880 protein-coding genes, 5 tRNA genes, 7 pseudogenes and 1 riboswitch (3 of these 893 only partly in view) are annotated in these 910,927 nt (G+C 63.8%); of the genes and pseudogenes, 420 read left to right on the top strand and 472 right to left on the bottom strand.

What is annotated here, in order from left to right; genetic code table 11:
* The 7 genes from EB815_RS05455 to EB815_RS05425 all read left to right on the top strand — a co-directional run.
* Positions 1-142, top strand: partial view of a VOC family protein gene (locus tag EB815_RS05455; protein WP_056576401.1) — the end only. Its footprint begins 296 nt before the window's first position; 142 of the gene's 438 nt are visible here — the last part of the coding sequence; its start codon lies beyond the left edge, outside the window; the stop codon is at positions 140-142.
* Positions 143-214: 72 nt separating this feature from the next.
* Positions 215-1,099, top strand: a complete 885-nt coding sequence (gene dapF, locus EB815_RS05450; protein ID WP_056574586.1) for a diaminopimelate epimerase — start codon at positions 215-217, stop codon at positions 1,097-1,099.
* On the top strand, positions 1,099-2,439 hold the full coding sequence (mtaB, locus tag EB815_RS05445) for a tRNA (N(6)-L-threonylcarbamoyladenosine(37)-C(2))-methylthiotransferase MtaB (protein ID WP_056574583.1): 1,341 nt from the start codon (positions 1,099-1,101) through the stop codon (positions 2,437-2,439). The genes dapF and mtaB overlap by 1 nt, the downstream gene beginning before the upstream one ends.
* 12 nt (positions 2,440-2,451) lie before the next feature.
* Positions 2,452-4,509, top strand: a complete 2,058-nt coding sequence (gene ftsY, locus EB815_RS05440; protein WP_056574580.1) for a signal recognition particle-docking protein FtsY — start codon at positions 2,452-2,454, stop codon at positions 4,507-4,509.
* 45 nt (positions 4,510-4,554) lie between these two features.
* On the top strand, positions 4,555-5,229 hold the full coding sequence (locus tag EB815_RS05435) for a septation protein A (RefSeq protein WP_056574578.1): 675 nt from the start codon (positions 4,555-4,557) through the stop codon (positions 5,227-5,229).
* A 97-nt stretch (positions 5,230-5,326) separates the two neighbouring features.
* Positions 5,327-5,947 carry a pyridoxamine 5'-phosphate oxidase family protein gene (locus tag EB815_RS05430; protein ID WP_056574575.1) on the top strand — a complete coding sequence of 207 codons (621 nt, stop codon included), beginning with the start codon at positions 5,327-5,329 and terminating at the stop codon, positions 5,945-5,947.
* A 38-nt stretch (positions 5,948-5,985) separates the two neighbouring features.
* A complete protein-coding gene (locus EB815_RS05425; protein WP_056576398.1) occupies positions 5,986-6,516 on the top strand; it encodes an NADPH-dependent FMN reductase in 531 nt (176 codons plus the stop codon).
* 201 nt (positions 6,517-6,717) lie between these two features.
* On the opposite strand, the gene EB815_RS05420 is transcribed toward EB815_RS05425, so the two are convergent.
* Together EB815_RS05420 and EB815_RS05415 are read right to left on the bottom strand one after the other, a co-directional pair.
* The gene (locus EB815_RS05420; RefSeq protein WP_013892236.1) at positions 6,718-6,924 is read right to left on the bottom strand and encodes a tautomerase family protein; all 207 of its coding nucleotides are present in this window, start codon (positions 6,922-6,924) and stop codon (positions 6,718-6,720) included.
* 162 nt (positions 6,925-7,086) lie between these two features.
* Positions 7,087-8,007, bottom strand: coding sequence for an SMP-30/gluconolactonase/LRE family protein (locus EB815_RS05415; RefSeq protein WP_056574572.1), 921 nt, complete (start codon positions 8,005-8,007; stop codon positions 7,087-7,089).
* Positions 8,008-8,301: 294 nt separating this feature from the next.
* Here EB815_RS05415 and EB815_RS05410 point away from each other — a divergent pair, with 294 nt between their 5' ends.
* On the top strand, positions 8,302-8,469 hold the full coding sequence (locus EB815_RS05410) for a hypothetical protein (RefSeq protein WP_081295001.1): 168 nt from the start codon (positions 8,302-8,304) through the stop codon (positions 8,467-8,469).
* Positions 8,470-8,702: 233 nt separating this feature from the next.
* On the opposite strand, the gene EB815_RS05405 is transcribed toward EB815_RS05410, so the two are convergent.
* From EB815_RS05405 to ccmA, 4 genes are all read right to left on the bottom strand, one after another.
* Positions 8,703-9,281, bottom strand: coding sequence for a DsbE family thiol:disulfide interchange protein (locus tag EB815_RS05405; protein ID WP_056574569.1), 579 nt, complete (start codon positions 9,279-9,281; stop codon positions 8,703-8,705).
* Positions 9,278-9,445 carry a heme exporter protein CcmD gene (gene ccmD / locus EB815_RS05400; RefSeq protein ID WP_056574565.1) on the bottom strand — a complete coding sequence of 56 codons (168 nt, stop codon included), beginning with the start codon at positions 9,443-9,445 and terminating at the stop codon, positions 9,278-9,280. The genes EB815_RS05405 and ccmD overlap by 4 nt, the downstream gene beginning before the upstream one ends.
* 118 nt (positions 9,446-9,563) lie before the next feature.
* Positions 9,564-10,229 carry a heme exporter protein CcmB gene (gene ccmB, locus EB815_RS05395; protein WP_056574562.1) on the bottom strand — a complete coding sequence of 222 codons (666 nt, stop codon included), beginning with the start codon at positions 10,227-10,229 and terminating at the stop codon, positions 9,564-9,566.
* Position 10,230: 1 nt separating this feature from the next.
* Positions 10,231-10,857, bottom strand: coding sequence for a heme ABC exporter ATP-binding protein CcmA (gene ccmA, locus EB815_RS05390; protein WP_056574559.1), 627 nt, complete (start codon positions 10,855-10,857; stop codon positions 10,231-10,233).
* 285 nt (positions 10,858-11,142) lie between these two features.
* Between ccmA and acnA the strand changes: the two genes are divergently transcribed.
* Positions 11,143-13,833, top strand: a complete 2,691-nt coding sequence (acnA, locus tag EB815_RS05385; RefSeq protein WP_056574556.1) for an aconitate hydratase AcnA — start codon at positions 11,143-11,145, stop codon at positions 13,831-13,833.
* A 42-nt stretch (positions 13,834-13,875) separates the two neighbouring features.
* Here the strand turns inward: acnA and EB815_RS05380 are convergent, their stop codons facing one another.
* Positions 13,876-14,553, bottom strand: a complete 678-nt coding sequence (locus tag EB815_RS05380) for a ceramidase domain-containing protein (protein ID WP_056574554.1) — start codon at positions 14,551-14,553, stop codon at positions 13,876-13,878.
* A gap of 179 nt (positions 14,554-14,732) precedes the next feature.
* Between EB815_RS05380 and EB815_RS05375 the strand changes: the two genes are divergently transcribed.
* Positions 14,733-15,518, top strand: coding sequence for a DUF1223 domain-containing protein (locus EB815_RS05375; protein WP_056574551.1), 786 nt, complete (start codon positions 14,733-14,735; stop codon positions 15,516-15,518).
* A gap of 563 nt (positions 15,519-16,081) precedes the next feature.
* The gene (locus EB815_RS05370; protein WP_056574545.1) at positions 16,082-16,468 is read left to right on the top strand and encodes a DUF2794 domain-containing protein; all 387 of its coding nucleotides are present in this window, start codon (positions 16,082-16,084) and stop codon (positions 16,466-16,468) included.
* A gap of 132 nt (positions 16,469-16,600) precedes the next feature.
* Here EB815_RS05370 and EB815_RS05365 read toward each other — a convergent pair whose 3' ends face one another.
* From EB815_RS05365 to EB815_RS05350, 4 genes are all read right to left on the bottom strand, one after another.
* Positions 16,601-17,167 carry a GNAT family N-acetyltransferase gene (locus tag EB815_RS05365; protein ID WP_065005474.1) on the bottom strand — a complete coding sequence of 189 codons (567 nt, stop codon included), beginning with the start codon at positions 17,165-17,167 and terminating at the stop codon, positions 16,601-16,603.
* Between the two features lie 118 nt (positions 17,168-17,285).
* Positions 17,286-18,059, bottom strand: a complete 774-nt coding sequence (locus tag EB815_RS05360; protein WP_056574542.1) for a Bax inhibitor-1/YccA family protein — start codon at positions 18,057-18,059, stop codon at positions 17,286-17,288.
* Between the two features lie 261 nt (positions 18,060-18,320).
* Positions 18,321-20,870 carry an ABC transporter permease gene (locus EB815_RS05355; protein ID WP_065005473.1) on the bottom strand — a complete coding sequence of 850 codons (2,550 nt, stop codon included), beginning with the start codon at positions 20,868-20,870 and terminating at the stop codon, positions 18,321-18,323.
* On the bottom strand, positions 20,870-21,574 hold the full coding sequence (locus EB815_RS05350) for an ABC transporter ATP-binding protein (RefSeq protein WP_065005472.1): 705 nt from the start codon (positions 21,572-21,574) through the stop codon (positions 20,870-20,872). The genes EB815_RS05355 and EB815_RS05350 overlap by 1 nt, the downstream gene beginning before the upstream one ends.
* Before the next feature lie 87 nt (positions 21,575-21,661).
* On the opposite strand from EB815_RS05350, the gene EB815_RS05345 reads away from it, so the two are divergent.
* Complete coding sequence (locus EB815_RS05345) at positions 21,662-22,306, top strand: arylesterase (protein WP_065005471.1); 645 nt, start codon at positions 21,662-21,664, stop codon at positions 22,304-22,306.
* Positions 22,307-22,433: 127 nt separating this feature from the next.
* Positions 22,434-23,030, top strand: a complete 597-nt coding sequence (gene thpR / locus EB815_RS05340; protein ID WP_056574530.1) for an RNA 2',3'-cyclic phosphodiesterase — start codon at positions 22,434-22,436, stop codon at positions 23,028-23,030.
* Here the strand turns inward: thpR and EB815_RS05335 are convergent.
* On the bottom strand, positions 22,934-23,449 hold the full coding sequence (locus EB815_RS05335) for a low molecular weight protein-tyrosine-phosphatase (protein WP_065005470.1): 516 nt from the start codon (positions 23,447-23,449) through the stop codon (positions 22,934-22,936). The two genes, thpR and EB815_RS05335, sit on opposite strands and share 97 nt — an antisense overlap.
* A 104-nt stretch (positions 23,450-23,553) precedes the next feature.
* Here EB815_RS05335 and EB815_RS05330 point away from each other — a divergent pair, with 104 nt between their 5' ends.
* From EB815_RS05330 to EB815_RS05320, 3 genes are all read left to right on the top strand, one after another.
* The gene (locus EB815_RS05330) at positions 23,554-23,850 is read left to right on the top strand and encodes a 4a-hydroxytetrahydrobiopterin dehydratase (protein WP_081295064.1); all 297 of its coding nucleotides are present in this window, start codon (positions 23,554-23,556) and stop codon (positions 23,848-23,850) included.
* Positions 23,851-23,988: 138 nt separating this feature from the next.
* Entirely contained in the window at positions 23,989-24,351 is a 363-nt protein-coding gene (locus EB815_RS05325; protein WP_056574518.1) for a YkvA family protein, read from the top strand.
* A 275-nt stretch (positions 24,352-24,626) separates the two neighbouring features.
* The gene (locus EB815_RS05320; RefSeq protein ID WP_065005469.1) at positions 24,627-25,130 is read left to right on the top strand and encodes an invasion associated locus B family protein; all 504 of its coding nucleotides are present in this window, start codon (positions 24,627-24,629) and stop codon (positions 25,128-25,130) included.
* Between the two features lie 56 nt (positions 25,131-25,186).
* Here the strand turns inward: EB815_RS05320 and EB815_RS05315 are convergent, their stop codons facing one another.
* Together EB815_RS05315 and EB815_RS05310 are read right to left on the bottom strand one after the other, a co-directional pair.
* Positions 25,187-26,542: a chloride channel protein gene (locus tag EB815_RS05315; RefSeq protein WP_065005468.1), complete on the bottom strand. Its 1,356-nt coding sequence runs from the start codon at positions 26,540-26,542 to the stop codon at positions 25,187-25,189.
* A gap of 255 nt (positions 26,543-26,797) precedes the next feature.
* Positions 26,798-27,103 carry a hypothetical protein gene (locus EB815_RS05310; RefSeq protein ID WP_245303369.1) on the bottom strand — a complete coding sequence of 102 codons (306 nt, stop codon included), beginning with the start codon at positions 27,101-27,103 and terminating at the stop codon, positions 26,798-26,800.
* Positions 27,104-27,454: 351 nt separating this feature from the next.
* On the opposite strand from EB815_RS05310, the gene rlmN reads away from it, so the two are divergent.
* The 4 genes from rlmN to EB815_RS05290 are packed head-to-tail and all read left to right on the top strand — an operon-like array spanning position 27,455 to position 30,040.
* Complete coding sequence (rlmN, locus tag EB815_RS05305) at positions 27,455-28,687, top strand: 23S rRNA (adenine(2503)-C(2))-methyltransferase RlmN (RefSeq protein WP_056574506.1); 1,233 nt, start codon at positions 27,455-27,457, stop codon at positions 28,685-28,687.
* Positions 28,684-29,121: a hypothetical protein gene (locus EB815_RS05300; protein ID WP_155772497.1), complete on the top strand. Its 438-nt coding sequence runs from the start codon at positions 28,684-28,686 to the stop codon at positions 29,119-29,121. Before rlmN ends, EB815_RS05300 begins: the two co-directional genes overlap by 4 nt.
* A complete protein-coding gene (locus tag EB815_RS05295; protein WP_056574500.1) occupies positions 29,118-29,567 on the top strand; it encodes a hypothetical protein in 450 nt (149 codons plus the stop codon). The genes EB815_RS05300 and EB815_RS05295 overlap by 4 nt, the downstream gene beginning before the upstream one ends.
* Positions 29,564-30,040 carry a hypothetical protein gene (locus tag EB815_RS05290; RefSeq protein WP_056574497.1) on the top strand — a complete coding sequence of 159 codons (477 nt, stop codon included), beginning with the start codon at positions 29,564-29,566 and terminating at the stop codon, positions 30,038-30,040. The genes EB815_RS05295 and EB815_RS05290 overlap by 4 nt, the downstream gene beginning before the upstream one ends.
* Here the strand turns inward: EB815_RS05290 and EB815_RS05285 are convergent.
* From EB815_RS05285 to EB815_RS05245, 9 genes are all read right to left on the bottom strand, one after another.
* Positions 30,012-30,653 carry a LysE family translocator gene (locus EB815_RS05285; protein WP_056574492.1) on the bottom strand — a complete coding sequence of 214 codons (642 nt, stop codon included), beginning with the start codon at positions 30,651-30,653 and terminating at the stop codon, positions 30,012-30,014. The two genes, EB815_RS05290 and EB815_RS05285, sit on opposite strands and share 29 nt — an antisense overlap.
* 229 nt (positions 30,654-30,882) lie before the next feature.
* Positions 30,883-31,821, bottom strand: coding sequence for a carbohydrate kinase family protein (locus EB815_RS05280; protein WP_065005466.1), 939 nt, complete (start codon positions 31,819-31,821; stop codon positions 30,883-30,885).
* On the bottom strand, positions 31,818-32,336 hold the full coding sequence (locus tag EB815_RS05275) for an ureidoglycolate lyase (protein ID WP_056574485.1): 519 nt from the start codon (positions 32,334-32,336) through the stop codon (positions 31,818-31,820). The genes EB815_RS05280 and EB815_RS05275 overlap by 4 nt, the downstream gene beginning before the upstream one ends.
* Positions 32,333-33,073 carry a BtpA/SgcQ family protein gene (locus EB815_RS05270; RefSeq protein WP_056574482.1) on the bottom strand — a complete coding sequence of 247 codons (741 nt, stop codon included), beginning with the start codon at positions 33,071-33,073 and terminating at the stop codon, positions 32,333-32,335. The genes EB815_RS05275 and EB815_RS05270 overlap by 4 nt, the downstream gene beginning before the upstream one ends.
* Positions 33,070-33,897, bottom strand: coding sequence for a GntR family transcriptional regulator (locus EB815_RS05265; protein ID WP_056574478.1), 828 nt, complete (start codon positions 33,895-33,897; stop codon positions 33,070-33,072). Before EB815_RS05265 ends, EB815_RS05270 begins: the two co-directional genes overlap by 4 nt.
* A 7-nt stretch (positions 33,898-33,904) precedes the next feature.
* Positions 33,905-34,768: an ABC transporter substrate-binding protein gene (locus tag EB815_RS05260; RefSeq protein ID WP_056574475.1), complete on the bottom strand. Its 864-nt coding sequence runs from the start codon at positions 34,766-34,768 to the stop codon at positions 33,905-33,907.
* A gap of 38 nt (positions 34,769-34,806) precedes the next feature.
* Complete coding sequence (locus EB815_RS05255) at positions 34,807-35,571, bottom strand: amino acid ABC transporter ATP-binding protein (RefSeq protein ID WP_056574472.1); 765 nt, start codon at positions 35,569-35,571, stop codon at positions 34,807-34,809.
* Positions 35,568-36,416, bottom strand: a complete 849-nt coding sequence (locus EB815_RS05250; protein WP_244494119.1) for an amino acid ABC transporter permease — start codon at positions 36,414-36,416, stop codon at positions 35,568-35,570. Before EB815_RS05250 ends, EB815_RS05255 begins: the two co-directional genes overlap by 4 nt.
* A gap of 494 nt (positions 36,417-36,910) precedes the next feature.
* Positions 36,911-38,995, bottom strand: coding sequence for a putative bifunctional diguanylate cyclase/phosphodiesterase (locus EB815_RS05245; RefSeq protein ID WP_244494118.1), 2,085 nt, complete (start codon positions 38,993-38,995; stop codon positions 36,911-36,913).
* A gap of 268 nt (positions 38,996-39,263) precedes the next feature.
* On the opposite strand from EB815_RS05245, the gene EB815_RS05240 reads away from it, so the two are divergent.
* Both EB815_RS05240 and EB815_RS05235 read left to right on the top strand, forming a co-directional pair.
* Complete coding sequence (locus EB815_RS05240) at positions 39,264-40,487, top strand: argininosuccinate synthase (RefSeq protein ID WP_056574468.1); 1,224 nt, start codon at positions 39,264-39,266, stop codon at positions 40,485-40,487.
* 2 nt (positions 40,488-40,489) lie between these two features.
* Positions 40,490-41,008, top strand: coding sequence for a hypothetical protein (locus EB815_RS05235; protein WP_056574465.1), 519 nt, complete (start codon positions 40,490-40,492; stop codon positions 41,006-41,008).
* Positions 41,009-41,173: 165 nt separating this feature from the next.
* On the opposite strand, the gene EB815_RS05230 is transcribed toward EB815_RS05235, so the two are convergent.
* On the bottom strand, positions 41,174-41,971 hold the full coding sequence (locus EB815_RS05230) for a lytic murein transglycosylase (protein WP_056576392.1): 798 nt from the start codon (positions 41,969-41,971) through the stop codon (positions 41,174-41,176).
* A gap of 188 nt (positions 41,972-42,159) precedes the next feature.
* Between EB815_RS05230 and EB815_RS05225 the strand changes: the two genes are divergently transcribed.
* The 7 genes from EB815_RS05225 to rpsP all read left to right on the top strand — a co-directional run bounded on the left by EB815_RS05225 (position 42,160) and on the right by rpsP (position 48,053).
* A complete protein-coding gene (locus EB815_RS05225; protein ID WP_155772496.1) occupies positions 42,160-42,324 on the top strand; it encodes a hypothetical protein in 165 nt (54 codons plus the stop codon).
* A 91-nt stretch (positions 42,325-42,415) separates the two neighbouring features.
* Positions 42,416-43,513 (top strand): zinc-binding metallopeptidase family protein, encoded by a 1,098-nt coding sequence (locus tag EB815_RS05220; protein WP_056574460.1) that lies wholly within the window; start codon positions 42,416-42,418, stop codon positions 43,511-43,513.
* A gap of 63 nt (positions 43,514-43,576) precedes the next feature.
* Positions 43,577-44,182: a DUF1236 domain-containing protein gene (locus tag EB815_RS05215; protein ID WP_056574457.1), complete on the top strand. Its 606-nt coding sequence runs from the start codon at positions 43,577-43,579 to the stop codon at positions 44,180-44,182.
* Positions 44,183-44,342: 160 nt separating this feature from the next.
* Entirely contained in the window at positions 44,343-45,320 is a 978-nt protein-coding gene (locus EB815_RS05210) for a CPBP family intramembrane glutamic endopeptidase (RefSeq protein WP_056576388.1), read from the top strand.
* 283 nt (positions 45,321-45,603) lie between these two features.
* Positions 45,604-47,208: a signal recognition particle protein gene (ffh, locus tag EB815_RS05205; RefSeq protein ID WP_056574454.1), complete on the top strand. Its 1,605-nt coding sequence runs from the start codon at positions 45,604-45,606 to the stop codon at positions 47,206-47,208.
* A 7-nt stretch (positions 47,209-47,215) separates the two neighbouring features.
* On the top strand, positions 47,216-47,542 hold the full coding sequence (locus EB815_RS05200) for a chorismate mutase (RefSeq protein ID WP_019862096.1): 327 nt from the start codon (positions 47,216-47,218) through the stop codon (positions 47,540-47,542).
* Positions 47,543-47,651: 109 nt separating this feature from the next.
* A complete protein-coding gene (rpsP, locus tag EB815_RS05195; protein ID WP_010912392.1) occupies positions 47,652-48,053 on the top strand; it encodes a 30S ribosomal protein S16 in 402 nt (133 codons plus the stop codon).
* A 71-nt stretch (positions 48,054-48,124) separates the two neighbouring features.
* On the opposite strand, the gene EB815_RS05190 is transcribed toward rpsP, so the two are convergent.
* From EB815_RS05190 to EB815_RS05180, 3 genes are all read right to left on the bottom strand, one after another.
* Entirely contained in the window at positions 48,125-48,388 is a 264-nt protein-coding gene (locus tag EB815_RS05190) for a YMGG-like glycine zipper-containing protein (protein ID WP_081294998.1), read from the bottom strand.
* A 304-nt stretch (positions 48,389-48,692) separates the two neighbouring features.
* On the bottom strand, positions 48,693-49,103 hold the full coding sequence (locus tag EB815_RS05185) for a DoxX family protein (protein ID WP_056576386.1): 411 nt from the start codon (positions 49,101-49,103) through the stop codon (positions 48,693-48,695).
* 132 nt (positions 49,104-49,235) lie between these two features.
* Positions 49,236-50,141: a bestrophin family protein gene (locus EB815_RS05180; protein ID WP_056574448.1), complete on the bottom strand. Its 906-nt coding sequence runs from the start codon at positions 50,139-50,141 to the stop codon at positions 49,236-49,238.
* Between the two features lie 189 nt (positions 50,142-50,330).
* Here EB815_RS05180 and EB815_RS05175 point away from each other — a divergent pair, with 189 nt between their 5' ends.
* Positions 50,331-50,744 (top strand): ACT domain-containing protein, encoded by a 414-nt coding sequence (locus EB815_RS05175; protein ID WP_056574445.1) that lies wholly within the window; start codon positions 50,331-50,333, stop codon positions 50,742-50,744.
* 4 nt (positions 50,745-50,748) lie between these two features.
* Here EB815_RS05175 and EB815_RS05170 read toward each other — a convergent pair whose 3' ends face one another.
* Positions 50,749-51,201, bottom strand: coding sequence for a GNAT family N-acetyltransferase (locus EB815_RS05170; protein WP_056574443.1), 453 nt, complete (start codon positions 51,199-51,201; stop codon positions 50,749-50,751).
* Positions 51,202-51,373: 172 nt separating this feature from the next.
* Complete coding sequence (locus EB815_RS05165) at positions 51,374-52,408, bottom strand: aspartate-semialdehyde dehydrogenase (protein ID WP_056574440.1); 1,035 nt, start codon at positions 52,406-52,408, stop codon at positions 51,374-51,376.
* 457 nt (positions 52,409-52,865) lie between these two features.
* Here EB815_RS05165 and EB815_RS05160 point away from each other — a divergent pair, with 457 nt between their 5' ends.
* Together EB815_RS05160 and EB815_RS05155 are read left to right on the top strand one after the other, a co-directional pair.
* The gene (locus EB815_RS05160; protein ID WP_056574437.1) at positions 52,866-54,731 is read left to right on the top strand and encodes a DEAD/DEAH box helicase; all 1,866 of its coding nucleotides are present in this window, start codon (positions 52,866-52,868) and stop codon (positions 54,729-54,731) included.
* 203 nt (positions 54,732-54,934) lie between these two features.
* Positions 54,935-55,645, top strand: a complete 711-nt coding sequence (locus tag EB815_RS05155) for a DUF805 domain-containing protein (protein ID WP_056574434.1) — start codon at positions 54,935-54,937, stop codon at positions 55,643-55,645.
* A gap of 122 nt (positions 55,646-55,767) precedes the next feature.
* Here the strand turns inward: EB815_RS05155 and EB815_RS05150 are convergent, their stop codons facing one another.
* From EB815_RS05150 to EB815_RS05135, 4 genes are all read right to left on the bottom strand, one after another.
* Positions 55,768-56,256, bottom strand: coding sequence for a GNAT family N-acetyltransferase (locus tag EB815_RS05150; RefSeq protein WP_056574432.1), 489 nt, complete (start codon positions 56,254-56,256; stop codon positions 55,768-55,770).
* A gap of 4 nt (positions 56,257-56,260) precedes the next feature.
* Positions 56,261-57,364, bottom strand: a complete 1,104-nt coding sequence (gene leuB / locus EB815_RS05145; protein ID WP_056576383.1) for a 3-isopropylmalate dehydrogenase — start codon at positions 57,362-57,364, stop codon at positions 56,261-56,263.
* Between the two features lie 90 nt (positions 57,365-57,454).
* On the bottom strand, positions 57,455-57,805 hold the full coding sequence (locus tag EB815_RS05140) for a VOC family protein (RefSeq protein WP_056574429.1): 351 nt from the start codon (positions 57,803-57,805) through the stop codon (positions 57,455-57,457).
* A gap of 8 nt (positions 57,806-57,813) precedes the next feature.
* Positions 57,814-58,206, bottom strand: a complete 393-nt coding sequence (locus EB815_RS05135; protein WP_056574426.1) for a RidA family protein — start codon at positions 58,204-58,206, stop codon at positions 57,814-57,816.
* Between the two features lie 379 nt (positions 58,207-58,585).
* On the opposite strand from EB815_RS05135, the gene EB815_RS05130 reads away from it, so the two are divergent.
* Entirely contained in the window at positions 58,586-59,656 is a 1,071-nt protein-coding gene (locus tag EB815_RS05130) for a tetratricopeptide repeat protein (RefSeq protein WP_056574423.1), read from the top strand.
* Between the two features lie 92 nt (positions 59,657-59,748).
* Here the strand turns inward: EB815_RS05130 and EB815_RS05125 are convergent, their stop codons facing one another.
* The 3 genes from EB815_RS05125 to leuD all read right to left on the bottom strand — a co-directional run bounded on the left by EB815_RS05125 (position 59,749) and on the right by leuD (position 61,897).
* The gene (locus EB815_RS05125; RefSeq protein ID WP_155772495.1) at positions 59,749-60,240 is read right to left on the bottom strand and encodes an ester cyclase; all 492 of its coding nucleotides are present in this window, start codon (positions 60,238-60,240) and stop codon (positions 59,749-59,751) included.
* A 48-nt stretch (positions 60,241-60,288) separates the two neighbouring features.
* Entirely contained in the window at positions 60,289-61,227 is a 939-nt protein-coding gene (locus tag EB815_RS05120; protein ID WP_056574417.1) for a hypothetical protein, read from the bottom strand.
* Positions 61,228-61,291: 64 nt separating this feature from the next.
* Positions 61,292-61,897 carry a 3-isopropylmalate dehydratase small subunit gene (gene leuD / locus EB815_RS05115; RefSeq protein ID WP_056574414.1) on the bottom strand — a complete coding sequence of 202 codons (606 nt, stop codon included), beginning with the start codon at positions 61,895-61,897 and terminating at the stop codon, positions 61,292-61,294.
* 235 nt (positions 61,898-62,132) lie between these two features.
* Between leuD and EB815_RS05110 the strand changes: the two genes are divergently transcribed.
* The 4 genes from EB815_RS05110 (at position 62,133) to EB815_RS05095 (ending at position 64,239) form a co-directional block, all read left to right on the top strand.
* Positions 62,133-62,444, top strand: coding sequence for an ArsR/SmtB family transcription factor (locus EB815_RS05110; RefSeq protein WP_056576380.1), 312 nt, complete (start codon positions 62,133-62,135; stop codon positions 62,442-62,444).
* On the top strand, positions 62,444-62,890 hold the full coding sequence (locus EB815_RS05105; protein WP_056574411.1) for an SRPBCC family protein: 447 nt from the start codon (positions 62,444-62,446) through the stop codon (positions 62,888-62,890). The genes EB815_RS05110 and EB815_RS05105 overlap by 1 nt, the downstream gene beginning before the upstream one ends.
* 38 nt (positions 62,891-62,928) lie before the next feature.
* Complete coding sequence (locus EB815_RS05100) at positions 62,929-63,417, top strand: SRPBCC family protein (RefSeq protein WP_056574408.1); 489 nt, start codon at positions 62,929-62,931, stop codon at positions 63,415-63,417.
* 75 nt (positions 63,418-63,492) lie between these two features.
* Positions 63,493-64,239, top strand: coding sequence for a DUF72 domain-containing protein (locus EB815_RS05095; RefSeq protein ID WP_056574405.1), 747 nt, complete (start codon positions 63,493-63,495; stop codon positions 64,237-64,239).
* Positions 64,240-64,486: 247 nt separating this feature from the next.
* On the opposite strand, the gene EB815_RS05090 is transcribed toward EB815_RS05095, so the two are convergent.
* Genes EB815_RS05090 through EB815_RS05070 form a run of 5 tightly spaced genes read right to left on the bottom strand, consistent with a single transcriptional unit; the run spans position 64,487 to position 69,702 of the window.
* Positions 64,487-65,653, bottom strand: coding sequence for an NAD(P)/FAD-dependent oxidoreductase (locus EB815_RS05090; protein WP_056574403.1), 1,167 nt, complete (start codon positions 65,651-65,653; stop codon positions 64,487-64,489).
* A 28-nt stretch (positions 65,654-65,681) separates the two neighbouring features.
* On the bottom strand, positions 65,682-67,277 hold the full coding sequence (locus EB815_RS05085) for an ATP-binding protein (RefSeq protein WP_056574401.1): 1,596 nt from the start codon (positions 67,275-67,277) through the stop codon (positions 65,682-65,684).
* Complete coding sequence (locus EB815_RS05080; protein ID WP_056574398.1) at positions 67,268-67,960, bottom strand: response regulator transcription factor; 693 nt, start codon at positions 67,958-67,960, stop codon at positions 67,268-67,270. The genes EB815_RS05085 and EB815_RS05080 overlap by 10 nt, the downstream gene beginning before the upstream one ends.
* 3 nt (positions 67,961-67,963) lie before the next feature.
* The gene (locus EB815_RS05075; RefSeq protein ID WP_056574395.1) at positions 67,964-69,511 is read right to left on the bottom strand and encodes a DUF4153 domain-containing protein; all 1,548 of its coding nucleotides are present in this window, start codon (positions 69,509-69,511) and stop codon (positions 67,964-67,966) included.
* Positions 69,508-69,702 carry a hypothetical protein gene (locus EB815_RS05070; protein ID WP_056574392.1) on the bottom strand — a complete coding sequence of 65 codons (195 nt, stop codon included), beginning with the start codon at positions 69,700-69,702 and terminating at the stop codon, positions 69,508-69,510. Before EB815_RS05070 ends, EB815_RS05075 begins: the two co-directional genes overlap by 4 nt.
* Before the next feature lie 402 nt (positions 69,703-70,104).
* Between EB815_RS05070 and EB815_RS05065 the strand changes: the two genes are divergently transcribed.
* Both EB815_RS05065 and EB815_RS05060 read left to right on the top strand, forming a co-directional pair.
* Complete coding sequence (locus tag EB815_RS05065; protein WP_065005465.1) at positions 70,105-70,986, top strand: HpcH/HpaI aldolase/citrate lyase family protein; 882 nt, start codon at positions 70,105-70,107, stop codon at positions 70,984-70,986.
* Between the two features lie 36 nt (positions 70,987-71,022).
* Positions 71,023-71,229, top strand: coding sequence for a DUF1737 domain-containing protein (locus tag EB815_RS05060; protein WP_027047555.1), 207 nt, complete (start codon positions 71,023-71,025; stop codon positions 71,227-71,229).
* A gap of 19 nt (positions 71,230-71,248) precedes the next feature.
* Here the strand turns inward: EB815_RS05060 and EB815_RS05055 are convergent, their stop codons facing one another.
* Positions 71,249-71,671: a metallopeptidase family protein gene (locus EB815_RS05055; RefSeq protein WP_056574387.1), complete on the bottom strand. Its 423-nt coding sequence runs from the start codon at positions 71,669-71,671 to the stop codon at positions 71,249-71,251.
* A gap of 172 nt (positions 71,672-71,843) precedes the next feature.
* Between EB815_RS05055 and EB815_RS33525 the strand changes: the two genes are divergently transcribed.
* From EB815_RS33525 to EB815_RS05045, 3 genes are read left to right on the top strand one after another with little or no spacing between them, the layout of a single operon-like run.
* Positions 71,844-72,881, top strand: coding sequence for an ImuA family protein (locus EB815_RS33525; protein ID WP_056574384.1), 1,038 nt, complete (start codon positions 71,844-71,846; stop codon positions 72,879-72,881).
* Positions 72,823-74,298: a DUF6504 family protein gene (locus EB815_RS05050; protein ID WP_056574381.1), complete on the top strand. Its 1,476-nt coding sequence runs from the start codon at positions 72,823-72,825 to the stop codon at positions 74,296-74,298. The genes EB815_RS33525 and EB815_RS05050 overlap by 59 nt, the downstream gene beginning before the upstream one ends.
* On the top strand, positions 74,295-77,630 hold the full coding sequence (locus EB815_RS05045; protein WP_056574378.1) for an error-prone DNA polymerase: 3,336 nt from the start codon (positions 74,295-74,297) through the stop codon (positions 77,628-77,630). The genes EB815_RS05050 and EB815_RS05045 overlap by 4 nt, the downstream gene beginning before the upstream one ends.
* Positions 77,631-77,917: 287 nt before the next feature.
* Here the strand turns inward: EB815_RS05045 and EB815_RS05040 are convergent, their stop codons facing one another.
* The 4 genes from EB815_RS05040 to EB815_RS05025 all read right to left on the bottom strand — a co-directional run bounded on the left by EB815_RS05040 (position 77,918) and on the right by EB815_RS05025 (position 80,653).
* Positions 77,918-78,163: a Trm112 family protein gene (locus EB815_RS05040; RefSeq protein WP_056574374.1), complete on the bottom strand. Its 246-nt coding sequence runs from the start codon at positions 78,161-78,163 to the stop codon at positions 77,918-77,920.
* Positions 78,164-78,256: 93 nt separating this feature from the next.
* Positions 78,257-78,928 carry an LON peptidase substrate-binding domain-containing protein gene (locus EB815_RS05035; RefSeq protein ID WP_056576377.1) on the bottom strand — a complete coding sequence of 224 codons (672 nt, stop codon included), beginning with the start codon at positions 78,926-78,928 and terminating at the stop codon, positions 78,257-78,259.
* A gap of 123 nt (positions 78,929-79,051) precedes the next feature.
* On the bottom strand, positions 79,052-80,071 hold the full coding sequence (gene trxA / locus EB815_RS05030) for a thioredoxin (protein ID WP_056574371.1): 1,020 nt from the start codon (positions 80,069-80,071) through the stop codon (positions 79,052-79,054).
* An 84-nt stretch (positions 80,072-80,155) separates the two neighbouring features.
* On the bottom strand, positions 80,156-80,653 hold the full coding sequence (locus EB815_RS05025) for a prolyl-tRNA synthetase associated domain-containing protein (RefSeq protein WP_056574368.1): 498 nt from the start codon (positions 80,651-80,653) through the stop codon (positions 80,156-80,158).
* 210 nt (positions 80,654-80,863) lie between these two features.
* Here EB815_RS05025 and EB815_RS05020 point away from each other — a divergent pair.
* A tRNA-Gly gene (locus EB815_RS05020) sits at positions 80,864-80,938 on the top strand.
* A gap of 91 nt (positions 80,939-81,029) precedes the next feature.
* Here the strand turns inward: EB815_RS05020 and EB815_RS05015 are convergent.
* Both EB815_RS05015 and EB815_RS05010 read right to left on the bottom strand, forming a co-directional pair.
* Positions 81,030-81,323 carry a hypothetical protein gene (locus EB815_RS05015; RefSeq protein ID WP_056574365.1) on the bottom strand — a complete coding sequence of 98 codons (294 nt, stop codon included), beginning with the start codon at positions 81,321-81,323 and terminating at the stop codon, positions 81,030-81,032.
* 278 nt (positions 81,324-81,601) lie between these two features.
* Complete coding sequence (locus tag EB815_RS05010; protein WP_056576374.1) at positions 81,602-82,408, bottom strand: SapC family protein; 807 nt, start codon at positions 82,406-82,408, stop codon at positions 81,602-81,604.
* 312 nt (positions 82,409-82,720) lie between these two features.
* Here EB815_RS05010 and EB815_RS05005 point away from each other — a divergent pair, with 312 nt between their 5' ends.
* Positions 82,721-83,962, top strand: a complete 1,242-nt coding sequence (locus EB815_RS05005; protein ID WP_056574362.1) for a M24 family metallopeptidase — start codon at positions 82,721-82,723, stop codon at positions 83,960-83,962.
* 191 nt (positions 83,963-84,153) lie between these two features.
* On the opposite strand, the gene EB815_RS05000 is transcribed toward EB815_RS05005, so the two are convergent.
* From EB815_RS05000 to EB815_RS04980, 5 genes are all read right to left on the bottom strand, one after another.
* The gene (locus EB815_RS05000; protein WP_056574359.1) at positions 84,154-85,590 is read right to left on the bottom strand and encodes an amidase; all 1,437 of its coding nucleotides are present in this window, start codon (positions 85,588-85,590) and stop codon (positions 84,154-84,156) included.
* 184 nt (positions 85,591-85,774) lie between these two features.
* Positions 85,775-86,863 (bottom strand): Gfo/Idh/MocA family protein, encoded by a 1,089-nt coding sequence (locus tag EB815_RS04995; protein WP_056576370.1) that lies wholly within the window; start codon positions 86,861-86,863, stop codon positions 85,775-85,777.
* Positions 86,864-86,938: 75 nt separating this feature from the next.
* On the bottom strand, positions 86,939-88,102 hold the full coding sequence (locus EB815_RS04990; protein WP_056574356.1) for an ABC transporter substrate-binding protein: 1,164 nt from the start codon (positions 88,100-88,102) through the stop codon (positions 86,939-86,941).
* Positions 88,103-88,169: 67 nt separating this feature from the next.
* A complete protein-coding gene (locus tag EB815_RS04985) occupies positions 88,170-89,012 on the bottom strand; it encodes an ABC transporter permease (RefSeq protein ID WP_056574354.1) in 843 nt (280 codons plus the stop codon).
* Positions 89,009-89,842, bottom strand: coding sequence for an ABC transporter ATP-binding protein (locus EB815_RS04980; RefSeq protein ID WP_056574351.1), 834 nt, complete (start codon positions 89,840-89,842; stop codon positions 89,009-89,011). Before EB815_RS04980 ends, EB815_RS04985 begins: the two co-directional genes overlap by 4 nt.
* Before the next feature lie 310 nt (positions 89,843-90,152).
* Here EB815_RS04980 and EB815_RS04975 point away from each other — a divergent pair, with 310 nt between their 5' ends.
* The 3 genes from EB815_RS04975 to EB815_RS04965 all read left to right on the top strand — a co-directional run bounded on the left by EB815_RS04975 (position 90,153) and on the right by EB815_RS04965 (position 93,604).
* Positions 90,153-91,097 (top strand): MurR/RpiR family transcriptional regulator, encoded by a 945-nt coding sequence (locus EB815_RS04975; protein WP_056574348.1) that lies wholly within the window; start codon positions 90,153-90,155, stop codon positions 91,095-91,097.
* A gap of 24 nt (positions 91,098-91,121) precedes the next feature.
* Entirely contained in the window at positions 91,122-92,912 is a 1,791-nt protein-coding gene (locus EB815_RS04970; RefSeq protein WP_056574346.1) for a flavin-containing monooxygenase, read from the top strand.
* An 83-nt stretch (positions 92,913-92,995) separates the two neighbouring features.
* Entirely contained in the window at positions 92,996-93,604 is a 609-nt protein-coding gene (locus EB815_RS04965; protein WP_155772493.1) for a CatB-related O-acetyltransferase, read from the top strand.
* A 15-nt stretch (positions 93,605-93,619) separates the two neighbouring features.
* Here the strand turns inward: EB815_RS04965 and EB815_RS04960 are convergent, their stop codons facing one another.
* On the bottom strand, positions 93,620-94,855 hold the full coding sequence (locus EB815_RS04960; protein ID WP_056574340.1) for an amidohydrolase/deacetylase family metallohydrolase: 1,236 nt from the start codon (positions 94,853-94,855) through the stop codon (positions 93,620-93,622).
* Between the two features lie 31 nt (positions 94,856-94,886).
* The gene (locus EB815_RS04955; protein WP_056574337.1) at positions 94,887-95,252 is read right to left on the bottom strand and encodes a RidA family protein; all 366 of its coding nucleotides are present in this window, start codon (positions 95,250-95,252) and stop codon (positions 94,887-94,889) included.
* A gap of 220 nt (positions 95,253-95,472) precedes the next feature.
* Between EB815_RS04955 and EB815_RS04950 the strand changes: the two genes are divergently transcribed.
* Positions 95,473-95,958 carry a hypothetical protein gene (locus EB815_RS04950; RefSeq protein WP_056574333.1) on the top strand — a complete coding sequence of 162 codons (486 nt, stop codon included), beginning with the start codon at positions 95,473-95,475 and terminating at the stop codon, positions 95,956-95,958.
* A 23-nt stretch (positions 95,959-95,981) separates the two neighbouring features.
* On the opposite strand, the gene EB815_RS04945 is transcribed toward EB815_RS04950, so the two are convergent.
* Both EB815_RS04945 and EB815_RS04940 read right to left on the bottom strand, forming a co-directional pair.
* The gene (locus EB815_RS04945) at positions 95,982-97,037 is read right to left on the bottom strand and encodes a peptidase C39 family protein (protein ID WP_155772492.1); all 1,056 of its coding nucleotides are present in this window, start codon (positions 97,035-97,037) and stop codon (positions 95,982-95,984) included.
* A gap of 29 nt (positions 97,038-97,066) precedes the next feature.
* Positions 97,067-98,458, bottom strand: coding sequence for an aminotransferase (locus EB815_RS04940; protein ID WP_056574327.1), 1,392 nt, complete (start codon positions 98,456-98,458; stop codon positions 97,067-97,069).
* A 254-nt stretch (positions 98,459-98,712) separates the two neighbouring features.
* On the opposite strand from EB815_RS04940, the gene EB815_RS04935 reads away from it, so the two are divergent.
* The 9 genes from EB815_RS04935 (at position 98,713) to EB815_RS04895 (ending at position 109,030) form a co-directional block, all read left to right on the top strand.
* Positions 98,713-99,360, top strand: a complete 648-nt coding sequence (locus EB815_RS04935; RefSeq protein ID WP_056574323.1) for a TetR/AcrR family transcriptional regulator — start codon at positions 98,713-98,715, stop codon at positions 99,358-99,360.
* Complete coding sequence (locus EB815_RS04930) at positions 99,357-100,280, top strand: LysR substrate-binding domain-containing protein (RefSeq protein ID WP_056574320.1); 924 nt, start codon at positions 99,357-99,359, stop codon at positions 100,278-100,280. The genes EB815_RS04935 and EB815_RS04930 overlap by 4 nt, the downstream gene beginning before the upstream one ends.
* A gap of 179 nt (positions 100,281-100,459) precedes the next feature.
* Complete coding sequence (locus tag EB815_RS04925; protein ID WP_155772491.1) at positions 100,460-102,589, top strand: acetate--CoA ligase family protein; 2,130 nt, start codon at positions 100,460-100,462, stop codon at positions 102,587-102,589.
* Between the two features lie 23 nt (positions 102,590-102,612).
* Positions 102,613-103,788, top strand: a complete 1,176-nt coding sequence (locus EB815_RS04920) for an acyl-CoA dehydrogenase family protein (RefSeq protein ID WP_056574314.1) — start codon at positions 102,613-102,615, stop codon at positions 103,786-103,788.
* On the top strand, positions 103,785-104,666 hold the full coding sequence (locus EB815_RS04915; protein WP_244494117.1) for an ABC transporter permease: 882 nt from the start codon (positions 103,785-103,787) through the stop codon (positions 104,664-104,666). The genes EB815_RS04920 and EB815_RS04915 overlap by 4 nt, the downstream gene beginning before the upstream one ends.
* Positions 104,663-105,463 (top strand): ABC transporter permease, encoded by an 801-nt coding sequence (locus tag EB815_RS04910; protein WP_056574311.1) that lies wholly within the window; start codon positions 104,663-104,665, stop codon positions 105,461-105,463. The genes EB815_RS04915 and EB815_RS04910 overlap by 4 nt, the downstream gene beginning before the upstream one ends.
* On the top strand, positions 105,460-106,572 hold the full coding sequence (locus EB815_RS04905; RefSeq protein ID WP_056574309.1) for an ABC transporter ATP-binding protein: 1,113 nt from the start codon (positions 105,460-105,462) through the stop codon (positions 106,570-106,572). Before EB815_RS04910 ends, EB815_RS04905 begins: the two co-directional genes overlap by 4 nt.
* Positions 106,565-107,617 (top strand): ABC transporter substrate-binding protein, encoded by a 1,053-nt coding sequence (locus tag EB815_RS04900; protein ID WP_056574307.1) that lies wholly within the window; start codon positions 106,565-106,567, stop codon positions 107,615-107,617. The genes EB815_RS04905 and EB815_RS04900 overlap by 8 nt, the downstream gene beginning before the upstream one ends.
* Before the next feature lie 108 nt (positions 107,618-107,725).
* On the top strand, positions 107,726-109,030 hold the full coding sequence (locus tag EB815_RS04895) for an NAD(P)/FAD-dependent oxidoreductase (protein ID WP_056574305.1): 1,305 nt from the start codon (positions 107,726-107,728) through the stop codon (positions 109,028-109,030).
* Positions 109,031-109,057: 27 nt separating this feature from the next.
* Here EB815_RS04895 and EB815_RS04890 read toward each other — a convergent pair whose 3' ends face one another.
* Positions 109,058-109,693: a methyltransferase family protein gene (locus EB815_RS04890; RefSeq protein WP_056574303.1), complete on the bottom strand. Its 636-nt coding sequence runs from the start codon at positions 109,691-109,693 to the stop codon at positions 109,058-109,060.
* Positions 109,694-109,958: 265 nt separating this feature from the next.
* Here EB815_RS04890 and EB815_RS04885 point away from each other — a divergent pair, with 265 nt between their 5' ends.
* The 8 genes from EB815_RS04885 to EB815_RS04850 all read left to right on the top strand — a co-directional run bounded on the left by EB815_RS04885 (position 109,959) and on the right by EB815_RS04850 (position 118,032).
* On the top strand, positions 109,959-110,207 hold the full coding sequence (locus EB815_RS04885; RefSeq protein WP_056574300.1) for a hypothetical protein: 249 nt from the start codon (positions 109,959-109,961) through the stop codon (positions 110,205-110,207).
* Between the two features lie 144 nt (positions 110,208-110,351).
* Positions 110,352-111,146, top strand: coding sequence for a COG4705 family protein (locus EB815_RS04880; protein WP_056574297.1), 795 nt, complete (start codon positions 110,352-110,354; stop codon positions 111,144-111,146).
* Positions 111,147-111,251: 105 nt separating this feature from the next.
* Entirely contained in the window at positions 111,252-111,935 is a 684-nt protein-coding gene (locus EB815_RS04875; protein WP_056574294.1) for a winged helix-turn-helix domain-containing protein, read from the top strand.
* Complete coding sequence (locus EB815_RS04870; protein ID WP_056574291.1) at positions 111,932-113,311, top strand: sensor histidine kinase; 1,380 nt, start codon at positions 111,932-111,934, stop codon at positions 113,309-113,311. Before EB815_RS04875 ends, EB815_RS04870 begins: the two co-directional genes overlap by 4 nt.
* Before the next feature lie 127 nt (positions 113,312-113,438).
* Positions 113,439-114,041, top strand: a complete 603-nt coding sequence (locus tag EB815_RS04865; protein WP_056574287.1) for a hypothetical protein — start codon at positions 113,439-113,441, stop codon at positions 114,039-114,041.
* 1 nt (position 114,042) lies between these two features.
* Complete coding sequence (locus EB815_RS04860) at positions 114,043-114,705, top strand: ABC transporter ATP-binding protein (RefSeq protein WP_056574282.1); 663 nt, start codon at positions 114,043-114,045, stop codon at positions 114,703-114,705.
* On the top strand, positions 114,698-115,381 hold the full coding sequence (locus EB815_RS04855) for an ABC transporter ATP-binding protein (RefSeq protein ID WP_244494116.1): 684 nt from the start codon (positions 114,698-114,700) through the stop codon (positions 115,379-115,381). Before EB815_RS04860 ends, EB815_RS04855 begins: the two co-directional genes overlap by 8 nt.
* A complete protein-coding gene (locus EB815_RS04850; RefSeq protein WP_081294992.1) occupies positions 115,378-118,032 on the top strand; it encodes an ABC transporter permease in 2,655 nt (884 codons plus the stop codon). Before EB815_RS04855 ends, EB815_RS04850 begins: the two co-directional genes overlap by 4 nt.
* 215 nt (positions 118,033-118,247) lie before the next feature.
* On the opposite strand, the gene EB815_RS04845 is transcribed toward EB815_RS04850, so the two are convergent.
* The 5 genes from EB815_RS04845 to EB815_RS04825 all read right to left on the bottom strand — a co-directional run bounded on the left by EB815_RS04845 (position 118,248) and on the right by EB815_RS04825 (position 122,441).
* Positions 118,248-118,799, bottom strand: coding sequence for a phosphatase PAP2 family protein (locus EB815_RS04845; protein ID WP_056574276.1), 552 nt, complete (start codon positions 118,797-118,799; stop codon positions 118,248-118,250).
* 109 nt (positions 118,800-118,908) lie between these two features.
* The gene (locus EB815_RS04840; RefSeq protein ID WP_081294991.1) at positions 118,909-120,066 is read right to left on the bottom strand and encodes a glycosyltransferase family 2 protein; all 1,158 of its coding nucleotides are present in this window, start codon (positions 120,064-120,066) and stop codon (positions 118,909-118,911) included.
* Positions 120,063-121,589 carry an ArnT family glycosyltransferase gene (locus EB815_RS04835; protein ID WP_056574274.1) on the bottom strand — a complete coding sequence of 509 codons (1,527 nt, stop codon included), beginning with the start codon at positions 121,587-121,589 and terminating at the stop codon, positions 120,063-120,065. The genes EB815_RS04840 and EB815_RS04835 overlap by 4 nt, the downstream gene beginning before the upstream one ends.
* Before the next feature lie 100 nt (positions 121,590-121,689).
* Positions 121,690-121,842, bottom strand: coding sequence for a hypothetical protein (locus tag EB815_RS04830; RefSeq protein WP_155772489.1), 153 nt, complete (start codon positions 121,840-121,842; stop codon positions 121,690-121,692).
* A gap of 170 nt (positions 121,843-122,012) precedes the next feature.
* Positions 122,013-122,441 carry an Lrp/AsnC family transcriptional regulator gene (locus tag EB815_RS04825; protein ID WP_056576358.1) on the bottom strand — a complete coding sequence of 143 codons (429 nt, stop codon included), beginning with the start codon at positions 122,439-122,441 and terminating at the stop codon, positions 122,013-122,015.
* Positions 122,442-122,563: 122 nt separating this feature from the next.
* Here EB815_RS04825 and EB815_RS04820 point away from each other — a divergent pair, with 122 nt between their 5' ends.
* Complete coding sequence (locus tag EB815_RS04820; RefSeq protein WP_056574272.1) at positions 122,564-123,667, top strand: saccharopine dehydrogenase family protein; 1,104 nt, start codon at positions 122,564-122,566, stop codon at positions 123,665-123,667.
* A gap of 161 nt (positions 123,668-123,828) precedes the next feature.
* Here the strand turns inward: EB815_RS04820 and lpdA are convergent, their stop codons facing one another.
* From lpdA to EB815_RS04800, 4 genes are all read right to left on the bottom strand, one after another.
* Entirely contained in the window at positions 123,829-125,223 is a 1,395-nt protein-coding gene (gene lpdA, locus EB815_RS04815) for a dihydrolipoyl dehydrogenase (RefSeq protein WP_056574270.1), read from the bottom strand.
* Positions 125,224-125,463: 240 nt separating this feature from the next.
* Positions 125,464-126,795 (bottom strand): dihydrolipoamide acetyltransferase family protein, encoded by a 1,332-nt coding sequence (locus EB815_RS04810; RefSeq protein WP_056574266.1) that lies wholly within the window; start codon positions 126,793-126,795, stop codon positions 125,464-125,466.
* 17 nt (positions 126,796-126,812) lie between these two features.
* On the bottom strand, positions 126,813-127,826 hold the full coding sequence (locus EB815_RS04805) for an alpha-ketoacid dehydrogenase subunit beta (RefSeq protein WP_056574264.1): 1,014 nt from the start codon (positions 127,824-127,826) through the stop codon (positions 126,813-126,815).
* A 3-nt stretch (positions 127,827-127,829) separates the two neighbouring features.
* Positions 127,830-129,062, bottom strand: a complete 1,233-nt coding sequence (locus EB815_RS04800; protein WP_056574261.1) for a 3-methyl-2-oxobutanoate dehydrogenase (2-methylpropanoyl-transferring) subunit alpha — start codon at positions 129,060-129,062, stop codon at positions 127,830-127,832.
* 408 nt (positions 129,063-129,470) lie between these two features.
* Between EB815_RS04800 and holA the strand changes: the two genes are divergently transcribed.
* The gene (holA, locus tag EB815_RS04795; RefSeq protein ID WP_056574257.1) at positions 129,471-130,514 is read left to right on the top strand and encodes a DNA polymerase III subunit delta; all 1,044 of its coding nucleotides are present in this window, start codon (positions 129,471-129,473) and stop codon (positions 130,512-130,514) included.
* A gap of 27 nt (positions 130,515-130,541) precedes the next feature.
* Here holA and EB815_RS04790 read toward each other — a convergent pair whose 3' ends face one another.
* From EB815_RS04790 to mnmE, 7 genes are all read right to left on the bottom strand, one after another.
* Positions 130,542-131,330, bottom strand: a complete 789-nt coding sequence (locus tag EB815_RS04790; protein ID WP_056574254.1) for a DUF2182 domain-containing protein — start codon at positions 131,328-131,330, stop codon at positions 130,542-130,544.
* Between the two features lie 33 nt (positions 131,331-131,363).
* Positions 131,364-131,990 (bottom strand): DUF1326 domain-containing protein, encoded by a 627-nt coding sequence (locus EB815_RS04785; protein ID WP_056574251.1) that lies wholly within the window; start codon positions 131,988-131,990, stop codon positions 131,364-131,366.
* Between the two features lie 462 nt (positions 131,991-132,452).
* Positions 132,453-133,340, bottom strand: coding sequence for a ParB/RepB/Spo0J family partition protein (locus EB815_RS04780; protein ID WP_056574248.1), 888 nt, complete (start codon positions 133,338-133,340; stop codon positions 132,453-132,455).
* 65 nt (positions 133,341-133,405) lie between these two features.
* Positions 133,406-134,206 (bottom strand): ParA family protein, encoded by an 801-nt coding sequence (locus EB815_RS04775; RefSeq protein ID WP_081294989.1) that lies wholly within the window; start codon positions 134,204-134,206, stop codon positions 133,406-133,408.
* 54 nt (positions 134,207-134,260) lie between these two features.
* Positions 134,261-134,893: a 16S rRNA (guanine(527)-N(7))-methyltransferase RsmG gene (gene rsmG, locus EB815_RS04770; RefSeq protein ID WP_056574245.1), complete on the bottom strand. Its 633-nt coding sequence runs from the start codon at positions 134,891-134,893 to the stop codon at positions 134,261-134,263.
* On the bottom strand, positions 134,890-136,779 hold the full coding sequence (gene mnmG / locus EB815_RS04765; RefSeq protein ID WP_056574242.1) for a tRNA uridine-5-carboxymethylaminomethyl(34) synthesis enzyme MnmG: 1,890 nt from the start codon (positions 136,777-136,779) through the stop codon (positions 134,890-134,892). Before mnmG ends, rsmG begins: the two co-directional genes overlap by 4 nt.
* 475 nt (positions 136,780-137,254) lie before the next feature.
* The gene (gene mnmE, locus EB815_RS04760; RefSeq protein ID WP_056574240.1) at positions 137,255-138,586 is read right to left on the bottom strand and encodes a tRNA uridine-5-carboxymethylaminomethyl(34) synthesis GTPase MnmE; all 1,332 of its coding nucleotides are present in this window, start codon (positions 138,584-138,586) and stop codon (positions 137,255-137,257) included.
* A 65-nt stretch (positions 138,587-138,651) separates the two neighbouring features.
* On the opposite strand from mnmE, the gene EB815_RS04755 reads away from it, so the two are divergent.
* Positions 138,652-140,670, top strand: a complete 2,019-nt coding sequence (locus EB815_RS04755) for a thioredoxin domain-containing protein (protein ID WP_056574236.1) — start codon at positions 138,652-138,654, stop codon at positions 140,668-140,670.
* 77 nt (positions 140,671-140,747) lie between these two features.
* Here the strand turns inward: EB815_RS04755 and rho are convergent, their stop codons facing one another.
* The 3 genes from rho to hemE form a co-directional block, all read right to left on the bottom strand.
* Positions 140,748-142,013, bottom strand: a complete 1,266-nt coding sequence (rho, locus tag EB815_RS04750; protein WP_081294988.1) for a transcription termination factor Rho — start codon at positions 142,011-142,013, stop codon at positions 140,748-140,750.
* Positions 142,014-142,230: 217 nt separating this feature from the next.
* Positions 142,231-142,767: a protoporphyrinogen oxidase HemJ gene (gene hemJ, locus EB815_RS04745; RefSeq protein ID WP_056574233.1), complete on the bottom strand. Its 537-nt coding sequence runs from the start codon at positions 142,765-142,767 to the stop codon at positions 142,231-142,233.
* Positions 142,767-143,798 carry a uroporphyrinogen decarboxylase gene (gene hemE / locus EB815_RS04740; RefSeq protein WP_056574230.1) on the bottom strand — a complete coding sequence of 344 codons (1,032 nt, stop codon included), beginning with the start codon at positions 143,796-143,798 and terminating at the stop codon, positions 142,767-142,769. Before hemE ends, hemJ begins: the two co-directional genes overlap by 1 nt.
* A 403-nt stretch (positions 143,799-144,201) precedes the next feature.
* Between hemE and EB815_RS04735 the strand changes: the two genes are divergently transcribed.
* From EB815_RS04735 to dnaQ, 5 genes are all read left to right on the top strand, one after another.
* On the top strand, positions 144,202-145,023 hold the full coding sequence (locus tag EB815_RS04735; protein ID WP_056574226.1) for a pyruvate, water dikinase regulatory protein: 822 nt from the start codon (positions 144,202-144,204) through the stop codon (positions 145,021-145,023).
* A gap of 143 nt (positions 145,024-145,166) precedes the next feature.
* On the top strand, positions 145,167-145,766 hold the full coding sequence (locus tag EB815_RS04730) for a Maf-like protein (protein WP_056574224.1): 600 nt from the start codon (positions 145,167-145,169) through the stop codon (positions 145,764-145,766).
* Positions 145,759-146,601, top strand: coding sequence for a shikimate dehydrogenase (locus EB815_RS04725; RefSeq protein WP_056574221.1), 843 nt, complete (start codon positions 145,759-145,761; stop codon positions 146,599-146,601). The genes EB815_RS04730 and EB815_RS04725 overlap by 8 nt, the downstream gene beginning before the upstream one ends.
* Positions 146,598-147,185 carry a dephospho-CoA kinase gene (gene coaE, locus EB815_RS04720; protein ID WP_056574218.1) on the top strand — a complete coding sequence of 196 codons (588 nt, stop codon included), beginning with the start codon at positions 146,598-146,600 and terminating at the stop codon, positions 147,183-147,185. The genes EB815_RS04725 and coaE overlap by 4 nt, the downstream gene beginning before the upstream one ends.
* A gap of 218 nt (positions 147,186-147,403) precedes the next feature.
* Positions 147,404-148,132, top strand: coding sequence for a DNA polymerase III subunit epsilon (gene dnaQ, locus EB815_RS04715; RefSeq protein WP_056574212.1), 729 nt, complete (start codon positions 147,404-147,406; stop codon positions 148,130-148,132).
* Positions 148,133-148,134: 2 nt separating this feature from the next.
* Here the strand turns inward: dnaQ and EB815_RS04710 are convergent, their stop codons facing one another.
* From EB815_RS04710 to EB815_RS04670, 9 genes are all read right to left on the bottom strand, one after another.
* On the bottom strand, positions 148,135-149,082 hold the full coding sequence (locus tag EB815_RS04710) for an alpha/beta hydrolase (protein ID WP_056574208.1): 948 nt from the start codon (positions 149,080-149,082) through the stop codon (positions 148,135-148,137).
* Between the two features lie 19 nt (positions 149,083-149,101).
* On the bottom strand, positions 149,102-149,782 hold the full coding sequence (locus EB815_RS04705) for an isochorismatase family protein (RefSeq protein ID WP_056576352.1): 681 nt from the start codon (positions 149,780-149,782) through the stop codon (positions 149,102-149,104).
* A 319-nt stretch (positions 149,783-150,101) separates the two neighbouring features.
* On the bottom strand, positions 150,102-151,406 hold the full coding sequence (locus EB815_RS04700; RefSeq protein WP_056574204.1) for a M24 family metallopeptidase: 1,305 nt from the start codon (positions 151,404-151,406) through the stop codon (positions 150,102-150,104).
* A 327-nt stretch (positions 151,407-151,733) separates the two neighbouring features.
* Positions 151,734-152,702 (bottom strand): GlxA family transcriptional regulator, encoded by a 969-nt coding sequence (locus EB815_RS04695; protein WP_056574201.1) that lies wholly within the window; start codon positions 152,700-152,702, stop codon positions 151,734-151,736.
* 68 nt (positions 152,703-152,770) lie between these two features.
* Positions 152,771-153,952 (bottom strand): trans-sulfuration enzyme family protein, encoded by a 1,182-nt coding sequence (locus EB815_RS04690; protein WP_056574198.1) that lies wholly within the window; start codon positions 153,950-153,952, stop codon positions 152,771-152,773.
* Positions 153,949-155,388, bottom strand: coding sequence for a pyridoxal-phosphate dependent enzyme (locus EB815_RS04685; RefSeq protein ID WP_056574195.1), 1,440 nt, complete (start codon positions 155,386-155,388; stop codon positions 153,949-153,951). The genes EB815_RS04690 and EB815_RS04685 overlap by 4 nt, the downstream gene beginning before the upstream one ends.
* A 191-nt stretch (positions 155,389-155,579) precedes the next feature.
* A complete protein-coding gene (locus EB815_RS04680) occupies positions 155,580-156,923 on the bottom strand; it encodes an FAD/NAD(P)-binding protein (protein WP_056574191.1) in 1,344 nt (447 codons plus the stop codon).
* Between the two features lie 25 nt (positions 156,924-156,948).
* Positions 156,949-157,425, bottom strand: a complete 477-nt coding sequence (locus tag EB815_RS04675; protein ID WP_056574188.1) for an RrF2 family transcriptional regulator — start codon at positions 157,423-157,425, stop codon at positions 156,949-156,951.
* A 168-nt stretch (positions 157,426-157,593) separates the two neighbouring features.
* Positions 157,594-157,746, bottom strand: a complete 153-nt coding sequence (locus tag EB815_RS04670; RefSeq protein ID WP_155772488.1) for a hypothetical protein — start codon at positions 157,744-157,746, stop codon at positions 157,594-157,596.
* Between the two features lie 583 nt (positions 157,747-158,329).
* Between EB815_RS04670 and tauA the strand changes: the two genes are divergently transcribed.
* From tauA to EB815_RS04630, 8 genes are all read left to right on the top strand, one after another.
* A complete protein-coding gene (gene tauA / locus EB815_RS04665) occupies positions 158,330-159,343 on the top strand; it encodes a taurine ABC transporter substrate-binding protein (RefSeq protein ID WP_065005464.1) in 1,014 nt (337 codons plus the stop codon).
* A 152-nt stretch (positions 159,344-159,495) separates the two neighbouring features.
* Complete coding sequence (locus EB815_RS04660) at positions 159,496-160,269, top strand: taurine ABC transporter ATP-binding protein (RefSeq protein WP_056574178.1); 774 nt, start codon at positions 159,496-159,498, stop codon at positions 160,267-160,269.
* Entirely contained in the window at positions 160,266-161,126 is an 861-nt protein-coding gene (locus EB815_RS04655; protein WP_056574175.1) for an ABC transporter permease subunit, read from the top strand. The genes EB815_RS04660 and EB815_RS04655 overlap by 4 nt, the downstream gene beginning before the upstream one ends.
* Before the next feature lie 28 nt (positions 161,127-161,154).
* Positions 161,155-161,343 carry a hypothetical protein gene (locus EB815_RS04650; RefSeq protein ID WP_056574172.1) on the top strand — a complete coding sequence of 63 codons (189 nt, stop codon included), beginning with the start codon at positions 161,155-161,157 and terminating at the stop codon, positions 161,341-161,343.
* A 378-nt stretch (positions 161,344-161,721) separates the two neighbouring features.
* On the top strand, positions 161,722-162,675 hold the full coding sequence (locus tag EB815_RS04645; protein WP_155772487.1) for a sulfonate ABC transporter substrate-binding protein: 954 nt from the start codon (positions 161,722-161,724) through the stop codon (positions 162,673-162,675).
* Positions 162,676-162,765: 90 nt separating this feature from the next.
* A complete protein-coding gene (gene ssuD / locus EB815_RS04640; RefSeq protein ID WP_056574169.1) occupies positions 162,766-163,929 on the top strand; it encodes an FMNH2-dependent alkanesulfonate monooxygenase in 1,164 nt (387 codons plus the stop codon).
* On the top strand, positions 163,926-164,702 hold the full coding sequence (locus tag EB815_RS04635) for an ABC transporter permease subunit (RefSeq protein ID WP_056574165.1): 777 nt from the start codon (positions 163,926-163,928) through the stop codon (positions 164,700-164,702). The genes ssuD (EB815_RS04640) and EB815_RS04635 overlap by 4 nt, the downstream gene beginning before the upstream one ends.
* 10 nt (positions 164,703-164,712) lie before the next feature.
* On the top strand, positions 164,713-165,510 hold the full coding sequence (locus tag EB815_RS04630; RefSeq protein WP_056576346.1) for an ATP-binding cassette domain-containing protein: 798 nt from the start codon (positions 164,713-164,715) through the stop codon (positions 165,508-165,510).
* A gap of 295 nt (positions 165,511-165,805) precedes the next feature.
* Here EB815_RS04630 and EB815_RS04625 read toward each other — a convergent pair whose 3' ends face one another.
* Positions 165,806-165,982 (bottom strand): hypothetical protein, encoded by a 177-nt coding sequence (locus EB815_RS04625; RefSeq protein WP_171883275.1) that lies wholly within the window; start codon positions 165,980-165,982, stop codon positions 165,806-165,808.
* Positions 165,983-166,291: 309 nt separating this feature from the next.
* On the opposite strand from EB815_RS04625, the gene EB815_RS04620 reads away from it, so the two are divergent.
* From EB815_RS04620 to EB815_RS04605, 4 genes are all read left to right on the top strand, one after another.
* Positions 166,292-166,660 carry a septal ring lytic transglycosylase RlpA family protein gene (locus EB815_RS04620; RefSeq protein ID WP_056574162.1) on the top strand — a complete coding sequence of 123 codons (369 nt, stop codon included), beginning with the start codon at positions 166,292-166,294 and terminating at the stop codon, positions 166,658-166,660.
* Between the two features lie 277 nt (positions 166,661-166,937).
* Positions 166,938-168,215: a polyhydroxyalkanoate depolymerase gene (locus EB815_RS04615; protein WP_056574158.1), complete on the top strand. Its 1,278-nt coding sequence runs from the start codon at positions 166,938-166,940 to the stop codon at positions 168,213-168,215.
* A gap of 159 nt (positions 168,216-168,374) precedes the next feature.
* Positions 168,375-168,995 carry a transglutaminase-like cysteine peptidase gene (locus EB815_RS04610; protein ID WP_056574155.1) on the top strand — a complete coding sequence of 207 codons (621 nt, stop codon included), beginning with the start codon at positions 168,375-168,377 and terminating at the stop codon, positions 168,993-168,995.
* A gap of 355 nt (positions 168,996-169,350) precedes the next feature.
* Positions 169,351-169,593, top strand: coding sequence for a hypothetical protein (locus EB815_RS04605; protein ID WP_056574152.1), 243 nt, complete (start codon positions 169,351-169,353; stop codon positions 169,591-169,593).
* 91 nt (positions 169,594-169,684) lie between these two features.
* Here the strand turns inward: EB815_RS04605 and EB815_RS04600 are convergent, their stop codons facing one another.
* The 4 genes from EB815_RS04600 to EB815_RS04585 form a co-directional block, all read right to left on the bottom strand.
* Positions 169,685-170,053, bottom strand: coding sequence for a helix-turn-helix domain-containing protein (locus EB815_RS04600; RefSeq protein WP_056574150.1), 369 nt, complete (start codon positions 170,051-170,053; stop codon positions 169,685-169,687).
* A 25-nt stretch (positions 170,054-170,078) separates the two neighbouring features.
* A complete protein-coding gene (locus EB815_RS04595) occupies positions 170,079-170,609 on the bottom strand; it encodes a Smr/MutS family protein (protein ID WP_056574147.1) in 531 nt (176 codons plus the stop codon).
* Positions 170,606-171,706, bottom strand: a complete 1,101-nt coding sequence (mltA, locus tag EB815_RS04590; RefSeq protein ID WP_056574144.1) for a murein transglycosylase A — start codon at positions 171,704-171,706, stop codon at positions 170,606-170,608. Before mltA ends, EB815_RS04595 begins: the two co-directional genes overlap by 4 nt.
* A 126-nt stretch (positions 171,707-171,832) precedes the next feature.
* Positions 171,833-172,540, bottom strand: a complete 708-nt coding sequence (locus EB815_RS04585) for a Tim44/TimA family putative adaptor protein (protein WP_056574141.1) — start codon at positions 172,538-172,540, stop codon at positions 171,833-171,835.
* A gap of 198 nt (positions 172,541-172,738) precedes the next feature.
* On the opposite strand from EB815_RS04585, the gene EB815_RS04580 reads away from it, so the two are divergent.
* The 5 genes from EB815_RS04580 (at position 172,739) to EB815_RS04560 (ending at position 178,938) form a co-directional block, all read left to right on the top strand.
* Entirely contained in the window at positions 172,739-173,239 is a 501-nt protein-coding gene (locus EB815_RS04580; protein ID WP_081295061.1) for an FxsA family protein, read from the top strand.
* Between the two features lie 361 nt (positions 173,240-173,600).
* Positions 173,601-174,104: a protein-export chaperone SecB gene (gene secB / locus EB815_RS04575; protein ID WP_056574136.1), complete on the top strand. Its 504-nt coding sequence runs from the start codon at positions 173,601-173,603 to the stop codon at positions 174,102-174,104.
* 503 nt (positions 174,105-174,607) lie between these two features.
* The gene (locus tag EB815_RS04570; protein ID WP_056574133.1) at positions 174,608-176,248 is read left to right on the top strand and encodes an ABC transporter substrate-binding protein; all 1,641 of its coding nucleotides are present in this window, start codon (positions 174,608-174,610) and stop codon (positions 176,246-176,248) included.
* Between the two features lie 721 nt (positions 176,249-176,969).
* A complete protein-coding gene (locus EB815_RS04565; protein WP_155772486.1) occupies positions 176,970-177,461 on the top strand; it encodes a hypothetical protein in 492 nt (163 codons plus the stop codon).
* Positions 177,462-177,513: 52 nt separating this feature from the next.
* Positions 177,514-178,938, top strand: coding sequence for a hypothetical protein (locus EB815_RS04560; protein ID WP_155772485.1), 1,425 nt, complete (start codon positions 177,514-177,516; stop codon positions 178,936-178,938).
* A gap of 107 nt (positions 178,939-179,045) precedes the next feature.
* Here EB815_RS04560 and lepA read toward each other — a convergent pair whose 3' ends face one another.
* Entirely contained in the window at positions 179,046-180,851 is a 1,806-nt protein-coding gene (gene lepA / locus EB815_RS04555) for a translation elongation factor 4 (RefSeq protein WP_056574126.1), read from the bottom strand.
* Between the two features lie 206 nt (positions 180,852-181,057).
* On the opposite strand from lepA, the gene EB815_RS04550 reads away from it, so the two are divergent.
* From EB815_RS04550 to msrA, 4 genes are all read left to right on the top strand, one after another.
* Complete coding sequence (locus tag EB815_RS04550) at positions 181,058-182,182, top strand: TadE/TadG family type IV pilus assembly protein (protein ID WP_056574123.1); 1,125 nt, start codon at positions 181,058-181,060, stop codon at positions 182,180-182,182.
* A gap of 140 nt (positions 182,183-182,322) precedes the next feature.
* Entirely contained in the window at positions 182,323-183,027 is a 705-nt protein-coding gene (locus EB815_RS04545) for a DUF1223 domain-containing protein (protein WP_056574119.1), read from the top strand.
* Between the two features lie 35 nt (positions 183,028-183,062).
* Positions 183,063-183,431: a hypothetical protein gene (locus tag EB815_RS04540; protein ID WP_413814138.1), complete on the top strand. Its 369-nt coding sequence runs from the start codon at positions 183,063-183,065 to the stop codon at positions 183,429-183,431.
* Positions 183,432-183,560: 129 nt separating this feature from the next.
* Entirely contained in the window at positions 183,561-184,286 is a 726-nt protein-coding gene (gene msrA / locus EB815_RS04535; RefSeq protein WP_056574116.1) for a peptide-methionine (S)-S-oxide reductase MsrA, read from the top strand.
* A 177-nt stretch (positions 184,287-184,463) separates the two neighbouring features.
* Here the strand turns inward: msrA and EB815_RS04530 are convergent, their stop codons facing one another.
* The 3 genes from EB815_RS04530 to EB815_RS04520 form a co-directional block, all read right to left on the bottom strand.
* The gene (locus EB815_RS04530) at positions 184,464-184,955 is read right to left on the bottom strand and encodes a hypothetical protein (RefSeq protein ID WP_056574112.1); all 492 of its coding nucleotides are present in this window, start codon (positions 184,953-184,955) and stop codon (positions 184,464-184,466) included.
* A gap of 71 nt (positions 184,956-185,026) precedes the next feature.
* Positions 185,027-185,251 (bottom strand): hypothetical protein, encoded by a 225-nt coding sequence (locus EB815_RS04525; protein WP_244494115.1) that lies wholly within the window; start codon positions 185,249-185,251, stop codon positions 185,027-185,029.
* Positions 185,252-185,294: 43 nt separating this feature from the next.
* Positions 185,295-185,567, bottom strand: a complete 273-nt coding sequence (locus EB815_RS04520; protein ID WP_056574107.1) for a DUF4242 domain-containing protein — start codon at positions 185,565-185,567, stop codon at positions 185,295-185,297.
* A gap of 246 nt (positions 185,568-185,813) precedes the next feature.
* On the opposite strand from EB815_RS04520, the gene EB815_RS04515 reads away from it, so the two are divergent.
* Positions 185,814-188,402: an ATP-binding protein gene (locus tag EB815_RS04515; protein WP_056576340.1), complete on the top strand. Its 2,589-nt coding sequence runs from the start codon at positions 185,814-185,816 to the stop codon at positions 188,400-188,402.
* A 37-nt stretch (positions 188,403-188,439) separates the two neighbouring features.
* Here the strand turns inward: EB815_RS04515 and EB815_RS04510 are convergent, their stop codons facing one another.
* Complete coding sequence (locus tag EB815_RS04510) at positions 188,440-189,444, bottom strand: cytochrome d ubiquinol oxidase subunit II (RefSeq protein ID WP_056574104.1); 1,005 nt, start codon at positions 189,442-189,444, stop codon at positions 188,440-188,442.
* A 1-nt stretch (position 189,445) separates the two neighbouring features.
* Entirely contained in the window at positions 189,446-190,807 is a 1,362-nt protein-coding gene (locus tag EB815_RS04505) for a cytochrome ubiquinol oxidase subunit I (RefSeq protein WP_056574100.1), read from the bottom strand.
* 355 nt (positions 190,808-191,162) lie between these two features.
* On the opposite strand from EB815_RS04505, the gene EB815_RS04500 reads away from it, so the two are divergent.
* Positions 191,163-192,089, top strand: coding sequence for an ABC transporter ATP-binding protein (locus tag EB815_RS04500; protein ID WP_056574097.1), 927 nt, complete (start codon positions 191,163-191,165; stop codon positions 192,087-192,089).
* Complete coding sequence (locus tag EB815_RS04495; protein ID WP_056574094.1) at positions 192,086-192,847, top strand: ABC transporter permease; 762 nt, start codon at positions 192,086-192,088, stop codon at positions 192,845-192,847. Before EB815_RS04500 ends, EB815_RS04495 begins: the two co-directional genes overlap by 4 nt.
* A gap of 177 nt (positions 192,848-193,024) precedes the next feature.
* Here EB815_RS04495 and EB815_RS04490 read toward each other — a convergent pair whose 3' ends face one another.
* The 3 genes from EB815_RS04490 to EB815_RS04480 all read right to left on the bottom strand — a co-directional run bounded on the left by EB815_RS04490 (position 193,025) and on the right by EB815_RS04480 (position 196,059).
* Entirely contained in the window at positions 193,025-194,026 is a 1,002-nt protein-coding gene (locus EB815_RS04490) for an NADP-dependent oxidoreductase (protein ID WP_056574091.1), read from the bottom strand.
* Positions 194,027-194,086: 60 nt separating this feature from the next.
* Entirely contained in the window at positions 194,087-194,587 is a 501-nt protein-coding gene (locus tag EB815_RS04485; protein WP_056574088.1) for a winged helix-turn-helix transcriptional regulator, read from the bottom strand.
* A 434-nt stretch (positions 194,588-195,021) separates the two neighbouring features.
* Entirely contained in the window at positions 195,022-196,059 is a 1,038-nt protein-coding gene (locus EB815_RS04480; RefSeq protein WP_056576338.1) for a phosphatidylglycerol lysyltransferase domain-containing protein, read from the bottom strand.
* Positions 196,060-196,484: 425 nt separating this feature from the next.
* Between EB815_RS04480 and EB815_RS04475 the strand changes: the two genes are divergently transcribed.
* A complete protein-coding gene (locus EB815_RS04475) occupies positions 196,485-197,672 on the top strand; it encodes a flavin-containing monooxygenase (RefSeq protein ID WP_056574085.1) in 1,188 nt (395 codons plus the stop codon).
* Between the two features lie 116 nt (positions 197,673-197,788).
* On the opposite strand, the gene EB815_RS04470 is transcribed toward EB815_RS04475, so the two are convergent.
* On the bottom strand, positions 197,789-198,013 hold the full coding sequence (locus EB815_RS04470) for a hypothetical protein (RefSeq protein WP_056574082.1): 225 nt from the start codon (positions 198,011-198,013) through the stop codon (positions 197,789-197,791).
* Between the two features lie 89 nt (positions 198,014-198,102).
* The gene (locus tag EB815_RS04465; RefSeq protein WP_056574079.1) at positions 198,103-200,106 is read right to left on the bottom strand and encodes a PhoX family protein; all 2,004 of its coding nucleotides are present in this window, start codon (positions 200,104-200,106) and stop codon (positions 198,103-198,105) included.
* 272 nt (positions 200,107-200,378) lie between these two features.
* On the opposite strand from EB815_RS04465, the gene EB815_RS04460 reads away from it, so the two are divergent.
* On the top strand, positions 200,379-200,933 hold the full coding sequence (locus EB815_RS04460; RefSeq protein WP_056574075.1) for a hypothetical protein: 555 nt from the start codon (positions 200,379-200,381) through the stop codon (positions 200,931-200,933).
* Between the two features lie 99 nt (positions 200,934-201,032).
* Here the strand turns inward: EB815_RS04460 and EB815_RS04455 are convergent, their stop codons facing one another.
* Positions 201,033-201,695, bottom strand: coding sequence for a response regulator (locus tag EB815_RS04455; RefSeq protein WP_056574071.1), 663 nt, complete (start codon positions 201,693-201,695; stop codon positions 201,033-201,035).
* Positions 201,692-203,083, bottom strand: a complete 1,392-nt coding sequence (locus tag EB815_RS04450; RefSeq protein WP_056574068.1) for a sensor histidine kinase — start codon at positions 203,081-203,083, stop codon at positions 201,692-201,694. Before EB815_RS04450 ends, EB815_RS04455 begins: the two co-directional genes overlap by 4 nt.
* Before the next feature lie 173 nt (positions 203,084-203,256).
* Here EB815_RS04450 and EB815_RS04445 point away from each other — a divergent pair, with 173 nt between their 5' ends.
* The 3 genes from EB815_RS04445 to EB815_RS04435 all read left to right on the top strand — a co-directional run bounded on the left by EB815_RS04445 (position 203,257) and on the right by EB815_RS04435 (position 204,887).
* Positions 203,257-203,595, top strand: coding sequence for a hypothetical protein (locus tag EB815_RS04445; protein ID WP_056574065.1), 339 nt, complete (start codon positions 203,257-203,259; stop codon positions 203,593-203,595).
* A gap of 27 nt (positions 203,596-203,622) precedes the next feature.
* Complete coding sequence (locus EB815_RS04440) at positions 203,623-204,333, top strand: phosphatase PAP2 family protein (protein WP_056574062.1); 711 nt, start codon at positions 203,623-203,625, stop codon at positions 204,331-204,333.
* A 281-nt stretch (positions 204,334-204,614) separates the two neighbouring features.
* Positions 204,615-204,887 carry a helix-turn-helix domain-containing protein gene (locus tag EB815_RS04435; protein WP_056576335.1) on the top strand — a complete coding sequence of 91 codons (273 nt, stop codon included), beginning with the start codon at positions 204,615-204,617 and terminating at the stop codon, positions 204,885-204,887.
* Between the two features lie 107 nt (positions 204,888-204,994).
* Here the strand turns inward: EB815_RS04435 and EB815_RS04430 are convergent, their stop codons facing one another.
* The 3 genes from EB815_RS04430 to EB815_RS04420 form a co-directional block, all read right to left on the bottom strand.
* Entirely contained in the window at positions 204,995-205,621 is a 627-nt protein-coding gene (locus EB815_RS04430) for a DNA-3-methyladenine glycosylase (RefSeq protein ID WP_056574058.1), read from the bottom strand.
* Positions 205,600-205,980, bottom strand: coding sequence for a nuclear transport factor 2 family protein (locus EB815_RS04425; protein WP_056576333.1), 381 nt, complete (start codon positions 205,978-205,980; stop codon positions 205,600-205,602). Before EB815_RS04425 ends, EB815_RS04430 begins: the two co-directional genes overlap by 22 nt.
* A gap of 107 nt (positions 205,981-206,087) precedes the next feature.
* Positions 206,088-206,948, bottom strand: a complete 861-nt coding sequence (locus EB815_RS04420) for an SMP-30/gluconolactonase/LRE family protein (protein WP_056574055.1) — start codon at positions 206,946-206,948, stop codon at positions 206,088-206,090.
* Between the two features lie 114 nt (positions 206,949-207,062).
* On the opposite strand from EB815_RS04420, the gene EB815_RS04415 reads away from it, so the two are divergent.
* Positions 207,063-207,863, top strand: coding sequence for a helix-turn-helix domain-containing protein (locus tag EB815_RS04415; protein ID WP_056574052.1), 801 nt, complete (start codon positions 207,063-207,065; stop codon positions 207,861-207,863).
* Between the two features lie 7 nt (positions 207,864-207,870).
* Here the strand turns inward: EB815_RS04415 and EB815_RS04410 are convergent, their stop codons facing one another.
* The 3 genes from EB815_RS04410 to EB815_RS04400 are packed head-to-tail and all read right to left on the bottom strand — an operon-like array spanning position 207,871 to position 210,139.
* A complete protein-coding gene (locus EB815_RS04410; protein ID WP_056574049.1) occupies positions 207,871-208,671 on the bottom strand; it encodes a YiiX/YebB-like N1pC/P60 family cysteine hydrolase in 801 nt (266 codons plus the stop codon).
* A gap of 53 nt (positions 208,672-208,724) precedes the next feature.
* On the bottom strand, positions 208,725-209,669 hold the full coding sequence (locus EB815_RS04405) for a CHAD domain-containing protein (RefSeq protein WP_056574046.1): 945 nt from the start codon (positions 209,667-209,669) through the stop codon (positions 208,725-208,727).
* Positions 209,666-210,139: a CYTH domain-containing protein gene (locus tag EB815_RS04400; protein WP_056574043.1), complete on the bottom strand. Its 474-nt coding sequence runs from the start codon at positions 210,137-210,139 to the stop codon at positions 209,666-209,668. Before EB815_RS04400 ends, EB815_RS04405 begins: the two co-directional genes overlap by 4 nt.
* A gap of 90 nt (positions 210,140-210,229) precedes the next feature.
* Between EB815_RS04400 and EB815_RS04395 the strand changes: the two genes are divergently transcribed.
* The 4 genes from EB815_RS04395 to EB815_RS04380 are packed head-to-tail and all read left to right on the top strand — an operon-like array spanning position 210,230 to position 213,946.
* Positions 210,230-210,946: a CerR family C-terminal domain-containing protein gene (locus tag EB815_RS04395; protein ID WP_056574040.1), complete on the top strand. Its 717-nt coding sequence runs from the start codon at positions 210,230-210,232 to the stop codon at positions 210,944-210,946.
* A complete protein-coding gene (locus EB815_RS04390; protein ID WP_056574037.1) occupies positions 210,943-211,896 on the top strand; it encodes an HlyD family secretion protein in 954 nt (317 codons plus the stop codon). The genes EB815_RS04395 and EB815_RS04390 overlap by 4 nt, the downstream gene beginning before the upstream one ends.
* On the top strand, positions 211,893-212,813 hold the full coding sequence (locus tag EB815_RS04385; RefSeq protein ID WP_056574035.1) for an ABC transporter ATP-binding protein: 921 nt from the start codon (positions 211,893-211,895) through the stop codon (positions 212,811-212,813). Before EB815_RS04390 ends, EB815_RS04385 begins: the two co-directional genes overlap by 4 nt.
* Positions 212,810-213,946, top strand: a complete 1,137-nt coding sequence (locus EB815_RS04380) for an ABC transporter permease (RefSeq protein ID WP_056574031.1) — start codon at positions 212,810-212,812, stop codon at positions 213,944-213,946. The genes EB815_RS04385 and EB815_RS04380 overlap by 4 nt, the downstream gene beginning before the upstream one ends.
* Before the next feature lie 121 nt (positions 213,947-214,067).
* Here EB815_RS04380 and EB815_RS04375 read toward each other — a convergent pair whose 3' ends face one another.
* A complete protein-coding gene (locus tag EB815_RS04375) occupies positions 214,068-215,051 on the bottom strand; it encodes a threonine/serine dehydratase (protein ID WP_056574028.1) in 984 nt (327 codons plus the stop codon).
* Between the two features lie 363 nt (positions 215,052-215,414).
* Positions 215,415-215,735, bottom strand: coding sequence for a hypothetical protein (locus EB815_RS04370; RefSeq protein WP_056576330.1), 321 nt, complete (start codon positions 215,733-215,735; stop codon positions 215,415-215,417).
* Between the two features lie 176 nt (positions 215,736-215,911).
* On the opposite strand from EB815_RS04370, the gene mbfA reads away from it, so the two are divergent.
* Positions 215,912-216,895 (top strand): iron exporter MbfA, encoded by a 984-nt coding sequence (gene mbfA / locus EB815_RS04365; protein ID WP_056574025.1) that lies wholly within the window; start codon positions 215,912-215,914, stop codon positions 216,893-216,895.
* Between the two features lie 19 nt (positions 216,896-216,914).
* Here the strand turns inward: mbfA and EB815_RS04360 are convergent, their stop codons facing one another.
* Both EB815_RS04360 and EB815_RS04355 read right to left on the bottom strand, forming a co-directional pair.
* Positions 216,915-217,259, bottom strand: coding sequence for an antibiotic biosynthesis monooxygenase family protein (locus EB815_RS04360; RefSeq protein ID WP_056574020.1), 345 nt, complete (start codon positions 217,257-217,259; stop codon positions 216,915-216,917).
* Positions 217,256-217,588, bottom strand: a complete 333-nt coding sequence (locus tag EB815_RS04355; RefSeq protein WP_056576328.1) for an NIPSNAP family protein — start codon at positions 217,586-217,588, stop codon at positions 217,256-217,258. Before EB815_RS04355 ends, EB815_RS04360 begins: the two co-directional genes overlap by 4 nt.
* Positions 217,589-217,760: 172 nt before the next feature.
* On the opposite strand from EB815_RS04355, the gene EB815_RS04350 reads away from it, so the two are divergent.
* Positions 217,761-218,435: an ArsR/SmtB family transcription factor gene (locus tag EB815_RS04350; RefSeq protein ID WP_056574018.1), complete on the top strand. Its 675-nt coding sequence runs from the start codon at positions 217,761-217,763 to the stop codon at positions 218,433-218,435.
* Between the two features lie 92 nt (positions 218,436-218,527).
* Here the strand turns inward: EB815_RS04350 and ligD are convergent, their stop codons facing one another.
* From ligD to EB815_RS04335, 3 genes are read right to left on the bottom strand one after another with little or no spacing between them, the layout of a single operon-like run.
* Positions 218,528-221,029 carry a DNA ligase D gene (gene ligD, locus EB815_RS04345; protein WP_056574016.1) on the bottom strand — a complete coding sequence of 834 codons (2,502 nt, stop codon included), beginning with the start codon at positions 221,027-221,029 and terminating at the stop codon, positions 218,528-218,530.
* A gap of 8 nt (positions 221,030-221,037) precedes the next feature.
* A complete protein-coding gene (locus EB815_RS04340; RefSeq protein WP_056574014.1) occupies positions 221,038-221,907 on the bottom strand; it encodes a Ku protein in 870 nt (289 codons plus the stop codon).
* The gene (locus tag EB815_RS04335) at positions 221,874-222,134 is read right to left on the bottom strand and encodes a hypothetical protein (protein ID WP_155772484.1); all 261 of its coding nucleotides are present in this window, start codon (positions 222,132-222,134) and stop codon (positions 221,874-221,876) included. Before EB815_RS04335 ends, EB815_RS04340 begins: the two co-directional genes overlap by 34 nt.
* Before the next feature lie 150 nt (positions 222,135-222,284).
* Between EB815_RS04335 and EB815_RS04330 the strand changes: the two genes are divergently transcribed.
* Both EB815_RS04330 and EB815_RS33925 read left to right on the top strand, forming a co-directional pair.
* Positions 222,285-222,425 (top strand): hypothetical protein, encoded by a 141-nt coding sequence (locus EB815_RS04330; protein WP_013892047.1) that lies wholly within the window; start codon positions 222,285-222,287, stop codon positions 222,423-222,425.
* 2 nt (positions 222,426-222,427) lie between these two features.
* Complete coding sequence (locus EB815_RS33925; RefSeq protein WP_274534592.1) at positions 222,428-222,553, top strand: hypothetical protein; 126 nt, start codon at positions 222,428-222,430, stop codon at positions 222,551-222,553.
* A gap of 268 nt (positions 222,554-222,821) precedes the next feature.
* Here the strand turns inward: EB815_RS33925 and EB815_RS04325 are convergent, their stop codons facing one another.
* A complete protein-coding gene (locus EB815_RS04325; protein ID WP_244494113.1) occupies positions 222,822-223,211 on the bottom strand; it encodes a RidA family protein in 390 nt (129 codons plus the stop codon).
* Positions 223,212-223,446: 235 nt separating this feature from the next.
* On the opposite strand from EB815_RS04325, the gene EB815_RS04320 reads away from it, so the two are divergent.
* Entirely contained in the window at positions 223,447-223,815 is a 369-nt protein-coding gene (locus EB815_RS04320; RefSeq protein WP_056574011.1) for a YciI family protein, read from the top strand.
* Between the two features lie 5 nt (positions 223,816-223,820).
* Positions 223,821-225,065, top strand: coding sequence for an RNA polymerase sigma factor (locus tag EB815_RS04315; RefSeq protein WP_056574008.1), 1,245 nt, complete (start codon positions 223,821-223,823; stop codon positions 225,063-225,065).
* A gap of 3 nt (positions 225,066-225,068) precedes the next feature.
* Here the strand turns inward: EB815_RS04315 and EB815_RS04310 are convergent, their stop codons facing one another.
* The 6 genes from EB815_RS04310 to hrcA all read right to left on the bottom strand — a co-directional run bounded on the left by EB815_RS04310 (position 225,069) and on the right by hrcA (position 230,620).
* Complete coding sequence (locus EB815_RS04310; RefSeq protein WP_056576325.1) at positions 225,069-225,695, bottom strand: glutathione S-transferase family protein; 627 nt, start codon at positions 225,693-225,695, stop codon at positions 225,069-225,071.
* 125 nt (positions 225,696-225,820) lie between these two features.
* Positions 225,821-226,801 carry a cysteine synthase A gene (gene cysK / locus EB815_RS04305; RefSeq protein WP_056574005.1) on the bottom strand — a complete coding sequence of 327 codons (981 nt, stop codon included), beginning with the start codon at positions 226,799-226,801 and terminating at the stop codon, positions 225,821-225,823.
* 197 nt (positions 226,802-226,998) lie between these two features.
* The gene (locus EB815_RS04300) at positions 226,999-227,616 is read right to left on the bottom strand and encodes a LysE family translocator (protein WP_056574002.1); all 618 of its coding nucleotides are present in this window, start codon (positions 227,614-227,616) and stop codon (positions 226,999-227,001) included.
* A 218-nt stretch (positions 227,617-227,834) separates the two neighbouring features.
* A complete protein-coding gene (locus EB815_RS04295) occupies positions 227,835-229,202 on the bottom strand; it encodes a PQQ-dependent sugar dehydrogenase (RefSeq protein WP_081295060.1) in 1,368 nt (455 codons plus the stop codon).
* Positions 229,203-229,299: 97 nt separating this feature from the next.
* Positions 229,300-229,497 carry a hypothetical protein gene (locus EB815_RS04290; RefSeq protein WP_013892036.1) on the bottom strand — a complete coding sequence of 66 codons (198 nt, stop codon included), beginning with the start codon at positions 229,495-229,497 and terminating at the stop codon, positions 229,300-229,302.
* 40 nt (positions 229,498-229,537) lie between these two features.
* On the bottom strand, positions 229,538-230,620 hold the full coding sequence (gene hrcA / locus EB815_RS04285) for a heat-inducible transcriptional repressor HrcA (RefSeq protein ID WP_010912575.1): 1,083 nt from the start codon (positions 230,618-230,620) through the stop codon (positions 229,538-229,540).
* A gap of 157 nt (positions 230,621-230,777) precedes the next feature.
* Between hrcA and rph the strand changes: the two genes are divergently transcribed.
* The 5 genes from rph to EB815_RS04260 are packed head-to-tail and all read left to right on the top strand — an operon-like array spanning position 230,778 to position 234,054.
* Positions 230,778-231,494, top strand: coding sequence for a ribonuclease PH (gene rph, locus EB815_RS04280; RefSeq protein ID WP_056573995.1), 717 nt, complete (start codon positions 230,778-230,780; stop codon positions 231,492-231,494).
* A 15-nt stretch (positions 231,495-231,509) separates the two neighbouring features.
* Positions 231,510-231,920, top strand: a complete 411-nt coding sequence (locus tag EB815_RS04275; protein WP_056573992.1) for a VOC family protein — start codon at positions 231,510-231,512, stop codon at positions 231,918-231,920.
* Positions 231,920-232,567 carry an RdgB/HAM1 family non-canonical purine NTP pyrophosphatase gene (gene rdgB, locus EB815_RS04270; RefSeq protein ID WP_056573990.1) on the top strand — a complete coding sequence of 216 codons (648 nt, stop codon included), beginning with the start codon at positions 231,920-231,922 and terminating at the stop codon, positions 232,565-232,567. Before EB815_RS04275 ends, rdgB begins: the two co-directional genes overlap by 1 nt.
* Positions 232,564-233,727 (top strand): radical SAM family heme chaperone HemW, encoded by a 1,164-nt coding sequence (gene hemW / locus EB815_RS04265; protein WP_056573987.1) that lies wholly within the window; start codon positions 232,564-232,566, stop codon positions 233,725-233,727. The genes rdgB and hemW overlap by 4 nt, the downstream gene beginning before the upstream one ends.
* 3 nt (positions 233,728-233,730) lie before the next feature.
* Positions 233,731-234,054: a low molecular weight protein tyrosine phosphatase family protein gene (locus EB815_RS04260; RefSeq protein WP_056573984.1), complete on the top strand. Its 324-nt coding sequence runs from the start codon at positions 233,731-233,733 to the stop codon at positions 234,052-234,054.
* On the opposite strand, the gene EB815_RS04255 is transcribed toward EB815_RS04260, so the two are convergent.
* Genes EB815_RS04255 through EB815_RS04245 form a run of 3 tightly spaced genes read right to left on the bottom strand, consistent with a single transcriptional unit; the run spans position 233,996 to position 235,059 of the window.
* Positions 233,996-234,724: a hypothetical protein gene (locus EB815_RS04255; RefSeq protein ID WP_155772483.1), complete on the bottom strand. Its 729-nt coding sequence runs from the start codon at positions 234,722-234,724 to the stop codon at positions 233,996-233,998. The genes EB815_RS04260 and EB815_RS04255 overlap by 59 nt on opposite strands.
* Positions 234,678-234,866: a hypothetical protein gene (locus EB815_RS04250; RefSeq protein WP_056573981.1), complete on the bottom strand. Its 189-nt coding sequence runs from the start codon at positions 234,864-234,866 to the stop codon at positions 234,678-234,680. Before EB815_RS04250 ends, EB815_RS04255 begins: the two co-directional genes overlap by 47 nt.
* A 7-nt stretch (positions 234,867-234,873) precedes the next feature.
* The gene (locus tag EB815_RS04245; protein ID WP_056573978.1) at positions 234,874-235,059 is read right to left on the bottom strand and encodes a hypothetical protein; all 186 of its coding nucleotides are present in this window, start codon (positions 235,057-235,059) and stop codon (positions 234,874-234,876) included.
* 168 nt (positions 235,060-235,227) lie between these two features.
* Here EB815_RS04245 and rsmI point away from each other — a divergent pair, with 168 nt between their 5' ends.
* Together rsmI and EB815_RS04235 are read left to right on the top strand one after the other, a co-directional pair.
* A complete protein-coding gene (gene rsmI / locus EB815_RS04240) occupies positions 235,228-236,139 on the top strand; it encodes a 16S rRNA (cytidine(1402)-2'-O)-methyltransferase (RefSeq protein ID WP_056573975.1) in 912 nt (303 codons plus the stop codon).
* Positions 236,132-236,509: a YraN family protein gene (locus EB815_RS04235; RefSeq protein ID WP_056573973.1), complete on the top strand. Its 378-nt coding sequence runs from the start codon at positions 236,132-236,134 to the stop codon at positions 236,507-236,509. The genes rsmI and EB815_RS04235 overlap by 8 nt, the downstream gene beginning before the upstream one ends.
* A gap of 100 nt (positions 236,510-236,609) precedes the next feature.
* Here EB815_RS04235 and EB815_RS04230 read toward each other — a convergent pair whose 3' ends face one another.
* Positions 236,610-237,416, bottom strand: a complete 807-nt coding sequence (locus tag EB815_RS04230) for an undecaprenyl-diphosphate phosphatase (protein WP_056573971.1) — start codon at positions 237,414-237,416, stop codon at positions 236,610-236,612.
* Between the two features lie 170 nt (positions 237,417-237,586).
* On the opposite strand from EB815_RS04230, the gene EB815_RS04225 reads away from it, so the two are divergent.
* The 13 genes from EB815_RS04225 to EB815_RS04165 all read left to right on the top strand — a co-directional run bounded on the left by EB815_RS04225 (position 237,587) and on the right by EB815_RS04165 (position 251,143).
* Positions 237,587-238,279, top strand: a complete 693-nt coding sequence (locus EB815_RS04225) for a glutathione S-transferase family protein (RefSeq protein WP_010912586.1) — start codon at positions 237,587-237,589, stop codon at positions 238,277-238,279.
* The gene (gene queG, locus EB815_RS04220) at positions 238,260-239,414 is read left to right on the top strand and encodes a tRNA epoxyqueuosine(34) reductase QueG (protein WP_056573968.1); all 1,155 of its coding nucleotides are present in this window, start codon (positions 238,260-238,262) and stop codon (positions 239,412-239,414) included. Before EB815_RS04225 ends, queG begins: the two co-directional genes overlap by 20 nt.
* Positions 239,411-240,310: an SDR family oxidoreductase gene (locus EB815_RS04215; RefSeq protein WP_056573965.1), complete on the top strand. Its 900-nt coding sequence runs from the start codon at positions 239,411-239,413 to the stop codon at positions 240,308-240,310. Before queG ends, EB815_RS04215 begins: the two co-directional genes overlap by 4 nt.
* 144 nt (positions 240,311-240,454) lie before the next feature.
* Positions 240,455-241,543: a penicillin-insensitive murein endopeptidase gene (gene mepA / locus EB815_RS04210; RefSeq protein ID WP_056573962.1), complete on the top strand. Its 1,089-nt coding sequence runs from the start codon at positions 240,455-240,457 to the stop codon at positions 241,541-241,543.
* A 189-nt stretch (positions 241,544-241,732) separates the two neighbouring features.
* On the top strand, positions 241,733-242,758 hold the full coding sequence (locus tag EB815_RS04205) for a glucokinase (protein WP_056573960.1): 1,026 nt from the start codon (positions 241,733-241,735) through the stop codon (positions 242,756-242,758).
* Positions 242,759-242,920: 162 nt separating this feature from the next.
* Positions 242,921-244,777 (top strand): ABC transporter ATP-binding protein, encoded by a 1,857-nt coding sequence (locus EB815_RS04200; protein WP_056573957.1) that lies wholly within the window; start codon positions 242,921-242,923, stop codon positions 244,775-244,777.
* The gene (gene dapB, locus EB815_RS04195) at positions 244,774-245,595 is read left to right on the top strand and encodes a 4-hydroxy-tetrahydrodipicolinate reductase (RefSeq protein ID WP_056573954.1); all 822 of its coding nucleotides are present in this window, start codon (positions 244,774-244,776) and stop codon (positions 245,593-245,595) included. The genes EB815_RS04200 and dapB overlap by 4 nt, the downstream gene beginning before the upstream one ends.
* Before the next feature lie 41 nt (positions 245,596-245,636).
* Entirely contained in the window at positions 245,637-246,257 is a 621-nt protein-coding gene (locus EB815_RS04190; protein WP_056573951.1) for a 2,3-bisphosphoglycerate-dependent phosphoglycerate mutase, read from the top strand.
* Positions 246,258-246,396: 139 nt separating this feature from the next.
* Positions 246,397-246,481, top strand: a tRNA-Leu gene (locus tag EB815_RS04185).
* Between the two features lie 250 nt (positions 246,482-246,731).
* Entirely contained in the window at positions 246,732-248,018 is a 1,287-nt protein-coding gene (locus EB815_RS04180; protein WP_162258935.1) for a PD-(D/E)XK nuclease family protein, read from the top strand.
* Between the two features lie 281 nt (positions 248,019-248,299).
* Positions 248,300-249,997 (top strand): FAD-dependent oxidoreductase, encoded by a 1,698-nt coding sequence (locus tag EB815_RS04175; protein ID WP_056573945.1) that lies wholly within the window; start codon positions 248,300-248,302, stop codon positions 249,995-249,997.
* A gap of 62 nt (positions 249,998-250,059) precedes the next feature.
* The gene (locus tag EB815_RS04170; protein ID WP_023777710.1) at positions 250,060-250,368 is read left to right on the top strand and encodes a UBP-type zinc finger domain-containing protein; all 309 of its coding nucleotides are present in this window, start codon (positions 250,060-250,062) and stop codon (positions 250,366-250,368) included.
* 235 nt (positions 250,369-250,603) lie between these two features.
* Complete coding sequence (locus EB815_RS04165) at positions 250,604-251,143, top strand: cytochrome b (RefSeq protein ID WP_056573943.1); 540 nt, start codon at positions 250,604-250,606, stop codon at positions 251,141-251,143.
* Between the two features lie 25 nt (positions 251,144-251,168).
* Here the strand turns inward: EB815_RS04165 and EB815_RS04160 are convergent, their stop codons facing one another.
* From EB815_RS04160 to EB815_RS04140, 5 genes are all read right to left on the bottom strand, one after another.
* Complete coding sequence (locus EB815_RS04160) at positions 251,169-251,354, bottom strand: hypothetical protein (protein WP_155772482.1); 186 nt, start codon at positions 251,352-251,354, stop codon at positions 251,169-251,171.
* A gap of 169 nt (positions 251,355-251,523) precedes the next feature.
* The gene (locus EB815_RS04155) at positions 251,524-251,997 is read right to left on the bottom strand and encodes a DUF2127 domain-containing protein (protein ID WP_056576323.1); all 474 of its coding nucleotides are present in this window, start codon (positions 251,995-251,997) and stop codon (positions 251,524-251,526) included.
* A 112-nt stretch (positions 251,998-252,109) separates the two neighbouring features.
* A complete protein-coding gene (locus EB815_RS04150; protein ID WP_056573940.1) occupies positions 252,110-252,496 on the bottom strand; it encodes a YkvA family protein in 387 nt (128 codons plus the stop codon).
* 77 nt (positions 252,497-252,573) lie between these two features.
* The gene (locus EB815_RS04145) at positions 252,574-252,753 is read right to left on the bottom strand and encodes a hypothetical protein (RefSeq protein ID WP_056576321.1); all 180 of its coding nucleotides are present in this window, start codon (positions 252,751-252,753) and stop codon (positions 252,574-252,576) included.
* Between the two features lie 144 nt (positions 252,754-252,897).
* Positions 252,898-254,889 (bottom strand): transcriptional regulator, encoded by a 1,992-nt coding sequence (locus EB815_RS04140; protein ID WP_056573937.1) that lies wholly within the window; start codon positions 254,887-254,889, stop codon positions 252,898-252,900.
* A gap of 249 nt (positions 254,890-255,138) precedes the next feature.
* On the opposite strand from EB815_RS04140, the gene EB815_RS04135 reads away from it, so the two are divergent.
* From EB815_RS04135 to EB815_RS04125, 3 genes are all read left to right on the top strand, one after another.
* Positions 255,139-256,227 (top strand): PLP-dependent cysteine synthase family protein, encoded by a 1,089-nt coding sequence (locus EB815_RS04135; protein WP_056573935.1) that lies wholly within the window; start codon positions 255,139-255,141, stop codon positions 256,225-256,227.
* A 13-nt stretch (positions 256,228-256,240) separates the two neighbouring features.
* On the top strand, positions 256,241-257,728 hold the full coding sequence (locus EB815_RS04130; protein ID WP_056573932.1) for a pyridoxal phosphate-dependent decarboxylase family protein: 1,488 nt from the start codon (positions 256,241-256,243) through the stop codon (positions 257,726-257,728).
* A 68-nt stretch (positions 257,729-257,796) separates the two neighbouring features.
* Positions 257,797-258,153: a hypothetical protein gene (locus EB815_RS04125; RefSeq protein ID WP_056576318.1), complete on the top strand. Its 357-nt coding sequence runs from the start codon at positions 257,797-257,799 to the stop codon at positions 258,151-258,153.
* A 12-nt stretch (positions 258,154-258,165) separates the two neighbouring features.
* Here EB815_RS04125 and EB815_RS04120 read toward each other — a convergent pair whose 3' ends face one another.
* A complete protein-coding gene (locus EB815_RS04120; protein WP_171883274.1) occupies positions 258,166-259,683 on the bottom strand; it encodes a winged helix-turn-helix domain-containing tetratricopeptide repeat protein in 1,518 nt (505 codons plus the stop codon).
* 228 nt (positions 259,684-259,911) lie between these two features.
* Between EB815_RS04120 and EB815_RS04115 the strand changes: the two genes are divergently transcribed.
* From EB815_RS04115 to EB815_RS04095, 5 genes are all read left to right on the top strand, one after another.
* Positions 259,912-260,160: a DUF1127 domain-containing protein gene (locus EB815_RS04115; RefSeq protein WP_056576315.1), complete on the top strand. Its 249-nt coding sequence runs from the start codon at positions 259,912-259,914 to the stop codon at positions 260,158-260,160.
* 127 nt (positions 260,161-260,287) lie between these two features.
* Complete coding sequence (locus EB815_RS04110) at positions 260,288-260,659, top strand: hypothetical protein (RefSeq protein ID WP_056573926.1); 372 nt, start codon at positions 260,288-260,290, stop codon at positions 260,657-260,659.
* A gap of 121 nt (positions 260,660-260,780) precedes the next feature.
* Positions 260,781-261,407: a CDGSH iron-sulfur domain-containing protein gene (locus tag EB815_RS04105; protein WP_056573922.1), complete on the top strand. Its 627-nt coding sequence runs from the start codon at positions 260,781-260,783 to the stop codon at positions 261,405-261,407.
* Positions 261,408-261,690: 283 nt separating this feature from the next.
* A complete protein-coding gene (locus EB815_RS04100; protein WP_056573918.1) occupies positions 261,691-263,733 on the top strand; it encodes a hydantoinase/oxoprolinase family protein in 2,043 nt (680 codons plus the stop codon).
* A 268-nt stretch (positions 263,734-264,001) separates the two neighbouring features.
* The gene (locus EB815_RS04095; protein WP_056573914.1) at positions 264,002-266,173 is read left to right on the top strand and encodes a malate synthase G; all 2,172 of its coding nucleotides are present in this window, start codon (positions 264,002-264,004) and stop codon (positions 266,171-266,173) included.
* 163 nt (positions 266,174-266,336) lie between these two features.
* Here the strand turns inward: EB815_RS04095 and EB815_RS04090 are convergent.
* Positions 266,337-267,269 (bottom strand): annotated as a pseudogene (locus EB815_RS04090) (YifB family Mg chelatase-like AAA ATPase); the annotation flags it as partial.
* A 6-nt stretch (positions 267,270-267,275) separates the two neighbouring features.
* Here EB815_RS04090 and EB815_RS04085 point away from each other — a divergent pair.
* Positions 267,276-268,814 carry a recombinase family protein gene (locus EB815_RS04085; RefSeq protein ID WP_065005463.1) on the top strand — a complete coding sequence of 513 codons (1,539 nt, stop codon included), beginning with the start codon at positions 267,276-267,278 and terminating at the stop codon, positions 268,812-268,814.
* 53 nt (positions 268,815-268,867) lie between these two features.
* Here EB815_RS04085 and EB815_RS04080 read toward each other — a convergent pair whose 3' ends face one another.
* The 4 genes from EB815_RS04080 to EB815_RS04065 all read right to left on the bottom strand — a co-directional run bounded on the left by EB815_RS04080 (position 268,868) and on the right by EB815_RS04065 (position 271,804).
* Positions 268,868-269,869: a P63C domain-containing protein gene (locus tag EB815_RS04080; RefSeq protein WP_065005462.1), complete on the bottom strand. Its 1,002-nt coding sequence runs from the start codon at positions 269,867-269,869 to the stop codon at positions 268,868-268,870.
* Between the two features lie 143 nt (positions 269,870-270,012).
* Positions 270,013-270,105: a DUF982 domain-containing protein gene (locus EB815_RS33520; RefSeq protein WP_245303368.1), complete on the bottom strand. Its 93-nt coding sequence runs from the start codon at positions 270,103-270,105 to the stop codon at positions 270,013-270,015.
* Positions 270,106-270,372: 267 nt separating this feature from the next.
* Positions 270,373-270,954 carry a hypothetical protein gene (locus tag EB815_RS04070; protein WP_065005461.1) on the bottom strand — a complete coding sequence of 194 codons (582 nt, stop codon included), beginning with the start codon at positions 270,952-270,954 and terminating at the stop codon, positions 270,373-270,375.
* A gap of 106 nt (positions 270,955-271,060) precedes the next feature.
* Positions 271,061-271,804 (bottom strand): hypothetical protein, encoded by a 744-nt coding sequence (locus tag EB815_RS04065; protein ID WP_065005460.1) that lies wholly within the window; start codon positions 271,802-271,804, stop codon positions 271,061-271,063.
* A gap of 194 nt (positions 271,805-271,998) precedes the next feature.
* Here EB815_RS04065 and EB815_RS04060 point away from each other — a divergent pair, with 194 nt between their 5' ends.
* A complete protein-coding gene (locus tag EB815_RS04060) occupies positions 271,999-272,631 on the top strand; it encodes a recombinase family protein (RefSeq protein WP_065005459.1) in 633 nt (210 codons plus the stop codon).
* 17 nt (positions 272,632-272,648) lie between these two features.
* Positions 272,649-273,206 (top strand): HNH endonuclease, encoded by a 558-nt coding sequence (locus EB815_RS04055; protein ID WP_171883273.1) that lies wholly within the window; start codon positions 272,649-272,651, stop codon positions 273,204-273,206.
* A 51-nt stretch (positions 273,207-273,257) separates the two neighbouring features.
* On the opposite strand, the gene EB815_RS04050 is transcribed toward EB815_RS04055, so the two are convergent.
* Complete coding sequence (locus EB815_RS04050) at positions 273,258-274,040, bottom strand: thermonuclease family protein (RefSeq protein WP_245303367.1); 783 nt, start codon at positions 274,038-274,040, stop codon at positions 273,258-273,260.
* Positions 274,041-274,462: 422 nt separating this feature from the next.
* Between EB815_RS04050 and EB815_RS04045 the strand changes: the two genes are divergently transcribed.
* The 5 genes from EB815_RS04045 (at position 274,463) to EB815_RS04025 (ending at position 278,518) form a co-directional block, all read left to right on the top strand.
* A complete protein-coding gene (locus EB815_RS04045) occupies positions 274,463-274,948 on the top strand; it encodes a hypothetical protein (RefSeq protein WP_245303366.1) in 486 nt (161 codons plus the stop codon).
* Between the two features lies 1 nt (position 274,949).
* Positions 274,950-275,717: a ParB N-terminal domain-containing protein gene (locus EB815_RS04040; RefSeq protein WP_065005456.1), complete on the top strand. Its 768-nt coding sequence runs from the start codon at positions 274,950-274,952 to the stop codon at positions 275,715-275,717.
* Between the two features lie 242 nt (positions 275,718-275,959).
* Positions 275,960-277,177 (top strand): DNA cytosine methyltransferase, encoded by a 1,218-nt coding sequence (locus EB815_RS04035; RefSeq protein ID WP_245303365.1) that lies wholly within the window; start codon positions 275,960-275,962, stop codon positions 277,175-277,177.
* Complete coding sequence (locus tag EB815_RS04030) at positions 277,177-278,109, top strand: Eco29kI family restriction endonuclease (RefSeq protein WP_081294980.1); 933 nt, start codon at positions 277,177-277,179, stop codon at positions 278,107-278,109. Before EB815_RS04035 ends, EB815_RS04030 begins: the two co-directional genes overlap by 1 nt.
* Complete coding sequence (locus tag EB815_RS04025) at positions 278,093-278,518, top strand: very short patch repair endonuclease (protein ID WP_245303364.1); 426 nt, start codon at positions 278,093-278,095, stop codon at positions 278,516-278,518. Before EB815_RS04030 ends, EB815_RS04025 begins: the two co-directional genes overlap by 17 nt.
* 61 nt (positions 278,519-278,579) lie before the next feature.
* On the opposite strand, the gene EB815_RS04020 is transcribed toward EB815_RS04025, so the two are convergent.
* From EB815_RS04020 to EB815_RS04000, 5 genes and pseudogenes are all read right to left on the bottom strand, one after another.
* Complete coding sequence (locus tag EB815_RS04020) at positions 278,580-280,097, bottom strand: DNA sulfur modification protein DndB (protein WP_065005455.1); 1,518 nt, start codon at positions 280,095-280,097, stop codon at positions 278,580-278,582.
* A 209-nt stretch (positions 280,098-280,306) separates the two neighbouring features.
* A pseudogene (locus tag EB815_RS04015) lies at positions 280,307-280,954 on the bottom strand (magnesium chelatase domain-containing protein); the annotation flags it as partial.
* Positions 280,955-281,135: 181 nt separating this feature from the next.
* Positions 281,136-282,077, bottom strand: coding sequence for a glutathione synthase (gene gshB, locus EB815_RS04010; RefSeq protein ID WP_056573908.1), 942 nt, complete (start codon positions 282,075-282,077; stop codon positions 281,136-281,138).
* Positions 282,078-282,282: 205 nt separating this feature from the next.
* Complete coding sequence (locus tag EB815_RS04005) at positions 282,283-282,657, bottom strand: GtrA family protein (protein WP_056573905.1); 375 nt, start codon at positions 282,655-282,657, stop codon at positions 282,283-282,285.
* Between the two features lie 4 nt (positions 282,658-282,661).
* Complete coding sequence (locus tag EB815_RS04000) at positions 282,662-283,666, bottom strand: glycosyltransferase (RefSeq protein WP_056573902.1); 1,005 nt, start codon at positions 283,664-283,666, stop codon at positions 282,662-282,664.
* Between the two features lie 164 nt (positions 283,667-283,830).
* On the opposite strand from EB815_RS04000, the gene EB815_RS03995 reads away from it, so the two are divergent.
* The 8 genes from EB815_RS03995 to EB815_RS03960 all read left to right on the top strand — a co-directional run bounded on the left by EB815_RS03995 (position 283,831) and on the right by EB815_RS03960 (position 293,353).
* Positions 283,831-285,624: a hypothetical protein gene (locus EB815_RS03995; protein ID WP_056573899.1), complete on the top strand. Its 1,794-nt coding sequence runs from the start codon at positions 283,831-283,833 to the stop codon at positions 285,622-285,624.
* Between the two features lie 209 nt (positions 285,625-285,833).
* Positions 285,834-287,183 (top strand): putative bifunctional diguanylate cyclase/phosphodiesterase, encoded by a 1,350-nt coding sequence (locus EB815_RS03990; protein WP_056573896.1) that lies wholly within the window; start codon positions 285,834-285,836, stop codon positions 287,181-287,183.
* A 245-nt stretch (positions 287,184-287,428) separates the two neighbouring features.
* Positions 287,429-288,196, top strand: a complete 768-nt coding sequence (locus EB815_RS03985; protein ID WP_056573893.1) for an SDR family NAD(P)-dependent oxidoreductase — start codon at positions 287,429-287,431, stop codon at positions 288,194-288,196.
* Positions 288,193-289,146: a 2-dehydro-3-deoxygalactonokinase gene (locus tag EB815_RS03980; protein ID WP_056573890.1), complete on the top strand. Its 954-nt coding sequence runs from the start codon at positions 288,193-288,195 to the stop codon at positions 289,144-289,146. Before EB815_RS03985 ends, EB815_RS03980 begins: the two co-directional genes overlap by 4 nt.
* Positions 289,143-289,781, top strand: a complete 639-nt coding sequence (locus EB815_RS03975) for a 2-dehydro-3-deoxy-6-phosphogalactonate aldolase (protein WP_056573887.1) — start codon at positions 289,143-289,145, stop codon at positions 289,779-289,781. The genes EB815_RS03980 and EB815_RS03975 overlap by 4 nt, the downstream gene beginning before the upstream one ends.
* Positions 289,781-290,662 (top strand): SMP-30/gluconolactonase/LRE family protein, encoded by an 882-nt coding sequence (locus EB815_RS03970; RefSeq protein ID WP_056576313.1) that lies wholly within the window; start codon positions 289,781-289,783, stop codon positions 290,660-290,662. Before EB815_RS03975 ends, EB815_RS03970 begins: the two co-directional genes overlap by 1 nt.
* A 236-nt stretch (positions 290,663-290,898) precedes the next feature.
* The gene (locus EB815_RS03965; protein ID WP_056573884.1) at positions 290,899-291,969 is read left to right on the top strand and encodes a D-alanine:D-lactate ligase-like protein; all 1,071 of its coding nucleotides are present in this window, start codon (positions 290,899-290,901) and stop codon (positions 291,967-291,969) included.
* A 115-nt stretch (positions 291,970-292,084) separates the two neighbouring features.
* Positions 292,085-293,353 (top strand): low temperature requirement protein A, encoded by a 1,269-nt coding sequence (locus tag EB815_RS03960; RefSeq protein WP_056573881.1) that lies wholly within the window; start codon positions 292,085-292,087, stop codon positions 293,351-293,353.
* Positions 293,354-293,361: 8 nt separating this feature from the next.
* Here EB815_RS03960 and EB815_RS03955 read toward each other — a convergent pair whose 3' ends face one another.
* The 9 genes from EB815_RS03955 to dnaK form a co-directional block, all read right to left on the bottom strand.
* Positions 293,362-293,778: a GFA family protein gene (locus EB815_RS03955; RefSeq protein ID WP_056573878.1), complete on the bottom strand. Its 417-nt coding sequence runs from the start codon at positions 293,776-293,778 to the stop codon at positions 293,362-293,364.
* 43 nt (positions 293,779-293,821) lie between these two features.
* Positions 293,822-294,286 carry an SRPBCC family protein gene (locus tag EB815_RS03950; RefSeq protein WP_056573875.1) on the bottom strand — a complete coding sequence of 155 codons (465 nt, stop codon included), beginning with the start codon at positions 294,284-294,286 and terminating at the stop codon, positions 293,822-293,824.
* Positions 294,283-294,603 (bottom strand): ArsR/SmtB family transcription factor, encoded by a 321-nt coding sequence (locus EB815_RS03945; RefSeq protein ID WP_056573871.1) that lies wholly within the window; start codon positions 294,601-294,603, stop codon positions 294,283-294,285. The genes EB815_RS03950 and EB815_RS03945 overlap by 4 nt, the downstream gene beginning before the upstream one ends.
* Before the next feature lie 304 nt (positions 294,604-294,907).
* Complete coding sequence (locus EB815_RS03940; protein ID WP_056573865.1) at positions 294,908-295,195, bottom strand: DUF1330 domain-containing protein; 288 nt, start codon at positions 295,193-295,195, stop codon at positions 294,908-294,910.
* A 170-nt stretch (positions 295,196-295,365) separates the two neighbouring features.
* Positions 295,366-296,064 (bottom strand): orotidine-5'-phosphate decarboxylase, encoded by a 699-nt coding sequence (gene pyrF / locus EB815_RS03935; protein ID WP_056576310.1) that lies wholly within the window; start codon positions 296,062-296,064, stop codon positions 295,366-295,368.
* 26 nt (positions 296,065-296,090) lie between these two features.
* Entirely contained in the window at positions 296,091-296,687 is a 597-nt protein-coding gene (locus tag EB815_RS03930) for an NADPH-dependent FMN reductase (protein ID WP_056573862.1), read from the bottom strand.
* A 168-nt stretch (positions 296,688-296,855) separates the two neighbouring features.
* Positions 296,856-297,461, bottom strand: a complete 606-nt coding sequence (gene pmtA, locus EB815_RS03925; RefSeq protein ID WP_056573859.1) for a phospholipid N-methyltransferase PmtA — start codon at positions 297,459-297,461, stop codon at positions 296,856-296,858.
* A gap of 149 nt (positions 297,462-297,610) precedes the next feature.
* Positions 297,611-298,738: a molecular chaperone DnaJ gene (gene dnaJ, locus EB815_RS03920; protein ID WP_056573856.1), complete on the bottom strand. Its 1,128-nt coding sequence runs from the start codon at positions 298,736-298,738 to the stop codon at positions 297,611-297,613.
* Positions 298,739-298,961: 223 nt separating this feature from the next.
* Complete coding sequence (gene dnaK / locus EB815_RS03915; RefSeq protein WP_056573851.1) at positions 298,962-300,878, bottom strand: molecular chaperone DnaK; 1,917 nt, start codon at positions 300,876-300,878, stop codon at positions 298,962-298,964.
* 213 nt (positions 300,879-301,091) lie between these two features.
* On the opposite strand from dnaK, the gene EB815_RS03910 reads away from it, so the two are divergent.
* The 5 genes from EB815_RS03910 to EB815_RS03890 all read left to right on the top strand — a co-directional run bounded on the left by EB815_RS03910 (position 301,092) and on the right by EB815_RS03890 (position 310,895).
* Positions 301,092-303,347, top strand: a complete 2,256-nt coding sequence (locus EB815_RS03910) for a hypothetical protein (protein ID WP_056573848.1) — start codon at positions 301,092-301,094, stop codon at positions 303,345-303,347.
* A 10-nt stretch (positions 303,348-303,357) separates the two neighbouring features.
* On the top strand, positions 303,358-307,119 hold the full coding sequence (locus tag EB815_RS03905; RefSeq protein ID WP_056573845.1) for a hypothetical protein: 3,762 nt from the start codon (positions 303,358-303,360) through the stop codon (positions 307,117-307,119).
* 222 nt (positions 307,120-307,341) lie between these two features.
* A complete protein-coding gene (gene rpe, locus EB815_RS03900; protein WP_056573842.1) occupies positions 307,342-308,019 on the top strand; it encodes a ribulose-phosphate 3-epimerase in 678 nt (225 codons plus the stop codon).
* 450 nt (positions 308,020-308,469) lie between these two features.
* Entirely contained in the window at positions 308,470-309,213 is a 744-nt protein-coding gene (locus tag EB815_RS03895; protein WP_056573839.1) for a GntR family transcriptional regulator, read from the top strand.
* A 167-nt stretch (positions 309,214-309,380) separates the two neighbouring features.
* Positions 309,381-310,895 carry a malonate--CoA ligase gene (locus EB815_RS03890; protein WP_056573836.1) on the top strand — a complete coding sequence of 505 codons (1,515 nt, stop codon included), beginning with the start codon at positions 309,381-309,383 and terminating at the stop codon, positions 310,893-310,895.
* Positions 310,896-310,915: 20 nt separating this feature from the next.
* Here the strand turns inward: EB815_RS03890 and EB815_RS03885 are convergent, their stop codons facing one another.
* The 6 genes from EB815_RS03885 to EB815_RS03860 all read right to left on the bottom strand — a co-directional run bounded on the left by EB815_RS03885 (position 310,916) and on the right by EB815_RS03860 (position 318,036).
* The gene (locus tag EB815_RS03885; RefSeq protein ID WP_056573834.1) at positions 310,916-312,979 is read right to left on the bottom strand and encodes an ABC transporter ATP-binding protein/permease; all 2,064 of its coding nucleotides are present in this window, start codon (positions 312,977-312,979) and stop codon (positions 310,916-310,918) included.
* A 72-nt stretch (positions 312,980-313,051) separates the two neighbouring features.
* Complete coding sequence (locus EB815_RS03880) at positions 313,052-314,167, bottom strand: NAD(P)/FAD-dependent oxidoreductase (RefSeq protein ID WP_056573832.1); 1,116 nt, start codon at positions 314,165-314,167, stop codon at positions 313,052-313,054.
* Positions 314,168-314,175: 8 nt separating this feature from the next.
* On the bottom strand, positions 314,176-315,348 hold the full coding sequence (nagA, locus tag EB815_RS03875; RefSeq protein WP_056573829.1) for an N-acetylglucosamine-6-phosphate deacetylase: 1,173 nt from the start codon (positions 315,346-315,348) through the stop codon (positions 314,176-314,178).
* A complete protein-coding gene (locus EB815_RS03870; protein ID WP_056573826.1) occupies positions 315,345-316,379 on the bottom strand; it encodes an SIS domain-containing protein in 1,035 nt (344 codons plus the stop codon). The genes nagA and EB815_RS03870 overlap by 4 nt, the downstream gene beginning before the upstream one ends.
* Complete coding sequence (locus EB815_RS03865) at positions 316,376-317,158, bottom strand: GntR family transcriptional regulator (protein ID WP_056573823.1); 783 nt, start codon at positions 317,156-317,158, stop codon at positions 316,376-316,378. Before EB815_RS03865 ends, EB815_RS03870 begins: the two co-directional genes overlap by 4 nt.
* A complete protein-coding gene (locus EB815_RS03860) occupies positions 317,155-318,036 on the bottom strand; it encodes an N-acetylglucosamine kinase (RefSeq protein ID WP_065005454.1) in 882 nt (293 codons plus the stop codon). Before EB815_RS03860 ends, EB815_RS03865 begins: the two co-directional genes overlap by 4 nt.
* 198 nt (positions 318,037-318,234) lie before the next feature.
* On the opposite strand from EB815_RS03860, the gene EB815_RS03855 reads away from it, so the two are divergent.
* The 6 genes from EB815_RS03855 (at position 318,235) to EB815_RS03830 (ending at position 324,666) form a co-directional block, all read left to right on the top strand.
* Entirely contained in the window at positions 318,235-319,185 is a 951-nt protein-coding gene (locus EB815_RS03855; protein ID WP_056573817.1) for an N-acetylmuramic acid 6-phosphate etherase, read from the top strand.
* Positions 319,186-319,301: 116 nt separating this feature from the next.
* A complete protein-coding gene (locus EB815_RS03850; RefSeq protein WP_056573814.1) occupies positions 319,302-320,561 on the top strand; it encodes an ABC transporter substrate-binding protein in 1,260 nt (419 codons plus the stop codon).
* 251 nt (positions 320,562-320,812) lie between these two features.
* Positions 320,813-321,742: a carbohydrate ABC transporter permease gene (locus EB815_RS03845; RefSeq protein ID WP_065005453.1), complete on the top strand. Its 930-nt coding sequence runs from the start codon at positions 320,813-320,815 to the stop codon at positions 321,740-321,742.
* 11 nt (positions 321,743-321,753) lie between these two features.
* A complete protein-coding gene (locus EB815_RS03840) occupies positions 321,754-322,593 on the top strand; it encodes a carbohydrate ABC transporter permease (protein WP_010912697.1) in 840 nt (279 codons plus the stop codon).
* A complete protein-coding gene (locus EB815_RS03835; protein ID WP_056573807.1) occupies positions 322,590-323,651 on the top strand; it encodes a Gfo/Idh/MocA family protein in 1,062 nt (353 codons plus the stop codon). The genes EB815_RS03840 and EB815_RS03835 overlap by 4 nt, the downstream gene beginning before the upstream one ends.
* 16 nt (positions 323,652-323,667) lie before the next feature.
* Positions 323,668-324,666: an ABC transporter ATP-binding protein gene (locus tag EB815_RS03830; RefSeq protein ID WP_056573804.1), complete on the top strand. Its 999-nt coding sequence runs from the start codon at positions 323,668-323,670 to the stop codon at positions 324,664-324,666.
* Between the two features lie 106 nt (positions 324,667-324,772).
* On the opposite strand, the gene EB815_RS03825 is transcribed toward EB815_RS03830, so the two are convergent.
* The 5 genes from EB815_RS03825 to EB815_RS03805 form a co-directional block, all read right to left on the bottom strand.
* Positions 324,773-325,618: a fumarylacetoacetate hydrolase family protein gene (locus tag EB815_RS03825; protein ID WP_056573802.1), complete on the bottom strand. Its 846-nt coding sequence runs from the start codon at positions 325,616-325,618 to the stop codon at positions 324,773-324,775.
* A gap of 226 nt (positions 325,619-325,844) precedes the next feature.
* Entirely contained in the window at positions 325,845-326,576 is a 732-nt protein-coding gene (locus EB815_RS03820; RefSeq protein WP_065005452.1) for an SDR family oxidoreductase, read from the bottom strand.
* 190 nt (positions 326,577-326,766) lie between these two features.
* Positions 326,767-329,139: an aldehyde dehydrogenase family protein gene (locus EB815_RS03815; protein WP_065005451.1), complete on the bottom strand. Its 2,373-nt coding sequence runs from the start codon at positions 329,137-329,139 to the stop codon at positions 326,767-326,769.
* A 66-nt stretch (positions 329,140-329,205) separates the two neighbouring features.
* A complete protein-coding gene (deoC, locus tag EB815_RS03810; RefSeq protein WP_056573791.1) occupies positions 329,206-330,261 on the bottom strand; it encodes a deoxyribose-phosphate aldolase in 1,056 nt (351 codons plus the stop codon).
* 278 nt (positions 330,262-330,539) lie between these two features.
* Positions 330,540-331,367 (bottom strand): ferredoxin--NADP reductase, encoded by an 828-nt coding sequence (locus tag EB815_RS03805; protein WP_056573788.1) that lies wholly within the window; start codon positions 331,365-331,367, stop codon positions 330,540-330,542.
* A gap of 219 nt (positions 331,368-331,586) precedes the next feature.
* Between EB815_RS03805 and EB815_RS03800 the strand changes: the two genes are divergently transcribed.
* The 4 genes from EB815_RS03800 (at position 331,587) to EB815_RS03785 (ending at position 337,507) form a co-directional block, all read left to right on the top strand.
* Positions 331,587-333,671, top strand: a complete 2,085-nt coding sequence (locus EB815_RS03800) for a hydantoinase/oxoprolinase family protein (protein ID WP_056573785.1) — start codon at positions 331,587-331,589, stop codon at positions 333,669-333,671.
* A gap of 1 nt (position 333,672) precedes the next feature.
* Positions 333,673-335,421 (top strand): hydantoinase B/oxoprolinase family protein, encoded by a 1,749-nt coding sequence (locus EB815_RS03795; protein WP_056573782.1) that lies wholly within the window; start codon positions 333,673-333,675, stop codon positions 335,419-335,421.
* Between the two features lie 123 nt (positions 335,422-335,544).
* Positions 335,545-336,321, top strand: a complete 777-nt coding sequence (locus EB815_RS03790; RefSeq protein WP_056573779.1) for an ABC transporter substrate-binding protein — start codon at positions 335,545-335,547, stop codon at positions 336,319-336,321.
* Positions 336,322-336,391: 70 nt separating this feature from the next.
* Positions 336,392-337,507, top strand: coding sequence for an aminomethyltransferase family protein (locus EB815_RS03785; RefSeq protein ID WP_244494112.1), 1,116 nt, complete (start codon positions 336,392-336,394; stop codon positions 337,505-337,507).
* A gap of 263 nt (positions 337,508-337,770) precedes the next feature.
* Here the strand turns inward: EB815_RS03785 and EB815_RS33920 are convergent, their stop codons facing one another.
* The 3 genes from EB815_RS33920 to EB815_RS03775 are packed head-to-tail and all read right to left on the bottom strand — an operon-like array spanning position 337,771 to position 339,216.
* Positions 337,771-337,917, bottom strand: a complete 147-nt coding sequence (locus EB815_RS33920) for an SDR family oxidoreductase (protein ID WP_274534590.1) — start codon at positions 337,915-337,917, stop codon at positions 337,771-337,773.
* Positions 337,914-338,207 carry an SDR family oxidoreductase gene (locus EB815_RS03780; RefSeq protein ID WP_056573772.1) on the bottom strand — a complete coding sequence of 98 codons (294 nt, stop codon included), beginning with the start codon at positions 338,205-338,207 and terminating at the stop codon, positions 337,914-337,916. The genes EB815_RS33920 and EB815_RS03780 overlap by 4 nt, the downstream gene beginning before the upstream one ends.
* A 16-nt stretch (positions 338,208-338,223) precedes the next feature.
* Positions 338,224-339,216 carry an SDR family NAD(P)-dependent oxidoreductase gene (locus EB815_RS03775; RefSeq protein ID WP_056573770.1) on the bottom strand — a complete coding sequence of 331 codons (993 nt, stop codon included), beginning with the start codon at positions 339,214-339,216 and terminating at the stop codon, positions 338,224-338,226.
* Positions 339,217-339,338: 122 nt separating this feature from the next.
* Here EB815_RS03775 and EB815_RS03770 point away from each other — a divergent pair, with 122 nt between their 5' ends.
* Positions 339,339-339,950, top strand: coding sequence for a TetR/AcrR family transcriptional regulator (locus tag EB815_RS03770; RefSeq protein ID WP_056573767.1), 612 nt, complete (start codon positions 339,339-339,341; stop codon positions 339,948-339,950).
* Between the two features lie 67 nt (positions 339,951-340,017).
* Here EB815_RS03770 and EB815_RS03765 read toward each other — a convergent pair whose 3' ends face one another.
* The 3 genes from EB815_RS03765 to EB815_RS03755 all read right to left on the bottom strand — a co-directional run bounded on the left by EB815_RS03765 (position 340,018) and on the right by EB815_RS03755 (position 342,696).
* A complete protein-coding gene (locus tag EB815_RS03765) occupies positions 340,018-340,674 on the bottom strand; it encodes a methionine ABC transporter permease (RefSeq protein ID WP_056573766.1) in 657 nt (218 codons plus the stop codon).
* A complete protein-coding gene (locus EB815_RS03760; protein ID WP_056573760.1) occupies positions 340,655-341,752 on the bottom strand; it encodes a methionine ABC transporter ATP-binding protein in 1,098 nt (365 codons plus the stop codon). The genes EB815_RS03765 and EB815_RS03760 overlap by 20 nt, the downstream gene beginning before the upstream one ends.
* Before the next feature lie 89 nt (positions 341,753-341,841).
* A complete protein-coding gene (locus tag EB815_RS03755; RefSeq protein WP_056573756.1) occupies positions 341,842-342,696 on the bottom strand; it encodes a MetQ/NlpA family lipoprotein in 855 nt (284 codons plus the stop codon).
* Between the two features lie 491 nt (positions 342,697-343,187).
* On the opposite strand from EB815_RS03755, the gene EB815_RS03750 reads away from it, so the two are divergent.
* Genes EB815_RS03750 through EB815_RS03720 form a run of 7 tightly spaced genes read left to right on the top strand, consistent with a single transcriptional unit; the run spans position 343,188 to position 351,118 of the window.
* Positions 343,188-344,282 carry a transporter substrate-binding protein gene (locus EB815_RS03750; RefSeq protein WP_056573753.1) on the top strand — a complete coding sequence of 365 codons (1,095 nt, stop codon included), beginning with the start codon at positions 343,188-343,190 and terminating at the stop codon, positions 344,280-344,282.
* Positions 344,279-344,893: an ANTAR domain-containing response regulator gene (locus tag EB815_RS03745; RefSeq protein ID WP_056573750.1), complete on the top strand. Its 615-nt coding sequence runs from the start codon at positions 344,279-344,281 to the stop codon at positions 344,891-344,893. Before EB815_RS03750 ends, EB815_RS03745 begins: the two co-directional genes overlap by 4 nt.
* A complete protein-coding gene (locus tag EB815_RS03740; protein WP_056573747.1) occupies positions 344,871-345,779 on the top strand; it encodes an ABC transporter permease in 909 nt (302 codons plus the stop codon). Before EB815_RS03745 ends, EB815_RS03740 begins: the two co-directional genes overlap by 23 nt.
* Positions 345,776-346,696 carry an ABC transporter permease gene (locus EB815_RS03735; RefSeq protein ID WP_056573744.1) on the top strand — a complete coding sequence of 307 codons (921 nt, stop codon included), beginning with the start codon at positions 345,776-345,778 and terminating at the stop codon, positions 346,694-346,696. Before EB815_RS03740 ends, EB815_RS03735 begins: the two co-directional genes overlap by 4 nt.
* Positions 346,697-346,741: 45 nt before the next feature.
* Positions 346,742-348,385: an ABC transporter substrate-binding protein gene (locus tag EB815_RS03730; protein ID WP_056573741.1), complete on the top strand. Its 1,644-nt coding sequence runs from the start codon at positions 346,742-346,744 to the stop codon at positions 348,383-348,385.
* Entirely contained in the window at positions 348,375-349,319 is a 945-nt protein-coding gene (locus tag EB815_RS03725; RefSeq protein ID WP_056573738.1) for an acetamidase/formamidase family protein, read from the top strand. Before EB815_RS03730 ends, EB815_RS03725 begins: the two co-directional genes overlap by 11 nt.
* The gene (locus EB815_RS03720; protein WP_081294976.1) at positions 349,316-351,118 is read left to right on the top strand and encodes an ABC transporter ATP-binding protein; all 1,803 of its coding nucleotides are present in this window, start codon (positions 349,316-349,318) and stop codon (positions 351,116-351,118) included. The genes EB815_RS03725 and EB815_RS03720 overlap by 4 nt, the downstream gene beginning before the upstream one ends.
* Positions 351,119-351,206: 88 nt before the next feature.
* Here EB815_RS03720 and EB815_RS03715 read toward each other — a convergent pair whose 3' ends face one another.
* From EB815_RS03715 to EB815_RS03705, 3 genes are read right to left on the bottom strand one after another with little or no spacing between them, the layout of a single operon-like run.
* A complete protein-coding gene (locus EB815_RS03715; RefSeq protein WP_162258934.1) occupies positions 351,207-354,764 on the bottom strand; it encodes a glycoside hydrolase family 99-like domain-containing protein in 3,558 nt (1,185 codons plus the stop codon).
* Positions 354,757-356,085, bottom strand: a complete 1,329-nt coding sequence (locus EB815_RS03710; RefSeq protein ID WP_056573732.1) for a rhamnan synthesis F family protein — start codon at positions 356,083-356,085, stop codon at positions 354,757-354,759. The genes EB815_RS03715 and EB815_RS03710 overlap by 8 nt, the downstream gene beginning before the upstream one ends.
* Positions 356,075-356,950 (bottom strand): glycosyltransferase family 2 protein, encoded by an 876-nt coding sequence (locus EB815_RS03705; protein WP_244494111.1) that lies wholly within the window; start codon positions 356,948-356,950, stop codon positions 356,075-356,077. Before EB815_RS03705 ends, EB815_RS03710 begins: the two co-directional genes overlap by 11 nt.
* Before the next feature lie 354 nt (positions 356,951-357,304).
* On the opposite strand from EB815_RS03705, the gene EB815_RS03700 reads away from it, so the two are divergent.
* Genes EB815_RS03700 through EB815_RS03680 form a run of 5 tightly spaced genes read left to right on the top strand, consistent with a single transcriptional unit; the run spans position 357,305 to position 361,897 of the window.
* A complete protein-coding gene (locus EB815_RS03700) occupies positions 357,305-358,513 on the top strand; it encodes an ABC transporter substrate-binding protein (RefSeq protein WP_056573729.1) in 1,209 nt (402 codons plus the stop codon).
* Between the two features lie 12 nt (positions 358,514-358,525).
* Positions 358,526-359,305, top strand: coding sequence for an ABC transporter ATP-binding protein (locus EB815_RS03695; protein WP_056573726.1), 780 nt, complete (start codon positions 358,526-358,528; stop codon positions 359,303-359,305).
* Positions 359,298-360,008, top strand: a complete 711-nt coding sequence (locus EB815_RS03690) for an ABC transporter ATP-binding protein (protein WP_056573723.1) — start codon at positions 359,298-359,300, stop codon at positions 360,006-360,008. The genes EB815_RS03695 and EB815_RS03690 overlap by 8 nt, the downstream gene beginning before the upstream one ends.
* Positions 360,009-360,015: 7 nt before the next feature.
* A complete protein-coding gene (locus tag EB815_RS03685; RefSeq protein WP_056576300.1) occupies positions 360,016-360,903 on the top strand; it encodes a branched-chain amino acid ABC transporter permease in 888 nt (295 codons plus the stop codon).
* 22 nt (positions 360,904-360,925) lie between these two features.
* On the top strand, positions 360,926-361,897 hold the full coding sequence (locus EB815_RS03680) for a branched-chain amino acid ABC transporter permease (protein ID WP_056573720.1): 972 nt from the start codon (positions 360,926-360,928) through the stop codon (positions 361,895-361,897).
* A gap of 133 nt (positions 361,898-362,030) precedes the next feature.
* Here EB815_RS03680 and EB815_RS03675 read toward each other — a convergent pair whose 3' ends face one another.
* The 10 genes from EB815_RS03675 to EB815_RS03630 all read right to left on the bottom strand — a co-directional run bounded on the left by EB815_RS03675 (position 362,031) and on the right by EB815_RS03630 (position 372,853).
* Positions 362,031-362,585: a hypothetical protein gene (locus EB815_RS03675; RefSeq protein WP_155772480.1), complete on the bottom strand. Its 555-nt coding sequence runs from the start codon at positions 362,583-362,585 to the stop codon at positions 362,031-362,033.
* Positions 362,586-362,717: 132 nt separating this feature from the next.
* Complete coding sequence (locus tag EB815_RS03670; RefSeq protein WP_155772479.1) at positions 362,718-363,005, bottom strand: hypothetical protein; 288 nt, start codon at positions 363,003-363,005, stop codon at positions 362,718-362,720.
* A 235-nt stretch (positions 363,006-363,240) separates the two neighbouring features.
* Positions 363,241-364,035, bottom strand: coding sequence for a class I SAM-dependent methyltransferase (locus EB815_RS03665; protein WP_081294973.1), 795 nt, complete (start codon positions 364,033-364,035; stop codon positions 363,241-363,243).
* Between the two features lie 497 nt (positions 364,036-364,532).
* Positions 364,533-365,513, bottom strand: a complete 981-nt coding sequence (locus tag EB815_RS03660) for a 2-dehydropantoate 2-reductase (RefSeq protein WP_056573710.1) — start codon at positions 365,511-365,513, stop codon at positions 364,533-364,535.
* Between the two features lie 2 nt (positions 365,514-365,515).
* Positions 365,516-367,042, bottom strand: coding sequence for an acyl--CoA ligase (locus EB815_RS03655; RefSeq protein ID WP_056573707.1), 1,527 nt, complete (start codon positions 367,040-367,042; stop codon positions 365,516-365,518).
* A 241-nt stretch (positions 367,043-367,283) separates the two neighbouring features.
* Positions 367,284-368,870: a gamma-glutamyltransferase gene (gene ggt / locus EB815_RS03650; protein WP_056573705.1), complete on the bottom strand. Its 1,587-nt coding sequence runs from the start codon at positions 368,868-368,870 to the stop codon at positions 367,284-367,286.
* Positions 368,871-368,918: 48 nt separating this feature from the next.
* Complete coding sequence (locus tag EB815_RS03645; RefSeq protein ID WP_056576297.1) at positions 368,919-369,719, bottom strand: ABC transporter permease; 801 nt, start codon at positions 369,717-369,719, stop codon at positions 368,919-368,921.
* Complete coding sequence (locus EB815_RS03640) at positions 369,716-370,639, bottom strand: ABC transporter permease (protein ID WP_056573702.1); 924 nt, start codon at positions 370,637-370,639, stop codon at positions 369,716-369,718. Before EB815_RS03640 ends, EB815_RS03645 begins: the two co-directional genes overlap by 4 nt.
* Complete coding sequence (locus EB815_RS03635; RefSeq protein WP_056576294.1) at positions 370,636-371,721, bottom strand: ABC transporter ATP-binding protein; 1,086 nt, start codon at positions 371,719-371,721, stop codon at positions 370,636-370,638. Before EB815_RS03635 ends, EB815_RS03640 begins: the two co-directional genes overlap by 4 nt.
* A gap of 91 nt (positions 371,722-371,812) precedes the next feature.
* A complete protein-coding gene (locus EB815_RS03630; RefSeq protein WP_056573699.1) occupies positions 371,813-372,853 on the bottom strand; it encodes an ABC transporter substrate-binding protein in 1,041 nt (346 codons plus the stop codon).
* Positions 372,854-373,088: 235 nt separating this feature from the next.
* Here EB815_RS03630 and EB815_RS03625 point away from each other — a divergent pair, with 235 nt between their 5' ends.
* Complete coding sequence (locus tag EB815_RS03625; RefSeq protein WP_056576291.1) at positions 373,089-373,790, top strand: GntR family transcriptional regulator; 702 nt, start codon at positions 373,089-373,091, stop codon at positions 373,788-373,790.
* A gap of 106 nt (positions 373,791-373,896) precedes the next feature.
* On the opposite strand, the gene EB815_RS03620 is transcribed toward EB815_RS03625, so the two are convergent.
* The 13 genes and pseudogenes from EB815_RS03620 to EB815_RS03560 form a co-directional block, all read right to left on the bottom strand.
* Entirely contained in the window at positions 373,897-374,070 is a 174-nt protein-coding gene (locus EB815_RS03620; RefSeq protein WP_171883272.1) for a hypothetical protein, read from the bottom strand.
* Positions 374,071-374,077: 7 nt separating this feature from the next.
* Complete coding sequence (locus EB815_RS03615) at positions 374,078-374,284, bottom strand: hypothetical protein (RefSeq protein ID WP_056573697.1); 207 nt, start codon at positions 374,282-374,284, stop codon at positions 374,078-374,080.
* A 102-nt stretch (positions 374,285-374,386) separates the two neighbouring features.
* Entirely contained in the window at positions 374,387-375,145 is a 759-nt protein-coding gene (locus EB815_RS03610; protein ID WP_056573693.1) for an SDR family oxidoreductase, read from the bottom strand.
* A gap of 125 nt (positions 375,146-375,270) precedes the next feature.
* Positions 375,271-375,372 (bottom strand): annotated as a pseudogene (locus tag EB815_RS03605) (dihydrofolate reductase family protein); the annotation flags it as partial.
* Positions 375,373-375,446: 74 nt separating this feature from the next.
* A complete protein-coding gene (locus EB815_RS03600) occupies positions 375,447-376,610 on the bottom strand; it encodes an ABC transporter substrate-binding protein (RefSeq protein ID WP_244494110.1) in 1,164 nt (387 codons plus the stop codon).
* A 73-nt stretch (positions 376,611-376,683) separates the two neighbouring features.
* On the bottom strand, positions 376,684-377,499 hold the full coding sequence (locus tag EB815_RS03595; RefSeq protein ID WP_056573688.1) for an ABC transporter permease: 816 nt from the start codon (positions 377,497-377,499) through the stop codon (positions 376,684-376,686).
* Positions 377,500-377,510: 11 nt separating this feature from the next.
* On the bottom strand, positions 377,511-378,308 hold the full coding sequence (locus EB815_RS03590; RefSeq protein ID WP_056573684.1) for an ABC transporter ATP-binding protein: 798 nt from the start codon (positions 378,306-378,308) through the stop codon (positions 377,511-377,513).
* Positions 378,309-378,404: 96 nt separating this feature from the next.
* Positions 378,405-379,454 carry an alpha/beta fold hydrolase gene (locus EB815_RS03585; protein ID WP_065005449.1) on the bottom strand — a complete coding sequence of 350 codons (1,050 nt, stop codon included), beginning with the start codon at positions 379,452-379,454 and terminating at the stop codon, positions 378,405-378,407.
* 10 nt (positions 379,455-379,464) lie between these two features.
* Positions 379,465-379,977 (bottom strand): GlcG/HbpS family heme-binding protein, encoded by a 513-nt coding sequence (locus EB815_RS03580; RefSeq protein ID WP_081294970.1) that lies wholly within the window; start codon positions 379,975-379,977, stop codon positions 379,465-379,467.
* Between the two features lie 239 nt (positions 379,978-380,216).
* The gene (locus EB815_RS03575; protein WP_155772478.1) at positions 380,217-381,152 is read right to left on the bottom strand and encodes a helix-turn-helix transcriptional regulator; all 936 of its coding nucleotides are present in this window, start codon (positions 381,150-381,152) and stop codon (positions 380,217-380,219) included.
* A gap of 499 nt (positions 381,153-381,651) precedes the next feature.
* On the bottom strand, positions 381,652-382,182 hold the full coding sequence (locus tag EB815_RS03570) for a dihydrofolate reductase family protein (protein ID WP_056573668.1): 531 nt from the start codon (positions 382,180-382,182) through the stop codon (positions 381,652-381,654).
* A 370-nt stretch (positions 382,183-382,552) separates the two neighbouring features.
* Positions 382,553-382,819 carry a hypothetical protein gene (locus EB815_RS03565; RefSeq protein WP_155772477.1) on the bottom strand — a complete coding sequence of 89 codons (267 nt, stop codon included), beginning with the start codon at positions 382,817-382,819 and terminating at the stop codon, positions 382,553-382,555.
* Positions 382,820-382,869: 50 nt separating this feature from the next.
* On the bottom strand, positions 382,870-383,775 hold the full coding sequence (locus tag EB815_RS03560; protein ID WP_056573663.1) for a LysR substrate-binding domain-containing protein: 906 nt from the start codon (positions 383,773-383,775) through the stop codon (positions 382,870-382,872).
* A 108-nt stretch (positions 383,776-383,883) separates the two neighbouring features.
* Here EB815_RS03560 and EB815_RS03555 point away from each other — a divergent pair, with 108 nt between their 5' ends.
* Positions 383,884-385,281 carry an FAD-binding oxidoreductase gene (locus EB815_RS03555; RefSeq protein WP_056573659.1) on the top strand — a complete coding sequence of 466 codons (1,398 nt, stop codon included), beginning with the start codon at positions 383,884-383,886 and terminating at the stop codon, positions 385,279-385,281.
* Positions 385,282-385,708: 427 nt separating this feature from the next.
* Here EB815_RS03555 and EB815_RS03550 read toward each other — a convergent pair.
* Both EB815_RS03550 and EB815_RS03545 read right to left on the bottom strand, forming a co-directional pair.
* Positions 385,709-385,785, bottom strand: a tRNA-Arg gene (locus tag EB815_RS03550).
* A 378-nt stretch (positions 385,786-386,163) separates the two neighbouring features.
* Positions 386,164-387,651, bottom strand: a complete 1,488-nt coding sequence (locus tag EB815_RS03545; protein ID WP_056573650.1) for an ATP-binding protein — start codon at positions 387,649-387,651, stop codon at positions 386,164-386,166.
* A gap of 280 nt (positions 387,652-387,931) precedes the next feature.
* Here EB815_RS03545 and rpmH point away from each other — a divergent pair, with 280 nt between their 5' ends.
* From rpmH to EB815_RS03525, 4 genes are all read left to right on the top strand, one after another.
* A complete protein-coding gene (rpmH, locus tag EB815_RS03540) occupies positions 387,932-388,066 on the top strand; it encodes a 50S ribosomal protein L34 (RefSeq protein ID WP_008833937.1) in 135 nt (44 codons plus the stop codon).
* A gap of 14 nt (positions 388,067-388,080) precedes the next feature.
* Positions 388,081-388,434 carry a ribonuclease P protein component gene (gene rnpA, locus EB815_RS03535; protein WP_056573647.1) on the top strand — a complete coding sequence of 118 codons (354 nt, stop codon included), beginning with the start codon at positions 388,081-388,083 and terminating at the stop codon, positions 388,432-388,434.
* 14 nt (positions 388,435-388,448) lie between these two features.
* Entirely contained in the window at positions 388,449-390,260 is a 1,812-nt protein-coding gene (gene yidC, locus EB815_RS03530) for a membrane protein insertase YidC (protein WP_056573644.1), read from the top strand.
* A gap of 193 nt (positions 390,261-390,453) precedes the next feature.
* Positions 390,454-391,014 (top strand): fasciclin domain-containing protein, encoded by a 561-nt coding sequence (locus EB815_RS03525; protein WP_056573642.1) that lies wholly within the window; start codon positions 390,454-390,456, stop codon positions 391,012-391,014.
* A gap of 195 nt (positions 391,015-391,209) precedes the next feature.
* Here EB815_RS03525 and EB815_RS03520 read toward each other — a convergent pair whose 3' ends face one another.
* From EB815_RS03520 to EB815_RS03510, 3 genes are read right to left on the bottom strand one after another with little or no spacing between them, the layout of a single operon-like run.
* The gene (locus EB815_RS03520) at positions 391,210-392,757 is read right to left on the bottom strand and encodes a DHA2 family efflux MFS transporter permease subunit (protein ID WP_056573640.1); all 1,548 of its coding nucleotides are present in this window, start codon (positions 392,755-392,757) and stop codon (positions 391,210-391,212) included.
* On the bottom strand, positions 392,754-394,055 hold the full coding sequence (locus EB815_RS03515; RefSeq protein WP_081294969.1) for an HlyD family secretion protein: 1,302 nt from the start codon (positions 394,053-394,055) through the stop codon (positions 392,754-392,756). The genes EB815_RS03520 and EB815_RS03515 overlap by 4 nt, the downstream gene beginning before the upstream one ends.
* The gene (locus EB815_RS03510) at positions 394,048-394,512 is read right to left on the bottom strand and encodes a MarR family winged helix-turn-helix transcriptional regulator (RefSeq protein WP_056573637.1); all 465 of its coding nucleotides are present in this window, start codon (positions 394,510-394,512) and stop codon (positions 394,048-394,050) included. The genes EB815_RS03515 and EB815_RS03510 overlap by 8 nt, the downstream gene beginning before the upstream one ends.
* Before the next feature lie 176 nt (positions 394,513-394,688).
* On the opposite strand from EB815_RS03510, the gene EB815_RS03505 reads away from it, so the two are divergent.
* From EB815_RS03505 to yihA, 3 genes are all read left to right on the top strand, one after another.
* Entirely contained in the window at positions 394,689-395,003 is a 315-nt protein-coding gene (locus EB815_RS03505; RefSeq protein WP_065005537.1) for a hypothetical protein, read from the top strand.
* Between the two features lie 121 nt (positions 395,004-395,124).
* The gene (locus EB815_RS03500) at positions 395,125-395,763 is read left to right on the top strand and encodes a CatB-related O-acetyltransferase (RefSeq protein WP_056573634.1); all 639 of its coding nucleotides are present in this window, start codon (positions 395,125-395,127) and stop codon (positions 395,761-395,763) included.
* Entirely contained in the window at positions 395,760-396,419 is a 660-nt protein-coding gene (yihA, locus tag EB815_RS03495; RefSeq protein WP_056573631.1) for a ribosome biogenesis GTP-binding protein YihA/YsxC, read from the top strand. The genes EB815_RS03500 and yihA overlap by 4 nt, the downstream gene beginning before the upstream one ends.
* A 43-nt stretch (positions 396,420-396,462) precedes the next feature.
* On the opposite strand, the gene EB815_RS03490 is transcribed toward yihA, so the two are convergent.
* Positions 396,463-397,206, bottom strand: a complete 744-nt coding sequence (locus EB815_RS03490) for a TetR/AcrR family transcriptional regulator (protein WP_056573627.1) — start codon at positions 397,204-397,206, stop codon at positions 396,463-396,465.
* A gap of 126 nt (positions 397,207-397,332) precedes the next feature.
* Between EB815_RS03490 and EB815_RS03485 the strand changes: the two genes are divergently transcribed.
* Entirely contained in the window at positions 397,333-398,520 is a 1,188-nt protein-coding gene (locus EB815_RS03485) for an HlyD family secretion protein (protein WP_056573624.1), read from the top strand.
* Between the two features lie 71 nt (positions 398,521-398,591).
* A complete protein-coding gene (locus EB815_RS03480) occupies positions 398,592-400,187 on the top strand; it encodes a DHA2 family efflux MFS transporter permease subunit (protein ID WP_056573620.1) in 1,596 nt (531 codons plus the stop codon).
* Positions 400,188-400,305: 118 nt separating this feature from the next.
* Here EB815_RS03480 and msrB read toward each other — a convergent pair whose 3' ends face one another.
* From msrB to EB815_RS03460, 4 genes are all read right to left on the bottom strand, one after another.
* Positions 400,306-400,809, bottom strand: a complete 504-nt coding sequence (msrB, locus tag EB815_RS03475) for a peptide-methionine (R)-S-oxide reductase MsrB (protein WP_056573617.1) — start codon at positions 400,807-400,809, stop codon at positions 400,306-400,308.
* 211 nt (positions 400,810-401,020) lie between these two features.
* Positions 401,021-401,578 carry a fasciclin domain-containing protein gene (locus EB815_RS03470; RefSeq protein ID WP_056573615.1) on the bottom strand — a complete coding sequence of 186 codons (558 nt, stop codon included), beginning with the start codon at positions 401,576-401,578 and terminating at the stop codon, positions 401,021-401,023.
* Between the two features lie 223 nt (positions 401,579-401,801).
* On the bottom strand, positions 401,802-402,524 hold the full coding sequence (locus tag EB815_RS03465) for an anti-sigma factor (RefSeq protein WP_081294968.1): 723 nt from the start codon (positions 402,522-402,524) through the stop codon (positions 401,802-401,804).
* A complete protein-coding gene (locus tag EB815_RS03460; RefSeq protein WP_056573608.1) occupies positions 402,521-403,060 on the bottom strand; it encodes a sigma-70 family RNA polymerase sigma factor in 540 nt (179 codons plus the stop codon). Before EB815_RS03460 ends, EB815_RS03465 begins: the two co-directional genes overlap by 4 nt.
* Before the next feature lie 137 nt (positions 403,061-403,197).
* Here EB815_RS03460 and EB815_RS03455 point away from each other — a divergent pair, with 137 nt between their 5' ends.
* The gene (locus tag EB815_RS03455) at positions 403,198-404,697 is read left to right on the top strand and encodes an amidase (protein WP_056573605.1); all 1,500 of its coding nucleotides are present in this window, start codon (positions 403,198-403,200) and stop codon (positions 404,695-404,697) included.
* Between the two features lie 159 nt (positions 404,698-404,856).
* Positions 404,857-405,750, top strand: a complete 894-nt coding sequence (gene argB / locus EB815_RS03450; RefSeq protein ID WP_056573602.1) for an acetylglutamate kinase — start codon at positions 404,857-404,859, stop codon at positions 405,748-405,750.
* A 7-nt stretch (positions 405,751-405,757) separates the two neighbouring features.
* Here argB and bchE read toward each other — a convergent pair whose 3' ends face one another.
* Both bchE and EB815_RS03440 read right to left on the bottom strand, forming a co-directional pair.
* Positions 405,758-407,320 carry a magnesium-protoporphyrin IX monomethyl ester anaerobic oxidative cyclase gene (bchE, locus tag EB815_RS03445; protein ID WP_065005448.1) on the bottom strand — a complete coding sequence of 521 codons (1,563 nt, stop codon included), beginning with the start codon at positions 407,318-407,320 and terminating at the stop codon, positions 405,758-405,760.
* Positions 407,321-407,437: 117 nt separating this feature from the next.
* Positions 407,438-407,914 (bottom strand): Lrp/AsnC family transcriptional regulator, encoded by a 477-nt coding sequence (locus tag EB815_RS03440; protein WP_065005447.1) that lies wholly within the window; start codon positions 407,912-407,914, stop codon positions 407,438-407,440.
* A 138-nt stretch (positions 407,915-408,052) separates the two neighbouring features.
* Between EB815_RS03440 and phhA the strand changes: the two genes are divergently transcribed.
* On the top strand, positions 408,053-408,889 hold the full coding sequence (phhA, locus tag EB815_RS03435) for a phenylalanine 4-monooxygenase (RefSeq protein WP_056576282.1): 837 nt from the start codon (positions 408,053-408,055) through the stop codon (positions 408,887-408,889).
* 81 nt (positions 408,890-408,970) lie between these two features.
* Here the strand turns inward: phhA and EB815_RS03430 are convergent, their stop codons facing one another.
* Positions 408,971-409,375, bottom strand: a complete 405-nt coding sequence (locus EB815_RS03430) for a VOC family protein (RefSeq protein WP_056576279.1) — start codon at positions 409,373-409,375, stop codon at positions 408,971-408,973.
* A 103-nt stretch (positions 409,376-409,478) separates the two neighbouring features.
* Between EB815_RS03430 and EB815_RS03425 the strand changes: the two genes are divergently transcribed.
* Positions 409,479-410,111: a TetR/AcrR family transcriptional regulator gene (locus EB815_RS03425; protein ID WP_056573596.1), complete on the top strand. Its 633-nt coding sequence runs from the start codon at positions 409,479-409,481 to the stop codon at positions 410,109-410,111.
* A gap of 48 nt (positions 410,112-410,159) precedes the next feature.
* On the opposite strand, the gene EB815_RS03420 is transcribed toward EB815_RS03425, so the two are convergent.
* A complete protein-coding gene (locus EB815_RS03420) occupies positions 410,160-410,657 on the bottom strand; it encodes a MarR family winged helix-turn-helix transcriptional regulator (RefSeq protein ID WP_056573593.1) in 498 nt (165 codons plus the stop codon).
* A 94-nt stretch (positions 410,658-410,751) separates the two neighbouring features.
* On the opposite strand from EB815_RS03420, the gene EB815_RS03415 reads away from it, so the two are divergent.
* Complete coding sequence (locus tag EB815_RS03415; protein ID WP_171883271.1) at positions 410,752-410,919, top strand: hypothetical protein; 168 nt, start codon at positions 410,752-410,754, stop codon at positions 410,917-410,919.
* An 86-nt stretch (positions 410,920-411,005) separates the two neighbouring features.
* Here EB815_RS03415 and EB815_RS03410 read toward each other — a convergent pair whose 3' ends face one another.
* The 3 genes from EB815_RS03410 to EB815_RS03400 all read right to left on the bottom strand — a co-directional run bounded on the left by EB815_RS03410 (position 411,006) and on the right by EB815_RS03400 (position 413,568).
* A complete protein-coding gene (locus tag EB815_RS03410; protein ID WP_056573590.1) occupies positions 411,006-412,445 on the bottom strand; it encodes a GMC oxidoreductase in 1,440 nt (479 codons plus the stop codon).
* Entirely contained in the window at positions 412,442-412,624 is a 183-nt protein-coding gene (locus EB815_RS03405; protein WP_056573587.1) for a hypothetical protein, read from the bottom strand. The genes EB815_RS03410 and EB815_RS03405 overlap by 4 nt, the downstream gene beginning before the upstream one ends.
* A 182-nt stretch (positions 412,625-412,806) precedes the next feature.
* On the bottom strand, positions 412,807-413,568 hold the full coding sequence (locus tag EB815_RS03400) for a GGDEF domain-containing protein (RefSeq protein WP_056573584.1): 762 nt from the start codon (positions 413,566-413,568) through the stop codon (positions 412,807-412,809).
* Positions 413,569-413,729: 161 nt separating this feature from the next.
* Here EB815_RS03400 and EB815_RS03395 point away from each other — a divergent pair, with 161 nt between their 5' ends.
* Positions 413,730-414,434 carry a pyrimidine 5'-nucleotidase gene (locus tag EB815_RS03395; RefSeq protein ID WP_056573581.1) on the top strand — a complete coding sequence of 235 codons (705 nt, stop codon included), beginning with the start codon at positions 413,730-413,732 and terminating at the stop codon, positions 414,432-414,434.
* A 115-nt stretch (positions 414,435-414,549) separates the two neighbouring features.
* On the opposite strand, the gene EB815_RS03390 is transcribed toward EB815_RS03395, so the two are convergent.
* Entirely contained in the window at positions 414,550-415,395 is an 846-nt protein-coding gene (locus tag EB815_RS03390) for an LOG family protein (RefSeq protein ID WP_081294967.1), read from the bottom strand.
* 227 nt (positions 415,396-415,622) lie between these two features.
* On the opposite strand from EB815_RS03390, the gene dapD reads away from it, so the two are divergent.
* The 4 genes from dapD (at position 415,623) to EB815_RS03370 (ending at position 418,174) form a co-directional block, all read left to right on the top strand.
* On the top strand, positions 415,623-416,477 hold the full coding sequence (gene dapD, locus EB815_RS03385) for a 2,3,4,5-tetrahydropyridine-2,6-dicarboxylate N-succinyltransferase (protein WP_056573572.1): 855 nt from the start codon (positions 415,623-415,625) through the stop codon (positions 416,475-416,477).
* A 72-nt stretch (positions 416,478-416,549) separates the two neighbouring features.
* The gene (locus EB815_RS03380; protein ID WP_056573568.1) at positions 416,550-416,903 is read left to right on the top strand and encodes a DUF805 domain-containing protein; all 354 of its coding nucleotides are present in this window, start codon (positions 416,550-416,552) and stop codon (positions 416,901-416,903) included.
* Complete coding sequence (locus tag EB815_RS03375; RefSeq protein WP_010912753.1) at positions 416,896-417,273, top strand: DUF805 domain-containing protein; 378 nt, start codon at positions 416,896-416,898, stop codon at positions 417,271-417,273. The genes EB815_RS03380 and EB815_RS03375 overlap by 8 nt, the downstream gene beginning before the upstream one ends.
* A gap of 127 nt (positions 417,274-417,400) precedes the next feature.
* Entirely contained in the window at positions 417,401-418,174 is a 774-nt protein-coding gene (locus EB815_RS03370) for a hypothetical protein (RefSeq protein WP_056573565.1), read from the top strand.
* Here EB815_RS03370 and EB815_RS03365 read toward each other — a convergent pair.
* On the bottom strand, positions 418,077-419,129 hold the full coding sequence (locus EB815_RS03365; RefSeq protein ID WP_056576278.1) for a 2-dehydropantoate 2-reductase: 1,053 nt from the start codon (positions 419,127-419,129) through the stop codon (positions 418,077-418,079). The genes EB815_RS03370 and EB815_RS03365 overlap by 98 nt on opposite strands.
* Before the next feature lie 126 nt (positions 419,130-419,255).
* Between EB815_RS03365 and dapE the strand changes: the two genes are divergently transcribed.
* Together dapE and EB815_RS03355 are read left to right on the top strand one after the other, a co-directional pair.
* Positions 419,256-420,449: a succinyl-diaminopimelate desuccinylase gene (dapE, locus tag EB815_RS03360; RefSeq protein WP_056573562.1), complete on the top strand. Its 1,194-nt coding sequence runs from the start codon at positions 419,256-419,258 to the stop codon at positions 420,447-420,449.
* A 5-nt stretch (positions 420,450-420,454) separates the two neighbouring features.
* On the top strand, positions 420,455-421,087 hold the full coding sequence (locus EB815_RS03355; protein WP_056573559.1) for a hypothetical protein: 633 nt from the start codon (positions 420,455-420,457) through the stop codon (positions 421,085-421,087).
* An 83-nt stretch (positions 421,088-421,170) separates the two neighbouring features.
* On the opposite strand, the gene truA is transcribed toward EB815_RS03355, so the two are convergent.
* The 4 genes from truA to def are packed head-to-tail and all read right to left on the bottom strand — an operon-like array spanning position 421,171 to position 423,935.
* Complete coding sequence (truA, locus tag EB815_RS03350; RefSeq protein WP_065005446.1) at positions 421,171-421,920, bottom strand: tRNA pseudouridine(38-40) synthase TruA; 750 nt, start codon at positions 421,918-421,920, stop codon at positions 421,171-421,173.
* Positions 421,921-421,943: 23 nt separating this feature from the next.
* On the bottom strand, positions 421,944-422,450 hold the full coding sequence (locus tag EB815_RS03345; RefSeq protein ID WP_056573554.1) for a GNAT family N-acetyltransferase: 507 nt from the start codon (positions 422,448-422,450) through the stop codon (positions 421,944-421,946).
* The gene (fmt, locus tag EB815_RS03340) at positions 422,447-423,400 is read right to left on the bottom strand and encodes a methionyl-tRNA formyltransferase (protein ID WP_056573551.1); all 954 of its coding nucleotides are present in this window, start codon (positions 423,398-423,400) and stop codon (positions 422,447-422,449) included. The genes EB815_RS03345 and fmt overlap by 4 nt, the downstream gene beginning before the upstream one ends.
* A 4-nt stretch (positions 423,401-423,404) precedes the next feature.
* Positions 423,405-423,935 (bottom strand): peptide deformylase, encoded by a 531-nt coding sequence (def, locus tag EB815_RS03335; protein ID WP_056573548.1) that lies wholly within the window; start codon positions 423,933-423,935, stop codon positions 423,405-423,407.
* 103 nt (positions 423,936-424,038) lie between these two features.
* Here def and EB815_RS03330 point away from each other — a divergent pair, with 103 nt between their 5' ends.
* Complete coding sequence (locus EB815_RS03330) at positions 424,039-425,310, top strand: DNA recombination protein RmuC (protein WP_056573545.1); 1,272 nt, start codon at positions 424,039-424,041, stop codon at positions 425,308-425,310.
* Positions 425,311-425,398: 88 nt separating this feature from the next.
* On the opposite strand, the gene EB815_RS03325 is transcribed toward EB815_RS03330, so the two are convergent.
* From EB815_RS03325 to EB815_RS03310, 4 genes are all read right to left on the bottom strand, one after another.
* Positions 425,399-426,211: a class I SAM-dependent methyltransferase gene (locus EB815_RS03325; RefSeq protein WP_065005445.1), complete on the bottom strand. Its 813-nt coding sequence runs from the start codon at positions 426,209-426,211 to the stop codon at positions 425,399-425,401.
* Positions 426,212-426,292: 81 nt separating this feature from the next.
* A complete protein-coding gene (locus EB815_RS03320; RefSeq protein WP_056568401.1) occupies positions 426,293-426,697 on the bottom strand; it encodes a GFA family protein in 405 nt (134 codons plus the stop codon).
* A gap of 77 nt (positions 426,698-426,774) precedes the next feature.
* Positions 426,775-427,728, bottom strand: a complete 954-nt coding sequence (locus EB815_RS03315; RefSeq protein ID WP_056568404.1) for a cation diffusion facilitator family transporter — start codon at positions 427,726-427,728, stop codon at positions 426,775-426,777.
* 120 nt (positions 427,729-427,848) lie between these two features.
* Positions 427,849-428,658: a transglutaminase-like domain-containing protein gene (locus EB815_RS03310; protein WP_056568407.1), complete on the bottom strand. Its 810-nt coding sequence runs from the start codon at positions 428,656-428,658 to the stop codon at positions 427,849-427,851.
* Between the two features lie 213 nt (positions 428,659-428,871).
* Here EB815_RS03310 and EB815_RS33915 point away from each other — a divergent pair, with 213 nt between their 5' ends.
* On the top strand, positions 428,872-428,997 hold the full coding sequence (locus EB815_RS33915; RefSeq protein ID WP_081294966.1) for a hypothetical protein: 126 nt from the start codon (positions 428,872-428,874) through the stop codon (positions 428,995-428,997).
* A 207-nt stretch (positions 428,998-429,204) separates the two neighbouring features.
* The gene (sugE, locus tag EB815_RS03305) at positions 429,205-429,519 is read left to right on the top strand and encodes a quaternary ammonium compound efflux SMR transporter SugE (RefSeq protein ID WP_056570253.1); all 315 of its coding nucleotides are present in this window, start codon (positions 429,205-429,207) and stop codon (positions 429,517-429,519) included.
* Positions 429,520-429,663: 144 nt separating this feature from the next.
* Here the strand turns inward: sugE and EB815_RS03300 are convergent, their stop codons facing one another.
* Entirely contained in the window at positions 429,664-430,092 is a 429-nt protein-coding gene (locus tag EB815_RS03300; RefSeq protein WP_065005444.1) for a DUF6481 family protein, read from the bottom strand.
* Positions 430,093-430,313: 221 nt separating this feature from the next.
* Between EB815_RS03300 and EB815_RS03295 the strand changes: the two genes are divergently transcribed.
* The 4 genes from EB815_RS03295 to EB815_RS03280 all read left to right on the top strand — a co-directional run bounded on the left by EB815_RS03295 (position 430,314) and on the right by EB815_RS03280 (position 434,703).
* A complete protein-coding gene (locus tag EB815_RS03295; RefSeq protein ID WP_065005443.1) occupies positions 430,314-431,375 on the top strand; it encodes an LLM class flavin-dependent oxidoreductase in 1,062 nt (353 codons plus the stop codon).
* 113 nt (positions 431,376-431,488) lie between these two features.
* Positions 431,489-432,658, top strand: coding sequence for an AI-2E family transporter (locus tag EB815_RS03290; RefSeq protein WP_056568416.1), 1,170 nt, complete (start codon positions 431,489-431,491; stop codon positions 432,656-432,658).
* A 69-nt stretch (positions 432,659-432,727) separates the two neighbouring features.
* A complete protein-coding gene (locus EB815_RS03285) occupies positions 432,728-433,729 on the top strand; it encodes an LLM class flavin-dependent oxidoreductase (RefSeq protein WP_056568418.1) in 1,002 nt (333 codons plus the stop codon).
* 179 nt (positions 433,730-433,908) lie between these two features.
* Positions 433,909-434,703 carry an inositol monophosphatase family protein gene (locus EB815_RS03280; RefSeq protein ID WP_056568421.1) on the top strand — a complete coding sequence of 265 codons (795 nt, stop codon included), beginning with the start codon at positions 433,909-433,911 and terminating at the stop codon, positions 434,701-434,703.
* 15 nt (positions 434,704-434,718) lie between these two features.
* Here EB815_RS03280 and EB815_RS03275 read toward each other — a convergent pair whose 3' ends face one another.
* Positions 434,719-435,738, bottom strand: coding sequence for a LacI family DNA-binding transcriptional regulator (locus EB815_RS03275; protein WP_065005442.1), 1,020 nt, complete (start codon positions 435,736-435,738; stop codon positions 434,719-434,721).
* 220 nt (positions 435,739-435,958) lie between these two features.
* On the opposite strand from EB815_RS03275, the gene EB815_RS03270 reads away from it, so the two are divergent.
* Genes EB815_RS03270 through EB815_RS03260 form a run of 3 tightly spaced genes read left to right on the top strand, consistent with a single transcriptional unit; the run spans position 435,959 to position 439,826 of the window.
* Positions 435,959-437,545 (top strand): sugar ABC transporter ATP-binding protein, encoded by a 1,587-nt coding sequence (locus EB815_RS03270; RefSeq protein ID WP_056570255.1) that lies wholly within the window; start codon positions 435,959-435,961, stop codon positions 437,543-437,545.
* Positions 437,542-438,861 carry an ABC transporter permease gene (locus tag EB815_RS03265; protein WP_056568427.1) on the top strand — a complete coding sequence of 440 codons (1,320 nt, stop codon included), beginning with the start codon at positions 437,542-437,544 and terminating at the stop codon, positions 438,859-438,861. Before EB815_RS03270 ends, EB815_RS03265 begins: the two co-directional genes overlap by 4 nt.
* Positions 438,858-439,826: a substrate-binding domain-containing protein gene (locus tag EB815_RS03260; RefSeq protein WP_065005441.1), complete on the top strand. Its 969-nt coding sequence runs from the start codon at positions 438,858-438,860 to the stop codon at positions 439,824-439,826. The genes EB815_RS03265 and EB815_RS03260 overlap by 4 nt, the downstream gene beginning before the upstream one ends.
* A 273-nt stretch (positions 439,827-440,099) precedes the next feature.
* Here EB815_RS03260 and EB815_RS03255 read toward each other — a convergent pair whose 3' ends face one another.
* From EB815_RS03255 to EB815_RS03230, 6 genes are read right to left on the bottom strand one after another with little or no spacing between them, the layout of a single operon-like run.
* The gene (locus tag EB815_RS03255) at positions 440,100-440,561 is read right to left on the bottom strand and encodes a MarR family winged helix-turn-helix transcriptional regulator (protein ID WP_065005440.1); all 462 of its coding nucleotides are present in this window, start codon (positions 440,559-440,561) and stop codon (positions 440,100-440,102) included.
* Positions 440,558-441,142, bottom strand: coding sequence for an amino acid synthesis family protein (locus tag EB815_RS03250; RefSeq protein ID WP_065005439.1), 585 nt, complete (start codon positions 441,140-441,142; stop codon positions 440,558-440,560). Before EB815_RS03250 ends, EB815_RS03255 begins: the two co-directional genes overlap by 4 nt.
* Positions 441,135-442,019, bottom strand: a complete 885-nt coding sequence (locus EB815_RS03245) for a UPF0280 family protein (protein ID WP_065005438.1) — start codon at positions 442,017-442,019, stop codon at positions 441,135-441,137. The genes EB815_RS03250 and EB815_RS03245 overlap by 8 nt, the downstream gene beginning before the upstream one ends.
* On the bottom strand, positions 442,019-443,560 hold the full coding sequence (locus EB815_RS03240) for a 6-hydroxynicotinate reductase (RefSeq protein WP_065005437.1): 1,542 nt from the start codon (positions 443,558-443,560) through the stop codon (positions 442,019-442,021). The genes EB815_RS03245 and EB815_RS03240 overlap by 1 nt, the downstream gene beginning before the upstream one ends.
* The gene (locus EB815_RS03235) at positions 443,557-446,550 is read right to left on the bottom strand and encodes a molybdopterin-dependent oxidoreductase (RefSeq protein WP_065005436.1); all 2,994 of its coding nucleotides are present in this window, start codon (positions 446,548-446,550) and stop codon (positions 443,557-443,559) included. The genes EB815_RS03240 and EB815_RS03235 overlap by 4 nt, the downstream gene beginning before the upstream one ends.
* Positions 446,547-447,407, bottom strand: a complete 861-nt coding sequence (locus tag EB815_RS03230; RefSeq protein WP_065005435.1) for an FAD binding domain-containing protein — start codon at positions 447,405-447,407, stop codon at positions 446,547-446,549. Before EB815_RS03230 ends, EB815_RS03235 begins: the two co-directional genes overlap by 4 nt.
* Positions 447,408-447,681: 274 nt before the next feature.
* Here EB815_RS03230 and pncA point away from each other — a divergent pair, with 274 nt between their 5' ends.
* Together pncA and EB815_RS03220 are read left to right on the top strand one after the other, a co-directional pair.
* Positions 447,682-448,290 (top strand): bifunctional nicotinamidase/pyrazinamidase, encoded by a 609-nt coding sequence (pncA, locus tag EB815_RS03225; protein ID WP_065005434.1) that lies wholly within the window; start codon positions 447,682-447,684, stop codon positions 448,288-448,290.
* Between the two features lie 55 nt (positions 448,291-448,345).
* On the top strand, positions 448,346-449,755 hold the full coding sequence (locus tag EB815_RS03220; RefSeq protein WP_065005433.1) for a sodium:proton antiporter: 1,410 nt from the start codon (positions 448,346-448,348) through the stop codon (positions 449,753-449,755).
* Here the strand turns inward: EB815_RS03220 and EB815_RS03215 are convergent, their stop codons facing one another.
* The 8 genes from EB815_RS03215 to gcvA (EB815_RS03180) all read right to left on the bottom strand — a co-directional run bounded on the left by EB815_RS03215 (position 449,756) and on the right by gcvA (EB815_RS03180) (position 458,854).
* Positions 449,756-450,490, bottom strand: coding sequence for an ABC transporter ATP-binding protein (locus EB815_RS03215; RefSeq protein WP_065005432.1), 735 nt, complete (start codon positions 450,488-450,490; stop codon positions 449,756-449,758).
* Positions 450,487-451,212 carry an ABC transporter ATP-binding protein gene (locus EB815_RS03210; protein WP_065005431.1) on the bottom strand — a complete coding sequence of 242 codons (726 nt, stop codon included), beginning with the start codon at positions 451,210-451,212 and terminating at the stop codon, positions 450,487-450,489. The genes EB815_RS03215 and EB815_RS03210 overlap by 4 nt, the downstream gene beginning before the upstream one ends.
* A complete protein-coding gene (locus EB815_RS03205; protein WP_065005430.1) occupies positions 451,209-452,171 on the bottom strand; it encodes a branched-chain amino acid ABC transporter permease in 963 nt (320 codons plus the stop codon). Before EB815_RS03205 ends, EB815_RS03210 begins: the two co-directional genes overlap by 4 nt.
* Positions 452,168-453,049: a branched-chain amino acid ABC transporter permease gene (locus EB815_RS03200; protein ID WP_065005429.1), complete on the bottom strand. Its 882-nt coding sequence runs from the start codon at positions 453,047-453,049 to the stop codon at positions 452,168-452,170. Before EB815_RS03200 ends, EB815_RS03205 begins: the two co-directional genes overlap by 4 nt.
* 159 nt (positions 453,050-453,208) lie before the next feature.
* Positions 453,209-454,510 carry an ABC transporter substrate-binding protein gene (locus EB815_RS03195; RefSeq protein WP_065005428.1) on the bottom strand — a complete coding sequence of 434 codons (1,302 nt, stop codon included), beginning with the start codon at positions 454,508-454,510 and terminating at the stop codon, positions 453,209-453,211.
* 152 nt (positions 454,511-454,662) lie between these two features.
* Positions 454,663-456,099 (bottom strand): hypothetical protein, encoded by a 1,437-nt coding sequence (locus tag EB815_RS03190; protein ID WP_056570259.1) that lies wholly within the window; start codon positions 456,097-456,099, stop codon positions 454,663-454,665.
* Positions 456,100-456,438: 339 nt separating this feature from the next.
* Positions 456,439-457,743 (bottom strand): nicotinate phosphoribosyltransferase, encoded by a 1,305-nt coding sequence (gene pncB, locus EB815_RS03185; protein ID WP_056568475.1) that lies wholly within the window; start codon positions 457,741-457,743, stop codon positions 456,439-456,441.
* A gap of 136 nt (positions 457,744-457,879) precedes the next feature.
* Positions 457,880-458,854: a transcriptional regulator GcvA gene (gene gcvA / locus EB815_RS03180; protein ID WP_056570261.1), complete on the bottom strand. Its 975-nt coding sequence runs from the start codon at positions 458,852-458,854 to the stop codon at positions 457,880-457,882.
* 211 nt (positions 458,855-459,065) lie between these two features.
* Here gcvA (EB815_RS03180) and speB point away from each other — a divergent pair, with 211 nt between their 5' ends.
* The 4 genes from speB to EB815_RS03160 all read left to right on the top strand — a co-directional run bounded on the left by speB (position 459,066) and on the right by EB815_RS03160 (position 462,323).
* Entirely contained in the window at positions 459,066-460,127 is a 1,062-nt protein-coding gene (speB, locus tag EB815_RS03175; RefSeq protein WP_056568477.1) for an agmatinase, read from the top strand.
* A gap of 82 nt (positions 460,128-460,209) precedes the next feature.
* Positions 460,210-461,019 (top strand): transporter substrate-binding domain-containing protein, encoded by an 810-nt coding sequence (locus tag EB815_RS03170; RefSeq protein WP_056570265.1) that lies wholly within the window; start codon positions 460,210-460,212, stop codon positions 461,017-461,019.
* 6 nt (positions 461,020-461,025) lie between these two features.
* Entirely contained in the window at positions 461,026-461,682 is a 657-nt protein-coding gene (locus EB815_RS03165; RefSeq protein ID WP_056568479.1) for an amino acid ABC transporter permease, read from the top strand.
* Entirely contained in the window at positions 461,679-462,323 is a 645-nt protein-coding gene (locus EB815_RS03160; RefSeq protein ID WP_056568482.1) for an amino acid ABC transporter permease, read from the top strand. Before EB815_RS03165 ends, EB815_RS03160 begins: the two co-directional genes overlap by 4 nt.
* Positions 462,324-462,677: 354 nt before the next feature.
* On the opposite strand, the gene EB815_RS33405 is transcribed toward EB815_RS03160, so the two are convergent.
* A complete protein-coding gene (locus tag EB815_RS33405) occupies positions 462,678-463,529 on the bottom strand; it encodes an MEDS domain-containing protein (RefSeq protein WP_056568484.1) in 852 nt (283 codons plus the stop codon).
* A 308-nt stretch (positions 463,530-463,837) separates the two neighbouring features.
* On the opposite strand from EB815_RS33405, the gene EB815_RS03150 reads away from it, so the two are divergent.
* Entirely contained in the window at positions 463,838-465,433 is a 1,596-nt protein-coding gene (locus EB815_RS03150; RefSeq protein WP_171883270.1) for a putative bifunctional diguanylate cyclase/phosphodiesterase, read from the top strand.
* Between the two features lie 161 nt (positions 465,434-465,594).
* Positions 465,595-465,981, top strand: a complete 387-nt coding sequence (locus EB815_RS03145; protein ID WP_056568488.1) for a response regulator — start codon at positions 465,595-465,597, stop codon at positions 465,979-465,981.
* Between the two features lie 294 nt (positions 465,982-466,275).
* On the opposite strand, the gene EB815_RS03140 is transcribed toward EB815_RS03145, so the two are convergent.
* The gene (locus tag EB815_RS03140; RefSeq protein ID WP_056568490.1) at positions 466,276-467,679 is read right to left on the bottom strand and encodes an MATE family efflux transporter; all 1,404 of its coding nucleotides are present in this window, start codon (positions 467,677-467,679) and stop codon (positions 466,276-466,278) included.
* Positions 467,680-467,960: 281 nt separating this feature from the next.
* On the opposite strand from EB815_RS03140, the gene EB815_RS03135 reads away from it, so the two are divergent.
* The 7 genes from EB815_RS03135 to EB815_RS03105 all read left to right on the top strand — a co-directional run bounded on the left by EB815_RS03135 (position 467,961) and on the right by EB815_RS03105 (position 475,674).
* On the top strand, positions 467,961-469,154 hold the full coding sequence (locus tag EB815_RS03135) for a M48 family metalloprotease (protein WP_155772476.1): 1,194 nt from the start codon (positions 467,961-467,963) through the stop codon (positions 469,152-469,154).
* 129 nt (positions 469,155-469,283) lie between these two features.
* The gene (locus EB815_RS03130; RefSeq protein WP_056568493.1) at positions 469,284-470,201 is read left to right on the top strand and encodes an AraC family transcriptional regulator; all 918 of its coding nucleotides are present in this window, start codon (positions 469,284-469,286) and stop codon (positions 470,199-470,201) included.
* 283 nt (positions 470,202-470,484) lie between these two features.
* Complete coding sequence (locus tag EB815_RS03125; RefSeq protein WP_244494030.1) at positions 470,485-471,717, top strand: ABC transporter substrate-binding protein; 1,233 nt, start codon at positions 470,485-470,487, stop codon at positions 471,715-471,717.
* A 130-nt stretch (positions 471,718-471,847) separates the two neighbouring features.
* Positions 471,848-472,714 (top strand): carbohydrate ABC transporter permease, encoded by an 867-nt coding sequence (locus tag EB815_RS03120; RefSeq protein ID WP_056568498.1) that lies wholly within the window; start codon positions 471,848-471,850, stop codon positions 472,712-472,714.
* A complete protein-coding gene (locus EB815_RS03115) occupies positions 472,711-473,523 on the top strand; it encodes a carbohydrate ABC transporter permease (RefSeq protein WP_056568500.1) in 813 nt (270 codons plus the stop codon). The genes EB815_RS03120 and EB815_RS03115 overlap by 4 nt, the downstream gene beginning before the upstream one ends.
* A 16-nt stretch (positions 473,524-473,539) precedes the next feature.
* Positions 473,540-474,586 carry an NAD(P)-dependent alcohol dehydrogenase gene (locus tag EB815_RS03110; RefSeq protein WP_056568502.1) on the top strand — a complete coding sequence of 349 codons (1,047 nt, stop codon included), beginning with the start codon at positions 473,540-473,542 and terminating at the stop codon, positions 474,584-474,586.
* A 2-nt stretch (positions 474,587-474,588) separates the two neighbouring features.
* Complete coding sequence (locus tag EB815_RS03105) at positions 474,589-475,674, top strand: ABC transporter ATP-binding protein (protein ID WP_056568504.1); 1,086 nt, start codon at positions 474,589-474,591, stop codon at positions 475,672-475,674.
* 8 nt (positions 475,675-475,682) lie between these two features.
* Here EB815_RS03105 and EB815_RS03100 read toward each other — a convergent pair whose 3' ends face one another.
* From EB815_RS03100 to gcvA (EB815_RS03060), 9 genes are all read right to left on the bottom strand, one after another.
* Entirely contained in the window at positions 475,683-477,269 is a 1,587-nt protein-coding gene (locus EB815_RS03100; protein WP_056568507.1) for an FGGY-family carbohydrate kinase, read from the bottom strand.
* Positions 477,266-477,949, bottom strand: a complete 684-nt coding sequence (locus tag EB815_RS03095; RefSeq protein ID WP_056568510.1) for an HAD family hydrolase — start codon at positions 477,947-477,949, stop codon at positions 477,266-477,268. The genes EB815_RS03100 and EB815_RS03095 overlap by 4 nt, the downstream gene beginning before the upstream one ends.
* A 15-nt stretch (positions 477,950-477,964) precedes the next feature.
* A complete protein-coding gene (locus tag EB815_RS03090) occupies positions 477,965-479,443 on the bottom strand; it encodes a mannitol dehydrogenase family protein (RefSeq protein ID WP_056568514.1) in 1,479 nt (492 codons plus the stop codon).
* A 153-nt stretch (positions 479,444-479,596) separates the two neighbouring features.
* Complete coding sequence (locus EB815_RS03085) at positions 479,597-480,367, bottom strand: L-iditol 2-dehydrogenase (protein ID WP_056568517.1); 771 nt, start codon at positions 480,365-480,367, stop codon at positions 479,597-479,599.
* Positions 480,364-481,368, bottom strand: a complete 1,005-nt coding sequence (locus tag EB815_RS03080) for an ABC transporter ATP-binding protein (protein ID WP_056568520.1) — start codon at positions 481,366-481,368, stop codon at positions 480,364-480,366. The genes EB815_RS03085 and EB815_RS03080 overlap by 4 nt, the downstream gene beginning before the upstream one ends.
* A 70-nt stretch (positions 481,369-481,438) precedes the next feature.
* Complete coding sequence (locus tag EB815_RS03075; protein WP_056568523.1) at positions 481,439-482,263, bottom strand: carbohydrate ABC transporter permease; 825 nt, start codon at positions 482,261-482,263, stop codon at positions 481,439-481,441.
* 11 nt (positions 482,264-482,274) lie between these two features.
* Positions 482,275-483,147: a carbohydrate ABC transporter permease gene (locus EB815_RS03070; RefSeq protein WP_056568526.1), complete on the bottom strand. Its 873-nt coding sequence runs from the start codon at positions 483,145-483,147 to the stop codon at positions 482,275-482,277.
* A gap of 123 nt (positions 483,148-483,270) precedes the next feature.
* Positions 483,271-484,581, bottom strand: a complete 1,311-nt coding sequence (locus EB815_RS03065) for an ABC transporter substrate-binding protein (RefSeq protein ID WP_056568529.1) — start codon at positions 484,579-484,581, stop codon at positions 483,271-483,273.
* 222 nt (positions 484,582-484,803) lie between these two features.
* Complete coding sequence (gene gcvA, locus EB815_RS03060) at positions 484,804-485,709, bottom strand: transcriptional regulator GcvA (protein WP_056568532.1); 906 nt, start codon at positions 485,707-485,709, stop codon at positions 484,804-484,806.
* 110 nt (positions 485,710-485,819) lie between these two features.
* Here gcvA (EB815_RS03060) and EB815_RS03055 point away from each other — a divergent pair, with 110 nt between their 5' ends.
* On the top strand, positions 485,820-486,005 hold the full coding sequence (locus tag EB815_RS03055; RefSeq protein ID WP_056570267.1) for a hypothetical protein: 186 nt from the start codon (positions 485,820-485,822) through the stop codon (positions 486,003-486,005).
* 69 nt (positions 486,006-486,074) lie between these two features.
* Here EB815_RS03055 and EB815_RS03050 read toward each other — a convergent pair whose 3' ends face one another.
* Positions 486,075-487,034 carry a sugar-binding transcriptional regulator gene (locus EB815_RS03050; RefSeq protein WP_065005427.1) on the bottom strand — a complete coding sequence of 320 codons (960 nt, stop codon included), beginning with the start codon at positions 487,032-487,034 and terminating at the stop codon, positions 486,075-486,077.
* Between the two features lie 245 nt (positions 487,035-487,279).
* Here EB815_RS03050 and EB815_RS03045 point away from each other — a divergent pair, with 245 nt between their 5' ends.
* Positions 487,280-487,912, top strand: a complete 633-nt coding sequence (locus EB815_RS03045) for an HAD family hydrolase (RefSeq protein ID WP_056568538.1) — start codon at positions 487,280-487,282, stop codon at positions 487,910-487,912.
* Here EB815_RS03045 and EB815_RS03040 read toward each other — a convergent pair.
* The 8 genes from EB815_RS03040 to ureC form a co-directional block, all read right to left on the bottom strand.
* Positions 487,909-488,676: a class II aldolase and adducin N-terminal domain-containing protein gene (locus EB815_RS03040; RefSeq protein WP_056568541.1), complete on the bottom strand. Its 768-nt coding sequence runs from the start codon at positions 488,674-488,676 to the stop codon at positions 487,909-487,911. The genes EB815_RS03045 and EB815_RS03040 overlap by 4 nt on opposite strands.
* An 86-nt stretch (positions 488,677-488,762) precedes the next feature.
* Complete coding sequence (ureG, locus tag EB815_RS03035) at positions 488,763-489,404, bottom strand: urease accessory protein UreG (protein ID WP_056568543.1); 642 nt, start codon at positions 489,402-489,404, stop codon at positions 488,763-488,765.
* Positions 489,401-489,841, bottom strand: coding sequence for a DUF3995 domain-containing protein (locus tag EB815_RS03030; RefSeq protein ID WP_056568546.1), 441 nt, complete (start codon positions 489,839-489,841; stop codon positions 489,401-489,403). The genes ureG and EB815_RS03030 overlap by 4 nt, the downstream gene beginning before the upstream one ends.
* Positions 489,838-490,509, bottom strand: coding sequence for an urease accessory protein UreF (locus tag EB815_RS03025; RefSeq protein ID WP_056568549.1), 672 nt, complete (start codon positions 490,507-490,509; stop codon positions 489,838-489,840). Before EB815_RS03025 ends, EB815_RS03030 begins: the two co-directional genes overlap by 4 nt.
* A complete protein-coding gene (ureE, locus tag EB815_RS03020) occupies positions 490,502-491,098 on the bottom strand; it encodes an urease accessory protein UreE (protein ID WP_065005426.1) in 597 nt (198 codons plus the stop codon). Before ureE ends, EB815_RS03025 begins: the two co-directional genes overlap by 8 nt.
* A 69-nt stretch (positions 491,099-491,167) precedes the next feature.
* Complete coding sequence (locus EB815_RS03015) at positions 491,168-491,803, bottom strand: glutathione S-transferase family protein (protein ID WP_056568558.1); 636 nt, start codon at positions 491,801-491,803, stop codon at positions 491,168-491,170.
* Between the two features lie 44 nt (positions 491,804-491,847).
* A complete protein-coding gene (locus tag EB815_RS03010; RefSeq protein ID WP_056568563.1) occupies positions 491,848-492,441 on the bottom strand; it encodes a hypothetical protein in 594 nt (197 codons plus the stop codon).
* 95 nt (positions 492,442-492,536) lie between these two features.
* Entirely contained in the window at positions 492,537-494,249 is a 1,713-nt protein-coding gene (gene ureC, locus EB815_RS03005) for an urease subunit alpha (protein WP_056568566.1), read from the bottom strand.
* 167 nt (positions 494,250-494,416) lie between these two features.
* On the opposite strand from ureC, the gene EB815_RS03000 reads away from it, so the two are divergent.
* Positions 494,417-494,806: a hypothetical protein gene (locus EB815_RS03000; protein WP_081295057.1), complete on the top strand. Its 390-nt coding sequence runs from the start codon at positions 494,417-494,419 to the stop codon at positions 494,804-494,806.
* Positions 494,807-494,920: 114 nt separating this feature from the next.
* Entirely contained in the window at positions 494,921-495,415 is a 495-nt protein-coding gene (locus EB815_RS02995; protein ID WP_056568572.1) for a hypothetical protein, read from the top strand.
* Positions 495,416-495,513: 98 nt separating this feature from the next.
* On the opposite strand, the gene EB815_RS02990 is transcribed toward EB815_RS02995, so the two are convergent.
* The 5 genes from EB815_RS02990 to EB815_RS02970 are packed head-to-tail and all read right to left on the bottom strand — an operon-like array spanning position 495,514 to position 497,874.
* Positions 495,514-495,819: an urease subunit beta gene (locus tag EB815_RS02990; RefSeq protein WP_056568575.1), complete on the bottom strand. Its 306-nt coding sequence runs from the start codon at positions 495,817-495,819 to the stop codon at positions 495,514-495,516.
* Positions 495,820-495,824: 5 nt separating this feature from the next.
* Positions 495,825-496,412: a HupE/UreJ family protein gene (locus tag EB815_RS02985; RefSeq protein WP_065005425.1), complete on the bottom strand. Its 588-nt coding sequence runs from the start codon at positions 496,410-496,412 to the stop codon at positions 495,825-495,827.
* Between the two features lie 34 nt (positions 496,413-496,446).
* Entirely contained in the window at positions 496,447-496,701 is a 255-nt protein-coding gene (locus tag EB815_RS02980; protein WP_056568580.1) for a DUF1272 domain-containing protein, read from the bottom strand.
* 14 nt (positions 496,702-496,715) lie between these two features.
* The gene (locus EB815_RS02975; RefSeq protein ID WP_056568583.1) at positions 496,716-497,018 is read right to left on the bottom strand and encodes an urease subunit gamma; all 303 of its coding nucleotides are present in this window, start codon (positions 497,016-497,018) and stop codon (positions 496,716-496,718) included.
* Between the two features lie 13 nt (positions 497,019-497,031).
* Positions 497,032-497,874, bottom strand: coding sequence for an urease accessory protein UreD (locus tag EB815_RS02970; protein ID WP_056568587.1), 843 nt, complete (start codon positions 497,872-497,874; stop codon positions 497,032-497,034).
* Between the two features lie 202 nt (positions 497,875-498,076).
* Between EB815_RS02970 and EB815_RS02965 the strand changes: the two genes are divergently transcribed.
* The 3 genes from EB815_RS02965 (at position 498,077) to EB815_RS02955 (ending at position 500,449) form a co-directional block, all read left to right on the top strand.
* Entirely contained in the window at positions 498,077-498,331 is a 255-nt protein-coding gene (locus EB815_RS02965) for an acyl carrier protein (RefSeq protein WP_056568590.1), read from the top strand.
* Between the two features lie 4 nt (positions 498,332-498,335).
* Positions 498,336-499,544, top strand: coding sequence for a beta-ketoacyl-[acyl-carrier-protein] synthase family protein (locus tag EB815_RS02960; protein WP_056568593.1), 1,209 nt, complete (start codon positions 498,336-498,338; stop codon positions 499,542-499,544).
* Positions 499,545-499,744: 200 nt separating this feature from the next.
* Positions 499,745-500,449, top strand: a complete 705-nt coding sequence (locus EB815_RS02955) for a glutathione S-transferase family protein (protein ID WP_056568596.1) — start codon at positions 499,745-499,747, stop codon at positions 500,447-500,449.
* 67 nt (positions 500,450-500,516) lie between these two features.
* Here the strand turns inward: EB815_RS02955 and EB815_RS34105 are convergent, their stop codons facing one another.
* From EB815_RS34105 to EB815_RS02940, 3 genes are all read right to left on the bottom strand, one after another.
* The gene (locus tag EB815_RS34105; RefSeq protein ID WP_056568599.1) at positions 500,517-500,825 is read right to left on the bottom strand and encodes a hypothetical protein; all 309 of its coding nucleotides are present in this window, start codon (positions 500,823-500,825) and stop codon (positions 500,517-500,519) included.
* A 93-nt stretch (positions 500,826-500,918) separates the two neighbouring features.
* Positions 500,919-501,530, bottom strand: coding sequence for a nucleoside triphosphate hydrolase (locus EB815_RS02945; protein WP_056568602.1), 612 nt, complete (start codon positions 501,528-501,530; stop codon positions 500,919-500,921).
* A 96-nt stretch (positions 501,531-501,626) separates the two neighbouring features.
* Complete coding sequence (locus EB815_RS02940; RefSeq protein WP_056568605.1) at positions 501,627-502,727, bottom strand: hypothetical protein; 1,101 nt, start codon at positions 502,725-502,727, stop codon at positions 501,627-501,629.
* A 321-nt stretch (positions 502,728-503,048) separates the two neighbouring features.
* Here EB815_RS02940 and EB815_RS02935 point away from each other — a divergent pair, with 321 nt between their 5' ends.
* The 3 genes from EB815_RS02935 to EB815_RS02925 all read left to right on the top strand — a co-directional run bounded on the left by EB815_RS02935 (position 503,049) and on the right by EB815_RS02925 (position 505,640).
* Positions 503,049-503,942, top strand: coding sequence for a D-alanyl-D-alanine carboxypeptidase family protein (locus EB815_RS02935; protein ID WP_056568608.1), 894 nt, complete (start codon positions 503,049-503,051; stop codon positions 503,940-503,942).
* Between the two features lie 415 nt (positions 503,943-504,357).
* Entirely contained in the window at positions 504,358-505,287 is a 930-nt protein-coding gene (locus tag EB815_RS02930; RefSeq protein WP_056568611.1) for a DUF1003 domain-containing protein, read from the top strand.
* A 276-nt stretch (positions 505,288-505,563) separates the two neighbouring features.
* Positions 505,564-505,640: transfer RNA gene (locus EB815_RS02925), tRNA-Arg, on the top strand.
* Positions 505,641-506,051: 411 nt separating this feature from the next.
* Here EB815_RS02925 and EB815_RS02920 read toward each other — a convergent pair.
* Positions 506,052-507,110, bottom strand: coding sequence for an AraC family transcriptional regulator (locus tag EB815_RS02920; protein ID WP_162258904.1), 1,059 nt, complete (start codon positions 507,108-507,110; stop codon positions 506,052-506,054).
* Between the two features lie 311 nt (positions 507,111-507,421).
* On the opposite strand from EB815_RS02920, the gene EB815_RS02915 reads away from it, so the two are divergent.
* Positions 507,422-509,158: a tetratricopeptide repeat protein gene (locus EB815_RS02915; protein ID WP_065005424.1), complete on the top strand. Its 1,737-nt coding sequence runs from the start codon at positions 507,422-507,424 to the stop codon at positions 509,156-509,158.
* Positions 509,159-509,171: 13 nt separating this feature from the next.
* On the opposite strand, the gene EB815_RS02910 is transcribed toward EB815_RS02915, so the two are convergent.
* The 9 genes from EB815_RS02910 to EB815_RS02870 form a co-directional block, all read right to left on the bottom strand.
* Positions 509,172-509,549 (bottom strand): DUF1622 domain-containing protein, encoded by a 378-nt coding sequence (locus tag EB815_RS02910; protein ID WP_065005423.1) that lies wholly within the window; start codon positions 509,547-509,549, stop codon positions 509,172-509,174.
* Positions 509,546-510,469, bottom strand: a complete 924-nt coding sequence (locus EB815_RS02905) for a formylglycine-generating enzyme family protein (protein ID WP_155772511.1) — start codon at positions 510,467-510,469, stop codon at positions 509,546-509,548. Before EB815_RS02905 ends, EB815_RS02910 begins: the two co-directional genes overlap by 4 nt.
* A gap of 132 nt (positions 510,470-510,601) precedes the next feature.
* Positions 510,602-511,471, bottom strand: a complete 870-nt coding sequence (locus EB815_RS02900) for a bile acid:sodium symporter family protein (protein WP_056568622.1) — start codon at positions 511,469-511,471, stop codon at positions 510,602-510,604.
* An 87-nt stretch (positions 511,472-511,558) separates the two neighbouring features.
* On the bottom strand, positions 511,559-513,088 hold the full coding sequence (locus tag EB815_RS02895; protein WP_056568625.1) for an arylsulfatase: 1,530 nt from the start codon (positions 513,086-513,088) through the stop codon (positions 511,559-511,561).
* A gap of 67 nt (positions 513,089-513,155) precedes the next feature.
* Entirely contained in the window at positions 513,156-513,635 is a 480-nt protein-coding gene (locus EB815_RS02890) for a YidH family protein (protein WP_056568628.1), read from the bottom strand.
* 138 nt (positions 513,636-513,773) lie between these two features.
* Positions 513,774-514,985, bottom strand: coding sequence for an alpha/beta hydrolase (locus EB815_RS02885; RefSeq protein ID WP_056568631.1), 1,212 nt, complete (start codon positions 514,983-514,985; stop codon positions 513,774-513,776).
* A gap of 27 nt (positions 514,986-515,012) precedes the next feature.
* Complete coding sequence (locus EB815_RS02880) at positions 515,013-515,795, bottom strand: SphA family protein (protein WP_171883268.1); 783 nt, start codon at positions 515,793-515,795, stop codon at positions 515,013-515,015.
* 211 nt (positions 515,796-516,006) lie between these two features.
* Entirely contained in the window at positions 516,007-516,861 is an 855-nt protein-coding gene (locus EB815_RS02875; RefSeq protein ID WP_155772473.1) for a hypothetical protein, read from the bottom strand.
* A gap of 141 nt (positions 516,862-517,002) precedes the next feature.
* Positions 517,003-517,212 carry a hypothetical protein gene (locus EB815_RS02870; RefSeq protein ID WP_244494010.1) on the bottom strand — a complete coding sequence of 70 codons (210 nt, stop codon included), beginning with the start codon at positions 517,210-517,212 and terminating at the stop codon, positions 517,003-517,005.
* A gap of 504 nt (positions 517,213-517,716) precedes the next feature.
* On the opposite strand from EB815_RS02870, the gene EB815_RS02865 reads away from it, so the two are divergent.
* From EB815_RS02865 to EB815_RS02850, 4 genes are read left to right on the top strand one after another with little or no spacing between them, the layout of a single operon-like run.
* A complete protein-coding gene (locus tag EB815_RS02865; protein ID WP_056568643.1) occupies positions 517,717-518,508 on the top strand; it encodes a DUF2092 domain-containing protein in 792 nt (263 codons plus the stop codon).
* On the top strand, positions 518,505-518,837 hold the full coding sequence (locus tag EB815_RS02860; protein ID WP_155772471.1) for a hypothetical protein: 333 nt from the start codon (positions 518,505-518,507) through the stop codon (positions 518,835-518,837). The genes EB815_RS02865 and EB815_RS02860 overlap by 4 nt, the downstream gene beginning before the upstream one ends.
* Positions 518,838-518,849: 12 nt before the next feature.
* Complete coding sequence (locus EB815_RS02855; RefSeq protein ID WP_244494011.1) at positions 518,850-519,845, top strand: HAD family hydrolase; 996 nt, start codon at positions 518,850-518,852, stop codon at positions 519,843-519,845.
* Between the two features lie 58 nt (positions 519,846-519,903).
* Complete coding sequence (locus EB815_RS02850; protein WP_056568649.1) at positions 519,904-520,320, top strand: hypothetical protein; 417 nt, start codon at positions 519,904-519,906, stop codon at positions 520,318-520,320.
* A 163-nt stretch (positions 520,321-520,483) separates the two neighbouring features.
* On the opposite strand, the pseudogene EB815_RS02845 reads toward EB815_RS02850, so the two are convergent.
* From EB815_RS02845 to EB815_RS02835, 3 genes and pseudogenes are all read right to left on the bottom strand, one after another.
* Positions 520,484-521,264, bottom strand: a pseudogene (locus EB815_RS02845) (integrase arm-type DNA-binding domain-containing protein); the annotation flags it as partial.
* Between the two features lie 556 nt (positions 521,265-521,820).
* Positions 521,821-522,906 (bottom strand): phosphatase PAP2 family protein, encoded by a 1,086-nt coding sequence (locus tag EB815_RS02840; protein ID WP_162258906.1) that lies wholly within the window; start codon positions 522,904-522,906, stop codon positions 521,821-521,823.
* Positions 522,907-522,988: 82 nt separating this feature from the next.
* The gene (locus tag EB815_RS02835; protein WP_244494012.1) at positions 522,989-524,002 is read right to left on the bottom strand and encodes a phosphatase PAP2 family protein; all 1,014 of its coding nucleotides are present in this window, start codon (positions 524,000-524,002) and stop codon (positions 522,989-522,991) included.
* A gap of 920 nt (positions 524,003-524,922) precedes the next feature.
* Here EB815_RS02835 and EB815_RS02830 point away from each other — a divergent pair.
* The 7 genes and pseudogenes from EB815_RS02830 (at position 524,923) to EB815_RS02800 (ending at position 529,925) form a co-directional block, all read left to right on the top strand.
* Positions 524,923-525,609 (top strand): response regulator, encoded by a 687-nt coding sequence (locus tag EB815_RS02830; protein WP_056570274.1) that lies wholly within the window; start codon positions 524,923-524,925, stop codon positions 525,607-525,609.
* Between the two features lies 1 nt (position 525,610).
* Positions 525,611-526,900, top strand: a complete 1,290-nt coding sequence (locus tag EB815_RS02825; protein ID WP_056568655.1) for a HAMP domain-containing sensor histidine kinase — start codon at positions 525,611-525,613, stop codon at positions 526,898-526,900.
* Positions 526,901-527,003: 103 nt separating this feature from the next.
* Entirely contained in the window at positions 527,004-527,633 is a 630-nt protein-coding gene (locus tag EB815_RS02820) for a methyltransferase family protein (protein ID WP_056568659.1), read from the top strand.
* 165 nt (positions 527,634-527,798) lie between these two features.
* Positions 527,799-528,644 carry a DUF3313 domain-containing protein gene (locus EB815_RS02815; RefSeq protein WP_056568662.1) on the top strand — a complete coding sequence of 282 codons (846 nt, stop codon included), beginning with the start codon at positions 527,799-527,801 and terminating at the stop codon, positions 528,642-528,644.
* A 227-nt stretch (positions 528,645-528,871) separates the two neighbouring features.
* Complete coding sequence (locus EB815_RS33510) at positions 528,872-529,108, top strand: helix-turn-helix domain-containing protein (protein ID WP_065005422.1); 237 nt, start codon at positions 528,872-528,874, stop codon at positions 529,106-529,108.
* Positions 529,074-529,343, top strand: a pseudogene (locus EB815_RS02805) (hypothetical protein); the annotation flags it as partial. The gene EB815_RS33510 and the pseudogene EB815_RS02805, both read left to right, overlap by 35 nt.
* Positions 529,344-529,463: 120 nt before the next feature.
* A complete protein-coding gene (locus EB815_RS02800) occupies positions 529,464-529,925 on the top strand; it encodes a nuclear transport factor 2 family protein (RefSeq protein WP_056568668.1) in 462 nt (153 codons plus the stop codon).
* Positions 529,926-530,071: 146 nt separating this feature from the next.
* Here EB815_RS02800 and EB815_RS02795 read toward each other — a convergent pair whose 3' ends face one another.
* The 7 genes from EB815_RS02795 to EB815_RS02765 are packed head-to-tail and all read right to left on the bottom strand — an operon-like array spanning position 530,072 to position 537,557.
* Positions 530,072-530,611 carry an NADH-quinone oxidoreductase subunit B family protein gene (locus EB815_RS02795; RefSeq protein ID WP_056568671.1) on the bottom strand — a complete coding sequence of 180 codons (540 nt, stop codon included), beginning with the start codon at positions 530,609-530,611 and terminating at the stop codon, positions 530,072-530,074.
* A gap of 19 nt (positions 530,612-530,630) precedes the next feature.
* Positions 530,631-532,148, bottom strand: a complete 1,518-nt coding sequence (locus tag EB815_RS02790) for a nickel-dependent hydrogenase large subunit (protein WP_056568674.1) — start codon at positions 532,146-532,148, stop codon at positions 530,631-530,633.
* A 19-nt stretch (positions 532,149-532,167) separates the two neighbouring features.
* On the bottom strand, positions 532,168-533,619 hold the full coding sequence (locus EB815_RS02785; RefSeq protein ID WP_056568677.1) for a hydrogenase 4 subunit F: 1,452 nt from the start codon (positions 533,617-533,619) through the stop codon (positions 532,168-532,170).
* The gene (locus tag EB815_RS02780) at positions 533,616-534,278 is read right to left on the bottom strand and encodes a hypothetical protein (protein ID WP_056568680.1); all 663 of its coding nucleotides are present in this window, start codon (positions 534,276-534,278) and stop codon (positions 533,616-533,618) included. Before EB815_RS02780 ends, EB815_RS02785 begins: the two co-directional genes overlap by 4 nt.
* Complete coding sequence (locus EB815_RS02775) at positions 534,278-535,234, bottom strand: respiratory chain complex I subunit 1 family protein (protein ID WP_056568683.1); 957 nt, start codon at positions 535,232-535,234, stop codon at positions 534,278-534,280. The genes EB815_RS02780 and EB815_RS02775 overlap by 1 nt, the downstream gene beginning before the upstream one ends.
* Entirely contained in the window at positions 535,225-537,246 is a 2,022-nt protein-coding gene (gene hyfB, locus EB815_RS02770; RefSeq protein ID WP_413814123.1) for a hydrogenase 4 subunit B, read from the bottom strand. The genes EB815_RS02775 and hyfB overlap by 10 nt, the downstream gene beginning before the upstream one ends.
* Positions 537,243-537,557 carry a helix-turn-helix domain-containing protein gene (locus tag EB815_RS02765; RefSeq protein WP_056568687.1) on the bottom strand — a complete coding sequence of 105 codons (315 nt, stop codon included), beginning with the start codon at positions 537,555-537,557 and terminating at the stop codon, positions 537,243-537,245. Before EB815_RS02765 ends, hyfB begins: the two co-directional genes overlap by 4 nt.
* A gap of 289 nt (positions 537,558-537,846) precedes the next feature.
* Between EB815_RS02765 and EB815_RS02760 the strand changes: the two genes are divergently transcribed.
* Positions 537,847-538,590 (top strand): spermidine synthase, encoded by a 744-nt coding sequence (locus EB815_RS02760; protein ID WP_056568690.1) that lies wholly within the window; start codon positions 537,847-537,849, stop codon positions 538,588-538,590.
* A gap of 95 nt (positions 538,591-538,685) precedes the next feature.
* Here EB815_RS02760 and EB815_RS02755 read toward each other — a convergent pair.
* A pseudogene (locus EB815_RS02755) lies at positions 538,686-539,432 on the bottom strand (YoaK family protein); the annotation flags it as partial.
* 136 nt (positions 539,433-539,568) lie between these two features.
* On the bottom strand, positions 539,569-539,841 hold the full coding sequence (locus tag EB815_RS02750; protein WP_056568693.1) for a helix-turn-helix domain-containing protein: 273 nt from the start codon (positions 539,839-539,841) through the stop codon (positions 539,569-539,571).
* A gap of 97 nt (positions 539,842-539,938) precedes the next feature.
* Between EB815_RS02750 and EB815_RS02745 the strand changes: the two genes are divergently transcribed.
* The 3 genes and pseudogenes from EB815_RS02745 to EB815_RS33505 form a co-directional block, all read left to right on the top strand.
* Positions 539,939-540,148 carry a hypothetical protein gene (locus EB815_RS02745; RefSeq protein WP_081294961.1) on the top strand — a complete coding sequence of 70 codons (210 nt, stop codon included), beginning with the start codon at positions 539,939-539,941 and terminating at the stop codon, positions 540,146-540,148.
* Positions 540,145-540,357: an alkylphosphonate utilization protein gene (locus EB815_RS02740; RefSeq protein ID WP_056568696.1), complete on the top strand. Its 213-nt coding sequence runs from the start codon at positions 540,145-540,147 to the stop codon at positions 540,355-540,357. Before EB815_RS02745 ends, EB815_RS02740 begins: the two co-directional genes overlap by 4 nt.
* Positions 540,358-540,510: pseudogene (locus EB815_RS33505) on the top strand (AraC family transcriptional regulator N-terminal domain-containing protein); the annotation flags it as partial.
* A 105-nt stretch (positions 540,511-540,615) separates the two neighbouring features.
* Here EB815_RS33505 and EB815_RS02735 read toward each other — a convergent pair.
* Positions 540,616-541,218, bottom strand: a complete 603-nt coding sequence (locus EB815_RS02735) for a hypothetical protein (RefSeq protein ID WP_081294959.1) — start codon at positions 541,216-541,218, stop codon at positions 540,616-540,618.
* Positions 541,219-541,528: 310 nt separating this feature from the next.
* Between EB815_RS02735 and EB815_RS02730 the strand changes: the two genes are divergently transcribed.
* The 9 genes from EB815_RS02730 to EB815_RS02690 all read left to right on the top strand — a co-directional run bounded on the left by EB815_RS02730 (position 541,529) and on the right by EB815_RS02690 (position 550,676).
* Positions 541,529-542,581, top strand: coding sequence for an isopenicillin N synthase family dioxygenase (locus EB815_RS02730; RefSeq protein ID WP_056568702.1), 1,053 nt, complete (start codon positions 541,529-541,531; stop codon positions 542,579-542,581).
* Between the two features lie 20 nt (positions 542,582-542,601).
* Entirely contained in the window at positions 542,602-543,927 is a 1,326-nt protein-coding gene (locus tag EB815_RS02725) for an O-acetylhomoserine aminocarboxypropyltransferase/cysteine synthase family protein (RefSeq protein WP_056568705.1), read from the top strand.
* 58 nt (positions 543,928-543,985) lie between these two features.
* Positions 543,986-545,014, top strand: coding sequence for an ABC transporter substrate-binding protein (locus tag EB815_RS02720; RefSeq protein ID WP_056568708.1), 1,029 nt, complete (start codon positions 543,986-543,988; stop codon positions 545,012-545,014).
* A gap of 13 nt (positions 545,015-545,027) precedes the next feature.
* Positions 545,028-546,029 (top strand): ABC transporter permease, encoded by a 1,002-nt coding sequence (locus EB815_RS02715; RefSeq protein ID WP_056568711.1) that lies wholly within the window; start codon positions 545,028-545,030, stop codon positions 546,027-546,029.
* Entirely contained in the window at positions 546,023-546,814 is a 792-nt protein-coding gene (locus EB815_RS02710) for an ABC transporter ATP-binding protein (RefSeq protein WP_056568714.1), read from the top strand. The genes EB815_RS02715 and EB815_RS02710 overlap by 7 nt, the downstream gene beginning before the upstream one ends.
* On the top strand, positions 546,811-547,134 hold the full coding sequence (locus EB815_RS02705) for a hypothetical protein (protein WP_056568717.1): 324 nt from the start codon (positions 546,811-546,813) through the stop codon (positions 547,132-547,134). Before EB815_RS02710 ends, EB815_RS02705 begins: the two co-directional genes overlap by 4 nt.
* Positions 547,135-547,413: 279 nt before the next feature.
* Positions 547,414-548,391 carry an amino acid ABC transporter substrate-binding protein gene (locus tag EB815_RS02700; protein WP_413814125.1) on the top strand — a complete coding sequence of 326 codons (978 nt, stop codon included), beginning with the start codon at positions 547,414-547,416 and terminating at the stop codon, positions 548,389-548,391.
* A gap of 15 nt (positions 548,392-548,406) precedes the next feature.
* Positions 548,407-549,597: an amino acid ABC transporter permease gene (locus EB815_RS02695; protein WP_056568723.1), complete on the top strand. Its 1,191-nt coding sequence runs from the start codon at positions 548,407-548,409 to the stop codon at positions 549,595-549,597.
* Complete coding sequence (locus tag EB815_RS02690; RefSeq protein ID WP_056568726.1) at positions 549,594-550,676, top strand: amino acid ABC transporter permease; 1,083 nt, start codon at positions 549,594-549,596, stop codon at positions 550,674-550,676. The genes EB815_RS02695 and EB815_RS02690 overlap by 4 nt, the downstream gene beginning before the upstream one ends.
* 15 nt (positions 550,677-550,691) lie before the next feature.
* On the opposite strand, the gene EB815_RS02685 is transcribed toward EB815_RS02690, so the two are convergent.
* Positions 550,692-551,795: a LacI family DNA-binding transcriptional regulator gene (locus EB815_RS02685; protein WP_056568730.1), complete on the bottom strand. Its 1,104-nt coding sequence runs from the start codon at positions 551,793-551,795 to the stop codon at positions 550,692-550,694.
* Between the two features lie 607 nt (positions 551,796-552,402).
* Here EB815_RS02685 and EB815_RS02680 point away from each other — a divergent pair.
* The 6 genes from EB815_RS02680 to EB815_RS02655 all read left to right on the top strand — a co-directional run bounded on the left by EB815_RS02680 (position 552,403) and on the right by EB815_RS02655 (position 558,741).
* Entirely contained in the window at positions 552,403-553,365 is a 963-nt protein-coding gene (locus EB815_RS02680; RefSeq protein WP_056568732.1) for a sugar-binding protein, read from the top strand.
* A 116-nt stretch (positions 553,366-553,481) separates the two neighbouring features.
* Positions 553,482-555,020 (top strand): sugar ABC transporter ATP-binding protein, encoded by a 1,539-nt coding sequence (locus EB815_RS02675; RefSeq protein ID WP_056570283.1) that lies wholly within the window; start codon positions 553,482-553,484, stop codon positions 555,018-555,020.
* 92 nt (positions 555,021-555,112) lie between these two features.
* Positions 555,113-556,108: an ABC transporter permease gene (locus EB815_RS02670; RefSeq protein WP_056568735.1), complete on the top strand. Its 996-nt coding sequence runs from the start codon at positions 555,113-555,115 to the stop codon at positions 556,106-556,108.
* An 84-nt stretch (positions 556,109-556,192) separates the two neighbouring features.
* Positions 556,193-556,972 carry an SDR family NAD(P)-dependent oxidoreductase gene (locus tag EB815_RS02665; RefSeq protein WP_056568737.1) on the top strand — a complete coding sequence of 260 codons (780 nt, stop codon included), beginning with the start codon at positions 556,193-556,195 and terminating at the stop codon, positions 556,970-556,972.
* Entirely contained in the window at positions 556,969-557,580 is a 612-nt protein-coding gene (locus EB815_RS02660) for an SDR family oxidoreductase (RefSeq protein ID WP_244494013.1), read from the top strand. The genes EB815_RS02665 and EB815_RS02660 overlap by 4 nt, the downstream gene beginning before the upstream one ends.
* A 129-nt stretch (positions 557,581-557,709) precedes the next feature.
* Entirely contained in the window at positions 557,710-558,741 is a 1,032-nt protein-coding gene (locus EB815_RS02655; protein WP_056570285.1) for a LacI family DNA-binding transcriptional regulator, read from the top strand.
* Here the strand turns inward: EB815_RS02655 and EB815_RS02650 are convergent, their stop codons facing one another.
* From EB815_RS02650 to EB815_RS02635, 4 genes are read right to left on the bottom strand one after another with little or no spacing between them, the layout of a single operon-like run.
* Positions 558,742-559,929, bottom strand: a complete 1,188-nt coding sequence (locus EB815_RS02650; RefSeq protein ID WP_056568744.1) for a mandelate racemase/muconate lactonizing enzyme family protein — start codon at positions 559,927-559,929, stop codon at positions 558,742-558,744.
* 9 nt (positions 559,930-559,938) lie between these two features.
* Positions 559,939-560,928 carry a transketolase family protein gene (locus tag EB815_RS02645; RefSeq protein WP_056568747.1) on the bottom strand — a complete coding sequence of 330 codons (990 nt, stop codon included), beginning with the start codon at positions 560,926-560,928 and terminating at the stop codon, positions 559,939-559,941.
* A complete protein-coding gene (locus tag EB815_RS02640; protein ID WP_056568750.1) occupies positions 560,925-561,773 on the bottom strand; it encodes a transketolase in 849 nt (282 codons plus the stop codon). The genes EB815_RS02645 and EB815_RS02640 overlap by 4 nt, the downstream gene beginning before the upstream one ends.
* A 4-nt stretch (positions 561,774-561,777) precedes the next feature.
* The gene (locus tag EB815_RS02635) at positions 561,778-562,572 is read right to left on the bottom strand and encodes an SDR family NAD(P)-dependent oxidoreductase (protein WP_065005421.1); all 795 of its coding nucleotides are present in this window, start codon (positions 562,570-562,572) and stop codon (positions 561,778-561,780) included.
* Between the two features lie 116 nt (positions 562,573-562,688).
* Between EB815_RS02635 and EB815_RS02630 the strand changes: the two genes are divergently transcribed.
* The 11 genes from EB815_RS02630 to EB815_RS02580 all read left to right on the top strand — a co-directional run bounded on the left by EB815_RS02630 (position 562,689) and on the right by EB815_RS02580 (position 575,977).
* The gene (locus EB815_RS02630; protein ID WP_056570287.1) at positions 562,689-563,909 is read left to right on the top strand and encodes a mandelate racemase/muconate lactonizing enzyme family protein; all 1,221 of its coding nucleotides are present in this window, start codon (positions 562,689-562,691) and stop codon (positions 563,907-563,909) included.
* 138 nt (positions 563,910-564,047) lie between these two features.
* Complete coding sequence (locus tag EB815_RS02625; RefSeq protein ID WP_244494014.1) at positions 564,048-566,441, top strand: thiamine pyrophosphate-dependent enzyme; 2,394 nt, start codon at positions 564,048-564,050, stop codon at positions 566,439-566,441.
* Between the two features lie 34 nt (positions 566,442-566,475).
* Positions 566,476-567,486 carry a C-terminal binding protein gene (locus EB815_RS02620; protein WP_056568756.1) on the top strand — a complete coding sequence of 337 codons (1,011 nt, stop codon included), beginning with the start codon at positions 566,476-566,478 and terminating at the stop codon, positions 567,484-567,486.
* On the top strand, positions 567,483-568,211 hold the full coding sequence (locus tag EB815_RS02615; RefSeq protein WP_056568761.1) for an E3 binding domain-containing protein: 729 nt from the start codon (positions 567,483-567,485) through the stop codon (positions 568,209-568,211). The genes EB815_RS02620 and EB815_RS02615 overlap by 4 nt, the downstream gene beginning before the upstream one ends.
* An 82-nt stretch (positions 568,212-568,293) precedes the next feature.
* Entirely contained in the window at positions 568,294-569,064 is a 771-nt protein-coding gene (locus EB815_RS02610; RefSeq protein WP_056568764.1) for a GntR family transcriptional regulator, read from the top strand.
* 262 nt (positions 569,065-569,326) lie between these two features.
* Entirely contained in the window at positions 569,327-570,391 is a 1,065-nt protein-coding gene (locus EB815_RS02605) for a substrate-binding domain-containing protein (protein ID WP_056570290.1), read from the top strand.
* A gap of 66 nt (positions 570,392-570,457) precedes the next feature.
* Positions 570,458-571,525, top strand: coding sequence for a substrate-binding domain-containing protein (locus EB815_RS02600; RefSeq protein ID WP_056568768.1), 1,068 nt, complete (start codon positions 570,458-570,460; stop codon positions 571,523-571,525).
* Between the two features lie 68 nt (positions 571,526-571,593).
* Entirely contained in the window at positions 571,594-573,096 is a 1,503-nt protein-coding gene (locus tag EB815_RS02595) for a sugar ABC transporter ATP-binding protein (protein ID WP_065005534.1), read from the top strand.
* Between the two features lie 3 nt (positions 573,097-573,099).
* Positions 573,100-574,128 (top strand): ABC transporter permease, encoded by a 1,029-nt coding sequence (locus EB815_RS02590; RefSeq protein WP_056568775.1) that lies wholly within the window; start codon positions 573,100-573,102, stop codon positions 574,126-574,128.
* Positions 574,125-575,093 (top strand): ABC transporter permease, encoded by a 969-nt coding sequence (locus EB815_RS02585; protein ID WP_056568778.1) that lies wholly within the window; start codon positions 574,125-574,127, stop codon positions 575,091-575,093. The genes EB815_RS02590 and EB815_RS02585 overlap by 4 nt, the downstream gene beginning before the upstream one ends.
* 2 nt (positions 575,094-575,095) lie before the next feature.
* Positions 575,096-575,977, top strand: a complete 882-nt coding sequence (locus EB815_RS02580; protein WP_056568783.1) for an SMP-30/gluconolactonase/LRE family protein — start codon at positions 575,096-575,098, stop codon at positions 575,975-575,977.
* Between the two features lie 9 nt (positions 575,978-575,986).
* On the opposite strand, the gene EB815_RS02575 is transcribed toward EB815_RS02580, so the two are convergent.
* From EB815_RS02575 to EB815_RS02510, 14 genes are all read right to left on the bottom strand, one after another.
* Complete coding sequence (locus EB815_RS02575) at positions 575,987-576,679, bottom strand: amino acid ABC transporter permease (protein WP_056568786.1); 693 nt, start codon at positions 576,677-576,679, stop codon at positions 575,987-575,989.
* 3 nt (positions 576,680-576,682) lie between these two features.
* The gene (locus tag EB815_RS02570) at positions 576,683-577,348 is read right to left on the bottom strand and encodes an amino acid ABC transporter permease (protein ID WP_056568790.1); all 666 of its coding nucleotides are present in this window, start codon (positions 577,346-577,348) and stop codon (positions 576,683-576,685) included.
* A 65-nt stretch (positions 577,349-577,413) separates the two neighbouring features.
* Entirely contained in the window at positions 577,414-578,223 is an 810-nt protein-coding gene (locus EB815_RS02565) for a transporter substrate-binding domain-containing protein (RefSeq protein ID WP_056568793.1), read from the bottom strand.
* Positions 578,224-578,556: 333 nt separating this feature from the next.
* Positions 578,557-578,772 carry a hypothetical protein gene (locus EB815_RS02560; RefSeq protein ID WP_056568795.1) on the bottom strand — a complete coding sequence of 72 codons (216 nt, stop codon included), beginning with the start codon at positions 578,770-578,772 and terminating at the stop codon, positions 578,557-578,559.
* Positions 578,769-579,524, bottom strand: a complete 756-nt coding sequence (locus EB815_RS02555) for a COG4280 domain-containing protein (protein ID WP_056568798.1) — start codon at positions 579,522-579,524, stop codon at positions 578,769-578,771. The genes EB815_RS02560 and EB815_RS02555 overlap by 4 nt, the downstream gene beginning before the upstream one ends.
* 190 nt (positions 579,525-579,714) lie before the next feature.
* Complete coding sequence (gene phnN / locus EB815_RS02550) at positions 579,715-580,344, bottom strand: phosphonate metabolism protein/1,5-bisphosphokinase (PRPP-forming) PhnN (protein ID WP_056568801.1); 630 nt, start codon at positions 580,342-580,344, stop codon at positions 579,715-579,717.
* Positions 580,341-581,480 carry an alpha-D-ribose 1-methylphosphonate 5-triphosphate diphosphatase gene (locus EB815_RS02545; RefSeq protein WP_056568804.1) on the bottom strand — a complete coding sequence of 380 codons (1,140 nt, stop codon included), beginning with the start codon at positions 581,478-581,480 and terminating at the stop codon, positions 580,341-580,343. The genes phnN and EB815_RS02545 overlap by 4 nt, the downstream gene beginning before the upstream one ends.
* Positions 581,481-581,516: 36 nt before the next feature.
* Complete coding sequence (locus EB815_RS02540) at positions 581,517-582,224, bottom strand: DUF1045 domain-containing protein (protein ID WP_056568806.1); 708 nt, start codon at positions 582,222-582,224, stop codon at positions 581,517-581,519.
* A 153-nt stretch (positions 582,225-582,377) separates the two neighbouring features.
* Entirely contained in the window at positions 582,378-583,190 is an 813-nt protein-coding gene (gene iolB / locus EB815_RS02535) for a 5-deoxy-glucuronate isomerase (protein ID WP_056568809.1), read from the bottom strand.
* Positions 583,191-583,615: 425 nt separating this feature from the next.
* Complete coding sequence (locus EB815_RS02530; RefSeq protein WP_056568812.1) at positions 583,616-583,825, bottom strand: hypothetical protein; 210 nt, start codon at positions 583,823-583,825, stop codon at positions 583,616-583,618.
* Positions 583,826-583,868: 43 nt separating this feature from the next.
* Positions 583,869-584,786: a myo-inosose-2 dehydratase gene (gene iolE, locus EB815_RS02525; RefSeq protein WP_056568816.1), complete on the bottom strand. Its 918-nt coding sequence runs from the start codon at positions 584,784-584,786 to the stop codon at positions 583,869-583,871.
* A 101-nt stretch (positions 584,787-584,887) separates the two neighbouring features.
* Complete coding sequence (iolD, locus tag EB815_RS02520) at positions 584,888-586,738, bottom strand: 3D-(3,5/4)-trihydroxycyclohexane-1,2-dione acylhydrolase (decyclizing) (RefSeq protein WP_056568820.1); 1,851 nt, start codon at positions 586,736-586,738, stop codon at positions 584,888-584,890.
* Between the two features lie 34 nt (positions 586,739-586,772).
* Entirely contained in the window at positions 586,773-588,707 is a 1,935-nt protein-coding gene (locus EB815_RS02515; RefSeq protein WP_056568822.1) for a bifunctional 5-dehydro-2-deoxygluconokinase/5-dehydro-2-deoxyphosphogluconate aldolase, read from the bottom strand.
* Positions 588,708-588,932: 225 nt separating this feature from the next.
* Positions 588,933-589,778 (bottom strand): MurR/RpiR family transcriptional regulator, encoded by an 846-nt coding sequence (locus tag EB815_RS02510; protein WP_056568825.1) that lies wholly within the window; start codon positions 589,776-589,778, stop codon positions 588,933-588,935.
* A gap of 238 nt (positions 589,779-590,016) precedes the next feature.
* Between EB815_RS02510 and EB815_RS02505 the strand changes: the two genes are divergently transcribed.
* Positions 590,017-591,126, top strand: a complete 1,110-nt coding sequence (locus EB815_RS02505) for a Gfo/Idh/MocA family protein (RefSeq protein ID WP_056568828.1) — start codon at positions 590,017-590,019, stop codon at positions 591,124-591,126.
* A gap of 12 nt (positions 591,127-591,138) precedes the next feature.
* On the opposite strand, the gene EB815_RS02500 is transcribed toward EB815_RS02505, so the two are convergent.
* Positions 591,139-591,834 (bottom strand): helix-turn-helix transcriptional regulator, encoded by a 696-nt coding sequence (locus EB815_RS02500; RefSeq protein ID WP_056568830.1) that lies wholly within the window; start codon positions 591,832-591,834, stop codon positions 591,139-591,141.
* A gap of 129 nt (positions 591,835-591,963) precedes the next feature.
* On the opposite strand from EB815_RS02500, the gene EB815_RS02495 reads away from it, so the two are divergent.
* Positions 591,964-592,599, top strand: coding sequence for a LysE family translocator (locus EB815_RS02495; protein WP_065005420.1), 636 nt, complete (start codon positions 591,964-591,966; stop codon positions 592,597-592,599).
* A 47-nt stretch (positions 592,600-592,646) separates the two neighbouring features.
* Here EB815_RS02495 and EB815_RS02490 read toward each other — a convergent pair whose 3' ends face one another.
* The 9 genes from EB815_RS02490 to EB815_RS02450 all read right to left on the bottom strand — a co-directional run bounded on the left by EB815_RS02490 (position 592,647) and on the right by EB815_RS02450 (position 600,215).
* Positions 592,647-593,738 (bottom strand): 3-deoxy-7-phosphoheptulonate synthase, encoded by a 1,092-nt coding sequence (locus EB815_RS02490; RefSeq protein ID WP_056570292.1) that lies wholly within the window; start codon positions 593,736-593,738, stop codon positions 592,647-592,649.
* A 449-nt stretch (positions 593,739-594,187) separates the two neighbouring features.
* Positions 594,188-594,610 (bottom strand): type II toxin-antitoxin system VapC family toxin, encoded by a 423-nt coding sequence (locus EB815_RS02485; RefSeq protein WP_065005419.1) that lies wholly within the window; start codon positions 594,608-594,610, stop codon positions 594,188-594,190.
* Positions 594,607-594,870 (bottom strand): type II toxin-antitoxin system Phd/YefM family antitoxin, encoded by a 264-nt coding sequence (locus EB815_RS02480; protein ID WP_056570294.1) that lies wholly within the window; start codon positions 594,868-594,870, stop codon positions 594,607-594,609. Before EB815_RS02480 ends, EB815_RS02485 begins: the two co-directional genes overlap by 4 nt.
* Before the next feature lie 84 nt (positions 594,871-594,954).
* Positions 594,955-595,749 carry an SDR family oxidoreductase gene (locus EB815_RS02475; protein WP_056568841.1) on the bottom strand — a complete coding sequence of 265 codons (795 nt, stop codon included), beginning with the start codon at positions 595,747-595,749 and terminating at the stop codon, positions 594,955-594,957.
* Between the two features lie 26 nt (positions 595,750-595,775).
* Entirely contained in the window at positions 595,776-596,771 is a 996-nt protein-coding gene (iolG, locus tag EB815_RS02470; RefSeq protein ID WP_056568843.1) for an inositol 2-dehydrogenase, read from the bottom strand.
* 119 nt (positions 596,772-596,890) lie between these two features.
* Positions 596,891-597,658, bottom strand: a complete 768-nt coding sequence (locus tag EB815_RS02465; protein WP_027040720.1) for an ATP-binding cassette domain-containing protein — start codon at positions 597,656-597,658, stop codon at positions 596,891-596,893.
* A 2-nt stretch (positions 597,659-597,660) separates the two neighbouring features.
* Positions 597,661-598,737: an ABC transporter permease gene (locus tag EB815_RS02460; protein WP_056568846.1), complete on the bottom strand. Its 1,077-nt coding sequence runs from the start codon at positions 598,735-598,737 to the stop codon at positions 597,661-597,663.
* Positions 598,738-598,846: 109 nt separating this feature from the next.
* Positions 598,847-599,788, bottom strand: coding sequence for a sugar ABC transporter substrate-binding protein (locus EB815_RS02455; protein ID WP_056568850.1), 942 nt, complete (start codon positions 599,786-599,788; stop codon positions 598,847-598,849).
* Between the two features lie 190 nt (positions 599,789-599,978).
* Entirely contained in the window at positions 599,979-600,215 is a 237-nt protein-coding gene (locus tag EB815_RS02450; protein ID WP_155772469.1) for a hypothetical protein, read from the bottom strand.
* 174 nt (positions 600,216-600,389) lie between these two features.
* On the opposite strand from EB815_RS02450, the gene EB815_RS02445 reads away from it, so the two are divergent.
* The gene (locus EB815_RS02445; RefSeq protein ID WP_056568854.1) at positions 600,390-601,184 is read left to right on the top strand and encodes an FkbM family methyltransferase; all 795 of its coding nucleotides are present in this window, start codon (positions 600,390-600,392) and stop codon (positions 601,182-601,184) included.
* 117 nt (positions 601,185-601,301) lie between these two features.
* Here EB815_RS02445 and EB815_RS02440 read toward each other — a convergent pair whose 3' ends face one another.
* Together EB815_RS02440 and EB815_RS02435 are read right to left on the bottom strand one after the other, a co-directional pair.
* Positions 601,302-602,096, bottom strand: coding sequence for a hypothetical protein (locus tag EB815_RS02440; protein WP_056568857.1), 795 nt, complete (start codon positions 602,094-602,096; stop codon positions 601,302-601,304).
* A gap of 69 nt (positions 602,097-602,165) precedes the next feature.
* A complete protein-coding gene (locus EB815_RS02435) occupies positions 602,166-603,197 on the bottom strand; it encodes a LacI family DNA-binding transcriptional regulator (RefSeq protein ID WP_056568860.1) in 1,032 nt (343 codons plus the stop codon).
* Positions 603,198-603,363: 166 nt separating this feature from the next.
* On the opposite strand from EB815_RS02435, the gene EB815_RS02430 reads away from it, so the two are divergent.
* The 3 genes from EB815_RS02430 to EB815_RS02420 all read left to right on the top strand — a co-directional run bounded on the left by EB815_RS02430 (position 603,364) and on the right by EB815_RS02420 (position 606,121).
* Positions 603,364-604,455: a fatty acid desaturase family protein gene (locus tag EB815_RS02430; protein ID WP_056568864.1), complete on the top strand. Its 1,092-nt coding sequence runs from the start codon at positions 603,364-603,366 to the stop codon at positions 604,453-604,455.
* A 116-nt stretch (positions 604,456-604,571) separates the two neighbouring features.
* Positions 604,572-604,886 carry a MocE family 2Fe-2S type ferredoxin gene (locus EB815_RS02425; RefSeq protein ID WP_056568867.1) on the top strand — a complete coding sequence of 105 codons (315 nt, stop codon included), beginning with the start codon at positions 604,572-604,574 and terminating at the stop codon, positions 604,884-604,886.
* Positions 604,887-604,891: 5 nt separating this feature from the next.
* On the top strand, positions 604,892-606,121 hold the full coding sequence (locus EB815_RS02420; protein WP_081294955.1) for an NAD(P)/FAD-dependent oxidoreductase: 1,230 nt from the start codon (positions 604,892-604,894) through the stop codon (positions 606,119-606,121).
* A 419-nt stretch (positions 606,122-606,540) separates the two neighbouring features.
* Here the strand turns inward: EB815_RS02420 and EB815_RS02415 are convergent, their stop codons facing one another.
* The 5 genes from EB815_RS02415 to hslV all read right to left on the bottom strand — a co-directional run bounded on the left by EB815_RS02415 (position 606,541) and on the right by hslV (position 610,682).
* A complete protein-coding gene (locus EB815_RS02415; RefSeq protein ID WP_056568874.1) occupies positions 606,541-607,500 on the bottom strand; it encodes a DUF1402 family protein in 960 nt (319 codons plus the stop codon).
* A 171-nt stretch (positions 607,501-607,671) separates the two neighbouring features.
* On the bottom strand, positions 607,672-608,982 hold the full coding sequence (hslU, locus tag EB815_RS02410; RefSeq protein WP_056568877.1) for an ATP-dependent protease ATPase subunit HslU: 1,311 nt from the start codon (positions 608,980-608,982) through the stop codon (positions 607,672-607,674).
* A gap of 4 nt (positions 608,983-608,986) precedes the next feature.
* On the bottom strand, positions 608,987-609,586 hold the full coding sequence (locus tag EB815_RS02405) for a DUF2585 domain-containing protein (protein ID WP_056568881.1): 600 nt from the start codon (positions 609,584-609,586) through the stop codon (positions 608,987-608,989).
* 3 nt (positions 609,587-609,589) lie between these two features.
* Positions 609,590-610,141, bottom strand: a complete 552-nt coding sequence (locus EB815_RS02400; protein WP_056568884.1) for a GNAT family N-acetyltransferase — start codon at positions 610,139-610,141, stop codon at positions 609,590-609,592.
* Positions 610,131-610,682 (bottom strand): ATP-dependent protease subunit HslV, encoded by a 552-nt coding sequence (gene hslV, locus EB815_RS02395; RefSeq protein ID WP_056568887.1) that lies wholly within the window; start codon positions 610,680-610,682, stop codon positions 610,131-610,133. Before hslV ends, EB815_RS02400 begins: the two co-directional genes overlap by 11 nt.
* Positions 610,683-610,924: 242 nt before the next feature.
* Between hslV and hisB the strand changes: the two genes are divergently transcribed.
* The 9 genes from hisB (at position 610,925) to coaA (ending at position 616,752) form a co-directional block, all read left to right on the top strand.
* A complete protein-coding gene (gene hisB / locus EB815_RS02390; protein WP_056568890.1) occupies positions 610,925-611,524 on the top strand; it encodes an imidazoleglycerol-phosphate dehydratase HisB in 600 nt (199 codons plus the stop codon).
* Between the two features lie 5 nt (positions 611,525-611,529).
* Positions 611,530-612,006, top strand: coding sequence for a DUF2628 domain-containing protein (locus tag EB815_RS02385; RefSeq protein WP_056568893.1), 477 nt, complete (start codon positions 611,530-611,532; stop codon positions 612,004-612,006).
* Between the two features lies 1 nt (position 612,007).
* A complete protein-coding gene (gene hisH / locus EB815_RS02380; RefSeq protein WP_056568896.1) occupies positions 612,008-612,658 on the top strand; it encodes an imidazole glycerol phosphate synthase subunit HisH in 651 nt (216 codons plus the stop codon).
* 87 nt (positions 612,659-612,745) lie between these two features.
* Complete coding sequence (locus EB815_RS02375) at positions 612,746-613,036, top strand: DUF1330 domain-containing protein (RefSeq protein ID WP_056568899.1); 291 nt, start codon at positions 612,746-612,748, stop codon at positions 613,034-613,036.
* 3 nt (positions 613,037-613,039) lie between these two features.
* Complete coding sequence (hisA, locus tag EB815_RS02370; protein WP_056568902.1) at positions 613,040-613,789, top strand: 1-(5-phosphoribosyl)-5-[(5-phosphoribosylamino)methylideneamino]imidazole-4-carboxamide isomerase; 750 nt, start codon at positions 613,040-613,042, stop codon at positions 613,787-613,789.
* The gene (locus tag EB815_RS02365) at positions 613,786-614,622 is read left to right on the top strand and encodes an arginase family protein (RefSeq protein WP_056568906.1); all 837 of its coding nucleotides are present in this window, start codon (positions 613,786-613,788) and stop codon (positions 614,620-614,622) included. The genes hisA and EB815_RS02365 overlap by 4 nt, the downstream gene beginning before the upstream one ends.
* Positions 614,619-615,413: an imidazole glycerol phosphate synthase subunit HisF gene (hisF, locus tag EB815_RS02360; RefSeq protein WP_056568909.1), complete on the top strand. Its 795-nt coding sequence runs from the start codon at positions 614,619-614,621 to the stop codon at positions 615,411-615,413. Before EB815_RS02365 ends, hisF begins: the two co-directional genes overlap by 4 nt.
* Positions 615,414-615,444: 31 nt before the next feature.
* A complete protein-coding gene (locus EB815_RS02355; protein ID WP_056568912.1) occupies positions 615,445-615,768 on the top strand; it encodes a phosphoribosyl-ATP diphosphatase in 324 nt (107 codons plus the stop codon).
* A 24-nt stretch (positions 615,769-615,792) separates the two neighbouring features.
* A complete protein-coding gene (gene coaA, locus EB815_RS02350; RefSeq protein ID WP_056568914.1) occupies positions 615,793-616,752 on the top strand; it encodes a type I pantothenate kinase in 960 nt (319 codons plus the stop codon).
* Between the two features lie 59 nt (positions 616,753-616,811).
* On the opposite strand, the gene EB815_RS02345 is transcribed toward coaA, so the two are convergent.
* From EB815_RS02345 to EB815_RS02330, 4 genes are all read right to left on the bottom strand, one after another.
* Complete coding sequence (locus EB815_RS02345) at positions 616,812-618,353, bottom strand: DegQ family serine endoprotease (RefSeq protein ID WP_056568916.1); 1,542 nt, start codon at positions 618,351-618,353, stop codon at positions 616,812-616,814.
* A gap of 243 nt (positions 618,354-618,596) precedes the next feature.
* Positions 618,597-619,316: an MBL fold metallo-hydrolase gene (locus tag EB815_RS02340; protein ID WP_056570296.1), complete on the bottom strand. Its 720-nt coding sequence runs from the start codon at positions 619,314-619,316 to the stop codon at positions 618,597-618,599.
* 17 nt (positions 619,317-619,333) lie between these two features.
* The gene (locus tag EB815_RS02335; RefSeq protein ID WP_056568919.1) at positions 619,334-620,500 is read right to left on the bottom strand and encodes a diphosphate--fructose-6-phosphate 1-phosphotransferase; all 1,167 of its coding nucleotides are present in this window, start codon (positions 620,498-620,500) and stop codon (positions 619,334-619,336) included.
* A gap of 184 nt (positions 620,501-620,684) precedes the next feature.
* On the bottom strand, positions 620,685-621,452 hold the full coding sequence (locus EB815_RS02330; RefSeq protein ID WP_056568922.1) for a L,D-transpeptidase: 768 nt from the start codon (positions 621,450-621,452) through the stop codon (positions 620,685-620,687).
* Positions 621,453-621,690: 238 nt separating this feature from the next.
* On the opposite strand from EB815_RS02330, the gene EB815_RS33910 reads away from it, so the two are divergent.
* Positions 621,691-621,813: a hypothetical protein gene (locus EB815_RS33910; RefSeq protein WP_080680899.1), complete on the top strand. Its 123-nt coding sequence runs from the start codon at positions 621,691-621,693 to the stop codon at positions 621,811-621,813.
* A gap of 157 nt (positions 621,814-621,970) precedes the next feature.
* Positions 621,971-622,594: a LysE family translocator gene (locus EB815_RS02325; protein WP_056568925.1), complete on the top strand. Its 624-nt coding sequence runs from the start codon at positions 621,971-621,973 to the stop codon at positions 622,592-622,594.
* A gap of 31 nt (positions 622,595-622,625) precedes the next feature.
* On the opposite strand, the gene EB815_RS02320 is transcribed toward EB815_RS02325, so the two are convergent.
* Positions 622,626-625,415 (bottom strand): autotransporter outer membrane beta-barrel domain-containing protein, encoded by a 2,790-nt coding sequence (locus EB815_RS02320; protein ID WP_081294953.1) that lies wholly within the window; start codon positions 625,413-625,415, stop codon positions 622,626-622,628.
* A 225-nt stretch (positions 625,416-625,640) separates the two neighbouring features.
* Between EB815_RS02320 and EB815_RS02315 the strand changes: the two genes are divergently transcribed.
* Both EB815_RS02315 and xylB read left to right on the top strand, forming a co-directional pair.
* Positions 625,641-626,963, top strand: coding sequence for a tetratricopeptide repeat protein (locus tag EB815_RS02315; RefSeq protein WP_056568928.1), 1,323 nt, complete (start codon positions 625,641-625,643; stop codon positions 626,961-626,963).
* Positions 626,964-627,044: 81 nt separating this feature from the next.
* Positions 627,045-628,499: a xylulokinase gene (gene xylB / locus EB815_RS02310; RefSeq protein WP_065005533.1), complete on the top strand. Its 1,455-nt coding sequence runs from the start codon at positions 627,045-627,047 to the stop codon at positions 628,497-628,499.
* 32 nt (positions 628,500-628,531) lie between these two features.
* On the opposite strand, the gene EB815_RS02305 is transcribed toward xylB, so the two are convergent.
* Entirely contained in the window at positions 628,532-628,894 is a 363-nt protein-coding gene (locus tag EB815_RS02305) for a nuclear transport factor 2 family protein (protein WP_056568930.1), read from the bottom strand.
* A gap of 107 nt (positions 628,895-629,001) precedes the next feature.
* Here EB815_RS02305 and xylA point away from each other — a divergent pair, with 107 nt between their 5' ends.
* The 3 genes from xylA (at position 629,002) to EB815_RS02290 (ending at position 631,276) form a co-directional block, all read left to right on the top strand.
* On the top strand, positions 629,002-630,327 hold the full coding sequence (xylA, locus tag EB815_RS02300) for a xylose isomerase (RefSeq protein WP_056568935.1): 1,326 nt from the start codon (positions 629,002-629,004) through the stop codon (positions 630,325-630,327).
* Positions 630,328-630,417: 90 nt separating this feature from the next.
* Entirely contained in the window at positions 630,418-630,897 is a 480-nt protein-coding gene (locus EB815_RS02295; RefSeq protein ID WP_056570304.1) for a GNAT family N-acetyltransferase, read from the top strand.
* Positions 630,898-631,072: 175 nt separating this feature from the next.
* Positions 631,073-631,276, top strand: coding sequence for a hypothetical protein (locus EB815_RS02290; protein WP_056568937.1), 204 nt, complete (start codon positions 631,073-631,075; stop codon positions 631,274-631,276).
* Here the strand turns inward: EB815_RS02290 and EB815_RS02285 are convergent.
* Positions 631,273-632,253, bottom strand: coding sequence for a GlxA family transcriptional regulator (locus EB815_RS02285; RefSeq protein ID WP_056570306.1), 981 nt, complete (start codon positions 632,251-632,253; stop codon positions 631,273-631,275). The two genes, EB815_RS02290 and EB815_RS02285, sit on opposite strands and share 4 nt — an antisense overlap.
* 136 nt (positions 632,254-632,389) lie before the next feature.
* Between EB815_RS02285 and EB815_RS02280 the strand changes: the two genes are divergently transcribed.
* The 8 genes from EB815_RS02280 (at position 632,390) to EB815_RS02245 (ending at position 640,649) form a co-directional block, all read left to right on the top strand.
* Entirely contained in the window at positions 632,390-633,307 is a 918-nt protein-coding gene (locus tag EB815_RS02280) for a 3-keto-5-aminohexanoate cleavage protein (protein WP_056570308.1), read from the top strand.
* 17 nt (positions 633,308-633,324) lie between these two features.
* Positions 633,325-633,954 (top strand): HD domain-containing protein, encoded by a 630-nt coding sequence (locus EB815_RS02275; protein WP_056568940.1) that lies wholly within the window; start codon positions 633,325-633,327, stop codon positions 633,952-633,954.
* Positions 633,951-635,045, top strand: a complete 1,095-nt coding sequence (locus EB815_RS02270; protein ID WP_056568943.1) for a carnitine 3-dehydrogenase — start codon at positions 633,951-633,953, stop codon at positions 635,043-635,045. Before EB815_RS02275 ends, EB815_RS02270 begins: the two co-directional genes overlap by 4 nt.
* A gap of 4 nt (positions 635,046-635,049) precedes the next feature.
* On the top strand, positions 635,050-636,213 hold the full coding sequence (locus EB815_RS02265) for an acyl-CoA dehydrogenase family protein (RefSeq protein ID WP_056568946.1): 1,164 nt from the start codon (positions 635,050-635,052) through the stop codon (positions 636,211-636,213).
* A gap of 85 nt (positions 636,214-636,298) precedes the next feature.
* The gene (locus tag EB815_RS02260) at positions 636,299-638,377 is read left to right on the top strand and encodes an acetate--CoA ligase family protein (protein ID WP_056570310.1); all 2,079 of its coding nucleotides are present in this window, start codon (positions 636,299-636,301) and stop codon (positions 638,375-638,377) included.
* Positions 638,370-639,152 carry a carnitinyl-CoA dehydratase gene (locus tag EB815_RS02255; protein ID WP_056568948.1) on the top strand — a complete coding sequence of 261 codons (783 nt, stop codon included), beginning with the start codon at positions 638,370-638,372 and terminating at the stop codon, positions 639,150-639,152. The genes EB815_RS02260 and EB815_RS02255 overlap by 8 nt, the downstream gene beginning before the upstream one ends.
* Positions 639,153-639,259: 107 nt before the next feature.
* Complete coding sequence (locus EB815_RS02250; protein WP_056568950.1) at positions 639,260-640,189, top strand: alpha/beta hydrolase; 930 nt, start codon at positions 639,260-639,262, stop codon at positions 640,187-640,189.
* A 139-nt stretch (positions 640,190-640,328) separates the two neighbouring features.
* Positions 640,329-640,649: a hypothetical protein gene (locus tag EB815_RS02245; RefSeq protein WP_056568953.1), complete on the top strand. Its 321-nt coding sequence runs from the start codon at positions 640,329-640,331 to the stop codon at positions 640,647-640,649.
* Here the strand turns inward: EB815_RS02245 and dapA are convergent.
* The 9 genes from dapA to EB815_RS02205 form a co-directional block, all read right to left on the bottom strand.
* Complete coding sequence (dapA, locus tag EB815_RS02240) at positions 640,608-641,480, bottom strand: 4-hydroxy-tetrahydrodipicolinate synthase (RefSeq protein ID WP_245303372.1); 873 nt, start codon at positions 641,478-641,480, stop codon at positions 640,608-640,610. The two genes, EB815_RS02245 and dapA, sit on opposite strands and share 42 nt — an antisense overlap.
* Positions 641,401-641,970 (bottom strand): hypothetical protein, encoded by a 570-nt coding sequence (locus tag EB815_RS33500; protein WP_245303363.1) that lies wholly within the window; start codon positions 641,968-641,970, stop codon positions 641,401-641,403. The genes dapA and EB815_RS33500 overlap by 80 nt, the downstream gene beginning before the upstream one ends.
* A 38-nt stretch (positions 641,971-642,008) precedes the next feature.
* Entirely contained in the window at positions 642,009-642,230 is a 222-nt protein-coding gene (locus EB815_RS02235; RefSeq protein ID WP_244494015.1) for a hypothetical protein, read from the bottom strand.
* Between the two features lie 16 nt (positions 642,231-642,246).
* Entirely contained in the window at positions 642,247-642,438 is a 192-nt protein-coding gene (locus EB815_RS02230; protein WP_056568963.1) for a hypothetical protein, read from the bottom strand.
* Between the two features lie 202 nt (positions 642,439-642,640).
* Positions 642,641-644,299: an FAD-binding dehydrogenase gene (locus EB815_RS02225; RefSeq protein ID WP_056568965.1), complete on the bottom strand. Its 1,659-nt coding sequence runs from the start codon at positions 644,297-644,299 to the stop codon at positions 642,641-642,643.
* 77 nt (positions 644,300-644,376) lie between these two features.
* Positions 644,377-645,363: a Gfo/Idh/MocA family protein gene (locus EB815_RS02220; RefSeq protein ID WP_056568968.1), complete on the bottom strand. Its 987-nt coding sequence runs from the start codon at positions 645,361-645,363 to the stop codon at positions 644,377-644,379.
* Between the two features lie 270 nt (positions 645,364-645,633).
* Positions 645,634-646,209, bottom strand: coding sequence for a YceI family protein (locus EB815_RS02215; RefSeq protein WP_056568972.1), 576 nt, complete (start codon positions 646,207-646,209; stop codon positions 645,634-645,636).
* 68 nt (positions 646,210-646,277) lie between these two features.
* Positions 646,278-646,850, bottom strand: a complete 573-nt coding sequence (locus tag EB815_RS02210; protein ID WP_056568975.1) for a cytochrome b — start codon at positions 646,848-646,850, stop codon at positions 646,278-646,280.
* A 266-nt stretch (positions 646,851-647,116) separates the two neighbouring features.
* The gene (locus tag EB815_RS02205; protein WP_056568979.1) at positions 647,117-648,007 is read right to left on the bottom strand and encodes a LysR family transcriptional regulator; all 891 of its coding nucleotides are present in this window, start codon (positions 648,005-648,007) and stop codon (positions 647,117-647,119) included.
* Between the two features lie 97 nt (positions 648,008-648,104).
* Between EB815_RS02205 and EB815_RS02200 the strand changes: the two genes are divergently transcribed.
* On the top strand, positions 648,105-649,100 hold the full coding sequence (locus tag EB815_RS02200; protein ID WP_056568981.1) for an aldo/keto reductase: 996 nt from the start codon (positions 648,105-648,107) through the stop codon (positions 649,098-649,100).
* Positions 649,101-649,197: 97 nt separating this feature from the next.
* Here EB815_RS02200 and EB815_RS02195 read toward each other — a convergent pair whose 3' ends face one another.
* The 8 genes from EB815_RS02195 to infC form a co-directional block, all read right to left on the bottom strand.
* On the bottom strand, positions 649,198-649,800 hold the full coding sequence (locus tag EB815_RS02195) for a nucleotidyltransferase family protein (protein ID WP_056568984.1): 603 nt from the start codon (positions 649,798-649,800) through the stop codon (positions 649,198-649,200).
* 103 nt (positions 649,801-649,903) lie between these two features.
* The gene (pheT, locus tag EB815_RS02190; protein ID WP_056568986.1) at positions 649,904-652,312 is read right to left on the bottom strand and encodes a phenylalanine--tRNA ligase subunit beta; all 2,409 of its coding nucleotides are present in this window, start codon (positions 652,310-652,312) and stop codon (positions 649,904-649,906) included.
* A complete protein-coding gene (locus EB815_RS02185) occupies positions 652,309-652,731 on the bottom strand; it encodes a GFA family protein (protein ID WP_056568990.1) in 423 nt (140 codons plus the stop codon). Before EB815_RS02185 ends, pheT begins: the two co-directional genes overlap by 4 nt.
* Positions 652,728-653,780: a phenylalanine--tRNA ligase subunit alpha gene (pheS, locus tag EB815_RS02180; protein ID WP_056570312.1), complete on the bottom strand. Its 1,053-nt coding sequence runs from the start codon at positions 653,778-653,780 to the stop codon at positions 652,728-652,730. Before pheS ends, EB815_RS02185 begins: the two co-directional genes overlap by 4 nt.
* 173 nt (positions 653,781-653,953) lie before the next feature.
* The gene (rplT, locus tag EB815_RS02175; RefSeq protein ID WP_006201247.1) at positions 653,954-654,355 is read right to left on the bottom strand and encodes a 50S ribosomal protein L20; all 402 of its coding nucleotides are present in this window, start codon (positions 654,353-654,355) and stop codon (positions 653,954-653,956) included.
* 92 nt (positions 654,356-654,447) lie between these two features.
* Positions 654,448-654,651 (bottom strand): 50S ribosomal protein L35, encoded by a 204-nt coding sequence (rpmI, locus tag EB815_RS02170; protein ID WP_006201248.1) that lies wholly within the window; start codon positions 654,649-654,651, stop codon positions 654,448-654,450.
* Positions 654,652-654,833: 182 nt separating this feature from the next.
* Positions 654,834-655,460: a methyltransferase family protein gene (locus EB815_RS02165; RefSeq protein WP_056568993.1), complete on the bottom strand. Its 627-nt coding sequence runs from the start codon at positions 655,458-655,460 to the stop codon at positions 654,834-654,836.
* Positions 655,461-655,684: 224 nt separating this feature from the next.
* Positions 655,685-656,221, bottom strand: coding sequence for a translation initiation factor IF-3 (gene infC, locus EB815_RS02160; RefSeq protein WP_010912915.1), 537 nt, complete (start codon positions 656,219-656,221; stop codon positions 655,685-655,687).
* Positions 656,222-656,441: 220 nt separating this feature from the next.
* On the opposite strand from infC, the gene EB815_RS02155 reads away from it, so the two are divergent.
* The 4 genes from EB815_RS02155 to EB815_RS02140 all read left to right on the top strand — a co-directional run bounded on the left by EB815_RS02155 (position 656,442) and on the right by EB815_RS02140 (position 659,817).
* Positions 656,442-657,212, top strand: a complete 771-nt coding sequence (locus tag EB815_RS02155) for an alpha/beta hydrolase (protein WP_056568995.1) — start codon at positions 656,442-656,444, stop codon at positions 657,210-657,212.
* Between the two features lie 2 nt (positions 657,213-657,214).
* Positions 657,215-658,357 carry a benzoate/H(+) symporter BenE family transporter gene (locus tag EB815_RS02150; RefSeq protein WP_081294951.1) on the top strand — a complete coding sequence of 381 codons (1,143 nt, stop codon included), beginning with the start codon at positions 657,215-657,217 and terminating at the stop codon, positions 658,355-658,357.
* Between the two features lie 117 nt (positions 658,358-658,474).
* Positions 658,475-658,957, top strand: coding sequence for a DUF2852 domain-containing protein (locus EB815_RS02145; RefSeq protein ID WP_056569002.1), 483 nt, complete (start codon positions 658,475-658,477; stop codon positions 658,955-658,957).
* Positions 658,958-659,058: 101 nt separating this feature from the next.
* Positions 659,059-659,817 carry a M48 family metallopeptidase gene (locus EB815_RS02140; RefSeq protein WP_056569005.1) on the top strand — a complete coding sequence of 253 codons (759 nt, stop codon included), beginning with the start codon at positions 659,059-659,061 and terminating at the stop codon, positions 659,815-659,817.
* Here EB815_RS02140 and EB815_RS02135 read toward each other — a convergent pair whose 3' ends face one another.
* Positions 659,818-660,036, bottom strand: a complete 219-nt coding sequence (locus EB815_RS02135) for a hypothetical protein (RefSeq protein WP_056569008.1) — start codon at positions 660,034-660,036, stop codon at positions 659,818-659,820.
* Between the two features lie 119 nt (positions 660,037-660,155).
* Here EB815_RS02135 and EB815_RS02130 point away from each other — a divergent pair, with 119 nt between their 5' ends.
* From EB815_RS02130 to EB815_RS02110, 5 genes are all read left to right on the top strand, one after another.
* Positions 660,156-660,815 (top strand): phosphoribosylanthranilate isomerase, encoded by a 660-nt coding sequence (locus tag EB815_RS02130; RefSeq protein WP_056569011.1) that lies wholly within the window; start codon positions 660,156-660,158, stop codon positions 660,813-660,815.
* Positions 660,816-660,905: 90 nt separating this feature from the next.
* Entirely contained in the window at positions 660,906-662,126 is a 1,221-nt protein-coding gene (gene trpB, locus EB815_RS02125; RefSeq protein WP_056569014.1) for a tryptophan synthase subunit beta, read from the top strand.
* Between the two features lies 1 nt (position 662,127).
* Positions 662,128-662,967, top strand: a complete 840-nt coding sequence (gene trpA, locus EB815_RS02120; protein WP_056569017.1) for a tryptophan synthase subunit alpha — start codon at positions 662,128-662,130, stop codon at positions 662,965-662,967.
* A 96-nt stretch (positions 662,968-663,063) separates the two neighbouring features.
* Positions 663,064-663,990 carry an acetyl-CoA carboxylase, carboxyltransferase subunit beta gene (gene accD / locus EB815_RS02115; RefSeq protein WP_056569020.1) on the top strand — a complete coding sequence of 309 codons (927 nt, stop codon included), beginning with the start codon at positions 663,064-663,066 and terminating at the stop codon, positions 663,988-663,990.
* 183 nt (positions 663,991-664,173) lie between these two features.
* Positions 664,174-665,499, top strand: coding sequence for a bifunctional folylpolyglutamate synthase/dihydrofolate synthase (locus EB815_RS02110; protein ID WP_056570314.1), 1,326 nt, complete (start codon positions 664,174-664,176; stop codon positions 665,497-665,499).
* Between the two features lie 132 nt (positions 665,500-665,631).
* Here the strand turns inward: EB815_RS02110 and EB815_RS02105 are convergent, their stop codons facing one another.
* From EB815_RS02105 to EB815_RS02045, 13 genes are all read right to left on the bottom strand, one after another.
* Positions 665,632-665,913 carry a cupin domain-containing protein gene (locus EB815_RS02105; RefSeq protein WP_056569023.1) on the bottom strand — a complete coding sequence of 94 codons (282 nt, stop codon included), beginning with the start codon at positions 665,911-665,913 and terminating at the stop codon, positions 665,632-665,634.
* 137 nt (positions 665,914-666,050) lie between these two features.
* Positions 666,051-666,377, bottom strand: a complete 327-nt coding sequence (gene trxA, locus EB815_RS02100; RefSeq protein WP_056569026.1) for a thioredoxin — start codon at positions 666,375-666,377, stop codon at positions 666,051-666,053.
* A 77-nt stretch (positions 666,378-666,454) separates the two neighbouring features.
* A complete protein-coding gene (gene addA / locus EB815_RS02095; RefSeq protein ID WP_056569029.1) occupies positions 666,455-669,961 on the bottom strand; it encodes a double-strand break repair helicase AddA in 3,507 nt (1,168 codons plus the stop codon).
* A complete protein-coding gene (gene addB / locus EB815_RS02090) occupies positions 669,958-673,092 on the bottom strand; it encodes a double-strand break repair protein AddB (protein WP_056569032.1) in 3,135 nt (1,044 codons plus the stop codon). The genes addA and addB overlap by 4 nt, the downstream gene beginning before the upstream one ends.
* On the bottom strand, positions 673,089-673,763 hold the full coding sequence (locus EB815_RS02085; protein ID WP_056569033.1) for a nucleotidyltransferase family protein: 675 nt from the start codon (positions 673,761-673,763) through the stop codon (positions 673,089-673,091). Before EB815_RS02085 ends, addB begins: the two co-directional genes overlap by 4 nt.
* A 47-nt stretch (positions 673,764-673,810) precedes the next feature.
* Positions 673,811-675,322, bottom strand: coding sequence for a tRNA (adenosine(37)-N6)-threonylcarbamoyltransferase complex ATPase subunit type 1 TsaE (gene tsaE, locus EB815_RS02080; protein WP_056569036.1), 1,512 nt, complete (start codon positions 675,320-675,322; stop codon positions 673,811-673,813).
* 8 nt (positions 675,323-675,330) lie between these two features.
* Entirely contained in the window at positions 675,331-677,886 is a 2,556-nt protein-coding gene (locus EB815_RS02075) for a sensor histidine kinase (protein WP_056569040.1), read from the bottom strand.
* 199 nt (positions 677,887-678,085) lie between these two features.
* On the bottom strand, positions 678,086-679,486 hold the full coding sequence (gene ahcY / locus EB815_RS02070; protein WP_010912937.1) for an adenosylhomocysteinase: 1,401 nt from the start codon (positions 679,484-679,486) through the stop codon (positions 678,086-678,088).
* 181 nt (positions 679,487-679,667) lie between these two features.
* Positions 679,668-679,964: an HPr family phosphocarrier protein gene (locus EB815_RS02065; RefSeq protein ID WP_056569043.1), complete on the bottom strand. Its 297-nt coding sequence runs from the start codon at positions 679,962-679,964 to the stop codon at positions 679,668-679,670.
* Entirely contained in the window at positions 679,961-680,362 is a 402-nt protein-coding gene (locus EB815_RS02060) for a PTS sugar transporter subunit IIA (RefSeq protein WP_010912939.1), read from the bottom strand. Before EB815_RS02060 ends, EB815_RS02065 begins: the two co-directional genes overlap by 4 nt.
* A 164-nt stretch (positions 680,363-680,526) precedes the next feature.
* Positions 680,527-680,973, bottom strand: coding sequence for an HPr kinase/phosphorylase (locus EB815_RS02055; protein ID WP_056569046.1), 447 nt, complete (start codon positions 680,971-680,973; stop codon positions 680,527-680,529).
* Between the two features lie 50 nt (positions 680,974-681,023).
* Positions 681,024-682,808, bottom strand: a complete 1,785-nt coding sequence (locus EB815_RS02050; protein WP_056569049.1) for a sensor histidine kinase — start codon at positions 682,806-682,808, stop codon at positions 681,024-681,026.
* 83 nt (positions 682,809-682,891) lie between these two features.
* Positions 682,892-683,593 carry a response regulator transcription factor gene (locus EB815_RS02045; RefSeq protein WP_010912942.1) on the bottom strand — a complete coding sequence of 234 codons (702 nt, stop codon included), beginning with the start codon at positions 683,591-683,593 and terminating at the stop codon, positions 682,892-682,894.
* A 343-nt stretch (positions 683,594-683,936) separates the two neighbouring features.
* Between EB815_RS02045 and EB815_RS02040 the strand changes: the two genes are divergently transcribed.
* From EB815_RS02040 to EB815_RS02025, 4 genes are all read left to right on the top strand, one after another.
* On the top strand, positions 683,937-685,547 hold the full coding sequence (locus EB815_RS02040; protein ID WP_056569052.1) for a phosphoenolpyruvate carboxykinase: 1,611 nt from the start codon (positions 683,937-683,939) through the stop codon (positions 685,545-685,547).
* Positions 685,548-685,628: 81 nt separating this feature from the next.
* On the top strand, positions 685,629-686,066 hold the full coding sequence (arfB, locus tag EB815_RS02035; RefSeq protein WP_056569055.1) for an alternative ribosome rescue aminoacyl-tRNA hydrolase ArfB: 438 nt from the start codon (positions 685,629-685,631) through the stop codon (positions 686,064-686,066).
* Between the two features lie 89 nt (positions 686,067-686,155).
* The gene (gene lysM, locus EB815_RS02030; RefSeq protein ID WP_019862690.1) at positions 686,156-686,620 is read left to right on the top strand and encodes a peptidoglycan-binding protein LysM; all 465 of its coding nucleotides are present in this window, start codon (positions 686,156-686,158) and stop codon (positions 686,618-686,620) included.
* Positions 686,621-686,850: 230 nt separating this feature from the next.
* Complete coding sequence (locus EB815_RS02025) at positions 686,851-687,468, top strand: alpha-ketoglutarate-dependent dioxygenase AlkB family protein (RefSeq protein WP_056569060.1); 618 nt, start codon at positions 686,851-686,853, stop codon at positions 687,466-687,468.
* Positions 687,469-687,600: 132 nt separating this feature from the next.
* On the opposite strand, the gene EB815_RS02020 is transcribed toward EB815_RS02025, so the two are convergent.
* The 8 genes from EB815_RS02020 to EB815_RS01985 all read right to left on the bottom strand — a co-directional run bounded on the left by EB815_RS02020 (position 687,601) and on the right by EB815_RS01985 (position 696,335).
* The gene (locus tag EB815_RS02020) at positions 687,601-689,193 is read right to left on the bottom strand and encodes a hypothetical protein (RefSeq protein WP_155772468.1); all 1,593 of its coding nucleotides are present in this window, start codon (positions 689,191-689,193) and stop codon (positions 687,601-687,603) included.
* Positions 689,194-689,412: 219 nt separating this feature from the next.
* Positions 689,413-690,882: a nucleotidyltransferase family protein gene (locus EB815_RS02015; protein ID WP_056569066.1), complete on the bottom strand. Its 1,470-nt coding sequence runs from the start codon at positions 690,880-690,882 to the stop codon at positions 689,413-689,415.
* Positions 690,882-691,559 carry a glycosyltransferase family 2 protein gene (locus EB815_RS02010; protein WP_056569069.1) on the bottom strand — a complete coding sequence of 226 codons (678 nt, stop codon included), beginning with the start codon at positions 691,557-691,559 and terminating at the stop codon, positions 690,882-690,884. The genes EB815_RS02015 and EB815_RS02010 overlap by 1 nt, the downstream gene beginning before the upstream one ends.
* 1 nt (position 691,560) lies before the next feature.
* A complete protein-coding gene (locus EB815_RS02005) occupies positions 691,561-692,313 on the bottom strand; it encodes a glycosyltransferase family 2 protein (RefSeq protein ID WP_056569072.1) in 753 nt (250 codons plus the stop codon).
* Positions 692,310-693,359 carry a hypothetical protein gene (locus EB815_RS02000; protein WP_056569075.1) on the bottom strand — a complete coding sequence of 350 codons (1,050 nt, stop codon included), beginning with the start codon at positions 693,357-693,359 and terminating at the stop codon, positions 692,310-692,312. Before EB815_RS02000 ends, EB815_RS02005 begins: the two co-directional genes overlap by 4 nt.
* A 32-nt stretch (positions 693,360-693,391) precedes the next feature.
* Positions 693,392-693,937 (bottom strand): PqqD family protein, encoded by a 546-nt coding sequence (locus EB815_RS01995; RefSeq protein WP_244494016.1) that lies wholly within the window; start codon positions 693,935-693,937, stop codon positions 693,392-693,394.
* 29 nt (positions 693,938-693,966) lie between these two features.
* Positions 693,967-695,067 carry a hybrid-cluster NAD(P)-dependent oxidoreductase gene (locus EB815_RS01990; RefSeq protein ID WP_081295051.1) on the bottom strand — a complete coding sequence of 367 codons (1,101 nt, stop codon included), beginning with the start codon at positions 695,065-695,067 and terminating at the stop codon, positions 693,967-693,969.
* A 20-nt stretch (positions 695,068-695,087) separates the two neighbouring features.
* On the bottom strand, positions 695,088-696,335 hold the full coding sequence (locus EB815_RS01985; protein WP_056569084.1) for an aromatic ring-hydroxylating oxygenase subunit alpha: 1,248 nt from the start codon (positions 696,333-696,335) through the stop codon (positions 695,088-695,090).
* Positions 696,336-696,451: 116 nt separating this feature from the next.
* Positions 696,452-696,652, bottom strand: a riboswitch (cobalamin riboswitch).
* A gap of 26 nt (positions 696,653-696,678) precedes the next feature.
* Between EB815_RS01985 and EB815_RS01980 the strand changes: the two genes are divergently transcribed.
* The 4 genes from EB815_RS01980 (at position 696,679) to EB815_RS01965 (ending at position 697,927) form a co-directional block, all read left to right on the top strand.
* Entirely contained in the window at positions 696,679-696,831 is a 153-nt protein-coding gene (locus EB815_RS01980; RefSeq protein WP_155772467.1) for a hypothetical protein, read from the top strand.
* A 315-nt stretch (positions 696,832-697,146) separates the two neighbouring features.
* Complete coding sequence (locus tag EB815_RS01975; RefSeq protein ID WP_056569087.1) at positions 697,147-697,347, top strand: DUF680 domain-containing protein; 201 nt, start codon at positions 697,147-697,149, stop codon at positions 697,345-697,347.
* A 71-nt stretch (positions 697,348-697,418) separates the two neighbouring features.
* Complete coding sequence (locus EB815_RS01970) at positions 697,419-697,622, top strand: DUF680 domain-containing protein (protein WP_056569089.1); 204 nt, start codon at positions 697,419-697,421, stop codon at positions 697,620-697,622.
* 68 nt (positions 697,623-697,690) lie between these two features.
* Positions 697,691-697,927 (top strand): DUF680 domain-containing protein, encoded by a 237-nt coding sequence (locus EB815_RS01965; RefSeq protein WP_056569092.1) that lies wholly within the window; start codon positions 697,691-697,693, stop codon positions 697,925-697,927.
* A gap of 70 nt (positions 697,928-697,997) precedes the next feature.
* Here the strand turns inward: EB815_RS01965 and EB815_RS01960 are convergent, their stop codons facing one another.
* From EB815_RS01960 to EB815_RS01940, 5 genes are all read right to left on the bottom strand, one after another.
* Entirely contained in the window at positions 697,998-699,110 is a 1,113-nt protein-coding gene (locus tag EB815_RS01960) for an ABC transporter ATP-binding protein (RefSeq protein ID WP_056569096.1), read from the bottom strand.
* Positions 699,111-699,141: 31 nt separating this feature from the next.
* Positions 699,142-700,806 carry an alpha-glucosidase family protein gene (locus tag EB815_RS01955; protein ID WP_056569099.1) on the bottom strand — a complete coding sequence of 555 codons (1,665 nt, stop codon included), beginning with the start codon at positions 700,804-700,806 and terminating at the stop codon, positions 699,142-699,144.
* Positions 700,807-700,810: 4 nt separating this feature from the next.
* A complete protein-coding gene (locus EB815_RS01950; protein ID WP_056569102.1) occupies positions 700,811-701,965 on the bottom strand; it encodes a carbohydrate ABC transporter permease in 1,155 nt (384 codons plus the stop codon).
* Position 701,966: 1 nt separating this feature from the next.
* On the bottom strand, positions 701,967-702,980 hold the full coding sequence (locus tag EB815_RS01945) for a carbohydrate ABC transporter permease (RefSeq protein ID WP_056569104.1): 1,014 nt from the start codon (positions 702,978-702,980) through the stop codon (positions 701,967-701,969).
* 196 nt (positions 702,981-703,176) lie between these two features.
* Positions 703,177-704,532, bottom strand: coding sequence for an ABC transporter substrate-binding protein (locus EB815_RS01940; RefSeq protein WP_056569107.1), 1,356 nt, complete (start codon positions 704,530-704,532; stop codon positions 703,177-703,179).
* Between the two features lie 363 nt (positions 704,533-704,895).
* Here EB815_RS01940 and EB815_RS01935 point away from each other — a divergent pair, with 363 nt between their 5' ends.
* Complete coding sequence (locus tag EB815_RS01935; protein ID WP_065005532.1) at positions 704,896-705,918, top strand: substrate-binding domain-containing protein; 1,023 nt, start codon at positions 704,896-704,898, stop codon at positions 705,916-705,918.
* Positions 705,919-706,084: 166 nt separating this feature from the next.
* Positions 706,085-707,431 (top strand): NAD(P)/FAD-dependent oxidoreductase, encoded by a 1,347-nt coding sequence (locus EB815_RS01930; protein WP_081295050.1) that lies wholly within the window; start codon positions 706,085-706,087, stop codon positions 707,429-707,431.
* Between the two features lie 94 nt (positions 707,432-707,525).
* Here EB815_RS01930 and EB815_RS01925 read toward each other — a convergent pair whose 3' ends face one another.
* From EB815_RS01925 to puuE, 14 genes are all read right to left on the bottom strand, one after another.
* Positions 707,526-708,968 (bottom strand): S8 family serine peptidase, encoded by a 1,443-nt coding sequence (locus tag EB815_RS01925; RefSeq protein ID WP_056569113.1) that lies wholly within the window; start codon positions 708,966-708,968, stop codon positions 707,526-707,528.
* Positions 708,958-709,626 (bottom strand): anti-sigma factor, encoded by a 669-nt coding sequence (locus EB815_RS01920; protein WP_081294948.1) that lies wholly within the window; start codon positions 709,624-709,626, stop codon positions 708,958-708,960. Before EB815_RS01920 ends, EB815_RS01925 begins: the two co-directional genes overlap by 11 nt.
* A complete protein-coding gene (locus EB815_RS01915) occupies positions 709,623-710,189 on the bottom strand; it encodes a sigma-70 family RNA polymerase sigma factor (RefSeq protein WP_056570318.1) in 567 nt (188 codons plus the stop codon). The genes EB815_RS01920 and EB815_RS01915 overlap by 4 nt, the downstream gene beginning before the upstream one ends.
* Before the next feature lie 245 nt (positions 710,190-710,434).
* Positions 710,435-711,274, bottom strand: coding sequence for an alkaline phosphatase family protein (locus EB815_RS01910; protein WP_056570319.1), 840 nt, complete (start codon positions 711,272-711,274; stop codon positions 710,435-710,437).
* Positions 711,275-711,371: 97 nt separating this feature from the next.
* Positions 711,372-712,961 carry an ABC transporter substrate-binding protein gene (locus tag EB815_RS01905; protein WP_056569118.1) on the bottom strand — a complete coding sequence of 530 codons (1,590 nt, stop codon included), beginning with the start codon at positions 712,959-712,961 and terminating at the stop codon, positions 711,372-711,374.
* A gap of 175 nt (positions 712,962-713,136) precedes the next feature.
* Positions 713,137-714,807, bottom strand: coding sequence for an ABC transporter ATP-binding protein (locus EB815_RS01900; RefSeq protein ID WP_056569122.1), 1,671 nt, complete (start codon positions 714,805-714,807; stop codon positions 713,137-713,139).
* Complete coding sequence (locus tag EB815_RS01895) at positions 714,807-715,631, bottom strand: ABC transporter permease (protein ID WP_056569126.1); 825 nt, start codon at positions 715,629-715,631, stop codon at positions 714,807-714,809. Before EB815_RS01895 ends, EB815_RS01900 begins: the two co-directional genes overlap by 1 nt.
* 10 nt (positions 715,632-715,641) lie before the next feature.
* A complete protein-coding gene (locus EB815_RS01890) occupies positions 715,642-716,601 on the bottom strand; it encodes an ABC transporter permease (RefSeq protein ID WP_056569129.1) in 960 nt (319 codons plus the stop codon).
* A gap of 16 nt (positions 716,602-716,617) precedes the next feature.
* Positions 716,618-718,204 carry an ABC transporter substrate-binding protein gene (locus tag EB815_RS01885; protein ID WP_056569132.1) on the bottom strand — a complete coding sequence of 529 codons (1,587 nt, stop codon included), beginning with the start codon at positions 718,202-718,204 and terminating at the stop codon, positions 716,618-716,620.
* Positions 718,205-718,359: 155 nt separating this feature from the next.
* Complete coding sequence (locus tag EB815_RS01880; protein WP_056570322.1) at positions 718,360-720,345, bottom strand: CocE/NonD family hydrolase; 1,986 nt, start codon at positions 720,343-720,345, stop codon at positions 718,360-718,362.
* 95 nt (positions 720,346-720,440) lie between these two features.
* Positions 720,441-721,034: a nucleoside deaminase gene (locus tag EB815_RS01875; protein WP_056569136.1), complete on the bottom strand. Its 594-nt coding sequence runs from the start codon at positions 721,032-721,034 to the stop codon at positions 720,441-720,443.
* Between the two features lie 65 nt (positions 721,035-721,099).
* Positions 721,100-721,606, bottom strand: a complete 507-nt coding sequence (locus EB815_RS01870; protein ID WP_056569138.1) for an ureidoglycolate lyase — start codon at positions 721,604-721,606, stop codon at positions 721,100-721,102.
* A complete protein-coding gene (locus EB815_RS01865) occupies positions 721,603-722,466 on the bottom strand; it encodes a bifunctional allantoicase/(S)-ureidoglycine aminohydrolase (RefSeq protein WP_056569143.1) in 864 nt (287 codons plus the stop codon). The genes EB815_RS01870 and EB815_RS01865 overlap by 4 nt, the downstream gene beginning before the upstream one ends.
* Positions 722,467-722,476: 10 nt before the next feature.
* Complete coding sequence (gene puuE / locus EB815_RS01860; RefSeq protein ID WP_056569145.1) at positions 722,477-723,895, bottom strand: allantoinase PuuE; 1,419 nt, start codon at positions 723,893-723,895, stop codon at positions 722,477-722,479.
* Between the two features lie 183 nt (positions 723,896-724,078).
* Between puuE and uraH the strand changes: the two genes are divergently transcribed.
* The 5 genes from uraH (at position 724,079) to EB815_RS01835 (ending at position 730,176) form a co-directional block, all read left to right on the top strand.
* Positions 724,079-724,453 (top strand): hydroxyisourate hydrolase, encoded by a 375-nt coding sequence (gene uraH, locus EB815_RS01855; protein ID WP_056570324.1) that lies wholly within the window; start codon positions 724,079-724,081, stop codon positions 724,451-724,453.
* 3 nt (positions 724,454-724,456) lie between these two features.
* On the top strand, positions 724,457-725,938 hold the full coding sequence (gene xdhA / locus EB815_RS01850) for a xanthine dehydrogenase small subunit (RefSeq protein WP_056569148.1): 1,482 nt from the start codon (positions 724,457-724,459) through the stop codon (positions 725,936-725,938).
* Positions 725,938-728,283, top strand: a complete 2,346-nt coding sequence (xdhB, locus tag EB815_RS01845) for a xanthine dehydrogenase molybdopterin binding subunit (protein ID WP_056569150.1) — start codon at positions 725,938-725,940, stop codon at positions 728,281-728,283. Before xdhA ends, xdhB begins: the two co-directional genes overlap by 1 nt.
* Positions 728,284-728,344: 61 nt before the next feature.
* Positions 728,345-729,247, top strand: coding sequence for a xanthine dehydrogenase accessory protein XdhC (gene xdhC, locus EB815_RS01840; protein WP_056570327.1), 903 nt, complete (start codon positions 728,345-728,347; stop codon positions 729,245-729,247).
* 92 nt (positions 729,248-729,339) lie between these two features.
* Entirely contained in the window at positions 729,340-730,176 is an 837-nt protein-coding gene (locus EB815_RS01835; RefSeq protein WP_056569153.1) for a PhzF family phenazine biosynthesis protein, read from the top strand.
* A gap of 11 nt (positions 730,177-730,187) precedes the next feature.
* Here EB815_RS01835 and EB815_RS01830 read toward each other — a convergent pair whose 3' ends face one another.
* The 3 genes from EB815_RS01830 to EB815_RS01820 all read right to left on the bottom strand — a co-directional run bounded on the left by EB815_RS01830 (position 730,188) and on the right by EB815_RS01820 (position 733,485).
* Positions 730,188-731,435, bottom strand: a complete 1,248-nt coding sequence (locus EB815_RS01830) for an LLM class flavin-dependent oxidoreductase (RefSeq protein ID WP_056569154.1) — start codon at positions 731,433-731,435, stop codon at positions 730,188-730,190.
* On the bottom strand, positions 731,432-732,442 hold the full coding sequence (locus tag EB815_RS01825; RefSeq protein ID WP_081294947.1) for an LLM class flavin-dependent oxidoreductase: 1,011 nt from the start codon (positions 732,440-732,442) through the stop codon (positions 731,432-731,434). The genes EB815_RS01830 and EB815_RS01825 overlap by 4 nt, the downstream gene beginning before the upstream one ends.
* A 122-nt stretch (positions 732,443-732,564) precedes the next feature.
* The gene (locus EB815_RS01820; RefSeq protein ID WP_056569157.1) at positions 732,565-733,485 is read right to left on the bottom strand and encodes a LysR family transcriptional regulator; all 921 of its coding nucleotides are present in this window, start codon (positions 733,483-733,485) and stop codon (positions 732,565-732,567) included.
* Between the two features lie 236 nt (positions 733,486-733,721).
* Between EB815_RS01820 and EB815_RS01815 the strand changes: the two genes are divergently transcribed.
* The 4 genes from EB815_RS01815 to EB815_RS01800 all read left to right on the top strand — a co-directional run bounded on the left by EB815_RS01815 (position 733,722) and on the right by EB815_RS01800 (position 738,098).
* Positions 733,722-734,939: a urate hydroxylase PuuD gene (locus EB815_RS01815; protein ID WP_056569160.1), complete on the top strand. Its 1,218-nt coding sequence runs from the start codon at positions 733,722-733,724 to the stop codon at positions 734,937-734,939.
* 2 nt (positions 734,940-734,941) lie between these two features.
* Positions 734,942-736,255, top strand: a complete 1,314-nt coding sequence (gene guaD, locus EB815_RS01810; protein WP_056569163.1) for a guanine deaminase — start codon at positions 734,942-734,944, stop codon at positions 736,253-736,255.
* A gap of 77 nt (positions 736,256-736,332) precedes the next feature.
* The gene (locus EB815_RS01805; protein ID WP_056569166.1) at positions 736,333-736,836 is read left to right on the top strand and encodes a heme-degrading domain-containing protein; all 504 of its coding nucleotides are present in this window, start codon (positions 736,333-736,335) and stop codon (positions 736,834-736,836) included.
* Positions 736,833-738,098 (top strand): glycerate kinase type-2 family protein, encoded by a 1,266-nt coding sequence (locus EB815_RS01800; RefSeq protein ID WP_056569170.1) that lies wholly within the window; start codon positions 736,833-736,835, stop codon positions 738,096-738,098. Before EB815_RS01805 ends, EB815_RS01800 begins: the two co-directional genes overlap by 4 nt.
* A 362-nt stretch (positions 738,099-738,460) precedes the next feature.
* On the opposite strand, the gene EB815_RS01795 is transcribed toward EB815_RS01800, so the two are convergent.
* From EB815_RS01795 to EB815_RS01780, 4 genes are all read right to left on the bottom strand, one after another.
* Positions 738,461-739,930 (bottom strand): UdgX family uracil-DNA binding protein, encoded by a 1,470-nt coding sequence (locus tag EB815_RS01795; protein ID WP_056569173.1) that lies wholly within the window; start codon positions 739,928-739,930, stop codon positions 738,461-738,463.
* Between the two features lie 2 nt (positions 739,931-739,932).
* Complete coding sequence (locus tag EB815_RS01790) at positions 739,933-741,168, bottom strand: putative DNA modification/repair radical SAM protein (protein ID WP_056569176.1); 1,236 nt, start codon at positions 741,166-741,168, stop codon at positions 739,933-739,935.
* An 86-nt stretch (positions 741,169-741,254) separates the two neighbouring features.
* Entirely contained in the window at positions 741,255-742,655 is a 1,401-nt protein-coding gene (locus EB815_RS01785; protein WP_081294946.1) for a glutamine synthetase family protein, read from the bottom strand.
* 11 nt (positions 742,656-742,666) lie between these two features.
* Positions 742,667-744,049, bottom strand: coding sequence for an aspartate aminotransferase family protein (locus EB815_RS01780; protein WP_056569179.1), 1,383 nt, complete (start codon positions 744,047-744,049; stop codon positions 742,667-742,669).
* A 176-nt stretch (positions 744,050-744,225) separates the two neighbouring features.
* Here EB815_RS01780 and EB815_RS01775 point away from each other — a divergent pair, with 176 nt between their 5' ends.
* On the top strand, positions 744,226-744,678 hold the full coding sequence (locus EB815_RS01775; protein ID WP_056569182.1) for a hypothetical protein: 453 nt from the start codon (positions 744,226-744,228) through the stop codon (positions 744,676-744,678).
* Positions 744,679-744,691: 13 nt separating this feature from the next.
* On the opposite strand, the gene EB815_RS01770 is transcribed toward EB815_RS01775, so the two are convergent.
* Both EB815_RS01770 and EB815_RS01765 read right to left on the bottom strand, forming a co-directional pair.
* Positions 744,692-745,666, bottom strand: a complete 975-nt coding sequence (locus EB815_RS01770) for a WD40 repeat domain-containing protein (protein WP_056569186.1) — start codon at positions 745,664-745,666, stop codon at positions 744,692-744,694.
* A gap of 381 nt (positions 745,667-746,047) precedes the next feature.
* Positions 746,048-747,103, bottom strand: coding sequence for a CobW family GTP-binding protein (locus EB815_RS01765; RefSeq protein ID WP_056569189.1), 1,056 nt, complete (start codon positions 747,101-747,103; stop codon positions 746,048-746,050).
* A 432-nt stretch (positions 747,104-747,535) separates the two neighbouring features.
* On the opposite strand from EB815_RS01765, the gene EB815_RS01760 reads away from it, so the two are divergent.
* Positions 747,536-748,006 carry a MarR family winged helix-turn-helix transcriptional regulator gene (locus EB815_RS01760; RefSeq protein ID WP_056569192.1) on the top strand — a complete coding sequence of 157 codons (471 nt, stop codon included), beginning with the start codon at positions 747,536-747,538 and terminating at the stop codon, positions 748,004-748,006.
* Between the two features lie 9 nt (positions 748,007-748,015).
* Here EB815_RS01760 and EB815_RS01755 read toward each other — a convergent pair whose 3' ends face one another.
* Complete coding sequence (locus tag EB815_RS01755; protein WP_056569195.1) at positions 748,016-748,933, bottom strand: AraC family transcriptional regulator; 918 nt, start codon at positions 748,931-748,933, stop codon at positions 748,016-748,018.
* A gap of 6 nt (positions 748,934-748,939) precedes the next feature.
* Between EB815_RS01755 and EB815_RS01750 the strand changes: the two genes are divergently transcribed.
* The 6 genes from EB815_RS01750 (at position 748,940) to EB815_RS01725 (ending at position 753,769) form a co-directional block, all read left to right on the top strand.
* Positions 748,940-749,347 carry a DUF2000 family protein gene (locus tag EB815_RS01750; protein ID WP_056570333.1) on the top strand — a complete coding sequence of 136 codons (408 nt, stop codon included), beginning with the start codon at positions 748,940-748,942 and terminating at the stop codon, positions 749,345-749,347.
* A 141-nt stretch (positions 749,348-749,488) separates the two neighbouring features.
* The gene (locus tag EB815_RS01745) at positions 749,489-750,430 is read left to right on the top strand and encodes a DMT family transporter (protein ID WP_081295048.1); all 942 of its coding nucleotides are present in this window, start codon (positions 749,489-749,491) and stop codon (positions 750,428-750,430) included.
* Positions 750,431-750,553: 123 nt separating this feature from the next.
* Entirely contained in the window at positions 750,554-751,531 is a 978-nt protein-coding gene (locus EB815_RS01740) for a LacI family DNA-binding transcriptional regulator (protein ID WP_056569199.1), read from the top strand.
* Positions 751,528-752,511, top strand: a complete 984-nt coding sequence (locus tag EB815_RS01735; protein WP_056569202.1) for a 2-hydroxyacid dehydrogenase — start codon at positions 751,528-751,530, stop codon at positions 752,509-752,511. The genes EB815_RS01740 and EB815_RS01735 overlap by 4 nt, the downstream gene beginning before the upstream one ends.
* Before the next feature lie 83 nt (positions 752,512-752,594).
* Complete coding sequence (locus tag EB815_RS01730; RefSeq protein ID WP_056570337.1) at positions 752,595-752,981, top strand: hypothetical protein; 387 nt, start codon at positions 752,595-752,597, stop codon at positions 752,979-752,981.
* 116 nt (positions 752,982-753,097) lie between these two features.
* The gene (locus EB815_RS01725) at positions 753,098-753,769 is read left to right on the top strand and encodes an outer membrane protein (RefSeq protein WP_056569204.1); all 672 of its coding nucleotides are present in this window, start codon (positions 753,098-753,100) and stop codon (positions 753,767-753,769) included.
* Positions 753,770-753,805: 36 nt separating this feature from the next.
* Here the strand turns inward: EB815_RS01725 and EB815_RS01720 are convergent, their stop codons facing one another.
* Complete coding sequence (locus EB815_RS01720) at positions 753,806-754,579, bottom strand: gamma-glutamyl-gamma-aminobutyrate hydrolase family protein (RefSeq protein WP_056570339.1); 774 nt, start codon at positions 754,577-754,579, stop codon at positions 753,806-753,808.
* A gap of 264 nt (positions 754,580-754,843) precedes the next feature.
* On the opposite strand from EB815_RS01720, the gene EB815_RS01715 reads away from it, so the two are divergent.
* Positions 754,844-755,950 carry a TRAP transporter substrate-binding protein gene (locus tag EB815_RS01715; RefSeq protein WP_056569207.1) on the top strand — a complete coding sequence of 369 codons (1,107 nt, stop codon included), beginning with the start codon at positions 754,844-754,846 and terminating at the stop codon, positions 755,948-755,950.
* A gap of 266 nt (positions 755,951-756,216) precedes the next feature.
* On the opposite strand, the gene EB815_RS01710 is transcribed toward EB815_RS01715, so the two are convergent.
* The 4 genes from EB815_RS01710 to EB815_RS01695 form a co-directional block, all read right to left on the bottom strand.
* Positions 756,217-757,245 (bottom strand): zinc-dependent alcohol dehydrogenase family protein, encoded by a 1,029-nt coding sequence (locus EB815_RS01710; RefSeq protein WP_056569210.1) that lies wholly within the window; start codon positions 757,243-757,245, stop codon positions 756,217-756,219.
* 13 nt (positions 757,246-757,258) lie between these two features.
* A complete protein-coding gene (locus EB815_RS01705; RefSeq protein WP_056569213.1) occupies positions 757,259-759,046 on the bottom strand; it encodes a TRAP transporter large permease in 1,788 nt (595 codons plus the stop codon).
* The gene (locus EB815_RS01700; RefSeq protein ID WP_056569216.1) at positions 759,046-759,630 is read right to left on the bottom strand and encodes a TRAP transporter small permease subunit; all 585 of its coding nucleotides are present in this window, start codon (positions 759,628-759,630) and stop codon (positions 759,046-759,048) included. Before EB815_RS01700 ends, EB815_RS01705 begins: the two co-directional genes overlap by 1 nt.
* A gap of 207 nt (positions 759,631-759,837) precedes the next feature.
* A complete protein-coding gene (locus EB815_RS01695) occupies positions 759,838-760,743 on the bottom strand; it encodes a branched-chain amino acid ABC transporter permease (protein ID WP_056569219.1) in 906 nt (301 codons plus the stop codon).
* A gap of 148 nt (positions 760,744-760,891) precedes the next feature.
* Between EB815_RS01695 and EB815_RS01690 the strand changes: the two genes are divergently transcribed.
* From EB815_RS01690 to EB815_RS01645, 10 genes are all read left to right on the top strand, one after another.
* Positions 760,892-761,503: a CGNR zinc finger domain-containing protein gene (locus EB815_RS01690; protein WP_056569222.1), complete on the top strand. Its 612-nt coding sequence runs from the start codon at positions 760,892-760,894 to the stop codon at positions 761,501-761,503.
* A complete protein-coding gene (locus EB815_RS01685; protein ID WP_081294943.1) occupies positions 761,496-762,029 on the top strand; it encodes a hypothetical protein in 534 nt (177 codons plus the stop codon). The genes EB815_RS01690 and EB815_RS01685 overlap by 8 nt, the downstream gene beginning before the upstream one ends.
* Before the next feature lie 214 nt (positions 762,030-762,243).
* The gene (locus EB815_RS01680) at positions 762,244-765,723 is read left to right on the top strand and encodes an indolepyruvate ferredoxin oxidoreductase family protein (protein ID WP_056570341.1); all 3,480 of its coding nucleotides are present in this window, start codon (positions 762,244-762,246) and stop codon (positions 765,721-765,723) included.
* A gap of 91 nt (positions 765,724-765,814) precedes the next feature.
* Positions 765,815-768,130, top strand: a complete 2,316-nt coding sequence (locus EB815_RS01675) for a putative bifunctional diguanylate cyclase/phosphodiesterase (RefSeq protein ID WP_056569228.1) — start codon at positions 765,815-765,817, stop codon at positions 768,128-768,130.
* Positions 768,131-768,276: 146 nt separating this feature from the next.
* Entirely contained in the window at positions 768,277-769,047 is a 771-nt protein-coding gene (locus EB815_RS01670; protein ID WP_056569231.1) for an N-acyl amino acid synthase FeeM domain-containing protein, read from the top strand.
* Between the two features lie 162 nt (positions 769,048-769,209).
* Complete coding sequence (locus tag EB815_RS01665; RefSeq protein WP_019862764.1) at positions 769,210-769,359, top strand: DUF3096 domain-containing protein; 150 nt, start codon at positions 769,210-769,212, stop codon at positions 769,357-769,359.
* Positions 769,360-769,539: 180 nt separating this feature from the next.
* The gene (locus EB815_RS01660; protein WP_056569234.1) at positions 769,540-769,764 is read left to right on the top strand and encodes an aa3-type cytochrome c oxidase subunit IV; all 225 of its coding nucleotides are present in this window, start codon (positions 769,540-769,542) and stop codon (positions 769,762-769,764) included.
* 87 nt (positions 769,765-769,851) lie between these two features.
* Positions 769,852-771,132, top strand: coding sequence for a Re/Si-specific NAD(P)(+) transhydrogenase subunit alpha (locus EB815_RS01655; RefSeq protein ID WP_056569237.1), 1,281 nt, complete (start codon positions 769,852-769,854; stop codon positions 771,130-771,132).
* Positions 771,132-771,557: a proton-translocating transhydrogenase family protein gene (locus EB815_RS01650; RefSeq protein WP_056570342.1), complete on the top strand. Its 426-nt coding sequence runs from the start codon at positions 771,132-771,134 to the stop codon at positions 771,555-771,557. The genes EB815_RS01655 and EB815_RS01650 overlap by 1 nt, the downstream gene beginning before the upstream one ends.
* 1 nt (position 771,558) lies before the next feature.
* Positions 771,559-772,956, top strand: a complete 1,398-nt coding sequence (locus EB815_RS01645; RefSeq protein ID WP_056569240.1) for an NAD(P)(+) transhydrogenase (Re/Si-specific) subunit beta — start codon at positions 771,559-771,561, stop codon at positions 772,954-772,956.
* A 92-nt stretch (positions 772,957-773,048) separates the two neighbouring features.
* Here the strand turns inward: EB815_RS01645 and EB815_RS01640 are convergent, their stop codons facing one another.
* From EB815_RS01640 to EB815_RS01625, 4 genes are all read right to left on the bottom strand, one after another.
* The gene (locus tag EB815_RS01640) at positions 773,049-773,966 is read right to left on the bottom strand and encodes a hypothetical protein (protein WP_056569244.1); all 918 of its coding nucleotides are present in this window, start codon (positions 773,964-773,966) and stop codon (positions 773,049-773,051) included.
* 505 nt (positions 773,967-774,471) lie between these two features.
* Positions 774,472-776,943, bottom strand: coding sequence for a DNA topoisomerase (ATP-hydrolyzing) subunit B (gene gyrB, locus EB815_RS01635; RefSeq protein WP_056569248.1), 2,472 nt, complete (start codon positions 776,941-776,943; stop codon positions 774,472-774,474).
* Between the two features lie 161 nt (positions 776,944-777,104).
* Positions 777,105-779,723, bottom strand: coding sequence for a caspase family protein (locus tag EB815_RS01630; protein WP_056570345.1), 2,619 nt, complete (start codon positions 779,721-779,723; stop codon positions 777,105-777,107).
* Positions 779,724-779,810: 87 nt separating this feature from the next.
* The gene (locus EB815_RS01625) at positions 779,811-780,380 is read right to left on the bottom strand and encodes an NADPH-dependent FMN reductase (protein WP_056569251.1); all 570 of its coding nucleotides are present in this window, start codon (positions 780,378-780,380) and stop codon (positions 779,811-779,813) included.
* A 199-nt stretch (positions 780,381-780,579) separates the two neighbouring features.
* Between EB815_RS01625 and EB815_RS01620 the strand changes: the two genes are divergently transcribed.
* Entirely contained in the window at positions 780,580-781,947 is a 1,368-nt protein-coding gene (locus tag EB815_RS01620; RefSeq protein ID WP_056569254.1) for a cytochrome P450, read from the top strand.
* 72 nt (positions 781,948-782,019) lie between these two features.
* Here EB815_RS01620 and EB815_RS01615 read toward each other — a convergent pair whose 3' ends face one another.
* Complete coding sequence (locus EB815_RS01615; RefSeq protein ID WP_056570346.1) at positions 782,020-782,997, bottom strand: complex I NDUFA9 subunit family protein; 978 nt, start codon at positions 782,995-782,997, stop codon at positions 782,020-782,022.
* Positions 782,998-783,107: 110 nt separating this feature from the next.
* Positions 783,108-783,560 (bottom strand): DoxX family protein, encoded by a 453-nt coding sequence (locus EB815_RS01610; RefSeq protein ID WP_056569257.1) that lies wholly within the window; start codon positions 783,558-783,560, stop codon positions 783,108-783,110.
* On the opposite strand from EB815_RS01610, the gene EB815_RS01605 reads away from it, so the two are divergent.
* On the top strand, positions 783,547-783,750 hold the full coding sequence (locus tag EB815_RS01605) for a hypothetical protein (RefSeq protein WP_162258908.1): 204 nt from the start codon (positions 783,547-783,549) through the stop codon (positions 783,748-783,750). The genes EB815_RS01610 and EB815_RS01605 overlap by 14 nt on opposite strands.
* 150 nt (positions 783,751-783,900) lie before the next feature.
* Here the strand turns inward: EB815_RS01605 and EB815_RS01600 are convergent, their stop codons facing one another.
* The 5 genes from EB815_RS01600 to EB815_RS01580 form a co-directional block, all read right to left on the bottom strand.
* On the bottom strand, positions 783,901-784,902 hold the full coding sequence (locus EB815_RS01600; RefSeq protein WP_056570348.1) for an Ldh family oxidoreductase: 1,002 nt from the start codon (positions 784,900-784,902) through the stop codon (positions 783,901-783,903).
* A 147-nt stretch (positions 784,903-785,049) separates the two neighbouring features.
* A complete protein-coding gene (locus tag EB815_RS01595) occupies positions 785,050-785,859 on the bottom strand; it encodes an ABC transporter permease (RefSeq protein WP_056570350.1) in 810 nt (269 codons plus the stop codon).
* On the bottom strand, positions 785,859-786,524 hold the full coding sequence (locus tag EB815_RS01590; RefSeq protein ID WP_056569260.1) for an ABC transporter permease: 666 nt from the start codon (positions 786,522-786,524) through the stop codon (positions 785,859-785,861). Before EB815_RS01590 ends, EB815_RS01595 begins: the two co-directional genes overlap by 1 nt.
* Before the next feature lie 205 nt (positions 786,525-786,729).
* A complete protein-coding gene (locus tag EB815_RS01585) occupies positions 786,730-787,527 on the bottom strand; it encodes a transporter substrate-binding domain-containing protein (RefSeq protein ID WP_056569263.1) in 798 nt (265 codons plus the stop codon).
* Between the two features lie 55 nt (positions 787,528-787,582).
* Entirely contained in the window at positions 787,583-788,398 is an 816-nt protein-coding gene (locus tag EB815_RS01580; protein ID WP_081295046.1) for an ABC transporter ATP-binding protein, read from the bottom strand.
* Between the two features lie 216 nt (positions 788,399-788,614).
* On the opposite strand from EB815_RS01580, the gene EB815_RS01575 reads away from it, so the two are divergent.
* From EB815_RS01575 to EB815_RS01565, 3 genes are all read left to right on the top strand, one after another.
* Entirely contained in the window at positions 788,615-789,463 is an 849-nt protein-coding gene (locus tag EB815_RS01575) for a dimethylarginine dimethylaminohydrolase family protein (RefSeq protein WP_056569266.1), read from the top strand.
* Complete coding sequence (locus EB815_RS01570) at positions 789,460-791,064, top strand: 5-guanidino-2-oxopentanoate decarboxylase (RefSeq protein ID WP_056569268.1); 1,605 nt, start codon at positions 789,460-789,462, stop codon at positions 791,062-791,064. Before EB815_RS01575 ends, EB815_RS01570 begins: the two co-directional genes overlap by 4 nt.
* 236 nt (positions 791,065-791,300) lie before the next feature.
* Positions 791,301-792,008: an SDR family NAD(P)-dependent oxidoreductase gene (locus EB815_RS01565; RefSeq protein ID WP_056569271.1), complete on the top strand. Its 708-nt coding sequence runs from the start codon at positions 791,301-791,303 to the stop codon at positions 792,006-792,008.
* 90 nt (positions 792,009-792,098) lie between these two features.
* On the opposite strand, the gene rpsA is transcribed toward EB815_RS01565, so the two are convergent.
* The 3 genes from rpsA to aroA all read right to left on the bottom strand — a co-directional run bounded on the left by rpsA (position 792,099) and on the right by aroA (position 796,289).
* Entirely contained in the window at positions 792,099-793,796 is a 1,698-nt protein-coding gene (gene rpsA, locus EB815_RS01560; RefSeq protein ID WP_056569274.1) for a 30S ribosomal protein S1, read from the bottom strand.
* 206 nt (positions 793,797-794,002) lie between these two features.
* The gene (gene cmk, locus EB815_RS01555; protein WP_056569277.1) at positions 794,003-794,653 is read right to left on the bottom strand and encodes a (d)CMP kinase; all 651 of its coding nucleotides are present in this window, start codon (positions 794,651-794,653) and stop codon (positions 794,003-794,005) included.
* Between the two features lie 277 nt (positions 794,654-794,930).
* On the bottom strand, positions 794,931-796,289 hold the full coding sequence (aroA, locus tag EB815_RS01550; protein WP_056569280.1) for a 3-phosphoshikimate 1-carboxyvinyltransferase: 1,359 nt from the start codon (positions 796,287-796,289) through the stop codon (positions 794,931-794,933).
* A 206-nt stretch (positions 796,290-796,495) separates the two neighbouring features.
* On the opposite strand from aroA, the gene EB815_RS01545 reads away from it, so the two are divergent.
* The 3 genes from EB815_RS01545 (at position 796,496) to EB815_RS01535 (ending at position 797,460) form a co-directional block, all read left to right on the top strand.
* On the top strand, positions 796,496-796,882 hold the full coding sequence (locus tag EB815_RS01545; RefSeq protein ID WP_056569283.1) for a TIGR02300 family protein: 387 nt from the start codon (positions 796,496-796,498) through the stop codon (positions 796,880-796,882).
* A gap of 172 nt (positions 796,883-797,054) precedes the next feature.
* Positions 797,055-797,130, top strand: a tRNA-Ala gene (locus EB815_RS01540).
* 30 nt (positions 797,131-797,160) lie between these two features.
* Complete coding sequence (locus tag EB815_RS01535; protein WP_155772465.1) at positions 797,161-797,460, top strand: hypothetical protein; 300 nt, start codon at positions 797,161-797,163, stop codon at positions 797,458-797,460.
* A gap of 33 nt (positions 797,461-797,493) precedes the next feature.
* On the opposite strand, the gene EB815_RS01530 is transcribed toward EB815_RS01535, so the two are convergent.
* From EB815_RS01530 to EB815_RS01515, 4 genes are all read right to left on the bottom strand, one after another.
* Positions 797,494-798,240, bottom strand: a complete 747-nt coding sequence (locus tag EB815_RS01530; RefSeq protein WP_056569286.1) for an SDR family NAD(P)-dependent oxidoreductase — start codon at positions 798,238-798,240, stop codon at positions 797,494-797,496.
* Between the two features lie 61 nt (positions 798,241-798,301).
* Complete coding sequence (locus EB815_RS01525; protein WP_056569289.1) at positions 798,302-799,813, bottom strand: UxaA family hydrolase; 1,512 nt, start codon at positions 799,811-799,813, stop codon at positions 798,302-798,304.
* Between the two features lie 234 nt (positions 799,814-800,047).
* The gene (locus tag EB815_RS01520) at positions 800,048-800,377 is read right to left on the bottom strand and encodes an L-rhamnose mutarotase (protein WP_056569292.1); all 330 of its coding nucleotides are present in this window, start codon (positions 800,375-800,377) and stop codon (positions 800,048-800,050) included.
* A gap of 24 nt (positions 800,378-800,401) precedes the next feature.
* A complete protein-coding gene (locus EB815_RS01515) occupies positions 800,402-801,076 on the bottom strand; it encodes a GntR family transcriptional regulator (RefSeq protein WP_056569295.1) in 675 nt (224 codons plus the stop codon).
* Positions 801,077-801,406: 330 nt separating this feature from the next.
* Here EB815_RS01515 and EB815_RS01510 point away from each other — a divergent pair, with 330 nt between their 5' ends.
* The 15 genes from EB815_RS01510 to EB815_RS01440 all read left to right on the top strand — a co-directional run bounded on the left by EB815_RS01510 (position 801,407) and on the right by EB815_RS01440 (position 817,804).
* Positions 801,407-802,912, top strand: a complete 1,506-nt coding sequence (locus EB815_RS01510) for a sugar ABC transporter ATP-binding protein (RefSeq protein ID WP_056569298.1) — start codon at positions 801,407-801,409, stop codon at positions 802,910-802,912.
* On the top strand, positions 802,909-803,907 hold the full coding sequence (locus tag EB815_RS01505; RefSeq protein WP_244494017.1) for an ABC transporter permease: 999 nt from the start codon (positions 802,909-802,911) through the stop codon (positions 803,905-803,907). The genes EB815_RS01510 and EB815_RS01505 overlap by 4 nt, the downstream gene beginning before the upstream one ends.
* Entirely contained in the window at positions 803,904-804,902 is a 999-nt protein-coding gene (locus EB815_RS01500; protein ID WP_244494018.1) for an ABC transporter permease, read from the top strand. Before EB815_RS01505 ends, EB815_RS01500 begins: the two co-directional genes overlap by 4 nt.
* Positions 804,899-805,834 carry a sugar ABC transporter substrate-binding protein gene (locus EB815_RS01495; protein WP_056569302.1) on the top strand — a complete coding sequence of 312 codons (936 nt, stop codon included), beginning with the start codon at positions 804,899-804,901 and terminating at the stop codon, positions 805,832-805,834. Before EB815_RS01500 ends, EB815_RS01495 begins: the two co-directional genes overlap by 4 nt.
* Positions 805,835-806,105: 271 nt before the next feature.
* Positions 806,106-807,278 (top strand): FMNH2-dependent alkanesulfonate monooxygenase, encoded by a 1,173-nt coding sequence (ssuD, locus tag EB815_RS01490; protein ID WP_056569305.1) that lies wholly within the window; start codon positions 806,106-806,108, stop codon positions 807,276-807,278.
* The gene (locus tag EB815_RS01485; RefSeq protein WP_056569307.1) at positions 807,275-808,735 is read left to right on the top strand and encodes an FAD/NAD(P)-binding protein; all 1,461 of its coding nucleotides are present in this window, start codon (positions 807,275-807,277) and stop codon (positions 808,733-808,735) included. Before ssuD (EB815_RS01490) ends, EB815_RS01485 begins: the two co-directional genes overlap by 4 nt.
* A gap of 166 nt (positions 808,736-808,901) precedes the next feature.
* The gene (gene sfnG, locus EB815_RS01480; protein WP_056570359.1) at positions 808,902-810,002 is read left to right on the top strand and encodes a dimethylsulfone monooxygenase SfnG; all 1,101 of its coding nucleotides are present in this window, start codon (positions 808,902-808,904) and stop codon (positions 810,000-810,002) included.
* 122 nt (positions 810,003-810,124) lie between these two features.
* The gene (locus EB815_RS01475; RefSeq protein WP_056569310.1) at positions 810,125-811,060 is read left to right on the top strand and encodes an ABC transporter ATP-binding protein; all 936 of its coding nucleotides are present in this window, start codon (positions 810,125-810,127) and stop codon (positions 811,058-811,060) included.
* Positions 811,057-811,956, top strand: coding sequence for a branched-chain amino acid ABC transporter permease (locus tag EB815_RS01470; RefSeq protein WP_056569313.1), 900 nt, complete (start codon positions 811,057-811,059; stop codon positions 811,954-811,956). The genes EB815_RS01475 and EB815_RS01470 overlap by 4 nt, the downstream gene beginning before the upstream one ends.
* Positions 811,957-811,959: 3 nt before the next feature.
* Positions 811,960-813,000: a branched-chain amino acid ABC transporter permease gene (locus EB815_RS01465; protein WP_056569316.1), complete on the top strand. Its 1,041-nt coding sequence runs from the start codon at positions 811,960-811,962 to the stop codon at positions 812,998-813,000.
* Between the two features lie 81 nt (positions 813,001-813,081).
* Entirely contained in the window at positions 813,082-814,419 is a 1,338-nt protein-coding gene (locus EB815_RS01460) for an ABC transporter substrate-binding protein (RefSeq protein WP_056569319.1), read from the top strand.
* A 72-nt stretch (positions 814,420-814,491) separates the two neighbouring features.
* Entirely contained in the window at positions 814,492-815,298 is an 807-nt protein-coding gene (locus tag EB815_RS01455) for an ABC transporter ATP-binding protein (RefSeq protein WP_065005416.1), read from the top strand.
* A 24-nt stretch (positions 815,299-815,322) separates the two neighbouring features.
* Positions 815,323-816,570, top strand: coding sequence for an SfnB family sulfur acquisition oxidoreductase (locus EB815_RS01450; protein ID WP_056569325.1), 1,248 nt, complete (start codon positions 815,323-815,325; stop codon positions 816,568-816,570).
* Between the two features lie 69 nt (positions 816,571-816,639).
* A complete protein-coding gene (msuE, locus tag EB815_RS01445) occupies positions 816,640-817,200 on the top strand; it encodes an FMN reductase (protein ID WP_056569329.1) in 561 nt (186 codons plus the stop codon).
* A 118-nt stretch (positions 817,201-817,318) separates the two neighbouring features.
* The gene (locus EB815_RS01440) at positions 817,319-817,804 is read left to right on the top strand and encodes a hypothetical protein (protein ID WP_056569331.1); all 486 of its coding nucleotides are present in this window, start codon (positions 817,319-817,321) and stop codon (positions 817,802-817,804) included.
* A 6-nt stretch (positions 817,805-817,810) separates the two neighbouring features.
* Here the strand turns inward: EB815_RS01440 and EB815_RS01435 are convergent, their stop codons facing one another.
* The 6 genes from EB815_RS01435 to EB815_RS01410 all read right to left on the bottom strand — a co-directional run bounded on the left by EB815_RS01435 (position 817,811) and on the right by EB815_RS01410 (position 826,125).
* The gene (locus EB815_RS01435) at positions 817,811-818,353 is read right to left on the bottom strand and encodes a hypothetical protein (RefSeq protein ID WP_056569336.1); all 543 of its coding nucleotides are present in this window, start codon (positions 818,351-818,353) and stop codon (positions 817,811-817,813) included.
* The gene (locus tag EB815_RS01430) at positions 818,346-821,231 is read right to left on the bottom strand and encodes a sarcosine oxidase subunit alpha family protein (protein ID WP_056569337.1); all 2,886 of its coding nucleotides are present in this window, start codon (positions 821,229-821,231) and stop codon (positions 818,346-818,348) included. Before EB815_RS01430 ends, EB815_RS01435 begins: the two co-directional genes overlap by 8 nt.
* Complete coding sequence (locus EB815_RS01425; protein WP_056569339.1) at positions 821,228-821,494, bottom strand: sarcosine oxidase subunit delta; 267 nt, start codon at positions 821,492-821,494, stop codon at positions 821,228-821,230. The genes EB815_RS01430 and EB815_RS01425 overlap by 4 nt, the downstream gene beginning before the upstream one ends.
* A gap of 78 nt (positions 821,495-821,572) precedes the next feature.
* Positions 821,573-822,826, bottom strand: coding sequence for a sarcosine oxidase subunit beta (locus EB815_RS01420; RefSeq protein WP_056569342.1), 1,254 nt, complete (start codon positions 822,824-822,826; stop codon positions 821,573-821,575).
* A gap of 82 nt (positions 822,827-822,908) precedes the next feature.
* On the bottom strand, positions 822,909-825,320 hold the full coding sequence (locus EB815_RS01415) for a GcvT family protein (protein WP_056569345.1): 2,412 nt from the start codon (positions 825,318-825,320) through the stop codon (positions 822,909-822,911).
* 145 nt (positions 825,321-825,465) lie between these two features.
* Positions 825,466-826,125 (bottom strand): TetR/AcrR family transcriptional regulator, encoded by a 660-nt coding sequence (locus EB815_RS01410; protein WP_056570361.1) that lies wholly within the window; start codon positions 826,123-826,125, stop codon positions 825,466-825,468.
* A 278-nt stretch (positions 826,126-826,403) separates the two neighbouring features.
* On the opposite strand from EB815_RS01410, the gene EB815_RS01405 reads away from it, so the two are divergent.
* From EB815_RS01405 to EB815_RS01395, 3 genes are all read left to right on the top strand, one after another.
* The gene (locus tag EB815_RS01405; RefSeq protein WP_056570363.1) at positions 826,404-827,843 is read left to right on the top strand and encodes an aldehyde dehydrogenase family protein; all 1,440 of its coding nucleotides are present in this window, start codon (positions 826,404-826,406) and stop codon (positions 827,841-827,843) included.
* A gap of 55 nt (positions 827,844-827,898) precedes the next feature.
* Positions 827,899-828,474 carry a DUF1349 domain-containing protein gene (locus tag EB815_RS01400; protein WP_056569347.1) on the top strand — a complete coding sequence of 192 codons (576 nt, stop codon included), beginning with the start codon at positions 827,899-827,901 and terminating at the stop codon, positions 828,472-828,474.
* Positions 828,475-828,577: 103 nt separating this feature from the next.
* Positions 828,578-829,576, top strand: coding sequence for a hypothetical protein (locus EB815_RS01395; protein ID WP_056569350.1), 999 nt, complete (start codon positions 828,578-828,580; stop codon positions 829,574-829,576).
* Here the strand turns inward: EB815_RS01395 and EB815_RS01390 are convergent.
* From EB815_RS01390 to EB815_RS01365, 6 genes are all read right to left on the bottom strand, one after another.
* Positions 829,559-831,133, bottom strand: coding sequence for a glycosyltransferase (locus EB815_RS01390; RefSeq protein ID WP_056569353.1), 1,575 nt, complete (start codon positions 831,131-831,133; stop codon positions 829,559-829,561). The two genes, EB815_RS01395 and EB815_RS01390, sit on opposite strands and share 18 nt — an antisense overlap.
* Positions 831,130-832,353 (bottom strand): glycosyltransferase family 4 protein, encoded by a 1,224-nt coding sequence (locus EB815_RS01385; protein WP_056569356.1) that lies wholly within the window; start codon positions 832,351-832,353, stop codon positions 831,130-831,132. Before EB815_RS01385 ends, EB815_RS01390 begins: the two co-directional genes overlap by 4 nt.
* Positions 832,354-832,521: 168 nt before the next feature.
* Complete coding sequence (locus EB815_RS01380; protein WP_056569359.1) at positions 832,522-834,051, bottom strand: mercuric reductase; 1,530 nt, start codon at positions 834,049-834,051, stop codon at positions 832,522-832,524.
* Positions 834,041-835,390 carry a glucoamylase family protein gene (locus EB815_RS01375; RefSeq protein WP_056569361.1) on the bottom strand — a complete coding sequence of 450 codons (1,350 nt, stop codon included), beginning with the start codon at positions 835,388-835,390 and terminating at the stop codon, positions 834,041-834,043. Before EB815_RS01375 ends, EB815_RS01380 begins: the two co-directional genes overlap by 11 nt.
* A gap of 237 nt (positions 835,391-835,627) precedes the next feature.
* A complete protein-coding gene (locus EB815_RS01370) occupies positions 835,628-836,374 on the bottom strand; it encodes an SDR family NAD(P)-dependent oxidoreductase (protein WP_065005415.1) in 747 nt (248 codons plus the stop codon).
* 108 nt (positions 836,375-836,482) lie between these two features.
* Positions 836,483-837,292, bottom strand: a complete 810-nt coding sequence (locus tag EB815_RS01365; protein ID WP_056569367.1) for an IclR family transcriptional regulator — start codon at positions 837,290-837,292, stop codon at positions 836,483-836,485.
* Between the two features lie 219 nt (positions 837,293-837,511).
* Here EB815_RS01365 and EB815_RS01360 point away from each other — a divergent pair, with 219 nt between their 5' ends.
* From EB815_RS01360 to EB815_RS01335, 6 genes are read left to right on the top strand one after another with little or no spacing between them, the layout of a single operon-like run.
* Positions 837,512-838,492: an ABC transporter permease gene (locus EB815_RS01360; RefSeq protein WP_432442963.1), complete on the top strand. Its 981-nt coding sequence runs from the start codon at positions 837,512-837,514 to the stop codon at positions 838,490-838,492.
* Positions 838,492-839,334 carry an ABC transporter permease gene (locus tag EB815_RS01355; RefSeq protein WP_081294940.1) on the top strand — a complete coding sequence of 281 codons (843 nt, stop codon included), beginning with the start codon at positions 838,492-838,494 and terminating at the stop codon, positions 839,332-839,334. Before EB815_RS01360 ends, EB815_RS01355 begins: the two co-directional genes overlap by 1 nt.
* Before the next feature lie 3 nt (positions 839,335-839,337).
* Positions 839,338-840,414 carry an ABC transporter ATP-binding protein gene (locus EB815_RS01350; RefSeq protein ID WP_081294939.1) on the top strand — a complete coding sequence of 359 codons (1,077 nt, stop codon included), beginning with the start codon at positions 839,338-839,340 and terminating at the stop codon, positions 840,412-840,414.
* On the top strand, positions 840,411-841,451 hold the full coding sequence (locus EB815_RS01345; protein WP_056569373.1) for an ABC transporter ATP-binding protein: 1,041 nt from the start codon (positions 840,411-840,413) through the stop codon (positions 841,449-841,451). Before EB815_RS01350 ends, EB815_RS01345 begins: the two co-directional genes overlap by 4 nt.
* A 40-nt stretch (positions 841,452-841,491) precedes the next feature.
* A complete protein-coding gene (locus EB815_RS01340) occupies positions 841,492-842,763 on the top strand; it encodes a CaiB/BaiF CoA transferase family protein (protein ID WP_056570369.1) in 1,272 nt (423 codons plus the stop codon).
* Positions 842,764-842,781: 18 nt separating this feature from the next.
* Entirely contained in the window at positions 842,782-844,218 is a 1,437-nt protein-coding gene (locus EB815_RS01335; protein ID WP_056569374.1) for an NAD-dependent succinate-semialdehyde dehydrogenase, read from the top strand.
* Between the two features lie 25 nt (positions 844,219-844,243).
* Here the strand turns inward: EB815_RS01335 and EB815_RS01330 are convergent, their stop codons facing one another.
* Together EB815_RS01330 and otnK are read right to left on the bottom strand one after the other, a co-directional pair.
* Positions 844,244-844,882 carry a class II aldolase/adducin family protein gene (locus EB815_RS01330; protein WP_056569377.1) on the bottom strand — a complete coding sequence of 213 codons (639 nt, stop codon included), beginning with the start codon at positions 844,880-844,882 and terminating at the stop codon, positions 844,244-844,246.
* Entirely contained in the window at positions 844,882-846,258 is a 1,377-nt protein-coding gene (otnK, locus tag EB815_RS01325; RefSeq protein ID WP_065005414.1) for a 3-oxo-tetronate kinase, read from the bottom strand. The genes EB815_RS01330 and otnK overlap by 1 nt, the downstream gene beginning before the upstream one ends.
* 116 nt (positions 846,259-846,374) lie before the next feature.
* Between otnK and EB815_RS01320 the strand changes: the two genes are divergently transcribed.
* Positions 846,375-847,112, top strand: coding sequence for a GntR family transcriptional regulator (locus EB815_RS01320; RefSeq protein ID WP_065005413.1), 738 nt, complete (start codon positions 846,375-846,377; stop codon positions 847,110-847,112).
* 34 nt (positions 847,113-847,146) lie between these two features.
* Here the strand turns inward: EB815_RS01320 and EB815_RS01315 are convergent, their stop codons facing one another.
* The 4 genes from EB815_RS01315 to EB815_RS01300 form a co-directional block, all read right to left on the bottom strand.
* Entirely contained in the window at positions 847,147-848,376 is a 1,230-nt protein-coding gene (locus EB815_RS01315) for an aminotransferase class III-fold pyridoxal phosphate-dependent enzyme (RefSeq protein WP_081295044.1), read from the bottom strand.
* A gap of 123 nt (positions 848,377-848,499) precedes the next feature.
* Positions 848,500-850,062 (bottom strand): ABC transporter substrate-binding protein, encoded by a 1,563-nt coding sequence (locus EB815_RS01310; protein ID WP_162258914.1) that lies wholly within the window; start codon positions 850,060-850,062, stop codon positions 848,500-848,502.
* Positions 850,063-850,146: 84 nt separating this feature from the next.
* Positions 850,147-852,321, bottom strand: a complete 2,175-nt coding sequence (locus EB815_RS01305; protein WP_056569387.1) for an alpha-ketoacid dehydrogenase subunit alpha/beta — start codon at positions 852,319-852,321, stop codon at positions 850,147-850,149.
* A 242-nt stretch (positions 852,322-852,563) separates the two neighbouring features.
* Positions 852,564-853,343, bottom strand: a complete 780-nt coding sequence (locus tag EB815_RS01300) for a helix-turn-helix transcriptional regulator (RefSeq protein WP_056569390.1) — start codon at positions 853,341-853,343, stop codon at positions 852,564-852,566.
* Positions 853,344-853,507: 164 nt separating this feature from the next.
* Here EB815_RS01300 and EB815_RS01295 point away from each other — a divergent pair, with 164 nt between their 5' ends.
* From EB815_RS01295 to EB815_RS01275, 5 genes are all read left to right on the top strand, one after another.
* Positions 853,508-855,595 (top strand): hydantoinase/oxoprolinase family protein, encoded by a 2,088-nt coding sequence (locus EB815_RS01295; RefSeq protein WP_244494035.1) that lies wholly within the window; start codon positions 853,508-853,510, stop codon positions 855,593-855,595.
* A 13-nt stretch (positions 855,596-855,608) separates the two neighbouring features.
* Positions 855,609-857,813 carry a hydantoinase B/oxoprolinase family protein gene (locus EB815_RS01290; RefSeq protein ID WP_056569393.1) on the top strand — a complete coding sequence of 735 codons (2,205 nt, stop codon included), beginning with the start codon at positions 855,609-855,611 and terminating at the stop codon, positions 857,811-857,813.
* Positions 857,810-858,295: an acetone carboxylase subunit gamma gene (locus tag EB815_RS01285; protein WP_056569396.1), complete on the top strand. Its 486-nt coding sequence runs from the start codon at positions 857,810-857,812 to the stop codon at positions 858,293-858,295. Before EB815_RS01290 ends, EB815_RS01285 begins: the two co-directional genes overlap by 4 nt.
* A 77-nt stretch (positions 858,296-858,372) precedes the next feature.
* Complete coding sequence (locus tag EB815_RS01280) at positions 858,373-859,200, top strand: SDR family NAD(P)-dependent oxidoreductase (protein ID WP_056569399.1); 828 nt, start codon at positions 858,373-858,375, stop codon at positions 859,198-859,200.
* 222 nt (positions 859,201-859,422) lie between these two features.
* Positions 859,423-860,703 carry an O-antigen ligase family protein gene (locus EB815_RS01275; protein ID WP_056569402.1) on the top strand — a complete coding sequence of 427 codons (1,281 nt, stop codon included), beginning with the start codon at positions 859,423-859,425 and terminating at the stop codon, positions 860,701-860,703.
* A gap of 141 nt (positions 860,704-860,844) precedes the next feature.
* On the opposite strand, the gene EB815_RS01270 is transcribed toward EB815_RS01275, so the two are convergent.
* From EB815_RS01270 to EB815_RS01260, 3 genes are all read right to left on the bottom strand, one after another.
* Positions 860,845-861,402, bottom strand: a complete 558-nt coding sequence (locus tag EB815_RS01270; RefSeq protein WP_155772464.1) for an acyltransferase — start codon at positions 861,400-861,402, stop codon at positions 860,845-860,847.
* A 157-nt stretch (positions 861,403-861,559) separates the two neighbouring features.
* Positions 861,560-862,819 (bottom strand): polysaccharide biosynthesis/export family protein, encoded by a 1,260-nt coding sequence (locus EB815_RS01265; RefSeq protein ID WP_056569410.1) that lies wholly within the window; start codon positions 862,817-862,819, stop codon positions 861,560-861,562.
* Positions 862,820-862,903: 84 nt separating this feature from the next.
* Entirely contained in the window at positions 862,904-863,581 is a 678-nt protein-coding gene (locus tag EB815_RS01260) for a sugar transferase (protein WP_056570375.1), read from the bottom strand.
* Between the two features lie 602 nt (positions 863,582-864,183).
* On the opposite strand from EB815_RS01260, the gene EB815_RS01255 reads away from it, so the two are divergent.
* Positions 864,184-864,459, top strand: a complete 276-nt coding sequence (locus EB815_RS01255) for a hypothetical protein (protein WP_056569413.1) — start codon at positions 864,184-864,186, stop codon at positions 864,457-864,459.
* 48 nt (positions 864,460-864,507) lie between these two features.
* Here EB815_RS01255 and EB815_RS01250 read toward each other — a convergent pair whose 3' ends face one another.
* The 6 genes from EB815_RS01250 to EB815_RS01225 form a co-directional block, all read right to left on the bottom strand.
* Positions 864,508-866,352 carry an ABC transporter ATP-binding protein gene (locus EB815_RS01250; RefSeq protein ID WP_056569417.1) on the bottom strand — a complete coding sequence of 615 codons (1,845 nt, stop codon included), beginning with the start codon at positions 866,350-866,352 and terminating at the stop codon, positions 864,508-864,510.
* 8 nt (positions 866,353-866,360) lie between these two features.
* Positions 866,361-867,377 (bottom strand): serine kinase, encoded by a 1,017-nt coding sequence (locus tag EB815_RS01245; protein WP_056569420.1) that lies wholly within the window; start codon positions 867,375-867,377, stop codon positions 866,361-866,363.
* On the bottom strand, positions 867,374-869,338 hold the full coding sequence (locus tag EB815_RS01240; RefSeq protein WP_056569424.1) for a lasso peptide isopeptide bond-forming cyclase: 1,965 nt from the start codon (positions 869,336-869,338) through the stop codon (positions 867,374-867,376). The genes EB815_RS01245 and EB815_RS01240 overlap by 4 nt, the downstream gene beginning before the upstream one ends.
* Positions 869,335-869,745, bottom strand: coding sequence for a lasso peptide biosynthesis B2 protein (locus EB815_RS01235; RefSeq protein WP_244494020.1), 411 nt, complete (start codon positions 869,743-869,745; stop codon positions 869,335-869,337). The genes EB815_RS01240 and EB815_RS01235 overlap by 4 nt, the downstream gene beginning before the upstream one ends.
* Before the next feature lie 82 nt (positions 869,746-869,827).
* Positions 869,828-870,076: a PqqD family protein gene (locus tag EB815_RS01230; RefSeq protein WP_244494021.1), complete on the bottom strand. Its 249-nt coding sequence runs from the start codon at positions 870,074-870,076 to the stop codon at positions 869,828-869,830.
* A gap of 186 nt (positions 870,077-870,262) precedes the next feature.
* Positions 870,263-870,415: a lasso peptide gene (locus EB815_RS01225; protein WP_081295043.1), complete on the bottom strand. Its 153-nt coding sequence runs from the start codon at positions 870,413-870,415 to the stop codon at positions 870,263-870,265.
* A 521-nt stretch (positions 870,416-870,936) separates the two neighbouring features.
* Here EB815_RS01225 and EB815_RS01220 point away from each other — a divergent pair.
* From EB815_RS01220 to EB815_RS01185, 8 genes are all read left to right on the top strand, one after another.
* On the top strand, positions 870,937-872,067 hold the full coding sequence (locus EB815_RS01220; protein WP_056569436.1) for a nucleotidyltransferase family protein: 1,131 nt from the start codon (positions 870,937-870,939) through the stop codon (positions 872,065-872,067).
* A gap of 65 nt (positions 872,068-872,132) precedes the next feature.
* On the top strand, positions 872,133-873,155 hold the full coding sequence (locus tag EB815_RS01215) for a glycosyltransferase family 2 protein (protein ID WP_081295042.1): 1,023 nt from the start codon (positions 872,133-872,135) through the stop codon (positions 873,153-873,155).
* Between the two features lie 282 nt (positions 873,156-873,437).
* Positions 873,438-873,836, top strand: a complete 399-nt coding sequence (locus tag EB815_RS01210; protein ID WP_056569439.1) for a hypothetical protein — start codon at positions 873,438-873,440, stop codon at positions 873,834-873,836.
* A gap of 148 nt (positions 873,837-873,984) precedes the next feature.
* Positions 873,985-874,866: a family 16 glycosylhydrolase gene (locus EB815_RS01205; RefSeq protein ID WP_081294937.1), complete on the top strand. Its 882-nt coding sequence runs from the start codon at positions 873,985-873,987 to the stop codon at positions 874,864-874,866.
* Positions 874,867-874,915: 49 nt separating this feature from the next.
* On the top strand, positions 874,916-876,247 hold the full coding sequence (locus EB815_RS01200; protein ID WP_056569441.1) for a UDP-glucose dehydrogenase family protein: 1,332 nt from the start codon (positions 874,916-874,918) through the stop codon (positions 876,245-876,247).
* An 85-nt stretch (positions 876,248-876,332) separates the two neighbouring features.
* Positions 876,333-877,778, top strand: a complete 1,446-nt coding sequence (locus EB815_RS01195; RefSeq protein ID WP_056569444.1) for a GMC oxidoreductase — start codon at positions 876,333-876,335, stop codon at positions 877,776-877,778.
* A gap of 13 nt (positions 877,779-877,791) precedes the next feature.
* Positions 877,792-878,241, top strand: a complete 450-nt coding sequence (locus tag EB815_RS01190; protein ID WP_056569447.1) for a hypothetical protein — start codon at positions 877,792-877,794, stop codon at positions 878,239-878,241.
* Positions 878,242-878,308: 67 nt separating this feature from the next.
* The gene (locus tag EB815_RS01185) at positions 878,309-879,388 is read left to right on the top strand and encodes a glycosyltransferase (RefSeq protein WP_056569450.1); all 1,080 of its coding nucleotides are present in this window, start codon (positions 878,309-878,311) and stop codon (positions 879,386-879,388) included.
* A gap of 46 nt (positions 879,389-879,434) precedes the next feature.
* Here EB815_RS01185 and EB815_RS01180 read toward each other — a convergent pair whose 3' ends face one another.
* The 4 genes from EB815_RS01180 to EB815_RS01165 form a co-directional block, all read right to left on the bottom strand.
* Positions 879,435-880,457, bottom strand: a complete 1,023-nt coding sequence (locus EB815_RS01180; protein WP_056569453.1) for a phosphoribosyltransferase family protein — start codon at positions 880,455-880,457, stop codon at positions 879,435-879,437.
* Positions 880,458-880,510: 53 nt separating this feature from the next.
* Positions 880,511-882,007, bottom strand: coding sequence for a lipopolysaccharide biosynthesis protein (locus EB815_RS01175; protein ID WP_056569456.1), 1,497 nt, complete (start codon positions 882,005-882,007; stop codon positions 880,511-880,513).
* 216 nt (positions 882,008-882,223) lie between these two features.
* Positions 882,224-883,012, bottom strand: coding sequence for a family 16 glycosylhydrolase (locus EB815_RS01170; RefSeq protein ID WP_056569459.1), 789 nt, complete (start codon positions 883,010-883,012; stop codon positions 882,224-882,226).
* A gap of 283 nt (positions 883,013-883,295) precedes the next feature.
* Positions 883,296-884,585, bottom strand: a complete 1,290-nt coding sequence (locus tag EB815_RS01165) for a glycosyltransferase family 4 protein (RefSeq protein WP_056569462.1) — start codon at positions 884,583-884,585, stop codon at positions 883,296-883,298.
* A 481-nt stretch (positions 884,586-885,066) separates the two neighbouring features.
* On the opposite strand from EB815_RS01165, the gene EB815_RS01160 reads away from it, so the two are divergent.
* From EB815_RS01160 to EB815_RS01135, 6 genes are all read left to right on the top strand, one after another.
* Positions 885,067-886,239: a hypothetical protein gene (locus EB815_RS01160; protein WP_056569465.1), complete on the top strand. Its 1,173-nt coding sequence runs from the start codon at positions 885,067-885,069 to the stop codon at positions 886,237-886,239.
* Between the two features lie 15 nt (positions 886,240-886,254).
* On the top strand, positions 886,255-887,244 hold the full coding sequence (locus tag EB815_RS01155) for a glycosyltransferase family 2 protein (RefSeq protein ID WP_056569468.1): 990 nt from the start codon (positions 886,255-886,257) through the stop codon (positions 887,242-887,244).
* Positions 887,244-888,194 carry a glycosyltransferase gene (locus EB815_RS01150; RefSeq protein WP_065005412.1) on the top strand — a complete coding sequence of 317 codons (951 nt, stop codon included), beginning with the start codon at positions 887,244-887,246 and terminating at the stop codon, positions 888,192-888,194. The genes EB815_RS01155 and EB815_RS01150 overlap by 1 nt, the downstream gene beginning before the upstream one ends.
* On the top strand, positions 888,184-889,167 hold the full coding sequence (locus tag EB815_RS01145; RefSeq protein ID WP_056570381.1) for a glycosyltransferase family 2 protein: 984 nt from the start codon (positions 888,184-888,186) through the stop codon (positions 889,165-889,167). The genes EB815_RS01150 and EB815_RS01145 overlap by 11 nt, the downstream gene beginning before the upstream one ends.
* A gap of 74 nt (positions 889,168-889,241) precedes the next feature.
* The gene (locus tag EB815_RS01140; protein ID WP_056569474.1) at positions 889,242-890,138 is read left to right on the top strand and encodes a UTP--glucose-1-phosphate uridylyltransferase; all 897 of its coding nucleotides are present in this window, start codon (positions 889,242-889,244) and stop codon (positions 890,136-890,138) included.
* 237 nt (positions 890,139-890,375) lie between these two features.
* On the top strand, positions 890,376-892,763 hold the full coding sequence (locus EB815_RS01135) for a polysaccharide biosynthesis tyrosine autokinase (RefSeq protein ID WP_056569477.1): 2,388 nt from the start codon (positions 890,376-890,378) through the stop codon (positions 892,761-892,763).
* A 125-nt stretch (positions 892,764-892,888) separates the two neighbouring features.
* On the opposite strand, the gene EB815_RS01130 is transcribed toward EB815_RS01135, so the two are convergent.
* From EB815_RS01130 to EB815_RS01120, 3 genes are all read right to left on the bottom strand, one after another.
* Positions 892,889-893,620: a metallophosphoesterase family protein gene (locus tag EB815_RS01130; protein WP_056569480.1), complete on the bottom strand. Its 732-nt coding sequence runs from the start codon at positions 893,618-893,620 to the stop codon at positions 892,889-892,891.
* Between the two features lie 318 nt (positions 893,621-893,938).
* Positions 893,939-895,021 (bottom strand): acyltransferase family protein, encoded by a 1,083-nt coding sequence (locus EB815_RS01125; RefSeq protein WP_056569483.1) that lies wholly within the window; start codon positions 895,019-895,021, stop codon positions 893,939-893,941.
* Between the two features lie 134 nt (positions 895,022-895,155).
* Positions 895,156-897,063: a propionyl-CoA synthetase gene (locus EB815_RS01120; protein WP_056569487.1), complete on the bottom strand. Its 1,908-nt coding sequence runs from the start codon at positions 897,061-897,063 to the stop codon at positions 895,156-895,158.
* 154 nt (positions 897,064-897,217) lie between these two features.
* Between EB815_RS01120 and EB815_RS01115 the strand changes: the two genes are divergently transcribed.
* The 4 genes from EB815_RS01115 (at position 897,218) to EB815_RS01100 (ending at position 900,257) form a co-directional block, all read left to right on the top strand.
* Positions 897,218-898,084, top strand: a complete 867-nt coding sequence (locus EB815_RS01115; RefSeq protein WP_056569490.1) for a DUF2259 domain-containing protein — start codon at positions 897,218-897,220, stop codon at positions 898,082-898,084.
* A 448-nt stretch (positions 898,085-898,532) separates the two neighbouring features.
* Positions 898,533-898,817, top strand: a complete 285-nt coding sequence (locus EB815_RS01110; protein ID WP_081295040.1) for a PqqD family protein — start codon at positions 898,533-898,535, stop codon at positions 898,815-898,817.
* Between the two features lie 19 nt (positions 898,818-898,836).
* On the top strand, positions 898,837-899,271 hold the full coding sequence (locus EB815_RS01105; RefSeq protein WP_056569493.1) for a lasso peptide biosynthesis B2 protein: 435 nt from the start codon (positions 898,837-898,839) through the stop codon (positions 899,269-899,271).
* Positions 899,268-900,257, top strand: coding sequence for a hypothetical protein (locus EB815_RS01100; RefSeq protein WP_056569496.1), 990 nt, complete (start codon positions 899,268-899,270; stop codon positions 900,255-900,257). Before EB815_RS01105 ends, EB815_RS01100 begins: the two co-directional genes overlap by 4 nt.
* A gap of 17 nt (positions 900,258-900,274) precedes the next feature.
* Here the strand turns inward: EB815_RS01100 and EB815_RS01095 are convergent, their stop codons facing one another.
* Complete coding sequence (locus EB815_RS01095; protein WP_056569499.1) at positions 900,275-901,288, bottom strand: nucleotidyltransferase family protein; 1,014 nt, start codon at positions 901,286-901,288, stop codon at positions 900,275-900,277.
* A gap of 71 nt (positions 901,289-901,359) precedes the next feature.
* Positions 901,360-902,346 (bottom strand): dihydroxyacetone kinase subunit DhaK, encoded by a 987-nt coding sequence (gene dhaK / locus EB815_RS01090; protein WP_056569502.1) that lies wholly within the window; start codon positions 902,344-902,346, stop codon positions 901,360-901,362.
* A gap of 32 nt (positions 902,347-902,378) precedes the next feature.
* A complete protein-coding gene (locus EB815_RS01085) occupies positions 902,379-902,804 on the bottom strand; it encodes a hypothetical protein (protein ID WP_056569505.1) in 426 nt (141 codons plus the stop codon).
* Positions 902,805-902,815: 11 nt separating this feature from the next.
* The gene (ptsP, locus tag EB815_RS01080) at positions 902,816-904,390 is read right to left on the bottom strand and encodes a phosphoenolpyruvate--protein phosphotransferase (RefSeq protein ID WP_056570386.1); all 1,575 of its coding nucleotides are present in this window, start codon (positions 904,388-904,390) and stop codon (positions 902,816-902,818) included.
* Between the two features lie 167 nt (positions 904,391-904,557).
* Positions 904,558-904,860, bottom strand: coding sequence for an HPr family phosphocarrier protein (locus tag EB815_RS01075; RefSeq protein WP_056569508.1), 303 nt, complete (start codon positions 904,858-904,860; stop codon positions 904,558-904,560).
* Positions 904,861-904,879: 19 nt separating this feature from the next.
* Positions 904,880-905,269: a dihydroxyacetone kinase phosphoryl donor subunit DhaM gene (gene dhaM / locus EB815_RS01070; protein WP_056569510.1), complete on the bottom strand. Its 390-nt coding sequence runs from the start codon at positions 905,267-905,269 to the stop codon at positions 904,880-904,882.
* Positions 905,266-905,868, bottom strand: a complete 603-nt coding sequence (gene dhaL, locus EB815_RS01065) for a dihydroxyacetone kinase subunit DhaL (RefSeq protein WP_056570387.1) — start codon at positions 905,866-905,868, stop codon at positions 905,266-905,268. Before dhaL ends, dhaM begins: the two co-directional genes overlap by 4 nt.
* 72 nt (positions 905,869-905,940) lie before the next feature.
* A complete protein-coding gene (locus tag EB815_RS01060; RefSeq protein ID WP_056569514.1) occupies positions 905,941-907,584 on the bottom strand; it encodes a dihydroxyacetone kinase subunit DhaK in 1,644 nt (547 codons plus the stop codon).
* A gap of 70 nt (positions 907,585-907,654) precedes the next feature.
* On the bottom strand, positions 907,655-908,668 hold the full coding sequence (locus tag EB815_RS01055) for an ABC transporter ATP-binding protein (RefSeq protein ID WP_056569516.1): 1,014 nt from the start codon (positions 908,666-908,668) through the stop codon (positions 907,655-907,657).
* Positions 908,661-909,773 carry an ABC transporter ATP-binding protein gene (locus tag EB815_RS01050; protein ID WP_056569519.1) on the bottom strand — a complete coding sequence of 371 codons (1,113 nt, stop codon included), beginning with the start codon at positions 909,771-909,773 and terminating at the stop codon, positions 908,661-908,663. The genes EB815_RS01055 and EB815_RS01050 overlap by 8 nt, the downstream gene beginning before the upstream one ends.
* A gap of 2 nt (positions 909,774-909,775) precedes the next feature.
* On the bottom strand, positions 909,776-909,982 hold the full coding sequence (locus EB815_RS01045) for a hypothetical protein (RefSeq protein ID WP_081294931.1): 207 nt from the start codon (positions 909,980-909,982) through the stop codon (positions 909,776-909,778).
* On the bottom strand, positions 909,979-910,927 hold the 3' portion of the coding sequence (locus tag EB815_RS01040) for a carbohydrate ABC transporter permease (RefSeq protein WP_056569523.1). The gene runs 2 nt beyond the window's last position; the window shows 949 of its 951 coding nt (coding positions 3-951); the start codon is cut by the window's right edge — 1 of its three bases falls inside, at position 910,927; the stop codon is at positions 909,979-909,981. Before EB815_RS01040 ends, EB815_RS01045 begins: the two co-directional genes overlap by 4 nt.
* A protein-coding gene (locus EB815_RS01035) for a carbohydrate ABC transporter permease (protein ID WP_056570391.1) crosses the window boundary here: on the bottom strand, positions 910,926-910,927 show a 2-nt sliver of it. 946 nt of this gene lie beyond the right edge of the window; a 2-nt sliver of its 948-nt coding sequence is all that appears in the window; the start codon falls outside the window, past its right edge; its stop codon straddles the right edge of the window (only 2 of its three bases are visible, at positions 910,926-910,927). Before EB815_RS01035 ends, EB815_RS01040 begins: the two co-directional genes overlap by 4 nt.

Raw genomic sequence — 910,927 nt, 5'->3', positions numbered from 1 at the left:
TGTCGACGATACGTTTGAAAGGCTCCGCAGGCGCGGCGCTGAACTCGTGGGCGAAGTCGTCCAGTACAAAGACGTGTATCGGCTCTGCTACATCCGTGGGCCTGAAGGGCTTCTCATCGGACTTGCCCAAGAACTCGGTTGAACCGACGCCGGACTGGTAATTCCCGCCCGTTTCCGCCATATAGCGCCAAATGGACACGGAATGACCGGAAGAATGGCAGGCACCGCCCCCTTCGCCAAGATGAACGGCATCGGCAACGAGATCATCGTCGCCGACATGCGCGGCCGTGCCGATCAGGTGACGGCGGCGGCCGCCCTTGCGCTGAACGCCGATGCCGCGACCCGCTTCGACCAGATCATGGCGATCCATGACGCCAAGACACCGGGCACGGCCTACTATGTCGACATCCTGAATTCGGACGGCACCAGCGCGCAGGCCTGCGGCAACGGCATGCGCTGCGTCGTCCAGGCGCTTGCCGCCGAGACCGGCCAGAAGACCTTCACCTTCGAGACCCGCGCCGGCATCCTCAACGCCAGGGAACATGCCGACGGCACGATCTCGGTCGACATGGGCATGCCGCGTTTCGGCTGGCAGGAGATTCCGCTCGCCGAGGAGTTCCGCGACACCCGCATGATCGAATTGCAGATCGGCCCGATCGACGCGCCCGTGCTGCATTCGCCTTCGGCCGTCTCGATGGGCAATCCGCACGCCATCTTCTGGGTCGACCACGACGTCTGGTCCTATGAGCTCGACCGCTTCGGCCCGCTGCTCGAAAACCACCCGATCTTCCCCGAGCGCGCCAACATCACCATTGCCCAGGTCACGTCTCCCGAGAGCATGATCATCCGTACCTGGGAACGCGGCGCCGGCCTGACCAAGGCCTGCGGCTCGGCGGCCTGCGCCGCCGTGGTGGCGGCAGCGCGCACCAGGCGGACCGGACGCAGCGTCAGCCTGTTGACCCCCGGCGGCGGCACGCTGCATGTCGAATGGCGCGATGACGACCACGTCATCCTGACGGGTGCGGCCGAATGGGAATTTTCCGGCAGTTTCGATCCCTCGACCGGCACCTGGGCCCGTGATACCGAAAGCGCGGCCTGATGTCGGTTGCTCTGTCCAGGAGCCCTGATGGCGACGGCTCCCTTTCCGAGGCTCCCAGCCGCATTGATGTGGTGACCTTCGGCTGCCGGCTGAACACCTATGAATCCGAAGTGATGCGGCGCGAGGCCGAGAGCGCCGGTCTTGGCGCGCTGGGCGGTGGCGCCGTCATCTTCAACACCTGTGCCGTCACCGGCGAGGCGGTGCGCCAGGCCAGACAGGCGATCCGCAAGGCGCGCCGTGACAACCCGCGGGCACGCATCATCGTCACCGGCTGCGCCGCGCAGACCGAGCCGGAAAAATTCGCGGCCATGGACGAGGTCGATCTCGTGCTTGGCAATGAAGAGAAGCTCAAGGCGCATTCCTATCGCGCGCTGCCGGATTTCGGCGTCAACGACACCGAGAAGGCCCGCGTCAACGACATATTCTCCGTGCGCGAGACCGCCGGCCATATGGTCGACGCCATCGAGGGCCGCGCCCGCGCCTTCGTCCAGGTGCAGAATGGCTGCGACCATCGCTGCACCTTCTGCATCATTCCTTACGGCCGCGGCAATTCGCGCTCGGTGCCGATGGGCGCGGTGGTCGAACAGGTCAAGCGGCTCGCCGGCAACGGCTATGCCGAGATCGTGCTGACCGGTGTCGACATGACCAGCTTCGGCGCCGACCTGCCGGGCTCGCCCAAGCTTGGCAGACTGGTGAAGACCATCCTCAGGCAGGTGCCCGACGTGAAGCGGCTCAGGCTGTCATCGATCGATTCGATCGAGGCCGACGACGAATTGCTCGAAGCCATCGCCACCGAACACAGGCTGATGCCGCATCTGCATCTGTCGCTGCAGTCCGGCGACGACATGATCCTGAAGCGCATGAAGCGCAGGCATCTGCGCGACCAGTCGATCCGTTTCTGCGAGGATGTGCGCAAATTGCGCCCCGCGATTGTCTTCGGCGCCGACATTATCGCCGGCTTCCCGACCGAGACCGACGCCATGTTCGAGAACTCGATGAAAATCGTCGAGGAGTGCGGCCTGACCCACCTTCACGTCTTCCCGTTCAGCCCGCGCGAAGGCACGCCCGCCGCACGCATGCCGCAGCTGCGCCGCGAGGTGGTCAAGCAGCGCGCCGCACGGCTGCGCGCCGCCGGTGAAGCCGCGTATCGGCGCCATCTGTCCTCGCTGCCCGGAACGCGTCAGTCGATCCTGATCGAACGTGACGGCCTCGGCCGCACCGAAGGCTTCACGCTTGCCGCACTCGACACCGGCGCGCCGGGCGAGATCGTCGAAGCGACAATTACTGGCCACGATGGTATCAGGCTGAACGCAGCCCCGCTTGCCGCACGCGCCGCCTGAGAAACGCAAAGCATGGCTGGTTTTTTCAAGAAGATATTTTCGTTCGGCAAGAAAGAGGTTGTCGAGGAGCGCGTTGACGAGACCGCCCCGCTGCCGCCGATCAAATGGGACCAGCTCGATTCGCTGAAGCCGGCGGCCGAACAGGTCGTTCCGGAGTTCTTGAAGCGCGACGAGCCGCGGCCTGAGCCCCTCCCTCCCCTTGATGGGGAGGGTCGCCACGAAGTGGCGGGGAGGGGTGATGGCGCCGACGCCAGCGCCAGTCACCCCCACCCCCAAGCTTCGCTTGGGACCTCCCCCGTCGAGAGGGAGGTAAAGGACACGCTCGAACCGGTTGCGGCTCCTTCGCAGGAACCAGTGCCTGTCGAGGAACCGCAACCCGAGCCCACTCCGACCATCCCGCCGGAGCCTCAGCCGACCGTTCCGCCCGAGCCGGAACCGCTGCCGGAACCCGAGCCGGAAGAAGAACCCGCGCCTGAAACGCCTGTGGAGCCGCCGGCGCCCCAGGAAATTCCGCTTCCCCCGGACACTCCGCAGCCCACGCCCGAACCGCAGCCGCAAGAAGTCCCCGCTCCCGCGCCAGCCGAGCCGGAGATTGCGCCGCCGCGCCCGGAAAGGCAGCCCGAACCGGCGCCGATAGAAGTGCCGGCGCCGCCTGCCGAGGTTCCAGCCGAGACGCCCGCACCCGTCGAAGTGCCCTCACCGGCCTCGCCTCCCACGCAGCCGACTTCAGAGGCAGGCGCCGCCCCTCATCCGCCTGCCGGCACCTTCTCCCCGTATAGAGACAGGGAGAAGAACGCTGATCGTGACGCCAGCGCCCATCTTACTGACATCGAAGAAGAAGCCTCGACACTGACGCCCCCCTCTCCCCGTACTTCACGGGGAGAGGGTAAGGGTGAGGGGCAGCGCCAGCCTGCGGATGACGTGACGCCAGCCACCGAAGCCGCGCCTACGATTCCGGCGCCACCGGTGGAGATCGCACCGCCCATCCGCCTGCCCGCGCCGGAGACGCAGCCTGTCATTGCCGAGATCGCGCCCGAGCCGCGGCCCGTCCCCCAGCCGGCGCCCGAGCCGAAACCCGCTCCCGGCAAGGTGACCGTCGCCAAGAAGGTCGAGCAGAAGGCCGAGCCGCAAAAAGCGCCGGAGGCGGCGCCGAGGCGGTCGTGGTTCCAGCGCATGCGGGATGGGCTTGCCCGGTCCTCGCGCGAACTCACCGGCAACATTGCGGGCGTCTTCACCAGGCGTAAGCTGGACGAAGACACGCTGCAGGACCTGGAGGACGTGCTGATCCGCGCCGACCTCGGCATGGAAACCGCGCTTCGTATCACCGACGCGCTGGCCGCCAGCCGCTACGGCAAGGATGTCTCCGACACGGACGTACGCACCGTCATGGCCGCCGAGGTGGAGAAGGTGCTGACCCCTGTCGCCCGGCCACTGGAGCTCGACCTCTCGCACAAGCCGCATGTCATCCTGGTGGTCGGCGTCAACGGCACCGGCAAGACCACCACCATAGGCAAGCTCGCGGCAAAACTGACCGATGGCGGCCTGTCGGTGATGCTGGCGGCCGGCGACACGTTCCGCGCCGCGGCCATCGAGCAGCTGAAGATCTGGGGCGAGCGCACGAAATCGCCCGTCATCGCCTCCAAGCTCGGCGCCGATGCGGCCGGCCTCGCCTATGACGCCTTCGAGAAGGCCAGGGAAGCCGGCTCCGACGTGCTGATCATCGACACCGCCGGCCGCCTGCAGAACAAGACCGAACTGATGGCGGAACTGGAAAAGATCGTGCGCGTGCTGGGCAAGCTCGATCCGGAAGCGCCGCACACCGTGCTGCAGACGGTCGACGCCACCACCGGCCAGAACGCGCTCAACCAGGTCGAGATCTTCCGCAACATCGCCGGCGTCAACGGCCTGGTGATGACCAAGCTGGACGGCACGGCGCGCGGCGGTATTCTGGTGGCGATCGCGGCAAAGCACAAATTGCCTGTCTATTTCATCGGCGTCGGCGAACAGGTCGACGACCTCGAGCCTTTCTCGGCAAGCGAATTCGCCAGGGCGATCGCTGGAGTGGCGTAACGGCATGGTCCCTTTTGAACGGGATCGTGCGTAAGAAGGAAGATCATGAACCCACCCATTCTCGAACGCGATCCGTCCGACCCGCAGAAAGAGAAGAAGGAAGGCGTCAATCCCCTGCTCAAGCTGGTGCTGGAGCTTGGGCCGCTGCTGGTCTTCTTCTTCGCCAATGCGCGCGGCGAATGGCTGGTGCAGAAATTCCCGGTCCTGGGCGAATTCGGCGGCCCGATCTTCGTCGCCACCGGCCTGTTCATGGCCGCCACGGCCATCGCGTTGATCGCTTCCTGGCTGCTGACGCGCACCTTGCCGATCATGCCGATGGTTTCGGGCGTCGTCGTCTTCATATTCGGTGCACTGACGCTCTATCTGCAGGACGACATCTTCATCAAGATGAAGCCGACCATCGTCAACACGCTGTTCGGCGGCGTTCTGCTCGGCGGCCTGTTCTTCGGCAGGTCTCTGCTCGGCTATGTCTTTGATTCAGCCTTCAGGCTGGATGCCGAAGGCTGGAAAAAACTCACCTTCCGCTGGGGCCTGTTCTTCCTGTTCCTGGCCGTCGTCAACGAAGTGGTGTGGCGCAATTTTTCCACCGATGCCTGGGTTACCTTCAAGGTCTGGGGCATCATGCCGATCACGCTTTTGTTCACCTTCAGCCAGATGCCGCTGATCCTGCGCCATTCGCTGGACGACAAGGCGAGCGGGGAAGAGAAGGCAGGCAAGTAGAGCAATTTCAGGAAAAGTGTGAAGCGGTTTTCCCGGGAAAACCGCATCGCGGTTTCCCTAGGGAATTGCGTCAAACTAAAAAACAAGGGGGAGAGCCATGGAATTCGTCACCACGCGCGAGGAATTGCGAACGATCTACAAGACGCCGCGCCCGACCGACGGCTCGATCCGCAAGGAGCTGAAGGGGCTCGACGGCCATTGCCGTTCCTTCATCGGCAAGAGCCCCTTCGTGCTGATCGGCTCGTCCGACGGCGCCGGCAATGCCGACGTGACGCCGAAGGGCGACAAGCCAGGTTTCGCCGCCATTCTCGACGACCGCACCATCGCCATTCCCGACAGGCCAGGCAACAACCGGCTGGATACGCTGGAGAACATCCTGCGCAATCCCTCGGTCGGACTGCTCTTCCTCATCCCCGGCATGAACGAGACGCTGCGCGTCAACGGCGATGCCCGCATCACCGTCGATGCAACTTTGCGCGAGCGCCTGGCCGTCGACGGCAAGGAGCCGCAAAGCGTCATCGTCGTCGCCGTCAAGGCCGCCTACATGCATTGCGCCAAGGCCTTCATGCGCTCCGACCTGTGGAAGCCGGAGAGCTGGTACGACCGCGCCACGCTGCCGACACTCGGCCAGATCCTGCGCGACCAGCTGGCGCTCGCCGATTCGGCCGAGGCGACCGACCGCTGGCTCGACGACGATTACAAGCAGACCATGTGGTAGGCTTTCCCAGCGATTCGTCCGAACTGGCCTCGCCGACTGTGCTGAACATCCTTGCCATCTCCGGCAGCCTGCGGGCCGCCTCCACCAATTCGGCCTTGCTCGCGGCATTGGTGCGCAACGCGCCGCCTGGCTGCCGTGTCACTGTCCATGACGGACTCGACCGCCTGCCGATCTTCAATCCGGACGACGAGGGCGAGCGCACGCCCCGCGAAGCCTTCAGGTTGATCGACGCCGTCACCGGCGCCGATGGCCTCGTCGTCTCCTGTCCCGAATATGCCCATGGCGTGCCGGGCGGGCTGAAGAACGCGCTCGACTGGCTGGTCTCGCGCGACGCCGCCATCGCCAAGCCGGCCATGCTGGCCCACGCCTCGCCCCGCTCGCTGTTCGCCCGCGCGGCGCTGGCCGAGATCATGCGCACCATGTCGTTCGCGATGTATGATGGTGAGCTGGAGATCGCCCTGCTTGGCAAGAAGCCGGCGGAGATGGAGGTTATCTTGGCCGAGCCGGAAAAGGTGCTGGCAATGCGCAATGCGGTGCAGGGTTTCGCGGATTTCATCCGCTCGCATTGAGCGGCGCAGCCTTTCCCTTCTCCCCTTGTGGGAGAAGGTGGATCGGCGCGCAGCGCCGAGACGGATGAGGGGTGTTCCAGCGGGGTGAGGCGTTGGTGTTTTCTGGTTCGGTTCGCTGTTGACGTACCGCCAAGCTGGAACACCCCTCATCCGACCTCGCTTCGCGAGGCCACCTTCTCCCACAAGGGGAGAAGGGAAGAGCTACCCCTTCCGCAGGGTCTCGACATCGGTCTTGCCGACATACCAGTCGCGGGCGTTGACCTCCTCGAAAACCACCCAGACATCGTCGTTGCCGAGCCCGGTGGCATCCATGATGGCCGCCGTGACTTTCTTGGCGATATCAGCCTTCTTGCCTGCCGGATCGGCGGCGATCACTTCCTTGACGATGCGGATGTTGACGAATGGCATGACGCTCTCCCCTTGGGTTTTTCCGCTTTCCGGCGAGAAGCTGCTTTGAAAGCCTCTCCGACGGACTGAATGGTGGCCGCTTCGGCAACTTCGGCGCGGCGGGTACCCCTTTTATGCGCAGGAGCGCCATCAAGACCCGCCAAAGAAGGGTGTCCAGCAGCCTCAATAGGTCTTGGCCCCGTTCACCATCAGCCGCACCGAATAGAGCGAGGTGGTGCCCGCGATGTAGAGGCAGTTCAGCTTGGCGCCGCCGAACACGCAATTGGCGGTCACCTCGGGCACCTTGACCTTGCCGATCAGCGTCCCGTCCGGATCGTAGCAATGGATGCCGTCGAAGGCGCTGGTCCAGATGCGTCCGTCGGCGTCGAGCCGGAAGCCGTCGAAGAGGCCGGCCGTGCAGTCGGCGAAGACCTTGCCGCCCGAAACCTTCTTGCCATGCTTGCCGACATTGAACACCCGCATATGCGCCGGATTCTCGGCGCCATGCGTGCGGCCGGTATCGACGACATAGAGCAGGCTCTCGTCGAGCGAGAAGGCAAGCCCGTTGGGCCTGACCATGTCGGTGATGACGGCCTCGACGTCCCCGCCATCGGGATCGACCCGGTAGACGTGGCAGGCGCCAATCTCGCTCTCGGCCTTGTCGCCCTCATAGTCGGTGTCGATGCCGTAGCTCGGGTCGGTGAACCAGATCGAGCCGTCGGATTTCACCACCGCGTCGTTGGGCGAGTTCAGCCGCTTGCCCTTCCACTTGGCGGCGATGGTGGTGACCGAGCCGTCATGCTCGGTGCGGCTGACGCGGCGGCCCGAGTGCTCGCAAGTGACCAGCCGGCCCTGCCGGTCGACGGTGTTGCCATTGGAATTGCCCGAGGGCTGGCGGAAGACGCTGACGCTGCCATCCGTCTCGTCGAAGCGCAGCATGCGGTTGTTCGGAATATCGGACCAGACGACATAGCGGCCGGCGGCGAACCAGGCCGGCCCCTCCGCCCAGCGGCATCCGGTGAACAGCTTCTCCACCTGCGCGCTGCCATTGAACAGGCGCGCGAAGCGCGGATCGAGAACTTCATAATAGTCTGCGGCCGCCATGCATTTCCTCCCGGCATCACGTGACGGCAGATCAAGCCAGCCCGCGATCGATCTGGCAAGACGGCGCCTTCGCAATTTGTATGACAAAACGGAGAGGAAGCTGCCATGCGGCTCGGCCGGCCCACGACCGTGCGGTCACGACGCGCCTTAGGACTCGATTAACCGGCTATGCGCTGCGTGCAATGGTGCATTGCAACATCTTCTTTTTGCAATGCACCATTCCTATGTCATGCTCCGTATCGATCAAGGGAGGAACAACCGGCCGCGGAAATGCGGCGTAGAAGGAACCTTGCCATGATCTTCAACGATCTCGTGACCCGCGCTCGCAACAGCATCGCCAAGCGCAAGCACTACAACCGCCTCGTCGCCGAAATCGACAGCTTCTCGAGCCGCGATCTGGCCGACATGCGCGCCGACCGCTCGGAAATGCTCTACCAGATTCACAAGCAGATCTACGGCTGATCTCCGCCTGATCGCCCTCGCGCGTTCGTCGTCCTCGGGCTTGACCCGAGGATTCATGCCGCGACGCCAACGAGAAACGCAGCGGCCCAGAATAGTGCTTCTTGCGGTAGCGAATAGCTATCGATCTTGGGCCGCTTTCGCCTGTCATGAATGTCGCGGCATGGATTCTAGGGTCTGCGCCGCGTCGCTTCGCTCCTTGCTTCGCCGTAGAATGACGAAAGAAGGGGGTGCGCCTAACCCGGCGCCGCCAGCGCCTTCTCGATCTGCGGCAACAGCAGACCCCGCGCCGACTCCACCGTCAGCGGGCCGACATGCTTGTAGGCGATCTTGCCGTCCTTGCCGATGACGAAGGTTTCCGGCACGCCATAGACACCCCAGTCGATCGCCGCGCGGCCGGCTTCGTCGACGCCGATCGCCTGGAACGGATTGCCGAGATCGCCGAGGAACCGGCGGGCGTTTTCCGGCTGATCCTTGTAGTTCAGCGCCGCCATCACGAATCGCTTGTCCTGCGACAGCGCCAGAAGCACCGGGTGCTCTTCCCGGCACGGCGCGCACCATGACGCAAACACATTGACCAGCGTAACCTTGCCGGCGAACGCTTTCGAATCCAGCCCCGGCAGGTTTGAGCCCTCCAGCGCCGGCAGGTTGGTCCGCGGCGCCGGCAGGCCGATCAGCGCCGACGGCACTTCCGAGACATCGCGTCCGGAAAGCAGTTGCGACAGGAACAGGCCGGCAAGGCCGAGAAAGACCAGCAGCGGCAACAGCACGAACAGGCGGCGACTGCGCGTCGGCGTTTCGGTTTCGCTGCTCATGGCTTGGCCACCTTGTCGGAACGGCGCCGCACGCCGGCTGCCTCGAGTTCGGCGAGCTCGCGCTTGCGGGCCCGCTGGTCGAGCAGGATCCAGACGATCAGCCCGGCCAGCACAATGGCGGTGATGCCGTAGGCCGCGGTGACATAGAGCGCGTGTGCACTCATGCGCCTCGCTCCCCTCCCGCTATCGTTTCACCGTACCCGACCATGCCCATCCCTTAGCTTTGCGCCATCGGCTTCGCAATCGGACGCCGCGTCGCGGCCCTTGGGCCTGTCGGCCACATCAATCCGTTCCATGCCGCAAGGCGAGCGCCGCCGAGACCGGCCCCAGCACGGCAAGAAACAAGGTCAGCGCGGCAAGAATGAGGAAGGGCTGCAGGAACGGATCGGGATTTGCCGTTGCGCCATAGCTCGCCGAGACGCCGAAGATCAGCACCGGGATGGTCAGCGGCAGCACCAGCACGGAGATCAGAAGTCCACCGCGCGGCAGCGCCACCGCGACGGCCGCACCTGCCGCGCCGATGAAGGTGATGGCCGGCGTGCCGACCAGCAGGGTGAGCGCCGTGGCGCCGATGGCGAGCGGCTCCATGTTCATGAACAGGCCAAGCAAGGGCGCGGCGATGACCAGCGGCAGCACGCTTCCCGCCCAATGCGCGAGGCACTTTACCAGCACCGTCAGCGCCAGCATGTGCCGGTCGTTGCCGAGCACCAGGAGATCGAGCGAGCCGTCCTCGCGGTCGGCCTGGAACAGCCGGTCGAGCCCGAGCAGACAGGCGAGCAGAGCCCCGATCCACAGGATGGCTGGACCGATACGGGCAAGCAGCTTCAGGTCTGGCCCGACGCCGAAGGGGATGGTGGCGATGACGGCGAGGAAGAAGATGACGCCGGTCAGCGCGCCGCCGCCGGCGCGGATATTGAGACGGATGTCGCGCAGGAAGAGGGCTAGCACTTCACCCTCCCAACAAGGGGGAGGGTGAATGTCCCATCGCCAATTCCCTCGCCCCCTCGATCCCCAGCGGCAGATGCGTCGCCGCGACAATCATCCCACCAGACCCGCAATGCCTCGTCATCAGCCCCGCGAATCGCTCCTCCGAAGCCTTGTCCAGTCCCGCCGTCGGCTCATCGAGCAGCCACAATGGCCGGTGACTGACCAGGAGTTTCGCGATCGCCGCGCGGCGCCTTTGCCCGGTCGACAGATAGCCGAACGGCAGATGCCCGATGCCTCCCAGCCCGACCGTTTCCAGCGCCTCTTCGACCCCGACACCTCCAATGCCGTTGAAGTCGTGCCAGAAGCGCAAATTTTCCGTGACGCTCAGCGCGGTCTTCATCGCATTCTGATGACCGAGATAATGACAGGCCGAAGCGATCGACGGAAAGTCGTCGCCGCCCTCTTCGATCAGCAATCGACCTTCCGCCTTCGGCAGCAGCCCGGCGATGATCCTGAGCAAGGTCGATTTGCCCGATCCATTCGGTCCGGTGACGACCAGCGCCTGACCGTCGCCGAGGGCGAAGCCAATGCCGGAAAATACCGCCTCGCCGCCGCGTTCGCCGCCCAGATTTTCGGCGATAAGCCGCATTCCCCGCCTGCCCTGAAAACAATGTTTCGCGAGCGCTGCCGCATCGCACAAATTTGCTCTCCAACTGTCTAGAACTATTCCAGAAAATTCTCTATATGCGGTGCATCCGTGCCAGCGGTCGGCGCGGGAACAGAATTTGCGCCGAACCAGCGCACGCGCCGCCTTGAACGGCTCGGGTTGCTTGGGAGCGGACAGCGGAAATGGCCGTACCCGCACCTTTGCGCGTGATTGCATGCCATCGGCGTCCGTTCCCTTTCAGGCTGAACAGACAAGGACGGATCGCACGTGTCAAAATCCCTCGATAGTTTCAATTGCCGCCGCACACTGACCGCGGGCGGCGCCGAATACGTCTATTTCGACCTCGTCGAGGCCGAGAAGAACGGCCTCACCGGCATAGCCCAGCTGCCCTATTCGATGAAGGTGCTGCTGGAAAACCTGCTTCGCAATGAGGACGGCCGCTCCGTCACCAAGGAATCGATCCAGGCGGTTGCCGGCTGGCTGACCGACAAGGGCACCGCCGGCGTCGAGATCGCCTATCGCCCGGCCCGTGTGCTGATGCAGGATTTCACCGGCGTTCCAGCCGTGGTCGACCTTGCCGCGATGCGCGACGCCATGGCTTCGCTCGGCGGCGATCCGCAGAAGATCAACCCGCTAGTGCCGGTCGACCTCGTCATCGACCACTCCGTCATTGTCGACGAGTTCGGCACGCCGATGGCCTTCGCCCGCAACGTCGAACTCGAATATGAGCGCAACGAGGAACGCTACAAGTTCCTGAAATGGGGCCAGCAGGCATTCCGCAACTTCCGCGTCGTGCCGCCCGGCACCGGCATCTGCCACCAGGTCAACCTCGAATATCTCGGCCAGGTCGTGTGGACCAACACCGAGGACGGCGAAACCACAGCCTATCCCGACACCTGCGTGGGCACCGATTCGCACACCACCATGATCAACGGCCTTGGGGTGCTCGGCTGGGGCGTCGGCGGCATCGAGGCCGAGGCGGCCATGCTTGGCCAGCCCGTCTCCATGCTTCTGCCCGAAGTGATCGGCTTCCGCCTCACCGGCAAGCTGAAGGAAGGCGTCACCGCCACCGACCTGGTGCTGACCGTCACCCAGATGCTGCGCAAGAAGGGCGTCGTCGGCAAGTTCGTCGAATTCTTCGGCCCGGGCCTCTCCAACATGACGCTGGCCGACCGCGCCACCATCGGCAACATGGCCCCCGAGTATGGCGCCACCTGCGGCTTCTTCCCGGTCGATTCGGAGACCATCCGCTACCTGACGATGTCGGGCCGCGAGGAAAGCCGCATCGCGCTGGTGGAAGCCTATTCCAAGGCGCAAGGCATGTGGCGCGAGGCGGGCTCCGCCGACCCTGTCTTCACCGACCTGCTCGAACTCGAGCTGAGCAGCGTCGTGCCGTCAATGGCCGGCCCCAAGCGTCCCGAAGGCCGTGTCGCGCTGGAAGGCATTCCGGACGGCTTCGCCAAGGCGATGGAGACCGAGTACAAGAAGGCGGCGGAAATCTCCAAGCGTTACGCCGTCGAAGGCACGGACCATGACCTCGGCCATGGCGACGTCGTCATCGCAGCCATCACCTCCTGCACCAACACCTCGAATCCGAGCGTGCTGATCGGCGCGGGCTTGCTCGCCCGCAACGCCAACCGGCTCGGCCTCAAGCAGAAGCCTTGGGTGAAGACCTCGCTAGCCCCCGGCAGCCAGGTGGTCGCCGAATATCTGGAGAAATCCGGCCTGCAGAAGGAGCTCGACCAGATCGGCTTCAACCTGGTCGGCTTCGGCTGCACCACCTGCATCGGCAATTCCGGCCCGCTGCCGGCGCCGATCTCCAAGACCATCAATGACAAGGGTCTGATTGCCGCCGCGGTGCTCTCCGGCAACCGCAACTTCGAAGGCCGCGTCTCGCCCGACGTCCAGGCAAACTACCTCGCCTCGCCGCCGCTGGTCGTGGCGCACGCGCTAGCTGGAACCGTGACGAAGGATCTCACCACCGAGCCGCTCGGCGAGGACAAGAACGGCAATCCGGTCTACCTCAAGGACATCTGGCCAAGCTCGGCCGAGATCCAGGAGTTCATCGAGAAGAACGTCACCCGCGAGCTGTTCGCCCGCAAATATGCCGACGTCTTCAAGGGCGACGAGCATTGGCAGAAGGTGCAGGCGCCGGAAGGCCAGACCTATGCTTGGGACGACAACTCGACCTATGTGCAGAACCCGCCCTATTTCGCCGGGATGACCGCCGGTTTCGGCAAGATCGGCGACATCAAGGGCGCCCGGGTGCTCGGCCTGTTCGGCGACAAGATCACCACCGACCACATCTCGCCGGCGGGCTCGATCAAGGCCGCCTCGCCCGCCGGCAAGTACCTCACCGACCATGGCGTCGGCGTCGCCGACTTCAACCAGTACGGCACGCGGCGCGGCAACCATGAGGTGATGATGCGCGGCACCTTCGCCAACATCCGCATCCGCAACCACATGCTGGGCGAGAATGGCCGCGAGGGCGGCTACACCATCCACTACCCGTCGAAGGAAGAGGAATCGATCTACGACGCGGCGATGGAATACAAGAAGGAAGGCGTGCCGCTGGTCATCTTCGCCGGTGTCGAATACGGCAACGGCTCGTCGCGCGACTGGGCGGCCAAGGGTACCAACCTGCTCGGTGTCCGCGCCGTCATCGCCCAGTCCTTCGAGCGCATCCACCGCTCGAACCTGGTCGGCATGGGCGTCATCCCCTTCGTCTTCGAGGAAGGCACCTCGTGGGCCTCGCTCAACCTCAAGGGCGACGAACTGGTCGAGATCGATGGCCTGAGTGCCATCAAGCCGCGCCAGACGATGACCGCCAAGATCACCTATGGCGACGGCTCGGTGAAGAACGTGCCGATCATCTGCCGCATCGATACGCTGGATGAACTCGACTACTTCAAGAACGGCGGCATCTTGCAGTACGTGCTGCGCGACCTGGCGGCTTAGAAACAGTGAGTAGTGAGTAGGAAGTAGGGAAGAGCCTACTCACTACTCACTACTCACTACCTTCGGCGCGCCATGGCGCGCCGCGGCGGCCAGCAGGACGCCAAGCATCAGCCCGTTGAAGATGTGCCACAGGAAGTGAGTGCCGAGCGGAAAGCCGGCGCAGACCATCGGGTCGATCATGCGGAAGATGGCGGACACCACGAAGATCGCCGACCCAACCAGATTGTACCGGCCGGCCCGGTTGCCGCTCACCGTCACCCAGGCACCGAAGAAGGCGAGCGCCAGGAACGGCGGCAGGTAGCCGGTCGTGCCGTTTGACGCCTGGCGCAGCCAATCCGGCACGGCGAAACTGATCGCGCCGGCCACCGCATAGAAGACGACGAAGACCGCGATCGCCTTGCGCCATTCCATCCCGAGGAAGCGGCGCAGGTTGAACAGCGTGTACGCCAGCGTGAAGCCGGCGATCGGCAGCACGTCGATCCAGACCGTGCCCTTGGTGGCGAAGGTATGGAAGATCGTCGAGCCGATGCCGATCGCCATCACCCACCAGGCCAGCACTTCGGCGAAGGTCCCGGCTTTCAGTCGGCGCACTTCCCGCACACCCCATAGTCCCGCGACAATGAAGGCAAGGTTAGTCGAAGCATTCGTTGGCTCGGACCAAAGTCCAGATCCGGTCCGCTCGCAATAGAGATCGACAGGGGTCAGGAGAGTTTGCCACATGGTGATAATGCCATCCCCGAATCGAACCACGTCGTGAAATGCAGTGTATCTCCTATTGCGCCCTTACTTTCGGCTGCAACGGCAAAAATTTCACCGCAACGTGACTTCCCGTTGACTTCGGCTTCTGCCACATATTTCAGCCAATCAGAACAAAGCCGGCGCCACCGGCGGGAATTGGAATGGTCATGGCCTGGCGAAGATCACTGTGGCTGGCGGCGTTTGCGCTGGCCTTCTCGGCTTTTGCCGATGCCGGCCATGCCGGCGAGTCCGAAAGAACCCAGGCCGAGAAAGCCCAGCCTGAAAAGCCGCTCGGCGTGGTCGAGCTGTTCACCAGCCAGGGCTGCAGTTCCTGTCCGCCGGCCGACGCGTTTTTCGCCGAACTTGCCGCCAGGGAAGACATTGTCGCGCTCTCCTACCACGTCGATTATTGGGACTATCTCGGCTGGAAGGACACGCTGAGCCGCAAGGAAAACACCGAGCGGCAGAATGACTATATGCGCGCCTTCAGTAGCCGCTCCGTCTATACGCCGCAGGCTGTCCTCAATGGCCGCGTGCATGTCAACGGCGCCAACCGTGGCGAGGTCAACGGGGCGCTCACCCGCATGGCGAAATCCGGCGAAGGCATGCATGTGCCCGTCAAGGTCAGCCGTACCAGCGACCGCGTCATCATCGATGCCGGCGACGCCGGGACCGGCCCCAACGACGCCCATGTCGTGATCGTCTATTTCGAGCCGCCGCAGACGGTCAAGATCGCCCAGGGTGAGAATTCCGGCCGCAAGATGACCTATTGGAACGCCGTCACCAGCATCCAGACCGCCGGCATGTGGCACGGCAAGGCGCAGCGTTATGAATTGCCGTTGAGCGAGATCACCAAGAAGGGCGGCTGCGCCGTGCTTTTGCAGTCGGTCGGCAAGGATGGCATGCCGGGCCCCATCCTCGGCGCTGCTTTCATCCACAAGCCGTAACGCCTCTTCCTTCTCCCCGTGTGGGAGAAGGTGGATCGGCGCGATAGCGCCGAGATGGATGAGGGGGGCTGGACGGATCGCAACGTCGAACTAATCTTGCACAATTCCGCATCAGCCGGTTCCACCAGCCAAACGTCGCTCACTCGCCTCCTTCGGCGCGACATGACGGAGGCGGAAGGAAAAAGGCCAACAAAAAACCGACGTCAGCTTGCTTCTGACGCCGGTCATTTAGGTTTTGGGATCGTCGCACCTGATTTCTCCAAGGAAAAACCGAGGTTGGTTCGATCCGACGCTGACCCGTGGGCGGGGGGCTTGGGGTTTACGAGCCGGTGCCGGACCGAACCGTCTCAGGCAACACGGGTAAATTCGTCGGACATTGGGGCATGAGCGCGGATAAAAAAAGGCAGAAATGTGGCGAAGCATCACCAATTCCAACATGCGGTTTGCAAACGTGACTGGACGCAACGGAAACGGCGCGCCGCCGCACCGCTTCGCCGGCTCTTGCAATTGCGGCGCGAAGGGGCCAATTTTGGTTGGCAAAGATTCATTTGAAGGATCGAGGCATGAGCGATGACAGCGGCGGGACGGGGGATGGTGACGCATCCGCAATATTGATCCCGCTGCACGAGGCACGACGTGAGCGCCTCGACCAGCCCGTGCGCTTCGATCGGCGTGAACTGGACCAGATCCTCAGGCTCTACGGACGCATGGTGGCCGCCAATGAATGGCGCGACTACGCCATCGATCATCTCACCGACAGGGCCGTGTTTTCCGTCTTCCGCCGGGCCAGCGAAGTGCCGCTGTTCCAGATCGTGAAGGATCCGAAACTGGCCCGCAAACAGGGCGCCTTCGCCGTTATCGCCGCTGGCGGCCGCATCCTCAAGCGCGGGCAGGAACTCGGCCGCGTGCTCGGCGTCTTCGATTCCAAGCTCAAAGTTGTAGAGGCTTGAGCGGGGATTGGAGCAGGGGAATTGAAGAACTGATGAATTGAAGAGTTGAAGAGTTGAAGAAGAAGGCGCCTGATGTTCCCGCCGCCTTCTTTGTTCTTCAGTTCGTCAATTCTTCAATTCTCCAATTCCCTCTCATGCCCCACGAAATCTCCGCTCCGGCAAGGAAGCCGGATCAGGCGGCATCGACGCGCCGCCATTCAGTGACAGCTGCATGAACACCGTGTCCAGCCAGCGCCCGTGCTTGTAGCCGGAACCTTCGAGCCGGCCAGAGTGGCGGAAGCCGAGCTTTTCATGCAGTTTGACCGAGGCGCTGCCTGGATGGCCGTCGCCGATCACGGCGACGATCTGGCGGAAGCCCGCCGCCTCGGCGGCGGCGATCAGGCTGCGCATCAGCATGAGGCCGACACCCTGGCCCTTGGCCTCGGGCGCGACGTATACCGAATCCTCAACGATGAAGCGGTAGGCCGGGCGCGGCCGGAAGGCACCGGCATAGGCATAGCCAAGCACGGCGCCGTCCTTTTCCGCCACCAGATACGGAAAGCCGCCGGCCGTGAGCGCGGCGAATCGCGTGCCCATCTCGGCGCGGCCTGGCGGCTCCAGCTCATAGCTCGCCGTGCCATGGGTCACCGCGTCGGCATAGATTTCGGTGATGGTGTCGAGGTCGGCCGAAGTCGCCGGCCGTATCACGATTGTGCACATTCTTTATGCAGGCCTTCTGTTTGCTTCCGATAACAGCAAACGCCGGCACAAAAGAAAAGGGCGGCCGTTGGGCCGCCCTTTTCAAACCCGATGGTCCAGTCAGACCATGAAGCGTGCCTTAGCGGCGGTCGCCCATGAACTGGAGCAGGAACATGAACAGGTTGATGAAATCGAGATAGAGCCTCAGCGCGCCCATGATGGCCTTGCGGCCGGCGACATCGGAAACATCGCCCTCGAAATACATCTCCTTGATCTTCTGCGTGTCATAGGCGGTCAGGCCGGCAAAGACCAAGACGCCGATCGCCGACACGGCGAAGGACAGCGCCGACGACTGCAGGAAGATGTTGATCACCGACGCGATGATGATGCCGAACACGCCCATGATCAGGAACGAGCCCATCGCCGTCAGGTCGCGCTTGGTCGTGTAGCCGAACAGCGACAGCGCGCCGAAGGCGGCGGCCGTGGCGAAGAAGGTCTGCGAAATGCTGGCCGTGGTGTAGACCAGGAAGATCGACGACAGCGACAAGCCGACGAGGCCTGCATAGACCCAGAACGTGGTCTGCGCGGCAGCGACGCTCATCGACTGAATCCTGAACGACAGGAAGAATACGGCGGCCAGCGGCGCCAGCATCACCACCCAGCGCAGCGGCGACCCGAAGATCGCATAGCCGAAGGACGTCAGCATCTCGCCGCTCGGCAGCGTTGCGACAGCCGAGGCCGGATCGGTGGTGGTTGCCAGCATGATCGTGCCGACGGCGGCAAGGCCGGTGATGAGGAGGCCAAGCCCCATCAGGTTGTAGACCTTGATCATATAGGCGCGCAGGCCCTGATCGATGTCGGCGCGGACGCCGGGCACCGCCGACGTCTGATAATTGCGAATGGGATCAGCCATTGGAATCCTCTATTGCTTCTGCCCCGTCCGGTGTCGGGCCTCTTGCGGACCCAGGCGCCGCTGGCGGGACTCCAGCATGCCTGCGGCGAAATATGATGGTTATTCGCGTCAAGAACAAGACCGTAACCGGATGTAACGGTTCGTGAGAGGCCGAAATGCCGATTCTCCGGGCTTCCGGGCCGGCATCCTTACCAAGATTTAATTGCAGAGGGGCCGCTCCACCCCATAATCCCCCGGGGATTAGCGAGTTCCGGCCAAGGATTACAGGTCACGCAGCACCGGCGCCGCCTTGTGGCCGAGCACCCGCCAGGTGCCGGCAAGACCGATGCCGACCGTGATGACCAGGGCAAAGACGATGGTTGCCACGGCCACCTCCGGCATGAAATGCGATGGCAGCGTCATGATGCGGGCGACAATGTACCAAGCCGCGATGCCGCCGGCGGCCAGCGCGAAGATGGCCGTGGCCAATCCGATCAGCATGTACTCCAGGGAGAATGCCGTTATCAGCGTCCTCCTGGTCGCACCGAGCGTCTTCAGCACCACGGCGTCGTGGATGCGCGCCCGGTTGCCGGCAGCCAGCGCGCCTGCCAGCACCAGCACCGAAGCGATCAGCGCCACCCCGGCCGCGGCCCGGATCGCGGTGCCGAGCTGGCCGACCAGACGGTTGACGACATCGAGCGCGTCCTTGACGCGCACCGTCGTCACCGCCGGGAAGGCGCGGGTAACGGCATTGAGGATACGGGCATCGTCCGCGGTCGAGGCACTCTTTTCAGTCAGCGTCGCCATCCAGCCATGCGGCGCGCCAGCGAATGTGTTGGGCGAGAACACCATGACGAAATTGATGCCCATCGTCTCCCACTCGACCTGACGGAAGTTGGCGATCCTGGCCGTCACGTTGCGGCCAAGCACATTGACGGTGACGGTGTCGCCGAGCTTCAACCCGATCTCCTTGCCTTCCTGCGCGGAGAAGGAGACCAGCGGCTCGCCGGCATACTTGTCCGGCCACCATTCGCCCTCGGTCAGCGTCGCGTTTTCCGGCTGCCTGGCGTCATAGGTCAGGCCGCGATCGCCTTTCAGCACCCAGGCGCCCTCGGCCGGCACCTTGACCTTGTCGACGGCGACGCCGTTGAGCGCCATCACCCGGCCGCGCAGCATCGGCACCTTGACCAATGTCCCCTGAGGCGCCTCCTTGCCGACCAGGGCCGAGAACGCATCGACATCGCTGCTCTGGATGTCGACGAAGAAGAAGTTCGGCGCCCGCTCCGGCAGGCTGCCGGAGATCTGCTGCCGCAGGTTGCCGTCGATCAGCGCCAACGTCACCAGCAGCGTCAGCCCGAGCCCCAGCGACAGCACCACCGATGGCGTCAAGGCGCCTGGTCGATGGATGTTGCCGACGGCGAGACGAAGCGCAACGGAGCGCACGCGCGGGCTCTTCCTTGCCACCCATTGCACCAACGCTCCGACCAGACGCAGCACCAGGAAGGAAAAGATGGTGGCACCGACGAAGATCGAGGCGATGCGCTGGTCGCCGGAGAAGAGGATGGCCAGAACCGCCAGCAGCAACGCGATGCCGACGGCCGACGCAATATAGATAAGTCGCGGAAAGCCGCGGCCTTCGAGGCCCATCTCCCGAAACAGCGCTGTCGCCGGCACGTCGCGGGCGCGTCCGAGCGGCAGCAGCGCGAAGGCCAGCGTCACCAGCAGCCCGAACAGCGCCGCCATGCCGAGCGCGCCGGGATAGAAGCCGCCTTGCGCCGGCACCGGAATGACGGATTGAAGCGCGGCGCTTGCGGCAAAAGGCATCAGTGCGCCGAGCACCAGACCGGCGGCGATACCGAGCGCCGCTATGATCAGGATTTGCACGAGATAGACAGTGAAGACAAAGCCGCCGGAAGCACCGAGACTCTTGAAGGTGGCGATCACACCGCGCTTGCCGTCGAGATAGGCGCGCACCGCATTGGCGACGCCGACGCCGCCGACCACCAGCGCCGTCAGCCCGACCAGCGTCAGGAACTGCGAGAAGCGCTCGATGTTGGACGACAGAGCCGGAGCGGCGTTGCCGCGCGTGCGGATCGACCAGCCGGCTTCCGGAAAATTCCTGGCCGCCTGATCCTGTATGGCCTTGAGCCGCGCCTCGTCGGCATCGGCGGGCAGCCGGATCTTATAGGCGTTTTCGACCAGGCTGCCCGGTTGGATCAGCCCGGTCGCGGCCAGGCCGTCGGTCGAGATCATCAGCCTTGGCGCGAAGCCGAAACCGTCGGACACGGCATCCGGCTCGGTGACCAGCCTGGCGCGCAGTTCGAAGGTGGCGGCGCCGAGCTTCAGCCGGTCGCCGGGCTTGAGATGCAGCCGTTCGAACAGAAGATCGGGCGCCGCCGCGCCAAAGACGCCGAATTCTTCGCCGAACAATTCCTGCTTTGTCAGTGCCGGCTCCGTCTCCAGCGCGCCATAGAGCGGATAGGCATCGTCGACCGCCTTGGCCTCGACCAGCGCCTGGTCGGAGCCGTCCGCCAGACGCGCCATCGAGCGCATGCTGGCGGTGCGCGAAACAACGCCCAGCCCCTCGAGGAAGCCATGTTCGACCTGGCTGGCATCGCGCTGGTTGATCTGGAAGCGAAGATCGCCGCCAAGCAGCGTCTGGCCCTGGTTGGCGACGCCGGCACTGATCGAACGGGCAACCGAGTTGACGCCGCCGATCGCCGCGACGCCGAGCGCGATGCAGGCGAGAAAGATCAGGAAGCCGGACAGGCCGCCGCGCATCTCGCGCAACGAAAAGCGGATGGCGAGCTTCAGCGTCCGTGCCGGCGGCATCAGGCGGTGACCTCCAGTGGGGTCGGCGGGTTCGGCGCCTCGATACGTCCGGAGCGCATCGACACCTGGCGCGCGCAGCGCGCCGCGAGCGCGGGATCATGGGTGACCAGCACCAGCGTCATGCCGCGCTCGGCCGCCTTGGCGAACAGCAGGTCGGCGACCTGCCGCCCCGTCGCCTGGTCGAGATTGCCAGTCGGCTCGTCGGCAATGAGAATGCGCGGCGAGGGTGCCAGCGCCCGGGCAATCGCAACGCGCTGCTGTTCGCCCCCGGAGAGTTCGCCGGGGTAATGGGTGACGCGGTCGCTGAGGCCCACCGCCGCCAGCTCGCGCGCCGCTACCGAAAACGGATCGGCATGGCCGGCCAGCTCCAGCGGCACCGCGACATTTTCAAGCGCCGTCATGTTGGGGATGAGGTGGAAGGACTGAAAGACGATGCCAATGTTTCGGCCACGAAACGAAGCAATCTGATCCTCGCTTTTGCCGTTGAGCAGTTCACCGGCGATTCGTACCGTGCCCGAATCGACCCTCTCCAAGCCCGCCAGCACCATCAGCATTGTCGACTTGCCGGACCCCGATGGACCGACGATGCCGGTCGCCTCGCCGCGCGCCACCTCGAGGCTGACGCCCTTCAGCACATGGACTGACGACGCGCCTTCGCCGAGTGTCAGGGATACGTCTTTCAGCGCGATGACGGCTTCTGTCAAAATGAAAGCGTCCTATATCAGGGATGATGGCTCTGCTTGCCGGAGGCCGTCGCCGGAAGAATTCCTTGGTCATATGGGGCCTGCCGCATGTCTTTCAAACGCCAGATAGCCGCAGGCTTGGTCCTTTTCCTCGCCATTTGCGGCGCCATTTCGTCGGCGCGTGCCGAGCCCTTCAAGATCGTTGGCTTCGGTGACAGCCTGATGGCGGGCTTCGGGCTTGGGCCCGATCAAGGCTTTACCGACAAATTGCAGGCGGCGCTGCGTGCCACGGGCCATGACGTGACCGTCGCCAATGCCGGCGTTTCCGGCGACACCACGAGCGGCGGTCTGGCGCGGCTCGATTGGTCGGTGCCGGACGGCACGCAGCTGCTCATCCTCGAACTCGGCGCCAACGATATGTTGCGCGGCATCTCGCCCGACATCACCAGGAAGAACCTCGACGAGATGCTCGGCAAGCTCAAACAGCGCAAGATCGCTGTGCTGCTCGCCGGCATGCGCGCCGCGCCCAATCTCGGCGCCGACTACCAGAACGCCTTCGATGCCATCTTTCCGGACCTGGCGGCGAAATACGGTGTCGCGCTCTATCCGTTCTTCCTCGACGGCGTCGCCGGACAGCCCGGCCTGCAGCTCGAGGACGGCATGCATCCGAACGCCGGCGGTGTTGACCGGATGGTCGAGCGCATCCTGCCGACGGTCGAGAAGACCATGGCGGTGGTCCCGGGGGGTTCATGAGGCTGGATACATTGCTTTCCCTTGCGGAAACTTTTGGCAAAGCCTGTGACCAATAAACCTCTTGCTCCATTCGACTATCGATGATTCGCTATGGATGACAGTTCGATTCGAGGAAGGGAGGCTCTTCATGCCGCGTCTTTTCACCGCCCTCGAAATTCCGCGTGACGCCGCCCTTTCGCTGTCCCTGCTCCGGGGCGGCCTGCCCGGGGCGCGCTGGATCGATGTCGAAAACTACCATCTGACGCTGCGCTTCATCGGCGATGTCGAGGGCCATGTCGCCGACGAGATCGCCAATGCGCTGGACCGCGTCCACCGGCCCTCCTTCTCGCTGACCCTGTCCGGTGTCGGCGCCTTTGGCCAGAAGAAGCCGCATGCGGTGTGGGCCGGCGCTTCCGCCTCGCCCGATCTGGCCGGGCTTCAGGGCGAGATCGACCGCATCTGCCAGCGCCTCGGCATTCCCGCCGATCCCCGCAAGTTCATGCCGCATGTGACGTTGGCGCGGCTGCGCAATTCGAGCCCGCTGGATGTCGCCCAGTATCTTTCGGCCCGCGGCAATTTCTCGACGCTGCCGTTTCGTATCGGCCGCTTCGTCCTGATGTCGTCGCGCGATTCGGTCGGCGGCGGCCCCTATATCGTCGAGGAGGCCTGGCCGCTGTCGGGCGCCGACGCCCGCGCGGCCAGCCGTGTCGCCAGCGCCTCCGACGCCTCGCGGATCATGCGATAGACCTCGGCAAAGGCCTCCGGCCCGTCATAATAGGGATCGGGCACGTCGCGCGCCTGTCCGTGCGCGAACTCCAGGAAGAGCCGCACCCGGTCGCGCGCGGCCGGAGCCAACGCCTTGAGGTCGGCGACAACAGAGCGGTCCATGCCGAGGACCAGGTCGAAACGGGAGAAATCCTGCGGCGTGATCTTGCGCGCCCTCTGTCCGGAAATATCGATGCCGTGACGCATAGCGACCGCGATCGAGCGCGGATCGGGGGGCGAGCCGACCTCCCAGCCGCTTGTGGCAGCCGAATCGAGCCGGATATCGCGGCCCGAGCCGCGCTCGACCCAAACGGCGCGAAAAACGCCCTCTGCCAGCGGCGACCGGCAGATATTGCCGAGACAGACGAAAAGGATGGAATTTATGGGCGTTATGCTCATTCGATATGCGCCGTTTGTGCGTCTGGAACCCCAAAACCGCAAAACACTTTTGGGCGACTTGCAGTATGGTGAGGGTCAAAATCGAGATAGCACGGGAAATCATCATGACGAGAGAAAAACTCAGCAAGGACGCCATCACCGCTGCCCTTGCCGAACTCGGCGGCTGGTCGCTGGCCACGGATGGCGCCTCGATCAGGCGCGGCTTCGTCTTTAACAATTTTTCCGAAGCCTTCGCCTTCATGACCCGCGTCGCGCTGGCAGCCGAAAAGATGGACCATCATCCCGACTGGTCGAACGTCTACAAGACCGTGGACGTGACGCTGAACACTCATGACGCCGGTGGCGTAACCGCGCTCGACATCGAACTGGCGAAGAAGATGAACCGCTTTGCCGGTGGCTGATGCCTGGTATCGCAAAGCCGCCAAGGCAGCGGAGAACCCCAAATCGGTACCCGCATCTTGCACCCGGGTTCACCTTTCACCACATTTTCCCCGCGAGGCATGCGCCTGGATGCGCATGAGACCCGCTAGGAGTGATTGATGGCGCAACAACCCGGTTTTGATTTCTTCGGCTTTGGCGACAGGCTGGGCGGGGAGGGTGAAGTGCGCGACAAATTCTGGCGCACGGCGAAGAAGGCCGCCCGGCAAATCCCCTTCATGGAAGACGTCGTCGCCGCCTATTACTGCGCCATGGACAAGAACACGCCGTTGCGCGCCAAGGGCATATTGGTGGCGGCGCTCGGCTATTTCGTCCTGCCGGTGGACCTCATTCCCGACTTTATCTTCGGCCTCGGTTTCACCGACGACATCGCCGTGCTGACCGCCGCGATCACCGCCGTCAGCGCCCACATCACGCCGGCGCATCGCCAGGCCGCCAAGGACGCCATCGCCGACAAGGGCTGAGCGTCTGCACGCGGCGCGCATCTTGTGGATGGAGGCCTTCGCAGGTCCGGTTGAAAAGTCAAACTCTTGCCGCTTTCGTGGCCTCCAAGTCGCCGAAGGGACGTCGCGCCGGCTGCTGACAAGGGCGGCGGCGCGGGATTGGCGGCGGTTTCCTGGGGTGAGCGTCCTTTTGTTGAGGGAAATTCACCGTTTGGTAACCCAGATTAAATCAAAATGAAGCGACGGCAGGACGCCAGGCGGCCCGCCTCCGCACCATTTGGAATACGGGAAAGACGATGCGCGGATTGACAGCACTAGTTTCGAGCCTGGTCCTGGCGGCCTCAGCAGCGCCGGCACTGGCGCAGCAGGCGACCAAGATCGGCCAGCACAATGCCTGGGGCACCTACAGCTATCAGGCGCAGGGCGGCAAGGTCTGCTACGTGCTGACCGTGCCGACCGACAAGCAGCCGCCGACGCTCGACCATGGCGATATGTTCTTCTTCGTCAGCCAGCGGCCCGGCCAGCAGGTATCCTATGAGCCGCAGTTCATTGCCGGCTACAATTTCCAGGAAGGTTCCAAGGCAACCGTCACCATCGACAAGAAGTCGTTCTCGATGTTCACCCGCGGCAAGTCGGCCTGGGTCGAGAACGCCGCCGAGGAACCCGTGCTGATCGCCGCCATGAAGACCGGTTCGGACATGAAGGTGACGGCGAAATCCGGCCGCGGCAATCCCACCTCCTATGTCTTCTCGCTGAAGGGCATTTCGGCGGCGCTGTCGTCGATCGCCAAGTGCAAATAGGCAAAGCCGCGTTTTGAAACGAAGGCCGGGCCGCAAAGCCCGGCCTTTTTTGCTTTTCAGCCGTGGCCCTGCGCTGGTTCCGCCTCCGCCCGCCGGCGTCGGATCGCCTCGGCGATGAAGACACGCGACAGCGCGTGATAGAGCGGCTCGTGCGAGATCATCCGCGCCGTGCCGTAGCCCAGCATAGAGGCCAGCATCAGCGCGATGACATTGTCGTGGTTGCCGGTCATCTCCAGGATGATGACGAAAGCCGTCATCGGCGCTTGCACCACGCCGGCGAAATAGCCGGCCATGCCGAGCAGCGCGGCGGCTCCCGCGCTGGCGCCGAACAAGAGGCCGAGCGAACTGCCGATCCCGGCGCCGACCGCCAGCGAGGGCGCGAAAATGCCGCCCGGAATGCCCGAAACCATCGACAGCAGCCCGGCGAGGAATTTTTCCACGAAGAAGAACGATGGCAGCGGCGTACCTTCCACCGCGCCGCGCGCCTGCGCGTAGCCGGTGCCGAAGGTCAGACCGCCCGACGCAATGCCGATCACCGCCACGCCGAGCCCGCAGAATGCGGCCACCAGCAGCGCGCGAGCCAAGGGCTGCTGCGTGTGCCAGCGCCGGATCCGGCGCGTGATCTTCAGCGCCAGCAGTGAAAACAGCGCGCCGAAGCCGCCTCCAATGATGCCGCAGGCAAGCACCAGCGGCCACTCGGCGGCAAACGAGATCGTGTCTCTGGAGATGCCGAAATAGGTGTAGTTGCCGAGCAGGCCGAGCGATGCGAGGCCGGCCAGGATTACCGCCGTCAGCACAAGCCCGTTGGTGCGCGCTTCATAGGTGCGACCCATTTCCTCGATGGCGAAAACGATGCCGGCCAATGGTGTATTGAAGGCGGCCGCGATGCCGGCGGCCGATCCGGCCAGGATCAGGCCCCGCGCCTGCGCCATTCCGCCCCAGCGCGCCGCCTGCAGCATCAGCGAGGCGCCGACCTGCACGGTCGGGCCTTCGCGACCGATGGAAGCGCCGCAGAACAGGCCGACGATGGTGAGCGCGATCTTGCCGGCCGCAAGCCGCAATGAGAGCAGGTGGTGGCGGTCGTCGTCGTCACGCAAATGGCGCGCGGCGATCGCCTGCGGAATGCCGCTGCCTTGCGAGCCCGGAAAGAAAGCCTGGGCCAGCCAGGCGCACAGCACGAAGCCAAGCGGCGTGACCATGAGCGGCAGATAGAAGCGCCAGCCGCCGCCATCGCCGGTCATGACATGGAACAGCACCTGCGCCTTGTCGGCCAGCACCGCGAACAGCACGCTGATGACGCCGATCGAGACCGCGCCGGCCCAGAACACCAGGCGCGGCTGCCATACGCGCCGCGAGCCCCACATCGCGCGCGAGCGCCGCAGCATGGGATATTTTCGCGATATGCCGGCCATGTCTGTCCTCGCAATGGAGGCCCAGCCCTAGCATACACATCACGTCGATCAAGGCTGTCGGATCACGTCGCTGTCACGCGCTTATTTGAAACAGGGCCTCGGCCAAACGTCCGCGGATCGCGGCTGTTTGCATGCGCGGAAGTTTTGAAGGCTGGTCCTGGACGCGGCCCCAGGTTCGGCGCTGGCGCCTACATTCCGAGCGCGGATGCTCCCGCCAGCTCCTGCCGGCGGGAGGGGTTCCTGCGGGTTCAGGTCTCACATAGCCATTTTTTCACATTCGGCCTGGGCCTTCTTGGTCGACGTATCGATCATGTAGGCTTTGCCCTTGGCATCGGTGATCATCATCATGCAGTGCTTGATCGGCTTGGCCATCTTCATCATCTCGGCACCCATTTTTGCATCTGGCATCATGGTGCCCATATGCCCGTCCGGCATGATCGCCGTCACCTCCCCGCCTTTCATCATGGTCATCTTGCCCATTGCGTCTTCGGCAAAAGCTTGCGGGGTGGAAGGCCGACGAGGGCGGCAATGACGGCGAGCTTGATCGAGTTCATTCAGCATACTCCCATTTTGCAAGGGCATGGTCGCCCCATTCAGCCTTCGAAGGCGGCAGGGGAATCGTTACGTCAACACGACTATGTGATCGGCACTCGCGTGCCGGGAAGATTGGGCGCAAGGCTGCCAGTCGGCCGTAGCGGGTTATCGTGATGCGACAAACTGGTTCATCCGATGAACTCTCCGTGCAGACGCAGAGACCGTCTGTCGATCAGGACATCGCGATCGAAACGCTGTCGCCCGCTCGGCTTGTGGTCGCCACCGCATGACTCTGCCCTCAACCTGTGCTATGCGCCGCGCTTCAGTTCCCGGCACGATGGATGAAATCGGCCGCAAACCGCTTATATCAGTGCGACCATGACCCTTTCCTTCGACCTCACCACCGAGGGTGCCCGTGACGCGTTGCGCGCCCGTGCCGCGCCCGATAAGCCATCGCTGATCGGCCTGACGCGCGCAGAGCTTGGCGAGGCGCTCGTTGCGTCCGGCATCGTGCCCGAGCGCCAGGCAAGGATGCGCGCCCAGCAGCTCTGGCACTGGATGTATGTGCGCGGGGTTTCCGACTTTGCCGGCATGTTCAACATCTCCAAGGATCTGCGCGCCGAGCTCGACAAGCATTTCACCGTCGCGCGGCCCGAAATTGTCGAGGAGCAGATTTCTTCCGACGGCACCCGCAAATGGCTGTTCCGCTTCCCGCCGCGCGGTGCCGGCCGCCCGGTCGAGATCGAGACCGTCTATATTCCCGAGGAAGGCCGCGGCACGCTCTGCATCTCCTCGCAGGTCGGCTGCACGCTGACCTGCTCCTTCTGCCACACCGGCACCCAGAAGCTGGTGCGCAATCTGACGGCGGAAGAGATTCTCGCCCAGTTGCTCACCGCGCGCGACCGGCTGGGCGATTTCCCCGACCGCGACACGCCGGACGGCGCCATCGTGCCGGCCGAGGGCCGCAAGGTGTCCAATATCGTCATGATGGGCATGGGCGAGCCGCTCTATAATTTCGAGGCGGTGAAGAAGGCGCTGCTGATCGCCTCCGACGGCGACGGGCTTTCCTTGTCCAAGCGGCGAATCACGCTGTCCACCTCCGGCGTCGTGCCCGAGATTTTCCGCACCGGCGAGGAGATCGGCGTCATGCTGGCGATCTCGCTGCATGCCACCAATGACGATCTGCGCGACCTGCTGGTGCCGATCAACAAGAAGTATCCGCTGAAGGAACTGATCGCCGCCTGCCGCGCCTATCCCGGCCTGTCGAACGCCAAGCGCATCACCTTCGAATATGTGATGCTGAAGGACGTCAACGATTCCATCGAGGACGCCAAGGGCCTGATCAAGCTGCTCAAGGGCATTCCGGCCAAGATCAATCTGATCCCGTTCAACCCATGGCCGGGCACTAACTACCAGTGCTCGGACTGGGAGACGATCGAGAAATTCGCCGACTACATCAACAATGCCGGCTATGCCTCGCCGATCCGCACCCCGCGCGGCCGCGACATCCTCGCCGCCTGCGGTCAGCTCAAGTCGGAATCGGAGCGCATGCGCAAGGTCGACCGGCTGGCGCTGGAAGCCATGATGATCGCGGGGCACGGCGAAGCGTGAGCTTTTCTTGGCGACTGGCGGCTGTCGCCATTTCCTATGCATTAGCCTCGCTCGTCATGCCCCTTGTGTTTCTTTTGTACGAAGACGCTTCCATCTTCTGGCGCGGCGGCCGGCTTTTCTTCGATCTGAAAGACCAGCTGGTGGCCTTGGTCGCTGGCACGATAATAGCCGCCATTTATGGCGCGCTCCCCGCGGTACCGCTGATTGTGGTATCGGAACTGACCGAGCGCCGGGGGTGGACGTTTTCGATCCTCGGCGGCGCCCTCGTGGGGACCGTTATGTTCGCGATCATGCAGATCTATCCGATGGCGCGGACACGGCCCGCGCTCGATTTGCTGATTGCCCTGATCGTTGCGGGTAGCCTGGGCGGCGCCGTCTACCGACTGGTCATGGGACTGCTTCCGGGCGACACGCGCATCAGGACAGCCCGATGAACCGTCCCCTCGCCGGGCTCAAGCGCTTCGTCACCATAGCAGTCGGTTATGTCGCCGCTGTGCTGACATCAATCCTGGTCCCCGTGCTGCTGATCACCCTTCTGGAAGGGATCGAATACGGCAACTGGTCCCTGGTCTTTACATTCGACTGGCTGGGTTCGTTCCCGCTCGCCGTGTTGACCGTGGCAGTCTGCGCGCTGCTGATCGTCGGCCCTGCGATCTTGCTTGCCGAACGGCTGTCGCTGCGAGGATGGTTCTATTTCGCGGTCACGGGTGCGATCACCTCCATCGCATTTGGCGTTCTTGTTCCCGGCTCTGCTGGAGGCTTTGTTTTCAATCCGGGCTTTCTCGGGTTCCTGGCCACCGCCGGCACCGCCGCCGGGTCGGTCTACTGGCTTCTGGCGGGGCGCAAGTCTGGCCGTCCCATGCAGCGAGATGCGGGATGAACCGTCTGGTCGCCTATATCGTGCGCCTTGCCACCATCCTGTTCGGCTATGCCGTCGCGTCGCTGGCGGCGAGCGCCTTCCTCAACATCCTGTTCCTGGCCTCGCTTGGCTATGCGCCGCAGCATGCGCAGCCGGCCGCAACCGCCTCGCTGTATTTTTCGATTCCCTTCGTCGCCCTGTTCGTCGCCTATTTCGCCTTCATGCCGGCGGCGATCGTCATCCTGGTTGCCGAAATTCTCGGCCGGCGCGACTGGCTGTATTATGCGCTCGCCGGTGCGGTGGTGGCGGGCGCCTTCCTTGGCCTGGTCGATCACGCCCAGGAGTCCATCTTCGCCGTGACCGACACCAGCGCCATCATGGCCGTCATCGGCGGCGGCATGGTCGGCGGCATCTTCTACTGGCTCAGCGCCGGGCGCTGGGCCGGAAGCTGGTGGAAGGACGCCCCTATTTCGCCTGGGCGGTCAGGATCCTGAGCGCGAAGGCCGAGAACACGCCGGAGAAGAGATAGTCGACCACCCGCGTGACGCGCGGGCTGGCCTTCATCGCCGCCGAAAATTTTTCCGCCGCCAGCACCATCGGCACCGTCACCGGGATCGACAGCACGATGAACATGGCGCCGAGGAAGAACAGCTTTCCCGGCGCGTTGGGATCATGCGCGGAGACGAATTGCGGCAGAAAGGTCATGAAGAAGAGGATGATCTTCGGGTTGAGCAGATTGACGCCGAGCCCCGCCGCCCAGCTGCGAAACAGCGAGATCCGCGGTCCCGTCTTCTTTTCCGGCGAAAAGGCCGAGCCCTTGGCGATCGCCTGCCAGGCCAGGAAGACGAGATAACCGGCGCCGAAGATCTTCAGCACGAAGAAGGCCATCGGTGAGGCGACGATCAGCGCCGAGACGCCGACCACCACCAGCGTGGTGTGGATCAGCGTGCCGCACAGCGCACCGGCCATCGAGGCAAAGCCGGTGACGCGCCCCTGGCTCAGCGTGCGCGAGACGAACAGGGTCATGTCGGGGCCGGGCGTTATCGCCAGGATCACGGTGGCGATTGCGAACTGGATCAGCGTAGTGGTGTCGGGAATGAAGGACATGCAAGGCCCAAAGAGCAAGTCCAGGAAAAGTATGAAACATTCTCCCTTGGGAATTGCGTCAAACAGAGGAAACGCAACGCCTATACAGGATATGCCACCCCGGCGCCAGACATGGCGGCGATCCCCTGCTTATCGCGGATTGATCCAGCCACGGCAAAACGTGCGGCCTCTGACACGCCCCGGATCCCATCGATGCAGACAACGAAGTGCCCCCGAGGCCAGCCGGAAGTCAGATTGAGGAAAGGGCCTCGTCGCGCCAGGCGCATACTTCGTCAAGCCTGGCCTTGCCGCCCCGCGGCCCGTGGATGGTGACCGAGCGGGAGGCCGCCGCGACTGCAAAATCGAGTGCCTCGGCGAAGACCTGTCCGCGCGACAGGCACCAGGTCAAGGTTCCGCCGAACGTGTCGCCGGCACCGGTCACGTCGACCACCTCGACCGGATAGAAGCGCGTGCGAAGGATCGCCCCGCCATTGCTCGCCTCGGCTCCCTCGCCTGCCATGGTGCGAACCACCCATGAGATCTCCGCGGCCCGCATCCAGTCGCCAATGAGCGACAGATCGTCATGCCCAAAGGCTGTGCGAAAGCCGACCTGGTTGAAGATGACAGCTTCGGCCCCGAGCAGATAGGGCAGGTCCTCCCTGGTACAGCCGCCGACATCCAGATCGAAAATCGTGCGGCGACCGTGTTCACGCAGGTGAGCCAGCAGCCTTGCCTGTGCAAGCACCTCGCCGGCGACCCGACAATGCAGCCTGCGAGCACGGTAGAGCGTTGTGTAGAGAAAGCCCGGGGCGCGCAGGGCGGCCAAGGTCGCCGCTGGCAGCCACATCGGTTGCTGGCCCATCTCGACAGTCAGCACGATGTGTTCGCCATCAACCAGGAAGATCAGGTTGCGCGATTCCGGAATGGCCGGATCGGTCAGCATATGCGCCACGCCGACATCATTGGCGCGCAGATCGGCGATCAGGCGCCGCGACAGCGGACTGTCGTTCAACAGCGATATGAACTCTGTCGCCCCGCCAAGGGCCGCATGGACGACAGCAGCGTTGGCGATCGAACCGCCGGTTTCGGCCGGCATCTCGGTGACCATCCCCTTGTCGGCACGGCCCGGCCAGCGGTCGGCGGTGTAGTATTCGTCGAGCGCCACGTCGCCGATGAAGAATGCCGTCATGCACGCGTTACCTGGTTCGCGTCGGCACAGACCAGAAGCGCCCCGCCTTCGACCGGAACCCAGGGACTGGCGCCAAGCCCGCAGATCGCCATCCAGAAATAGGGTGTCGGGCGCGTCAGGCCCCGGCAGGCATCGTGCCAGACGCCTCGGTCCATCACCACTGCCTGTCCGGGTGAAATCACGAATGCCTCGATCTCGTCACGGTGGGGCGCCGGCATGGCGGAAGCTGGAGCGACGGCCAGGACCACCGGCGCATCGGCGCAGAAGATAGCCTCTTCCGTGCCCGGGTGGCGTTCCATCTCAGTGCAACGCCAGGGAGCGGCCCCGCCACGGGTCAAGCCAAGATGGCCGCTGCCGCCGATCAGCGGCTTCTGGGTGAAGCCGTCCTGCCAGCCATTGCCAAGCGTCCAGACGACCTTGGGGTCGCTGCCGCCCGACAGGTCATAGACGGTGCCGAAGCGCGCGAAAGCCTCGGCGGTCGCGGGGCACGCGACGACATGGTCCTGCCTGTTCATGCCGCGGCTCGCAGGGAACGCACGGCCCGCATGAAGCGTACGACATGGTCGGCTTCCATCGCGCCGGTATCCCGGTGATCGCGTTTCAGCCAGCTTCCGACGATTGCACCGTCGGCGACCGCCAGTTGCTCGGCGGCATTGGCCTCCGTAATGCCGGCGCCGATCAAGAGCGGCACACTTCCGCCGGTCGCGGCACGAAATCTCGCCACCTTGCCGAGCTCCGTCGGCTCGCCAGTAGCGTTTGATGTCACGACCAGCGCGTCACAGCGGGCAGCGCCGATCTGGACATCCTCGGCTTCCGACCGGCCGGAAAGGACAGGCTTGTATTTGAAGCGCACCCCGCCGAGCAGCAGCACCGGAGCGGCCGCTCTCCGCGCCGCCAGTTCCGCGGCGAAGGGCGCATCGGCTTCGGGCGGCAGATGGCCCGCGACCGAATCGATCTGAATGAAATCGACGGGATAGCGTCCAGCCAGCGCAAAGGCCGACGCGTCGTCGCGCAGCACGTTGACGCCGACCTTGCCGCCCAGGCCCAGTCCGCAGATGCGGTCAAGCGCCCGCTCGACGTCGTCCGCGTCGCCGAAATAGTTTTCGACCACCAGCCCATCCACGCCTTCGCCGGTCAGGATACGCGCCTCTTCCTCGGCCTGCGCAAGCTTGGCCTGACGCCCTTCGCCGGCGAGATGCAGCATCGCCAATATCGGCTTGGGGGTGGTGAAGGTTTTGCCGAAGCGGCTCATGTCTGGTCTCCTGCGCTCCGCTCCGAGGGGAGTTGCGCCATGTTGCGTCCCCAGCGCGTTGCGAATTTCATCTGGACGGCGGGCGAATAGACGATCGACGTGCGTTCGACCAACTGGTCGTTGCCGTCCAGGACGTCGCCGCTGGCGCAGAGATAGCCCGGCACTTCCGCTGCCGTTGCGAAGACCTCCTTCAGCCGCTCCGAGGGCGACACGACCGTGAGCAGAAGCTCCGAGCGCATTGGATGCCTGCCGTAGTCGCGACGCAGTACCTCATAAAGCGACTGCGCCGCGAAATCGTAGCTTTCGATGCCGGGATAGAGTTCAAGACTCAGCCACGACATATCCACGTTAAGCCAGGTGACGGCCTCGCCATTGGCGAGGCCGCGCGCACGCACCAGATGCAATTCGCCGTCCTTGACCTGATGTTCCAGCGTGCGGGTGACCGGACGTTGGCCTTGCCGGCGGGCCAGTTCCGTGAAGCTGCCGAAGTTCCAGATGCTGTGGCTGACCGGCCGGTGGGAGACGATCGTTCCACGACCCCGGATCTGCCGCACCAACCCCTCCGACACCAGCAGCGTCATTGCGTTGCGGACCGTGGTTCGCGCTATGCCGAACTGATCGCGCAGCTGGTTTTCCGATGGAATGGCTTCACCCTCGGCAATATCCCCGCTCAGAATTGCGGCCCGCAACATTCGGTACAGCTGACGGTAGAGCTGTTCCCCCGAATATGTGTCGAGCCGCAGCCGTGACAGGTCGACCTCAGGGCGGCCTGTCTGGAGGGAAGGATCGGTGGCGGACGGATCGTGCGGATCAGGTCGCGGCATGGTTCCTCTACTTCTTTGCACCGTTTATCGTGAAGTCCTCGACGCCAGCCTCTTTCAGGCCATAGCGATCCAGAATCTCGGCATAGGTACCATCTGTCTTCATCGTATTGAGTGCCGCCTGGACAGCGTCGCGCAATTGCGTGTTGGGCTTGGCAAGCGCGATGCCATAGTGGTTGATCTCGCCAACCGCGCCGATCTGGTAGAACTTGCCAGGCTCCTGCTTCATCAGATCGAGCAATCCCTCCAGTCCGATGATCGAGGCCTGTGCACGGCCCTGGCGGATCTGCATGATGTGTTCGGCCTGCGTTGGTATCTGGATGACGTTCATCTGCTTGTCGGCCGCGCAGGTCGTCTTGCTCAGGTCCTCGGCCCATGTGACCCAGCTGGTGCCGGTCGCGACCGCGATGGTCTTGCCGCAGAGATCCGCCTCGGCCTTGATCGTATCCTTCAGTTCGGCGGCGGAATAGAAGACATTGCCGGTCTTGAAGTAATCGATGAAATCCAGCTGCGTCTGGCGTTCGACCTTGTCGGAGAATGCCGTCATGATGATGTCCGATCGGCCTGTGACGACCTGCGGGATGAGCTGCGGGAACTCGACATTCTGGAACTCGATCTTCAGGCCGAGCCGATCGGCGATTGACTTTGCCAAATCGATATCGAAGCCCTTGAGATCGGTCGAGCCGGCATCATTGTATTCCATCGGCGGGTAGGCAAGGCTGATAGTGACGTTGAGCTTGCCGGCGCTGCGCACGGCATCCGGCAGCTTGGCGGCCGCGGCTTCATCGGTTGCGGCGCGGGCAGGGCTGCACACAGCCAAGCCCAGAAGCGCCACCGAGGCAAGGCGCTGAACCAGCGAAAACGTTCGTGTCATTTTTAGTTCTCCCATTGTGAAGATTTGCGCTCCCTGTCTCAGGACAGCACGCGGCTGAGGAATGTTCTGACGCGCGGATCACCGGGGTTGCTCAGAACCTGTTCGGGTTTTCCCATTTCCCGAATCTCGCCGTCGATCATCACCAGAACGCGGTCGGCGACTTCGCGGGCAAAGCCGATTTCGTGTGTGACGACGATCATGGTGGTGCCGCCCTTGGCGAGGCCGCGCATCACCTCCAGCACCTCACCCACGAGTTCGGGGTCGAGCGCGCTGGTCGGTTCGTCGAAGAGCATCACGCGGGGCTCCATCGCAAGCGCGCGCGCAATGGCGACGCGCTGCTTCTGTCCGCCCGAAAGCTGCGAGGGGTAGCTCGATGCCCGGTTGGCCATGCCGACCTGATGCAGGAGCTCCATGGCGCGTTTCTCTGCCTCGGCACGGCGCAGGCCCCGTACAATCATGGGCCCTTCGATGACATTGCCCAGCACCGTGCGGTGGGCGAACAGGTTGAAGTGCTGGAACACCATGCCCAGCTGGCGCTGCTGGGCGCGCAGGCGGCGAACCGGCAACTCGTGCAGCACTTCGCCGTGCAGTTCGTACCCCACGATCGAGCCGTCTATCCAGACATAGCCCGCGTTCGGAACCTCGAGATGGTTGATGCAGCGCAGAAACGTGCTTTTGCCACTGCCGGAGGGACCGAGGATGCAGACCACCTCGCCATAGGTGACGTCCAGGTCGAGCCCCTTCAGCACTTCATGTGTACCGAACCGCTTGCGGATGCCGACTGCCCTGATCGCGAGGCTCATGCTTCACCCGAAGCAATCGCTGGCCGCGACCGCGTTTTGAACCATTGCCTGCGGCTTCCGGTGCTGACGGCACTTTGGCCAAAATGCCGTTCCAGATAGAATTGACCGATCGACAGCAGCGTGGTTCCGACCAGATACCAGATCGAGCAGACGAAAAGCAGTTCGATGACCGCGCCATTGATGAAGTAGATCCGCTGCGCGGCGTTCAGCATTTCGCCCATCGCAATGGTCGCGGCGAGCGAAGAGAACTTGAGCATGCCGACGGCGCTGTTGCCCAACACCGGCAGGATCAACCGCAAGGTCTGCGGCAGGACGATGCGTCGCATCGTCTGGCCAGGGGTCATACCCAGCGTGTTGGCCGCCTCGATCTGGCCGCGATCGACGGACCCGATACCCCCGCGCACGACCTCCGTCAGGTAGGAACCTTCATTGACGCCAAGCCCCAATACGGCGGCGACAAAGGGGGTCACCACGTCAACCATCCGCTCGTCGACAAGGCCTGGAATGTAAAGCCGCGGAAAGACCAGCCCGATGTTGAACCAGATCAACAGTTGCAGGAGCACCGGCGTGCCGCGGAAGATCCACACATAGAGCCAGGCGGCAAATCTCAGTGTCGGGTTGGCCGCCGTGCGCATGATGCCAAATCCCAATCCAAGGACGATGCCCAGGGCCAACGCGCAGGCCGAGATCAGCAGCGTCCAGCCAAACCCGACGAGGATGACGCGGGCGGTGAGAAACTGTCCGACCACATCCCAGCGGATCTGCCCCATCGCGAAAGCGCGGATCAGCAATGCCAGTACCAAAAGCCCGATTGCACCGCTGATCCAGCGGCCAGGATGGGCCAACCGGCGTCTCGGAGCATCGGGACCTGGCAGGTCGGAGACTTGCAGCCATAGGGTGGGTTTTGACGTGCTCATTGCTCAAATGTATGGTTAGGTCTACAACTTTGTAGATGTGGCTTTGCCGACTGTCAAGCGGCTATGGAGGCGCAAGCAGCATACCGCGGGGACATCACTCGGACCTTGGGAGGCCGCGGTTCAGGGCTGGAGATCTAAGGCACGTGCCGCATGAACCCGTTCGAACGCGATGTGCCGCTGGAGCAATTCCGGGAAAGCGTGAAACGGCTTTCCGTCCGGCACGGCGTCAAACCAGGGAGTTGGAGGTCATCCAATCCGGCCCAAGGCGCGGGTAATCCGAAACGGATGGAATTGCGGCGCCAGGATGCTTCCGAAAGGGAGACTCGCCAGAAAGGCACTGGCTGGGAGATAGGGCGAGCGGCGACCGAGATTCTGACCGATGCAGCCTATCGATCATTCCCCGTCAAACCTGCGGTCCAACCCTATGCCCGCTTGGCCAGACGCATCCTGCCGGGCTCCCGGTCGGCGCGCGGAACGTTCGAGGTGTCGAGGCCCGCTCCGGTGGGCAGTATCTGATCGATCGGCTTGGGGCGGCCGAGGAAATAGCCTTGCGCCTCGTTGCAGCCTTCGACCTGCAGGATGGTGAGCTGGATATGGGTCTCGACGCCTTCGGCGAGCACGGGAATATCGAGGCTGCGCCCCAGTGTCAGCACGGCGCGGATGATCGCCTTGGCCTGCGGGCTGCGCTCGACATCGGCCATGAAGGAGCGGTCGAGCTTGATCTTGTCGAACGGAAACGAGCGCAGCGTGTCGAGCGACGAATAGCCGGTGCCGAAATCGTCGATCGCGATCGTCACGCCCAGCGCCTTTATCTGCCGCAGCACGTGCAGCGTGCGCACCTTGTCGGCGACGATTGTCGATTCGGTCAGCTCGAGCTCGAGACGCTTCGGCGACAGGCCGGTCTCGATGAGGATCTGATGGACGAGCTTGGCGAGATCGGCATGGGCGAACTGCACCGGCGACAGATTGACCGCGATCTTGTGGCCATTGTCCCAGGAGGCCGCCTGGCGGCATGCGGTGCGCAGCACCCACTCGCCGATCGGCAGAATGGAGCCATTCTCCTCGGCGATCGGAATGAATTCGGCGGGCGGGACCATGCCGTGCACGGGATGTGTCCAGCGCAGCAACGCCTCGTAGCCGCAGGTGGCGCCGGTCGCAACCGAGGTCTGCACCTGGTAGTGCAGCGAGAGCTCGCCGCGCTCGACCGCCAGGCGAAGGTCGGTGGCCAGCGCCCGGCGCGCCCGCGCCGTCTCGTCCATGGCCGATTCGTAGAAGCAGACGGCCCGCGTCACGTCGTTCTTGGCCCGGTACATCGCCAGATCCGCATTGCTGACCAGCCTCTCCCGGTCGGCGCCGTCACGCGGATAGACGGCGACGCCGATGCTGGCGCCGGTGACGGTCTCGAAATCGTCGATCCGCAGGGGCTGGAACAATGATTTTTCCAGCCGCGACACCAGGCCAAGCAACTCGTTCTGGTCCTTGAAGCGCTTGATGGCGGCAAACTCGTCGCCGCCGAGTCGGGCGACGAACTCGCCATCGCCGGTCAGCTTCGCCAGCCTGCGGGCAATGATCTTAAGCGCCTGGTCGCCGGCAGCGTGTCCCCTGAGGTCGTTGATTTCCTTGAAGCGGTCGAGATCGATGACGATGACGGCGGTCATCGTCTCCTCATCCTCGCCCGCCCGCTCGATCTCATGGTCGAGGCGGTCGTTGAAGGAGACCCTGTTGGCAAGGCCGGTGAGGGAGTCGTTCAGCGCAAGATGCTGCAGCCGCTCGAAGCTCTCGAGCCGGCCGCGTTCGTCGATCAGATAGCTGGCGAAGCCGGTGGCCGCGACGATCATGCCGACCACGGCGACCGCGACGGCCATCGCTTCGAGAATATCGGGATTGGTGCCCGTGGTGATGAAGGAGAGCGGCGTCACCGCCACCGCCGCCATCGCCGTGAAATGCAGGCCGACGATTGCCAGCACCAAAAGGCCGATTCCGAGATAGTGCGACCGGCGATATGGCCGGCGCACCGCCTGGCCGATCGCCACTGCGGAGAATGCCGCCGAAATGACAAGTGAGGCGATGACATAGGAACCGTCCCATTCGACGATGCCGGCCACGTGATAGGCCATCATGCCGGTATAGTGCATGGCCGAGATCGCCAGCCCGACAAGGCATCCGCCCCATTCCGGCGCCAGGCCGCGGCTCTTGTCCAGGGCAAGGCCGAAACCCGCCCCGGTTCCAACCATGGCGATGACCAGGGACATCATGGTGAGCGCCGGATCGAAGGTGATCGGCGCGCCGGGCCGATAGGCCAGCATGGCGATGAAATGCGTGCACCAGATCGAGGAACCGGCCGCGACCGCGGTCAGGAACAGCCATCCCCGCATCTGCACGCCGACGGTTTTCCTGGCGCGGTCCAGGAGACCGATCGTCACCCAGCACCCGGTGACGCACATCAGCGCCGCCAGCAGGACGAGCCACAGATGATGCTCCGTGGCGATGCATGATACAACGCGCATCAGGAATGGTCCAAGCCCGAGGACACCCGTATTGAGCGGCCGGTTTAGCGGCAGGACATGAAAACTTGCTTAAATCCTCGGCATAAATGCAGCCCACGATTGTAGCAGGTTGTTTCCCCGGGGCCTGATCCCGAAGAGTTGGCGCCTGTCGTGCGCTGGATCAGCAGTCTGACGCCGCGCGCGCTTGCTCGCTTTGCCGTTCCTGCTAAAAGGCGCTCCGACAATCCGTGACGCCCTTGCCCAAGCGTCCGCCATCGACGGAGCAGAAATGTCCAAGACCAAAGACGTCAAGAAAGTCGTGCTCGCCTATTCCGGCGGTCTCGACACATCCATCATCCTGAAATGGCTGCAGACCGAACTCGGCGCCGAGGTCGTCACCTTCACCGCCGACCTTGGCCAGGGCGGCGAGCTGGAGCCGGCGCGCCAGAAAGCCGAGATGATGGGCATCAAGGACATCCGCATCGTCGATGTGCGCGAGGAATTCGTCTCCGACTTCGTCTTCCCGATGTTTCGCGCCAACACCGTCTATGAGGGCACCTATCTGCTCGGCACGTCGATCGCGCGCCCGCTGATCTCCAAGCATCTCGTCGAGATCGCCAAGGAGACCGGCGCCGATGCGATCGCGCATGGCGCCACCGGCAAGGGCAACGACCAGGTGCGCTTCGAGCTGTCGGCCTATGCGCTGAACCCCGACATCAAGGTCATCGCACCGTGGCGCGACTGGTCGTTCAAGTCGCGCACCGACCTGATCAATTTCGCCGAGCAGCACCAGATCCCGGTTGCCAAGGACAAACGGGGCGAGGCGCCGTTCTCGGTCGACGCCAACCTTCTGCATTCCTCCTCCGAGGGCAAGGTTCTCGAAGATCCGTGGAGCGAGCCGCCGGAATTCGTCCACCAGCGCACCGTTTCGCCGATGGACGCGCCCGACAAGGTCACCGAGATCGAGATCGAATTCCTGAAGGGCGATCCGATCGCGCTCAACGGCAAGAAGCTGTCGCCGGCGACCATGCTGGCGGCGCTGAACGATCTTGGCCGCGACAATGGCATCGGCCGGCTCGACCTGGTCGAGAACCGCTTCGTCGGCATGAAATCGCGCGGCGTCTACGAGACACCGGGCGGCGCCATCCTGATCGTGGCTCACCGCGCCATTGAATCGATCACGCTCGACCGGGGTGCGGCGCACCTCAAGGACGAGTTCATGCCGCGCTACGCCGAACTCATCTACAATGGCTTCTGGTTCTCGCCCGAGCGCGTGATGCTGCAGGCGATGATCGACAAAAGCCAGGAGGACGTGGAAGGCACGGTGCGCCTCAAGCTCTACAAGGGCAATGTCATCGTCACCGGCCGCAAGTCGAAAAAGACGCTCTATTCCGATGCGCTGGTCACCTTCGAGGACGACCGCGGCGCCTACGACCAGAAGGACGCCGCCGGCTTCATCCGCCTCAATGCGCTGAGGCTTCGCACGCTGGCCGCGCGCAACCGCAACAAATAGGCATGCGCCGTCTCGGCCCGGTGCCGCTGGTTCTTCTGGCGGCACCGGCGGCGGCCGGGGATTTCGATCCCGCCTCTCTCGACCTCGCCGCGCTCATCGAATGCAGGGCCGACGTGCCGACCTATAACGGTTTTGCCCTTTGGCTGACCGGCGACCCCGGGACCGTTGAGAAGCTGGGCTGGAAAGAGGTTGCATCAGACAATCCATTCCTCAGCCAGTATGAATTGCCCGCTCCGGTCCATGTCTTCGGGCGTGAGACGGCGACAATCGTCTTCACCGCGACAGGGCCGATGGCCGTGCTTGACGGCATTGCCGCGCCCGACCTCGCCCGGCGGCTCGATGTCCCGGCGACGGTCTCGACGCCGGACAAGTTCCTCGGCGAGAAAGTCTTGGCCGAAAGCACCGAGGAGAGTGGCGGCGTGAACCTTTCCACGCGCGTCACGCTCAATGTGTCGACTGTCGATACCCATCCCGGCCAGACGCTGGCCGGCTGCTCCTATGTGATTGATGTCGGCGATTAGCAGGCAGCATCGGTCCCTTCAACGGGCCGAGCAAGAAGCGTGGCAACGCAGCGCGGACCCGGAGGATGACGGCATTGGAGAGGCTTCGGCCGAATTCCCGTTGCTGTTCAGCGCAACAAAAAGCCCGGCGCATGGCCGGGCTCTTGCTCGAAACAGAGGCTTCTATCAGTCGGCATCGATCGCGTCGGCGATGCGGGCGATGGCCTGCTGATAGACGTTTGCCGAATTCCAGCCGGCAATCGCGCCCATATTGGCGCTTGCGCTCGCGCCGGCCCGCCAGCCATGACCCTTGAGGTAGTTGGCGGTGGAAGCCAGCGCGGTGGCCTTGTCGCGCAGGTTTCCGTTGCCGACCGCATATTTCAGGACATTTCCGGGCAGGAACTGCGTGTGGCCGACCTCGCCATGCATGGCGCCGACCGACGAGGAGGTCAACGCGCCGCGATCGACCAGCTTCAGGGCCGCGATGGCATGTGGGTGGAAGTAGTCCGGGCGGCGGCAATCATAGGCAAGCGTCAAAATGGCGGAGATCGTATTCTGGTTGCCCATGGAAGCGCCGAAGCCGGTCTCCATGCCCCAGATGGCGAGCAGCACGCCTGGCGATACGCCATAATTCCGTTCGATCTGGTTGAACAGCGCCGCGTTCGACTTCTTCAGCGACCGGCCCTTGGAAATGATGGCCGCCCCGCCACGGCGCTTCATGAAGTCGTCCACCGAGCCGCTGAAAGCCTTGTGGATGGCGCGGTCTGCGGCGATCGTCCTTGTTGCGTAGGTCGCGCCGGCCAGGGCGGCCAGGCCCTTGGAGCCCACACCTTCGGCCTTGGCATCCGCGGCGAAATCCTGCTTCCAGGCATCGAAGCCGGCGCCGGTCTTGCCGCAACTCCCCGCCGCCTGCGCGCCCGTCGCCAGCCCCAGCACCGCCACCAGTGCGGCCGCTAAAATCCTACCCTTGGCAAGTATTGCCATGTCATTCTCCTGGTTGCCTGATTCACGTCCCGGCGGGAATTTGCCAGCGAAACGCGCCTTTGTCACCGTCCTGTGGCGCGATGCTGGCGAATGCCGGGGAATTTGCTTACGATCAAGTGATTATTGTGGCGGGGTCGAAATAGCATGGAAGACGTTGATGTCGTGATCATCGGCGCCGGCTCGGCGGATTGTCCGCGACCAGGACCGTGCGGGCGGCGAGCCTCTCCTTCAAGCCGCTCGAGGCATGGACCGCATGGCATGTCGCCGGACCGCTGATACAGACCTGCGGCGGCGCGCGGCGGTCGGGCGAGGCGGTGGCCAGGCAGGTCGTCGCCCAGCTTGCGGCGAAATAGTCTCGATGGAATGCGGAACGCCGGCAGGCGGTTCGCGTTTGGGCACGGGCCGCCATGCACACCGTGCCTACTCTGATGAATCGAGACAGACATGAAACTCTTCGACTGCCCGCATTGCGGCCACCGTCTCTATTTCGAGAATGCGCAGTGCCTGAACTGCGGAAGCCTCGTGCTCTACGATCCCGAGGACGCCCGCTTTGCCCTGTCGGGCGCGGACGGCACCTTTCAGTGCACCAATGCCGATGAATGCGCCTGCAACTGGATGGCCGAGCCTGGGCGGGTTTTTTGCCGTGCCTGCCGGCTGAACCAGTTGATCCCCGATCTCTCCGTCGACGGCAACCGCCGCCGCTGGATCCGGGTCGAGGCGGCGAAGAAGCGCGCCATCTATTCGCTGCTCGCCTTCGGCCTGCCGGTGGCGCCCAAGCAGGCACCCACGGACGAGGCTGGCCTCGCCTTCGACTTCCTCGCCGATCCGATCGGCGGTGGGCCCGGCGGCGAACGCATCCTCACCGGCCATGACAATGGCCTGATCACGCTCAATGTCGCCGAGGCCGACTCCGCCGAGCGCGAGAAGCGTCGCGTCGAGATGGGTGAGAATTACCGCACGCTGCTCGGCCATTTCCGCCACGAACTCGGCCACTACTACTGGGATCGCCTGATCCGCGACGATGCACGGAGGCTGGATGCTTTCCGCGCCTTGTTCGGTGACGAGCGCGCCGATTACGAACAGGCGTTGAAGGCTTACTACGCCAATGGTGCCGCGCCCGACTGGCAGCAAGACCACATCTCGGCCTACGCCACCTCGCATCCCTGGGAGGACTGGGCCGAAACCTGGGCTCACCACCTGCACATCACCGACACGCTGGAGATGGTCCATGCGCTGAACTTCCCGCTCGGCCGGCTTGAGACGGTGGAGGCCAACGATTTGCCGCGGGGCGACACGGGCGGCGAACTGCAGGCGGCCCCGTCGGAACCCGCCAACACGCCCGAGCCCTTCGAGAAAATCCTTGCCCGCTGGCTGGTGCTGTCGGAGGCCTCCAATTCGATCAACCGCTGCATGGGTCTGCCCGATCTCTATCCCTTCGTCATTTCGGACACGACGGCGCGAAAACTGGCCTTCGTTCACGACCTTCTGACCGGCCTGCCGAAAGACGCGGGAACAAATCGTGAGGTAACGCCGGCGTTTTAGCCGGAACGCATGCGCGACTGCCCCGTTTTCACCGCCGAGGGACCATGAAAACGGAGAGAAACCATGAAATCCGTATTGTTTCCCGCAATCGCCGGGATGATGACCGTGATGTCGGGTGCCGCCTTTGCCGACGCCGCCGTCTCGGCCGTCACCGATCTCAACGTGCGCGCCGGCCCCGGCCCGCAATATCCTGTCATCGGCGTGCTCGCCGCCGGCCAGTCGGCGACGCTCAACGGCTGCATCGAAAACAGCAAATGGTGCACCATCGCCGAAGCCGGCGGCCAGGGCTGGGTCTATTCCGACTATGTGACGGCCGATTTCAGCGGCACCCGGGTGGTGCTGACGCAGCGTCCGCATGGATCCAGCGTTGCTGTCGTCTCGCCGCCGAAAGACATCGGCGACTATTCGACCGACTATACCGGGGCGATCGTCGCCGGCGAGCCGGTCGAGGGCGCCTTTCCCCCGCCTCCGGCCGAGGTACGCACCTATGTCGATACGCATCGCCTCGACCCCGTCTATCTCGACGGCGAGGTGGTGACCGGCGCCACCTTGCCCGACACGGTCGAGTTGCGCGAAATTCCCGACTACAACTACCGCTATGTCTATGTGAACGGCCAGCCGGCGCTGATCGATCCACAGACGCGGCGCATCATGTACGTGGTGCGTTGACGCAAACCAGCGGTCGCCCAAGCGGCCGCTGGCGACGCCTGGGACCGTCGATCCCGCGGCACCCGAGCAACGCCTGGGTGCCGCGATGTGTCTACTTGCGCATTGATCCCTGACGAATTGCGATTCCGATTTCCGAACCCATCGGCTAGATCAGGAGATGATGGATTCGGGCGAGGGACCGAGCGTGACGATCGACGACACTGCCTTCGAACGCTACCGGCACTCGCCGAACGTAAGGACGACCTTGTTGCGTCTCTTCCTCGGAACGCTGGTCGTCGTCCTGCTTTGGGCCGTCACCACCGCGGCCGTGCTGTTCGGCGGCACCTATGCCTACTTCGCCTGGCAGGCGGCTGCTTCGCCCTCCGGCATGCAGGATTTCCTCGCTTCGCCGATCGGCATCCTCAGCGCCCTCGCCTCCTTCGCCGGCATCTGGATCGGCCTGTGGATCGCCATGCGCTGGGTGCATGGCGAACCGCTGTCGGCGCTGCTTGGCGTCAGCCGGCGCGTCTCGTGGCCGGACTTCCTCAAGGGACTGGTCGCGGTGCTGATCACCTCGGCCCTATCCGAAATCCTGCTCTATTTGCTGCAGCCGGAGATCGCGCGTGGCACGATCAGCCTGTCCTCCTGGCTGCTGTTTGTGATCCCGATCGTCGCGCTCACTTTGCTGCAGACCTCGTCGGAGGAGGTGCTGTTTCGCGGCTACCTGCTGCGTGGCCTGGCCAACCGGTTCAGGAGCCCGCTCATCTGGGCGATGCTGCCGGGCCTGCTGTTCACCTCGCTGCACTGGAGCAGCGCTTCGTCGCTCGCCATCAACGCTTGCGTGCTGGTCTCGATCGCGGCCTTCGCGCTGCTTCTGACGCTCGTGGTCTACGCCACGGGCAACCTCGGTGCGGCGCTGGGCGCCCATCTCGGCAACAATCTGACCGGCTTCCTGCTGATCTCGCATCAGGAGAGCTACAACTCCTTTGCCCTGTTCACCGCGAGGCCGCTCGAAGGCCCCGGCTGGATGACGTCGGATGCCATTCTCATCGCCCTTATCGGCATCGCCTGCAGCCTGCTGACGATCGTGTTGCTGCTGCTTTCCCGCTCGCCGCTGAAGGTCACGGCCGAGCTCCCGAGCGGCGCGAAGGCAGGCTGATTGGGGCGCGAGGAACGGCGCGAGCCGGCCCTTGTCTTGACTCCGCGGCCGATTTCCTGTCTACACGCCTCGAATTCCGCGACGAGTATCCCTCCGAGCAAGCCGACCAGGACGCCGAAGCCTCTTTGAGGCCAAGTGCTGTAAACAGATCCTGGAGGCCAACACCCGGCAGCGCTGTGCGCCCCCGGGTGCTTTTTGGTTTTGGGCTTTGCTTTTGCTTGGACAGTTGGCGCGAACGCATTACCTCTCGGATCGAACCCGAACCGAGATTGAAGGACGATCGATGTTTGAATCGCTGCAGGAGCGTCTTGGCTCCATCCTGAACGGCCTGACAGGCCGCGGCGCGCTGTCGGAGGCGGATGTCTCGGCGGCGCTGCGTGAGGTGCGCCGTGCGCTGCTCGAGGCGGACGTGGCGCTGGAAGTGGTGCGGTCCTTCACCGACAAGGTGCGCGAGAAGGCCGTCGGCGCCGCGGTCCTCAAGTCGATCAAACCCGGCCAGATGGTCGTCAAGATCGTCCATGACGAGCTGGTCGACATGCTGGGCGCCGAGGGCGTCGCCATCGACCTCAATGCGCCGGCGCCCGTCGTCATCATGATGGTCGGCCTGCAGGGCTCCGGCAAGACGACCACCTCGGCCAAGATCGCCAACCGGCTGACCGAGCGGCAGAACAAGAAGGTCCTGATGGCCTCGCTCGACACGCGGCGTCCCGCCGCGCAGGAGCAGCTGCGCCAGCTCGGCGAGCAGGTCAAGGTCGCGACGCTGCCGATCATTGCCGGCCAGAACCCGGTCGATATCGCCAAGCGCGCCGTGCAAGCGGCCAAGCTCGGCGGCCACGACGTCGTTATCCTCGACACCGCCGGCCGCACGCATATCGACGAGCCGCTGATGGTCGAGATGGCCGACATCAAGAAGGTGTCGAGCCCGCACGAAATCCTGCTGGTGGCGGATTCGCTGACCGGCCAGGACGCCGTCAATCTGGCGAAGAGCTTCGACGACCGTGTCGGCATCACCGGCCTTGTGCTGACCCGCATGGACGGCGACGGTCGCGGTGGTGCCGCCCTTTCGATGCGCGCCGTCACTGGCAAGCCGATCAAGCTGATCGGCACCGGTGAGAAGATGGACGGGCTGGAGGAATTCCACCCCAAGCGCATCGCCGACCGCATCCTCGGCATGGGCGACATCGTCTCGCTCGTCGAAAAGGCCGCCGAGAACATCGACGCCGAGCAAGCGGCGGCGATGGCCAAGAAGATGCAATCGGGCAAGTTCGACCTGAACGACCTCGCCCAGCAGCTTCAGCAGATGTCGAAGATGGGCGGCATGGGCGGCATCATGGGCATGATGCCCGGCATGGGCAAGATGAAGGACCAGATGGCCGCCGCCGGCCTCGACGACAAGATGTTTGGCCGCCAGCTTGCCATTATCTCCTCGATGACCAAGGCCGAGCGCGCCAATCCGGATATGCTCAAGCACTCGCGCAAGAAGCGCATCGCCGCCGGCTCCGGCACCGACGCGGCCGAGATCAACAAGCTCCTGAAGATGCATCGCGGCATGGCCGACATGATGAAGGCGATGGGCGGCAAGGGCAAAGGCGGCGGCCTCATGCGCGGCATGATGGGCGGCCTCGCCTCCAAGATGGGCCTTGGCGGCATGATGCCCGGCGGCCCAGGGGGTATGATGGGCGGCGGCATGCCCGATCTGTCGAAGATGGATCCCAAGCAGTTGGAAGCCTTGCAGAAGCAGGCGCAGGCCGCGGGCCTCGGCGGCATGAAAGGCTTGCCGGGGGGTCTTCCCGGCGGCGGCCTGCCCGGCCTGCCCGGCGGCATGAAACTTCCGGGGCTTCCCGGCCTCGGCGGTGGCGGACTGCCTGGGCTTGGCAAGAAGAAGTGAGGAAGCTGTGAACGAAGAAAAAGACATGGCCGACGCCCGCACCATCCTGGCCGGCTATCGCGCCTCGATCGACAACATCGATGCCGCCCTCATCCACATGCTGGCCGAGCGCTTCCGCTGCACCAAGGCGGTCGGCGTGCTCAAGGCCGAGCATGGCCTGCCGCCGGCCGACCCGGCGCGCGAACAGCAGCAGATCGCCCGCCTTCGCCAGCTGGCGAAGGACGCGCATCTCGACCCCGATTTCGCGGAGAAGTTCCTGAACTTCGTCGTCCGCGAAGTGATCCGCCACCACGAACAGATCGCCGCTGCCAACGGCGTGACGAAAACCGGCTGACCGGTGCATGTCGCCCGAAAGTGCTCAGCGGTTTTGGGACAACGACATGCACAGACAAGAAATTCAGCCACAACCGATCAACGAAATCAGAGCTTTTAGGAGAAAAGAAATGGCACTGAAGATCAGACTGGCCCGTGCGGGCTCGAAGAAGCGTCCTTACTACCACGTCGTCGTTGCCGACGCCCGTTCGCCGCGCGACGGCCGGTTCATCGAGTCGCTCGGCTCGTGGAACCCGCTGCTTCCGAAGGACGGCGAGCGCGTCAAGGTTGACGCCGATCGCGTCAAGCACTGGCTGTCGCACGGCGCCCAGCCGACCGACCGCGTGCTGCGCTTCCTCGACGAGGCGGGCCTTGCCAAGCGCGACGCCCGCTCCAACCCGAAGAAGGCGGAGCCCGGCAAGAAGGCCCAGGAACGCGCAGCCCTTCTGAAGAAGGCGCAGGAAGACGCAGCCGCCGCGGTTGCCGCCGCTGCCGCAGCACCCGCCGAGGCGGAAGCCGCCACGGCCGAATAAATATTGGTTCATCGCATCGACGAAACGGCGGGCCTGTGCCCGCCGTTTTGCTGACTAAAGTCCAGTGCCGGTCAATAGCCGCTCGGGCAGCGGTCTACATAGACACGGCCGTGACGATCGCGATAACGGCATTGGCCGCTTTCGCTGGCATGGCCTATCAGGGCGCCCGCAACGGCGCCAACGGCGCCTCCGACGACAGCGCCTTGGACCGGATCTCCGGCCACGGCCGCGCCGATCGCAGCACCGCCAAGGCCACCGACCGCGGCGCCTTTTTCCGTCTGCGAGCACGCACCGAGCGCCGTCGCCAATACCAGAATAGTCAGGATTCTCTTCATTTTCGTTCCTCTCTCACGCGGGTCGCCGTCTCGCCGCCGACTCCTTAACTCTCAGACGGCTGATTTGATCCCGAGGAGAATGACAATCTCGACCTTTCTCGCTTGAGCGAGCAGTATCGTCCCACGCCGATCATGCCTCGCCGAGGCGCTTCAGATTGGCGAGACCAACCTCGAAATCCCGGCCGATCAGCGTGTCGAAATTCATGAACAGGCCCATCAGCTTGGCGATGAAGGGGCGGCTGCCGCGCAGTTCCAGGAAAAGTGGGAAGCGGTTTTCCCGGGGAATTGCGTCAAGGCACTGAGACTATCGGCTGAGCGGGATCAATGCGCGCAGCCTGGGGTCGCGCAGATAGAGGCCGCCCCACAGCATGATGCCGAGATAGACGCCGAACAGCGTGTGCGAGAACAACGGATTGCCGATCCGCGCATTGGTGGCGATGGCGCCGCCCATATAGGCGGTGAGCAGGATGGCGCCGAGCACCGAGCTGCGCGGCACTGCGTAAAGCGCGGTCGCGATAAGGCCGATGACGCCGAGCAGGCGCGCGACATTGGGCTCGGCCGGCCAGCCGAGCGGCACCATCGTCTGGGTGACGACATCGAGCGGCGGCAGCTTGATGGCGCCGTCGAAGATCATGAACAGGATGATGAGGCCGCTGAGCGCACGGCCGCTCCACAAGGCGCCGGACGAGACAGGCGCGGTTTCGGAAATGCTCATCGACGTTCCCTCCGGTTGGTTCAGGCCCCTTTCGCTGGGGTCGAACCAAGGACGCGGCATGAGGCGGCAATCCTACAGGGGGCTGGTTTTTTCAGTCCGGCCTTTTGACCGGCAGGCAAGCCGGAGCGGATTTTACGAGAAATAGAACTTTTCGGCCGGGAGCATTTTCGGCGGTGTTTCGCCAAGTGCCTCGAACACCGAGATCTCGCAGACGCGGCACAGGCCGTCGAGGGCGAGGTCGTTGGCCTCGGTGCCGAAAGGATCCTCGAGCTCTTCCGAAAGCGCGTCGAGGCCGAAGAAGGTGTAGGCGATCAGCGCGGTGAACAGCGGCGTCGCCCAGCCCGTGGTCGAGATCAGCCCGATCGGCAGGAGAAGGCAGACGATGTAGGCCGTGCGATGCACAAGCAGCGTATAGGCGAAGGGCAAGGGCGTGCCGGCGATCCGCTCGCAGCCGGCCTGGATGGCGGTGATCGACGCCAGCCTTTCATCGAGGATGCGGAAGCCGATCGAATCGACCTCGCCCGCCCGGCGCTGCGCGTTGGCGCGCCGGCCCATGCGCCTGACCATCTCATCCGCCGGATTGGCAAAGGCTGCAACCGTCTCCGCTTCGGCGTCGATAAAGGCACGGGCGTCCTTGATGCTGTCGGTCTTGCGCAACTGGCCGCGCAGGAAATGGCAGAAGGCCAGCGCCTCCATGAGCAAGGCACGCTGTTCGGCCGGATCGGCGATCAGGCTGGTGGTGGCGCGCGCCAGGTTGCGGACTTCGAAGACCAGCGTGCCCCACAGCTTGCGTGCCTCCCACCAGCGGTCATAGGCGGCGTTGTTGCGGAACGACAGATAGATGGACAGCGTCACGCCCACCAATCCGAACGGCGCGATGTTGAAGACGCCGAGATCGAGCTTGAACCACCGCGCCAGGGCAAGGATGACCGCCGAATAGATGGCGAACCCAAAGATCTGCGGCAGGATGCGCGGCACCACGGAGCCGCGCATGATGAAGAACAGCTGCAGGAAGTTGGGGCGCGGGCGAACGATCATGGGCGGCTCTTTCACGGACCGGCATCGGCCCTCAACTCCTGTATTGTGCGATGCGCCAGATCCGCAAGCCCAGCCGTCAGCGACATCGCGATGTCGCGCGCCCGGTGTGCGGACTATCGCCATGTACAGGTTGCGGATACTGGGAAGCCTGCGGGCCATGGCCCGCCCGAGACAGGCGAGAAGAGAAGAATGGCCGGCGAAACCGATCTGAAGACATTGTTGGCGTCAATGACACCGGAACTGCTCGACAGCATCTATGTCTTTGTCACGCTGGCGCCTGGAGTTTCCCAGCCGAAGAACCTCGACCCCGTGATGCTGTTCCGCGAGCGCGAGGGCACGACGCTGATCGTGACGGAGGAGGCAGCAAAGGCAGCCGGACTGACCGCCTCGTTCCGCTGCCGGATGATCACGCTGAACATCCACTCATCGCTGGAAGCCGTCGGCTTCCTCGCCGCCATCACCACGCAGCTGGCCAGCGCCGGCATGGGCGTCAATCCGGTTTCGGCATTCTATCACGATCATCTGTTCGTGCCGGCCGAGCGGGCGGAGGAGGCAATATTCTTGTTGCGGGGACTGGCGGCAGGGAACGGACGGGCTCGGTAAGCGGTCAGTGTCCGCGGACATACAGAATATCCGGCAGGCCTTCCTCGTTGGTGGTGCCATCGCCGAACGCTTCCGCACGGAACCCATGGCGCTCATAGAAGCGCCGGGCGCCGGTGTTGGCCTGGAAGCAATGGAGTTTCACGACCGGCAGGGCAGCGGTCGCGTCGATCAGCAACCGGCTGCCTATGCCATGCCCCGTCCAGGCCGGGTCGAGGTAGAGTTGTTCCACCCAATCGCCGCTGACGGCGATGAAGCCGACAATCGCGCCACCGGCTTCCGCGACCGTCACCTGCTGCCGTGGCAGCACGATGTCGCGAATGAAGAAGAGGTCTTCCTCCGGCGTATGCAGCACCGGCATCCAGTCGAAAGCGTTGAGCGACGCGCGCATCATGGTCGCGATGGCGGCGGCATCCGAACCGATAGCCGGGCGCAGAGTGATTTTGGTGCGATCGCTCATAGGCCGGCGCCGCCCCTGGTCCCCCTACCGGGACCTTCTCCCCGTAACGGGGAGAAGGGAGCTAACGGCCAAAGGCCGAGCCCGCGACAGCGGGCCGCCGGTCGTCCGGCGCCCCCGCGGAGTGCCCGCCGCGCAAGCGGCGGTACGGCCCGTGAGCGAAAACTAAACGCCGTCAGGCCGCCTTCTTCTTTGGCTGGATCAGGCCGCGCTCGACCAAAAGCTCGGCGATCTGCACCGCGTTGAGCGCCGCGCCCTTGCGCAGATTGTCCGACACAACCCACATCGACAGGCCGTTGTCGACGGTCGAATCCTCGCGGATGCGCGAGATGAAGGTGGCGTCCTCGCCGGCCGATTCGAGCGGCGTGATGTAGCCGCCATCCTCGCGCTTGTCCAAGACCTGGCAGCCGGGAGCGTCGCGCAGGATATCGCGCGCCTCGTCGGCAGTGATGGGCTTCTCGAACTCGATATTGACCGCTTCCGAATGGCCGATGAACACCGGCACGCGCACGCAGGTCGCCGTCAGCTTGATCTTGGGGTCGAGCATCTTCTTGGTCTCGGCGACCATCTTCCACTCTTCCTTGGTGAAGCCGTCGTCGAGGAAGACGTCGATATGCGGGATGACGTTGAAGGCGATGCGCTTGGTGAACTTCTTGACGTCGACCTGGTCGGCGACAAACACCGCGCGGGTCTGGGTAAAGAGCTCGTCCATGCCTTCCTTGCCGGCGCCCGACACCGACTGGTAGGTGGCGACGACGACGCGCTTGATGGTGGCGAAATCGTGCAGCGGCTTCAGCGCCACGACGAGCTGCGCCGTCGAGCAGTTCGGGTTGGCGATGATGTTCTTGCGCGTGAACAGCGAGATCGCGTCCGGGTTCACTTCCGGCACGATCAGCGGAACGTCCTGGTCGTAGCGGAAGGCCGACGAATTATCGATGACGACGCAGCCCTGCTTGCCGATCTTCGGCGACCATTCCTTGGAGACATTGCCGCCGGCCGACATGATGCAGATGTCGGTGTCGGAAAAATCATACTGGTCGAGCGTCCTGACCTTCAGCGTGCGGTCGCCGAACGACACTTCCGTGCCCTGGCTGCGCCGCGAGGCCAGCGCCACCACTTCGCTTACCGGAAAGCCGCGCTCCTCCAGTATGTTGAGCATTTCCCGGCCCACATTGCCCGTGGCGCCGACGACTGCAACCTTGAAACTCATCTGATATCTCCTGTCCCTCTCCGCTTGGTTTTTGGAGAAAACCCGCCGGCCGATGCGGGTTCCGTCCCCCGGGCCGGACCCGGGAGAGGGTGGTTAGGCCAAGGGAATCACACCGTTTTGGTGGTGGTTTTGCCAGTTTTCTCGGCCAAGAATGGGGTTTTGCTGGAACGGACGGACGCGTCCAAGCGCCCGGCCCAATGCTTAACATTGTGGCTGGGGGCGTCGAATGCAAGAAGAGCCATCAAAAGGCCGCGCATCGAAGACAATCCCGTTCGAGGCGGGCTTTTACGCGGTTTGCGGCAGGAGTCAATTGGCGGCGTCGCATGGCCTTCATGGCGCGCCCTGTACAAGAGCGACGCCAAGAAGTACGTACGGCCAAGATTGTTTGGCTGGCGCGGCGCCGGCCCCGGCTCGTGCTCCATGATGAGCGCAGACCCCTGAATTCCGAAAGAGCGAGATGTCCAACTTCGAAGGTATTGTTCCCGCGCTGGCAAAGGCGCTGGAAAAACGTGGCTATGCCGAGCTGACGCCGGTGCAGAAGGCAGTGCTGGAACTCGGCCAGGCCGACGCATTGGTGTCGGCACAGACCGGTTCGGGCAAGACAGTGGCCTTCGGCCTTGCCATGGCCCCGACGCTGCTCGACGGCGCGGAACGTTTTGGCGCGGCCACGGCACCGCTGGCACTGGCGGTGGCGCCGACGCGGGAGCTGGCGCTGCAGGTGACGCGCGAACTGGAATGGCTTTACGAGCCGACCGGCGCCACCGTGGCGTCCTGCGTCGGCGGCATGGACATGCGCACCGAGCGGCGCGCGCTGGAGCGCGGCGCCCACATCGTCGTCGGTACGCCCGGCCGGCTGCGCGACCACATCACACGGCAATCGCTCGACATGTCGGCGCTCAAGGCCGTGGTGCTCGACGAGGCCGACGAGATGCTCGACCTCGGCTTTCGCGAAGACCTTGAATTCATCCTCGACGCCGCCCCGGCCGAGCGCCGCACGCTGATGTTCTCGGCCACCGTGCCGCGCTCGATCGCGACGCTGGCTCAAGGGTACCAGCGCGATGCCGTGCGCATCTCCGCCGCCGGCGAGGAGAAGCAGCATCTCGACATCGAATACCGGGCGCTGAACGTCGCCCAGGCCGATCGCGAGAACGCCATCATCAACGTGCTGCGTTTCTATGAGGCGAAGAACGCGCTGGTGTTCTGCAACACGCGCGCCGCCGTCAATCATCTCACCGCGCGCTTCAACAACCGCAATTTTTCGGTCGTGGCGCTGTCGGGCGAGCTCAGCCAGAATGAGCGCAGCCACGCGCTGCAGGCCATGCGCGACGGCCGCGCCAAGGTCTGCATCGCGACGGACGTCGCCGCGCGCGGCATCGACCTGCCCAATCTCGAACTGGTTATCCACGCCGATCTGCCGACCAACCCGGAAACGCTGCTGCACCGCAGCGGCCGCACCGGGCGCGCCGGGCGCAAGGGCGTCAGCGCGCTGATCGTGCCGGGCAGCGCCCGCAGGCGCACCGAACGGCTGCTGCAGAACGCCGGCCTGAAGGCGACATGGGCAAGCCCGCCCTCGGCCGACGACGTGATCCGCCGCGACGACGAGCGCATCCTCGCCGACCCGGCCTTCGATGAGCCGGTGAAGGATGACGAGCGCACCTTCATCGACGCGCTTCTCTCCCGTCATGGCGCCGAGCAGGTGGCGGCCGCCTTCGTGCGCCAGTGCCGCGCCAGCCGTTCGGCGCCCGAGGATCTGATGGACGTCGCCCCGTTCACGCCTTCGCGTGAACGAACGCCGGGCGAGAAATTCACACCCCGCGACGAGGCGCCCAGCCGCCGCGACGATTTCGGCGCCAGCGTCTGGTTCTCGCTGTCGGTCGGGCGCCGGCAGAATGCCGAGCCGCGCTGGCTGATCCCGATGCTGTGCCGGGCCGGAAGCATCTCCAAGCGCGAGATCGGCGCCATCAAGATGCAGCCGGAGGAGACTTTCGTGCAGATCGCGGCGGACTGGGCCGATCGTTTTCTGGCCGCCATCGGACCCGACCGCAAATTGCAGGGCAACATCGTGGTGAAGCGGCTTGAGGGCACGCCGGATCTGTCGCGCGCCGGCTACCAGCCGCCAAGCCCGGACAAGAAACCGCATCGCGGCAAGGCGCCATTCGATCCGAACGCGCCGAAGGGCAAATTCGCGAAGCGCGCACCGGCCGCAGCCGACCAGCGCCCGGCAGCCGCGCATGAGGCAAAGCCCTGGGCAAGGAAGCCGGGCAAGCCGAAATTCGACAATGCCGGCCCGCCAAAGCACAAGAAGCCGAAGCGGCCGTCGTAAGACCCGCTGAAGCGGCGAGCCGTCGCGGTCACGGCGCCTGGTGTTCCGCACGCCGCCCGCGCGCACTCTTCTTCAGACCGGCCTTGATAGGCGCGCAGCGGCTCGATCATCCAGCCCCAGCGCCCGGCGCAGATGTCGCACGGCTTGCCCATGGGCTCGGCCCTGTGCCACACCTTGGGGACGCGGCGACAAGGGGGCGGGTGATGCGCGGCGAAGTGCTCCATTATGACGAGGACCAGGGCTTCGGCTTCATCACCGGAGCCGACGGCAACCGCTACACCTTCACCCGCGAGAACCTTCGCCGGGAAACCGCGATGCCCAGGGGAACGGCGGTCGAGTTCCAGGCGGGCGGCGGCCAGGCCCGTGACGTTTTTTCGATCGCCGTCCAGGCCGCAAGCCCGGCCGCCGACGCCGCCGCCAGCGCCGCACCGGCTCAAGCCGATCCCGCGCCGGCTGCCGTCGCATCGCGGGCGCACCCCTTCGGCCGGTCGGCCGAGCCAGCCGGGCCCACGGATCTCTGGTCCTATTTCTGGCGAGCGATGACCGGGAACTATTTCAATTTCGCCGGCCGCGCCCGCCGCAAGGAATATTGGGCCTATTGCCTGTTCTGGACGATCGCGCTGCTGGTGGTCATCGGCGTCGGCGTTCTCATCGATGTCCAGATAGGCACTTTCGACAGCATCGAGATACCGGTGGTGACGATCGGGCTGTTTGGCGCTTTCCTGCTGGCCACGTTCTTCCCCAGCCTCGGTATGATCGTGCGCCGCCTGCACGACCTCGGCCTTTCGGGCTGGCTCTGCCTGCTCATCCTGATCCCGACCTTCGGCAGCCTGATCATCCTGGTCTTCGCGCTGATCCCGACACAGGGACGCGAAAACCAGTGGGGACCGGTACCGGTGGGTGTGAGGATTTAGGGGCAGTTTCCAAAGACTGAAATCTTTCTGACCTGAAACTGCATAGAAACAGGCGGTCAAGTCGTCCCCGGAGAGCCACCTTCAGCCGGTGATCGCGCGGGAGGCCGACCCGACGTCAGGCGTCAGGCGCCAGGTTTCAACACCGTCAGCGCGTCGCCCGAAAACCTGAGAAAAATCTTCTGGCCGTGCCGTTCGGCGCCGAGCCGCGCGTAGAAGCGCAGCGCGCCCTCGTTCCAGTCCTCGGTGGTCAGATCAATGCGGCCGATACCGTGGCTGAGGCAATGATCGGCGAGAAAATCGATGAGCGCCCGGCCGACGCCGGCGCCACGGACCTGGTCACGCACGAACAGATCCTTGAGGAACAGCAGCCGCTCGAGATCGACGCCCGGATGCGCGATCGCCACCGACGCCAACCCGCTGACCTCATCTTCAACGAAGGCGAGCGCAAAATGTGGATAGGCCGGGCTTTCCTCGCCAAGCCATTTGCGCGCCGCGGACAAAGCCCGCTCATGGTCGAGCGGTGGCTGCCGGTAATGCGCCGCCATGGCGCACAGCATGACCGCAAGCGCGGAGGCATCCGCGGCCGTCGCCCAACGGACGTCGACCGGCATGGGATCAGCCCAGGAACTTGGCGATGATCGCGTCACCCATCTCGACGGTTCCGACCTCGGTCATGCCGGCGGAGAGAATGTCCTTGGTGCGCAGGCCATCGTCGAGCACGGCGGCGATCGCGGCTTCGAGCTTGTCGGCTTCCGCGACCATGCCGAAGGAATAGCGCAGGCACATGGCGAAGGACGCGATCATGGCGATCGGGTTGGCGATGCCCTTGCCGGCAATGTCGGGCGCCGAACCGTGCACCGGCTCGTAGAGCGCCTTGCGCTTCTTGGTCTTGACGTCGGGCGCGCCGAGCGAGGCCGACGGCAGCATGCCGATCGAGCCGGTCAGCATGGCAGCGATGTCGGACAGCATGTCGCCGAACAGATTGTCGGTGACGATGACGTCGAACTGCTTTGGCCAGCGCACCAGCTGCATGCCGCCGGCGTCGGCCAGCATGTGGTCGAGCTTGACGTCGGCGTACCGCGCCTTGTGGGTCTGGGTGACGACCTCGTTCCACAGCACGCCGGACTTCATGACGTTGCGCTTTTCCATCGAGGTGACGTGGTTCTTGCGGGTCCGCGCCAGTTCGAAGGCGACGCCCGAAATGCGCTCGATCTCGAACGTGTCGTAGACCTGGGTGTCGATGCCGCGCTTCTGGCCGTTGCCGAGATCGATGATCTGCTTGGGCTCGCCGAAATAGACGCCGCCGGTCAGCTCGCGCACGATCAGGATGTCGAGGCCTTCGACCACCTCCTGCTTGAGCGAGGAGGACGCCGCCAGCGCCGGATAGCAGATGGCGGGGCGCAGATTGGCGAACAGCTCCATGTCCTTGCGCAGCCGCAGCAGGCCGGCTTCGGGGCGCACCTCGTAGGGCACCGCATCCCATTTCGGACCGCCGACGGCACCGAACAGCACCGCGTCCGCCGCCATCGCCTTGGCCATGTCGGCATCGGAGATCGCAGCACCATGCGCATCGTAGGCGCAGCCGCCGACCAGGCCCTCATCGGTGACGAAGCCGCTACCGATCTTTTCGTTCATGGCCGATATCAGTTTCTTGACCTCGGCCATGGCCTCGGGGCCGATGCCGTCGCCGGGGAGCAGGAAAAGATGCTTCGTTGCCATGGAGAAAACCGTCCCAGAAAAAAGAATTTGAACCGCGGCCTTGCTAAACGCCAAGCGCTTGCGGCGCAAGCCTGCGCTTGAGAAGCGCATTCACCGATGCGAGAGAATGTTGACCAGCCGGCCCAGCGGATCGCGCACATAGAAGCGCCGTACACCCCAGGGCTCGTCGGCCGGGCCGTATTCGATGGCGAAGCCGGCTTCCTTCATGGCGGCAAGCGCCTCGTCGACATCGTCGACCTCGATCGACAGATCCGGCACCGGCGTGCCGGAGCCGCCTTGCTCCATGAAGCTGACCTGCACCTGCATTTGTTCCTTGGAACCGTAGGTGGTGATCCAGCCCCGATCCATCAGCACGTCGAGGCCCAGCACGTCATGATAGAAGCGCTTCGCCGCTACCGCATCCCGGGTCTCGATATTGGCAACGATGCGCCGGACCTTCACGGGCTTCCTCAAGATCCCGCAGCCGTCCGCCGCAGCGCCGTGACTTCGATCTCGATCTTCATTTCCGGCTTGTTGAGCTGGCAGACGATCATCGTCGCCGCCGGCCTGATGTCGCCGAACGTCTCGCCCAGGATCGGGAAAACCGCGTCCACAAAGGCCTGGTCGGTGATGTAGTAATGCGCCCGCACCACGTCGGCCATGTCGAAGCCGCCCTCCTTCAGCGCCTTGCCGATCGTCGCCAGGCAGTTGCGCGTCTGCGCCTCGACGGTCTCCGGCATCGTCATCGTCGCATAGTCGTAGCCGGTCGTCCCCGACACGAAGCACCAGTCGCCCTGCACCACGGCCCGCGAATAGCCGGCGGTCTTTTCGAACGGAGAGCCGGTGGAGATGAGTTTTCGCATGGATGTCCTCAAAATCGGCGCCGCCACTTTGCAGACAAGAGCTGATCCAGCCATGGGCCAACGCAGACCAATCGACGGTGCAATATCTCCAATGCCAGCGGGCCAGCTCTCTGCTCGCCAGGCGTTCGTCGTTCGGAAAGCCAAGCAATGTTGCTTCCCGTCCGAACTCGTCAACCCCTCCAAAGGGAATCTATCGTTTTCAACGAACACTGCAATTTCTGCTTGCATTTAGGAACAAAAGCGGAACTATAAGTATCCGCGAGAGCAGTCGCAGTAACTCTGGGGGGTCAGAGCCATGTTACGCCGCACCGACGCGCTGGCACGCGCATTTGTTGCCGGGCTATTGCGCGGGCCCCTGGTGGTCCTTGCAGTTGTTATCATGCTTGGTGCTCTGACCGCTCCGTCTTCGGCCGTTAGACGGGACTATGCGCTTTGCTTCGGTGATGAAAAAGGCTCGGACGACGACAGCGGGCCCATCTACGGGAACGAAGCGAGCGTCGACGATGGCGCGGCCGACCGGCGCATCGCCGCCTGCTCGGTGATTGCAGAGGACCCGACCGAAGCGTTGCTCCTGCGCGCCAAAGCCTACTTCTACCGAGCGTCCGCCCGGAACGACAAGGAAGACTGGGACGGTGCGATCGCCGACTATGGCGAGGCGATCGCGATCGATCCCAAGCAGGCTGCGGCCTACTTCAACCGTGGCGCCGACTGGTACAACAAGGGAGACGACGACCGCGCAATAGCCGACTTCGACGTCACCATAAGCTTGGAGCCGTCCGCCAGCGAGGCCTATTCCAGCCGCGGCGCGGCCTTCCTGCGCAAGGGCAATATCGACGCGGCTATGGTGGATTACCAGCAGGCGATCGAGGCCGATGCGCAAAACAGCGCGGCGCATACGGGACTCGGTCAGGCTTGGGACAGGAAAGGTGAGCGCGACAAGGCGAGCGCCGAATATGATGAGGCTATCCGGCTTGACCCGACCGACATGATCGCGCTTCTCAACCGCGCCCTCAACCGCCTCAACCGGGGTGAGTTCGATCAAGCGATGGCCGACTACGACGCCGCCATCGGTATCGACCCCAAGAGTGCCGAAGCCTATGCCAACCGCAGCGCGGCCTGGCTCAGCAAGGATGGCTGGTTGCGCGCGATCGCCGACGCCAGCAAAGCGATCCAACTCGATCCGGCGATCGTCGACGGCTATTATTTTCGAGGCCTCGCCTGGGCGAGCAATGGCAACAAAGATCGCGCCATCGCCGATTTCGGCAAGGCGATCGAGCTCGATGCGAACGATGCGCGATCCTGGTTCGTCCGTTCGCTGACGCGGGCGCTGAGCGGCGATGCCACCGGAGCCGCCGCCGACTGCCGAAAAGCCATCGCGCTCGATCCAGAGCGGGCCGGAACCTGCGGCGACCAGCTTGCCGGTGGCGACGGCAAGCCGACCTCGCCATAAGGCTTCAGCCGAATTTCACCGCTGCCTAAAGGCGCGAAGCAAGTCCGTCCGACCGGCCGGATGGCGGGCCCCCAACAGTGAGCCGGTGGAGGTCAGGCTCGCAGTTGGGCCAGGACGCCTGCGATATCGCCCATGCCCCAATGCTCGACGATGCGATCGTCTTGCACCCGGAAAATGTCGCATGAGGTGAAGCGAAGTGCCCGACCGGTCGGTGCGACGCCGAAATAGGCGCCCTTGTGCGTACCGCTGTAGACGAAACTCGCCGCGACATGGTCCTTGTCGGCGACCACGACTTCGATGTCGACCTTGAGATCCGGCATTGCCGCCAGCCGCGCCTTGAAGAAAGCCACAGTCGCCTGTTTCGGGGTGACATTCGCCGGCGGCGGTGCCGCGGCGCTTTGTTGATGATTCACATAGGTGTCGGCGAACAGTTCGGAGAAGCCGTCGATGTCGCCCGCGCTCAATGTCGCCGCGAACCGATCCGCCAGCGATTGCGGCGCGGTCGCCGCCCGGGCGAGAGCCGGTGTGAGCAAGCCGCCGCCAAGAAGCAGCGCGGCTGCCGTTACTTGTCGCCGATTCTGCATCGTGACCTCCGTCGGCAAATGGCAACGGGAAGACGCCCTGGCGACCCGTTAATTCGGCGACCCAAGCGCCTTGTCCAGCGCTTCCTTGACATCTGCCGGCCATGTCGCCGTCGGCGGCCAGGCGTCCGGCTCGGGCTTGTCGCCGCGGCGGGCGAAGTAGAGCTTGTGCTTGGCCGGGTCGACCGCCATGAAGCCGTCATTGCCGCCGCAATCATGCGGCACGCAGCCGCTGGCATAGAAGACGCCGGACGCGGTCTTTTCGGTGCCGCCGCCGACCAGCAGGCTGGTCGCCATGTCGGGCATGTCCTTGCCGAGCAGCTTTTCGGCTTCCTTGTAGACGGCCTCATTGTGGAAGGCGTCGATGATGTTGTCGTATTTCGACGGGTCGATATCCTTCCAGTCGGTGCCGGGTTCGGGCATGTAGATCAGATTGCCTGATGTGGTCAGCCCCGATGTCGGCGACCATTGCAAGGCCGGCTTCTCATCGCCCGGCAGCAGATAGGGCACGAAATAAATGGCGCTGTCGGAGATTGCCGCCGGTGGCGCGCCGCATTCGTCCTGCTCGACCGTCGTGGTCTGGATCTCGCCACCTTCCGGCTTCCACACGATGACCTTTACCGGGCCGCATTGATTGCCGCCGTCGCCGACATCGACCAGCGCCACATTGACGTCGCCGATCTTCACGATCTTGTCGAAGAAGACATCGTAGTTGCTGGCCAACTGCTTGCCGTCATAGGCGAGCACCTTCTCGCCATCCTGCTCCGGCTGCGTGATGGTCAGTTGGCCGCCCTCGAACGGTATCGGCGCCTGGCTGTCATTGTCGGCGGGCGCCGCGTCGCTGGTGCTTGACGATCCCGGGTCGGCCGGCTTCTGGGCTGCCGCGGGCGTCTGCTGCGCGGCGGGCGTCTGCGTCTGCGCGAAGCCGCCCATGGTGGGAACCAGCAACAAGGCCAGCCCGCAAACGCTGGCAAGAAGCGAACGTGCCATGACTATCCCTCCCCTCAGTCGATGCGAGCCCGGCCTGAAAGCGGCCGGGATCGGATGGTGCCGCTCAGGCCCAGGGGCGCTGCTCGGCGTTGCGCTTCTCGAACGAGGCGATGGCGCCGGCCTTCTCCATGGTCAGGCCGATGTCGTCGAGGCCGTTGAGCATGCAGTGCCGCTTGAAGTCGTCGAGGTCGAAGGTGACGACGCCGCCATCGGGGCCGCGGATCTCCTTGGCCTCGAGGTCGATCGACAGAGTTGCGTTGGAGCCGCGCGAGGCGTCGTCCATCAGCTTCTCGAGATCCTCGGGGCTGACGGTGATCGGCAGCACGCCGTTCTTGAAGCAGTTGTTGTAGAAGATGTCGGCGAACGAGGTCGAGATAACGCAGCGTATGCCGAAATCGAGCAGCGCCCACGGCGCGTGCTCGCGGCTCGAACCGCAGCCGAAATTGTCGCCGGCAACGAGGATCTGCGCCTTGCGGTAGGCCGGCTTGTTCAGCACGAAATCCGGGTTTTCCGAACCGTCATCCTTGTAACGCATCTCGGCGAACAGGCCGGTGCCGAGCCCGGTGCGCTTGATCGTCTTCAGATAATCCTTCGGGATGATCATGTCGGTGTCGACATTGACGATCGGCATCGGAGCGGCGACGCCGGTGAGCTTGGTGAATTTTTCCATGGCTTTGGCCCGTGTTTTCGTTGCGGGGGATTTGCTGAAGCTCCGTTTACACAAAGCCGCTGGCAAATAAAAGCCAACTGTTCGTGCGCGCCGGCACAAGGGGTGATGCATGACGCCCAAAATGGCTGCGGTTTTGCAAAGGCTGATGTTTTCCGCGGTGCCGCATCGCGTCGCCACGACGCGAGATCTTGCCGCTTGACATGCAACCAAATGGTTGCATATTAAAGCCATGAGCATGGATGCAGTCTTTCGCGCGTTGGCCGACCCGACACGCCGGCAATTGCTGGACAGCCTCCACGCCAGGAACGGGCAGACGCTGAACGCGCTTTGCGCGGAGATGGACATGACGCGACAGGCGGTGACCAAGCATCTGGCGATCCTGGAGGAAGCAAACCTCGTCACCACCATCCGCAAGGGGCGCGAGAAGGAGCATTACCTCAACCCGGTTCCGATCAACGAGATCGCCGAGCGCTGGATCGGCAAATTCGAGCGGGGGCAATTGACCGCCCTCAGCGACTTGAAGAGACGCCTCGAAAGGAAAGACTGATGAGCAACAGCTTCGTTTACGTGACCTACATCCGCACCACGGCCGAAAAGCTCTGGGAGGCCCTGACCGACCCGGAGTTCAACCGGCAGTTCTTCCTCTGCTCCTATCAGGAGAGCGAGTGGAAAGTGGGTGCCAGCTGGAAGCTGATCCTGCCTGACGGACGTGTCGCCGACAGCGGCGAGATTCTTGAGATCGACCCGCCGCGGCGCCTGGTCATCAAATGGCGCAATGAATGGATGCCCGAGGTCAGGGAAGACGGCTACACGCGCTGCACCTTCACCATCGAGCAGGATGGCGAACTGATGAAGCTCGCCGTGACCCATGAAGCGGACGGGCCGCACAAACTGATCGGCAACGTCGCCAGGGGCTGGCCGCTGGTGCTGGCCAGCCTCAAGAGCCTGCTTGAGACCGGCAAGGGCTTTGAGCGCCCGCCATCGAAAGGATGAAAGGATCGTTTCGGTAGCGAAACGAATTGGAGGCATCGATGATGCATGATCCCTGGGTACAGAGCATGACCAATGGCGAGACGATCATGGCATCGGCCGAGATCGAGGCGCCGCCGGAACGCGTCTTCCGGGCACTGGTCGGCAAGGAAGTCGAGCAATGGTGGGGGTCCGCCGACAGCTACCGGATGGTCGATTGGTCGGCCGATCTTCGCGTCGGCGGCCGCTGGACGGCCACTGCGCGTGGCGCCGACGGCAGGGACCTGCCGGCCAGCGGCGAATTCGTCGAGATCGAGGCGCCGCGCCGGATCGTGCAGACGCGAGCTTACGCATGGGACCATCCCACGCTTGGCCGGCGGCAAACCATGCTTGCCTGGCTGCTGCAGCCGACCGCCAGGGGCACGCGCCTGACCATCTGTCATGGCGGTTTCGCCGGGCTGGCCGAAGCGGCGACCGAGCATGCCGAGGATTGGGGCCGGGTGCTGGCTTGGCTGCAGGCGTATCTGGCCGGGAGGCTGGCGGCGGCTTGAGAAGCAGGTCAGTGGCAGCGACGCTTCACGCTCTCTCGTCTTGACCCGCACCGCCTCTGGTCCACATCCCCATGCATGGAAAGACAGGGATGCTTCATAGGCACGGCCGGCTGGGGAATCCCAACCCGGCACAAGGAAGGCTTCCCGCAGCCCGGACCACATCTCGAGCGTTACGCCAAGCGTTTTTCCATCGTCGAGATCGACACGTCCTCCTACAGGCCGCATCGCCGCGAGACCTATGAACGCTGGGCAAGTTCCGTCCCGGAGCACTTCCGCTTCGCCGTGAAGACGCCGAAGGCCATGACCCACGAGCATCGTCTTGTGGATTGCGATGCGCTTGCCGAAGTGTTTCTCCAGCAGGTCGAGGGTCTTGGCGAAAAGCTGGGCGTGCTTCTGGTGCAACTGCCGCCGAGCTTGCCGTTCGAGCCAGACATCGCCGGCGGCTTCTTCGACATGCTGAGCAAGCGGACAAAGGCAAGGCTGGCCTGTGAACCACGCCATCCCAGCTGGTTCGAAGCGGCAGCGGAAACGCTTCTGGCCCGCCGCCAGGTTGCACGTGTGGCCGCCGACCCGGCGCCGGTCCCTGCCGCGGCGGTGCCGGGCGGCTGGTCCGGCCTTGCCTATTTTCGCTGGCATGGCGTGCCGCGTGTCTACTACTCGGACTACGATGCCGAAAGCCTCGACCGGATCGGCCGCCAAGTGCGGGAAACGGCAGCATCGGGCGGCGAGGTCTGGGGCATCTTCGACAACACGGCCCAAGGCCACGCGCTTGGCAACGCTCTCAAGGTTGATGCGATGGTTGCAAAGACTTCGTCATTCTAGGGCGGAGCAAGGAGCGAAGCGACGCGGCGAAGACCCTGGAACCATGCCGCGACGTTGATGTGTCGTGACGGATCGGAACTATTAGGACAACGCACGGGCGTTTCATTCTGCACCGCTGGAGCCCTTCGGCAGCGGTAACGGCACGGATTCCAGGGTCTCCGCGACGGAGCTTCGCTCCTGCTCCGCCCTGGAATGACGAACAAAATGGGACGCCGTGGCAAACACCGAAGATCGTAGCCCAGTCCCCTCAAATCACATTCAGTTCCCGGAATGCCCTTCCTTCGGCCACGCGTTCGTAGCCGAACGCCGAGCAGTCGATCGTCCGATACCCGCCATGCACGACGAGTTCCGCCAGCGCCTTGCCCACCGCCGGCGCCTGCTGCAGGCCGTGGCCGGAAAAGCCATTGGCGAAGAGGAAATTGCCGACCTCGGGATGCGGGCCGATCACGGCGTTCTGATCCAGCGTGTTGTAGTCATAATGCCCGGCCCAGGCGCGGGTCGGCTTGATCGCCTCGAAGGCCGGAATGCGGGTCGCCAGCGCCGGCCAGATCACCTCTTCGAACAGCGGCCAGTTGACCTCGAAATCGGCGGGATCGGCCGGACCGTCGATCTCTTCCGGCTCGGCGCCGCCAGTGAGGTAGACCGAGCCTTCAGGGCGCACATAAATGCCGGAGGGATCGACCAGCAGCGGCATGTCGGCATATTTCTCGCGCGCCTCGAAGACGAAGACGTTGCGCTTGCGCGGCTCCACCGGCAGCGCCAGCCCGGCGAAAGCCGCGACATTGCCGGCGTTCGGCCCGGCGGCATTGACGACGATGCCGGCGGCAAGCGTCTGGCCATTGTCGAGGGAGACGCCGGTGACGCGGTTGCCTTCGCGCGCAATGGCGGTGACCGAGGCGGCGATGAAATCGATCTTCTTGTCGCGCAGCGCCTTGCGGAACAGCATCAGCATCGCATGCGCGTCGAACCAGCCTTCGCCGGTCCGGCCATAGGCGCCGGCGGAGATGCCTTCGGTTGACAGCCAGGCGAAACGCCGCGCCAACTGCTCGGCGTCCTCGAGCACGATGTCGGCGCCCTCGGCCATCTGCGCCTCGTGATTGGCCTTTAGGATCGGCAGGCCGTCCTCCCCGGCGAGGATGAGGTAGCCGCCCTCGCGAAATCCGATATCGGCGTCCGCGCCGAACTCTTCCTTCAGCCGCCGGAACAGTTTCAGGGTGAACTGCGACAGCCGGATGTTTTCCGGGATGGAGAATTGCTGGCGGATCGAGGCCATGGACAGTGTCGTTGCCGCGTGGGCGAATTGCGGGTCGCGTTCGATGAGCGCTATGGAGCCGGAAAACCCTTCCTCGCGCAGGTAGTAGGCGATGGAGGACCCGACGATGGCCCCGCCGATGATGACGATGTCGTAGCGCATTTTTTCTCCGATCCGGTCGCCGGCCTCTCTACGCCGCCGGCAGAATGATCTCGAAGCGCGTGCCGCGTTCGGAGTCAACCAGCCCGATCGAGCCATCATGCGCTTTCAGGAGGGCCAGCACGATGCCGAGGCCCATGCCGGTGCCGCCGGAATCCCGGCGCGTGGTGAAGAACGGCTCGAAGATGCGCGCCCGGTTGCTGGGCGAAATGCCGGCGCCGTCGTCGCCGACCAGCACCGTTGCCTTGCCGCCGGCACTTGCCGCCGTGATCGAAACCAGTGTCGCGCCGTGCCTGGCGGAATTGTCGATGAGATTGGCAAGCACGATTGCTCCGTTCTCGCCCGATATGCGCAGGGCCAGATCGCCGCCGGCCTCGACGCGAACCGCCAGCCTGCTGTCGACCGGCAGCAGCGCCAGCGCGGCATCGATCGAGGTGCTTTCGCCGCTGGGTGCGAGGTTTTCGGCTTTCGCCAGGTCGAGGAGCCGGCGCACCAGAAGATTGAGCCGCCCGGCATCGGTGACGATATTGTTGGAGAAGCGCCGCCGCTCGACATCATCCATCGCGCTGCCGGAATCGCGCAGCAGTTCCGCCGCGCCCTGGATCGCCGTCAGCGGCGACTTGAGCTCGTGCGAGACATGGGTGGCGAAGGTCTGGATCGAGTCCGAGCGCGCCTGCAGCTTTTCGGCCATGTCGAGGAAGGCGGCGGAAAGCTCGGCCATCTCGTGGGTGCCGTGGTGGTCGAGCGGCCGGATCGCGTCGCGCTCGCCGGCGGCGATGCGCTGGGTGCGGTCGATCAGCGCATAGATCGGCCGGCTGACGGTCCGCAGGAAGACGAGGCCGATGAGCAGCGTGCCGCCGAGAATGGCGATCGCCGCCAAGGTCACCTTGCCGCGTTCGCCATAGAGATGCTTGACGATGTTGTTGGGCGTCCGCGACACGTAAACCACGCCTGCCACCTTGCCGTCGACGGCCACCGGCATGGCGACGAAGACACGCACCCTGGTGCCGCGGCTGACCGAATAGAGCGGCGGCGCCGGCTGGTCGGGGATGCGCAGTCGCAACGCACTGTCATAGCGGCCGGCAAGCGCCTCGCGAACCTCCTCCACATTGGCCAGCGACTGCCCGATCTCGTTGCGCCCGGCAATGACGACGCCCGCGGGGTCGAGCAGCCGGAAGCCGGCCAGCGTGGTTTTCTGCGTCGCGTCGAGAATGCCTGACAGGCGCGTACCGATCGCGGCGAAGGCGGGATCGGCGGTGGCTGGTATCGCCGCCGGCCGGGTCGGAAGCACGGAGTCGGAGGCGAGATCGAGGCGTGGCTCGATTGGCCGGTAGGGTCCGTCGATATTGGCGCCTCGGCTCGCACTTCCGTCCGGCTGCGGCATCGGCGCGCCAAGCTTGTCCGGCGCAATGCCCGCGTCACGCACCTCCTGCGCGTAGATGGCGGCGATCGCCGCCCCTTGCGCGATCAGCTCCGCCTCGGTCTGCCGGATCAGCTGGTTCTCGTAGAGGCGGAAGAAGAACAGGCCGACCAGCGGCAGCGCCATCACCAGGATCAGGATGGCGACGACGACCGTGGCAAGCCGTGGCCGCCATTTGCGGCCGATCCATTTGCTCGTCAGCCGCATCGGCCGAGCCGGAAGCCGACGCCATGCACGGTCTCGATGACCTCCTGGCAACCGACCGCCGCCAGCTTGGCGCGGATGTTGCGGATATGGCTGTCGACCGTGCGGTCGGCGACATGGATTTTTCCGGCATAGGCATTGGCCATCACCGCGTCACGGCCGAGCACATGCGTCGGCCGCGCCAGAAACCCTTTCAGGATCGAGAACTCGATGCCCGTCAGGGCAAGCGGCTCACCGTTGAAGGCGGCCGCGTGGCTGGCCGGCGCCAGCGTGAGCTTGCCATGCGAAAACTGCGTGTCGTCGGCGGGTTGGGGCACCGCCGGGCGCGCGCGGCGCAGGATGACGTTGACACGGGCGACGAGCTCGCGCGGGCTGAACGGCTTCGTCACATAGTCGTCGCCGCCCATTTCGAGACCGAGGATGCGGTCGATCTCTTCGTCTCGCGCGGACAGGAACAGCACCGGCACATCGGATCGCTGCCTGAGCCGCCGGCAGACCTCCAGCCCGTCCATCTCGGGCATGCCGATGTCGAGCACGATGAGGTCGGGCGGATGCCGTTCGACCGCCTGCAGGGCGGCGGCGCCATCGGAAACGGCTGAAGTCTTCATGCCGGCCTTTTCCAGCGCGAAGCAGATCACTTCGCGGATATGCGGATCATCGTCGGCGACGAGGATGTGATGCGGCATGGATCAGCGGCCCGGCAAGGAAGGTTGCGGAGGCTGAGGAAGCACGAGCGACCCCTTGCTGTCGAGATATCGAAGCAGGCGCCAGTCGCGAAAGCTCCAGGCACGCCAGTTCTGCTGGACGGTGCGATACCAGTCTTCGTCACTGGCCCGCAATCCTTCAAGTTCGCGGACAGCGCCCGCGGCAGGCGTTTTGCCCTGATGATCGAAGAACCGATCGAGCGCCGCAAACGCGCCCGGACCGAGCGAGCGCAGATACCAGGCGTCGAGGGGAATGCCCTGGCCGGTCATTTCGAAGGAATGGTCGACATTGTAGTTGGCGATCGTGGCCGCGAAGTTGATGAAGCAGCAGGCATAAAGCATCGCCGATAACGTCAGAAGATTGGCGGACAAGAGCCATTCATTGGATTTTCCAAGCGCGATGCGGGCGATGATCAGCACAAGGCCCGCCGCCACCAGCACCATCCAGACGAAGGCGGCGATGCGCCAGTAGGTCAGCGCGTAGATGCCGACATAGAGGTCGAGCCGCAGGATCGACGAGATGACCAGCATGATGTTCTGCGCCACCCAGGCATAGACCAGCCGGCGGATGACGGGATCCCCTGAGGTCTCGCTGCCGGGCCTGAGCGCCGCAAGGACAAAACCGGCGGCAAGCAGCGCCGTGACGATCAAGGGATAGGCGCCGCGATGCGCATAGGCGGCGTAGCTCAACCCGTCGGGAAGCGCGACCCCGCCCCACAGATAGGTGGCGTCGAGCCCGGTCTGCAGCGCGAACAGGATGTTGAAGACGACGAGCGCGCGCAGGATGGCTGCCTTGCCGAACACTATGTCCTCGACGACGTGCCTGTCCGGGACGGCTGCCGGTTGGGCATCGGCAGGGGGATGGTTCGGCCGAGGGGTGCGCAGCCGGAATCGCGGCAGGCGTGGCCGCAGAAAAGCCCAGACGCCGGCGAGCACGAACAGCCAGAAGGCAATCCGCGCCAGCTGGATGAGATCGAGCAGTTTCATCAGGTCGATCAGCGACAGCCAGTAATCGATGACCGGATTGGCGGCGCCGAACAGCGCCAGGAAGACAGCGCCCAGCGTCAGCGGCATCACCCAGACGGCGATCGCCGCCAGCCGGATACGGCGCCCGCCGAACCGGCGCGCGGTCTTGCGCCAGCGGATGAAATCATTGGCGAACCGGAACGGGGCCGCCAGCCAGAACAGTACGATCTGGCCGGCAATGCGGGCGATGCGGTGTCGCAAGCGGCCGCTCAGCGAAAGCACGAACACGACCAGGGCCGCCAGCGCGATCGCTACCGACAGGGCGCTGACGTTTTCGGCGAGCGGCAGCAACGCGACAAGCAAGGCGGCGGGCTTGAGCCAGACCCTGCCGTCGCTGAAGGCCGCGGGATGCACCGCCACGACCGCGGCGGCGACCAGGAGGGCGAACAGGAAAACCGTGATGGCGGCGGGCTGGCCATAGAAGAGAAAATCCGCCAGCACGACCAGCAGCACGGCAACGCCGAAGCGGCTGCAATAGCTTGGTGCCGCTGTGAAGAACGATGTCATGAGCGGACCTTCCTGATGGCATCTGGCCTGATGGCATCTGGCCAGATCGCGGCCGACCGCATTGGCGGCGGGCTCTTGCGGACAAAGGGAATGAGGATCGCCGCGGGATTAGCGCGCGGCGGATCGGCCATCCACCAGCCGTCGCTGCGCAGCCGGTAGGGCAGGGACCAGGTTTTTGCTCGCTTGTGCATGCCCCCCGTCTCGCAGGCCGGTGGGGAAGCGATGCGGCGGATCCGAGGAGCTTTTCCGCAGGCCTGTGCAGTTTTCGTGCAGGGCTCTTTCCTCTCCCTCCGGAGGGGGGAGGTGGCTCGGCGAAGCCGAGACGGAGTGGGGGAACCACCTGGCAAACGCCGCGAACGGACATAGGAAGGGCGCTAGGCGCAAGCATCGCCTCGCCTAGCACCCAAGGATCGACCCCCACTCCGTCGAGCTTCGCTCGACACCTCTTCCCCGATCGACGGGGGAGAGGAAAGACCGCTTCCGCAACAGCTGCAGAGAACGGAAGGCAAGGGAGCGCAAGCTTTCGCGGTTGGCTCGTGTCAGGTACCGGTCGGACGCTTGCCTCACCCGCCCACAGGCGGCATAGATCGAGCATGACAACCGAACCCTACCGCCCGCGCCGCTCGGTGCTCTACGTCCCGGCCTCCAACGACAAGGCGCTGGCCAAGATCGCGCAGCTTGCCTGCGACGCCGTCATCATCGACCTCGAGGATGCCGTCGCCCCGGCCGACAAGATCGCCGCTCGCGACAAGCTGGCGGGAATTTTCGCCAATCGCCCCGCTAGACGCTGCGAGATGGTGGTGCGCGTCAACGCGCTGGCCAGCGAATGGGGCGCCGACGACCTGCTGGCCGCGGCAAGATTCGAGCCCGACGGCATCCTGTTGTCCAAGGTCGCCACACCGCGCGATATCCTTGAGGTCGGCGACGTGCTCGATGACAATTTTGCCCCCGACAGCGTGAAGCTGTGGGCGATGATCGAGACGCCCAAGGCCATGCTCAACATCGGCGCGATCGCCGAGCTTGGCCGCGATCCGGCCTCACGGCTCAATTGTTTCGTTGCCGGAACGAATGACCTGGCCAAGGACACCGGCGTGCTGGCGACGCCGGACCGGCGCTACCTCGTGCCATGGCTGATGCAGATGGTGCTGGCCGCGCGCGCCGGCGGTCTCGACATGCTCGACGGCGTGGTCAACGATTTTCGCGACCTCGACGCCTTTGCCCGCGAGTGCGCGGAAGCGGCGGCCATGGGCTTCGATGGCAAGACCCTCATCCATCCGGCCCAGATCGACGCGGCGAACCGCGCCTTCGCGCCGGCGCCGGCGGCGCTGACCGAGGCGCGCCTGGTGAAGGACGCGTTTGCCCTTGCCGAAAACAGCGGCAAGGGCGTGATCGCGCTGAATGGCAGAATGGTCGAGCGGCTGCACCTGGCGCAGGCCGAAAAACTGCTGGCGAAGGCGGCCGCCATCGGCGCATGATCGCGGCCAAGTTCATTCACGACAGGACTTGAGAAAATGAAACTCTACCGCTTTCTGACCGGCCCGGACGACGCCAGCTTCTGCCACAAGGTGACGGCGGCGCTGAACAAGGGCTGGCACCTGTTCGGCTCGCCGACCTATGCCTATGACAAGAAAGCCAAGACCATGCGTTGCGGCCAGGCCGTGGTGAAGGATGTCGACGGCCAGGAATACGGGCCGGACACCAAGCTCAGCGACTGGTAGGGGCTTCCTCTCTTCGAGCCTATTCAGCCGCTTCCTCGATCCGCTCCATATCATCGTCCGACAGGCCGAAATGGTGGCCGATCTCGTGGATCAGCACATGGGTGACGATGTCGCCCAGCGTTTCCTCGTTTTCGGCCCAGTAGTCGAGCATGGCGCGGCGATAGAGCGTGATGCGGTTCGGGCCTTCGCCGGTCTGCGGGTTCCAGCGCTCGGCGATGCCGCGTCCCTCGAACAGGCCGAGCAGGTCGAACGGCGTTTCCAGCGACAGGTCGTCCATGATTTCGTCGGTCGGGAACTCGGCGATCTGGATGACGATCTCGCCGGTCAGCTTGCGAAACTCCTCCGGCAAATGGGCATAGGCCTCCAGCGCGAGGAACTCCAGCTCCTCCATCGAGGGCGCAAGTTCGCCGTGCCAGGTGCGGGTCTTGTAGATGCGGGCCATGCTTTGTCCTTTGATCCCGGCATATAGGCTTTCGCACCGGTCGAGGCAAATAAGAGGGATGAGGCGCGCAGGGATGAGGAATAAATTCCTTGTGACTCTGCTTGACTCTTCAATCGCCCTCTGGAATCTATAGGAACATAACAGGAACAATTGTGAGTGGAAGCTGACCGTCATGGCGATGAGCGCCGTGGCGCGGGAGACTGTTTTTGCCCTGCGCCGCCAGATCGCGAAAATCGAGGAAACGCTGCCCGAGCGCCTGCAGGCGCCGGCTGGCGCGCCGCTTGATGCCGACGCCAGCGCCGATGTCACGTCCAGTGCCGACCTCACGATCGTCCGGCGCGGCCTTGCCGCGGCCTTGCCGGATGCCTTCCTGCCAACCGGCGTCGAGCGCCTCGATGCCGCCCTGAGCGGCGGCTTGCCGAAAGCCGCCTTGAGCGAAATCCATGGCGGGCAAACCCGTGATGCCGGAGCCGTTGCGGGCTTCGCTCTGTCGCTCACCAGCCTGATCCTGAAGCAGGCACACGGGCTGCCGGTGCTGTGGATCGGTACATCGGAGATCTTTGGCGAGGCCGGCTTTCCCTATGCCAGGGGGCTGCATGCCGCGTTCGGCATCGAACCCGGGCAATTGCTGTTTTCCGAGGCGCCCAGGCTCGTCGATGCGTTGTGGGTCGCCGAGGAGGCCGCCAGGATGACGGCACTCGCCGCCGTCATCCTGGAAATTCGCGGCAACCCGCAGCGGCTGGACCTGACCGCGACGCGCCGGCTGCATGCAAGGGCGGCAAGCGCCGGCCGGCCGGTGTTCCTGCTGCGGCAGGCGGCCGAGCCAGAACCGACGGCGGCGCCCGTCCGCCTCATCGTCGCGTCGGCGCCGGCCGTGCCGCGCGCCACGGTCGCCGGGCCGCTCGCCGGTTCGATCGGCCGCCCTGCCTTCACCATTACCATCGGCAAGAGCCGCACGGCCTTGCCAGGACAATTCACACTGGAGTGGAACCCCGATGAACGCGCATTCGACGAAAGAAGAGGCGAGGAAAAACGGGAACGGGCAAAGGATCCTGTCGCTGTGGTTTCCCTACTTGGCAGCCGAAAGGATCCTGCGGCAGCGTCTGGGGCGGTCCTGGCGTTCCCGGCCGTCGTCGGATCATCCGCCACTGGTGGTCAGCCACCGCCAGGGCAACGCGCAACGCATTTCGGCCCTCGACGAGCGGGCTGAGGCGCTGCACCTGAAGCGCGACATGGGCATTGCCGATGCGCGCGCCATGCATCCGTCGATCGACATCGTCGAGGCCGATCCGGAAGCCGACCGCCGCCTGCTCGAAGGCCTTGCCGACTGGTGCGACCGCTACACCCCGCTGGTGGCGCTGGACGGGACGGACGGCCTGTTCCTCGACGTCACCGGCTGCACCCATCTGTTCGGCGGCGAACGCGCCATGCTCGACGACATCCTGTCGCGCTTCTTCCATCAGGGGTTCGATGTCCGCGCCGGCCTTGCCCCGACGCCGGGAGCGGCCTGGGCGGCGGCACGCTTTTGCGGCGACCGCATCGTCGCCGGGGGCGAGGAGGAAGCACTGCTGGCACCCTTGCCGCTCGCCGCATTGCGCATAGCGCCGGAAACCCGCGCCAGCCTGGAGAGCGTCGGCCTGCGCACGGCGGGCGCCGTCATGGCGGCACCGCGCGCGCCGCTCGCCCGCCGCTTCGGCGCCGCCCTGCTGCTGCGCCTCGACCAGGCGCTTGGCCGTCTCGACGAGGCGGTCTCGCCGCGTCTTCCCGTCGCGCCGCTTTCGGTCGAGCGCCATCTCGCCGAGCCCGTCACGCTGATCGAGGACATCGAACGCCTGGTCGGCCTGCTGGCGACGACCTTGAAGACCGATCTCGAGCGCCGTGGCGAGGGCGCCCGGACGCTGGCGCTGCTGCTCTTCCGCGTCGACGGCGCGGTCAGCCGCATTGCTCTGGGTACCTCGCGGCCGATGCGCGATCCCCGGCTGATCCAGAAGCTGTTCCATGAAAGGCTGGCGGCACTCGAGCAAGGTATCGATGCTGGCTATGGCTTCGACCTGGTGCGGCTCTCCGTGCTGGCCGCCGCCGCCTTCGACATGGCGCAGGCCGACCTGACGGGCGACGTGACCGACGACGGCGCCGACATCGCGCTGTTCGCCGACCGCATCCGCGCCCGGCTCGGCGAAGGCGCGGTCCTGCAGCCGGTCGCCGTGGAAAGCCATCTGCCGGAACGCGCCGTCGCCATCATTCCTTTCACCGAGGCCCCGCGCCGGACCACGCCGCCTAGGAAGCCGGACAGGATGCAGGCGCCCAAAACCATCTTCCCGCCGGAACGGCCGATCCGGCTGTTCCGCGCGCCCGAGCCCATCGAGGTGCCCGCTACCGAAATGCCGGAGGGGCCGCCGCTGCACTTCCGCTGGCGGCGCGCGCTCTACCGCGTCACCCGCGTCGAGGGTCCGGAACGCATCGCCGCCGAATGGTGGCGGGAGGCGTCAAGCGATCCGGCCACATCCACCCGTGACTATTTCCGCATCGAGGATGCCGACGGCCGCCGCTTCTGGCTCTACCGGCAAGGCCTTTATGGCAACCCCCGGGTGCCGCCGCGCTGGTTCATGCACGGGGTCTTCGCATGAACGCGCTGACCGTCATCCCCTATGCCGAGTTCGGCATCCAGTCGAATTTCTCCTTCCTGCGCGGCGCCTCCAAGCCGGAGGAACTGGTGGTCGCGGCCAAGCTGCTGGGCTTCTCCGCGATCGGCCTTGCCGACCGCAACACGGTTGCCGGCGTGGTGCGCGCCTGGCAGCAGGCCAAGGTCGAAAAACTCTCCTATCACCCCGGCTGCCGGCTGGTTTTCGGCGACGGCACGCCGGACATTCTCGCCTATCCCCGGAACCGTGCGGGCTGGGGGCATCTGTGCCGCATGCTCACCCAGGCCAATCTGCGTGACGAAACCGAAAAGGGCGCCACGCTTCTCCAGCACAGCGACCTCCTGGAATGGGGGGATTTGATGTCGCTGGCGGTCCTGCCCGATCTGGTGGCGGACGCGCAAGGCGGTCTTGCCCTGCTTCGCCAGCTCAAGGATCGTTTCGGCAAGGCCCTGCGGCTTGGCGTCTCGCCCGACTATGCGGGCAATGATCGTTTCCGGATCGAGCAGGCGGCGGCGTTGGCCGAAAGTGCCGGCATCCCGCTGATGGCGACCAACGATGTCCTCTACCACGCGGCGGAACGGCGTCCATTGCAGGATGTGCTCACCGCGATCCGCCTCAACACGCCCGTCGCAGAGGTCGGCCTTGAGCTCACCGCCAACGCCGAGCGTCACCTGAAGCCACCGCTGGAGATGGCGCGCCTGTTCCGCAGGCACCCGCAAGCGCTGGCCGAGACGCTGCGTTTCGGGGAGGAGCTGGCCTTCTCGCTCAGCGACCTCCAGTACAACTACCCCGACGAGCCGACGGAATCGGGCCTCGGGCCGCAGGCCGAACTGGAGAGGCTGGCGCGAGAAGGCGCGGCCAAGCGCTTCCCGGGCGGTGTCCCCACCAGCGTCATAAAACGCATCCAGGAAGAGCTCGCTCTGATCGAGCGGCTGAATTACGCCCGCTATTTCCTGACCGTCTACGACATCATCAAATTCGCCCGCAGCCAGAATATCCTCTGCCAGGGCCGTGGATCTGCCGCCAATTCCATCATCTGTTTCTGCATCGGCATCACCGAGGTTGGTCCGGACAAGATCGATACGCTGTTCGAGCGCTTCATTTCCGAGGAGAGGAACGAACCGCCTGACATCGACGTCGACTTCGAGCATGAACGACGCGAAGAGGTGATGCAGTACATCTACGAGAAATACAGCGGCAAGCGTACCGCGCTGGCCGCCGCTGTCATCAGCTATCGCGGCCGCTCTGCACTGCGCGAGGTTTCCAAGGCGATGGGGCTGTCGGAGGATGTCAGGGCGTCGTTATCGGGTTCGATCTGGGGCTGGTCGACCTCGGAACTCGGCGAAAAGGAAGCCCGCGCCGGCGGCCTTGACCGGAGCGACCCCACATCACGGCATGTGATGGAACGCGCCAACGAGATCATGGGCTTTCCCCGTCACCTCTCCCAGCATGTCGGCGGCTTCGTCATCACCAGGGACCGCCTCGACGAGATCGTGCCCATCGTCAAGACGGCGATGGACCAGCGCAAGATGGTCGAATGGGACAAGGACGATCTCGACTCGGTGAAGATCCTCAAGGTGGACGTCCTGGCGCTCGGCATGCTGACCTGTCTCCAGCGGGCCTTCACCTTGCTTACGGAGCACTATCCGAAGGCGCGGGATGACTACGGCCAACCCTATGTGCTGGCCACCTTGCCACCGGAAGACAAGCGCGTTTACGACATGATCGGCCGGGCTGACACGCTCGGTGTCTTCCAGATCGAATCGCGCGCCCAGATGTCGATGCTGCCAAGGCTCAAACCAAAGGATTTCTATGACCTTGTCATCGAGGTCGCGATCGTGCGGCCAGGCCCGATCCAGGGCGATATGGTGCATCCCTATCTGCGCCGACGGCAAGGTAAGGAAAAACCCGAATATCAGAAGGCGGAGTTGAAAGACATCCTCGGCAGGACGCTGGGCGTGCCGCTATTCCAGGAACAGGCGATGAAGATCGCCATCGTCGCCGGCGGCTTCAAGCCGGGCGAGGCCGACGAACTGCGACGTGCCATGGCCACCTTCAAGCGCACCGGCACCATCGGCAATTACCGCGATCGAATGATCAAGGGCATGGTCGGCAAGGGCTACACCAAGGACTTCGCCGAGCGTTGCTTCAAGCAGATCGAGGGCTTTGGCGAATACGGCTTTCCCGAAAGCCATGCCGCCTCCTTCGCTCTGCTCGTCTATGCCTCGTGCTGGTTCAAGACCTTCTATCCCGACGTGTTCTGCGCCGCGATCCTGAATTCGCAACCGATGGGGTTCTACCAGCCGGCGCAACTGGTACGCGACGCGCGCGACCATGGCGTCGACATCCGCGAGGTCGACGTCAATTATTCCGTCTGGGACTGCACCCTGGAAAAGGCGGCTTTCGATCCGGCCCGCATCCTGCCGCGCCATGCCGAGATGCGCGGCGTCATCGAGACGTCCCATGCGCTGCGGCTCGGCTTCCGGCAGATCAAGGGGCTTTCCAAGGAACGCATGGAGCAATTCGTGGCGCGACGCGGCTCAGGCTACGAAACCGTCCGGGACGTCTGGCTGCGCTCCGGCCTCGATGTAGACGAGATCGAGCGGCTGGCGCAGGCCGATGCCTTCCGTTCGATCGGCCTCGACCGCCGTGCCGCACTGTGGGAGGTGCGCGCGCTGGGCGCCAGGAGCGCGGCCGAAAAACTGCCGCTGTTCGACCAGCCGGCGCTGCGCCTGCGCGAACTCGAGCCCGAGACGAAGCTGCCGAAAATGCCGCTCGGCGAACACGTCATCCACGACTACCGCTCGCTCGGCCTGTCGCTGAAGGCGCATCCGGTCGCCTTCCTGCGCGAACGGCTCGACCGCGCCGGTGTCACGCCCAATGCCAACCTGCCTTCCGTGCGCGACGGCAGGCGCGTCTCCGTTGCCGGGCTGGTGCTGGTGCGCCAGCGCCCCGGCAAGGGCAACGCGATCTTCCTGACGCTGGAGGACGACAAGGCAGTCGCCAACGTCATCTTCTGGGAGCGGACCTTTACCCGCTTCCGGCCCATCGTCATGGGCGCGCGGTTCGTGAAGGTGTCAGGGAAATTGCAGTCGGAATCGGGTGTGATCCATATCGTTGCGGAAAAGATCGAGGATCTGACGCCCTGGCTGACCGTGCTTCTGGAGAAGGTGAGCGGGGCCGGGCAGCCGGGCGCGCGACACGCCTCCAGCGAGGGTCTGGATCGCTCCAGCCAAACGGGGCCGGCGAGACAAGATCTCGCAACACTGTCGGAAGAAGCAGAAAGTGTCATGCCAAAGGGACGGAATTTTCAGTAGCGTACGGCGCCGCTTCGCCCTCACCCACCTTTCGTCATCCACGGGCGGAGCAGGAGCGAAGCTCCGTCGCGGAGACCCGAGGATCCATGCCGCGACTTCGAACGAAGAGTGCCACGGTCCAGAATAGCGTCTTTACATCGTGGGACGAAAGGCAACCGGCTCCGGCCCGCTTTCGCACGTCACATACGTCGCGGCATGGATCCCAGGGTCTCCGCGACGCCGCTACGCGGCTGCTCCGCCCTGGGATGACGACGCGATGAATGGCACCGCCTCCTGCGACGGCCCGCTCAACCCGGTCCGCTCAGGCGGGGCGGCGGCGCCAGCACATCCTCGGCCGACAACGTCCGCGCCTCCGAAGGCAGCATGATCGGAATACCGTCGCGCACCGGATAAGCCAGTTTGGCGACCCGCGAGACCAACTCGCCCCGCTCCGGATCCCAGGCCAGCGGCCCCTTGGTCAACGGGCAGGCCAGAAGCTCCAGCAACTTGGGGTCGACATTGAAATTCTTTCCGTCACGCCCATCCGCCGCCACCGTGTCGCCTCCTGACCAACTATCGAAAGATGCGTTGAGATTCAGGTCAGGCCGAGTCGAAAATGGCCGGCATCACCTGAATATCGGCACATCTTACTGCAGACTCGAACCAAAATCCTCATTCTCGCGCGCCAGCGCCATTTCGGTGATGGCAATCAGCGTTTCGGCCCTTGTCTTCAGGTCGGCGGCCTCGAGCAGCGCCTGCTTCTCGGCCGGACCGTAGGGCGCCATCATCGACAGCGCGTTGACCAGCATGGCATTTTCGGCACGGCTGACGCTCTCCCAGTCGGCTTCGAGATCATTGGCCTGCAGATAGGCGCGAAACGCCCTTAGCAGCGCCGGCCGGTCGATCTCGTTCGCCGCCGGATCGTCATCGAGATCGGCCAGGAAGGGCGCCGGTTTCGCCTGGCGAAACGGCGTCTTGACCGTCAGTTCATGGCCGATGCGGAACCGGCACACGCCCTGCAGCGAAATCAGGTAGCGGCCGTCGCCGGTCTCGGAAAAGGCGATGATGCGCCCGGCGCAGCCGACATTGCAGAGCTCCGGCTCGCCGTCGTCGCGCAACGCGCCGTCAAGACGTGGCTGGATGATACCGATGAGCCGAGAGCCGGCCACCGCCTCGTCCACCATTTGCAGGTAGCGCGGCTCGAAGATGTTGAGCGGCATGCGGCCGCCCGGCAGCAGAAGCGCCCCCTCGAGCGGAAAAATCGGGATCGTCGACGGCAGATCCTTGGCGAGCCGGTAATGCGCGTTTCCCGCTTGCACCATAGTCCTCCCATCGACTTCTTCCGCTTCCCGCCGCCGGGATCGTTGGCGAACCGGCGCCAGCTTCCTAATCTGGCGCTGCCGCCGCCGACGCCAAGCCCATGCGACGAAACAGCCGCCGGCTCAGGAAAACAGCAGCGCCGACAATTTGCGCCGCGCCGCCAGCGTCGCCTCGTCGGTCATGCCCCAGGCCTCGAAGAATTGCAGCAATTGCGTCCTGGCGCCATCCTCGTTCCAGGCGCGGTCGGCCTTGATGATGGCCAGCAGATTGTCGGCCGCCGCCGTGCGTTCGCCCCTGGCGTTCTGGATCATGGCCAGATCGAAACGGGCCTGATGATCCTTGGGATTTTCCGCCAGGCGCCGCTCGAACTCGGCCGGATTGCCGAGCGTCGCCGCTTGCGCGGCAAGCGCCATCTTGGCACGCAGCGCGGCAAGCGCCGGCGCATCCTTCTTGGCCTCAGGCGCTGTCGCCAGCAACGCCTCGGCGCCTTCCGTGTCGCCGGCCTCGAACAGCAGGTCACCCAGCCCGGCGATTGCCTCGACCGTCTCCGGCGCCTGCGCCAGGATGGCGTCAAAAATGTCGGCGGCGGTCTGCATGTCGCCGGCGTCGCGGGCTTCCGCCGCCGCCGCCAGCGCCTCGGCCACGGCCGGCGCGCCATTGCCCTTGCCGCCGACCTTGGTGATGAATTCTGCGATCTGGCTCTCCGGGATCGCGCCCATGAAGCCGTCGACCGGCTGGCCGTCCTTGAAGGCGATGACCGCCGGAATGGACTGGATGCCGAGCTGGCCGGCGATCGAGGGGTGGTCGTCGATGTTCATCTTGACGAGCTTGACCTTGCCGCCGGCGGCCTTGACCGCCTTTTCGAGCTGCGGCGTCAGCTGCTTGCAAGGCCCGCACCACGGCGCCCAGAAATCGACCAGCACCGGCTGGCGGCGCGATTCCTGAATGACGTCGGCGGCGAAGGCAGCGGTCGTCGTGTCCTTGATGACATCGCCGGTGGCTGGGGGAGCGGAAGGGGCGCCCGCCGCGTCGCCAAGCGCGACCTTTGCCGGCGCGGGTGCGGTTCCGCCATACTGCACGGTGGTGGCATACTGGCCGCCATTGCTGCCGAATGATCCGCCAAACGGATTGTTGTCGCTCATCTCGTCACCCTTTCGGTCGCGCCGCCGGCCCGCGGGTCGGCGCAATGTCTTTATTGGAAGTCGGTTTCGCCATCCATGTGGCGATCATGCCGAGACTTTCAAGATAGCAGCATCATGCCCGGTTGCCTCGACGAATCTGATGAGATCGGCCGCCGCGATCGATGTCGTCGCCTCATTGGTCAGCGGATGCGCATTGATGACGGCATGATCCATCAAATCCTTGTCGAGCACCAGCTTCACCTTGTTTGCCGTGTCGTTGATGACGCCAAAGACGGTGACCGCGCCCGGCGAAACGCCCAGAAGCTCCATCAGCATCTCCGGTTTGCCGAAGGAAACACGGCTGGCGGCGCCGATCAGCTGGTGGATCTGCTTCAGGTCGACGACCGCGTCCTCGCCGACGGTGACCAGGAAGAAATTGTCCTTCTTGTCCTTCAGGAACAGGTTCTTGGTGTGCCCGCCGTCGATTTCGCCGCGCAGCGCCTGCGAATCGGCCACCGTATAGAGCGGCGGATGGCGTTTCGTCGAAACGGCGATGCCCAGTTCGGCAAGAAAGGCAAAAAGCTCGGCTTCGGTCTTCGGCATTGGTTTCTTCTTTGTCCGTTTCCTGCCTCGCCGTTTACGGCCAATGAGGCGTCAGACACAAGACCATCGCGCGATGGCACAATGAAATCCGCGCATCGCGGCGGTTTGCCGGCATCACTCGAAAGGTTGTAAAAAGGCTGCGATTTCCCTGTTGCAATCGCCGCGCTCTTAAGCCATATAGGCCCGGCTTGCGGCCAAGACGCCGTGTGAGCGGGTGTAGCTCAGGGGTAGAGCACAACCTTGCCAAGGTTGGGGTCGAGCGTTCGAATCGCTTCACCCGCTCCAGTTTCCTCTCGGGAAATCAAGCATCGAAAAGCCGCGGTCCCCGCGGCTTTTTCGTTTTTGGGCGGCCGGAACGCCGGCGCCAAGGCGGTTGTCACTTTTGGGACTGCTGGAAGCCCGCAACATCGTATTGAGATACGCTCTTCGGATTCTTGGAGTTCTGCGGCTGGGTCCCTGCGTAATGTGTTCCGGCGTTCCCGTCCGGGTTGAAGGCCGAACCCGGCGCGGTGCTGGCATTGCCAGGGGTGGCAGTCCCTGTCTGAGGGGTGCCGATTGTCTGATTGGGCTGCCCCTTGGTCCCCGTTACCGAGTGGACATTGGCGGCCAAGGCCAGGCCGGCGGAGGTTGCAAGCAAGCCCAGCACCATGGGAATGAGGCGATGTTTCATCGTTGTTCTCCCAAAAACGGTTGATTTAAGGGCGCTCGGAGTCTCAGGAGCACCCGGCGAACTAATGATTAAACGCTCTTCGGACCGCCGTTCATCCCGAACATTTCGAATCTGTGATGTAGGGCGACACTGACGCGGCTCATTGCATAGGGTAACCCGCGCCGGTCGGATGGATGCGCGAGACATCCGAAGATCCTGCGGCGACCTGAAATTTGAGCACGCAAGCCAATTTCCAGGCGGCGTTGTGCGGTCTGTCGGCGATCCGGCCCTTTCGTCTTTCAGGAGGGCGACCGTCCTTGTCCCGCCTTGCGCAGCGACGCCTGGTGCACCAGGGAGGTCCAGCTGTTGGTCGAGGCGAGGTGACAATAGAGCAGGGTGAGCGCGCCGGATTTCCTCAGGTCGAGGAAGGCCTCGTCGCTCAATTTGTTGAAGGCGTCCTCGTCGATCACCTGGAAATCGGTGAGGTTGAGGGTTTCGCCGCCTTCCAGCGTCACCGTGCTCTGGCGCGGCGCGAACAGGCGATGCGCGTCGATCCTCTCGACCATCTCGCGGGTGGCCCTGAAGTCGATCTGGAACTGATTGCAGAAGGCCAGCGCCTGCCTCGTCGCTTCCGTGGGCTCGGCGCCGTTGAAGAAGGGGGCTATCTTGTCGTCACCGAGGGACGAGAGCACCTTGTCGACGACCCGCTCGCTTGCCCTGTCCACGCACAGCGTCAGCCGGCCCGCCGTGGTCGGGTCCTCGGCCAGGATGAAGGGGTAGCGGCGGACATAGGCGGGGACGTAATGCGGCGCGGCCCACCGGCCGTCTTTGTCGACGAACAGGTTCTCGCCCTGGCGCACGCCGGTGATGATCACCGGCGCCTTGGCCGGACCGATGAAGACGATCGGATAGGAGCGCATCGCCGCCGGCATCTCCGACGCCACCACCGGAATGGCATGCACTGCACGCGCGAAGGAAAGGTCGCCGCGCGTGGTCAGGCCCAGCGAGCCGTGCCGCGCCGGGTTGAGCGCCTCGGGCCTGGAATAGAACAGCGGCATGGCACCGCTTTCCGGCACCGCTTCCGTCTTCGCCGCCTTGTCCGCCATGGTCCATCCCTTTCTCACGCCAGCCGATCGAGCAGGCTTCTGCAGCATCGACCCGAAGGCCGGCATCCGCACTTGTTGCGCTGATATTGCCCGGGCAAGAATCCGGCGCGGCAGCAAGCTACTACAGTGTCCATTGGCATGGAATCGGTCGCCCGGTCACCATCCGGTGTCGTTGATCGGCTTCACCGCGGCCATTCAAGCTGGAGCCGATCAAGCAAACGATTTCGCCGGCATTGGCGCCCGGTCGGCATTTGCCCCTTGATCGACGCTGCCCGCAATGCTCCGTTGCCCTCTCGGACATCGGGAGAACACATGACCGGCTTTGTCGACCGCCAGCGCGCCGCGCATTTGATGGAAAGCGCCGGCATCGGGGCGCTGGTGCTCTCGGCGCCCGAGGCCTTCCACCATGCGACCGGGGCGTGGATCGGCCCGGCGGGACTGTTCCGGCGCGCCGGCGGCGGCTTCGTCGTCATACCGGCCCGGCAGGATCTGCCGATCGGCATCGTCGTCGCGGACTTCAACGTCGCCCAGCTGCGGCTCGCCGCGGCTGAAGCGACTGTGCGTTCGCACCCGATCTGGATCGAAACCGCGCCACTGGAGACAGGCGCTCACGGTCTTCTGGCGGAGCGCATCGAGGCCGGTCTCGCCTCGCTTGGCCGCGCGCCGGATTTCTCGCGCCCCGCCACCTTCGATCTCGCCGGCTCGGTGAACCAGCTGCGGGCCCTGCTGGACGACTTCGGGCTGGCGCGCGCGACGCTCGGCGTCGACCTCGACTTTATTCCGGCCGCCGATTTCACGGCCATCCAGGCGCTGCTTCCGCACTGCCTGTTCGCCGACGGTTCACCGGTCCTGGACCGGCTCAGGGCCATCAAGACGCAGCGCGAGATCGATCTGCTGCAGCAAGGCATCATCCTGTCGGAAGCCGGGCTGGAGCGCCTGCAGGTGGACGCGATGGCCGGCATGCGCCAGGCCGATCTCGTCGCGCTCTACCGGAAAGGCGTCGCCGAGGCGGCGGCAGGGCTGTCGCATCCGGTCGCCACCGCCGAATATGTGACGTTGGGTGCCCGGGCCAAGGGCGCCGATGCCAGGGCCGTGGCGGGCGACCCGCTGAAATGCGACATGGTCTGCACGGTCGGCGGCTACGCCTCCGACATGTCGCGCAATTTCATCTTCGGGCCGCCTTCCGCCGACCAGGCCGAACTGCATGCGCTCGCCGAGCGGGCTTTCGAGGACGGACTGGCGGCGCTTGTGCCGGGCAACTCCCTCGCCCATGTCCACCGCGTCACCACCGAAAGCCTGGCGCGGCAAGGTCTGCGCTCCTACCGCCGCGGCCATTTCGGCCACAGCGTCGGCCAGTCGGTGTTTTCCGAGCAATGGCCGTTCATCGCGGCCGACAGCGATGTCGTGATCGAGGCCGGCATGGTGCTGGCCTTCGAGATCCCGCTCTACATAGACGGCCTCGCCAGCTTCAATCTCGAGGACCAGTTCCTGATCACGGCGGATGGGCCTGTTGCGATGAATCGGCTGCCGAGGCGGCTGGAGACGATTGGGTAAATGGCATCTCGGCACCGAAGCCGCGGCGCGCTGTTGGACTGCACGCCGTAGGATGTGTTGAGATTCAGGTCAGGCCGCGCCGAAAGCGGTGGTTCCCGAGAACCGGAGCGGAGCGTACTTAAAGTACGTGAGCACCGGAAGCGCAGGGAACCGCCGCTTGCAGGCCGGCATCACCTGAATATCGGCACATCCTAACCACTCACCGCCGGCCGCCGATCCATCCACGGCATCTCCTGCTCCAGCTGTGCCGACGCCGCCAGCACCGTCGCCTCGTCGCCATAGCGGCCGACCAGCTGCACGCCGATCGGCACCCCGCCTTTCGACCATCCGAGCGGCAGCGAGATCGCCGGTTGGCCGGAAATGTTGAAGGGGAAGGCAAACACGGAGTCCGCCCATTTGGCATTGTAGCGGTCGATGTCGGTTTCCGACATGTCGTAATAGCCGAGCGGACGCGGCAACTGGGTCAGTGTCGGCGTGATGAAAAGGTCGTAGGCGTTGAGATCGCCGACAATGTCGCGGCCGACCTGCCTGAGCTGCTCGACATCGGAAATGTGCCTGACACCACTCGTCGCGCGGCCGCGCTCGATGATCGCCCAGGTCACCGCTTCGACGTCGCCTGGGGTGACCGGCCTGCCGATCACCGTTTCGAGATAGTCGAAGGTCGCCGCCGTCTGCACGCAGGTCATGTTGGTGTAGGTCGCCCAGACGGCATTGGCGTCGAGCGGCATGTCATGCGCCTCGACATCGTGTCCCAGCCGCTCGAGCGTCGCCACGGTTGCCAGCACCGCCGCCTTCACCTCCGGATCGATGGCGGTGCCGTTGGGCGGCGTGACGGAGAAGCCGATGCGCAATCTCTTCGGCGCCCGCGCCGACAGGCTGAGCCAGGAGCCATCCGGCACCGGTGGCGTATAGGGATCGCCCGGCAGCGCGCCGGCCACCGCGTCGAGATAGGCCGCCGTGTCGCGCACACTGCGCGAGCAGCAGAGAAAATAGGCGCCGCCATACCAATAGTCGCCGAACGGCGCGAGACTGACGCGGCCGCGCGACGGTTTCAGGCCGACAATGCCGCAGCAGGAGGCCGGAATGCGGATCGAGCCGGCGCCGTCACTGGCTTCGGCGATCGGCACCATGCGCGACGCAATCGCCGCCGCCGCGCCGCCGCTCGAGCCGCCGGGCGTGATGCCTTCCTTCCACGGGTTCTTCGTCACCCCGTAGAGTTTCGGTTCCGTCGTGATCGACCAGCCGTTTTCAGGTGCGTTCGACTTGCCGACCAGCACCAGCCCAGCCGCCTTCATGCGGCGGACCACTTCGGTGTCGAAATCGGCGACGACATCTTTCAAATAGAAGGAAGAATTGGTGTTGGGCGCACCTGTCCAGGACGAGGCCAGCTCCTTGAGCAGGAATGGTACGCCGGCGAACGGAGCCGATTTGTCGACCGTCTGCGCCTGCGCGCGCGCCATGTCGTACAAGCGGTGGATGACCGCGTTCAGCGCCGGGTTGAGCCGCTCGACCAGTGTGATCGCCGCCTCGACCAGTTCGGCCGGCGAAACCTCGCCGCCGCGCACCAACCTGGCCAGGTCGAGCGCGTCGGACTCGGCGTAGGTTTTCAACAGACTGTCGGTGACCATGTCTCTCCTCCCAATTTCCATGCCTCGGCACCGCGCCGGAAATGCGCGCTGTCCCTGCCAGTCAATTGCAAATGCAAGCGCCGCCCCTCATCCGCCCGCCGGCACCTTCTCCCGTATAGGGACGGGAGAAGGATGAAACTCCTGCGGCGCCGGCGCCTCCTCCAGCACCAGCGGCCGGATTGTCTCAGGCCAGCTCGACGGTCCGGCCGAGTTCGATGCTCTGTTCGGCGGCGAGCACGATGCGCAGGCTGTTGACCGCCGCGTCCATCTGCTCGGTCAGATCGAGATCCTCGCGAATGGCGCGCAGGAAGAAGGCCTGCTCGCGGTCGCACAGCTCCTGGTGGCCGGGCTCGTCCTCCATGCTGACGATCTCGTCGGGTTTCTTGAAGTTCTTGTCGCCGTCGACGGCGGCATAATGGATCTTCAGCGCATCGGTCTTGGTGTGCCGGTCGATGTCGGCCGAATTGGAAACCTCGGCGTCCGAGGCCGTGCCCGCCGCCTGGCCGGCGACGATCGACACCGCGCCCTTGGGGCCGACAACATCCTTCACGAAATAGGCCGTCTCGCTCATCATCGGGCCCCAGCCGGCCTCGTACCAGCCGACCGAGCCGTCATCGAAGGTGACGTGCAGATGGCCGTAATTCTGCTTGTCGGCCTCCGCCCAGAGCTTGGCGCCGATGCCGTGCACACGTACGGGCTTGGCGCCGGTCAGCTGGCACATGACGTCGACATAGTGCACGCCGCAATCGACGATCGGGATCAGCGAATCGATCAGGTTCTTGTGCCAGTGCCAGGCACTGCCGCTGCTCTGCTGGTTGAGGTTGAGACGCATCACCAGCGGCTTGCCGAGCGTCTTGCCGACCTCGATGAACTTGATCCAAGAGGGGTGGACGCGCAGGATGTAGCCGAGCACCAGCTTGCGGTTCTTGGCCCGTGCCGCCGCCACGACCTTTTCGGCATCCTCGATATTGGTGGCGAGCGGCTTTTCCATGAACACATGGCAATTGGCCGCGATCGCCTTCAGCGCATATTCGGCATGGGTGTTCGGCCAGCTGTTGATCGAGACGGCGTCCGGCTTTGTCTCCTTCAGCGCCAGGTCGAAATCCTCGTAGAGCGGATAGCCGGCTAATTCCGCCGGGATCTTCGTGTTGCTCTTGATCGAGCGGCTCATGATGCCGACGATCTGAAAACCCTCGGAGCGGTGATAGGCGCTGGCATGCGACGCACCCATATTGCCCAGGCCCACCACCAGCACTTTTACCTTGTCGGCCACATCAGCCTCCCATGCTTTCTTCAATGAAGTGCGGGCGGCAACCCTGTCGCCGCCCGGTTCTGCTGCCGCCAGTCCCTACTTGACCGCCGAATCGAACAGATGCGCCTTGATCTTCTCGACATCGAGCGCGGCAAAGCCTTCCGACAGCTTGACGCCGTCGGCATCGGCCTTGACCTTGGCCTTGTCGAAGTCGTTGGCCGCCGGGATCAGGTCGTTGGTGCAGACATCCTCGGCCTTCACCGGATTGGTGATCTGGCCGATCTTGTGGATCTCGTCGAAGAAGCCCTGCCAGCTCGCCATGTCGTGCGAGCCCCAGCCGCCGCGCTTGTCCATGTCGCCACGGAAGACGTTGATCTGCTGCAGGATCGACGTGGTGCCAAGCTCCGGCCCTAGATTCTTGGCCAGCGTCGGGAACTGCTCGAACACCGCCTCGACCGCAGCGCGCGGGTTCTGGTAGCCGAATTCGAGGCCCATCGCCCAGCCGCGCAGGTACTTTTCCAGGAACGCCTTCTTGTCGGCATCCTCGAGATCGGCGCTCCGCACGACGAAGGTGTTGGCCGGCAGCTTGGAATGCTCGACGCCGAGCCAGTATTCGAAGTCGAGGCCCTTGGCGATCCATTCGGCGCGCAGTCCTTCCCATGAAAGGGCCGCGTCACCCTGGCCGCCGGCAAGGGCAGTGCCCCAGGTCGGCCAGCCGGCCTCGACATATTTGACCTTCTTGATGTCCACGCCTTGCGCGGCCAGCAGCGGATCGGTGATCGACTGCCAGGCGGCGGAGCCGAGCAGTATGGTCTTGCCTTCCAGCTTCTTGAGGTCGTTCGATCCCTCGCCCTTGCGGAAGGCGATGCTGAACGTGTCGCGCGCGCCCATATGGAACACCGACTTCAGCTTCATACCGTTCTGGATGGCGAAGGAGAACACGCCGGGCGAGGGGAAGCCCATATCCGCCTGGCCGACATCGACGAACTTCACCGTCGCCGTACCGTCCGAAGGTCCCGGCTGCATGTCGGTGTCGAGCCCGTCGAAATAGCCGGCCTTCTTCGCCGCCCAGTAGGGATAGTCGTCGAGCACCTCGAGCGTGCCGCGCGGCGAGATCCAGGTGAACTTGCCGTAGGCCTCGGCCCTGGCCTTGAGGCCGGTGGCGCCAAGCGCCGTTGCCGTCACCAGGCCGGCGCCGGTGACCTGCAGGAAATAGCGGCGGGAGATCCCCGCCTGGCGGATCGAATTGTCTTTGGTCATCGCTTTCCCCTTTTGTTTGACGTCAGTTTCTTGTCGCCCGCCTCCCGGGCGCCGTCGATACCCTCTGCTATGCCTCCCAGCTCGCCCATTTCTTGCCGATGAGGAAGAACAGCACGTAGATCAGGATGCCGAGCGTCGACAGGATCAGCACCACGGCGAAGAACTGCGGCATCTGGATCATCGACGAATAGGTGGTGAGCCGGTTGCCGAGACCGAAGCCGCCGCCGACCATCTCGGCGCCGACGGCGGTGAGCAGGCCGAAGATGGCGCCGATCATCAGCCCGACCAGGATCATCGGCAGCGCCATCGGCGCGCGGATCTTCCAGAATATCTGCAAGGTGCTGGCGCCGTAGGAGCGGGCGAGCGCGATCTTGGCACTGTCGACGCGGCGAAAGCCGGTGGCGGCGTTGATCATCACCATCGGCCCGGCCGCCAGCGCCACCGCGATGATGCGCGGCGTGTAGCCGAAGCCGAAGCGCAGGATGAGCAGCGGCACCAGCGCCAGCATCGGCGTGGTGACCAGCAGCAGGATGTATGGCGCGACGATCTTTTCCGCGAAGGGGAACTGGGTGATGACGGCGGCCAGCACCAGGCCGACGACGGCGCCGATGGCAAAGCCGGACAAGAGCTCGACCAGCGTATAGCCGAGATGCGGCGCGATCAGCGGGAACTCGTCGAACAGCGCGTAGGCGATCGAGCTTGGCGGCGGCATGATGTAGAGCGGCACGTGGAACAGCCGCAGCGCCAGCTCGATGCCGCCGATGATGATCACCGCAACGGCGATGATGGCCGCCACTTCCTTGCCCGACTTGATGCCGGGTCCGCTGGCGAAGGCCGACAGATTGGTCAGGCTGACATCCTTGCCGTCGCCCGGCTTGGATTTGGAGAATTCGGGGATCGCGTCGCTCACGGCCTGATCCTCACGATCTCGGCGCTGGTGCGCTCCTGTTCCGGTGCCTTCGGCCTGGCGCGCTCGCCGACAATGTCCATCTTGATCCGGTTGGTGAGGTCGAAGACTTCCTTGGTCGCCATGATCTCCAGCGAGCGCGGCCGCGCGAACGGCACGCGATATTCCTTCGCGACCCGGCCCGGCCGGGCGCTGAGCACCACCACACGGTCGGAGAGAAAGATCGCCTCCTCGATGCTGTGGGTTATGAAGACGATGGTGGTCTTGGTGTCGAGCCAGATCTCCTCGACCAGCCGGTTCATCTCCTCGCGGGTAAAGCTGTCGAGGGCGCCGAACGGCTCGTCCATCAACAGCACCGAGGGCTTCAGCGCCAGCGCCCGCACGATCGCCGCGCGCTGCTGCATGCCGCCCGAAAGCTCGCGCGGGAACTTGCCGCCAAAGCCGTCCAGGCCGACCCGGTTCAGGAGATGCGCGATCCAGGCACGGTCCGGCTTCTCGCCCTTGATCTCGAAGGGGAAGCGGATGTTGGCGTCGAGATTGCGCCAGGGCAAGAGGTTGGCTTCCTGGAAGACGATGCCGATATCGGGATGCGGGCCGGTGATCGCCTTGCCGTCGAGCCGGATCTCGCCGCTGGTCAGGCCGTGCAGGCCCGACATCGACCACAAAAGCGTGGTCTTGCCGCAACCGGACGGGCCGACGATCGAGACGATTTCATTGGCTCGGATGTCCAGGCTGCAGCGGTCCAGCGCCAGCAGGTCGCCGGATGCCGTGTGATAGATCTTGGTCGCTGCCTGCACGCCAAGTTTCGGCGTTGTTGTCTCGCCCGCGTTCATCCGCCCCTCGGAGATTGCGCGATGATCCAATGGTCATCGGACTGCCAAAAATCAGTTTGTAACTATCCTACTTTGCTGTCAAGCGCTCGCGGTGATACCTGTATCGCCAAAACTCCTGTCCATCTGCAGTACTTTGTTTTTGAACGGTTTTCTTCGTCTTGAAATGCGTGTTGCTTTCCTACATACTCGGCGAAATGGATGCAAACATGCCTTGCGGCACGCAACGGTTGCAGCGTGGCCGGGCGCATGGAACGACAGCGTGCAAACATGTTAAGAGGTCAGGTCGAAAAGGGCAGGGAAGACCGACTTCATGACCGAAGCTGACAACAGGGAAGACAGCGCCTTGAGCACCGATCCGGAGGATCTCGAGCCTGTCCGGCGTATTCCCGACATCATCTCGCTGGTCAAGGATTCCTACGCCGAGCTGCGCCCGGCCGAACGCCGCGTCGCCGATGTCGTGCTCGACGATGTCAAATACGCCGTCGACGCTTCCAATGCGGCGATTGCCGAACGCGCCGGGGTGAGCGAACCGACGGTGACCCGCTTCTGCCGCGCCATCGGCTGCGAGGGGGTGCGCGATTTCAAGCTGAAGCTGGCGCAGAGCCTCGTCGTCGGCGCGCTGTACCTGGCCAAGTCGCCGACCGTCAGCAACGACAATGGCATGCCGTTCTGGAACGCCGTCTTCGGCGAGGCGCGCCGGGCGCTGCAGGAGGCCGAACGGCAGCTCGACCCGGGTGAGCTGCAGAAGGCCGCCGAGCTGATCGCCAAGGCGCGGCAGGTCACTGTCTTCGGCCTTGGTGGCAGTTCCTCGGCGCTGGCGCAGGAGACCCAGTATCGGCTGTTTCGCTACGGCATCACGGTCAGCGCCCAGTGCGACCCCTATCTGATGCGGATGACCGCCTCGACGCTGAAGCCCGGCGACCTGGTGATCGCCATTTCGGCGACCGGGCGCACGCGCGAGGTGATCGAGGCCGTCGAACTCGCCAAGCATTACCGCGCCAACGCGATCGCCGTGACCGCGCCCGACACTGATCTGGCCCGCGCCTGCGACGTCAGGCTCACGGTGGCGGTGCCCGAATATCCCGACACGCTGAAGCCGACGGCCTCGCGCTTCGCCTTCCTGGCGGCGATCGACCTGCTGGCGGTGGCCTCGGCCTACAAGCTCGACGGGTCCGCACGCGAGACGGTGCGCCGCATCAAGTACAACGCCCAGATCCACCGCACCGGCAAGGAGATGGAGCCGCTCGGGGATTAGTTCATTGCAGGAAGAGGGGAAGACATGCTCGAAACAGCACCGACGAAACAGGCAGCCGCGTGGCTCGAATCCCTTGCGCAGGCGCTCGCGGCCGGCGACGTGGCAGCGGCGGCCAACCTGTTCGTCGACGATTGCTACTGGCGCGATCTTCTGACCTTCACCTGGAACGTCACGACCATGGAAGGCCGTGAGGCCATTGCCGACATGCTCGCGGCAACGCTGGCGACGACAAGACCCACCGCGTGGCGGGTCACCGGCGAAGCGACTTCGGACGAAGGCACGATCGAAGCCTGGTTCACATTCGAGACCGCGGTGGCTTCCGGCCAAGGCATCATGCGCCTGCGCAACGGCCGCTGCCGTACGCTGTTCACGGCGATGACCGACCTCAAGGGATTCGAGGAACGCAAGGGCGCAGAGCGGCCGCTCGGCGTGCGCCACAAGGCCGACCCCGAACGCGAGACCTGGTCGGAGGCGAGGGCGCGCGAGACGCGCGAGCTCGGCGCCTCCGAGCAACCCTACTGCCTGGTCATCGGCGGCGGCCAGGGCGGCATCATGCTGGGCGCACGGCTGAGGCAGCTCGGCGTGCCCACCATCGTCATCGAGAAGAACGCCAGGCCCGGCGATTCGTGGCGCAACCGCTACCGCACGCTCGTGCTGCACGATCCCGTCTGGTACGACCATCTGCCCTATATTCCGTTCCCGGAAAACTGGCCCGTCTTCACACCCAAGGACAAGATGGGCGACTGGCTGGAAATGTACACGCGCGTCATGGAGCTCAACTACTGGGTCGCCACGAAATGCCTCGGCGCTTCCTATGACGAGGCAAAGAAGGAGTGGACCGTGGTCGTCGACCGCGTCGGCCGGCAGATCACGCTGAAGCCGAAACACATCGTCTTCGCCACCGGCGCCTATGGCCCGCCACGAAAGATCGACCTGGCCGGCGCCGATGAGTTCAAGGGCGAGCTGCTGCATTCCAGCCAGTATGCCAGCGGCGACAAGTTCCGCGGCAGACGTGTTGCGGTCATCGGCGCGGCAAGTTCGGGACATGATGTCTGCGTCGACCTCTGGGAAAGCGGCGCCGACGTCACCATGATCCAGCGCTCGCCGACCACCGTGGTCAAGTCGGATACGCTGATGGAGGTCGGCTTCGAGATCTTTTCGGAGAACGCGCTGGCGCGCGGCATCACCACCGAAAAGGCCGACATGATCGTCGCCTCGACGCCATTTGCCCTGGTGCCGAAGGGCCAGCGCGCGCTCTACGATGTCATCCGGGCGCGCGACGCCGCCTTCTATGACCGCTTGCGCGCCTCGGGCTTCGCCATCGATTTCGGCGACGACGAGACCGGCCTGCTGATGAAGGCCTACCGCACCGGCTCGGGCTATTACATCGATGTCGGCGCCTCGGACCTGATCATCGACGGCAAGATCGGCATCCGCAGCGGTATCGCCATCAAGTCGCTGACCAAACACGGCATTCTGTTCGAGGACGGCAGCGAACTCGAGGCCGACGCCATCATCGCCTGCACCGGCTACCAGTCGATGAACGAGAATGTGGCCGCGCTCGTCTCGCGCGAGGTCGCCGACAAGGTCGGGCCCTGCTGGGGTCTCGGCTCCGGCGTCAAGGGCGACCCCGGCCCCTGGCAGGGCGAGCTGCGCAACATGTGGAAGCCGACGGCGCAGGAAGCGCTGTGGTTCCACGGCGGCAACCTGGCGCTGTCGCGTTTCTACTCCAAATATGTGGCGCTGCAGATCAAGGCGCGTATGGAGGGGATCGCGACGCCGGTTTACGGGAAGCCGAGCAATTCCGGGCAGTGAGGCTGCCCGATCTCCTCCTCGTTGGGAGGAGCGATCGCCGAGCGGATGGGAGCGGCCTCTCAGAAGGGAGGATTTCCGCTATAGTGCCCGGCAACCCGGGGGAGGAACCGATGGGGCTGCTGAGAGGACTTCGCATAAAACTGGGATTGAAGAAGGACCCGTTGCCTCCGCTGCCTGGCGTCGAGATCGGTCGCCATACCTACGGTCTCAGCAAGAAATCGTTCTTCGTTCCGCGAGAAGACGTGCCGGTGCGCATAGGATCGTTCTGTTCGATTGGCCCGGATGTTCTCTTTATCTGCGCGGCCGAGCACCGCGTGGACACCGCGACCACCTTTCCGATCCAGTCTGTGAACGGCAAGATCCGCAACGGCGATGGAACCGTGGGCAAGGGGCCGATCACGGTCGGCCATGACGTGTGGATCGGCGCTCGCTGTATCGTCCTGAGCGGCGTCACGATCGGCAATGGAGCGGTTCTCGGTGCCGGCAGCATCGTCACCCGGGACATTCCGCCCTATGCAATCGCGGTCGGAAATCCGGCTCGCACCATGCGGTACCGGTTCGCACCCGATATCATCCTACGCCTGCAGTCGCTGGAGTGGTGGAACTGGAGCGACGACCTCATCCGTGAGCGGATCGAGCTTTTGACCGCGACAGGCATCGAGCGTTTCCTGAGCGTCGTGGGGGCGGCGTAACCACGCCGCGCGATCTCATTCGTGCCGATGCCCGAAATGCCGGGCGGCGACCTCGACATGCGTGTGGTTGGCATGCGGCTCGAAACGCTCGGTTTCGCTGGCATCGTTCGCCGCCTCGTTCGGCCACCAGGTGCCGCCGATGACGATGCCTTCCGAGACCAGCCGCTGATCGGCGACCAGCGAAGCGCCGACCGCGTCGACGAAGGTGAAGCGGCCTGGCCGCTGGCGGAGGACAGCGACGTCGCCGACGGTGCCGACCGCCAGCGTGCCGAGATCCGGCCGTGCGATCGCCCGCGCCGGCCCTTGCGTCGCGGCCCGCAGGACCTCGACCAGCGGCATGCCGAGCGCCAGGAGTTTCGACATGCAGACCAGTATGTCGAAGGCCGGCCCGTCGACGCAGTAAAGGTGCACGTCGCTCGAGATGACATCGGGCGCCAGCCCCTCGGCGAGCATGGCGCGGGCAACCTCGAAGTCGAACGAACCCATGCCGTGGCCGAGATCGAAGATCACGCCACGCTCCCGCGCCAGCCGCATGTCGGGCCGCACCGCGCCGGAGGCGAAGACCGGCGCGTTGGGGAACGGCCGGAAGCAATGGGTGAGGATATCGCCCCGCCGCAGGCGCGGCAGCACTTCCGAGCGGCCGGGCGGCGGCTCGTCTATATGCGCCATCAGCGGCAGGCCCGCCTTGTCGGCGGCCTCCAGGGCGAGATCGACAGGCGCGATGCCGCTGGTGCCGCCGGCATGCTTGCCGGAGCGGACTTTCACGCCGACGACCACGTCGGCGTGCTCGCGCGCGGCGGCAACCACCTCGCGCGGTTCGCATAGCCTGAGATCGCTGCACTCGCCGACCGACACGGTCTGCGAGAAACCGAAGATGCCGGCAAAGGAAATGTTGACATAGGCCAGGATGCGCACCCTGGAGCGCTCCATGACATGGCGGCGGAAGCCGAGAAAGTTGCCGGCGCCCGCACTGCCGGCATCGATGAAGGTGGTGGTGCCGCTCTTGGCCGCCAGCCGGTCGGCATCGACGCCAAGCGAAGTGCCGCCCCAATAGACGTGGCTGTGCAGGTCGACGAGGCCGGGCGTGACGATGCAGCCGGTCGCGTCGACGACCTGCGCGGCGCGATCCGCCGGGATGTCGGGGTCGATCGCCGCGACCCGGCCATTGGCGATGGCGACATCGCGCGGCGCGTCGAGCCCGGATGCCGGATCGATCAGCCGGCCACCCCTGAGCAGGAGGTCGAATTGCATGGGAAGACCCTCCGCTACGTGGCGTCCTTTATCAGGCCGGCCGGTAGGCGACCGCCTCGACTTCGATCTTGATGTCGATCATCAGCCGCGATTCCACCGTGGTGCGCGCTGGCGGATTCTTCGGGAAGTGCCGGGCATAGACCGCGTTGAAGGCGCCGAAATCGCGCGCGTCTTCCAGCCACACGGTGGTCTTCACCACGTCGTCCAGGGTGCAGCCGGCCAATGCCAGCGCTGCCTTCACATTGGCAAGCACCTGCTCGGTCTGCTCGGTAATGCCGCCCTTGACCACGATGCCGTCACCGCCGACCGGGACCTGGCCGGAGACATAGACGAAATCGCCGGCCCGCACGGCGGGCGACAGCGGCACATGGGATGTTCCAAAAGTCTGCTTGGGCAAGGGACGGCCTCCTCTGATCACGCGGCAGGGCACAAGGGCGGCACCCGCTTCGGCGCAGATTTACCGCGATCGGGCCGGTCCCGATAGGGTCCTTGTTGGAAAGCAACATTCTTCGAAATCCGTGTTGCTTTATTACAAGAGCGCTTGCATCGTGCGCGCTTGCCGGACGGCCTCGCGGCCGGTACGGACAGGTGCCTATGCGAGACCGGAGAAACCGCGGATGACTTTCGACAAGAACCCGTTCCCACCAGGCGACGCCGACCGCCACGCGCTGTGGGAAATGCTGGTGCGGCGCGACATCGACGCCTTCATCGGCCAGGACTGGTCCATGGTCGAGAATGACTTCGTCGCCGAAAGCTTCTTCGGCATGCATGCGCATTTCCTCGCCAACGCCGATGCCTGGCGGCTGCAGTTCCCGAGGCTGGAAATCTATCGCGACGAGTGGCTGCGCCAGGCCCGGGAGACGGCCGCGACCAAATTCGCCGAGCCGCTGCGCGAGGCGCTGTTTCGCGTCACCAATCTGCGCGACATCGATGTCGACGGCGACCGCGCCGTGCTGCACAAGAAATTCGATGGCTCCGTTGCCAAGGCGGATGGCAGCGTCGACCGGCTGAAATGGCAGACGCTGTACTTCTGCAGGAAGGTCGACGGAACCTGGAAGATCGCCGGCTTCGTCGGCTACATGCCTTATCCGCTGGGAGCCTAGACCCGGGGCGGATGAGCCGAACGCTATCGCCCAACCAGCACAGCGGCGCGGTAGGCCGGATTGCCGTACCAGGCCATCCGCTCAAGCTCCGCCGCGATGACCGGAAGGTCGACAACGTCCATCTTCCGTTCGAGCCGGTCAGGCTCGATCCAGGGATCGTTGAGGAAGTAGATGCCGTCGCCATGGCCATGGACGAGCACCCAGTGCGGGCAGGTGTAGCCCATCATCGGCGCCTGATCGATCAGCACCAGCGCCAACAGGCCGCGATCGAGCGCCTGCCCGATTTCCTCGATGACAAAGGCGCGCGTCTCGATCGGCAATGACGCGGCTTCGGCGTCGCGTTTGAAACCGGCCTGCACGAAGCGCATCAGCCCGCGCCTCTCCTCCGAGGCGGCACGGTCGAGGAAGATCGGCCCGGCGCTGCTCATGAACATTTCGACCTGCAACCCGCGCCGGTGCGCCGCCAGCGCCAGACCGTAGGGGTCGCAGCCGCCCGGGCCGCTCGGGCCGATGATGGTGGTGGCCTCGCGCCACAGCTCGACCTCCAGCGCCCGATCCGGCAACAAGGCCGGGTCGAGGCCAGCCATGGCCATGGCGAGCGCCGACGGTCCGCAGGTGAAGCCCGCCGTCTGCGGCCAGGACGGCGGTATACCCTCCGGCCGGCGCGTCGGCCCGGCGCCGATCCAGCGTTGCAGGAACCCGTCCTGGCGTTCCCATTGGCCGCCGATTCGCAGCGCCATATCCTCGTCGGCGCGCAGGCATCGCAGATCTTGCACAAGCGCCTCCGCCTCCAGCGCCTCCAGCAGGCACGGGCCGTCACCCGCGATGAAGCTGGCGGCGGACCAGTAGAGGGCAATGCGCATCATCGCCGCCGACGGCCGCCGCTGGCCGACCATGATCGCCTCCGGGCGGCCTTCCCTGTATCGCGCCACGCCGGTGACGCCGGCAATCTCCCGCAGGCCGGCCAGACGATCGCCGATCTCCGCCGGCATGGCCGCCGTGAGGTCCGCCCAGACGGATGCGTCAGCGGCTGTGAAGACTGTCACGCTGGCCCTGCTGGTCGGCAGCGAAGCTGGCATGGGGTCATCTCCGTTTGAAAATTGCAGTGTCATGATTTTAGCGGCAGCAGGCCTTCCTGTCGCAGCTGTTCCGTCACCACCTCCGTCGCTTCGCGCAGGATGGCGACCAATTCGTCGATCTCGGCCCTGGTGATGATGAGCGGCGGCGACATGATCACCATCGAACCCATCGGCCGCACCATGAGCCCGCGCGGCATGGTCTCGCGGATGATGCGCTGGGCGATCTGCCAGGCCTGCGGCGGCACGGTCCTGGCGTTCTTGTCGCTGACATATTCCACGCAGGCCATCAGGTGGCTGCCGCGCACGTCGCCGACGATCGGCGAGTCCATCAGCGGCTTCAGCGCGGCCTGGAAATAGGGGCCGACCTCGCGAACATGGGCGCAAATCCCCTCGCGCTCCATGATCTCCAGATTCTTCAGGCCGGCGGCGCAGGCGACCGGATGCGAGGAATAGGTGAAGCCGTTGGCGAAGATCCTGCCTTCGGTCGTTTCCGCGATCTGCCGGTAGAGGCGGTCGGACACCATCACCGCGCCCAGCGGCACATAGCCCGACGTCAGCCCCTTGGCGCAGGTGATCATGTCGGGCACGATGCCATAGACCGGTTCCGAGGCAAAGATCGCGCCGTTGCGGCCGAAACCGGTGACGACCTCATCCGAGATGTAGAGCACGTCATGGCGCCGGCAGACCTCCAGCGTGCGGCTGTGATACCCCGCAGGCGGCACGATGACGCCGCCCGAGGCCAGGATCGGCTCGGCAATGAAGCAGGCGACGTTCTCGGAGCCAAGCTCCAGGATCTTGTCCTCGAGCTCCTGCACCTTCTGATCGAGGAATGCCTCGGCCGACACGCCTTCCGGGCGCCGGTAGGGATTGGGCGCCGAGATATGGTGGATCGTGCCCTCGACAAGGTCGATCAGCCCTCGGTCGGACGGCTTGCCCGACAGCGAGGCGCTGAGATGCGTCGAGCCGTGATAGGCGAGATCGCGTGTGATGATGTGGCGCTTGCCGGGCCGTCCGGTGACATTGAAATAGAAGCTCGCCAGCCGCATCGCGGTATCGACCGCGGTCGAGCCGCCGGTGGTGAAGAAGACGCGGGTCAGGTCGCCGGGCGCGTAGGAGGCTAGCTTTGCCGCCAGCTCGATCGACGGCGTGTTGGAGAGGAAGCCGAACGGCGAATAATAGCAGAGCTTCTCCGCCTGGGCGGCGATCGCCTGCGCCATCTCCTTGCGGCCATAGCCGATGTTGACGCACCACATGCCGCCGATGCCGTCGATCATCCGGTGGCCGTTGCTGTCGCGGACATGGACGCCATTGCCCTCCTCCAGGATCAGCACCGGCTGCTCGCGGAAATCGGTCCAGGGATGGATCAGGTGGCGCGCGTCGAGCGCTGCGCGTTGGTCGTTGGCGAGGTCCTGCGGCGGCATGGCACGGCTTCCTGTTTTCCTGGCAACCGTTCCTGCGTTTCCGGTTGCGGCTGGCCGATAATCTCGTAGACTGATTGATCAGTCAATGATGATTGTGCCAGTGGACCGTCGCATGAGGGGCAGCGCCAACGCTCCCGAAAGGGAGATGGAAGGCCCACCGCCTCCAGTGATCGCCTGCACGCACGGCCATCCACCAAGCATTGCTTCGCCGGCCGAAAACCGGATACGAAACCACTCCAGGGAGAACGTCGCCATTGAGCAAGCCCGACAAGAAAAGCCGCGATGCCGAAAAGGTCGCGCGCCGGCGGCAAAGCCTGACCCAGGCGGCGATCACCGTTATCGCACGGAAAGGCCTGCCGGGCGTGACGCTGGCCGATGTCGCGCGCGAGGCCGGCTGCGGCTACGGCCTGGTCTCGTTCCACTTCGAGACCAAGGACCGCCTGCTTCTGGCCGCGCTCGACGCCCTGGTCGAGGAATACCGCGCGGCCTGGCATGCGCGCAGCGACGCCCATGACGATGCCGCGGCCAAGCTCGCGGCGCTGATCGATCTCGACCTCGGTTCCGATGTCACCGACGACAGGCACATCGCCGTGTGGACGGCGTTCTGGGCCGAAACCTCGCGCAACGCCGACTACCGGGCGCGGTTCAGCGAACTCAACAGGGCCTATCTGGCGCGGCTCGAACCGCTGATATCGGCCCTCGCCCAAAAGGAGCCGCCGGCCGCGGACTACCGGCTGGTCGCCGGCGGGCTGAGCGCCATTTTCGATGGGCTGTGGATCGAAAGCCAGGTTGGCGACGGGCAAGGCAAGACCGACTGGACGCGCGCCCGCGCCATCTGCTGGGCTTATCTCCGCGCCTTCTTCCCAAAAAGTTTCGGTACCGAAACGAGCCAACGGCCATGACCCTGCGCAAGCTGCTGCCCTCGCCCAATGCGATCTTCATGTTCGAGGCAGCCGCGCGCCATCTCAACTTCACCAGCGCGGCGCGCGAGTTCAACGTCACCCAGTCGGCGATCAGCCGCATGATCGCGCGGCTGGAAAGCCATCTCGACGTCAAGCTGTTCGTGCGTGCGCCGACCGGCATCGACCTGACCGATGACGGCCGCTTGCTCTATGGCGCCGTCGGCAGCGGCTTCCAGCAGATCGAGATCGCGCTCGACGATATCAGGGCGCGCCAGGGCGAGGCCGGAACGGTGACGCTGTCGCTGTCATCGGCCTTCGCCATGCACTGGTTCATGCCGCGCTTCGACCGTTTCCAAGCCAGCTTTCCCGGCATCGATCTGCGCTTCCAGCTGGTGCGCGGCGAGCCGACCGGCCCGATCGAGGATGTCGATCTCGCCATCCGCTATAACCAGCCGCCCAATGCCGAACAACAGAGCTGGGCGCTGATGGAAGAGGTCGTGCTGCCGGTGTGCAGCCCGTCCTACCTGGCCGAGCACGGCAGCCTCGACGATTGCAGCGATCTCAGCCGGCACACGCTCGCTCATCTCTCCGGCGCGCTGCGCATTCCCTGGCAGCACTATCTCGCGCAGTTCGACTATCCACAGCCGGTGGGCAGCCGCAGCCTGACCTTCTCCGACTACACGCTGGTCGTCCAATCGGCGATCAAGGGTCGCGGCATGGCGCTCGGCTGGTGGCATGTCGTGGCCCACGAACTGTTGCAGAAGGGCCTGGTCAAGGGCGGCAGGCATGAGTTGCGCACCGGCGACCACTATTACCTGGCGGCAACGGCACGGCGCCCGCTGCGCAAGCCGGCCGTGCTGGTGCGCGACTGGCTGCTCAATGAAATGGCCGTGCTGAAACGGGAAATCCTCACTGGCTGAACCGCCGATGGCCGCGTTTGCCCTTACCCCCATGACTGCAGGTCATCGCCTCGTGACTATTCGGAGCGTGCGCGAACGTTTCCCGGTTCTATAGTCGCCATCGGTCCGACAGCTCGCAAAACCAAAACCAGAGCGCCGGGACGAGATGGCTTTGGGAACGAGCCGTGGGAGGAAGAGATTTGGCTGGGATTCCTGCCGCCCTCGGTGGCATGACGAACGCAGGACATCGTCTCGATCCGCTGTTGCGGCCGGCGTCGATCGCCTTCGTCGGTGCGTCCGTGCGCCCCAACACGCCGGGCAATACCATGGTGCGCGCCGCGGCGATGGATGGCTACTCTGGCCGGCTCTACGCCATCAACCCGAAATACGACGTCGTGGAAGGCGTGCCGTGTTTTCCCGATCTGGCGAGCCTGCCGGAGAGGGTCGACCATGTCGTGCTCGGCGTCGCCAATGACTATCTCGAGGACAACCTGCTGGCGGCCGCCCGCCATGGCGCCAGGGCGGTCACCATCTTCGCCAGCTGCGACCTGACCGGGGCGGCCAATGACCCGCTCGCCGGCCGGCTGACCGAAATCGCCCGCGAGGCCGGCATCGTCATTTGCGGCGGCAACGGCATGGGCTTCTGCAACCCCGGCATCGGCCTGCGCGTCTCCGGCTTTGCCTCCAGTCTCGCCATGAAGCCCGGCGGCGTGGCGCTGATCACGCAATCGGGCTCGGCCTTTTCCGCGCTCGCCTACAACGACCAGCGGCTGAGATTCCAGCTTTGCGTGTCCAGCGGCCGCGAACTGACGACGACGACATCAGACTATGTCGACTGGGCGCTCGACCAGCCCGACACGTCGGTCATCGGCCTGTTTCTCGAAACCGCGCGCCGGCCGGACGATTTTGCCCGCTGCCTGGAAAAGGCCGACCGGCTCGGCATTCCGGTCGTTGTCCTCAAGGTCGGGCGAACGGAATTGAGCGCCGGCTTCGCCGCCAGCCACAGCGGCGCGATTGCCGGCGACAATGCCGCCTACGAGGCGCTGTTCGACAAATGGGGCGTCTTCAGCGTCGAGACGCTGGACCAGCTCGCCGCCAATCTCGCTCTGTTTTCGGCCGGCCGGCCAGCCGCCAGCGGCGGCCTTGCCAGCCTGCACGATTCCGGCGGTGAACGCGAAATGGTCGCCGACCTCGCGGCAAAGGCCGGCGTGCCGTTCGCAGCCATCTCGGAGCGGACGAAGGAGGGGTTGCGTCTGCATCTCGACAGCGGTCTGCAGCCGGCGAACCCGCTCGATGTCTGGGGCTCGGGCCTCGACTTCGAGACGCATGTCGAGGCCTGCATGGACTCCATGCTCGCCGACCCCGACACCGCCATCGGCGTGCTGTTCCAGGACATACGCGACGGCTCCTACGTCGCCGAAGGCTTTACCCGCGCCGTGATCCGTTCTCACGCCAAGACCGGCAAGCCGGTTGCCGTGGTCAGCAACTACGCCACGGTGAACCACCGCGCACTCGCCTTGTCGACCACGGAGGCCGGCGTGCCGGTCATCGACGGCACCGATGAAGGCCTGCAGGCCATCCGCAATCTGCTGGCGTTTCGCGACCGGCGCGCGGCGACCCATACCCATCCCGATGCCGTGCCACGCGAGGTCCGCGAGCGCTGGCGCCGGCGCCTTGGCCAGGAGAAGCCGTTCGGCGAAAGCGAAGCGCTGGCGCTGCTGGCCGACTATGGCATCGCCACGCCGCGTGCGATCGCCGCCGCCACGCCGGAGGACGTTGTCGCCGCAGCGCGAAAGATCGGCTTTCCCATTGCCTTGAAGACCGCCGCCCCCGGCATCCAGCACAAATCCGATCTCGGCGGCGTCCGCCTCGGCCTGGCCGATGAATCGGCGCTGGCAGTCGCCTATGCCGACATGACGGCGCGGCTCGGTCCGCAGGTGCTGGTTGCCGAAATGGCGCCCAAGGGCGTCGAGATCGCATTCGGCCTGATCCGCGACCAACAGTTCGGGCCGTATCTGGTCATTGCCTCCGGCGGCATCTGGATCGAAGCGCTCAGGGACCGCGCGGTCGCCTTGCCGCCGCTCAGTCTCGAACAGGCGCAAGCCCTGGTCGTCAGGCTGAAGACAAGCCCGCTGCTCGACGGTGGGCGCGGCCGGCCGGCCGTCGACAGGGCAGCGCTCCATGCCGCCCTGGCCCGGTTCTCGATGCTCGCCGCCGATCTCGGCGACCTCATCGACGAGATGGACGTCAACCCGCTCCTGGTTTCCGACCATGGCTGCATGGCCGTCGACGCGCTCCTGCTCGGCCGCAACGCCGGGCGCCCGACCTGATGAACTGCTTTTAGAGGACTGCCATGAACTTCGATCTCAGCCCGCGCGAAAAGGAACTGTCGAAGAAGGGGCGCGACTTCTGCGACCAGGTGCTGCTACCGCTGGAAGCGGTCACCGACGAGCACGGCGAACTGCCGATGGAGCGCCGGGAGGCTGTCCGGCAGCAGGTGCGCGACTGGGGGCTGGCCGGCATCAACCACTCGAGGGAAAATGGCGGCCTCGGCCTGACCATGGTCGAGCAGACGGCGATCGAGGAACAGCTCGGCCGCGTCACCAATGGCCTGTGGAGTTGTGTCTGGCGCCCGCCGGTGAGCCTGAAATTCGGTACCGAGACGCAGAAGCACGACTATCTGATCCCGTCCTCGCACGGCCATCGCCGTGGCGCCTTCGCCATCACCGAGCCGGAGGCCGGCTCCGACCCGCGCCGGGTCAAGACCAGCGCGCGCTTGAAAAATGGCCAGTGGCACCTGACCGGCGAGAAATGGTTCGTCACCTCCTACAACGCATCCGATTTCGTCATCGTGCATGCCCATGTCGACGACGATCCCGACAAGCCGACCTTGTTCCTGGTCGACAAGCCGGTAAACAACATGGTGCATCTGCGCTCGCCGAAATTCATGCACAATTTCGCCTTCGACCATGCCGAATTGCGTTTCGAGGGCACCACGGTCGGCGAGGACAAGATGCTCGGCAAGATCGGCCAGGGGCTCGAGCTGACCAAGGACTGGTTCGTCGAGGCGCGCCTGCAGATCGCCTCGCATGCCGTGGGTGCCGCGACCCGCGCCGCCGAGATCGCCAATGACTATGCCACCTCTCGCCACCAGTTCGACCGGCCTATCCGCGATTTCCAGGGCGTGGAATTCATGCTGGCCGACATGGCGGTCGAGATCTTCGCCGCCAAGTCGATGCTCTACCGCGTCGCCTGGGAGATCGACCAGGGCCTCGACCGCAAGCGCGTGCACGCCCATGCCAGCGCGTTGAAACTCTACTGCTCGGAAGCCGCCGGCCGCGTCATCGACAAGGCGCTGCAGGTGCTGGGCGGGCGCGGCTACATGCGCGAGAACCCGGTCGAGCGGCTCTATCGCGACATCCGCGTCGACCGCATATGGGAAGGCACGTCGGAAATCCAGCGCGTGGTCGTTGCCGGCCAGATCCGCAAGCGCGGCATCGGCGTCTTCAGCGAGGTGGCCTGGGCGTGACGGTAACAAGCACCTTGCCGGAGCCGAGAGCGCGGGCCGCCTTGCCGTCGCGCCGGCATGTCGAGACCGCATGCCTGCTCGGCCCGGCTCTGATCGTGCTGGCGTTGCTGTTCGTGGTGCCGCTGGCGCGACTTTTCTCGCTGGCCTTCACCGACCCGGCCGGACCTTTCGCGACCTTCGGCGTGCTGGCCGAAAGCGCGGTCTACCGCCAGGTGATGTGGAACACCTTCGTCGTCGCGATCGTGGTCACCGCGCTCTGCACTTTGCTCGCCTGGCCGGTCGCCTATGTACTGTCGCGCCTCGACGGTGTCTGGTTCGGCCTCGCTCTTTACGGTGTGCTGTTTCCCTTCTGGATCTCGGTGCTGGTGCGCACCTTCTCCTGGATGCTGCTTCTGGAGCGCAACGGGCCGATCAACCGGCTGTTGATGGCGACCGGCATCACCGACTCGCCGCTGGCGCTGCTGTTCAACAATGTCGGCGTGCTGGTCGGCATGATCCACATCCTCCTGCCTTACATGATCCTGCCGCTCTACGGCGCCATGGTCCGCATCGACCGCCGCCTGCTGCTGGCAAGCGATGGGCTCGGCGCCAGCCTCGTCGACACCTTCCGGCGCATCTACCTGCCGCTCTGCCTGCCCGGCCTTGCCGGCGGCGCGACCTTCGTCTTCCTGCTGTCGCTCGGCTTCTTCATCACGCCCGCCCTGCTTGGCGGCTCGAATGCCATCACGCTGTCGATGCTGATCGCCAGCTTCGTCAACGACCGCCTCGCCTGGTCGCTCGCCGCCGCCGGCTCGCTGGCACTGCTCGCCATCGTGCTGGTGCTGATGGCGCTGGCCGCCCGGCTGCTGCCGATCGAGAGGGGGCTGTTCGCACGATGAACAGGTTGCCACTCCTGCTCCGCGTGTCAGCCAACGCCGGCGCCAGCCTGGTGCTCGCCTTCCTCGTGCTGCCGATCCTTGCCGTGGTGCCGGCCTCCTTCAACAAGGCGAGCTTCATCTATCTGCCGCCCCGCGCATGGTCCGGCGTCTGGTACGAGCGCTTCCTCGCCGATCCGGAATGGCGCACGTCGCTCATCAACAGCGTCGAGGTCGCCATGCTGGCCACGATCATCGCGGTGGTGCTCGGCACGCTCGCGGCGATCGGCCTGCGCCGCATCGACGGCCGCCTGCGCACCCTCGTCACCGGCCTGTTCCTGGCGCCGATGATCGTGCCGGTCATCGTCACGGCGGTGGCGCTCTACCGCAGCGCGCTCGATGTCGGCCTGAGCGGCACCATCCTTGGCATGAGCCTCGGCCATGCCATACTGGCCCTGCCTTTCGTCGTCATCAATGTCGGCATCGCCCTGCGCGCCGTCGACGACAACTGGCTGCGTGCCGCCGCCGGCCTTGGTGCCGGCCCATGGCGGATCTTCCGCACCGTCACATTGCCCAACATCACGCCGGGCATCGTCGGTGGCGCCATCTTCTCCTTCATCACCTCCTTCGATGAAGTGATCATCGCCGTGTTCATGGCCGGCTATGCCTCGAAAACGCTGCCGGTGAAGATCTGGGAATCGATCCGGCTTGAATTCACGCCGGTCATCGCTGTCGCCGCGACGGTGATGATCGCGCTGGCCATCGTCCTGTTCGCGCTGGCGCAGATTCTCAGCCGCAAATCCGGGAGCCCGAGCCGATGACCGTGATCCATTCGGGACAGTCGCTGCGCCTGGCCGGCGTGTCGAAGACCTATGGCGGCTTTCGGGCGCTGGAGCCCACCGACCTCGACGTGGCATCAGGCGAATTCCTGACGCTGCTCGGACCCTCCGGCTCGGGCAAGACGACGCTGCTCAACCTCACCGCCGGCTATATCGAGCCGACGGCGGGCGAGATCCGCATCGGCGAGCGCGACGTCACCCGCATGCCCGCCCGCCACCGCAACATCGGCATGGTGTTCCAGAACTATGCGCTGTTTCCGCATATGAGTGTCGGCGAGAACGTCGGCTATGGCCTGAGTGTGCGCCGGCTGCCCAAGCCCGACATCACCAGGCGGGTCACCGACATCCTGGCGCTGATGCGGCTCGACGGCTTTGCCGACCGCCCCGTCCAGCAACTCTCGGGCGGCCAGCAGCAGCGCGTGGCGCTGGCGCGCGCGCTGGTCATCGAGCCCGACGTGCTTTTGATGGACGAGCCGCTCGGCGCGCTCGACAAGCAGCTGCGCCGCTCGGTGCAGCTCGAACTGCGCCGGCTGCACCAGAAGCTCGGCCGCACCACGATCTATGTCACCCACGACCAGGAAGAGGCGTTGGTGCTCTCCGATCGCATCGCGGTCATGGACAGCGGCCGCATCCAGCAACTGGGCACGGTGGACGACCTCTACGACCGTCCCGTCAACGCCTTCGTCGCCGGCTTCATCGGCGAATCCAACCTGCTGCCGGTGCGCGTGCTCTCCTCATCCGGCGGCAAGGCCTCGGTCGATGTCGAGGCGTTCCGCAAGACCATCGCCGTCGACGCAGCGCCGGGAACGGCCCCGGGCGAGCCGGCGCGGCTGCTGATCCGGCCCGAGCATGTCGAGCTCGGCCGCGGCGGCGAAGGCGTCGCCGCCGAGATCGTCGAGGTGATCTATCTCGGCGAGTTGACCCAGCTCACCTTGCGGCTGGAGAGCGGCCAGACGCTCGCCGCCCGGCAGATCACCGACCGGACATTGCGGGCCGGCGCCAGGGTCCATGTCTCGTGGAAGCCTGGCCATGTCCGCGCGGTTCCTCATTCCCCATCCAAACCCACCAAAACGGAGAAAGCCGATGCATAGGCGTACTTTCCTTCTGACGGCAGCGGGCGGCGTGCTGGCCGGCGCGACGGGTCTTCCTCGACTGGCGCGCGCGGCGGACCGGCCTTTCACCTTCACCTCCTGGGGTGGCGCCCTGTCCAACGCCGAAAAAGCGGCTTTCATCGACCCGTTCGGCCAGCTCAAGGGCATTCCGGTGGTCAACACCTCGCCGACAGAGACCGCCAAGATCAAGGCCATGGTCCAGGCCAAGGCGGTCGAGTGGGATCTCGTCGACGTCGGCGGCCGCACGGTCTGGCAGGGCGCCAATGAAGGCTTCCTCGAACCGATCGACGTTTCGAAAATCCCCAATGCCGCGGCACTCGAAAAAGGCTGGGTCGCCCCCAACGGCATCGCCACCTCGACCGGCGCCACCGTCATCGCCTGGTCGAAGACGGCATTCCCGGATGCCGGACCGCAATCCTGGGCCGACTTCTGGGACGTGAAGCGCTTTCCCGGCCCGCGCGGCCTCTACCGCTTCTTCTACTACAATTACGAGGCCGCCCTGCTGGCCTCCGGCCTCAAGCCTTCGGAAGTGTTCCCCTACACGACCGAGAAGGCCGACATGGCGATGGCCAAGATCAAGGAGCTGAAACCGCATGTCACCGTCTGGTGGGGCAGCGGCGCGCAGCCGCCGCAACTGCTCTCCTCGGGCGAGCTGGCGCTGTCCTCGGCCTGGAGCGGCCGCGTGCTGGCGGCGGAAGCGGAAGGCGCGCCCGTCGGCTTCACCTACAAGGACGGCATCGCCTGGGCGAACTGGTGGGTCATTCCCAAGGGGTCGCCCAATGTCGAGCTGGCGCATGAGGCGATCGATTTCGCGCTCGCGGAAGCCCAGCAGGCTAAGCTGCTCGCGCTCAGGACCTATGGCCCGGTGCTGAGCAGCGCGACAGCGGGCGCCGATGCCGACACGAAGAAGATACTCGTCATGTCGCCCGACAACATCAAGGACATGCTGATCCTCAACGAGGGCGAAGCCGACAAATATTCTGTCGCCTATGAGGAAAAGTGGAACCAGCTGATGCTGCAGTGAACCGCGCCGACCGGCGTGGCTGATCCGAAACCCGCCACGCCGGAGCATCGGCCCAAGGACGCCGCCCGCGATTGAGGCGGCGCATCGCACGATCTCGCCGGAGTAGACATGCCTGTTGACCCACCCCAAGCCTTGCCGGCCAGCCTGTGGGCCGCGACCGCCATCCCCGCCCCGCTCTATGCCGGGGCAAAAGGCGATGCCGTGGCCGACGTCGCCATTGTCGGTGCCGGCTATACGGGCTTGAGCGCCGCCCTTCATTTGTCGCAGGCCGGCAGGAAGGTGATCGTGGTGGAGGCCAGTGAACCCGGCTGGGGCGCTTCCGGGCGCAATGGCGGGCAGATCATCGCCGGGCTGAAGCACGATCCCGACACGCTCGAAGCCAGGTTCGGCCGGAAACTGGGCAGGGCCATCACCGAGACCTTTGGTGCCGGCGGCGATCTGGTCGTCGATCTCATCGAGAAGTACCGCATCGACTGCCACGCCGAGCGCAGCGGCTGGATCCAGGGCGCGCATGGACCCAGGCCTTTTTCGGACATCGTGACGCCCCGCTTCCGGCAATGGCACGCCAGGGGCGTCGAGGCGCGCCTGCTCGACCGCCAGCAAATGGCCGATCTCACCGGCTCGGCGCCCGAGGCCTATCATGGCGGCTGGTTCGACCCGCGCGGCGGTGTGCTGCAGCCGCTGAGCTACGCGCGTGGCCTGGCCGCCGCCGCCATGTCGCAGGGCGCCACCGTGCTGGCGCGTTCGCCGGCGCTCGGCCTCAGGCGCGAAGGTGACAACTGGCGGCTCGATCTCGGGCAGGCCTCGGTCCGTGCGCGACAGGTCGTGCTGGCCACCAACGCCTACACCGGAAACCTGTGGCCAGGGCTGCGCCAGACCGTCATCCCGGTGACCAGCTTCCAGATCGCCACGCAGCCGCTGGCGCCGGCGCTGCGCCGCACCATCCTGCCGGGCGGCCAGGGCGTCGCCGACACCAGGCGGCTCCTGCTCTATTTCCGCCTCGACCATGAAGGCCGGCTGGTGATGGGCGGCCGCTCCCCGGTCGATGACAATCCGACCATGGACGATGCGGCGCCCCTGAAGGCCGCCCTTGCCCGCATCTTCCCGCAGGCCGCGGGCGTCCCTGTCGAATTCGTCTGGAGCGGCAAGGTCGCGATCACCAAGGACACGATGCCGCATATCCACATGCTGGCGCCTGGCCTGTTCACCGCGCTTGGCTGCAACGGACGCGGTGTTGCCGCCTGCACGACGACAGGCCGGCTGCTGGCCGATCTCGCCCTGGGCACCGCGCCGGCCGACCTGCCGTTCCCGGTCACCGCACCCGACCGCTATGCGCTGCATGCCTTGCGCAAGATCGGCGTCTTCGCCTTCAGCCAGTATTACAGGTTGCTCGACAGCCGAAGCGCCGCATGACCGGAAGATCAATCGGTTAATGGCGGGTCAGTAGAGCGTGACGAAGGCCGGGAACAGCATGCCCGTCTCGCGGAAATACTCGATCAGCTCGATGGCCGGGAAGATGGCCAGGAAATAAAGCCCGTCATAGAAGGTGCGCTTGAGCGCGCGCGTCGAGAACTGCAGCTCGTCATTGTCACGGTAGAGCAGCGGATTCGGCCAGAACCGGGGCGTCGCCTTGATGTAGGCCGCATAGGCCGGGCCGAACTTGCCCAGGAGATATTCGGCTTCCTTGCGCGCCGTGACGCGGAAGATGAGAAAGCTGGCAAGGCCAAGGACTGCCGCCGCCACCAGCGAGCCATAGAGCAAACCGATGCCGACCGCGCCGACCGTCGAAAAGAAATAGAGCGGGTTCTGGCTCATGGAGAACGGGCCGGTTGAAACCAGCTCCTCGTTCTTCTTGCCGCCGACATAGAGAATGCTCCAGAGCCGGCCGGCGACGCAGACCAGCACCAGGCAGAAGCCGAAGAATTCGACGGCCTCGTGACTTTCCGAGCCCTCGGTGAGCGCCGGCTTGGTGAGAAACAGGAGCAGCACCGCCAGCACCGCCGCCACCCGCACGAAGATCAGCCGTTTGCGTTGGACGAACGCCTTCGAAACCGGCTTGAGGGAAGCATAGGTCATTCGGGTTTTCCTGGGGCACGGATTTCAGGTTCGGGCACTGGGGCACGCCATTGATGGCGGATACAAGGCGATGGCTTCTATCAGCGCAGCGCGCGCGGTTCGTAAAGGCCTTTTGCGCGGCCCATGTCCATTCTTACAAATTTGTATGCCGCCGGACAGGCTGGAGTGAAGTCGCTTCCCTATCGTTCGAATGCCAGCACGCCATCTTGGGGCCGGCTTCATTTTACGGCAGCCGGACCACCGGCATCAGACAGGGAATGGTTTCATGAGAAAATTTGCGTTTGCGGTCGCATTGGGCCTCCTCGCCGCATCCGGTCCGGTTTTCGCGGCCCCCGCGCCTTGCGAGGCGACGCTGAAGGCACTGCGCGCGGCGGAGGCGGCGGCCAAGCTCAACGACGCGGACAAGAACAGGGTCTCGGAACTGGAGACCAAGGGCATCGAGCGCTGCAACGCGGATGACGACAAGCGCGCCGACGACTTCTTCGCCCAGGCGATGAAGGTCATGGGCAAGTAATCCATGCCGTCCAAAGCACCCTCGGGGATCATCCGAGGGTGTGCGGGCGATCGAGAAAGACATGCATCGAACAGGGGCGGATCGCATGAATCCCTCGCGATGCGCTTTCATCCCGCCACGACCACCAACCTCAGGACTTCAGCCATGCTCCCCAGCAACAAGCAGCCCGCCGGGCCGGCCCAGAACAGGGTTCCGGATGTCACCCTCGATTTCTGGCTGATCAAGCTGATGGCGGTGACCATGGGCGAGACGGCGGCCGACTATCTGGCCGTCAACCTCGGGCTCGGGCTGACCGCCACATCGCTGATCATGACCGGCGTTCTGGTCGTCGCCCTTGTCCTGCAGTTCGCGCAGAAACGCTACGTACCCTGGGCCTACTGGCTGGCGGTGGTGCTGATCAGCGTCGTCGGCACGCTGATCACCGACAACCTCGTCGACAATTTCGGCGTGCGCCTGCAGACCACCACGATTGCCTTCAGCGTGGTGCTCGCGGCGACGTTCGCGGTCTGGTACGCCAGCGAGCGGACGCTCTCGATCCACACCATCTTCACGACCAGGCGCGAGATCTTCTATTGGCTGGCGATCCTCTTCACCTTCTCGCTCGGCACCGCCGCCGGCGACCTGGTCGCGGAAAGCTTCGACATGGGCTATCTGACCACGGGCCTCCTGTTCGGCGGCGTGATCGCGCTCATCGCGCTTGCCTACTATCTCCTCCATCTGGACGCCATCCTGGCCTTCTGGCTTGCCTATATCCTGACGCGGCCGCTCGGCGCGTCCTTTGGCGACCTGCTGTCGCAGCCGGTCGAATATGGCGGCCTTGGTTTCGGCACCACTTTTACCAGCGTGATCTTCCTCGGCTGCATCGTCGCCCTGGTTCTCTACATGACGTTGAAGAGAACCGCCGACGACGCCGACGAGATCCTGCTGGAATCGGATTGAGGCTTCGGCATGCACTGCGTGGCTTGCCATTCCCTGACCGTCCTAGGAACGGACCCGTCCCGGTGATAGCCTGTCCCCGATATCGGCAATCACCCGGATAAGCCAATGCGACTTCTTCTTGTCGAGGACGACCACAGGACGGCGGACTACATCGTCAGGGGATTGACCGAGGCCGGCCATGTCTGCGACCTCCTGCGCGATGGCCATGACGCGCTTTTCGCGGCGACCAGCGGCGTCTATGATGTGATCATAGCCGATCGCATGATCCCGGGTCTCGACGGCCTGTCGATGATCAAGGCGGTCCGCGCCGCCGGCGTGCGCACGCCGGCCATCTTTCTCACCTCCGTCGGCGGCGTCGACGACCGCGTCGAGGGGCTGGAAGCCGGCGGCGACGACTATCTGGTCAAGCCCTTCGCCTTTTCGGAGCTTCTCGCCCGCATAAACGCCCTTGGCCGCCGGCCCGCGGCGTTGGAGCAGAAGACCGTTCTGCGAGTCGGCGACCTCGAAATGGACCTCATCATGCGCCGCGTTGCCAGGCAGGGCCAGCCGATCGACCTGCAGCCCCGCGAGTTCAGCCTGCTGGAGGTGCTGATGCGCGGCGAAGGCCGCGTTATCACCCGCACCATGCTTCTGGAGCGCGTCTGGGACTTTCATTTCGACCCCAAGACCAGTGTCGTGGAGACCCATATCAGCCGGCTGCGGGCCAAGATCGACAAGCCGTTCGAAACCCAGCTCATCCACACCGTCCGCAACACCGGTTACAGCCTGCACGCACCGCTCGCGTCATGACCGGAACCTGGGCCCGCCTGCTGCGCAGCACGCCGTTCCGGCTCGCCTTGACGTTTGCTTTCCTGTTCATGCTGGCCTTCGTTCTGGCGGGCGCCATCGTCTACCAGATGATGAGCGCCGATCTTGCCGATCAGCTCGATGACAGCATCAAGGAAACCTACTCCGTCATCGCCGCGACCTATGCCGACAACGACCTCAAGGAACTGGTGGAGACCGTCCAAAGCCACTCCACGCGCAGCCCGAGGAAGGAGCAGCTTTTTTCGCTGACCGACGCGGCCGGCAACCGTCTGGCCGGCAACTTCACCGCGGCGGAGCTTCCCGACGGCTTTTCGATGTTCGGGGCCGAAATGCCCGGCCTGCCTCCGGATACCGAATACCGCGCCTATTCCGGTTCGGTCGGCGGCAACAATCTGACCATCGCCTTCAGCCTGTCCGAGACGGAGGAACTGGAGACGATCATTCTGATGAGCTTCGGGTGGGCAACCCTGATCATCACCGGGCTGGCGATCGCCGGCGGCGCCCTGCTCGCCTCGCGCGTCCAGCGCCGTCTCGACGGCATAGCCGCCACCATGGTCGACGTCTCGCATGGCCGGCTCGACACGCGCATCCCGCTGACCGGCAATGGCGACGACATCGACATGGTTTCCGGCCAGGTCAATGCGGCGCTCGACCGGCTGTCGGGCCTGGTCGACGGCATGAAACAGGTCAGCACCAACATCGCGCACGATTTGAAGACGCCGCTCAACCGGCTGCAGATGATCCTGGAAGGCGCCGCCGACAAGGCCGCGCGGGATCAGGACGTCTCCGACGACCTCGCCGATGCGCGCGCCGAGGGCTATCAGATCAACGAGACCTTCGATGCCCTGTTGCGGATCGCCCAGATCGAAGCCGGCGCGCGCAGGGCCCGCTTTACCGATGTCGACCTCGACGATATCCTGCGGACCATGGCCGAGATCTACGCCGACGTCGCCGAGGACGACGGAAAGGTACTATCGTTCTCGCAATTGAACGGAAGCGGAGACCGTATCCACGGCGACAGGGAACTGTTGACGCAGATGTTCGCCAATCTGGTCGAGAATGCGCTGCGCCATTGCCCGCCCGGCACGACCATCAAATTGTCGGTGGCACATCAGGGTGAGCGTGTCCTCGCCAGCGTCGCCGACGACGGACCCGGCATTCCTCCGGAGGAGCGCGAAAGGGTATTTCAGCGGCTCTACCGGTTGGACCACAGCCGCTCGACCCCGGGCAGCGGCCTTGGCCTCAGTCTTGTCAGGGCCATCGCCGATCTGCACGGGGCATCCATCGCCCTTGACGATTGCCGGCCCGGCCTTGCCGTTGTGGTGAGCTTCCCACTCGTAAGATCGCAAGCGCCCTGAGGCCGCAGCGAGCCAAAAGCTTGCAAAGCGCCGATAACTTACAAAAACGTATGGGACTGGCGACCCGTCCGTAAGCTTGCGGCGGCATACTGGATGGACCTCACCTTCCATCGAAAGGCCGTGGAAAATGATTCCCCACTTTCGGAAAGCCATCGGCGTCCTGCCGGCACTCGCGGTCGCGGCGTGCCTGGGCACGACAAGTCTGGTTCTGGCGCTTGGCTGCTTGCCGGCCTCGGCCGCCGAGAAGCCCATCCGGCCGGAGAAGAACCCTCCGGGCGACATTCCCGATACGCAGGTCTTCATCGACTATACCTCGCCGGAAGGCTTCACCCTGAAGGTGCCGGAGGGCTGGGCACGATCGGATCGTGCCGACGGCGCCAGCTTTGTCGACAAGCTGGACGGCGTCGTTGTCTCCGTTTCCAGGGCCAATGCCGCGCCGACCGTCGACAGCGCCAAGGCGGACTATGTCGCCAAGCTCGAAGCCGCCGGACGCGCCGTGCGGGTGAGCGCCGTCAAGCAGGTCAAGCTGCCGGCCGGCGCCGCGATCCGCATCGTCTACACATCGAACTCCGAACCGAACGCGGTCACCAACCGGCAGGTCCGCCTCGAGAATGAGCGCTATCTCTATTTCAAGGACGGCAAGCTCGTGGCACTCGAACTCTACGCGCCCAAGGGCGCCGACAATGTCGACCAGTGGCAACTAATGTCCAACTCGTTCCGGTGGAAATGAGATGCACGCGGTGGACGTGCATGAAATCTATCGTTTTTTCCATATCGGCGACGACGAGACGGCCGCATTGCGAGGCGTCAGTTTCCACGTCGCCGCCGGCGAGATCGTCGCCCTGGTCGGCCCCTCAGGCAGCGGCAAATCCACCTTGCTGGCCTGCGTGACCGGCCTCGATGAACCGGATGGCGGCTATGTCGAGGTGGCCGGCGTCCGGCTGACCCGGCGTCCGGAGGCGCATCGCACGCGCGTTCGCGCCGCCAGCTTCGGCATTCTGCTGCAATCGGGAAACCTGTTCGGCCACTTGACCGTCGAACAGAACCTACGATTGCAGATGCTGCTGGCCAGGAAGCCGGACGACCGGCGGACGGCCAGCCTGCTGGAAAGTGTCGGCCTTTCGCATCGCGCACGCGCTTTTCCGACCGAATTGTCCGGCGGCGAGACGGCGCGCGCGGGCCTCGCCGTCGCGCTGGCCGCCGATCCGCCGATCCTGATCGCCGACGAGCCGACTGCGGAGGTCGATAGCGAGACCGAATCCCGGCTGATCGCTCATTTCGAGGCGCGACGCGACGCGGGACTGGCGACGCTTCTGGCGACCCACAGCAGGGCGCTGGCACGGAAAGCCGATCGCGTCATCAGGCTGAAGGATGGGAGGATCGACCGTGGCTGAGACACTCGTCGTCGCAAAAGGCCTAGGGAGAGACTTCCAGGATGGCAACGCCGGCCGGATCGACGTGCTGCGTGATGTCGACTGCGAGATCGCCTCAGGCGCGCGCATCGCGCTTGTCGGACCTTCGGGCAGCGGCAAGACGACCTTGCTGCATATTCTTGGCGGCCTCGACCGGCCGACGGCCGGTACCGTCGGATGGCCGGGGCTTGGAGCGTTCGAGACCCTGAGGCCACGCCAGATCGGCTTCGTATTCCAGTCGCCCAGCCTGTTTCCCGCCCTCACCGCTGCCCAGAACGTCGGTCTGCCCTTGCTGCTGGCCGGCGAGAATACCGGCGCCAACGACATCGTGGCATCGCTTCTGCGATCGTTCGGCCTCGGCGAACTCGGCGACAAGCTGCCGGAGGAACTGTCCGGTGGCCAGGCCCAGCGCATTGCCATGGCGCGCGCCCTGGCAATGGCTCCAAAGCTTGTGCTGGCCGATGAGCCCACCGGGCAGTTGGACAGCCGAACGGCGCTGCGCTTCTTCGACGCCGTGCTCGACCGCCTGGACGGCACCGACATCGCCCTGGTGGTTGCCACGCATGACGAAGCCATGGCCAACCGCATGGCAACGCGCTGGACGATGGATCACGGCCGGCTCACCACCGGGCATCGGCCAGGGGCGGCCGCGGCATGATGGTCCTGCTGTGGATCCGCGGTGTGCTCGCCCGCCGCTTCCTGCGCGTGGCCGGCGCCGCGGCCGGCATCGCGCTGTCGGTCGCCTTGCTGGCCACGATGTCGCTCTTCCTCGCCGGGGCCGGTGCATCGATGACCGGACGCGCCGTGTCCGCGGTTCCAATCGACTGGCAGGTGCAAGTGATCCCCGGTGCCGATCCGGACCTCATCGGCAAGGCGCTGGCGCAAGCTGTTCCGGTCAAGGCCGTGCATCAGGTGCGCTATGCCGACGTCGCCGGCTTCGAGGCTCGGACCGGCGATACGACCCAGACCACCGGCCCCGGTCAGGCGGTTGCTTTCGACAGCCGGTATTCCGGCGATTTCCCGGCGGAAATCCGCTCGCTTTCCGGCACACTTGACGGCGCGCTGATTGCCCAGCAGACAGCCGCCAACCTTCATGTCGGTCCCGGCGACACCATCTCGATCCAGCGGATGGGCCTGCCGCCGGCGGAGGTGAGAATTGCCGGCGTGGTCGACCTGCCGGACGCCGACGCCCTGTTCCAGGCTGTCGGCCTGCCGCCCCAGGCAGCGCCGCGGGCCCCGCCCGACAATGTCCTGATCCTGCCGCGGGACATTTGGCGGCAATTGTTCGATCCGCAGCAGAAGGCCCGCCCCGACACCACCCGGCTGCAATTGCATGTACGGCTTGCCCGTGAGGCGCTGCCGCCGGATCCCGTCACGGCCTATACATTTGTCACCGACGCCCAGCGCAATCTCGAGGCAAGGGTCGCCGGCCAGGCGATCGTGGCCGACAATCTCGGCTCGCGCCTCGGGGCGGTCCGCGAGGATGCGCTGTACGCCTCCGTGCTGTTCCTGTTTCTCGGGTTGCCCGGCATCGCGCTGGCGGTCGCGCTTACCTTTGCGGTCACCGCGTCCGGCGCCGCACGCCGACGCACGGAACAGGCGCTGCTGCGCGTCCGCGGCGCGACGACCAAGGACATCCTGTTTCTGTCCGCCACCGAAGCCGCCATGGCGGCAATAGGTGGAACCGCCATTGGCCTGGCCGCCGCAGCGCTCCTTTCCGGTATCGGACCAGGTTTCAAGGCAACGCCTGGCGTTGACGGCCCGACATTGCTTCTTGTCGCCTCCCTCGGGCTGCTGGTCGGGTTCATCGCCTTTCTCTATCCGGCTTGGCGCGATGCGCGCTGGGCGACCGTCAGCGCGGCGCGGCGCACCGTGAGCCGGCTACAGGCGCCACTGTGGCAGCGCCTGTGGCTGGACATCCTGTTGCTCGCGGCGGCGGGATTGTTCTTCTGGCAGTCGGCGAGCACCGGATACCAGGTCGTGCTCGCGCCCGAAGGCGTGGCGGCAACGGCGGTGGACTACAAGGCGTTCATCGCGCCGGCCCTGTTCTGGGTCGGCATGGCGCTGCTGACGATCCGGCTGTCGGCCACGGTCATCGCCCGCAACGGCGCGCTTCTGCGCATGGCGGTTGCTCCGGCATCGGGAACATTGGCGCCCGTTGTTTCGGCCGCCCTGTCGCGGCAATCGGGGCGGCTGACGATCGGCATTGCCATGACCGCGCTGGCGATCTCCTTCGCCGCGTCGACCGCCATCTTCAACACCACCTACAATGCCCAGGCGCGCATCGACGCCGAGCTCACCAACGGTTCCGATGTCACCGTCTTCGGCACGACGGACAAGCCCGCAGGGACGCACTTGGCGGCTCTCGCCTCGCTGCCCAGCGCGGCGGCGGCGGAACCCATGCAGCATCGTTTCGCCTATGTCGGCGCGGATCTGCAGGACCTCTATGGCATCGACCCCAGCCGAATCGGACACGCAACCAGTCTTTCCGATGTCTATTTCAGCGGCGCCAGCGCGGCCGGCACGCTTGCCCTGCTCGCCGCGACGCCAGACGGTGTCCTGGTGTCGGAAGAGACCGTGCAGGATTTCCAGCTCCAGCAGGGCGATACCATCAATTTGCGGCTCATCGATGCCAGGGATCACCAGTATCATCCCGTGGCCTTCAAGTTCATCGGCGTCGCCCGCGAATTTCCGACCGCGCCCAAGGATTCCTTCCTTGTCGCCAATTCGGCCTATGTCGCCCGCATGACCGGCTCCGATGCGTCCGAATACGTGCTCATGCGCGCCAAGGCGGATCCTGCGGCGCTCGCGCGGCAGGCTTCGTCGATGCTCACATCCGATCCGTCGCTGAAGGTGGTCGATATCGGCCAGGCAGCACATCTCATCGGCTCGAGCCTGACCGCGGTCGACCTCGGCGGCTTGACGACAATCGAACTGGGCTTCGCTGTCGTCATGGCCGCCGCCGCCGGCGGGCTGATGCTGGCCCTGGGATTCCTCGAGCGCCGCCGGCCTTTCGCCATCCTCGCCGCGATCGGCGCCAAGCCGCGCCAGCTCGCGGCCTTCCTGTGGAGCGAAGGTCTGCTGATCCTTGTCGGCGGTATGGTGTTTGGCCTGCTTTCGGGCCTGCTGACGGCGTGGATGCTGGTCAAGCTGCTGACCGGCGTTTTCGATCCGCCACCCGAGGCATTGTCGATCCCCTGGCTTTATCTGGCGATCATGCTCGGCCTCGTGGCCGCTTCGGTGGTTGCCGCCGTTTGGTCCGCCAGCCCATCGGCGGGACGGGCGGCGGAACAGTTGCGCGACCTGTGAGCTGGACGTCGGTTACTTATCTGTAAACTCGCGGCCGGCCCGCCGAAAACTCCACGGCCTAGGCTCGTTCAGCCGCCCGAAAGGCCAATGGCCGGCGGCTTCACAACCAAGCAAAAACGGGAAAAGACCATGAAGAAATCCGCTATCGGCGCCACTTGGAATCCATAAGGTCGAGGTTCGCCGGCAGCGATCCCGACAGCTGTCGGCGGGCTCCTTCAAAGTATTCCAGTGACCAGCCGATCGAGCCGGGTGTTTTCCCGGTACGCGAGGCGAACCAGGCCCGCGGCCAGAAAGCCGGTCGCGGCGCCACCGAGAATGTCGCTGGCGTAGTGGGTACCGAGATAGACGCGCGACAGCCCGATCAGCAGCGCGGCCGCAAGGAACCAGAATCCGCGCCGGGACAGGCCGTGGACAAGAAAGGCCGCCGCGATGGCGAAACTTGCCGTCGCATGGTCGGACGGGAACGAGAAATCGACGGTCCTGTCGATGATCAGGTGCGTGACATGCGCTTCGTAAGGGCGAACCCGTTGCACGAACAGCAGGATCAGCTGGTTGATGCCAAGCCCGATAAGGAAAGAAAGACCGGCCGCTATCAGGACATGACGGATGGCCGGATCGGCACGCGGCACCCACCACTGCGCCACGACCGCCAGCACCAGCAGCGGCACGCCTGCCGTCGAGACCCCGATCATCACGGAATCAATCGTCGAAGCATGTCCGGCCCATGTGTTGATCCAGGCGGTGATCGCGGCGTCGAATTGATACATGCGTGGTCGGCCTCGGTTGGAGCAATCTCCGGAAAGTGCCTAACGGGTTTCCGTCCGGACGCGCGTCAAGGCAAGGAAATAAAGCGTTTCCGTGCAACGGGGAACCGCTCTATTGGCGGCGCCAGGTGATTGCGGAGTTGGTGATGTAGTTCCATGCCGAGCCCACGATTGCGCCGGCAAGGCCGGCGACCCACCAGCGTGAGTGGCCGCTGTAGAGAAGCGTCGACACGCCGACACCGGCCACGACGCCGAAGCTGCAAAGCGCCGCGAACATAAGCAGGCCGGTCAGGAACCGCCAGCCGCGCCGGCGCTGGTCGCGATAGGTGAAGGCGTTGTTCAGCGTGTAGTTGAAGGCCATCGCCGTGAACATGGCTGCTGTCTGGGCGACGACAAACGACAGGCCGTGCGGCAGCAATGCATGCAGGACCGCGAGATGGACGACAACGCCGGCGGACCCGACCAGGCCAAAGGCAAGGAAGCGCGTGGAGATCAGGTCTCCCGACATTTTCGCGACCAGCAGGCCGGCATATTCAAGCGCGACCAGGGAGTCGAGCTTGCTCTGTCCGTGCAGCCGCGGCGCAAACACGTAAGGGATTTCCTTGATCCTGATGGCGGTTGACGAAGACGCGACAATGTCGAGCAGGATCTTGAAACCTTGCCGCGACAGCCGGGGCGCCACCGCGTCGACGATTTCCCTGCGCAGCATGAAGAACCCGCTCATCGGATCATGGATCGGCGTTCTCAGCAGCAGACGCGCAAGATACGTCGCCAGCCGGCTGACGCTCGACCGCAGCCTGGTGAATCCGCCCTGGGCGCTGCCGTCGCTCCCGTAACGGCTGGCAATCACCAGGTCGGCCTCACCGCCTTGCAGCATCGCCAACATCGCGGGCAGGCATGTTTCGTCGTGTTGCAGGTCACCGTCCATCACGGCGACGATCGGCGCCGAGCTCGACAGGATGCCCTCAAGGCAAGCTCCGGCGAGGCCTCGCCGAGCAATGCGCCTGATGCCGCGAACCCGGTGATCGCCAGCGGCAATATCATGAACCGCCAGGATCGTGCCGTCCTTCGAGTCGTCATCGACAAAGACCACTTCCCAATCGATGCGCGCCAGCGATTGCCGCAGCCGGGCCACCAGCAGGCCGATGTTGGCGCGCTCGTTCAGCGTCGGAATGACGATCGTCACTTCCGGGCCACCATGCATGACGGGGAACGCGCTGTCCGCCGTCAACGCCACGGGGGCGTCCTGATAGGTGGTGGCCTGGTTCATGGCTGTCCCCCGGACGGCTGCCCATCGGCCTTGGAGAGCGGCGGCGCTACGCGCTTCACCGGCAGGATCAGCATGTCGAAGACCGGAAATCCGGAGATCCGTTGCGTTATGTGCCGGGCGTCGCCGTCGACGACGAACAGGCCGCCGAGATTGTCGCGATAGGCTTTTTCCTGGGCGGCCTCGTCGTCGCGGAAATTCATGGCGCCGATGAAGAAGCCGGTGGCTTGGGTGGCGAGTCGCCTGCGGTCCATGAACTGGAAGTGGCGCGGATCTCCAGGAAGCACGTCGACCGGAATGTCCGGGCCAAGTTCGTAGCCAAGCTTTGCCGCCTGCATCCAGTTCGAGGCAACGACATATCCGTTGGCGCGCCTGATCTCGTCGGCAACCTTGCTGTCCGTCAGCGCGGACCAGTCGACGAGCTGCCAGTTGACGTCGAACTTCGGCGCCCTCTGGAAAAATGGCCTGGTCAAGGCGCCGGTTGTCGCCTGCACCGCAAACCCGGTGGCCAGAAGCGGAACGACAGCGGCGGCGATAACGATGGACACGATGAGCAGCGTTCGCCTGCGCATCGAAAATGCGCCGCACCATTGGCCGACGAGCGGAAAGGCAAATAGGAAGCCACTCATCGACCAGTGCGGCAGCGAGTGGGCACTGAACAGGGCGATCAGGTCGAAGAACACGACGGGCAGCGCCGAAAGCAGCACGAAGAAGCGATCCGTTGCCGAGCCGGCCCAGGCGCCTCGCCACAGGCACGCCATGGCGACCAGCCAGATCGGCGGCCAAACATAGAGCGCCTGGCCGAGCAATGTCACGGCAAGGTTGCCGGGATGCAGGAGATGGCCTTCGTTGGCGGTACCCCGGCCGGACTGGAATGCCAGGGAAATCCAGGCATGATCCACGTTCCATATTATGACCGGCAGCAGACCAAGTGTCGCAATGGCGCCGGCCACCCATGGCCCGGCGGTTCGAAGCTGGTCCCGTCCGGGCTTCGTCAGCAGCAGGACCAGCAGGGCGGACATGCAGAACAGACCGGCCTGATATTTCGACATCAGCGCCAGCCCGAGCGCGACGCCGGCCGCACACCAGCGCAGAAGGGCAAACCGGGTTTCAGCGCCGAGAAGCATCGGTGCGGCCAGGCAGGCGGCGGCCAGCAGAAAGAAATCAAGCGGCCCGTCGGGAACGACGAAATGGCCGGCGGAAATAAGAAAGAACGGAGCGACCGTATACCAGGCCACGGCCCAGAATGCGGCAACGGCGCCATAGGCGTATCGGGTCAGCGCGAACAGCAGCAACGCCGACGCGGAGCCGAGCAACACATAGGGAAGTCTCACCAAAAGCCGGCATTCGCAGCCGGAAATATCCGCCATGAACCGGGCAAGCGCGAAGCCGATCGGAGGATGATCGAAATAGGAAAGCGAGTGGCTGCGCGACACCACCACCGCATAGGCTTCGTCAATCGAAAGTGGGATGACCGACGCAAGCCCTATCCTGAAGATCAGGAAGAAGAAGACGAGAAGTGCCATCTGAGAAATCGGGTACGCCGGAAAGGAGCACGCCGCGCCGGATGTGGACCATGTGGGAACCCCGGCACCTCGCCAGGTCTCGTCGTACTGCATGTGGGCGCTACCAGAACCAGAACAGATGGCTGCCGTATTCTGGTATCGGCTCGTTTCCGGACATGACGATCAGCAGCAAGGCAATGGCCAGCAACGCGATGCCGGTCGTGATCCAGATCCACCGGCCAGCCCGGACGGGAATATTGCGCGGTACGGACAAAGCCACCTCTCGGAACACGACAGGCTTTCGGCTTGGGACGGTCTTAGCCGCAGCGGTTCAGGCGCGACACTGCCTCGTCAATCATACTGCCGCCTTGCCGGGTTCTTACAAATCAGTAAGGGGTGGAATTGTTCACGGACGATCCGGCCCCACACAGCCGGCCCCGACACTCACCGGTCGATGCGCGTCGACAGGATGATCGACGATGAGGTCCGCTCGACCCCCTCCATGGCGCCGATCTGGTCGAGCAGCGCGTCGAGGTCGCGGATCGACGGGGCGTCGACAATGACGATCATGTCGAAATTGCCGCTGACGGAATGCAGCGTCCTGACCGGCGGCAGCGCCTGCAGAGCCCGCACCACTCTGTCGGCAAGCTTCGGCGTGACGGTGAGCAGCACATGTGCCTTGACCAGCCCTTGCTCATAGTCGGCCGAGAGCCTGACGCCGTAGCCTGCAATGATGCCGCGCTGCTCCAGCCGTTCGATCCGGCTCTGCACCGTGGTGCGCGACACGCCGAGCCGCCGCGCCAGTTCGGCCGTCGAGGCGCGTGCGTTGGCGCGCAGCAGGGAAAGCAGGGCCTGTTCGGCTTCACTGAGCATTTCGACGAATCCATTCGGCAAATCGGCTAATATTAGGGTTCGATCCGCCAGATTCCACACTTCCTTTCGACAGGCAAGCTGCGATGATTCCCGACGGATTGAACTGACAGGGGTTATTGATCATGAACAACATCGTTATCGTCGGCGCCGGCAAGATCGGCTCGACCATTGCCGGGATGCTCGCCGCGACGGGCGACTACCATGTTGCCCTTGTCGACCGCTCGGCGGCGCAGCTCGCCGCAGCCGAAGTGCCCGCCGGCGTCGAGACGCTCGAACTCGACATCGCGGCGGTCGGCGCGCTCGAAGCGGCGCTCGCCGGCAAATTCGCGGTGCTCAGCGCCGCCCCCTTCCATCTCACCACGCGCATCGCCGAGGCGGCGGCCAGCGCCGGCGTGCACTATCTCGACCTCACCGAGGACGTCGTCTCGACCCGTCGCGTCAAGGAACTGGCGCGTTCGGGCAAGAGCGCCTTCATTCCGCAATGTGGCCTGGCGCCGGGCTTCATCTCCATCGTCGCCAACGATCTCGCCAGCCGTTTCGACACGCTCGAAAGCGTGCGCATGCGCGTCGGAGCCTTGCCGCAATACCCGTCCAACGCGCTGAACTACAATCTGACCTGGAGCACCGACGGCGTCATCAACGAATATTGCGAGCCCTGCGAGGCGATCGTCGAGGGCGAGCTGGTCGAAGTGCCGCCGCTGGAGGAGCGCGAGGAATTCTCGCTCGACGGCGTCACCTACGAGGCCTTCAACACGTCTGGCGGGCTGGGCACCTTGGCCGAGACGCTGAAGGGCAAGGTGCGCACGCTGAACTACCGCACCATCCGCTATCCCGGCCATGCCGCGATCATGAAGGCGCTGCTCAACGATCTCGGCCTGCGCCACCGCCGCGACGTGCTGAAGGACATTTTCGAAAGTGCTTTGCCGGCGACGCTGCAGGACGTGGTCATCGTCTTCGTCACCGTATCCGGCCGCCGCAATGGCCGCCTGCTGCAGGAAACCTACGCCAACAAGATCTATTCGCAGCGCGTCGGCAACCAGGTGCGCAGCGCCATCCAGATCACCACGGCGTCCGGCATCTGCGCCGTGCTTGACATGCTGGCCGACGGCAGCCTGCCGGCGACCGGTTTCGTCAAGCAGGAAGAGATCGCGCTGGATGCATTTCTGGCCAACCGCTTTGGCCGGGCGTATGCACAGCACGAGATGGTAAGCCGGCTGGCGAGCTGAGCATCTGATCTCCCCCCTTGAGGGGGAGATGTCGCCGAAGGCGACAGAGGGGGTCGCCGCGTGAAGCGCCAGCTTCCTTCTGTCGCAAGAAGGCCGCATCCAGTCGAACCGACCCCCTCTGGCCTGCCGGCCATCTCCCCCTCGAGGGGGGAGATCACCCTCTAAATATGCAGTGCGTGGCCCAGCGCCTTCAGCGCCGCTTCCTGGAAGCCCTCGCCTTGCGTCGGATGCGCGTGGATCGTGCCGGCGATGTCCTCCAGCCGCGCGCCCATTTCCAGCGCCAGCCCGAAAGCCGCCGACAGTTCCGACACGCCTTGCCCGACCGCCTGGATGCCGAGCACCAGATGGTTGTCCGCGCGGGCGACGACGCGGACGAAGCCATCCTCCCCCATCTTCGTCATCGCCCGTCCGTTGGCGGCGAACGGGAACAGGCCGATCTTGACCTCGCCCTGCGCCTTGGCCTCTTCGGGCGACAGCCCTGATGTCACCAGCTCGGGATCGGTGAAGCAGACGGCGGGAATCGAGCGCTTGTCCCAGCCGCGCTTGTGCCCGGCGACGATCTCGGCCACCATTTCGCCTTGGGCCATCGCCCGGTGCGCCAGCATCGGCTCGCCGGTGACGTCGCCGATGGCGAAGATGCCGCGCATCGAGGTGCGGCACTGGTCGTCGACCTTGATGAATTTGCCTGACATGTCGAGGTCGATCTGGTCGAGGCCCCAGCCTTCCGTCACCGGCTTGCGTCCCACGGTCACCAGGATCTTGTCCGCGGCAACCTTGGCACTCTTGCGATCCGCTGTCTCGACCAGCAGGGCATCGCCCTTCGTCGACAGGCCCTTGGCCTTTGCGTCTGTCATCACCTCGATCCCGAGCGCGGCGAGCCGCTTGACGACAGGCCGGGTCAGTTCGGCGTCATATTGCGCCAGCACGCGCGGCAAGGCCTCGACCACCGTGACCTTGGCGCCCATTTTCGCGAAGGCCATGCCGAGCTCCAGCCCGATATAGCCACCGCCCACCACGGCGAGCTTCCTGGGGACCTCGCTCAAGGCCAGCGCTTGCGTGGACGATATGACAGGCCCGCCAAAGGGAAGAAAAGGCAGCTCGACCGGCGCCGAGCCGGTGGCGATGACGATGGTTTCGGCGTGGATCATCTGGCTTCCGGTCTCGGTCTCGACCTCGACGGTCTTGCCGTCGCGGAACGTTGCCCAGCCCTGCACGGTCTTCACGCCAGCCTTCTTGAGCAGGCCGGCAACGCCGCTGTTGAGCCGGCTGACAATGCCGTCCTTCCAGGCGACGGTCCTGGCAAGGTCGAGCGCGGGCGCGGTGACCGAAATGCCGAGCGGGCTCTTGCCGCCAGCCATGTGCGACACTTTCTCGAACTCCTCCGCCGCATGGATCAGCGCCTTCGACGGAATGCAGCCGACATTGAGGCAGGTGCCGCCGGGCTTGCCCGCTTCTACGATGACCGTATCGACGCCGAGCTGGCCGGCACGGATGGCGCAGATATAGCCGCCCGGACCGGCGCCTATGACGAGCAGCTTGCAGGAGATTTCTTTCATGTTGGCTGTCCCTTCAGCGACGGTCGATACGCGCCTTCCCTTCTCCCCTTGTGGGAGAAGGTGGATCGGCGCGACAGCGCCGAGACGGATGAGGGGTGCTCCAGGGAACGCCGACGCCTCACTCCGCTGGAACACCCCTCATCCGTCGCCTTCGGCGACACCTTCTCCCACAAGGGGAGAAGGGGGAGCTCAAACCCCGACGCTGGCGCCTTCTGAACCGTTTCGATCAACTCATCGCCCTCAATCCACGAAAATCAGCGCCGGTGTTTCCAGCAGCGCCTTGATGCGCTGGATGAACACGGCCGCATCCCAGCCGTCGATGACCCGGTGGTCGAAGCTCGACGACAGGTTCATCATCTTGCGCGGGATGAACTGCGTGCCGTCCCACACCGGCCGCACCATCATCTTGTTGACGCCGATGATCGCCACTTCCGGATGGTTTATGACCGGGGTCGTCGCCACGCCGCCCATCGCGCCGAGCGAGGTGATGGTGATGGTCGAGCCCGACAACTCCTCGCGGGTCGCCGTGCCGGACTTGGCCGCCTCGGCCAGCCTGTTGACCTCGGCGCCGCAATCCCAGATGTCGCGCGCCTCGGCATGCTTGACGACAGGCACCACCAGCCCCGACGGCGTCTGCGCGGCGATGCCGATATGGATGCCGCCATGCTGGTGGATGATGCCGGCTTCGTCGTCGAACAGGGAATTGAGGTTGGGCTGGTCTGATATCGCCTTGACCATCGCCCGCATCAGGAATGGCAGCAGCGTCAGCTTCGGCCTCTCCACCCCACCCCTGGCGGCGCGCTTCTCCTTGTTGAGCGCGGCGCGCAATTCCTCCAGCGCGGTGACGTCGATTTCCTCGACATAGGTGATGTGCGGGATGCGCGACTTGGACAGCGTCATCTTCTCGGCGATCCTGCGCCGCAGACCGACCACCTTGATGTCCTCGACCGTGTCGTTGCGGGCAAGGCCCGATGCCTTGGCCACTTGCGGCCCGCGCGCCAGGAAGGCCTCGATGTCCTCGTGGCCGATGCGGCCGGCCGGGCCGCTTCCCGCGACCTGCCTGAGGTCGATGCCCGCCTCTTTCGCGCGCAGGCGCACGGCCGGCGACGCCAGCGGTTTTTCGCCCTCCGGGCGCGGGGCGCCGGCAACGGACGTGCGCCCGATACTTTTCGAAATGGCCGGCGCGGGTTTCGCCTCCGGGCTGCTGGCCTTTGGCTTGGTCTTCGCGTCCGGCGCCGCGCTCTCGGGCTTCGGCGTCGGAAGCTTCACCGGGGGCTCGGCCACCGCCGCCTCGGCCTTGGCGCCACCCTTAGGCGTTACATTGCCCTCGCCCGCAACTTTCAGCCGCACGATCGGCGAGCCGATCGCCACCGTGTCGCCGATCTCGGCGCCCAGCCACAGGATCTCGCCATCGACCGGCGAAGGGATTTCGACCGTCGCCTTGTCGGTCATCACGGCGGCAAGCACGGTGTCCTCGCGCACGATGTCGCCGACCTTGACGTGCCACTCGACCAGCTCGGCCTCGGCGACGCCCTCGCCGACATCGGGCAGCTTGATGATGTGTTCGCCCATGTCAGGCCTCTCCCACTTTAGGCTTCCAAGGTTTCGATTAGAGCGCGGCCGACCCGGGCGGGACCGGGGAAATAGTCCCATTCCTGCGCGTGCGGATAGGGCGTGTCCCAGCCGGCGACCCGCGCCACCGGCGCCTCCAGATGATAGAAGCAGTTTTCCTGGACGAGCGCCGAAAGCTCGGCGCCAAAGCCTGAGGTCAGCGTCGCCTCATGCACGACGACGCAGCGCCCGGTCTTCTTCACCGAGGCGACTATCGTATCGAGGTCGAGCGGCAACAGCGTCCGCAGATCGATGATCTCGGCATCGATGCCGGTCTCCTCGGCCGCGGCTTGCGCGACATAGACCATGGTGCCGTAGGCGAGCACGGTGATGGCCGAGCCGGCCCTGCGGATCGCCGCCTTGCCGAGCGGCACGGTGTAGTGGCCATCGGCGACTTCGCCGAGCTCATGTTTCGACCACGGCGTCACCGGCCGGTCGTGATGGCCGTCGAAGGGACCGTTGTAGAGCCGTTTCGGCTCGAGGAAGATCACCGGATCGGGATCCTCGATCGCCGCGATCAGCAGCCCCTTGGCATCATACGGGTTGGACGGCACCACCGTCTTCAGCCCCGACACATGGGTGAACAGGGCCTCGGGGCTCTGGCTGTGCGTCTGGCCGCCGAAGATGCCGCCGCCGGTCGGCATGCGCACCACGATCGGGCAGGTGAAATCGCCGTTCGAGCGGTAGCGCAGCCGGGCCGCTTCCTGGGTCAGCTGGTCGTAGGCCGGATACATGTAGTCGGCAAACTGAATTTCCACGCAGGGTTTGAGACCGTACGCAGCCATGCCGATGGCCGAGCCGACAATGCCGGATTCGTTGATCGGCGCGTCGAAGCAGCGGCTCTTGCCGTATTTGGCCTGCAGACCCTGCGTGCAGCGGAAGACGCCGCCGAAAAAGCCGACATCCTCGCCGAACACGACGACCTTCTCGTCGCGTCCCATCGACACATCCATGGCGTCGCGGATGGCCTCGATCATGGTCCGTCTCGGCATGGCTCAGACTCCCGCCTGCTGGCGCTGGCGCCTGAGATGCGGCGGCATCTCGGCATAGAGGCCCTCGAACATGTCGCGCGTCGACGGCTTGCCGCCTGCATGCAGCGTGCCGTGGCTTTCGGCCTCCTTCTGCGCCGCGATCACCGTGTCGAGGATCTCGGCCTCGGCCTGCGCGTGCCGCTCGTCCGACCAGACGCCGAGCCCGATCAGGTGGTTCTTCAGCCGCACGATCGGGTCGCCGAGCGGCCAGGCGTCGGATTCGGTCTTCGGCCGGTAGGCCGAAGGATCGTCCGAGCTGGAATGCGCGCCGGCGCGGTAGGTGACGTATTCGACCAGCGTCGGTCCGAGATTCCTGCGCGCGCGCTCCGCCGCCCATTTGGCCACCGCGTGCACGGCGAGATAATCATTGCCGTCGACGCGCAGCGAAGGGATGCCGAAGCCGAGGCCGCGCGCCGCGAACGTGCCGGAGCCGCCGCGTGCGATGCCTTGAAAGGTCGAGATCGCCCATTGGTTGTTGACGACGTTGAGTATCACCGGCGCCTTGTAGGTGGAGGCGAACACCAGGGCCGAATGAAAATCGGATTCCGCCGTCGAACCGTCGCCGATCCAGGCCGCGGCGATCTTCGAATCGTTCGAGATCGCGGAAGCCATCGCCCAGCCGACCGCCTGGATATACTGCGTCGCCAGATTGCCGGAGATCGAGAAGAAGCCGTGCTCCTTCGAGGAATACATGACCGGCAGCTGGCGGCCCTTCAGCGGATCGGCCTCGTTGGAATAGATCTGGTTCATCATGGTGACCATCGGATAGCCGTCGGCGATGAGCAGGCCGGCCTGGCGATAGGTCGGGAAATTCATGTCGCCCGGCGTGAGCGCCTTGCGGAAAGCGCAACTCACCGCCTCCTCGCCCAGATGCTGCATGTAGAAGGAGGTCTTGCCCTGGCGCTGCGCCATCTGCATGCGCGCATCGAAGGTCCGCAGCGTCATCATGTGACGCAAGCCTTCAAGCAGCTCGTCATTGGAAAGCAGCCCGGCCCAGGGGCCGACGGCTTCGCCATTGCGGTTCAGAACGCGGATGATCGAAAAGGCCATGTCGCGGATGGTGCGCGGATCGACGTCGATCTCGGGACGCGGCACCGAGCCGGCCTTGGCGATGGTCACGTTGGAAAAGTCAGGCGTGCCGCCCGGCCGCACTTCCGGCTCCGGAACATGGAAACGCAACATCCCAGCATCGGCCATGACCTTTGTCCTCCAATGTTGCCTGGCGCCGATATTTGCACATCCGCGCCGCCAGACCAGAGCGAATTCGTCGGGCAAGCCTTTCGCATCGGGCCGGCGACGCCGGCCGTTTCAGCCTCCCGAGTACAAGATGAAGATATGTCCGCGAAATTTCTTGTCGATGTTTCATCGCGGCGCGCAATTTGGCGCAAGATTGGCTCGGGGTTTCCGCCAGATAAGGCGATTGGGCGGCAACAATTGCGCTGCTCTTCCCTCGTGAGGGTGTCCGATTAACGGAAGGTGGGAAGCGAGGTTGGCCTGGCCTGGCTCCTTGCTCCCCCCGCCGACCGGGGGAGAGGAAGGGTGTCAGGATCTGCGACCTCTCTGGAAGCCATTCACCCCACTCCCACATCATGCTAACCACCCTCCATGGCACAGAAGAAAGCTTTCGAGGTCGATTCGTGGCTCGCGAAGCCCGATCCGCGCATCTCTATCGTCCTGCTTTATGGCCCCGATCGCGGGCTTGTTTCCGAGCGCGCGAAAGCCTTTGCCGAGAAGACCGGCCTGCCGCTCGACGATCCCTTCTCCGTGGTGAGGCTCGAAGGTTCCGAGGTCGACCGCGACGAGGGCCGACTGCTCGACGAGGCCCGCACCGTGCCGATGTTTTCCGACCGGCGCCTGCTTTGGGTGCGCAATGCCACCGGCCAGAAGGCGCTGGCCGAGGACGTGAAGGCGCTGACGGCGGAACCCGCGCGCGATGCCATCATCCTGATCGAGGCCGGCGATCTCAAGAAGGGCGTTGGGCTGCGCGCCGTGGTCGAGGGCGCGGACAACGCCATGGCGTTGCCGTGCTACGCCGATGAGGCGAGGGATATCGACACGGTCATCGATGACGAGCTGCGCAAGGCCGGCATGTCGATGACGCTGGAGGCCCGGCAGGCACTGCGCCGCAATCTCGGCGGCGACCGGCTGGCTTCGCGAGGCGAGATCGAAAAGCTCGTCCTCTATGCCCACGGTCAGAAGGAGATCGGGCTGGAAGAGGTGCGGGCGATGTCGGGCGACGTGTCCGGCGCCTCGTTCGATGATGCGGTCGATGCGCTTCTCGAAGGCAAGGTCGGCGATTTCGACACCGCCTTCACCCGCCACTGCCAGTCCGGCGGCCCGCCTTTCCTGGTACTGTCCTCGGCGATGCGGCAATTGCAGCAGATCCAGGTCATGCGCGGCCAGATGGATTCTGCCGGCCGCAACGCCGCCTCGGTCGTTGCCGGCGCGCGCCCGCCGGTTTTCTTCTCGCGACGCAAGTTGGTGGAAAAAGCGCTCGAGCGCTGGAGCAGCGAGGCGCTGAGCCGCGCGCTGACGCGGCTGCAGACGGCAGTGCTGCAGACGCGGCGGCGGCCGGATCTGTCGGTGGCGCTGGCACGGCAGGCGCTGCTGGGGATTGCGGTGGAGAGCGCGAGGCTGGGGCAGCGGTAGGAGAATGCTGCTCCCTGCTTCCCTTGGTCAATTCATCATCATGGCGCCCGCCGGCTGAAAGGTGGGCAGCGCCTGCGGAAAGACCAGCACCGCCGCGCCGTAGAGCAGCAGGGCGACACCCGACAGCTTTGCGATCCCCTCTCCTGACGGGAGGGTTTTTTCCGCAAGGACCAGCAAGGTGACCACTGCCATTGCGGCGACGTTCATGATCCCGAGGGGAAAGAGGGCCAGAAACAAAAGCCAGCAGCAGCCTAGGCAGAAAAGCCCATGCTCCAGGCCCATGCGGACCGCGCCCCAGTGGCCATCGCGCCATGCGGTCAGGATGAAGCCGATCGGCGTACGGCATTTGGCCAGGCAGAGATCTTTCAGGGGCGAGAGTTGATAGGCGCCCGCGATCATCAGCAGCGCCCCGCCAATGCGCGCGGCCGCCGCCGTCGACAATCCCGCACGCCCGGCAAGCATCTCCGCACCCGCCGCACCGGCAAAGGCGACAGCACCCATCACGCCCCAAACCAGCATGTACCCGGCTACGAACACCCAGCTCGAGACAAAGGTCTCGCCCCGGCTCTGTTTGCCGGCCTGGACCTGGTGAAACGTCAGGATCATGGGCGCGGCGGTTGGAAACATCATGGCAATCATCATGATCATCCAGACGGCGAGAAACAGCGGCGCCTTCATGCCCATGGTGAGTGAGCCCATTTCCATGCGCATGTCCGCGTCCATGCCCATCCGCTGCCAGACAAGCAAGGCCCACGCCGCCGCCGCGATTGCGATCAGCAGCGCGAGAAGGACGTATCGCTGTAACGTCGGCGCCATGGACGAGCCCGTTCCATGCTATCCGGCCAACAGCTACTGCTGGCCGGACCAATTGATCGGGGCGTAATGTCCGTTTCGGCGGGAATTGTCCCAGCTCATGCCATGGTCGCCGAATGTGCTGCCTTCGGCCCCCATCGCCAGGGCGAGCCAGTCGGGATTGACCGGATGGCCGGTGGCCGCCCACATCTGCCCGTCCTCGCGCATTGTCGGCAGCGGCTCGACCGCCAACCGCATGACGCCGGCAATCTCCGCCGACCGCTTCTTGCCGTTTATCCGGTAGTCTATCGGCACTTTCCTGGCACCGAGATTCGTGCCGATCATGGGTGCCAGCACCGCCATGGGGCCGCCAGCGGCACCCGTGAAGATGGCACCCAGCGCCTCGGTCTGCCGGTCATCGGCCCGTTCGTCGATATAGGCGGCGGCCGTCCAATTGCCGTTTGCCATCGGACCCGGCGTGTGGGCAACCATCGCGACGCTGAGCCCATCCAATCCAACGTCGCCGTAATTGCCCGTATCGATATGGAAGACCAAACCGACGTCGCAAACGCCTCTCGTCGGCTTCGAAGTCAGCTGCGCGTTGGTGGACAGCAGGCAAGGACACACGACGTCGCAGCTACAATTCTCGAAGTAACTTCCCGACAATTGCCAACGGACTGCCATTTGCACCTCCCACTTGCGTCAGGCGCGTCGGCATATTCGGCGAGGCGGTGCCATTTCACGACACTTGCAGGAATGGCAAGTAGCCCTCGCCGCGACTGACCGGCACGCTAGGGCAGATAATTAAGCCATATCTAATTCAGGCTACTCCGTTGCCCGGCACTGTCAAGCCGCGGTGGCAGGGCTTGCGACAGGCGCTGCCACTAGCGGTGGAGAGCGCGAGGCCGCGGCAGTACGGATAATCTCCCCCCTCGAGGGGGAGATGTCGCCAAAGGCGACAGAGGGGGTCGGTGCGACTGGATGCGACTTCCTTGCGGCGAATGGAGGCCGACACCTGGTCATACTGCCGGCCATCTCCCCTCGAGCGGGAGATCAACGCTTCGGTCCTTTGCCCAACCATCAGCGCCATAAACAAGGGCGGACCTGGCAGCTCGCCCTTGTTTTCGAAAGAAATTCGCCGGCTAATTACCGTTCCTGCTTCAATCTCCGGCACAGTTCATCGAGTTGCTCCAGCGAGCGGTAGGAAACACGAAGTTCGCCGCCCTTGCCCTTGTGATCTATGGACACGATCATGCCGAGCGTATCGGTCATCAGCTTTTCCAGCGCCAGCGTGTCGGTATCCTTTTCCGGCGCGGCTTGCGCCTGCTTCGGCTTGGACGGCGTCGGACCGGCCGGCATCTGGGCCAGCGCCTCGGCCTGGCGCACCGAAAGGCCTTCCTCGACGATGCGCTTGGCGAGACCCGCCGGATCCTCCGCCGTCACCAGCGTGCGGGCGTGGCCGGCCGACAGCGCGCCGTCGACCAGCATGTCGCGGATCACCTCCGGCAACTTCAGCAGCCTGAGCGTGTTGGCGACATGGCTGCGGCTCTTGCCGATGACATTGCCGAGGTCGGCCTGGGTGTAGCCGTGATCGTCGATCAGCTGCTGGTAACCCAGCGCCTCCTCGACCGCGTTGAGGTCGGTGCGCTGCACATTCTCGATGATCGCCAGTTCCAGCGCCGTACGGTCGTTGACATCCCTGATGATGACCGGGATCTCGGTCAGCCCGGCGCGCTGCGCGGCGCGCCAGCGGCGCTCGCCGGCGATGATCTCGTAGCGGCCAGCCTGCGTCGGCGACGGTCGCGCCACCACCGGCTGCACCACGCCGTGCTCGCGGATCGACTGGGCAAGATCGGTCAGTTCGGCGTCGCCAAAATGCCGGCGCGGATTTTTCGGGTTCGGGCTGACGAACTCGATCGGCACCTTGCCGTCCGCGCTCATGCCGGGCTTTTCCGGTGCCGCCGGGCGATCGATCTCGCCGATCAGTGCCGCCAGGCCACGCCCCAGTCTTTTCCTCGAAAGGTCTTCGCTCATCTCTATTCCAGGTTCTTCAGATCGTTTCGGTATCGAATCGGCTGTTAATTATGCATCCGATCTAATCAAGCGGCGCGGAATTTACGCTCGCGGCGGATCACTTCCGAGGCCAGTTGCAGATAGGCCTGGCTGCCCGAGCATTTGAGGTCATAGAGGATCGCTGGCTTGCCATAGGACGGCGCCTCGGACACCCGCACATTGCGCGGGATGATCGTCTCGTAGACCTTGTCGCCCATGTGCTGCCGCACATCCTGGACCACCTGGTTGGCCAGATTGTTGCGGCCGTCATACATGGTCAGCACGATGCCCTGGATGGTGAGGTCCGGATTGATCGAACGGCGCACCTGCTCGACAGTCTCCAGCAGCTGGCTCAGGCCTTCGAGCGCGAAGAACTCGCATTGCAGCGGCACCAGCACCGAATCGGCGGCCGCCATCGAGTTGAGCGTGAGCAGATTGAGCGACGGCGGGCAGTCGATCAGCACATAGCCGAACCCGGCCGAACGCGCCGAGGCCGCACGCAAGGCATTGCGCAGCCGCAGCACCCGGTCCGGCGCCGAGGCGATCTCCATCTCGATACCGAGCAGATCGAGCGTCGACGGCACGATGGACAGGCCAGGCACGGCTGTCGGAATGGCCGCGGCTTCCAACTCCAGCTCGCCCGTCAGCACATCGTAGGATGACACGGTCCGGTCCTTGCGGTCGATACCGAGGCCGGTGCTGGCATTGCCTTGCGGATCGAGATCGACGATCAGAACCTTTTCGCCGATTGCGGCCAAGGCGGTGGCTAGGTTGATGGCGGTGGTGGTCTTGCCGACACCGCCCTTCTGGTTGGCTACGGTGATGATTCGGGGGCCATTCTTCATCATGGGTTTATGCCAGAAATTCATTTTGGGTCGCCAGATAGCTCGACAAGTCGAAGATCAGACAGGTCGCAGATTTGACAGTTCAAGGATGACGCCATGCGGGTCCGTCACACTGCGATGTTCTACCAGATCGAAGGACCATCGGTTAACGCTTTCTTGCACTTCCGCGCGATAATCCCGGCCTTTGTGGAACAGCCCGCGCGCGCCTGATGTCAACCAGGGCGCCGACAGGTCGAGAAGGACCGAAAGCGAGGCCAGGGCCCGCGCCGTGACGATCTGCGGCGCCGCAACAAGCGCATGGCTGTCCTCGATGCGGCGCGCCACGATCCGAGCCGGCAGGTTGAACTGGCCGACGACAGCCTGCAGGAACGAAGCCTTTTTGCGGTTGCTTTCCACCAGATTGATGCTGGCCCCTGGGCGCTCGGCGAGCAGGAAAGCCATGACAAGGCCTGGAAATCCGCCGCCGGAACCGATGTCGGCCCAACGCACGGCACCGGGTTCTATGCGGGCGAGCTGTGCGCTGTCCAATATATGGCGCTGCCAGACATCGGCCGAGGTCGACTGCGCCACGAGATTGATGCTGCGGTTCCATTTCTGGAACATCTGTTCGAATGCCACCAGGCGATCGAATGTTTCACGTGAAACCGGGCCGGCGGCGGCCTCCAGGCTCTCCAGGGAAAAAGAGCTCACGCAACGTCCCTTTGGTCGCCCTGGAGCCTTTGCGCGCTTTCATGGTGGCGGACATGGGCGACGATGATCGCCAGCGCCGCCGGCGTCATGCCCTCCATGCGCTGGGCATCCGCGATGGAACGAGGCCGACGTGCCTGCATTTTCTGCTTCAGCTCGTTCGACAGCCCGGGAACACTTGTGAAATCGACCGTCTCGGGGATCAGTCGGCTCTCCTCATGGCGAATCTGCGCGACATCCGTCTTCTGGCGATCAAGATAGACGGAATATTTCGCCTCCGTTTCGAGGCGCTCGGCGGTCTTTGCATCGATCGCGGCAAATTTCGGCTCTATCCTGGCCAGCCAGGCAACGTCGACGCTGGGATAGGCCAGCAATTCATAAGCGGACCGGCGTACGCCGTCGCGATTGATCTCCAGCCCGTGCCGCGCCGCCTCATTGGGCGTCATGGTCAGGGCCTTGGCCAACGCCCGCGCCGCGTCGAGACGCTGCATCACATCGCCATAGCGTTGGCTCCGTTGCGCCGAAGCGATCCCCAGCCTCTCCGCCAGCGGCGTCAGCCGCTCATCGGCATTGTCGGCTCGCAGCGACAGGCGGAATTCGGCGCGCGAGGTAAACATCCGATAAGGCTCGCTGATGCCGCGGCTGGTGAGGTCATCGACCATGACACCGATATAGGCCTCGGTGCGGCTGAGCACGATCTGCTCGCCGCCCGCCGCTCGCCTCGCCGCGTTGAGCCCCGCAAGCAAGCCTTGGCCGGCGGCCTCCTCATACCCGGTCGTGCCGTTGATCTGCCCGGCCAGGAACAGTCCGGCAACCCGTTTGGTCTCCAGTGTCTGATGCAGTTCGCGCGGATCGACATGATCATATTCAATGGCATAACCGGGCTGCAGCATGACCGCGCGCTCCAGCCCCGGAATGGTCTTGAGGATATCGAGCTGCACATCCTCGGGCAGCGAAGTCGAAATCCCGTTCGGATAGACCGTATCGTCGTCGAGCCCTTCCGGCTCGAGAAAGATCTGATGGCCGTCCCGGTCGCCGAACTTGACGATCTTGTCTTCAATCGACGGGCAGTAGCGCGGGCCGACGCCTTCGATCGAGCCGGAATACATGGCGGAGCGGCCAAGGTTGGCGCGGATCAGTTCATGCGTGGCTGGCGTCGTGCGCGTGATGCCGCAGTCGATCTGCGGTGTCTCGATGCGGTCGGTCATCAGCGAGAACGGAACCGGATCTTCATCCGCCGCCTGGCGGTCCAGCGAAGCCCAGTCGATGGTTTTTCCGTCCAGCCGTGGCGGCGTCCCGGTCTTCAGCCGGCCGAGCCGGAACCCTGCCCGGTCCATGGTCGCCGACAGGCCGAGGCTTGCCTGCTCGTTCATGCGGCCGGCAACAATCTTCTTATCGCCGATATGGATGAGCCCGCGCAGGAAGGTGCCGGTTGTCAGCACCACGGCGCCGCATGCCAGACGGCGGCCGTCCCCCAGCAGGACGGCGGCGATCTTGCCGTTGTCGATTTCGAAATCCAAAACCTCGGCCTCGACCACGTCGAGATCGTTCTGCTGCCGAATCGCTTCTTGCATCGCAAGACGATAGAGCTTCCTGTCGGCCTGGGTGCGGGGTCCGCGGACCGCCGGGCCTTTGCGCCGGTTGAGCAGCCGGAACTGGATGCCCGCCGCGTCCGCCAAGCGGCCCATCAGGCCATCCATGGCGTCGATCTCGCGCACCAGATGGCCCTTGCCGAGGCCGCCGATCGCCGGATTGCACGACATGACGCCGATCGTATCGAAGCGCAGCGTCACCAGCGCGGTCCTGGCCCCGGCGCGCGCGGCTGCGCTGGCCGCCTCGCAACCCGCATGGCCGCCGCCCACCACAACCACATCATAGTGATCGGTCATTTCGAATTTCCCGGGACTCAAAAGATTGAGGGACACATGTCCCCGCAGGGCGAGCCTGTCAAGAAAACTTCGCGGGAAGTTTCACGTGAAACAAAGGATTACCTACCCTCCCCCTTGTGAGGAGGGGGTGAGCGTAGCGCCATGTTTCACGTGAGTCACAGCTGTCGCAGCTGTTTCACGTGAGTCATGCCCACGCATTGCGAGGGATCCCAACTTCGTCATCCACGGGCGGAGCAGCCGCGCAGCGGCGTCGCGGAGACCCGAGGATCCATCCGTGACCTTGGATGCAGGGTGCAGCGGAACAAATCCTGCACCGCTGCGGAGCGTCGGAATCCCGGCATGGATCCTAAGGTCTACGCCGCGTCGCTTCGCTCCTTGCTTCGCCCTAGGATGACGAACCTGTTAATGTCGCCGCTCAACTATCAGCGCCGAGCACCCGAGCCAGTCTCCGACCCAACTCATTGTTTCACGTGAGTCATTTCCCGATGCAGAACTGCCCGAAGATCACATCGAGCATATCCTCGACATCGATGGCGCCGACGATCCGGCCCAGGCGATCCGCCCCCAGCCGCAATTCCTCGGCGCGCAGCTCCTGGCCCTCGGCGCCGTCATCGGTGGCGCGAAGCAGATGACGATTGGCTTCGCCGAGCAATTCGACATGGCGCAGGCGCGATGGCAGAACATCGCCGATATCTCCGACCGCTTCCGCCGCGCGCCGACCGATTTCAGCAAGCAAGGCTTCCACGCCAGTCCCCCTTACGGTTGAAATGACGAGGTCATAACGGCTGGCGGCTTCCTGAGCCGCCTGCTCATCCAGCAGGTCGACCTTGGTGCCAACCCGAAGCAAAGCTGCGGCACCCGGCAATGGGCCGACATCCCCAGGAGACAGAATGTCTTCCAGCAACAGCAAGAGATCAGCGCGATCCGCCTTGGCCAGCGCCTTTTCGATGCCGATCGCCTCCACCTTGCCCGGCGCATCGCGCAGCCCGGCCGTATCCGTCAGCCTGACGCGCATCCCGTCGAGATCAAGCAGCACCTCGAGCAGGTCCCGTGTCGTGCCCGGCTCATCCGTTACAATAGCTGCATCGCGCCGCGCCAAGGCGTTGAACAGACTCGACTTGCCGGCGTTCGGCGCACCGAGGATGACCACCTCGAACCCGTCGCGGATGATCTCGGCGGTGCGAAATCCGGCGACATGGCGATCGATTTCCGCGATCATCGCCCGCACGTCAGACCAAACCGTATCCGAAACGGAACCCGGCACATCGTCCTCATCGGCGAAGTCGATCTCGGCCTCGATCATGGCGCGCGCATGGATCAGCCGCCGACGCCAGCCGAGATAAAGCGCGCTCTGAGCGCCCTCGGCATTCCGGATGGCAAAGCGGCGCTGCGCCTCGGTCTCGGCATTGACCAGATCCGCCAGCGCCTCGGTCTCCACCAGGTCCACCTTGCCGTTGAGAAAGGCTCGACGCGTGAATTCTCCTGGTTCCGCTTGCCTGACGCCGTCAAAAGCGACGATCGCCTCCAGCATTCTGGCCACGACGGCACGTCCGCCATGGACGTGGAATTCGGCCACGTCCTCTCCGGTGAAGCTGGCCGGGCCCGGAAAAAAGACGACAAGCCCGCTGTCCAGCACGGATCCATCCGGTGCCCTGAACCTGCGCAGAACCGCCGCGCGGGCTTTAACCATACCGCCGGCAATCGTTTCGACAACGAATCGAGTCTGTGGACCGGAAATGCGCAGCACGGCAACGCCAGCCGGAAGCCGGCCGCTGGACAGCGCCACAATGGAATCGCCTGAAATCATTTGCCCGCTCTGCTGAACCGCCCTAGCTTTCGCGACACGTTGAACCGAGTTGCCCGAGTTCCATTGTGACATTGCCCGCGCAAAACCTGCTTGCCGACGAGGCCAGCCCCTATCTGCAGCAACACAGCGGCAATCCCGTCCATTGGCGGGCCTGGTCGCCGGCTTCGCTCGAGGAAGCCAAGGCCCTCGACAAGCCGATCCTGCTTTCCGTCGGCTATGCCGCCTGCCACTGGTGCCATGTCATGGCCCATGAAAGCTTCGAGAATGACGCGGTCGCCGCCGTCATGAACCGTCTGTTCGTCAATATCAAGGTCGACCGCGAGGAGCGCCCGGACATCGACCAGATCTATATGGCGGCCTTGTCCTCGATGGGCGAACAAGGCGGCTGGCCGCTGACCATGTTCCTGACCCCCGACGGCAAGCCCTTCTGGGGCGGCACCTATTTCCCGCGCGAGTCGCGCTATGGCCGCCCGGGATTCACTCAGGTGATGGAAGCGGTCGACAAGGCCTGGCGGGAAAAGCGCGCCAGCCTGAACCAGAGCGCCGACGGCCTGACCAGCCATGTCGAAGCGCGGCTCTCCGGCACGCACGCCAAGGAAAGCCTTGACCGCGGTACGCTGAGCGACCTCGCAGGCCGCATCGACGGCATGATCGACCGCGACCTTGGCGGCCTGCGCGGCGCCCCGAAATTCCCCAACGCGCCATTCATGCTCACCCTATGGCTGTCCTGGCTGCGCGATGGCAACGCCACGCATCGCGACGACGTGCTCGTCAGCCTCGAACAGATGCTCGCCGGCGGCATTTATGATCACATTGGCGGCGGGCTCAGCCGCTACTCGACCGATGCCGAATGGCTGGTGCCGCATTTCGAGAAGATGCTCTACGACAATGCGGAGCTCATTCGCTTCTGCAACTGGGCCTATGCCGCGAGCGGCAGTGATTTGTTCCGGATACGAATCGAAGAGACCGTCGGGTGGCTTATGCGCGAGATGCGCGTTGACGGCGGGGCTTTCGCCGCCAGCCTCGACGCCGACAGTGATGGTGAGGAAGGTCTTTTCTACACCTGGAGCCGAGAGGAAGTGGAAGCCGTCCTCGGCGACGATTCTTCTTTGTTTTTCAATTACTTCACGCTCTCTAGCCCGCATGGCTGGGAAGGCAAGCCGATTGTCCACCAAACCCGCGCCCAGCAAGCCCGGGGCGTGGCCGACCGGGAACGATTGATCCCGCTCAAGGCGCGGCTTCTCGCCGCCCGGGAGGAGCGAGTCAGGCCGGGCCTGGATGCAAAGACCCTCACCGACTGGAACGGCCAGATGATAGCCGCGCTCGCCGGGGCCGGCCGCTCGCTGAACCGGCCCGACTGGATCGAAGTGGCGGCAAAGGCCTTTGCCCATATCGTCGCGGCCAGCCACGACAAGCGCCTGCCGCATTCCATGCTCGGCCCGAGAAAGCTCTTCCCCGCTCTGTCGAGCGACTATGCCGCCATGGCCAACGCCGCGATCTCGCTGTTCGAGGCGTCAGGCGATTGGGATTATGTCGATCAGGCCAGCGGGTTCGTCGAACAACTCGACCGCTGGCACGCCGACGCCACGGGGACGGGGTACTACCTGACCGCTTCGGACAGCACCGACGTGCCGATCCGCATCAGGGGCGATGTCGACGAGGCCATTTCGTCAGCCACCAGCCAGATCATCGAAGCGCTGGTCCGGCTAGCCTCGGTCACTGGCGATCTCGACCTGCACGAAAAGGCCTGGCAGGTCGCCGAGCACGCGGCCGGCCGTGCCGCGCATCAGGCTTACGGCCAGGCGGGCATCGTCAATGCCTGTTCGCTTGCAATCGAGCCTCTGAAACTGGTCATCGTGGACAGGCTGGAAGATCCGAAGCTCGTTCCGGTAGCGAATCGATGCCCTGACCCACGCCGCGTCGACATCATTACGACGATTGGTTCGGAAGCGAATCGACCGCTGCTGCCCGGCGGCATCTTCCCGCCGACCAACAGGCCGGGCGCCTGGCTTTGCACCGGCCAGGTCTGCCTGCCGGCGGTGACGGATGCCGAGGAACTGGAGCGGTTGTTGCGGCGAAAGTGAACCGCCGGCCCCGGCGCTGGCCCACCCCGCTCCGCTGCGCGGATCGACCCTCCCCACAAGGGGGGAGAGTAAGCGCTTTACGTGTTCATCGAATCGAAGAAATCGGCGTTGGTCTTGGTCTGCTTCAACTTGTCGATGAGGAACTCGATCGCGTCGGTGGTTCCCATCGGCGCCAGGATGCGGCGCAGCACGAAGATCTTCTGCAGGTCGGAGCGTGGAACCAGCAGGTCCTCCTTGCGGGTGCCGGACTTCAATATGTCCATGGCCGGATAGATGCGCTTGTCGGCGACCTTGCGGTCGAGCACGATTTCCGAATTGCCAGTGCCCTTGAACTCTTCGAAGATGACTTCGTCCATGCGGCTGCCGGTATCGATCAGCGCCGTGGCGATGATGGTCAGCGAGCCGCCTTCCTCGATGTTACGCGCCGCACCGAAGAAGCGCTTCGGGCGCTGCAGCGCGTTGGCGTCGACACCGCCGGTCAGCACCTTGCCGGATGACGGCACCACGGTGTTGTAGGCGCGGCCGAGACGGGTGATGGAATCGAGCAGGATGACGACGTCGCGGCCATGTTCGACCAGGCGCTTGGCCTTTTCGATCACCATTTCGGCGACCTGGACGTGGCGCACCGCCGGCTCGTCGAAGGTCGAGGACACGACCTCGCCCTTCACCGAACGCTGCATGTCGGTCACTTCTTCCGGTCGCTCATCGATCAAAAGCACGATCAGATAGCATTCGGGGTGATTGGTGGTGATCGAGTGGGCGATGTTCTGCAGCAGCACCGTCTTGCCGGTGCGCGGCTGCGCGACGATCAGGGCGCGCTGGCCCTTGCCGAGCGGCGCCACCAGGTCGATGACGCGCGGCGAGATGTCCTTGGAGGTCGGAACCTCCATCTCCATCTTCAGCCGCGAGGTCGGATAGAGCGGCGTCAGATTGTCGAAGTGGATCTTGTGACGGATCTTTTCGGGATCGTCGAAATTGATGGTGTTGACCTTGAGCAGCGCGAAATAGCGCTCGCCCTCTTTCGGGCTGCGGATCGGCCCTTCGACCGTATCGCCGGTCTTCAAGGAAAAGCGACGGATTTGCGACGGCGAAATATAGATGTCGTCGGGACCCGGCAGATAGTTGGCGTTGGCCGAGCGCAGGAAGCCGAAACCGTCCTGAAGCACTTCGACCACGCCGTCGCCGATGATCTCGACGTCCTGGGCGGCCAGTTTCTTCAGGATCGCGAACATCAGCTCCTGCTTGCGCATGACGCTGGCATTCTCGACCTCGAGCGATTCGGCGTAAGCGATCAGCTCCGGCGGTTTCTTGTTCTTGAATTCGGTAAGCTTCATTTCTTGCATAGACGGACTCTGGGTGAGCTTTGGGAAAAAATATCGGCGGGATGCGACAAATGCCGGGCGCGGCCGAAAACAATGAGGGGGCGGCGCATGACGGGAAGGAAGACCCGTCTTTTATCGTCGGTCGGATGAAAGAGCAAGCCGCGTTTTGCGGGCCGAAAAAGGCCTGGAGCGCGGCATGTCGTAACCTAAAACCGCGACCGCTTTCGCGCGGCCTGCGTCAGAACGGCTTGACGACTACCAGGATCACGATTGCGATCATCAGCAATGTGGGGATTTCGTTGATCATCCGCCAGTGCTTCGCGGACTTTTCATTGCGATCCTCAGCGAATTTCCGCGCCGCGCCCGCCAGATAGCCATGGACACCGGACAACAGAAGCACCAGGCCGATCTTGGCGTGCAGCCAGCCGCCCTGGAAGCCAAAGACTTTCCAGGCAAGCCACAGCCCGAACACCCAGGTAACGATCATCGCCGGATTGATGATGCCGCGCAGCAGGCGCCGCTCCATCACCTTGAAGGTCTCCGACTGCACTGAACCTTTCTCGGCATCGACGTGATAGACGAACAGCCGCGGCAGATAGAGCATGCCGGCCATCCAGGAGATGACGGCGAGGATATGGATCGCCTTTGCCCAGGGGTAGAAGCCTTCGGGTGCGACCAAAAACAGAAGCGCCGTCAGCACAATCAGGACGCCGATGCCGATGACCATGCGTATCATCGCCTGGCCGGTGCTGTTGGTGTTGTTCATCTCGGCCATCAGCGTACCGCGCTCCTCACCTGTTTCACCATTGCCTCGACATGCGCGATCGGTGTCTCCGGCGTGATGCCGTGGCCTAGATTGAAGATCAGCGGTCCGTCACTCAGCGCTTTCAGGATGGTCTCGACGCCATCGGACAGCGCCTTGCCGCCAGCCACGAGCCGCAAGGGATCGAGATTGCCCTGAACGGCCCCCGAGCGCTGCAGATCCTTCGCCGCCGCCAGCGGTACCGTCCAGTCGATCCCCAGCCCCGTCACGCCGGTCTTCTGGCGATAGGTCCGGTAGCGGGCGCCGGCACCCTTGGGAAAACCGATGATCGGGACATCGGGATGGACCGCCCGAACCTGCCTGACGATCTCGGCCACCGGCCAGACGCAAAACTGGTCGAACGACGCGTCGTCGAGCACGCCCGACCAGGAATCGAAAATCTGCACGACGTCGGCACCGGCCTCGATCTGGCGGATCAGATAGGCCGCCGAATGATCCGCCAGCACCTTCAGGAGCTGTTGAACCGCCGCCGGCTCACGATAGGCGAACAGCCGCGCCGGCGCCTGGTCGGGGGTTCCATGGCCGGCAATCATGTAGGTCGCCACCGTCCACGGCGCGCCGCAGAAGCCGATCAGGGTGGTTTCTTCAGGCAGCTTTGCCCGCAACCGGCGAACCGTCTCATAGACCGGTTCGAGATTCACGTGAAACACATCGCTTTCCAGAGCCATGATCTCGGCAACCGAGATCGGCGTCAAAAGCGGTCCTCGCCCTTCTTCGAAGCGCACGTCGCGGCCAAGCGCATGCGGAACGACAAGGATGTCCGAGAACAGGATCGAGGCATCGAAGCCGAAGCGCTCGATCGGCTGCAGCGTCACTTCGACGGCGAGATCGGGATCGTAGCAGAGATCAAGGAACGAACCGGCGCGCCTGCGTGTTTCACGATACTCAGGCAGATAGCGCCCGGCCTGACGCATCATCCAGAGCGGAGGCGGAAACACTGCCTCGCCCTTCAGGACGTCCAGCATGATCCGGCTTTTGGGCATTGAACGCTCGCCTCTCCCAGCCTTCCTATAATCAAAGATTCTTATATCTAAGATTCTTCTGATTCTAAGAGTCTGTTGGTTGTGGTGGTTGTCACCTGTCCCGCTTCGTCAGGCAAAAAGCCAGCAAGCATATTGTCGCGCGCTTCTCTCTCCCGGCTGCACCGTTCTGGGGACAGTCCGGAATCTATCATTGGAGTCAAAGCCTTGGAACATCCCGCAAAAAACCGGCCCTGTGGATGGTCGGAAGGCAAAAGCGCCCGTCCCCAGATTTGTCCCCAGCCGCTCGGCGAAGCTGACAGAGGATCGAATTGTGGACAAACCGGCATCTGATACAGTCGCCCCCCACGACCCTGCCTTTCCATTCGACCTTATCCACATCCGCCCACAGCCCCAGGTGATCCCTGTGAACAAACCCCAGAGCTTCTTTCACCTGCATCTGATTTCCGATGCGACCGGCGAAACGCTGCTCGCCGCCGGGCGGGCGGCCTCCGCGCAATACAAGGATGCGCGCGCCATCGAGCACATCTACCCGCTCATCCGCACCGAAAAGCAGGTGGCCAAGGTGTTCGAGGACATAGAGGAGGAGCCGGGCATCATCCTCTATACGGTCGTCGACCAGAAGCTGGCGCGCGGCATCGACGAGCGCTGCGCCACCATGGGCCTGCCCTGTGTCTCCGTGCTGGAGCCGGTGCTCACCGTCTTCCAGTCCTATCTCGGCACGCCTGCCGGCCGGCGCGTCGGCGCCCAGCACGTCCTCGATGCCGAATATTTCCGCCGCATCGACGCTCTCAACTTCACCATGGACCATGATGACGGCCAGTTGCCGCTCAACATGGATGATGCCGATGTCGTGCTGATCGGCATCTCGCGCACCTCCAAGACGCCGACCAGCATCTATCTCGCCAATCGCGGCATCAAGACCGCCAACATACCGATCGTGCTTGGCGTGCCGGTGCCCGAAAGCCTGGTCGCCGCCAAGACACCGCTGATCGTCGGGCTGATCGCCACCGCGGAGCGCATCTCGCATGTCCGCCAGAACCGTATCCTCGGCAACAGCAGCTCCTACGTGCCGACCGACTATGTCGACCGCGCGGCGATCAACGAGGAGCTCGCCTATGCCCGACAGATCTGTACCCGCCATGGCTGGCCGATGATCGATGTCAGCCGCCGCTCGATCGAGGAAACGGCCGCGGCGATCGTTGCCCTGAGAGGGAAGAACAGATAATTGGGGCCGGGCTGCGGGTTTGTTTGCATCCACCGTCGCGAAGCTCGAAGGTCACGCCATGCCGTGACGGTGGCCAAGGGGTGCGGCGGTCGAATGCACGCCACTCAGCCAGCATCCCAACCACAAATATCCAGGCACAAACCATGACCGAAAAAATCATCCTCGCCTCCGGCAGTCCGTTCCGCAAGGCGATGCTCGTCAATGCCGGGCTCGACATAGAGGCGGTGCCCGCCGATGTCGATGAGCGCGCGCTCGAAGCGCCGTTGCAGGACAGCGGGGTTTCGCCCGAGGATGTCGCCCTGGTGCTGGCCGAGGCGAAGGCCACCGAGGTCAGCGAGCGCTGGCCCGGCGCGCTGGTGCTTGGCTGCGACCAGACCTTGTCGCTCGGCGATGAAGTGTTCCACAAGCCGGCCGACATGGAGGGTGCGCGCCGCCATCTCCTGGCGCTATCGGGCAGGACGCATCAGCTCAACAGCGCCGCGGTGCTGGTCCGTGACGGCAAGGTGCTGTGGCGCCATGTCGGTATCGCCTCCATGACCATGCGCAAGCTCGACCCCGGCTTTATCGGCCGCCACCTCGCCCGCGTCCGCGCCAGGGCGCTGTCCAGTGTCGGCGCCTATCAGATCGAAGGTGAAGGCATCCAGCTTTTCGAGAAGATCGAGGGCGACCACTTCACCATTGTCGGCCTGCCGCTTTTGCCGCTGCTGGCGGAACTGCGCACACTGGGAGCCATCGATGGCTGAGGCAACGAAAAGGGCCTTCGTCACCGGCCATCCGATCAAGCATTCGCGCTCGCCGAAGATTCACGGCCACTGGCTGGCCAAGCACGGCATCAATGGCAGCTACGAGGCCATCGACGTGGCGCCGCGGGATTTTGCCGAATTCATCGCGACATTGCAGGCAAACGGGTTTCGCGGCGGCAATGTCACCATCCCGCACAAGGAAGCCGCCTTCGCCCTCGTCCACCGCCGCGACCAGGCGGCCGAGGAGATCGGCGCCGTCAACACGCTGTGGTTCGAGGACGGCGTCCTGTGGGGCGGCAACACCGATGGCCACGGCTTTGCCGCCAACCTCGATGATTACGCGCCGGGCTGGGCGAACACCGGACCCGCGGTCGTGCTTGGCGCCGGCGGCGCGTCGCGCGCCGTCATCCAGGCGCTGAAGCAGCGTGGCGTCGCCGATATCCGCATCGTCAACCGCACGCTGGCCCGGGCACAGGAACTGAGCAACCGTTTCGGCGCCGGCGTTTCGGCGCACGGCACGGCGGCGACCGACGAATTGCTGGCCGACGCCGGCCTGCTGGTCAACACCACCGCGCTCGGCATGGTCGGCAATGAAGGCCTCTCCGCCGATCCGGCCTTGCTGCCGGACCATGCCGTCGTCACCGACCTCGTCTATGTGCCGCTGGAGACGCCGCTGCTTGCCGCGTCGCGCGCCAGGGGGCTGAAAACGGTCGACGGTCTCGGCATGCTGCTCAACCAGGCCGTGCCCGGCTTCGAACACTGGTTCGGCGTCAGGCCGCAGGTCACGGCCGAGCTGCGCGCGCTCATTGTCGCCGATCTGGTGCCGAAACCATGATCGTGCTCGGCCTGACCGGCTCGATCGGCATGGGCAAGTCGACGACGGCGAAGATGTTCGCCGAGGCCGGCGTGCCGGTCCACGATTCCGACGAGACGGTGCATCGGCTCTATGCGGGCGCGGCGGCGCCTTTGGTGGAGGCCGCCTTTCCCGGCACCACGAGTGGCGGCGTGGTCGATCGCGCGAAACTTGGCGCGCGCGTCCTTGGCGATGCCGCCGCGCTGAAGCAACTGGAAGCCATTATCCATCCGCTGGTCCGCGCCGACGCCGACGCCTTCCTGGCCAGGCATCGTAACGCCGGCGAATCGATCGCCGTGCTCGACATCCCGCTGCTGTTCGAAACCGGCGGCCGTGGCCGTGTCGACAAGGTCGTCGTCGTCACCGCGCCCGCCGAAGTGCAGCGCCAGCGCGTGCTGGCGCGGCCGGGCATGACGGAAGAGAAACTGGCGGCCATACTGGCCAAGCAGGTGCCGGATGAGGAGAAGCGCCGGCTGGCGGATTTCATCATCGACACCGGCCAGGGGCTGGATGCAGCGCGGGCGGCGGTCGATGCGATCATTGCGGAATTGATCGGATGTCGCTGACGCTTCCTTCCCTTCTCCCCTTGTGGGAGAAGGTGTCGCCGAAGGCGACGGATGAGGGGTGCTCCAGGGGACGCCAACGCCTCACTCCGCTGGAACACCCCTCATCCGTCTCGGCGCTAACGCGCCGATCCACCTTCTCCCACAAGGGGAGAAGGGAAAAGAGGCATTGCCATTTTGTTCCGGTCTCGTGATTCTACTCCTTTGGAGCGACTGATTCGATGCGCGAGATCATCTTCGACACGGAAACCACCGGACTTGATTCGCGCGACGACCGCGTGATCGAGCTGGGCGGCGTCGAACTGGTCAACCGTTTTCCGACCGGCAGGACCTTCCACCACTACATCAACCCGCAGGGCCGGGCGATCCATGAGGAAGCGCAAGCGGTGCACGGCATCAGCGCGGCCGACCTCGCGGGCAAGCCGACTTTTGCCGAAATCGCCGAGGAATGGCTGACCTTCACCGACGGCGCCAAGCTGGTCGCCCACAACGCCACTTTCGACATCGGCTTCCTCAATGTCGAATTCGGCCGGCTCGGTCATCCCGTCGTCGATCCCGGCCGCGTCGTCGATACGCTGGCGCTGGCGCGCCGCAAGCACCCGATGGGTCCCAATTCGCTCGACGCGCTCTGCCGGCGCTACGGCATCGACAACACGAAGCGCACAAAGCACGGCGCGCTTCTCGATTCCGAATTGCTGGCCGAGGTCTATATCGAGCTGATTGGCGGCAAGCAGGCGGCCCTCATCCTCGACAGTTCGACCGCGCCGGCGCGGGGCGGCGAAAATGTCCGGCATATCGAAATCATCGTCGCCCAACGCCCGGCCCCATTGCCGTCGCGCCTCACCGAGGCCGATCGCGCCGCTCACGCCGCCATGGTCGCCACGCTCGGCGAAAAGGCGCTCTGGCTGAAAGCGACGTCACCCGAAGCGAATATCGCGACGTCGTCCTAGCCTCAGTACGGCCATTCGCTCCGGCCCAGTGCACCAACCGCCGCGATGATGCGCGCGAATGCCTCGGCGGCCGCGGGCACCGTGGTGCGGGCGCGCAGGAAACTGTGAACCAGGCGCTTCTCCTCATGCCACCATGCCTTGCCGCCGGCGGCCAGGATGCGGTCGCGATAGGTCTCGCCATCGGATGACAGCGGGTCGCATTCGGCCGTGATGATCACCGTCGGCGGCAGGCCTGAAAAATCGCTGTCGCGCAGCGGCGAGAAGGTGGGATCGTCAGGCGCTTGCCGCCTGGCCGAGCGGACGTCGCGGTAGAAGGCGATGTCGCCGACGGACAGCAGCGGCGCCTCGGCATGCTCGACGTAGGAACCCTTGCTTTCGTCGCCGCCAAGGCCGGGATAGATCAGAACCTGGCCGATCGCGGTCCGGGCGTGTCGGCGCTTTGCGTGCGCCACCGCGGCGGCCAGATTGCCGCCGGCGCTCTCGCCGCACAGCACGATCGGCAGATCGGTGGCGGCCGCTGCCCATGCGAAAGCGGTCATCGCATCGTCGAAGGCGGCGGGATGGACATGTTCGGGCGCCAGCCGGTAGTCGACCGACAGCACGTCGAAGCCGGTGCCGGCGCAGAGTTCGGCGCAGATGTCGTCATGGCTGTCGAGCCCGCCAAGGATGAAGCCGCCGCCATGGAAATAGAGCACCATGGCGCGCGCGGGGCTGCCGGCGGGCTGGTAGTGGCGGATCGGAATGCCGTGGCCCGGCGCGGCGACCAGGCCATCGCTGACCTTGACCCCCGGGCGCCCTCGATGGAAGACCCGGCACATCCTGTCATAGACCGCGCGCTGCCTGTCGATCGGCAGGCCGGTGATCTCGGGCGGATACCAGGCGTTGACGCTGTCGATATAGGCCCAAAGCGTCGGATCGAGCCGTGTTTCATATTTGCCGCGGCCGGTCATGTCGGTCTGCTCAACCTGTTCACAGATCGGCGTAGAGGGCGGCTGCGTTGTCGAAACTGAAGCGCAGCGGCACCGAGCCCTCGACCTGCCAGGCGGAGACCACCTCGCCGGCCAGCAGCCGGCAGGCGCCGTCCGTGTCGGTGACCGCGCCGCCATAAAGCCGGTTGGCAAGGTTGAGGATGCCGGTCTGGTGCATGGCCGCACTGCCGCTGCCGCAGGCATCCTTGACCAGCAGCACGCGAAAACCTTTCGCAACCGCATCCTTTACGGATGCGTCGATACAGGCCTCGGTCCACACACCGGCGATGACCAGCCATTCGATACCGGACGCCTTGAGTCGATCTGCGGCCGAACCGGTGCGAAAGGCGCTGGCCTCGGCCTTGATCAGCAGCGCCTCGCCATCGGCGGGCGCCACCTCATGGCAGATTTCGGTCAGCGGATCGCTCTTGTCGGAGAAAGCCGACTTGCCGTCGGCGCCGACGGGATGAAAGGGCCGGTCCTGCTTGTCGAGATCGACGATATAGGCCCAATGCTGGAGCGGCACGTGGTTGGCGCGCGCCGCTTCCTGCAGGCGCCGGACATTGGCCAGGATGCCGGCGAAGCCCTCGACCAGATAGCGCGGGTCCTGCCGGTGCTCCTCCTGCAGGTCGATGAAGACCGCGGCCACGGTGCCGCGCTTGATGGCGATGGGGCTTTTCATGCGGAGGCGCCTTGGCTTCGTGTGGCCGCCGCCGCCGCTCCTTTCAGTGAGCTGGCGCAACCGGTGGTGATTGGCCGTCGCCTCCCCACCTTCGTCATCCACGGGCGGAGCAGGAGCGAAGCGCCGTCGCGGTGACCCGAGGATCCATACCGTGACCTTTCTGACGGGCGCAGCGGAGAAGAATTCAGGACCGTGGCGACGCGTTGGAGTCCCGGCATGAATCCCAGGGTCTGCGCCGCGTCGCTGCGCTCCTTGCTCCGCCTTGGGATGACGAAGGGATGGGTATTCGCGCTGATTGCCAACGGACGGAGACCCCCCATCAGACCTGCTTCTCCAGAAACTCATCCTCATAGGGGAAGCGCGACAGAAGCTCCGTCCCGGTGTCGGTGATCAGGATCTCGTCCTCCAGCTTGACGCCCTCGCGGCCGCCCTTCTCGCCAATATAGCTTTCCACGCTCACCACCATGCCTGGCACGATATGGCCGTCGCGGCCATAGGTCTTGTAATCCATGGCATGCGCGATGAACGGCGTCTCGCCATGCATGCCGACCCCGTGCATGACCGAAGTGTAGCGCTGGTCGACGAAGCGGTCGGGGATTTTCCACGCCTTCTCGGCGATCTCGCGGAACGCCATGCCGGGTTTGACGATCGAGATATTGTGCTGAACCTGATCGTGCGCCATGCGGTAGAGCGACTTCTGGTAGGGCGTCGGCTTGCCGGGTCCGCAGCGGAAGGTGCGCGAGAAATCGGAATAGTAGCCGTAGCAGCCGATCGTGTCGGTATCGAGCGCCAGCAGCTCGCCCGGCCGGATTTTTCGCCCGCTGGCCTCGTTGAACCAGGGATTGGTGCGTTGGCCGGACGTCAGCAGCCGCGTCTCGATGAACTCGCCACCCTGGCGGATGACCTCGCCATACATGATGGCGAACAGGTCGTTTTCGGAGACGCCGGGCCTGATGGCCTCGCGCACCGCATAGACCGCGGCCTCGGCGCCGGCCATCGACACCTGCAGGCATTTCACCTCCTCCGGCGTCTTCACCGCGCGCACGGCCAGGATCTCGCCCTGGCAATCCCGCACCTCGCAGCCACGCTTTTCCAGCGCCAGCGCCTGCAGATGGCTGCAGCGGTCGAGCCCGAGCTTCATCGAGCCGCCGCCATGCTTCTTCAAAAGCTCGGCGATCTCGTCGGCGAAGGGTCCGGCGGTTTCGTCGTCGCGGCCCGAGACCGACGACCAGACCAGCTTGGAAGGCCGCGCCTCGTCGATCGTGTCGAGCACCATCGAGACATGGTAGCTCTGCGGATATTCGAAAAGCACGATCGGCCCTTCGGTGGGGATGAAGAAATAGCGGGTCGAGTTGCGCAGGAAATAGCCGAACATGTTGCGCGAGCCGGTGGCATAGCGCTGGTTGTACGGGTCGAACAGCACGACGCCGCCATAGCCCGCCTCGCGCATCCAGCCGCGCAATTTAGCCAGCCGGCCTTTGCGCAAGGCGTCGGCATCGATGAAGGATGGCTCCGTATCGGACAGCCACATGCCGCCGGCCGGATCGGCCGCCGCCGGGTGACGCATGCGATCCTTGAAGTCGACGTCCTCGGTGCTGTCTGGTTCGAATACGACGATGCTCATGGGGTGCCTGGCCTTGGGTGGATTTGCTAGGCCGGGAGCATGGCGCAGGCGGGGCCGAAGGATTGTGCGGAAAACCGCGTGTGTTGTGCCGGATGCCGCTGACGCCTGCCTTCGTCATCCACGGGCGGAGCAAGGAGCGAAGCGACGCGGCGAAGACCCGAGGATCCATGCCGGGGCGTCTGTGCTACATTAAAGCGGTTCAGAACCAGGCATTCTCGCGGGGGACGACACTTGGACCGCTGCATATTTTGGCCGATGTCGCGGCATGGATCCTAGGGTCTCCACGCCGCTTCGCGGCGCTCCGCCCTAGGATGACGAAGATAGCCCCTAATGCCGCCTCGCGAGTTTCGGCGGATGTCCATGCTCTTCCCGGAAAGCCCGGGCAAAACTCGACATCGAAGCGAAGCCGCAGGCCAGCGCGACGTCGCGCACCGCGAGCGTCGAATGCGCCAGCAGGTCGGCGGCGCGTTTCAGCCGCAGGCGCCGGTAATAGCCGTTGGGCGAGATGGCGAGTTCGGAGCGAAAGGAGCGTTCGAGCTTGTCGGAGGACACGCCGAGCCGTGCGGTGAGCTCGGCCATGCCGAGCCGCTCCTCCACCGCATCCTCCATGATCGCGATCGCCGACAGCACCAGCTCGTTCTGGACGCCGGTGCGCAGGCGCAGCGGCATCAGCTTGCGGTCGACGCTGGAGCGCAGCTGGCTGTGCACGAACCATTCGGCGACGCCGGCGGCAAGCTCGGCGCCGTAATCCCTTGTGATGATCTCCAGCATCATGTCGAGGCTGCCGACGCCGCCGGCCGAGGTGAAGCGCTTGCGGTCGATGACGTAGAGGTCGCGCTTGAGCTCGATGTTGGGGAAGGCCTCGGTGAAGGCGGCCTGGCTGGTCCAGTGCAAGGTGCAGGCGTGGCCGTCGAGCAGGCCGGCCCGAGCCAGGAAGAACGCCGCATCCGCCACCGCGCCGATATGGGCGCCATTGCGCAGGCTGCGGCGGATCCAGTTGGCGGCGTCTTCGGCGACGAGATGATCGGCGTCACCCCCGGAGCACACGACTATGCGGTCGACCTTGGGCGCATCCTCGGCGTAGAAACCGGGCTGGATGACGACGCCGTTCGAGGCCTCGACCGCACCTTTCGTGCCGCCGACTATGATCCAACGGTAGCACTCCCGCTTCGCCAATATGTTGGCGGCGCGCAACGGCTCGATGACGGAGCTGAACGCCATCATCGGAAAGCCGGGGAATACAAGCACCGCGAAGGTCAGAGTCTCGGTGGGCCTTTGGGGTTCGCGCGTCGCCATGGGCGCTACATCTCGGGCGAATGACGCGAGAGGTCAACTGGGCGGCGGCGCCCTTGGCTTCGAAAGATCTAGCCCCCCAGCGCCTGCTCCAGATCCGCGATCAGGTCGTCGCCATCCTCGATCCCCGCCGACAGCCTTACCAGCGAATCCGATATGCCGATCTCCTCGCGCTTCTCGGCGGGAATGGAGCCATGCGTCATCAGCGCGGGGTGCTCGATCAGGCTTTCCACCCCGCCAAGGCTTTCGGCGAGCGTGAACAATTGCGTGCGTTCGAGGAAGCGTTTGGTGCCGGCCAGGTCGCGGTCGAGCACGGCTGATATCATGCCGCCGAAGGCGTGCATCTGCTGGACGGCGATGGCATGCTGGGGATGGCTGGCGAGGCCGGGATAGATCACCCGGCGCACATCCTTGCGGGCTTCCAGCCACTGCGCGATCTTCAGCCCGTTGTCGGAATGCCGCTCCATCCTGAGCGCCAGCGTCTTCAGGCCACGCAAGGCGAGAAAACTGTCGAACGGGCCCGATATGGCGCCGATGGCGTTCTGCAGGAATTTCAGCTGGGCGGCGAGATCCTTGTTGTCGCCGACAACCGCCACACCGCCGACCATGTCGGAATGGCCGTTGAGATATTTGGTCGTCGAGTGGACCACGATATCGATGCCAAGCTCCAGCGGCCGCTGGATATAGGGGCTGCAGAAGGTGTTGTCGGCGACCGACAGGATGCCCTTGCGTTTGGCGAGAGCCGCGACGCCTTCGAGATCGACGATGCGCAGCAGCGGGTTGGTCGGCGTCTCGACCCACAGCAGTTTCGTTTCGGGCCGGATCGCGGCCTCGACCGCCGCCAGGTCTGTGAAATCGACGAACGAGACCTGCAGGTTGGCCGAGCGTTTGCGCACCCGCTCCATCAGCCGGAACGAGCCGCCATAGATGTCGTCGGTGGCGACGATATGGGCCCCGCTATCGAGCAGTTCGAGCACCGTCGAGATCGCCGCCAGGCCTGAAGCGAAGGCGAAGGCGGCGGTGCCGCTTTCGAGGTCGGCCACGGCGCGCTCGAAGGCAAAGCGGGTGGGGTTCTGGCTGCGCGCGTATTCGAAACCCTTGTGCACGCCGGGTGACTGCTGGCCGTAGGTCGAGGTGGCGTAGATCGGCACCATCACCGCGCCGGTCAGCGGGTCGTGGCTCTGGCCGCCATGGATGGTGCGCGTCGAAAAGGCCAGGCGGTTCTTGCCGGCTGGCGGGGTGTGTTTGGTCATCGGGCGCGCCTCAGATGGTTGATCAGGTCGATGCGGGTTATCAGGCCGACGAACTCGTCGCTGTCGAAGATGATGGCGACCTCGTTGCGGTCGAACACCGGCAGCAGCGCATCCAGCGTCTGGCTGGCCTGCAGCGTGTGCAGATTGGAGGTCATGGCCGTGCGCACGGGGCCGTTGAACCGCTCCCAGCGGCCGTCATAGGGGCCGTCGACCTTGGCCAATATGTCGCTCTCGTCGACGATGCCGACGAGCTTGCCATTGTCGAGCACCGGCAGCTGCGACACATCCGAGCGGCGCATGCGGCCATAGGCGTTGAGCAGGCTTTCGTCCGGGCCGACGAAAACGGTGTCGCCTGTGCGGTGCGAGCGCATGACGAGGTCGCGCAGGTCGCCATGCTGCTCGTGCTCGGCCAGGCCCTGCTCGGCCAGCCAGAAATCGTCGAACACCTTGGAGAGGTATTTGTTGCCGCTGTCGCAGACGAAGGTGACGACGCGCTTCGGCACCGTCTGCTCGCGGCAATAGCGCAGCGCGGCCGACAACAGCGTGCCCGACGACGAGCCGGCCAGGATGCCTTCGCGTGACAGGAGATCGCGCACCGCCAGCATGCTCTGCTTGTCCGTGATGGAATAGGCCTTCCTGACCAGCGACAAATCGGCATTGGGCGGCACGAAATCCTCGCCTATGCCTTCCACCGTCCAGCTGCCGGCCTCTTCCATCTTGCCGGTCTTGATCAAGGGCGCCAGCACCGAGCCGACCGGATCGGCCAGCACCATTTCGGTCTTCGGCGACACCTGGGCAAAATATCGGCCAAGCCCGGTCAGCGTGCCGCCCGAGCCGACGCCGACGACAACCGCGTCGACATTGCCGTCGAGCTGCGAAAAGATCTCCGGGCCGGTGGTCGTCTCATGTGCCAGCGGGTTGGCCGGATTGGCGAACTGGTTGGCGTAGAAGGCGCCCGGCACCTCCGCCGCGATTTTCTCGGCCATGTCCTGGTAATATTCGGGGTGGCCCTTGCCGACATCGGAGCGCGTCATGCGCACCTCCGCACCCAGCGCGCGCAGATGCTGGATCTTTTCGCGCGACATCTTGTCGGGCACGACCAGCACGATGCGGTAGCCCTTGGGGATGCCGACCTGGGCAAGGCCGAGGCCGGTATTGCCCGCGGTTGCCTCGACGATGGTGCCGCCCGGCCTGAGCTTGCCTTGCTTTTCGGCGGCGGCGATCATCGACAGCGCGATGCGGTCCTTGATCGAGCCGCCGGGATTCTGGCTTTCGAGCTTGATGAACAGCCGGCATTTTCCGGTGTCGAACTTGGTCAGCTCGACCACCGGCGTCTGGCCGATCAGGTCGAGAACCGAGGCATAGGGAGGGCGCAGCCGGGATGTTGCGCTGTCCGAGGCGGCATTGTCCGACGCGGCTTGCCTGTGCTCGCTCATTTCGATGCTCCATGATCAAGCGACCGCCTAGGGGGGCAGAGCGGCAGCGTAGCCTCTTTTCCAGCCGTTTGTCGCCGGAAAGAAGATAGATCATGCCAATCAACCGGCCAGACGGGGAATGAAATTCCAGTTTGTGCCACGGTCGGTGGGGCAGGCCAGAGGGGCGCCGCAGAGCGCAACCCACCAACGATTCACCCCAGCAACTGCTTGCTCAGCCTTGCACACTGCACGCGAATATCCGGGATGGCGTCGATCTCGAAGAAGGTGCCGCGCGTCAGCGGGCCGACGGCGAGGATCTTTCGCGAGACCGTGCCGTCGCTGGCGATGATCTCGCAATTGGGCGACACGTCGAGGCCGATGCGCATCGGGTCCGGCCGCGCGAGCCCGCGGTCGACCAGCGAGCGCACCACGCTGTTCGACGAGGTCGAAATGTCACGCACGATGCCCGAGCAATCATAGATACGAGCAACCTCGAAAGTCTCGACAAGCTGGCTGTGGCGCGACTGGACGTCGACGGTGAAAGTCTCCCCCGGCACGATGCCGACGACGCGGCCGGCGACAAGCCGGATGCGGCCGGATTGCACGGCCTCGGTCACCTTGGCGTAGACTTCCGGCGCCATGCGATGGCGGTGGATGTCCCACCAGGCCTTGGTGTGCTCGACGAAGCGGCGCTTGGCGGAAGCCGGCCAGTTCTGCCAGATCTTCTGGTTGAAGGGGCGCAGGCCGTCGACCACGTCGCGCCAGTCGATGCCGGCCTTCTGGTTCTCGCGGATCAGGTCGCGGAACCAGCCGACGAAATAGGAAAGCTGGGTGCCGAGCGGGATGTCGGCGACGTCGAGCTTGATCGGATTGCCCTTGCGATGCGGCGACGGCAGCAGGCCGCGCCGGGAAACCGCGATGATCTTGCCGGTGTGGCCGCGCTGTTCCAGCGCCAGGAACGCGTCCACCATGCTGAGGCCGGTGCCCAGCACCATCACGGGGCTGTGCGGATCGAGCGCTGTATCGGCTTCCGAGCCCATGCGGATCGCATGGCCTTGCGCCGGCTGTTCGTCATGGCCGGTGGCGAGTATGGCCAGATGGGCGACGACGCTGGTGCCATTGGCGAGCGCCACCTCGACGCCGGACGGGGTCGGCGTGATCGACAGGCTCTCCTCGTGGATCAGGCGCAGCCGCCCGGTCGGCTGTTCGCGCGCTTCGAGTTCGTCGAGCAGCTCGCCGAGATAGCGGGCATAGATGCTGCGCGGTGCGTAGAATGGTGTCTGTGGCGTCTGCTCCTGGCTCACAAGGCCGCGCGCCTGCAGCCAGCGCCAGAAATTGCCGGGGTCGTCGGCATAGGCGCTCATGCCGGCGGCGCTGACATTCAGCACATGCGCCGACAGCAGCGTCGAATAGGCGATGCCCTGGCCGAAATGCGGGCGCTTTTCGACCAGCGTGACACGCAGATCCGGATTGGGCGATTTCAGGAGATGCGCGGCAAGCACGACGCCCGAGGCGCCGCCGCCGACAATGATGATCGAATTGGCGCGCCCGCTCATGCGCGTTCCCGCGGTATGCGATGCGTCAGGCCTGGACCTTCACCGCGATCGGAAGATTGTGGATCTCCCTCGCGGCTGGAAGCTCGTCGAGGCCGATATCGCGCATTTCGGCGAGGCTGCGCTGGTCGAGCACCTCGGCGATCGCCTGCCGGACCTCCAGCATCAGATGTCGGACTTGGCATGTCGCCTCGTTGCAGTCTTCGCAGCGCTGATATTGTGTGCGGCTGGCGCAGGGAATTGGGGCCAGCGGCCCGTCAAGGACGCGCACGACGTGGCCGACCTTGATCTCGTCGGCGGGCCGAGCCAGACGGTAACCGCCATCCTTGCCCTTGCGGCTCTGGACGAAACCGGCATTGCGCAGCTCGCCCAGGATGGCGTCAAGAAACTTCTTCGGGATGTTGTTGCCGGTCGCGATGTCGTTGACGAAAGCGAGCTGCCCGGCCGGCATCCGCGCGAGGTGTACAAGCGCCTTGAGGCCGTACTTGCCTTTTTTGGTGAGCATAAACCGAACGTTTCTCTGTCATGCGATGGCTTGAAGCCATCCGTTGCGAAACGCCTGGCGTGCCTCCCCGCCGCGCCCAAGCATCCATGACACATAAATTCTAGTGACATGATATACAAGCCGAGAACTGTTGATTTTGCTTTGTTTTCAAGCCGTTTAGGCCATTTGTCAGGCTTTTGTGCCATTAAGGGCACAGAAATGCACATCGACCGCCCAAAGCGACAGGATGGCTCCCGGCGAGACAGCCGTGTCGCGCGCCGACTCACACAACATCGACAGCCGAATGCCGCGAGCGATCATGGTGGTGGGGTGCCCGCTCATCGTCGCCTCCAATTCCCTCATGTCGATAAGGATACTATACTTACCCTCGAACACGCGGAACGGCTTGTCAATTCCGTAGCCGTTCGAGGCATGGATTTGCGTGGTGCTGGCCTGGGTAAGAATTTATCATTCGTGCGTGAACGGCACAGACAAGCAGTCGAGTGCCGGAGCCTCTACAACTTCGTCATCCACGGGCGGAGCAGCCGCGAAGCGGCGTCGCGGAGACCCGAGGATCCATTCCGTGACGTTGATCGAAGAGTGCAGCGGTGCAGAGTTCTGAACCGTGGCGACGCTTACATGTCGCGGCATGGATCCTAGGGTCTGCGCCGCGTCGCTTCGCTCCTTGCTCCGCCATAAATGACTAAGGTTGGAAGGTTCGCGGAGCGCCATTCCTGCTCCTACAGCGGTCTGTCATCGAAGCAGCGAGCGGCCACAGCCGACCTATGCGCTCCAGCCTTCCGCAACCGACAGCTTTTTTCCAACAACCCCGCCTTCGTTGAAACAATTTAACTCTACAAGGCCGATAGAATTAGCGGACTATAATGGGGCGATCCGATTTTCTCTGTTTTCATGGAGCCCTTTGATGTCCACCATTTCGCGACGCATTCTCCTTCTGTCGTCGGCCGCCCTTGCCGGGGCCGCCTTCCTTGGCCCGGCCCTGGCCGACGACCTGAAGATCACCATCGGCTACCAGACGGTGGTCGAACCCTCCAAAGTGCCGCAGGCCGATGGGACTTATGAAAAGGCCACCAAGGCCACGATCGACTGGCGCAAGTTCGATTCCGGTGCCGATGTCATCGCCGCGGTCGCTTCCGGCTCGGTCGACATCGGCTATGTCGGTTCGAGCCCGCTGGCGGCGGCGGCCAGCCGCGAACTGCCGATCCAGACGATCTTCGTCGTCGGCCTGATCGGGCCGTCCGAGGCGCTTGTCGCCCGCAACGGCGCCGGCATCGAGAAGGTCGCCGACCTCGCCGGCAAGAAGGTCGCCGTGCCCTTCGTCTCGACGACGCATTACAGCCTGCTTGCCGCGCTCAAGCATGAGAATGTCGATCCGAAGTCGGTCCAGATCCTCAATCTCAGGCCGCCGGAAATCGCCGCCGCCTTCGCGCGCGGCGACATCGACGCCGCCTATGTCTGGGATCCGGCACTCGGCCAGATCAAGACGACAGGCAAGGTGGTGCTGGATTCCTCGCAGGTCGCCGCCTGGGGCGCACCGACGTTCGATGCCTGGATCGTGCGCACCGATTTTGCCGAGAAGAACCCGGAAGCGGTGCGCGACTTCGTCAAGGTGACGGGCGCCGCCTATGCCGAGTATCTCGCCAAGCCCGACGCCTGGTCGGTGTCTTCGCCGCAGGCCGGAAAGATCGCCAAGCTCACCGGCGCCAAGCTGGAAGAGGTGCCCGAATTGCTGAAGGGCTACGTCTTCCCGACGCTCGAGGAGCAGGCCTCCGACAAGTTCCTCGGCGGCGGCACGGTCAAGGCGGTCGCGGCGGCCTCCGCCTTCCTCAAGGAACAGGGCAAGGTCGACGCCGTGCTGCCGGACTATTCGAAATACCTGACATCGAAATACGTCACCGAGGCGCTGGCCTCGAACTGAGCCCAGTGCTGAAGCGTCCCCGCATGCCCTGGCGGCAATGCGGCGGCGCTCAAATGGCTCGCGCGCTCCTTCCCTGACGCCGCGTGCTGCCTGCCCCGGACCTGCTGACGAGGAGCCGTTCCGGGGCAGTCGGATTTCCTCGGAGAGGCCCCATGCCGCATCTCGTGCTCGACAAGATCTCGATCCGCTACGAGGGCCAGCCGGCACCCGCCGTCGAACGGGTGTCGATCGACATCGGCAAGGATGATTTCGTCGTCCTTGTCGGCCGCTCCGGCTGCGGCAAGACCTCGCTGCTCAATGTCGCCGCCGGCCTGGTCGCGCCGGCGCGCGGCACGGCCACGATCAACGGCCAGCCGATCACGGCACCTGGTTCGGATCGCGCCGTGGTGTTCCAGAACGACGCGCTGTTTCCCTGGCTGACGGCGCGCGAGAACGTTGCTTTCGCGCTGCGCCTGCGCGGTGTCGGGCCCGACGAGCGGGCGCGCCGCGCCGACGAGCTTCTGGCGCTGGTCAAACTCACCGATGCCGGCGACAAGCGCATCTGGGAGCTGTCCGGCGGCATGCGCCAGCGTGTCGGCCTTGCCCGCGCGCTCGCCGCCGAACCGCAATTCCTGCTGCTCGACGAGCCGCTCGGCGCGCTCGATGCGCTGACGCGCGAGCGCATGCAGACGACGCTGCTCGACCTCTGGACGGCAAGCCGTGCCGGCGTGCTCATGGTCACCCACGGTATCGAGGAGGCGCTGGTGCTCGCCACCCGCATCGTCGTGCTGGCGCCCGGCCCCGGCCGCGTGGTGCGCACCTTCGAACCTGGCTTCTCCAGGCGCTACGCCTCGGGCGAGGCCATCCGCGCGATCAAGGCCGATCCCGCCTTCGCCGCGGCGCGCGGCGAACTGACCGACGCCATCTTCGAGGGAGAGGCGGCATGACCATCTCCTCCTACACCGAACGACCCGGCTCGAGGACCGAAGAGGCCGACGGCCTGTCGGTGCCGTGGTCGCGGCCAAGCCCGAAACGCAAGGGCGTTTCGGCCCGCATGATCAGCGCGGTCACCATACTGGTGGTGCTGGCGGCGTGGGCGCTGTCGGCCCGCCTGCAACTGGTGTCGCCGGTGTTCCTGCCCTCACCGGTCGCCGTCTGGAACAAATTCATCGTCGTCATCAGGGATGGCTTCGTCGACGCGACGCTGCTGCAGCATGTCGTCGCCAGCCTCGGCCGCGTGTTTGCGGCACTCGTCGCGGCCATCCTCGTCGGCGTGCCGGTGGGTCTCGCCATCGGCATCAGCACTGTCGGCCGCGGCATCTTCGATCCGCTGCTGGAATTCCTGCGGCCGATCCCGCCGCTCGCCTATTTGCCGCTGGTCATCATCTGGTTCGGCATAGGCGAGCCGTCGAAGATCCTGGTGATCGCCATCGCCATGCTGGCGCCGGTGGCATTGTCAACGGCGTCGGGCGTTCGCGGCGTCTCGCAGGAGCGCGTCAACGCGGCGCGTTCGCTTGGCGCCACAAAGCGCCAGGTGGTCCGCCACGTGATCCTGCCCAGCGCGCTGCCCTCGATCCTGACCGGCCTGCGCATCGCGCTCGGCGCCGGCTGGTCGACGTTGGTCGCCGCCGAACTGGTCGCGGCGACGCGGGGTCTTGGCTTCATGATCCAGTCCGCGGCCCAGTTCCTGGTCACCGACGTGGTGATCATGGGCATTCTGGTGATCGCGGCCATTGCCTTCGTACTCGAATTCACCATCCGCAGGATCGAGCGCGCGCTCGTCCCGTGGGCGGGACGGGAGTGACCAACCGCAAGTGCAGGAGAGAATGACCATGACCCATTCCACCGCCGTGCTGTTCGCCCATTTCGGCACCTGGCTGCTGGGCCTTGCCTCCGATCGCAAGGCGACGAAGGAGGACAACCCTCCATCGCCGGCGCCAGTCCCGTTCCAGGCCGGGCGCGACCGCCTGCCGCCGCGCGACGAGAGCTTCTACTGGGCCTGGCAGTACTGGTCGCAGTGACTGGCGAGACCATGGACAGAGCGCCCCTCGCCCCGTTTACGGGGGATGCCGGCAGGCAGGTGAGGGGCGGCGCAGACCGCAGACCTAGGTGTGCAATCGAGTCAGGCGAACACAGGTCCGATTTAATGCTGCAGGCTACCAGTCCAATGCCGGCGCTGCCCCTTATTGCCCTGCCGGGCATTTCTCCCCGTTCACGGGGAGAAAGAGGCTAGCAACGGCCGCCGCCGATTGACCAAGCGGCTGAAAAACCATTCCGCCCTCCAGCCTCATCTCGCAAAATCGTTCCTCTACTAAATTTATAGAACTACCTAGCCTTATCTCTCTTCCAACCGGCGAGGACATGCTCCCGGCGCCGATCCACAGCGAAGGAGAGGGATCATGTTCAATTTGACGAGGCGCGCTTTCGGCATCGGCCTTGTGGCCGCGACGGTTGCCCTGTCGTTCGGCGCCACGGCGCAGGAGCTGAAGCAGTTCAGCATCGGCTATCAGAAAACCGGCCTGCCGGTGATCGCCCGGCAGCAGCAGGTCCTCGAAAAGGCGCTTGGCGACAAGGGCGTCACCGTCAAGTGGGTCGAATTCACCGCTGGCCCGCCGCTGGTCGAGGCGCTCAATGTCGGCGCCATTGACGCCGGCTGGACCGGCGACGCGCCGCCGATCTTCGGCCAGTCGGCGGGCGCCAACATTGTCTACGCGGCAGCGCTGCCGTCCAATGGCGACGGCGAGGCGATCTTCGTCAAGCCGGCGTCGCAGGTCCAGTCGGTCGCCGATCTCAAGGGCAAGCGCGTCGGCGTCGGCAAGGGCACCAGCGCGCATAACCTGCTGGTCGCCGCGCTGGAAAAGGCAGGTATCCCCTTCGATCAGATCACGCCGGTCTATCTCAGCCCCGCCGATGCGGCCGCCGCCTTCGCCAGCGACCAGATCGATGCCTGGGCGGTCTGGGATCCCTTCTTCGCCATCGCCGAAACGCGTTATCAGCCGCGTGTTCTGGCCCGCTCCAGCGATGTGCTCAAGGTCAACACCTATTTCCTCGCCAACAAGGATTTCGCCAAGGCGCATCCCGAGATCGTCACCACGACGATCGCCGCCCTCGGCGAGGCGGCGAAATGGGCGGACCAGAACCGCGACAAGGTGGCCGAGGCGCTGCATGAGGTGACCGGCGTGCCGCTCGACGCACAGACCATTGCCGCCAACCGCACAAAATTCGGCATCTTTCCGATCACCGACGAGATCACCGCCGGCCAGCAGGCGACAGCCGACCGCTTCTACAAGCTCGGCCTGATCCCGAAGGCGGTCCGCATCTCCGACGCGGTGTGGACCGCGCCGGGCAACTGATTTTTCTCGCATGGCGCCGGGCGGAAACGTCCGGCGCCTTTGTCGTTTCCGCTGATATCTTCAGGAGATCCGCCCGTGACCGCGCCAGACATGACCACGCCGGCCGGCACCGCGCCGCTCGATTTCTTCTGGTTCATCCCGACCCATGGCGACGGCTCCTATCTTGGTTCCGAGCAACAGCAGCGGCCGCCGGAGTTCGGGTATTTCAAGGAGATCGCGCAGGCGGTCGACCGGCTCGGCTTTCCCGGCGTGCTGTTGCCGACCGGTCAGAATTGCGAGGATTCCTGGATCACCGCGACAGGACTTGCGACGCTCACCGAGAAACTCAAATTCCTGGTCGCCTTGCGGCCCGGTGTGACGCTGCCGACCTTCGCCGCGCGCCAGACCGCGGCACTCGACCGGCTGAGCAATGGCCGGCTGTTGCTCAATGTGGTGGTCGGCGGCAATCCGACCGAGCTCGCCGGCGACGGCGTCTTCCTCCCGCATGACGAGCGCTACGCCCAGGCGCGGGAATTCCTCACCATCTGGCGCGGCCTGGTATCCGGCGAGCGCGTCAACTTCGACGGCAAATACTACCGCGTCGAGAATGGCCGACTCGACCTCTTGCCGTTGCAGGAACGGCCGCCGCTCTATTTCGGCGGCTCGTCCGACGCCGGCCAGGACCTCGCCGCCGACCTCGTCGACATGTACCTGACCTGGGGCGAACCGCCGGCACAGGTGGCCGAGAAGCTGGCCTCGGCGCGCGCGAAGGCGGCCCTGCGCGGCAGGAAACTGCGTTTCGGCATCCGGCTGCATTTCATCGTGCGCGAAACCGAGGACGAGGCCTGGCGGGCCGCCGACCGGCTGATCAGCCATGTCACCGACGCCCAGATCGAGAATGCGCAGGCGCGCTTCCTCAACCAGATGGATTCGGTCGGCCAGCGCCGCATGGCAGAGCTGCATGGCGGCCGCCGTGACAAGCTGGTCGTCTCGCCCAATCTGTGGGCGGGCGTCGGCCTGGTGCGCGGCGGCGCCGGCACCGCGTTGGTCGGCACGCCCGAGCAGGTCGCCGCGCGCATCCGCGAATACCAGGCGATTGGCATCGATACCATCATCGGCTCCGGTTACCCGCATCTGGAAGAAGCCTACCGCGTCGCCGAGCTGCTGTTCCCACGTCTCGGGCTTGGCACCAGGCGGCAGCGGGCGCACCAGGACATCGCCAATGAATTCTCGGTCGGCTTCCACGGTGCCGCCCGCCTGCAGGCCTCTTCATGAGCTTTTCCGCGCGCCTCCACGCAAACGCCATCGGCTGGGTGTTGCCGATCCTGGTGATTGCCGGCTGGGAAGCCGCGTCGCGCGCGGGTGTCATGCCGGCCAATGTGCTGCCGGCGCCAAGCGCCGTCGCCGAGGCCTTCTGGCGGCTGACGCTTTCGGGTGAACTGATCCGCAACATCGGTGTTTCCACGGCGCGCGCGCTTGGCGGCTTTGCCATAGGCGGTTCGATCGGCTTCGCGCTCGGCCTCGCCAACGGCCTGTCGCGGCTCAGCCGCGGCCTGACCGACACCACGCTGCAGATGATCCGCAACATTCCGCATCTGGCGCTGATCCCGCTCGTCATCCTGTGGTTCGGCATCGACGAGGAGGCAAAACTGTTCCTGGTGGCGCTTGGCGTGTTCTTTCCGATCTACGTCAACACGCTGCTCGGCATCCAGGGCGTCGACCCGCAGCTGGTCGAGATGGGCCGCGTCTACGGCATGGACCGGCGCGCGCTGTTCTTTCGCGTCATCCTGCCGGGCGCGCTGCCGGCGATCTTCGTCGGCCTGCGCTACGCGCTCGGCATCATGTGGCTGACACTGATCGTCGCCGAAACCATCTCGGCCAGTTCCGGCCTCGGCTACATGGCCATGCAGGCGCGCGAATTCCTGCTGATCGATGTCGTCGTGCTGTCGATCCTGATCTACGCGCTGCTCGGCAAGCTCGCCGACAGCCTCGCCCGCCTGCTCGAGCGGCTGTCGCTCGGCTGGCATCCGGCCTTCCAGAACGGATGAGATGCTGTCCATGACCGCCGCCAGCCTGACCGCCGCCCGATCCTTCGTCGCCACGCCGGCGCCGGCGCGACCGGCCATGGCGGTCGAAGGACGGCGCGCCTTCGCCTTCAAGGGCGTGGGAAAGCGCTTCGGCGACAAGACCGTGCTCGACGGCATCGACCTCGAAGTGCCGGCCGGGCAGTTCGTTGCCGTCATCGGCAAGAGCGGCTGCGGCAAGAGCACGCTGCTCCGGTTGCTGGCGGGGCTCGACCGCCCGACATCGGGATCGCTGACGCTTGGAGCCGGGGAAGAGGGTCACAGCCGCACCCGTTTCATGTTCCAGGAGCCGCGTCTGCTGCCCTGGGCCAGCGTGGTCAAAAATGTCGAGGTCGGGCTGAACGGCATCGCTGCCGGCGCGGACGCCAGGCAACGCGCGCTCGATATCCTTGCCGAGGTTGGCCTCGCCGATCGCGCCGATGAATGGCCCTCGGTGCTGTCCGGCGGCCAGAAGCAGCGCGTGGCGCTGGCCCGCGCATTGGTCGGCCACCCGCAGATCCTGGCGCTCGACGAGCCGCTCGGCGCGCTCGACGCGCTGACCCGCATCGAGATGCAGCAATTGCTGGAGCGCATCTGGCTCGCCCAGAAATTCACCGCCGTGCTGGTCACGCACGACGTCGCCGAAGCGGTCGCGCTCGCCGACCGGGTGGTGGTGATCAGCGCCGGCAAGATCGCGCTCGATCTGGAGGTGCCGGTGGAAAGGCCGCGGCGGCGCGGTTCCGCCGAGCTCGCCCGCCTCGAAGGCACGATCCTGGACCGGCTGTTCGGCTAGGGTAGTCTTGCGGCGGGGCATTCTGTCTGAACCGGATAAATAGGTAACAGAATGGCCCGACGGCACGGGTGACAGTTTTCTTGCTCGCCGGGCTAGGGCTGTCTTGCGGTTACGCGATTGACGAGCGGCTTCCCCCACTCCGTCGCGGCTTTGCCGCGCCACCTCTCCCCCTCCCGAGGGAGAGGAAGGGAGCCAGCCGGCAAAAGCTCGCGCCTTTCCTCTCCCCCGTCGATCGGGGGAGAGGTGTCGAGCGCAGCTCGACGGAGTGGGGGTCGACCTTACCGCCACCCACCCCCTACCGGTTCGCCCACACCAGCCCGGCCAGGCCGACCAGCATGGTGACGATGCCGATATAAAACCATTGCGGCTGGCCGGTCATGAAGCTGCCGCCGACCACGCCGATGCCTTGCAGCGACCACAGCGCACCGATGGCCAGCACAATCAAGGCCAGCAGATTTTTGGTCAGTCTCATTGACGGATCTCGCTTTTCAAGTCGATCGTTGGCCGTGCCGTGACCGTGATGAAAGAGCCAAAGGAAGTGGCACAATCACACCGGAATCTACTTGGAAATTAATCCGGCATCTTGTCAAAACGATCTCGGATATCGGCGCTGAGATCATCGAGAATGGATCAAATTGTGCCGGAAAATCCCTGACAGACTGTTACCCGGTGACTCCAAACGTGTGATCTCGCCACGGAACGGACAGATGCTTGCCGCATTTCCTGCCTTATTCGGCACCTAACGGCTTGGGTCTGTCAAAAACGGAGCCACCCCTTACAGATGAAGAACCTAAACCAGACCGCGCTTGTCGCGGTAACGATCGCTGCTGGCCTGATGGTCGGCGCTTCCGCCACTTCGGCGACCGCCGCCGCCGGCCAGTGCGGTCGCGCTTCCTGGTATGCGCTGCATTCGAAAACCGCATCGGGCGAGCGCATGAACCCTTCGGCGATGACCGCCGCCCACCGGACCTTGCCTTTCGGCACCAAATTGCGGGTCACCAACCAGAACAATGGCAAAAGCGTCATCGTGCGCATCAACGATCGCGGCCCGTTCATTCGCGGACGCGTACTCGACCTGTCGAAGGGCGCCGCCGGCCAGCTCGGCTTCATCGGTTCCGGCCATACCTCGGTCTGCATGGCACGCGTCTGATGTGATTATCCCTGGACCATGATCTCCTTCGAAAACAGGAACCGGTTTTCAGGATCATGGTTCCGGCGGCCCGACATATTTCCTACACATTTCGGCAACGCACACTGAGCCGGCTCCGCCATTCCGGGCGGATTTGCAAGCCTTTGGACGAAAGAACCATTGGTCACGCCACGTGACGTATTGCATCGCAGCAATTAGTTGTTAACTTCGCCGCGAGACATTTGAGGCTCGGCGCTGCTCGTCGTCCCTTCGGTCGCAGGCAGCAGCGGGGTTGTCGATGTTCTATCAGCTCTATGAATTGAACCATGCGGCGCTGCAGCCGGCACGGCTTTATGCCGACGCGGTGCGGATGTTCTACTCCAACCCGCTCAATCCGATTGCCCACACGCCCTGGGGCCGCTCGGTCGCCGCGGGCGCGGAACTCTTCGAACGCACCACGCGCCGCTATGGCAAGCCCGCCTTCGGCCTCGGCAAGACCGTCGTCGACTGGAAGAGCGTCGAGGTCACCGAGAAGACCGTCTGGTCGAAGCCTTTCTGCAATCTGGTCCGCTTCGAACGCGCGGTGCCGGCCGGCCGCAAGCCGGATCCGAAGCTTCTGATCGTCGCGCCGATGTCGGGCCATTACGCCACGCTGCTGCGCGGCACGGTGGAAGCCATGCTGCCCTATGCCGATGTCCACATCACCGACTGGGTCGATGCCCGCATGGTGCCGCTGGCCGACGGCAGTTTCGATCTCGACGACTATATCGATTACATCGTCGACATGTTCCATGCGCTGGGTCCTGACACCCATGTGATGGCGGTGTGCCAGCCTTCCGTGCCGGTTCTGGCGGCGGTGGCGCTGATGGAGGCGAAGGGCGATCCCTTCGTGCCCTCGACCATGACCCTGATGGGCGGCCCGATCGACACCCGCCGCAACCCGACCGCGGTCAATCTCCTGGCCGAGGAAAAGGGCATCGACTGGTTCCGCGACAATGTCGTCATGCGCGCGCCCTGGCCGGTGCCGGGCTTCGGCCGCGAGGTCTATCCGGGCTTCCTGCAGCTGTCCGGCTTCATGAGCATGAACCTCGACCGCCACATCATCGCCCACAAGGACTTCTTCATGCACCTTGTGAAGCATGATGGCGACAACGCCGAGAAGCACCGCGACTTCTATGACGAATATCTGGCGGTCATGGACCTGACGGCCGAGTTCTACCTGCAGACCGTCGACACGGTCTTCGTTCGCCATGCCTTGCCCAAGGGCGAGATGACGCATCGCGGCACCCGTATCGACCCGTCGGTCATCCGCAATGTCGCCCTGTTCACGGTCGAGGGCGAGAATGACGACATATCGGGCCTCGGCCAGACCAAGGCGGCGCAGGATTTGTGCGTCAATATTCCGGCCGACAAGAAGGCCCATTACATGCAGCCGGCGGTCGGCCATTACGGCGTCTTCAACGGCTCGCGCTTCCGCTCCGAGATCGTGCCGCGCATCGTCGACTTCATCACCAGCTATGGCCGCCAGAACCGCGTCGCGATGAAGCCGAAGCTGGTCCGCACCGCCAAGCGATAGGCAATTCCGGGACAGAATCGGCTTCAGGGCCGATTCTGTTGCACAAGTGCCGCTGTCCCTCCCCGCGGGTAACCATGCTGCAAATCAGCCTGTCGTCGTAATTGACACGGACTGTCGATCGCCCTTAACGTTTCGTTAACAACAGGGTGAGCGGGGACAATGAATTCCTCAACAATGGCGAGAAGGCTGCGCGTGTGCGTGGCCGCGGCCGGTCTGGCAGCCACGGGAGGCTGGATGGCACCGGCCTTGGCGGCCGGGGCGATGGCGACCGGGGGCATCACCTCGCAGCCGATCGGCCACTATGATTTCTGCAAGCTGCACCCAGCCGAATGCTCGATCCGTCCGAGCAACCTGGCTCCGGCCAGGATGACCGACGGGCTGATGCGCAAGCTCGTCAATGTCACCGCCAGGGTCAACGCCGCCGTCAAGCCGATGAGCGACATGGACATATACGGCAAGGACGAGGTCTGGGCCTATCCCGACAAGGGCGTCGGCGATTGCGAGGACTATGTGCTGGAAAAGCGGCGCCAACTGTTCCGCTCGGGCATCTCGCTTTCCGATCTTCTCATCACCGTGGTGCGCAAACCGGACGGTGAAGGCCATTCGGTGCTGACCGTGCGCACCGACAAGGGCGATTACGTGCTCGACAATTTGACCGACAAGGTCAGGGCCTGGGACCAGACCGGCTACCGCTTCCTCAAGCGGCAGGCGATCGACAACACAGGCCGCTGGGTCTCGATCCGCGGCGGCCAGCAGGTCCTGGTGGGGTCGGTGGAATAGGGACTGGTAGCGGTTTTTTAGCCGCGGCTTTCACCCGTTGTCGGTTATTATAGCAGAGGCTGGCGCTGCCCCTCATTGCCCTGCCGGGCATTTCTCCCCGTATAGTGACGGGGAGAAAGACGCTGTTGTAGGCGCTTTCGCCAACGTACAAGCGCCAGCGGCGCGGCTGTTCACCTTCTCCCCGTCTCTACACGGGGAGAAGGTGCCGGCAGGCGGATGAGGGGCGGCGCCGACATGGCCAGTCGCGCACCTCGCGCATCCCTCCCGAAAATTTTCTCAATCTCTCCGTGAACCATTTCCGTTCGCCCGGCGACACACAGCCGTGAATGACGAAACCCAACCATGGAGACTTCAAATGACTGCTTTTCTGCGAAACACCCTTCTCGCCGTTGCCGCCGTGTCGGCCCTGGGCGGATCCGCGATGGCCGACCAGACGGTCAGCTGCGCCCACACCAACCTCAATGACCTCTGGGCCGGCCGTTGTTGTGGCACTGCCGGCGCATCGGACTGCCTGGGCGGTGGAAACAATGACCACGGCCATGATCGCCCGGGCACCAACGGCGGCAACCCCAACGGCAGCACGGCCGGCAAGAACTGATCTCGCCACGCCTGCCCGCTGGCCGATGCCGGCGGGCACTGTCTTGCGGCCAGGCGAACGTCCCGCCGTCGCGGAATGCGGATAAAACCGGTTACTTCAGCCGGCCCAGCGCCGCGCGGATCGAGGCGGTGATGCGGCGCAGCTCCGCTTCGTCGAGCTTTTCGATGTTCTCGGCCAGAAGATTGGCCAGCTCGGTGGCGGCGGGGCTGAGACCCGACGTGTCGAGCTTCACGCGCGGATGCGAGGCTTCGGCCAGCCGCGCCAGCTCCTCGGCATCGTCCCAGATGATGTTGAAATAGCCGATGATCTTCTGGATCAGCGTCCAGGTCGGCGCGCCGCGCCTGCCATGCTCGAGCGCCGACAGATAGGCGGCGCTGATGCCGATCGCCGCCGCCATGTCCTTCTGGGTAACGCCGCGATCGGCGCGAAGCGCCCGCAGCCTCTCGCCGAACGGTGTCATGCGCCCCGCCCCACGGCTTCAGCCCTCATGAACGCACCCGCCGCAGCCTGATATAGAGCGCGCCCGAGCCGCCATGGTTGCGGGCGGCATGGTCGTGGCTGGAGACCAGCGGCCGGAACGCCGGCGTCGACAGCCAGGCCGGCACCGCGCGCCGCAAGACGCCGTCGCCGCCGGAGGACGACCCCTTGCCGGTGATGACCAGGACATAGCGGACACCGCCGGCATGCGCCCGGTGCAGGAACGAGAACAGCAGCGAATAGGCCTCGTCCTGCGTCATCCCATGCAGGTCGACGCGGCCCTCGATCGGCAGCCGGCCCTTCGCCAATTTGTCCAGCGTCGGCTCGTCGAGGCGATGCGTGACATGCTGCGCCTTCGGCTTTGCCGCGCCCGGCGCATTGGCGGCTGGCTGCGCCGCTTGCGGCGATGTCGGCTTGGTGTCGGCGGCGATATCGGGAATGTCGACGGCGGCCCTGCCCTTCAGCGGCTTGGCCGTGCGCGCCACCAGGTTCCACAGCACCCGGTCGTCCTCGCTGAGCTTGTCCGGACGCTTGCTCATCTGGCGCCCCCGGCCAGCGGGCGCGGCACCAGCGCGTAGAAATCGGCGGCGTTGCGCACCACGCCGGCGATTTCGCCGGCCGCGTCGCCGGAGCCGGCGAAGAGATCGCCCCGCGCCGGCCCGGTGATGGCCGAGCCGGTGTCCTGCGCGATCATCAGCCGCCGGAACGGTTGTTTGTCAAAGGCGGTGAGCGTCGGCGCGTCGATGTGGAAGGGCGTGCCGAATGTGTGCAGCAGCCGGTCGACGGCGACGGAGCGGCCCGGCGTCAGCGGCACCTTGGCGGCGGCGATCGGGCCGAGGGCCGCGTCCTCGACATCGGCCTCGCGGAAGAAGATGTAGGAGCGGTTCTGCCACAGGATCTCGTCGATGCGGTCGGGATGCGCCTTGAACCAGGCGCGGATCGACTGCATCGTCACTTGCGCCAGCGGGATTTCCCCCAGCTCGCTCAGGATTTTGCCCGGCCCGGTAAAACGCTGGCCCGATTTGGCCGCGTAGGTGACGCGGCGCAGCCGGCCATCGGTCATGGCGAGCCGCGCGGCCCCTTGCACATGGACGAAGAAGGCGTCGACCCTGTCGGCCAGCCAGGCGATCTCCAGGCCCAGGCCCTCAAGCGCCCCGCGCTCGATCGCGCCACGGTCGAAATACTCGACCGTTCCGTCCGCCGTGCGGCGCGCGAAGGCGAGATAGGAATCCATCCCCCGCGGCCGGTTGGCGTCGTCAACATCGACGAGATCGGGCGGACGCGACAGGAGCGGCACGGCAAACCGCCCGGTCCGCACCGGCGAGGCCTCCACTTGCGGCTCGTAGAAGCCGGTGACCAGCCCGGCGCCGGTCTCGGGCCGCACCAGCATGGGGACAAAATGGCGCTCGAAGAAAGTTCGCGCCTCCGACCGGTTCACGGGCGGCGCGGTGCGCGCCTCCGCGTAAGCCGCCGTGAAGGCGCTGAAATCGACGCCGAGCGCGCCGCTGCGATAGGGTTTTACCGGCGCATGGAAGGCGGAACGGCGAAAAGCCTCGAAGGCCGGCAGGTGGTCGTCGTCGCCCCAGCCGGGCAGGTCGTCAAAGGATTTTTCGAGGAAGAGAGGCGATAGCGACACCGGAGCCCCGTCGCTTTAAAGCGCGTCGTGTTTGAAGAGCGTCATGCGACGCGCTTCGAGTCTTGGTTTTGATGCAAGTCGTCGTCCCAAAACCGCTTCGCACTTTTGGGCGACATGCATCGGGACTCAGTCTTCTTCTTCGGTGGCGACGAGCTTCCAGTTCGGATCGCGCGAGCGCGTGTCGCGGGCGAAGGTCCAGACATCCTTGACCTCGGCCACGGTTTCCGGATCGCCGTCGATGACGGCGCCCGCCTTGTCGCGCGTCGCCGAAATCAGCTCGCTGATGATGCGCAGCGTCACATGCGCCTCGCCGCCCTTCATCTCGGCCGAGACGATGTCGGCCTTGTCGATGCCGACGAAGGAGGACTGGATCTTTTCCGACTTGGCCTCGCGCTCGCCGATCGCGGCGACGAAACCGTCATAGACTTCGCGCGACAGAAGGTTCTTCAGCGTTTTGCGGTCGCCGTCGGCATAGGCCATGACGATCATCTCATAGGCCATCTTGGCGCCGTCGACGAAGCCCTTCGGATCGAAGGACGGATCATTGTCCTTGATCGCGCGCAGGCCCTTGTTGAGATCGGTGTCGGGCTTGGCGAAAGCGTCGATCGCCGTGTAGGCATCGGCCGGTGCCTGCTCGCCCGGCAGCCGCTTGCGCGGCAGCGAAACGACATTCTCGGGTTTCTGGGTCGCGTCCTTGTCGGTGCGCGCCGCCGTGTAGGGGTCGAAGGGCGGCCGCTCGCTACCGGTCCGACGGCCCAGCACGTTGCGCAGCTGGAAGAAGATCACCACCGCCGCGATCAGGAAGAAAATCGTGCCGAAGTCGAAGAAACCCATATCTTCCGCCAATCAATCCCTGCCTCTAGGCCGGACCGTCCAGCCAACAGGCCGCGGTCGCATAGCGTTCAACATTCAAAGCATATAGAACGCAAGGTGCAATCATTCAAATCAAAGGCAGGCATACCTATCTAACAGCCTCCGTGCCAGCGGCGATTGGTCGCCAGCGGGCAAAACAATCGAATGGTCGGTAAAGACTTGCGCATTTCGCTGCTTCCCCTCTTCCTCCTCGCGCTCCCGCTGCTGGAAATCGCCGGTTTCGTCATCGTCGGCCGTGAGGTCGGCGCGCTGGCGACCGTCGGCCTGGTGCTGGCCTCGAGCATCGCCGGCGTGCTTTTGCTCCGGCACCAGGGCTTCGGCGTCATGGCCCGCATCCGCGCCGAGATGGATGCCGGCCATGATCCCTCCCGCCAGCTGGCGCATGGCGCCATGATCGTGGTGGCGGCGATCCTGTTGATCATCCCCGGCTTTATCACTGACATTATCGGCCTGCTGCTGTTCCTGCCGCCGGTGCGCGACTTCGCCTGGAGCCGCTTCAAGGGCCGCATCGTGGTGGCCACCGATTTCTCGGCCGGCGGTTTCCGCGGCCGGCCGCGCGAAAAGGTCATCGACCTCGACGACGGCGACTATTCGCGCGAGGACGATTTCAAGCGCGGGCCGGATCACAATTCGCCGTGGCGGCGCCTGAAGGACGATTAGGAGGCTGCTCGTTCACTTCGTCATCCTGGGGCGAAGCAAGGAGCGTAGCGACGCGCGCAGACCCTGGGATCCATGCCGCGACCTCCGAGCGCCGCCGCGGTGCGGGATTTTCGGCCTGCCGTACCGCTCGTCAGTTTCGCCGTGGCGGCTTGCCGGCCAAGCGTCTTGAACCGCCGCATTCTTCGGCCAAGGTCGCGGCATGGATCCCAGGGTCTCCGCGACGCCGCTGCGCGGCTGCTTCGCCCTGGGATGACGAGGCGGGAAGCAAGGCGGCAAACCTTGTCTTGTCATGCCGGCCATGGTAGCGAACGCCCGATTTCAATTCGGTCAGCAACGCTGCCCAGGCAAAAGGAAAAGGCTCATGGCCAGCAATGATGACGCGCCGGTCGGCGCCAACGGAAACGGCAATGCGGCGGCGCAGCCATCGCTCAACGTCCTGGCCCAGTATGTGAAGGACCTGTCCTTCGAAAGCCCCGGCGCGCCGAATTCGCTGCGAGGCCGCGACAAGGCGCCCGGCATCGCCATCAACGTCAACGTCAACGCCAACCCTCTCTCCGACAAGCAGTTCGACGTCAATCTGACGCTGAACGCCAAGGCTTCCTTCGACCAGGAAGTGCTGTTCAACGTCGAGCTGGTCTATGGCGGCGTCTTCGCCATTTCGGGCTTCCCGCAGGAACACATGCTGCCGATCCTGTTCATCGAATGCCCGCGTTTGCTGTTCCCCTTCGCCCGCCAGATCATCGCCGAGGCGACCCGCAATGGCGGCTTCCCGCCGCTGATGCTCGACCCGATCGATTTCGCGCAGATGTTCCAGCAGAAGATCGCCGAGGACCAGGCCGCGTCCTCGAAGGTCCAGGTCAGCTGATCGCTTCTCCTTCGTGTTTCTGAAAAGCCCGGCCTCGAGCCGGGCTTTTTGTTGGCGGCGCCCCTCCCTTCGTCATCCACGGGCGGAGCAAGGAGCGCAGCGACGCGGCGCAGACCCCTGGAGCTGCTCCGCAGCCCAAGGGATCCATGCCGGGACTCCAATGCGTCGCCACGGTTCAGATCCTGCACCGTTGAATCCCGTCGGCAAGGTCGCGGCATGGATCCTCGGGTCTCCGCGACGCCGCTGCGCGGCTGCTCCGCCCGTGGATGACGAACTGAGGAGGCCGTCACCCCACTTGCGGAACACCGCACAAGCTCTGCGGATTCCAGAACACTCCCTGACGTCACCTCACCCTATCATCGCCGCCTCAGGCAATGGCGCCCCGGCGGTCGCAACCGCCCCCGCGTAGGCGATCGATCGGGGCGGGCCTGCTTCCGTGCATGCCGTTGTCCCAAACCGCTTCGCACCCTGGGCGGCATGCACCAACGACAAAGGGAACGACGATGAAATTCATGCTGACCGACCGCAATTTGCACCCGCGGGCCAAACCCGTCGCCGACGATTTCAAAACGGGCGGCATCAGCCGCCGCGAATATCTGGCGCTGATGGCCGGCCTCGGCGTCAGCGCCGCCGGCGCTTTCGCGCTGGGCGGCATCGCCGCGACGCCTGCCCGCGCCGCCGAGCCCAGGAAGGGCGGCACCTTGCGCGTCGCCATGAACGTCAAGGGTTTCAAGGACCCGCGCACCTTCGACGGCGTCGAAATGTCCAACGTCGCCCGCCACTGCAACGAATATCTGGTGCGCTGGAACACCGATTTCTCGTTCGAGCCGTGGCTCTTGGAAAAATGGGAGATGAGCGACGACGCCAAAACGCTGACGCTGCATGTGCGCAAGGGCATCACCTGGTCGAATGGCGACACCTTCAACGCCGACGATGTCGTCCACAACCTCACCCGCTGGTGCGAGGCGGGCGTGGCCGGCAACTCGGTCGCCGCCCGCATGGGCGCGCTGGTCGATGCCGACACCAAGAAAGTGGTCGATGGCGGCATCGAGAAGGTCGACGACTACACGATAAAACTCAACCTTCCCAAGCCCGACATTTCGCTGATCGCCGGCATGGCCGACTATCCCGCCTTGATCATGCACCGCTCCTATGAGGGTGACGGCGACCCCATGAAGGCGCTCGCCATCACCACCGGCCCCTGCGAGCTGGTGAAATGGGACGCCGAAACAAGCGCCGAGGTGAAGCGCAAGGACAAGCCATGGTGGAAAGGTGACTTCTACCTCGATGGCATCCAGTGGATCGATTACGGCTCCGACCCCAACGCCATGCTGTCGGCCTTCGAATCCGGCGAGATCGACACCGACCATGAAACCGCCTCCGATGCCGTTTCGCAGACCGACAAGATGGGGCTTAGGAATTCCGAGATCGCCACCGGCTCCACCATCGTCGCCCGCTTCAATGTCGGCAACGCGCCCTATCAGGACGTCAAGCTGCGCCGTGCCGCCCAGCTCGCCGTCGACAATGCCGCCGTGCTGAAGCTCGGCCTCGACGGGCGGGGCAAACCCGCCGACAACCACCATGTCGGCCCCATGCATCCCGAATATGCCGATATCGGTCCCGCGAAACGCGACATGGAGGAGGCGAAAAAACTGCTCGCCGCCTCCAGCAAGCCGGACCATGAGTACGAGCTCATCTCGGTCGACGTCGAATGGCAGAAGAGCACCGCCGACGCCATCTCGGCGCAGATGCGCGAGGCTGGCCTCAAGATCAAGCGCACCGTGCTGCCCGCCGCCACCTTCTGGAACGACTGGAGCAAATACCCCTTCTCCTGCACCGAATGGCTCGGCCGCCCGCTCGGCGTCCAGGTGCTGGCGCTGGCCTACAAATCGGGTGCGGCCTGGAACGAAAGCGCCTACGCCTCGAAGGAGTTCGACGACCTGCTCGACAAGGCGCTTGCCACCCCCGACGCCAAGGCCCGCAAGGAGATCATGGCCGGCATCGAGAAGAATTTGCGCGACAGCGGCATCATCATCCAACCCTACTGGCGCTCGGTGTACCGGACCTATCGCAAGGGGGTCGAAGGCTGCGAGCAGCACCAGGCGCTGGAGCAGCACTTTGAGAAGGTTTGGATTGAAAGCTGAGGCGCCGACGTTTCTTGCCTTCTCCCCTTGTGGGGCCCGAAGGGCGGGCGAGGCCCGTGACTCGCCCAGGGCGGTGGATTGCCGCGAAGCGGCAAGACGGATGAGGGGTGCGTGACAGATCGCAGCATCGCAGAACCAAGCGCTTGTAAGCGCCCAATCCTTTCTACCGCCTCACTCCGCTGGAACACCCCTCATCCGTCTCGGCGCTGGCGCGCCGATCCACCTTCCCCCACAAGGGGGGAAGGTGGAGGCCCAGCCGCTGGTATTTCATCGTTAGCAGCGCGGGTGGCGACCACGAGCGCCGCGCCGCCGATCGTCCACAGCGTTCGCGCAGCGGCGCGCTGGTGACGAAGGTGCCGGCAAGGCCGAAGGCGCTCCGTGGCGGGGCCAGGAGGGGCGATGGTGCCTAATGTGGCGCGCGTGTGATGTCTACCCCAAGCTGCGGGGAGAGTACTTCAGACCCAGGCGCTGTTGAAGGGCTGTTGTCGGGGCCAGCACGGAGCCGAAGATCACTATTGCTGCGAAAAGAAGCTACGGCTGGCCGGGCTGCGTTTTGGCATGCACAGTGCATAAGTTACGGCACAAACCAAAATCATCAGCATAATGCTTGACGCCTAGAGAGGACTCGCCGCTAATCCGATCAGATGAGCGCTATAGTAATCTTCGATTCTGCCGTTTGTTGGGCGGCGGTGGTTACGCTCATGATTCACAAGGAGGTTCTATGTTTCTGGAGCTTCGAAATAGAATACGAGAAGTCGCCGCCGAAATCGGCCAAGACAGGTCATTTTCATCAGATCAAGTAATTCGGGCATTACGTCAGCGTTACCCCAAGGCAATCAATGAAAGTGCTTTCGCCTTGGAGAACATGGCGCTTGGACGCCTAATAAACGAGATCGGAAGAACCCAAACGTCAGGCATCGTAGAAGGGCCTGACTTGTTCGGCTATTACTCCGGCGTTCCATCGGTAATCGTTACTCAACGACAGTCGAAGAAGCACAAGCGAGCTGAAGAACGCAAGCTCCGAAACCTGGTCACCATCGGAGAGCTAGCAGATTGGCTCGAACGACGGTCACAACCGCGAGTTCGTAATGATGACAAAGAGTCCGTACGAAAGTTACTTGATGATGTGAAGCCACTAGGCCTGTCCAAAGAGGCAACGCTCAAAGAAGCGCTTGAGAAGTTGGCGCAGCAACGTGGATCCCAATCCCTATAGCGAAATATGCGGCTTTGCGCCCCGTATATTGCGACAAAGCCAAAGGTATAGAATGCCAAGGTTCTCGGAATATTTTAATCTCAATAAGAGTCAGTCTGAGCTAGATTTTGTCGACGTAAGCAATGATTATGATACACCAGTATATGTCGACCCTTACGCAATAGAGACAAGGGATGATATATGGGCAGCGAGGGCGTCGGAGGCAATTCGTTCCTTCTTCCTTGAGGTCTTGGCGGCGCTTAGAGCGAATGATCGCTACAGAGCAACAAGCCTTATGTCTCACCTTCATGAGCCAAAAGAGACATTCTTAGGTGTTTCAAGCGGCCGGCCGCAGGGCCTTGGAGTTGGCTCAGGGCAGGCGAGCCAATTAATTAGTGCAATTCTAGGAAGTTCGGCATACAGGTCTGGTTTGCTTTCGGACCTTTCTGAGGTCGCGCTGTACGTACCAGGCATAGACAGAGACAAAATCTCCGATCTGACAACTAATGTAATTCGCCATCTTCTTATTGAATACACCCAAGAGCAATGCGACTTGCTTGGGGTTCCGGTATTATATCTCTCAGGACCTCCCGGGTGGGACATAAGTAGAAAAAACTGGGTAAGCCAACCGACCAATTTACCAAGGATAGATGGCGAACCAGTTATTCTAGTACCAAAGTATATAGTGCGGAGAAATCTGTCACTAAATTCCCAAGAGTTTTATAACAAACAGATTACTGATTTTTTGATCGCAGAGACAGTAAAAGCGAATAGCGCACTCGTTCAAGCTGTTAAGTCCGAAAAACGCATACTAAAAAAGGATGTTCGATCAGAAAACCCCCCATCAAAGAACTATATTGCCGACATGGTATTAGCTCATCCTCAGCTATTAGAGATGTATAAAGAACTGGCAAAGCGCCACAGTTCATTAGCCGTCTTTAATGATCAGGACCCATCAGTAACGGCGATCTGTGGCCGCTTGGCACCTCTGTTCTCTCAAATACCCAGTGGAGCTCAAGGAGCGACCGACTATCAAAATCTGGTCCTTGGCGCGCTAACGGCACTCTTTTACCCGGATCTCACGCAGCCTCACAAAGAATGGGAGATTCACGATGGGCGTAAGCGGATTGACATAGTCTTCACCAATTCCGCTGACAGTGGTTTTTTTGCTCAGCGTCGGGACGACAACGTTACCCATGCGAACACAGTGATTGTAGAGTGCAAAAATTACAGTAATGATATCCACAATCAAGAGATAGATCAACTACTCGGTCGTTTTGATAGGAATCGGGGGTATTTCGGAATTATAACATGTCGGGACATAGACGACAGAGATATACTTAAAAAGCGATTGAAGGACGCAGCGACTCGGGGGCAGGGTTACATCATAGCACTTACCGACAAGGATTTGATGGAGATGCTAGAGGCCAAATCGATCTTAAATGACGAAGGTATAAGGGACAAACTATTCCGGCTCTATCGCGATTTGCTGACCTAATTTCGTGAAGTCACCTCAGAGCAGCTCGTTTCTGACTCCAGTGAGTCGAACACACGGCTGTCCAGAAACATCGCGGTCTGCAAGAGCGATTATGAGGTACAATCCGCTCAATCCCCCATCTTCAGCGCCTGGATAAACGCCTCCTGCGGGATATCCACCTTGCCGAACTGGCGCATCCGCTTCTTGCCTTCTTTCTGCTTGTCCAGCAGCTTGCGCTTGCGGCTCACGTCGCCGCCGTAGCACTTGGCGGTCACGTCCTTGCGCAGCGCCGAGATGGTTTCGCGGGCGATGACCTTGCCGCCGATGGCGGCCTGGATCGGGATCTTGAACAGGTGGTGCGGGATGAGCTCCTTCAGCTTCTCGCACATCTGCCTTCCGCGCTTTTCCGCCGCCGTGCGGTGCACCAGCATGGACAGCGCGTCGACCGGCTCCTCATTGACCAGGATCGACATTTTCACCAGGTCGCCCTCGCGGTAGTCGGTGAGGTGATAGTCGAACGAGGCGTAGCCCTTGGAGATCGACTTCAGCCGGTCATAGAAGTCGAACACCACTTCATTGAGCGGCAGGTCGTAGGTCAGCATGGCGCGTTTTCCCACGTAGGACAGGTCGGCCTGGATGCCGCGCCGGTCCTGGCAGAGTTTCAATATGCCGCCGAGATAGTCGTCGGGGGTCAGGATCGTGGCGCGGATCCACGGCTCCTCGATCGCCGAGATCTTGACCACGTCGGGCATGTCGGCCGGATTGTGCAGTTCCTTCACCGAGCCGTCATTGAGGAGCAGCCGGTAGACGACCGATGGCGCGGTGGCGATCAGGTCGAGGTTGAACTCACGCTCCAGCCGCTCCTGGATGATTTCCAGATGCAAGAGGCCCAGGAAGCCGCAGCGATAGCCGAAGCCGAGCGCGGCCGAGGTTTCCATCTCATAAGAGAAAGAAGCGTCGTTGAGGCGCAATTTGCCGACGGCGGCGCGCAGATCCTCGAAATCGGCGGCGTCGACCGGGAACAGGCCGCAGAACACCACCGGCTGCGCCGGCTTGAAGCCGGGCAGCGCATGCGCGGTGGGGCGCTTGTCCTCGGTGATGGTGTCGCCGACGCGCGTGTCGGCCACTTCCTTGATCGAGCCGGTGAAGAAGCCGAACTCGCCGGGGCCGAGCTCGTCGACATTGATGCGGGCGGGCGTGAACACACCGGTGCGCTCGACCAGGTATTTGGCGCCGGTGCCCATCATGCGGATGGTCTGGCCCTTCTTCAGGACGCCGTCGATGATGCGCACCAGCACGATGACGCCGAGATAGGCGTCGTACCAGCTGTCGACCAGCATCGCCTTCAAGGGCGCGGTGGCGTCGCCCTCGCGCGGCGGCGGCAATTGGTGGACGATCGCCTCCAGCACGTCGGGAATGCCAAGCCCGGTCTTGGCCGAGATCAGCACGGCGCCCGAAGCGTCGATGCCGATCACCTCCTCGACCTGCTCGCGGATGCGCTCGGGCTCGGCGGCCGGCAGGTCGACCTTGTTCAGCACCACGACGATCTCATGGTTGTTGTCGATCGCCTGGTAGACATTGGCGAGCGTCTGCGCCTCGACGCCTTGCGAAGCGTCGACCACCAGCAGCGAGCCTTCGCAGGCGGCCAGCGACCGCGACACTTCATAGGCGAAGTCGACATGTCCGGGCGTGTCAATGAGGTTGAGGATATAGTCCTCGCCATTGTTGGCGCGGTATTTCAGCCGCACCGTCTGCGCCTTGATGGTGATGCCGCGCTCGCGCTCGATATCCATCGAGTCCAGCACCTGCTCCTTCATGTCGCGCAGCTCCAGCCCGCCCGTCAGCTGGATCAGGCGGTCGGCAAGCGTGGATTTGCCATGGTCGATATGGGCGACGATGGAGAAATTGCGGATGTGGTCGAGGGGCGTGCTCATGCGCGCGCTTTAGCAGGGGCGGCAAGCGGCGGCAAGGCTTGCGGCGCAAGGGCTGCCCTGCGGTCGCAAAGTGAAGAGCGGCGCCGAAAAATCGAGAATATCGGTCAAGCGACCGTAAATGCATAAACTTTGATCGATCCCGTTAGACCTTGATTTTCCGGCTGCGTGGTATCGGCAAGGCCACTAATGTCCTTGGGGGTAAAGAAATGCAGAAAATTGCAGACAGGTTTGCCCGCTCCCGCAGCGGGTCCATGATGCCGCTGTTCTTCCTGAGCCTGGTGCCATTGATCGCCGCCGTCGGCTTCTCGGTCGACTATACCGATGCCGTCCAGACCCGCTCCGGCATGCAGGCCGCGCTGGATGCCGCGACGCTGGCGATCACCACGCTGCCAGCGAGCACGACGCTGCCTGACCGCCAGCAGGCGCTGCAGGACAATTTCGCCGCCAACAACGGCCAGGGCACCGCGACGCTGGTGAGCTTCAACGTCGCCTCCGACGGCACCGTCGCGGCGCAGACGTCGGCCAGCTTCGCCATGCCGACCAATTTCATGACCATCGCCAGGATCGACAGCGTGCCGGTCGCGGTCAAATCGGGGGTCAACAAGGCGCCCAGCCTGGTGCAGGCGACGTTCAAGGTCGACAAGGTGTCGGGTTACTGGAACAAGACGGTGACGCTTTACGGCACGAATTTCGGCGGCACGACGGCGCAGAAACTGATGACGGCCAGCTACGTCTACGCGCCCTACACCTATTCGTACAAGGTCGGGAGCAAGTCCTATTCGATGACGGAACAGAAGGGCTACGGCACCACGACGATATCGCTTGTCAACGGTTCGACGCCGACCGTGGTCCAGAAGCAGACCTGCACCACCGTGGGCTCGACATCCAATTTCACCAACCCGCCGGCGGGCGCGATAGTGACCCCCGAATACGACGGGAACAGCAAACAGACGATCTATTTCCAGATCACCTGCGCCACCACCAACGTGCCGGCCACCGGCGGCGGCGCCGCCGTCGACGTCAGCCAGATGGGCCAGCTCTCCCTGCAGATGGATGTCACGACCGGCAACAAGGCGACGTTCAAATCGAACGACACCACGACCTCCAACCACCTCTATCTGGGCACCACACCCACGCCCTTGACCGAGGTGGCCTCGGGCAAGCTGATCGACATCTTTTCCGTCGTGCCGTGCTCGCAGACCAGCTATCAGGCCTGGGAAGACGGCGGCAACTCCCTTCCGGCGGATTATACGAATGCCGACTTCTTCTACAACGTCACCGGCAAGTGCGACTTCAACCAGCGGCCATCCGAGACGGCGCTGACGCAGTAAGCACCCCGCTCGCCCTTCGCCGACACGGGCGAAGGACGATCGCGCTCATCACAAACCGGTGAGCGCTGTAACGAAGCGGCAGGCATCAGCGAAATGGGGAATGACCGGCGCGTCCCAGCGCCGCCCCATGGAGCAAGCCGATGCCGAGATCACCAGCCCAAAGGTTCGCCGCACTGTCCAGCCTGGGCGCGCTCGCGCTCGCTGCCTCGCTCGGTGCCGCCGCCGCCCAGCCGCTCACCGTGGTCGAGCTGTTCACCAGTCAGGGCTGCTCGTCCTGCCCGCCGGCCAACGCCAACCTCATCAAGGTCAAGGACCAGCCCGGCGTGCTGGCGCTGTCCTTCAACGTCACCTACTGGGATTACCTCGGCTGGAAGGACACGTTCGGCAAGCAGGAGTTCACCCAGCGCCAGGTTTCCTACGAACCGTCGCTCGGCCATGACGGCCCGTTCACGCCGCAAGTGGTGGTCAACGGCCATGCCGATGTCGTCGGCGCCGCGCAAGGCGAGATCGAGCATCTGATCAAGGCAACGGGCAAGACCGGCGGCCCGTCGCTGTCGCTCGAGGGCGGCAAGGTCGCGATCGGTGCCGGCGCCGCACCAGGCGGCAAGGCCGATGTCTGGCTGGTGCGCTACGCCAAGGGCGTCGTGCAGGTGCCGGTCGCGCGTGGCGAAAACACCGGCCGCACATTGCCGCATGCCAATGTCGTGCATGCGCTGGAAAAACTCGGCAGCTGGACCGGCGACGCCACCGCCTATGCGCTGCCCGCCGCGGCCGGTGGCTTGAGCACCGCCGTGCTGGTGCAGTCGCCCGGCGGCGGGCCGATCCTGGCCGCCGCGACCAACTAGAAAACCGCCTTCACCAAGAGATTGCGCAACGCCGCATGAGCGGCGCCGCATTGCCCGGCGGCAAGGCCGTCACCCTCAACGACCAACCCAAGGAGACCATCATGACTGTTCTTTCCCGCCTGACGCTGCCCGCACTCGCGCTTGCCTTGTGCTCGACGGCGCTGTTGGCCGGCGGCATCGCCCGCGCCGACGACGCGACAAACGCGATGAAGCCGGCCGCCGACGCGATGAAGCCGGCGGCGGATGCCATGAAACCGGCAGCCGATGCGATGAAGCCGGCGGACCCGATGGCCACCAACGCCATGAAGCCCGCGGCTGACGCCATGAAGCCGGCCGCCGATGCGATGAAGCCCGCTGCCGACGCGATGAAGCCGGCGGCGGATGCCATGGCTCCGGCCAAGTAGGGCCAGGACATGCGCCCGGTCGCACGAATGTGAGGCCGGGCCGCAACTCGCGCATCGCGCTATCGTAGCTGATCCAATAGACTGATCCCCAGTTGCTGATCAAAGGGGCAAGCCATGAGGAGTGCAACCATGACCGACATCAAGACCCGTTCGACCGGCTTTGCCAGGAGTGCGCTCGCCGCACTCGCCTTGGCGGCCGCCGGTGCCGCCTTCTGGCTGACGCCGGCCGTCTCGGCGGAAGACGCCGTGGTGATCCCGCCGCCGGCGCTGGACGAAAAGGCGGCCTCGGGCAGCGAGAAGGCGATCTTCGCCGGCGGCTGCTTCTGGGGCGTGCAGGGCGTGTTCCAGCACGTCAAGGGCGTCAGCCAGGCCGTCTCCGGATACACCGGCGGCGCCAAGGATGACGCCGTCTACGAGACGGTCGGCACAGGCCGCACCGGCCACGCCGAATCCGTCGAGATCACCTATGATCCCTCGAAGGTGACCTACGGCCAGCTGCTGCAGGTCTACTTCTCGGTCGCCCACAACCCGACGCAGCTCAACTACCAGGGCCCGGACTCCGGCACCCAGTATCGCTCGACGATCTTCGCCGAGAACGATGCCCAGAAGAAGATCGCGCAGAGCTACATCGCCCAGCTCGACAAGGCCAAGCTGTATGGGGCGCCGATCGTCACCACGATCGAGACCGGCAAGACCTTCTACCCGGCCGAGAACTACCACCAGGACTTTCTGACGCTGAACCCGACCTATCCCTACATCGTCTACAACGACCTGCCCAAGGTGGCGAACCTGAAGCAGCTGTTCCCGGCGCTGTACAGCGAGAAGCCGGTGCTGGTGCTGTCGGCGAGCAACTGAGTTCGGAGGCCGCGTGTAATCTCCCCCCTCGAGGGGGAGATGGCCGCGAAGCGGCCAGAGGGGGTCGGTCCGACCGGGCTCGGCCTCCTTGCAACGGAGGAGGTTGGCGCTCCACGCGCAACGACCCCCTCTGTCGCCTGTGGCGACATCTCCCCCCTCGAGGGGGGAGATTTGCGCCTACATGCCCTTCATCGCGTCGCACGACACATCGGGGTTCATGTCGGCGAAGGTGCCGGTCGGGTTCTTCTTCCAGGCCCAGACATGCAGCTCGTAGAAGGCGCCCAGGCCATAGCGATTGGGCGCGCTGTTGAAGTTGAACAGCTGCCCTTCCAGGGAGGCCGGGCCTTTCGAGGTTATGTATTCGACCGCCACCAGCTTGAGCCGGCCGTCCGCCATCGGCTCGTACATGACGGCCTCCGGCTTTGCGAGATCGACGGCATCGTCCTTCAGGTAGGCCGCGTTGACATAGTGGATGCCCATGGCGCCGCCGGCGATGCCGCTGGCGCAAGGGATCGGCGCATAGCCTTCGGCGGTGGCCATCGCCACGTTCTCGAAACGGCCATTGGCCGCCCGTACCTTCTCATCCAGCGTACCCGTGTCATGGGCATTGGCCGCCGTGGCCGCGATCGACAGGTTGATGAGATGCTTGGTCCACACATGAATGTTCATTTTCTCTCCTCGTTGTTGATGTGCGCGGGAGCAGCCGCTCCCGCCGCCGGCAAGTCGGATGGCTGCACGTGTCAGTGGTCCGACCGGGTGAAATCCCAGTACCGCGGCAGCTCCTCGAGCTCCGGCAAGCCTATGTCGCGTCTCAGATAGTCGTCCTGCGGTGGCAACCGGCGCCGGCCCTTGCGCAATGGTGCCAACAGCAGCGAGGCAAGCCGCCAGGGAAGCCGGCCCAGTAGCGGCCGTCGTCCGACGGGTCTCGAATCCGCCAGCACCTCGCCGGGCGCTTCGTCAGGCATGTCGCCGCCGGCGCGAAGGGCAGTTTGACACCCATCGGAGGGATCAACGATAAAAGTAAGGGTCAAGGACCCGCACCTCCGTGATCTTGTCGACGGGCAGCGCGTTCTTCTGGGCAGTGCTGCGGATCGCTTCCGGCGAGGGCGCGTCATAGATGCAGAAGCTCTGCTTCCTGTCGGGCGACACGAAGGATTGCACCCAGGTCACGCCCTTCTCCGCATTGCGCATGATGACGCCGCCCAGCGCGTCGGCGCCGGCATCGTTCATCGGCACGCTGAGGCCGTCAGGAAATGTGCGTTGTACCACATAGCGGGGCATATCAAGTTTCCCTTTTTCGTTGATTCACGCTCGATTCGAGCGCGACTGGACATTGATCACGCTCGCCAAGGGCGCGCATCGGAGCCTTTCCCTATTTTTCTGTTGGAAGATTCCCTATAGTGGCGACGTTATGTGGTAGGTGGCACCGAAAATGTGGGGAGGGGCACATTGTCGGTCATGGTCCCGGACGCTCGTGGCGGACGTCCAGGGATACGCCCGGACACAATCCCTGTTGAGCGAATGACGATGCTTCTGGAACGGCAGGCACAGCTGGAGCAGCTGGATGGACTTCTCGCGCAGGCCACGCGTGGCTTCGGCCATGTGGCGGCGCTGTCCGGCGAGGCAGGCGCCGGCAAGTCGGCCCTTGTCGAGGCTTTCGCCGGCGGCGTTGGCGACGGCGCGCGCATTTTCCGCAGCGCCTGCGAGGATCTGTCGATACCGGACCCGCTCGGGCCGCTCTACGATCTCGCCCGCGAGGCGCGATGGTCGATGCCGCGGGCGATCGATGCCCGGCAGGGACAGAGGCTGCCCCTGTTTTCCGACGCGCTCGAAGTCTTCGAGGCGAGGACGCAGCCAACGCTGCTGATCATCGAGGACCTGCACTGGGCGGATGACGCGACGCTCGATTTCGTCCGCTTTCTGGGCCGCCGCATCGCCAACACCCACATCCTGCTCGTCCTGACGGCGCGCACCGACCGCAGCGAAGGACAGATGCGCGTGCGTCGCGCGCTCGGCGAAATTCCGGCCGGCAATGTCGTGCGGATCGACGTGCCGCTGCTCAGCGAGGCGGCGGTGCTCTCGCTCGCCATCGCCGCCGGCCGCGACGGCGACGCCATCTACCGGGCGACGGCCGGTAATGCCTTCTTCGTTACCGAGCTTTTATGCGCCGACAATGAGATGACGCCGCCCGCCAGCGTGCGCGACGCCGTCGTCGCCCGCGCCGAACGGCTGTCGGCCGGCGCACGATCGATGCTCGACGCGGTGTCGGTGTTTCCCAGGCGCGCCGACGCCTGGGCCTTGCAGGGCCTGTGCGGCGTGGCCGCCGCCGGTCAGCTCGCCGAATGTGTGTCGCATGGGCTGCTTGACGATCTGGGCGACGGCTACGCCTTCCGGCACGAGATCGCGCGCCGCGCCATCGAGATGATGCTGACGACGAGTTCCCGGAGACTGTTCAACCAGCGTGCGCTGTCGGCGCTGCTTGAGAACAGGGATGTCGCCATCGCGCGTCTCGTCCACCATGCGGTGGAAGCGCATAATCTCGAGGCGGTGCGCGCGTTCGCGCCGGTCGCGGCGCGGGAGGCCTCGCGTGTCGGCGCCCATCGCGACGCCGCCGGCTATTACGAGGTCGCCTTGCGCCAGGCCGACACCTTGCCTGAGGAAGAGCGCGCCGGCCTTTACGAGCAATATGCCTTCGAATGCCATCTGATCGCGCGCATCGAAGAGGCCATCAAGGCGCAGGAACAGGCGCGCGTGCTGCGGCGGGCGCTCGGCAACACGCTGAAGGAAGGCGACAGCCTGAGATGGCTGTCGCGCTTTTCCTATCTTGTGGGCGACCGGCAGGCCGCCGACATGTTCGGCGCCCAGGCGGTCGCGTTGCTGGAGACCGTACCGGCCAGCGCCGAGCTTGCCATGGCCTATTCGAACCTCTCGCAACTGGCGATGCTGGCCGAAAGGCTGGACGAGACCTTGTCGCTGGGTGCCAGGGCGATCGAGCTCGCCGAACGGCTGAACAGGCCCGAAGTGGTCTGCCATGCGCTCAACAATGTCGGCGCCGCCGAGCAGTGGCTGGACCTGGGCGCAAGCCGGCTGCATCTTGCCCGCAGCCTCGAAATCGCGCTTGAGCAGAATTTCCAGGAGCATGCGGCCCGCGCGTTCACCAATTGCGCTTGTGGCGAGATGAACCAGTTGGGCTACAGCCAGGCCCAATCCTTCCTTGATCGCGGCATCGATTATTGCGTCGAGAACGATCTGGCGACGTGGCGCGACTACATGCGCGGTGTGCGGGCCCAGCTGCTGCTGCGCCAGGGATGCTGGAATGAGGCGGCCGCCGAAGCCCTGGATGTGATTGCCAACGACCGGGCGACCGCACTGGTGCGCTATCCGGCCCTTGTGGCGCTGTCGCGGCTGAGGGTCCGTCGCGGCGACCCCTCGGCCGAGCCGCTTCTGGCCGAGATGAAGCAGTTTCTGGAGAGGGGAGCCGAGCTGCAGCGACTGTTGCCCTATGCGGCGGTGGTTGCCGAACGGGCCTGGCTCGGCGAGGCGGACAAGGCCGAGGCGCTGCGCCTGATCGGCCTTGCCGAGGGCCTGTCGCCGACGCGGGCGGTCTTCGCGGAGCTGGCCGGCTGGCGGCGGCTTCTGGCACCCGATACCGATCCGGGCGACACGTCAGGCATGGCCGCGCCCTACCGCATGCTGCTCGCCGGTGACTGGCGGGGCGCGTCGGCAGCCTGGGCGGAACTCGACGCGCCTTACGAACGCGCGCTGGCGCTCGCCCAGGGCGACGAGGCCGCGCAGCGCACGGCGCTGGAGATTTTTGAAGCGCTCGGCGCCGGGCCGGTCGCGAGCCATGTGCGCGACATGATGCGGCAGAACGGCGTCATTCACATTGCCAGGGGCCCGCGCCGCACCACTCGTGCCAACAGCGCCGGCCTGACCCGGCGCCAGATGGAAGTGCTGCAGCTGATCGAGCGCGGCCTGTCCAACAAGCGCATCGCCGAGCATCTCGCTATTTCGCCCAAGACGGTCGATCACCATGTCTCGGCGGTGCTGGGCAAGCTGGACGCCGTCTCGCGCGGCGAGGCGACCGCGGCCGCGCGCGACAGCGGGCTGATCTGACCCTTCGCCGTGCCTTGGCGGCTGCGAAGGCGGCGTATCAGTCGTAGGTGAGATCCGTCGCCTTGCCGCCGAATACCCGGTAGGCATAGAAGGAATAGAAGATGATGATCGGCAGCACCACCACGGTGCCGACCAGGATGATGGCCAGGCTTTCGGTCGCCGACGCCGCCTGCCAGATGGTCAGCTTATCGGGTACGACGAACGGGTAGAACGACCAGGCAAGGCCGGCAAAGCCGAGCACGAAGATGCCGGCCAGCGTCAGGAACGGCGTCAGCGAATGGCGGTCGTCGGGTTTCGGCAGATGGAAGGTCTGCCGCCACAGCCACAGGAACAGCAGCGCCGACAGGATCGGCAGCGGCGACATGTACAGCATTTCCGGCCAGACGAACCATTTGTCGAAGATGCGCGGGCTGGCGAAGGGCGTCGCCAGCGACACCGCCGCCATGCCGAGCGCGGTCAGCACCAGCGCCGTGCGCAGCCAGCGCACCGCCTTCTTCTGCAACGCGCCTTCGGCCTTGTAGATCACCCAGGCGGCGCCCATCGCCGCGTAGGCCGCGGCCAGGCAGAACGCCACCAGCGCGCCGAATGCCATGCCACCCACGCCGACATCGAGGCCGAGCACATAGACGCCCAGCATGTAGCCTTGCGCCAGCGAGGCGATGACCGAGCCCAGGAAGAAGATGCGGTTCCAGCGATGCTTTTTGCCGCTCGGCACCTTGGCGCGAAAATCGAAGGCGACGCCGCGCAGGATCAGCCCGACCAAAAGCACGAAGACCGGAATGTAGAGCGCGGTCAGGATGACGCCATGCGCCATCGGGAAGGCGACCAGCAGCAGGCCGACGGCCAGCACCAGCCAGGTCTCGTTGGCGTCCCAGAACGGACCGATCGCCGCGATCATCGTATCCTGCTCGGTGTCCTCGGCGGCCGCGAACAGGATGCCGATGCCGAGGTCGAAGCCGTCGAGGATGACATAGATCAGGATGGCGAGGCCCATCAGGCCGGCGAAGATGAGGGGGAGGGCGGTTGGCCAATCGAAGCTCATGTCACTCTCCCGCCGCTGGCTGTGAAAGCGCTGCTTTCATGACACCCGGCAATGGCGAGGTGTCGCCATCCTTGGCCGCCTTCAGCGCCAGGTGCACCAGCACGCCGAGATAGGCGATCAGCAGCAGCACGTAGAGGATGAGATAGACGGCGAGCGTCAGCGCCACATGGCTGCCCGCCACCGGACCGACGGCGTCGGCGGTTCTGAGCACGCCCGTCACCAGCCAGGGCTGGCGGCCGATCTCGGTCGTGTACCAGCCGGCCAGCGTCGCCAGCCAGCCCGACAGCGCCATCGGCACCATCAGCATGGCGAGCGGCTTCGGCAGGCTGTGCCGGCGCTTGAGGAAGAAGGCGGCCGACCAGGAAACGGCGAGCATCAGCAGGCCGGTGCCGACCATGATGCGAAAGCCCCAGAACACCGGAAAGACCGGCGGGTGGTTGCCGGGAAAATCGTTCAGCCCCGGCACCACGCCGCTCGGGCTGTGCCGCAGCACCAGGCTGGCGCCGTCGGGAATGGCGATCTCGAATCTGTTCTCCCTCGCCGCCTCGTCGGGCAGCGCGAACAGCACCAGCGGCACGTTTGGCCCGGTGTTCCAGTTGGCCTCCATGGCGGCGATCTTCTGCGGCTGGTGTTCCAGCGTGTTCAGCCCGTGCTGGTCGCCGGCGAAGATCTGGATCGGGATCAGGACCGCCGCGGTGAAGACGCCGGTGCGCAGCGCCTTCCACATCGATTCCGAGCGGTCGCCCTGGAGATAACGCAGCGCCGACAGGCCCGATATCAGGAATGATACGGTCAGGCCCGATGCAAGCAGCATGTGGACGAGGCGGTAGGGCATGGACGGGTTGAAGACGACAGCCCACCAGTCGACGGCGTGCGCCACGCCGTCGCGGATCTCGAAACCGGCCGGCGTCTGCATCCAGGAATTGAGCGCGATGATCCAGAAGGCCGACAGGGTCGTGCCGCCGGCGACCAGCACCGTTGCCAGCGTGTGGACGCGGTTGGAGACGCGGCGGAATCCGAATAGCATGATGCCGAGGAAGGCGGCTTCGAGGAAGAAGGCGGTGAGGATCTCGTAGGCCAGCAAAGGCCCGGCAATGTTGCCGACCTTTTCCATATAGCCCGGCCAGTTGGTGCCGAACTGAAAACTCATGGTGACGCCCGAAACCACGCCCATGGCGAAGGACAGTGCAAACACCTTCACCCAGGTGAAATAGGCGCGCATCCAGGCGGAATCATTGGTGGCGTTGTAGCGCAGCTTGAAGAACAGCAGCACCCAGCCAAGTGCAATGGTGATCGTCGGAAACAGAATATGAAACGAGATATTCGCGCCGAACTGGATGCGCGACAGTATGAGCGGGTCCATGGTGGGCTCCGGCTGCTGCAAGTATTGATGAAGGATAGGCCCGAAGCTGCTTCAGGTCAAAGCGGCGTCCTGCCGCGAGGCTCAACGCCACAGGACAATTTTACCGCTTCACGCCGCGTGTCTCTTTGCTCTCAATTCCGGACGCACAACCGTTTCACACTTTTCCCGGAATTGCTCGGTTGAGGCAATTCCGGGAAAAGCATGAAGCGATTTCCCGGCGGGATTGCGTCAAGGCAAGAGCCCTGGCCGCCCGCAACCGCTGTCCAGAACTGTCAGCAGCGCCTTGACTTGCGGTTGCACATAACGACATTCGGCCTATATCAGGGGACCTCTTTCAGGCAGCCGTTTTCAGCCCATGCCCTCCATCCTGTCCATTTCCGGGGTCTCCAAGACCTACGCCACCGGCTTCACCGCGCTCAAGCAAGTCAATCTCGACATCAACCGCGGTGAGATCTTCGCGCTGCTCGGCCCCAATGGCGCCGGCAAGACGACGCTGATCTCGATCGTCTGCGGCATCGTCAACCGCTCGACCGGCACCGTCACCGTCGACGGTCACGACATCGGCAGGGACTACCGCGCGGCGCGCAGCCTGATCGGCCTGGTGCCGCAGGAATTGACCATCGACGCCTTCGAGAGTGTCTGGGCGACGGTCAATTATAGCCGCGGCCTGTTCGGCAAGCCGGCCAATCCCGCCTTCGTCGAAAAAGTGCTGCGGGATCTGTCGCTATGGGACAAGAAGGACGCCAAGGCGATCACGCTGTCGGGCGGCATGAAGCGCAGGCTGATGATCGCCAAGGCGCTGTCGCACGAGCCGCGCATCCTGTTCCTCGACGAGCCGACGGCGGGCGTCGATGTCGAACTGCGTCAGGACATGTGGGAGATGGTGCGCCGGCTGCGCGAGGATGGCGTCACCATCATCCTCACCACCCACTATATCGAGGAAGCCGAGGCGATGGCCGACCGCGTCGGCGTCATCAACCGCGGCGAGATCATCCTGGTCGAGAACAAGGCCGAACTGATGCGCAAGCTTGGCCGCAAGCGGCTGGTGCTGGAGTTGCGCAATGCGCTGACGGCCATACCGGAAGCCTTCTCGCGCTATGCGCTGGAGCTGTCGCCTGATGGCGGGCAACTGACCTACACCTATGACAACCAGGCCGAACGGCCGGGCGTCGCCTCGCTGATCCGCGATCTCGAGGCCGGCGGCATCCAGTTCCGTGACATCGACACGCAAAACAGCTCGCTCGAGGAGATATTCGTCAATCTGGTGAGGAGAGAGCCATGAACCTGCGCGCGGTTTGGGCGATCTACCGGGTCGAGATGGCGCGTGCGTTCCGCACCGTGCTGCAAAGCATCATCTCGCCGGTCATCTCGACATCGCTCTATTTCGTCGTCTTCGGCTCGGCCATCGGCTCGCGCATCACCGAGATCGACGGCATCAGCTATGGCGCCTTCATCGTGCCGGGGCTGATCATGCTGTCGCTGCTGACGCAGTCGATCTCCAACGCTTCCTTCGCCATCTACTTCCCGAAATTCGTCGGCTCCATCTACGAGCTGCTGTCGGCGCCGGTCTCCTATCTGGAGATCGTCATCGCCTATGTCGGCGGGGCGGCCACCAAGTCGATCATCCTCGGCCTGATCATCCTGGCCACCGCCTCGCTGTTCGTGCCGCTCAGGATCGAGCATCCGTTCTGGATGATCGCCTTCCTGGTGCTGACGGCGGTGACCTTCAGCCTGTTCGGCTTCATCATCGGCATCTGGGCGAAGAGCTTCGAGCAGCTGCAGCTGGTGCCGCTGCTCATCATCACCCCGCTGACCTTCCTCGGCGGCAGCTTCTATTCGATCCATATGCTGCCCGGCGTCTGGAAGACGATCACGCTGTTCAACCCGGTCGTCTACCTGATCAGCGGCTTCCGCTGGAGCTTCTTCGGCAAGGCCGATGTCTCGGTCGGCATCAGCCTCGGCATGACGCTGGTCTTCCTGGCCGCCTGCATCGCGGTCGTCGCCTGGATCTTCAAGACCGGCTACCGGCTGCGCAACTGACGCCCCCATGAGGCATGGGCAAGGCCGCGCGACGCGGGCATCGTCGTCTCCCGACTGATCGCATTGTGGGCGTGGGTTGAGCCTTGATCCCTGGGCTTGTGGCAATTGCGGCGCTTCGATCGCGCGCGGTCCCCTCGTGAGCGACCATGATCGAAGTTCCAGCTTCGGGATATCGCGTCACTTCATGGTGACGACCACCTTCCCCTTGGCGCGTCCGGTGTCGATGTAGGCGAAGGCTTCGTTCAATGTTTCGAAGGGAAAGCTGCGATCGACGACCGGGCGGATCGTGCCGTCTTCGATCAGCTTGGTGATCCTTTCGAGCTGCCCGCCATCGGCGCGCATGAACAGAAAGGAATAGTCGACGCCCGCCCTCTTCGCCTTGCGCCGGATGCCCGCGCTCATCAGGCGCAGCACGAGCTGAAGCACTGCATTCATGCCCTGGGCGCGGGCGAAGGTGGGGTCGGGCGGGCCGGAGATAGAAATCAGCTTGCCGCCGGGCTTCAGAATCTTGAGCGATTTTTCCAGCGTCCGGGCGTCGAGGCTGTTGAGGACAAGGTCGTAACCGGACAGCTCTTCCTCGAAGTTCTGGCTGCGATAGTCGATGACGATGTCCGCGCCCAGTTGCTTCACCATGGCGGCGTTGGCGGCACTGGCCGTTGTCGCGACGGTCGCGCCGAGATGCTTGGCGAGCTGGATGGCGAAGGTGCCGACCCCGCCTGATCCCGCATGGATCAGCACTTTCTGCCCCGGCCTGATCTGGGCTCGCTCCACCAACACCTGCCAGGCGGTCAGTCCAACCAGCGGGATCGACGCCGCTTCCGACATCGACAGATTGGCGGGCTTGAGCGCGAGGTCGGCTTCCTTCACCGAAATCCGCTCGGCGAAGGCTCCGATCTGTCCGTCACGCGCACGGGCATAGACGGCATCGCCCGACTTGAAGCGTCGCACCTTCGCGCCGACCTTGACGACCGTACCTGCCAGATCATGACCGAGCACGAGCGGCGGCTTGTAGGGCAGGATCGGCTTGAACGCACCGTCCCTGATCTTGGAGTCGAGAATGTTGAGGCCGGCTGCCTCCACCTCGACAACCACGTCGTCGGGGCTGGGCGTGGGCTCGGGGAGGTCGCCGAGACGCAGCGTCTGGTTCTTGCCGTAGCGGTCGAGGATGAAGGCTTTCATCGTATGCTTTCTCCAATCAGTCTGGCGATGCCGCGTCACGACCATCGGCGAGGCATCGCGTCACCGACCCGCTCCAGCGCGTTGGTTGAGAAGTCGAAATGTGTCGTCGTCCGCGCCTGGACCGGGACGAAGCTGAGCGCGCTCGTGGGGAATGGCGATGCCCGTTTCGGCATCGACGAGCGCCAGAGTCAAAGGGCGTCCGGTCTCCCGATCGACCATTTCGATGGAGGGCGCGCCAAAGCCGGTCGCATCCCAGCGATCTCCCCATTCGCGCAGGGCGGTGCCGACCTTCCACAGATCGAGCCCTTTGGGCGTCAACCGATATTCGTCGCGCGGCGGACTTACCTGATAGCGCACGCGCTCCACAAATTCATGCTCGACGAGGTGCTTCAGGCGGGCTGCAAGAGTCGCTGCGGGAATGCCCGTATTGGCCCGCAGGTCGTCGTAGCGTCCGAAACCCAGCGAAAGGTCGCGGATCAGTAGCAGCGTCCATCTATCGCCGATCTGCTCGAGCGCGCCCGCGATCGAGCAGCGCATTCCGGCAAATGATTTGGGCTTCATAAGCGTGGTTCTCGAATAAGTTCAATTATTGAAGTAAGAGAGGCGCGCGCCATATGCAAGGGCGGGACTGAGCGGACGTATCGATCGCTCCGATGCTCGCCGCAAATAACAGGGAGAATGCCATGCCCAGTCGGCGATCTGGGATATGTAGCCTCCAAGCGCTTTGCTTGTCGGCCAATGTAGGAGGGACATGGAGCGCTACGTAGGCCTAGTTCTGCGTTTTGTCGTTCTCAGCCGCCGGATGAGATTCGAACCGCAAGTGTGTGGCTGAAAGTGTCCGGAAAGGCTGCTTTCGCCGGCCTTCAGATGCTGTCATTCCGTAGTCATGCAATATCAGTACGGGAATGAATGACCGCTTTTTCGTGATCCTGTCCAAAAACGGACTGGCAAGAAACCACCCCATCTCTGTCATTCCGCATTTATGAGTTCACGGCCTAGATCGCCTTGACCAGCCGCAACAACCCCAGCATCTCGATATAGGTGCCCTGGCGGAAGGCGATGTAGACCGGCTCTTCCGCACCGTGGAAACGGCGCTTGAACGCCGCCTGGCCCTGCAGGTTGAACCTGCGGCGGTTGACCCATGGCGAGGAGTAGGCGCGCTGGAAGGCGTTGCGCCAGAAGTCGCTTTCGGCAAATCCGCTTGGTGTCACGTCGACGAGCGGCGACAGGCCAAGCGTGACCACGGATATGCCTTCCTCGCGAAACCGGTCGACCGCGAATTTGGTCAGGCCGATCTCGGCGTGCGGCGAGGCATCGATATGCTTGCGCTTGAAGGCGGTGGTGTAGCCGATGACCTTGCCGTCGCGAAACAGCGGATCGAAATCGAGCAGCGCGACCAGCTCGCCATCGGGTCCATGCAGCACGAAACGGCGCATGTCGGTGCCGAGTTGATCGTAAAAGGGGCGGTTCAGAAAACCCATTTCCCAGCGCTTGACGATGCGGTCGCCGCGCCAATTGTCGGAAAGTCGCGTGATCTCGTCGAGGAAGACGGTCCTTTTGTCCTCGTCGAACGAAAACCCCTTCTTCAAGAGCCAGCGCTCTGAATAGCGCACGGTCTCGTTTCGCTTTCCGGAAAAATCATGCTTGGGCAGGACAAGGCGGGTATCGATGCCCAGCCGGTTGACCTTGTAGCCGAGCCCGGCCAGCACGCGCGCGGTATCCTCGCCGATCTGCACGAACCAAGGGTCGCCGGCGGTCTCGACAAAGCGCCTGATGTAGTCGGCCCGCCGCCCCGGCGCCGCCACCGGGTCGCCAAGCGCGAAATGATGCTTCATCTTGGTGCCGAAGGCGATGTAGCCGTCGGCATCGCCAAAATAGGAAAGCTTGCCCTGCACGGCAGTGGAATAGGCGAGCGAGAAGTCGCCATGGCGGCGGACGATCGCGAGGCGTTCGACATGCGTCAACGCCTGACGCTCGACCTTGGGCGAAGCGCCCTCGAGGATTTTGTCGAAATAGATCCGCAAGGAGGGCATGGTCGAGATTCCGCGTGCCGTCTGTGGCGTGGCGTGCCTGTCGACACGCAAGACGCGCCACGGCGTCTTGATTCTCGCGGGAAGCCGAAATCGGTTTCGAATTCCTGCGCCGGTAACGAGATCCGCCAGCCCCCGGAGCTCGAATCAATCACATTGCCGCGACCTGATTATCGCCGATGCCGCCGATATGCCATATAGGGCTGGATGTATTCGGATAGAAGCGGGCGTTCCGCTCCATCTCGTTGTTTTGGCCGCATTTCCGCGATCCAGTCGTTTCCGCTTGGCGACGAAATCTCCTGGAGCGCGGCCGCGGCCCGGCGCAGGGCTCGGCAATGATACCCATATATGAGGCTGCGCGCGATCAAACGGTTACAGCCTGCTGCGAGCCTTGTGGCAATGCGCGGCTGAATGGGACTAGAGAGTGAATGGCTGATACGGCAACCAGACCGATGGTGGAGCAATTGGTGACGGTCGAGCCGGCGATCGTGATTGGCGCCGGGGCCGCCGGACTGACCGTCGCCCATGCCTTGATCAAGGCCGGCGTGCCGACGGCGATCCTGGAAAAGGAGAGCCGGCTGGCCGAACCCTGGCACCGGCGGCACCAGCAATTGCGTCTCAACACCCACCGCGATCTCTCGGCGCTGCCCGGTCTTGCCTATCCCCGGGGTACCCCCGCCTTTCCGCCCAGGGACGTCGTTATACGCCATATGAACGATTTCCGGGAGGCGAACCGCCTGCCGGTGGAGTTCGGCGTTGCCGTCGAGGCCATCGTGTTCAGGGGCGACCACTGGGCCGTGCGGACCAGCGCCGGCTCGCGCCTGGCGCGTCATGTCGTGATTGCCACCGGCCGCGACAGGGAGCCCTTCACCCCACAGTGGAAGGGCATGCAAGCCTTTTCGGGCCGGATCATCCATTCCGCGGATTTTGGCGACGCCACGGCCTATGCCGGCAAGAGGGTGCTGGTCGTCGGCGCCGGCAATTCGGGCTTCGACACCCTCAATCATCTGGCCGGCGTGGATACGGCGGCGCTTTGGTTGTCGGCCCGCAATGGGCCCGCGCTTCTGCCCAAGCGCATCGGCAAGATTGCGGTGCACCGGCTCTCGCCGTTCATGGCGCGTTTGCCGCTGCGCGTCGCAGATGCGGCGATCGCCGCGACGCAGCGCCTGGTTTTCGGCGATCTGACCAAATTCGGCATGCCGCCCGCGCCGTCGGGCGGCGCCAGCCGCCTGACTTCGGATTACACGGCGATCGCCGCTGACGACGGTGCGGTCGACGCCATCAAATCGGGCAAGATCGTCGTCGTGCCGGCGATACGGGAATTCACGCGCGACGGCGTGGTCCTGGCCAATGGCAGCCTGGTCGATCCCGATATCGTCATTGCCGCGACCGGCTACCGCACCGGGTTGGAGCGCATGGTCGGCAATCTCGGCGTGCTCGACGGCAAGGGCGTCCCGCTCTTTAACGGCGGGCAAGCCGATCCGAAGCTGCCAGGCCTGTGGTTCACCGGCATGCGGCCGAGCATCCGCGGCTGCTTCGCCAATGCCGCCATATTGGGCAAGGCGATCGCCAGGCGGATCGCCGGCTCCTCCCGGCCATCGGGCGCGTCACGCTGATTTGATCGCGCAGGCGGGCGGCAAGGCTGTACGAGCCGGCCGGCTTCAGCTTGAGGACCCCGATCAATGTCGCCGTCGTTCGGCGCGCTGCATAGGGCTGGACGCGAACGCGGACATCACGCCGATTTCGGCTCGAGCCGGCGGAAACCGACGGCTTCCATCAACATCTCCTCGTCGACCATGCCGGCATTGTGGAGCGCAAGCAGGGTCAGGGCGATTTCGCGCGCTTCCGGCGAATCAGGCTGCGCGTCGCGCCGCAGGCAGGCTTCGTCAAAGACGCGCTGCAGCCTGGCGATTTCGCCAGGCTTGAGCAGGCCACGATCATAGACTGACTTTGGCATGGCGGCGGTCTCCTGGGAGAGGAGTTAGGGCGCCATTCCTAAATTGCCAGTCTTTCCCGAGGCTTGAGCTTCGGGCCTTGGCGCCGAGATCAGACCGCGATCTTGCCGCCACCTTGCCTGGTGATGGCGACGACCGCAGGTCGCACCGGCATGTCGGGCTTGAAGTCGGGCCAGCGCGTCGACGGATCCTCGTAGTAGGACGGGCGGCCGAAGCCTTCCCAGTCCTCGCCGCCATCGCCGGGATGCTGGACGGCGACGAAGGCGGTCTGGTCGTCGGGCGCAAACAGCGGGCCGCACATTTCGGCGCCGATCGGCACACGGAAGAACAGTTTCGAGGTCGCCCGCGCGGCACCTTCCGTGTCGACCGCCCACAGGCCGTCGGTGCGCCCGGTGGCTTTCGGGCCCTGGCCGTCGGTGGCGACCCACAGGCGCCCGGCCGAATCGACCGCGCAATTGTCGGGCATGCCGAACCAGCCATTGGCCGTCGTCGCCGTCGAGAAGGTGGCGCCGACATCGGCCACTGAAGGATCGCCGCACTTCAGCAGCACTTCCCATTTGCCCTTTGCGGCCGTGAAATCGCCGTCGGTCTCGGTGATCTCGATGATGTGGCCGAAGGCATTCTCGGCGCGCGGGTTGGCCGCATCGACCTGGTCGGCCTTGCGCTTCGAATTGTTGGTCAGCATCACATAGACCTTGCCGTTGACGGCGTTGGGCTGGATGTCCTCGGGCCGGTCCATCTTTGTGGCGCCAAGCAGGTCGGCGGCACGGCGTGTCTCGATCAGCACGTCGGCCTGGCTGGCGAAGCCGTTCTCGGCCGTCAGCGGGCCTTGACCAAAGACGATCGGAAGCCAGTCCACCGTGCCGTCCTCGGCGAATTTGGCGACATGCAGCGTGCCGTCGTCGAGCAGGTCCTTGTTGGCCGCGCGGTCGCCGGCGTTGAAGGCGCCCTTGGTGACAAATTTGTAGACATAGTCGAAGCGCTCGTCGTCGCCGAGATAGAAGACGACGCGGCCGTCCTTGGCGACGATCGATTCAGCGCCCTCATGCTTGAAGCGGCCCATGGCGGTGCGCTTCCTCGGGATCGAGGTTGGATCGTTGACATCGACCTCGACGATCCAGCCGAAACGATTGGGCTCGTTCGGTTCCTTGGCCAGGTTGAAGCGGTCGTAATGCGCGCCCCATTCATAGGCGCCTTCGGGAATGCCGAGCCGCTTGTAGTTGGCGGCTTCCTTGTGGCCCTTGGGCAGTTCGCCGGAGAAATAGCCATGGATGTTTTCCTCGGCCATCACATAGGTGCCCCACGGCGTGACGCCGCCGGCGCAGTTGTTGAAGGTGCCGAACACCTTGGTGCCGGACGCGTCGGCATTGGTCTTGACGCGATCATGGCCGGCGACCGGGCCGGACAGCGCCATCTCCGTGGTGGAGGTGATGCGGCGATTGAGCTTGCCGTCGCGCACCACCTGCCATTTGCCGCCTTCCTTGCGGATCTCGACGATGGTGCCGCCATGCGCCGCCATTTCGACATCGACCTGCTCCTTCGAGAGCGGGGCGACTTCGGCCTTCTTCTTCCCGTCCTTCTCGACGATCGAAACGATGCCGGGGAACATCAGATGCGGGTTGGCGTATTCGTGGTTGACCACGAGCAGGCCGTGTTCGGCCGAGCCGTCGATCGGGATATAGCCGACATAGTCGTTGTTGTAGCCGAACTGCCTGGCCTGCGCCTCAGCCGACTGCTTTGTCGGGTCGAATTCCGGCGAATCGGCAAACAGCGGATCGCCCCAGCGCAACAGCACGTCGGCGTCATAGCCCGGCGCGACATGATGCTTGTCGTCGATGCCGGCCTCGAGCTCGTCGAACTTGAAGGCCGAGCCTTCCGCGGCACGGGCATCGTCCGCGGCGATCATGGCCAGCGGGCTGACCGTGGCGGCGATCGCCGAGACGGCGAGCGATCCCTTGAGGAACGCCCGGCGCGAGAACCGCGCGGCGATGATCTCGCCCATGGTGCGGTTGTCGGTCGGGTTGATGGCCGGCCCTTCGTTTTCCTCGAGCAGGCTGGTGCGGAATCGGGCGTCGGGGGAGCGATGTTCGGTCATGAGGGCCTCTGGCTTTCGAGTGGCTGGAGCTTCTGTCGCCTGTCGACCCCTACAGCCGGCTGATCACATTTTCGTGACATCATACCTGTTCCACCACTCCGCGCGAGGCAGTTGTCATCCATGACGTCGGACTTTGGTCCGGTCTTGCGCTTCCAAAGGTCCTGGGTGACAAACGCAACGGTCGGAGGTCGCTTCCGGTCAATACATCTTTCGGCGATGTTGCTGGTTGCAACGTTGGGGTGGGCGCGCCGGCTCAATCGACGGAGATCAGGATGAACGGATCGATCACGGCCCGTTGTTGCCGGCTGGCGCTCGTCTCCGCGGCCACGCTGCTGTTGACCATCGCCCCCTATCGAATCGCGCTGCAAGGCCCCGCCTCCGGGATCAATGCCGCTGTCGCACAGGCCGCCAAGGGCGGCAATGGCGGTGGCAACGGCGGCAACAGCAGCGGTAACGGAAATGGAAGTGGCGGCAGCGGCGGCAACAGCAGCAGTAACGGAAATGGAAATGGCGGCAGCGGCGGCAACAGCGGCGGTGGCAATAGCGGCAACGGAAATGGAAACGGCGGCAATTCCGGAACAGATGGCGGTGATGATGGTGGCGGCAACTCAGGACCGGGTGCCAGCCAGAGCACCGGCACCAGCCATGTCAACGCCACGACCGGCGACAAGGTCAGCGTGGACGGCAGCAAGATCTCGGTCGAGCACCCCAACGGCATGACGGAAAAGATCGAGAACGGTCGTTTCAGCATGCGCGACGCGCTCGGCCGCACGATCATCGACCGTCGGGCCACGCCCGCCGATGTCAGGCGTCTCAAGGCCTTGTGAGGCCGGTCAACAGGCAACGACCAGCTTCACACCTCACCTTCGCCGCCCCCGGCGGAGGTGACCTCGTTTTGTCCGCCTCTCGCTCGGTTCGGCGATGGCCTACGCGCGGTTCCTGTCTCGGTCGCGCAACTCACGCATCATGAGGGCCGCCTCGGTTCGGTTTCGCACGTTGAGTTTTGACAGCACCCCGGTCATGTGGTGCTTGACCGTCTTCTCCTGCAGCTGCAGGCGCAAGGCAACCTCCTTGTTGCTGAGCCCCTCCGCCACCAACCGGAGGATTTCCGTCTGTCGTTCGGTCAGTTGCCGCAGCCGGTCCGCCTCGGCATTGGCAGGCTGCGGGGACTGCAGATCGGACAGCAGCCGCGCCGACAGCGTCGGTGAAAGATAGCTCTCGCCAGCCGCGACGTTGCGCAGGATGTCGGCCAGGGCGCGCGACCCGACACCCTTGAGGATATAGCCGTGCACCCCCGCATTCAGGGCCTTGGTGACATCGGCATTGGCCTCCGAAACGGTCAGCATGACGATCTTCTGGGCGGGGTTGTCGGCAAGGATGCTTGCAACCGCGGCCAGGCCGCCGCCCGGCATGGAGATGTCGAGCAGCAATATGTCGGGCTGCGCCGTCGAGGCGATGCGTTCGGCATCCTGCGCCGTCGCGCCTTCGCCGACGATCTCGAAGCCTCCGATCTCCGACAGGCTGCGCGTCACGCCTTCGCGAAACAGCGGATGATCGTCGACAATAGCGATTCGAATGACGCCAATCATGCTTGCTCCTCAACCGATAGACTGATTACCAATCGCGTGCCTTGTGCTCCGGTCAAGGTCTGGAACTGGCCACCAATGCTTTCGACCCGCTCCCGCAGGCCGGCCAGCCCCAGCCCCTCGACCCGCGCCGGATCGAAGCCCGGCCCGCTATCCGACACCTCTACAAACAGCCGGCCATTCTTCATCCCGGCACGCACCGCCTGATCCTTGGCCCGCCCGTGGCGATACGCATTGTTCAGCCCTTCCTGCACGAAACGATAGATGCTGATCTTCTCGGATGCGCCGGGTTCGGGCAAATGCTTGGGCATGGTAAGCGTCACCGAGGTTCCCGTCCGGCGCTCATGTTCGTCGACGGCCAGCCGCAATATCTCCTTGGCGGCGGCCGTCTCTATCTGCGGCAGCACAAGGCCGGTGCAGATACCGCGTATTTCGCGCATGGCATCCTCCAGCGTCCTGCGGATCATCGCGACCTCGGCCGAACGGCTCTCGGTCCAATGGCCGTCGTCCGAAAATATCGGGCTGTCCATGCGTAACGCCGCCAGCGCCACCAGTTGCGCCGGTCCGTCATGGAGGTCGGCGCCGATCCGGCGCAGATATCTTTCGTTGAGTGCGGTGGCGCGGCGGGACGCCCGCTGCACACGCTGCCGCAAGGCGCTGTTTTGCGTCACCAGCTCCTGCAACTCCGACACCTGGTGACGCAGCGCCCCTCGCTGATCGTCGATGGTGCGGCTGGCGCGCAGGACGATGCCCGACAGCAGCAGAAAAGCCGTCAAGGTGGTGCCGGCCACGACCAGCCAGCTCGACAGCAGCGCGGAAGCCAGCGTGGCCTTGAAATCGCTGGCGACCTCGAAGAATTCGGTGACGGCCACCACATTGCCGGACCAGGGTTCGCGCACGGGATTGTAGATCTCCAGCAAGGGCGTGCCGACAGCCTGTTCCTTCGTTTCGTCTTCGTCGAACGTATCGAATTGGGCGGTGACGTTGCCCTGGAAGGCGGACCGCAGATTGTCGGTCAGATTGAAGCGGCGGCCGATCAAGGCCGCATCCTTGGCGTAGAGCACCGTGCCGTCGCGCCGCCAGAGCCTGAACGAAACCAGCCGCTTGCCGAGCGCGCCCTGGCCGAGCGTCTCGTCGAGCGCCTGCTTGACGGCCTCGCTGAGCTCTTCGCTCTTGCGCAGGTCCGGCAGCAGCGGGGCGATCACGCTGTCGACATAAAGCGCCGTCGTGGCGGCCGAATTGCGCATGACGCCGTCCCGGATCTGCGTCGTTACCCAGGCGCCGACCACGAGCATGACGGCCAGGAGGCCAAAGCCGCCGGCAACGAGGAATTGCAGGGCAAGCGAAAGCTCGCTCCAGCGCCGCGCCAAATTCTGCAGAATACGAATCATAAGCCCCTGACCGCCCCCCTCCCCATCGACAGCTGGGCGACATTGGCACATTGAGCCTCAGTCTTGCCGTTGCCAAGACCTTAGTTGGAACGAGTTCGCTTGACGTCTCGGGGCGCTTCGGAAACAAGGTCCGCTGCGCACGCGGCGGCAGCCGCTTCTAAGGGGACGGGACATTGGGGTTTTCGGGACTGCTGCAGCTTGGCTTTTCAACGGTGATCTTCCTTCTGGCGGCGACCGCCGCCAAGCAATGGGGCCTTGCGCCGAGCCTCGGCAAGATCCTGCTGACGCTCGCGCTCTATTCACTGGGCAATTTGATCATGCTGCGGCTGATCCGTGAGTTCGGCATGTCGGTGTCCTTCAGCCTCTCGGCCGTCATTCAGCTGGTCTCGGTCAACGTCGTCGCGCTGGTGTTCTTCGGCGAGCGCGTCAACGCCCTGCAGGCCGCCGGCATCGTGATGGCGATCGCGGCCGTGGCGCTGATCACGCTCGGGCCCTATCTGCAGGGACGATGACCGAATGAAGGCCGCGGTACCGATCCGATGAAAGACACTGCAAGCACCCTGCTTAACCGGATCGAATTCCCGGTCCTGCTGGCTGGCCTCGTCGTCGCCGGCGGGCTTTGGGGCTTCGAGGAGTTGATGGAGGTGGCGCGCGCCACCACGCCACACGCCTTCGACACCGAAATCCTGCTTGCCTTCCGCCAGGCGGGCCAACCCGGTATTCCAATCGGCCCGCCATGGCTGGAGGGGGCGATGCGCGACATCACCAGCCTGGGCAGCGCCAGCGTGCTGGTGCTGATAACGACGGCAACGATCATCTATCTGCTGTTGATCCGCAGGCCTGGGACCGCGCTTCTCATCTTCGCCGCCGTGGCGGGTGGCCAGATTTTGTCGAGCCTGCTGAAGGTCGGCGTCGACCGGCCGCGGCCCGAGCTCGTCTCGCATCTGGTCAGCGAGACATCGCTTTCCTTCCCGAGTGGCCACGCCATGCTGTCGGCGGTGACCTATCTCACGCTCGGTTCGCTCGCGGCGCGCTTCCTGCATGGCCGGGCGACGAAGATATACGTCCTGTCCCTCGCCGTGCTGACGACGGTGCTGGTCGGCGTCAGCCGCATCTATCTCGGCGTCCACTGGCCGTCGGATGTGTTGGCAGGCTGGTGCGCGGGCTTCGCTTGGGCGATGCTATGCTGGTTGGTGGCGCGGATGCTGCAGCGGCGCAAGGTGGTGAGCGACGATACCTATGGCGCCTGACCGCATCGCCCGGGCTTGCCCTCAGATCAATCTGTTGATCAGGTGTCCACCACAGCCTGCCAGCGCCAGAACCATTGACAGCCAGCATGCCGATGTCACCAAAGTTTTGAAACTGCTCAACCGCGTTATCCCTTCCTTCAGATGGACAACATCCTAGCTTGCAATCCTCGGGAAGTATCGGAAATGGACAATCAGGCGACGGTGTTTAAGTCACAAAGATTCATATTGATGCTTGAAACGTCATGCGCCATTTCCGCGGACGCGGACATGGGTTCCGGCCGATGATCACTGCCGCGCAGATGCGTGCCGCGAGGGCTTTGGCCGGCATCGATCAGAAGACGCTGGCCGAGCGCGCCGGCGTTTCGCTTCCAACCATCCAGCGCATGGAAGCGAGCGATGGCGTGGTCCGGGGCGTGGTCGATACGCTGATGAAGGTCATCCAGGCGCTCGACGAGGCCGGGGTGGAACTGATCGGCGAGAACCAGGCCAGCGAGCGCGGCGGCAGGGGCGTGCGCCTCAAGCCCGCCGCACCACCGGCGCCAAGCGGCCGCTGATGACCTGTGCCGGCTCCGCGACGCGCGGGCGCGGCTGGCGGGGAAGTGAGAGGCGCGTCCCTTCGGTCCAGCTTCCTTTCAACGGAGGAGGGCGGCTGGCCGGCGTCTCATCGGTTGAGCGATCTCGGACCGCTGACGAACGGGCTGCCCCTGAGATAGAAGCGCAGCAGGCGGTCGGCATCCTTCGAAATGCCGATCCTGATGCCCTGCCCGATCTCACCGGGGCTCTGGGCATCGCCTGCGAGCCATAAAGGCCCTTTCTGGCAGAGGTCGAGCCCGTCGAGCGAACGATCGATCCGCAGTGCGGAGGCCAGCCTTCCCGGCCCGCGCGCCAGGTCGCGCAAGCGCTCGATGCCACGGTTCCGCCGCATGATCGCGATGCCTTCGAGCGGTTCCAGCGCCCGGATCAGGACACCGGTGCCGATCCCCTGCCCCTCGCTCGAGACATTCAGCATCATGGAGGTGCCATAGGCGAGATAGACATAGGCATGGCCGCGCTCGAGGAACAGCGAGCGGTTGCGCGGGGTCATTCCCCTGAAACCATGCCCGGCGGCGTCGCCGACGACATAGGCCTCGGTCTCGACGATGCGGCCGCCGACAATGCCTTCGGGTAACGCCCGCATCACCAGCTTGCCGATCAGGAAGCGGGCGAGAGCGACGGTCTCGTTCGGCAGTTCCGCACGGGCGATCGGCGGATGATTTTCCCCATGGCTCACAGTATCCGCTCGGCCCATTGTGCCCGCGAGGCTCCCGGCTCGAATGGATCGCTGAAATACTGGGTCTCGCGCGCCACCTTGCCGTCCAGGAACTCCATGATGCTGACGGTATGGGATGGCCGCCCGTCATAGGTCAGGACATATTCGGTGACCCAGAGGTCATCCTTGCCGATGATCCGCCGCACGGTGAAGCGCTTGCGGTTCGGCTGCGCGGCGCGGGACGACTGGATGTTGCGCCGTCCGCGGATGCGCTCGCCCGATTGCGGATAGTCGAGCACCGCATCCTCCCGGTAGATCTGGTGTTCCGCCTCGAAGTCACCTGCGTCGGAAGCCGCCCAGTGGCGATCCAGGGCCGCCCGGATGCCCCCGTCTTCCATGGCAAAGTCTTCCATGGCAAACCTCCATCGCCGTCGAAGGACCTTTCCTACCACGGTCCATCGACGGCTGTTAGCAAAGGTCGCGGCTCGCCCCGAGCCGCCGTTTCTCAATCGAGCTTCAGCGCCGCCACCTCGCCCTCGTTCATCAGCGGCACATAGAGGATCGACTTGCCGTCGGTGCCGATGTCGGCGCTGCCCGGCTTGAAATGCGCCACCGCTTCTGGAGTTCCGCCGGCCTCGTAGCGGTAAAGCGTGCCGGTCAAGTAGGCGGTGGCGTAGATGGTGTCGCCAATGGCGATGACGCCGTCGAGGTCGGCGAATCTCCGCGCGCCGGGCAGCGGCGAAACCACCTTGCTGGCGAGGTCGACCGACAGCAGCCCGCCCGGCTCCGCCGTGCTGAAGTCGGGCTTGATGCCCTTGCCCCAGGAGGCCACGATCAGCCGGTCGCCGTCGGCGAAGACGCCATTGGGCGAAGCCAGCAACGCATCCCTGACGAACGGCTCCGGCCTGTCGCCGTCGATGCGGTAGATCGTGTCGGCCAGCATGTCGCTGACATAGACCTTGCCTGTGTGGTCCGCCGTCATGTCGTTGAGGAAGACGGCATTCGGCACCACGATGCTGGCGACCAGCCTGCCGCTGGCGAGATCGACGACGCGGACCTTGGTGATGTCGGCGACATAGAGCTTGCCGGCCGATATCGCCATGCCCTTGGGCGCGTCCATGCCGTCGGTCCAGTGCTGGGTGACGATCTTGCCGTCCAGCGACAGCACGCTGAGATAGCCGTTGCCGTCGGCATCGCCCGGGTTACCGACGATATTGGAGACGATGATGCGGTTGTTGGCGGCGTCGAACAAAGCTGATTCCGGTTGTTGGAGGCCCGTTGCGCGCCAGAGTTCGCCGGCCTGGACCGCTGGTGCGGCCGCGATACCGATGGTGGCGACCAAGGCTGGGATGATGAAGCGTTTCATGGCTGTTCTCCTGTGCTGACAGGCGACGAGCTAGGATTTTCGATACTTTTCGAAAAGTCTGATTGCCGCTAGTATCGAAAATCGATACGAAATTGCCGGCAAGAGGTGCATCCCATGAACGGTCTGATCTTCGAGGCGCTGAAGCGGACGCTGAAGGCGAAGGGCGTCACGTATCGCGAGCTGGCCGATCGCATGGGCGTTTCCGAGCCGACGGTGAAACGCATCTTCCACGAGCGCAACTGCAAGCTCGACCGGTTGGTCGAGATATGCGCCGCAGCCGGCGTCGAGCTGGAAAACGTGCTTGGCTCGATGAACCGGGGGCCGGGGCCGGTCAACCATATCGCGCCCGAGATCGAGCGCCGGCTCGCTGGGCGGCCCGCGCTGATGTTCATCTTCGTCATGCTGTCGGAAAAGTTCACGCCGCAGGGCATCATGCGCTCGCAAGGCCTGAGCGAGGCCTCGATGTTCCTCTATCTGCGCGACCTCGAGGAACTGGGACTGATCGCGCTCGGCCGGGGCCTCACGGCAAGATTGCTGGTCGAAACGCCGATCCAGTGGAATTTCGAAGGGCCGCTCAGGCCGCTGTTCGAGATGACCAACAAGAATTTCATCGGCTGGGCCATCACCCATATCGAGAAGGAGGCGACCTTCGTCAGCTTCTCCAGGCGGATGCGGCCTGAGACGGCCGAGATGGTGCGGCGCGAAGCGGAAGACCTTGCCGAGCGCGCCAAATTGCTGGCTCACCACGACCAGCATACGACGCCCGAGGACGGGCTCACCGGCTACAAATGGACGTTTGCCTTTGGAGCGACGCCATTTCCCGCGATCATGCCGATCGGCCCGCACCCGCGCGATGCCGGCGCCAGGACGCCTGAGCAGCCCACCGCAAAAGGACGGCGCCCGCTTCCGGCTTGAAAGGCCGCTATTCGGCGGCCTTCGCGTCGGCGGCCTTGTCGTCCCAGGTCACGGACCGGTAGTCGAAGCCATATTCCAGCGTCGGCTTGACGATGCGGAAAAACGGCGACAGGTCGAAGTCGCGCGGCGTGTAGAGCGAGTGGTGGCGGATGTGCAGGATTTCCTTGCGCATATAGCTCGACTGCGCCGAGGCGCGGCCCGGCGCACGGGTGATTTCGGGCAGGATCGGGTAGTGGATCCGGCCATAGGCCTCGGCGATGAGCGAGGAGCAGATGGCCCGGGTCGGGTCGCCGGAGCCGAAGGCCAGCATGCGCCGGCGCCAGCGCACCGGCACCGGCGGCGTCGGCAGGAAATAGCGCAGCATGTCGAAAATGTTCTTGAGGTCGTATTTCAGACCAAGCTTGCCGATCATGAAGGCGACGACCGTGTCGCGGTCCTCCGGCGTCAGCCCGCTCGCCCGGCAGATGCGGGTGTTGTAGGTGCGGTAGCGAGACAAGGGTACCGCCACGCAGCCTTCGCGGAGCGTGACCTCGACCAGCCGCCGCCGCTCTGTTCCGTCCTCCGGTTCGGCCAGCGCGTCGCCGACATAGAGGGCCGCATGCGACCATGTCGACTGGGTGAGGTACTTGATCGCCGCCGAGATCTTCTGGTTGCCCTCGATCAGAAGGATGTCGCCGGGTTCCAGCGTGCGGCGCAACGTTTCGGGATCCGACGGCGTGTAGGGTTCATAGCCGGAGGACTCTTCCTGCAACCGGCCGGCGAGCCAGCGGCCAAGTCGGTCCAGGAGCGTGTCGCCGGGCTCGGTCATGATGCAGCGTGACTAGCACACGCCGGCGGGGAAGTGCCAGCGTGCAGGCCTCGTCAGCCGGCCGAAGCGCTCGTCTCGTCGCGCGGCGCCGGACTGGCCAGATCACCGCGCGCCTTGCGGGCCAGGTTCTTCGTCGAATGCTTGGGGCTGTCGCCGAACAGTTCGGCCGCCTCGGCAAGACATGACTTTCTCAGGCTCTTCTCCGAACGTTTCATGAGCTTGCCGAGAAGTTTCGTGTCCTCGGGCGGGCCAAGCGGCTCGTCATCCGCCTCGAGCAAGGCGCGCATGACGAACAGATCATGCAATTCGCCGAGCCGCTCGCCCAGTGCATCGACCGCCTTGCGCCGCGCCTTGATAGGCGTCGGCCAGAGCCTGCCCAGCAGCGACAGGTGCATGCCATGCGTCTTGGCCGCCTTGCGCAGATCGTGGAAATCGTCGGCCTCGCCGCGCGAGCCAGCCTTGTCGAGCGCCTTCCTGGCACGGCGCAGGGTGACCCTGGCGCCTTCGGCAAGCACGTCGGCCGCCTGTTCCGGCTGGTCTGGCAAGTCGAGGCTTTCGATCCGCTTCATGCCGTCTTCGCAGGCGGCGGTCGCCGCGCCGATCGCCGCTTCGAGGCCGGCGGCTTCGTGGAGATCGTGCTGGCGGGCAATCATCCGGTCACGTACGGTATCGAGCCCGCCATCGGCGCTCTCCTTCGGGAAAGCTGCCGCCAGCCGGTCGATGGTCTCGATCAGCGCCGTTGCCTCGCGTGGGCCGGCAAGCAGGGCCGCAACGTTGCGATAGCACTGGTTCTCCGTCGTGCAGAATGTTTCGTCACCGGAATGAACCAGACGCAGCAAGGCACGCGCACTCTTGAGCCGCTTGCGGCATTTGTGCAGTCCCTGCTCCGGCCGGCTGCGCGCCGTATCCAGATGCAGGAGCGCCTTGCCAATTTCCTCGGCAAGGATGCGCCTGACCTCGCCGGTCAGCGGCAGGCGCGGGTCGATACGAAAGCTCATGCGGCGATCTCCGGTATCCCCCCGAGGGCGAGCGACGCGTTGTAGAATTTCTGCTCGCCGGTGACTTCACGGCCGAGCCAGTCAGGCAGCATTTCGTCCGGCACGTCTTCCGGCGTCTCGAGTTCGGCCACCACAAGTCCCGCGAGTGCACCGCCAAAGACGTCGACTTCATAGAGATAGCCGCGATGCCTAACATGGTGACGTGTCTTCTCGATGACACGTCCGATGGCGAAGTCCAGCATCTCGACGGCATCGGCGAGCGGGATTGGATACTCGAACTCGTCGCGCTCGCGCGCGCCGCTGCCGAATTTGAGCGTCAGATTGGCGGAAGCGCCGTCGCTGATGCGAATGCGCACGGTCCGGCCAGGCGTCGCGGCGAGATAGAACTGGAGAATGCGGATATCCGCCTCGACCAACTCCCGCCACGCGGTGCTGGAGACCAGGAACTTGCGCTCGACTTCCTTGCCCATGGCCGCGCACTAAAGCGTTTGCCACGGGCGATGGCAAGACAACTCCGAACACAAGTTGACTTTAATCAATCGATTGATTAAAGTCTTGCCATGATCAAAGTCCCCGACACCAAAAATCCCCGACGCGAGACCTCTCCGGCGGATCTGACGCGCACCGCACTCGTGCGGGCGGCGCTGAAACTGTTCGGCCGGCAGGGTTTCGATGGTACCTCGACCCGTCAGATCGCGGCCGAGGCGCAGGCCAATATCGGGTCGATCGCCTATCATTTCGGCGGCAAGGAAGGCCTTCGCGCCGCCGCCGCCGACTATATCGTCGAAACCATCCAGACGATTGCCGGCCAGGCATTGGGCAGCGCCCAGGCCGCGGCGGCAAACGATCCGGAGGCCGCGCGTCTGCTGCTCTTCGGGGCGCTGGAGCGGATGGTCGGCTTCATCGTGGCGCAGCCGCAGGCCGGCGAGATCGTGCAGTTCGTCCTGCGCGAACTGTCGCATCCGACAGCAGCCCTCGACCGCATCTATGACGGCGTGTTCGAGCCGACGCATCGCCGGTTGTGTCTGATCTGGGAGCAGGCGACCGGCGAGCCGGCCGAAAGCGAGCGGACCCGGCTCACCGTCTTCACGCTGATCGGCCAGGTCATCTATTTCCGCATCGGCCGCGAAGCGGTGATGCGCCGCATGGGTTGGCACGATATCGGCGCTGTCGAGGCCGCCAAGGTCGTGGCGGTCACGACGGACAACCTCGGCGCCATACTGGCCGCCCGAAAGATCGAGGATCGAGCGGCAGGGATGAAGGGGCAAAGACCATGAGCTTTCTGTGTTCGCTGCCGCTCGCCGCGCAGCTTCTCGGGGCCTGTGCCCCCACCGCCCCCCTGGCCGTCGGCTATGTCGAGGGCGACTATGTGCTCCTGGCGCCGATCGAGGTGGCGCAGGTCGAGGCCGTCGCCGTGAAGCGCGGCGATCGCGTCACGCCGGGCACGACGGTGGTGACGCTGGAAAGCGCCGACGCCAAGATCGCGGTGGCGCAGGCCGAGGCAAGCCTCGCCCAGGCGCAGGCGCAACTCGCCGATTTGCAGGTCGGCAAGCGGCCGGAAGAAATCGCCGCACTCAAGGCGCAGGTCGACATGGCCAAGGCGCAGGCCGACGACGCGAAGCGCAAATACGACCGCGCCGCCGATCTGTTCAAGCGCGGCACCGGCACCCAGGCCGATTACGACACCGCCTCGGCGACGCTGGAGACCGCCAATGCGCAGGTCGGCCAGGCCAGGGCCAATCTCGCCGTCGGTGGCCTGCCGGCGCGGCCCGAGACGATCAAGGCCGCCGACAATCAGGTCAAGCAGGCGCAGGCAGCGCTGGAGCAGGCTCGGTGGCGGCTGTCCAAGCGCAGGCTGGCCGCGCCCTCGTCCGGCCGCGTCAATGACGTCATCCGCAATCCCGGCGACACGGCCGGCCCGACCGCGCCGGTCATCTCGATGCTGCCTGACGGCGCGGTGAAGCTCAGCGTCTACATACCGGAGACCGCCTTCTCCTCGGTCAGGATAGGCAGCCTGCTCAACGTTCATTGCGACGGCTGCGGCGGTGGTGTGAAGGCGCGCGTCAGCTATGTCTCGCCCGATCCCGAATTCACCCCGCCGGTGATCTATTCGCTCGAGAACCGGCAGAAGCTGGTCTATCTGGTCGAGGCCCGCCCGGAGGGCGATGCCGGCCCACTGCAGCCCGGCCAGATCGTCGACGTCGATCTTGCGGAAACGGCCAGATGAACGCCATCGACGTTCACGGCCTGGTCAAGCGCTTCGGCGACAAGACCGTCGTCGACCATGTGACGATGTCGGTCGCCGAAGGCGAGATCGTCGGCTTCCTCGGCCCCAACGGTTCGGGCAAGACCACCACCATCCGCATCATGTGCGGCCTGCTCACGCCGGACGAAGGCGAAGGCACGGTGTTGGGTTTCAACATCCGTACGGAGTCGCTCAGGATCAAGCGCGAAGTCGGCTATATGACGCAGAAATTCTCGTTCTACGAGGATCTGACGATCGGCGAGAACCTAGAATTCGTGGCGCGGCTCTACCGGCTGAAACCGGTCGAGGAGTATGTGGCCAGGACACTGGAGGAACTCGGTCTCACCTCGCGCCGCAACCAGTTGGCCGGCACGCTGTCCGGTGGCTGGAAGCAGCGGCTGGCGCTCGCCGCCTGCATCATGCACAAGCCTAAGCTTCTTTTGCTCGACGAGCCGACGGCCGGTGTCGATCCGAAGGCGCGGCGCGAATTCTGGGACGAGATCCACCGCCTCGCCAGCGGCGGCCTCACCGTGCTGGTCTCCACCCACTACATGGACGAAGCCGAGCGCTGCCACCGCATCAGCTACATCTCCTACGGTAGGATGCTGGCCACCGGCACCGTCGCCGAGGTGGTCAGGAATGCCGGCCTGACGACGTTCGTGGTGCAGGGTCCGCGGCTGGCCAAGGTGGCCGAAGAGCTGCAGGGCCGCCCCGGCGTCGACCAGGTGGCGCCCTTCGGCGCGACGCTGCATGTCGTCGGTTCCGACAGGAAGAAGCTCGAAGCAGCGCTTGCCGATGTCGAGAAGGAGCACGAGGGCGTGACGGTCGCGCCGGGCGAAACCAGCCTGGAGGATGTCTTCATCCAGTTCATGTCGGGGTCGAAGGACAATATGGCATGAACAGTGTCTTCTCCTTCGCCAGGCTTGGCGCGCTGCTGATCAAGGAGTTCATCCAGATGCGGCGCGACCGCATCACCTTCGCCATGATGCTCGGCGTGCCGCTGCTGCAGCTGGTGCTGTTCGGCTTTGCCATCAACAACGATCCGAAGGGCTTGCCGACGGCGCTGGTGGCGATGAGCAACGACCAGTACACGCGCGCCATGGTCTCGGCGCTGCAGGTGACGGGCTACTATCGTTTCGACCATGTGACCCAGAGCGCCGAGGAGGCGGAATTCCTGATGGCGCGCGGCGACGTTTCCTTCGTCGTCACCATCCCGGCCGACTTCGCCAGGCGTGTCGAGCGGGGCGACAATCCGCAAATCCTGATCGAGGCGGACGCGACCGATCCGTCGGCGGCGAGCGGCGCCATTTCCACGCTGAGCACGGTGGCGAGCCAGGCGCTGCTGCGCGCCCAGGGCATGCAGGCCGCGGCCGCCGAGAATGCCAGGCAGCAGCTGCAGGTGGTGGTGCACCAGCGCTACAATCCCGAAGGCATTTCGCAATACAACATCGTGCCCGGCCTGCTCGGCGTCATCCTGCAGATGACCATGGTGATGATGACGGCCATGGCGCTGACCCGCGAAACCGAGCGCGGCACGATGGAAAACCTGCTCGCCATGCCGTCCAGCCCGGCCGAGATCATGCTGGGCAAGGTGCTGCCCTTCCTCGTCGTCGGCGCGGTGCAGGTGGCGGTGGTGCTGGTGGCGGCCAAGCTCCTGTTCGACATTCCCTTCGTCGGCAGCCTGACGCTTCTGTTGTCGTCGGTGCTCGTCTTCGTGCTCTCGCTGGTGCTGCTCGGCTACACCATCTCGACCATGGCCCGCTCGCAGATGCAGGCCATGCAGCTGACCTTCTTCTTCTTCCTGCCGTCCCTGCTCTTGTCCGGCTTCATGTTCCCCTATCGCGGCATGCCGGGCTGGGCCCAGGCGCTGGGCGAAATCTTCCCGCTGACGCATTTCCTGCGCATCACCCGCGCGGTGATGCTGAAGGGCGCCGATTTCCACGCCATCGCCACCGAGATAGGCTGGCTGGCCGTGTTCGTGCTGGTCTTCGCGGGCACCGCGCTGCTGCGCTTCAGGCGCACGCTGGACTGACCGGCGCTCGCGAACCATGATCGCCAATGACGACGGCCGGATCGTAAAACGGCGTCCGATCGCCCGCATCTCCCGCATGGCAGAGTCGCTGATGGCGGGCATGGCGCGGCGGACAAAGCGCTCAGGCGGCCGCCATGATCCCGGCATAGGTACTGAAATCGACATTGCCGCCGGACAGCACCACGGCGACATTCTTGCCCGACAGTTCGATCTCGCCCGATGACAGCGCCGCCAGCGCGACGCAGCCGCCCGGCTCGACCACCAGCTTCAGATAGGCCATGGCGTCGCGCATCGCCTGTGCCGTCGCCTTATCGGAGACGGCAATGGCGCCGGCGAGGTTCTTGCGGTTGATCTCGAACGTGATCACGCCCGGCTCGGCCGTCAGGATCGCGTCGCAGATCGAACTGTAGCCCGCTTCGTTGGAAACCCGGGCGTCGGCGGCGAGCGAGCGGCGCGTATCGTCGAAATGCTCGGGCTCGACCGCCCAGACCGCTGTGCCTGGCGAGGCGTCCTTGACCGCCACCGAAATGCCGCTCGACAGGCCGCCGCCCCCACAGGGGATCAAGACGGCGTCGAGGCTGACGCCGAGCGCCCTGGCCTGCCGCATCAGTTCAAGGCCGATCGTGCCTTGCCCGGCAATGATGGCAGGGTCGTCGAAGGGCGGCACCAGCACCATCCCCCTGTCGAGATAGGGGCGAACCACGGTCATGCGGTCATCGCGGAAGCGGTCGAAGGGCACCACCTCCGCGCCCATCTTGCGAACATTGCCGATCTTCATCGCCGGCGCGTCCGCCGGCATGGCGATGACCGCCTTGACGCCGAACATGGCGGCGGAAGCAGCGACCCCCTGCGCATGATTGCCCGACGAGAAGGCGACGACACCCCGGCTGCGTTCCGCCTCGCTCAGTAATGACAGTTTGTTGTAGGCGCCACGGAACTTGAACGAGCCGGTGCGCTGCAGCGTCTCCGGCTTGAACAGGACGCGGCCGCCGAAGCGCTTGTTCAGCTCCTGCGATTCGATCAAGGGGGTTTCGACGATCAGCCCGGAAAGACGGGCCGCCGCGGCGTGGATGTCGGCGATGCCGGGAAGGGTGGTGGCGGTCATGCGAGGTCCAGTGAAAGTGGGTGTCTTCTCATGATGCGCGCAAACAGCCGTGGCGCACCATCGAAAAAATGTGACCGTTACAATGTTGGGTGAGTCAAAATCCGATGGACGGCGCTGCCCCTCATCTGGCTGCCGCCATCTTCTCCCCGTGAACGGGGAGAAGGGCGCTGTCGCCTACGCTTTCGCCAGGAAGCGGACGTTGCTGGAGGAGCGGCGACGGCCGTTCACGGTGAGAATGCCCGGCAGGGCAATGAGGGGCAGCGCCGACCATGACGGTTGGCCCCGGCCCTCCTCTATGGCTCCGGGCGTTCGTCGCTCGAAAAGCCCATTTGGGGGCTTTTCGTCCGCTGCGCGGACCGCTCCTCATCCAAGCAGCGTCCGCTGCCTCTTGGTTCCGCCCAGCTTGCGCCAATTGTTGAAGCGGTGGGTGGCGGCCGCAAAGGAGATCTTCATCTGCTGGGCGACCGAATAGCGCGACTTGCCTTCGTCGAACATGCGGTAGCAGCACTCGACCCCCTCCTCGGTCAGCTTGCCGTCGGGGGCCTTGTTGTGCGGGTTGGCGGGGTCGAACTTCTCGATCTGCTGCTCGACCAGGCCCTTCAGGCGCTGCAGATCGGCCTCGATGCCGGCAATGAGATCGAGAACGGGTTTCGGGTCGAAATGCTGCGGGTGCGGCTTCGTCATGCGCATGCTCCTCATTCTTGTGTTAGGTTCAGCTATATAGGTGAATCTTTGCCAATAATAAAGAAGCGGGGCCACTTGAGTGTTTCAACAATTCTTGAACCCGTGGCCACGGCGCGATTGACCCGGAGCGTGGCAAACCCTAGTTTAGAACTATTCTAAACTAGGGTCCTTTCCTCATGCTTTCCCGTGTTTTCGGCTTCGGCCGCCGCCCCTTCGAATCGCTCTCCGAACAAGAAATCCTGGCGCTGGCCATTTCATCCGAGGAAGATGACGGTCGCATCTATCGGGCCTATGCCGACGGGCTGGCGGAAAGCTTCCCGCAATCGGCGAAGGTGTTCGAGGAGATGGCCGAGGAGGAGGACGGCCATCGCGACGCCCTGATCGAACTCTTCCGCAAGCGTTTCGGCGAGCGCATTCCGCTGATCCGGCGCGAACATGTGAAGGGCTATTTCGAGCGCAAGCCCGACTGGCTGGTGAGGCCGCTCGGCATCGAGCATGTGCGCCGCCAGGCCGAGGCGATGGAGCAGCAGGCCTACCTGTTCTACGTCGAGGCGGCAAAGCGCACCACCGATGCCTCGACGCGTAAACTTCTCGACGACCTCGCTATAGCCGAACAGGGTCACGAGACACTGGCGCAGCGGCTGGAGCAGAAGCATGTGCCGGGCGACGTGAAGGATGAAGAGGCCGCCGCCGAGCAGCGCCAGTTCATCCTGACTTACGTGCAGCCGGGCCTTGCCGGCCTGATGGACGGTTCGGTGTCGACGCTGGCGCCGATCTTCGCCGCTGCCTTCGCCACGCATGACACCTGGCAGACCTTCCTGGTCGGACTTGCCGCGTCGATCGGCGCCGGCATCTCCATGGGTTTTACTGAAGTCGCTTCCGACGACGGCAAGCTCTCGGGCCGCGGCTCGCCGATAAAACGCGGCATCACCACCGGCGTCATGACATCGGCCGGCGGTCTGGGCCACGCATTGCCCTATCTCATTCCGCATTTCTGGACGGCGACGGCCGTCGCCGCTGTGGTGGTGTTCTTCGAATTGTGGGCCATCGCCTTCGTCCAGAACCGCTACATGCAGACGCCCTTCCTGCGCGCCGCCTTCCAGGTGGTGCTGGGCGGCGCGCTGGTGTTCGCGGCGGGAGTGCTGATCGGGAATGCTTGAGCGCTGCCGCGCCAGCCACTCACCCATTCACCGCCCGGCTGTCCGCCGGCGCCTCGTCCCTTTCGGTCAGTCCGTAGTCGCGCACCACATGCGCGATGCGCAGCCGATAGCCGGCAAAGATGCCGCCGCGGCCGGCCTGCTGCGCCTGGCGGTGCTCTTCGGTGTTGCGCCAGGCCTTCACCGCGTCCTCGTCGCGCCAGAACGACAGCGACAGGATGCGGTTCGGGTCGGCGAGACTCTGAAAGCGCTCGATCGAGATGAAGCCGTCAATGCCGTCGAGCAGGGGCCGCAGCTTGGCGGCGATGCCGAGATAGGCATCGCGCCGGCCCTCCGCGGGCTGCACCTCGAAGATGACGGCGATCACGGCAGCACCAGCTTGGCGTGGGGCCCGGAAACGTGTTTCAGGAACATGCGGTCCTCCTTGAGGATGAATCTTTCGCGGCGAGCGAACTCATAGTTTGCCTTGCCGGCGGGATCGGCGGCAAGGCGGGCCCGATAGGCTTCGTAGGCCGCCAGGCTTTCAATGTTGTAGGCGGCGTAGGCCGTCGTCGCCGACCCCTCATGCGGGGCGAAATAGCCGATCAGGTCGGCGCCGCAGCGCGGAATGGCCTGGCCCCAGTTGCGGGCATATTCCTCGAAGGCGGCCTTGCCGAACGGGTCGATCTCATAGCGGATGAAGCAGGTGATGGTCATGGTCGGCTCCCTTGGGTCTTGCATCGACGCTTCGAGCGCGGTCGAAACGTCATGCGCATCCATGTGCTAGGCAGTTTGGTGTCAGGAGCCATCGTCTCTTGCGTCGCCGGCTCCTTGAGCTGAAGCCAGATTAGTGGTTGTCTCACAAGAATGCTTCGATGAGGATCAAACCATGCGTGAAGGACCTGATATCGCGCGCATCGCCAGCCTGGTCGGCGACCCGGCCCGCGCCAACATGCTCAGCGCGCTGATGGGCGGCACGGCGCTGACGGCGAGCGAACTGGCGCTGGAGGCCGGCGTCTCCTTGCCGACCGCCAGCTCGCATCTGTCGAAATTGATGGAGGGTGGGCTGCTGACCTTGGCCAGCCAGGGCAGGCATCGCTATTACGGTCTCGCCGGTCCGCAGGTCGCGGGCATGATCGAAGCCATCACCGGTGTGGCGGAAGCCGTTGGCCCCAAGCGTGTGCGGCCGGGTCCGCGTGACGCGGCGATGCGCGTCGCGCGCGTCTGCTATGACCATCTCGCCGGCGAGCAGGCGGTGGCGATGCTCGACCGCCTTGTCGAGAGAGACATCCTGCTGCGCGACGACAAGGAGATCAGGCCTGGTCCGTCGGCGGCATCGCATTTTTCCGCCATGGGCATCGATGTCGATCCCAGGCCGCGCCGGCCGGTCTGCCGCGCCTGCCTCGACTGGAGCGTGCGCCGCTCGCATCTCGCCGGCACGCTGGGCGCGGCCATCCTCGACAAGATCCTTCTGGAAAAATGGGCACGTCGTGAAAAGGACAGCCGCGCGGTCATCTTCTCGCCGCCGGGCAAGCAGGCGTTTGAGAGGGCGTTTTTGGCGTAGTTTGCCAGCGCTCACCCACCTTCGTCATCCTGGGGTCTGCGCTGCGTCGCTTCGCTCCTTGCTTCGCCCTACGATGACGAAGTCGAGTAGGCTTACCCCCGCTTCAACGCCTTCCCCTGCTCGAAAAACCCCTTCCACGGATCGGCTTGCGCCAGCTGTTTCAGCGTCGTCTTGTCGCCGATCGGGAACGCGTTCGGCGCCAGCCCGGCCTCGATCTCGGCCCAGGTCACCGGCATCGACACGGTAGCCCCCTTCTTGGCCCTCGACGAATAGGGCGCGACCGTCGTCGAGCCGCGGCCGTTGCGAAGATAGTCGACGAAGATTTTCCCGGTGCGCGCCTTCTTCGACAGCGTCGCCGTGTAGCGGCCGGGGGCGCCCTGTTCGAGCGCCTTGGCGAAATCATGGGCGAAGGTCTTTACCGCATCCCAATCCGCCGAGGGCTTGAGCGGCACCAGCACGTGATAGCCCTTGCCGCCCGATGTCTTGACGAAATTCGGCAGCGACAGCTCATCGAGCTTGCCCCTGATGTCGAGCGCCGCCTCGCGTACCGCTTCCACGTCGACACCCTCATCGGGGTCGAGATCGAAGATGATCTGGTCCGGCTGTTCGAGCTTGTCGATCGTGCAACCCCAGATATGGATCTCGACCACCCCGTACTGGACGAGCGCCGCGACGCCATCGAAATCCCGGACGAACAGGATCTCCTCGCCATCGGTTGGGTCTTTCATCCGCGCGATCTTGTCGCTCATGCCGGCCGAGGCGTGTTTCTGGAAAAAGCGTGGCCCGCCAACGCCGTCCGGCGCCCGCACCAGGCTGAGCGGACGGTTGACGACGAACTGCTCCATGCGCGGCCAGACCTCCGCGTAATGGTCGAGCAGGCCTTGCTTAGAGATCTTTTCGTCGGGCCACAGCAGCTTGTCGGGGTGGGAGAGCTTGACGGTGGTCGTTACCGCAGCGGCGGATTTGCCGGCGCCGCTTGACGACGGCTTGGCCTTGCCTGTCGCTGCCTTGGGCCTTTCCTGCACAACGTCCTCCGCCGGCTTGTCCTCGCGCAGCCCCTGGAACGAGGCATGGCGTATTATACGGTCCGAGGTCCAGCTGCGAAACTCCACTTCGCCGACAAGCTCCGGCTTGACCCAGACCAGACCCTTGCCCTTCGGCACGGCCCTGTCGAAAGGCGAATCCTTGGCCTTCAGCCCATCGAGTTTTGTCTTCAGCTCCGTCGCACCCTTGGCGGAGAAGCCGGTGCCGACACGCCCGGCATAGTGTAGTTTGGCGCCCTCATAGTAGCCGACCAGCAGCGAGCGCAGCCCGCGCCCGGTCTTGTCCGACGGCAGATAGCCGCCAATGACGAATTCCTGCCGCGCCGTGCATTTCGACTTCACCCATGTCGGGCCGCGCCCGCTGCGATAGGGCGCATCGGCACGCTTCGAGACGACGCCTTCCAGCCCCATGCGGCAGGCATGCTCCAGCATGATCTTGCCGGGCTCGGAAAAGTGGTCGGAGAAACGCACCGCCGGGTTCTCGGGCTGCTTGCCGAGCAGCTCCTGCAAGGCCTGCTTGCGCTCGACCAGCGGCTCGGCGCGCAAATCCTTGCCGTCGAGGCGCATCAGGTCGAACACATAGTAGATGAAGCGATGTGTCCGCTTTGCCGACAAATCCTGCTGCAGCAAGGCGAACGACGAGACGCCGCTGTCGGCCAGTACGACGATCTCGCCGTCGATGATGGCATCGCTGCATTTCAGGCCGGCGAGTTCGGTGACGATTTCGCCGCCGAATTTCTCCGTCCAGTCGAGTCCGGTGCGGGTCAAGAGCCGCACATCGGTACCCGCGATCTGCGCCTGCATGCGATAGCCGTCGAATTTCACTTCGTGCAGCCAGTCCTTGCCCGGCGGCGCATCCCGTTCGAGTGTCGCCAGCTGCGGTTCGATGAAGTCGAGTTTCCGGGCGGCCGCCTTCGCGTTGCCGGCCGCCGGCCTGTTCGAATGCCAGACGTCGGGCTTTCGGCCTTTCGCCGTCTTGCCTTCGCCGATCTCCTCGATCGTCAGGCCGGACTTCACCGATTGCGGCGCTTCCTTCAGTATATCCACGCCCGGGCGCGCCGCTGCATCGTCCGATTTGATCAGCAGCCAGTTGTCGCGCTTCTCGCCCGGACGCGGTTTCAGCCTGACCAGATGCCACAGCCCATGCAGCTTGTGACCCTTGAGCTCGAAGTTGATATGGCCTTTCTTCATCGCCTTGGCCGGGTCGGTCTCGGGCACCCATGTCCCCTCGTCCCAGACGATGACCGAGCCGCCGCCATATTCGCCCTTGGGGATCGTGCCCTCGAACGGAGCGTAGTCGATCGGGTGGTCCTCGACATGGACGGCCAGCCGCTTCTCATGCGGGTCCAGGCTGGGGCCACGTGTCACCGCCCAGCTCCACAGCACGCCACCATGTTCCAGCCGAAGGTCGTAATGCAGCCTGGTCGCCGCATGCTTGTGGATGACGAAAATGCCGCCCTCCTCGCTTTTCCCGGTCCGCGCGACCTTGCCGGCCGGTTCCGAGGTCTTCTTGAAATCGCGCTTGGCGTTATATTGCTCGAGGCCGGCCATTTGGTACCTCAGGCCGATTTGCGCTTGGGCGCGGCCGCTTTCGGCTTGGCGCGCTTGGCCGCCGGTTTGGCTTTCGCGGACGACGCTTTCGTAGAGCCTGAATCCGAGGAAAGGCTCTTCTTCAGCGCATCGAACAGGTTGACGACATTCGAGGGTTTGGGCGTCGCCTGGGCCTTGGGCGCCTTCTTGCCGGCCTTCTTGGCGCGGATCAGTTCGAGCAGCGCGTCCTCATATTTGTCGTCGAATTTCGACGGATCGAACTTCGCCTTCTTCTTGTCGATGATCAGCTCGGCCAGATCGGTCATCTCCTGGTCGGTCTTCACCGCCTTGATCTCGCCGAACACGCTGTCCGGCTGGCGCACCGTATTGTCGTAGCGCAGCGTCGTCAGCACCATGCCCTTGCCGAGCGGCTCGATGACCACGGGGCGTTCCCGGCTGTAGAGCACGATGCGCGCCAGCCCGGCCATCTTCTTCCCCGCCATGGCATCGCGGATGACGGCGAAAGCCTCCTCCGACACCTTGTCGGCCGGCGCGACATAATAGGGCGTGTCGAGATAGATTTGCTGGATCGAGGCTTTGTCGACGAAACCGTCGAGGCTCATCGTGTGCGAGGATTCGATCTGCACCGCCTCGATCTCGTCCTCCTCGATATGGACGAAGTCGCCGTCGTCCAGCTCATAACCCTTGATCTCGTCGCCATCCTCCAAGGGCTTGCCGGTTTGCGCGTCGACATAGATGCGTTTCACCGTGTTGCCGGTCTTGCGGTTGAGAATGCGGAACGAGACCTTTTCGGTATGGGTGACGACATTGGTCAGTTCGACCGCGCAGGTGACCAGCGACAGCTTCAGATAACCCTTCCAGGCAGGGCGCGGCGCCATGGCAATTCCTTTCCGCGATCAGATGAAGGGAAGAACGGGCAGGGCGCGCTCCAGTTCCGCATGCGCGTGACATCAGGCATGCCAAAGCGCGCCTGAGCCATTGTGGCGGCCAGAACGGAAATTTCACCGCTGGTCAAAAATTGGAAACAGAACCGCGCCCAGGCGACATTCAAACGAAACATATGTGATGCAAAAGTCACACTCCGCGGAATGGCGACAAAAGGCATGGAAACACCCCGAATCAGCCGCATTCCGGCCACGAAGCAACGGGTTTTCGACCAGAAATTAACATCACGTTCACCGACTATTCACGCCTCGATGCTATCATCCGCGCAATTCGGAAGGGACATCCGAAAATCGGGACAGGGACGGGTAAAATGAACTTCCTAACGCACCTCATCGGCTATGCCGCCGCCATTCGCGAATTCGTCGCGCCGACCTATCGGCCGGAGCGCTACTACATGCGCGGCCCCGGCCCGGCTTGCGCCCGTCGCGGTACCTCGCTCGGCGCGCACTGACCATGACGTTCGAGAGCCGCCACAACAGCCGGATCTGCCGGCCAGGCGCCAACTCCCGCGCCACCACCTATCGCGCCGAGCGCCCGGCTTTCGCCGACGAGCGGCGCTCGACAACGCCGCGTCTTTGACCACCTACGGCTGGTGTCCCAGGACACGAGCAGCCGAGGCCCGCGTGACCGACCTTCTTCGGTCTAGTCTGCCAAGCCAGTCCTCCCGCTGAACCATCTTTCGATGCAAGCCGTCCGTCGATCGTCTTCGACGGCGCCTGCCTGCTGTGCTCCGGCTTCATTCGCATGCTGGCGAGGCAGGCACGCCATGGTTCAGCTCAATCCGGCAGGGCGGCGATCGCGACAATTTCAATGACGATGTCGGCTTGAGCGAGCGCGGCAACGCCAATCACCTCCGAGGCGGCGGGTTGTTGTAACTGCAGTGCTTCGGGCAATGCTCGGCGAAGAACGCGTCCAGAACGTCCAGGCGAAAATTGGGAGAGCTGAGAACGCCGCCATCGGGAAATGGTCCTCTGACAAAGAACGTCAGTTTGACGAGGTGTTCAAGCGTGGTGCCCAGCTCCTCAAGATCGGATTTGATATTGCCCAGAACCTCAAGCCACTGCGCCGCCGCATCGCCAGCGAAACGACCGCCCCGCTTGCCCATAGGATCGTAGTCGGCGGCGGTCGCAGTGTTTCCACAGAGGTAAGCGAATCCCTTCGCTCCGCTGACAACTGTCCCCTTGCCCCACGGCATCAACCGGTCGTTTTTGAATTTCCTGTGGGTCACGAGTTCCATTTCTCATCTCCCATCTCTGGTGTGACGTGCCCGGATCATAAAGGCTGGTCGCAAGGATAGTGCTGCGAGGCATGGTCGCCAGTCCGCGGCCGGCCGCCTGGTGAAACCTGGTCCTTGCGAAACCGCGTGACGAAGCCGAAAATTTTTCTTGGCGCGCTGTCGAAATCGGTCGTCGCCGCGCGACATACGTCTGGCCCCGCAAGGACGCGGCCTTCGAAACCACGGGAGATGACCCATGCGATACATGCTGATGATCAACAACGACGAAGCCGCGATGGCGGCCATGCCGATCGAGAAGGCCCGGCAGATGAGCGCGGCCTATAGCGCCTATACCGACGCGTTGAAGAAATCAGGCGCGTGGCTGGCCGGCGAAAGGCTGCGCCCGACCCAGGCGACCACCTCGGTGCGGATCGCCGACGGCAAGACCAATGTGATCGACGGCCCCTATGCCGACACCAAGGAGCAGCTTGCCGGCTTCTACATGATCGAGGCGGCCGACATCGATACCGCCATCGAATGGGCGGCGCGCTGTCCGGCGGCCAGCACCGGCACGGTCGAGTTGCGGCCGATCTGGGAAATGGCCGACTACCTGCCCAAGGATTGACCGCGTTGGACAGTCGCCCGGATATCGCCCGGGCGGCCGCCGAGGCCGCCGCCAGGCAGAGCTATGGCAAGCTGGTCGCCTGGCTCGCGGCGCGCACGCGCGACGTGGCCGCGGCCGAGGACGCGCTGGCCGACGCCTTTGCCGCGGCGCTCGAACGCTGGCCGAAATCGGGCGTGCCCGAAAAGCCGGAAGCCTGGCTTTTGGCCGTGGCGCGCCGGCGTCGTGTCGATGCGGTGCGGCGGCGGCTCACCCGGGAGGCCGCCCGCGATCATCTCAAGCTGATCGCCGAGGAGATGGAGGCGCGCATGACCGACGAAGATCTGCCCGACGAACGGCTGCGGCTGATGTTTGCCTGCGCGCATCCTGCGATCGAACCGGGCGTGCGGGCGCCGCTGATCCTGCAGACCATCCTCGGCTTCGATGCCGCGACGATCGCTTCCGCCTTCCTGGTCTCGCCGGCAACGATGGGCCAGCGCTTGGTGCGCGCCAAGACGCGCATCCGTGAAACCGGCATTCCGTTGCGGGTTCCGGAGCGGGCCGAACTCGGCGAGCGGCTGGACGCCGTGCTGGAGGCGATCTACGCCGCCTTCGCCGAAGGCTGGTCCGATCCGGCCGGCACCGAGACGCGGCGCCGCAACCTCGCCACCGAGGGCATCTGGCTCGGCCGCCTGGTCGCCACGCTGATGCCGGAGGAGCCGGAAGCGCTTGGCCTGCTTGCGCTGATGCTGTTTGCCGAGGCGCGCCGCGCGGCCCGGCGTAGCGCCGAAGGCGAGTTCGTGCCGCTGGCCGAACAGGACTGCGACCTTTGGGACCGCGCCCTCATCGATGAGGCGGAGGCGCTTCTTTCCCATGCCGCGGCGAGCGGCGTGGTCGGCCGCTACCAGCTTGAGGCAGCCGTGCAGTCGGCCCACGCCGCGCGACGGCTGACCGGCCGCACCGACTGGGTGGCGATCCGCTCGCTTTACGACGCGCTGTTTTCGATTGTGGGATCGCCGGTGGTGGCGATCAACCGCGCGGTTGCGCTCGCCGAAACGCAGGGCGCCATGGCGGGGCTGGCTGCCCTCTACGTTCTGGGTGACGACAAGCGGCTGAATGAATATCAGCCTTACTGGGCGGCGCGGGCCGGTCTCCTGGCCAGGCTTGGCCAGGTGCCGCAGGCGACCGAGGCCTATGACAGGGCGATCGGCCTGGAACGCGATCCTGCGGTGCGCCGGTTCCTGCAAGGCAAACGCGCAACGCTGCGAAACTGAGCTTCAGCCCGGCCACATCTCGTGCGACGTGTTGAGCGTCCTCAGCAATGGATGCTCGCGCAGCTTCGCCCACAAGCGTTCAATATCAGGCCATGCCGTCCGCGCGCTTTCGATGTCGGGATGCCAGGCCACGAGCATGACGAGATAGATGTCGGCCAGCGACATCGCCTCACCCACCAGCCAGTCACGGCCGCGCAAGGCGGCGTCGAGAACGGCGAAGCCGCGGTCCATCTCGGCGACGGCTGCCTGCTTGACGGCTTTCGTGCCGTCGGCATCGGCCGTGTAGCGGTAGGCGTAATACAGCCGCAGGATCGCGGGATAGAGCACCGACGACATGAACGCCATCCAGCGCAGGAACTCGACGCGGGCCGGCGCGTCGATCGCCGGCGCCAGGCTGGCCTCGGGATGGCGTTCCGCAAGCAGAATGCAGATCGCCGCCGATTCGGTCATCGAGCGCCCGTCCGGCAAGGTCAGCACCGGCACCTGGTTTAGCGGGCTGATGTCGAGGAACGCCGGATCGGGCCGGTCGGACTTCGGCACGTCGATCTGTTGGAACGGCGCGTTCGCCAGCGCCAGCGCGGCCTCGACGACGAAACCGCCGCTGCCCGGACGTGTATAGAGCTTGTACATGGAATTCTCCCCCCCGGCCTGCACCCAAAGCAGGCCGATGGGGATATGAACCGGAAGCAGGGTGCCGCTCAAGCCGGCGGCAGGCGCCACCGGCGGTTTTTCAAAGGGCCAGCAGCCGCGACGAGTTACGCGCCGAGCCCTTCGAACAGGATCGTCGACAGATAGCGCTCGGCGAAGGACGGGATGATCACCACCAGGGTCTTGCCCTTGTTCTCCGGCCGTGAGCCGACGACGATCGCCGCCTGCAGGGCAGCGCCCGACGAGATGCCGACCGGCACGCCTTCGAGGCGGGCAACGAGGCGCGCATTGGCAACCGAATCCTCATTCGAGACCTTGACGATCTCGTCATAGATCGTGGTGTCGAGGATCTTTGGCGCAAAGCCGGCGCCGATGCCCTGGATCTTGTGCGGGCCGGGCTGGCCACCCGACAACACCGGCGAGGCTTCCGGCTCGACGGCGACGATCTGGACCGAGGGCTTGCGCTTCTTCAACACCTGACCGACGCCGGTGATGGTGCCGCCGGTGCCGATGCCGGCGACGAAGATGTCGACCTCGCCCTGCGTGTCGTTCCAGATCTCCTCGGCCGTCGTCGTGCGATGGATTTCCGGATTGGCGGGGTTTTCGAACTGCTGCGGGATGATGGCGTTGGGGATCGTCGCGGCCAGCTCGTCGGCCTTGGCGATGGCGCCCTTCATGCCTTTCGGGCCTTCGGTCAGCACCAGCTCGGCGCCGAGCAGCGCCAGCATCTTGCGGCGCTCGATGGACATTGTCTCAGGCATGGTCAGGATCAGCTTGTAGCCCTTGGCGGCTGCGGCGAAAGCGAGCGCGATGCCGGTGTTGCCCGACGTCGGTTCGATCAGCGTCGTCTTGCCGGGTGAAATCTTGCCCGCCGCCTCCAGCGCCTCGATCATCGCCACGCCGATGCGGTCCTTGACCGAAGCGATCGGGTTGAAGAATTCGAGCTTGGCCACCAGGTTGGCGACGATCCCCTTCTCCTTGGCGAACTTGTCGAGCCGTACCAGGGGCGTGTCGCCGATCGTGTCGGTGATGGAATTGTAGATGCGGCCGCGGCCGGGGACGCGGGCGGAGGTGACGGGCTTGTTCATTGGTTTCGCTCCCAGGATTTCAGGCGAGTGAGAATTTCAGGCAAGTGGCATTGCAGCCGGCAAGATAGGGCTTTCAGCCGCGCAACATAAGCTGTCGGCCGGAAATATCCGAGTGGGGCGTTTGTCTAAAACGCCGTTGTCCCGGAAAAGCATTTCGCGGAAGGGCCCGACCTCGGAATGTTTTGGCTGAAAGAGTGCTACTGGCGGGCGGCGATCGCTGCCGCCGCGCCGACCATGAAGCCGGCGGCGGTGCGGTTCAGCACCTTCAGGGCGCGTGGCGATTTCAGGAACCAGCGCGCCTTGGCGGCGAGCGCCAGGTAAGGGACCAGCACGACGAACAGGACGACGACCGTCAGAGCGGCGAGAATGCTGTAGTCGGCCAGCGTGATGGTCTTCAGGTCGACGATGGTCGGCGTGATGGCGAGGTAGAAGATCATTGTCTTGGGATTGCCGAGCGTGACGGCGAGGCCGGCGGCAAAGCTCGAAACCAGCCCGCCCTTGCCCTTCCTGGCCTCAACCGTTTCGGGCGTGATGCCGGCGGTCCAGAAGCGCCAGCCCAGAAACGCCAGATAGGCGACGCCGGCCCATTTGATCGCCAGGAACACCATGCCGAAGGTCTGCGCGACAAAGGCGAGGCCGAGCACCACGGCGGTCAGATAGGTGAGGTCGCCGACCATCAGGCCGAAGAACATCGCCAGCGCCGAACGAAAGCCGGAGCCGAGCGCACGCGCGACAAGCGCGGTGATGCCGGGGCCGGGGATGGCGGCGGCGATGCCAAGGGCGGCGCTGTAGGTGAGGAAGCCGGTGAGGGTCATGGATTCGGTCTCGGATCGGAAAGCTTTATCGCATGGCGCGGGCCACGGTTGAATTCCCTGGGTGTCCGAATCCGTTGCACCAGACATGCCGGCCTTCGTCCTGCGAGGTCCCCTCATCCGGCTGCTTCGCGGCCACCTTCTCGCTGTTCGCGGGAAGAGGGATGACGCCGGCGCCGGCAATCCGGGATGAAGGGCCTGTGCCAGCCGAGCAAGATCCATCAGGAGCGGGCGCCACCATAAGTCACGCGCCAGATGGTGCCGTTGCCGTCCTCGGTGACGATCAGGGCGCCGTCGCTCGCCACCGCCACGCCCACCGGCCGGCCCCACACCTCGCCATTGGAGACCACGAAGCCGGTCATGAAATCCTCGTATTCGCCGGTCGGCTTGCCGCCCTTGAACAGCAATCGGACGACCTTGTAGCCGGTCCTGTTGCCGCGGTTCCACGACCCGTGCAGGGCCACGAAGGCGTCGCCCCTGTAGTCCTGGGGAAAACCGGTGCCGGCCGGAAAATCCTGGCGGTCGTAGAAGGCGATGTTGAGCGGCGCCGAATGCGCCTGCATCAGCACATCGGGAATGGTTGCCTTGCCGGCGAGATCGGGCCGCGCTCCCTTGTGGCGCGGATCCTCATTGTCGCCGATATAGTACCAGGGCCAGCCGTAGAAGGCGCCGTCCTTGACGGATGTTGCGTACTCGAACGGCACATTGTCGCCGAGCGCATCGCGCTCGTTGACGACGCACCACAGCGCCCCGGTCGCCGGCTGCACGGTCATGCCCGAACAATTGCGCAGGCCGGTGGCGACGATGCGGCCGTTCTTGCCGTCCGGGTCGAAGGCCAGCACGTCGGCGCGGCCGTCCTCGGAGCCCCATGTCGCGCCAAGCGGCTTCGACTTGATCCACGCTTCTAGGCCGCCATCCGGCGCCTTGCCCATGTCCTCGGCGATGTTCGAACCCGAGCCGACCGACAGATAGAGCGTCTTGCCGTCAGGCGAAAAGACGATGTCGCGCGTCCAGTGGTGGTTCGAGGGAATCTTGTCGACGATGGTCTGCGGTTCGCCGGCGGCTTTCAGCTCGCCATTGCGGTAGGCAAAGCGCACGATCCTGTCGCTGTTGGCGACATAGACCCATTGCGGGTCATTGCCCGGCGGATAGAAGGCGATGCCATAGGGCTGGTTGAGATTGCGGGCAAAGATGGCGTCTTCGGCGGGCTTGGCACTGTCCTTGGACAGGCGGTAGACGCGGATCTGGTTGGCTTCGCTGTCGGCGACGAACAGGTCGCCGTTCGGCGCGATGCGCACGGCGCGCGGATTGTCGATGCCGGAGGCGATCAGCTCGGCCGAGAATCCCGCCGGCAGTCGCGGCTTCGCGCCTGCCGGCATGTCGGCGAGCCCGGCGCTGTTCGAGGCGGATTTGGTGAGATAGGGCTTCGGAAGGTCTTCCGGCTTGATCAGGCGGCGTATACCTGGCTTGTCGGCGCGCCAGTCGCCGAAGGCGGCCGCGCCTTTCAGCACCGGTTGGTCCGCCTGCTGCGCGAAGGCCGCTGTTGCGAGAAAGAGCGCTGGAAGCACCAGGCCGGCCGATCGGATCATCTTGTCCTCCATCTGGTCGCGAAGGAAACCAACGGCAGGTCTGTCCAGAGGTTCCGCCTCATACGATGCGTCGAGGAGCGAAAGACCGGTTTCCGGTCTATGTCCCGGCAGCGTAAAAATCGTCGTCGAGGCGTTTTTCCAGCGCGACGAGATCCGCCGGCAGCGGCAGGCCCATGGCGCGCATCTCCCGCAGTTTTTCGCGCAGCTGTTCCTGGATTTCGTGCTGGTCTTCCGGTTGGTTCACCATCTCCTCGAGCAGCAGGCTGATCCGGGCCTTGAATTCTTCGAGCGCCATTCTTCTTCTCCTTGCTGCCCGTCTCTTGCTATCCGGGGCGCTACCTTAACATGCGCGATATCAGCTGCGCGGTATAATCGACCATCGGCACGATTCGGGCGTAATTCAGACGGGTCGGGCCGATGACGCCAAGCGCGCCGACGACGCGGGCATCCTTGTCGCGATAGGGCGCGACGACCAGCGACGAGCCGGACAGCGAGAACAGCTTGTTTTCCGAGCCGATGAAGATGCGCACGCCCGATCCTTGCTCGGCGAGATCGAGCAGCTGGATCAGCCCGTCCTGCGTCTCCATGTCCTCGAACAGATGCCGCAGCAGTTCGATGTCGGCCTGGGCGGTGACGTTTTCGAGCAGGTTGGCGCGGCCGCGTACGATCAGCCTTGCCGGCAGGCCGCTTTCGGCGCCCGCCCACACCGCAAGCCCCTTCTCGACCAGGTCTTGCGACAGCGTGTCGAGAGCGGCTCGCGTCTCTTCCTTGATGCGGGCGATCTCGGTCCGCGCCTCGGCCAGCGTGCGGCCGCGGATATGCGCGTTGAGGAAATTCGAGGCCTCGTGCAGCTGCGAGACGGTGATGCCGGCGGGCAGCTCGACAACGCGGTTCTCGACGTCGCCATTCTGCGACACCAGCACGGCAAGCGCCTTGGTCGGTTCCAGCTGGATGAATTCGATATGCTTCAGCGCCACCTCGTTCTTGGCGGCCAGCACCAGGCCGGCGCCGCGCGACATGCCCGACAGCATCTGGCTGGCCTCGGTCAGCATGTGCTCCAGCGTCGCACCCGAACCGGAGGCCCGCACCTGTGCCTCGATGGTGCGGCGCTCCTCGTCGGAAAGGTCGCCAAGCTCCATGAAGGCGTCGACGAAGAAACGCAGGCCGGCCTGCGTCGGCAGCCGGCCGGCCGAGATGTGCGGCGCGTAGATCAGCCCGAGGTGCTCGAGGTCGCTCATCACATTGCGGATGGTGGCCGGCGACAGCGAGGAGGGCAGGATGCGCGACAGGCTGCGCGAGCCCACCGGCTCGCCGTCCCTGAGATAGGAATCGACAATGCGCCGGAAGATGTCGCGTGAGCGCATGTCGAGTGATTGAAGTGCGAGCGGTTGCGAACCCGGATCGATTGCCTTGGTCATTCGGCCAGAAACCTCCTTGTTCAGGATATAGACTTCGGCACGGCGGGCGCAACCCGGTGTCTGTGTCGGATCGTCCGGTCCGTTTTCCTTTGCGCGCTGCCCCCCATGCGTCTAAAAGCCGGCCACGATTCCGAAAAATGACTGGAAAGAAGCCCGAATGCGCCCCTCCAAACGCCAATTCGACGAAATGCGCGCCATCTCCTTCGAGCGCGGCGTCTCCAAGCACGCCGAAGGCTCGTGCCTGGTGAAGTTCGGCGACACCCATGTCCTGTGCACGGCGAGCCTCGAGGAGAAGGTGCCCGGCTGGATGCGCAATTCCGGCAAGGGCTGGGTGACGGCCGAATACGGCATGCTGCCGCGCTCGACCGGCGAGCGCATGCGCCGCGAGGCCTCCGCCGGCAAGCAGGGCGGCCGCACGCTGGAAATACAGCGCCTCATCGGCCGTTCGCTGCGCGCCGTGGTCGATTTGCAGGCGCTGGGCGAACAGCAGATCACCGTCGACTGCGACGTCATCCAGGCCGATGGCGGCACCCGCACCGCCTCGATCACCGGCGGCTGGGTGGCGCTTTATGACTGCCTGCGCTGGATGGAAGCCCGGCAGATGGCCAGCGTCGCCAAGGTGTTGAAGGACCATGTCGCGGCGATTTCCTGCGGCATCCATGACGGCCAGCCGGTCATCGATCTTGACTATCTCGAGGATTCCTCGGCCGGCACCGACGCCAATTTCGTCATGACCGGCAAGGGCGGCATTGTCGAGATCCAGGGCACCGCCGAGGGCGAGCCCTTCTCGGATGGGCAGTTCGCGGAATTGATGGGCCTGGCCAAGAAAGGCATCCAGCGCCTGGTCAGCCTGCAGCAGATGGCGGTGGCGTAAGCCATCGATTTTCTGGTGACCCCCTCCGCCATCCTTGAATCAGCCCTGTACGTCACCGATCTGGCGGCGGCGGAAGAATTCTATGTCGGCGTGCTCGGCCTCGATCTGCTCGGCAAGGTGGACGGCAGACATCTTTTCTTCCGCTGCGGGCCGGGCGTGCTGCTGGTCTTCAATGCCGAGACGACCAAGATACCTCCGGCGCCGGACGCGCGGCTGAAAGTGCCGCCGCATGGCGCGGTCGGCGAAGGTCATCTCTGCTTCGCGGCGAGCGCTGCGGAAATCGTGGCCTGGAAAGCCCATCTGGAGGCAAAAAGAATTGCCATCGAAAGCGAATTCGAATGGCCGCAAGGTGGCCGTTCGCTCTATATACGCGACCCCTCGGGCAATTCGATCGAGTTTGCCGAGCCAAGAATCTGGGGGCTTTGATGCATTCTCTTGATGGAAAGAAGATCGTCGTCGCCAGCCACAATGCCGGCAAGCTGCGCGAATTCGCCGATCTGATGGGGCCGTTCGGCTTCGAAGCGAAGTCGGCGAAGGACTATGGCCTGCCGGAGCCGGACGAGACCGGCACCACTTTCGAGGAGAATGCCTACATCAAGGCGCTGGCCGCCGCAAAGGCGACCGGCCTGCCGGCGCTGTCGGACGATTCGGGCCTCTGCGTCGACGCGCTCGACGGCGCGCCCGGCGTCTACACCGCCAACTGGGCCGAAACCCCGGACGGATCGCGCGACTTCGCCATGGCCATGCAGCGCACCGAAGTGGCGCTGCAGGAGGTCGGCGCCGCTCTGCCGGAACAGCGCAAGGGTCGCTTTGTCGCCGTCATCTGCCTCGCCTTTCCCGACGGCGAGGCCGAATATTATCGCGGCGAGGCCGAAGGCACGCTGGTCTGGCCGCCACGCGGCGAGCTTGGCTTCGGCTATGACCCGGTGTTCCTGCCCAATGGCTTCGAAAAGACCTTCGGCGAGATGAGTGCCGAGGAAAAACACGGCTGGAAACCAGGCCAGGCGACGGCGTTGTCGCATCGCGCACGCGCCTTCCAGAAATTCGCCAAAGCGAGATTGGGAGAGGCATGAGCATGCTGCTCGACCGGGCCCCCGGCTTCGGCGTCTACATCCATTGGCCTTTCTGCGCGGCCAAATGCCCCTATTGCGACTTCAACAGCCATGTCCGCCACCAGCCGGTCGACCAGGAGCGCTTTGCCGCCGCCTTCGAGGCGGAACTGGCGACGATGCGCCAGCGCACCGGGGCGCGTGAGGTGACCAGCATCTTTCTCGGCGGCGGTACGCCGTCGCTGATGAAGCCGGAAACCGTGGCCAGGGTCCTGGACGCCGTGGCGAGGAACTGGACGGTGCCTGAAGGCATCGAGGTGACGCTGGAAGCCAACCCGTCCTCGGTCGAGGCCGAGCGCTTTCGTGGCTATCGCGCCGCCGGGGTCAATCGCGTCTCGCTCGGCGTGCAGGCGCTGAACGACAAGGATCTGCGCTTCCTCGGCCGGCTGCACAATGTCGATGAAGCGCTGCACGCCATCGGCCTCGCGCGGGAAATATTCCCAAGGCTGTCCTTCGACCTGATCTACGCCCGGCCCGGCCAGACGCCGGAGGCCTGGGCGGCCGAGCTCGAACAGGCGATCGGCCATGCCGCCGATCATCTGTCGCTCTACCAGCTGACCATCGAGGAAGGCACGCCCTTCCATGCACTGCATGCGGCGAAGAAGTTCATCATTCCCGACAATGACCATGCCGCCGACCTCTATGCGCTGACGCAGGAGATTACGTCCGCGCATGGCCTGCCGGCCTACGAGATTTCCAACCACGCCAGGCCGGGCGCCGAGAGCCGGCACAACCTGACCTATTGGCGCTATGGCGAATATGTCGGTGTCGGTCCCGGCGCGCATGGCCGCTTCGTCGAGAATGGCCGCCGCACGGTGACGATAGCCGAGCGGATGCCGGAAACCTGGGCCAACCTTGTCGAGGCCAAGGGCCATGGTGTCACCGGCGGCGAGATCCTGACCCGCTCGGAAGAGGCCGACGAATTCCTGCTGATGGGGCTGAGGCTCGCCGAAGGCATCGATCTCTCGCGCTACGAGGCGTTTTCCGGGCGCGGCCTGTCGAGCGCGCGGCTGTCCATGCTGCAGGGCGAGGGGCTGGTGGCGCCGATCGGCAATGCGCGCCTGCGCGCCACGCCGGCCGGCATGATCGTGCTCGACGCCGTGGTGGCCGACCTGGCGCGCTGATCCTTGAAAAACGTCCTTTTCGTCTGCAGCCAGAACCGCTTGCGCAGCCCGACCGCCGAGCAGGTGTTTTCAACGCGCCGGGACATCGAGGTCGCATCGGCGGGGACCAACCATGATGCCGACACGCCGCTGACGCATGAGCTGGTCGCCTGGGCCGACATCATCTTCGTCATGGAAAAGGTGCACCGCACCAAATTGCAGAAGAAATTCAAGACGAGTTTGAACAAGGCCCGAATCATCTGCCTCGATATACCGGATAACTATGAATTCATGGATTTGGAGCTGATTGAGCGCCTGAAGGCGAGCGTTTCACGCTATCTGGGGTGACAGATGGCTTGCCGCGCGTGCCTGACCATGACGCGTCGGCCACCGCGCAATCCGAACCCGAGTCGACCTCAAAGAAGAAATCCTGATGGTGAAAATCGCCGCCGTCCTCCCAGGATTGTTGGGTGAGGCCACAGCCTGCGTAGGAAAACACGTCGATCTTTGTGGCTCGCGGCGCCTGGATCCATTGCTCGCCAACTTTATGGAACATGTAGTGTGACGTGGCTGGATCGTCTGAACGCATATGCAAGTGGATGCCCGGCATCGCGAATTGCGGATCAATGTCCAGTTGCAGATAGGCGGCGGAGAGACCTTGGACGGTTATCCAGTCCCGGCTGGAAACAGGCTGGTTGATTGCCGGGTAGCGAATTCTCGCGAATTCCCGTTCCTCGGTTTCGCCGACCAGTACCCCTCGGAGCGAAAGCGTCTTGCCAAAGAGGCCGCTGGCAGCCGTTGCCCTGAACTTGACCGTTCGTGGGCTTCGGGAGGCTGATGAGGAGCCGGCCTGCGCGTTGTTTCTTGTATCGGCCGGGGACGTGAAGGCAAAAAGGCCGACCGCAAGGGCCAACATTCGCGGACCAACCAGCTTTTCAGTCGCGACGCGCCTCAATTTGTCAGCGATCTCGTCAGGCGTCGTGCTTGAAACGGCGCTTGCCGCGATCCTTCTCGGCATGCGCCTCTCCGCTGCGGGCCGGCTTGGCGTCGGCCTTTTCGCGGCGAACGCTGTGCTGGTCGTTCATCGGATGCGGGGGCACGCCTTCCCTGGCGCTTTTCGTTTCAAGACGGGTGATGAAGATATCGAAGCGATTGGGCATCGTTCGGTCAGTGCTCCGTCGTGCTGTCTGGTTTGTTGTCGGAAAGCCTGACATTGGTGGGCAAGGGCTTGGCGGCCCACTTGGTCGGGCTGGCGTCGTTCTCGGCGGGCAGGCGCTTTTCCCTGGGCGGGGAGGTGCTGTTGCGGCCGGCATAGTAGGGCGCGAAAGCGTCCTGTATCTTCAGGCTGTCCATCCTGTCCTCCCTTGGGAATCAGGGGCTAAATCTGCCAAACCCGGTTTCGTTCCCTACTGTGGCGAAGGAATGGCGCTTAGCTTACATCGGCGTGAGTTTTGCAAGCCGGCACCAGCCGTGCCAAACAAGATCTGGCAGGCCAGACAGGGCTGAACGGAGACGGCATCGGTGACTGACGAGACGGGCAAGCGCAGCTATGTGGTCGGGCAGACCGAGATCGTGGCCCGTCCGCTCGGGCCGGCGCTCTATCTGGTGGCGACGCCGATCGGCAATCTCGCAGACATCACGCTGCGCGCGCTGGAGACGCTGGCCGCCGCCGACATCGTCGCCTGCGAGGACACGCGGGTGTCGCGCGTGCTGCTCGACCGCTACGGCATCCGCCGCCGCACCACGGCCTATCACGAACACAATGCCGGCGAGGCCGGGCCGAAGCTGATCGCGGCCCTTCAGGCCGGCCAGAGCGTGGCGTTGATTTCCGATGCCGGCACGCCGCTCGTCTCCGATCCCGGCTACCGGCTGGTCGGCGAGGCGATCGACCACGGCATTCGTGTCGTGCCGATCCCTGGTCCGTCGGCACCGCTTGCCGCGCTGACAGCGTCCGGTCTGCCGTCGGACGCCTTTCTGTTCGCCGGATTTCTGCCGGTGAAGGTTGGCCAGCGGCTGGCGCGGCTGGAAGCGCTGAAGGCCGTACCGGCAACGCTGATCTTCTTTGAATCGCCGCGCCGGCTGGCCGAGTCGCTGGGCGCCATGGTCGAGGCGTTGGGCGGCGAGCGAAAGGCTGCCATCGGCAGGGAATTGACCAAGACCTTCGAGGAAATGCGCATCGGCGCGCTGCGGGCGCTGGCCGACCACTATGCCGCGGCCGATACGCCAAAGGGCGAGATCGTCGTCTGCGTCGGTCCCGCCGAGGCCAAGGCGGACGAGCCGGCGGATATCGACCGCCTGCTGTTGTCGCTCGCCGCCGAAATGCCGGCCTCCAAGGCAGCGGCGGAAGCCGCGAAGATGACCGGGGGCCAGAAACAGGCTCTCTACCGTCGGCTTCTGGAGCTCAAGGATGCTTCCGGAGAGGGGAGTGGCTGAGCGCCCCAGCGCCAGCCGCCAGAAAGCCTATCGGCGCGGCCATCGCGGCGAATGGCTGGCGGCGGCAGCTTTGATGCTGAAGGGCTACCGGATTCTCGCGCGCCGCCATCGCACCCGTTTCGGCGAGATCGACCTGATCGCGCGGCGCGGCGACCTGGTGCTGTTCGTCGAGGTCAAGGCGCGCCGCACGCTGATGGAAGCCATGGAGGCGATCAGCCATGAATCGGAGCGCCGCATCGAGGCGGCGGCCGACATCTGGCTATCGCGCCAGGCGGATTATGGCAGGCTGTCGATGCGCTTCGACATGGTCGCGGTGCTGCCATGGCACTGGCCGGTGCATGTCGAGAATGCTTTTTATGGACGGAATTAGGGGAGCATTTGACCGGCGTTGCTCGCCCTTCGCGGGCTCAGGGCGTTCGTCGTTCGGAAAGCCAAGCAATTGGCTTTCCGTCCGCTGCGCGGAACACTCCTCACCCCCAAACCATCAATGCCAGCAATCCGACAATCCCCACCACCAGCCGCCACCAGCCGAACAGCGAGTAGCCGTTGCGCGAGACGTAATCGAGCAGGAAGCGCACCACGAAGAGCGCGGTGACGAAGGCGGCGACGAAGCCGATCGCGATGATCGGCAGGTCGGCGGATGTGAGCACGTTGCGGTTCTTGAACAGGTCGAAGGCAAAGGCGCCGACCATGGTCGGAATGGCGAGGAAGAAGGAAAATTCCGCCGCCGCCCGCTTGTCGACCCCCAGAAGCAGCGCGCCGACGATGGTCGAGCCGGAGCGCGAGGTGCCGGGGATCAGCGACAGGCACTGGAAAAGCCCGATCTGCAGGTAAAGCCTGGTCGGGAACCGCTCGACGTCGCGATAGACCGGCTTCAGGTTCATGCGGTCCACCACCAGCAGGATGACGCCGCCGATGATCAGCATGATGCAGATCAGCCTCGGTGATTCGAACAGCACCGTCTTGATGAAGTCGTGCGCCAGCGCGCCGATGATCGCCGCCGGCAGGAAGGCGATCAGGATGCCGATGACGAAATGCCTCGTCAGCCGGTCATGCGGCAGGTCGAGGAGCATCTGCCACAGGCGGCGGAAGTAGACGCTGAGGATCGCCAGGATCGCGCCGAGCTGGATCAGGATCTCGAAGGCCTTGCCGGTCGAATGAAAGCCCAGGAAATGGCCGGCAAGCAGGATGTGTCCGGTCGAGGAGACCGGTATGAATTCGGTCAACCCCTCCAGCAGGCCCAGCAGCAGGGCTTCGACGAAGGTCTGGCTTTCCATGGCTACCTCGGCTTTTGCTCGACGGCTAACAGAACGGCTTGCTTGTCATGGCGTTGAACTGCCCCTATAGGTCGCAACACCCTGACGGCCCGCTAACCGGGCGGCCAAGACTTACCGGTGCGCCCGGCGATTCGCCAGTCCACACTCGTGCGCTTTATCATCGCGGAACCATGCTGACGCTTTTCCATCATCCCATGTTCGCCACCTGCCGCTTCGTCCGCCTTGCCTTTGGCGAGTATGGCGAGGAGCTGGCGCTGATCGAGGAAAAGCCGTGGACGCGGCGCAAGGAGTTCCTGGCGCTGAACCCGGCCGGCACGCTGCCGATCCTGCTCGCCGAAGGCGATGTGCCGATCGTCGGCGCGACCGTGATCTCGGAATATCTCGACGAGACGCGCGGCGTCTTGAAGCGCGACAAGCGGCTGTTCGCCGAGGACCCGATGCAGCGCGCCGAAATCCGCCGGCTGATCGACTGGTATCTCAACAAGGCCGAAAGCGAAGTCACCCGGCATCTGGTGCGCGAGCGCGTGTTGAAGCCGATCATGCCGGAAACGGCCGGCGGCGGTTCGCCCGATTCGGGCGCCATCCGTGCCGCGCGCGCCAACATCCGCCAGCACATGAAATACACCAACTGGCTCGCTGGCACCCGCCATTGGCTGGCCGGCGGCAGGGTCACCTATGCCGATCTCGCCGCCGCCGCGACGCTGTCGGTGCTCGACTATCTCGGCGAGATCGATTGGCGCGAACACGCGGCGGCGCGCGAATGGTACACCAGGGTAAAGTCGCGGCCCTCCTTCCGGCCGCTCCTGACCGACCGCGTGCGCGGCCTGTCGCCGGTGTCGCATTATGCGGACCTCGACTTCTGACGCCGCAAAACTGCGCGCGCTGATCGACGCGGAGGCGCATCGCGCCGGCTTCGATGCCGTTGCCGTCACCTCCCCCGATGCAATCCCGCTGGCCCCGGCCCGCCTCGCCGAATTCGTCGCCGATGGCTTTCACGGCTCGATGGACTGGATCGCCGAGACGCTGGAGAGGCGCAGCGAGCCTTCCACGCTTTGGCCTGAGGTGCGCTCGATCGTCGTGCTGGCGATGAATTACGGCCCCAATCATGATCCGCGCGACCTGCAGGCCCGGCACGACCGGGGCGCCATCTCCGTCTATGCGCGGAATCGCGACTATCACGATGTGATGAAGGGCCGGCTGAAGGAAATCGCCGGCAAGATCGTGGCGCGCGCCGGCGGCGACGTGAAGGTCTTCGTCGACACGGCCCCGGTGATGGAAAAGCCGCTGGCGCAAGCCGCTGGCCTCGGCTGGCAGGGAAAACACACCAATCTGGTCAGCCGCGAACACGGCTCCTGGCTGTTCCTCGGCACCATTTTCACCACGGCCGAACTTGCGCCCGACCGGGCCGAGATCGATCATTGCGGCTCCTGCCGCGCCTGCCTGGACGCCTGCCCGACCGATGCCTTCCCCGCGCCCTACCGGCTCGATGCGCGGCGCTGCATCTCGTACCTCACTATCGAGAACAAGGGGCCGATCCCGCACGAATTCCGCGAAAAGATCGGCAACCGGATCTATGGCTGCGACGATTGTCTGGCCGCCTGCCCCTGGAACAAGTTCGCCCAGGTAGCCTCAGAAGCAAAGCTCGCCGCGCGCGACGATTTGCGCGAGCCGCCGCTCGCCGAACTGTTGCAGCTGGACGACGCGGCCTTCCGCGCCTTCTTCTCCGGCTCGCCGATAAAGCGCATCGGCCGCGATCGCTTCATCCGCAACGTGCTGATCGCCGCCGGCAATTCCGGCGATGCCGGGCTGCCCGGCCCTGTCCGTGCGCTGCTCGGCGACGCCTCGCCGCTGGTGCGCGGCGCGGCAATATGGGCGCTGGCGCGGCTGGTGCCAGATGCCGAATATGCCGAAAGGGCCGCGACCGGCCTGATGACCGAGAATGATGCGGCGGTGCGCGAGGAATGGCGCCTGGCGCGGCCAGACAGGGCACATGTATGAGCGAAAAGCGGATATTCATCTTCGGCGCCGGCTACTCCGGCAAGGCTTTTGCCCGCGCCAATCCGGGCGCCGCCACCATCCTGGGCACGACGCGCTCGCCCGACAAATTCCAGGCATTGCGTCAGGCTGGCATCGCCCCGCTGCTGTTCGACGGCGTTCTGACTGGTGAAAACGCCGAAGCACTGAACAAGACGACGCATCTGGTGATTTCAATCGCTCCGGAAGAGGCCGGCGATCCCGTGCTGAATGCCGCCCGCGACGCGCTCGCCAAAATGCCGGCGCTGCAATGGATCGGCTATCTCTCGACAGTCGGCGTTTACGGCGACCATGGCGGTGCCTGGGTCGATGAAAAAGCCGCGTGCCGGCCAGTGTCGAAACGCTCCGTCATGCGGGTCGAGGCCGAGCAGGATTGGCTGAAGCTCGGCGAGCATATCGGCCGGCCGGTGGCGATCCTGCGCCTGTCCGGCATCTATGGTCCGGGCCGCAACGCGCTGGTCAACCTGGAAAACGGCACCGCGCGGCGGCTGGTCAAGCCCGGCCAGGTATTCAACCGCATCCATTGCGACGACATTGCCGGCGCGCTCTGGCAGCTGATCGGGGACAACACAGGCGGCATCTTCAACGTCACCGATGATGAGCCTGCGCCGCCGCAGGATGTCGTTGCCTACGCCGCTTCGCTGATGGGCGTCGAGCCGCCGCCGGAAATTCCATTCGACGCCGCCCAACTTTCGCCCATGGCGCGGTCCTTCTATGGCGAGAACAAGCGTGTCGCCAATGCGGCGATCAAGGCGGCGGGCTATCGCTTTCGCTTTCCCGATTACCACGCTGCCTTCGACCATATGTGGGCAAGCGGCGATTGGCTCGACGGCGAGGCGCGCAGCCCGATGAAGGGCTAAAGCAATTCCAGGAAATAGTGTGAAGCGGTTTTCCGTCCGGAATTGCGTCAAAACAACGAGATAGAGCGGTGAACCGCTCTATCGATCGCCTGGCGGCCGACGTGCTATGATTCGGTTTCGGGATTGCGGTGGGGATCCGGTTTCATGAACTCAGCGATGCGTCCATATTTCGGCAGATCGTCACGGTTGGCGGTGGCTCTTGGCCTGCTTGCCCTGAGCGGTCTCGCCGCGCGGCCGGCACTCGCCGAGGAACGGGCAAAAGACCTGTTCGGCGCCGAAAAGCTGCCGGCAGCGGCCGCGGCGCAGTCGATCGGCTTCTATTCCAAGGGCTGTTTTGCCGGCGGCGTCGCCATTCCCATGGATGGCCCGACCTGGGAGGTGATGCGGCCGTCGCGCAACCGCCGCTGGGGCCATCCGGCAATGATCGCCGTAATCGAGAAGCTTTCACGTGACGCCGCCGCCGATGGCTGGCCAGGCTTGCTCATAGGGGACATTTCGCAGCCGCGCGGCGGTCCGATGCTGACCGGCCACGCCTCGCACCAGATCGGCCTCGACGCCGACATCTGGCTGACGCCGATGCCCAGCCGTCCGCTGTCGATCGCGCAGCGCGAATCGATGAGCGCCACCTTGATGGTCGACGAGAAGACGCATCTGGTGAAGGACGCGCTGTGGAAGCCGCAGCACACCGCGCTTTTGAAGCGTGCCGCGAGCTACCCCGAGGTCGAACGCATCCTGGTCAATCCGGGCATCAAGAAAAAGCTATGCGACACCGTCAAGGGTGACCGCACCTGGCTGCGCAAGATCAGGCCGTTCTGGGGTCACGACTATCATTTCCACATGCGCATCGGCTGCCAGCTGGGCTCGCCCAACTGCAAGGCGCAGGAAGCGACGCCGGCCGACGACGGCTGCGGCAAGCCGCTGGCCTGGTGGTTCACGGAAGAACCGTGGCGTCCCAACAAGAACCCGGACGCGCCGAAGGCACGCGACGTGATGACGATGGCCAACCTGCCCAAGGAATGCCGCGCCGTGCTCGACGCGCCCGGTCCGGCCTCGGCCGAGGCGGCGACCTATCACGGCGGCGCCATCCCGGTCGCGGTCGCCGAACCGGAAGCACCGCCGCTGCCCGCCACCGCGGCCAGCGGCACGGCCGGCCTGCCAGGCACGCTGAACGCCTTCACGTCGACGCCCGAGGTCGGTGTGCCGGTGCCACGGCCACGCCCGCCAGCGCACTGATCGATGCGTCGGCGTCGGCCGTCTCAATCGGTTTAGCATCGCGTTTTCCGCGAAATAGTGGCCGTTTGGCCGCAGAACCTCGCCCTGCGCGTCGCCCGGTTCGAAAACCGTTTCCCTTTTCAAACTCATGCGCTAGTCAACGGAAGAACGGCGAGAACGCCGTCAGGGGCGCCGGGGACGGACCAGAGCATGCCAAGCGTAAGCGATACCGACACGTCGTTGCGGTTTCCGATCCTGATCGGCGACATTGGCGGCACCAATGCGCGCTTCTCGATCGTGCTCGACGCCAATTCGGAGGCCGGCGAGCCGACCATCGTGCAGACCGCCAACTACAACACGATCGACGAGGCGATCCAGTCGGCGGTTCTCGACCGCTCTTCCGTTCGCCCGAATTCGGCGGTGCTGGCGGTGGCCGGGCCGGTCGATGGCGACGAGATCGAGCTCACCAACTGCCCATGGGTCGTCAGGCCGAGGCAGATGTTCGCCAGTCTTGGCCTGAGCGACATCGTCGTGCTCAATGATTTCGAGGCGCAGGCGCTGGCCGTCGTGGCGCTGGGCGAAGAGCATATGGAAAAGATCGGCGGCGGCGCGCCGGAGCCCAATGCCGGCCGCGTCGTGCTTGGGCCGGGAACCGGTCTCGGCGTCGCCGGGCTGGTCTACGCGCTGCGCCACTGGATACCGGTGCCCGGCGAAGGCGGCCATATGGACATCGGCCCGCGCACGCCGCGCGATTTCGAGGTTTTCCCGCACATAGAGAAGCTCGAGGGCCGCATTTCCGGTGAGCAGATCCTGTGCGGGCGCGGCCTGGTGAACGTCTACAGGGCGGTGGCCATGGCGGACGGCAAGCCGTCACCTTTCACGACGCCGGCGGAGATCACCGGTGCGGCACTGGCCAAGACCGATCCGGTGGCCGAGGAAGCGCTGCGGACTTTCGTCACCTGCCTCGGGCGCACGGCCGGTGACCTTGCCTTGGTGTTCATGAGCCGTGGCGGCGTCTTCCTCACCGGCGGCATCGCGCAAAAGATCGTGCCGGCGCTGAAGGAAGGCAATTTCCGCGCCGCCTTCGAGGACAAGGCGCCCCACAGCGCGCTGATGCGCACCATGCCTGTCTACGTCATCACCCAACCGCTGGCCGCACTTCTCGGCCTTGCCGCCTATGCCCGAAACCCCTCGCTGTTCGGCGTCCAGACCGCTGGCAGGCGCTGGCAGGCCTAGCTCTTCGACTGGATGCGCCTATATCCCCCGCGAGCGCGCTTGAGCCGCCCGCGACGAAGTTAATCAGCCGCGGGCATAGGCAAGCCGGCCTCATGACGTTAAGAGGGGTGCCGAATTCGCAGCCCGATCCCACGAGGCGGAAAACCACAAAGCGCTCCTGATTTGACACTTCAAGCCCCCAAACAGAAAGTCCAGCCTGGCGAGGTCACGGCGGTGCTCCGCCGCATCCTCGCTGAAAACGGCAATGAATATCGCTGGACCTATGTCGTCGCCGTCACCTGCCTGCTGATCGTTTCCGGCACCACTGCCTTCACGGCGTGGATCATGGCCCCGATGATCAACCAGATCTTCTACGAACGGCGCGGCGATATGCTCTGGTTGATCTGCGCCGGTTTCATGGGAGCCTCCCTGCTGCGCGGCTTCGCCGGTTACGGCCAGGCAGTCGCGTTGGCCAGTATCGGCAACAATCTGGTCGCGCGCTACCAGAAGCGCAGCTTCGACCATCTGATGAAGCTCGGCGTCAACTTCTTCAACGATACACGTTCCGGTCGGCTGGCGGCACAGGTCAGCGAGAATGTCGGCGGTGTTCGTGACCTGCTGTCGCTGACACTGACCTCCATCAGCCGCGACGCGGTTACATTGGTCGCTCTCGTCGGCGTGATGATCTATCAGGATCCGGTGTTGTCGCTCAGCTCGCTGCTGATCGGGCCGCCGCTGATCTGGGCCGTCGTCTACATCACCCGCCGACTGCGGCGTATCAACCGTGAATCCGTCCTGATCAATTCGCGGCTGAACGGGTCCGTGCAGGAGGCCACGCAAGGCATAGCCATCGTCAAGGCCTTCACCCTGGAGGAAGAGCTGTCGCGCCGCATCGGCATCATGGCCGATACGGCCGAGCAGCGTAACAACAAGATCGCCCGCGTATCGGAGCGGCTGTCGCCGATTTCCGAGATTCTGGGCGGTCTCGCCATCACTGCCGTGCTTGCCTATTCCGGCTACCGGGCGCTGTATCTTGGGCAGCCGCCGGGCGCGGTGTTTTCCTTCATCACCGCGCTGATCATGGCCTACGATCCGGCAAGGCGCCTGGCGCGCACGCAGGTCGGGATGGAGCGTGCCCTGGTCAACGCGCGCATGATCTACGAGTTGCTCGACCTGGAGCCGAAACAGGGCGATGCGCCCGACGCTGTCGATGCCAGGATCACCACCGGAGAGGTGCGCTTCGACAATGTGACGTTCGGCTACAGCGCAGACATGCCGGTGCTGAGGGAGCTGAGCTTTGTCGCTGCCGCCGGCAAGGTCACGGCCATCGTCGGCGCGTCCGGCGCCGGCAAGTCGACGCTGGTGGCGCTCTTGCAGCGCTTCTACGACGTCGACCAGGGCAGTATCGAGGTCGATGGCCAGGACATCTCGAAGGTGACCAAGCATTCGCTGCGGCAATCCATCGCCTACGTGGCGCAGGCGCCTTATCTGTTCGAGGGCACGATCCGCGACAACATCCGCTACGGCCGGCTGTCGGCCACGGACGCCGAGATCGAGCAGGCGGCGAAACAGGCGGCAGCCGACGAGTTCATCCGCCAGCAGCCGCAAGGTTACGACACGCCGGTCGGCGAAGGCGGCTCGACCCTTTCCGGCGGCCAGCGCCAGCGCGTCTCGATCGCCCGTGCCATCGTGCGCCAGGCGCCGATCCTGCTGCTCGACGAGGCGACCTCGGCGCTCGACAACGAGGCGGAGGCGCGCGTCCAGGAGGCGCTGAGCCATGTCATGCAAGGCCGCACGACCATCGTCATAGCGCATCGCCTGTCGACGGTGGTCAATGCCGACCACATCATCGTGCTGGAAGAGGGACGGTTGGTCGAGGAAGGCACCCACGCGACGCTGATGGCCGACCCTCACAGCATCTATGCCCGCTTCCACCGCATCCAGGGCAAGAAGGGGCTGGGGCTTGTTGATGACAGCAAGCCGATCCAAACTCTGGTCCGGGCCACGCGTGCGAAGAAGACTGCTGTGAGGAGCACATGAGCGAAGCAAGCGATATGGGCCTTGTGGTGGTGGGTGCCGCCGGCCGCATGGGCCAGACGCTGATCCGCGCCATCCATACCATTCCGGGCGCTCGCGTCATCGGCGCTGTCGAGCGCGCGGATTCGCCCTACCTGGGCAAGGATGCCGGCGAACTGGCAGGTATCGGCATCATCAATGTGCCGATATCGGACGATCCGCTGCCGGTCTTCGCCAAGGCTGACGGCGTGCTCGATTTCACCACGCCGGCCTCATCGGTCGAATTCGCCGGCTACGCGGCGCAGGCGCGCATCGTCCATGTCATCGGCACGACCGGCTGCTCGGCCGACGACAATGCCAGGATCGCGGCGGCGGCGCGCCATGCGACGGTCGTCAAGTCGGGCAATATGAGCCTCGGCGTCAATCTGCTGGCGGTGCTGGTCGAACAGGCGGCGCGCGCGCTCGACGCCGATGATTTCGACATCGAGATCCTGGAGATGCACCACAAGCACAAGGTCGACGCTCCCTCCGGCACCGCGCTGCTGCTCGGCGAGGCAGCCGCGGCCGGGCGCGGCATGGCACTTGCCGGCAACGACGTGCGTTCACGCGACGGCCATACGGGTGTGCGAAAAACCGGCTCGATCGGCTTCGCCACGCTGCGCGGCGGCTCGGTGGTCGGCGACCACAGCGTGATCCTGGCCGGCACCGGCGAGCGCGTCACGCTGTCCCACCACGCCGAGGACCGCGCCATCTTCGCCCGCGGGGCCGTCAAGGCGGCGCTGTGGGCACGGGGCAAGAAGCCAGGACTGTATTCGATGCGGGACGTGCTCGGCCTGAGCTGAAGCGGCCGATCTGCCAAATTTGCCAATTTGAAGGAGCAAACATGTCGAGAACCCTCGTGCTCGTGCGCCATGGCCAGAGCGAATGGAACCTGAAGAACCTGTTCACCGGCTGGCGCGACGTCGACCTGACCGAGCAGGGCCACGCCGAGGCCAAGGCCGCCGGCCAGAAACTCAAGGCGCGCGGCCTGAAATTCGACATCGCCTTCACCTCGGCGCTGATCCGGGCGCAGAAGACCTGCCAGCACATTCTCGACGCGGTCGGCCAGAGCGACCTGAAGACCATCCGCGATCAGGCGCTCAACGAGCGCGACTATGGCGACCTCTCCGGCCTCAACAAGGACGATGCGCGCAAGAAATGGGGCGAGGAGCAGGTGCATGTCTGGCGCCGTTCCTACGACGTGCCGCCGCCCGGCGGCGAAAGCCTGAAGGACACCGGCGCCCGCGTCTGGCCCTATTACCTTCATGACATGCAGTCGCACGTGCTGCGCGGCGGCACCGTGCTGGTCGCCGCCCACGGCAATTCGCTGCGCGCGCTGATCATGGCGCTGGACGGCAAGTCGGGCGAGGAGATCGTCAAGCTGGAACTCGGCACCGGCGTCCCGGTCATCTACCAGCTCAACGCCGATTCGACCGTGGCGTCGAAGGAAGTCCTGGAAGGCTGAGGGTTCATGAGCCGGCAAGCGGAGGCCGCGGCTTTTGCTTTGGGGGGCGCTTTTGCGGAAGGCGAAGTCACCTTTCGGGACCACGGTCCAAAAAGCGCGTTGACAGCCATCGCTTGCCCGCTTACATGAGCCCGCACCAGCCCAGATGGCGGAATTGGTAGACGCGCACGGTTCAGGTCCGTGTTCCGCAAGGAGTGGAGGTTCGAGTCCTCTTCTGGGCACCATTTTTCCCGACTACCAACGGGATCAAGTCACCTCGTAAAGTCGATGATCTGCCTCGCTCATCTCTGTGCGAGGTAGCTTGTATTGTGCGTTAGCAAGATATCAGTGGACGCCAGCCATCGCGCTCGCGTCATAGATTGCCAGTCGTCACCCAAGCATGAAATCTGTTGAAACAGAGCAAGCGGTCAATGACATCGCCGCGAGAAATTTGATGCCGTTGGCTTTCCAAGGATCATGTTGCGAGACACGCCAATGCAGGACGAACTAGAAAGCCTCTTCGTCAACAACGAAAAGCTGCAGCAGATCCAAGCCTATATCAACCGCTTCAATCCGATCAGGGTCATGCGGATGGAAGGGATGGAAATCCGCCATTCCGCCATTCTCGCCTGGCTGATGGACCCCCAAGAAACACATGGGTTCGGGGACCATTTCCTGAAGTCGTTTCTTGCCGAAGCGTTGCGCGGGAATAGCGGTCGTCGCCCCTCGGCTTTGGAAGTCGCACAAGCCGATTTGCGCGATGCCGATATTCGTCGAGAATGGAATAACATCGATATTCTTGTTCTGTCGCCTCGCAATGGTTGGGCGTTCGTTGTGGAGAACAAATTCCACAGCGTCCAGCATGGCGGGCAGCTAAAGAAGTACCGTGATCGAATAGAGGAATTGGTTGATCTATCGCGCGGCAGCCCGCAAACGAAACTGTTGATACAAGGCGTCTTCCTGACTTTATCAGAAGAGATGCCGGAAGACAGTTCCTATGTAACAATTCGTTACGCGACTATATGCACGTTCCTGCAGCGCTTTCTGAAACAGGAATCCTATCAGATTTCTGCGGAAGTACGAATTTTCTTGAACCACTATATAGAAATCCTAGAGGTCGCGACTGGCATGAGCAAAGAGCTATTGGAAATGCAAAAACTGGCTCGGCAGCTTTATCGTGAGCATAGGAAAGTTCTTGAATTTGTCCAAACACACGGCGCGGGTTCAGATTTTGCCTTGGCGGCGCGAAACCTCTTTGGCGAGAATACGGACTACCTAGGTCAGATTTCCATTGGTGGAAGGGACTATATCTTCAACGCCCTTTCGAACTCAAATGTGAGCTTTCTCCCGCTGAATTGGTATGAGGCATTGGGTGAAGACACCTTGGAATGGCCTGGTTGCGAAGATTGGTGGGCCGGCTATCCACTTATCGTTTGGCTCGACATGTGGAACAATCCTCAAAAAAACGGGGGTGGGTTAAAATTGCACGTTGAAGTGGGGCCTCTTGCCGATCACGAATTTCGCAAGGGGGTCATCGAAAGGATCCAGTCTATTGCCGAAGAGAAGAAACTAGCCAACATTCGCTTTCAAAATGGCGCGACCGATAAGGCGAAAAAATTTTCCAAGTTTTTTAGAAATAATACGGCGAATGTCGAGGACGTTCAGAATGTTGAAATAATTGAAGATCAAATAAAAGTTCTTCTAAAAAAATTCCAGCCAGAATTTGACGCGGTAGGGTCTATATTGTCGGAATTCAAGCGTTATGGAAAAGCTGATACTTAAGCCGTGCAGAAATTATGCGTAGGGATGCAAGAGGCGCCTCATAGATGCTGCAGTGTTCCACTGCGCGTGAGTGTTTTCTGAGGCCACGCGATCTATCTCAGGGTAGATCCATCTGATGTCGCGGATTCGCCGCTTTGACCGTCCCGTGAGCGAGGGAGCACGGAATTTGCGCTAGGTTCGTGACCGAAGAAGGCCGCGGCCGCCGCGGCAAACCTCCCCTCCCGGCTAGTCCCCGAACAAACCGCTTCAAACCGCGCGGCTGCTTCGCTACGCTCGCAACCATGTCTCAATCCAGCACCGCGATCTTCGGCGCCCGGCGCGATCAGGCCTTCCCAACGCTGAGCGAGGCCGACATCGACCACATGCGCCGTTTCGGCGAAGCCAGCTTCTATGCAGCCGGCGAGCACATCATCAGGGCTGGCGACGTGGCGCCCGGCCTGATCGTCGTGCTGTCGGGCAGGGTCGATATCACCCAGGATGGCGGCCTCGGCCGGCACGAGACGATCGTCACCCATGGTCCGGGCAGCTTCGTTGGCGAACTGGCGCAGCTTTCGGCCCGCCCCTCGCTGGTCAATGCCGAGGCCGCCGAGCCTGTCGAGGCGTTTGTTATTCCCTCTCGGCGCGTGCGCGACCTTATGGTGCAGGAGGCCAATCTCGGCGAGCGCATCATGCGGGCGCTGATCCTGCGCCGCGTCGGGCTCCTGGAAAGCGCCACCAGCGGGCCGATCATCATCGGACCATCAGGCAATGCCGATGTCCTGCGGCTGCAAGGCTTCCTCGCCCGCAGCGGCCAGCCGCACCGTGTACTCGATTCCGCCAGCGACCCCTGCGCGAAAACCCTGGTAGAGCGCTTCGACGTCGATCCTCACCATCTGCCGGTCGTGCTGTGCCCGAACGGCAGGCTGCTGATGAATCCCGGCGAGAAGGACCTCGCCCGCTGCATCGGCCTGCTCAGGCCGATCGATGCCGATACGCTGTATGACGTCGCTATTGTCGGCGCCGGGCCGGCGGGGCTGGCGGCGGCGGTCTACGCGGCGTCGGAAGGGCTGTCGACCATCGTGCTCGATTGCCGGGCTTTCGGCGGGCAGGCCGGCGCCTCCTCGCGCATCGAGAACTATCTCGGGTTCCCCACGGGCATCACCGGCATGGCGCTGATGGCGCGCGCCTACAACCAGGCGCAGAAGTTCGGCGTCGAAATGGTGATCCCGGACGAGGCGAAGCTGCTGAGTGCCGCGGCCGACAATTCAGGCGCCCGCTACCTGCTCGATGTGGGCGATGGCGAGACGGTGCGCACCCGCAGCGTGGTGATCGCCAGCGGCGCGCGCTACCGGCGTCTCGATGTCGCCAACCTGTCGCCGTTCGAGGGCACGTCGGTGCATTATTGGGCTTCGCCCATCGAAGGGCGGCTTTGCGCCGGCCAGGAGGTGGCGCTGGTGGGCGCCGGCAATTCGGCCGGCCAGGCGGCCGTCTACCTCGCCAGCCATGCGCGCAAAGTCGCGCTGCTGGCGCGCGGCGGCAGCCTCGATGCCTCGATGTCGCGCTACCTGGTCGAGCGCATCAAGGCGCAGCCGAACATCGAGGTGTTGACCGAGACCGAGATCGAGGCGCTGGAGGGCGAGGAAGGCAATCTTGCCAGCGTGCGCTGGCGCAACCGCGTCAGCGGGCAGCAGACGACACGCCCGATCCGCCATCTCTTCCTGTTCATCGGTGCCGATCCGAACACCGACTGGCTGGCGCAATGCAACGTGGCGCTGGACGCCAAGGGTTTCATCCGCACCGGATCCGAGCTCGGACCGGACCGGGGTCTGATGGAAACCAGCCGCAGCGGGGTGTTTGCCATCGGCGATGTACGTTGCGGTTCGGTCAAACGCGTCGCGGCGGCTGTCGGCGAGGGCGCCCAGGTGGTCGCGGCGCTGCATGCCTATCTCGCGCGGGACGCCAGCCACGCCGCGGACAGCAATTTCACGAAAAGTGTGTAACGGTTTTCGCGGGAAAAGCGCAAAAAAGGAAGAGTTGAGCCTCAACTGGCCAGGAGAGTGTGATGGCGGATGAATGCAAGCATGCGGCTGGGATCAAGGACGTGACGCCGAGCGCGCTCGGTTGCGAGGAGTGCCTGAAGAGCGGCTCGTGGTGGGTGCATCTGCGGCTCTGCCGCACCTGCGGCCATGTCGGCTGCTGCGACGACTCGCCCAACCGCCACGCGACCAAACATTTTCACGCCACCAGCCATCCCATCATCGAGGGCTATGATCCGCCGGAAGGCTGGGGCTGGTGCTATGTCGACGAGGTTTTTCTCGACCTCGGCGACCGCACGACGCCGCAGAACGGCCCTATCCCGCGCTTTTATTGAGGGCGCCGAGAGATCCGAAGAAAAGCCCGGTTCGTGCGGGCTTTTCTTTGGCCGACGCATCGCGCCATCCGATGCCCTGTTGTCAGCGAACTGACAGGTTGCCTGTTCCAGTGTCCACCGAATCACGGTCATCACAGCCCGGCCCCTGGACGTTCCCTTCATAAGAGGATCGTCGCCCGCCAAAGCTTTGACATGATCGCGGCTAGTTTAGAAACGTTCAAAACTGGAAACTCGCATGCACCCCACCTACACAAGCGCGCAGAAAGCCATTCACTGGGCAGTGTTCCTGCTGGTCATCGGCCTTTATGGCTTGACTTACGTCGAGGAGGTTTTTCCGCGCGGCGATCCGGGGCGGGCGATGGTCTGGTGGCTGCATATTTCGTTCGGGCTGCTGCTTTTCGCGCTGGTCGTCATCCGTGTCGGCCTGCGGCTGACGCTGGGGACGCCCGGCCTGCCGCAGGAAATGTCACCGCTTGAACGAAGTGCGGCCAAAGTCGCGCATCTTGCGCTTTACGCGCTGCTGATGGCCATTCCCGTGCTCGGCATCTTGCTGACCTGGTACAGGGGCGATGCCTTGAGTTTCTTCGGCCTTTTCACCATCCCGGCTCCAGTTCCGCCGGATCGCGACACGGCCCGGTTCATCAGGGAGCTGCACAGCCTCTGCGCCAATTCGATCCTCATCCTTGCCGGCGTGCATGCGGCAGCGGCGCTGTGGCATCATTTCATCCGTAGGGATGACGTGCTCAAGCGAATGCTGCCGGAAGGCACGCCCTGACAAGGCGCACGCCATCTTCCTTTGATCAGTCCCGCTTCGGCGTCACCGGCGCGGATGCCGGATTGTCGACGCTGTTCTCATTCACCTGGAAGGCTTTTCCTTCGACCTTCTTTTTCCTGAGGTCGTCACCGGTCTCAGGCTGCGGCGGGCGTTTCGGATTTTCTTCCGTGTTGTCGTTTATATCGAAAGCTCTGGTCATCATGTCCTCCAAGGGCTGTCCTGGGACACAATGTCCGACGGTGCGTGGGGTTCCGCCGGCAAGGCAAGGGCGCTCCCTAGCGGTCAGGCGTTTGTAGCCGGACCGCGACAGCGTCCGCCATCGATCCGTCGGTCCATGTGCCGACGTCCAGGAAACAGGGACAAGGCCGCCAACGCAACCATCATGCCGGCTTGTGCTGCCGCACGATCCTCCATTCGTGCCAGATCAACACCATGACGACCGCATCGAAGACGGTCAGGACCAGCAGGCCGAATGATTGGGTGTATGAGTAGCGGTAGACTTGATAGACCATGAACAAGCCCAAAGCCGCGAGCGAGGCAGGGTAAGACCAGAGCTTGCCTCTCAAAAGCCCGACCACCAAGGCAAGTTTTATCAGGCCGTGGCTAAGCAGGTAGAAGGCATAAAACTCCTTGCTGGCGACCGAAAAATGGCTTGCCATCCGCGACAGATGGCCGGCGATGAAATCGTTGGGATCCTCGATCAATTCCTCCGCGGTGAGGGCATTGACCCAGGAGGCAATGGTATCGGTGGTGACGACATAGAGCAGAATTCCGCCGACGCATTCGGTCAGGGCATGCGCGCCCTTCAGCCATAGGCTGACTTCGAAGATCTGGTGGATGCGGTGTTCATCGATGCGCTTCAAGAACCCACCTCACAACCAACCACGAAAACCCATGCCGATGGATGTCGCTCCAAAAACGCAATCGGGAGCGCCATTGCGCTGTTGCACCTTACAGGACGCGGCTTCAAGATCGGCCGGTGAAGTATCGATATGCCAGCCATCCCGCCAGCGCGACCGAGACGACCCATATGCAGGCGATGATCACCGCCGCGCTGCGGCTCACGGGCCTGTCGACGGCAAGAGCGGCGGCCTCCCTGTGCTCTGCCATGACCTCGGGCGGTATCATCTTTACCACGGCAAGGATTCCCAAGGGAACCAGGATCGCATCATCGAGGTAACCAACCAAGGGGATGAAATCGGGAATCAGGTCGATTGGAGACAAGGCGTAGCCCGCGACACAGACGGCAAGCGCCTTGGCGTACCACGGCGTTCGGGGATCGCGCGCGGCAAGGTAGAGCGCATGCACGTCGCGCTTGATCGCTCGGGCCCATTCGCGCAGTGCAGTAGCCATTGGATGACTGTAGCGCCAAAGGATGACGCGCCCAATAGCGCACATCGGCCGGCATTCGCGGCCGGCTGTCGTGACGTCTATCGCACCGACCCGGTTACCGTGCGGTCGACATCGGGAACGGATTTGCGTTCGTTGCCGGCAAGTGCCGCTATGATCAGCAGGCTGGCGACAACCGGAACGAACAGCACGGCGACACGGGCCTGTACGTGGAGAATGGCGCGCCATTCGTTGCTGCGCTTGTCGGGGCTGTCGCTCATCATACTCACTTCGCCATGGACCCCCCGGGAGGTCACATAGAGGTGAACGGTTAAACAACTCCTTCCGACTTCGTTAACGGGAGATTCAAGCCTGGAGCAATTCCAGGAAAAGTATGAACGGTTGCCATCCGGAACTGCTCTAAATCAGCTGAGCCCGATGCGCCTTGCGCCTTGCCGGAACAGCGCCTCGGCATCGGGATCGAAGCGGAACGTGCCGATGAAATCGTCGGCGCGGTAGTCAGGCAGTGTCTTGCGGATGGCGGCGGCAAAGCCGCGTGCCTCGTCGAGCCGGCCGGCCAGCGCCAGGCAGTGCGCGGCAATCGCCAGGATGATGGTATGCGCGTTCGGCCGCGCCGCCGCCTTCAGCGCCCAGTCGGCCGCCTCTTCGAACTGGCCGAGCCGTACATGCGACATCGCGCGTGACCCCAGCATGCCGAACAGCAGCGGGTCGAAGGGGCTGAGATGGCGCGAATGGTCGGAGGAACTTATCGCCGCCCGCGGGTCGCCCGACTGCGAGTGGACGAAGGACAGCGCGTAATGGCCGAGCGCGAAATTCGGGCTGAGATCCACCGCCCGCCCCAGTTCGGACAGCGATCCGTCCTGCTCGCCGCGCAGCCACAGCGCCCGGCCCATCGCCCAGTGCGCGGCCGGATTGTGGTCGTCGACCAGCAGGCTGTGCCCGGCGCTCTCATAGGCCAGCGCGCTTTCGCGGTCGCGGTCGCCCCAGCGCTGGAACGCGTTCTGCCAGTGGGTGAACGACAGGCCGGCATAGGCGCGGGCAAAGGTGGGGTCCAGCTGCAAGGCCTTGTCGAAGAATTGCCGCGCCTGCTCGTTCTCGGCCTGGGTGAAGCGGTACATGTGCCAGAGGCCGCGATGGTAGGCCTCCCAGGCGTTGAGCGAATTGGGTGCCTTCAGCATGGCGCGGTTGCGCTCGACCGTTTCGATCTCGGCCGAGATCGACGACACGATGCTGTCGCCGATATCGTCGAGCACGGCAAAGATGTCGTCGGGCCGGCGCTCGAAGGTCTCGGCCCAGACGATCCTGGCCGTGCGCACCTCGACGAGCTCGACGCTGACGATCAGCCGGCCGGCCGTGTTGCGCACCATGCCGGTGGCGACATAGTCGACGCCAAGTTTTCTGCCGGCTTCTTCCGGCGCGATGGTCTTTTCGGCCAGCGCAAACACCGATCCGCGCGCGATGACGAAGAAATCGCGGAGTTTGGCGAGGCGGGTGATGATGTCATGGGTGAAGCCGTCGGCAAGCCCGCCGCGTGTGCCTTCGCCGGCTTCCTCGACAAACGGCATCACCGCCAGCGAGGCCTGGCTTGGCTCGACCGTGCCGGCATCCGATGGGACTGCCAATTGCGATGGTGTGGACAGGCAGGCTGGTTGCGCCTTCAGCGAGTTGCCGGACCGTTGGTCACGGATTGTCTGCCAGGCCGCGCGAAGCGGAGCGAAATCAAGCTCTTCCGATTGGAACAGGCGAGCCGCAGAAGCCAGATGCTCCTCGGCCGCGCCGATGGCGCCGCGCTCCGCCAGATTGGACAGCAAGGCCAGATGCGCGCGCGTGTCGAACGGCGCCAGCTCGACCCATTTGTCGAGTTGCATGGACGTTTCGGGCGAGCCCGCCGGATGGTTTACGGCAAGCTGTTCGAGCACGGCGGCGTGGTACGCCTGGAAACGTCGGCGCTGGGCGATCAGCCAGCTGTCGAAAAGCGGGCTGCGCTCGAGCTCCAGCCCGTCGAGCAAATCGCCGGCGAAGAGTTCCGACAGCGCCCGCAACCGCTCCCTATCGAGCGTGCCGATCCCTTGCGCGGCGGCGCGAGTGACGTCCAGTGCATCGACAAGGCAGCCATCGAGATCAAGCGCCACCGTGTCGCCCCGTGTCTCCACCCGGCGCCGGACCGGCGTGTCGAGGGCCGCGCGCAGCTTGCTCAGGTACCAGCGCAACTCGCCCCGCGGATCGTTGGGCACGTCCCACAATAGCTCGCACAGGCGGCTGCGCCCCACGGCGTGCGGCGCCAGCGCCAGATAGGCGAGCAGCGCGCGCAGCTTGCGCGATGCCGGCAGCGCGACTGGCGTCCCATTACGCAAGATTTCCAGCGGTCCGAGCAGGCGCACGGACAGGCGCGGCATGTCGCCGTCCAGCCTCGATGGTGCGGATTCCACGTCCGTTTCCACGCCTGCTCCCACGCTGGCCCATCGGCCCTTGCTGTATCACCAAACACGACACGGCGCATCCGGCGGCGAATTTCCACGCCGGGTATCGTTATTGCCGCATCGTCGGCACGCCAGTCCTAACGCGGCCATGTCTCGAAACCTCGCCGCCCAAACCGTCGGTTTGTAACCGGCCTGTGAAAATGAACACGATCGAGGAGATCAACGATGTTGAATAAGCAGAAAATCAGGACCACGACCGGACGCGGCCGCCTGTTCGACAGCATTCTCGACACTGTCGGCGATACGCCGGTGGTGCGCATCAACAATCTCGGACCGACCCATGCGACGATCTATGTCAAGGCCGAGTTCTTCAACCCAGGCGCCTCGGTGAAGGACAGGCTTGCGCTCAACATCATCGAGGAGGGCGAGCGCAGCGGCGCGCTGAAGCCTGGCCAGACCGTGGTCGAGGCGACCAGCGGCAACACCGGTATCGGGCTTGCCATGGTCTGTGCGCAAAAGGCCTATCCGCTGGTCGTCACCATGGCCGACAGCTTCTCCGTCGAACGCCGCAAGCTGATGCGCATGCTGGGCGCCAAGGTGGTGCTGACGCCGCGCGCCGAAAAGGGCTTCGGCATGTACAAGAAGGCGGTTGAACTGGCCGAGGCCAATGGCTGGTTCCTCGCCCGCCAGTTCGAGACGGCGGCCAATGCGGCCATCCACGAGGCGACCACGGCGCGCGAGATCGTCAATGATTTCGCCGGGTCGCGGCTCGATTGCTTCGTCACCGGCTATGGCACTGGCGGTACCGTCGTCGGCGTGGCGCGCGTGTTGCGCCGCGAGCGGCCGGACACCCGCATCGTGCTCTGCGAACCGGCCAACGCCCAGCTGGTCGGCAGCGGCAAGGCGCAGCAGCGCGGCGCCCATGGCGCCCCCGCCGCCAGCCATCCGGCCTTCGAGCCGCATCCCGTCCAGGGCTGGACGCCGGACTTCATCCCCAATGTGCTGCAGGAAGCGATCGACGCCGGCCTCTATGACGAAGTGATCCCGATCGCGGGGCCCGAGGGCATCAAATGGGCCAAGGCCCTGGCGCAGAAGGAGGGCATCTTCACCGGCATTTCCGGCGGCGCCACCTTCGCCGTGGCACGGCAGGTCGCGGAGAAGGCGGCGGCCGGATCGGTGATCCTGTGCATGCTGCCCGACACTGGCGAGCGCTACATGTCGACGCCGCTGTTCGACGGCATCGAGGCCGAGATGGATGCCGACGAGATGGCGCTGTCGCGCTCGACGCCCGGCTGCCAGTTCCCGGCGGCCTGACGGGAGCCCGGTCATGGATATCGCGCAGGAGGCCCTCGGCACGGTGGCCGAGGAAACGCTCGACCCCGCCGACTGGGCCGCTGTGCAGGCCCTGTCGCATCAGGTAATCGATGATGCCGTCGGTTATCTCAGCGATATCAGGGACCGGCCGGCCTGGCGGGAGATGCCGGCGGATGTGAGGGAAGCTTTCTCGGCACCCTTGCCGCGATCGCCGGCGCCGCTGGCCGCTGTCTATGGCGAGGTCTCGCGCACCGTGATGTCCTACCCGATGGGCAACGTCCATCCGCGTTTCTGGGCCTGGTACATGGGCTCGAGCAACTTCACCGGTGCGCTCGGCGACTTCCTGGCGGCAATCCAGGGATCCAACCTCGGCGGCGGCAACCACGCCGCCGGGCTGATGGACGGCCAGGTGGTCAATTGGTGCAAGCAGATGCTGGGCTTTCCCGCTTCCGCCTCCGGCACGCTGGTCAGCGGCGGCTCGATGGCCAACATCATCGGGCTGACGGTGGCGCGCAACACCAAGGCCGGCATCGACGTGCGCGAGCACGGCGTCGCCGCGATCGAAAAGCCGCTGCGCTTCTATGGCTCGGACCAGGTCCACTCCTGCCATCGCAAGGCGATGGAAGCGCTTGGCCTCGGCAATCGGGCGCTGCGCCGGATCCCGACCGATGCCGGGTTGCGCATCGATATATCGGCCTTGCGAGCAGCGATATCGGAGGATCGCGCGGCGGGTTTCAGACCGGCCTGCGTCATCGGCAATGCCGGCACGGTCAACACCGGGGCGATCGACGATCTGCGGGCGCTGGCCAAACTCGCTCATGAGGAAGACCTGTGGTTTCATGTCGATGGCTGCATCGGCGCGCTGATCGCGATTGCGCCTGATAACGCGCATCGCGTTGCCGGCATCGAATGGGCCGATTCGGTCGCGCTCGATCCGCACAAATGGCTGCACGCGCCATTCGAGGTCGGCTGCGCCCTGGTCAGGGACGCAATCGCGCATCGCCGGACCTTCGCGGTGACGCCGGAATATCTGGAATCGATGCCGCGCGGTCTTGCCTCAGGCGAATGGCTGCACGACTACGGCCTGCAGACGTCGCGCGGCTTTCGCGCGCTCAAGGTCTGGATGGCGCTGAAGGAGCATGGCGTCGACAAGTTCGGCCGCCTGATCGACCAGAACATCGCGCAGGCGCTCTATCTCGCCGAACGCATCGAGGCCGAGCCGCTGCTGGAGCTGGCGATACAGCCGACCATCAATATCGTCTGCTTCCGCTACCAGCCTGGCGTCAAGGGCGAGGCGCTGAAGGCGCTCAACACCGAGATCATGCTGCGGTTGCAGGAGCAAGGTATTGCCACCCTCTCCGACACCACCGTGCATGGCGAGCACTGGCTGCGCGTGGCGATCGCCAACCATCGCACAAGGCGCGACGACCTCGACCTTCTGGTCGGTGAGACGCTGCGGCTCGGGCGGGAGATCACGGCGCAGGGGCCTTCCGGGAAATAGCCGGAAAACGCGAGCGACAGGCACGGGCGGCCATGCGATTCTGCGGCGATGATTCGGGAGGCCAGACCGTGACGCTCTTTCGTATGGCCGTGCTCGTGGCGCTGGTCTGCACCAATTCAGCCAAAGCCGCCGACATGGCCTTCTTCGTCAAGAACCTGCACAGCCGCGCGGTTGCGGTCGAGCTGTTCAGCCGCGACCGCGAGACGGTCTGGCCGGGCAACGACAAGGTGTTCCTGATCGATCCGGGCTCGCAGAAATCGGTGCCGCTGTCCTGCAATCAGGGCGAGCGCATCTGCTATGGCGCCTGGGTCGACGGTAACGACCAGATCTCGGCCGGCGTCGGGCCGGACAACGACCAGCCTTGCGACAATTGCTGCTTCATCTGCGTGGAACACTCCACCGAGACGATCGATCTGGTGCCGTGATCGACCGGCACGTCAGTCCGGCAAACCGGCCTTGCGGAAGCCGTCGACGAAATGCTCAAGCATCGCGGTGTCGCGGAATGGCTCCGTCCAGACCCAGTGGCGGGTTGTGAAGTGCGGGTTGCCGACGAGGAACAGCTCGACCTCGGCGCGCGCCTCGTCGAGCCGGCCGAGTTGGGCCAGGCTTGCCGCCAGGAAACGGCGTGAGCTCGTCCGGTAGGTCTCGTCCCGGCGCAGCGTCTCGACGGCGGCCTCGTAGTCGCGCGCCGCATATTGCGCCTGGCCAAGGGTGAGATAGTACCAGCTTGCCGGAAACGGATTCAGCCGGAACGCCTTGCGGATCTGCTCGAGGCCTTCCGCGACCCGCCCGGCCAGTGTCGTGATATCAGACAGTGTCGCCCAGGCGTCCGCCTCGTTGGGGTCGAGCTCGAATGCCCTGGCGAATTCGGCATCGGCCTCTTCGAAGTCGCGCTCATAGGCAAGCAGATTGCCGAGCACCCAGTGGCAGCCGGCATCATTGGGGTCGATCGCCACGGCCTTGCGCGCCAGCTCCAGGGCAATGCGACGGTTGGGTTCGACCGGCTCGCCCCAATGCACCCATCCCATCCAGTGGTTCATGGCAAGCCAGCGATAGGCCTCGGCGTAGTCCGGATCGAGCGCCAGCGCACGCGTCAGCATCAGATGCGCTTCCCGTGCCGACTGCGGTGAATCGTCGATCAGCTTGCGCGCCCGCACGCACAGATCGTAGGCCTCGAGATTTGTCGGCCGGTTGCGTGCCGGCGGCGCGCGCAGCCGGCCGAGCAGCGCCTCCACGATCTTGGCCGTGGCCTCGTCCTGGACGGCAAAGATATCGTCCAGGCCGCGATCGAAGCGTTCCGCCCACAGATGCTCGCCGCTCACCGCGTCGACCAGCTGCGCGTTGATGCGCACGCGTCCCGCCGCGCGCCTCGCACTCCCTTCCAGGAGGTAGCGCACGCCAAGCTCCTCGGCGATCGCGCGCACGTCCATCGCCTTGCCCTTGTAGGCAAAGGTCGAGTTGCGCGCGATGACGAACAGGCCCGGGGCCCTGGACAGGTCGGTGATCAAATCTTCGGTCAACCCGTCGGCGAAGGCCTCCTGCTCGGGGTCGTTGCCGAGGTTGACGAAAGGCAGCACCGCGATCGACGGTTTGTCGGGCAGCGGCAAGGGTTTTCGCTTCGCGCGGTCGAGCTGCTTGATGGCGCCCGTGAAGCGGTAGCCGACGCGCGGAACCGTCGATATCCATTCGCCGCCGTCGGCGGGCGGCCCGAGCAGCTTGCGCAGCTGTGCGATCTGGACCGTGAGGTTGCCTTCCTCAACCGCCGTGTCCGGCCACACCGCGTCCATCAATTCGGCTTTCTCCAGGATTTCGCCTGGCCGTCCGACGAGCGCCGCAAGCAGCTTCAGCCCGCGATAGCCGACGGCAACGGGATCGTCGTTCCGAAGCAGCGTTCCCGCACCCGGATCAAGCACGAACGGACCAAAGGCAAAGCGCGATCCCTGCATAGCGCGCATCTATAGAGCAATTCCGGGAAAAGCGTGAAGCGGTTTATCGGAAAACGCGATGCGCTTTCACCGGGGAATGACGCCAAAACAAAGGGTTAGAACCCATTTGCAACTTTTGGGAACTATTTGGCAGGGCTTAATTACGGCGCCGTCGGTATCCTGCAGAATTCAGCCTCTTTCAGTTCGAGGGTTGCCCATTCTCAAACCGTTTGGGCTCCAAGCCACATGGAGGTTGCCATGACCAATAGCTTTGCATCGGCCCCGCATCAGGCCGTACGGCGGGGAACCCCCGTGGGGCAGGCCTCGCGTCGTCGCTATAGCCTTGCGACCCTGCGAAACACCATCGCGGCCTGGCGCGAACGGACACGCTATCGCTGGGACCTCAAGCGAATCTCGGAGGTCAATCCGCATCTGATCGATGATATCGGCCTGACCAGACGACAGGTCGAGGATGAAATCGCCAAGCTGCCGTTCTGGCAGCGATAGGCGAAGTCTTGAGATCAGGCGTCGGATTAAGTCTTGGATTGTCGCCATCATCCCTTTAGCGCCCGCCCGCGTCATGGCATGATCCCCTCCATCGGCCGTGGGGGCCGATTCTTCATCGGGGGCTTCCATGTTTTTCACGTTCGCGCGCCGGCTAGCCGCCGCGTTTTCGCTTGCCGTCCTGTTTGCGCCTGCCGCCCATGCCGGCGACGTCACCTTTACAGTCAAGAACAGCCATCCCAATGCCATGCGCCTTGAGCTCTACAGCCAGGATCGCGACTATGTCTGGCCGGGCGAAGGCAAGGATTTCTACCTCGACGACGGCGAAACCAAGTCGCTGCCGATCTCCTGCAACGAGGGCGAATCGATCTGCTACGGCGCCTGGGTCGATGGCGACGAAGGCACCTATTGGGGCGTCGGTCCCGGCAACAAGGAAAAATGTGACGACTGCTGCTACACCTGCAGCGGCGGCGAGACCGAGGAGATCGATCTCGTCCCCTGACCGGTTTGCCAGCTTGACGGTTTTCCTGTTCGAGCCATAGCCTGCGCCGAGACGATCACCCCGGGCACGCCGCGCGGCTTCCTTTGAAACGCGGCGTGCTCCAGGCAACAGGAGCACCGCGATGGCCGGCATGGTCGAAAGCGATAAAATCGACGTCGGATTTTCCGGCAAGCGCTGCATCCATTCGCGCAATTGCGTGCTCGGCGACCCGCATGTCTTCGTGCCCAATGCGCCGGGGCAGTGGATCCACCCCGAGGCGGCCAGCGTCGAAAAGATCGTCGCCATCGCCGAAAGCTGCCCGTCCGGCGCCATCACCTATGTCAGGAAGGATGGCGGGCCGCAGGAACAGCCGCCGGTGGTCAACACCGTGCGGTTGCGCGAAAACGGCCCGCTCGCCGTCCACGCCGAGATCGTGCTCGACGGCGAGACCTTTTATCGCGCCACGCTGTGCCGCTGCGGCGCATCGGAAAACAAGCCCTTCTGCGACGGCAGCCACGGCAAGGCCGGCTTCACCGCCACCGGCGAACCGGCACTGAAGGACGCGCCGGCGCTCGAAGCACGCAATGGCCCGCTGAACGTGACGCCGACCACCAACGGCCCGCTCAAGCTCGAGGGCAATGTCGAAATCGTCACCGGCACCGGCCATACGATCGACCGCACGCAACGCGCCTTCCTCTGCCGTTGCGGCCACTCGGCCAACAAGCCGTTTTGCGACGGGTCGCATAAGAAGGTTGGGTTTGTGGGCTAAGGCAGGAATCTCCCCCCTCGAGGGGGAGATGGCCGGCAGGCCAGAGGGGGTCGGTACGACGGGACGCGACCTCCTGCGGCAGAACGTTGGCGCGTGAGGCGCTGGCATCCTTCTTTTCAAGGCTAGAAGGTCGTCGCATCCGGTCGAACCGACCCCCTCTGTCGCCTTCGGCGACATCTCCCCCTCGAGGGGGGAGATTACACTGGCCCAGCGCTCGCGCCTTTATCCGTAAGTCCGTATCGGCTAAGGGGCGGGGCAGAAGACCTCTCGGACCCGCGAAAAAATGACCGCCAAGACCAAGCCAACCCCCCTGTTCCTCGGCATCGACACCGGCGGCACCTATACCGATGCCGTGCTGTGGTCTGAAACCGAAGGCCCGCAGCAGGGGCCGAACAAGGGCAAGGTGCTGGCCAAGGCCAAGTCACTGACCACCAGGCACGATCTGGCCGTCGGCATTTCCGGCGCCGTCGACGCGGTGCTCGAAAAGGCCGGCACCGATCCGGCTGACATCAAGCTGGTCTCGATGTCGACGACACTCGCCACCAATGCGCTGGTCGAGGGCCAGGGCGGCCGCGTCGCGCTGGTCATGATCGGCTTCTCCGAGGCCGACCTCGCCCGTGACGGGCTGAAGACGGCGCTCGGCACCGATCCGGTGGTGTTTTGCCCGGGCGGCCATGATGTCCACGGCAATGCCGCCAAGCTCGACCTGTCCGGGCTTGAAGCCGCCTTGCCGGAACTCGGCGCCTCGGTGTCCGGCTTTGCCGTCTGCGCCTATTTCGCCACCCGCAATCCGGCGCACGAGATCGCCGCCCGCGAACTGATCCGCGAGAAGACCGGCCTGCCGGTCACGGCAAGCCACGAACTGTCGGCCAAGCTCGGCGGCCCGCGTCGGGCGCTGACCACGCTGCTCAACGCCAGGCTGATCTCGATGATCGACCGCTTGGTGGCAGCGACCGAAGGCTTTCTCACAGAGCGTAACATCGCCGCCCCGCTGATGGTGGTGCGCGGCGACGGCGCGCTGGTCTCGGCGGCGTTCGCCCGCCAGCGGCCGATCGAGACCATTCTCTCCGGCCCCGCCGCCAGCCTGGTCGGTGCCCGCCACATGACCGGGCTCGACAATGCCATGGTGTCCGACATTGGCGGCACCACCACCGACGTCGCCGTGCTCGACAACGGCCGGCCGCGGCTCGACCCGGAAGGCGCCACCGTCGGCGGCTTCCGTACCATGGTCGAGGCCGTCGCCATGCGCACTTTCGGCCTGGGCGGCGATTCCGAAGTGGCGCTGGAGGATGGCGCGCTCAACCCGAAAATCCTGCTTGGGCCGCGCCGCCTGGTGCCTTTGGCGCTGGCCGGCATGGCGCATGGCGAGGCGGTGACGTCAGAGCTCGAGCGTCAGCTGCGCGCGCCCAACACCGGCCGCATGGACGGCCGCTTCGCGGTTCGCACCGGCGTTCCAGACAGGCTCGCCGCCGGGCTGACCGCCCCGGAAGCGCGGCTCTACGAGGCGATCGGCGCGACCCCGCTCGCCCTCGACAGGCTGCTGACGTCGAATGCCCAGAACGCCACCTTGAACCGGCTGGTCTCGCGCGGGCTGGTGCATATTTGCGGCTTCACCCCGTCGGACGCGGCGCATGTGCTCGGCAAGCAGGCCAACTGGGATGCCGCCACCGCCCGCCTCGGCGCCGACCTGTTCGCCCGCAAGCGCGACGGTCGTGGCCAGCCCATCGCGGCTTCACCGGAGGTGATCTCGGAGCGGGTGCTGGTGACGCTGACACGCTGGTCGGCCGAATACATCCTTGAAACCGCTTTCGCCGAGGACGGGCTCGATGGCGCCGCGACCGTGGCGCACGCGCTGGTGCAGCGCGCCGTCGACGCTCATCCCGGTATCGCCCGGCTGAGCGTCGCGCTCGACCGCCCCGTCATCGGCCTCGGCGCCTCGGCGCCGCTGCATTATGCCGGCCTGGCGCCCCTGGTCGGCAATGACTGCGTGGTGCCGGAAGACACCGATGTCGCCAACGCGCTCGGCGCCGTCGTCGGCCAGGTCAGGGTATCGGCCGAAGCGCGGGTCAGCCAGCCCAAGGAGGGCCTGTTCCGGCTTGCCTCGGGTGAGACGGTGCGCGATTTCCTCGACGAGGCGGCTGCGATCGCGGCGGCCGAGGCCGATGTGCGGGCGATTGTCGCCGAGCGCGCCCGGGACGCCGGCACCGACAACGCCGAGATCGACGTCGCGACCGAATTCAGGGTTTCGACGGTCGAAGCCCAGCGCATGTTCATCGAGGCGCATGTCGTGGCGGTGGCCTCGGGACGGCCAAGGATCGCGGTGTAGCGGCTGATCTCCCCCCTTGAGGGGGAGATGTCGCCGAAGGCGACAGAGGGGGTCGGTTCGATGGGACGCGACCTCCTGCTTTGAACAGAACAGGCCAGCACCTTATGTCGGGCGACCCCCTCTGGCCTGCCGGCCATCTCCCCCTCAAAGGGGGGAGATCGGCGCTCCGCCAACTTGCCTAAATACGCCACCTTCACCCTAAGCTGAATTGACCCGGCAAACTCAACATGCCAAACGCCCCGCAAAGCCTTTCATCTGGAGTAGCCTGATGACCGATCGCGTCGAGATCGCCGGATTGCGGATTGCCCGCGAGCTGCATGACTTTGTGGCTGGCGAGGTCTTGCCCGGCACCGGCATCGTCGCCGATGCGTTCTGGAACGGCTTTTCGGCCATCGTCCACGATCTCGCGCCGAAGAACCGGTCGCTTCTGGCAAAACGCGACGCCATGCAGGAAAAGCTCGACGGCTGGTACCGTGACAATGGCGCGCCCGTCGACATGGACGTCTACAAGACCTTCCTGAAGGAGATCGGCTATCTCCTCCCGGAGGGACCGGCCTTCAGCGTGTCGACGGAGAATGTCGACCCGGAAATCGCTGATGTCGCCGGGCCGCAGCTGGTCGTTCCGGTGATGAATGCGCGCTATGCGCTCAATGCCGCCAATGCGCGCTGGGGCTCGCTCTACGACGCGCTCTACGGCACCGATGCCATTCCCGAGACGGGCGGCGCGGAAAAAGGCAAGGGCTTCAATCCGGCGCGCGGCGCCAGGGTCATCGCCTGGGCCAAGGATTTTCTCGACCAGTCGGTGCCGCTCACCTCGGGTAAATGGGCGGGTGTCAACGGGCTGTCGGTGGCCAATGGCGCGCTGAAGCTCGGCGCCGGAGCCGGTGGCACCACGCTGGCCGATCCCAAACAATTCGTCGGCTATCGCGGCGATGCCGCCAATCCGGATGCCGTGCTGCTGGTGAAAAACGGGCTTCACATCGAGATCGTCATCGACCGCGCCAACCAGATCGGCCGCACCGATCCGGCGGGCATCGCCGACGTCATCCTGGAATCGGCGCTGACCACCATCCAGGACTGCGAGGATTCGGTCGCGGCGGTGGATGCCGAGGACAAGGTCGTGGTCTACCGCAACTGGCTCGGCCTGATGAAGGGCGATCTCGCCGAGGAGATCACCAAGGCCGGCAAGAGCTTTGTCCGCAAGCTCAATCCCGACCGTGCCTACACCGCGCCCGCCGGCGGCCAGCTCACCCTGCCCGGCCGCTCGCTGATGCTGGTCAGGAATGTCGGTCACCTGATGACCAATCCAGCGATCCTGGACCGCGACGGCAACGAGGTGCCGGAAGGCATCATGGACGCGGCGCTGACGGCGCTGATCGCGCTGCACGATGTCGGATTGAAGGGGCGGCGCGCCAACTCCCGCGCCGGCTCGATGTACGTCGTGAAGCCCAAGATGCACGGGCCGGAAGAGGTCGCCTTCGCCGTCGAGATCTTCGACCGAGTCGAAGCGCTGCTCGGCATGGCGAGAAACACCATCAAGATGGGCATCATGGACGAGGAACGGCGCACCACCGTCAACCTCAAGGAAGCGATCCGCTCGGCAAAAGACCGCGTGGTGTTCATCAACACCGGCTTCCTCGACCGCACCGGCGACGAGATCCACACCTCGATGGAAGCCGGCCCGATGATCCGCAAGGGCGACATGAAGCAGGCCGCCTGGATTTCCGCCTACGAGGCCTGGAATGTCGACATCGGGCTCGAATGCGGGCTGGCCGGCCACGCCCAGATCGGCAAGGGCATGTGGGCGATGCCGGACCTGATGGCGGCCATGCTGGAACAGAAGATCGCCCATCCCAGGGCCGGCGCCAACACCGCCTGGGTGCCGTCGCCGACGGCGGCGACACTGCATGCGACCCACTACCACAAGGTCGACGTGCATGCCGTGCAGGCGGCGCTGAAGAGCCGCCCGAGGGCGAAACTCGACGATATCCTTTCCGTGCCGGTGGCGGTGCGGCCGAACTGGACGCCCGACGAGATCCAGCGCGAACTCGACAACAACGCGCAAGGCATTCTGGGCTATGTCGTGCGCTGGATCGACCAGGGCGTCGGCTGCTCCAAAGTGCCCGACATCAACGATGTCGGCCTGATGGAAGACCGCGCCACGCTGCGCATCTCCTCGCAGCACATCGCCAACTGGCTGCGCCACAAGGTGTGTTCGGAAATCCAGGTGCGCGATTCCCTGCAGCGCATGGCGGCCATCGTCGACCGCCAGAATGTCGGCGATCCGCTGTACCGGCCGATGGCGCCGGATTTTGACACCTCGATCGCCTTCCAAGCCGCCTGCGACCTGGTGTTCAAGGGAACGAGCCAGCCGAATGGCTACACCGAGCCGGTGCTGCATGCTCGGAGGTTGGAGCTGAAGGCGAAAGCGACGGCCTGAACAAAAGGTCCAGAAGAGATCCGCGCAGACCGAGGCTGGGCGGAAGCGCCGGCGGCCTCCTCTCACTTGATAGAGGTCAGATTGCGAGCCGGAACGGTCCTCCTCGCCTGAAATCTTGCTGGACGGCCGGGCTGGTTGCTCAGGACACGCCGACGCCGGACACCTACGCCGCCTGCGCTACACGCTCCGAGCTCATGCGATAGGAGATCGCCTCGGCGAGATGGATGCGGCCGACGGTCTCGCTGGCGTCGAGGTCGGCCAGCGTGCGCGCCACTTTCAGCACGCGGTGGTAGGCGCGCGCCGAAAAGGCGAGTTTTTCGCTGGCGTCCTTGAGCAGCGAGAGGCCGGCGGCGTCGGGCATGGCGATGTCTTCGATGACGGCCGGCGCGCAATGCGCGTTGGTGGTGGCGCTGGTCACGCCGAGCCGCTCGAAACGCTCGCGTTGCAAGGTGCGGGCGCGTGCCACGCGCATCGCCACCGCCGCACTCTTCTCCGCCCTGTCGGGCCTTATCAGGTCGCTGGCCGAGACCGCGGGAACTTCGATCCTGAGATCGATGCGGTCGAGCAGCGGACCGGAAATGCGCGCCTGGTAGTCGGTACGGCAGCGCTCGCCGCGCAGGCAGCGATAGCCCGGCTCGCCGGCCATGCCGCAGCGGCACGGGTTCATCGCCGCCACCAGCTGGATGCGCGCCGGATAGGTGACGCGGTGGTTGGCGCGCGCGATCATGCAGTCGCCGGTCTCCAGCGGCTGGCGCAGCGCATCGAGGGTCTGCGGCGTGAATTCGGGGAACTCGTCGAGGAACAGCACGCCGTGATGCGCCAGCGACACTTCGCCCGGCCGCGCGCGCAATCCGCCGCCGACCATCGCCGCCATCGAGGCCGAGTGATGTGGGGCGCGGAACGGCTGCCGGTCGGTCAGCTTGCCTTCGCCGAGCTCGCCCGCCACCGAGGCGATCATCGAGACTTCCAGCAATTCCTTCGGCGCCAGCGGCGGCAGGATCGACGGCAGCCGCTGCGCCAGCATCGATTTGCCCGAGCCTGGAGGGCCGACCATCAACATGTTATGGACATTGGACCCCGCATCGGATAGGACGCGTTAGCTATGACAAAGACCAAGAGCCCAAGACCCCGCGCGTACTCATACATACGCTTCTCTACGCCTGAGCAGGGTGCCGGCGACAGCCTCCGTCGGCAGACCGACAAGGCCGTGAAGTATGCCGCCCAGCACAATCTCATTCTCGACGACACAACGACCTTTCGCGACCTTGGTGTCTCCGCCTTTCGCGGAGCTAACGTTGCCGTGGGTGCACTGGGAGACTTCCTTTCGCTGGTCCAATCAGGTGACATCAAGCCGGGTAGCTTCCTGTTGGTCGAGAACTTTGACCGCATCTCCCGCGACAGCATCTTGGACGCTCAGGCGGTCTTCACGGGCCTCCTGTCGGCGGGGATCACCGTTGTCACACTCAGTAACGACAGGGCGTACTCTCGGGAAAGCCTCCGGCAGAACCAGTTTGCAATCTTCGAGATCATCATTGGGTTTATCCGGGCCAACGATGAGAGCGCCCGAAAGCAGGAACTCCTTCGCGCCGCATGGCACGGTAAGCGGCTGAAGTTGAAGGAGCGAGGCGTCCCGATGACGATGCTAAGCCCTGGCTGGGTTCGGCTTCGGGAAGATCGCAGTGGATTTGATCTGATCCCCGAGCGCGCCGAGGTTGTTCGCCGTGTGTTTGACTTGACCTTGGCTGGTCAAGGGCAGCACGCGATTGCACAGACGCTGAATCGTGAGGGCGTACCAGTCTTCGGCGCAGGCAAGATGTGGCATCGCTCGTACGTCAAGAAGATGCTGGCGGATCCCTCCGTGGTGGGAGTGCATACTCCTCACCGTGTGGAGCGGATCGGCGGTAGGAAACGACGCATCCCTACTGACCCTGTGGAGGGCTATTTCCCAGCGGCGGTTGATCGCGAAACGTTCGAGCGGGTCGGGACTCTCGCAACCGGGAGGGGAGCGAGAACTGTTGTCAATGGCATCGAGAACGTGCTCGCTGGGCTTGCGGTTTGCCCGAAGTGCGGGTCGACAATGACCCGCGTGAACAAGGGCAGCAGATCACGGCCCTCCCTTGTTTGCGTCAGGGCGAAGGTGGGCAAAGGGTGCGCGTATAAGTCAATTCCTTGCAAGCAGGTTGAGTTCGCGTTGACGGAGAAGGCCGACGAGTTCTGGCGCACGCTCCCTGCCCCTGATGAGGCTCTGGAAGCCGAGTGGCAGCGACTTCTGGCGGCTGAACAGGGCCACGACGAGGAGATCAGCAACATCATCGACGCGATCAAGCAAGGAGGGTCTTCGGCGGTATTGTTGGATAGCTTGCGGCAGGTTGAAGCCGACCGCGAGACGATCAGAAGCCAAGTTAGCGAGGTCGGTGAGAAGGTTTCGGAGGCATTGACGAACAGGACCCAACAAACGGTTGACCGGCTCGTTGAAGGGCTGGTGGCGACCGAGCGCGACATAGTGGCGATAAACGCGACACTGCGCCAACTGTTCAACAAAGTGACGGTGGACTGGCCCTGCGGGTATCTTTGGTTCCACTGGAAACATGCCCCCGGAGAGAAGACCGGGCTGATGTTCGCATGGCCGAGTGACGCCTAAGAGCGGTGCCTGAACGTCGGCCGGATGCAGCGGCTGGGTTGGCGAGGGCACCCTCAATCCGCGTCCTCAAGTAGCAGCGAAAGTTGAGCCCCCGGTTTCGGGAAGGCATCCTCGAAATGCACCATGAACGTCGCCCAATCCTTGGAAATCCGCATGATCGCCACAAGCTGAAGAAGGTGGTCACGCAGATCGGGTTGGCCGAGGTCTTCAGATAGAAACTGATGGTGTTTCCATTTGCGCCGCCCGGTACCCGGTTCCGTGGGGTTCCGCTTACGAAGCTCCTCCAGCACGCCGTCCGGCAAGCGATCGTAGACAATCTTATTGGTCAACGTCCCAACCAACGGGGTCTTGGCCTTGCCTACCGGCCAACTCCAGCCCCTCAGCCGATAAAGCTGTCGATAGTATTCGTTGGGAAACCGCCTCGCCCAGGCCAACTTCTCCTCTGAGAGGTAGAGCGAAAGCAACTGGTGGAGGGCGTCCCTCTCTCGCTCGTCTTGGAAGCCTGTGGCTTCATCGACTAAGGCTACGATGCCTACCTGAGCGAGCGCGCGAACGAGGATTTCGCACTTGTCGGCGATCTGCTGCTGCTGAGCGGTTAGAAGGTTTAGCCGGCGAGCTTCAAGGAAGAGATCACAGACCTTGGGCAGTAGTTCTGCCCTGTACCCCAGAGCCTTGCCTCCCGTGGGTGTCCGAAAGACGATTGGCACAGTTGCAGCGCGAATGTCGTCTGTGATCAGGGACGAAAGGCTCACTGTGGCAAGGAACGGCGGCAAGTCCTCTGAGGGCTGCTGCGAGCGACCCTTCGGCTTTGTCGACCGGCCCAGCGCGCCCAGAAAGCCTTCCTGCGTCAGGAGCCTCGTGCCGTCGGGTAGGACCGCACACGGGATTTCGCTGTTGCCGATTACGAGCTTTCCGGCGTGCGTTGCCTTCGGCAGGGTGCGATCAACCTCCCACCGCGTCTTTGCACCTTGGCGGGCGATCTCGCTCTTTTGCTCGGCGGTCAGTTTCTCAGCGCGCGCTTCGCCACCACGGCTCTGGGGAGTTTGTTCAGACATGACACTTCCTCGTTGCAAGCATGAGGCAGATAACATGCTTGCTGTTCGATTGCAAGCATTGGGTCTTGTCTATGCTTGCTGAAGACCATACTAACGGCAAAGGTACCGGCGATCTTGGTTGCCTCAGCGGTGATGGTTTGGCGTCACTGAGGGAGGAACCTGTTCTCCTGCTTGGCCGCTGCCTCGAATGCCCTGCGGGCGTCCTGAGAAGGCACCTGTCCTTCAATGGCTGCCATGCAGGTCTCCACCGCCTGCTTCCATTAGGGCCACGCTTGCTCCACTTGAGGAGTTGCTCAGCGGCCCCCTCGACGTGGCTTACCCCGAAGCGGATGCCAGGGCGGTCGGTCCTGACGTAGACCGGAGGGTTGAACCAATGGAGTGCCATGAGGAGATGCCAATGGAGGTCGGGAATGTTTGGTAGAAATCTCTGAGCGGGGGATCGGATAACTGGCTCGCGCGGAGCCCCCCGTGCCCCCCCTCGATCAGGCTGCAGAAAGGGTGAACTAAGGCAGGGACAATCCCAGCTGGAGCCCGCACCACGCACCGATCACAGCGTCCATGACGGCGCGAAGCGAGAAATGCCGCTCGGGCTGGTGGCCCCGAGCTTCGGCCCGGATAACAACTTGAGGCTGAGAAGCCAGCTTACCTTCGCCGTGTTGGGCCTGTACCGACATGATAGCCAATACCATGCCTGACCTGTCGACGTATGTGGTTTGATGATCCAGCACTCCGTGCTTCACGGCGTTCGCTGCTTCACCGAGCAGCTTGTGGTAATCCTGCTGATGCATCTGCGACGCGCGTAGGACGTCACTTATTCGCTGCCGCGTGGCCTGCAGAACTTGCTTGGACGTGCCGGGGTTTCCAACCACCAGGTTGGGGATCAGGTTCCTAACCGCCGCGATGTCAGAGAAGTGGTAGAGGAAGATTGACCCAGACATGGCATGGCGCAGTGCCTCGAAACACGCCGACTCGTAGTTGTCCCCGTCAGCTAACGCCAGTGGCAGTCGGTCCTCCGCCTGTAAGAACGACCTGTATGACTGCAGCACCAAGGCGTCCCAATGCTGGCGGTAAGGTAGTTGCCCCATCTAAGCCTCCACGAAATGAGCTTCCTTACCACGGGCTAACGCCATCGGCACCGTTTCCCTTTGCTGTGGCTCAAGGCTGTGGCTCCGATTTACCGTTCTGCCGAGGTTACCACCTTGGCTCCGGCTGATAGGCCATTTGCGAAACCACTTTCGTCGCGTCGCCACGCCCTCGGTACTTCCCGATCAAGGCTCTCTCGTCTTCCTCCGTGACCGAACTAACGCGGTAGAGGTTCCACATTTTGTCCTTTGTTGGCGAAAGACGGTATGTCCTTCCATTGGCCCGGCAAAACCAATGAGGCGATTTCTGGAGCTGCGTCCACTTGCAGTCAGCGCCTGACAGGAGCCGCTGTTCGCGAGCCATCCGGTCCTCTTCACGCCATCGCTGGTACCGCTGCTGCTGCTCTACCCGAAGTCGCTCCTCTTCCTGTTCTACGTGGTCTCTGAGTAGGCCGATGATGGCCGGAAGCTCGGTACCCTCGGCCCTTTCCCTCTCGTAGAGCGCAAGACACCCAGGGCGAAGCTCCTCTTTTGGGTACGAGAAGTACTCCTCGTCCTCGAACGCTCTCAGGCGCTGGCCGACATCTGTCGCCGTAACCTGTGGCCCCGGCATCTCGTTGATGAAGTCGCGCAGAGCCTCGACTGGTATCCAACAACCCAGGGCGGACTTGAGAAGGACCTCGCGTTGCCCGTCCCACTTCCTCCAGATCGAATTGCCCCGGTCAATCCGCCTAACGATCTCCTGCGCCAACCTAATCACGGAATAGGGGTCGCGGATGTGGCGCAGGGACGGGCTCTTCACATAGGCGAAGAGGAGTTCCTTAACGATCGAAATCCGCTCGTCTTCTCTCATTGCAACCATCCTGCTTAGGCATAGTCCCCATACTAAGCGCCCGCCGTGGCGTTGTTTTGAACAGCCAGATCACCAAGTCTCTTTTGGGTGTGCCCTTACCGCACCGGGTCGAAGCTGGTTCGCTAAATGCCTCTTGACCAGTCAAAGCGAACCATCTATTAGCGAACCAGTCAAACCGAACTGGAGCGCGCACCGTGACATTCATCCGAGCCTACCTCAGGGCCTCGACCAAGGAGCAGGACGCAGGGCGTGCCCGGGAGGACCTTGAAGCGTTCTGCCGGGAACGAGGGCTGACCATCGCCGCCACTTACGAGGAGAACGAGAGCGGGGCTTCGCTGCACAGGCCGGAGCTGTTCCGACTGCTCAGGGACAGCAAGCCCGGCGACATACTGCTCACCGAACAGGTCGACCGTCTGAGCCGCCTCTCGGATAAGGACTGGGACCAGCTCAAGCGCGAGATCAAGGACCGAGAGGTGAAGGTCGTGGCGCTGGACTTGCCGACCTCGCACATGATGCTGAAGACCGAGGACGCCTTCACCGGGCGCATGTTCGATGCGATCAACGGGATGCTGCTCGACATGCTCGCCGCCATCGCCCGCAAGGACTACGACGACCGACGCCGCAGGCAGGCTCAGGGGATCGCCAAGGCGAAGGCAGAGGGGAAGATGAAGGGGCGGCCAGAGGACGCAGAGCGGAATGAGGCCCTTGTCGACATGCTCCGCAACGGTCAGAGCTGGAGTAGCATTGTGGCTGCGACCAAATGTTCTCGGTCAACGCTTGCTCGGTTGGCTCAGCGACTCAAGGCCAACGAAATGGCCGCTCAATGAAGGCGCGGCAGACCCCTATGAGGCTTGCAAGCATCAAGAAGTACTTGCGCCATCAGAGCATCATGCAGCGCAAAAGCACCTTCGCAAATGCGTTCGCCTCGGCGTTGGCGCCATTCGACGAGTATTCCCCAGAGGCCGCAGCGGAAGCCATTCGCGACCTTGGGCAAGATCCCGAAGAAGATCTCGTGTGCGCCTACTGTGGCCAGCCTGCAGCAACATGGGATCACGTCTTCAACCGGGTAATCGGAGGCGAGTTCTCGGGGCACGGGCATCGGGTCCGCAATCTCGTGCCAAGCTGTCGAACATGCAACGAGAGGAAGGGGCAGAAATCTTGGCGGGAGTGGCTGCGGGTCTTGGCGCCCTCTGACGAGGAAGCCCGGGTGGTGAACTTTGAGAGATTTCTGAGTAAGGCGGCGATTGCCCCGTTCACGTTTGATGACATGAAGCATCAGGCGCACGACGAGCTGACTCGGTATCTCGAAATCAGGGCTGAGGTGTTCAGGCTGATGAAGGAAGCAGATGACCTTGCCAGCATCATCCGAAGCCGCGCGTCAGCACCCAAGCAACCCGGCTAAGGGCAAGCCGAGGCAGGCGCTTTCTCGGCCTCCTCGGCGAGTGGCATCGCGTTACTTACACCACGGGCGAGGCGTCGGCGGACAACTCGTCGAGCCGCAGACAAACGGCACAGCCAATCCCTCTGTCACCAGCACGTCGCCAACATCGCGGCCATCGGCAAAGAGAGAGCCGCAGCTTCGGCCGTAGTTGCAGGCGCCCGTGCCCTCTGTCCCCGGCGGGCATGAACATGGAACCATCTTCAGCTCCAGCTTCGCGGTGGCAACCAACTCTTTGAGTCGCGCCTTCGCTCGACGCCCAAGGTCTGCCTCAGCGTCGCACCTTGGCTCGATGCTTTCGGGCGCATTGAAGCCGACCAGCCGGGTTCCTTTCGCGGCGCCGCTGAGCCGAATGGTATCACCGTCCGTGATCGTGAACTGGCTCTTCGCCAATGGCCTCGGGCTTCCAGCATCTGGCAATGCAGGGCTCGGGTCGCTTGAGCTTGAGGTCGTGTGCGGGTGGGTGACGTAGGAGTAGATGAGGGAACCGACGACCAAAGCCAGGGCGAACCCAAAGGCTCTGGCAAACCGGCCGGCCAGATACCGGGCTTCGCGCACAATCGGGCTCCGTCGGCGACGCGGTCTCCAGGTTGGTGACTGAGACTTGTTCGGTCGTGGCTGTGCGGGGCTGATTGGTGGGGCGTAGCCAATGGCCTCGAAGAGCTTGGCGCGCTGCTTGTCGGTCAGCCGCGTGTTGGAGCCGTACTTCTCCAGACGGGCGTGAATGTCGATGAGGAAATGTCTTTGCCATTGGCTCAGACGACCGCCGGCCAGAGCAAACTCAATGCGGGACTTCACGTCCTCGGGCTCCACAGTGAATGCCCCCCGGCCTCACAAGACAGACCCTCTGCGTTGCCTCCGGCAACAGAGGTTGAAGCCCAGCCTATCATTACACCGGGGAGAGGCACAGACCGTGCGCATTTGCCCCTGTCGCTCGGATGGCCAAGCCGCTACATGCACGTCTCCCCCGAGGTGCGGGGTGGCCATTTTGACGGATACCCGAATTGACGAATTGGACGGCGAGGCGCGAACGCAAGGCCGAGGTGAAGGGGCGGGCTCAGGAGCCGAGCCACATGTTCAGCCGATGCCGTGTGGTGGGATGCAGCAACCCAGCCCGCGCAGGCACAGAGGATGGGCTGGACACCCGGTTCTGTCGACCGCACGCAGATCACTACTCGCGCCATGGGAGCCCGTACCGTCCATCCTACGGGGCGCGAGAGATGGCACCATACCGGGCCGCCGCGATGGCGTGGCTGGAGGCACATGAGGATGACGCCTATGTCCGCAATGCGGTCGACCGCGTGGCCACCTTACTGCAGACCTCAGGGCCGCATGTGGAGGCGTTCAGGCTTCGCGGGCTGTCTCCTCAGGATCGCGCCAAGGCCGCCTGGGCGAGGCTCAGAAGGGCCGCAGTGGACCCTCGTCGGATGGTGGCGGCTTGGCTCGCAATCGAGATGATCATTCGCGACGATCCACAGGCCGAGCGCAAGACCGAGTTCAAGCGGGTGCAGGCGGCAAAGCTGATCCACAAGATGGCCTCAGGGACGCACAAGAGGTGGGGCGAAGGGGCAAACGTGAAGGAACTGCACGTCTACCCGAGGTCCCGTGGACGGGTCCTGAGGCACATTGGCGAGGCTCTGGAGGAAGCAACGGAGTTGCTGGTTCAGCACCGACGACCCGATCTGCCCAGCAATGCGGAGACCTGACTTGACCACAAAGCACATACCTATTGCCGACCTCTTGTTCGACACGAACACCCAGATTCGCGAGAAGACCAAGGTCAAGGTCGTCCGCGCGTACAAGCAAGCGATGCGGGAGTATGCCCCTGACGGCGATGTGGTCGTCGGGTTTCCACCGATTAAGGTAGCCGAGACGCAGGCCAAGGGTGCCCGCAAGGTCTACACAATCATCGACGGTTGGCATCGCGCCACCGCTGCTTACCACCTCGGCAAGCGCCTGATAGAGGCTGAACTCGTCCAGGTGAGCAGCCGGGAGGACCTGCTGTGGCAAGCATCTCAGGCCAATCTGCTCCACGGAGAGAAGCTGACGGTGAAGGAGAAGCGAGGGGCATTTCGGAACTATCTCAAGGCTCTTCAGCACAGGCATCCGGGACCCAAAGGGGGTCGCGCTAACGGCAAAATCAAGTCGGCCCGCCAGATGGCGCTCGACCTCGGCGGTATCGACCACAAGACGATCCTCAGGTGGCTGAAGGCTGACGCCCCGCGAACCTACGCCCAGCTAATGAAGAGCCGAGGGGAAGAGGATGACGTCGGGTTTGTGGACGAGGCCTCGGACTACCTATGGGACCCCGACGCACACCATCGGCAAGAGGTAATCGCACTCCTTCAGCAGGCCAAGAACAGCGCACGCATGGTCATGGGTGAGCCGGCGCTCAGCGCCATCGCTAACGAGCTGTCTTCTTTGCAGCGAGAAATCTCAAAGCGACTGCCCAAAGAAAGCACAACGGACTTCTAATGGGGATTTCCCCACTTTGACCGCATCTTGTTCAAGTCTTGTGACATCAGGCTCCATAGAACCCGACTCAAAGCCTTGCGTACCAAGGGGTTGCGGGGCCGATTGCGCGTGAGAACCTCGGAACCTCCAGTTTCGCGGCGTGAGTGGCCTCGCCCGAACGTGGTCCCCAAGAAACATCCGGCCGAGGGATTCACATTTGTTGAACCAATCGGTAACTATGTTCACGTGGTGTTCTGCGTCGCGTGCTGGCGGTGGTCGACCGCGCAAAAGCCTTAGGGGTCGGGATGATGAACTGCGTGGAACTGTTCACGGGGTGCGGGGGTCTTGCCCTCGGGCTGTCGATGGCGGGGTTCAAACCGCAGCGCATGTCAGAGTGGGACCGCCATTCTGTCGTGAACATTCTCCACAACCGTTCCCGTGAGATCGCCCACGTCAGTGGCTGGCCTATCCACGAAGAGGACGTTCGGACGGTTGATTGGTCGTCGTACCAAGGCATCGACATGGTGGCAGGTGGTCCGCCATGTCAGCCGTTCTCAATCGGAGGACGGCACCGAGGCCACGAGGATGAGCGCGACATGTGGCCTGAGGCGGTTCTCGTCGTGCGTGAGGCAAGGCCGGCGGGGTTCCTGTTCGAGAACGTCCGAGGGTTGGCCCGCGAAGCGTTTGCGGACTACCTTCGATGGGTGATGCTCTCTCTGTCCTGCCCCGACATCGAGCGCCGGCCCAACGAAGATCGCCACGCCCATTTGGCGAGACTGCAGGCGGTGACCACCGAGGAGGCCGCCTACCGGGTTGCGGTCCATCGGGTCAATGCCGCAGACTATGGCGCGGCTCAAAACCGACATCGAGTGATCGTGTTGGGTCTTCGGGCGGACGTGAGGGCACCGCTGCCTGCACTGATGCCGACACACTCCCGCGAGCGCCTACTCTGGGACCAATGGGTCACCGGGGAGTATTGGTCGCGCCACAACATGAGCGCGCCGAAGGCCGGAGTGAGCAGAGCGGATGCAGGGGCTGCAAGGCGCCTTTTGGAGGCAAAGATGCCACCCGCCGGCCTTCCTTGGAGGACTGTGAGGGATGCAATTCAAGGCTTGAATGAACCCTCTCTGCGTCCGACCATCCCAAATCATGTTCTACAAGCGGGCGCGCGGGCTTACCCCGGTCACACCGGCAGTGTTCTTGACCGACCTGCAAAGGCACTCAAGGCGGGCGTCCACGGAGTTCCAGGCGGCGAGAACATGGTGGCTCTAAGTGACGGCAGTGTGCGGTACTTCAGCGTCCGTGAGGCCGCGCGTCTACAAGGTCTGCCCGATGACTACGAGTTCGTCGGCACATGGTCCGAGAACATGAGGCAATGTGGCAACGCGGTTCCAGTTCCGCTCGCCGAAGCCGTGGGGCGGGAGATGTTTGAGGCTGTGCGAGGTGCAAGGAAACGCGCGCCACGCCTGAAGGCAGCGTGATGGGCAAGAAGGCCGCGAAGAAGCCAAGGCAGTTTGTCATCGTCGAGGAGATTCGCGAGGCCATTAGGGAAATAGAAAGCCTCGCTGCGACCTTCAGCAAGCACAGCTCCAAACGTACACGCGAGTTGCTCACGTCCCTGAGTGAAGACCTCAATCGCACGGCAGCGTCCCTCGACCCAGTCAGAGAGCCATCGAGTTGGTTTGATCCAGCAGACCCCGACTCAGCCGGGCGCCTCGTGGCAGCTGCACTGTTGGCCCAACCGCGCGTTCCCTTGGACCTTGTCCCGCGTTCCTATGGCGCTGGCGTGTACGCCATCTACTACAACGGAGACCATCCTGCGTACCGGCTTATTCGGCAAACCGAAACCCCGATCTACGTTGGAAAGGCGGACCCGAACTCCACGTCGGCCAAGACCCCACGAGAGCAGGGCGATCGGCTCTTCGGGAGGCTCAAGGACCACCGCAGGATGATCAAGACGGTACAGACTTACGCGGAGGCTAACGGTCTGCCTGACAGCATCAGAATCGAGGACTTCGAGTGCCGGCGGCTGGTTACGGCCACGAATGCTCAGCTCTTCGCCGAAGCCCACTTGATCAGTTTGTTCCTGCCTATCTGGAACTCCGACACGGGCATCTGTTGGGGGATCAGTATGCATGGCGACGACGTGGACACGCGCAGCAACACCCGGCCTCCGTGGGATGTTCTTCATCCGGGGCGGTCGTGGACGATGGATCAGAAGCGCAAAGACTCGAAGCCAAAGGCCCAGATCATTGGCGAGATAGAACAGCACTTCATCAGCCACCCCGTGTTCAAGGACCGGGACCACATCATAGAGCTGTTCTTGGAGGCATTTGCGCAGGACCCCCTTATCGCTGCGGAGCCCGTCCAGGACGACGATGCCGAGCCCAAGCAGAATGACACGCCTGACTAACGTGGACCCCGATCGAAGCCGGCAGATGGGGCTGGTTCGATCCAAGAACTCGAAGCCCGAGCTGGCCGTACGCAAGCTGGTTCACGCGCTTGGCTTTCGATTTCGGCTTCATCGACGCGATCTCGCAGGTACGCCCGATCTGACGTTTCCTGGTAGGCGCAAGGTCATCTTTGTTCACGGTTGCTTCTGGCACCGACACTCTGACCCTTCCTGTAAGCTGGCACGTTTGCCGAGGTCGCGGCTTGATTTCTGGCAGCCGAAACTAAACGCAAACGCCGAGCGCGATCGGGTCAATGTAGGCAAACTCGAGGCTGATGGCTGGAAGGTACTGGTGGTGTGGGAATGCGAGGTGTCGCGTCGCGGGCAGGCGGAACTTGCGGAGCGCTTGCGCACCTTCCTGTCGACTTGATTTGATGAAGCGCGAAGGGGACAACGCCCCCCTCGCCTATCGACGTCTCTCAGAGAGACAGTCAGTTCTTGAAGTGTGCCATACTTTCGGGGATCTCCAGCACGAAGCCAGCCAAGGGGCCGCCGGCGCGCTGCCCATCGCGACGGGTCGGCAAGCCCGCCTTCCACCGGATCATGTCCGAGAGGATCGGGAAGATGTCGTTGTGCTTGGCTCCGAAGCGCATCAGACCGCCCTGGAAGCCGCCAATGTCGCGATTGGCAATGATGCCCGTATCATCAGGCAGAAACTCAGCCAAACCAGCCAGCCCTGCCTCCTCCCTCTCCTCGTCGGTCATGGTGTAGTACCGCCACATCGGGTTCTGGTGCGAGAAGTCGACTTCTGGCAGCGCCTCAAGGAAGCGCGTCCAGAGGGCGTCAGCGTCTACCGGCTTCCGGTTGCTGAAGTTGAGATCGTAGGCGATCTTGGCGAGGGCCTTGAGAACGACCGGCTGGGCCGCAACGGTCTTCTCTTTTGCCCGCTCTGAGCCAAGGTCTGGGATTTCGACAATCCGACTCCAGAGGTCAAGGATCGCCGGTTCGCGCGGTTCGACCACAGCCGGGGTTGCCCCGGCGATGTTCCCCTTGTTCAGGAATGCGATCGCGTTGACAGCCACAACATCCTTCAGAACCAGGGCTCCCGTGTCCTCCGACCAGTCCTTTGCTTCAGCGTCAGAGACATGAATACCCAAGTCGCCCACAAGCGATCGCTTGATGAAGTGGGTGATCGGATTTGAGCTGTCAAACTGCAACGCCAGAGAAGGATCGACCTTCTTTCCCAGCCGGTTGAGGTCGTGGAACAGCTGTCGTTCTTGCTCGACGGTCAGCCCAAGATGAACCTCAACAGTCAATGTCGCGTAAGAACGGGCGGCTTCCCAAGCCTCGTTCCACACCACCATTTCGCCCTCGGTTACCTGCCGCCCCTTGTCGATGAAGAGAACGGCCCCTTTGCCGGGGTAGCGACCGGTCTGACGAACCGTCTCAAGGAAGGACAGGGCCATATCTGCACCGTGACGGCGGTGCTGCCCATCGACCACCCAGAGAATGTGGCGCTCCGACAGAAAGACCTTGAACCCGGCGGTTTCTCCCGATTTCGTTTCCAATCTGAAGCCCCTGATCCCGTTGGGGCCGGTAGCGCCGGGTGACACGTTGCGGATGTTGCAGACCAAAGGCTGAAGCGAGAAGTAGGGCTGGTCGCCCAACAATCGCAAAATCTCATCGAACTCTGGCAGGCTCTCCTTGCCCTGGATCGCCCGCCTCATCTTTGCGGCCGACACCAGGCCCTTGACCATGTATACCGCCAGCTTCTTGGCATGGTTGCTGTCGAGGGGTCGCTGGGCGACCGGTCCAGATTCCCGATCGTTGGCTACGTCCGAGATTTCGTAGAACTTGCGGAACGGAACCGCCATTGAGAACACGCGGTGACCAAGGTTGTGGCCGATGAAAACGTTGAACGGTGTTTCGTTCACATCACCGGCGTCTATGAGGGAATCGAGTGATTCAGGGGTGAGAGGAGTGGGCATGTCGCCATCTTTCGGATACATTGTTCGCTCTTTCAGGTTGCTCGGGCGACATGTGACCCACCACGGAACATCATGCCCCCAAGGGACGCCTGGAAGTACGCCCATGGGACGTTATCTGTCAACAGAAAAATGTCCCATGGGTGTTTTTTATTGACTTAGTGCCTGCGGCAGCCGCCCATTGGCAGCCACTGACGCTCGAACCACGCCAGCAGGCGAGGGTCTTTCGTGCACAGCATGAGGAGATTGTGGCCGCCAGCGGCCGCCACTTCCAGCGCCCGCTTGGCTGTCTCCTGGCCCTTGATGTCGGCGAGGTCGGGCAGGTCGCGCGCCGGGGCGTGGATGCCGGCCTCGGGGCGCGACAGCACCTGCGTGCCACGGAAATGGTTGGCGATGGCGATCAGGCTGCGCGGCGCCAAAATGTCGAAGTCCTTGCCGGCCCACGCCGCTTCCGGCCCGCAGGCGAACGGGCAGATCAGGCCCTTGCCTTCGGCATTGGCGCCGATCGCCGCCGGCAAGGCACCGGCGACGGCGGCAATCGTGCCGTCGAGCGAGAGTTCGCCGAGCACGACATAGCCGGCCAGCATGTCGCCCGGAATGGCGCCAAGGGCTGCCATCAGGCCAAGCGCGATCGGCAGATCATAGTGGCTGCCTTCCTTGGGCAGGTCGGCGGGCGCCAGGTTGACCGTCACCTTCTTCGAAGGCATCGACAGGCCCGACGCATGAAGCGCGGCCTGCACCCGCTCGCGGCTTTCGGCCACCGCCTTGTCGGGCAGGCCGACGATCTGCATGCCGACCTTGCCGGGCGCGATCATCACCTGCACGTCGACCGGCACGGCCTCGATGCCCTGGAAAGCGACCGTGCGAACCCGCGCCACCATTTTCCCACCCCGGATGCGGGCTGGCCCAGCCCCTGCGATCAGGCCAGGAATGGCCCTTGGCGAGACAATCACAGTTTTCCGGTCAAATCAAGAACATTACGGGAACAGGCAATCGCTGGGGTTGCAACCGAATTGCGCTCGGTTGCAAAAGCAGAACATGGTTAAGACAAAGTGAAAACGCTTACTTCCGCTTGTCCTCGAGCGCATCCCAGAACAGGCTGGCAATGTCCGCGCCGCCGAAACGCCGCACCTCGCGCACGCCGGTCGGCGACGTCACGTTGATCTCGGTCATGTAGTCGCCGATGACGTCGATGCCGACCAGGATGAAGCCGCGTTCCCGGAGCGACGGCCCGATGCGGGCGCATATCTCGCGCTCGCGTTCCGTCAGTTCGGTTTTCTCGGCGCGTCCGCCGACATGCATGTTGGAGCGGGAATCGTGCTCGGCCGGAACCCGGTTGATGGCACCGACAGGCTCGCCGTCTATCAGTATGATGCGCTTGTCGCCCTTGCGCACCTCCTTCAGGTAGCGCTGCACGATATAAGGCTCGCGGAACAGCTGGCCGAACATCTCGAGCAGCGAGGCGAGGTTGCGGTCGGCCTCCAGCAGATGGAAGATGCCGGCGCCGCCATTGCCGTAGAGCGGCTTGACGATGATGTCGCCGAACTCCTTGCGGAAGGCGGCGACCTCCAGCGGATCCTTGGTGATCAGCGTGTCCGGCATCAGGTCGGCAAACTCGGTGACGAAGATCTTTTCCGGGCTGTTGCGCACCCAGGCCGGGTCGTTGACGACCAGCGTCTTCGGGTGGATGCGCTCGAGGATATGCGTGGTCGTGATGTAGTTCATGTCGAAGGGCGGATCCTGGCGCAGCAGGATGACGTCCATTTCGGAGAGATCGGTGCGCACCTTTTCGCCCAGCGCGTAGTGATTGCCCTTCTCGTCGCGCACCTGCATCTCCTCGATGCGGGCAAACACCTTGCCGTCGCGCAGCGACAGCCGGTCGGGCGTATAGTGGAACAATTGGTGGCCGCGCCGCTGCGCTTCCAGTGACAGTGCGAAAGACGTGTCGCCGGCGATAGACACGGCGGAGATATGGTCCATCTGGACGGCGATTTTCAACTTCATGGCAGGTCCCCAGCGCGATTGGAGCGGCGTGCTCCCCCTGGATGCACAAGTACGCTCCAACACTTTAAGTCGAGAGCGATATAAGGGTCGCGGCGCCTTCTGCCAATCGGGCCAGCGATCTAAAGCGCATCCTTGCGGCGTGCTTTAGCTCCTGGTTTCATGCATGTCGTTGTCCCAAACGGGAGCCACTTTCGGGCGACATGCATCAACGGTCGAAGACCAGCCTGGAATAGCCGAGGAAGGACAGCGCCATGGCGGCCAGCGAGGCGGTGGCGAGGGCGGCAAGCGGCGGCGCTGCCGGCAGCGCGAACAGGATCGCGGAATAGACGAGGTAGTTGACGATGCTGGTGGCGATGCCGACGCCGCCATAGCGTGCGGCTTCTCGCGCCATGCCGCGCCGCGAGGGCGCGAAGGTCAGGTGCCGGTTGATCCGCCAGGTGACGCAGAGCGCAAAGCCTATCGACAGCACGCGGGCGGTGAAGGGCCCGAGCGGCGTGAAGGTGAGCAGCAGCCAGAGTGTCGCCGCGTCGGCGGCGAAACCGATTCCGCCGGCAAAAACGAAGCGGACGAGGCGGCTCACCGCCTCAGGCTGCCCGGGGTGTCTTGCCCGGCGCGACCTTTGCCGCAGCGGGCGCGATCGCGCCGGTGCGACGCTCGGCACGGCCCGAAGGCATGGAAAGATAGAAGATGCGCTTCTGTTCGGCCCGCCCGCGCGACACCGAATCAAGGATCAGCCCGGTCACCGCCGCAAGCATCGACAGGAGCAGCAAACCGACCGACAGCACCCAGGTCGGTATGCGCGGGACAAGGCCGGTTTCGGCGAACTCGACCAGCACCGGCGCCATCAGCAACAGGCTCGAGGCCAGGAAGAACAGCGAAAAGGCGCCGAAGAAGCGCAGCGGCTGCGTCTCCTTCATCAGCATGGCGAACATCCACAGGATCCTGGCGCCGTCGCCAAAGGTCGACAGTTTCGACGACGACCCGACCGGCCGGCGGCCGTAGTCGAGCGCGATTTCGCTGACCGGCAATTTGAGCTGCGAGGCGTGCACCGACATTTCGGTCTCGATCTCGAAGCCGCCGGAGACGGCTGGAAAGCTCTTGACGAAGCGCCTGGTGAAGACACGGTAGCCGGAGAAGATGTCGGTGAAATCGCTGCCGAACAGCCATTTGTAGAGCGCGTTGAAGGCGCGGTTGCCGAAAGCATGGCCGGCCCGTCCGGCGTCGTCGGCGACGCCGCGCCTTGTGCCCACCACCATGTCGGAACGTTCGGTCAGCAGCGTGTTGATCAGCTGTGGCGCGTCCTCGGGCGCATAGGTGCCGTCGCCGTCGGCCATCAGATAGATATCGGCATCGATGTCGGCGAACATGCGGCGCACCACATTGCCCTTGCCCTGGCGCGGCTCGCGCACGACGATGGCACCGGCCGCTCGGGCGCGCAGGGCAGTCAGGTCCTTCGAATTGTTGTCATAGACATAGACGGTGGCGGCCGGCAGCGTTTCGCGGAACCGCCGCACCACCTCGGCGATGGTCGGCTCCTCATTGTAGCAAGGCAGGAGCACGGCGATGAAAGGTTCGTGGTCTTGCGGCATTTTCGTCTCCGAATGCCTTGTCGACCACACGGCCGCGCGCCGGAAACCGGCCTCATCCAGGCGGTTTTACTATTTATTGAAGCCGTTAAGGCTAGGTTTAAGACCGACTTCATGAGTGTCGATTGGCCTGGAAAGGTCCGGCATTCCCGCCAAGGGCGATCGGGATGGGCACAGCAAGGGGAACTTCCGCGGGGAAGTCCGATATCGCGTTCGCGCTGCTCGCCGCCTTGCTGCTGCTGGGCCTCAATGCGTGTGCCGGGTTCCCGCAGCTGGCCAATCCGGCGGGTGACAATGACAGCCTGCTGCAACTGGTCGAAGTCCGCGATCTGCTGGCCGGCCAGGGCTGGTTCGACCTGCACCAGTACAGGATGGGGCTGGAAGGCGGCTTCGTCATGCATTGGTCGCGGCTGCTCGACGCACCGCTGGCGCTTGCGATCCTCGCTGTTTCGGCCCTGACCGGCAGCACCGCCCTGGCCGAACAGATCGTGCAGATAGTCTGGCCTTTCCTGCAATTCTTTCTCGCGATGTTCTTCATCATCCGCGCGGCGCGCGCTTTCGCCGGGGCACACGCCGTGCTGCCCGCCGCCGTCGTAGGTGGCGCGGCCCTGTACTACGTCGGTATTTTTTCTCCCGGCGCGCTCGATCATCACAATGTCCAGCTGGTGCTGACCCTGGCGAGCCTTGCCCTGCTGCTTGAGGCACCCACGCGCCGACCGGCAGCCTTTGTCGCGGGCATCTGCGCGACATTGACCTTGGCCATCGGCATGGAAAGCGCTCCCTATGCCGGAGCCCTCGGCGCCGTCGTCGCGCTGCTGTTTCTCGCCGCGGGTGATGCCGAAAGGCTGATCGCCGGGGATTTCGGCCTCGGCGTCGCCGGCGTCTCGGCCCTTGTCTTCGTCGCCACCGTCCCGGCTTCATCCTGGAGCCAGGCCCAGTGCGACACATTCTCGGTCGTGCAATTCGCGGTCACCGGGCTTGCCGGAGCCGGTTTGGCAGCGATTGCCTCCTTGAGGGCCGCCAATGCAACGGCTGCCCGCCGCCTGACCTCGCTCGGTCTGCTTGCCCTCACGCTCGCTCTGGTCGTGGTGCTCCTGTTCCCGCAATGCCTGGCGGCGCCCTATGCCCATCTCGACCCGCGCCTGCAGCAGATGTGGCTCGGCCATATCGAGGAGGCGCAGTCGATCGTCCAGCTTGTCTCCGACGACCCGGCCAGGGTGGTGGCGCGTTTTGCCACGCCCCTGGTGGCGATTGTGCTGATGGCGCTTCGCCTCGGCCATGGCGGCTGGCGGCGGCAGGACAGCCTCGTCGGCGCGCTGCTGATCGTTGCGGTCCTGGTCAGCGCCTGGGAAGTCCGCGGCTCGACCTTCTCCATTGCCTTCGCGGTGATCCCGCTTTCGGCCTGGATCGCCAAATGGCGGCAGCAGGCCGAGATCAGCCCGTCCGGCGGCTCGATGCTCAGGATGGCCGCCGCCTGGTTGATCTCGGTCAATGCGATCTGGTCGGGCGCCGCTCAAGCCGCATCGCGCGCCTTCGAGACCGGTGCGCCTGCCAGCGACGCCAGCATCGATGCGCCCTGCAACAGCAAGGCCTCGTTCGCGGCACTCGGCGCGATGACGCCCACCACGGTCCTTGCCATCTCCAATCTTGGCTCGCCGATCCTCGCCTTCACCGGTCACCGCGTTTTCGCCGGTCCCTACCATCGCAACGTCGCGGGAAACCTGCTCGTGTTCGATGCCTTGCTGGGCTCGGCCGCCGACGCGAAAGCCATCGTCGAAAGCCACCATGTCGGCCTTGTCGCGCTCTGCCGCGGCAACACGGAAAGCCGGCTGTTCGCGGCCAAGGCGCCGGACGGTTTCCTGGCCGGGCTGATGCGCGGCAACGTACCGGACTGGCTGGAGCCGGCGGCGGGAACCCGTGGCACGCCACTTGAACTCTACCGCGTCAAGTCAAGCGGCTGAAAATCCGCGTGAAAACAAAGGCCTGATGCTCTCTGCGGTCGGCCTCCCGAAGGCATCCGGCTGTCTGTCTGGGCAAGATGGCCGGTGAACCCGCATCCATTTTCCGGGATCATGCGCCGGCTGCGAAAAATTGGTTTTCAGGATACGTTTCCTAAAGGGTTTGCTGCCAGTCTCGGAAATAAATTCCGACGTCAAAAACAGGGACACCGATGCAAACTCCGTTTGGCACCGGTCAGGCAAACAGGGAGAGCACGGATCTGGCCTTCACCGATCCGTTGACCGGGCTTGGCAATCATCGCCGCTTCTTCGACAAGGTCGATCGCCTGATCAGCGACCGCGCCGACGATCCCGCGCCGTTCACCGTCGGCATTCTCGACCTTGACGGCTTCAAGCCGATCAACGACCTGTTCGGCCACAAGGCCGGCGACGACATCCTGATCCAGGTCGCCATGCGGCTGCGCGCCTCGATGGACGGCCACTCGACGGTCTGCCGCATCGGCGCCGACGAATTCGCCTTCCTCTATCCGCTGGTGTTCTCGGAGGAGGCGGCGGCGGAAAAATCCCGCATGCTGATAGAGATCCTGTCGGCGCCCTACGATGTCGGCGAACGCACGGCCAGACTGTCGGCCTCGGTCGGCTGCTCGCTGTTCTATTCCGGCGACGAGACCACCGAGATCCTCATCAACAAGGCCGAAACGGCGCTCTACCACGCCAAGCGCTCTGGCCGTGGCCGGGTCGTCGTCTACACGCGCGAGATGGAAGAGGCGGCCAAGCGCGTCACCCGTATCGAGCAGGCGCTTCGCCGTGCCGTCTCGGCCGGCGAGGTTGAGCCGCATTTCCAGCCGATCGTCGATCTCACCACGCGTCGCACGATCGGCTTCGAGACGCTGGCGCGCTGGACCGATCGCGACCTCGGCGCGGTGCCGCCGACGGTCTTCATTCCCATCGCCGAGGAACGCGGCATCATCGGCCCGTTGTCGCAGCTGGTGCTGCGCAAGGCGACCGAGGCGGCCAGGAGCTGGCCGAATGACCTGTTCCTGTCCTTCAACCTTTCGCCCTCGCAGCTCGTCGACCAGAACACCGGCCTGCACATACTGGCGATCCTCGACCGCACCGGTTTCGACCCGCGCCGGCTGGAGATCGAGATCACCGAGACCGGCCTGATGAACGATCCGGCCTCGGCGGCACAGATCGTCGACGATCTGCGCCGCGTCGGCATCCGCGTCTCGCTCGACGATTTCGGCACCGGCCAGTCCTCGCTTGGGCGCCTGCGCGAATTCCATTTCGACAAGCTCAAGATCGACCGCGCCTTCGTCTCCTCCATTCTCGATGACCGCCCGTCCGAACACATCATCCGCGCCATTCTGGCCATGTGCGAGGGGCTGGGCATGGATGTGGTCGCCGAAGGCATCGAAGAAGAAGCGCAGGCCGACCGCCTGGTCCAGTTCGGCTGCGCCGGCGGGCAGGGCTATCTGTTCGGCCGGCCGGTCGATGCCGACGCCACGCTCGGCTATCTCCGCGATTCCTTCCGTGGTGCCTTGCGCGCCAAGGCGATCTGACCGGGATCCCTGTTCTGCCGGCCATCGCGACATGCGGCGCATGTCGTTTTGTCTGACATAAGCGCGCAAATCCAGCTTTTCGCCCTTGCCCGCGCGACTTGCGTGGCTAGGATGCGCGCCGGTTGGGCTGCAGCGCCACGCGTCCTTCAGCACGCGTAAAGGACGCTGCAGCAGTTTTGGTTTGCACATGAGCCTTTCCGAAAATCGATCCGATTTTCGGGGTCATGTGCGAGGAGAGAAAAGACATGATGCCATCGGCGGATTTTGCCGACCTCAAGGGAGCCTCGGTGCTGATCACCGGCGGCGGGTCCGGGATCGGCGCGGCCCTGACCGAGGGGTTTGTGCGCCAGGGCGCCAACGTCGCCTTCATCGACATCGCCGACGGCCCGAGCACGCTGCTTGCCGACCGCATCGAGAAGGAGTTCGGCCGGCGGCCGCTCTACCTCAAGACCGATCTGCGCGACATCGAGGCGCTGCGGGCCTCGGCGGCCAGGGCGGCCGAGGCGCATGGCGATGTCACGGTGCTCATCAACAATGCCGCGTGGGACGAGCGCCATGCCATCGAGGACGTGACGGTGGAGTTCTGGGACAACAACCAGGCGATTAATCTGCGGCCGCATTTCTTCACCGCGCAGGCGGTGGCGCCGGGCATGAAGCGGGCCGGCGGCGGCTCGATCATCAATTTCACCTCGACATCCTACCTCATCAACCACCCCGACATGCCGGCCTACACCGCCGCCAAGGCGGGCATCCTCGGTTTGACAAAGGGCCTGGCCGGCAAGCTCGGACCCGACCGCATCCGGGTCAACGCCGTCGCGCCCGGCTGGGTGATCACCGAACGGCAGCAGGAACGCTGGGTGACCGAAGGGGCGCTTGCCGCCCATGTCGCCAAGCAATGCATCAAGGACGTCATGCGTCCGGACGACATGGTCGGCACGGTGCTGTTCCTGGCCTCGGACGCGTCGCGCATGCTGACGGCGCAAATGCTGATCGTCGATGGAGGCTTCCTGTGAGCCCACCCAGCAACGCTCCCGCGGTCGCGGCGCTCGACTGGGGCACGACCCGGCTTCGGGCATGGCTCATCGACGGCAGCGGCAAGGTGCTCGCGGAGCGTCGCGGCGATGACGGCCTGATCACGGCGCGCGAAAAGGGGTTCTCCAACGTCCTCGAGGCTCACCTTCGCGCCATGGGGGCACCGGAAAAATTGCCCGTCATCATCTGCGGCATGGCTGGTTCCCGCCAAGGCTGGATCGAGGCGCCCTATGTGCCCGTGCCGGCGCCGATCGGCGCCATCCTGCGCGGTGCGGCCCGCGTCGAGGACGGGCGCCGCGACATCCGCATCGTGCCGGGCCTTGCCCAGCGTCTGGCCGACGCGCCGGATGTCATGCGCGGCGAGGAAACGCAGCTTGCCGGGGCTGGTTTGCCGGCAAAGGGGCGGCATCTCGCCTGCATGCCGGGCACGCACTCGAAATGGGTCGTGGTCGAGGAGGGCGCGGTCGCCGGCTTCGGCACCTGGCCGACGGGCGAATTGTTCTCGGTACTGGCGGAGCATTCGATCCTCAAGCATTCGCTGGGCGAGCATGCGGCTCCGGTGGCCGTGGACAACCCATTCTTCCGGCAATGGTGCGAACGCGCGCTTGGCGAGGGCGGCGACGTCACCTCCAAGCTGTTCGCCATCCGTGCCGCCGGGCTCCTGCAGGACCTGCGGTCGCAGGATGCGTCGGCCTGCCTGTCCGGGCTTTTGATCGGCGGCGAGATCGCCTCGGCGAAGCGCCGCTACGGCGCCGGCGACGCGCCGGTCGTGCTGATCGCGTCCGGCGCGCTCGCATCGCTCTATTCGGCCGCGCTTGACCTTGCAGGACTTGCCTTCCGCACGGTCGATGCGGATGAAGCTGTGCGTGCCGGCCTTGTCGAGGCCGCGCGCGAGAACGGCATGATTGCCAGAACCGGAGCCTTGGCATGACCGAGACCGCAGCCTTTCCGAAGCTCAAGCGCGGGCTGGTCGCCATCCTGCGCGGCCTGAAGCCGACTGAGGCGATTGCCATGGGGCAGGCGCTGTTCGACGCCGGCATCGAGGCGATTGAAGTGCCGCTCAACTCGCCCCAGCCATTCTCGTCGATCGCCAGGATTGTCCAAGTGCTGCCGAAGTCGGCCCTGGTCGGCGCCGGCACGGTTCTGACGGCGGCCGATGTCGACGGCCTGCACAAGGCCGGCGGGCGGCTCCTGGTCAGTCCCAACATCGATGCCGAGGTGATGGCGCGTGCCACGCACTATGGCATGGTGACGATGCCCGGCGTGTTCACGCCCACCGAGGCTTTCCAGGCGATCCGGCTCGGCGCTTCGGCCCTGAAATTCTTTCCGGCGAGCGTGCTCGGGGCAAGCGGCATTTCGGCGATCCGGGCGGTGCTGCCGGCACAGACCCTGGTCGGCGCGGTCGGCGGCGTTTCGGAGAAGGATTTTGCCGGCTACAAGGCCGTCGGGGTCACGGTCTTCGGCCTCGGCTCCAGCCTGTTCAAGCCCGGCATGAGCGTCGACGATGTGGCGGTGCGTGCGCACGCCGCCGTCGCGGCCTGGGATGCGGTGTTCGGAGACGCATGATGATTGAAGCGATCGTTTCCGTTTTTTCCGACCATGTCTGCCAGCTCGGCGAAGGACCGAGCTACGATCCCGCCACCGACGCGCTGTTCTGGTTCGACATCGTCAACGGCCAGCTTCTGGAGAAGCAGCTGTCGGGCGGCGCGACCAAGGTCCATGATCTCGGCCAGATGGCGAGCGCCATCGCCATCATCGACGACAAGCGGCAGCTGGTCGCCACCGAGACGGGGCTTTTTGTCCGCGACGTCGCGACCGGCAAGATGGCTCTGCACACGCCGATCGAAGCCGACAATCCGGTCACCCGCTCCAATGATTCCCGCGTCCATCCCTGCGGTGCCTTCTGGGTCGGCACCATGGCCAAGGACGAGCGCAAGGGCGCGGGCTCGATCTACTGGTTTTTCAAGGGTGAGCTGCGCAAACTGTTTTCCGACATTACCGTGTCGAACTCGATCTGTTTTTCCGAGAACGGAACGATCGCCTATTACACCGACACCGCGACCGGCCTTTTGATGCGCATCGCCTGCGATCCGTCGACTGGTCTGCCGGTTGGCGAGTCGAAAGTGTTCGTGGATCATCGCTCTTCGAAGGGCTACGTCGACGGCTCCGTCGTCGACCGCGACGGCGTGCTGTGGAACGCGGTGTGGGGCGGTAAGGCGGTCAAGGCCTATTCGCCCGATGGAACATTGTTGCGCGAAATTCCAATGCCGGTGACGCAGGCGTCCTGCCCGGCCTTCGTCGGCGCCAAAGCCGACCGGCTGGCGGTGACTTCGGCCTGGAAAGGTAAGGATGACAAACAGCGCCAGCTCGACCCGCAGGCAGGCATGACCTTCCTCATCGATATTCCCGTCAACGGCCGCTTTGAGCCGCGCGTGCTGATCGCCTGAACGGATCGGTCACCGCTCTGGCGCTGCTATCACGCAGGCGTCTGGCCTGCGTCGGTTTCCCGAAAGCCGTTTGCGTCCGCCGTGCGATGGTAGGCGATCGCACCGCCGGAGCCGGATGATTTCAGGTCGATTCGACCTGAAATCTGAAGCCGTCTCCAAATCGAAGAGATAGAGCATTATGTCGTCCGAAAACCGCTCCGCGCTTTTCGGCATCATGCTCCAGGAACCGTTCATCGATGTCGAGCCACAAGCCAAAGCTGATCCTTGTCTACGAGCCGGAAAAGGCCTGCTTCGACCGATTGATCTCCGACGGCCACCCACCGCAGCGCGCCGCCGAAATCTCGTCCTACCTGGCACAATCGACGGATCTTGCCCCTGAATTCGGTGCCCTTGCCGCCGCCTGCGAGGCACGCGGTCTCACCTTTACGCCGGTGGCACTCGACGATGCCGCCCAGGCGCTTGACGGCGGGGATGCGGAGAACACGCTGATCTGGACGCTGTCCGACGGCGTCGCCTATTTCCGTGGCGGCGCCGCTCCCGCGCTGGCCAGGCTCAAGGGATTGAGGACCGTCGGCGCCGACGATTCGCTGTTCGCGCTCTGCCAGGACAAGTTCCGCTCTGGCGCAGTGCTCGGCGCGCTCGGCCTGCCGGTGCCGCAGGCCGGCCTTGCCCGGAATGGCAAATGGCTGGTCGAGCCCCCGGCTTCCGCCGCCGGCTGGTTCGTCAAGCCAAACCGGCTCGGCGCCAAGATCGGCATCTGGCCGGATTCGCGTGCGGCCGATCTCGGTCACGCGCTGGAGCTTAGCCGGCGCGTCTTTGCCGCCTATCGTGACGACGTCGTCGTCCAGCCCTATGTCGCCGGCCGCAACGTGCGCGCCAGCTTCCTCGGGCTGACGCCGGAAACCGGCACCGAAGCGCTCGGCATTGCCTTTGTCGATTCGGGCGGCGATTTCCAGACCATGGCCGACAGTCTGGCGCTCTACGGTGAAACCGGCGAGGCCGCGAAGGCGGCGGGACTCTATGCTGAGCCGGAACTGGTTGCCGTCGCCGACCTTCAACCCGCCGCCGATGCCAGGATTCGTGCGATCGCCGGGCGGCTGATCAGCGGGCTTGGCCTGCGCGACGTGTTTTCCGTCGACCTGCGCGTCGAGGCGGACGACACGGTTCATCTGATCGAATTCGAGGTCTGCCCCGGCCTGCCCTGCTTCGATTTCCGCGCCTATTGCCGCCAGCAGTGGGGTCTGGAGCTTGCCGACGCCATGGCCGAAACCGCGGCGAGCCGGCTGATCGGCCAGAAGCGTCTATAGACGGCACTGCCGAAACCGCCGAACTTGGCGGCGTGCGGCTCGGGCCGCACGCCTTGACGCGTCCCGCTCTGCCCTTAGTGTCGGCTTGACAACTTACTCCTGCCAAGGCCGCGCGATGAACACCACGCCTGTCGTCCCTGAAACCCTGCACCATCACATCAGGCGGATGACCGGGCGCGATCCGCATGAAGGGCATCGTGTCGCCACCCCGCTCGAACTTCTGTTCGATCTGACCTTCGTGACGGCGTTCAGCTTTGCCTCCTCGCAGCTGGCCCACGCACTGGCGGAAGGCCATTACACCTCGGCCTTGCTCGGCTTTGCTTTCGCCAGCTTCGCCATCTGCTGGGCCTGGGTCAATTTCTCCTGGTTCTCCTCGGCCTATGACACCGACGACTGGGTTTTCCGCCTCGTCACCATGGTGCAGATGATCGGCGTGCTGGTGCTGGCCGTCGGCCTGCCACGCATGTTCGCTTCCATCGAGCACGGCGAGCATCTCGACAATTCGGTGATGGTGCTTGGCTATGTGATCATGCGGGTGGCCATGATCTTCCAGTGGCTGCGCGCCGCGAGACAGGATCCCGCCCGGCGCCGCGCCTGCCTTACCTATGCCAAGGCAATCGCGGTTGCCCAGATCGGCTGGGTGGTGCAGATCGTCGTCGATTTCCCGGTCGGCACCAGCATCATACTGGCCATCATCCTCGGCCTCATCGAGCTGGCGGGGCCGGTGGTCGCCGAACGCAGGGATGGCGGCACGCCGTGGCATGCGCACCACATGGCCGAGCGTTACAGCCTGTTCGCCATCATCGCGCTGGGGGAAGGGGTTGTCGGCACGCTCGCGAGCCTGTCGGCCGTGGTCGAGGAACAGGGCTGGTCCCTGGACGCGGCCCTGGTCTGCATCGCCGGCACCGGGCTCACCTTCGGCATGTGGTGGGTCTATTACATGCTGCCCTCAGCGCCGATATTGCACGCCCACCGCAACCGCGCTTTCGTCTGGGGCTATGGCCAGATGCTGATCGTCACCGCCATCGTCGCGACCGGCGCCGGCCTGCATGTCGCGGCCTACTTCATCGAGCACAAGGCGCATGTCGGCCCGCTTGCGACGCTGCTTGCCACCGCGATTCCCGTCAGTGTCTTCCTGGCGGCGATCTATGTGCTCTACACCTATCTCGTCAGGCGCTTCGACCCGTTCCACATCTGGCTGCTGGTCGCGACGGCGGCGGTCGTGGCGCTTGCCATCCTCGCCGCGCTTGCCGGTGTCGATATGGCGGTCTGCCTCGTCATCCTGATGCTGGCGCCGGCCGTCACCGTCGTCGGCTACGAAACGCTCGGGCATCGCCACCAGGCGGAAGCACTGGCCAGCGACGAGCATTCGGCGGTGACTTAGTACACCGGCTATCCCGCAGGCATTCGCTCGAATGCCTGCAAGGAAGGATCGAGAATATCCCAGCCATGGCTGCGGATCGTGTAGGTGACGGCCTGCGGCTTGAAATCGCTGGGGTCGTCGAGGCTGGCCGCGGAAACCGTGATCAGCTCCGGCATGGCGACATATGTCAGATAGACCGGTGTTCCGCAGGTCGGGCAGAAGGCGTGGATCTTTTCGTTGCCGCTGTCAGCGGCCACCCGCCAGGTGCTCGCGTCGCCGGTAATCGCCATATCGGCGCGCTGGCCGAAGGTCAGATAGGATCCGTGGCCAGTGCCGGCGCGCCTCTGGCAATCGCGGCATTGGCAATGGTTCTGGAAGATCGGCTCGCCGCTGGTCTCATAGCGGATCGCGCCGCACGCGCAGCCGCCTCGATAGCGCTTGGTCATTGTCGTTCTCCGCGGGCCTGGTTCCGCACGATATCCCGGCATGTCAGGCCGATTTCGGCTTGGCGAAAAGGTCGATGCCGCTGCCGGTTTCGAGGAAGGATTTCATGCTGGACAGCACGGCCGGCCAGCCCTGGCTGACGCCTTTCGCCATGCCGCTGCCGGCTTCGAGTTCGTCATGGGTGACGGTCAGCCGCACCATGGTGTCGTATTCCTCGATGCCGAACGTCACCCGGCTGTATTTGGACGGGTCGTCGGCCTGCGAGGCGTTCGCCCAGGTCATCACCAGACGGGTCGGCGGTTCGATTTCGACGACCTTGCCGACCAGTTCGACGGTGCGCTCGTCATTGGCGCGGATATGTTCCCATTTCGATCCCGCCTTCCAGTCGGAGACGTTTTCGTGACCCCAGTAGCGCCGTGCGATGTCTGGCCTGGTTATGGCCTCGAACACCTTTTGCGGCGTCGAGCTGATATAGGTCACGTAGACAAAACTGGTCGTCTCTCGGGTCATTGGCCCTCTCCTTCGAGTTCTTGCTTCAGGTCGTGCAGCAGGCTGAGCCGCTGCCGTTCGAACTTTCGCACCCAGCGCTCGTAGACTTCGTGCAGCGGCACCGGGTTGATGAAGTGCAGCTTCTCGCGGCCGCGCTTGACCGTGCTCACCAGATTGGCCGCCTCCAGGAGGTCGATGTGCTGGGTGGCGGATTGCCTTGCCATGTCCAGATGTTCGCAAAGCTGGCCGAGCGTCTGCCCGTTCTTCTCGCAGAGAAGGTCAAGCAGCCTTCTGCGTGTCGGGTCGCCCAGCGCTTTGAAAACCTTGTCGGCGTCCATCGGTCTCAATCTGTTGTGGGGTCATAATATGCAGGCAAATACCTGCATGTCAATCGTCAATCGTTCCCGCCTCGCCCTGCTCGACGAAGCTATCGGGCTCTGACCTCGATTGCTGGATGGCTAGCGTTGTCCCGTTGCCGGCCAACGGCTGTGGCGGGTCGTCGGCCAGGCCGCACGGCTGGCTGACAACATTACGGATGATGTGGGCTTCGGAGTGGGTGCTGCGCCCTTGGGCCAAGCACGGGGCGCGCCTTCACGACTTCGCCGGGATCATTCCCAGCTCCCACTCTACCGAAATGGGGTCTCAGATGCCTTCGACCAGCACGATCTCGCCGTCGGCGACCTTCTGGCGGATGGCGACAGCGCGCTGGTATTCGGGTGAGTGATAGCAGTCATGCGCGACCGCGAGCGATTCGAATTCGATGATCACGTTGCGTCCGCGCCCTGGCCCTTCGGCCTTTTCATGCGCGCCGCCGCGCGCCAGAAATTTGGCGCCGAACCGGTCGAAGGCCAGCTTTGAAGCGGCGACGTAGTCCTTGTAGCCTTCGGCATCGCGCACATCGACGCGGGCGATCCAATATCCCTTGGGCATGCTTTTTCTCCGAGTTTCTGTCCGTCAAGCGAGGACCGGTCTTAAGAATCGCCCCGCGACGGCTCGTGGTTCTTGGGTCACCGCAGGGGGACAAGCGCAGCGTACCCAAAGCGGCGGAGCATCGGAAGCGCGGAAAACGCCGCCGCCGGGGCGGAGTTTGGAACTGGCCCTCAGGCAGAGCGCATTTCTTCCAGAATGGCTTCGGCCGCCTCGCGTCGGTTGGCCGCCGCGACGATCGGCCGAGCCACGACAAGGTGGCTGGCACCGTTGCGGATCGCCTGCGCCGGCGTCACCACGCGTTTCTGGTCGCCATGGTCGCTGCCCGCCGGCCGGATGCCGGGCGTTACCACCGCCATGTCGGGTCCGACGATGCGGCGCACGGCTTCGGCTTCGGCGGCCGAGCAGACGATGCCGCCCATGCCGGCGTGCAGCGCCTGTTCCGAACGCCTGAGCACCAGCGTGTGCGGATCATATTCATAGCCGACATCGATCATGTCCTGCTCGTCCATCGAGGTCAGCACGCTGACGGCGAGCAGGCAAAGGTCGCTGCCGCGTGCCGCCTCCACCGCCGCGCGCATTGCCTTCGGATAGGCGTGGATGGTCAGCATGGTCATGCCCATCTTGACGATGTTCTCGACGCCCTTGGCCACCGTGTGGTCGATGTCGAGCAGCTTCATGTCGAGGAAGATCCTGGTGCCGCCGCTGGCCAGTTCCCTGGCGAAGTCCAGTCCGCCGGCGAAGGCCAGCTGATAGCCGATCTTGTAGAAGGAGACGACGCCGTCGAGTTCGCGCACCGCCTGCTCGGCTTCCCTCACGGTCGGCACGTCGAGACCGACGATCAGTCTTTCCTGCATGGATTTCGCCTGCATGGGCTGGGTCTGCATGGTTGCGGAGATCACGCCTCGATCCGCGTGGACAGCATGCGCGAGGTTTCGATCAGCGTGCGGCATAGATGCTCCATCGATTTGTGCAGTCTCTCGTCACGAAAATTGCCGCCTTCCGCGAAGGCGTCGTCGCCGTCGGGCACCGAGCATTCCGGCGTCACCACCTCCATCTGGCAGCGCACCAGCACGGCGCGCAGATGGTTGATGCAGCGGATGCCGGCGAAGTGCCCGTTGGAGGAGGAGCAGAGGGCGGCCACCTTGCCGGCAAGCGGCCTGACCGGCCGGCCGCCATCGCGGCGCACGCGGCTAACCCAATCGATCGTGTTCTTCAGCAGCGGCGGGATCGAGCCATTGTATTCCGGCGTGGCGATCAGCAGCCCGTCATGCGCGGCGATCAGGCGGCCGAGCTTGACGGCGTTTTCCGGAACGCCCTTTTCCTTCTCAAGGTCCTCGTCGAGGATCGGCAGGGGATAGTCGGCGAGCGAAATGCGGGTCACCTCGGCGCCCTGCACCGCAAGTTCCTTCTGCGCCACGTCGGCGGTCCTGCCGCTATAGGCGCCCGTCCGGTTCGACCCGGCGAAGACGAGGATTCTCGGGATCACTGCCATTAGCCATCCTTGCTCCCGGACAGGTACAGCCAAGGTTCGATCAAATCAACGCCAACTTCGTCATCCCTGGACGAAGCAGGAGCGAAGTTCCGTCGCGGAGACCCTGGGATCCATGCCGTGACCTTGGCCGCGGAGCGCAGCGGAGCAGAATTCTGCACCGCAGAGGAACTAATGCGCTTCCCTGCGATAGATCCACAGCTGCGTCGGCGGGATGTTGCGGATGATGAAATCGAAATGCTTGACCGTATAGTCGCCACGTCCGGCTGGGATCGGCGACATCGGGCCATAGGTCAGCTGCACGATAGGCCGGCCAGCCGGGATACGGTCAAGCAGGCTCTCTATATAGGCGATACGCTGGGCGACCGGGAAGTTGAGCAACGGCACGCCGGACACGACGGAATCGAAGACCATGCCGCTCCGCTCGCCAAGCGTGGCGTTGAGGTTGAAGGCATCGCCCTCGATGACGTTGACGCCGGGATAGAGGCAACGCAGGTGGCGGACGAAATCGGTGTTGTATTCGACCGCGTAGAGGTTTTCGGGCCGCACGCCCTGGGCGAGGATGGCGCGAGTGATGACCCCGGTTCCGGGGCCGACCTCGAGCACCGGCAGGCCGGACCTGGGATTGACGATCGAGGCCATCTTGCGCGCGGTGACCGAACTGGTCGGAACGATCGAGCCGACCGTCTTGGGTTTGTCGATCCAGCCCTTGAAGAATTTGAGTTCGTCGTCGAACTTCTCGGCTAGCGCCTTCCGCAGTCCGTGACCACGTGTCATGCAAGCTCTCCTCAACGCTCCCCGCAAGCTACTTAACACCTGGTTGACGCAAGGCAAGGCACGGCCATGCCGATGTCGTGGATAAGATAGATTTCGTCGCGCCTCGGGATTCGGCGCGTTTCATCCGACCACGCGCCATTCCTGCTCGATCAACGCTCGCCGAAGGATTCGAAGAAATCCTTCATGCGGGCGAAAAACCCGCTCGATTGGGGCGAATTCTCCTGCGAGGAGAGCTGTTCGAATTCCTCCAGCAACTCGCGCTGGCGGCGGGTAAGGTTCTGCGGCGTCTCGACCGCGGTCTGGATATAGAGATCGCCGACATTGGGCTGGCGCAACACCGGCATGCCCTTGCCCTTGAGCCGGAACTGGCGCCCGTTCTGGGTGCCTTCGGGCACCTTCACCTTGGTCTGGCTGCCGTCCAGCGTCGTCACCTCGAACGAGCCGCCAAGGGCTGCCGTCGTCATCGAGATCGGCACCTTGCAGTAGAGATCGGCGCCATCGCGCTGGAAGAATTCGTGCGGCTTCACCGCCAGGAAAATGTAGAGGTCGCCCGAAGGCCCGCCGCGCAGGCCGGCCTCGCCCTCATTGGCCAGGCGGATGCGGGTGCCGTCCTCGATGCCGGCCGGAATGTTGACCGACAGCGAGCGCTCCTCGGTGACGCGGCCCTGGCCGGCGCATTTCGGGCATGGATCCTTGATGGTCTGGCCGCGGCCCTGGCATTGCGGGCAGGTGCGCTCGATCGAGAAAAAGCCTTGCGTGGCGCGCACCTTGCCGTGGCCGTGGCACATCGAGCAGGTGACAGGCTGGGTGCCGGGCTTGGCGCCGCTGCCGGAGCATTCGGAGCAGGAGATCGAGGCCGGCACGCGAATCTGCGCGGTTTTTCCCGCGAAGGCCTCTTCCAGCGAGATTTCCATGTTGTAGCGCAGGTCGGCGCCGCGCTCGCGGCCACCCGACGAGCGGCGCTGACGCCCGCCCATCATGTCGCCGAAAATATCCTCGAAGATGTCGGCGAAGCCGCCGGCGCCAAAGCCTTGCGCGCCGCCATTCATGCCCTGCTCGAAGGCGGCGTGACCGAAGCGGTCATAGGCCGCGCGCTTCTGCGGGTCCTTCAGCGTCTCGTAGGCTTCGTTGATTTCCTTGAACTTGTGCTCGCAGGAATGATCGCCGGGGTTGCGGTCGGGATGGAACTGCATGGCGAGCTTGCGGAAAGCGCTCTTGAGCTCCTTCTCGTCGGCGCCCTTTTGCACGCCCAGCGTTTCGTAGAAATCAGCTTTCATTTTTTCCCGCTGTCCGGATGCTCAACGTCTTGATGCATTGTTGCGTCGTTTGCCGGCACGTCGTCTCGATTTAGGATTGGTGCCGCCCGGATGCCAGTGCTGGCGTGCGCCTGTCCGGGCTTTTCTGTCGTTTTTTCGGCAAGGCCCCGCACTTTTTCGGCAAGGGTTGCAAAAAAGCCCGGCTTTACGCCGGGCTTTCCGCTTTATTTTGCCGTCGGGCGGCTCAGGCCGACTTCTTCTTGTCGTCGTCCTCGTCGATTTCCTCGAAATCGGCATCGACCACGTCGGAGTCCTTGGCGGCATCCGCCTTGGCGTCGGCTTCCGCCGCTTCCTTCTGCGAGGCCTCGTACATGGCCTGGCCAAGCTTCATCGAAGCTTCGGCAAGTGCCTGGCTCTTGGCCTCGATGTCGGCCGCGTCGTCGCCCTCGGCCGCGGTCTTCAGCGCCGCGATCGCATCCGATATCGCCGTGCGTTCGGCTTCCGAGACCTTGTCGCCATATTCCTTCAGCGACTTCTCGGAAGAGTGCACCAGCGCCTCGGCCTGGTTACGGGCCTCGACCACGGCGCGACGCTTCTTGTCCGTCTCGGCATTGGCCTCGGCGTCCTTGACCATCTTCTCGATGTCGGCGTCCGAAAGGCCGCCAGAAGCCTGGATGCGGATCTGGTGCTCCTTGCCGGTGCCCTTGTCCTTGGCCGAAACATTGACGATGCCGTTGGCGTCGATGTCGAAGGTGACCTCGATCTGCGGCACGCCGCGCGGCGCCGGCGGAATGCCGACCAGGTCGAACTGGCCAAGCGCCTTGTTGTCGGCCGCCATTTCACGCTCGCCCTGGAAGACCCGGATGGTCACCGCCGACTGCGAATCCTCGGCGGTCGAGAACACCTGGCTCTTCTTGGTCGGGATCGTCGTGTTGCGCTCGATCAGCCGTGTGAACACGCCACCCAGCGTCTCGATGCCGAGCGACAGCGGCGTCACGTCGAGCAGCAGCACGTCCTTGACGTCGCCCTGCAGCACGCCGGCCTGGATGGCGGCGCCGAGTGCGACGACCTCATCCGGGTTGACGCCCTTGTGGGGCTCCTTGCCAAAGAACTGCTTCACGATCTCCTGGATCTTGGGCATGCGGGTCATGCCGCCGACCAGGACCACTTCGTCGATCTCGCCGGCCTTCAGGCCGGCATCCTTGAGCGCCGCCTTGCAGGGCTCGATGGTGCGCTGGACGAGATCCTCGACCAGGCTTTCGAACTTGGCGCGCGTCAGCTTCAGCGTCAGGTGCTTCGGCCCCGTCGCGTCGGCGGTGATGAAGGGCAGGTTGATTTCGGTCTGCGTCGTCGAAGACAGCTCGATCTTGGCCTTTTCAGCCGCCTCCTTGAGGCGCTGCAGGGCCAGCTTGTCGTTCTTCAGATCGATGCCTTGTTCCTTCTTGAACTCGGCCGCCAGGTACTCGACCAGGCGCATGTCGAAATCTTCGCCGCCGAGGAAAGTGTCGCCATTGGTCGACTTCACCTCGAACACGCCGTCGCCGATTTCCAGCACCGAAATGTCGAACGTGCCGCCGCCAAGGTCATAAACGGCAATGGTCTTGCCGTCCTTCTTGTCGAGGCCGTAGGCAAGCGCTGCCGCCGTCGGCTCGTTGATGATGCGCAGCACTTCGAGGCCGGCGATCTTGCCGGCATCCTTGGTCGCCTGGCGCTGGGCGTCGTTGAAGTAGGCCGGAACGGTGATGACCGCCTTCTCGACCTTCTCGCCGAGATAGGCTTCCGCCGTCTCCTTCATCTTCTGCAGGATCATGGCCGAGATCTGCGAGGGCGACTGCTTCTTGCCGCCGGCCTCGACCCAGGCATCGCCATTGTCGCCCTTGACGATCTTGTAGGGGACAAGCTTCTTGTCCTTCTCCGTCACCGGATCGTCATAGCGGCGGCCGATCAGGCGCTTGACCGCGAAGATGGTATTTTCAGGATTGGTGACCGCCTGGCGCTTGGCCGGCTGGCCGACCAGACGTTCGCCGTCGCCAGAGATGGCGACGATGGAAGGCGTCGTGCGTGCGCCTTCCGCATTCTCGATCACCTTCGGCTCCTTGCCATCCATGATGGCGATGCAGGAATTTGTGGTGCCGAGATCGATACCGATTACTTTTGCCATTTTTCTAGTCTCTCCGCTAAGCAGGCTTTCAGGACCCGTGAAGGCGTTCCGACGAAAGCCCCTGTTCACAAGAAATCCCGTTCGGCAACCGGTGTCCCCGGCGTCGGACGGCTTGGCGCGTATATAAGAACAGGCAGCATCGGGCGCAAGCATTCTGCGCAAGGCTTTCATGAACCTTTCCACCTCCGCCCGCGACTGACGTCCAGGTGCCGCATGGTGCGGCCCGGAAAGGAAGTCCCCATGACCAGCAACCGAGAGGCTCCACGGTCTCCGGGAACAACAGGAACTCGGCGCGACCGCCGCCTTCGGGACGGTGTCGACGCGCTGGGCTTCCCGCTGCTTCCGTTGACCCTAGGTAAGAGCAGGCGTATCGTAATGAAGAGGAAAGCAGACAATTCGATCAGGGATGAACGTGCCGGACCGCCGCGCCCTGCCCTGATTTGCGCGGCACAGCCGGATATTCCTCCCGTAGACTTCGGGGGGAGTTCTATGTCTTGCGATCACGGCCTGTCAGTGTCTTCTCGCGTCAGCCGTTTGCGCCGCCTGGTCAAGAAGACCGGCGGCGTTCTTGCATTCGCCCTGACCGCCGGCCTCTGGCTTGGCGGCGCCGCCCGGGCGCAGGACACCCAGATCATCTATCCAGGCTCGATGGCGGTCACCGGCTTTCCCGGCACCGTCATCCCCAATTTCGACGAGGGCCTGCCGCCCGGCGTCGATCCGGTCGACGAAACCTTCATCGACACCACGCGCGCCACCTTGCGCGTGTTCGACGTTTCGCACCTGGGTGGACCGGCATCGGGCCAGCTCGTCTTCACGCCGCCGCCTTTCGAGGTGACATCAGGCCAGATCGGCGAGGTGTTCGGCCTCACCTATGATGACGGCGTGCGCGATGGGGTGCCATCGGGCATTCCCAACCTTTATGCCGCCGCCACCTCGCTGCATGGCATCGAGATCGTCACGCCGGACGCCGACAAGGATGGCAGGCCGGAGCGGCAGCGCCGTGGAACGGCAGGCGCGACCTTCATGGATGGCCAGTTCGGTACCGAAAATGGTGGCGGGCCGGGCACCATCTGGAAGATCGACGGCATCACCGGCCAGGTCGCCAAATTCGCCGACATCGACACCAACAGCGGTCCCGGCATCGGCAATATCACATTCGATCCCAGCCACCGCCAGTTCTTCGCCTCAGACCTCGACACCGGCCTGATCCATCGCATGGACGCCAATGGCAGGCTGATCGACACCTTCGATCATGGCGTCGCCGGGCGGCCGGCGCATGGCCTGGCTCCGATCGCCGACGACGGCGCGGTGATGGACATACAGGGCGCGGCGTTCGACACGGAGGACCCCGAGACCTGGGGCTACACCCAGGACGAGCGCCGCGTCTGGGCCGTTTCCTATCATGGCGGCCGTCTCTATTATTCGGTCGGCGAAAAATCGGAGGTCTGGTCGGTCGGCATCGCCCGAGACGGCACCTTTGCCGGCGACCCGCGCTGGGAGCTGACGGTCAAGGCCGACAAGGACTACGCCGTCACCGACATCGCCTTCGACAACAGCGGCTTCATGTATCTCGCCCAGCGCGGCCCGATCGAGAACCGCTACGACTACAGCCGCTTCGCAGATTCCGGCAAGGGCGAGGTCATCCGCTACTTCAGGGAAAATCCGGACGATCCGGCAACGGAATCGGTCTGGGTGGAAGCGCCGCAGGAATACGCGGTCGGCTTCCCGCAAGGTTTCAGGCAGTCGGCCGGCGGCCTCGACCTGCAATATGGCTATGACGCCGACGGCAATCTCGACACCTCGGTCTGCACGCAGACGCTGGTCAACACCGGCGACAAGCTGCGCGACAATCCGACGCTCGCCGAACAGCTCGCCGCCGGCGGCCCCCTCGCCGTGCATGGCGTGCAGATCATGCCCAAGGATCTGGTCAAGCCGGCCAACGCGCCGCCCTTCGGCTCCTGGTTCGTCGATTTCGACGGCTATTTCGAGGATCCCGAGGTGGAAGGCCATGTCGGCGACGTCGCCGTCTGGCACCCCTGCGAGGGCCGCGCCGGCTATTATGAAGAAATCCCGGGCGGCTATCTGCCACCCTTCTACCCGCCGGACTTCCCACCGCCCGGCAACCTGCCACCGTGTCTCGACGTTGAAGATATCAGGTACTACTGCACGCCTTCGGGCCTCGAGGCCGATCTCTATCTCCATGACCATGCCGGCTTCGGCGGCGATTCGATCAAGGTCCAGCCTTCGAATGAAACAAAGTCCAGGACGCCAGGCGTCGGGGTGACCACACCCATGTCGCATGCGCCCGGCACGCCGTACACGATCAACATCACCGGCCACTATCCGGGCGACAGAGTGGACGTTGGACTTTGCTTCTACAGGAAGTCCGACAAGGACAAGGGTGGCTACTACCCTTGCTGCAAGATGACCTTGCCGCTCCGCACCCCAGCCGTCAGCTGCGAACGTTGAGGAGGGGAAGATGAACAATCTCGCACTCTCCCCGCTCGCGCGAAACAACTCAACCGACAAGCTGTCAATCGTCATGGAGACGATCATGAGACCCCTGTCATACGCCAGGCGCGGCGCGCGCTGGCTGATGGCGGCCGGGGTCGCGGTCGCCATGCTCACCCCCCTCGCAAGCCACGCGGAAGACGCCGCGCCGGTCACGCCGGAACTGAGGCTCGACCTCGACAATTCGCGCGTCGTCAATCCGAGGCCGGAACGGGTCGTGCCGTTCTTCACCAAGAAAGGCACCCAGAGAGGCTGCGACTCTGTCGTCTACTCCCTGAGCTTTGGCCTGCGCGGTGATCCTCAGGGCTTTGCCGATCCGGGTCTTGTGGCCTTGCTGAAGAAACTCAAGATCGAGTTCAAGGACCAGCTTCCGCACGGCTTGGCCATCGTCAACGTGAATGTATCCGGCGACGGCACGGATGCCTCCGGCGGATCACTGCCGGGCGCGACGATCAGCAACACGGCGGGTCCCAGCGATACCGCAACGGTGTCCGACTTCCGGCTCTCCGCCGACGATCTCGACGGCGCCGGGGCCGCCAATGAACGCGTCATCAATTTCCAGATCACGGCCAGGATCGACCATGCTGCGTTTCCTTCGCCGACGATCATCGACAATCAGGGCCTGATCAAGGTGAGCAACGGAGCCGGCACCGGCACCATCATCCCGTCGCAGGATCCGAGCAAACCCGACGATGGCGACTACAAGACCGGCGTGAAGACCTCGATCAAGATCGATGTCACCAAGTGCGAACCGCCGCCGCCACCTCCCGGCAAGGAATGCTTCAAGGTGGAACGCGGCACCGTCGATTGCGTACCCGGCGGCGGTGCCTTCATCTACCACATGCCGGTCGGCCCGGAGATGGGCGGCAAGTGGGTGCAGGTGTCGACCACCACGCCCGGCATCACCATCATCCCTGACACCCAGCTGGTGCCGGCGGGCGGCGGCGTGCTCAACTGGAAGATCGTCGGCGCATCGCCCGGCGACGTCATCCACCTTATCGTCACCGGCATCGAGACCTATGCCGGCCCGAAGGAAGGCTGGGGCCTGTGCTGCACGCAGACCATCGACATCGTCATCCCGCGCGACCAGCGTTGCCCGCCCAGGGACAAGGAGCCAGACCTCAAGGTCGAGAAACGCGCCGATGTCGCGCGCTGCACCATGGCCGGCGGCTGCGACTTCACCATCAGGGTCACCAATGTCGGCACCGCACCCTACAACGGCAAGATCGTGCTCGACGAGGTGACGCTGCCGGCCGGCTCGACGCTGAGCTCAGGGCCCAATCCGCCCTGGGTCTGCGTGCCCGGCACCACCCCGATGACGTGCACCTATCCGATGACCACGCTCAATCCGGGGGCCTTTGTCGACCTCAAGCTCGGCTTCAAGCCGGCCGGGGGCTGGCAGGGCGGTGCGCTGCGCAACTGCGCCGCCTACAACTATGCCGCCAGCGGCAAGCCGTTGTTCGGCAGCCAGTCGAACGACCGTGGCTGCGCCTCGATCCCGATCTGCCGCCGTGGCGATCGTGACCGCGACTGCCAGCCGCCGGTCGAGAAGAAGGTCGACCTGATCCTGAAGAAGCGTGCCCGCACCGAAATCTGCACGGCCGACGGCGTCTGTTTCTTCGTGATCGACATCATCAACAACGGCACCTCGACCTATACCGGGCCGCTGACGGTGATCGACAACTATCCCGGCGGCGCACCGGCCTCCTCGACCTTCGGGCCGAGCCCGCCCTGGACATGCGGCCCGAACGGCCCCGGTCAGTTCCGCTGCGACAACCCCGGCATCGCGCTGCCCGTGGGCGCCTCGACGCCGATCTTCGTCAAGGCGGTCATGCCGGCCGATTACCGGTCGGACACGGTCGAGAACTGCGCCGAGGCGAAGGCCGTTCCCGGTGAGGTCGACCTCACCAACAACAAGGCCTGCGCCAAGGAGCGCATCCGTCGTCCCAATGGTGGCCAGCCCGGCCTGCGCATCACCAAGGTGTGCAGCGGCTCGCTGGCCGGTGCCGCGGCCGTTTCTTGCCGCATCACCGTCTCCAACGCCGGCACGGCGGCTCCCGCCGGTCCGGTGCGGGTCAACGATGCCGCCACGCTGGTGTCGGGAGGCGCGCCCGTCCAGATCCAGACCGTCACTCCAGACGGCGCGGAATGGGCGTGCGGACCGGTTCCGGCCAACACGCTGTCGTGCCAGATTCCCGGTGCCGTCATGGCACCCGGAACCAGCCGCCACTTCGACGTGACGGTCTCGGCCAATGGCGAGTTCGAGAACTGCGCGCGCGGCTTCTATGGGCCGGCGCAAGGCGACGATGTCGTCTACCCGATTGGCCAGGCCTGCGCCAAGGGCGGCGGCTCCTCGACCATTCGTGTCGAGAAGACCGGCGACCGCGAATGCCGGCTGGGCCAGCCCTGCTCGTTCGACATCACCATCTCCAATGATGGAACGAGCCCCTTCTCCGGCCCGGTTCGCATCGGCGATGCGATCGGCGTGGAAGGGCTCGGCCGGCTGGACGGCGTTGCGATCACCTCGATCGACCCGCCCTTCGGCTGCTCGCCCGAACCGGCGAGCTTGCCTCTGTCCTGCATAGCCACCCTGACGCTCGGGGCCGGCGAAAGCCAGTCGCATCATGTCACAGTGGTCATTCCCGACGACGGGCGCCTTGCCAATCTGCGGGGCGACGTCAATGGCCAGAACTGCGTTGGTGTCCTGTCTCCCGACACGCGGGTCCAGGGCGGCGGCGACGTGCTGTCCAAGGATGCGACCAATGTGCAGGGCGATCGCGGCAAGGCCTATGCGTGCCACCCCTTCACCATCACGCATGAGGTGAAGAACCAGTGCTCGCCGGGCTTCGTCATGAACGACGCCGGCCGCTGCGTCTGCCCGGAAGGCACCACCTTCCGCAATGGCCAGTGCACCGGCGGCGGCACCAATCTTCTGCCGCTTCCCGTGCCGCCGCCCAAGCGCTGCGTGCTGCTCGAAGGCCAGATCCGGACCGAGGACGGGCGCTGCGTCTGCCCGCGCGGCACAGCGCTGGAGAACGGCGCCTGCGTCAGGACCGACAGGCCCGAGCAGTGCACCATCCGTGGCCAGATCCACGATGCCAACGGCGATTGCGTCTGTCCGCAAGGCACTGAGGTGCGTAACGGCGCCTGCCGCCCGGCCCGGCCGAAGCCTCAGCAGTGCCGCATCCCCGGCCAGGTCCGCAATGCCGATGGCGATTGCGTCTGTCCGCAAGGCACCGAGGTGCGCAACGGCGCCTGCCGTCCGGTCCGGCCGAAGCCCGACCAGTGCACCATCCGGGGCCAGGTGCACGATGCCAACGGCGATTGCGTCTGCCCGCGGGGTACCGAGGTGCAGGGCAATGCCTGCCGGCGCAAGCAGCCGCAGGTGGAGCCGTGCGACATACGCGGCCAGGTCCACAACAAGCGCGGCGAGTGTGTCTGTCCGCGTGGGACCGATGTGATCGACGGCGCATGCCGCAAGCCCAGGCAGCAGGCGGAATGCGCACCGGGCTCGCAGATGGTCAATGGCCAGTGCCAGCCGATCTTCAAGAGGCGTTGCCCGGAAGGCACGGTTGGACGCTATCCCAACTGCCGGCCGATGCGCGGGCAGCCGTCACTGGAGCTCAACCCCGGCCTGCTGCTGCAGCAGGTCTTGCCACGGCGCCTGCCGCAGGCTGAACAGCAGCAGGATCCGGCACCAAGCAGGATCCTGAAGCTCCAGCAGCAGTAGCCGTCCGCTTGACGCCAGACCTTGGGCCCGCCGGAGCAATCCGGCGGGTTTCTTCGTCATGTCCCGGCAAGCGGGAATTGGCTGCGGCAGGATCGGAGATCCCGCAACGCCGTCCAAGCCTGTGGAGCCCCCGTGCTTGCACCCTCGACAAGTCCCCCGCCGGGCATTAGGCAGTCGATCCAGGGTGAACGGTATGAAAAGGGCGCCCGGAAAGGCCGCGAGATGAGCAAGAAGACCTTGATCGCACCATCGGTGCTGGCTTCGGACTTTTCGAAGCTTGGCGACGAGGTCGAAGCCGTCGCGGCCGCTGGCGCCGACTGGATCCATCTCGATGTCATGGATGGCCATTTCGTCCCCAACATCACCTTCGGTCCGCCGGTGATCAAGGCGATCCGCAACCGCACCAGGGCTTTTTTCGACTGCCATCTGATGATCGCGCCGGCCGATCCCTATCTCGCCGCCTTCGCCGAGGCCGGCTGTGACGGCATGACGGTCCATGCGGAGGCCGGGCCGCACCTCGACCGCTCGCTGCAGACCATCAGGAACCTCGGCAAGAAGGCCGGCGTGTCGCTCAATCCGGCGACGCCGGAAACGATGATCGAATATGTGCTCGACCGGCTCGACCTGATCCTGATCATGACGGTCAATCCGGGGTTCGGCGGCCAGGCCTTCATCCCGGGGATCGTCGACAAGGTGAGAAGGGTCAAGGCGCTGATCGGCGACCGGCCGATCCGCATCGAGATCGACGGCGGCGTTTCGCCCGAAACGGCCCCTTTGGTCACGTCAGCCGGGGCCGATGTGCTGGTGGCCGGCGCGGCGATCTTCAAGGGCGGCAGCGTCGAGGCGTACCGTGCCAACATCGAGGCGATCAGGACAGCGGCCGACAACGCCGCCGGCTAGGGACCGTTTCAAGGAAACGGCCAACCGCCCTGAATTGCTCGAACGCACGGCGATCATCCCGCTTCGAATCCAACCGGCCGGCTGGCTGACAGCTTTTGCGCGGAGACGGTTCTTCAGGAGCACGGTGACGCCCGAATCAGATCGGCGCCGGACCGGATGAGCAAGCCCAGCCGTGCGGTATCTTTGCGCGCGACAGCAAAGATGCTCGCACGGGCACACAAGGAACAGATGATCCTGCGTGCATACAAAACATGTTAAGTTCCATTGGTTGTAGAGGCGCGCCAATTCCCCCGATCAGGCGGCGGATAGCGCTATATTCCTTAGTGCTTAAGTACTAGGATGGCATCTTGTGCTTGAGCCTCTTGACGAAGGCACTGTAGGGTACATGTACGGAAGGATTCTTTTTCGGACTCGAATTGCCCAGAGAGACATGGGGACAAGGAGTCGAATTTGACATACGGCGCTGCCAACCTGAACGACGACGGCACAGGATCCAAGAGTACGCTTGCCAGTACGGTCTATCACCAATTGCGGGATGATCTTCTTGGCGGCGCTCTGGAAGTCGAAAGCAAGCTGCGGGTCGAGTGGGTTGTTTCCAAGTATGGCGCCGGTGCCTCCCCTGTCCGTGAAGCCCTTAATCGCCTTGCCTCCGAGGGTCTCCTTGGCCGTCACGATCAGCGTGGCTTCTTCATCATGCCGGTCAGTGCGACGGAGCTGGAGGAGCTGACGCGCACCCGCTGTTGGCTCGAGGAACGGGCGCTTCGCGAATCCATTGCCCACCGCACCACCGAGTGGGAAGAACAACTGGTGCTGGCGCTGCATCGCCTGGGCCGCGCCTCTCGATGTTCGCCGCAAAATCTCCCGTCGCTCGATCCGGACTGGGAGAAATTGCACCGCACCTTCCACCGTGTGCTGATCTCGGCCTGCCGGTCGCACTGGCTGGTGGGTTTCTGCGATCAGCTTTCAGATCACGCCTATCGCTACCGGCAAATGGCCAATGACAGCGAGAGCATGCAGCGCGACGATTTCGGGGAACACCGGCGGATCGCCGAATGCGCGCTGGACGGCAATGCCGACGGCGCCGTCCAGGCCTTGATCGATCACTACCAGCTGACCGCTTCCATATGCATGGAGCGCTTCAAGCAAGGCGAAGTCGCAAAAGCCGCCGCTTCGGCCGAGCGCGCTAGGCGGTAACGACCATTTCCTCGGCGGAGCTTGGTCGCCATCATTCGCGATTTCTTCGGCGGATGCGACGCGCCGCACAGCCGTTTGCGGTCTTGACGGCACGGCCCGGAAACGCGAACTCTGCGCGCCCCAAGTGCATTGCCGGCGCCGCATTGCCATCACAGCAGGAAAATTTCATGAGCAATCATCTGTTCGATGCGTTCCGGTCCCGGATGCCGCCGCCCGGGCGCCTGTTGATGGAAACCGATGATGGGCGCTCGCTCAGCTATGGCGACATGCTGGCGCGGTCGGCGCAGCTCGCGCACGCGCTCCTGCAATTGCATGTCGAGCCCGGCGACCGGATCGCCGTGCAGGTCGAGAAGAGCCCGGAGGCGGTGCTGCTCTATCTCGCCTGCGTGCGCGCTGGTGCCGTCTTCCTGCCCCTCAACACGGCCTACACGCTGACCGAGCTTGGATATTTCTTCGAGGATGCAGCACCTCGGGTCATCGTCTGCGATCCGGCGAAATCGGCGGATATCGAGCGGATGGTCGCGCCATCCGGTGCCGTCGTGGTCACGCTCGACCGCACTGGCCGGGGATCGCTGACGGACCAGGCATCGCGGCAATCCTCCGATTTCCATGATGTCGAGCGCGGCGAGGACGATCTCGCGGCGATCCTCTACACGTCGGGAACGACCGGCCGCTCGAAAGGCGCCATGCTCAGCCATGGGAACCTGGCATCGAATGCGCGTGTGCTGGTCGACCAATGGCGCTTCACATCAGGCGACGTGCTGATCCATGCGCTGCCGATCTTCCACACGCATGGCCTGTTCGTCGCCACCAATGTCATCCTGATGGCCGGCGCCTCGATGCTGTTCGAGCAGAAATTCGATCCGGCCCGCATCATCTCACTGCTGCCGCGCGCCACGGCGGTGATGGGCGTGCCGACCTTCTATACCAGGCTGCTGCGGCAGGACGGGCTGGACCGCGAGGCGGCGAAGAACATCCGCCTGTTCGTGTCCGGCTCGGCGCCGCTGCTGGCCGAGACGCACAGGGCCTGGCGCGAGCGCACCGGTCACGCCATCCTCGAACGCTACGGCATGACCGAGACCAACATGAACACGTCCAACCCCTATGAGGGCGAACGGCGCGCCGGCACCGTCGGCTTCCCGCTGCCTGGCGTGTCGCTGCGCATCACCGATCCCGATAGCGGCAAGCCGCTGGCCCAGGGCGAGGTCGGCATGATCGAGGTCAAGGGCCCGAACGTGTTTGGCGGCTACTGGCGCATGCCGGAAAAAACCAAGGCGGAATTCCGCGCCGACGGCTTCTTCATCACGGGCGATCTCGGCATGGTCGACGCCGACGGTTATGTCCATATCGTCGGCCGCGGCAAGGACCTGATCATCTCGGGCGGCTACAACATCTATCCCAAGGAGCTCGAAAGCGAGATCGACGCGCTTGATGGAGTGAACGAAAGCGCCGTCATCGGCGTCGCCCATCCGGATTTCGGCGAAGGCGTCACGGCCGTCGTCGTGCGGGCGCCGGCATCCCGGATCACCGGAGCCGAAATTCTCAGCGCCATCGCCGGGCGCTTGGCCAAGTACAAGCACCCGAAGCAGGTGATCTTCGTCGACGAACTGCCGCGCAACACCATGGGCAAGGTGCAAAAGAATATTCTGCGCGACACGTACAAGGACCTCTACGCATCGTAGTGGTGGGCGCGCATCCCCCGTTATTTCGTCTTGCGCGGCTTTTCGGTCGTCGTGCCCGAGCCCCACAAGGCGCGCGTGAGCAGGCCGCGCTTGCGGTTGCGCGGCACGAGGTCGATATCCCTGACTAGTTTCGCGCCGCCCTTGTGCCGCTCGAGCGTGATCTTGCGGGTGTGGAAGGCTTCCAGTTCGGCGCGATGCGCCACGCTGAGGATCGTGACTTCAGGCAATTCGCGGATGACCGTTGCCATCATCTGGTCCTGGCTCTTTTCGTCCAGCGCCGAGGTCGCCTCGTCCAGAACGACGATGTCGGGGCGATGCAGCAAGAGCCGCGCGAAGGCGACCCGCTGCTTTTCGCCACCCGACAAGGTCTGGTCCCAGGGCGCTTCCTCCTTGATCCGGCCGGCGAGGTAGCCGAGGCCGACCTTGTCGAGGGCGGCCTTGATCTGGTCGAGCTTCCACTTGTCGGCGGCCGCGGGGTAGGCGACCACGCGGCGCAGCGTGCCGGACGGGATGTAGGGCCGCTGCGGCAGCATGAACAACCGCCTGTCGGGATGGAAATTGACGCTGCCGCTTCCCCATGGCCACAGGCCGGCGATCGCCCGCACCAGCGTCGACTTGCCCGAACCGGATTCGCCCGAAACCAGCACCCGCTCGCCCGATTCGACGGCGACCTCCGTCTCCTTGACCACGGACGTGCCGTCGTCGAGCGTCACGGAGAGATTGTCGAGGCTGAGCATGGCGTCGCCCTTGGTCTCGCCACGCTTGATGCGCCCGAGCTCGTCGCTCTGCTCGGCACGTTCCAGCCCGTCGAGGGACATCATCAGCGAAGCGATGCGGCGTGCGGAGGCGTTCCAGTCGGCGAGGCGCGGATAATTGTCGACCAGCCAGCCGAAAGAGCTCTGAACAATGGCGAAGGCGGAGGCCGCCTGCATGACCTGGCCGAGCGACATCGACCCTTCGAGGAACTTTGGCGCGCACAGCAGGACCGGCACCACCGGCGCGAACAGGCTCGAGCCCTGCGAAACAAGTGCCGTGCGCATGTGCTGGCCGGTCAGTTGCGCCCAGCGCTTCAGCACGCCGGCAAAGGTTCTGTCGATGCCGCTGCGTTCCTCTTCCTCGCCGCCGAGCAGGGCGATGCTCTCGCCGTTTTCACGCACGCGCGTCAGCACGTAGCGGAATTCGGCTTCCGTCTGGTTCTTCTCCTCGGACAGCCGCACGAAATCGCGGCCGATGACGAACATCGAGGTCGAGGTGATCGCGGCATAGATCACCGCGGTGATGACGAGGAAGCCGGGCACGGTGATGGTCGAGCCGCCTAGCGGGAAGCTCAAGGCGCCGCCGATCGTCCACAGCACCACGATGAAGGTCGAGGCCGACAGGGTGGCGACAATCACGCCGGCGACGAAATCGACGGGTGACTCGGTGGCGACCCGCAGATCTTCAGACAGGCGCGCCTCCGGGTTCTGGTGGTCGCCCTTGACGAGGTTCAGCTGATAGTAGCGGCCGTTGGCGAGCCAGCGCGCTATCACCGAGGTCGTCAGCCAGGCGCGCCAGCGGCGCTGCATGGTCATGCGCAGCCAGACCTGCGCGACGACAAGGCTGATGCTGCCAAGCACCAGCGGCACAAACACGGCGCTGAGGAAATAGACGGTATGGGCGTCGCGCTTCTCGATGGCGTCGAAGATCGAGCGGTTCCAGACATTGATCCCGTACTGGAAGCCGACATTGACGACGATCAGGATCACCAGCCCGGCCGACAATGGCCAGGCGAGCCTGTCGCCATGCCGTCCCCAATAGCCGCGCCCGCTGATCCAGAAGCGCTTCAGCAGGTATTTCTTGCGCGCCTGTTCTGCTTCCTCGGGCGTCAACTGCGGGTCGGGTTCGACGGCTTCCGGCGGCGGAGCTTCGCCTGCGATGTCGGGCGCGGCCGCTTCGACGATCGGTGCCTTCTTGTCGCCTGGCTTCTTTTTGCTCGCCTCCTCCGCGCGCGGGCGCTCGTCGCGCGGCTTTTGCCGCCGCCGCTTGGGGGCGCCGCGCGGCTTTATGCCGTCGGCCGGTTTCGATCTGGGTTTCGCCTCGGACATACGTCCCGACAACGACCTCGAAATCAAAAGGTTTCATGGCATCGGCCTCAGCGGAAGAATTCCCGCCGGCGCTTATAATCGCGTATGCAGCAGCTCGGCGACATGGTCGGCGATCGCCAGGCTCGCGGTCAGGCCGGGGCTCTCTATGCCGAACAGATTGACGATCCGCCCGGCGCCATGATCGGCCGGCCCCTGGATCATGAAATCGGCGGCCGCCTGACCCGGTCCGGATAGCTTCGGCCTGACGCCGGCATAGGCCGGTTGCAGGGCACCGTCGGCAAGATCAGGCCAATAACGCCGGATCGCCTCGTAGAAGGCAGCGCCTCGGCCGGGATCGACTGTATAGTCCACGCGCTCGATCCATTCGACATCAGGCCCGAAACGCGCGCTGCCGCTCAGATCGAGAGTCAGATGGACGCCAAGGCCACCTTCGACCGGAACCGGATAGATCAGCCGCGAAAACGGCGATCGGCCTGGAAGGGCGAAATAACTCCCGCGCGCGAGCCATTGCCGTGGGATGAGATTCCCTGGAAAGCCGTCGATCCGGCGGGCCACGGCCTGCGCATCGAGGCCCGCGGCATTGACGAAGGTGTCTGCCTCCAGGGCGAAGGTCTCGCCATTGGCATCGCGCGTTTCGATCCGGATCCCGCCGGCCTCGATCGCCGCTCCGACGACAGTGGTGAGCAAGGCAAAGGACGCGCCGGCCGCCTCGGCGTCGCCGCGCAACGCCAGCATCAGCGCATGGCTGTCGACAATGCCGGTCGACGGCGACAACAGCGCGCCCGCGCATGCCAGCGCCGGTTCCAGGCTCTCGGCTTCGCCGCGCGTCAGGAACCGGAGATCGTCGACCCCGCAGCGTCGGGCATTGGCCTCGATCTTCCGCAACCCATCGATCTGGCTGGGCTCGCTGGCAACGATCAGCTTGCCGGTGCGCGCGTGGGCGACGGCGTGCCCGGCGCAGTAGGCATAGAGAAGCCGCCGCCCTTCGACGCAGAGCCGGGCCTTCAGGCTTCCCGGTGCGTAATAAAGACCGGCATGGATGACTTCGGAATTGCGCGAACTGGTGACTGTACCGATCGCGTCGGCCTGTTCGACCACGACCACCTCGCGCCCGGACAAGGCAAGCGCCCTGGCGATGGCAAGCCCGACGACGCCCGCTCCGGCGACGACACAATCGACCGTCTGCATGGCCTCTCTCAGCGTGGAGCGCCGGCCTCGAACACCTTCTCGCCGCCGATCCAGACGCTTCCTATGCCAAGATCGTCCGACAGCGCAACGATATCCGCCGCCGTGCCGTTGGCAAATCGGCCGAGCCGATGCGACTGGCCGATCGCCTGCGCCGGATAGAGCGAGGCCATACGCAGGGCTTCCGAGAGTTCGACGCCGACGACGCCGTGCATGAACCGGATCGCCGATATCATGTCGAGATCGGCGCCCGCGAGCGTTCCGTCGGCAAGCCTGAGACTCCCGTCCTTGCGGTAGATGGTGCGGCCGTTGAGCGTGAACGAGGTCATGTCGGTGCCGATCGGCGCCATGGCGTCGGTGACCAGCACGATCTTGCCCGGTCCCTGCTTGGCGTCGAGCGCGATCCGGATGGTCGCGGGATGAACGTGTATGCCGTCGGCGATGAGCCCGGCGGACAAGGAGCCGACATCGATCGCCGTGCCCGCCAGTCCAGGCTCGCGGTTGCCGATCTGGCTCATGGCGTTGAACAGGTGGGTGACCACGCTGGCGCCCGCTTCGGCGAAGGTTTTTGCTCTGAGGTAGCTGGTGTCCGAATGGCCAAGGCTCACGACGACGCCGGCCTTCGCCAATGCCGCGACCCGCGCCGGTTCGACGGATTCCGGCGCGACCGTGGTGAGCAGCACCGGCAGCTTCCGCCGCGCCGCGATCAGCATCGCCTGGTCGGCGTCCGTCATCGGCCGGATCAACGCCGGATCATGCGCGCCCTTGCGCGCGATCGACAGATGCGGACCCTCGAGATGCAGGCCGAGGAAACCGGGTACCTTCCGCAGCGCGGCTGCTTCGCCGGCGGCGATGGCGGCAGCGGTGATCGCGGGCGTGTCGGTGATCAGCGTCGCCAGCAGCGCCGTCGTGCCGAACGGCGCGTGCGCCCGGCAGATGGTTTCGATCGAGGCGACATCGGGGTGGTCGTTGAGCATGACGCCGCCGCCGCCATTGACCTGGATGTCGACAAAGCCCGGCACCAGCATGCCGCCGCCGGCGTCCACAACACGGACGTCCGAGGGCAGGGCACCTTGGCGCACTATGGCCTCGACAAGGCCGTCGCGCACGACGAGCGCCAAGCCTTCATGCCAGTTGTCGCCATCGAAAATGCGGGCGCCTGTCAGGGCAAAACGGTCGCTCATACGGTCTCCGTCACCTTGCGAAGGTTGCGCGGCGTGTCGGGGTCGAGGCCGCGATGGCGCGCGAAAGCCTCGACGAACACGTAGAACGAGACGATCAGCGTCAACGGATCGGTCAGCGGGTGTCCGGTGGCGACATGCGGCAGGCGCGTGGCGCGGTTGGCAAGAGCTGATGTGATGAACACCGGCGCCCCCTTTGCCGCCAGGCTGTCGGCCGCCTCGGCGATGGAGGGCTCTGACGCATCGCGCGCTGCCAGCGCCAGCACCGGAAAGTCGGGGCCGATCAGCGCCAGCGGGCCGTGCATGACTTCGGCCGCACTATAGGCCTCGGCATGCATGCCGCAGGTCTCCTTGAATTTCAACGCCGCCTCGTTGGCCATCGCCGCCGACGGTCCGCGGCCGAGGATGAACAGCGATTTCTGCTTCTCGATGGTTTCGGAGAGCACGCTCATCCAGTCGCAGGCGATCGCCTTGCCGAAATGCTCGGGCAAGCCGGCAAGTGCCTTGAGAAGCGCCTCGTCGCCGGTGGAATGCGCCATCAAGGCGAGACCGGCGACGGCGGAATTGACGAAGGTCTTGGTTGCCGCGACGCTGCGCTCGGGGCCGGCCAGGATGTCGATCGCATAGTCCGAGGCCCGCGCCAGCGGCGACTCGGCGGTGTTGGTGACGGCGATGGTCAGCGCACCCCCGGCGCGTGCGGTTTCGGCCATGGCGACGATGTCGGGGCTCTTGCCTGACTGCGAGATCGCCAGGCAGGCCGAGCCGCCAAGCCGCAGCTTGCGGCCGTAGATGGAGGCGATGGACGGGCCGACCGAGGCGACGGCAAGGCCAGCGGTCAGTTCGACGGCATATTTCATGAAGGTCGCGGCATGGTCGGATGAACCGCGCGCCACGGTGACGACGAAATGCGGGTCGCGTTCCCTGATGCCGCGCCCGGCCTCGGCCAGCATGGCGCCAGAACCATCGAGCAGTCGGGCGACGGCCTGCGGGATCTCCTCGATCTCGCGCTGCATATGTGTGGTGTTGGAGGTCATGGTCGGCTCTCTTCGCTCGGCCCTGTCAGCCGCAGTTCGGCGACGAAATCATAGGCGTCGCCCCGATAGATGGAGCGGGTGAACTCGATCACCTTGCCGCTCGCCAGGTAGGAAATGCGTTCGATATGCAGGCCGGCGACACCCGGGGGTACTTCCAGCAGGCGCGCATCGTCGTCGCCGAGATTGGCGGCCGAGATGCGCTGCACCGCCCGAACCGGGCGATTGCCGGTCAGTTGCAGCGCCGCATAGAGCGACGAGCCGATGCCCGCCGGGTCGGGCAGCACGCTGGCCGACAACGAGGCGCGTTCGATCGCCAGTGGCGTGTCATTGGCGATGCGCAGGCGCGCCACGCGCGCTACCAGTTCGCTCGACGACAGGCCGAGCACCATCATCTCGTCGGGCGAGGGCGCATAGAGACCGCGGTCGAGCCATGCCGAGCGCACCGCCATGCCGCGCCGCGCCATGTCCTCGGTGAAGGAGGTCAGTCGCGACAGCGATTGCTCGACGCGCTCCATGCGCGGCGCCACGAAGGTGCCCGAGCCATGGCGCTGCACAAGAATGCCACCCTTGACCAGATCCTGCACCGCCTTGCGCACGGTGACGCGCGAAATGTCGGCCTTGGTGGCGATGTCGCGCTCGGAAGGCAGCGCGTCGCCAGGTCCGATCAGGCCACGGTTGACCGCATCCTCGATGCTTTTCCTGAGCTGCAGGTAGAGCGGCGCGCCGCTCTGCGACGATTGCTTCAGCGCGGCGAAGATCTGGTCGGCGGCATCGCTCATCGGGCCGCCTCCGCGTGTCCGGCGAGCAGCCGCACCGCCATCTGCACCGCCCCGCCCAGCGCATCGTCGAGCGGTGGCTTGAGCAACGCCCGGTAGCGCGGCGACAGTCGTGGCGCGTAGAGCGGCGCCAGCCCGCCGAGCAGGCAAAGCGGCGCGTCATCGGCGAGGCCGAGCGCGCCGAGCGAAGCCTCGACATCGCCGACCGCCTTGTCGACGATCCAGTTGGCGACGGCATCGCCCTTCTCGGCGTGCTCGAACACTTTGGGCGCGAAGCCGCCGAAATCGCCGGGCTTGGCATTGGTGGTGAATTCCACCACGTCCTCGGGATTGTTGCGGAAGATGGCCATCATCGCGTCGGTCAGCGGCGAAGCCGCGCGCACGCCGTCATGGGCAAGCAGCGTCTGTTCGAGCAGATCGCGGCCCATGCGGGCGCCGCTGCCCTGGTCGCCGACCTGGAATCCCCAGCCGCCGATCGCCCGTGACTTGCCGCCCTTGCGGGCCATATAGGCGGTGCCGGTGCCGAGGATCGCCATGGCGCCGTCGCCCGACCCCACCGCCCCTTCCAGCGCGATTTCGGCGTCGGTCTCGACGCGGCTGGTGCTGAACGGAAGGATCGCTTCCAGCTGCTGCCGGTAGGTGCCGACATTGGCGCCGGCTAGGCCGAGAATGGCCGGTGTTTGCGGGATCAGCTCGGGATCCTGCCCGGCGGCGATGAAGGCTTGCCGCGCGGCGTCTACGATGTTCGACCGCGCCCCGGTGAGGTCGGTGCGAATGTTGGCGGCGCCACTTTTGGCGCGACCGACGACCGTACCGTCCGCTGTTGCAAGGGCGGCCCTGCAGCTGGTGCCGCCGCCATCGATACCGAGCACGAAATTCACGCGATTTCTCCTCCGGGTCGATAATACCAATAAAATACCAATAGCCAAGACTTAATTTCCGTTTCAAAAAGATTAAGCCGTATTTTATTGAAAAATCTGCACATTTCGTCGGCTCAGCGATTTCCTGTCCGCGAATTCGTTAATGCGTGTGGACAAGTGGTATTTTTTTGGTATTGTTCTGGTATTGGAGGAACACGGATGGCTGAAACGCGCACCGAAGCGCTTCACAGGAATGCCGAGGGGCTGGATATCCAGGCTCCGGAAGCCATCCTTGTTTCGCTGGCCGATGCGCAGATCGAAGCCGCGAAAGCCGTCCGCAACGCCATTCCCGCCATCGCCAAGGCAGCCGAAATCATTGCGGGCCGATTGAACGGCGGCGGCAAGCTTGCCTATGCCGCGGCCGGCAGTTCCGGCCTGATGGCGCTGGCCGATGCGTTGGAACTGCCGGGCACTTTCGGCATCCAACGCGACCGCATCGCCATCCTGGTCGCCGGCGGCGACGAGGCTTTCAGGACGCTGGCGGGCGGCCCCGAGGATGATGTCGAGGAGGCAGCCGCGGCTGTCGCCAATGCCGGCATCGGCGCCGGCGATTGCCTCATCGCGCTTTCCGCAAGCGGCACCACGCCCTACGCGGTGCGCGCGATCGAAGAAGCCGCCCGTCGCGGTGCGGCCACCATCGGCATCGCCAACAACCGGGACTCCGCCCTGCTTCGCCAGGCCGAAACCGCGATCCTGCTCGAAACGCCGCCGGAAGTGATCGCGGGTTCGACGCGTATGGGCGCCGGTACCGCCCAGAAGATCGCGCTCAACATGCTGTCGACCCTGACCGCTGTTCATCTTGGCCATGTCCATGACGGCTACATGGTCAATCTGATGGCCGACAACATCAAGCTGCGCGACCGCGCCGCGCGTATCGTCGCCGCCATCAGCGGGCGCGGCAAGGACGAAGCGGCCGGGCTGCTCGAGAAAAGTGGCGGCGCGGTCAAGACCGCAATTCTGCTCGCCGCTGGCGCCGACAGCGCCGCCGCGGCACGGAAGATACTGGAAGAGGCTGGCCAGAAACTGCGGCCGGCCCTTTTTGCGCTTGGGCATGATCCCGAAAAGCGGGGACCGCTTTCCGGAAAAGATCATGCTCGAACAGAGAAATAGAGCCTGTTTCATCCCGATTTCCATCGGGGTGAAACGGGCTTGCGAGGGGAGCAAGGGGCCAAAAGCCCCGTTCTCATCAAAACCGAACCTGAAAAAGGTCAACAGGGAGACTGAGCATGACAACGAAACTACTGACGGCACTGCTTCTGGGCACCAGCATTCTCGGCTCCGCCGGGTTGGCTCACGCCGAGGACGTAACGCTCAACATCGAAAGCTGGCGCGGCGACGACCTGTCCATCTGGAAGGACAAGCTGATCCCCGCCTTCGAAGCCAAGAACCCCGGCATCAAGGTGGTGTTCGCGCCATCGGCTCCGACCGAATATGACGCCGCGCTCGGCGCCAAGCTCGCCGCCGGATCGGCCGGTGACCTGATCACCTGCCGCCCGTTCGACAAGTCGCTCGAACTGTTCAAGAAGGGCAACCTCGCCGACCTCAGCGCGCTGCCCGGCATGGAAAACTTCTCGCCTGTGGCCAAATCCGCCTGGCAGACCGACGACGGCAAGGCGAGCTTCTGCGTGCCGATGGCCTCGGTCATCCATGGTTTCATCTACAACAAGGACGCTTTCGACAAGCTCGGCATCAAGGTGCCGCAGACCCGTGACGAGTTCTTCGCCGCGCTCGACAAGATCAAGGCCGACGGCACCTACATCCCGATGGCGATGGGCACCAAGGATCTCTGGGAAGCCGCGACCATGGGCTACCAGAACATCGGCCCCAACTACTGGAAGGGCGAGGACGGCCGCGCTGCGCTGATCAAGGGCACGCAGAAGCTGACCGACAAGGACTGGGTCGCGCCCTTCGAGGAACTGGCCAAGTGGAAGCCCTATCTGGGCGACGGCTTCGAGGCGCAGACCTATCCGGACAGCCAGAACCTGTTCACGCTCGGCCGCGCCGCCATCTACCCGGCCGGTTCGTGGGAGATCGGCCTGTTCAACACCCAGGCCCAGTTCAAGATGGGCGCCTTCCCGCCGCCGGTCGAGAAGGCCGGCGACACCTGCTACATCTCCGACCATACCGATATCGGCATGGGCCTGAATGCGGCTTCCAAGCACGCGGACGCGGCCAAGACCTTCCTGTCCTGGGTGGCCTCGCCGGATTTCGCCACCATCTACGCCAACGCGCTGCCGGGCTTCTTCAGCCTGAACTCCTCGCCGGTGAAGATGGCAGACCCGCTGGCGCAGGAATTCGTTTCCTGGCGCGGCAAGTGCAAGTCGACGATCCGCTCGACCTACCAGATCCTGTCGCGCGGCACGCCGAACCTCGAGAACGAGACCTGGGTTGAATCGGCCAACGTCATCAACGGCACCGACACCCCGGAAGCTGCGGCCAAGAAGCTGCAAACCGGTCTCGACAGCTGGTACAAGCCGGCGAAGTAAGAGCTCAGGCAACGGAGCCGGCTGGGCGCATGCCTGGCCGGTTCCGGACCATCCTGGCTCCCAGGGTGCGCCTGTTCAGATAGCGATTGTCGGCACCGCCTCGCGGCCTTACCCTTGATCTTCTTGGGAAGGCTAGCTGATCAGTCGCAGGCCTTTGTTCTTGCCGTCGGGCAAGGATGGATGGGCCGTGCATCGAGGCATCATCTAGCATCAACATCGTCTGGAACCGAGAGACGGCGGGAACCGAACTCATGGCCGCAGAGATACGACCGAAAAGACCGTTTCGCTGGCACATCGCCGTCTTCTTGGCGCCGGCCGTGCTCGTCTACACGGCGATCATGATCCTGCCGCTCGCCGGCACGCTGCAGCTGTCGCTGTTCCGCAACATCGAGCAGCACCAGGTCTTCGTCGGACTGGACAATTTCCGCACCTTGTTCGGCGACCCCAACTGGTCGGTGGGTTTCTGGAACGCGCTGAGGAACAACACCTGGTTCTTCATGATCCACATGCTGGTGCAGAACCCGATCGGCGTCATGCTGGCCGCGCTTCTGTCCAGCCCGAAACTTCGGTTCGCGGCCTTCTACCGCACGGCGATCTTCGTGCCGACCATCCTGTCCTTCGTCATCGTCGGCTTCGCCTGGAAGCTGATCCTGTCGCCGCTCTGGGGCGTGGCGCCGCACATGATGGACCTGGTCGGCCTGAAAAGCCTGTTCACGCCTTGGCTCGGCAAGGAGCAATATGCGCTGACAGCGCTCAGCCTGATCTCGGTGTGGCAGTTTGTCGGCATCCCGATGATGCTGATCTACGCCGCGCTGCTGTCGATCCCCGACGAGGTCATCGAGGCGGCCGAATGTGATGGCATCACCGGCCTGTCGCAGTTCTGGAAGATCAAGCTGCCGCTGATCCTGCCATCCATCGGCATCATCTCGATCCTTACCTTCGTCGGCAATTTCAACGCCTTCGACCTGATCTACACCGCGCAAGGGGCGCTCGCCGGGCCGAACTATTCGACCGATATTCTCGGCACCTTCCTCTACCGCGCCTTCTTCGGTTTCCAGCTGCAGGTCGGCGACCCCAACATGGGCGCGGCGATCGCCACGATGATGTTCCTGATCATCCTCGGTGGCGTCTGCGTCTACCTCTTCCTCGTCCAGACGCGCCTGCGTCGCTACCAGTTCTGAGGGGCCAGGAGATGAGCACCGCCACCCGTTCGCTGCCCCGCACCATCGGCGCCCACGCGATCCTCTTGACCTACACGGCGATCGCGTTGTTTCCGGTGATCCTGGTGATCATGAATTCGTTCAAGTCCCGCGCCGGCATCTTCGGCGCGCCGCTGACGCCGCCGACGCCGAAAACCTTCGACCTGATCGGCTACACCACGGTGATCGGCCAGGGCGACTTCATCCACTATTTCCAGAACAGCCTCGTCGTCACCGTCGCCTCGCTGTTCTTCGTGCTCCTGTTCGGCGCCATGGCCGCCTTCGCCCTGTCGGAATACCGCTTCCGCGGCAATTCGCTGATGGGGCTCTATCTCGCACTCGGCATCATGATCCCGATCCGGCTCGGCACCGTCGCCATCCTGCAATTGATGGTGGCGAGCGGGCTGGTCAACACGCTGACGGCGCTGATCCTGGTCTACACCGCGCAAGGCCTGCCGCTCGCCGTCTTCATCCTGTCGGAATTCATGAAGCAGGTCTCCGACGATCTGAAGAATGCCGGCCGTATCGACGGCCTGTCCGAATACACCATCTTCTTCCGCCTGGTGCTGCCGTTGGTGCGGCCTTCCATGGCGACCGTCGCTGTCTTCACCATGATCCCGATCTGGAACGATCTTTGGTTCCCGCTGATCCTGGCGCCGTCGGAGGAGACCAAGACGGTTACGCTCGGCGCGCAGCTCTTCCTCGGCCAGTTCGTCACCAACTGGAACGCCATCCTGGCCGCGCTTTCGCTGGCGATCATGCCGGTACTGATCCTCTACGTCATCTTCTCGCGGCAGCTGATCCGCGGCATCACATCCGGAGCCGTCAAGTGAGTTTGGAAAAGCCTCTTCGTGTCGTCGCCGCCGGGCTCGGCAATATGGGCCGCAGTCATGCGCTGGCCTACCACACCAATCCGGGCTTCGAGATCGCCGCCCTGATCAATCGTTCCGACGTGCCGCTGCCGGACGGGCTGTCGGGCTACGGCATCAGGCGTTCCTTCGACGAGGCGCTGCGTGACGAGAAGCCCGATGTCGCCTGCATCGCCACCTACTCCGACAGTCACGCCGATTATGCGGTTCGGGCGCTAGAAGCCGGCTGCCACGTCTTCGTCGAAAAGCCGCTGGCAACGACGGTGGCGGACGCCAGACGCGTCGTCGCGGCCGCCAAGGCCAACGGCAGGAAACTGGTGATCGGCTACATACTGCGCCATCATCCGTCCTGGATCCGGCTGATCGCCGAGGCGCGCAAGCTCGGCGGCCCCTACGTGTTCCGTATGAACCTCAACCAGCAATCCTCGGGCCATACCTGGGAGACGCACAAGCAGCTGATGCAGACGACGTCGCCGATCGTCGACTGCGGCGTGCATTATCTCGACGTCATGCTGCAGATCACCGACGCCAGGCCGCTCGAGGTGCGCGGCATGGGGCTGCGCCTGACCGAGGAGATCGCGCCGTCGATGTACAATTACGGCCATCTGCAGGTGCTGTTCGATGACGGCTCGGTCGGCTGGTACGAAGCCGGCTGGGGTCCGATGATTTCGGAAACCGCCTTCTTCGTGAAGGACGTCATTTCGCCGAAGGGCTGCGTGTCGATCGTCATGAAGGAAGGTGTGAAGTCGGACGACATCGACACCCACACCAAGACCTCGACCATCCGCCTGCACAGTGCGGCGACCGGCGCGGACGGCAAGTTCGCCAAAGCCGACGAGATGCTGTCGATGGAAGGCGAACCCGGCCACCAGGACCTCTGCGATCTCGAGCAGGCCTTCGTGCTGAAGGCGATCCGCGAGGATCTGGATCTCACCAAACACATGGACGACGCGGTGAAGTCGCTCGCCGTCTGCCTTGCCGCCGACGAGAGCGTGCGCAGCGGCATAGCCGTCAAACTCTAACGACAGGAACAAAGCCGTGGGTTCGCTGAAGATCGAGAATGTGAAGAAGGCCTTCGGGCCGGTCGAGGTGCTGAAGGGCATCGACCTCGAAGTGACCGATGGCGAATTCGTCGTCTTTGTCGGCCCGTCGGGCTGCGGCAAGTCGACCTTGCTTCGGGTCATCGCCGGGCTGGAGGATTCGACTTCCGGCCGGGTGTTGATCGACGGCGAGGATGTGTCGGTCACGCCGCCGGCCAAGCGCGGCATCGCCATGGTGTTCCAGACCTACGCGCTCTACCCGCATCTGACGGTGAAGAACAATATGGGCCTTGGCCTCAAGCAGGCCGGCACACCCGCGGCCGAGATCGACCGCCGCATCGGCATCGCCTCGTCGATGCTGTCGCTGGAGCCCTATCTGGAGCGGCGGCCGGCCGAGCTCTCCGGCGGCCAGCGCCAGCGCGTCGCCATCGGCCGCGCCGTGGTGCGCGAGCCCAAGCTGTTTCTCTTCGACGAGCCGCTGTCGAACCTCGATGCCGCCCTGCGCGTCAACACGCGGCTGGAGATCGCGCAGCTGCACCGCCGGCTGAAGGCGACGATGATCTACGTCACCCACGACCAGGTCGAGGCAATGACATTGGCCGACAAGATCGTGGTGCTGAACGCTGGCAGGATCGAGCAGATCGGTGGCCCGATGGAGCTCTACAATGCGCCGGCAAATGAGTTCGTCGCCGGCTTCATCGGCTCGCCGAAGATGAATTTCATCGACGGCGCCCGCCTCGGCGAAACGGCCAAGACCATCGGCGTTCGGCCGGAGCATCTGACCGTCGATCCGAAATCGGGCGCCTGGAAGGGTACGGTGGTTCATGCCGAGCATCTCGGCGCCGACACCAATCTCTATCTCGATTGCGAGAAGGCCGGGCTGATCACGGTGCGGATTTTCGGCGTCTACGACGCCGAGCCGGGCGCAACGCTCTATGCGACGCCGGATCCGGCGAAGACCTACCGGTTTGGCGCGGATGGGAAGGTTCTGAAATAGGCAAGGATGGCGCTCCTTCCTCTCCCCCGATCGACGGGGTAGAGGAAGGGCGCGAACCGCCTTCTCTCCTTCCGGAAACCAAAAGGAGAGAACGGAGAAGTTGTGACTACACGTCGGCCTTGAACGTCTGCTTCTGCTGGCCCAGGCCCTCGATGCCCAGTTCCACCACATCGCCGGCCTTCAGGAACACCGGCGGCTTCATGCCGAGGCCGACGCCGGGCGGCGTGCCTGTCGAAATGATGTCGCCGGGATGCAGAGACATGAACTGGCTGAGGTAGGACACCAGATATTTGACGCCATAGACCATGGTCTTGGTCGAGCCGTTCTGCATGGTCTTGCCGTTGACGGTCAGCCACATTTTGAGGTTTTGCGGATCGGCGACTTCGTCCTTGGTCACCAGCCACGGGCCGGTCGGGCCGAACGTGTCGCAGCTCTTGCCCTTGGTCCACTGGCCCTGGCGCTCGGCTTGGAAGGCGCGCTCGGAGACGTCGTGGGCGACGCAATAGCCGGCGACATAGTCCAGCGCATCGGCTTCGCTGACATATTTTGCCGTTTTGCCGATGACCACGGCGAGCTCGACTTCCCAGTCGGTCTTCACCGAACCGCGCGGGATCAGCACGTCGTCATCCGGGCCGACAATGGCCGAGCTTGCCTTCATGAAGATGATCGGTTCCGGCGGTACCGTGGCGCCGGTCTCGGCGGCGTGGTCGGAATAGTTGAGGCCGATGCAGATGAACTTGCCGGTGCCGGCGACGCAGGCGCCGAGCCGTGGCTTGCCGGAAACCGCCGGCAGCGACTTCGGATCGAGCTTGCCCAGCATCTCCAGCGAGGCCGGATGCAGCACCGTTCCGGCAATGTCGGCGACATGGGCGGAGAGATCACGGATCGTCCCATCCGCATCGAGCAGGCCGGGACGTTCGCTCCCCACCTCGCCATAGCGCAGCAGTTTCATCTAAATCCTTCTCCTGGTTGCGGCCTCGCGGCCTTTTGCAAATTCTCCGCCGAGGCGATGGCTTCCTTGAAGAGCCGGGCGGACCCTACCCATCGACCTGAGCCCGGGCAAGCGCGGACATCTGGTGAGCGGGCCCGCGCCCCGGATTTTCAGACTTCCCGATCTTCCGAACGCGGCGAAGGATCCTGATCTTCCTGTTTGTCCGCGATCTCTCGGCGTCCGATGGTCAGATCGACCAGCCGCCGTCGATATTGTAGGCCTGTCCGGACGTATAGGTCGCGCCGGCCAGGTAGACGGCGAGGTCGGCGATTTCCTCCGGCGTGCCGAGCCGGCCCATCGGCTGGCGGGCGATGAAGGCGGCGCGGGCGGCCTCATAGTCGCCTTGCGCATGCATGCGGTCCTGCAGCGACGGGCTTTCGACCGTGCCGGGGCAGATGGCGTTGCAGCGTATGCCCTTGCCGACATAGTCGGCGGCGACCGCCTTGGTCAGGCCGATGACTGCCGCCTTGCTCAGGCCGTAGACGAACCGGTTCGGCACGCCCTTGGTCGAGCTCGCCAGCGAGGCCATGTTGATGATGGCGCCATCGCCGCGCTCCAGCATGCCGGGCAGCACGGCGCGGATGGTGCGAACCATGGCGCGGACATTGAGGTTCAGCGCGAAATCGAGATCGCCATCCTTCATCTCGAGTATCGATCCGGAATGGACGAAGCCGGCGCAGTTGAAAAGCACGTCGACGCGGCCGATCTCGGCAAAGGCCGTATTGACGGCCTCGTCGTTCAGCACATCCAGCTTGCGGGTCTTGATCCCGGACGTCTTGGCGAGTTCGGCGAGCAGCGCCTCGTTGATGTCGGTGGCATGGACGGTGGCACCAGCCTTGGCGAAGGCCAGTGCGCTCGCCTTGCCGATGCCTTGCGCCGCCGCCGTGATGACAACGACCTTGCCTGCCAGATCCGCCATGCTTTTCTCCTCGCTCGCTTTGGATCGTCCGGGTCTATCGGCGGTTGGCCGGGGCGTCGTGTGCCAGTAAGGCATCACCATGCAGCCTGGGCCGCCGTCAGTTTACAGATAAAGATGTTTTTTCTCGTTAAAGAACATGTGTCCGGGCGTCAAGCCCGAACGCGATCACCATTGCGACAGCACGGAAACGTCAGTCGCCGTAAGGTACCCAGACGTTCTTCACCTCGATGGCGCGGCGCAGGAAAGCATCGCCGGCCGCTTCGTCGGATGCCCAGTCCAGGCCGCGGCCGTTGCCGCTCCAGACGCGCTTAAGGTTGCCGATGGACTCGGCTTCCGCCTTGGCGCAGGTCTCCGCATCGGCGAACACCCAGAGCCCGTCGACATCGTCATGCTTGGCCAGCACGCCGGCAAGCTCGGCGCTGCGTCCGGTGACGATGTTGATGGCGCCGGCCGGAACATCGGAATACTCGATCACCTGATAGAGGTCGGTGGCAAGCAGCGGATAGCGTTCGGACGGCACGGCGACCACGGTGTTGCCCATCGCGAGCGCCGGGGCGATGAGCGAGATCAGGCCAAGCAGCGGTGAGGCATCGGGGGCTACGATGCCGATGACGCCGACCGGCTCGTGCAGGGCCAGCGTCACGGCGCGAGCCGGCGGCTGATGCACGCGACCCTCGAACTTATCGGCAAGGCCGGCATAAAGGAACAGCCGCTCGATCGACTGCTCGACCTCCTCGCGCGCCGCCTTGGCCGTCACGCCTGTGAGCTGCACGAGGCGTGCGGCAAACTCATCGGTGCGGCCGGACAGGTTCTCGGCAAGATAGTAAAGCACCTGGGAGCGGTTATAGGCGGTCGCCTCCGGCCAGGCTTTGCAGGCACGGGCGGCGGACACAGCGTCGCGGATGTCCTTGCGGCTGCCGAGCCCGACCTCGCCGGCCAGCTTGCCCTTGGCGGTGGCGACGGCCAGCGAATAATTGCCGTCCGGCCGTACCTGCTTGCCGCCGATGAACAGCTTCGCCGTGCGGTCTATCGCCAGGCTATCGGCTTGCTCGACCGGTTGCGCCGAGACAGTCGCGGCCTTGATGACCGGACCGAGCGGCAGCCTTGCCGCGAGATACTCGAACATGCCCTCCCGCCCGCCCTCGCGGCCGAAGCCGCTCTCGCGGTAGCCGCCAAAGCCGCAGGCGGCGTCGAACATGTTGGTGCCGTTGACCCAGACGACGCCGGCCTTCAGTTGCGGAGCGACATGCAAGGCCAGATTGACGTTCTCACTCCAAACCGAGGCCGCCAGTCCATAGCGCGTATTGTTGGCGAGTTCGATCGCTTCCTCGGTGTTGCGGAAGGTCATGGTCGCCAGAACCGGCCCGAACACCTCTTCCTGGGCGAGGATGTTAGCCGGCGAAACACCGGTGGCCAGCGTCGGCAGATGGTAATAGCCGGAGGACGGCAGCGCCGCGTCCGGCTGCCAGCAGACGGCGCCCTGTTTCGCGCCCTCGGCGACCAGTCCCTTGACGCGGTCGAGCTGCGTGATGTCGACCAGCGGGCCGATATCGGTGTTCTTGTCGAGCGGACTGCCGACGCGTAACCTGCTCATCCGCGTCTTGACCTTGGCGATCAGGGCTTCGGCAATGCCTTCCTGCACCAGGAGCCGCGAACCGGCGCAGCAGACCTGGCCCTGGTTGAACCAGATGCCATCGACCAGGCCTTCCACGGCGCTGTCGAGATCGGCATCCTCGAAGACGATGAAGGCCGACTTGCCGCCGAGCTCGAGCGACAGTTTTTTCCCCGATCCCGCCGTGGCTTTCCTGATGATCTTTCCCACCTCCGAGGAGCCGGTGAAGGCGATCTTCTGGATGCCGGGATGATTGACGATGGCAGCGCCCGCTTCGGGTCCGCCCTGCACGATGTTGACGACACCTTTCGGCACGCCGGCGCGTTCGCAGATCTCGGCGAAAAGGATTGATGTGAGCGGCGTGAATTCGGCCGGCTTCAGCACCACGGTGCAGCCGGCGGCAAGCGCCGGCGCGATCTTCCACGCCAGCATCAGCAGCGGGAAATTCCACGGGATGATCTGGCCGACGACGCCGACGCCCTTATGGCCTGGAAAATCCTTGTCCAGCGCCTGCGCCCAGCCGGCATGGTGGATGAAATGGCGGATCGCCAGCGGCACGTCGATGTCGCGGCTTTCGCGGATCGGCTTGCCATTGTCGATTGTCTCCAGCACCGCGAACAGGCGCTGGTGGCGCTGCATGGCGCGGCCGATCGCGTAGAGCACCTTGGCGCGCTGGTAGCCTGAACTGGCGCTCCATTTCGGCAACGCCTTGGTGGCTGCCGCGACCGCCGCCTCGATATCGGCCGCACTGGCGTCCGAAACCTTGGCCAGCAGTTTGCCGGAAGACGGCTCGCTGGTCTCGAAAGTCTTGCCGCCGGACGCGGCCTTCCAGGCACCGTCGATGAACAGCGCCTTGCCGAAATCGCGCGCGGCAAGCCACGCATCGGCCTCATTGCGGGCTTCCGGGGCCGGGCCGTAGTCCATGGCGTGATAGCGGTCGAGAATGTTCATTGTGTGCCTCCGTCACCCTCCCTTTCAAGGGAAGGGTCGATCGGCAAAGCCGATCGGGGTGGGTGCTCAAGCCATCGCGTGGCGGTGATTGGCCGAATAATGCCCGGTCAGATGGTGCTCCAGCTGGCGCTCGATATCGGTCAGCAGGCTCGAAGCGCCGAAGCGGAACAGCTCGGGTTCGAGCCACGGCCGGCCGAGTTCTTCCTTCATCAGCACCAGCCAGTCGAGCGAGGCTTTCGCGGTGGAGATGCCGCCGGCCGGCTTGAAGCCGATGAGATAGCCGGTCTCCTCGAAATACGCCCTGATGGCGCGCACCATGGCCAGCCCGACAGGCAGCGTCGCATTGACGCTTTCCTTGCCGGTTGAGGTCTTGATGAAATCGGCGCCCGCCATCATCGCCACCATCGAGGCCAGCATGACATTGCGCAGCGTGGCGAGGTCGCCGGTGCCGAGAATGACCTTCAGATGCGCGTCTCCGCAGGCGGCGCGCATGGAGACGATCTCATTGTAGAGCTCCCGCCACTTGGCGCCGAACACCAGCCCGCGCGGAATGACGACGTCGATTTCATCGGCGCCGTCGCGCACCGAAGCCTCGATTTCCTGCAGGCGCGTCGACAGCGGCGCAAGGCCATGCGGAAAGGCCGTGGAGACGGCGGCGACATGGATGCCGGTGCCGCGCACGGCGTCGACGGCGGTGGCGACAAAGGGATGGTAGACGCAGACCGCCGCGGGCCGGATGGTTTCGCCGGAAATGCCGAGGCCTTCGACGATATCGCGGCGCAGCGGGTTGATCGCCTTGGCGCAGAGCCGGCGCACCCGCTCCTCGGTGTCATTGGAATTCAGCGTCGTCAGATCCATGCAGGCAATGGCGCGCAGCAGCCAGGCCGCCTGGTTGTCGGCCTTGATCGAGCGCCGCTTGGTCAGGCTGGCGACGCGCCGTTCGAGTGCCGAGCGGTTGACGCTGCGCACCGATTCCATGAAGCCGAGATCGAGCTTCATGCCGGGATTGCGCGCGATGCGATGATCCGGCGGTATCGGGGTGTTGGCGGCGGCGCGGGCCGGCAGCGGCGTCACCTTCGACGCGCTGGTGCCGGGCTCGGCTTCGCGGATCGTGTTGCTCATTTCCTGCCCTTTCTCGTTTAGGGCGATACTTACACGATCGTTTGGACCGAGGCCACAAGCTGATGTCGGCCCGCGCGCCGGCGCAAGCCTGCTCGGCTGCCGGCTTGCGCGCCGCCGCGCCGATTTCAGCCTCGATGCGTTCGGGTTCGGCGTGCTCCGGCTCATGCGCGCTGCGGTATTTTCGGTCGGGATGGAGTGGCCCCACCTATCCCGGCAGCCTATCCGATATCAGGCGTTCGCCTGGAAGGCGGCATGTCCCACAGTGTGGGCGGCAGGCCTCAGCCGACGAAGGCGCGCTCGACGACGAAAGTCGCGGGATGGCTGAGCGAACCTTCCTGGAAGCCGAGGCTCTCGGCAAGTTCCTTGACGTCCTTCAGCATATGCATCGAGCCGCAGATCATGATGCGGTCGGTCTCGGGATTGAGCTTCTCGATGCCGAGGTCGGCGTAGAATTTGCCGGAGCCGATCAGCGCGGTGATGCGGCCCATGCAGGCCGACTCTTCGCGGGTCGTCGAATTGTAGAGCGTCACGCGCCCGGCGGTCAGCTCGCCGATCAGCGGGTCGCTTTCAAGGGCTGCGACCAGCTCCTGGCCGTAGGTGAGTTCGGCATTGTCGCGGCAGGTGTGGGTCAGGATCAACTGGTCGAATTTCTCGTAGGTGTCGGGATCGCGCAGCAGGCTGGCGAAGGGCGCGATGCCGGTGCCGGTCGAGATCATGAACAGCCGCTTGGCTGGCGTCAGCGCATCGACCACCAGCGTGCCGGTCGACTTCTGCCGCATGATCACGGTATCGCCGACCTGGATCTTCTGCAGTTCCGAGGTCAGCGGGCCGTCCGGCACCTTGATCGAGAAGAATTCCAGCTCTTCGTCCCAGGCCGGGCTCGCCACCGAATAGGCCCGGAACACCGGCTTCTCGGCATTGGGCAGGCCGATCATGACGAACTCGCCGGAGCGGAAGCGCAGCGATTGCGGACGGGTGATGCGGAACGAGAACAGCCGGTCGGTGTAGTGTTTCACCGAGACGACGGTTTCGGCATAGACATTGGCCGGAATCGGAAACTGCAGCGGGCGGGCGCCGGCGGTGTTGAAGGCGGATGTGGTGTTCATCAAATCCAACTTTCTGGCCCAACCGGGGCGCTGGCGCCAAACCTTTTCCTGCGCGCCCGAACCATTCAGGTTCCGGCGTGCTGCTCGCACACTCCAAGGCGGTAAGCTCTTGTGTCCGGAATTTATTAGTATACAAACGATATTTGCGTCAAGATACCGTCGCGAAACACCTTTCCAAACTGTGCCGTATCCGTAGTCCCAGCATTTCGGGTTTCGACAATGAAAGAGAATTTTTCGGTGCAGCCGCCGGATTCCCTGGGCAGCGTCGTGGCCGGCATCGATGTCGGCGGAACCTTCACCGACCTGCTTCTGATCGACGGCAGGCACGGCGGCAAGGTGCACATCGCCAAAACCCCGACCACGGTCGACAACCAGGCCTTCGGCGTGGTTTCGGCACTCGGCGCCACCGGATTTCCCATCGACGGCATCGACCTCATCGTCCATGGCACCACCACAACGACCAATGCGGTGCTCGAGCGCCGGCTGGCCAGGACCGGCATGATCACCACGCTTGGTTTTCGCGACGTGATCGAGCTTGGCCGGCGCACACGGCCGCAACCCTATGGCATGACTGGCACCTTCGTTCCCGTCATCCCGCGCAATCTCAGGCTCGAAGTGTCGGAGCGCGTCGAGGCTTCGGGTGCGGTGCGCACGCCGCTCGACGAGGCCGGGATGCGTGAAGCGGTGAAGACGCTGATCGCGGCCGGCTGCGAATCCCTCGTCATCCATTTCCTGCACGCCTACGCCAACCCTTCGCACGAGCGGCGCGCCGCCGAGATCGCCGCCGAGCTCTGGCCGAACGGCTACATCACCACGGGCCATGCGCTGCTGTCGGAAGCGCGCGAATTCGAGCGCGGCGTTACCGCTTCGGTCAACGCCTCGGTGCAGCCGATCCTCGAGCGCTATGTCGAGCGGCTGCGCAAGGAATTGGCCGCCAAAGGCTATGCCCGCGACTTCCTGATCATGAACGGCAATGGCGGCATGATCTCGGCCCGCTTCGTCACACGTGAATCGGCCAAGACCGTCATGTCCGGTCCGGCCTCCGGGGTGATTGCCGCTGCCTATACGGGCAAGCGCGCCGGCTTCGAAAACCTCGTCACCTACGACATGGGCGGCACCTCGACCGACGTGGCGCTGATCCGCAACGCCGAGCCGGCGGTCTCGAACGAGATCGAGATCGAATATGCCATGCCGATCCACGTGCCGATGGTGGCGGTGCACACGGTCGGCGCCGGCGGCGGTTCGATCGCGCGCGTCGATGCCGCCGGCCTGATCCAGATCGGCCCGGAAAGCGCCGGCGCCAATCCCGGCCCGATCTGCTATGGCCGCGGCGGCCTGGAGCCGACCATCACCGACGCCAATCTGGTGCTCGGCCGGCTCGCGCCGAAGAAGCTGCTGGCCGTCGAAAACCCAGTCACCGTGGAGCGCGTCACCGGCATCTTCGAAGACAGGATCGGCAGGGCGACGGGCCTGTCCGGCGTCGAGGCGGCGGGTGCGGTGCTCAGGCTCGGCAACATGAAGATGGCCGGCGCCATCCGCATGGTGTCGGTGTCGCGCGGCCATGACCCGCGCGATTTCGCGCTGTTCGCCTTCGGCGGCGCCGGTCCCCTGCACGCCACCGCGCTCGCTCGCGAGCTCGGCCTGCCCAAGGTGCTGGTGCCGGCGCGCCCCGGCATCACCAATGCGCTAGGCTGCGTCGTCGCGGACCTGCGCCACGACTTCGTCAACACCGTCAACCAGCCCGTGGCCGTGCTCGATGAAACCCAACTTCACGCTGTATTGGAACGGCACCGAAACGAAGGTGAGGAGCTGATCGGCAAGGAAGCGGTGAAGCCGGAGACGATACGCGTCACCCATTCCGCCGACATGCAGTTCGTCGGCCAGACCCACATCATCAACGTGCCGCTGCCGTCCTCGACAGTCAGTCGCAACGAGCTGCAGGCCCTGTTCGAAAAAGCCTATTTCGCCCGCTTCAAGGTCGAGCTGCCGGAGATCCGCGCCAACCTGGTCAACCTCAACACCTCGGTGACCGGCGTGCGCCCGGCGATCGACCTGTCGCGGCTGATCGATCCGGCGGGGCGCGCGAAAACGCTGGACGAGGCACGGCGTGAGATCCGCCCGGTCTGGTATGCCGGGCGTTGGCACGACACGCCGGTCTATATCAGGGAAAAACTGCCGCTCGATGCCGTCATCCAAGGCCCGGCGATCCTCGAACAGATGGACGCCACGACCGTGCTTGAACCCGGCGATCGAGCGCGCTCGGATGCCGACGGCAACATCATCATCGACATAGGCGAGGCCTGAGATGCCCGAGGCAAAGCTCGACGCCATCACGCTTTCGGTTCTCCAGGCCGCCTTGCAGCAGGTCTGTGACGAGATGGACCTGACCTTTTCCCGTGCCGCCTTCTCGCCGGTCATCGCCGAGGCCAATGACCGCTCCGACGGCATCTATTCGGCGGTCGACGGTTCGCTGATCGCACAGGGCAGCCAGGGCCTGCCGGTGTTCGTCGGCGTCATGCAGTATTCGACCAAAACGGTGATCGAGATGATCGCCGACGGCCGCTGCCTGGCTCCGGAGCCTGGCGACATCTACATCGTCAACGATCCCTATCTCGGCGGCACGCATCTGATGGATGTGCGCTTCGTCATGCCGGTCTACCGGGGCGGCAAGATCTTCTGCTGGCTATCCAACACCGGCCATTGGCCTGATATTGGCGGCTCGGTGCCGGGCGGCTTTTCCGCCTCCGCCACTGCCGTCGAGCAGGAAGGCCTGCGGCTGCCGCCGGTAAAACTGTTCAAGAAGGGCGTGCTCGATCCCGAGATCTACGCCATCATCTGTTCCAACATCCGTGTCGCCGACCAGCGCATCGGCGATATCAGGGCCCAGGCCGCGGCGCTGCTGATCGGGCAGGACAGGCTCAACGGAATCCTTGATCGTTACGGCGACGAAACTGTTGTCGAGGCGATCGCCGAGCTGCGCCGCCGTGCCGCCGAGCAGATGCGCGCCAACATCGCGGCCATTCCCGACGGCACCTACCGCTCGAAAGCCTTTGTCGATTCCGACGGGGTGGTCAATGAACCGCTGACCATCGCGCTCGCCGTCGAAAAGCAGGGCGATACGCTGACCTTCGATTTTACCGGTTCGTCGAAACCTTGCGCCGGGCCGATGAACAGCGTGCTGGCGACGACCCTGTCATCGGTCTATCTCGCCATGCGGCACATCTTCCCGGATGTGCCGATTAGCGCCGGGGCCTTCGAACCCTTGATCGTCAAGCGGCCGGAAGGCACTTTCCTGGACGCCAAATACCCACGCCCGGTCTCGGGCTGTGCGGCGGAAGTCTCGCAGCGCATCGCCGAGGCGGTTTTCGCGGCCATGGTGCAGGCGCTGCCGGACAAGGTGACGGCCGCCCCCGCCGGCTCCAGCGGCAATTTCGCGCTTGGCGGCAACGATCCGGCGCGCGGCCGCGATTACGTCATGTACCAGATCTCCGGCGGCGGCTATGGCGGCAATTCGGGCCATGACGGCCTGACCAATGGTTGCTCGACCATCGGCATTTCCAAATCGCCGCCGGTCGAGATCATGGAGCAGGCTTTTCCCGTGCTCTATCGCCACTATGCCTTGCGCGAAGGCTCCGGTGGCGCCGGCAAGCATCGCGGCGGTTTCGGCCTCGCCTATGAGGTGGAAATCCTGCGCGGCGATGCGCGCGCCTCCTTCGTCATGGATCACGGCCGCTTCGGCCCGCAAGGCGCGCTCGGCGGCGGGGATGGCGCGGTCAACACCGTCACCGTCTTCCGCAATGGCGAGGAACATGTGCCGCCGCATCTCTCCAAGGAGCAGGACATCCCGCTCAAGGCCGGCGACCGCGTGCGCGTCGGCACGCCTGGCGGCGGCGGTTATGGCGATCCGCGCGAGCGCGACGCCGATCAGGTGCAGCGCGACGTGGCGCTGGGGTACTACACCTCCGAGGAAGCCGCCCAAAAATTCGGCGTGGTCCTGTCGGCGGACGGTCTGACAATTGACCGCAAGGCGACGGACAGGCAGCGCGCCGGCTAAACACCGCCAAGCGCCATGACACAGAGCGGTCACAGCGCCGTGATCGCCGCAGCACATGTCGTTTCCGTCACCGCCGGTGGCACGAAAGCCCGTAGACTTCCGAGGTCAACGGAGATCTGGAACATGCGTCTTTTCGGTCGTTTCGTGCTTGCTGCTTCCGTCGCCCTTACCCTTGCTGCCGGTGCTGCTTCCGCCCAGGACAAGAAGCTCAGGATCGGCACCGAGGGCGCTTATCCGCCCTTCAACTACGTCAGCGCCGACGGCACGCTGGGCGGCTTCGACATCGATCTCGGCAAGGCGCTGTGCGCCGAAATGAAAGTTGAGTGCGAATTCAGCGTGCAGGATTTCGACGGCTCGATCCCCGCTCTGCAGGCCGGCAAGTTCGATGCCATCATCAACATCACCATCACGCCCGAGCGGGCCGAGAAGGTCGAGTTCACCCACAAATACTACCAGACGCCGCCGGCCATCGCCGTGCCGAAGGATTCCGCCATTGCAGGCACTTCGCCGGACGATTTGAAGGGCAAGGCGCTCGGTGTGCAGACCGCCACCATCCACCAGAAATTCGCCGAGCAGAAATATTCGGGCTCGACCGTCAAGGCCTACCCGACCGGCGACGATGCTCGTACCGACATGGCCAACGGCCGGCTTGATGCGATGATGGACGGCTCGATCATCCTGACCGAATGGCTGAAGAAACCGGACGGCGCCTGCTGCAAGCTGCTCGGCACACTGACGGCCGATCCGGCCATCCACGGCCCCGGCGTCGGCATCGCGCTGCAGAAGGGCGACAAGGGACTGGCTGACAAGTTCAATGCCGCCATAGACGCGCTGCGCGCCAATGGAAAATACAAGGAAATCAACGACAAGTACTTTTCGTTCGACGTCTACGGGAGTTAATCCCGGCACCAATCGACCTCGGCGGCGCCACCCGGCGCTGCCGATTTTTTTACGAACGATGGAGATATCCTTGGCTGAGCGGCGTTCCCCTTTCTACAGCAGCATCGTCGGGCTGGGCGCGACCATGGGTCGGGTCGGCGGCGATTTCATCTCGGCCAGATATTATTCCGGCATCGCCGACGAGCACCTGAACACCCGCATGAATGTCGGCGTGCAGGACCTCAGCACCATGGGCAAGATGGACATCAAGGGGCCGGACGCCGAGGCGCTGGTCAACCATGTCATCGTCAACGACGCCGCGGCGATGAAACCGGGCCAGGTCCGCTATTCCACGGTCTGTCGCGAGGATGGCGGCATCATGGACGACCTCACCGTGTTCCGGCTGGGACCGGAGCATTTCATGCTGGTCACCGGCTCGGTCAATCGCCTGAAGATGCTGCCCTGGCTGCAGCACCATGCCCAGGGGCGCAAGGCCTATGTCACCGACATCACCGCCGCCGTCGCCTTTCCGACCATCCAGGGTCCGCGCTCGCGCCAATTGTTGAAGGCGCTGGTCTATGATGCCGATCTGGACGGCCTGAAACGCTGGGCGTTCACATCGGGGCGCGTCGGCGAGACAAAGGTGCTGATCTCGCGCACCGGCGTGACCGGTGAACTCGGCTTCGAACTCTTCGTGCCGGCCGACGAGGCCGCCTCCGTCTGGGAGGCGCTGATGCGGACAGGAGCGGACTTCGGCCTGAAACCCTATGGCGTGCTGGCGATGTTCACGCTCGGGCTGGAAAAGGCCTATCCAGCGCATGGCATCGACATGGATGAGAGTCGCACGCCGTTCCATGTCGGCCTCGACCGCTGGATCAAGTTCGACAAAGGCGATTTCGTCGGCCGCGAGGCTTTGCTCAAGGTGCGCGACAAGGGACTCGATGAACGCTGGACCGGGCTGATCCTCGACGGCGACAAACCGGCTGCGACGAACGCCCGTGTACTGGCCGATGGTGAAGATGCCGGCGTCGTCACCTACAGCGATCACGGCTATTCACTCGGCAAGCTGCTGGCGACCGCGCATCTGCGCCTGCCGTTCACCGCGATCGGTACCGAACTCAGCATCGATATCGATGGCAAGCCGACTCGCGCGGTCGTGGCGCCGATGCCGTTCTTCGATCCCGAAGGGGCGAGGTTGCGGGCCTAGCAGCCTCACTGTGGCCAGCCGCCGGCGCCGCCCCTGACCTTCCTGCCGGCATCCTCTGCCCGTACAGTGACGGGGAGAGGGAACAGCTAGAGCGTATTTTTTCCGCTGGAAAATAAACGCGCTCTGCACGTAACTGTCGCAGCATTCCAGGTTGGCGAGTTGTGATGGTCACCGGACCCCACTGGCGCAGTGCTACTGTATAAGCTGCCTCATGGAGAGATATTGAAGACCGTCCGCGACGCAGCTTGCAGTCGATGATGCCCTCACAGTTGTGACCAACCCCCATCGACCGGAATCTCAAGGCCGGTCGTGAAGGTCGCGTCGAACGCGAGGAAGAGGACGGCCTTCGCGATCTCCTCCGAGGTCCCGAAGCGCTTCATCGGGATGATGCCGAGTGTGTGCCCCCTCACGTGGGCCCGCATCTCTTCGGTGGAAACACCTTTTCGAGGCTGCCCGTCTCGATGGGACCGGGCGACACCGCGTTGACGCGGATGTCCTTGGGAAGGAGCTCGGTTGCGAGCAAGCGGGCGAAGGATCGCAGCGCAGCCTTGGCGGCGCCGTAGGTGGCTTGCCCGGGCAGTGCCTTGACGTTGGCGACAGAGGTCGTGAGGACGACTGAGCCGCGATTGATCAGCGGCGCGAGCTTCTGGATATTTGTGAACTGCTTTGTATGATAATGCGGTGCAGAGACGACGGTCAATGATATTTGTAACTATTTAGTACGAAACTATTTCAGGATCCTGTGGACGCAAGGGTGCTGGGTTAGACAAGTCGATACCGGAGACCTTGACGACGGCCTGCCACGCGGCTTCCTGGCTGGCGCGATCGTGGAGGTGTGGTTGGCGCTGCACCTCCATTGGGCCTGAGAACTTCCCTTGAGCCGAGGCGAAGAATTGCCCTGAGACGTCGGTTCCGAACTCCGACGCCTGGAGGTAACGACGGGCCGCGGTCTCCGGCTTCTGATTCATACCGGGAATGAGGTTCACGATTGGAATCATCAGATACTTCACCAACAGGCCAGCGTTTCGCGCCACCTTGGTGTCGTTCGACGCACCGGGGGAGACAGCGTACACGGCCATGCCGGAGGGTAGCCTGCGCGCCAGCGCCGCGACCCACCAAGCGATGATGAGCTTCGCGTCGGCATACGCATTGTTGGGCGCGTACTTCACGTTCGGCCCGTTGCGAATCAGCGCTTCAACAGCGGCGGTTCGGTTACCTTGGAAACTCTTGGCCGCGAAGGTTGGCAGGTCGGTGTACTTGAACATGGGTACGCCCCCGCGGGCAGGCTCCGCACTGGTGATAACGATCCGCGCGTCGGGGCTGAGAAGGTCGGCGCGAAGCAACCCGACAGTCAGCTGATGATGGCCGATCAGCGGGGCCTCAGAAGCCTCAATGCCCGCCGCAGTGATCACGCGCTTCTTGGTTGGGACCAATCCGGCATTGAGCAGCAGGAAATCGACCGGCCGAGCTTGTGTGACCAGCTCGGCGAGCGCGCACCGGACGCTAGCCGGCGTGTCCAACTCCAGTTCCAGAGGCGTGAAGGTCTGTCTTTTGGTTTCCGCTGCCAGTTGAGCGGCCGCTTCCTTGGCCTGAGCCAGTCTGCGTCCGGTGATGATGATCTCGCCCCAGCCCTCTTCGGCAAGAGAGCGGGCTGCTGCATAACCGAGCCCGGAGGTTGCGCCAGTGACGAGGGCGACCGAATGGTTCATGGGCGGCTCCTTGGTGAAGGTTAAGGTCGAAGGAGTCCCACAGTGTAGGGCCGCCTTGTGATTTTTGAACTACTCGATTATATATTGGTGTAAAGGATAGGGGTCAAGGAGTTTAGAACTAAATGTTTCAAAATGCCGAGAGGCCTCGTGGTCGCCCCCGTAGCTTCGACGAGAAGGACGCCTTGGAAAAGGCGACCCGGGTGTTCCGGTCGAAAGGCTACGACGGCGTGACCATTGACGATCTCGTCGCGGGCATGGGTGTGGGACGGCCAAGCCTGTATTCCGTCTTCGGCGACAAGCGGACGATATTTTTGCGTGCCCTTCGGGCGTACGCTGAAGCGAAGGGTGCTCGCGCTGCGAAGGCGCTCTTCTCGCCGACGACTCTTCGCGATTCGCTCGCCGGCTTCATGAGGCACGCCGTAGAAAGTGCGACCGAGGAAGGATCAGCCCCTGGTTGTCTTCTGGTGTGCGTTGCGCCGCTCGTGGACGATGCCGAGGTCCGGCAGTTCCTGCAGGACGCCGCGGCTGGCGGGATGGCGCTGGTAGAACGGCGATTCTACGACGCGATCAGCGCGGGAGAGGTGCCGTCTGACTTTCCGGTATCCGCGCGCGCGAGCCAGGTCCTCGACCTGTCGCGCGGTCTCACCATGCGTGCGCAGATGGGCATGCCGCGCAAGCCGCTGCTCAAAGACGCAGAGGAGGCGGCCGACTTAGTCCTACTGCCGAGACGGTGAACTGCGGCGCCAGAAGGTGATGTCGCGCTCGTGGGGGTCCGGCCGATCCGAATATTCAGCCGGCCCATCACCCCCGCCGATCGAGCCGCGCCACCAGCCGGTCCCCCGCCCACTGGATGCCGCAGACCAGAATGATCAGCACGATCACCACGGCGACCATCACCGACGTCTCGAAACGCTGATAGCCGTAACGGATGGCGAGATCGCCGAGGCCGCCGGCGCCGATGGCGCCGGCCATGGCCGAGGCGCCGATCAGCGTCACCAGGGTCACCGTGAAGCCGGCGACGATGCCGGGCAGCGCCTCGGGCACCAGCACCTCGCGGATGATCGCCCAGCGGTTGCCGCCCATGGCGCGCGCCGCCTCGATCAGGCCGTGGTCGACCTCGCGCAGCGACACTTCGGCGATGCGTGCATAATAGGGCGTGGCGGCGATCGACAGCGGCACGATGGCCGCCCAGGTGCCGATCGAGGTGCCGACGATCAGCCGCGTCAGCGGGATCAGCGCCACCAGAAGGATGATGAACGGCACCGAGCGGAAGCCGTTGATGACGGCGCCGAGCACGCGATTGACCCACAGGCTTTCGGCGATGCCGCCGCGTTCGGTGGCGATCAATGCCAGCCCGAGCGGCAGGCCGAAGACCAGCGAGATGAGGCCGGAGGCGGCCGTCATCAGCACCGTTTCCCAGATCGATCGCAGCAGAAGCTCAAACAGGATTGGCGACATGGCCAAGCACCTCCACCCGCGCCTGCCGGGATTTCAGGAATGAGATGATTTCAGCGAGGTGGCTCGCGTCGCTGCCGGGAACGGAGAGGAACAGCGTGCCGACGGGCTGCTGCTGGATATGGTCGATGCCGCCATGGACGAGGCGGAAGGAGCCTGGAACGGACGCGGCAAGGTCGGACAGCAGCGGGCCGCTCGCGGCTTCGCCGGCCACGTCGACGCGCAGGATCGTGTGCGCGCCGGCCGCCGGCAGCAGGCGCGCCGACAACTCGGCCGGCAATTGTGGTCGGATGGCGCCAAGGAGGCTGCGTGTGACGTCGGACTGCGGCTCGGCGAACACCGACCACACCGGCCCGTCCTCGACGATGCGCCCGGCATCGATCACCGCCACGCGGTCGGCGATGGAGCGGATCACCTCCATCTCGTGGGTGATCAACAAGATGGTCAGGCCAAGCTTCCGGTTGATGTCTTTCAGCAGCGCGAGAATCGAGCGCGTCGTCTCCGGGTCGAGGGCCGAGGTCGCTTCATCCGACAGCAGCAGCGCCGGCCGCGCGGCCAGTGCCCGGGCAATGCCGACGCGCTGCTTCTGGCCGCCCGACAGCGATGCTGGATAGGCCTTGGCCTTGTCCGACAGGCCGACGAGTTCAAGCAGCTCCGCCGCCCGTGCCAGACGCTCGGCCCTCGGCCGGCCCTCGATCTTCAACGGCAGCGCGACATTGTCCTCCACTGTCTTGGCCGACAGCAGGTTGAAATGCTGGAAGATCATGCCGATACGCCGCCGCAACGGCTGCAGGTCGCGCTCGCCGAGCCGGCTGATCTCGCGGCCCTCGATGAACACCTCACCGGAATCCGGCCGCTCCAGCCCGTTCAGGCAGCGGATCAGCGTCGATTTGCCGGCGCCGCTGCGGCCGATAATGCCGAGGATCTCACCCTTGCGTACGGTGAGCGAAATGCCGTCGAGCGCCGCTGTGGCGCCAAAGCGACGCTTCAGATCGACAAGGCGCACCAGGTCCTGCGGCGCGTCCGGTCGGGCGTGGGTCGGACCGGCGATTTCCCCGGGCGCCGTGATATGTTGGTTCATGCGGTTCCCTGTTCTCGCCATCGCAAAACGCAATTGCGGCCCGCGCTCAGGCGCGGACCGCTTTTGCTCTCGAACTGGACGTCGGGCGATCAATAGGCGCTGAGGCCGGTGCCCTTGTAGACCTTGTCGAATTCGGCCTTGACCGCGTCGTTCTGGTAGGAAGCCACCAGTGTCTTCACCCAGGCTTCGTTCTCGTTGCCGACCTTGACCGCGATGAAATTGCGGTACGGATTGTCGGATATCGGCTCCTGGGCAATGCGGTTTTCCGGCGTCAGGCCGCTTTTCAGCGCCCAGTCGGTGTTGACCACGGCGGCATCGAGATCCTCGACCGAGCGGCCGACGATGCCGGCGTCAAGCTCCTTGATCTCGACCTTCCTGGGGTTCTCCGCGATGTCGGCGGTGGTGGCCAGGATGCCGGTGCCGTCCTTCAGCTTGATCACGCCTTCGTTCTGCAGCACGCGCAGCGCCCGGCCTTCATTGGACGGGTCGTTCGGCACGCCGATGACCGCGCCCTCGGGCAGATCGGCGACTTTCGTGTATTTCTTCGAATAGAGGCCGATCGGCCAGACGCCGGTGTAGCCGACCCGCACGATATGGTAGCCTTGCGTCTTGATCTGGTTGTCGAGATAGGGCTGGTGCTGGAAGGCGTTGGCGTCGATTTCGCCGCGCTCCAGCGCCTCGTTGGGCTGGGTGTAGTCGTTGAACACCACGGTCTCGACGGTCAGGCCCTTTTCGGCCGCCTGGGCGACCACGACGCGCCAGACGTCCTCATCCTCGCCGCTGATGATGCCGACCTTGATCGCCTTCTTGTCTTCGGCGAAGGACGCATGCGGCGCCATCAGGCCGCCGACCGCGACGGCCGATGCGAACAGCAGAGCCAGGCCACCGCGCCGGTTGATGATTGACCAAAGGGAAGATGGCAAAGTGCTGTTGACGTCAGGCATGATTGATCTCTGCGGTTGTGAAGTCACGGTGCCAGGGCGGATTGCCCAAGCTTGGTCATATCGTCCGGAATTCTATCGGTTTTATCAAAGAACGTGTTTCGCTGGTCTCGGAGAAGCAGGGAATATTCTCTCAAAAATTCCAGGGAAGGGAGCACAGGACACCACCGGATCGATCGCGGCGGCACCGCGCTGCGATCCGGTGGCTACGGATGTTGACGTGGACGAGGCCGGCATGGACGGCGCGCGGCCAAGAGCGTCTGGAGCAGTTGCTTGAGCTGCTGGAGAACCTCATCGAGGTGAGATCTGACTTCTCTCCCGCGCGAGTTGGCGCCGCAAGCAATTGCAGGCGGACCACTTTCCCGCTTGACTGACCAGCCGGACCGAATACCCTAGAACGAAATACCGGCTCTGATCGCCGGGCGGCAAGAATGCCTCGTATGCCTCGCCCTTGCGGCGCTGGCTGCGGGGCATTGTCATTTCTGGGGTCCTGTTTGAAACGGCGCATCGAGATCGGCATCCTCTATTCCCGCTCGGGGAGCTATCAGCTCGTCTCCGATGCGTGCCGCATGGGCGCCATGCGCGCCATCGCCGACATCAACGCCGATCGCGGCTCGGGCATCGAGCTCGTGCCCGTCGAACGCGATCCGCAAAGCAATGCCGATCGCTACGCGACGCTTTGCGAGGACATCTTCAAGACCAGCAGTGCCCGCCATGTCGTCGGCTGCGTCACATCCTGGAGCCGCAAGGAGACGATCCCGGTGCTGGAGAAGGCTGGCGGCATGCTCTGGTACGCCTGCCCCTATGAGGGCTTCGAGGCCAACGAGCATGTCGTCTACATGCACGCCTGCCCCAATCAGCATCTGGTGCCGCTGATGGCCCATGTCGTGCCGCGCTTCGGCGCCAACGGCTTCCTGCTTGGCTCGAACTATATCTGGGGCTGGGAGATGAACCGTGTCGCGCGCGACCTGATCGCGGACGCCGGCGGCAAGGTCCTGGGCGAACGCTATCTGCGCATCGGCGAGACCGACGTGTCGCGCCTGATCGGGGAAATCCGGGCGACGCGGCCGAACTTCATCCTCAACAATCTGATCGGCACATCGTCCTACGCCTTCCTGGCCGCCTATCGCGATTTGGGCGATGAGGATCCTGCCTTCAGCCCGCAAACCTGCCCGGTCATCTCCTGCAACCTCACCGAGGGCGAGCTGCCGGCGATCGGCGAAACGGGCAAGGGACATCTGTCGGTCGGGCCTTATTTCGCACCACGGCCGGCGGCTTTCGCGTCCTCCTTCGAGGCCTCCGCCTATGCCTCCGTGCAGGTGATGGCCGACGTCCTGTCGCGAGATCCCGACGCCGGTCCGGCGGAATTCTCCAAAGCGTTCGCCGAAACGCGCTTCTCCACCCGTCTGGGGCCGATCGCCATCGACGCCCACACCCAGCACGCGACGCTGCCGGTCATCATCGGCCGGATCGCCGACGGCTATTTCGAGGTCGTCAGCCGGCAGCACGAGGTCGCGCCGGATCCCTATCTGTCGCGCTACGACCCCGCCAAGACGTTCGGCCGCCCGCGCCTGAGGGTGGTGTCGTGACCCGAACCCCGCGCATCCCCAATCTCGGCGGCGCCAAGGCCTTCATCCTGCATCGCCCGCATCCGACGGTGCAGGCCATCACAAGACAATTGTCGGCCATCGGCCTCGTCACGCTCGACTGCTGGCCGGAACTGCCGCCCGAGGCGCTCGCCGCCGATTTCGTCTTCTTCGACACCGATCTCGGTTTCGACGAGCAATTCCCCTGGAAGCCGGGCGAGGCGCCGATGCCACTGGTGGCGCTGATCGGGTCGGAGGCGCCGGGCCGCATCGAATGGGCATTGTCGCACAAGGCCGACGCCCAGCTTTTGAAGCCGGTCGGCACCGCCGGCGTCTACAGCGCGTTGCTGATCGCACGGCAGAGTTTCGAGGCGCGCAAGAATTTAGCCGGCGAAATTGCCTCGCTGCGCCAGCGTGTCGCCGAGCGCCAGACGATCGTGCGTGCGGTGGCGGCACTGTCGAAAGGCACCGACGACGAGCGCGCCTATGCGCAACTGCGCTCGCTGGCGATGAGCTGGCAGATCAGCGTCGAGGATGCCGCACGCCGGATCGTGGCGATGATGAGCGAGGAAACAGGCGAGGAAGGCGGCGATGACCAGTCCCATCGCGCCTGATCTCATCGCGCCCGCGCGCATGCCGGCCAGGCCCCGCGCGGGCGTCTGGCGCCGGCTGGTCAAGCGCCGTCTGGCGATGCTCGGCCTGGTCATCGTCGCCATCGTGGTCGCCGGCGCCGTGCTGGCGCCATGGCTGACCGGCTATGACCCCAACGAACAGATGTTCGACGGCCTGACCATCGAGGGCTCGCCCTTGCCGCCGAATGCCAAATTCTGGCTCGGCACCGACCTGCTTGGCCGCGACCTGCTGACCCGCATTCTCTACGGCGCCCGTACCTCGCTGATCATCGGCATCGTCGCCAATGGCGTTGCGCTGTTCATCGGCACGCTGGTCGGCGTCACGGCAGGCTATTTCCGCGGCTGGATCGGCAGCGCGCTGATGCGCTTCACCGATCTGATGATGGCGTTTCCGGCGCTGCTGCTCGCCATCTGCCTGGCGGCGGTGTTCGAGCCCAGCCTGTGGATCGTCGCCATGGTCATCGCTCTGGTCAACTGGGTGCAGACCGCGCGCGTCATCTACACCGAAACCTCCTCGCTCGCCGAACGCGAGTTCATCGACGCCGAACGCACCATCGGGGCGAGTGCGCCGCGCATTCTGTTTCGCCACATCCTGCCGCATCTCCTGCCGACCATCATCGTCTGGGGCACGCTCGGCATTTCGACGACGGTGCTGCTCGAGGCTACGCTCTCCTTCCTCGGCATCGGCGTGCAGCCGCCGACGGCCTCCTGGGGCAACATCATTTTCGAGAACCAGACCTATTTCCAGGCAGCGCCCTGGCTGGTGTTCTTCCCCGGCGCGGCGATCCTGGCGCTGGCGCTGGCCTTCAACCTGATCGGCGACGCGCTGCGTGACATCCTCGATCCGACGCAAAGGGGCCGGGCATGATCGCCTATCTCGGCCGCCGGCTGATCCAGTCGCTGCTCATCCTGCTCGGCGTCTCGCTGATCACCTTCGCGCTGCTCTACCTGTTGCCGGCCGATCCGGTGCGCCAGATCGCCGGGCGCAGCGCCACGCCACAGACGGTCGAGAACATCCGCCAGCAGCTCGGCCTCGACCAGCCCTTCGTCGTCCAGTACTGGCACTATCTGACCAGGCTCGTCAGCGGCGATCTCGGCCGCTCATACATCCAGCGCTCCGAAGTTACCGAGCTGATCGTCTCGCGGTTGCCGGCGAGCCTGCTGTTGATGGTCGGCGCCATCCTGTGCGAGTTGCTGATCGGCCTCTCCATGGGCCTGATCGCCGCCGTCAAGCGCGGCACCGCGACCGACCAGACCTTGATGGTCGCATCCTTCGTCGGTGTCTCGGCGCCGCAATTCGTCGTCGGCCTCTTGCTGCTTTACGTCTTTGCCGTGCGGCTGAGCTGGTTTCCGATCGGCGGCTACGGCACCTGGCGCCATCTGGTGTTGCCGTCGCTCACCATGGGCATCCTCGGCGCCGGCTGGTACGCGCGCATGATGCGTTCGTCGATGATCGACGTGCTGCGTCAGGACTACGTCCGCACCGCGCGTGCGAAAGGCCTGGCGCGTGGTGCCATCCTCTTCCGCCACGCACTGCCCAACGCCATCCTGCCGATTATCGCCATGATCGGCATCGACATCGGCATCTTCATGGGCGGCATCGTCGTCGTCGAAAGCGTGTTCGGCTGGCCCGGCATCGGCCAGCTGGCATGGCAGGCCATCCAGCGCGTCGACATCCCGATCATCATGGGCGTCACGCTGGTCTCGGCCTTTGCCATCGTGCTCGGCAATCTCCTGGCCGACATCATCGCGCCCTTCATCGATCCCCGCATCAAGCTCAGATGACAATCAGGACATGACCGAAAACAAACAGAGAAAGGGAACATAACAATGAAAAAGTATCTCATATCCACGGTAGCGGCATCGGCGCTGGCGCTGATGCTCGGCATGACGAGCGCCCGCGCCGAGGACACGATCGATCCCAACGCCAAGCAGGGCGGCGCCATCACCATCACCTACAAGGACGATGTCGCCACCCTCGACCCGGCGATCGGCTATGACTGGCAGAACTGGTCGATGATCAAGAGCCTGTTCGACGGGTTGATGGACTACGAGCCTGGCACCACCAACCTCAAGCCCGACCTTGCCGAGAGCTACGAGATCTCGCCCGACGGCAAGACCTTCACCTTCAAGCTGCGCCATGGCGTGAAATTCCACAACGGCCGCGAAATGACCGCCGACGATGTGAAATACTCGCTCGACCGCGTCACCAATCCGAAGACGCAGAGCCCTGGCGCGGGCTTCTTCGGCTCGATCAAGGGCTACGATGACGTCGCCGCTGGCAAGGCCGAGACGCTCTCCGGCGTAACCGTTGTCGACCCCTACACGGTCAAGTTCGAACTGACCCGCCCCGACGCCACCTTCCTGCATGTCATGGCCATAAACTTCGCCCATGTCGTGCCGAAGGAAGAGGTCGAGAAATACGGCGCCGATTTCGGCAAGCATCCGGTCGGCACCGGCGCCTTCAAGCTTGCCGAATGGACGTTGGGACAGCGCATCGTCTTCGAGCGCAACCCGGATTATTGGCACAAGGGCCTGCCGCATCTGGACAAGATCACTTTCGAGATCGGCCAGGAGCCGATCGTGGCGCTGCTGCGCCTGCAGAAGGGCGAGATCGACGTGCCCGGCGACGGCATTCCGCCGGCGAAGTTCCAGGAAGTGATGGCCGATCCCGAGCAGAAGGCGCGTGTCGTCGAAGGCGGCCAGCTGCACACCGGCTATGTCACCATGAACACCACCATGGCGCCGTTCGACAATGTGAAGGTGCGCCAGGCCGTCAACATGGCCATCAACAAGGCGCGCGTCATCCAGATCATCAACGGCCGCGCCGTGCCGGCCAACCAGCCGCTGCCGCCGTCCATGCCGGGCTACGACAAGGAATACAAGGGCTATCCCTATGATGTCGCCAAGGCCAAGGCGCTGCTTGCCGAGGCCGGCCACCCCGATGGTTTCGACACGCAACTGTTCGCCATGAACACCGACCCCAACCCGCGCATAGCCCAGGCGATCCAGCAGGATCTGGCGGCGATCGGCATCAAGGCCAGCATCCAGTCGCTCGCCCAGGCCAATGTCATTGCCGCCGGCGGCGACAAGGCCGGCGCGCCGATGATCTGGTCGGGCGGCATGGCCTGGATCGCCGACTTCCCGGATCCGTCGAACTTCTACGGCCCGATCCTCGGCTGCGCCGGTGCCGTGCCGGGCGGCTGGAACTGGTCGTGGTACTGCAACAAGGATCTCGACGCCAAGGCGGCCGAGGCCGACTCGGTGGTCGATCCCTCAAAGGCCGTCGAACGCGACAAGATGTGGAGCGCCATCTACGGCAAGGTGATGGAGGACGCGCCCTGGGCGCCGGTCTTCAACGAACAGCGGTTCACCATGAAATCGGCCCGCATGGGCGGCGCCGACAACCTCTATGTCGACCCGGTCCATATCCCGATCAACTATGACAATGTGTACGTAAAAGATGTGCAATAACTGCGATTACACTATCCACGGGCGCCATCACCATTTCGGCTGGGACAATTCCTTCGTCCCGGCCGAACGTGTGGCGCCCGGCTCGACCATCGAGTTCCAGTGCCTCGACTCCTCAGGCGGTCAGCTGAAGGCCGACAGCACGGTTGGCGATATCGCCAAGCTCGACTTCGCAACGATCAACCCGGTGACCGGGCCGATCTTCGTCGAGGGTGCCGAACCGGGTGACGCGCTGAAGGTGACGATCGAGATGTTCAAACCGTCCGGCTTCGGCTGGACGGCGAACATTCCGGGCTTCGGGCTGCTCGCCGACGATTTCATGGAGCCGGCGCTGAACATCTGGAAATATGACGCAGCCTCGCTCGAGCCGGCGCTGTTCGGCAAGAATGCGCGTGTGCCGCTAAAACCTTTTGCCGGCACCATTGGCAACGCACCGGCCGAGATGGGCCATCACTCGGTGGTTCCGCCCAGGCGCGTCGGCGGCAATCTCGACATCCGCGATCTCGCCGCCGGCACCACGCTCTATCTGCCGGTGGAAGTGGCTGGTGCGCTGTTCTCGGTCGGCGACACCCATGCCGCGCAAGGCGACGGCGAGGTCTGCGGCACGGCGATCGAAAGCCCGATGGACGTCGTGCTCAAGCTCGACCTGGTCAAGGACGCGAGGCTGAAGACGCCGCGCTTCACCACGCCGGGCCCGGTGACGCGCCATCTCGACGCCAAGGGCTATGAGGTGACGACCGGCATCGGGCCGGACCTGATGACGGGCGCGAAGGAGGCCGTTGCGCAAATGGTCGACCTGCTCGCCGGGCGCTACAAGCTCGATCCGGTCGAGGCTTACATGCTGGCCTCGGTCTGCGGCGACCTGCGCATCAGCGAGATCGTCGACATGCCGAACTGGGTGGTCTCGTTCTACTTCCCGCGCTGCGTCTTCGAATGAACGCCGGCGCGGGCAAGAAGCGGACCGGGGTTGCCGCTCCGGTGACGGCGGGACCGGTGCTCGATATTACCGGCCTGTCGGTCAGCGTGCGCGGCGAGGATGGCGGGCGCGAGGTTGTTTCCGACCTGTCGTTCACGCTTGCTCGCGGCGAAACGCTCTGCATCGCCGGCGAGTCCGGCTCCGGGAAATCGATGACGGCGCTGGCGATCATGCAATTGCTGCCGCAGCCTGCCGCCCGCATATCCTCCGGCACCATCCGCCTCGGTGAAACCGAGCTGACTGATCTCGACGAGCGCCAGATGCGACGCATTCGCGGCGACCGCATCGCCATGATCTTCCAGGAGCCGATGACCTCGCTGAACCCTGTGCTGTCGATCGGACGCCAGCTCACCGAATCCATCGAGGCGCATACCAGCCTGTCGCAAGCCGAGGCCCGCCAGCGTGCCATCGAGGCTCTGAAGGCGGTCCGCATTTCGGAAGCCGAAAGCCGGCTAAGGCAGTTTCCGCACGAACTCTCCGGCGGCATGCGCCAGCGGGTGATGATCGCCATGGCGTTGGCGCTCGAGCCCGACGTGCTGATCGCCGACGAGCCGACGACGGCACTCGACGTCACCGTGCAGGGCGAGGTACTGGAACTGCTGCGTGACCTGCAGCGCCAGCACGGCACCAGCGTCGTCCTCATCACTCACGACATGGGCGTGGTTGCCGAGATGGCCGATCGCGTCATCATCATGCGGCATGGCCGCATGATCGAGGAGGGCAGGACATCGGACATTTTTGCCCGACCGCGGGCCGACTACACCCGCGAACTGCTGGCCGCTGTACCGCGCATCGGCAGCGGCGTCGGGCGGCAAAAATCCAGGGATGCACAAGCGCTAACGCTGGCCAATGTCGCCGAGGTCAAGGATCTGCATGTCCGCTTCGACCTGCGCGGCGGCGTCCTCGGCAGGGTCAACCGCCGTGTTCACGCCGTCGAAGGCGTCAGTTTCTCGATCGCGCCCAACGAGACGCTGGCGCTGGTCGGCGAGTCCGGCTGCGGCAAGTCGACCACCGCGAAGGCGTTGGCCGGGCTGGTGCCGTACAGCGGCGACATCGTTGTCGGTGGACGCAATTTGTCGGGCCTGGGTCGCGACGAACGCAAGGCGGTGCGCCGCGACGTGCAGATGATTTTCCAGGACCCCTTTGCCTCGCTCGACCCGCGCATGCGCGTCGGCGATCTTGTCGCCGAGCCGCTCGTCATCCATGGCATCGCCTCGAAGGACGAGAGGCGGGAGCGCGTGGCGGCATTGTTCGAGCGTGTCGGCCTGTCGGCGGACCAGATGGAGCTCTATCCGCACGAATTCTCCGGCGGCCAGCGACAGCGGGTCTGCATTGCGCGCGCGCTGGCGCTACGGCCGAAACTGATCATCGCGGATGAAAGCGTATCGGCGCTTGACGTCTCTGTGCAGGCACGCGTGCTCGACCTGTTGAAGGAATTGCAGCGCGAATTCGGCGTCGCCTACCTCTTCATCTCGCACGACATGGCGGTGGTCGAGAACATTTCCGACCGCGTCGCCGTCATGTATCTCGGCCAGATCGTCGAGATGGGCACGCGCGACCAGGTCTTTTCCAACCCGCGTCACCCCTACACGAAACGGCTGATCGAGGCCGTGCCGGTGCCTGATCCGGCCAGGCGCAGGAGCCGCTTTGCTCGGCTCGATCAGGAGATCCCGAGCGCGACTCGCAAGATCGGCGAGGCGCCGCTGAAGCTGGCCTTGCAAGATGTCGGCAACGGCCATCTCGTCGCTGCCGGTAACTAAGGCAATTCCAGGAAAAGTGGGAAGCGGATTCCGTGCGCAATTGCGTCAAAACAAAGAGTTGGAGCAAGCCACCGTTTCCGTGAGACAGCTACTGCTCGAAAGCAACCTCACGGATTTTCGGGCTTCTCGCAGGGAACTCGCCCAATTTGGTTAGCGAATACAAGCTTTCCATCTCTCCGGCAGGGCGACCGGGAAAGAGCTGGTTCCAGAGCTGCACGACATGTTCGGCCATTTTCAGCTTGATGGCCAAATCCGTTTCATATGTGTGCAAGACATGCTGATGGATCATCTGCCGCGTGCGCAGCAGTGCCTCGGAACGGGAGGACGTGATGATGCTGGTCACGCTGTCGCCGTGCAGACGGTGATGATTGAGCAACGCAGCCTCATAGGCGACGGAGCCGTTGCGGATTGCCTCGAGGATAAAGTACCAGTCGCCGCCCGCCGGCAGGGACAGGACCTGCGCGACGAAATCCGGCGTGATGTCGAACTTCCGGAAAACCGCCGCGCTGATATTGATGACCGTGTTCTTGACACCCAGCCCTTCGTTGACCTCCCGCGCCGCCGAAACCTGGTAGCTGCGCTTCCATTTGAAATTGGAGAGATCGGTGAGGTACGGGCTGGACAGATAGTCGCCGACGGTCTCGCTTCGATCATTGATGATCTTCGATGCGCAAAAGGCAAACTTCACGCCTGGATCGCGGAACAAGGGCACCAGTGTTTCGAGGAAACTCGGGTCTGATACGTCATCGGCTTCGGCGATCCAGATCAAGTCGGCCCTTGCAAGCGACATGCCTTTGAACCACTGGGGGTAGGGCGCCCCGGAATTCCTGTCATTGACGATGACACGGGTGCCATGGACGCCGGCATAATAATCCAGGATCGATCGGCTATCGTCGGTCGAGGCATCGTCCAGGATGATGAGTTCAAAATCCTGAAACGACTGCCCCAGGATACTATCCATACGCTCCCGCAGATAGCGGGCGTAATTGTAGTTCGGCACGATGATCGAGACCGCCGGCGGCTTGTTTGCGACCTTCCGCATGGTCGACAGCAGTCGCGGAAAGACCCGATCGGTGGAAAAATTTAGCCTTGCCTTGGCGCTCGCCTGCCTGCCAAGCCGCATCCGCAGGGGCTTGTCCCGGATCAGGTTCAGCGTCGCATCGGCCATAGCTACGGGATCAGCCAATCCGACGATGATGCCGGCATCATCTTCGACGAAATCCGGAGCCCCACCGCTCTCGGCGAAGCAGATCACCGGCAATTCGGCGAAGGCAGCCTCCAGCATGACGCGGCCGAACGGCTCTTCGCGGGAGGTCAGAAGAAACAGGTCGGCCCGCCGCAGGTAAGCCCCCACATCGTCGACATCACCCAGAAATGTGACTTTCTCGTCCAACCCGTCCGCCCGCAATCTGCCGAGTTGCTGCGACCATGTACCGAGAACCTCATCTCGTTCCCGCCCCGGAAACGAGCCGAGCCAGTAGAAATGATAGTCTTCAACCCCGCGTGCCCGAAGGATCCGGGCGACCTCGATAAAGAGGTCGGCACCCTTGCGGAAGGGCATGCCGATGCCCGAACCCAGGACGATGACCTTGTCCGTCGGCCAGCCGGCAAGGCGGCGGCTTTCAAGGCGCCGGATTTCCGTGAGGTTTTGATCGGCGTTGGGTTGCGGAACCGCGCTTGGGATGACATCGATGGCGCCCGCTGCAACGTTGTGCTCGGACACCAGATAGTCCCGGACACTTCGGGAACACGCCACAAATCTTCGCGTGCGGGAAACGACATCGCCCATATTGTCCTTTGCGTATCGGGCAACGCTCGTTCCCAACTCCCTGGCATGCGTCAGGATTGGCCGCTCCAGTTCAGCAAGCAGCGCGTGCGCACGGCCGGTCGCAAGGCTGTTGCAATAGATGAGGTCCGGTATGCCACCGCACCATTCCGTAATGTGGGCCAACTTCGAGGCGGGCGTCTCTGCCTCTGAAGCCAGATCATCCAGAACGACGGTATCGGCGAGGCGTCGAAACTCTTCGAGCCGTTGACCCCCTGCCAGGCACAGGACCTTGATCTCCAGATTGGTGTGCGATTGCAGCCATTGGATGATGTTGATCAACGATGCCTGCGCTCCGCCGAGAGCCGCATCGTGCGACACGAACAAAACGCGCCACGACGGCTTCCCGGGTGATCTGCCGGCCGCTGGCCGTGCCGACAGGACGTCCCGCGTCTCCTGCAGATAGGCGTAGCCATAGCGGGCATCGGGCTCGAGATAGGCTCCCTCAGCCCACTCGTTCCAGGCATTGACGAAGATCAGCCGGCTGTCGAAATCGGCAAAACGATCGCATGTATCGACGACCGCGTTGGCGAGCCATTGCTTGTAGCGGGACGGCGATGCGTTCACCAGAATGTAGGCGGCCTCCATCCTCCGCGCCGTGTTGTCCCAGGAAGGGCAAAGCCCGCGAAACAGCGTGTAGGGAACCTGCGGGTACGCGCGGCTGCGATTGAGGAGCTCTGTCCAGTCGTAGACCTTCCCCCTGAAGCCGCTCCTGAGCGTTGGCATGCCGGCGCTGATCTCGGGAAGTCGTCCAAGATTCGGTGGGAACTCGACGGCGGCGTCGAATCCGAATTCGGCGGGATCGCCCGAGTCGAACGACTGCGGATAGGCAAGAAAAATCTCGCCGATGCCGGCCTCCCGGCAATGGGTCCTCCAGCGCTGTGCCGTTTCAGCCGCCGACGGAAACAATCCGGGCCGATAAACCATAAGCAGTGGCTTGCCGCCGATACGGATGTATCTTCTGTCACGGAAATAGCCGGCTACGTATCGGATGAAGGCCAGGTCGTCCTCGGGCGAGTGCGATTGCGGGATCAAGACTTCCTGTTCGCGCCCATTCCAACGGCGGCTCCACGGCTCGTTTGCCCAGTTGATGCAGAAGCCCATCTCGTGTGCGTCGTTCTCGACGAATTGGGCGATCGGCATCTCAAGGACGCGCTTGCCGTTGAACCAGTAGAAGTGGAAACAGAATCCCGAGAGGCCATACTGAAGGGCAATCTCGATCTGCTCCTTCTGGATGTCCTTCACTCGCAGGTCGTAGAAGCCAAGATCCGCCGGGAGCCTGGGCTGGTAATGACCGTCGAACTGCGGCGTGGCCCGCGTCACATTCGTCCATTCCGTGAAGCCCTTTCCCCAGAAGGCGTCATTTTCAGGAATCGGATGAAACTGCGGCAGATAAAATGCAATGAGGCGCGCCCTCAAAGCGGCTGGTCGCCCCTCGCCGGATCGCGGCACATAGGTGGCGGGTCTCTGGGGGGCGCCGGCATTTGTGCCTGGAGCACGCCGGGTGCTGCGCCCCTCAATCTTGCCGAAACGAATGTAGTGATCCAACGGATTCATCGACGTGGCAGTCACGTCGGGATACTTCGCCAGGTAGTATTCGTTGTCGAAGTCAGGACTCGGGTTTCGCGACTCGGCGGCACCGTGCCTGATGTAATGCAGGATCGGATCTTTTCCGCTCCTGGCTACATCCGGATTCTGGGCCAGGTACCACGACAAATCAAACAGCCCGCTGGCGCGAATTCGTTGCCAGGTTCGGAATATCTTCCATCGCCTTCTGCTGACGAGCGATCCTACGAAGATCTGGAGTTGGGATCTATCCAATCGGGTCTGCCTCCCGGGAATCCGGCGCCATGTCGTCATCCCAGGTAACGCCGGAGATCTTTGTGCAGATCATTCCAAGCACACGCTCTAGGGCATGCTGCAACGTGCCGTCTTGTTGGCTTGCCTCTTCGGGGAAGACTGCCATAGGCAGATCAAGCCGCATGAGCGGTTCCAGCGCGCCGCGGCGAACCCAGAACATCGTCCCGGCAAAGAAGTCGAGACGAGAGCTGGAGGGCAGCCCCATCGTCTCCAGCAAGTTGAGGACCATCGCCCTGTTCTCCCCCCACGCAGCCTTCTCCCCCTTCCATTCATTGGGCAACCGAAAGCGTCTGGATCCAATCATCTGGGTGTCGGGCGAACGCTCGAACTCGGCGATGATGCGGTCAACCATCTCGCGGGATCCGATCAGGTCGAACGCACTCGCCTGGCGCCAGATATCACCGAGGACCATGCGCGGCCCGCGCGGCCCGGACTTCTTGCCATGCAGCTTGCAGATCAGGTCGAAGGGATCGAGCCTTCCTTCACGAAGCAATTGGATGAAAGGGCCGACGTCGCGACCGCGATTGTCATAAACCACCACCTCGGCATCCGGAAATCTCGCCTGGACGCGCTGCGCGAGTGCCACGTCGGGCTCGGTCAGTGTGAGGATGAGATGGAAAGGGCGATCGATCCTCGCCAGCAGCGCCTCGAATTCGGGCCAGAGATCGGGGTAATGCAGATGAAGCGCTACGGCGATCCTGGGTTTGGCGGTGGGCCGGCGTTCGGGGGCCTCGGCTGGCGGACCATCAAAGTGCCGCGACAGGGTTTTCTGCAGATTGTCGCTCGCCGTGCCAAAACCCCAACCGGCAAGGCTGCCAAGGGCACGGGCCAACTCGCGCCCTTCCGCCCCTGAAATGTGCAAAAGAGGCTGCAATACGATCCCGTGGCCAAGCGGCAGTTGAAATCGCCTGTGGCGACGGCGCCGACTCAACAGCGTGCCAACATCCCTGATGCTTAGGGGGCGAGCGCTCGCCGCAACGACGTCGCTTCTGTCAAACCGCAGCACCAGGCCGCCTTCACTGCTTTTAAGCAGATAGGACGTCCGGCTGGTGACAGGCACATAGACGATCTTGTCGGCCTGTCCCGGGCGGCGAACATTGAGCCGGAGAAACGGCATCCGCCTCTCTGTTGGAGAAAGCTCGACGATGTAGCGTCCCGGCGTGTGGATGTGGATTTCGCTCGGCGCACCGCTTCGGTCTACGCCATATGCGTCGCCTTTTCGCGGTTCGCAGGGCAGGACATCGGGCGGAACAAGCCTCGTGTCGATAGCGTCAGGCGACATAGCCGCTGTTCCGATTCGCGTGCGATCGGTCAAGGATGCTGTCAAATATGCCGATCAGCCGGCCCAGGGAATTGATCAGTCTATTTCGATTAAGCGTAAGGCAGTAGAAGCCTATCTTCGTCAGATAGCGGAGTATGTCCACAAATGGGCTATAGGCTATGCCGTACTTCCTGCGCAAGTGGATCTCCGATCGCATCTTGGACCGATATCGGAAGATCCGTGACCGGGTTGATTGTGCAACCGAAGTGCCAACGTCGTGGACAGCATGCGCGCTACTGACAAGGATCATGGGTTCGTCACGCTGCAGCAGCCGATAAGAGAGATCGTCATCTTCGAAATACAGGAAGATATCCTCGTCGAAGCCTCCCGTATCGAGGAAGAGTGTTCTTCTGATCATGAACACGCCGCCATTGACGAAGCGCACGCAACAATCCCCCCAGACCTGCCGGATACGTGTGGGCAGCGACACACCGGAAAGGCGATCGATTTCGCTCTGGTCGCGAAACCACAGGCGCCCATCCACCGTGTTCGTGCGCGGCACGAAGACGCCGCAATTCGGGTAGCGTTCAGCCGCCTGCATGAGCGCGTCGACGGCGTCCGCGCCAAGGCGCACATCGGGATTGACGAACAGCAAATACTCTCCCGATGCCGCCGCCGCCCCGATGTTGCAGGCACGCCCAAAGCCGAGGTTTGCAGGATTATCGATGCGATGAACGGCAAAACCGGATAGCGCGGCGGAAAGATCGTCGGTGCTTGCGTTGTCGACGCACACGATCTCGATGCCCGGGGGCAAGCAAGCGAGCGCGCCGCGCACAGTATGCGCGCTGTTGTGCGTCACGGTAACGGCGGTTATCGATCTATTCATTACTAAAGCCATCCTGATATCCCAGTTGGCTTCCCCCTGCAGGCTGGCTATCCATACGCAATCTAAGCGTTACGGCTCTGGCGGTCGAGTCCATTCCCCTGAACTAAGACTGGGACGATGTGTACGCTGGTTCAGCCTTGCCGGCCGTCACGGCTAACATGGCCGTGCCGCTTCCGAGCTTCCGGCTGGCCAATCGGCCGTGCCGCCGCCCGGCGAGCAAGAGCCTGCCAGGCTTCGAACGTGAAATCCGCAAGCCGCCCCCTTGCCGTTCATCCTCATCTTGCACATGTTCAATACCGCTTGCTGGTGATCGTTTGGGGGGACGGTCGGATTCATCACGGGAGGAAATAGAGAATGAAGGCATGCTGTTTCGTTTCGGCCGCGCTTCTCGCCGCGACCGCGATCCCCGCCTCGGCCGCCGGAATTTCCGATGGGAAAGTCAAGATCGGCATCCTCAATGACCAATCCGGCGTCTATGCCGATTTCGGCGGTAAATGGTCGGTCGAGGCGGCCAAGATGGCGGTCGAGGATTTCGGCGGCAAGGTGCAGGGCGCGCCGATCGAGATCATCAGCGCCGACCATCAGAACAAGCCCGACATCGCCTCCAACATCGCAAGGCAGTGGTACGACACCGAACAGGTCGACGCCATCATGGAACTGACGACCTCATCGGTCGCGCTCGCCGTCCAGGGGATTTCCAAGGAAAAGAAGAAGATAGACATCGTCACGGGTGCCGCGACCACCGACCTTACCGGCAAGCAGTGCTCGCCCTACGGCTTCCACTGGGCCTATGACACCCATTCGCAGGCGGTGGGAACCGGCGGTTCCCTCGTGCAGCAGGGTGGCGACAGCTGGTTCTTCGTCACCGTTGACTATGCGTTCGGCTATTCGCTCAAGGAACAGACCGCCAAATTCGTCGAAAGCCATGGCGGCAAGGTGTTGGGCGAGGTGCGGTATCCCCTTGGGTCTACCGATTACTCATCCTTCCTGCTGCAGGCGCAGTCTTCGGGCGCCAAGGTCATCGGGCTGGCGAATGCCGGCCTCGACACGTCCAATTCCATCAAGCAGGCCGCCGAATTCGGCATCGTCCAGGGCGGCCAGCGTCTCGCGGCGCTTCTGTTCACACTGGCCGAGGTGCATGGGCTGGGTCTCCAGGCCGCGCAAGGCGTCGTCCTGACCGAGGGCTATTACTGGGATCGCGACGACAAGAGCCGCGAATTCGGACAGCGCTTCTTCAAGCGCACCAACCGCATGCCGAACATGATCCAGGCCGCGACCTATTCGGCGGTGACGCAGTATCTGAAAGCGATCGATAAGGCCGGCACCGACGAGACCGAGGCCGTCGCCAGGCAATTGCATTCGTTGCCGGTGGACGACGCCGTGACCACCAACGGCAAGGTGCAGTCGGATGGCAACATGGTCCACGACATGTATCTCTACCAGGTCAAGGCGCCCGGCGAGAGCACGAAGGATTGGGACTACTACAAGTATCTCGCCACCATCCCCGGCAAGGAGGCCTTCCTGAGCGAGAAGGAAAGCGGCTGCCCAACGGCGGCACAGTGATCGGCGCGGCCGATGGCGCCGCCTGAACTCGACGGGAGCGAACCGCCCGTGGTGCTGTCCGCCCGCGGGCTGCAGCGCGATTTCGCCGGCTTCGTCGCCGTCAGGAATGTCGACCTCGATGTCCGCCACCGCAACATCCATGCCCTGATCGGTCCCAACGGCGCCGGCAAGACTACGGTCTTCAACCTGCTCACCAAGTTCCTGGCGCCGACCAGCGGCAGGATCGAACTGCTCGGCCACGACATCACCCGCACCTCGCCGGCGAAGGTGGCGCGGATGGGGCTGGTGCGCTCGTTCCAGATATCGGCGATCTTTCCGCATCTCAGCGTGCTCGACAATGTGCGCGTCGCGCTGCAGCGGCCGGCTGGGCTCGGCGTCCAGTTCTGGCGCTCGCTTGCCGCGCTCGACCGATTGACGCCGCGTGCGATCGAGCTGCTGCGGTCGGTCGGTCTCGACGATGCCAGGAACAGGCTGGCCGGCGATCTTTCCTATGGCAGGAAACGTGTGCTCGAGATCGCCACCACATTGGCGCTCGATCCGAAAGTGCTGCTGCTGGACGAGCCGATGGCCGGCATGGGGCATGAGGACGTGGCCACGGTTTCGGCCATCATTCGCTCGGTGGCCAGCGACCGCGCCGTCTTGATGGTCGAGCACAATCTGACGGTCGTCGCGGATCTCTGCGACTGGATCACGGTCATGCAGCGCGGCGAGGTGCTTGCGGCCGGCGACTACGCCACAGTCAGCCGCGACGAACGCGTCAAGGTCGCCTATATGGGCACCGCCGATGACTGATGCCGCGCCCCTGCTGGTGGTCCGCGGTCTCAACGCCTGGTATGGCGAGGGCCATGCGCTGCATGGCGTCGACCTGGAGGTATTTCGCGGCGAAACGGTCACGCTGCTCGGCCGCAACGGCGTCGGCAAGACGACGACGCTGCGCGCCATCATGGGGCTGATCCGCAGGCGAACGGGCGAGGTCGTTTTCGACGGCACGGACCTGATGCGTCTGCCGCTGCACCGCACCGCGCACCAGGGCATCGGCTTCGTGCCGGAGGAGCGCGGCATCTTCGCGACGCTGACCGTGGAAGAGAACCTGGTCCTGCCGCCGGTCGTCGCCGAAGGCGGCATGAGCGTCGCGGAAATATTCGATCTTTTCCCCAATCTGAAGGAGCGTCGCAACAGCCCTGGCACAAGGCTGTCGGGCGGCGAACAGCAGATGCTGGCGATCGCGCGCATGCTCAGGACCGGTGTGAAGATGCTGCTTCTCGACGAGCCGACCGAGGGCCTCGCGCCAGTCATCGTGCAACGCATCGGCGAGCTGCTGGTGACATTGAAGAAGCGCGGCATGACGATCCTGCTGGTCGAGCAGAATTTCCGCTTCGCCAGCCGTGTCGCCGACCGTTTCTACCTGATGGAGCACGGCAAGGTCGTCGCCGGATTTCCGACCGGTGAGCTGGCGGACCGCATGACGCAGCTCCACGACATTCTGGGTGTATGATGACGCCATGACGATGATCTTCGGCATCCCCGTCCAGGCCTTCCTTGGCCAGTTGCTGGTCGGCCTGATCAACGGCTCTTTCTACGCCATGCTGAGCCTGGGCCTGGCCGTCATTTTCGGCCTGCTGCGTGTCATCAATTTCGCCCATGGCGCCCAGTATATGCTCGGCGCCTTCACAGGTTATCTCCTGCTCACCTATCTCGGCATCGGCTATTGGCCCGCTCTGATCCTTGCGCCGCTGATCGTCGGCCTCTTCGGCGTCGTGGTCGAGCGCCTGGCGCTGTCACGGCTTTACGACACCGATCCGCTCTACGGCCTGCTCTTCACCTTCGGCCTGGCGCTCGTGCTCGAAGGCATATTCCGCTACTCTTACGGCGTGTCGGGAAATCCCTACGCCGTGCCGCCGCTGCTTTCGGGCGGCACCAATCTCGGCTTCATGTTCCTGCCCAATTATCGCGGCTGGGTCGTGGTCGCCTCGCTGATTGTCTGTTTCGGGACCTGGGCGTTGATCGAGAAGACCAGGCTCGGTTCCTATCTGCGCGCGGCAACCGAGAATCCCCGTCTCGTCCAGGCTTTCGGCGTCAATGTGCCGTTGCTCCTGACGCTGACCTACGGCCTCGGTTCCGCCCTTGCCGGGCTGGCCGGAATTCTGGCGGCGCCTGTCTATCAGGTGAGCCCGCTGATGGGATCGGATCTCATCATCGTCGTCTTCGCGGTCGTCGTGGTGGGCGGCATGGGATCGATCCTCGGCGCGATCGTCACCGGTTACATGCTTGGCCTCGCCGAAGGCCTGACCAAGGTCTTCTACCCCGAGGCCTCCAACCTCGTGGTCTTCGTCATCATGGCGATCGTGCTCTTGGTCCGGCCGGCCGGCCTGTTCGGAAGGGACGCCTGACATGGCGCAAGGGACACCCGACATGGCCGGGCTGACGCTTCGCGAGACATCAGCCAGCACCCCGGCATGGCTCGAATGGACGCTGGTCGGGCTCGGCATCGCGGCGCTGCTGGTGGCGCCCTTCCTGGTCTATCCGATCTTCCTGATGAAGATGCTGTGTTTCGCGCTGTTCGCCTGCGCGTTCAATCTCCTGCTCGGCTATACCGGCCTGCTGTCGTTCGGCCATGCCACCTTCTTTGGCGGCGCCGCCTACTTCACCGCGCATGCCGTCAAGGTCTGGGGCTGGCCGCCGGAAGCCGGCATCCTGCTCGGCATTGCGGGCGCAGCCTTGCTCGGCCTTGTCATGGGTTTCTTCGCCATTCGCCGGCAAGGCATCTATTTCGCCATGATCACGCTGGCGCTGTCGCAGATGTTCTTCTTCTTCTGCGTCCAGGCGCCCTTCACCGAGGGTGAGGACGGCATTCAAGGCGTGCCGCGCGGCATGCTGCTTGGCGTCCTCGACCTGAACGTCTCGCTGAATATGTATTACTTCGTGCTTGTCGTGTTCCTGGTCGGCGTCTTCGCCATCTGGCGCATCGTCAATTCGCCCTTCGGCATGATCCTGCGCTCGATCCGCGAAAACGAGAACCGCGCCATTTCGCTGGGCTATTCCGTCGCCAACTACAAGCTCGGCGCCTTCGTCATGTCGGCGGCGCTGGCCGGGCTGGCGGGCTCCCTCAAGGCGATCGTCTTCCAGTTCGCCACGCTCACCGACGTCACCTGGCAGATGTCGGGCGAGGTGATCCTGATGACGCTGCTCGGCGGCATCGGCACGATGGTCGGGCCGATCGTGGGCGCCAGCCTCGTCGTCGGCCTTGAAAACACGCTCGCCACCTCCGGTTTCCCGGTGACCATCGCCACCGGGCTCATCTTCATGGTCTGCGTGCTGGTCTTCCGCCGCGGCATCGTCGGGGAGCTTTATGCGCGGCTGCTCGGGCGGGAGGGGAAGGATTGATCAGCGCCGGATTGGATGGGCGCGATGAGCGGACCGGCCGCGCGCTCGAAGGACGCCAGGCGCCGATGTGCAGACGTCTTGAAATGGGCCGAAAGTAGAAGCTGCCGTTCCCCTGTTGATCCAAGGCAGACCCTCAACTCAATTGACCGGTGCCGTCACCATCCAGGAGTGCTTGGCGTTCCCGCGAGAAAGACCAGACATTTGCCTCGTCTGCTTCCAGTACCCAGATGCTGTCGAAATCGTCATCGGGCCATGATTGCGGAGCGGTCCCTGTGCCACCGACAAGCGCAGCCGTCAGAGCAGGAATAGACTCGTGTTGCCAGCTAACCAACACAGGTGATTGGGCTGTGCGGATGGCATCCGCCGCTAACTGCTCTTGGCCCTTTGAATGAGTGACATCCGGTTCAAGGCCAAGACGCCTTGCCAGTGGAGTGATTGTCTGGCTAGGCCGCTTGCTCCGAGTGCCGGAATCGTCTCTTTTGATCATGCCTGACGCAACAATTGATGCAGGTCTGCCCAGAGGTAGAGGCGGCTCGTAAAAAAATCGGCAAAGGCCTCCCGCGCGTTGCCAGCCTCGCACCGTCAGTGATGCGGGATCACTTTCGCCCTGTTCGGTGACTCCGAGGTCCGGACCACCTGGGACCGGCTTTTCGGCATGACGGATGATCATTACAAGCTTGTTTGGCATCGTTTCGCCTGCCTCATGTTAGTATTGGATCAAGTCGCCTGGTTACAGGGATCGCTCTCGATGCAAGCTCGTTTCCACCTGTTGTGGGCCCAGCATGGCGGCATCGGACTGCCGGGCCAAAATTTCCTGCGTTTAGCGCAGTGGGATGCCAAGGTAATCCTCCCGACTTTTTACCTCGGCTTCGCTTAAATAGCCCATTCGGAGGCAGTTCGCGACTTCATATGGGTGGTCCGGCGGGATTGAGAGCGTGGCGTTAAAGTCATCGAGGCACCCCTGCCGCAGCGCTTTATCCACCAGTTGCTGCAACGTCGCTTCTTTTCCATGCTGGTGCGTTCGATATTCGCCGAGGACATAATACCCAACCCCAACGACAACGGCCGTGAAAGCGCCCAGCAGTCGCAATCGCGCGTTATTGGGCATTTGCCCTCCGCAGAGCAGCGCAGCCGTTCAGGCTACCGGGCTTGGTCAGGGTGAATCCCTGCCGGTCAATCCCCCGGCTGCCGCTCGACCCTCGGTCCAGAACTGGTTGGCACCGATCGGTGTTGCAGAGGGGGGTCGCGTTCTTGGGCACAGTCGTGGCGGCAATCGATGGTCGGCACCGGCCACGCGGGTGCTTCGAAGACGGTCAGTTGGCGCGCGGACCCTGTGCACCACGTCACCGCTTGCACAGTCGCGCCACCAGGCCGCGAAAGCCGAATGGCAACCAAATCATTTGAATATCGATGTGATCCGACGCAAATGCACTCTTGCCGAGGAAATCCTCAAGTCCCTTTAGATCAAATGTTTGTCGGGTTTCGGGGCCAACGAATTGCAACCTCTTCATTGAAGAGCAATCTGTCGCATAGATCGACATTGTTCCGCCCGGACGTAGAACCCTGTGGGCTTCCGCCAGGGCGGTTCCGGTCGGCGAGCAGAAGTAAATCACGTTGACGGCAAGAACCTTGTCCATTGAGGCGGTTTCCACTGGCAGCCGCTCGAAGGTACCCTGGATCAGCTTCAGCTTTCCGTCTTGAATTGCGGCTCGATTTCGAATTTGGGCCTGACGAAACATCGTCGGCGACCGGTCCACCCCCGTAACCGTACCGCTATGCGCAAGTCTGGCCATTTTCTTGAGCGCCCAACCCGGCCCAAAGCCTATTTCAAGCACGTCATCCCGCTCGCCGATGCCCAATCGTTCGATGGCCCGCCTGTTGGGCAGGTGATTTATCAGGCCCATGACTGCCCCAGCAGCACGTCCGCACATGCCCTCCGGCATGGAAAACTGTTGCGCAATAAAGTTGTGCAGGCCAATAGTGCCTATGCCATCGAGTGTCTCGACGACGGATGGACCTGATGGTGCCAGATGCCGGCCAGGCGCACCTTGGAATGCAAGGCTATCGTTTCCGCCGCATCTGTCAATCTGTGGAACCAATGGCGTTGCGGGCGGCCCCTGGGCTTCTTCATCCAACATTCATTGTCGCTTTTTATTGCGGGCGATACCCAGGATGCCAGTTCGATGCGGTAGTGTCCGAAACGTGCCCGGCGCCATGGCGCCAGCGGCCATCGTTGCCACCGCAGACAGGACTACGATCGCCGAACGACGGTGTAGGTCGTCTCTATGGTCAGAGGAACACCGGACCGATCAGCCGGGCCTTTTCGAGTGGAGCGAGAAACGACATCGCCGCAATAGCGGTGCCGCTGAATCCTCCGCATTGCCACAGGAAGCGCGAGCGCCAAAAAGCAAACGATGGCAACGATCGGTACCGCTACGGCTGCAAGGGCCGCGCCTAGAACCAGCGCGGACGCAATCCAGAAGGTTTCAGCGATCCTGTTCATTGAGATGACTCCATTCTCCGCGAAGCAATGAGCCATTTATGTTTCCCGCGCATTTCCGCTGGAATACATATTCGTAAGATGCCGTAGTGGCGGACGCATCGCCGGCGCCTCGAGGCTCAGCCCGTCGTCCCCTCACCCATAGCACCCGCGCTGCACCGCCAGCCGCCGCACCAGCGCCAGCACGGCATCAATCGTCGGCGTCGGCTTGTCCGTCAGCCGGCCAAGTTCCTGTACCGCTGTTACCAGCGCGTCGATCTCCATCGGGCGCCCGCGCTCCAAATCCTGCAGCATCGAGGTCTTGTGCTCGCCGACGTCGCCAGCGCCCTTGATGCGGCGGTCGACCCCGATCGGAAAACGCACGCCCAGGCTTTCGCCGATCGCTTGCGCCTCCAGCATCATGGTGCGGGCAAGCTGGCGGGTACCTTCGTCGGCGACGATTCCCGCCAGCGTGCTGCCGGTCAGCGCCGAGATCGGGTTGAAGGAGAGGTTGCCCCACAGCTTCACCCAGATTTCGCTGCGGATATCCTCGCGCACCGGCGCCTGCAGGCCGGCCTTGACCATTTCCTCCGCCAGACGCGTCACCCGTTCGCTGCGCTCGCCCGAGGGTTCGCCAAGCGAGAAGCGCTTGCCCTCGACATGGCGGATGAGGCCGGGCGCGTCGACCTCGACGGCGGGATAGACGACCGAGCCGACGACGCGCTCCGGCCCGATCCGCTGCCAGATCGCGCCGCCGGGATCGACCGCGTTCAGCCTGGTGCCTTCGAGCGGCCCGACCACGCCATGGAAATACCACCACGGCACGCCGTTCTGCATGGTGACGACTGATGTGTGGTCTCCAAGCAGTGGTGCGATCTGGTCCAGTGCCGGGGTGAGCGAGTGGGCCTTCAGCGCCAGCACGACAGTGTCCTGCACGCCGAGTTCCTCGGCCTTCGCGGCGGCTCTCACCGGCGCCACCGATTCCTGGCCGTCCTCGATCAGGCGCAGGCCGTTTGCCTTGACCGCTTCGAGGTGGGCGCCGCGTGCGACGATCGACAGGTCGGTTCGGCCGGCGATGGCCAGCTTGGCCGCGAGATAGCCGCCGATCGCGCCGGCGCCGAAAATGGTGATCTTCATCGTCAAAGTCCGAGTTTGGCGGCAAGCCCGATGCGCTGCAGCTTGCCCGTCGCGCCCTTGGGGATTTCGTCCAGGATCAGCACCTTGCGCGGCACCTTGAAGTCGGCGAGCCGCGTCGCGGCGTGAGCGCGTATATCGCTTTCGGTGGCGCTCATGCCTTCGCGCAGCACGACCGCCGCCGCTACATCCTCGCCGAGCTTGTCATGCGGCATGGCGAAGGTGACCACCTGCGCCACCGCCGGATGGTCCATCAGCACGTCGTCGACCTCGAGCGGCGAGATCTTCTCGCCGCCACGGTTGATGATCTCCTTGAGCCTGCCGGTGACGCGGAGATAACCGTCCTCGTCGAGCACGCCCTGGTCGCCGGTGTGGAACCAGCCATGCGCGAAGGCCGTGGCGTTGGCGTCCGGGTTCTTCTCATAGCCCGCGGTGACATTGGGACCGCGAATGACGATCTCGCCGGTCTCGCCGGCTGTCAGCAGCCGCCCGTCCGGCGCCATCACCGCCACTTCGGGGCCGGCGGAAGCCCCTACGCTTCCCGGCTTGCGCAGGCCCGGCGGCAGCCGGTTCGACGCCATCTGGTGCGCGGCCTCGGTCATCCCGTAGGATTCGATCACCGGACAGCCGAAGGTTGTCTCGAGCTCGCCCATCACTTGCGCCGGCAGCGACGCCGAGGAGGAGCGGATGAAGCGCAGGCGCGCCGCCGCCAGCACCTCCGCATTGCGCGCCGCGCGCGGCAGGATCGCCTGGTGCATGGTCGGCACCGCCGTGTACCAGCTCGGCCTGGCGTCGCCCAACCACTGGAAGAAGCGCAGGGCGTTGAAGCCCGGCGTGCAGAAGATGCTGCCCCCCGCTGCCAGCGACGACAGCACCGCCGCGATCAGGCCATGGATGTGGAACAGCGGCATGATGTTGAGGCAGCGGTCGTCGGCGCTCAAGCCGAGCGTCGCGCCGATATGACGGGCGGAAGCGGCAATGTTGGCATGGCTGAGCGGCACCAGCTTCGGACGCGATGTCGTGCCTGACGTGTGCAGCAAAAGCGCGATGTCGCCGTCCCCTGCCATGTCGGGCGCCGCTTGCGGGCCGACCGCCGCGCCTTCGATGGTGAAACTGCCGGCAGGCGCGTCGGGTTGCACGATGAGCCTCAACACGCCGATGCCGAGGCGTTCAGCCACCGCCACCGCCGGCCCGGCCTCGTTCTCCGCGACGAGGATCGCCTTGGCGCCGATGTCGGTGAGGTAGAAATCGAGCTCGTCTGCCCGGTAGGCCGGGTTGAGCGGCGCCGTCGAGGCGGCCGCGGCCGCGGCGACGAAAGCGGTGGCCATCTCCGGCCCATTCGGCAGCACGATGGCCACCCTGTCGCCTCGGCCGATGCCGAGCGCATGCAGCCGCTCGGCCGTGGCCTGGATCAGGCTCCGCAGCCCGCCATGGGTGAGTGTGGTTCTCTCGGGGGCCAGGATCGCCGGAGCGTCGTCGGCGCCGGCGGCGAGGCGGAGGGAGAGGTCGGGGTGGGCTTCAGCTTGGGTCATGGTCACCGGCTATGTTCAAACGACTGCTTTTGGAAGTCCAGCGGACGACGCCGACCCTGGACAATTGTAGAGGGCGCCGCCGCCCCTCATTGCCCTGTCAGCCCTTTCTCCCCGTATGGTGACGGGGAAAAAGGGCTGACAGCAACGTCGGCGCTTACCTTGCAACGCTGGCGACTGGCGAAATCATTCGCGACAGTGTCCTTCTCCCGGTCGCTATACTCGGTCGGCCTTGCCCCATCCCTCAATACCCAAGCGCCACCCCGTCCTTGCGCGGATCGGAGGCTCCGGTCAGCGTGCCTTTCTCCCAGTCGATCAGCACCGCCTGCCCGCCGCCAAGCGGATGCTGCGGTTCGACGACGCGATGGCCGCGCTTGCGCAGGCCTTCGAGCGCCTCGCCGGGAACGTTGCGCTCGGCCTCCACAACGCCGTCATTGTAGAACACGCGCGGCGCATCCAGCGCCTGCTGCGGGTCCATGCCGAAGTCGATCATGTTGGTCAAAAGATGGACATGGCCGAAAGGCTGGTAGCCGCCGCCCATGACGCCGAACGGCATCACCACGCGGCCGTTCTTCGTCGCCATGCCGGGCATGATCGTGTGCATAGGCCGCTTGCCGGGCGCGATCGCGTTCGGGTGTGCCGGGTCGAGCCGGAAGCTCGAGCCGCGATTCTGCAGCACGACGCCGGTCTTCGGACTGACGACACCGCTGCCGAACGAATAATAGGTCGAGTTGATGAAGGAGACCGCGTTGCGGTCGCGGTCGACGATCGAGATGTAGACCGTGTCGCTGCCGGGCAGGTCCAGGCGCGGCAGATGCGTCATGGCGCGGTCGCGATGAATTTCGGCGCGCAGCCGGTCGGCATAGGCGCTGGACAGAAGCTCTCTCACCGGCACCGGAACATGGTCCTGGTCGCCGAGGTAGCGGTCGCGGTCCTGGTAGGCGAGGCGCCCGGCCTCGATTTCGAGATGCAGCCGCTCGGCACCGTTGGGATCGAGCCCGTCGAGCCGGAAGCCCGACAGCACGTTCAGCATCAACAGCGCCGTCAGCCCCTGGTTGTTCGGCGGCATCTGGTGGATGTCATGGCCGCCATAAGAGGTGCTGACCGGCGCCACATAGTCGCCCTTGGTCGCTGCGAAATCCTCGTGCGAATGCAGCCCGCCGAGTTCATTGAGCCGGCGCACCATGTCGTCGGCGACGGCACCTTCATAGAACCCCGCGCGGCCCTGCCTTGCGATCACCCGCAAGGTGGCGGCGAGTTCCGGCTGGCGATGGATATCGCCGGCCTTCGGCGCCTTGCCGTCCGGCAGGAAGATGCGCGCGGCGTGTTCGTCGGCCGACAGGTCGGTTTCCGGCTCGGCCCAGTCGAAGGCGACGCGGTCATGCACGACATAGCCGTTCTCGGCATAATGGATGGCGGGCACCAGAACCTCGGCCAGGCTCTTGCGTCCATGATCCTCCAGCAGCCGGCACCAGGCGTCGATGGCGCCCGGCACGGTCACCGCGTGCGGCCCCTGTTTGGGAAGCTCGCTGAAACCCTTGTCCAGATACCAGTCGACCGTGGCGCCCGCGGGCGCTCGGCCGGAACCGTTGAAGGCCAGCACGTCGCCTTGCCCTTTCGGGCAGTAAAGGACAAAGCAATCGCCACCGATGCCGGTCGATTGCGGCTCGACGACGCCTTGCACGGCGGCGGCGCAGACGGCGGCGTCCATGGCGTTGCCGCCGGCGCGCAGCATGTCGATCGCGGCAAGGGTGGCGAGCGGATGCGAGGTCGCGGCAACCGCCTCCGTGGCACGAACCGGCGAGCGGCCGGGAAACTGGAAATCACGCATTCTGTCTGGATATCCCATGGTCACTTCAGCGAATTGGTCTGATGGAAATCAATGCCGCCGCCCGAAGATCTGCGCCACCGACAGGAGCAGAACGGAAAGCACGATCAGGCAGGTCGAGATGGCGGCGATGGTCGGATCGATCTGGTCGCGCAGCGCGTTGAACATGCGGCGTGTCAATGTCGTCGTCTCGCCGCCCGATATGAACAGCGAAACCACCACTTCGTCAAAGGAAGTGATGAAGGCGAATAGCGCGCCCGAGACGATCGAGAAGCGGATTTGCGGCATGGTCACCTGCCAGAAGGCGCCGATGCGCCCGGCGCCCAGGCTGCGCGCCACCCGCTCCTGGTTCATGTCGTAGGAGCGCAATCCCGAAAGTACGGTCAGCACCACCAGGGGCAGCGCCTGCACCGTATGGGCGATGACCAGGCCGGTCAGCGTGTTGTTGAGGCCGATGCGCGCATAGAGGAAGAAGGTGCCGATGCCGATCAGGATCACCGGTATGATCAGCGAGGCCGTCAATAGCGCGTTGATGGTACCGTTGAAGCGCAGCGTGCCCCGGTTGATCGCATAGGCGGCGGCGGTGCCGAGCGGCGTCGCCACCAGCACGGTCATGACGGCCACCTTGACCGATACGACGGTCGCGTCGCGCCATTCCAGCGACTGGAAGTAGCTCTGGTACCAGCGCAGCGACCATTGCCGTGGCGGGAACTGCAGCAGCGTCGAATCCGAAAACGACATGATGACGATGATGACCGACGGCGCGATCAGGAACAACAGCACCAGGCCGCCCAGCGCGTAGAGCCACAGACGTTGCCGGTGCGAGATCGGCAGGCCGACATCCCCGCTCATCGCGAACTCCATACACCGATGGCGCGCGCGCCGAGCAGCCATTGGAAGAGACCGAGAAGCGCCAGCGTGACCAACAGCAGCACGACGCCAAGCGCCGCGCCCGCACCCCAGTTGGAATAGAGGCTGGTGGTCTGCTCCATGCGCATCGCCCACATGATCACCTTGCCGCCGCCCATCAGAGCAGGCGTGACGAAGAAGCCGAGGCAGAGCACGAAGACGATGACCACGCCCGAGGCGAGGCCGGGCAGCGACAGCGGAAAGAAGATCTGCCGGAAGGTGGCGACCGGGCCGGCGCCAAGGTTCATGCCGGCGCGCAGGCAGTCGGTGTCGATGGTCTTCATCGAGGCGTAGAGCGGCAGCACCAGGAAGGGCAGCAATATATGCGTCATGCCGATGACGACGCCGGACAGATTGTTGGCGAGCGGCAGCGGCTGGCTGATCACGCCGAGGTCGATCAGCCAGCTGTTGATCAGGCCCTTGCGCTGCAGGATCACCAGCCAGGCATAGGTGCGCACCAGCACCGATGTCCAGAACGGCAGGATGACGAAGATCAGGCAGATCGACGCCGCGCGGCGCGGCAGCTGCGACAGCATGTAGGCCAGGGGATAGCCGAGCAGCACGCAGGCGCCGGTGACGATGAAGGCTACCTTGAAGGTGGTGATGAAGGTCTTGATGTAGGAGGCCTGCTCGAAGAAGCGCGCATAGTTGGACGCGCTGAAGGCCCCGGCTTCGTCGAACAGCGACAGCCAGAACAGCCAGCCGATCGGCACGATGATGATGGCGAAGACGAGGAACAGGCTGGGTGACAGAAGCGCCAGCAGCCTGAGCTGCTCGCGCCGCGCATCGGCACGCAGCGACCGCGCGTTGAGGTCCCGGCCCGCGCCGGCGGCCTCGTCGAGGAGGGCGGATGGCGCGTTCATCCCTCTGCCTCCACCAGGATCGTGTCCTTTGCATCGAGGCCAAGCCTGACCGGCTGGCCGGGGGCCGGCAGCCTGGACAGCACATCGCTGCGGCAATAGTCGCGCAGCGTCAGCTGGCGGCCGTCGCGCAGCGAGGCGTAACAGACGAAGCTGTCGCCCTGGTAGATGATGTCACTGAGCGTGGCGTCGAGCACATTGATGCCGTCCGACGGCTCGGCCGCCGTGACCAGCCGCAGCTTCTCCGGCCGCACCACCATCAGATGCCGGCCGGCGGCCGGCGGCGCCCCTGCCGTCTGGATCCGCCTGTCCTCATACCAGACCGACCCGTTGCGGCATTCGACCGGAATGAAATTCGATTCGCCGATGAAGCCGGCGACGAATTGCGTCTTCGGCGCGGCGTAGAGCGTTTCCGGCTTGTCGAGCTGCTCGATGCGCCCGGCGTTCATCACCGCGATGCGGTCCGACATGGTGATGGCTTCGCGCTGGTCGTGCGTGACATAGACCGTCGTCATGCCAAGCCGCCGGTGCAGGGCGCGCAGTTCGATCTGCATGTGTTCGCGCAGGCCCTTGTCGAGCGCCGACAGCGGTTCGTCCATCAGCACGATGCGCGGCTCGAAGACGATGGCGCGCGCCAGGGCCACACGCTGGCGCTGGCCGCCGGAAAGCTGGTCGACCCGGCGCTCGCCGAGGCCCTTGAGCTTGACCAGCTCGAGCGCCTTCTCCACCCGCTCGGCCGTTTCCGGGACCGCCACGCCGCGCTGCTTCAGCGGGAAGGCGATGTTGTGAAAGACGTTCATATGCGGAAACAGCGCGTAGTTCTGGAACACCATGCCGATGTTGCGCTTGTGCGGCGGCGTGGTGATGATCTCATCATCGCCGACCCGGATCGAGCCGCCATTGGCCCTGACGAAACCGGCCAGGATCATCAGCAGCGTCGTCTTTCCGGAGCCGGAGGGCCCGAGCAGCGTCAGGAACTCGCCGGCCTCGACATCGAGGTTCAGGTCGCGCAGCACCGACACGCTGCCAAATCGTTTCTCGATCCGGCGCATGCTGATCGGCAGCGCGGATGGCGCAATGGACAAGGTCATCGTCTCCTGGTGAGGGGGCGGCGCAAGCAGGGCGGGTTCTGTGTCATCATGCGCCGCCCTGCCGTGGTTCGGGTCCGGCCGCGGCCTATTGCTGGATCAGATTGTTGAACTTCTCCGTCGCCTCCACCAGATTGTCACGCCAGAACTCGGCGTCCTGCAGCACCTGCTTCTTGACGTTTTCGGGCGACGAGTTGATGTCCTTGATCCGCTCCGGCGGGATCTTGCCTGTCTCGAAAGCCTTCTCGTTCACCGGGCCATTGTCGACATAGAGCGGCAGATTGGCCTGCAATTGCGGGCTGACGAACATCGCCAGCGCCTTCATGGCGGCTTCCTTGTTCTTGGCGCCCTTGGGAATGACCATGCAGTCGGCGGTGAGCACGCCCTGGTCGAAGGAGAAGCTGACCGGCGCGCCTTCCTTCTTCAGCGTGCCGGCGCGGCCGTTCCAGATGCTCGCCATGTCGACTTCGCCATCCTTGACCAGCTGCATCGCCTGCGCGCCTGATGTCCACCAGGCATCGACATGGCCGCGGATTTTGTCGACGGATTTCAGCGCGCCGTCGATGTCGACCGGATAGACCTTGTCGATCGGCAGGCCAGAGGCGAGTGCGGCGACGCTCAGCGTCTCGGTCGACTGGCTGCCGCTCAGCGCGCGCCGCCCCGGAAATTTCTCCACGTTCCAGAAGTCGGCCCAGGTCTTCGGACCCTTGTCGCCGAAGACGTCGGTCCGGTAGATGAGGACGACCGAGGTATAGGAAATGCCGACCCAGTCGTCATGCACCAGCTTCGGGTTGATGCCGCTCTTGTCGATGATGCCGAAGTCGAGCTTCTCGAACAGGCCTTCCTTCGAGCCGCGCGCGCATTCGTCGGCGCCGAGTTCGGTTATATCCCATTTCACCGCATTGCCGGTCACCTGCAGGCGCACGTCGTCGAGGCCGTTGGTGGTGTCCTGCTTGATGGTGATGCCGAGCGCGTCGGCGGTCGGATTGAAGAAGGCCTTGGTCTGCGCCTCCTGATAGGTGCCGCCCCATGAGGCCACGGTGATGGTATCGCCCGCCATGGCGGGGGCCGCGCCGGCCGCCATGAGGGCGGCAACCGCAACAACGCTAACGCTTCTGATCCTGTTCATTTTTTCGGCTCTCCAACCGGTGTTCCCATTATTTTTGATTTCGCATGCTATTTTGTATACAATTTTGAGTGTAGCTTGGCGGTCAGCGATGTCAACAGCGCTCGGCATCGCCGGGAGCCCTTGACGGAGGGCTGGGAGGATGCGGTGCCAGGGCGTGGCAAATCGAGCCGACTTTGAATACAGCTATGAGACCACATCGACTTCCGGCGGAAAGACCGGAGAACTGGAAACGGACTTGGCCAAGGAAACCAAAAACACGCTGCGCGACTCTGTCTATTCCTCGCTCAAGGCGATGATCGTGACCGGTCAGATTCCACCCGGCTCGCGCGTCACCGAGAACGATATCGCGGTCAGGCTCAATGTCAGCCGCACGCCGGTGCGCGAAGCCTTCAACCGCCTCGAACGCGACGGCCTCGTCACCGGCCGGCCGCGCCAGGGCTATGTCGTCACCGAGTTCGACATCAACATGTTCCGCGAGGCTTTCGACATCCGCGAACTCCTCGACGGCCATGCGACCGAACTTGCGGCCGCCGCCGCGACCGAGAAGGACAAGGCACGGCTCCGTGCCATGCTGGCGGAATGCGAGCGGCTGGCCGCCATTCCCGACCGCACCACCAGGGAAAAATTCCAGGAACTGGAGGTCGGCATCGACCTGCACCGCGTCATTGCGCAGATCAGCGGCAACGCCATGCTGCATGGCATGCTGTGCGGCATCCTCGACAAGTGCCAGCACTATGTCTGGACCGAATTGTTGTGGCTCGACGAATGGAAGATCGCCCGCGAAGAGCATGCCGAGATTGTCGAGGCGATCTGCGCCGGGGACACCGCACGGGCCGGCGCCCTGGCCCGTGCCCATGTGCGGGGATCACGCGAGAATGTGCTGCGCCTGCTGCAGGCCAAGTCGGATTACCAGGGTTTTCTGGCCAAGGCGTCCTGAGGGCGATTGCAACGACACGCTCCGCGCGACCGCGATCGCCCCACCCTTCCTTGAAGAGCGAGCTTCCGCGTCCCTTGTGGGACAGTCCGGAACGGCGGCGGCGATGCTACCGATGCGCGCCGCGAGCCTGGGCAGTCGCTTCAGCCAATACCGCCAGCGCCTGCTCGACACTCCGCGCTTGGGCATCGGTGCGCTCGATATGCTTCACCATCAGCTTTCGCAGCACGGCAAGCTTTGCGGCGCGATATGCGGCACTCTTTTCGGAGGGCATCATGGTCATGGCACAATCAGTGTGTGGTGGGATCGATTTGGCGCAGGCGCGAACGCGCTTCAGTCACACGTTTTTGCTCGGATCTGATCCGGCAGCACAGGGCCAGGCTGATGCCGACGCCACGCTCCTCGTCCAGCATTGCATTCGCTCGCGTGAGAAATAATTCCGCGCGCTTGACGCGCTGCCTGGCTCTCGCCAGTTCCAGTTCCAGATGGTCGTACATTGTTCCGCACCCTTGAGGTCCGCGGTCCCTTCGAGGGGAAAACCGCCGCCAGGCGGTTTGGTTCCACTGCTTGGCGCAAGGGCGGCAAGGGCCGGCCGACCTTCAGCCCTTGTGTTCCTGGAGGCTGTTGCCGCCGTCGACCACCAAAAGAGCCCCGTTGACATAGCTGGCGCCTTCGGAAGCCAGGAACACGACCGCCGCCGCCACTTCATCCGGCCGGCCCGCCCGCGCCGGCGGCGTATGCAAGGCCGCCGTCCGTTCCATCTCGCTCGACGCGCCCGTTTCGATCCAGCCGGGAGCCACCGCATTCACCGTTACGCCGCTCCTGGCCACTTCGAGTGCCAGCGTGCGCGTCAGGCCGACCATGCCGGCCTTGGCGGCCGAATAGGCCGAGGTACCTTCGAAAGACACCAGCGGGCCGGTGACCGACGCCACATTGACGATGCGCCCATAGCCCGCTTCGATCATCGCCGGCAGGAACGCATGGGTGACCAAGAACGCCGTCTTCAGGCTGACATCGATGCCTCGGTCCCAATCGGCCTCGGTCATGGCGAGAAACGCCTTGTCGGCCGAGGGTGATGCCAGCGAGCCCATGCCGGCATTGTTGACCAGTATGTCGATGGCGCCGACACCTGCCCGCAGCCGCGCGACATCGGCGGCCTTGGTGAGATCGGCGACCATGGCCCTGGCATCGATGCCCTTGGCACGAAGTTCGGTGGCGCGCTCAAGCACACGCGCGCTGGCGCCGGTGAGGAACACGGCGTTGCCGGTGCTGCCAAGCTGGCGGGCAATGGCGAAGCCGATGCCGTCGACGGCTCCGGCGCCGGTGATCAAGGCGCGTTTGATGCGGGGAAGGGTCATGGTCGGGTCTACTCCAAAGGCCGTGCCTGCCGCACACAGACGGACAGTGTCGGCTGTATCATCAGAACCGAAAAGCCGTGACAGCGCCAGGCGTCCGACCACGACGCCGAAGAGGCCAACGAGCAGGCAGGAACATAGGTCAGCCGGATCACGTTCTCGCCAATCCGATCGTGAGTCAGAAAGCGGAGCGGCGGCCGGGGCCCAGCGAACGGTGCTCCCGATTGCAACCTCTCGCCGGGCACTGGGAGGCTGTGCCCGGCGAGTTAACAGGACTGCGCGCCGCGACTGGCGCATAGCCCTGTCAGTTGATCACGTTGCTGTAGAACTTCGCCTCGACGTCGGTCATATCGATCGCTGCAAGGTCCTCGGGCAGCGCATAGGCATCGGCGTCGGCATGCACCTTCGCCTTGTCGAAGTCATTCGCGCCGGCGATGAAATCGTTGGTGACGTAGCGCGCGGTTTCGATGTCGATGCTCGACTGGCCGATGGTCTTGAGGATTTTGAAGAAATTGTCCCAGGCCGGAATGTTGTGCTCGCCCCAGCCTGCACGCTTGGTCATGTCTCCCTTGAAGGTGCGGTGGATCTGCATCAGGCTTTCTGTGCCCGCACGGGGACCATAATTGGCCTTGGTCGTGGGCAGGGCCTTGAACACGATGGCAGTCGCTGCGCGTGGGTTGCGGTCGGCGAACTCGCTGCCCATCGCCCAGCCCTTGAGATATTTCTTCAGGAACTCCAGCCGCTCGGCATCCTCCAGATCGGCGCGCCGCACCACGAGCGAGTTCGAGGGCAGGGGCGAGCCGCGCATGCCCAGCCAGTAGTCGAAGTCCAGACCCTTTGCGCCCAGATCGGCCCGCAGGCCTTCCCATGCGAGGCATGCGTCACCCTGACCGCCGGCGAGCGCCGTCGTCCAGGTCGGCCAGCCAGCCTCGACATAGGTGATCTTCTTTGGGTCGACGCCAACGGCCGCGAACATCGGGTCGCAGATCGACTGCCAGGCAGCGGATCCCAGTAGCACGGTCTTGCCTTCCAGCTCTTTCAGATTCTTCACCGCCTGGCCCTTGCGGAAAGCGACATTAAAGAGATCGAGGAAGCCGCTACCGAAGACCGAGACGAGGTCCATGCCCGCATTCACCGCAAAGGAAAGCACGCCCGGCGAGGGGAAGCCGATGTCGGCCTGTTGCACCGCCAGGAACTTCACCACAGCGGTCCCGTCCGATGGGCCCGGCTCCATGTCCGTATCCACTCCGAGGTCCCCGAAGTAACCCATCTCCTTGGCGACCCAGTAAGGGTAGTCGTCCATCACCTCGATCGTGCCGCGCGGCGAAATCCAGGTGAAGGGCGAATTGTAGGGCTTGGCCTCGGCAGTGCCCGAGGTCAGCACGCCGCCGCCCAGAACGGTGGTGGTCACAAGGCCGCCGGCACTGATTTGCAGCAGCCGCCGACGAGTCATCATTTGGTGAGCCATAGGGTCTCCTCCCATATTGGTTGGGCCGCGATATTGCATTGCACAGGTCGAACGCGGCGTTTCGCCCTCTCGGTCAGCTTTCCCAGCCGGCCAGTCTCTTTCCGAGCCAGAAAAAGAACGCGTAGATCGTGATCCCGGTGACTGCGAGGATCAGGATGCACGCGAAGAACTCCGGCATCCGAAGCGTTGAGGAATAGGTCGTCAGGCGGCTGCCGAGTCCGAATCCACCGCCCGACATCTCGGCGCCGACGGCGGTGATCATGCCGAAGATAGCCCCGATCATCAGGCCGACGATCACCATCGGCATGGCCATCGGAATGCGTATCTTGCTGAAGATCTGCAGTGTCGAGGCGCCGCAAGACCGCACAAGCGCGATCTTCATAGCGTCGACACGCCGGAAGCCTGTGGCGGCGTTGATCATCACCATCGGACCGGACGCCAGCCCGACGGCGATGATCCTCGGGGTGAACCCAAAGCCGAAGTTCAGGATCAAGAGCGGCACCAGCGCCAGCATCGGCGTGGTCACCAGCAACAGTATGTAAGGCGTGATTACCTTTTCCACGAAGGGGAACTGCGTGATGACCGCCGCGAGCACCAATCCGATCGACGCGCCGATGGCATAGCCAGTCACGAGCTCGATCAGCGTGTAGGAATAGTGTTCCGCGATCGTCGGCATTTCGGCCGAGGCGAACACGCTGGCGATGGCTGATGGGGTGGGCAGGATGAATTGCGGGACCTCAAACAGACGCAGCAGCAGTTCGCTTCCGCCGATGACGAGTAAAGCCACGGCGACGATCGCGGCAACTTCCTTGGCCCCCTGGCCACCGAGCCCGCTGGCAACTCCGGTTGCGCCGACGATGCCGGCACCGGTCTGGGTCGTTATGCTCATGATGGACCTCCTCATCCCGCGATGGCGGCCGCAGGCTTCGCCGACGGCTGGTGCTTGATGTCGTGCTTGATCATGTTGACGAGTTCGAAGAACTCGCGCGTCTCCATGAGGTCGAGCGACCTTGGCCGCGGAAACGGGATATCGACCATTCGCGCGATCTGGCCCGGGCGCGCGCTCATGATGTAGACCTTGTCGGCCAGGAACACCGCCTCGGCGATGGAGTGGGTGATCAGGATCACCGTCTTGCGGGATTCCAGCCAGATCTCCTCGACCAGCTTGTTCATCTCATCGCGCGTGAAGGCGTCGAGGGCTCCGAACGGTTCGTCCATCAAGAGCACCGTCGGATCGCTCGCCAGTGCGCGCACGATGGACGCACGCTGCTGCATGCCGCCGGACAATTCGCGGGGCATCTTGTCGCCGAAGCCGCCGAGGCCGACACGCTCAAGGAACGTATCGATCCGCGCGGCATCCGGGCGTTGCCTCCGGATTTCGAACGGCAGCTCGATATTCTGGCGAATGGTCCGCCAGGGCAGGAGGTTCGCTTCCTGAAACATCATGCCGATGCTGGGATGCGGGCGCGTAATCCATGCCTCGCCGAGTGCGATCGCGCCCGAGGTCAGCTTGTGAAGCCCGGCGATTGACCAGAGCAGCGTGGTCTTGCCGCAACCGGATGGCCCAACAACCGAGATGAATTCGCCCGGCCGCACCGTCAGATCGACGTCCTTGAGGGCGTGAACGTCGCCCGACTGAGTCATATAGGTTTTGGTGGCGCCTCTGACGTTCAGCACCTTGTCTTTAGTAGGTTGCATCTTCTGGCGCGTCCTCCGGCGCGGTCATCGGGGCGTGCCCCTCCGTTCCCCCGAGCGATGGCGCTCAGGGGCGGTCAAACTCGGTTTGCAGTGTCGTCAGGCGGCGAGCAGCTCGTTCAGATGGCGGTCCACCTGTTCCATGTATCCCGGCTCGAACCCGTTCAGGCCCATGTGACCCTCGGGCGACTGGATCACCCGGAACAGCGCGCCCGGTACAAGGCGACAGTCGGCCTCGCATTCGTGCGGCGGGAAGAAGCCGTCATGACTGATGGGCATGACCATCGTCCTTGCCTCGACCCGAGCCAGCGCCGCGGCAAGATCACCTCCCGCGTGTCGAGACACATCCGCCCGCTGCCACTTGTGCATCTCACACAATAGGACATTGGGGTCCATCGGCTCGAAATAGGCCTTCATCACGCCATTGATGAAATCATCCAGCGACGACATGCCGACCACGCTGCGCCACCGCTCCTCTTGGTAGAACTGCGTGGACCGGCCGAGTGTCGCCACGATCCGCGCCATTCGGTCCATACCCTCGCGCACGACAAGGCCCGAGGCATACCAGCCGCTGTTCCAGCGCGGGTCGGACGTGATCGCCTCCTTCAGCGTTTCGACAAAGACCTGCTGATGCAGCGAAATGCGAGCGGTTGCGGCGATCGGCGCCGCCCGTTCAACCATCCGCGGATGAACGACCGCCCATTCATAGACCTGCTGTCCGCCCATCGACCCGCCGACCACGAGCGCCAGCCGTTCGATGCCGAACAGGTCTGTCAGCATACGATGCTGCGCGCGGACATCGTCGCCGATGCAGAGCTTCGGGAACTTCGCCATCGCCTGTGGTGGGGGCGTGTTCTGCGGCGAAGACGAGACGCCGCTGCCGAGTTGATCCACGATGACGATGAAGTACCGGTTCGGATCAAGCGCATGGTCCGGACCAACATAAACGTCCTGCATTACCTTGCCGGTTCCGGAGAACCAGGTGGTCACCAGGACGGCATTGGACTTCTCGGCGTTCGGTGTTCCGAAGGTCCGGTAGGCCAGCTTTGCGCCGCGTAGCGTTTCTCCGCTTTCAAGGATCAGGTTGCCGAGATCGTGAAGCTTGTAGTCGCCCTGCGTTTCGGGACCATAGAACGGATTGTCGACCATCGCGCCGCTCTCAGTTCAGGCTTTTCGAAACGGCATCGACGGCCGCCTGCGCGCAGCCTTCGTCCTCATCCTCGCTGGCGCCACTGACGCCGATCCCGCCGATGACGTCACCGGCCACGGTCTTGATTGGAAGACCGCCGGCAAAGGCCACGAGGCCGGGAACAAAGGCCGCACCTGGCAAGCCAGCGTCCACGCCGTCGCGCTTCACGCCGAACGATAGATCGGCCATCGCCCGGGTGGGGGCTGCGTAGAGGGAGGAGGTGATCGCCTTGTTCTGAGCGATGTCGGTGCAGGCCTTGCAGGCCCCATCCTGTCGCGCGGCGGCAATCAGCCGCCCGCCGTCGTCGACCACGACGACGTTGACCTTGGGATAGCCGGCGGCGGCCTGAGCAGCGAAGCAGGCCGCGATCATCCTTTCGGCGGCATCATAGGTAAGTATGGATTTGCTGCCGAGACCCTCGGCCACGCCGAGCGTCGGCAAGCAAGCCATTAGCGCTGCTGCCGCAAGCAATCGTTTGGTCATCGCGTCTCCTCCCTCGGCAAATCACCCGTGAGAGGTGATTCAGCGTTGCACGATCATGTGCCTTACGGATCTACCAAAGGACGTCGGGCGCCATCTATCGCGAAGGTTCGCGATGCGAACTGGGATCGATGAGGGATCGCGTTATCGATCCAACAATCTGAGAATGCGGGGCATTCCTATTGAGGGCGTTTTCCGCCGCTTGCGGACGCGAATGCCTACAACGCGACACCGACCGTTCTTCAGGCCAAGGGGAAGTCAGACCTTGCGAGCAAGCTGACCAGGGCGGATGTGCTGGAGACACCGGTTTTCCGCCGTATACTCCTGAGCTGATGATCGATCGTGGAGAAAGACCTGCGGCGAATTCTGGCTATTTCCTTGTAGCTCAGGCCCTTTGCGACCAGTCTGGCGATCTCGATCTCGGATAGTGTCAGCGTTGCCAGCGACGCTGTGCCCGTAAGGCGCGCTGACAAGGCCAAATGATAGCTCCGCCGTACCTCGTCCCCATTCCCGGTCGTCGTGTCGTGATCGGCGATCTCCTTGGCAACGGAGATGATCGGGTTGAGGACATCGACCACCGTGTGTTCGAAGCAATCGTGGAGACCGGATTCCCAAGGAACAAGGTGCTCGGTCCAGTCAGCGCAAATCAGGCCGTAGCTGCCGCGTCCGGTCCGAAGCGCCCAAGCGAACTTTGATTTCGTCCTCGCCCCCGACATCCTTTGTCGTAGTCGCATCGTGATGCGACTGTCCTGCTTGATATCGGCAAAGATCAATGGGTGCGGCTCCAGCCACATGGCCTGCATCGCAGGATCGCGATTATCGACAGCCCCGCCACCGCCGAAAGAGGGAACGTCGTAGTCCGCGTCCTTCGCTTCCGCGAAGCCGGGGAAATAATCCCTAGCCTCACGCAATCCAAAACCGGTGTCAACGCGCTGACATCCAAGCTCGGCTCGCAGCCAGTTTGTGGCAATGAACCAGCAGCCTGGAAGGTCATCAAGATGAAGGAGCATGTGGGCGGCTAGATCGCGCGCCTGTGCGCGTCGGATTACACCGCGATCAAGGAGCCGGTTACGCAGCCGCTGCTGCGCGGCGAAGACACCTCCGCGGAAATCCTCCGCAAAGGCTGCCGCTTCCCACGCTTCCTGGCTTCGACTTTCCGACACCCTTTTCCCTTCCAACTTCCATCTCGCCGGCCTGCGTCGACGAAATTGATGGCAGATGGGCAACCTCCATCGACTCTATGCCGACCTTCTTCTGAGTCAAATCCCGATTAGCCAGTAAAGGATGGCCGGTAGCCAGCCGCCTAGCCCGAACAGGAGCGTCCGTGCGCATGGGGCGCGACGCGATCGCGGTTCTAGCCTGCCGAGCCAAACGGGCCGCGATCATTCGGGTGATGTCGTCCTGAATGGCGAAAATGTTGTCGAGTTCGCGGTCGTAGTGCTCGCCCCAGATATGGACCGCCGAGGACGCGTCGATCAGCTGCACAGTCACCTGACTCGGTTGCCGGTCTTTCGCACTCTGCCTTCGACGATGTATTTAACGCCAAGCTTTTCCGCCACCCCGGTCACGTTCATTGGCCTTGCCAGCGGAACTGGAAGGAGAAGTTCCGCGCAATGACCAGAAGGCCCCTGAACTTGCCAAGCCCGGCGATGATGTCTTCGGTTATCCCTAGCGCAATCAAGCTGGAACGTAGGTCAGCCGGATCACGTCCTCGCAGATCCGATCGTGAGTCAGAAGGCGGAGCGGCGGTCGGGGGCCGGCGAAATATGGCTTGCCGTGACCAAGCACGACGGGGTGCAGGTAGATTCGATATTCATCGATCAGGCCAAGCTCTGTGAGGCTTTGCGCCAAGGTCGGACCAGCAACCTCGATCTCCCCGTCGCTCCCGGCCTTCAGATCGCGGATAGCACTTTCGAGATCATCCTCGATCAGCCTGGCCTTGGGGCCGACCGACTTCAGCGAGCGCGAAACGACCCATTTGGGCTGGTTTCGCCACGCCGCCGCGAAGGCCTGTCGCTCCGCATCCCATTCAGGATGATCGTCGTCCCAGTAACGCATGATCTCATACATTTGGCGACCATACACGCTGCCCGCCTGCTTCTGAGCCTCCTCGATGAAGTGGCGGAAGAGCGTGGGGGGTGGCGCAAATCCCGTATGGTCGACGTAGCCGTCCAGGGACTGGTTCATTCCGAAGACGAGCTTTGCCACACATTCCCCTTCCTCGCACGGCACATCCGCGCGCTGCTGGTTGCGTTATGCAATCAGTCTAGATTGCCTGACGCTGTCTGGCAATTGGTTTTTGCAGAGCGCATGAACGTCTCATGATCCAGCGTCCTGACCGATCGGACTCTCGCGGGCGCCGGTCGCGCGGGTCAGGTTCGGTCGTTTGTCGGTCATGGACGGAATCCTGGCAGGAGGTGCTGCCGGCGCGTGGATGCGGCGAGGCAGCCCGTTGATGTCGACCGTGTGAGCGGATTAGCCGTGCCAGTGCGAGCAGCGAACGGGTGGCAAGGCAGCTCAATCGCGGGCTGACATCTCCCTGCAATCGCAGGCGGTCTCCACGCAACCTGACGGCCGGTTAGACGCAGATCGCCGCCTTCGACACGGCGATAGACACGACCAGCCCCGCCGGCTGCCAGTCGCGCTCGATTGCAGCCCCCAATGCGCTTGTCAGCCCCCGTTCGAGCCGGCTGCCGAACCCGGCGGCTGCGCCGAGCGAAGGCTGAGGGCGCCCAGTCTCGCGCCAGACCAGGCGCGTCTCACCGCCGTCTGTCGTGACGTCAACGTCGATCCGGCCGGGCGCCACCGACATCGCCAAGCCGGTAGGTCGCGTGATGGCTTCCAATCGAAATAGATATCGAAGCGGTGTTTACATCGTGCCGGAGAGATCTCCGCTCAAATAACGGATCTCATCCAGGCCGAGAACGACTCGATCGCCGCCGCCCGCGCACCGTGAGGCATCGAGACGACGTAGAAGCCATATCCCGGCAGGGATAACGGATGTGCCTTGACGAGGACTCCGTTCTCCAATTCCTGGCTGACGACGATATCGCTGCAGATCGCAATACCCTGGCCAGCGACGACCGCGTCGATGGCATGAATCTCCTCGCGAAAGCTCAGATCCCATGCCTTGTCCATTTTCAGATCGGGATCAATCGAACGCGCCATTGCCAGCCATCGCCGCCAGGTCGGAGCGTCCGGATCGCGGCTCATCCAATCGAAATGGATCAGCGGAAAGCGCAGCAGATCGGCAACGCGCTGAACCGGCCGCGCCTCGCGCATCAATAGACCCGGACTGCAAACAGGAAAGAACGCATCACGACAGACCTCCCGCGCGGCGAAATCCAAAGGCGGCTGACGTGCATAGCGGATCGCCACGTCCGCGGCGCCGGCACGCAGATCGAGCACCGCGTCCGTCCCTATTATCTCCAAGGGCACGCCCGGATTTGCTTCTCGCCACTTCGGCAGACGCGGAACAAGCCATCGACTTGCGAAGGCGCTCGGGCTTGTAACCCGCAGAGGCCCATGGATATCGGGCTCGGAGAGCGCGGCGATCGCGCCGGCAAGAACATCGAAGCCATTGCGCAGAGCCGGAAACAAGCTTGCCCCCGCGCTCGTCAGCGTGAGAGGTCGCGGCCGTCGCTGAAACAACAGTCGACCGCACTGCTCCTCCAACAAGCGGATTTGGTGGCTGATAGCGGTCGGTGTCACACCAAGTTCCGCGGCGGCGGTCTTGAAACTACCATGCCGCGCGGCCGCCTCGAAGGCGTGCAGCGAGCGCAGCGGCGGTAGCTTCCTCATTCTACCAGTCTAGATGAATTTCTCTCATCGACCAGCTGAAATCTTCGATTTTGCGGCAGATCGCACTCCCATGAGACCATTGTCCGGCAAGAACGGAGGCTTAGTCCAATGGACCAGAAGCGGCTGACGGACTCTGTCTCGGGCAAATCCCGTCCCGCCATGTCGGCGCTCGATTGGCTTCGACACAAATTGAGCGGCGAGTTGGTCCTGCCGGGAGGCCGCACATATGACGAGGCCCGCAAGGTCTGGAACGGGGCGATCGACAAACGACCAGCCGCGATCGTCTATTGCGCCAACGCCGACGACGTCATCCAGACGGTGACATTCGCCAGGACAACGAACAATCCCGTAGCCGTTCGAAGTGGCGGGCACAACGTTGCGGGGCTCTCGGTCTGCGACGACGGAATCGTCATCGACCTGTCTCGCATGAAGGCAATCGAGGTTGACCCGGTGCGCCGCGTCGTGCGGGCCGAGGCGGGCCTTAGCCTTGGCGAGTTCGATGCGGCGACGCAGGCCCACGGCCTGGCAACGACGATGGGCGTCAATGGCGATACCGGCATTGCCGGGCTGACACTGGGCGGCGGCTTCGGCAAGCTAGGCCGCAAATATGGCCTCACCTGCGACAATCTCATCGCCGCCGACGTGGTGACCGCCGATGGCCGTATGGTGCGCGCCAGCGCCTCGGAAAATCCCGACCTGTTCTGGGGGCTGAGGGGTGGAGGCGGCAATTTCGGCATCGTTACGGCGTTCGAATATCAGTTACACGCCGTCGGTCCTGGTCTGCTGGTCGGCTCGGTCCTTCACCGCTACGATCACGCTCGTGGCGCGATGAAATTCTATCACGAATTCTGCCGCAGAGCCCCCGATGAACTCAGCGTCGACGCCGCCCTCGTCTCCCTTCCGACAGGTGAACGAGCCTTCAGTATTTCGGCCTGCCATGCCGGCCGTCCGGAAGCCGGCGAGGACATCATCGCTCCGCTGATGAAGTTCGGCTCGCCCATCGACAGCAACCTCGCTATCCGTCCTTACCTTGAGATTCAGTCCGCCGGCGACAGTCTTTTCCCGCGCGGGCGGCGCTATTACTGGAAAGCGCAGTTCCTCGGCGAAATCAGCGACGGCGCGATCGACGCGCTCCTGGAAATCTATCCCAAGGCCCCTTCGCCTTCCGCGCTGTTGGTGTTCCAGCAGGTTGGCGGCGCGATCGCCCGTGTCCCACCATCCGCCTCTCCCTATGCCAACCGCCACGCACAGTACGACTGCTTCCCGCTCGCAATCTGGGACGACCCGGCGGACGACGAGGCCAATATCCGTTGGGCTCGCGAGCTGTGGAGCGCCATCAGCCCCTATTCGACCGGCGGCGTCTACGCGAACAATCTCGGTGATGAAGGGGAGGATCGGGTCCGCGCGGCTTATGGCGAGAACCATGCGCGGCTCGTAGCGCTGAAGAACAAATACGATCCGAGCAATTTCTTCCGCCTGAACCAGAACATCCGGCCAACGGTATAATTCGCGGGTGGGGGAAGAGAATGCGCGGCCGTTGGACCATTCTCGTCGTCCTGTTTGTCGTTCGCGCCGTGGCTGTTCCGCCGTGTCGCCGCCAGCCAATTCCGGTCTGCGGTTTCGCCGACGTGAGGGCGAGCAACGATGCTGGAAGCCCTGCGCACCGGGCGATTCTCCGACGTCCTGTTTGCGTCCTGGTCAACCACAAGATCGTCCTGCCGGGCCATCCGGCTCGGAATCGCGATGCTTCCGGCCGGCTTGCCGCCGGTGCCTGCGCAACGTCGATCTTGTCGTGATCGACGGGCCGCCGCGGGCAGCCCGTATATTGAGGTGGCTATCGGCCTTCACCCAAAACCGGCTTAAATTCCAGAACCTAAGCCGGCACATCCCATCTCGAATGGCCAAAAAATACAACGATTTCAGTGTGATGAAATGGCGCGCCCGAAGAGATTCGAACTCCTGACCCCCAGATTCGTAGTCTGGTGCTCTATCCAGCTGAGCTACGGGCGCGCATCAGGCCATGTTTTCGACGGCCCCGCGATCCGATCCTGAGGACCGGCCACGAATGTGTGCAGTTCCCTAGCGACTGAATTTGGGAAAAGCAAGCCGATCCGGCAAAAGTTTTGTCGTGAGTGTGTCATCTGGCGATGACAGCCCCGCACCGGAGGCTTTGAAGCGGCCGACGAGCCGGTCTGATTTCAATCCGAACGGGAAAAGTCGCGGGGAAGGCCATCAAAAGCCTCAGGCCCGAAAGGCGAGCGCCTTAGAGCAATTCCAGGAAAAGTGTGAAACGGTTTTCCGTCCGGAGTTGCGTTAAAACAATGAGTTAGAGCAGTTCGCCGTTTCCGTGAAACGGTGAAATGCTCTAGGAAAGCACCACCACGGCCGTCACGCCGGACGGCGCAGGCTGCCGCGCGCCTGGTCGAGCCGCACCGGTTGGTCGGGGATGGTGACGGCGAAAGTGGTGCGCCCGCCAATCGATTCGACCAGTTCCACCGTGCCGCCATGGGCACGGATCAGTTCGTGCGCTATCGCCAGGCCAAGACCGGTGCCGCCGCTGCGCGCCGAGCCGCGGAACGCCGCGAACAGGTTCTCGCGCGCCTTCGGCGGCAGGCCGGGACCCGTATCGGTGACGGCGATGCGGCTGACACTGCCCATGCGTTCTGCCGAGACCGCGAGCCGCCGCACCAACGCGCTCTCAGTGTCCGCCGCCATCGCCTGCACGGAGTTGCGGCACAGATTGGTGAGCACCCGGAACAGCTGGTCGGAATCGGCATCCACCTCGAAAGCCGCCTCGACCGCGTTGATGAACTCGATGCCCTCCTCGATGTCGAGCAGGCCGTGCACGTCCTCCACCAGCTGGCGCAGCCGCACCCTGCGGCGCGAAGGCGGCGGCTCCTGCGTGCGGCCATAGTGAAGCACGCCTTCCGAATAGGAGACGGCCCGGTCGAGCGCGCGCAGCAGCTTCGGCGCGAAGGCTTGTACGGTCGGATCCCTGACCTGGCGCAGGCGGTCCGACATCAGCTGTGCCGAGGCCAGGATGTTGCGCATGTCGTGGTTGATCTTCGAGACCGCCAGGCCGAGGTCGGCAAGGTGCTTCTGCTCGGAGAGCATCTTTTGCAGCCGCTCCTGCATCTGCGACAGCTCGCGTTCGGCAACGCCGATCTCGTCGGCGCGGGCGGCGGGATGGATGATGCGCCCGGGATCGTCCGGGGCCTCGGAAAAGGACAGCATCGAGCGCGTCATGGTACGGATCGGCCCGATCATGATCAGGTCGATCGCGGCATAGACCAGCATGGCGGTGAACAGCGAGATCAGCAGCGAGACGAAGGCGACGTTGCGCGAATAGATGAGCATCGCCTTGCGTAGCGAGTAGTCCGGCATGATCAGCTCGAACTCCTTGTCGCTGTCGCCGACCGGTCCGAAGACGCGCAGCATCCGGTCGCCGCCGAAGAACAGCGTGTCGAGCGCGCCGGTCATGCCCTTGATCATGCCGACGCTGGCGAGGTCGATGTGCTCGTCGACCTGCGGCGGCATGTCCGCCACCACCAGAAGCCGCGAGACGCCGCCGTCGCGCACCGCGATCGCCTTGGCGCCGATCGCCATCAGCACGTCGTTCTGGGCCGTGCGCGACAATGAGGTGGACTCGCCCTGCACCAGCACGATCGACACGGCGGCGGCCGTGCTCAGCCGCTCCTTGAGCCAGCTCAGCCGGTAGCTGGCGATCCAGGGCAGGAAGATGAGCACTTCAGCCAAAAGCACGAAAACGATGGTCAACAGCAGCAGTTTCGTCGACAGGCCGCGTGACAGGGGCACCGTGCGGACGGCGGCTGGCGCCGTGCCGATCCCTTCCCCTGCTTGGCTGGCTTCGCTCATGCGACTCTGTCTTCACAATCACTTGATCGGCCAAGATTAGGCGATTACGCCTTTTTTGCCAATTTCATCCTTTGGTCCGAACATTAAATTACCGTCATGAAACCTGCGTCCACGTCGCGAAGACGCCGGATTGACTTCCAAAACCCTTCTTTCTATAAGCCCGCTCACGCTCGGGCCATTCGTCCCGGCGCGGTTTCGATCGCGCCAAAACAGGCCCGGCAAAGCTCCTGTTACAAAGTGACAGAATCAAGAAGGGCCGCACCCCGCGGTATTAAAACAAATGAAGCGTACCTACCAACCGTCCAAACTCGTCCGCAAACGCCGGCATGGTTTCCGTGCCCGCATGGCCACCAAGGGTGGTCGTGGCGTCGTCGCGGCTCGCCGCAACCGCGGCCGCAAGCGGCTCAGCGCCTAAGCGAGACGAGATCGTTGCCCGCAACCGGCAAGCCAGTGGGGCAAAATCCCAAGCGGCTTCTGAAACGCGCGGAATTCCTGGCCGTCCGTCGTGGTGAGAAGCGACGCGGACGGTTTTTCCTCGTCGAGGTCCTTGACCGCGGCGATGGCGGCGTGCCGCGTGTCGGCTACACCGTTACCAAGAAGGTCGGCAACGCTGTTGTGCGCAACCGCGTCAGGCGGCGGCTGAGAGAAGCCGTCCGCACCCATGCCGCAGATGACATGGCGCCCGGCAATGATTATGTCATCGTCGGGCGTGATGATGCGCTGCGCGCCCCCTTCGGCCAGTTGAAGGCCGAACTCTCCCGCCGACTTCGCGGAACACGATAGGCCAAGGGCTCTCGATGGAAAACAACCGGAACTTCTTCATCACCATCGCGCTGTCGGTGCTGATCCTGACTTTGTGGCAGGTTTTCTACATGAACCCGCGCGTCGAGCAGCAGCGCGAGGCCGCCAAGATCGAGCAGCAGCGGGCGGCGGAGCAGAAGAAGGCGGCGGAAGCGGCCAATCCGGGTGCTGCAACACCGGCACCTGCACCAGGCACCATTCCCAGCGCGCCAGGCGGTGATACCGTCACCGCGGCCAGCCGCGATCAGGCGCTTGCCGCATCGAAGCGCGTCAAGATCGACACGCCGAGCCTCGAGGGCTCGATCAACCTGACCGGCGCGCGGCTCGACGACCTCAAGCTCAAGCACTACACCGAGACCGTCGACAAGAATTCGCCCGAGATCGAACTGCTCAACCCGCAGGCGCTGCCCACCGGATATTTCGCCGAGATCGGCTTCGTCGGCAACGACAAGACCGGTCCTGTGCCCGGTGCGGAAACGGCGTGGAGTGTCGACGGCAATCCGACGCTGACCCCGTCGACGCCGGTGACGCTGACCTACACCAACGACAAGGGCCTGACCTTCAGGCGCACCTTCTCCGTGGACGGCGACTACATGTTCACGGTGTCGGACACGGTGCAGAATTCCGGCTCGAGCGCGGTTTCGCTGTTCAATTACGGCCGCGTCACCCGCTACGACAAGCCGGCCGTCGCCAGCACTTATGTGCTGCATGAGGGGCTGATCGGCGTGACCGGCACCGAAGGCCTGGCCGAATATAAATACGCCAAGATCGAGTCTGAAAAGCAGGTCACGCCGGGAAAGTCGACCGACGGCTGGCTCGGCATCACCGACAAATACTGGGCCGTGACGCTGGTGCCGACCGAAAAGCAGCCTTTTCAGCCGCGCTATGCCTTTTTCGAGGATGGCCGCCACCGCTATCAGTCCGACTTCCTCACCGATGCGATCAATGTCGATGCCGGCCAGTCCGCGACCGTCGAGACCGAGATCTTCGCCGGCGCCAAGGAAGTCGCCAAGATCAACGCCTATGAGAAGGACCGGAACATTCGCCAGTTCAATCTGGTGATCGACTGGGGCTGGTTCTATTTCATCACCAAACCGATGTTCTGGCTGATCGACACGCTCTACAAATTCTTCGGCAATTTCGGCCTGGCGATCCTCGCCACCACCGTCATCGTCAAGGCCATCTTCTTCCCGCTCGCCAACAAGTCCTACGCGTCGATGGCGAACATGAAGAAGGTGCAGCCCAAGATGCTGGAGATCCGCGAGAAATACGCGGACGACAAGATGAAGCAGCAGCAGGCGATGATGGAGCTGTACAAGACCGAGAAGATCAATCCGCTTGCCGGCTGCTGGCCGGTGGCGCTGCAGATTCCGGTCTTCTTCTCGCTCTACAAGGTGCTCTACATCACCATCGAGATGCGCCACGCGCCGTTCTTCGGCTGGATCCAGGATCTGGCGGCACCCGATCCGACGTCGCTGTTCAACCTGTTCGGCCTTATCCCGGTCACGCTGCCGCATATGCTGATGATTGGTGTCTGGCCGCTGATCATGGGCGTCACCATGTTCCTGCAGATGCGCATGAATCCGACGCCGCCGGATCCGACGCAGGCCGCGATCTTCACCTGGATGCCGATCATCTTCACATTCATGATGGCGGGTTTCCCGGCCGGCCTCGTCATCTACTGGGCCTGGAACAACACGCTCTCGATCCTCCAGCAGGGCGTGATCATGAAGCGCCAGGGCGCCAAGATCGAGCTGTGGGACAATCTGGTCGCACTCTTTCGAAAGAAACCGTCGCCGGCGGAGTAACCGCCCTTCTTCCGCGAAAAGCGGAATAGAAGTTCTCCTTCTGAAAAAGCCCGGTTTGTCCGGGCTTTTTCTTGGGAAGATATCCGTTCACGTTCCCGTGATCGACGAAACTGCGAGCGGTCGCGGGACGTGACTGCGTGTGCGTTTCCAAAGGCTATCAATTCCGATCAGCCCTCACCCGGAGGAAGACCACATGCGCTTGCCATCATTCAGAACCATCGCCATTTCGGCCCTTGTCGCCGGCGTGGCGATTGCCGCTCCTGCCTACGCCAAGAACCCGAATGTCGGCGGCGCGCCGATGTACACCACCAAGAACATCGTCGAGAATGCCGTCAATTCGAAGGACCACACGACGTTGGTGGCCGCCGTCAAGGCTGCCGGCCTGGTCGATACCTTGCAGGGCGCCGGACCGTTCACCGTCTTCGCGCCCACCAATGAAGCCTTCGCGGCATTGCCCAAGGGCACTGTCGATACGCTGCTGAAGCCTGAAAACAAGGGCCAGCTCACCAAGGTGCTGACCGCGCATGTGGTGGCCGGCAAGATTTCGGGCGCCGAGATGATGAAGAAGGCCAAGGCTATGGGCGGCAAATACGAGATGAAGACCGTCTCCGGCGACACGCTCACCGCCGAGGTCAAGAAGGGCAAGCTCTACATCATGGACGAGTCCGGCGGCATGGCGAAGGTGACCATCGCCGACGTCAACCAGTCCAACGGCGTCATCCATGTCGTCAACAAGGTGCTCTTGCCGAAGTAGCGGCTTCCGGCGAAAGGGGTATCGGCAGGTCGTTGGGGCTTTATCGGCCAGCCGTTCCCGCCTCGCGTCGAGGTGCCAGGTTTCTTGGGAAGTCGTATCGGCGAGGCCGGGGTCCTGTCGTCCCTCACAGGACCCCGGTTTCCTTTTGTGGGATATGTGCGTGGCTGGTCCCGACCCAGTCAGCCGGGCCCGGCTTCATTCCATGACGGCGCTGTGGTCGACCTTGGCCGGCGTGCCCGGCTTGCGCAGCAGGAGCACCAGGGGGATGGCCGCCAGCGACAGGATCATCATCAGCTTGAAGTCGTTCATGTAGCTGATGATTGTCGCCTGCAACGTCACGACGCCGTCCAGCGCGGCCCGCCCGGCGGCGGTGTAGGGGTTCATCGCCTGCGCGATCGCCGGGTTGCTGAACGCCTGGTTGAAGGGCGTCACATAGGTGGCGATGTTGGCATGGTTGATCTGCACATTCTGCGTCAACAGCGCGGTGACCACCGATATGCCGACGCTCGAGCCGATGTTTCGCGACAGGTTGTAAAGCCCGGTGCCTTCCGCGCGCCGCTCCGGCGCCAGGGTGGCGAAGGTGATGGTGGTCAGCGGCACGAACAGGAAGCCCAGCCCGGCGCCCTGGACGAAGCCGGTGCTGATGATCGTCCATTGCGAGACATCGGGCGTCCAGCCGGTCATGTCGTACATCGCCCAGGCGGTGATCAGCAGGCCGATCAGCAGCAGCCATCGCGTATCCACCTTGCCGATCAGCCTGCCGACCAGGAACATGCACGCCATCGTGCCAAGGCCGCGCGGGCCCATGACGATGCCGGCCGTCACCACCGGATAGCCCATCAGCGTCTGCAGGTAGGGTGTCATCAGCGCCAGCGAGGCGAGATAGGTGATGCCGATGATGAAGATGAAGACCATGCCGACGGCGAAATTCCTGTCCAGGAAGAGCCGCGGGTTCACGAAGGTGTTCTTGGCGGTGAAGGTATGGACGAGGAAGATGTAGAAGGCCGACGCGCAGATCAACGCCTCGACGATGATCTCGGATGAGGAGAACCAGTTGAGCTGCTCGCCGCGATCGAGAAACATCTGCAGCGCCGCGATGGTGATGCTGAGCATGCCGAAACCCAGCCAGTCCAGCCTTGCCTTGATGTCCAGCTTGGTTTCCAGGACGAACAGGGACACGCCCGCGAAAGCCAGCGCGCCGATCGGCACGTTGATGTAAAACACCCAGCGCCAGGAGACATTCTCGGTCAGCCAGCCGCCGATGACCGGGCCCAGCACCGGCCCGACCATCACCGAAACGCCGAACAGCGCCATCGCCGAGCCGCGCTCCTCGACGCTGTAGATATCGAGCAGGATGCTCTGCGACAGCGGCACCAGGGCCGCGCCGAACAGGCCCTGCAGCAGGCGGAAGCCGACGATCTGCGGCAGCGACTGCGCGAAGCCGCACAGGACCGAGGCGACCACGAAGCCGGTGATCGAGGTCAGAAGGATGCGCTTGCGGCCGAAGCGGTTTGCGAGGTAGCCCGAAGGCGGTGTCATCACCGCCGCCGCGACGATGTAGGAGGTCAGCACCCAGTTGATCTGGTCGGCGCTGGCCGACACGCTGCCCTGGATGTAGGGCAGCGCCACATTGGCGATGGTCGTGTCCAGCGCCTGCATGATGACGGCCAGGATCACGCAAGCAGTGATGGCGCCGCGATTGGCGACCACCGGTGTGGCACCTGCCGCGGACGCGTTGCTCATGATTTCTGTCCGTACCGGTTCAGGAGGTTGGTGACGAAGTCCGGCAGGCCGCGCGCATGGCCGGTCTCGACGTCGACCACGGCGCTCATGCCGCCGCGCAGCGGAGGCTTGCCCTGGGGATCGTCAACCGTCACCCGCATCGGGATGCGCTGCACAACCTTGACCCAGTTGCCGGTGGTGTTCTGGGCCGGCAGCAGCGAGAAGCTCGACGACGAGGCGGGACTGATCGAAGCGACCGTGCCGTGCCAGACAGCGCCCGGATAGGTGTCGACGCTGATCGTCGCCGTCTGTCCCGGCCGCACATAGGTCAGTTCGGTCTCCTTCGGCTCCGCCTCGATCCACAGATCGGTCGACGAAACCAGGCTGAAGGCCGGCTGCGAAGCCGGCAGATACTTGCCGACCTGAAGCGCGTCGACATTGGTGACGATGCCGTCGAACGGCGCCTTGACCACCGAATCGCCCAGGTTGCGCTGCGCGTCATCGACGCCCGACTGGGCCTGCAGGTAGAAGGGGTTCTTTTCCACCGGCTGGCTGGCATCGCCGCCCAGCTGGGCAAGCATGGCCTGCGCCTGCGCCTTGGCGACCGACACTTTCTGGCGCGCGGCGACGAGGTCGTGCTGGGCGCTGTCGAAAGTCGCCTTGGAGGCGGTCGAGGTCTTGAGCAGATCCTGCTGCCGCTGGAAGGCGGCCTCGTAATAGGGAATGTCGGCCTCGGCCTGCTCGATTTGCGACAGCGATTGCTGGTAGCTGGCCTGCAGGGTCAGTACCTGATTGCGCACGGTCCCGAGCTGGGCCTGGGCGGCTGCAAGAGCGGTTTCGAAAGAGGCCGGCCGCAGGCGGAAGAGCACGTCGCCCTTCTTTACAGCCTGGTTCTCGTGCACGTCGATCTCCTGCACGGTGCCGGAGACGTCGGTGGACACGCCCAGCGACTGCGCCTGGATATAGGCATTGTCGGTCGTCATCACCTGGCCTCCGGTGACGTAATAATAGCCGCCGACGGCCAGCGCGACGGGAAGCAGGGCAAAAAGCACCGGCCGCGTCAGGCCGCGCTTCGGCTTGGCCGGGGCAGGAGCAGGAGGGGCAAGGGCGGCAGGGGCCTGCTGTGGCTGCGGCTCCTTGGCCGGAGCCTCGAGTGCCGCGGGTTCCAGCGCAACCGGAGCTTCCAGCTCGTCATTGTCGATGACGACATTGGCGCGCCTCTGTTCGCGCTCGCTGTCCAGCAGGATGATCTGGTCGCCGGCGCGACCCGTTGAAGGGTCATCCTCGGCAGGCTTCTTTGGGGATGTTGATTCAGCCATGTACGTTCTCCCGGTCGACGGCCGGCTGGGTGCAAGCCGCGAGCAGATTGGATTTGATCAAGCTTAGGGTCTGCAGCAGATGCTGCTGTGTTTCAGACGAAAGGCCGGCGAAGGCCTCGTCTCGGGTTTTCTGGCCGTTGCCGCGCATGGTATCGAGCAGCGGATGGGCCCGCGGGGTCAGGTAAAGCAGCCACGCCCTGCGATCGGTGGGGTCGGGCCGGCGTTCGATGAAGCCGCGCGCCTCCATCTTGTCGAGCAGCCGCGCAAGCGTGATCGGCATGATCTCGATGAGGTCGGCGAGCTTGTTCTGGTGAATGCCTTCATGCAGGCAGAGATAGGCCAGCACCTGCCACTGGGCGCGGGTCAGCCCCGATGTCCGGGAACGCTGCTCGAACCGCTTCCGAAGCAAGCGCGCAACGTCGTGCAGCACGAAGCTGATATTTGGCGAGGGGGACATGGGAGGAGGTCAGGATCTACGGACAACTTTTCGTGAGCATGCTCATTATCATCATGCACATAATCCTGCTGGACGGCGCGCGCAAGACGCACTAAGCCGCGCGGAAGAAAAATTTCATGGGCCACGGTGCGGAGAAGACGCCTCGCGGCGCGAATTTTCCGGCAAGGACTTCGACGATGAATTGGATCAGGATCGCGGCCGTGACGGCGCTTATCGGGTGCCCGGGCGCGGCGGTCGCGAAGGACGCGGTCAGTTGCGGTGGCGCCGCGATGCTGGGCGGCGCGCAACTGAACTGCAGCCACGTTGAACCCAAGGCACCGCCGCAATTCTGCACGTTTAGCTGGGCTCTCCACATGGCATCAGGCGACCAGAAAGTCGTCGAAGGCACCTTCCTGCTGCCGCCCGGAGCCTCGAATGTCACCGTTTATCAGGGCAGCGGTTTCGACAGCGCGCTGTCCAATCCGATCGTGATCTGCCGCGGCAACAAATGAGTTTGCTCGCCACGGGAGACTGGCTCCCCGGCCGATTGGTGCTATAGGGCGGATCACGTTATTTTGACCAGGCGCCTCCGGCCGCGGATGCGCCTGTCTGCCAATTCCCGGACGAACCGATATGGACGGACCCAACCCCGACATCAAGCATCCGATCCCGATGCACACGCGTGTCGGCTTCCTGAAGCCGCTGGTGACGGAGCCGAACATCGAGATCGGCGAGTTCACCTATTATGACGACCCGGACGGGCCGGACCAATTCGCGCGCAAATGCGTGCTTCACCACTATCCCTTCATCGGCGACAAGCTCATTATCGGCAAGTTCTGCGCCATCGCCGAAGGCGCGCGCTTCATCATGAACGGCGCCAACCACGCAATGTCAGGCTTTTCGACCTATCCGTTCAACATTTTCGGCCATGGCTGGGAAAAGGGCTTTGACCCGGCGACATGGTCGAGGGAGGTGCGTGGCGACACGGTGGTCGGCAGCGATGTCTGGATCGGCATGGAGGCGGTGATCCTGCCCGGCGTGGAGATCGGCCATGGCGCCATCATCGCCGCCAAATCCGTGGTGACGCATGATGTTGCGCCCTATGCGATTGTTGCCGGCAACGCGGCCAAGACGGTGAAGATGCGTTTCGACGACAGGACGATCAGGCGGCTGCTGGCATTGGCATGGTGGGATTGGCCGGTGGACAAGATCGGCCGCAACCTCGATGCCATCAGGGGCGCCGATATCTCTCTTCTGGAGGCAGCAGCTTGAACGCTCAAAACAGCACCGTGATCGGCACCGACCTGTTCACGCGCGGGTGGATTTTCATCCGCGGCGTGCCGGCCATGAAATTCCTGCCGCCGGAAGGGCCGCCGGAAATCGCCTTCGCCGGCCGCTCGAATGTCGGCAAGTCCTCGCTGATCAACGCTCTGGTCAACCAGAAGGGGCTGGCGCGCACCTCCAACACCCCGGGGCGCACGCAGGAACTCAACTATTTCGTACCGGACGGATTTTCGGGCGAGGGCGCTGACCTGCCGCCGATGGCGCTGGTCGACATGCCGGGCTACGGCTACGCCACCGCGCCCAAGGAGAAGGTCGACGAATGGACCAAACTGGTCTTCGACTATCTCAAGGGCCGCGTCACGCTGAAGCGGGTCTATGTGCTGATCGATGCCCGCCACGGCATCAAGGCCAAGGACGACGAAGTGCTGTCGCTGCTCGACAAGGCGGCGGTATCCTACCAGATCGTGCTGACCAAGACCGACAAGATCAAGGTCGCCGGCGTGCCGCGGCTGATCGAGGAGACGCTGCAGAAGATCAAGAAGCGTCCTGCGGCGTTTCCATTCGTCCTGGCGACGTCATCGGAAAAGGGCGAAGGCCTGGAGGAATTGCAGGCCGCGATCGTGCTTGCCGCCAATGGCGGCTAGGGAAGGGAGATCGGGCCGGTCCCGATGAGCCGCCCGGCTGGCCCTATGCCTTTGCCTCCAGGGCAATCATCTGGTGGCTTTCCTCCTCGGCGAGCCTTTCGGTGCCGTAGGCCTTCAGGAACATGGCGACCCCCGACCGGACGATGTGGTCGATCTCATCCTGGTTCGGCGCCTTGGTCCGGTAGGCGAAGATGCACTGCCGGAAAAGGCCGGCCAGGCAAAGTTCGGTGAATTGGTAGGCGGCAAGATCGACATCGTCGATCTCGAGCAGGCCGCGTTCGATGGCGGCATTGAGGAATTCCACCACCTTGTCATGGCCGCGTTTGGGTCCGCGTTCGTAAAAACGCGCGCCCATGTCGGGGATCCTGTCGGAGGCGCCGATCACGGTGCGTTGGGCCTGGATGACCTTGGCCGAGGTGATCTTCATGGACAGCACCTTGCCGAACTTCACCAGCGTCTGGCGCAGGTCGTCGGCGCGGTCGAGCATGTCGTACATGTTCTTGAAGATGGTGCCGCGCTCTTCCTCGATCAGCGCCTCGAACAGCTCTTCCTTGTTGGCGAAATAGACATAGATGGTGCCTTTCGACACGCCGGCTTCGCGCGTGATGTCGTTCATCGAGGCGGCCTCGAAGCCCTTGTCTATGAAGACACGGCGGGCGCCATCGATGATCTGGCTGCGCTTGACCGGGTCCTGTCCGGCCGCAGGGCGTCCGCGGCGCAGGCTGTCCAGCAGGTCGCACTGTTCCTTTTCGATATTGGCTGAGGTTTCGGCTTTGGTTTCGGCCATGGGGTAACACCTCGAAATAATTCGAACCAACCGGTTCGATTGCCTCTTGATATGGTCCTCTTTTCACGCTATGTCAACGCCCAGATCGAACCGAACGGTTCAGTATTATTACTTTAGAGAGATGTCATGTCCTCGAACGCGCCCACCACCGCCGAAGTCCGCCCTTTCCCCAGCGCCAAGGTCGCTCCGGCGACGGAAGCACCGGAGATTCCCGTCCAGCCGGTCGCACCGCCGCCGGCGGCTGAAGCTCCGGTCAGGAAGAAGCGCTCGGTGCGCTCCTTCCTACTGCCGATCATCGGCCTTGCCCTGCTGAGCGGCGGCGCCTGGTACGGCTACGACTACTGGACCACGGGCCGTTTCATGATCTCGACCGACGACGCGTATGTCCAGGCCGACATGGCGTTCGTCTCGCCCAAGATTTCCGGCTATGTCGACCAGGTCAAGGTGAGCGAGAACCAGCTGGTCAAGGCTGGGGATCCGCTGCTGACCATCGACGATGGCGACTACAAGATCGCTGTCGCGCAGGCCGAGGCGCAGATCGCCACGCTGTCGAAGACGCTTGACCGCATCGACGCCCAGACCAAGGCCGCGCAGGCCTCCCTGCAGCAGGCGCAGGCGCAGAAGGTCGCCGATCAGGCCGCGGCCGACAATGCCGGTCGGGCCCAGCAGCGCGCCGCGCAGCTGGTCAAGACGCATGTCGGCACGCAGGCACAACTGGACGACGCCCAGACCGCGCTCGACCAGGCCAATGCCGCTCTCGTCGGTGCCGATGCCCAGATCGCCGCCGCGCAGGCCAATATCAGTGTGCTCGAGGCGCAGCGCGCCGAGTCGGCGAGCACGCTCGCCTCCTTGCAGCTCAACCGCGACAAGGCCGCGCGCGACCTGTCCTTCACCGTGCTCAAGGCGCCTTATGACGGCGTCGTCGGCAACCGCTCGGTTGAGCAGGGCGATCTCGTCAGCCCCGGCCAGAAGCTCGCCGTCGTCGTGCCGATGGACAAGCTCTACATCGTCGCCAACTTCAAGGAGACCCAGCTTGCCCGGCTGGTTCCCGGCGAAAAGGTCAACATCTCGGTCGACGCCATCGACGGCCAGCCCATCCAGGGAACCGTCTCGTCGCTGGCTCCGGCTTCGGGAGCGGTTTTCTCGCTTCTGCCGCCGGAAAACGCCACCGGCAACTTCACCAAGGTCGTGCAGCGCGTCCCGGTGCGCATCGACGTCCCGGCCGATGCCCTGAAGACCGGCAAGCTGCGCGCGGGCTTGAGCGTTGTCGTCAACGTCGACAGCCGCACCGCACCTGTCGCCACAACCAACTAAGCGCTTTTCGGAGGGCGGCTCGGTGGCTGATTGAGCACCGAGCCGCCCGGCCTCAAGGAGGCTCCCACGCAATGGCAACCGCAACAGTCACCGCAGGAGCGCCGCCGGCACGGCCGGCGGTCCCCGACACCATTTCCACACGCCGTATCATCGCCTTCCTGGCGATGGTGTTCGGCATGTTCATGGCGATCCTGGACATCCAGATCGTCTCGGCCTCGCTGGCCGAGATCCAGGCGGGCCTCAGCGCCAGCTCCGACGAAATCCCGTGGGTGCAGACGGCCTACCTGATCGCCGAGGTGGTCATGATCCCGCTGTCCGGCTTCCTCAGCCGCATGCTCTCGACGCGCGTGCTGTTCACCATCGCCGCCGCCGGCTTCACCGCGGCCAGCGCCCTTGCGGCGACCGCCACCAACATCGACCAGATGATCGTCTACCGCGCCGTGCAAGGCTTCATCGGCGGCGGCATGATCCCGAGCGTCTTTGCCGCGGCCTTCACCATCTTCCCGCCCTCGCGCCGCGCCATCGTCTCGCCGATGATCGGCCTGGTGGCGACGCTGGCGCCGACCATCGGTCCGACCGTCGGCGGCTATATCAGTCACGCCTTTTCATGGCACTGGCTGTTCCTGGTCAATGTCGTGCCCGGCATCCTGGTGGCGACCGCCGCCTGGTCGCTGATCGATTTCGACAAGCCCAATCTCAAGCTGTTCAACAAGTTCGACTGGTGGGGCCTCGCCGGCATGGCGGCCTTCCTGGGCTGCATGGAATATGTGCTTGAGGAAGGCCCGAACAATGATTGGCTGCAGGACCAGGGGGTGTTCATCTGCGCCATCGTCATGACTGTCGGCGCGGTGGTCTTCTTCTGGCGGGTCTTCACCGCCGAGGAACCCATCGTCGACCTCAGGGCGTTCAGCAACATCAACTTCGCCTTCGGCTCGCTGTTTTCCTTCGTCATCGGCATCGGTCTCTACGGCCTGACCTATCTCTATCCGGTCTTCCTTGGCCGTATCCGGGGTTACGATTCGATGATGATCGGCGAGGCGCTGTTCGTCAGCGGCCTGGCGATGTTCGTCACCGCCCCGATCTCGGGCATCCTGTCGAGCAAGATGGATTTGCGGCTGATGATGATGATCGGCTTCTTCGGCTTCGCCACCGGCACCTGGTGGATGACGCATCTGACCGCCGACTGGGATTTCTACGAGCTGCTCATCCCGCAGATCCTGCGCGGTTGTTCGATGATGCTGTGCATGGTGCCGATCAACAACATCGCGCTCGGCACCTTGCCGCCGGACCGGCTGAAGAATGCGTCCGGCCTGTTCAACCTCACCCGCAACCTCGGCGGTGCGGTCGGCCTTGCCCTTATCAACACCGTGCTGATCGATCGCAACGCCTTCCACTACGCAAGGCTCTCCGAGCATGTGCAGTGGGGCAGTGCGGCCGCGCAGACCAAGCTGCAGAACATGACGCTCAACTTCGAGCAGACCACCGGCCTCGATGCGGCCAGCGCGGCGATCTCCAAGCTGTCGGGCATGGTCCAGCAGCAGGCGGCGCTGCTGTCCTTCATGGACGTGTTCTACATGCTGACCGTGCTGTTCGCGACGCTCGGCCTGTTCACCATGCTGATCAACAAGCCGGCCGCGCCCGGTGGTGGCGGCGGCGGCGGGCATTGAATAGAGATCCATCCGCCGGCAGCGGTTTCGGGAAGTTCCTCCAGTCCACGCCCGAAACCCTGACAGCGCAAAAAAACTCCGGGCCGCAAGACCCGGAGTTTTTTCATGTATAGCCTGTTCAGGCCGTGGCGGGCTTGAAGCTCAGCGCCACGCCGTTGATGCAATGGCGCAGGCCGGTCGGCGCCGGGCCATCGTCGAAGACATGGCCGAGATGGCCGCCGCAGCGGCGGCAATGCACCTCGGTGCGTGTCATCCCGAGCGACCGGTCCTCGGTCTTGCTGATGCCGTTGGCGATCTCCTGCCAGAAGCTCGGCCAGCCGGTGCCGGAATCGAACTTCGTCTCCGAGGGATAGACCGGCAGATCGCAGCCGGCGCAGGCGAAAATGCCCTTGCGGTGCTCGTTGAGCAGCGGGCTGGTGCCCGGATACTCCGTGCCTTGTTTGCGCAGCACGTCGAAGGCGGCCGGCGACAGGATCGCTTTCCACTCATCGTCTGTCTTGGTGATCTCGAATTTCTCGGCGGCCTGTGCGGCTTGCGGGCTGCTCATGCGCAGCAGGGTTGACGCGGCCCCGACGACGCCGATGGTGGCGGCACCGCTCAAAAGAAAGTCGCGACGGTTCATGGCCAGTTCCTCCTGTCTTCTCTTTTGCCAAACTATACCGCCACGCGGAAATCAAAAGCCGGTGACGGTTTGCCCTAAAACGACACTCCGCGCCGTTCCACGGTTGATCGTGGGCGGCGCGGAGCATGCGTGTCGACTGCGCATCACGGGAGCGGGACGACGCGATCGACGGAGAGCTCTTGCTGTATCTTCGTGCGCGGCAAGCCCTTTGTTACATCTTCGGCAGAAGAACCTTGTCGATGACGTGAATGACGCCATTGGATTGCTCGACATCGGCGATCGTTACATTGGCGACATTGCCATTCTCGTCGGTGACGGTGACCTTGCCGCCATCGGCCTTGAGCGACAGCTCGCAACCGCCGACCGTCTTGACCTTGTGCGTGCCGCCATCGGCCTTGGCCATCGAGGCCACGTCCGCCGCCATCGCCTTGGCGCCGATGACATGGCAGGTCAGGATCTTGACGAGCTTGTCCTTGTTCTCGGGCTTGAGTAGCGTGTCGACCGTGCCGGCCGGCAATGCGGCGAAGGCCTCGTTGGTCGGCGCGAACACTGTGAAAGGACCGGCGCCCTGCAGGGTCTCAACCAGGCCGGCAGCCTTGACGGCGGCGACCAGCGTCGTGTGATCCTTCGAATTGACGGCATTCTCGACGATGGTCTTGTTGGCATACATGGCGGCGCCGCCGACCATCGGGTTTTCGGCATAGGCGGCGGTGGCAAGCGCGGAGACAGCGATCGTACCGGCGAGCAAAAGGGTGGCGAATCTACGCATAATGTTCAAACTCCTCGGGTTTCTCTTCCCATTCTTGGGGACGCGAGGAGATACGGAACACAAACGCGGGAGTTTCAGAATATTTTTGGATTTTCAATTTAATCGGGCGGGAGAAGAGGTCTATTCGACGCAACATTTTGCCGGCTTACGCGTTTGTTTAGACGCGCATGACATAAGATACATTGGAATTGTTCTGGCGACGGCTTCGCGGTGAGAAGCGAGGTCAGATGCTCTTCAGGTCGCCCGCGGCCACCACCGGCCCGGTGGGCTGCCCAGTTGGCGAACCACCGGCGGGCTCAAGACTGACGGCCAGCACCGCACCCTGGGCAAGCTTCTGCTGGGCTGCCGGCGAGACGACAATATGCGCTGTCGACCCGACCGGGATGACACCCATCGACACCGGAGGATTCTTGCCCTCGATCATCCAAAGTTCGAAATCCTTGCCGGCGGCACGCTCGCCGGAGACATGCGACAGGCCGACCTCGTGATGCGCGGCATCGTAAACCGCGAGATATTTGACGTCGCTGCCATCGGCAGCCAGCGAGGCGACGAGCCGTCCCTGCGGCAGTGCGACCGGCGGGTTGACGTAAGGGATGGCAATGTAGATCGCCAGCGCCGCGACCGCCGCCGCGGCAAGGCCGCGCCAGAAGGCGAGGCTGGACCACAGGCCGGCGCGTGCGTCGACTGAAGTGGCCGCGGTCGATGCGAACAACCGGCGATCGATCGCCGGCTTCACCGAAGCCGGCGGCTCGATTTCCGGATACGCCGCGCCCAGCGGCGAGAGATGAACCTCCCAGCCGTCGACGAGCCGTGCGAATTCGGCTTCGGTATCGATGCGCCTGATCGCGATCTGCCGCTCTTCCGCCGGCAGAACGCCAAGAACGTATTCGGCGGCGAACAGGTCGTCGCCTCCACGTTCCGGTCCATTGTCCTCTGCCAGCGTCATCTTTCCAGACATTCTCTGAGTTTCATCAGGCTGCGGCGCAGCCAGGTACGCATCGTGTTCAGCGGCACGCCGTGGCGTTCCGCCAGTTCGGCATAGCTTTCGCCCTTGAGATAAGCGCCCCGGACGGCCGCCGCCCGGTCCTTCTCCAGCTCATCGAGGCAATGATGGATGCGTTCGGATTCATCGCCCGCCACCGCCATCGCTTCAGGTCCCGGTGCCGGATCGGCCACATCGAGCGCGGCATCGATATCGGCGGCTGGCTTGCGCCGCGCCCTGATGCGATCGATCGCGTGGTTGCGTGCGATTGCCACCAGCCAGGAGATCGGGCTCAGATCGGAAACAGCAAAACGATCCGCTTTCGTCCATATCTTGACGAAGACTTCCTGCAACGCTTCTTCCGCATCTCCCCGATCGTTCAATACACGAAGGCAGACGCCGAAAAGTTTCGCGCTGGTCTGCCGGTAGAGCAGATCGAACGCAGCCCGATCCTTCATCGAAGTCCGGACGATCAGCTTCGAGATGTCCTGCGGCGTCATGCGAGCCAAATTAGGCGATTGCGTTGTATTTGCAACGCCGGAAATATTCCGTGCACATGAAGCTCCGGCGTTCGGTGGCGGCTTCGATTGCCAAGGGAATCGCCGCTGGCTAGCTTGTCCAAAAGCAGGGAGCGCTGATGTCGGTCGAACGGACCCTTTGGGAAGAAGACGCAACCGGCCTCGCCGATCTGGTGCGCAGGGGCGAACTGTCGGCGATCGAGCTGACCGAAGCGGCGATCGCGCGCGCCGAGGCCACGCGGCCCGAAATCAATGCCACGGCCGAGCCGCTCTACGAGGCCGCGCGGGCGCGGGCCAGGACCATCGACCGCTCCCTGCCGCTGGCCGGCGTGCCCTTCGCCATCAAGGACCTCGGCATCGCCATCAAGGGCGTGCCGTCGCATGGCGGCAGCCGCATTCCCGCCTGGGTGCCCGGGGTCAATTCGGTGATGACCGACCGCTACCTTGCCGCCGGGCTGATCCCGATCGTCACCTCGACATCGCCGGAGCACGGGCTGCGGCTGATGACTGAATCAAAGGCCTTCGGCATCACCCGCAATCCCTGGAATACCGGCCACACCAGCGGCGGCTCGTCGGGTGGCGCGGCAGCCCTGGTCGCCGCCGGCGTGGTGCCGGTGGCGCATGCCTCCGATGGCGGCGGCTCGATTCGGGTGCCCTCCGCCTGCACGGGCCTGGTCGGCCTCAAGACCTCGCGCGGCCGCATCCCGCTGACGCCGCTGGTGAGCGAAAGCTGGTACGGCATGGTGGTCGACCATGCTGTCACCCGCTCGGTGCGCGACACCGCGCTGCTGCTCGACCTCACCCATGGCCCGGACTCCTTGTCGCCCTATGCCGCGCTGCCGCCGAAGGGCACGTTCGCCGCCGCCGCCGCGCGCGACCCGGGCCAACTGAGGCTGGCCGTCTATCGCAAGTCGCCGCTTGGCCTGCCGATCTCGGCCGAAACAATGAAGGCGCTCGACATGGCGGTGGCGCTTGCGCGGGAGGGCGGCCATACGGTGGAAGAGATCGACCTGCCCTTCATCGACCGTGACTTCTTCGCCGACTTCTGCAGGACGGTTGCTTCGGCCGTCGCCGGCATGCTGCGAGCGGAAGCGCTGCGCGTCGGCCGTTCCGTCACCGGCGATATCGAGCGCGCCACGCGGGTGCTGGGCCGGTTGGGCGAAATGGTCTCGGCCGGCGAGACCTATGCCGGCCTGCAGCGGCTCCATGCCGCTTCGCGGCGGATGATCGAGGAAACCGCGCACTATGACGCGGTGCTGATGCCGATCATCGCCCACCCGCCGCTCGCCTGCGGCGCCATGGATCCGAAAGGCGCCGATGAACCGATCGAGAACCTGCTCGACAAGCTTCACCTGACGCCCCTGCTGAAGCTCAAGCCGCTGTTCGGACAGCTGATGGACAAGAGCCTTCTGTTCACGCACTGGCCGGCGATCCACAATGTCAGCGGCCAGCCGTCTATCGCGCTGCCAGTACATGTCACCGACGCCGGCCTGCCGCTCGGCATTCAGGCCGCCGGCCGTCCGGGCGACGAGGAGACGCTTTTGTCCTTCGCCGCGCAGATGGAGAAGATTTCGGGTTGGCTGGGCCGTAGGGCGCCCCTGATGGTTCCGTCGCGATGACGACGTCGTGAGACGTTCGAATATGACAGCAATGCCATTTGCCCCCTGCGCCAATTCCCGCTAAGACGCCGCCGTCCTTACCTGATGCAGGTCGGCCCAAAATGCCTAGCGGTTTTGGAGCAGCGGCATGCACAAACCAAAAGCCAGGGAACCGCCCCGATGACGGACATCGCCGCCACCGCCGAGATGCAGGCAGCCCTGCTGTCGCGAGCCCTGCCCTACATGCAGCGCTACGAGCATAAGACCGTCGTGGTGAAATATGGCGGGCACGCCATGGGCGACATCGAACTCGGCAAGGCTTTCGCCCGCGACATCGCGCTGTTGAAGCAATCCGGTGTCAACCCGATCGTCGTTCACGGCGGCGGCCCGCAGATCGGCGCCATGCTGACCAAGATGGGCATCGAATCCAAATTCGAAGGTGGGCTGCGCGTCACCGACCAGAAGACGGTGGAGATCGTCGAGATGGTGCTGGCCGGCTCGATCAACAAGGAGATCGTCGCGCTGATCAATGCCGAGGGCGAGTGGGCGATCGGCCTGTGCGGCAAGGACGGCAACATGGTGTTCGCCGAAAAGGCGCGCAAGACCATGATCGACCCGGATTCCAACATCGAGCGCGTGCTCGATCTCGGCTTTGTCGGTGAGCCGGTAGAGGTAGACCGCACGCTGCTCGACCTTCTGGCGCGCTCCGAGATGATCCCGGTGCTGGCGCCGGTGGCGCCCGGCCGCGACGGTCACACCTACAACATCAATGCCGACACCTTCGCGGGCGCCATCGCCGGCGCCTGCAAGGCCTCGCGCCTGCTGTTTCTGACCGACGTGCCGGGTGTGCTCGACAAGAACAAGAAGCTGATCGACGAGCTGACCGTCGCCGAGGCCAGGGCGCTGATCAAGGACGGCACGGTCTCGGGCGGCATGATTCCCAAGGTCGAGACCTGCATCGAGGCGATCGAGCGCGGTGTCGAAGGCGTCGTCATCCTCAACGGCAAGACGCCCCATTCGGTGCTGCTCGAACTCTTTACAGAGCACGGCGCCGGCACGTTGATCGTGCCCTAGTAAAATATCAGCCGGCTAATCTTTTCTCCGGCGGTTCGCGATTTGCGGTGGAAAGCGCCCGTTTCGGCACCGCGCGCCGAACGGTCATCGATTCTTCCTCGGCGTCCTGCGGCGCGCCCCAGAATTCGGCAAGCGTCGGCCCGTCCTTCGTCCTGCCGTCGCGGGCCAGAAATCCCCAGACCTCGCGGAACCAGACGCGGCGGCCCATTTTGGTGCACCAGCGCATCGAGTGGCGCTGCTCGGGATCGGGATGGAACAGGATGCGCGCCAGCGCCTTCGGCCTGGACTGCACGGCAAGTTCGATGAGCTTGACGCTGAAGAACAGCATCCACGGCTTCAGCCGCGTCATGTGCAGCACCTGGTGCTTGTAGTCCCACAGCCGGGCATCTTCTTGGATGACCTTGCGGTTGCGCGCGATGCGGAAGAACGGCGTCCAGCGATGCGGCGTCACATAGAGCGCCTGGATCTGGTCGGGGTCATAGGCGATGAGTTGGCGAAAGCCGCGCCACAGGTCGCGAAGCCCCTCATCCTCGAACCCCGCCACCCAGGTCGCCATCGACAGGATGCCGTGCTGGCGCAGCAGCCTTATCGCCTCGCGGTCGGATGAGGTGCTGCCGCCCTTGCGGATCAATTGAAGCGTCTGCTCGTCGGTGTTTTCCATGCCAAGCAGCCAGCGGATGACACCGGCCTTGCGGTAGAGATGCAGTATGTCGGCGTCGCGCACGATGTCGTCGGCGCGCGTCGAGCCGACGATCAGCACCGGCACGTCCTCGGCGATCAGCGCGTCGAGGAACGCGCGCCAGGCCTTCTTGGAAACCGTCGGGTTCTCGTCGGCGAGATTGATCAATTCGACGCCGTGTTCGCGGTGCAGCCAGGCGATCTCCCGCGCGAATTTCTTGGGATCGCGATGCCGCCAGCGGGTCCAGAAGCCGCGCTGTCCGCAATAGTTGCACAGATGCGGGCAGCCGCGCGAAAACTGCATCACCACCGCGCGCTTGCCACCCCAATAGCTGTACCTGTCATGGTCGATCAGCTCCCAGCCGACACGGTAGGCATCGAGCTCGGCAATGGTCATCGCCGCCTGCGTGGCGAAGGGCCGGCGCAGAGCGTCGCGAAAGGCGACACCCGCCACGCTCGCCGGCGGCTGGTGCATCTCCAGCGCCTCGACCAGCGCCACCACGGTCGCCTCGCCCTCGCCGCGCACGATGAAGTCGAAAACATCCGTCGCAGCCAGAATGTCGTGCCAGTGATAGGTCGGGAAAACGCCGCCATAGATGATGATGGTCGCCGGCTCGCGCTGCTTGACCATCGCGGCGATCAGCAAGGCGGTCGGGTGCGCCGAGGTCGAGCCGGAATGGCCGATCAGGACGAAGTCCGGGAAGTCGTGCAGAGCGTCGCCCACCACTTTCTCGAGCGGCATCGGCCCGAATTCGGCATCGACGAGCCGCACGTCATGACCGGCATCGATCAGCGGGCCACCGATCGCCAGCAGGCCGAGCGGCGGCAGATGGTCGTCGGGCACGCGGCTGCCGATGGCGGTGTGCGGTGGATTGATCAGGACGATTTTCATGGCGGACCTCATGGAGAGATGGTCCGCGTATGCTGATCCGGGATGTGGACCCCGGATGGGCTCGTTTCAGCAGTTTGCGTGCAGCTTTTCCCCAGGCAACGAGGAAGGCTGGCGCCGTCATCGCCTGAGATGCGCGAGCGGCACGTGGCCTGGCCCCTTGATGTTCTGCAGCACCAGTTGGGTATGGACGTCGCGCACGCCGTCGAGCCGCATCAGCCGGTGCATGACGAAGGCGTTGAGCTCGTCGACCGACGGCACCATCACGTGCAGCAGGAAATCGTGGTCGCCGGTCATCGTCCAGCACGAGGACACCTCGTCCATGCGCTGCACGGCGGCAATGAAGTTCTCGGGCGAGCCGTCGCTGTGGCTGACAAGGCGGACCTGGATGAACACCTCGACCATAAGACCGACCGCGCGGCGGCTGATCACGGCTGCAAAGCCCTTGATGATGCCGGCGTCCTGCAGTGCCTCGAAGCGTCGTGCGCATGGCGTCGTCGACAGGCCGATCTCTTGCGCCAGCTCGGAGACCGGCTTGCGGCCATCACGTTGCAGGACATCGAGCATCTTGATCTCGAAATCGTCGAATTGAGGCATTTTCACTCCTTCTGCGCGGATTGTGAGTGAATATTATCTCCAATATCGCCGCCGAACCATCATCAAAACCGATTTGCCTCGACGAATCCGGCTAGCCTCTTGGCACGTCAGCAATCGATGATCTGCCAGGAGGAAACCATGACGACGATGACCGTTGCCGAATATGCCCGCGACTGCGCGGCACAGGGGTTGCGCGGCGACTATTCGGTCTGCCGTGCCGATTTCACCGTGGCGCAGGGCTATGATTACAGCGCCGAGGAACAGGCGGTATGGCGCACTTTGTGCGACCGCCAGACCAAACTGACGCGCAAGCTCGCCCATCATTCCTATCTCGACGGTGTCGACAAGCTCGGCCTGCTCGACCGCATCCCCGATTTCGAGGATGTCAGCGCCAAGCTGCGCAAGCTGACCGGCTGGGAGATCGTCGCGGTGCCGGGTCTCATTCCCGCCGCCCCCTTCTTCGATCATCTGGCCAATCGCCGCTTCCCGGTCACCAACTGGCTGCGCACCAGGCAGGAACTCGACTACATCGTCGAGCCCGACATGTTCCATGATTTCTTCGGCCACGTGCCGGTGCTGTCGCAGCCGGTATTCGCCGATTTCATGCAGATGTATGGCAAGAGGGCCGGCGACATCATCGCGCTCGGCGGTGACGAGATGATCACAAGGCTCTACTGGTACACGGCCGAATACGGCCTCATGCAGGAGGCCGGCCAGCCGTTGAAAGCCTTTGGCGCCGGCCTGATGTCATCCTTCACCGAACTGCAGTTCGCCGTCGAGGGCAAGGACGCCCATCACGTGCCCTTCGACCTCGAAACGGTGATGCGTACCGGTTACGAGATCGACAAGTTCCAGCGCGCCTATTTCGTGCTGCCGTCCTTCGACGCCCTGCGCGATGCCTTCCAGGGCGCCGATTTCGAGGCGATCGTGGCGCGCCGCAAGGGCCAGCCGGCGCTCGACCCGGCGACGGTCTGATACATCTCGCCCAAAGACCCAGAGCACGTCGCATGAATCTGTTTCAATGCGACGCGCTTTGGACGCTGTGACCCCGTCAGGCTATTGCATGGCGGCGGGGTTCATCCACAAGAACTCCCAGACGTAGCCATCGGGATCTTCGATGTGGCGGTTGTACATGAAACCGAGGTCCTGCGCCGGATTGGGATCGGCGCGGCCGCCGGCCGCCACGCCCTTCTCGATCGTCGCATTGACCTCGTCCTTGCTGCCGGCGGTGAGGGCGATCAGCATCTGGCTGTCGCGCCTGGCGTTGCCGATCTGACGCGTGGTGAACTGGCCGTAATGCTGGTGCGTCAGCAACATGACCCCAATGGAATCCGAGAACATGATCGAGCTGGCCTGGTCGTTCGAGAATTGCGGGTTCAGTGTGCCTCCGACCGCGAGATAGAAGTTGGTCGCTGCCTGCAGATCGCGCACCGGTAGATTAACGAAGATCATTTTGCTCATCGGCATAAGCCCTGCTTTCGTTGACGGGTACTAGCCAGTCTAGTACTGTGGGTGTGACTATCATGCGGGAACGGTACCGTCTAGTACCGGTCAGGAGGATTCCATGGAAATCGACGGTGAGACCAGATCGGCGCGCAAGGATCGTGAAATCATCCAGGCGGCCACGGCGGCGTTCATCAGCAAGGGTTATGACGGGACCAGCATGGAGGAAATCGCCACCAGGGCGGGGGCTTCCAAGCAGACCGTCTACAAGCACTTCACCGACAAGGAGACGCTGTTCGGCGAAGTCGTTCTGTCAACCGCCACCCAGGTCAACGACATCATCGAGTCCGTGACGACGCTGCTTTCCGAGGCGAGATTCATGGAAGGCGGCTTGCAGCAGCTTGCCCGAAGTCTGATCACGATGCTCATGGATGAAGAATTGTTGAGGCTGCGGCGCCTGATCATCGCCAACGCGGATCGAATGCCGCAGCTTGGCCGCAGTTGGTACGAAAAAGGTTTTGAGCGCATGCTTGCCTCGACGGCGTCCTGCTTTCAAAAGCTCACCAGTCGGGGACTGATACAGACCAGTGACCCCTATCTGGCGGCCAGCCATCTTTTTGGAATGCTTCTTTGGATCCCCATGAATGAAGCCATGTTCACGGGAAGCAACCGGCGCTCCAGGGCCGAACTGGAACAGCACGCGGACGCCTCGGTGGAGGCGTTTCTTGTCACCTATGGGGTCAAGCCGAAATAGTCTGGGTCCCCGCAGACATTTGCGGTGACGGCGCGAATAAACGGCGCGTTATCGCACAGGGGTGTCCGCACGCTCGGCCTTCAGCCGGGCAAGCTGGGCACGCTGAAGGTCGAGGGCCGCGTTGATGAAACGCGATATGGTCGCGAGCTCGGCGTCGCTGAAGGTGGCGATCACCTTCTCGCCCTCCTTGGCGATGGCGCCGTAATAGCGCGACGACAGCTCCCTGGTCGCCTCGGTCGCTTCGATCACCACCTTGCGCCTGTCTTCAAGGCTGCGCGTGCGTGTCAGCAGGCCGCGCGCTTCCAGCCGGTCGATCAGCGCCGTTACCGCTGCCGGCGTCAGCCCGGTCGCGGTCGCGATCGCGCCGGCCGATTGCGGGCCGCTATAGAGCAGCCCGATGCAATGGCGTTCGGCCATGTTCAATCCAAGCTTCGTGCCGACCGCTTCGTCATAGGCCTGCGTGGCGTCCTGCCATTGCATCACGGCAAGGCCGATCGCGGCCGTCATCTCGTCGCGATGCACACTTGACGAATTTATTTCGATCATCTAACTATCAATCCGTCTAACATTTAGACTATCGCAACAATATGCGGCCCGGGCCCCGACAAGGCAAGTGCCGGTCGCCGACAAGGAGTGAAAAATGAGCCTGATTCAACAGCGTGCGCCCCTCTCGCACGAGGAGGAATTCAAATACGCCAAGCTGGCGATGGAATGGTATGGCTGGGGCTCTCCCATCGGCCTCGGCATCCTGCTCGTCGCGCTGGCCGCCGCGGCCGTGCTGGTGCGCCTCGCGATCTACGGCTTTTGACGGCCCTGCCGGGCTTCCGCCGGGGCCGTTGTCGGCTCCGGCGACATATCGGTTTGCAGCGGAGCGAATGGGCTCGCGGTGCACCGTCAGACCGCGACCACCTTGCTCAGATGGTCCCCCAGCCGGCAGGCCAGCGCGGTGATCGTCGTCGTCGGGTTGGCTTGACCCGAGGTGCAGAACACCGAGGAGCCGCCGACATAGAGATTGTCCATGCCGTGCACCTTGCAGTTGGCGTCCACCACGCTCCTGGTAACGTCGGTGCCCATGCGCGTGCCGCCCATGTGATGGTGGCCAGCGGTCTCCTCGTCGGTCGGGTAGTCCTCGGCGTTGGCAATCCAGTCCATCAGGCGAACGCGGCCGAGATCCTTCTCGATGAGCGTCGTGCCGAAGAGTTTCAGGCCTTCGACAAGCGTGCGGCGTTCCAGCTCCGATTTCTTCCAGTGCAACTCGATGCGCGGCACGCCGGCATGGTCGACATCGGTCTTCGACAGCTCGATCTGGTTGGAGGCCAGCGGCGCCTGTTCCCAGGCTACGTAGAGCTGGGCCGCGCAGCGCAGGTTCTGGCTGAGCTGATAGGCGACCCATTCGGCCATGTCGGGTGCCGTGCAGGCGAGGTCGGCAATCACATGCTTGACGCCGGCATAGGGCGTCTCGATCAGCCTGATGCCGAAATTCATGATCCGCAGGCGCTCCATCGCGGCGAGCGTCGGCGAGAAGAAGGCTTCGTTGACGGCATCGACCTCGAACTCGCTGTAGTCGGCCAGGATGGCATTGCCGCCCTCGAAGGTCGGATGTTCCATCCAGTAGCGGCCGAGCGCCGTGGCGTTTGGGACCACGCCGCCGTTGGAGCGCTGGTTCGACCACAGAAGCAGGCGCGAATTCTCCAGCCCGCCGGTACAGACGATGAAATAGTCGGCGCTGAAGGTGCCGGCATCCTGGCCGTTCGACCACAGTTTGGCGCCGGTCACCCGTTTGCCGTCGCCGGCAAGTTCGGTGGCATAGGTGTTGAGCACGACGGCGATGTTGCGGCTCTTGTCGAGCTCGTCGGCGAATTTCTCGCCGAAGCGCACAGCCGGGCTCTTGATCAGCTGTACCCAGCGTATGTCGTCCGAGATAGGCACGTCAGGCCGGAAATCGGGAAGCTCGAGGATATCGTGCACCTCGGGTAAGTAGGGCTCGATGTCGGCGCGGCGGATTGGCCAGCCGGTGTCGGGTGCCCAGGCCTTCGGCTCGAAATCCTGATTGTCGAGCACGCGGCACCAGCCGGCCCAGTGGTTGGAGCTGCCGCCCATATACCGCAGCCGGGTGATGTCGAGATCGAAATAGAAGTCGCCGACCGTGGTGCCGCGGTAGAAATCCTGCGACTCGTCGCTGAACTCGCGCGAACCGGCCTCCAGCACGACGACCTGGATGCCGGCGGCACCCAGCTTGCGGGCGATGGTGGTGCCGGCCGGACCGGAACCGAGAATGCAGACCCTGGGCTTGAAGGTGGCTGCGCGGTACGCCTCGTAGCTGTCGAAGATCATGCCAGGTCGCTCCGCCTGAGGATCCAGCCATTGACCTCGACAATTTCGTTCGGGTCGGCCTGGGATCGACTGGCATGGGTGGCGCCGGCCTCGGGCAGCTTGCGGAACAAGGACAGGGCAGGCAGTGCGATTATCGCCCGCACGAGTGTGCGGCGTGACATTTTTTTGAAGAAACTCATGACAGGTCTCTCGCATAGGGGCTTCGACGCGCATGCCATTCCCCGAACGGCACACGCATCGTCACAGACGCCAGTATCGTGCCAAGTCAGGCCTCAAGGCAGCGAAAAGGCGGGCAAGCGGTACAACCGAATGCACACAGGGTTAGAAATTCCTTAACAGGCGGGTGTGCCGGGCCGGCCGCTCAGGCGGCCGCGGAAATGTCCGTATCGAGGATCGACAGATTGCGGCCGGCATGCTTGGCCTGATAGAGGCGCTGGTCGGCGGCACGCATCAGCTCCGAGACGTTTGCATCTTCTCCGCAGACGGTGCCGCCGATGCTGACGGTCAGCGGAATGGTCCGTTCGTCGACGGGCCGGAAGCGGATCAGCTCGACCTCGCGGCGAATGCGCTCGGCAACGCGCTTGGCTTCTTTTTCCGTGGCTCCGACCAGAAACGCCCCGAACTCCTCGCCGCCAATGCGCCCGAGCACGTCGCCGCTACGCACGCCGCGCTCGATGGCGCCGGCGATCAACAGCAAGGCGTCGTCGCCGGTCAGATGGCCGAAACTGTCATTGATCTTCTTGAAATGATCGGCGTCGATGATCAGCAGCGCCCCGCGGTCGGACTTGCGCCGGGAGCCGTCCAGCGCGGCGAAGAAACTCTCCCGGTTGAGCATGCCGGTCATGTCGTCGCGGCTCGCCTTTTCCGACAAGCGGCGGTGTGCCGCGGCAAGCTGGGCGTGCGCCCGGGCCAGTTCGCGGTGCGCGTTTTTCAGCCTGTCGCTCTGCCAGAAGGTGCTGATGCAGGCCACCCATGCAAGGACCAGCGGGCAGAGGGTCGAGGTCAGCCAGATCGTCCGGTTGATCGGAAATCCCATGGCCGGAACGATGATCAGCGTGAGCAGAAGAGAGGCGGCGACGGAGGCAAAAGCGATAGCGGCGGATTTCAGAATGATGCTGTTCATCGCGGGCTCCCACAGGACTGTCTCTGTGCCAGCAAGCCCTGAAGGCCACCTTTCCCGGTTGCTTAAAATTTGAATCGTGAGGCCATTTCCACCACTAAAAGCGCGTGGAAGTTGTGGATAAAGTCCCTTTCAGAATCCCCGTTTCATGCCATAAGGAGCGCATGACCACGCTGCCTGATCCCGCCCGCTTCGCACATGTCACCGACTGGGTGTTCGACCTCGACAACACGCTCTATCCGCATCATTCGAATCTGTTCTCGCAGATCGACGTCAAGATGACGGCCTATGTCGGGGAGCTGCTGGCGTTGCCGCGCGACGAGGCGCGCAAGCTGCAGAAGGAGCTTTATCTCGAATACGGCACGACGCTGAACGGACTGATGACGCGCCACGGCATCGATCCCGATGATTTCCTCGAGAAGGTGCATGATATCGACTATTCATGGCTGGTGCCCGACCCGGTTCTCGGCACCGCCATCCGCCAGCTTCCCGGCCGCAAGTTCATCTTCACCAATGGCGACCGCAAGCACGCCGAGCGCACCGCGCGCCAGCTTGGCATCCTCGATCATTTCGACGACATCTTCGATATCGTCGCCGCCGGCCTCAATCCCAAGCCCGCTCGCCAGACCTATGAGAAGTTCGCCGAACTGCACGCGGTCACCGGCCACAATGCGGTGATGTTCGAGGATCTCGCCCGCAACCTGGAGGTGCCGAAGGCGCTGGGCATGACCACCGTGCTGGTGGTGCCGCGCAATTTCGAGCCGACCTTTTCCGAGATCTGGGAACGCGACCCCGCGCAGGATGACGATGTCGATTTCGTCACCGACGATCTGGCGGGGTTTCTGACTGCGATTGTGGAGAGGGAGTAGGTGGAGGGGAATTGGGGAATTGAAGAACTGGAGAACGATCCGGCCCCTTTTTCCTCAATTCCTCAATTCCTCAATTCCTCAATTCCTCAATTCCTCAATTCTCCAGCTCCCAGCCCTACTCCCCTAACTTGTAGAACCGGCTGATAATGCCCCAGGCCTCGTCGGCTGTGTCGACGAAATCGATGATGTCCTGGTCGCCGGGGCTGATCGTGCCTTGCTCGGCGAGGAAGTCGAGGTCGATGGCCCTTTTCCAGAAGGATTTGCCGAACAGGATCACCGGCACGCGCTCCATGCGTCCGGTCTGGATCAAGGTCAGCGTTTCGAAGAACTCGTCCATCGTGCCGAAGCCGCCAGGAAACACCGCCACCGCCTTGGCGCGCATGACGAAATGCATCTTGCGGATGGCGAAATAGTGGAAGTTGAAACAGAGCTCCGGCGTCACATAGGGGTTCGGCGCCTGCTCGTGCGGCAGCACGATGTTGAGCCCGATCGACGGCGCCCCAACGTCATCGGCGCCGCGATTGCCGGCCTCCATCACACCAGGGCCGCCGCCGGTCACCACCACATATTCGCGGTAGTATGACGCCGCCGACTGCTGTGAGCAAAGACGGGCGAATTTGCGCGCCTCCTCGTAATATTTGCTGTTTTCCTCGAGGTTCTTCTTCTGCGTCTCGTTCTTGGCCGCCCAGGCTTCGCCGCCAGGTTCAGGCAGGCGCGCGCCCCCGAACAGGATCACCGTCGAACGTATGCCACGCTCGGCCAGGATCATTTCCGGTTTCAAAAGTTCGAGCTGCAGCCTGACCGCCCGCAATTCGCGCCGCGTCATGAAGTCAGGGTCGTTCCAGGCAAGCCGGTACGTCTCGGCCCGCGTCTGCGGCGTGTCCGGCACGCTTTTCGACCGCTCCAGATCCTCGTCCGAATGCGGCAGCGGCGTCCATCCCGCCTTTTCCATGGGAGTCATCGAATCCACCCGTCCAATTCCTTTACTTGCGTCGTCCCGTGACGCAGCCACGATTGACCCCCATTGAGCCTTAACATAAGCAGGTTCCGCAAAAGTGTCCGGCGGTTTTGCGACAAGAACCTGCTACATGCAAAGACCCAAGCATGCAAAGCATGCCTGGGGGTCCGCGCGACTCTCAAAACAGGTTAAGGCGCAGCCCCTTAACAGCTTGGTAATGGAGCAAATTCATGTCGAAGCCCGATCTGGCGAGCCTCGAAAAGACCATCGAGAAGGCCTTCGAGGAGCGCGACTCCATTTCGACCGCGACACGCGGCGAGACGCGCGACGCCATCCAGTCGGCGCTGGACCTGCTCGATCGCGGTAGCGCCCGCGTCGCCGAGCGGCAGGCCGACGGCAAGTGGCACGTCAACCAGTGGCTGAAGAAGGCCGTGCTGCTCTCTTTCCGGCTCAACCCGATGGAGGTCATCAAGGGTGGCCCGGGCCAGGCCGTCTGGTGGGACAAGGTGCCCTCCAAGTTCGACGGCTGGAGCGCCGTCGATTTCGAGAAGGCGGGTTTCCGCGCTGTGCCGTCGTCGATCGTGCGCCGCTCTGCCTATGTCGCGCCAGGCGCCGTGCTGATGCCGTCCTTCGTCAATGTCGGCGCCTATGTCGATAGCGGCACCATGGTCGACACCTGGGCCTCGGTCGGCTCCTGCGCCCAGATCGGCAAGAACGTTCACCTGTCGGGCGGCGTCGGCATTGGCGGCGTGCTGGAGCCGATGCAGGCCGGTCCCACCATCATCGAGGACAATTGCTTCATCGGCGCGCGTTCGGAAGTCGTCGAGGGCTGCATCGTGCGCGAGGGTTCGGTGCTCGGCATGGGCGTCTTCATCGGCCAGTCGACCAAGATCGTCGACCGCGCCACCGGCGAGATCTTCTACGGCGAGGTGCCGCCAAACTCCGTCGTCGTCGCCGGCTCGCTGCCCGGCAAGCCTCTTCCAAACAACGAACCCGGCCCCAGCCTCTACTGTGCCGTCATCGTCAAGCGCGTCGACGCCAAGACCCGCTCCAAGACTTCGATCAACGAATTGCTGCGCGATTGATCTTTCCGCCGGGCGGGCGCACCTTCCGCCGGCGCGACAATCGGTCGCGCTGGTTCAACATGGAGGGGTGACATGGACTGGAAGTATCTGCTGACCAGCTATGAGGGTCGCATCAACCGCGCAAAGTTCTGGGCTTGCGTGGGCGTGATTTTCGTCGGCGCGGTGATCGCCACAATTCTCGACAACATACTGGGTACGACATTCAACCACATGCCGTACGGCTTTATCTATTTGCTCTACGCGTTGGCCATGCTCTATTCGGTCTTCGCCGTCTATGCCAAGCGCTGGCATGACCGAGGCAAGTCCGGCTGGTGGAGCCTGATCATTCTGGTGCCTTTCATCGGCGCGATCTGGTTTCTGGTGGAATGCGGCATTCTCGAAGGCGCCAAGGGTGCCAATCAATACGGATCGGACCCGCTTGCCTGACAGTTCAAATCTCACCTGGCTTTTCTTCAAGACATCGGGCCGCGTCAGTCGCGCGGCCTATTTTCTTGGTGGCTTGCTGGTCGCCATCATCCAGGCGTTCCCGCTCTATCGCTTCACGCTGGTGCCGGAAGGCTCGGCCGAGAGCAACATGTGGTCGTTCATCTTTTTCATCGCCTTCATTGCCTCGCTATGGTCGAACATCGCGCTGGCGGTGAAGCGGCTGCACGACCTCGACAAGCCGGGCATTGCCGCGCTGATCCTGTTCGTGCCGGTCGTCTCGATTGTCGCCTTTCTTGTACTGTGCCTGTTTCCAGGGCAGCCTGGGCCCAACCGCTATGGCCGCCGTACCAACGAGCCGGCGCAACCCTAGAGCCGGATGATCTCAGGTCGAATCGACCTGAGATCTGAATCCGGCTCTAAATCAAAGGGATAGAGCATGATGTCGTCCGAAAGCCGCTTCACACTTTTCGGCATCACGCTCTGAGGACCGATCGGACATGCGCTACCGTACGCTTGATCCGAAACTGATCATCGAGACCGCCGAGCGGCTCGAGGGGCGCGTCGCGGAACGTTTTCCCAAGGCCGGACTGCGTGGCGTGGCCGCCGAGCTGGTATCGCTGTCGCGCGATCTGGCCAAGGCGGCGAAAGGGCTCGAGGAGCCGATCTGGTGGCTGCGCGGCCTCATCGTCGCGGCCTTCATCACCGGGGTGCTGATCTTCCTGTTCGTCGGCACCATCCTGCCGCTCGACCGCATTTCCGGAACCGACGATGCCGTGCAGTCGGTGCAAGGCATCGAGGCTTCGATCAACACCGTCATCCTCGCCGTGCTTGGCTTTCTGGCCTTGATCCGCACCGAGGAGCGCATCAAGCGCAAGAGGGTCTTTCGCCAGCTCCACGGCCTGCGCTCGCTGATCCATGTCATCGACATGCACCAGCTGACCAAGGATCCGGCGGCGCTTTCGGCCAGTTTCAAGCCGACGGCGCAGTCGCCGGCCCGCATCACCAATGCCGCCGACCTGGCGCGCTATCTCGACTATTGCTCCGAAATGCTGTCGATCACCGGCAAGATCGCCGCTCTGTTCGCCCAGTCGGTCAATGACGACGTGGTTATCGATGGCGTCAACGACATCGAGAATCTGAGCTCCAACCTGTCGCGCAAGATCTGGCAAAAGATCACCCTGATCGAGAGCCACCCGGCGGCGCAACCTGTTCCGGCGCCAGGCCCGGCGAGCCAAGCCGCGCCGCTTCCGCCGCGCGCACCAAAGCGGTAACGCTTTTCAAGACCGGCGCCGGCGTGCCCGTTCTTTCAGCGAGACTGAGCACCGCCCCTTGCAGCTCATCGATCTCCGTCGGCCGGCCGCGCTGCAGATCGTCCCACATCGAAGAGCGCGCCTCGGGATCGATCGCCAGCATGCGCCGCGCCAGCCGTTTGAACAGCCAGTCCGGCAACCGAAGCACTGTTGGCAGCAGCGCCGGCCGCGGGCCGGCGATCCGCGCCGGCGCGATGCCGGAGGCCTTCATCGCGCGCAGCGCCTCGTGGATCTGCCCGGCCAGGATCAGCCGCCAGCGCCGGTCGGCGAGTTCGTTCGCAAGCGGCAGGCCCGACAGCGCCACCAGGGCGTTGTTCAGGTTCATCAACAGCTTGCCCCACAGCACGGCCTTCATGTCGCCATGCGTCTCGACCGCCAGCCCCCCGACACTAAGAAGACCGGCGACATCGAGAAGGCCGGCGCGGCCGCCATCCTCGATCATCACCTTGCCCTCGCTGGCGCGGTGGACGCGCAGCGGCAGCTCGCCGTCGGGTGACTGCACCACGTTGAACGGCACCATGCCGGCCAGCACGGTTCGCTGGCCGAGCCCGGCGCGCAGCTTGTCGGCATTGTCGACGCCGTTCTGCAGGCTCACCACCACGGCGTCGGGGCGGGCATGGGTATTGATGAGCGCTGCCATCTCGTGTGTCGCGCGGCTCTTGACGGTGACCAGGATCACGTCCGCCCCGGGCAAGGCAGCGGCCGGATCCACGGTGATCCCAAGCACGTCGTTCTTGACCAGGCGATCGCGGCCCTCGAGGTCGCTGATGCGCAGTCCGCCCTGCTGTACGGCTGCCTCGATACGCGGCCGTGCCAGCAGAATCACCTGCCTGCCGGCGAGCGCCAGGCAGCCGCCGACATAGCAGCCGATGCTGCCGGCGCCGGCGATGACGATCCTTTTTTGCCCGTTTGCCATGCTGCCGCTCCGCACCGGCCCGACTATACGACATGAAAACCATAATGTCGGCGGCATCGTCCGCCATTGGACTGGCCTCCATGTCTGGCCGTGACAGGCCCTCAGCTTTCGACTATCGCTTTTGCCATGACGCTGCCGACCGATCCCGCCGCCAACCTCGCCGCCCTTATCCGTTGCGCCTCGGTGACGCCAGCCGAAGGCGGCGCGCTGAGCGCGCTGGAAACAATGTTGAAACCGCTAGGCTTCCTGGTCGATCGGCCGGTGTTCTCCGAGGACGGCACGCCCGACATCGAGAACCTCTATGCAAGGCGGTCCGGCAACGGCCCGCATCTGATGTTCGCCGGCCATACCGATGTCGTGCCGGTCGGCGACGAGGCCGCCTGGACGCACCCGCCTTTTGCCGCCGAGATCGCCAATGGCGAGATGTATGGCCGTGGCGCGGTCGACATGAAGGGCGGTATCGCCTGTTTCGTCGCCGCCGTGGCACGCCATGTCGAGGCGAATGGCGGCCCAAAGGGCTCGGTGTCGCTGCTGATCACCGGCGACGAGGAAGGCCCGGCCGTCAACGGCACGGTCAAGCTCCTCGAATGGGCCGCTTCCAGGGGTGAGAAATGGGATGCCTCGATCGTCGGCGAGCCGACCAATCCGGATGCACTGGGCGACATGATCAAGATCGGCCGTCGCGGCTCGATGTCGGGTTCGATATCGGTCAATGGCCGCCAGGGCCATGCCGCTTATCCGCAGCTTGCCGATAATCCGGTGCGCGGGCTGATCAGTCTGGTCGACGCCTTGCTGCATCCCGTCTTCGACAAGGGCACCAGGGATTTCCAGCCGACCAATCTGGAGGTCACCTCCATCGATGTCGGCAACCCGGCCACCAACGTGATTCCGGCCAAGGCCACCGCGACCTTCAACATCCGCTTCAACGACACCTGGACGGCCGAGACCATCCAGGCCGAAATCCACAACCGGCTCGACCAGGCGGCCAAGCGCAAGAAGTACCGGCCGGGCAAGAAGACGCCGGTCGACTACGACCTTGTCTGGCGCGATCGGCCGAGCCATGTCTTCCTGACCCGTGACGACAAGCTGGTCGACACGCTTGCCGGCTCCATCAAGGCGGCGGTTGGCAAGGAACCGACGCTGTCGACCTCCGGCGGCACATCGGATGCACGCTTCATCAAGGACTATTGCCCGGTGGTCGAGTTCGGCCTGGTCGGCAAGACCATGCACATGGTCGACGAGCGCGTTGCCCTTGCCGACCTCGAGACATTGACGCGGATCTACCAGCGCTTCATCGAAGACTGGTTCGGACAAGGCTGAGCAGCATGCTTTCGGCGGACGAAACCCAAGCCTCGTTGCTCGGTGCCTGGCGGCTGATGCTCGGCAAGGTCGATGGCCTGCGCCTGCTCGACCTGTCGGCCGACGGTTTCTGGAATTCTTTCTTCGCCATCATCGTTGCCGCGCCGCCGCTGATCGTCGGCTGGGTCGGCATCGCCAACGAGATCGGTGATCCCGATGCTTTCGTGGGGCGCTTCAGCATGCTGTTGCGCCTGGCCACGGTCGACATAGGCTCCTGGGTGCTGCCGCTGATCGCGCTCGCCCTGGTCGCGCCGCGCGCCGGCATTGGCGGCCGCTTCGTCCACTACGTCGTTGCCAGCAACTGGGCCTCGGCCATCACCGCCTGGCTGATGCTGCCCTCGGCGCTCGTCAGGCTTTTCCTCTCCTCGGCGAGCCAGGTCTCGAGCCTTGTGTCGCTGTTGTTGTTTGCCCTGTCGATGGTGCTGACCTGGCGCATGACCACTGCGACGATCGGCAAGGGCGCAGCGGTTGGAACCGCCGTTTTCGTCGGCATGTTCATCGCTTCGCTGCTGGTGTTGTTCGCGCTGCAGATGCTGCTTGGCATCACCGTGCCGGACGATATCGGGGCTCAGAGCCTTTCCGGGCTCTTTCCCGGGTAGAGCCTGCCGGGCTCGGAACAGGACCTGCCGGACCCATTCCGAATAGAGCCTCCGGCCTCTATTCAGGGATAGAGCCTGCTGGCTCATCCGGGATAATCGACGCCAATGAGAAAAAGCCCGTCGGGCGGCGCCACCTGGCCACAGGCGGCGCGGTCGTGCGCCTCCAGCGCCGCCTTGAGGTCGGCCTCGGTCCAGCCGCCGTCGCCGACGCGTTTCAGCGAGCCGACCATGGAGCGCACCTGGTTGTGCAGGAAGGAACGTGCCGAGGCCCTGACCTCGATCATGTCGCCTGTCCGGCTGACATCGAGCCGCTCCAGCGTCCGGACCGGGCTGTTGGCCTGGCACTGCGTCGAGCGGAAGGTGGTGAAGTCGTGCCGGCCGAGCAGGACTTTCGCCGCCTCGTGCATGGCGACGGCGTCGAGCCGCTTCGGCACCCACCACACCTTGCCCTTTTCCAGCGCCGAGGGCGCACGTCGGTTGAGGATGCGGTAGAGATAGTGACGGCCGGTGGCCGAGAAGCGGGCGTCGAAATCGTCGGGAACGACCGTCGCCTTCAGGATCACAACACGCGCGCCGGCGGCCTGAAGATGCGCGTTGACCGCGTCGCGCACCTTGTCACCAGGCCATGCCTTGGCGAGGTCGACATGCGCCACCTGGGCCGTTGCATGCACGCCGGCATCGGTGCGGCCGGCGGCACGCAGCCGCACCGCCTCGCCGCTGAATTTCTCGATCGCCTGCTCGATCGCCTGCTGCACCGAAGGCTGGTCGGCCTGGTGCTGCCAGCCGGCGAAAAGGCTGCCGTCATATTCGATGTCGAGGCGAAAACGCGGCATGCCGGGCAGCTATACGCTCTTGCCTAAGCGGCGAGAGCGGTGAAGGCGGAAGCGTAGACCAGCCTGCCGGCTTCCGGAGCGTCGCCCCAGGCCAGCGCTTGCAGCGCCTCGCCCTGGTATTCGCTCTCGAATTTTTCGGCCCGCGCATGGCTATAGCCGAAACGGCCATAATAGGCCGGGTCGCCCAGCACCACGGCCAGCGTCTCGCCGGCATCCCTCAGGCGGATATGCGCCTCTCGGATCAGCGCGCCACCAATGCCGCTGCCATGGAACGAAGGCTCCACCGCCAGCGGCGCCAGGGCCACGGCCGCGAGGCTCTTGCCGCCATTCTGGACGAAGAGCCTTGAAAACAGGATATGGCCGACCACCTGGCCTTCTTCTTCGGCCACCAGCTCGACCACGGCGTCGCCGCCGGTCACCAGCGCGTCGACCAAGCCGGCCTCCGCCTGCTGGCCGAAAGCGTGTTCCTCGACGAGGCGGATGGCCTCGCGATCCCGCGGCGTCGCCGCGCGTATCGACATCATGCTCATGAGAACTTCATTCCTTTTGCGATCTTGGCTCCGCGCAGGAATTCCGACGCGGCGGCGGGCTTTCCGCCCGCACGTTGAACTTCGACCAGTCTGATCGCGCCTGTTCCGCAGGCGACCGTCAGCCGGTCATCGAGAATTCCTCCCGACTCGCCCAGATCTTCCGAAAGCGACCGGCCTTCGGACAGCGTCGAGCGAAGCAGTTTCAGCCGTTCCATGCGGCCGCCAATGTCAATTTCAGACCAGGCGCCGGGAAAGGGCGACAGGCCACGAAGACGGTTATGGACCTCGACGGCAGGCCGTGTCCAATCCACACGCGTCTCGAATTTATCGATTTTTCTGGCGTAAGTCACCCCGTCCGCCGCTTGCGCGGTAAATGTCAGGGTGTTCTCTTCCAGCCGCGCCAGCGCTTCCACCATCAGGGAGGCACCGACACTCATCAACCGATCATGCAGATCGCCGGCTGTCATATCGGGTTCGATAGCGCATTTTTCAAGCAATCCCACCGGGCCGGTGTCGAGCCCCTCTTCCATGCGCATCACCATCATGCCGCTTTCCAGGTCTCCCGCCATGATGGCGCGCTGGATGGGAGCGGCACCGCGCCAGCGCGGCAAGATCGATGCGTGGCCGTTGATGCAGCCAAGCCGGGGCGCGTCGAGAACAGCCTTGGGCAGCAGCAATCCATAGGCGACGACCACGGCGATATCCGCCTGCAAGTCACGGAAAGCGGTCTGTTCGGCCTCGGCCTTGAGAGAGGTCGGCGTGCGTACCGCGATGCGCAGCCGCTCCGCTTCGCGCTGCACCGGCGACGGCGTCAACTCCAACCCGCGCCGGCCGGCGGCGCGAGGCGGCTGCGTGTAGACGGCGGAAATCTCATGTCCGGCCTCGGCAATCGCGCGCAGCGTCGGCACCGAAAATTCCGGCGTGCCCATGAAGATGACGCGAAGGGGCATTCCCCTATCCCACCAGCTTGCCCGGCGCCTTGTCCTTGGCGAGCTTCTTGAATTTCTTCACCACCATGTCGCGCTTCAGCTTCGAGATGTGGTCGATGAACAGCACCCCGTTGAGATGGTCGATCTCGTGCTGCAGGCAGGTCGCCATCAGACCCTCGGCCTCCATCTCCTGCAGTTTGCCGTCGCGGTCGAGATATTTCACCCGAACGGAAGCCGGGCGTTCGACCTCGGCGTAATAGTCGGGGATGGACAGGCAGCCTTCCTCGTAGACGGAGCGCTGATCGGCGCTTTCGAGGATCTCCGGATTGATGAAGACATGCGGCGCCGGCGTTTCGTCTTCCTTGGCAAGGTCGATTACCAGCATGCGCAACGGCTCGCCGATCTGGATTGCCGCCAGCCCGATGCCGGGCGCGTCATACATTGTCGCCAGCATGTCGTCGGCCAGTTTGCGCAAGGGCGCGTCCACGCGCTCCACGGGCTTCGAAACCTGGCGCAGGATGGGATCGGGAAGGATGATGAGCGGCTTGATCGGCATGGCGTCCCACGTAAGACGTCCAGCGAAAAGCGTCAACCGTTGGACCTGAGTCTCGTTCACGTTTTGATCTGTGCCAGCCCCACGAATCGGCTATGCTGTCCACATGAATGATCTGAGCACCATCCTTTCGCAGCCCGTCGCCCGGCTCGGCGCCTCGACAATCACGCTCGGCCACGCTCTGGCCTTCGGCGCCTTGTTGTTTTTCGGCCTGTTCGTGGCGCTGGTCGTCTCGCTGTGGCGGTCGGCCAAGGCGCGTGCCGTCGCGGCCGCGGAAGCCGCCGACCATGCCCGCGACGCCGAGGCGCGGATGGCCGGCATATTGCAAAGCCAGGCTGAGATGCAGGGCCGCATGGGCGCCATCGCCGAAGTGTTCGGCGCACGCCAGGCGGAGTTGACGCAGTCGATCGGCCAGCGCCTCGACGCCATGACCGGCCGCATCGGCCAGACCATGACCGAGCAGACCAAATCCACGCATGAGAGCCTGGCCAAACTGCAGGAACGGCTGGCGGTCATCGATACCGCGCAAGGCAACATCCAGTCGCTTGCCGGTCAGGTCGTGCAGCTCCAGGCCATCCTTTCCAACAAGCAGACGCGTGGCGCCTTCGGCCAGTCGCGCATGGAGGCGATCGTCGCCGACGGCCTGCCGATGGGCGCGTATGAATTCCAGGCGACGCTGTCGAACGGCAGCCGGCCCGATTGCCTGGTCAAGATGCCGAACGGCGCGCCCTCGCTGGCCATCGATGCCAAGTTTCCCCTGGAAGCCTGGAATGCCATCCGCGCCGCCGATGGCGCCGACCTGCAGAAGGTCGCGTCCCAGGCCTTCCGCCGCGACATCGAGATCCATGTCCGCGATATTTCGGAGAAGTATCTTATCCAGGGCGAAACGCAGGACACCGCCTTCATGTTCGTGCCGTCGGAATCGGTGTTCGCCGAAATTCACGAGAATTTCGAGGCGATCGTCCACAAGGCGCACCGCGCCCGCGTTGTCATCGTCTCGCCGTCGCTGCTGATGCTGTCGATCCAGGTCATCCAGGCGATCCTCAAGGACGCCCGCATGCGCGAACAGGCGCATCTGATCCAGGGCGAAGTGATCCGGCTGATGGAAGATGTCGCGCGCGTCGACGAGCGCGTGCGCAAGCTGCAGGGCCATTTCGGCCAGTCGGCCAAGGATATCGAGGACATCCTCGTCTCGACATCGAAAGTGACCAAGCGCGGCCAGAAGATCGAGGCGCTGGAGTTCGGTGCGCAGGCCGAAGGCGATGCAAGCCCGGAGACGCCGTCCCGGGCACCGGCCGCGAAACTCGACCCCGGCCCGCGCGTTGCCGATTCTAAGACCGGGCAGCTCAGGCTGCGGGTCGTCGAAGGCGACGACTGAGCGGATTGTTTGATCTTGACGCAATTCCCCGGGGAAAGCGCTACGCGCTTTTCCCAGGAAGACCGCCCACACCTTTCCTGGAATTGCGTTAGGCCACGGCGACGATGACGTGGGCCTGAATCTTGGCGGCAACCGCACCGCTGCCATGCCTGGCCGCGATCGCTGACGCGGCATGGTCCGTTGCGGCGTCGAGTTTTCCCGGATCCCTGGCCTCGATTTCGGTGCGAAGCACCGTTCCCTGGCAATACGCAAGGGCCGGAATGCGCGGCGAGGGCGCGCGGCTCTGTTCGGCCCTCGTCTCGATCGCCACACCGGAGAAACCCGCCTCCTCAAGGTCTCCGCGGATCAATGCCGTATCGTGGTAGCCGTGCGGCGTGCGGGCCAGAAAGCGTGGTGGATCGCTGGGAAAGATCCTGGCCAGGGCATTCGTCACATCATCGGCAAACACATTCTCTTCGATGCGATCCCATACGTTGAACAGAAAGTGTCCGCCCGGCTTCAGCACCCGCCTTGCCTCGCGGTAGGCGGAGGGGCGGCTGGGAAAGAACATCGCGCCGAACTGGCAGCAAACGAGATCGAAGGCCGCATCTTCAAACGGCAGCGCCATGGCATCGGCCTGGCGCCATTGGATGCGGCTGTCGGGAGCTTGTCGCGAAGCGGCATAGTCGAGCATCGGCTGGTTGAGGTCGGTAACGACATAGTTTGCGTCAGGAGACAGTCTTGGCGCCAATGCGCGGGTGACAACCCCGGTGCCCGCGGCGACTTCCAAAACGGCGCTCGGCGAAAAGGATGCCGCTCGTTGTGCAAGATCCGCGGCGAACGGCTCGAAAATCAACGGCACCATATAGCGGTCGTAGTTTTCCGGGATCGAGCCGGCAAACAACTTGTCCGTTTCCAACATGGCTATCGCCCGCCTGTTTGATGTCGAGCCAGGCTAGCACATAATTGTTGTCCTGGGCGGCTTTCGGCGCGGAGGCAGGTGCTACTGCTCTTCCACGATGCTTATTCCTTCGAATTCCGGAAGCCAGTGCAGAGCCGATCGATGCCACTTCTGTTGTGTCGGGATCAGATCCTCGCGTTGCCGCGCGGTCCCCGCTCGGATCCCATAGATCTTCGGGCCGTCGCCGACAGACGTCGCATAAAGATGCGAGCCGCAATCGCCGCAAAATGCCTGGGCGCGCTTGGCGCCGCTCGATCCGGTCTTGATATAGATTTTTGGCGTGCCCCTGGTGATCCGGTAATGATCCTCGGGCGCGGGAACGGTGACGCGAAAGGCCGTACCGGTCAGTTGCTGGCAGTCCGTGCAGTGACAGATGGAGGTCTTTTCCGCGTCGACCTCCGCTTCATAGGTGATGGCACCGCAATGGCACGCGCCGTCGATCTTCATTGTTGCTCCTCCGAAATCGATCGGCTGATCTTAGCGGCGCCAGGCGGTGCGGCCAACGGTGCAGTGCTGGTCCACGACTAGTTCGACGCGGCCTCGATCTGTTTGCGTCGCTGATCCCAGGTGCCCGTGGTCTGCGGCTTGACGAACAGCCGCGTGATCTCCGGCATCTCCTCCTTCAGCCGCGTCTCGATGCGCTGGACACAGGCCTCGATTTCCGGCGCGGTAAGATGATCCTCGAATTCGATGCTCAACCCCGCGACGATCTCTTGCGGTCCCATGTGGACGGTCAGGACGCCGTTCGCCCGCTGCACCGCCGGATCCTGCTGGGCGATTGCCAGCACTTTCCCTTGCACCTCGAGGGATGCCGGTTCGCCGATGAGCAGGCCCTTGCTTTCGCGGGCGAGGAAAATCGCCGTCGCGCCTAGGATGAGCGCGATGCCGATCGAGGCGGCGCCGTCGAGCTCCGGCATCTCCAGCAACTCCGCCGCCAATATGCCGGCAAAGGCCACGATCAAGCCAAGAAGCGCCGCGCTGTCCTCGAACAGCACCGTATAGACGCTCGGGTCCTTGCTCGATTGCACGGCTTGCAGCCAGCCTTGCTTGCCCTTCTCTCGGCGAAATTCCTTCAGCGCCACCAGCCATGAGCTGCCTTCGAACAGGAAGGAGAGGCCCAGAACGACATAGTTCACCTTGACATTGGCGACAGGCTCCGGGGCCATGATGTGGACAATGCCCTCGTAGAACGACACGCCGGCGCCCAGCGCGAAAACCAGAAGCGCGACGATGAAGCTCCAGAAATAGAGCTCGCGGGCGTGGCCGAGCGGATGTGTGCGGTCGGCCGGGCGCGCGGCCCGGTGCATGCCGTAGAGCAGCAGCCCGCCATTTCCGGTATCGACCAGCGAGTGGACGCCTTCCGACAGCATCGCCGAACTGCCGGTGAAGAAGGCGGCGGCGAATTTGGTCAGCGCGATCGCCAGATTGCCGGCGAGCGCGGCATAGATGACCGTTTTGGAGCCGCCATGGCCGGCCATGCAGTTTGGTTCCCGTTTAACGCGCCCAGTCTAACGGCCGGACGGCCGAAGCTCCACCACAACGCGCCAACGGCCGGGTCGTTCAGACGCGATTTGCCTGGGATTGGCGCGGAACGGTGACTATTCGACGATTTCGTCGGTCCACACCTTGAAGCCGGCCAGTGTTCCCGGTCCGAAAATATGGGTCAGCGGCACATCCGCCGCGTCGCGTCCGGAGGCGATCAGGATACGACCGATGCGCGGTGCATTGTTGCGCGGGTCGAAGACGTGCCAGCGCCCGCCGAGATAGACTTCCATCCAGGCGGCGAAATCCATGCTCGACCACGGTTTCGGCATGCCGATATCGCTGATGTAGCCGGTGCAGTAGCGTGTCGGGATGTTGAGCGCCCGGCAGAAGGTCACGGCGAGGTGCGCGAAGTCGCGGCACACGCCGCTCTGCTCGCGATAGGCTTCCGCCGCGGTGCGCGTCGGCCGCGCGTTGCCATAGTTGAAGACGATGTGGTTGTGGACGAAATCGCACACCGCCTGCACGCGCGGTATGCCGAGCGGCGTATGGCCGAACAGCCGCCATGCTTCGCTGGCCAGAAGGTCGCTCTCGCAAAACCGGCTGGGCAACAGGAACAGCAGCGTTTCCGCCGGCAGGTCGCGCACCTCGTGCTGCCAGGCCATCAGCTCGCTCATCTCGAATGTGCCGGGCGCGCCGATGACGGCATCGGTGCCGAATGTGAACCGTCCGGGCGGCGCAACGAAGCGGTTGCACCAATTGCCGAAACTGTCGCGGTAGCTCTCGATCGGCACCGGCGGGTTCGATGTCAAGAAATCCGGTCGCTCGAGATCGGAAGCGCGGGAATAGTGGACATTGAGCATCGCGATAAGCGGCGTTTCCTGCGGGAAGTCGAAACTCATCTCGCAGCCGATATGGATCCGCATTGTCGTCCTGACCGGCCTGCCTGACGATCACCCGGCGAATGCGCGGGTCGATGCTGCAGTGCGAAGATGAGAATGGCACGGACCGCCGTGGTTTACGAGTAAATTAGAAACCGGTTGAAAGCGGCCGACCGGCAGTTCCTGACAGGCGCTGCCCCCTTGCAGCGAAGCGTTTCTCTTGTTTCACTTCACTCCCCGCAATTGGAGGAACGAATCATGGCTAAAGGTGCGATGAAGGCAGGCAAGGAAGCCCGCAAGCCGAAGAAGGACGCCAAGAAGCCGGCAGCCGCTCCCGTCCTGAAGGCGCCGCCAGTCAAGGCGATGCGCATCAAGGAGAAGTAGGCCTCGACAAGGCCGGCGCGGTGGGATCTCACCGGCGGCATTCGGCAATGCCGCCGGCGGGTGTTGATCGGGCTTTTGGAAAACCCTATATCCTTGGCGCGGGGACGACCCCGTGCTTCTCCCAAAAATCAGGTCGGGACGACCCGCCCATTGTTGATCTGAGGATCGGATTGTATTTCCGATCCGATGCTGGATGGAGCGTTCCCGATGTCTTGGATTTTTCTGTTTTTCGCCGGCCTGTTCGAAATCGGCTGGGCGATCGGTCTCAAATACACTGATGGGTTCACCAGGCTCGTCCCGACCGTGCTCACGGTCGCGTCGATGATCGTCAGCCTTACCTTGCTCGGCCTGGCGCTGAAGGCGCTTCCCGTCGGCACCGCCTATGCGGTGTGGACCGGCATCGGCACGGTCGGCACGGCGCTGCTTGGCATCTGGCTGCTCGGCGAGCCCGCCACGGCGATCCGGCTTGCCTGCATCGCGCTGATTGTCTGCGGCATCATGGGGCTGAAGTTCGCGGCTTGACTGCACGTCGCCCAAAGGCGCCAAACGGCTTTGGGACAACGATACGCATCCTCGAAGGCCAAAGCCCTACTTTCGCGCAAACACATTCAGGGCCGCTGCAAGGCGACCCTGATCCAATATTCAAACGTGGCTGCGCCGAAGCTGCTAGCGGGCGGAGAAACCGGGAGGCGCTCTGCCGGTACGCGCCTTGCGGGCCGCATAGCGTGCGTCGCGCTTGGCCTTTCGCTCTGCCTCGTCGGCGAGCAGACGGGCAATGCGCTCGGTCTCTTCGGCTTCCCGAATTTTGGCTTCGGCCTGGGCTGCTTCTTCCGCGGCAACGCGCGCCGCCTCGGCCGCTGCCTCGCGCTCAGCCTTCTCGGCTGCCTCGCGTGCCAGCTTTTCCTGCTTCAGCCTGGCCTTTTCAGCCTCGCGTATCGCGCGAGCCTCGAGGATTGCCTTGCGTTCGGCCTGCCGTGCCAGCACCGCAGGATCATCTGCCGCCGGCTTTGACTTGAAACGCTCCAGAAGCGCCTTCTTTGCCTCGTTCGCGGCGTTGCGCCGCTCGAAAATGTCTTTTTCCCTGTAGATAGCCAAGTCCACTTCCCTGAAGTCAATTCGCGAGGCTTACATACGCGCGAATGCCGAGAGTTCAAGCGCCAAAACGGTATGCCAGCCATGAAATTCCGCGATGTTGCAGCCGGGAGACGCCTTTTCCCACCCAAACCGACATGCACTGTTCACTGTCCAGACCTCTGGCGGCCAGGCGTATCGCCCGCTACCTCTAACGCCAAAACCCAACACCAGGATGACATCACATGGAACTCGGTCTCTACACTTTCGCCGACGTCAGCCCGCAGCCGGGTCCCGGCGCCATCGGGCCGCATGAGCGGCTGCGCAACCTGATCGAGGAGATCGAACTGGCCGACCAGGTCGGCCTCGACGTCTTTGGCCTGGGCGAACATCACCGGCCCGATTATGCAGCCTCCGCGCCAGTCGTGGCCCTGGCGGCCGCGGCGGAGCACTCCAAACGCATCAAGCTGACCAGCGCGGTCACCGTGCTCTCCTCGGACGATCCGGTGCGCGTCTTCCAGCAGTTCGCCACGCTCGATCTTCTGTCGGGCGGCCGTGCTGAGATCATGGCCGGGCGCGGCTCGTTCATCGAATCCTTTCCGCTCTTCGGTTACAATCTCGAGGATTATGACGAGCTCTTCGCCGAAAAGCTCGATCTGCTGCTTGCCATCCGCGATCAGGTGAAAGTCACATGGTCCGGCAACCTGCGCGCGGCGATCAACGATCGTGGCGTATACCCCCGTCCGTTCCAGGACAGGCTGCCGATCTGGATCGCGATTGGTGGAACGCCGCAGTCGGCCGCCCGCGCCGGCGCGCTCGGCCTGCCGCTGGCGCTCGCCATCATCGGCGGCGAGCCGGCGCGCTTCGCGCCGCTGTTCGACCTGTACCGCGAGGCCGCCAAGCGGGCCGGCAGTGACCCGGCCGGTCTCGCCACCAGCATCAACGTGCATGGCTTCATCGCCGACACCACCGAACAGGCGGCCGACGATTTCTACGGCCCGCAGGCGGAGGTCATGAACCGCATCGGCCGCGAGCGTGGCTGGGGCCCGACGTCGCGGGCGCATTTCGACCAGTCACGTGGTCCGAACGGCGCCCTGTTCGTAGGCAGCCCGGAGCAGGTGGCCGAAAAGATCGTCGCCCAGCACAAGATCTTCAACAATGACCGCTTCCTGCTGCAGATGGCGATCGGCACCATGCCGCATGCCAAGATCATGAAGGCGATCGAGCTCTACGGCACCAGGGTGGCGCCGATCGTGCGCAAGGAGACGGCGAAATCCGCGCCGGCGGTGGCTGCTCCGGTGGCATAAGCCAACGGCAGGGCCGGCTTCTCGGGCCCTGCCGGCTAACGGAACCTTGAAGCCGCGCCAGCGTTTTCGGTCGACGGATCGCACCAATTGCGGTGCACCGCTGAGGGACCGAGATGAAAGCCGAATCCGAGGCGCTGGGCGCGGGCGTTGCCGAAGCGGCCGAAGCGCGCGCCGTGGCGCGTGCCGATACGCATCTGATGCGTACGCTGCTGGTCGGCATCTTCATTTTCATGACCGTCTATGCGCTCTACTTCGGCCGCGCCTTCTTCATGCCGGTCATCCTGGCGTTCCTGCTGGCGCTGACATTGACGCCGATCGTACGGCTGCTGCGCAAGCGCGGCATCCCTGAAGTGGTTTCGGCGACGCTTCTCGTGCTGCTGTCCATCTGTGTGTTCGCAAGCGCTGGCTACTTGCTCAGCGGCCCGGTGATCGATCTCCTCAACAACACCTCGTCGATCGGCCAGCAGCTCACCGAGCGGCTGGCGCAATTGCGGCGTCCGCTGGAAAGGATCATGCAGGTCTCGCATCAGATCGAGCAAATGACCGAGACCTCGCAGGAGCCGGGCATCCAGAAGGTGGCGGTGGCCCAGTCCGGCATATTATCGGCGGCCGCCAGCAACATCTTGGCGGCGGGAACCAGCCTCACCATCATCTTCGTGCTGTCGCTGTTCCTGCTCGCCTCGGGCACGATGTTCTACGAGAAGATCATCCAGTCCTTCGCCAGCCTCACGGAAAAGAAGCGGGCACTGCGTGTCGTCTATGACGTCGAGCGCGAGATCTCGCACTATTTGCTCACCGTCACCATCATCAATGCCGGTCTCGGCACGGTCATCGGCCTTGGCCTGTGGGCGCTCGGCATGCCCAACCCGCTGGTCTGGGGCGTGGCCGCCGCGCTGCTCAACTTCCTGCCCTATGTCGGCGCGCTGCTGACCATCGTGCTGGTCGCGGTGATGGCGCTGATCAGCTTCGACACCATCTCTTATGCGCTTCTGGCGCCGGCCTTCGTGCTGCTCTGCGACGTCGTCGAGGGCCAGTTCGTGACGCCGATGGTGGTCGGCAGGCGCCTGGAGATCAACGCCGTGGCGATCTTCATAGCCATTGCCTTCTGGTCGTGGCTGTGGGGTTTCGTCGGCGCCTTGATGGCGGTGCCGCTGCTGGTCGTCATCAAGGTGTTCTGCGACCATTTCGAGGGGCTCGGCCATGTCGGCAATTTTCTCGCCGCGCAGCAGAACGGTGTGGTGGGGGACGATGATGCCGCCGACACCGAGCCGGTGAAGGGCTGATCAATATTTTTGAATTTGCGGCCTCGCCAGGTGCATCCTACATGCGGTTTCTACACAGGATGCCAACGCATGACCGAACTGTCCGTTCTCGACCTGTCGCCGATCGTCGAAGGCAGCGATGCCTCGCAGTCGCTGGCCAACTCGCTCGATCTTGCCCGCCATGCCGAGCGGCTGGGCTACAAGCGCTACTGGCTGGCCGAGCATCACAACATGCCGGGTATCGCCAGCGCCGCCACATCGGTGGTCATCGCTCATGTCGCCGGCGGCACCAAAACCATTCGCGTCGGGGCCGGCGGCATCATGTTGCCCAACCATGCGCCGCTGGTGATCGCCGAGCAGTTCGGCACGCTGGCGGCCCTGTTTCCCGGCCGCATCGATCTGGGGCTCGGCCGGGCCCCCGGCACCGACATGAACACCGCGCGCGCTTTGCGCCGCAACCTCGAAGCCGGTGCTGACAATTTCCCGCAGGATGTCGTCGAACTGATGGGCTATTTCCTCCCCGCGGAGGAAGGCCAGCGCCTGCGCGCCGTGCCGGGCGAAGGCCAGACCGTGCCGATCTGGATCCTCGGCTCGAGCCTCTATGGCGCGCAGCTCGCCGCCATGCTTGGCCTGCCCTACGCCTTTGCCTCGCATTTCGCGCCAGCGGAGCTCGATCATGCGCTGGACATCTACCGCTCCCGCTTCCAGCCGTCGGAGCAGCTCGACAAGCCGCATGTCATGCTCGGCCTCAATGTCTTCGCGGCACCTACCGATGCCGAGGCGCGTCTGCTGTTCACCTCGCTGCAGCAGGCCTTCGTCAACCTGCGCACCGGCAGGCCGGGAAAATTGCCGCCGCCCGTCGAGAACTATGACCGCGATCTCGACCCGATGGCCAAGACAATGCTCGGCCAGGCGCTGTCCTGCGCCGTCGTCGGCTCTCCCGAAACGGTGCGGCAAGGCATCGACGCCTTCGTGCGCCGCACCGGTGCCGACGAGCTGATGGTCACCGCGCAGATCTTTGATCACGCGGCGCGGGTGCGCTCCTTCGAGATCTTGGCTGAGGCTCACAAATCGCTTTTGCAGGCGGCCTGATGTTCCGAGCGGACTCCGCCGGCTTCGCCAACGCGTCGTCTGCCTAGGTTTCTTTGTTTGCCGCGGGTTCTTGCCGCAAAACCGCGGGACACTTTTTACGGAACCTGCCTGGCAGGCACTGTTGCAGGCACCGCCGTTTTGCTATGGGCGGGTTTCCCTCCACGGATCGGAAACTTCCCTTGAAAAACGACCATGAAGCGCGCGAGCGGTTTGCCATCGATCTGGCGCGGCGCGCCGGTGACCTCGGACTCAGATATTTCCGCGATCTGGAGAGCCTGACCATCGAGAGCAAGGGCCATCAGGACCTGGTCTCGCAAGCCGACCGTGAGGTCGAGCTGTTCATCCGCGCCGCGATCGCCGCCGACTATCCGCAAGATGGCATCGTCGGCGAGGAGCATGCCTCGGTCGCAGGCTCGACAGGCCATGTCTGGGTCATCGACCCCATCGACGGCACCGCCAATTTCGTGCGCGGCATTCCGGCCTGGTGCGTGGTGATCGCTTGCGCGCGGGATGGGGAGACGGTCGTCGGCGTCATCCACGAGCCGTCGACCGGCGAGACGTTTCACGGCAGGCGCGACGGTGGCGCCTTCGTCAACGGCCGGCCGATCAAGGCAAGCGCGGCGACCAGCCTGGAAGAAGGGTCGGTGGGGACCGGCTTCTCGAATCGGGCCGAAGCCGAGAACATCGCCGTGCTGATCAAGAAGATCCTCGCCGAAGGCGGTGTCTTCTTCCGCAACGCGTCCGGCGCGCTGATGCTGGCCTATGTGGCCTCGGGCCGGCTGCTTGGCTATGTGGAGGAGCACATGAACGCCTGGGACTGCCTGGCCGGCATGCTGTTGATCGAGGAAGCCGGCGGTGCCGTTCTGAAGGCGGATCGCGCGACGGTGCTGCAAAGCGGGACACAGGTCATATCAGGCGGCAAGGGCGTCTTTTCGAAACTGCAGGCGCTTTGTTCCGGAGTGTTCAAGCCCTGATCTAACGCGCGTCGTTCAGGCACTCGCGCTCTGCGCGATTGCGCCGAGCGGCCGGCACGAATTGCGGATCATCAGCCGGCCTTTGAGCACCAGCTTGCGCGGCGGCGCGTCCCGGTTGCCGGCAAGGCGGTCGAGCAGCAGATTGGCCGCCTGTTCACCGATCGCCTGCACCGGCTGCGCCACCGTGGTCAGTTGCGGCTGGAACACGTCGGACCACGGAAAATCGTCGAAGCAGGCGACCGAAATATCCTCCGGGCAGGACAGGCCGATGTCGCGGATCGCCTTCATGGTGCCGATCACCATCGGGTTGTTGGCGGAGAAGATCGCGCTTGGCCGATTGTGCAGCGACAGCAGCTGCATGGTCGCGTTATAGCCGTCGATCTCATGGAAATTGCCGGAGCGAACCAGTTCCTCGGCCACCGGCAGGCCGGCCGCCCGAAGCGCCTCGCTGTATCCGGTCATGCGGTCGTGCATGGGCGAAATATCGGATGTGCCGGTGATGTAGCCGATGCGCCGGTGGCCAAGATTGATCAGGTAGGTGATGGCGTCGAACACGGCGCGCTGGTTGTCGAGCACCACCGCGTCGGTATCGACGCCTTCGCAGATGCGGTCCAGCAGCACGACCGGCACATTGGCGTCGTCGACGATCCCCTTGAGGATCGCGCCGTCGCCGACACGCGCCACGATCAGCCCGTCGACCATGCGGTCGAGCAAGAGCCTGATCTGGTCGTCCTGGGTGTTCAGATCCTCGTCCGTGCAGCAAAGCATGACGGCATAGCCGGCGCGGTCGAAGGCCTGCTGGATGACCGAGACGACATCGGTGAAGAACGGATTGGTGATGTGCGGCACGGTCAGGCCAATGGTGCGCGTCGTGCCCATTTTCAGGCTGCGGGCGATCGCATTGCGCTTGTAGCCGATATCGCGGATCGCCTGCTCGATGCGCTGGCTGAGTTCGGGGCTGACGGTCGCCGTGCCGTTGATCAGCGCCGACACGGTGGCGACCGAGACACGCGCCGCTTCCGCCACATGCAGCATGGTCGGCGCCGTCGATTTTCGCTGTCTCGTCCGCTTGGATGCTGCCATTTTCGAAACGTTTCGCCAGTGTCTGTTCGCTATACCTACGGAATATCAAGGTTTTTCGCAAGAATTGAAAAGGGTCAATCCTGCGTTATCAGATAGCGGCTTGACAGTATCGAAACGTTTAGAATAGCGTTTGGATGAGATTGACGAGGACGGAAGGGAGGCCGCCATTGTCATGGAGCACAGAGGTTCCATCGCCCATGGGCATGTCGCGGCGGCGGACCATTCCAATGTCGTCCTGAGCGCCGAGCGCATTTCCAAGAGCTTCGGCGGCATCGCCGCCCTGGTCGATGTCGGCTTCGATTTGCGGCGTGGCGAGGTCCATGCCCTGATGGGCGAGAACGGCGCCGGCAAGTCGACGCTGATGAAGATCCTCTCCGGCGTCTATACCGGCTACGAAGGCACGGTCAGCGTCGATGGAAGACCGGTCAGCTTCGCCGGCGTGCGCGACGCCGAGGATGCCGGCATCGCCATCATCCACCAGGAGCTCAACCTGGTGCCGGAACTCAGCGTCGCCGACAACATCTTCCTCGGCCGCGAAAAACTGATCGCCGGGCTGATCGTCGACCGCAAGGCGAGCAGCCGTGCGGCGGCCGCCCTCCTGCAGCGACTCGGCATTGAACTCGATCCGGAAGCGCGCGTCGGCGCCTTGCGCGTCGGCGAACAGCAACTGGTGGAGATCGCCAAGGCGCTGTCGATGTCGGCGCGCATCCTGATCATGGACGAGCCGACCTCGGCCCTTTCGCCCGCCGAATGCCAGCGGCTGTTCCGCATCATCCGCCAGCTTGCCGAAAGCGGTGTCGCCATCATCTACATCTCGCACCGCATCGACGAGGTGATGCATCTGGCCGGCCGCGTCACGGTGTTCCGCGACGGGCGCCATGTGCTGACGCGGCCGATGGCCGAGCTTGACGAGAATGCCATCATTTCGGCGATGGTCGGACGGGACCTGCTCGCATCCTCCCAAGAGGAGCGGGATCCCGGCGGCCGAACCGTGCTTTCGGTCAGCAATCTGTCGCTGTCGAAGCCCGACCGCCAGGGTTGGCGGCAAGTGATCGACGGCGTCGGCTTCGATCTGGCCGCGGGCGAAATCCTCGGCATAGGCGGCCTTCTGGGCTCGGGCCGCACCGAGATCATGGAAGCGATCTTCGGCTCGGGCGATGGCCGTGCCGGCGGGGATATCCAACTCGACGGCCGGTCCGTGAACATCCGCTCGCCGCGCGACGCCAGGCGGCTGGGCATCGCGCTGGTCACCGAGGACCGCAAGACGCAAGGCCTGCACTTGCAGGCCTCGATCACGGACAATGTCGCGCTGCCCGTGGTCGGGTCGCTGGCACGCTTCGGCATCCGCTCGCTGGCCGGCGAGCAGGGCCTGGCGAGGCAGGCGGTCAAGGCACTCGGCATCCGCTGCCAGGACATCGATCAGCCCGCCGGCACGCTGTCGGGCGGCAACCAGCAGAAGGTCGTCATCGGCAAGTGGCTGGCGACCAGGCCGCGCGTGCTTTTGCTGGACGAGCCGACGCGCGGCATCGATGTCGGCGCCAAGCGCGAGATCTACGACCTCATCTTCCAGTTGGCGCGCGATGGCCTGGCCATCGCGGTCATCAGTTCCGAATTGCCGGAATTGCTGCATCTCTCCGATCGCATCCTGGTGATGGCCGAGGGCCGCCAGACCGGTATTCTTTCCCGCGACGCGGCAAGCGAAGAGGCCATCATGCGCCTTGCGGCGCCGCGCCGGACGCTATCGAGACCAGCCGCATGACTGCATTGAAACTCCTGTCCCGGACCAAGCTCTATTGGGGCCTGATCGCCATCTTCCTGATCGGCGTGCTCGGCTCGCCGGTCAGTTCCAAGGGCAACAACATCTTCCTATCCTACGGCAATCTGCTCGACGTGCTGCGCCAGGTGTCGACCACCGGACTGATCGCCACCGGCATGACGGCGGTGATCATCACCGGCGGCATCGATCTCTCCGTCGGCTCGCTGATGGCCATCTGCTCGGTGGTCTGCGCCATGCTGCTGACGGTGCCGGGTGTTACACCGGGCGTCGTGCTGGGCGTGCCGACCGTCGCGCTGGTGGCGCTTTGCCTTGGTTTCGTCGTCACCCGCTTCATTTTCCTCAACGTGGAAAAGTCCCGTACCGGTCCGGATGCCGCCGCGCGCGATGTGAAGCTGGACAGTGTTCGCGGCCTGGTCACGCCGGCAATCGTCGGCGTGTTCCTGTGCGGCCTGTCGCTATGGTACCTGCTGCCGCAGATCGAGCCCAAATTCGGCGTGCTCGGCGTGCTCTTGGTGGCGCCCTGCGTCGGCCTGCTGTTCGGCGCCATCAACGGCTTCATCATCGTTGCCGGTCGGCTGCAGCCCTTCATCGTCACGCTGGCGATGATGGTGACGGCCCTCGGTATCGCCCGGCTCACGGCCGGCCAGAACAATGCCGTGCTGCCGGTCTATACCGGCTCGAACGCCACCGCCGATTTCGAGATGCTGCGCTCGCTGGTGTTCGGCGTCATCCCGATGCCCGGCCTGTTCTTCCTCGGTGCCATCCTGATCTATGGCGCGGTGCTGCGCTTCACGCCGTTCGGCCGCTATGTCTATGCCATCGGCGGCAATGAGGAGGCGGCGCGGCTCTCAGGCATCGCCGCAGGCCGCGTCAAGATCGCGACCTATGCCGTCTCCGGCCTGCTCGCCGGCCTCGCCGCGGTGCTCTATGTGGCGCAGTACCGGCAAGGCAAGCCCGATGCCGGCGCCGGACTGGAGCTCGACGCCATCGCCGCCGTGGTCATCGGCGGAACCAGCCTCATGGGCGGACGCGGCAGCCTGATCGGCACGTTCTGCGGCGTGCTGATCTTCGGGCTGCTCTCCAACATACTGCAGCTCCACAACATCAATTCGAATCTTCAACTGGTGCTGAAGGGGATGATCATCATCGGCACCGTGCTCGTCCAGGAGCGCAATGCCGGCGATCTCCTGGCCTATCTGCGCCTGCCCGGCGGGCAACCGGCGCGCAAGGAAACGGCCGCAGCCAAGCGGCCGCCACAAGAGACCCCGTCTCTCAATCTCGGAGGAAACAAGAAATGAAACGACGTGACATGCTGAAGCTTGCCGCACTCGGCGCGGCACTGCTGACCACCACCGCGCTGCTTTCGACCGGCAACGCCTTCGCCCAGGACAAGAAGTGGAAGATCGGCTTCTCGCAGGTGACGACCATCGAGCCCTGGCGCGCCCAGTTCAACAAGGACATCATCGCCGAAGCCGCCAAGCATCCCGAGGTCGAGCTGATCATCACCGATGGCGAGGACAAGACCGAGAAGCAGGTCGCCGACGTCGAGAACCTGATCCGTCAGGAGGTCGACGCGCTTTTGGTGTCGCCGAAGGAATCCGCGGGCCTGACCGGCGTCGTGCAGCAGGCCATCGACGCCAAGATTCCGGTCTTCGTGCTCGACCGCAACGTCGACACCAAGGACTACACGCAGTTCGTCGGCGGCGATAACAAGCTGATCGGCCGCGCGGCCGGCGAATATGCCGTCGAACTGCTCGGCGGCAAGGGCAAGGCGGCGGGCAATGTCGTCGAGATCTGGGGCGGCATGGGCACCCAGCCGGCGCATGACCGCCATGACGGCTTCCATGAATTCACCGACAAGGAACCGGGCATCAAGTATCTGCTCGACCAGCAGTCGGGCGACTGGAAGCAGGACCAGGCCTACAATCTGATGGCCAACGCGCTGAAAACCAACGAGAAGATCGATCTCGTTTACGGCCACAACGACCCGATGGCCTACGGCGCCTATCTTGCCGCCAAGGACGTCGGCCGCGAGAAGGACATCAAGTTCATCGGCATCGACGGCTTGCCCAATGAAGGCGTGCAAATGGTGAACAAGGGCGAACTGACGGCGACCTTCACCTATGTCACCCCCGGTGCCGAAGGCCTGCGCCAGGCGATCAAGTTCCTCAACGGCGAGAAGGTCGAAAAGACCATCACGCTGCCGACCGAGAAGATCACCAAGGAAAACGCCGCCAAGGTGCTGAAGGACAACGGCCTCTGAGATAGTGGAGCTTGAGGCGGCGTCGGCTGGCGCGGCCCCTCATCCGCCTGCCGGCACCTTCTCCCCGTATAGTGACGGGGAGAAGGGAGCTGTGGTGAAGCCGGCGCCCATTTGCAATGCTGGCGACTGGCGAAGCCGTTGATGACAGCGTCTTTCTCCCCGTCCCTAAACGGGGAGAAATGTCCGGCAGGACAATGAGGGGCAGCGCAGACCAACCAATTCTACTCAACTCAATCGCTTCGGTGACCAGCTTCCGCAAGCTGAGGTCCGCACCTACGCCAGCTTCGCCAGCAGCTTTGTGAACGTGGCGATCTCCTTGGCCGAGAGCGGCGCCAGCGTTTCCCTGGTGATTTCGCGGGCCAGCGGGATCAGCCGTTCGATCGCATCGCGACCCTCGGCGGTCAGATTGACCAGCAGCCGCCTTTTGTCGACCTCATGCCTGGAAAGCTCTACCAGGCCGCGCGCCTTCAGGCGGTCGATCACGCCCTTCACCGTCGCCGCGTCCATCGCGATCAGCGTGCCGAGCTGGTTTTGCGAGGTCTCGCCGACATCGCGCAGCTTGGCCAGCGCCGCGAATTGCGGCGGCGTCAGGTCGCCTATATGCGCGGCGAAGATAGACACGTGGCGCTGGTGCGCCTTGCGCAGGATGAAGCCGACCTGTTCCTGGAGGAGGTAGTCATGTTCCTCAGGCTCTTCGGCCTCGACCAGCTTGAGCAGATTGTCCTCGCCGTTCACCGCAACCCGTCCCAGGCCTTGATGTCGTCGGCCGCAAGGCCACCCATGCGGTTGTGGACGCGCGGGCCGCAGGTCATGGCGAGGCAAAACAGGATCTCGTCGGGACGCGGGCCGTCGCTGATGCCGACTTCCATGGCATCGAAATGGCTGCGCACATAGGCGGCGTTGATGTGGCCCAGCGGTACGTCGAGCTTCGAACCGAAGGCGCCGACCTTCTTCGCCGATGGCACGATCGCCTTGGCGTCGCCGAGCCGCTCGCGCATGGCGTAGCCGCCCGGCACATGCCAGAGCGCGCCGTGTTCCAGTTCGCCCGCCGTGCCGACGATGGCGCCCTTGCCGTAGCCGTCGATCCGCTTCACATCGCCGCCGAGCGCCGCGATCAGCCGGTCGCAGAGCAGCAGGCCGAGCGGCTTCAGATCGTCCATCGCGCTCTGCAGATCCTCGACATAGCGCCCCGCGAACGGGTTCTTGACCACGGCCATGGCCGCCGCCCGCCGGCGCGGTACGTCCGCGACCGGTCCGCCCTCATGAAAGATCTCTTCGCTCAGCACCGCGACCTTGCGGATCGGAAACTCAGGCATGGGCAATTTCCTCCCTCGTATGTTTGTTGGGCGCGGAAAGTGCAACCGAGCCACTGATGCGGGCCTCACCGCCAAGAAACAGTGCCGATGCGGCAATCAGCCCGCGCCGGCGAAAATCTTCGGCGACGGCAAGGCCATTGTCCAGCGCCTGTGCCACTTCGCCAAATGCCAGTGTGCCGACGGCTTGTGTCACCAGCCGCGCGCCGAGATCGCTGTCGGGCGACAGCTCCTGTGCCGGAGTGCGCTTGATGGCGGGATTGCCGGGTAGGTCGACCGCGTTGGCGATGAGCGTCGCCGCCGCATCGGCCTCTGCGCCGGTCCGCGCCAGCACCGTGACGGCGTCGGCGATGCCGAGCGAAAAGGACCGGCCGCGCCAGCCGCTGGTGGCAACGCCGCGAACGCCGTCTTCCGCGCGGATCGTGATCCGGTCGGCGATGCCATTGCCGGTGCCGGCGACCGCCAGACCGATCGATTGGCCCGTGCCGATGTGAAGAGCGCTGTCGCCGCCATTGTTGACATAGGCGCGATCGAGCCGGCGGCCGGCAAGCAATGCGGCGAGCATTTCGTCGGCTACCGATCCTGCAACGGCCGCCATCGGTGTTATGAAGCATTCCGCCAAGGGCATGACGGCGGCTTCCATGCGGCGCGCCGTCGGGCCGTCAAAGGCACGCGGCCGCAGGAAAAATGCCGGGAGCCGCAATTCGGGAAGCTCCTTGACCAACTCGATCAGGATCGTCTGGAAGCGCGCGACAGCCTGGGCGTAGGCGGCACGACACTCGTCCGCCTCGCCAAAGGCCTCGACGATCAGGTCGATCGGCCCGTGGTTGAGGTGCAGCCGCTTGCCGTCCTGCAGCCAGTGGACTTGCGGGCCGTCCATCATCCGGCTCCGTTCGAGGCGGCACGCCGCAATTGCGCGAGCGGCGGCCATGGATTGTCGGACGGCGCGCCGGCTCCGCGACGTGGGTTGAGGTATTCGCCGCCCTTGGCGACGATGTCCTCGACGCTGCGGATTTCGGCCTCGTAGCCGCCAAGCCTGATATAGTCGTCGCGGCGCAGCGTGAATTCGATCGGCGCCACCAGCGCCGGTGTCGGCACATAGCCGAAAGCGCCTTCCGGCACCCTGGTGACATCGACCATCAGCGTGATGCCGCCGCCCGGCCAGACATAGACCGGCGCGCCGCCGACCGTCACATAGGTCTTCAGGCCTTGAACAGACCGGGTGAGATTGACCGGGTTCTCGGTGACGCCGGCCCGCAGCGAACCGCCGGCGCCGCCGATGAACAGCACGGTACACAGCGCCGGCTCGCAATTGTCCTCGATCAGATTGACCGACTTCCGCAGCCGTTCGGGAAACGGTTTTTCGACCGGCTTCAATTCGTCGTCGAGTTCGTAGTAGGCGAATTGTTCGCCTGTGGTCGAAACCATCAGCAGCGACAGGCCGGGCCGCGCGCCCTTCTTGGCGTTCCAGTCGCCAAGGATCGACAGCGGGTCGGAAATCGAGGTGCCGCCCCAGCCGAGGCCCGGCTCGGAGACCTTGAAATAGCGGCCCGGCGTCGAGCGGCGGCCAATGATCTTGATCCCCGTATCCTGCCAGCCCAGCACCTTGCCGGCCTGATGCTCGGAAACGACGCCGGTGATGTGGTCGTCGACCACCACCACCTCGTCGACCAGCCCGCGCCATTGCGTGGCGAACATGCCGATCGTCGCCGAGCCGCAGCCGACGCGCATGCGGTGCTCCTGCTTGCCGTCGATGACAGGTGGTTTGCCGGCTTCGACGATGATGGTGGCACCGCCGTCGATGATCAGTTCCACCGGCTTGCGGTTGCACAGATTGAGCAGCGCATCGCAGGTGGCGCGGCCTTCGGCCTTGGAGCCGCCGGTGAGGTGATGCACCCCGCCCAGCGACAGCATTTGCGAGCCGTATTCGCCTGTCGTGACATGGCCGATCGCCTCGCCCTCCGCCCGAACAACAGCCGTTTCCGGTCCGATATGACGGTCGGTATCGATCTTCACCTTGACGCCGCAATACGAAAAGATGCCTTCGGTGACGACCGTGACGAGATCGACGCCCTCGACCTCCTGGCTGACGATGAACGGCGCCGGCTTGTAGTCGGGATAGGTGGTGCCGGCGCCTATTGCCGTGACGAAGCGGCGCCCGGTGTTGACCAGCTCGCCGTCCCAGGCCTCGCCTTCGGCGACGAAAGGCACGATCGCCGCGCCGGTCTCGGCCGCGTGGTCGAGGATGGTCAGAGGGTCCATCCGTACGATCCGGCCGCCGGCATTGCCGTAGCGGTCGCAGGCGCCGGTGCGGCCATCTGCGATGTAGCACATGACCGGGCAGGCATCGCAGCGGATCTTCTCCGCCACCAGCTTCTCGCCGGGATCGTGCGTTTCGAAGCGCTCGGCAAGCTCGCTCATCGGCGTGCCTCCTTTTCGCGGATGCCATCTTTTTCACGAATGCCAGCGCGCAGACGCGTCGGCGTCGCCGGAATCCTGGTGACCAGAACGCCGGTGGCGTGGCGGATGGCGTTGAGGATCGCGGGTGCGGTCGGGATCAGCACATGCTCACCCAGCCCCTTCGCGCCGAACGGGCCTTCCGGATCGGGTACCTCGACCAGGATGGTTTCGATCGGCGGCACGTCGCCTATGGTCGGAATGAGATAGTCGTGCAAATTCTCGGTCCGGCCGGGAATGTATTCTTCCATCAGCGCCATGCCGATGCCTTGCGCGATGCCGCCTTCGATCTGCCCTTCGACCAGCAGCGGGTTGATCGCCTTGCCGACATCGTGCGCGGCGGTGATTTTCAGCAGCTTCACCGTGCCGAGCTTGAGATCGACCTCGAGTTCGGCGATCTGCGCGCCGAAGCCGTACACGGCATAGGGCTTGCCTTGGCCCTTGGCATCGAGCGGCAGCGTCGGCGGATCGTAGGTCTCCTCGGCGCGGAAGACGAAGCCTTCGGCATCGACGTCGAGCGAGGCGAGATCGATGCGGCGTACGGCCTCGCCCTCGCGGATGACGATCGCCACACCATCCAGCTGGAGGGATGCCTTTTCCGAGACATTGGCAAAGCGCAGGATGTTCTCACGCAACGCGCGGCCGGCCTTCTCGGCCGCCTTGCCGGTGACGAAAGTCTGGCGCGAGGCCGAAGTCTTGCCGGCATCGGGGCTGATCGCCGTATCGGCGCTCTTCAGCCGGAATTTCTCCAGCGGCAGGCCGAGCGCGTCGGCGCAGATCTGGGTGATGACGGTGTTGGAGCCCTGGCCGATATCGACGGCGCCTTGGTGCAGGACGACCGTGCCGTCGGCCGCGATGCCGACCCGGATGGTCGATGGATTGGGCAGCGAGGTGTTGCCGCAGCCATACCAGCAGGAGGCCACGCCGACGCCGCGTTTTTTGTCCGCGTGGGCATCGTTGAACGCATCCGCGTCGGCTGTCGCGCGCGCCCAATGCGGCCGCAGCGCCTCAAGGCACTCGGCAATGCCGACGCCGGACTCCAGGCGTTGCCCGGTAACCGTTTCGGAGCCGTTCCGAAGGCAGTTTTTCAGACGAAAATCGAGGCGATCGATGCCAAGCTTGCCGGCGAGCTCGTCATAGAGCGTTTCCTGCATGATGGTCGCCTGCGGCACGCCAAAGCCGCGGAAGGCGCCGGAGATCGGGCCATGCGTATGGATGGCGCGGCCCTCGGCGCGATAGTTGGGCGTCGCATAGGGTCCGGACGCATGCACCGGCACTCGGTTGGCAACGGTCGGGCCCCAGCTGGCATAGGCGCCGGTGTTGAAATCGCCGGCAAAGGTCATGACGGTGACATGGCCTTCGGCGTCGACGCCGATGGTCGCCCGCATCTCAGCCGGATGGCGCTTGGTGGTCGATGTCATCGATTCATTGCGGGTGTAGGCCAGCGCCGCCGGTCGGCCGGTTTTCAGCGCCACGAGGCCGATCAGCGGCTGCAGCGAAACGTCGAGTTTCGAGCCGAAACCGCCGCCGGTCGCGGTCGGCACGATGCGCACCTTGTCGACGGCAAGGCCAAGCACCTTCGCCGTCTCGTCGCGGTCCATGTAGGGCGCCTGCGTGCACGCGACGACAACCAGCGTGTCGCCATCCAGATAGGCATGGCCGGCTTCCGGTTCGATATAGGCGTGCTCGACATAGGACGTTTCGATGGCGCCGCTCACGGTGAGGGCGGCATCGGCAAGCGCCGCCTCGGGATCGCCGCGCTCGACGAGGCCCGTGATCAGAAGGTTGGCCGGGCGGTTGTCATGGATCCGTGCCGCACCTTCGGCCTGCGCTTCGCAAGATTGCAGGAAATACGGCAATTCGGTCCAGTGGACCGGGAAATCCGACAGGTCGAGATCAAGGATCGCCTCGCGCTCGCCGGCGACCAGCGCCACCGCCTCGCCGCGAAGCCGCGCAAGTCCTTCGGCCAATGCCGGCTGATCGGCGAACGGGCCGATCGCACCGAAGCAGTTCTTTCCCGGTATGTCGGCCGCCGTGAAGACACCGGCGATGCCGGGGTGTCTCTTCGCCCAACCATCGAGGTCGCCAAAGGCAAAGCTGGCGTGATAATGCGGCGAGCGGACCACCAGCATGGAAAGTGCATCGGCAGGGAAGGAATCGCCGCCGAACTTTTCGTCGCCTGTGACCTTCGGGATTCCATCTAGCCGGACTGGGGATGAGCCGACGGCGTGGCCTGAAGTTGGCATTCTGTGGTCAAGGTTGCGATCCAAATGATGATGCTGATGCCGCCCCTCACCCTTACCCTCTCCCCGCAAGGGACGGGGAGAGGGAGGCGTCGACGCTGGAGCTTGTCCCTTCTCCCCGTCCCTATACGGGGAGAAGGTGCCGGCAGGCGGATGAGGGGCAGCGCCATCCATTGACGGTTCGAACCGCCCGGCATCCATCACCGCCGCGATGATCTTCCGGTAGCCGGTGCAGCGACAGAGAATGCCACCCAGCGCATCCTGCACTTCGGGCTCGGTAGGGCTGGGCTTCCTGTCCAGCAATGCGGTCGCCGCGACCAGCAGCGCGGGCGTGCAGATGCCGCATTGCGCCGCGCCGTGGGCAAGGAAAGAGGCCTGCAACGCCGACAGCCTGCCGTTGGCCAGCCCCTCAACCGTCGTCACCGCGGTGCCGGCGGCGGACGCCGCCGGCATCAGGCAGGCGCAGACAGGCTCGCCATCGACCAGCACCGTGCAGGCGCCGCAATCGCCGGCATCGCAGCCGACCTTGGTGCCGGTGAGCCGCAATTCGTCGCGCAGCACCTGTGACAGCCGGCGCAGCGGCGGCACATTGACCAGGACGGCGTCGCCATTGACCGCGAAGGCAATGTCGGCGCGTTCAAGGCCGAGGTCGGGCGTGCCTCCGCCCAGATCGGGCAGGGCCGCAGTCACTTCAGACGGAAGCTGGTTCATGCCGCCACCATGTTATCGTTCGTCAGGCCGGCGGCCGTCAGCACGGCGCGGGCGACAATCTCGCGCACAGCGTCGAGCCGGTATTCCGCGCTGCCGCGCACGTCGGCGATCGGCGACAGTTCCGTGATCGGTGCGGACTGGACCGCATCGCCGAGCCGGTGATCCACAGGCAATCCGAGCAGCGCCGCCTCGACGCCGGCAAGGCGCCTGGCGACTGCCGAGCACGAGCCGACGGCGATGGCCGCTTCGGTCACTGTGCCGTTCTCGACGACCAGGCGCGCCGCCACCATAGCTATGGAAATGACGAGATAGCGCCGTGCGCCGAGCTTGACGAAAGCCGACGTGCCCGTTGTAGAGGGCTTCGGCACGCGGATGGCGCTGACCATTTCCCCAGCTTGCAGGGCCGTGCGGCGGTTGCCGAGAACGAAATCCGGCAAGGGCAGGTAGCGCGTCACTGTTGCCGAACGCAGTTCGACTTCGGCATCGAGCACGAGCAGGCCCGGCACGCCATCGGCGGCCGGCGAGGCGTTGCAGAGATTGCCCGCGACCGAGGCGACGTTCTGGATTTGCGGCGAGCCGACCTCGCGCGCGGCCTGTTTCAGCGCATCGAAGGCAGGCGGCAAGGGATGGCGGATTAGGTCGCTCCATGTCGTGCGCGCACCGATGACAAAGTGGTCATCCGTCTCGGCGATGCCGCGCAGCGCGGTGAGGCCATTGATGTCGAGGACATTGTCGCGGAACGGCTTCGTGCCTTGTGCCGGATAGAAATCCGTACCGCCGGCGAGGATGCGCCAGGCGTCCTCGCCAAGCAGCGCGAGCGCCTCATCGACCGTGGTGGGTTTCGCGTAACGGATCACGCTTTGCCTTCCCAGAGAGCGGGCCTTCCACGAATTTGGCCCTCCCAGGATTTTCCCCCGGGATCATGTTGCCGGTTTCGAACCGGAAATTCATTCGTATGCAAATGATATCAAGCCGGTGGAAATTGTCAAAGCCAGAGTTTGGGGGTGTCGTCCCTGTCGGGCCGCATGCAACGAGATTGTTACGCCTTCGGAGGTTGACGCGGCCGGCCATCTGGTCAAGTTTCTGCCTCCGGTCGCAACAGCGGCATCGAGACAGAGGGAAGGAAGCCGCATGGCCGACGAAGCGCTTGTTGTCATCGACCTGCAGAACGACTTTTGCCCGGGCGGCGCGTTGGCCGTGACCGGCGGCGACGAGATCGTGCCGCTGGTCAACGACATGATCCGGCGGACCGACCATGTCGTGTTGACGCAGGACTGGCACCCGGCCGGCCATTCGAGCTTTGCCTCCAGCCATCCGGGCGCGCAGCCCTTCACCATGATCGAGATGCCCTATGGCCAGCAGACGCTGTGGCCGGACCATTGCATCCAGGGCAGCCTCGGCTCGGATTTCCATTCCGGCCTTGCCTGGACCAAGGCCGAGCTCGTCATCCGCAAGGGATTTCGCCCAGCGATCGACAGCTATTCGGCGTTCTTCGAGAACGACCACACGACGCCGACGGGTCTCGCCGGCTATCTCAGGGAGCGCGGCATCGACAGTTTGACCCTGGTCGGCCTGGCGACCGATTTCTGCGTCGGCTTTTCGGCGCTGGATGCCGTCAGCCAGGGTTTCAAAACCACCGTCCGGCTCGATGCCTGCCGTGGCATCGACCTCAACGGCTCGCTTGATGCCATGCTGCGGCGCATGCGCGATGCCGGCGTGACGCTTGAAGACCATTTGTAGGACTGAACGGACGGTGGGGCTTCAGAGGGGCCTTTCGCGGATCACCGCGGGCGCAATGACGGGTGCCGCCATCGCCGCCGCGATGCTGTTCCCGGAAGTGGCCTTCGCGGCCGAGGAACACGCATTGCCCGGCGCCTCGATGTCGCTGTGGTGGGCGCTTCCCTTTGCCGGGCTGCTGCTGTCGATTGCCACCGGCCCGCTGCTGTTCCATCACGTCTGGGAGCACCACTACGGCAAGATCGCGGCGCTTTGGGCCGCGTCCGTGGTCGTGCCTTTGGCGCTTGCCTTCGGTCTGCCTTCGGCGACCGAGGCGGTGCTGCACGCGCTGCTCACAGAATACATGTCCTTCATCATCCTGTTGTTTGCGCTGTTCACCATTTCGGGCGGCATTCTCGTCGCCGGCAACATCCACGGCACACCGCTGGTCAATGCCGGGCTGCTGCTGGTCGGCGCGCTGCTCGCCTCGGTCATCGGCACGACGGGCGCCTCGATGATCCTGATCCGGCCGGTCATCCGCGCCAACGACAACAGGCCGTTCAATGCACATGTCGTCGTCTTCTTCATCTTCCTGGTGTCCAATATCGGCGGCTCGCTGACGCCGCTCGGCGATCCGCCGCTGTTCGTCGGCTTCCTGCGTGGGGTCGACTTCTTCTGGACGACCACCAATCTCTATCGGGAAACGCTGTTCGTCGGCGGCCTGGTGCTGGCGGTGTTCCTGGCCATCGACATCATCCTGCACCAGTGCGAGGCAGGGGCGCCGAAGATAAAGGACCCGACACCGGATTCCAGGATACGCATCCGAGGCTTGCCCAACATTCCGCTGCTGGCCGGGGTCATCGGCGCCATCCTGCTGTCGGCGACATGGAAGCCTGGGGTCAGCGTCTCCATCCAAGGCGTGACGCTGGAACTGCAGAACCTGGTGCGCGACGCCGTCATCCTGGCGCTCGCCTTCATCTCGCTGGCGGTTTCGCGCAAGGAATACCGCGAGGCGAATGGCTTCAACTGGGGACCGATCGCGGAGGTGGCGAAATTGTTTGCCGGTATCTTCGTCTGCATCGTGCCGGTCATCGCCATTTTGAGAGCCGGCCATGAGGGCGCGCTGGCGCCGCTGGTCGCGCTCGTCACCTCGGCGCAAGGCACGCCCAACGACCTCGCCTATTTCTGGCTGACCGGAGCGCTGTCGTCCTTCCTCGACAATGCGCCGACCTATCTGGTGTTCTTCGAGCTGGCCGGCGGCGATCCACACCACCTCATGACGGAGTTTGCCTCGACGCTTGCGGCGATCTCGGCGGGCGCCGTGTTCATGGGCGCCAACACCTATATCGGCAATGCGCCCAACTTCATGGTCTATGCCATCGCCCGACAGCGTGGCGTCGAGATGCCCGGCTTCTTCGGCTACATGCTGTGGTCCGGTCTGGTGCTGATCCCGACTTTCCTGGTCGCGGGCTTTGTGTTTTTCGGCTGATCAACCGACGCCGACATAGCGCCTGACCGCCGAAGGGTCGGCGCGCAGTTCCTCGACATCGACCGTCTCGCGGTTGCGGCCATTCTCGATGAACGAGACACGGTCGGCGACCGACAGCACCGCATCGACGCGCTGCTCGACCAGTATGGTCGAGACGCCCATGTCGCGCAGCGTCGAAACCGTCTCGCGGATCTTGGCGATCATCGACGGCATCAGACCCTCGGTCGGCTCGTCGAGCAAAAGCACCTGCGGCTCGAGGCAGAGCGCCCGCGCCATCGCCAGCATCTGCTGCTCGCCGCCGGACAAGGTGCCTGAACGTTGCCGCAGCCGCTGGCGCAGCAGCGGGAAGAGGTCGAGCACGTTCTCACGCGTCGCCTTGCCCTTGCCGCGCGCCATCAGCCCGATCTCGATGTTTTCCGCCACCGTCATCTCGGCGAACAGCCTCCTGCCCTGCGGTACATAGGCGACGCCGGCCTTCGGCACTTCGTGCGCCGGCAGGCCGGTCAGTTCCTGGCCGGCGAGCTTGATCGAGCCGGCGCTCGAAGGAAGCAGGCCCATGATCGCCTTCAGCGTCGTCGTCTTGCCGGCACCGTTGCGGCCGAACAGGCACAGCACCTCGCCCTTGTTCAGCATGAGGTCGAGGCCGTAGAGCACCTGGACCTGGCCGTAGAAGCAGTCCAGTCCCGCGATCACCAGCGCTTCAGACTTTGTCTTCGCCTTGTTCGTTTCGGTCATGGGGCGCTCCCCAGATAGGCCTCCTGTACCGCTGCGTTCGCGCGGATCGCTTCCGGCGTGCCTTCGGCAAGGATCCTGCCGGCATTGAAGACGGTGATGCGGTCGGCGAGCTGCATGACGACGGGCATGTTGTGTTCGATCAGCAACACCGTGGCGTCCCTGGCGATCTCGCGCACCAGGGTGATGAAATTGTCGATCTCAGAGTCGGCCAGGCCTTGCGTCGGCTCGTCGAGGATCAGCAGACGCGGCTTCAACGCCAGCCCCATCGCCACTTCCAGCAGGCGCTGGTGGCCATAGGACAATTGCCCGGCCGGCATATGGGCGCGGTCGGCCAGGCCGGTGCGTTCGAGCGCCGCCATGACGGCGGCCTGTATCGCGCTCTTGGAAGGGCCATGCCGAAGCGTCAGTTGCGCGGGCAGCGCGACGTTGGCGTAAACGGACAGGTTGGCATAGACGCTGGTGATCTGGAACGTATAGGCGATGCCCATGCGGACGCGGGCATAGGCAGGCAGGCCCGTAATATCGGCGCCGTCGAAGACGATCGTGCCGGAAGAGGGCTGGATGCGGCCGCTGACCAGGCTGACGAAGGTGGTCTTCCCCGCTCCGTTGGGGCCTATGACGGCGCGGATCTCGCCCGGCATCAAGGTGAAGTCGACGCCATCGACGGCGCGCAAGCCGCCGAAATCGCGCGACAGGCCCTTGGTGATCAAAAGCGGCGTCATGGCAGCCACCCGAGCCAGCGTTGGCGAATGCTGCCGAGAATGCCTTTGGGGAAGAACAGCACCAGCAGGATGAGCGCGATGCCGACGATCAGCAGATAGGCCGAGGTGTAGCCGCTGCTGAGGTCGATGACATAGTACATGAACAGCGTGCCGATCAGCGGCCCGAGCGTCGTGGCGGCACCGCCAAGAAGCACCCACAGCAGCGGCAGGATCGAATACTGCACTGAGGCGAAGCTCGAGCCCACATAGCCGAACAGCAGCGCGTAGGCTGCGCCTGAGGCGGCACAGATGGTGCCGGAGACGACGACGGCGGCAAGCTTGTTGGAGAAGGTGTCGTAGCCCAGCATCTTCGTCCGCTCCTCGTTCTCGCGGATGGCGACCAGCACGCGGCCATGTCGGGAGCGGACGATGCCCAGTGTGATCAGCAGCACTATCGAGAACAGCGCCAGCGCTGTCATGTAGCGCACGGTCGGGTTGGTGAGGTCAAGCGCGGTCGCGCCGAATGTGAGGACACGCGCCGGCTGCGGCACGACCATGCCCTGGTCGCCGCCGGTCCATGAAGAGAAATAGAGGATGACGAGATAAAACACCTGCGCGAACATCATGGTGACGATCATGAAGGCGACGCCCGTGGTGCGCAGTGCAAGGAGGCCGATCACCAGCGCCAGCACCGCACCACAGGCAATCCCGCTGAGGAAGGCCAGCGGCACGCTCCAGCCGAGCTGGATGACCGCAAGGCCGGCGCCGTAGAGCCCGGCGCCGAAGAACATGGCATGGCCGAGGCTGAGCAGGCCGACATAGCCGAACAGCATGTTGTAGCCCATGGCGAACACCGCCAGCACCATGATGCGGGCAAGCAGGCCGTGATAATAGTCCGGCAGCAGGAAGCTCAGCAGGAAGAGCAGGGCGATGACGCCGAGATGCAGCGCATAGGCCTTTGCCGGCGAAGCTTCGCTCATCGCGATGCCGTCCCGAACAGGCCTTGCGGCCGGAACACCAGCACCATGGCGACCAGCAGCGTGGCGACGATCTTGGCCAGGGTCGGCGAGAAGAACATCGAGATGATGCCATCGGACAGGCCGATCAACACGGCGGCGACGACGGTGCCGCGCAGCGAGCCGAGGCCGCCGATGATGACGACGATGAAGGAAAGCAGCAGCGGGTCTTGTCCCATCAGATAATGCGCCTGGCTGATCGGCACGATCAGCACCGCGGCGATCGCCGCCAGCATGGCGCCGAGCGCGAAGACGCCGCCGTAGACGCGGTCGACCGGGATGCCGAAAGCCTGCGCCGTCTCGCTGTCATACTGGGTGGCGCGCATGATGAGGCCGATCTTGGTGCGTGTCAGCACCAGCCATGTGGCGATCAGGAGAAGCGCGGAAGCCGCGATGATGGACAGTTTGTAGCCGGAGTAGCCGAACCACGGCAAAAGGATGCGGTAGCTGAACGGCGGCTCCACCGGCCGCGCCTCCGGACCATAGAAGGTCAGCGCCAGCTGCTGGATGATGTAGAGCATGCCGATCGTGGCGACGATGGTGGCTTCCGGATTGTAGTTGAGCCGGCGCAGCACCAACCGTTCGGCGACCAGCGCGATGGCGCCGACGATCAGCGGCGCTATCACCAGTGCCGCCAGGAAACCCAACGCCGGATGACCCGATATCGCCGTCGAGATCGCCCAGGCAAGCACCGCGCCCAGCATGAAGAACTCGCCATGCGCGACATTGACAACCCGCATCACGCCGAACACCAGCGACAGCCCAAGCGCCGTCAGCGCCAGTACGGCGGAGGTGACGAGGCCTTCGAGGGCGGCAAGGAGGAGATGGGGTCCGAAGTGCATTCAGGGCGCCCTTAACCCTCCCCTTGTGGGGAGGGTGACCGCGAAGCGGTCGGGTGGGGGGTGGGGCACGGGCCGTCGCGGCCCCACCCCGTCTCATAGGCTTCGCAAAAACGCGAAACCTATTCGCCGACCCTCCCCACAAGGGGAGGGCAAGGCGCCTCACAGCGCCTGCGTCGTGTAATCCCCTTCGGCCTCGTAAAGTCCGTCCTCGATCTTGGTCTTGTGCACCACCTTCAGCTTGCCGCCTTCGACCTTGGAGATGTTCTGGATGCCAAAACACTGGTGGATCTTGCCATTGAAGGTTTTCGGCCCCTGCGGATGCTCCGGGCCTTCGGCGAAGGCTGTCAGCGCCTCGGTTGCCTCGACCAGCTTGGCGCGGTCTTCCGGTCCCTTGTAGCCGGCGTCTTCCATCGCCTTCTTGACGACATAGAGCGTCTCCCAGCAGCCGAACATGTGCGCGGCGGTGGAGACGTCCTTGGGGTCGCCGACGGCGGCGCCATTGTCGTCGATGCCGACGGCGGCGCGATAGGCTTTCTGCGCCTCGGTATCATCAGCCTGGGCATAGCGCGGCGAGCCTTCCCAGAAATGGCTGCCGTCGAGGAATTCCAGCCCCGGGCTGTTGATGTCGACGGCCTCGAGCGAATCGATGAAGCCGAACAGCTGCGGCCGGTTGGAGCCGTAGAACTCGCCGAGTTCCTTGACGAAGGTGAGCACCGCGGGACCGACCATCACGTGGTAGATCACCTCGGTCTCGGCCGGGATCTGCGGGAAATACTTGGTGAAGGACGATTCCGTCGGCGGGATGGCGATCTGCGCAATGACATCGGCGCCCTGCGCCTTCAGCGCCGGCGGCAGATAGTCGCGATGATCGTAGCCGAAGGCGAAATCGGGGAAGATCTGCGTCACCTTCTTGCCGGCATTGGCCGCGATCCACGGCGCCATCGACTGGATCTGGCTTTTCACGTCGGTGATGCCGGGCTGGAAGACGTAGCGGTTAAGCTTGGTCGAGGCGACGTGGTGGCCTTCGCTGACGACGAAATAGGGCATCTTGGCCTCGCCGGCCGCGGGCGCCGAGCCGATGACGACGTGCGAAAACAGTGTGCCGAAAACGATATCGGTCTTGTGCTGGGTGGCGAATTTCCCAACCACCTCGGCGCCGCGGCCGGGATCGGTGCCGTCATCCTCGATGATGACCTCGACCTGACGGCCATTGATGCCGCCGGCGGCGTTGATTGCCTTGACCGCGGCGGCGGTGGTCTTCTCGTACCAGCGGCCATAGGCGGCACCGATGCCGGTCCGGTGCGACTGGAAGCCGATCTTGATCGGCGCCGAACTCTGCGCTTGGGAATAGCGGACGAAGCCGGGCGCCATGGCAAGGCCGGCGCCCGCTGCCAGGCCTTTCAGCGCCGTGCGGCGGGTGAGACCGGTTTTCGGGAGGTTGAAGGTCTTGCTCTTGTCCATATGCCGTTCCCCTTGTTCAGCGTTAGGAGCGCAAAGTCCGCTCATGTCCGGAAGTCGAAAAATTGCATGTGTACAAACTAAATCACCAAAGTCCGGACACGGCAATGCTGGTTCCCTAAGGGAATCCCGGTTTATTTTCCAGCGCAAATGCCTCAGCCGACCGTCGGCGTGGCGAGCAGCCAGAGACCGAAGAGCGTGTAGGCGATCATCAGCAGGGTGAGCGGAAACTGGCTGAGCGCGGCGCGGGCGGGCTGCGGGTGCAGGCGCCAGGCGAAGCCGTGGGCGACGAGGACGGCGAGCACATGGCCAAGGATGATGGCACCGGCCTGGATGTTCCACAACCACCAAGCGGACACCGCGCCGGCGACGATGCCGGCCTCGACCTGCATGTCGGCGGTGCCGAACAGGTTCCAGCCCAGCGCGAACGGGTCGGACAGGGCGGCTAGCGCATACTGGCCGTCGACCAGCAGCGCCGTCAGATAGTGCGCGACATGATAGGCGAGCGCGATCGGCACGATCGACCAGACCAGCAGCCCGGCTGCCTGGGTGAGCGGCGGTCCACTGCCGGCAAGACGTTGGCCGAGCACGACGGCCAAAAGGAACACCGCCGCCAGCAGGACGAATGTCAGCACGAGACCGAGACTGCCGCTGCCGATCACCGCCGTGCGGCCTGGGAATTCGAGCGGATTGACGCCGAACAGGCCAAGCCAGAAGAAGGTCTTCGACAGGCCGTCGAAGGAGACCGAGGACAGGGTCAGCAGCAGGAAGGCGATGCCGCTGGGCGGTAACGGCTCCGCCGCCAGCAGCTTGGCGCCTGGCCAGCACAGCGCAAGCCGGCCCTTCTCGTCGCGCTCGACAGGCGCGAAACGCGCCACCATGGAGAAGAAGATGGTCAGGAACTCACCGCTGCGGCTCCAGGCGCGATAGCCGAACATCAGCATGGCCAGGAAAGAGAACAGCCAGTAGATGCCGGCGGCAAGGGCAAGCCTTGCCGGGTCGTCGGGCGCCGGATCGATGAGTTCGAACCAGGCAAAGGCGAAGAACAGGATGACGGCCGGCCAGCAGCCGATCCACCGGGGAAGACGCCACGGCCCCTCATCGCTTGCGCCGCGCAGGCGCGAGGCGAGGCGCCACGGCCCGACCCAAGGGTTGAGCCATGACCAGATGTCGCCGACAGCGCCTTGCAGCAGCGTGAGGCCGGCCCACAACAGCGTCCAGATCACCAGCGGCAATGGATTGGAGAGCGGGTCGCGGCTGCCGAAAAGGCCGGCGGCGATGAGAGTTGCAAAGCCGGCAAAGGATATCAGGCTGAGGGACGTGCGGGCGGTATCGCCGAAGGTCAAAAGCGGCAGTCGCTGGCGCCAGAAACGATCGATGAAAGCCGCCGGCAGCAGCGCCAGCACGAGGAAGCTGACGGCCACGGCGAACGCGCCGCCGACAAGGTAGTAGCCGGTCGGGAGGAGCAGGACGTGGCCTCGGTCGGAGGCGTGGGCGAAGGCGCGAGTGGGGAGGAGGGCTAGCAGTGCGACGGCGAAAGCGAATCCGTGAAGACGGCGCTCTACGGTGCTCCCCTCTGTCCTGCCAGATATTTCCCCCTCGAGGGGGGAGATCATGCTGCCATTTTCGGACGGGAGCCTCTGCCGCCGACGACTGGCGCCTGTTCGGATAACTTGGCACCCTTCCTCTCCCCCGTCGATCGGGGGAGAGGTGTCGAGCGTAGCTCGACGGAGTGGGGGTCGACCCTGGCGCGGGTCGAGCGTGGTCCTCTTTCTTATGTCCGTTGTGGCGGTTGCCAAGTGGTTCCCCCACTCCGTCGCCGCTTCGCGGCGCCACCTCTCCCCCCTCCGGAGGGAGAGGAAAGGAGCCTCTGTCGGCAGGACAGAAGGGGGCGTGAAGGAACTCGAACTATCCATGAGTCCGATCTTGGCTCACACCTTGACCAGTTGCTCCACGCGGTCCTTCTCGCCGAAAATCCTGAGATAGCGCTGGATTTCCTTCTCGTCGCCGGTCGCCTTGGCTGGATTGTCGGAAAGCTTCACCGCCGGCCGGCCATTGGCTTCGGTGACCTTGCAGACCAGCGATATGGCATCCAGGCTGTTGGTTTCCGTCGGCGCGCAGCCCTCGAAATCATTGGTGAGGTTGGTGCCCCAGCCGAAGGACATGCGCACCTTGCCCTCGAAGTGGCGGTAGGTCTCCTCGATGGTTTCCACCTCCAGGCCGTCGGAGAAGATCAGCAGTTTCTGCTTGGGATCCTTGCCCTTCTCGCGCCACCAGGAAAGGATTTTTTCGCCGCCCTCGATCGGCGGGGCGCTGTCGGGGCGAAAACCGGTCCAGTCGGCCACCCAGTCCGGCGCGTCGCGCAGGAAGGAGGCGGTGCCGAAAGCGTCGGGCAGCACGATCAGCAGATTGCCGCCATAGTAGCGCTGCCAGTCCTGCAGCACCTTGTACGGGGACTGTTTCAGCTCCTTCTCCGAATTGGCAAGCGCCGCGAACACCATAGGCAATTCGTGTGCGTTGGTGCCGAGCGCTTCGAGGTCGTTGTCCATCGCAAGCAGCACGTTGGAGGTGCCGGTGAAGGCCTCGCCGATACCTTCCTTGAGCGCTTCGACACACCAGCGCTGCCACAGGAAGGAGTGCCGCCGGCGCGTGCCGAAGTCGGAAATGCGGATGCTGGGCAGCGCCTTCAGGCGCTCGGTCTTGGCCCACATCTTGGCCTTGGCGCGGGCATAGAGCACATCGAGCGCGAAGGGCCCGAAGGCCCGCATCGCCGCGCGGGATCGCAGTTCGTTGATGATGGCGAGCGCCGGGATTTCCCACAGCGTGGTGTACATCCACGGGCCGCTGAAGGAGAGCTCATACTGCCCGTCACGCTTGGACAGTTCGTAGTCGGGCAACCGGAAACCTTCCAGCCAGGCGAGGAATTCCGGCTCGAAGATCTGCTTGCGGCCGTAGAAATTGTTGCCGCCCAGCCAGATCATCTCCTTCTTGGAGAAGCGCAAGGTGCGGGCATGATCGAGTTGTTCGCGCAACTCGCCTTCATCGATATCGTCGGCCAGCCGCACCGAAGTGGTGCGGTTGATCAGCGAGAAGGTGGCCTCGACCTTGGGGTACATCCCCCAGATCATCTGCAGCATCAGAAGCTTGTAGAAATCCGTGTCGAGCAGACTGCGCACGATCGGATCGAGCTTCCAGGTGTGGTTGTAGACGCGCCGCGCAATATCGGTCTTAGCCATGTTTCAACGCCGCCTTCGCTGCCTGCCATCCACAACCGCGAGAGGCCTCATAGCATCGAATTGACCAAAACGCTGCTCGCTTTCAGGCTGGCCCGACAAAAAGAACGGCCTGCATGCGGCGAGGCGCGGTTTGCCGTCAGCTTGCCGATTTGCCACCCATCACCTTGAGTGCCGGGCGTTTGCGGCGGGTGACGAGGCGGCCGGCGACCGGAGCATCGGCGCGGCCGTCATCCCCGGCCTTCTCGGCGAACAGCCAGTCGATGAACACCTGCACGATCGGCGCCGTCCGCATTTCGTTGCGGCAGACGATGTAGAATTCATCGACCGCCGGCACCGACAGGCTGAACGGCGCGATCAGCATGCCCCTGGCCAGCAGCGCGCTTGCCGTCACGGAATCGCCCAGCGCCACGCCATGGCCGTGCACCGCGGCCTCGGTCGCCATGCGGGCATCGCCAAGATGATGGCGGCGGCCGCGCTCGAGGTCCAGCGCATCGGCGGCCGCCAGCCAGGTGTGCCATTCGCGGCCGTCGTCGCCATGCAGGAAGACATGGTCGGCAAGATCCCTGACGCCGCGGATCGGGCGGTTGTTGATCAAGGTCGGGCTCACCACGGGAAACAGTTCCAGCCCCGACCATTTGCGCATCCAGCAATCGGCCCAGCCGCCATTGCCATAGTGGACGCAGACATCGATATGCGGCGCCCTTATATCCCTGGGATCATTGGAGGGAATGAGCGTCAGCTGGATGTCTGGATATTGCGCGGTGAAGCTGCCGAGCCTCGGCGTCATCCACAAAAGCAGCAATGCCGGTACGCAGGACACCGAAAGCGCGCCGCTGCTGGCTGGGCGCGTCAGCCGCTGCGTGGCGGCGGCGATGCCGTCGAAGGCGGTCGAGACAGCCGGCAGAAGTTCGGCGCCATGCGGCGTCAGCTTGACCCGCTGGCCGACACGCTCGAACAGCTTGACCCCGAGCGACTGCTCCAGCGCCTTGATCTGGTGGCTGATGGCGCCATGCGTGACGTTCAGTTCACTCGCCGCCTTGGTCAGCGAGCCAAGGCGCGCCGTCGCCTCGAAGGCGCGCAGCGGGTTCAGGGGCGGCAGGCGTTTGGCCATCATGGACTCGACAGTTTGTGAGATTTTCTCACAAAAAACACCCTAACAATATCAATTGATTTTTCAATGCGGCTGCCGGACACTTTGGCCCTGAACAACTTCAAGACGTGAAATCTGCAGGCTGCCAGCGGGACAAGCGACCCGGCCGGACGACGGTCAATTCGCCTGGGATCGCCACTGGCCAAGCTGCACCAATCGAGGAGGAACCGATATGGGCTACGATCGCGGCAAGCTTGATGCGCTGCGTCGCAAATATGGCGAGAGCCATGGCGGCGAGATGTTCGATCCCAAGTTCCGCAAGGTCGCCGACAAGATCTTCTCCAAGAGCGGCACCAGGCTGGCGCCCTATTCCGGCATCCCGACCTTCCTCGCCGCGCCCTACCGTGAAATCGCCGCGGAGAACCCGGATTTCGGCGACCTGCAGGTGGCCATGATCGGCGTGCCGATGGACCTCGGCGTCACCAACCGGCCAGGCTCGCGCTTCGGGCCGAGGGCGCTGCGCGCCATCGAGCGCATCGGCCCCTACAACCACGTGCTGGAATGCGCCCCCACGCATGAGCTGAGGGTGGCCGACATCGGCGACACGCCATTCCGCAGCCGCTACCGGCTGGAGATCAGCCATGAGGATATCGAGCGCCGCACCAACCAGATCGTCGGTGCCGGCGTCATTCCGCTGTCGGTCGGCGGCGACCATTCGATCAGCCATCCGATCCTCAAGGCTGTCGGCAAGAAGGCGCCGGTCGGCCTGATCCATATCGACGCCCATTGCGACACCAGTGGCCTGTTCGACATGACCAAGTTCCACCACGGCGGCCCGTTCCGCAACGCGGTGCTCGACGGCGTGCTTGATCCGACGCGCACCATCCAGATCGGCATCCGCGGCTCGGCCGAATATCTGTGGGAGTTCACCTACGAGTCCGGTATGACCGTGGTGCACGCCGAGGAGGTGACCGGGCTCGGTATCCCCGCCATCATCGAAAAGGCGCGCAAGATCGTCGGCGACGGCCCGACCTATGTGTCGTTCGACATCGATAGCGTCGATCCGGCCTTCGCGCCCGGCACCGGCACGCCGGAAGTCGGTGGGCTGACGACGCGCGAGGTGCTCGAGCTGCTGCGCGGCCTCAAAGGCCTCAACATCGTCGGCGGCGACGTCGTCGAGGTGGCGCCGCAATATGACGCCACCACCAACACCGCGCATGCCGGCGCCCAGGTGCTGTTCGAGATACTGAGCCTGATGGTGTTCAGCCCGGCCATCACGGGCAAGGGGGCCTGACGGACTTCACGAAAAGGCGGCCGCCGCGCTGGAGCCGGCGGCTGACCCAACAATCAAAAAAGCTTCCAGAAGGGGAATGACAATGACAATCCACTCGACACTGAAATCATCCATCGCCGCCGCCCTGATGCTGGGTGCGGCCGGTCTTGGCTTTGTTACGCAGGCGGCCAATGCCGACGCGCTGGCCGATATCACCAAGGCCGGCACCATCAATGTCGGCGTCTTCGCGGATTTCCCGCCCTTCTCCTCGGCCAGCGCCGATATGAGCCTCAAGGGCTATGACATGGATGTGGCTCAATACATCGCCGACACGCTCAAGGTGAAGCTCAATCCGGTCGCCGTCACCGGCCAGAACCGCATCCCCTATCTGAACGACCATCGCGTCGACATCCTGATGAGCGTCGGCTACTCGAAGGAGCGCGAGCAGGTCATCGATTTCGCCGCCGCCTACGCGCCCTATTACATCGCGGTGATCGGTCCGGCGGCGATGTCGGTCAAGGGCAAGGAAGACCTTGCCGGCAAGTCGATCGCCGTCAATCGCGGCACGCTCGAGGACACTTCGCTCACCGAGGCCGCGCCCGCCTCGGCCGACATCAAGCGCTTCGACAACTACAATTCGGTGATCCAGGCCTTCATCTCGGGCCAGACCCAGCTGATGGTCGTCGGCAACGATGTCGGCGCGCAGGTGCTGGCCAAGCAGGATGCGCTGAAGCCGGAGCAGAAGTTCCAGCTCCTGACCTCGCCTTCGCATATCGGTCTCAACAAGAATGAGGACGGGTTGAAGAAGGCGGTCAACGACGCCATCGCCAAGATGCTGGCCGACGGCAAGCTGGACGAAAGCTCGAAGGCCTGGCTGAAGACGCCGCTCAATCCCGACAACCTCAAGGATTGAGTTCCCATGGCCTTCGGCTGGCTTCCAGGTGCCGTGGGCGACATCGCGCACGGCGCGGCCACGACGATCCTGCTGATCGCCGTGACCACGCTGGCGGGAACGCTGCTCAGCATCCTGGGCGCCGCCGGACGGCGAAACGGCCCCGCGCTGCTTCGCCGGGCCATCGCCTGGTACGTCGAGGTGATGCGCAACACACCGTTCCTGGTGCAGCTGTTCTTCATTTTCTTCGGGCTGCCGAGTCTCGGGATCCGGCTCGACCCGATCCTGGCCGCCATGCTGGCGATGACGCTCAACATGGCGGCCTACACGATCGAGATCGTCGGCGCCGGACTTGATGCGGTGCCGCTCGGGCAGACGGAAGCAGCGCTGGCCCTGGGGCTCAGGCCCCGTCAGGTGTTCATCAAGATCGTGCTGCCGCAGGCACTCAAGGTGATCTATCCGGCACTCACCAGCCAGATCGTCATCATGATGCTGGAGTCGGCCGTGGTGTCGCAGATCGCGGTGCGCGAGCTGACCTACGAGGCCGACATGCTGCAGGCTCGGACCTTCCGGTCCTTCGAGACCTATTTCGTCGTGACATTGGTCTATCTCGCTTTGTCCATGGCCTTGCGCCGGCTCCTGGTCACCGGCGGGCGCCGCGCTCTCGGGGCTGGCGTGTCATGATCGAGTTCACCTTCTGGGACATCGTGCGCAATCTTCTGCTGGCCGCACGCTGGACGGTGCTGCTGTCGTTGGCCGCCTTCGTTGGCGGCGCGCTGGTCGGAATGGTCGTGCTGTTCTTCAGGATCTCCAAGAACACATGGAGCCGGCGCCTCGCTTCCGGCTACATCGCCCTTTTCCAGGGAACGCCGCTCCTGATGCAACTGTTCCTGATGTTCTTCGGCTTGCCGATGCTCGGCCTGCGCATCGAGCCATGGACCGCGGCGGTGCTCGGCCTCACCTTCTTCGCCAGCGCCTATCTGGCCGAGATCTGGCGTTCGGGGGTGGACGCGCTGCCCTTGGGCCAATGGGACGCCGGCGCCAGCCTCGGCCTGCACTATCTGCAGGAACTCAGGCTGATCATCCTGCCGCAAGCCTTCTCGATCACCCGCGCCCCGACGGTCGGTTTCCTGGTGCAGCTGATCAAGTCGACGGCACTGACCTCGATCATCGGCTTCGAGGAACTGGTGCGGACCTCGAACGCCATCAACAACGCCACTTTCGAACCGTTCAAGGTCTATGGCCTGGTGGCGCTGATCTTCTTCGTCATGTGCTTTCCGCTGACGCAATATGCCCGATCGCTCGAAAAGCGGGCGGCTCATTGAGTGGAGAGCATGCTGTGTTGGCGAACATCGGCGGAGACTAAAAAACTATAGGAGGCGCTCGAATGCCTGTTGGGGTCATTGGATGACGTTGGGTGCGTCAACTTTGGGGTCGCAAGCGGACGGTCCGCTTTGAGGTTCGGAATGTCAAAAGCGGACATTCGGCGCCCGTACGCATTGGCTTGAATTGGAGGCGATCGGCAATCATCCACGGTCGGCCATGTCGGCTCGCCGATAGGACATACCCTGAGACGCACCGCATGGCGCTGTTTCATCGCCGGCAAAACGGCACTCGCTGGCCGCGCTGAGCACAGGCTCTGGTCCAGTTTCCCATCGCAGGAGCAATCAGGACTTGTGCTACTCGCCAAGAACTATGCGCAAGAGGTGGACCGTGCTTCGTGCGTTGGTTTTCTTGAGAAGATTGGCCCTGTGGAACTCGACCGTTCGCGGGGCAATTCCCAGGGTGCGGGCAATCTCCTTGCTCGAATAACCCCTGACGATTTGGGCGAGCACGACACGCTCGCGGGCTGTGAAAGCGGCATGGCCGGTGTCCGCGAGGACATCCAGTGCGCCATTCAGCTTCCTGATCTCCTGCTTGGCGGCCTGAAGCTCCGGCGTCTCTAGAAATTCCCATTCCCCCTTTCGCCGGGTGATGGTGAATTGGTGGGCGCGCGCCACATCGAGCAGGTCAACGGCCCTGCTTTTCGACAGGGAATAAGTGCACAACACCACCATCTTCTGGCCCGCCAGTGACCGGTCGAGTTCATGCTCGTACTGGCAAAACTCCTTCCAGTGGCTTGTCCCTATCCAGAATGCGTTGCCGCTCACTCTCATCCCGGCGAAGCCTCTTTCCCGGGCTGCGCGCAGCTTCTCATCCCAGCCGCCGGTGATGTGCTGCATGTCGAACTCCCCACCCGGAAGATACCAGTCAGTGGCTGGGATCATCTCCATCTGGCCGGCCACCAGGCGTGCATCAATGTCGGGAATGGACTGCCGCAACGCATCCTTCGCCGTCTCTGCGTCGATCGGATCGGAGACCGCCCAGATGCAGAATTCGTTGTCCTCCAGGCCAGCCGCGAAATAGGAAGCGTTGGTGGCTAACAGGTCCTCTTCCGCTTCGTAGAAGACGCAGATGTGTGTGCCCCAGGATATCTCGCCCATGACGCGGATGCCGGACTTGCGGAGCGCGTGGGCAGACTCATCGTTCATGTCGATGCCGCTTTCCGGGTGCACGAGTACGTCACTGAGCCACTAAATCAGTCGCAGCCGACGGCGGCCCACGCCACGTCGGCCATTCCGTTACGGAACCTGTTGATCGTGCCAGTAGAATATGCGCGATAGCTGGCCATCTATGGGGGCATGCATCTCCGGATACTATCAGCCGTGGCCCCAACATGACAGAGATTTTCAAGGCCGGGTTCGGCAATCTGATCCGCAGTACCGCGGTCGCGAACCCGCGCCGCTATGGCGTGCCGGAAGGGATCGCGGCCCGGCTGCCCGATCTATCCAGGGATGGTTTGGCCATCAGCGATCTGCGTGAAAAGGGTATGGCGCTCGTCTACGTCAACCGCGCGTTCCAGGACATCACCGGCTATTCCAGCGACGAACTGATCGGGAGAAACTGCCGCTTCCTGCAAGGCAGCGATCGCCTTCAACCCGAAATCCAGGCCATTCGCGAAGCCATCGCCCGGCGTGAGGATGTTGCCGTCACGCTGAAGAACTTCCGCAAGGACGGTAGCTGGTTCTGGAACGAACTCCGCCTCGCACCTATGAGCATCGCTGGTGGCGAGCCGACGCACTATATCGGACTGATGCGGGACGTGACGGCGAGCAGGGTCGCCGCCGCGCAAATTGCCCAGAGCACCCGCGCCGACATGCTCACCGGTGTTCTCAACAGATACGCCTTCGTCGAGGACGTCGACATCCTGCTGCGTCAAGGGGAACGGCCGATCCTGCTTGTCAAGATCGACATGGCTCGTTTCCATGACATCAACGAAGGGTACGGATATGATGTTGGCGACCAGGTGCTGGTGCAGATTGCGCGACGCCTGACCAACACAGGTGCTGCATTGGTCTGCCGCACGGGATCCAATGAGTTTGCGCTCGCCCAGCCGCTTGGCCATGCCGACGAGGCCCAAGCGGCAATCGAAATGATCCGGCAGTCCCTGGCGCCGCGTTATCTCGTGGCGGGCGCAACGATCAGGATCCGTTTCGCGACGGGCTATGTCGTTGGCAACCAGACGACGGACGCCATAACGCTGGTTCGTCGTGCCGGTGCCGCTTTGCATCGGTCGAAGTCGTCGGCGTTCCTCGATATTTGCGCATTCAGTTCCGAGGACGATAGGCGTGCGCGAAACCGACTGCGCATGACCAGCGAAATGCAGCAGGCCCTGGAACATGACGAGTTCGATTCTCACTACCAGCCGCAGGTCGACCTCGCCACGGGAACGGTTGTCGGTGCAGAAGCCCTGTTGCGATGGCACCATGGCCTGTTTGGGATGCAGTCGCCGGACAAGTTCATCAGCCATGCCGAAGACACGGGTCTTATACTCGACATCGGCGCCCGTGGCCTTCGCACCGTCGCGGACTTTGCCGCGCGCGTGAACAGGGACCGACAAGTGCCGATAGTCTTCTCGTTCAATGTCTCGCCGCTTGAGTTCAAGCTTCGTGACATGCCGAAATTTGTCTCCGACGTGCTTACCGCCAGTGGCGCCGATGCTGCATGGATCAAGCTTGAGCTCACCGAGAGCCTGATGGTCGAAAGTTCCGCGGAAATGCTGTCGATCATGAGACACCTGCGCGAACTGGGCGTCGGCCTGTCCATCGATGACTTCGGAACCGGCTACGCCAATCTGCGCTACCTCGAAGACTTCCCCCTCACGGAGATCAAGATCGATCGCGGTTTTGTCAAAGGGCTGGCGCAAAGCCGATCCAAGCGGGTCATCATCGAGTCCATCATCAGGATTTCCAGGGAACTCGGCTTTCATGTCGTCGCCGAGGGAATAGAGACAGAGGTGGAACGCACGCTGTTGCGCGAGATGGACTGCGATTTCGGGCAAGGATTTCTGTTCGGTCGGCCGGTCGACGCTGCAGGATTTGAATCGCTGATTTGAGGGCTCGCACGGCCAGCCAGTCGAGATGTGACCAAAGCTCTGAACGCGGACCGTTTGGCGCATTCGTTCAAGACTCGAGCCCGGACCCACATCGTGAATTATTAGATGGAACTAAATCGGGGTCGAAACCGTAGGGTGGGACGGCCAAGGGGAGCATCCAGATGAACAACGGCGCGGTTCTGGTCGTCGAGGATGAGCATCTGATCCTGCTTGACGTCGAGTCGGCCCTGGAAGAAGCTGGCTTTGAAGTCGTAGGGGCTCAAAACGCGGCCCAGGCCATGGCGTTCTTCGACGCCGAGCCGGTCAAGTTCAAGGGCCTCGTCACCGACATACGCCTGGGGGCGGGTAAATCCGGTTGGGAGGTTGCACGGCATCTGCGCCGGGCCAACCCGACAATACCCGTGATCTACATGAGTGGCGATAGCGCCATCCACTGGGGTGCCGAGGGTGTTCCGGAAAGCGTCATGATCACCAAACCCTTCTTCCTGCCGCAGATTATCGCGGCCTTGTCGACGTTGCTGAATCAGCAGCATTCCGACAATAGCTGACTACCTACGCTCGATGACGCCACGCACCCACCGTTACATTGTACCCTTTGCGGGCCGACCTTAAAGTCGGACGAAGTGCTCTCCCGCCGACAACGCAAGCCGCCTATCGGGATAGTTTCCTGGCGCGGAAGCGACCTCCGAGGTGGTCGCGCTAGATGTCTGCTTTTGGGGCAATAGCAAAATTGTCCACTACGTCCAAGTTGGGGGCGCAAAGCGAACGTTTCGTGGGCTGACATGAAGGCTCCGTCCAATGAGCCGCAATGTCGGCAGCCAGGCAGCCGGCGGCCGTCCGCTTCAATGCCCGAAGGCAAGCGACGGCGCGATCCGGTCGCGGCGCAGCCAGCGCGCCAGGAGCAGCGCCGCCACCACGGCCAGCCCTGTCGAGAGGCCCATCCAGATGCCGACGCCGTGCAAGCCGAAATGGAAGGCGAGCAGCACGCCAAGCGGCAGGCCCACGCCCCAATAGCCGATCGCGGCGTAGATCATCGGCACCTTGGTGTCATGCAGGCCGCGCAGCATGCCGGCGGCGACCGCTTGCGCGCCGTCGAAGACCTGGAACAGGGCGGCGAAGGCCAGGAACGACACGGCAAGCGTGATCACCCTGGCGTTGGCCGGGTTGGCCAGATCGATGAAGGCGCTGATCAGCGGATGCGGCCACAGGATCATCACCAGCCCCATCAGCGCCATGAACGAGACGCCGATGACAAAGGCGGTCCAGCCGGCACGCGAGACGCCTTCCGGATTGCCTGCGCCGTGCGCGAGGCCGACGCGCACCGTCACCGCCTGGTTGAGGCCAAGCGGCACCATGAAGGAGATCGAGGCGATCTGGATGGCGATGGCGTGCGCTGCCAGCGAATCCGCGTCGATCAGGCCCATCAGCAGCGCCGCGGCGTTGAAGATCGTCACCTCGAAGGCGAGGATGCCGGCGATCGGCAGGCCGAGCCGAAGCAGGCCCTTGAAACGCTGCCAGTCGGATCGCCAGAAGCGCCCGAACAGGCGGTAGCGTCGGAACCTCTTCTCCAGCATCACCACCGCTGCCATGCCGGCGAACATCAGCGTGCTGGACAGCGAGGTGGCAAGGCCCGAGCCGGAGATGCCCATTGCCGGAAAGCCGAGATTGCCGAACATGAACACCCAGTTGAAGAGCGCGTTGCAGGCGACTGCGACGAAAACGATGACCAGAGCCCAACCAGGGCGTTCCAGCGCCGAGATGAACGAGCGCAGCACGATGTAGCCATAGAAAGGCAGCACCGCCCATTCCAGCCAGCGCAGGTAGATGCCTGCCTGGTGCGCCAAAGCAGGCTCCTGGCCCATCGCCAGCAGAATGGATTCGCCATGCCACAGGAAGATCCAGATCGGGATCGAGATCAGGATCGCCAGCCACAAGCCCTGGCGCACGGTGCGGCGCAGGTCGCGCACCGAATGGCGGCGACGGCCAAGCTCGGTTGCGATCATAGGCGAGGTTGCCAGCATCAGGCCGAGGCCGAAGATCAGCGGCATGAAATAGAGGTTGGCGCCAAGCGCGCCGCTCGCCAGCGTATCCGGCCCGAGCCGTCCCATCATCATGACGTCGGTGGCCGTCATCGCCGTTTGGCCGAGATTGGTCAGCACCATCGGCCAGGCCAGCGCCAGCGTCGCCTTGATTTCCTGACGCCAAAGATTTTCCGGCGCGCGAGCGCCGGCTTCGATCGCAGACATTGTTCCGCTCTTTCCAGGCGCGGCACGTCGGCAAGAAGCCGGAAGCCGCATGTCAAACGCGAAACCTATGGTTTCACGGCGTTTGCGCCGTCTATTGAACGAAATGCGACATGAAGGCAAGGGAGGAGGAGCGGGTACCGATTGAGCCAGATGGCAAACTTGCACCTCTCAGCAAAGACTAGCGCCGGCATTGCCGTAGGGGCACGAACAGTTAGATTGGTAACCACATTTGGTTTCAGGTCGACCGCCTCAAGCGGAGCAACTACGAAAGTTACGTCTGGATGGACGAAGAGAAAATCAGGCAGGCGCTTATCCTGTTTCCTGGATCGCGCCGCGCGGCTAACGGTGTCATCGTCGGAGATGAGGAGGGCAGTTTCTATATCACCGATTTCGGCCCGAGAGATGAGGAGCTAACTCCAGAAGAGGATTTTCTTGTTCCTTTTTGCGCAAAGAAAGAGATAATTCGGCTAAGGTCACTTAAAACATCCCATGACTATCTACTTCGGCTTAGAGCAATTACCATAGCCGATTCAAGCCGCCTAAATCGTGTCATGATTGAACGTCGAAAGAAATTTGAGAGAGGGGGCCGTATATGGACACTCTCCGGATACTACGATACTTTTAATAAATACCATAGGAATTACATATTGAAGATTCCGCACAAAGATCGAAAAGCTTTAAGATCGGTTCCATCCGGATTTGTGCCGCTGATAGAAGCTAACGCCATTTGCCTGAAATCGGTTCTTGGCGAAGTAGTTATAGTATCCGAGGCGTTAAAATATTTCTATTACTACATGACAATCTGCCTTCACGGGACCCGCTATGGAATTCTGCCAGAAGATTGCGTAAACGCAGGCTTAATAGGCCTTCGCGTTATGGTTGGTAGTGAGGCTCAGGATTTCGATATCGATCCGCGAGGGATTTTGCCAAAACCAGTTGAAGCAGCGATCCGACAGAGCGTTGATGCGATGGTTGAGTTTACCTATGGTCACGAATACGCTCACTTTCTACTTGGTCATCTATCGTCGGTGGCAGAATTAAGGATGGCAGATCGCAATGAAGATCAAATTATTTATGAGCACGCCTTTGAATATGAGGCAGATTTACACGCAATTAGAGTGGTAACAAATCGCGATTATCGTTCGAAGTTAGCCGTAGCTGCTTTTAATATTTTTCTTTATCTATACCTTATCGAATTTATGGCTGTTGAGCATTCCGATGTCCCGAATTTTGCCGTGTCGAGAACGCATCCGGCCCCCCTAGATAGGCTAAGAAATCTGCGCGAAACCCTTGGGAATAAGGATCTTCCGAAGCGACACGAACTTGGAATGGCCATTTTTGAAGTCCGGAGAATGGCCAGTATTATACTTGAAAGAATAAAGGCATCTAGTAGGAGCGACGTTCTTACGGCTTATGGATCGGTTTACATGCATGGACTAGGTGGTAAAGAGAGGCGAGATCGTATCGACTACTGACCCAAGTCATAGCCTATCAGGGCATGAACTGCGCAAACAGGCAGCTAGTCGGCTGCTTGTTATCTTGCCGGCCCGATATGCTGAGGATTGGCCGGGAGATACATAACCGGTGAGTTCCGGGAGGTATGAATGCAGTTCAAGCGCAGAAAAAACCCCGTTGCCACGCTTCGCACAGCACCAGCCTTCGAACATATCGTCACCGAAGCCAGCGACAGCTTTCTGTGGCGGCTCGACGACTATCCCTGGGAGCGCAATGTCTGGAATTTCCACCCCGAGTACGAAATCCACCTGCTGCGGAAATCCTCCGGCGTGGTCCTGGTCGGCGATCACATTGGCGAGTTCGGGCCTGGCTACCTGACCATCGTCGGCGGCGGCCTGCCGCATGACTGGGTGACGGCGGTGCAGCCGGGCGAGCTGATCGAAGGCCGCGACATCGTCCTGCAATTCGACGCGCAGAGGTTGCGCGGCTCGGCGGGCCTGTTGCCCGAACTGCGCGAACTGGAGCCGTTCCTGGAGCGGTCGCTGCGCGGCATGGTCTTTCACGGTCGCACGGCGCTGGAGGGCGCCGAACTGATGGAGCGGATGGGGACGGTGCATGGGCTCGCCCGCCTCTGCCTGTTCCTCGAGCTCGTCGACCTCCTGGCCAGGACCGACGAGTACGAACTCTTGTCTTCGCCGGATTTCTCCCCGGTTCTCGATGCCGCGTCGCTCGACATCATCCAGCGCACGCTGACCTATCTGTTCCAGCACTTCGCCGAGGATCTGAAGCTGCCCGACGTGGCCGAGCTCGCGGGAATGACGGAGAGCACATTTTCGCGCTTCTTCCAGAAAAACACCGGCAACTCCTTCAGCGACCACCTTGCCAAGCTCAGGCTCTGGCAGGCCTGCAAGCTGCTGGCGGATACCGATGTTGCCATCACCGACATCTGTTTCCAGGTCGGCTACATGAACATCTCGAACTTCAACCGCGCCTTCCTGCGCAAGCACAAGATGACGCCGTCATCCTACCGCAAGCTGTCGCGACAACGGTTGACGATGCGCGCATAACCACGCCCTGAAATCGACGGTTCGGATGCGATCGATACTCGTGTGACGGACTTTGTTCCGAGGCGCCATTTTTTGCGCTGCACAATGCATAAAAGTACATGTTTGCTGCAACGGGGCTTCTAGCTTGGTCCGGCTGAACTCCTCATTTTGGCGATGGGTGGCTTGTCGCTCGGGCGATGGTGAGGATCGCAGACCCCGAGGATGTCCGCTTCCCGCGAGTGTTCCTGGAGGAGAAAAATCAATGAAACCAATTCGGCTCGCTGCGGGCTTGGGCGCAGCTTTCATGCTTTCCGCTACCGTATCAACCATCGCATTGGCGCAGGCGCCGGTCTGCACGGCGCCGGTCAAGGTGCTGGCGCAGCCACGCGACGGCCTGACGCTTCTGGAGGACTCCAAGGCCGAGTTCGAGAAGCTCGCCGGCGCCGGCTTCCAGATCGACTATCTGAACGAAAACGACCGCCGCGCGAAATCGCGCGCCGATGCGTCCACCGTCGGCAACTACAACGTCTACTACGTCGACGAAGCCAATGTCGCTCTGTTCGCCTCGTCGAAATGGATCGTGCCGCTGACCGACTATTATCCGGCTGACTATGACTACGCCGACTTCGATCCCGGCCGCCAGAAGGTCGCGACCTATGACGGCAAGGTCTGGTTCGCACCGCTGACTGGCGGCGGCGACCTGATGGTCTACCGCAAGGACGTGCTGGAGGCCGCCGGCATCCAGCCGCCGAAGACACTCGACGAGCTGATCGCCGATGTGCCAAAGCTAACCAATCCGGACAAGGGCATGTATGGCATCGCGCTGCGCGGCGCACGCGGTTCGGGCGCCAATGTCTGGCGCTGGATGCCCTTCTTCAAGGCCTATGGCGGTCAGTGGTTTGATGGCGGCAAGCCGGTCTTCAATTCGGACGCCGCCGTCAAGGCGACCGAAACCTATCTGAAACTCTTCAAGGACTCGGCCCCCGGCACGCAGACCGGCAGCTGGGATGAATCGACCGGCGCCTTCCTCTCCGGCCAGGTCGCCATCCTCGTCGAATCGACACCGCTGTCGGGCATGGCGGTCGATCCGAAGACCTCGCAGGTGGTCGGCAAGATCGGCTTCCTGCCGCCGCCCTCGCCACTGCCCGGCGGCGGTTACGGCCATGGCCTTGCCATCGCGGCGAAGGCCAATGCCGACGACGCTTCGAAGAAATGCGCCGGCCTGTTCATCGCCTGGGCAACCTCGAAGGAAAACGAGAAGCGCCGGCTCGACGCCCACCAGTTCGGCGAGCTGAACCGCACCAGCATCCTATCCAGCAAGGAATTCGCCGATATCTACGGCGCCGATCTCGGTCAGGCGCTAGCCGAGACCGGCAAGGTCACGGCGGTGAACTTCTGGCAGGATCCGCGCTGGCCCGATCTCGGCGACCGTTGGGGCATCATCCTCGAGGAACTGGTCACGGGCACCCGCACCGACATCAAGGGCGGCCTCAACGAGCTCGAGGCCTATGCCAACGATCTGGCGAAGAAGAAATAGAGCGATCCTCCCGCCCGTGGCGCGCGGTCCGCGGCATTGTCCGCAATGCCGGGACCTGCGCGCCGCGGGAACTTTGCCCAACGAGTAAGTCATGCCGACACGATCGAGACGCAAGCGAGGATAGATGCCAATGGCTCGACGCACGTCGCTCCCTGTCACCTTCGTCGTTCCGACCATCGCCATCCTGCTGGTGCTGTCGATGGTGCCGACGCTCTACGCCATTGTCATCGCCTTGCAGAACCGCGAGTTGAGCACACCCGATTATTCCTGGGTCTGGCTTTCGAACTTTTATGACTTGTTTCTCGACCGCCGCTTCCTCAACGCGGTCTGGGTGTCGGTGAAATGGGAGATCGTCACCGTCGTCGCGACGATGGTGGTGGCGATCGGGCTCGGGGTGCTGATGTTCGAGGTCGCCAGCCCACGCCTGCGCAATGTCTACTGCCTGCTGTTCATCATCCCGGTGCTTTTGCCGCGCGTCTCGGCTGCCTTCGTCTGGAAGTTCGCCTACCATCCGCTCTACGGCATCGCCACCTATCCCTACAGGCTCATCACCGGCGGGCTGATCTTCGATCCGTTGTCGAAGCCGGCGACGGCCTTGTTCGCCGTCGCTTCGGTCGATGTCTGGCAGTGGGGATTGTTCTTCGCCGTCATCGTGCTGAAGCTGCTCGAAACCCTGCCGCCGCAGCCGATCGAGGCGGCGCGGCTCGACCACGCCAAACGCTGGCAGATCCACGCCTATGTTACCTTGCCGATGCTGAAGGCGCCGTTGATCAGCCTGATGTTCGTGAAGATGATCGAATCACTGCGTTCCTTCGACCTGATCTACGTGATGACCCGCGGCGGACCGGGCGTGGCTACCGAAACGCTCGACATGTACGCCTTCTCGCAAGGCTTCATCGAGTCCGGCAAGGTCTCCTACGCCTCGGCCATGGCCGTGCTGATGATGATCGCCACCGTCATCACCTTCACCATGCTGTGGAAGCGGGTGCAGGCATGAAGCCCGGCAGATTGATCGGCAAGGCGATATTGGCGCTGGCAGGATTCCTGGCCGTGTTTCCGCTGCTGTGGACGGCGCTCAACGCGCTCAAGAACAATGTCGACATCATCACCCGCGTGCCGCGCCTGGTGTTCACGCCGACATCGGCCAACATCAGCTATATCCTCGGCCGCGACAGCGTGCTCACCGGGCTCTACAACTCCGTCGTCGCCTGCGGCTCGGCCGTGCTGATCGGCGTCGTGCTCGGCCTGCCGGCGGCCTACGCGGTGGCGCGCTACCCCAACCGATGGGCCGGCGACATCCAGTTCTTCGTGCTGTCGCTGCGCTTCCTGCCGCCGGTCGCGGTGGCCATTCCGCTGATGGTGATCTGGCTGCAGGTCGGTCTCTACGATACTTTGCCGGCGCTGATCATCACCTACTCGCTGCTCACCATCTCGGTGATCATGTGGCTCGCCATCCCCGCCTTCCAAGGCGTGCCGAAGGAGATCGAGGAAGCAGCCTTCGTCGACGGCTACGGTGCCTATTCGGTGTTCTGGCGCATTGCCTTGCCCGTCGCCGCCCGCTCCCTGGCAGGGGCGGTCGCCTTCAGCTTCGTGCTGGTCTGGAACGAATTCCTGATCGCGCTGATGCTGTCGAGTTCCAACGCCAAGACCTTGCCGATCGTCGCCTCGGAACTCTCCCAGCAGGGCATGAATGTGCCGTGGGGCATTCTGAACGCCTCGGTCGTGCTCCTGTCGCTGCCCCCGCTGCTGTTCCTCGGCGTGCTCAGCGGCTTCCTGAATTCCGTTTTCCGGCAAAAAAAGACTTGATGTGAGGATTTCCCCGATGCGGGCACTGGTGCTTGAGAAAAAAGGCGAACTGTCGCTGCGCGAGATCGCGTTGCCGCTCGATGTCGGGCCGGACGACGTCAGGATAGCCATCCACACGGTCGGCGTCTGCGGTAGCGACGTGCACTATTACACGCATGGCGCGATCGGCAGCTACGTCGTCCGCGCGCCGATGGTGCTCGGCCACGAGGCCGCGGGGACGGTCGTCGAGATTGGCTCCAATGTCGAGACGTTCAAGGTCGGCGACCGCGTCTGCATGGAACCGGGCGTGCCGAACCTGTCGTCGCGCGCGACAAAGCTCGGCATCTACAATGTCGACCCGGACGTACGCTTCTGGGCGACGCCGCCGGTGCATGGCGTGCTCGCGCCCTACGCCGTGCATCCGGCCGCCTTCACCTACAAACTGCCCGACAATGTCTCCTTCGCCGAGGGTGCGATGGTTGAACCCTTCGCCATCGGCATGCAGGCGGCAAGCCGTGCCAGGATCGTTCCGGGCGATGTCGCCGTCGTCGTCGGCTGCGGCCCGATCGGCATCATGATCGCGCTTGCCGCCCTTGCCGGCGGCTGTTCGAAAGTGCTGATCTCCGACTTTTCCGCGCCCAAGCTGGCGATCGCCGTGCAGTATGCCGGCGTCGTGCCGGTCAATATCGGCAAGGAGTCGCTGGCCGATGCCGTTGCCGCCGCGACCGGCAATTGGGGTGCCGATATCGTCTTCGAGGCCAGCGGCAATCCGAAGGCCTTTGCCGACCTGTTCAATGTCGTTCGGCCGGGCGGCGCGGTGGTGCTGGTCGGCCTGCCGGTGGAGCCGGTCGCACTCAACGTGCCGGCTGCGATCTCCAAGGAGGTGCGCATCGAGACGGTGTTCCGCTATGCCAACATCTTCGACCGCGCCTTGCAGCTGATCGCTTCCGGCAAGGTCGACCTCAAGCCGCTGATCACCGGCACCTATGATTTCTCCGACAGCATCAAGGCATTCGAGCGGGCTGCCGAGGGCAACCCGCAGGACGTCAAGCTGCAGATCCTGCTCAGCGGCGAGAAGGGCTGACCATGTCCGCGATCGTTTGCTCCCATGTCGACAAGGCCTATGGCGCCACCACGGTGATCCGCGATCTCAACCTCTCGATAGAGGAACACGAATTCGTCGTGTTCCTCGGCCCGTCCGGCTGCGGCAAGTCGACCTTGCTGCGCATGCTGGCGGGGCTGGAGGACATCAGCGGCGGGGAGGTCTCGATCGGCGGCAAGGTGGTCAACGATCTCGATCCGGGCGACCGCGGCATAGCCATGGTGTTCCAGAACTACGCGCTCTATCCGCACATGACGATCTTCGACAACATCGCCTTCGGGCTGCGGCGCCAGAAGGTGCCGCCAGCCGATATCCGCAAGCGGGTCGAAGCGGTGTCGCGGACGCTTGGGCTCGAACCCTATCTCGGCCGCAAGCCGGCCGAGCTTTCCGGCGGCCAGCAGCAGCGCGTGGCGATTGCGCGGGCCATGATCAAGACGCCAAAGGTGTTCCTGTTCGACGAGCCGCTTTCCAATCTCGACGCCAAATTGCGCAACCATATGCGCGTCGAGATCGCGCGCCTGCACCAGTCGTTGAAGACCACCACCGTCTACGTCACCCATGACCAGCTGGAGGCGATGACGCTGGCCGACCGCATCGTGCTGCTCAAGGACGGGGTCATCGAGCAGATCGGTTCTCCGGCGGAAATCTATCGGCGGCCCGGCAACATGTTCGTCGCCGGTTTCATCGGCACGCCGAACATGAATTTCATCGAAGTCACGGTCGGCCGCTCCGGCAATGGCTGGATATTGACCGGTGCCGGAACGGTTCTTTCGGTCGAGGGCCGGGAGTTTCACCTGCGACATGGCGACCGCGCCGTGCTGGGCATCAGGCCTCCGGACCTGAAGACGGCCGGAGCCCGTGCCGCCGGTATATTGCAAGGCACGGCCGATCTCATCGAATTCCACGGCAATGACGCGCTGGTGACATTCGGTTCCGGCGGCAAGGAGATCAGCGCGCTGGTTCCGGCACGTGAATGCCCGGCGCTGAACGCCCCCGTGCGCTACACATTCGAGGAAGAAAGCATCCATCTGTTCGACGCGGCTTCGGGCGCGTCGCTGCGCAAGCAATAGCGCAAAATCTACCGTATCGCGTCGAGCGCCTGCCGCTGCCGGTGCATTTCCAGGAAGATCCGGTAGTCGCGATCGAAACGGGCGCCGGCGGCCGGGTTGGCGGCACGCCTCTTGCCGCCCTGCTGCATGGCGAGACACGCGGCGTTGAGGTCGGGGAAAAGCCCGGCGGCGGTAGCGGCGACCATGCCGGTGCCGAGCAGCACCGCCTCGTCGGCCAGCGGTTCGACCACCGTGCAGCCGGTGGCATCGGCGTAGAGCTCCATCAGCAGCGGGTTCTTGGTGTGGCCGCCCGTGACATGCAGCGTGTCGATCAGATAGCCGTTCTCGTTCAGCGCCTCCAGCACATGACGCACGCCGAGCGCGATGCCGACGGCGGTGCGCCAGTAGAGCTTGCACAGGCTGTCGAAGGAGGAATCCAGCGTCAGGCCGCTGACGACGCCCACGGCATGCGGATCGGCCAGCGGCGAGCGGTTGCCGTGGAAGTCCGGCAGCACATGCAGCCGCGCGGCGAGGTTCTCCCCTTCGGCGGCGCGCAGTTCGGCGACACGGCTGGCGATCCTGGCGTGCATCGCGGCGTCGGGCTCGCCGCCGGCGCCGTGCCAGCGGATGATGTGGTCGAGCAGGGCGCCGGTGGCCGACTGGCCGCCTTCCGACAGCCACAGCTTCGGCAGCGCCGCGCCGTAATAGGGGCCCCAGACACCCGCGAAAGGCTGCGGATCGGGAGACATCGCCATGACGCAGCTCGACGTGCCGGCGATCAGCGCCAGGTGGCGGCCGATATCCTGCTCATCGCCGGCAAAGCCGCCAAGCACGCCAAGCGCGCCGGCATAGGCATCGATGACCCCGGCGCCGACCCGGCAGCTTTCCGTCAGGCCGAGCTCAGCCGCCGCTTGCGCCGTCAGCGGACCGATGTCGGCGCCGACCGGACTGGCGCGCTCCGGCAGATTGCCGTGCTCGAAAAGATCGCCCAGGCCGACGATTTCGAAGAAATCGCGCTGCCACGCAGTGTCTTCATGCGCCAGATAGGTCCACTTCGCCGTCAGCGTGCATTGCGAGCGGGCCAGCGACCCGGTCGCCTGCCAGGTCAGGAAGTCGGCCAGGTCAAATAGATAGCCGGCTTCATTCCAGGTCCTTGGCAGGTTGCGCTTGAGCCACATCAGCTTCGGCGTCGCCATCTCCGGCGACATCACGCCGCCAATATAGTTGAGCACCTCGTGGCTGGTCGCCGTGCATTCGTCGGCCTCGGCGATGGCGCGGTGGTCGAGCCAGACGATAGTGTCCCAACGCTTGTCGCCGGTAGTCGAAACGCTGAGCTGATCGCCCTGCCGGTCGCGCACCACAAGAGAACAGGTGGCATCGAAGGAGATGCCGACAATTTCGTGCGCCGCCACACCGGCTTTTTCACGGGCGGCACGCACGGCGGCGCAGACGGCCGACCAGATATCGCGTGAATCATGCTCGGCATGATCGGGTTTTGGCTGGTTCATGGCGATCGGCCGATCGGCACGGCCGAGCAAGGTACCACTGGCGTCGAGAATGCCCGCGCGAGCGCTCCCGGTGCCGACATCGACCGCGCAAACAAACTGTTTCGTCAAGATGCTCTAACTCTCGCTCCCAGGCCTGCAATCAGATCGGGCAATTGCAGCATGTCAGCGAATATAAAGTCCGGTTCACTCGACGCAAGCCGCGCTTTCAAGGCGGGGTTGCCGGCATGCGAGCCCCCGGTGAAGGCAAAGACGCGCATGCCGGCCGCGCGCGCCGCCGCGACGCCGGCCGGACTGTCCTCGATGACGAGGCATTTGCGCGGATGGGCTCGCATGGTGGTGGCGGCATGAAGGAAAAGATCGGGCGCCGGCTTTCCCTTGGCCACCATCGTGGCGCTGAACAGATGCGGCTCCATCAGTCCGAGCAGGCCGGTGACGTCGAGCGCGTAGCGAATGCGTTCCAGCGTGCCGGAAGAGGCGACGCAGAACGGCAGGCCAAGCCTGGGCAACATCTCCTTGATGCCAGGGATCGGCTTCAGCTCCTCACGGAACTTCCGCATCAGGTCGACGCGCATGGCGGTAAGGTGCTGGTCGGTGATCTCCAGGCCGAAGTCGCGGCCAAGCATCTCGCGCACGCTTTTCATGCTCTTGCCGAGGAAATGTTCATACGCGGCATCAACGCCGATATCGCCGCCGGCGAGTTCGATCATGCCAAGCAGCGCCGAGACGGAAAGCGCTTCGCTGTCGACCAGCACGCCATCGCAGTCGAAGATGACCAGTTCAGGCGTCATGATGTCGAATGGCTTTCAGAGCTTGCCGGCGAGATAGCGCGTCAGCGTGGCGCGGGCGCCATCGGCCCACAGGATGCCGAGCGCGTGGCTGAAGGCCTCGACGAATGCCGTTGCGTGGCCGACATCGCCATAGATGTCTTCCATCGCCAGCCAGGCGGCGGGCGCATCCTTTGCCGCCTTTGCCGTCGCCTGCAGCCGGTCCCAGCTCGGGTCGTTGGGTTCGATGACGGCGCCGCTGTCGGTCGTGCCGAAGCAGTAGCGGCACCAGAGGGCTGATTCCAGCGCCAGCCCGGCAACGCCTTTGCCGGTCTTGAGTCGGTCGGCGATGGTCGGGATGATGAATTTCGGCTGGCGATTGGAGCCGTCGAGGCAGAGCCGGCGCACCGTGTCGCCGATCTTGGGATTGGAGAAGCGCTTCTCGATGAGTTGGTAATAGTCCTCCAGCACCGTGTCCGGAACCGGCGGCACCGTCGGAATGATCTCGTCATGCTCGAGCTTGTCGAGAAAGCCGCGTACCAGCGGCTCCTGCATTGCCTCATGGACGAAGTGGATGTCCATCAGCCCGGCGGGATAGGCAATGGTGGCATGGCCGCCGTTGAGGATCCGGATTTTCATCAGCTCGTAGGGGGACACATCCTTGACGAACTGGACACCGACCTTCTCCAGGGCCGGCCGGCCGGCCGTGAAGTGATCCTCCAGCACCCATTGTTTGAAGGGCTCGCAGAACACCGGCCAATTGTCTTCCAGGCCGAAATCGTCGGCCAGAATCTTGCGCTCGCGGTCGGTGGTCGCCGGCGTGATTCGGTCAACCATGGCGTTTGGGAAGGCGACCTTGTCGCCCACCCATCCGGCAAGCTCTTCGTCGATCAGGCGGGCCAGCCCAATGACGCCGTCCGAGGTGACGTGGCCGTTATGGGGAATGTTGTCGCAGGACATGACGGTGAACGGCACAACGCCGTCAGCGCGCCGCCGCATCAGTCCGGCAAGGATGATGCCGAACACGGTTTTCGGGGTCGCGCCCGGTTGGGCGTCGGCGACGATGTCCGGATGAGCCGGGTTGAACTTGCCGGAGGCCGGGTCGATGAAGTAGCCGCCTTCGGTGATGGTCAGCGACACGATCTTGATCGCCGGATCGGCCAGCCTGGCTATGATGCCGGCGGCATCGCCCGGCGTCAGGAAGTCGACCATGGCGCCGGTGACGCGGGCGCTCATATGGCCGTCATCCTGCTCGACGACCGTGGTCAGCCAGTCCTGCTCCTGGAGCTTGCCGCGGCCGATCTTCTCGCCCTCGAACACACCGGCGCCGACCAGGGCCCAGTCATGGCCGACACCTGAATTGAACAGATCGTCGAGATAGACGGCCTGGTGCGAGCGGTGAAAATTGCCGACACCGAAATGCACGATGCCGGCCTTCAGTTTGGCACGGTCATATTTCGGACCCGCAACCTTGGCGGGAAGGTTCGCGAGATTGGCGGAAGAGAGTTTCACGGTCATCTGTTTTACCCTTTGGCCGGCTCCGGCCTCGTTACTCCGCCTCTCCCGGCCCAGCCGGAAGAGGATAAGGGCGGCATGCCCGCGAAGGCCAATGCAGCCTCTGATGTCGGCCTCTGCTCCTCGCGGAGGGACGAGAAACAGAGGCCGCCCCCCTCAACTCATCCACTGGCCGCCATCGACATTGTAGGTCTGGGCGACGATGTATTCGGCATCGGCGCTGGCGAGGAAGATCGCCATGCCGGCAAGGTCCTGGGCCGTGCCCATGCGGCCGTATGGCACCGCCTCGCCGACCAGTTTCTTCTTCTCGCCCCTGGGGCGGTTCTCGTATTTGGCGAACAGCGAATCGACATGATCCCAGTGCTCACCATCGACCACGCCGGGCGCGATGGCGTTGACATTGATGCGGTGCTTGATCAGGTCGAGCCCCGCCGACTGGGTAAGCGAGATGACGGCGGCCTTGGTGGCGCAGTAGACGCCGACCAGTGCCTCGCCGCGCCGTCCGGCCTGGCTCGCCATGTTGATGATCCTGCCACCCTTGCCCCGCGCGATCATCGAACGGGCGGCAGCCTGCAGCATGAACAAAGTGCCGGCGACATTGACCGAGAACAGTTTCTCGTAGCTCGCCCTGGAGATGTCGACGATCGGCGCCAGGTCGAACAGAGCGGCGTTGTTGATCAATATGTCGAGGCCGCCGGTCCGGCTCTCCACCGCCTTCACCGCGGCGTCGATCGACGACTGATCCGTGACGTCGAGTTTGACCGCATAGGCCTTGTCGCCGATCTCGGCGGCGGATTTCCGCGCCGCTTCGAGGTTGATGTCGGCAATCGCCACCGTGGCGCCCTCGCGCACATAGGCTTCGGCGAAGGCCCTGCCGATGCCCCGCGCCGATCCCGTGATCAGCGCCGATTTGTCCTTCAGCCTCACTTCGCCATCGCCTTGCCGTCAGGGCCGAAGCGATGCAGCTTGGCCTTGTCGGGGGTGAGATAGATCGTGTCGCCGTGATGGACGGCCAGCTCGCCGTCGGCGCGCACCGTCAGCGGACCGACGCCCTCGGCCTGGACATGCAGGAAAGTGTCGGAGCCAAGATGCTCGGCAACGCCGACGGTGGCCTTCCATTCGCCCGCCGTGGTCGAGATCTGCATATGCTCGGGCCTGATGCCGATGGTCTTGGCGCCATATTTGGCCGCCGGCGCGCCCTCGATGAGGTTCATCTTCGGTGAGCCGATGAAGCCGGCGACGAACAGATTGTTCGGGGTCTTGTAGAGCTCCATCGGTGAGCCGACCTGCTCGATGTTGCCTGCGTTCAGCACGACGATCTTGTCGGCCATGGTCATGGCTTCGACCTGGTCATGGGTGACATAGATCATGGTGGTCTTCAGCTGATGGTGCAGTTCGCTGATCTCCAGGCGCATGGTGCCGCGCAACGCGGCATCGAGGTTGGAGAGCGGCTCGTCGAACAGGAAGGCCGAAGGCTGACGCACGATGGCCCGGCCGATGGCGACGCGCTGGCGCTGGCCGCCGGAGAGCTGGCCCGGCCGGCGTTCGAGGTAGTTGGTGAGGTTGAGGACGCGTGCCGCGTCCTTCACCTTCCTGTCGATGGTGGCCTGGTCCTCGCCCGCCATCTTCAGCGGGAAGGCGATGTTCTTGGCCACGGTCATATGCGGGTAGAGCGCGTAGGACTGGAACACCATGGCCAGCTTGCGCTTGGCCGGCGCCTCGCCGGTGACGTCACGGCCGTCGATGTTGATGGTGCCGCCGCTGGTGTCCTCCAGCCCGGCTATCAGCCGCAGCAGCGTGGACTTGCCGCAACCCGACGGGCCGACGAAGACGACGAACTCGCCATTCTCGATCACCAGGTCGAGGCCGGGGATGATTGACGTCGCCCCGAAGGACTTGGAGACGTTCTTGAGCGTGATGTTTCCCATGGTTTCCTCCCCGAGGGGTTATTGTCCGTCGTCCGTTGCGTGCGGCGGTATTATTTCACGGCGCCGCCCGCTATTTGACCGCGCCGAAGGTCAGGCCGCGCACCAGCTGCTTCTGGCTGAACCAGCCCATGATCAGGATCGGCGCGATCGCCAATGTCGAGGCGGCCGAAAGCTTGGCCCAGAACAGGCCTTGCGGGCTGGAGAAGGAACTGATGAAGGCGGTCAGCGGAGCAGCATCCGTGGTGGTCAGGCGGATCGTCCAGAACGCCTCGTTCCAGGCCAGGATGATGTTCAGGAGCATGGTCGAGGCAATGCCGGGCACGGCCATCGGGGTCAGCACATAGATGATCTCGTTCCACAGCGAGGCGCCGTCCATCCGGGCCGCTTCCAGGATTTCGCCGGGGATCTCGCGGAAGTAGGTGTAGAGCATCCACACCACGATCGGCAGGTTGATCAGCATCAGCATGACCATCAGGCCGATGCGGCTGTCGAGCAGTCCGAGGTTGCGGAAGATCAGGTAGATCGGGAACAGCACGGCGACCGCGGGCATCATCTTGGTGGACAGCATCCACATCAGGATGTCCTTGGTCCGCTTGGTTGGCGAGAACGCCATCGACCATGCCGCCGGAATGGCGACCAGCAGTGCGAGGATGGTCGAGCCGACCGAGAGCAGCACCGAATTGAAGAAGAACTTGAAGTAGCCGCTCTGCGCCTGGACCTCGGTATAGCTCTCGAACGTTCCCGACGGGATCAGGTTGAAGCCCTGGATCGCCTCCTGTTCCGACTTGAACGAGGTGATGATCGTGTAGAGGATCGGGAAGAAGATCAGCAGGGCCACGATCCAGGCGGCAACCGTCGCGATCGTCTTGTGCTGGGTGGTGACTGCACGGGCCATCTTGTCCTCCCTTACTTGTCGAGGTTCTTGCCGACCGCGCGCATGGCGAAGAAGGCGACGATGTTGGCGAGAATGACGGCGATCACACCGCCCGCGGATGCCTGGCCGATTTTGAACTCCAGCAGCGCCTTCTGGTAGACGAGGAAGGGCAGGTTGGTGGAGGCGTAGCCGGGACCGCCATTGGTGGTGACGAGGATCTCGGCATAGACCGAGAGCAGGAAGATCGTCTGGATCAGGATGACCACGGTGATGGCGCGCGACATATGCGGCAGCGTCAGATAGATGAAGCGGCTGATGAAGCCGGCGCCGTCCATTTCGGCGGCTTCCTTCTGCTCGCCGTCGAGAGACTGCAGCGCGGTCAACAGGATCAGTGTCGCGAAAGGCAGCCACTGCCAGGCGACGATGATGATGATGGCCGTCAGCGGATGCTGCCCGAACCAGTCGATCGGTTGCATCCCGAAGAAGCGCGCTATGTCGGCGAACACCCCATATTGCGGGTGCATGATCATGTTCTTCCAGACCAGTGCGGCCACCGGCGGCATGACGAAGAACGGCGAAATGACGAGGATGCGCACGATCCCCTGACCCCACATCGGCTGGTCGATCAAGAGCGCCAGCAGGATGCCTCCGATCACCGTGATCAACAGGACACTGACCACCAGGATCAGGGTGTTGAGAATCGACTGCAGGAAGGCGGGGTTGGAATAGAACAGCGCGTAGTTGGAGAAACCGACGAATCCGTCGCGGATCGGGTTGAGCGGATTGTACTGCTGGAAGGAGAACCAGAGCGTGAGTGCCAGCGGCACGATCATCCAGACGAACAGCAGCACAACAGATGGCGCCATCATGAAACGGGCAAGCGAACGGGTCTGCTGAGTAGCCATGACGGTCACCCTTCAATGGTCAGACTGAATTTTCACAGGCGTTGAAGGCGGCCGCCCGAGCTGGGAACTCGGGCGGCCGTTGCCGGTCGAGGAGGCAACCGGCATTCGGCACCGGGAGGAGCCTTACTTGATATACCCGCCCTCGGTCATCGCCGCGGTGGCGGCGTCCTGGGCCTGCTTCAGCGCATCGTCGACGCTCGACTGGCCGGCAAGAGCCGCCGAGAAGAGCTGGCCTACAGTGGTGCCAAGGCCCTGGAACTCAGGGATGGCGACGAACTGGACGCCGACATAGGGCACCGGCTTGACGGTCGGATGCGTCGGGTCGGCGGCATTGATGGAGTCCAGCGTCATCTTGGCGAACGGAGCCGCCTTCTGGTACTCGGCATTGGCATAGAGCGAGGAGCGCGTGCCCGGAGGAACGTTGGCCCAGCCTTCCTTCGAAGCGACCAGCTCGGCATAGTGCTTGCTGGTCGCCCAGGACACGAATTTCTCGGCGGCGTCGGCCTTCTTGGTGCCGGCGGGAATGGCCAGCGACCATGCCCACAGCCAGTTGCCGCGCTTGCCCAGCCCATTGTCCGGCGCCAGCGCATAGCCGACCTTGTCGGCGACGGTCGAGTTCTTCGGGTCGGAGACGAAGGACGCCGCGACGGTGGCATCGATCCACATGCCGCACTTGCCCTGCTGGAAGAGCGCCAGGTTTTCGTTGAAGCCGTTGGAGGACGCCCCCTCGGGGCCATCGGCCTTCATCAGGTCGACATAGAACTGCAGCGTCTTCTTCCATTCCGGCTGGTCGAACTGCGGCTTCCAGTTCTCGTCGAACCAGCGGGCGCCGAAGGAGTTCGACATGGCGGTCAGGAAGGCCATGTTCTCGCCCCAGCCGGCCTTGCCGCGCAGGCACACGCCGTTCACGCCATTGGCGCGGTCGGTCATCTTGTCGGCGGCCTGCTTGATGAAGTCCCAGGTCGGTGCATCGGGCATCTTCAGTCCGGCCTTCTCCATCAGGTCCTTGCGGTACATGACGAAGGAGCTTTCGCCGTAGAAGGGCGCGGCATAGAGCTTGCCGTCGACCGAAAGACCGCCGGCGATGGCCGGAATGATGTCCTTGGCGTCATAGTCGTCGCCGAGCTTGTCGAGCGGCAGCAGCCAGCTCTGCTTGGCCCAGATCGGAACCTCGTAGGTGCCGATGGTCATCACGTCATACTGGCCGCCCTTGGTGGCGATGTCGGTAGTGACGCGCTCGCGCAGCACGTTTTCTTCAAGTGTGACCCAGTTGAGCTGGATGTCGGGGTTTGCCTTGGTGAAGTCGTCGGTCAGCTTCTGCATGCGGACCATATCGCCATTGTTGACGGTGGCGATGGTGATGGATTCGGCGTGTGCGGCGAAGGCGAGAGCGCTGGCCGACAACAAGCCCAGGGTGAGCGTGCGAAGTTTCATCAAATTCCTCCCATGAACCAAGATGAGCATTTGCCTTGGCTGTGAGCAATTACTCACTAAGTCTTAATTATGTCAAGCCGGATTCGATGCTGCAGCGCAGCACTCGACGGACCGGACGCACGAGGGACGCATGGAAACTGGGACGACGAACCGCCCCCTGGGCCGGATATCAGGCGACGGGACAGGAAGGTCTGGAGGCTCGCGGCGGGTGCGAAGCGCCTGTCAGCAGGCGATCTCGGCAAGCAGCCAGTCGCGAAAGGCGCGGATCTTCGGCACGTTGCGGCGGGCCTCGGGATAGACCAGCCAGTAGGCGTGGCCATCGTCGCCGACCAGGTCGAAGGGCTGGATCAGCCGACCGTCGGCAAGTTCGGCCTTGAACAGGGCCCGGGTCAGGATCGCCACGCCATGGCCTGATATGGCCGCGTTGGCCTCATAGGCCTGGGCGCCCATGCTGCTGCCGGGCCGCTTGGCAAGGTCGTGCGAGTGCACGCCCGCCGTCTCGAACCATTGTGTCCACCAGATGTCGCCGGGATCGAGGATCGGCAGCCGCAGCAGGTCCGCCGGCTCCTTGATCCCGCCGATGCTCGCCGCGAGTTTCGGGCTTAGCATCGGGGTGAAATCGGCATCGAGCAGCTTGTGGGCCTCCAGGCCCGGCCATTTGCCGCCGCCCGAACGGATGGCGAGGTCGACGTCCTCGCGGGCGAAATCCGTCAGCCGGCTCGATGTTTCGAGCCGCACGGCAAGGGCTGGATGGGCCATCTGGAACGAACCCAGATGGTGCGCCAACCAGTTGGAGGCAAAGGTCAGCACGGTGGTGACGCACAGCAACCCATCCGCGCCGCCACGTGCCGCCGCATAGGCCTGGCCAAGGATGGCGAAGGCCTCGCTGACGGCCGGCGCCAGGCGCTGCCCGGCTTCGGTCAGCTCGATCTGGCGCGGCCGGCGCAGGAACAGCGGTGCACCGACGCGCTCTTCCAGCACCTTGATCTGATAGCTGACGGCAGCTTGCGTCATGGCGAGCTCCGCGGCGGCCTTGGTGAAGGAAAGATGCCGCGCCACCGCTTCGAACACACGGATCGCCTGCAGCGGCGGGAGTTGCGAAATCTGTCGCGAGCCAAGGTCAGGCATAAAGCCTCCTTATGGGTTCTTATCGACGTTCGATTGGCAAAGGCGGCCGGCAAGACCGACATTCAGCATCAACCGGTCATTCGGGTTGAGGATAGCGAAGGTTGACGATCATGACCATGGCGCAACAAAAATGCACTCCCGCTCCAGATCATCGCTGGATTTCGTGGCTCGCGGACGGATTCCTCTTGTTCGCGGTCAGGAAGAAGGCGCATCTCGACATCCGGGACCTGTCGCCGCATCTGCAGCGCGACCTCGGGTTCCTCGATGGCAACGACCCTTTCGGGCGGCATAGATAGCCTTGTCGGCTTTATCACGGAACAGTCGCCCCTGCCGCACCCGGCAAGCGGCAGCGGGTCCCCGAGGGGTCAGAGGCTGGCCAGCAGGGCTGTCGCCGTCCGCTCGTCGGTGATGAGCCCGTTGACCAATCGGCGGTTCACGGCCGCCAGGATCCCCGGCAGCTTGCGCTCACCCATGGCGAGCGCAATGACCAGCGACTTTTCGCGTGACGGCAGCGAGGCCGACGACACCCGGTCGTTGGTGATGCCCTCGATCATGCGGCCTTCCCTGTCGAACACCCAGCCGACGATCTCTGCGATGCCGCCCGCTTTCTGCAGGGCTTTCAGCTCGCTTTCCGAGATGAAGCCGTCCTCGTAGAGGGGTGCCTTCGGACCGAGGTCGCCGATGCCGATGAAAGTGACGTCGGCCTCGGCGGCGAGCGCCAGCGTCGGCTGGATCATCGGCTGGTTGAGCAGCATCTCGCGCTCCTGCGGCGAGGAGGCGATGACCGGCAGCGGCATCGGGAAGGAGCGCGCCTTGACCCTGTCGGCCATGGTGAAGATGACGTTGTAGAAGGCCGCCGAACCGTCCGGCGAGATGTTGCCGGTCAAGGACACCACCTTGTGCTGCGGGCATTCCATGGGCGGCAATTGCTCGATCGCCGCCTTCAGCGTGCGCCCGGTACCGATCCCCATGACGATCGGTGTCGGCGACCGCAGCCGCCGCTCGATCTCGGCGGCCGCCGCCTCGGCGATGCCGATGGTGGTGGAAGAGGAGTTGGGATCGCTCGGCACCACGTCGACCAGGTCGAGCGCGAAGCGGGATCTCAGCCGTGCGGCGAGGTCAAGGCAGTTGGCGATCGGATGATCGACGCGAACCTTGATCAAGCCTTCCGACACCGCCAGCGACACCAGCCGCTGCGCCGTCTGCCGCGAAATGCCGAGCGTGGTGGCAATCTGGTCCTGTGTGTTGCCGGCGACATAATAGAGCCAGCCGGCGCGCGCCGCGTCGTCCAGCCTGTTGCTGCCGCCATCCTGCCGGGTATTCACGTCCTGCCTCCCGAAACCGCTGCTCACAGGAGCGGCCGTTTCCAGTTTCGCAGGGAACGGCCTCCTGCGCAATTGTCAATCGCAAGGGCAATTGCTTGCTCCTTCGCGGTTGGGATTTTTCCCGGCGGCAATGTTCCAATGCGGGAAGCAGGGTGGCGTCGGGTCCGGTCGCGGCCAGCTTCTGTGATCCCGACGGTTTATCTCCCGGCGCAAACCCTTTAAGGGGATCGCAAAAGGAGCTCTGCATGACACCGAAGGCGGTTTTCTGGGACATGGATGGCACGCTGGTCGACAGCGAGCCGTTGCACGAGGCAGCCCTTGTGGCGGCAATGCGCAATGTCGGCCTCACGCCGCCATCCGACTTGCATGAGCGTGTCCTCGGCGTCGCCGCCTGGCCGGTCTATGAAATGATGCGCGACGAGTTCGGCCTGGACTTGGCCTTCGACGACTGGATCGTGCGCAAATACGAGCACTACCTGCCGCTGGTCGAGGGCTTGCGGCCGCGTCCCGGCGCGATCGAAGTGTTCAATGAATTGCGGGCGCTCGGCGTTCAGCAAGCCGTGGTCTCCAATTCCGACCGGCTGATCGTCGATGCCAATCTGCGCGCGGTCGGCCTCTTTTATCCCGGCATGAAGACGATCAGTCGCAACGACGTGCGCGAAGGCAAGCCGCATGCCGAGCCCTTCCTGCGCGCGGCCTATCTGGCCGATGTCGATCCCGCGCACGCGGTCGCTGTCGACGACAGCTGGCCGGGCGCCATGGCGGGGCTGGCGGCGGGCATGAAGACGATCTTCTGGCCGGAAAAGCCGATGGAAGGACCGCCCGGCGCCACCGTCATCAACAGCGCCGAGGAATTGCGGGCTCAGCTCGGGCTCTAATTCCGGTAAACCGGCTCTTCCTCGTCGAGGATCGCCTTCAGCTCGGCGAGATGGCGCTCGGCCTGGCCGGGATAGTCGTCCATTTCGCTGGCCGTCTTCTCGGCGATGGCGTGGGACAGCGTGCGCAGCGGCCGGCCGGTCCACAGCGCCTTGATGTAGGTCTCGGCCGCGCGCTCGAAATAGAACATGCGGTTGAAGGCGTCGGCAACCGTGTCGCCGATCACCAGCACGCCGTGATTGCCCATCACCATCACCTTGACCTTGGGGTCGGTGAGAAGCTGCGAGCAGCGCTCGCCCTCTTCCTCGAAGGCCAGCCCGCCATAATGCGCGTCGACGACATGGCGGTTGAAGAACATCGCCGAATTCTGGTCGATCGGCGGCAATGTCGAATCGGCCAGCGAGGCCAGCACCGTGGCATGGATCGAATGGACATGCATGACGCAGCGCGCATGCGGCACGTTGCGATGAATGGCGCCGTGCAGGCCCCAGGCCGTCGGATCCGGCGCGTTGGGGCCCGACAGCGTGTCCGGATCGTTGGCGTCGATCATCAACAGGTCGCTCGCCTTGATGCGCGAGAAATGCACCTGGTTGGGGTTCATCAGGAACTGCGTGCCGTTCTCGTTGACCGCCAGCGAGAAATGGTTGGCCACCGCCTCGTGCATGTTGAGCCGTGCTGTCCAGCGAAAGGCACAGGCGAGATCGACGCGCTCCTCATAGAAGGGCAGGTTGGTCAGCGTTTCCTTCTGCAGGCGGGCGATGCTCATCGAATATCCTCCGGTTTTGGCGAGAATGCCGCGATCAACGGCTGCTCGCAACGGGTTTTGGTTGGTGCAGGCAGATGCGGATCCTGTCAGGCCGCCGTGCTGGCGGCGGTGCCGGTCCTCAGTCCGCCATGCTCGACGATGAAATCGATGACCTCCTGCAGCCCTTTGCCGCGCGACAGGTCGGTGAAGCCGAACGGGCGCTTGCCGCGCATGCGGCCGGCGTCGCTCTCCATGACGTCGAGGTTGACGTTCACATAGGGCGCCAGATCGCTCTTGTTGATGATCAGGAAGTCCGAGCGGGTGATCGCCGGCCCGCCCTTGCGCGGGATTTCCTCGCCCTGGCAGACCGAGATGACATAAAGCGTCAGATCCGCAAGGTCCGGCGAGAAGGTGGCGGCAAGGTTGTCGCCGCCGGATTCGATGAAGATGATGTCGAGATCGGGGAATTTCCGGTTGAGCTCGGCTATGGCCTGCAAATTGATCGATGCGTCCTCGCGAATGGCGGTATGCGGGCAGCCGCCGGTCTCGACACCGACGATGCGCTCCTCGGGCAGGGCCTGCAGCCGGGCCAGCATCATGGCATCTTCCCTGGTGTAGATGTCATTGGTGACCACGGCGATGGAGAATTCGTCGCGCAGCGCCTTGCAGAGTTTTTCGGTGAGCGTCGTCTTGCCGGAGCCGACGGGGCCGCCAATGCCGATGCGAAGAGGACCGTTGGCTTGAGTCATGTTGGGAACTCCGTGATGGCAAGGATGGCGAAGCCAAGCCCGATCAACAGGCAAAGCGGCGAATAGTACCGGACGTCGAGCCGGGCGAAAGGCTGCTCGGGCGCCAGCCGCCGCCACCACGGCGTGAAGCCGGCAATGCCGCGGCCCAGGAACACCAGGCCGATGAGCAGCGACGTGGCGGCCAGGCCCTCTTTCGGGAAGGGCGAGGCAAAGAAGCCGATCAGTGCCAGCGGCCAGAGTGTCGCCAGGCCGAGACACGCCGCCACGGCGAAACTGGCGAAGGGCGTCGGCATTTCGTCGACACCGCGAAAGCCGACGACGGCGCGGGCGCAGGAGGCCGCGTCCCTGCCCGGCCAGATGCCGCCAATGCCCCAATAGACATGCAGCGCCGTGATCAGCAGCAGGACGAAGGACAGCGCGAGGGCAAGCATGATCATGAGCGGAACAGCCGCGAATACTGGGTTTCGTGCTTCATCGCCGTGATGTCGGAGACGAAGGCGCAGCCGCCGAGATCATCCAATGTCGAGCGCGACGCGCGGCCGGCGGTCGCGAGCGCCAGCGGCTCGAAGCCGGCCAGCAGCGTGGTGGCCTCGCTCTGGCCGACGACACCGAGCCTGATCGCCGCCTGGACAAGGTTGGAGAAGAAGGCCTGCAGGAAGGCGGACAGCGCATCATCAAGCGCAATTCCGTTGCCGCCGGCAATGGCGCCGACTGCGACACAGTAGGCGCATTCGGCCGGCAAGCGCCCCAGCACCGGATTGGGCCATGCGGCGGCGGCCTTTAGGAAGGCGGCGCCTTGCAGCATGGTCTCGGCGTGGCGTTCCCGCGAGCCGGCGAGCGCCTCGGCCAGGGCAGCCACTTCGTCGAGGTCGCCTGCGCTGCGGGCGCGGCGCCAGCTTTCGGAAAACAGCACTGCATCGTTCCAGCCAGAGCCCATCTCGATCAGTGTTTCCAGCCAGCCGGCAAGGCCAGTGGCATCGCAAACCAGGCCGTCATGCACCGCGCGCTCGAGGCCGTGGCTGTAGGCAAAGCCGCCGACTGGAAAGACCGGCGACAGCCACGCCATCAGCCGCAGCAGGGCGATGTTCGAAGGCTGGTCAGTCATGGTCGTGGTGATGACCGGCGTGGGAATGGCTGTGCGAATGGGAATGCGTCTCGCCATGTGAATGGGAATGCGCTTCCGCGTGGCTGTGGGCATGGCCGTGATCGTGACTGTGCGCGCCGCCATGGCCGGAATAGGCGCCGCGCACCGGCTTGAACGGCTCGGAAACCTCGCGCACCGTGGCGCCAAGCCCTTCAAGCATCGCCTTGATGACATGGTCGCGCAGGATGACGATGCGATCCGCCTCGATGCCCGCCGCGAGATGTCGGTTGCCGATGTGCCAGGCAAGCTCGGTCAGATGCACGCCGTCGCGGGCGCGGATATCATAGATCTCTTCCGGAGCGGCAACGATCTCGACATGGCGGCCATCCTCCAGCACCAGCCGGTCGCCGTCGTTCAGGGCAACCGGCTCGGGAAGGTCGACCAGCACCTTGCTGCCGTCGGACAGTTCGATGGCGCGGCGGCGCAGATGCCGTTCGTCATGAGGCAGAACGGCGCGCCCGGACGGCACGATGTCCCCCGCCTCGCCGGCGGCCAGCACCGAAACGGCGCGCGGGAATTTGGTGAAATCGGTGTTGAGGTTGAGCTTCATTTCATGGCTCCGCATTGGAGCGCCGCGCGTCCTCTTGGACGCGCAAGGGACGCTCTGACATTTTTGAATCTATGCATCATGCTTTCCGGAAATCGATTCCGATTTTCGGGCCGATGCATTGGCTTGCGCCCGCGCGCGGGCAGGGCGCGAAAGCACCCGGTCGAAATAGGCGTTGACGCGCTCGGACTCGATCGGGAATTTTCCAGCCCGGGCCCAGCCGCCCATGTCGCCGAGCAGCACGTCGACGGCGGAAAACCGGTCGCCGAGCGCAAACGGCTTGTCGCCAAGCCGGCGGTCCAGCGCCTTGGTTTCAGAAGCGAAATCGTAGGCGGCAGCGGGGCCGACATCGACCCGAACCTCCTTAGGCAGCAGGAAGCGGTGGCGCAATTTGTTCCACAGCGGCGCCTCGAACTCGCTCTGGGCAAAATGCATCCAGGAATCCATCTCGGCACGGCCGGCGATACCTGGATTGGCACCCATGCCCTTGTCGGCGTGTTTGTCGGCCAGGTAGACGCAGATCGCCGCCGAATCCGTCACCGTCAGCTCGCCGTCGATGAGGATCGGCACCTTGCCCGATGGGTTGAGCGCATAGGCTTCCGGCGAGCGCAATTTGACTTCGACGAATTCATAGGGCTGCCCGAGTTCCTCGAGCATCCAGAGGACGCGGCTGACCCGGGAGCCCTGTGATCCGACGGCCTTGTACATGGTTGGCCCCTGCATTCGCGGCAACTCTAGACCATCCCTCGCGGTCATACGATCGTGTCGAAGAGCCGCAGGATGAACGATATCTGATAGATCAGCGCCGCCGCGACAAAGGCGGTGTGAAAGCGGCGGTCGCGCACCAGGATCGCGGCAATGCAGAGTGCGACGAAGATCGGCGTGCGGAACAGATATTCGTTGCCGAAATGGGCGAAATGCTCGGGCCCTTTCAGCAACGTGTCGATCACGTCGAGCAGATAGGTGGCCGCCAGCAGGCCGAAGAACCAGGCGCGGCGCGAATAGAAGAAATCCTCGTAGCTTGTGTAGTCCAGCATCGAATCCGGAAACAGCAGCGCGCAGAGCAGGAACAGCGTGATCGCGTAGAAGATGATGAAAAGGTATTTGCCGAAGGTCCATGCCTCGATGGCGTAGAGGCCGAACTCCCACCACCAGAAATGCACCAGCATCAGAAGCACCGAGGCGACCCAGGCCAGATGCACGGGATAGAGCCGGTACTGGCCGGGATGCTGGATGATACGGGCCACCCCCGACAGCAGGCGGGTGACACCAAGTCCGATCACCATGCCCATGACGATGCGGATGTGCGGGAAGATGTCGTGGGCGGAGGCTATTTCGGTGGCCATGGCAAGTCATGCGGTTTCATTGAGCCGCATATTGCGGTGTCACGGCACCTGCCGCAATGGGTTTCGCGCCCGTCGGTTCGGTCGCCGATCCAGCATCAAAACAGGAAATACCGTTGCGCCATTGGCAGCACGGTTGCCGGCTCGCAAGTGAGCAATTCGCCGTCGGCGCGGACCTCGTATGTTTCGGGGTCGACCTCGACATGCGGCGTGGCGTCGTTGAGCACCATCGAATGCTTGCCGATGCCGCCGCGGGTGTTTTCCACGGCGACGAACTGCTTGTCGACGCCGAGCCGGCCATGCAGGCCGGACTCGAGTGCCGCCTTGGAAACGAAGGTCACGGATGAGTTGGTCCTGGCCTTGCCATAGGCGCCGAACATCGGCCGGTAGTGCATCGGCTGCGGTGTCGGGATCGAGGCGTTGGGGTCGCCCATCGGGGCGGCGGCGATCATGCCGCCGATCAGCACCATGTCCGGCTTGACGCCGAAGAAGGCTGGGTTCCACAGCACCAGGTCGGCGCGTTTGCCGACGGCGATCGAGCCGATCTCTTTCGACAGGCCATGCGCGATGGCCGGGTTGATCGTGTATTTGGCGATGTAGCGGCGGACACGGAAATTGTCGTTGTTGCCTGTCTCCTGCGGCAGCGAACCACGCTGGCGCTTCATCTTGTCGGCGGTCTGCCAGGTCCGGATCGCGACTTCGCCGACGCGGCCCATGGCCTGACTGTCCGACGAGATGATCGAGAAGGCGCCGATGTCGTGCAGGATATCCTCGGCCGCGATCGTTTCCTTGCGGATGCGGCTTTCGGCGAAGGCGATATCCTCGGGGATCGACGGCGACAGATGATGGCAGACCATCAGCATGTCGAGATGCTCGGCCAGCGTGTTGACGGTGTAAGGCCTGGTCGGGTTGGTCGAGGAGGGGATGACGTTGGGCAGGCCGCAGACCTTGATGATGTCGGGGGCATGGCCGCCGCCCGCGCCCTCGGTGTGGAAGGCGTGGATGGTGCGCCCCTTGATCGCCGCCACCGTGTTCTCGACGAAGCCGGATTCGTTGAGCGTGTCGGTGTGGATCATCACCTGCACGTCGTAATCGTCGGCAACCGACAGGCAGCAATCGATGGCGGCCGGCGTCGTGCCCCAGTCCTCATGCAGCTTCAGCGAGCAGGCGCCGGCGAGCACCATCTCTTCCAGCGCGGCGGGCAAGGAGGCATTGCCCTTGCCCGACAGACCGATATTCATCGGGAAGGCGTCGAAGGACTGGATCATGCGGGCCATGTGCCACGGCCCCGGCGTGCAGGTGGTGGCCAGCGTGCCGTGCGCTGGGCCGGTGCCGCCGCCGAGCATGGTGGTGATGCCGCTCATCAGCGCTTCCTCGATCTGCTGCGGACAGATGAAGTGGATATGCGCGTCGAAGCCGCCTGGTGTCAGGATCTTGCCCTCGCCGGCGATGATTTCCGTGCCTGGGCCGATGATGATGGTGACGCCATCCTGCGTGTCCGGGTTGCCGGCCTTGCCGATCGCGGCGATCCGGCCGTCCTTCAGGCCAATATCGGCCTTGAGGATGCCGGCGGTGGCATCGACCACCAGGGCGTTGGTGATGACGGTGTCGACCGCGCCCTGCGCCCGCGACACCTGGCTCTGGCCCATGCCGTCGCGGATGACCTTGCCGCCGCCGAATTTTACTTCTTCACCGTGAATGGTGAGGTCCTTTTCAACCTCGATGAAGAGTTCGGTATCGGCCAGCCTGACCCTGTCACCGACGGTCGGGCCATACATCTGGGCGTAGGTGGAACGCGAGATTCTGGCCATCAGAGATTGCTCCCGAAATTTGGAATGGTTGAGGCCGGGGTGCACATTGACGCCATCCAATGGTCACGCAATGACCCGGTGGGCGACACCTTCTGATCCCATTTGGCGGTTGAGGTGAGCACGTCACCCCCAAACGACCGTTTGCCAAATCGATGGAAGGAAAATCCATGCGCAAAGCGATAGTTCTTGCAGCCGCCGCCAGCCTGATGCTGGCCGGTGCCGCCAGTGCCCAGCAGCAGCCCGCGCAACAACCCGCTCCGGCCACGCCTGCCCCCAAGGCGGCCACTCCCGCCCCTGGCGGTCAGCAGGCCGCGCCGGGGATCCAGAGCGTCAACATCGTCGATATCACAGAACTGCCGAAAGACACCCAGACGCAGGTCAATCAGGTGATCGCCCAGCGTGGCGACGCCGGCCTGCAGAAGCTGCGCAGTTCGATCGATGCCACACCCAAGGTGAAATCCGCCCTCGAGGCAAAGGGAATGACCTCGGCGCAGGTTGTCGCGGCCAGCATGGAACCCAATGGGGCGCTGACCTTGATCACCAAGAAGGCCAGCTGACGGCATGGCTCGGCGGGCCGAGATTCGGTCCGCCGGCCGCATCATGGGGGGAACCGTGGCAGGGCTGGAGTCGTTTCGTTTCCTGAGTGCTGGAACAAACTGCGAAAGCGAACGATGACCGTCACCACCTTGCCCGATGGCCGATGGCTGTATGTCATAGCCGCGACTGCGTTTCTGGCAGCGAGCTTTCCTCAGGCCGCGCTGAACGCGCAGGGTCTTGAAAGCCCGGAGACCGTCGATCGGATCGTCGGCTCCCAAGTCAGCGCGGAAGAGGCCAAGGCCACCGCTGAAATCGGCAAAGTCACCTCGGCGATCGACCGCACGCGTGAAAACATCAGCACGGTGCGCAAGACCTCCAAGCTCGACAAGGTCGATATCGTGTTCCTGACCGACGCGGCGCGCAGCGAAGGCGGCCCGCCGGCGGTCATCGAGAACAAGGTCCGGCAGCATCGGGATGATGTCGCGGAACTGCGCAAGGAGATCGAGGCCAACGCCTTGCTCTACAACGCGATCGATTCGCGGCGCGTGCTTGCGCAGGACATTCTGGCCGTCGAGTTCGACAATCCGGGGAAGATCGTCATCTATGCGGCCGCCAAACCGTCGGACTAGAGCAATTTCAGGAAAAGTCTGAAGCGGTTTTCCCGGGGAGCGCGTATGGCGCTTCCTCCTTGGAATCCGTTCGCGCCGCGCGTGAGACGCCACAAAACTCACAGCTTGCCCATCACCTTCTGCTGGAATCCATAGACCTCGCGTTTGCCGCCAAGCGGCACCAGCGTGACGTCGCGCTCCTGGCCTGGCTCGAAGCGCATGGCGGTGCCGGCGGCAATGTCGAGGCGCATGCCGCGCGCCTGTTCGCGGTCGAATTTCAGTCCTTCGTTGGTTTCGAAGAAATGATAGTGGCTACCGACCTGGATCGGCCGGTCGCCGCTGTTGGCGACTTTCAAGGTGACGGTCGGCAGACCCTTGTTGAGCTCGATGTCGCCTTGGGCGGGGATGATTTCGCCAGGGATCATGGACTTCACACGACGCCGAAGGCGAGGCCGACGCCGATCGCCGCGCAGGCAGCGCCCGCGACGCGGGCCAGCCCGCGGAACCTCAGGCCAAGGCTCAGGCCGGCGGCGATGCCGACGGCATGGAGCATCACGGTGGCGACGGCAAAGCCGGCCATGTACTCGAGCCCGCCGGCATTTTCGGGCACTTCGGTGCCATGGGCGTGGCCGTGGAACAGCGCGAACAGGCCGATAATGGCGACGCCCGCCGAAACGGGCAGATCGACCGCCAGCGCCACCAGCAGTCCCAGCGCCACGACGGAGGCCAGTATGCCCGGCTCGACGAAGGGCATCGGTACATGCGCCATGCCAAGGGCGCCGCCGCCCAGCATGACGCCGACAAAGGCGGCCGGCCACGCCCAGCTCGCTCTGCCGCCCTTGAGTGCCGCCCACAGGCCAACGGCGATCATCACGGTCATATGGTCAAGGCCGGACAAGGGGTGCATGAAGCCGGCCGTGAAGGACGACGTCGTACCGACGCCGACATGGGCGTAGGCGGGCATTGCCGCCGCCAGAAACAGGATCGCCGAGAGGGACAGTCGTTTTGCAGGGATCATTTCGATTTGCCTTCCGTTTCCAGTGTCACGGTGTTCACGCCGCCTTGCGAGGACCGCAGCCCTCGGCCTTGAGGACGCGTTTGGCGGAAGCCGGATATTTCTTCAGCATCGCCGTCGGTCGGATCGGCCGCGCCGAAAAATTTCCGCGGCAATTGGGGCAGACGCCGCCCAGCACGGTTTCCACGCAATCGGCACAGAAGGTGCATTCGAAGGTGCAGATCAGCGCATCCTCGGCTTCGGGCGGCAGGTCCTTGTCGCAGCACTCGCAGTTTGGGCGCAGTTCAAGCATCCCGGTTTCCCTCCTCACCTGATGGGCTCGTGCACGGTCACAAGCTTGGTGCCGTCGGGAAAGGTCGCCTCCACCTGCACGTCGTGGATCATCTCGGCGATGCCCTCCATCACCTGCGCGCGGGTGACGATATGGGCGCCGGCCTCCATCAGTTCGGCGACCGGGCGCCCGTCGCGGGCGCCTTCGACGACGAAGTCGGTGATCAGCGCGATCGCTTCCGGATGGTTCAGCTTCACGCCGCGCTCCAGCCGCTTGCGTGCCACGATCGCCGCCATGGCGATCAGCAGCTTGTCCTTTTCCCTCGGCGTCAGGTTCATGCAGGTTTCCGAATCACAGTGACCATAATTTGGGCAGCCCCGCCCGTCCGTTGAGCAATCCGACAAGCGGAACCAGCCGCTGGCGCAGTTGGTAGCCATCCCCGGCGTAAAGCCTCGCAAGAAGCTTGCCAGATGCCTTCACGCTCCAGAAACTGGCGCCGCCCTGGTCTCCGATGATCTCGCGGACCGGGTCGAGCAGAGCCTCGGCCCGTGTCGACACCAGCAGCAGCGTTGCCACCGCGATCGCGCCGCCGGCGGCGGCCGGACGGGCGAGCCGGGCCGCGATGTCAGGTCCGACGCGGAAATCCTCGCCATGGAGGAGAAAGCCATCCTGGCGAACACGCCAGCGGTCACGAAAAATACCTTGCGTGGCGCGCTCGCCCATGGCCAGGCGGCCGAAGAGAGTGGCCTCCAGCAGCAGCGCCTCCGCCCCGGCGGCAAGCTCGACATCCAACGTGCGGGCGAAGGCTGCCCGGTCGAAGACGATGGTTTCCTGCGGCAGCCAGGCGATGCGGCCGTTTTCGCCGACCGTCAGCTTGACCCGTACCTCCGCATGGTCGGATGCGGCGCGATAGACCTTCTCGCAGGCCTGGGTCGTTATCGACGCCGAGGCATCCGCGCCCACATCCACATCCCAGCCGATGCGGTCGCCACCGGTCAGTCCGCCGGCGGTGTTGATCAGCACCGCCTCCAGCGGATCGGCCGAAACGGCCGGCAGCCTTATCTTGGCGGAGCCGTCCTGATAGAGGCGCCGCAGCCGCGTGCGGCCATCGGCGCTGGCGCAGCCCAGTTGTGCCAGGCCGGCGGCGCGCTGTGCCAAAGCGGGCGAAAACTTCGTATATTCGATCGTATCCACGCCGTCAGGTTAAGCACTGCGGCGGTTTTGTCGATATATAGCTTGTTGCTTGATGGCGTTTCCGTTTCTATAGAGGGAGCCACCTCGGTACGGTCAAGCGATGCTTGGCGGGGGTATAAGGCGACGATCGCGGCCTGATATCGAGGACAAGAAGGCGCTGTTCAGTTGGCGTCGGGAAACGACAAAGTGGGGAAGAAACCGAATGGCTGACCAACTGGCAACGGATATCATCGAGAAGATCAAGGCCCATGCCGAGCCTGGCGGCGAGGAAATCACCACCAACACCGAATTGACGGCGCTCGGCATCCATTCGCTGGAGCTGACCGAGATCATCTTCGACCTTGAGGAGGAATATGGGATCGAGATCGAGATGAACACGGTCGATGCCTGGAGCAATTTGAAGAATGTTGGCGACATGGTCGAGGCCGTTCGCGCGCTGATCGCGAAAAAAGCCTGACCGAATGCTGAGACGCGTCGTCATCACCGGCCTTGGCGGGCTATGCGGGCTCGGCACCGATGTGCCGGCGATCTGGGGCGAGATGCGCGCCGGCCGCTCGGCGATAGGTCCGATCGACAATCCCTTCCTGCACGACCTGAAGGTGAAGACCGGCTGCGAGATCAAGGCGCTGCCCGATCACGGCATCGAGCGCAAGCAGCTGGTGTCGATGGACCGCTTCAGCCTGCTGGCGGTGCTCGCCGCCCGCGAAGCCCTGCAACAGTCGGGATTGGCTACGCATGCCGACAACACCTATCGCATGGGAACCATTGTCGGTATCGGCGTCTGCGGCTTTGAGACGGTTGAGGAAAACTATCGCGCCATCCTGATCGAGGGCAAGAATCGCGCCGGCATCTTCACCGTGCCCAGGGTCATGCCCGGCGCCGCCGCGGGCCAGGTCAGCATGCACCTGGGCCTGCGTGGGCCGGTCTTCGGCGTCACCTCGGCCTGCTCGTCGGCCAATCACGCCATAGCCTCGGCGGTCGACCAGATCCGGCTCGGCCGCGCCGACGTCATGGTGGCCGGCGGCACCGAGGCGCCGCTGGTCTGGGGCGTGCTCAAGGGCTGGGAGGCATTGCGGGTGCTATCGCCCGATACCTGCCGGCCGTTCTCGGCCGATCGCCAGGGCTTGGTGCTCGGCGAAGGCGCCGGCATGGCGGTTCTGGAAAGCTACGATCACGCCATGGCGCGCGGCGCCACCATCCTCGCCGAAATCGCCGGCGCCGGTCTCTCCGCCGATGCCTCGGACATTGTTGCTCCGACCATCGAGGGACCGGAAGCGGCAATGCGCTTCTGCCTGGCCGATGCCGGACTGAATCCCGAGGACATCGACTATCTCAACGCGCACGGCACCGGCACCAAGGCCAACGACCAGATCGAGACCAACGCGATCAAGCGTGTCTTTGGCGAGCATGCGCGCTCGCTGTCGGTTTCATCGACCAAGTCGATGCATGCCCATTGCCTGGGCGCGTCGGGCGGACTGGAAATGATCGCCTGCGTCATGGCTATCCGAGAGGGCATCGTACCGCCGACCGCGAATTACCGCGAACCCGATCCCGATTGCGATCTCGACGTGACGCCCAATGTCGCGCGCGAGCGCAAGGTGCGCGTCGCGATCAGCAACGGCTTTGCTTTCGGCGGCACCAACGCGGTGCTGGCGTTCAAGGCCATCTGATCACGGGGGCAGTGGCCTGCCGAGGGTGGTGAGCGCCTTGGCGGCCGCACACCATGCCCGCCGCGTTCGATTCGGTTGACTGTCCGTGCATGGCGAAACCGTCGCCGCCATATTGATCCCGCCTGACCGTGCGCCTAATTCTTGGCCACCGCCAACACCATGCGCCTTTGGCGCAAATCCCCCCGCTCAGGAGTTTCTCGATGGCCGACCTGTCCGCCTTTCCGATCGCAACCCGTTGGCCGGCCAAGCATCCGGACCAGATCCAGCTTTACTCGGCGACAACGCCGAACGGGGTCAAGGTCTCGATTGCCTTGGAAGAGATCGGCCTGCCCTATGAGCCGCATCTGATCAACATCGGCAAGAACGAAAGCTGGACGCCGGAATTCCTGTCGCTCAATCCCAATGGCAAGATCCCGGCGATCATCGATCCCGACGGTCCGGACGGCAAGCCGATCGGCCTGTTCGAATCCGGCGCCATCCTGCTCTATCTCGCCGAAAAGACCGGCCTGCTCATACCGGCGGACGCGGCGCGGCGCTACGAGACGATCCAGTGGGTCTTCTTCCAGATGGCCTCAGTCGGGCCGATGTTCGGCCAGGTCGGCTTCTTCCACAAATTCGCCGGCCGCGAGATCGCCGACAAGCGCCCACTGGAGCGATACCGTGACGAATCGCGGCGGCTGATCGGGGTGCTCGACGGCAGGCTCAAGGGCCGCAAATGGATCATGGGCAACGATTACACCATCGCCGACATTTCGCTGCTCGGCTGGGTGCGCAACCTGATCGGCTTCTATGAAGCGCGCGAACTCGTCGGCTTCGACGATTTCGCCAATGTGGCGGCTTGGCTGGAGCGCGGCCTGGCCAGGCCGGCAGTGCAGAAGGGCCTGACCATTCCGGCGAAGGCCTGACACAGGCCTATCGCATCATGTGGGAGCAAGGATGTTCCCTTGCAGGTGGTGTTCAGGCGGCGCAAGCCTACTTCGCCTTGGCCTTCGAACCACCCCTGCCGATCACGGAAGCCGCAAGCGAGGCGGCACCGCGTGCGGTGGCGACCATCGCGCCGGCCGCAATATTCGCCGCCGTGCGAACAGCACCAGATTTGGCCGGCGCGGGTTGGCGCGCGCTGGCCGTCTTCGCGGCCGGTACGACCTTTCTGGGGGCTGCCTTGCCGAAAGCGCCCTTGGCGTCTTTCGAGCGTTCGGCAATCGCTGGGCCAGCACCGGCTTTCGCTTGGGTTGCCTTCGCGGGCCTCGTCTTTGCGGGTTTTTTTGCCTTGGTTGCCATCGGAAAATTCCTTACGCCGGACAAACGGGTTCTGAGGGATAACGACGCGAAACTCTTAAGGTTCCCGTCCAGAAATACCGAAAATTAAGCGTGTTAACCAATGACCAGATCGGCGGCCCGGCGCCGGGCCAACACGCGTTCGATGTTGGGCATGTCATTGGAGGCGATCCAGGCGCGCGCATCCTCGTCGGAGCGGCCATGGCCGTGCCAGCGCTCCACCAGGCGCCGCTCGAGTTCATTGCGCGGCACCTCGACGAAGATCGAGAAATCGAACAGCGGCGCCAGCCGTGACCACGGCTCTTCGTCGAGCAGAAGGTAGTTGCCTTCGACCAGGATGAATTTCGTCTGCGTGCCGACGATCGCCGCAGCGGCGCGCGACAATTCCATGTTGCGGTCGAAGACGGGAATCGCGATGTCGGGTTCGCCGGCCCGGATACGCTTCAGCAGGGCTTCGAAGCCGGCAAAGTCGAAGGTTTCCGGCGCCCCCTTTCGCGCGCGCAGGCCGCGCGCATTGAGCACGATGTCGTCATAATGGAAGCCGTCCATCGGCACGACTTCCACCGCCCCTTCCGGCAACAGGTCATGCAGGCCGGCCGACAATGTGGACTTTCCCGCCCCCGGTGGCCCGGCGATGGCGACGATGAAGCGCTTTGCCTTGCCGGCGCGCTTGAAGATGGTGGCGGCGAGGTGGGCGATTTCGGACATGGGAAGCCTCCACTTGCCTGGATGGTCCGCACGATGTTTCCGCATCTTGGCGGCAGTTCAGGGAAATTTCAAACCCCGCGCTCGCGCAATCCTTGCTCAGGCAGGGACGGAGCGGCCGATGCGCAGGAAATCGCTGTCGAAGGGCACGTCCCGGCCCGATCCGCCCGCGGCAAGCCGCATGCGACCCCCGGCGGCGGTGATCTCCCCTGGCGGGGTGCCGCCGGACAGGGGCATGGCGCCGATGACATGGCGGAACGAAAGGCTTCGACCTTCGCCGAGCGCAAAGGCGGTCGCCACGCCCTCGCGCTTCAGCCAGTTGTCGCCGATCGAGGCGGCGTGGCCGACGGCCGTGCGGCCGTCCTCGATGCCGAGCACGCCCAGATGGCGCCCGCTCCAGGGCGCGTAGTCGCGCCCGCCATTGCTGAGCCACAGCATGGTGACCGGCAGTTCGGCCGGGTTCTTCAGCACCAGCACGAGGTCGCCCTCGGCCTGGCGCGCCAGTGCCGTCCAGCCCGGCCCGCCATGATCGGCCTCGACCAGGGTGACGAAATCCTCGCGCCGGTCATCCATGCGGTATTCCGCCAGGTCGAGCGTGCCGCCGCCGGCGGCGGGAAACCGGCCGAGATCGGCCGACCGCGCCGGATAGGCCAGCATGTAGCGGCCCCGCGCGGGATCGGGCTCCAGCGGATCGGCTAATGTCGCGGCAAAGCGCTTCGGCGAAAAGGCCAGCCGTCCGCCGCCTTTCATCACCGTCATCGGGTGATGGGCGACGGATATCGCCCCCGACCCGCCGGAAAACACATGTTCCTGGTAGAGGAAGGGATGGCCGTCGATGAGTGTAAAAATCTTGTCGACGCTGGCGCCCATGACCTTGTGCCGCAGCCGGAAGACGGCGCGCCAGCCATCCCGCGTGGCGTTGCTGTCCAGGACATCCCAGGCGCTGTTGGCCGGCCAGCCATGCAGCGGCGCCTCCTCGACGTCGCTGCGCGAAAACGGCGCGCAGAGAAAATCGCCGGACAGGCGAACCGTGCCTTGCGGCAGGTCGTTCGGCAGCGCTTCGCCCGCATCGACCCAAGGGGCGCGGTGGAGTGGCCGAAGCTGCCTTCCGGCCACATCGACGACCATGTCGGCGATGTGGCCGACAGTAAGATCGAGCGAAACCGAAATACCCTTGGCCTTGATCGTGCTGATGGTCATTGCGCTCTCACCGAATCCGAAGCCGCGAACAGAACCCTTTCAGCGCCGGTTGCGCAAGCACCGCAATCGGCATTTCGCATCAGCTGCTGCCGCGTGTACTCCCGCGAAGGCCTCTGTAGGGCGTAGGGCGCTGCCCCCTGACGAAGGTTTGGGTCATCCGTCGTGGCCGGCGCAGTCCGCTCTCTCCCGCTCATTGCGGGGCGAGGAGCAGGCCGAACTCGACAATCCTGGGACTATCAGCCATTAACCAAATGGACGCACCAATCGCGTTACGTTAGCTTCGCCTTATCTCAGCAACAGCATCGCCAGAACGTCTTGCCCTTGTCCAAACTGCGTCCCTTTCCGATCCTCCAGAGACTTTTCGTCGCCCTTGGCCTGTTGCTGATGGTCGCCGGCTGCTCGACCACGACACCGCCGGATTCCGTGCTGGCCGTGCCCGCGCCGCCGCAGAAATATGCCGCGATCGTCGTCGACGCAAAGACCGGCAAGCAGATGTTCGAGGTCAACTCGACGGCGCAGCGCTATCCGGCTTCGCTGACCAAGATGATGACGCTCTACCTCCTGTTCGAGGCAATGGAGTCCGGCCGCGTCACCAAGGAAACGCAGATCCCGGTTTCCGATCATGCCGCCTCGCAGCCGCCGACCAAGATGCGCTTCCGGCGCGGCGAGAGCATCGATGTCGATTCCGCCATCCGCGCCATCGTCGTCAAATCCGCCAATGACGTGGCGGTGGCGGTCGGCGAATATCTTGGCGGCTCGGAGGACCAGTTCGCCGCCATGATGACCTCCAAGGCGCGTTCGCTCGGCATGTCCAGCACCACCTTCCGCAACGCCTCGGGCCTGCCCGACGACGGCCAGATGACGACGGCGCGCGACATGGCGGTGCTCGGCATGGCGCTGCGCCAGCGCTTCCCGCAGCATTTCCACTATTTCTCCGAAAGCGATTTCATGTTCCGTGGCAAGCTCGTGCGCGGCCACAACGACATGCTCGGCCGGGTGCGCGGCGTCGACGGCATCAAGACCGGCTATATCAGGGCCTCCGGCTTCAACATCGTCACCTCCTACAATGCCGACGGCCGCCAGCTGATCGTGGTGGTGATGGGCGCCGACTCAGCCCGCCAGCGCAACGACCATGTCGAGGCGCTGATCCAGCGCAGCCTGTCGCCGACCACGGCCGACGCTAAGACCAGGCTTATGTTCGCCGAACAGCAATAAGTGAGCAGCGAGGAGAGGAGCCTCCCTCGACTTCGTCATCCACGGGCGGAGCAAGGAGCGCAGCGACGCGGCGCAGACCCGCGGATCCATGCCGCGGCCTCCGAGCGCCGCTGCGGTGCAAAACTCCGCTCCGCTGCATCCTGCGGTCAACGTCCCGGCATGGTTACCAGGGTCTCCGCGACGCCGCTTCGCCCAGGGACGACGAGTTGGGGACGCCTCGGCCAATCGCGAATGTCCGTGATAGCCCAGCGCGATGAATCCGCGAAACGCCACAAAAGACCCGCAGCCGGCTATTGTTTCACGACTGTCACGCAATCGTCTGGAAGCCATGGCATAGGCAGCGCAATCCGACAGTGGATATGCCCCGCCACCTCGGCGTATCCTCCCTATCAGCGCCACAGCAGGAGCCAGCATCATGAGCACCGTTCCCAAGGCATCCGAGCAGAAGGCGGCGGACAATGAGAACGACAGCGGCGGCGAGTATTTCGAGGCGCCGATCACGACGGGGGATCCGCACGAGGTTTCGGACGATCATTTCGACACGCCCGAAGTGCCGGACTCCGAACCCGCCGGCCATGGCTCCTCCCGCATAAAGCCGAAGCGGAAGCCGTCGGCGATCTCGGGCCGCAAATTCCGCAAGCGCGACCTGGTGCGCATCGACGATCTGCGCCCGAGCCTTGCCGACCGCATCCGTTCCGACCACCCGGACCTGCCCAAGGGCGCCCGCATCAGCCGCGAGGAACTCGGCCGCTACCGCATGCGCTACATGGAGGAACTGCTGCAGCAGGAGCACGGCGAATTCTCCGAGCTCGACCGCCAGGTGGTGGAATCGATCGCGAGACAAGACACGATTTCCGAAAACTCGGAGGAGGAGTTCGAGGAGCATCGCTCTTTTGCCGACCGCGTTTCCGACAACATGGCGGCCTTCGGCGGCAGCTGGTGGTTCCTGATCTCCTTCGCCAGCGTGCTCTTGATCTGGATCGGCATCAACCTGTTCGAGGGTACCATCGGCGCCTTCGACCCTTATCCCTTCATCCTGCTCAATCTCCTGCTCTCCTGCATTGCCGCCATCCAGGCGCCTATCATCATGATGAGCCAGAAGCGACAGGAGACCAAGGATCGCCTGCGCTCCTTCAACGACTACCGCGTCAACCTCAAGGCCGAGCTCGAAGTGCGCCACCTGCACGAAAAACTCGATTACCTCATCTCGCGCCAATGGACGCGGCTCGCCGAAATGCAGCAGATGCAGCTCGACGCCATGCACGAGCTGACCGGTGCCAAGAAGGCGAAACGGGCCGTGCGCGGGGTGAGACGGCGGACCGTGAAGGGTGAGGCGGGGCAGTAGGCATTGTTCCCGCGGCGGACGAAAGTCCTCGCCTCTCGAATGACCAGCGATGGACTCGGCTCCAGAGCCCAATGGACCTTTTTGAGGGGATGAGCTCCCAAAAAGGGCAGCGAGCCTGCAAAAGACCGACAGTGCGCGAGCCTGGCCGGCATGTCCAATGCTCGATCTCGGCGCGCCGCCCAATTGCCAATTGCCCGTTGAAGCGCGCGCCGGCTTCCGCTAAGAAGCCGTGACTTGCCGGTTCACCGGCCGGTTCGTTTTCCGGATCACCGGGAAGCACCCGTAGCTCAGCTGGATAGAGCGCTGCCCTCCGAAGGCAGAGGTCACAGGTTCGAATCCTGTCGGGTGCGCCAGTTTTGCCATGTACAACAATGCTTTAGATGCGTGCCGGATCCGTCGTTTTGACGTCGGTCAGTTTACGCGTAAGCGGCAGAGCTAGGCTGAGGTTCCGGCTGGGGCGTCAAAACGACGCCAACTCGTGCCAAAATTGCAAAAATGAGCCCGGATACCTGCCAAACTGGATGATGGAACAGGTGTCAGTTGGTTGACTGCTGCCCATGAAGGCAGCGCTCCGCCACAGTCCGGTTTGGGGCCGTGAACGGACTGGCGGCTTATTGATATCTCGAACCATCCGTGCCGCATCAGGTTCAATCGCGCGTTCTTGAGGGCGCCACAGGGCGCAGTGCAATCCGCGCTGCTGCGGAACAGACGTCGACCTTGGCAAAGAGGCCAGTCGCAGACGTGTGTTTCTCGCCGTCGAACTTCTAGCGAGGGTAACTCATCGCTTTGTGGCGTGTCTCAGAAGGAACCTCGCCAAAGATTCTCTTATAGAATGCGGCGAACCGTCCCAAGTCGGTAAATCCATAGTCAAGCGCCGCTTGTGTAACGCCGGCAGGTGCAGCATCAGCCACTGTAAGCATCCGATGGACGTCAGCCAGACGCCTTAGACGCAGGTAGGCTACGGGACCCAACCCGAGCGAGTGCTGAAACGCACGGTGGAGGGTGCGCCGCGAAACGGTGAGTGCTGAACACAATTCCGAGATGTGCACCGGCCTGCCGATTTCCACCCCGTCAACGTAGTCTTCGACATCGCGAACCAGTTTCGCCCCCGAAAATAGCTTGTCGTAGCGCTCGCTGGATACCTCATCGACTATGCCTGATATGAAGGCCTCGATAAGTGACCGTTTGAGGTAACTCACGCCTGCCTCGCAGTGGGGACCTGCCCCGCCGCGCAGCTTTTCAATCTTGCCAGCTATCTCACCGCATGCACCCGTGCGCAGGGACGGCGACCTGTGAAACCTGGAGATCTTGGTCCAAAATTTTGGATCCTGCAGGATGGGCTCACCCGCCGCAAAATCAGCAAGCGCCTCTTCGCTGAGAGTGATCGTCGCGTAGCGCGAGTGGCCTGTAAATCGCCCCTCTTGTTCGACGGATTTGGGAAACACGATGACGTCGCCGGGAACAACCTCAAAGTCCCATTGCGAGACCTCACCGCTGCTCTCCAGCATCATCCCGATCGTAACCATGTCCTGGTTCATCACACCACGAGCCCGGATGTCCGGTCCGAAGTCGCCGGTGCTCAAAGACAGCGAGCCAATTTGCGCATGCATCAAATGCCCGTCGAATTTCCCCGACGCCAATTGCACGATTTTCAGATCCGCACCACGCACCGCTTCACGCAGGTCTTCCGCGGTTTGAAGCCTGAGGATGTGGACTTCCGGCGCGACCGAGTTCGGCCTGACCCCAGGGAGGGCCAGTCCGCCATCCTCGCAACTGTTGGAACGCTGCCTCTCCGCTGAATGTTCGCTCAAACTATCCGACATGGGACGATCCCTAAGACCCTCCCCCGCAGCCGACATATAGCATTTTTCCACGCAAACGTGTGGTGAAAACGGCTCGATGGTTAAGTTAAAAATCAAGTGTACTTGTTTGTGGCCGAGCGGAAGGCTTCGGACGCCTCATTCTCCACATGGCGAGCACGTCAGGAATAAACCAACATTTGCACTTTTACCTAAACAGGTGGATTGCAAGTCGGCCATTGGCACAAATCGCATAGCGACGGGGCCCTTTGGCGTTTAGGCTGAAACATCGAAAATGAACACGCAAGACCTGTCGGCGAACCAAGGGGCGTGTCGTGAATACAGACCACGAAGTAGATGTTCGATCGATCCAATATCTGGCAATCAGCTGTTTCGAAGCCCGCGAGGAGCTTGAGCGTGTCCTTTCGGATCCGCAGTTTCAGTGTTCGGAGCGAAACAAGAAGTTTCTTCGCTTCGTTGCGGAAGAGCTTTTTGCCGGACGTGAGGGTGCACTCAAGGCATATTCCATAGCCGTCGACGTCTTCGGTCGCCCTTCGTCCTTTGACGCTTCCACGGACCCGATCGTGCGAATCGAGGCCACTCGCCTTCGGTCTGCACTGTCCCGCTATTATGAACTGTACGGGTCGAGCCGTGAGGTCAGCATTGAACTGCCGAAAGGCAGATATGTGCCAATGTTTGCAGGGCAAAATCGGGCCGAAGATGATCTTGGCGATCGCTCAGGTATCCTGCATCCCCTTCTAGGGGGGACAATGCCGATCAAGTCTAATCGACCGACGGCAGTCGCGCGCGCAGTTGGCATTCTGAAAGAGATACGCCTTCCCGGTGCTGCCTTGCTCGTTGTGGCGCTGTTCGCGGGTTTCAACCTGCTCAGCAGTTGGAACACGATGGCCATCTCTGAAAGGCCGACTGTGGCCGTCGATCTACAGTTGGACGGTACCAATGATCATGAAGCGACCGCCCTACGTGACCTGCTCATGAGTGCTCTGTCTGACTTCAGCACACTGCGGCTGTCGGCCCCTGACGCTTATACTTCAGGCACGACCGACGAAGCCTCGGCTGCGTCGCCCCGAAGCCGCTACCGACTGGTGCTGAAATACAGCTCGGATGCGGTCGAGAAATCAGTCTGGTGGCAGGTGGTCGACCAGCAGACAGGCGAAGCACTTCAATCCGACAACGAGCGCGTTCGCGTCGATGCCGCTGCGTCCGCCAATCCGGACGAACGGCTCGTTTCCCGGCTGGCTTCGCGCATTGCCTCGCTGGATGGCGCGATCAATACCCTCGAAGCCAACAAGGATTTGGAGCATCCGACGCTGGGCAACGGTTGCGTTTTGCGGGCCAGCCTAGCCTTGAGCATGCCGACCCCGAAGGCCTTGGAACAAGCGAGGATTTGCCTTGAGCGCACATTGGCGCAGCGCCCCTACGATGCGGACGCTCATGCGATGCTGGCCTCGATACTCCTGTCGATCGATCAGCCGGACGCGGCGACCGATCTGACTGCGGCCGCTCACGAACATGCCGCCCGTGCAGCAGCGTTGGCCCCGGAATCCTCCCGCAGCTTCACGGCCAAGATGATGGCAGAGTTTCGTGTAGGCCACGTCGAAGCCGCGATATCAGCGGGGCGCAGGGCATTGATGCTCAACCCTTACAACGCCACGCTGGCAGCTGCATTCGCCAGGATACTTTACTCTACTGGCGAGCGAGACGAAGGGGTAAGGCTTGCCAACGATGCCCTGAAGGCCGACGGGTTGCCGTTGCCTGACGCCGAGTGGACGCTGGCGTTCGACGCGTATCGCCAAGGACAACTGAGTGCCGCCTTGGTCCGCCTGAAACGCGAGGCCAACGGGTGCTATCTCACCGACCTTTTGTTGACGGCAACGCTAGGACGCTTGGGGCGGGAGGGAGATGCCTCAGCGATCATCTCCGACATACGCAAAGCACGCCCCAATTTCGATCAGGATTTCCATTCCGATATGTCCCGCCGTCATCTTGATCCGCAGTTGACCGCGGAACTTGCGCAAGGGCTCCAACTCGCCGGCCTTCGCCTTCAATAGAGCGGAACGATCGTCAACTCGTAGCCATCTTTCTCGCTTCACTTTCCTGCTGGAGTTCGCGAGCTTCCCGCTGATCGCGCTCGAGGAAGAAATTGAGGAATGTGCGGATCACGGCAATAGCTGCCAGGCGGCCCACATCGTCCCAACTCGGCGCGACCGAAGTCTCGATGATGTCGGCGGCAAGCTGGAACGTGAGGCCGGCGATCAGCCATCTTGCATGACGCATCCACACCGCGCGGATAGCGTAGTGGCCGTCCGGGTGGCTAAGCATCACTCTTATGCCGTTTACGAAGGCCTCGAGCGTCCCTGCAAGGATCAGGACCAAGGCCAGAAGATCGATGATCGGGGCGCTGACTTCAGCCAGCTGGTTCAGCCATTGTCCCAGGATCACGGGTCGCCACCCCCATTGAGACGGACGATGCAGCGAAAACCAAGATGTGAAATCGACGTGTCGACCGGCTGTGCCATGCGCGCTGCGGGACGATAGCGCCGGCAGTAGTTTGGCGCGCAGAGATGCGAACCGCCCTTGGTCACCTTGCGCGGGATTTTCACATCGGGCTGGCGGGGGTCATAGCTTGCCTCACGCGCAGCGCCGCGCGGATTGTCAGCCGTGCAACACGGACTGTCGATCCTGCCGTGTTCCTGGTACCAGTCCGTCGTCCACTGCCAGACGTTGCCGGCCATGTCGAAGAGCCCGTAGCCATTGGCCGGGAACGAGCCAACCGGTGCGGTGTACTCGTATCCGTCCTCCAGCGTGTTGCGACAAGGGAACTCGCCCTGCCAGGTGTTGGCCATGTGCCGGCCGTCCGGCGTGAATTCGTCGCCCCAAGCGTAGTCGGCGCCGTCGATTCCACCGCGCGCGGCAAATTCCCATTCCGCTTCCGTTGGCAGTTCCTTGCTTGCCCAACTTGCGTAGGCTTGAACATCCTCATAGGCGACGTGCACCACCGGATGATCGGCGAGCTTCCTGATGGAACTGGCAGGGCCTCTTGGATGGCGCCAGTTGGCGCCGCGCACGTAGACCCACCAGTTGTAATGGTTGCGCATATCGACCGGTCCGGCCGGCTTCTTGAACATGGTCGAGGACGGCGAGAGCATGTCTGGCAAGGCGCCGGGATAATTGTCCGGGTTGGCGGGTTTTTCAGCCAAGGTCACGTAGCCGGTCGCAGCGACGAAGTTCTCAAAGTCGCCGTTGGTAACGGTAAATCGGTCCATCCAGAAACCATCCACGCGCACACGGTGGACAGGCGCTTCCTCAGGATAGAATTTATCCGAGCCCATCAGGAAGGAACCACCCGGGATCCAAACCATGTTGCGGAATAGGGGGGCGTCGGCAATGACGTTGTTGGCGTTGATTGGGGCAATGTCATTCATCACTTCATTTCCAGCCTGAATGAAGAACGTTCCCCAATACCTGAGAACGGAAAGGAGTATGTGCCATCGTTAGCTTGCCTCTGTGCCGCTGATTGCGTGCAGCCGCGAGCGCCATTTCACGTAGGGGACGCAGACGATCGCACCGACGAGCAGATGCCAGATCACCACGGCGACCACCGCCTTTTCCTCGGGAAAGGTTGCGCTGGCGATCGCCATCGCCACCCCGGGATGACGTGTGCCGGTGGCGAGGGCAAGCGCGGTCCTGTTGTCCGCTATCGGCCCGCCGAGCGTATGACCGATTGCGACGCCGACGATAGTGAAGACGGCAAGTGCGACAAGCGTGCCGTTGCCCACCATATCGCTCATGGAAGGCCAGATCTTGATCAGGACCGGGATGAAGGCCACGACCAGTAGCACCGTGGCAAACAAGGACAGTGGGCGCGCTGCACGTTCCGCAACCGCAGGTGCAAACTGCCGGACCAGGAGGCCGGCAAGAAGCGGAACGAGGATGCCGGTGACGACGATGGAGATGATCTTGCCTGCAGGCACACTCGTTTGAAGCTGCAGCGGCTGATTGATCAGCCATATGCCCAACGGCACAATGAGGATCGAGAGGATTGCCATGGTTACCAGCAGCCCGGCGACATAGGAGGTGCCCCCGCCAGCCTTCCTTTGCTTGCCGGGAAGGACGGGCGGTACGGGCGACAGGGCCAGTGCGACCAAGGCGATCTTGGCCGCAGGATGCAGATTGAATACCAGCGCCATCAGAATGGCGAGGATGGGCATGACCACGTTCATTGAAACCATTGAACGCAAGAGCAGGCTGGGTTGACGGAAAAGGGAAGTCGCGTCGGCCCAGGTTGCCTGGAGCCCAAGCGCAAGCACCAGCAACGCCATACTGAGGTTGATCGCCATCGGGATGAGTTCTGCAATGGTCATCAGGGGTGGCTTTCTGCAGTGTTAGCAGGCGGGCGCGAAGATCTGCGGGGCGACGTCCGATGCCGCCCCGCCTTCAACCGGAATGACCTAGTTGCCAATGCCTTCAGCCGCGGCTTTCAGCACCGCTCGCGTGAACTGATCCATGTCCGCATCGGGCGGAGCCTGGCGAGCCGGAAAATCCTTGAACGTCGCCATCTTCTTTTGAACAATCGCCGCTATCGGCAACACGGTCCAAAGTTTCGCGACCGCGTAGTTGGGATAGAATGGTGCTTCCATGTGTTGTTCGAACGGGTCGTTGCGAAGATTCACAGGCCTTGGCACCGTGGTCTTGAGCATGGCGCCGCCGAACCAATCGTCCTTCGATTCGAAGTGGACCTTCCAGTTGTTGTAGCGAATGGCAAACAGATTGCGCTCGCCGAAGTACATAAATTCGTGCCTCGGTGACTCATCGACTTCACCCTTGAGGTACGGCAGCAGATTGTAGCCGTCGATATGCACTTTGAAATGCTTGCTGCCGGCATCGTAGCCGTTGAGCAGCTTTTCCTTGACATCGGGGACCCCAGCTGCGGCAAGGACCGTCGGCAGCACGTCCTCAAGGGACCCGATGCCGTTCAGGACCTGGTTGCCTGTTATACCGCCTCCGGGCCAGCGGATCAGGAACGGCACACGAAAACCACCCTCCCAGCCGAGGCCTTTTTCGCCGCGGAAGGGCGATGTGCCACCATCGGGCCATGTGAATTTTTCGGCGCCGTTGTCGGTAGAGAAAATGACGATGGTGTTGTCGGCAATACCGAGATCGTCGAGCTTCTGCAGCAATTGGCCAACGACCCAGTCCAGCTCTTGCATCCCGTCAGCGTATCTGCCGAGTTTGGTCTTCCCTTCCCACCGCTCCGACAGATGGGTCCAGACGTGCATTCTGGTGGTGTTGTGCCAGAGCAGGAATGGCTTCCCGGCTTCATGCGCGCGGTCGATGAAATTCAACGACTTGTCGAGGAGCGTGTTCTCGATCGTCTGCATGAGCTTGGTGTTCAGGGGCCCGTGATCCTTGATCGTCTGCTTGCCGACACGCCCGAAACGCTCATCAACCGTGGCATCGTCCTTGTCGGTCGCCTTGCATTCGAGGACTCCCCGCGGCTTGAAGAGTTTCTCGAAAAGTGCGTTGTCCTTTGGGTAATCCGCCTGCTCTGGCTCCTCTTCAGCATTCAGGTGGTAGAGATTGCCGTAGAACTCGTCGAAGCCATGCACGGTCGGCAGGAATTCGTTGCGATCGCCAAGATGGTTCTTGCCGGTCTGTGCGGTCATGTAGCCGAGCGGTTTAAGCAGGTCGGCAATGGTCGGATCTTCAGGCTGCAGTCCCTGCGGTGCACCAGGCATGCCGACGGTGGTGAGTCCTGTGCGGAGAGGGATCTGCCCGGTAATGAATGCCGCCCGACCAGCCGTGCAACTCGCCTGTCCGTAGAAGTCGGTAAATAGCGCTCCATCCTTGGCAATGCGGTCGATGTTCGGTGTCGGCAAGCCCATTATCCCGCGATTATATGCACCGACATCGAACCAGCCGATGTCATCCGCGAAGATCAGCAGAACATTTGGTTTGTCAGTTTTCGGTGCCTTGGCCATCCTGTTACTCCTCGGGTTGAAAACAAAGCTCATTCGATGACGTGATTGAGAAGCGCGGATCGACCCGTTAGCCGCCGGTCCCGTCGGTGAATGGTCCAACGTTGAAGATCATACTGCTGATCGCCACGAGACCGATTAGGAGCAAGATCACGGCTGTGAGCAGCGTGAAGGAAACGGGATAGCCGCTTTCGGCATGGATCAGCCCGGCATCGCGCATAACTTTACGCTCATGACGAAGTCCGGCCATGAACAGGATGTGGTAGATAATCCCGACAACGAGCATCAAGATGCCGAGCAGCACCAACGTGACGCCGAAATTACGCGGGGCCGCGGCATGGGCGAGTGTGCCGGCGTCTCTGAGTTTCTGGAATACCTGGAAGATCGTGAAGCCGAAGCTGATCAGCGACAGCGCCGTACGGATGACAGACATCAGGGTGCGGTCGGCGCTCATGCGGGTGCGCTGGAACGACATGCCGGTACGGCGCGACGACAGTTCGGTGTTGATGCGGTCGGACGGTGATTGTGCGGTGACTTGTTCAACGCTCATTGCAGGATCCTGCGAACCGGGCAGTGTCGAGATCGACCAGCACTCTTGGATGCAGCCGCAGGATTTCGAAGTACGTTACCGTAACGATACGTGTCCGGAGGGCTGAACTGGCGGCATTGACTGCCGCAGGAGGAGAAATCACTCTGCTGCGGGATCGGCCTTTAGAATTGTCCCGAGCTGATCGGGAGCCGGCGCATTTCTCTTTCCCTCCACGATCGCGATGGGAGCACTGACCGTCGTTGCCGCGACCTTGCCGACCGTTCCCACCGTGCCGGCAATCACCATGCCCAGTCCGTCGCCAAGGCCTACTCGAGAGTCCGTCAGGATTTGACCGGAGGCCAGTTGAGCTCCCAGCAACGCCACGATTTGAGGACTCTCGGCGAACTTGCTGTGATTCAAGCGATCGTTCGTCTTTACGTTGGTCAAGTCGATGACCGTTATTCCCGCAGCCTGAAGCTTCGACTTGTAGGGCTCCTTTGACGGATCAATCTGGCCTACCCGGTCGACATCGCCTGAAATCAGACGTGAGATCGCAAGCGCCCTATCGTCGCGAGAGATCATGATCGTAAATTTCGGCTTTTCGAGTCCGAGTTCGGTCCACTGGCGCCCGAAGACATCCACATCAAGGTCGGGAGATGCAAGAATTACGTTCCTGATCTTCGGCGAGACCCGACCATCCTGCAGTGCCATTTGCCTTAGCCCCTCCATGGCGAGCCAGGTTCCCATGGAATGGGCCATGACGGTTATGTCCGTCACGCTGCGATCATCGGCCAAAGCCTTCAATGCCCGCTCGAAGGCAGTGCGGGAAAAGTTGGTGCTTTCCTTGTCGTAATTGTAGTCCAGGACGCTCGCGCGCGACGGCCATGTGAAGAGAATCGGGGTAACCTTCGCCCCGGAGTCATGGACGAATTGCGCAAACCGAAAAACGGAATCCTCGTAGCGGTTGTTGAAGCCATGAACGAAGACGAGCACATGACCGTTCGCATTGTGAGCATGCAGCCAGTCGCCGGCCTGAGGGACCGAGAGGTTTTTCGCGGCAACGACTGCAAAGTCCTTTTGGGGATTGGGTGGCAGCTTTTTCGGCCACTCGACCGTGCCGGACGCACGGCCTGGCGGAATTGAAATTGTCAGATCGGTCAAGGAGAGTGTCGGACTGCGCTCGCCCGTGAACAACGTTGCAGGATCGCCGGAAGGTTTGCGGCTGGTCGCCACCAACATCGTCACGTCAGACGCTGACGGTGACAGCGTATTGGCGGCTATCGGCGCCAGCACGCCTTCCGGTCCCCCTCCGCACGCCGTCAGCGTGAGCAGGCATAAAGCCGCGACAATGTTGCTAACCCAGTTGCACATTGAGTAGCACCTGGTGTGTCCCGCCGCTCAAAATTTCCCGGAAATGTCGAAGAACACCGCGTCGCCCTTCATGCGGTGCTCGACCTCGACCTCATGAGCCCATCTCAAGGTTAAATCGACCTCGGTTTTCTCGCCGAACCTGGCCTTGTATTTAACCAGCGGCCCGACGGCGATCGAACTGCCCCTGAAACCGCCATGGGCGTCGGCGAACGTGCTACGGTCATTTTCGATCTGGTCCAGGAAGCCTGCGATCGCACCCACGGACAGGTTCTCGGTCACGGCCTTTGTGACCGAGAGATCGAGATGGGCCATCGCGCCGCTATAGTAATCGGTGTCCTGGTTCTTGGTGTTGATGTCCACGCCGAATTTGGCCGAGAGATCCAGCCCATGTTGCGGGACAAGATAGGTGAATCCGATCGCCGGCGTGAATGTCCAGTAGTTCATGCCGATGAAGGCGAGGTCCCCCTCCTTCCATTCACCTGTAGGTGCGGTGATGGTCAGAGACGCCGATAGCCACGTATTCATGGCATCGTTGTGCCAGCCGAACACGAGCGGTGCGAAAGCGATGTCGCCAAGTCCGGTGACGTGCTGGTCCGTCCCGAAGGGGCCGACCTCGGCGGAGGCCGCCGTTCGGCCCAGCGGGACGGCAAGCTGGACGGCGTAAGTCCAGTTTCCCGGCAAGTGCAACTCGGGCACATAGACCCCCGCAAGGATCGCTGCATAGGTATCACCTGTGAGGCCCGCCGCGACGGAACCCTTGCCGAAGGGCACCTCACCACTTGCTTCGCCGTGGTAATAAATGTTCGACATTGCCCAATAGGCTGCTCCCGGCGTGGGCGGCACAATGCCGGCGCCAGGGCCCGCGAAGGCGCCAGGGATATAGCGGCCCGCGACGGCCTCGGTGGCATTTGCTTGCCTGGCGGGAGCGAATGCCACAAGAGCAGCTGTCGCGGTTATCAGCCAGGCAGGTGATCTTGCTTTAGTCATTGTCTCCCTTTCTGCACCGAGGTCGCATTGGTCGCTAAAAATTGACCAGCGAAACGCCGACCTCCATGTTGAAGTCGTAGGGTCGGTCGTTGCCGATACCGACACCTGGCCTGATGTAGCCGTTGATCGCGCCGCCGTTCGTGAGCTTGCCAAGATTGAAGCCCAGGGCGACCTCCCAGGACATGGGTTCTGTCTTGGCCTCGAAATCGTAACTTGCGGTCAAGTCCGACGTCAGCCACCAGCGTTTGGCGTGCGGCTTGTAGACGACGTAAAGATCGAAATCGCCGCGATTGACGTTGGCCCGGGCGCTGTCGCCGGCGAATGAAAAACTTTGGATGTAAGCTGGCGCGATGATGACCTCCGGGCTGGCAAAATAAGCCCAGGTCAATCCGGGTGCCGCGACCCATTTGCCGGTGCCGAGCACGTCCTCGGAGGCGGTCGGCGCGTAGATCTCGGTGCTGAGGATAAACGCCTGCCGCCTGCTTAGATATGGGATCCAGCTGAGCTTCGCGGACATGTCGCCGAGGCCGAATTCGTCGTCGCCGGTCAGACTGGTTGCATCAAGCGGCAAGGTCAGGCGAACCGAAGCCTTTCCGTCGAAAAACGGCTCGGTGTAACGGATGTTGGTGATGTCGTAGTATTCGTCCCCCGGCAGGAATCGATACTCGTTCGAGAACGAAAGGGTCCGTGTCAGAACGGCAGGGTTCGTCCCGGACGTATCCTTTGCCTCCTGGGCCTCGGCGCCGCCGGCAAGGGGTAGCGCAATAGCAAAGGCAATGGCGAGGATGCGGCAATTTGAGCCTGACGTTGTAGCCGCAGCTCCCGGCCCCCGGGGCCGGAAATTGCCAGCCAGCGGAGTTGGCGCTTCGCCAGAGCGAGTGTGCCCCATCAACATCCCCGGTCACGACCCCTCTGCTGCGCGCCGGAAGCTTTCGGCGCATCACACCATTGAATCGGAATGCCTGGATGCGAAGTACGTTACAGTTACAGAGGCAAGGCGCACTCACGCCGCCATGATGTCCCTGACTGATCACTGGCACATGCGGATGATATCGTTTTCCAGTTCAGTACACAGCTCTTCGTATTCCTCTATCGCGGCACGATTCGAGTTCGTCGTTTCCTTCCTCAACCGCTCCAACGCTGCGCTGGCATCCTCGTAGGCGCCGCACAAACCGAGCAGATTGGCATTCGTCGCGCTGCGGATTTGAAGTGCGCCGCGCAAGGCCGGCATCTTCAGCATGAGCCTTATCAAGCCTCGACGATCATGGTCGTGTTCCGAAGGCATGGCCATAGTTTCAAACCGGATGAACAAACAACGGCAACTCCGGTCATGTCGCTTGAGAAATGAGAAGCCGGCGGAGGGAGCACGTTTCTATAATCATCGTCGCAGCGGCAGAGGCACGCCAGCACTTTACTGTTACAGCCGAGTTCTCCAGGCGCCGTTCAGGTCACGATCTCGGCGTTTGAACCGCCTTATCCGGCACAGTGAGGGACCGCCGTCATCAGCGTAAACGTTCCGCGAAGCCCATCGGCAGGAAGCGCTGCCTGTTACCGTTTCGTATCGGTATGTACGGCAGCGGAGTCTTGTGCCTCAGAGTGCAATTCCTACTCTGATTTTCAGATGTGCTCGGCAGTCTAGCGGGCTTCTTGCCTTGTTAGCCCGTCACACGCGCAGCTGCCGCAGCGATCGGCTCCGCAGTCGGAGTCCTCGCCGGCGCGACACACCAAACCGCTGGAGTTCGCGATGCCAAGACAGGTCATATCCAAAACCCTCATCCGTCCTTGCGGTTGGCTTCTTGCCAGCGCCCTGACAGTCCTTCCGATCGGCAACGCGATGGCCGACGATGCAAAGGATTTGCTCAAGGCCATGTCGGACTACATGGCCAAGCAGAAGACCTTCTCGTTCAGCTATGACTCTTCCGTGGAAGCCGTCACACGCAATTTCGAAAAGCTTCAGTTCGCAAGCTCCGGCAAGGTCGATGTTGAAAGGCCAGACAAGATCAGCGTGTCGAGAATTGGTGGCTTTGCGGACATGGAAACAGTCTTCGACGGCACGACCTTGTCGATTCTCGGCAAGAACCTGAATGTCTATAGCCAGGTGGAAGCCAAGGGCACTCTCGACGACCTCGGTGAGCAACTTTCGAGCGCCGGCATTGATCCGCCAGGAGCCGATATTCTGGCGTCAAACGTGTTCGATATGCTTATGGACGGGGTCACCGACGCCCGGCATATTTCGAGCGCCTACATCGACGGCGTCGAGTGCGAGTATCTCGCCTTCCGCTCTCATGACGTTGACTGGCAGATATGGATCCAGACTGGCGATCAGCCAGTTCCACGACGGTATGTCATCACCAGCAAACACCTGTCGCAGGCCCCGCAATACACCCTTGAGACCAGGGATTGGAAATTCGGGTCCGCGGTGGCGGCAAACGACTTCAAGTTCAAGGCGCCGGCGGGCGCCAAGAAGGTCGACCTGGGCGACATCGCGCAGATCGATGAGGTTCCAAGCCCTGAAGACGACGGAGACCAGCAATGACCAGGTTCGGCAAGCTCCTGACGGCATCGATTTTTGGTGGTTTCCTGTGCGCTGAAATCGGACCCGTTTCCGACCTCGCTTTTCTCGGGGTTCTAAACCCGGTTTCGACCGCCCAAGCAAGGATCGGTCGTCCGTTGACGCCACTATCCTATGCCGGTGTCGCGCGCCGCACGGTTCGTCGGACAGAACGGCGCGTCATCGCACGGCAAATCGCCGTGCTGCCCCCCGCCTGCGTCTACGGTCTCTACTACGGGCACTACTACTACAATTGCGGTGGCATCTATTATGCGAGATCGGGCGGTGTGTACGTCGAAGTCGTCGTTCGGTAGATGAGCCCGATCATGGACAGACGCTCGGTGCTCGCCGGCATACTGGCTGCCGGCCTGCCGCTTTCCGCCGTCCTGCCCGTGCGCGCGCAAGCAGGACCTCTCGCCTCGTGGCATGAGGGGCCAGTCAAAACTTCGATCCTCGACTTTGTCGGCAAAGTCACGACGCCGTCCGCCCGTGATTTTGTCATCGCGGACGAACGTATCGCGGTTTTCGACAACGACGGAACCCTGTGGTGCGAACAGCCAATCTATTCTCAACTCGCCTTCGCATTGGATCGGGTGAAGCTGCTCGCGCCTGACCATCCCCAGTGGCAGACGCAGGAACCTTTCAAGTCAGTGATTTCTAACGATCTGGCTGGCCTGGTTCGCTCGGGCGAGAAAGGGATATTCGAAATTGTGGCAGTGACGCACGCGGGCATGACGACCGACCAGTTTGATCGCGCTGTCGTCGATTGGACCAGGACGGCCAAGCATCCCCGGTTCCATCGCGGCTATACCGAGCTTGTTTTCCAGCCGATGTTGGAACTGCTCGAGTTCCTGCGCCAAAACGAATTCAAGATTTTCGTGGTCTCGGGCGGCGGTATCGACTTCATGCGTCCCTGGATGGAAGCGGTTTACGGCATCCCGCCGGAGAGGATCGTCGGCTCGTCAGGCATGACCAGATACGTCGTCGGTGAAGATGGCGGGCCGGTCTTGATCAAGGACGCCAAGATTGACTTCGTCGATGACGGTCCTGGCAAGCCTGTTGGCATCCACAAATTCATCGGTCGAAGACCCATCTTCGCGTTCGGCAATTCCGACGGCGATCTGCAGATGCTGCAGTGGACCGCCGCCGGAAGCGGTGCGCGGTTCATGGGGATCGTTCATCACACCGACGCTGACCGCGAATATGCCTACGATCGCGGCTCTTCCGTCGGAAAGTTGGACAAGGCTTTAGACGAAGCTGTGAACGGCCATTGGGTGGTCGTTGACATGAAGCAGGATTGGAAAGTGGTTTTCCCGTCCTGAACGCACAGGCCTCGTTGGGAATTCAATGCTCAAGAGCTGAATACGCTAGGTGGAGAAAATGATCGGAAACCCGTTCCTTGGCGCAATGGCCGCAATCGTCATGCTTGCCGGAGGAGTGACCCATGTGGCCGCGGCCTCGATGGAGGCACTCCAAGGCGCATGGACGATGAACGGGACGGGATGTGAAGACAACTTCAAGAAGCGAGGCAAGGGGTTTGAATACAAGGACCGTAGTTCTACGCTGACAACCGGAATCATCGTCTCCGGCAGCAGAGTCCTCGGACCGAATTCCAGTTGTACGGCGGAGAAAATATCACAGAATGGGGACCATTTCTCTGCACTGCTGAGTTGCTCGGATGCTGTTCTGTTCAGCAGTTTCTCGGCATCGTTCCGCGTCATCGACAAGACTCATTTCGAGCGCTTCGACCCTCAATTTCCAGAGGTTTCCGTCATCTACTACAAGTGCGAATTTTGAAATGATGGTCGATTTTGGGCAAGAAGCCAACCCACGAAAAATGTCCCGCGACCAAGCGCGATAAGGCGCGGTCCGTAAAGTGGTTGCAGGCAAATCGCCGTCCCATAAACGTCACGTTGTCCCAGGGTCAAACCGCGGATTTGCTTGCAATCACGATGGCGCTGCAAGCGAGCCTTCGCACAACCCTGGACCACTTGGCTGTTGTCGCGTATTGCCCATCGTCGACCGCCTTCTTCAGAATATCACCGAGGGTGCGATACTCCTGCTCGCTGAGACGGCGAGCGTTGACCCTGTCCTTCGGCTTGCGAACGCCATGCACCGGATTCTGATCGATGATGCCGAGTTCGACCGCATAGCTGAGAATGCCGCCGAAGAGCCCTATCGTTCGAGCCGCTGTGCCGGCTCCACCGCGCACGATCGCGCGCCCACGCAGCTTGCCCGTCTTGACGTTCGCGCGGGTCTTGCCCGCCATGATGTCCTTCATGGGTTGCGTGATGTCGGACTTGGCCAAATCCCGCACCCTTCGACTGCCGAGCAGCGGAACGATGTGGCGCTCGACGCGCCCGACATCGGTGGAGATTGTCGTCGCCTTCTTGGGCCGTCCTCGTTTGCCGAGCACGAGGCCATTCTTGAGATCTTCGAGGTAGCGGGTGCAGAGTTCCTTGACCGTGATCGCCTCGCGATCGAGCTTGCGCTCCTCGGCGGGGTTGCCGCCCCTTGCGACTTGGCCGAGGAAGACTTTCGCCTCGCGCCTGGCTTCCTCAGGCGTCCAAACTCCGTGCAGGCCGACGTGAGCGGCCAGCAGTGCGATACTGTACAACGTAGCTGCGCTTGCCCGAAGCAAAGACACGCAAGCCAAAGCCAGGCAGGTCTTCGTCCCATATCACATAGTCCGACGATTTTATTTTGGTGGCATCGACGGTTCGTTTGGTCAGCTTCGCCATGCTAGGGTGTCTCCTTGACAGAATCCCCGCGTAAGCACGACAGGGAGGGGTTTGAGCCGTCCCGTCGTACCGTCGGCGCAGAATGATTTCAAATTTGTTTTGTGATTTCAGAGGCATAGCGCGCATTCGGATAGAATCGGATAGTTTCGGCGAAAGCCACTATCCATTCTCCGAAGGCAGAGGTCACAGGTTCGAATCCTGTCGGGTGCGCCAGTTTTCCCTTGAATATCAGTTGACTACTTGGCTTCACGCAATCCACCGCACCGGATGCGCTTAGGTTCGCGTAAGCACGAAGCCAGTTTTTCGATACGCGGGACGCGCCAAGAGCACATTTTCCCGTTGCCGGCATCGCATGCGATACGGCTTTTTCGTGGAATCGGCATTGCTCGCGCTGCCTGTAGGGTCAACCAATGCCCAAAAGGGCAGCGCTTTGATTTAACCTTGCAAACTGCCTATCAGGGTTGGATAAGGCGCACCGTCTCAACGGCCCAGCAAGTCCCTCGGCGCGCGGCCGCCCCTTATCGATCTGCTGCTTCGCCTCTCGGTGTGAGGGCCGCTATTCAACAGAACACTTCCGTTCGCTCCTAGCCACCTTTGCGCATGCAATCCAAATGGCGAGCGCCGTGACAACACCGACAATCCCATCCACGGCATAGTGCCATCCAAGATGAATCGAGCCGAGAAAGATCAACACGGCGTAGGCCAGCATGACATGGCCGAGCCTGCGGTCGAGGGAGTACGCGACCGCCGCAAACAAAGCCGCCTGCGCGTTGTGCATACTGGGCATGGCCGAGATGCCTCCGGGCAGGTCGAACGTGCCGATATGGACCTGCCAAAGAAAATCCTTGGTCAAGGATGAAGACAAAGAATAGTCCGCATCCACCCCGTCGAGATAGTGCATGAGATCGCCATAGGGCGAGGGCGTGCCCGGTACGATTTCCGAGAAGTAACAAGGTCCCGCGGAAGAGAACATTGTTGCCATCACCAAGCCTATCAGGAGCCAGGACATGATCGTCGCCCACCAATAGCGGACACGTATCGGCTCCGGCACGCGCGGACTGGCGAACAGCCCGCCCCAGAACAGGAAGACTACCGGCACCCATGATGAATATGCCACGTCCAAGAGCACGGTCATCCACGGTACGCCGACAACCGGCTGGATGATCTGCCAGGCCTGGTACCCGCCCAAAAGACCTGCATCCCAACGCGAGAAGGTCTCGTCCCATTGGAAAGGGGCCACAACCGGGATCAACATCTTGTTGTAGAGGAAGGCGGCCATGAAGAGAACCAATATGGCGCTGGCGTAGAGAAACCGTGTAAGCGTGTTCGACGTAGCCAGGTTTCTCATGCGAGCCGTCGCGAGGCTGACTGGTGATCCGTGACGACCCTGTACGATCGCGCCTGAGCAAGCCCAGATGACAAGGGCGGAACTCAACAACAGAAAGGCTCGCACGACCCGCTCGGCATATTCGAAGACATGGGGCAGGATCGAATCGCCGCTGATTGTTGCGACCACAAAAGTCAGAAAGACGAACGCAAAGATCACTGCGCAGAGCATCGCGTTGCAGCGCCTCGCGTAAGCGAGCCATGCCGGAAGCTGCTTTTCTGGCGCAAGGTCTCGCGTGATTTCGGAAGAAGCCATGAGAACTATATCGAGCGTTCGAACAGGTTTCGCGTTGGCCGGGCACGTATATTCAGAGGAACAGTATGTAGGGGAATTTTCGCTACGAGGCGTCCATCCCAGGAGTGATGCGGTCATTCTTCAAGAGCGCGGAGGTCGACGGTTCGGACACGGCGGTGTCCATCCATGGGAGGGTCAGATGATGCTGCTCGCGCACTAGGCGTCCAGTCCCCCACCAGATCACCGATACCACTACGATCGAGATGTAGCCGTCCACCGCGTAGTGCCATCCAGTGTACACTGACCCGTACATGATCAAGGCAGCGAAGATCCAACCAAGAACGCCAAGCCAGCGGTTGAGGGAGGAAAGGAAATAGGCGTTCAGGGTGGCAAGGGCGACGTGCAGGCTGGGCATGGCCGAGATGCCGCCCCCCAAACCTGCATTTCCTGTCGTGTGCAAGGTCAAAAGATAATCGGCGTATTCTCGGACGATGACGCTGGACTCCAGAGCCGACATGGCCACCCTTAGTTCGTCGAAGCGGTCACTACCGACGAAATAATCGTAGTAGATGGGACCAGCGGACGACAGGAGAAGTGCGAGCAGTGTACCGACGATCGAGATGGTCAACGCAAGCGCCCAGAGATAGCGAATCCGTGCGATCCGATCCGACCACATAGCCACGGAGAGAACCGTTCCAAACCACAGCGCATACCAAAGCACATCGTAGTTCTTGAAGACAAAGAACGCCCATAGATCGTGATCGAGGCGATGCGCCAATTCCCATGGCGCCGCTCCGTGTATCCACTCATCCAGGTCGGCAAGCCATGGATCGGTATAGAACGGAACGATTTTCGGAATCGCGCTCTTGTAGGTGGAAAACGCGGTCATGCCGACGAGGAAGAACAGCAGCACCGGCACGCAACCCCGCCATCGCGTTCGAAGCAGTTCAACGGCGTAGCGCGTCGGTGCCTGGCGGCCGAAAATGAGAGCTGCGCTGCCAACGCCTCCAACCAACAATATCGGAATGGCGACGAGGAATTTTTCGGCGTAGATCTGACTTAGAGCCACGAACGATTGCGGATCAAGGAAGAATGCGGCGAGCACATAGATGCTCACGCAGAATGCCAATCTCACCGACCATTTTGCGGACGGGCTGTACTGGCAGACTTCGGAATTTAAGATCATCATAATTTAACAGTATCTAATATGACGTTTTGCATAAAGTAGTTTGTCGATACTACGTCAATATTACTGATAGATTACTTTAACTCGATCGCAATGCGCGCAGTCGAGATGCGCTTGGCGACGATGAGGCATCGATGCTCCCGCACTGCCGCTCCCCGCAGTCATTTTCTACGTCCCGGCGCTGCCATGTTTAGACGGGAGAGATGGCAGCAAAAGGAAGAAGTTGGGCTGCCACTGTTATGGATCAACCGCAATCCGGAAAAGATACGAGAACAGCCTCTTGCCGAAGGTTTGGCCGGCCATGTATCCGCGACTGGTCTCGATCACTTTGGCGGGCAGCGCAAGCAGCCAAGTGCTGGGACGGGCACGGCGGTCAAAACATAGCCCGGCTTGCCTTGACCTCGCGTGCATACCCCTATCGGCAGAAATGGGGGCAAAAGGTTCTGGTGCAACCAACCTCCTGCGGGGTTCGAGCATGTCTGCTTTCGGGAGGTGGCAAGACTGACCGCGACGGCCGGCATTGGGCGCGAAGCTACCATTGTCAGAGCGGCCTGATCAGCCAGCAGCGTGGTCTGTGCTCTGTCCCCTTCGTCTGTCCCAGAAAATGCCGTCGAGCAGGCCTGAAAAGCACGCGACCTGTCCTGAAGGTTGGGCGCGCGCGTCCGCCTTGAATCTGCAGCCACATAAAGGCGGAAGATCCCAGCGTTGGTTGAACGCGACCGGTGTCGCCTGTCCATGCATAGTCGCGCGGACGTTAAGCGCCGTCAAATTGTGTTAAGCTGGGTAAAATCGCGTCGCTGGCGGGTGTTTGTGCCTTATGGGTGACCGGCATCAATGACGGACGGAATGTGATGAACAAGGTCCTCCTCATCGACGACGATGTCGAGTTGACGACGCTGCTGCAGGAATACCTGGTCGAAGAAGGGTATGACGTCGCGACAGGCGCGGACGGCGGCACAGCCATTGCCGCGGCCGCGCGCAATGCCGTGGACCTGATCGTGCTCGATATCATGATGCCCCGAATGAACGGGATCGAGATCCTGCGAAGGATCAGGAAGCTGAGCCAGGTTCCCGTGCTGATGCTGACGGCGAGAGGCGATGACATCGACCGGATATCCGGCCTGAACCTCGGTGCCGACGATTATGTGACGAAACCCTGCTCTCCAGGAGAACTCGCGGCCAGGGTGCGCGCGATTCTTCGTCGTGCGAACCAGCCTGCGGCCGGCGCGGCCACCGACACGCTGAGAGCCGGGCGGCTGGTGGTTCAACCAGGCAACAGAACCGCCGAATGGGAGGGGAAGCCGCTGGAGCTTACCGGCACGGAGTTCAGCCTGCTCGAGGTTCTCGCTCGCAATGCCGGCCAGTTGATATCGAAGCAGGACATCTCAAAACGGGCTTTTGGAAAGCCGCTGACCCCGTTCGATCGCCGCATCGACGTCCATATCAGCAGCGTGCGTCAGAAGCTCGGCCTCAGGGAAGATGGACAGTCACGGATAAAGTCTGTTCGCGGTCAGGGCTATCAACTTCTTTTGGATTGACATGCCCCGACTGTTTAAGAAGTTCTTCGTGATAACCTGGCTGACGCTTGCCGCGTCCGTCGCGGTCATTATCCTGACACTCGACTTCTTTGAAACGCTTCCTTCCGCTTCGAGACTGGCACATCAGAAGCAGGAGGTCGTCCTCGAACTGATTGAAAACGTACTGCTCAAGGACGGTGAAGATGCCGCTCGACGCCTTGCCCGCATAAGCGAGGACACGGTACCGGTCGGTCTTATGATCTCCAGGATCGCGGAATCCGGCGCATGCAGCGACAGGAGCACGGCGGAGACAAGAACCGTCCTGAAGGACGGGATTTGCTACCGAATCTCGGTGCCCCAGCAATATAGTGTCATTCTCGACAAGCTTGGTCCGTTCGTACCGGGGTTCGGTATTCTGATTTCGAGCGCGATATCGGCGGCCGCGCTCGCCCGATATCTCATTCGTCCCGTCGTGCACCTGCGCGACGGCCTGAGCGCGCTCGCCCATGGCCATTTCGACATCCGCATCGGGCACAAGATGGCAGGTCGCAAGGACGAGGTCTCGGCGCTCGCGCACGATTTCGATTCCAGCGCCGCGCGGCTGCAGGAACTGCAGGATGCACAGCAGAGACTTTTCCACGACGTGTCGCATGAACTGCGCTCCCCGCTGTCGCGTCTGCAGGCTGTCGGGGGTGTCCTTCGGCAGAGTCCGGCGAAACTCGACGCCATGCTGGACCGCATGGATCGGGAGGTCGAACGGCTCGATGCGCTTGTCGGCGAAGTGCTGACCCTCGCCAGGCTGACGGCCGGTTCCCGTCTCCCATTGAAGACACAGAGGCTGGACGTCATCGATCTTCTGAACGAAATCCTTGGCGACGCGGCGTTTGAAGCCCAGGCCCACGAGGTTTCGATCACCACCAATATCGACGCCAGCTTTCTTGCCGAGGTCGAAGGCGAGCTGATCTACCGGGCGCTGGAAAACGTCATTCGCAACGCCATCAAATACACCGCCGAACATTCGCAGATCACCGTGAAATGCGAGACGACGGACGACCTCCTCAAGGTGTGCGTCGCGGATCAGGGGCCGGGCGTCAAGCGTGACGAACTCGAACGAATCTTCCGGCCATTCTCCCGCGGGAATGACGCGGCGCCGAGAGGCGGGTACGGCCTTGGCCTTGCGATTGCCAGACAGGCTATCGAGTGCCATGGAGGGCGAGTATACGCGTCGCTGCCGGACGTCGGCGGCTTGGCCATCATGCTGGAGATTCCCCGGCAGCCGGCGATGTTCAGTCCGTCGAATGATCGAGGCTGATCGCAAGTTTTACCCATCTTTACACTGCCTTTACGGCCATTAACGCTGGCATCGCTAAAGCTGAGCGGTGACCCCGGTTCTTCAAATGCGAGAAAGCGGACCAATGTCGGTGACCACGGCGGTGTTTCAGCAGGGCAAGAGGATGCGGTTCCTCTGGCTGGCCGCCCCGTTGCTTCTGATGCCGATCCTATTGGTGCAGAGCGCTTGGCTGCCGGAGACTCTTCCTCGCCAAGCCATCGAATTTATGGGGCCCACATTTATCATCATATGTGTCGCCGGGCGGTGCTGGGCATCGCTGTACATAGGCGGACGCAAGAATCTGGAACTCATCACGAACGGCCCTTACAAATACACCCGCAATCCGTTGTACTTCTTTTCTTCCCTGGGTCTTGCCGGCATAGGCCTGACTTTTGGGTCGCTCGCGATCGGGGCCTTCTACTTTTTGTTCGGGTATCTGGTATTCGCCTATGTCTCAGCCCGCGAATCGACTGTTCTGGTAGGATTTTTCGGCGATGCCTACCGGAAATATTGCCGCGAGGTTCCCGCCTTCTTCCCTCGCTTTGGACGAGGCGCCGGCGACGTGGAGCATCGGTTGCTCCCGACGTTCGACCCAGCCGTGCTGAAGCGTACTGCTATCGACGGTTGTTGCTTTCTATTGGCAATCCCCGGCTCCGAGTTGATCGAGTCGCTGCAATTCGCAAATCTCCTTAAGCCCGTGCTCCACCTCTTTTGATGGAAGCTGCCCGCCGGTGAAACGGGTTTCGTCGAGCCTGGCGGTTGCCCAGGCGAGCGAAGACGGCAGCTTGCGATGTTTTACCGAACTTTACACTGCCTTTACCGCCGTTAACGCTGGGGCCGGTAACCCTGAACCCATGATCCCGGTTCAGATGATTTGACAATGATCTTGAAGCTTCGGCAACGTGAAATGCGGCCGCGGGCAATGCTGTGCGTGGCTCTATTCTCATGGTTGTCCGCTTGCACGAGCGTGCCCTTGCGCGAGGGCGCGTCGCTGGGTTCCTACGCCGGAATGAGCCCATCGGGCGGCACCCTCACGAAAGCAAGATTACGTGTGGACTCGGCGCCGGTGCTCGCCGCACAGACCGTGCGCATTGTGCCGACCTCGACGCAGATCGGCAGTGGTGGCTTCGATCCCAAGGACCTGGCGCTCGTCACCAACGCGATCGACCGGGCGCTTTGCACCGACCTTGGCGACCGCTTCAGGATCGTGGCCGCGAGCCTGCCGGCGGACCTCGTCGTCCACGCGACGGTCACCGACATCGTTGCGACAAATCGTGCGGCAGCCGCGGGTTCCATCGTCGCGTCGCTCGGCGGCACGGCGGCGGGGCTCGGGGTTCCGATCCCGCGCCTTCCGATCGGCCTCGGCGGTCTGGCCATCGAGGCCGAGGCGGTCGACAAGGATGGTTCGCAGAAGGCATCCATGCTCTGGTCTCGCGGTGCGAACATGATCACGACGAGAGCTCGAGTGTCGGCCGTCGGAGATGCGTACTCCCTCTCTTCGGCTTTCGCCGCCGACTTCAGCCGCATGCTGGTCAAAGGCAAGGACCCGTTCAAGGGAATGCCGGCGATACCATCGATGCAAAGGGTGCGGGCCTCGCTCGGCGGTGATCCGAAATATGATGCCTGCAAGGCGTTCGGAACGGCTCCCGGCATTCCGGGAATGGTCGCCGCCCGATTTGGCCTGCCGCCCACCTGGACCGACAAGGGCGCCGCAGTCTCCCAATAGCGACCGAGAACATATGTCGAGAAGCGGCGCTCTGCTGCGCTTAGAGCAATCTAGATCAGGATGACGGACTGCTTCTGGATGTGCAGCCGAGTGGGAGGTTGATGCTGCTGTTTGTCCGGCGCATTCAATCTTGCAGTTCAAGTCATCACAGCTGGACGTCCTATCGACAAAATGGGGTGATCCGGTGCCTATTTGAGCCTGCCGCATTCAAGATGATGGGACGCTGATTGAACCACTTGCTCGCTGAATTCGATGTCGGGTTACTGTTGACATTCGATGCCCTGCTCAAAGACAAGAACGTCACCCATGCCGCGACGCGATTGAACATCACACAGTCGGCGCTGTCGGCGCGTCTGATGCGGCTGCGGCAGTTGCTGGGGGACCCGCTCTTCATCCCCTCCACCTCGGGGCGGGGCATGGTCGCGTCGCGATGCATCCGGCGGCACTTCGGTCGAGGCCCATGAGGTCGCCATCCAGCGCATGATCGCGGCCGGCGCGAATATGGTGACGTGGCTGGCGGTGGCTTCGGAATGGCAGCGCGACTGGGCACGGACAGAGCATGCCGCCGAGCTTTCGGAGCTGCTTGTGCAGCATGCCGCCGGCAGTGGCATCGCCTGCCTGTGGGAACAACAACTGCTCAACACGCCGGCTCCAAGCGCCGCCGGCTGGTCTCTGCCGGGCGGGATCACGAGCGGCTGACCGCTCGCCGGCCGGCGTCATCCCTTTCCAGCATGGCCGCCGTCCATGTAGGGCGGCGGCCATGCCCACCACTGCCACCCGCGACCAAGCCTGGCCATTTACCGCCTTGGGGAGAGGACTATGAAGATGTCGATGCAGGTTTGCCTATCGGACACGCGGCCTACGGATCGCACCGCCGATGACCGCCCTCACAGCAACAGGGCGCTGGTGCTGGATGCGATGACGTCGCTGTTCCAGCGTCACGACGCCTCGGCGGTTGGAAGCCTCTACGCCGACGACGACCTCCAGCACAATCCGAACATTCCGCGGGGTCGCGATGGGGTGCAGGCTATCGTCGAGACTCTGTCACCTTCCGTCTATTACCAGCCGGGCCTGATCGTCGCCGAGGGTGATCTGGTCGCCATCCATGGCCGTATCCGCGGCTGGGCTGACGAGCCTCGGATTGGGGTTGGTATCTTCCGGGTCGAGGGCGGCAAACTCGCCGAGCACTGGGACTCGTTGCAGAACGAGGTGCCGGTAAGCACAGGCGTTGCCGGCCTCTCGATGTTCGATCCTGAGGACGGTGCCAGCCATGCCGGATAAGATCATGGCTGACCGGGCGACAAAGACCAGATGTCCCTTCCTATGCCTCACTGGGCTTTTCCATGTCGCCGCTCGGCCGCGGCGGTGCCCGGGCTCTCGGCTCCGTGCCGGTCTTCAAGTCCGGAAGAGGCCTCCCTCATCGATAGTCAAGCTCGGGCAATAGCGGCCCTTGAATTCACGCCCTCAAGCAAGGCGAGCAGGCCTTTCAGAATCTCGATGGGCGGTGGCGGGCAGCCTGGAATGTGCAGATCGACTGGCAACGCCTCCGACACTCCGCCCACCACGGCGTAGCTGCCGGCGAAACAGCCGCCGTTTAGGGCGCAATCGCCGAGCGCGACCACCCATTTGGGGTTGGGAGTCGCGTCGTAGGTCCGCTTCAAGGCGTCGCGCATGTTCTTGGTCACCGGCCCGGTGACAAGCAGGACATCGGCATGGCGCGGCGATGCGACGAACCGGATTCCAAAACGCTCGATATCGTAGAAAGCGTTGTTGAGCGCGTGCATCTCGAGTTCGCAACCGTTGCAGGAACCGGCATCGACTGCCCGGATCGACAGGCTTCGCCCCAATCTTCTGTGAGCAACCCCATTGAGGGCGCGTGCGAGCTCGTCAACAGCCGCGTCGCTTACCCGCGGCGGACGCTCGGTCAGCGGCGGGCGTATCAGGCTTTCAAAGAGGAGCTTGCGCATGATGGCTTGCCTTGGACCCTTAGAGGTCGTGTCCAGAATACGAGCAGTTGAACGACTTGTTGCATAGCGGGAAGTCGGCGACGATGTTGCCTTCGATAGCCGCTTCCAGCAGCGGCCATTGAAACCATGACGGATCGCGCAGGTGACAGCGCTCGATCAGGCCGCTTTTACCAATGCGCAGCCAGGCCAGAATGTCGCCCCGGAAACCCTCGACGAGCGCCATGCCTTCATGCGGGCCGCCTGTCCGTGCAAAGTCGACACGGATCGGTCCGCCCGGCAGCTGGCGCAGGATTTGCTCGACCAGGGACAAGCTCTGTTCGACCTCGTGAATGCGAATCCAGACACGGGCGTTCACGTCGCCTTCCTGGAGGAGAGGCACATTGAAGTTGAGCGCGTCATACGGAGGATAGGCCAGACTGCGTCGCGCGTCGAAGTCCCGGCCGGAGGCCCGGCCGACATACCCTCCGGCGCGATATTGCCGAGCGAGCTCCACCCTCAGCCGCCCAGTTGCGACTGTCCGATCCTGCAGCGAAGCGGTGTTGTCGTAGAGCTCCACCAGCGCCGGAAACCGCTGCCTGATCTCCGCGATCAGGGACCGGATCGCTGTCGTCCCCTCGTCGTTCAGGTCGATCGCCACTCCTCCAGGCACGACGCGGTCGCGCATCAAACGATGGCCGAAGGCGGCATCGCTTGCCCGCAATACGCGCTCGCGCAGGACGCCGCAGTGGGCGTGCATGAGTGCGAAGGCGGCGTCGTTGCAGATAGCGCCGATGTCGCCCAGATGGTTGGCCAGACGCTCCAGCTCGGCCATGAGCGCTCGCAGCCAGACCGCGCGCGCGGGAACCTCGATACCCAGGGCCGCTTCGACCGCGCGGCAAAAAGCAAGGGCGTATGCCACGGTACTGTCGCCAGAGGTCCTGCCCGCCAGCTTGGCGGCATGGTCGATATCGGACCCAGCCATCAAGCCTTCCATGCCCTTGTGCGTGTAGCCTAGCCCTTCCTCCAGCCGGACAACGGTTTCGCCGCTCGCTGTAAATCGAAAATGCCCTGGCTCGATGATGCCGGCATGCACTGGCCCGACCGGGATCTGATGCAGGCTTTCCCCCTCCACAGGCAGGAATTGGTAGGGGGGCGCCGCCGCAGCGGCGGTCTGGACGCGGGCACTCAACGGAAAGCTGACGCCCCAGTGGCCATGATCAAGCCACCGTCGCGTATCGGGCGCGCCTTGCGGCAAGAGGCCGAACAGGTCCGCGACCGCACGTTCAAGGCGGAGTGCCGGCGGATGCAGCAGGCCGACCGACGGGTAGCGGCCATCCGGACACAGCAGGCTGACAACGCCGATGTCCCAGACGGCCTCGTCGAGCAGTGCCATGTGGACGGTGCCTGGCTCGCCCCAAAGCCCGAGCAGGCTCCAGTGGCCCTCGGCCAGTTGCTCGACGGCAAAGCTCCATTCTTTCGAAGTCACCACCGCGCGCGGCCACGGGAGATGGTTGTCGACACCCTCGGCGGCAAGGATGAGGTCGGTCAGTGCGGGCATGTTTTTTCTCCCGTACGCTTCATCCCAGAAGGTTGGCGACATGCTGGAACCATATGACCAGCGGTGGTGGCAGATAGATGCCGGCGGCAAACACAAGCGCCAGGTGGGAATACATCGGAACGTAGGACGCCTCGGCGGGCGCGGTGCTGCCTCGCGGTTCGCCGAAAGCGATGCCGGTCAACCGAAGCAGCAGGGCACCGAAAGCCAGCAGAATCCCGAATACCAGGGGAATCGCCAGAAGGGGGTGCCTTGCGAATGTCGAACTCACGACCAGGAATTCGCTCATGAAGATGCCGAGCGGAGGCAGGCCGGCAATGGCAACGACGCCGATGACAAGCGCCCAGCCCAGCCCCGGATGCGTTTCCGTCAGCCCCCGGATCTCGGCGATGTTCTGTGTTCCCTTGATCTGGGCGATGTGGCCGACCGTGAAAAAGATCGCCGACTTGGTCAGGCTGTGCATGACCATGTGCAGCAGCCCGGCAAAATTGGCGAGCGGGCCACCCATGCCGAAAGCGAACACGATGATGCCCATGTGCTCGATGGAGGAGTACGCGAACAGACGTTTGATGTCGCGGCGGCGGTAGAGCATGAAGGCCGCGAAGATGAGGGAGGTAAGCCCCATCGTGATCATCAGTGGCCCAGGCGCGATCGCGTCCGGGCTGGCCGCGAGCAGCAGCTTGAAGCGCAGCACCGCATAGAGCGCGACATTGAGGAGCAGTCCCGACAACACCGCTGAAATCGGCGTCGGGCCTTCCGCGTGCGCGTCGGGCAGCCAGGCATGCAAGGGCGCAAGACCAACCTTCGTCCCATAGCCGAGCAGCAGGAAGACGAAGGCGACGTTCAGCAACGCCGGGTCGAAGCGCGCCGCGTGCTCGACAAGCACTGTCCAGACCATGGCATTCGTGCCTTCGCCGACAATCGGCTGCGCGGCCATGTAGACGAGGATGGTGCCGAAGAGGGCAAGCGCAATGCCGACGCTGCCGAGTATGAAATACTTCCAGGCCGCCTCCAGCGCCTCGTGCGTGCGATAGATGCCGACCATGAGCACGGTGGTCAGCGTGGCAAGTTCCACGGCCACCCACATCAACCCGATATTGTTCGACACGAATGCCAGATTCATGCCGAACATCATGATCTGGTACATTGCGTGATAGAATCGCAAATTCGTCGCCGTCAGCCGTCCCGTATCCAGTTCGTGCGCGATGTAGGAGGCGCTGAACACGCTGGTCGTGAAGCCGACGAACGTGTTGAGCACGATGAAAACGATATTGAGATCGTCGACGAGCAAATACTGACCGGGCTGCGGCCGATCCGTGAAGAGAAGCGATACCGCGGCGAGCAAGGTCAGCAAGCTCGCGGCGACATTGAGGCCAGCCGTTATCCGATAATTCGGCAGCGCCGCCAGAAGCGCGGCCGCGACGACTGGTATCAGCAAAATGGCGGCCACCGCATCGAGGGAAAACGCGGTCAACGATGTTCTCCCCTGTAGTCGTCGAGCGCGCCGACATCGACCGAGTCGAACCTCTCGCGGATGCGGAACAGGAAGACGCCGATGACGATGAAGGCGATGAGGATCGAGAAGGCGACACTGATCTCGACGACCAGCGGCATGCCCTTGGCGCCCGTGGCGGCAAGGACCAGGCCGTTCTCAAGCGACATGAATCCCACCACCTGGCTGACGGCATTCCGCCGGGTGACCATCACCAGGAGTCCCAGCAGTATTATGGACAGCGCGAAGGCCAGGTCCTCGCGGGCGAGGGGGGCGGCGTAGGGGGTGACCCTCAGCATCAGCACCATGGACAGGGTCACCAGCCCTATTCCCGCGAGCATGGTCGAACCGATCCCGACCGCCGTCTCGATATCGCGATGGATGCCGAGCCGCTGAATGATGCGATGAAGCCCGACGGGAATGACGATCGCCTTGAAAATGAGGGCTATCGCCGCCGTGACGTAGAGATGATGCGCGTCCTGAATGTAGGCCTGCCAAGCCACCGACAGGGCGAGTACGATGGCATGAATCGCAAAAACGTTGATCAGTGCAAAGAGGCGATCCTGGTAGAGCATCATGAAACTGACCAGCACCAGGCCACCGGCCAGCAGATGAGCGATGTCGAAGGTGAGACCGTTCATCAGAGGCTCCTCGAGACGAACCGCAGGAGCGTGGCAAGCAGGGCCAGCATGAGCGCTGCTCCGAGGAAATCCGGGACGCGGAAGACACGCATCTTGGCGATGGCAGTCTCGAACAAGGCGAGGAGAACGCCGCTCGCGGCAAGCTTGCAGATATAGAAAATGACGCCCAGAACATAGGCCCAGGGCCCCGCCCCGGCGGTCACGAGCCCCCAGGGAACGAAGACACAGGAAATCAGCGAGACGTAGAGCAGAAGCTTCAGGAAGGCCGCGAAATCGATCATTGCCAGATGGCGACCAGAATATTCCAGGACCATCGCCTCGTGGATCATGGTCAGCTCCAGATGCGTCGCCGGGTTGTCCACCGGCACACGGGCATTTTCCGCGATTGCCACCATGACGAGAGCGATCAGTGACATTCCGAGCGATACCCGCAGGCCAACCTGCGGCGAGCCCATGAAAGCCGCCACCGTGGACAGTTGCGTCGCTCCGGCAACGAGTGCCAGGCTGAACACGATCAGAAGCATGGCGGGCTCGGCCAGGGAAGCGATCATCACCTCGCGGCTGGCGCCGATGCCGCCAAAGCTCGTGCCGACGTCCATCGCCGCCAGCGCAAGGAAGAACCTTGCGCTTCCAAGCAGCGCCACGATCGCTATGAGATCGGCGGTCCAACTGAACTCGAGGCCGGTGGCGAATGTCGGTATGAGCGCGGCGGCGACCCAGGTGAAGGCGAAGATCAGGTAGGGTATGACGCGAAACAGCCAGGATGCATTGTCGGCCAGAACGACCTCCTTGCGCATGAGCCGCAAGAGATCGCGATAGGGCTGGATGAGAGGCGGGCCCTGGCGCCGCAACAGCCTTGCCTTCACCTTGCGGACGAAGCCGGTCAGGAGCGGTGCCAGCAAAAGCACCAGCCACATCTGCGCGCCCTGAATGGCCAACTCAAGGATCAGGGCCATAGTGCGAGCACCAAAAGCAGGACAATGAGAAAGAGAAATACAAGGGTCAGGTAGCGCCTGATCGTCAGGAACTGCAGATGATTCAGGTGGTCGGTCGCAAAGTCGAGGGCCTTGCCTATGGGCTGATAGAGCGTCTCCCAGATCACGTCATGGATTTCCAGATTGAAGCGGGCCGGACCGGTATCGCCGGGTGCCGGCACTTCGACCCTTTCAGTCGCGCGGAACACGAATGCGCCGAAGACCCGGCGGACAGGCTGTGCGAAGCTGACGCTCGTGTACTGCGAGCCTGGGACGGCATCCGCGAAGCCACAACCCCAGGCGGGACCGCGACGGAGTGCGTGCGAGGCGAAGCGATGGATGACATAGACCGCGGCGGATGCGGAAATGACGATGAATACAAACACCAGCAGGCCGTTGTAGGAACTGCGGCTCTCGGCGATTGGCGCGATCGAAAGCCAAGGTTGCGCCATCTGCACCGGCATGCGGCTGCCGATGAGCGAAAGCGTCACGGGGGAAAGGCCATCTATGACAAAGCCGGGCAGAATGCCGGCCAGGAGACAAAGAGCCGCCAGGGTGAACATTGCCGCTAGCGAGTAGCGGTCGACCTCGTGCGCCGGTTCCACTGCGGCCGAGCGTGGCCGGCCGAGGAATGTAATCCCGAACGCTTTCACGAAGCAGGCAGCGGCCAAGGCCGCCGAGAGCGCCAGTAAACCGCCAACGGCGGGCACCATGACCTTCAGCCCCCATTGTGGGAGATCGGGACTTTGCAATACGGCCTGGAAGGCCAGCCATTCGGAGACGAAGCCGTTGAAGGGCGGAAGCGCCGAGATCGCCACGCAGCCGACGAGAAAGGCAAAACTGGTCAACGGCATACGGTGGATGAGACCGCCCAGTTTCTCCATGTCCCGCTCGCCGGTTGCCGTCAGTACCGCGCCCGCGCCGAAAAACAGCAGGCTCTTGAAAAAGGAATGGTTGAGGACGTGAAACAGCGCGGCGGTGAGCGCCAGCGCCGCGGCCGACGGCATGGCGTTCGCCTTGAAGGCCAGGGCAAGGCCAAGGCTGATGAAGATGACGCCGACGTTTTCGATGGTGCTATAGGCAAGAAGCCGCTTCAGGTCCTTTTCCATCAAGGCGCAGAGAATGCCGAGAACGGCCGTCAGGCCGCCCAGGAAAAGCACCACAACGCCCGACCACCATGCCGGCTCGCCGAGCAGGTCGAAAATGACGCGTATGAAGCCGTAGATGGCGACCTTCGTCATGACGCCGCTCATCAGAGCCGAGACGTGGCTTGGCGCGGCCGGGTGAGCGAGTGGCAGCCACACGTGCAGCGGTACCAGGCCAGCCTTGGAGCCGGCTCCCAAAAGCATCAGGGCCAGGACGAAAGCAGCGACGAGCGGGGTGGAGGCGGCGGGACGCATCGCTTCGAACGTGTAGTTTCCGTTCGGGCCGGCCAGCAGGCTGAACGCAAGCAGCAGCGCGAGCGTGCCGAAGCTCGCCATCACGAGATAGATGTAGCCCGCTCTCGCATTGTCCTGCTCGCGATGGTGCGCCATGACGAGCGCCCAGGAAGCCAGCGACATGAATTCCCAGGAAAGCAGGAAGGTGAAGGCGTCGTCCGCCAGCACGACCAGATTCATCCCGGCGAGGAAGGCGGGGAAGAACGGCAGCACCCGATGCGGCGCGGACTCATGCCTGCCGTAGCCGAGGCCGTAAAGACTGGCCATGGCGCCGCCGAAATTGACGACGACGAGGAAAAAGGTCGAGAGCGCGTCCAGGCGGAAATGGGCGCCAATCCATGGCAACCCAAGCGGCAGCGCGGCGGTCGACGGGTTTAGGGGATCATCGGCGATACGGTTCGCGAGAACCAGGAGCACGGCCACCGATATGCCTAGCGTCAGGCTGTAGATCAGGCGTGTTCCCGAGCCCGATGCGCGGCTTGACGCAATCGCAAGCACCGCGGTTCCCAGGAGCGCGGCAACGCCCCACAGGAGGACCGCGGCCCCCGAAATCACGCCACACTCCTCACGGGGACCTTGGCGTCCGTATCGACCCCGCCCAGAATTCTGGCGGGATCGAAATCTGCTTTCAGCCGCACGCCACGCCCGCCGATTTGGCTGGAGGCGCCTTCAGAAATCAACTCGACGCCGGCGAGGTCAAGCGCGCCGATCAGCTTCATCAGGGAATCCACATTGCCCCGGATAATCGACTCGCTGGCTTCCATACGTTGAATTGTCGGCACCGAAAGGCCGGACAATTCGGCAAGCCTGCGCTGGTCGATGCCAAGGAGCGCCCTTGCGGCACGCAACTGTGGAGCAGTTATCACGGTCGCATCCCCTTTTCGATCAGCTTTGGCGTATTATCTCTAAGCGCTGCAGCGTATATTAAAATGCAGAGTATTCAAATAATGATGCGTGACGCATCTATCTTGAAGTTGTAGAAAACCGGGAGATGCGAGTTGGGAGGCGCTGAGCCTCGCCGATTGGTTGCCCTGCGACTGCGAAGCGCGGCGCGCTGCAAGATGACGGGCGAACCACTAGGCTCCGCATGAAGGGGCCAACGGACGGAAAACCAGCCGAGCGGCGGATTTAGGAATTGGCTGTGATGACAAGGTCATGATCCGGGTTGCGAAATATCATACCGATTTCGGCAGCATCGAGGTTCTGCGGGCCAAGGACTCCGGTTCGTTCATCTATCGCCAAGGTGGCTGCTATCAAAGCGAATGCGATCCGAACGGCGTCAGTGTCGTGCCCTACATACACGCCATCTTTGGTCTCCTCGCGCAGGCGCGGGTGTCCGATGTCCTGATGATCGGTTGTGGCGGTGGCAGCCTGGGCACGATGCTGGATAGGGTTGGCGTGCGTGTTACGGTCGTCGACATCAATCCAAAGGCTTTCCAGATCGCCCGGAAATACTTTGGGTTACCTCCTGGAGTTCACTGCTGCATCTCCGACGGGAGGGATTTCTTGCGCGCTGGCCGTCACCGCTACGACGCTATCGTTCTGGACGCATATTCGGGGCGGCGCATCCCGGATCATTTGTGCGCCGAGACATTCTTCGGCTTGGCGCAGACGCGTCTCAAGAATTCTTCCGGTATTCTGATCGGCAACGTTCATGCCTGTCATGACCTCGACATCATGCCGGATCGCGTTGCTGCAAAGCTCGCCAATATCTGGGCGGATGTGAAACTGCTCGATATCCGCGGCGCTCAGGATCGCAACGCACTCGTCATGGCGGGCAAGGTACGGGACCTCGTCCAGCCGGTGCTGATGATGCCGCCGTCAGTCGGAGCCGAGGAGATCGAACAGGAGCTTGGGCTCCAGGCGTTCAGGCCTTGGCATGTGCCACGACGGGCCTAGAGCAATTGGAGGAAAAGTGTGAACGGTTTTCCCGGGGAGGCGCGTAGCGCTTTCCCCTGGGAATTGGGCCAAAGCCCAGTCAGCTACTGCCAGAGCCGCTTCATGCGGATAGACACATCTTCCAGGACCGGCATCGAGGCCAGCACAAGGAGAATGGCGGCGAGAAACAATGTCGCCGCAAAGCCGATGTGTTTGAAACCCACAGCGCCGATGACGCCACCGATGAAGAACAATGCCACGAGCGACGCAAGCAGTCTCAGCTTTCTCCGGTCTGCCTTCACGAACAGTCTGTCCGAGTCATTGCCTGAGATATTCCAGTAAAGCAGCTTGCCGAGTTCGATGCCCATGTCCGTCACCAGGCCCGTGACATGCGTCGTCCGGATTCTGGCTTCCGATAGCTTGGTGATGATGGCGTTCTGTAATCCCATGATGAAGCAAAGCAGCATCACCGTCATTGGCACGAACAGCGCTTCATGACGCGCAAGATGGCCGCCGAGCAGACCGAAACAGATCAGCAGGATCGCTTCCAGGACAAGCGGGAATGCGTACTCGCCCTGTAGGCCCTGCCGCCTTCCCCAGTTGACCAGGATTGCCGAACAGGCCGCGCCTGCGACAAACGACAACAAGGCCCCCAACCCGGAAAGCGCCAGTCCGACGTCGCCGAGCGCCAGATGGTCCGCCATCGACGAAACGATGCCGGACATGTGGGACGTGTACTGCTGAACCGCCAGGAAGCCGCCGGCGTTGGCGGCTCCCGCGATGAACGTCAGGAAGCGGGCGAGATGCCGATCGGTTCTTTCGTTTCGTTCCTTTCCGGTCAACCGGCGCAGATACAGGATCATGAGCGAACCTTGCCTTTCCAAGCGGAAAAGCAGGACCGCAAGCTGATGTGCCGGGAAAGGCTCATTGAGTGTTTCTGGAGAAGGAAAGACAAAGGGGGCGGTGAATGCGTGGCGTCGACGCCGTGCTTTGCAGGGCCTAGTCTGGTTTGCCCGGCAGCGTGTCTGGATGGCGGAACCTGACACCACGGCCGCCATCGTTGCTACGCACATGTTCGCTGAGAAGCTCGACGCCGGCGCGGTTGAGCGCGTTGATCACCTTCATCAAGCTATCGACAACGCCTCGCACATTGCCCTGGCTGGCTTCCATTCGTTGGATCGTCGGCAGCGAGACGCTCGCCATTTCCGCCAGGGTTTTCTGGTCGATGTCGAGAAGGGCTCGGGCGGCACGAAGCTGGGAAGCTGTGATCATAGGGGCATCAGCGTATGAGAAATGATACTCAACATGGTATCATTGACGTATTAAACATCAATACAAAGCGAAAAAATATTAATCGGCCCTTGGCACGATGGAGCTCGGCAATTATCGTGTCCGCATGACTCAACGCTACGAACCTTTTCAGGAGCCGACAGGCACCTGGGCCGTCAATGATGCTTGGACCGGACGGCCCGCCGAGATGGGCAGCCGAACCATCGTTGGAATGAATCAGCACGATGCCGAGGAACTGGCCGATCTCCTCAACGGGTTGAATGCACAAAGGCAGGAAGCGAAATCATGAAGGTCAAGGACAGCAACGGCACTCCGCTGAGCGAAGGAGATTCCGTCACGCTCATCAAGGATCTCAAGGTCAAGGGAACGTCCGTTACCCTGAAACGCGGAACGCTGATCAAGAACATCCATCTCACGGGCAACGAGGATGAGGTCGAGTGTCGGGCCGAGAAGGTCAAGAACCTGGTTCTGCGGACAGAGTTCCTGAAAAAGGCGTAGGATGTGGTGCTACGCCTGCCGCGGATGTTGCGCGATCCTGTCGAGCTTGCCGTTCTGGGGTCAGGCGTCGTGCGCGAGCTGCACTACCGGATACCGGTCGGCCCACAAGGCGGTCCGATGATCGCGGCCCTGCAGCAGGCAGGCACCTCCGGCGGATCGTGTAAAGCCTCGAAAAGTGTGAACGGTTTTCCCGGGAGAAGCGCGTAACGCTTTCCCGGGGAATTGCGTCCAAGGGCTTTCGAGCGGCCGATATGGCCCTCAAGACGAAGGCACACGCGGCTCCTCCACCAGATAAAACCGGTCCTTCGGCGAGAAATCCGTCACCAGGAACGAGAACGAGCCGGTTTCGAGCGGGTCGACCTTGCCTTTGCGGAACAGCAGCCGGTCATAGGGTTCGAAGTCGCGTTTGAATTCGGCGAAGCTGTCGGACTTGATCATCTTGTCCTCGCGCTGCGCCTGGTCGAAGGACAGCCCGTCGCCATAGTCGCTCGGCCTGTCCATGATCGATTGCAGCTCGAAGCCGAATTCGATCCAGGCATCGCCGCTGTTGTTGCGAGTGACGATCTTCAGCGGCAGATAGCCGGTCGCGTAGTTGCCCGTCGTTCCGAAAGGCTGGATCGGCCTTACGGCGCGTATGGTCAGCGTCACCGGGTCGGCGGTCTCCAGTTCCTCGGTCACCACGATCGGATCGGTGGGCGTTCCGGTGCCCGTGGCCGACAGGATCCTGAAACCGCCCAGTTCATCCGAGAATGAGTAGGCGCCGGCTTCGAGGATTTTTGCGCCATCGGCCAGGGCGCGCGGACAGGTCGCGGCCAGCAAAGCCGCACACACCCGCACACAGCGCAAGCCTGGACGCGTCATGGCTGGAGTATGGACGACAATTGGCCAGCCGCAAACTGCCCGGCCCCGTGCCGGAATGATGGTGCCCCTATACGCGCGCCTGATGGAGGTCGTCAGGGTCTGCATACCGATGCAGCGGTCAAGCAGGAGGCATAGGCCTCATACAGATCGCAAATCAAAATCTACTATTTTTATAGAATTAACAAAAATTGGCCGCCGGCCCCTCGGGAACGATACGTCAATTTCCCCGCCTGTCTCGGAAAGGGATGGCGTTTTCTTTGTTTCCGCGGTCCGCGGTGCGACGCTTCGACCACCAAACGAGAGGGTCGAAATGAGCAGTACTGCCGACAAGAGAACAATCCCGGTGCTGGATTTTTCCCGATACGAAGCCGACCCGGTTTCCCGCAAGGAATTCATCGAGGGGTTGCGGCGCGCGGCACGCGATGTCGGCTTCTTCTACCTGACCGGACATGGCATCCCGCAATCGCTTATCGACGATGTGCTCCACGCCTCCCGACGTTTCTTCGCCTTGCCGGACGAAGACAAGCTCCAGATCGAAATGGTGAACTCGCCGCATTTCCGCGGCTACAACCGCGTCGGCCAGGAACTGACCAAGGGCGAGAGGGACTGGCGCGAACAGATCGACATCGGCTCGGAAGCGCCGGCGCTGGTGCGCGATGGCAATCTGCCGGCCTGGACGCGCCTGCAGGGGCCGAACCAGTGGCCGAGCGCCTTGCCGGAGCTCAAGCCGCTGCTGCTGGAATGGCAGGATCGCCTCACCGATCTTTCGACGCGCCTGCTGAAGGCATTCGCCATTGTCCTGGAGCAGGACGAGAACGCGTTCGAAACCATCTACGCCGGCACGCCGAACCACCTCATCAAGATCATTCGCTATCCCGGCCGGGACTCGACCGAAAGCGAGCAGGGCGTCGGCGCCCACAAGGACAGCGGCTTCCTGACGCTTCTGCTGCAGGAAAAGCAGAAAGGCCTGCAGGTCGAAGCCGCCGAAGGCGGCTGGATCGACGCCGAGCCGCGCGCCGGCACCTTTGTCGTCAACATTGGCGAGTTGCTGGAAATGGCGACGGATGGTTATCTGAAGGCCACCGTGCACCGGGTCGTGACGCCGCCGGCCGGCACCGACCGGCTGTCGGTCGCCTTCTTCCTTGGTGCTCCCTTCGATGCCGAGATCCCGCTGCTTGATCTTGCGCCGCACCTCAAGGCGCAGGCGAGCGGCGTTACCCGTGACCCCCAGAATCCGCTCTACCGCAACTCCGGGCAGAACGCGCTGAAAAGCCGGCTGCGCTCGCATCCCGATGTCGCGCGCCGCCACCATGCCGATCTCATTGCCACTCAGGCACGCGCCGAAGTCGCGCCCTTTGCCTAACAACACAGGAGGAACGACCCATGACGCTCGAAAATCTCTCTCCCGAGACCCTCGCCCTCCATGGCGGTTCGTGGCGCGCCGATCCCACCAACGGTGCGGTCGCCGTGCCCATCTACCAGACCACGTCCTATCAGTTCCAGGACACCGGCCATGCCGACCGCCTGTTCGCGCTCGATGAGATCGGCCACATCTATACGCGCGTCTCGAACCCGACCCAGGACGCCTTGGAGACCCGCATCGCGGCGCTGGAAGGCGGTGCCGCCGCCTTGCTGCTCTCCTCCGGCCAGGCGGCCTCGGCCTATTCGGTGCTGAACCTTGCCGGCGCGGGTGACAACATCGTCTCGGCCACAGATCTCTATGGCGGCACCTGGGCGTTGTTTGCCGCCACGCTGAAGCATCTGGGCGTCGAGGTCCGCTTCGTCGATCCGTCAGATCCCGAAAACTTCCGCCGCGCCACCGACGGACGCACCCGCGCCTACTATGCGGAATCGCTGCCCAACCCGAAGCTGCAGGTCTTCCCGATCAAGGAAGTGGCCGACATCGGCCGCTCGCTCGGCGTGCCGCTGATCGTCGACAACACCGCGGCACCCCTCAGCATCCGGCCATTTGATCATGGCGCCGCGGTCGTCGTCTATTCGGCGACGAAATACATTGGCGGCCATGGCACCTCGATCGGCGGCATCGTCATCGATGGCGGCAACTTCCCCTGGGAAGACCATGCCGAGCGCTTCCCGACGCTGAACCAGCCCGATCCGAGCTATCACGGCAAGGTCTGGGTCGAGGCGGCCAAGCCGCTCGGTCCGGTGGCCTATGTGCTTCGCATTCGCACCGTGCTCCTGCGCGACGTCGGCGCCGCGATCAGCCCGTTCAATGCCTTCCAGCTGTTGCAGGGCCTTGAGACGCTGCCGCTGCGCATCCGCCAGCACAATGAGAACGCCGTGAAGGTGGCGGAATATCTGCGCGGACATCCGAAGGTCGGCAATGTCATCTTCCCGCGCTACCAGACAGGCGAGAGCAAGCGGCGCGCCGATGCCTATTTCCGGCAAGGCAGCTACGGCGCGTTGGTCGGCTTCGAACTGAAGGACGGCCGCGAGGCGGGACGGTCCTTCATCAACGGATTGAAGCTGTTCTACCACGTCGCCAACATCGGCGACGCGCGCTCCCTGGCCATCCATCCGTCGACCACGACCCACTCGCAGCTGTCTCCGGAAGAGCAGCTCGCCACCGGCGTGACCCCCGGCTACGTCAGGCTCTCCATCGGCATCGAACATCCCGACGACATCATCCGCGACCTCGAACAGGCGCTCGACCAGGTCGCCGGGGATCGTGAGCTCAAGGCCGCATAGGCATTCCGCCGGTGACAGTTTGCCGGCTTCAGATTCAGCCCATCACAGGAGGGGGATCATGACCACAGGCAGGAAGACAATATCGGGAATTTCGCGGCGCGGCGTGCTGCGCGCCGCTGGCGCGCTTGGCGTCGGCGCAGCGGCGGTGGGCTTGCTCGCGAGGCCGACGAGCTACGCCATCGCCGGCAATGCGACCAAGGTGCGTTTGTCATGGACCGAATTCGCGGCCTGCCATTCGCCGATCGCATTTGCTCTGTCGAAGGGCATCTACGCCAAGCACGATCTCGACATCGATCTCTACTATCAGGGCGCCAGTGGCCAGACGCTGATCCAGTCGATCGCCACCAACAAGACGGATGCCGGCGCTGGCCTGCTCTATGACTGGGTCAAGCCGCTGGAGCAGGGGCTGGACGTCAAGCTCTTCGTCGGCTCGCATGGCGGCTGCACCAGGCTGCTGGCGTCGAAGGCTTCGGGCGTCACAACGCTCGAAGGCCTGAAGGGCAAGACCATCGTCTCCTATGATGTCGCCAGTCCGCCGAAGCACTCCTTCCAGGTCGCACTCGCCAAGGCCGGCCTCGACCCCAACAACGACGTCAACTGGACCAACGTGCCGTTCGACCTCGTCGGCGAGACGGTGGGCAAAGGCCAGGCCGACGCGCTGGCGCATCTCGATCCATGGGCCTATGCCCATAAGAAGAAGTTCGATCTGGTGGAGGTCGCCAACACGCAAACCGGAGCCTTCGAGGGCGCGGTCTGTTGCGTGCTCGGTGTCAATTCGGCCTTCCTCGATGCCAACAAGGATGCCATCCGGCGGCTGGCCGAGGCCGATATCGAGATCCACGAATACGCCGCGGCGCATCCGGACGAAGTCGCCAAGTGGTTCGTCGACAATCTCAACCCCGGTTTCCCGTTCGAGAATATCCGCGACGAGATCGCCTCCTGGGTGCTGCACAATCACCCGGTCGGGAAGGACCTGCAGGGTCAGGTCAAGAATGCCGCAGCCGATCTGGCGCTGATCAAGGTGCTCGATCCAACCACCGATCCGGCGGAACTCGCCCAGCGGGTGACGGTCGACATTCTCGCCTGACGGAACCCGCGTGATGAGTGCAGCGGTCGACAAGGATGCAACCGGTAAAAGCGTTTCGTCCGCCTTTGCCGGTCCCGTGTGGAAACAGGGGCTCTACGCGGCCGCGGCCTGGCTGCTCGCCGCCATTGTGACAGTGGCATTCCCCGATGTCGTGCCGTGGGGCAGCCGCGACGTCTTTGTCGCGCTGCTGGTCGCGGGGGCGGTCGTGCTGGCCGGCCTCGCCTTCGGCGCCGAAAAGCTCGGCGGCTTCGGCCGGGGATTGATCCACTATGGCCCGTGGCTGATCGCGCTCGGCCTCTGGTTCGCGGCCTGGGAGCTGATCACGGCCAAGCTCGGCTGGCTGCCGAAGCCGTTCTTCTCGCCGCCCCATGGTCTGCTGCATGTCTATATCGTTGACTGGCAGCGCATCCTCATCTGCATCGCCTATACCGCGCGGCTGTGGACGATCGGCTTCTTCAGCGGCATCGTCCTCGGTTTCATCGGCGGCGTGGCGCTCGGCTGGTCGAAGCGCTTTGCCTACTGGGGCATGCCCATCCTGAAGCTGATCGGTCCGGTACCGGCAAGCGCCTGGATCCCGGCGACGTTCTTCCTGTTCCCGACGACGTTCCAGGCCAGCCTGTTCCTGGTCGCCCTTGCATCCGGAATACCGGTCGCGATCCTGACCGCCTCCGGTGTCAACTCGGTCAGCCGTGCCTTCTACGACGTGGCGCGCACCCTGGGCGCCAGCACCCGTTATCTCGTGCTGCGCGTGGCGATACCCGCCGCTTTGCCGCACGTCTTCGTCGGCCTGTTCATGGGACTCTATTATTCGTTCGCCGTTCTGGTGGTGGCCGAAATGCTCGGCGCCAAATACGGCCTGGGCTGGTACCTGCAGTTCCAGACCGCCTATTCGGCCTATGCCAATGTCTACGCCATGCTGATCATCATGGCGTTGCTCTGCTCGGGCCTGGTCAAGCTGCTGTTCGTCGTGCGCGACCGGCTGCTCGGCTGGCAGAAGGGGGTGGTGCAATGGTAGCAGCCGCCGCAGTTCGCGCCGCATCCGAGAACGCCGCCGGTCTCGCCGTCGATTTTCGGGGTGTCTCGCATCAATACGATCTCGATAGGCAGCCCTTGCCGGTACTGCGGCAGATCGACCTGGCCGTGGCACCGGGTGAATTCGTGGCGCTTCTTGGCCCATCCGGCTGCGGCAAGTCGACCTTGCTGCGGCTGGCCGCAGGGCTGGAAAGGCCGACAAGCGGCGACGTGCTGACGGACGCGACAATCGTCGCTCGGCCGGATCCGTCGCGGGTGCTTGTGTTCCAGGATCCGACCTTGTTTCCGTGGCGGACCGTCCGCGACAATGTAGCCATTGGGCCGGAAGCGCGCGGCGTGCTGGCCGGCAGCCAGAAGCGGATCGACGACGCGCTTCGCCTGGTCAAGCTGGATGCCTTCGCATCGGCCTTTCCGCATCAGCTGTCCGGCGGCATGGCGCAACGCGCCGCACTGGCGCGTGCCCTGGTCAACGACCCGCGCCTGCTGCTGCTCGACGAGCCGTTGGGACGGCTGGATTCGCTCACCCGGCTGACCATGCAGGAAGAGCTTTTGTCGCTCTGGCGCGAGGCCGGCTACACGGTCATCCTCGTCACGCACGATGTCGAGGAGGCGTTGCTGCTCAGCGAGCGCGTCATTGTGCTGACCGAGCGCCCGGCGCGCATCAAGGCGGAGGTCGTGGTCGACCTGCCCTATCCGCGGCGGCGCGACGATCCGCGCATCGTCGCCCAGCGCCAGCACATCCTGGAGATACTCGGGTTCTCCGCATGAGCGAGAAGGCTTCGGTTCGAAAATCGGTTTCGCTGCGCTGGCTGGAGGCGGTGGGAATTGCGCTGACGCTCGTCGCCCTTGTCTGGTGGGCGATCGTCTATGCGCAGGTCATGTCGAACACCGGCTTTCCGGTTGAACGCACGCTGCCATGCCTGCTGCGGACGTCGGACCGCTGTTCGCTCGCCATGTCGCTGTGCAAGAGCTGGCACTTCCTCGGCATCAAGCGCTACTCGCCGGAACTGCTGTGGGCCGGAGCAATCGTTTCCAGTCTCGCGCTTCTGCTGGGCAGCTTCATGCAAAATCCGGGACAGGGAAAATAAGCAGTTCGAGCGCGTCTTTCCCGCGATGATCCGTTCGCAGGCAGCCGGTGCGCATTCGCCGCCAATGTCTATTTTCGAAGCAAACTGCTTTCCCGGCAGGCAAAAAATTGGATTGCCGTTCCTTAGTCTACAAAAATTATAGAGTTAACTTCGGGCCAGTCGAACAGGGCGGGGGACGTTCCGCCAGCGGCTGATGGCAACAAAATCGCAGGAGTGACATACATGACGACAACAACGCGGTCCGGTGCCCGTTGGAGGACGGCGCTAGCCACAACGCTCATGGTCGCGGTGGGACTGTTCTCGACATCGACCCACGCTGGCCCGACCCTCGAAAAGATCAAGGCGCGTGGCTCCATCAAGGTCGGCGTCGGCACCACACCCGGCTTCTTCTCGCCGGACAGCAATGGCCGTTGGCAGGGATTCTTCGCCGACTACGGCCGCGCCCTGGCGATCACCGTCTTCGGCGATCCAGAGAAGGTGGAGTTCACCAATTCCTCGCCGCAGCAGCGCCTGCCGGCGCTTCAGTCGGGCGAATTCGACATCCTGCTGTCGGGCGTGACGGTGACGATCACGCGCGCTTTCCAGCTCGGCTTCCATTTCGGCCCGACCGTCTTCTATGACGGGCAAGGCATCCTGGTGCGCAAGGACCTTGGCGTGACCAAGGCCGCCGACCTCGACGGCGCCACGATCGGCGTCCAGAGCGGCACGACCGGCGAATTGAACATCGCCGATTTCTTCCGCAAGACCGGCAAGAAGTTCACCCCGGTGACGATCGAGGACACCAGCGAGTTCATCAACGCGCTGGAGTCGGGACGTGTCGACGCCATCACGCAGGACTCGTCCGACCTGGTCGGCAAGCGCACGCAGCTGAAGAAGCCTGACGACTACATCATCCTGCCCGAGCGTCTGTCGAAGGAGCCGCTCGCACCGGCGATCGCCGGCGGCGATGACCGCTGGCTGGAAATCGTCAACTGGACGGTCAATGCCACCATCCAGGCCGAGGAATGGGGCATCACCAGCAAGAACATCGACGACTTCCTCAAGTCGCCGGATCCGGCCATCCAGCGCTTCCTCGGCGTAGATCCCTCACTCGCGCAAGCCATCGGCCTCGATCCGAAATGGGCCTACAACATCATCAAGACCGTCGGCAATTACGGCGAAATCTACGACCGCAACCTGAAGCCCCTCGGCTGGGAGCGTGGTTACAACAGCCTGTGGACCAATGGTGGCCTGCTCTACTCGCCGCCGTTCCGCTAAGGCCTTCGCCGACCAATGTCCTTGATTGACGAACCCGTGCCGGGTCCTGGCGGACCCGGCATTCTGCGCAGGATATCCCTGTGGTGGGGCAGCTATCCGCTGACGCAGGTCGCCGTCATCACCGCGGTCGTCGCGCTGTTCTGGCTGCTTGGCCACAACACGGCCGAGACGATGGCGCGCATCGGCATCACGCCGGGCTTCGACTTCCTCAGCCGGCCGGCGAGTTTCGAGATCGGCGAGGCGCCGATTGCTTTCAAGGCCGGCGACCCTTATGCGCGCGCCATCCTGGCCGGGCTTTTGAACACGATCAAAGCGGCGGCGCTTGGCTGCGTGCTGGCCACGATCCTCGGCGTTGTCCTCGGCGTTGCCGGGCTCTCCGGCAATCTTCTGCTGGCGGGGCTGGTGCGGTGGTATGTCGAGATCGTCCGCAACACGCCGCTTCTGCTGCAGCTGTTCTTCTGGATTTCGCTGGCAAAATCCTTTCCCTCGCCACGGCAGGCGCTTTCGGCCTTCGGCAGCTTCTTCCTCACCAATCGCGGCGTCTTCGTGCCGGGGCTCGGCTTCCACAACGTGTCGGTACCGACGCTCTGGCTGCTTGGCGGCCTCGCCGCCGCGTACCTGATCTTCGTTCTGAGGGCATGGCGAGGTGGCGGTCTGTCCGCCAGGCGGTTGGGCCTGGCAACGGCACTGCTGTTGGGCGCCGTTGCGCTAGCCTTCCCGCTGACCGGTGCCGGCGCGGCCTGGGAGATACCGGCGCTGGCCGGCTTCAACATCCGTGGCGGTTACAATCTGACACCGGAATTCGCCGCCCTTTTGACCGGCCTGGTGGTGAAATTCTCGGCCGCCATCGCCGAGATCGTGCGGGCCGGGATCCAGTCCGTCGATCGCGGCCAGTGGGAGGCCTCGAGGGCGCTTGGCCTGCACAACGGCCAGATCATGCGCCTTGTCGTGTTGCCGCAGGCCTTGCGCGTCATCACGCCGCTGACCACGTCCAGCTACCTCGACCTGACCAAGGATTCCAGCCTTGCCGTCGCCATCGGCTACCCTGATCTGGTCAGCATCATCAACACCACAGCCAACACGACCGGACAGTCGCTGGAAGCGCTGACCCTGCTGATCGGCATCTATCTGGCGATCAACCTCTCCGTCTCGGCGGCCATGAACCTCTACAACAAGCGTGTCTCGCTCAAGGGCGCAAGGATATGAGCCTCTCCGATGCTCTTGATCTCAGAACATGGCGATCGTCGACGACGCTGCGGACATTGAAGGTGGGGCTTTTCGGAACGCCGCTGAATTCGGTCATCACCGTGGTCACGGTCGCACTGCTGGCCTGGATCATACCGCCGCTGCTGCGCTGGGGCATATTCGACGCGACATGGACGGGCACCTCGGCTGACTGCGCGGCGGCCTCTGGCGCCTGCTGGGCGTTCGTCGGGGCAAAATTCCGCTTCATCCTGTTCGCCTTCTACCCGCCGGCGCTGCAATGGCGCCCGCTGATCGTCATGGTGCTGCTGCTGGGGTTGCTGGTCGTCACCGCGCAGCCGCGCTTCTGGCGCAAGGGATTGCTCGCCGCCTGGTGCGTCGTGATTGCCGCCAGCTGGATGCTGATGTCCGGCTCGCTGGTTCCACCTACCGTCCCATCCAACCAGTGGGGTGGGTTGGCGGTAACGCTGTTCGTGTGGTCGGTCTGCTTCGGTCTCGCCACGCCGCTGGCGATCCTGCTGGCGCTGGCCCGGCGCTCCGGCATGGGCGGCCTGCGCATGCTGGCCATCGTCTTCATCGAAGTGATGCGCGGCACGCCGATGGTGGCCATCCTCTACGTGGCGATGCTCATCCTGCCGATGGCCATCCCCAATGGCCAGATGATCGACAAGAATGTGCGCGCCATGATCATGATCACGCTGTTCTGGTCGGCCTATGTCGCGGAAGTCATTCGCGGCGGCCTGCAGGCGATCCCGCCAGGCCAGTACGAAGCGGCGACCGCGCTTGGCCTCGGCTACTGGCGCACGATGCGGCTTGTCGTGCTGCCGCAGGCGCTGCGCCTGGTCATTCCCGGCATGGTCAACCTGGCGATCGGCTTCCTGTTGGCGACGTCCCTGCTCGCCGTCATCGGCATCTTCGATCTACTCAACGCCGCGCGCGCCTCGGCCACCGACCCGCAATGGCTGGGCTACTACGACGAGGCGTATCTGCTCGCCGCGCTGATCTACTTCCTGCTGTGCTTCGGCGGGTCACGCTACAGCCTGTGGCTGGAGAAATATATGCGCCGGTCGCAACGCCACTGAGCCGGTCTCCTGGCGTTAACCGCCCGCGACGGCCCGCACGCTCTCCCGTTCCACCAGCGGGCACTCCAGCTTGGTGATGGGATACCGCCCCTGCCCGGGCGGCAAGGGTGCCTCGAGCTGCTCGATCGCCCATTGGCCCATCGCCATGTGCGGCAGGATCGAGGTGGTCAGCGGCGGGAACAAATGCCGGGCGATTTCCTCGTCGTCATAGCCGACCACGGAGATGTCCTGCGGAATGTGCAGGCCGGCTTCCTTGAGTGCCTCGTAGCAGCCGATCGCGGTGCGGTCGTTCTGGCAGAAGATGGCGGTTGGACGGTCCTTCAGTGCCAAGAGCTTTACCGTCGCGGCATAGCCGGCGCTTGCCGACCAGTCGCCCTCGACCACCAACTCCGGGTCGAACGGGATGTCGGCGGTGGCGAGCGCGCGGCGGTAGCCCTTCAGCCGGTCCTGTGCGGCCTGCATCCACGGCTCACCGGTGATGGTGGCGATGCGGCGGTGGCCGTGGCTGATCAGATGCCGGGTCGAACTCTGGCCGCCGGCGATCTCGGAAGGCACCACGGCGGGGAAGGCATAGTCCGACGTGTAGCAGTTGAGCAGGATCACCGGGATGTCGAGGCTGTAGAGGAAGTCGGGCGCCGTGATCTCGCGGGTGAAGATGGTCATGTAGATCAGCGCCGAAATGCCCCGCCTGGTCAGCGCCTGTATGGCGCGGGGCTCCATCACGGCGTCGCCCATGGTCTGCGCCACCAGGAGTACGTTGCCGGCATTCCACGAGGCCTGGCGCGCGCCCTCGATGGCGACCACCGCCTCCGGGCTGGTGGCGAGCTGGTCGACGGCAAAGCCGATCACCCCGTCAAGCCCGTCGAAGGCGGCAACAGGCTTGCGCAGTGCCGAGAAGGCGGGGGCGCTGTAGCCCAGCGCACGGGCAGCCTCGATCACCCGCTCGCGGGTCTGCTGCGACAGCCTGATGCCGGGCGAATTGTTGAGCACGAAGGAGACGGTCGCCTGCGAACAGCCGGCGGCCCTGGCGATGTCGGTCATGGTGACCCGCCCCTTGGGCTTTGCCGGCGCCTTGCGGCGTCTCGCCGTCTCGCTGGCCGGATCCGTCGTCTCGCTCATCGCATTGGTGTCCCCAATCCCCCGTCCTGTCTAGCGGCGGCCTGCCGGATCGACAAGATGGTGCTGCGGTGCCGATTTATAGAAATCGTCGCACTGTTTATATCTATTAATGACCTCGTGGTCCATCGGTCATCAGCTTCCGCATATCGATGGAACGCAAGAGCTGCAAGGCTTGTCTCGTGATTTTGCCAAGGCATCGGCGTGGCGGTACATCGTCCGCGATGTCACTACGACGTGTCTGAATGTGGCTAAAACTAATAGTGTTTACTAATACAAAAATGCGCTGTAACGTCAATCCGTTGCGTCCGGCCCCGTTGGGTTCCGGCGCGGCGGGAAAGCGTGCGTGACTGGCCCGATGGCGAGCGGATATTGCCTCCGCAAGCCCTTTCTCGGACATGTGATATGTCAGACAAATCGGACTATTTACGAATGATGGATGAGTCTCTAAAGTCCGTGGCCGTGGCTGGAACGACGCCATTCTTTCAGTGCCGGGAACCCCTGAGGAGGAGGGGCGTCCGAGCCGCAAACGGCAAATTCAGGTGAGCAAGGCAATTCTAGTGAGCAAGACCGGTCAGCCGGATGGCTGGACCAAAACGGGAGGTTGAACATGAAATCCTTGATACGCAATGCATCCGTGGCCGCCGCGGCCCTGGTTGTCGGCCTGACGGCGACAGCCATCGCGCGCGCCGACGACAAGCCGACGCTGGCCTTCGTCGTCAACGGCGCTTCCGATTTCTGGAAAGCGGCCGAAGCCGGCGTCAAGAAGGCGCAAGGCGAACTGCCTGACTATAAACTTGAGCTCAAATATCCCGAGCAGTCCTCGGTCGCCATCCAGCAGCGCCTGATGGACGATCTGGTCACGGCCGGTGTCAAGGGCATCATGGTATCGGCGGTTGACCCGAAGACCTCGACCGATGGCTTGAACAAGATCGCCTCGGAAACAGCGCTGTTCACCACCGACAGTGACGCTCCGCAGACCAAGCGTGTCGCCTATATCGGCTCGTCCAATGTCGACGCCGGCAAGCAGGCCGCCGATATCGCCAAGAAGGCGATGCCCAATGGCGGCAAGTGCCTCGGCTTCGTCGGCCTGCTCGGTGCCGACAATGCCAAGGAGCGCATCCAGGGCTTCAAGGATGGGCTGGCCGGCACCAAGATCACGCTTGACGACGTGCGTGGCGACGATATCGACCAGGCCCGCGCCAAGAAGAATGTCGAGGACGCGCTGGTTGCCAGCCCCGACGTCACCTGCATGGTCGGCTTCTATTCCTACAACACGCCGCGCATCTATGAAGCGCTGCGCGACGCCGGCAAGCTCGGCCAGATCACGGTCGTCGGTTTCGATGACGATCCGATCACGCTGGGCGGCGTCAAGGAAGGCACCATTGCCGCCACCGTCGTGCAGCAGCCTTTCGAATGGGCCTATCAGGGCATGAAGCTGATGGCGGCCTATCTCAAGGGCGACAAGTCGGGCATCCCGGCCAATGCGCTGATCATCATCCCGACCAAGATCATCGGCAAGGATGATGTCGACGCCTATGCCGCCAACCTGAAGGCGATGGCTGGAAACTGAGGCCAAGAAGCAGTTCGGCCGGCTCAGCTTCGGTTGAGCCGGCCGCCCGCATTGACGAACCCTGCCGGGATCGTCAGTCTGCTGAAAGGTCGGCCCGCCAATCGCTGTCAGGCATGATGAATTATTCCGACACATCCATCGCGGCAATCACCCCGTTCCTCAGTCTCGAGAACGTGCGCAAGACCTATCCGGGCGTCGTCGCGCTCGATGGCTTCTCGATGGAGGTCAGGCCGGGCGAGGTTATCGGCCTCGTCGGCGAGAACGGCGCCGGCAAGTCGACCTTGATGAAGATCCTCGGCGGCGTCACCACGCCGGACACCGGCACGATCACGGTCGATGGCACCGCCCACAAGGGGCTCAGCGTCGAAGGCAGCCTTGGCTCGGGCATCGCCTTCGTCCACCAGGAACTCAACCTGTTCGACAACCTCGATGTCGCCGCCAACATCTTCTTTGGCCGCGAACCGCTGCGCGCCGGACCGCTCAAGCTCGTCGACCGCGCCAGGTTGCGCGCCATGGTGGCGCCGTTGCTCAAGCGCGTCGGCGCCAATTTTTCCGCCGACACGCAGGTCGCCGACCTGTCGCTCGCGCAACAGCAAATGGTCGAGATCGCCAAGGCGCTCTCGATCAAGGCAAGGCTGGTCATCCTGGACGAGCCGACATCGAGCCTGCCGATCGCCGAAACCGACAAATTGCTCGACGTCATCAAGGCGCTGAAGGCCGACGGCATCAGCGTCATCTTCATTTCGCACCGCCTGCACGAGGTCGAGCGCGTCGCCGACCGCGTCGTCGTGTTGCGCGACGGCATGCTGGCCGGCACGCTGGGCAAGCGCGACATCAACCACGACCAGATGGTCAAGCTGATGATCGGCCGCATGCTGAAGGAGCGCGAGAAAGCTTCCGAGGCCGCGCGTGCCCCCGGCGCCGTCGCCCTCGCTGCCAAGGCCGTCCGCACGCCCACCTATCCCGGCCGTCCGGTCGACCTCGATGTCAGGCGCGGCGAGATCCTCGGCCTTGCCGGCCTGGTCGGCTCCGGCCGCACCGAGCTGGCACGCGTATTCTTCGGCATTGACGGCAGCCTTGGCGGCACGCTGGAGCTCGACGGAAAGCCGCTTGTGCTCGGCTCCGCGGCCGACGCCGTCGCGCACGGCATCTTCCTGGTGCCGGAAGACCGCAAGCTGACCGGTATCCTGCTCGACCTGTCGATCGCGCAGAACATCTCGCTGCCCAATCTGCCGGCGCATGCCAGGCGCTCGCTGGTGTCGGCCAGTGCGGAGCACGCCACCGCCGAGAAGCAGAAGAAGGATCTCGGCATCAAGGCGCCCTCGGTGCAGACGCGCACCGGCACGCTGTCGGGCGGCAATCAGCAGAAGGTGGTGCTCGGCAAGTGGCTGGCCATGAACCCGAAGGTGATGATCCTCGATGAGCCGACGCGGGGCATCGACATCGGCGCGAAGGCGGAAATCTACGGGCTGATGCGGGCGCTCGCCGATGCCGGCGTCGCCGTGCTGATGATCTCCAGCGACATGGAGGAGGTGATCGGCGTGTCCGACCGCATCGCCGTCATGCATGAGGGCCAGATCTCTGGCATTCTCGACAAGGACCAGTTCAGCCAGGAAAACGTGCTGCTGCTGGCTGTGGGGAAGCCGGCAAACTAATGCTGTCGCGCAGAAGCGAGTTTGCGGCAACGACACGCATAGACCAAGGAGCCGGAGCGCGCGACGCGCTCTGGCCGTAAGCGGAGACGACGATGAGCAAGAAAGATCTCGGCCTGCTGATCCTGATCCTGGTGGTCGGGGCGATCGTCGCCATCATCAATCCGCGCTTCCTGTTGCCGATCAACCTTGCCAACACCTCGAACCTGATCGGTCTGTTCGGCATCCTTTCGATCGGCCAGGCCTTCGTCATCATCACCGGCGGCATCGAGCTGTCGGTCGGCTCGCTGGTCGCGCTGCTGGGCACGCTGTTCATCGACTTCATCGCCGTGCGCGGCATGGGATGGCCTGTTGCCTTCGTGCTCATCCTTGTGCTCGGCGCGATCATCGGCTTGGCGCATGGCTGGCTGATTACGCGGCTGAAATTGCAACCCTTTGTCGTGACGCTGTGCGGCTTGCTGATCTATCGCGGCGTCGCGCGCTTCTACACCGCCGACGGCACGGCCGGCTTCGCCTTCGGCCAGAATTTCCCTGACCTCGAATTTCTCACCGCCGGCCGCTCCTGGGGCGTGCCGAACTCCTTCTTCGCCCTGGTCATCATCGCCATCGTCATGTGGGTGGTGCTGCACCGCTCGGTGTTCGGCCGCTATCTCTATGCCATCGGCAAGAACGAGGAGGCGGCGAAATATTCAGGCATCCGCACCGGCCGGATCGTGATGGCCGCCTATGTCATCTGCGGCGTGCTGACCGCCTTGTCGGCGATCTACTTCGCCATGTACACGCGCTCGATTTCACCCGCCAGCCATGGCCAGTTCTACGAACTCTACGCCATCGCCGCGGCTGTGCTTGGCGGTTTCTCGCTGCGTGGCGGCGAGGGCTCGCTGATCGGCGTCGTGCTGGGCACCGTGCTGCTGCAGGAGCTGCAGAACCTTGTCAATCTGCTCGGCATCCCGTCTTCCCTCAACTTCGCGGTGATGGGCGGGGTCATTCTCATCGGCGTGCTGGTCGATCAGCAATGGGGCGTGTTCCGCGCCCGGCGGCTGATGGTGGAGGCCGCTCGCAAGAATGTCGCCGGTGCGCCGGCGGAATAAGCACTTGCCATGACTCAACTGCTTGTCCACGCCCTGCAAATATTATAATAGCATAACCCGATATTGCTCGGGGGCGGACGGGACATGCGCTGCGATTTGCGAGGCAAGGTAGCGCTGGTCACCGGGGCCGCGGGCGCCATCGGCGGTTCCATCGCCGGACGCCTGTCCGACAACGGCGCCGCCGTCGTCGTCGCCGACATCAACGGCGAGGGCGCAAGCCAGGTAGCGGCCGGTTTGAGCAACGCCATGGCCTGCGTCACGGACATCCGTGATGCCGCCTCGGTCGACAGTGCGATCGCCGCGATCATGCAGCGCTACGGCCGCCTCGACATCCTCATCAACAATGCCGGCGTCAACACGCTGGCGCACCGCGTCACCCTGGATGAATTCCCGCCCGAGGAATGGGACCGCATCACCGGCATCGATCTTGACGGCCTCTATATCATGAGCCGGGCGGCACTTGCGCCGATGCTCGCCGCCGGCAACGGCGGGCGTATCGTCAACATCGCCTCGGTCGTCGGCCTTGCCGCCATGCGCCTGCAGAGCCCGTTCGTCGCCGCCAAGGCCGGCATCATCCACCTGACGCGGTCGATGGCGATCGAACTCGGAGGCAAGGGCATCCTGACCAACGCCATCGCACCGGGCTCGGTGATGACGGCGCTGACGGCCAAGCTGTTTTACGGCGACGACGGCAAGTTCGCCGGCCGCACGCAGGAGTTCCTCGCCCATGTCCCGCTCGGGCGCCCGGCTGAACCGCAAGAGATCGCCGAGGCGGTGCTGTTCCTGGCCTCGCCCGCCGCGAGCTACGTCAACGGCCAGGTCCTGGCCGTCGATGGCGGCTGGACGGCGGGATACATGATGTGAGTGACGCGATGGAAATCGATCTCGCCGGCGCGACCATAGCGCTGGAAGGCCCAGGCAATCCGCTTGTCGAAGCGGCACTTGCCACCTTGCGTGCCAATGGCGGCCGCATTGTCGAAGGGGTGCGGGCACGGCCCGTTGGCATGCTGCCCCCCGACATCCTTCTTGTTTCATGCCCGCTGCGTCCGGGAACGACGGCCGAAGATCCCCCCACCTTGTATGCCGATGCCCGCAAGGCGGCCGTGGCCATGACCGAGCGCGGCAGCGGGCGCATTGTCTTCCTGATCTCGGCCACCGCCGGCATGCCGATGCGTCGCCATCCGCGCTTCTCCATGGAGAATGCCTCGATCCTGGCCGGCATGCGTACGCTGGCCATGGAGTTCGGGCCGAAGGTGCTGGTCAATGCCGTCGGCTTCGGCGCGGTCGAGGCTGAAACCATGGTCTCGGGCGACAAGGCGATGCTCAGCCACACACCGGTCGGCCGCGCCGGCCGCATCGAGGAGGCGGTCGCGGCCGTGCTGTTCTTCTGCGATCCGCTCAACACCTACACGACGGGCCAGATGCTGGGCGTCGACGGAGGGTGGACGGCAGGCTATGGCCGCAATTTCTGAATTGCTGATGCTTGCCGTCCTCGCCGGACCCGCTGCTGGAAACCGTCCACCACACCCGCTATGAAAGGCGCCTACGGTGTGATCCATAGGACATTGCCTTGGTGGGTCGCGCTCTTTTGGAGCATGGTGATGGTCGACAAGCCGCCGGCGGGCGGAAAAAAACCGCAACGCCTTGGCGTCCGTGAGATCGCCAAGCGTGTCGGCGTCGCGCCGATGACGGTGTCGCGCGCGCTGTCCAATCCCGACATGGTGTCGCCGGAGACACGCATCAGAGTGCTCGAAGCGATCGAGCAGGCCGGCTTCGTGCCCAACCGGCTGGCCTCAAGCATGCGCGGCAATGGCCGCATGATCGGCACGGTGGTGCCGGCGCTGATCAATTCAGGCATTGCCGAACAGGTGCAAGGCATGTCCGACGAATGCCATGAGAGCGGCTACTCGATGCTTCTGGTGCAGGGTGAATTCACGCAGGAGGCGGAGGAAAAATCGATCCGCAATCTGCTCGGCTGGCGCCCGGTCGGCATGATCCTGCAAAGCTTCGTGCAAAGCGAGGCGGCACGGGCGCTTCTGAAGAGCAGCGGCGCACCGGTGGTCGAGATATCCGAGATCAAGGGCCGCAAGCCGATAGACATGGTGGTCGGCGTCTCCAACTTCGAGACCGCCTATGCAATGACCATGCATCTGGCGGCCAAGGGCTACAAGCGCATAGGCTTCGTCTCGACGCCGATCCATGGCAATGACCGTTTGCAGCAGCGCCGCACCGGCTATCACGCCGCACTCACCGAACTCGGTTTCAAGAACCATGCCGACATGGAGGTTGAAGTGCCGATCACCGCGCAGGGCGGTGCCGAGGCATTGGTGACGCTGACCTCCAGGCACAGGGATATCGATGCCATCTTCTTTTCCAGCGACACGCTGGCTGTAGGCGCCGTCCAGGAATGTCACCGCCGGCGCTGGGCGGTGCCGGGCAGGATCGCGATCGCCGGCTATGGCGACATGGATTTGGCCGCGCAGCTCTATCCGCCGCTGACGACGGTGAAGGTCAACCGCTACGAGATGGGCCGCCGCGCGGTGCGGCAATTGCTGGCGAGGCTCGGCGGCGACACCAAGGTGCCGACCATCACCAGCCTCGGCTTCGAGATCGTCGACCGCGAGAGTGCTTGATCAGCCTTTTCGCTTCGGTTTCCCCGTCTCTTCCCGCCGCCCGAGACGCTTCTCCCAGCCTTCCGCATGGACGTTGAGATAGGCGTTGGGATCGTAAGGGTGATCCTTGATAGCCTCGATGTTGAGATCGATGCCGAGCCCCGGCGTATCTGGCAGAGACAGATGGCCGTTGTCCGGATTGACGGTTGGATGCCAGGTGACGAGGTCGCGCGTCCACGGGTCGTTGAAGGCGTCGAAATGCTCCTGGATGAGGAAGTTCGGCACCGCCGCCGCCAGTTGCAGGCACACCGCCGTCGCCACCGGCCCACCGCTCTGGTGCGGCGCGATGTGGCTGCCATGGGCAAGTGCCAAATTGGCCACCTGCATCGATGGCGCGATGCCGCCGAGCGACATCGGCTCGGGCTGGAAGATGTTGACGCCGCCGCCGGCGGCCAGCGTGTAGAACTGCCCGACCGTGTCGTACATCTCGCCGGTCGCGACCGGGATCGGCGAGCGATGCGCCACTTCGTGCACGGTCTCCTGCCGGTCGCGCGAGGTCGGCTCCTCCCACCAGTAGATGTCGAGGTCGGCGAACTTCCGCGCCGCCTGCAGCGCCGCGATCTCGGTGAAGCGCGCATGCACGTCGATCAGAATTCCCGTGTCCTTGGGCAAGCAATCACGCAGCGTTCGGCAAATGGCGTAAGAAAGGTCCAGTTCCTCGCGCGAGATAAAGCCCTGCGCGGTGCCGAACGGGTCGAGCTTGAACGCTTTGAAGCCCTTGGCCAGAACCGCCTTGGCGGCTTCCAGAAAAGCCTCCGGCGTGCGCTCGGTGCGGTACCAGCCATTGGCGTAGCCGAGCACGCTGTCGCGCACCTGGCCGCCGAGCAACTGGTGGATCGGCACGGCGAGGCTCTTGCCCAGAATATCCCAGCAGGCGACCTCGACCGCCGCGATCACCGTGCGGTGGATATGGCCGCCGTCCAGCGAGACGCTATCCAGCATGCGCTTGGCCAGCGCGTTGATGCGGCGCGGATCCTGACCGATGGCGAGGTGCTTGAGTTCGTGCACACCGGCCTCGGTGGTCTTGATGAAGCCGTTCAGCGTGCCTTCGCCGATACCATGGATGCCCTTGTCCGTCTGCACCTTGACGAAGAGCCAGTTCTTCCACCCGGCGCCGACGGCAAAGGTCTCGATGTCGGTGATCTTCATGCGGCAGTCCTAGTTCAACGCGGCAATTGTTGCGACGATGGCGTCGGTCGTCAGCCCATATTTCGCCTGCAAGGTCGGCACCGCGCCGCATTCGATATAGCGGTCGGGCAGGCCGATGCGGGTGACTTTCTTCGCAATGCCGGCATCGAACAAGGTCTCGACGACAAGGCTCGCCAGGCCGCCGACCACGACATGGTTTTCCGCCGTGACGATATGGTTGAAACCAGCGGCAAATTCGGCCACCGCCCCGGCATCGAATGGCTTGATCGTCGGCACATGCAGCACGCCGGCCGAGATGCCTTGTTTGTCCAACGCATCCGCCGCATCCAGCGCCCGCTCGGTCATGAAGCCGGTCGAGATGATGCCGACATCGGAACCTTGGCGAAGGCAGCGCGCCTTGCCGATCTCGAAGATGTAGCCAGGCTCGAACACCACCGGCACGCTGCCACGCAAGAGCCGCATGTAGACCGGCCCCCCATGCTCCGCGATCGCCTCGGTCGCTGCTTCGATCTCCGTCGCGTCGCAGGGGTCGATGATGGTCAGGCCGGGGATCATCCGCATCAAGGCCAGGTCCTCGATCGCCTGATGCGTGCCGCCATAGCCGGTGGTCAGTCCCGGCAGGCCGGCGACGATCTTGACGTCGAGGTTGGAGTGGGCGAGCGCGATGGCGACGAAATCATAGGCGCGCCGCGTCGCGAACACGCCATAGGTGGTGGCGAACGGCACCTTGCCGGTGCGCGCCAGTCCGGCGGCCACCGCGACCAGGTTCTGCTCGGCCATGCCGACATTGAAGAAGCGGTCCGGGAAGGCGTCGCGGAACGGCAAGATATCCGTGTATTTGCCGAGGTCGGCGGTCAGTCCAACAATGTCTGGACGGCTCTGGCCAAGCCGCGCCAAAGCCTTGCCGAAAGGCGCCTCCACGCTCCGCCGGCCGCCGCCAACGGCTTCGTCCTGGCCCATGGCCAGCGTACGTCCGGCCTCCGTCGCCGCGCCGCTCATTGGGCTGCCCCCATGGTCTTTTCGAACTCGGCGATGATGCCGTCCCATTGCGCCACGTCGATGCGGAAGAAGTGCGATTTCTCGGAGGTTTCGATGCGCGGCACCCCTTTGCCCGGAAGCGTGCGCAGCACGATCGCCTTCGGCTTGCCATTGCGGTTCCTCGCATCCGCCAGCGCACCGACCATCATCCTCATGTCGTTGCCGTCGATCTCCGATGTCTGCCAGCCGAAGGCACGCCATTTGTCGGCCACCGGCTCCATGTCGAGCACCACGGGGCCATCGGCCTGAATGCCGTTGCAATCGACCAGCGCCACCAGCCCGTCGAGCCTGAAATGGCTGGCCGACATCGCCGCCTCCCAGGTCGAGCCTTCCTGCATCTCGCCGTCGGAAAGCTCGACGAAGACGCGTGCGTCGGAGCGGTCCACGCGCAGGCCCAGCGCCTGGCCGACGCCCTGTCCGAGCCCATGGCCGAGCGAGCCCCCGATCACTTCGACACCGGGCGTGGTGTCGAGCGTCGACATTTCCAGCCGGCTGTTGTCGGCGCCGTAGGTGATCAATTCCTCGACCGGGATGATGCCGGCCTCGGCCAATGCGGCCCACAGCGCGATGGAATAATGCCCGGTCGAGAGCAGGAAGCGGTCGCGATCGGACCATGCCGGACTATGCGGATCGTAGCGCAGTTCGTGGAAATACAGCGCGGCCAGCATATCGGCGATGCCGAGACCCTGGCCGATATAGCCCTGGCCCTGGCCGCGCGCCATGGTCAGCATGTGCCGGCGCAGCCGTGTCGCCTTGCGTTCTAGCGCGCCGATATCGGCGCTGTCGGGAGGGGAGTTTCGCAGCATGTGATCAGTCCTTGTCGAGCCCGCCCGACATGTTGAGCCGCTCGGCGGTCATGTATCGGGGTGCATCGAGGCAGAGCCAGACGACGGCCTCAGCGACCTCTGAGATCTCGGCGCGGCGGCCGAGCGGAATGCGGCGGGTGCGCTCGTCGAGGAAGGCCTGCAGGTCGTCGCGGCCATTGGCGCGGGCGAGATCGACCTCGGTCGAGCGCTGCATCTCGGTGTCCATCATGCCCGGCGCCAGGCTGTTCACCAGCACGCCATAGGGCGCCAGCGCCACGGCCGCGGCCCGGGTGATGGAATCGACGCCGGCCTTGCTCGCCGTGTAGGCCGTGTAATCGGGCAGCGCCATGCGCGAGCCCGGCGAGGTGATGTTGATGATGCGCCCCGAACGCTGCTCGCGCATCACCCGCCCCGCCGCCTTGCAGGCCATGGCGAGTGCCGTGACGTTGAGGGCCAGCGTGCGCGTCCAGGCCTTGTAGGTGGCATCGAGGAACGGCTCGATCACGCCATAGCCGGCATTGTTGACGAGGATGTCGATGCCGCCCCAGCGCGCGACCACTTTTTCGACCGCCGCTTCCGGTGCGCCCTCACTGGTGAAATCGCTGACAATGCTTTCGCTTTCCGAGCCTGTTTCGCCGATCCGCCCGATGGTCTCGGCCAGTCCCTCGCCATTGATGTCGGTGACCGCGACCACACAGTTTCGCCGGGCCAACTGGATCGCCACCTCGCGGCCGAGGCCGCCCGCGGCACCGGTGACCAGTGCTCTGCGCCGCGCCGTGTCTTGATCTTTGGCAGGCAAGCGAACGCCCTCCCGTGGCCATCTTGACGGGATTGATACCGGTACCATAAATGGCTGTCAACGGCGATGTGTTATTGTCCCGTCGACCGCATGGTCCGCCGCAGTGGGAGGAAAAGATGAAAGTCGTCGCGCTCGAAACGCTGCAGCTGGCCGAGTTTCCATTCCTGTTCTGGCTGCGCGTCCACACCGATGCCGGTCTCATCGGCACCGGAGAGACCTTCTGGGCGCCGGGGCCCGTCGCGTCCTACATCCACGACAATGTTGCATCCTATCTGTTGGGGAAGGATCCGCGCGACATCGAACTGCACGACCGCACGCTCGGCGGCGTCTATGTCGGCGCACGGGATTCCGGCGCCGAGGTGCGCGGCAATTCCGCCGTCAACATTGCGCTCTGGGACATTTATGGCCAGGCGCTTGGCGAACCGGTCTGGCGGCTGCTTGGCGGCCGCACTCACAAGACCGTGCCGATCTACAACACTTGCGCCGGCTACAAACATGTCCGCGCCACGAAGAAGAACGCCCTGTTCGAGCGCGGCGAGGACTGGTCGCTGAAGGCGGGCGATTCGAACGAGGGCCCGTACGAGGACCTGCTCGCCTGGCGCTACAATGCCGGCGATCTCGCCAGGAGCCTGAAATCCGAAGGCATTGGCGCGATGAAGATCTGGCCGTTCGACATTGCGGCGGAGGCGTCGAACGGCACCCGAATCTCGCTCGCCGATCTCGACAAGGCGCTGGAGCCGTTCCAGAAGATCCGCGACGCTGTCGGTCGCGACATGGAAATCATGGTCGAGCTGCACGGGCTGTGGACCTTGCCGCCCGTGCTGCGCATCGCGGAGGCGCTGAAAGCCTATGACGTCGCCTGGCTGGAGGAACCGATCCGCTACAACGAGCTCGACGCCATGGCCGAGCTTGCCCGCCACACCTCGATCCCCATTGCCGCCAGCGAGCGGCTCGCCTCGCGGCAGATGTTCAGGCAGCTGATCGACAAGCGCGCGGCCAGCGTGATCATGATCGACCTCGCCTGGTGCGGCGGCCTCTCCGAAGCGCGCAAGATCGCCAACATGGCCGAAGCCAGCGAACTGCCTGTCACCTTGCACGATTGCACCGGGCCGATCGTCTATGCCGCCAGCTGCGCGCTGTCGGCCACCTTGCCGAACGTCAATTACCAGGAGGCGGTGCGCGCCTACTTCACCGGCTGGTACACCGAAATCGTCGCCGACATTCCGCCGGTCGAGCGCGGCCATGTCGTGCCGCTCGATGGGCCCGGGCTCGGTCTCGGCCTGCGCCCGGAGCTGTTCCAGCGCCCGGACGCCACGGTGCGCATGACAAGAATCTAACGCTCCACGCGGCTCTGCTTGGAGCCAGTAGACATTATGCTATTATAATCTATGATGCACCGAAGTGGGCGGCGAACAAGCCCGCCGCCGGCGCTCCGCCGCCCGGCGTCAGATGGATTCAGGGAGGCTTTGGTGGCAATGTCTGCGGCGCGCGCACGCGAGGAGTCGAGGGGTGCGCCAAACCTCCCCGACCGGAAGATCCTGCTCGATCTGTTCGAACGCATGGTGCTGTTGCGCCGTTTCGAAAGCATCGCCCAGATCGCTTGCCGCAAAGGCGAAACACCCGGCTTCCTGCATCTCTACATCGGCGAAGAGGCGACCGGCGTCGGCGTCTGCGCCCACCTCAGGCCAACCGACTGGGTCACATCGACCCATCGCGGCCATGGTCATGCCCTGGCTAAGGGCGCCGATCCCGGCCGCGTCATGGCCGAACTGTTCGGCAAGGCCGACGGTATTTGCGGTGGCCGCGGCGGCACAATGCACCTCTACGACCGTTCGGTCGGCCTGTTCGGCACCAACGGCATCGTCGCCGCCGGCATCGGCCATGCCGTTGGCATCGGCATGAGCGCTCGCCAGCAAGGCCGCGACGATATCGGCGTCGCCTTCTTCGGCGACGGCGCCGCCAACCATGGCGGCTTCCACGAGGCGCTCAATTTTGCCGCCGTGCAGCGGGCGCCGGCTGTCTTCATCTGCGAGAACAATCTCTACGCCACCGCGACGCCCCTCAACTCCATCACGCTCAATCCCGAGATCGCCACCAAGGCCGCTTCCTATGGCATGCCCGGCGTGGCTGTCGACGGCAACGATGTCTTCGCCGTCTGGCTGGCGATGAAGGAGGCCACCGAGCGCGCCCGTTCCGGCAAGGGTCCGACGCTGATCGAGGCCAAGACCTACCGCACCGTCGGCCATCACGAAGGCGATCCGGTCATCGGCACGTATCGCACGCAAGAGGAGCTCGACGCCTGGATCAAGCGCGATCCGATCGACATGTTCCGCAAGAAACTGGTCGAGGACTACGGCATCGCCGATGCCGAGGCACTGGCCGCCATCGAAGCGCGGATCGAGAAGGTGGTCGAAGAAGCGCTGAACTTCGCCCGCAACTCGCCCGAGCCTGATCCGGCGACGGTGCGCCTGCATGTCTTCGCCGATCCGATCAACCCACCCGCCGCCTTGGCTTGGCGCGCCGTCGGCGAGACCCGCACGCAAGGTTGGCTGGAAGCGGTGCGCGACGGCATTGCCGAGGAGATGCGCGCCAATCCGGCGATCCTCTATTTCGGCGAGGGCACCGGCGAGCGTGGCGGCAGTTTTGCCCACACCAAAAACCTCTGGCAGGAATTCGGCGCCGATCGCATGGTCGACACGCCGATCTCCGAACAGGGTTTCACCGCCGCCGCCGTCGGCGCCTCGGCCACCGGCGCCCGTACCGTTTCCGACCTGATGTTCGCCGACTTTGCTTTCGAGACCGCCGGCCAGATTTTCCTGCAGGCGGCGAAGCTGCGCTACATGACCAGCGGCGTGATGAGCGCGCCGATGGTGGTGCGCGTTGGCGCGGGCGCGCTGCGCAGCTCCGGCCCGCATCACAGCGGTATCTATCATCCGGTCTTCGCGCATATGCCGGGCCTCATCGTGTGCGTGCCCTCGACACCGGCCGACGCCAAGGGTCTGATGAAGACGGCGCTCAGGGCTGGCGACCCGGTCATCATGCTGGAACCCAAGGCGCTGTTCGCCTCAAAGGGCGAGGTGCCGGTCGGCGAGCATTTTGTCCCGTTCGGCGTCGCGCGCATCGCCCGGGCCGGCACCGACATCACCATCGTTGCCGCCGGCCAGATGGTGCAACGCGCGCTCGAGGCAGCGGAAGCGCTGGCCGCTGAAGGCATCGAGGCCGAGGTGATCGACCCGCGCACGATCATGCCGCTCGACATCGACACGATCGTGGCCAGTGTCCGCAAGACCCACCGCCTGCTCATCGTCGACGAGGCCTGGGCGATGTGCGGCCTTGGCGGCGAGATCGCCCAGGCGATCAACGAGCTCGCCTTTGATGAGCTCGACGCCCCGCCGGGACGGCTGCACACCGCGCCGACCTCGCACCCCTTCGCCCCGGTGCTGGAGCGCGCCATGCTGGTGGACAGCGCCCGCATCGTCCAGGGCGCACGTGACGTCATCGCAGGCAAGCCGCCGGTTCCCGATCATTGGTACACGGTCGGCCTGAAAAGTGCTGTGCCGGCCAGATCCGCGTCTGCTCCGGTCAAGGCCGCATCGCCCGTGCCACCGACCCCGACGCCCGCTGCTCCCGACTATGGCGAACCGATAACGATGCCTTTCGGCGACCTCACCGTCAGCGAGGGCACGGTCATCAAATGGCTGAAGGCGGTTGGCGAAACGGTCAAGGAGGGCGAACTGATCGCCGAGATCGAGACCGACAAGGCCGTGGTCGAGATCGAGGCACCGATCAGCGGAACGCTCGCCGCAATCGATCAGCCGGTCGGCGCCGTGGTGCCGATGGGCGGCCGCATCGGCGGCATCAAGAAATAGACCTCTACCCAAACATGAAATCCGAAGGGCAAGCATGAAGATCCTGTGCGCCAACTGGCAAGCCGCCGACGAAGCCGAACTCGAGCGCGAGCATTATCCCGACATCGAGTTCATCCTCGCCCGCTCGACCAACGACAAGGCGGCCACGCTGGATCCGGCCATCTGCCAGACGGTCGATGCCGTCATCAACTATTCGCCTACCCACAATGTCGCCGCCGCGCCATCGGCCTTTCCCAAGGCGCGGATCGCGGTGCGCTCCGGCGTCGGCTTCGACAACATCGACACGGTAGGTTGGGGGACACGCAAGATCCCGGCCTGCAATGTGCCGGACTATGGCACGACCGAAGTCGCCGATCACGCCATCGGCCTGATGCTGGCGCTGACGCGCGGCACCTCTGCCTATGGCGCCGAGCTTGCCGGCAATGGTGCCGAAGGCTGGCATTTCTCCAAGGCGCCGCTGGTGCGCCGGCACAAGGGTGCCACCTTCGGCGTTGTCGGTCTCGGCCGCATCGGGCTTGCCACCGCGCGCCGCGCCGCCGCCTTCGACATGAAGGTGGTGTTTTACGACCCGCATCTCCTGTCCGGCGTCGACCTCTCGACCGGTTACGAGCGGGTCCATTCGCTGGTCGAACTGATGGCGGGCGCGGATGTGGTGAGCGTCCATGCGCCGCTGAGCGAGGAAACCCGCGAGCTGCTCGGCGCCGCCGCCTTCGCCGCCGCCAAGCCCGGCCTTGTCCTGGTCAACACGGCGCGCGGCCCGATCGTCGATCTCGACGCGCTGGAAGCCGCCATGCGCAAGGGTACCGTCGCCGGAGCGGGACTGGACGTCTTGCCGAACGAACCCGGCGATCTCGACCATCCGCTGCTGGCGGCATGGCGTCGCCGCGAAGCGTGGATCGCCAATCGCCTCATAGTCACTCCGCATGCCGCCTTCTACAGTCCGGCATCGATGCGCGACCTCCGGCTGAAATCGATCGAGGTGGTGCACGCCTATCTCGCCGAGGGACGGCTGACCAACTGCGTGAATTCAGAGTATCTGAAATGAACATCGCGGTGGCGCAATCCGCACGTCTGGCCGTTTCGCCCTATGCCCGCCGGCTGGCGCGCGAGCGAAGCCTGCCGCTTGAAACGCTCCGCGGCAGCGGGCCGGGCGGACGCATCCTGGCGGCTGATGTGTTGGGTTTCGTTTCGGCTGGCGCACCGGCCGCTTCGCCCGGGGTCGCCGCACCCGCGGCAGCGCCTCCAATCGCCGCGCCTCGTGTCGCTGCTTTCGCAACCTCCATTGCGCTCGGCGCCCTGCAGGACCTGCTGGCGGCGCTGAAGAATTCGGGACGTACACTCGATGTCGACGACGTGCTGCTGCGCGCCGCCGGTCGAATATTTGCCGAGATGCCGGACGCCGCCAAGATCGACGACGTATCCGTGGCGCTGGAGCTGGCAGGCCGGCAAACCGTGTTCGCCTTGGCCCCCGAAATGTCCCTGACATCTCTGCGCGCAATGCGGCTTGCAGCATTGGCCGGCACCCATGATGAGGCGGACAAACCGGCGGTGCTATCCCTGCGGCTGCTGCCCACCAGCGAGATAAGGCCGGTCGTGATGCCGCTTCTGCCTGGCCGCGCGATGCGGCTGGCCGTCTCGCTTAGCACGGCGAGCGATCATGCCGAATGCCTGCTGACGGTGGACGCGGCAAGCGTTGATGAGCCCACCGCCGCCACGTGGCTCGCGACCTTGAAATCGGCGATCGAACAGCCGCTTCGGCTCTTTGCCTGAGACGGTTGATCGTCAACAGCCTTGCCTAGCCTCCCGATAAGGAAGCTATTATAAAAGCTTCGACACAGGCGCGACGAGGCTCATGGATCATTCCGCTCCCACCATCGACAGTCTTCCCAGGCGGACACTCGGCCGCGCCAATGGGCCGCTCTACCGCCAGCTTGCCGATATATTGCGCGAACCGATCGGCAACGGCACCTTCCCGGTCGGCGGCGAACTGCCGAAGGAAGCGACCATTGCCGAGCATTTCGGCGTCAGCCTGATCACGGTTCGCCAGGCGCTGCGCGATCTCGAGGCCGACGGGCTGATCCGGAAACGCTCAGCCAAGCCGGCTGTGGTCGCGGCCCGCAATCCGTCGGTCAATCTGAGCTGGAAGTTCAAGAACTTCGCCGATATGGCGGCCTTCACCAAGGATGCGCAACTGACGGTGAAATCCTATCGCAAGGAGGTTTCGCCCGTGCTCCAGCGCCATTTCGGCATGGGCAAGGACGAGGCGGGCTACTGCCTGCGCAGCGTGCTGTCGATCGGCGAACAGCGCAAGGCGCAGATCACCACCTATTTCCCGCCCGACATCGGCGCGCGACTGAAGCGGGAAGATTTCTCCGACGTGCTGATCTTCCGTTCGGTACAGAAACATCTCGGCCTGCGACTCGACGTGGCGCATGTCACGGTGCGCGCCGAGATCGCCGACGAGGTGGTTGCCGCCGACCTCGGCATCACGCTCGGCAGCCCGGTGCTGACGGTGGAGATGCTCTACCAGTCGGCGGACCAGCGCAGCATCGAATTCTCCGTTGCCCGCCATCCCGCCGACATTTTCAGCATCACCTACGACGCGCCTAACGACCTGTCCTGAAACGTGCCGGAGGCCGTATTTTCTGCCGAGGTCGCATAGACAGGCACATAAAATTATAATAGCATGATAGCTAGGCTGAAGTGCCGGCCACGGGAGAAGTCGCAAGGGAGGAGATCTGGCGAATTCGGCTCGCGGACGCAGCCTTGGGGAAGTCCGGTCAAATTGACATTCGCAATTGGTACCGGTATCAATTTTTCATCTTCATCCGATCAAGATGGCGCAGTCCATCACCGGCTGGACGGGAAACACTGGGAGGAAGACCATGAAAATGAGGAGCTTGAGCGCCTGCTTCGTGGCGCTGGCCGGGTTCGCAGTCGCGATGGGCGCCATGCCCGGCCATACCGCAACCCAAAAGCCTTACGTCATCTATCTCTCGAACAATTTCGTCGGCAATGACTGGCGCCAGCAGATGGAGCGCGTCGCCAATGTCGCCGTCGACAAGGGGCCGTTGAAGGGCCGCGTCGACCTCAAGATCGAAAACGCCGAGAACACCGTTCAGGCGCAGATCAATTCGCTGAACAACATTATCCGCCAGAAACCAGCCGCCATCCTCATCGACGCGTCCTCGGCCGAGGCGCTCAATCCGACCATCAAGAAGGCCTGCGACGCCGGCATCATCGTCGTCAGCTTCGACCAGACCGTTTCGGCCGAATGCGCCTACAAGCTGCATTCCGATTTCGATATCATGGCCAACAACCAGGCCGAATGGATGGCCTCCATCCTCGGCGGCAAGGGCAAGGTTTTCATGGATCGCGGCCTCGCCGGCGCGCCGATCTCGGAACAGTTCGAGAAGAATTTTGGTGCCGTGCTGAAGAAGTATCCGGGCATCGAGATCGTCGGTTATTTCAACGGCAATTATGCCGCAGGGCCCGAACAGGAGGGCGTCGCCAGCCTGCTCGCCGCCCATCCGGAAGTCGACGGCATCTTTTCGCAGGGCTACGGCACCGGTGCGATCAAGGCGCTGCAGAATGCCGACCGGCCGATGGTGCCGATCGTCGCCGCCGCCTTCAACGGTACCGGCGTGACGTGCGCCCAGACCAAGGGCGCCAAATGCTGGCTGGGTGCCAATCCGCCGTCGCTGTCGGCCGAGGCGATCAAGCTCGCGGTCGACATTCTCGACACCGGCAAGAAGCCGGCCGACACCACCGTACTGTTCAACTCACCCGGCCTGACCACGGATATGGTCGATGCCAAATACGCCCCGAACTCCTCGGCGGTGAAGATCGAGCTCGGCAAGACCGTATTTCCCGATCTGGCGCCGGGACTGTCCTTGCCGGTGTCGCCGAGCTGGGTCGAGATCACGCCCAAGGAGGCTTCGGGAACCTGATTTGGTGGATGCAAGGCGCCACTTTGGGCGTCGCGATTTCGCAACGAAAAATGGGAGGAGAAAATCATGAAATCACCAAGCCGTAACATCGGCCTTGCAGCGCTTGCCGTCGCCATGATGGCTGCGGCCACACAGGCCGGCCACGCCGAGGACAAGAAGCCCTACACAATCTATCTCTCGAACAATTTCGTAGGCAATGATTGGCGCCAGCAGATGGAGCGTGTCGCCACCGTGTCGGTCAACAAGGGGCCGCTCAAGGGCCGCGTCGACCTCAAGATCGAGAATGTCGAGAACACCGTCCAGGCGCAGATCAATTCGCTGAACAACATCATCCGCCAGAAGCCGGACGCCATCCTCGTCGACGCCGGTTCGGACTCGGCCTTGAACCCGACCATCAAGAAGGCCTGCGATGCCGGCATCGTCGTCATCTCCTTCGACCAGGTGGTGACCGAGCCTTGCGCGCTCGCTGTCGCTTCCGACTGGGATCGCATCCCCTCGGTCATGGCTGAATGGATGGCCGCGCAGCTTGGCGGCAAGGGCAACATCATCCTCGACCGCGGCCTCGCCGGTGCGCCTATCTCGGCGCAGCTGCAGCAGGGCTATGAGAAGGTTCTGGCCAAATATCCCGACATCAAGGTCGTCGGCTATTACAACGGCAATTATGCCCTTGGACCGGAACAGTCCGGTGTCGCGGCCCTGCTTGCCGCCAACCCGAAGATCGACGGCATCATGACGCAAGGCTATGGCTCCGGTGCCATCCAGGCGTTGAAGGATGCCGGGCGGCCGATCGTCCCGGTCGTCGGCTTCTCCTACAATGTCGCCGCCGTCACCTGCGCGCAGACGCAAGGCGCCAAGTGCATCCTGGGTTCCAACCCGGCCTATCTCTCCTCGGAAGCGATCAAGCTCGCGGTCGACATTCTCGACACCGGCAAGAAGCCGGCCGAGCGCTCCGTCTCGGTCAAGGGAGACTTCGTCACCACCGATCCCTTCGAATCCAAGCTCTATCCGGGCACCAAGATGATCAAGATCGCGATTGGCGAAAATGCGTTCCCCGACCAGGCGCCTGGCCTGACGTTGCCGATCACGCCCGACTGGGTCGAGATCACCGCTGCGGAAGCTGCCGGTACCAAGTAACATCCCGTGACCACGACCCTGTCTCCCGGCATCGCAAGATGTCGGGAGAGCTTTTCGAAGGCGCATTCATGGACCTCGTCACCGTCAACGGCCTGTCCAAACGCTATGGCGGCATCGTCGCGCTGAGCGAGGCGACATTCAGCGCCCGCGCCGGCGAGGTGCACGCGCTGCTCGGCGAGAACGGCGCGGGCAAAAGCACCTTCATCCAGATCCTGTCGGGCGCCGTACGGCACGATGGCGGCTCGATCCTGGTCGATGGCCAGGACTATCGTCCCGCCGATCCGGATGCCGCGCAGGCACTTGGCATTGCCGCCGTCTTCCAGGAATTGTCGCTGATCCCCGATCTCAGCGTCGAGCAGAACATCTGGTTCCGCCACGAGCCAAGGACGCTGCTGCGCACGGTCAACCGCGCGGAGATGCGCCGCAAGACGTTGGCGCTGCTGGAAAAATACAATTTCCCGGCACTCCGCCCCGACCAGGAACTGCGGCGGCTGACGCTGGCCGAACGGCAGATCGTCGAGATCGCCAAGGGCCTGGCCAAGGCGCCGCGCATCCTGATCCTCGACGAGGCGACCTCGGCTTTGCCGGCGCGTGAAGCCGAATGGCTGCTGAAGCTCACCCGGCAACTGGCCGCCGAAGGCCGGCTGGTCATCTTCATCTCGCATCGCATGGCCGAGGTGCGCGCCATCGCCGACCGGCTGACCATCTTCCGCAATGGCAGCACAGTGGCCGCGCATGAAGCCAATGCCGTTTCCGACAACGAGATCGTCACCCAGATGATCGGCCGGCATCTCGACCGGCTCTATCCCGAGCGCATTGCCACCGCCACCGATCGTATTGCGCTGAAGGTCGGGAATTTCTCCAGTGGCGGGCGGCTTTCCGGAGTCGATTTCGCATTGCGTGAGGGCGAAGTTCTCGGTGTCGGTGGCTTGCAGGGCCACGGCCAGCGCGAGCTGTTCCAGGCACTGTTCGGAGCCACAAGAGCGAGCGGCGCGGTGGAGCTTTGGGGCAAGCCCGCCTCGATCGGCAGTCCACGTCAGGCGCTGACCGGCAAGGACGGCATCGCGCTGGTGCCGGAGGATCGGCGCGGGCAGGGCCTGCTCCTGACCAAGAGCGTGCGCGAAAATTTGACGCTGTCCGTGATCAGGCGCTTTACCGAGAACGGATTGCTCAGCCGGCAAAAGGAAGCCGCTCTGGTCAAGGAAATGGTCGATTTCCTGCGCATCAAGGCCGGCACGCCGGAGCAGCTAGCCGGCACCTTGTCCGGCGGCAACCAGCAGAAGGTGATCTTCGGCAAGATGCTGCTCACGCAGGCGCGCGTGCTGTTGCTCTACGATCCGACGCGCGGCGTCGATGTCGGCACCAAGGGCGAGATCTTCCAGCTGATGCGCGACCTCGCGGCCAAGGGCTACGCGATCCTGTTCCATTCCAGCGACATGCCGGAGCTCGTCCATGTCGCCGACCGCGTGCTGGTCATGCGCAACGGCCGCATCGCCGCGACGCTGGAGGGGGACCAGATTTCTGAGGAGCAGATTTTGCGCGCCGCCATGCTTGAAACCAGGGCGGCCTGAGGCATGGTGATGTCCGCGGAGCAGCCCATGGAGATGGCGCAAAGGCCAGCCGAAATCAAACCTGCCAAGCCCGGCATCGACTGGCGCGGCCGGTTGCTCGACCGCGCGCCCTTCCTTGTCGCCTGCCTGATGCTGGCCTTGATCATCGGTATCTACGGCAGCCTGCAGTCCGATGTCTTTTCGCTCGATGAGCTCAACCTCGACACGGCGGCGGCAATGACGCTGATGCTCGCGGCCACCGGCCAGACCATCGTGCTGGTGCGTGGTGGCATCGATCTGTCGATCGGCGGTATGATCAGCCTCGGCACGGTGATCGCGGCAACGCGCTTCACCGACGATCCGTCGACCACGGCACTTTGGGCACTGATCATCCTGGCGCTCGGCTTCGTCATCGGCGCGCTCAACGGCCTGCTGATCTCGCTGCTCAGGCTGCAGCCCTTCCTGGTGACGCTTGCCACCTGGTCGATCCTCAACGGCGTCGCTATGATCATCCTGCCGACAGATGGCGGCAGCGTCCCCGGCTGGTGGGTCGGCTTCGCGTCCGCACAGCTCATCGGCCTGACCAGTCCAGTCTGGATGCTGCTGGCGCTGCTCGCCTTCTGGTGGTGGTTTCGCGCCACGCGCGTCGGCATCGCCATCCAGGCGACCGGCTCCAACGAGAAATCGGCCTTCCTGTCCGGCGTCTCGATCACAAGGGTCAACCTCGTCACCTATGGGCTGTCGGGCCTGTTCGCGGCCGGCGCTGCGCTGTTCCTGGTGACGCAGACCGGCGCCGGCTCGCCGACCATCGGCAAGGACTATATCCTGCCCTCGGTGGCGGCGGCCGTCATCGGCGGCGTCAGCCTGTTTGGCGGTCGTGGCCATCTTGCCGGTACGCTGATCGGCGCCTTCGTGCTGACCCTGATCGGCAATCTGGTCTTCGTCCTGCATGTGTCGAGCTACTGGCAGCCGGTCGCGTCGGGCGTCATCCTGCTGCTCTCGGTGCTCGCCAGTTCCGTCGCCGAAAAAGCCGCGAGGAGCCGCGTCCAATGAGCGCCTTCCTTGCCCGTAACCGCCTCATCGTGCTCGCCTATGCCGGCATGGTCGTGCTGCTCCTGGTCACGGCGCTGTTTTCGCCGGGCTTCCTGTCGATCTCCAACATGCGCTCGACTGTCGTGCTTGCCGCCTTCGTCGGCATCGTCGCGCTCGGCCAGACTTTCGTCATCATCGGTGGCGGCATCGACCTGTCGGTACCCTGGGTGCTCAATTCGGCCGCCATCATCATGGCGCTGCTATGCGGCGGCCAGGACCTGCCGCTGGTCTGGGTGATGCCACTGTTGCTTGGCGGCGGCGCGTTCATCGGCTTGATAAACGGCCTCGGCGTCGCCCAGTTCGGCGTGCCGCCGATCATCATGACGCTGGCCACCAACGTCATCCTGCAAGGCCTGATCCTGGTGTTGACCGGCGGCTCGCCGACGCCCTCGGCACCATCCCTGATCCAGTTCCTCTCGGTCGGCCGCATCGGCGGCTTTCCGGTCATTGCATTGATCTGGCTGGCATTGACGCTGGTTGCAACGCTGCTGCTCTCCAAGGCGGCGTTCGGCCGTCATCTCTATGCCTTGGGCACCAGCGCCACGGTCGCGGAATTCTCCGGCGTGCCGACGGCGCGCACCACCATCCTCACCTATGTCATATCAGGCCTCACCGCCGCCTTCGCCGGCATGCTTTTGACCGGTTATTCCGGCCAGGCCTATCTCGGCATGGGTGACGCCTATCTGTTCACCTCCATAGCCGCGGTCGCCATCGGCGGCGCCTCGATCCTCGGGGGCAGCGGCCACTATCTCGGCACTGTCGCCGGCGCCATGGTGCTCACCATCCTCACCGGGCTGCTGCCAGCGCTGAACCTGTCGAGCGGCGCGCTGCTTATCGTCTACGGCGCGGTGATCCTGCTTACCGTGTCGATCGGCAGCGAAACCTTCGCCGGGCTTGGCGGCAGGCTGCGCAGAAAAGAGGGCTGACCATGGTCGAAATTTCGTGTGTCGTCGACGCCAGGGCCGAGCTCGGCGAAGGGACGCTCTGGGACCCCCAGGCCGGCGTGCTGTGGTGGATCGACATCTGGAAGAAGCTGATCCATCGCTACGATCCGTCGACCGGCAAGGACGAGACCTTCGAGACACCGGAATATCTCGGCTGCCTCGGCCTGCGCGAAAAGGGCGGCCTCGTGCTGACCATGACCGACGGTTTTCATTTCTTCGACCCTGTGACCGGCAGGTTCGAGGCGATCGTCGATCCGGAATCCCATATGCCGAAGACCCGCTTCAATGACGGCAAGCCGGACCGCCAGGGCCGCTTCTGGTCGGGCTCGATGTTCGAGGTGCCGGGCCAGCCGATCGAATTCATCGGTGCACTCTACCGGCTCGATCCAGACCTCTCCGTGCACAAGATGATCGATGGCATCGGCTGCTCCAACGGGCTTGCCTGGAGCCCGGATTCGAAGACCATGTATTTCTCCGACAGCCATGCCGGCGCGGTATGGGCCTATGATTTCGATCCCGCCACCGGCGATATCGAGAACCGCCGCACCTTCATAGACATGACGGTGACCGGCGGCGTCGCCGACGGCGCCACGGTCGACGCCGACGGCTGCTACTGGGTGACCATTCCGGTGACCAGCAAGATCTGCCGCTACGACCCCGACGGTCGGCTGATGCAGACGGTGCTGCTGCCGACCGACCTGCCGACCTGCTGCGAGTTCGGCGGCAAGGACCTCGACATCCTCTATGTCACCTCGGCCGTGCTGAAGCGTCCCGACAGCCACTTCATCGGCCAGAAGAACCCGGGCGGATTGTTCGCGCTCGACGTCGGCGTCAAGGGCCTGACACTGCCGGCCTTCAAGGGCTGACGTCCACGTTCAAGCCGCCGACATCACCAGCGGTGTCTCGGCCTTCCGTGTCATTCCGGTAGCGAAACGACGCTCGAGATAGCTGGCGTACAGCGATAGTGGCCAGCACAGCGCGAAGTAGATGATCGATACCGTGCCGAACACCAATACCGGCTGGAAAGTCACGGTGTTGACCTGCGTAGCGGCGCGGGCGAGCTCGGTCAGCCCGATCAGCGAGGCGATCGACGTGGTCTTGACGATCTGCACCATGAAGCCGACCGTCGGCGGCAGCATCAGCCGTATTGCCTGGGGAATGACCACCAGCCGCAGCGTCCTGACAAAACGGAAGCCGAGTGCCGTCGCGGCCTCCCATTGTCCCTTGGGTATAGCCTCGATGGCGCCGCGGAAGATCTCGCCGAAGAAGGCGCCGCCGTTGAGCGAGAACGTCACCGCGGCAGCCGCCCACGGATCTGGCCTGTAGCCGAGGAAGGATGACCCGTAATAGGCCATGAACAGCTGGATCAGGATCGGCGTGCCCATGAAGAACTGGATGTAGCCGGCGGCCAGCCAGCGCAGCGGCCGCGCCGGCGCCACCCGGATCGCGGCGACCACGAGACCGATCAGGCCGCCGCCGGCAAAGGCGATCAGCGCCAGAAGGATTGTCCAGCGTGTCGCCAAGAGCAGGAACATCAGTTCGTTGGGGCCGAAATCGCGCAGGCTCATGGTTCAGACCTTCCAGCGGAACACGAGCTTGCCGATGCCGGCGAAGAGCAGGCTGGCGACCTGCACCAGCACGAAATAGATGATGGCGATGATGATGTAGACCTCGAAGCTCCTGAAGGTCTGCATGACAAGGTTGTTGGCGACCGCCGTCAGTTCCTCCGCCGCGATCGCGCCGACGATCGACGTCCCCATGATCTGCAGGATGAACTGCGCCGAAAGCGACGGGTAGACCGCTCGCGCCGCCGGCACCAGCACGACATGGCGGATGATGCGGTAGCGGCTGAGGCCGAGCGACTTGGCCGCCTCGATCTGCCCTTCCGGGATGGCTTCGATGCCGGCGCGCAGTATCTCGGTGGCGTAGGCGCCGAGATGGATCGACAGCGCGACGACGGCGGCCGTGTTGCTCGACAGCTTGAAGCCGAACAGCGGCAGCGAGAAGAAGACGAAATAGAGCTGGATCAGAAGCGGTGTGTTGCGGATCAGTTCGACATAGGCGGCGATGACCCACGACACCAAACGCGGCCCGAAGCTGCGGCCGACGGCACCGAGCACGCCGATGGCGGTGCCGAACAGGATCGACAGTGCCGCCAGCTGGATGGTTTTTTCCAGGCCGCGCAGCAACAAGTCGAGATGGATGAGGATCGGGCCGAATTGCAGGGCGGTTTGCATGGCATCCCGTCACGAGGTCGAGGAAGCGGGGCTGGCTTGGCCCCGCCCGACTGCGGATGTGTAAATCAGAAAACCGGCAGTACCGGCAGTGGTTGGTTGCGGTACTTCATCGACAGCGCATCCAGCGTGCCGTCGGTCTTCATGGTGAACAGCCAGGTGTTGATCCACTGCCGCAGATTGTCGTTGCCCTTGGCGACGCCGATGCCGAAGTAGAAGGTCTTCAGCACGTATTTCTGCTCGAAGGCGTCACCATTCTGCGCCTTCTTCAGATAGATCTCGCCATAGTCGCCACCGCCCATGGCATCGATCTGGCCCGACACCATCGCTTGCAGCAGCGAGGAATAGTCGTCGAATCGCAGGATCTCGATGCCGGGATTGGCTTCGGCGGCCTTGGTCAGCAACCCGTCCTCGCCGGTGCCGCGCGTCAGGCCGACCTTCTTGCCGACCAGGTCGGCGACACCCTTGATGCTGGTGCTTTTCGGGGCGATCACCACCGCCGACTGGCCGGCATAGGGGATCGAATAGTCGATCTGGATGGCGCGCGCCGGGGTGATCGAGAAGATCGAGATCACCGCGTCGACCTGCTTGGTCAGCAAGGCCGGTATGCGGCCGGGTGAGGTGACGGTGACGAATTCGACCGGCACGCCGAGCGCCTCGCCCATCTTGTTGGCGACCTCGACGTCGAAGCCGGTTGGCTTCAGATTGGCGTCGAGAAAGCCGTAGGGCGGCGTCGTGGTGTCGATGGCGACGACCAGTTTGCCGCGCGCGATAATATCCTCGACCGACTGCGCCGAAGCGATCGATGGCAACAGCGCCGCAATCGCCAGCACGATGCCGGCCAGCAAGGCACCAGCCCCTCTCAGGAAAGTCCGCATGTTTTCCTCCCATGCATTTTTCTGGCGCCTTGCGTCGATATCGTTCGGGCGGGGCGCACTCGCCGCCCGAGGATTTGAAACAGATCGATCTCGCTCGCCGACATCCCTTGCAAACCGGGGACGTAGCGTTTCCTCTGCGAGCTATAATGGTATGCTATTATAATATTATCCGCCTGTCCATGAGTGTTCAGGCAGCTCTTTCTATCGCCTTGATAACCGTAGTGCTCGCGGAAACGCGCCTCTCTCGGCGCGTCTCTTGGGCACGGCTACCGATCATCTGAATCATGAGCGCGGCTGATGCCTGCAAGGCATCGAGCCGCATGGCCCTCGCCGCTATCGGCCGGTCTGGCGTGCCGCGCGGCGAACGCTTTGCAACAGAATGGCAAGGCAGCCGACCAGCAGCAGCGCGCCGCCGATGAGCGGCGGCAATGCCAGCAGCTTCACCGCCGCCACGACGGCGGCCACCAGCACCAGCGCCAGCAGCGCCAGATTGCCGTCATCGACGAACATGCCGAAGAATTCACTGGCGACAAGACGAATGGCATTCATCGGGCGAGCCCTCCAGCGGCCGCGGGATAGGTGCTGCGCAGCCAGCGCACCATGGCAAAGGACGCCAGCGCGACGATGGCGAAGATGGCGAGCAGGGCGAGATCGGCGCCCGGCCAGTCGGCGCCGATGCCCTCGCCGGTCCAGAAGATACCGAAGCTGGTCAGCATCAGCCCGACCACGAATTTCAACGCATTCTCCGGCACACGCGCCAGCGGCTTGTGGACCGCCAGACCGATTAGCATGACAAGGATGAATGCCGCCAGCGCGCCCAGGCTGGCATACAGCGTCTGCCCGTGCGCCGCGCCGACGGCAATGACGATGAACACCACCTCGACGCCCTCCAGCAGCACCGCCTTGAACGAGGCCAGTCCGGCGAGGTAGTCGGCACGGCGGTCGTTGGCCTGCTGGTGCAGAGCGGCCGTCTCCTTGGAGAAGGCCGCCGCCTCGTCATGCAGGGCGATGACGCCGACGCTGCGCAGGATGGCCTTTCTTAGCCAGCGCATACCGAACAGGATGAGCAGGACGCCGACGACGAACTGCAGTGTGGTGATCGGCACCAGCGCCAGCAGGGGTCCGAACGCCAGCACCAGGGCCGCCAGCACCGCCAGCGCCAGGGCGGCACCGGTCAATGCCGGGCGCCAGCCGCGCGTCACGCCGACCGCAAGCACGATGGTAAAGGCTTCGACGACCTCGACGAAGGAGGCGAGAAATGCCGCCGTGACCGTCGAGAGCATGGGTGTCAGCGTCTGCATCAAGGCTTCCTGTCCTGTCTCGTCCGGCCCGAAGCTTCCGGGCGGAATCCCGGGAAGGGAGGCCCGGAATCACATATATGGTCCGCACCACATAGCGCTCCGGGAGCCGCGGGAAAGCAAGTGAACGCCAATGGGCGGCGCTTCAGGACAATCGAGGCCGCACACCGCGGCTGCGGGATGCGCGGTTGGATCAGATCATACCCGACATGTCGGAGAAGGCCATCGCCTTGCGCAGCAGCTCGGCGAAACGTTCGCCGGCAACCTCGCGTTGGCCACTGTTGTCGATCGAGGTGACGCCGGGGCCGGACAGGGTGACGTTGGCGCTGCGCGCCAGCCGCGCCAGCACTTCGCCACGCGACTCGCGGCCGCGCATCGCCAGCCGCTCGGCCAGCACATCAGGCGAGGCGGTGATCTCGACAATGGCCAGATTGGCATAGCGCTCGCGCAAGGTGGGGATGATCGCGCGCGACACATTGGCGACCGCGACATGACCATTGGCGACCGACCAGTCGACATCGGCAGGCAGGCCATAGCGCAAGCCATGCGCTTCCCACGAGATGGCAAAGGCGCCGTCGGCCTCGGCCTCGACAAAGGCCGCGTCGGCCAGCGTGTCGTGATCCTCGCTCGCGGCATCGCTCGGCCTGGTGATGACGCGGCGGACGAACTCCAGCCGGCTCTCGTCGGCAAAGAGCGTGCGGGCGTAGCCGATCACCGTGTCCTTGCCGGCGCCGCTTGGCCCCACGACGGCGACAAAGACGCCGTGGCGGATCGGAAACGTCTCGGCGGACAATTCACGTTCGATCAAGGCCGACACCATCATGCGACCCGGCGTCCCTGCCGCCAGACGGTGCGCACGACCGGAACATGGTCATCGACACGCACGCGCACCAGGTCGGCGCGGCGGCCCTGTTCGATGACGCCGCGGTCGGTGAGGCCAACGGCTTCCGCGGGGTTCTTCGAAACCATGGCGACCGCCTGCGGCAGCGAAATGCCTTCGACCATGTCGCCGAGGAAGAAGGCCGACTGGATCAGGCTGAACGGAATATAGTCGGATGACAGGATGTCGAGCAGGCCGTCGCTGGCCAGCGTGCGCGCCGAGACATTGCCCGAATGCGAAGCGCCGCGCATGACGTTGGGCGCGCCCATCAGCACGCCCAGGCCCGCGGCCTTCGAGGCGCGCGCCGCTTCCTCGGTGGTCGGGAACTCGGCGACGCGCACACCTTGCTCGATCGCCTCGTCGACATGGCTCGACGTGGCGTCGTCATGGCTGGCGAGCACGATGCCGCGCTCCTGGCAGGCAGCGGCGATCACCGCGCGGTTCGGCGCCGAATAGCGCGCCGATTCCGCCATCCGCTTCTCGCAGAACAATTTGAAGTCGCGGTCGGTCAGCTTCAGCTTGCGCTGGTAGTAGTAGGCATAGGTTTCGAGATTGACGAACTGACGCTGGCCGGGCGCATGGTCCATCAGCGACGCCAACTTGACCCGGTCGTCCTTATCGAAATTGGCGAAGGCCTGCAGGCAGTCGGGCGCCGAAACCTCGCAGCGCAGATGCAGGAAATGATCGGCGCGCAGACGATCCCGCGCGACGCTGTCCTCGATTGCATCGGCGAGCTTGCGGATATCGGCCAAGGTAAGATCGGCGTCCTCGTCCATGCCGACGCGCAAGGCGTCGAGCACGGTGGTGATGCCGGCCGTCGCCACCTGCGCGTCATGGGCGAGCACCGCCGCGATCGGGTTCCAGCGTACTTTCGGCCGAGGTGCGTAATGGCCCTCGAGATGGTCGGTGTGCAGTTCGACCAGTCCCGGAATGACATAGTCGCCGCCCATGTCGTCGCCGGTGCGGGCAGCGCCGGCATCGATGCCGGCGATGAAGCCGTCGCGCAGCACCAGCGACCCCTCGACGATCTCGTCGGCTAGCACGATACGGGCGTTGGAAAGAACGGTCTCGGCGGTCATTTCGGGCAGTCCTTGATCATCTGGGGCAGGGCTTGTTCAGGCGATTTTTCTGGCCGGTCGGCGTCCCAGCGCGTGCTGGGAAAGCACCATGAAAGGCGCCCCCGGTTCGGTTTCGACAAACAGCGTCAGCGCGTCCACCAGCACAGGTTGTTGCAGCACTTCGGCGAACAGGCTGTCGATTGCCAGGCGAAGACGGGGGCTTTCCTGTGGCCCGACCCGACCCGACAGCGTCATATGGAAGCGAAAGGTCTCGAAGACATAGGGGTAGCCCCACTGGCAGAGATTGCGGAACTCGGCCGGCTTCAGCGAATCGGGGCTGCGCCGCTCGATCTCGGCCTCTGTCAGTGGCGCGCGAAAGCGGTCGAAGTCGCGCACGACCTCGTCGGCGAAACGGTTGAGCGAAGGCAACGGTCCCTCAGGCACCAGCGCGAAGAAGCTGTCGATCTGGCTGACGACGAGACGCGGTATCGTCACGACAGGCGTCGCCTCGGCAAAATGGTTGAGCCCCGCGCGCAGCGACGTTTCCGTCTCGTTGGCGGCTAGGCGGAAGGGGGCTTTCAGCGTCGCGTGGAAGCCATAGCGGCGGGCCGAAGCTGTGTGGAAGGCAACTTCCGCCGCCGCCAGATCGGCCACGGCCTCGACCGGCCTTGTCGCCGCGCCGAACGGGTCGCGGCCCAGCCAATTGGCGGCGATCCGCGCCAGCGGTTCGTCCTGCCGGGGGGTGAAATAGATGGCATAACGCATGGGAAGTCCTCGTCAGATCCGTTGCCATAGGTGATTTCCATGACGGATTGACGAAGCTTTGAAGGGTTTTCGAAGGCAAATCGAGCCAGGCGGTCCTTAGCCGACGATTTTTTCAAACTGGACCAACAACTTCAGCCGGCGCGACCGGAACGATCAGGCCTTCATCAACCATTCGTGCTCGGGGGCATTGTGGAATTTCCACGTCCGCTTCGGTCCGGCCATGACGTTGAGATAGTACAGATCGTAGCCATGGCAGGCGGCGCAGGGATGATAACCCTTGGGCACCAGCACGACGTCGCCATCCTCGATCGCCATGGCTTCGTCCAGCGCGCGATGGCCGTTCTTGTCGGCGTCGGTGTAGACGCGCTGGAAGGCAAAACCCTGCGGCGGGTTGAGACGGTGATAGTAGGTTTCCTCGAGATAGGATTCATCAGGCAGATTGTCCTGGTCATGCTTGTGTGGCGGGTAGCTCGACGTGTGGCCGCCGGGCGTGATGACCTCGACCACCAGCAGCGAGTCCGCCGGCTTGCCTTCCGGCAGGATGTTGGTGACGTAGCGCGTGTTGGTGCCCTTGCCGCGCACTTCCTGGCCGAGATCGTCGGGTCCGATCACCCGAACCGGCAGGCCGCCGCCAAGACCGGGCGCCGAGCACACCGCGAGTTCCAGCTCGGTATCGGCCGTTACCGACCAGTCCGATCCCTCGGGAATATAGACCGACCACGGCTTGCCTTCGAAGGGCGACATGCGTCCCCCGAGCAGGCCAAGATCCTTGCCGCCGGCTTTCGCCTTGCCCTTGCCGGTGATGAACACCAGGCAGACTTCACGGTCTTCAGTTTTTCCCGACGCGTTTTCGCCGGGCCGCAGCCGGTGCAGGTCGAAACCGACATAGGTCCAGCCAGCGCTTTTCGGCGTTACATGAGCGACGCGGCCATGGCCCTTGTCGGCCTTCACGAGCAGCTTCGACATTCTTGTCTCTCCTATCGCAAATCTTCGAGATTGGCCGAAGCCTCTCAACTTCGTCATCCTAGGGCGCAGCAGGAGCGAAGCTCCGTCGCGAAGACCCTAGAGCATTTCACCGTTTCACGGAAACGGCGAACTGCTCTAACTCATTGTTTTAACGCAACTCCGGACGGAAAACCGTTTCACACTTTTCCTGGAATTGCTCTAGGATCCATGCCGTTACCCCGGCCCAAAAGCGCGACGGAGCGGAATTCTGCACCGCAGCGGCTGTTTTGATGTCGCGGCATGGATCCCGGGGTCTGCGCCGCGTCGCTACGCTCCTTGCTTCGCCCCAGGATGACGAAGCTAGAGGCGTTTCGGCTAATCTCCAACGCATCCGATCCGTCACGCGCGCAGTGCTCGAACCGTAAGCCTTCTGCGCCATGGATCGCTTACTCCGTCGGCTCGACCGGAGGCTTATCTTCGATCGGCTTGTACAGATAAAAAAACTGCCAGACGCCATAGCCGGCGAAGCCGAGCGCGATGACGCCCCAGAACGGCGTGCCGGTGGCGAACTCGATGATCGACCAGATGACGCAGACCGCGACGACGGCGACACGCCGCCACAGGGGCCGGAAGAACGGGTGTTCGGAATCTTTCATCGGGCCAATCTACAGCAACCTGCCTCGTCGTGAACCCGTCGCGTCAGGCATTCGGAAAACCCTGGGTCTCCACCGTGTAGCCGGCGGCCGTCATCACCCGCATCAACTCCTTGTGGCCGACCTGCGCCATCTTGAGCGGCGGGTTCTTTTTCGGGTCCTGCTCGGCCTCGACCACGAACCAGCCCTCATAGCCATGGTCGGCGAAGCGCTGCACGATGGCGCCGAAATCGAGCGAGCCGTCGCCCGGCACGGTGAAGGCGCCGAGAGCCACTGCGTCGAGGAAGGATTGTTTCGTGCGGTCGAGCTTGTCGATCACGTCCATGCGCACATCCTTCACATGGACATGGCTGATGCGCTTATGGTGGTTGTCGATGGCGCGCAGCACGTCGCCGCCGGCAAAGGCCAGATGTCCGGCATCGAGCAGCAGCGGGATGCCTTCGCCGGAATGGCGCATGAAGGCATCGAGTTCCGGCTCGGTCTCGACCACCGCCGCCATGTGGTGGTGATAGGAAAGCGGCATGCCTTGCTCGGCGCACCATTCGCCGAACTCGGTCAGGCGCCTGCCATAGACCTTCATTTCGTCACCGGTGAGTTTCGGCTTGGTGGCCAGCGGCTTCGAGCGGTCGCCCTGGATCGAGCGGCCGACTTCGCCATAGACGATGCAAGGCGCATTGACCGCCTTGAACAGGTCGATCATCGGCTGGATGCGGTCCTTGTTCTTGCCCATCTCCTCATCGACCAGCGTTCCGGAAAACCAGCCGCCGCACAGCGTCACGTCGGCTGCCTTCAGGATCGGCAGCATGACGGCGGGGTCGTTGGGAAAACGCCGGCCCATTTCCATGCCGGTGAAGCCGGCCGAACGCGACTGGCGCAGGCACTCCTCCAGCGACACGTCATCGCTCAGTTCCGCAAGATCGTCGTTCCACCACGCGATGGGGGACATGCCCAGTTTGGCTTTCAAGTCGTCACTCCAGATTGGAACAGTTCATTGTTTGGCCGCTGGCGCCGCCCCTCGTCCGCCTGCCGGCACCTTCTCCCCGTATAGGGAGAAGGGAGTTAGCATCAATCGCCGACGCTCTGCATCTGGCGCTTCTCGTCATAGGCCTTGCGCGCCGCGTTGACCTGCGACCGCGCCGAGACTTCCGGCACCGCCACATCCCACCAATGGCCGCCGGCATCGGTGGAGACCAGCGGATCGGTGTCGATGACCACAACGGTGGTGCGGTCGTTCTTCTTGGCCTTCTGCAGCGCATTTTCGAGCCCGGCGATCGAGGGTACTTTCTCTGATATCGCGCCCATGCTCGCCGCATGCGCGGCGAAGTCGATGTCGGGCAGGATCTCGTGGCGCGCGTCCTTCAGGAGATTGTTGAAGTTGGCGCCGCCTGTCGCCATCTGCAGCCGGTTGATGCAGCCATAGCCACGGTTGTCGAGCAGCACGATGGTCAGCTTCAAACCAAGCATCACCGAGGTGGCGATCTCGGAATTCAGCATCAGGTAGGAGCCGTCGCCGATCATGACGACGACCTCTTCGCCGGGCTTGGCCATCTTGGTGCCGAGCCCGCCGGCAATCTCGTAACCCATGGTCGAGAAGCCGTATTCGGCGTGGTAGGAGCCCGGCGCGCCGGCCTGCCAAAGCTTGTGCAACTCGCCCGGCAGACCGCCGGCGGCATGCAGCAAGGTGACGCCTGAGCCCATGGCCCGCTGCACGGCGCCGATCACCTGTGCGTCGGACGGGAAAGCGGCATTGGTCGACGCCGTCACCTTGGCCGCTTCGGCCTGCCATTCCTTCTTGCCGGTGGCAGCATTGTCGGTCCAGGCGGCAGGCGCCTTCCACCCCTTCAGCGCGGCACCGAGTTCAGCAAGCCCCTCGGCCGCGTCGGCGACCAGCGGCAGCGCCCGGTGCTTGCCGGCATCGAAAGGCTGGACGTTCAGCCCGATGATGGTCTTGCCGGAATTCTTGAACAGCGCCCACGAGCCGGTGGTGAAATCCTGCAGGCGCGTGCCGATGGCGATCACCACATCTGCCTCTTCCGCGAGCCGGTTGGCCGCCGAAGTGCCGGTGACGCCGACCGCCGCCATGTTGAGCGGATGATCGTCCGGCAGCGAGGACTTGCCGCCTTGCGTCTCACAGACCGGAATGCCGGCGCCCTCGGCGAATGTCGCCAGTTCTTTCGAGGCCTGCGAATACAGCACGCCGCCGCCGGCGATCACCAGCGGCTTCTTCGCGCCCTTGAGTGCTGCGACAGCGGCGGCAAGCTCGTGGCGATCCGGGCGCGGCCGGCGCGGGTGCCAGACCCGCTCGGCAAAGAAGCTCTCGGGATACTCATAGGCCTCGGCCTGTACATCCTGGCAAAGCGACAGCGTCACCGGTCCGCAATCGGCCGGATCGGTCAGCACCTGCATGGCACGGCTGAGTGCCGGGATGATCTGCTCAGGCCGGGTGATGCGGTCGAAATAGCGCGACACCGGGCGGAAACAGTCATTGACCGTTGCCGTACCATCGGAAAAATCCTCGGCCTGCTGCAGCACCGGGTCGGGGATGCGATTGGCAAAGACGTCGCCGGGCAAAAACAGGACGGGCAACCGGTTTACATGGGCAAGCGCCGCGGCCGTGACCATGTTGAGCGCGCCGGGGCCGATCGACGAGGTCGCGGCCATGAAGCGGCGGCGGAAATTGGCCTTGGCGTAGGCGATCGCCGCATGCGCCATCGCCTGTTCGTTGTGGGCGCGAAAGGTCGGCAATTCGTTGCGCACCTGGTAGAGCGCCTCGCCGATGCCGGCGACATTCCCGTGGCCGAAGATCGCCCAGACGCCGCCGAAGATCGGCACTTTTTTGCCGTCGATCTCCGTCATCTGGCGGGACAGGAAGCGGGTCAGCGCCTGCGCCATCGTCAGGCGGATTGTCTTGCTCATTGTGTTTCCTCCGCAGTCCTTGTGCCGCGCCTTCTTATGCCGCCTTGCGTCCGCGCGCGGCAAGCCACGCCTCGGTCAGCTGTTCGAAGCGCGACGCCATGTCGGCGACAGCCTCGTCATCCGACATCCGGCCGGCCAGCCACTCCTCGGCCGCGTGGACGAAGATGGTGCGGCCGACGGCAAAGCCCTTGACGATGGGCGCCTTGGCGGTGGCGGCGAAAGCCGCCACCAGCTCGTCCTGCGGGGCTTCCAGGCCAAGCAGGACGATGCCGCGGCACCACGGATCATGCTTCAGGATCACCGTTTCGATCCTGGCCCAGGCGCCGCTCGATGCCTGCGGCTCCAGCTTCCACCAGTCGGGCTTGATGCCAAGCGCATAAAGCTCCTCCAGCGCGCGCGGAATGGTGGTGTCGTCGAGCTTGCCGTGCTTGCCGGCGATGATCTCGATGAGCAGTTCCCGGCCGACTTTCCGTGCCGCCTCGAACAGCGCGCGCAGCTTCTGCTGCTGTTCTTCCTTGAGCGCCGCCGGATCGTCGGGATGATAAAAGCACAGGCATTTGATGCAGTGATCGACCGGCCATTCCACCAGTTGCGAGCCGATGTCCTGCGAGAATTCGAAGCGCAGTGGCCGCGAACCCGGCAGTTCGACAGGCCGTCCAAGCCAGGCGAAGGGGTGCCTGGCGAATTCAAACATCGCCTCGCGGCCATGCTTCTCGTCGATCAGCATGCCGTAGCCGTCGCGGCCGGCCGCGACCTTGGCCGCCGCCTTGACCGCCAGAACCTTGAAATCGCGGATGCGCGCCGGATCGGCGCCGGCCTTGACCGCCACGTCCTCGAGCTGCACACGATGGTCGCAGGCGAGCGCCATCAGCGAGGGGATGTCGCGCCGGCGGGTCGTTGCCCAATGGATGTGGTTGATCGCCTCGTCCTTGCGCAAGGCCCGGTGCTTGCTGCCGTTCTTGAGGAAGAACTGCAGTTCCTCGAAGGTCGGATATTCCGGCGCGCACAGCAGCCGCGACACGGCAAACGCGCCGCAGGCATTGGCCCAGGTCGCCGCCGTCGCATGGTCTTCCCCACCCAGCCAGCCGCGCAGGAAGCCGGACATGAAAGCGTCGCCTGCACCCAGCACATTGTAGATCTCGATCGGGAAGCCCTTGCCGACGATGCCGTCTTCCAGATCGTCGCTGATCGGTCCGTCATAGACGATGCAGCCCATGGCGCCACGCTTCAATACGATGGTGGCCGAGGACAGTGCGCGGATCGTCTTCAGCGCGCTCAGGCAGTCGTCTGCGCCCGAGGCGATCATGATCTCCTCCTCGGTGCCGACGATGAGGTCGCAATCGGGCAGCACCGTCTTCAGCTGGGCCGAGACGCGGTCCGACTTGACATAGCGCTCGAAGCCCTCGGCATGGCCGGCGAGGCCCCACAAATTGGGCCGATAGTCGATATCGAAGACAACCTTGCCGCCCCTGGCCTTCATGATGCGGATCGCCTTGCGCTGGGCGGCGTCGCTGTTGGGGCGGGAAAAATGCGTGCCGGTGACGACGATCGAACGCGCCGAAGCGACAAACGCCTCGTCGATATCCTCCGGCGCCAGCGCCATGTCGGCGCAGTCGCTGCGATAAAAGATCATCGGCGAGACGCCTTCGCTCTCGACCGAGAGCAGCACCAGAGCCGTCAGGCGCTCCTTGTCCGTCTTCAGGCCGTCGGTGTTGACGCCTTCGCGCTTGAGCTGTTCGCGGATGAAGCGGCCCATCTGCTCGTCGCCGACGCGCGTCAGCAGCGCCGAGCGCAGGCCGAGCCTGGCCGTGCCGACCGAGATGTTGGCCGGACAGCCGCCGACCGACTTGGCGAAAGAGGTGATGTCCTCCAGCCGCGAGCCGATCTGCTGGCCATAGAGGTCGACGGAAGCGCGACCGATGGTGATGACGTCGAGCGGCGCCTGTTTCAAATCCACGGCTTCGCTCATTGGAACCTCCCGTCGGTCTTGTTGTCAGGAACAACATTTGTTTGGGTAACACGCGCGAGCGGCAGCGTGGTGCCGGGAATATGAAATAATAATTCCAATCCATAGTCAATATGGAATGACCATTCCCGCATCGAAAAGTACGGAATCATGATCCCGCGGTGGGAGCGTGGGAAGCAGGAGGCAGCGCCTGATTTTGAGCCTGGCCCGCGCCCGCCGAAGACAGGCTCAGGCCTTGCGCTTGCGGCTTGCGTCGCGCCGTTTCTCCCCAACGCCGACGGTCAGCGCCATGGCCAGCGCCATCGTCGCCGACAATGAACGGAAGCCGGCGAAGTCCGCCTCGGCAACCTCGAACCAGACCCTGGCGAACTGGGCAAGCGGCGAGAATGAGCTGTCGGTGATGGCGACGATCGGCACGCCCTGTTCGGAGATGGTGCGTGCTTCCTCGATGGTGGCCGGCGCATAGGGGGAGAAGGAGATGGCGATGACGGCGTCCGCCGGCGTGGCGAAGCCGACCATCTCGGCGTTCAGGCCGGCGGCCGATTCGATCAGCTGGTTGCGGATCTTCAGCTTGCCCAGCGCATAGGCGATATAGGTCGCCACCGGGTAGGAGCGGCGCTTGGCCAGCACGTAGATGGTCTGCGCTTTTGCCAGCAGCGAAATCGCGTCTTCCAGATGCGCGTCGTCCAGCGTACGCGAAATGTCGTTGAGCGAGGTGCTGGCGGCGGCGACGAATCCATCGAAGATGGCGCGATGGCCGGCGCCGCCCTCGGCCTTGGCGCGCAAGGCCTGCAACCGTTCGTCGTAGGACGAGTTGCGCTCGCGCAGCCGCTCGCGGAACACCTGCTGCAGGCTGGTGAAGCCGTCGAAGCCAAGCTGCTGCGCGAACCGGATCAGGGTCGAGGGCTGCACGCCGGCCGAGGCGGCGATGCTGGCGGCGGTGCCGAAGGCGATATCGTCGGGATTGTCGAGCGCATAGGCGGCGATCTGCGCGATGCGTTTCGGCAGGGTTTCGCGACGATCGAGGATCGTGGCGCGCAGCGTCTCGAAGTCGCGAGGTACCCGTTCGTCCATCGTCGGCCCGTCCAAGCTTGTCCAAGGCGCGTCAGGGCGCTTCAGACCGTTTGCTTCCATGCATGTCGTTGTCCAAAACCGCTGCGCACTTTTGGGCGGCATGCATTGGAAGCGTCCTCTCTGCCCCATCATAGCGAGCCTGCGCAAGAACGCCATAAAAAATGAGGCAGACATTCCATTCCAAGAAAAAATGGATTAATTCATCCACGCGGTACTTGAGGCAGCGGAGAAACGGAACATGGTTGGCGTCGGTCTTATCGGCACGGGCTTCATGGGCAAATGCCATGCCATCGCGTGGAGTGCCGTCGGCGCCGTCTTTCCGGATGTCGCCAAGCCCAGGCTCGTCCATCTCGGCGAGGTCAATGATGAGTTGGCCCGACGCAAAGCCGGCGAATTCGGCTTCGCCAAGGCCTCCGGCGACTGGCGCGCCGTCGTCAACGACCCGGAGGTCGACATTGTCTCGCTGACCACGCCCAACCAGTTCCATCCGGAAATGGCCATCGCTGTTCTGGAGGCCGGCAAGCATTTGTGGTGCGAAAAGCCGATGGCGCCAAGTTTTGCCGAGGCAGAGGCGATGACGACCGCGGCGAAGATATCAGGCAAGATCGCGGCGCTTGGCTACAATTACATCCAGAGCCCGGCCATCCGCCACATCGGCGCGCTGCTCGAGGAGAGGATCATCGGCGAGGTCAACCATCTGCGCATCGAGATGGACGAGGATTTCATGGCCGATCCCGAGGCCCTGTTCTTCTGGAAGCACGAGGCGTCTTCCGGCTATGGCGCGCTCGACGATTTCGCCGTGCATCCGCTGTCGCTGGTCTCGGCGCTGTTCGGCCGCGTCGCCAGCGTCATCTGCGACATGGCCAAGCCCTATGCCGACCGGAAGCTCGCGGCCGGCGGACGCCGCGCGGTGGAGACCTATGATATCGCCAGTGTGCTGATGCATCTGGAAAACGGCATCGCCGGCACGCTTCAGGTCAACCGCTCGGCCTGGGGCCGCAAGGGCCGCATCGCCATCCAGATTTTCGGTTCGAAAGGGTCGATCCTGTTCGACCAGGAGCGGATGAACGAGATCCAGCTCTATGTCACCGCGGATCGTCCGACCGAACAGGGCTACCGCACCATCCTGATGGCGCCGCATCACAGACCCTACGACGCCTTCCTGCCGGCGCCCGGCCACAATCTCGGCTTCAACGACCTCAAGATCATCGAGTGTCACGAATTGCTGACGCGGCTCGCCGGCAAACCGGCGCGGCTCATCGAATTCGCCGAAGGTCTGGAGATCGAACGCACCGTGCACGCCATGGCGCGCTCGTTCCAGGAAAAACGCTGGGTGGACGTGCGATAATACAAGCGCGCCTCAGCCGCCGACCGCCGGGGTTTCCCAGCCGTCGACCCAGATCTGCCGCAAGCGGTCGCCTTCGCCCTTGAAGCGCAGCCCGGTCGGCTGGCAATCCTCGATCCGGTCGCTGCGGAAATTGCGGATCGCCTGGCGCAGCTCGCACCAGGCGACGATGTTGGCGGTCTCGGCGTAATAGATAAGCGCGATCGGACGGATGAGCCGCTCGGAGGCGCGGCCCATTTCGTCGCGGTAGGAGAGGTCCAGCTTTTCCTCGTCGCGGATGGCGCGGCGCACCAGCGCCAGGTCGATCGCGCCGGCCGAAGGTGCGGCGAACCCCCACGCATGCAGCGCATTGGCGTCGAGCGTCTGGCGCAAGGGCGGTGGCACCGCGCCGGCGATCTTGGCGCTGACCCGCTTGGCGGCCTGTTTGAGCTCATCGTCCCCCGTGCGCTCCAGCAGCGCCAACGACAGCACGATCGCCTCCATCTCCTCGATCGAAAACATCAGCGGCGGCAGGTCGAAGCCGGGGCGCAGTATATAGCCGATGCCGCGCCCGCCCTCGATCGGCACGCGCATCGCCTGCAGCGCGGCGATGTCGCGATAGATCGAACGGATCGTCATTTCCAGCCGCTCGGCAATCATGGCCGCCGTCACCGGCTGCCGCGCCAGACGCAGGATCTGGATGATCTCGAACAGGCGTGACGCCTTGCGCATTTTCCTCACCCGGCTTCGATCCCAACTGACACACCATTGTCAGTTGGGTAGACCTATAGGACTGCCTATCGACTTGAAAATCAACAGGTTCCGCAGCGACATGGCGGATCGGGGCGGCAGGCAACTGACATGGGCTACGCGGAAAATCTCTGGCTTTTCTTTATCCTCCTGCTCGGCATCATCATCGTTCCGGGCATGGATATGCTGTTCGTGCTGGCCAATGCGCTGACCGGCGGCCGCGACAGGGGCTTGGCCGCGACCGGCGGCATCATGGTCGGCGGCATGGTGCACACGCTGAACGGCGCCATCGGCGTCGGGCTTCTGATGCATTTCGTGCCGATCCTGTTCAAGCCGCTGCTGATCGCCGGCGCCGCCTACATGGCCTTCATCGGCATCTCGTTGATGCGCTGCTCCATCACCGTCGGTCAGGACGGGCCTGCCGGCAGCCGCTCGGCATGGAAGGCGTTTCGGCAGGGACTGGTGACCTGCCTGATCAATCCGAAGGCATACTTGTTCGTGCTTGCCGTCTATCCGCAGTTTCTGAGACCGGATTACGGCCCGATCTGGATGCAAGCGACAATCATGGGCCTGATGACGGTCCTGACCCAGGCCGCGATCTATGGTGGGCTCGCGATCACGGCTGGCCGCAGCCGCAACCTTCTGATCGCCAATCCGCGGGCGACCACTCTTGCGGGCCGGGCGGCCGGGCTGCTGCTCTTTGCGGTTGCGGTGTTTACGGCATGGGAGGGGCTGAGGGCGGCATGATCCCCGGCTGAAACGGGAACCGCCGCCCTGCCTTGTCTCCGGCCAGATCAGGCGGCTCCCTGCCGGCTCTCCAGCATGGCGCGGCGCGCCGACCGGCGCCATTCGACGGCACCGGCAAGGCCGTGCAATACGGTCTCGGTGGTCGCCCAGTCGATACAGCCATCGGTGATGCTCTGGCCGTAGACCAGCGGCTTGCCAGGCACGACGTCCTGTCGTCCGGCGACGAGATTGCTCTCGATCATCAAGCCGATGATGCGCTCGTCGCCCGCCGCGACCTGGCCTGCCACGTCGGCCGCCACCTTTGGCTGGTTCTCCGGCTTCTTGCTCGAGTTGGCGTGGCTGACATCGATCATCAGCCTTGGCGCGACGCCGATGCGGGCGAGTTCGACCGAGGCCGCCTCGACGCTCGCCGCGTCATAATTGGGCTGGACGCCGCCGCGCAGGATGACATGGCAGTCCTCATTGCCGGTGGTGGTCGCGATGCCGCTGCGTCCGCCCTTGGTCACCGCCATGAAATGGTGCGGCTGGGCAGCGGATTTCACCGCCTCGCCGGCGATCCTGAGATTGCCGTCGGTGCCGTTCTTGAAGCCGACCGGGCAGGACAGGCCCGATGCCAGTTCACGGTGGATCTGGCTCTCGGTCGTGCGCGCGCCGATCGCGCCCCAGGCGACGAGGTCGGCAATGTATTGCGGGGTGGTCATGTCGAGGAATTCGGTCGCCGCCGGCAGGCCGAGATTGTTGACGGCCGACAGCACATTGCGCGCCATCCGCAGCCCCTTGTCGATGTTGAAGCTGCCGTCAAGGTCGGGATCGTTGATCAACCCTTTCCAGCCGACCGTGGTGCGCGGCTTCTCGAAGTAGACCCGCATGACGATCTCGAGCCGGTCGGACAGGGTTTCGCGCAGCGCCGCCAGACGGCTGGCATAATCAACGGCCGCGACCGGATCGTGGATCGAACAGGGCCCGACGACGACAAGCAACCGGTCGTCGGACCCGTTCAGAATGGCGTGGATGGCATTGCGTGACGCGCTGACGGTGCGCGTCGCCGTCAGCGTGCGCGGGATTTCCCGCATCACCTGGTCCGGCGTGCTCAGTTCTCGGATTTCCTTGACCCGAAGGTCGTCTGTGGTGGTCAACACGGCTTTCTGCTCCTGGTTTAGGAGACCTGCCGGCTGAAACAAAAAAGCCGCCAGGTCTGGCGGCTGTTCGGATGTTGTTGCTGCAATCTTCAGATCGAGCGCAATCCTCCCGCCGCCAGCGAGCTGCTAAAGTACCAATAGGTGGCGGACAGGTGGATCATGCCGCTCATATAATCGAAGCCGAGGCGCTTGTCACGTCTTTGATGGCAGTCAATTCCGGGGAGGCCGAACCCTCGCGATTTTGTCATCCCTGGGCGAAGCAGGAGCCAAGCTCCGTCGCGGAGACCCTGGGATCCATTCCGCGACCTCGGTCGAAGGGTGCAGCGAAGCAGAATTCTGCACCGCGGCAACGCTTTCGAGCCCCGGCATGGAGTCCAGGGTCCGCGCCGCGTCGCTGCGCTCCTTGCTCCGCCCGTGGATGACGAAGTGATGGACGTTCCCGCCAAACTTCATGCCGTCCAGGGATCGAGGAGTTCTATCCCAAAGCCTTCGAAATCCCTGGTATTGCGCGTTACCAAGGTTAGCCGCTGCGCAATCGCCGTGGCTGCGATCAGCCCGTCCATTGACGACAGGCCGCGACCGCGACGCTTCGCAAGGCCTATAAGGTCGCCCCAGGCCAGGGCAACCGGCTCGTCCACAGGCAAAATCCTTTGCTCGAAACGCTGCGGCAGGTCTCGGGCGAGCCATTCGGCCAGTGCCTTGCGTTTCCGGCCCTCGTCCATGAGGGCGACGCCACGCCGGATCTCGGCGATCGACACGACACTGATGAATGAGCGATCCTCATCAAGCCCGTCCAGCCAGTCCAGAACGCGCGCGTCTGGCCCCGGCCTTGTCACCTCGGACAGGACATTCGTATCGAGCAGCAGCCTCACAGCGGCAGGTCACGCGGTTCGTCACGCTGGCGCTCGAGGTCGAGATCGGCGCCGCGCAGCGGTGACTCCAGCAGGAACTGCGCAAGCGTACCCTTGCGCGCGGTCTTTCGCTGCCATTCCTCGGCCGAGACGACAACCACGCTTGGTTTGCCGTTTTTGGTGATCGTCTGCGGAGAAGACTGCGCGCGCTCGATAACCTCCGAGAGCCGAGCCTTTGCCCCAGCGACCGTCCAGCTCGTATCTTTGGCCACAGGCAGCATCTCAATCTCCATGACTAGTCTGACTATCTTGACTATATGGGAATGGCGATGCTGCAGCAACAGGCGCGAGGCTACTGGTTGAACCTACTCCGGTGACGACCCCGCAACGCTCTGGTCGTAGTCGACCAGCGATCCGGTCATGACCCCCGATTGCGGGCTGACCATGTAGCTGATCAGCCGGGCGAGTTGGTCCGGCTTGACCAGCTGGCCCATCGGCTGTGCGGCTTCGGCTTTCGCCAGCCAGTCGTCCGGGGCGTCATGCCATTTCTTCTGCACGAGGTCCTCGCCCTCGGTATCCATCCAGCCCGGCAGCACCGCGTTGCAGCGGATGCGGTTGAAGCGATAGGCGTTGGCGACGTTCTTGGTCAGCGTCATCAGCGCGCCCTTGCTGGTCGAATAGGGCGTCAGGAAGGACTGGCCGGTATGTGCCGACATCGACAGAACATTGACGATCGAGCCGGAAGCCTTCTTCTCCAGGAGATGCGCCACCACGCCCTGCATCAGGAAGAACGGGCCGCGCACATTGGTGTCGAAGATCTGATCGAAAAGCTCTTCCGATGTCTCGACCAGCGAGCCGCGCGCCGACGTCGCGGCGGCATTGACCAGCGCGTTGATGGTGCCGAAATGCGAGAGCGCGGTTGCCACCGCGCGCTTGCAGTCGGCCACCTTGGAAACGTCGGCGCTGATGAAGATGGCGTCGACGCCCGACTTCTTGAGGGTGGCGACGGCCTTGTCGCCCTTCTCCTGCGAGCGGCCGATAAGCGCCAGCGCCCGGCAGCCCTCGTCGGCGAGTGCCTCGGCGACGGCGAAGCCGATGCCTTGCGCGCCGCCGGTGACGATGGCGCGTGTCTGTGAATTACGATCGGCGGATACGCTCATCGCTCTGCTCCTGTGTCTTGGAATTCTTACTTGTCGAGACGGACGGTCTTGCCTGATGTCGCCGATTTCAGCGCCGCATCGGCCAGCTTCAGCGCCACGAGGCCGTCGGCGCCACTTGGCGTCGCCTTCTTGCCCTTTGTCGCGGCCGTGATGAAGGCGGCAATCTCATTGGCATAGGCGTCGAGATAGCGGGTCATGAAGAAGTCGTGCAAAGGCGGGCGCGTATAACCCTTCTCGTTGGCCAGCTCGATCGACACCGGCCGCTGGTTCTCGGCCGCGATCATGCCTTTCGAACCATGCACCTCGATGCGCTGGTCGTAGCCATAGGTGGCGCGGCGCGAGTTCGAAATGATTGCCTGCTTGCCCGAAGCCGTCTCCAGGATGACGCTGACGCTATCAAAATCGCCGGCTTCGCCGATTTTCTTGTCGACGAGCACCGAGGCGTGCGCGCTCACGGCGACAGGTTCTTCGCCGAGCAGGAAGCGCGCCATGTCGAAATCATGAATGGTCATGTCGCGGAAAATGCCGCCCGAGCGCTTGATGTAGTCGACTGGCGGCGGGCCGGGATCGCGCGACGTGATGGTGACCATCTCGACCGTGCCGATGGCGCCGTCGTCGATGGCCTTGCGCACGGCGGCGAAATGCGGGTCGAAGCGCCTGTTGAAACCCACCATCAGCGTCGCCTTGGCCTTCTCGACCACGGCCAGGCACTTCTCCACCCGCTTGACGTTAAGGTCGATCGGCTTCTCGCAGAAGATCGCCTTGCCGGCCTTGGCGAAACGCTCGATCAGATCGGCATGGGTGTCGGTCGGCGTGCAGATGACGACGGCGTCGATGTCTTTGGATGTCTCGATGGCGTCGATGGTGCGCACCTCGGCGCCATAGGCGCTCGCCAGCTCCTTAGCCGCCTTGTCGAAAGCATCGGCCACCGCCACCAGTTTTGCATCGGGGTTGGAGCCGACGGCGCGGGCATGGACCTTGCCGATGCGGCCGGCGCCGAGGAGGGCGAAACGAACAGTCATGGATATTTCCTCTGAGGGATGGGTTCGAGAGAGTTGTGTCCTGACCTTTCTGTCAGGGAAAGGTGGCTGGGTATTTTCCTGGCGCGGCGGATCGTCCCGGAACCGGGCAACCACTCCGCCTAGGCCGCGAGTTCCGCCTCTCCGGTCTTGGCGCCGGTGATGTAGGAGACGATGTCCTGGCCGTCGGTGTTCTCCTTGCGCAGATTGGCGACGATGCGGCCGCGCCGAAAGACGACGATGCGGTCGCACAGGTCGAACACCTGGCGCATATTGTGGCTGATCAGGATCAGCGGCTCGCCATTGTCTTTCAGCGTACGGATGATGTTTTCGACCTGCGCCGTCTCCTGCACGCCAAGGGCCGCCGTCGGCTCGTCCATGATGATCAGCTTGGAGGCGAAGGTCGCCGTCCTGGCGATTGCCACGCACTGACGCTGGCCGCCCGACATGTGGCGGATGGTGTTGGAGAGATTGGGGATCTTCACCGCCGTGCGGATCAGTGCCGCTTCGGTTGCCTTGCGCATGTATTTGCGGTCGAGGATCGAGAATGGCCCGAGATTGAACAGCACCTTTTCGCGGCCGAGGAACAGGTTCGACGGCACGTCGAGATCATCGGCCAATGCCAGGTTCTGGAACACCGTCTCGATGCCCGCCGTGCGGGCCTCGATCGGCCCGGCAAAATTCACTTCCTTGCCGTCGAACCAGATCTGGCCGCTGGTGCGCTGCTCCACGGCGGTGATCTGGCGCACGAAGGTCGACTTGCCGGCGCCATTGTCACCCATGATGGCGACATGCTCGCCCTTGCGCAGCTCGAAGTTGGCGCCTTCCAGCGCATGCACACCGCCATAGCGCTTGGTGAGGTTTTCGGTCTTCAGGACGATGTCTGACATGGTCAAGCCCTCAATGCCCGCAGGCGTTGGCGCCACTGGTCGAGAACGACCGCGCCGACGATGATCACGCCCTTGACCATCTCCTGGTAGTAGGCGTCGAGGCGCAGGAAGGTGAAGCCGGAGATGATGACGCCGAAGATCAGCGAACCGATCACCGTGCCGATGATCGAGCCGCGGCCGCCCGACAGCGAGACGCCGCCGATGACCGCCATGGCGATGGCGTCGAGTTCGTACATCACGCCCATGCCGGACTGCGCGGTCAAGTTCTTGGAGCTCAGCACCACGGCGGCGAGCGCGGCGAGTATGCCGGCGATGGCGTAGACCAGGATCTTGTGATTGGCGATCTTGATGCCGGACATGCGCGCGGCGTCCTCGTTGGAGCCGATCGCATAACAGTGCTTGCCGTACCTTGTGTAGGTCATAACCAGCTGGAACAGCACCGCCAGCGACAGGAAGATGATGACCGGCATCAAGCCCTTGCCGATCGCCGCGAAACTGTCGGTGGGAAAAGAGATCGGCTGGCCCTTGGACCACCATTTGGCGATGCCGCGCGCGGTGACCATCATGCCGAGCGTGGCGATGAAGGGCGGAATGCGCGTGTAGGCGATCAATGAGCCATTGACGAGGCCGGCCAGCAAGCCGCAGCCGATCGCGACCAGCAGTGGCACGATCACAGGCAGGTCGGTCCAGCCTTGTGCCAGGAACATCGCCTTGGGATTTGGGTTGCCGTTGACGGTTGCCACCTGGGCGAAACTCATGGCGATCATGGCGGTGGCGCCGACAATCGAACCCGAGGACAGGTCGATACCTCCGGTGATGATCACCTGCGTCACGCCGATGGCGATGATGCCGACGATCGACACCTGCAGGATGATGATCTGCAGGCGCGCCTCGTTGAAGATCCCGCCGACGTCGCTGCGCGTGTTGAACAGGAAACTGTCGCCGAGAAAGACCCGCCCGATCACTTCGAAGGCGACGACGAGGATGACAAGCGCCAGGAAGACATTGAGTTCGGCCGGCCATGCGCGCTTCTTCGCATCGTAGGTGAGCCCTCCAACGCCATGGGATGTCTGTGACAATCTTCTATCCTCCGTCAGCCGCGGTCGTTCCTCGATCGCCTTCAGGCGCTGAGGGAAAGAGGAGCGGCGCCTTCCTTGGCGCGAAAGCGCCGCTCCATATGTCCGCGGCTCAGTTCTTCTTCAGGAACTTGTCGATGTTGGCCGGGGTGACGAGCTGGAACGGCACGTAGACCTTGTGCTCGACCTTCTCACCCTTGGACAGCTTGAGCGCCGCATCCAACGCGCCGGCACCCTGGCCGGCCGCGTCCTGGAACACGGTTGCATCAAGGTCGCCCGCCTGCATCGCCGCCAGAGCGTCCTGGGTGGCGTCGACGCCGCCGACGACAACCGACTTCATGTCGATGTTGGCGGCCTTCATCGCCTGGATCGCGCCGATGGCGCTTTCGTCATTGTTGGCGATGACGCCATCGAACTTCTTGCCGGTCGACAGCCAGTTGGTCATCAGGTTCTGCGCCTCGTCGCGGTTCCAGTTCGAGGTCTGCTTGTCGATGATCTTGATGAAGCTGCAGTCCGGCGTGGCGATCACCTCTTCGATGTCCTTGGTGCGCTGCACGGCGGCCTGGTTGGAAAGCTCGCCCATGATCACATAGACATTGGCCTCCTTCTTGCCGGCTTCCTTGAACAGGCGGCAGACTTCCTTGGTCTCGAGCGTGCCGGAATCGGCTTCGTTCGAGGCGACGAAGGCCTGGTTGTCCGGCAGCGAGTTCACATTGACAGGCTCGCGGTTGACGTAGACCAGTGGGATCTTGGCGGCTGCCGCGGCGTCCGACATCGCCTGCGTCGCCGAGGTGTCGACAGGGTTGACGATGATGGCGTCAACGCCCGAAGCGGCGAAGTTCTTGATCTGATCGAGTTGCTTGGCGACGTCGTTCTGCGCGTCCTCGACCTGCAGCTCGACGCCGCTCATGCCCTTTGCCTGCGCAATCATGCCGTTGCGCAGCACGGTGAGGAAGTTGTCGTCGAACTTGGCCATCGATACGCCGATCTTGGCGGCCATGGCCGATGAACTCATCAGCGCCGCGAAGGCGACGCCCAAAAGCAGTTTCTTCATTGTATCTCTCCTCCACTTTTGGTGTCCGGTTGCACCGATTTCTCCGGAATCCCCGATCTCCCCGGGGAATCTCTCCCTGATATCGTTTCGTTCCGCGCTGCAGGGCCCTGCATCGGCTGGAACGCCAAACTCGCCGTTTGAAACAGACGTTCCGGAACGAAAGAACCAAAATGTACAGTTGGTGAAATATTTATTCCATTTTGCCACGAGGCGTCAAGGGCGATTCCAAAACCGGACGCTCGATTTTGGCCGATGCGGAAAAGCGGCGTCGATGCGGGTTGGGGCGCGCGTGCTCTGTGCGAGGCTGATCCAAAGCCGAGGCAAGTCCGGGGATATCGGTGATGGCCAGATCGCCAGCCTCTGTCGTCGTCTCCACCGGAGCCATGCCGTGGTTGGTAGAAGCGAGGGGATCAGGAAATATTGTCATTTTCCAATCTTGTAAGAACTCACGCTTGGAGGTAAAAAATATTGGGGGGATTTTAAAATATGCGCATCAATATGTGGAATTTGCAACAAATCAGGTCCCTCGAAATATTTTGGGGATCTGCATATGAGATTATTTCGGCCAATTGACAGAGTGCTTCAGCGTTCACGCGATAGGATGTTTGCCGGACTTCGAACCTTCGACCGGTTCCGCTACTTCAGCCTGCTGACCATTAACGAAGATATTGTCCTCGTCACCAGACAGTTCGCGGATCATCGCCTTACCTTCTCGCCACATGAGTACATAGGGAGAAGCTTGTTCAAGGACGGCCATTACCAACGCGATCTAGCGGACAGAGTGCTGGAGATCATTGGGCAGACCGGCGGGAGAACACTTTTAGAGGTTGGCGCCAATATCGGTACACATAGCGTCTACTTGACACGTAGCGGCCGGTTCGACCGACTGGTTTGCATCGAGCCTGCGCCCGACAATATTCAGCTATTGAAGCAAAATCTGTCTCTCAATGGGCTGATGGATGGAACAACCGTTATTGAGTGCGCGGTGGGTGACCACAATGGCGTCGTCGACTTTTACTTTGACGAAAAAAATTGTGGGGCAGGCGGTGTTATCAGGCCTGGGGAGGGTGCTCGATCTGTCCAAGTGCCTCTTCGGCGCGTGGATGAAATCCTGCGTGAGGTCGACGTCAATCCTGACGATATTGGCCTCGTCTGGATGGACATTGAGGGCGCCGAGCCTGCGGCCCTGAGATCCATGAGGGACTTGCTGGAACGCCGAGTTCCAATCCTGATGGAATATGTGCCATCTCGGTATGAGCCGTCGGAAGCAAGTGAAATGGCGGCGGATTTGGCCCAATATTATGGACGTTGTGTCGTCTTCAGCGGAAAGTCCGAAAGGGATGTGGACATTCGCAACTTGCCCGGCGGGACCAACGATATTCTCTTTCTGCCATAGCGAACGATCGCCATCCAACCAGTTAGGCGGTGGGTGCTTTGCCGAGGGCCGCGGCGGCCTCTTCCCTTGGGGTGCTGCCGCCGTCCGCGGTATCGCGATGCCTGTGATGGGCGCGGCCTAGAAGTGCCAGATGTCCCTCTGCATCAACAAGTCGAGCGGAGCCCGCGATATCCGGTATTTCGCCGCAGACTCGATCTGTTGACTTAAGGTCAGCTGATTGGCGCGCTCGAAAAAGGCTTCGATGCGCTGCCTGGCAAATAGCTTTCGGCCCCTGGTGTTATAGTTCCGCAGGGGCAGCCAATGTCCGCTTATGGAGCGGCCGTGCTGCGATAACGCCACACCAATGCAGAACTGTTCGGCCGTGTGCGCTCTGACCACGCCGATCATTTGCTCGATGGCCTGGTAAGCGTCAGCCAACGCCGGGAGATTGGAATTGTGGACACCCACGACGCCGCTATTCCACATCGGCTCACGTCCCGACAGCCGCTGGTCGCCAAGCAAGAATCCCTTATCCGCGATTGCCCGGTAGGCGGCGGCCTTTGGTGTGCCTTCGCATTTTCTCATGATCGAGTGCGAGGCGGAGATTTTTCCGAAGCATCTCGATACATTGCCGACGGGGTAGATGTCGGTATCCATGAAAAACAGGCGATCGCAACGCCGCAACAGCTCAATGATGCCGGCGGCCTTGATGCCAAACAGGTACCGATCGCCGAAAGACATCTCGGTCATTTCCTTGGCGGTAAGCTCGATCGCTTCGATCGGATAGCCGTCGAAAACGCCTGGCCGGTCCGTCAGGACTGAAATTCTGGCTCCTGGCGTGTAGTGCAACAGCCGAAGGGCGCTGAAAAGCGCTCCACGAGCATAGAGAGCATCCTTGCCAAAGGCGATGTACCCAAACCTGTCCTCACCCATTAGCGGTCTATATTGGCGACCGGATTCTGCGTCAACTCGGCCGGCCATGCCTGGAAGCGCGATGCATCGCTAGATATTCTCGGGCAGGTAGATTTCGAACGGCAGGAAGGTCTGCCCCGGTGCGTTCGCGGCGCCGGTCTCGATGGCATGCGCCATCAGGTCCATGAGCTCGCGGCAAAGTGCGGCCAGCGGTGTCGAGATCACCATCGTCAGGATGCCGTCGGCCAGGGCCGAACGTGAGACCGCGGTGATCTCGTTGCAGATCACCGCCGGCATCTCCGCCGGCCTGGCTTGCCTCAGTGCCGCGACCGCGCCTTCCATGCCGCCGCCGGCGACATAGCAGCCGACCAGATCGGGATGGCGGGCGAGAACATCGAGCAGCGTATCCTGCGTGATCTGGTTGGCCTCGAGATTGACCAGCGTTTCAAGCAAGGTGAAGTCCGGCGCCTGTTCGCGGAAGAAGGAGCGGAAGCCGATCTCGCGCAGCTCATGCCCGTGGAAGCGGTGGCTGCCGACGAACAGCGCGACCTTGCCCGGCCGTTTCGCCGCTTTCGAGATCATCCAGGCCGCCGTGCGGCCGACCTTGCGGTTGTCGAGGCCGACATAACCCTCGCGAATGCCGGCCGCGAAATCGGACAGCAACGAAAACACCGGCAACCCCTGGGCCTTCATCTCCTCGACGACGACCGTCAGCGTCGGGTGATCCGGCCCGACCAGCGCGACGGCCCTGCATTTGGCCGCCAGCTTGCGCGTGCGTTCGACGATTTCGTCCGGCGTCAGCGAACTGGCGAAATCGATGATCGCGACGCCGCGGAAGCGCTGTGATTGCGACACCGCGAGCTCGAGCTGCCGCGCGAACTCCGAATAGAACACGTCATTGCCTCGCAACAGCAGGAAGCCGAGCCGGTACTCCGGCAGCTCATGGCGCATCCGCTGCTTGATCAGGCCGGCGGCGTGATAGCCGATCTCGGTCGCCGTCTCGTAGACGCGGCGGGCGGTTTCCTCGCGCACCGGCAGGCGGTTGTTGAGCACCCGGTCCACCGTGGCAACGCTGACGCCGGAAATGCGCGCCAGATCGGTGATGGTCGGCCGTTTCGCCATGATCGCCTCGTTCGAGTCCCAACACATGGATACATCATTCTGATAGGAAATGATAGAAACTATCTTTGTGATATTGAGTCTATCATGGCTCGGCGGTATTTTTAGGTTCGAGGCCAATGGGCAAGCGGCATTCGCCTGGGCGGATGCCCTGCCGAGGGAGGCAACCATGACGACAGCGCCGTCCCGGCGTGACTACAGCCTGATCGGCCGCGACGCCAAGCTCGCCGTGGAGAACGGCCTGTCGGCCGCCGAGTGGTATCACACCGACGTGTCCCGCAAGCAGATGAAGGAGCTGATGCAGCGCTCCGACGGGCCGGCGATCCGCGACACCGCGATCTGGCTGGCCGCCCTCATCGTCAGCGGCGCCGGCGGCGCCTGGTTCTGGGGCACCTGGTGGTGCGTACCGTTCTTCTTCGTCTATGGCGTTCTCTACGGCTCGTCCACCGATTCACGCTGGCATGAATGCGGCCACGGCACGGCCTTCCGGACGCAGTGGATGAATGATGCGATCTATCAGATCGCCTGCTTCATGATCATGCGCAACCCGGTGACCTGGCGCTGGAGCCACACGCGCCACCACACAGACACCGTCATCGTCGGCCGGGACCCGGAAATCTCTGTCATGCGGCCGCCCGACCTGGTGCGCGCCGTCCTTGGCTTTGTCGGCGTGCTCGATGCCTGGCATGCGATGTCGGACATGCTGCGCAACGCCGCCGGCAACATCAGCGCGGCGGAAAAAACCTTCATTCCCGAGCAGGAGCAGGGCAAGGCGATCCGTGTTGCCCGCATCTGGACCGCGATCTATGCCGCGACCATGGCGCTGGCGCTCTACACCGGATCGTTCCTGCCCTTGATGCTGGTCGGCCTGCCCAGGCTCTATGGCGCCTGGCACCACGTCATGGTCGGCCTGCTGCAGCATGGCGGCCTCGCCGACAATGTCATCGACCACCGGCTCAACAGCCGTACCGTCTACATGAACCCGATCAGCCGCTTCATCTACTGGAACATGAACTATCATGTGGAGCATCACATGTTCCCGATGGTGCCGTACCACGCGCTACCCAAGCTGCATGCGCTGATCAAGCATGATCTGCCGGCGCCGACGCCATCCATCCTGGCCGGCTACCGCGAGATGATCCCGGTCTTCCTGCGCCAGCTGCGCAACGAGGATTACGTCCTTAAGCGCGAACTGCCGCCGACCGCCAGGCCGTACCGCGAGGAATTCCATGGCGATGCCGTCGCCGCCGCGGCGGAATGATCGTGGCATCCGATCTGCACTCTTTGTTTCAACGCAATTCCCTGGGGGAAAGCGCCAAGCGCTTTCCCGGGAAACCGTTGCGCACCTTTCCTGGAATTGCTTTTGCGGAGGACTGAATGAGCGACTGGGTCGAGGCGTGTGCTGCCGATGACATCGATGAAGAGGACGTAATGCGCTTCGATCATGGCGGGCGCACCTTCGCCATCTATCGCAGTCCCGACGACGAATACTTCGCCACGGACGGGCTCTGCACGCATGAGAAGGTGCATCTTGCCGACGGCCTGGTGATGGACGACATCATCGAATGCCCCAAACACAATGGCCGCTTCAACTACAAGACCGGCGCGGCCAGGGGCGCGCCGGTCTGCGTCAGCCTCAGGACCTATCCGGTCAAGGTCGAGGGCGGCAAAGTCCTCGTGCAGATCGGGTGACGGAGATGGCGCGCGCAATGGTCATCATCGGGGCCGGCGAATGCGGCGGGCGGGCGGCTCTTGCGCTGCGCGATCTTGGCTATGGCGGGCCGGTGACGCTGGTCGGCGACGAGCCGCATCTGCCCTACGAACGTCCGCCTTTGTCCAAGGACGCGATGGCCAGCGACGTGCCGGAAATCAAGGCGATCGCCAGCGACGCGATCCTGGCCGAGAAATCGATCCGGCATATCCGTTCCGTCAGGGCCGTGGCGATCGATCGCGCCGCCCATACGGTGCGCCTGTCGGACGGTTCGGTCCTGCCCTACGACAAGTTGCTGCTGGCCACCGGCTCGACCCCGCGCAGACTGCAGATGCCTGGCCTCGGCAAGCGCTGCGTTTATCTCAGGACATTCGCCGATGCGCTGGCCATTCGCGCCCACCTCCGCGCGGACAACCGCATCGCCGTCATCGGCGGCGGCTTCATCGGCCTCGAACTCGCCGCCGCGGCCCGCAAGCTCGCCGCTGCGGTCACTGTCATCGAGGCCCAGCCGCGCATCCTGATGCGCGGCGTCCCGGCCGAGATCGCCGAAATTATCCATGCGGCGCATGTCGCCGAAGGCGTCGATATCCTGTGCGGTGAAGGCATTGCGTCCATTGCCGACGACGGGGAACAAGTGCGTATCGCGCTTGCCGGCGGACGCGAGATCACAGCCGATCTCGCCATCATCGGCATCGGCGCCGTGCCGGCGACCGGGCTCGCGGCCGAGGCCGGGCTGGCCATTGAAAACGGCATCGCGGTCGATGCCGAGCTGCGCAGCAGCGATCCCGATATCTTTGCCGCCGGCGACTGCTGTTCGTTCCCGCTTGCCGTCTATGGCGGCCGCCGCGTGCGGCTGGAGGCCTGGCGCAATGCGCAGGAACAGGGCGCGCTTGCCGCCAGGAACATGCTTGGTGCCGGCGAGGCGCATGTGGCGGTGCCGTGGTTCTGGTCGGATCAGTATGGGCTCACCCTGCAGATATCCGGCCTTGCCGACGAAGGCCGCGGCACCGTGCGGCGCGATCTCGGCGACGGCGCCTTCATCCTCTTCCACCTGGCCGAGGACGGCAGGCTGGTGGCGGCCAGCGGCATCGGTCCCGGCAACGCGGTCGCCCGTGACATCAGGCTGGCCGAAATGCTGATCGGCAAGCAGGCCAGGCCGGCGCCGGAGGCGCTGGGATCGCAGGCCGTGAAGCTGAAGTCTTTGCTGGCGGCTTGAGGCCGTCGCGCCAACTATAGAGGTCTGCGCTGCCCCTCATCTGCCTGCCGGCATCTTCTCCCCGCAAAGCGCTACTGCATGCATTGTCTTATGCCGCGCTGGTCGACCCCCACTCCGTCTCGGCTTCGCCGAGCCACCTAGCCGGGGCGAGCCACGGGTCTCGCCCGTCCTTCGGACCCCCCGATCGACGGGGTAGAGGAAAGGCGCCAAGCTTTTTGCCAGCAACGCTCCTCCAGCAAAGCTCCCTTCCTTTCCCTCCGGAGGGGGAAAGGTGGCGCTGCGAAGCAGCGACGGATTGGGGGAACCACGTGGCAATCAAGCCTCGCGCCGATCAGTCACGCCGGTGCCCGGCAGGGCAATGAGGGGCGGCACTGGCGTCGGCGAATTCAACTCCGATGCGCTCCGTCCCCTCGACGCGTCTAAAACAGCGCCTTCAGTTCCGACAATTTGTCGTTGACCAGCCAGCCGTAATAATTCTCCTCCGGCAGCTTCACCTGTTCGCCGGCGGCGCGACGCTTGTCGTTCTCCGCCTTCAGCGCATAGGCACGCTGCTCCGGATTGCCGACATTGTAGAGCGTGGCGGTCAGCCCCGGATTTCCCGAAATGTCGAAGCCGGCGATGCTCTTGTAGGCATCGATCGATTTCCTGATCGTCGCGGCGACGTAGGGCAGCGTCAGGTCGGGATCCATGATGGTTTTGTAGACCGAATTGGGGTCGCCGACATCGAGCCTCGGCAAGCCGGAGACCTTGTGCACGAGATCGCTCATCTGCAGCGCCGTCAAGGGGTTGAGCTGGCCAAGGCCGAAGGTCTGGCCGGCATAGTAGGGCTGGAAGAAGGTGGCGCCGAAGCGGTCATCGGGAAAGCTTGTCCCGCCGACCGTTTTGCCGCGAAACGAATGGTTCCAGACTTGTTCGCGGCATTCCCAAAGGTCGTAGCTGTCCGACATTGCGGCGCATTTCTTGAACTCCGGCCGCTGCACGAAATCGGTGACGTCCTCGCCGTCATAGGCGAAGGACAGTTTGCTGGAGAGATAGGAGATCGCCTTGACGTAGTAGGTCTGCAGCCGGTCATAGGCGTCGACATTGTAGGTGTGCTCGCCGACGATGGCGCCGACGATGTGCAAGGGATCAATGCCGTAGGCGGAAGCGGCCTTCTTGATCTTGGCGCGCAGATCGGCGTCATTCTGCAGCAGGGCGTAGACCTTGCGGTATTTCGCCTGGAAGGTGGTGTTGGTCGCCTGGGTGCGCCGGCTCGATGCGCCGGGAATGTCGGGCTGCTCGGCATTGCGGTTTCCCGGCGGCACCAATGTCGCCGCATCAGCGACGAAAAGCGTCGCCGCCAGCGTCAAGCCGAGAATGACCAGAATGAATTTTTTCATGCGCCGCCGCCTTCAGGTATGCCGCGCAAACTAGGGTAATGCTCCGGGCTGAGTCGAGAGCGCGCTTTTCGCCGGCAAGACGAAAGGTGGCCAGATGGTACCATCTGGCCACACATGATTTCCGCCGGAACGGTGTTGCCTGATCCGGCGCCGGAACCTCCAGAGCTGTCGTTACAGGATGAATCGCGACAAATCTGTGTTTCTGGACAGATCGCCGACATGCTTTTCCACATAGGCGGCGTCGATGGTGACGCTCGTGCCGTTGCGGTCGGGCGCGTCGTAGGAGATCTCGTCCAGCACCCGTTCCATCACCGTCTGCAGCCGCCTGGCGCCGATATTCTCGACGCTGGCGTTGAGATCGACGGCGATGCCGGCGAGTGAATCGATGGCGTCGTCGGTGAAGGTCAGGTCGACGCCCTCCGTCTTCATCAGCGCGATATACTGCTTGATCAGGCTCGCTTCCGTCTCGGTCAGGATGCGGACGAAATCCTCCTTCTCCAGCGCGCGCAGCTCGACGCGGATCGGCAGGCGGCCCTGCAATTCCGGCAACAGGTCTGACGGCTTCGAGACGTGGAAGGCGCCTGAAGCGATGAACAGGATGTGGTCCGTCTTCAGCGGCCCGTATTTGGTCGCCACCGTGGTGCCTTCGACCAGCGGCAGCAGGTCGCGCTGCACGCCTTCGCGCGAAGGCCCGCCCGAAATATCCGACCTGGCGGCGATCTTGTCGATCTCGTCGAGGAAGACGATCCCGTCATTTTCCGCGGCATCGAGCGCCCGGCGCACCACCTCGTCCTGGTCGAGCAGCTTGTCGGACTCGTCACTGACCAGCAGATCATAGGATTCCTTCACCGTGGTCTTGCGCAGCTTGGTCTTCTTGCCGCCCATCGCCTTGGACAGCATGTCGTTGATGTTGAGCACGCCGATATTGGCGCCCGGCATGCCGGGGATCTCGAAACCGGGCATGCCGCCATTGCCGGTATCGGCCACTTCGATCTCGATCTCTTTGTCGTCGAGTTCGCCGTCGCGCAGCTTCTTGCGGAAGCTGTCGCGCGTCGCCGGGCTCGCCGTCTTGCCGACCAGCGATTCCAGAACGCGTTCCTCGGCGTTGATATGGGCGCGCGCCTTGACGTCCTCGCGCATCTTCTCGCGCACCAGGCCGATGGCGATCTCGACGAGATCGCGGATGATCTGCTCGACGTCACGGCCGACATAGCCGACTTCGGTGAACTTGGTTGCCTCGACCTTGACGAAAGGCGCACCGGCCAGACGCGCCAGGCGGCGCGAGATCTCGGTCTTGCCGACGCCGGTCGGTCCGATCATCAGGATGTTCTTCGGCATCACCTCTTCGCGCATCTGGCCTTCCAGCTGCTGGCGGCGCCAGCGGTTGCGCAAGGCGATGGCCACGGCGCGCTTGGCGTCCTTCTGGCCGATGATGAAGCGGTCGAGTTCCGAAACGATTTCGCGGGGAGAGAATGTGCTCATATCACTAAATTCCACTTTGCCACTGCTTGATGGCCTCGAACGGATGCAGCAGCATGATCACGTTGAGTGTCAGATTGTCCCGGATGAGGTAGCCGGTACCCAGTTCAAAAAGGATGGCGAGGCTGACGATCACCCATATAGGTAGCCTTCGCGCCATCACAAATCCCAGCACCATGGCCAGTGTGTCGGACACCGAATTGATGATGCTGTCGCCGTAATAGTCGAGCGAGATGGTGCCGGCGCGGTAGCGGTCGATGATGAACGGGCTGTTCTCGAGCAATTCCCAGCCGCCTTCGATGAGAACGGCGAACGCCAGCCTCAGGCCGATCGGCGAGCGTGGGAACAGGAACCGTGCCAGCGCGTAGAACAGGAAGCCGTGGATGATGTGCGAGAAGGTGTACCAGTCCGAAATGTGCTGGGAATTCTCGGAACTGTTCACCACGCCATGCCAGAGCTTGACGTAGCCGCATGTGCAGATCGGCGTCCGGCCCATCAGATAGAGCGTGCCGGCTTGGACGATGACAAGCCCGGCAACGATCAGCAACCCCATCCGCCAGCTGTTTTCGTAGGCCGAGAGGTTCTTCTCCTCGCCGGATGCGTTCATGCCCTATAGCCCCTCTTTCCCGTCGCCTTCTTCGGCATCGCCCTCTTCAGCGTCGCCCTCTTCAGCATCGATAGCCATCAGCACCACGTTGCCATAGACCGATTGCCTGCGATCAATGGCCCGGAATCCGGCTTTTTCATAGGCGCGGATGGCCCTGATATTGGCCGGGTCCGGATCGATGATGACGCGCGGCACGCCTTCCCTGAACAGGTCCTCGACGAATTGGCGCACGATCGCCGAGCCATGGCCGATGCCGATCAGTTCAGGCCGGCCGATCGACAGGTCGATGCCGAGCGTGCCGAACGGCTGGTCGGCATAGGGATGGTCGTCTTCCATATGTGGATCGTAGCTCTGCAGATAGGCGATCGGTTTGCCATCGAGTTCGACGATCAGCGGCTCGACCGAAATCGAGTCGATATGATCGCGGATCTCGGCGATTTCCGTCTCCGGATCGTTCCACCACCGAGCGACCTCGGGCTCGGCCAGCCAGCCGGCGATCATCGGCAGGTCTTTCGTGGTCACCGGCCGAAAATCGTAGAGCTGCTCAACCGGCATCGAGCGTTTCGACGACGAAATTGTTGTTGGTGTAGACGCAGATGTCGGAAGCGATCTGCATTGCCTTGCGGGCGATTTCCTCGGCGTCCTTGTCGGTGTCCATCAAGGCGCGCGCCGCGGCCAGTGCGTAATTGCCGCCCGACCCGATGGCCATGACGCCAAATTCGGGTTCGAGCACGTCGCCGGTGCCGGTCAGCGCCAGCGAGACCGACTTGTCGGCCACCAGCATCATCGCCTCAAGCCGGCGCAGATAACGGTCGGTGCGCCAGTCCTTGGCGAGTTCGACGCAGGCGCGCGTCAGCTGGTCGGGATACTGCTCGAGCTTGGCTTCCAGCCGCTCGAGCAGCGTGAAGGCGTCGGCGGTGGCGCCCGCGAAGCCGGCAATCACATTGCCGCCCTTGCCGATGCGGCGCACTTTACGGGCATTGCCCTTCATGATGGTCTGGCCAAGGCTGACCTGGCCGTCGCCAGCAATCACCACCTTGTTGCCCTTGCGCACCGTCACGATGGTCGTGGCGTGCATGGTCAGATTATCAGACATTTCCTGGCTCCGATTCGCGCGATCCCAAAAGGCGATTGGCGCGGTACGAGTGATTTATCGGCCATATGTATGCACCGGACCAATGATTGCAAATCGCCTCTCCGGCAAGGCCCGATAGCTTTGTCCGAGGCAACTGGCAATCGCCGGATCATGCTGATAGAAGGCATTCGTTTTCAAGCCCGCGAGCGCTTGGAGCCTGTGAACCGGTTTACCACGTGAACCGCTGGGACAAGGATAGAGTGATGGCGCCCCGTTCCGCCGAAGCCAGCCGCAAAACCAGGGAAACCGATATCTCGGTGTCGGTCCATGTCGACGGCTCGGGCAAATCCGATATCGCCACGGGCGTCGGCTTCTTCGACCACATGCTGGACCAGCTCTCGCGCCATTCCCTGATCGACATGACGGTCAGGGCGAAGGGCGACCTGCATATAGACGACCATCACACGGTCGAGGACACCGGCATCGCGCTCGGCCAGGCGCTGACCAAGGCGCTGGGCGAACGGCGCGGCATCATGCGCTATGCCTCGATCGACCTTGCCATGGACGAGACGCTGACGCGTGCGGCGATCGACGTGTCGGGCCGGCCGTTCCTGGTCTGGAACGTGTCCTTCTCGTCGCCCAAGATCGGCACCTTCGACACCGAACTGGTGCGGGAATTCTTCCAGGCGCTGGCGCAGAATGCCGGCATCACGCTGCATGTCACCAACCACTATGGCGCCAACAACCACCATATCGCCGAGACCTGCTTCAAGGCGGTGGCACGCGCGCTGCGTGCAGCACTTGAGCCCGACCCGCGCCAGCCGGACGCGGTTCCCTCCACCAAGGGATCTTTGAAGGGATAGCGCTCATGGCCGCCTATGTCGTGATGGAACCGCCCGGCCGCGGCGAGAAGGCCGACGCAACGGCCTTTGTCCGCGATGGCTTCACCTGGCTCGGCCTGCTGGTGCCGCCGCTATGGCTCGCCTGGCATCGGCTGTGGATCGAAGCCGGACTTGCCTTCGTCGTCATGGGCCTGCTTTCGATGGCTGGTCAGAAGCTTGGCCTCGGTTTCGCCAGCTCCCTGCTGTCGCTGCTCGTCTCGCTCTACGTTGGCCTGGAAGGGCAGGGGTTGCGCATCGCGGCCCTTCGCCGGCGCGGCTGGCATGAATGGGGCGTGGTTCACGCCGGCCGGCTCGACGATGCCGACATCCGTTATGCGCTTGAGGCCGAAGGGCACGCGGAGGAAACCGTTCCGGCGCCACGCATCGTTCCGGATGCCGCCCTGGCCCGCCCGGCGCAGCCTGGCATGGCGCTGGGCCTGACCCACATCCCAGGACGGCCCTGACATGCGGGTGGCAATCATCGATTATGGCTCGGGCAATCTGCGCTCGGCCACCAAGGCCTTCGAGCGTGCCGCGCGCGAAGCCGGAATATCGGCTAAGATCGAGCTGACGGCCGATGCCGACCGGGTGCGCACTGCCGACCGCATCGTCCTGCCCGGCGTCGGCGCCTATGCCGACTGCGCGGCAGGCTTGCGTGCCGTCGAGGGCATGTGGGAAGCGGTCGAGGATGTCGCGATCGCCAAGGCTCGTCCTTTCCTCGGCATCTGCGTCGGCATGCAGCTGATGTCCGAGCGCGGCCTGGAAAAGACCGTCACCAAAGGCTTTGGCTGGATATCGGGCGACGTCAAGGAGATCACGCCGGCGGATCCCGGGCTGAAGATCCCGCAGATCGGCTGGAACACGATCGAGCTTCGGCGCCAGCATCCGCTGTTTGCCGGCATTCCAACCGGAGCCGCGGGGCTGCACGCCTACTTCGTCCACTCCTATCATCTCGACGCGCGCAAGCCGGACGAGGTTCTGGCGGTCGCCGATTATGGCGGCCCGGTGACGGCCACCGTTGCCCGCGACAATCTCGTCGGCACGCAGTTCCATCCGGAGAAGAGCCAGGCGCTGGGGCTGGCGCTGATCACCAATTTCCTGAAGTGGAGGCCCTAGAGCATGGTCCCGAAAAGTGGACGCCGGTTTTCTCGGACAAACGGTCCCCGTTTGTCCAGGGATCATGCTCAAGCTAGGGGATAGGTCATGAGCAAGAAGGGCTATTGGATGGCGATGATCGATGTTCGCGATCCCGAAATCTACAAGCACTATATCCAGGCGAATGCCGTTGCCTTTGCCAAGTACGGCGCCAAGTTCATCGTGCGGGCGGGTCGCCACGAGAACCCGGAACAGCCGACAGGCAATCGCCATGTCGTGATCGAGTTCGAATCCTACGACAAGGCAGTGGAATGCTATCATTCGCCGGAATATCAGCATGCCTCGAAATTCAGGCTTGCCGGATCGACGGGCCATTTCGTCATCGTTGAAGGCGCCTGAATCGTGATCCTGTTTCCTGCCATCGACCTCAAGGACGGCCAATGCGTGCGCCTGAAGCACGGCGACATGGCGACCGCGACCATCTACAACGATGATCCCGGCGCGCAGGCAAAAGCCTTCGAGGACCAGGGCTTCGAATGGCTGCATGTCGTCGACCTCAACGGCGCCTTCAGGGGCCAAAGCGTCAACAGCGCGGCGGTTGGCGCCATCCTCAAGGCGACCAGGAACCCGGTGCAGCTCGGCGGCGGCATCCGCACGATTGCGCAGATCGAGGACTGGCTCGATCGTGGTCTCGCCCGCGTCATCCTCGGCACGGTGGCGGTGCGCGATCCCGGTCTGGTCCGGCAGGCCTGCAAGGCCTTCCCTGGCAAGGTGGCGGTCGGCATCGACGCCAAGGGCGGCAAGGTGGCGGTCGAAGGCTGGGCCGAAGCGTCGAGCCTTGGCGTCATCGAATTGGCGAAGAAGTTCGAGGGCGCCGGCGTCGCCGCCATCATCTACACCGACATCGATCGCGACGGCGTGCTCACCGGCATCAACTGGGATGCCACCATCGACCTCGCCGACGCCGTATCGATCCCGGTCATCGCTTCGGGGGGGCTGGCCTCGATCGCCGACATCGTGCGCATGACCATGCCGGACGCACAAAAGCTCGAAGGCGCCATCTCGGGCCGCGCGCTCTATGACGGCCGCATCGATCCGGCCGAGGCGCTGGCGATCCTGCGGGGGCGGCCGGTGGCGGAGGCGAAATCGTGAAGATCACCATCATCCTCGCCTCCTATGACAGCGGCCACTACCATGGCGGCATGGGCCAGGGGCCGGACGCGCTGATTGCGGGCGGTCTCGTCGACGCCCTGACCATCGCCGGCCACGACGTCGCGGTCGAGGATATCGGCAGGGTCGGCGACGACCAGGAACGCGAGATCGCCACCGGTTTCGCTGTCTGCAACGCCGTCTCGGGCGAGGTCCGCATTGCCATCGACAGGGGGCGGTTTCCTATCGTTCTGGCCGGAAACTGCCTGACCAGTGCCGGCGCGGTCGCCGGCGAAGGCGCCGATGCGATCATCTGGGCCGACCAGCATGGCGACCTCAACACGCCCGAGACCTCCGTATACGGCTTCCTCGACGGCATGGCGCTGGCGACCGTGCTTGGCCTGTGCTGGCGCCCGATGGCATCAGCCATTCCCGGCTTCCAGCCGATCGATCCGTCGCGCTGCGTGCTCGTCAACGCCCGCGATCTCGATCCGGCCGAGCAACAACTCCTCAAGACCCTGCCGGTGATCCGCACTGAATGCCCCGGCGTGGCGCAAGCGACCGAAAGACTGAAAGCCGCCGGCGCCAAAAGCGTGCACATGCATCTCGATCTCGACGTGCATGACCCGAAGGAGCTGCAGGCCAACCGTTACGTCACATCTGGCGGGCCGAGCCCCCAACAGTTGCGCGACGCCGCCTGCGCCATGGCGCTTGTCGTACCGGTCGTCGGCATCACCGTTTCCGCCTACGATCCGGCCTTCGATGCCCAGGCCGACGTGCCACCGCTGGTCGGCCAGTTGCTCAACGACCTCATCGCCACGATAGAGGGCCGCTGATGCTGAAAGCCCGTGTCATCCCGTGCCTCGACGTCAAGGACGGCCGTGTCGTCAAGGGCGTCAATTTCGTCGATCTCATCGACGCCGGTGACCCGGTCGAGGCAGCCAAGGCCTATGACGCCGCCGGCGCCGACGAGCTGTGTTTTCTCGACATCACCGCTTCGTCCGACAACCGGGAAACGATCTTCGATGTCATCGCCCGCACCGCCGAACAGTGTTTCATGCCGCTGACCGTCGGCGGCGGCGTGCGCCAGGTCGCCGACATCAGGAAGCTGCTTTTGGCCGGCGCCGACAAGGTGTCGATCAACACGGCTGCGGTGAAGAACCCGGATTTCGTCGCCGAAGCGGCCGACAAGTTCGGCAACCAATGCATCGTCGTCGCCATCGACGCCAAGAAGGTCTCCGGCGCCGGCGAGGCCGACCGCTGGGAGATCTTCACCCATGGCGGACGCGAGAAGACCGGCATCGACGCGGTCGAATTCGCCCGGAAAATGGTCGATCGCGGCGCAGGCGAGATCCTGTTGACCTCGATGGACCGCGACGGCACCAAGGCCGGCTACGACATCGCGCTGACGCGTGCGATTGCTGATGCGGTGCGCGCGCCAGTCATCGCCTCGGGCGGCGTCGGCACGCTGGACCATCTGGTCGAAGGCATTCGCGACGGCCATGCCGGCGCGGTTCTGGCGGCCTCGATCTTCCATTTCGGCACCTACACGATAGCGCAGGCCAAGGCGCATATGGCCGAGGCCGGGCTGCCGATGCGGCTGGACTCCTCGGTCGATCGGCCCTAGAGGCTTCCGGCTAAGAAAGGCTCCCGGCGCCATGGCTGAATTTTCGCTGTCCGATCTGGAAAAAATCGTCCATGAGCGCGCCCATTCCGGCGATGCGGACTCGTGGACGGCCAAGCTGTTTTCGCGTGGCATCGACAAGGCGGCGCAGAAGCTTGGCGAAGAGGCGGTCGAGACCGTGATTGCCGCCGTCAAGGGCGAAAGGCAGGGCCTCGTTTCCGAAAGTGCCGATCTTATATATCATTGGCTCGTCGTTCTCGGCATTTCGGGTGTCCCGTTGCGCGACGTGCTCCAGGAGCTCGAAAGCCGCACGGCGCGTTCGGGCATCGCCGAGAAGGCGTCGCGGCCCAAGGGCTGAGCACGAGGGAGGGCAGGTATCTCGATGGATCAGCTCGCGCCAACCGAGAAATATTCCCCCTTTCGTTTCTTCTCCGCCGAGCAATGGTCGCAATTCCGAGCCGACACGCCGCTGACACTGAGCGAGGACGAATTCCGCCGGCTGCGTTCGCTCAACGACCCGGTCGACCTCGAAGAGGTCAAGCGTATCTATCTGTCGCTGTCGCGGCTCTTGTCCGCCCATGTCGAGGCCAGCCAATTGCTGTTCAGGCAGCGCCAGGCCTTCTTCAACGCCGTCGATATCGTCAAGACGCCGTTCATCATCGGCATTGCCGGCTCGGTGGCGGTCGGCAAATCGACCACGGCCCGCGTGCTGAAGGAATTGCTGGCGCGCTGGCCGTCGAGCCCCAAGGTCGATCTCATCACCACCGACGGCTTCCTGCTGCCCAACGAGGTCCTGCGCCGCGAAAACCTGATGGAACGCAAGGGCTTTCCCGACAGCTACGATGTCGGAGCGCTGCTGCGTTTCCTCTCCGGCATCAAGTCGGCGCTGCCCAATGTGCGCGCGCCGGTCTATTCGCATCTCACCTACGACGTCATTCCCGGCGAATTCGTCACCATCGACCGGCCGGACATATTGATCTTCGAAGGCATCAACGTGCTGCAGCCGGGCAAGCTGCCGCAGGACGGCAAGATCGTGCCTTTCCTGTCGGACTTTTTCGACTTCGCCATCTATATCGATGCCGACGAGAAACTGATCCACCAGTGGTACATTTCCCGTTTCATGCGTCTGCGCGAGACCGCATTCCGCAATCCGGATTCCTTCTTCCACCGCTATTCGCAGCTCTCGGAGGATTCGGCGCGCGCCATCGCCGAAGGCCTGTGGACCAACATCAATCTGAAGAATTTGCGCGAAAACATCCTGCCGACGCGCGCCCGCGCCGACCTCATCCTGCGCAAGGGCGCCGACCATCTGGTCGAGGAAGTGGCCCTGCGCAAACTCTAGATGGCGAGGGCGGGCTCGTCGCGACAAGCCCGCCCTCGGGTCAAACCCGGCTCCGCGCCTCAGCCATTCGCGAATGGCACGGCGACATAGATCTGGCCGCCGTCGCGTTCGACCAGCAGCAGCACCGACTTGCGGCCCGACTTGCTGGCCTGGGCGATCGCCTGCGTGACCTGCCTGGCGCTCTTCACCGGCGCCTGGTTGACGGCGACGATGATATCGCCCGGCTGGATGCCGGCCGCGGCCGCCGCCTTGTCGGGACTGACGCGCGCAACCACCGCGCCATGCTCGTTATCGGCGAGGTTCATTTCCTGGCGGATGTCGGGCGTGATATCCATCAGGCCTAGGCCGATCGCCGGCGCGCGTGAGCCTTGTTCGGCGCTCGGCATGCCGGAGTCGTCAGTCGACGCCGTCTTCACGTCGTCGCTGTTTTGCCCGACATTGACGGAAATCTGCATGGCCTTGCCCTTGCGCCAGACATCGAGCGATTCCTTCGCGCCAGGGGCGACATCGGCGACGGCGCGTGACAGATCCTTGGGGTCCTTGACGTCCTGTCCGGCGAAGCCGGTGATGACGTCGCCGGCCTCGACGCCGGCGCTGGCGGCGGGCGAGCTGTCATTGACTTTCGAAACCAGCGCGCCGCCGGGATGATCGAGCCCGATGGCGCTTGCCACGTCAGGCGTCACCGGTTGGATCTCGACACCGAGATAGCCATACTGGATCGAGCCGTCCTTCATCAGCTTGGCCACGACCTTCTGCGCCTGGTCCGACGGGATGGCGAAGCCGACGCCGACACTGCCGCCATTGGGCGAATAGATCGCCGTGTTGATGCCGACAACATTGCCGTTCACGTCCACCAGCGGGCCGCCGGAATTGCCATGGTTGATCGGCGCGTCGATCTGGATGAAATCGTCGAACGGTCCGCTGTGCAGGTCGCGGCCGCGCGCCGAAACGATGCCGGCCGTCACCGTGGTGCCGATGCCGAACGGATTGCCGATCGCCAGCACCTGGTCGCCGGTCATCAGGCGGTCGGAATCGCCCCACTTGACCGTCGGCAAGGACTTGTCGGCCTTGATCTTGAGCACGGCGAGATCGTTCTTGGCGTCGCGGCCGATGAGCTTGGCGGGAAGTTCGGTGCCGTCGTCGAGCGTCACCTTGATCGAGGAGGCGCCGTCGACGACGTGGTTGTTGGTGACGATCGTGCCGTCGGCACTGACGATGAAGCCGGAGCCGAGCGCTTCGGCGCGCTGCGCCTGTTGCGGCGGTGTCCGCGGAGCGGGCATGCCCTGGTCGCCGAAGAACTGGCGGAAATATTGGTCGAACGGCGAGTTGCCGAGAGGCATCCCGTCATCGGCGCTTGCCGGCTGCGCCTTCATGACGGTGGTGACCGTCACCACCGCCGGCTTGTCGGCCGCCACGATCGGCGCAAAGGAGCCATTTGGCGCGGTGATACCGGCGACAGGGGTCTGGGTCGTCGCGACAACGTTGCTCACGGCTGTGTTGCCGGCACTTTGAGCAAATGAAACGACGAAGGGGCTGATGATGAGGGCGGCGCCCAGCAATGCGGCGACGCGATGTCTGCGAAGAATGTTGTGAGATGACATGGTCGTTGTCCGTGCGAGACATTGGGTTTGGCGCCGTGGCCTGTATGGGAGCGGCCCATTCGGCGTACCGGCCGTCGCGGCCGCCTGTCTCGCTTCATGCGGCGGCCGTTCAGGTCGATGAAACCGGAATCTAGGACGCGGATGCGGGCGAATTAGGTTTTTTCGGTTATATTACAAAGATTTAATTCTTTGCGGCCTGATAGGCGCCTGACCGCCCCTTGCAGTGTGCGGGCTTGGCGAGGTTCAAATATCGCCGGTCTTTTTGATGTAAGCCGTTGCAATTTCACGCATACGCTTGCGCTCGAAGCTCGGTCCGTGGCCGCCATGGCCGATGCGGATCGGCAGGTCGAGCAGCCGCTGCATGGTGCTGACATAGGCGGCCCGGTCGGAATCCGGCAGGCTGTCGATCAGCGTGTCGTCGTAGATGGCGTCGCCGCTGAAAAACAGGCCGTCGGCCTCGTCGAACAGCGCGATCGAATCCGGCGAATGCCCGGGCAGATGCAGGACTCGGAATTGCCGGTCGCCGAGATCGATCACGTCGCCCTCGTCAAGGGTCCGCGTCAGCGGCGCCGATGGGATCTTGTAATCCGCCGACTTCCAGCCCGGCTCCGGCAGTTTCGAAACGGCACCTTCGAGATCGTGGAACATGTAGGCGTAGGTCGCCGCCTCATCCATGCTCTCGAACTGCGCGGCACTCATCTTGGGTCCAGCCCGCCATGGAAACTCGTGCAGCGAGCCGACATGGTCGAGATGGATGTGCGTGGCGACGACCAGCAGCGGCTTGCCCGGCCGCGTTTCGATCTCCGGCGCCAGCGGACGGATGCCCATGCCGGTATCGACCAAAAGATCGGCGTCGCGACCGCGCAAATGCCAGATGTTGGCGCGCACATAGCCATGCACGAACGGCTCGGTCAGCATCGTCGTCCTGTCGTCGACGATGCTCTTGGTGAACCAGCCCGGCATCAGGTGTGAGCCTGACATTAGACGAACGGCTTCCCGACCTTGTACTTTTCCGGCACCAGCCGCTTGAGATAGGCCATGCCGGCGTCGGACAGCTGGCTGACGTCCGGCTTCATGAAATTGTCAGGCATGTGGCGGGTCTTGCCGGCGACATTCTTCAGCGGCACCTTCTTCAGCACGGTCTTTGTGCCATCATATTGCAGCGCCACCGAGCCGCCGCCCTGTTCGGCGACAGAGACCGCGAAGGCGCCGGCATCGAATGCCTCCTGCGCGTCGACGGCGCTGATGGCGCCGACATAGCCGCGCGGCATGTAGCCGAGTGCGTCGACGCGGGCCCGCTTGCCCGGAAGCCCGTCGGCCAATGCCCGTTCCAGCGCGGCCGGCAGGTCGCTGCCCGACAATTTGACGTTGCCGTGCTGGTCGCGTTCCAGTTTCTCCGGCGGCACCAGGCTCTCGACCAGTGCCTTGCCGTCGGCGGTGCTGACCCCTTCCGACACCGCGACGATGCAGCGCTTGTGGCGGTCGAGCATGGCACGCACGTCGTCGATGAAACCGGCCGCGGAGAACGGCCGCTCGGGCACGTAGACGAGATGTGGGCCGCTGTTGGGATCGAGCTGCCAGGCCGCGGCGGCGGCAGTCAGGAAGCCGGCGTGCCGGCCCATGACGATGCCGACATAGATGCCGGGCAAGGCGCGAAAATCGAGGTCGACGGACAGAAAGGCGCCGGCGACGAACTCCGCCGCCGAAATGAAGCCCGGTGTATGGTCGTTCTCCTCGAGATCATTGTCGATGGTCTTGGGTGCATGGACGAAAGCAATGGAACCGCCGGCGGCGTCGGTCAGGATCTGCTGTGTGCCCGACGTGTCGTTGCCGCCTATATAGATGAAGGCGTCGGCCCCGGCCTTCTGCAAGCCCTTGAGGATGACATCGCAGTAGGCCGCGTCCGGTTTGTCGCGCGTCGAGCCAAGCGCCGCGCTCGGTGTCCCGGCAATCAGCCGCAGCCTATCCTCGGGGATGGCCGAAAGGTCGACATAATTGCCGTCACGAATGCCGCGCACGCCATGGAGGGAGCCCAGCACCCTGGCGCCGGGATGCCGCTTGCGGATCTCCAGCGTGGCGCCGACAACCGTCTGGTTGATGACGGCGGTCGGGCCGCCGCCTTGCGCGATAACAAAAGTTCCGGCCATTCCTGACGTCTCCCGAGGCGATGGGTTTCAAGGCACCTTCGCCTGTCTCGCGGCATCGCGCAACGGGGAGTCGCGGGCACGATCCCGAAAAATGGAAACCGGTTTCTCGGACAAACGGTTTCCGTTTGGCCAGGGATCATGCTCGAACGAGACGATAAAGCGGCCGCGTTGGCCGCTCGAAAGATCACATGACGACGACCGGGTTTTTCTTCGAAACGCGGCTGTAGAGGTCGATGATGTCCTGGTTGATCAGGCGCACGCAGCCCGACGACATCGCCTGGCCGATGCTCCACCATTCGGGCGAGCCGTGGATGCGGTAGCCAGTATCCTTGCCGTCCTGGTAGATGTAGAGCGCGCGCGCCCCAAGCGGGTTGGTGAGGCCGCCGGGTTGGCCGCCCTGCCACTTCACCAGTTCGGGCTTACGCTGGATCATTTCGGGTGGCGGTGTCCAGGTCGGCCATTCTCGGCCATACTGGATGTTGGCGCGGCCGGACCAGCGGAAGCCGTCCTTGCCGATGCCGACCCCATAGCGGATCGCGTCGCCATCCGGCTGGACGAGATAGAGCATGCGCTCCTTGAGATGGACGACGATGGTGCCGGGCGCTTCGCCGGTCGTGTCCACGACGATCTGACGGCGGAATTCCGGCTTGACCTTCAGATACGGCACCTCGGGCACGTTGAAACCGTTGTCCGTCAACGCGGCATACATCAGGTCGGGGCTGGTGATGTTCTTGTCGACGCTGATCGCCGGCCGCATCGGCGGTACGGAACCGGTGACCGTATTGTCGAGTTCAAGCGCCGGCATGCCGCCGCCGGAAGTCGAGCAACCGGCGGCGCTGAGCAGCGCCAGCGCGCCTGCCCCCGAAAGGACGGCGCGGCGGGAAAGATGATGATCGGTTTCGATTGCGTCGCCGTTTCGTGGCGGCGTCAGACCTTGCGGCAACTCACGCATATACCCAAACCTTACGCTGTCGGCGGGAAGCACGGTCCGGCCGGATGGCAGGCATTTTCATCATTCATGGTTGATAAAGCGTGAATGCCTTGCATCGCCTGCATTTGCGCGTCGCCTGGCGCGGTTCGGCCCTCCCGGGTCACCGCCAACCGAGAGCTCCTGCACAAAAAGACCCGGTTCATGTCATAATCCCGGCGTCGGAGGCTCCTACGCAGCAAGCGATCAGCGAGGGGCCTCCATGTGCAAGACGTTAAAGACCGACATCAAGCTTTTTGCCGCTGCCATTGTCGCGGCCGCACTGGTCCTCGGCGCCAATGTCAGCCTGGCCGATATCGTGAGCACGCTGGGCGGCGCGAACTGACGCCAACCTGCCGTTCGCGCAATTGATGGCGCGGCAATTTCAGGAAGAATGCGTTTTGGTCTTGCGTCCGCAATTGCGCAAGAAACAAGGATCATGCCCCTTTACATTCTCCCGGGGCTGAGGATTTATCCTTTTCCTTAACCCAAGGGAGACAGACATGTCCTTCGAAAACTGGGCCGCTTTCGCCGCCGCGTCGACGATCCTTCTCATCATTCCGGGACCGACCATTCTGCTGGTCGTGTCTTATGCGCTGGGCCAGGGCTGGCGCACCGCTCTGCCGATGGCCGTCGGCGTGGCGCTCGGCGACTTCACCGCCATGACCTTGTCGATGCTGGGCATCGGCGCGCTGCTCGCCGCATCGGCTGGTGTCTTCACCATCCTGAAGCTGATCGGTGCCTTCTATCTGGTCTATCTCGGCGTGAAACTGTTCCGCGCTGGCGGAGCGCTGAAGGCCGAACCCCGGACCGATGCCGTATCGTCGGCAAAAATGATGGCGCACGCCTGGCTGGTCACCGCGCTCAACCCGAAAAGCATCACCTTCTTCGTTGCTTTCCTGCCGCAGTTCCTCGATCGGCATGCCGACTTCTGGACGCAGATGCTGGTCTTCGAGACCACCTTCCTGGCGCTCGCCTTTGCCAATGCGTTTGGCTATGCGCTGATCGCGGCACGCGCGCGAAACGTCGTGCGCAATCCCAAGGCGATCCGCGTCTTCAACCGCACCGGCGGCACATTGCTGGTTGGTGCCGGCATCGCCACGGTGGCGATGCGTTCGGGCAATTGATCTCCTGACGCATGGTGAGGCCCGGAGGGTCTCACCATTTGACGCTGATTCCCAGATTGCCATCGAGGATGCGGCGCTTGGCGCCGCCGAGATTGGTCGTGTAGTCGCCGGTGGCGAAGATGCTGACCTTGTCCGTCACCTTGGCAACGACGCCGCCGCCGAACTCGAGCGAGGTCGACCTGCCCTCGGTCGTGATGTCGGTGGTGTCGAAGCTGACACGGTCGGTGCCGCCGAAATCGTGCCAGATGTTGGCCTTGAGATAAGGCTGCAGCGCCATGCCGTTGATCGTGGTCTCGCCCTGCAGCCGCGCGCCCAGCCGGCCGCTGACGCTCTCGTCGGTGCCGAAGGAAACCGACGAGAAGCGGTCGTTGGTATCGTCCAGCGACAGATGCTGCCAGACCAGTTGCGCTTGCGGCTCGAGCGTCCAGCCCTGCGCCAGCGCAATGGGATAGCCGCCTTCAAGTGAAGCTGTGACGCCTGTCCCACCGATATCGATGCCAATGTCGCGCGACGACGTCGCGTTGCCCCCGAAGAAGGTGGCCATCAGGACGCCGTCCAGATACCAGCCGCCCTGGCCGATGCGGGTCCAGTAGCCGCCGACACTGGTGCCGGTGACGTCGAGGCTGCCGACGGACAGGTCGTTCCATCCCAGCGCCTGGCCGCGCACATCACCCTTCATGCTGGCATAGGCGACGAACAGGCCGGCGCGATCGATTCCGCCCGAGGCGGTGTCGCGGCCGAACACGTCGAAGCCCGCCTGCAGGCCGAACAGGGTGCCATCGAAGGATGGCGACACTGTTCCCGACCAGCCCATCTTGGCGTCCTGGCCATGGATGCGGCCCCAGACCGGCGACAACTCCGTGTCCGACAACAGGCTTTGCTCGCCGCGCCGTTCATGGAAAGTGCCGAGCGTCGTCATCGCCAGGTGCTCGGCCACGGGCGGCAAGGCCGAATAGACCGGCACCTCGATGCGGTAGAGCACGATTTCCTGACCGACCGCCGGCACCGGCAGGTCGGGCACGGCAGTCGGCACCACCGGTGGCGGCGGTGGCGGATCCGCCGGAGGCGCCGGTGGTGGCGGCGGTGGTGGTTCGGGTTGCGGGTCGCTGGTTTGCACCGGCGGCGTCGGGTCGACCGGCGGATTGTTGATGTCGCCCTCGCTCGGCGGTGGCGTCGGCGGCAGTTCGGAGGGCGGCGGAGGCGGCGGCTCGGCCGCCGGGGGCACCGGTTCCACCGGTGGCGAGGGCTCGAGCGTCGGTGGCGCCGCGGCCGGCGACGTCGGTGTTATCAGTGTCGAGCGCAGATACCAGTTCTCGTCGCTGCCGGCGCTGACGCCACCCTTGAAAAGATAGTATTCGAAGGCGCCGGCGGCGACCGGCCCGTCAAGTGCGAAGGTCGAGGCGCCCGAGGTGGCGCCGTTGATGGCCTGGACGAGCATGATGCCGTCCTGCGTGGTCGCGGCACCCGCGCCGCCGACATTGACCACGGAAATGCCGGTCGAGCCGGAAGCTGTCCCGCCTGACAGGACCAGCCTGTCGGACGCGGAAGAGTCGTCGCCGAGTTCGGTCTGGACAAGCAGCACGCCGCCGGCGCCGACATAATTGCCCGAAATCGTCAGCCGGTCGGTCGCTCCGGTGGTGCCGTTGGTCAGGTCGATGCGCCCGGCATTGGTGACCTCAGCCAACTGGCCCGCCGTGAAGGCTTGGATCGTCGAGTTGAAGCCGCCGCCATAGAGCGTGCTCGCAGCATCGACGCTGAGCGAGCCTGTACCGGTGCCGCTGTCGCCGAGCACAAGATTGCCGTCGAGCATCAATTGCGTGTCGTTGCTGGCGTCGATGCTCTCCCAGTTCTGGACCCGGGCGATCCCCTCCAGTTTGACGTTGTCGAAGGTCAGCGTGTCGGTGCCAAGGCCGCCATTTATGGCATCCGTGCCGCCGAGATTGGCGTTGGTAAGGTTGCTGAGCTTGGCGGTATCGTTGTCGGCGCCGAGATCGACCGCGCCATAGATGATGCCGCCGCCATTCCAGACGAAATTGTCGGAGCCGAAGCTCATCAGCACGTCGCCACCGACGGTGCCGCCGGTGATTGTCACGCTGTCATTGCCGCCGCTGACGCTGATGTTGCCGCCGATCGTGCCTCCCGAGAGGATGATGGTGTCCTGGTCGAAGCCGGTGACGAGGTTGCGGTCGATGGTGCCTCCGGACATGTTGAAATAGTTCTTGTCGAGCTTCATGTTGACGCGGCCGATGCGGCCGCCGGTCATCACGGCACGGTCGCCATCGTCGAAGAAATCGACGATGCGCCCTCCCGTCATGGTGAAGGTGTCGAGCCCGTCGCCCTGGTTGAGCGACCCGATCTGGCCACCGCTCATGTTGAAGTCGTCGATGCCGGCGCCCTGCTGGACGTTGCCTGTGACAGTGCCGCCGCCGATGGTGAGGAAATCCGTGCCGTCGCCCTGGTCGACCGTGCCGGTAATGATGCCGGACTGCATGTTGATGCGGTCCATGCCGGGACCGAAAGTGACGTTGCCACTCACCTGGCCGGTGCCGCCGGCGGGAAAGGTGAGCGTATTGTCGCCGCTGGTGTCGGTGAGGCTGCCGCCTGAATCGCCGCTATCGCAGGTGAAGGTGGTATTTCCCGCCGATGGAACCAGCACGCAGGCCGCGAAAGCCGCGGAACCGGGCAGCAACACAAACGCTGTAGTTGCAAGCAAGCTAATAAACCATGGTCGAATTTGCTGCGGCCTTTGCCGCGACAAAGAAATCACCCCATCAACGTGCTCCGAACGACCATTCGGAAGCTGTATTTCAAAATGCCGCATCGCGTCCCCTCTCAGATCGCGATTACAAGCCCTTCGCCGCGCCGCAATGAAGCCACAATCCGTTCGATTTTACAAAGCCTAATCTGCTCGCCATGGTTGATGAATTGCGAAATCTACTGAGATCAGTGTGCGCGGTGCACGGTTGGCGCGTCCGCGGCCGATGCTTTAAGATCGCGTTGGACCGAGGGGCATCGTGCCCGCAACGCGCCGGTCAAGGGGGGTTGCATGGCGATCAAGGATGCATTCGACCTGGCACTTTCGGGTGCGACGCAAGCGGGATTCGTGCCCTACAGCCAAGCGGTGAGCCAATTGCAGTGCTTCATCGGCGATCCCGTGGCTTCCGTCGATCGCGCCATCGCGCAGGACCCAGGTTTTGTCATGGCGCATGTCTTCAAGGGCTATCTCTTCGGGCTTGCCACCGAGCGTGAGGCGACGGCCGTGGCCAGGGCCTGCCACGAGGCGGCGCTGCCGCTTGCCGCGACAACGCGCGAAAAGGCCCATGTCTCAGCCCTCGGCCACCTCGCCAACGGGCGCTGGCATGATGCCGCCAGGATCCTTGAGGACATCACCATCGAGACCCCACTCGACGCCGTGGCGCTGCAGGTCGGGCACCAGATCGACTTTTTCACCGGCAATGCCCGCATGCTGCGCGACCGCATCGCGCGCGCCTTGCCGTCCTGGCAGAGCGGCATGCCCGGTTACCATGCCATGCTTGGCATGCAGGCCTTCGGGCTGGAGGAGATGGGTGACTATACCAAGGCTGAAAAACTCGGTCGCATGGCGGTCGAGATCGAACCGCGCGACGGCTGGGCGCAACACGCCGTCGCCCATGTGATGGAAATGCAAAGCCGGCAAAGAGACGGCATTGCCTGGATGCGCGCCAACCCCGAAGCCTGGACGAAGGATAGCTTCCTGCAGGTGCACAATTGGTGGCATCTGGCGCTGTTTCACTACGATCTCGGCGAGACCGACCAGGTGCTGGCGCTCTACGACGGGCCGATCTACGGCACACCATCAACAATGGCGCTCAATATGGTCGATGCGTCGGCGCTGCTGTGGCGGCTCTATCTCGGCGGCGTCGATATCGGCGACCGCTGGGCAGCGCTGGCCGCCAATTGGCCGGGGGCCGGCGCCGGCGACTATGCCTTCAACGATGCCCATGCGATGATGGCGTTTGTGGGCGCCGGGCTCGATGCACAGGCCCGGACCTTGCTCGAGGCACAGCGCGAGGCCATGCGTGGCAGCGACGACAACGCCGCCTTCACCCGCGATGTCGGCTATCCCCTGACGCTGGCGATCAAGGCGTTCGGCGAGGGCAACTACGCCGAGGCCATACGCCTGATCCGGCCGATCCGCGCGATCGCCCACCGTTTCGGTGGAAGCCATGCGCAGCGCGACGTCATCGACCTGACGCTGATCGAAGCCGCGCTGCGAGGCGGGGACCGCGTGCTCGCCAGGGCGCTCGCGGCCGAGCGGGCGATGGCGCGACCGGACAGCCCGCTGTCGCTACTGTTTTCACGACGCGCCGCCGATTTGTCAGAGAATTGACCCGGAGCGGATCTTGCCTTAAAAACTGGCTCGGCCAGATTTTTTCGAGATCCGAAAAAAATAATGGCATGGGAGGAAAACATGTATCTCGGCCTCGACCTGGGCACGTCGGGCGTCAAGGCGCTGCTGATGGATGCCGGACAGAATGTCGTCGGCTCCGGCCACGGCTCGCTTGACGTTTCGCGGCCGCATCCCGGCTGGTCCGAACAGGATCCGTCGCACTGGATACGCGCCTGCGAAGACGCGATCGGTGAACTGAAGGCTTCCCATCCCAAGCAGTTCGCGGCGGTCAAAGGCATCGGCCTGTCGGGCCAGATGCACGGCGCCACCTTGCTCGACGCGGCCGATCACGTGCTGCGTCCCTGCATCCTGTGGAACGATACGCGCAGCCATGTCGAGGCGTCGGCACTCGACGCCGACCCGCGCTTCCGCGCGCTGACCGGCAACATCGTTTTCCCTGGCTTCACCGCACCCAAGCTTGCCTGGGTGAAGAACAACGAGCCCGCCGTCTTCGCCAAGGTTGCCAAGGTGCTGCTGCCGAAGGATTTCCTGCGGCTCTGGCTCGCCGGCGAACACATTTCGGAGATGTCGGATTCGGCCGGCACGTCCTGGCTCGATGTCGGCAAGCGCCGCTGGTCGGCCGAACTGCTCGCCGCCACCGCGCTTGACGAGAAGCAGATGCCGTCCCTGGTCGAGGGCACACAGAAGGCCGGCGGGTTGCGTGCCGAATTGGCGTCGAAATGGGGCGTCGAGGCCGGCATCCCGGTTGCCGGCGGCGCCGGCGACAATGCGGCTTCCGCCTGCGGCATGGGCACGGTCGGCGCCGGCCATGCCTTTGTCTCGCTCGGCACGTCGGGCGTGCTGTTTGCCGCCAACGCGTCCTATCTGCCCAACCCGGCAAGCGCGGTCCACACCTTCTGCCATGCGCTGCCCAACACCTGGCATCAGATGGGCGTCATCCTGTCGGCGACCGATTCGCTCAATTGGCTGTCGGAGATCACGGGCAAAGGCGCGGGCGAACTGACCGCTGAACTGGGTGACGCGCTGATGGCGCCGAGCGGCGTGTCCTTCCTGCCCTATCTCTCCGGCGAGCGTACGCCGCACAATGATTCCGCCATTCGCGGTTCCTTCACCGGCCTGGCGCATGAATCGAGCCGCGCGGTGCTGACGCAGGCGGTTCTGGAAGGCGTCGCCTTCGCCTTTCGCGACAGCCTCGAAGCCCTGAAGAAAGCCGGCACCACACTGACGCGGGTGACGGCGATCGGTGGCGGCTCGCGCTCGCGCTACTGGCTGAAATCGATCGCCACCGCGCTGCAGGTGCCGGTGGATATTCCAGCCGACGGCGATTTCGGCGCCGCCTTTGGCGCCGCCAGGCTTGGCCTGATCGCGGCGACCGGTGCCGATCCGCTGGCCGTCTGCTCCGCGCCCAGGACAGATGCCACGATCGAACCGGATGCCAGGCTCGGCGGTGCCTATGCCGATGCGTATCACCGTTACCGGGCGCTGTATCCGGCAATCAGGGGCGCCACGGCGTGAGCGGTTTCTCGCCCACGCCACAGCTCGGCAACTCACTGCGCCGGCACCTTGTCGAGGAAGCCGGTGACGCTCTTCAGGCGGCCGTTCTCGATGACACCGATGTCGGTGCCTTCGATCATGGAAGGTGTGCCTTCCGGGCCGAGATTCCAGGAGAAGCGGATCTTGTCGGCAAACCCGTCCGGCGCGCCCTTCAGCGAGAACCGGAAGCCGGCAAAGCGCTGATGCACGCCGTCGATCAGCGCCGCGACGCCGTCATGGCCGTCGCCCTGCATGAGCGGATCGCGATAGCTGACGTCTTCGGTGAAGGTCGCCTTGAGCAATTCGGCGCGGCGGCTGGCATCGCTTTCGTTCCAGGCGGTGATGTAGCCCTCGGCGATTGCGTTGAGGTCGGTCATGGTCTGTCTCCTTTGTTTGTTGACATCAGCCTTTTCGACCGGTGCAGGACCGAAACCAATTACGCCTGAGGTAATCAGGGCGAACTATTCGAGAGAGGACAGAAATCATGAGCAGCGGATTTTTCGGCGACATCCAGAAGATCAAATATGAGGGGCCGGATTCGACCAATCCGCTGGCCTATCGCTTCTATAACCCCGACGAGGTCGTCGCCGGCAAGCGGCTGGAAGACCATCTTCGTTTCGCTGTCGCCTACTGGCATTCCTTCGCCTGGCCGGGCGGCGATCCGTTCGGTGGCCAGACCTTCGACCGTCCCTGGTTCCCCAAGGCCGGCGGCGTCGACACGATGGAACTGGCGAAACTCAAGGCCGATGTCGCCTTCGAGATGTTCTCTCTGCTCGGCGCGCCCTATTTCTGCTTCCATGACGCCGATGTCCGGCCCGAGGGCAAGGATTTTTCCGAGAGTGCCGCCCGCCTCGACGAGATCGCCGACTATTTCGCCACCAAGATGAAGCAGACCGGTGTCAAGCTCCTGTGGGGCACGGCGAACCTGTTCTCCAACCGCCGCTTCATGTCGGGTGCCGCCACCAATCCCGATCCGGACGTGTTCGCCTATGCGGCGGCGACGGTGAAGAGCTGCATCGACGTCACCAAGCGGTTGAAGGGCGAGAACTATGTGCTGTGGGGCGGCCGCGAGGGCTACGAGACGCTGCTCAACACCGACCTCGCCCGCGAGCAGGAACAGGCCGGCCGCTTCCTCAGCCTCGTCGTCGACTACAAGCACAAGATCGGCTTCAAGGGCACCATCCTGATCGAGCCGAAACCGCAGGAGCCGACCAAGCACCAATACGATTACGACGTCGCCACCGTCTACGGCTTCCTCAAGCGCTTCGGCCTGGAGAAGGAGGTCAAGCTCAACATCGAGCAGGGCCATGCCATCCTGGCCGGCCATTCGTTCGAGCACGAGCTGGCGCTGGCCAACGCGCTCGGTGTCTTCGGCTCCATCGATATGAACCGCAACGACTACCAGTCGGGTTGGGACACCGATCAGTTCCCCAACAACGTGCCGGAGATGGCGCTGGCCTATTACCAGGTCCTGCAGGCCGGCGGCTTCAAGACCGGCGGCACCAATTTCGACGCCAAGCTGCGCCGCCAGTCGCTCGACCCGCAGGATCTGCTGATCGGCCACATCGGCGGTATGGATTCCTGCGCGCGCGGACTCAAGGCAGCCGCCCGCATGATCGAGGACAAGGCGTTGTCCGCGCCGTTGGCCGAGCGCTACGCCGGCTGGAACAGCGCCGAGGCCAAGGCGATGCTGGCGGGCAAGCGCACGCTGGAGGAGATCGCCGAGCGCGTGGTGAAGAAGAAGATCGAGCCGCAGCCGCGCTCCGGCCGCCAGGAACTGCTGGAGAACATCGTCAACCGTTACGTCTGACGCCTGACTTCTGGACAGACATCTGCCCGATGTGGCTGAAAGCCGCCGTGATCGCCTTTTGCTAGTTCGCTCTCCCGAAGGGAGATGAAAATGGCAAACGGACAGATCACGGTGCGCAAGGCGCGGCTGAGCGATCTCGTGGCTCTCAAAAAGGTGCTGCGGGAGACGTTCGAGGGCACCTGGCTGCCGCACATTACCCAGGCATCGGCGCGGCGCTATGTCGAGACCGATCTTGGCGGGCGCTATGTCCAGGAGAGCTGGCCGGAATTCACCATTGCCGAGATCGGCGGCGAGATTGCCGGCCTGATCCACTGGCGCGGCGATTTCATCGAGGCTTTGCATGTCAGGGCCAGCCGTCAGGGCCAGGGCGTAGGCGGCAGTCTGCTGGCGCACGCCGAACAGGCTATCCGCGCTGACGGATTCCGCCAGGCTCGGCTCGAGACCGATACGTTCAACGAGCGCGCCCAGAGCGTCTACAAGGCGCTCGGCTACGTCGAAAAAGATCGCTATCCGGATGACGAATGGGACAGCGGTTTCACAACCGTTCTGTTCGAGAAGCGGCTGGGCTGACGTCCCCTGATCCGGATTTTGGCGTGCGTAACGGCTTTGCGCCAAAGCGCTCATTCGGCGACAAGGTTTTGCCCCTGGGTGCCCCTCAATGACCTCGCTCTTGCCTTCAAACTGCCGTCACGTATCTCGTATAAAAGGGACCTGTGGCGGGTGAAAAGGAAGGAGGCGAACCGATATGCAGCACGAACGCGAAATCGACGCCCTGCTCTCATCCGGTGAGACCGGATCGATCATTGACCGGCTGATGGCGCTGCCGCGGCCGACCGACGACGTGAAAAACGAATGGGATCGCGCCGTCAGCAGCCGTTTCGAAATCCGTCTTGCGAGGCAGATGCGCTCGCAGATCGACGCTGGCACCGATCGCCGGAACGCCGCTTAACCCCGACGAAGCCTGACCGGGGCTTCGCCAAATGCTCTTGAAAACGCTCTGGAAAACGCCGCGGCGGATGAGAATCCCGTCCGCCCGGCAATATCCGCCATCGCCACCCTGGTGTCGACCACCAGCCGGCGCGCCGCGCCCAGGCGAAGCCTCAGATAATAGGCGCCAGGCGTCTCGCCGATCGACTTGCGAAAAATACTTTCCAGGGTCCGGGCCGTCACGCCGGCGCGCTTTGCTATGGCTTCTATGGTCAGCGGCTGGTCGACATGCGCTTCCATCAGCCGGATCGCCTGCGCCAGGCGTGGATCGTAGCCGTCGAGCCGGCCAAGCGAGACCAGCGGCTGCGCGTCGGTCGCTACCCGTGCCTGGTCGTAGATGAACGCGCTTGCCACATCGAGCGCCACGGCCATGCCGAGCCGGGTGCGGATCAGGTGCAGCATCAGGTCCAGCGTCGGCGAGGCGCCGCCGGTGGTGAATACCGGCCCATCGATGATGTACCGGTCGGGGCGCACGTCGACCCCGGGAAAGGCCGACGAAAAATCCTCCATGTCCTCCCAATGCGTCGTGGCGCTGCGCCCCTCCAGCAGGCCGGCGCGCGCCACCAGCCATGTGCCCGCCTCGACGCCGCCGCAGGCGCGAGCCGCCCGCGCCGCGCGGCGCAGGCCGGCGAGCAAGGCCGACGTGGCATAGTTCTGTGTGCCGAAGCCCGCGACCACGACCAGGACATCGGTTGGCTCCGTCGCATCGAACCGGCCGCTGACCGCCACGGGCAGGCCGCATGTGGTGACCGGCGCTTCCCCGGTCACCGAAACCAGTTTGAAGTCGAACAGGGTTTCGCCGGCAATACGGTTGGCGGCACGCAGCGGGTCGACGGTGCACGCCACGCACATGATGGATGCGCCGGAAAACACCAGCAGCGTCACCTTGAGCGGCGACTGTTCGGCGCGAAAGATTGTCGGTTTTTCGTTTTTTGTCACGCAGCCTTCGTAAAGCGCAAAGCAGTCCCCTGCAAGTCGCGCAATGTTATGCGGGTTCCTGTGCATGTCGTTGCCCCAAAACCGGTTCCCACTTTTGGGCGACATGCATGGCTGTTTCGATTGGGAGGAGAATTCCATGCCGCTTGCGATGAACCGTGAGGTCTTCATTACCTGTGCCGTGACCGGATCCGGCGGCTCGCAGGATCGTAGCCCGCATGTGCCGCGTTCGCCCAAGCAGATCGCCGATTCGGCCATTGACGCGGCCAAGGCCGGTGCCGCGATCGTCCATTGCCATGTCCGCGACCCAGAGACCGGCAAGCCGCGCCGCGACGTGCATCTCTACCGCGAGGTGACCGAGCGCATCCGCGCGGCGGATGTCGACGTCATCCTGAACCTCACCGCCGGCATGGGCGGCGACATGGTGTTCGGCTCGCCGGAAGCGCCGCTGCCGCTTAACGAGAAGGGCACCGACATGGGCGGCGCCACCAACCGCATGGAACATGTGCGCCAGTGCCTGCCGGAAATCTGCACGCTCGACTGCGGCACCATGAATTTCGCCGAAGCCGACTATGTCATGACCAACACGCCCGGCATGCTGCGTGCCATGGGCGGCATGATGACGGCGCTCGGCGTCAAGCCCGAGATCGAGGCCTTCGACACCGGCCATCTATGGTTCGCCAAGCAGCTGGTCGAGGAAAAGGTGCTCAACCCCGACGCGCTGGTGCAGCTCTGCATGGGCGTGCCGTGGGGCGCGCCTGACGATCTCAACACCTTCATGGCCATGGTCAACAACGTGCCGTCGACCTGGAACTGGTCGGCTTTTTCCATCGGCCGCAACCAGATGGCCTATGCCGCGGCCGCGGTGCTCGCCGGCGGCAATGTCCGCGTCGGGCTGGAAGACAACCTCTGGCTGGACAAGGGCGTGCTGGCGACCAATGCGCAGCTGGTCGAGCGCGCCGCCAGCATCGTCACCAATCTCGGCGCTCGGATCCTGGGGCCAGAGGAAGTGCGCAAGAAGCTCAACCTGACCAAGCGGGCGCCGATCGCGGCATAGTTTGGAGGGCATCGAGAATGACAACCGTCAAATTCACCGCGATGAAGGATGGTGACAGGGACGATTACGAGTTCCTGACCGCCCATGAAATCGACTACGCCGCCAAGACCGGCGATCGTCTGCTCGACGCTTTGGTGCAACTCGACGAAGGCCTGTCGGGCTACAAGATCACCCGGCTCGGCCATTCGCTGCAGGCGGCGACGCGCGCCTGGCGCGACGGCGCCGACACCGACTGGATCGCCTGCGCGCTGCTGCACGACATCGGCGACATCTACGCGCCCTACAATCACGACGAATACGCCGCTTCGATCCTGAAACCCTTCGTGCGCGAGCAATGCACCTGGGTGGTGGAAAAGCACGGTGACTTCCAGCGGCTCTATTACGCCCACCATCTCGGCGGCAATCGCCATGCGCGCGACCGCTTTGCCGGCCATGCCTATTTCGACGACTGCGACCAGTTTTGCGAACGCTGGGACCAGTCGAGCTTTGACCCCGATTACGAGACGCTGCCGATCGACTTCTTCCGGCCCTTCGTGCTCGAGGTCTTCGCCCGCAAGGCCTACGACCCCGCGGTGATCCGCGCCGGCGAGCGCGTGCCTCTCATCGATCCCGAAACAGCCAGGACAAGAACCGGAGCTTCCGCATGAGCATCATCAACAAGGCGGCCGCCATTGGCGGCGGTGTCATCGGCGCCGGCTGGGTGGCGCGGCTGCTCTTGAACGGCATCGACGTGTCGATCTTCGATCCGGACCCGGAAGCCTCGCGCAAGGTCTCGGAAGTGATGAAGGGCGCGCGCCGCGCCTACAAACAGATGGTGCCCGGCGGCCTGCCGAAGGAAGGCAAGCTGACCTTCGCCAAGACGATCGCGGAGGCCGTTGCCGACGCCGACTTCATCCAGGAAAGCGTGCCGGAACGGCTCGACCTCAAGCACAAGGTGCTGGCCGAGATCGACGCCCATGCGCCGGCAAACGCCATTGTCGGCTCGTCAACCTCCGGCATCAAACCGACCGATATGCAGGTGGCGATGAAGAAGCACCCGGAGCGGCTGGTCGTCGGCCATCCGTTCAACCCGGTCTACCTCCTGCCACTGGTCGAAATCGTCGGCGGCGATCAGACCTTCCCCGAGGCCATCGAGGTCGCCAAGGAGATCTATGCCTCGATCGGCATGAAGCCGGTCGTCATCCGCAAGGAGATCGAGGCCTTCGTCGGCGATCGTCTGCTCGAAGCGGCCTGGCGCGAGGCGCTTTGGCTGATCAAGGACGGCATCTGCACGGTCGAGGAACTCGACGACATCATGCGCTACGGCTTCGGCCTGCGCTGGGCGCAGATGGGCATGTTCCAGGTCTACCGCGTCGCCGGCGGCGAGGCCGGCATGCGCCACTTCATGGCCCAGTTCGGCCCATGCCTGAAATGGCCGTGGACCAAGCTGATGGACGTGCCTGAATTCAACGACGAACTGGTCGACCTGATCGCCACGCAGTCGGACGACCAGGCGCACGGCCTGTCGATCCGCGAACTGGAAAAGATCCGCGACGACAATCTGGTCGCGATCATGGATGCGCTGTCGAAGCAGAACAAGGGCAAAGGCTGGGGCGCGGGCGCCTTGCACAAGGACTATACCAGGCAGTTGGCCAAGCTGGCGGCGAAGAAGCCGGCGGCCTCAAAGGCTGCCGAAAAGGCCAAGGCCTCCAAGCCGGTGAAGAAGGCGGAAAAGCCGAAGAAAAAGAAGAAAGGCTGAGACCATGGATTTCGGGCTGTCGGAGGAACAGAAGCTCATTGTCGAGACGACGCGCGCCTTCGTCGAGAACGAGCTTTACCCGCATGAGCGCGAGGTCGAGCGCACAGGCGTGCTGCGCCGCGACCTGATCGAGGAGCTCAAGGCCAAGGCGATCGAAGCCGGTCTCTATGCCGCCAACATGCCGGCGGACGTTGGCGGTGCCGGCCTCGATACGGTGACCTGGCTGCTCTACGAAAAGGAACTCGGCCGCGCCAATTACGCGCTGCATTGGACCTGTGTCGCGCGTCCCTCCAACATCCTGTTGGCCGGCACGCCGGAGCAGCGCGAAAAATACCTGTTCCCGTGCATTCGCGGCGAGAAGTGGGATTGCCTGGCGATGACCGAGCCGGGCGCCGGCTCGGACCTGCGCGGCATGAAGGCGACCGCGGTGCAGGATGGCGACGACTGGGTGCTGAACGGCACCAAGCACTTTATCTCCCACGCCGATCTCGCGGATTTCGCGATTTGCTTCATGGCCTCGGGAGAGGAAGAAACCGCGCGCGGAAAACGCAAGAAGATCACCGCCTTCTTTGTCGACAAGGGCACCAAGGGGTTCACGGTCCGCGACGGCTACCGCAATGTCTCGCATCGCGGCTACACCAACGCCATCCTTGAATTCGACGATTGCCGCCTGCCGGCGAGCCAGGTGCTCGGCGAAGTGCACAAGGGTTTCGAGGTCGCCAATTCCTGGCTGGGTGCCACCCGCCTTCAGGTTGGCGCCACCTGTCTCGGCCGGGCCGAGCGGGCGCTCGGCCACGCCATCGAGTATTCCGCGCAGCGCCAGCAGTTCGGCCAGCAGATCGGCAAGTTCCAGGGTGTGTCGTTCAAGCTTGCCGACATGGCCACGGAACTGAAAGCCGCCGACCTGATGGTGTTCGAAGCCGGCTGGAAATACGATCAGGGCACGGTCACCGACCAGGACATGGCCATGGCCAAGCTGAAGGCCACCGAAATGCTGGCCTACGTCGCCGACGAAGCGATCCAGATCCATGGCGGCATGGGGCTGATGGACGACCTGCCGCTGGAACGCATCTGGCGCGACGCCCGCGTCGAGCGCATCTGGGAAGGCACGTCGGAGATTCAGCGACATATTATTTCGCGGGCGCTGCTGCGTCCGTTCGGAGCTTAGAGCATGATCGCCCAAGCCGGGATTCGGTTTTGTCGGGCAAACGAGATCGTCTGTCCTGGGATCGCGCTCAAACGAAAAGATGACCATGCATAAACTCGAACGTCTCCTGCGCCCGAAATCCATCGCCGTCTTCGGCGGCGTGCAGGCCGCCGCCGTCGTCGCGCAATCGATCAAGATGGGCTTTGCCGGCGAAATCTGGCCGGTGCATCCGACCAAGGACGAGGTTGCCGGCCGCAAGGCCTATCGCTCGGTTGCCGATCTTCCAGGCGCGCCGGATGCCGCCTTTGTCGGCGTCAACCGCCATCTGACCATCGAGGTCGTCAAGGCGCTGGCCGAGCGCGGCGCCGGTGGCGCCGTCTGCTTTGCCGCCGGTTTCCTCGAAACCGAGGCCTATGACGACGATGGCGAACGGTTGCAGGCCGAGCTGGTCGCGGCCGCCGGCCAGATGCCGATCATCGGCCCGAACTGCTATGGCCTGATCAACTATGCGGACGGCGCGCTTTTGTGGCCCGACCAGCATGGCGGCATCAGGCTGGAGGAAGGCGGCAAGGGCGTCGCCATCATCACCCAGTCCTCCAACATCGCCATCAACATGACGATGCAGAAGCGTGGCCTGCCGATCGCCTTCCTGATGACCGCCGGCAACCAGGCGCAGACCGGCCTGTCCGAGATGGCGCTCGGCCTGATCGAGGATGAACGGGTGACCTCGCTCGGCCTGCACATCGAGGCTTTTGACTCCGTAGCCGGCTTCGAACGGCTGGCGGCACGCGCGCGCGAACTGAAGAAGCCGATCATTGCCATGAAGGTCGGGCGTTCCGAGCAGGCACGGCAAGCAACTGTCTCGCACACCGCCTCGCTCGCCGGCTCGGACGCGGCCTCGGGCGCCTTTCTGAGGCGGCTTGGCATTGCCCGCGTCGATTCCATCCCGGCCTTCATCGAGGCGCTGAAGCTGCTGCACATCACCGGCCCGCTGCCGGGGTACAAACTCTCGTCGATGAGCTGCTCGGGCGGCGAGGCTTCCGTCATGGCCGACAGCGCCGAAGGGCGCTGGGTCAACTTCCCGGTCCTGACGGAACAGCACCGCGCTCATGTCAAATCGACGCTCGGGCCGCTGGTCGCGGTCGCCAACCCGTTGGATTATCACACCTTCATCTGGAACAACGAGCCGGCGATGACCGCCACCTTCACCGCCATGGTGTCGGGCGGTTTCGACCTCAACATGCTGGTGCTCGACTTTCCGCGCCCGGACCGCTGCTCGGTCACTGACTGGTGGGCGACGCTGCGCGCCTTCGAATCGGCGCTGAAGACCAACAAGGCGCATGGCGCCATCGTCTCCTCGCTACCGGAGAACCTGCCCGAGGAATACACCGCCGAACTGATGGCGCGCGGCATGGTGCCGTTGTTCGGCATTTCCGAGGCGATGGATGCCGCCGGCGCGGCGGCCTTCATCGGCTGGGCATGGGCTGAACCGCAGGCGCAGCCGGTCGACACCTCCGCCGCCGGTGCCGCCGGCGGCGAGCATGTCACGCCTGACGAGGCCGAAGCCAAGGCGCGGCTGATCAAGGCCGGGCTTCCCGTGCCGAAGGGCGAGCGTGCCGGCAATGCGGTCGAAGCGGTGATCTCCTCGATGGCGCTCGGCTTTCCCGTCGCCCTGAAGGCGCTGGGCGTCACCCATAAATCCGAGGTCGGCGCCGTCAGGCTCAACCTCAAGGACGCGGAATCCGTCAGCACGGCGGCACATGATCTGCTGCCGCTCGGCACCGGCCTCTATGTCGAACGCATGGTGCGCGACGGCGTCGCGGAACTGATCGTCGGCTTCACCCGCGATCCGATGTTTGGCGCGGTCATGACGCTCGGCACCGGCGGCGTCCTGGTCGAATTGCTGCGTGACAGCGTCACCTTGATGCTCCCGGCGACCCGCGACGACATCGAGGCGGCACTGCGCGGCCTGAAGCTGTTCCCGCTGCTCGAAGGCTATCGCGGCCGGCCGAAGGCCGACGTCGCGGCCGCCATCGACGCCATCGCGGGCATCGCTTCCTTCGTGCAGAAGAATGCCGGCGAGATCGAGGAACTCGATATCAACCCGCTGATCGTCTGCGTCGAGGGCAAGGGCGCCTGGATCGCCGACGCGCTGCTGGTGCTGGGAGAAAACAAGAATGTCTGACGTCATTTCGACCCGCCGCGAAGGCTCGATCTTCGAGGTCACGCTCGACCGGCCCAAGGCCAACGCCATCGACCTGAAGACGTCGCGGTTGATGGGCGAAACCTTCAAGGCGTTCCGCGACGATCCGGAACTGCGCGTCGCCATTGTCAAGACCGCGGGCGACAAGTTCTTCTGCGCCGGCTGGGACCTGAAGGCGGCCGCCGGCGGCGACGCGGTCGACGGCGACTACGGTGTCGGCGGCTTTGCCGGGCTGCAGGAATTGCGCGACTTGAACAAGCCGGTCATCGCTTGCGTCAACGGCATGGCGGTCGGCGGTGGCTTCGAACTGGCGCTGTCCTGCGACCTCATCTACGCCTCCGATCACTCTTCCTTCGCGCTGCCGGAGATTCGCGCCGGCACGCTGGCCGATGCGGCGACGATCAAGCTGCCCAAGCGCATCCCCTACCATGTCGCCATGGATCTCCTGCTTACCGGACGCTGGATGGATGTCGCCGAGGCGCACCGCTGGGGTCTGGTCAACGAGGTGCTACCCAGGGAAAAGCTCGAGGATCGCGTCTGGGAGATCGCCCGCCTGCTGGCCAGCGGTCCGCCGCTGGTGTTTGCGGCGATCAAGGAGACGGCACGCGTGGCCGAAGCGCTGACCTTCCAGGACGCCATGAACAAGGTGACGCGCCGCCAGTTGGCGACGGTTGATGCGCTCTACGGCTCCGAAGACAATATGGAAGGTTTCCGCGCCTTCGCCGAAAAGCGTGATCCGGTGTGGAAGGGGAAGTGAGCCACCTTACCCCCGTTATGGGAGGGTCGGATCGAAGGTCCGGGGTGGGTGAAGCGCCGTCACCCCCACCGCGGTGACCTCCTCCATCAAGGGGGGGAAGGAGTTCCATGACCGACTACACGAAACTCATTGACGCCGAGACCTCGGCCTTCATCGAGCGGACCAATTCCTACTATCCGCCCGATACGATCGACTACACAATCGCGCAGCAGCGCGAGATCTATGACCGCATGTGCCGCGAATTCTTTGCCGGCTATCCCGAGGGCGTGGCGGTCGAAACCTCAACCATTGCAACGACCACGCACGAAATCCGGATCCGCATCTACCGAAGCGCTCCGCAACCGACGGCGACAGTGCTCTACATCCATGGCGGCGGCTTCATTCTTGGCGGGCTGGACAGCCATGACGATGTCTGCGCCGAGCTTTGCGCCCGCACCGGCCATGAGGTTGTCTCGGTCGATTACCGGCTGGCGCCGGAGCATCTGCACCCCGCCGCCTTCGACGACGCGATGAGCGCCTTCGCATGGGTTGCGTCCACCCGCGACCGCCCCATCCTGCTCTGCGGCGACAGTGCCGGCGGCAATCTTTGCGCCGCCGTTGCGCACGCCACGCGCGGCCGCGCGAAACGGCCGGTGGGCCAGGTGCTGATCTATCCCGGCCTTGGCGGCGATCGCTCGAAAGGTTCCTATGTCACGCATGCCGAAGCGCCGATGCTGACCATGCGCGATCTCGAATTCTACAAACATATCCGCACCGGTGGCGCGGACCTGGCCGGCGACGTAACACTCTCGCCGCTGGCGGACACCGATTTCGCCAACCTGCCGCCGACGGTACTGATCACCGCCGAGTGCGATCCGCTGTCTTCCGACGGCGAGACCTATCGCGACCGGATCATCGCGGCGGGCGGGCGGGCCACCTGGTTCGAGGAGCCGGGTCTGGTGCATGGCTACCTCAGGGCCCGGCACACGGTCGGTCGCGCTCGCGAAAGTTTCACGCGGATCGTCGACGCGATCGCTGCGCTCGGACGGGGCGCCTGACCTCACGGACTGCCAGGACATATGCGGCGTATATAATTCAGGCCAAAACCTCCTCTCGAATTCCTATGCGGCCAGCGATTATGTAGTTCCGGGCCGCTGCCTGACTGAGGCCCGATCAACAAACTGGCTTCAGACGACCATGAAATCACATTCAGCCTGGCTGACCTCCGGGGCCAGCCAAAGGGTGCCGACGGAGTATTTCGTCCTGGCAAATCTCAGGGAAAAGGGGAAGATCATCGGGCGGCTCGCAGATCATCCGATCGCCGATATCGTCGTCGATGCGAGTGGACTGCAATACCGTTTTGTCGGCGTTGCACCTCGCGACCGCAGCGGGCGCTTCGATGTCGAAGCGCTCCGCACCGGGGAATGGATCGTCCAGCCGGGGCTGGTCTATGCCGTTGACAGCAAGGCGCCTTCGTCAAGGCCGCCACGGCACGGGCGAGGCCGGCACCGGTCTTGATTGCACGGCGCCGGCGATGCTCCCGTTCAGGCCCAGCATGGCCTCGCGTATCGCGGTCTCGGTTTCAGGACGAACCGGAGTCAGCGGCAAACGCACATCGGCGCTCATGCCCAGCGCCAGGCTCATTGCGTATTTGACCGGCACCGGATTGCTCTCAAGCTCCAATGCCGCGATCAGCGGCCGCAGGCGATGATGGATGGCGCGCGCGGTGTGATGGTCACCCTGCCTGCACGCATCATGCATCTCGACGCACAGTCGCGGCGCGATATTGGAGATCACCGAGATCGTTCCACGGCCGCCCATCGTGTTGAAGCCGAACGACGTCGCGTCGTGGCCGGAGAGGCAGATGAAGCGGCGCCTGAGCACAGCCGGAAGCATGGATAGCCGGCTCACATCCCCGGTTGCGTCCTTGATGCCGATGATGGTTGGGATCTGCGCCAAGCGTCCGAGCGTCTCCTCGGACAGGTCTACGCCGGTTCGCGCCGGCACATTGTAGATGATGATCGGTATCCTGACCTTGGCAGCGACCGCCTCGAAATGGCGAAAGATCCCTTCCTGGCTCGGCCTGTTGTAGTAGGGCGTCACGATGAGAGCGGCATCGGCGCCAAAGGCCTCGGCGGCTGTCGAAAAGGCGATTGTCGTCTCGGTGCTGTTCGTGCCGGTTCCGGCGATAACAGGCACTCTGCCGGCGGCGATCTTCACGCACAGCGCAATGATGTCGAGGCGCTCCTCCCACGACAGGGTGGGGGCCTCACCTGTGGTGCCGCATGGGACCAGCCCATTGATCCCTTGTTCGATCTGCCAGCGCAACAGCGCGGTCAGCTGCTTCAGGTCGACCTCGCCGCGGGTGAACGGCGTTACCGGCGCGGTCATCGCTCCGGTCAGGCGCATTCGGGCTTGTTCTGGTGTCATGGCAGTCAAAGTCTCCTGGATGAGTTTCTGAAGGCACCGTCTTTTCGAGATGCGAGGACAGCAGGGCCGACAGCAGCGCGGCAGCCAGATCGATTTGGTCCGCCCCGGCCGTTGTTCCCGCGGACGTGATCTGAATGGAGCAAAACCAACGCTCGCCGATCTTGCCGATGGCCGATACCGAACGTTCCGGCTTCGACACGGCGATCAGCAGGAGGACGGCGTCGAGCGTGGCGCCAGCGTCCATCAGGCCGGCAAATCGCCGCCCTTGGCGGGATGATCTGTCGAGCGACAGGGCGCGTGCCGCCTCCCAAAGCTGGTGTTCGAGCAGCCTGCCGACATGCGGCAGGCGATCGAGCAATCCGGCGAGGTCGGCGCTGTTGGCGCCAGCAATGGTGTTGGAATTGTCCATGGCCAGATCGTTCCGATCAGTTCGGAACAAGGCGCGGCTCAGTTGAACAGGGAAAGCCGCACACTCGCCGGTGCGAAGCGTATCGCGCCGGCCCGATGGCCGCTTTCCATGGTGGCGAAACGGACAGCGGAATTCTTGTCGGCAAAAACGCCGCCGGTCTGGCCTTCTTCGTCACGCGCGATCCAGTGGCCTTCGCCATCGCGCCCGACGATGAAGCGGTGAAGGGCGTTTCCGTCGGGGGGAATAGGGGAGCTTTGCATGGTCATCTCCTGCCTTTCAGGAAAGCTGGGCAGCGATCGCGGCGGCGGCCAGCAAGGCGCCGACGACCAGGAGCCACCATGTCGGTGTGAACGGCGCGATCAGGCTGACCGGCCGGCGATTGGTGTTCGCCACACGCCTGATCTGTTCGACCTGCGACGCCGGCAGCGGACGATGAGTGGGCAGATAGAGCCCGTCTGAGAGGAACATCGAAGACTTCCTTCTTTCTGGTACCGCCGCCACAAGGTGACGGCCGCCTGCAGCGGCTCAGCACCGGCTGCACTCGGAAAGATAAAAGCATCGGCATTTGTATTCGAGGCGGACGAAATCTGAAAAATATAAAAAAGTCATATGTTTATCACTCGGGCGTATAAGAAGCCCAAGCTGGAAAAAAAGGCCACGTTGGCGCCGTTCACGCCAGCGAGGCGGCCGCCGCCCGGCCGGCGCTGCGGCCGGAGAAGATGCAGCCGCCGAGGAATGTGCCTTCAAGCGCGGCATAGCCATGCACGCCGCCGCCGCCGAAGCCGGCGGCCTCGCCAACGGCATAGAGACCGGCGACCGGTTGGCCATCGGCGCCCAGCACGCGGCTGTCAAGATCGGTCTGCAGGCCGCCCAGCGTCTTGCGGGTCAGGATGTTGAGCCGCACCGCGATCAGCGGGCCGTTCGCCGGGTCGAGCATCTTGTGCGGCTTGGCCGTGCGGATGAGCTTGTCGCCGAGATAGGCGCGGGCGCCGCGCAATGCGGTAATCTGCATGTCCTTGGAGAACGAATTGTCGAGTTGCCGGTCGCGGGCGCGGATCTCGCGCTCGACCTGGGCAAGCTGGAGCAGCGGCTCGCCGCCGGCCAGCGCGTTCATGCGCGCGACCAGTTTCGAAAGGTCGGCTTCGACGATGAAGTCTTCGCCCTTCTCCATGAAGGCTTTCACCGGACCCGGTATTCCCGATGTCGCGCGGCCGAGCACCTGGCGCCAGCTCTTGCCGGTCAGGTCCGGGTTCTGCTCGGAGCCCGACAGCGCGAACTCCTTCTGGATGATTTTCCTGGTCAGGATGAACCAGGAATAGTCGAAGCCGGTGCTCATGATATGGCTGAGCGTGCCCAGCGTGTCGAAACCGGGATAGAGCGGCACCGGCAGGCGTTTTCCCCTGGCATCGAGCCATAGCGAGGACGGACCGGGCAGGATGCGGATCGCATGCTCGGTCCAGATCGGCGCCCAGTTCCTGATGCCTTCGACATAGTGCCACATACGGTCGCGGTTGATGATCGAACCGCCGGCAGCTTCGGTGATCGCCAGCATGCGGCCGTCGACATGGTCGGGCACGCCAGCGATCATGCGCTTCGGCGCGGCACCCAACCGCTTGGGCCAGTTTTCGCGCACCAGCTGATGGTTGCCGCCGATGCCGCCGGAGGCGACGATCACCGCTTGCGCATGCAGCTCGAATTCGCCTGATACCTGGCGCGAGCTCTTGTGGCCGCGTTCGACCGTGCTCGGCTCAAGGATGTCGCCGCGCACACCGGTCACGACGCCGCCCGTCCGTGTAAGTTCATTGACGCGGTGGCGGAACCTGAAGCTGACCAATCCACGCTTTTGCGCCTCGCGCACGCGCAGTACAAAAGGTTCGAGCACGCCGGGACCGGTGCCCCAGGTGATGTGGAAGCGCGGCACCGAATTGCCGTGGCCGATCGCGTTGCCGCCGCCGCGCTCGGCCCAGCCGACGACAGGAAAGAACTTCAGGCCGCGCTCGATCAGCCAGGAACGTTTCTCGCCGGCGGCGAAACCGACATAGGCCTCCGCCCATTTGCGCGGCCAGACATCCTCCGGCCGGTCGAAGGCGGCGGTGCCCATCCAGTCCTCGAGCGCCAGATCATGCGAATCGCGGATGCGCATGCGCCGTTGCTCGGGTGAATCGACGAGGAAAAGGCCACCGAACGACCAGAACGCCTGGCCGCCGAGCGACTGCTCCGGCTCCTGGTCGACGATGATGATCTTCTTGCCGGCCTCGGCAAGCTCGGCGGCGGCAACCAGCCCGGCAAGGCCGGCGCCGACAATGATCACGTCCGCGTCGTCAGCCATCTCTCCTCCAGGAATTAGCCGGTCAACGCAATTCTAGGCGCAAGGGGTTTTCCGTCCGGAATTGCGTCAAGCAAGAGCTAGACGGCCTCCCAGCCGTCCTTGCCGCCGGCGCGGAAGATGGCATCGATGACCTTCTGGTTGAGCACGGACTCCTCCAGCGTGAAAACACGTTCCTTGCCGCCCTGCGCCGCCCGCGCGAATGTTTCGACCTCCAGCCGGTACTGCTGCGTGCCGGGGAAGCGGAACACTTGCGCTTCGGTGTGGTTCTGGTTGTGCAATTCGACGCGGTGATGGTCATAGAGCCCGGCATTGAACGGGGAAAAGACCTCGATGAAACCCTTCTCGCCGTGGAACACCATTACCTGGCGCGCCGCCATCTGCGTCGACAAATAGAAGGACAGCTCGAAATCGCCGAAATCTGCGCGGATCGAGGAATAGATGTCGGTGCCGAATGTCTTGTCGCGCTCGATCGTCGCCTGGACACGGCTAGGCTCCTTGCCGGTCGAAAACCGCGTCGACACTGTCGGGTAAACGCCGATATCGGGCAGCGCGCCGCCGCCGAGATCAAGCTGGTTGCGCATGTTGTGGGGGTCGACATTGTAGTAGGAGAACGCGCCCTGCACATGGCGCAGCCGGCCGATGGCGCCGCTGGCGATAAGGTCGCGCACCTTGATCCATTGCGGGTGATAGATGACCATGAAGGCCTCGCAGACCAGCACCTTCTTTTGGTCGCGCAGCTTGATCAGTGGGAGGATGTCCTTGGCGTCGAGCGCCAGCGGCTTTTCGACCAGCACATGTTTTCCCGCCTCGATCGCCTTGGCCGTCCATTCGACATGCTGCGATGTCGGCAGCGGAATGTAGACGCCGTCAACATCCTTGGAGGCGAGCAGTTCCTCATAGGAGCCGAAGGCATGGCGGGCGCCGAAACGCTCGGCCAGGGCCTTGGCCTTCGACAGGTCGCGGCTGGCAATCGCCGAAAGCACGCCGTTCTCCGCCTCGACGATTGCCGGCAACAACTGCTCGCGGCCGATCTTGGCCGTCGACAACACACCCCATCGGAACATGACGCTTCTCCATCTCGACTATATCGATGGAGGTGTGCCCCAATTTCGGAGAAAAGCCAATCGCGGACGCGGATCACAAAGCGCCTTCGTCATCCTCGGACTTGACCCGAGGATCCATGCCGTGACCTCGGCCGAAGGATGCAATGGTGCAGAATTCTGGAGCGTTGCAACGCTTGCTCGCCACGGCATGGATTCCAGAGTCTCCGCGACGGAGCTTCGCCCCTGCTTCGCCCTGGATGACGAACCTCCAGGGATGCGCGAAGTGGAGACTCAGCTCCGCTTCCCCGTCAGCGTCATGTTGAAATCGACGATGTTGGAATAGAGCGGCGTACCGACATCCATACCGTAGCGTGACCTCAGCACCTTGCCGGTGACATGGAATTTTATCGTGCCAGCCTTCAACCCAGCGAGTTCGGCAGTGAATTTTTCCGGAAACGTCTTGCCGCGTGCCGTCAGCCTGCCGGTGACCAGGGCTGATGTATCACCGGTACGGGTCACGCTGGTCGAGCGGAACTGGATCTCCGGGCTGTTGGCCGCGTCGAACACCGCGTCGGAGCGCAGGAAGGCATCGATACGGCTCTGGCCGGTACCGACGCTTTCCGGATAGATGGTCAGATCGACTTTCGAATGGCCGATATCTCCGTTGTCGATGCGGATCGTGCCTTTGAAGCGGGCGAAGGCGCCATCGAAGCCGCCGCCGCCGGCCTTGCCTATGGTGAAACGGATGCTGGAGCCTGCCGGGCTGATCGTGTAGCTGCCGGCGGCGTCACTCAGCGCCACCGCAGCAGTGGCGGGCACGGCCAGGCATGCGGCAAGAGCCGCGAATCCAAGGATGCGCGCATGCATGGGATCGATCCTTTCCTGGAGGCAACGCGTTTAGCGTCCTCACCCCACAAACGAGCGAACCGCCCGCTCTATTCCCTGCCTGACGAAGGCGTGATCATGCGCGTGAGCACGCTGTCGCGCAGCAGGAAGTGGTGGCGCAAGGCGGCGGCGGCATGCAGCGCGACAAGCGCGATGCCGGCATAGGCGAGATACCAGTGCGCCGCCGCCCAGAAGCTTTCCGCGCTATCGGATTCCGCCAAAGGCAGGTTGGGCATTACGAACAGGTTGAACGGCATGGTAGGAATTTCCAGTGTCGACACCGAAACCAGCGCCCAGCCTGACAAGGGCAAGGCGAGCTGGAAGGCATAGAGCGCCAGATGCGCGAGCGGGGCCGTACGCCGCTCCAGCGCGCCAACCGATGGCGGCAAGGGTGGCGCCGCGTTGCCGAGCCGCCAGGCGATGCGCAGTATGATGAGGCCAAGCAGCAGAAAGCCGAGGGACTTGTGCAACTGGATCAGCTCGAAGGCGGTGCGTTGGCTGGTCAGCCGCACCATGATGAAACCGAGCACGAACTGGCCGATGAAGATGATCCCGATCAGCCAGTGAAGAAGGATCGTCGCCCAGCCGTAGCGGGTTGGCGTGTTGGTGATGGAGGTTTGCATGGAAGGCGAACGCCGTCGAACTACGCTTTCTTCCCGACGGCAGCGCTGCCCCTCATTGCCCGCCGGGCATTTCTCCCTGTAAACGGGGCGAAAGGGGGCAGTGGCGCCCGCAGTGCTCTTTCCCCAACCTTGGTGATTGGCGAAATCATCGATGAGAGCGTCCCTCGCCCCGTTTACGGAGAGAGGATGCCGACGGGCAGGTGAGGGGCAGCACTAGCCTTGATAAGGAATGCACCCGATTGCAGCGATTGCTCTGCACCGTCGTTCTACCCACTCACCTTGAAGAAATCAACGAAAGCCCGCAGCGCCGGGCGCATCTGCCGGCGGCTGGGATAATAGACGAAGAACCCGTCGAAAGGTGGACACCAGTCGTCCAGTACGCGGATCAGCCTGCCATCGGCGAGCGGGGCGCGAACATAGTCCTCGAAGACGAAGGCGAGGCCGGCGCCGTCGACTGCGGCTTGCGCGATCAGATGGTCCTCGTCGAGGATCAGCGGCCCTTGCGCGGCAATCTCGATTCCCTCGCCGCCCTTTTCGAATTCCCAGCGGTAGAGGATGCCGCTGGAGAAGCGGAAGCGGATGCAGCGATGGTCGGCAAGGTCGTGCGGGTGATGCGGTCTCGGCATGGCCGCGAAATAGGATGGCGCGCCGACCACCGCGCCGCGCATGTGCGGCCCGATGCGCACCGCGATCATGTCGCGCTGCAGGCTCTCGCCGAGCCGCACACCGGCGTCGAAGCCACCTTCGACAACATCGGTGAAGCGATCCTCGATGACGATCTCCAGCACGATGTCGGGATAGGCCGATGCAAAGGCGCCCAGCTTGGGCGTCAGCACCAGATGCGCTGCCGTGCGCGGCACGCTGAGCCTCAGATTCCCGGCCGGCCGGTCGCGCGCCTCGACCGCCGTCTCCAGCGCCAGGTCGATCTCGGAAAGGGCCGGGCGCAAACGCTCCAGCAATTGCGCCCCCTCTTCGGTCGGCGCCACGCTGCGCGTGCTGCGCGCCAGCAGCCGCACGCCAAGTCGCGCTTCCAGGCTGGACACCGCATGGCTGACCGCCGACGGCGCGATAGCCAATTCCCTGGCCGCGCCGCGAAAACTGCCGCATTGGGCGACGGTTGCCAGCACCGCCAGCTGTGAAAGATGCGCTCGGTTCATTGATCTATTTCTTAGAACGACCCGTGCATAGATGAACCGATTATCGAGCATGGCGCAAGACGCTACATCGGCGGCATCACAACAAGGAGATCTCGTGATGCAAACCCGCAAATTAGGAACTGAACTCGAAGTCTTCCCCGTCGGTCTCGGCTGCATGGGCATGAGTTTTGGTTATGGCGGTCAGCCGGAGGCCGAGGCGATCGCCACCTTGCGGCGCGCCGTCGAGATCGGCGTCAACTTCTTCGACACTGCCGAAGTCTATGGCCCCTACGAGAATGAGATCCTGCTCGGCAAGGCGCTGAAGTCGGTGCGCGAGAAGGTGACCATCGCCACCAAATTCGGCTTCAAGATCCTGGAGGAAGGCACCGGCACCGACCGCATGGCCGGCGTCGACAGCCGTCCCGAGCACGTCAAGGCGGTCGCCGAGGCCTCGCTAAAGCGGCTCGGCACCGATGTCATCGACCTCTACTACCAGCACCGTGTCGACCCCAACGTGCCGATCGAGGACACGGTCGGCGCCATGGCCGAGCTGGTGCGCGAGGGCAAGGTGCGCGCGCTCGGCCTGTCGGAGGCAAGTGCCGCGACCATCCGCCGGGCGCATGCCGTTCATCCGATCGCGGCCGTGCAGAGCGAATATTCGCTGTGGAGCCGCGACCCGGAACAGGAGGTGTTCGCCGTCTGCCGCGAACTCGGCATCGGCTTCGTCCCCTACAGCCCGCTCGGCCGTGGCCTTTTGACCGGTACCATCGCCAAGCCCGAAACGCTTGACGATGGCGACTGGCGCCGCATCTTGCCGCGCTTCCAGGCCGAGGCCATGGAAGCCAACGCCAAGGTTGTCGCCACGCTGGAAGGGATGGCGACTGAAAAGGGCGTCACCCCGGCGCAGCTGGCGCTCGCCTGGGTGCTGCACCAAGGCGATTTCATCGTCCCGATCCCCGGCGCGCGAAAGATCCGCCATCTCGAGCAGAACACGGCGGCGGCGAACATCGAACTGAGTGCGGCTGAGGTGGCGGCGATTGGTGACGCGCTGTCGCCGGATAAGGTGATGGGCAAGCGCTATACGGAGGAGTTGTTGGCGCTGGTGAATGGGTGACCTTCAGCATCAGCTTGTTTTGAGATGCTGGCGGGACAGCGCCCCCTCTGTCCTGCAGGGCAGAGGGGGGCGCCTCGCGCCGACATTCCGGCAACTCCTACCAAGCCACCACACCAATCTCCGGCCAGCATTCCCTCGCCCGCGCCCCCTTCGCCTCATGCGTCCGCTGATTGTCCATCACCCGGTTCGGCGTGATACGGAACGAAAAGACATCGTCGAGCCCGAACGGCGCCACCAGCTCAAGCTGCCCGCCGGCATCGTAGCGCACGCCGACCGCATGCGTCCTCGAGGCAAAATGGCTGATGGGTTCGCTCGCGCTCGTATAGCGCGGGCAGGGCTGGCCGAATTTCTGCGGATACCACAGATGCACCCGCGCCTGGTTGCGCACTTCGACCGGCAGCGCCAGCCCCTCGAAATGCCGCGCCGCCCGGCGGATGACCAAGTCCTCGGCCTCATAGGACAGGTCGCTGTCGTCGAAATAGAACAGGTCGACATCCCTGATGCCGTAACCCGACGACTTGCCCGTCAGATGGTTCCAGACGCTGTTGTAGAGCGCGCCGGAGACGATCAGCCAGTCCGGCAGAGCCAGCGCGCGAGCCCGCGCCAGCGCGTCGCCGACCAGCGGGTCCCCCGACACGATGTCGAGAAACGCCTCTCGCTGTGCTTCGAACGGCAGCCCGGAATAGCGCAGATGGTCCATCGCCCTTTGGAGGACGATTCGCCATCTGCCCGCAAGTTTCGGAGCAATTCCGGGAAAAGTGCAAGACGGTTTTCCGTCCGGAATTGCGTCAAGACAGAGAGTTCTACCCGCGCAGAACGCCACCCGTCTGCTTGCCGACATTCTCGACGATGCGCTTGGCCAGCACCTCGAAATCCTCGTCGGTCAGCGTCTTCTCGACCGGCTGGATCGCCACTTCGATGGCAATGGACTTCTTGCCCTCGCCGAGCGACGCGCCTTCGAAGATGTCGAAGACCGAAACGCCAGTGATCAGCTTCTTGTCGGCGGCAAGCGCTGCGCGCACCAGAGTACCGGCCTCGATCGCCTTGTCGACGACAAAGGCGAAGTCGCGCTTCACCGCCTGGAAGGCGGAGAGTTCCAGCTTCGGCTTGGTTTTCGTTGGCTTGGCCTTTGGCTCCGGCACGGCATCGACGAACACTTCGAAGCCGCATAGCGGCCCGGAAACGTCGAGCCCTTCCATTGTCTTGGGATGGAACTCGCCGAACGTGCCGAGCACGGTCTTTGGCCCGAGCTTGATCGTGCCGGAGCGGCCGGGATGGTACCATGACGGTCCGCCCGCCTCGATCTGCAGCCGCTCGACCGGCGCGCCGCAGGCTTCCAGTGCCGCGATCGCATCCGCCTTGGCGTCGAACACGCCGACCGGGCCTGAATTGCCGGCCCAGTTGCGGCCTGAGCCGTCGAGCTTGGCGGTGCCGCGGCGCACGCCGGCGGCCACGCGCCGCTGCTGGTCGGCGCCGTCGCCCTCATAGGTGCCCGACACCTCGAACAGCGCCACGTCGCCAATACCCTTGTCGGCATTGCGCTGCGCGGCTGCGATCAGCCCCGGCAGCAGCGACGGCCGCATGTCGGACATGTCGGCGGCGATCGGGTTGGCGAGTTTCAGCGCCGTCTGGCCGCCGCCGAACAGTTCGGCATGCTTGGCCGGGATGAACGACCAGGTGACGGCTTCCATCATGCCGCGCACGGCAAGCGCCCGCTTGGCGGTGCGGGTGCGGACCTGCAGCGTGGTCAGGATCTTCGAATTGACCGCGTCATGCGCGCCGAGCGGCTGCGGCGCGATGTTGTCGACGCCGTGGATGCGCATCACCTCTTCGACCAGGTCCGCCTTGCCATCGACATCGGGACGCCAGGACGGTACCGCCACATCGACGACATCGCCCGAGCCCTGCGGCTTGAAGCCGAGGCGCGACAGGATGTCGAGGCTTTCCGCCTTGGGCACTTCGATACCGGTCAACCGCGTCACTTCCGACAACGGGAAGCAGACGATCTTGGGCTTGTGGCCGGCATAGCCGACGACCTCCGTCTCGGCCGGCTCTCCGCCGCAGAAATCGAGCACCAGCCTGGTCGCCAGCTCCACGCCGGGCACCATGAATTCCGGGTCGACACCGCGCTCGAAACGATAGCGGGCATCGGTGATGATGCCGAGCATGCGGCCGGTGCGCGCGGTGGTGATCGGATCCCAGAGCGCCGATTCGATGAGCACGTCGGTCGTGCTCTCGTCGCAGCCGGAATGTTCGCCGCCCATCACGCCGGCGATCGATTCGACGCCGTTGTCGTCAGCGATGACGCACATTTCTGATGTCAGCGTGTATTCGCGGCCATCGAGCGCCATCACCTTCTCGCCGTCGCGCGCGCGGCGCACGACGAGGTTGCCGGCGACCTTCCTGGCATCGAACACATGCAGCGGCCGGCCGCGATCGAAGGTGACGTAATTGGTGATGTCGACCAGCGCGCTGATCGGCCTGAGACCGATGGCGATCAGCCTTTGCTGCAGCCATTTCGGTGACGGGCCATTCTTGACACCGCGCACGAGGCGCAAGGCGAAGCCCGGGCAAAGCTCCGGCGCCTCGATCACCACCTTGACCGGCGTCTCGCCCTTGCCGGGGATCGCTTCGACCGCAGCGCTTTTCAGCGTGCCGAGCCCGCTCGCCGCCAGGTCCCTGGCGATGCCGTGGACGCTGGTGGCATCGGGCCGGTTCGGCGTCAGATTGATCTCGATCACCGGATCGTCGAGATGCGCATAGGACGCAAAGCTGGTGCCGACAGGCGCATCTTCGGGCAGGTCGATGATGCCGTTGTGCTCGTCGGACAGTTCCAGCTCGCGCTCGGAACACATCATGCCATGGCTTTCGACGCCACGGATCTTGCCGACCGTCAGCGTCACATCGATGCCGGGCACATAGGTGCCGGGCGCCGCGAAGGCGCCGATCAGGCCCGCGCGGGCATTGGGCGCGCCGCACACCACCTGGACAGGTGCCTTGCCGTCGCCCGTATCGACGGTCAGCACGCGCAGCCGGTCGGCATCGGGGTGCTGCACCGCCGTCAGCACCTTGGCGATGACGAAGGGTTTCAGGCTCGACTTGTCGTCGACATGCTCGACTTCGAGGCCGATCGAGGTCAGCCGCTCGACGATCTCGTTGAGCGAGGCATCGGTCTCGAGATGATCCTTGAGCCAGGAGAGGGTGAATTTCATGGGACTGTTCCGTCTGGTCTTTTGACGCTTGTTTTCAGATGTCTGGGCAAGTCGTCGGACATATGCAGGAAGGGAAGCTGCTCGCTGATATAGGCATGCAGCGTCGGCCTGAAATCGGCCGGCATGTCCATGGCGCCAAGCATGAAGTAGATGTCGTCTTCCAGCCGCTCGTCGACATAGGCGATGGGCGAGCCGCAGACGCCGCAGAACGAGCGCGTCACCGGGCCGTTCTCGTACATCTTCAGCGCCTTGCCGGTGAACGCCACCTGGCTGGCCGGGAAGCCGACAAAGGCCGATACCGGCGCGCCGCTGGCCCGCCGGCAATCGCCGCAATGGCAATAGCTGACGTGGTGCGGCTCGGCCGAAGCCTCGAACCGCACGGCGCCGCAGCGGCAGCCCCCGATGTGGAGCGCTGTCATGCGCTCAAGCCGCCGAACAGCGTCGGCATGTCGAGCGGCCGGAAACCGTAATGCGACAGCCAGCGCACGTCCGCGTCGAAGAAGGCGCGCAGGTCCGGCATGCCGTATTTCAGCATGGCGATGCGGTCGATGCCCATGCCCCAGGCAAAGCCCTGGTACTCGTCGGGATCGAGCCCGCCGGCGCGCAGCACATTGGGGTGCACCATGCCGCAGCCGAGGATCTCCATCCAGTCGGAGCCTTCGCCGAAGCGCACTTCGCCGGGCCGCGACCGGTCGCACTGGATGTCGACCTCGAGGCTGGGCTCGGTGAACGGGAAGAAGGACGGGCGGAAGCGCATCTTGACCGAAGGCACCTCGAAGAACGCCTTGCAGAACTCTTCGAGAACCCACTTCATGTTGGCGACGTTGGCCGTCTTGTCGATCACCAGCCCCTCGACCTGGTGGAACATCGGCGAGTGGGTGGCGTCGGAATCCTGGCGATAGGTCTTGCCCGGAATGACGATGCGGATCGGCGGCTTCTGCTTCTCCATGGTGCGGATCTGCACCGGCGAGGTGTGGGTGCGCAAAAGTTTGCGCTCGCCCCTCTCGTCCGGCTGGAAGAAGAAGGTGTCGTGCATCTCGCGCGCCGGATGGCCTTCCGGGAAATTCAGCGCGGTGAAATTGTAATAGTCGGTCTCGATATCGGGACCTTCGGCGATCGCGAAGCCGAGATCGCCGAAGATCGCGGCGATCTCGTCGATCACCTGGCTGATCGGATGGATACGGCCGCGCTCGGCCGGCGACTGCCGCACCGGCAGCGTCACATCGACCTTTTCGGCGGCCAGCCGGGCGGCGATCGCCACGTCCTTCAATTCGGCCTTGCGGGCAGTCAGCGCCTCGGTGACCCGGTTCTTGAGGCCGTTGATGACAGGGCCCTTGATCTGGCGCTCCTCGGCGGTCATCGCGCCAAGTGTCTTCAGCATCTCGGACACGGTGCCCTTCTTGCCGAAGGCAGCGATGCGCACGGCCTCGATGGCCGGCTCGTCGGCGGCCGATGCGATATCGGCCATCAGGGAATTTTCGAGCGTATCCAGGCCACTGGTTGCGTCGTTCACGGTCAAACTCGCTACGTTGGAAGTCGTCACTTTTAAGTTGAAAGTTCAGGCAGAACAAAGAACCCGCGCCAGCCGTGCCAGCGCGGGTTCCCCAAATCAGAATTGCGAATGCTTGGGAAGCGCTGGTCTTAGGCGACAGCGCTTTCAAAAGCGTTCGGCGTGGTGTTCTTCAGATATTCGAGCGCCACCTTGGCCTTGGCCACGAGCGCGGCGAAAGCCTGCGGCTCATGGATGGCCATGTCGGACAGGATCTTGCGATCGATCTCGATCCCGGCCTTGTTGAGGCCGTCGATGAAGCGGCCATAGGTCAGGCCATGCTCGTGGGTCGCGGCGTTGATGCGCTGGATCCACAGCGCGCGGAACGAGCGCTTGCGGTTCTTGCGGTCGCGGTAGGCGTACTGCAGCGACTTTTCCACCGCCTGCTTGGCGATGCGGATGGTGTTCTTGCGGCGGCCGTAGAAGCCTTTCGCGGCTTTCAGGACCTTCTTGTGCTTGGCGTGCGAGGTGACGCCTCTTTTTACGCGTGCCATGTCATGATCTCCTTAAAAGCAATTCCAGGAAAGTGTCTTGCGGTTTTCCGTTCGGAATTGCGTAAAACTACTGCGTGTCCGGACCGAATGCCTTAGAGGCCGTTCGGCAGAAAATTCTTGATGACCTTCTTGCCATCCGGTTCAGCCAGAACCATCGTGCCGCGGGCATTTCGAATGAACTTGTTGGAACGCTTGATCATGCCGTGACGCTTGCCGGCCGCAGCCGACAGGACTTTACCCGTACCTGTGATCTTGAACCGCTTCTTGGCGGCCGACTTGGTCTTCATCTTGGGCATTTTGCTACTCCGTATTGTTGGCGCACTATCGCGCTTCTTGTTCGCTCCGGGCCGACCAAAGCCCGAAAAGCAAATGAAACCGCCACGGCATGCCCTGCCGGGCGGTTTTCTTGAACGGCGGTCCTATACGTCAAACACGACTTGTACGCAACACCCGACGCCGTGCGACGCTCTGTCTTCTGTCAGGGGAGCGTGAACCACACCGGCAGCATGCCCGACTGCTGGGCGCCATCGATCAGTTCGAAGGCCGGCAGCGCGATCAGGAACACCAGGCCGTCGAGCAGCGTGGTCAACAGCAGGCGCGGCTTGAAGCTGCCCGTATCGCCCTCCTGGTATAGGGAAAGCTTCGGGAAGAAGCGCGGTACCCGCGCCAGATAGGCCGCATACGGCGCGCCAAGCGCTTCCTTGAGGAACTTCTCCTCGCGCAGGATGACGATGTGGAAGGCCCCGGCGCAGAGCAGCGCAAAGAGGATAATGCCGGAGAACGAGCCGATCTGGGCGCCGACACCAGCCGCGGCCACGGTCGAGAATACGTAGAGCGGATTGCGGGTGATCGAATAAGGCCCGCCCGTCACGACTTCGGACGACTTGCGCCCGCCTATATACAGCGTCGCCCAAAGGCGCCCGACGATGCCGAGGAAAATCAAGAGCACGCCGAACATCTCGATCGTTTCATGCACCGGCGTGTCGGGCGGGAAGGTCGACTGGCCGAACAGCAGCGCCAGAAACAGCACCACCACAAGCACGGCAAGTACCAGCCGGCGCATCTGCTGGTAGTTGCCCAGCCCGTATTTCACTTCATTGTCCAAGGGGATATCCGATCGTCGAGGAGCCTATGGCATGTCGTCCAAAAATGGCCCCGGTTTTGGGAGGACGACATGCATAAAAACAAAGCCGGCGATCGCGGCTTTCGCCAAGAAACAGGCGTCCCGCCGATCGTCGGGACGCCCTGTAGCACAATTCAGGCGGATTTAGAGCGTGATGACGGCGCCTAACCTTATCGTGATCCAGGCAGGTTCCGCGAAATATCCGCCTAGCGCGGCGCCAGCACCATCATCATCTGGCGGCCTTCGAGTTTCGGCTCCGCCTCGACCTTGGCGATGGTAGCCACTTCCTCGCGAACCTTGTTCAGGAGCTGCATGCCGAGCTCCATATGCGCCATTTCGCGGCCACGGAAGCGCAGCGTCAGCTTGACCTTGTCGCCTTCCTCGAAGAAGCGGCGAACCGCCTTCATCTTGGTCTCGTAGTCATGGCTGTCGATGTTGGGGCGCATCTTGATCTCCTTGATCTCGATGACCTTCTGGTTCTTGCGCGCCTCGGCCGCCTTCTTCTGGTTGGCGTATTTCAACTTGCCGAGATCGAGAATTTTTACGACGGGCGGCACCGCATTGGGCGATATCTCGACGAGATCGAGCCCAGCCTCTTCGGCGAGCAGCAATGCGTCGTTTATGGAGACATCGCCGCGGTTCTGGCCTTCGGCGTCGATAAGCTGGACCCGGGGAACCCGGATGTCACGGTTGGAGCGCGGCCCATCCTTGGTCGGCGCCGCTGCTTTGAAAGGTCTGCGAATGGTCGTGGTCTCCTTGGCCGTTTCGTTCAGGATTTGTCAGTCTGATGCGTGGACGCGCCAATGTGGTGAGCGCGCGGGCGGAGTCAATAGCACAGCATTGACAGAAAATCACCCTGATCGCTGGCCTGCACCAAACAAAGAAACGGTGCGAGCACTTTTCGCCACGCCCGTGGCCGTGCCACAAGAACGCCGTGCCAAAAGAGGGGCCCGAGGAAAAGCCATGACCGTCACGCCTCCGACCTTTCTCGATATCGATGGATCGCGCATCGCGGTGCGCCATATGGCGGGTTCGACGCCCGGCATTGTCTGGCTGGGCGGCTACAAGTCGGACATGCTGGGCACCAAGGCGCAGACGCTGTCGGACTGGGCGGCAAGGGAAGGCCGCGCCTTCCTGCGCCATGACTATTCAGGCCACGGTGAATCCGACGGCGCCTTTGCCGACGGCACGATTTCGAAATGGCTTTCGCAAAGCCTCGCCGTGTTCCGGCATTTCGCCAGCGGCAGCCAGATCCTGGTCGGCTCGTCCATGGGCGCCTGGATCGCGCTGCGCATGGTGCAGGAATTGCGCAAGGCGGGTGACGCAAACGTCGTCGGCCTGGTGCTGCTGGCGCCGGCGCCGGATTTTACCGCCGAGCTGGTCGAACCGGTGCTGACCCCCGCGCAGAAGCACGACCTCGCCGAAAAGGGCTTCTTCGCCGAGCCCTCCGACTATTCCACGGAGCCCTATATCTACACGCGCGCATTGATCGAGGATGGGCGCGCCAACCGGGTGATGACCGGTCCGATCGACACCCATTGCCCGGTTCACATCCTGCAGGGCCTGGCCGATGCGGACGTGCCGTCGAGCCATGCGCTGAAGCTGGTCAGCTTGCTGCCGGCCGACGATGTCACGCTGTCGCTCATTCCCGACGGCGATCATCGCCTGTCGCGGCCGCAGGATCTCGACATGCTGGTGCGGGCGGTCGGTGACATGGCCGGGCGGGGCAAGTGAGAATGCGCCTTTCCATCCCGATCTCGGCCTTTGTCGCGGCCATCGTCGGCTTCGGCGGCACGCTGGCCATCGTCATTGCCGCCGCCCACGCGGTCGGTGCGACGCAAATCCAGACGGCGAGTTGGGTGACGACGATTTGCCTGGCCATGGCGGTCGAAAGCCTGTGGCTGTCCTGGCGCACGAAGATGCCTGTCATCACCGCCTGGTCGACGCCGGGCCTGGCGCTGATGGCTGCCTCGACCGGCTTTTCGATCGGCGAGGCCGTCGCCGCCTTCGTCGTCACCGCCATCCTGTTGATCGCCACTGGCCTGTTTCGGCCGTTGACGCAATTGATCTCCAGGATACCGCCCTCGGTCGCCTCAGGCATGCTGGCGGGCATCGTCGTCACCTTCGCCATCAATGCGGTCAAGACCGTTCCCGTCGACCCCTGGCTGATCCTGCCCCTGATCGCGGCGTTCTTCATCATCCGGCTGTTCAATCCGGCGCTGTCGGTACTGGCGGTGCTGATCGGCGGCGGTCTCGCCGCGTTTCTCTCCGGCCGTGTCGGCGGCCTGCCGACACCCGAGCTGTCGACACTGGCGCTGATTGCACCTGACTTCACCGCCAAGGCGATGATTGGCCTGGCGCTACCGCTCTATCTCGTCACCATGGCGTCGCAGAACCTGTCTGGCCTCGCCGTGTTGCGCGCCGCCGGCTACCACCCGGAGCCCGGCCCGCTGATCGGCGTCACCGGCCTGTTTTCTCTGCTGTCGGCGCCGTTCGGCGGCTCGACCACCAATCTGGCGGCAATCTCGGCGGCAATCTGCACCGGGCCGGACGTTCATCCCGACCCCGCCGAGCGCTGGAAGACCGGGCCGTTCTATGCGCTCGCCTATCTCGTCTTCGCGATCTTCGGTGCCTCGCTGGTGGCGATCTTCGCCGTCCTGCCGCAGAGCCTGATCGTGCTGGTGGCCGGGCTTGCGTTGATGGCCTCGCTCGCCAACGCGCTGGCGATCGCGCTCAAGGACGAGGCCCACCGGATGGCCGCCACCGTCACGTTTGTCGTCACCGCCTCGGGGCTGACACTGTTCGGCGTCGGCGCCGCGTTCTGGGGGCTGATTGCCGGCTTGGGCGTGCTTTTCCTCGACATGCTCAAAAAGCGATAATCATTTCAGAAGCTTGTCCGGTTTTGGCGGACCTTGTCTTGAATCGCCGTTTTTGCCTTCCCATTTCGATTCCACGCAGCCGGTCCTGGCTGTCTCCAACCGAAGGAATGGGAGAAAATGAACACATCTGCATTGATCCGCCCGGCCTGGACGCCGGCAACCATCGCGTTGATGGTGATCGGCTTCATGGTGTTCTGGCCGCTCGGCTTCGCCATGCTCGCCTACATCATCTGGGGCGACCGGCTCGACGGCTTCAAGCGTGACGTCAACCGCGCGACCGACGGCATCTTCGCCGGCTGCCGTCGTGGTTCCGACAAGGCCGCGCGCTGGGGCAACGGCTCCGCCCGCACCGGCAACGTCGCTTTCGACGACTGGCGCGAAAAGGAGCTTGAGCGTCTCGCCGAGGAACGTCGCAAGCTCGACGACATGCTGACCGAGTTCGACGACTATGCCCGCGAATTGCGTCGCGCCAAGGATCAGGACGAGTTCGACCGCTTCATGGCGAAGCGCAACAAGTCGACCGCTCCGGCGAAGACCGATCCGAGCACCGGCACGACCTCGACCAAGCGCGGCAAGGACTCGAACCTGCTTGACGACTGAGGCTTTGCGACAAGCCTGATCGTGAAAAAAACGGCGTCGCGCGAGCGGCGCCGTTTCTTTTTTGTTCTAGTCGTTTTTCTCGAATCGCGTATCGTCCCGCCATGACCATCGGATTCTTCCGCAATCTGACGAAGCCCAAGGCCACGCCAGTCGTGGAGCGCGAATATTGCGTCGCCGGCCGCACGCTGCCGCTCAAGATCGTCGAGAGCGCCAGAGCGCGGCGGCTGACGCTGCGCATCGATTCCGGCGGCCAGGGCCTGCGCATCACCGTGCCGCCGGGCCTGCGCCGCGGCGAGGTGGACAGGTTCCTCGAGCGCCACCAGGACTGGCTGGAGCAGCGGCTCGCCAAAGTGCCGACGCGGCCACAGGTGCGGCCGGGCATCAGGATCCCGATCCGGGGCGTGCCGCACCGTATCGTTCATGAGCCGTCAAAGCGCGGTACCGTCACGGTATCGCGCGACGAGCGCGGGCCGCTGCTGATCGTGCATGGCGACCGGATACATCTGCCGCGCCGCATCGCCGATTTTCTCAAGCGCGAGGCCAAGAAGGAGATCGAGAAGCTGGTGGTCAGGCACACCGAGGCGCTCGGCAAGCGCGCCAAGGCGATCCGTTACAAGGACACGTCCAGCCGCTGGGGCTCCTGCACCTCGGAGGGCAATCTCTCCTTCTCCTGGCGCATCATGATGGCGCCGCAGCCCGTGATAAACTACCTCGTGGCGCATGAGGTGGCACATCTCAAGGAGATGAACCACGGCCCGAAATTCTGGAAACTGTGCGAAAAACTCTGCCCCGACACCGACCGCTGCAAGGACTGGCTGAAGCGCAATGGCGGCGCGCTGCAGGCGATTGTGTTCGAGTAGTCAATCGTCGTTGGCGGCATTGAGTTCATCCGGCCGCAGCCCCTCATCGCCGTGATGCGGCCAAGGCAGGAAATTCCGGTCAAACGTATCGCCACCGAAATAGTCCAGCGCCCGATGCGCTTCGGCGCCGTTGAAGGCGGCCTTGTCCATCAGATGCGCGATGACCTGGTGTGCCTGAGCGATCTTCTGCTTCAGTTCGGTAATGGTTGTGTCAGCCATGATCTTCTCCCACCCGGCATGCTGTCTATCCGTCCATCAATAGGTAGCGCCTTTGGCGCTGCCGGCAAACAGCATGCTTTTTCTCGACTCTGTCGCGATTTCGTGCCAATTCCCGCGCCATGGCGCTCGATATAAAAATCTGCGGCTTGAAGACCGACCACGCAATGGCCGCGGCCCTGGCCGGCGGCGCCACCCATGTCGGCTTCATTTTTTTCGCCAAGAGCCCTCGCTATGTCGAGCCGGCGCACGCCTGCCGTCTGCGCGAAGCGGCGCGCGGCAAGGCCTTGGCGGTTGCCGTCACGGTCGACGCCAGTGACGCCTTCCTGGACCAGATCGTCACAGCCATGCAGCCCGATATGTTGCAGCTGCACGGGTCGGAAACACCTGAGCAGGTGGCCGAACTGAAGGTCCGCTATGGGCTGCCGGTGATGAAGGCGCTGCCGCTCAGCGAGGCCGCCGATCTCGACCGGATCGAGCCGTTCATCGGCGTTGCCGACCGCTTCCTGTTCGACGCCAAGCCGCCAAAGGGCTCCGTGCTGCCGGGCGGCAATGGCGTGGCCTTCGACTGGCGCATCCTTGCCGGCCTTGACGCCGGCGTCGATTACATGCTTTCCGGTGGGCTCAACGCCGCCAACATCGGCGATGCCCTTCGGCTTGCCAACCCGCCCGGAATAGACATTTCGTCGGGCGTGGAAAGCGCGCCGGGCGTCAAGGATCCGGCGCTGATCGAACAGTTTTTCCGGGCCGTCCGGGCAGCACGCGACGACCGCGCCGCCTGAAAGTGTTTCCAATGAGAGCATGTCCCGGAAAAGTGGTATCCGGTTTTCCGATGAGGACATGCTCAAAACATAGCAGTTAGGAGATCGGCGATGAACAAGCCGGCGACACCCAATTCCTTTCGCACCGGACCTGACGAGCAAGGCATGTTCGGCATGTTTGGCGGCCGTTTCGTCGCCGAAACCTTGATGCCGCTGATCCTGGACCTCGAAAAGCACTGGACCTTCGCCAAGACCGACCCGGCCTTCAAGGCCGAGGTCGAGCATCTCAACAAGCACTATACCGGCCGGCCCAGTCCGCTCTATTTCGCCGAAAGGCTGACCCAGCATCTCGGCGGCGCGAAAATCTATTTCAAGCGCGACGAGCTCAACCACACCGGCTCACACAAGATCAACAATTGCCTCGGCCAGATTCTGCTGGCCAAGCGCATGGGCAAGACGCGCATCATCGCCGAGACAGGCGCTGGCCAGCACGGCGTTGCGTCGGCGACGGTTGCCGCGCGCTTCGGCTTGCCTTGCGTGGTTTACATGGGTGCGACCGACGTGCAGCGTCAGGCGCCCAACGTTTTCCGCATGAAGCTGCTCGGCGCCGAGGTTGTGCCGGTCACCTCCGGTCACGGCACATTGAAGGATGCCATGAACGAGGCGCTTCGCGATTGGGTGACGAATGTCGATGACACCTACTACATGATTGGCACCGCCGCGGGTCCGCACCCCTATCCCGAAATCGTGCGGGAGCTGCAGTCGGTCATCGGCCGCGAGGCCAGGGAACAGATGCTGGAGGCGGAAGGCCGGCTGCCGGACCTGCTTGTCGCAGCGGTGGGCGGCGGCTCAAACGCAATCGGCCTGTTCCACCCGTTCCTCGACGACACGGATGTGAAGATTGTCGGCGTCGAAGCCGGTGGCAAGGGCCTTGATGGCGAAGAGCACTGTGCCTCGCTTACCGCCGGTTCGCCAGGCGTTCTGCACGGCAACCGTACCTACCTGCTGCAGAACTCCGACGGCCAGATCATGGAAGGCCATTCGATCTCGGCCGGCCTCGACTATCCGGGCATCGGCCCGGAACATTCGTGGCTGAAGGAATCCAACCGTGTCGAATACGTGCCGATCATGGATTCAGAGGCGCTAGAGGCGTTCCAGCTGCTGACCCGGCTGGAGGGCATCATCCCGGCGCTGGAACCGGCGCATGCGCTGGCCGAGGTGATCAAGCGCGCGCCGAAGATGGGCAAGGACCAGATCATCGTCATGAATTTGTGCGGCCGCGGCGACAAGGACATTTTCACTGTGGGCAAAATTCTGGGGATGGAGCTTTAGAATGACCACCCGAATCGATCGCCGCATGGCGAAACTCAAGGCCGAAGGCAGGCCGGCGCTCGTCACCTATTTCATGGCCGGCGACCCGGACTACGAAACCTCGCTGTCGATCATGAAAGCCCTGCCGGGCGCCGGCAGCGATGTTATCGAACTCGGCATGCCGTTTTCCGATCCCATGGCCGATGGACCGGCGATCCAGGCAGCGGGCCTGCGTGCGCTGAAAGCTGGCCAGACCCTTGTGAAGACACTGAAGATGGCGTCGGATTTCCGCACCGGCGACAATGAAACCCCGATCGTGCTGATGGGCTATTACAACCCGATCTACGTCTACGGCGTCGACCGCTTCCTCAGGGATGCGCTGGCCAGCGGCATAGACGGGCTGATCGTCGTCGATCTGCCGCCGGAAATGGACGAGGAACTCTGCATACCGGCGCTCAAGGCTGGCATCAACTTCATCCGGCTGGCGACGCCGACCACGGATGACAAGCGGCTGCCCAAGGTTTTGCAGAACACGTCTGGCTTCGTCTACTACGTGTCAATGACCGGCATCACCGGTGCCGCACTTGCCGACACCGGCAAGGTGGCGGCGGCGGTCAAGCGCATCAAGGGCCATACCAACCTGCCGGTCTGCGTCGGCTTCGGTGTCAAGACCGCCGAACAGGCGCGTGTCATTGGCGCCAATGCCGATGGCGTCGTCGTCGGCACCGCGATCGTCAATGCGGTCGCCAATGTGCTGGGGCCGAAGGGCGAAAAGACCGCCGACCCGGCCGAGGCCGTCGCCACGCTGGTCAGCGGCCTTGCGCAAGGCGTGCGCTCGGCCCGCCTTGCTGCCGCCGAATAGTTCTCCTACCTCAAGTTTGTGCATGTCGCCCAAAACCGGTTCCCATTTTTGGGCGACATGCATTAGCAACTCTTCGTCAGGACAGGAGCCGAAGCGATGAACTGGATCACCAATTACGTTCGCCCGAAGATCAATTCGATGCTCGGCCGGCGCACCGACATGCCCGAGAATCTCTGGATCAAGGATCCCGAGACCGGCGAGATGGTGTTCCACAAGGATCTGGAATCCAACCAGTTCGTCATCCCGTCTTCCGGCCATCACATGAAGATTTCGGCCAAGGAGCGGCTGAAGTACTTCCTCGACGACGGGAAATACGAACAGCTCGAAAACCCGAAGGTGGTGCAGGATCCGCTGAAGTTCCGCGATGAGAAGCGTTACACCGACCGGTTGAAGGACGCCAAGGCCAAGACCGGGCTGGAGGACGCGATCGTCAACGCGCTGGGCACCATCGAAGGCCTGCCGGTGGTGGTGACGGTGCAGGATTTCGCCTTCATGGGGGGCTCGCTCGGCATGGCCGCCGGCGACGCCATCGTACACGCATTCGAGGTCGCCCTGCAGCGCAAGCGGCCGCTGATCCTGTTCGCCGCGTCCGGCGGCGCGCGCATGCAGGAAGGCATCTTGTCCCTCATGCAGCTGCCGCGCACAACGGTCGGCGTCGACCGGCTTAAGGAAGCCGGCCTGCCCTACATCGTCGTGCTGACCAACCCGACCACAGGCGGCGTCACCGCCTCCTATGCCATGCTGGGCGACGTGCATATCGCCGAGCCGGGCGCGCTGATCGGCTTTGCCGGACCGCGTGTCATCGAGCAGACCATCCGCGAGAAACTGCCCGATGGCTTCCAGCGCTCCGAATATCTGATGGAGCACGGCATGGTCGACATGGTGGTGTCGCGGCTCGAACTGCGCCAGACCATCGCGCGGCTGTTGAAGATGCTGCTCAAGATGCCGGAGGAGCAAAAGCCGCTCGAGCCGGAAATCCTGCCGCCGGCGATGGTTGCGACCGAAGCCCGGCCGCAAGCCTGAGGACGCGACACTGTGCATGTCGTCCAAAAGTGGCCTCGGTTTTGGGAGGACGACGTGCACAAGACACGACTTGGGCCGCCGCGAACAGCGATTGCGCCATGTCCATGGCGCGCTGTAGCCTTTTGATTGCCATGGCCATTCCGGGTTGATTCTGGTGCTCGGGCCATGCGCCGGGATTTTGTCATGACAACGCTTGCCGCCGACCGCGAAATCGAAGCCCTGATGGCGCTTCACCCGAAAGGTTTCGACCTTTCGCTCGACCGCATCACGCGGCTCCTGGAGCGGCTTGGCAATCCGCAGGACTTGCTGCCGCCGGTCATCCACATCGCCGGCACCAACGGCAAGGGCTCCTGCGCCGCCTTTTCGCGCGCGCTGCTTGAAGCCGCCGGCCGTCTCGTGCATGTCCACACCTCGCCGCATCTGGTGAACTGGGCCGAGCGCTATAGGCTCGCCGCCGAGGGGGGTGGCAAGCTCGTCGACGATGAGACCTTCGCCGAGGCCATTGCCCGCGTCGCCAAGGCCAATGACGGCCAGAAGATCACCGTCTTCGAGATCCTCACCGCCGTCACCTTCATCCTGTTTTCGGAACATCCGGCCGATGCCGCCATCATCGAGGTCGGCCTCGGCGGCCGCTTCGACGCCACCAATGTCGTCGCCAGGCCGGCCGTGTCGGTGATCATGCCTGTGTCGATGGATCATGAGGCCTATCTTGGCGACCGGGTCGAACTGATCGCTGCTGAAAAGGCTGGCATCATGAAGCGCGGCTGCCCCGTGGTGATCGGCGCCCAGGAAAGCGAGACGGCGCTGCAGGTGCTGATCGAGACCGCCGAGCGGCTGGAGTGCCCGACCTTCGTCTATGGCCAGGACTTCCTGGCCTTCGAGGAGAACGGCCGCATGGTCTACCAGGACGAGGATGGCCTGATGGACCTGCCGATGCCGCGGCTGCCAGGGCGCCACCAATTCGCCAATGCGGCGGCTGCGATCGCCGCGGTCAAGGCGGCGGGCTTCGAGGTCAGCCACCGCGCCGCCGAAAAGGCGATGACCAATGTCGCCTGGCCCGGTCGCATGCAGAAGCTGGTGCAGGGCCGTCTGGCGGAGCTGGCGCCGAAGGGTGCCGACATCTGGCTCGACGGTGGCCACAACCCGGGCGCCGGCGTGGTCGTCGCCGAAGCGCTGGCCGAGCAGGAAGAAAAGAACCCGCGCCCGCTGTTCCTCATTTCGGGCATGATCAACACCAAGGACCAGAGCGGCTATTTCCGCGCCTTCAAGGGCTTGGCCCGGCATGTCTATACCGTGCCGGTGAGCATGAGCGATGCCGGCGTGCCCAACGACGAGCTGGCGATCCGCGCCACGGAAGCCGGGCTTTCCGCCGAGCCGGTCAGTTCCGTCGCCAGCGCGCTGATGCTGCTGCGCGACACCTGGGACGGCCCAGCGCCCCGCATCCTGATCGGGGGATCGCTCTATCTGGCTGGTGCAGTACTGGCCGAGAACGGCACACCGCCGACGTGAGGCCGTCCATCGCCCAGAGCAATTCCAGGAAAAGTGTGAAACGGTTTTCCGTCCGGAGTTGCGTTAAAACAATGAGTTAGAGCAGTTTGCCGTTTCCGTGAAACGGTGAAATGCTCTAGTCAATGCGGCCGCTTACTTCAGCTCGATCTCGATGAAAGCATATTCGCCCTCATTGGCGCTGATGACGTCGTGTTCGACGCCCTCCTTGCGGAAATAAGGCACGCCTTTCTTCATCTCGGCGAAGGTTTCACCGTCCTTGGTTTCCAGCTTGAGTTTGCCGTCCATCAGCGGCACCACGACATAGTCGTGCCCATGTCGATGCCAGCCGGTGTTGTCGCCCGGCTGGAAGCGGTACTCGGTGACGATGACACGCTCATTGTCGATGAAGACGGTGGCCTTGGCGGATCCGGTCATGACGTTCTCCCTGCTTCTGTTGCTGCCAACAGAAGACATGGCGTGACCTGATGTGAGGGCCAGAGCAACCCAGCGATGACGCCAACAAAAAGCCCGGCACGATGGCCGGGCTTTTGCTGTCAGGAATTTCAGTTGGATCAGGCGAGGCTGCCGTTGATCCAGTGCGACAGCGCGGTCTTCGGAGCGGCGCCAACCTTCATGTCGGCGACTTCGCCGCCCTTGAAGATCATCAGCGTCGGGATCGAGCGCACGCCGAATTGCGCGGCAAGCTCGGGATTCTCGTCGATGTTGAGCTTGGCGATCTTGACCTTGCTGCCGAGTTCGAGGGCGATGTCCTCAAGCGCCGGCGCGATCATCTTGCACGGGCCGCACCATTCAGCCCAGAAATCCACCACGACCGGCTCCTTGGCGTTGAGCACGTCGGCCTGGAAATTGTTCTTGTCGACCTTGACGGTGGCACCCATGCGGAAAATTCCTTTCGAGAGTTTTTTGTCCCACCAAATGTGGTGGTTGTCGCGCCCTTCTTCAAGCAGGTCTTGTGTCACGCTCCTGTGAGTCGGGCAAGGGCGTCATCCATGGCCTGGGCCGGCAGTTCGATCAGCCTTGGCGCTTCGGTGAACAAAAGGGCCGCCTTCACCTCACGCCCTGGATAAAGCGGCTGCAGCAGGGCACGATAGAGCGCGAGCTGCAGCAGATAGGCCGGCGGGACTTCAGCCAGCGAGGCAGGCGCCGGCCGGTTGGTCTTGTAGTCGACGATCGAAACCGTGTCGGCGGTCACCGCCAAGCGGTCGATCTTGCCGGAAATGGAACGCTTTTTCCCCCTCACGTCCAACTTGCCCATGATCGCCACCTCGGCGCGCGACGAGGGCGCGAACAATTGGCCGAGGCGTGGGTCGTCGAGGATGGCGATGACCGACGCAAGGGCCTTTTCCCGCTCTGACGGCGGCCATGCGGCACCTGTTCGCGCGAGATAACGCTCGGCCGCGCCCTGGCGCTCAGCCTCGGAAATGCCGGGCAACATCTGCAGCAGCTTGTGCAAGGCGAGCCCGCGCAGCACGGCAAAGCCGGGCTCGGCATCGGCGTCCAGCACTGGCGAAGCCCTGTCGATCACCGCTTCCTTGCCTTCGTCGATCAGCGCCGAGGCGCCGGATGGCGACAGCGGCCGCGGCAGGTCCTCGAAGGGTGGCAAGGGCCGGAACAGGGTCGCCGGCAACGGGTCAAAAGCACTGGCCTGCCGCGCCTGTTCACTGGCGCCCGCCGCGACGGGCGGCAGGTTGGTCACGCGGAAACGATGCACAGGGTCGCCCCCGGCGGGATGCGGACGCTGTTCGCTCTCGGGCGCACCGATCAAGGCGCGGCTCACGATCGAATGCCAGGTGCCGGCATTCGGCGCCCGCTTGCCATGGTAACCGCAGACGATCAGCCGGTCCTCGGCACGGGTCATGCCGACATAGAGCAAGCGGCGGTATTCGTCGTCGGCGAGTTCCCGTGCCCGCACCGCCGCGGCCCTGGAGAAGCCGTTGGCGACATCGCTTGCCGAGCGCCAGAGATAGCCCTTGCCGTCCCAGTATGTGCCCGAGCCCATGAAAGGCATCAGGCGCGGCAGATGCTGGTCGCTGAACGGGGCGGAGCCGCCATCGACCAGAAAAACGACCGGCGCCTCCAAGCCCTTGGCCGCGTGCACGGTCATGACGCGGACCTCGTCACGGGTCTGGTCCATCTCGCGCTTGATCTCGGGACCGGCATTCTCCAGCGTCGACAGGAAGGCCTCCAGCCCGGGCAGGCCGGTCCGCTCCTCGGCAAGGCAGAAACTCAGGAATTCGTCGAGAATATCGCCGGCCTCCGGTCCGAGCCGCGCGATCATCCTTTTACGCACGTGGTCACGGGCCAGCAGGCTGGCATAGAATTCGAACACCGGCTTGAAGGCGGCCTCGTCAGCCCAGAGGTCAAGTTGCGCGACAATCTTCGCCAGGCGCTCGTTTTCTCCGGCATGCTGGCGCAGTGACGCGGCCAGCGACAGGCCGGGCGCCCTCTGCGCGGCGAGTGTGAACAGCGTCTCCTCCGGCAAGTCGAAGATCGGGCTGCGCAGCACGGCGGCGAGCGACAGATCGTCCTGCGGCTGGATCAGCAGATGGCCGACCGCGATCAGGTCCTTGACCGCGATATGGCCGGGCAGGCTCAGCCGGTCGGCGCCGGCAACTGGAATGTCGCGGCGTTTCAAGGCGCGGGTCAGTGCATGGACGAAGCTGTCGCGCTTGCGCACCAGAACCAGCACGTCGCCGGGCCGAAGCCGCTTGCCGCGGCCCTCGATGATTTCGCCCTTGCCGATCCAGCCGGCAATGGTGGCCGCCACATTCTCGGCGACGCGCACCGCCGGTGCATGGGCATGGTCGATCGCCTGCGTCCAGTCGTCGGGCTCGTCGACGGCTTCAGTGCCGAGCGACGGCCAGACCTCGACATAGCCTGGCGCATCGGTGCGGATCGCCTTGTGGCTCAGCGGATCGGGATCGTGGCTGATGCCGCGCCGCACGACAGGATCGGCAAAGACGCGGTCGACGGCGGCGAGCACATCGTCGGTCGAGCGGAACGACCAGGTCAGCTTGAGGTCGGCGAACGACGCCTCGGCATCGCGCACCCTGCCGGCGAACAACAGCCGGCTGTCGGCGAAGGAGTCGGGCGCAGCGCCCTGGAAGGAATAGATCGACTGCTTTTCGTCGCCGACGGCAAAGACCGTGCGGTGGACCCTGTCGCGCGCGCCGAGACCGGCAAAAAATTCCTCCGCCAGCCGCTTCACCACCTCCCATTGATCCGGGCTGGTGTCCTGCGCTTCATCGAGCAGGATGTGATCGATGCCTTGGTCGAGCTTGTATTGCACCCATGGGCCGGCATCGGGCCGTGCCAGGAGGTTGACCGTGCGGGTGATCAGATCGTTGAAGTCGAGAAAGCCGCGACTGCGCTTCAGTACCTCGTAGCGGGCGATCAGCCAGTCGGCGATGGTCAGCGCCGCACGAGTGCCTTCCAGCATCCGGAACAGCGCCAGGCGGTCGACGGTTTCGATGATGGCGTTCGCCGCCGAGAGGTAGCGTTCGCCCAGATCCGGCAGGCGGTCGGTCAGAGCCTTCTTGAAGGCCTTTGCCGGATCATAGGGATCGCCATCGGCCTTGAGGAATGCTCTGGCGAGCAATTGCAGGCGGCGAGTGGGATCGCTCTCTGCGAAGGCCTGACGCGCATAGGGCAGGATGTTGTTCAGCACCGACCTGGCGTCTGTGGATTCGGCGGCCTGGGCAAAGCCGGCGAAATAGTCCGGCACGAAGCCCGGCAATGGCCACAGCGATGCGGCCAGGCCCTCGGCGGTCTGGCCGGGGCGGAAATGGAATTCGTCGAACAAAGGTTGGAAACCGTCACGCCCGACCGCATCAAGGAACTCGCGCAAGCCATCGCGCTTGCGCACGATCTCGCCGAGCAACGCATCGAGGCCGGCTTCACCGCCGCGCTCCAGCACAGTGGCGAAGGCCTCGGTCAAATCCGCGTCGCCGGCGGCTGAAATCATTTCGCGGCGCGCAGCGGCGAAAAGCGACGCCTCCATCTGGCTGTCGAGCATCTCGAAATGGGCGGGAATGTTGGCTTCCAGCGGGAACTGGTGGAGGACGGACTCGCAGAAAGCGTGGATGGTCTGGATCTTCAGCCCGCCCGGCGTTTCCAGTGCCTCGGCGAACAGGCGCCGCGCCCGGCGCATGGTGTCGCGATCCGGCCGGCGCCCTTCCAGGGCTTCGATCTTCACGGCCAGCTCGGCATCACCGAGCACGGTCCAGTCCGACAGCGTGGAAAAGACCCGGTTCGACATGTTGGCGGCGGCGGCGCGCGTATAGGTCAGGCACAGGATCTTCGACGGGTCGGTGCCGTTGAGCAGCAACCGGATGACGCGCTGGGCCAGCACATGGGTCTTGCCTGAGCCGGCATTGGCAGACACCCAGGCGGAATTCATGGGATCGGCGGCGCGGGCCTGGCTGGTCGCGGTGTCGCTCGGGATGGGATAGGCCTTCTTCATGCCTCCCCTCCCTCGTCGCCGGCATCGCCGCCGGCCGACCATTCGAGCACGCGGGCAAGGTGGTCGTAGTCGCCGTCGGTCTCGCCTTCGCGAAACGGCAGCGCGCGCGACAGATATCCGGTTTGCGGATCTGCGTAGTGGACCAGCAGCTTTTCCAGCCGTGCCCAGGCCTCTTCGGCAAGATCGGCCGCGGTTCGAGGCTGGCGGTTGTGTTCGAGGATGGACTCCTCGAACACCTCGCCATTCGGCTTCAGCCTGATGAAGGCCAGTTGCGACGGTTCACGCGCGCCCAGATCCTTGAAGGCGCCGCGCCTCAGCAGAGCGCCCTCCAGCGCCAGTTGCGGCGCCAGCAGCGTGTGCGCCTGCGCCTTGGAGGGCGAGGAGCCTGTCTTGTAGTCCAGAATATCGGCCATTCCGCCGGCCAGCAGGTCGACGCGGTCGGCGTAGCCGGACAGCGTCACGCTGGACTGGCCGACGACGGTCTTTCCCGCCCTCTCCTCCGCATGCCGTTGGACCACCGCATCCGCGCGTGTGCGCTCCCATTCGATGATGTTGGCGGCGAGCTTCTCGAAGCGCGGCCACCACACCGCCTCGACATCGGCCGGAAGGACAGCCTCGGCAAAGCAGGCGCGGCCGGCGGCAATGAGGCCGGCAAGCGCCTCGGGCGCGCGCGGATCGGCCACCTCGGACGAGAACAGATGCAGGATGGCATGGAACAGCGTGCCGCGCTCGGCCGCGCCGGGGTCGCGGATCACGGGATCGAGGGGCATCAGGCCGAGGATCCGTCTTGCGTAGACGGCGTAGGGATCCCGGCGCAAGGTCTCGATCTCGGTGACCGAGAAATGCGTCGGGCGCACTGATAGGGGCGGCTTTGGCTGCGGGCGGGGCGCGAAATCCTGCTTTGGTCCGGTATCGAGCGCACGGGCCCAGGCGAGCAGCTCGTCGCCGCGCCCGCGCAGGGTTGCCGCCTGCTCGTTGCCGATGAATGTGAGCAGCCGCTGCAGCCAGCGCGATGGCACGGCGGGTGCGTCGCCCGAACGCGCCGAGCGGGCAAGCAAAACCTTCTTCGCGCCCATGGCCATCTGGAAATCATGCGCGGCAAGGCCGATGCGCCGTTCCGGCGGTTCGAGATCGATGCCGGTCTTCATCAGCCGCGACATGAAGCGGTCGCTCTCAGGCTTGCGCGGCCAGACGCCTTCGTTGAGCCCGCCAATGACCAGCGTGTCGACGTCCTGCAGCCGCGCTTCCAGCGCGCCCCAGATGGCGATGTTCCGGTCGGTGCCTTGCGCCGGCTTGACCGTTTCGGGCGCGATCAGCGCGTCCATCACATCGGGCCATTCGCTCGCCGCGAACGACAGCGGGGCCGAAGCTGCGACCAGCCCGCGCAGCAGTTCGGCAAGCTTTTCGCCGGCGTCACCGGCATAGAGGCCGGCTAGGCCGCCATCCGCGGCGCGGCCGAGGTTTTCCAGGACCACAACGCTGGCTTTGACCAAGGCGGCAAGATCTGCATCCGCCTGGCCGCGAAAGGCCATCAGTGGTGCCAGAGCTTGCTTCAGACCTTCGAGCAAATTCCGCGCGCCTTCGATGGCGCGCACGGTCAGCCGGGAGAACCAGAAGGGCGGCCGGCTGTCATCACCGAGCCCAATGAGGCGGGTTTCGAACAGTTCCGGCAGCGATGCGATGTCGGGGCGGCCGGTGCCACCGCGCAGCGCCACCAGTTCGACCAGTTCCGCCGCATGGCGCACATCGGCGCGTTCGAGACCGAGGCCGAGCAGAGGATGCTTGAGCAACGACAGCAGGCCAATCGGATCGCCAGGCCGGAACACCGCTTCGAGCATCAACCGAAGCAGGCTGGCCGCGGGCGTGTTGGCGAGCGGCGTGCCGCCGGAATCGTCGGCGACAACGCCGAAGCGCTTGAGTTCGACCGAGACTCGCCGCGCCAGCGCGCGGTCGCCGGTGACCAAGGCAGCTCTTTGGCCCGGCTCCTCCACCGACTGCTTCAGGGCGACAGCGATGGCGACGGCTTCGTCGCGTTCGCTGGCTGCTTCAAGCAGGGTCACGCCGGCGAAGGCGCCTGCAATATCGGGAGCCGAAAATCCATTGCGCGTTTCGGCCCATAATTCGGTGGTCTCGGCAGGCCGCAGCGCTTCGCCGACAAGCGCGGCCCGAAGCGCGAGTTGCGGTTCGGCCGCGCTGACTTCCTCGACATCCGAGCGCGGCACGCCGATCTTGCCGATCAGCCTGGCGAGGCCATATTGCGGGTGGCCAAGCACCGCGGGCCGCGCTCCGGGAGCGATCAGCGCCTGGAAGGACGCTTCGTCCAGCGTACGGTCGAGCCCGGGCAGCACGATGGCGCCGCCGGGCAGGCGGGCGATCGCGGCAAGCAGCTCCGCCGTGGCCGGTATCGAGCCGGTGGAGCCGGCGGCGATGACCGGTCCGGACGGCGGATTGCGCCGCAGCCGCGCCGCCTCGGAGCGGATCAGCGCGCTGCGATGCGCGGCCGGGTTGGAGCGGTCGCTCTCGCTGAGGAATTTCGGCCAGGCATCGGTGACGATGCCGAGGAATTCGAGCGTTACCTGCCACCAGCCGGCGAGGTTGCCGGTTACCAGGCCTTCAAGCTTTGCCCAGTCGGTACCTTCCGTCTCGATCTCGTCCATCAGCGCCGCGAGATCGCGCGCCAGCCAGATCGCGTCCGCGGTGGAGGCGGGGATGACGATCTCTTCCGCGAAAAGCTTCGCCACATGCTCCGGCAGCCGGCGTTTCCAGGCGCGTACCAGCGGCGTCAGCAGCAACAGGCGTTCGGTCGCCGAGATCGGCGGCGCGAGATCGATCGCCGCCGATGGCTCGGCATCGAATGCCGCTTCGTCCTCGTCGAACTCGCCGAGCGGGCGGATGACCGGCAGGATCGCTGAACCGCCGCCGCCGCGCGCCGCGAGACTGTCGACGAAGACACCGCGCAAGGCGCGCGCGGCACGACGCGTCGGCACATAGATGGTGACATCGGCCAGAGCGAGCGGATCGCCGTCGAAGCGAAATCCGGGAACCAGTCGACCGGCAAGCAGCGCCTCGGCTAGCGTCGGCAGAAACGGCGCTCCGGGGGGGATAGAGAAAACGCGGCCCGGGCCGCTCATTGCGACTCGGTCAGCGCGCCGGCGACTGCCGCTTCAGCGAGCGGAATGGCATCGGGCGTGCCGACAGTGATCCAGTGGCCGTGCATCGGCATGCCGAACAGGCGACCAGTGGCGATGGCTTTGTCGAAATAGGCGTTGAGCGAGTGCGGTTCGGCGGATGCGGCCGCGAACAGGCGCGGATGGACGATCGCCGCGCCGGCATAGATCAGGCCCGCCGGATCCCCTTTTGAACGCCGCAGGGTGCCATCCGGCGCCACCAGGAAGTCGGTTGAGCCGCAGTGTCCGGTCGCTTGATGGAGATCCGCCAGCATCAGCAGAATATCCATTTTCGCGCCGTCCCATGCAAGGGCGAGGCGGCCGAGATTGAGCGGGCCGTGGTCGATCCAGAACGTGTCGGCGTTGAGGATGTAGAAGGGTTGGTCGCCCAGTTCCTGCAGCGCCTTGACGATGCCGCCTGCCGAGTCGAGCAGCCGGTCGCTCTCGTCGGAAATGATGATGCGGGGCTCATGGCGCGCCGCGACATGGGCAACGATCTGCTCGGGAAGATAGTGGACGTTGACGACGGCCTTGGCGACGCCGGCGGCGGCGAGGCTGTCGAGGCCCCAGTCGAGCAAGGTCTTGCCGGCGACCCTGACCAGCGGCTTGGGGATGGCGTCGGTGATCGGCCGCATGCGCTTGCCAAGCCCGGCGGCGAGTACGATTGCGGTATCCGGTCTTGTCACAGCGTTCGTTCCTCAAGCAGCCCGTGCGTGTCGTAGAAATCCTTCAAGCTGGCGAGCGCCGGATGAGACAGCGCCCGGCGCAGATAGTCACGGATGCGCGGCAGGTGTCTGAGATAATAGGGTTTGCCGTCGCGTTTTTCGAGGCGCACGAAAATGCCGAGGATCTTCGAATTGCGCTGCGCGGCCATGATTGCATAGGCCTCCAGGAAGCTCGCTTCGTTGAAAGCGCCCGCTGCATGTCGCGCCGCAGCATAGGCATCCAGTGTCCGCTTTTCGATTCCGGGCGACAGGGTGACACGGGCATCCATGGCGAGCGAGGCGACGTCATAGGCCGACGGGCCGATAAGCGCGTCCTGGAAGTCCACGATGCCCAGCCGGTCATGCCCGGAGCGGTCGCCGCGCCAGATGATATTGGGCGAATGGAAGTCGCGCAGCATCAGCGTGTATTCGCTTCCCTGGAGCCGATCGAAAAGCGCGTTCCACTGCCTGGCGTAGCCCGTGCGCAAATCTTCGCTGGCCGGGGCACCCGATATCGCCGGCACATACCAGTCGACCAGAAGATCGGCTTCGATCATCATCGCATCGCGGTCGAAAGGGGGCACCTCGTGGAAGCTGCCCGGTCCGGCTTGCAGGCGCCGCGGCCAGGTCCTGCCATGCATCATGGCCAGCAGTTCGGCGGCCGCCGCATAACGCTCGGCCACCGGCTCGCCGTCCTTGCCGAGAAACCCTTCCGAACCGAGATGTTCGAGCAGCAGAAACCCCTGGTCCTGGTCCTCGGCATGGATTTGCGGAACGCTGACGCCGCCGGCCTTCAAGGCGCGGTCGATGGCGACGAAGGCGGAGACCGACCGGGCGGTGTGCGCGATCACGGCATAGGGCTTGCCGTCGCGCACCGGCGGGCCGAGCACCAGCCGCGGCGAGTTCATCAGCACGCGCGGTTCTTGGCCAGCATGCGTCACGATCTCATAGGAACGGGCCGAGGCATCGCCGACGAAATGGCGGCGCCGCGCTGTCCCCCAACCGGCGCCGTCGAGAAAATCGCGCATGGCCAGGGACCGCGCCGCCCGGTCGAAGGCCGCCCCTTGCCCGGACAACCGCGCCAGCCGCCCTTCGCCATGCTGGACGAGTTCGATCGACAGGGCTGTCTTCGGCAGATAGCCCTCCGCCCGTTCGGGCCATTCGACCAGGGCTGCCCCTTGCGCCAGCGCTTCATCGAAGCCGAGTTCGTCGAGCTCGCTCGACGACGACAGGCGGTAGAGGTCGAAATGATGCACCGGAATGCGCGTGTCGTAGCTCTGCACCAAAGTGAAGGTCGGGCTTGGCACGTCGAGCCCGGCATTGTCCGCAAGCGTCCGGATCAGCGCCCGCGCCAGTGTCGACTTGCCGGCGCCAAGATCGCCTTTGAGCGCCAGCACATCGCCGGCACGCAGCGCCAGCGCCAGATCCTCGCCCAGCCGCGCGGTCTGTGTCTCGTCAGGAAGCAAACGCTCCAGCACAAGCCCCGTCATCGAGCGCGCTACTCGGCCGCGGCGCGGATGCCGGGCATGTCGGGGAAGGTGCAGATGACGGTCGTGCCCTTGTCCTTGCCGGTTTCGATGCGAACGCCGCCGCCATGCAGTTCAACGAAGCTCTTGACGATCGACAGGCCGAGGCCGGCGCCGCGCCTGCGGCCGCCGTTGGTACGCGGTTCGAAGCGGCGGAACACCGAATCCAGCACATCCGGCGGCATGCCGGGGCCGTCGTCATGAACCGAGAATTCCACCCCGTCCGCCAACTGGCGGCAGGCCAGCCGGATGCTGCTGGCTTCCGGCGCGTAATTGGCGGCATTGCTGAGCAGATTGTAGAGGATCTGGCGGATGCGGGTTTCATCGCCGTGGAACGTCTTCGGCGCGGCGGTGGCATCGACCTCGAGTCGGATCGAATGCTCCTGCAGCCGGTCGGCAACCAGTTCCGCCGCCGCCGCGATCGTGCGGTCGACATGAACCTCTGAAATGTCGAGCTGCATGATGCCGGCGTCGACGGTCGCGAGGTCCAGTATGTCGTTGACGATGGTCAGCAGGACCGAGGAGGACGAGCTGACATGCTCGACATATTCGCGCTGCTTTTGGTTCAGCGGCCCGGTCGTGGGCAGTGAAAGCAGTTCGGTGAAGCCGATGATGTTGGTCAGCGGCGAGCGCAGCTCGTAGGACACGTGCTGGACGAAGTCGTTCTTGAGCTGATCTGACTTTTCCAGCGCCTCGTTCTTGTCCTTCAGCGCGCGTTCGACACGCACGCTGTCGGTGACGTCGACGAATGTCATCATCACTTGCCCGTTGGGCAGTGGAATCACGGCGTAACGCAGCACGGTGCCGTTGTGGAGCTCGCTCTGGCCATGACGGTCGCGGCGCTCATCGTCGAAGCCGGTGATGGCGGCGACGAAGCCAGGCCAGGGACTGTCGACCGCCTGCCGGTCGCAAAGATCACGGATCGTCGACACGTGCACGTTGGGCTTGGCGGCGTCTGCGCTCAGCCCCCACAGCGTGGCAAAGGCCGGGTTCGACAGCCGCAGCCGGCCATCGGGGCCGAACACCGCCACGCCCTCGGCGAGATTGTCGAGCGTTTCGCCCTGGACCCGCACCGCGGTCCGGTAGCGGCTTTCCAGGTCCATCTTCTCGGTCAGGTTCTCGAACACCCAGGTGACGCCGCCCTTGGGCTGCGGGTTGGCAACGACGCGAATGGTCTTGCCGTCCGGCAGATGCCACCAATGCTCCTGCGATTCGACCGCGCGGTAGGCGCCGAGCAGGCCTTCCTTCCAGCGGCGCCATTCGGGTTGTTCGGCGATCTTGCCTTCGCTGCGCAGCCGGTCGAGCAAAAGCGCATTGTCTGGAGCGCTGTGCAGGAAGCCGCTGTCAAGCCCCCACAGCTTCTGGAACGCCTGGTTGAAGAAGCGCAGCTTCTCGTCGGTGTCGAAGATGGCGACCGCGGTGTTGAGCTGGTCGAGTGTGTCGGCGTGGCTGCGGACCGTCCGCTCATATTCGCCGCGGATGGTCTCGATCGCGCTGGTGTCGCAGGCAAGGCCGGCCGAACCGTCGCCGCCGGCGACGTCGGTCACCGCGAACACGCGGCGGTCGCCTTCGATCACGGTGGAAAGCGACTGCTCGAAGACCGGATGCGATTTGTGTTGGGTGGCAATCGCCTCGCGCGCCTGGCCGCCAAGAAACTCCTTGGCGTCGCGGACGGCGGCTTCCGCGCTTTCGGCTTCGACCGCGTCGGCATAGGCCCGGTTGACCCATTTCAGGCGTCCGTGCTCGTCACGCAGCCATGCCGGCATCTTCAGCGCCTCGAGCAGGCCGATCATGGTGTCATGGTCGGCGGCCAGCCGCTGGTTCTCGATCTTCAGCCGGGCCTGGCTGCGCTGCGTCTCGGAAAGCGAGACGAACCGCACCAATATATGCGCGGCACTCTTGCGGCCGTGCACTTCGAGCGGTGCGCCGGCCTGCGATTCGATGACCAGGTCGAAAGGCCTCGCCTTTTCGCGCAAGCCCGCGATCGCATGTTCCAGTGCCGCCGCCGAGCGCGGCATCAGCCAGCGGCCGAAGGCGAGGAAAGCCGCCCGCTCTTCCGGGGCGCCGCTTTCGACCGGCAATGTGCCGACGAGTTCGGGTTTCTTGTTCTCCGACGCCCAGACGACGACGCGCTGGTCGCGCAGATTGAGCAACGCTTCCGACCGGCGCAATGCAGCGTTGACGTCGGCGACGCGGCTTCTCAGTTCGACATTCTCCGCCGAGGTGCGGGCCCGCTCCCGGATGAGAACGATGGCCGACAGCAGCGCCGCGCCCGTCACGCCGACGAACACCGCGAGCTGCATGACTTCGACCGTGCTGATCGACAGGCCGGCGGTCGCCACGGCGGCGGTCTCGGCATGCGCCACGGCACCGGCCAACGGCCAGGCCAGTGCTGAACCGGCCAGCAACAGTCCCGCGCGGGCACGCCATGAAAGGCGTCGGCCCGGGATGGCCGAGCCTAAGGTCCCCGAATCGTCATGGCCGCCGGAAACGGCCGATCCCGCTCCGTGCGGGTTTTGCCCCGGCATGTCTTGGTCCTCTCCGCCGCCTGAATGCAAGACCGCCCTGAAACGCGCCTCTCTGATCCCCTCTCGGGCCGGAAGCGTCGCGAATCACCTGACAATAAACCCTCGCCGAATCGCCGTGAAGGCTGATCGCGCGCAAAAATAAAGCCGGGCGAAAAGTCAATCGCCCGGCCTCAATATATGGTAGTAAATTTAGCTTTGGTTAATAGCGGTAGTGTTCCGGCTTGAACGGACCCTGCGGCGTGACGCCGATATAGGCGGCCTGCTCACCCGACAGTTCGGTCAGGCGGGCGCCGAGCTTGTCGAGGTGCAGGCGCGCGACCTTCTCGTCGAGATGCTTGGGCAGGACATAGACCTGGTTCTGGTACTGTTCGCCCTTGGTGAACAGCTCGATCTGGGCCAGAACCTGGTTGGTGAAGGAGGCCGACATGACGAAGCTCGGATGGCCGGTGGCATTGCCGAGATTGAGCAGGCGGCCTTCCGACAGAAGGATCATCCGCTTGCCGTCCGGGAAGGTGATCATGTCGACCTGCGGCTTGACGTTGGTCCACTTCAGATTGCGCAGCGACGCGACCTGGATCTCGTTGTCGAAGTGGCCGATATTGCCGACGATCACCATGTCCTTCATCGACCGCATGTGGTCGAGGGTGACGACGTCCTTGTTGCCAGTGGTGGTGATGACGATGTCGGCGGTCGGAGCCGCGTCTTCCAGCGTGACGACTTCAAAGCCGTCCATCGCCGCCTGCAGGGCGCAGATCGGATCGACCTCGGTGACCTTGACGCGGGCGCCGGCACCCTTGAGCGAGGCGGACGAGCCCTTGCCGACGTCGCCATAACCGCAGACGACCGCGACCTTGCCGGCCATCATCGTGTCGGTGCCGCGGCGGATGCCGTCGACCAGCGATTCCTTGCAGCCGTACTTGTTGTCGAACTTCGACTTGGTGACCGAGTCGTTGACGTTGATGGCCGGGAAGGGCAGCAGGCCCTTCTTCTGCAGCTGGTAAAGCCGGTTGACGCCGGTGGTCGTCTCTTCTGTGACGCCGCGGATCGCCGCCTTCTGCTTGGTGAAGAAGCCGGGCGAAGCCTTCAGGCGCTTCTTGACCTGGGCGTAGAAATATTCCTCTTCCTCGCTCTGCGGGTTGGACAGCACGTCCTCCCCGGCCTCGGCGCGGGCGCCGATCAGGATGTACATGGTGGCGTCGCCGCCGTCGTCGAGGATCATGTTGGAAAGGCCGCCGTCCGCCCACTGGAAGATCCGGTCGGTGTAGTCCCAGTACTGTTCGAGGCTCTCGCCCTTGACGGCGAAGACGGGAATGCCGGCTTCGGCGATTGCCGCGGCGGCATGATCCTGGGTCGAGAAGATGTTGCAGGATGCCCAGCGGATATCGGCGCCGAGCGCCTTCAGCGTCTCGATCAGCACCGCGGTCTGGATGGTCATGTGCAGCGAGCCGGTGATGCGCGCGCCCTTCAGCGGCTTCTTGGCGCCGAACTCCTCGCGGCAGGCCATCAGGCCCGGCATTTCGGTTTCGGCGATATCGAGTTCCTTGCGGCCCCAGCCGGCAAGCGAGATGTCGGCGACCACATAATCCTTGCTACCCGTCATGGCAGTGCTCCGATGCGAATTGTTATGCTGCGAATTGGTTGCGGATGCGCCCGCGCCGGCCGGCGCGTCGAAGGGCGCGAATTGCCGGCCTGACTAGCAGATCGATGTCGAAACGACAATGGGATATAAAGAAATCTTTATCCCTGCATGTCTCGCAGCCATGCCCTGGCTATGCAGGGGATCAGCATTCCTCGCCGAAGCGGGAGGCGACAAGCTGCTCCAGCGCGTCCATGACCTCGAGCGCCTCGGGTCCGCTGGCGGTAACGCGGATCGAGTATCCCGGGCTGGCGGCCAGCATCATCAGGCCCATGATCGACGTGCCGCCGACCTTGACGCCGTCCTTCTCGACATGGACCGCGGCATTGAAGCCGCTGGCGAGCTGGACGAATTTCGCCGAGGCGCGTGCATGCAGGCCGCGCTGGTTGACGATCGGAAACTCCCGGACAATCTGGTCTTTTTCCGAGGATAGCGCGTTCATTTGCTGCTCAGAAGCTGGCTGGCGACATTGATGTATTTGCGGCCGGCGGCCTGCGCCTCATCGAGCGCGGCCGCCATGTTGTCGCCCTTGCGGATCGACGACAGCTTGATCAGCATCGGCAGGTTCATGCCGGCGATCACCTCGGTGCGGCCGGACTCCATCACCGAGATGGCAAGGTTCGACGGCGTGCCGCCGAACATGTCGGTCAGCACGATGACGCCGGCTCCGGTATCGACACGGGCGACGGCGTCGACGATGTCGCGGCGACGCTGCTCCATATCGTCGTCGGCACCGATCGCCACGGTTTCGAAATTGTCTTGTGGCCCGACGACATGTTCGACGGCATGTCGGAACTCGGTGGCCAGTTGACCGTGCGTTACAAGCACGAGTCCGATCATTCTTTGGTGGCTCCCGTCATCGCCGCTTCACAGGCGCATTTTATGCTCGCCAGCCATTCCAGGCGGCGGGAGCGCTATCTTGTCGACGCGCGGCCCGTTGACAAGCCCAAAATTGCGCCTGCCCATGCCATTTTGACGCATTGCAGCAAAAAATCCCGGGCGGATCATAGAAAAGGCATGATGGACAGCCGCGCCATCACGGCGGGCAGGGCAGCCTGGACGTTGCGTTCGGCCAGATCGATCCGCGGCACCACGCAGCCGGCGATCTCGTCGCTGGCGTCCTCCTGGAAGCGCGCGATTTCGCCGGCCGGCAGCAGGCGTAGATGCAGGTCGACGACGCAGGCGGGTTCGAATGGCAGCGGCCGAGGACCAAGTCCCGGGACTTCGGCGAGGCCGGCGATGGCAGCGGGTGCGCGGCATACCAGCCGCCCCGCACGCGCCTCGATGAAAAGCTGGTCGTCGCCGACCAGCCGTGAGAACAATCCGCGCTGATGGCAATGGTCGATGAGCGCCAGCGCCAGCGTCGTCTTGCCCGAGCCGGATGCTCCGCTGACCAGAATGCCACGTTCGCCGATCAGCACCGCCGTCGCGTGAATGTTTTCAGGCCGCACGGATCACGTCTTTTGCAACGGACATGATCCCGCTGCCCTTCGGCTCGGGATCATGCTTCGGCCGGCAGCGTCACGACGAAGCGCGCGCCCTTGATCTCGCCGGGCTTGGTGCCGGGAATGTTCTCGGCGGTCAGCGTGCCGCCATGGGCCTCGACGATCTGCCTGGAGATCGACAGGCCAAGGCCCGAATTCTGGCCGAACGCCTCGCCGGCCGGCCGGTCGGTGTAGAAACGCTCGAAGATGCGGTCGATGTTGTCGGCGCGGATGCCGGGGCCGTTGTCGTCGACGGTGAGGATGTTGAACTTTCCGGCGCGCGCCAGCGAAAGGCTGATATGGCCGTGGTCCTCGGGAACGAAGGAGCGCGCATTCTCGATCAAATTGGTGATGACCTGGCCGATACGCAGATCGTGGCCGACGACGAAATAGCCTTTGACGCCCTGCGGCAACTTGGCGACCTTGAGTTCGATCTCGACCGCTTTCTTGTTGCGGGTGGTCTCGCGCGACACGGCCACCAGATCGGTGACGAATTTCTTCAGGTCCACGGTTCCCGCGTCTTCGCGCGCGAGTTCGGCATCGAGGCGGGAGGCGTCGGAAATATCGGTGATGAGCCGGTCCAGCCGCCGGACGTCATGCTGGATGATCTCCATCAGCCGGCTGCGCGAATTGTCGTTCTTGGCCAGCGGCAGGGTTTCAACCGCGCTTCGCAGTGACGTCAGTGGGTTCTTCAATTCATGCGAAACGTCGGCGGCGAAGCTTTCGATCGCTTCGATGCGGGCATAGAGCGCGTTGGTCATGTCGCGCACCGCGACCGACAGATTGCCGATCTCGTCCTGCCGGTCGGAAAAGTCCGGGATCTCCTCGCGGCTCTTGACGCCGCGCCTGACCCGCACGGCCGCCGCCGACAGCCGGCGCAGCGGGTTGGCGATTGTCGAGGCCAAAAGCATCGACAGGATAGCGGTGACGAGCGCCGCGATGCCGAAGACGCGCAGGATCGCCTTGCGCTCGGCGGCGACGATCTTGTCGATGTCGCCGCCCTCGGTCGACAGCATCAGCACGCCGAGAACGGCGCGGAAGCGCTGGATCGGCACCGCCACCGAAACGATCTGCTCGCCCTGTTCCGAGACGCGCACGATGGTCGACGGGCTGCCGGTCAGCGCCTTGACCACCTCCGGGAAGGCCGCGCCATTGCCGCCCGGCTGTTCGTGATAGACCGGCAGGTCGGTGTTGCGGAAGAAGTCGAAGATGAATTTCTGGATGCGCTCGACAAGGTCGGGCTCTTCCTCGTCGACCGGCGGCAGGTCGTAGCGCAGGATCTGGCCGCGCGAATAGAGATGGCGCGAATCAAGCAGCAGATTGGCGTCGCGATCATAGATGCGTGCCCGCGTCCGGGTCGGCGAGATCAATCGCCGCAGCACCGGGGCGACGCGTTCGGGATTGATCGGAAAATCCAGATTGTCGAGCTGGTCGGAGCCCGGCCCCAGGCTTTCGCCGGCCTGCAGCTCAAGCAGCTTTTCCGGGTCGATGCTGATCGAATCGGTCTCGACCGTCGCCGATGCCGCGATCGCGCCGGCGATGATTTCGCCCTGCGTCATCAGACTTTCGACGCGGGCATCGATCAGCCCGTCGCGGAAGGTGTTGAGATAGAGGATACCGGTGACCAGGACGGCCAGGCCGGCAAGGTTGAGAAACAGAATGCGTCGCGTCAGGCTGGAAAAGATGTGATGGCCGAGGAAGCGGCGCATCGGCACGGTGATCTTCGACACGAAGGACGGCATGATGCGCGACGGCCGCCTGGCAGCGCCCGCCGGTCTTGTTCGCTGTGCTTCCACTGCCATCGAATAGCAGGCCCTGCTTAGTCTTCGGTTCGGTGCATGTCGCTATTCCCATACGGGATCACTTTTGGGCGACATGCATCAGCTCAGGCTTCGCGGAACCGGTATCCGACTCCGTAAAGGGTTTCGATCATTTCGAAGTCGTCGTCGACAGCCTTGAACTTCTTGCGCAGCCGCTTGATGTGGCTGTCGATCGTGCGGTCATCGACATAGACCTGCTCATCATAAGCCGAATCCATCAGCGCATCACGACTTTTTACGACACCGGGGCGCTGCGCCAGCGAATGCAGGATCAGGAATTCGGTTACGGTAAGCGTTACCGGTTCACCCTTCCAGGTGCAGGTGTGGCGTTCCTGGTCCATGACGAGCTGGCCGCGTTCGAGCGAGCGGGCCTGCTGGCTGGGCGCCTTTGCCGCGGCCTCGCGGGCGCTGGCACGGCGCAGCACGGCGCGCACCCGCTCGACAAGCAGGCGCTGCGAGAACGGTTTGCGGATGAAATCGTCGGCGCCCATCTTGAGGCCGAACAACTCATCGATCTCGTCGTCCTTGGAGGTCAGGAAGATCACCGGCAGGTCGGACTTCTGGCGCATCCGGCGCAAAAGCTCCATGCCATCCATGCGCGGCATCTTGATGTCGAGGATGGCGAGATTCGGCGGACGCGCCGCCAGGCCTTCCAGCGCGGACGCACCATCCGTGTAGGTCTCGACACGATATCCCTCGGATTCAAGGGCGATCGACACCGACGTCAGAATGTTGCGGTCGTCATCGACAAGCGCGATTGTTGCCATTTCAAGCGGCTCCCTCATGAGCTGTCCCTTCTTTCGTAGAGAAGGGGCTTTTGCAGGACAAATTAGGTACAAAATGTGGCATAGGCCTTGTCCGCTGTCACGCGCGGGGTGCCGCAGGCCACAATCCTACCTCGACATGGATTGGACGAACGAACGCGGCCAATCCTTTGGGCAACCGTGAAACTTTTTGCATATATAAACGATTTAAACAACTTTCAAAATATTTAAATCGATTAATGATTTGATATCATTTGGCTTTTCTGGTTCTGACCATCTCAGCCCGTATAGCGGGCGTGCCGGAAATACGCCGGCAAAGACGCGGCAAATCGAAGAAGGGACACCAATGTCGGAAGTCGGCAAACGCAATCCTGCTTGCGCGATCGATCGTATCGGCCTGAAAACCACCGGCGTGGTGCGCTACAATTGCGGGGCGGCCGCCCTTTATGAGGACTCGATCCGGCGCGGCGAGGCCCGGCTGACCGCGCATGGCGCGCTGGTCGCCGAGACCGGCCAGCACACAGGCCGTTCGCCCAAGGACAAATTCGTCGTCCGCGACGCCGCCACCGAGCCGCATGTCTGGTGGGACAACAACAAGGCGATCTCTCCGGCCCAGTTCGAGACGCTGCTTGCCGATTTCCGCGCCCACGCTGCGGACAAGGATCTTTACGTGCAGGACCTGGTCGGCGGCGCCGACGCGGAGCTGAAGCTTCCCACCAGGGTGATCACCGAATTTGCCTGGCACTCGCTGTTCATCCGCAATCTGCTCATCCGTCCGGATAGCGCCGAACTCGAACAGTTCGTGCCTGAGATGACGATCATCGACCTGCCGTCGTTCCGCGCCGATCCCGCCCGCCACGGCAGCCGCACCGAGACGGTGATCGCCGTCGACCTCAGCCGCAAGATCGTGCTGATCGGCGGCACCTCCTATGCCGGCGAGATGAAGAAGTCGGTGTTCACCATGCTCAACTACCTGTTGCCGCAGAAGGGCGTGATGCCGATGCACTGCTCGGCCAATGAGGGGCCGGCTGGCGACGCCGCCATATTCTTCGGGCTGTCGGGAACCGGCAAGACGACGCTCTCGGCCGACCCGTCGCGCACGCTGATCGGCGACGACGAGCATGGCTGGGGTCCGCATGGCATCTTCAACTTCGAGGGCGGCTGCTACGCCAAGACCATCAAGCTTTCGGCGGAAGCCGAACCGGAGATCTTCGCCACCACGCAGCGCTTCGGCACGGTTCTGGAAAATGTCGTGCTCGACGCCGACGGCGTGCCGGACTTCAATGACGGCCGCCTCACCGAAAACACCCGCTGCGCCTATCCCCTCGACTTCATCCCCAACGCCTCGAAGACCGGGCGCGCCAATCATCCCAGGAACATCATCATGCTGACCGCCGATGCCTTCGGCGTGATGCCGCCGATCGCGCGGCTGACCCCGGCGCAGGCGATGTATCATTTCCTCTCCGGTTACACGGCCAAGGTGGCCGGAACCGAAAAGGGCGTCACCGAGCCCGAGGCGACGTTCTCGACCTGTTTCGGTGCGCCGTTCATGCCGCGCCACCCGTCGGAATACGGCAACCTGCTGCGCGCGCTCATCGCCAGCCATGGCGCCGACTGCTGGCTGGTCAACACTGGCTGGACCGGCGGCGCTTATGGCACCGGCAAGCGCATGCCGATCAAGGCGACGCGCGCTCTGCTGGCCGCCGCGCTCGACGGCTCGCTGAAGACCGGCGCATTCCGTACCGACGCCAATTTCGGCTTCGAGGTGCCGGTGGCCGTGCCTGGCGTTGACAGCAAAATTCTCGATCCGCGCTCGACCTGGGCCGACAAGGCCGCCTATGACCGGCAGGCGGCAAGACTGGTCGGGATGTTCGCGGTCAACTTCGAGAAATTCGAGCCGCATGTCGATGCGACCGTCATGGGTGCGGCGCCCCGCATGCAGGAAGCGGCGGAGTAGTCGTCACGCCGCTCAGCACCATTGAAGGCCCGGTTTCGATCGGGCCTTTTCTTTTCTGGTCCACCGCGCCATGACTGCGGCATGCCGATCGATGACAACATCATCATATCAGACGAAGCCGTGATCCATCCGGGCGACCTGCACGAGGATTTCATCCGCTCGTCCGGTCCCGGCGGCCAGAACGTCAACAAGGTGGCGACGGCCGTGCAACTGCGCTTTGACGCGGCCAACGCGGCCGGCCTCTCGGAGCGCGTGCGCGCACGCACGATCAAGCTTGCCGGCCAGCGCGCCACCAAGGACGGCGTCATCGTCATCGAGGCCGGGCGCTTCCGTACCCAGGAGCAGAATCGCGCCGATGCAAGGGCGAGGCTGACGGCACTGGTGGCCAAGGCCGCCGAGCCGCCGCCGCCGCCGCGCAAGAAGACGCGCCCCTCGAAAGGCGCGGTGGAACGGCGGCTGAAAAGCAAGGCCGGGCGCGGCACGATCAAGAAGCTGCGCGGCCGGGTGGAGAACGATTAAGCACCACACCATCCGCGTGCATAAAATGGCTTTCCATTTGACGCCTCAGATGCAAGGTTTCGCCATTGCCACAGCAAGGGAGACTAAAGATGGGCATGTTCGATTTCGTCAAAAGCGTCGGCAAGAAACTGGGCATCGGCGGCGACGAGGAAGCCGCACCCACTGCCGACACGCTCAAGAAGGAGCTCGATTCGCACAAGCTCGGCACCGATGGCGTGCAGGTCGTCGTCCAGGGTGACACGGCGGTACTAAAAGGCGTGGTCAAGGACCAGTCGATCTTCGAAAAGGCGGTGATTGCCGTCGGCAACACGCTGGGTGTCTCCAAGGTGCAGGCCGACGAATTGCAGGTCGCGCCGGATGCCGGCAAGGCGGCTGCACCGGCCAAGGAACCGACCTTCTACACCGTTCAGAAGGGTGACAACCTCTGGAAGATCGCCGAGAAAAGCTACGGCAAGGGCCAGGGCGCCAAGAATACGGCCATCTTCGAGGCCAACAGGCCGATGCTGACCCACCCGGACAAGATCTATCCAGGTCAGGTGCTGCGCATCCCATGACTTGTTAGCCAGGTCGCGCCGTTTCGATACGGCAAAGTCAAGCGCCGCGCATCCGAAAGGACGCGCGGCGCTTTCGATTTTACCAGTTGCGCTCCGCGGAAACACCTTCGTGAATTCATCGCCCATACCGCATCGACAGCCGCGACGAGATCGGCGGCGGCTTTCGGGTCGCTGTTTTTCCTTGATGGTGGCATCTTGCAGACTCGAACCATCTCAAGGTGCGCTGTTCAATGCTTGTTCTGCCCAAGGGAGTCCGCCACATGCCGGCCTATCTGCCGCGCACTGTTCAGGAGGCGCTTGTCGAGGCGGTGAGAAACATCGTCCAGCAGGCCCCGCTGTACGTGCCGGCCATGCCGCGCACCGGCAAGGAGATGAGCGTGCGCATGACCAATTGCGGCACGCTCGGCTGGGTCACCGACAAGGAGCGGGGCTATCGCTACCAGCCGACGCATCCGTTGACCGGGGAACCATGGCCGCCGATCCCGGAGGGCCTGCTCGACCTTTGGCGGCAGGTGTCGGGCTATCCTGGCCCGCCGGAGGCCTGCCTGATCAATTTCTACATGGCGGACGCGAAGATGGGCCTGCACCAGGACCGCGACGAGGCCGATTTCTCGGCACCCGTCGTCTCCGTCTCACTGGGCGATGATTGCCTGTTCAGGGTCGGTCAGACGACGCGCGAGGGCGCGACCAAGTCGTTCAGGCTGAAAAGCGGTGACGTCGTCGTACTCGGCGGCGAGGGGCGCCTCTGCTTCCACGGCGTCGACCGCATCTATCCCTCGACCTCGGCGTTGCTGAAGAACGGCGGCAGGATCAATCTGACGCTGCGGCGGGTGACGAAGGCCGAGTGAGTGAGCCATGAGCAATTACAGGGAAGGTGTAAAACGGTTTTCCCGGGGAAAGCGCGTGGCGCTTTCCCTTGGGAATGGCGTCAAAACAAAGCGTTAGAGGAGATCGCCGTTTCCGTAAAACGGTGAACTGCTCTAATGGGCGTCCGGGCGCCGTGCATAGACTTCGATATAATCCCCGCTCGCGATTTCCTCGTAGTCGCCCATCAGGGTTTGGAAATCCGCGTTCTGGCGCATCCACACAATCCAGATTGGCGGAAAGTCCCCTGTGAGCGACCATGCCGACTTTTTCTTGTCCATCCGATCCATCAGGATGATATCGGGCTTGTTGTCGCGGATCAGGGAATTCAGGTAGCGGGTGTAATCGTCAAGGTCCCGCCGCGCGATGCGTTCGTCTTCGCCTTGATATGTCCCTCGCATCAGGCCCCAGAGCGCGTAGGTGCCGACCCAATCATGAGCATAGGCCGACAGCCAGCGGCCATTGGTCATTCTTGTCAGCGGATTGCCGACGGAAAGGTCGGAACTGACCTGAACGATCGATGGCGAGGCATAACGGCTCTTGATGGCATCGACCAGGCTTTTCTCGGGCAGTTGGTAGAACTGGTGGTGCGTCACCGAAAGCGCGGCGACCACGGCCAGCGCGGCCGCGGCATGGAGCTTGACGCTGGCGACCTCGGAGGCGGCTTCCGCGTTTGCGAGGCCAGTCGCCACTCGCCACCGGGATGCCACCGCCAGCAGCATCGCGAACACCATCGTGGTCTGGTAGGGATACTGGTGGTTGGGCCAGTATTTCCCAAGGTAAAGCATCGAGATAAAGAAACCGGCTGCACTCGCCATCGCCAGTGCGACGTCGTCTCGCCAGACGGATTTGCGCATCTGGAAAACCGTGAAAACGACAAAGACGATAAAGGTCGGCAACGCGGCCAACATGTTTATGTTGGCCCGCAGGCTGACATAGTAGCGCATCAGCAATTGCAGGAAGGCGCCGAGAAAATCGGGAAACCACAGATACACACTGACGAGATAGGCGGCGCAGACCGTGAAGATGACGACATTTTCAGCAGTCAGGCACGCCATCAGCGAGCGTTTGCGCCAGGCGATGAAGAGGTAAGGCAGGACGATGCCGGTTGCCCAATGTGGTTTGACCAGGAGCAGCACGCTTCCAGCCAGGCCGACCGCCACGGCAAGGCCAAGAGGAACCGGCGCGTCAGGGCGGCGTTCAATCCGCCACATCATCAGCAACAGCATCGGCATGAACAACATCGTACCGACATGTTCGCGCTGGCCGAAAACATTCCCAGGCATGATGAGAAGCAGAACCGCCAGCGCGGGATAGATCCACTGCGTCTTCAGATCGGCGAAGATACGGCTTCGCTCGATGACCACGGCCGACAGCGCCATTGAAACGAAGAAGACCAGATAGATGAAGCACTCGACCGCCGATTCGGCCGAGATGCCAAGCCTGTGGGACAGCCATACCGGGCCGATATACAGGGCGACGGAGAAGGGCGGATTGGTCTCCAGAATGTCGACATAGAGCTTTTGCCCATCAAGGACTTTTTCGCAGATGACGACGAGCCAGCTGACGTCGGTATTGTCGCCCGCCGTCCAGGGCATGAAAAAAGAAAACACCACCACGGCCGCGACAAGCCAGACCGGCGACAAGCTTCCAATCGAAGAGGCAAAGCCGGTGGCGGTGCTGATGTTTCTGACACTTCCCATACTCATCGCACCGCTCCAACAAAGATCATTTTTATGCAGTACGACGAAATCACGGGCGGGTGCACGGATGCACCTGTCTGACGCCGCAAGCTAGCCGGGATTGCCTAAAGTGCAGTTAATCGCGCCGTTCCGGGCTGCGATGTTCGTTGGCACCGCGTCGAGATCTGGATTGTCCGTCCAGGACTCTTGCAACAGGCCGAGCAATGCTTGGCGAGTGCTTTCATTTCAGCCAATAGGCGAGAACGTCGCCGAGATCAGGTGGAAGGGCAGCGCGCCATAGGCCGCGACCGCCACCGCATCGTCCCATTGCCGGAATTGCCGGGAGGGTCGTGCCTCCAGCGTCAAGGCATGCCGTTGCCCATCAAGCGTCACCTTGCCGCGAAAATGCAGCACCCGCTCCCCGCCCGATCGGCTGATGGCCATGGCGCGCAGGCGCGCGACATGGTGGTTATCGGCATTGATCTCCATCTCGATGCGGCGCCGGACCGGTGGAACACTGATCCTGACCGTGATGTCCAGCATCATCTCGCTTACCGTTGGCGGGCAAGGTATGGCCTGTGAGAAGACCGACGGCGTCGTCGTTTCCGGCGGCTCGTTGCGAGCTGGCCTGCCGCGCCACGCCTTGGCTGGCGGCTCCTGGCGCAGCCGGCCGCTCTTGCGCCTCAGCCGCAACTGCTTGGCAAGGCCGCGCGACAGCCATGCCAGCCTGCCGAAATCGGTCCGCGGCTTGGCCTGCAGCACGGCCGACCAGCGCGAGAGGCCGGAGCGGTCGGCCATGTCAAGCACACGCGCCAGCACCCGGTCCGGCGTCGTCACGCCTGTTTCGAGCGTCAGGTAGGAGAGCGCCACCGCCGCGGCAACGGCAAGGCCGCGCCTTGCGACAACATCGAGGAACACGTCCCAGTCGACGTCGCCGCCGCGAATGGCCACGGCGCAATCGACCAGCCAGTCGCTGTGGGTGTGGGCGTCGAGGCCGCCATGCGCGATGGCAAGCGCGATGCGGTCGGCCGGCGACGGCACCAGCACGTCGACGTCGCTGAATTCGGCGCCATCGGCCCGCCGCCAGATGGCCACGTCGTCTTCGTCGCTCCGCTGCGAGCCGTCATAGGCGAGCTGGTGCAGGTCGATGTCGCCAAGATTGCCCTTGAAGAAATTCATCGAGCGCAGCGACGCCAGTCTTGTCCGCAGATATTGCGGGCTGACGCCGGTGGCGATCTGCCAGTCGCCGTCGCGCAGCACGTCGAAGGCCGTCTGAATGTCTCGCGGCCGCACCAATATGTCGATGTCGTGCGCCACCCTGCCGCGCTGTGCCGATGCGTTCAGGGCAATGCGGCTGGCGCCCTTGATCAGCATCACCTGGCATCCCGCATCCGCCATCGCCTTCAGCGCCGGCTCGGCCTCGCGCATGGCCATGCGCGATTTGGTCCACAGCATCTTCTGCAGGCCGACGAGGCGCGGATAAGCGGAATGGCCGGCGAGCTTCCTGCCGAACCTGTCGGAGATCGCGGCCAGCAGCCGGTGCTCGCGGAACGAGACGAGATCGATATCGTTCTCGTCCAGCCAGCGTGCGGCGCAGGCGGCAGCGGCGTCCTCGTCGGCAAGGAGCGCTGCCTTGAGCAATTGGTCGAGCCCACCCGTCGGCCATGACCAGCCATAGTCCGGGAAGCGTCGCTCGATACGGCGGATATGAGCCATCAGCCCGAGCCGGCCTTGTCCCGCGCCCGCCGCAGCATGGCGAGCCGCGCGACCTGGAGATAGCCGCGGTCGCGTGCCGGATCGCGCCCGTAAGACAGGCTGCCAGGCCGGATGCGGCGCCGCGCCAGCACTTCGTCCAGCATGTCGAGGGCAAGGCCCGCTTCGCGTACCCGGGCGATCCAGTCGATCATTTCGCCCCGGCCGCCCGGCGGATCGACGATTGGCCCAACCGTCTCGGCGACCTCTCGGCGGATCATCATGGTGGTGCGCGACCAGCCGGGCACCGCCTCGGCCTCGGGCGCGTCGGGCCGGTCGTTGCGGAAATTCCGCCAGTGACAGAAAACCCCCGATGTCGTGGGAAATCTCTCCAGATGCGCGATCTGCCTCTCCATCTTGTTCGGCAGCCAGAGGTCGTCCGCGTCAAGCGTCGCGATCAACGGCGTCGACAGCGCCGCGATGCCCCTGGTCGTGGCGCTGCCGGGCCCTGAATTTGCCTGGCGCAACAGGTGGATCGGCAACTCTGTTCCGCTGATCGCCGAAGCGAGATCGTCGGTCGAACCATCGTCGACGATCACCACCAGTTCAGGCCGCACCGTCTGCGCCGCGACCGAGAGCAGGGTCTCGGCAATCGTGCCGCTTGCGTTGAAGGCCGGTATGACGACGCCGTAGTTCCGCATGCTACATGAACCGCCAATTGGCGAGTTCTTTGACATCGAAGATGCCTTCGACGCCGCGCAAGGAGGGGTCGGCCTTTCGCCGTCGCATCGATTTGTGGATGGCTCGCATGAACTCCCGAAGGGATGTGTCGGCCTGCTTCGTCATGTTGCCGGGGTGACGTCTGTAATAAAGCGCCACGGTATCCGGCGTGACGAATCTGGGTCCACTTTCAAAGGTGCGCAGCAGATAGTCGGTGTCCTCCGCCTGCTGGAAGGCCTCATCGAAGCCACCCATCCGATCGACGAGCCTGCGCGAGAAAATGCCCGATGACAGATGAATTCCCCGCACCGTCATGAAATGGCTGCCGGGCTCGGGTTCCAGCCTGTCGTCGTCGATGCCGTCGACCAGCATCATGAGCGAATAGGTGAGCTCAAGACCGGGGTCGGCCTGAAAGAACGCAATATCGGCCTTGAATCGCCCGACCGGCGAGACATCGTCCGAATCGAGGAACGACACGAGCTCCGTTTCCGGTTTGAGCAGCTTGAGGCCGGCGTTGCGGGTCTTGGTCACGCCCATGTTCTCCTGCCGAAACAGGCGGATGCAGGGGTTTTCCCCCATCATCGAGCGCACGGCCTCCGCCGAGCCGTCGGTCGAGCCGTCATCGATGACGATGATGTCGAGATCGGCGGCGTCGCGCTGTCGCACCAGCGAGCGCAATGCCGAAACGACATAGCGCTCGCGGTTGTAGACAGGCATGATCACGCTCAACTTCACGAAGCAACTCGCGTCAGAAAATCCGCAATGGTGCCTGCGATCTCCCCGGGATGCGTTCCCAAGGACAGACGGTAGCTTGGCAGCAGGCGGGTGAGATCGCCGAAGAAACGGAAGCCGCTTTCGCGTTCTCCCGGCATTTGCATGATGCCCGACGGTGCCAGCGCTATCATGGCGTCCCGCCGCGACACCGGCACGATCGAACTCGCCTCGCCACCGCCGATATGTGGCACCACCAGCGCAACGATGTCCAGCGCCGGGGGGACCGGCCGGGGCGCTATGTCGACAATGTGAAAAGTGTGCTTGCCCTGCCAGTTCAAGGGGCTCTCGACTCCCAGCCGCTGCTTCAGGCCCAGCCGCGCGAAACCGCGCGCATCCTGCTTCAGCGTCGAAAACAGAGGCCGCGCGGTTACGCCACCGGCGAGATCGATCAGCACATAGTCATCGCCGACGCTGTCGAGCCCGTTGAGCAGACCGGCGGCGACGGTACCGGATTTGCCGGCGCCCCCCGCACCGGCAAGCAGCACGCCCTTGCCATTGGCACCGAGCGTGCCGGCATGGGTCAGCCGCATGCCGCGCGCCGCATATTCCCAATGCAGGAAGGCCCGCAGCGGCGCTGTCGGCTCCCAGGGCGGGAAGGCATCGGCCGACGCCATCAGCTGTACGCCAATGCGGCGCTCAGGATCGTAGACCTGCCAGAAATCCAGATCGTGAAAATAGTGGCCACGCAACCCCTCCCCGGCGAGCCGTTCGGCAAAGCCGTATTCGGTGAAATGCGCGTCGCCCCACCTTGCCGGCTCAGGGATGCCGCCGATGCCGGGATGGGCGATGAAGATGCGGCACGCCGACTGTGCGGTCAGGCCATCATGGGCCTGGACAAAGGCGTGGCCCAGCGCATCCGCGAGCACACCGGGACCGACATGCGCGGTCAGCTCCAGTTGGGGCAGGCGGACCGTCAGCGGGCCCGGATAATGTGCAAAGGCTTCTTCCGCGGCGGTGATGAGATACCGTGCGTAATCCGGCAAGGTTTCGAGCGTGACGCGCGGCATCCAGCGCCTCTATCTCGGACGCAGCCGGCTCGTCAGGATGCCTGCTTGACCGCCGGCCAGCCGAGGGGTTCCTCGACTTCGTGGATGGGATCCACGATGATCAGGTCGGCAAGGTCGTCGTGAATGCTCACATTGAGCGGTTCGTTCGTGGCGGCAAGATCGGCGGATAGTTCGCCCGGCAGCGCTTGCGCAACCTGATCTGAACGCACCAGCAACCCCATTTCGAGCAATTGCGAGATGAAGTGTTCGAGTTCCGCCGCGCCCAGTGTCGAGCCACCGACGGTCAGCCCGATCAGGGCTTCGGTGTTGACCCCGGACGAGAGCGCCTGCCAAACCCTGCTACCGGAATCGGAGAAGCCAAAATACTTGCCATTCGCAAGGTTGAGCACGACGGCCTCGCCATCGAAGGATTCGAAGACGATGTCCCTGCTCGCAACCGCATAGGTGCCGCAATCATGCGTCATTGTTGCCCCCGCTTCACAATTCCCGCCCGCCAGCGGGATCGCTTCCACTGACAACGCCTGTAAACGCTCGGTTCTTTCTTGGCAAGGCAACCGGCGCCGGCAGGGCGCCGACATTTCCGGCGATCAGTTGGAGCGCAAGGCGATCACGCCTCGATTTCGAGAGCCGATAGCGGCTTCGAGCAGCAGGCGAGGATGAAGCCGTCGTCGATCTCGTGATCGAGGATGCCGCCATTGTGGCTCATCTCGACGGCACCGGAGACTTTCTTGACCTTGCAGGTTCCGCACAGGCCGAATTCGCAGGCCGCGGGTATCCGCACGCCAGAGGCACGCGCCGTCTGCAGCACGGTCTGGCCGGCGACGCATTCGGCGTCGACGTCCGAAAACGCGAAGCGGATCGGCGTTGCGGCCTCGACGGGAACGGCCACGCCATCCTGCGACGGCGTTGCGAACGGCGCCGGGATTTCCTCCACCGCGGGTGCGGCAAAGCTCTCCTGATGGTATTTCGTCATGTCGAAGCCGGCGGCTTCCAGCATGCCGCGCACGGCGCGCATGAAAGGGTCCGGACCACAGCAGAAGATTTCGCGTTCACGGAAATCGGGCGCCAGCAATGGCAGCCGGATGGCGTCTATGCGGCCCATATGGCCATACCAGCCCTCGCGGCTTGACCGCTCCTCGATCATGAAGCCCAGCGACAAGCCCGGCATATGACTGCCGAGCAGCTCGAGCTCCTTGCGGAAAATGATCTCTTCGGCGCGACGCGCGCAATTGACGAAGCCGACATCGGTCCATGGCGCGCAGTCGTTCAGCCAGCGCAGCATCGACATCATCGGCGTCACGCCGGAACCGGCCGAGATGAACAGGTATTTGGCCGCCGGATGGCTGTGCAGCGAAAAGTCCCCGCTCGGCCCATAAGCCTTGACGTGCGAACCGGGTGTCAGGTGATCGAACATCCATCGCGTGCCGATGCTGCCGGCCTGCGCCTTGACCGTGACCGAGATCGAGAACGGCCGCGACGGTGAGGAGGACAGCGTATAGGTGCGCATCAGCGGCCCGTCCGGCGCAGGCAACTCCAGCGTCACGAACTGGCCCGGCTTGTAGCGGAACCAGGTCTGGTTGTCCGATCGGAACGTGAAGGTCTTGACGTCAGGCGCCTCGTCGCTGACGCCGATCACTTCCAGCACCTGCAGCCTGTCGTTCCAGGGCGCCATCTGATCGAGATGGCGATAGAGGCCAAGGTCGGTCATCGCATTCATCCCTCAACCTCTCAGGCGACGCTGCGCAGCGCCGGCCGGCCGCCTTCGGCGAGGCGCGGGCCGATGAAGCGGGCGTACCAGTCGACGAACTGGATCACGCCACCCTCATGCAGCTCGGAATAGGGACCGGGCTCATAGGCCGGCGACAGGATGCCAAGGGCGTTTTCCTCGACGATGCGGCGGTCCTGGTCGTTGGTCTCGGTCCACACATGGGTGAGTTCGGCAAGATCGTAATCGACGCCCTCGACCGCGTCCTTGTGGACCAGCCATTTGGTCGTCACGGCGGTTTCGGTCGCACTGATCGGCAGCACGCGGAAGGTGACGGCATGGTCGATCAGGATATGGTTCCATGTCGTCGGATAGTGATAGTGCATCAACGTGCCGATACGGTCGGCCGAGACGCTGTCGGAGAGGTTCTTCTTCACCGCCCGCTTGCCGTTCATCGTGTAGCTGACCGCATCGCGCAGCAGCGGCGCCCGCGTGGCGCGGTATTGCCCCGCCGGGTCGATGCGGAACTTGCTCGGCAGGCCGGCCGCTTCGCATTTGGCCCAGTGCGCCAGCATCTCCGGATCGCTGTCGGCGCCTTGCACGCCGGTCACGGTCGGTGCCTCCGGGAAGGTTTTGCACAGCTCCGGGTGATTGCCCGCGCAGTGATAGCACTCGCGGTTGTTTTCCCAGACGAGCTTCCAATTGCCCTTTTCGACGATGGTGCTCTCGAAGGCGATCTTTGCCTCGCTGAGCCGGTGCGGCTTGAGATAGGGTTCGATCATCGCCCGCATCGGCGCGAAGTCGGCTGGCTCCTTCGCCAGGCAGATGAAGATGTAACCGGCGACGCTTTCGCAGGCGACCGGCTTCAGCCCGAACTGGCTCTTGTCGAAGCCGTCGGCCATCTGGCGGGCAAACAGCAGGCGACCGTCGAGCTCATAGGTCCACTGGTGATAGGGACAGACCAGCTTGGCGGCCGTGCCCTTGTCCGTGTTGCAGACCCTGCTGCCGCGATGGCGGCAGGAATTGTGGAAGGCATTGATCTTGCCCTGCTGATCGCGCACCAGCACGACCGGGTAGTCGCCGATCTGCACGGTGATGAAGCTGCCGGGCTTGGGCAATTCGCAATCATGGCCGATGAAAAGCCAGTCGCGGTACCAGATCAGCTCCATGTCGAGCTTGAAATAGTCCGGGTCGGTGTAGAAGGGCTGCTCCAGCGAGAAACCCTCTCTGCGGCTGTTCAAGAGCCTCAGCATATCGTTACGCGCATCCATGTCCTGTCCTCGTGTTTAAGGACTGACTATGGTGGTGATGGAGGAAGGATCGGATGCAGTCCCGGCGAAGCGCCGGTCATGCACCATCCACCTCTTGACCGCCCACCGCGATCAGTCGAGTTTAGAAATCTCGGGCTGGTTTCCGGGCTCTGGAGTGTCCCTTCGGACGGTCGCGACACCTTCCCAGGCTTTCGCCCAGTGGTCTCCCGTTGCGACTTGAACTCCACCACCGTTGCGGGGGCAGCGCCGGACTTTGACCGGCTTCCCAATTCTCCGCCCCGTCGTCACGAAGCGGCACCTGAGATGGCCATGATCTAATCACGACAGCGAATGCGACATCGGCATGAAAGCGACATTGCATCCATGTGGCGCGACACGCCTGCGCAGCGATCGGATCGGAAACAGCGGGCACGAAACGCGTCTCGGTGACGATGGTGCCGGCTATCGAAAATCGCCCGGAATCGAAGCAGAAAAGGTTAATGGTTTCGAAAAGTGACTATTAGCAAATTCTAAAATCGAACCGAACGGTTCGTTTCTGTTGACGGTGCGTACAGCACGGTGTGAACGCTGAGCCTCCGATACATCAGGTGATCGCGGTGGTGATTTTATCTAATCGATTGATATCAAAAAGAAAAATCTTTGATCCGGAAGGCTTTGGTACAATTTCAAGTGGTGGACTCTTGGTCCACACGGAACAACTTCGTGATTGGAAACGGCCATCAGGCTTTCCCACATCGGGGCTGTCCGAACGACGCGATTTTAATCCCAAGACACGCCGCTAGACGGACGTAAAAATACTGGAGTACCAAAAATGAAAAAGATTGTTCTCACTGCCGCCGCCCTTCTGGCCATTTCCGGCAGCGCCTTCGCTGGTAGCGATCACTATGGTTCGAATGCGCCTGCAGCCACTGCTGCCGTCGACGGTTCGTACACCGCTTCGACCAAGAAGTCGGAACCGGCTGCCCAGGCGCCTGTCACGGGTGCCGATCGCAACCTCTTCGGCAACAACTAACAGTCGATTCCCGCAGGCGGTGGCACTGGCTCGCCGCCTTGGCGGAACTCGAAGAATTCAGGAGACTTGAAATGAAGAAGATGATCCTTGCTGCCGCCGCCGTTCTGGCTATCTCCGGCAGCGCTTTCGCCGGCAGCGACAACTACGGCTCCAACGGCGCCAACCAGCCCGCTGCCACTTCGGCCGACACCTCTTACACCGCGTCGATCAGGAAGTCGGAACCGGCTGCTCAGACGTCTGTCCAGGGTGCCGACCGCAATCTCTTCGGCCACTAACAGCCGATTCTCCAGGGCGGCGGGTTTGCCTGCCGCCCTGCTGAAACTTGAAATTCAGGAGACTTGAAATGAACAAGATCATCATTGCCGCCGCCGCCGTTCTGGCTCTCTCCGGCAGCGCTTTCGCCGGCAGCGACAACTACGGCTCCAATGGCGCCAACCAGCCTGCCGCGACTTCGGTCGACAACTCGCGCACGGGTTCGATCCGCAACGGCGATTCGCCCGTCTACAAGCTGCTCAATTCGTCGGGCGACGTGCAGAAGTCCGCGCCCCAGGGCGCCGACCGGAACCTCTTCGGCCACTAACAGCCAAAGTCGATCCTATAAAGAAAGCGGCGGGCCTTGCCCGCCGCTTTTTTTCTGTCGAGACGGGCTTCTAAGCCGCCTTTGCTTCCGCTTCATGCAGCGCGAAGGATCGCCCATCAGTGTCGAAGATATGCAAGTCCTCGGCATTGGCGGTCAGCCGCAGCGTCGAGCCGCGCTTGACCTCGACATTGCCCGGCAGCTTGGTCACCAGTGGCAGGTCGGCGCGGCCGATATCGACATAGACCAACTGAACCTCGCCGAGCTGCTCGACGTAGTCGACCGTTCCTTCGAACAGATAGTCCGCGCCGGTCGCGATGATCAGGTCCTCCGGCCGCACGCCGAAGCTTACAGCCGCACCCTTCGCCGAGGCCGGCGTCGTGATCGGCACCGTAGCCTTGCGCCCGCCGACATGGCTGACGACGGTCGGGCTGCCTGATTTGTCGATCGTCGCAGGCAGGATGTTCATGGCCGGCGAGCCGATGAACTGGGCGACGAACAGATTGCCGGGCTTCTTGTAGAGATCCATCGGCGTGCCGACCTGCTCTATGTGCCCGTCCTTGAGCACGACGATGCGATCGGCCAGCGTCATCGCTTCGACCTGGTCGTGGGTGACGTAGATCATGGTCGTATTGGGCATCGATTCCTTGAGCTTGGCGATCTCGATGCGCGTGGCGACGCGCAGTGCGGCGTCAAGGTTCGACAGCGGCTCGTCGAACAGGAACACTTTCGGATTGCGCACGATGGCGCGGCCGATGGCGACGCGCTGGCGCTGGCCACCCGACATCGCCTTGGGCAGCCGGTCGAGATATTTGGTCAGCTGCAGGATTTCCGCCGCCTGGCGCACGCGGCGGTCGATCTCGGCCTTGTTCTCCTTGCCGATCTTCATCGAGAACGCCATGTTGTCGTAGACGGTCATGTGCGGATAGAGCGCATAGGACTGGAACACCATGGCGATGCCGCGCTTCGACGGCGGCACGTCGTTGACCACCTCGCCGTCGATCTTGAGCTCACCCGAAGTGATTTCCTCGAGCCCGGCGATCGAGCGCAGCAAGGTCGACTTCCCGCAGCCCGACGGGCCGACGAAGACGATGAACTCGCCCGATTTGATATCGAGGTCGATGCCGTGGAGAATGTTGAGATTGCCGTAGGACTTCTTCACTTGTCTCAAATTGACATCGGCCATTGGTTTCCTCCCAGTGATCTCTCAAAAAGATTCAGTCGATGCGCCCGAACCAGGCGCCGTAACCGCCCAGTTCGATCGAACCGGTGTTCGCCTGCCCGGAAAACCCGTGTCCCGGCAAAGGTTGCAGTGATGGGCCGCCAAGGTCGACCTTGGCTGGTTTGGCGCCGAGGTTGAAGACGCAGACGACCTGCTCATTGCCCGCCCGGCGCGTGAACGCGACAATGTCGCCCTCGCTTTCGATGAAGGTGATATCGCCCTTGGCCAGCGCCGGATGGGCACGGCGGAAGGTGAGGAAGCGCCGGTAGTGTTCGAGCAGCGAACTCTGGTCGCCCTGCTGGACATTGACCGCCTGCGCCAGATGTTTTGCCGGCACCGGCAGCCAGGGCTTTGCCTGGGAGAAGCCGCCGTTCCTGGCGTTGCCATCCCACACCATGGGCGTGCGGCAGCCGTCGCGGCCCTTGAATTCCGGCCAGAAGCGGATGCCATAGGGGTCTTGCAAATCCTCGAAGCGCAATTCGGCCTCGGCGAGCCCGAGCTCCTCGCCCTGGTAGATGCAGACCGAGCCGCGCAGCGACATCAGCAATGCCGAGATGACCTTGAGATAGGCGGTCGGGTCGGCCTCATCCGCAGCCCAACGCGAGGCCGGGCGCATCACGTCATGGTTGGAAAACGCCCAGCACGACCAGCCGTCGCTGGCGACCTTGCCGAAGGCTTCCAGCACCGAACGGACCTTGGGCGGGCTGATCTTTTCCGGCGCCAGGAAGTCGAAGGAATAGCACATGTGCACGCGCTTGCCGCCGGCGGTATAGGCGGCCACGACCTCCAGCCCGCGCTGCGAATCGCCGACTTCGCCGACCGCGGCCGTCGCCGGATATTCATCCAGCAGGGCGCGGAAACGTTCGAGGAAGCCGAGGTTTTCCGGGCGGCTCTTGTCGTAAAGATGGTCCTGGTAGTTGTAGGGATTGACCGCCGGCGCTGTCTGGTCGTTGCGCTCTTCGGGCGGCAGCGGCGGATTGTTTTCCAGGCCTTGGCTGTGGAAGTAGAAATTGATCGTGTCGAGGCGGAAGCCGTCGACGCCGCGCTCCAGCCAGAAGCGGGTGACGTCGAGCAGCGCGTCCTGGACTTCGCGGTTGTGGAAGTTGAGGTCGGGCTGTTCGGCCAGGAAATTGTGCAGGTAATATTGCTGGCGGCTGGTGTCCCACTGCCACGCCGATCCGCCGAAGATCGACAGCCAGTTGTTGGGTGGCGTGCCGTCCGGCCTGGCGTCCGCCCAGACATACCAGTCCGCCTTCGGATTGGTGCGGCTCGACCGGCTTTCCTTGAACCAGGGATGGTTGTCGGCGGTGTGCGACAGCACTTCGTCGATCATCACCTTGAGGCCCAGCCGATGCGCCTCCGCCGTCAGTGCATCGAAATCGGCCAGCGTGCCGAACATCGGGTCGACGTCGCAATAGTCCGAGACGTCGTAGCCGAAATCCTTCATCGGCGATTTGAAGAAGGGCGAGATCCAGATCGCGTCCGCGCCGAGCGCGGCGATATAGGGCAGCCGCCCGATAATGCCCTTGAGATCGCCGATCCCGTCGCCGTTCGAATCCTGGTAGCTGCGCGGATAGATCTGGTAGATCACGGCCCCTCGCCACCAGTCGCGATCGACGGCAAGGTCAGGCTTCGAGCTGGCCTTCAAAGCGGATTGCATGGTTTCAGCCTCCTTTCACCGAGCCGGCAAGCAGCCCGCGGACGAAATAGCGCTGCAGCGAGAAGAAGACGATCAGCGGCACGATGATGGTGATGAAGGCCGATGTCGTCAGGATTTCCCAGTTGCCGCCGCGAGAGCCGAGCAGCGCGTTGAGCTTGGCTGTCAACACGATCTGGTCGGGTGCCGTACCGAGGAAAACCATCGCCACCAGCAGATCGTTCCATACCCACAGGAATTGGAAGATGGCGAAGGAGGCCAGCACCGGGAAGGACAGCGGCAGCACGATCTTGACGAAGATCTCGAAATCGCTGGCACCGTCGATGCGGGCCGATTCCATGATCTCGCGCGGCAGGCCGGCAATATAGCTGCGCAGCAGATAGATGGCGAAGGGCAGGCCGAAGCCGGTATGCGCCAGCCAGATGCCGAGATAGGTTTTCGACGGCACGCCGAAGAAAGCGCCGACCCCGTTGTAGAGTTTCAACAGCGGAATCAGGGACATCTGCAGCGGCACCACCAGGAGGCCGATGATGACCGCGATCAGCAGCGCACGGCCAGGAAAACGCATCCAGGCCAGCGCGTAGGCGGCAAAGGCGGCGATCAGGATCGGAATGACGGTCGCCGGGATGGTGACGGTCAGCGAATTCATGAACGAGCGGCCGATGCCTTCCGAAAACAGCACGGTGTGGTAGTTGTCGGTGGTGAATTTGGGCGGTGCCGACGAGGCATAGTAGACACGCTGGCCGCGATCGCCTTCGAACGCCTTGGGCGAGGTCATGACGAAGCTGCCGTCGGCATTGACCTGCAAGGTCACGCCGTCACCCAGGTCCGCCGATGTGCCGGCCGGATACTGTGTCGGTGCCGCCGCCTTGACGCCGAAAGCGCTGATGCTGCGCCTGGCGCCGTCGCCGAAAATGTTGCCCTCGAGGACGAACTTGCCGTCCTTCTGGGTCTGCGCGGAGGCGGCGGGCAGACGCCCGGCTTCGGTCTGGCTGGAACTGGCGAACGAATTCCACCAGCCCGAGGCAACGATCTGGTCCTTGTCGCGCAGCGAGGAGACCAGGATGCCGAGTGTCGGAATGGTCCAGATCGCCACGAAGACCAGCACCGCTATATGGACGCCGAAACGGCTGGCGAAGGAATTTCCGGTCGCGACGGCCATTTCAGTGCCCTCCCGTCTCTTTGTTCGCCTGGCGGATGTTCCAGACCATGATCGGGATGACCGCGATCATGATGATGATGGCGATTGTCGCGCCACGGCCGAAATCGCCGCCGCCGCGGAACATCCAGTCGAACATCAGATTGGCCAGCACCTGGCTGTTCCACTGGCCGTTGGTCATGGTCAGCACGATGTCGAACACCTTGAGCACCAGGATGGTGATGGTGGTCCAGACAACAGCGATCGTGCCCCAGATCTGCGGCACCATGATCTTCCAGAAGATCTGGAACGGGTTGGCGCCGTCGATGACGGCGGCTTCCAGCGTCTCCTCCGGGATGCCGCGCAGCGCCGAGGACAGGATGACCATGGCAAACCCGGTCTGAATCCAGATCAGGATGATCATCAGGAAGAAATTGTTCCAGAACGGCAGCGATATCCACACCTGCGGCTGGCCGCCGAAATGCTGGATGATGGCGTTGAGCAGGCCGATCTGCACCTGGCCCTCGCCGCGATATTCGTAAATGAACTTCCAGATCACGCTGGCGCCGACGAAGGAGATGGCCAGCGGCAGGAAGATCAGGCTCTTGGCAATCGTGCCCCACCAGATCTTGTCTGTGAGCACGGCAATGATCAGCCCGAGGAAGGTGCAGGCGGCGGGCACCACCGCCAGCCACAGGATGTTGTTCAGGATTGAGTTTCGCAGATCCTGATCGCGAAGCGCCCACTCGTAGTTGGCGAAGCCGACGAAGTTCTCGCCGCCGCGGTCGCGGAAGGAGAGCCACAGTGTCGCGATCACGGGGTAGATCAGGTAGATGGTGAGAATGATCAGCGCCGGGCCGACGAACAGCCATGGCCGTATCAGGCCCTGCCGGCGCAGATTGTTGACGGCGGCCGTGCCGGAAACTCCGCGCGAGGGGAAGGTCAAGTCGAGCAGTTTGTTGGCGCCCCAGAAATAAGCGACACAGCCGCCGACGCCGATGATGATGACAAATATGGCCGAGAAAATCTGAGCCGCCATGGTCCCTCTCCCTGCGCATGATCGGCCAGGCAGTGCTGGCGATCGGATGCACCGATTTCGTTATTCGCAACAATCGAACGCGAAAGGCTTCCGGCAAGTGCTGCCGGTGAATCCGGGCCGGAGGCCCGGATTCGGTATGAGGATCAGGAAAGTCTGGATTGCACCCGAACCCGGGCTGGCTACTCGCCCGGGCTGGTCACTTGATCGCGTCCCAGCTCTTCTGGATGTCGGCGGCCACGTCCTGGGCGGATTTGCCTCCGACCAGATCGATCATGCCGGTCCAGAATGAGCCGGCGCCGATCTTGCCGGGCATCAGGTCGGAACCGTCGAAGCGAACCGTCGTCGCTCCGACCAGGATCTCGCCCTGCTTTTTCAGCGCATCGCTGCCATAGGCGTCCTTGTTGGCACCCTTGAAGGGCGTGACGAAGCTCTTCTGCGCCATCCACAATTCATGCGCGAGCGGCATTTCGAGGAACTTGATGAACTCGCGCGATGCCTTGGAATCCTTGGTGATCATGACCAATGTTCCGGCCACTTCCAGCGGCGTACCAAGCTCCGGCTTGGAGGCGTAAGGCGGATAGTTGAAGAAATCCGCATCCTGGCCGAGCTTTACACCCTCCGGGAAGAAGGAGGGGATGAACGATGCCTGATGGTGCATGTAGCACTTCGGCGGCACGGTGAAGAGGCCCTTCGGACTGTCGCGGAAGTCTGTCGCGGCCACTGCCTTGGCGCCGCCATCCACCATCTTGTCGTCGGTGGCGATCTTGCCGAAGATGTCGATGGCGTTGACCACCGCCGGATCGGTGAACGGGATCTCGTTCTTGACCCACTTGTCGTAGACCTCCGGCGGTTGCGTCCTGAGCATGATGTCCTCGACCCAGTCGGTCGCCGGCCATCCGGTCGCGCCGCCAGAGCCCAGCCCTATGCACCAGGGCTTGCCGCCGTCGGCTATGATCTTCTTTTCGAGCTCGGCCAGTTCCTCTTGCGTCTTCGGAACCTTGTAGCCGGCTTCGTTGAAATTGTCGGGCGAGTACCAGACCAGCCCCTTCACGTCGATCTTGTAGGGAAAGGCATAGAAGCCCGGCTTGCCGTCCTTGCCATTATACGTGCCGAGCTTGGCCCAGGAGTCGCCGGCGGCGTAGTTCTCCTTGATCCAGGCGGCGACGTCATCGCCCAGCGGGGTCAGGACGCCCTTGGAAGCAAGATCCTGGATCAGGCCCGGCTGTGGCAGGATGGCGATGTTTGGCGGACTGCCGGCTTGGGTGTCGATGACGATCTGCTGCTCATAGTTCTCGGAAGAGGAGTACTTCACCTCGGCGCCGGTCGCTTCGGCGAAATAATCGAGCACCGAACGGGCAAGCGCCTCGTCCTCGCCGCGCCACGGCCCGAAGATGGTCAGGGTCTCGCCCTTGAGATCGACTTTCTTCAGGTCTTCGTAATTTGCCCAATTGAAACGCTTGTCCTCGCCCGGCTTGAACTTCAGTTCGGCATGCGCGGGCGCGTTCAGGGCGAGCGTGGCAAACGCAGCACCCAGCAAAAGCATTTTCTTCATCGGTATTCCCTCCCAGTGGGTCACACACACCGGACGGAACCTCCATTCCGCCCGCCGACGCCGCAGGACTGTGACTCAGTCGCAAGGGAACCGCAACCTTTCGAAGAGTCTTCCAAAGCGCTTTGGCTTTTCTGATCTCGCCACTGAATCGACTGGAAGTCAAGAGGTTCGGTTAGCTAATCGATTTAATTTCGTTGATTCTGACATCAGAAATTGCACCGCAGCATGCTTTTTGGCAGCGCAACAGCAATTTTCTGTTTCAAACCGGTCCCGACCCCGCTTATGGTTGTGTCGATGCCCTCGCGCCTTTGTGGCACTTGGGTCGATTCAATTTAAAAGCGCTTTGAGGGAATGGAGGCCGTTGTGAACCTCAAGCAGCTCGCGCATATGCTGGCGCTTTCGCAGACCACGGTAAGCCGGGCGCTGAATGGCTACCCGGAGGTCAACGAGGAAACGCGCAGGCGCGTGATGGACGCCGCCAAGCGCCATGGCTACCGCCCCAATCCGAGCGCGCGCCGGCTGGCGACCGGCAAGTCCGGCATGATCGGCTATGTCCTGCCGACAGGTGCGGCCGTCGACATCGATCCGCATTTCGTCGAATTCCTGTCCGGCCTCGGCGATTATGCCCGCTCGCATGAGCTTGACCTTGTGCTGTCGCCGGCCGATGCCGACGACCAGGAAACCACTTATCGGCGCATCGTCGCCAACCGGCAGGTCGACGCCGTCTATATTTCGTCGCCCAGGCCGCGGGACAGCCGGGTGGCGCTGGTCAGCACGCTCGGCATTCCCTACCTGGTCCACGGCCGCAGCGAAGGCTTCGATTTCGACTATCCCTATCTCGACATCGACAATGAGGGCGCCTTCCACGAGGCGGCGCGATTGCTGGTCCAGCTCGGCCATCGGCGGCTGGCGCTGATCAATGGCGACGACCGCGAGACCTTTGCCATCCATCGCGAGCGCGGCGTGCGCCGGGCGCTCGCCGCGAGCGGGCTGACCCTCGGCGAGCGCCACGTCTGCTCGGTGGCCATGACCGAAGAAAACGGCTATCGCGCCACCAGGCGATTGCTTGAGGCGAGCGACGCGCCGACGGCGATCGCTTGCTCAAGCCTGATCATGGCGCTAGGCGTCGTGCGCGCGGTGCGCGACCTCGGCCTCACCATTCCCGGCGATGTGTCGCTGATCGCCCATGACGATGTCTTCCCCTGGCTGAAGCCGGAAAACTTTTCCGTACCGTTATCGACGACGCGCTCATCCATCCGTCTCGCCGGCGAGCGCGTCGCCGAGCGGCTGGCGGCACGGATATCGGGCCTGGAAGAAGGCGCCCGCGGCGAGGTCTGGCCGGTCGATCTGGTGGTGCGGGGCTCGGTCGCCGGTGCGCCGGCGTAGGAGATAGACCCAATCGCCCCGTGAGGCCGGCCCCTTGCGGACATCGCCGGACGATCGATTGCCGTGCCGTGGGACAATGGTCTGCCTGCGTCTGCTCTTGATTTGGCTTTTGGGGGGTGGCAACCAGTAAGCCAGAGCATCGATCATTCCTCCCAGGATGCGCCACTTGCCCCTATTCCCGTTTTCCGAAGCGGATCCAATCCGACATGCCGGTCCACCGCCGAAGACTTCGGAGGTGGTCATCGTTGGCGGCGGTATCATTGGCGTGACGACCGCTCTTTTCCTTGCGCAGCGCAACATTCCGGTGACGCTCCTGGAAAAGGGACGCGTTGCGGCCGAGCAGTCCTCCCGAAATTGGGGCTGGATTCGAAAGCAGGGGCGGGACGCGGATGAACTGCCGATTGTTATCGAGGCGTCTCGCCTATGGCGGCAGCTGGCCGAGGAATGCGGCGAGGACATCGGTCTGAAGCAGACAGGTGTGACCTACCTGGCAAGCTCGGACAAGAAAATGGCCGGCTTCGAAGAATTCATGAAGATCGCCGCGATCCATGAACTCGACACCCGCCTCCTGGACGCGGACGAAACCGCAAAACTCATCAAGGGCATGTCGCGCAGGTTCAAGGGCGCGATGACGACGCCCTCCGACATGCGTGCGGAGCCTTGGTTGGCGGTGCCCGCGCTTGCCCGGCTTGCCGCCCGAAAAGGCGCCAGGATCGTAGAGAATTGCGCGGTGCGGACCCTCGAAATCTCAGCCGGCAGGATCAAGGGAGTGTGGACCGAAGCGGGGTACATCGAGACCTCCAGCGTGCTGGTCGCGGGCGGCGCCTGGTCATCCCTGCTCCTGGCAAGACACGGCGTGTCCGTCCCTCAGCTCAGCGTCAGGGTAACCGTGGCCGCGACGGAACCCCTGCCCGAAATCTATTCCGGTGCGGCAGCCGACGATCACATCGCGTTCAGGCGCAGACAGGATGGCGGATACACGCTCGCCCCGGGAGGCAGTAATTTGCTTTACGTCGGGCCCGACGCGTTCCGGCACGCCACCAAGTATCTTCCAGCCCTCATGGCCAACCCGTTCGGGACGCGTTACTTTCCGTTCGCTCCGTCAGGCTACCCCGACAGCTGGTCGACGCCGCGCGACTGGGCACCGGATTCCCGGAGCCCCTTCGAAAGGATGCGGGTGCTCAACCCAGCCGCCGAACGCTCCGGTCTCCGTTCGGTAGAACACAATTTCAAACACCTTTTTCCACAGTTCGAAACGGTTCGCCTGAAGGCCGGCTGGGGAGGCATGATCGACGCCATGCCCGATGTCGTCCCCGTCGTGGATCACGTGGAGGCGGTCGGCGGTCTTTTCGTCGCGACCGGCATGAGTGGTCACGGGTTCGGTATCGGGCCAGGAATCGGGCGCGTCGTTTCCGACATGATGCAGGGAAACGAGACTGGGCATGACCTCAGCCGCTTCCGGCTGTCGCGCTTCCATGATGGAAGCGCCGTTCGATTGGGTCCGGCGCTATAGCGGATCGCGCCAAGCGTGGTCCATCGCCATGCCGGCGGCGACCGCATTCCACCCATCCCGGCCGTTGCGGATAGCCAGTGCGGGTCGCCCAGCCTTATTCCTTCGCCGCTTCGGCCGCCTGGATGTCCAGCAGTCCGTAGCCGAAATCGTTGTCGCGTCCCTTGGGGCCGAGATCCTTCGCTGTCGCCGCCAGTGCTTTCTCGATGTCGTCGGCCGAGCGGCCGGGCGCGGCATGGAGGAGATTGGCGATGGCGCCGCTCACGATCGCCGCCGCGAACGATGTGCCGGTGACGACATCGGAGCCGGCACCGCTTGGCGCCACCATTTCGACGCCGGGCGCCGAAATGAAGACGTAGGCGCCGCGATTGGCCTGCGGCATCAGAGCGTCCCTGGCGTCGGTCGCGGTCACCGCGATGACGCCGTCGAAGGCGGCCGGATAGCCATAGGGCGCCTTCGGCCCGTTATTGCCGGCGGCGGCGACCAGCACCATGCCGAGTGCCCGTGCATTGCGGCAGGCGGCGCCGAGCAGGTCGTTCTTCGGCCCGACGAAGCTCATATTGATGATGCTGACATTCTGCTCGGCCGCCCAGTCGAGTGCCGACAGGATGACGTCCATGGTCGACTTGCCGCCTTCGAAGGCACGGGCGTGGTAGATCCTGGCGCCCGGCGCCATGCCTTCGAGCGCGCCGACGCCGGCGATCAGGCCGTCGATCGAAGTACCATGGTCGCGCTTCTCGACCGGCACGTCGGGCATGGCGTCGAACTGCGCGGCGATCACGCCGGCCAGCGCCGGATTGGTGTCGTCGATGCCGGTGTCGATGACGGCAACACGAACGTTTTCGCCGCTGGCCTGTTTGGCATCGAGCGCGATGCGGTCGAAGGCATAGTTGACGATGCCGGCGGCCTGCTGCAGCGAGTAGATATGGTTGGGCTCGCGGCGCTGCGTGCGGTTGTCGGCGGCAAGCTGCGCCAGCACGACACCGACAGGGCGGCCGTCTGGAATGCCGAAACGCACCAGCGTGGTGCCGAGCAGCCGCGACTGGCGCTGCGAACGAACCTGAAGGCCGAACGAGGCGGCGATCTGCTGCACGGCGCCGGCATCGCCGTCGACGGTCACCAGCACCTCGTCGGGGACGAAATCGCCCGCCACCGCGCGCGGCGGCTGAACGGCGATGAGATCGGTGGGCGAGACGATCGCGGCCGAGATTCCCGGTTGCGCATCGGCGGGGGCGGCCGACGGCGTACCCGGATCCTGGCGCGGTGCGGGTGTCGGCACGGGCACCGGAGTTTCGGCGGGATTGGGAAAGAGGTCGACGATCAGCGCCGGAAGAAAGACGGCGCCGGGTCGCGTCGCCCCCGAACCGTCCTTTTCGTTGTCCTTGGCGCAGTCGGCTCCTGCCGCGTTGGTGCCGTTGCGGCAGTCGATCCTTGTCTGGTCGCCGGTGCTGTTGTTGGTCTGTGCCGATGCAGGCACGGCGGCGATTGTCATCGCCGCCGCTAGGATCACCGCAAATCGAACGACCGCCTCAGCCGCCATCAACCGGTTTCCTTCCCTCGATCACAGTCTCGGTGAACGGCTGGGCAGCAATAAGGCCGAGCTGCTTGGTGTAGTCGGCTGCGTTGGCCGCGGGAATGCCGAGCCGGAACACGCCATCGGCGGTCGGTCCGCCAATGACCTTCAACCCGCTGCTGCCGAGAAAGCCCGAAATATCGGACATCCTCGCATCCGGTTTGAACTTGACCAGCGCGAACGGCATTTTCGCCAGGTCATCTTCGGCGCCGGCGATCTCGAAATCCTTGCCCTTGCCGCCGGGCTGCACCAGGGACTGCACCGCAATCAGGGCCAGCAAGACGGCGGCCGTGGCCCAGGCGACACCGACCGGCACCGCTATGAACCGCCCCCAGGCCTGCGCCAGCCAGGAGGAGCCTGCCGGTGCCCGTGCCGGTCCCGCTTCGGCATCGAGTGCCCTGGCGAAGCGGCTGAGCGCATCGGCCGGCGGACGGATCGCCTCATTGGCGGCCGATATGCCGGAGAATTCGGCCTCGGCCTCGCCAAGGGCTGCCATTGCCGCCGGATCCGTCGCCAGCCATTCTTCGACGGCTTCCAGCTCCGAGCCTTCCAGCGAGCCGTTCAGATAGAACGGCAGCAGCGTTTCCATTTCGTCGCGGCGCGACATTTTCTCAGCGGCGCTCATGGCCACCCCCTGTCGTAACCGGCGGCCTTGAGGGCCTCTCCGAGTTTCCTGCGGGCGTAGAACATCCGGGTCTTGACGGTCGCGACCGGGATGCCGAGCACCTCGCCGATATCGGTCACCGATTGTCCGTGATAATAGGCAAGGTCGATCACCGTGCGGTGCTCTTCGGGCAAGGCATCGACAAAGCGGCGCAAGGCGGCGGCCTTGTCCTCCTTCATCGTGACGACCTCCGGCGTGTCGGCGCCGTCGGGCACCGCGGCGGCGGCCTCGTCGTCGATCCAGTCTTCCTTCTTCTTGCGCAGCAAGGACAGCGCCTTGAACCGGGCGATGCCGAGCAGCCATGTCGAGACTTCGGAGCGCCCCTCGAAGCCTGGCGCCTGGCGCCACAATTCGAGGAAGACTTCGTTCGCGATATCGTCAGCCATCATTTCCGATCCCGTCTGGCGCGCCACGAAGCGGTAGACCCGCGCATGGTGGCGCATGAACAGGAGCCGCACGGCGGCACGGTCGCCCTTCGCGACCCGGTCGACAAGCGCGCGATCGGTATCCGTCGCTGCCGTCATGGCCGGTCGAGCCGCCTGGCTCCTGCCTGCTCTGTCGCTGATCGGCCCAAAAAGGTTCATCCTCCGCCAAGGAATTCGCGGAGGCTAACCGAACTATGGGGATGTTGCCAGAGCATCCCTTCTCTCCCGTCACTATACGGGGAGTTGAGGAGTGGCCCGCTCAGCGGGCGAAAAGCCAACTGCTTGGCTTTTCGAACGACGAACGCCGGCAGGCGGATGAGGGCGGCGCCGACGTCCCCTTCACATTACCCCAAAAAGGGCTTCGCCTTCATCGTCGCCGGCACCGGCACGCCCAGCCGGCTCAGCACGGTCGGCGCCAGCTGCAGCTGATCGAGCAGCGTGTCGCCCTCGGGGCCCTTCGCCGGACCGAAATAATACAGCGCGAAATCCTGCATTTCGTCGTCATGGCCGCCATGGTGGCCACGGTCGGTCTGGCCGTGGTCGGCGGTGACCATGACCTCGTAACCGGCTTCGATCCAGCCAGGCAGGAAGGCTGCCAGCATGCCGTCCATCGCATAGACGGCATGGTCCATCTCGTGGCAGTCGTGGCCGAAGCGATGGCCCATCGAGTCCAGCGTGCATGTGTGCAGGATGCCGTAGTCGATGCCGTGGCGTTTCGTCAGCATGGTCAGCGTCGCGAACAGGTCGACGTCGCTCGGCGTCATCTGGTTTCGGGCATTATAGCCGGTCATGGTATGGAACCGGCCATGCGTGATCGGACCACCCAGCTCGTCATATTCCATGTCCTCGATCAGGTCGAACGGATAGGACCGGAAGAATTCCGACCAGTAGGAATGCGTCACCGCGCCGGTCTTGCCGCCGGCCTTGCTGACTTCCGAGAAGATGTCGGGCTGCGCGACCCGGAAGCGGTTCTCGTTGGAAAGAATGCCATGCACCTGCGGCGACACGCCGGTGTGGATGGAAGCATAGCAGCAGGCCGAGGTCGACGGCAGCACCGAGCGCATCTTCCAGACCCGTGCCTCGCCCGATTGCACCCAGCCCTCGAGATTGCCCATCAGCCGGCGCCAGTTCCTGTAGGGAACACCATCGAGGATGATCAGCAGAAGTTTGGATTTGAGCGCCATGGGCAGCTCCATCAGGTTTGGTAGTTGAAATGGGAACGCCGTGTGCCGTTTCGGGCACACGGCGTTCTTACACGTGAATCGGAAAGGCAGGGTTCAGCTAGGCGTTGAGCCAGCACTCGCCAAGCGCGTAGCCATCCATCATTTCGCCGATAGGGCTCTTGGCAAAGCCGCTGATCTTGTTGCTGGCGGCGGCATCGATGAACTGGTTGAAGAACGGGACGATCAGGCCGCCTTCGTCGCGCATCAGCACCGCCATGTCGTGGTAGATCGCCTTGCGCTTGGCCTGGTCGAGTTCACCGCGCGCCGCAAACAGCATCTTGTCGAATTCCGGCCGCTTGAAGCGGGTGTCGTTCCAGTCGGCGGTCGAAACGTAACCGGTGGAATACATCTGGTCCTGCGTGGCGCGCCCACCCCAGTAGGAGAGCGAGAAGGGCTGCTTGTTCCAGACCTCCGACCAGTAGCCGTCGCCCGGCTCGCGCTTGATCTCGATCTTGATGCCGGCCTTGGCGGCGCTCTGCTGGTAGAGCTGGGCCGCGTCAACGGCGCCGGGGAAGGCGACGTCGGAGGTGCGCAGCAGGATGGAGCCGCTGTGGCCCGACTTCTTGTAGAGCGCCGCCGCCTTTTCCGGATCGAACTTGCGCTGCTCGATGTCGGTGGAAAACAGCGGGTAGGCTTCATTGATCGGAAAGTCATTGCCGACCGAGCCGTAGCCGCGCAGGATCTTTTCCAGCAATTCATCACGGTCCATGGCGAGCTTGAGCGCCATGCGAAGGTCATTGTTGTCGAACGGCGCCGTATCGCAGAACATGTTGAACGGATAGTAGCCCTTGCCCGACACGTTCTCGATGGTGACGCCCGGGATGCGCTTGACCAGGTCGACGACCTTTGGCTCGACGCGGTTGATCATGTGCACCTGGCCGCCCTGCAGCGCGGCCAGCCGCGCCGTGGCGTCATTGATGACGACGATCTCGATCTGGTCGGCATGGCCCAGCTTGTCGCCTTGCCAGTAGTTGGCGAAGCGCTCGCCGCCATGGCGCACGCCTGGCTGGTTGACGGTGACCTTGTAGGGGCCGGCGCTGATGCCGGCATTCGGATTGTCCTTGCCGCCATTCGGCTGGATGACGAGATGGTAGTCGGCCATGAGGTAGGGGAAGTCGGCGTCCGCATCGCCGAGCGTGACGATGACTTCCTTGCCGCTCGCCTTGACGCCCTTGATGTTCTTGAGGATGCCGAGCGCGCCGGACTTGGACTTCTCGTCGGCATGGCGCTCGATCGTGGCGGCGATGTCTTCCGCGGCCACCGTCTTGCCATTGTGGAACTCGATGCCGTCACGCACCTTGATCGTCCAGGTCTTGGCGTCCTTGGAAGCGCCGATCTCCTCGGCAATCATGTTGGTCAGGCTGTTGTCCGGCATCAGCCGGACCAGATATTCGCCCCACTGCTTGCCGAAGCTGTAGGTGACCTGGCTGAGGTTCAGCGCGGGATCGAGGCTGTTGGTCGATTCACCGCCCTGCAGGCCGGCCTTGAGGATGCCGCCCTTGACCGGCGTCTGTGCGAAGGCTTTCCCGGCCAGCGTCGTTGCCAGCGCCGCCGACACACCCAGCGCCGCGGTGCGGCCAAGGAAGTCGCGACGTGATATCCGGCCCTGGCCGGCGAGCTCAGCGAGATGGTCGAGTTCAGTCTTCATGTCCTACCCCTTGTTGAAAATAAAGTCACACCGGCGGCGCCCGTCCGGAAGGACGTGTGGCGCCCTAGTGTTGCATGCTGATGACGATGGTCGCTCCCCGGCCAGTCGCTTCAGCCTATCCCTTTGTTTGTTTAGCGCAATCCCGGGCGGAAAACCCGCTCGCCCTCCTGAATTCTCAGTTCCCCGCGCTGGCCATGCGCCGCCCCTTGATGGCCTTTTCCAGCCAGCCGATCTCCATTTCCGGAACCGACGACAAGAGAAGGTCCGTATAGGCATCGAAAGGCGGCGTGAGAACCTTGCTCTTCGAGCCGTAGCGCACCACTTCGCCGCGATACATCACCGCAATCGAATCGGCGATCGACTTCACCGTCGCCAGGTCGTGGGTGATGAAGAGATAGGCGACCTTTTCGTGCTGCTGCAGGTTCAGCAGCAGCTTCAATATGCCGTGCGCCACCAGCGGATCGAGCGCCGATGTCACTTCGTCACAGATGATCAGCTTCGGCTTGGCGGCAAGCGAACGCGCGATGCACACGCGCTGCTTCTGGCCGCCCGAAAGCTCGGCCGGATAGCGGTCGAGGAAACCCTTGCCCATCTCGATCTCGTCGAGCAGTTCGGCAACGCGCTTGTCGCGTTCGCGGCCGCGCATGCCGAAATAGAATTCGAGCGGGCGGCCGATGATGGTGCCGACGGTCTGGCGCGGGTTCATCGCCACGTCGGCCATCTGGTAGATCATCTGCAACTGGCGCAGGTCCTCCTTCGGCCGGTCGGCAAGCCGGTTGGCCAGCGGCCGCCCATCGAAGGTGACGTTGCCTTGCTCGGGCGGCAAAAGTCCGGTGATGGCGCGCGCCAGCGTTGACTTGCCGGAGCCGGATTCGCCGACCACGGCCAGCGTCTGGCCGGGGTAGATATCGACCGAGACGTTCTTCAGCACCTTGACCTGGCCGCCGCCATAGGCGGCGGTGACGTTTTTCACCGACAGGAACGGTGTCGCGCCCGGCTTCTGTTCGGCATGTTCGATCTCATGCACCGAGACCAGCGCGTTGGTGTATTCCTGGCGCGGCTCCTTGATGATCTGCCTTGTACCGCCCCATTCGACCAGCCGGCCGTGGCGCAGCACCATGATTTCGTCGGAGACCTGGGCGACGACGGCAAGGTCGTGGGTGATGTAGAGCGCCGCCACATGGGTGTCGCGGATGGCGTCCTTGATCGCCGACAGAACGTCGATCTGCGTCGTCACGTCCAGCGCCGTCGTCGGCTCGTCGAAGACGATCAGGTCCGGTTCCGAGCACAGCGCCATTGCCGTCATCACGCGCTGCAGCTGGCCGCCCGAGACCTGGTGTGGAAAGCGTTCGCCGATGGTTTCGGGGTTTGGCAGGCTGAGCTTCTTGAACAGTGCCACAGCGCGCTTTTCCGCCTCGGCGCGTGTCGCCGTGCCGTGCAGCAGCGTGGCTTCCACCACCTGGTCCATCAGCCGGTGCGCTGGATTGAAGGCGGCCGCCGCCGATTGCGCCACGTAGCAGACCTCTCGGCCGCGCAGCTTGCGGAAGCCTTCCTTGCCGCCCTTCAGGATGTCGCGGCCATTTAGGATCACCTCGCCGCCGGTGATGCGCACGCCGCCGCGGCCATAGCCCATGGAAGACAGACCGATGGTCGACTTGCCAGCGCCGGACTCGCCGATCAGGCCCAGCACCTTGCCCTTTTCCAGCGTCAGCGAGACATCGTGCACCAGCACGATGTTCTTTGGCGCCTCGCCGGGCGGGTACACCGTGGCCTCGATGCGCAGGTTCCTGATATCGAGCAGCACGCCTGGCTTGGGTTGTCCGGGTTTCGCTTTGCTGTCGGCCATCACCCGCGTCCTCCCTTCAGGCTTGTCGTGCGGTTGAGGATCCAGTCGGCGACAAGGTTGACCGAGATGGCGAGCGCCGCGATCGCCCCCGCCGGAATGAGCGCGGCGGCAATGCCGAAGACGATGCCGTCCTTGTTCTCCTTGACCATGCCACCCCAGTCGGCGTCCGGCGGCTGCACGCCAAGGCCGAGGAAGGACAGCGTCGACAGGAACAGCACCGCGTAGATGAAGCGCAGGCCGAGTTCCGAAACCAGCGGCGACAGCGCATTGGGCAGGATTTCGCGGAAGATGATCCAGGCACTGCCTTCGCCGCGCAGCTTTGCCGCCTCGACATAGTCCATGACGTTGATGTCGACGGCGACCGCGCGCGACAGGCGGTAGACGCGTGTCGAGTCGAGGATGCCCATGACCAGGATAAGCGTCACCAGGTTCGTCGGCAGCACGGAGAGCACGACCAGGCCCATGATCAGTGTCGGGATCGACATCAGGAGATCGACGAGGCGCGACAGGATCGTGTCGAACCAGCCACCGAACACCGCCGCCGAGAAACCGAGTATGGCGCCGAGCGAGAAGGACAGCGCTGTGGCCAGCACGGCGATGAACAAGGTGATGCGGGCGCCGTAGATCATGCGCGACAAGAGATCGCGGCCGAGATTGTCGGTGCCCAGCCAATGCGTTGCCGACATCGGCTCCCAGACGTCGCCGACGATCTCGGCATTGCCGTGCGGGGCGATCAACGGTGCGAAGACCGCCGCCAGCACGAACAGGGCGGTCAGCACCAGGCCGATCAGGGCGGGGATGGGGATGCGTTTTATATCGAGCATGCCCGCCCCCTCACTTTGGATGTCTGAGACGCGGATTGGCGACGATCGCCGCTATGTCCGCGATGATGTTGAGGCTGATGTAGACGGCGGCGAAGATCAGGCCGACCGCCTGCACCACCGGCACGTCGCGCTTGGTGACGTGGTCGACCAGATACTGCCCCATGCCGGGATAGACGAAGATCACCTCGACCACGACCACGCCGACGATAAGATAGGCGAGATTGAGCATGACGACGTTAATGATCGGCGCGATCGCGTTCGGGAAGGCGTGCTTGCGGATGACCGCGAAGGCCGAAAGGCCCTTGAGCTCAGCCGTCTCGACATAGGCCGACTGCATGACATTGAGGATCGCCGCGCGGGTCATGCGCATCATATGGGCGAGCACCACCAGGGTGAGCGCCGTCGCCGGAAGCGCGATGGCCTGCATCCGCTCGCCGAACGGCATGCCGTCATAAACGGTCGATATGGCCGGGAAGATCTGCCATTTCACGGCGAAGAAATAGACCAGGAGGTAGCCGATGAAGAATTCGGGGAAGGAGGTGGAGGCGAGCGCCAGCCCGGAGATCAGCTTGTCGACCCAGCCATTGCGGAAGCGCACGGCGATCAGACCGAGGATGATCGCCAGCGGCACCGCCACGACCGCCGCCCAGAAGGCGAGGAACAGCGTGTTCCACAGCCGCCCCTTGATCGACGTGGCGATATCCTGGCCGCTCGACATGGCCGTGCCGAGGTCGCCGGTCAGCACGCCGCCGAGCCAATGGAAATACCTGACATAGGCCGGATCGTTCAGCCCGAGCTGCTCGCGCAGATTGGCGAGCGACTCCGGTGTCGCCGATTGTCCCAGAATGGCTTGTGCGACGTCGCCGGGCAGGATCTGGGTGCCGGCGAAGATAAGGACCGATATGGCCAACAGAAGGAGGATGCCCAGCGCAATGCGCTGGGCGATTAGTTTCAGGATGGGTGAAGACATCTCTGCAAAGCCGGACTCAGGCCTGCAGCCAGCACTTCGCCAAGGCGTAGCCGTTCATCAGTTCCTGGTGCGGATCATCCACCCAGCCATCGACCTTGGCGCCGGTGGCGTCGATGAACTGGTTGAACATCGGCAGGATCAGGCCGCCTTCGTCGCGCACCATCACAGCCATGTCGTGGTACATCTGCTTGCGCTTGGCCTCGTCCAGTTCGGCGCGCGCCGCCAGCACCATCTTGTCGAAGTCCGGCCGCATGAAACGCGTGTCGTTCCAGTCGGCGGTCGACAGATAGGCGGTCGAGTACATCTGGTCCTGCGTCGAACGCCCGCCCCAGTAGGAAGCGCAGAAAGGCTGCTTGTTCCAGACCTCGTTCCAGTAGCCGTCGCCGGGCTCGCGCTTGAGCTCGATCTTGATGCCGGCCTTGGCCGCGCTCTGCTGGAAGAGCTGGGAAGCATCGACCGCGCCGGGGAAGGCAACGTCCGAGGTCCGCAGCAGCACGGTGCCGTCATGGCCCGACTTCTTGTAGTGGAACTTGGCCTTGTCCGGATCGTACTTGCGCTGCTCGATCTCGGTGAACAGCGGGTAGGCGGCGTTGATCGGGAAGTCGTTGCCGAGCGAACCATAGCCGCGCAGCACCTTGGTCAGCATCTCCTCGCGATCGATAGCGAGCTTCAGCGCCATTCTGAGGTCGTTGTTGTCGAACGGCGCCGTATTGCAATGCATGATGAAGACATAGTGACCCGGACCCGCATGGTTGCGGATGGTCACCCCCGGCACGCGCTTGATCAGGTCGACGATCTTCGGCTCGACGCGGTTGATCATGTTGACCTGGCCGCCCTGCAGGGCGGCCGTGCGCGCCGTGGCGTCGTTGATGACGATGACTTCGATCTGGTCGGCATGGCCCATCTTGTCGCCCTGCCAGTAGTTGGCGAAACGCTCGCCGCCGTGGCGCACACCGGGCTCGTTGGTCTTGACCACGTACGGGCCGGCCGAGATGCCGGCATCGGGCTTGTCCTTGCCGCCATTGGGCTGGACGATCAGGTGATAGTCGCTGAGCAGGTAGGGCAGGTCGGCATTGGCCTCTTTCAGGGTCAGCACCACTTCCTTGCCGCTAGCCTTGATGGTCTCGATGCCCTTCATGTAGCCGAGCGCGCCGGATTTCGACTTCTCGTCGGAATGGCGCTCAAGCGTGGCCGCCACGTCCTCGGCGGTCACGGTCTTGCCGTTGTGGAACTCGACGCCGTCGCGGATCTTCAGCGTCCAGACCTTCGCGTCCTTGGATGAGCCGATGTCCTCGGCGATGCGGTTCTCGAGCTTGCCGTCCGGGGACAGCTCGACGATCATTTCACCCCAGCACTTGCCGAAGGCGAACGGCACCTGCGTCATCATCAGCGCCGGATCGAGGCTGTTGGTGGATTCACCGCCGACCAGGCCGGCTTTCAGCGTGCCGCCCTTGACCGGGCCTGCCGCGCGCGCCGCACTTGAAAGAAGCGAGTTGGCGAAAGGTGCCGCGATGCCGAGTGCCGCCGCCCTGCCGAGAAAGTCACGACGGCTCAGCTTGCCTGCTGCGACACGCCGGCTAAGGAATTCCAGTTCGTTTGACATATTGAGTTCCTCACTCTGTTGGTTCGACTCTGCGGTCGATTTTTTGTTTTTAATTCTCCCTGAATAATGAGGGTAAGCCAATGCCGTAAGCAAGACCGAATGCGACATGCCGTGGCGTAAATCGTACGTCGCATTTGGACCAACGGCTTGGGATCTCAAACGAGCGCGCGTGGAATTTTCTCCTCGAAATTGCGCTCGAACACGATTTTTTCACCCTCATAGGCTTCGATTCTGGCGCTGAGGATGAAGTTTTCCGCGTCCGACCGCATCTCTGCCCATGTCTCGGTGCGGACCGACCATTCATTCCGCGACAGGGTCTGGGTCCAATGGGTTTTTCCCGAGGCGGACAGCGGATCGTCTGGATGGATCGCCCAGGTCTCGCGGGCGATGCTGCCGTTGACCAGGCCATGGTCGAGATCGCGCACCTCGCCAAAATCATCAGATATGGAAAGCGTGACGATCCCCGTCTTTTCGTCGCGATCGACATGGCGTTCGGAACTGGCGGGCCGGACCATTTCCGTGGCCCAGGGCGTAGCGCCTTCCGGCTCGGCGAACGTCGTTTCGTCGCCCGTCGCCAGCGGGCGCAGCGGCAGGGCCAGCGTCGCCGCCGACAAGGCGAGCTGTACCGGCTGTGGCGAGGGCCAGATGACAGGCCAGTAGGCGTTCGACACCGCGATGCGCAGCCGGTGGCCCGCCGGCACGCGATAGGCGCATTGATCGAGCACGACGCGCGCCGACGCGGTTTCGCCCGGCACCAGCGCCCGCGGAAATTCGTGCGACGCCCGGTGCGTCAGGTTGAGCACGCCGTAGGAGATCAGTTCCGAAGCGCCATCGGGATGCACGTCGCACAGCCGGATCGCGATGTTGGCCTGTGGGCGGTCGGAAGAGAACGTGACCTCGACTACCGGCGCGCCGACGATGTCGATCGGCTCCGTGAGCAGTGGCTGATCAAAAAAGACCGACAGCGCATCGTCGGGGCGCTGGTCGCCCGGCAATTCGGGTCCGAAGGTGAACGGAAAATATTCACCGCCGGCGAGACCACAATTCTGCGGCGAGGCGACGATGGCAGGTCGGCTTCCCTTGGGGAGCAGATCGATCGTCTGGCTCTTGATTGTGGGCGAGGGCCATTCTGTCTCTGCCACCCAGCGGCCTGGCCGCTCCGGGTGCCAACGTGCCGGGCGCACGCTGTCCATCACATAGGCGCGGTAGGCGGGATCGTTCTCGACGCCGGTCTCGGCGCCCTTCAGCCAATGGTCCCACCAGCGCAGGGCTTCCTGCAAAAAGCCGATGGCCGGGCGGGGGCCGGCATAATGCGGATATTTGTGGATCCACGGGCCGACGATGCCCTTTACCGGCGCCTCGATGTTGGTCACCAGGTGCGAGATCGTGTTGCGGTAGCCGTCATGCCAGCCGCCGATCGACAGTACGGCGGCATGAATGGCGGAAAAATCCTCGCAGATCGAGCCGCGTTTCCAATAGGCGTCGCGGTGCTGGTGCTTCAGCCACAGCGGTGCGAGGAACGACTGGTTCTCCAGACGGGTCAGCCACAGGTCCCGCCATCTGTTGTCGCCGGCAATCAGCGGGTCCGGCGGCCGCGACGAAAAGGACAGCATCGTCGAGGCCCAGCCGAAATTCTCGATCAGCAGGCAACCGCCCTTGTAGTGGATGTCGTCGGCATAGCGGTCGACGGTCGAACACAGGCTGATCACCGCCTTCAGCGCAGGCGGCTGCTTGGCCGCCACCTGCAGGCAGTTGAAGCCGCCCCAGGAGATGCCCATCATGCCGACATTGCCGTTGCACCAGGGCTGAGCTGCCGCCCAGGCGATGACGTCGCATGCGTCCTGCAACTCCTGCTCGGAATATTCGTCGTCCATCAGCCCTTCGGAATCTCCATTGCCGCGCATATCGACGCGGATCGAAGCGTAGCCGTGGCCGGCAAAATAGGGATGCGTCAGCTGATCGCGAAAGATGGTACCGTCGCGCTTGCGGTAGGGCAGATGCTCGAGGATGGCAGGCACCGGATCGTCGCCGGCATCTTCCGGCATCCACACCCGCGCCGACAGCCGGCAGCCATCCGGCATGACGATGCCCATGTCAGGAAATTCGACGACTTTGCGGGGGAATTCGGTAATGGTTTTCATGCTGCGCATAACGCCCCGCGGCACGGCAACTTTCAATCGCCATTCGCGACTGGAGCAGCGAAATATGCGACCTGTGCTGCTACCGCTTCATTCTCTCAATTCAGCGGAATATCGTTCTCGGCCTTGCTCGCTTGGTACGCTTCGGACAGTTCGTCGTAGCGTGCCGAGATGGTGCCGATGCGCGTTTCCAGCCGTTGGCGTTCGGCCTCGGGCAGCGCGCGCACAAGCCTGCGGATCGAAAAACTCTTCCAGTAGGCATTCTCGGCATTGTAGCCGCCGGGGTCGAGGGTGAAGACCTCTTTCAGGATTTTCAGATCGTGCGGGATGGCGAAACTGTCGCGCGAATCCTCGTGGCTGAAGAGGTAGTAGAAATTGTCGAAGCCGGTCCAGGTGATCGCCGAAAGGCAGAGCGAGCAGGGTTCATGCGTGGCGATGAACAGCGCGTCCTTGGTATCGACACGCTCGGCCCTGGGCATTTCATAAAACCGCTTCAGGCAATGCACCTCGCCGTGCCAGAGCGGGTTTTCGATCTCGTTGTTGGTCTCGGCCAGCACCAGCGAGCGGTCGTCCTTGCGCAGGATCGCCGCGCCGAACAGCTTGTTGCCGTGCGCGACGCCTTCCGCCGTCTTTGGAACGATGTCGTGCTCGATGACGTCGAGCAGGCGGTCGATCAGTGAAATGTCGGTCATGACGGGTCTCCTGCTGCATGTCGGCCAAAAGTGCCCGCGGTTTTGGGTGGCGACATGCACAAAGATCAAGGGAGATGGATCTCGTAAGCGTGCGAGAAATGGAACTCTTCGAGGTTGGAGCCGTCGCCGCCACGGTCGACGATCAGGAAATCCTGAGCCTCGCCAAGCGGCGTCAGCACGCCGTGCCAGAGGTTGCGGGAATAGTTGACGCCTTGTCCCGGCGTGGTGATGAAGGCATGCGGTTCGCCCGGCCCCTCCTTGCCGTCATGGCAGACGACGACCAGGAACGGGCGCGGCGACAGCGGAATGAAGGCCTGGCTGCCGAAGGGGTGGCGCTCGACCATGGTCAGTTTGAGCGGTATTTCGTAAGGCGTGCCGCGCACCATGGAGATCAGCACCCGCGCGTTCGGTCCCGTCGCCTCGGCGGTCGCCAGATCATGGTAGCGCTCGGCCTTGCCGCCATTGATCGGGTAATGGTTGTCGCCGCCCATGTCGATGACATCGCCAAAGGGGGCAAAGGCCTCGCGGGTCAGCGGCCGCGCGACGATATGAGCCGGGATGGAGCGGGTCACCGCGAGTGGCCGCCGATGCCAGCCCCGCCGAGCTTGGCGTGCCGGTTGACGTCCTTGTAGAGCAGATAGCGGAATTTGCCGGGGCCGCCAGCATAGCAGGCCTGCGGGCAGAAGGCGCGCAGCCACATATAGTCGCCGGCCTCGACCTCGACCCAGTCCTGGTTGAGGCGATAGACCGCCTTGCCTTCCAGCACATAGAGCCCGTGCTCCATCACATGCGTCTCGGCGAAGGGAATGACGGCGCCGGGCTCGAGCGTAACGATGGTCATGTGCATGTCGTGGCGCAAATCGGCCGGATCGACGAACCGTGTCGTGGCCCAGCGGCCTTCGGTGCCAGGCATCGGCGAAGGCGCGATATCCTGCTCGTTGGTGAAGAAGGCTTCAGGCATATCGAGGCCGTCGACCGCTTCGTAAGCCTTGCGAATCCAGTGGAAACGGACGGCGGCCGTGCTTTCGTTGCGAACTGTCCAGCCGCTTGACGGCGGCAGGAAGGCGAAGCCGCCTGGCCGCAAGACATGCTTCCTGCCGGCAAGCATGACCGTCAATTCGCCTTCGACCACGAACAGGGCACCCTCGGCGCCGGCATCGGGCTCCGGCCGCTCGCTGCCGCCGCCGGGCGCGACCTCGACGATGTATTGCGAGAACGTCTCGGCGAAGCCGGACAGCGGCCGAGACAGGATCCAGACGCGGGTCTTGTCCCAGAACGGCAAGGCGCTGGTGACGATATCCTGCATCACGCCCTTGGGGATGACGGCGTAGGCCTCCGTGAAGACGGCACGGCCTGTCAGCAGTTCGGATTGACCGGAATGGCCGCCATGCGGCGCGTAGTAGGTTCGGTCGGGCATCCTGATCGTATCCATGGTTTCAAACCTATTGCGGTAGCATGTCCCTGAGGCGGAGCAGCGCGATGCGCTCGACCTGTTTGCAGGCGGTTTCGAATTCGACGCCGCGGCTGTTGCCTATGCGCGCCTCGAATTCCGCCAGGATTTCCTCCTTGGTCTTGCCCTTCACCGCGATGATGAAGGGGAAGCCGAAGGTGGTGACGTAGGCTGCGTTGAGCTTGGAGAACAGTTCGCGTTCCTTGTCCGTCAGCGCGTCGAGGCCGGCCGAGGCTTGTTCCCGGGTCGATTCCGCCGTCAGCCGCTTGGCCTTGGCCAGCTTGCCGGCTAGGTCTGGGTGGGCGTTGAGCACACCGAGCCGCTCGGTTTCGCTGGCGGCACGGAAGACGCGGCAAAGCGCATTGTGCAGGCCGCCTGCCGTGTCGTGCGCCGGACCCAGTTCCAGTTCGTAGGCCCGTTCGGCAATCCACGGCGAATGCTCGAACACACCGCCGAACGTGTGGACGAATGTCTCGAATTCCATCTTCGACGGTCTTAGCGCCGCCGGCTTGTAAGGATGGTTCTCTTGCCAGTGGCGGGCGATGTCGATGCGCCGCGCCAGCCAGACCTTGTCGTGAGACTTCACATAGTCGACGAAGCGCTTCAGCGCCGCGACCCGGCCCGGGCGCCCGACGAGCCGGCAATGCAGGCCGATATTCATCATGCGCGGCCGTCCGGCCTTGCCCTCGGCATAGAGCGTGTCGAAACTGTCCTTGAGATAGGCGAAGAACTGATCGCCCGAATTGAAGCCCTGTGGCGTGGCGAAGCGCATGTCGTTGGCGTCGAGCGTATAGGGGATGATGAGCTGCGTGCCGCCTGCATGCTCGAACCAGTAAGGCAGTTCGTCATCATAGGTGTCGGAGACATAGTCGAAGCCGCCTTCCTCGGCGACCAGACGCACCGTGTTGACCGAGGTGCGGCCCGTATACCAGCCGGTCGGGCGCTGGCCTGTCACTTCGTAATGCAGCTTGATCGCCGCTTCGAGGTCGCCGCGCTCATCCGCGGCGCTGTGGTCGCGGTAATCGATCCATCTCAGCCCATGCGAAGCGATCTCCCAGCCGGCGTCCTGCATGGCCGTGACCTGGTCGGGCGAGCGTGCCAGCGCGGTGGCGACGCCGTAGCAGGTCACAGGCACTTGCTGCTCGCTGAACAGGCGAAGCAGCCGCCAGAAGCCGGCCCGCGCGCCATATTCATAGATCGATTCCATGTTCCAGTGGCGCTGGCCCACCCAGGGTGCGGCGCCGACGATTTCCGACAGGAAGGCTTCCGATGCCTTGTCGCCGTGGAGCACGCAGTTTTCGCCGCCCTCTTCGTAGTTGACCACGAACTGTACGGCGACATGCGCACCGCCTGGCCATTTCGGATCCGGCGGATTGGCTCCGTAGCCACGCATGTCTCTTTCGTAACGCATCGTCCCTCCCGCCGGGCATCGCCCGAAGTATGATCAGGATATCGAAAGGGTGCTTCTCGCATTCCCCCGAAAATTTTTGAAAGTGTTTTTGTCGCACTCCGCTCGACCGGGACTTATGCATCGCCTTTAATTGGCGCACAATTCATCACTGTTGTTCTGATGTACCTGGATGGGAGGCGGCCAATGGCTGAAACGTCGAAAGCCGATGGCGGGCGCCTGACGACCCATGTGCTGGACACGGCGACCGGCAAGCCGGCGGCCGGACTGTCGATCGCACTCTATCGTCTCGACGGTTCGGCCAGGAAACATCTGAAGACTGTCGCAACCAATGCCGATGGCCGTTGCGACGCGCCGCTGCTGGTAGGCGCTGAGTTCCGCACCGGCGAATACGAACTGGTGTTCGCGGCTGGCGACTATCTGCGCGGCCAGGGCACAAAGCTGCCCGAGCCCGCTTTCCTGGATAGCGTGCCGATCCGCTTCGGCATGGCGGAGGCGGTGCACTATCACGTACCCTTGCTGATCTCACCCTACGGCTATTCGACCTACAGGGGGAGCTGAGGCATGGCCAAGGTCACCGTCCGAAACGAAATCCGCTTCATCCTCAATGGCAGCGATGTCGTGCTGACGTCGGTGGCTCCCGACGCGACCCTGCTCGATTGGTTGCGCCTCGACCGTTCGCTGCGCGGCACCAAGGAAGGCTGTGCCGAGGGCGATTGTGGCGCCTGCACGGTGCTTGTCGGCAAGCTCTCCGCCGGCGGGCTGGTTTATGAAAGCGTCAATGCCTGCATCCGCTTCCTTGGCTCGCTCGTCGGCACCCATGTCGTGACGGTCGAGCATCTGCGCGGCGAGCCAGGCAAGCTGCATCCCGTCCAGCAGGCGATTGTCGATTTCCACGGTTCGCAATGCGGCTTCTGCACGCCGGGCTTCGTCATGTCGCTCTATGGCCTGTGGATGAAGTCTCCAGACCCGTCGAACGCGGCCATCGAAAAGGCCTTGCAAGGCAATCTTTGCCGCTGCACCGGCTATGAGGCGATCATGCGCGCGGCGCACGCCATCTCCAGCTACGGCAAGGCGGCAAAGGATCCGCTGGCGGTGGAGCGCAAAGCGATCACGGCGAGGCTGGAAGCCATGCATGACGGCGCCCGTGTCGAGATCGGGTCGGGCAAGAAGCGTCTCATCGTGCCGGCCAATGTCGACGACTTCGCCGCCTTGCTGGACAAGGAACCCGGCGCTACGGTCGTTGCCGGCTCCACGGATGTCGGCCTGTGGGTGACAAAGCACATGCGCGACATCTCGCCGGTGATCTTCATCGGCAATCTGGACGGGCTGCGCACCATCTCCGAGGACAAGGGCGTCATATCGATCGGCGCCGGCGTCACCTATTCTGAAGCCTTCTCGACGCTGGCCAAACGCATCCCGGCGCTGGGGCCGCTGTTCGATCGCATCGGTGGCGAACAGGTGCGCAACATGGGCACGATCGGCGGCAACATCGCCAACGGCTCGCCGATCGGCGATACGCCGCCGCCCTTGATCGCGCTTGGCGCGCGCCTGACCCTGCGCAAGGGCAAGAAGCGGCGCACGATCCCGCTGGAAACCTTCTTCATTGCCTATGGCAAGCAGGACCGGCAGCCGGGCGAGTTCGTTGAGTCGGTACACGTTCCCGTGCCGGCCAAGGACACGAAGTTCGCGGTGCACAAGATCACCAAGCGCCGCGACGAGGATATCACCGCGGCCCTCGGCGCCTTTTTCCTGACCCTGGCCAGGGACGGCACGGTCGCCGACCTGCGCATCGCCTATGGCGGCATGGCGGCGACGCCAAAACGGGCGTCCTTCGTTGAACAGGCACTCCTCGGCAAGCCCTGGACCGAAGCGACGGTCGAGACGGCGATGGCTGAGTACGCCAGGGATTTCAGCCCGCTCACCGACATGCGGGCGTCAGCCGAATACCGGGCTCTGGCCGCGAAAAACCTGTTGTTGCGCTTCTTCGTCGAAACCACCGGCACCAGGGCACCATTCCAGGTGTCACGCAACGAGGCTGCCTGATGAACAAGCACGCCACGTCAAATCTCAAGGCCGAGAAGATCACCGGCGGCGTTGCCACCGATCAGCGGCATGACTCCGCCCACAAGCATGTCAGCGGCACCGCCGTCTATATCGACGACATGCCGGAACCGGCGGGTACGCTGCATGGCTGCCTCGGACTCTCGGCCGCCGCGCATGCCACCATCACCAGCATGGACCTTTCGGCGGTGCGCGCCGCTTCGGGAGTCGTCGATGTGCTGACGGCAAAGGATGTGCCGGGCGAGAATGACATTTCGCCGACCGGTCGGCACGATGAGCCGGTGCTCGCTGACGGCAAGGTCGAATTCTTCGGCCAGCCGATCTTCTGCGTTATCGCCGAAACCCGCGAACAGGCACGCCGCGCCACCAGGCTGGCCAAGGTAGAGTACAAGGAATTACCTTTCGTCACCGACATCGGCGAACTCGATCCGAGGAAGGACAAGCTCGTCACGCCGCCGCTTACCTTGAGGCGCGGCGATGCCGCCGCTGCGATCAAGGCGGCGCCGCGCCGGCTGAAGGGAAAGATGCGCGTCGGCGGCCAGGAGCATTTCTATCTCGAGGGCCATATCGCCATGGCCATTCCCGGCGAGGACCAAGACGTCACCATCTATTCCTCGACCCAGCATCCGAGCGAAGTCCAGCACATGGTGAGCCATGCGCTCGGCGTGCCCAGCAATGCCATCACCGTGGAGATCCGCCGCATGGGCGGCGGGTTCGGCGGCAAGGAAACGCAAGGCAACCAGTTTGCCGCGCTCGCCGCCATCGCGGCCAAAAGACACCATCGCGCCGTCAAGATCCGGCCCGACCGCGACGACGACATGATCGCCACCGGCAAGCGCCACGATTTCCTCGTCGACTACGAAGTCGGCTTCGACGACGAGGGCAACATTCTCGGCGTTGATTTCATGTTCGCCGCGCGTTGCGGCTTCTCGTCGGATCTGTCGGGCCCGGTGACGGATCGCGCGCTGTTTCATTGCGACAACACCTATTTCTGGCCGGCCGTGCATGCCCAGTCGGCGCCGCTCTACACCAACACCGTGTCGAACACTGCCTTCCGGGGCTTCGGTGGCCCGCAAGGCATGGTCGGTGCCGAACGCGTCATCGACGAGGTTGCCTTCGCGGTCGGCAAGGATCCGCTCGAGATCCGCAAGAAGAATTTCTATGGCACCAGCGACCGCAACATCACGCCCTACCACCAGACGGTCGAGGACAACATCATCCAGCGTATCGTCGCCGAACTTGAGGAAAGCGCCAGCTATGCGCGACGGCGGCGCGAGATATCGGCCTTCAATGCCAACAGCCGTTTCATCAAGCGCGGCCTGGCGCTCACGCCGGTCAAGTTCGGCATTTCCTTCACGGCCACGCACTACAATCAGGCCGGGGCGCTGGTGCATGTCTATAACGACGGCTCGGTGCATTTGAACCATGGCGGCACCGAGATGGGGCAAGGCCTCTACGTCAAGGTGGCACAAGTGGTGGCGGAAGAATTCCAGGTCGACCTCGACCAGGTGAAGATCACCGCGACCACCACCGGCAAGGTGCCGAACACCTCGGCCACGGCGGCGTCATCCGGCACCGACCTCAACGGCATGGCGGCACAGAACGGCGCTCGCCAGATCAAGGATCGGCTGACCGATTTCGCCGCTGAAAAATACCAGGTGCCGCGTGATCAGGTGCTGTTCCTCCCCAACCGGGTGCGCATCGGCAACCAGGAGATCGCATTCGCCGATCTCGTCAAGCAGGCCTACATGGCCCGCATCCAGCTCTCGGCGGCGGGCTTCTACAAGACGCCGAAAATCCACTGGAACCGCGACAAGGGACAGGGCCGTCCCTTCTACTATTTCGCCTATGGCGCCTCCTGCTCGGAAGTCTCGGTCGACACGCTGACTGGAGAATATGTGGTCGAACGCACCGATATCCTGCACGAGACCGGCCGTTCGCTGAACCGCGCCATCGATCTCGGCCAGGTCGAGGGCGGCTTCATCCAGGGCATGGGCTGGCTGACGACCGAGGAATTGTGGTGGGATGACAAGGGTCGGCTGCGCACCCACGCGCCGTCGACCTACAAGATCCCGCTCGCCTCCGACCGGCCGAAGATCTTCAACGTCACTTTGGCCGACTGGCCGGAGGCGAGCGAGCCGACGATCCACCGGTCCAAGGCGGTTGGCGAGCCGCCCTTCCCGCTCGGCATGTCGGTGCTGCATGCGCTGTCGGATGCGGTGGCCAGTGTGGCCGACCACAAGATCTGCCCGCGCCTCGATGCGCCGGCAACACCGGAACGCGTGCTGATGGCGATCGAGCGGCTGAAAGGAGAGGCGAACGCCTGAATTCGGCAAACGTGCAATTCAGGCCGAAAAACCCTATGTTTCCCGCACGGGAATGCGAACGATGAATTCGAAAGTGCAAAGCCTGAAAGACTTCCTTGCCGGCCAAGATCGCCTCGCTTTGGTCGAAGTGGCCGGCACCAAAGGCTCGACGCCGCGTGAGAAGGGCGCCTTCATGCTCGTCTCGCCATCTGCGACATCAGGCACGATCGGCGGCGGCCAGCTCGAATATATGGCGATCGACAGGGCCAGGCAGATGGTGGCGTCTTCACCTCGCCGCAAGCGGCAGGGCAAGGAAGCCCGCATCGAGGTCGATGAAGTCTGCGCCACGCTCGACGTGCCGCTCGGGCCGGAGATCGGCCAATGCTGTGGCGGGCGCGTCGAAGTCCTGATTCGGCTGATCGACAACGCAATCGAACAGAGGCTGATTGCCGACGCTGAAGCCGAGGAAGCGCATCTGCCGCATGTCTACATCTTCGGCGGCGGCCATGTCGGCCAGGCGCTGGCGTCGACGATCGCACTCCTTCCCGTGCACGGCGTCGTCATCGAGACACGGGCCGAGGCGCTGGAAGGCATGCCGGAGACCGTCGAGACGCGGCTGACGCCGATGCCCGAGGCCGAGGTGCGAAACGCCCCCGCCGGCACGGCTTTCGCGATCCTCACCCATGACCACGCGCTGGATTTCCTGATCGTCGCCGAGGCGCTGAAACGGAACGACGCTGCCTATGTCGGCATGATCGGCTCGAAGACCAAGAAAGCGACGTTCAAGAACTGGTTCCTGAAGTCGGCTGAAGGCAGTGAAGCCGAATTCTCCCGCCTCGTCTCGCCGATCGGCGGCGACGCCGTCAAGGACAAGCGCCCGCCAGTCATCGCGGCACTTGCCGCCGCCGAGATCATGACGGCGCTGGTGGTTCACAACGCGCCGTCAAATGCCAACCGTCAGCAGGACAAGGTCATGGCCGGTTAGCCAAAAAGCTGCTCGTTGGCCTGCCTGTTTTCAATCGCGGGAAAAATGCATTTGCGGTATCCACCCGGCGTTCCTGCATGAGGTGAGAATACATGGACGTCCTGAAAATCGCGGCCTTCTCGGATGGCGACACCGGCGGCAATCCCGCCGGGGTGCTGATAGGCGACGTCTTGCCCGAAGCCGGCGAGATGCAGCGTCTGGCGGCGGAGGTCGGGTTCTCGGAAACCGCCTTTGCCGCACCGGACGGCGAGAGCTGGCGGGTGCGCTACTTCTCGCCGGAAACCGAGGTTCCCTTCTGCGGGCACGCCACAATTGCCTTGGGAGCCGCCTTCGTCCGGCAATTTGGCGATGGAACGTTCCCGCTGACCCTCAACCAGGCCAGCATCACCGTCGAAGGTTTCCGAGATGGCGTGAACGTCGCCGCCGCGTTGCAGTCGCCGCCGACACGCAGCAGGCCGGCACCGCCAGAGCTGATCGCCGAGGCGCTGGCGCTGTTCGGCTATGCCGCGACCGATCTCGATCCGGCGATTCCGCCGGCGCTGATCCATGGCGGCGCGGACCACCTTGTGCTGACCCTCAAGTCGCGCGAGGCACTGGCCGCCATGCGCTACGATCTGAAAGCCGGCCAGGCCTTGATGCGGCGCGAAGGGCTGGTGACGATCCTGCTTGCCTATGCCGAAACGCCACGGCTTTTCCACACGCGCAATCCCTTTGCCTCCGGCGGCGTCTATGAGGATCCGGCGACGGGAGCCTCGACGGCTGCCTTTGCCGGCTACCTCCGCGACATCGGCTGGCCGCATGGCGGCGCGATCGATGTCGTGCAAGGCGAGGACATGGGCATGCGCTCGCGCCTGCGCGCCGATATCTCGCCCGAGACAGGCAGCTCGATCAGGGTTTCGGGCACGGCCCGCATGATGGACGAAGCATAGAAGCCGCCGGCTCAGGCCGGCCGTTTCAAGCCCAGATGGTCGCGCAGCGTCCGGCCTTCATAGTCCCGGCGGAACAGACCGCGCCGCTGCAGTTCCGGTACCACCAGCGTGGCGAAGGCATCGAGCTCGCCCGGGAAATAAGACGGCATCACGTTGAAGCCGTCGGCGGCACCACCCTCGAACCGCGCCTGCAACTCGTCGGCGACCTGCGTCGCTGTGCCGACAATGCGCCAATGGCCGCGCGCGCCGGCGAAATGGCGGGCAAGCTGGCGGATGGAGAGGCCGTCACGGCGCGATTGCTCGACGACCAGTGCCTGCCGGCTCTTCATGCCCTCGCTCTCCGGCAGTTCGGGCAGCGGTCCGTCGATCGGATAGCGTCCGAGATCGGAGATGCTGAGATAGCTGGAGAGCAGTGCCACGCCGACATCGTCGGGAATGAGCTCCTGCAATTCCTCGTGCTTCTCGCGGGCTTCGGCCTCGGTTTGCGCCACCACGGGCGAGACGCCGGGCATGATCTTGATGTCGTCGGGTTCGCGTCCGTAGGTCACCATGCGTCCCTTGAGATCATCGTAGAAGGCCTTGGCTTCCTCGAAGGTCTGCGCCGCCGTGAACACCACGTCGGCGGTACGGGCGGCAAGATCGCGGCCGACATCCGAGGCGCCGGCCTGGACCATGACCGGCGCGCCCTGAGGCGAACGCGGCAGGTCGAGTGGGTCGCGCACCGAAAAGCTGTGGCCATCATGGCCGGAAGCCTTGCCGTGCCAAAGGCCGGTGACGACCTCGGCGAATTCGCGCGCTCGTTCATAACGATCGGCATGGGGCTTGAGACCTGTCGCGCCGAAATTTGCGGCTTCGATCGGACTTGCCGAAGTGACGAGGTTCCAGCCGGCGCGGCCGCCGCTCAGATGGTCGAGCGACAGAAACGTCCGCGCCAGGCCGTAGGGCTCATTGTAGCTCGTCGAGGCGGTGGAGACGAGGCCGATGCGGCTGGTCTGGACAGCCAGCGCCGACAGCAGGCTGATCGGCTCGAAGCCGATCGAGCGCGACGTCTGGCTGGCGATGCCGATATTAGCCTCGCGCAGCCCGGCTGCGTCCTCGCAGAAGATCATATCGAACTTGGCCGCTTCCGCCGTGCGCGCCAGCTGGATGTAATGGCCGATGTCGATGCCGGCCGTGACATGGGACTTCGGATGGCGCCATGCGGCGATGTGGTGGCCTGTTGCCCACAGGAACGCGCCGAGCTTCATCTGCGCCGTCATTGCTCACCTCCGCCGGCCAATCCGAGATGCGAGCGTAACGTTGTCCCGCGATAGGTGTCTCGAAAAAGGCCGCGGCGCCGCAACTCCGGCGCGACACGGTTGATGAAATCGTCGAATACCGAAAGCTGTGACAACTGGATGATGAATCCGTCGCAGCTTTTTGCACGAAATTGGGTTTCCAGCCTATCGGCCACGGTGGCCGAGCTGTCATCGGGGGCGAGCGAGATATTCGTCAGCACCTTCACAGCGTCCGGATCGCGCCCAGCCGCCGTGGCGCGACGCTTCAGATCGTCATGGCGTACTTTCGCGCTCTCGACCGACCCGCTGTCCAGCAAGATGACATCGGCGGTGCGGGCCGCAATATCCAGGTCAGGCTCCGACAGACCGGAGAACACCAGCACCGGCGTATCCTGCGGCGAACGCGCGACGTTCAGCGGCCCGCGCACGGAGAAGAACTCACCCTTGTGGTCGAGCAGGTGCATTTTCCCGGGATCGTGGAAGCGTCCGCCGGTCTTGTCGAACAGCAGCGCATCCGCGTCCCAGCCCTGCCACAGGCCTTGGACGATGCCGATATATTCCTCGCCGCGGCGGCGAAAGTCGGTGTCGGAAAATCCTTCCGGCCGGCTGAAATTGGCGGCCTCGCGAGGGCTCCGCGCCATCGTCGCGTTCCAGCCGGCGCGGCCATGGCTGATAATGTCGAGCGAAGCGAAACGGCGTGCCAGATTGTAGGGCTGGTGGGCGACTGTCGAGGCCGCCGCGACCAGCCCGATCCGGCTCGTCACCGTTGCCAGCGCGGCGAGTAAAGTCGTTGCTTCGAAGGGCATCGGATTGTTCACTGTACCGCTGTCGGAAGCCGGGGCGCAATCGGCAAGCAGCACCATGTCGAGCACGGCCGCTTCGGCTTGCTGCACAAACCGGACAAGGCGGCGGAATTCCGGTTCACCCGTCAGGTCGGAAGTCCCCGGCAGCAGCGAAACGGCAAGATGCATTGTGGCGCCGTTGTCCATCGATGGTTCCTGCGAGACGAAATGGAGCCGGGACTATGTTCGCCGCCCGCAGCGATGGCAACCGCCGGCGCTGGTCCAACTGCCGCTCACTTGCCGGCCAGCAAGTGGGTTCCAGTCAGCCATCATTTGCCGGCAAGAATGTCGTTGATCAGCCGCTGGCAGCGCTCGGCCATGAAATCCAGCAGCAGCCGCACTTTCGGGTCCTGCAGCTTCTTGTGTGGATAGACCGCGGCGAACTGTACCGGCGTCGGTGGCGTATTGGCCAGGATCACCTTCAGCCGCCGGTCGCGGATGAACGGTTCGACCTCGAAGCGCGGCTTGTTGATGATGCCGCGCCCCGACAGCGCCCACCCGGTCAGCACGTCGCCGTCATCCGTGTCGTAAGGTCCGTGCACCTCGAATTTCTGGGGCCCGGCGGGCGTTTGCAAGGTCCAGACATATTCGCGCGCGCCGGAATAGCGCAGCATAAGGCAGTCGTGCTTTCGTCCGATCAGTTCCTGCGGCTCCACGGGCTCGCCGCGCGCTTCCAGATATTTCGGCGCCGCCACCAGCACGCGCTCGCATTCCATGATGCCGCGCATCCGAAGGCTGGAATCCTCGATGATGCCAAGCCGGAAGGCGACATCGATGCCTTCCTTCATGATGTCGACATTGTGGTCCGACAGCCTCAGCCGCACCTCGATATCGGGATATTTATCGTGGAAATCGGGAATGCCAGAGGCGACGAGCCGCCGGCCGAGGCCAAGCGGCGCGGTCACGCGGATTGTGCCGCGCGGCTGGCCGGAAAGGGCCGAGACGGCGGCCTCGGCCTCGGTGATAGCCTCCAGCACCTGCTTGGCGCCGGCATAAAACACCGTGCCATGCTCGGTCGGCATCAATTGCCGCGTCGTGCGGTTGAACAGCCGCACCCCCAGATGCTTCTCCAACTCCTTGATGCGGTTGGAGGCGACCGCCGGCGAAATGCGCATGTCGCGGCCCGCCGCCGACAGATTGCCGAGTTCGACGACGCGGACGAAGACGGCGATGTTGTCGAGATAGGCCATGCGGAGCACCTTCGCCGGTTTGCAGCGATCAGCCTAGCGCATGACCCCGAAAAATCGGAATCGATTTTCGGAAAGGATCATGCGCCAGATCAAAGTGCTACAGCGTCCTTTGCGCGTCCAAGAGGACGCGCGGCGCTGTAGTATTTTCCATTTTTTTTTGAAAGTCATCGTACACCTCGCCTCTTTCCGTTTGCGCGCCACACCGTAAAGTCACCCAATCGGCAGGGACGACTTCAATGATGGATTTCGCGATTTTCTGGGACTGGCTGAGCTTCGCCGTGCGGTGGCTGCATGTCATCACCGGCATCGCCTGGATCGGCTCGTCTTTCTATTTCGTCGCGCTCGATCTCGGCCTGCGGCAGCGTCCCGGCATGCCTGTAGGCGCCTTCGGCGAGGAATGGCAGGTGCATGGCGGCGGCTTCTACCACATCCAGAAATATCTGGTGGCGCCGGCCGAGATGCCCGAGCATCTGACGTGGTTCAAATGGGAATCCTACGCCACCTGGCTGTCCGGTTTCGCCATGCTGTGCGTGGTCTACTATGCCGGGGCCGATCTGTTCCTGATCGATCCCAATGTGCTGCCGATGTCGGTGCCGGTCGGCATCCTTTTGTCCATGGCCACGATCGGCGTCGGCTGGGTGGTCTATGATCTTTTGTGCCGCTCACCGCTTGGCAAAAGCGACACCGGCCTGATGCTGGTGCTCTACTGCGTGCTGGTGTTCATCGCCTGGGGGCTCACCCACCTGTTCACCGGGCGCGCCGCCTTCCTGCATCTGGGCGCCATCACCGCCACGATCATGTCGGCCAATGTCTTCATGGTCATCATTCCCAACCAGAAGATCGTCGTTGCCGACCTCATCGCCGGCCGCAAGCCCGATCCGAAATACGGCAAGATCGCCAAGCAGCGTTCGCTTCACAACAATTATCTGACGCTGCCCGTCCTGTTCCTGATGCTGTCGAACCACTATCCGCTGGCATTCGGCACGCAGTTCAATTGGGTCATCGCCTCGCTGGTGTTCATCATCGGCGTGCTGATCCGGCATTATTTCAACACCGTGCACAAGCGTGCCGGCAATCCGCACTGGACGTGGCTGGGCGCCCTTGTCCTGTTCATCATCATCATCTGGCTGTCGACCGTGCCGAAGGTGTTGACCGGCGAACCGAAGGCGTCCGCTTCGGCGGAAGTCTATATCGCCTCGGCGCATTTCCCGGCCGTGCGCGACACCGTGCTCGGCCGCTGCTCGATGTGCCATGCTCAGGAACCGGTCTATGAAGGCATCTATCACGCGCCCAAGGGCGTGATGCTTGATACCGACGCCAACATAGCCAACCACGCCCGCGAGATCTATCTGCAGGCCGGCCGCAGCCACGCCATGCCGCCCGCCAATGTCTCGCAGATATCAGACAAGGAACGGGCGTTGCTGGTGGCCTGGTTCGAAGGCGCAGGGAAATAGGCATGACCTCGACACTTCTGCGCGGCCGCACGCTGTCCTTCGTGCGCTGGCCGCGGACCATCGATGACCATTCGGCCTGGCGTTACGAGGAAGATGGCGGGCTTTTGATCCGTGACGGCAGGATCGTTGCCGCGGGGGCCTACGTGGATGTCGAAAAACAGGCCGGTGAGGGGGTCAAAAAAATCGACCACCGGCCGCACCTTTTGTTGCCGGGCTTCATCGACACGCATGTGCATTTCCCACAGATGCAGATCATCGCGTCCTATGGCGCCGAACTGCTCGACTGGCTGAACACTTACACCTTCCCGGAAGAGACGAAATTCGCCAACGCCCAGCATGGCCGTCGCATAGCGCGCCTGTTCCTCGACGAAATGGTCCGCTACGGCACGACGACGGTGGTCGCCTATTGTTCGGTGCACAAGGCCTCGGCGGAAGCCTTCTTCGCCGAGTCGCATGACCTCAACATGCTCAACATCGCAGGCAAGGTGATGATGGACCGCAATGCACCCGACGGTGTGCTCGACACGCCGCAATCCGGCTATGACGACACCAAGGCGCTGATCGCGGAATGGCACGGAAAGGGGCGCCAGCACTATGCCATCACGCCGCGCTTCGCGATCACCTCCTCGCCGGAGCAGATGGAGATGGCCGGAACGCTCTGCCGCGAGCATCCCGACTTGCACATGCAGACGCACCTGTCCGAAAACCACGCCGAGATCGCCTTCACCCAGGAACTCTACCCCTGGTCGCGCGACTACACCGATGTCTACGAGCACTACGGGCTGCTGGGCAAAAAAAGCCTGTTCGGCCACTGCATCCATCTGTCGGAGCGTGAGGCGGACGCGCTTTCGGACAGTGGCTCGGTGGCGGTGTTCTGCCCGACCTCGAACCTGTTCCTCGGTTCCGGCCTGTTCGATTATCAGCGCTACCGCACGCGCGACAAAGCCCTCCGGATCGCCGCCGCGACCGATGTCGGCGGCGGCACCAACTACTCCATGCTGCGCACCATGGACGAAGGCTACAAGGTGATCGCCCTGCACGGCGAGAAGCTCAACCCGTTCCAGTCCTTCTGGCAGATCACGCGCGGCAATGCCGAGGCACTGTCGATGGCCGACAGGATCGGCACGCTGGACGAAGGCACCGACGCCGACATCGTCGTGCTCGACGCCAAGGCGACGCCGGCGATGCGGCTCAGGATGGAAACGGCGCAGACGCTGGCGCAGGAACTGTTTCTGCTGCAGACGCTGGGCGACGACCGCGCCGTGCGCGAGGTCTATATCGCAGGGCGGGCGGCCAAGAGCGATCTGGCGAATTAGAGCGCCAAGTGCGTTCATTACTTGACCCCGCGGCAGCCATCGGTCAAAGCGTGCGGCGAAGTTGACAGGGGAACGACATGGCCGTTGCTGACGACATCGCACTGATCAAGCGACAGGAAGAGACCCTGGTCTTTCCCGCCTTCGACGAGGCCGTCGCCTTCAAGATCGGCTCGGCCATCCGCGATCGTGCAATCGCTGAAAACCTACCCATCATCGTCGAAATCAGGCTGTGGGACCGGCCGCTCTTCTATGCCGCGATGCCAGGTTCGAACGCTTCCAATCCTGACTGGGCGCGGCGCAAGATCAATGTCGTCAGGCGTTTCCTCAGAAGCACCTATCGAATGGTGTTGGAACAGCAGCGCCCCGACCGCACCTTCAAGGTCGGCGAGGGCCTCGACATCTCGGACTATGTGCTCGCTGGCGGCGGCTTTCCGATCACCGTCAAGGGCGCCGGCGTCATTGGCGTGATTGCGGTGTCCGGTCTGCCGGAGCGCGAGGATCACGGCGTTGTGGTCGATGCGCTGTGCGACCATCTCGGTATCGACAAGCGTGGGCTTGCATTGCCTTCGGAATCCGAATGACCGTGTTCGATCCCAAGGCCTTTCTCACTTCCATCTTCGAAGCCGCGGTCGCCGCCGCCGATCCGGAGCGGACCATTCGGGACCATCTGCCGGCGAAGCCCAAAGGCCGCACCATCGTCATCGGCGCTGGCAAGGGCTCGGCGCAGATGGCGGCGGCCTTTGAGAAAGTCTGGGATGGCCCGATCGAAGGGCTGGTCGTTACCCGCTACGGCTACGGCGCCAAATGCGAGCGCATCGAGATCATCGAGGCGGCGCATCCGGTGCCGGACGCCGCCGGCCTCGAAGCCTCGCGGCGCCTGCTTGCAAAGGTCCAGGGGCTGACCGCGGACGATCTGGTCGTGGCGCTGATTTCCGGCGGCGGCTCGGCGCTGCTGCCGTCACCGGCCGGGGGCCTGACGCTGGCCGACGAGATCGCCGTCAACGAGGCGCTGCTCGCCTCCGGGGCGCCGATCGCGGCGATGAACACCATCCGCAAGCATGTCTCGACCATCAAGGGCGGCCGGCTGGCCGCCGCCGCAGGGCCGGCCAAGGTGGTGTCGCTGGTTGTCTCCGACATTCCTGGCGACAATCCGGCCCTTGTCGCCTCCGGGCCGACCGTGCCGGATACCGGCGGCCGTCAAGACGCGCTGGCGTCGATATCGGCCTATGGCATTAACCTGCCGGCCTCGGTGATGGCGCATATCAAATCGCCGGCGGCCGATGCGCCGGATCCCGGCGATAGGCGCTTTTCACGCAATGAGGTTCACTTGATCGCCTCGGCTGGCGTGTCGCTGGACGCGGCGGCAGTGGAAGCGAAGCGTCAAGGCGTCGAAGCCGTCATCCTCTCCGATGCCATCGAGGGCGAAGCGCGTGAGGTTGGTGGAGTCCATGCCGCGATCGCGCGCGAAGTCGCGACGCGCGACCGGCCTTTCCGGAAGCCGGTGCTGATCCTGTCCGGCGGCGAAACCACGGTGACACTGCGCGCCAAGGGAAAGGGCGGACGCAATTCCGAATTCCTGCTCGCCTTCGCCATCGGCATCAACGGCGTGGAGGGCATTCACGCCCTGGCAGCCGACACCGACGGTATCGACGGCTCTGAAAACAATGCCGGGGCCTTCGCCGACGGCTCGACCGTGTCGCGCATGCGCGCGACCGGTGTCGACGCCAAGGCGATGCTGGCCGGCAACAATGCCTGGACGGCGTTCAATGCGGTTGGCGACCTGTTCGTGCCTGGGCCGACCGGCACGAACGTGAATGATTTGAGGGCGATTCTGATCCGGTAAATCGACTGCGACAAACGAAGCTTACAGTGTTGGATTGACGACGACCGTTGGCGATTGGCCGAAGCTTTTCAACTTCGTCATCCTAGTCTAGGGCGAAGCAGCCGCGCAGCAGCGTCGCGGAGACCCTGGGATCCATTCCATAACCTTGGTCGTGGGTGCAACGCAGCAGAATTCTGCACCGCAGCGGCGCCTTGAAGTCGCGGCATGGATCCCGGGGTCTGCGCCGCGTCGCTTCGCTCCTTGCTTCGCCCCAGGATGACGATGGAGGGAGACGTTTCGGCTAACCTCCAACGATATGTGACGCTCCAGCGCAAGCACTATCCGACTTGCCTGCTGCGCCAAGTTCCGCACGAAACACCGGTTCAGGCGGCCATCAGCCGCTTCACCTGCCTCATATCGGCCAAAAACCGGTCCCTCTCCGCCTCCTTCTCCGCTGGTTCATGGATGCGCAGGATGAAGGACGGGTGGATGGTGATGAAGACCCGCAAGCCGTCCTCGCGTTCGATGACCTGGCCGCGCATTTTTGTCACCGGGATCGCCTTGCCGAGCAATGACAGTGCAGCCGTTGCGCCGAGCGCCACGGCAAGCTCCGGCTTGATCAGCGCGAATTCCCTGTCGATCCACCAGCGGCAAGCCTGCACCTCGCCGGCATTCGGCTTGGAATGGATGCGGCGCTTGCCACGTGGCTCGAATTTGAAATGTTTCACCGCATTGGTGACGTAGACTTTCTGGCGATCGACGCCCGCATCGTCCAATATCGAATCGAACACCTTGCCGGCCGGCCCGACGAAAGGTTTGCCGGCGAGGTCCTCCTGGTCGCCGGGCTGTTCGCCGACGAAGATGACCTTGGCCTTATCAGGCCCCTCGCCGAACACGGTCTGCGTGGCGTCGCGCCAGAGCGGGCAGCGGCGGCAGCCTTTCGCGGCCTCGCGCAACCCTGAAATGCTGCTGGCGTCGTCATCTTCCGGCGTCTGCGTTGGTTCACGCTTCGGCCAATGCTTTGCCTGCACCTTGGCGTGATGCGGCGCGGGCGTCGTCGGCATTCTGGCAATCATCTCCTTGGCGGCCTTGTCCGCTCCTGCGATCAGGTCTGGAATGAGCGAGGCCTCGGGAAGGTTCCGCCAATATTTCTTCGGCATCTCCTTCTGCATGGCTTTCACCTTCAGCCGTGCCGGATTGAAGATGTTCTCGAAATAGGTGCGCCACAGCGCCTCGGTATCGTCCTGAGGCGGGGCATCGGCCTTGGCGGCGCCCGGCCCGATCGCCAGCCTTTTGCCATCCCAGTCTGCCGAGGCGTGGGGCGTCAGGATCGTCCAGCGCATGCCGGTGAAGCGCCTGACGAAGAAATCCGCGTTGCGCTCGACGATGAAATGATCGGGCTCGAACCAGGCGACGTAGCGCTCCTCGTCGCCGTCGCCGATCTTCCGGAAGCGGACGAAGGCATGCATCTTGTGGCTGTCGCGCCGCACAGCCTTTTCCATGGCTTCGAGCCGCCTGGTATCGGGATCCGATGCGATCGACAGCAGCTTCGGCTCCGTGCGCAATCGCCAAAGCATCCGGTAAAGAAGGGCGAACCGGCCGGGATCGGAATGGCAGAAGGCGGTTTCGGCACGCGCGATGAAGTCGCGTGGCACGACCAGCTGGGTACCCGCAGGAACGGTCGGCAAGTCTGTCTGGCCCTGTTCCGAGTTGGATACGACATGCCAGCTGATGTCTTCGGGCCGGACCTCGTTCAACGCCAGCCGCCGTGTCGCGTCGCGCCAGCCGGCAAAATCAGTCTCGCTGTCGAGCCGCACACTATACCGGGCCAGGTTGAACTCGGCCGGCCGCATGGTCAAAACAGCGCCAGTTGTTCGCAAGGTTGCACGATCTTGCCGCGCAAGCCCAGCTTGTCGGTGAGCGCTCCGGGTGACCAGCCCTCGGCGATGATGAACGGCCTGAGCTTGGCGATCGACTGGCAAATCCGCCCGACATCCTCGAGCCGCATGCGCCGGTGGCGCCGGGTTTCCAGGATTTTCGCCACCACCTTGGTGCCGAGACCGGGGACCCGCAGCAGCGCTTCGCGGTCGGCGCGGTTGATGTCGACTGGGAACCGCCCCCGGTTGCGCAGTGCCCAGGCGAGCTTTGGATCGATGGTGAGATCGAGCATGCCGTCGCTGGAGCCGGCCAGGATTTCCGGTTGTGAGAAGCCGTAGAACCGCATCAGCCAGTCGGCCTGGTAAAGCCGATGCTCACGCATCAATGGGGGCTTCTGCAAGGGCAGGGACGACGATGAATCCGGGATCGGACTGAAGGCCGAATAATAGACGCGCCGCAGATGATAACTGCCATAGAGCCGGGCGCTGGTATGCAATATGCCGTCGTCGGACGTCTTGTCGGCGCCGACGATCATCTGCGTCGACTGGCCCCCGGGAGCAAAGCGTTCGCGCTTTTTGGTCCGAAGTGTCGGCTCGGCTTTCTCCTCCATCTTCTGGCGCAACTTCGCCATGGAAAGGCGGATCGTTTCCGGCTTCTTTTCCGGTGCCAGCCTCTTCACGCCCTCGTCGGTCGGCAGCTCCACATTGATCGACAGCCGGTCGGCATAGAGGCCGGCCTTCTCGACCAGTTCCGCCGAGCTCTCCGGAATCGTTTTCAGATGGATATAGCCTGAAAATTTCTCTTCCAGCCGCAGCCGCCGCGCCACCTCCACCATCTCGCCCATGGTCTCATCGGGCGAGCGGATGACGCCTGACGACAGGAACAGGCCCTCGATATAGTTGCGCCGGTAGAAATCCATGGTGAGCGTCACCACTTCGTCGATGCTGAAGCGGGCGCGCCGTACATTCGAGGACGAACGGTTGATGCAATAGCTGCAATCGTAGATGCAGAAATTGGTGAGCAGGATTTTCAAGAGTGAAATGCAGCGCCCGTCCGGCGCGTAGGAATGGCAGATACCCATCCCCTCCGTGGAGCCGATGCCGCCGGACGTCAGCGAATCCTTTTTCGCCGAGCCGGAAGAGGCGCAGGAAGCGTCATATTTGGCGGCGTCGGACAGGATCGCAAGTTTTTCACGAACAGGGAGTGCGCTCATGTGTTCATGATATGTTCTGCAGAGGCAGTAGGCTACCTCATTTGATGCAGGCGGCGAAAAAGTGATCGCCGCTCGATCCTCAGCCATCAGACCTCGTGCAGGTAGAGATGATAGTCCAGTTCGCTGACCGTGCGCGCCACGCGCAGATATTCGGATTGCTTGATTGCAACGAAGGTGCGGTGCAGGTCCTCGCCGAGCGCGCCTTTCAGGAAGCTGGAGGCCTTGGCCGCTTCGATCGCCGCGCGCCAGTCCGCCGGCATCGTCGTGCGGGTGACGGCCGCCTCATAGCCGTTTCCAGTCGTTTCGGGACCGGGATCGAGTCCTTCGTCGATACCTTTGATGATGCCTGCGAGTACGGTCGCGGCGATCAGGTAAGGATTGGCGTCGACGCCGGACGGCCGGTGCTCGATGCGCCGGTTCCTGGCGTCGCCAGCCGGCACGCGCAGCGCCACCGAGCGGTTGTTGACGCCCCAGGTCGGCGCCACCGGCGCGTAGGATTGCGAGACGAAACGCCGCCAGGAATTGGCGTGCGGCGCAAACACCAGCATCGATTCGGCCATCGTCTGGATGAGGCCGCCGAGCCCCTGCAGGAGGGGTAGCGACCAGCTCTCGCCTCCGGCCTCGGCAAACACGTTTCGGCCGGCCTTGTCCTGCAGCGAGACATGGAAATGCATGCCCGAGCCGGCATATTTCTCGATCGGCTTGGCCATGAAACAGGCGGTGACGCCATGGCGGCGCGCTTGCGCCCGCACCAGCCGCTTCAGCATGACCAGATCGTCGGCCGCCCGCATCACGTCCTTGCGGTAGTTCAGCGTCAATTCGTATTGGCCGGGCGCATATTCGGAAATAACCGTCTCGGCCGGAATGCCCTGCGCCTTGGCCGCGGCATAGATGTCCGAGAACAGCGGCTCCATGCCGTGCAGATGGTCGACGGAATAGACTTCCGTCTTGCCAGAGACGCGGCCGTCGAGCACGGCACGCGCCGGCTGTACCTTGCCGTCGGCATCGCGCTCGTTGGCCAGGAGAAAAAATTCGAGTTCGAAGGCACCGGCCGGATAAAGGCCCTTGGCCGCGAGGATATCGACCTGTCGTGCCAGCGCCAGCCGCGGATCCGAAGACATTGGTTGGCCATCGAGGTGGTACATCGCCATAAGCACCTGGCCGCGCGGCGGGCTGGTTCCATAAAGCGGAACCAGCGTGCCGGGGATCGGCCAGGCCCTGAGATCGCCGTCGCCGGTGGTCCAGATCAGCCCGGTTTCGTGCACATCCTCGCCGGTGATGTCGAGCCCGAGGATCGAGATCGGCATGTGCCGGCCGCCCTCGAAAATGCTTTTGAGCTCATGCCGGCGCACGATCTTGCCACGGCCGACGCCATTGGCGTCGGTCAGCACGATATCGAAGGCTTCGATCTCGGGATGGGCGTCGAGAAAGGCTTGCGCCTCGGTGGGCGAGGAGCCCGAAGGCGAGGTCACGATGGCATTGTCCATGGCCGCTTGTCTCATGCCGCAAGCTTTGCCGCAACCGTGCCGAAGGCGGTGATCAGCCGGTTCACCTGGGCGCCTGACGTCGCCGGCGAGATCAGCATCATGTTGTGGAAGGGCGCGATCAGCACGCCGCGATTGACCAGCGCTACATGGATGGCGGCTTCCAGTTCCGGCGCGTGCGCGCCTTCCGCCTCCGCGCCGTTGCGCAACGGGCCGGGTGCGCAGATGAACTCGACGCGGGCGCCGACACGGGCCACATGCCAGGGCAGGCGGTAGCGGTCGATCACCCCGGTCAGCCCGGCATCCAGGCGCCGGGCGAGATGATCCATGCGGTCATAATTCTCCGGCGTCATCACCTCCTCGAGCGTGGCGCGCATGGTGGCGAATTGCAGCGGGTTGGCCGACAGTGTCGTGCCCATGCCGGAATAGCCTGGTTCTTTCGTCCGGTTGTAGTCGGCGTAGCGGGAAGCGACCTCCTCGCTCATGCCCCACACACTTGCCGGCACACCGCCGGCGATGGGCTTGCCCAGCACGAAAAAGTCGGGGTCGAGCCCGTATTTCCTGGTGTAGCCGCCGGGACCGGTCGAGATGGTGTGCGTCTCATCGATCAACAGCAGCGTGCCGGTTTCGCGCGTCAGCCTGCGCAGCGCGTCATGGAAGCCGGGATCGGCCAGCACCATGCAGGAATTGGTCAGCACCGGCTCGGCGATGACGCAGGCGACGTCCCGGTCCTTGAGCGCTGTCTCCAGCGCGGCGACATCATTGAACTCGATGACCTTGGCCGTGCGGGTCAGGTCGCGGAACTCGCCCGCGAGGCCAGGCCGGTTGACGGGCTTGCCGTCGATCAGCCGCACCATCGTCTCGTCGACCGAGCCGTGGTAGCAGCCGTTGAAGACCAGGATTTTTTCCCGGCCAGTCACAGCGCGGGCAACGCGCAGCGCGAAGCGGTTGGCGTCGGTCGCGGTGGTCGCGATCTGCCAGAACGGCAGGCCGAAGCGCTGTTGCAGCAACGGCCCTATGGCAAGCGCGTCTTCCGAAGGCAGCATGTAGGTCAGGCCGCGTCCGGCCTGGCGGCGGATGGCGCGCGCCACCGGCGGCGGCGAATGGCCGAACATCGAACCGGTATCGCCAAGGCAGAAATCGTCCAGCCTGTTGCCGTCTATGTCGGTGATGGTGGCACCCCTGGCACTGTCGACCAGGATCGGAAACGGCGTCGGCCAGTCGTTCATCCAATGCATCGGCACGCCGCCGAAGAAACCCGGCAGGCCGTTGCCGACCTTGGCTTGCGATTTCGGCCGCGCCGCGCGGAAGGCCGCGCCCTCGGTTTCGCGCAATTGCGCGATGCGATCCCGGCTGATGCCACCGATGGACGTCGTTGAACTGTCGCTGCTGTGCATGGAAACCCCTCTGGCCAATTCCTCTTGGCCAATCTCCAACCCTCTTAGCCAATCCTCATCCGCAACCGCAATTGGCCGCGTGTCTGTTCTGCATTGGCTCAGCGTCTGGCAGTGCTGCTTGACCGTGCTGTCGAAGTCAGCGCCAATGTGAGCGGGAATTGGCATGGGGGCCAAGGATGCGGACGATCATCTGTGTGGCAATGCTTCTGGCGTCGGCCGTCCCGTCCCTCGCCTCGGGCGGCATCTGGTGCAACGTCGACGATCCGGCGGTGACAATCGACGTCGGCGCCGGCGTCACCAGGGGCATGGGCGGCCCGACCTTCAATTTTCGCGGCGATCTCGAAATCAAGGCGAGGCCGCTTGGCGATCATCTGCGCAAGACTGCGTTCGAGGATTCCAACCTGACCCAGTACTGGCTGGACGACAAGGAGCTGCGTCTGAACATCTACCACGAGCACGAGGTGGCGGACACCTTCGATTCAGTCGAACTGACGATCCTGACCAAGGCCAGCGACGAAGGCATCTATGACGGGCAGTACACGCTTGCCGTCTATGACAGCACCGCCGACAAGGACAAGGATGGCAAGACCACGGAGTTGACCGGCAAGGTTTCCTGCGGCGCCGAGTGACCGCCGATGTGAACTATGCCGTGATGTCGATGACGCCGCAGTCGCCAGCGGCACTGCCGAAGGCGATGCGCCGTTCTTCCCTGTCCCACATCATCGAGGTGATGGCGCCCTTGCCTTGCCGGCGCAACAAAACTTCCTTGGCATCGGCGAAACGGGCGGCGATCACCATGCCGTCGTCATAACCGATCGCCACGACATCCTGGGTCGGATGGCAGGCGACGCAGGTCACCATCGTATTGCCGCGTGTGCCGAGTTCCAGCGGCGCCTTGCCCATCGGCCCGTCCTTGCCGGAAAACGGCCAGACGATCGCCGCCGGTGCTCCGGAACTCGCAAGCCATTTGCCTTTGATGCTCCATGACAGGCTTTTGACCTTGCCGGGATAGCCGGTCATGCGCATGTGCTTGCCGTCGGCCAGCTTCCAGCCATGCAGGGCATTCTCCTGCATCGTTGTGACGAGGAAGGCGCCATCGGGCGAGAAGGTGATGCCGGTGTGGGCGCCGGCCCATTCGAGCTCAACCGGCTTGCCCTCGGCGGCCGGAAAATGCAGCGTCGCGCCATTGTAGCGGGCGACACCGAAGCGCATGCCCTTGGGCGAAAACGCCAGACCCTCGACCGAACGCGGATGGGCGAATTCCCTGGTCTTGCCATCGGCGAAGCGCACGAAGGCGGTCTTGCCCGTGGCATAGGCGATGGCGCCCTGCGGCCCGGCGGCGACGCTGGTGATCCACTTTTTTCCGGCGCTGGCCAATTCCCCGACATTGCCGCCCGCGGCAACGGAAAACACCTTGCCGTCCTCGCCGCCGGTGATCAGCCGATCGTTCGCCGCATCGTGGAAGGTGGCGAGCAACCCGTCATTGGCCTGCGTCGTCTTGTGGCCGTTGTCGAGCCGATGGATGGCGCCATCGGCGAGCGCGAAATGCGGCACGTCGCCAAGGAAGACGGCGGCGAGGCAATGGCCTTCGAGATCGAGGGGGGCGACTGTGGGCATGACTATCTTTGTTTCAATGAAAGTGCAGAGGGCGGCTTACTCGACGTTTGCACGTCCGGCAACCATGAGGTCGCGAAGTCGGAACAATAGGCTCTCTCCAATCGCCAATGATGGCGCTGCCCCTCATTGTCCTGCCGGACATTTCTCCCCGTATAGTGACGGGGAGAAAGACGCTGTCGCGGGTGGTTTCGCCAATCCCCAACGCTGGAGAATAGGTGCCGGCAGGCGGATGAGGGGCGGCGCCGGCCGTTGGAGGATACCAGCATTGGCGTCGAACTGTTGCTACCGGTTATTCGGCAACGCTTTGATCGCCCTAAGCAGCTTCGCTAATGCCCTGTCCTCGTGTCAATGAGTTTCGACATCCCTGCCCTTGGCCAATGCTCAAGCCGCCTGGCAGGCATCAAAGCTCTTCTTCAGCCGCTCGGCGTCCAGTTCGCGGCCGATGAAGACCAGCCGGCTCTCATGCTTCTCGCCATCCTTCCAGGCGCGCTGGTGGTCGCCTTCGATGATCATGTGCACGCCCTGGATGACATAGCGCTCGTCATCGCCCTTGAGCGCGATGATGCCTTTCAGCCGCAGGATGTTCGGACCTTCCATCTGGGTGATCTTCTCGATCCATGGGAAGAATTTCTTCGGGTCCATCTCGCCGCCGCGCAACGACACCGACTGCACCGTCACGTCATGGATGTCGGAAGGGTGCGCGTGGTCATGGTGATGATGGTCGTGCCCGTCATGGTCATGATGATCGTGGTCATGGTCGTGGTCATGATGGTGGTCGTCATGCGCCTCGAGGAAATGCGGATCGTTTTCCAGCGCCCGGGACAGGTCGAAGGCGCCGCGGTCGAGCACTTCCGACAAGGCGACGCCGGCGCGCGTTGTGCGGTGGATCCTGGCCGCCGGGTTGATGGCGCGGATCGTCGCCTCGACCTTGGCGAGTTCTTCCGGGGTGACAAGGTCGGTCTTGTTGAGCACGACGACGTCAGCAAAGGCGATCTGGTCCTCGGCCTCCTTGGAATCCTTGAGCCTGAGCGGCAGATGCTTGGCGTCGACCAGGGCCACCACGGCGTCGAGCTTGGTCTTGGAGCGCACGTCGTCGTCCATGAAGAAGGTCTGTGCCACCGGCACCGGATCGGCGAGACCCGTGGTCTCGACCACGATGGCGTCGAAGCGGCCGGGGCGGCGCATCAGGCCTTCAACGACGCGGATCAGGTCGCCACGCACCGTGCAGCAGACACAGCCATTGTTCATCTCGTAGATTTCCTCGTCGGATTCCACGATCAGGTCGTTGTCGATGCCGATTTCGCCGAATTCATTGACGATGACGGCGTAGCGCCTGCCATGGTTCTCCGACAGGATGCGGTTGAGCAGCGTCGTCTTGCCGGCACCGAGATAGCCGGTGAGAACGGTTACGGGGATCTGTGTCTGTGCGTCGCTCATGACTTGCCTCGAAGTGACCGGGCCTTGAAAATCCAGGCCGTGAAAAGGGATTGTCGGTCCCATATAGGGTGTGTTCCGGGCTTTTGCACGGGGCAAACCAATGGGCCAAAGCGGCCGGCCGGGAGTATCCATGTGGTTATTGTTGGGGGAAAGCTCCGCGCTCGGCGATGCTGAAAGCCAGGAACGACAAAGGAGGCGTCTTGGCAGGTGCTGTCAATGTAACGTCGTGCCTGGGACGCGGCCGCTGTGAATCCGGTATTTCGGAAACTCGTTTGTCATCTAACTGAAATAAACATCTGGCATCACCACGGCGGACACCGCAATGCTTGCCGGCAAAGCTGTTTGGAGCGCCGGAATCTTTTTGATCGTCGATTGCCAACCGGCCGGCTGCGTCTATGCTCCACGCACCGGTACGGCCGAAGAGGGATGACCATGGCCAAGGCGGACAAGACTGCAACAATGAGCCGGCTGCATTCGGCGGCGAGGCTGGCAAGAACCGCGTTGGCTGCCCGGCTTCTGGCGCACGGCTTCTATGCCGGCCAGGACCAGATCATGCTGGCGCTCGACCGCGAGGATGGCCAGACGCCGGGTAATCTTGCCGGTCGCCTTGGCGTGCGCCCGCCGACCATCACCAAGACCATCAACCGGCTGCAGGCGCAGGGTTTTCTGGAAAAACGCGCATCGGAAGCCGATGCCCGCCAGGCGCACATCTTTCTCACCGACACCGGCCGAGAAACCATCCGCGCCATCGAGAAGTCGGTGAAGAAGACTGAAAAGCAGGCGCTGAAGGGCCTCGACAAGAAGGATCAGAAGGCGCTGTTCAAGCTGCTTGCCCGCATCGAGGCCAACCTCTCCAACGAGGAATTGGTGCTGATCGACGACGACGCCGAGTCGGACGACTGATCGCAACGGTCAGGCCGCCGCCGGGGCAGAGTCCCGGCTCAGCGAGGACCAGCGTCCCGGCGTCATGCCGAACGCCTTCTTGAATTGCCTGTTGAAGTGGCTCTGGTCGGTGAAGCCGGCCTCGACGGCAATCTGCGCCAAGGGTTCGCCGGCAATGATCATCCGCCGCGCGCGCTGAAGCCGGCGCATCACCAGGAAACGATGCGGGCTGGTCGAGAAAGCGGCGCGGAAATGCCGCGACAGGGCATAGCGGTCCAGCCCGGTGATGGCTTCCAGTTCGCCGGAACGCACGGGGCGCGTGACGTTCTCCGTGAGATAGTCCCGCGCCAGTGCGGCGGCCCGCCAGGCCGTCCTGGCCATCGGCTTCGCCGGCTGGCCGGCATGCCGCGCCAGGCTCTGCATCAATTGCGTCAGGAAGTCGTCGACAAACAGCTCGTCGAGTTCCTGTTGCAGCGGCCCCAGTGCCGAGAGCAACGTTGCGCAGAAGGCGTCGTCGCTCACGACGGCCTCCCCGAGGAAGGGCAGGGACGCGCCGCCAAGGCAATCCAGCATCAGCGACGGCTCGAGATAGAGCATCCTGTAGCGCAGCCCGTCCTCGGTGCCGGCGCCGCCATCATGCATTTCGTCGGGATGCAGCACGATGATCTGGCCGGGCAGGCTTTGCCGCGCCGCGCCGCGATAGCGAAAGGTCTGCACACCCTGCAGCGTCACCCCGATCGCGTAGGTGTCATGGCGATGCAGGTCGAAGGCACTGCCGTGGAACCGCGCCTCGATCCGCTCCATCCCCGCGGGGTCGGAAGCGGAAATGATGCAGTTCTCAGCCGCATCGGCGCACAAACGTCCAAGACCCTCGAAGGCTTGGCGGTCTAGTTCCAACGCATCGTCTCCTTCAGCCTCGCGGTGGGGGCTCAACCTCGAATGGTCCATTTTCTCATGTTCGATACGAAATTTGCAATCGTCCTGCGGGAAGACCTGCCCGTCTGGCAGAAACTCAACGTCACCGCCTTCCTGGCCAGCGGCATCGTCGCGCAGTTTCCCGACATCATCGGCGAGCCCTATCGCGACCGCGCCGGCAATCTCTACAACCCCCTGTCGATACAGCCGGTCATCGTGCTGTCGGCCGACCAGGCGACGATAAGCGCGATCCAACGGCGCGCGCTGGAACGCGGCGCGACGACGTCGCTCTATGTCGAGGAGATGTTCTCGACCGGATTCGATGCCGCCAACCGCGCCGTCTTCGCCGAGTTCGCGCCCGAGGACGCCAAGGTGGTCGGCGTCGCGCTGCGCGCCGACAAGAAGCTCGTCGACAAGATCACCAAGGGCGCCCGCATGCACGCATAGCAGGGGAAGGCTGAACTGAGCCTGCCGGCTTCTGTTGTTGTGCCAGCCGGTTTTGGCGCGGCGGCGGGCGACAATTGGCTTGCCGGCAAGCCACAATTCCCGCAAAGGTGGGTTCCAGCCCAGCTTTTCCCCGGCCTGCAAGTGAGTGCTTCCCAGAGATATGTCGAAAGCGCGACGCCGCCGGTGGCGATCCTGTGCATGCTTGCCACCTATGTCTTCTTCACCTTCCTCGACACCTCAAGCAAATATCTCGTCCTGGCCGGCGTTTCCGCGCTGATCGTCGCCTGGGTGCGCTTTGCCGTGCATGTCGTGCTGGTCGGCGCACTGCTGCGCGGCTGGCGGCAACCCATGCGGTTTCGTCCGGTCAACCTGCCGGCGCATGTGCTGCGCGGCGTGTTCCTGTTCGGCTCGACCATGTGCAACATCCTGGCGCTCCGCTCCCTGCAACTGGCCGAGACGACGTCGATCTATTTCTTCGGGCCAATGGTGATCACCGCACTTGCCGGCCCGCTGCTTGGCGAATGGGCAGGCTGGCGGCGCTGGCTGGCCATCCTCGCCGCCTTCGCCGGAGTTCTGATCATCACAAGGCCGGGTGTCGGCGTCTTCGGTATCGGGCATCTCTTCGCGCTCGGCTCGATGCTGTCGAACAGCTTCTATGTCATCATGACGCGCCGCATGTCGGCGACCGAGACGTCGGAAAGCCTGATCCTGTTCTCGGCGCTGGCGCCGGCGGTGCTGCTTTTGCCCATGCTGCCGTTCTCATTCTCGCTGCCGCATGATGGCTGGCATTGGTTCGTCCTGCTCATGCTTGGCGTGTTCGGCGGCGTCGGGCACTGGCTGCTGGTGCAGGCCTATCGGCTGGCGACGACCACGGCGCTCGCCCCCTATCCCTACTCGCAGATGGTGTGGATGATCATTTCCGGCTGGATCGTCTTCAAGCAGTTTCCCGACCGCTGGACGCTGGTCGGCGCGGCCATCATCGTTGCCAGCGGCCTCTACATCGTCCATCGCGAGCACCGGCTCCGGCTGCGGAGCCGCGCGGCCTCCGATGTCGAGGCGGAAGCGCTGGCAAAAAAACTTTGATTTGCTCCCGATCGGTGGCATAACGCCGCCTTTAAACAGTTTAGGTCGCAATTCGGGTCGTTCGGGGAGCGCAAGGCGCTGGCACAAAAAATCAAGCTTTCGACGATCGCCGATGCACTCGGCGTGTCCACGGCCACCGTGTCCCTGGCGCTGCGCGACAGCCCGCTGGTTGCCGGCTCAACGCGCGACCGCATCAAGGAACATGCGCGCGCCATCGGTTATATCTACAACCGCCGCGCCGCCAGCCTGCGCACCTCGCGCTCGGGCATTGTCGGTGTCGTCGTGCACGACATCATGAACCCGTTCTTCGCCGAGATATTGCGCTCGATCGAAAGCGAACTCGACCGCAGCCGGCAGACCTTCATCCTGTCCAATCACTACGACCAGCTCGAGAAGCAGCGCACCTTCATCGATACGCTGCTGCAGCTTGGCGCCGACGGCGTCATCATGTCGCCGGCCATCGGCACGCCTGCTTCCGACATCCTGATGGCCGAGGAGAACGGCCTGCCGGCGGTGCTGATCGCGCGCACCGTCGAGGGCGCCGACGTGCCGGTCTTTCGCGGCGACGACGCCTATGGCACCGGGCTTGCCACCAACCATCTGATCTCGCTCGGCCACAAGCGCATCGCCATGATCGGCGGCACCGACCAGACCTCGACCGGCCGCGACCGCTACCAGGGCTATGTCAATGCCATGGAAGCGGCCGGGCTCGAGGTCAGGCCGTCCTGGCGCATCGCCGGCCCGCGCACCAAGCAGGCCGGCTTCGAGGCGGCCGGACAATTCCTGGCGCTGAAGGACAGGCCGACCGCCGCCTGCTGCTGGAACGATCTCGTCGCTATCGGCCTGATGAACGGCATCGCCCGTGCCGGTCTGGTGCCGGGCATCGACATCTCCGTCACCGGCTATGACGATCTGGAGGAGGCTGCGATCGCCACGCCGGCGCTGACCACCGTCTGGAACGGCCAGCGCGAGGTCGGTCGTCGCGCCGCCAGCGCGCTGCTCGACAAGCTCAACGGACAGACGGTGCGGCCCTCGCAGGAATTGATCAAGCCGGAGCTGCATGTGCGCCAGTCGACCGGCAGACCGGTGGAGCGGACATGACCAGGGCCGACCAACTGCAGGCCGTTGCCATCCTGGTACCGGCGGACTTCAGCGACCATGCCGTCCGACGTATCGACCGTACCTTCAAACAGGTGAGGATCGAGCGCGCCGATCCGGCGCTGGTCACCGAGGAGATGCGCCGAACGGTGCGTGGCATTGCCTCCTTTGCCGGCATCAGCGCGGCGATGATGGACGCGCTGCCCAATCTCGAGCTCATCGCTTCCTTCGGCGTCGGCTATGACTCGGTAGATGTCGCCCATGCGGCGGCCAAGAACATCATGGTCACCAACACGCCCGACGTCCTGACCGAGGAGGTCGCCGACACCGCGATCGGGCTGCTGATCAACACGATCCGTGACCTGCCGCGCGCGGAAAACTGGCTGCGTGATGGCAGTTGGGTTCGCAAGGGCAACTATCCGCTGAGCCGGCTGACCTTGCGCGCGCGCCGCGTCGGCATTTTCGGCATGGGCCGCATCGGACGGGCCATAGCCCGGCGGCTGGAGGCGTTCGGACTGCCGGTCGCCTACCACAACCGGCTTCGTGTCGAAGGCCTTTCCTACCAATACCACCCGACTCTGAAAGGCCTTGCCGAAGCGGTCGACACGCTGATTTCGGTGGCGCCCGGCGGTGCTTCGACGCAGAAGGCGGTCAATGCCGAGATCCTGTCGGCGCTTGGCGCCAACGGTGTCTTCGTCAACATCGGCCGCGGCAGCACGGTCGATGAGGCTGCACTGGCGGCGGCCCTTGCCGACGGCACCATTGCTGCAGCCGGGCTCGATGTCTTCGCCGACGAACCGAACGTGCCCAAGGCGCTGCTCGACGCCCCCAACACCTCTCTTTTGCCGCATGTCGGCTCGGCCTCGGAGCACACGCGCCGCGCCATGGCCGATCTGTGCGTCGACAATCTGGTTTCCTGGTTCACCGAACGCCGGGCGCTGACACCGGTGCCGGAGACGGCGCATGTCAAGGATCGCGGCTGAGTGGCAGTTTGCCACACTTATTAACGACAGCTTAACCCTTTGAATTCATTGTTTATCCCGTACGCAAGAATGGATGAATGATGATGAAAGCGCTTTCCGTCTTGATCGCTGCCGCCGCGCTGTTTGGCGGCGTTCAGATGTTTCAAGGCGGCGGTGAAAGCGTTGCCGAAGAAGCCGTGCCATCCAACACCTACAAACTGGTCGCCAATGGCGACGAGGGGGCCTGCGCGGTGACGCGCGGAGCCGCGATTTCGGATGGGCTGTCGTTGTTGACGGTGGCTCCAAATTGCCGCCGGCTCTTGCCGGGCATCGAGCGGGCGAAATTCTGGCGCGACCAGAACGACGGCACGGTCGCCTTCAGCGCTAACGGCATCGATCCGATTGTCGCTTTCAGCGTTGCCGATGGGGACGGCTACGAATCCTACGCGCCCACGCTGCCGCTGCTGTCATTGGCGGTCGACGGTCACTAGCCGGCCAAGGCGTGGTCTTTTTGCAACTTCAGATAGGAAAACATCCATGGGATACCCGGCCGTATTGCGCCGGAACCGAAGCAGTTTAGACTACAACACAGCTTCGGGGTGCTCCTATGAAATCGATTCTGCTCGCTTCAGCCATTCTTGCCGCCCTTCCGGGCAGCGCTTTTGCCGCGGATGCGCTGTCCTCCGGTCCGGCAGTCTATGAATGGAGCGGCCCCTATGTCGGCGTCCAACTGGGCTATGGCTGGGGCGATGTCGATAGCCACGATTCCCAGATAGGCAACGGCTTTTCGGACTGGGCTGACTCGTGGAGCTCCAACGGCGTGCTCGGCGGTATCCATCTTGGCTACAACCAGGCTTACGGTTCGTTCGTTCTTGGCGCTGAAGGCGACATCGAAGCCTCGGGAATGAGTGGCTCCGTCGATTCCGAATTTGCCGGCAATATCAAGACCAAGATCGACGTCCAAGGTTCTTTGCGGGCACGCCTTGGCTATGCGATGGGGCCGGCCCTGTTGTACGCGACTGGCGGTCTCGCGGTTGCTCACTTCAAGACCAAGTACGACGATGGTGGAACGACTGACGACTCGTCCAATACCAAAGCTGGGTGGACCGTGGGCGCCGGTCTCGAATATGCATTCACGCAGAACTGGACGACGCGCGTCGAATATCGCTACAGCGATTTCGGCAAATTCACCGACAATCCAGCGACCGACAGCGGCTTCCTGTACCCCACCGAGGTGAAGACTCAAGCTGTCCGCGTCGGCTTCAGCTACAAGTTCTGATATCGATTGAAGGCGGCGACATTGTCGCCGCCTTTTCTACTCCGCCGCGGCCCGTGCGCCAGCCTTTGCCGCCGCATGCAGGCGCACCGCATCACCGAAAGCGCGGAAGATCTTGGCCGAGTTGCTGTCCGATTTGACCCAGTATTCGGGGTGCCACTGGACGCCGACGGCGAAGGCGCGGGCTCCCTTGACCGAAACCGCTTCGACCGTGCCGTCGGTGGCGACTGCCTCGATCTCAAGCCTCGACCCCAACCGGTCGATCGCTTGCCGGTGCAACGAATTGACCTTGATGTCTCCGGCACCGAACACGCCGGCCAGGCAGCTGCCAGGCTTGATCGAAATGGTCTGGTGCATGGCGAAGCGCTCGTCTTGTTTGTCGCTCGCGGGAGCGCGATGGTCGAGCGAACCCTCGCGCTCCTGGATCTCGGTGCCCAGCGTGCCGCCGAGCGCGACGTTCAGCTCCTGGATGCCACGGCAAATTGCGAGCAGCGGCACTCCCCGCTCGATGGCCCGGCGGATCAGCGGCAGCGTGGTGGCGTCGCGCGCCGGATCATAAGGGCCGTTGGCTTCGCTGGCATCGCCACCGTAGAGCGAGGGGTGCACGTTGGATTTCGAGCCGGTGACCATGACGCCGTCGACGGAGGACAAAAGCTCGTCGAAGTCGAGCCTGTCGCCGAACGATGGCACCAGCAGCGGGAACACGCCCGCACCGGTGATTGCTGCTTCGAGATATTGCTGAGGGGCGGCATGCCAGGTGTAGTTGTCGAACTGACGGACGTCGGTCGATATGGCGACGAGCGGCTGCTGCATTTTGGCTCTGGTTTCCATCTGGCAAGGTAGGTCCTGGCTTCAAAATAGGCGATCCGCTGTGGTTTTTCCATGGCAAGTTTCGGCGTGTCGCATGGGCCACCAAATCCCTTGTTAGACTATAGTTGCAGGGTCGCACGGCTTGGTTACCAAATCAGGCCGCCGTGCTGGACTAGGCTTCTTGCCCGTGTATTGTTTCGGCCAACCGATATGGGAAGCCGAGGATTTCCCGAATGTCGGTCTGTTGATCCAAAAGGGAGGAACTGCATGGATCGTCGTTCGTTCATTCGCAAGGCCGGCGTGACCGGTCTCGGCGCCGCGGCGGCGGCAACGCTTGCCGCTCCGGCAATAGCCCAGTCCAATCCCAAGGTTACATGGCGGCTGGCATCGTCCTTCCCGAAATCGCTCGACACCATCTATGGCGGCGCCGAGGTCTTCTCCAAGATGCTGTCGGAAGCCACGGACGGCAATTTCCAGATCCAGGTCTTTGCCGCCGGCGAGCTCGTGCCCGGCCTGCAGGCCGCCGACGCCACCACGGCCGGCACCGTCGAAGCCTGCCACACGGTGGCATATTATTACTGGGGCAAGGACCCGACATGGGCGCTTGGTGCGGCGGTTCCCTTTTCACTCAACGCGCGCGGCATGAATGCCTGGCATTATCATGGCGGCGGCATTGACCTGTTCAACGAGTTTCTCGCCACGCAAGGTCTTTTCGGGCTGCCGGGCGGCAACACCGGCGTGCAGATGGGCGGTTGGTTCCGCAAGGAGATCAACACGGTCGCCGACCTCTCCGGCCTCAAGATGCGCATTGGCGGCTTTGCCGGCAAGGTGGTGCAGAAACTCGGCGTCGTGCCGCAGCAGATCGCTGGCGGCGACATCTACCCGGCGCTGGAAAAAGGCACCATCGACGCCGCCGAATGGGTCGGCCCCTATGACGACGAGAAGCTCGGCTTCTACAAGGTCGCGCCCTACTACTACTATCCCGGCTGGTGGGAAGGTGGTCCGACCGTCCACCTGATGTTCAACAAGGCGAAATACGAAGAGCTTTCGCCGACCTACAAATCGCTGTTGCACACCGCCGCGCAGGCCACGGATGCCGACATGCTGCAGAAATACGACTATGTGAACCCCGCGGCGGTGAAGCGGTTGGTGGCCGGCGGCGCGAAACTGCGTCCGTTCAGCCAGGAAATCATGGCGGCCTGCTTCGAAAAGGCGAACGAGGTCTATGCCGAGATGGAGGCCTCGAACGCGCCGTTCAAGAAGATCTGGGAATCGATCAAGGGCTTCCGCAAGGAGCACTATCTCTGGGCACAGGTGGCCGAGTACAATTACGACACCTTCATGATGGTCCAGCAGCGCAACGGCAAGCTGTAGAACTATCCGGAAAGACCTCGGGCTCGCGCCAGCTAATGGCTGAAGCCTGCGCCGCCCCTCAACCGCCTGCCGGCACCTTCTCCCCGTTTAGTGACGGGGAGAAGGTGGCTGCCGCACCCTTGGCGCATCTTCCTGCAACGTTGGCAACTGGCGAAACCGGCGACGGAGGCGTCCTTCTCCCCGTCGCTATACGGGGAGAAGTGCCCGGCAGGGCGATGAGGGGCAGCGCTAACACTCGTAATTGACAATTTGCGAAGGCAATCGCTTCAGCCGAGGCCTGGCACCACCAGCACCTTGACCTCGCCCGGCGCCGGCGGATTGGCGATCACGTCAGCCGCCTCTTCGAGCGGCACCTGCCTGGAGATCAGCCGCTCGATCTCGATCGCGCCCGACGCGATCAGCTCGGCGGCGCGGCGGTGCGTGTAGGGGTTGAGGAAGGATCCAACCACCTTCAATTCCCTGAACAGCAGGTCGAAGGGCTCGAACTCGGCCTTCATGCCTTGCGGCGTCACGCCGACGACGACGACCGTGCCGCCGGCCCTTGCCAGCCGCATCGATTGCTCGACGGTCTCGCGCACGCCCGCGCATTCCAACACCACGTCGGCGCCGCCCGGCATCAGGCCCGCCGGTCCGGAAATGGCATCGATGACATCTTCGGCGGTGGGGTCGACCGTCGCCGTCGCACCGAGTTCCTCGGCAAGCGCGCGCCGCGAGGCCTGTCTGGTCGACAGGATGATGGTCGTGGCGCCGGCCAGCCTTGCCAATTGCACGGTGAGCAGCCCGATGACGCCGCCGCCCAGCACGATCACCGAACTGCCGGGCTTGATCGCGGCAAGATCGATGCCATGCAGGCAGCAGCCGAGCGGCTCGCAGAATGCGCCATGCGTTGGAGGCAAGTCGGCGGGCAGGATGAAGGCCTGCTTCTGCGGCAGAACGACATACTCGGCAAAGCCGCCATCGCGATGGATGCCGATGGCATTGAGATTGCGGCAGAGATTGACCCGGCCGGCATGGCAATGCGGACATCTCCCGCAGGCGATGTTGGGATCGCCGGTGACGCGGTCGCCGACGGCAAAGCCGGAGACGCCGTTGCCGACCGCCTCGATGATGCCCGAAAATTCATGCCCGGGCGTCACCGGTGGCCGGCAGGGGAATTCGCCATGGAAGAGGTGGCGGTCGGTGCCGCAGACGCCGCAGGCTTCGATCCGCACCAGAAGCTCGTCCGGGCCAGGGACAGGTTTGACGACCTCGCGCAGCGCGATGATGCCCACGGCCTCCAGCCGCACCGCTTTCATGGCATCGTCCCTCTCAATTGAAGCTCGGCGGTTGCGAGAGGTCTGGCGCCGGTGTCGCCGGCTTGGCCGGCGGCGCATCGCCGAAGCTCGGCGGTTGCGACAGGTCTGGCGTGGCGGGCGCGGTCGGTGCGCTGCCGCCACTGGCGGGCGCGCCACCATCCTGCGGGGCGCCGAGCGGCGACAGGCCGGGTACTTCCGGCACCTTGTAGTCGATCGTGCCGGGATCGATCGCCGTGCCCTTGTAGCGCATCACCATTTGCGGGAAGGCGATGGTCAGTCCGATCATCACCACCTGGATCAGGACGAAGGGCACCGCCCCCCAATAGATCTGGCCGGTGGTGACCGGCGCGATCTGCTTGCCGGTGATGCGGTCGAGATAGGGCACGCGCGCGGCGACCGAGCGCAGGTAGAACAGCGCGAAGCCGAAGGGCGGGTGCATGAAGCTGGTCTGCATGTTGACGCCGAGCAGCACGCCGAACCAGATCAGGTCGATGCCGAGCTTGTCGGCGGCGGGCGCCAAGAGCGGCACGATGATGAAGGCCAGTTCGAAGAAGTCGAGGAAGAAGGCCAGGAAGAAGACGAGGATGTTGACGCCGATCAGGAAGCCGACTTCGCCGCCCGGCAGCGAGGTCAGGAGATGCTCGACCCAGATCTGGCCGTTGACGCCGTAGAAGGTCAGCGAGAAGACGCGGGCGCCGATCAGGATGAACAGCACGAAAGACGACAGCCGCGTCGTCGAGGCCAGTGCCTGCTTGATCACGTCCAGCGACAGCCGGCCCTTTGCCGCGGCCATCGCCAGCGCGCCGACCGCGCCCATGGCGCCGCCTTCGGTCGGCGTGGCGATGCCGAGGAAGATGGTGCCCAGAACAAGGAAGATCAGCGCCAGCGGCGGGATCAGCACGACGACGACCTGCTGCGCCAGCCGCGACATCATGTTGATGTTCAACCTTCTGTCGGCGATCGCGACGACATAGATCAGGATCACGCCGACGCAGGCGCCAAGAATGTCGGCATTGTCGCCATGGGTCGGTGCCAGATAGCTGTACGCCGCATAGGAGACGGCTACCGCCGCCGCCAGCGCCACCAGCAGCGAAATCACGCCATGGCCGAGCGTGCGCGCTTCGAGCGGCAGCGCCGGCATCATCTTCGGCCGGAAGATCGACACGATGAGAATGTAGAGTGCGTAGAGACCGGTGAGCACGAGGCCCGGGATCAGCGCACCCGCATACATGTCGCCGACCGAACGGCCGAGCTGGTCGGCCAGAACGATCAGCACCAGCGAGGGCGGGATGATCTGGGCGAGCGTACCGGAGGCGGCGATGACACCGGACGCCAGACGGCGGTCATAGCCATAGCGCAGCATGATCGGCAGCGAGATCAGTCCCATGGCGATGACAGATGCCGCCACCACGCCGGTGGTCGCCGCCAGCAACGCGCCGACGAAGATCACCGCATAGGCGAGGCCGCCGCGGATCGGTCCGAACAGCTGGCCGATCGTGTCGAGCAGGTCCTCGGCCATGCCCGATCGTTCGAGCACGATGCCCATGAAGGTGAAGAACGGAATGGCCAGCAGCGTGTCGTTCGACATCACCCGGCTGCCGTAGAAATTGTCCGGCAACGCATGGAGCAGCGGCCAGGCGAGGTTGATCGCCCCGCCCGAATAGGGCGTCAAAAGCACGCCGATGAAGAAGAACATCAGGCCGTTGGCGGCCAGCGAGAAGGCGACGGGATAGCCGATCAGCATGAACAGGATCAGCGAGGCGAACATGATCGGCGCCATGTTCTGGGCGATGAACTCCATCACGAGCGCACCTCGTCGGCCAGCGCCTTGGCTTCGAGCTCAGCCTGTTCGTGCACGGAAATGAAGGGGTTGGGATCGTCCATGACGCCGCGCATGATGGCGATCTTCTTGATGATTTCGGAAATGCCCTGGAGTGCCAGCAGGAAAAAGCCGACCAGCAGGATCGCCTTGGCCGGCCAGACGATCAGGCCGCCGGCATTGGTCGACATTTCACCGCTGTGGAACGACAGCGACACGTAGGGCACGAAATAGACGACCATCAGCGTCACGAACGGCATCAGGAAGAGGATATGGCCGAGAAGGTCGATCCAGTGCTGCACGCGGCGTGAAAACAGGCCGTAGACGATATCGATGCGGATATGCTCGTTCTGCTTCAGGGTATAGGCGGCCGCCAGCATGAAGGCGGCGCCGAACAGGTACCATTGCAGTTCCAGCCACGCATTCGACGAGGTGTCGAACATCTTGCGGATGACGGCGTTGGCCGCGCTCACCAGGATCGCCAGCAGGATCAGCCAGGATACCGATTTGCCGATGAATTCGTTGAGGCGGTCGATGCCTCGCGACAGAGCGAGCGGCCCTTCCATGCAGTCCTCCCTTGTATACGAGGCGTGCCGGCTCCCCCTTTTTCTGCCGTCACGCCGCGTGGCCCAACGGTATGCCGCGCGTGGCAGGACGGGTCAACACGGATGGCGGCGGCAAAACGGTATCGGATGAAGGGGGGCGCGGGACAAGGGCGGTCTGCCCCGGCGTCATGCAACCAAAGTCTGATGGGCAAGCAAAGTCTGATGGGCTCAGACGACCTTGCCGGTATCGCGGCCGGCGCCGATCAGTATCAGCATGGCCACCAGGAACAGGTACATCCACGCATCGCGCCATTCGACCGGAAAATAGCCGGCCCATAGTGATTCGGCCATGCCGAAGGCGGCCGCGCCCACTGCCGCCCGAGGTGGCGAAAGATAGCCGCCGACCGCTGTCACGAACAGGATCTTCAGGCCGTAGACCAGACCTGAGCCGAAGCTGACATTGCCGTAGTAGAGGCTGGCCATGACGCCGGCCAGCGCGGCGCAGAAGCCGCCGAGCAGCACGGCACGCCGGAACACGCCGCGCACGTCGACGCCGCACAGGGCGGCTGCTCGTGGATCGTCCGAGACAGCGCGCCAGCACCGGCCGAAGTTGGAGTGGGCAAATGCTGAGGTGGCGAGTGCGACCGCCGCCAGCACCACCGCGCAGTCGAGCACCTGGATCAGCGTCAGCGTCGCCTTGAAACCTGAGGTTTCGGCGAAGACGATGGGCTGCGCCAACATTGGCGGCAGCCACAGATCATGCGTGTCGGCGGCGATACGGCTGGCCTCCGAAAGCACGAGCAGGATGCCGAGCGTGGTCACCACGATGGCATTGGGCGAGCGGTCCGCCAGCGGTTCGAAGATGCTGCGCGACAGGACATGGCTGATCAGCGCGGCATAGAGGAACGCCGCGACGACCCCGAACAGCACCGACGCCAGCAGTGTCAGCCACAGAACCTGATAGCCGAAGGCGACGCTCAGGATCATCGCCTGGCCACAGAACGCAAACAGCGCGCCATAGGCGAGGTTGGTGCGGTGCAGGATACCGTTGGTCAGCACGTAGCCGAAGGCGAGCAGCGCATAGAGCGCGCCCGAATGCAGCCCGTTCAGCACCTGCTGGAAAAAATAGAGCATGCTCAACACCAGAAGCGTAACGCCCGGAATGCGCGGTGGTCCGGGACGGCGAAAATGCTCAAGACAAAGCGACGATACCGTGCGCATCGGAGGTTTGCATCGTCGAATCTAACTTGTCAAACGCGATTTATCGGTTAGATTTTGCGATATGACAGTTGCCTGGACCCCGCACCGCTTCACCGGCGGCCTGCTCGCGCTCGACACGGCGAACACCGTCGTGCTGCGCGGCGATCCCCAACGCACATTCGACCGCTTCGACGATCAGGTCGAAATCGCCCGCTTTGCCGATGCGGCCAGCGGCTTCCGCGCCGCCGAGCTTGGCGACAGGCGGCTGGCTGTGTCCTCACCGGCGGCAATCGCGCCTGTCGTGCTGTCGATCCGCGAGGCTACCGACCGGCTGTTTCGCGGCGCGGTGTCGAAGGGCGCGCTCGCCACCGCTGATCTGCCGGATTTCCTGCGGGCCTGTGCCGAGGGCCTGGCCGGCAGCCGCACGGAGATCGGTGTACCGGGAAAGCCGTTCGGGAATCCCTCGACGCCGATCGCTTTCGAGGCGGCGCTGGCGGTTTCGGCACTCTCGCTGCTGCGTGACGACACGATCGCGAGGCTCAGGATATGTCCCAACTGCACCTGGCTGTTTGTCGACAGAAGCCGCAATTCCAGCCGTCTTTGGTGCGACATGTCGGTGTGCGGCAACCGGCAGAAGGCAAGTCGTCACTATCGCCGCCGCCGCTTGGCGGCCCATGAGGTCAAGGATGCCTAGGGGATTTTCACGCGCGCTCGTTGCCGGCGCCATCTTGATCGCCGCCGCGGCGCTCGGCGGCTGCCGCGATACCGGCGGCGAGGGCAAGCTGTTCGAGGTTTCCGGCAAGATATTCGTCTTCAACTACCGTCTCGCCAGGGCAACCTACGTCGTGACGCTGCGGCCCTTGCAGCCGATGGGTGAGGGCCAGGTGGCGGTTGCCAGCTTCCAGAACCCTGCCGGCGGTGCGCCGTTGGTGGTCGAACAGAAGGTCTGGCCGAAGCTCGACAAGGTGAGCCTGGAGAGCCCGGCGCTGGCCTGCATCGTCAAGAACAAGCCCTATGCCATCGCCATCAGCATCAAGGGCGCCGACGGTACCGTTTTGCAGACGATCGACACCACGCTGATGTCGACGGAGGACCAGTCGATCCTGCCCGACCGGCCGCTGGTCATCGACCAGCTCTATACGGCCAATCCCGACCTCGCGGGCCATCCCGACGGCAAGCTGCCGGGCGAGCCGAAGCCGGACTGCTCGAAAGCCGGCTGACAGCTTCCGACCGCACCGGTTTCGTCTGGAATTTTCGTGCGCCGTGGCGCTGTCGGCGCACGGTTTCATGCGTGGTCCGGTGCCCGCCGGACTGTTTGTTGCGCGTGGCCTGGCCCCTTCGATTTTGTTTGACCTGCCTTGCAAGGGGAGAAAGGATGCGCCATCCGATCCCGACGTTGGCTGCTGGCCGCGGCCTTCGCAGAGGAAATGCCCGATGACGCTGCATGATGTCGCGCTCGACGACAAGTTCGACCTTGGAAAGGAGCGCATCTTCCTGTCCGGCGCACAGGCGGTCATCCGCATGCTCCTGATGCAGCGCGAGCGCGACCGCCGCGCCGGCCTGAACACGGCTGGTTTCGTCTCCGGTTATCGCGGCTCGCCGCTCGGCGGGCTCGACATGCAGCTGTGGAAGGCGAAGAAGCAGCTCGCCGGGGCCGACATCGTCTTCCAGCCCGGCCTCAACGAGGAACTTGCCGCCACCGCCTGCTGGGGATCGCAGCAGACGGAGCTGCTGGGCGAGGGCACTCATGATGGGGTCTTTTCGGTCTGGTACGGCAAGGGGCCGGGCGTCGATCGTTCGGGCGACGTGTTCCGTCACGCCAATCTCGCCGGCTCGTCCAGGCACGGCGGCGTGCTCGCGCTCATGGGCGACGACCACATGGCCGAATCCTCGACCAATGCGCACGCCACCGAATTCCTCTTCGTCGACACCATGGTGCCGATCCTCAATCCGGCCGGCGTCCAGGAGATCATCGACTACGGGCTGTATGGCTTTGCCATGTCGCGTTTCGCCGGCACCTGGGCGGCGATCAAATGCGTCAAGGACAACATCGAATCGACGGCCTCGGTCGACGCCTCGCTCGAACGGCTCAACATCGTCCTGCCGGAGTTCGACATGCCGCCGGGCGGCCTCAACATCCGCCACGAGATCGACATGCTCGGCCAGGAAGAGCGGCTGCACGAGTACAAGCGTGCCGCGGCCTCCGCTTTCATCCATGCCAACGGGCTGAACCACATCGTCTATTCGGGTGGCCGCAACCCGAAGCTCGGCATCATCACGCTGGGCAAGAGCTATCTCGATGTCCGCCAGGCGCTGGAGGATATCGGCATCGACGAGGCGGCCGCCAACCGCATCGGCGTGCGGCTGTTCAAGGTCGGCTGCCCCTGGCCGCTCGACCTGCAGCACATCGCGGACTTTGCCCGTGGCCTCGACGCCATCGTCGTCGTCGAGGAGAAGCGCTCGCTGATAGAGGTGCAACTGCGCGAGAACCTCTACGGTACCGCCATCCAGCCGGTCATCGTCGGCAAGAAGGACGAGCGCGGCGACTGGCTGTTTCCCGCCAAGGGCGCGCTCGACCCCAACGAGATTGCCATTGCCCTGGGCGAGCGCATCGTGAAAACCATCGGCCCTTCGGAAGAGATTTCGGCGCGGGTGGCGAAGCTGCGCCAGTTCCAGGCGATGCTGGCGGACGCCACCGACATCGGTTCGCGCACGCCCTTCTTCTGTTCGGGCTGTCCGCACAACTCCTCGACCAAGGTGCCGGACGGCTCGATCGCCGCCGCCGGCATAGGCTGCCATTTCATGGCGCTGTGGATGGACCGCAATACGCTGGGCTTCACGGCCATGGGCGGCGAAGGCGCGCAATGGGTCGGCCAGGCGCCTTTCTCCAAGCGCGATCATATCTTCCAGAACCTCGGCGACGGCACCTACAACCATTCCGGCACGCTGGCGATCCGCTTCGCGCTGTCGAGCGGAGCCAACATCACCTACAAGATCCTCTACAACGATGCCGTGGCCATGACCGGCGGCCAGCCGCACGAGGGCGGCCTGACGGTGGACATGATCGCCAGGCAGGTGCGGGCAGAGGGCGTCGACCGGATCGCCATCGTCACCGACGAACCCGACAAATATGCCGGCAAGGCCGAATTCCCCGCCGGCGCCACCATCCACCACCGCGACGACCTCGACCTCGTCCAGCGCGAGTTGCGCGACGTCAAGGGCGTGTCGATCCTGCTCTACGACCAGACCTGTGCGGCCGAGAAGCGCCGGCGCCGCAAGCGCGGCACCTTTCCCGATCCCGACAAGCGCGTCTTCATCAACGAACTGGTCTGCGAAGGCTGCGGCGATTGCGGCGTGCAGTCGAACTGCGTCTCGATCCAGCCGGTCGAGACCGAATTCGGCCGTAAGCGCAAGATCGACCAGTCGAGTTGCAACAAGGACTTCTCCTGCGTCAACGGTTTCTGCCCGTCTTTCGTCACCGTGCATGGCGCCAAGATCAGGAAAGCCGAGGGCCTGGCCGGCAAGACCGATCCGCTCGACGGCGTGCCGGCACCGGCCGAATTTCCTCTGGGTGCCGAGGGCTGGGCGGCGATCATCGATGGCGTCGGCGGCACCGGCGTCGTCACCGTCGGTGCCGTGCTCGGCATGGCGGCTCATCTCGAGAGCAAGGGGTGCGGCATGATCGACATGGCCGGTCTCGCCCAGAAGGGCGGCTCGGTGTTCACCCATGTCCGCATCGCCCGCACGCCGGACGATATCCATGCCATCCGCGTTTCGGCGGGGAAGGCCGACCTCGTGCTTGGCTGCGACCTCGTCGTGTCGGGCGCCAAGAAGGTGCTGACGGCGGTACGCGAGGGCCATACCATCTTCCTCGCCAACACCGCTGAGATCATGCCCGGCGAGTTTGCCCGCTCGGCGGATTTCTCGCTGCCCATAGAACGCCTGAAGAAAGCGATCCGCACCGCCGCCGGCGAGGACAAGGCGCATTTTTTCGACGCCACCCGCACCGCCACATCGCTGTTCGGCAATTCGCTGGGCGCCAACATGTTCATGCTCGGCTTTGCCTTCCAGCATGGCGGCCTGCCGCTGTCGGCCGAGGCCGTCGAAAAGGCCATCGAGCTCAATGGCGAAGCGGTGGCGATGAACATCGCCGCCTTCCGCTGGGGCCGCCGCGCGGCACACCAGCCGGATTTCGTGCGCGGCCTTGTCTCCCAGCAAGGCAAGGCGGGACAGACCGCCCCGGTCGCGCAGACGCTGGACGAGATCATTGCCCGCCGTGTCGCCTTCCTGACCTCCTATCAGAACGCCGCCTACGGCAAGCGCTATGCCGACAGGCTGGCGCAGCTGCGCGCCGCCGAGGCCAAGGCCGTGCCCGGCTCGACCGCCGTGACCGAGGCGGCGGCGAGGAACCTGTTCAAGCTGATGGCGATCAAGGACGAATACGAGGTGGCTCGGCTCTACACCGACGGCTCCTTTGCCGCCGAGCTTGGAAAGCAGTTCCAGAGCTACGAGAAGCTCGAATTCCATCTCGCGCCGCCGCTCATGGGACGTCGCGGCAATGATGGCAAACCGAGGAAGTCGAGCTTCGGCCCCTGGATGATGAAGGGTTTTCAGCTGCTGGCGGCGCTGAAGGGCTTGCGTGGCACTGCTTTCGACCTTTTTGGCTACACCGCCGAACGGCGTGCGGAACGGCAGCTTTTGGCACAGTACGAGGGTGATCTGCAGCTCGTCGCCAAGTCGCTGGCACCCGATAAGGCCGATGCGGCGGTCGCTCTCGTTTCGGTTCCCGCGCTCATCCGCGGTTATGGCCATGTCCGGCAGGCCACCGCCGAAAAGGCCCTGGGCGAGCGCCAAAGGCTGCTCGATCGCTTGGCAAAAGCATCCGCAAGGCCGGAACTTCAGGCCGCCGAATGATCCAAAAAGCGCCTAAAATCAGGCGTTTCAGCCCAGGCTAAAGGTTTTTTAATGGGACTATGCCAAGGCTGGGGCTCATTGGGCGCCAGTAATGGGCAAAACAAAGACCGATAACATCCCAGTGGATGTTTATATCCAGTTTGTGCGCTCGTTGTTCGACAACGCGCATATGCTGGTTATCGGCGCGCTTTGCCACGCCACGATCAGCCTCATGGTCTACTGGCGCCACGGCCAGCCTATTTTCCTGGTTCTCGCCGGCGCTCTGCTCGGCATCGGCGTCTGGCGTTACTTCAGCCTGCGGCGATTCCACCGCTCGGGCGGCGAGATTCGCGACGCCGCCGATGCAACGAAGTGGGAGCGCGAATACATCCTGAAGGGTAGCCTTCAGGGGTTGTTGCTCGGGTTCTTTTGCTTCATTTCCATCTATGTCTATTCGGACTCCTATGCCGAGATCGGGGCGCTGTCGGTGACGATGGCCTCCCTGGTGACCGTCGTCGGCCGAAATTACGGCTCGCCGCGCATGGTCATGATCTTTGCGGTCACCTTCGTCGGGCCGATCGCCGCGGCGCTCATCCTCAGGTTCGACTTACCCTATGTCGTGCTGGGCCTGCTGATCATCCCCTTCATGTTCATCATCAAGGGCAGCGCCGACCACGTCCGCAATGTGCTGTTTTCGGCCGTTGTTGGACACAAGCAGGCGAGACAGATCGCGCAGCGCTTCAACCGCGCCCTCAACACCATGTCGCATGGCCTGGTCATGCTCGGTCCGGACGGCAAGGTGGTCGTCGGCAACGCCGAGGCCGCCCGTCTGATGTCGCTGAAATCGCCCGACCAGTTGCTCGGGCGGTCGATCCATTCACTGTTGTTGCGTGGCGTTGCCGGCGGCATGCTGGCACCGAAGGACTGCCGCTATATCGAGGCGCAGCTGACGCGCGCCTTGCGCGAAGGCCGCGACCGCAAGGTGCTGGTTTCCTTTTCCAATGGCCAGCACTTTGAATTCTCCGCCCGCGAGGGCAACCAGGAATTGGGCGTCATCACCTTTGAAGACGTGACGGCGCGTGTCGAGACGGAGGAAAAAATCCGTTTCATGGCGCGCTACGACAACCTCACCGGCCTGCCGAACCGCGCCTATTTCCACGAACTGGTCGGCGAATTGATGGCCTCCGGCGAGCGTGACCGCCTGTGCGGCCTGGCGGTGATCGACCTCGACGATTTCAAGAGCGTCAACGACACGCTCGGCCATCCTGTCGGCGATGGCCTGATCTATGCCGTCGCGGAACGGCTCTCGGCGATCGCTGGGCAAGGCATTGCCGTCAGCCGTTTCGGCGGCGACGAATTCATGATGTTCTTCGATCGCATCGAGGACGAAAGCCATCTCGCCAGCCTGCTCGACCAGATTTTCGCCGACCTGCAGGGTGAGGTCGACGTCGCCGGCCACGGCTTGCGGATCCAGGCCAGCGCCGGCGCGGTGCTGTCGAAGGTCGAGGGAACCGACGTCGACGCCATGATCGTCAAGGCCGACCTGGCGCTCTACAAGGCCAAGGAACTCGGCAAGAACGGCTGGCGGCTGTTCGAGGCGGCGATGGACGCCGCGTTCCGCAACCGTCAGCTGATGAAGGCGGATCTGCGCACCGCCGTGGAAAGCAAGAACCTGCGGGTTGTCTATCAGCCGATCGTGGCGATGAAGACCATGCGCATCGCCAGCTGCGAGGCACTCTGCCGTTGGGACCATCCCGATCTCGGGCCGATTTCCCCCGGCATCTTCATCCCGCTGGCCGAGGAGATGGGAATCATTTCCGAGATCAGCACTTTCGTGCTCCAGGCGGCCTGCGCCGAATGCGCCAAATGGCCTGACCAGACCAGCGTCTCGGTCAACCTTTCCGCCAGGGATTTCCGCAATGGCGATGTCATCCAGAAGGTCCGCGATGCGTTGGCCAGTTCAGGCCTCGCCGCCGGCCGGCTGGAGATCGAAGTCACCGAAACCGCGCTGCTCGACGACAAGTCGCAGACGCGTCAATATATCGAGGAACTGAAGCGGCTTGGCGTGCGCATCGCCCTCGACGATTTCGGCACCGGCTATTCCAGCCTGAGCTATCTCCACAAGCTGCCTCTCGACAAGATCAAGATCGACCGCTCATTCGTGATGGATGTTACCCAGAATCCGCGCTCGCTGGAATTGTTGAAGGGCGTCGTCGACCTGACCCGTATCCTGGGTCTCACCGTCACCATCGAAGGCGTCGAGACATTCGAGCAGCTCAAGATACTGCTGCATTCGGTGAAACCGGATCTTGTCCAGGGCTTCCTGTTCGGTGCCGCACTCAGCGCGTCGGGCATCGAAACCATGTCCAATGTAACCTGGCCCTTCGCCGCCGAATTGCAGCCGATCGCCAAGCGCGCCGCCCCCTGAAATCCAGTCATCAAGACCCGGATCTTCCTGTGCCCGCAATTTACCATTTGTTAACGTTAATTTAGAGTAAACGCAAAAGCTCGGAATTTTGCTTCTGGTTCCTCCTGTGCTTCGCTATTGTCGTTATGCGGCGGTGCGAGGACAGAATGGAAAACAAGTTGTTGGGTACGCCCGTTGCGGCGGCTGCGGGCAAGGGCAAGAACAGCCCCTCAGTGTTTTCAGATCACGTCATGGATGTTCTGGAGCATGTGGAGTATCGCCTTTGCGATGGCGCCGAGGATCTAGAGGCGATCTATAGGCTTCGCTACAATTCCTATCTTCACGCCGGCATGGTCAAGCCAGATGCCTCCCGCATGGTGAAGGACGACTTCGACGACCTGCCCAATTCATACCGCTTCGGCGTCTTCTTCGACGGCGCGCTCGTCAGCACCATCAGAATCCACTACGCCAGCGCAAGATATCCTGTGTCGCCCAGCACCGATGTTTTCGGCGACGTGCTGGCGCGGCGACTGGCGACTGGCGAGACTTTCGTCGATCCGAGCCGGTTCGCGGCCGATCTCGAGTGGTCGAGCAGCTTGCGCGTGCTGCCGTATGTCACTCTCAGGCTGGCGGTGGTTGCTTGCAGCCATTTCAAGCCGACCTATTGCCTGACGGCGATCAAGGAAGAACACTCCGCCTTCTATCATCGCATCTTCCGATCGGAGCAGGCGGTGCCTCCGCGAAATTATCCCGGCCTCACCGTCCCCGTGCATCTCTTCCAGTCGAAGTGCTCCGAGAACATGCAGGCGACGCTGGATCGCTTTCCGTTCTTCAACTCGACGGCATTCGAGCAACGCATGCTCTTCCAACGTCCCAACAGGGGCGAGCTGGCACCGCTGACCATCTTGCCCACCGCCAAGTATTTCGAAGCAGCCTGAGCCAAAGCGGTCCTTGGTCGCCTCCTCGGGCATGTCCTCCGCTCTGAACCGGCCTCGGCTTTTGGGCAACGTGCATCACGATGGAGCCTTCCTGGCGTGACGGCGTTGTATAGGGCGACATAGCCGCAAGTTGGTGGCATCGCTTCTGGAAAGGATCCCGACATGCATATTTCCCAGCTCGCGCTCACGCCGCTTATCTCGCTGATCGCCGGCGTGCTGATCCTCATCATGCCACGGCTGCTGAACTACATCGTCGCGCTCTATCTGATCGTCGTTGGATTGCTCGGTCTTTTCCCGCACCTCGCCGGCTGAGGCTGACGATCAAGCCTGGCGCGAAGGCTGTCCCTGGCCGGAATATGCCTGCAGGTTCAATTTTCCGCAGTTTCAATGTTCCCTTGAGGCAGTTGTCGGCAGCGATGCGGCAATAGCGCCATTGCCCTCGGCCCGGCTTTTCGCTATGTGCCTGAAAGATGTCTTCGAAGGGGTATTCCTATGGCTGATCACTCGCCGACCGGTCCTGTCGAACTGGGCGCGAAGATGGACTATGCCGAACATGACCGCACCTATGCGGGCTTTCTCGCGCTGGCCAAATACGGGTCGCTTTTCTGCGGCGCGCTTCTTCTGGCGATGGCTTTCGGCTTCTTCGCTGGCGGCTTCTTCTCGGCGCTTATCCTGTTCTTCCTGATTATGGCCGCCGGCGCCTTCATTCTGCGATAGACCTTCCAAAACCCCGTTGCCATTGACGTCGCCGGATGTTCCGGCCGACACTTTGCGCAAACAGGTTCCAGCCGAAAGGATCATGCGGTGGGACAGACGGTTTTCATCCCTCGTGAGCTTGACGCGAACGAGCCGCGTGTCGCGGCCTCGCCCGATACGGTCAAGCGGCTTGCGGGGCTTGGCTTCGATGTGGTTGTCGAAACCGGTGCCGGCACAAGGTCGCGCATCCCCGACGAGGAGTTTGCCAAGGCAGGTGCCGCCATCGGCAAGGCCTCCGATGTCGCCAAGGCCGATGTCGTGCTGAAGGTGCGCCGGCCGACGGAAGCCGAACTGAAGAGCTACAAATCCGGCGCCGCCGTGATCGCCATCATGGATCCTTACGGCAATGACGCCGCCGTAGCGGCCCTGGCCAAGGCCGGTGTCACCGCCTTCTCGATGGAATTCATGCCGCGTATCACCCGCGCGCAATCGATGGATGTTTTGTCCTCGCAGGCCAACCTTGCCGGCTACCAGGCGGTGATCGACGGCGCTTCGGAATATGATCGCGCATTGCCGATGATGATGACGGCGGCAGGCACCGTGCCGGCGGCCAAGGTGTTCATCATGGGTGTCGGCGTCGCCGGCCTGCAGGCGATCGCCACGGCGCGCCGCCTCGGCGCGGTCGTCACCGCCACCGACGTGCGCCCCGCCGCCAAGGAACAGGTCGCTTCGCTCGGCGCGAAATTCCTGGCCGTCGAGGATGACGAGTTCAAGGCCGCGGAAACCGCGGGCGGCTACGCCAAGGAAATGTCGAAGGAATACCAGGCCAAGCAGGCGGCGCTCACATCAGAGCACATCGCCAAGCAGGACATCGTCATCACCACGGCGCTGATCCCCGGCCGTCCGGCGCCGAAGCTGGTCTCGGCCGCCATGGTCGCCTCGATGAAGCCGGGCTCGGTGCTCGTCGATCTCGCCGTCGAGCGCGGCGGCAATGTCGAAGGTTCCGAGCCGGGCAAGGTCGTCACCACGGCCAACAATGTGAAGATCGTCGGCCACCTCAATGTGCCGGGCCGCGTCGCCGCATCCGCCTCGCTGCTCTATGCCAAGAACCTGTTCGCTTTCCTCGAGACGCTGGTCGACAAGAACACGAAGACACTTGCCATCAACCGAGACGACGACCTGGTCAAGGCAACGATGCTGACCGACGGCGGCAAGGTTGTTCATCCCGCTTTCGCCAAGGCCGACCAGCAGCCTCGTGTCGAGCCGGCCGCGATCCCGGCCACGACCATGGTCGCCGATGCTTCCACGCCTGCCGCGCCGAAAAAGGCCGCGCCCAGGAAAACCGCCGCATCCAAGTCGTCCTCGCCCAAGTCGAAAGGGACCGCGTGATGGATCAGACCCTGCAGAAAGCCCTCGACCAGCTCGATCAGGCAAGTGCCGCCGTCCGGCTGGCGGTGCAGAACCTGGCAAATGCGCCGGGCGGTGCCGAAGCGGCGGGTGATGCCGCGCACGCACTTTCCGGCGGCGCCATCGATCCCTTCGTCTTCCGTTTCGCCATCTTCGTGCTGGCGATCTTCGTCGGCTACTACGTGGTCTGGTCGGTCACCCCCGCTTTGCACACGCCGCTGATGGCCGTCACCAACGCCATCTCGTCGGTCATCGTCGTCGGCGCGCTGCTGGCTGTCGGCATTGCTGCCTCCGGCGTTGCCGCCGGTTTCGGCTTCGTCGCCCTGATGCTGGTTTCGGTCAACATCTTCGGCGGCTTCCTCGTCACCCAGCGCATGCTGGCCATGTACAAGAAGAAGGAAAAGTGACGTGACCGTCAATCTCGCTTCCTTCCTCTATCTGGTCTCCGGCATCCTGTTCATCCTGGCGCTGCGCGGCCTGTCGCATCCGACCACCAGCCGCCAGGGCAATCTCTACGGCATGATCGGCATGGGCATCGCCATCGCCACCACATTGGCGCTGGCAACCCCGTCGGCCGGCCGCTTCGGCCTGATCGTGCTCGGCCTCGCCATTGGCGGTGGTGTCGGCGCCGTCACCGCGCGCCGCATCGCCATGACCTCGATGCCGCAGCTGGTTGCGGCCTTCCACTCGCTGGTCGGCCTTGCCGCCGTCATGGTGGCGGCCGCGGCCATCTATGCGCCGGAAAGCTTCGGCATCGGCACGGCGGGCGACATCCATGCCCAGGCCCTGGTCGAAATGAGCCTTGGCGTCGCCATCGGTGCCATCACCTTCACCGGCTCGGTCATCGCCTTTTTGAAGCTCGATGGCCGCATGTCGGGCAAGCCGATCATGATCGGCGGCCGCCATTTCATCAACGCCGCCCTCGGCATCGCGCTGGTCGTGCTGATCGTGCTGCTGGTCACGACCGAATCGAAACTGGTCTTCTGGCTGATCGTCGCCGCCTCGCTGGTGCTCGGCATCCTCTTGATCATCCCGATCGGCGGCGCCGACATGCCGGTCGTCGTCTCGATGCTGAATTCCTATTCGGGCTGGGCCGCCGCGGCACTCGGCTTCACGCTAGGCAATCTGGCGCTGATCATCACCGGCGCGCTGGTCGGCTCGTCGGGCGCCATCCTGTCCTACATCATGTGCAAGGGCATGAACCGAAGCTTCATCTCGGTCATCCTCGGCGGCTTCGGCGGCGAGACGGCCGCAGCGGCTGATGACGGCATCGAGCGCACGGTCAAGCAGGGCTCGGCCGATGACGCCGCCTATCTGATGATGAACGCGCAGAAGGTCATCATCGTGCCGGGCTACGGCATGGCGGTCGCCCAGGCCCAGCACGCGCTGCGCGAAATGGCCGACAAGCTCAAGGCCAATGGCGTCGACGTCAAATACGCCATCCACCCCGTTGCCGGCCGCATGCCTGGTCACATGAACGTGCTCTTGGCCGAAGCCAATGTGCCTTACGACGAGGTCTTCGAACTGGAGGACATCAACTCCGAGTTCGCGCAGGCCGACGTCGCCTATGTCATCGGCGCCAACGACGTCACTAACCCGTCCGCGCGCGACGACAAGTCCTCGCCGATCTACGGCATGCCGATCCTCGACGTCGACAAGGCGCGCACCTGCCTGTTCGTCAAGCGCTCGCTCGGCTCCGGCTATGCCGGCATCGACAACACGCTGTTCTACAAGGACGGCACCATGATGCTGCTCGGCGACGCCAAGAAGATGACGGAAGAGATCGTCAAGGCCATGGATCACTGATCCGGCCGATCGCACAAACGCCGCTATCAGAATAGCAAAGAGCCCGGCTTCAGCGAAACCGGGCTCTTTCATTTTCGGGAGCGTGCCTGGGTTCAGCGGCTGGTCAGGAACACTGCTTCCTCTTCGTCGCGCTGCCTGCCGCCGAGGGCCGCGGCGGCGCTGGCGATGAAGGCGCCGATGGCAAGCGACAAGGCGCCGAGCAAGGCAAAGGTCGCGCTGGCCTTCCGGGCGGTGTCGGCGGCTTGCTTGGCCTTCACCTTGGCGTCTTCCACCTTGGCGACCATTGCATCGACACGCGCCTTGGCGTCGGCCTCCGAAAGACCGGTGCGGGCGGCAACCAGTTGCGACAGATAGGTCTTGTCGTCGGCCGAAATCTCGCCCGCCGCGGCGCTGGCGACCAGGATGCGCGAGGCCTGCCCGACCGCGGCGGCGTCGCTGTCCGGATTGGTTCCTGCGAGCTTGGCCGGATCGGCCGGACGGAAGAGCGAATCCACCAGATAGGAAGTCGCATTGTTGGCCGACGCGCCGCCGGCATTGGCGGAGGCGCCAGCCGAGGCACCCATGGCAGCGCCCGACGCCACTGTGGAAACCGCCTGCACGCCGGAACCAAGTGCAGCGGAGAGCGCCGAGCCCAGCACGCCAACCACAAGCAAGGTGGCCAATGCCCAGGCGAGGAAGCCGTGAGCGGTGTCACGGAAATAGACCTCGTCGGTATGGATCCCGACCCATTTGGTGCGCAGGCGTCCGGCAAGATAGCCACCGACGCCGGAGGAGAGCCACTGCACGACGATCAGCCAGATCGCCGTCGATACCGCGAAGGTGGTAGCCGACGCACCCGAGCCTGACCATGGCGAAACCATGCTGAGGCCCAGACCCGAGCCGAGCAGCATCAGGACGAAGGTTAATGTCGAGGCCGCGAAGGCGCCGGCAATGATCGGTCCCCAGCTGACGGCTGTAGCGGAGGATTCTTCTGACGCGGATAGGTCGATGGCCGATACGGTGGGCTGCATCAATGCCCCCTACCGTACGAACAGCATGATGAGGATGATGATCGGAATCGGAATGCCGAGCAACCAGAGCAAAATGCCACGTCCCATGAAGGCCTCCTGTGAGAAATTGTGATCGATGTTGTCACAATGTCCCGAGAGGACTTCCGTTCCGGCGGGCTATAAAATGATTTGGTTGCCGGCGATGGAACAATTCGGAGCGCCGCTTCGCACAAATAGCTCAAGCGATCATGGTGTTGGGATTTGGCCCATAGGTCCAGACAGGCGGAATCCGGGGCTTCGTCCCTGCCTGCCAATGGTGCCGGCCAGCCTAGCTAAGCCGGCTGGATCGATTCCATGCTGGAAGGACTGGCAGGGGAGCGCGCCTGAACGCCGCCCTGGCAAGCTTCTTCAGCGCATCGCTACAGTCTCGAAGCGCGTCGCACTGAAGCGGATTCAGGCGACGCGGCTTTAAGTTCTTGTGCATCTCGTTCCGCCAAAACCGCCGTGCGGTTTTGGGCAACATGCATCAAATATCCAGATTGGCCACCGACAGCGCATTGTCCTGGATGAATTCGCGCCGTGGCTCGACCTCGTCGCCCATCAGCCGCGAGAACAGGCTGTCGGCATCGGTCGCATCGTTGACCTTGACCTGGAGCAGCGAACGCACATTCGGGTCGAGCGTTGTCTCCCAGAGCTGCTCGGCATTCATCTCGCCGAGACCCTTGTAGCGCTGCATGGTCAGGCCCTTGCGGCCGGTCGCAAAGACGGCGTTGAGCAGTGCCAGCGGCCCCGAAACGGTTTCGGCCACATCCTTGCGCCGCAACACCGGCGGCGTCCCGTAGACTTCGCTGAGGCGCTGCGCGTAGCGGTCGAGCTGGCGGGCATCGGCCGAATTGATCAGCCCCATGTCGAGATGGGCGTATTCCTTGACGCTGCGCACGGTGCGCTCGAAGACATAGCCGCCGCTGCCGTCGTTCGAGGTCGACATGCGGCCGGTCCAGCCGCGCTCGGTGTCCTCGGCGATGATGTCGAGGCGTTGTGCGATCCGCTCCGCCATGGCATTGGCGCGGCCGAGATCGCCGAAGACCTCGGGGTTGAGACCGCCAGCGATCGCCGCCTGCTCGACGACATTGCGGTTGTAGCGCGTGTGCAGGCCGTTGATCAGCTGGCGGACAGCCAGCGCATCGTCAACGGCACTGTGCAGGTCCTGTCCGGTCCGCACTTCACCCGAGCCCAGCGTGAGCGAGGCTTCCTCCAGCCCTGAATCGATCAGGAATTCCTCGAAGGCGCTCTCATTCTTGATGTATTGCGAACTCTTGCCGCGCGTCACCTTGTAGAGCGGCGGCTGGGCTATATAGAGATGGCCGCGCTCGATCAACTCCGGCATCTGCCGGAAAAAGAAGGTGAGAAGCAACGTTCTGATATGGGCGCCGTCGACGTCGGCGTCGGTCATCAGGATGATCTTGTGATAGCGCAGCTTGTCGGCGTTGAACTCGTCCTTGCCGATAGACGTGCCGAGCGCGGTGATCAGCGTGCCGATCATGTCGGACGAGAGCATGCGGTCGAAGCGGGCGCGCTCGACATTGAGGATCTTGCCGCGCAGCGGCAGGATGGCCTGGTTCTGGCGAGAGCGGCCGCCCTTGGCCGAGCCACCGGCCGAGTCACCCTCGACGATGAAGATTTCCGATTTTGCCGGGTCGCGCTCCTGGCAGTCGGCCAGCTTGCCCGGCAGCGAAGTGACGCCGAGCGAGGTCTTGCGGGTTATGTCGCGCGCCTTGCGCGCGGCTTCGCGCGCCGCCGCGGCCTGGATCACCTTCTCGATGACGACCTTGCCTTCGGTCGGATGCTCTTCCAACCAGGTGCCGAGCGCCTCGTTGACCAGCCCCTCTACCACCGGCCGCACTTCCGATGAGACCAGCTTGTCCTTGGTCTGCGAGGAGAATTTCGGGTCAGGAACCTTGACCGACAGCACCGCCGTCAGGCCCTCGCGGCAATCGTCGCCGATCAGCGAGACCTTTTCCTTCTTGGTCTGACCCGAGGATTCGCCATAGCCGGTGATCTGGCGCGTCAGCGCGCCGCGGAAGCCGGCCAGATGGGTACCGCCATCGCGTTGCGGTATGTTGTTGGTGAAGGCCAGCACGTTCTCGTGGTAGCTGTCGTTCCACCACATTGCCACTTCGACGGTGATGCCGTCGCGCTCGGCCTTGATGGCGATCGGCTTCTCGATCAGCGGTTTCTTGACCCGGTCGAGATATTTGACGAACTCTTCGAGGCCTCCATCATAGTGCAGTTCATGCCGCACGATGTCGGCGTGACGGGCATCGGTCAGAACGATGCGCACGCCGGAATTGAGGAAGGCGAGTTCGCGCAGCCGGTGCTCCAGCGTGCCGAAGTCGAACTCGACCATGGTGAAGGTCTCGGCCGACGGAAAGAAGGTGATCGAGCTGCCGCTGCGGCCCTCATAGGTGCCTGGCTGCTTGTCCTGCTCGTAGCTGCCCGTCGCCTTCAGCGGCGCATCGGCATTGCCGTGCGTGAAGCTCATTTCATAAATCTGGCCGTTGCGGCGGATCTTGAGCTTCAGCCATGCCGAAAGGGCGTTGACCACCGAGACGCCGACGCCATGCAGGCCGCCCGACACCTTGTAGGAGTTCTGGTCGAACTTGCCGCCGGCATGCAGCTGCGTCATGATCACTTCGGCGGCCGAAATGCCTTCGCCGGTGTGAATATCGGTCGGAATGCCGCGGCCATTGTCGATTACCGTCACCGAACCATCGGGGTTGAGCGTCACGGTGACGAGGTCGGCGTGGCCTGCCAGCGCCTCGTCGATGGCGTTGTCGACCACCTCGTAGACCATGTGATGCAGGCCGGAACCGTCGTCGGTATCGCCGATATACATGCCAGGGCGTTTGCGGACAGCATCCAACCCCTTCAAAACCTTGATGGAATCGGCGCCGTATTCGGCCTCGGCGCCGTTGGTGTTCTCGGTCTGGTCGCTCATGAAAACCTATTGTCTAGATGCCGCTTGTACAGCGCGAAAAATCGGCCCCGAATCGCGCGTCTGATATGCACTAGATATAGGCGCTAAAGGCGGTTTTTCCAAGGTTTGCGGGCATTTCCCCGGGGATGAGCCGGCTGTCCAGGGCTGGCTCCCGACGGGCGCTATTTCGCCTTGGCCACGCGCTCCCTGAGAAACTTGATCATGAACTTGTATCGCGGGGCCAGCCGCCCGGTCCGCTCGAGTTCCAGCGTCATGTCGAGCGCCTGGGAGAGGACCACCTTGGGGTTCCTGGCGACCTGGGCGTAGCCGACCATGGCGACCACCAGGTCGCGCTGCCATGTCGCGTTGTCAGGGTCGGACCGGGCAAGCTGCTGGCGGATGGCGAGGCTGTCCTGAAAGGCCTGCCGTGCACCTTTGACGTCGCGCTGCTTGACCTTGAGCATGCCGATCTCGGACAGCGTGATCGACAGGTCGCGTTGCCAGTCGGCATTGCCGGGATCGAGCTTCGCCAGCCTGTCGGCGATGGCGAAACTGTCCATATAGGCTTTCAGCGCCCCGTTCTGATCGCCCTGAATGGCGAGAACCCCCGCGACCTTTTCAATGGATACCGAAAGGTCGCGCTGCCAGTCGGTGTTGTTCGGATCGCTCCCTGCCAGCACGCGGGATATTCGGAGCGCTTCTTGATAGGCGGCGAGTGCGTCCGGCCACTTCTCCTGGTCGCTCAGCGCATTGCCGATCTTGGCGTTGCCGACCGACAGGTCGCGTTTCAGCTCGCTGTTGTCGGGATCGCGGCCAACCAGTTGGTCGACGATGACGTGGCTCGCCTGGTAGGCCGCGAGCGCACCGGCGGCATCGCCGCGTTCGCGCTTGAGATCGCCGATCGTCTCATGGCTGACGGAGACGTCGCGCTGGCGCTCGGCATCCTGCGGCTTCTTCCCTGCCAGCGCCAGCCGGATCTTCAGGCTCTCCTCATAGGCCGCCTCGGCATTGTCGAACTGGCCGGCGCTGTGCGCCAGATTGCCGATCTCGTCATAGGTAATGGTGAGGTCGCGTTGCAGTTCGGCGCGTTCGGGTTCGTTGGCGGCGAGCTGTTTCTTGATCGACAGGCTTTCCTGATAGACCTGCGAGGCGCCCGCCAGATCGCCTTGCGTCACCAGCACGTTGCCGATCTTGTCGTCGGCCATGGCGAAATCGCCGAACCATGGCAGGCGGCCGGGCTCGGCCGCGGTCAAATCCATGAGCATGGATCTGGCGGTCCGGTAATTCTCCAGCGCGGCCGGCAGGTCGCCTTGCGCCATCCTGATATTGCCGAGCTTGATATGGCTGACGGCAAAGTCGCGCTTGACGCTCGGATCGGTTTCCCGGGCGGAGCGCAATTCGAGATTGGATACCAGCGCCGAAAAGGCGCGGCCCGCGGCGTCGGTGTTGCCGACGAGGGTGTAGAGCTTGCCGAGTTCGTCCAGGGTGCGGATCTGACGGTCGGCATCCTCCAGCGCCAATGAGGACTGCCCAGCCTCGCCATAGAGCGAGAGCACCGTTTCATAGTCCTTGATGGCGGTGGCGTAGTCGAAGTCGGCGCGCGCCGCACCGCCGGACAGATAAAGCGTCGCGGCCTCGGACAGGGTGCGGCTGACGAAATTGACCTTCAGCGCCTGGCGCGAAACATTGTCTATGTCGGCTGCCTTGGCGAGAAGGGCGCGGGCGCCATCGAAGGCGCCGAGCGAAAGCTGTTCCTCGGCCTGCTTGCGCAACTCCGCCACCTGCGGATCGTCGGAGGCGAGCGCCTTCATTTCGCTGCGCACCTTGACGAAGGCGTCGGCAGCCTCGCGTAGCCGGGCGTTCAGGCTGCCGGCGGAGAGATGGCTGGCGTCGGCGCTGATCAGCGCGCCATAGAGCGGCGCCAGCGGCATGTCGGCGTCGTTGGCGATCTGCTCGACCTCGCCGCGCATTTGCGGAGTCACATCGGCCATGGCCAGCAGCAGGCGTTCGCGCTCCGGCAGTTGTTCCTTGGCCTCAGCGGCAAAGAACAGCTTCGGCAGGCCGCTTTCGACATAGGGCAGCTGTTTGCCGCGTGTGAGGTCATAGACCTCCTGCTGCACCAAGGTCAGCACCGAGCGGATCTCGAGCCCGTCCGTGCCGAGATATTTGGTCAGCGCCGTCGTGAAGGGTGAGTTTTGCCCGGTGCCGTCGGCGGCCGCCTCGCCGGGTGCGGCCGAAAAGGCGAACAGGATGTTTTCCGCTCGCCCGACGCGGCCGAGGCCTGGCTTGACCTTGTTGACGACTTCCTTCGCCAGCGAGGTCGCGCCGCGACCGTTGCCACTGCTCCCCGAGAACGGATCGCTGCGGCAGGCGTCGAGCACGATCAGCCCGACCTTCGCGGTGGCGGCGACGGCGTCGCGCACCTCTTCCAGCGGCAGGCTGGTCTTGTCCAGTTGATCGAGCGAGGAGGAGTCGGCATCGACCGGCAGCAGCCGGTTGTCGCCGGAGATTTCGACACCATGGCCGGAGAAATAGACCAAGGCCACATCGGCGCCCTTGGCATCCTCGCGGAAATCGTCGAGGGCGCGCCGCATGCGCCTGAGGTCGCGATTGGTTTCGAGCACGACCTCGAAGCCGAGTTTCTTCAGCACCGCTTGCATGGCCTCGCCATCATGCAGGGGATTGGCAAGCGGCCGGACCAGCCGGTAGTCATCCTCGGCGATGACCAGCGCCACGCGCCGTTCCGCCGCCGCGGTGACGATGGTCGCGAGCATCAGCAGCAAGGCAAACAGCAAACGCAAGTCGAACCGCCCCCGGCTCAGTCCCTTGCCGACCATTCCACCTCTTTATGGCGCGAGCAAGCGAGGCACTCGGCCAAACCTGCTCTTTCAGCCGGCGCGCATCGGTTTCAACGCCTCGCTCCAGCGCAACAGCTCGTCCAGCATGGTCCTGGCGCCACCCGCCACCTGGTCGCTGGCGCTGAAGGCACCGTTCTCGTCAAGCAGCTTCTGGTACATCGGCAGCGCGACGCCCTCGGGGATCGGCATGATCCCCACGGCGGCCAACAGAGGCTTCAGCGCCTGCGCCGCGCGCAGGCCGCCGGAGACGCCGCCATAGCTGAAAATGGCGGCGGGCTTGTACTTCCATTCGCGCGCGAGGTAGTCGATCGCGTTGATGATCGCGGGCGCCGCGAAATAATTGTACTCGGGCGCCACGAAGACAAAGGCGTCGGCGGCGTCGATCGCCTTCGACCACGCCTTGGTGTGGTCGTTCTGATAGTTGCCCAGCCTCGGATGATGCGGCTCGTCGAGCACCGGCAGGTGGAACGCGGCGATGTCGGCCAGCACTGGCTCGAATTTCCCGTGCTCGCGCGCGAACGTCTCAAGCCATTCCGCAAAAACAGGACCGGCGCGGCCTGGCCGCGTGCTGCCGATGATGATGTTCAACTGGTGCTTCAAGACAGGCTCCTTTGTCGGCGGTATCTCTTGGTGACTGTCACTACGGCAGAGCGTCCTGTCGGACAAGGTTTGAACGCCAGGCGGAGCGGTCACGATCGGATGAACAGACTGTCTGCTTCGTGCCGCGCATTGCCTGCCGTTCGGTCACATGGACGTCCGGGGTGCCAGCCACTACATTCAAGCATCAGCGGAGCACTTCATGGACACTCAGCCCGCCCCCTTTGTTCCTCCCGCCCCGAAGCCGCGTACATCGCCGCCTTCGACGCTGGAGATGATCCGCATCGTCTACCGCAATCCGCTCGAACTCTGGGGCGAGCCGACCTACAACGAACCCTGGATTTCGGCCAAGGGCGCGGGCGGACCGCTGGTCATCGCCAACGATCCTAGTCTCATCCGCCATGTTCTGGTCGACAATGCCAAGAACTACAAGATGGCGACGGTGCGCCAGAAGATCCTGCGCCCGATCCTGCGCGATGGCCTGCTGACCGCCGAGGGCGAGGTCTGGAAGCGGTCGCGCAAGGCGATGGCACCGGTTTTCACGCCGCGCCACATCTTCGGCTTTGCCCAGCCGATGCTGAAACGCACGCTCGAGTTTGTCACCCGCTACGAGCAGGGCGGCACATCCGACATCGCCCATGACATGACGCTGCTCACCTATGACATCCTGGCCGAGACCCTGTTCTCCGGCGAGATCGCCGGCGAGCCGGGCAGTTTCGCCAACGAGATCGACCGTTTGTTCGAAACCATGGGCCGTGTCGATCCGCTCGACCTGTTGCGGGCGCCCGATTGGCTGCCGCGGCTCACCCGCATCCGCGGCCGCAAGACCATGGCCTATTTCCGCAAGATCGTGACCGATACCGTCAAGATGCGCGAAGAGAGATTCAGGCGTGATCCCGATGCCGTACCACAGGATTTCCTGACGCTGCTGCTCAAGGCCGAAGGCCCGGAGGGGCTGACGCGCCCGGAAGTCGAGGACAACATCATCACCTTCATCGGCGCCGGCCATGAGACGACGGCGCGGGCGCTTGGCTGGACGCTTTATTGCCTCGCCGAATCGCCATGGGAGCGCAATCGGGTCGAGCAGGAAATCGACCAGGTGCTGGCGCGCGAACCCGATCCGACGAAGTGGCTCGACGCCATGCCGTTGACCCGCGCCGCCTTCGACGAGGCGCTCCGGCTCTATCCGCCGGCGCCATCGATCAACCGCGAGCCGATCGTGCCTGAGATGTGGAAGGATCTCTATATCCCCAAGCACGCGGCCGTGCTGGTGATGCCGTGGGTCGTCCATCGTCATCGGAAGCTGTGGGACCGGCCAGATGCCTTCCTGCCCGAGCGTTTCCACCCGGGGAACCGTGAAAAGATCGACCGTTTCCAGTACCTGCCGTTCGGAGCAGGTCCGCGCGTCTGCATCGGCGCCAGTTTCGCCATGCAGGAGGCGATCATCGCGCTCGCCATCCTTTTGTCGCGCTTCCGCTTCGACACCACGGCCGAAACGAAACCCTGGCCGGTGCAGAAATTGACGACCCAGCCGCAAGGCGGGCTGCCGATGCGGGTCACGCCTCGCTAGGCATGCCGATATTCTGGTGATGCCCGCCTGCGAACGGTGGCGGCCTGACCTGAATCTCAACGCACCTTGGGCTTACGCCGCGGGCTTGCGCTGCTGGAACTGGCCGGCGGCGCGGAAGCGCCAGAGGTAGCTCGGCAGGATCGTTGCGATCGACTGCGGCTGGATGCCAAGCCCGGCAAGTGTCCGGTTGGCCTTGGCGGCGGCGTCCGAAACGATGTTGTGCTCGCGCAACAGCATCACCTGGTCCCTGGTCAAGAGCGGATTGGGCAGCAGGCCGAGGACCGAGGCCTGGATGTTGGCCACCCACCACGGCACCGGGACCAGCAGGCGCTTGCGCTCGATCACCGCGAGCAACTCTTCCATGCACTCCTTGAAGGTGAGCACGTTGGGGCCGCCAAGCTCATAGATCTGGCCGCGATTGATCTTGCCATCGACCGAGCGTGCCACCGCTTCGGCGACGTCGCCGACATAGACCGGCTGGAACTTGGTCTGGCCGCCGCCGATCAGCGGCAGAACCGGCGAATAGCGAGCCATGTTGGCAAAGCGGTTGAAGAAGCTATCCTCGGGTCCGAAGTTGATCGACGGCCGGAAGATCACGGCGTCGTCGATCGTCTCCAGCACGGCCTTCTCGCCTAGCGCCTTGGTGCGCGCGTAATCCGATTCGGAGTCCGCGTCGGCGCCAAGCGCCGAAACATGCGTCAGCCCGGCGCCAACGGAGCGCGCGGCTTCGGCGACGGCGCGGGCGCCGAATTCATGCACGGCGGAGAACTTCTGCCGGCCGCTCTCATGCAAGACGGCAACGAGATTGACGACATGGTCGGCCCCTTGCACGGCGCGGTCGACCGACCAACGCACCCGCAAATTGGCCTGCACCGGCTGGATCTGGCCGACATTGCCGAGCGGCTGCAAATGGCCGGCAAGGTCGGGCCGCCGGCAGGCGACCCGGATGCGATAGCCGCGCTTGGCCAGCGCGCGCACCACGTGGCGGCCGACAAAGCCTGACCCGCCAAAGACGACGACGAGCTTTGGGGTCTGCAGGATTTCGGTCATGGCGGGCTCCGGCGCACTTTCCAGATGGCTTGGCTGAAGCCGTTTCATAGTCCGTTTTGCGCCAAAGGCAAAGGGTGACGCGTCGTCGCGTCACCGCTCTCGAAAGCTTGTTAGAATGCCTTGCCGATACGGGCGTCGACCGAGTGCCGGTTGCCGCCGCGAATGGCGAAGAAGAGCAGGATCGCGGCCCACAAAAGCGACTTTTCAGCACCCGAATAACCCTGGCCCATGGTCACCCAGTGGAACCAGACGGTCACCAGCAGCACGAACAGGCCGGCAAAAGCGGCCGGACGCGTCAAGAAGCCGATGGCGATGAAAATGCCGCCGAAAAATTCGGTGCAGGCCAGAAGCAACGACCAGAAGGCGCCGGGATAGAAGCCGAGGCCTTCGACCATCTCGGCGGCGCCGAACGGATTGGTGATCTTCTGCGAACCGTGGATGGTGAGAAAGATGCCGGCAACGGTACGCAGCAGGGTTTCGCCGGCATCATGCAGCGACGAATACAGGCGGCCAAGCGCCGGAATGATCAGCTTGCCGTGGGAAGCGTCGGTGGTTGCGGACATCGTGGCTCCTGTTGTTGTGATGATCACCTTGCAAACGCCCGATGGTCCCCATCAAGTCAAGTTAACAAAAGTTAACTTTCATAATCATGTTTATGTGCGCGAGATGAAAAAGCAGAAAACCCCGCCGAAGCGGGGTTTTCCGGGTGAAGCTCATGTCGAAACCAGGGTCCAACGAGGCGGCCTGACCTGAGACGGTATCAGCTGGCGTGAAGCAAGCACGCCCGCCCCAGCCCTGGACGCATCCGACAGAAGACACCGGCCGGGCACCCCAACCCGGACAGTCATGGGTCGCGGCGACGCGCGCGAAGGTTCACGAAGGCGCGGAAAATCGTCGATTTCTTCAGGCCGAATAGCGTTCGGCGAATTCGGAAATACGCTGCACCACAGCCTTGGGCGCGGTGATGCCGCGCGCCTGAGCCTTCTCGGCCGCCTCGGCCCGGGCGCGGCCCGGCACATGCACGCCAAAGCGGCGGCGCAGGCGGTCAAGCTGGTCCTTCATGCGCTGCTCGAAATCCGGGTCGAGCAGCTTGGGCTCGATGGCCAGCACGAACAGGCCGGTTCCGGGGTTGTCCGGCCCACCGGTGAACCATGGCGCGTCGAGCGACCAGTTGGCCCCGGAAATCCCCGCCGCCAGCACTTCGACCATCAGCGCGATGTTGGCTCCGCGCTGGCCGCCAAAGGCAAGCATGGCGCCTTTCATGGCCGCTGCCGGATCGGTGGTCGGGTTGCCGCTGGCGTCCAGCGCCCAGCCTTCGGGAATTTTCTTTCCGTCCTCGGCCGCCTTGCGGATGTTGACGAAGGCGGTGGCGCTCGAGGACTGGTCGATGACAAGCGGCGCGCCGTCGGCGGCCGGCGCGGCAAACGACATCGGGTTGGTGCAATAGACCGGCTTGACCGAGCCCGAGCCGGCAAGCACGGCCGGACCGTTGGTGGCGGCGAACGATACCAGTCCCTGTGCCGCCAGCCTTCCGGTGAAATAGCCAAGCGCGCCGCATGTGTAGGCGTTCTTCTGCGAGAAGATGGCAACGCCGAACAGCCTTGCCGCCTTGGCGAGATCGTCGATCGTCCGGTCGAAGCCGGTATGCGCCAGCCCGCCGCGTGCGTCGGAGAGATAGACGGCCAGCGCCGGCCTGGTGATCACCGGATCGGCGTTGCCGTCGATGCGGCCGGCCTCGAGGGCCTCGAGATAGTCGATGAAATGCGAAAGCCCGACGGTCGAAAGCCCTTCCGCCTCGGCTGCGATGATGGAGGCCGTGAGCGATTGCGCGGCCTCCTCATTGGCGCCTGCGCCGAGTGCCGCCATCCGGCACAGTCCTCTTGCCTGGTCGAGACTGAGTTGCATCATAGCCGTCCTGGGGTCGCGAGAACTGGTTGAGGTGGTCGGGTCCGTGCGTAGCAGCAGATGGGCCGGCGTTTGTGTTGAAAATCGTCCGCAACTGCAAGAAAAGCGGCGGATGTCTCCATCGAGCCGTGCGCGATCGGTGCGCCTCTAGCCGACCTTGACCGGTATCCGCGCTTCGATCCGGCTGAAGGCCAGGACGAGAATGCCGGTGATCGCCATATAGATCAACGCCAGCAGCAGCAAGGGCTCGTAGGTGAGGTAGGTATCCTGTCGCACCTTGGACGAGACGGCGAAGATATCGATCACGCTGATAGTCGCCACCAGCGGTGTCGACTTCAATTGCAGCACGGTCTCACCGGTCAGCGTTGGCAGTGCCCGGTAGAAGGCCTGCGGCAGCCAGACGCGCTGGAAGATCTTCCAGCGGCTCATGCCGAAGGCGCGGGCGGCTTCCAGCTGTCCCTTGGGCACGCCGGCAAAGGCACCGCGCATCACCTCGCCCTCGTAACCAGCGAAGGACAGGGTCAGCGCCAGCACGCCATACGGCCAGGCCTGTCTGAGATAGGGCCACATCCAGGATTCGCGGATCCATGGATATTGCGGGAACAGCGAGCCCAGCCCGTAATAGAGCAGCCACAGTTGCAAGAGCAGCGGTGTGCCGCGGATGATGGTGCAGAAAACCTTCGCCGGCGCCGCAACCCAGATTGAACCGGCGGCCTGCGCCAGCCCGACCGGCACGGCGATCAGGAAGCCGAGCACGCAGGTGACGGCCAGGATCCACAGGGAGCGCCAGATGCCCATCAGGCCCAGTGCCCAATATTGCGGCAGCCAGTCCCAGCGCATGAAAAAGGCGGCTGACAGCACCAGCCCCAGAGCGATCAGGATGAGGACGATGCGGTGCGGCTGCAGCCATAGCGAGGCGCGCGCCGCGGTGTTGATGATGGCGGCCTCGCCCACCATCAGCGTGCATCCTTGATCGAAGGCATGCCGCGCCGCGCCCATTTCTCGGCGCGGCCAAGCAGGAGGTTGGAAAACAGCGTCACCGCGAGATAGAGCACGCCGGCGGCGAGATAGAATATCAGATAGGCCTTTGTGACGCCTGCCGCCTGCCGTGTCGCAAGCGTCAGTTCGAAGAAGCCGACGACGGCCAGCAGGGCGGTGTCCTTGGTCGCGATCAGCCACAGATTGGCGAGACCCGGAATGGCAAAGGGCAGCATTGCCGGCAGCGTGATGCGCCGCAGGAGAAGGCCGGGAGACATGCCGTAGGCACGGGCGGCTTCGATCTGGCCCTGCGGGATGGCGAGAATCGCGCCGCGCATGACTTCCGTCGAGTAGGCGCCCTGGACGAAGCCAAGCACGGCTATGCCGGCCACCAGTCCGTTGATATCGACACGCTGGTAGCCGATCGCGGTGAGCACCTGGTTTATCAGGTCGGTGCCGGCGTAGTAGAGCAACAGGATCAGCACCAGTTCAGGCACGGCGCGCACCACGGTGGTGTAGACCGCAAGCAGGTCGCGCACGACAGGCCCGCCATAGAGCTTGCCATAGGCACCGCAGGTTCCGATGAACAGGCCGACGATCGTGGCGCCGACGGCGATCTCGATCGAATGCAGCAGCCCGAGCATGAGTGTCCCGCCCCAGCCGACTGGCGCGGGCGAGAGGAGTTCGATGATACCGGCCGCCGAGGCCGGAAGAAACGCGTCGATCAGCTTCGCCCCCGGATTGCTGGCGCTATTCGCCGACGTCAGTGGCCGACGGCAAGCATGCGTGGGAAGGGTCGGCCGGAGAGCATGACCCTGGCGTCATGCCCTCCGGCTCGTGCGAGGGGCGTCAGTTCGACTGCGTCGAGCCGCCGTAAATGTCGAAATCGAAGTACTTCTTCGAGATTTCGTCATACTTGCCGTTGGCTCGGATCGCCTTGATGCCGGCGTTGATCTTTTCCTTCAGGGCGGTGTCTTCCTTGCGCACGCCGGCGCCGACGCCGGGTCCGAGCACTTCGTCGTCCGGGGCCACCATGCCCTTCAGGTCGCAGCAGGCCTTGCCCTGGTCGGACTTGAGGAATTCGCCAAGCGCGATGGAGTCTGCCTGCACCGCATCGAGGCGGCCGGCGGCGAGATCCTGGTTGGCTTCGTCCTGGGTCTGGTATTCCTTGATCTCGGAGGCCGTCGCGCCGAAGTGCTTCTTGGCGTAGACGGCGTGCACGGTCGACACCTGGACGCCGACGACCTTGCCCTTGAGGTCATCCGGCGTCGAGCCGAACTTCTGGTCCTTCGGTCCGATGATCGCCGTCGGCGTGTTGTAATACTTGTCCGAGAAGTCGATCGTCTTCTTGCGTTCGTCGGTGATCGACATCGACGAGACGATGAGATCGATCTTCTTGGTAGTCAGCGCCGGAATGATGCCGTCCCAGGCAACCGGCGTGATGACGCAGTCGAGTTTCTCCTCGGCGCAGACGGCGTCGATGAAGTCGATCTCCCAGCCGACCCATTTGCCCGAAGCATCCGGCGAGGTGAAGGGCGGATAGGGCTCGGCGGCGACGCCGATCTTGACCGGGTCGGCCTTGGCCACGCCCATGGCGGCGACGCCGAGCAGCAGTGCCGCGGCGAATGTCTTCAGAACAGTCTTCATTTCGTGACTCCCAGTTTGTTGTTGGTTCCCGGTTTTCTTCCGTCCCGGCCTGTCCCTAGCCGATGTTGCGGATGAACTGCTTGAGCCTTTCGGATTTCGGCGCGCCGAAGATCTGTTCCGGCGGGCCTTCTTCCTCGACCAGCCCGTTGTAGAGATAGACGACATGGGTCGCGACCTCGCGGGCGAATTTCATCTCGTGGGTGACCAGCACCATGGTGCGGCCCTCGCGCGCCAGGTCGCCGATCACCTTCAGCACCTCGCCGACCAGTTCGGGGTCGAGCGCCGAGGTCGGCTCGTCGAACAGCATGACGCGCGGATTGATGGCCAAGGCGCGCGCGATGGCGGCGCGCTGCTGCTGGCCGCCCGACAGATAGGCGGGATAGACGTCGCGCTTTTCGGCAAGTCCGACGCGTGCCAGCAGCTTTTCGGCCTGGGCGATCGCCTCGTCGCGCCTGACGCCAAGCACATGCACCGGAACCTCGATGACGTTTTCGATCAGCGTCATGTGGCTCCACAGATTGAAATTCTGGAACACCATGCCGAGCTTGGAGCGGATGCGCTCGATCTGCTTGCGGTCGGCCGGAACGGTGTGGCCGTGGCTGTCCGCCTTCAGCTTGATCTCCTCGCCATTGACGCGGATGATGCCGCTGGTCGGATTTTCGAGGCAGTTGATGCAGCGCAGCAGCGTCGATTTGCCCGAGCCTGAGCCACCGATGATGGCGATCACCTCACCATCGCGTGCCGACAGAGACACGCCCTTCAGCACATGCAGTTCGCCGAATTTCTTGTGCAGGTTTTCGACATGGATGGCTTCGGCGGCGCCGTCCTGCGCCGTTCTTTCGAGGACGGATGCAGCGCCCTGCGCCATCATCCCTTCGACGCTCCGCGGAGCGGTCGAGCCCATCGCTGCTGGATTGTTTTACCCATTACCCATCACTGGACAGAGTTCCCCTTCTCAAGATGGACCGTTCCGCTTGCCTCCGTCAACCATGGTTTTTGGACCATTGATCACGGCTTGCTGTAGTGGTTAGTGGCGGCAGGGATGTTTCGGGAGAATTTAGTGGGCAAAACATACGGTTCGCAGTCCATGGCAGGACCGCTCAAACGCGTGCTGATGCGGTCCGCGTCGAGTGCCATGCGCCACGCCAAGGCGCGGGAATGGCACTATGGCCCGGGCTTTGACCCGCAAAAAGCCGCCGCCCAGCATGAACGGCTCACGCAGCTGGTCGCGGCTTCAGGGGCCGAGATCGAATGGCTGACGGACGCCGATGACGGGTTGGCCGATTCCGTCTTCACCCACGACCCTTCGCTGATGACCGATCACGGCGCCGTCATCCTGTCCATGGGCAAGGCACTGCGCCGGCCGGAGCCCGGCCTGCACGAGGCCGCCTACACCAGCATGGGCATTCCGATCCTCGGCCGCATCGAACATCCCGGCCAGGTGGAAGGCGGTGACTGCGTCTGGGTCGATGCCGGCACGCTGGCCATCGGCCGCGGCGTACGCACCAACCAGGACGGCATCCAGCAGCTCGCCAACCTGCTCTCCCCCAAGGGCATCCAGGTCTTTGGCTTCGATCTGCCGCTGTGGCATGGCGAGGAAGCCTGCCTGCATCTGATGTCGGTGATCAGTCCGCTCGCCGACGATCTGGCTTTGGTCTATTCGCCGCTCCTGCCGGCGGCCTTCTACCAGATGCTGCGGGCACGCGGCATCAAGCTGGTCGAGGGCGATGCCGATGAGTTCATGGCCTCCAACGGGCTCAGCCTCAACGTGCTGCCGACCGCGCCGCATCAGGTGATCGCCGTCGCCGGCTTTCCCAAGACGGCGGCGGCCATGGAAGCGGCCGGCTGCACGGTTTCCACCTTCGAGGCGGATGCGCTGTGCATCGCTTGCGAGGGCGGTCCGACCTGCCTGACACGTCCGGTGCTGCGCCAATGACGACCACCAAGACGATCACGGGGCCGACCATCGGCGAAGCCCTCATCACGCTGCTCGAAGCCCATGGCGTCGACACTGTCTTCGGCATTCCGGGCGTCCACACGGTCGAGCTCTACCGTGGCCTGGCGCGCTCGAAAATCCGCCATGTCACACCGCGCCACGAACAGGGCGCCGGCTTCATGGCCGACGGCTATGCCCGCGCCAGCGGCAGGCCAGGTGTCGCCTTCGTCATCACCGGACCGGGGCTGACCAACACCATCACCGCCATGGGCCAGGCGCGAGCCGATTCGGTGCCGATGCTGGTCATCTCGGGTGTCAACGCCACGCCGACGCTGGGCAAGGGGCTTGGCTTCCTGCATGAGTTGCCGGATCAGCGCGGCATGATGGAAAAGGTGGCGCTGTTGTCGCGGCGTGTCACCGAGGCCAGCGAGTTGCCCGGGGCATTGGCACAGGCCTTCGCCCTGTTCTCGTCCTCGCGGCCGGGCCCGGTGCATATCGAGATCCCGACCGATGTCATGATCAAGCCGGCTGACAATATCACGGCACTGCTGAGCAATGCGGCACCGCCGGCGCCGGACGGCGCGGCAATTGCCGGTGCAGCCAAACTCATCGCCGCCGCGCATCGCCCGCTGATCCTGGCCGGCGGCGGCGCCAAGGGTGCCGAAACGCCATTGCGGCGCCTTGCCGAGAAACTGGGTGCGCCGGTCGTCGAGACCACCAATGCGCGGGGTCTTCTGCACCGCCACCCGCTCTGCGTGCCGGCAAGCCCCAGCCTGAAGGCGGTCCGCGCGCTGATGGCCGAGGCCGATCTGGTGATTGCCGCCGGCACCGAATTCGGTCCGACCGATTATGACGGCTACGGCGATGGCGGCTTCGTCCTGCCTTCCAACCTGATCCGCATCGACATCGGCGCCGACCAGCTCGCGCGCCGCCCGGTGACGATCGGCATCCAGGCCGACTGCGCCGAGGCGATCGAGGCCTTGCTTGCCGTGACCGGCTCCGCTCATCCTGCGGCGCCAGACGGCGAGGCACGTGCCGTCACGGCACGAAAGGCGGCGTTCGCCGAGCTCAGCCCGGCCTATGTGGCGCAGGTGCGTGCGGTGGAGATGATCCGCGACGCATTGCCGGGCGCCATTGTCGTCGGCGATTCGACGCAGCCGGTCTATGCCGCCAACCTTTATTACGACCACGACCGGCCAGGCGGCTGGTTCAATGCCGCCACCGGCTTCGGCGCGCTTGGTTACGGCCCACCGGCCGCGATCGGCGCGGCACTAGCCGTGCCCGATGCACCGGTTGTCTGCCTGACCGGAGACGGTGGTTTCCAGTTCACGCTGCCCGAACTTGGCGCGGCGCTCGATGCCCAGGCCCCGGTTATCTTCGTGGTCTGGAACAACAGGGGCTATCGCGAGATCGAGACCTCGATGCTCGATGTCGGTGTCGAACCTGTGGGGGTCTCGCCGGCGCCGCCGGATTTCTGCAAGCTGGCCGAAGCCTATGGCATCGGTGCCGAGCGGCTGGCCGATATCGGCGCCTTGCCGCAGGCGCTGAGGCGGGCCCGGGCGACAGGGTTGCCGCGTGTCATCGAAATCACGGTCGATTGAGCGCCAAGGCCGGCGTTGATTTTTCAACCTGTACCGGCCATTCGCCGGCTTGCCGGTTGCACGGCGCGAGCCGCGGGGCCGGCAAATCGCGGTGGCCGGCGAACTGACGCATGCAAAGACGCAACAACTGCCATGTCGAGATATCAGTTGAGTGATTGCCCGAAAGGCGCGACGCTTCGCGTCGGCGCGGCGCAACAAGCGAAATAACCATAAGAATACGACAGGAGCGATCCAGGATGACGGAAACACTTCAAGGCAGGCATATCGTCGTGACCGGTGGAACCGGCGCGCTCGGCGGCGCGGTGGTTGGCCGGCTGCTGGAGCAGGGCGCGATCTGCCATGTGCCGAACGCACATGCCGCGGCACCCCACCATTTTCCATTCGCCGCGCACGAGAACGTCAAGCTGGCGCACAATGTCGACCTGTCGGATTCCGCCAAGGTTGAAGGCTTCTATACCCAGGTTCCCGCCTTGTGGGGATCGATCCATCTCGCCGGCGGTTTCGCCATGGCGCCGGTGGAAAAGATCGAATCGGCGTCCTTTGCCGAGATGATGGACACCAACGCCCGCACCACCTTCCTGTGCAGCCGAGCGGCTATCCGTTCGATGCTGGCTTCGGGCACATCAGGCCGCATCGTCAATGTCACCGCGCGCGCCGGGCTTGACCCTAGGCGCGGCGCCGGCATGGTCGCCTACACGGCCAGCAAGGCGGCGGTCGCGGCCATGACGGTGGCGATGGCCGAAGAGCTCAAGGCCAAGGGCATCCTGGTCAATGCCGTGGCGCCGTCGACGCTCGACACGCCGGCAAACCGCGCCGACATGCCGGATGCCGATTTCACCAAATGGGTCAGCCTCGAAGCGGCTGCCGAGGCCATCGCCTATCTCGCCTCGCCCGCCAACCAGGCGATGAGCGGAACGCTGGTCCCCCTCTACGGCCGGGCGTAGCTCCGCTATCGAACGACCTGGCTCTCGCCAAAGAAAAACCCCGCCGGATCGCTCCGGCGGGGTTTTTTCTTTGGGGGCGGAAGAAGAGGCTTAGTTGCCCTGCTTCTTCAGCGCGGCACCCAGGATATCGCCCAGCGAAGCGCCGGAATCGGTCGAGCCGTACTGGGCGACCGCTTCCTTCTCTTCGGCGATTTCCAGCGCCTTGATCGAGACCTGCAGCTTGCGGGTCTTCTTGTCGAAGGCGATGACGCGGGCATCGACCTTCTGGCCGACGGTGAAGCGCTCGGGGCGCTGCTCGTCGCGGTCGCGGCTCAGGTCCGAGCGCTTGATGAAGGTCTCGATGCCGCTGTCGACCAGCCGCACTTCCAGCCCGCCATCCTTGACGCCGATGACCTCACAGGTGACGACGGCGTTCTTGCGGAGTTCGCCTGAAGTCGCCGCTTCGCCGACCGTGTCGCGGGCCAGCTGCTTGATACCGAGCGAGATGCGCTCCTTCTCGATGTCGACGTCGAGCACCTGCGCCTTGACGATGTCGCCGCGATTGTACTCTTCGATGACCTGCTCGCCCGGACGGGTCCAGTCGAGGTCGGAGAGGTGCACCATGCCGTCCACGTCGCCTTCCAGGCCGATGAACAGGCCGAACTCGGTCTTGTTCTTGACCTCGCCCTCGACCTGGCTGCCGACAGGATGGTTGCGCGCGAAGGCTTCCCACGGATTCTCAAGCGTCTGCTTGAGGCCGAGCGAGATGCGGCGCTTGGCCGGATCGACCTCGAGCACCACCACGTCGACTTCCTGCGTCGTCGACAGGATCTTGCCGGGATGCACGTTCTTCTTCGTCCACGACATTTCCGAAACGTGGATGAGGCCTTCGATGCCCGGCTCCAGCTCGACGAACGCGCCGTAGTCGGTGATGTTGGTGACGGTGCCCTTGATCTTCTTGCCGATCGGGAACTTCGTGCCGATCTCGGACCACGGATCGCTCTCGAGCTGCTTCATGCCGAGCGAGATACGGTGGGTTTCCTGGTTGATGCGGATGATCTGCACCTTGACCGTCTGGCCGATGTTGAGGATTTCGGTCGGATGGTTGACGCGGCGCCATGCCATGTCGGTGACATGCAGCAGGCCGTCGATGCCGCCGAGGTCGACGAACGCACCGTAGTCGGTGATGTTCTTGACGACGCCTTCGACAACCTGGCCTTCTTCGAGGTTCTGCACGATTTCCGAACGCTGTTCGGCGCGGCTTTCCTCGAGTACGGTACGGCGCGACACCACGATGTTGCCGCGGCGGCGATCCATCTTGAGGATCTCGAAGGGCTGCGGGTTGTGCATCAGCGGGGAGACGTCGCGGATCGGGCGGATATCGACCTGGCTGCGCGGCAGGAAGGCCACGGCGCCGTCGAGGTCGACGGTGAAGCCGCCCTTGACCTGGTTGAAGATGACGCCTTCGACGCGCTCACCCTTGGTGAACTTCTCTTCGAGGCGGACCCAGCTCTCTTCGCGGCGGGCCTTCTCACGCGAAAGCATCGCTTCGCCAAGCGCGTTCTCGATGCGCTCGACATAGACTTCGACGGTGTCACCGACCTTGAGGGTGGTGTCCTTGCCCTTGACGCCGAATTCCTTCAGCGGCACGCGGCCTTCGACCTTGAGGCCGACGTCGATGATGGCCATGTCCTTTTCGATCGCGGTGATCGTGCCCTTGACGACCTGACCTTCACCGGAATGGCCGGTGGTGAATGATTCTTCGAGCAGGCTCGCGAAATCGTCGCGAGTGGGATTTGCAGCTGACATTGTTTCTCCTGGAGTGCCCCGCATCTCTGAGCGGGACGGCGCCGTGGGTTAGCGTTGCGTTGGCCTGCCGGCGTTCCGGGCTTTAAAAAGCCCTGGGCCGCTTTGAAGCGGCAATTCCGGCGCATGAAGAATGCTGGCAGGCTGGTTCGTGCCCGATATGGGTATTTTCTTCGCTTCCGGCAACGGAAACAGCATGAAAACCCGGATCAGGCCTTGTTTCTCTTGGCCAGCACGTCGTCGATGACAGCCATGGCCGCGAGAAACGCGGCTTCTATAGCCATTTCGCTGGTATCAAGCAAGTGCGCGTCGGCGGCCGGCTTCAAGGGCGAGTCGGCGCGGCCCATGTCGCGCTCGTCGCGGCGCACGATGTCGGCGAGGATTTCGGCGAAATTGGCGGTACCGCCAATGCTTTCGATCTCGGCCAGCCGGCGTCGTGCCCGCACTTCGGCGCTCGCCGTCACATAGAGTTTGATGTCGGCGTCGGGGCACACGACAGTGCCGATGTCGCGCCCGTCCAGCACCGCGCCCGGCGGTGTCCTGGCGAAGGCACGTTGCTTCTCGACGAGGATGCGCCGCACCGTCGGGAACACCGCGACCTTCGAGGCCGCCTCGCCAACGGCATGCGCCGACAAGACCGCGCGGTCGAGCTGCGCCAGGTCGACCTGGCGGGCGGCGGTTTCGGCGGCCGAGACATTGTCGAGCGGCAGCGCATGCTGGATCAGCGCATAGGCCACCGCGCGATAGGTAAGGCCGGTGTCGAGCAGGTTCAGCCGGTAGTGGTCGGCGAGTCGCCGGGCGAGCGTGCCTTTTCCGGCGCCGGCAGGGCCGTCGATGGCTATGGTGAAGGTTGAGGTCATTGGCAGGCCAGCGCTTCGCAAAGCTTGGCGTCCAGCCCACGCGCCTTCGTCATCCCAGGGCGGAGCAGGAGCGTAGCTCCGTTACGGAGACCCTGGGATCCATGCCGTGACATCAATCGAAGAGTGCCGCGGTCCAAAACTCTGCACCGTCGCAACGCTCTGGCGTCATGGCATGGATCCTCGGGTCTACGCGTCCGCTTCGCTCCCGCTCCGCCCGTGGATGACGAAGGGAAGGATGTCGGCCCCCAATCTCCAAAGTTCGTGATTGCCACGACTATCACTCGATCTCCGCGCCCAGCCCCGTCATCAGGCCCATGAACTCCGGGAAACTCGTCGCGATCATGGCCTGGTCGTCGATGGTGACAGGCTTTTCCGTCGCCAGTCCCATCACCAGAAAGCTCATGGCGATGCGGTGGTCGAGATGGGTTTGCACCGTGGTGTCCAGGCCGTTGGGATGGCCGCCCAGGCCCTTGCCGCCCGGCTTGCCGCGCACGGCAAGCGAAGCCTCGCCCTCGGTGCAGTCGACGCCGTTGAGCTTCAGCCCGTTGGCGACGGCCGACAGCCGGTCGGATTCCTTCACCCGCAGCTCTTCCAGCCCCTGCATCAGCGTCTCGCCCTCGGCGAAGCTCGCGGCAACGGCCAGCACCGGGTACTCGTCGATCATCGACGGTGCCCGCTCCGGCGGCACGGCGACGCCCTTTAGCTCGGAATAGCGCACGCGCAAGTCGGCGACATCCTCGCCGCCGGCATTGCGCGGGTTCAAGATGTCGATCTTGCCGCCCATTTCCTGCAGCGTCAGAAGCAGGCCGGTCCGGGTCGGGTTCATCAGCACGTTTTCGATTGTTATGTCGGAACCCGGCACGATGAGTGCCGCGACCAGCGGGAAGCCGGCCGAGGACGGGTCGCCGGGCACAGCGATCGTCTGGCCCGTCAGCTTGCCCTGACCCTCGATGAAGATGTGGCGCACGCCGCGCTCGTCGGTCTCGACCGACAGGTTGGCGCCGAACCCCTTCAGCATCTTTTCGGTGTGGTCGCGCGTCATCACCGGTTCGATCACCGTGGTGATGCCTGGCGTATTGAGGCCGGCGAGCAGCACGGCCGACTTCACCTGCGCCGAGGCCATCGGCACGCGGTAGGTGATGGGTGCGGCGTGCTTGGGACCATGCAGCGTGATCGGCATGCGGTCGCCCGGCGTCGCCTTCAGCACCTGCACGCCCATCTGGCGCAGGGGCTCGAGCACGCGACCCATCGGCCGGCCGGACAGCGAGGCGTCGCCTATGAAGGTGGTTTCCATGTCGTAAGTGCCGACCAGGCCCATGGTCAGCCGTGAGCCGGTGCCGGCATTGCCGAAGTCGAGCGGGCCTTCCGGCTGCAGGAGCGCGCCATTGCCGGTGCCGCGGATCACCCACTCGGCGCCGCGCTTCTCGATATGCGCGCCCATCGCCTTCATGGCCGCGCCCGTGCGCATCACGTCCTCGCCCTCCAGCAGGCCGGTGATGCGGGTTTCGCCGGAGGCGAGACCGCCGAACATGAAGGAGCGGTGCGATATCGACTTGTCGCCCGGCACGCGTGCCGTGCCGGAAAGGGCTTGAGATTTGCGGGCGGTGGCCGGCTTGGCAGCGGCGGCGTGAGACATGGAATTTCCCTGGACGGAATGCCGGCGGGCCGGCGCTTTTCATTTGTTGCGGCGGTCTCGTATCACGGCGGGGCGAAATGGTCATCCCCATGGTCGTCACTTGCCGCGAGGCCTTTTACTGCTTGGTTTTGTGACGCCGGCTTTTGGCTTTGACAGCGCCGCAAACAGTGGTTAAGGGGACCACTCTTTTATTCACGAGGCTTGCCGTGGCAAAAACCGAACTTGGCACAAAGCGTATCGACCCCGAAACGGGTCGAAAATTCTACGACCTGAACAAGGACCCGATCGTCTCGCCCTACACCGGGAAGACCTATCCACGTTCCTATTTCGAGGAAGGCAAGATCGCCGCCCTCGAGGAGGAAGAGGAAGTGGCCGAGAAGGAAGTGGACGCCGAGGACGAAGAGGGCGTTGAAGTCGTCTCGCTCGAAGAGGCCGACGAGGACGTCAAGGGCGACGACCTGCCGGATCTCGGCGACGACGAGGACGTTGATCTCGGCGACGACGAGGACGACACCTTCCTCGCCGACGAAGAGGAAGAAGACGACGACGTTGCCGACATGATCGGCGTCGGCGACGACGACGACGAGGTCTGATCGACCCGAGAGACAAGCGTTTGCAGGCTTTCTTGGCCTGTGAACAAAAAGCCGGCATTGAAGGCTTGATATCTGGGAAAGGCGGGGTTAGAAGCCGCCTGCACTAACGGCGCGGTGTTCCAACCCGCGCTGATCTCTTCGCCGGAAACGGCGCCGGTTGACTGCCGGAAGTGGGGCCATAGCTCAGTTGGGAGAGCGCTTGAATGGCATTCAAGAGGTCGTCGGTTCGATTCCGATTGGCTCCACCAAACAGTCTCTCAGCCAACCATAAACGATGAATGGGCGCCACGGCCCTGTTCACGCTCGCCCCGGGCAGTCCGGAACAAGCTCGCTCGCCAGAGGGGTGCGCCGACAATCCAGGGCGGCACCGCCTAACTGTCGCGCCGACTCCCAAACAGGGCTCGCCGTCTGTTGCCCATTTCGGCGATAAGATCGATAACCACGCCTCGCTCCGGGCTCTCCTCGGCGTGCTTCTCGGCTTCGGTCAGATTCTCGGCATCGCGGCCGCCGTGCCCGACGGCGCGCTCGAAATCGTGTCGAGGCAGGCACCGGCCATCAACCTGCCGGCCGGCGGCTGACGCCGCCAGGTGCCGCGCGGAAGTTCTACTCGATCAGTAGGTCGTGCGTCCACCCGACAGATCGAAGGTCGAGGCCGTGGTGAAGCTGTTTTCCTTCGAGACGAGCCAGGCGACCATGGCGGCGGCCTCGTCGACCTCCAGCAGGCGGCCGCGCGGAATGCGCGAACGCATATATTCGATGTGCTCGGCCGTCAGTTGCTCGAGGATGCGCGTCTGCGCCGTCGCCGGCGAGATGCAGTTGACCGCGATGTCGTACTGCGCCAGCTCCTTGCCAAGCGACTTGGTCATGCCGATGACCGCGGCTTTCGAGGCCGAATAGGCGGCGGCATTGGGATTGCCTTCCTTGCCGGCGACCGAGGCGATGTTGACGATACGCCCGTAATTGCGCTCCTTCATCCCGGGAACCACGGCGCGGTTGACGTAGAAGGTGCCGTTGACGTTGATGTCGATGACCTTCTTCCAGACATCGATGTCGTAGCTGTCGAGCGGCGCGGCCGGGCCGGCAATGCCCGCCGAGTTGACCAGGATGGAGATCTTGTTGGCGATCTCCTCCGTTCGGGCGCGGGCGGCGTCCACCGCTTCCCAACTGGCTATGTCGACGGCCAGCGTCGTGGCGGCCTTGCCGAGCTCCCGCTTGGCCGCATCGAGACGTGCTTCGTCGATGTCCCACAAGGTGACCGTCGCGCCGGAGGCGACAAAACGCTTGGCCATCGCGAAGCCGAGGCCTTGCGCGCCGCCAGTGACGACGGCGTGCTGGCCGTCAAGATCGATCCTGTTCATGTCGAGCGGTTCTTTCCGTTTGAGATGCTGGGGGGCTGCCCGGTGGAAGCGGGCGGTATTGCTACATCGTCGCGCCGAGACTCCAGGGCACGAACTCGTTGTCGCCATAGCCGAGCGATTCCGACTTGGTGCGCCCGCCCGATGCCACGCGCAGGATCTCGGTGAAGATCTCCTCGCCCTTCTCGGCCAGCGTCACGCCGTCCAGTATGTCGCCGCAGTTTATGTCCATGTCCTCGCGCATCTGCTCGAAGATGAAGGAGTTGGAGGCGAGCTTGATCGAGGGCGTCGGCTTGCAGCCGAAGGCCGAGCCGCGTCCGGTGGTGAAGCACAATATGTTGGCGCCGCCGGCAACCTGTCCGGTGGCCGAGACCGGGTCGTAGCCCGGCGTGTCCATGAAGACGAGGCCGCGCTCGTTGATCGGCTCGGCATATTCGAGCACGGCGCGCAGATTGGTCGTACCGCCCTTGGCGGAGGCGCCGAGCGATTTCTCCAGTATGGTCGTCAGCCCGCCCAGCTTGTTGCCGGGAGACGGGTTGTTGTTCATTTCCATATCGTGCCTGGCGGTATAGGCCTCCCACCAGCGGATGCGCTCGATCAGCTTCTCGCCCACTTCGCGGGTCTCGGCGCGCAAGGTGAGAAGATGCTCCGCGCCATAGATCTCGGGCGTCTCCGAGAGAACGGCCGTCCCGCCTTGCGCGACCAGTAGGTCCACCGCCGCACCGAGCGCCGGGTTGGCGCTGATGCCGGAGTAACCGTCCGACCCGCCGCATTGCAGCGCCAGCACCAGTTCGGAAGCCGGCTGCGGCGTTCTTTCCGCGGCATTCACGGTCGGCAGCATGTCGAGGATCGCCTTGACGCCGGCCTCGACGGTCTTGCGGGTGCCTCCGGTCTCCTGGATCGTCATCGTGCGGAAGGTGGTGCTCTCCTCGATGTTGTAGGACTGCATCCAGCGCGGGATCTGGAACGCTTCGCAGCCGAGCCCGACCATCAGCACGCCGCCGACATTGGGATTGGTGGCAAACCCCCATTGCGTGCGTTTCAGGAGATCGTAGGCGGCGCCTTGGGTGTCGATGCCGCAGCCTGTGCCGTGGACCAGCGCGATGGCGCCGTCGACATTGGGATAGTCGCGCAGGATGCCCGACCGGTTGACCTCTTCCACGATGAAGCCGGCGACGCTGGCCGAACAGTTCACCGAAGTCAGGACGGCGATGAAGTTGCGCGTGCCGACCTTGCCGCTCGGCCTGCGGTAACCCAGGAAGGTGGCGCGCTCGGCCTCTGGAAGAACAGGCGTGTGCCTGGCATTTGTGCCGAACAGATAGTCGCGCTCGAAATTGCGCAGATACACATTGTGCTCGTGCACCCAGTCGCCGGCGACGATTGGTTCGCGTGCGAAGCCGATGGTCTGGCCGTATTTCACTATCGGTTCGTCCGACGCGATGTCGCGCACGGCCATCTTGTGGCCGCGCGGTATCCGTGCCCTGGCCGCGACGTCACCGGCCTTGTCGCCGACCTTTAGCGGGTCGACCGCAAGAAGAATGTTGTCGGCGTGCGAAAGCTGGATGAACCGCGTCATTACACAAACTCTGAAAGAAGCTCTCCCCGACGAAGCCAGGGATGGATGATGAAAAATACTAATATAATAGAATGTCAATGGTCAAGCAGCGACGGTGACAGCCGCGTGGTCAGGACTGGGGCAACGTCTTGGCGTGGAGGGAGTGAATTCGATCCCTGTCCGCCGCGCCCGGATCAAGCCTGACCGAAACCGGGCATCTGGCCGGGCAAGTGACCAGGCATGATCGGCCCGCGGTCAGTCCAGATGGAAGACGTCTTCCATGGCTGCCCACCATTCCCCGTCGGCGCGGGTCGGCAATGGCTTCTGCATGGGATCGCAAAGCTCCCACCATTTGCGCATGGCGGAGGATTCGCCCATTCGCGCGGCATCTTGGGCGAAATCGCTGCCGTGATACTCCCAATAGGCGAAAAGCAGGTTCTCGGGCTCACGCAGGAAGATGGAGTAGTTGCTAATGTTGGCGCGGCTGATGACTTCGAGCACGTCAGGCCAGACGGCGGCGTGGACGCGCTTGTACTCGGCGATCGCCTCGGCCTTCAGGCCGATGCAAAGTCCCATTCTCCGCATGTGCGGGTCGTCTCCGGTGCGGGTTCAGCCGAGAAGATCGGCGGCGACTTCGAGCGTGTTGCGGAACGACGTCTCGAGATGGTGCTCCATTGCCTTCGCGGCGCCTTCGGCATCGTGTCGCTTCAGCGCGTCAAGGATGGCCTCGTGCTGCTCGATCGTCTGTTCGCCGTACCCGGGCTTGGGGATGGCGAGATAACGGCCACGATCCATCTGCGCCTTGGAAATGTCGACGGCCCGCCAGATCATTGGCAGGCCACAGATCTCGGCAATGGTACGATGGAAGACGTCGTCGAGCTGGATCGCGGTGGCGTACCGGCCGCGCGATATGGCAAGCCGGTGCGCCGCCATGTTGTCCTCAAGCAGCTCGGCGGCTGCCGGCGTCAGCTTCACGGCCGCACGCCTGGCGCTCTCCATCTCGAGTGCCCGGCGGATCACATAGGCCTCTTCCAGGTCGGCGCGGCTGATCGGCGCGACATAGGTGCCGGTCTGCGCCAGGATCTTGACCAGGCCCTCGTCGCTGATGCGCTTGACAGCTTCCCGAACGGGCGTGCGTGAAACACCGAGTGCCTCCGCGATGGCAACCTCGTTGATCACTTCCCCCGGCTTCATCTGTCCGACGACAATCAGATTACGGATCTTCTGATAGATCTGATCGCGGAGCGGCAGAGCCCGATTGAGGGTCGTAGGGTCCAGGTCCATGGCAAATCCGTAGCTTCGTTCACCAGAAATGATCAGATTATATTAGAATGTAAATTGGAATGCACCCAATGCGCGTGGCGATCCCCCGCAACGGAGCGGTTCCAGGCAGATCGGAATCCAGCTTGTCAGAACTGTTATATTAGTGCAATAGTCCGGCATCCGCACTGAGGAATTCGATCCGCAGACGAAGGCCTGAACCAATTCGCACACCCGGAGGTGAGCATTCAGGTCAGAGGTGGCTCGCGCTCCAATAGGATATTATACTAAAATAATACACCATCCGGTGCCGAGGACAACGGGATAGGCCGCCAGGGAGGAACCTAGCCAGACATGAGTGCCGTCGCCGCCGATTTCGCCTTGGACATGAAAGGCATCAGCAAGACGTTTCCGGGCGTGAGGGCTCTGTCCAACGTCAATTTCGCTGTCAGGTTCGGCACCGTCCACGCTGTTGTGGGCGAAAACGGCGCCGGCAAATCGACGCTGATGAAGGTGCTCAACGGCTCCTACGCACCCACCAGCGGCACCATCGAGGTCGGCGGTGCCGAGGTTCGCATGCGCCGGCCGGCCGACGCCCAGGCGCTCGGCATCCGCATGGTGCATCAGGAGATCAATCTGGTGCCGGATCTGACGGTCGCGGAAAACGTCTATCTGGGCCGAATGCCCGGCAAATGGAGTTTTCTGCGCAAGGGCGAGATGGTCAGGAAGGCCGCCGCCGTCCTCGACGAGCTGGGAGCGGCCATCAACCCGCGCGAACGGCTCGGCGATTTGTCGATCAGCCAGCAGCAGCTCGTCGAGATCGCCAAGGCCTACGCGGCCCAGCCCCGCATCATCGTCCTGGACGAGCCGACATCGAGCCTCAGCGAGCATGAGACGGCGGCACTGTTCCGGATCCTGCGCAAGATGCGCGACGACGGCATCGCCATCATCTACATCAGCCACCGGCTGAAAGAGGTGCTCGAGATCGCCGACGAGGTGACCGTGCTGCGCGACGGCTCAATGATCGAGACCCGTCCGATCCAAGGCATAAATGCCGCCCAGATGATCCGGCTGATGGTCGGCCGCGAGGTCAGCAACGTCTTCCCCAAAAGCCAGGCCGAGATCGGCAGGTCCGGGCTGCGCGTCGAGCGCATCAGCGACGGCAAGCACTTCCGCGATATCAGCTTCGATGTGCGGGCCGGCGAGATACTGGGCCTGACCGGTCTGGTCGGCGCCGGCCGCACCGAGGTGGCGCGCGCCATTTTCGGCCTGTCGCGGCTGGTCGAAGGCACGGTCAGCGTCAACGGCCGCAAGGTCTCGATCAATTCCCCGTCCCAGGCGGTCAAGGCGGGAATTGCCTATGTTCCGGAAGACCGCAAGGGCGACGGCATCGTGCCGGGCATGTCGATCCGGGAAAATATCAGCCTGCCCATACTGCGCCGCCTCAGCCGTTTCGGGCGTATCAGCCGCGGTGCCGATCGCGCGCTGGCGGCGGACTATGTGAAGCAGTTTTCCATTTCGCCGCCCGACGGCGAACGCCGCATCAATCTCCTTTCAGGCGGCAACCAGCAGAAGGCGGTGATCGCCAAATGGCTTGCCGCCAAGCCGTCGGCGCTGATCCTCGACGAGCCGACGCGCGGCGTCGATGTCGGCGCCAAGGCCGAGATCCATCACATTATCGGCCAGCTCGTCGCGGGCGGCATGGCGGTGGTCATGATCTCCTCGGAACTGCCCGAAATCCTCGGCGTCTGCGACCGCGTCGTGGTGATGCGCGACGGGCACGCTTGCGAACCGCTGATGCGTGCCGACCTCAGCGAGGAACGCATCATGGCGCTGGCGACGGGGGAGGAAATGGCGTGACCGACGTGGCCATGGAGATCACCGGCGTGAACCGCAACGACCGTTTTACGCGCGGCGGCAGGCTTGTCGGCGCTCTGTCGAAAGCGGGGCTCGCCTTCGCCATTTTGGCCGTCCTGCTCTACGGCTCCTTTGTCAGCCCTGCCTTTTTCACCACAGGCAATCTGCTCAATGTCCTGACCTCGATGTCCATCGTCGGCATCGTCGTCGTCGGCATGACCTTCGTGCTGGTGGTCGGCGGGCTGGCCGACTTGTCGGTGCCGGCAACGATCGCCTGCGGCGCCATCCTGTCGCTCGGGCTGCAGCCGCTGATCGGTCCGCTGCCCGCCTTCGTTTTGGCCGTCGGCCTCGCCGGCCTGATCGGCCTGCTCAACGGCGTGCTGGTCGGCTATGTCGGCATCAATCCCATCATCGCCACGCTCGGCATCGGCACCATCGGCCTGGGCATCGTCCAGGCGGCGGTCGGCGGGGTCATCGTCTATGGCAGCAACCCGGCCTCGGCCGAATTCGCCAAGGGCCGCCTGTTCGGCATTCCGGTCGTGGTGCTGATCTTCCTGGCCATCGCCCTCATCGGCCATTTCGTGCTGTCGCGTTCCTTCTGGGGCCGGTGGACGCTCGCCACCGGCGGCAATTACAAAGCCGCCGAGGCAAGCGCCGTTCCCGTGCAGGCGGTGAAGGCCGGCGCCTTCGTGATCACGGCGCTCGCCTCCGGCATCAGCGGCGGCCTGCTCGGGCTGACGTTGCAAAGCGCGCGGCCGCTCATCGGGGCCGGTTACGAATTCAGCGCCATCACCGCGGTGGTGGTCGGCGGCGTGTCGATCATCGGCGGTTTCGGCTCGGTGCCGCGGGCGATCGCCGGCCTCATCTTCGTGCAGCTTCTGACCAATGTCATGGTTCTCGACGGCGTGCGCACGCCGATCCAGGGCTTTGTGCTCGGCATCCTGATCGTCGGCGCCGTCGGCATGGATGCGGCGTTGCGCAAGCGGGGGGTGGCATGATGCGGCTGCTGACGCTTGCCTCGCGGCACCGGGTCGTGATCATCCTCGGCCTGACGCTCATCATTTCCGCTCTGGTGGTTCCGGGCTACTTCTCCGCCTCGACCCTCGGCCTAGGCCTCGACCGCGCGGCGACGATCGGCCTGATCGCCATCGGCCTGACGGTGCTGTTGATATCGGGCCAGATCGATCTCTCCGGCGGCGCGGTGTTCGCGCTGGCCGGCATCGTGTCGGTCATCCTCCAGCGCGAGATCGGCATCCTCCCAGCCGCGATCGCCGGCATCCTGGTCGGCACGCTGGCCGGCGCCATCAACGGCGCGCTGGTCGTCGGCCTGAAGGTGAATTCGCTCGTCCTGACGCTGGCGACGATGCTGATCTTCCGTTCGCTGGCGCACTGGATCACCAACAGCCAGCCGGTGACAGGCACCGACATCATGCTCTCGCTGGCGCTGGCCAAGATCTATCTCGAAGTCTTCACCATTCGCAGCGCGCTGTTCATCATCCTGATCGTGCTGCTGCATTTGTGGCTGACGCGCACCATTCCGGGCCGCAATGTCTTTGCCGTCGGCTCCAACCCGGCGGCCGTCAAGGAAAGCGGCATTGCTTCGGACCGCATCGTCTGTCTCGGCTTTGTCTTCGCCGGCACGCTTGCCGGCCTGGCGGGGGTTCTGCAGAGCCTCGTCACCAACACCGGTTCGCCCGTCTTCGGCTCGGAACTGACGGTTGCCGTCATCGCCGCCGTCGTCGTCGGCGGAACCCGTCTCGAAGGCGGCAGGGGATCCGCGCTCGGCACGCTCGGCGGCGTGCTGACCATCGGCTCGCTGACCATCGCCATGGAGTTCCAGTCCGTTCCCGCATACGTCCAGCAGGTCGTATCGGGGCTCATCCTGATCCTGCTCGTCGTGCTTGATCGGGCCATTACCACCAAGGGGAGGGCTACGGGCACGCGCCCCGCGCTCATTCGCGACAATCCAATCACTCAAGGAGGAAAAACATGATCGGCAAGACAAGCATGCTCCAGATCGCCGCCATTGCGGTGCTGGCATCGACAGGCTGGGCCAGCGCCAAGACGGTTTGCTATGTGACGGCGGCGGATTCGCATGCCTATGCCACGCCGGCCAACAAGGCCCTTGAAGCCCGTGCCAAGGAACTCGACATTGAGATCCTCAGCCTCAGCCAGGATTTCGACGTCCAGAAGGGCACCGAGCAGCTCAACACCTGCGTGGCGCGCAAGGTCGACGGCATCATCCTGTGGCCGCTCGATCCGCAGGCCTACATACCGGGCCTCGCCCGCGCGCAGCAGGCCAACATCCCGGCGATCCTTATCAATTCACCGATGAGCGACGATGCCAAGCCGTTCATCAAGTCCTTCACCGGGCCCGACGTCTACGAGGAAGGCAAGCTCGCCGCGGATTCGCTCAGCAAGGCGCTCGGTGGCAAGGGCTCGGTCGTCATCATCGCCGGCCAGGCCGGCAACGGCACCACGATCGGCCGCGTGACCGGCTTCACGGATCGCCTCAAGGAAACCAATGCCGACATCAAGGTGCTCGACACCGTCAATGCCGACTTCGACCAGCAGAAGGCGCTGGTGGTAAGCCGCGACCTGATCACCCGCTTCGGCGACCAGATCAGCGGCGTCTACGCCAATGACGACACCATGGCGCGCGGCTTCATCGACGCCTGGAAGGAGGCCAACCCGTCCAAGGCGGCACCGCCGATCGTCGGCATCAACGGCCAGAAGGACGCGTTCGAATCGATCCGCACCAACGAGATGTATTCGACCATCGTGCAGTCCCCGGTCGAGGACGGCCGCCTGGCCATCAACACGATGGCTGAGATCATCGACGGCAAGGAGGTCAAGGACCGGCTGCCGATCCCGCTGACCGTCGTTACCAAGGACAACGTCAACTCGGTCGAGCCGGCGTTCTGATCGGTCAAGGCCGGCCCGGCACGGCGCCGGGCCGGCCTTCGCTTGATTTTGATGGACTTGCATCTCGCTCGCGTCGGGAAAACGCTGTTGGCCTGAAGGAGAGAATTTCCAGTTTTGGCGGCGGATTTGGAATAAACTAACTCTACAGAATTTATAGAATAAGCAAAGTGCGCGGGCGATCTGGTTTTCCAGGACAGGACTCCGCCATGCCCGCCCTTCCGCGCCCGCTTTCAACCTCGTCAGGCCGCCGCCGCATTGCCGGAGGCCAGCCATGACCAAGGACATTCCTGATCGCATCAAGGTTCTCTGGTTCCTGCCGACGCATGGCGACAGCCGCTATCTCGGCACGACGGAAGGCGGCAGGGCCGTCGACCTACCCTATCTGACGCAGGTGGCGAAGGCGGCCGACACGTTGGGCTATTACGGCGTGCTGCTGCCGACCGGCCGTGCTTGCGAGGATTCCTGGGTGATCGCCTCGGCGCTGGCGCCGTTGACCGAGCGGCTGCGTTTCCTCGTCGCCGTCCGGCCCGGCCTGCAATCGCCGACACTCGCCGCGCGCATGACCGCCACGCTCGACCGCATCTCCAATGGCCGGCTGCTGATCAATGTCGTCACCGGCGGTGATCCGCTGGAAAACAAGGGCGACGGCATCTTCCTCTCGCATGCCGAGCGCTATGAAGTGACGCAGGAATTCCTCCAGATCTACAAGCGCGTGCTGAGCGGCGAGACGGTCGAGCATCAGGGCAAGCATTTCCGCATCGAGGACGGCAGGCTGCTGTTCCCGCCGGTGCAGACGCCCTATCCGCCGCTCTACTTCGGCGGCTCGTCGGATGTCGGATCGGTGGTGGCGGCGCAGGAGATCGACAAGTACCTGACCTGGGGCGAACCGCCTTCCGATGTCGAGCGCAAGCTGGACGCCGTGCGCGAACTGGCCGAGAAGGCCGGTCGCAAACTCTCCTTCGGCATTCGCCTGCATGTCATCGCGCGTGAAACCACCGAACAGGCCTGGGCCGCGGCGGAGAGCCTGATCAGCCGGCTCGACGACGCGACGATAGCCTCGGCTCAGAAAGTCTTTGCCCGCATGGACTCCGTCGGCCAGGCGCGCATGAGCGCGCTGCATGGCGGCAGCCGCGACAAGCTCGAAATCGCGCCCAACCTGTGGGCCGGCGTCGGCCTGGTGCGCGGCGGCGCAGGCACCGCCCTTGTCGGCGATCCCGACACGGTCGCGGAGCGGATCGACGAATACCGACGCCTCGGCATCGATACCTTCATCCTGTCCGGCTACCCGCATCTGGAGGAAGCCTATCGTTTCGGCGAACTGGTGCTGCCGAAACTGCCGACCGATCACCCGGTCAAGGCAGCCGGCACATCCGTCAACACCGGGCCGTTCGGTGAGACCATCGCCGGCGACCACCGGCCGAAATCGCTCGCCAGCGCCTCGTGAACGCGCTGCTTCCGGCCCGCCGATTGCGCGTCGCCATCATCGGCGGCGGCTTCTCCGGCGCTGCCGTGGCCTGGCACCTGGCGCGGGCGCATCGGCCGGAGCGCCTGTCGATCTCGGTGATCGAGCCGCGACCGGCGCTTGGCGGCGGCCTGGCCTATTCCAGCGAGGAGCCGTCGCACCGGGTCAATGTCCCGGCTGTCAGAATGAGCATGGCTCCCGACGATCCGCAGCATTTTGCACGCTGGTTGGCCGGCAGTGGGGAAATCGAGAGCGACACGGACGCCCTCTGGCAGAATGGCGACATCTATCCGCGCCGGCGCGTCTTTGGCCGCTACGTCGCCGAGCACCTCGCTCCCCATCTCGCTTCAGGCGCGGTTCGTCACGTGGAAGGAAACGCCACCGGCGTGATCCGCGACGGTGATGGCCCGGGTTGGAACGTGCAGACTTCCGCCGGGCCTGTCTCAGCCGACATCATGATCCTGGCGGCGACGCATCCTCAACCTGGGATTCCCAATGCGCTGGAGTCCTTGACGGAAGCGCCGGGTTTTATCGCCAACCCCTATGCGGCGTCAGCTCTTGCCGCGATCGGACCACAAGCCTCGGTGCTGATCGTCGGCTCCGGGCTAACGTCGGCCGACATGGTGGCCGAGCTTGATCGCCGTGGCCATCGCGGCCGCATCCTGGCGCTGTCGCGCCGCGGGCTGCGCTCGCGTGGCCATCCCGATGTCAGGGGGGAGCCCTTTGGTGACTTTGCGTCGGCGCCGGCCACATCGGCGCTTGGCCTGCTGAGGAACATTCGCGCGACGCTGGCAGTGGCGCGCGAGGCCAACGTCAACTGGCAATCTGTCTTCGACCAGTTGCGCCTGCAGGGGCCGGTGCTGTGGGCGGCCCTTGCTCCGCCGGAGCGGGCAAGGCTGGTGCGTCAGCTGCGCGTGTTCTGGGACGTGCATCGCTTCAGGATCGCGCCACAAGTCGCTTCCGTGCTCGACCGCCGCCAGAGCGCCGGCACGTTCGACACCATCGCCGCCAGACTTGTCGCGTCGAACGATGAGGGCGACAGCCTCGCGGTCAGCTTTCAACGGCGCGGGCAGACACGGATCGAGACTGCCCGCTTCGATGCCGTCATCAACACGACAGGACCGGCTCATGGACAGTCGCTGCAGCTCAATCCAGCACTGCGCTCCCTGGCCGGGGCCGGGCTGGTCAGGACCGACCGATACGGACTGGGCATCGAGACGAATCTCGACAGTCGTGCCGTCGGCCGGGATGGCAAGGCGGCCGCCAGTCTCTTCGTCGCCGGCCCATTGGCGCGAGGGACCTTTGGCGAACTCATGGGCCTCCCCGAGGTCGCCCGCCATGCCCAGGCAGTCGCCGGCGAAATCGCAAAATTGCTCGAAGCATCCCTGCCAGCCGAGGCAGTCGGTGCCAATACCGCGCACAGTCCGGTCGGGCGCTGACAGGCACAAGCCGGCTTGGCCGGGCAAAATTGGTATTTCCGACCCTAGAGGGCGCCAAAAACGGAAAATACTACTTTGTATATATAATCAGTAGACATAATAAATGTTGGCGAAATCCGGCATCGACCGGACCGATCAACGACACGGCCTGAATGGGAGACAGTTCATGGCACAGACAGGAAATGACGCGGTCAAGTTCGCCTACTGGGTGCCGAATGTTTCGGGCGGCCTGGTGATTTCCAACATCGAGCAGCGCACCAACCATTCGGCCGAGTACAACCGCAAGCTGGCACAGATCGCCGAAAAAGCCGGCTTCGACTATGCGCTCAGCCAGATCCGTTTCACCGCCGGCTACGGCGCTGACGAACAGCATGAATCCGTGGCGTTCAGCCATGATCTGCTGGCCGCCACGACGACGCTCAAGGTCATCGCGGCGATCCTGCCTGGCCCCTGGAATCCGGCACTGGCGGCCAAGCAACTCGCCACCATCAGCTACCTGACCAATGGCCGTGTCGCCATCAACCTCGTCTCCGGCTGGTTCCGTGGCGAATTCCACGCCATCGGCGAGCATTGGCTCGACCACGACGAGCGCTACCGCCGTTCGGAGGAATTCATTCGTGCGCTGCGTGGAATATGGACCGAAGACAGCTTCACCTTCCGTGGCGATTTCTATCGCTTCAACGAATATTCGCTGAAGCCGAAACCGCCGCAGGTGCCCGAAATCTTCCAGGGCGGCTCATCGCGTGCAGCGCGCGACATGGCCGCGCGCGTTTCGGACTGGTACTTCACCAACGGCAACACGCCGGCCGAGATCGCCAAGCAGGTCGACGACCTCAAGTCGAAGGCCAAGGCCAACAATCATTCCGTCAAGGTCGGCGTCAACGCCTTTGCCATCGTCCGCGAGACCGAGGATGAAGCCAAGGCGGTGCTCGCCGAGATCATCGGCAAGGCCAACCCGGAAGCGGTCAACGCTTTTGGCCACGAGGTCAAGAATGCCGGCAAGGCATCGCCGGAAGGCGAGGGCAATTGGGCAAAGTCCTCCTTCGAGGATCTGGTGCAGTACAATGACGGGTTCCGCTCGAACCTGATCGGCACGCCAAGGCAGGTCGCCGAGCGCATTGTCGATTTCAAGCGTGCCGGCGCCGATCTCATCCTGCTCGGCTTCCTGCACTTCCAGGAAGAGGTCGAGTATTTCGGCAAGCACGTCATCCCGCTCGTTCGCGAGCTGGAGGATGCTGAACAGGCAGCGTCGCTGGCAGCGGAATAGCCCTTTTCAAAAAAGGCAGGCCGGGCGGTCCGACCTGCACATCGATCAAGGTTTCCAGGCACGCTCGATCCATCGAGCGTCAACGAGGCTTTGCGCCTGCTGAGCAATCGAGGACGATTGGAATGCTGTTGGCTGGATATGCCCTTGGAATGATGGAGGCCTCGGTCTATGCGCCGGAGGTCTTTGCGCGCGGCTTGCCGGCGGCATTCAGCCCCGCGCAGCAATCTGAAGGCAACACCGAACCCAGAGGGGCTGCCACGGTCGCCGCCGCTCCGCTGCTCTCGCTTCACGGCATCAGCCTGTCCTTTGGCGGTGTCGTCGCGCTGGCCGATATCGACCTGTCGGTTCGCCCGGGCGAAATTCGCGCCATCATCGGCCCGAACGGCGCCGGCAAGAGCTCGCTGATCAACGTGATCAGCGGAGTCTATCGGTCCGACCGCGGCCACGTCCAGCTCGATGGCATCAGTTATGCCCAGGTGCCGACGCAGCGGCTGGCGCCTCTCGGCGTCGCCAGGACCTTTCAGAACCTTGCCCTGTTCAAGGGCCTCAGCGTTCTCGACAATGTGGCGTCCGGCCTTGCCTACAGGGTGCGCTCCAATTTTGCCGGCCAGGTGCTGGGCATTGGCCGCTCGCGCGGCGAGCAGCGCGACTCCTTGAGCCGCGCCGGCCAGATCCTCGAATTCCTCGATCTCACGGCTGTCCGCGATCGTCTTGCCGGCACGTTGCCCTACGGGCTGCAGAAGCGTGTCGAACTGGCCCGCGCATTGGTCGCGCAACCGCGCCTGCTTTTGCTGGACGAACCGATGGCCGGCATGACCGCCGGCGAGAAGAGCGAGATGGCAGGTTTCGTGCGTGCCGCGCGGGATCGCTTCGCAACGACGGTCATCCTGATCGAGCATGATGTCGGTGTCGTCATGGGTCTGTCCGATCGCATTGCCGTTCTCGACTACGGCCGCAAGATCGCCGACGCCACGCCCGATGAAGTCAGGAACGACCAGCGCGTCATCGACGCCTATCTCGGCGTCGCCTCCGACAACGAGGACGGGGCAGGCATATGATCGCCGACTTTGACTACCAGTTCTTCATCGAAGTGCTCGTCGGCGGCCTGCTCTCCGGCGTCATGTACTCGCTGGTCGCGATCGGCTTCGTGCTGATCTACAAGACATCGGGCGTGCTCAACTTCGCGCAAGGCGCGATGCTGCTGTTCGCCGCCCTCACCTTCGTCAGCCTCGTCGAGCGCGGCATTCCGTTCGCGCTGGCGCTGGTGGTCACCTTCGCCATCATGGTGGCGATGGGTGTCGTCATCGAGCGTACGGTGCTGCGGCCTCTGATCAACAAGCCGCCGATCACGCTGTTCATGGCGACGCTCGGCCTGTCCTACATCATCGAGGGCGCCGCCCAACTGATCTGGGGCACGCAGGTCCATGGTCTCGACCTCGGCATCGAGGACGTGCCGCTGGAAGTCGGCGGCGTGCTGATCAGCCAGTTCGACATTTTCGCGGCGGTGGTGGCTGCCGGCATGGTTCTGCTCTTGTCGCTGTTCTTCCGCTACACCCGCATCGGGCTCTCGTTCCGCGCCGTCGCCGACGATCAGTTCGCCGCGCTCGCCGTCGGTCTGCGGCTGCCGTTGATCTGGGGCACCGTCTGGGCCGCGGCCGGCCTTGTCGCCCTTGTCGCCGGACTGCTCTGGGGCGCCCGCCTAGGCGTGCAGTTCTCGCTGTCGCTGGTGGTGCTGAAGGCGCTGCCGGTGCTGGTGCTCGGCGGCTTCGATTCCATTCTCGGCGCCATTGTCGGCGGGCTGTTGATCGGCGCCAGCGAGAAGCTCGCCGAGGTCTATATCGGCGATTATTTCGGCGGCGGCATCGAGAGCTGGTTCGCCTATGTCGTGGCCCTCGTCTTCCTCCTGATCCGTCCCTCCGGCCTGTTCGGCCAGAAGCTCGTGGAAAGGGTCTGAGCCATGGCCGCGATCACAAGCGATTTCTCCGAGGCGCCGGTCCTGCCGAAATGGATCGTGCCCGTGCTGCTGCTCGCCTTCGCCTATGGCGTCGTGCCGCTGATCGGCTCGAGCTATCTTTTCGAGGCCATCCTGCTGCCGTTCCTGGCGCTCAGCCTCGCCGGCGTGGGCCTGAACATCCTTACCGGCTATGCCGGCCAGGTTTCGCTTGGAAGTGCTGCCTTCATGGCGGCCGGCGCCTTCGCCGCCTACAATTTCAACCTGCGCGTCGAGGGCCTGCCGCTGATCGGCAGCATCTTTCTGGCCGGCATTGTCGCCGCCGCGATCGGCATCGTCTTCGGCCTCCCCAGCCTGCGGCTGAAGGGTTTTTATCTCGCCGTCTCGACGCTCGCCGCGCAGTTCTTCGTGCAATGGGCGCTGACCAAGTTCAGCTGGTTCTCCAACGACTCGGCGTCCGGCGTCATCGACGCGCCCAAGCTGTCGATTTCAGGCTTCGCTTTCGACGGCGCCGTCGGCCGCTATCTCTTCGCGCTCACCATCGTCAGCGTTCTCACCTTCCTCGCCTATCGGCTGGTCTCGTCGCAGACCGGGCGCAACTTCATCGCCATCCGCGACAATGAGACCGCCGCCCGCATCATCGGCATACCGGTGTTGAAGACCAAGCTTCTGGCCTTCGCCATCTCCTCCTTCATCATCGGCGTCGCCGGCGTCATCTGGGCCTTCGCCTATCTCAGGACCGTTGAGCCGGATGGCTTCGATCTCGACCGCTCGTTCCAGATCCTGTTCATCATCATCATCGGGGGCCTGGCTTCGATCCGTGGCGCTTTTTTCGGCGCCGCGCTCATCGTCGTCTTCCCGCTTGGCTTATCGCGCCTCGGCGGCTTCCTGCTTGGCGATGTCTTTGACTCGGGCGTGCTCGACATGAGCCAGCGCATCGTGCTTGGCGCGCTCATCATCCTGTTTCTGATCCTTGAACCCGATGGGCTGGTGGCCCTGTGGGACAGGGTCCGAAGACGGCTCCTGTTCGCCTGGCAGTCGACCTGAGCCGCGCGTCTGAAGTGAATTGCATTTGAAAATGAGCCAAAGGCCGAACCCGACACGGCCCACACCGGGAGTACCCTGACAATGACCTTTCTCAGCACAATCAAGGCGGCGGCGCTGTCCGCGGCGATGATCGTGTCGGTGGCCTTGCCCGCCGCCCACGCCGATGAACAATATTTCCCGTTGCAGAGCTACCGCGTCGGACCCTATGCGGCCGGCGGCACCGGCTTCTTCGGTGGCTTCATCGACTATCTCAACCTCATCAACATCCGCGATGGCGGCGTCAACGGCGTCAAGCTGACCTGGGATGAATGCGAGACGCAGTACGAGGTCGAGCGCGGCGTCGAATGCTACGAGCGGCAGAAGAGCCATGCCGGTGCCGCCGCCTGGAACCCGCTTTCGGTCGGCATCGCCTATGCGATGATCGACCGCATCACCGCAGACAAGGTGCCGCTGATCACGGTCAACCATGGCCGCACGGACTCCACCGATGGACGCGTCTTCCCTTATGTCTTCCCGCTGCTGCTCAACCCCTACAGCGAGACTTCGGGAATCGTGAACTACATCGCCTCCAAGGAAGGCGGCATCGACAAGCTCAAGGGCAAGAAGATCGTCGTGCTCTATCACGGCTCGCCCTACGGCAAGGAAACCATCCCGATCTATGAATTGTTGGCGCAGAAATACGGCTTCACCGTGCAGCAGATCGAGGTGCCGCATCCCGGCAACGAGCAGCAGTCGCAGTGGCTGACCATCCGCCGCGCCAAGCCGGACTTCGTCGTCTTGCGCGGCTGGGGCGTGATGAACCCGGTGGCGCTGAAGACGGCGGTCAAGGTCGGCTATCCCGTCGACCACATCGTCGGCAATGTCTGGTCGAATTCGGAAGAGGATGTCATCCCCGCCGGTGACGCCGCCAAGGGCTACACCGCCATCACCACCCAGGCTTCCGGCAACACCTATCCGGTGGTGCAGGAGATCGTGAAGACCGTCTACGGCGCCGGCAAGGGCAATCTGGAAGACAAGTCGCGCATCGGCTCGGTCTACCACAATCTCGGCATCGTCAACGGCATCCTCAATGTCGAGGCGATCCGCGTCGCGCAGGAGAAGTTTGGTCATCGCACGCTGACCGGAGACGAAGTCCGTTGGGGCTTTGAACACCTCAAGCTCGATCCGGCCAAGGTCGAGGCGCTCGGCGCGAAGGACCTGTTCCACTCGATCAACGTCAGCTGGGACAATCACGAAGGCGAGGGCTACGTGACCTTCCAGCAGTGGGACGGCAAGAAGTGGAACGTCGTCTCCGACTGGATCGCTCCGGACTGGGCGCTGCTGCGGCCGATCATCGAAAAGTCCGCCGAGGCCTATGCCAAGGAGAAGGGCATCAAGCTGCGCACCGCCGATGATGCCAACGCCGTGACCACCAACTGATCAGCCAATGCCGGGCGCCACGGACAGGGCGCCCGGCCCTTTACGGTTCCTCGAACCGCGAAAGAAGAGCTCATGCCGGACAATGACGTCATCCTTGCGGTGGACACGATCCATGCCACCTACAACCACGCCATCACGGCGCTGCACGGTGTCAGTTTTGAGATCCGGCGCGGTGAGATCCTGGCGCTGCTCGGTGCCAATGGTGCCGGCAAGACCACGACGCTGAAGGCTGTCTCCAACCTGCTGCCCGCCGAGCGCGGCCAGGTCAATGCCGGCACCATCCGCTATGAAGGCTCGGATGTCTCGCGCCGCAAGCCGGGCGAGCTCGTGCGCGCCGGCCTGGTCCCGGTGCTCGAGGGCCGCCACTGCTTCAAGAGCCTCACCGTCGAGGAAAACCTGGTCGCCGGCGGCATCGGCCGCAGCGGCCGCCGGGCCGAGATCAACGCGGACCTCGAACGCATCTATGGCTGTTTTCCCCGTCTCCGGGAAAAGCGCCGGACTTTGTCCGGCCTGACCTCCGGCGGCGAGCAGCAGATGACGGCCATCGGCCGGGCGCTGATGTCGCGGCCGCGTCTGCTGGTTCTCGATGAGCCGTCAATGGGGCTCGCGCCGCTCATCGTCCAGGACATCTTTCAGACGCTGAGAAAACTCAACCGCGAGACCGGTCTGTCGATCCTGGTCGCCGAGCAGAACTCGGCGGTGGCTCTCAAATACGCCGACCACGCCACGGTGCTCGAAAACGGCGTCTCCGTTCTTTCCGGCGCTGCTGCCGATCTTCGCCAGCGTGAGGATGTGCGCGCCTTCTATCTCGGTCAATCGACCACCGGCCAACCGCCGTCGCCGGCTGCCAAACCAGCCCATCTCCATGCCGTTGCCTGAAACGAAATTCGAAGGAGCAGTGAAATGACCGTCTCGACCGTCAAGACAGACCACGCCTCCGCCGCCGTGCCGCCGGTCGCAAGGCCGTCGGAGCCGGCACACATCATAAGGGATGACGCCGAGGCGGTCGCGGTCGCCCATGCGCTCGCCGCCGAATTCCTCAAGGAGTCCTCCAAGCGCGACCGTGAGCGCATCTGGCCGGTCGCCGAACTCGACGCCTTTTCGCAAAGCGGCCTGTGGTCGATCAATGTGCCCAAGGCATTCGGCGGGCCGGAAGTGTCCTACGTCACGCTGGCCAAGGTGATCGAGATCATCTCGGCGGCCGATTCCTCGATCGGCCAGATCGCGCAGAACCATCTCGGCGTCATTGCGGCTATCCGCACCGTGTCGGATGCGGAACAGCAGAAACTGCTGTTTGCCGAAGCGCTGAAGGGCACGCGGTTCGGCAACGCCTTTTCCGAATTCGGCTCCAAGCGCGCCGCCGATTTCGAGACCCGCTTCACCGATGCCGGCGACCATGTCGTCGTCAATGGCCGTAAATTCTATTCCTCGGGCGCGCTGCTCGCCCATCTGGTGCCGATCGTGGCGCTCGATGACGAGGGCCGCGCCTGGTACGCGATAGCCGATCGTGGCGCGCCTGGCCTGACGGTCATCGACGACTGGTCGAGCTTCGGCCAGCGCACGACGTTGTCGGGTACGGTGATCATCGACAACGTCAAGGTGCCGAAGACGCATCTCGTGCCCGGCTACAAGGGCTATGACAGACCGACGGCTGACGGCGCCATCTTCCAGATCATTCAGGTGGCGGTCGACACGGGCATCGCGCAAGCCGCGATCGACGAGACCGTTCACTTCGTCAGGACCAGAAGCCGCGCCTGGATCGACAGCGGCGTCGACAATGCCTGGGACGATCCCTACACCATCCAGGCGGTCGGCGACCTGACGCTGCGCCTGCACGCCGCGCAGGCGCTGCTCGAAAAAGCCGGCCTGGCAATCGACCGCGCGGTGGCCGAGCCGACCGCCGAGACGGTGGCGCATGCGCAGATCGTCACCGCCGAGGCGAAAATCCTGTCGACCGAGATCGCCATCGCCGCGACGAACAAGCTGTTCGAACTGGCCGGCACGCGTTCGACGCTGGCCGAGCACAATCTCGACCGGCACTGGCGCAATGCCCGCACCCACACGCTGCACGATCCGGTACGCTGGAAGTACTCGATCCTCGGCAAATACTTCCTCAACGGCGAAAACCCGCCGCTGCATGCCTGGAGCTGATTCCCACCGGGGGGCAGGCCGCTGCCCTCCAAGATTTCGACCATCAAGACCAAAGAGAGCCCAGTCACCATGTCAAACCGAACAGTCGTCGGCTTCTCCGGCAACATCACCCGGCCGTCAAAGACGCGCGCCTTCGTCGATTTCGTGGCCAAGGACATCGCCGCGCGCCATGGCTTGTCGGCCAGCACCTACGACATCGAGGATGTCGGCCCATCGCTGGGCACGGCAAGATGGGCACGCGACCTCGACGGCCAGGCGCAACCGATCCTGGCCCAGATCCTCGCCGCCGACGTGCTGGTGGTTGGCTCGCCGACCTACAAGGGCAGCTACACCGGCCTGTTCAAGCACTTCTTCGACCTGATCGATCCGGCGGCGCTGCGGGGCAAACCCATCCTGCTGACCGCGACCGGCGGCGGCGAGCGCCATGCCTTGATCGTCGAGCATCAGTTGCGGCCGCTGTTCGGCTTCTTCGAGGCCTTCACGCTGCCGACCGCAGTCTACGCCACCGACAAGGATTTCACCGACGGCGTGCTGCGCTCCGATGCCATCCTGAAGCGCGCGGCGCAGGCGGTGGACGAGGTCGGCTTTGTGCTTGCCAACCGCTCGGCAGGCAGGATCGCTGCTGAGTAGCAGCCGCGAAGAGGGTTGCGCGAAGGTCGAAATCCGCATGGGCGACACCGCCGCTTACGTGCAATTTACGACCGCCCGCTACAAGGTTCCTGTCTGATTCGTCCGGGACAGGAACACCATGAGCAAAGCCCTCACGACCTTCGCACTCGTCGCGGTGCTGACCGCCTTGCTGATGGCGTTGAGCCTGGCGGTGGCGCGGCATGGCTATCCCTATGGTGCGATCGGCGTCAGGCGCCTCGACGGCATCGCCGATGCCGGGACGTTCATTCCGCTCGCGGCCGTCTATTTCTTCAGCGCGCTGTTGATGATGATCCTGCCGATCCGCGCGGCCAGCATCGTTCTCACCCATGCCGCCGACGCGATCTTCTGGACGGTGATCGTGCTGTTCGCCACCATCGTAGGCGGCCTTCTCGCCCGATGGGCTTTCGGCCAGGGCAGCGCCTTGTGGGCACTGCTGAACTGGCGGTTCCTGTTTGCCGTGGCGGTCGTCGGCTGCCACTTCGTCATGAACGAACTGCGCCGCAACGTGCTGTTGCGCAGCCTGTTCTTCGTGGTCTTCGCCGCCGCGACGCTGGCCTGCCTGTTCTGGTCGTTCACGCTCTGAGCGTGATCATGGCTGGCTGGTTTCCGCCGCGATGTGGCCGGCAGCCTGCTCCGTCCACGTCCAGAGATAGGCCGCGAGACCGCGGTCGACATGGATGCGCAGCTTGCTTTCATGGCGATAGACGATGGCGTTGATGCCGGCGAAGGACAGTGCCGCACTGGCGCTCGGTTGTCCGGGATCGAGCGTCGTTCCACGCGCGATGAAAGCGTCAAGCGCCGCGCCTTCTGCCTCGAACACCTGTAGCCCGGCGCTGATTTCTGTCACCCCGAACCCTTGGCTGAACCACCCCGTGGCCATGCCGATAGGGGTGGCCGACACGGCAAGCAATCGGTCGCGTGCCAGACGAACCGAATAGCGTGCGCCCTCGGCCAGGCCGAACGCACCGGCGGCCGCTCCATCGAAGCCGGATGCTTCGGCCCACGCCGCGAGGTCGCCGCTGACCAGACGTTGGTGCAATCCGGCAATCGCGCCTATCTTGAGCCCCGGCACCTCGATCGTGGCGCTCTGCCAGTCCGGCGCGACAGACCATTTTTCCGCGAGATCACGCATGGAGCCGCTCTCCTGCCGGGTCGAAGGCGCAAGGCGCGGCAATCGTTGCCGACCGAACCTTGCCGAGATGCTGGATTTCGATCGTCTCGCCGTGGCGGGCCGCGCCGCGCTCGATCAGGCCGAGCGCGATGGGCCGGCCAAGCGTCGGGCTCTGGTAGCTCGAGGTGACGAAGCCCTGGCTGTGCAGTCTGCCGTCGCTCCGCTTGATGCCGTGGGCGCCGGTCGGTAGCGGCGCTTCGCCAGACGGCACTGTCAGTCCGACAAGCTGCAGGCGGTCGCCGAGCGAGGCCTCCTCGGTGAACAGCGAGCGACGGCCGACATATTCGGTCCGGCGTTTGGTGCGGGGCGCTTCGCTGCCGAGATCGTGCGGCAGCGTGGTGCCGTCGGTATCCTTGCCGATGACGATGAAGCCTTTTTCGGCACGCAGGATCATCAGCGCTTCGAGGCCGATGGTGACGGCGTCGAACGCCTGGCCGGCCTGGCGCAGATGTGCCCACAAGGGCTCGGCGCGGTCAGCCCGGATCGAAATCTCGTAGCTCCTGTCGCCGGTGAAGCTGACGCGGGCGACGCGGACCTCGTCACCGCCATAGCTGCCATGGCCGATCGCCATGTGCGGCAGGTCGGCCTCGTCGAGCGAGAGGCCGAGGTTGAGTGCTTGGAGCAGCTTGCGGGCGTTCGGCCCCGAAACGGTCAGCGTCGCCATGTCCGATGTGGCGTTGTGGATATAGACCGCGTCGCGGCCAAATCGGTCCTGGCGCCATTCCTCCAGCCGCGCGTGCACGGCAGCGACATGCGAGGATGAACACGACACGACGAAGCGATGCTCGTCCAGCCGAACCAGCACGCCGTCATCGAAGACTACGCCGTTCTCCGACAGCATGAACCCGTAGCGGCAGCGGCCCGGCTTCAGCGTCGACATGGTGTTGTAGTAGAGGAAATCGACGAATTCGGCCGCCTTGGGGCCGATCACCTCGATCTTGCCCAGCGTCGAACCGTCGAACAGCGCGACCGACTGGCGCGCGCGCCACGCCTCGTCCTGGATGGCGCGATCCGCGTCGGCGCCGCGGCCGCCATAATGGGCCGGCCGCAGCCAGCCGCCATATTCCTGGAAGACGGCGCCGCCGGCGCGGTGCATGGCCTCCAGCGGCAGCCTGCGCACGGGTGCCATCAGCTCGCCGACGCGCGCGCCGACAAAGCTTGCCAGCGGCACCGGCGTGAAGGGCGGACGGTAGGTGGTGGTGCCGACTTCCGGCACCGTGCGGCCGGTGATGCCGGCCATCAAGGCCAGGCCGGGCAGGTTGGAGGTCTTGCCCTGGTCGGTTGCCATGCCGAGCGTGGTGTAGCGTTTCAGGTGCTCGACCGAGACGAAGTTTTCGCGCGCCGCCAGTTCAACGTCCTTTACCGTCACGTCGTTCTGGTAGTCGATCCAGATGCGCCCTTTCGAACCGGGCACCGGCCAGGCGGCGGCAACGCCGCCCGTTGCTTCCGGTCCCGTGCTGCGCGGCACGGCTGCTTTCGCCTGGCCCGGCAAGCCAACGGCTTTCTCCAAGCCGGCGAACACTTCCGACAAGGAGATCGCGCCAGCCGCGGCGCCGACCACCGAAATGCCGTCGACCGGATCGCCTGGCAGGAAGGCGGCGCGTGCGTCGCTCCAGGCCAGCTTGCCCTTGGCCTGGCCGAAGAGATGAATGGTCGGCGTCCAGCCGCCCGAGACCAGCACGCAATCGGCATCGAGCCTGGTGCCGTCATCCAGTGTCACGCCCTCGACCCGCAGTCTGCCCCTGGCGGAAGCAAGCGCCCTCCCTTTGACCAGCCGTACCTTGGCCGGTGCGTCGGGCATGCCGTCACGCCTGATGTCGACGAGCGTTACCTCTGCGCCGGCGTCGGCCAGCGCGCCAGCGACCTCGTAAGCGCTGTCATTGTTGGTGGCGGTGACGATGCGCCGTCCAACCAGCACCGCATGGCGCCTGAGATAGGCAAGTGCCGCGTCCGCCGACAGTATGCCCGGAAGGTCATTGTTGGCAAAGGGCAGCGGTCGTTCGATGGCGCCGGTCGCCAGCACGATCTGGCGCGGCCGGACCCGCCACAGCGTGTCGCGCCGGCCATCGAAATGCCGCTGGTTCAGCCCGACCAGATTGTGGTCGTAAATGCCGAAGGCGGTGGTCGCTGCCAGGATCAGGTGACCGCCCGTGCCAAGCTCCGCAACCGCCTCTTCGACCCAGACGGAAGCCGGCTTGCCGTCGATCTCGCCGGCGCGGTGGCCAAGGGATCCTCCCGGCGTCTGCTGGTCGTCGACCAGCGTGACGGCGAGGCCTGCACCTGCCGCCAGCCTGGCCGCCGCCAATCCGGCCGGTCCCGCGCCGACAACCAGCACGTCGCAATGATGGTTGATCTGGTCAGCCGTGCCCGGCGATGTCCAGTCGGTGTCGGCCTTGCCCAGTCCGGCCATGGCGCGGATGCGCGGCTCGAACATGTGCCAGTCCGGCCACATGAAGGTCTTGTAGTAAAACGCCGCCGGAATGAAACGGGAGAAGCGGTCGAGGAAGGCGTTACGGTCGGCCAGCGCATTGGGCGTCGCGTTGACGCTTTTCGCCACCAGCCCGTTGCGTGCCGGCTCGGTCGTGGCGCGCGTGTTCGGTTTCGCCTGGGGGCCGCCGATGTCGACCAGCGCGTTCGGCTCCTCGACGCCGGCGCCCCAGATGCCGCGCGGCCGGTGATATTTGAAGCTGCGGCCGACGACCGCGACATCGCCGGCCAGCAGTGCCGAGGCGATGGTGTCGCCGGCAAAGCCGTCCACGGTTGCGCCGTCGAAGCTGAATCGGATCGGGCGCGACCGGTCGATGGCGCTGCCGCCGGTGGGAAGACGCGAGGCGGTCACGCGGCGTGCTCCCCGCCAAGGGCGGTCGAGGACAGCACCTTGTGCGTGACCGTGTCACGTTCCATGACGAAGAACTCGCCGCAATTCATGTGCACCCAGATTTCGCGTGCCGCGCCCTTCGGGTTGCCGCGCAGATAGAGGTAATCTGCCCAGCGCTCGATCGGCACGTCGGCGCCATCGGGCCTGACATTGCCGGCATCGCCGCCATAGTGGAATTCGGTCTCGTCGCGCGGGCCGCAGAACGGACATGGGAAAAGCTGCATGATTGCCTCTAGTGTTTGTCTCAGTGCGCGATGCATGTCGTTGCCCCAAAACCGCTGCACACTTTTGGGCGACATGCATTAGTGCGCGATGCCGGAGCCGGCCGCTTCGTCGATCAGCCGCCCGCTGGCGAAACGGTCGAGATCGAAGGGACGGCTGATATCATTGTGCTTGCCCGTGGCCAGCAGGTTTGCCAGCAGCGTGCCGCCGGCGGGGATGGCTTTGAATCCGCCCGTGCCCCAGCCGCAATTGAGGAACAAATTGGGTAGTGGCGAAGGACCGATGATCGGCGAGGAATCCGGCACGACGTCGACAATGCCGGCCCATTGCCGCATCAGCTTCAACTGGCCGAAGATCGGGAACATCTCCAGCAGTCCGGCAATGACGGCTTCCAGCGTCGGCAAATTGCCGCGCTGCGCGTAGGAGGGGATGCGGTCGAGCCCGCCGCCAATGACGATCTCGCCCTTGTCCGATTGGCTGACATAGACGCCGCAGCCGGGCGACAGCACCACCGTGTCGAGGATCGGCTTCACAGGTTCAGAAACGCAGGCTTGCAGGGCGTAGGAATTGATCGGCAGCCGGAAACCGGCCTTGGCCGCCAGCACCGAGGAATGGCCGGCCACGGCCATGCCGATGCGCTCGGAACGGATCGCGCCGCGTGTCGTCTGGACGCCGCGGCAACGGCCGCCCTCGACGATGAAATCGGTTATCTCGCAATTCTGGATGATATCGACGCCGAGCCGGTTCGCCGCCCGGGCATAACCCCAGGCGACGGCGTCGTGGCGGGCCGTGCCGGCGCGGCCCTGCCAGATGCCGCCGAACACGGGAAAGCGCGCATCCGGCGAGAAATTGTAGATCGGCGCCACGCGACGCACATCCTCCGGCGAAAACAGCTCCGCATCGATGCCGTTGATCTGCATGGCGTTGACGGTGCGGGCGCCGATCTCCATTTCGGCGGTCGAATGGCAGAGATTGACCATGCCGCGCTGCGACAGCATGACGTTGTAGTTCAGGTCCTTCGACAGGCCTTCATAGAGCCGGTGCGCCAGCCCGTAGAGCTCGACGCTTTCCGGGTAATAGTAGTTGGAGCGTACCACCGTGGTGTTGCGGCCGGTGTTGCCGCCGCCGATCCAGCCTTTTTCCAACACGGCCACCCGGGCGATGCCGTGATTCTTGGCCAGGTAATAGGCCGTCGCCAGCCCATGGCCGCCGCCGCCGATGACGATCGCATCATAGGACGGCTTCGGCTCGGGTGAGCGCCAGGCCTGCTTCCAGCCGGTCTGGCCCGCCAGGCCTTCCTTGAACAGCGACAGGGCGGAATAGCGTCTGGTCATGGCGTGCCGGACAGGCCTGATTTCGGGGAGCGAGCGTGGTTCATGGCATGGTCTTCCGCATGGACGGCACCGGTTCGATCGGTCATGCCCGCATCGCCTTGCCCAGTGGATCGTAAGGCGACGAAGCGATGACGCGCGCACCTCTTTCGACGCCGACGATATGGGTTGTCAACTCAGTATCGACATCGGTGACATCGCCATCGACAAGCGCCATGGCGAGGCTCTTGCCGACCGTATGGCCATAGCCGCCGGACGTGACGAAGCCGGCAAGCTTGCCTCCGCCCCAGACCGGTTCGTAGCCGCTGGCGTCCGCATCCGCGGCGTCGATCTCGAGCGTCACCAGCGCGCGCCTGGCGCCGGCCTGCTGCTCTTTCAGCGCCGCTTCGCGGCCGATGAAGTCACCCTTGTCGAAGGCGATCCAGCGGTCCATGCCGGTCTCGGCTGGCGTGTAATCCTGCGTGAACTCATGCGACCAGATGCCGAAACTTTTTTCGAGCCGCAGCGAATTGACCGCGCCGAAGCCGTATTCGGTGACGCCGAGGTCGCTGCCTGCCGCAAGCAGCGCCCGGCGTAGCCCCGCATGCTCATTGGCCTGGCAATGGATTTCGTAGCCGAGCTCGCCGATGACCGAGAGCCGCCCGACCTTGGCTCGAACCAGGCCGACATCCAGCGCCTTGCAGGTGAGGAAACCGAAGCCCTGGTGCGAGACATCCTGGTGCGTCAGCCGTTCGAGCAGACGGCGCGCATTGGGGCCGGCGAGCGAAAAGCCGACGACCGCGTCCGAAATGTCGCGTACGGCGACGCCCTCGCCGAGATGCTGTTCGAACCAGCGCATGTGCCATTGCCGCAGATAGTAGGACCCCATGATCCACCAGCTGCCGTCACCCCAGTTGAAAACTGTGAGGTCGCCCTTGAGCTTGCCGTTTTCGCCCAGCATGGGCGCGAGTTTCGCGCGGCCCGGCTTGGGAAGGGCGCAGGCAAGCAACCGGTCGAGCCAGGCTTGCGCTTGCGGTCCGGTGACTTCGTAGCGCGAGAAGGCGGTGATATCGAGCAGGCCGACGCCTTCGCGTACCTTGCGGCATTCCCGGGCGACGATGTCGAAGGCATTCGAGCGCTTCAGCGTCGGTGTTTCGACGAAACCTTGCGGCGCGAAATAGAGCGGCGCTTCCATGCCCCAGGAATTGCCCCAGCGCGCGCCGGCGGCATCCATGGCGTCATGCGCGCCTGCTGTCTTCAACGGCCGCCCCGCGGGCAGTTGCTCGTTGGGATAGCTCATGACGAAGCGGCGCGAATAGAATTGCCCGGTCGTCTGCTTGATGTATTCGCGATTGGAGGCGAAATCGCCGTAGCGGGCGATGTCCATGCCGAAGACGTCGGCCTCCGGCTCGCCATGGATCATCCATTCGGCCAGCGACTTGCCGACGCCGCCGCCTTGCAGGAAGCCGGCCATGACGCCGCAGGCCACCCAGTAGTTGGGGACCCCTCGCACCGGGCCGACCAGCGGATTGCCGTCCGGCGAGAAGGTGAAGGCGCCGTTCACCCAGCGCTTGATGCCTGCCGTCTCCAGGCAGGGATAGCGGCTGAAGCCGAGCGCCAACTCGTTGGCGATGCGGTCGGTGTCCTCCTGGATCAGCTCGATGCCGTAGTCCCAGGGTGCGCCGTCCATGTTCCAGTGCTTGTGGTTGATCTCGTAGATGCCGAGCAGCAGCCCCTTCTGCTCCTGGCGCATATAGGTGAAGCCCTCGAGGTCGACGATCAGCGGCAATTCCCGGTCGAGCGCCTGGATCTCCGGCAGCGCTTCGGTGACGAGATAGTGATGCTCCATTGGCGAAACCGGCAGATCGATGCCGGCCATCCGGCCGACCTGTTTGGCCCACAGGCCGCCGGCGTTGACGACGTGCTCGGCAATGAGAGTGCCTTTCTCCGTGACCACGTCCCAGCTGCCGTCGGCGCGACGATTGAGCTCCAGAACGCGGTTGTGCTCGATGATGTCGGCGCCGCGCTTCCTCGCCGCCTTGGCATAGGCGTGGACGACGCCCGAGGGGTCGATATGGCCTTCGCGTGCCGCATAAAGGCCGCCCAGCATGCCGTCGGTGTTGAGGATCGGGCAGCGTTGCTTGATCTCGTCGACGCCGACCAGATGGACATCGTCTATGCCCATGGTCTGGAAGATGCGGTAGGAGGCTTTCAGCCATTCCCAGCGCTCCGGCGCCGAGGCAACCGAGATGCCGCCGGTCATGTGCATGCCGATGTTCTGGCCCGATTCCTTTTCGACCTCCGACAGAAGGTCGATCGTATAGGCCTGCAGCGCGGCGATGTTGGGGTCGGCGTTCAGCGCGTGGAAGCCGCCGGCCGCGTGCCAGCTCGACCCGGCTGTCAGCACCTCGCGTTCGATCAGCGCGACATCACTCCAGCCGAACTTCGCCAGGTGATAGAGCACCGAGGCTCCAACCACGCCACCGCCGATAACGATCGCCCTGTACTGGGATTTCATCCTGCTGCACTCCACCTGGTATGGCGGCGCACCCTACTGGCATTGTACATATGTGTCTAGTACATTGCAGCGCATAATCCAGGGGGCTGCGCATGGGGCATGGCGTCATGAAGGCTAAAGGGCCGCTCGGCCGATGGTTGCGCGCCTACCGTTTGCCGGAAAGCGTTTTCTCGACATAGCGCGCGAACTCCTCGACGTCTTCCGCCGGAGGCTCCTGGCCCGTGAAGCTGCGCAGATAGGAGGCGACGTGGGTAAGGCGGGTGCTCATCGGTTCGTTGAGCTCGAGCGAGTAATAGCCGATCTGCATGAAATAGAGGACGCGGGCCCGCACGAATGCGTCTTCTTCCTCGTAGCCATGGCGCTTGAACATGTCGCGTATGGCATTGACACGCTCTTCGTCGGCCTCGTCGAGCGCGCGCCGGATTGCGGGCGAGCGGCGGGCCCAGGCCCTGATCGCGAAGTCCAGCCGGGGGTCGAACAGCTTTTCATCCACCCAGCATTCGAAAATGCTCATCACCCCGCGAATGACGGTCGCCGACGGCCGCGAGGCGCGTTCGACGATGAACCTCGTGTTGGTCTGCCGCCAGTAGCCCAGCAATTGATCGAGCAGATCCTGCCGGCTCTTGAAATACCAGTAGAAACTGGAGCGTGAGACGTCGAGCTGCTGGCCAAGCGTCAGCACGCGGACACGTTCGACACCGTCGGATATCAGTGTTTCAAGCGCCAGCTTCAGCCAGTCTTCACGAGTGGCCTTGATGTTGCCGGTGGCGCCGGCGCGCTGGATCGTCGTTTCGATTGCTGCCATCACCACGACGCATGACATGCCGGATCAGGCAAATCAAGGTCGTGGACACTTGTGTGCAGGGCAATTCGTTTGAGCCGTGATGACATCCGGCCGATGTTAGCCGGATTGCGGGTTCACGGGTGCTGGCCGCTGCCGTCCCATCAAAGCCGGGATGATAAGCTCGGGGATTTTTGTCGCGGCGGCTCGGCCAGTGCGTGCTTTCCCGCAACGCAATTGTCTGGCAAATACCAGTCTGGACAGATGCCGCCGTGCGGCCAACCAGCAGGAAAGACCAGGACATGGCTCAGTTTCGAAAAAACCTCATCGATGGCGAATGGGTCGGCGACGCCGGGTCGCGCAACATCAATCCCTCGAATACCGGCGACATTGTCGGCGAGTATGCCTCGGCGGGCGTCGAACAGGCTAGCCAAGCGATCGCCGCGGCCAAGGCGGCGTTCCCGGCATGGTCACGCTCCGGTCCGCTGGCGCGCCACGCGGTGCTGAAGAAGGCGTCCGACGAGATCATGGCGCGCAAGGACGAGATCGGCCGCAACCTGGCGCGCGAGGAAGGCAAGACGCTGGCCGAAGGCATTGGCGAGACCATCCGCGCCGCCCAGATCTTCGATTTCTTTGCTGGCGAAACATTGCGCCTGACCGGAGAGATGGTTCCGAGCGTGCGACCGGGCGTCGGCGTCGAGATCACGCGCGAAGCGGTCGGTGTCGTCGGCATCATCACGCCATGGAATTTCCCCATCGCCATTCCGGCCTGGAAGATCGCGCCGGCGCTGGCTCATGGCAACACCATCGTCTTCAAGCCGGCCGAACTCGTTCCTGAAAGCGCCTGGTCGATCGTCGACATCCTGCATCGCGCCGGCCTGCCCAAGGGCGTGCTCAACCTCGTCATGGGCAAGGGCTCGGTGGTCGGCCAGGCCATGCTCGACAGCCCCGACGTCAATGCCATCACCTTCACCGGCTCGGTCGGCACGGGCAAGCGCGTCGCCGCCGCAAGCGTGGAACACATGCGCAAGTTCCAGCTCGAGATGGGAGGCAAGAACCCGCTGGTCGTGCTTGACGATGCCGATCTTGCGGTCGCCGTCGATTGCGCGCTCAACGGCGCCTTCTTCTCGACCGGCCAGCGCTGCACGGCCTCGTCCAGGCTGATCGTGACCGAAGGTATCCACGACCGTTTCGTCGATGCGCTGAAGGAGCGGATGGGCAAGCTGGTGATCGGCGATGCGCTCGATGCGCAGACCCAGATCGGCCCGGTGGTCGACGCCACGCAGCTGAAGCAGGACGAGGATTATATCGCCATCGGCGTCAGGGAAGGCGCAACGCTCGCCTTCGGCGGCGAACGGCTCGACCGCAAGACGCCGGGCTTCTACCTCAGCCCCGCGCTGCTGACCGAGGCAACCAACGCCATGCGCAGTTCGCGCGAGGAGATTTTTGGCCCGGTCGCCAGCGTCATCCGCGTCAAGGACTACGACGAGGCGCTTGCCGTCGCCAACGACACGCCCTTCGGGCTGACGTCGGGCATCTGCACGTCGAGCCTCAAACACGCGACCCACTTCAAGCGCAATTCGGAAGCGGGCATGGTCATGGTCAACTTGCCGACGGCGGGTGTCGATTTCCATGTTCCCTTCGGCGGCCGCAAGGGCTCGAGCTACGGCCCGCGCGAACAGGGCCGTTATGCCACGGAGTTCTACACCACGGTGAAGACCGCCTATACATTCGCGGGCTGATGATGCGCCGGCCTGTCGGGCCGGCGCACCTTCACCACGGAACCGGCACGAGGCAATGGCATTGCAGGACCTGACCTGGCTCAATCCCCCGCCGCATCACGCCATCGACGGCGATGCGGTGCGCGTGCGCACCGGCAAGGAGACCGATTTCTGGCGCGAGACCTTCTACGGTTTCTGGCGCGACAATGGCCACTTCCTGCATCGGCAAGTCGAGGGCGATTTCACCGCCGAAGTCACCGTCAAGGGCGACTACAAGGTGCTGTATGACCAGGCCGGCCTGATGGTCCGGCTGAGCGAGACGCACTGGATCAAGGCCGGCATCGAATACACCGACGGCCTCGCCTATTTCTCCGTCGTGGTCACCAACGACACATCGGACTGGTCGCTGGTGGCCATTCATGCCGGTTCCAATGGCGTCAGCATCCGCCTGACCCGCCATGGCGAGGCGATCCGCGTCCAGTATCTGGATGCTTCGGACGGTCGCTGGAAGCCGGTGCGGCTCGCCTATTTCCCGATCTCGAAGACGGTCGATGTCGGCATGATGTGCTGCTCGCCACAGCGCGAGGGTTTCGAAGTCACATTCTCCGGATTTTCGGTCGGCCCGCCGATTTCGCGGGAATTGCACGCCTGAGGACTGGTGTGTCCAAGGGGTGAAGCGCGGGCCCTCGCATGGCTTGTGGGTATGGAGCGGCAGGACATTGCAGCCGCCACCGCGTCTGCGCTAAGCGTTCCCGATGGGAATGAAGCGTTGGTGGGCAAAACGCAAAAAGGCTGTGTATTCCAAGGCGCTGAGATTCTTCAGCGTTCCTCCCGTGCTGTGGTCGCAAGGGATCGCGCATTTCTGTGACTTCGCCGGGCCCGACTGGTATCGCTGCGCATCGACCGAATCGACCCAGGGCGAGGCCTTTTTCCGCGACCACTATGGCGGCGCGTACGGCATCGTCTGGGTTCGGCTGAGCACCTTGGCCAGGGTTTCGCGAACCTGCGATCTCGACACGTTCACCCGGGTGGCCCTGCCGACCATCAAGGCGCCCTTCATCCTGCTGACCACCGACGGCGATGCCTCGGTGCCATCGGACCTGGCAAGAGATACCGTCGAGCGGCTTCTCGCCAACCCCTATCTGGTGTCCTGGTACAGCCAGAATTGCGACAGCGACCATCCGAGGATCAAGCCGTTTCCGATCGGGCTGGACCTTCATACGCCACGTTCCCTTGCCACGCCCGCCGGCATGGTGCGGTATTTGCAGACCCTGCGCGGCCGGCAGGGGGATGCGGATCGCCGTCCACCCAGGGTGTTCTGCGATTTCAGCATCAGCAGGGGCTCCAGCCAGCGTCGAGAGGTGCTTGATGCCCTGGATGGATGCCCACATGTCGATTTCCTCGGGAAACGCGTGTCGCAGCGCGCGATCTGGGAGCTGTATGCGCAATACCCGCTCGTGCTCTCGACCACGGGAAACGGCCTGGACTGCCACCGGACATGGGAACTGCTCTATCTCGGCTGCATCGTGGTAACCAAGACATCGCCGATGGACCCCCTCTACGAAGGCCTGCCTGTCATCATTGTCGAGGATTGGCACGAGGTCAGGGATCCAGAAGCGCCGCAACGCTGGATCGACAAGGTCGCTCATCTGACGGACCCGAACCATGTCTGGGAGCGCTTGCGCCCGCAAACCTGTCTGGAGCCGCTCAGGCAGGCGCTTCGGCAGGCCGCCGCTTCACCAGGGGACGTGTAGTATCTCCAGCTTCGGCAGGCCGACCGGCCTGATGCCGAGATCGTTGGCGAGCACGCCAAAAGCTTCGGTCTCGATCAGGTCGCGATAGGGAATTTCAGGGAAGCGAAGGCCGCCGCGATGCAAGGCGGCATCGACCAGCAGCATCGTTCCGCCGACCGCGTCCAGGCCGATGATGTCGAGATGCCTGACATCACTGAGATGATATCGACTTGGTGTCTGCGCCGGAGGCTGGTGAAGGCCGCCGCGTATCTCGCGGTAGTAGCGATAATCCTTGATCTGCCGCCTGATGATGAAGCTGTTCAGGTCGAAGCTGCCGCCATTGGCGACCTTCACGCAGTTGGGCACCGCGATGCGATGCCCGGTGGCGATCAACTGGTTCAGCGCATCGCGGGGAAAACGCCAGACGTCGATATCGATCCACAACGCCCAGTCGTCGTCTTCCTTCAGCCCGTGATCGATCAGGTAGTTCCGCACCTTGGCGATCGCGCCGCGCCTGACGCGTTGCATGCGAGGCTTTGCCCGCTTTGCCCTGTCGAGCCTGGTGCCGACCTGTCGCTGCAGAAGCACGATGTCGCGATATTTGCCGGCCAGTCCCGCCGTCGCGGCCTGTAGCCGCTCCCAACTCCCGTCCAGGCTGTCGCCTTCGCAGAAGACCAGCTTGATCCTGTCCTTGGGATAGTCGAGCCCGTCCAGCGTATCGAGAAAAGGTTGGATAAGGTCGGCGGCATCGCGAAGCGGCACCAGAACGGCAATATTGCCGCCCGGGGGCGGCGGTGCCGAGAGGACAGCCTTGTCGACGCTGGCTTTTGCCGCGGCCTCATCCAGATACGCACCGCGCGTCAGGTGATATCGAAGCCGATAGGCCCGGTTGCGAAGCTTGGTTGTCCATCTCGGCGGCGGCTCCGGGGTCCACCATGTGCCGGCCCAGTGATGGATCGAAAGCGGCGCCGTATCGTCGCCGGCCTCGCGCTCCGTGTTGCCAACAGACGTCACCGGCGCGAACAGTCCGGAAGGGTGGATGGCGAAGGCCGCCTGATCGCTGTAGCCACGCTGGGCGGAGGTCAAAAGGCAAGGACCGGTCGCGTCGAGCACGTCCTTGGCGCCGGCGAGCCCGGGCATCATCGACAGGAGATGCATCCAGAACGGATGACGGGGCGGGCTCGCCATCGTCCCGTTGAACAGGAGATAGGGCAGGCCCCGGAAATCCGCCTGGACGGCCGCATGCGAGGCCGGCTCCTTGCACAGCACGACACGGCTCTCGTCCATGATCGGATCGAAGGCCGCGACGCATTCGCAGTCGATGTCGGCATAGACCCCGCCAAAATGATGCAGCAGCATGTAGCGGGCCGCATCCGAGCGCTGCACGCCGTTCGTGTAGCCGCAGAACATTGGCAGGAAATCAGGGTAGTTCCCGGCCACGAATTCGAGCAGCATCCGGTCGCTCCAGAACATCACCGTCCAGTGCGGATTGTACTGTTTCCAGCTCTCGGCATACGCCTGGAAGCGTGCGGGAACGCTGTCGGTCTTCCAAGTCTGGTGCAGGATCGGCGGGATCATATGGTCGCACCGTTTAGTCCAAGCCCGTCGCGAACGGCATCGGCTATCGCTTGCGGGCCGAACCTTGCCCACACGGCCTGATACGCGCGAAGGCGTTGCCGTGCCCTGCGTTCGGGGTCGAGACAGAGTTCGATGGCCGTCTCGGCAAGCGTTTCGTCGGAGTGAGACAGCAGCACCTCGTCATTTTCCACCAGGTCCAGACCTTCGGCCGCGATCGGCGTGGCGACCACCGGCACGCCCGCGGCCATTGCTTCCAGTATCTTGATGCGTGTGCCGCCGCCGGCCGTCAGCGGGACGATGGTGAGATGCGCGCTGGACAACAGTGGCGCGACATCCGCGGGATCCTCGATGAGCTCCACACCAGGCAATCCGGCCAGTGCCCGCACCTCCGGTCTTGGGGTGCGTCCAGCCAGGACGAGCCTGGCACCCGGCAGTGCGTTTCGGATGCGAGGCAATATGACATTGGCCAATCGCTGCGCGGCATCGACGTTTGGGGGATAGGCGAGATGGCCGATGAAAACGATCACCGGAAAGCCGTTGCCGGTTGACGGCTCGGCAGGCAGGTGCCCGGGACCATTGCCGGCTTGCGGAATTCCGTTCGGAACGACGTGGATCGGAATTTTGTGCCGGCAAAGCGCCATCAGCTTCTGGCGATCCAGGTTCGAGCAGACCCATACCCTGTCGACAAGGGATAGTGCCTTCCTCTCAAGGAGCCTGACGCCGAATGCAGCCGCGGTTCGCTTGGTGCTGAGATGCCTGATCTGCCCGGCCAGGTCGGATTCGACATTGTGCATGTCGAGAATGAGCTGCTCCGCCAGCGGTCTGAGAGGCCGCATCAGCTTGAACAGGCTGATGCTCTCGATGACGATAGTGTCCGGGCGGAATTCACCGATGAGCGTCTTAAGCCGCGTCAGGGCGGAACGCGGAATGCGATTCTCCGCCCTTGAGCGCCACCAACCGATCGAGGCCGTGCGGGGCTCTCCCTCTGCCGACAGGGCCTCTACGCGGATCAATGGATCTGGCACGTTCCCTTCTGTCTTCGGTCGTACCGAGACCAGGCAGACCGGGCCGAACCTGGCGGCCGCTTCAGCCTTGCGGTAGTTTCTCAGATCCGCACCCGAAGCCGGTGGAAAGGCCGGGTCATGCGACACGATCAGCGTACGCTTCGGGGCCGCCCGCTCGGGCGAGCCGACAGCCGGCCGCGCGCCTGAGCCGCTCAAAGCGGACGCCCGGGGCGTTGTTCCGGGCAGAGGCCCCAATTCAGACGGCATTCACAACGATTCCGTGACCACAAGCATCGGCGCCACCTTGTTGAGCTGAACAAGGCTTTCGTCAAGCACCGTATATTTCTGAATACTTCCGCCCCGAGCCCTCGGTGGCCGCGAGGTTCAACGCCTGGACCAAGCCAGCCAGCGCACCGCCAGGCGCCTGCGCAAGGAGGTGAACCGGGTCCGCCTGTAGGCATCGCCCGCCATCTTGATACCTTGCGCCTGCGTCGGGAAGGGATGAATGACATCGGCCAGGGCGTGCAATCCCATGCCCGACCTGATGGCGAGCGTCACTGCGTTGATCATCTCGCCGGCATGGCTGGCGACGACAGTCGCTCCCAGTATACGGTCGGATCCTTCCCTGACATGGATCTTGACGAACCCCTCTTCTTCCCCGTCCATAACGGCACGGGCGACGTCATGCATCAGCACCGTATAGGTCTTGACCGGAATGCCGTTGCGGCGCGCTTCGATCGGATAGAGACCGACATGGGCGATCTCCGGGTCGGTATAGGTGCACCAGGGAACGACGAGTTCGCTCAGCCTTTCGCGCCCGCGAAACAGCGCATTGCGCACGACAATGCGCGCCGTGGCTTCGGCGGTATGGGTGAACTTGTATTCGAGGCACACATCGCCCGCCGCGTAGATGTTCGGATTCGTGGTTCTCAGGTGATCGTCCACCTTGATGCCGTTGGCGTCATACGCCACCCCGGCGTGTGCCAGGCCGAGGCCTTCGACATTGGGCGAACGGCCGACGCCGGTGATGATCTCGTCGACGGAAATCGTCGTCGTGTCACCATCCCGCATCAGGTCGGCGAGCTTCTTGCCGCCCTCTGTCCGCACCGCCACCACTTCGGTGTTCAGGCGCACCTCGATCCCCTCGCGCGCCAGCGCGTCCGAAAGGATCTGCGCGGCGTCTCGTTCCTCGCCGGGCAGGAACATCGGATCGTTCTGCGCCAGGATAACGTTCGCGCCGAGCAGGCAAAAGGCCTGCGCCGTCTCGCAGCCAAGCGGCCCGCCGCCGATGACCAGCAGCCGCTCAGGACGTTGCGTGAGGTTGAACATGCTCTCATTGTCGAGGTAGCCGGCCTCGGCGAGTCCTGGAATCGCCGGCCCGCTCGGATGCGCGCCTGTCGCGACCAATGCCTTCTTGAAATGCAGCGTCCTGTCCGCGACCGCCACCGTATCCGGCCCTGCGAAGCGGGCCTCGCCGAAATAGAGGTCGATGCCTTCGGCCGCGATGGCCGCGGCCGAATCCGCGCCGCTTATCCGCTGCCGGATCTGTCGCATCCGCGTCATGGCCCGCTCGAAGTCGGCCTGAAGATGCTCGGGCGTGTCGCCGCCGAAATTCTCGGCATCGCGCATGTCGGCATAGAGCCTGGCCGTGCGGATGATCGACTTTGACGGAATGCCGCCGACATTGACGCACGCACCGCCGATCAGCCAACGCTCGATCAGCGCGACTTTCGCGCCGAGGCTTGCCGCGTCACGCGCCGCGGTCAGCCCCGCCGGCCCGGCGCCGATGACGACGAGATTGTAGGGACCGTCGGGGGTAGGGTTCTTCCAATGCGGCGGATGCGCGCTCCGGATCAACTCGACGTCGTTGCGGTCGACCGGGAAGCTGGCGGCCTTTGTCCGTTCACGCGGCATCGTAGGCCCCTGAGGCGGAGCCTGCCGACCGCGCCAGCCAGCCGCCGGTGAAGCCTGCTTTTCCCAGGCCGCGGCGAATGTGCGGATTGGACCGCATCAGTTCCCAGATCAGGCGCGAGCGGTGGTTCTCGATCATCATCACCACGATGCCCTGGTCCAGCCCGTAATGGCCTTCCGATACCCAGCCGTTGCGGCCGAATTTTCGCCGGTTGGCCAAGGTCGGATTGAATCCGCTGGGCAGCCGGAAATTCTCGATCACCTCGGGATAGCGCTCACCGAGATGACGCATCGCTGCCAGGCAGATGTCCGGCGCGAAAGGCAGCGATGCCGGATAGGACCAGGGCGCGATCGTGCCATCATCCGGCCCGAAGGGAGCGCCGCGTGCGGCATAGCCGGAAAACCGATGCCTCCGTCGCTCGACACTGGCGCGAAAGCCCCCGGGCCCGTCTCCCGCCGAGAGGCCCCAAAGGTTCTCGCCGTAGCCGTCGAAACCATAGGGGTTGTGGCGGGCATAGTCCCGATGGAGGTATGTCGAGCGGCGGCTGTTTTCGAAATAGTCGGAATTCTTCTCGCGCATGAAGGCGTCGCGGATGCCGGCGAAATCGATCCAGGCGTGCGAGAACTGGTGCATGAACAACGGCCCGCCATAGAGCACGTCATGGCCGTAGATGTTCTCCCACTGGTAGGTCGCCGTCCAGGCCTCGTAGCTGTCGTCGGAGGTTGGGTTGTCCGGCGAGGCCATGGACAGCACGTAAAGGATGGTCGCCTCGTTGTAGCCCTCCCAGCCATAATGCAGAAAACCGCTCTTCGGCTTCCAGCCCTGCCGCAGGGTCGGACTGCTGCCTTGCGCCCACCGCCAATCGACGCGCCGGTAGAGCGCTTCGGCCAGGTGCCGGATTTCGGCTTCCTGTTCATTATCGCCGGAGAAATAGGCGCCGGCCACCAGGATACCGGCCATCAGCAGGGCGGTGTCCACCATCGACAGTTCGCAGCGCCAGACGCGCAGCCCGGTCCGCATGTCGAGAAAATGGTAGTAGAAACCCTTGTGGCCGGTGACGTCGTCGCCGCCGCCTTGCGGGCTGGCCGAGAAGAAACGCAGCGCCGCGAGCGTCAGCTCCGCTGCCGCCATGTGCGACATCCAGCCGCGCTCGACGCCGATCGGATAACAGGACAGGGCGAAACCAACGACAGCGATGCTGGCCGGCGAGTTCGGCCGCGACGTATCGGCGACCAAACCGTTGTCGGAGTTCACATTCTCCAGGAAATAGCCGAAGGCGGCGCGCTGGTAGCGGTCCAGAAGCTCGTCATCGGACAATGCGGCAGGATCTGCGTCAGGCAAACGATGCAAACTCCAGCCTGATGGTCAATGTTTCCGTCGATCGCACGGTGCCGGTATGGCGGCAATGGCTGATCGGCCTTGCCGGGCTGTCTCGTCGTGTCATGGCTTTCCCGCAAACCCTGTTGTGTCACCGCCCCGTTCAATCGGCAGCTATTATACGCCTGTCCGGTTCCGATCGTTGCCTCGTCACGCGGAATTGTAGTCGCACCGGCCAGGGCCGGGATGTTTCGATCAGGCTCAATAGGTGGCGCGGCCGCCGGAGACGTCGAACACGGCGGCCGTCGTGAACGAGCACTCCTCCGAGGCGATCCAGCAGATCAGTGCCGCCACCTCCTCGACCTCGCCGAAGCGCGCCATCGGTATCTTGGACAGCATGAAGTCGATGTGCTCCTGGCTCATCTGCTTGAAGATCGCGGTGCGCACCGCCGCCGGCGTCACGCAATTCACCGTCACCTTGGTCTTGGCCAGTTCCTTGCCGAGCGACTTGGTCAGGCCGATCACCGCCGCCTTTGAAGTGCTGTAGGCGGAGGCATTGGGATTGCCTTCCTTGCCGGCGATCGAGGCAATGTTGACGATGCGGCCATAATTGCGCTCGAGCATGTGCGGCACCAGCGCCTTGTTGCAGTAGAAGACGCCATTGATGTTGATGTCGATGACCTTCTGCCAATCCTCGGCCGAATAGGCCCAGGTCGTCATGTTCGGCCCGGTGATGGCCGCGCTGGTGATCAGGATGTCGACGCCGCCAAGAGCCTCGATGGTCCGTGCGGCGGCGCCTTCGACGCCGGTGGCATCGGCGACGTCAATGGCAACGCCATGCAGGCCAGGGATGATGATCTTCGCCTGTTCGATCTGGGCCGGATCGCGGTCCCAGACGCTGGAGCGTCCGCCTTCCGCGACGATCCTTTGCGCGACCGCCAGGCCGATGCCCGAGGCACCGCCCGTGATGACAGCCGTCCGACCGTCGAAGCGCCCCGCGAAGTTCATTTGCTTCTCCCTTGTCCGCAACCGGCTTGATCGGCCGCGGCGACTGTGAGGTCACGGCCAGGCAAGTTCAAGCCGGCATGGAGGCCCCATTCTCTGGGCCAATGCGGATCAGGCCGGAGTTCCCTCAAGCTCTCGGCGCAGCGCTTCCACCATCGCCACCAGCGCCGGTCCTATTTCGGCATGTGCGCGTTGCTCGGTGATGATCTCGCCGATACCGCCGCAAGTGATGGCGACCAGCGGCGAGCCGTCTCGCGGGCGAAACGGCACGCCGACCGCGTGGATATAGCTGTGCCAGGCGCCGAACGAGGTCACGTAGCCAAGCCGGGCGTACTGGTCGATCGCCTCCTCGATCGCCGTGGCGATCATCGCTGCCTTGTCGGGCTCGGCCTCTTGCAGCGCCCGTACCAGGCTGGGCCGCTCCTCGGGCAGAAGTCCCGCCGCATAGGCCAGCCCCATCGAGGTCTTCCAGATCGGCAGATAGGAACCCGGATTGAGCCGCAGCGTGACCAGGCTCTCCGACCGGCAATTGGCGAGATAGACCATGTTGAGGCTGTCGCGCGTGCCGATCGCCACCGCCGCACCGGTCAGGTCGGCCAGCGGCTGCATCAGCGGCCTTGCTATGTGCACGACGGCGCTGGAGCTCAGTGCCGAATAGCCGAGCGCCACGGTCGCCGGACCCAGGCTGTAACGGCCGAGCTCCTTGTCATAGAGCAGGTAACCCAGTGCGCTGAGTGTGTAGGTGATGCGCGAGACCGTGGCCTTGGGCAGTCCGGTGCGCGCGATGATGTCCTGGTTGCCAAGCGAGGTGTCGCCTGGCCGGAAGGCGCGCAGGATGCCGAGCCCACGCACCAGCGACGTCGAAAGCTGCGCGCCTTCGCCGTCAACTTCCGTCTCGTCCCGGGTCGCTCGCTTGCGCACGCTGGCGGTCTTTCTGGCGGAGTGCCCACCTGTCGGGCCGGTTTCGCCGGCGCGGTGCAGTCAAAAATGAAATTAAATTCCATTTATATTGACAGCGGCTTTTGCAGCCTGTCAATATGCCCCCTCGATGGCATCTTCCAGCGCCTTGTGCCATCTTACGAAGCCCGTCCTTGTGAAGGTAGCCACGTGTCCCGCTATATTTTGCGCCGGCTTATCGCGATGCCGTTCCTGGTGCTTGGCATCGTCACCATCGCTTTTCTGATCACCACGGTGACCAAGGGCGATCCGCTGACGGCAATCGTCGCCGAACAGCAGATGAGCAATCCCGAAGTGGTCGCCGCCGCCAAGGCGCGCTGGGGTTTGGATCGTCCTCTGCCCGAGCGCTATATGATATATCTCGGCAATCTGATGAGCGGCGACCTCGGCACATCCTTCATCACCAAGCGCAATGTCGGCACTGATATTCTCTACCGCCTGCCGGCAACGCTGGAACTGGTCTTCGCCGCCATGATCTTCGGCACCACGCTCGGCATCGTGCTTGGCGTGCTGGCCGCCTATTTCCGCAACAGCCTGATCGACCATGGCGCGCGGCTGTTCGCCTTGTTCGGCTCTTCACTGCCGGTGTTCTGGTCCGGCCTTGGCCTGCTGTTCATCTTCTCGGTCATGCTCAACTGGCTGCCGGGGCCTGGCCGGCTCGACGCCCGGCTGCCGCTGCCGCCCGGCGTCACCGGATTCCTGACCATCGATTCGCTGCTGGCCGGCGACCTCGCCGTCTTCAAGGACGCGGTGTGGCACCTGCTGTTGCCGGCTTTCGTGCTCGGCTGGACGGTGTCTGGAACCATCTCCCGGCTGGTGCGCGCCAACATGCTCGATGTGATGAGCCGCGAATTCGTGCTCACCGCACGCGCCAAGGGCGCAAGCGAATTCCGCGTCGTCATCGTGCATGCGCTGCGCAACACCATGGTGCCGACCCTCACCGTCATCGGCTATTCCTTCGCCTATTTGATCACCGGCGCGGTGCTGACCGAGACCATCTTTTCCTGGCCCGGCATGGGCTCCTATGCCGTGGAGGCGGCCCGCGCGCTCGACTTCCCGGCGATCATCGGCGTCACCATCGTCGGCGGCCTCGCCTTCCTGGTCACCAACCTCGTCACCGACATCCTCTATGTCGTGGCCAATCCGCGGGTGAGGTTGAGCTGATGTCGGCCGTCGTCACCAAATCACGCTCCGCCGGCATTCCCGAATGGCTGACCGCGCCGCTGGTCATCGGCACGGTCGTCATCCTGTTCTGGCTGTTCATGACCGTGTTCGCCAATCTGGTGGTGCGGTTCGATCCACTCGAAATGGTCGCGCGCCGCCTGCAGCCGCCGAGCTGGGCGCACTGGCTGGGCACCGATGCGCTCGGCCGCGACGTGTTGGCCCGCACCTTGCACGGAGCGGCGCATTCGCTGCCGATCGCGGTTCTGGTCGTCGTCTCCGCCGTGGTCATAGGCTCGCTGCTCGGCGCCATTTCCGGCTTCGTCGGCGGCCTGACGGGCGCGGCGATCATGCGGCTTGTCGACATCACCTTGTCCTTCCCGCCAATGCTGCTCGCCATGGCCGTCGCGGCCTCGCTCGGGCCGGGCCTCGGCAATGCGGCCATCGCCATGGTGCTGGTCTGGTGGCCAGTCTATGCCCGGCTGATGCGGGCGCAGGTGCTGGAGGTTAAGGAGCGCGAGCATGTCGAAGCGGCGATCGCCGCCGGCGCCAGGCCAAGCCGCGTCCTGTTCACGCATATATTGCCGCTCTGCTGGACGCCGGTGCTGATCAGCGCGACCATGGATCTCGGCCAGGTCGTGCTGCTTGCCGCATCGCTCAGCTTCATCGGCCTCGGCGCCACGCCGCCGACGCCCGAATGGGGATCGATGATCTCCGACGGCGCCGTGCATTTCTATCAGTGGTGGATCGCCTTCGGCCCCGGCGTCGCCATCCTCACCATCGTGCTCGGCTTCAACTTCATCGGCGACGGCCTGCGCGACATTCTCGATCCAAGGTCGGACTAGGCGATGAGCGCACAGCTATCTTCAGCGCGCTCCGGCGCGGTCGACAAGCCAGGCGAGCGCGAGCCGCTGCTCTCCATTCGCGGCCTGCGGGTCGGGTTCCGCAAGGCGGGCAGCCAGTTCGAGGCGGTGCGCGGCATCGACCTCGACGTCGCCAAGGGCGAGGTGGTCGGCATTGTCGGCGAGTCCGGTTCGGGAAAATCGGTCGGCATGCTTGCCGCTCTCGGCCTGACCTCGAAAAACGCGGTCGTCACCGGCTCCGTCCGGTTCAAGGGGGAAGAACTGGTCGGCAAGCCGGCTCGCGAAATGCGCAAGATCAGGGGCGCGCGCATCGCCATGATCTTCCAGGACCCGCTGTCCTCGCTCAATCCGGTCATGACGGTCGGCGCCCAGATCGCCGAGGCGGTCAGGCTGCATCAGCGCCTGACCCACAAGCAGGCCATGGCGCGCGCGGTCGAATTGCTCAATCTTGTGTCGATCCCGCAGCCGGAGCGCCGGGTCAACCAGTATCCGCATGAATTCTCCGGCGGCATGCGCCAGCGTGCCGTCATCGCCATGGCCGTGGCCAACGATCCTGATCTCTTGATCGCCGACGAGCCGACCACGGCGCTCGACGTGACCGTGCAGGCGCAGATCCTGGCGGTGCTGCGTTCGCTGCAGGAGCGGCTCGGCCTCGGCCTGGTGCTGATCACCCATGATCTCGGCGTCGTCGCCGGCCATGCCGACCGGGTCGCGGTGGTCTATTCCGGCCGTGTCGTCGAGCAGGCTGATGTGTCGGATCTGTTCGCCGATCCGCGCCACCCCTACACGCGCGGCCTCATTGCCTCGATCCCCAATCTTGAGGAAAGCCGCGAGCGGCTGTTCTCCATCGACGGATCGCCGCCCGCGCTCGGCCGTCTGCCCGGCGGCTGCGCCTTCCATCCGCGCTGCATCCATGCCGAGGCGCGCTGCCGGATCGAGGATCCGCCGCTGCATGATATTGGCGGCCGCTTCTCGGCCTGCCATTTCTCGACCACCTTGCCGCCCTTCCACAGCGCTGCGCTGGGGGCGGCTAGCCTGGAGACTGGAAGCGTGGCCCCATGAGCGCAGCAGCGGAACAAATTCAAGCCGAAACCAAGCCTGCGCCTGAAGCTGCACTGTCGGTTCGTCATCTGGTCAAGGATTTCCCGGTTCGCGGCGGCCTCGTCTTCGACCGTGCAATTGCCCATGTGCGGGCGGTTGCCGATGTCTCCTTCGACGTGGCGCCCGGCGAAACGCTGGGCCTCGTCGGCGAATCCGGTTGCGGCAAGTCGACGCTCGGGCGCTGCCTGATGCGGCTGATCGAGCCGACCAGCGGCGAAAGCTGGTTCCGCGGCCAGAACCTTCTGGCGCTGAACCACGAGGACATGCGCCTGATGCGGCGTTACATCCAGCTCGTCTTCCAGGATCCGTACGGTTCGCTGCATCCGCGCATGCGCATCTCCGACAACATCGCCGAACCGCTGCGCATGAGCGACATGTCGAAGGCCGACCGTCGCGCGCGCGTCGCCGAACTGCTCGAACTGGTGCGGCTCAATCCCGAGCACGGCCGCCGCTATCCGCATGAGCTCTCCGGCGGCCAGCGCCAGCGTGTCGTCATCGCCCGCGCGCTCGCGCTCAACCCGCAGGTTGTGATCCTTGACGAGCCTGTCTCGGCGCTCGATGTTTCGGTGCAGGCCGGCGTGCTCAATTTGCTCAGGGATATCCAGCAATCCTTCGGCACGTCCTATCTGTTCATCGCCCACGATCTTTCGGTCGTGCGCCATATCTCGCATCATGTCGCCGTGATGTATCTCGGCAAGATCGTCGAGATCGCGCCGGCGGCCGAGCTCTACTCCCGGTCCCTGCATCCCTACACACAAGCGCTTCTGTCGGCGGTGCCGCTCGCCGACCCGCAGAAGGAGCGCAAGCGCGAGCGGATCGTGCTATCGGGCGACGTGCCGAGCCCGCTCAATCCGCCATCGGGCTGCCGTTTCCGCACACGCTGCTTCAAGGCGCAGGCGATTTGCGCGTCCGTCGAACCGCCGCTCGGACCATCAGGCGAAAAGCACCGCGTCGCCTGCCATTTTCCGGAACCCGTCAACGCCTTCAAGGCTGTCTGACGGGCCGTAAGGCCAGCCGCCGCCGCAAAGGATTTTGATCGTGACTGAAGACCACTCCAGGGATGCCGGCCAGGCAAGCCGTCCGCGCCTGCCACTCGAAGGCATCAAGGTGCTCGACCTCTCGCGTGTGCTTGCCGGTCCGTGGGCAACGATGAGCCTTGCCGATCTCGGCGCCGAGGTCTGGAAGATCGAGAACATCGATGGCGGCGACGACACCAGGGCGTGGTCGGTGCCAAGCTACAAGGGCGTCTCGACCTATTATCTCTGCGCCAATCGCGGCAAGCAGAGCATCGCGCTCGACATGAAAAGCCCTGAAGGACTGGCGATCGTACGTGAACTGGCGGCCAAGGCCGACATCGTCGTCGAGAATTTCCGCTCCGGCACGGCGGACCGTCTTGGCGTCGGCTTCCAGGAGCTCAGCGCGTCCAATCCGCGCCTGATTTACTGCTCGATCTCCGGCTATGGCCAGACTGGGCCCGACGCCGGCCGGCCCGGCTATGACTTCGTCATGCAGGCCGAAAGCGGCCTGATGGCCATCACCGGCGAGAGCGACGGCGAGCCGATGCGCGTCGGCGTCGCCATCACCGACGTCGTCTGCGGCATGGTCGCGACGCAGTCGATCCTGGCTGCCCTTTATGAACGCACCACCACGGGCAAGGGCCAGTTCCTCGACCTGTCGCTGATCGACTGCGCGCTCAGCCTCTTGATCAATGTCGGCAGCGGCTACCTCAACACCGGCCGCGAGGTCGCCCGCTACGGCAACGCGCATCCGACTGTTGTGCCCTACCAGATATTCGAAGCCTCCGATGGCGGCTTTGCGTTGGCGGTCGGCAATGACAAGCAATTCGCCGCGCTGTGCGAAAAGGTCGTCGGCTTGCCGCATCTGGCAAAGGACCCGCGCTTCATCAAGGCAGGAGCGCGGGCCACCAATCGCGAAGCGCTGATCCCCGAATTGGCGAAGGTCTTCAGAGCCAAACCGCGCGACCATTGGATGGCGGCCTGTGCCGCGGCCAGCGTGCCGGCCGGTACGGTGAAGTCGATACCGGAAGTTTTCGACAGCCCCAATGTCCGCGAGCGCGGCCTCGTCCAGACCTTGCCGCATCCGCATCTGGGTTCCGTCGCCATGGTGCGCCCGGCGCAAGGACTGGCGGCACAGCTGACGGCCGACTTCACGGCGCCGCCGATGCTCGGCCAGAACACAGCCTCTGTACTGGCCGACATCCTCGGCTACGGCCCCGAGGCCATCGACCAACTGGCCGGCTCCGGTGCCATAGGCATCTACACGCCCGCCGCCGAGCCTGTTCCCGCCTGACCTTTCACGGAGCCTGCCATGTATCCTGACGTCCGTCTCCACATAGACGGCTCGTGGCGCCCGGCTCGCGGCGGCCGCACAATGCCCGTGATCAATCCGGCGACGGAGGCCGAGCTTGGTTCGCTCGCCCATGCAGGCATCGACGATCTCGACGAAGCGCTCGCCGCCGCCGCGAAGGGGTTCGACGCCTGGCGGCGTGTCTCGCCTTTCGACCGCTCCAGGCTGATGCGCAAGGCCGCGGACATCCTGCGCGAGCGCAACGAACATATCGCGACGCTGATGACCCTGGAGCAAGGCAAGCCGATTGCCGAATCGCGCATGGAAGCGTTCGCCGCCGCCGACATCATCGACTGGTTCGCCGAGGAAGCGCGCCGCGCCTATGGCCGCATCGTGCCGGCGCGCCTCGAGGGCGTCAGCCAGTCGGTGGTCAAGGAGCCCGTCGGCCCGGTCGCCGCCTTCACGCCGTGGAATTTCCCGCTCAACCAGGCGGTGCGCAAACTGTCCGCCGCTCTTGCAGCCGGTTGCTCGATCATCATCAAGGGACCGGAAGAAACGCCGGCTTCGCCCGCCGAACTGGTGCGCGCCTTTGTCGATGCCGGCCTGCCCGACGGGGTCTTGAACCTCGTCTACGGCACGCCGTCGGAAATCTCGGCCTATCTCATCCCGCATCCGGTGATCCGCAAGATCTCCTTCACCGGTTCGACGCCTGTCGGCAAGCAACTGGCGTCGCTCGCCGGCCTGCACATGAAACGCGCGACGATGGAATTGGGCGGTCACGCGCCGGTCATCGTCCTGCCCGACGCCGACCTCGACCGCGCCGCCCGCGTGATGGTGGCGTCGAAATTCCGCAATGCCGGCCAGATCTGCGTCGCGCCGACACGCTTCCTCGTCGATCGCGCCGTCTATGACGATTTCGTCGGCCGCTTCGCCGAGGCGACAAGCCGGATCAAGGTCGGCGATGGCTTCGCCGAAGGCACGACCATGGGGCCGCTCGCCAATCCTCGCCGTGTCCAGGCGATGGAAGAACTGGTCCACGACGCCGTGCAGAAAGGCGCCGAACTCGTCACCGGCGGCAAGCGCATCGGCAATTCAGGCTATTTCTTCGAGCCGACCATCCTGTCTGGCGTCGGCACCGACGCCCGAGCCATGAACGAGGAGCCGTTCGGCCCGCTGGCGCTGATGACGCCGGTGAGTGGACTGGACGAGGCTCTGGCCGAAGCCAACCGGCTGAATTATGGGCTCGCCGCCTATGGCTTCACCCGCTCGGCGGCAAGTGCCGCGAAGATGTCGTCGGGCATTGCCAGCGGCATGGTGTCGATCAACCATTATGGCCTGGCGCTGCCGGAGGTGCCGTTCGGCGGCATCAACGATTCCGGCAACGGCACCGAAGGCGGCACCGATGCTCTGGAGAGCTATCTGAACTCGAAGTTCGTCTCGCATCTGCAGGTCGACTGAGCAATTACAGGAAAGACCGGACCGGTTACTTCTGCTGGCCGTACGTCTTGTAGCGCCCACGAATGGCTGCAAGCTCGCTGCCCTCGATCAGCACCGGCGTGCCGGCGCCGCGTGCGAGCAGATATTGCCGTGCCAGGGTTTCGAGCTTGATGGTGCGGATCAGCGCCGTGTCGAGATCGCCGGCGAAGGCGATCATGCCGTGATTGGCGAGCAGGCAGGCATTGCGGTCCTTGAGCGCCACAACAGCCACCTTGGCCAGTTCGCTTGACGCAAACAGCGCATAGTCCGAACAGCGCACATCGTCGCCGCCGAAACCCGCCACCATGTAGTGGAACAGCGGCAGTCCCTCGCGCAGGCAGGACAGCGCCACGCAATGGTCGGGATGGGCATGCACCACGGCGCCGGCCTCCGGGAAGGCCTTGTAGATCTCGGCATGCATCTCCCATTCGCTCGACGGCTTGAAGGCGCCCTCCCAGGATCCGTCGAGCCGCATCGCCACCATCTGTTCCGGCCGCAGCGCGCTCGTGGCAATTCCCGTCGGCGTGATCAGCATGCCGCCTGCCGTGCGCACGCTGATATTGCCCGTGGTGCCGACATTCATCCCGCTGGCGTCCAGCGTCTCGGTCGCGGCGATCAGTTTGGCGCGTGCGGTCTCGGTATCCATCACGAAGTCTTTCCAGTCCTTGGCTCGATGGTTGGCTTTGCCGGCGGCCATGTGTCGATCGCGGGCGCGATGGTGGTGGCTCGCGTCATGTCCCGCAGCACGTCGGCGAAGATGTAGGTGCCGCCGAGCTTCCCGGATTTCAGCATCAGCGCCAGCGGATCGTCGGGCAGGCCGGGGACGTCGGCGATGGCGCGCGACAGGCCGGGGCCTTCATAGGCGCCCATGGCGATGCGGATGATGCCGAGCGCCTTGACCACCGAGCCGGCCGTCTCGCCGCCGGCGACGACCAGCCGCCGCACGCCGAGATCGCGCACCAGGATTTGCGCAATCCCGGCCAGTATCTCTTCCGCCCGCGCCGCCACCACGTCGCGGCCATGCGCCTGCTGCAGCGTCTCGACCGTCGCCTGCGGTGCGGTCGTGGCGATCGCGATCATCGCACCGGGCAGATGCCGTCCTGCAAAGGCGCGCGCTTGCGCGATGACATCCTTGCCGCGAAAAGCCTCGGCGAGATCGATCGTCAGCACCGGATTGTTTTGCGCGAAGCGTTCGAGCTGTTCGATGGTGCGATCGGCGACACTGCCGGCCAGCACCGCCGCCGGACCATTGACTGCCGGCAGGCTGGCCGCAACGAGATCGTCTCGGCTCAGCAGCCCGTGTGACATCCAGGCCGGTGGCAGATGCGCCACGACCGAGGAGTTGCCGGTCATCAGCGGCAAGTCGAAGGCGGCTTGCGCGATCGCCGCCAGGTCGCGCTCGCGGAGCGTGTCGGTGACCAGCAGCGTCTCGCCGCGCGCGCTTTTCTCCCGCACGGCGTCGCGGATGGCTTCCGGGCCGGCATCGATGGTGAGCCAGGGCACCAGCCCTGCCTTGCCCCTGCTTTGCGCCTGCAGCACGCGGACCAGGTTGGAATCCGTCATCGGTGTCAGCGGATCGAAGCGCTTGGGCGATTCGGCCAGCAATTGCGCAGCGCCGAACATATGCCCCTGGTAGACCGTGCGGCCGGTCTCGCACAACGCCGGTGCAAACAGCGTCACGCCGCCGCCCAGCCGTTCGAGCAGCGCTTCCGCGCAGGGGCCGATATTGCCGGCCGGCGTGGAATCGAAGGTGGCGCAATATTTGAAGAAGATCTGCCGCGCGCCCGCTTCGGCCAGTCGGTCGGCGGCCTCGAGCACCTGGCGCACCGCGTCGCCGGCAGCGATGACGCGGGTTTTCAGCAGGATCACATGGGCAAGATTGCCCGACGGGATCGCCGCTTCGAGCCCGACCGTGCAGCCGGTCGGAATGCCCCTGGCCACCAGCATCGACGCCAGTTCGGTGCCGCCGGTCAGATCGTCGGCAATGGCGCCGAACAACAGGGAAGGCGTCGAGGCGGTCATGCGCTTCGTCTCATTTTTGCGTGTCCGACGTCGATGGTCAGGCGGCTTGTGATATCATATACACAGCCCGCTCGACTCAGGCGACGCCTGCGGCCCTGCAAGGACGGAGACTGGATGTGACTGCTTCCATCGCGCCGATCGCGCGCGACAATCTGACGACACGCGTCTACGAAGAGCTGCGCCGCGCCATGATGGAGGGCCGTTTCTGGCCCGGCCATCGCTTCAAGATCCGCGACCTCGCCGCCAGTCTTCAGGTTTCCGAAACGCCGGTGCGCGAGGCGTTGATGCAACTGGTCCGTGAAAAGGGCCTGGAGATGGAGGCGGGCCGGTCGATCACCGTCGCCCAGCTGTCGCTCGCCCAATATCTGGAGCTGCGCAGCATCCGCCTGCATCTCGAAGGCATGGCCGGCGCCGCAGCGACAACGCGCATCGAGCCGCGCGAGATCGACCGTCTGACGGCGGTGCATGAGAGGCTGATCGACGACGAGGACAATGGCCGCTGGTTCGAGGCCGTCCGCGACAATTGGGAATTCCACCACTCGATCTACCAGGCGGCGGGCATGCCGGAACTGCTCGCCATCATCGAGGGCATCTGGCTGCGCAACGGCCCGCTGGTCAACTACCAGTACCCGAACGCCAGGCCGACCTATGACGGCCGGCACCGTCATCTCGACATACTCGACGCGCTGCGCGCACGCGACGAGAACGGTGTGCGCAAGGGCATCCAGCAGGACATGATCGAAGGCGGCCGGCTGCTGGTCAAGGTTCTGGAAAGGCTGAACGACGGTTCGGTCACGCCTGAGGAACTGCGCCGCGCCGCGCAGAACGGCCGCCTGGTCTCGGCGGCCGGCTGAGCGATCCTTTCTCCCCAAACGCATCGGCACCGGCTCATGCCACCTGCGCGGCCGCGGCCATGCCGGCATCGGCGGCGTGAAGCGCAAGGTCGACGTCCCCGGCGGTGTGCGCGGCGCTCAGGAACATATTGTGCCGGGGATGGAAATAGGCACCTTCGCGCAAGGCCGCCGAGCAGAAGGCATCGGCCTTACTGAATTCGGCATCGCCGTCGAACAGCACCATCGGCATCGACACTGGCCCGGTCTGGCGAAGCAAAAGGCCATGCTTCCTGGCGGCAGCGTCAAGGCCGGAGCGCAACCTCTCACCGGCGGCATTCATGCTGGCGATCGCATTGGTGTCGCGCAGCGTCTTGATGGTGGCGATCGCCGCGGCCATGGCGACGGCGCCATACCAGAACGAGCCCGTCACATAGACTTTTGTCGCGGCCTCGCGGAACCGGTCCGTGCCGGTGATGGCGGCCAGCGGATAGCCATTGGCGATAGCCTTCGAGAAGGCGGAAAGATCCGGCCGCACGCCGAGGGGCTCCCAGCTCCCGGCGAGATCGATGCGGAACCCGGCACGGACGTCGTCGACGATCAGTGCCGCGTCGGCGGCCGTGGTGAGTTCCCGCGCGCGCTTGGCGAAGGCGGCGGTCGGCAGTTCCTGGTCGCGGGCGATATCGTGCCGGAAGGCGGTGACGACAACGGCGGCAAGATCGTTGCCGGCCTGCTCGACGGCGGCTTCCAGGCTGGCAACGTCATTGTAGTCGAAATGGATCAGGTGGGCGCGATCCTCGGCGGTGACGCCGGCGAGCGAGGGCGTGCACCACGGCACCGCGCCGTGATAGGAGCCGCGCGCCACCAGCACCTTGCGCCGGCCGGTGCCGGCGCGCGCGATGGTGACGCAGGCCGTGGTGGCGTCGGTGCCGTTCTTCTGCAGCATCGCCCAGTCGGCATGCGCCACGGTCTTGACCAGCAGTTCGGCGAGTTCGACCAGCACTTCGCCCGGGCCGTTCATGGCGTCGCCCAGGCTGCGTTGCCGCGCCGCCGCTTCCTCGACCACGCGATGGTGATGGCCGAGGATGTTGGGACCCCAACTGCACATCAGGTCGATGTATTCGCGCCCGTCGACATCCCAGACCCTGCAGCCGTCGGCGCGCTCGAAGAATTGCGGATAGGCGGAGCCGAGATAGCGCGTGGACATGTGCCCCCACATGCCGCCCGGAATGACCGAGGCCGCGCGCTCGCGCAGCAGCTGGTCCTTGGAGTTGATCAGGGAAGGCATGGCGAGGTCTCCGCTCATTGATATATCATATATTAATTCTGGATACTGGAAGCGCAGGATGTTCCGATCTTCCAGGGTGGAGAAACGGGGAGGCGACCATGCGCCTCCCCGTCATCTTTTCGCTCAGTGGCTGAGTTCGGCCAGCGGCAGGTTGCAGCAGGCGCTGTAGCGCACGCCCTTGACGTCGGACTTGTAGGCCAGGATCAGGTTCGGGCTGACCAGCGGCAGGATGACCCTGTCCTTGATCATCTCCTCGCCGGCTTGGTGCCAGAGCTTGGCGGCCTCGTCGCCGCTCGCGGCGAGCGCCGCCTTGTAGAGCTCGGACTCCTTCGGGTTGAGCACCGAAGGCTCGCGTTCCGCGCCGGCGCGCCGCGCCCACGGGCTGCCCTTGGTCATGGCGAAATACTCGATGTACTGCGAGGTGCCGTAATAGTCCGGCGCGTAGAACACCGCGGTCATCGGGATGCCGTCGCCGTTGATCCGCTCGCGCCAGTTGGCGAAGGGGATCGGCTGCAGATCGAGCTTGATGTTGACCTTGGCCAGGTCCTGCTGGACCTTCTGCATCAGGAGCGACAGGTCGACGCCATAGACGTTCATGCCCGGGAACGCCGCTTCCATCTCGAAGCCGTCGGCATGGCCGGCCTTGGCCAGCAGCTCCTTTGCCTTGGCAAGATCATAGGGCTGCGCCTCGAAGCCCGAGCCGCCGGGGAAGCCGAGCGGGATCGGTGCACTGATCAGCTGGCCCTCGGAGCCGATGGTGAAGTCGAGGATGCTCGGGCGGTCGAGCGCAAGCGAGATCGCCTCGCGCACCTCGGGCGTCAACGGCACCTTGTTGGCCTTGGCGCCAGGTGACAGCGCGACATAGATGAAGTTGTAGGACGGCACGGTCTCGATCTTGACGTCGCTGCCCGTCATCGTCTTGGCGGTATCCGGGTCGATCTGCATGGCGATGTCGGCGGTGCCGCTCTGCAGCATCTGCGCCTGCGCCACAGCGTCCTTGGTCTGGCGGATGACGACTTCGCTCAGTGCCGGCGCCTTGCGCCAGTACTTGTCGTTGCGCACCAGGCGCACTTCCGAGTTGGGCTCATAGGATTTCAGCACGAACGGCGCGCTGCCGGCCGAATGCGCCAGGAACCAGGCCTCGGCATTGTCCGTGGTCGAGGCGTCCGCACCGGCCTTGGCACCGGCCTCGGAAGCAACCTTGCTGTTGACGACAGCCGTATAGGGCGCCGCCGCGATGTTGAGGAATTCCGAACTCGGCGCCACCATCTTGACGACGACCGTATGCGCGTCCGGTGTCTCGATCGAGGCGACATTGTCCATCAGGAACGAGGCGCTGCCCTTGAGGTTCTTCAGCCGCTCCCACGACCATTTCACGTCCTTGGCTTCGACTGGCGAACCGTCGGAGAACTTGGCGGCCGGGTCGAGCGTGAAGGTGAAGCTGGTCTGGTCGGCATTGCCTTCCCACTTGGAGGCCAAGAGCGGGACCAGCTTGTTGTCCTTGTCCAGCGTCAGCAGCGATTCGTAGACGCTGGAATTGTAGATCTGGCAGGTATCGCAGAAGGCGCGGTGCGGATCGAGCGAGTTGAGGTCGATGTTGCGCGCGATGACCAGCGGCTTCTGGTCCTGAGCGAAGGTCGACGGCGCCCAGAAGGCGCTGGTGGCCATAAGCACGGCCGCCAGCATCGTCGCTCTGGTCCTGGTTCTCGGTAGGATGTTCATGTCAGTTCTCCCATTTTCTTGTCGGATCTTTGTGGCAATGCATCAGCTCTACCCGCTCACGCCGGTGAGGGATCGAAGAGCGGCCTTGAGCTTGTCAGCGCCGCCCAGTGCGGCCCGGTTGAGCGGGGCCGATACGACGGGAGCCGAAAGGCTGCCCGTCACATGCAGGACCTGGTGGTCGAGATAGTCGAACACGCGGTCCTGAATCTCCTGTGTCAGCCGTCCGCCGAGCGACAGTCCGCGCTGTACCTGCTCGACGACGGCGACACGGTTGGTCTTGCGGATGGAGGCTTCCACCAGCTGCCAGTCGAGCCCGGTCGGGTCGAGGCTGCGCAGGTCGATGATCTCGGCATCGACGCCGGTCTCCTCGGCCACCTGCCTGGCAACGGACACCATGCTGGCCGAGGTGAGCAAAGTGCAGGCACTGCCTGGCCTGACGATCTTCGCCTTGCCGAGCCGAACGCAATAGTCTCGGTCATCGGTCGGAACGGGCCCCTCGCTCGGGAACAGTTCGACATGCTCGATGACGACGACCGGGTCATCGCATTTCAGCGCCGAATTCATCAGGCCGACATAGTCGAAGGGCGTCGTCGGCGCGACGATGCGCCAACCGGGATAGAGTGCGAACAGCCCGGACGGATCGCCCGAATGCTGCGAGCCGTAGCCGGTGTGCGGCGAGACGCGCACCCTGACCACGATCGGTACCGGGAAGCCGCCGCCGAACATGTGCCGCACCTTGCTGACCGCATTGAAAAGCTGGTCGGCGGCGACCAGGCAGAAGTCGCCGAACATGATCTCGACGATCGGCCGCAGGCCGCACAGGGCCGCGCCCAGCGCCACGCCGACGAAACCGTTCTCGGCGATCGGCATCGCCAGCACGCGCTCAGGCCACCGCTCCAGCGCGCCCTTGGTGGCGCCCGAGACGCCGCCGCGCAGCCGATGCACATCCTCGCCCATGATGATGATGCGCGGGTCCTGCTCCATGGCGCGCGCGATCACGTCCGATGCGGCAACCATGAACTTGACCGGCCTGGTCTCGGCCGGCGGCACATCCTCGATCTCCAGGAAGCGTTCGTCCCTGAGTTCCGAAAGGTCGCCGCGGATCTGGTCGTCGACTTCATCGGGGCTTGGCCACAGATGGTCGGGAATGCGCAGCGCGTTGCCGCTCATTTCGGTCAGCGAGTCGGCGGCGGTGTTGACCACCTCCATGACGCGCTGGTCGAGCGTGGCGAGGTCGGAGGCATCGAGGATGCCCATCGTCTTCAGCCGCGCGGCCATCGTCGCGAGCGGGTCGCGCGCTTTCCAGACGTCCTCCTCGGCGCGTGTGCGATAGCCGAACTCGCTGCCCGGCCGCGCGCCGCTCTGGTGCAGGAAACGGTAGCAAATCGCCTCGACCAGCACAGGCCCGCCGTCTTCCTCGATCACCCGGCGCGCCTCGCGCATGGCGTGATGGACCGCCACCACATCCATGCCGTCGCATTCGATGCCGCGAAAGCCCAGCATCGGGCCACGTGACGCCAGCCGCGTCTCGCGCGTCTGTTCGTTGACATGGGTGGAGACGGCATAAAAGTTGTTCTCGGCGAAGAAGATCACCGGCAGCCGGTAGAGCGCGGCGATGTTCATCGCCTCATAGGCCGGTCCGGCCATCATCGTTCCGTCGCCGAAGAAGGCGACCGAAATGTTGCCGGTGCCGAGCAGCTTGTCGGCCAGCGCATAGCCCGCCGCATGTGGCAGGTTGCCGCCGATGATGGCGCTGGTGCCGGGAATGCCGGAAGCATCGTCGCGCATATGCATCGAGCCGCCGCGGCCGCCGCAGTAACCCGCGTTGAGCCCCATGATCTCGGCCATCAGGCCCCGCACGGATCCCTGCATGTCCGCACTGAAAGCGTCGTGCAGCGGGTTGAACCCGGCCGGTGTCTGTGCGTTGACGAGCTTGGCCAGCACCTGATGATGGGCGCGATGCGTACCGTTGATGCGGTCGCCGGTGCCAAGCATCGACATGGCGCCGACCGCCGTCGCTTCCTGCCCGATGCTTGCGTGTGCGGGACCGTGCACCAGTCCGGCATTGGCGAGGTCGAGCACCTTTTCCTCGAAACGGCGGATGAGCAGCATCTGGTGATACCAGCGCACGAGGTTCGAGACCTCGGCGGCGTTCCAGTCGGACTCGTCGACGTCGAGCCGCAACCAGGGCGCTGATGGCTGGATCGCTGTCTGCTGAACCATGTATGCTAGTTCCGTTTCGGTAGATGATATATCAAATATTGTCTCAGTCGATCGTATCAGACGATTTTCTCGGCACGACACTGGCCTTCGGGGTTCGGCAGGTAAATGGAATTAAATTTCATTTTCTGCGCAACGCCGAGACTAAGCCGGGACGGCGCGGTTCCGCAAGTGGAATTTTGAGGCGCGTGATCGGATCGTTTCGGCGGCACCGGAGGCCACTTGGCGCAGACATTGGAGGCCGGCTACCGGTCGGCCCGGTGCTGGAAAAACTGCAGGAACAATTCCCGCTCGGTGGTGATGTCGAGCTTCTCATAGATGCGCCGGCGGTGGTTCTTGACGGTGCCGACGGTGATGCCGAGGCGCTCGGCGATGTTGGCCGTCGGATGGCCGGCCAGGATCAGCTGCACCAGCTCGCGCTCGCGCAGCGACAGTTCCGGCCAAAGGCTCGTCGGGATGGTCGGCTCCTGCCTGGGTGAGGCGCCTGGACCGGTTGGCGCCGACGTGCGAAGGAACGCTCGTCCGCGCGCCTTGATGTCGAGCGCGTGCAGTGCCTCGAACACCGGCAGCCGCTCGTCCAGAAGGGCGATCTCGCTTTCCTTGAACGCGCTGGTCGATCGGTCGAGGAAGATGCCGAGGCACCAGTCGCCGCCATCGGCGAGCATGATGCCGACCTCGTCGCAGATCTCCGATTGCGTCAGGAAGCCGGCTATGTACTGGCCGCGCTTCGCCTCGTCGTCGGCAAACCGCTTCAACGGCATGATGCCCAATCGGCGCTCGCGCCGCCAGGAGGCATAGAACGGGTCGAAGACGTAGTAGCTGGCGAGATAGCGTTGGACCATCTCGTCGGAGAAGCGCCGGTGCTTGACGAATTCCGGTGTCCGGGTCGTCGAGTAGCGCGTCACCGTGACAAGGTCGTGATCGATGTCGGCGCCGATCAGATCGATCAGGCAGTCGACATGCTTGTCCGTGCCGGTGGCGGCGATCGCCCTTGCGAGCGGCGCCCAGATATTGCCCATGCGCATGCCTCTTTGTCGGTGACGAGTCCCCGCCCGTCATTGTGCCTTTAGGCATATGGCGCGATCCGCGCGATCGAATCTAGCCTGCGGTCATTCTCGAAGAGGGAAGGCGACCCGTGGACCAGATCACTACCAACCCCATCGTCATCGGCATCGACGCCGGCGGCACCATGACCGACACCATCCTTGTCGATCAGGACGGCCACTTCAAGATCGGCAAATCCGCGACCACGCCGAAGAACGAGGCCGAAGGTTTCCTCGCCTCGGCGGAAGATGCGGCCGATGCCTGGGGCATCTCGCTGGAACAGCTGTTTTCGGGCGTGAACGTGGTGCTCTATTCCGGCACCGGCATGCTCAACACGCTGTTGTCGCGCACCGGCCGCCGGCTTGGCCTGATCACCACCAAGGGCCTCGAGGACATGATCCTGATGGGCCGCGGCCTGCAGGCCTGGGCCGACTATTCCTACGCCGACCGCCTCCATGCGGTGACCCACCAGCATCCCGATCCGCTTGTGCCGCGCCGCCGCACCCATGGCGTTACCGAGCGCATCGACCAGTTCGGCGATATCATCCTGCCGCTCTACGAACATGAGGTCGTTGCCGCCGCCAGGAAGCTCATCGCCGACAAGGTCGAGGGCATCTGCATCATGACGATCTTCTCGCATGTCAATCCGGTGCACGAGAAGCGCATCGCCGAGATATGTCGTGAGGAGGTCGCTGCCGCCGGTGCCGATATCCGCGTCTACACCAGCCACGAGGTCCGCCCCGTCATCCGCGAGCAGTCGCGGCTGAACTCGGTGCTGATCGAGGCCTATGCCACCTCGCGCGGCCGCCAACAGCTCAAGGGCATCGAGGACGTCGCGAAGAAATACGGCTTCAAATACGGCGTGCAGACGCTGCTCTCCTTCGGCGGTCTGACCTCCATCAACCACCCGCGCCTGCATGAAACCATGATCTCCGGTCCGATCGGCGGCATCCTCGGCGCGGCCTATGTCGGCAAGCTGATCGGCAACGACTCATTGATCTGCTCGGATATGGGGGGCACCTCCTTCGACATGGGCGTCATCACCCGCGGCCAGACGCGGATCGAGAACGAGCCGCTGATGGACCGCTTCAAGCTCAACGTCCCGACGCTGCATCTCGACACGATCGGCGCCGGCGCCGGCATGATCCTCAAGGTCGACCCGCTGACCAAGAAAGTCTCGCTGGGGCCGGAAAGCGCCGGCTCCGACCCCGGCCCGATCTGCTTCGCCAAGGGTGGCACGGAGCCGACCATCGCCGATTGCGACGCCATACTCGGCCGCCTCAACCCCCACTATTTCCTCGGCGGCAAGGTCGTGCTGCAGGTCGAGAAGGCCCGGGCCGCCTTCGAGGAAAAGTGCTCACGCCTGCTCGGCGTCGGTGTCGAGGAGGCCGCGGAAGGCATGATCGACATGCTGGAGGCCGACGCCAACAATGCGTTGCGCCGCGTCATCTCCGGCCAGGGCATCCATCCCTCGGAATTCACGCTGCTCTCCTATGGCGGCTCGGGTCCGCTGCATCTGGCCGGTTGCTCCAGGGGCATCGGCTTCAAGGATATCATCACCTTCCAGTTCGCCGCCGCCTTCTCGGCCTTTGGCTGCACCACCGCCGATTTCATGCGCCGGCATTCGGTGTCGACACAGCACGACATCGGCGCACGCGCCGGCGACGACGAACTGCTCGCCTTCGGCAGGAAGGTCACCAATGTCTGGGACGACCTCACCAAGGCGGCGGTCGACGAGATGATCGAGGACGGCCATGCGCGCGAAAAGATCAGGACCGTGCCGTTCCTGATGATGCGCTACACCGGCCAGCTCGAGGACGTCGAGGTGATGGCGCCGCTGTCGGCCATCCATTCGGCCGAAGACATGCGCAGGGTCATCGACGAGTTCGAAGCGGTCTATGCCAAGGTCAACCATCGCGTTTCGCGCTATGGCGAGGCCGGCTTCTCGATCACCGAACTCGGCCTCATCGCCACCGCCGACAAGGTCAAGCCGGTGCTGCTAAAGCGCCCGCTCGGCAAGTCGGATCCGGCGTCCGCCCACAAGGGCGTTCGCGATGCCTATATCGGCGGACGTTGGCACAAGGCCAATCTCTACGAGATGGACCTTCTGCAGCCGGGCCACGAGGTCATCGGCCCGGCCATCATCGAACACCCGGCGACAACGCTCGTCGTTCACCCGCAAGACCGTGTCCATGTCGATGAATGGACGCTGCTGCACTACACCCACGCTTGAGAGGGCGAACGCCATGCTGGACAAACCCGCCTCCGCGCTGCGCATCCGCGAGCGGCTGATCGAATCCGAACGGCTCATGGAAGAGACCGGCTGCTATGACGGCATCACCGAGCTCGAGCTGCGCAACCAGGACCCGCTGAAGTTCGAGACATTGCACACCAAGCTGCGCGCCTACTGCGTCTCGGCACGCGAGATGGCCCGCCGCATCTCCGCTTCGCCCGGCGTGCGCGAAGTCGGTGAAATGGTCGTCGCGATCTACACGCCGGAAGGCGATGCGATCGCGCTCTCCAACGGCATCATGGTGCATGTGCACACGATGAGCCGCTTCATCAAATGGATGATCCGCAACGGCTACGAAGAGAACCCTTGCATCCGCGACGGTGATATCTTCGCCAACAACGATGCCTTCATCGGCACGGTGCAGGTGCCCGACGTGATGGACGTCGTGCCGATCTTCCATTCGGGCAAGCTGGTTGGCTGGGCCGGCGCGGTCTGCCACGAACTCGAGGCTGGCGGCATCACGCCCGGCGGCGACGTGGCGCTGGCGCAGGAGCGCTTCACCGAGGGTCTTTTCGTCTGCGCCGAAAAGGTCGGTGAGAACGACGAGATCCGCCGCGACTATGTCATCCGCTGCGAGCGCAATTTGCGCATGCCGATCTACTGGGTGCTCGACGAGAAGGCCAAGGTCGCCTCTTGCATCGACATGCGCGAAAGCGTCAAGGCGCTGATCGACGAGATCGGCCTCGACTACTGGATGCAGGTGTCGAAGGAGTTCATCGAAGAAGGGCGCCGTGCCCAGCTCGCCCGCACGCGCCAGCTGACGGTGCCCGGCATCTATCGCGGCCACACCTTCTACGGCCACGTCACCAAGGGCAAGCCGGGCTACCAGCCGCTCGGCGATCCCGACTGGCTCTACAACATACCGATCGAGATGGAGATCACCACCGACGGCAAGATTATCATGGACTTCGAAGGCACGCAGCCCTGGGGCTACCATTCGATGAACTGCACGCCGGCCGGCATGGATGGCGGCATGTTCGTGACGCTCACCCAGCACATGAATTTCGAGGGCCTGGTCAATGACGGCGCGTGGATGGCGACCGAACTGAAACTGCCGCACGGCACCTGGACCAACCCCGACAACGAGATGGTTGCGACCGCCACTTCATGGGCCTTGCTGCTTCCTGCCTATGGCGTGTTCCAGCGACTTTTGTCGCGTTCCTTCATCGGCCGCGGTTTTGTCGAGGAAGCCTTCGTCGGCCAGGTCAACAGCCCGATGATCGAAATGGGCGGCACCAGCCAGTACGGCAAGCTGTTCGGCATGGCGCATTTCGAATGTGCCGCCGCCGGTTCCGGCGCGCTGGCGATCAAGGATGGGCTGGACACCGCCTATGTCGGCTGGAACCCTGAATCCGACATGGGAAACATCGAGATCTGGGAACAAAGCATGCCGATGGTCTATATCGGCCGCTCCATCGTTCCCAATTCCGGCGGCGCCGGCAAATATCGCGGCGGCTGCTCCTTTCTGTCGACATGGCTGGTCAACAAGACCGACCATCTCAGGCTGGTTACATCGGAGCATTCCTCCCGTGTGTTCGACAATGGCGGCATGTGCGGCGGCTATCCGGCGCCGACCTGCCAGAAGCATCGCGCGGTGCGCGACTCAAACATCTTCGAACTCGCCGAAAAGCGGGCGCCGCTCGCCCACCACACCGGCACCAACCCGCATCGCTCGGAACTCGAACTGCGGCTGCAGGGCGAACATGTGACGATGGAAGGGCCTTACATCACCGCCCCGCACAAGACCGGGGACGTCTTCACCCATTCCTACAATGGTGGCGGCGGCTATGGCGACGTGCTGGAGCGCGACCCGATCAAGACGGCGATGGATGTCGAGAACGGCTATCTGACCAAGGAAGCGGCCGAGGGCATCTTCGGCATCATGCTGGATGAGGATGAGGAGGGTTATCCTGTCGCCAATCTCGAGGCCACCAAACGTCATCGCGCCGAGATGCGCGCCAGGCGGCTCGCGCAGGCAAGGCCGGTCTCGGAGTGGATCGCGGCCGAACGCCACCGTGTCGAAAAGGCCGACTTCGCACCCGAGGTGAAGAAAATGTATGCCAGCGCGATCAAGCTGTCGTCGCGCTTCACCAGGGAATTCAGCGATTTCTGGAACGTCGACGCCAAATCGATCTTCATGCCGGGAGCAAAGCCATGACCTCGTACAGCAAGGAAGTCATTGCCGATCTGGTCGCGGGCACACTGCCCTGGCCACAGACACGGCGCGTCATGAGCGCCTACAAGGACGACGACCGCTTCTTCAAATATGTCGCGGTGCTGCAGGACCGCGTCGGCTGGAAGGATCCGATCCTGTTGCCGGTCTCGGATCATCTGTTCATCTGCCAGAGCGGCGACGAGAGGGTGACACGCTGCGAATGCGGCCATTCCTTCGGCGACTACCGGAAGAACTGGAAGCTGAAGGCTTCGATTATCGTGCGCAACACCGAGGAATCGCTGCGCGAAATCTATCCCAACAGCGATATCCCCGATCCGCAATGGATGGAGATTCGCGAATTCATCTGCCCTGAGTGCGGCACCATGCACGAGGTCGAAGCGGCGGCACCCGGCTATCCCATCGTGCACGATTTCGAACCGGATCTGGAAGGCTTCTATCGCGAATGGCTGGGCAAGCCTCTTTGAGGGAGATGAAACCGCGAACCGCGTCGACAAATACTCCCGCGCCTGATTGCCTGCGCAAACCAACGGAGAAGCAAGCGATGACAAACCTTTCCGGCCGCAGCGCGATCGTCACCGGCGGGTTTTCGGGCATGGGTTTCGCCATCGCGACGGCCTTGGCCCAAGCCGGCGCCAATGTTGCCGTCGGCTCCTACATCGCGCCAGCGGACACCGGCAGATCCGATGCCGCCTACTATCCGGGCGCCGACGAAATCGAGCGCGTGCGATCGGCCCTGTCAGCCCATGGCAACAGGGTTCAGGCCGCTCATCTCGATGTCCGCGACAGTGAGATCACCAACCGTTTCGTGGCCGAAGCCGAGGCCGCCATCGGCCCTGCGGACATACTGGTCAACGCCGCCGGCACCACCGCCGAGCAGCCGGTCTGCGGCCATTCCGATGCGCTGTGGGACAAGATCGTCGACACCAACCTGACCGGCGCCTTCCGCGCTACCCGCGCCGTGCTTCCCGGCATGATCGGGCGCGGCTGGGGGCGCATCGTCAACATCGGCTCGACCGCCGCTTCCGTCGGCTGGAAGGACAACCCCGCTTATTGCGCTTCCAAGGCCGGACTTCTCGGCCTCACCCGCTGCGTGGCCCTGGAAGGGGCCGCGCACGGCGTCACCTGTGTCATGATCAGCCCGACCTGGGTCGAGACCGAACTGATGCGCCGCAATGTGGCGCAAGTCGTCGAGCGCGAGGGCAAGGGGCGCACGGCGGAAGAAGCAATGGCCGAGATTGCCAGGGGCAACCCGCAGCAGCGCATGCTGCAGCCTCAGGAGATAGCCGCTCTGGCGGTATTCCTGTGCTCGGATCTCGCCAAAGGCATCACCATGGAAAACATACAGATCACCGGCGGAGCCCTGTGGTAGCGTCCTCCTCGCCTGATCCGGGCGAGCGTGCTGTGTGCCGGTTGACCTCTCCCCATTCGCGCCGATGTAAGACAAGGTGACCGGATTTGCCATTGAGCACACGGTGCGATAGGTTATATTGCACTGCACAATGGAGATGCCGTTTATTGCACGCCCCTGTTCGCGGATATGCCGGCCGGCTTACGGCCTGCCGGGCTTGGGTCGCGTCGACGGGACTCTGAGATGAAGATTCCAAAGTCCCTGCTGGTCGATCCCGAGAAGAACTCGGTCTACGGCGCCTTCGCCGTAGCCGTCTCGATCTGGGCGTTCTCCTATTCCGTCATTTTCGGCCAGGTGCTGATCCTGGCCTACTATGCCGTGTGGCTTCCGCTTATCCTGGTCGACTACCGGCGCTTCCTGCGGCAGCTGTCCAGCGCCTGGCTGCCGCTGCTGTTCGCGGCCTATGTCTGCTTCTCCGTCTTCTGGTCGCAGGCACCCGGCATCACCGCCAGGACGGCGGTCCAGTACCTTTCCCACATTGCCTGTGCCTATGTCGCCGCGCGCACCGTCAGCGTGCGGACCCTGACGCTCGGTGCGCTGATCGGCATATTCGTCGTCATGCTCTACTCGCTCAAGGTAGGAGCCTATTCCGAGGACGTTCTCGACGGCAGCTATAATTTCGTCGGCGCCTTCGCCTCCAAGAACCAGATCGGGTTTGTCGCCTCGCTGGGTATCTATTTCAGCGTCGTATATCTTGTCTTCTACCGGCGCGGCCGTCTGAGCCTGATCCTGGCTTTGCCTGTCGTGATCTTGTCGGCATATCTTCTGGCGCTCTCCCATTCCGCCACGTCGATAGCCTCGATCCCTGCGGTGTTGGCGCTGGTGGCCCTTCTCGCCGCCACCAAGCTGTTGTCGAGACGGTATCGCCGGGTCATTTTCGTCGTTGGCGCGGGTCTGCTGGTCGTGGCGGTCTTTGCCGCCCTTAATCTCGGTCTGATGGATTTCGTGCTTGGCATCTTCGGCAAGGATTCGACGCTTACGGGGCGGACCTATCTCTGGGAGCAGGGTTGGACCACCGCGCAGCGATCTCCGATCCTTGGTGTCGGCTATGGCGCCTACTGGGTACAGGGTTTTGCCGAAGCAGAGCGGCTGTGGAATGAATTCTACATCACCTCGCGCACGGGCTTTCATTTCCACAACACCTATATCGAGGCCCTCGTCGAACTTGGCTTCGTTGGCGCGGTGATGATTTCGCTGATTATCCTGCGCACGCTGGTCGGCCACGTCACCGCGGTGATCTTCAGGACATGGCAGACCGAGCCGGTGATCCTTGCCGGCGTGATGGTGCTGTTGGTGATCCGGTCATTCGTCGAGGTCGATATCCTCAACCCCTATATCATGGGCTCGTTCTTGCTGTACTACAGTCACTTCAAGCTGGCGCGCGTGCCTGTTACCCGCACGCGTTGGGCTCAGGCCGGCTTCGTGGAGCCCGGTGGCGCGCAGAAGCCGGCATTGCCCGGCTAGAGCAATTCCAGGAAAAGTGTGTAACGGTTTTCCTGGAATTGCGTAAAAACAAATAGTTAGAGCGGTTCTGCGATTCCGTGAAACGCCGAACCGCTCTACCCGGCTTCGACCAGCGCGCGCAGCGGCTGTCGGCTATAGGGATCAGGTACGGATGTAATCCGGGGATGCCACGACCTCGCGCAAGATCCGGGCAGGATTTCCTGCCGCCAGGCTTCGCGGGGGAACGCTCTTGGTGACGACCGATCCGGCGCCAATGACGCTGTGGTCGCCAACTTCGACACCGGGCAGAATGATGGAATTTCGACCGATCCAGACATTATCGCCGATGAGAACGGCTTTGGTCTTGACGCCCGAGCCTTCGTCGATCTCGTGATAGTTGGAATCCTGGATGACGACGCAATCGCCAATAAGGCAGTTTTTCCCGATGCTTACACGGAGCGCGGCATCAATCATGACGCCACTGTTGATGAACGATCTCGAACCGATAGACAGCTTGCCTTTGCTCGACACGTGAAACCAGGAACGCGATCCGAAGCCCCGAAATGAAACAAGCGAGCCAAATTCTATTCGGCCTTTTCCGGCGATGTGAGGCGGCGTTCCCAGCACGGAAATCCGATCGGCGATTTTTATGCCTCTCATCTTCCAGACGAGCGTGAAGATCGAACCCTTCACATATCTTCGAATGCGGTAGACGTTCACGACGCCATCTCTTCGTTCGCCCGCGACGGTATCGTCACGCGGGCAGGATTGTCAGCGAGGGTAATGTTGGTCTTCGATGGACAGCAGGTTTGCGCGCCCAGCGAGAACAGTCTTCTTTCAAAACGCCTGCAACCGCTCGATGCTCTTTGTCGAAATCCTATTGGCTGGCCAGTGGCGCCAGCTTGACCTTGATTACATCGCCGGGCAGCACCAGCGTGTCTTCCTTGGCGGCGATTTCGCTGGTTTTGCCGTCGACATTGCGCACCAGCGAATAGAGCAGGGTAGGCTGCTGGTCGTTGGTGATGGCGGCCGTCGTCGCGGGATCGCTGGCCTGGGCTATCAGGCCTCTCTGCATATTCACCTTCAACGCGGCCTCGTTCAGGTCGGCTTCGGTCTGCTGCCGGTCGGCGGCGAGGCTCGAGCTCAACGTGTTCTGGGCATCGATGGCGTCCTGCGTCGCCTTGCTGATCGCCTGCTTGGCGGTGAGGATGGCCGTCTCGTAGTCGAGGATCTTGCCCTGCAGGTCGGTAACGGACTGCTGCGAATCCAGAAGCCGCGCATTGGCGACCAGGCCCTTCTGCGCCAGCGGACCGATGCTGGCGAGCTGCTGCTGCGCCAGGTCGACCTGCTTCTGCTGGTTGACGATCTTCTTCTGCAGCGATTCGATTTCGGCCTGCAGGACACCCTTGAGATCGTCGAGCGCCTCGAGCTTCAGCTTCAGCGCCTTCTGGTCGGCGGTCAGGATCGTCATCTCGTCATTGACGATGGTCGGCAGCCTTGGGTCGCCCTCGACCTCCTTCGGCGCTTCGAAGCTCGTCTTGCCGGCCAGATCCGCATCGATGCGGGCGCGCCTGACGAGCAGCCGCACGCGCTGGTCGTCGGAAATATCGAAATTGCCCTTGGCGGTGACCAGGTCCTTGCCGAGCTGGGGACCGTAGTCGGCGTTGCGCCTGATGCCGCCGGCGACGCTGAGCGCTTTCAGCACCGTCAGATCGGGCACATAGGGGAATTGGCCGGGATTCTGCACTTCGCCCGAGATGTAGAATGGCCGGAACTGCGCCATTTCGACCGAGGCTTCGGGCTTGTCCGACAGGGCGAGCTTGTGCTGCAGCGCCTCGCCGATCGCCGCCGCCACTTCCGCCGTGGTCTTGCCCGCCGCCGGCAACTCGCCGACGAAAGGCACCGACAGCGTTCCGCCCGGTCCGACCGTGTATTCGCCGTTCACCGCCGACCAGTCGCGGAACGTGCCTTCCACGGTCTGCCATTCGGCGATGCGGATGGTGAGCTTGTCCTGCGAGCCGAGATGGTATTCCTCTGCTGCCGCGATCCGGGGAAGAAAAGCGAGCGACGCCGCAAGGCATGTGGCCATGAGCCGATAGCGGCCGGAAAAGCGGCCGCTGCCAAAGGCTTCGAACATGTCTGTTTTCAACTGAACGTTCCGATCCGTTTTAGCCCCATCGCCCGATGAGCTTGCCGCCGGATGCCTTGTGCCGGCGGCCGGTCAGTAAGAGCCGCGTGACATCCAGACGGCCGGCACGGTTTTGATGATGATGCGCACGTCGCCGAACAGCGACCAGTTCTCGACATAGTGGCGGTCGAAGGCGACGCGGCTGTCATAGGAGACGTCGTTGCGGCCGCTGACCTGCCACAGGCCGGTCAGGCCGGGCCGGGATTTCAGATAGTATACCGCGGCACTGCCATAGATTTCCAACTCGTCACGCACCACGGGGCGAGGTCCTACAAGGCTCATGTCGCCCTGCAGGATGTTGATGATCTGCGGCAGTTCATCAAGGCTGAGCTTCCGCAACACCGCTCCGACACGGGTGACGCGCGGATCGTTCTTCAGTTTGCGGGTGGCTATCCACTCCGCATTGGCATCCGGATTGGTGGCCAGGTAGGCGGCCAGCACCTTGTCGCCGTCCGGGACCATGGTGCGGAATTTCAGGCACGGAAAGATCCGTCCGCCGCGCCCGATTCGCCGATGGCCATAGAAAATCGATCCACCGTCGGAAAACTTGACGAGCAGCGCAATCATCACGAACAGTGGGCTGAGAGCGATCAGGCCGACCAGCGAACCGGCGATATCGAAGCTGCGCTTGATGAGGCCGCCGATCGGCGGCGGAAAATCGGTGTCAGCCTGCGAAAAGCCCGCCGTGGCCGACTTGGCAATGTCCCTCATGCGGAAACTCCATGCGTTGAACGAATGGTTCACCACACGATATCAAAAAAATGTTGCAGCGCAACACACAATTTCCCGGCACATTGAAATAGTCACGTCATGAATTGACTAAATAATAAGCTAGCAATGCACATTTTTCGGGATATTTAGCACATTTGTGACAATAAATGGGCAAATGAAAAAAAATACGGACCTTTTTGGGGCGATTTTTGGGCAGGGCGTACTCGTTCGCTCAACGCGGCGCATATTAGTGCTTTAGAAAGGTGCGACCCTCACGACTATTAACATAAAATACTACTTAATATTGTGAATTGTACTGAAAAAGCTCGTCGGCTGCAGGTTGAGTGAAATGCCGCCGTGTGCGTTGCAGCATGAAGGAGTCGAAGGCGCAAGTTCGTTCAAAAATATGTGCGGTTGCCCTTGCCGCCTCCTGCTCGCCTTAATAGAATTGCAAATTATACCTGTCACAGTGGCGACAGGTTAAAAGGTCGGAAGCAACCGGCCGAGAGCGGGTGATTTTAACAAGCCCGCATGACAAGGGACGGCGCTCGGGTGGGGCAATTATTGGATATGACCCGAGCCGGTTTATGGGCTGTTGGGTAATGTCGCTTCCAAAATTCATTGTTGGGATGCTTTTCGCTCTTGCGATCGTCGTCGCCTGGTCCTGGCTTGGCGGCGCCTCGCTGGGCACCACGCTGCTGCGCCTCATCATCTGCGCGGCGGTTATCCAGGCCGGCTATTTCATCCTTGTCTATGCCATGATCGCCAGGAGCGCGCCGACGCCTGCGGACAGGCTACGCGAAGCCGAAAGAAAGCTGAGCTCGCCCGACGTGCCCGAAGGCGAGAAGCTGGGCAGCGCCCGGCGCAGCCTGCATTAGGGCGGGTAACGCCGGCCTGACCTGAATTCTCGACACCTCGATCGAGCCTCAGGCCACATTGGCGGGTTCGGTTTCCGATTGTTCCCCCGACAGCATCCTGGACAGTCGGCTCGCCGGCTTCGCCTTCAGCCGCTGATACTGTCCGACCTCCACCACACGGCCGTCTTCCATTGCCACCACCCAATCGGCGAAGGCGATCATCGATGGCCGGTGCGCTATGGTCAGGATGGTCATTGCGCCGCGCAATCCATCGATCGATTTGGCGATCAGCGCCTGGTTCTGCCAATCGAGCGCGCTGGTTGCCTCGTCGAGGATGAGCAGCGACGGCTTGCGCAGCAGCGCGCGCGCCAGTGCAATGCGCTGGCGCTCGCCACCCGAGAGGCGCGCGCCACGGTCGCCGACCACGGTCTCGAGCCGCTGGGCGAGCTGTTCGACGAACTCGCCCGCATGTGCGGCGCGCAGCGCGGTCCATAACGCGTCGTCGCTGGCCTGTGGCGCGGCAAGCCGCAAGTTCGCCGCGATCGTGTCATGCAGCAGGAACACGTCCTGCGGCACATAGGCCACCTGATCGCGCCAGCGCCGGCGATTGCCGGCATTGATCTCGACACCGTCGACCAGGATCTTGCCGGTGGTCGGCTCGAGCAGGCCAAGCAACATGTCGGCGATCGTGCTCTTGCCTGATCCCGAAGGCCCGATCAGGGCGGTGACCTTGCCGGCCGGAAGCCCGAAGGTGATGTCGCTCACCACCGCCTTGCCGGCGCCGTCATCGTAGCCAAACGAGACGCCGCGAATGTTCAGCCCGGTGTCGAGCGACAGTTTTTCGGCATCGTCGAAGTCGGCATGACCCGGCTCTTGCTCGGCGTCGAAGCGTGCCTGCAGGCTGCGCATGGCCATATAGGCGGGCAGGTTGATCAGCACCTGCTGGGCCTGCGTCTGCATATCCATGAAGCGTGGCGCGATACGCATGAAAACCAGGAGCAGCACGACAATCTCGGCCAGCGACAGGTTGAAGCGGACCAGCGCCACGTAGATGAACAGGCTGAGGCCCACGACACTCGTCACCTGGAACACGGCGGTACCGATCGAGCTGTTGCGCACATAGTCGATGTTGTCGGCCTTCATCCTTTCCAGGGTTGCCTGCAGCTGCGCGAAGTAGCTGGCCTCGACATTCAGGCTCTTGGCCACCTTGATGCCGCCCAGGAATTCCGAGACTGTCCGGTACTGATCCTGGCGATTGCTGGTCAGGACACGTCCGAAGGCTGTGGCGCGCGAGCGAAACGGCTGCAGCGCTATGAACATCACGATGCCGATGCCGATCGCAAACGCCGTCATGACCGGCGAAATGAACATGGAGATCACGAGATAGCCCACCAAAAGCACCGCGATCTGCACCAGCATGAGCAGCGAGAAGGCGGCGCCCTGGACGCGATCGATGTCGCCGGTCAGGGCATGGTCGAGGTCTGAGCTGCGCATGCGCGAGAACACGCCCCAGCGCGCCTTGCCGATGCTCTCGAACAGGTTCATGCGCAGGCGGTTGATGAAATCGAACAGAAGCCTGGCCATGTAGACCGACTTGAAGCGGTTGAATGCTGCCTGCACGGCAACGAGTCCAACCAGCGCGCACAGCACCGTCGTCAGCTGCAGCGTTCCGTCCGGCACCAGCCAGCGCACGAAATCGTTGTTCGGCAACCGCACCGCGAAATCCTGGTCGGCGCGCCCGACCAGGTGCAGCAGCGGCACAAGCAGCAGGATCGAGATGCCTTCCGTCAGGCTGCCGAGGATGAGGAACAGAAGCGCCGTCCAGGTCCGCCGCCCGCCGATCTGGGCAATAACGGCCCCGAACGCGGCGACATCACGAAACAGCGACAGGCGAAGGACCGAGGACTTCGACATGATTGCCCTCACCGCCGCCGATGGCCGGCCGCCGGCTCCCCGGCGGCTAAATTGCCAACCGAAAGGTCGGCTTCGATCAGCTCCACCGCCTCGCCAATCCTGTCGAGGCCGGTCGGAACTTCCAGCCGGAACACGCCGACATGGTTAGCGATTGCTGAACATTGGCGAAAATGCAGCGCCGCGAAATCGCCGGACAGCGCCGCGCGGCCGAACCGCGTCACATAGGAGAATTTGATGATGGCCGGCAGGGCGGCGATACCGGGCAAGGGCATGATCCCGGCCTTTTGGCCGCGCTCGAGGACATAGATCCTGGTCGCGGGCACCAAGCCGCCGGAGAAGGCGCCGTGCAGGCGATGTTGCATCTTACCGATCGCCGGATGCACTTGCGGCCGCACTTCCGCCTGGCCAAGCGAAATCGCGGCGGCGGCATCCGCGGCAAGCTTGATCTGGGGAAAGCCCGCAACGATCATCGGCGCGACCGGGTTGGCCAGGTCCATAGCCACGACATCATCGGTAAGCAAATCATGCCCGGCGCGGATCAGTGCGCTTGCCGTCGTCGACTTGCCGGCGCCCTTGTCGCCCATGAAGATGGCGCCCCTCCCAGCCACCGCGATGGCGCTGGCATGCAGGACGAGCAGGCCGCGCTGGTGCAGCAACAATGCCATCACCGGCCCGAGCAGCGGGAAGGCAAGCAGCGCGTCGTCGACGCCGGGCGCCGGCTCGATATCGATGCGGTTGGAACCGCTGATCAGGAAGGCGCCGACGGCATGCCACGCCAGATATTGCCGGTCCGGCTCGAAGCGGAAGATCGTCGCGGTCTCGGCCGAAGGCTTCGGCATGTCGATCATGCCGATGGCGATCAGGATATCCGGCGCCGCCGGTTCCGCCGGCTGCAGTTCGGGCAACGCCACGTCGGATGCGACGATCAGGCCATAGGCCCGGTAGTAACGTCGCTCCCTCATCATCTCGTCATGGGGAGGATGCTCACCAAGGCAGGTGGCGAACGGCTGGTTACGGGGCATCATGCGGGGCTCCCGCTGTGCTGGACCTGCCGCAGCCAGAGCGACAGCGAGGCCGAACGCCAGACATACTGGACATCGAGAGGGGCCGCCCGATCCGGCTGGCGCATCAGTCGACCATATGCGGCGCTCACCTGTGGCAGGTTGACATAGGGCGCGATGCGCCCGGCGTCCGAGACCAGCAATTGCTCCAGCAGGTCGCGATGGTTGCGCACCATGCCATTGACCAGATTGGCGGTGAAATCGATCTTGTCGCGCCGCCACTGCACCGCCGGCGGCAGGATGCCCTCCATCGCCCTGCGCAACACATGGCGGCCAAAGCCGTGGCTGAGTTTCTCCTCGCCCGGCAGCGCCAGGCAGAATTCGACCAGCGGCTTGTCCCAGAAGGGATACCGTGGCTCGATGCCGAAATTGGCGGCCGCCTTGTCGAGCACCTCGAAAGAGTGGGGCACATAGCCGTTCAACAAGATCCAGCGATGGCTCAAGGCGTCGCTGGCCTGGACGCCCGGCGGCATGTATCCGGCCCGGTGGAAACGGTCGACGATCTCGGTGCGCCTGGCCAGGTCCGGATTGATCAGGTCGCGCCAACTGCGGCCGCGCTGTATCCGCGCGGGCTTGCGTATCCTGTTCAGCGCCCGGTTCGCCAGCTGTCTCAGCCTGGCGATCCGCCATGCCGGCCCATAGAGGGTCAGGAACTGGAAATAGAGGCCGAGCGTGCTGTCGCCATAGGTGTTGGAGGCACTGCGAACCTCGCGCCAAAGGTCCAGCCACCTGCGGCCATTGGCAAGCTCGTGCAGATGGCCATGGCCCTGTGAAACGACCTCGTCGCCGCCATGGCCGTCGAGCAGCACTTTCACGCCCTTGGCTCCCGCGGTCCTGTATATGCTGCGGGTGAGCGTCAAGCCCGGCGCCAGGAAGGTGCCTTCCTGCTCCTCCAGCACCCGCTCGAACTCGGCGAAGGGTGCATAATTGCCAACAGGGATCAGCGTCGGATCGGTTTTCTGCTGGTCAAGCACGGCATCGATGAACGCCCGCTCATCCATTGGCGAGCCCTTCTCGAAAATCAGCGAGAAGGTCGGCAACCTGGGTTTCCGCTCGGCGGCATTCTGCAGGCCGGCGACACAGGCGATCGAGGAGGAGTCGAGGCCGCCGCTCAGCATCGCGCCGGTCGACTGACTGCCGCGCATACGGTTGCGCACCGATTGCGCGAACAGATGGCCGAATTCCTCCGCCGCATCCGATCGCAGCGGCCGCGTCGATGGCTCGATCTGCCAGTATCGGCGCAGCATCACATGTTGCGCGGTGACGGTGAGGCTGTGACGCGCCGGCAGGCTGAAGATATCGCTGTAGGGGGTGGATTGCGGGTCGTCGGGAAGTCCAGCCAGGAATCCCGAAATGCGGTGCTCGCTGATGCGCGCATCGACCCCGTCGAGGCCAAGCATCGGCCCGATCTCGGAGGCAAAGGCAAAACGCCCGTCCGCGGCGTGGTAGTAGAATGGCTTGACCCCGAAATGGTCGCGCACGCAAAACAGCAGCCGCCGCTCGGCATCCCAGATGGCAAAGGCGAAATCGCCCTGCAGGTGGACGGGGCAGGATTCGCCCCAGCGCAGGTAGGCCCGCATCAGCAGTACTGCGTCAGCGACCGATCTGTCGCGCACACCCAGCCTCGCCATCAGCTCGTCGCGATTGTCCAGCCGGCAATCGGCGGTGATGGCGAGCTTGCCGCCGGCCATGGTGAGCGGGCCGGGACCGGCCTCATCCGTGGTGTTGAGCCAGGCGTGGCCAAGCGCGATGCCGCCGTCCAGCCACCACGAGTTTCCGTCCGGCCCGCGGTGGCGCATGCGTGCCAGCATCTGCTGGATATCGGTCGCGGCGTCCTCGGGCGCTAATTCCCGGCCCGCGATCGTGTGTCCTCGGACCGCAATCGCGTGTCCCTGTCGCAGCAGGATTCCGGCCACGCCGCTCATCGGCTGCCGTGGTCCACCAGATGGGCGAAGCCATCGACGGAGCCGCCAAGCACGACATGGTTGTCGCTGACCAGCCAGGCATGCGCCTTCAATTGCTCGCCCGTGCCGCGTTCGACGCCGATGCGGATGCTGGAGGCATTGCCCTGGCGTGCGAGAATGTATTGACCCGAGAGTGCCTGGGTAAGGCAAGTGGCACGCGGCACGAACCGTGCAGCTGCGGCGACGCCCCAGGCGACGAGCCGCAATTCGCCCATACTGGCGCACTGGCGCGCGTTGAGCCGGGTCACCATGCCACGAACACGGTTGTAGGAGAACAAGGTCAGCCCCAGCCGGATGGCGGCGACAACCAGCAGGCAGTGGCAGAGAAAAAGGGCCTCGGAGCCGCTCAGCGACAGAACCCTGGCCAAACTACGCCGGCGGGGCGTCCGCCTGGGTCTTTGTTCCGTCGCAGGTCTTTGCCGTGGGATCATGGCCTTTTGCGGAGCCTGCCTAGACGAGTGCCTCATGCTGCAGCCTCGCAAGTCCGTTTTCGGTCAGGCCTTGCAGCAATGCGTCGACGTCGGCCTTGCAGCGCTCGGCGTCGACATTGTAGCGCGCAAGCACGGCGCCGCGGATATCGGCGATCGACTTCGGCTCCTGGATCAACTCCCAGATAAAAGCGCCGACGCCGTTGAGGCTGTAGTAGATATTGGATTTGAGATTGAGAAGCGCGAGGCCTTCGCCAAATTCGCAAGCCACGGCATCCCCGGTGGCACTTACGCAATCGTGTTCAGATGGGTTCCAGTTCATCCCAAAACCTCGTTTGCAACACACGGTCCACGCGTCGTCAGTTCAAAAGGGAAAGTCGGGGATTTTCATCCCCGGCTCCATTTATTGTCTTGGATCCCGGAAGCCCAACGTCACTCCTCCGGGATCAGGTTGGTCTCAGGAGAACGTCAGGTCGCCGATTGGGGTGTGCGCGGGAAACGACGCGTCGGTTGCCGTGCTGCCACCACCGCCCTGGGTGATGGTTTCAATGGAACCATGTACCGTCAGGCTTGGCGTTTCGTACTCGTGCTTTTCAACATTCTGTTCCATTTTACTCTCCAAAATGAGGACTGGAAACGGCCTGTCGAGTGCCGTCAGCACTTTCATGCTGCGTTGCAATAGCTGCATGGCAACATTTATGAGTCAAGCCTGATTTACCTCTGGTTAATCAATTAAGGGTTGCGGGCGTCACCATGTGTGCGTGGGCTGCTCAAAATTTCGCCTCTTTTTGACTGAAGCTCGAATGATCCGCCTCCTGCGATGACAAGTCTTTAAACCATTGATTTTGTTATGATAAAAAGTTGGTGGGGTTGATGATATTTTAGGCATCCCTAAATAAGGATATGTTTCCATTAGCCGGCCCGCGGTGACGATCGACCGCAAGGCCCCGCTGGCGGTTGCAATTCCAATCGTATCTTTCACGGTCTTCGGGAGGCTAGGCAACCGCTCTGGTTGCAAAATTTCGCACTGCGAAAGGAAAGACTTTACGCAGCCGAGGTTTTTGAGGATGCTTTGCTTCGCACTTGCAGCATACGTGTCGCGCAAACCGCGTTTTGGAGACCATGCGCTCAATGGCCTTGCCGGAAAGTTCCTATGAACGACTGCGCGCAGCCGACTGCGCCGACGAGATTGCCTATGTGCAGGCCTGTCTGCGGTTGTATTTCTCGGGCGCGGCGGCCTCGGCTGGCGATCTGTCGCAGCCGGGCCTTTCCGTTGCCGCCGTCGCCGATATCGCCAGGCTGAACAAAGTCGCCACCTTCGTTCTGAAGGCGCTGTCGCGCGCGCCCGCGGGCGACAGGCCGGCTGAGCTTTTCCGATGGCTCGACACCTATCGCCGGCAGACGGTTTCGATGAACGCCGCCTGCCTCATGGATTCGATGGCGATCCACCAGGCGCTGCGCGACAGGCAAATCGATTTCGTCTTCCTGAAGGGCCCGTTTCAGCAGCATCTGCTCTACGACGACCATTTCATGAAGCCTTCGGGCGATGTCGATATCCTGGTTTCGCCTGCGGGGTTCTCGAGGGCGCGCGACGCGCTGCGTTCGATCGGCTACGAGGTATCAGGCAAGTCGCGCTCGGTCTGGTGGGTTCGCTTCCTTGGCGAACAGCACATGATTCGTGGAAGCGGGTCGAAATCCTCCACGGTCGACCTTCACTATCGGCTCCAGCAGCCCGGCTCGCCCAGTCCACGCGATGCCGACGGGTTCCTGCGACGCAAACGGCTGGTCGAGATCACCGGCACCGGAGTGCCGTTCACGTCGGTCGCCGACACGCTGATGCTGTCCTGCATCAGCGTCGCCAAGGCCCTGTTCAACCGCGAGCCCTGCGCCGGCTATGTCTGCGATATCAGGGCCAGCGCCAACCGTCTCGACGAGGCCGATCAGCGTCGTGTTCTCGATGCGGCGGTGAGCCAGGGGCTGGACGATACGCTGCTGCTCGGCCTGCGTGCCGCCGACGTGCTGTTGGGCGGCACCGATACGCTCTTGTCGGAGCGGGCCAAGCCGATCCTGTCGCGCATCGGCAACCAGGATCTGCTCAACATGGTCATCGCGCCATGGCTGTCGTCACTGCGATGGCCGCAGCGGCGAACCGTTTTGTGGGAATTGTGCGGCCGGGCTCCCGTCCGCTATCTGGCGGAAGCCGGCTGGGCGGCATCGGCGGACATCAGCCGCCGCATCTTCGAACGGCCGGCCAGTCCGTAATGGCGATGGGCATCGAATACGTACAGGGCGAGGGCAGATCGAAACCTGTGCAAGAGGCAAAACCCATGTCGATGACGAAATCCGAGGTCTGCGTGATCATCGCGGCCAAAAACGCGGCACGCACGATCGCGGTAGCCATCGCATCCGCGTTGCGCGAACCGGAAGTGGCGGAGGTCGTCGTCGTCGACGACGGTTCCACCGACAACACCGCCGAGGTGGCCCGCTCCGCCGACGACGGCAGCGGCCGGCTTGCGGTGATGCGCCTCGACGTCAATCGCGGCCCGTCCTTCGCCCGCAATGCCGCGATCGCCGGCTCGAAGGCGCCGTTCATCAGCATTCTGGATGCCGACGACTTCTTCCTCGAGGGCCGGTTCCGCAACCTGTTTGCCGGCGCTGATTGGGATTTCGCGGCCGACAACATCATGTTGATCAGGGACGACGCGACCAGCGACGCGACGAAAATCGTCGCCCCGGATTTTGCCGCCGAGCCGGAATTCCTCGACTTCGAGCGCTTCGTCGAAGGCAATATCTCCAGGCGCCGCGTGCAAAGAGGCGAGCTTGGCTTCCTGAAACCCGTGATCAGCCGCGCCTTCCTCGACCGGCACCGATTGCGCTACGATGAGAGCCTGCGGCTGGGCGAGGATTACGAACTTTACGCCCGCGCGGTCGCCCACGGGGCGCGGTTCAAGGTCATCCGCTCCTGCGGCTACGGTGCCATCGTGCGCGCCGATTCGCTCAGCGGCCGCCACAAGACGCAGGACCTGAAGCGATTGGCCGATGCGGATCTGGCGCTGTTGGCGATCGACAGCTTGCCGGAAGGCTCCAAGGCGGTGCTGCGGCGGCACGAGCGGCACGTGCGCGACAAATACCGGCTGCGCAACTTCCTCGACGTGAAGGCCGAGCGCGGGCTGGCTTCGGCCGCGGCCTACGCCTTATCAAGCCAATCCAACCTGGTCCCGATCGTCCAGGGCGTGGCTTCCGACAAGCTCGAGGCGCTGTTTCGTCGCGTTGGTCTTGCCTCCGGGCAAAGGCAGGTGCCGCCGTTGCGTTTCCTGATGGCCGGAACCAGCGCCGGCAAGGAACGGTAAGGCACTGGGACTGCTCGCTTTATCCCGACGACAACACGTCGCCGCGCAAACCATTTCCACGGGATTTATGAGTTTACGAATTGGGTGGTTGCCTCACGGCTCCGACGATGGCAGTCTATGTTGCGGTGCAGCAAATAGATGACCAACCGAACTGGCCCCCGATCGGATTGGTCTGTCTCTCCCTCAGTGGAGTAGGACAATGCTGTGCGAGTTTTTCAGCCCCTGTTGCGGGGATTGGCCAGCAGCCCGGCACGCAAGCCGGCGATGACAGGAATTTAAGCCATGGCCTCGATATTCGGCTTCAGATCAAGGGATCCTGCCCGCGACCGGCAGGCCGACGTGTCGCGGCTCGACCGGCTGGCGAAGCTCTTCGAGCAGATTGCAGCCGAGATCGAAGCCGAGAAAACCGGCCTGGAGAGCCGCTACCGCAAGACGGCCACCAACGCTGCCTTTCTTGTCGAAGCCATGGAGAACGGCTCTGCCTCGCGCAGGCGCTCATCCGAAGTTACCGCGCTGACGGAGTCGATCCTGAACTGCGAGCGTCGCATCGCGGCGTTGTCGCGCCAGAACGGCATGATGAAGGAGCTCCGTCATTCGCTGGATATGGTCTTCGACGAGGGTGGGACGTCCGATTCGGCCGCCGTCGATGTCTCCAGGCCCGCCGGCGCCGGCCGAGCGTGATCGCGGAGACAGGGGACTGCCGCAAGGATGCGACGCAAGACAGGAGAGGTAATTCGGGAGGGTCAATGAGGAGGTCAAGGTTGGCCCGTTTGGAAGCGGTTCAAACGTCGACTTTGGGTTGGGGACACAGCACAAAGGTGAGTTTGGTATGAATTCGGGTTCGAAATCCACATCCACGACTGCAATTGACGCATCGGCCATCGCGCACCAGGCCGGGCGGACCGACCTATGGCTGCTTGGTCCGGCCGGTGCGCTGCTGTTGGCCGCTCTTGCCAGTCTCCCGGCAATTCCCGCCCGTGCACAGAATATCGAGACGGCTCCCTCTTTCGTCGACGATTTCACCAGTTTCAACCGAGAACGCTGGTACGTTTCCGACGGCTGGATGAACGGCAGTCACCAGAATTGCACCTGGTCGAAGGGGCAGGTCAGCGTATCCGACGGCGTATTGTCACTGGGGTTCGAGAAGCAGAAGACGAAGGATCGCGAGTTCGCGTGCGGCGAGATCCAGACCAAGCAGCGCTTCGGCTACGGCACCTATGAGGCGCGGATGAAGACCGACACCGGGCCCGGCCTGAACGCGGCTTTCTTTTCCTATATCGGCCCGTCCGACAAGCAGCCTTGGGACGAGATCGACTTCGAGATCCTGACCAAGGACACATCCAAGGTGCAGGTCAACGCCTATATCGACGGCAAGGGCAAGAACGAGAAGCTGGTCGAGGTGCCCGGCGGCACCGACAAGGCCTTCAACGACTACGCCTTCGTCTGGGAGAAAGACAGTTTGCGTTGGTACGTGAACGGCCAGCTGGTCAACACCATCACCGATCCGGCGAAGCTGCCCAGCCATGCGCAGAAGATTTTCTTCAGCTTTTGGGGCAGCGACACGATGAAAAGCTGGATGGGCGCGTTCGCGGATCCGGGCCGCAAGCTTTCGCTGCAGGTCGAACGCGTCGCCTTCACCGCGCTCGGCGAACCCTGTCAATTTCCTGAATCGCTCGCATGCACTATAAAACAGCTGGGAACGTCGAATTGAACCGGCCGTACCGAAAGCGGTTCGCGGCCCTGCACAGGAACGAAATCGAATGAATTTGACGGTGTTTGGAATTGGCTATGTCGGCCTCGTGCAGGCGGCGGTGCTTGCCGAGGTCGGCCACCAGGTTGTGTGCGTCGACATCGATGCACACAAGGTGGAACGGCTCAACCAGGGCTTCGTCCCGATCTTCGAGCCGGGCCTTGAAAGCATCGTCAGGGAGAATCACGCCGCCGGCCGCATCAAATTCACCACTGATGCCGCCGCCGCCGTCAGGCATGGGGAAATCCAGATGATCGCGGTCGGCACGCCACCCGGCGAGGATGGTTCGGCCGACCTGAAATATGTGCTGGCGGTCGCCGAGACCATCGGCCGCGAGATGGACACCGCCAAGATCATCGTCGGCAAGTCGACAGTGCCGGTCGGCACCTGTGAAAAGGTAAAGGCCAGGATCGCCGAAACGCTGAAGGCAAGAGGGCGCGAGGACTTGAGCTTCGACGTTGCCTCCAATCCCGAATTCCTCAAGGAAGGCTCGGCCGTTTCCGACTGCATGAAGCCCGACCGCATCATCGTCGGCACGTCCAGCGAGGACACCGAGGCGGTGATGCGCGAGCTCTACGCGCCCTTCAACCGAAACCACGAAAAGATGATCGTGATGGACGTTCGCAGCGCTGAATTCACGAAGTACGCCGCCAACTGCATGCTGGCGACCAAGATCAGCTTCATGAACGAGATGGCCAATCTGGCCGAGCAGCTCGGAGCCGACATCGAGGAGGTGCGCAAGGGCATCGGCAGCGACCCGCGCATCGGCTATCACTTCATCTATCCGGGCCTCGGCTATGGCGGATCGTGCTTTCCCAAGGACGTCCGCGCCCTGATCAAGACCGCCGAAGGCGTCAAATTCGACGCCAAGCTGCTGCGTGCCGTAGAGGAGCGCAACAACGACCAGAAATCCGTCCTGTTCGACAAGGTGAACCGCTACTTCAAGGGCGATCTTGCGGGCAAGACCTTCGCGCTGTGGGGCCTGGCCTTCAAACCCAACACCGACGACATGCGCGAGGCGCCGGCGCGCGTCCTGATGGAGGCGCTGTGGAAGGCCGGTGCGACCGTGCAGGCCTATGATCCCGAGGCGATGCAGGAATGCCAGGCCATCTACGGGCTGCGCGACGACCTGATGCTGTGCGGCACCAAGGAAGCGGCACTGCGCGGCGCCGATGCGCTGCTCATCGCCACCGAATGGAAGAGCTTCCGCGCGCCGTCCTTCGACGCGCTCAAGGACGCGCTGACCACACCGGTCATCTTCGACGGGCGCAACCTTTATGATCCCAAGGTCGTGGCGCGCCATGGCATCGAATATCACTCGATCGGCAGAATGGCGGCATGAGGCTGGAGTGGTGAGACTGGTCTCGGACACGAAGAACGGTCGCGAGGACCCGATGGGTGTGTATTTCTGTGCGGAGTTGTAGCTGATGGTGCTGGACGTGAAGCCCGAGCAAATCACCAGGGATCATTTCGATCTTGTCGCGATCGGTTCCGGCTTCGGTTCGGCCTTCTTCCTGCACGAGTTCGCCAAGCGGCGTAAGGCGCGCATGCTGGTGCTGGAGTGGGGCCGCCACAACACGCATGAATGGCAGCTCGACCAGAACGCCAACACCGACGTCGACGACGAGGCGACCTACAAGACCGACAATGCCGACAAGCCGTGGAATTATACGATCGGGCTGGGCGGCGGGACCAACTGCTGGTTCGCGCAGACGCCACGGTTCCATCCCAATGATTTCAGGCTGAAAAGCACCTACGGCATCGGCAATGACTGGCCGATCGGCTATGACGATGTCGAGCCGTTCTACTGCGATGCCGAAGAGATCATGTCGATCTCGGGCGACCCCGACATGGCGGCGATGCTGCCGCGCTCAAAACCGTTTCCGCAACCACCGCATCGCATGTCGACGCCGGACAAGATGATGAAGGCGGCCCAGCCCGACCAGCACTTCGTCATGCCGACCGCCCGTGCCCGGGTCCCGACCTCGCAACGCACCTCGTGCTGTGCCAACCTACGCTGCTGGCTGTGCCCGGTCGACGCGAAATTCACCGCCAATAACGGCCTGATGCACGTCTTCGAGCATCCAGACGTTTCGGTCTGCCTCGGTGCGGAAGTGCGGCGGCTCGACCATGTCGGCGGTACGGTCCGTTCGGTCACCTTCGTCCATGACGGCAAGCAATATCAGGTCAGCGGCGACCTCTTCATTCTCGGCGCCAATGCCATCCAGAGCGCCGCGATCATGCTGCGCTCCGGCCTGGGCGATGAATTCGTCGGGCGCGGCCTGCACGAATCCTATGGCTGGAATTTCGAGGTCTATCTCGACGGCGTCGACAATTTCGACGGCAGCACAATTACCACCGGCCTGAATTTCGGCCTCTATGACGGTCCGCACCGGTCCGAGCACGCGGCGGCCCTGGTCTATTTCGAGAACCGCTGGCAGCACGGGATGCGCGCCGAGAAGGGACGTCTGCGGCAGACGCTGCCGCTTGTCGTGGTCACTGAGAACCTGCTCGATGACGAGAACTTCGTCACCCTCGACGAGGACGACAATGCCTTTGTCTCCTTCAAGGCGCCGTCGGACTACGCGATCAAGGGCATGGCCCGGGCGCTGGACAAATTGCCCGGGCTGCTTGCCCCGCTGCCGGTCGAAAGGCTTTTCGACCGCGGCATCCGGCCAACCGAATCGCATGTGCAGGGCACGCTCAGGATGGGCACCGGTCCGGCCGACTCGGTCATCGACAGCGACATGATCCATCACCGGTTGAGAAACCTGGTTGTCGTCGGCACCAGCACCTACCCAAGCTGCTCCTGCGCCAACCCGAGCCTGACCGCGGCGGCGTTGTCACTGCGGGCGGCGAGCCGGATCGCGTGAGAGGAGCGGGCTGATGATCGAAGTCACACGGCGCTCGGCACTGGCCATCCTGGCAGGTGGAGTTGCGTCGACGGGCGTTGCCTACGCGGCCGTCTCCTCGTTTTCGGACGAGGATCTGGTTCGGGTCACGCTGGAAAAATATCTCGGCAGGCTGAACATGCGCATCGAGCATCTGCAGCAGTTCGTGCTGGAGTTCCGCAACCGGAATCCCTGGATATTCCCGAGCGAGAAGCTGGGCGATGCCGTTACCTTGCTTGAAAAGGCGAATCTCGGCCACGCGCGCGGGCTGCTGCCGCGGCGCAAGCGGCGCGATCTCAGGCATTTCGATCGCTGGCTCGTTGCCGAATTCCATATGCTGACGGACTACGCCGGGCGCAGTTCGCCCGACGATCCGATCCGGTTCACCGGATGGCACTCATGCACCAACCCGTTCGCGACGCTTGATCCGCCACAGAATGCCTGAGGCGGCTTTCGACGCGGCCCTTGATCGGGCCGCAAGAAGAAACGCGAAAAGACCAGGAGCCAGGATCATGAAAGTTCTTTTTACAAGCGGCAATGGCTACCCGCCGGAATTCAGCGGCGGCGTCCAGTCGAGCACGCATCATCTGGCTGAACAACTGATCGAGCATGGGCATGAGGCCGCGGTGCTTGCCGCCCTGTTCGGCGACGGCGTCTTCGGCCTCAAGGCGCGCGCCAAGATGAAGCTTTTGCGCCAGCCCGCGGTCGTCGACAGCTTCCCCGGCTACCCGGTGATCCGGGCGTGGTTCCCCTGGGAGGCGGCGGGCTTTGCGGTCAACCGCGTGAAGCCGGATGTGGCGGTGGTCCAGTGCCACAAGTCGGTTCCGCTCGGCAAGGCGCTGCAGGCCGAGGGCGTGCCGCTGGTCGTGTATCTGCGCAACGTCGAGTTTCATGAACTGGCCGGCGACCTGCGCGAATTGCGCTCGGCACTCTACATCGCCAATTCAGAATTCACCGCGCGCACCTACAGCAGGGAGTTCGGCATCGAGGCGACGGTGATCCCGCCGACCATCAACCCGACGCATTACAGCACGCCGACGACGGGCCAGTTTGTCACGCTGATCAATCCCTATGAGGAAAAGGGTTTCGAGTTGGCGGTGCGCATTGCCGGCGCCTGCCCCGAGATCCCGTTCCTGTTCGTTGAAAGCTGGAAGCTCGAGGATGACCATCGCGCGCGCATCGAGGAGACGATCGCACCGCTTGGCAATGTCACGCTGGAAAGCCGCACCAGCGACATGAAGACGGTCTATGGGCGCACCAGGATCCTGCTTGCGCCCAGCAAATGGGAAGAGGCCTGGGGGCGCGTCGCGTCGGAGGCCCATTGCAGCGGAATCCCCGTCCTTGGCTCGCGGCGCGGCGGCCTGCCCGAAGCGATCGGCCCGGGCGGCGCGGTGCTGGATTATGACGCTCCGCTCGCCGACTGGGTCGCGGCCGTCAGGCGGTTGTGGAACGACAGCAAGGAATATGATCGCGTCTCGAGCCTCGCGCGCGGTTTCGCGGCGCGTCCGGAACTCGATCCGGACCGCCAGTTCGTCACCTTCTTCTCCATATTGGACAGGGCGGTCCGGCAGCGCGCCCGCCAGGCGGCATAGCCATGGCGGGCGGCAAGCTGCTCGATGGCAGTTGGCACGGTGTTGATCAGGCCGGGCGCTTGACCCGGCTTTTCAGCGTCTCGTAGCCGCGGGCGCCAAGCAGGGCGCGGGCGAGGGCCTTGGCGGCGCCCTTGCGGCCCTCCTGAGAGTTGATCTGCCGCAGCCTTGCCGGCAGGTTGCGCGCTGCCTGGCCGAGCGCCGGCAGCGACAGCGCGTCGGGAACGCTGACCATGTGCGTTTCGACGCACAGCACCGGCTTGCCCGACAGTTCGGTGATCTTCAACGCCTGCGCATGCTCGCTCTCGATGAACAGGATGGCGTCGGATTTGCGGTAGAAATCAGCCTTGAAACTGCCATGCGCGCCAAGCCGCTGGCGCTCCGCCTTGCTGGGCAGGTCGAGCATGATCAGTTGGTCGTACTGGATGCCGTTCCTTGCGAGCCATGCCTCGGTCAGGGCGCGGTATTTCTCCAGCCGGCTGGTGACCAGCCAGCCGATCCTGTGGGTCGGGGCATGAAGAGGGCGCGCTTCGCTGAGGAATTTTTCATAGGCCGGGCCGTCGTCGTTTTCCGCTTCGGTCGGGTCGAGGCACAGCACCCCGTCTATGTCGACGCAGCATTGCGCCAGGAATTTGTGATGCATGAAATTCCACTGGAACATGCGCGGGTGGGGCACGACCTCGAAGACGACGTCGGTTTCGGCATGCCGAGGCTGCAGGCCGAACACGGCGGCAAAGGTGAAGTCGGCCTCGATGCCGGCGGCCTGGATGCGGGCGCGCGCGTCGCGCATGGCATTGCCGCCGGCGACACTGTCGTCGATCACCAGCACCTTGCGCATCTCGGAGACCTTGCGATCGAGTGCGGCGCGGCGCTTGGTGATGCCCGACGTGTAGACACGGCCTTCCAGGAAGCTATCCAGGTCGGTCATCGGAATGTTCGCGGCAAGGCTCACCAGCGTCGCCGCCAGCACGCCGCTTCTGGGAACGCCGACCACAAGGTCGATGTCGCCCGGCAGCCGGTGAAGGTTGCTGACGATGGTGTCGTTCATGTCGGAGATCGATCGGTAGTGCATGGATCGGACCTGATGCTCGTGTGGATATTGGGTAGCCGGCAAAGGCGTCGAAATTATTGCGCCTCGCGCGGCGTTGCCGCCGGCTGCCTTGCCGGCAGCATTTTCAGGGCCTCGCGCAAGGCCTCGCGGCCGGATGCGAAGGCCAGCGCGACCACAATGGTGATCAGGTAGGCAAGAACGGCGCCACCGGTCAGGGCGACGACAGGCTGTTGCGGCAGCATCGGCTTGATCAGCCAGACCGCCGCCAGCGCCAGATGCGCGCCGAGCACGAACGGGGTCGCGGCGCGCAGCACATGGCTGGCCCGCAGCGGTCCGCTCTTGCCGACATAGAGCCACAGGAACGGCGTGCGCAGATATTCGCTGACCGCATAGGCGACTGCCACGCCGAGCGCGCCATAGGGCAGGCCGATCGCGAAGGCGAGCACCGACGTCACCGCCGTGATGATGCCCCAGCGCATGAAGTCGCCGGAGCGGCCCTGGCTGACGAAAAGCCAGCCCGCCGGGTTGTTGAGCGGTTGCAGCAGCCCGGCAAAGCCGAGCGCCAGGAAGATCGAAGCGCTTGCCCGCCACTGCTCGCCGAGCACGAAGGGGATCAGCACATCCGACATGGCGGTGGCGAAAGCGACCCCGGGCAAGGCCACCAGCAAGATCAGCGGCATGACGCGCAGATAGGCGCTGCGATAGCGGTCCGGTTCGTCCTTCAGCCTGGACAGCGCCGGCACCATGACTTTCGACAGCGGATTGGTGATCTGGCTGAGCGGGAACAGAAGCAGCTTGTAGGCGCGGTCATAAAGGCCGAGTTGCTGCTCGCCCCAGTATTTGCCGATCAGCACGTTGTCGAGGTTGCGGGCGAAGAAATTGGCGAAGTTGAAGCCGGTGATGCCAGCGCCGAAATTGATCAGTTCGCCGATGCCCGCGACCTTGCGCGGCATGCCGGGCCGCCACCGTGAGCTTGCCCAGTAGCACAGCGTCGGCAGCACCGCGCCGGTCAGCGTGCCGGCGAACAGCGCCCAGTAGGAACGGTCGATGAAGGTCCAGGCGATCGATACCGCCAGCCCGGCGACGGCGCTGGCGACATCGATGATCGCCAGGCGCCCGAACTGCATGCGCCGCGTCAAAAGCGCCAGATGCTGGGCGCCGAGCCCATAGGCCATGATCTGCAGGCCGAACGCGGCCACCAGCCCAGCCACGCGCGGCTCGCTGTAGAAGGCGGCGACCAGCGGTGCCGCGCCCGCGAGCACGCAGGCCAGGATCGCACTGACCGCGACATTGATCCAGAAGAGGTAGTTTACCTCCTCATGCCGGATGCCCGATTTCTGGATCGTCGCCTGGGTCAGGCCGAAATCCTGGAACAACGCGATGAAGGCCAGCACCGGCGCGCACATCGCCACGACGCCGAAATCCTGCGGCGACAGCAGCCGCGACAGCACGATCACGGATATGATCTGTGTCGCGACCCGCACCGATTGCGACAGGGCGGTCACCACCGCGCCGCGCCCGACCGACTTGCGCAACGAGCCTTCTGGCGGGTCGAATGGATTGGCTTCCAAATTCAGGATTCCTGATCTTTGCGCGGATTCCGGAATCCGAAATCCACAACCGCCACCCACCCCAAACTACGGCAATAATTTTGCAGTGCAACAGAAAACGTGGATTTTTGCTACACCGCACCAAAAATGCTGCAATGCAGCATATCCGGATCGGCGCCCGCGCCCGCCCTCGAGGCCAGGCACGACAGCATCCCGTGCAAGAAATTTACTTCATGTCTAAATGTCGGTCCGCCTGTATCCGTGAACGGTCATGACCAATCTCTCCGACGGAGACATCGGCTCCCATTTGCCGGCCCAGCGCGGGTCCATGATGGCACCTGCTGCTACCCACAGGTCGAAAAACGGCTGCATGGGCTTGTTCGGAAAGGCGCCGCCGGCAGTGTCAGCCGGCGTGACGACCGCGGCTTCCTTGCCATCGATGGAAAAGACAACCCGTTTTCCGGCTTCATATTGCAGGCCGAGGCGATATCGTTTGCCCGAGAGATCGCCAACCAGGATCCATTTTACCCACACCGCCTTGTGCTGGTTGTCGACGTTCGCCCAGACGGTGAGTTGCAATCCCCTGGTGCCGACGATCTCGAAATCGACCTCCTCATGAGCCTTGTCGTTGAAGATCCAGAGCGGCGCCGCGATCAGCCCTGGCTTCATCGTCGGCAGCGTTACGTCCACCTCCCATTTCGCCGATGCGGATGCGGAATTGCTGCCCGAGATCACCTCGGCGGAGGCTTTCTCGCTGACGGTAAGCTGAAGGGCGCCGTCGACGATTTTGACGTTGGCGGCCTTCCAGTCATAGCCTCCGAGTTTGGGCTCGCTCCACTGCGACGGTGCGAAGGGATTGGAGTATTTCCAAAGCTGGAGTTTGACACCGGACCAGTCGGGAAGTTTGTCGAGGGCGACGTCCCCGCTTCCCGCCACGACGCTCTCGGCCAGTGCCTGGCTGACGACCGATTGTACCGCCGTGGAGGCAGCCAGAAGCGCCAGGAGTTTTCTGCGTGTGTAATTCATCGGTAGCCTCCATTGGCCGCCTTGCCCTTGTCGGCGGCGACGTACCATCCGGCCGTTCGATGCGGCCTTGGCGCCGTGGCGCTGGGCATGCGCCATCTTGAAGAGTCTTGCACCCCGGGTGAGGCGGTTTTTTGCCACGCCTCATCAAAATGTTGCGATGCAACAAAAAACTTCCTTCAGGGTCCGGCGCGATGCGGGCAGCGAGAATAGGCTGAGTGGTCCCTCTCGATCGGTGGGCCAACGCCCGGCAAAAGAGCTTCTGTTGCAATGCTCTCAGTGGTGCTCAGGCCGCGGAGGCTGTCGGAATGCGGTGAACTTGCCCCATTGCATTCTGCGGGTCAGGAGCAAACGACAATGACACGGGTTTAAGCGGTTCAAGCGGCAGGGATTGGGGGGACGAAACGTCGAGGGCGGGATCGATTTGTGCCGGCTGGCGGGCCTTCTCCACCGCGACACGATCGTAAAGCGCATCAAAAAACGCGCCTGCCGGCTCCGCCGCGAACATGACCTCCGCGGTCCTGCGGGCTTCGCGTCGCAGCGGCGCCATCAAGGCCGGTTGCCCGATATACGGCCTCAGCCGTTCGATGGCCAGGCTGGCGAGCCGTTCGACCTCATCGCGGAAATACCGTGCGTATTTCGCCTCCCCACGCGCGTCGTATCCCGGGCTGGACCAGTCGCCGGTATCGTCGAGTTCCACAGGCAATGAGATCCCGTTGACGCCATCCTCCAGGAATTCCGGCAAGGCGCAGACCTTCGTTCCAAGAACCGGCGTGTGCTCGGACATCGATTCCAGCGCCGAGTAACCGAAAGTGTCGCCAAAGGTGGCGAGGACGCCGAAATGCGAGTTGCGCAGCAACTGTCGCACCTCCTGGTTCGGCAACACACCGTGATGCCGGACGTTCGGCAGTTCGAGCAGCTTGATGTAGGGGTCGAAGAAGCCCGGGCTCGTCGGATCCGTCCATATATGGCCGCCAACCTGGAGACTGGACACGATGTTCACTCGAATTGGCAAATTTTGCTCGGCCGCCTTTTCCGCGATCTTGACCGCCACGCATCCGCCCTTGCGGCCAAAGTGGGCGCCGATGAATGTCAGCACCAACTCCTCGGCAACGTCTTGCGCCATCGCGTCTTTCGTTGCCGGCACCACGATGTTCGGGTGGCGAACCAGCAGCTTTTTCGTCAGCAGGTCCAGGTCTGGATGGTCGGAGTGCTGGGCGAGCAGGCTTCTGCGGGCAAAATGGGACAAGGCGATGATGCGGCGGCAGCCGGGGTTGGTGATCCGCGACATCAGGTAACGCGCCACCAGCCCGCGCTTGCGAAGGGCGAATTGCCGGGGCAAATGGGATTCGAACGACATGATGTATTTGGAGGAATTGACCGGTATCCGGTTGAACGCATGCACCATGTCGACAGACAGGGCAGGTTCGATCAGCGTCACGCCTTCCAGCTTCGACGAGACCAGGTTCAGCGGCAGAAATCGCTGTCGCAAGATCGTATGCCTGGATGTTCGCGGTGTAACGAAGCTGGTCGGATACTTGTCGTCATAGACGGCAATACGAAGAGCCTTGCTCATACAGCACCACCCGTATCGACACAGTGGCATCAGGGGGTATTCGCAGGCTATTCCAAAGTGCAGCAGTAGCGCTGCACTCAAATGCCGCGCTGCAACACACTGCAGGCGGGGATCCCCTGGCAACTTCCAAAACCCAACTTCCCTGGCAAGAATTCAACATCATTTTTTGTTGCACTGCAATACATTATTTAGGAATTGATTAACCACCATCTCGGCTGCCGGCGGCTGCGCGACTCGCCCGGTGAGATCGCCATGTTGCCGCGAGATGGCTGAAATTGCCTGAAATTGCTTGCGCAGCGGCCCATATAGCTTTTGCGAGGCGCAACTGCGCGGACATTTTCAAGAGTTGTGAACCGCAGGCGATGTGTTTGTGCGGCGCGGTAGAGGTGACTAATTTTGCTACACTGCACCAAAAATGTTGCGATGCAGCAAGAGCTGTACTAGGCTCCCCTTGGGTGGGTCAAACAGCGGTCGCGTTTTCATGCTGCATGTCTTGTACCTGGTGCACGATGTCTCCGATCCGGCGGTTCGCCGGCGGATCACAATGCTCAGGACAGGTGGCGCCAAGGTCACCCTGGCGGGCTTCCGCCGCACCGCCACCCCGATTGCCGATATCGAAGGATTGCTGCCGATCGACCTTGGCGCGACGCGCGACGGCCGATTCGCCCAGCGCCTGGCGGCGGTCGCAAAAGCGACGGTTTCGCTTCGGGCGAAGCTGAGGGGTGCGCCGCGGCCTGATCTCATCATAGCGCGCAATCTGGAAATGCTGGCGCTTGCCCGTCGCGCTGGGTCGGCCTTCGGCGCAAAGGTGCCGATCGTCTATGAATGCCTCGATATCCACCGCCTGGTGCTCCGCGACGATGTCCTCGGCAAGGCGTTGCGCGCCACCGAGCGCCATCTGGCGCGCGACGTGAAGCTGCTGGTGACCAGTTCGCCCGCCTTCATCGCCAATTATTTCAAACCTTTCCGCCAGGTCGCCGCCCCCGTCGAACTGGTCGAGAACAAGTATTTCGAGGCAGCTGCGATCCAACCTGGCACGGGTGAGGCGATCGAGGGGCCTGTCGCCCCGCCATGGCGGATCGGCTGGTTCGGGGCGCTGCGCTGTCGCCGCTCGCTCCGGTTGCTGGCCGATTTCACGCGCCGCATGGATGGACGTTTCGAGGTCGTGCTGCGCGGCCGTCCGGCGCTCTCGGAATTCCCGGATTTCCATGACTTCGTCGATGCCGAGCCTTATCTGTCGTTTCGCGGACCCTACCGCAACCCGGAGGACATGGCGGCGATCTACCAGGATGTCCATTTCGCCTGGGCGATCGATTTCTTCGAAGAGGGGCAGAATTCGGAATGGCTGCTGCCCAACCGCCTCTATGAGGGCTGTCGCTTCGGGGCGGTGCCGATCTCGATGGGCCATACGGAAACGGGACGGTTCCTCAGCCAGCAGGATATCGGCATTCTTCTGCCCCAGCCGACTGCCCAGGCGCTCGAGGCCGCGCTTGGCAAGATGGAAGAGCACCGCTTCGGCAGGCTGAAGGCGCGCGTGCTTGCCCGCAATCCCAGGACATGGAGCTACGACCGCAGCGACTGCAGCGCGCTGGTCGAAAAATTGCGCCGCCTGACCATCGTGCGCGAACCCCTCGCGGCTGAAGCCATGGCATAGGATGGACATCGCCTGATGACGCAAGCGCTTCCCTCCAGCCTGATCGTGATCCCCTGCCTGAACGAGGCAAGCCATATCGGCGCGCTGCTCGATCAATTGCGGCCCGCGGCTCAAAGGCTGGGCGCCAGGATCATCGTCGCCGATGGCGGCAGCACCGACGGCACGCTGGCCATTGTCGAGCAGATCGCCGCGAAGGATTCGCGCGTCATCCTGCTTCACAACAAGCGCCGCATCCAGAGCGCGGCGATCAATCTCGCCATTGGCACTTTCGGTGAGGGTGCGGACTATCTGATCCGCATCGACGCGCATGGCGGCTATCCCGACGATTATTGTGACCGGCTGCTTGAGGAAGCGATGGCCACATCAGCGGATTCGGTCGTGGTTTCGATGCTGACCAGCGGCAGCGGCGCGGTACAGAAATCGGTTGCGGCGGCGCAGAATTCGAAACTCGGCACCGGTGGCTCCAAGCATCGTCACCTCTCCGCCGGAGAGTGGGTCGACCATGGCCATCACGCGCTGATGCGGATTTCGGCCTTCGGCGCTGTTGGCGGCTATGACGAGACGTTCAGCCACAATGAGGATGCCGAGCTCGACTATCGGCTGCGGCGAGCCGGTTACAAGATCTGGATGAGCGGCAAGACGCGGATGGTCTATTACCCGCGCGCCTCGCTCAAAGGTCTCTATTTCCAGTATCTCGGTTATGGCCGTGGCCGCGCCAAGAATGTGCTGAAGCACCGCGTCATTCCAAAGGTCCGGCAGATGGTGCCGCTGGCGGTCTTCCCGGTGGTTCTTCTGGCTGCCTTCTCCTTCGTGCACTGGATCGCGGCTGTGCCTTTGCTGGTCTGGGCGGCGGTATGCCTGGGCTACGGCCTGGTGACGGCCATCCGCCAGCGCAATGCCGGCATCGCGCTTGCCGGCGTCTCGGCGATGGTCATGCATTTCGGCTGGTCCGTCGGCTTCTGGCTGCAGCTTCTCGGCCTTGGCGCGCGACGCGGGGTGGCGTGATGGCGGTTCAGGCCAAGAACCGCAGCATCGACATCGGCGTGTGCACGTTCCGGCGGCCGGAACTGGCCGATACGCTGCGCTCGCTCGCCGCCATGGAAATGCCGGCAGGGTTTGATGTCAGCGTCATCGTCGCCGACAATGACGACACGCCAAGCGCGCAGGCCCTGGTGGCGGCGCTGTCGCGGGATCTGAAATTGCCGGTCCGCTACCGGCATGCGCCGGCGCGCAACATCTCGGTCGCCCGCAATGCTTGCCTCGATGCCAGCCAGGCGGATTTCCTCGCCTTCATCGACGATGACGAGACTGCCTCGCCGCGCTGGCTGGCCGAATTGGTCGCGACGGCTGAGGACAGCGGCGCAGCAGCCGTGCTCGGCCCGGTGCGGGCGCTCTACCGCCCGGATGCGCCAGAATGGATGCGGCGCGGCGATTTCCATTCGACCTTGCCGGTGTGGGTGCGCGGCGAGATCCGCACCGGCTACACCTGCAACGTCCTGCTGCGCATGGGATCGGACAGCTTGCGCGGCCGCCGCTTCAGCCTGGCGCGCGGCCAGACCGGCGGCGAGGACACCGAGTTCTTCGATCAGATGGTCAAGGCCGACGGCCGCATCGCCTTTTCTCAAGACGCCTGGGTGGACGAGGTGGTGCCGCGTGCCAGGGCTGCGTTCGACTGGCTTGGCCGGCGCCGTTTCCGCGTCGGTCAGACGCATGGTCACCTCCTGGGCAGCAACGCGCGCGGCATCGGGCTGATCAAGCATGTCGGCCTTGCCGCGGCGAAGGCGGCCTATTGTTTCGCCGCGGCACTTCCCGTCGTCGCCAGCCCGGTACGCAGGAACCGCAGCGTGTTGCGCGGCATCATGCATGTCGGTGTCGTCAGCGGTCTTGTCGGCGTCCGCGAAATCCGCCTCTATGGCCAACCCTCGCCGGGGGAAGGGGGCAAGCGTGCAGCCTGACGTTTCCCCGACCCCCGATGTTTCAGCCCCCGACGTTTCCGTTGTGATCGCGGCCTACAATGCCGAGGCGACGCTGGATAGGGCGATCGCCAGCGCCATCGCGCAGAAGGGGGTCAGCGTCGAGATCATCGTTGTCGACGACCAGTCGCGCGATGCCACGCTCGATGTGGCGCGGGCCTATCCAGGGGATATCGTGCGCGTCGTTGCGCTCGCCAGGAATCGCGGTCCCGGCGGCGCCAGGAATGCCGGCCTCGACGTCGCCCGCGGCAGGTGGATCGCGGTTCTCGATTCCGACGACGCCGTCTTTCCAGGCCGTCTCGCCGCCATGATCAGCCGCGCCGAAAAAGCCGAAGCGCAGATCGCCGTCGATAACCTCCAGATCATTCGCGAGGACGGTGTGGTCGAGGACGCGATGTTCCCGCGGCGGTATCTGGAAGGCTTGGGCGAGATTTCGCTCGCCACCTACATCGCCGGCAACATCGTCTTCGAATCGAAGTTCAACCTAGGCTATCTCAAGCCGATCTTCCAGCGCCGGTTCCTGGATGAGAACCGGCTTCGCTATGACGAGAAGCTGAGGATCGGCGAGGATTATATCCTGTTTGCCGAGGCCCTGGCCAAGGGCGCTAGATGCGTGGTCGAGCCCGATATCGGCTACGCCTATCACATTCGCAGCGGCTCCATCTCGCGTGTGCTCGAGCTTCATCATGTCGAAGCGATGCGCAAGGCGGACGCCGCATTCGCTCAGACCCATCGGATGGATGAGGCAGCACAGGCGGCCTTTGCCCGGCGCGGCCGCAGCCTGCGCAAGGCGGCCTCCTTCCTGGCGATGGTCCAGCACATCAAGGCGCGGTCCCCCCTCAAGGCGATCCGGACGGCGCTCAGCGACCCGGCGGCGGTCAGGCATATGGGCATGCCGATCGCCGTGCGGTTGCGACGAGTAGCGGCACAGTTTGCCGTGGGGGTGGGGAGGTGAAGATGCAGGCACATGGAGGGATTTTTCGTGGCCTGTGAATGGACTGCAGTCGATCTCCTCAGAAGGAATTTGCGATGAAGAAAATCAGGAAGGCCGTGATACCGGTGGCGGGGCTTGGAACACGGTTCCTGCCGGCGACCAAGTCGATGCCGAAGGAAATGCTTCCCGTGGTCGACAGGCCTGTCGTGCAATACGCGGTGGACGAGGCCTTCGAAGCCGGCATCGAGCACATCGTGTTCGTGACCGGCCGCAACAAGGCGGTCATCGAGGACTATTTCGACCTGCATCCGGAATTGATCGGCACGCTGGAGCAGACCGGCAAGAAGACTCAGCTGGAGGCGCTCGAAAGCATGCTGCCCGTGGCTGGCGCCACCTCCTTCATCCGCCAGCAGTCGCCGCAAGGCCTCGGCCACGCCGTCTGGTGCGCCCGCGAAGTCATCGGCAACGAGCCTTTCGCCCTGCTTCTGCCCGACATGGTCTCCTTTGGCGGTCGCGGCTGCCTGGCCGAGATCACCGATCTCTACGCCGAGACGGGCGGCAATGTGATCGCCGTCGAGCGCTGCGATCCGAGCGAGACCAACAAATACGGCATTGTCGGGCGCGGCGCCGAGATCGGCGGAGGCTTCGAGGTTACGGCCATGGTCGAGAAGCCGGCCCCGGCCAACGCGCCGTCGAATTTCTACATCAACGGCCGCTACATCCTGCAGCCCGAGATCTTCGCGCTGCTGGGCAATCAGCAGCGAGGCGCCGGCAACGAGATCCAGCTGACCGACGCCATGGTCCGCCTGTCGAGGGACCAGCCTTTCTTTGCCCAGCCTTTCCTGGGTCGCATGTTCGACTGCGGGTCCAAGGAAGGGTTCATCCAGGCCAACATCGCCTTCGCGCTGGCACGCAACGACATGAAGGGTCCGGTTTTCGAGATGCTTCAGGAGTTCGTCCGGTCGCATGAACGCCAGGAAGAAGCCGCATAATGCCCATCTTTCGGGAGCATTGTCACATGACTGTTGGCGAGGGGCCGGCAGGTTCGTCGCTGATTGGCATGAGGCTTGCACTGCCCACGGCAATGCTCCCGGCCATCGAGGCAACTGCAAGCCAAGGCACGATCCCGGAAAGTCAGTCCCGGTTTTCGGAAAAGATTGTGCCCAAACAAAGAGATAGAGCCTCAACCCGATGATCGGGACGCAACAGGCTCTGGGATTGGACCGACGATGAACTATGCCAACTTTCCTCTCGACAAGAGGATGCCGTTGCCGAATTCGGATGCAGGAGACGGCGAAGACTTCATCGATATCGAGCGGCTGCTTGGCATGGCTGCGCGGCAGGCCAAGGTGGTTGCCGTGTGCGCCGCCATCGGTCTTTTCCTGGGCATGCTCTATCTGCAGACCACGCCGCCCAAATTTGTGTCGGTGTCGAGCGTGCTGATCGACGAGGGCCTGAACAAGATCGTCGACGACATTTCGGCGGCGTCGACCACCATGCAGACCGATTCCGCCATTTTAAGCCAGATCGAGATACTGACCTCGACGCGGCTTGCCGCGGTGGTCGTCGACAAGCTTAAGCTCGACCAGAATGATGCCTTCATGAATCCGCCGCAGTCGGCGCTTGCTCAGGGCGTCGGCCTGATCCGCGGCCTGATCCAGTATGTCCGCCCCAGCCCGCCCATGCCGGGCCTTGGTGACATCAGCAAACTCGACCCGGCCGCCCGCGATGCGCTGATTGCCGCGTCCCGCCGTGACTACGCCATCCTCAAGCTGCAGAGCGAAATCCGGGCGGATCGTGTCGGACGAAGCTATGTCATCGCGCTTGGCTATCAAGCGACGGATCCGGGACTGGCGACCGCGATTACCAAGGCCTATGCCGAAGCCTATCTTGCCGATCAGCTCGATGCCAGCTTCGACGCCACCGAGCGCGCGGCGGTCTGGCTGCAGGGCCGGCTGACGGAACTGCGCGAAAGCTCGCAGCAGGCATCGCTCGCGGTCGAGAAATTCAGGGCCGAGCACGGCCTGTCCGCCAACAGCGATGGCCAGCTGATGAGCGACAAGCAGCTTGCCGATCTCAACGCCCAGCTGATCGTGGCGCAGGCCGACACGGCTCGCGCCAGCGCCCGCTACCAGCAGTACAAGTCGATTGTCGATAGCGGCTCCGACAACGCCTTCAAGGACGCGGCCATATCGGCCGACCAGCCGAGCAGTTCGGTCATTTCGGCGCTCAAGACCCGCTATCTCACCGTCGCCAAGCGGCAGCAGGACGTCGAGGCGAATTTCGGTCCAGAACATCCGCAGGCCGTCGCGCTTGCCAAGGAAAAGGCCGACATATCGGCGCAGATTTTCGGCGAGCTGAAGCAGCTCACCGAAAGCTATCGCAACGAATATGAGGTGGCGCTGGCGCGCGAGACCGCTCTCAGGGCCAATGTCGCCGCCGCACAGGGCAAGAGCTCCATCGACAACCAGTCGCAGGTCCAGTTGCGCGACCTCGACCAGAAGGCGACGGCGCTCACGACCCTCTACCAGACGTTCCTCGGCCGCTACGAGGAAGCCGCGCAGCAGCAATCCTTCCCGGTCGGCAAGATCCGCATCATCTCGGACGCCTCGACGCCGCTCTCCGCCTCGAGCCCGCGTACCATGGTCGTGCTCGGGCTCTCGCTCGTGCTCGGTGTGTTGATGGGCGCAGGCTTCGGCGGCCTCAACGAATTCAACGAGCGGTTTTTCCGGACCGGTGAGGAGGTCCGTGACCGCGTCGGTCTCAAATTCCTCGGCTACCTGCCGACCATCGGCAGCAAACCTGCCAAGGACGACAAGCCGGCCGAGGCTCAGCCGGATGCCAAGGCCGCCAGATCGCCGGCCGCCATTGAAAGGCGGGCGCGAATGAGGGTGAGCATCGACGCCCCGGCATCGATGTTTGCCGAAACGCTGCGCAGCGCCAAGATCGCCTTCGATGTCGTGATGGAAGGACAAGGCAGCCGCGTCATCGGCGTCATCTCCGTGCTTCCCGGCGAAGGCAAGTCGACGGTGGCGGCCAATCTCGCCGGGCTGCTTGCCGCCAACGGCGCCAAGACGCTGCTCATCGACGGTGATTTGCGCAATCCAGGTCTCAGCCGCAGCCTTGGCATGGAGGCCGAGCAAGGTTTGATGGAAGCGGTGGTGAGCGGTCAGACTTGGCAATCCGTCGGCAAGATCGACAGGCAGACCAAGCTTGCCATCATCCCGGCCGTGTTGCGCGGGCACTTCTCGCACACCAGCGAGCTGCTGTCCTCGGCCGGAATGCGGCGCTTCATCGAGAATGCCAAGGAGACGTTCGAATACATCGTCGTCGATCTGCCGCCGCTCGGGCCGGTGGTCGACGCCAAGGCCTTCGCGCCGCTCGTCGACGGCTTCGTGCTCGTCACCGAATGGGGCCGCACGCCACGCGCCATGGTGCGGTCGATGCTGGAATCCGAGCCCTATGTCGCCAACAAGATCGTCGGGGTGGTGCTGAACAAGGTCGATCTGAAGAAGCTCGCCAAATACGGATCGTTCGGGGCTTCGGAGAAATTCTTCGACAAGTATTCGACCTACTATCTCGACAAGTCGGAAGTTCGCAGCAAGGCACCGGTCTAGGGCAGTTCACTGTTTCACGGAAACGGCGAACCGCTCTAACTCCTTGTTTTGACGCAATTCCCAAGGGAACGCGCTACACGCTCTTCCCGGGAAACCGTTCACTATTCTCCAGGCGCCGCGCCTGATCAGGAGAAGATCAGGCGGCCTTGCTTGTCGGCGATCCGGACAGCCGTCAGGCGGCCGCTCTGGAAGGCGGCGGTGTCGATGCCCAGCCTGCGTCCCTCAAGTCTCGGTATGTCCACCGGCGTGTGGCCATGCACCACCCAGCGGTCGAGCAGATGGGCCGCGTCGAAGAAATCCGAACGGATGTGGAGGAGGTCACGGTCGTCCTGCGCCGCGAGGTCGACGCCCGGCCTGATGCCGGCATGGACGAAGACGAATTTCCTCGAGCGGACCATGATCGGCAGCCCACGCAGGAAGCTGACATGCTCGGCCGGGATGACATCCCTTATGTGCTGGTCGATCTCGGCGCTTCTTTCGTAAAGACCGGCAAGGCGCTGCGGGTCGAGACCATAGGAAAACAGGGTTTGCAGGCCACCTGTCGCCAACCAGGGTTCGCGTGACAGATTGCCGTCGAGATAATGCAGCATCGCCACCTCGTGATTGCCCGCGAGGCAGATGCGCTGGAACCCTTTCGGCGGCGGCGCAAGGAGATGGTCGAGCACCCGCGCCGATTGCGGCCCACGGTCGATATAGTCGCCAAGCATGATGATGATCTTGCGGCCCTGGAAGCGCAAGGAATCGAGCAGGATCTTCTGCTCCAGCGAGCGCAGCTCCTTGTAGCAGCCATGCACGTCGCCGATCGCATAGACGGTCGTGTCCTGCAGGTCGATATCGAGGCGTGCGCGCGCCGCCATCCGGGGTTTTCGCTGAAACAGGTTCACTGGCGAAGGCTCTCGATATCGAAAAGCGGACGGTCATGCACAAAACATGACTGTCTGTTATCCCGCGTGAAGCGGAGCGTGCCAAGAGGCTAATTTCACGATCCCGAAGCGGAATCCGGATTTCGGAAAGATCCTGCCGCGCCAGACGGATAGGGCATGCCGGGCCGGCTGGATGCGTTCACGCCACGGCGCAATTCCAGGAAAGGTGCGAGGCGGTTTTCCGCCCGCGGTTGCGTCAGGATGAAGATGGATCGGTTCGCCGGTTCCGCGAAACGGGAACCGACCCGGCGTCTAGGCGGCCTTGAGCCGATAGCGGAAAACGGTGTGGTCGAGCAGCAGCCGGATACGCGGCTCGGCCTCGGTCGCCACCAGCCAGCTTGCCGCGATCATGGTCGCGCCGACGATCGCCATCGATGGGAGATAAGGAGCACCGGCGCGGACCATGGCCCCAAGCATTGCCGCGCCGACAACATCGTGGATCAGATAGAGCGGATAGGTCATCAGGCCGATCCGGCGCCAGCCGCTCCAGCCGAGGTTGAGCCGCAACGACCATGCCATCAAGGCGATAGCGACGAGAAAGATCAGGATTGGCGGCGCATAGGGCATCACGGCATTGACCTTGATGCTGTGGACGTCGACCGAACTGGCGATCTGCAGCACGCCGCCGCCGAGGAACAACAGGCAGAAGCCAAGGCGGGAAGGCGTCAGCGCCTTGAACCGCATCAGCCAGAGCAACACGCCGACCGCGAAGAAACAGCCATGGTGCACCAGGGTAAGCTGCAGCCAGCGCGTCTCGGCGAAGTCGGACCAGTCGAAGAGATAATAGAGGCACCAGAACAGCGTGCTGACGAGGCCGATGGCGATAGCGGCCATTTCCATCAGATGGAAGCGGCCGAGCCGCAGCAGGATCCAGACGATGGCGTAGAAGGCGATCTCGATGCCAAGCGTCCAGTAGACACTGTCCACCCAGGGGCCATAGGGCGCGAACAGGCCGGTGCGGACGAGCCTGACCACCGCATCGGTCGGCCAGCTCAGGCCGATGAGCAGCAAAAGCACGGCGGTGATCGGCGCGCAGATCCAGACTGCCGGCGCCAGCCTTTTGAACCTTGCCTCGAAAAACCGCAGGGGCGTCGATTTCTCGGCGCTGAAGGCGATGACGAAGCCGCTGATGACGAAGAAGATCTCAACGCCGACCCAGCCGGACCCGACCCAGGCCCCTATTGCCGGCTGCGCCGGCACGCCGCCGGTGGCCTGCGCCGAAATGCCATCGGGATAGGCCCATACCCAGAAGCCATAATGGTAGATCATGACCAGCACGGCGGCGAGAAATCGCAGGATGTCGACGCCGCCGAACGTAATTTTCTGTTGAGCCATACCGCACCGCCGGATGGCCCCCCACCCGTCACTTTAGGGTGGCTTGCTGCATTGCACAATAAAAGTATTGCTCGCCGATCAGGATAGGCCGACCGGCGCGGAAGGGCGCCGCGAAACCGCTCACCGTGTCGGCCTCAAACCCCGATCCCGCGCGCCTTCAGGGCAGCGCTGATCTCGTCAAGGATGGCAGGGTCGTCGATGGTCGCCGGCATCGCCCACTCCTCCTTGTCGGCGATCTTCTGCATGGTGCCGCGCAGGATCTTTCCCGACCGGGTCTTGGGCAGGCGCTTGATCGTCACCACGGTCTTGAAGGCCGCGACCGGGCCGATGCGCTCGCGCACCAGCGCGACGACCTCCTTTTCGATGGCGCCGCCGTCGCGCGCGACACCGGCGTTCAGCACCACGAAGCCGAGCGGGATCTGGCCCTTCATCGCATCGGCGATGCCGACGACAGCGCATTCGGCGACATCGGGATGGGCGGCCAGCACCTCTTCCATGGCGCCGGTCGACAGCCGGTGGCCGGCGACATTGATGATGTCGTCGGTGCGGGCCATCACGTAGAGGTAACCGTCCTCGTCGATCATGCCGGCATCGGCTGTCTTGTAGAAACCGGGGAACTCATCGAGATAGGCTTGGCGGAAGCGTGCATCCGCGTTCCACAGCGTCGGCAGGCAGCCGGCGGGCAGCGGCAGCTTGACCACGACATTGCCGAGCGTCCCGCGCGGCACTTCGTGGCCGGCATCGTCAAGCACGCGGATATCGTAGCCGGGCATCGGCACGCCGGGTGAGCCGTATTTCACCGGCAGCAGCCCTAGCCCCGCCGGGTTGATGGTCATCGGCGAACCGGTCTCGGTCTGCCACCAATGGTCGACCACCGGCACGTTCAGCTTCTGCTCCGCCCATTTGATGGTTTCGGGGTCGGCGCGCTCGCCGGCGAGGAACAGCGTGCGGAATTTCGACAGATCGTATTTGGGAACGAACTCGCCTTTCGGGTCCTGCCCCTTGATGGCGCGGAAAGCCGTCGGCGCGGTGAACAGCGCGACGACGCCATGATCCGAGATGACCCGCCAGTAGGTGCCGGCATCCGGCGTGCCGATCGGCTTGCCTTCGAACAGGATGCTGGTACAGCCATGCAGCAGTGGTCCGTAGACGATGTAGGAATGGCCGACCACCCAGCCGACATCGGACGCCGCCCAGAACACTTCGCCCGGCTTGACGCCGAACTCGTTCTCCATCGTCCATTTCAGCGCGACCATGTGGCCGCCATTGTCGCGCACGATGCCCTTTGGCTGGCCGGTCGTGCCCGACGTGTAGATGATGTAGAGCGGATCGGTGGCGAGCACCGGCACGCAGTCGACATTGGCGCCTGCGGCCCGCTCGCGCGCGACGGCGTCGGCATAGTCGATGTCGAAATGGTCCTTCAGGTCACAGCGCAGCTGGTCGCGCTGCAGGATCAGGCAAGCGTCCGGCTTGTGGCGGGACATCTCGATCGCTTTGTCGAGCAGTGGCTTGTAGGCAACGATGCGGCCTGGCTCCAGGCCGCAGGAGGCCGAGATGATCAGCTTGGGCCTGGCGTCGTCGATGCGGGTGGCAAGCTCATGCGAGGCAAAGCCGCCGAAGACCACCGAATGCACGGCGCCGATTCGGGCGCAGGCGAGCATGGCGATGGCCGCCTCCGCCACCATCGGCATGTAGATGATGACGCGGTCGCCCTTGCCGACGCCCCGGTTCTTCAGCACAGAGGTCAGGGCCACCACTTCACGCTTCAGTTCGGCATAGGTGAATTTTCTCACCGTTCCGGTGATGGCGCTGTCATAGATCAGCGCGATCTGGTCGGCGCGTCCGCCGGCGACATGCCGGTCAATGGCGTTGTAGCAGGTGTTGCAGGTGGCGCCCGTAAACCAGCGGCCGTAGACGCCGGCGGTGGCGTCGAACACCTTGTCCCAGGGCGAATACCAGTCGATGGCGCCCGCCGCGTCCGCCCAGAATTCTTCCGGTTCGCGTTTCCAACCGTCATAGACCTCATGATAGCGTGAAGCCATCCGTACCTCCCCAGGAACCATTTGCCGTCTTTGCAAACAGCCTATGCTGTTTTTTCCGGCGCTGTCTTCCCTGATTTTCGTCTGAGCCGGTCTCGTCTTGACCCCTGGTGCCCTGTGTCGTGAAGTGGAGCCTTCGCGAGGGAGGATCCGAACGATGCGCCATCCATTGCCGATCATGGCAAAACCGGCATTTGCGCTGACGGTCGGCGCGATGCTCGCGATCTCCACCGCAACCGCACTGGCCGGAGACGCAGCGGCACGGCGCGTCATCGGCTTCTCGCCCGACGGCGGCTATTTCGCCTTCGAGCAATATGGTGAGCTCGATGCCGGTGCCTCGGCGTCCGGTTATTCGCAGATCGACATCATCGACACGCGCACCGACGAATTCGTTGGCGGCAAGCCCATACTGGTCGTTGACGAATCCGAGGAATCGACGCTGACGCTCGAACAGGCAAGGGCGCAAGCGGCTGCGAGGGCAAACCCCATCCTGGCCAGATACGCCATCGCATCGCGCGGCAAGCAGACCGCCTCCGACAAGTTCACCTTCCCCAGCGAGATGGTCGCCTACGCCGACATCTCCCGCCTCGAGCAGGTGTCGCGGAAATGGCTTTCGCCGCTCTATGGCGAGACAGGCATTTCGACGATCCAGCTCGACCAGATCCTGGCCGCCAGCACGGCGGATTGTTCGGCGAATTTCGACGAGGCCCAATCGGGCGACCAGGCCCTCCAAGGTGACAAGGCCTTGCAAGGTGACGAGACCCCTCAAGGCGACAAGACGGGCAAGGCGCTCGGTTTCCGGCTGTCGCTGCGGGGCCAGGACGGCAAGCCGTTCAAGACCTTGCACGAGGACAAGGCCGTGCCTGGCTCGAGGAACTGCCCGACTTCCTACAGCCTGTCGGAATCCTATGAATACACACCTTCAGGCAAACCGGCGGTGATTGTCGTGCTGGTGCAGCGCTTCAGCCAGGGCTTCGAAGGGCGCGACCGCCGTTTCATTGCCGTGACTGGGCAGGCTCGCTGAGGAGCCGGCTCGATAGCCGACTAACGAACTGTATTCATTGGACAAAATTTCGATTGTACTAGATCGGCAGGGCCACGAGCATGAGGCCTACGCCGCCGAAGATCAAAATCGCCGCCGCCAGGGCTTTTCGATGACGTTCGAAAGTCGTCGGAGCCCGCTCCCAGTTGTAACGCATACGCTACCTCCCCCAAACCCGTGGAGTCTTTACCTTACTTAAGGGAAGAAAAGCAACGGTCCCATCGGTCAATGCACTTGCCTGTGGCGTCACGGCGACGACTATTTCTGGGGCGATTTTCGGTTGGGAACGGGTGATGGCGCTTGTGCGATCGGCGGGGAATCCGTCCCATCGCAAAGCCGCATCGGCTATCTCTCCGGCCGGCCGATAGACAGCGCCGCACCGCCGCGCTATCTCATTTTCGGGTTCTGGCACGGCTTGTTGGGGTTGGTGATGGAAATTGTCTCTGGAACGGTTTTGCGGCTGGCGGACGACGCCTCGGTCCAGCATGTCGGCGACGGTGCCGTCGTGCTTCTGGCACGCAGCGGCCAGCTCTATACGTGCAACGGCACGACCGAAGCCTTTCTCGACAAGGTGGATGGCGCGCGCAGCCTCGATCAGATCGTCGGCCTGCTTTGCGAGGAGTTCGAGGTCGACAAGGATACGCTCGATGAGGACATGGCGGCATTGGCCAACGATCTGGTCTCGGAAGGTATTCTCGCCGCCCCGGGTGCTTGATGGCTAGAGGTATCGCCTGATGGCTGACGGTCCGCTCCTGCGTGCCCTGTTTCGCTGCCATCTCTGGACAAGCGCGCGGCTGATGCCGGCGCTCATTGCCGGGCGCAGCTTCGAGGACGTGCTGAAATGGGCCCCGCTCGCTTCCTCGACCCCCTATCGCGGCCTGCCATCGGCCTACATCGTCGCCCGCGTCAACCGCACTGTCCGCCATCCCTGGCTGATGCGCGACCGCAGATGCCTGCGGGAAGGCCTGCTCGGCCATCGCTTCCTGCGCTTCGCCGGCTTCGATCCGGAGCTGCGTTTCGGCGTCGACCCGAAGTCGCTGCGGACGCCGCGCGTCTCGGCGCATTGCTGGGTCTGCCTCGATGGCAGGCCGGTGGTCAGTGACAGCCTTCCCGGCATGGTGGAGATCTATCGCCACCATGCCGATGCCTCAAAGGTGCACCCAGCTTGACCAGGCCTTCAGCATGCTACGACCTCAACGGCCAGGTCTTCGGCATATCGGCCGAACGCCCCGAGCTTTGGCAGGATTTCGACAGGATGCTGGCCATCCTGCGAATCACCGCTGATACCGCGCCGGGCTTTCTTCTCGATATCACCGAGGCGGACGTTCTGGACGAAGAGCCCGGCGGATCGCTCGTCTTCGACGGTGAGATACCTGAGGACGGCTACTGCCGGATGGTCGCTGAGGGCGGCACCATCCATCTCATCTTTCCCGGGCGCCAGACCGTTGCCGTCAATGACGAGGAAGGGTGGGCGAAACTCCGGGTTCGCCCTGGGGCGAAAGCAGCCTGGACGCCATCGATGCTGGTGTTGGACGCGGCGCTCGACGCCGGCGGCCAGCATATGCTGCACACGGCCGGCCTGATGCTGCCGGGCCACGACAACATCGTGCTGATCCATGCACCAAGCGGCACCGGCAAGACCACCACGTCGCTGGCGCTGGCAACGCAGGGCTTTGGTCTCTGCTCCGACGACGCCATGATCTTGGATCTGGCTTCGGAGAAGCAGCCCCAGGCCTGGGGTTTGCCGCGCCACGTCAAGATCCACCAGAAGACCGCCGAGATGATCCCGCAGGTTGCGCCTTGCCTTGGCCCGTCATGGGACCGCAACGGCGAACAGGCCGTCTCGCTGCAGCGGTTGGGCGAGATCGTACGCATCGAAAGCCCGATCGCCCGGCCCGTGGCGGCTCTGCTTCACCTGGCGCGCTCCGCCGACGGTGATACCCGGCTCGTGCCCATGGCACGGACCGACGCGATGGTGGCGTTGGCGATGGACAATGTCCGCACCGGCATGACCGGCCTGCTGCCCTCGCAGAGGCGCCGGCTGGCGACGATCGGCAAGCTGGTTTCCTCGGTGCCGACATTCACCCTGGAAGTGGGCGCACGCCCGGCCGACGCGGCGGCGCTGATAAACGCCACGTTGACATCACCGGGTTGACGGCAGGTTCAAGCGGCCTATGGCCTGGCCTTGGCCACCCGCTGGATCCAGCGGAAGGCATCGCGCCGCAGACGCGAGCCGATCTTCTCCCGGGAATTGACCCTGAGCAGCGTGTTCGTCGTGATCAGCCGCTTGGCCAGCCTTATCGAGAGATCGGGCTTGATCCGGCCGGCGAGATCAAGCGCGCGACCCTCGCCGAACAACTGGCCGGTAACATTGAGCACGATCGCCAGTTCGAGCTCGATGCCGGTCATGCGGGCGGCGTCGAGCAGGCGGCTCTCCGATTCGGCTGATTGCAGCGCCCGCACCCCTTGCAGCACGTCGACGCAAAGCTGCAGCCGGTGGAATTTGTGGCCGCCGGCGGCGTGCACGATGGCGATCGTCAAAAGCGCTGCCGGCGTGTCCGTCGCGTCCCCGTCGATGACGCCCAGTTCGCGGAACCCCAGCGACAGCCGCCGCCGCATGCCGGTGTCGTGCACCAGGTCGCCATGCAGTTCGACCAGCAGGCTGGAATTCTCCTTTTCCAGCCATTTGAATTCCTGCAGCTGGTAGGATTTGGCTTCGTCACTGCCGAGTTCGAAGCCGCATGCCGCGATCACCTGGTTTGCCCGCGCAAGGTTGGCGGGTTCGACAAGGATGTCGATGTCGGTGAACGGCCTGTCCGACACGTTGCGATAGAGCTTTCGCGCGAAGACCGGTCCCTTGACGATCCGCGCCGGAATGCCCCGCGCCGCCATCTCCTTCATGATGCGGTCGCCATGATATTGCAGCAGCATCGACTGGCCGGTGGCGATCGTCGCCTTCTGGCGCAAATCGTCGAGCTTGTCCCGCAAGCCGGCGTCCGGCGGCAGGCGTGCATCGCCGCGCTCCCTGAGCTTGCGCAGCATGATCGGCAGGATGCCGTGGAATTCGGCATTTTCGAGCAGCGCGGACAGAGATTTTGCCGACAAATTGTCCTCGACTGCCGCCGCCTCCGGATCGGCGAAGCGCAGCAGCAGTCTTTCTTCGGCGGAGGTGAGTGATGGCAGCATCAAGCCGGACAAATCTTATCGCTGAGGGGAATGTCCAGGATGGTTGCAGAAAAGCGCTGTGGAAGCCAGTCCTACATGCCCCAGCGCAGTGCCGCCGTATGGACAGGCGCGTCCCACCAGCCGGTCATCTCGTCATCGAGCATGGTCAGCGTGATCGAACAGCCAGCCATATCGAGCGAGGTGACATAGGTGCCGACCAGCGAGCGGGTTACCGTCACGCCCCGCTTCTCGAAAATCCGGCGGGCGCTATTATACATCAGATAGAGCTCCATCAGCGGCGTGCCGCCGAAGCCGTTGACGAACAACAGCGCCGGGCCTGTCGCCTTGTCACCAAGATCGCCCAGGATCGCGGTGCAGATTTCCTCGGCGATCGCATCGGCGCCTTTCAACCTGTCGCGGCGACGGCCGGGTTCGCCATGGATGCCGACGCCGAATTCCATTTCGCCGTCGCCGATCTCGAAGGTCGGCTTGCCCGCGGCCGGCACGGTGCCGCTGGTCAGAGCCACACCCATTGAACGGGTGGCGGCGTTGACGCGCTCGCCCAGCGTCTTCAGCACGGGCAGGGCCAGGCCATGCTCGGCCGCCGCGCCGACGATCTTTTCCACCACCAGCGTGCCGGCGACGCCGCGCCTGCCGGTCGTATAGGATGAGTTCTCGACGGCGACGTCGTCATTGGTCACCACCTGCAGGACGCCTTCCGACATTTCGGCGGCCATGTCGAAGTTCATCACATCGCCCTCGTAGTTCTTGACGATGAACAGGCAACCGGCCCCGGTGTCGACGGCCTGCGCCGCCGCCAGCATCTGGTCCGGCGTCGGCGAGGTGAACACCTGGCCGGGGCAGGCGGCATCCAGCATGCCATGGCCGACAAAGCCGCCATGCAGCGGCTCGTGGCCCGAGCCGCCGCCCGAGATCAACGCCACCTTGCCCGGCCGCAAGGTCCTGCGACGGACGAATTTGTGATCCTCGCCAAGCACCAGTATATCGGCATGGGCGGCCACGAAACCATCGAGGCTCTCGGTCAGCACCGTGTCCACCGCGTTCATAAATTTCTTCATGGCGTCCTCCCAAACAGCCCGGCAAGGAATAATCAGCCGCCACCCTTGCCGGCGATGCTGGTGATCTTCTGGATGAATTCGTTGATGGCCCGGTCGAGCGCCGCATTCTGCTTGTCGTCACCGAAATCGGGAACGACAAGCGAAACGTGCCGGGTCTTGCGCATGCCAGCGGCCACCGACATCTTTCCCGGATGCGCCTGATGGTAGGCGGCGAGGAACTGATCCCGCTCGGCCGGGCTGAAATGGCAGACGGAAAAGATCGAAGGCAGATGTTTCGAAGGTATCGGGATCGTATAGGCGGGGCTGGAGATCTGCGTCACGAAACTGCGGTGCTTGCCGAGCGCGTCGGCGAGGCGCTGGCGCATGCCGGACGGGCGTTGGTCGATGACCTGCGACAGGATCGTCTTGTAGGCGCGGATCGCCTCTTCGGAACCGGGTTCGGGTTTGATGTCGACCATGCCAGCCGCGCCTACACCGAAACATCTGAAATGGCCGCCTTGGCCATGGCGAGTTGCGCCGGCGCGACGGACAGATCGCGCAAGCCTGCTTCGAGCAGCGACGGGATCGCGTCCGGATCGCCGCCGGCATCGCCGCACAGGCTGACCGGAATGCCGTTCTCCCGTCCAAAGGCCGTGACCGAGCCGATCAGCCGCAGCACCGCCGGATGGCGGACCGAATTGAGGTGTGCCACGGCGGCATTGTCGCGCGCCGCCGCCATCACATATTGCGTCAGGTCGTTGGAGCCGATCGAGAAGAAGGCGACGCCGGAGAATGCTTCCGGCGCGATGGCGACCGAAGGCACTTCGACCATGATGCCGAGCGGCGGCATCTTGTGCGCGACACCGCGGGCGGCAAGGGCTGCCTGTTCCTCGGCGAACAAAGCGGCTGCGCGCTCATACTCATCGGCGATGGCGATCATCGGAAACATGACCCTGAGATTGCCGTGCGGCGCGGCGCGCAGCAATGCCCTGATCTGCACGCGAAAAATGTCGAGCCGCGCCAGCGACAGTCTGATCCCGCGCAGCCCGAGGAACGGATTGCCTTCCTCGACGGTGAAGCCCGGCACCGGCTTGTCGCCGCCGGCATCGACAGTGCGGATCGTCACGGGTTTGTCGCCAGCCCACTCAAGCACCTTGCGATAGGCACGATACTGCGTCTCCTCATCCGGCAATATCCGGCCGAACAGGAATTCGGTGCGCATCAGCCCGACACCGTCGCAGGTCGCGATATCCAGGGCGTCGACATCGGACGGGTCGGCGATGTTGACCTGCACCCGCACCGCCGTGCCGGCTCTTGTCGCGGCCGGCCGTGCCAGAAAAGTCCTCGCCTTGCCTTGTCGGGCCGTGAAGGAAGAGGACGACCGCCGGAACGATCCGATCTCCGCCGGCGAGGGCGCCAGGACGATATTGCCGTGTTCGGCGTCGAGCAGCGCCATGCCGGCAAGACCGGCAAGCGGTTCGCGCAGCCCCACCACCATCGGCACGCCACGCGAGCGAGCCAGCATGGCGACATGGCTGGCGGTACTGCCCGCCTTCAGCGCGATGCCGCCGCCATGGCTCCAGTCGGTTTCGAGAAAACGCGTCGGCGCGATGTCCTCGCCGCAGAGGATGGCACCGGTCGGCGCCGTGGCGCCACCGTCCTCGGTCAGCGCGCGCAGCACCTGGTCCCTGATATCGCGCAGGTCCGTGGCGCGGGCGCGGAAATAATCCTGGTCGGAGGCCTCGTAGCCGGCGATCTCGGCGTCGAGCGCCTCCCGCCATGCCGCGTCGGCGGTCCGTCCGGACGCGATCGACGCGAAGGCTGGTCCGCTCAGTGCATCGTCCTCCAGCATGGCGATGTGGAATTCGAGTATGCCGGCGGCGTCGCTGTCGGCGGTTTCGACTATTGCCGCAAGCCGGCTTACCGCCTTGCCGATCGCGGCTTCCAGCGACGTCTTCTCTTCCGCTGATGTGGCTTTGCTTGCATAGATGGCCGGCGGCCGGTCGAGGTCGAACAACGGCCCCTCGGCATAGCCGGCCGAGGCCGGAACACCCTCAATCCGCATGGCCCGCATTCCCAAAGCAATTCCAGGAAAAGTGTGAGCGGTTTTCCCGGGCAAAGCGCATAGCGCTTCGCCCTTGGGAATTGCGCAAGAAGAAGATGCTGGAGCGGTTCAGCGTTTCCGTGAGACGCAACACCGCTCCTGCAGGCAGGCGAAGGCGCGCGCCAGCGTCAGGCCGACCGGACATGACCGGCGTCCTCGTCGAAATCGCGCTGCACCAGGTCGATCAGCGCGCGCACGGCATCATCGGCGCCGCTGCCTCTGGCCCTGATGTGCAAAACCGTGCCCTTTGGCGCCTTGGCCGCCATCACCTTGACGATGCTCTTGGCGTCGAACCATGGGCCGTTGGTGGCAAGCGCGATTTCCACGTCGGCGGCAAAGGTCTTGGCCAGCTTGGTGAACTTCACCGAGGGACGCGCATGCAGGCCCACATCGTGGGTGATCAGGACGGTCGCTTCGGCGGCTGCGGACATTTTCAGGAATCCCGTTCACTCACGACGGCGACAATTCATGCGCCGTCGCCACCACTTCCTTCAGCGAGGCGCCGCCGGAGGATTCGGTCGCCGCCATCACCGCGCCCTCGACGATCGGCGCGTTGCAGACGGTGATCTTCTGCGCCCGCGGCTCGCCGATCATTTCCACCGCCATTTCCGAATTGGTCTCGGCTCCGCCGAGATCGACAAGGATGGCGACACCGGCCTCCGACCAGGCCTTGTCGATGGCACCCATGATCGCCTCGACACTGGTGCCAAGCCCGCCATGGCCGTTTCCGCCGCACCATGCAAGCGGCACTTCGTCGCCCACCATCTGGCGTACCATGTCGGCCGTGCCCTCCGCGACCAGCGGCGAATGCGACACGATCACGATCCCGACATTGCTCATGCGCTTTCCCCGATCGCTTGCCCCAACGTGCGCACCAGCAGTGCGGTCGAGCGCGCGCCGGCATCCATATGACCGATCGAGCGGTCGCCAAGGAACGAGGCGCGGCCGCGTAGCGCCTTCATCGGCACGGTCGCATCGGCGGCGGCGTCGGCGACGTCGGCGATTTCCGCCGCCGTCTTGCCTCCCGCCAAGGCGTCATGCACCGGTTGCAGCACATCGAGCATGGTTTTTTGTCCGACCTGGGACTTGCCACGCGCTGCCACCGCTTCGATCGCCTTGCCGAAGGCCGCCGTCAAATCGGCACGATCGGGCTCCGCCGCAATTTCCTTGCCCAGCGCCATGAACAATGTGCCGAACAGCGGACCGGAAGCACCGCCCACCGTCATCACCAGCTTGGTGCCGATCGCCTTCAGGGCCTCGGGCAAGGGCTTCGCGGCGAACACGCCAGCCTCGGCCCGCACGGCCTCGAAGCCGCGCTTCATGTTCAGCCCATGGTCGCCGTCGCCGATCGCCTGGTCGAGCACCGTCAATTCCTCGGCATGGGCGGCAATCGTATCCGCGGCTGCCGCGATCAGCCCGGCAAGGTTCAACGCCGTCATGTCGTCCAAATTCCCGGTTTTCACCATGCCGGCAGTAGCGAAAGAACGGTCATTCGACAACGGGTGCATGTGTCAGGCCGTGACGAGCAGCGCGGCGACGGCTGCGAAAACCTCGGCCACGGCATGGGCGCCGGGGTCGACCACGCCCTGCAATTTGGTCCCGACATAGGCGGACCGCCCGGCTTTTGCCTTCTCCATGGCGGCCGTCGCCTCGGCTCCGCGCCGGGCCGCGATCGCTGCTTCGCCAGGGCCGTTGCCGTCGAGCGTCTTGAGCGCCGGCTCGAGCGCATCGACCATGGTGCGGTCGCCCGGTTTGGCGCCGCCATAGAAGGTCATTCGCTCAAGTCCGGCGAGCAGCGCCTTGGGCAGGCTGGCGCCGCCGTCCAGCGCCCGCGCCGCCGCCGTGAAGAAGATCGACAGCAGCACCCCGCTGGAGCCGCCCATCGATGCGCTCAGCGTGTCGCCGACGGCGCCAAGGGTCGCCGCGGGATTGGCCAGCGGCAGCGTGTCGAGCCGATCGAGGATACTGCGCGCTCCGGTCGCCACGGTCGAGCCGGTGTCGCCGTCGCCTGCCTTGGCGTCGAGACCGTTCAAGGTCGCTTCCAGGGAAATCAGCTTTTCACAGACCGTGACGATCAGGCGCCTGGTGCCGGCATCCTGGCTGGCCCTGTGCGCGGCACTTTGTCCGGCTGCCTTCGCCATCGGCACGATGGCAGGTGCCGCGACCGGCCGTGCCGGCATCCAGGCGTGCGGGCCGACCGGCGCCAGCAAGGCGGCTTCGCGCGCTGGATCGAGCCGGATCAGCGACAGCGAGAAGCCGTTCATGTTGAGCGCCGTCATCAGCGGACCGGGGCCGATCGTCAGCTTGACCATCCTGGCGAGTGATGAAGCGAGCACCGCGTTGGCGACCAGCGACATTTCGAGCGGCGGCACCGAACCGAGATTGTTGATCAGCAAGGCATGGCTGGCCCTCGGATCGAGCAGCACTGCCAGGCGCTCGGCCATGATCGCCACCAGCCGGTCCGCGCTTTGCACCGCGATGCGCTCGACGCCCGGTTCGCCATGGATGCCAAGGCCGAGTTCACCATCGTTCTCGCCAAACCGTTCCTCGTGCGGCTGGCCGGGAATGGAGCAGGAAGACAGCGAGATGCCGAGCGAGACGATATCCTTTGCCGCCGCCCGCGCCGCCGCCGCGATACCGGCCAGATCATGGCCGGCCTCCGACAGATGGCCTGAGATCTTGTGCACGAACAACGTACCGGCGACGCCGCGCGGCTGGGCGATGTCGGGAAGCGCGATGTCATCGCCGACAATCACCATCTCGACGCGAAAACCTTCGGCGCGCGCCTTCTCGGCCGCCAGGCCGAAATTGAGGCGGTCGCCCGTGTAATTCTTGACGATCAGCAGGCAGCCGGCCGGGCCGGTGACCGCGCGGATGGCCGCAAGCACCGCTTCGACGCTCGGCGAGGCAAAGATCTCGCCCGAGACCGCCGCCGTCAGCATGCCCTTGCCGACAAAGCCGGCATGCGAGGGCTCGTGCCCCGCGCCGCCGCCGGAGACGACGCTGACCTTCGACTTGTCCCAATCGGCACGCAGCACGACCTTGATCTCGGGATAGCCGTCGAGGCGCGCGAGATCGCCCGATCCGATCGTCCGCAACAGGCCGTCCAGCGCCTCGGTGACGATGGTTTCCCGGCGGTTGAAAAAGTGCTTCATCGAATTCGTCCCGTATTCGCAATCGTCAATCAAAGGCGGGGTGAACCCTCAGTGGGAGCGCCGAACCTCTTCACATCAACCGTTGTCCGTCGGCGCCGAAATAGAGCGGCGAGCGATAGCGGATCATCACCTTGTCGCCTTGCGCCAGATCGGTGTCCGGATCGGTAAGCGTCACCAGTTTCCTTGGCCCCACCGTCACATGCAGATGGTTCTGGTCGCCGAGATGCTCGACCCAGTCGACGACGCCGTCGGCATGGCCATTCATCGCCTTTTCGATCGTCAGATGCTCCGTGCGCGCGCCGATCGTCTTGGTGCCCGCTGGCGCGCCGCCATCGGGCAGCAGGCCGGTCGGCAGAAGATTGATCGCCGGCTGGCCGAGCCTTGCCGCGACATGCAGGTTTGCCGGCTCCGAATAGATCGTCCTCGGCGTGCCGATCTGCACCAGCACGCCGTCGGCGAGGATGCCGATGCGGTCGGCCATGGTCATCGCCTCGATCTGATCGTGGGTGACATAGAGCATGGTGGCGCCGAGTTCGGACTGGATGCGCTTCAATTCGAGCCTGAGATCCGCTCGCAGCTTGGCGTCGAGCGACGACAGAGGTTCGTCCATCAGATAGATCGCCGGCTTGCGCACCAGCGCGCGGCCGATGGCGACGCGCTGCATCTCGCCGCCGGACAGTCTGGTCGAGCGGTTGGCGAGCTTGTGGTGGATACGCACCATCTTCGCCACCTCCTCGACGCGGCGGCGGATCTGGTCTTCCGGTATCTTGCGTGCCGGTGAGCGCAGCGGGAAGGCGAGATTGTCGAACACCGACAGATGCGGGTAGAGCGAATATTGCTGGAACACGAAGGCGGTGTCGCGCTCCGCCGGGGACAGCGTCGTGGCGTTGTGGCCGCCGATCTCGATGGTGCCGCTGTCCGGGCGCTCCAGCCCGGCGATCAGCCGCAGTGTCGTCGTCTTGCCGGCCCCGGTCGGTCCGAGCAGCACGACGAATTCGCCATCGGCTATGTGCAGGTCGAGACCGTCGACGGCGACATGTTCGCCAAAGCTCTTGGTCACGTTCTTGATGTGCACGTCAGCCATGCTGCGCTCTCCCCTGAGAGGCGGTATCGTGGATCGCGGTTTTGACCGCCCTGCCGGAGCCCTTGTCGAACAGCGACAGCCGCGCGCTGTTCAGGGCCAGGCCGACATGATCGCCAGCGTTGAGCCGGATTTCGGCCGGCACGCGCGCCTTGATGATGCCGTCCGCCGTTTCCACCGCGACGATCTGGGTGGTGCCGAGATATTCGGTGCCGTAGATGGCGCCGCGCAGTTTCGAGGCATCGTCGAAGCGGATGTGTTCGGGCCGGATGCCGAGCGCCATGTCGGCCGGCGCGATGTCCTCGCGCACTTCCGGCACCGTGACTTTCGCGCCCTGGACGACGATTTCCCTGGCGCCCTTGGCCAGCCCGCCGCCGAAGCCCAGAAAGTTCATCGGCGGCGAGCCGATGAAGTCGGCGACGAACATGGTTGCCGGTCGGTCGTAGATTTCGCGCGGACTGCCGAACTGCTCGATGACGCCGTGGTTCATGACGGCGATCTTGTCGGCCATCGACATCGCTTCCATCTGGTCATGCGTGACATAGACCGTGGTGGCGTGGATGCGGTTGTGCAGTTCGCGCAATTCATGGACCATCAGGTCGCGGAATTCGGTGTCGAGCGTGCCCAGCGGCTCGTCCATCAGGAAGCACTTCGGCCGCCGCACGATGGCGCGGCCGAGCGCGACGCGCTGGCGGTCGCCGCCGGCGAGGCCGGAGACGGATTTGTTGAGCAGATGGTCGATGCGCAGGAGTTTTGCCGTCTCCTCGACGCGGCTGCGGATTTCGGCCGACGGCATGCCTTGTGCCAGCAGCGGAAAACCGATGTTCTTGCGCACATTCATGTGCGGATAGAGCGCGAACAGCTGGAAGACGAAGGCGATGTCGCGCTCGCGGGCCCGCAGCATGGTGACGTCGTCGCCGCCGAGCAGGATCTGGCCGCCAGTCGGCAGTTCCAACCCTGCGATCATGCGCAAGGTCGTCGTCTTGCCGCAGCCCGACGGCCCGAGCATGACGAAGAACTCGCCATCCTCGACGACGAAGTTGGAATCCTGCACGGCGACGAAATCGCCGAAGGCCTTTCTCAAATTCTGGACGCGGATTTCGGCCATGATTATTCCGGGAACTTCGAGACGATGATGAACATCACGGTGCCGGCTAGCATGGTGATGAAGGAATAGGTGTAGAGCGACAGCGCGAAGGGCTGGAACAACATCAGGAAGCCGATGGCGATCAGCGCCGTCGCGATGTTTTCCATCACGCCGCGCCGGGCCCAGGCCGGCCAGCGCGATTTGCGTTTGACTGATTTGGTCATGCTCATTTGCGCACCGCGCCAAAGGTGATGCCGCGCAGCAATTGCTTGCGAAGCAGGATGGTGAAAACCAGGATCGGTACCAGGAAGATGGTCGTGCCGGCCGCAACCGCCGGCCAGTCCTGGCCGCCTTCGCCGATGATGGTCGGGATGAAGGGCGGCGCGGTCTGCGCGGTGCCCGATGTCAGCAGTGCGGCGAAGGCGTATTCGTTCCAGGCGAAGATCAGGCAGAAGATCGCCGTCGCGGCAATGCCGGTGGTCGCCTGTGGTAAAACTGTGCGCCAGAAGGCCTGCAGCCGCGTATAGCCGTCGATCATCGCCGCTTCCTCATACTCGCGCGGGATCTCGTCGATGAAGCCTTTCAGGAGCCACACCGCCAGCGAGACATTGACCGCCGTGTAGAGCAAGATCATGCCGAGTGCCGTGTCCGACAGGCCAAGCTCGCGGTACATCAGGTAGATCGGGATGGCGACCGCGATCGGCGGCATGAAGCGCGTCGACAGGATGAAGAACAGGAGGTCGTCGGCGAGCGGCACCTTGAAGCGCGAGAAACCATAGGCCGACAGTGTGCCGAGAAACACCGCGCAGAAGGTCGAGCCGAAGGCGATGATCAGCGAGTTGACGAAGCGCGGCAGGAAGTTGGACGGGCCGGCGATCACCATGTTGCGCTTGCGCACCGTCTCGTCGCAGAAGCCGGTCGCCGGTCCGAGCGAGTTGATGTATTCCGGCGTCTGCCTTGTCCGGGTCGTGAACAGGTTGCAGTAGCCCTCGATGCTGGGCTGGAAGACGATCTTGGGCGGATAGGCGATCGAATCCGGCGGCGTCTTGAAGCTGGTGGCGAAGATCCACAACAGCGGCACGATCGAGATTAGCGCATAGGCGATGATGATCGCTCCGGCGATACGCTTCGAGTTCGCCGAAGGGGCGACGACCGAATGGGCTGTGGTCAGGCTC

It is taken from the genome of Mesorhizobium loti, from assembly GCF_013170705.1.
Classification (GTDB): domain Bacteria; phylum Pseudomonadota; class Alphaproteobacteria; order Rhizobiales; family Rhizobiaceae; genus Mesorhizobium; species Mesorhizobium loti_D.
This window is presented reverse-complemented; position numbering and strand designations above follow the sequence as displayed.

Coding starts and splice junctions, on each gene's coding strand:
- EB815_RS04110 (WP_056573926.1), top strand. CDS start 260,288: ATGTTTTTCACGTTCGCGCGCCGGCTAGCCGCCGCGTTTTCGCTTGCC.
- sfnG (WP_056570359.1), top strand. CDS start 808,902: ATGGCACAGACAGGAAATGACGCGGTCAAGTTCGCCTACTGGGTGCCG.
- EB815_RS03840 (WP_010912697.1), top strand. CDS start 321,754: ATGAGCACCGCCACCCGTTCGCTGCCCCGCACCATCGGCGCCCACGCG.
- EB815_RS01420 (WP_056569342.1), bottom strand. CDS start 822,826: ATGACCAGACGCTATTCCGCCCTGTCGCTGTTCAAGGAAGGCCTGGCG.
- EB815_RS01475 (WP_056569310.1), top strand. CDS start 810,125: ATGCTGTTGGCTGGATATGCCCTTGGAATGATGGAGGCCTCGGTCTAT.
- EB815_RS04785 (WP_056574251.1), bottom strand. CDS start 131,990: ATGGCAGTCCGTTGGCAATTGTCGGGAAGTTACTTCGAGAATTGTAGC.
- aroA (WP_056569280.1), bottom strand. CDS start 796,289: ATGTCTCACGCCGCCGCTGCCAAGCCGGCCACCGCCCGCAAATCTCAA.
- EB815_RS01525 (WP_056569289.1), bottom strand. CDS start 799,813: ATGACGCGGTTCATCCAGCTTTCGCACGCCGACAACATTCTTCTTGCG.
- EB815_RS04115 (WP_056576315.1), top strand. CDS start 259,912: ATGACCAATAGCTTTGCATCGGCCCCGCATCAGGCCGTACGGCGGGGA.
- EB815_RS04900 (WP_056574307.1), top strand. CDS start 106,565: ATGCATAGGCGTACTTTCCTTCTGACGGCAGCGGGCGGCGTGCTGGCC.
- EB815_RS04675 (WP_056574188.1), bottom strand. CDS start 157,425: ATGCTCACCAAAAAAGGCAAGTACGGCCTCAAGGCGCTTGTACACCTC.
- EB815_RS05120 (WP_056574417.1), bottom strand. CDS start 61,227: ATGGCACGTTCGCTTCTTGCCAGCGTTTGCGGGCTGGCCTTGTTGCTG.
- EB815_RS03420 (WP_056573593.1), bottom strand. CDS start 410,657: ATGATCGAAATAAATTCGTCAAGTGTGCATCGCGACGAGATGACGGCC.
- EB815_RS01305 (WP_056569387.1), bottom strand. CDS start 852,321: ATGGTTCAGCAGACAGCGATCCAGCCATCAGCGCCCTGGTTGCGGCTC.
- EB815_RS04875 (WP_056574294.1), top strand. CDS start 111,252: ATGCGACTTCTTCTTGTCGAGGACGACCACAGGACGGCGGACTACATC.
- EB815_RS03295 (WP_065005443.1), top strand. CDS start 430,314: ATGGAACTCGGTCTCTACACTTTCGCCGACGTCAGCCCGCAGCCGGGT.
- EB815_RS01180 (WP_056569453.1), bottom strand. CDS start 880,457: ATGCACTACCGATCGATCTCCGACATGAACGACACCATCGTCAGCAAC.
- EB815_RS04480 (WP_056576338.1), bottom strand. CDS start 196,059: ATGCCCTCCTTGCGGATCTATTTCGACAAAATCCTCGAGGGCGCTTCG.
- EB815_RS02775 (WP_056568683.1), bottom strand. CDS start 535,234: ATGGCCCTGATCCTTGAGTTGGCCATTCAGGGCGCGCAGATGTGGCTG.
- EB815_RS03515 (WP_081294969.1), bottom strand. CDS start 394,055: ATGGCTGAATCAACATCCCCAAAGAAGCCTGCCGAGGATGACCCTTCA.
- EB815_RS03890 (WP_056573836.1), top strand. CDS start 309,381: ATGAGCAATCATCTGTTCGATGCGTTCCGGTCCCGGATGCCGCCGCCC.
- pheS (WP_056570312.1), bottom strand. CDS start 653,780: ATGGCCGATATCGCATCGGCCGCCGACGAGCCGGCCATCGAGGCCGTG.
- EB815_RS04840 (WP_081294991.1), bottom strand. CDS start 120,066: ATGAACCAGGCCACCACCTATCAGGACGCCCCCGTGGCGTTGACGGCG.
- EB815_RS02135 (WP_056569008.1), bottom strand. CDS start 660,036: ATGGCTGACACAACCATTACCGAACTGAAGCAGAAGATCGCTCAGGCA.
- hisB (WP_056568890.1), top strand. CDS start 610,925: ATGGCGCCCCGTTCCGCCGAAGCCAGCCGCAAAACCAGGGAAACCGAT.
- EB815_RS05255 (WP_056574472.1), bottom strand. CDS start 35,571: ATGAGCCTCGCGATCAGGGCAGTCGGCATCCGCAAGCGGTTCGGTACA.
- EB815_RS04950 (WP_056574333.1), top strand. CDS start 95,473: ATGACTTTCGACAAGAACCCGTTCCCACCAGGCGACGCCGACCGCCAC.
- ssuD (WP_056569305.1), top strand. CDS start 806,106: ATGACCAAGGACATTCCTGATCGCATCAAGGTTCTCTGGTTCCTGCCG.
- EB815_RS03345 (WP_056573554.1), bottom strand. CDS start 422,450: ATGAGCATGATGTCGATACGCGCGGCGACGCCGCGGGATCGCGAGGCC.
- EB815_RS04810 (WP_056574266.1), bottom strand. CDS start 126,795: ATGGGCGAACACATCATCAAGCTGCCCGATGTCGGCGAGGGCGTCGCC.
- EB815_RS03245 (WP_065005438.1), bottom strand. CDS start 442,019: ATGGACGGCCCGCAAGTCCACTGGCTGCAGGACGGCAAGCGGCTGCAC.
- EB815_RS04440 (WP_056574062.1), top strand. CDS start 203,623: ATGAAAGACACTGCAAGCACCCTGCTTAACCGGATCGAATTCCCGGTC.
- EB815_RS01945 (WP_056569104.1), bottom strand. CDS start 702,980: ATGGCGGCTCAGATTTTCTCGGCCATATTTGTCATCATCATCGGCGTC.
- ggt (WP_056573705.1), bottom strand. CDS start 368,870: ATGCGTGATTTCCAGTTTCCCGGCCGCTCGCCGGTTCGTGCCACGGAG.
- EB815_RS01360 (WP_432442963.1), top strand. CDS start 837,512: ATGCCGTTCCTGGTGCTTGGCATCGTCACCATCGCTTTTCTGATCACC.
- EB815_RS03825 (WP_056573802.1), bottom strand. CDS start 325,618: ATGAAACTGCTGCGCTATGGCGAGGTGGGGAGCGAACGTCCCGGCCTG.
- phhA (WP_056576282.1), top strand. CDS start 408,053: ATGACGACGATGACCGTTGCCGAATATGCCCGCGACTGCGCGGCACAG.
- EB815_RS02750 (WP_056568693.1), bottom strand. CDS start 539,841: ATGATCACAGCTTCCCAGCTTCGTGCCGCCCGAGCCCTTCTCGACATC.
- EB815_RS02945 (WP_056568602.1), bottom strand. CDS start 501,530: ATGTCCGAAATCGCCCACCTCGCCGCCACCATCTTCAAGCGCGCCGGC.
- EB815_RS04500 (WP_056574097.1), top strand. CDS start 191,163: ATGCCCTCCATCCTGTCCATTTCCGGGGTCTCCAAGACCTACGCCACC.
- rph (WP_056573995.1), top strand. CDS start 230,778: ATGCGCCCCTCCAAACGCCAATTCGACGAAATGCGCGCCATCTCCTTC.
- EB815_RS03045 (WP_056568538.1), top strand. CDS start 487,280: ATGACACCGAAGGCGGTTTTCTGGGACATGGATGGCACGCTGGTCGAC.
- EB815_RS01075 (WP_056569508.1), bottom strand. CDS start 904,860: ATGTCCGCAGCCGCCGAAGCGACCGTCCTGATCACCCACGATGTGGGC.
- EB815_RS03095 (WP_056568510.1), bottom strand. CDS start 477,949: ATGACGCCTGAACTGGTCATCTTCGACTGCGATGGCGTGCTGGTCGAC.
- EB815_RS03820 (WP_065005452.1), bottom strand. CDS start 326,576: ATGGCGGATCTGGCAGGCAAGGTCGTTGTCATCACGGCGGCGGCGCAA.
- EB815_RS02270 (WP_056568943.1), top strand. CDS start 633,951: ATGAGCATCATCAACAAGGCGGCCGCCATTGGCGGCGGTGTCATCGGC.
- EB815_RS01765 (WP_056569189.1), bottom strand. CDS start 747,103: ATGAGCGACGCACAGACACAGATCCCCGTAACCGTTCTCACCGGCTAT.
- EB815_RS01710 (WP_056569210.1), bottom strand. CDS start 757,245: ATGAAAGCGGTGCGGCTGGAGGCCGTGGGCATCATCGCGCTGCGCGAG.
- EB815_RS04520 (WP_056574107.1), bottom strand. CDS start 185,567: ATGCCCCGCTATGTGGTACAACGCACATTTCCTGACGGCCTCAGCGTG.
- EB815_RS02605 (WP_056570290.1), top strand. CDS start 569,327: ATGAAAATGAGGAGCTTGAGCGCCTGCTTCGTGGCGCTGGCCGGGTTC.
- EB815_RS01910 (WP_056570319.1), bottom strand. CDS start 711,274: ATGGCGCTCAAATCCAAACTTCTGCTGATCATCCTCGATGGTGTTCCC.
- EB815_RS04475 (WP_056574085.1), top strand. CDS start 196,485: ATGGCTGATACGGCAACCAGACCGATGGTGGAGCAATTGGTGACGGTC.
- addA (WP_056569029.1), bottom strand. CDS start 669,961: ATGAAGAAGGCCTATCCCATCCCGAGCGACACCGCGACCAGCCAGGCC.
- nagA (WP_056573829.1), bottom strand. CDS start 315,348: ATGAGCGACCGTTTTGCCCTGACAGGCGCCCGCATTTTCGATGGCGAC.
- EB815_RS03765 (WP_056573766.1), bottom strand. CDS start 340,674: ATGTCGCCAATCCTGTTTGAGCTTCTGCTGCGATCGATCTGGGAAACG.
- EB815_RS04130 (WP_056573932.1), top strand. CDS start 256,241: ATGGATATCGCGCAGGAGGCCCTCGGCACGGTGGCCGAGGAAACGCTC.
- rpmI (WP_006201248.1), bottom strand. CDS start 654,651: ATGCCCAAGATGAAGACCAAGTCGGCCGCCAAGAAGCGGTTCAAGATC.
- EB815_RS01780 (WP_056569179.1), bottom strand. CDS start 744,049: ATGCACAGCAGCGACAGTTCAACGACGTCCATCGGTGGCATCAGCCGG.
- EB815_RS03865 (WP_056573823.1), bottom strand. CDS start 317,158: ATGAGCGATGCCGCCGACCAGATCTTCGCCGCGCTGAAGCAATCGTCG.
- EB815_RS04975 (WP_056574348.1), top strand. CDS start 90,153: ATGACCGAAGCTGACAACAGGGAAGACAGCGCCTTGAGCACCGATCCG.
- EB815_RS01195 (WP_056569444.1), top strand. CDS start 876,333: ATGGTGCTGGACGTGAAGCCCGAGCAAATCACCAGGGATCATTTCGAT.
- EB815_RS02780 (WP_056568680.1), bottom strand. CDS start 534,278: ATGAACGGTCTCACCTTCGACATCGCTCATCTGCTGGCCGGTGGCCTG.
- EB815_RS02060 (WP_010912939.1), bottom strand. CDS start 680,362: ATGATCGGACTCGTGCTTGTAACGCACGGTCAACTGGCCACCGAGTTC.
- EB815_RS05070 (WP_056574392.1), bottom strand. CDS start 69,702: ATGCACAAGCGAGCAAAAACCTGGTCCCTGCCCTACCGGCTGCGCAGC.
- EB815_RS03320 (WP_056568401.1), bottom strand. CDS start 426,697: ATGAAGATCGACGGCGCGTGCCATTGCGGTGCCATCACCTATGAAGCG.
- EB815_RS03405 (WP_056573587.1), bottom strand. CDS start 412,624: ATGAGTTTCTTCAAAAAAATGTCACGCCGCACACTCGTGCGGGCGATA.
- EB815_RS03525 (WP_056573642.1), top strand. CDS start 390,454: ATGCGCTTGCCATCATTCAGAACCATCGCCATTTCGGCCCTTGTCGCC.
- EB815_RS05215 (WP_056574457.1), top strand. CDS start 43,577: ATGAAATCCGTATTGTTTCCCGCAATCGCCGGGATGATGACCGTGATG.
- EB815_RS04545 (WP_056574119.1), top strand. CDS start 182,323: ATGCCGAGATCACCAGCCCAAAGGTTCGCCGCACTGTCCAGCCTGGGC.
- EB815_RS04670 (WP_155772488.1), bottom strand. CDS start 157,746: ATGAGCGGGCACCCCACCACCATGATCGCTCGCGGCATTCGGCTGTCG.
- EB815_RS01295 (WP_244494035.1), top strand. CDS start 853,508: ATGACCGACACCATCCTTGTCGATCAGGACGGCCACTTCAAGATCGGC.
- EB815_RS02725 (WP_056568705.1), top strand. CDS start 542,602: ATGACGCTCGAAAATCTCTCTCCCGAGACCCTCGCCCTCCATGGCGGT.
- EB815_RS03700 (WP_056573729.1), top strand. CDS start 357,305: ATGAAGGCATGCTGTTTCGTTTCGGCCGCGCTTCTCGCCGCGACCGCG.
- EB815_RS03520 (WP_056573640.1), bottom strand. CDS start 392,757: ATGAGCAACGCGTCCGCGGCAGGTGCCACACCGGTGGTCGCCAATCGC.
- EB815_RS33910 (WP_080680899.1), top strand. CDS start 621,691: ATGTGCAAGACGTTAAAGACCGACATCAAGCTTTTTGCCGCTGCCATT.
- EB815_RS04845 (WP_056574276.1), bottom strand. CDS start 118,799: ATGTATCAATTCGACGCCGCGATCACCGCCTGGATCAACACATGGGCC.
- EB815_RS02825 (WP_056568655.1), top strand. CDS start 525,611: ATGCCCCGACTGTTTAAGAAGTTCTTCGTGATAACCTGGCTGACGCTT.
- EB815_RS02645 (WP_056568747.1), bottom strand. CDS start 560,928: ATGAGCGGCGCGGCGACGGAGGCCGGACGTACGCTGGCCATGGGCCAG.
- EB815_RS03755 (WP_056573756.1), bottom strand. CDS start 342,696: ATGCCTGACGTCAACAGCACTTTGCCATCTTCCCTTTGGTCAATCATC.
- EB815_RS02500 (WP_056568830.1), bottom strand. CDS start 591,834: ATGCGCAAGGCGTCACGCCTGTTCGAGATCATCCAGATCCTGCGTCTG.
- EB815_RS01405 (WP_056570363.1), top strand. CDS start 826,404: ATGGCTCAGTTTCGAAAAAACCTCATCGATGGCGAATGGGTCGGCGAC.
- EB815_RS03735 (WP_056573744.1), top strand. CDS start 345,776: ATGATCGCCTATCTCGGCCGCCGGCTGATCCAGTCGCTGCTCATCCTG.
- EB815_RS04230 (WP_056573971.1), bottom strand. CDS start 237,416: ATGGAAAGCCAGACCTTCGTCGAAGCCCTGCTGCTGGGCCTGCTGGAG.
- EB815_RS01965 (WP_056569092.1), top strand. CDS start 697,691: ATGAACAAGATCATCATTGCCGCCGCCGCCGTTCTGGCTCTCTCCGGC.
- EB815_RS03290 (WP_056568416.1), top strand. CDS start 431,489: ATGAAAGCCGAATCCGAGGCGCTGGGCGCGGGCGTTGCCGAAGCGGCC.
- dapF (WP_056574586.1), top strand. CDS start 215: ATGGCAGGCACCGCCCCCTTCGCCAAGATGAACGGCATCGGCAACGAG.
- EB815_RS01520 (WP_056569292.1), bottom strand. CDS start 800,377: ATGCGGAGAATGGGACTTTGCATCGGCCTGAAGGCCGAGGCGATCGCC.
- EB815_RS04025 (WP_245303364.1), top strand. CDS start 278,093: ATGACACGCCTGACTAACGTGGACCCCGATCGAAGCCGGCAGATGGGG.
- EB815_RS02230 (WP_056568963.1), bottom strand. CDS start 642,438: ATGTTCCTCTCAGACGGGCTCTATCTGCCCACTCATCGTCCGCTGCCG.
- trpA (WP_056569017.1), top strand. CDS start 662,128: ATGACCACCCGAATCGATCGCCGCATGGCGAAACTCAAGGCCGAAGGC.
- EB815_RS04095 (WP_056573914.1), top strand. CDS start 264,002: ATGACCGATCGCGTCGAGATCGCCGGATTGCGGATTGCCCGCGAGCTG.
- EB815_RS04730 (WP_056574224.1), top strand. CDS start 145,167: ATGACCGAAAAAATCATCCTCGCCTCCGGCAGTCCGTTCCGCAAGGCG.
- EB815_RS02735 (WP_081294959.1), bottom strand. CDS start 541,218: ATGACGCGTCCAGGCTTGCGCTGTGTGCGGGTGTGTGCGGCTTTGCTG.
- EB815_RS03275 (WP_065005442.1), bottom strand. CDS start 435,738: ATGCTGCATGTGGCGGAAGCGGCGCGTGTCTCGGTCGCCACCGTGTCG.
- ureC (WP_056568566.1), bottom strand. CDS start 494,249: ATGGCCAGAATCTCGCGTTCCACCTACGCCCAGATGTATGGCCCGACC.
- EB815_RS02385 (WP_056568893.1), top strand. CDS start 611,530: ATGGCCGCCTATGTCGTGATGGAACCGCCCGGCCGCGGCGAGAAGGCC.
- EB815_RS01335 (WP_056569374.1), top strand. CDS start 842,782: ATGTATCCTGACGTCCGTCTCCACATAGACGGCTCGTGGCGCCCGGCT.
- EB815_RS03170 (WP_056570265.1), top strand. CDS start 460,210: ATGACAATCCACTCGACACTGAAATCATCCATCGCCGCCGCCCTGATG.
- EB815_RS01790 (WP_056569176.1), bottom strand. CDS start 741,168: ATGAGCGCACTCCCTGTTCGTGAAAAACTTGCGATCCTGTCCGACGCC.
- EB815_RS05355 (WP_065005473.1), bottom strand. CDS start 20,870: ATGCCGCCGGCACGGACGCTGAAGCTCGCCATCCGCTTTTCGTTGCGC.
- EB815_RS02105 (WP_056569023.1), bottom strand. CDS start 665,913: ATGACCGGATCCGCCAAGGCCACCGTCTTCATCGACAATGAGCGTGTC.
- EB815_RS02235 (WP_244494015.1), bottom strand. CDS start 642,230: ATGCAAAGCTCCCCTATTCCCCCCGACGGAAACGCCCTTCACCGCTTC.
- EB815_RS02455 (WP_056568850.1), bottom strand. CDS start 599,788: ATGAAGAAACTGCTTTTGGGCGTCGCCTTCGCGGCGCTGATGAGTTCA.
- EB815_RS01220 (WP_056569436.1), top strand. CDS start 870,937: ATGGCCTTGCCGGAAAGTTCCTATGAACGACTGCGCGCAGCCGACTGC.
- dapE (WP_056573562.1), top strand. CDS start 419,256: ATGACGCTGCCGACCGATCCCGCCGCCAACCTCGCCGCCCTTATCCGT.
- EB815_RS05420 (WP_013892236.1), bottom strand. CDS start 6,924: ATGCCATTCGTCAACATCCGCATCGTCAAGGAAGTGATCGCCGCCGAT.
- EB815_RS02930 (WP_056568611.1), top strand. CDS start 504,358: ATGAGCACCGTTCCCAAGGCATCCGAGCAGAAGGCGGCGGACAATGAG.
- EB815_RS05410 (WP_081295001.1), top strand. CDS start 8,302: ATGATCTTCAACGATCTCGTGACCCGCGCTCGCAACAGCATCGCCAAG.
- EB815_RS01535 (WP_155772465.1), top strand. CDS start 797,161: ATGGGCGCCACGGCCCTGTTCACGCTCGCCCCGGGCAGTCCGGAACAA.
- EB815_RS04710 (WP_056574208.1), bottom strand. CDS start 149,082: ATGACCGGCCGCGGCAAATATGAAACACGGCTCGATCCGACGCTTTGG.
- EB815_RS01785 (WP_081294946.1), bottom strand. CDS start 742,655: ATGGACAATGCCATCGTGACCTCGCCTTCGGGCTCCTCGCCCACCGAG.
- EB815_RS03480 (WP_056573620.1), top strand. CDS start 398,592: ATGGCAACCGCAACAGTCACCGCAGGAGCGCCGCCGGCACGGCCGGCG.
- EB815_RS04325 (WP_244494113.1), bottom strand. CDS start 223,211: ATGGAACTCGTGACCCACAGGAAATTCAAAAACGACCGGTTGATGCCG.
- EB815_RS03620 (WP_171883272.1), bottom strand. CDS start 374,070: ATGACCATGATGCCCTCCGAAAAGAGTGCCGCATATCGCGCCGCAAAG.
- hemE (WP_056574230.1), bottom strand. CDS start 143,798: ATGCCCAAAAGCCGGATCATGCTGGACGTCCTGAAGGGCGAGGCAGTG.
- hslV (WP_056568887.1), bottom strand. CDS start 610,682: ATGTCTGATAATCTGACCATGCACGCCACGACCATCGTGACGGTGCGC.
- EB815_RS03115 (WP_056568500.1), top strand. CDS start 472,711: ATGAAGCCCGGCAGATTGATCGGCAAGGCGATATTGGCGCTGGCAGGA.
- queG (WP_056573968.1), top strand. CDS start 238,260: ATGCGGACCTCGACTTCTGACGCCGCAAAACTGCGCGCGCTGATCGAC.
- EB815_RS03930 (WP_056573862.1), bottom strand. CDS start 296,687: ATGGCAGTGATCCCGAGAATCCTCGTCTTCGCCGGGTCGAACCGGACG.
- EB815_RS02540 (WP_056568806.1), bottom strand. CDS start 582,224: ATGCGTTATGCCATCTATTTCACCCCCCGGCAGGACGAACCGCTGGCG.
- phnN (WP_056568801.1), bottom strand. CDS start 580,344: ATGATGGTGTCGGCCTTGATCGAACGTGAATTGTCCGCCGAGACGTTT.
- EB815_RS01640 (WP_056569244.1), bottom strand. CDS start 773,966: ATGCAGCCCACCGTATCGGCCATCGACCTATCCGCGTCAGAAGAATCC.
- EB815_RS02305 (WP_056568930.1), bottom strand. CDS start 628,894: ATGACCGACCTCAACGCAATCGCCGAGGGCTACATCACCGCCTGGAAC.
- EB815_RS02620 (WP_056568756.1), top strand. CDS start 566,476: ATGAAGATCCTGTGCGCCAACTGGCAAGCCGCCGACGAAGCCGAACTC.
- EB815_RS01915 (WP_056570318.1), bottom strand. CDS start 710,189: ATGACGGCAGCGACGGATACCGATCGCGCGCTTGTCGACCGGGTCGCG.
- EB815_RS03065 (WP_056568529.1), bottom strand. CDS start 484,581: ATGAAACTTCGCACGCTCACCCTGGGCTTGTTGTCGGCCAGCGCTCTC.
- EB815_RS02280 (WP_056570308.1), top strand. CDS start 632,390: ATGCCGCTTGCGATGAACCGTGAGGTCTTCATTACCTGTGCCGTGACC.
- EB815_RS02640 (WP_056568750.1), bottom strand. CDS start 561,773: ATGCTGCGAAACTCCCCTCCCGACAGCGCCGATATCGGCGCGCTAGAA.
- EB815_RS01610 (WP_056569257.1), bottom strand. CDS start 783,560: ATGTCCGCAACCACCGACGCTTCCCACGGCAAGCTGATCATTCCGGCG.
- EB815_RS02420 (WP_081294955.1), top strand. CDS start 604,892: ATGGCGCGCGCAATGGTCATCATCGGGGCCGGCGAATGCGGCGGGCGG.
- EB815_RS01905 (WP_056569118.1), bottom strand. CDS start 712,961: ATGAAGACTGAACTCGACCATCTCGCTGAGCTCGCCGGCCAGGGCCGG.
- EB815_RS01955 (WP_056569099.1), bottom strand. CDS start 700,806: ATGCAATCCGCTTTGAAGGCCAGCTCGAAGCCTGACCTTGCCGTCGAT.
- EB815_RS03015 (WP_056568558.1), bottom strand. CDS start 491,803: ATGTACAAGGCCGTCGGATCACAGGGCTCCCGGGTCAGCCGCGTCCTC.
- EB815_RS04625 (WP_171883275.1), bottom strand. CDS start 165,982: ATGAGACTGACCAAAAATCTGCTGGCCTTGATTGTGCTGGCCATCGGT.
- EB815_RS02955 (WP_056568596.1), top strand. CDS start 499,745: ATGGCCGACCTGTCCGCCTTTCCGATCGCAACCCGTTGGCCGGCCAAG.
- EB815_RS01125 (WP_056569483.1), bottom strand. CDS start 895,021: ATGGCTCAACAGAAAATTACGTTCGGCGGCGTCGACATCCTGCGATTT.
- ahcY (WP_010912937.1), bottom strand. CDS start 679,486: ATGACGGGTAGCAAGGATTATGTGGTCGCCGACATCTCGCTTGCCGGC.
- EB815_RS01210 (WP_056569439.1), top strand. CDS start 873,438: ATGGCCTCGATATTCGGCTTCAGATCAAGGGATCCTGCCCGCGACCGG.
- EB815_RS01920 (WP_081294948.1), bottom strand. CDS start 709,626: ATGAGCGCCGCTGAGAAAATGTCGCGCCGCGACGAAATGGAAACGCTG.
- EB815_RS04310 (WP_056576325.1), bottom strand. CDS start 225,695: ATGTACAAGCTCTATACACGTCCGGGCAGCGGCGGTTTCGTCGTCGAG.
- EB815_RS02140 (WP_056569005.1), top strand. CDS start 659,059: ATGACCATCGGATTCTTCCGCAATCTGACGAAGCCCAAGGCCACGCCA.
- EB815_RS03455 (WP_056573605.1), top strand. CDS start 403,198: ATGTCGGTCGAACGGACCCTTTGGGAAGAAGACGCAACCGGCCTCGCC.
- EB815_RS01515 (WP_056569295.1), bottom strand. CDS start 801,076: ATGGACCTGGACCCTACGACCCTCAATCGGGCTCTGCCGCTCCGCGAT.
- EB815_RS03025 (WP_056568549.1), bottom strand. CDS start 490,509: ATGACTGACCAGCCTTCGAACATCGCCCTGCTGCGGCTGATGGCGTGG.
- EB815_RS01835 (WP_056569153.1), top strand. CDS start 729,340: ATGGACGTCCTGAAAATCGCGGCCTTCTCGGATGGCGACACCGGCGGC.
- EB815_RS01315 (WP_081295044.1), bottom strand. CDS start 848,376: ATGCCTTCCCTGATCAACTCCAAGGACCAGCTGCTGCGCGAGCGCGCG.
- EB815_RS01380 (WP_056569359.1), bottom strand. CDS start 834,051: ATGCCGCGTGAACGGACAAAGGCCGCCAGCTTCCCGGTCGACCGCAAC.
- EB815_RS05105 (WP_056574411.1), top strand. CDS start 62,444: ATGAGCAACAGCTTCGTTTACGTGACCTACATCCGCACCACGGCCGAA.
- gcvA (WP_056570261.1), bottom strand. CDS start 458,854: ATGGCCAAACGCCTGCCGCCCCTGAACCCGCTGCGCGCCTTCGAGGCG.
- EB815_RS03195 (WP_065005428.1), bottom strand. CDS start 454,510: ATGGACAAGAGCAAGACCTTCAACCTCCCGAAAACCGGTCTCACCCGC.
- EB815_RS01245 (WP_056569420.1), bottom strand. CDS start 867,377: ATGATGCCCCGTAACCAGCCGTTCGCCACCTGCCTTGGTGAGCATCCT.
- EB815_RS03080 (WP_056568520.1), bottom strand. CDS start 481,368: ATGGGAAACATCACGCTCAAGAACGTCTCCAAGTCCTTCGGGGCGACG.
- EB815_RS04825 (WP_056576358.1), bottom strand. CDS start 122,441: ATGCTCAGTGAAGCCGAACAGGCCCTGCTTTCCCTGCTGCGCGCCAAC.
- EB815_RS05275 (WP_056574485.1), bottom strand. CDS start 32,336: ATGAACAGGCAGGACCATGTCGTCGCGTGCCCCGCGACCGCCGAGGCT.
- EB815_RS03000 (WP_081295057.1), top strand. CDS start 494,417: ATGCGCAAAGCGATAGTTCTTGCAGCCGCCGCCAGCCTGATGCTGGCC.
- EB815_RS01370 (WP_065005415.1), bottom strand. CDS start 836,374: ATGAACTTCGCGGGGCGCTTCGACGGTCGGACGGCTGTCATCACGGGC.
- EB815_RS02655 (WP_056570285.1), top strand. CDS start 557,710: ATGGTCGACAAGCCGCCGGCGGGCGGAAAAAAACCGCAACGCCTTGGC.
- EB815_RS01350 (WP_081294939.1), top strand. CDS start 839,338: ATGAGCGCACAGCTATCTTCAGCGCGCTCCGGCGCGGTCGACAAGCCA.
- EB815_RS03885 (WP_056573834.1), bottom strand. CDS start 312,979: ATGTCCGAGGCGAAACCCAGATCGAAACCGGCCGACGGCATAAAGCCG.
- EB815_RS33925 (WP_274534592.1), top strand. CDS start 222,428: ATGACGTTCGAGAGCCGCCACAACAGCCGGATCTGCCGGCCAGGCGCC.
- trxA (WP_056569026.1), bottom strand. CDS start 666,377: ATGGGTGCCACCGTCAAGGTCGACAAGAACAATTTCCAGGCCGACGTG.
- EB815_RS03205 (WP_065005430.1), bottom strand. CDS start 452,171: ATGAGCGAAGCTTCGCCGGCAAAGGCCTATGCGCTGCATCTCGGCGTC.
- EB815_RS05165 (WP_056574440.1), bottom strand. CDS start 52,408: ATGAGTTTCAAGGTTGCAGTCGTCGGCGCCACGGGCAATGTGGGCCGG.
- EB815_RS02700 (WP_413814125.1), top strand. CDS start 547,414: ATGGTCGCGGTGGGACTGTTCTCGACATCGACCCACGCTGGCCCGACC.
- EB815_RS03660 (WP_056573710.1), bottom strand. CDS start 365,513: ATGAAGATCACCATTTTCGGCGCCGGCGCGATCGGCGGCTATCTCGCG.
- EB815_RS01060 (WP_056569514.1), bottom strand. CDS start 907,584: ATGAAGCACTTTTTCAACCGCCGGGAAACCATCGTCACCGAGGCGCTG.
- EB815_RS03965 (WP_056573884.1), top strand. CDS start 290,899: ATGTCGAGCCACAAGCCAAAGCTGATCCTTGTCTACGAGCCGGAAAAG.
- EB815_RS03055 (WP_056570267.1), top strand. CDS start 485,820: ATGACCATGGCGCAACAAAAATGCACTCCCGCTCCAGATCATCGCTGG.
- EB815_RS03640 (WP_056573702.1), bottom strand. CDS start 370,639: ATGAACGCGCCATCCGCCCTCCTCGACGAGGCCGCCGGCGCGGGCCGG.
- EB815_RS01285 (WP_056569396.1), top strand. CDS start 857,810: ATGACCTCGTACAGCAAGGAAGTCATTGCCGATCTGGTCGCGGGCACA.
- EB815_RS01805 (WP_056569166.1), top strand. CDS start 736,333: ATGGCCGTTGCTGACGACATCGCACTGATCAAGCGACAGGAAGAGACC.
- EB815_RS04970 (WP_056574346.1), top strand. CDS start 91,122: ATGCTCGAAACAGCACCGACGAAACAGGCAGCCGCGTGGCTCGAATCC.
- coaA (WP_056568914.1), top strand. CDS start 615,793: ATGGATCAGCTCGCGCCAACCGAGAAATATTCCCCCTTTCGTTTCTTC.
- rlmN (WP_056574506.1), top strand. CDS start 27,455: ATGACCCTTTCCTTCGACCTCACCACCGAGGGTGCCCGTGACGCGTTG.
- EB815_RS03120 (WP_056568498.1), top strand. CDS start 471,848: ATGGCTCGACGCACGTCGCTCCCTGTCACCTTCGTCGTTCCGACCATC.
- EB815_RS04655 (WP_056574175.1), top strand. CDS start 160,266: ATGACCATCTCCTCCTACACCGAACGACCCGGCTCGAGGACCGAAGAG.
- EB815_RS03800 (WP_056573785.1), top strand. CDS start 331,587: ATGAAAGAGAATTTTTCGGTGCAGCCGCCGGATTCCCTGGGCAGCGTC.
- EB815_RS01995 (WP_244494016.1), bottom strand. CDS start 693,937: ATGTCGGCGCCCTGCCGGCGCCGGTTGCCTTGCCAAGAAAGAACCGAG.
- addB (WP_056569032.1), bottom strand. CDS start 673,092: ATGAGCGGCCCGGGCCGCGTTTTCTCTATCCCCCCCGGAGCGCCGTTT.
- EB815_RS03040 (WP_056568541.1), bottom strand. CDS start 488,676: ATGAGCATCGCCCGCCTGCAGAAGGAAACGCTGACCAACCTGCCCTTC.
- EB815_RS02975 (WP_056568583.1), bottom strand. CDS start 497,018: ATGAACCTGACGCCGAGGGAAAAGGACAAGCTGCTGATCGCCATGGCG.
- EB815_RS03310 (WP_056568407.1), bottom strand. CDS start 428,658: ATGCGGATCCATATCGGCTGCGAGATGAGTTTCGACTTCCCGCAGGAA.
- leuD (WP_056574414.1), bottom strand. CDS start 61,897: ATGGAAAAATTCACCAAGCTCACCGGCGTCGCCGCTCCGATGCCGATC.
- EB815_RS04470 (WP_056574082.1), bottom strand. CDS start 198,013: ATGCCAAAGTCAGTCTATGATCGTGGCCTGCTCAAGCCTGGCGAAATC.
- EB815_RS05320 (WP_065005469.1), top strand. CDS start 24,627: ATGCGCGGATTGACAGCACTAGTTTCGAGCCTGGTCCTGGCGGCCTCA.
- EB815_RS04460 (WP_056574075.1), top strand. CDS start 200,379: ATGAACGGATCGATCACGGCCCGTTGTTGCCGGCTGGCGCTCGTCTCC.
- rpsP (WP_010912392.1), top strand. CDS start 47,652: ATGGCACTGAAGATCAGACTGGCCCGTGCGGGCTCGAAGAAGCGTCCT.
- EB815_RS03940 (WP_056573865.1), bottom strand. CDS start 295,195: ATGCCCAAGGGATATTGGATCGCCCGCGTCGATGTGCGCGATGCCGAA.
- EB815_RS04725 (WP_056574221.1), top strand. CDS start 145,759: ATGGCTGAGGCAACGAAAAGGGCCTTCGTCACCGGCCATCCGATCAAG.
- EB815_RS05295 (WP_056574500.1), top strand. CDS start 29,118: ATGAACCGTCCCCTCGCCGGGCTCAAGCGCTTCGTCACCATAGCAGTC.
- EB815_RS02720 (WP_056568708.1), top strand. CDS start 543,986: ATGACCACAGGCAGGAAGACAATATCGGGAATTTCGCGGCGCGGCGTG.
- dnaQ (WP_056574212.1), top strand. CDS start 147,404: ATGCGCGAGATCATCTTCGACACGGAAACCACCGGACTTGATTCGCGC.
- EB815_RS01865 (WP_056569143.1), bottom strand. CDS start 722,466: ATGGATACGATCAGGATGCCCGACCGAACCTACTACGCGCCGCATGGC.
- EB815_RS01140 (WP_056569474.1), top strand. CDS start 889,242: ATGAAGAAAATCAGGAAGGCCGTGATACCGGTGGCGGGGCTTGGAACA.
- EB815_RS01150 (WP_065005412.1), top strand. CDS start 887,244: ATGGCGGTTCAGGCCAAGAACCGCAGCATCGACATCGGCGTGTGCACG.
- EB815_RS02570 (WP_056568790.1), bottom strand. CDS start 577,348: ATGCAAACCGCCCTGCAATTCGGCCCGATCCTCATCCATCTCGACTTG.
- EB815_RS04505 (WP_056574100.1), bottom strand. CDS start 190,807: ATGGACCCGCTCATACTGTCGCGCATCCAGTTCGGCGCGAATATCTCG.
- EB815_RS02345 (WP_056568916.1), bottom strand. CDS start 618,353: ATGTCATCTCACAACATTCTTCGCAGACATCGCGTCGCCGCATTGCTG.
- EB815_RS02680 (WP_056568732.1), top strand. CDS start 552,403: ATGAAATCCTTGATACGCAATGCATCCGTGGCCGCCGCGGCCCTGGTT.
- EB815_RS04190 (WP_056573951.1), top strand. CDS start 245,637: ATGTCGAGAACCCTCGTGCTCGTGCGCCATGGCCAGAGCGAATGGAAC.
- EB815_RS01885 (WP_056569132.1), bottom strand. CDS start 718,204: ATGTCAAACGAACTGGAATTCCTTAGCCGGCGTGTCGCAGCAGGCAAG.
- EB815_RS05435 (WP_056574578.1), top strand. CDS start 4,555: ATGAACCCACCCATTCTCGAACGCGATCCGTCCGACCCGCAGAAAGAG.
- EB815_RS04290 (WP_013892036.1), bottom strand. CDS start 229,497: ATGGCGCTCGAAGAATTCAAGGCCCGGATCAGCCTGCTGCTCGAGGAG.
- EB815_RS02130 (WP_056569011.1), top strand. CDS start 660,156: ATGGCGCTCGATATAAAAATCTGCGGCTTGAAGACCGACCACGCAATG.
- EB815_RS01665 (WP_019862764.1), top strand. CDS start 769,210: ATGCATATTTCCCAGCTCGCGCTCACGCCGCTTATCTCGCTGATCGCC.
- EB815_RS02220 (WP_056568968.1), bottom strand. CDS start 645,363: ATGTTCCGATGGGGTGTGTTGTCGACGGCCAAGATCGGCCGCGAGCAG.
- secB (WP_056574136.1), top strand. CDS start 173,601: ATGGCCAGCAATGATGACGCGCCGGTCGGCGCCAACGGAAACGGCAAT.
- ssuD (WP_056574169.1), top strand. CDS start 162,766: ATGACCACGCCGGCCGGCACCGCGCCGCTCGATTTCTTCTGGTTCATC.
- EB815_RS02400 (WP_056568884.1), bottom strand. CDS start 610,141: ATGCCGGTTGAGCAGCTCTACGATTTTCGGCCGGTGACCACGAAAGAC.
- EB815_RS01105 (WP_056569493.1), top strand. CDS start 898,837: ATGGCTGACGGTCCGCTCCTGCGTGCCCTGTTTCGCTGCCATCTCTGG.
- EB815_RS01615 (WP_056570346.1), bottom strand. CDS start 782,997: ATGACCGAAATCCTGCAGACCCCAAAGCTCGTCGTCGTCTTTGGCGGG.
- EB815_RS01675 (WP_056569228.1), top strand. CDS start 765,815: ATGGGCAAAACAAAGACCGATAACATCCCAGTGGATGTTTATATCCAG.
- EB815_RS02375 (WP_056568899.1), top strand. CDS start 612,746: ATGAGCAAGAAGGGCTATTGGATGGCGATGATCGATGTTCGCGATCCC.
- EB815_RS03240 (WP_065005437.1), bottom strand. CDS start 443,560: ATGAGCGAGCTTGCCGAGCGCTTCGAAACGCACGATCCCGGCGAGAAG.
- EB815_RS02275 (WP_056568940.1), top strand. CDS start 633,325: ATGACAACCGTCAAATTCACCGCGATGAAGGATGGTGACAGGGACGAT.
- EB815_RS03400 (WP_056573584.1), bottom strand. CDS start 413,568: ATGAACAGCATCATTCTGAAATCCGCCGCTATCGCTTTTGCCTCCGTC.
- EB815_RS02430 (WP_056568864.1), top strand. CDS start 603,364: ATGACGACAGCGCCGTCCCGGCGTGACTACAGCCTGATCGGCCGCGAC.
- otnK (WP_065005414.1), bottom strand. CDS start 846,258: ATGACCGCCTCGACGCCTTCCCTGTTGTTCGGCGCCATTGCCGACGAT.
- EB815_RS02705 (WP_056568717.1), top strand. CDS start 546,811: ATGAGCGAGAAGGCTTCGGTTCGAAAATCGGTTTCGCTGCGCTGGCTG.
- EB815_RS04320 (WP_056574011.1), top strand. CDS start 223,447: ATGCGATACATGCTGATGATCAACAACGACGAAGCCGCGATGGCGGCC.
- EB815_RS01775 (WP_056569182.1), top strand. CDS start 744,226: ATGCGGACGATCATCTGTGTGGCAATGCTTCTGGCGTCGGCCGTCCCG.
- rdgB (WP_056573990.1), top strand. CDS start 231,920: ATGCATTCTCTTGATGGAAAGAAGATCGTCGTCGCCAGCCACAATGCC.
- EB815_RS01565 (WP_056569271.1), top strand. CDS start 791,301: ATGACGGAAACACTTCAAGGCAGGCATATCGTCGTGACCGGTGGAACC.
- thpR (WP_056574530.1), top strand. CDS start 22,434: ATGCCGCGTCTTTTCACCGCCCTCGAAATTCCGCGTGACGCCGCCCTT.
- EB815_RS04120 (WP_171883274.1), bottom strand. CDS start 259,683: ATGCGCGCTATGCAGGGATCGCGCTTTGCCTTTGGTCCGTTCGTGCTT.
- EB815_RS01275 (WP_056569402.1), top strand. CDS start 859,423: ATGAAGATTCCAAAGTCCCTGCTGGTCGATCCCGAGAAGAACTCGGTC.
- EB815_RS05415 (WP_056574572.1), bottom strand. CDS start 8,007: ATGGCGGCCGCAGACTATTATGAAGTTCTCGATCCGCGCTTCGCGCGC.
- EB815_RS03850 (WP_056573814.1), top strand. CDS start 319,302: ATGACAACGAAACTACTGACGGCACTGCTTCTGGGCACCAGCATTCTC.
- xdhC (WP_056570327.1), top strand. CDS start 728,345: ATGAATTCGAAAGTGCAAAGCCTGAAAGACTTCCTTGCCGGCCAAGAT.
- EB815_RS03845 (WP_065005453.1), top strand. CDS start 320,813: ATGGCCGCAGAGATACGACCGAAAAGACCGTTTCGCTGGCACATCGCC.
- EB815_RS01800 (WP_056569170.1), top strand. CDS start 736,833: ATGACCGTGTTCGATCCCAAGGCCTTTCTCACTTCCATCTTCGAAGCC.
- EB815_RS03370 (WP_056573565.1), top strand. CDS start 417,401: ATGCGCTACCGTACGCTTGATCCGAAACTGATCATCGAGACCGCCGAG.
- EB815_RS02210 (WP_056568975.1), bottom strand. CDS start 646,850: ATGCAAACCTCCATCACCAACACGCCAACCCGCTACGGCTGGGCGACG.
- EB815_RS02610 (WP_056568764.1), top strand. CDS start 568,294: ATGGATCATTCCGCTCCCACCATCGACAGTCTTCCCAGGCGGACACTC.
- EB815_RS03130 (WP_056568493.1), top strand. CDS start 469,284: ATGCAGTTCAAGCGCAGAAAAAACCCCGTTGCCACGCTTCGCACAGCA.
- EB815_RS02465 (WP_027040720.1), bottom strand. CDS start 597,658: ATGTCAGACATCGTCCTGAAGACCGAAAACCTCACCAAGCGCTATGGC.
- dnaJ (WP_056573856.1), bottom strand. CDS start 298,738: ATGAAAGCTGATTTCTACGAAACGCTGGGCGTGCAAAAGGGCGCCGAC.
- EB815_RS03995 (WP_056573899.1), top strand. CDS start 283,831: ATGGGCACAGCAAGGGGAACTTCCGCGGGGAAGTCCGATATCGCGTTC.
- EB815_RS02045 (WP_010912942.1), bottom strand. CDS start 683,593: ATGGCAACAATCGCGCTTGTCGATGACGACCGCAACATTCTGACGTCG.
- EB815_RS01300 (WP_056569390.1), bottom strand. CDS start 853,343: ATGCGCATGGGCAATATCTGGGCGCCGCTCGCAAGGGCGATCGCCGCC.
- EB815_RS04865 (WP_056574287.1), top strand. CDS start 113,439: ATGATTCCCCACTTTCGGAAAGCCATCGGCGTCCTGCCGGCACTCGCG.
- EB815_RS01055 (WP_056569516.1), bottom strand. CDS start 908,668: ATGGCTGACGTGCACATCAAGAACGTGACCAAGAGCTTTGGCGAACAT.
- EB815_RS02960 (WP_056568593.1), top strand. CDS start 498,336: ATGCTGAGACGCGTCGTCATCACCGGCCTTGGCGGGCTATGCGGGCTC.
- EB815_RS01045 (WP_081294931.1), bottom strand. CDS start 909,982: ATGAGCATGACCAAATCAGTCAAACGCAAATCGCGCTGGCCGGCCTGG.
- EB815_RS04225 (WP_010912586.1), top strand. CDS start 237,587: ATGCTGACGCTTTTCCATCATCCCATGTTCGCCACCTGCCGCTTCGTC.
- EB815_RS01495 (WP_056569302.1), top strand. CDS start 804,899: ATGATCGGCAAGACAAGCATGCTCCAGATCGCCGCCATTGCGGTGCTG.
- EB815_RS04215 (WP_056573965.1), top strand. CDS start 239,411: ATGAGCGAAAAGCGGATATTCATCTTCGGCGCCGGCTACTCCGGCAAG.
- EB815_RS02255 (WP_056568948.1), top strand. CDS start 638,370: ATGTCTGACGTCATTTCGACCCGCCGCGAAGGCTCGATCTTCGAGGTC.
- EB815_RS03950 (WP_056573875.1), bottom strand. CDS start 294,286: ATGACCCGAGAGACGACCAGTTTTGTCTACGTGACCTATATCAGCTCG.
- EB815_RS04680 (WP_056574191.1), bottom strand. CDS start 156,923: ATGAGCGGGCGCGCCAATTCGATCATCATTGTCGGCGGCGGCGCCTCG.
- EB815_RS04070 (WP_065005461.1), bottom strand. CDS start 270,954: ATGGGGCAACTACCTTACCGCCAGCATTGGGACGCCTTGGTGCTGCAG.
- EB815_RS02895 (WP_056568625.1), bottom strand. CDS start 513,088: ATGGCCAAGGCACCGAAAACTGACAAACCAAATGTTCTGCTGATCTTC.
- EB815_RS03415 (WP_171883271.1), top strand. CDS start 410,752: ATGAGCCTGATTCAACAGCGTGCGCCCCTCTCGCACGAGGAGGAATTC.
- EB815_RS02150 (WP_081294951.1), top strand. CDS start 657,215: ATGCGCCTTTCCATCCCGATCTCGGCCTTTGTCGCGGCCATCGTCGGC.
- EB815_RS03470 (WP_056573615.1), bottom strand. CDS start 401,578: ATGCGTAGATTCGCCACCCTTTTGCTCGCCGGTACGATCGCTGTCTCC.
- EB815_RS01170 (WP_056569459.1), bottom strand. CDS start 883,012: ATGAATTACACACGCAGAAAACTCCTGGCGCTTCTGGCTGCCTCCACG.
- EB815_RS03505 (WP_065005537.1), top strand. CDS start 394,689: ATGAATTGGATCAGGATCGCGGCCGTGACGGCGCTTATCGGGTGCCCG.
- EB815_RS04485 (WP_056574088.1), bottom strand. CDS start 194,587: ATGAAGCCCAAATCATTTGCCGGAATGCGCTGCTCGATCGCGGGCGCG.
- EB815_RS02855 (WP_244494011.1), top strand. CDS start 518,850: ATGGACAGACGCTCGGTGCTCGCCGGCATACTGGCTGCCGGCCTGCCG.
- mepA (WP_056573962.1), top strand. CDS start 240,455: ATGAACTCAGCGATGCGTCCATATTTCGGCAGATCGTCACGGTTGGCG.
- EB815_RS05150 (WP_056574432.1), bottom strand. CDS start 56,256: ATGCCGGTCGACGTCCGTTGGGCGACGGCCGCGGATGCCTCCGCGCTT.
- EB815_RS04465 (WP_056574079.1), bottom strand. CDS start 200,106: ATGACCGAACATCGCTCCCCCGACGCCCGATTCCGCACCAGCCTGCTC.
- EB815_RS02730 (WP_056568702.1), top strand. CDS start 541,529: ATGAGCAGTACTGCCGACAAGAGAACAATCCCGGTGCTGGATTTTTCC.
- EB815_RS02025 (WP_056569060.1), top strand. CDS start 686,851: ATGCTTGTTCTGCCCAAGGGAGTCCGCCACATGCCGGCCTATCTGCCG.
- EB815_RS02820 (WP_056568659.1), top strand. CDS start 527,004: ATGTCGGTGACCACGGCGGTGTTTCAGCAGGGCAAGAGGATGCGGTTC.
- EB815_RS02565 (WP_056568793.1), bottom strand. CDS start 578,223: ATGCGGACTTTCCTGAGAGGGGCTGGTGCCTTGCTGGCCGGCATCGTG.
- EB815_RS04540 (WP_413814138.1), top strand. CDS start 183,063: ATGAGCGGCGCCGCATTGCCCGGCGGCAAGGCCGTCACCCTCAACGAC.
- EB815_RS01415 (WP_056569345.1), bottom strand. CDS start 825,320: ATGAAATCCCAGTACAGGGCGATCGTTATCGGCGGTGGCGTGGTTGGA.
- gyrB (WP_056569248.1), bottom strand. CDS start 776,943: ATGAGCGACCAGACCGAGAACACCAACGGCGCCGAGGCCGAATACGGC.
- EB815_RS05345 (WP_065005471.1), top strand. CDS start 21,662: ATGTCTTTCAAACGCCAGATAGCCGCAGGCTTGGTCCTTTTCCTCGCC.
- mnmG (WP_056574242.1), bottom strand. CDS start 136,779: ATGACCGATCACTATGATGTGGTTGTGGTGGGCGGCGGCCATGCGGGT.
- speB (WP_056568477.1), top strand. CDS start 459,066: ATGGGCTACGATCGCGGCAAGCTTGATGCGCTGCGTCGCAAATATGGC.
- EB815_RS04850 (WP_081294992.1), top strand. CDS start 115,378: ATGATGGTCCTGCTGTGGATCCGCGGTGTGCTCGCCCGCCGCTTCCTG.
- EB815_RS01950 (WP_056569102.1), bottom strand. CDS start 701,965: ATGGCCGTCGCGACCGGAAATTCCTTCGCCAGCCGTTTCGGCGTCCAT.
- EB815_RS04700 (WP_056574204.1), bottom strand. CDS start 151,406: ATGAGCATCGTCGTATTCGAACCAGACAGCACCGAGGACGTCGACTTC.
- rpmH (WP_008833937.1), top strand. CDS start 387,932: ATGAAGCGTACCTACCAACCGTCCAAACTCGTCCGCAAACGCCGGCAT.
- EB815_RS03105 (WP_056568504.1), top strand. CDS start 474,589: ATGTCCGCGATCGTTTGCTCCCATGTCGACAAGGCCTATGGCGCCACC.
- EB815_RS02790 (WP_056568674.1), bottom strand. CDS start 532,148: ATGCCCGCACTGACCGACCTCATCCTTGCCGCCGAGGGTGTCGACAAC.
- EB815_RS04690 (WP_056574198.1), bottom strand. CDS start 153,952: ATGACCAAACACACCCCGCCAGCCGGCAAGAACCGCCTGGCCTTTTCG.
- EB815_RS04490 (WP_056574091.1), bottom strand. CDS start 194,026: ATGAAAGCCTTCATCCTCGACCGCTACGGCAAGAACCAGACGCTGCGT.
- EB815_RS04650 (WP_056574172.1), top strand. CDS start 161,155: ATGACCCATTCCACCGCCGTGCTGTTCGCCCATTTCGGCACCTGGCTG.
- xylB (WP_065005533.1), top strand. CDS start 627,045: ATGTATCTCGGCCTCGACCTGGGCACGTCGGGCGTCAAGGCGCTGCTG.
- EB815_RS01670 (WP_056569231.1), top strand. CDS start 768,277: ATGGAAAACAAGTTGTTGGGTACGCCCGTTGCGGCGGCTGCGGGCAAG.
- EB815_RS02435 (WP_056568860.1), bottom strand. CDS start 603,197: ATGGCGAAACGGCCGACCATCACCGATCTGGCGCGCATTTCCGGCGTC.
- EB815_RS02250 (WP_056568950.1), top strand. CDS start 639,260: ATGACCGACTACACGAAACTCATTGACGCCGAGACCTCGGCCTTCATC.
- leuB (WP_056576383.1), bottom strand. CDS start 57,364: ATGGCAACGAAGCATCTTTTCCTGCTCCCCGGCGACGGCATCGGCCCC.
- EB815_RS04560 (WP_155772485.1), top strand. CDS start 177,514: ATGCCAAGGTTCTCGGAATATTTTAATCTCAATAAGAGTCAGTCTGAG.
- EB815_RS04565 (WP_155772486.1), top strand. CDS start 176,970: ATGTTTCTGGAGCTTCGAAATAGAATACGAGAAGTCGCCGCCGAAATC.
- holA (WP_056574257.1), top strand. CDS start 129,471: ATGGCACAGAAGAAAGCTTTCGAGGTCGATTCGTGGCTCGCGAAGCCC.
- EB815_RS33405 (WP_056568484.1), bottom strand. CDS start 463,529: ATGAACGATGAGTCTGCCCACGCGCTCCGCAAGTCCGGCATCCGCGTC.
- EB815_RS03460 (WP_056573608.1), bottom strand. CDS start 403,060: ATGACGCCGCAGGACATCTCGAAGCTGATCGTCCGGACTTCGATGAAG.
- EB815_RS03325 (WP_065005445.1), bottom strand. CDS start 426,211: ATGTTGGAAACGGACAAGTTGTTTGCCGGCTCGATCCCGGAAAACTAC.
- EB815_RS04410 (WP_056574049.1), bottom strand. CDS start 208,671: ATGACCGAGCCCGGCGACACGCTCCTGGACCGACTTGGCCGCTGGCTC.
- EB815_RS02315 (WP_056568928.1), top strand. CDS start 625,641: ATGGCGATCAAGGATGCATTCGACCTGGCACTTTCGGGTGCGACGCAA.
- EB815_RS04790 (WP_056574254.1), bottom strand. CDS start 131,330: ATGGCGCCGACGTTACAGCGATACGTCCTTCTCGCGCTGCTGATCGCA.
- EB815_RS02155 (WP_056568995.1), top strand. CDS start 656,442: ATGACCGTCACGCCTCCGACCTTTCTCGATATCGATGGATCGCGCATC.
- dhaM (WP_056569510.1), bottom strand. CDS start 905,269: ATGAGCAATGTCGGGATCGTGATCGTGTCGCATTCGCCGCTGGTCGCG.
- EB815_RS02085 (WP_056569033.1), bottom strand. CDS start 673,763: ATGCGGCCGATCACCGACGCCATCCCCAAGCCGCTGGTCAGGGTCGCC.
- EB815_RS02495 (WP_065005420.1), top strand. CDS start 591,964: ATGGGCTACGCGGAAAATCTCTGGCTTTTCTTTATCCTCCTGCTCGGC.
- hemJ (WP_056574233.1), bottom strand. CDS start 142,767: ATGGCCGAGATGAACAACACCAACAGCACCGGCCAGGCGATGATACGC.
- EB815_RS04335 (WP_155772484.1), bottom strand. CDS start 222,134: ATGCCTTTTGTCGCCATTCCGCGGAGTGTGACTTTTGCATCACATATG.
- EB815_RS04615 (WP_056574158.1), top strand. CDS start 166,938: ATGTTCTATCAGCTCTATGAATTGAACCATGCGGCGCTGCAGCCGGCA.
- EB815_RS03315 (WP_056568404.1), bottom strand. CDS start 427,728: ATGGCCGGCCATGGCGGCTCCAAAACGGTCATCTATGCCGCGCTCGCC.
- EB815_RS04430 (WP_056574058.1), bottom strand. CDS start 205,621: ATGGGCCGAGCGGATACTGTGAGCCATGGGGAAAATCATCCGCCGATC.
- EB815_RS03695 (WP_056573726.1), top strand. CDS start 358,526: ATGGCGCCGCCTGAACTCGACGGGAGCGAACCGCCCGTGGTGCTGTCC.
- EB815_RS02335 (WP_056568919.1), bottom strand. CDS start 620,500: ATGGCCGGAACTTTTGTTATCGCGCAAGGCGGCGGCCCGACCGCCGTC.
- EB815_RS02545 (WP_056568804.1), bottom strand. CDS start 581,480: ATGACCGCCGAGACCGTTCTTTCCAACGCCCGTATCGTGCTAGCCGAC.
- EB815_RS03160 (WP_056568482.1), top strand. CDS start 461,679: ATGATCGAGTTCACCTTCTGGGACATCGTGCGCAATCTTCTGCTGGCC.
- EB815_RS03615 (WP_056573697.1), bottom strand. CDS start 374,284: ATGTACGACCATCTGGAACTGGAACTGGCGAGAGCCAGGCAGCGCGTC.
- uraH (WP_056570324.1), top strand. CDS start 724,079: ATGGCTGAAACGTCGAAAGCCGATGGCGGGCGCCTGACGACCCATGTG.
- EB815_RS03365 (WP_056576278.1), bottom strand. CDS start 419,129: ATGGCAAACGGGCAAAAAAGGATCGTCATCGCCGGCGCCGGCAGCATC.
- EB815_RS02425 (WP_056568867.1), top strand. CDS start 604,572: ATGAGCGACTGGGTCGAGGCGTGTGCTGCCGATGACATCGATGAAGAG.
- EB815_RS04630 (WP_056576346.1), top strand. CDS start 164,713: ATGACCGCCGCCAGCCTGACCGCCGCCCGATCCTTCGTCGCCACGCCG.
- EB815_RS05005 (WP_056574362.1), top strand. CDS start 82,721: ATGACCGGCTTTGTCGACCGCCAGCGCGCCGCGCATTTGATGGAAAGC.
- EB815_RS02695 (WP_056568723.1), top strand. CDS start 548,407: ATGTCCTTGATTGACGAACCCGTGCCGGGTCCTGGCGGACCCGGCATT.
- yidC (WP_056573644.1), top strand. CDS start 388,449: ATGGAAAACAACCGGAACTTCTTCATCACCATCGCGCTGTCGGTGCTG.
- ligD (WP_056574016.1), bottom strand. CDS start 221,029: ATGGCCGGCCTCGAGCAATATAACGCCAAGCGCGATTTCAAGAAGACC.
- mnmE (WP_056574240.1), bottom strand. CDS start 138,586: ATGATTTCAGGCGATTCCATTGTGGCGCTGTCCAGCGGCCGGCTTCCG.
- EB815_RS04780 (WP_056574248.1), bottom strand. CDS start 133,340: ATGAGCGAAGACCTTTCGAGGAAAAGACTGGGGCGTGGCCTGGCGGCA.
- EB815_RS04340 (WP_056574014.1), bottom strand. CDS start 221,907: ATGGCGCCGCGCCCTGCCTGGAAGGGTTATCTGAAGCTGTCGCTGGTC.
- EB815_RS05230 (WP_056576392.1), bottom strand. CDS start 41,971: ATGGCAATACTTGCCAAGGGTAGGATTTTAGCGGCCGCACTGGTGGCG.
- EB815_RS04380 (WP_056574031.1), top strand. CDS start 212,810: ATGAACAGTGTCTTCTCCTTCGCCAGGCTTGGCGCGCTGCTGATCAAG.
- EB815_RS01510 (WP_056569298.1), top strand. CDS start 801,407: ATGAGTGCCGTCGCCGCCGATTTCGCCTTGGACATGAAAGGCATCAGC.
- EB815_RS03395 (WP_056573581.1), top strand. CDS start 413,730: ATGACCACGCTGCCTGATCCCGCCCGCTTCGCACATGTCACCGACTGG.
- EB815_RS01970 (WP_056569089.1), top strand. CDS start 697,419: ATGAAGAAGATGATCCTTGCTGCCGCCGCCGTTCTGGCTATCTCCGGC.
- EB815_RS05330 (WP_081295064.1), top strand. CDS start 23,554: ATGACGAGAGAAAAACTCAGCAAGGACGCCATCACCGCTGCCCTTGCC.
- EB815_RS02290 (WP_056568937.1), top strand. CDS start 631,073: ATGCAGCACGAACGCGAAATCGACGCCCTGCTCTCATCCGGTGAGACC.
- EB815_RS01455 (WP_065005416.1), top strand. CDS start 814,492: ATGCCGGACAATGACGTCATCCTTGCGGTGGACACGATCCATGCCACC.
- EB815_RS01730 (WP_056570337.1), top strand. CDS start 752,595: ATGAAAGCGCTTTCCGTCTTGATCGCTGCCGCCGCGCTGTTTGGCGGC.
- EB815_RS04055 (WP_171883273.1), top strand. CDS start 272,649: ATGAGGCTTGCAAGCATCAAGAAGTACTTGCGCCATCAGAGCATCATG.
- xdhB (WP_056569150.1), top strand. CDS start 725,938: ATGAACAAGCACGCCACGTCAAATCTCAAGGCCGAGAAGATCACCGGC.
- EB815_RS05080 (WP_056574398.1), bottom strand. CDS start 67,960: ATGCCGCATCACATCCTCGTCGCCGACGATGATCCGCATATCCGCGAA.
- EB815_RS02590 (WP_056568775.1), top strand. CDS start 573,100: ATGGTGATGTCCGCGGAGCAGCCCATGGAGATGGCGCAAAGGCCAGCC.
- EB815_RS03250 (WP_065005439.1), bottom strand. CDS start 441,142: ATGCCTGAGTTTCCGATCCGCAAGGTCGCGGTGCTGAGCGAAGAGATC.
- EB815_RS05110 (WP_056576380.1), top strand. CDS start 62,133: ATGGATGCAGTCTTTCGCGCGTTGGCCGACCCGACACGCCGGCAATTG.
- EB815_RS01470 (WP_056569313.1), top strand. CDS start 811,057: ATGATCGCCGACTTTGACTACCAGTTCTTCATCGAAGTGCTCGTCGGC.
- tsaE (WP_056569036.1), bottom strand. CDS start 675,322: ATGACGGGGCTTGTGCTGGAGCGTTTGCTTCCTGACGAGACACAGACC.
- EB815_RS04100 (WP_056573918.1), top strand. CDS start 261,691: ATGACCGCCAAGACCAAGCCAACCCCCCTGTTCCTCGGCATCGACACC.
- pncA (WP_065005434.1), top strand. CDS start 447,682: ATGGCCGACGAAGCGCTTGTTGTCATCGACCTGCAGAACGACTTTTGC.
- EB815_RS03655 (WP_056573707.1), bottom strand. CDS start 367,042: ATGACCCAAGCTGAAGCCCACCCCGACCTCTCCCTCCGCCTCGCCGCC.
- rpe (WP_056573842.1), top strand. CDS start 307,342: ATGAGCAAGAAGACCTTGATCGCACCATCGGTGCTGGCTTCGGACTTT.
- EB815_RS03600 (WP_244494110.1), bottom strand. CDS start 376,610: ATGGCTCACCAAATGATGACTCGTCGGCGGCTGCTGCAAATCAGTGCC.
- EB815_RS33915 (WP_081294966.1), top strand. CDS start 428,872: ATGGCTAAAGGTGCGATGAAGGCAGGCAAGGAAGCCCGCAAGCCGAAG.
- EB815_RS03680 (WP_056573720.1), top strand. CDS start 360,926: ATGGCCGGGCTGACGCTTCGCGAGACATCAGCCAGCACCCCGGCATGG.
- EB815_RS04390 (WP_056574037.1), top strand. CDS start 210,943: ATGAGCTTTCTGTGTTCGCTGCCGCTCGCCGCGCAGCTTCTCGGGGCC.
- EB815_RS02585 (WP_056568778.1), top strand. CDS start 574,125: ATGAGCGCCTTCCTTGCCCGTAACCGCCTCATCGTGCTCGCCTATGCC.
- EB815_RS02445 (WP_056568854.1), top strand. CDS start 600,390: ATGTTTGCCGGACTTCGAACCTTCGACCGGTTCCGCTACTTCAGCCTG.
- EB815_RS02840 (WP_162258906.1), bottom strand. CDS start 522,906: ATGGCTTCTTCCGAAATCACGCGAGACCTTGCGCCAGAAAAGCAGCTT.
- EB815_RS02580 (WP_056568783.1), top strand. CDS start 575,096: ATGGTCGAAATTTCGTGTGTCGTCGACGCCAGGGCCGAGCTCGGCGAA.
- EB815_RS04605 (WP_056574152.1), top strand. CDS start 169,351: ATGACTGCTTTTCTGCGAAACACCCTTCTCGCCGTTGCCGCCGTGTCG.
- EB815_RS02325 (WP_056568925.1), top strand. CDS start 621,971: ATGTCCTTCGAAAACTGGGCCGCTTTCGCCGCCGCGTCGACGATCCTT.
- EB815_RS03355 (WP_056573559.1), top strand. CDS start 420,455: ATGCTTTCGGCGGACGAAACCCAAGCCTCGTTGCTCGGTGCCTGGCGG.
- EB815_RS02480 (WP_056570294.1), bottom strand. CDS start 594,870: ATGCTGCCTGTGGCCAAAGATACGAGCTGGACGGTCGCTGGGGCAAAG.
- EB815_RS04020 (WP_065005455.1), bottom strand. CDS start 280,097: ATGTATCCGAAAGATGGCGACATGCCCACTCCTCTCACCCCTGAATCA.
- EB815_RS01120 (WP_056569487.1), bottom strand. CDS start 897,063: ATGGCTTCACGCTATCATGAGGTCTATGACGGTTGGAAACGCGAACCG.
- EB815_RS03710 (WP_056573732.1), bottom strand. CDS start 356,085: ATGTCGCCTGACGCTATCGACACGAGGCTTGTTCCGCCCGATGTCCTG.
- EB815_RS04890 (WP_056574303.1), bottom strand. CDS start 109,693: ATGACCTATGCTTCCCTCAAGCCGGTTTCGAAGGCGTTCGTCCAACGC.
- EB815_RS02260 (WP_056570310.1), top strand. CDS start 636,299: ATGCATAAACTCGAACGTCTCCTGCGCCCGAAATCCATCGCCGTCTTC.
- EB815_RS04105 (WP_056573922.1), top strand. CDS start 260,781: ATGGCCGGCATGGTCGAAAGCGATAAAATCGACGTCGGATTTTCCGGC.
- EB815_RS01260 (WP_056570375.1), bottom strand. CDS start 863,581: ATGAGGGACATTGCCAAGTCGGCCACGGCGGGCTTTTCGCAGGCTGAC.
- EB815_RS05310 (WP_245303369.1), bottom strand. CDS start 27,103: ATGCTGAATGAACTCGATCAAGCTCGCCGTCATTGCCGCCCTCGTCGG.
- EB815_RS03140 (WP_056568490.1), bottom strand. CDS start 467,679: ATGTCTGCGATCGAAGCCGGCGCTCGCGCGCCGGAAAATCTTTGGCGT.
- tauA (WP_065005464.1), top strand. CDS start 158,330: ATGTCCACCATTTCGCGACGCATTCTCCTTCTGTCGTCGGCCGCCCTT.
- EB815_RS03215 (WP_065005432.1), bottom strand. CDS start 450,490: ATGACCGAAACGAACAAGGCGAAGACAAAGTCTGAAGCGCTGGTGATC.
- EB815_RS04885 (WP_056574300.1), top strand. CDS start 109,959: ATGAGAAAATTTGCGTTTGCGGTCGCATTGGGCCTCCTCGCCGCATCC.
- EB815_RS02670 (WP_056568735.1), top strand. CDS start 555,113: ATGAGCAAGAAAGATCTCGGCCTGCTGATCCTGATCCTGGTGGTCGGG.
- EB815_RS03690 (WP_056573723.1), top strand. CDS start 359,298: ATGACTGATGCCGCGCCCCTGCTGGTGGTCCGCGGTCTCAACGCCTGG.
- EB815_RS01735 (WP_056569202.1), top strand. CDS start 751,528: ATGACCAGGGCCGACCAACTGCAGGCCGTTGCCATCCTGGTACCGGCG.
- gcvA (WP_056568532.1), bottom strand. CDS start 485,709: ATGCCTGACCTTGGCTCGCGACAGATTTCGCAACTCCCGCCGCTGCAG.
- EB815_RS04000 (WP_056573902.1), bottom strand. CDS start 283,666: ATGCCGCAAGACCACGAACCTTTCATCGCCGTGCTCCTGCCTTGCTAC.
- EB815_RS02215 (WP_056568972.1), bottom strand. CDS start 646,209: ATGCATGCGCGCATCCTTGGATTCGCGGCTCTTGCCGCATGCCTGGCC.
- EB815_RS02865 (WP_056568643.1), top strand. CDS start 517,717: ATGCCAAGACAGGTCATATCCAAAACCCTCATCCGTCCTTGCGGTTGG.
- EB815_RS04420 (WP_056574055.1), bottom strand. CDS start 206,948: ATGAAACGCTTCATCATCCCAGCCTTGGTCGCCACCATCGGTATCGCG.
- dnaK (WP_056573851.1), bottom strand. CDS start 300,878: ATGGCAAAAGTAATCGGTATCGATCTCGGCACCACAAATTCCTGCATC.
- EB815_RS04530 (WP_056574112.1), bottom strand. CDS start 184,955: ATGAACATTCATGTGTGGACCAAGCATCTCATCAACCTGTCGATCGCG.
- EB815_RS04800 (WP_056574261.1), bottom strand. CDS start 129,062: ATGGCCGATGCTGGGATGTTGCGTTTCCATGTTCCGGAGCCGGAAGTG.
- EB815_RS03200 (WP_065005429.1), bottom strand. CDS start 453,049: ATGCACTTCGGACCCCATCTCCTCCTTGCCGCCCTCGAAGGCCTCGTC.
- rplT (WP_006201247.1), bottom strand. CDS start 654,355: ATGGCACGCGTAAAAAGAGGCGTCACCTCGCACGCCAAGCACAAGAAG.
- EB815_RS02985 (WP_065005425.1), bottom strand. CDS start 496,412: ATGATCCCTGCAAAACGACTGTCCCTCTCGGCGATCCTGTTTCTGGCG.
- EB815_RS01460 (WP_056569319.1), top strand. CDS start 813,082: ATGACCTTTCTCAGCACAATCAAGGCGGCGGCGCTGTCCGCGGCGATG.
- EB815_RS05210 (WP_056576388.1), top strand. CDS start 44,343: ATGGATTCGGGCGAGGGACCGAGCGTGACGATCGACGACACTGCCTTC.
- EB815_RS01890 (WP_056569129.1), bottom strand. CDS start 716,601: ATGTCTTCACCCATCCTGAAACTAATCGCCCAGCGCATTGCGCTGGGC.
- rho (WP_081294988.1), bottom strand. CDS start 142,013: ATGCAAGAAATGAAGCTTACCGAATTCAAGAACAAGAAACCGCCGGAG.
- trpB (WP_056569014.1), top strand. CDS start 660,906: ATGAACAAGCCGGCGACACCCAATTCCTTTCGCACCGGACCTGACGAG.
- EB815_RS01755 (WP_056569195.1), bottom strand. CDS start 748,933: ATGGACCATTCGAGGTTGAGCCCCCACCGCGAGGCTGAAGGAGACGAT.
- EB815_RS05185 (WP_056576386.1), bottom strand. CDS start 49,103: ATGAGCATTTCCGAAACCGCGCCTGTCTCGTCCGGCGCCTTGTGGAGC.
- EB815_RS02940 (WP_056568605.1), bottom strand. CDS start 502,727: ATGACCATCAGCACGATCAAGGCCAAGGGTATTTCGGTTTCGCTCGAT.
- EB815_RS02355 (WP_056568912.1), top strand. CDS start 615,445: ATGGCTGAATTTTCGCTGTCCGATCTGGAAAAAATCGTCCATGAGCGC.
- EB815_RS03705 (WP_244494111.1), bottom strand. CDS start 356,950: ATGAATAGATCGATAACCGCCGTTACCGTGACGCACAACAGCGCGCAT.
- EB815_RS04635 (WP_056574165.1), top strand. CDS start 163,926: ATGAGCTTTTCCGCGCGCCTCCACGCAAACGCCATCGGCTGGGTGTTG.
- EB815_RS02555 (WP_056568798.1), bottom strand. CDS start 579,524: ATGCAGACGCTGACACCCATGCTCTCGACGGTCACGGCGGCATTTCTC.
- EB815_RS04045 (WP_245303366.1), top strand. CDS start 274,463: ATGGCACCATACCGGGCCGCCGCGATGGCGTGGCTGGAGGCACATGAG.
- EB815_RS04880 (WP_056574297.1), top strand. CDS start 110,352: ATGCTCCCCAGCAACAAGCAGCCCGCCGGGCCGGCCCAGAACAGGGTT.
- EB815_RS03260 (WP_065005441.1), top strand. CDS start 438,858: ATGAAACGACGTGACATGCTGAAGCTTGCCGCACTCGGCGCGGCACTG.
- msrA (WP_056574116.1), top strand. CDS start 183,561: ATGACCGACATCAAGACCCGTTCGACCGGCTTTGCCAGGAGTGCGCTC.
- EB815_RS02990 (WP_056568575.1), bottom strand. CDS start 495,819: ATGATCCCTGGCGAAATCATCCCCGCCCAAGGCGACATCGAGCTCAAC.
- EB815_RS01330 (WP_056569377.1), bottom strand. CDS start 844,882: ATGGATACCGAGACCGCACGCGCCAAACTGATCGCCGCGACCGAGACG.
- EB815_RS02870 (WP_244494010.1), bottom strand. CDS start 517,212: ATGCTGAAGATGCCGGCCTTGCGCGGCGCACTTCAAATCCGCAGCGCG.
- EB815_RS04415 (WP_056574052.1), top strand. CDS start 207,063: ATGAACGGTCTGATCTTCGAGGCGCTGAAGCGGACGCTGAAGGCGAAG.
- EB815_RS01570 (WP_056569268.1), top strand. CDS start 789,460: ATGACGACCACCAAGACGATCACGGGGCCGACCATCGGCGAAGCCCTC.
- EB815_RS05100 (WP_056574408.1), top strand. CDS start 62,929: ATGATGCATGATCCCTGGGTACAGAGCATGACCAATGGCGAGACGATC.
- EB815_RS01310 (WP_162258914.1), bottom strand. CDS start 850,062: ATGCTGGCGGCCGTGCTTATGGCCACCAGCGCCTTCTGGGCGCCGTCG.
- EB815_RS03870 (WP_056573826.1), bottom strand. CDS start 316,379: ATGACCTCCAACACCACACATATGCAGCGCGAGATCGAGGAGATCCCG.
- fmt (WP_056573551.1), bottom strand. CDS start 423,400: ATGCCCCTTCGCGTCATCTTCATGGGCACGCCGGAATTTTCGGTGCCG.
- EB815_RS03425 (WP_056573596.1), top strand. CDS start 409,479: ATGGAAATCGACGGTGAGACCAGATCGGCGCGCAAGGATCGTGAAATC.
- EB815_RS05125 (WP_155772495.1), bottom strand. CDS start 60,240: ATGCAGAATCGGCGACAAGTAACGGCAGCCGCGCTGCTTCTTGGCGGC.
- EB815_RS01600 (WP_056570348.1), bottom strand. CDS start 784,902: ATGCAACTCAGTCTCGACCAGGCAAGAGGACTGTGCCGGATGGCGGCA.
- gshB (WP_056573908.1), bottom strand. CDS start 282,077: ATGAAGTTGAAAATCGCCGTCCAGATGGACCATATCTCCGCCGTGTCT.
- EB815_RS04395 (WP_056574040.1), top strand. CDS start 210,230: ATGATCAAAGTCCCCGACACCAAAAATCCCCGACGCGAGACCTCTCCG.
- EB815_RS03010 (WP_056568563.1), bottom strand. CDS start 492,441: ATGGCCACCGAAATAGCCTCCGCCCACGACATCTTCCCGCACATCCGC.
- EB815_RS01280 (WP_056569399.1), top strand. CDS start 858,373: ATGACAAACCTTTCCGGCCGCAGCGCGATCGTCACCGGCGGGTTTTCG.
- EB815_RS03235 (WP_065005436.1), bottom strand. CDS start 446,550: ATGAACCAGCTTCCGTCTGAAGTGACTGCGGCCCTGCCCGATCTGGGC.
- xdhA (WP_056569148.1), top strand. CDS start 724,457: ATGGCCAAGGTCACCGTCCGAAACGAAATCCGCTTCATCCTCAATGGC.
- EB815_RS03560 (WP_056573663.1), bottom strand. CDS start 383,775: ATGAGGAAGCTACCGCCGCTGCGCTCGCTGCACGCCTTCGAGGCGGCC.
- EB815_RS05075 (WP_056574395.1), bottom strand. CDS start 69,511: ATGACATCGTTCTTCACAGCGGCACCAAGCTATTGCAGCCGCTTCGGC.
- EB815_RS01700 (WP_056569216.1), bottom strand. CDS start 759,630: ATGGAAGGGCCGCTCGCTCTGTCGCGAGGCATCGACCGCCTCAACGAA.
- EB815_RS01900 (WP_056569122.1), bottom strand. CDS start 714,807: ATGGCCGACAGCAAAGCGAAACCCGGACAACCCAAGCCAGGCGTGCTG.
- EB815_RS04905 (WP_056574309.1), top strand. CDS start 105,460: ATGACCGTGATCCATTCGGGACAGTCGCTGCGCCTGGCCGGCGTGTCG.
- EB815_RS03075 (WP_056568523.1), bottom strand. CDS start 482,263: ATGGCCCGTGCAGTCACCACCCAGCACAAGACGATCGCGACGGTTGCC.
- EB815_RS04600 (WP_056574150.1), bottom strand. CDS start 170,053: ATGACACCGTTCGGCGAGAGGCTGCGGGCGCTTCGCGCCGATCGCGGC.
- truA (WP_065005446.1), bottom strand. CDS start 421,920: ATGCCGCGTTTTCGCCTCGACATCGAATATGACGGCAGCCTTTTCGCC.
- EB815_RS05000 (WP_056574359.1), bottom strand. CDS start 85,590: ATGGTCACCGACAGTCTGTTGAAAACCTACGCCGAGTCCGACGCGCTC.
- EB815_RS34105 (WP_056568599.1), bottom strand. CDS start 500,825: ATGGCAACCAAGGCAAAAAAACCCGCAAAGACGAGGCCCGCGAAGGCA.
- EB815_RS01585 (WP_056569263.1), bottom strand. CDS start 787,527: ATGAAGACTGTTCTGAAGACATTCGCCGCGGCACTGCTGCTCGGCGTC.
- EB815_RS03330 (WP_056573545.1), top strand. CDS start 424,039: ATGAATGATCTGAGCACCATCCTTTCGCAGCCCGTCGCCCGGCTCGGC.
- EB815_RS01500 (WP_244494018.1), top strand. CDS start 803,904: ATGATGCGGCTGCTGACGCTTGCCTCGCGGCACCGGGTCGTGATCATC.
- EB815_RS04930 (WP_056574320.1), top strand. CDS start 99,357: ATGACCCTGCGCAAGCTGCTGCCCTCGCCCAATGCGATCTTCATGTTC.
- EB815_RS02875 (WP_155772473.1), bottom strand. CDS start 516,861: ATGGGGCACACTCGCTCTGGCGAAGCGCCAACTCCGCTGGCTGGCAAT.
- EB815_RS01620 (WP_056569254.1), top strand. CDS start 780,580: ATGGACACTCAGCCCGCCCCCTTTGTTCCTCCCGCCCCGAAGCCGCGT.
- EB815_RS05160 (WP_056574437.1), top strand. CDS start 52,866: ATGTCCAACTTCGAAGGTATTGTTCCCGCGCTGGCAAAGGCGCTGGAA.
- EB815_RS02245 (WP_056568953.1), top strand. CDS start 640,329: ATGAAATCACATTCAGCCTGGCTGACCTCCGGGGCCAGCCAAAGGGTG.
- EB815_RS04300 (WP_056574002.1), bottom strand. CDS start 227,616: ATGACCCTCACCGGCTTCCTCACCTACAGCGCCGCCCTTGGCATCGCC.
- EB815_RS04450 (WP_056574068.1), bottom strand. CDS start 203,083: ATGATTCGTATTCTGCAGAATTTGGCGCGGCGCTGGAGCGAGCTTTCG.
- EB815_RS01875 (WP_056569136.1), bottom strand. CDS start 721,034: ATGACCGACATTTCACTGATCGACCGCCTGCTCGACGTCATCGAGCAC.
- EB815_RS03410 (WP_056573590.1), bottom strand. CDS start 412,445: ATGATCTTCGACAGCTACGAGGCGTACCGCGCAGCCACCTTCAAGCCC.
- EB815_RS04355 (WP_056576328.1), bottom strand. CDS start 217,588: ATGACCATCACCTGCTTCATCCGCTATGAGATCGACCCGTTCGGCAAG.
- EB815_RS02850 (WP_056568649.1), top strand. CDS start 519,904: ATGATCGGAAACCCGTTCCTTGGCGCAATGGCCGCAATCGTCATGCTT.
- EB815_RS01450 (WP_056569325.1), top strand. CDS start 815,323: ATGACCGTCTCGACCGTCAAGACAGACCACGCCTCCGCCGCCGTGCCG.
- EB815_RS01685 (WP_081294943.1), top strand. CDS start 761,496: ATGCCTAGGGGATTTTCACGCGCGCTCGTTGCCGGCGCCATCTTGATC.
- EB815_RS02440 (WP_056568857.1), bottom strand. CDS start 602,096: ATGGGTGAGGACAGGTTTGGGTACATCGCCTTTGGCAAGGATGCTCTC.
- EB815_RS02745 (WP_081294961.1), top strand. CDS start 539,939: ATGGAGCTCGGCAATTATCGTGTCCGCATGACTCAACGCTACGAACCT.
- EB815_RS02995 (WP_056568572.1), top strand. CDS start 494,921: ATGACCGTCACCACCTTGCCCGATGGCCGATGGCTGTATGTCATAGCC.
- rpsA (WP_056569274.1), bottom strand. CDS start 793,796: ATGTCAGCTGCAAATCCCACTCGCGACGATTTCGCGAGCCTGCTCGAA.
- EB815_RS05095 (WP_056574405.1), top strand. CDS start 63,493: ATGGAAAGACAGGGATGCTTCATAGGCACGGCCGGCTGGGGAATCCCA.
- EB815_RS01345 (WP_056569373.1), top strand. CDS start 840,411: ATGAGCGCAGCAGCGGAACAAATTCAAGCCGAAACCAAGCCTGCGCCT.
- EB815_RS01435 (WP_056569336.1), bottom strand. CDS start 818,353: ATGCGTGATCTCGCGGAAAAATGGTCTGTCGCGCCGGACTGGCAGAGC.
- EB815_RS04170 (WP_023777710.1), top strand. CDS start 250,060: ATGGCGGATGAATGCAAGCATGCGGCTGGGATCAAGGACGTGACGCCG.
- EB815_RS03390 (WP_081294967.1), bottom strand. CDS start 415,395: ATGACTCCCATGGAAAAGGCGGGATGGACGCCGCTGCCGCATTCGGAC.
- EB815_RS05325 (WP_056574518.1), top strand. CDS start 23,989: ATGGCGCAACAACCCGGTTTTGATTTCTTCGGCTTTGGCGACAGGCTG.
- EB815_RS01925 (WP_056569113.1), bottom strand. CDS start 708,968: ATGGCGGCTGAGGCGGTCGTTCGATTTGCGGTGATCCTAGCGGCGGCG.
- EB815_RS33500 (WP_245303363.1), bottom strand. CDS start 641,970: ATGGACAATTCCAACACCATTGCTGGCGCCAACAGCGCCGACCTCGCC.
- EB815_RS05405 (WP_056574569.1), bottom strand. CDS start 9,281: ATGAGCAGCGAAACCGAAACGCCGACGCGCAGTCGCCGCCTGTTCGTG.
- EB815_RS01185 (WP_056569450.1), top strand. CDS start 878,309: ATGAAAGTTCTTTTTACAAGCGGCAATGGCTACCCGCCGGAATTCAGC.
- mtaB (WP_056574583.1), top strand. CDS start 1,099: ATGTCGGTTGCTCTGTCCAGGAGCCCTGATGGCGACGGCTCCCTTTCC.
- EB815_RS02110 (WP_056570314.1), top strand. CDS start 664,174: ATGACAACGCTTGCCGCCGACCGCGAAATCGAAGCCCTGATGGCGCTT.
- EB815_RS01440 (WP_056569331.1), top strand. CDS start 817,319: ATGAGCAAAGCCCTCACGACCTTCGCACTCGTCGCGGTGCTGACCGCC.
- mbfA (WP_056574025.1), top strand. CDS start 215,912: ATGCTTTCCCGTGTTTTCGGCTTCGGCCGCCGCCCCTTCGAATCGCTC.
- EB815_RS04990 (WP_056574356.1), bottom strand. CDS start 88,102: ATGACCAAAGACAATTCGATCCGCCAGGCGGGGATCTCCCGCCGCTAT.
- dapB (WP_056573954.1), top strand. CDS start 244,774: ATGAGCGAAGCAAGCGATATGGGCCTTGTGGTGGTGGGTGCCGCCGGC.
- EB815_RS05370 (WP_056574545.1), top strand. CDS start 16,082: ATGAGCGATGACAGCGGCGGGACGGGGGATGGTGACGCATCCGCAATA.
- EB815_RS04945 (WP_155772492.1), bottom strand. CDS start 97,037: ATGCCAGCTTCGCTGCCGACCAGCAGGGCCAGCGTGACAGTCTTCACA.
- EB815_RS03110 (WP_056568502.1), top strand. CDS start 473,540: ATGCGGGCACTGGTGCTTGAGAAAAAAGGCGAACTGTCGCTGCGCGAG.
- EB815_RS04175 (WP_056573945.1), top strand. CDS start 248,300: ATGTCTCAATCCAGCACCGCGATCTTCGGCGCCCGGCGCGATCAGGCC.
- EB815_RS03740 (WP_056573747.1), top strand. CDS start 344,871: ATGACCAGTCCCATCGCGCCTGATCTCATCGCGCCCGCGCGCATGCCG.
- EB815_RS02890 (WP_056568628.1), bottom strand. CDS start 513,635: ATGAGCGTTGAACAAGTCACCGCACAATCACCGTCCGACCGCATCAAC.
- EB815_RS02075 (WP_056569040.1), bottom strand. CDS start 677,886: ATGCCGGGGCAAAACCCGCACGGAGCGGGATCGGCCGTTTCCGGCGGC.
- hisH (WP_056568896.1), top strand. CDS start 612,008: ATGCGGGTGGCAATCATCGATTATGGCTCGGGCAATCTGCGCTCGGCC.
- EB815_RS03725 (WP_056573738.1), top strand. CDS start 348,375: ATGTGCAATAACTGCGATTACACTATCCACGGGCGCCATCACCATTTC.
- EB815_RS01975 (WP_056569087.1), top strand. CDS start 697,147: ATGAAAAAGATTGTTCTCACTGCCGCCGCCCTTCTGGCCATTTCCGGC.
- EB815_RS05175 (WP_056574445.1), top strand. CDS start 50,331: ATGGCCGGCGAAACCGATCTGAAGACATTGTTGGCGTCAATGACACCG.
- EB815_RS02200 (WP_056568981.1), top strand. CDS start 648,105: ATGCAAACCCGCAAATTAGGAACTGAACTCGAAGTCTTCCCCGTCGGT.
- EB815_RS03220 (WP_065005433.1), top strand. CDS start 448,346: ATGACGGGTGCCGCCATCGCCGCCGCGATGCTGTTCCCGGAAGTGGCC.
- EB815_RS02475 (WP_056568841.1), bottom strand. CDS start 595,749: ATGAGCGTATCCGCCGATCGTAATTCACAGACACGCGCCATCGTCACC.
- EB815_RS03960 (WP_056573881.1), top strand. CDS start 292,085: ATGAACACCACGCCTGTCGTCCCTGAAACCCTGCACCATCACATCAGG.
- EB815_RS04860 (WP_056574282.1), top strand. CDS start 114,043: ATGCACGCGGTGGACGTGCATGAAATCTATCGTTTTTTCCATATCGGC.
- EB815_RS02800 (WP_056568668.1), top strand. CDS start 529,464: ATGAAGATGTCGATGCAGGTTTGCCTATCGGACACGCGGCCTACGGAT.
- EB815_RS02665 (WP_056568737.1), top strand. CDS start 556,193: ATGCGCTGCGATTTGCGAGGCAAGGTAGCGCTGGTCACCGGGGCCGCG.
- pmtA (WP_056573859.1), bottom strand. CDS start 297,461: ATGACACGTGGTCACGGACTGCGGAAGGCGCTAGCCGAGAAGTTCGAC.
- EB815_RS02690 (WP_056568726.1), top strand. CDS start 549,594: ATGAGCCTCTCCGATGCTCTTGATCTCAGAACATGGCGATCGTCGACG.
- EB815_RS04805 (WP_056574264.1), bottom strand. CDS start 127,826: ATGCCGAGACGGACCATGATCGAGGCCATCCGCGACGCCATGGATGTG.
- hemW (WP_056573987.1), top strand. CDS start 232,564: ATGAGCATGCTGCTCGACCGGGCCCCCGGCTTCGGCGTCTACATCCAT.
- EB815_RS03855 (WP_056573817.1), top strand. CDS start 318,235: ATGGCTGAAACGCGCACCGAAGCGCTTCACAGGAATGCCGAGGGGCTG.
- EB815_RS02020 (WP_155772468.1), bottom strand. CDS start 689,193: ATGAGTATGGGAAGTGTCAGAAACATCAGCACCGCCACCGGCTTTGCC.
- EB815_RS05065 (WP_065005465.1), top strand. CDS start 70,105: ATGACAACCGAACCCTACCGCCCGCGCCGCTCGGTGCTCTACGTCCCG.
- EB815_RS04550 (WP_056574123.1), top strand. CDS start 181,058: ATGCAGAAAATTGCAGACAGGTTTGCCCGCTCCCGCAGCGGGTCCATG.
- accD (WP_056569020.1), top strand. CDS start 663,064: ATGAACTGGATCACCAATTACGTTCGCCCGAAGATCAATTCGATGCTC.
- EB815_RS02195 (WP_056568984.1), bottom strand. CDS start 649,800: ATGGACCATCTGCGCTATTCCGGGCTGCCGTTCGAAGCACAGCGAGAG.
- EB815_RS03795 (WP_056573782.1), top strand. CDS start 333,673: ATGCCCGAGGCAAAGCTCGACGCCATCACGCTTTCGGTTCTCCAGGCC.
- EB815_RS04980 (WP_056574351.1), bottom strand. CDS start 89,842: ATGAACGCGGGCGAGACAACAACGCCGAAACTTGGCGTGCAGGCAGCG.
- EB815_RS02010 (WP_056569069.1), bottom strand. CDS start 691,559: ATGCGGAACTACGGCGTCGTCATACCGGCCTTCAACGCAAGCGGCACG.
- EB815_RS03285 (WP_056568418.1), top strand. CDS start 432,728: ATGACCGAACTGTCCGTTCTCGACCTGTCGCCGATCGTCGAAGGCAGC.
- EB815_RS01815 (WP_056569160.1), top strand. CDS start 733,722: ATGATGGATTTCGCGATTTTCTGGGACTGGCTGAGCTTCGCCGTGCGG.
- EB815_RS03380 (WP_056573568.1), top strand. CDS start 416,550: ATGGACTGGAAGTATCTGCTGACCAGCTATGAGGGTCGCATCAACCGC.
- EB815_RS04400 (WP_056574043.1), bottom strand. CDS start 210,139: ATGGGCAAGGAAGTCGAGCGCAAGTTCCTGGTCTCCAGCACCGCGTGG.
- EB815_RS01225 (WP_081295043.1), bottom strand. CDS start 870,415: ATGGAACAGAATGTTGAAAAGCACGAGTACGAAACGCCAAGCCTGACG.
- EB815_RS04165 (WP_056573943.1), top strand. CDS start 250,604: ATGCACCCCACCTACACAAGCGCGCAGAAAGCCATTCACTGGGCAGTG.
- EB815_RS01750 (WP_056570333.1), top strand. CDS start 748,940: ATGTTCGATACGAAATTTGCAATCGTCCTGCGGGAAGACCTGCCCGTC.
- EB815_RS03790 (WP_056573779.1), top strand. CDS start 335,545: ATGCGTCTTTTCGGTCGTTTCGTGCTTGCTGCTTCCGTCGCCCTTACC.
- EB815_RS04145 (WP_056576321.1), bottom strand. CDS start 252,753: ATGAGCGACAGCCCCGACAAGCGCAGCAACGAATGGCGCGCCATTCTC.
- EB815_RS05010 (WP_056576374.1), bottom strand. CDS start 82,408: ATGGCGGACAAGGCGGCGAAGACGGAAGCGGTGCCGGAAAGCGGTGCC.
- EB815_RS03970 (WP_056576313.1), top strand. CDS start 289,781: ATGATTGAAGCGATCGTTTCCGTTTTTTCCGACCATGTCTGCCAGCTC.
- EB815_RS03210 (WP_065005431.1), bottom strand. CDS start 451,212: ATGACGCCGCTTTTGATCACCAAGGGCCTGTCGCGCGATTTCGGCGGC.
- EB815_RS03955 (WP_056573878.1), bottom strand. CDS start 293,778: ATGACCAAGCGCTATCGAGGCGGCTGCGCGTGCGGCGCGATCCGCTAT.
- EB815_RS01110 (WP_081295040.1), top strand. CDS start 898,533: ATGGAAATTGTCTCTGGAACGGTTTTGCGGCTGGCGGACGACGCCTCG.
- EB815_RS01390 (WP_056569353.1), bottom strand. CDS start 831,133: ATGATCCCGCCGATCCTGCACCAGACTTGGAAGACCGACAGCGTTCCC.
- EB815_RS04960 (WP_056574340.1), bottom strand. CDS start 94,855: ATGCAATTCGACCTCCTGCTCAGGGGTGGCCGGCTGATCGATCCGGCA.
- cmk (WP_056569277.1), bottom strand. CDS start 794,653: ATGACCTCAACCTTCACCATAGCCATCGACGGCCCTGCCGGCGCCGGA.
- EB815_RS05155 (WP_056574434.1), top strand. CDS start 54,935: ATGCGCGGCGAAGTGCTCCATTATGACGAGGACCAGGGCTTCGGCTTC.
- EB815_RS04775 (WP_081294989.1), bottom strand. CDS start 134,206: ATGATGAAGAATGGCCCCCGAATCATCACCGTAGCCAACCAGAAGGGC.
- EB815_RS05315 (WP_065005468.1), bottom strand. CDS start 26,542: ATGGCCGGCATATCGCGAAAATATCCCATGCTGCGGCGCTCGCGCGCG.
- EB815_RS01705 (WP_056569213.1), bottom strand. CDS start 759,046: ATGGAGTTCATCGCCCAGAACATGGCGCCGATCATGTTCGCCTCGCTG.
- EB815_RS04910 (WP_056574311.1), top strand. CDS start 104,663: ATGAACAGGTTGCCACTCCTGCTCCGCGTGTCAGCCAACGCCGGCGCC.
- EB815_RS05085 (WP_056574401.1), bottom strand. CDS start 67,277: ATGCGGCTGACGAGCAAATGGATCGGCCGCAAATGGCGGCCACGGCTT.
- EB815_RS05375 (WP_056574551.1), top strand. CDS start 14,733: ATGGTCATGGCCTGGCGAAGATCACTGTGGCTGGCGGCGTTTGCGCTG.
- ccmA (WP_056574559.1), bottom strand. CDS start 10,857: ATGCGGCTTATCGCCGAAAATCTGGGCGGCGAACGCGGCGGCGAGGCG.
- EB815_RS01200 (WP_056569441.1), top strand. CDS start 874,916: ATGAATTTGACGGTGTTTGGAATTGGCTATGTCGGCCTCGTGCAGGCG.
- EB815_RS01960 (WP_056569096.1), bottom strand. CDS start 699,110: ATGGCCGATGTCAATTTGAGACAAGTGAAGAAGTCCTACGGCAATCTC.
- ccmD (WP_056574565.1), bottom strand. CDS start 9,445: ATGAGTGCACACGCGCTCTATGTCACCGCGGCCTACGGCATCACCGCC.
- ureE (WP_065005426.1), bottom strand. CDS start 491,098: ATGAAGCTCAACCTCAACACCGATTTCACCAAATTCCCGCGCGCCGTT.
- EB815_RS04385 (WP_056574035.1), top strand. CDS start 211,893: ATGAACGCCATCGACGTTCACGGCCTGGTCAAGCGCTTCGGCGACAAG.
- EB815_RS03720 (WP_081294976.1), top strand. CDS start 349,316: ATGAACGCCGGCGCGGGCAAGAAGCGGACCGGGGTTGCCGCTCCGGTG.
- dapD (WP_056573572.1), top strand. CDS start 415,623: ATGTCGAAGCCCGATCTGGCGAGCCTCGAAAAGACCATCGAGAAGGCC.
- lepA (WP_056574126.1), bottom strand. CDS start 180,851: ATGAGCACGCCCCTCGACCACATCCGCAATTTCTCCATCGTCGCCCAT.
- EB815_RS03975 (WP_056573887.1), top strand. CDS start 289,143: ATGACCGAGACCGCAGCCTTTCCGAAGCTCAAGCGCGGGCTGGTCGCC.
- EB815_RS02320 (WP_081294953.1), bottom strand. CDS start 625,415: ATGCGGCATTTTGAAATACAGCTTCCGAATGGTCGTTCGGAGCACGTT.
- EB815_RS05190 (WP_081294998.1), bottom strand. CDS start 48,388: ATGAAGAGAATCCTGACTATTCTGGTATTGGCGACGGCGCTCGGTGCG.
- EB815_RS02065 (WP_056569043.1), bottom strand. CDS start 679,964: ATGAACGCGCTATCCTCGGAAAAAGACCAGATTGTCCGGGAGTTTCCG.
- EB815_RS01820 (WP_056569157.1), bottom strand. CDS start 733,485: ATGGCCTATCTCGACAACATCGCCGTCTTCGTCCGCGTCGTCGAACTC.
- EB815_RS02980 (WP_056568580.1), bottom strand. CDS start 496,701: ATGCTTGAACTGCGCCCAAACTGCGAGTGCTGCGACAAGGACCTGCCG.
- EB815_RS04525 (WP_244494115.1), bottom strand. CDS start 185,251: ATGCCTGACGAAGCGCCCGGCGAGGTGCTGGCGGATTCGAGACCCGTC.
- msrB (WP_056573617.1), bottom strand. CDS start 400,809: ATGAACCGTCGCGACTTTCTTTTGAGCGGTGCCGCCACCATCGGCGTC.
- EB815_RS02595 (WP_065005534.1), top strand. CDS start 571,594: ATGGACCTCGTCACCGTCAACGGCCTGTCCAAACGCTATGGCGGCATC.
- EB815_RS03510 (WP_056573637.1), bottom strand. CDS start 394,512: ATGTCCCCCTCGCCAAATATCAGCTTCGTGCTGCACGACGTTGCGCGC.
- EB815_RS05260 (WP_056574475.1), bottom strand. CDS start 34,768: ATGACACGAACGTTTTCGCTGGTTCAGCGCCTTGCCTCGGTGGCGCTT.
- EB815_RS03665 (WP_081294973.1), bottom strand. CDS start 364,035: ATGTTGGATGAAGAAGCCCAGGGGCCGCCCGCAACGCCATTGGTTCCA.
- EB815_RS05240 (WP_056574468.1), top strand. CDS start 39,264: ATGTCCAAGACCAAAGACGTCAAGAAAGTCGTGCTCGCCTATTCCGGC.
- EB815_RS03265 (WP_056568427.1), top strand. CDS start 437,542: ATGACTGCATTGAAACTCCTGTCCCGGACCAAGCTCTATTGGGGCCTG.
- EB815_RS05135 (WP_056574426.1), bottom strand. CDS start 58,206: ATGCGAAAACTCATCTCCACCGGCTCTCCGTTCGAAAAGACCGCCGGC.
- EB815_RS01575 (WP_056569266.1), top strand. CDS start 788,615: ATGGCAGGACCGCTCAAACGCGTGCTGATGCGGTCCGCGTCGAGTGCC.
- EB815_RS04425 (WP_056576333.1), bottom strand. CDS start 205,980: ATGGAAGACGGGGGCATCCGGGCGGCCCTGGATCGCCACTGGGCGGCT.
- EB815_RS01250 (WP_056569417.1), bottom strand. CDS start 866,352: ATGTCGAAGTCCTCGGTCCTTCGCCTGTCGCTGTTTCGTGATGTCGCC.
- EB815_RS01580 (WP_081295046.1), bottom strand. CDS start 788,398: ATGATGGCGCAGGGCGCTGCATCCGTCCTCGAAAGAACGGCGCAGGAC.
- EB815_RS04820 (WP_056574272.1), top strand. CDS start 122,564: ATGAACAACATCGTTATCGTCGGCGCCGGCAAGATCGGCTCGACCATT.
- EB815_RS03125 (WP_244494030.1), top strand. CDS start 470,485: ATGCTTTCCGCTACCGTATCAACCATCGCATTGGCGCAGGCGCCGGTC.
- EB815_RS02740 (WP_056568696.1), top strand. CDS start 540,145: ATGAAGGTCAAGGACAGCAACGGCACTCCGCTGAGCGAAGGAGATTCC.
- EB815_RS01595 (WP_056570350.1), bottom strand. CDS start 785,859: ATGGTGGGCGAGGCCGCCATCATCAACACCGCGGCGCGCGCCTCGCTA.
- EB815_RS05430 (WP_056574575.1), top strand. CDS start 5,327: ATGGAATTCGTCACCACGCGCGAGGAATTGCGAACGATCTACAAGACG.
- EB815_RS01725 (WP_056569204.1), top strand. CDS start 753,098: ATGAAATCGATTCTGCTCGCTTCAGCCATTCTTGCCGCCCTTCCGGGC.
- EB815_RS03945 (WP_056573871.1), bottom strand. CDS start 294,603: ATGGACGCCGACAAGGTTTTCAAAGCGCTGGGCGACCCGACACGCAGA.
- EB815_RS01715 (WP_056569207.1), top strand. CDS start 754,844: ATGGATCGTCGTTCGTTCATTCGCAAGGCCGGCGTGACCGGTCTCGGC.
- EB815_RS01240 (WP_056569424.1), bottom strand. CDS start 869,338: ATGAGCGGCGTGGCCGGAATCCTGCTGCGACAGGGACACGCGATTGCG.
- EB815_RS02205 (WP_056568979.1), bottom strand. CDS start 648,007: ATGAACCGAGCGCATCTTTCACAGCTGGCGGTGCTGGCAACCGTCGCC.
- EB815_RS02905 (WP_155772511.1), bottom strand. CDS start 510,469: ATGGTTTGGATCCCGGGTGGTTCCTTCCTGATGGGCTCGGATAAATTC.
- EB815_RS01895 (WP_056569126.1), bottom strand. CDS start 715,631: ATGCTCGATATAAAACGCATCCCCATCCCCGCCCTGATCGGCCTGGTG.
- EB815_RS01190 (WP_056569447.1), top strand. CDS start 877,792: ATGATCGAAGTCACACGGCGCTCGGCACTGGCCATCCTGGCAGGTGGA.
- bchE (WP_065005448.1), bottom strand. CDS start 407,320: ATGAAAATCGTCCTGATCAATCCACCGCACACCGCCATCGGCAGCCGC.
- EB815_RS02860 (WP_155772471.1), top strand. CDS start 518,505: ATGACCAGGTTCGGCAAGCTCCTGACGGCATCGATTTTTGGTGGTTTC.
- EB815_RS03500 (WP_056573634.1), top strand. CDS start 395,125: ATGGACGGACCCAACCCCGACATCAAGCATCCGATCCCGATGCACACG.
- EB815_RS03730 (WP_056573741.1), top strand. CDS start 346,742: ATGAAAAAGTATCTCATATCCACGGTAGCGGCATCGGCGCTGGCGCTG.
- EB815_RS05180 (WP_056574448.1), bottom strand. CDS start 50,141: ATGATCGTTCGCCCGCGCCCCAACTTCCTGCAGCTGTTCTTCATCATG.
- EB815_RS01980 (WP_155772467.1), top strand. CDS start 696,679: ATGAAAGCGACATTGCATCCATGTGGCGCGACACGCCTGCGCAGCGAT.
- EB815_RS01940 (WP_056569107.1), bottom strand. CDS start 704,532: ATGAAGAAAATGCTTTTGCTGGGTGCTGCGTTTGCCACGCTCGCCCTG.
- arfB (WP_056569055.1), top strand. CDS start 685,629: ATGCCGATCGATGACAACATCATCATATCAGACGAAGCCGTGATCCAT.
- cysK (WP_056574005.1), bottom strand. CDS start 226,801: ATGAACAAGCCCGTCACCTCCGCCCGCGTCCCCGGCCGCGGCCGCATC.
- EB815_RS04835 (WP_056574274.1), bottom strand. CDS start 121,589: ATGGCACTTCTCGTCTTCTTCTTCCTGATCTTCAGGATAGGGCTTGCG.
- iolD (WP_056568820.1), bottom strand. CDS start 586,738: ATGAGCAAGACAATCCGCCTGACGATGGCGCAGGCGCTGACCCGCTTC.
- EB815_RS04250 (WP_056573981.1), bottom strand. CDS start 234,866: ATGCCCAATCGCTTCGATATCTTCATCACCCGTCTTGAAACGAAAAGC.
- EB815_RS05170 (WP_056574443.1), bottom strand. CDS start 51,201: ATGAGCGATCGCACCAAAATCACTCTGCGCCCGGCTATCGGTTCGGAT.
- guaD (WP_056569163.1), top strand. CDS start 734,942: ATGACCTCGACACTTCTGCGCGGCCGCACGCTGTCCTTCGTGCGCTGG.
- EB815_RS02515 (WP_056568822.1), bottom strand. CDS start 588,707: ATGAGCGAAGCCGTGGATTTGAAACAGGCGCCGCTCGACGTCATCACC.
- EB815_RS02295 (WP_056570304.1), top strand. CDS start 630,418: ATGGCAAACGGACAGATCACGGTGCGCAAGGCGCGGCTGAGCGATCTC.
- EB815_RS04330 (WP_013892047.1), top strand. CDS start 222,285: ATGAACTTCCTAACGCACCTCATCGGCTATGCCGCCGCCATTCGCGAA.
- dhaK (WP_056569502.1), bottom strand. CDS start 902,346: ATGAAGAAATTTATGAACGCGGTGGACACGGTGCTGACCGAGAGCCTC.
- EB815_RS03775 (WP_056573770.1), bottom strand. CDS start 339,216: ATGAACCATTCGGTCGCCCTCGTCACTGGCGCAACCTCCGGGCTCGGT.
- EB815_RS04150 (WP_056573940.1), bottom strand. CDS start 252,496: ATGGCTACTGCACTGCGCGAATGGGCCCGAGCGATCAAGCGCGACGTG.
- EB815_RS01410 (WP_056570361.1), bottom strand. CDS start 826,125: ATGGCAGCAATCGAAACGACGATCCAGCGCGCCGGCGCCACCGGCAAC.
- EB815_RS01760 (WP_056569192.1), top strand. CDS start 747,536: ATGGCCAAGGCGGACAAGACTGCAACAATGAGCCGGCTGCATTCGGCG.
- EB815_RS02265 (WP_056568946.1), top strand. CDS start 635,050: ATGGATTTCGGGCTGTCGGAGGAACAGAAGCTCATTGTCGAGACGACG.
- EB815_RS05270 (WP_056574482.1), bottom strand. CDS start 33,073: ATGAGCCGCTTCGGCAAAACCTTCACCACCCCCAAGCCGATATTGGCG.
- sugE (WP_056570253.1), top strand. CDS start 429,205: ATGTCTTGGATTTTTCTGTTTTTCGCCGGCCTGTTCGAAATCGGCTGG.
- ptsP (WP_056570386.1), bottom strand. CDS start 904,390: ATGCGGATTGAGGGTGTTCCGGCCTCGGCCGGCTATGCCGAGGGGCCG.
- EB815_RS04510 (WP_056574104.1), bottom strand. CDS start 189,444: ATGAGCTTCGATTGGCCAACCGCCCTCCCCCTCATCTTCGCCGGCCTG.
- EB815_RS03580 (WP_081294970.1), bottom strand. CDS start 379,977: ATGACCAAACGATTGCTTGCGGCAGCAGCGCTAATGGCTTGCTTGCCG.
- EB815_RS03545 (WP_056573650.1), bottom strand. CDS start 387,651: ATGAGCGAAGCCAGCCAAGCAGGGGAAGGGATCGGCACGGCGCCAGCC.
- EB815_RS04295 (WP_081295060.1), bottom strand. CDS start 229,202: ATGATCCGATCGGCCGGCCTGGTGCTTCCAGCGCTCTTTCTCGCAACA.
- EB815_RS04645 (WP_155772487.1), top strand. CDS start 161,722: ATGTTCAATTTGACGAGGCGCGCTTTCGGCATCGGCCTTGTGGCCGCG.
- EB815_RS01985 (WP_056569084.1), bottom strand. CDS start 696,335: ATGGATGCGCGTAACGATATGCTGAGGCTCTTGAACAGCCGCAGAGAG.
- EB815_RS01530 (WP_056569286.1), bottom strand. CDS start 798,240: ATGAACAGGATCGATCTTGACGGCCAGCACGCCGTCGTCACTGGCGGC.
- EB815_RS03685 (WP_056576300.1), top strand. CDS start 360,016: ATGACGATGATCTTCGGCATCCCCGTCCAGGCCTTCCTTGGCCAGTTG.
- EB815_RS04255 (WP_155772483.1), bottom strand. CDS start 234,724: ATGCCGAGAAGGATCGCGGCAAGCGCCGTTTCAAGCACGACGCCTGAC.
- EB815_RS01155 (WP_056569468.1), top strand. CDS start 886,255: ATGACGCAAGCGCTTCCCTCCAGCCTGATCGTGATCCCCTGCCTGAAC.
- EB815_RS03990 (WP_056573896.1), top strand. CDS start 285,834: ATGCAAACTCCGTTTGGCACCGGTCAGGCAAACAGGGAGAGCACGGAT.
- EB815_RS01400 (WP_056569347.1), top strand. CDS start 827,899: ATGGCATTGCAGGACCTGACCTGGCTCAATCCCCCGCCGCATCACGCC.
- EB815_RS04495 (WP_056574094.1), top strand. CDS start 192,086: ATGAACCTGCGCGCGGTTTGGGCGATCTACCGGGTCGAGATGGCGCGT.
- EB815_RS03905 (WP_056573845.1), top strand. CDS start 303,358: ATGAACAATCTCGCACTCTCCCCGCTCGCGCGAAACAACTCAACCGAC.
- iolG (WP_056568843.1), bottom strand. CDS start 596,771: ATGACTGTTCGTTTCGCCCTCCTCGGCGCCGGCCGCATCGGCAAGGTC.
- EB815_RS02885 (WP_056568631.1), bottom strand. CDS start 514,985: ATGTGCAACTGGGTTAGCAACATTGTCGCGGCTTTATGCCTGCTCACG.
- EB815_RS05290 (WP_056574497.1), top strand. CDS start 29,564: ATGAACCGTCTGGTCGCCTATATCGTGCGCCTTGCCACCATCCTGTTC.
- EB815_RS03485 (WP_056573624.1), top strand. CDS start 397,333: ATGTCCTCGAACGCGCCCACCACCGCCGAAGTCCGCCCTTTCCCCAGC.
- EB815_RS05045 (WP_056574378.1), top strand. CDS start 74,295: ATGAACGCGCTGACCGTCATCCCCTATGCCGAGTTCGGCATCCAGTCG.
- EB815_RS02650 (WP_056568744.1), bottom strand. CDS start 559,929: ATGAAGATCACCGACATCGAGACCTTTGCCGTCGGCGCCGGGTGGAAG.
- EB815_RS04695 (WP_056574201.1), bottom strand. CDS start 152,702: ATGGCGACGCGCGAACCCCAAAGGCCCACCGAGACTCTGACCTTCGCG.
- EB815_RS04920 (WP_056574314.1), top strand. CDS start 102,613: ATGAACTTCGATCTCAGCCCGCGCGAAAAGGAACTGTCGAAGAAGGGG.
- EB815_RS05220 (WP_056574460.1), top strand. CDS start 42,416: ATGAAACTCTTCGACTGCCCGCATTGCGGCCACCGTCTCTATTTCGAG.
- EB815_RS01680 (WP_056570341.1), top strand. CDS start 762,244: ATGACGCTGCATGATGTCGCGCTCGACGACAAGTTCGACCTTGGAAAG.
- EB815_RS05090 (WP_056574403.1), bottom strand. CDS start 65,653: ATGCGCTACGACATCGTCATCATCGGCGGGGCCATCGTCGGGTCCTCC.
- EB815_RS01085 (WP_056569505.1), bottom strand. CDS start 902,804: ATGGTCGACATCAAACCCGAACCCGGTTCCGAAGAGGCGATCCGCGCC.
- EB815_RS02965 (WP_056568590.1), top strand. CDS start 498,077: ATGGCTGACCAACTGGCAACGGATATCATCGAGAAGATCAAGGCCCAT.
- EB815_RS03430 (WP_056576279.1), bottom strand. CDS start 409,375: ATGAGCAAAATGATCTTCGTTAATCTACCGGTGCGCGATCTGCAGGCA.
- EB815_RS03030 (WP_056568546.1), bottom strand. CDS start 489,841: ATGATCATGCTTGCCCTCGCGCTGTCCTTCGTCCTGCTGCTGATCACG.
- EB815_RS01425 (WP_056569339.1), bottom strand. CDS start 821,494: ATGCAGCTTTTCCCATGTCCGTTCTGCGGCCCGCGCGACGAGACCGAA.
- coaE (WP_056574218.1), top strand. CDS start 146,598: ATGATCGTGCTCGGCCTGACCGGCTCGATCGGCATGGGCAAGTCGACG.
- lpdA (WP_056574270.1), bottom strand. CDS start 125,223: ATGAAAGAAATCTCCTGCAAGCTGCTCGTCATAGGCGCCGGTCCGGGC.
- EB815_RS02225 (WP_056568965.1), bottom strand. CDS start 644,299: ATGGCTGACGACGCGGACGTGATCATTGTCGGCGCCGGCCTTGCCGGG.
- EB815_RS02795 (WP_056568671.1), bottom strand. CDS start 530,611: ATGCGCAAGCTCCTCTTTGAAAGCCTGATACGCCCGCCGCTGACCGAG.
- EB815_RS04375 (WP_056574028.1), bottom strand. CDS start 215,051: ATGACCGCCACCACCCTTCCCGGCATCGCCGACATCCACGCCGCGGCG.
- EB815_RS33520 (WP_245303368.1), bottom strand. CDS start 270,105: ATGGCAGCCATTGAAGGACAGGTGCCTTCTCAGGACGCCCGCAGGGCA.
- EB815_RS02050 (WP_056569049.1), bottom strand. CDS start 682,808: ATGGCAGTGGAAGCACAGCGAACAAGACCGGCGGGCGCTGCCAGGCGG.
- EB815_RS02330 (WP_056568922.1), bottom strand. CDS start 621,452: ATGCGTGAGTTGCCGCAAGGTCTGACGCCGCCACGAAACGGCGACGCA.
- EB815_RS02530 (WP_056568812.1), bottom strand. CDS start 583,825: ATGAAAGATTCCGAACACCCGTTCTTCCGGCCCCTGTGGCGGCGTGTC.
- msuE (WP_056569329.1), top strand. CDS start 816,640: ATGTCAAACCGAACAGTCGTCGGCTTCTCCGGCAACATCACCCGGCCG.
- EB815_RS03760 (WP_056573760.1), bottom strand. CDS start 341,752: ATGAACCAACATATCACGGCGCCCGGGGAAATCGCCGGTCCGACCCAC.
- EB815_RS01265 (WP_056569410.1), bottom strand. CDS start 862,819: ATGTTCGAAGCCTTTGGCAGCGGCCGCTTTTCCGGCCGCTATCGGCTC.
- EB815_RS02880 (WP_171883268.1), bottom strand. CDS start 515,795: ATGTCGAACATTTATTACCACGGCGAAGCAAGTGGTGAGGTGCCCTTC.
- EB815_RS05380 (WP_056574554.1), bottom strand. CDS start 14,553: ATGTGGCAAACTCTCCTGACCCCTGTCGATCTCTATTGCGAGCGGACC.
- lysM (WP_019862690.1), top strand. CDS start 686,156: ATGGGCATGTTCGATTTCGTCAAAAGCGTCGGCAAGAAACTGGGCATC.
- EB815_RS02040 (WP_056569052.1), top strand. CDS start 683,937: ATGTCGGAAGTCGGCAAACGCAATCCTGCTTGCGCGATCGATCGTATC.
- EB815_RS03805 (WP_056573788.1), bottom strand. CDS start 331,367: ATGAACACCACATCCGCCTTCAACACCGCCGGCGCCCGCCCGCTGCAG.
- EB815_RS03770 (WP_056573767.1), top strand. CDS start 339,339: ATGTTTCAAAATGCCGAGAGGCCTCGTGGTCGCCCCCGTAGCTTCGAC.
- EB815_RS04140 (WP_056573937.1), bottom strand. CDS start 254,889: ATGCCGCGCCTGTCCGTGCGCCTGCTCGGACCGCTGGAAATCTTGCGT.
- EB815_RS02560 (WP_056568795.1), bottom strand. CDS start 578,772: ATGAATGCCATTCGTCTTGTCGCCAGTGAATTCTTCGGCATGTTCGTC.
- EB815_RS02510 (WP_056568825.1), bottom strand. CDS start 589,778: ATGGACGAACGGGTACCTCGCGACTTCGAGACGCTGCGCGCCACGATC.
- EB815_RS04370 (WP_056576330.1), bottom strand. CDS start 215,735: ATGACGAAGCCGCACCCGCAGCATTTCGACCCGAAACCCGTTCTCGAT.
- EB815_RS02340 (WP_056570296.1), bottom strand. CDS start 619,316: ATGCCGGGCTGGTTCACCAAGAGCATCGTCGACGACAGGACGACGATG.
- EB815_RS02715 (WP_056568711.1), top strand. CDS start 545,028: ATGAGTGCAGCGGTCGACAAGGATGCAACCGGTAAAAGCGTTTCGTCC.
- EB815_RS04610 (WP_056574155.1), top strand. CDS start 168,375: ATGAATTCCTCAACAATGGCGAGAAGGCTGCGCGTGTGCGTGGCCGCG.
- EB815_RS02145 (WP_056569002.1), top strand. CDS start 658,475: ATGAACACATCTGCATTGATCCGCCCGGCCTGGACGCCGGCAACCATC.
- EB815_RS01095 (WP_056569499.1), bottom strand. CDS start 901,288: ATGCTGCCATCACTCACCTCCGCCGAAGAAAGACTGCTGCTGCGCTTC.
- EB815_RS04660 (WP_056574178.1), top strand. CDS start 159,496: ATGCCGCATCTCGTGCTCGACAAGATCTCGATCCGCTACGAGGGCCAG.
- EB815_RS01050 (WP_056569519.1), bottom strand. CDS start 909,773: ATGGCCGAAATCCGCGTCCAGAATTTGAGAAAGGCCTTCGGCGATTTC.
- EB815_RS01695 (WP_056569219.1), bottom strand. CDS start 760,743: ATGCTCTATTTTTTCCAGCAGGTGCTGAACGGGCTGCATTCGGGCGCG.
- EB815_RS02685 (WP_056568730.1), bottom strand. CDS start 551,795: ATGAGCGAGACGACGGATCCGGCCAGCGAGACGGCGAGACGCCGCAAG.
- EB815_RS03090 (WP_056568514.1), bottom strand. CDS start 479,443: ATGACCGTGAAACTCTCTTCCGCCAATCTCGCGAACCTTCCCGCCAAG.
- EB815_RS03815 (WP_065005451.1), bottom strand. CDS start 329,139: ATGAACATTCTCGACCGCTATCACGCCATGGACTACGGCCCGGCCCCG.
- EB815_RS02575 (WP_056568786.1), bottom strand. CDS start 576,679: ATGAGCCTGCGCGATTTCGGCCCCAACGAACTGATGTTCCTGCTCTTG.
- EB815_RS01650 (WP_056570342.1), top strand. CDS start 771,132: ATGGATCAGACCCTGCAGAAAGCCCTCGACCAGCTCGATCAGGCAAGT.
- EB815_RS04065 (WP_065005460.1), bottom strand. CDS start 271,804: ATGAGAGAAGACGAGCGGATTTCGATCGTTAAGGAACTCCTCTTCGCC.
- EB815_RS04940 (WP_056574327.1), bottom strand. CDS start 98,458: ATGCCGCCGCAGGACCTCGCCAACGACCAACGCGCAGCGCTCGACGCG.
- EB815_RS04620 (WP_056574162.1), top strand. CDS start 166,292: ATGAAGAACCTAAACCAGACCGCGCTTGTCGCGGTAACGATCGCTGCT.
- EB815_RS05360 (WP_056574542.1), bottom strand. CDS start 18,059: ATGGCTGATCCCATTCGCAATTATCAGACGTCGGCGGTGCCCGGCGTC.
- EB815_RS02405 (WP_056568881.1), bottom strand. CDS start 609,586: ATGAACGCATCCGGCGAGGAGAAGAACCTCTCGGCCTACGAAAACAGC.
- def (WP_056573548.1), bottom strand. CDS start 423,935: ATGCCGATCAAGCCGCTCATCATCCTTCCCGATCCCATCCTGCGCCAG.
- EB815_RS04135 (WP_056573935.1), top strand. CDS start 255,139: ATGTTGAATAAGCAGAAAATCAGGACCACGACCGGACGCGGCCGCCTG.
- EB815_RS04515 (WP_056576340.1), top strand. CDS start 185,814: ATGCTTCTGGAACGGCAGGCACAGCTGGAGCAGCTGGATGGACTTCTC.
- EB815_RS03585 (WP_065005449.1), bottom strand. CDS start 379,454: ATGGTCGACAATCCGTTCTATGGTCCCGAAACGCAGGGCGACTACAAG.
- EB815_RS05015 (WP_056574365.1), bottom strand. CDS start 81,323: ATGAAACATCGCCTCATTCCCATGGTGCTGGGCTTGCTTGCAACCTCC.
- EB815_RS01795 (WP_056569173.1), bottom strand. CDS start 739,930: ATGCGGCCGGCCGAGTTCAACCTGGCCCGGTATAGTGTGCGGCTCGAC.
- EB815_RS02900 (WP_056568622.1), bottom strand. CDS start 511,471: ATGACCATTGCAGAACTCATCCCGATGGCGATCAACCTCAGTATGGCG.
- EB815_RS01880 (WP_056570322.1), bottom strand. CDS start 720,345: ATGAAAACCATTACCGAATTCCCCCGCAAAGTCGTCGAATTTCCTGAC.
- xylA (WP_056568935.1), top strand. CDS start 629,002: ATGAGCAGCGGATTTTTCGGCGACATCCAGAAGATCAAATATGAGGGG.
- EB815_RS02625 (WP_244494014.1), top strand. CDS start 564,048: ATGTCTGCGGCGCGCGCACGCGAGGAGTCGAGGGGTGCGCCAAACCTC.
- EB815_RS03595 (WP_056573688.1), bottom strand. CDS start 377,499: ATGAGCATAACGACCCAGACCGGTGCCGGCATCGTCGGCGCAACCGGA.
- EB815_RS01115 (WP_056569490.1), top strand. CDS start 897,218: ATGCGCCATCCATTGCCGATCATGGCAAAACCGGCATTTGCGCTGACG.
- EB815_RS05235 (WP_056574465.1), top strand. CDS start 40,490: ATGCGCCGTCTCGGCCCGGTGCCGCTGGTTCTTCTGGCGGCACCGGCG.
- EB815_RS04455 (WP_056574071.1), bottom strand. CDS start 201,695: ATGATTGGCGTCATTCGAATCGCTATTGTCGACGATCATCCGCTGTTT.
- EB815_RS01135 (WP_056569477.1), top strand. CDS start 890,376: ATGAACTATGCCAACTTTCCTCTCGACAAGAGGATGCCGTTGCCGAAT.
- EB815_RS03135 (WP_155772476.1), top strand. CDS start 467,961: ATGGACGAAGAGAAAATCAGGCAGGCGCTTATCCTGTTTCCTGGATCG.
- ftsY (WP_056574580.1), top strand. CDS start 2,452: ATGGCTGGTTTTTTCAAGAAGATATTTTCGTTCGGCAAGAAAGAGGTT.
- EB815_RS01990 (WP_081295051.1), bottom strand. CDS start 695,067: ATGACCGACCTTGGCCTCTATCGCCATCTCGATCAGATGGCGCCCTGG.
- EB815_RS03670 (WP_155772479.1), bottom strand. CDS start 363,005: ATGCCCAATAACGCGCGATTGCGACTGCTGGGCGCTTTCACGGCCGTT.
- EB815_RS01770 (WP_056569186.1), bottom strand. CDS start 745,666: ATGCCCACAGTCGCCCCCCTCGATCTCGAAGGCCATTGCCTCGCCGCC.
- EB815_RS04570 (WP_056574133.1), top strand. CDS start 174,608: ATGAAATTCATGCTGACCGACCGCAATTTGCACCCGCGGGCCAAACCC.
- ureG (WP_056568543.1), bottom strand. CDS start 489,404: ATGACTCAAGCCAACGGTCCTCTTCGCATCGGCATTGGCGGCCCCGTC.
- EB815_RS01355 (WP_081294940.1), top strand. CDS start 838,492: ATGTCGGCCGTCGTCACCAAATCACGCTCCGCCGGCATTCCCGAATGG.
- EB815_RS01395 (WP_056569350.1), top strand. CDS start 828,578: ATGGGAATGAAGCGTTGGTGGGCAAAACGCAAAAAGGCTGTGTATTCC.
- EB815_RS02815 (WP_056568662.1), top strand. CDS start 527,799: ATGATCTTGAAGCTTCGGCAACGTGAAATGCGGCCGCGGGCAATGCTG.
- iolB (WP_056568809.1), bottom strand. CDS start 583,190: ATGTCGAAGCTGCTCGTGAAGGCCGACAAGGGCCATGGCCGCGTCGCT.
- EB815_RS02415 (WP_056568874.1), bottom strand. CDS start 607,500: ATGAAAAAATTCATTCTGGTCATTCTCGGCTTGACGCTGGCGGCGACG.
- EB815_RS05060 (WP_027047555.1), top strand. CDS start 71,023: ATGAAACTCTACCGCTTTCTGACCGGCCCGGACGACGCCAGCTTCTGC.
- EB815_RS03675 (WP_155772480.1), bottom strand. CDS start 362,585: ATGCCAAACAAGCTTGTAATGATCATCCGTCATGCCGAAAAGCCGGTC.
- EB815_RS03610 (WP_056573693.1), bottom strand. CDS start 375,145: ATGACCCTTCCCCGCATCAAACGCGCCTTGATCACCGGCGCCGGAGCC.
- pyrF (WP_056576310.1), bottom strand. CDS start 296,064: ATGCAGGCGAAATCCATGCAGGAAAGACTGATCGTCGGTCTCGACGTG.
- EB815_RS04085 (WP_065005463.1), top strand. CDS start 267,276: ATGACAAAGACCAAGAGCCCAAGACCCCGCGCGTACTCATACATACGC.
- EB815_RS03145 (WP_056568488.1), top strand. CDS start 465,595: ATGAACAACGGCGCGGTTCTGGTCGTCGAGGATGAGCATCTGATCCTG.
- EB815_RS01160 (WP_056569465.1), top strand. CDS start 885,067: ATGCTGCATGTCTTGTACCTGGTGCACGATGTCTCCGATCCGGCGGTT.
- EB815_RS01660 (WP_056569234.1), top strand. CDS start 769,540: ATGGCTGATCACTCGCCGACCGGTCCTGTCGAACTGGGCGCGAAGATG.
- EB815_RS05335 (WP_065005470.1), bottom strand. CDS start 23,449: ATGAGCATAACGCCCATAAATTCCATCCTTTTCGTCTGTCTCGGCAAT.
- EB815_RS01590 (WP_056569260.1), bottom strand. CDS start 786,524: ATGCTCGGGCTGCTGCATTCGATCGAGATCGCCGTCGGCGCCACGATC.
- EB815_RS01830 (WP_056569154.1), bottom strand. CDS start 731,435: ATGACGGCGCAGATGAAGCTCGGCGCGTTCCTGTGGGCAACAGGCCAC.
- dhaL (WP_056570387.1), bottom strand. CDS start 905,868: ATGACGGCGTTGAACCTTGCCGGGCTGATCGCGGCAGCCGCGGATACG.
- EB815_RS02675 (WP_056570283.1), top strand. CDS start 553,482: ATGAATTATTCCGACACATCCATCGCGGCAATCACCCCGTTCCTCAGT.
- EB815_RS05265 (WP_056574478.1), bottom strand. CDS start 33,897: ATGCCGCGACCTGATCCGCACGATCCGTCCGCCACCGATCCTTCCCTC.
- EB815_RS03910 (WP_056573848.1), top strand. CDS start 301,092: ATGGTGCGGCCCGGAAAGGAAGTCCCCATGACCAGCAACCGAGAGGCT.
- hslU (WP_056568877.1), bottom strand. CDS start 608,982: ATGAGCACATTCTCTCCCCGCGAAATCGTTTCGGAACTCGACCGCTTC.
- hrcA (WP_010912575.1), bottom strand. CDS start 230,620: ATGACCAAGGCAATCGATCCGGGTTCGCAACCGCTCGCACTTCAATCA.
- EB815_RS04405 (WP_056574046.1), bottom strand. CDS start 209,669: ATGAGCTTTCGTATCGACCCGCGCCTGCCGCTGACCGGCGAGGTCAGG.
- EB815_RS04350 (WP_056574018.1), top strand. CDS start 217,761: ATGCGTGAAGGACCTGATATCGCGCGCATCGCCAGCCTGGTCGGCGAC.
- EB815_RS05280 (WP_065005466.1), bottom strand. CDS start 31,821: ATGACGGCATTCTTCATCGGCGACGTGGCGCTCGACGAATACTACACC.
- EB815_RS02505 (WP_056568828.1), top strand. CDS start 590,017: ATGGTTGGCGTCGGTCTTATCGGCACGGGCTTCATGGGCAAATGCCAT.
- puuE (WP_056569145.1), bottom strand. CDS start 723,895: ATGCGTTACGAAAGAGACATGCGTGGCTACGGAGCCAATCCGCCGGAT.
- EB815_RS04685 (WP_056574195.1), bottom strand. CDS start 155,388: ATGAGCGAGCACAGGCAAGCCGCGTCGGACAATGCCGCCTCGGACAGC.
- pheT (WP_056568986.1), bottom strand. CDS start 652,312: ATGAAATTCACCCTCTCCTGGCTCAAGGATCATCTCGAGACCGATGCC.
- EB815_RS01690 (WP_056569222.1), top strand. CDS start 760,892: ATGACAGTTGCCTGGACCCCGCACCGCTTCACCGGCGGCCTGCTCGCG.
- EB815_RS04705 (WP_056576352.1), bottom strand. CDS start 149,782: ATGAAAAGCCCCATCGCCATCAAGCGCGGCACCGTGGCCGCGGTCTTC.
- EB815_RS05285 (WP_056574492.1), bottom strand. CDS start 30,653: ATGTCCTTCATTCCCGACACCACTACGCTGATCCAGTTCGCAATCGCC.
- EB815_RS02000 (WP_056569075.1), bottom strand. CDS start 693,359: ATGCCGCGCGTCACGCTCGAAACCTTGCCGGATTACGCACGGTATCTC.
- EB815_RS04245 (WP_056573978.1), bottom strand. CDS start 235,059: ATGGACAGCCTGAAGATACAGGACGCTTTCGCGCCCTACTATGCCGGC.
- EB815_RS03630 (WP_056573699.1), bottom strand. CDS start 372,853: ATGAACAGGATCAGAAGCGTTAGCGTTGTTGCGGTTGCCGCCCTCATG.
- EB815_RS04585 (WP_056574141.1), bottom strand. CDS start 172,540: ATGGGTTTCTTCGACTTCGGCACGATTTTCTTCCTGATCGCGGCGGTG.
- EB815_RS01825 (WP_081294947.1), bottom strand. CDS start 732,442: ATGGACAACGGCGCCACAATGCATCTTGCCGTTTCGCTGCTGCCGGGG.
- EB815_RS05365 (WP_065005474.1), bottom strand. CDS start 17,167: ATGTGCACAATCGTGATACGGCCGGCGACTTCGGCCGACCTCGACACC.
- EB815_RS05025 (WP_056574368.1), bottom strand. CDS start 80,653: ATGCCGAAGACCGAAGCCGAGCTTTTTGCCTTTCTTGCCGAACTGGGC.
- EB815_RS05130 (WP_056574423.1), top strand. CDS start 58,586: ATGCTTGGTGCTCTGACCGCTCCGTCTTCGGCCGTTAGACGGGACTAT.
- EB815_RS03645 (WP_056576297.1), bottom strand. CDS start 369,719: ATGAGCGGGGATGTCGGCCTGCCGATCTCGCACCGGCAACGTCTGTGG.
- EB815_RS02185 (WP_056568990.1), bottom strand. CDS start 652,731: ATGACAGCGCTCCACATCGGGGGCTGCCGCTGCGGCGCCGTGCGGTTC.
- EB815_RS01290 (WP_056569393.1), top strand. CDS start 855,609: ATGCTGGACAAACCCGCCTCCGCGCTGCGCATCCGCGAGCGGCTGATC.
- pncB (WP_056568475.1), bottom strand. CDS start 457,743: ATGGCTAAGACCGATATTGCGCGGCGCGTCTACAACCACACCTGGAAG.
- EB815_RS33525 (WP_056574384.1), top strand. CDS start 71,844: ATGGCGATGAGCGCCGTGGCGCGGGAGACTGTTTTTGCCCTGCGCCGC.
- EB815_RS02600 (WP_056568768.1), top strand. CDS start 570,458: ATGAAATCACCAAGCCGTAACATCGGCCTTGCAGCGCTTGCCGTCGCC.
- EB815_RS02630 (WP_056570287.1), top strand. CDS start 562,689: ATGAAAGTCGTCGCGCTCGAAACGCTGCAGCTGGCCGAGTTTCCATTC.
- deoC (WP_056573791.1), bottom strand. CDS start 330,261: ATGAGCAACACGATCCGCGAAGCCGAGCCCGGCACCAGCGCGTCGAAG.
- EB815_RS01255 (WP_056569413.1), top strand. CDS start 864,184: ATGTCGCTTCCAAAATTCATTGTTGGGATGCTTTTCGCTCTTGCGATC.
- EB815_RS02615 (WP_056568761.1), top strand. CDS start 567,483: ATGAACATCGCGGTGGCGCAATCCGCACGTCTGGCCGTTTCGCCCTAT.
- EB815_RS02015 (WP_056569066.1), bottom strand. CDS start 690,882: ATGGCTCATATCCGCCGTATCGAGCGACGCTTCCCGGACTATGGCTGG.
- EB815_RS04870 (WP_056574291.1), top strand. CDS start 111,932: ATGACCGGAACCTGGGCCCGCCTGCTGCGCAGCACGCCGTTCCGGCTC.
- EB815_RS01205 (WP_081294937.1), top strand. CDS start 873,985: ATGAATTCGGGTTCGAAATCCACATCCACGACTGCAATTGACGCATCG.
- EB815_RS04080 (WP_065005462.1), bottom strand. CDS start 269,869: ATGTCTGAACAAACTCCCCAGAGCCGTGGTGGCGAAGCGCGCGCTGAG.
- EB815_RS02920 (WP_162258904.1), bottom strand. CDS start 507,110: ATGTCGGATAGTTTGAGCGAACATTCAGCGGAGAGGCAGCGTTCCAAC.
- EB815_RS03465 (WP_081294968.1), bottom strand. CDS start 402,524: ATGACGCTGGCAGAGGACAATGGACCGGAACGTGGAGGCGACGACCTG.
- argB (WP_056573602.1), top strand. CDS start 404,857: ATGACGGACATCGCCGCCACCGCCGAGATGCAGGCAGCCCTGCTGTCG.
- EB815_RS03270 (WP_056570255.1), top strand. CDS start 435,959: ATGGAGCACAGAGGTTCCATCGCCCATGGGCATGTCGCGGCGGCGGAC.
- EB815_RS03440 (WP_065005447.1), bottom strand. CDS start 407,914: ATGCCTCAATTCGACGATTTCGAGATCAAGATGCTCGATGTCCTGCAA.
- EB815_RS03490 (WP_056573627.1), bottom strand. CDS start 397,206: ATGGCCGAAACCAAAGCCGAAACCTCAGCCAATATCGAAAAGGAACAG.
- EB815_RS02760 (WP_056568690.1), top strand. CDS start 537,847: ATGATCCGGGTTGCGAAATATCATACCGATTTCGGCAGCATCGAGGTT.
- EB815_RS02830 (WP_056570274.1), top strand. CDS start 524,923: ATGAACAAGGTCCTCCTCATCGACGACGATGTCGAGTTGACGACGCTG.
- EB815_RS01165 (WP_056569462.1), bottom strand. CDS start 884,585: ATGAGCAAGGCTCTTCGTATTGCCGTCTATGACGACAAGTATCCGACC.
- EB815_RS04030 (WP_081294980.1), top strand. CDS start 277,177: ATGGGCAAGAAGGCCGCGAAGAAGCCAAGGCAGTTTGTCATCGTCGAG.
- EB815_RS03880 (WP_056573832.1), bottom strand. CDS start 314,167: ATGCAGACGGTCGATTGTGTCGTCGCCGGAGCGGGCGTCGTCGGGCTT.
- EB815_RS05055 (WP_056574387.1), bottom strand. CDS start 71,671: ATGGCCCGCATCTACAAGACCCGCACCTGGCACGGCGAACTTGCGCCC.
- ffh (WP_056574454.1), top strand. CDS start 45,604: ATGTTTGAATCGCTGCAGGAGCGTCTTGGCTCCATCCTGAACGGCCTG.
- EB815_RS04595 (WP_056574147.1), bottom strand. CDS start 170,609: ATGAGCAAGCGTCCGGACAAGCTCAGCGAGGACGACCGGGTGCTGTGG.
- EB815_RS03165 (WP_056568479.1), top strand. CDS start 461,026: ATGGCCTTCGGCTGGCTTCCAGGTGCCGTGGGCGACATCGCGCACGGC.
- EB815_RS03555 (WP_056573659.1), top strand. CDS start 383,884: ATGGACCAGAAGCGGCTGACGGACTCTGTCTCGGGCAAATCCCGTCCC.
- EB815_RS04205 (WP_056573960.1), top strand. CDS start 241,733: ATGCCAAGCGTAAGCGATACCGACACGTCGTTGCGGTTTCCGATCCTG.
- EB815_RS04895 (WP_056574305.1), top strand. CDS start 107,726: ATGCCTGTTGACCCACCCCAAGCCTTGCCGGCCAGCCTGTGGGCCGCG.
- EB815_RS03590 (WP_056573684.1), bottom strand. CDS start 378,308: ATGCAACCTACTAAAGACAAGGTGCTGAACGTCAGAGGCGCCACCAAA.
- EB815_RS03070 (WP_056568526.1), bottom strand. CDS start 483,147: ATGGCTACTCAGCAGACCCGTTCGCTTGCCCGTTTCATGATGGCGCCA.
- EB815_RS01215 (WP_081295042.1), top strand. CDS start 872,133: ATGTCGATGACGAAATCCGAGGTCTGCGTGATCATCGCGGCCAAAAAC.
- EB815_RS01130 (WP_056569480.1), bottom strand. CDS start 893,620: ATGGCGGCGCGCGCACGCCTCGATATCGACCTGCAGGACACGACCGTC.
- EB815_RS01720 (WP_056570339.1), bottom strand. CDS start 754,579: ATGCAGCAGCCGCTCGTCGCCATATCGACCGACGTCCGTCAGTTCGAC.
- EB815_RS04435 (WP_056576335.1), top strand. CDS start 204,615: ATGATCACTGCCGCGCAGATGCGTGCCGCGAGGGCTTTGGCCGGCATC.
- EB815_RS01465 (WP_056569316.1), top strand. CDS start 811,960: ATGGCCGCGATCACAAGCGATTTCTCCGAGGCGCCGGTCCTGCCGAAA.
- EB815_RS05245 (WP_244494118.1), bottom strand. CDS start 38,995: ATGCGCGTTGTATCATGCATCGCCACGGAGCATCATCTGTGGCTCGTC.
- trxA (WP_056574371.1), bottom strand. CDS start 80,071: ATGAGCGACAACAATCCGTTTGGCGGATCATTCGGCAGCAATGGCGGC.
- EB815_RS02710 (WP_056568714.1), top strand. CDS start 546,023: ATGGTAGCAGCCGCCGCAGTTCGCGCCGCATCCGAGAACGCCGCCGGT.
- EB815_RS04180 (WP_162258935.1), top strand. CDS start 246,732: ATGCAGGACGAACTAGAAAGCCTCTTCGTCAACAACGAAAAGCTGCAG.
- EB815_RS03985 (WP_056573893.1), top strand. CDS start 287,429: ATGATGCCATCGGCGGATTTTGCCGACCTCAAGGGAGCCTCGGTGCTG.
- EB815_RS02450 (WP_155772469.1), bottom strand. CDS start 600,215: ATGACAATATTTCCTGATCCCCTCGCTTCTACCAACCACGGCATGGCT.